Genomic DNA, 916445 nt, shown 5'->3' with positions numbered 1-916445 from the left:
GACGTTCAAGTCCACCAGCGGTACGCCCTCCTCCTGGGCCAGTGCGAGCGTGGCACGGCGGTACCAGCGCCCTGTCGAGCTGTGCACGCCTTCGGGATTGAAGTCCGTGGCGCGGCCCTGGGGGGTCACCAGGACCGGCGTGGCGCCCGTGGCGGCCACCTGGCGCACCATGTCGCGCATGATTTCCTTGAACTGCGCTTCCGTGGTCTCGTTCTTCGGGTTCGTATCGTTGATCCCCATCTCGAGCAGGAAGAGATCGCCCGGCTTGCTGTACTTCAGGATGGTCTCCAGCTGCCCGCCATCGCGGAAACCGCGCGCGATCTGCCCGCCGCTGGCGATGTTGCGGATCTGGTAGGAGCGGGCATCGACATAGTCCGGCAGCAGCTGCCCCCAGCCGCCCTGCACGCTGGTGGCCAGCGGGTAATAGTTGGCGACGGTGGAATCGCCGCCCACCCAGATCGTGGGGCTCGTTTCCGGCTTGGGCGACACGCGCTTGACTTCGAGCGCGCTCAGGGTGAACGGCGTGCCGGCCCGGCCCTCGGTCACCAGCAGGTTCAGTTGCCCGTCCGTGACGGGGATCTCGAACGCATCCGTGGCGTTATTGCCCGTCATGTTGATTACCTGGTAGACGCCCTCGGCGGCCACGCTGGCGCGCGAGGTATTGCCGAGCGTAACGGAAATGCGGTACAGGCCCGGCTTCAGGTCCACGTTGAAGGTGTTGCTGCTCTTGGTGCCGAATTGCAGGAAGCGCACGGCGTCGCTGGCCACGCCGGTGCCGGCCGCCGCCACATTGCTCATCTGCTCCGGCGTGTTGAAGCCATAGCCCTTCTCCGGCGCATAGGCATCCTCGGCGCGCACCCCGATCCAGCCCGGCTCGACGGGTCCATTGCCGAAGTCGAAACGGTACGGGCGCTGCCCGTAGGACTCGTCGCCGGCCAGGCTCGCGCCCATGGCGCCTGCCAGCAGCGTGCCAAGCAATACACGGGCGAACGTATCCGGGCGGGGGCGGCGGAAAACACCGGGCGAAGCATTCAGCATTGCGGTCTCCTTTTATGACAGCCAATCGATGGGGTGCGCAGCGCACGGCCTGCAAAGGACCTGCACTCCCGCCGTGGATCGGCAGGAACCGTTGTCACGCGCGCAATGATTTAACTCCGCCCGGTCTGGCGGGTCAACGCGGCGGCGGCGAAACGCAAAGGAAAATCGCGCAGTTGAGCAAACGGCCCGGCGCTGATGTATCAGCCGGGCCGTCAGGGCCGGGCGGCGCCGGCCGGCGAGCGCAGGGGAAGGATGCCTGCGCCAAAGCGGGGTCGCCGTTCAGGCGCGCCGGCGGCGCGCGGCGAAGGCCAGCAGTCCCATACCGCCCAACATCATGCCGTAGGTGGCGGGTTCGGGCACCGGCGACACCTCGATCGTCATCACCAGGTCGCCCATGCCGCTGTATGCCCTGGAGCCGAGCCAGTACGTTTCATTGTACAGCTCGTCGTAGTACATCACGCTCTCCGCCCCCACGCTGTTGAAGCCGGCGAACGAGACGGAGAACTCGCCCTGCAGCGCGGTGCCGCCGGTAACGAGGGAGAAAGCCTGCTGGGTATTCAGGTTCTGCGCGTGGGCGCCGTTCGATTCGATCGGCGGGTTGCCCAGCTGGTGCACGTCGAAACTGAAGCTCATTTCATTGGTGGCCACGCCCGGCATCGTCCACTGTGCCGGCGACAGCTCGCCCCAGAAATGGCCGGACACGGTGATGCCCGTCACCTTGTAGCCATCCTTGACGGCGATGTCGTAGAAGTTGTTCCACGCCAGGTAGTCGCCCGAGAACGGTTGGTAGCTGGAGTCCGTGCCCAGGGAGTAGCCGCCCGCGATGCCGTGTAGCGAAAAGCTCACCGAAGTGTTCGTCTCGCCGATCAGCGAGATGTCGACTACGGGGTCGTAGCCGTTGCCGCCGATGGACAGGGCGGTGGTTTCGATGACGGGTTCGAACGCTTGCGCCGCCCCTGCGTTGAGCAGGAAAGCGGCGCACAGTGCGCGGGACAGTAGCTGCATGACTTCTCCGATAGGTTGTGAAGGCACGCAGTCTAATTGCTGAGCTGACGACGAAATACGGGGAATTATGATGAAAAGTGCATGGATTTGTAACGTCGCGCGGCCAGCAGGCCCAGGCCGGTGATCAGCATCGCCCAGGTACCCGGTTCGGGAATCGCGGCCACCTCGACGTGCAGGACCGCGTCGCGGATCGACGCCGAGGCCAGCGATGGCGCGAACTCGCCGCCGCCATCGACACCCACGGCCTGCGCCCGCAGCCAGGTATTGAAGGCCAGGTCGGTCACCTCGGGCAGCGTGAGGTCCGAAGCGCCGAACTCCCAGGTTTCCTGGGCCGTCAAGGGACCGTACTGGCTGCCGAGCGGCTGGTAGCTGGTCGGTGTCCAGATGCCCATGAACACCCCCGCCTCGTTCGACACGAAGCCCGGCGGGAAGCCCGGCAACTGCCCGGGCGACAGTTCGCCGAATGTCGTGAAGGTCAGCGAGAACCCCGTGACGCGGTAGCCGGCATTGGCGTCGATCCGCAGGATGCTCGCGTGGGCGGCGCTGGCGAGCTCGCCCAGGCCCGACACATCCTGGGCAGTCACCCCGGCCATGTCCTCGTTCAGCGTATCGAGGGCGAAGCTGTACGCTCCCGGCGACTCGTCCAGCAGCGTGATGCTGCCGATCGTCGAGAAAATGCCTTCCTGGTAGGTGATCGTGAATGCCGCCGTGTCGATGCTCTGGGCGGCGAAGGCCGTGGGCGCGGCCGGTAATGACAGTACGGCGCCGAGCGCGAGCCCGGCCATACTTTTATGCATGGAAACCTCCGTCAAGAGAGTGCGCAACGGGGCAGGAGCCGCCGTGCGCCGGCGCCCCGGCGGGAGCGCCCTCAGAAGGTTAGCACCACGCTACCGGTAATGTTGATCTTTTGCTTACCAACTTGCACGGTGGTCGCTGCCGAGTTGCTATTCCAGCACACCGGCAGCGGGACCGATCAGCCCAGCGCGGCGATGCCGGCCTTGGCGATCTGCGCATCCTGGTCGGACTTCACGCCCGACACGCCCACCGCGCCGATCGTGTGCCCGTCGACGACGATGTTCACGCCGCCTTCCAGCAGGCCTTCCACTTCCGGCGCCGTCAGGAATGCGTAGCGGCCGTTGTTGATGATGTCTTCATAGACCTTCGTTTCCCGGCGGCCCAGGGCGGCCGTCTTCGCCTTGGCGGGTGCGATGTGGGCGCTCAGCGGCGCGGCGCCGTCCAGGCGCTGCTGCCAGAGCAGGTGACCGCCATCGTCGACGATCGCGAACGACACCGCCCAGTTGTTGGCCAGCGCTTCGGCTTCGGCGGCGGCGGCGATTTTCTTCACATCGGCGAGGGTCAGGTAAGGCTTGCTTTGCATGATTCTTCCTTCAATTGATGAATGTACTGCTTCGATATCACTGCTTGCTGCGTGCTGCTCATTGCGCTCTGCTGGCGGCTCAGTGCGCCGCCACGGCGGGCGCTTCGCGCCGCGCCTTCAGTTTTTGCTTGATCTGGGCCATCACCGCCTGCGTGGCCTTTTCGCCGGCCTGCATGGCCCGCGCCCGGCTGGCGAAATCGTTGCCCGCCATATTGCCCAGCGGCGGCTGGATCACCACGTCGGCATCGCGCAATTCGTACTGGTTGATGCGCTGGCCCATGATGGCGAAGGTCTGCATGATCACTTCCATGGACGAGACGGCGGCCTGCGCCTCGGTCTGCGTGCTGATGTTGACGGCGATGATGAAGTCGGCGCCCATTTCCTTGGCGAAGCGCACCGGCACCGGCGCGACCAGGCCGCCGTCGACATAGGTGCGGTTGCCGATCGTGACGGGCTGGAACACGCCGGGCACGGCCGAGCTGGCGCGCACCGCCTGCCCCGTATTACCGCGTGTAAACAGGATGGGCTGGCCCGTCTTCAGGTCGGATGCGACCGCCCCGAACGGCACTTTCAATTTTTCGATCGGACGGTTCTTCACCGCCTTGTTCACATAGCTTTGCAGCGCCACGCCCTTGAGCACGCCGGACTTGGTCCCGAACAGCGGCAGGGCCCAGTCGGAGATTGCCGCCTCGTCCATCGCATAGGCCATCTTCTGCAAGGCACCGGCATTGTTGCCGGCCGCGTACAGCGCCCCGACCACGCTGCCGGCACTGGTGCCGACCACGATATCGGGCACGATGCCGTTCGCTTCCAGCGCCTTGATCACGCCGATATGCGCGAAGCCGCGGGCGGCGCCGCCGCCCAGCGCCAGGCCGACCTTCACCTTGCGCAGCGGCGGCGCGGCGGGCGTGTTCAGCGTGGGCGTGGGGTCGCCGAGGGCGGGTGGAATCACGGGCGGCAGCGTGCCCGCCGTGCCCGGGACCGCGCCGGCCGCGGGAGGCGGCACGGGCATTCCGGCGGGCGAAGTGGTGGGATTCGTGATGGGAGCGCTGCCACAGCCGGCCAGCAAGGCCGCGGCCAGCGCATACGCGCTCAAACGTTTCAGGAACATCGCTGTCTATCTGCTGGGTAGTATGCGTCGCGAGGAACGCACGGACCGCGCACCGGCGCGGCCAAACGGCAGATTGTATCAGTTCGCCAGCGCGGCCGCCGGGTGCGTGACCGCGGCGAGCGACTTCGGCAGGTTCACGGTGAAGGTACTGCCCTTCCCCGGCTCCGACGTGATCGAGAGCGTGGCGTTATGGCGCAGCAGCACGTGCTTGACGATCGCCAGGCCAAGGCCGGTGCCCTGGGTTTCGCGCGAGCGGCTCTTGTCCACCCGGTAGAAGCGCTCCGTCAGCCGCGAGATGTGCTCGGGGTTGATGCCGATACCCGTGTCGCGCACCGTGAAGCGCACGCCGGCTTGCGTGTCTTCCCACTTCATCGACACGCTGCCGCCCGCCGGCGTATAGCGCACCGCGTTGGCGGCCAGGTTGCCGAAGGCGCTGTACAGCTCGTCCATGCTGCCCATCACGTCGCTGCCCTGCACTTCGAGCGAGATCGTGTGCTTGCCGGCCGACAGCGCTTCGGCGTCGCGCCGCACCTTGTCCAGCAGCTTGTGCATGTCCACCTGTTCCGGCCGGATCGGGTGGTCGATCGACTCCAGGCGCGACAGCGTGAGCATGTCCTCGATCAGGTGCTGCATGCGGTAGGCCTGGTCCATCATCAGCTTCAGGTGGGCCTTGCGGGTTTCCCTGTCCAGGTCCTCGGAAGCGGCGATCTCCAGGAAGCCCACGATGACCGTCAGCGGCGTGCGCAGCTCGTGCGAGGCGTTGGCCACGAAGTCGCGGCGCATCATGTCGGTGCGCTCGGTTTCCGTGATGTCGTGCGTGACGAGGATCTGGCGCCGGTTCTCGAACGGGATGATGTGCACGATCAGCTTGCGGCCGCGGAACGACAGCGTGAGCGGCTGGTCGTAGCGGCCCAGGATCAGGTAATCCATGAAATCGGGGCTGCGCACCAGGTTCGTCACGCGCATGCCCTTGTCGCGGTCGTGGCGCAGGCCCAGGTGTTCCTCGGCGGCCGGGTTGCACCATTCGAGGAACAGCACGTCGTCCATGATCACCACGCCGTCCGGCAACAGGTGCATGGCCTGGCGGAAGCGGGCCAGCCATTCGGTCAGCTCGGCCTGGTTTTTCTCGTCGTCGCGGCGCAGCCGGTACAGGCGGGAGAACACGGGGGTCCATTCGCCCCAGCCGTCGGGCAGCTTGCCGCTGCGCGGGTCGTCCAGCCAGCCGGAGAGCTGGTACAGGTAGTGCAGCTGGGCCAGCACCATCGCGCCCAGGCCCAGCAGCGCCGTCCACAGCGCCGTCAGCACGCCGAACCACCACCACAGGAGGGCGATGCCGGCCGCGCCGGCGGCCATCTGGATGGCCACCGGCACCCAGAACACGAATTTGGGGTTCATGTCTTTTCGGACAGCATGTAGCCGACGCTGCGCACCGTCTTGATCAGGTGCTCCGCCTCCTTCAGTGCCTTGCGCAGGCGCAGCACGTGCACGTCGACCGTGCGCTCCTCGATCACCACGTGGTCGCCCCACACCTTGTCGAGCAGCTGGCTGCGCGAGAACACGCGTTCCGGATGCGCCAGGAAGAATTTCAGCAGCTTGTATTCGGCATGGCCGATGTCGATCTTCGCGTCGCCCAGCGACACGGTGCAGCTGATCGGATCGAGCGTGATCGGGCCGGCACGCATCGCGGCGTCGGCATGCTCGGGGCTCTTGCGGCGCAGCAGCGCGCGGGCGCGGGCCAGCAGTTCGCGCGGCGAAAACGGCTTTGTGATGTAGTCGTCGGCCCCGTTGTTCAGGCCAGCGAGCTTGTCCTCTTCCATGCTCTTCGCCGTGAGCATGATGATGGGAATGTCGGCAAAGTGCCGGTCGCCGCGGATGCGGGCCAGCAGGCGCAGGCCCGTCTGGTCCGGCAGCATCCAGTCCAGCAGGATCAGTTGCGGCTTGCGCTCGTGGATGAAATCCCAGGCTTCCTGCGTGCTTTGCACCGAACTCACGTTCCAGCCCGTCTCGCGCAGCGAGAACGTGACCAGTTCCACGATCGCCGGTTCGTCTTCTACAATCAGTACTGTCGTTTTATCCGCTGCCATCGTTGTATCAGTCTTCCTTGGTTCCCTCGCCCGGCAGGCCGGTGCGGCTGTGGCGGATGTCGACGCCTTCCACCACGTAAATCACGTATTCGGCGATGTTCTTGGCATGGTCGCCGATGCGCTCGATCGCCTTGGCGACCCACATCGTATCCAGCGCAGCCGAAATTGTACGCGGATCTTCCATCATGAACGTGATCAGGTTTCGCATGATCGTGCGGAACTCGTGGTCGATCACGGCGTCCTGGGCGATCAGCGCCATGGCCTGGGTGTGATCGTTGCGCGCGAACGCGTCCAGCGCGTCGTGCAGCATGTCGCTGGTGGCCGTGGCGATATTGCGCACCATCTCGTAATGGTTCACGGTCACGGCGCCGCGGCTGTGCAGACTTTTCGCCGTGCGGGCAATCTTGGTGGCTTCATCGCCGATGCGCTCGAGGTCCGTGATCACCTTGATCGTGGCCATGATCGTGCGCAGGTCGTTGGCGGCGGGCTGACGGCGCACGATCAGGTGGCTGCACTGGTCGTCCAGCTGCACTTCGAGCTGGTTCACGGCATCGTCCTCGCGCACCACGCGCTCGGCCCGTTCCACGTTGCCGATGCGGAAGCAGGTCATCGCATCGAGGAATTGCGTCTCGACCATGCCGCCCATCAGCAGCACCTTGGAGCGGATCGCTTCCAGGTCGTGATCGTAGGCCTTGGAGGAATGTTCACCCATCATGATGGTGTTCCCTTTCTATAATGAGTAACAGTGCGTCAGCCGAAGCGGCCGGTGATGTAGTCCTGGGTTTCCTTGCGGGCCGGGTTCATGAAGATCTGGTCCGTTTCGCCGAACTCGACCAGCTCGCCCAGGTACATGTAGGCGGTGTAGTCCGAGCAGCGGGCAGCCTGCTGCATGTTGTGCGTGACGATGGCGATCGTGTAGTCCTGTTTCAGTTCGCTGATCAGTTCTTCCACCTTCGACGTGGAGATCGGGTCCAGCGCGGACGTCGGCTCGTCGAGCAGCAGCACGTCGGGCTTGACGGCCACGCCGCGGGCGATGCACAGGCGCTGCTGCTGGCCGCCGGAGAGCGACAGACCGCTCTTGCCCAGCTTGTCCTTCACCTCGGTCCACAGCGCGGCCTTCTTCAACGCCCATTCCACGCGCTCGTCCATTTCACCCTTCGAGAGGTTTTCGTACAGGCGCACGCCGAAGGCGATGTTGTCGTAGATCGACATGGGGAACGGCGTGGGCTTCTGGAACACCATGCCGACCTTGGCGCGCAGCATGTTCACGTCCTGCCCGGCTTCCAGGATATTGGTGCCGCGGTAGGCGATCGTGCCTTCGGCGCGCTGACCCGGGTACAGGTCATACATGCGGTTCAGCGTGCGCAGCAGCGTGGACTTGCCGCAGCCGGACGGGCCGATGAAGGCCGTCACCTGGCGCTCGTGGATATCCAGGTTCACGTTATGCAGGCTGCGGGTCTTGCCGTAGTAGAAATTGAGGTTCTTGATCTCGATGATCTTCGAAACCTGCTTTGCCGGTGCGGTCATTGGTGCGTTCACTTGCGCGCTCATGGGCTGTTCTCTTGGATGTGTATTCGTTGTTCAATTCGGGATCTTCTGCGTGAAGACGGTGCGCGACAGGATATTCAGCGCCAGCACGCTGAACGTGACGAGCAGCGCGCCGCCCCAGGCCAGCTCGCGCCAGTTGTCGTAGGGGCTCATCGCGAACTGGTAGATCACGTATGGCAGGTTGGCCATCGGCTTGTTCATGTCGGCGTTGAAGAACTGGTTGTTCAGCGCGGTGAACAGCAGCGGCGCGGTCTCGCCGGAGACGCGGGCCACGGCCAGCAGCACGCCCGTCACCACGCCGGCCTTCACGGCGCGCAGGCGCACCAGCATCGCCACCTTCCAGCGCGGCGCGCCCAGCGCGAACGCGGCTTCCAGCAGGCTGTTGGGCACGAGGCGCAGCATATTGTCGGTGGTGCGCACGACCACGGGAATGGCGATCAGCGACAGCGCCAGCGAACCTGCATAACCGGAGAAGTGGTTGACGTTGGCCACGTACAGCGCGTAGACGAACAGGCCGATGACGATCGACGGGGCCGAGAGCATGATGTCCGTGACGAAGCGGGTCAGCTGCGCCAGCTTGTTCTCTTCACCGTATTCGGCCAGGTAGATGCCGGCCAGGATGCCGATCGGCGTGGACACGAGCGTGGACAGGCCGACCATCAGCAGGCTGCCGACGATGGCGTTCATCAGGCCACCGCCGTCGCTGCCCGGCGCCGGGGTGGTTTCGGTGAACAGCGCCGGCGTGAGCGCGGCGAAGCCGTTGATCAGCAGCGTGGCGAGGATCCACAGCAGCACGATGACGCCGACCGACATGGCGGCCACGGACAGGGCGATGCCGAAGCGGTGCGTCCACAGTCGCTTACGGTAGACGGGATTCATGGCAGCGGTTTGCATTATTTGACACCTTCTTTGCGGGACATACCGGCCAGCATCAGCTTCGCGGCGGACAGGACGATGAACGTGATCACGAACAGGATCAGCGCCAGCGAGAACAGCGAGGACACGTGCAGGGGCGTGGCCGCTTCGCCGAATTCGTTGGCCAGGGTGGACGCGATCGAGTTACCCGGCGCGAACAGCGAGGCGGACAGCTTGTTGGCGTTGCCGATCACGAAGGTGACGGCCATCGTTTCGCCCAGCGCGCGGCCCAGGCCCAGCATCACGCCGCCGACCACGCCGGTCTTGGTATATGGCAGCACGATCTTGCTGACCACTTCCCAGCGCGTGCAGCCCAGGCCATACGCGGATTCCTTCAGCACGGCCGGCACGATCTCGAACACGTCGCGCATCACGGAAGAGATGAACGGGATGATCATGATGGCCAGGATCAGGGCGGCGGTCAGGATGCCGATGCCCATCGTCGGGCCGGAAAACAGCGCGCCGATGACCGGCAGCTTGCCGAGCGTGGCCTTGAGCAGCGGCTGCACGTGGTCGCCGAACAGCGGCACGAACACGAACAGGCCCCACATGCCGTAGATGATCGAGGGCACGCCGGCCAGCAGCTCGATGGCGGTACCCAGCGGGCGCTTCAGCCACACGGGGCAGATCTCGGTCAGGAACAGGGCGATGCCGAAGCTCACGGGGAAGGCGATCAGCAGCGCGATGCCGGCCGTGGCCAGCGTGCCCACGATGGCGATCAGCGCGCCGTACTGGTCGTTGATCGGATCCCATTCCACGCGCGTGATGAAGCCGGGGCCGAATTCCTTCAGTGCCGGCCACGCGCCCATGGCGAGCGAGATGATGATGCCGACCAGCACGAACAGCACGGACAGGGCGAACACCATCGTCAGCTTGTGGAAGACCCAGTCCTGGATCCGTTGCCGACGCATCACCGATTGCATCGCCGCCGGCGACACGGTGGATGCCGCTTGCGACTCTGCTCCGGGAACGGAAGAAATTTCTGCACTCATGGACATAGTTTTTGGACGTTTTTAGAATAGGGTTATCCGGGAGATCCCTGCACCTTGCTGACGCTCGGCTGGGCTCCCCCGGATAACCCCCTCGGGGGACCGAGGGAGCAGGATCAATGGATCAGTACAGTGCTTTGCCGGAAGCGTCTTTCAGGTTCTGCTTCCACGCGGCTTGCACTTGCTTGACCACCGATTCCGGCAGCGGCACGTAGTCCAGTTCGGTGGCGGCCTTGTCGCCGTTGGCGAAGGCCCAGTCGAAGAACTTGACCACTTCCTTGCCCTTCGCCGCGTCGGCCTGCTGCTTGTACATCAGGATGAACGACACGCCGGTGATCGGCCAGGATTGCTTGCCCGGCTGGTCGGTCAGCACCACGCCGAAGCCCGGGGTGGTGGTCCAGGCGGCGTTGGCGGCGGCGGCCTTGAAGTTCTCGTCGTCCGGCTGCAGGAACACGCCATCCTTGTTGCGCAGCTGGGTGTGCTGCATCTTGCTCTTCTTGGCGTATGCCCATTCCACGTAGCCGATGGCGCCCTTGATGCGCTGCACGTTGGCGGCCACGCCTTCGTTGCCCTTGCCGCCCACGCCGGTCGGCCATTTCACGGCGCTGTTGGCGCCGACCTTCGTCTTGAACTCTTCGTTGGTCTTCGACAGGAAGTCCGTGAACAGGAACGAGGTGCCCGAGCTGTCGGCACGGTGCACGACGGTGATGTCTTCATCCGGCAGCTTCACGCCGGCGTTCAGCGTGGCGATGGCCGGATCGTTCCACTTGGTGATCTTGCCCAGGTAGATATCGCCGACGACCTGGCCGGTCAGCTTCAGCTGGCCCGGCTGGAGACCCGGCAGGTTGACCACGGTGACAACGCCACCCATGATGGCCGGGAACTGCATCAGACCGGATTCGTTCAGGTCTTCGACCTTCAGAGGCATGTCGGAAGCGCCGAAATCGACGGTCTTCGCCTTGATTTGCTTGATACCTGCGCCCGAGCCCACGGAAGCATAATTCAGACCGTTGCCGGTGGAAGCCTTGTACATCTCGGCCCATTTGGCATAGATCGGGTACGGGAAGGTAGCACCGGCGCCGGTCATGTCCGCTGCGGCGGCGGTAGTGAAGGCCACTGCTGCGGAAGCGCCTACGATGAGGGAGGCCATCAACTGTTTCATACGCATATCAAAGTTCCTCTTTCGGGGGTTGGGGTTTTGAATGCTGCGCAGTGTAGTCAGGGATTGTGACGGCTTTATGACATGTTTGACCGAAGTTGAAATATTCGCCCGCAGAACTTGTCATAACTCGCGCCATCGCTTGTCACAATAGATCCAAGTCTTTGAAATTGCTAGCAAAAACCTCTGTCATAAACTCTTGATAGGCTTTCGGCAATGTCATGTTGTTGTCATATTTCTTATCTACACTGTCATGAGCGCCAGCGTCACCATGGGAGGCGCTAAAATCTTGTAATAATGAATAGAAAAACAGCAAAGACGATGAAGCCAGAAACCCGAGCGGAAGTCTCGCGACATACCCAGTTCCTCGACCGCGAACTTTCTCAACTTGCCTTCAACCGCCGCGTCATGGCGCAAGCCGAAGATCCCTCGATTCCCGTGCTCGAGCGGCTGCGATACCTGTGCATCACCTCCAGCAACCTCGACGAATTCTTCGAGGTGCGCGTAGCGAGCCTGCTGGCGGCGGCGACCGTCGATGGCAAGCTGTCGGAACACCCTGCCCTCACCGCCAACCTGAATCGCGTATCGGCCGAGTGCCATGCGCTGGTGGCGCGGCAATACGACATATTGAATACGCAGATCCTGCCGCTGCTGAAAGAGCATGGGGTGCACCTGCTCCGGAACACCGAACGCACCGAAGCGCAGCGCGTCTGGATCAAGGATTATTTCGAACGCGAAGTCCGCCCCCTCCTCACCCCCATCGGCCTCGACCCGGCCCACCCCTTCCCCCAAGTCGTCAATAAAAGCCTGAACTTCATCGTTGCCCTGTCCGGCAAGGATGCGTTCGGCCGCGGCACGGCCATCGCCATCGTGAAGGCACCGCGCGTGCTGCCTCGCGTGATCAAGCTGCCGGATGAACTGTCGGACAAGCCGGGCACCTGCTTCTGCCTGCTGTCGTCGATCATCCATGCCCATATTTCCGACCTGTTCGCCGGCCGCGAAGTGATGGCCTATTCGCAGTTCCGCGTGACGCGCGACTCCGACCTGTGGGTGGACGAGGATGAAGTGAAGAACCTGCGCCAGGCGCTGAAGGGCGAATTGCAGGGCCGCCAGTTCGGCCGCTCGGTGCGCCTGGAAGTGGCAAAGAACTGCCCGCCGGAACTCTCGCAATTCCTGCTCGACCAGTTCGACCTGGACCGCAGCCGCCTGTACCAGGTGGACGGCCCTGTGAACATGGTGCGGCTCAACGAGATCATCGAGCACACGAAGATGCCGGAACTGCGCTTCCCGCCGTTCATGCCGGGCGTGCAGCCGACAGGCGGCGACATCTTCGCCACGCTGCGCAAGCAGGATATCCTGCTGCACCACCCGTTCCAGTCGTTCCAGACGGTGATCGACTTCATCCGGCAGGCGGCCACCGACCCGGCCGTGGTGGCGATCAAGCAGACCGTCTACCGCACCGGCATGAACTCGGACCTGATGGAAGCGCTGATCCTGGCCGCGCGGCTGGGCAAGGAAGTGACGGTGGTGGTGGAACTGATGGCGCGCTTCGACGAGGAAGCGAACATCAACTGGGCCGACAAGCTCGAACAGGTCGGTGCTCAAGTCGTCTACGGCGTGGTGGGCCTGAAGACCCACGCGAAGATCGCGCTGGTGATCCGCCGCGAAGGCACGGCGGACCATTCCGAGCTGCGCTATTACGCCCACCTGGGCACGGGCAACTACCACCCGACCACGACGAAGTTCTACACGGACTTCGGCGTGCTCACGTGCGAGCCGAGCCTGGCCCGCGACGTGAACGAGGTGTTCATGCACCTGACGAGCCTGGCCAAGCCGCAAAAGCTGCACCATGTGTGGCTGGCGCCGTTCGCCCTGCAAAGCGAGATCATCAAGGCGATCCGCAACGAGGCGAAGATCGCCAAGTCCGGCAAGCCCGGCCGCATCATCGTGAAGGTGAACGCGATGGTCGACGAATCGGTGATCCGCGCGCTGTACGCGGCGTCGCAGGATGGCGTGAAGATCGACCTGATCGTGCGCGGCGCCTGCACGCTGCGGCCGGGCGTGCCCGGCCTGTCGGAAAACATCAAGGTGCGCTCCATCATCGGCCGCTTCCTCGAGCACAGCCGCATCTATTACTTCCGCAACGACCTGGCGCACGACGTCTACCTGGCCAGCGCGGACTGGATGAGCCGCAACCTGTTCCGCCGCATCGAGGTAGCGTTCCCAGTGCTGGACCGCGCGCTGAAGCGCCGCGTGATGGCCGAGGGCCTGAACCCCTACCTGAAGGACAACACCAATGCCTGGGAGCTGGAACCGGACGGCCACTACCAGCGCCGCAAGCCGCGCGGCAAGCAGCAGCCCTTCGGCGCCCAGCAATACCTGATGCAGACGCTCGGCACCATGGCCGGCTAAGTGAGATTTGATAGGAAAGGAATTCGATGGACTTGATCCTGTGGCGCCATGCCGAAGCCGAAGACGGCCATGAAGGCTTGCCGGACCTGGAACGCGCGTTGACCCCGAAAGGCGTGAAGCAGGCCCGGCGCATGGGCAAATGGCTCGACTCGCAACTGCCGGAAAGCTGCCGCATCCTCGTGAGCCCGGCCGTGCGCACCGTGCAGACGGCCGAAGGGCTCGGCCGCAAATACAAGACGAACGCGGAACTGGTGCCCGGCGCGTCACCCGAGGCGATCCTGCAAGCGGCCAATTGGCCGGCTGGCAAGGAAACCGTGGTGATCGTGGGCCACCAGCCCACGCTGGGCCAGGTGGCGGCCCTGCTGCTGACGGGCGAGGCGCTGGACTTCGAGATGAAGAAAGCCGCCGCGTGGTGGTTCGTGCAGAAGGACCCGGAAGACCCGTCCAGCCTGCACCTGAAGGCCGTGATGGCGGCCGATCTCGTCAACAAATAGGGCCTTCCCCCCTCCCTTGAAAAGGCCGAATCGTCTGCTACAGTTTAAATGTAGTACGGGTGTAGTTTCTCGATGTGGTAGTTCAACAAGGGAGCAGCCTTCCGAAAGGATGGCTGATTTATCATGCCTACTCTGCTGACGATCGGCATCTTCGTAGCCACCGTGGCGCTGATCGCCTTTGAAATCATTTCGGAAAGCCGGGGTGGCCACGGCAAACTGACCGACCGCTATCACGAAGAATAGCGAACGCTGCGCTTAGCAAGCACAGGCTCCGCAGCAGCCCGTAGCGATACGGTCTGCGGGCGGGGCCTTCGGTTTTTTTGGGGAGAGAAACAGGGTTTGGGTACTTGTACGCCTTACTCTATTCGTTGAGATCGGCATTCGCGCGCACAATGAGCCTTCCACGCTAGAAGAGCAGGAAAACAACACAAGCTAGCCGATTTAATCGCAGAAGATTATAGTAAGAAAAATTGTACCTGGAGTCATCATGAGTCCGCCGGACAGTATCGACATGGTAATGGCTATGACCCGTTCAGTGCTGCTCATCATATGCGCCCTAGCAGGAGTTCTATGTATTTATTTAGGATGGCGCCTATATATGAACTTCATAACGGTGGCTACGAAGGGCGAATTTGCAGGTTTAGGCTTGAAGTTAAAGCTTGCATCCGGGGGACCGGGTGCAGTGATCTCCGCGTTAGGTATTTGGTTGTTGCTGTCCGTAGTGAACCGGCCGATTGAAATTTCAGAAGGCATATCCACAGAGACAACCAAGCTCCCCATTCAACTCGCCTCCCAAAATAACAACGTAGGTAGTTCGCCTTGCTTTCTCTACATTAAGAAGCGTAGATTTGATTCCGGGTTAAGTGATATCACACCCAATGACGTTGAGCAGGCTACTGCAAAGGCTAATGCCGCGTTACGCAGAGCCGGGAGTAACGGTATTAATGATGCCGAAGAGCGTAGCGAAACAATAAGAATTCTCAGTCGCCTCGGCAGTATTGTGCGAGAACAGAACAATGATTAAGTTCCTCACTATTTCGGCGCTCACCGCTGTAGCATTGTTGACTCATCGGGACGCGGCAAGCCAAACCAGTAATGCATCGGAACAGTACTACGTTAATTTTCAGGACGCGGCCATTGCAACATTTAAAGATGTGCTAGGAAGTCTTAACCATGATCAGGCGTCAAAAATAAAGAAACTTGGTGTTGTGCTCACAGCCGCACCACCCGGCGATAGCGAGAGCTATTGCATCAGTCCATGGAGTATGGGATTGCGTGCGGAATACAAGGGCAAACCGCTGATCGTTACATGCCCTCATACAATGTCGGCGTTCGCGGACTATATTGTTGCCGGAAGCATTGTCACTACAAGCCGCATAGGTTCTAAAAATCCCACTTTAATTATGAAGTTCTTGGATGGAAATGCGGATTTCATAGCCGCGACAACCGAAAAACTCAGCCGCACGTATGTTGCTCATCTAGTAGCGCAACATACAAATGCGACCAATGGCGAGGCCACCTACAGGTGCCACCCTGGCTACGCAGCCTATACCGTGATACATCTTCAAAGTGAGCGTTATTGTGAACATGCCACAGGAGAAATCCATAGACAATGGCTTGAAGCCGTTGGGATGACTGATGACGAGATCTTGTCTTTATGGCGTACAGTTATTAAGCAGCTTACTATTGCACTTATAGCCCACGAGATCGGCCACATCCTTAGAGACAACGATACCAGTCAAACACAGGGCAACTTGCTTGAGGAGGAGATTTATGCCGACGCATTTGCGGCCAACTATTTCCGCACATCACCCGAACTTATCGGTGCAGAGATGGTTTGGATGAATGCGCAAATTCTATGGGCGCATCTGAAGCAGGTCTCAGCTTCGACAAAATATCCGCTTCCAGTACACGAATCGATGCGCCTAGATGCTGTGATGAGGATGATGGTCTGCAAGAGGGATCAAATGCGTTACCGATACAGCACTGGTTATGAACTGTTGGCATCAAATTTTCGTCATTCACTTCGCAAGCATACCCCAGTGAAATGCTCCAACTAGCGCGGCCGCGTCGTCGGACCAATTTTGGCTTCAGAAACGCCGCATGACTGCTTTCGATACGGGTCGACTATCACTAGCTCTGATCCCGGCAGTGGCCGTGATCATTTTTGGCTGTCGCGCTTGCGCGAGAGTGAAGCGTTAGCACAATTATATAGTTGTCGAGTCCCGTCTGATCGTAGACGTGTTTGACGAATAGATCGGATTTGCGTTTCTGCAATTATTGAGATCGAGAATCGGCGTCGTTGAGTCGATAACTCGCTGCGGGAAATGGTGGTCGTATAGCTTAAGGTAATTGAGCAAGGCGGCCTTCAGATCGGCCCTGCTATCGAAGCGGGTCTGCGACAATCTCACATTGGGCCATTTACGCGTTCGGCCATACCCTTGGTTTAAGGGTGCCGTGGAGGCGCTAGGCGATGCTCGACTTTCATGCTGGCACAGGTCTTGTCGAAGGCGTGATTGCCGTTGCGCTTCTTGTCTTTGGTGGCGCTTCATCGGTCGGTAAATTGCGAGCCGTTATCGGTCAATATCTTGGTGATCTTGATCATTGACGCGAGCTTCAAACGGCGCAGGAAATCCACGCTGCTACGCTCGGGCGTGTCGCTGTAGATATGCAGGAAGACTCAGCGCGTAGCGGGGCGATGGCGACAAACAGGTAGCGGCGTGAAGTTCCGCGAGGCATCTCTGGCAGGTACTTGATGTCGACGCGCTTGAGCCATCTGGCAGCGGTAGCGCGAGTGATATTGAACACCTTGGCAGCCTGTCGATCGGACAAACGGGAATCCTTAGAGCGCCTAACAAAACCTGTCGCTTGTCCTGGAGGCAACAACCACGTACACTTTGGCAATGCGACCGGCCGCTTTCGGCGAGAAGCGGACCTTGCTCTATGGTCCGCTACGCTCAAGGTCAGAAGCGTCAACTGAACAACTAAGCGAAACCATTGTCTATGCTGAGTAAAGCCAATACCGAGATCTCGACCTATGCCGTTCTCTTCGGCATTTGTCTGTCAATCGGTGGAGCGAGTACGCTGGCCCCTGCGGCCGACCTTCTAAAAATCGTCGGGCAGCAAGAGATATGGTCAGGGGTTTATGAAGGCGAACTCGATTGGTTCCACGTTCCACGACTATTGAAACAAACCGATCACGTTCCAGGGCGCTTAGGCATCAGCTTCGGCACGTATTTCACCCTCCAGACAGAGCCCGCAAACGCAGGAGGTATCGTACGCCTAAGCTACAAAACGATCTTTCCTGCTCCAGGCATGCGCGATCCCCGAACCGGGGAGACGACGCGCGAGATTGAAGGCGTCACTGAATGCATTCTTGGCAAAGCGTGTTTGGCCGGTTACACCTTCGATACGCCAAACGAGATTCTTCCTGGAGAATGGCGTTTAGTGGTCTCGTTCAGGAACGAAGAGTTGCTCAGCAAGTCGTTCACGGTGGAATCGGTCCCTTAAGAGATCGAATCGAGCTCGCAGGCTCTCTTTGCCAAACTAGGTCTGCTTCGGGTCGGGACTTGCCGGTCATAACAGTCTGCGATTTTCTGGTTCATGAAGATTTCTTTGTCGGAACAGTGAGCTTTGTATGGATGTCTTGTTAGCGACAGTATTTGTTGTGTTACCAATTCTAATTCTAGGACTGGACCACTGGATAGGGCGGCGTTCTCTTCAACGAAACAAGTGCAATCTATGTGCGAAGTGCGCCAAGCCGTTAGCGGCGTTCAAGTCTGAACTTGTACCTGTAGCGGGCGGGGAATTTCACACTCAAGCACTTGCTTGCATGTCGTGTGCAAGACGTGACATTCGCATTCGTCGTGCTACATGGATCGTGCTCGGCCTCTGCTTTCTTGGGGCTGTTAGCTCCCTATGGTTATAGAACAGCACAGAACGGACCTGTAGGGTGTTTAGAAGCAGCTCTACAATAGCCCTAGAAGATCGGCTTCAAGCGAATAGCGAACACTACTTTATGATTGTTGCCTATGGACATTTCTGTCGTACACTCGACGACAGCAACGGGCTAGAAGCAGCCCTTTAATGCTCCTATATGACCCAGTGGGGAACTGATGAGTTACAACATTGATTTATACGACCGGGATTTTCTGAGAGGGTCTATTGCTGAAAAATCCGGAGATTTGACCAATGCAGATCCGATTCCTATGCCAATCGTGGAAGCGATTGCCGATGCCTGCATCGCCGCAGGATTTAGGGCCGAGCTTCACCCGCCTGAATTCATTAAATTCTTGCGCCACCAAGGCGTCTTGCCAAGTCGAGATTTTGCGTTGCTTACCTCAACATTCTCTGGCCCAGTTCCTCAACTATTACGGCTCTGGGAAGCTGGACCAGTATCGAGCCGCAATCGCTTCCAAGGATTAGTATCGGTGGAGGCCTACGTGCTCGGCCCAATCGGAACGTCTGCAAAGGGGCGGGAGCGGCCTGTTGTGACAGTCTGCGACTTTTCCGCCTCGGCAACATGCTATGCTGGCTCGACCGGCCGAGATCGGCCAGAAGCAGACGTTAAAATCCATTGATACCATTGAGATACTGTGAAGAATTTTGGTACAGAACAAAGCGAACCGATAGGACGAATGATCAATGTAGTCCGCGCGGCTATCAAAAGCATCCCATTAGGTGCCACGACCGATGCCGTACTAAATCTCCTTGGGCCACCAGACGACAGGACTCTGGGTCTATCAGGCAACTTGACGCCCACAACTGTTGTGAGCGTTAACGAACTTCAATCGCTAGCAACTTTTGAAACGCTGAGAGCAGATGAGACGTGGAAGTACTTGAATCCGTACAGAACAACGGTTGAGCATTACCTTGCATTCTCAGATGGCAAACTTCAAAAAATCTGGGAGTTTCGAGGGCCTGCAGAACGCAATACATAAATAATTTGGGTTCTGCAAACGTCTGCAATGGGGCGGAAGCGGACGCACGTGGCTGCAGTCCGGGGCATAAGATGACGGCCGTTTTCACCGTTGGACTGATGCCATGGCCCAAGCACTCCTTCCCGACGACCTTTGGTCGCTTATCGAAGCTCATCTTCCTGCTTTCAGTCTCGCCGAGAGGTGGGCGATCGCGGATCAACGATCGTGCAGCCCTGACGGGCATTCTGTTTGTTCTCAAAACTGGAATACCTTGGGAATACCTGCCGCGTGAGCTTGGGTGCGGCAGCGGCATGACGTGCTGGCGTCGACTTCACCAATGGATGCAAGCTGGTGTATGGCAAAGCGTCCACGAGGCAGTCCTGCGGCGCCTTCGAGAATATGACCAGATCATGTGGGATCGAGCTTGCGTTGATGCAGCGAGCATACCGGCACCGGCTGGTGGTGAGCATACTGGTCGGAACCCGACCGATCGCGGCAAGCTCGGCTGCAAACACCATTTGCTTGTCGATCAGCGTGGCCTGCCCCTGGTAGCTCAAATCACAGGCGCTCAGGTCCATGACTCACGCATGCTCATCCCTCTCGTAGAATCGATCCCAGCTGTTAAAGGGCTGTCCGGTAGGGCGAGGAAACGGCCAGGTAAGCTACATGCTGATCGAGCGTACGCTTCGAGGGCGCATCGGGCCTGGCTGCGCCGGCGAGGAATCTCTGCTCGGATTGCACGTTACGGCATCGAGTCACGCGAAAGGTTAGGCCGATGGCGTTGGGTCGTTGAACGCACCCTTGGATGGCTGCACCGTTTTCGCAGACTGCGCATCCGTTATGAACGGCGAGCCGACATTCACCAGGCCTTTCTTTCGCTTGCGTGTTCACTCATCTGTTGGAGATACGTTGAAAGGTTTTGTTAGGCGCTCTTAATCTCCTGGCGGACTGTGGAGGTGGTACACGCTTGCGGATGAATGCATGAACTCATGCTCGATATGGTGGCGTACTGCGAGGGGCTGTCGAGCGCTGCGGGAAGCCAGCAATTATCTCATTAAGCACGGCCTTTGCACGGGACAAGGTCGCTGCAACGGCGAACATAGTCACACGAAACTAAACAATTACGGATAGCATCTTTCCGATCACCCTCACCCCAACAAATCGAGCAACGTCCCCGTCCCCCCCATCTGCTCCTGCATGGTGTACATGGTCGCCAACGCCTGAGCCTGCGCCGTCAGCGATGCCGCCATCCGCTCGCGCCGGTCGGTGATCACCTCGAGATCGCGCGTCGTACGCTCCTGCGCCCGGCTGATCAACCCATTTTCCGACGTCATCGTTTCCAGCCGCGCGTCGATGCGGTCGGCCAGGCCCCTGCCTTCGTTGGTGAACAACTGGGTAACGGCTTCGGGATCGTCGGCGATGGCGGCTTTCAGCTTGACCTCGTTGAGTACCAGCTTGCCACTGGCATCGCGCGACAGGCCCACGTCGGCCAGGCTGGGCGTGCCGGTGCCAGCGCCGCCGATGCGCATCAGCGACGACAGTTGCGTCGTCACGCGCGACAGCGCGTTATCGCCGCGCAGCGCGCCGTTTTCCAGTGCCGCGAGCTTGTCGGCCATGTCGTTCCAGCCTTGCACGAAGGCGGCTACGTTCTTGGCGATCTGGCTGCTGTCCTGGCTCACCGTGACCTTCGTGGTGCCCTTCCCCGTCAGGGTGAGCGTCATGCCGCCGATCGTCTCCGTGAGCTTGTTGGTGCTGCTCGTCGTGGACTTGCCGCCCATCGAGATGATCGCGTCCTGCGCGGCCTGCGCCTGGGTCATGCCCGCGGCCGTGGGTCTTTCCGGATCGAAGCCGATCGCGGCCTTGAGCGCGGCGTCGCCACTCACGCTGATCGACAGCGTTTGCGAGGCGCCCTGTTCGCCGTTGATCTGCAAGGCATAGCCGCCGTTGGAGCGCACCACGGTAGCGTTGACGCCCGCCTCTTCCAGCGCGCCGGCGATGCCCTCCAGCGTGTTGTTGCTGCTGTCTATCGTGATGGTGCGCGAGGTGCCGGACGTGGCCTTGAAGCCGTCCGCGCCCAGCGTGCCCCATTCGAGCTTGACGGTCGCCGTCAGGCCGGCGCCGATCGCCGAAGTGGCGGTCGGTTGTACGCCGCTGTTGAGTACCTGCCCTTGCGCCAGTTGTTTCACGTCGATGGTGTAAGTACCGGGCTTGGCAGTGGGGGTCGTGGCCGCCGTCAGGACAGCGGTATTCGACGAGGTAGCGGAGGTGGAGAGGCCGGCGCCCGACAGGCTCTCGGCCATGGCTTCGAAGGCGTCGAGCGCGCTTTGCAGCTGGCCCAGGCCGGACAGGCGCGTCTGCGTGCTCGACAGGCTTGCGTTCAGTGCGTCGATATTGCCCTGCTGGCCGGCCAGCGCCGCCTGCACGCGGGCCGCGACCGTGGGCGACAGCGTCGACGTCCCCGTGATGGAGTTACCCGTCAACATCGTGCTGGTCGCGTTGCTGCCGTACAGCGTGTTGAACGCGTTGGTGCCGTACAGCGTGGCGAGAGCGTTGGTGTTCATGACCATGGTCGTTCCTCCGATGACGGACTATTATGATCCCATCGCGACCAGGAATCAAAGAAACGAACAGAACCGTGCACTGCCCGCTATCTTTCCTTTTCGACTACGGTATCGCTATCAACGCATGAATTTGGTGATGGCCGCCGTGGCATCGGCATTCAGGGTCTGGAACATGAAGCCCACCTTGAATTCATCGCCGGAGAAAATGCAGTGCGCGACTTTCACACGGGTCGTGATGATCTGCGGCTTGCCGTCGACGAGCATTTCGAACACCACCTGGCCCGTCTGGCCGGGATTGACCCTGGTCCCCGTCGTGACGGACATGCCGCCCATGCTGAGGTCGAAGGTGCGGGCAGCCACCGGCGCGGCGCCATCCAGGACCATCATCGCCCTCACGCGCATGATCTTGCGCGCGCTCTGCCTTTGATCGACTAACACTTACTAACCCTCGTTGAAAAAGAAAACGGCCGGCAAAGCCGGCCGCATATTCTACTGCGCAAAGGACAATCTTGCATCGGTGCTATGAGAGCGTCACTGCAGCTCGCGCAGGCGGTTGAACGCATCGTCGATGCGGTCGACGGCGATGATCGTCATGCCTTCGATCGGCTGCTTCGGCGCGTTCGCCTTCGGGATCATGGCAATCGAGAAGCCCAGCTTGGCCGCCTCGCGCAGGCGCTCCTGGCCGCGCGGCGCGGGCCGGATCTCGCCGGCCAGGCCCACCTCGCCGAACACCACGAAGCCGCGCGGCAGCGCCTTGTTGCGCATGGACGAGTTGATCGCCAGCAGCACGGCAAGGTCGGCCGCCGGTTCCGTGATCTTCACGCCGCCCACCGCATTGATGAACACGTCCTGGTCGAAGGCGGCGATGCCGGCATGGCGGTGCAGCACCGCCAGCAGCATGGCCAGCCGGTTCTGTTCGAGGCCCACGGAGAGCCGGCGCGCATTCGGCAGGTGGCTTGCATCGACCAGCGCCTGGATCTCCACCAGCAGCGGGCGCGTGCCTTCCTGCGTCACCATCACGCAGGAGCCGGGCACCTGGTTGTCGTGCTGCGACAGGAACAGCGCGGAAGGATTCGAGACGCCCTTCAAGCCCTTGTCCGTCATGGCGAACACGCCCAGCTCGTTGACGGCACCGAAGCGGTTCTTGATCGCGCGCACGAGGCGGAAACTGGAATGGCTGTCGCCCTCGAAGTACAGCACCGCGTCCACGATGTGTTCGAGCACGCGCGGGCCCGCCAGCGCGCCCTCCTTCGTCACGTGGCCCACCAGGATGATGGTCACGCCGGTGGTCTTGGCCACGCGCGTGAGCTGCGCCGCGCACTCGCGCACCTGCGCCACCGAACCGGGGGCGGACGTGAGGGCGTCCGAATACAGCGTCTGGATCGAGTCGATCACGGCGACCTGCGGCTTCACGTCGGCCAGCGTATTGAGGATTTTTTCGAGCTGGATCTCGGCCTGCAGCTTGAATTCCCTGGCATCGATGGCCAGGCGCCGCGCGCGCAGCGCGATCTGCGCGCCGGACTCTTCGCCCGACACGTACAGCACGCTTTTTACACGCGACATGTTCGCCAACGCCTGCAACAGCAAGGTGGACTTGCCGATGCCCGGATCGCCGCCGATCAGCACCACGCCGCCCGGCACCAGGCCGCCGCCCAGCACGCGGTCGAATTCGTCGATGCCGGTGCCGAAACGCGGCACGTCGATCGCCTCGATCTCGTGCAGCGACAGCACGGGTGCCGTCTGCGCCAGCGCCTGCGGTGCCTGCGACATGCGGTTCACGCCGCCCGTCTCGATGACGGTTTCCACCATCGTGTTCCACTGGCGGCATGCCGGGCATTGTCCGGTCCACTTGCTGCTCGTGCCGCCGCATTCGGAGCACACGTATTGGGTCTTCGCCTTGGCCATCAGTCTTCTCTCATCTGTACGCGGGGAGCGACCGCGCACATCAGTTCATAGCCGATCGTGCCCGCGGCCGTGGCCACATCGTCGATCGGCAAGCCGTCGCCCCACAGCACCACGCGGCTGCCAACGCGCGCCGTGTCGATGCCGGTCAGGTCCACGGCCATCATGTCCATCGACACGCGGCCCACGGTGCGCGTGCGCACGCCGTCGACCAGCACCGGCGTGCCGGTCGGCGCGTGGCGCGGGTAGCCGTCAGCGTAACCGCAGGCCACGGTGCCGATGCGCATGGCGCGGTCGGCCTGGAAGCGGCTGCCATAGCCCACGAAGTCGCCCGCTCCGATCTGCTGGACGCCGATCAGTTCACTGGCCAGCGTCATGGCCGGCCGCAGGCCGTAATCCGCCGCGCTGCCGCCGCCCGGCGTGCCGCCATACAGCATGATGCCGGGGCGGATCCAGTCGCTCACGAGTTCTCCCTGCAATTCCGGCATGCGCAGCACGCCGGCGGAGTTGGACAGGCTGCACGGCGCATCGATGCCCGCCGCGCCCGCGTTGAAACGGCGGATCTGCTCATGGATCGGCAGGCATTCGTGTGCTGCTTCGTCCGCATTGGCGAAGTGCGTCATCAGCGTGATGCGGCCCACGTGCGGGATCGCGCGCAGCCGCGCATGCGCGGCGCCGAATTCCTCGGGCTTGAAACCCAGCCGGTTCATGCCCGTATTCATCTTGAGATGCACGTCGATGGGGTGCGGCAAGGGCGTCGCTTCCAGCAGCGCGATCTGCTCCATGCAATGCGCCGCGCCGTTCAAGCCATGCGCGGCCATCGTGTGCAGGTCGGCCGCGTCGAACCAGCCTTCCAGCAGCAGGATCGGCTTGCTCCAGCCCATTTCGCGCAACCGCACTGCGTTGTCGAATTCGATCAGCGCCAGGCCGTCGGCATCGGCGAAGCCGCGCAGCGCGCGCTGCAAGCCATGCCCATAGGCATTGGCCTTGACGACCGCCCAGGCTTTCGAGCCGGGCGCGCAGGCGCGTGCGCGGGCCAGGTTATGCTGCATCGCAGCGACGTGGATGGTGGCGACGATCGGCCTCGGCATGGTAGCGCTTTAGCAAAATGAGAAGCCGGCATTTTACCGCACGTGCACCCTTAGGCGGGCCTTAAGGCCGGCCTCCCGGGCCGCTGCGCCGGAACCGAACGACCATTCGAAATGGCGGGACGTTTGCTTTGGAAAGCATATCTTTCATGGTATAAAGCAAGCCGATATCGGTTTTAAGGCCCTTCCACAATGAATCGTGGTTTTTATACCATCATGGCGGCGCAGTTCTTTTCGTCGCTGGCGGACAATGCGTTGCTGTTCGTCGCGATCGACCTGCTGATCTCGATGAAGTCGCCGGCATGGATCACGCCGCTGTTGAAATTCCTCTTCGTGCTGTTCTATGTGCTGCTGGCCGCGTTCGTGGGCGCCTTCGCCGATGCGCTGCCGAAGGGCCGCGTCATGTTCATCGCGAACCTCGTCAAGATTTTCGGCTGCGCGCTGCTGTTCTATGAAGTGCACCCGCTGGCTGCCTACGCGATCGTCGGCATCGGCGCGGCGATCTATTCGCCCGCCAAGTACGGCATCCTCACCGAACTGCTGCCGCCGGAAAAACTGGTGGCCGCCAATGGCTGGATCGAAGGCTTGACGATTTCCTCGATCATCCTCGGCACCGTGATGGGCGGCGCCCTCGTGAGCGACCGCGCCGAGGCGATCATGCTGGGCTGGAATATCGGCATCGGCAACGCGGCCTATGGTGCGCTGATGATCGTCGGCGTGCTGTATGTCGCGGCGGCGCTGTTCAACCTGCGCATTCCGCTCACGGGCAGCGTGTACCCGCACCAGGAACGCAACCCGATCCGCCTGATCGAGGATTTCGCGAACTGCTGCATGATCCTGTGGCGCGACAAGCTGGGCCAGATCTCGCTGGCCGTCACCACGCTGTTCTGGGGCACCGGCGCCACGCTGCAATTCATCGTGCTCGAATGGGCCAAGCAGGCCATGGGCATGAGCTATGAAAAGGCCACCACGATGGTGGGCCTGGTGGGCCTGGGCGTCACGGTCGGCGCCATCATGTCCGCCAAGATGGTCACGCTGCGCAAATCGCTCAGCGTGATCCCGCTCGGCATCGCGATGGGCTTCATGGTGATGACGATGGCCTTCATTAACACGGCGGCGATCGCCTACCCGATGCTGATCCTGATCGGCGCGCTAGCCGGCTACTTCGTGGTGCCGATGAACGCGCTGCTGCAGCACCGCGGCCACGTGCTCATGAGCGCCGGCCACTCGATCGCCGTGCAAAACTTCAACGAGAACCTGTCGATCCTGACGATGCTGGCGATGTATTCGCTGATGCTGCGCATGGACCTGGAACTGAACACGATCATCATCCTGTTCGGGCTGTTCCTGTCGGGGACCATGATTGCCATCAAGCGGCTGCATGTGGCCAATCAGCGCGAGCAAGATTCGCTGGCGTTGATTGGGGAGCACAAGCACTAGGAGCGCGTCCGATGCCAGCGCGTCTGGTGTCGGACATTTTTTCTCGGGGCCTCATCGAGAAAAAGTGTACGACACCGGTTTTCCCTGGAGGCAGCAATGCTTCATGAGAAAACCGGTGTCGCACACTTTTTTCTGGATGAAGCCCCAGAAAAAAATGTTCGACACCAGTGCATTCAAGCCGCGGGCTTTTCGCCCGTCACCCGCCTGATCGCCGCGCGCGCCGGCCAATCGTCCCGCACGACGAACGCGCGCGCTTCCTCCAGCAGCCAGCCATCCTCTTCCCGCACCGCCGCCACCATCACCGGTGACGCATCGCCCTCGAATTTGGCCGCGAGCACGCTGGCCAGTCCGGCTCGGCATAGCGGTGCAGGAACCGCGGGCAACGACTCGTCCGCGCGCACCTTCAAGGGCGCCAGCCATTGCAGGCGCGGCATGACAATGAAGCGCTCGCCCGGATGCTCGCCCGCGTGGGCAAAGCCGGTCAGCGTATGCCATCGCCCGCGGCAATGCCCCGGAGTGATGCCGGGGATGACGGGATCGCTGTCCGGCGGGTAGAACAGCCAGCCTTTCACGAGGGCCTGGGCGGACGTCACGGGGCGCGGCAGGACGTCGCGCGCGGCGGGGTGCGCGGCCAGTTCCAGTTGCTGCTCGAAGATCTTGCGCATCTTGCGGCCCAGCGTGTCGCCCAGGTTCGGGCCCACCAGCAGGTCGAAGTCGCCCGTGGCCATCGCACCGTCGAGCAGGTAGAACTTGGTGGCGAATTCGATGTGGCGCAGGCCGCCGCCCGGCTCGTCGAGCAGGAAATCGAATTCGCCCACCGTTTCCTTGCCGCCCTTGTTGCCCTTGGGTGCGGCACGCACCTGCAAGCCATGTGCCGCAAGCTGCCCGCGCTGGGCGAAATAGAAGGCCATCAGCTTTTCGGCATACAGGCCAAGCCGGGAATAAAAGCGGCCACCCAGCGCGGCATCGAGCGGCGCGGGGTCGTCCTCCAGCGCCGCGAGCCAGTCCGCCACGTCCGGCGCGACCGGGCCCAGCGAGGCAATGCGGCCGTGCCAGTAAGGCGCGTTGACGTCGAGGAGGTCCGGCGCATCGAGCAGCCAGGCCAGCGCCCGCACGTGCGGGCGTGTCAGGTGATGCCAGCGGCGCTCGAAGCGCGCATGGCTGAAGGAGTTGCTCTCTTCCTCAGGGGCGGCGCGCATGGGCGGAGCGCGCCAGGCACAGGTCGGCCCACGCCTTCACCTTGTCTTCCGGCTTCTTCAGCAGGTCGGCTGGGTGGAAGGTGGCCACGACGGGCAAGGCGCCATGCGCATGGTCGAAATTGAGCACCTTGCCGCGCGCGGCCATGCCGAGCAGGCCCTTGGCCGTCACGCCGCCCAGCGTGAGCGCCATGCCGGCGCCCGTCAGCGCCAGCTCGCGTTCCAGGTAAGGGCGGCACGCCGACAGTTCATCGGCGGCCGGCAGGCGCTCGCCGCCATCGTCGGCTACCGGGCGGCATTTCACCAGCGTGGTCACGTAGGCGCCGCGCTCCGATGACAGGTCGACGGCACGCAGCATGTTCTGCAGCAGCTGGCCTGGCGGGCCGCTGAACGGCTGTTCCGCCTTCTCGTCGGCGCGCGTGGGCGCAAGGCCCAGCACGAGCCAGCGGGCATTCTCGTCGCCCTGGCCCGGCACCGCGGCGCGGCGCGTTTCGCACAGGCGGCAGCGCGTGCAGCCGCGCACGGCCGCCTGCAGCTCCGGCCAGTCCATGGCCGCGATCTCTTCGTCGGTAGCCGCGGCGCGGGCGGGCGCGCGTTGCACGGGCGCGGCCGGCACGGCGTCGAACCACGACGTGTCCTCGGCGCCTTCCGGCGCGGCCGGCCTCTGGGCCGGGGCTTTCGGCGGCGCGGCCTGCTTCAGGGTGGGGGCTTTCGGCGGCGGCGCGGGTGCATCGTCGAACCAGGACATATCCTCGTCCGAGGCTGCCGGTGCGGCCACGGGCACGGCTGGAGGCGCGGCCGGCACCGGTGCCGGTGCCGGAGTGGATGCGGGTGCGGGCGCGGCGCGTTGCGGCACGGCGACCTCCGCCTCCGCTTCCACGGCGACCGCTTCGAGCACCACCTGTTCATCGTCGGCGGCAGGTGCTGCCTCCACTTCCGGTTCGCCGTGCACGCGATCGCGCAACAGCCATCGCGGGCCGATCCCCATCTCGCGCAGGAAGGCGCCGGTACGGTGCGAAAGGCTCATAGCAGGATCCGCATCACGATGGCGTCCTCGCGCTTGCCGTCCGCGGCCGGGTAATAACCCTTGCGGCGGCCGATCTCCGCGAATCCGTAGCGGCGATAGATATCGAGCGCGCGCTGGTTCGACGGGCGCACCTCGAGCAGCATCGATTCCATGCCGAGGCCGCGCGCGCACGCGACGGACTGGTTCAGCAGGAAGCGTCCCAGGCCCTTGCCCTGCCACGGCGCGGCCACCGCCACGTTCAGCAGGTGCGCCTCGTCGAGCACGGCCATCACGAGGAAGTAGCCGAGCAGCTCGCGGGACGGACTGCGCAATACCCACGCGTGGTAACCATGCTTGAGCGAATCGGAGAAATTGGTACGCGTCCACGGATGCGGGTAGACGCTGTGTTCGAGCTTCACCACTTCATCCAGGTCGGCCTGGTGCATCGGTTCGTAGACGAACCGGGCCAGGTCCCATTGCTGGCGCTGCGTCATGCCCGGGCTCCGTTCATGACGGCCCGCTCGGCCTTCGTGTACGCGACCTTGTTGCGCAGGTAGAGCGGCTGCGCGTCGGCGGCCGGCATGCCCTGCCCCGCCGCGAAGGCGGCCGCGCCAAGCCGGGCGACCTGTTCCGCGTGCGGCAGCACGGCCGTATCGGCGCCGGCGGCGAAGGGCTTGCCCGCGAACGCTTCCGGATACGCCGTGAAGCCGTTGCCGCAGGCGAGCGGCGCGCCTTGCGGCGCCACGTCCGCCGGGGCCGACAGCGCCGCCGGCAGCACGGCTACCGGAAGCTCGCCCTCGAAACGGTACTGCGCCCAGTACACCTCGTTCATCCGGGCATCGAGCACGGCGAGCACGTCGGCGGCGCCGTGCCGTTCGCGGCAGGCCAGCGACATCGCGTCCAGCGTCACGACCGGCACCAGCGGCAGGTTCGCGCCGAACCCCAGCCCCTGGGCGATGCCGCAGGCGGTGCGCACGCCCGTGAACGAGCCGGGCCCGGCACCATAGGCGATCGCGTCGCAATCGGCCAGCACGATGCCAGCCTCGGCCAGCAATTCCTGCACCATCGGCAGCAGCGAGGCCGAGTGCGTGCGCACGCCGTCGGAGCTGCGCGAGCTCAGGCGGCCGCCGTGCAGCAGCGCGCAGGAGGCCAGTTCGGAGGATGTTTCGAGGGCAAGAATGGTGGGCTGGGACTTGGACATAAGGCGTATTTTACCTCGCGCGGCGGCGCTGGCCCAGCCGTCGGGCGCGGCGCGGCGGCCCTGCATGACAGTTTGACACGCTGTACAATGCGGCCATGCACAGCACAACCCTACAAGCCGACAACCGCGCCGAAGTAGCCGCCGCGCTGGCGCAGGACCGCCTGGTGGTGGCCTGCCTGTGCGCCGCCTGGTGCGGCACCTGCTCCAGCTACCGCGCCGCGTTCGAGGAACTGGCCGCGCGCCACCCGGAAAAATACTTCCTGTGGGTCGATATCGAAGACCACGCCGACCTGGTAGGCGACCTGGACGTGGAAAACTTCCCCACCCTGCTCATCCAGCGCCATGAAACGGTTGCCTTTTTCGGCACCATGCTGCCCGACCCGAACGTGGCCAGCCGGCTGATCGACACCATCGCCGCCACCAGCAGCGAGGAGCTGGACCGCCAGGCCGGCAGCACCGCCGAGCGCCGGCAGTGGCAGCAGGAGTGCAACCTGCGGCAACTGATGGGTACGGGCTAAGCTACAGGCCCTCCACCTTCTTCACGGCCGTATCGGCGGCCGACAATTCCTCGCCGTCAGCCGTGCGCAGCGCCAGGTCGGCCACCGCTCTCCCGGTGTCGCGCCGCACCAGCACGGAATGCGCCTCGCCGGGCGCGAAGAGGTGCCGCTCGCCCCACCGGCGCAGCGCCACGATCACCTGGAACAGGTCTTCCCCTTTCGCCGTCAGCACGTATTCCTGGTAGGCCGACCCGTCGGAGGCCGGCTGGCTGGCGAGGATGCCGGCTTCGACGAGCATGCGCAGCCGGTCGGCCAGGATATTGCGCGCCATCCCGAGACTGCGCTGGAAATCGCCGAAGCGCCGCACGCCGTCGAAGGCATCGCGCACGATCAGCAGCGCCCAGCGCTCGCCCACGACATCCACGCCCCGCGCCACGGGACACGGCTCCGCCCGGTTGTTCTTCCTGCCCGCCATCCGCTCCTCCATACAAGTAGTTGCATTTTAAAACTAGGAGCCTTACGCTTCAACTAGTTTCAATTCAAAACCAGTTTGGAGGAAGCATGTATTTCACCACGCCCCGCCTTGCCCTGCTCGCTGCCTGCGCCGCCCTGTGCGTTGCCAACGTCTACTACGCGCAGCCGCTGCTCGACCTGATCGCCGCCGACCTGGCGCTGGACCGCGCGGCGGCCGGCGGCATCGTCACCGCCACGCAACTGGGCAGCGTGCTCGCGCTGCTGTTCGTGGTGCCGCTGGGCGACCGCCTCGACCGGCGCCGCCTGCTGCTGGCCCAGCTCGGATTGCTGGCGGTGGCGCTGGCCGGCGTATGGCTGGCGCAAGCGGTCGTGCCGCTGCTGGGGGCGATGCTGCTGGCCGGCCTGCTGGGCACGGCGATGACGCAGGGCCTGATCGCCTGCGTGGCGGCGGCCGCGGCCGACGGCGAGCGTGGCCGCGTCGTCGGTGCGGTCCAGGGCGGCGTGGTGCTCGGGTTGCTGGCGGCGCGCGCGGTCGCCGGCGGCGTCGCCGACCTGGCCGGCTGGCGCGCGGTGTATGCCGCATCGGCCGTATCGACGGGGCTCATTGCCGCGCTGCTGTGGCGCGCGCTTCCCGCCGTGCCGCCGCCCGCGGCTCCCCTGCCGTACCGGGACCTGGTCGGCTCGATGGCCGCGCTGCTGCGCACGGACCGGGTACTGCGCACGCGCGGCACCATCGCGCTGCTGATGTTCGCGGTATTCAACATCTTCTGGAGCGCGCTGGCGCTCGAGCTGGCGGGGCCGCCGCACGCCTTGCCGCACACGGCGATCGGTGCGTTCGGCCTGGTGGGATTGATCGGGGCCCTGGGCGCGCTGGGCGCCGGCCGCCGCGCCGACCGGGGCCGCAGCGAGCGGACGACCGGCATGGCGCTCGTGCTGCTGTGCGCGGCATGGCTGCCCCTGGCCTTCACGCCCGCCTCGCTGCTGGCGCTGGGCATCGGCGTCGTGGCGCTCGACCTGGCGGTGCAGGCGCTGCACGTGACGAACCAGAGCCTGATCCTGCGCAGCAATGCCGCGCCGAGCCGCCTGGTCGCCTGCTACATGCTGTTCTATGCCGCCGGCAGCGGCATCGGCGCACTCGTGGCCAGCGCGGCGCATGCGGCCGGCGGCTGGCCGTTCGTGTGCGTCGCGGGGGCTGGCACCAGCGTGGCGGCGCTGGGATTCTGGCTGGCGACGCTGCGGGTACCTGCCGCCTGTCCGTCCCAGGGCTGACCGTCAGCCCAGCCGCAGCGGCAGGCTGCGCAGCCGCTGCCCTGTCAACTTGAACACCGCGTTGGCCACGGCCGGCGCCACCGGCGGCACGCCCGGCTCGCCCACGCCTTCGGGCGGCTCGGTGGACAGCACGATCACCGTTTCAACCTGAGGCACCTCGTGCATGCGCGGCACCGGATAGTCGCCGAAGTTCCCCTCCCGCACCTCGCCGCCGGCGATCGTGATGGCGGCACCGAGGGTGGCGGACAGGCCGAAGGCGACGCTCGACTCCATCTGTTGCGCCACGTGCCCGGGGTTGACGGCGATGCCGCAATCGATCGCGCAGACCACCCGGTGCACGCGGATCTCCTTGCCCTGCACGGACACCTCGGCCACCTGCGCCACGACCGTGCCGAAGCTCTGGTGCAGCGCCACCCCATGCGCACGGCCGGCCGGCGGCGTGCCCGCGCGGCGCACCGCCGCCTCGAGCACGGCGGCATGGCGCGGGTGCTCGAGCAGCATGGCGGCGCGGAACGCCACCGGGTCCTTGCCGGCCGCGTGCGCCATCTCGTCGACGAAGCTCTCCTTGAAGAAGGCATTGTACGAGTGCCCGACGGAGCGCCAGTTCCCCAGCGGCACGGCGCTGTCCACCGCCACGTGGGCGATGCGCTGGTGAGGGATCTCGTACTGCATGTCGTAGGCGCCTTCGACGGTGGTCTTGTCCGGCCCCGCCGGCGGCAGCCCGAGGTTGCGCAGCGTGTATTGGCCCGTCAGCGCGCCGCCCGCGCCGACGAAATCCCAGCTCTTGACCGTACCCGCCGCGTCGAGCGTGGCGGCCAGCCGCGCCACCGCCGCGGGGCGGTAGACGTCGTGGCGGATATCCTGCTCGCGCGTCCAGATCACCTGCACCGGCAGGCCGCGGCATTGACGCGCGATGGCGACGGCCTGCGCCACCATGTCGCCCTCGAGCCGGCGGCCGAAGCCGCCGCCCAGCAGGTATTCGTGCAGCTCGACCTGCTCCGGTGCCACGCCGCCGATGGTGGCCGCGATCTCGATCGCGATCGACGGCACCTGCGTGGACAACCACAGCCGCACCTTGCCGTCGGCCACCTGCGCGGAGCAGTTCACCGGCTCCATCGCCACGTGGGCCTGGTACGGCACGCTGTACTCGGCGCGGACCACATGGCCCTGCGCCTGCGCCTCCTCCACCTCGCCCTGCTCGAAGTACACGTGGCGCTCGCCGTCTCCCAGTGCGCTGCGCAGTCCGGCAACGATGCCTTCGCTCGACAGCTCCGCATGGGGCCCCGCATCCCAGCGGATGGCCAGCGCCTCGGCGGCCGTCCTCGCCTGCCAGAACGTCTTCGCCACCACGGCCACGCCGGCGCGGGCCCCGGTCTGGCCGGCGAGCGCATTCGTGTAGTCGATCACGGCGAGCACGCCCGGCATGCCCGTCACGTCGCCGGGGTTGATGCCGGCGATACTGCCGCCCAGTGCCGGCGCCATGCGCACGGCCGCGTACACCATGCCCTCGGGGCGGGCGTCGATACCGAAGCGCGCGCTGCCGTCGACCTTGTTGCGCGCTTCGCGGCGCGGCGCTGCGCGCCCGATCAGCCGGAAGGCATGGGGGTCCTTCAGCACCGCGTCGCCCGGGCTTTCCGCGGCGGCGGGCCAGGCGAAGCTGCCGTACGTGGCACGGCGGCCGCTCGCGTCGTGGAACAGTTCCCCGTCGGCAGTGCGGATGGCGGCCGGCGCCACCTCCCAGGCGCGCGCCGCGGCCGCCACCAGCATGGCACGGGCGGCGGCGCCGGCCTCGCGCATCGGCAGCCATGCATCCTTCACCGACGACGAGCCGCCCGTCAGGCTGATGCCCAGTTCGCGCGCGACCTTGGCAAGGGTCCAGCGCGCGAAGGCTTGCGCGGCGCCCTGGTCGTCGGGGTGGAAGGGCAGCGCATCGCGGATGGCGGCCAGGTTGGCGTAGATCTTGTCCGGCCGCGCGGCGGCGATGCGCACGCGCTCCAGCGGCATGTCCAGCTCCTCGGCCACCAGCATCGGCAAGGCGGTGTGCACGCCCTGCCCCATCTCGGCGCGCGGCACGATCACGGTCACCGTATTGTCCGGTGCCACGGCCACCCAGCCGTTCAGCGTCACCGCGTCGCCATCGAGCGCCAGCGGCTCGGCCGCGTGCAGGCGCTGCCGCGGCGGCAATGCGCCCCAGCCGACGACCAGCGCGCCGGCCGCGGCCGTCCCGGCGAGCAGGAAGCGGCGGCGTGTCAACCTGGTCATGGGTTCAAGGGAGCCAGCGGCGCAGCAGGTCGTCCGGCATCACCGGGCGGCTGTAGTAATAGCCCTGCGCCTGGTTGCAGCCGTGGCGCAGCAGGAAGGCGGCCTGCTCGTCGGTCTCCACGCCTTCGGCGATGACGGACAGGTTCATGCTCTTGCCGAGCTGGATGATGGCGACGGCGATCGCCTCGTCGTTGGCATCCTCGTGGATATCCTTGATGAACGAGCGGTCGATCTTCAGGGTCTGCACCGGCATCTGCTTCAGGTAGGCCAGCGACGAGTACCCGGTGCCGAAGTCGTCGATCGCCAGGCTGACGCCGAGGGCGTGCAGGCCATTGATGTATTGCAGCGCGTCGCCGGTGTTCATGATCAGCGATTCGGTCACCTCGAGCTGCAGGCGGGACGGCTCCAGCCCCGTCTCGCGCAGGATGTTCTCCACCGTCGGCACGATCGTGCCCCGCTCGAACTGCCGCACCGACAGGTTGACGGCGATCTTCGGCACCGCCAGGCCGGCCTGCTGCCAGCGCACCATCTGCCGGCATGCCTCGGCCAGCACCCATTCGCCCAACTGGCTGATGAAGCCCGTGTCCTCGGCCAGCGGAACGAAGCGGCCCGGCGGCACCAGGCCCAGTTCCGGGTGGTTCCAGCGCACCAGCGCTTCCACGCCGATCAGCCGGCCCGTATCGATTTCCACCTGCGGCTGGTAATTCAGGAACATCTCTTCCTTCTCCAGCGAGCGGCGCAGCCATGCCTCCAGGCGCAGGCGCTCCACGCCGTCGCCCGTCATCGACGGCGCATAGAAGCGGTAGCCGTTGCGCCCGCGCGCCTTGGCCTGGTACATCGCCACGTCGGCATTGCGGATCAGCACATTCAGGTCGGCGCCGTCGTGCGGATACATGCTGATGCCGATGCTGCAGGTGACGAACAGCTCGTGGCCGGCCACCAGGAACGGTTGCTCGAAGATGGCCACCAGTTTCTCGGCCACCAGCGTGGCCGCGTACTCGCCGCTGGTATCTTCGAGCAGCACCACGAATTCGTCGCCGCCCAGCCGCGCGAGCGTGTCGCCGTCGCGCAGGCGCTCCGACAGCACGACGGCGACCTGCTTGAGCAGCTCGTCGCCGATGTGGTGGCCGAGCGTGTCGTTGACGTTCTTGAAGCGGTCCAGGTCGATGAACAGCAGCGCCAGCTGCTCCTGGGAGCGCTGCGCACGGTCCAGCGCATGCTGCAGCCGGTCGTTGAACAGCAGCCGGTTCGGCAAACCGGTGAGCGAATCGTGGTGCGCCAGGTGGTCGAGCTTCTTCTCGTTTTCCTTCACCAGCGTGATGTCGCTGAACACGCCGGCGTAGTGCGTGGTGGCGCCCTCCGAGTCGCGCACCGCGGTGAGCGTGAGCGATTGCAGGAATTGTTCGCCGCCCTTGCGCAGCGCCCACATCTCGCCTTGCCAGTAGCCGTTTTCGACCAGCTCGCGCCACAGCTGCTGGTGGAAAGCTTCGTCCTGGCGGCCGGAGCGCGTGAGGCCGATGTCGCGGCCGAGCGCCTCGGCCTCTTCGTAGCCGGTGATCTGCGTGAATGCGGGGTTGACCGCGACGATCCTGCCGGCCTTGTCCACCACCACCACGCCGTCGGCAATGTGCTCCAGCACCGTGGCGGAGAGGCGCAGCTTTTCTTCCGCCTCCTTGCGCGCCGTGATGTCGGCATACACCCAGATACTGCCTTCGTTGGGCCGGTTCTGGTCGATCGCGCAGCCGCTGACCATGCACCAGAACAGCGTGCCGTCGCGGCGGCGGTAGTGGCGCTCCTCGCTGAAGTACTCGCCCTGCCCGAGCGACGGATACTGGCGCACGCCCGCCGCCTCGAAATCGAACGAGGTGGGGAACACGATGGCGGTTGACTTGCCCACCATTTCGCCGGGTTCGTAGCCGAACAGTTCCTCGCAGCGGCGGTTCACCGACATGATCGTGCGATGGCGGACGAACATCACGCCGAACATCACGTTGTCCAGGATCGCGCCCTGCTCGGCCAGCAGCGCCTCGATGCGCATTTCATTGTCCTTGCGCTCGCTGATATCGGAGAGGATGCCGTCCACCCAGGGGGCGCCGCCATCGGCCGGCGCCTGGGGCTTGCCGACCTCGAGGACCCAGCGCTCGGTGCCGGAAGCATCGACGATGCGGTACTCCGCCTCGTAGGGGCGGCCCTCCTCGATCGCGCTCTTGACGGCGCGGCGCTGCGTGCGCCGGTCTTCCGGCGTGATCAGGTTGACCCAGGAATGCGTTGTGCCGCGCATCAGCTGGGCGGCCGTGTAGCCGGAGATGCCCTCGATCGCATCGCTCACGAATTCGATCGGGCCGTCGGGCTGGTAGCGGAACACGGCGCCGGGTACCTGCGTGACGATGGTGCGGAAGCGTTCCTCGCGCTGGCGCACGTCCTCGAACAGCCGGCGCAGCGCTTCGCGGGTATCTTCCAGCCGATCGGCCAGGCGGCCCAGTTCATCGTTGCCGCGCACCTCGATGGGCGTATCGAAATCCCCCCGCGCGAGGCGGTCGGAAACGCGCATCAGGCGGCGCAGCGGGTGCATCACGCGCTTGTTGAGGAAGAGGATGATGAGCAGCAGCGACACGGTCAGCTGCGCGGCCAGCACGAAGATATAGGAGCGGCGCTTGTCGCGCAGTTCCTGGCGGCTGCGGGCATCGTCCATCTCGACGGTCACGTGGCCGATACGCTCGCCGCGCACGATCACGTCGCGATCAGCGCGAACCACAGTGCCCAACGGCCGGGCCTTCGATTTCTCGTGGATGAACTGGGTCTCGGCCTGGCCGGTGACCTGGACCTGCACCACCGAGGGGTCGCGCATCACCGAGTGCACGAGCGATCGCGCCGATTCGGCATCCATGTTCCACAGTGATTCCTGCACGCCGAGCGCGAGGATGTCGGCATTGCGCTGCAGTGCCTCGTTCAATGCGGTGCGCGTGGATTGCTGCTCGCGCACGCCAACCAGCAGGTAGCTGCCGACGATCGCGGGCACGATCAGCCCGCCCAGAACGACAAGCAGCAGCGACCCGTAGATCGATTGGCCATACAGCGCGCCCAGCCGGGCACGCAGGCCGCGAGTTGGCGGCCTCATGCAGAAACAGCAGGCTGGAAATTCAAGAGCATCTTGAGCAGCGCATAATTATCGTGGTGCAATTATGCTGCAAAGCGATACGCAAGTCACGAATGCCGTTCTGTAACGAAGCGTGCAGGCAACGCAAATGTCGCACCCGCGCCCAACTTGCTATGATGCTCACTCTTTCACAGGAGATCCCATGAGTTTTTCGATGTATTCCGCCTCGCTGCCCGTGTTCCGGCAAATCCTGAACAGCCTGCTCGACATTCTCGAGAAGGCCGAACGGCACGTCGAGACCACGCGGATCGACCCGAACGCCTTGCTGCAATACCGGCTGTTCCCGGACATGCTGCCGTTCACGCGCCAGATCCAGATCGCCGCCGACTTCGCCAAGGGCGCCGGCGCGCGGCTGGCCGGGCAGGACGTGCCTTCGTGGGAAGACACGGAAAAGAGCTTTGCCGAGCTGAAGCTGCGCATCAAGAAAACGCTGACCTTCCTGGACAGCCTGCCCGCGCACGAGATCGAACAGAGCGCCGAGCGCCCGATCACCGTCGGCAGCGGCGAAAAGACCCGCCATTTCAGCGGCCAGACCTACCTGCTGCACTACGCACTGCCACATTTCTTCTTCCACGCCACCACGGCCTACGACATCCTGCGGCATAACGGGCTGGATATCGGGAAGAAGGATTTCATCGGGACGATTCCGCAGTAACGGCCAGCCAGCTACGGGCCCCAGCCCGGTGACAGGCACCGGGCTTTTTGCAATGTTTCCTCAGCCCCGGTGACAGGCACCCCATTTTTTGAAATATTTCTTTAACCCCGGTGCCTGTCAGCGGGGTTGGCGCAGCTGGCGTTGCGCGAGCTCGCCGCTATCCGTTACGCCGTGGGTAGCCCTGCGCCAGGATACGCTGCCACACCTTTTCCTTTTCCTCGGCCGACATCGACACCCAGTGCGCCACTTCTATATAGGTGCGCCCGCAGCCGCGGCAGATGTCGTCGAACGTGGTCGAGCAGACGGCCACGCAGGGCGTGTCCGGTCGCTCCGGCAGCTTCTCGTCCGCCATTACTTCACCTGGGGGAAGAGCTTGTCCCAGCCTTCGTGGCCCAGCTTTTCCATCGTCTCGATGTTTTTCTCGAAGATGGCCTCGGCCTCCGGGAAGGCCTCGACGGCGCGTTCCACGCTTTCCTCGCGCAGCAGGTGCAGCGTGGGATAGGGCGAGCGGTTGGTGTAGTTGCCAATGTCGTTCTTGTCCGTATCGGCGAACTGGTAGTCGGGGTGGAAGCTGGCGACCTGCAGTTCGCCCATCAGCCCCATGTCCTCGAGGGCCGCATCGGCGACGTCGAGGAACTCATTGTAGTCTTCGAAGTCAATCAATACGTGGGGATGGATGATCAGCGTGGTGTCCACCTCCTCGGCCGGGGTATCGGAGAGCAATTGCAGCTCGTCCATCAGCATTTCGAGCAACGCTTCGGGCGTGGTGGCGTCGGAGACCACGTAGCGGATCTGTTTCTTGACATGCACGGCCTTGGCGAACGGGCACAGGTTCAGGCCGATCACGGCCTTCTCCAGCCATCGTTCGGTCGCCGCGATCGCGCTGGCATGGTCGACGGGGCCGCTGCCGATAATATTACTCATGATTAACTTTCTAGGTCGAAAATACTGGTCCACCATTGTACGCATCCGATGGTGTTTTCGCCATTTGCATTGAATTTGCCGCCATCCGGCGTGAAGTTGCATTTATTTTTCTCGATGCCGTAGCTCAAGTTTTTTGTAACGAGGCCGACATATTGCTTGACGGCGACCGAGAACCCTCCTTAAACTCGGCCTTTAAATTGGTAGTCCGTCCGCTCCCGGTCGCTTTGCAGCGTGTCCGGGTTAATTTGACGACAACACAATGGAATGCTATGCGAATTAAGTACACTTCCCTGCTGGCGGCACTGATCGCCGCGGCACCGGCAGTCAGCCAGGCGGTCGAAACCGCCGCGGACAACCTCCCGCTGATGCCGCTGACCGCCGCCGCCAAGGCACCTGCACCTACCCTCGCCGTCACTTCCCCCACCGTCAATAAAGCACCGTCCGAAGACCCGTTCCGGGAAACGGATGTGTGGAACCGCATCCGCACCGGCTTCTCGATTCCCGACCTGAACAATGGCCTGGTGACGAAGCATGCCAACTGGTATGCCGAGCGTCCCGACCACATGGCGCGGACGACGGCGCGCGCGTCGCTGTACCTGTACCACGTGGTCTCGGAATTGGAAAAGCGCAATATGCCGACCGAACTGGCACTGCTGCCGTTCATCGAATCGGCGTTCAATCCGGTGGCCGTGTCGAGCGCGAACGCGGGCGGCATGTGGCAGTTCATGCCCGGCACCGGCCGCGACTTCAACCTGAAGCAGAACGCGTTCAAGGACGATCGCCGCTCCGTGCTGGCCTCGACCGACGCCGCCCTCACCTACCTGCAGAAGCTGTACGACATGTTCGGCGACTGGCAGCTGGCGCTGGCCGCCTACAACTGGGGCGAGGGTTCGGTGCAGAAGGCGATCGCGAAGAACCGCGCCGCCGGCAAGCCGACCGATTTCGAAAGCCTCGCCGACCTGATGCCGGCCGAAACGCGCAACTACGTGCCGAAGCTGCAGGCCGTGAAGAACATCGTGGCGAACCCGGGCCGCTACGGCCTGTCGCTGCCGCTGATCCGCAACGAGCCCTACTTCACCGCCGTCGACAAGGCGAGCGACATCGACCTGACCGTGGCCGCCCAGCTGGCCGAACTGTCGGTGGACGAATTCAAGGCCCTGAACCCGCAATTCAAGCGCCCCGTGATCACGGGCGGCGAGCAGACCCAGATCCTGCTGCCGAAGGCCAATGCGGAAAAATTCCACCTGAACCTGGCGCAGTGGGGCCAGGCGCTGTCCACCTGGACCACGCACAAGGTGACGAGCGCGCGTGAAAGCATCGCTTCGCTGGCCTCGAAGTTCCGCACCACGCCGGAAGTCATCCGCCAGGCCAACAACCTGCCTTCGCGCGGCGTGCTGGCTGCCGGCTCCACGATCCTGGTGCCGAAGATCTCGGCCACCGCCCACCGCGACATTCCCATGGACATCGCCGATAACGCCGCCGTGAACGTGGTCGACGAGCCGGTCGCCACGCGCAACAACTACCGCAAGGCCAAGGCATCGAGCGGCAATACCAAGTCGCGCATCAAGCTGGTCAAGGCGCGCGTGTCGCGCGACCAGGCCGGCAAGAAGCGCCGCAACTGATTGTTCGGTCCGGCTCGGCAAGGCTGCGCAGCCCATGGCTCCGCAGCCTTTTGTTTTATGGGCAGGGTCGGTTCAAGCCCACTTTCGTGTCCATCCCCAGCCGGCCGGACCCGGCTTTGCCGGCCTTGGTAGCATTCCGCCAAGCTTGCAGCCGCCGCCCCCAAGCCATACAATCTCGATCTTGCGGTAACACGGACCACCAGCGGCCGGTCACCAACTAGAACAACAACCCATGCTTGCGCGGGAAGCGCAACAGGCAATTGGAGTAATCATGGCTTTCTTGCAAGGCAAAAAAATCCTCATCACCGGCGTGCTGTCCAACCGTTCGATCGCCTACGGCATCGCGCAGGCCTGCCACCGCGAAGGCGCCGAGCTGGCCTTCACCTATGTTGGCGAACGCTTCAAGGACCGCATCACCGATTTCGCCGCCGAGTTCGGCAGCAAGCTGGTGTTCGATTGCGATGTGGCCAGCGATGAGCAGATCGAGGCGCTGTTCCGCGACCTGGGCCAGAGCTGGGACAGCCTGGACGGTTTCGTGCACGCCATCGGCTTCGCGCCGCGCGAGGCGATCGCCGGCGAATTCCTGGACGGCTTCTCGCGCGAGAACTTCCGTGTCGCCCACGACATTTCCGCCTACAGCTTCCCGGCCATGGTGAAGGCCGCGCTGCCGCTGCTCAAGCCTGGCTCGTCGGTATTGACGCTGTCCTACCTGGGTGCCGTACGCGCGATCCCCTACTACAACACGATGGGCCTGGCAAAGGCATCGCTGGAAGCATCGGTGCGCTACCTGGCCGAGAACCTGGGCCAGCAAGGCATCCGCTCGAACGGCATCTCGGCCGGCCCGATCAAGACCCTGGCCGCTTCCGGCATCAAGGATTTTTCGAAGCTGCTGGGCTTTGCCGCCAGCCACGCGCCGCTGCGCCGCAATGTAACGATCGAGGAAGTGGGCAATACGGCGGCCTTCCTGCTGTCCGACCTGTCTTCGGGCATCACAGGCGACATCATCTACGTGGACGGCGGTTTCTCCCACGTGATGGGCTTGAACGCCAGCGATTACCAGTAAGCCGCATCGCGCTGTACACGGCACCCCCGCGACGCGGGCGCCGGCATCTCCCTCCGGTTGGCTTGCACGGTTCAGAAAGCCGTGCAGGCACCGGCAAAATCGGGTATGATGTTCTTTGTGCGTCGCAACATGTACGCACCGAGAACAAAAACATCCAGTTTCACTAATCAGCTTCGCAAGCCTTCGCGCATCCCGGTTTCTTCCGCCTGAATTCGAGGCATATGTCCGGATGGCGCTTATAAAAAGCCCCCCGCCCCAGCGTGTCGCATCCTGACACCGTCCCGGCGCAAAGCTTTTGTGCCGAAATTTCTATTCTTGCTGTCTAGAGTCATTTCGTTTGGTTGGCGTTGCTATGTTGCGTTCTGCCGTTGTGCAGAAACGCGCAATTTTACGAAAGATATACATGAGTTTTGAAGCACTAGGTCTCCACGCATCCATCCTGAAAGCCCTGACCGATTCCGGCTACACGACGCCGACGCCCGTCCAGGAACAAGCTTTGCCTGCCGCAATGGCCGGGAAGGACCTGCTGGTCTCCTCGCAAACGGGCTCCGGCAAGACCGCGGCCTTCATGCTGCCGTCCCTGCACCGCCTGGCCGAATCGATGCCCGCCGAAGCAGCTGGCCGCACCCCGAACCAGGAAAAGCAAGCCGCCCAGGCGCGCGGCGAGCGCCCCCGTTTCAAGCCAGCCCAGCCGAAGATGCTGGTGCTGACGCCGACCCGCGAACTGGCTTTGCAGGTCACCACCAATACCGATAAATACGCGATCAACCTGCGCCGCCTGAAGGCCGTGGCGATCCTGGGCGGCATGCCGTACCCGAAGCAAATGCAGCTGCTGTCGCGCAACCCGGAAATCCTGGTGGCGACGCCGGGCCGCCTGATCGACCACATGGAGTCGGGCAAGATCGACTTCTCGCAGCTGCAGATCCTGGTGCTGGACGAAGCCGACCGCATGCTGGACATGGGCTTCATCGACGACATCGAAAAGATCGTCGCCGCCACGCCGGCCTCGCGCCAGACCATGCTGTTCTCGGCCACGCTGGACGGCGTGGTGGGCAACATGGCCCGCCGCATCACGAAGGATCCGATGGTCATCGAGATCAAGCAGGCCGCCAACAAGCACGAAAACATCACGCAGCGCGTGCACTTCGTGGACGACCTGTCGCACAAGAACCGCCTGCTGGATCACCTGCTGCGCGACGAGACGCTGGACCAGGCCGTCGTGTTCACCGCCACCAAGCGCGATGCCGACACGATCGCCGACCGCCTGAACATCGCCGGTTTCTCGGCCGCCGCACTGCATGGCGACATGCACCAGGGCGCCCGTAACCGCACGCTGGACGGCATGCGCCGCGGTAACGTGAAAGTGCTGGTCGCCACCGACGTGGCGGCGCGCGGCATCGACGTGCCGACGATTACGCACGTGTTCAACTACGACCTGCCGAAGTTCGCCGAAGACTACGTACACCGCATCGGCCGCACGGGCCGTGCCGGCCGAAACGGCGTGGCGATCTCGCTGGTGAACCACTCGGAAAACATGCAGGTGCGCCGTATCGAGCGTTTTACCAAGCAGTCGATCCCGGTCGATGTGGTGGAAGGCTTCGAGCCGAAGAAGTCGGCGCCGCCGCGCTCGGCCGCCCGTCCGGGCTGGAAGCCGGGCGAAGGCCGCAAGCCGGGCCAGCGCAGCTTCTCCAAGCCGGCGTACCCGCGCGATGGCGCACCGCGTGAAGGCGGCTTCGCCCGCGACAGCGGTCACTATCGCAGCGAAGGCGCGCCGTTCCGCGGCGAAGGCCGTCCGGAAGGCGCGCATCGCAGCGAAGGCTATCGCAAGGAAGGCGCACCGCGTCCGGAAGGCAGCTTCCGCCGCGACGCCGCCCCGGCCCGCAAGGAAGGCGGCGGTTTCCGCCGCGACAGCGCACCGCGCTCCGACGCACCGCGCCGCCCGTGGGGCGAGCGCTGATCGCCAGCGTTTCCTGAAGTAGGCTGAAAACCGCCGGGTCCGCCCGGCGGTTTTTTTTCGTTCGTTTCTAACGGCTGAGTTCGTGTCCCTTGGTGCCAGGCACCGAGAGACACGAGCTCAGCTGTAAGCGCGGCTTCCTGTCGAGCGCACGTGTTCGCTGCCGTACAGAGCGCGGCACGGCTGGGCGGCACACTGGGGCCATGAAAAAACTGATGCTTACCCTGCTCCTCGCCGCGCCGCTGGCGCACGCCCAGAACTCGACGGCGGTCCCGCAACCGGCACGGCCCGCGCCACCGGCGCCGCCGTCCCAGCCTGCGGCGCCCGCGCAGGCGGGACAAGCCACTCAACCCGGCACACCCCAAGCGGGGCAACCGGCCCAAGCTGGCCAGCCAGCGCAACCCGGCCAGAGTGCGGCTCCGCCGCAAGCCCTGATCACGCCGGACCAGGTCCCGCCGGACCTGCGCGCCCAGATCCTGCTCGACCGCGCCCATTTCTCGCCGGGCGAGATCGACGGCAAGGTGGGCAGCAATATGAAGCAGGCCATCACCGGCTTCCAGAAGGCGCGCGGCCTGCAGGTGACCGGAACGATGGACGAGGCAACCTGGGCCGCGCTGGAAGACCGCCAGCCCGTGCTCGGCACCTACACGATCACCGAGGTCGACGTGCAAGGCCCGTACGGCCCCGTGCCGGAATCGATGGCGGAAAAGGCCAAGCTGGCATCGCTGCACTATCAAAACATTGAGGAGGCGCTGGGCGAGCGTTTCCATGCCAGCCCCGAACTGTTGCGGCAGATGAACCCCGGCAAGAACTTCATGCGGGTCGGCGAAAAAATCCTCGTGCCAAACACGGGCGCGGCCGGCGCGCTGCCCCCCGCCGCCAGGCTCGTCGTCGACGAATCGGACCGCACCCTTTCGCTGCTCGACGACAATGGCAAGGTCATTGCCCAGTTCCCGGCCAGTACGGGCAGCGAGCACGACCCGCTCCCGGTCGGCAAATGGAAGATCAATGGCGTAGGCCGCAACCCCGACTACCGCTACAACCCGAAGCTGTTCTGGGATGCCAAGCCCGGCGAAGGCAAGGCGATGATCAAGCCGGGCCCCAACAACCCGGTCGGCGTGGTGTGGATCGACCTGTCGAAGGAGCATTACGGCATCCATGGCACGCCCGAACCCAGCAAGATCGGCAAGACCGAATCGCATGGCTGCATCCGCCTGACGAACTGGGATGCGGCGAAGGTGGCGAATGTGGTATCGCCGGGCTTCGAGGTGATCCTGCAGGACTAAGATAATCGGAGGCGCATCGTGAAATGGCTGCTGACCTTGCTGCTGGGCGCCGTGCTCGGCGTGGTGGGAACGGTGTTGTGGCTGGGGCGCGATGTGCCGCCGAAGACCGCCGGGCCGGCGATAACGCCCGCACCCGCAACACAGCCAGCCGCGCCGCCTGCCGCCGCGCCCGCGCCACAGCAGGCGGCCGGCGTCCCCCTGCCGGCGAAGGACTTGCCGGAAGTGCAGGCCCCTGCCCCCGTCAATCCCGCCGCCACCAGTTTCGACATCGACGTGAAGCCGGCGATCGGCCCCCTGCTGGTGCCGGTGGCCGGCGTGAGCGCGCGCGAGCTCACGGACACCTTCAGCCAGCCCCGCGGCACCGAGCGCCAGCACCAGGCCCTGGACATCCCCGCGCCCAAGGGCACGCCGGTGCTGGCGGCGGCCGACGGCAAGATCGTCAAGATGTTCACCAGCAAGCCGGGCGGACTCACGGTCTACCAGTTCGATCCATCGGAAAAATACGCGTACTACTACGCTCACCTGGACAGCTACGCGCCCGAGCTGAAGGAAGGCACCTCTTACCGGCGCGGCCAGATGATCGGCTACGTGGGCGTGACAGGCAATTCCGACCCGAACGCGCCGCACCTGCACTTCGCGATCTTCGAGCTGGGCGCGGAGAAGAAGTGGTGGGAAGGCACGCCGGTCAATCCGTATCCGTACCTGGCCGGCGGCGCGAAGTGACGCGGCACCATGCCAGTCTCCCGGAAGGGATGACAGGCATGGTGCCGGTTGTTGTTCCCTACCCGCGGCACACTACCAGTGCCGCACCCGCCCCGTGTCCATGTGCACGAACTGCGACTTGTCGTAATACCCGACACCGCCAGCCTTGAGCGCCAGCGCCGCCTTGTGCACATGCTTCAGGTCGTACCCGGGAATGCGCAGGTCGATCGCCTTGCCTTCCAGGTGCATGCTGTGCTTGGCCACGCCGCCGCTGGCCGCGGCCAGCTTGGCGTTCGTTTCCGGCGAGCGATAGCCGGAAATGATGTGCACCACATTGTTGCTGCCGAACTGCGCGGCTACTTTCTCGACCAGCAACAGCAACGCCGGATCGATCGCGGCGATCGTATTGCTGCGGTGGTCGCGCAACAGCTTGTTGATGTCCTGCAGCGCGTCGGGAATGAACTGTCCTTCGGCCCAGAACACGCTTTTCAGGGATTCCCCGGTATGCGTATTATGGAAGCGCAAGATGCGTTCATGAGGCGCGGCAACGGCGGCACGGGCCAGCGCGGGCATGCTCAATGCGGACGCGACGGCAACCGACTTCTTGAAAAATGATCTGCGTTGGTTCATGGGTGAATGATACTCCCGTTCGCTGAACGATGCTTTTTATGGCGCGTTGCAATTTTTTGCCATATACTTGCTCTCTCAAGTATATTTCAAGGACAACTCATGGATAACTCATCAAACGACGAGCGCGCCGATGCCGCCCTCGATTTCTGCCTGCGCCTGGCACGTGTCCAGGCCACCGTGGTGCGCCGCCTCGACGCGGTGCTGGGCGGACACCACGGCCTGTCATTCGGCGACTTCATGCTGCTGCATCACCTGTCGAGGGCGCCCGGCGGACGGTTGCGGCGCGTGGATCTGGCGGATCGGCAGGGCTTGACGGCGTCCGGCGTGACCCGCACGCTGCTGCCGCTGGAAAAGACGGGCCTGGTGGCGCGCATGGCGGACGAGCGCGATGCCCGGGTCGGCTTTGCCGCCATCACCCCGGCCGGCCACAACCTGCTCGACAATGCACTGTTGACGGCCCGCGAAACCTGCGCCGAACTGCTCAAGCACGCGCCGCGGGACCAGCTCGATACACTGACCGCCGTGCTCGGCACCGTCCTCGGGCCGGGCGCATGAGTGGGCCGCCCCGCGCAAGCCTTGCGCCGACCGCAACTTCCGCTGGCTGATGGCGGGCGGCCTGCTGTCGATGGTGGGCGACCAGTTCACGCTGCTCGCCCTGCCCTGGCTGGTGCTGGAACTCACCGGCGATGCGCTTGCTGGCCTGCTGCTCGCACCGCTGGGCGGCGTGGACGCGATGTGGCAGGCAATCACGGCTGCTGCTGCCCTCGGCGTGCAGGCCGGCTTCCTGCAAGTGGCGATCTTTACGTGGATACAGCGCCGCGTGCCGCCACGGATGCCGGGCCGGGCGATGAGCATCGTCCTGTTCATCTTCATGGGCCTGGCACCGCTGTCCGCGGCCGCCACCGGCGCCATGCTGCGGCACGTGTCGCTCGCCACGCTGTTTGCCGCCAGCGGCGCTGGTGTGCTGCGCCGTCAACGCCTGGCTGTTTACGCCGCTGCGGTCGAACACCGGCACGCCGGCCCGTTAGAATGCGGGCTGATTCGCAACCGACGGAAACACGATGGAAACGAAATGGCTCGAAGACTTCATCTCCCTGGTCGAAACCAATAACTTCAGCCGCTCGGCGCAGCTGCGGCACGTGACGCAGCCGGCGTTCTCGCGCCGCATCCAGTCGCTGGAAAACTGGCTCGGCACGGACCTGATCGATCGCACCACCTTCCCCACCCGGCTTACCCCCGCCGGCCACGTGTTCTACGAGCAGGCGCTGGAGATGCTGGGCCAGATCAACGGCGTGCGCGAACTGCTGCGGCACAAGCGCGCCACCGCGCAGACGACGATCGACCTCGCGGTGCCACACACCCTGTCGCTGACGTTCGTGCCGAAGTGGATCACGAAACTGGAAGCGGATTTCGGCCCGATCCACAGCCGGCTGATGGCCCTGAACGTGCACGACGCCGTGCTGCAACTGGTGGAAGGCGGCTGCGACCTGCTGCTGTGCTATCACCATCCGCGGCAGCCGGTGCAGCTCGATCCGGGCCGCTACGACATGCTCGTGATGGGCCGCGAAGCGCTGCGCGCCTATGCCCGCTCCGACAAGGCCAGGCAACCGCTGTTCACCCTGCCCGGCCGCAAGAACGCACCGCTGCCCTTCCTGTCGTACACCACCAACGCCTACCTGGGGCGCATGGTCGACCTGATCCTGGCCGATGCGAAGCCCGCGCTGCACCTGGACAAGCGCTACGAAACCGACATGGCCGAAGGCCTCAAGATGATGGCGCTGGAGGGGCGCGGCATCGCCTTCCTGCCAGAATCGGCCGTCACGCGCGAGGTGAAGCAGAAGCTGCTGGCGCCCGCCGGCGAACGGGGCAGCTGGGAGATCGAGATGGAGATCCGGCTGTATCGCGAACGCCCGTCGCCCGCGCGCCCCGGCAAGCCGCTGGTGACCGAACTGTGGCACTTCCTCGAGGAGCAGCTGCGCCCGGCGCAGGCGAGGCGCCGCGTGCAGGCGTCGGAGCGCTAGCGACGCAAATCCACGTTATGCATTTTTTGCATAGCCGGATGCGCAAGCGGCATTGGCCGAGAAATGGTGGTCACTTCTATGATTCGCTCGCTGGCGGTAGTTCACCGCTCAACCGAATTCAAGCGAAACGGGAGTTATCACAATGACGAACCACGCACTGCCTTCCTACCTCAATGCCGACGATCTCGGCCCATGGGGCCAGTACCTGCAACAGATCGACCGCGTCACGCCCCATCTGGGCGCGCTGTCCCGCTGGGTCGAAACGCTGAAGCGCCCCAAGCGCATCCTCACCGTCGACGTGCCGATCGAGCGCGATGACGGCTCGATCGCCCACTTCGAAGGCTACCGCGTGCAGCACAATATGTCGCGCGGTCCGGGCAAGGGCGGCGTGCGCTTCCACCAGGACGTGACGCTGTCCGAAGTGATGGCCCTGTCCGCATGGATGACGGTGAAGAACGCCGCCGTGAACGTGCCTTACGGCGGCGCCAAGGGCGGCATCCGTGTCGACCCGAAGACGCTCTCGCGCGGCGAGCTGCAGCGCCTGACGCGCCGCTACACGAGCGAGATCAGCCTGATCATCGGCCCGACCAAGGATATCCCCGCGCCGGACGTGAACACCAACGAACAGGTGATGGCGTGGATGATGGACTCCTACGCCATGATCGAAGGTAACCTGTCGACCGGCGTCGTGACGGGCAAGCCGATCTCGCTGGGCGGCTCGCTGGGCCGGCGCGAAGCCACCGGCCGCGGCGTGTTCGTGGTGGGCCGCGAAGCGGCACGGCAGCGTGGCGTGGCCATCGCCGGGGCACGTGTGGCCGTGCAGGGCTTCGGCAACGTGGGCGGCGTGGCCGCCACGATGTTCGCCGAAGCGGGCGCGAAGATCGTCGCCGTGCAGGACCATACCGGCACCATCGTCAACGAAGGCGGCCTGGATGTCGCTCAACTGCACAAGCACGTGGCCGAAGCCGGCGGTGTGAACGGTTTCCCCGGGGCGGAAGCTTTCCTGGACCGCGACGCGTTCTGGGACGTGGCGTCCGACATCCTGATCCCGGCCGCGCTGGAACAGCAGATCACGGCGGAGAACGCGCCGCGCATCCGCACCAAGATCATCCTGGAAGGCGCCAACGGCCCGACCACGCCGCAGGCGGACGATATCCTGAACGAGCGCGACATCCTGATCGTGCCGGACGTGCTGGCCAATGCCGGCGGCGTGACGGTTTCCTATTTCGAGTGGGTGCAGGACTTCTCCAGCTTCTTCTGGAGCGAGGACGAGATCAATGCCCGCCTCACCCGCATCATGCAGGATGCGTTCGGCGCGGTGTGGGAAGTGTCGCAGGAAAAGAAGGTGTCGCTGCGCACCGCCACCTTCATCCTGGCATGCACCCGCGTGCTGCAGGCGCGCGAAGTGCGCGGCCTGTACCCTTAACAGTTTGTATTAGCAAAGAGTCCCGACCATTCCGACAGAGATGCGGGGGAGACATAGGGGAAACCCGAGGGGCGCGACGGCAACGTCGCGCTTTTTTTTTGCATTGGCAAGACGGCACCCGAAGTTCACCGCCGGTAGCGGCCGCCGGGGAACCGCGGGTTAGTGTTTGCTGGTTCACAGACAGCCCGGAAGCGGCGCGCCAGAATGGCATGGTCTTTCAATTCCATCAACAAGGAACAGCCATGCGTCCTCCGATCGAATACGACCCGCGTTACGAAATCCTCGAGGAAGGCGAAGGCGATACGCAAGCCGACCTGCTGGACGTGCTGCACGGGATCGCGGACACGACCTTTCGCGACACGGGCCAGCCGCTGCGCAGCGTGCATGCCAAGAGCCACGGCCTGCTGCACGCCGAATTGCGCGTACTGCCGGACCTGCCTTCCGTGCTGGCCCAGGGCCTGTTCGCCTCGCCAGCCAGTTACCCGGTAGTCATGCGGCTGTCGACGACGCCGGGCGATGTACTGCCCGACGCCGTTTCCACGCCGCGCGGCATGGCGCTGAAAGTGATCGGCGCCCAGGGGCCGCACCTGCTCGGCAGCGAAAACGATGTCACGCAGGATTTCGTGCTCGTCAACGCCACGACCTTCCTGAATGCCGGGCCGAAAGCCTTCCTGGGCGGCCTGACGATGCTGGCGGCCACCACCGACAAGGCGCCCGCCCTGAAGCGGGTGCTGTCGGCCGCGCTGCGCAAGGTCGAAGGCGCCCTCGAAAAGACGGGTACCGACAGCGCCGCCCTGAAGGGCATGGGCGGCCACCCGGCCACGCACCCGCTCGGCGACACGTACTACAGCCAGGTGCCGATCCTGTACGGCCCCTACATGGCCAAGGTCGCGTTGGTGCCGACGGCGGTCGGCCTGAAAACGCTGCACGGCCAGCCGGTGGACGTGGCTTCCGACCCCGACGTGTTGCGCAAGGCCGTGGCGGAGCACTTCGCCCAGCAAGGCGGCGAATGGGACTTGCGCGTGCAACTGTGCACGAATATCGAGGAAATGCCGATCGAGAACGCTGCGTCCGAATGGTCCGAGGAACTCAGCCCCTACGTCACCGTGGCACGGCTCGTCGCCCCGCCGCAGATCGGCTGGAGCGAGGCGCTGTCGCAGGCGATCGACGAAGGCATGAGCTTCTCCCCGTGGCACGGCCTGGCCGCGCACCGGCCGCTGGGCTCCGTCAACCGGGTGCGCAAGGCGGCCTACGAAATGTCCGCCAAGCTGCGCGCCCAGCGGCGCGGCGCCCCGATCGTGGAACCGACGTCGCTGGACGGCCTGCCGTTCGATTTCACGGAACATTGACGCCGCCGCCGGCGCCAATGCACTGGTGTCGGACACCTTTTCCGGCCGGGTCTGCCGGAAAAGGTGTCCGACATCGGTCTTCGCCCGATGCATCGTCAGCTGTACATCCCGCGAAAACCGGTGTCGCACACTTTTTCCGGATAAACACCCGGAAAAAATGCCCGACACGAGCGCCTCTCCCGCCTGGGAATTTCCATTTGCTATCATGCGCGCCTTGGCCGGCGCGCGCCGGCCTCCCTTTTTGAAGATCGGAGAAACCGGATGACCCTACGCCTGCTGGTAATCGGCGCTGCGCTTGCAGCCGCCACCAGTGCGGTGGCGGCCCCACGAGGGCTGACCATCGAAGACCTCGCGAGCATGGACCGCGTCGGCAGCCCCGTGCTGTCGCCCGACGCCTCGCGCGTCGTCTACACCGTGCGCGGCACCAACCTGGAAAAGAACCGCGGCATCACCCAGCTGTGGATGATTGACCTGCGCGCGGCCAAGCCCGTGCCGCAGCAGCTCACTTCGCACGAAGCAAGCAGCCTGGACCCCGAGTGGTCGGCCAGCGGCGACGCCATTTACTTCCTGTCCAGCCGCTCCGGCACGTCGCAGGTGTGGCGCCTGCCCGCCGGTGGCGGCGAGGCGGTCAAGGTGACCGACCTGCCGCTCGATGTCGACAGCTTCCACGTCTCGCCCAAGGGCGACCGCCTGGCGGTGACGATGGCCGTATTCCGCGATTGCGCCGACCTGGCCTGCACGAAGAAGCGCAACGACGAGAAGGCCGCCGGCAAGGCCACGGGCAAGCTGTACGACCAGATGTTCGTGCGCCACTGGGATACGTGGGCGGACGGCAAGCGCAACGTGCTGTACTCGGTGCCCCTGGGCGCCGGCACGGCCGCCAGCGCGGTCAGTCTGTCCGGCACCCTCGATGGCGACATCACCAGCAAGCCGTTCGGCGACCGCACCGAATACACGTTCAGCCCGGACGGCCAGCGCATCGTGTTCGCGGTGCGCGTGGCGGGCAAGAGCGAATCGTGGTCGACCAACTTCGACCTGTATGAAGTGCCCGCCGCCGGCGGCGCCGCGCCGCGCAACCTGACGGCCGACAATCCAGCCTGGGACACCAAGCCGCAATTCTCCCCGGACGGCAAGACCCTCGCCTACCTGGCGATGAAGCGCCCCGGCTTCGAGGCCGACCGCTTCCACATGATCCTGCAGGATGTGGCGACCGGCAAGAAGCGCGTACTGGCCGAGGACTGGGACCGTTCGATCGCCGACTACCGATGGCGCCCGGACGGCAAGGCCCTGCTGGCCAATGCCGACGATACCGGCAACCACCGCCTGTTCTCGCTCGATGCCGCCAGCGGCAAGGTCACGGCGCTGACCGACAAGGGCTACGTCGCAGAGTTCGACGCCAAGCGCGACACGGTCGTGATGGCGCAGAACAGCCTGCACGATGGCGCCCAGCTCTATAAACTGGCCGGCACCAAGGCGACGCAGCTGACGCACGCGAACCGCGAACGCCTGGCCGGCGTGAAGATGGGCGAGTATGAACAGTTCTCCTTCGCCGGCGCAAATGGCGACACGGTCTACGGCTACGTGATGAAGCCGTGGAATGCGGAACCGGGCAAGAAATACCCGGTGGCCTTCCTGGTGCACGGCGGCCCGCAGGGCAGCTTCGGCAACTCGTGGAGCTACCGCTGGAATCCGCAGGTGTACGCCGGCGCCGGCTACGCCACCGTCTTCATCGACTTCCACGGTTCCACCGGCTACGGCCAGGCGTTCACCGACTCGATCAGCGGCGACTGGGGCGGCAAGCCGCTCGAAGACCTCAAGAAGGGCCTGGCCGCCGCTGGCCAGAAGTACCCATGGCTGGACACGTCGAACGCCTGCGCGCTGGGCGCTTCCTACGGCGGCTACATGATGAACTGGATCGAGGGTAACTGGAGCGACGGCTTCAAGTGCATCGTGAACCACGACGGCGTGTTCGACCAGCGCGGCATGGCTTACTCGACCGAGGAACTGTGGTTCACCGAATGGGAAAACGGCGGCACGTACTACGCCAACCCGGAAGGCTATGAGAAGTTCAACCCGGTGCACCACGTGACGAAGTGGAAGACGCCGATGCTGGTGATCCAGGGCGACCTGGACTTCCGCATTCCCACCGCGCAGGCGCTGGGCACGTTCACCGCGCTGCAGCGCCAGGGCATCAAGTCCAAGCTGCTGGTGTTCCCGGACGAGAATCACTGGGTGCTCAAGCCCGCCAACTCGATCCAATGGCATCACACCGTGATCGGCTGGCTCGATGAACACCTGAAGAAGTAAGATCGATGATCGACGGGATGGCGTTCGCCATCCCGTCGCCCCTTTTGAAAGCAAGGACTCCGATGCTCAAGAGAATCCACCACGCCGCCATCATCTGCTCCGATTACGAACGCTCGAAGCGCTTCTACACCGAGGTGCTGGGCCTGGCCGTCATCGCGGAAAACTACCGCGCTGCGCGACAGTCGTACAAGCTGGACCTGCAACTCCCGGACGGCTCGCAGATCGAGCTGTTCTCCTTCCCCAATGCGCCGGAGCGGCCCTCCTACCCGGAGGCGCGCGGCCTGCGCCACCTGGCGTTCGCCGTGGACGATGTCGAAACGTGCAAGGCGCACCTGGAAGGACATGGGCTTGCCGTCGAGCCGGTGCGGGTCGACGAACACACGGGGCGGCGGTTCACCTTCTTTGCCGATCCGGATGGCTTGCCGCTGGAGTTGTACGAGGGCTGAAACGCCTTATTCAGCAGCCATGAGGCGCCTGGACAATGCCGCGTGGGTCCAGTCGAGACCCACCAGCGCAGTCCCTGCCTCGTCAGCCATCACCAGTCCCAGCCTGCCCGAATTCGCATCGGGCGCCGGGAAGTAGGTCACGCTCCTGATCGGGCGCGTCGAACGGAGCAGTTCGACCGGAGCGCCGAAGCGGCCGCCGCGCCGCGTGAACGCCGCCACGACATAGCCGTCGGCGGCCTGCCACAAGCCCACATCGAGCGAGCGCTTTTCATTGGCGATCGTGGTAGTCATCACGTTCGACGCCATGATGAATCTGGCCTGCTCCATCGGCGGGTGCTCGCCCGAGAGCGGTCCGCCACCGAAATTCGTCAGGCCCGCCAGCCTGGGCATGTGCGTGAACCGGCCGTCCTGCCCGGCGGCGAAAGCCGCGCCGTCATCGAAGAAGATCACGCCCATCCGCGATGCATGGACGCCGTCCGCGCAAGGGCCCTGCAGCCATGCCATATCGGAAAGCAAGATGCCATCCCCATCCGGCGCGGCTGGCGGAACCGCAAGCTCCGGCAGCGAGCGTTCACCCGGCACCATGACCAATCCGGCCGCGCGCGCCGACGGGTCGGCGCAGGCGGGAGGTACCGGGGTCGCCATGGCGGCGCAGGAAGCGGCCAGCAGCATGGCGCCCGCCATGCGTCGAGCCCGCGAAGAATGCGGCGAACGCTTGCTCATCGGTCCCACCCACAGGTACGGAAGCCGCAGAAAATGTCATCCCGCTCGGGCATATAGAAATTGCGGAACCTGGCCGAGCCGAACCGCGACGGCGTGGCGAACGACGCCCCGCGCAGCACCTGGTGCGTGGCGAACCACGGCTCGGAATACTCGCGATAACGGTCCGGCGTGAAGCCGGGATACGGCTCGAACGGCGATGCCGTCCATTCCCACAACTGGCCCCAGCGGAAAGCCGGGTGGCCGTACAGCGCCGCGTACTCCCACTCCGCTTCGGTCGGCAGCCGCCGCGCGGCCCAGGCGCAGTAGGCCTGGGCCTCGTACAGGCTCACGTGGCGCACCGGTTCGTCCGGGTTCAGCGTGGCGGGGTCGCCAAAGCGCACGGTGCGCCAGTCGCCGCCCTCGCGCTGCCAGTAGCGCGGCGCCGAGCGTTCCTGCTGCATCAGCCAATCCGCGCCACCGGTGCTCCAGAACTGGCGGTTGTCGTAGCCGCCGTCGGCGATGAAGTCCATGTACTGGCCATTCGTCACCAGCCCCGCATCCATGCGGAACGGCGCCACGTAGATCGGATGGGCGAACTTCTCGTTGTCGAACACGAAGCCGGCGCCGTCCGCCGGGCAGCCCAGTTGCAGCGTGCCGCCGGGGAAACGGATGTCGCCGGGACTGGCCGGTGCCGATTCGTCGTGCGTGAGATGCGCGGGGGCCTGCAAGCCCAGGGTCTGCAAGGTGTACAGGAAGGCTTCGCCGTGCATGTCCTCGTGGGCCAGGGCCAGGCGATAGGGGTACAGCGCCTCGTCCACGTTCGCTTCGCGCGACAGCTTGTCGAGCACGCGGTCGAGCACTTCGTGGCAGTAGGTCTTCACGCCGCCCGTAGTCGGCAGGTCGAGCGTCCAGCGGCTGCGGTGCGGCACGTTGGCCGAATCGAACCAGTCGTCGCCTTTGGTCAGCAGCGACGCGAACTGGGCGTCCGCGGGATGGCTCGACAGCGCCTCGCGCAGGATGAACCACTCGGCGAACCAGGCCGTGTGGCCCAGTTCCCACAGCGGCGGATTGACGATGCGCAGGCGCGGCACGTTGGCCGGCACATCCATGCCCGCGGCGGCGAAGCAGTCGAACAGGGCGAGCGTATAATGCCGCGCATCTTGCAAGGCCTCGGCCAGTTGCTGCGTGCGCGCGGTGCGGAAGGAGGCGGTAATGGAATTCATACAACGATTGTAACCAATGGCAGCCTCCCGCAAACCATCGATCTGCATCGTCAGCCCGGGCACGGCGCGGGACAATAACGGCAACTGGCACACGGCCGACCGCTGGGCGCAGTTCCTGCGCGACGGCTTCGACGTGGCGGTGCGGGATGGCTGGACTGGCGACGATCCCCTCCCCGACCTGCTGATCCTGTTGCACGCACGGCGCTCGGCGCCGTCGCTGAAGGCGTTCCTTGAACACCGCGACAAGCAACCTGTCCTGCTGGTCCTGACCGGAACGGACGTTTACCACGACATCCACCACGACGCCGACGCCGGCCGCGCGGTGACGCTGGCCGACGCCCTCGTGGTGCTGCAACCCGCAGCGCTGGACGAGTTGCCGGATGCCGTGCGGCACATTGCCCACGTCATCTACCAATCGGCGCCGCCGCTGGCGCCCGAGCCGGCGGCGCGAAAGGCCATCACAATGGTCGGCCACCTGCGCGAGGTGAAGGACCCGGGCACGTTCATGCGGGCCGCCGCGCTGGTGACGGGACCGGATGTGCTGCTGCAGCAGATCGGCGGCGTGCTCGATTCCGAGCTGGGGCGCCTTGCCGAACGTACTCAGGAACAGGTTTCGCACTATGCCTGGCTGCGGGCGCAACCGCGCGAGGTGGTGCGGGAAGCGATCCGCCGCAGCCACGCGCTGGCAATCTGCTCGACCATGGAGGGCGGCGCCAACGTGATCGTGGAAGCCGTCACGAGCGGCGTGCCGGTGCTGGCCAGCGACATCAGCGGTAACCGCGGCATGCTGGGCGAGGGTTACGCCGGCTACTACCCGGTCGGCGACGCGGCCGCCCTCGCCCGCCTGATCGACCGCAGCGTCACCGACGAAGCCTTCATCGCCACCCTGCGCGCCCAGTGCGCCGCCCGCGCCCCGCTGTTCGCGCCGGAGGCGGAGCGGGCAGCTTTGCGGCGGCTGGTGGATAATCTGCTCCCATCGAATCCTTGAAGCCCAATTGGCAAAACCACATGACTACTGAACCGATCAAACTCACCTCGTTTTCCCACGGCGGCGGCTGCGGCTGCAAGATCGCGCCGGGCGTGCTTTCCGAGATCCTGAAAAACTCGAGCGGCTTGCCCGTGCCGAAGGAACTGCTGGTCGGCATCGAGACGGCCGACGACGCGGCCGTCTATAAGCTCAATGACGAGCAGGCACTGATCGCCACCACCGATTTCTTCATGCCGATCGTGGACGATCCGTTCGACTTCGGCCGCATCGCCGCCACCAATGCGATCTCCGACGTGTACGCGATGGGCGGCACGCCGATCATGGCGCTGGCCCTCGTCGGCATGCCCATCAACAAGCTGCCGATCGAGACGATCGGGCAGATCATCAAGGGCGGCGAGTCGATTTGCGCCGAGGCAGGCATTCCGATCGCCGGCGGCCACACGATCGATTCCGTGGAACCGATCTACGGCCTGGTGGTGATGGGCCTGGTGCACCCGTCGAAGATCAAGCGCAATGCCGATGCCAAGGTTGGCGACGTCCTCGTGCTGGGCAAGCCGCTGGGCGTGGGCGTGCTGTCGGCGGCGCTGAAGAAGAATGTGCTGGGCGAGGAAGGCTACGCGGCGATGATCGCCAATACCACCAAGCTGAACAAGCCGGGCAAGGCGCTGTCCGAACTGCCGGGCGTGCACGCGCTGACGGACATCACCGGCTTCGGCCTGCTGGGCCACACGCTGGAACTGGCGCGCGGGGCGAAGCTGACGGCCAAGCTGACGATGTCGCAGATTCCACTGCTGCCCGGCGTGGAGCAACTGGCCCACGACGGCTACTTCACGGGTGCTTCAGGCCGCAACTGGGATGCCTACGGCAAGGACGTGACGCTGTCGCCGAACATCACGCCGGCCCAGCACACGCTGCTGACCGACCCGCAGACGTCGGGCGGGCTGCTGGTGTCGTGCGATCCGTCGGCCGTGGAGCAGGTGCTGGCAATCTTCCGCGAAGGGGGATTCGAGGCGGCTGCAGTGGTTGGGGAAATGGCGGCCGGGGAGGCGCGGGTGCAGGTGGCAGGTTAAGTTCGCGGCACCCTGCGCCGGCGGTCCACCGGAGCGGTGACGAGTCCGCCGAATCGCGCGGGCTCGTTCTCCGAGTGGCTGTGCGCCGGTCGGTCCCGTCATCACCGCGGCGCAACGATGCCGGGATTACTTCTGGCCGGACAGCATCTCGAGGAACTTGCTGTCGAACGTGGTGTACTCCTGGGTCCAGGTCTGTGCACCGTCCTTCGACGAATGGATCGAGAAGACGCCGGTGTACCCCCGGTCGTAAGCCAGCAGGCCGCCGGAGTTGAGCGGCAACATCTGACCGCCCTGCCCGTTCTCAGGACGGGCCTTCCACGTCTTGCCGCCATCGCCGCTGGCCTGCAGCTGGACCTTGCCGAACACCTCGCCCGCATACAGCAGCAGCGTGCCGTCCGCCAGTTCCACGGCTGGCGAGCGCATCACCTTGAACGGGCCCTCGACGGCCGTCCATGTGCGGCCGTCGTCGCGCGACACATGGACCGCGCCGAACGCCTTGGCCATGCCCCCCTTGATCGTCTCCACACTGAGCACATTGTTCGGGCTCACGAAGAGGTCCACGATCCGGCGGCTCTCGGGCAACGGGCGCTTGGTCCACGCGCCGGTGGCGTATTCGTAGAAGTGCATCGGCCCCTTGTACAGGCTATAGGCAAAGCCCGTCGGCGTCGGCCACATGAAGAACTGTTTCTCGCCGCCCCAGAAGGCCGCCTTCACGCTCTCGCTTCCCACGCTCTGCCAATCGCCGCCCTCCAGGCGCCTGGAGTGGAAGAAGGTGAGCCGGTCGCCATCCTGGTGCGCCACGTACCAGCCGACGTTTGGATTGCCGTAGATGCGCATCAGGTTACCCAACGGCAGGTTCCCCCTGTCGACGGGCGTCAGCGTCGTGGCGCCTGGCACATGCTTGAGCAGCGCGCCGAATTCCCCGACGGCGAGCAGGTCGGCATCCGGCAGCGTTACCGGCAGCACGCACAGCAGCGATTCGATGCCCGGACCGCGCACGATGTTCCAGCGCCCGCCACGGTCCCGCAGCAGCACGCTGCCGAGGCGGCTGGCGGCCGCCACGCGCCCATCGTCCAGCTCCGACATGCAGTCGGCCCCCACCGGCCGCGTCAGCGCATATTCCTCGACGCGGTCGGTTTCGAGGGGCGGCTTGGTCCAGCCGCCTTGCACCGGTACCGTGAACAGCCGCGCGTATTCGGGCGAGTAGCGCTTCAGCAGCTCGGCATTGGACTGAACCAGCCTGCTGCGCCCATGCAGCACCTTCGTGTTTAACGGCGTGACGATCAGCCGGCCCAGATCGACCGGCGCGCCGGCCGTGACCGCGAAGACGCCCAGCGTGTCGTGACGCGCGCGGGACACGTTCAGCTTCAGGTTGCTGCGGGCATCGACCAGGTCGGTGATGTAGTACTTACCAGCAGGCAGGTTGCCGACGAACAGCGCCGTGTCGCGCGCCATGCCCGGCGCCACCCGGCGCAGTTCGTATGTATCGATCGTCACGACGGCCAACGGGTTCTCGCCGGGCTCGGAGAACCGAACCAGCCGTATCGTGTCGAACCCACGCACTTCCGCCGTGTTGCTGGTGGTGCTCAACACCACGGGGCTCTGCCCCTGCGTGGCCGGTGCCTTGGTCGGATCGGTGGCGATCGTTTTGGTAACACAGCCGGAAACCGCGACTGCCAATGCGAGAGTCGCGATCAAGCGGACGGCCCGCGCGAAGGTATTTTGTTTCATGAAGATGGTCGTTACAAAAAAGAAAAAACTATAGCAGTGATGTTGCAACACGGAAAGAAATACTTCACAAATGAAGCGCAATTGTTGTGAACTCGACAGAAAAGCCGCTGAAAAGACGCGGTCGGCGGGAAGGTTGCGTCAATGCATTGTCGGCCGGCAGGCGCGCGTCGCTCGAAGGTTTCCCTGCAACGCTGCTTGGGGGCCCGTACGTGACAGCCTGCTGTTATTGCTGCTGACGGGTCGCGGTATCGGCTGACAATGCGATATCGCCACCGGCCGTGATGTCGCTGCCGAACGACGTGACTTTGCTGTTGACGCAACCACTGCCCGCCTGATCGACACGTGCCGCCGGTGCTGAGCATCGACGCGACCGCGTGGTGATGGAGGTCCACCACCTTGTTTTCGCTCTTCGAGCTGCAAAGGTTGATGTTGACCTGCAGCCCTGTCTTGTGGACCTCCGCTAGCGATTTGGGCCGATCGAGTGGGAGAAAACATTGCGTGCACGAACCACGCGGGCCATGCGAAAGCCCGCTACATCGTTCCACCGTGCGTGCCTCCGACGGTTGTGCCGGGCTTTTTCTCTTGACAAGCGCAAACAGCTTCTCTTACATTGATGCCATGTTCACGCATCCGCAACCATCCGCTTTCCTGCTATCGCTTGCCGGCCTACCGCTGGCAACGCGCCTACTAGCACGCGCCTGATTCGTTTCACCCCTGTGCGCGCTGCACACACTGTTGTACCTCCGCCGGCCACAAGCCGCACCGTCTCACAAGTCAGGAAAGATGCACCGATGCCCGCCATCCATTCACACGTCGCACGCGCGCAGCCGCAGTCGCTGATCTGGCTACTGCCTCTGCCGCTATCGCTACCGACCGGTTGCCTGGTCCAGCGCCCCGTGGCCCATCAGGCAGCCTTTCGCCACATGCAGCGACCGCCATCGGTCCCCGACAGAATCCGAGAACCCAGGAGTACACCATGATGTTGCAGAACCCGTCCGTGAAATACATCGCCTTCCCGCCCGTGCAGTTGAGCGACCGCACCTGGCCGAACCAGACCATCTCGAAGCCGCCGATCTGGATGAGCACCGACCTGCGCGACGGCAACCAGGCGCTGATCGAACCGATGAGCGTGGAGAAGAAGCTGAAGTTCTTCGACCTGCTGATCAAGACGGGCCTGAAGGAAATCGAAGTGGGCTTCCCCTCGGCGTCGCAGACGGACTTCGACTTCGTGCGCAAGCTGATCGACGAAAAGCGCATCCCGGACGACGTGACCATCATCGTGCTGACCCAGTCGCGCGAAGAACTGATCCGCCGCACCGTGGACGCCGCGGCGGGTGCCAAGAAGGCAATCATCCACCTGTATAACTCGGTGGCCCCGGTGTTCCGCAAGGTGGTGTTCAATATGTCGCGCGAGCAGATCGTCAATATCGCCACCACTGGCACCACGCTGGTCAAGGAACTGCTGGCGCAGCATCCGGAAACCGACTGGACGTTCGAATACACGCCGGAATCGTTCTCCACCACCGAGCTGGATTTCTCCAAGCAGATCGTGGACGCCGTGACGGCCATCTGGCAGCCCACGCCGGAGAAGAAGATGATCGTCAACCTGCCGACGACCGTCGAATGCAGCACGCCGAACGTGTACGCCGACCAGATCGAATGGATGTGCCGGAACATCGAGCGCCGCGAGTCGATCATCATCAGCGTGCACCCGCACAATGACCGCGGCACCGCCGTCGCTTCCGCCGAACTGGCCGTCATGGCCGGCGCCGAGCGCGTCGAGGGCTGCCTGTTCGGCAACGGCGAACGCACCGGCAACGTCGACCTGGTCACGCTGGCCCTGAACCTGTACACGCAAGGCGTGCATCCGGGCCTGGACTTCTCGGACATCGACTCGGTGCGCAAGATCGTCGAGGAATGCAACCAGCTGCCGGTGCACCCGCGCCACCCGTACGTGGGCGACCTGGTGTTCACCGCGTTCTCCGGCTCGCACCAGGACGCGATCAAGAAAGGTTTTGCGCAGCAGCAGCCGGACGCGCCGTGGGAAATCCCCTACCTGCCGATCGACCCGCAGGACCTGGGCCGCAGCTACGACGCGGTGATCCGCGTGAACAGCCAGTCCGGCAAGGGCGGCATGAGCTACCTGCTGGAACAGGATTACGGCCTGGTGCTGCCGCGCCGCCTGCAGATCGAGTTCTCGCGCGCCGTGCAGGCCGTGGCCGACGAGACGGGCCTCGAAATCACCTCCGAAGGCATTCACGAGATCTTCGAGCGCGAGTACTTCGCGCAGACGTCGCCGTATGCCTACGTGTCGCACAAGATGACGGAAGACAGCAGCGCCGACGAGACTGTGCAGATCGACATCGGCCTGCTGCATCGCGGCGCCCCGCTCGCGCTGCAAGGTGGCGGCAACGGCCCGATCGATGCGTTCGTGGACGCGCTGGGCCTGGACGTGAAGCTGATGGACTACCACGAGCACGCGATCGGCCACGGCGCCAATGCCAAGGCGGCCTGCTACGTGGAACTGCGCCTGGATAACGGCCCGACGCTGTTCGGCGCGGGCATCGACAGCAATATCGTCACCGCGTCGTTCAAGGCCGTGCTGTCGGCGGTGAACCGGCAGTTGAAGCAGAAGGAAGCGGTGGCAGCGGCGGCGAACGCGGCGGCTTGATCCGACCGGGGCGCTTGGTGTCGTACATCATTTTCTCCAGAAAATGGTGTACGACACCGGTGTTCCTGTGAGCTCGCCAATGCTTCCGAAGAAAACCGGTGTCGTACACCTTTACGAGCTTTGCTCGTAAAGGTGTACGACACCAGGTGCTATAACTACCGCGCCAATCTGATTCCCGTAAATTGCCAGCGCGCCCCCGCCGGGAAGAAGTTCCGGTAACTGGCCCGTCCATGCCCCGCGGGCGTGGCGCACGACGATCCCCGCAGCACGTACTGGTTCACCATGAACTTGCCGTTGTATTCGCCGATGGCGCCGGCGGCCGGCTTGAAGCCGGGGTAAGGCGCGTAGCTGCTGCTGGTCCATTGCCAGCAGTGGCCGAACATGTCATGCAGCGAACCGGAAGCATCCGCGCCGCCCGGATGCGGCAACGCCGATGGCGAGCCGGGCACCACGCCGGCCTGGCGCGCGGCGTGTTCCCACTCCGCTTCCGTCGGCAGCCGGGCACCGGCCCAGTGCGCATACGCATCCGCCTCGAACAGCGAGATATGCGTGAGCGGCCGCTCCAGGTCCAGGGGCTGCAAGCCCATCAGCGTGAACTCGCACCATGTGCCGTCCTCGCCGCGGCGCCAGTACAGCGGCTTGTCGATGCCCTGGGCGCCGATCCAGTCCCACCCTTCGGCCAGCCACAGCGCGGGATCGCGGTAGCCGCCGGCCTCGATGAAGGCCAGGTATTCGCCGTTCGTCACGAGCCGCGAGGCCAGCGCGAACGGTTCCACGAACTGGCGGTGGCGCGGCAGTTCGTTGTCGAAGCAAAAGCCATCGCCTTCGTAGCCGATTTCCGTCACACCACCCTCGAACGGCAGCCAGGCCAGCGCCAAGGCGGGCTCCACGCGCGGCAGGGGTTCGGCCAGGTATTCCGGATTCAGGCCGTTCTGCGCCAGCAGGTGCTTCACATCCGTCAGCATCAGTTCCTGGTGCTGCTGCTCGTGCTGCAGGCCCAGCGTGAGCAAGGCGGCGAGCCGGGCGCGCGCATCGGCATCGAGCGAGCCGCCGATCAGCGCGGCGATGCGCTCGTCCACATCGGCGCGGTACGCGCGCACCTGCGCCATCGAGGGGCGCGTCAGCAAGCCGCGCTGCGGGCGCGGGTGCTTCTGGCCCACGCCGTTGTAATAGGAATTGAACAGCACGCGGAACGCCGGGTGGAAGGGCGCGAAATCCCGCTCCATCGCTTCGAGGATGAAGGTCTCGAAGAACCACGTGGTGTGCGCCAGGTGCCATTTGATCGGACTGGCGTCCGGCATCGACTGGGCGCCGCAGTCCTCGTCGGACAGCGGCGCTGCCAGCGCCAGCGAATGCTCGCGCACGGCGCGGTAGCGGGCCGTCCACACGGCCGGGTCGATCAGCTGCATGCGAATCCTCCCCTAAGCCGCCGATGCGCTAGCGTGCATGACGGCGAACCAGCCGGCATCGTCGGTCCATGTGGCATCGGCCCTGAAGCCGGCCTGCGCCAGCACGTCGGCAAAGCTCTCCGGCGTGTACTTGTAGCTGTCCTCGGTATGAATGCGCTCGCCGCGGGCGAAGCGCCGTTCGCCGCCCGGCCAGTGCACGGTCAGTGCCATGCGCGCTTCCAGGTGCATTTCGATGCGGCTTTCCTCGGTGTTGAAGAAGGCCACGTGGCGCCACTGGCGCACGTCGAAATCGGAACCCGTCAGGTGGTTCAGGTGGCGCAGCATGTTCAGGTTGAACGCCGCCGTCACGCCGATCGCATCGTCGTAGGCGGCGTCCAGCACGGCCGCATCCTTCACCAGGTCCACGCCGATCAGCAGGCCGCCGTCGACGGGTGCGTTCTCGCGCACGCGGCGCAGGAAGGCGATCGCCTCGTGCGGCGCGAAGTTGCCGATCGAGGAACCGGGATAGAAGAACGTGCGGCGCGCCAGGTTCACGCTCGACGGCAGGGTGAACGGGCCCGACAGGTCGAGCGCCAGCGCCGACATGGCGATCTTCGGAAAGCGCTGCTGGAGCCGGCCGACGGCTTCGTTCAGGAAGTCGCGCGAAATATCGATCGGCACGTATTGTTGCGGCTGAAGCAAGGGAAACAGGCTGGCCGCCTTCGCGCAATTGCCCGCGCCCAGGTCGATGAGCGTGCCCCCCGTGCCCACGCGGCGGGCGATATCCTCGCCGTGGGCGGCAAAGATCGCCGCTTCCGTTCGTGTGGGATAATACTCGGGCAGCTCGCAGATCGCCTCGAACAGGCGCGAGCCCAGGCTGTCGTACAGGTATTTCGGTGAGGTCCGCGCCTGCGGGGCCAGCAGGCCGGCCTGGATCTCGGCAATCGCGGCGCGGTCGCCGTGCGCTACCGCGCCGTCGGCGTCGGCCGCATTGTCAACCCCTACCGCATCGTCGGCAAGGGTGTGCAGCGCGGCGCTGCGGCGCATCGTTCGGGTCATGGGCATGATGTCTCTTTCTTGATTGTTACTGACTGTCAGGACCGCGAAGGCAGTTTTGCTATGATACTCAATTACAAAAATCTGGGCGCCCCGCTTTGGTAGCGTTGACAGCCGAGTGACGGTGCCCCGCAAGCAGCAACATCTATAACAACTTTATTACTCCATGATGAAACGTACCTTCCTGCGCGCCGCCGGCGCCCTCGCCCTCGGCACCCTGTTTTCCCTGCCTGCCCTCGCCCAGGGCGTGCTGCGCGTCTCGGCCATTCCCGACGAAGCGCCGACCGAACTGCAGCGCAAGTTCAAGCCGCTGGGCGAATACCTGGAGAAGAAGACCGGCATGAAGGTCGAATTCACCCCGGTGACCGACTACGCCGCCTCCGTCGAAGGGCTGGTGAACAAGAAGCTGGACATGGTGTGGTTCGGCGGCTTCACCTTCGTGCAGGCGAAGGAACGCAGCAAGGGCCAGGTGGTGCCACTCGTGCAGCGCCTGGAAGACGAAAAATTCCGCTCCGTGTTCATCACCACGTCGCCGTCGATCACGAAGCTGGACGACCTGAAGGGCAAGACGCTGTCGTTCGGCTCGGAATCGTCCACGTCCGGCCACCTGATGCCGCGCTCGTTCCTGCTGGGCGCGAAGATCGATCCTGACAGCGACCTGAAGCGCGTGGCCTATTCGGGCGCGCACGACGCCACCGTGGCCGCGGTCGCCGGCGGCAAGGTCGATGCGGGCGCCCTGAACATCTCCGTGTGGGAAAAGCTGGTGGGCGAGAAGAAGGTCGACACGTCGAAAGTGCGCGTGTTCTACACGACTCCGGCCTACTACGATTACAACTGGACGGTGCGCGCCGACATGCCGGCCGAGCTGAAGAAGAAGATCACCGACGCCTTCCTGGCCCTGGATGCCAGCACGCCGGAAGGCAAGGAAATCCTGGCACTGCAGCGCGCCACGAAATTCGTTCCGACCAAGGCGGAAAACTACGCGGCCATCGAAGCGGCGGCGAAAAGCGCCGGTCTCCTGAAGAAGTAATAGTGGCAATCGACAGTCATCCCGTGCAGGCCGGCAGCCCCGTCTACCGGCTGGACAACCTGTCCGCCCGCCATGCCGGCGGTACCCGTGCCTGGGCGCTGCAGGAGATCTCTCTCACCGTGCAGCCCGGCGAGCAGCTGGCCCTGATCGGCCCCTCGGGCGCTGGCAAGACCACGCTGCTGGCCACGCTATCGGTGGGCCATGTGCCCGATGGCGGCACGTTCGAGGCGTTCGGCAGCGATCCCTGGCGACTCTCCGAGCGCGAGCGGCACAAGCTGCGCGCACGGCTGTTCCTCGCGCCGCAAACGCCGCCGCTGCCGCCGCGCCAGCGCGTGGTCACGGCGGTGCTGGCGGCGCGGCTGCCGCAGTGGAGCCTGTGGCAGGCGCTGGTGTCGCTGGTCAAACCCGTCGACCCGGAAGCGGCGTGGCGCGCGCTGTCGCGCTTCAACCTGGGCGACAAGCTGTATGCGCGCGTGGACCGCCTCTCCGGCGGCGAGCGCCAGCGCTGCGGCCTGGCGCGCCTGCTGCTCTCGTCCGCGCAGGCCCTCCTGGTCGACGAGCCGCTGTCCGCCCTCGACCCGGCCCTGTCCCAGCTGACCCTGACGACGCTGCAGCAGGAGGCGGCCGCCCGCAACGCGGCCCTCGTGTGCAGCCTGCACCAGGTGGACCTGGCGCTGGCGCACTTCCCCCGCATCGTGGCGCTCAAGGAAGGCCGCATCGTCTTCGACCTGCCGCGCGAACAGGTCACGCAGGCGATGATCGACGAGCTGTATTTGAACGAACAACCGCCCGCCAATACGCCGCACCCGGAGACGCTGCCCGAGAAGCTCGCCGTGGGCGCCTGCCTCTAGCCTGCAAGACCCGATGCAGAACATTCCCGCCGCATCCTATGCCGAACGGCATCCCGACCCGGCCTGGCGCGGCCGCGTCACGGCCACGATCGTCGCACTGCTGATCCTGTGGCCGATGCTGGTCGCCAGCGAGTTCGAGCCCGCGCTGCTGTTCGATGGCGACAGCGTGAACGCCACGCTGCGCTTTCTCGCCGATTTCCTGCCTCCCGCGCATTCGCCGGAATTCCTGCAATTGCTGGTGCGCGAAACGTGGCAGACGGTTGCCATCGCCACGGCCGGCCTCACGCTGGCCCTCGTGGGCGCCATTCCCGCCACGCTGATCGTCACCGAGCGGCTGTCTATCTCGCACCTGGGCACGGGCCGCATGGCCCTCGTGCCGCGGGCGGTGCGGCAGGCCGTGCGCTGGCTGCTGGTGCTGCTGCGCAGCGTGCCAGAGCTGGTGTGGGCGCTGCTGTTCGTGCGCATCATCGGCCTGGGTCCCACCGCCGGCGTGCTGGCGATCGCGCTCACCTACTGCGGCATGCTGGGCAAGGTGTACGCCGAAATCCTCGAATCCTCGGAGCGGCATGCCAGCGATACGCTGCTGGCCAACGGCAGCTCGCGCCTCGGCGCGCTGCTGTATGGCGCGCTGCCGGAATCGGCGTCGGAACTCGTGTCGTACACCGTGTACCGGTGGGAATGCGCGATCCGCGGTTCCGTGGTGATGGGCTTCGTGGGTGCCGGCGGCCTGGGGCAGCGCATGGATGAATCGATGAAGATGCTGGCCGGCGCCGAGGTGTCGACGATGCTGCTCGTATTCGTGCTGCTGGTGGCTTGCGCCGACCTCGTGTCGAAACAGTTGAGGAAGCGGCTCGGATGACCATGCAGGATAAAGTCCCCTCGCCCCCGCCGCGCCGCTGGTCCGGGCCGCTCCTGGCACTGGCGCTGCTCGCCCTCGTCGGCGCCAGCTTCGCCAGCCTGCCGCTACACTTCTCGGCCTTTTTCACGGCCGACGCGGTGGCCAGCGTGGCCGAATTCATCGCCGGCTTCGCCCCGCCCGAGATGGGCGCCGGCTTCCTGCGCAAGACGGCCATCGCCACGGCCGAAACGCTGGCCATGTCGGCGGTGGGCACGCTGCTGGCCGTCGCGGCCGGCCTGCTGCTGGCGATCCCGGCCGCTGGCCGGTTCGGCCGCCCGCTGCGCGGGGCCGTGCGGGCCGTGCTGAACGTGCTGCGTTCGATCCCGGAGCTGGTCTGGGCCTCCGTGCTGCTGATCGCCGCCGGCCTGGGCCCCTTCCCCGGCACGCTGGCGCTGGGCGCGCACACGGCCGGAGTGCTCGGCCGGCTGTTCGCCGACGCGCTGGAAAACGCCACCCCGCTGCCCGAGCAAAGCCTGCGCACCAACGGCGCCACGCCGATGGCCGCGTTCTTCTACGCCACCCTGCCGCAGACGCTGCCACAGATGTTGTCCTATACACTGTACCGCTGGGAGAACAATATCCGGGCCGCGGCGATCCTCGGCGTGGTCGGTGCCGGCGGGCTGGGGCAGATGCTGAAGTACCACCTGTCGCTGTTCCAGATGCAAAAGGCCGCCACCGTCATCCTGGCCATGCTGCTGCTGGTGGCGCTCGTCGATGGCGCCAGCTTCTGGCTGCGCCGCAAGCTGACCCGATAATCCACGACAATCCATCAAGGAAGCCGATGCTGGAACTGCGCAAGCTGAGCAAGACATACGCGGGCGGCCGCCCGGTGCTGTCCAACCTGTCGTACCGCTTCGCGGCCGGCGAATTCGTCGCCATCATGGGCGATTCCGGCGTCGGCAAGTCCACGCTGCTGAACCTGATTGCCGGGCTCGACCACCCCGACCCCGGCCCCGAGGCAGCCATCCTCGTCGACGGCATCGCCATGGCCGCGCTGGACGACAATGCCGCCACCCGCCTGCGCCGCCAGCGCATGGGCTTCATCTTCCAGGCCTTCCACGTGCTGCCCCACCTGACGCTGTTGCAGAACGTGGCGCTGCCCCTGTTACTCAACGGCATGCCGCAAGGCCGCGCCGCCGAGATGCTTGCCGCCGTCGGCTTGAAGGGCCGCGAGCAAAGTTACCCTCACGAACTGTCCGGTGGCGAAATGCAGCGGGTGGCGATTGCCCGCGCGCTCGTGCACCGCCCCGCGCTGGTGCTCGCCGACGAGCCCACCGGCAACCTCGACCCCGACACGGCGCATGCCGTGCTCGAGGTGTTGCGTACCGAGATACGGGCCAGCGGCGCCTGCACGATCATGGTCACCCACTCCCAGGCAGCCGCGGCCATGGCCGATCGTACGCTCATCCTTACGCGCGCTGGATTGCAAGACGCAACGCCTGTCAAGTCGATTGGTCATTAACACGTCATATTTTTTGTATAAGACGCGCGCTTTTTTTTTCAGCCGTAGTATGATTTCCTTAACTTGCTTGGTTATCAATATTTTTTCCATCAAGCGACGCCTTTTTACGCATGTCTTTTTCAGGGAGGAGCAAATGAGCGTGAGGCAAAAGAAAATGGAACTCATCGAGGCAATGAACCGGGCGCGGGCATTGGAGCCTTCCAGCTTCGTGCCGAACAAGCTCCTGGACACCTTGATCGAGCGGATGAACCTGAAGAACGACGCGGAACTATGCCGCGTGCTCGAGGTGCAGCCGCCGATCATCAGCAAGATTCGCCACCGCAAGCTGGCTGTGGGCGCAACCATCCTGTTGCGCATGCACGAGAAATCGGAATTGAGCATTCGGGAACTCAAAGAATTGTCCAATGCGTCCGTGCACTGAGCGTGCAATGCCCGGCGCCGGCATCGCATCCCGGCGCCCTTTTCCTTCCCCCTCAGTAACTCCTCTCGGTAACTCCCCCATTAACTCTCCGCAGTAACTCTCCGCAGTCCCGCTGCAAGTCTTTCCTGACACAGATCGCCGTGTCGCGCTTCCCGCTTCAGGGAGATGTTGACCTCCCCTGCCCGCACTAGACTGGTGCATGGCAACCATGCCGCTTCCGGAGGGTACCGCGATGTCCGAGCCATTCCGCCCGTCTTTTCGACTTCCCCTGCGCCTTGCCGCGCTCCTGATCCCAATCTTCCTTGCCGGCTGCAAGCAGGCCGAAAGCCAGACTCCCGCCGGGGGCGCCCCGCCGCCGGCCCCCGTCTCCGCCGCCACGGTCGTCGAAAAGGACATCGTGGAGACGCAGGAATTCTCCGGCCGCCTGGAAGCCGTGGAACGCGTGGAGATCCGCCCGCGCGTGCCCGGCTATATCACGGCGGTGGAATTTTCGGCCGGCGCCCTGGTGAAGAAAGGCCAGCCCCTGTTCACGATCGACGCGCGCCCCTACCAGGCCGAACTCGCGCGGGCCGAGGCCAACGCCAATTCGGCGCGCGCCCGCGCCGGCCTGGCCAAGGTGGAACTGGAACGCGCCGAACGCCTGCTGGGCGACCGGGCCATCGCGCGCCGGGAATTCGACGAACGGGTGGCCGCCCAGAAGGACCTGGAAGCGGCGGCCCGCTCGGCCCAGGCCGAGGTCGAGACAGCCCGCCTGAACCTGGGCTACACGCGCGTGACGTCGCCGATCGACGGCCGCGCAAGCAAGGCCGAAATCACGGTGGGCAACTTGGTGGACCAGACCGCGGTGCTGACCTCCGTCGTGTCCACGGACCGCATCTACGCCAGCTTCGACGGCGACGAGGACACGTACCTGCGCGTGCGCGCCCGCGCCCGGCAGGACGAGCCGGTGCCGGTGAAGGTCGGCCTGGCCAACGAAACGGGCTTCCCGCACGAGGGCAAGCTGGAATTCGTGGACAACCGGCTCGACCCGGCCACCGGCAGCGTGCGCATGCGCGCCACGTTCGCCAACAAGGACGGCACCCTGGTGCCGGGACTGTTCGCCCGCGTGCAGATCGCGGCCGGCAGCGCCGGCAAGGATGGCGGCAAGAACGGCGGCAAGAACGGGGGCACCTCGCGCGCGCTGCTGATCCACGACCGCGCAGTGAACACGGACCAGGACCGCAAGTTCGTCTACGTGGTCGGCAAGAGCGGCAAGGCCGAATACCGGCCAGTGGTGCTCGGCCCCGCGGCGGACGGCTTGCGCGTGGTGCGCCAGGGCCTGGCGCCGGGCGAGCGCATCGTGGTCGGCGGCTTGCAGCGCGTGCGGCCCGGCGCGCCGGTGCAGCCCAAGCTGGTGCCGATGGATGCCGATCCCGACGCGCCGGCACGGGCGGGCAGCACGCCCAAGGCGGGGTGACCATGAACTTCCCCCGCTTCTTCGTCGACAAGCCGATCTTCGCGGCCGTGCTGTCGATCCTGATCTTCGTGGCCGGCCTGATTTCGATCGTCGAACTGCCGGTGTCCGAATACCCGGAGGTCGTGCCGCCTTCCGTGGTGGTGCGCGCCCAATATCCCGGCGCGAACCCGAAGGTGATCGCCGAAACGGTGGCCGCGCCGCTGGAAGAGCAGATCAACGGCGTGGAAAGCATGCTGTACATGGATTCGAAGGCCACCTCCGACGGCTCGCTGGCGCTGACCGTCACCTTCCAGGTGGGCACCAACGTCGAACAGGCCGAGACCCAGGTGCAGAACCGCGTGCAGCGCGCCCTGCCCCGGCTGCCGGAGGAAGTACGGCAGATCGGCGTCACCACCGCCAAGTCGTCGCCGAACCTGACGATGGTGGCCCACCTCGTGTCGCCGAAGGGCCGTTACGACGACGTCTACCTGCGCAACTACGCGGTGCTGAACGTGAAGGACCAGCTGTCGCGCATTCCCGGCATGGGCGAGGTGATCCTGTTCGGCGCCGGCGACTACGCCATGCGCGTGTGGATCGACCCGCAAAAGCTGGCCGCGCGCGGCATGACGGCGCCGGACGTGGTGAACGCGATCCGCGAGCAGAACGTGCAGGTGGCCGCCGGCGTGGTGGGCGCATCGCCCACCAAGGATTCGCAATTCCAGCTGACGGTGAACGCGACCGGCCGCCTGAAGACGGTGGACGAATTCGGCGCCGTCATCGTGCGCACCAACGAGGATGGCGCGGTGACCCTGCTGCGCGACGTGGCGCGCGTGGAGCTGGGGTCGAACTCGTATGCGCTGCGTTCGCTGCTGAACAATAAATCGGCCGCGGCGATCGGCATCTTCGAGGCGCCCGGCGCCAATGCCCTGCAATTGTCGGAGGACGTGCGCGCCACGCTGAAACGCCTGCAGGCGGACTTCCCCGAAGACGTGGAGTGGCAGGTCGTCTACGACCCCACGCAATTCGTGCGCGAATCGATCCGCGCCGTCATCCACACGCTGCTCGAGGCGGTGGCCCTGGTGGTGCTGGTGGTGATCGTGTTCCTGCAGACCTGGCGGGCATCCATCATCCCCCTGCTGGCGGTGCCCGTGTCGATCGTGGGCACCTTTGCCGTGATGCTGCTGTTCGGCTTTTCGATCAACACGCTGTCGCTGTTCGGCCTCGTGCTGGCGATCGGCATCGTGGTCGACGATGCCATCGTCGTGGTGGAGAACGTCGAGCGCAATATCGCGTCCGGCCTGTCGCCGCACGATGCCACGATCCAGGCGATGAAGGAAGTGTCCGGCCCCATCATCGCCATCGCGCTGGTGCTGTGCGCGGTGTTCGTGCCGATCGCCTTCGTTTCCGGCCTCACGGGCCAGTTCTACCGCCAGTTCGCGCTGACGATCGCGATCTCCACCGTGATCTCGGCGCTGTGCTCGCTGACGCTGGCGCCGGCCCTGTCGGCCGCCCTGCTGAAGGCGCACGACGCACCGAAGGACCGCCTCACCCGCGCCATGGACAAGGTGCTCGGCCCCTTCTTCGGCTGGTTCAACCGCTTCTTCCATCTCGCGTCCGAATCGTATGGCCGGGGCGTGAAGGGCGTGATGGTGCGCAAGAGCCTCGGCATCGGCGTCTACCTGGCGCTCACGGTGGCCGCCGTGTTCGTGTTTCGCGCGGTGCCGTCCGGCTTCGTGCCGCAGCAGGACAAGCAATACCTGGTCGGCTTCGCGCAACTGCCCGACGCGTCGTCGCTGGAGCGCACCGATGCGGTGATCCGCCGCATGTCGACCATCGCCAAGGATGTTCCGGGCGTGATGGACGCGGTGGCCTTTCCCGGCCTGTCGATCAATGGCTTCATCAATGCGCCGAACACGGGCATCGTGTTCATCGGCCTGAAGCCGTTCCACGAGCGCACGACGCCCGAACTGTCCGGCAACGGCATTGCCGCCGAAGTGAACAAGCGCATGGGCGCCGTCGAGGATGCGTTCATCATGGTGTTCCCGCCGCCGCCCGTGAATGGCCTGGGTTCGATCGGCGGCTTCAAGATGATGGTCGAGGACCGGGGCAGCCTGGGCTACGACGCGCTGTACGGCGCCGTGCAGGCCTTGCAGGCGAAGGCGTGGCAGACACCGCAACTGGCCGGCGTGTTCTCCAGCTACCAGATCAATGTGCCGCAATTGTTCGCCGACGTCGACCGAACCCGTGCCAAGCAGCTGGGCGTGCCCCTGCAAACGATCTACCAGACCCTGCAGATCAACCTGGGTTCGCTGTACGTAAACGACTTCAACCAGTTCGGCCGCACCTACCAGGTGGTGGTGCAGGCGGACGCGCCGTTCCGTTCGCAGCGCGAGCAGATCGCGCAGTTGAAGGTGCGCAACGACAAGGGAGAGATGATCCCCCTCTCCTCGCTGATGCGCATCAGCGATACCTACGGGCCGGACATGGTGAACCGCTACAACGCCTACCTCGCGGCGGACATCAGCGGCGGCCCGGCGCCGGGCGTGTCGTCCGGCCAGGCCCAGGAAGCGATGACGGCGCTGGCGCGCGAGGTGCTGCCGAAGGGGATCACGTTCGAATGGACGGACCTCACGTACCAGGAAATCCTGGCCGGGAACACGATGGTGTTCGTGTTCCCCTTGTGCGTGCTGCTGGTGTTCCTCGTGCTGGCCGCGCAGTACGAAAGCTGGACGCTGCCGCTGGCCGTGATCCTCATCGTTCCCATGTCGATCCTGTGCGCCCTCGTGGGCGTGAAGCTGACCGGCGGCGACAACAACGTGTTCACGCAGATCGCCCTGTTCGTGCTGGTGGGCCTGGCGTCGAAGAACGCGATCCTGATCGTGGAATTCGCCCGCGAGCTGGAAGACCACGGGCGCAGCGTCGTGCAGGCGGCGCTGGAGGCGTGCCGGCTGCGGCTGCGGCCGATCCTGATGACGTCCATCGCCTTCATCATGGGCGTGCTGCCCCTCGTGTTCTCCAGCGGCGCCGGCGCCGAGATGCGGCATGCGATGGGTGTCGCCGTGTTCGCCGGCATGCTGGGGGTGACGTTCTTCGGGCTGTTCCTCACGCCGCTGTTCTACGTGATCCTGCGCGGGCTGGCGCTGCGGATCTCGGGGGCGCCGCACAAGCGGCATCATGCGGATACGGGGCTGGGTGCGGCTGGCGGGTCCGCGGCGCATGTACCGATGTCGCGGGATATGGGGCGGTGATGGCTGCGCTGGCCTGCGGCCCGAAGGGGTCTGTCCCCGGTAAGTGTTGGCGGTGGCGCTCGCCGCTAGCGTCACAAGGGGACTGACCCCGGTTTCTTGGCGGGCGCCGCCATCGCGCAGGCAAACACCGGGGTCAGTCCCCTCGCCCCGCCGCGTGCAAGCGCGGCTGTCAACGCTTACCGGGGACAGACCCCTGCGGATCCGCCGCCAACGGCTGCGTCAGGAGCAGGGACTGACCCAGGGTTTTGGCGGGCGCCGCCATCCTGCAGGCAAACACCGGGGTCAGTCCCCTCGCCCCGCCGCGTGCAAGTGCGGCTGTCAACGCTTACCGGGGACAGACCCCTGCGGACCTACCGTCAGCGGCTGCCTCAGGAACAGGGGACAGCCCCCTGCGGATCGGCTGCCAGCGGCTGCTTCAGGCCGCGATCGCCATCTCCTCCACCCCGTAATGCCGCGCATACCGCGCATCGAGGTTCGCCAGCGGCATCAGCACGAACAGGTCGGCGCTGTCGAAGTCGGGGTCCCAGGCCGGCTCGCCGCAGATCCAGGCGCCGGAGCGCATATAGCCTTTCAGCAGCGCGGGCACGATGGGCGCGGCGGCGGGCTCGATCTTCGAGTACGGGAACGGCAGGTGCGGCGTGACGCGGTATTCGGGTGGCGACAGCCGCGTTTCGCGCAGTTCGCGGAACACGGCGACGGCGTTGTGACCGCCGTCGGCCAGGCTGATGCTGGCGCAGCCGGCCAGGTAGTCGCAGCCCTGGCGGTGCATGTAGTCCGCCAGCGCGGCCCACAGCAGCATGATCACGCTGCCGCCGCGGTAGTCGGGATGGATGCAGGCGCGGCCCGCTTCCACGATGCGCCCGCGCAGAGGGTTCAGGCGGCCCACATCGAACTCGCCTTCGGAGTAGAAGCGGCCCAGGCGGCGGGCGCCGGCCGGCGGCAGCACGCGGTAGGTGCCCACGACTTGCAGCGTGAGCGCGTCGCGCACCAGCAGGTGGTCGCAGTGTTCGTCGAACTCGTCGCAATCGAGGCCGTCGGGGCGAACCAGCGCGCTCAAGCCCATGCCTTCGATGAAGACGCGGTAGCGCAGGCGCTGCGCCTCGCGCAACTCTTCGGGCGTGCTGGCGATGCTCGTTACAAGGCGGGGGCGCGGGGCGCGGGAGGCGGCCGCGATGGTCGTCTGCTGCATGCTTCGTCCTTCCGTTCAGGTGGAGACGAAGCAAGCGTAGCGGCGGATTACTTCAAGACCATGACAGGTCCATGTCGGTTCCGTGACCGTGGCGCCGGCGCGTCACTTGCAGACCGCTATTGCACGTGGCGCGCCGGCCAGGGAAGCATCAGTCCTTCTTCGGGCGGCCCGTCTTCAGCTGCGGCAGCGAAGCCAGCACGCTCTTCAGCGTGGCCATGTCGATCTGGCTGATCAGCGCGACGCCGATGCGCAGCAGCTCGCTCTTCTTGATCTCGAAGCCGGCCTTCAGGCATGCCTTCTTCACTTCGCCGAGCACCGCGTATTCCGCTTCCGGCATGGTGAAGCTGTCGCGCACCAGGCGTTCCTTGCGCTGGGCGGCCTTCTCGGCGGGCTTCGGCTCGGTCTTCACGACCGGCTTGGCCTTCACCGCCTTGGCGGGCTTGGCCGCTTTCGCCTCTGCCGCTTTCGGCTCTGCCGCTTTCGGCTCGGCCTTGGCCGGTTCGGCTTTCGCCTTCGCCTTGGCGGGCTTGGCCGGCGCCTTCGCTTCCGGCTTGGCTTCGGCCTTCGCCGCCGGCTTCGCTACCGGCTTGGCTTCGACTTTCGCCTCGGCCTTGGCCGGCTTGGCCTTCACCTGCTTCGGGGCCTTCGCGGCGGGTTCCGCGACTGCCTTCGCGCCAGGTTGCGCCGCAGGCTCCTCCGCGCCCTGCGCCTTCGCGGCCTTTGCCTTCACCGGCTTGGCCGGCTGTGCGGCCGGGGCTGTGGGGGCTGTCACCGCCTTTGCCGCCGCCGTCTTGCGGGCAGGCTTGGCTGCCGGCGCGGCTTCCACCTTGCCATCCACTTTCGCGGCGCGCTGTTCGGCACTTTTCTCGGCGACGGGCGCGGTGGTGGACGAGGCGGGTTTGGTGGCGGTGTCGGCGGAAGTCTTGATCACGTCGGTCTTGGCGTTCATGGATGCTCCTGGAAAAGTTGAACTATATAAATAATATATACCATTTCTCGCGAAAGAGCACCAACCCTTACATTTTCTTAAGGTATCTCAAATTTCGTGGCAGCATTGCCGTCACGTTTCGCCAGCAAGGCTTCGAGTTCGGCGTTGCGGCGCGCCAGTTCGCGGCGCGCGGCGCGCAGCGCCAGGTGGGTGGCGATGCGGGCGAACAGGATCGGCGGGCTGACCGGGCGGGTGATGTAGTCGACGGCGCCTGCCTCCAGCCCGCGCGCTTCGTCTTCCGGCTGGTTCTTCGCCGTGGTGAAGATCACCGGCACGTCCGCCGTGCGGGGCTCGCGCACGATGCGGCGACACACTTCCAGGCCATCCATGTCCGGCATCATCACGTCCAGCAGCACCAGGTCCACGTCGCCGCCTGCCAGGATCTGCAAGGCCGTGGCGCCGTTGGTGGCGACCTTCGTCCGGTACTTCTCCTTCAGCAGCGTGGCCAGCAGCATGATGTTGTCGGGCGTGTCGTCCACGATCAGCACGGTGGGGCGGGCGGGATTCATGTTGCCTCCTGGGCGGCGTCGAGCACCTGCCGGGCCGCGTCGAATTCATAACTGGCGATGTGCGCGGCCACGCGCTCCAGCGCCGCCGGCGGCAGCACGGCCGCCAGCGCCGGGCGCGCCCCGGCAAAATAATCGTTGCTGTCGCCGCTGTAGGCAGACAGCAGTTCGCGCAGCCGCGCCAGCGCATCCTCGGGCACCACGGGCGCCGCCTCGCCGGCGGCGTTTGCCGGCATGCCATCCGCGCTGCCGAAGTGGGCATCGAGTCCGGTGACGGCGGTGCGCAGCACGTCCGTCAATTCGTCGACCAGGGTGGCGGCCGGCACTTCGTGCCGGTCCAGTATTTCCTCGATGGCGCGCGCCGTCGCCTCCACCGCGTTGGCGCCGACATTGCCGGCCACGCCCCGCAAGGTGTGGGCACGCTGGCGCGCGCTGTCGCGGTCGCAGTGCAGCAGGTCGGTGGCCAGGTCGGTCGCGGCGTCGCGCTGGGAATTGCGGAAGCGGTCCAGCAATTGCAGGTACAGCGTTTCGTTGCCGGCCACGTGGCGCAGGCCGCGCACCGTGTCGATCCCCGGCAGCAGCGGCAGCTCTTCCTGGCCGGGCGCGCGCGGCGGGCGCGGCGCCACCGGCGGCATGGCGCGGCCCAGCCAGCGCGCCAGCGTGGCATACAGCAGGTCGGGGTCGATCGGCTTGGTCAGGTAATCCTGCATGCCTTCGGCCAGGCAGCGTTCGCGCACGTCGGCCAGTGCGTGGGCCGTCATGGCGATCACCGGCAAGCCGTCGAATCGGCGGTCGCGGCGCAGTTCCAGCGTGGTGGCATGGCCGTCCAGCGTGGGCATTTCCAGGTCCATCAGCACCACGTCGTAGTAGCCCGGCCCTACCTGGGCCAGCCGGTCCAGCGCTTCGCGGCCGTTGCCGGCGAATTCCACGGCGATGCCCTGAATGCCCATCAGTTCGGCGGCGATCTGCTGGTTCACGGGATTGTCCTCGACCAGCAGCACGCGGCCCGTCACGTCGAGCTTGCCGCCGTCGTCGGGCTGGCCGCGGCGGCGCGGCGGCGCAAACAGGGAAACCAGCGTATCGACGAGCATCGATTGACCGATGGGCTTGAACAGGTAGCCCACGAAGCCCGCCTCCTCCGCCTCGCGCTGCACTTCCTCGCGGCCGAAGGCGGTGAGCAACACCATGCCCGGCTGGCGCGCCAGCGGCGCGGCGGCCACGCGGCGGGCCAGTTCGATCCCGTCCATGCCCGGCATCTGCCAGTCCGTCAGCACCAGCGCATACGGGTCGTCGGCCGCGTCGGCCTCCAGCACGTTGGCCAGCGCCTCGGCACCCGACGATGCCGTGTGCACCCGCAGCGGCAGCGCGCGCGCCGCCTCGCCCAGAACCTCCAGCGCCACCGGGCTGTCGTCCACCAGCAGCACGCGCGCATCGTTCAGCGCCGCGGGCACGACCGGCGGGCGTTCCGGCTGGCCGGAGAGGCCGAATTCCAGGTCGAACGAAAACACCGACCCTTTGCCCTGCTCGCTCTTCACCGTGATCGTGCCACCCATCAGCCGCACCAGCTGCTGCGAGATCGACAGGCCCAGGCCGGTGCCCCCGAACTGGCGCGACGTGGAGCCGTCGGCCTGGTTGAAGGCACGGAACAGCTTGCCCATCTGTTCTTCCGGCATGCCGATGCCGGTGTCGCGCACCGAGAAGCGCAGGGCAACGCGGTCCTGTGCCGCGGCCGGCAGCTGCGTACAGGACAGTTCCAGCTCGCCGGCCGGCGTGAACTTGACGGCGTTGTTGACGAGATTGATCAGCACCTGCCCCAGCCGCAGCGGGTCGCCCACCAGATGGCGCGGGATCGCCGGCGGCACGTTGAACAGGTATTCGAGCTGCTTCTCGGCCGCGCGCTGGCTGGTCACGCTGGCCACATGGGCCAGCACCTCGTCCAGGAAGAACGGGACCTGTTCGACTTCGAGCCGGCCCGCCTCGATCTTGGAAAAGTCGAGGATGTCGTTGATGATGCCCAGCAGGGACAGCGCGGCGCGGTGGATCTTGCTCACGTAGTCGTGCTGCTTGGTATTGAGGTCGGTGCGCAGCGCCAGGTAGGCCATGCCGATGATCGCACTCATCGGCGTGCGGATCTCGTGGCTCATGTTGGCGAGGAATTCCGACTTGGCGATATTGGCCGCCTCGGCCCGCACATTGGCCGCCACCAGCTTCTGCTCGCGCTCCCGGCGCTCGCTGATGTCGCGGATGAAGCCGCAGAACTCGAATTCGCCGGCATCCAGGTCGATGCGGGTGATCGACAGTTCGATGGGGAATTCGCTGCCGTCGGCGCGCAGCGCCTCGACCTCGATGCGGCGGTCCAGCACTTCACCCGGGCTGTCGCCGGCCACGTAGCGGGCCATGCCCTTGCGGTGGTCGGCGCGGTAGCGTGGCGGAATGATCAGCGTGTCCAGCTGCTGGCCCAGCGCCTCGTCGCGCGTGTAGCCGAAGATGACCTCGGCCTGCCGGTTCCAGCCCACCACGCGGCCGTTGCGGTCCATGTTGACGACGGCGTCGAGCGCCGTGTCCACGATCGCACGCAGCTTGCGTTCGCTGTCGCGCGCCACCGCGATCGTGCGCTTCAAGTCCTGCGTGCGCGCGTCCACCTTCTGTTCCAGGTCGCCGTTCAGCGTGCGCAGCTCGGTTTCGGCGTAGCGCAGCCGCGTGAGCGTGTCGCGGAAGCTGCGCACGGCGATCGACAGCCGGCCGACCTGGTCGGCCCGGCCGATGCCGGAGAGCTGGATGTCGGTCTTGCCCTGGGCGAGCTTTTCCAGCGCGTTCTGGATGTCGCCGAACGGCCGCACCGTCTTGCGCGCCACGAGGAACACGGAGCCGACGATCGTCAGCGCCAGCAGCAGGTTCACGGTCAGCGCCTGCACCAGTTGCTGGCGCAGGGCCACGTCGGTGGCACGCCGGGAGTACGTGAGGTCGACCGCGCCCACCAGGTAATTGCGCGCGCCGTCCTGGAAGTGGATGTCGCGGTGCACCGTGATCGCGCCACGCGCATCCGGCTTCGAGGCGGCGAAGCTGGCCAGCTCGGTGCCGTTCGGGGCCAGCACGCGCAGCATCAGCACCTCGGGCGTGGCGCGCATGGCGTCGACCACGCTGGTGATCGCGGCGCCATTGATGTCGAACAGCGGCCGCGCCAGCGCCTGCGACAGCACGGTCACCAGCCGCTCGGAACGCTCGCGCAATTGCAGCTCGGCTTCCGCGTGCAGCGTGCGCACGGCGTACGTGGTGTAGGCCGCGGTGGACAGCACGACGGCCAGGAAGATGGACACCGCCAGCCGCAACACGATGTCGCGGCGCCAGGTGTCCCGCAGGTTGCGCAACGCGCTCAATGCCCGTGACATCAAGGTTGCTTGCCCTTGCCGGCGGCGGCCGGTACTTCGGATTTCTCGAGCTTCCTGTATTGCTCGCCGTTGCGCACCGCTTCGACGGCATTCCAGATGCGCCGCGCCAGCTCCGGCTGGCGTTCCACCAGCTGGTGCGACAGCAGCAGGAAGTACGGCTTTTCGATGAGCGGCCGCGGCAGCGCCTCGATCTGCGGCCCGAACGGCCCCGCCAGCAGCGTGCGCGCATCGCTGCCGCCCACGGCCGCCGCGGCGAGGCGCCCGGCCAGCAGCTTGCGCACCAGTTCGTCGGAGCGCTGGCTGCCTTCGTCCACGGTCACGTTCAGGCTGCGCAGCACGTCCGTGACCGAATAGCCCAGCTGCGCGCCCACGGCGCCGTCCACGTTAGACAGCGTCTTGCCATCCCAGTCCACGTTGCTGCCCTTGCGGCGCAGCAGGACGTAGCGGTCAACGTGCATGCGCTTGGAGACGTCGGGCGCGGCCCCGCCCGGGTATTCGCCGATCTCGCGGCGGTCGCTCTTGAAGCTCACGGCGAACGCGCCGTCGACGGCATTGGCCTTCAGTTGTGCCAGGCAGCGCTTCCACGGCATGCTCTGGAAATCGAAGCGGATATTCTCGCGCTGGCCCACCAGCTTGAGCAGCTCGAAGTTCAGCCCGCGGCCGTCCTCGGTGCGCCACGGCAGCACGTCGGCCCGTTCGTAGCACAGCGTGATCTTCGGTGCGGCGGCCGCCTGCATGGCGTGCGCGGACACGGCAGCGAGCCCGGCACATGCCGCCAGCGCCGCCGCCATCCCCTTCACCCGTCCAGCGCTCCCAGCCACCATCCCTGCCTCCGTGCTCACAAGGCTATAGTGTAAGCAAAACCACAAGGCAGGGGTACATTCTCTTTGTCAATATTTTGCAACCAGACCGCGGGGCAGGAAGTCACCCCTCCATCTTGGGCTCGGGCGCCCGCGTGCGGCCCGGCGGCGACAGCTTCACGGCCCTGCCCGTGCGCGCCGATTCGTAGATCGCTTCCATGATGCGCTGGTCCGGCGCGGCGGCTGGTCTTGGTTCGTGCGATGGCTTCCTTGATGGATGAGGACGCCAATCCTCGCTTGCCGTCCAGCAAAGCCGATATCAACCGGCCACTTCCACCACGCGGCCATTGAGCGGCTGCACCGGCCGCGCATTCATGTGATACAGCTTGCGGAAGGCGGCCAGCTGGGCTTTCGAGATATCGACCGGTTCCTTCATCACCTGCCAGTGCACGCCCTCGCTGCACGGCGGCGTCGTCAACGAACCCATGTAGGCGTAATAGCTGTGTTCGGCCGGGATCAGGGCTTGCAGGTCGAGCTCGCCCGTCACGGGGTGGTGGTCACCCGCGTGCGCCGGCAGGTCGGCGAACACGGATTTCAGCGCGGTGTTTTCCTTGCCCTGCTTGAACAGCACGGCCACGACCGCCAGTTCGCCGTCGGCGTTCTTGTGCACCAGGTGCGCCACCAGCGGGTAGCGCTTGCCGTTGATCTTTTCCTCGCTCGGCGTGTGGAAGTGCATCTGCACGAGCTTGTAGTCGCCGCTGGCCAGGTGCACCAGGCCACCCTCGGGCAGGTTCACCTGCACGGTGTGGCCGTTGTTGACGATGTCGGCATGGGTGGCCGTGTACTCGAAACCGATCGGCGCCGGCGCGCCCGTTTTCGCGCCGCGGATATCGATCGGCGACTGCGCCTTGCCCTGCTTGCAGGCGGCGAAGTCCGGCTCCAGGTCGCCCCAGTGCGACGTGCCCGCCTTGCCCTTGTATTCCCAGTGCGCCGGTGCCTTGTCGGCGGCGTGCACGCTTGCCATGCCGGCGGCCAGGGCGGCTGCCAGCAGAACGATTTTTGCTTTCATGATTGACCCGATACGTTGAAGTTGACCAGCGAAGGCACGCGCCATGCGTGCGTTTCGACAGCTCCAACGTTAACAGGATCGCCAGAAATATTTTGTTAAGGCAAAATGAGGAGAGACTTAAGGAAGCGCTGATTTATTGCTGGTGGATGAGATTGGTCCTGAAAAACGTATCCAGCAAGACGCAAATGGTCCGTCATACCGAGGTATGGCGGGCCATTTGTGCCGCAGCTGGGCGCGTTTTCTCAGGGCCAAGATCGCCGCCATGAATAAATCAGCGCTTCCTTAAGGGATGCAATCCGGTAGCGTGGAGCTGTCGAACGCAGTATGGGGCGGCACGCGACGGCGAGACACTCCCGCCGGCATGGGCCGGAGCCGATGCCTGGGGATGGTCACGACCCCGTCCGCAAGCCCAGGTCCACGCCCACCTCGTCCCAGTGCTCCTGTTCCTTCTCGATCCAGTACGACAGCGTGGGATGCCCGCTGACGAGGGCGCGCGGCAGCTCCAGCTCGATGCGGTTCTTCATGCGCAGCTTCGGCTGCGCCTCGGCGACGGTGATGCGCGCGTGCATGAACACGATGGCCAACCGCAGCGCCACGACGGCGCGGGCGAAGTCGGGGTCGGCCAGGAATTCCTCGACCTTGCGCAGGTTGCCCTTCTGCGCCATCAGCAGGCGGCTCATGGTGCGCTGCTCGCGCGTGGTGAAGCCCGGCAGGTCGGCATTCTCGATCATGTAGGCGGCGTGCTTGTGGTGGCCCGTCTGCGAGATCGCCTGCCCCACTTCGTGCAGCAGCGCGCTCCAGTACAGCAGCCGGGGCGTGGCGTCGCTGGCCGTCTTCAGCTGGTCGAGCAGCGCCAGCGCGTCGTCCGCCACGCGGGTGGCGCGCGTTTCCTCGACGTGGAACTTGCGCGCGAAATCGCGCACCGACTGCTCGCGCCGGTCGCGCCGCATCTCGCGCTGGTACAGGTCCCACATCACGCCCATGCGCAGGCCGGCCTCGATCGGCGTCAGCTCGTCGATATCGAGCTCGTGCAGCACGCCGATCAGGATCGCCAGGCCGCCGACCACCGTCGAGGCGCGGTCCGGGCGCAGGCCCGGCAGGTCGATGCGGTTCACATGGCCGAGGGCGATGAAGCGTTTCTTCAGCGCATCCAGGCTGTCCGGCGTGATGCCCTTGCCCAGGCCGTTCTTCTCGATCACCTCGGCAATCGCGCGAATCGTGCCGGAAGAGCCGTAGGCCCGCTTCCAGTACTGCGGCATGTAGGGCGGCGCGCCATCCTCGAAATGGCTGCGCGCCGACAGGATGGCCGCCTCGTACGAGGGGCCGTCGACATAGCCGTTGATGAAGAACGACAGGCTCTGCTTCACGCTGCCCACGCTGAACGATTCCACGCGCTCGATGTCGAGCCCGCGACCCAGGATGAGCTCGGTGGAGCCGCCGCCGATGTCGACCACCAGGCGCCGCTCGTTCGGCTGGGCCAGCGCGCTGGCCACGCCCATGTAGATCAGCCGCCCCTCTTCCTCGCCCGAAATGATCTCGATGGGGCAGCCGATGGCGGCCTCGCACTGTGGCAGGAAGGTGGCGATGTTCTGTGCCTGGCGCATCGTCGAGGTGGCGACCACGCGCACCGCGTCGAGCTGGTAGGTCGACAGCGTGATCGCGAAGTTCTGCAGGCAGGCGATGGCGCGCTGCTGGGCCGCTTCGGTGAGGTTGCCGGCGGCATCGAGCCCGGCGGCGAGCCGGATCGGTTCCCGCATGCTCTTGAGCACGCGGATCGTGTCGCCATCATGTTTGCCTATGGACAGGCGGAAACTGTTCGAGCCGAGATCGACCGCTGCATACATCGGGAATTCCATTTATATCGTTTATATTGAAAATCCTATCATATTGGACCGCCCAAGTGACGGCTTGATGACAGGACCCCGTACATAATGGGAACAACGCGAGGAACACACGGGAAGAGCGCGCTGTTCAGGCGGCGGTGCCGGCGCCCTCTTCCTCCACCGGCGGCGGCGCGGCCACCACGAGGTTGCGGCCGCGCAGCTTGGCGGCCTGCAACGCTTCGTCGGCCCGCTTGAACAGGCTCACGCTGGTATCGTCGGCGCGGATGGTCGTCACGCCCAGGCTGGCCGTCAGCGAGATCACGGCGCGCTCGACTTTCACGGGATGGGCCTCGATCGACTCGCGGATGCGCTCGGCCACCCGCACGGCGTCGGCCAGCGCCGTGCGCGGCAGCTGGATCGCGAACTCGGTGCCGCCCAGGCGGCCCATCAGGTCGCTGTCGCGCAGCTGGCGGCGGCAGGCGTCCACCAGCGCCTTCAGTACCTTGTCGCCCACGCCGTGGCCGTAGTGATCGTTCACGCGCCTGAAACCGTCCAGGTCCAGGATCAGCAGCGCGGTCGGCAGGCCGGGGCGGCGCGCCAGCGCCAGCCACGGCGCCAGTGCCGCCTGGAAGCCGCGGCGGTTCGGCACCTCCGTCAGCGCATCGACCAGTTCCAGGCGCGCCAGTTCGCCCTGCAACGTTTCGCGCGCCAGCAGCAGGTAGCCGGCGGCGCCGACCAGCATGGCGAGGTAGAAGGCCACGTAACCCACGCCCTGCAGCTGGGCCGGCCCCACGCCGTACCAGCCCTGCGGCCACGCCAGCGCCAGCAGGCCGCGCCCGCCGATCGCCAGGCCCAGCACCGCCAGCGCCACGGCCAGGAAGCGCTGCAACATCGTGGCCCTGCGCCAGCCGACCGCCAGCGCGGCCGCGCCGGCGATGTAGAACGCGCCGACGATGCCGGAGCCGGCCGCCACGCGCACACCCGCGTCGATCTCCAGCACGTAGCAGGCCAGCCAGGCGGCAACCGCCAGGCCGAGGATGGGCAGCACGACTCGCCGCCAGCCGGTACGGCCGGCCCGCTCCCATAGCGCGCCGGCTTCGATGGCCACGCCGGCGAACAGCGCCACGTTGGCGATCGGGCCGGTCACCAGGTCGGGAATCGCGCCGCGGAAATACAGCAGCAGCCAGGCGACCGCCTGGAACTGGCTGGCCAGCGCGAACGTGGCCAGGCCACCGCGCTGGCGGTTGTCGGTTTCATGGAAGAACAGCGCCGCGCAGAGCGCCAGGTTGCCGAGCGCCAGGGTGAGAACCAGCGTCCGGACGTCCACGTCAGATCTCGTGCTCGACGTTCGTGGTGCCGTCGCCCACCTTGGATGCCCACGCCCTGGCGAAGATTTCCTTTTCCTCCTCGGTGGGCGCTTCGTGCCAGAAGACGATCAGCGTGCCCTTGTGGTCGTGCAGCTGGCTGAACTTCTCGATGAAATGCTGCTTGCCCGCCGCATCGGCCAACGCGGCCGCATAGCCATAGACCCGGTTCAGCCGCTCGATGCGGTCCGGCTCCGTGAAGCTGTTGGTCGCGGTAATGGTCGGGTGGTCAAGGAACATCAATTTTCTCCGTGGCGGGCCGGCTGGCCCTGCCTGTGACGGCAATGTACCCATAAAACGTTTTCGTGTAAACGCGCCGCCGGGGTACACTTTCGGCGAGCCCGAGAGCTTAGCAGAAAGCGCCAATCACACCAAACTGCCCCTACTTATGCCCGCGCCGCTCGACCCACCGCCGCTCCAGCTGCCGGCCCCCGTGCCCGGGGCCGCACCGCCGGTTGCCGAGCCGCCCTTCGTCAGCCGCCGCAAGGGCCGACTGACGCTGGAATTCGTGCCCGGCGAGGTGCAGAGCCAGATGGATCTCGCCGACCCGTACCGGCTGGTACTGGCCTATGCGCGGGCCATGATGTGCTTCGTGCTGTTCAAGCCGGCCCCGGCGCACATCGTGATGGTTGGCCTGGGCGGCGGCTCGCTGGCCAAGTTCTGCCACCGCTACCTGCCCGAGGCGCGCATCACGGTGCTGGAACTTTCCGCCGACGTGATCGCCCTGCGCGAGCGCTTCGCCGTGCCGCCGGACAGCGAACGCTTCCGCGTCATCCATGCGGACGCGGCCAGCCACATGCGGCGGCTGGCGGGCAGCGCCGACGTGTTGCTGGTCGACGGCTTCGACGCCTCCGGCCTGCCGCCCACGCTGGGCACCGCGAGTTTCTACGCCGATTGCCGGCGCGCATTGAGACCGGACGGCCTGCTGGTAGCGAACATTTTCAGCTACGACCCGAACTACGGTGCAATGGATCGGCGGCTGCACCACGCGTTCGACGGCAATGTCTGCCAGTTCCGCGGCATTGCCGGCAATAACCGCATCCTGTTCGCCCTGCGGCCGGCACGCACCGGCGGCGGCGGCCCCACCCGCGCGCAAAGGCTGGTCCAGCGCGTGGGCCTGTGCGGCGCCCTGTGGCCGGGCCTGGCGCCGTTCAACTGGCTGCTGGCGCACTGGGTGGTGGGCCGGCTGCGGCAGCGTGGTGTCACCTGATCGCGATAGCGCTGCAATAAGGCAACAAATAATTCCCAAAATATAAATTCCGGTCGGCAACTCCGCGCTTTTGTGACACACTAGCGGCCGGGCCCGTTCGCCCGCTATTTTGTTGACAGACAGGAGACCCATGGCACGCAGGTTCACCCCGGTATCGTTCGCGGCGGTCGTCACGCTGGCGGCCGGCCTGAGCGTGACGGGCGCCCTGTTCCTCGCCGTGGGCGCGCTCGAATACGCGAAACTGGCGGAAGGCTTCCAGCAGCGCGCCAACCTGCGCGTGGCCGCCATCCGCCGCGGGCTCGACGATGCCGTCGAGGTGCTCACCGTCACCAACCAGCTGTTCCGCACCGTTCCGGACGTGACGCAGGCACAGTTCAGCGATTTCACCCGGCCGCTGCTGCACCGCTATCCTTTCATGGTGTCGTTCGCGCACCAGCACCTGATGAACCACGCCGAGCGCCTGGCCTTCGAGCGCCGCATGGGCCCAGGCTTCTCCGTCACCGAGCTGCGCCGCGGCGGCAGCGTGCCCGCGGCGCCGCGCGAGCGCTACCTGGTCACGGAGTTCTATGCGCCGCTGCATGCCCACCACGGCACCCTCGGCCTCGACGTGGCGCCGCTGGAAGCCACCGCGCCGACGGTGGAGCGCATGCTCCGCACCGGCAAGCCCGCGGCCACGCCGCTCGTTGCCGTCATCCAGCCCGACCGGCGCGACAGCTTCGTGCTGCTGATGCCGCTGTACCGGGCCGGCATGCCGGTCGACACGCCGCAGGAGCGCCGCGCCGCCTGGATCGGCCAGACGGCGGCATTGATCCGCGCGCCGAACCTGGTGCACACGATCCTGCAATACGGCGGCCTGCTGGACGACCCGCAGTTGCTGCTGCGCGTGTATGCCGGCGAAGGGAACGACCTAGTCTACACGGCCGGCACGGAGGCGCCGGCGCAGGCCGCGCTGCCGGCGTGGGTGCCGCGCCGGCTGGCCGAGTGGCTCGATCCGCGCCATCCGCACGCCATGACCCGGCGCTTCGACCTGCTGGGGCAGACCTGGCAGGTGCGCGTGGAGGCGGCGCCGCGCCCGTTCCTGGACAATCACGCCGGCTCGCTGATCGCCCTGGTGGGCGGGCTGCTGTTCTCCGTGCTGGCCGCCACGTTCGTGCACGTGCTGGAACAGCGCTCGCGCCGGGTGCAGTGGCTGGTGGACGAACGCACCGCCGACCTGCAACGCAGCAATGCGCGGCTGAACGAGGACGTGGCCGCGCGCAAGCGCACCGAGCGCGCGCTGCAGGAAAGCGAGCACCGCTTCCGGCGGCTGCTGGCCCTGTCTTCCGACTGGTACTGGGAGCAGGATGCGAACTTCAGCTTCACGCATATCACCGACGCGTTCTTCGACAAGGCGCAGGTGCAGCGCAAGGCCTATATCGGCCGCACGCGCTGGCAGATCAATCCCGCATTCCTCGAAACGAAGACGGGCCGCGAGCACCACGAACGCCTGTTGGCCCGCCTGCCCTTCACCAACCTGGAACACGAGATCACGGGCGACGACGGCGTGACACGCTGGTTCCAGTCCAATGGCGAACCCGTGTACGACGACCAGGGCGAATTCCGCGGCTACCGCGGCACCGGCAGCGAGATCACCGAGCGCAAGCTGACGGAACGGCATATCAGCCATATCGCCCACCACGACGCGCTGACGGGCCTGCCGAACCGCATCCTGCTGCAGGACCGGCTGGCGCAGGCGATCGCATACGCCAATCGCGGCGGCCGGACGATGTGGGTACTGCTGATCGACCTGGACCGCTTCAAGTTCGTCAACGACACGCTGGGCCACAAGGCCGGCGACCAGCTGCTGGTGACGATCGCCGCCCGCCTGCGCGCCTCCGTGCGCGAGACCGATACGGTGGCGCGCCTGTCCGGCGACGAATTCGTCGCGATCCTGGCCGAGCATGCCGACGAGAACCTCAAGGCCGACGTGGTCGACCGCATCATGGCCGCGCTGGCGCAGCCGATCACGCTGGTGGGCAAGGAATTCGGTGTCACCTGCAGCATCGGCGTGGCCGTGTACGCGGGCGACGGCACCCCGGCCGAGCACCTGATCGAGCATGCCGATATCGCGATGTACGCGGCCAAGAAGCTGGGCCGCAACCGCTGGCAGTTCTACCACGACGCCATGAACAACGAGGCCGAGGAAAGGCTGCGCATCGAAGGCGCGCTGCGCAACGCGCTGGAGCGGGGCGAATTCGTGCTGCACTACCAGCCCCAGGTCGACCTGGCGGGCGGGCACATCGTGGGCATGGAGGCGCTGCTGCGCTGGCAGCACCCGGAACTGGGCATGGTGCCGCCGCAGCGCTTCATCGGCCTGGCCGAGGAAACGGGCCTCATCGTGCCGATCGGCGCCTGGGTGCTGCGCACGGCCTGCGCCCAGGCCCGTGCGTGGAACGGGGCGCTGGCGCTGCGCGGCGAGGCGCCGCTGCGCGTGGCCGTCAACCTGTCGGCGCGCCAGTTCGGCCAGCCCGACCTGGTGGACTCGATCGCGCAAGTGCTGGCCGACACGGGCCTGCCGCCGGCCTGCCTGGACCTGGAACTGACCGAAAGCCTGTTCGTGGACGACGTGACGCAGGCCGTGGACCTGCTGCACCAGCTGAAGGCGCTGGGCGTGGCGCTGTCGATCGACGATTTCGGCACCGGCTACTCGAGTTTCTCCTACCTGCGCCGCTTCCCCATCGACGTGCTGAAGATCGACCGCTCGTTCGTGGCCGACATCGCCAGCGATGCCGACGAGGCGGCCATCGTCGTCTCCATCATCGCGCTGGCGCGCAACCTGAAGCTGCGGGTGATCGCGGAAGGCGTTGAATCGCCCGCCCAGCTGGACTTCCTGCGCGCGCAGGGCTGCCACGAGATGCAGGGCTATCTGTTCAGCCGGCCGTTGCCGGCCGAGGACTTCGAAAGGATGATCGACCGTGGTCACCGGCTGACACCGGTAGCAAACCTGGCACTGTTGCAGGCATAATAATAAAAAATGCTAACCAGAACGGGGGTCACCACCATGAACGCAAGAGTCAAGAAGCAGCACATGCTGAAACCGGCCCATGCGCGCACCAACCGCAGGATGCGCGAGATCGTCGACCAGGCCGTTACCGCCCTGCCCGAGGTGGGCATCCGCAAGTCCGCCGAATTCCTCGCCTCGCTGCAGGTGCCCTTCGAGGTCGCCGTGCGCGCCCTCGTGTACCCGCAGCGGCGGCGCGCCGTCACGCCGCCGTCGTATGCGCGGCGGGGCGCGCCGTACAAGTAACCTGCAACACCGGTGACCGGCACCGCCCTTTTTGGAACATTTCCCGAGAACCGGTGACAGGCACCGCCTTTTTTGAAACACTTCCCGGAGGCGGTGCCTGTCACCGGTGTTGCGCTACTGCCCCTTCGCCTTGTTCTTGGCCCCGTGCAGCGCCAGCCGCGCGGCCTTGCGCGCCTTAGCCTGCTCGAAGCGGGCGATCTGCTCCGGCGTTTCCGGCACCAGCGGCGGCACGGCAACGGGTTTGCGGTCCTTGTCCACCGCCACCATCGTGAAGTAGCAGCTGTTGGCGTGCCGCACCAGCCGCTGCTGGATGTTTTCCGTCACCACGCGAATGCCCACTTCCATCGACGTGTTGCCCGTGTAGTTCACCGACGCCAGGAAGGTGACCAGCTCGCCCACGTGGATCGGCTGCAGGAACATCACCTGGTCCACCGACAGCGTAACGACATAGCTGCCCGAATAGCGGCTGGCGCAGGCATAGGCCACGCTGTCGAGGAATTTCAGGATCGTGCCGCCGTGGACGTTGCCGGAGAAATTGGCCATGTCCGGCGTCATCAGGACGGTCATCGTCAGCTCGTGGGCCGACCAGTGCATTGCGGTTTCCATCTTGCCTTCCAGGTTAGTAGCATTCTGGTCATTCTAACGGCAATGGCTTATGCTTGCGCATCGTCAATGTTTATCAAGAGGCCACCATGAAGTGGAAGTTCGCCGCCGCCATCGCCGGCTATGTCCTCGCAAGTTCCGCCCACGCCGCATTCACGGCCGACCAGGTCAAGACCTTCACGCTGGCCAACGGCATGAAGTTCATCGTCCTGGAAAGCAGCACGATCCCGAACGCGAACATGTACACGTTCTGGAAGGTGGGATCGCGCAACGAGGCGCCCGGCACCACGGGCCTGTCGCACTTCTTCGAGCACATGATGTTCAACGGCTCGAAGCACTACGGGCCGAAGATGTTCGACCGCACGATGGAAGCGGCCGGGGGCAGCAACAACGCCTACACGAGCAGCGACGTGACGGTGTACCAGGACTGGTTCCCGGCCACCTCGCTGGAAACCATCTTCAAGCTTGAAAGCGACCGCATCGCGCACCTGACGATCGATCCGAAAATGGTCGAGAGCGAGCGCGGCGTGGTGCTCTCCGAGCGCAGCACGGGCCTGGAAAACTCGAACGTGCGCATGCTGATGGAAGACCTGAACAGCGTGGCGTTTTCCGCCCATCCCTACTCCTGGCCCGTGATCGGCTTCGAATCCGACATCAAGGCGTGGACCCAGCAGGACCTGGTGAACTACTTCCGCACCTACTATGCGCCGAACAACGCCGTCTCCGTGATCGTCGGCGACGTGAAGGCCGACCAGGTGAAGACGCTGGCCACGAAGTACTTCGGCGCGATCCCGAAACGCGCCGTGCCGCCGGCGGTGAAGACGGTGGAACCGGAACAGAAAGGCGAGCGGCGGCTGTTCGTGGCCAAGCCGTCCGCCACCTCCGCCAACCTGATGGTCGCCTACAAGGTGCCGCGCGCGGACAGCCCCGATTACTACGCGTTGAACGTGCTGCAAAGCGTGCTCACCGAGGGCAAGACCTCGCGCCTGTACAAGGCCCTGGTGGAAAAGCAGCTGGCCACGTCGGTCGGCGCCGATGCCACCGACGGCTTCGATCCCGGCCTGCTCTATGTGTTCGCGGTGGCGGCCAGCGGCGTCGACGGCGCGAAGGTGGAAAAGGCGCTGCTCGACGAGATCGACAACGTGGTGAAGAACGGTATCAGCGAGCAGGAACTGCAGGCGGTGAAGAACAAGAAGCTCGTCAACCTGTACCGCGCGCAGGAAACCATCAACGGCAAGGCCCAGCAATTGGGCAACTACGAAACGTTCTTCGGCGACTGGCGCAAGCTGTTCGCCGCGCCGGCCGAGTATGAAAAGCTCACCGCGGCCGACATCCAGGCCGTGGCCGCCCGCTACCTGAAGAAATCGCAGCGCACCGTCGGCATGCTGGCCGCCAAGGAGGAATGATGAAGAAACTGGTGTTCACCACGGCGCTGCTCGGCGCAACCGGCGTTGCCTGCGCCGCCGAATTCAAGGTGCCGCAGTTCGAAACGACCAGGCTTCCCAACGGCCTGACAGTGATGCTGATGGAGCGCCACGAAGTGCCGCTGATCGCCGTGCGCGCCGTCGTCAAGGCCGGCGCCGTCAACGACGGGCCCCAGGCCGGCCTGGCGAACCTGACGGGCGACGCAATCCTGCTGGGCAGCGAAAAGCACAGCAAGAGCGCCATCGACGAGGCGTTCGACTTCCGTGGTGCGCAGCTTGCAGGCGGCAGCGCGACCGAGCAGACGACCGTGCAGGCGAACTTCGCGAAAAACGACGCGGCCGCCCTGCTGCCGCTGTTCGCCGAGATCGTGCAGCAACCGAGCTTCGAAGCAACGGAGCTGGACAAGCTGAAGACCCGCAAGGTCAGCGGCCTGAAACAGGCCAAGGAAAGCCCGCGCCAGGTTGCCGGCACCTACTACCGCAGCATGCTGTATGGCGACGCGCCATATGCCAGCCCGCCCGGCGGCACGGTGAACAGCCTGTCCGCGCTGAAGCGCGGCGACGTGCAGGGCTTCCACCAGCGTTACTTCCGGCCCGATAACGCGGCCGTGATCGTGGTCGGCGACTTCGACCCCGCGGCCATGCGCAAGCAGATCGAGACGCTGTTCGGCCAGTGGAAGGCCGATGGCCCTCCGCCGCAGCGCGCCGACTACGGCAAGCCGCTGGCCGACAAGCCGCGCGTGTGGCTCGTCAACAAGCCCGACGCGATCGAGACCACCTTCGTCATCGGCGGCCCCGGCATCGCCCGCAACGATGCCGACTACGTGCCCCTGCAGGTGCTGAACACGGTGCTGGGCGGGCGCTTCACGTCGTGGCTGAACGACGAGCTGCGCGTGAACTCCGGCCTCACCTACGGCGCCAACAGCGCGTTCGCGCCGCTGGCGCAATCGGGCCTGTTCAGCATGTCGAGCTTCACGGCGTCGGCCAAGACCGAAGCCGCCCTGGACCTGGCGCTGAAGACCTACAACCGCCTGTGGGGAACGGGTAACGGCGGAGGCATCGACAAGGCCACCCTCGATTCGGCCAAGGCCTATGTGAAGGGCCAGTTCCCGCCGCGCTTCGAGACGAGCGAACAGCTGGCAAGCCTCTTGGGCGACATGTACGCGCTGGGCGTGGACCGCGCGCAGATCGACAACTTCATGCGCGACGTCGATGGCCTCACGCCCGTGAAGGCCAAGCAGCTGGTGGACAAGCATTTCCCGCGCAATAACCTGCAGATGGTGCTGGTCGGGAAGGCGGACGATATCCGCAAGGTGGCGGCCAAGTATGGCGAGGTGACCGAGCTCGATATCAGTGCGGACGGGTTCAAGCCGGCCGGCAAATGATGGCTGACCTGCGTATCGCCCTCCGCATGCCGGAGGGCCGGCTGAAGAAGGCCACCTTATTGGCCGTCCTGGTGCTCACCGGCTACTGGCTCCTGTTTGGCTGGATGGTATATCGATCTCCCCTCGCGTACGCCGCGATGGATCTCAACCGTGACGGCGAGGTGAGCTTCGGCGAGGCGGACTACATCTCCTCATTCGGAGTCAACACCTTCACTGACCGGGGTCGACAATGCACCGAGTACTTCGCCCTCAAGGATGGCTTGCGGCTGAAGACTGCCTGTCGCCAGCGGTGAGCACCGGGTAATCCGTCAACCCGCGCGCCCCGCCCCCGAACAGCGTATCGCGATCATGCTCGGCCAGCGGTGCACCGGCGCGCAGCCGCTCCGGCAAATCCGGATTGGCGACGAATGGCCGGCCGAAGGCGATCATGTCGGCCCATCCTTCGCGCAGCGCTTCACGGGCGCGTTCGGCCGTGTATTTGCCGGCATAGATCAGCAAGCCCGGGAACGCTGCCCGCAAGCGGCACTTGAAGTCGGCCGGCATCACGGGCGCGTCGTCCCAGTCCGCCTCCGCGATGTGGATGTAGCCCACGCCGATCTCCCCAAGGAGCCGTGCGGCGGCGACGTACGTCGTCTCCGGGTCGGCGTCCACGCAGCCGTTCAGCGTGGTCAGCGGCGCCAGGCGGATGCCGACGCGGGCCTTGTCGCCCGTCCCCTCGACCAGCGCGCGGGCGACCTCGCCGAGGAAACGCAGGCGGTTCTCCAGGGAGCCGCCATATTCGTCCGTGCGGGTGTTGGCATTCGAATCGATGAACTGGTTGACGAGGTAGCCGTTGGCGGCATGCAGTTCCACGCCGTCGAAGCCCGCCTCCATCGCATTGCGGGCGGCCTGCCGGTAATCGTCCACGATCGCGTGGATCTCGTCGATCGACAGCGCGCGAGGCATCGACGCCTGCACGAAGCCGGGCTTGCCGTCCGTATCGACGAAGACATTGACACCCTCGGCTTGCAGCGCCGACGACGACACGGGCGCCTGCCCGTTCAGCAGGCTCGTGTGACTCAGCCGGCCGACGTGCCACAGCTGCGCGAACATCGTGCCGCCGGCCGCGTGCACGGCGTTCGTCACGGTGCGCCAGCCTTCGACCTGCGCCGGCGTATGGATGCCGGGCGTCCACGCATAGCCCTTGCCGAGCGGGGAAATCCACGTGCCTTCACTGACGATCAGGCCGGCGCTGGCGCGCTGTGCGTAATACTCGGCCATCAGCGCGTTTGGCACGTCGCCCGGCTGGCTGGCGCGCGAGCGGGTCATCGGCGGCATGACGATGCGATTGGGAAGTTCGATGCTGCCGAGGCGGCAGGGTTGGAACAGCGGGTCGCCGCTGGCGGGAATGCCGATCGGAGTCGTGGACGTGGTATCGATGAATTGGCGCATGACTGATCTCCATGGATGTGCTCGATGGAGAGAAGTATGCCGCGCGTATTGTTGCGGATTAAGCCCTATCCTTGCGAATTACTTTTGATTCAAGATCAAATATGAGGATGATGACCGAGCCGGACAGGCTCAGCCATAGAGTCCTACAATCCCTGCGCCTCGATATCGGCCAGCGTTTCGCGCCCCTTGTCGGTGACGGCAAAGCCGCCGTCGGCCGCGACGATATGGGATTTCTTGCCCAGGAAGGCAATCACGTCGTCGTCCACCTTGGCGGCCGGGTCGCCTGCCAGGGCACGCAGGCCGAGGATGCAGCGGCGCAGGAACAGTTTTTCCTTGCCCTTGTCCGTCAGCGACAGGTGGCCGTTGCGCGCAAACGACAGCAGCTTCAGGCCGGACAAGCGCTTCGTGTTGCGGGCCACGCAGGCGCTCGGCCTGCCCTGGATGCCACGGCGCACTTCGTCCAGCGCATTGTATTCGTCGGTGGTGAGTTTTTCGTCTTTCATTAACCTGTTCCATGAGGGCGATTGCGGCCGTCATGGTACGCGGGGCGGGCGGCCCCGGCAAGCAAGGCTTAGCGGAAAGCCTTGAAAGCCAGCAGGAACACGCCCAATCCGGCGACGACGCCGGCCACGAGCACGCGCAACGGGCTGTTGCGGCGGCCGAGATAGATTTTGTTGTGCAAAGAGTTACCCATGACAGTCTCCAGATGAATCGTGAACTTACCGCTCAATTATAGAAACACTTCAGTGACGCGCTCGTGACAGCCAGTATAAATAGTCCCAACTTGTATCCGACAAGCAACAGCTGTGACATCCGCGTCAATACTGCGCCGCAACATTGCCAGTCTTGCTAGCATTGGTCATCTTCCACTCGCAGGAGAAGGCAATGACCGCAATGCAAACCGGCTTCCAATCCACGACGCAATCGTCGCAACACTACCGGGCCCACTCGACGGACGACTCCGAAAAAGGCCGCCACATGATCAACGAGCCAGACATCGGCAGCGGCGAAAAATCGCCGGGCGAACAGGAAACGGAAGAACAAATCCGCCAGATCCCGCAACGTACGCCCGAACCGCCAAAGGAAAATCCGTAACGCCCGCAACACTCCCCACCGCGCTCCACGCCGCCCGGCCGCGCCATCAATCCATGCGGATGGGTGGTGGCGGTGCCGTCGGCTCTTCCACTGGCGGCACCTCGGTCGGCGGCTTTTCGGAAGGCGGCGGCAGCGTCGGCGGGTCCTGCTCCGGCTGCGGCACGTCGGGGTCGGGCGTGATGTGTGCCCGGATCGGCGCCGAGACCGGCGGCGGCACCGCGTCCCGTGCCGCGTCCTCGGTTGCCTCCGGCGATGCCTCCCGCAGGGCATCCCGCACCGTATCCTGCGCCGATTGCTGAACCGCTTCCGTCGGCACCGCCGACAGGCGCTCGATGTCTCCACTCATGGCAATACTCCTCAATAATATTGCACAGTTAATATTATTGCAAGCTTATCACTATTGGTAATCTCGTGTCGCGCGGCATGTTGTTGCGGGAATGTCGCTATCCTGCACGCATGGGTATCTTCCAAATGGCAGGGCCCGGCAAAGCCCAGCCGGCGCGCGGATTGGATAAACTCTCCGCTTCACACAGGAGCACGACGATGAGCACACGAGGATTTACGGGCCGCCGCCCCGGCGCCGACGCGGCGCGGCGCCTGCCGCCCGGCCAGCACGAGACCGATGACTTTCCGGTGCTGTCGCTCGGCCCCGCCCCGGTGGTCAACCTGGCGGCGTGGCGCTTCACGCTGCGCCACGGCGCGCGCCCGCTTGCCAGCTGGACGTGGGAAGAGTTCCTGGCCCTGCCCCGCACCACCTGGCGCGGCGACATCCATTGCGTCACCACCTGGAGCAAGTTCGACACCGTGTGGGAAGGCGTCACCTTCGACGACCTGCTGGCCGCGGCGGGCATCGCCGCGCCCACGGGCTTCGTGCTGGCGCAGTCCTACGACGATTACGACACCAACGTGCCGGTCGCCGACCTCGTGAACGGCCAGGCCATGGTGGCCACGCACTTCGCCGGCGCGCCGCTGGCGGCCGAACACGGCGGCCCGGCGCGGCTGCTGGTGCCGCATCTGTACTTCTGGAAGAGCGCCAAGTGGGTGAAGGGCCTGAAATTCACCGAGCGCGACGAGGCGGGCTTCTGGGAATTGCGCGGCTACCACATGCGCGGCGACCCGTGGCGCGAACAACGCTATCTCGATGACGAGTGAGCCCGGACGAATGAACGACAGCGCCCAGGCCTGGCGACAGGCCGTCATTACCCGCATCGAGCAACGTACCGCGCGCATGCGCAGCTATTACCTGCGCTCGCCGCTGGCGCCCCACGCGGCCGGCCAGCACGTGGACGTGCGGCTGACCGCGCCCGACGGCTACCAGGCCCGCCGCAGCTATTCGATCGCCTCCGCGCCGGGCGCCACCGAGCTGGAACTGGCGATCGAGCTGCTGGACGACGGCGAAGTCTCCGGCTACTTCCACGACGTCGCGCGGCCGGGCGACACGATCGAGGTGCGCGGGCCGCTCGGCGGCCATTTCGTGTGGCACGCCGCCCAGCCGGGACCGGTGCTGCTCGTGGGCGGCGGCTCCGGCGTGGTGCCCCTCGTTTCGATCGCGCGCGCCTGGCGCGAGTGCGGCGGGCCGGCGCCGATGCTGCTGCTGCACTCGGCGCGCAGCTGGGACGGCCTGGCGTATCGCGACGAGTTGCGCGCCATCGCCGATGCGCACGCGGGCTTCGGGTATGTCACCACCGTCACGCGCGAGAGTGCCGCGCGGGCCGACCATGCGCGCCGGGTCGACCGGGCGATGGTGGACGCGGTGCTGGGCCGGCTGGGGCGGGTGCCGGCCGTGTGCTATGTATGCGGGGCGAACGGGTTCGTGGAGGCGGCGGCGCAGTTGCTGGTGGCTGCCGGAGTTGCGCCTAGGGCGGTGAGGACCGAGAGGTATGGTGGCTGAGCCGCCGGAAGTCCCGGCGCTTCGATGGCCGGCCGCTGGCAGCCGAAAACCTGTGTCACACACCTTTTCCCGCAGGCGGGAAAAGGTGTGTGACACAGGTTCTCTCCTGCCGCCGACACCAATGTTCCAGCGCCGCGGGCCGTTACCCTCGGTCCGCCACTGCCACGCCCTCGCGGTGCCCGGCCAGGATCGCCAGGATCTGCTCCACGCTGACCGGCTTCACCAGGTGCGCCTCGAACCCCGCCTCGAAAGCGAGATCGCGGTCCTTCTGCTGGCCCCAGCCCGTGACCGCCACGAGCACGGTGCGCGCCAGAGACGGGATGGCGCGCAGGGCCCGGGCCAGGTCGTAGCCGTTCAGGCCCGGCAAGCCGATGTCGAGGAAGGCGAAATCGGGCGCGAAGCCTTCCGCGTCGGCCAGGCCCTGCGGCCCGTCGTGGCACACATGCACCGTGTGCCCCATGGTGCGCAGCAGGCCGCCGATGGCGTTGACGAAATCCTCGTTGTCGTCCACCAGCAGGATGCGGTACACGCGGTCGCCGCCGTGGCCCAGCGAAGCGCGCGGCGCGGCGTTCGGCACCTGGGACAGCACCGGCAGCGTGACGGTGAACGTGCTGCCCTTGCCCGGCCCGTCGCTGGCCGCCTCCAGCGTGCCCTCGTGCAGCTCGACCAGCCGGCGCGCCAGCGACAGCCCCACGCCGAGGCCCTGGGTGGTGCGCTCCAGCGAGGCGTCCGCCTGCACGAACATCTCGAAGATCTCGCCCAGCATCGCGGGCGAGATGCCGATGCCGTCGTCCGTCACGCGGATGCGCAGGCGGCCGTCGTCCCCCACGCCCGCCCATAGCCCGATATGCCCGCCGTGCGGCGTATAGCGCGCCGCATTGTTCAGCAGGTTCGACAGCACCTGCGCCAGCCGCGTCGCGTCGCCCAGCACGTGCACGGGCGGGGCCGGCAGCTCCACCGTCAGCTCATGGCCTTGCGCGTCGATGTACGGGCGGGCGATCTCCAGCGCGTTGGCGACCACCGCCTGCAGTTCCAGGCTTTCGCGCCGGATCGTGAGCTTGCCCGTGTTGATGCGCGAAACGTCCAGCAGGTCGTCGACCAGGCGCACCATCTGCTTGAGCTGGCGCTCCATCACGCCGCGGGCGCGCAGGCTGGCACCGGGGTCGCCGCCGTTCAGGCGCATGATGTCGAGCCCCGTGCGGATCGGCGCGAGCGGATTGCGCAGCTCGTGCGCCAGCGTGGCCAGGAATTCGTCCTTGCGGCGGTCGGCCAGCAGCAGCGCCCTTTCGGCTCCCTGGCGCACGGCCATCTCGCGCTCCAGCGTCAGGTTCGCCTCCTGCAGCGCGCTGGCGCGCCGGCCGATCTCGGCCAGCATGTCGTTGAACGCGTCGACCAGCGTGCCGATCTCGCCGCCGTGCGCGCGCTGCCCTGGACCGCCGTTGCCGCCGCTCCTGGCATCGTCTTCGTATTTCACCCGCAGCGAAAAGTCGCGGCGCTGCACGACGGCGCGCGCCACGTCCGTGATCGCCCGCAGCGGGCGCGTGATCGCCTGCTGCAGCCGGTTGGCCACCAGCGCGGCCAGCAGCAGGCTGGCCAGCGTCACCACGCCCAGGATGGTCGCGTAGCTGGCCAGGCGATCCAGCAGGCGGTAGCGCGCGCTCAGGTAGACGGTGCCGACCCGCTCGCCGTTCTCCACGATGGGGTGGTAGACCACCATGCGGCCGCCTTCGATCGCATGGCCGGGCCTGCCCGGCCGCGCCGGCAGCGGCGGCACATCGGCGCCGGCCTGCGCGTAGTTGGCGAAGACGGCGCCGCCGGCGTCGTAGATCGCGCCCTGCTGGATCTGCGGCCGCACGCGCAGCAGCGCGAGGTTCTGGCGCGCCGCTGCGTGATCGTTGAAGCCCACGGCCGGAGCGGACACGGTGGCCACGATCTCCGCCTGGGTGGTCAGGTCGTCCACCCAGTTCTGCTGGAAGGTGGTCAGGTCGTACACCAGCATGCTGACAGAGGTGGTGACGAGCGCGGCGAAGGTGGTCGCGAGGGCCATCGCCACCAGCTTGGCGCGCACGCTGTCGGAACGGAGGCGGGACAGCACTAGTTCCCCTTCTGCACGTGCCAGGCCACCGACAGCAGGCGCGAACTCAGTTTCAGGTTGCTGCGTTCGGCGGCAGGCAGCGATACCTCGAAGCGCACGCGGTCTTCCACGATGCGGAAATTGATGACGGCACCCTGCTGCAGCCCGTTCTCGTCGTCGGCCACGCCGAGCGCGCCGTTCTGCGCGGCGCTGCGCAATACCTTCGGCAAGTCGTTGGCCGTGCCGGCATACAGCATCTGCACCCCGGCCATCGGCTCGCCCTCGCGCAGGCTGCGCACGGCCACCGGCCGGCCGTTGACCGTGCGCCCGGCCGTGATGCGCGCCAGTTCGGCGGCCACGTCGTCGGCGCCCAGCACGCCCACGACCAGCGGGCTGCCCGCTTCCGTGCTCTCCTTTGCCAGGAATTCCACGTAGCCGAGGAACTTGAACAGATAGGCCGCCTTCACGCTGCGCTCCAGGTTCGGCGCCAGCGGCGCCGCCGGCTGGCCCACGGCCGCGCAGCTGAGCGCCACGCACAGCAGGGCCAGCGCCAGCAAGGCCGCCAGCCAGCCCGGCCAGGCGGGCCGGCAGGTGCGCGCCGCCGGGCGGCAAGGGTCGATCGCGAAAGGCGTCATGTCAGAAACGGTAAGTGAGCCTGAGCACGGCGGTACGTTCGAACACGCTCCGGTTCGGCGCCGCTCCGAACTCGGGGTGGGACTTGTGAAGCAGGTTCTGGCCCACCAGCGCCACGTCCAGGTTGCGCGTGGCCTTCCACAGCCATTGCACGTCGAGCTCGTGGTAGGACGGCACGGCCGGGCGCTCCAGCGCGCCCACCTTGCGCAGCGTCCAGTCCAGCTGCATATTGCCGGGCAGGTCGTGCGAGGAGCGCAGCTGCCAGTAATGCCGCGGGTCCGCCGTCGCCAGGCCGGCCGCGCCGCTCGGGTCGCGGCTGCCGGGCCGCAACGCCGTCTCCACGTCCTGCACCACCAGTCCGCCACTCAGGCGCCAGGTGTCCGTCGGTTGCCAGCGTGCCCACATCTCCAGGCCGCGCGTGTTGCCGTAGCCCATATTGCGAAATTCGGTCAGCCCGCTGTACGCCGGCCCGTTGGGATTCGGTTCCTGCGTGCGCAAGCGGTCGTAGCGGGCGAAGAACGCCGTCACGGAATACGACCAGCTCGGCGACGGCGTGAAGCGGTATCCCAGCTCCGCCACCTTCGCCACTTCCGATTCGAACTGCGGCCCGCCGCCGAAGCGGTAACGCGGCACGCCGCCCACCGTCACGATGCGCAGCGGCGTGTAGTAATCGCGGTCCACGCGCGACGGTGCGCGCACCGTGCGCGCCAGGCTGCCCCACAGCAGGTGGCTGCCCGGCGTCCACGCGAGGCGCAGGCTGGGCAGGAATTCCGTGCCAGTGTAATGGTTGTGCTCGACCCTCGCGCCGGCGATCAGCCGCACGTCGTCGGCCAGCGTCACCTCGTCCTGCGCGAACAGGCTGCCCCAGCGCATGGTCAGGTCGTTCGGCAGGTAAGCCTGGTTGCGGCCATTGGCGATACGGTCGCGCGACTGGCGGTACGTGGCGCCCCAGGTCACGCCGTGAAAGCCGAAGCGCACGCTGTGCTGCGCTTCCAGGTCCACCGTGTCGAGCCGCTCGTACATCACGTTCGGCTGGTTGCGCTCCGTGTGATCGAGCACCAGTTGAAGGCGCAGCTGGGAATCGTCCGGCAGCAGGCGCGTGAAGCGCGCCACCAGGTTGGCGCCCGAGATCTGCGTGGAACCGGCGCTGCGCTGCGCCAGGTCGCCGTCGTACACGTCGCCGGTCAGCATGAAGCCGCCGCGCGGGCGGTCCCAGTCGGCGCGAAATCCCGCCTGGCGGCGCGTATAGCCGGTGGCGACCTGGCTCGATCCGCCGGCCGCGTCGTCCGCCTCCATCACGCGCGCATAGGCGCGGTAATGGCCGCCGTTCGGCAGCGCGCCGCCGTAGCGCGCACTGGCGTCGCGGTCGTCCTTGCCGGCCGACCCCGCCAGCAGGCCACCCTGGGTATCCTTGGCCGAACGGGTGATCACGTTGATCACGCCGTTGACGGCGTTGGTGCCCCAGATGGTGGCGCCCGGTCCGCTGATCACCTCGATGCGCTCCACGTCTTCGAGCAGCACGTCCAGCGCATCCCACGCCACACCCGAATACAGGGGCGTGTAGACATTGCGGCCGTCGACCAGCACCAGCAGCTTGTTCGACTGCACGCCGTTGAAGCCGCGCGCCGTGATCGCGTAGTTGCGCGCGTCCACCCGTGCCACCTGCAGGTTCGGCGCCAGCCGCAGCGCCTCGGGCAGGGTGCGCGCGCCGCTGCGGCGGATGTCGATACCGGTGATGATGTAGATCGAGGCGGCGGCGTTGCCGAGGCGCTCTTCCTGCCTGGAGACGGACGTGATGACGATGTCGCTCAACTGCTCGAGCGACAGTTCGGCGATGTCGTCCTGTTGCGGCGCGGCCCTTGCACTCCCCGAAGCCAGGACCAGGCATGCTGCCGCGATTGACGCACCCTTGATGATCGGACCGTATTTGTTTGGTCTCATATACCGCGCCAGGCAAGTTAGCTTTATCTCAAGAATTATAAGCATGCCCACGCATCCCCTCGCGCACATTAGCACACCGGGCTTGCAAAATGTGCAATGGGCCGCATTTGCACCACAAAATTCTCGCCCGGACAACGATGCTTCCGAAACCACCCCGCCCCGAGCCGCCGCGCCGGGCCATGGCCACTCAGGCCTTGCAACAGCAGGAGCGCCGGCGCGTGCCGGACGTGCTGGTCATCGACATTCCGGCGTCCTCCCCCGTGCCCGCGCCCCGCCCGGCGACACCACCGTCCCGGTGACGAAACGATAGGCATTTCGGTATACTGCATGGCCATGAACACGTACACGCGCATGACGCAGGAATGGGAGCGCTGGCTGGACGCCAGCCTGGACAAGGGTTGCCGCACGCAGGACATCGTGGCCGCCATGGTCGCCGCGCGCTACGACGCGGCGTATGCGGAACGGGCCGTGCGCGAGCGCCAGCTGCAGCGGGCGCAACCGGCAGCCGGCCCGGCGGTCGCGGGGCCATACCGCTACGGCACGCCCACGATACGGCACCGTGCCAATGCGATCGTCACCAGCGACCGCACTGTGCGCGTCGTGATGCGCGTCGAGCAGCCCGTGATCGCCGTGCTGGACGACGTGTTCTCGGCGGAAGAATGCGACGGCGTGGTGGCGCTGGCCCGCGCGCGGCTCGAGCCGTCGGCCACGCTGAGCCCGATGACCGGCGAAAACCAGGTGAAGGACCATCGCACCAGCCAGGGCGCCTTCCTGGACGCGCCGGAAGACCCGCTGCTCAAGCGCCTGAACCGGCGTATCGGCGAGATCATGAACCAGCCGGTGGCGCATGGCGAGGCGCTGCACGTGCTGCACTACGGCGTGGGCGCGGAGTACAAGCCCCACCATGATTATTTCGATCCCGCCAACCCGGGTTTTGCGGCCACGCTCAAGCGCGGCGGGCAGCGCGTGGCCACGCTGATCGTCTACCTGAACGACGTGGAGGAAGCGGGCGACACGATCTTCCCGAAGCTGGGGCTCTCCATCGTGCCTCGCAAGGGCTCGGCCGTGTATTTCGAATACGCGAACGACGACGGCCAGCTCGACGAGGCGAGCCTGCATGGCGGCGCACCGGTATTGCGCGGCGAGAAGTGGGTCGCCACCAAGTGGGTGCGCCAGGGCGTGTTCAGGTAGGCGCAAAAAAGCCGGCGGCCCTTGCGGGTGCGCCGGCAGGATCGCCTTGCCTATTGCGGTAATGTTCGCGGTAATGATAGCGGTAACGATTGCAGTAGAAAGCGCGGCACGAATGCCGGGGCAGGAAGCGCTTATTCGCCTTCCTCGCCGATCTGGTCGATGATGCGCTTGCCCTGCTCCACTCCGCCGTCGCCATTCCCCAGCGGCACGTAGTAATGGAACAGCGGCTCGCCGTTCTTGTACACCGATCCCATGCAGATTTCGTAGCCCTTGTACTGCACGGTTTTAGCCTGCGTCAGTTCTGCGCCTCTCACGATTGCCTCCCCATTATTGATGATTCCAGGTCGTCTCCGCTCCTTGGCGGGCCTGTCGTCCATGTGTCCCGACGGTTCCGAGTATGCCGTGCACGGAACGTGCGAACTGTGCGCGGCTTCACCAAAGGAAGTGCCTTGGCGGCGGCTGCGTAGCGTTTTCATCACGCCTGCCGGTAGCAGGATGCACGTGACTGGAACTCGTGTTGTTACTGGAATTTCAACGGCGCGCCTGCTACGCTGTGCGGCAAAACCACAGGAGACCGTCCAATGAAGATCCTCGCCGCCATCCTCGCAATTGCTCTTGCCGCCTGGCAGCCGCCAGCCTTGGCCGGCGCTTCCGGCCGGGTCACGCAGGGCCAGCTGAGCTATACGCTCGTGGACCTTGCCCCGGAAGACGGCATCGCCCCCTCGCTCGTGTTCGAACCGTTGCCCAACCCCGGCCCGGTCGACCCGGTGAACATGGCACACGGCAGCGTTCGCTACGCGGTGGGCGACGATTCCCGCTTCGTCGAGCAGGCCGCGACGGGCACCGACCCGCTCGTGCTGGGCTACGACCTGGGAAGCGCCGGTGCGATCACGGCCCGGCTCGACGGCCGCGGCCAGCCGGCGACGCAACGGCTGACCATCGAGGCCAGCGCGAACCCCGGCGAGCACGGCGACGTGCAGGTCGGCTCGTGGATGTATGTCGGCGACATGGGCTTTACCTTGTCGGCGAACACGCGCGTGGAATTTTCCACGACCCTGCACGTGCAGGCCGGCGTGACGGGCGCGGCGGGGACGAACGAATGGTTCCAGAGCGCGAGCTGGATGTACCTCATGATGGGGCATTTCCCGGACACGACCGGCTTCGACTGGGACCATGAGCTGGTGACCGTGCACGCGGACCCGGCCTGGGGCGCGCCGCGCGACGTGGACACGACGCTGACAATGACCGTGGCCTACGACAATACGGCGCTGGAAGGCCAGTACGGCACCGTGAGCTTCAACACCTGGGTCAATGCCATGGCGGCCCAGCCGGTGCCGGAACCGGCCGCGCTGTCGATGATGTTCGCGGGCTTGCTGGTCCTCGGCGGCACAAGGCTGCGCGCGCGGTCACGGCTTCGCTCCTGACGGCGCAGCCGGCTCGACGAGCACCAGCTTGCCGGTCTTCGGATCGCGGTAGACCTCGCCCACCCGGTCGTAGCCGCTGCCCGCCTGCGTGATGCCGGTGGCGGGCCGCTCGATCTGCCGGCCCTTTTCGACCGGCCGGGGCGCTTTCAACGCGCCCTGGCTGCCGGCGATCGCGGCGATCAGCCCGCAGGCGAAGACCAGCATCACGTCGACCAGGTTCACCAGGCTGGCGCGCGGGTCTTCGTCGTCGCCGTCGAAGCGCGCATCGAGGTGGGAATACAGGCGCAGCCGCCGGCGGCCGGGGCGCGCGCTCATGCCGCCGCCTCCTGCACGTTCTCCATCGCTTCCAGCGTTTCCTCGTACCAGCGGCGGCGCAGCTTGCCGATCACGAGGCCGCCGATGCCGGCCACGAGTCCCAGCACCGTCGCATCGAATGCGACCGTGACGGCGCTCGCCAGCTGTGCCGGATCGCCCGCGCCCAGCGCCGCAAGGCCCGGCCCGAGCGGAATGATGGTGGCCATCAGTCCCAGCATCGGCGGAATGCGCGCCAGCAGGTCGGCCCGCTCCAGCCGGCGGCGGGCAATGGCCTGCACTTGCGCGACGTCGCCGCCTTCGCGCAGGCGCCGCAAGCCGTGGAAGCGCTCCCCCGCCGCGATGCCCGCCTCGACCACGGCCACGGCACAGGCCAGCAACAGCGCCGCCAGCGCGGGCGTCAACAGCCAGCTGACCGCGTCGTGCAGCCAGGCGAAGGAATGGGGTTCGATCATGGAATACTCCTCGATAAGGGGGATGTGGTGCGGCCGCGCCACAGGCCGAGCGCGAACAGGGCGATGGCGGTGGCGAGGATGGCCAGCAGTTTGATGATGGCGATGCCGGGTGCCTCGGGCGCCGGCTCCTGGGCATGGAGTTCATACGCGCGCGGCGGTTCGGCCCGTGCGGATTCTTCTTGCCGAGTCCGTGTCACTGGGGGCGAGGCGGGGTTTCGAGGAGCACTGCTCCTCGCCGCTGCAGCGGTGATGCCGTGCACGGCATCACTCCTTCCTGACCCCATGACACGAGCTCGGCTGTTGGTGGCGTCCGGCTGCAATTCGCCGCGCGCCTTCGCGAGTGTCACGGCCAGTGCCGCGGCATCGGCGCCGTCCAGTCGCGGCGCGAGCCACTGCCACATCGGGTGGTCCGGCGCGGCGTGCCCGCTGCCGGGCAGGCCGTTGGCGGTTACCAGCCGCGCCAGCTCGCCGCCCATCTGGCCGATGGTGGCGTCGTCGGTGTTCCAGTAGCCCTTCTCTGCGGCGACCATGAAGATGGCCAGCATGTGCGCCTTCACGTGCGCGTTGTGGCGTTCGCCGAGGAAGCGCGGCAGGCCGAGGCCGTGGCGGTCGTCGAAGTAGACCGCTTTCACTTCATCCCACGCCCAGTTCTTCACCAGGTCGGGGCGCGTGACCTGCCAGCCCCACAGGTTTTCCAGGAATTCCTGGCCCATGGTGCGCGCGCCGGCATAGCCGTGCTCCATCAGCGGTTTCAGCCAGGCCGGGTTCAGGAAGCGGCCGCGCAGCTCGCCCAGCAATGCGCCGGCCAGCGGTTCCACGTCCGCGCGACCGGGCTGCGCATGCTGCAGGATCAGCGCGTCGGGCACGCGGCCGGTGCGCCCTTCCACGGCCAGCGACAGGCCGCCCAGGTAGTCGAAGGCATCGTTGTTGTCCAACAGGCCGTACAGGTTGCTGGCGCGGCCGTGGTAGGTGCGGGCGATGCCGTCCAGCGCGGCGTCGAACGCCGCATGCTGTGCCTCGCCGCTGCCGTCGAGGCCATAGGCGTGGCCCATGCGGTTGCGGTAGGCGGCACCGATCTCGTCCCGCTCGCGCCAGGCGCCGGAACGCTCGGTGAGCCGGTTCACGCCCGTGCCGTAGGCGCCGGGTGCGTCGCCGAACACGCGCTGCGCCGCGCCCCGGCCGGCATCGGCAAGCGGTTGGCCGGAACGCGCCAGCGCACGGAAACGCACGAGCCATTCGCCGGCCACGCGATTGCCCGCCACCGGCTCGTCGCCCCAGGCGGCATCGTTCAACGGCGCCAGCGCCGCTTCCAGCGCCGTGCGCAGCGACGGGTCCTGCGCCACCAGGCTGTTGGCCGATGCTGCCAGCGCCAGCCGCCCGGCGCGATCGATCAGCCGGATCAGGTTCGGGTACAGGTCGCGGAACAGGCCCGACGTGGTCACCACCGCGTCGCGCCGCGGCGCGCCCGGCTTGACGCGCACGTCGGTGACGATGCCGCGCGCATTCCACACGGGTTCGGCGCCCATCATGGCCAGCGCGAATGCCACCATCACCCCCTCGTCGCGCACCGCGTCGGAAGCCCACAGGATGATGCCTTCGCTGCCCGCGGCATCGGGCGCGCGGGCGATGGCCTTGCCCGCCAGGTTCGCACCCAGCTGGTAACCCAGTTTCGTCGGCAGGATGTCGCCGTCGACGGCGTGGAAATTGCGCCCGGTCGGCAGCGCCTCGGGCGAGCGCAGTGGATCGTTGCCCTTGCCGGGCGCGATGTAGCGGCCGTCCAGGCCGGCCAGCAGCGCGCGCATCTCCAGGCGCGGCGAATCGGCCAGGCGGCCCGCCACGTCCGGGCTGTCGATGCCGCCCTTCCTCATCGAGGCGAGCATCAGGTCGATCGATTCCTGCCGCCACGGCCGGCCGAACACGTGCAAGCCGTGCGGCATGAATTTTTCCTGCAGCTTGGTGAGATAGTGGCCGATCTCGTGCGCCAGCAGGTCGTCGTCCGCCGCGTCGTATCCGATGCCGCGCACGGCCAGCACGTCCGCCATCGACGCTTCCAGCTCCGCCTTCAGGTTCAGCGCCGCCACGCGCTCCCGCATCACGCCGGCGGCCTGCGCCTTCAGCGATTCCGAGCTGGCCGCCTCGTAGCTTTCCACGACCTGGCGCAGCGCCAGCAGCTCGTCGTACAGCGGCGTGCTGGCCAGCGGCGGCGTCAGGTGGTCGACGATCACGGCCAAACCGCGCCGTCGCCCACGCCATCGACGATGTACGGGTAGATGCCCGGAAGGTCGCCGGCAATCAGGCTCGGATAGTCGTCGCTTGCCAGCCCCACCGCTTTCCCGGGCAGGAATTCATAGGTGGAGTGGCGGCCCACGTGCACCAGCGCGTCGGCCCCGAAGCGGTCGCGCACCCAGTGGTAGAAGCCCAGGTACTGGTGCGGCGGCGTGATGCTGGTGTTCGCGTGCAGCAGTTCCTCGTCCACTTCCCAGCCGCGCGGCGGTTGCGGGCCGATGAACACATTGCCGAACACGATCCCTGGCACCAGCATGCGGCCGCTGTCCACCATGATGTGGCCGGGCGCGGCGCCCCATCCTTTCAAGCCTTCGATGCCGTAGCCGGCCAACTTGCGGCTCAAGCCATCCAGCGAGGCACAGCGCTGCGCGGCCTTCGCGGCCAGGCACGCGCGATAGCCGTCGCCCAGCGCCGCCAGGTCGCGCATGGCAGCCTCGCGGCGCGGGTGATCGGCGCCTTCCACGAGGTGCTGCAATTCCTTTACGATCACGTCCACCTGCTTGCGGCCCAGCTGCCATTCGCCGGCGCGTTCCGCTTCCAGCACGTCCACATGCAGCCGCCCCAGCAAGCCGCCGGTCATCTCGCGCCGTACGCGCGGCGGCAGGGTGGCGAACCATTTCGCATAGTCGGCCGCGCCGACCGTGTGCACGGTGCCTGCCATGTCGCGCAGCGCGGCGCGGTCTTCCGGGAGGTTCACGCCCTGGGCCATGATCCTGTCCAGCAGCGCTTCCGGCGAGGCCGGCAGGTCGCCCACGGTGTAGCCGGCATCCTTCAAGGCGTGGAGCATGTCGAACAGCGAGGCCGGCACGTCGAGGTTGTCGGCGCCGATGTTCTGCCGCCCCGGCGGGTGGTTGTAGTAGATCAGGGCGACGCGCTTGTCGCGATTGGGCTTGTCGCGCAGTGCCAGCCAGCGCGCGACGCGCCCCGCCAGCCGCGCCGTTTCCGCCTCCAGCACCACCGGCGGCCGGTTCTCGATGCCGGTCGCCCTGTCGCGCTGCGCCTGGCCAAGCGCGGCCACCACGATCGGCTGGCCGATGCCCTGCAGTTCCGGCAGCGCCACGCGGTATTGCACCGAGTCCGGCGGCAGGCCATCCGGCGACAGGCGCCACTGCAGCGCGGTACGGTCCGACAGGCGAATCCCCTTGAACACCGGCACGTCGAGGCGTGCCAACGCTTCGGTCACCGCTTCACGCCCTTCCGCCGCGCCCACCACGAAATCCTGCAGCACCACGAGGGCGGCCGGCCGGGCCGGCGCGACCAGCTCGGGCAACCGTTCCAGCGCCTCGCGCGATGCGCCGCCCCAGCGCGCGAGCACCTGCACGCAGGGCCGGCCCGCGGCTTCGATGCGCGCGCACACGGCGGCAGGCACCGCCGCATCCATGTTCGACAGGTCCAGCACCACGACGGCCGGCCGTGCCGCCAGGCCCAGTTGCGCGCCGTTGCCCCAGGCGGCGGCGTCGACGAGTTCGCGCCCGCCCGCCTTCACGCGCAGCGTCGGTTCCGGCAGCGGAGCGGCCAGCGGCGTTGCGGGGTGCAGCCGGTGCGCGATCAGTGCCGCGGTGTTGTCGGCACCGCCGGCCTGCCATACGCGGCGCGCGGCGAGCCAGTGCACTGCGGCAGCATGCGCCTCGGCGGCTCGCAAGGCGGCGGCCGGCGGCGCTTCGGTGGACAGGTCGCGCAGTGTCTCGGCCGGAAAATCGCGCATGGCGCCGCGCGCATCGCGGCTCATCAGGCTCAGGGCCGCATCGCCATTGAAGGCCAGCACGGTGGTGCGCGCCCTGGCGTGGCGTGCCAGCGCGGCCTTCAGCTTGTGCGCCGGATCGCCGAACAGTGAAACGGCCAGGATCGTGTCGGCTCCGGCGACGAGCCGTGCCACCTCCCGCTCGTCCAGCGCCATCCATTGCGCCGGCGTGCGCAGTTCGATGCGGTCTTTTGGATGGGCGGCCAGGTGCCGGTGCGCGGCTTCGATCGCCACCGGCGCGGCGCGCTCGGTCACGAGCGCGAACATGGTCGCGGCCCCGGCGTGCACGCAGGCCAGGATGCACAGCAGCGCGGCCAGCGCGCGCACGAAGGGAGCTATGGTCAAGGTCGTCCGGCCGAATTGCCGCGATAAACATGGGGCAGGACCACACCCCGGGCCCGGCACTTCGGGGCAAACGGCCGGTCTTCTGGCTCGCCGTCATCCTTCCCGGTCCTTGCCTTCCCGTGCGCGGCACAGTGGCGGTGGAACCGGGTCGTCGGGCATACAGCAGCGGGGGCTGCGCCGGCCTGGCGCGGGAGGCAATCCCGCGCGGCACCGGCTTCCCGTTTCATCCTCCGGCCGGCAGGCGGGAGGACACCGTTTGCGTCAAACGGAGGATTCTACCCGCGCCGATGCGGGTTTGTCACTGCCGCAGGCGCCCGAGCCGCGCCAGCCCGGCCGCCAGCACGCCGCCTGCCAGCAGCATCAACACCGCGGCGTCAAGCCATGGCGGTGCCCCGCCGGGCACGCGTGGCACGAACGCCGGCCGCCGGTCGAAATCGGCGGTGCCGAAGGGCCTGTCATTGAACAGGTAGGGGTAGTAGAACTTGCGGATGCGCTCGTGGAAGGCCGCAATCGCGTCCTGGTAGGCCAGCTGCGCCGGCAGGTCGGTGTCCGCCAGCCGGTGCAGCACGGCCTGCGCGCCCACGCCGGGCAACAGCCAGCCGAGCCGCTCCGTCCAGCCCTGGCGCGCCTGCAATCCATCGCGGTAGGCGCGCACCGCGCCGGCCACGCTCTCGTCGCCCACCTGGTGGAAGGCGAAATACCACTTCCAGTGGAAGCGGCCCGCCACCTCGGCACGATCCTTCCATTCCGGGTGGGTGGCCACGAACTTGCGCATCGTTTCCGCGCGCGGCACTTCCCAGGCCCCATGCACCGTCTGCCGCTGCGCCAGCATCAGGTCCACGCCCTGGTGCACGGGGATCGCGCGGCCCAGCGCCACGTTGGCCAGGGTGGGCAGCACGAGCGTGAGCAGCGCCCAGGCGCCCATCAACGCGGTGGCATTGGTGACGGAGCGCCAACGGCGCGTGGCGACCAGCAGCGACACGCCGGTCCAGAATGCCAGGTAGGCCGCCGCCACCGCCAGCACGACCAGCGTGGCGGCAAGGCCCATGCCCGACAGCGCCGCGCCGGCGCATACCGGCAATGCCAGGCCGGCGAACAGCAAGGCATAGCGCAGCCCCACGCGCCGCCGCCACAGCCGGCCTGCACCCGGCATCGCCTGCAGCAGCCGCAGGCGGCCCGACTGGCGCTCGCCCGACACCAGGTCGTGCAGCAGCGCGATTGCGAACAGGGGCGCCAGGTAGATCAGCACGAAGGCGAAGTCGAAGCGGCCAGGCAGTGCCACTTCCGGATTGAAGGTTTCCCCTTCGTAGAGCTGGGCCTGCAGGCCCAGCGCGCGGATACGCAGCACATATGGCGCCACGTCGCGCAGGCCGAGGGCGAGAAAGGCGGCGTCCGACGGCGCATCCCACGTGTTGTAGAACGTGTAGTAGGCGGCGTTGCCGGCATCCTTGCCGTTCGGGTAGCGGGCCGCCAGGGCGGCCACGTCCTGCTCGTGCAGCGGCGCCAGGCGCGCGATCGTCTGCCGCTGCCGCTCCACTTCGTGCATGCCGGACCATACCGCCAGGCTCGCGAGCAGCAACAGCAGTGCCAGCGCGGCGGTGGACAGGCGCGAGCGCAGGATCAGGCGCAGTTCGAAGGCCAGCCAGCTCATCGCGCCACCCTCCCCAGCCGGCCGGCCAGCGTCCACACGAGCGCGCCCAGCGCAACGATCCACAGCGCCAGGGCGGCTCCCGCGGGCACCACGCGGCCCAGCGTATCGGCCAGCGGCGGCGCTTCATAGCGGAACTCGGGGAAATGGCCCCAGTGCTCGCGCGACACCCGATTGTCCTTGCGGGCGTCGATATCGTCGGCATAGGCCAACCGATCCACCTGGATGCGGTTCAGCCCCTGGATCAGCGCGTAGCGATAGCGCTCCCCCTGCTCCAGGAAGCCGCGGTAGCTCGCCAGGTCGGTGCCCGCCGCCGCCATCGACAGGCGGCGCAGCGCCAGCGCCGGGCTGGCCCAGCCGAAAGCATCGATCATGGCGCCCTGCCGTTCCTGCCGTTCGAACGCAGCGGCCGCGTAGCGATTGAACAGCTCGCTGGACTTGCGTTCGCCCTCCATGCCCACCAGGCCCTTGAAGTTGACCGGCAATTCTTCCACGCGCGATACGCCATACTGCTTGAGCAAGCCGTCGCGGAAGGCGGCGAACTTCGGGTCGTCCGGATTGTGCGAGTCGCCCAGCGCGAGGTAATCGCGCTGCACATGGATGGCATCCTCGAAGCGCGTGGGCAGCGCCACGGCGGTGTTGGCCAGGTCGGGCACCCAGCGCGGCAGCAGGATCACGCTCACCGCCCACGCGGTCAGCAGCACCAGCAAGGCATCGCGCCCGCGCGCGACACACATCGACGCCAGCACCACCGTCAGCACCCACAGCAGCAGCCAGGCGGTGTAGCCGGCGGCCAGCACCAGGGCCAGCGGCCACGGTGCATGGCCGGCTGCCGCGAACCACGCCAGGGCGGCCAGCGCCGGCAGCAGCGCCAACCCGGCAAAGCCGGCCAGCGCCAGCAGCTTGCCCAGCACGAGCTGGCGGCTGCCCACGCCCTGGGCGAGCAGCACGCGCAGCGTGCCCGTCTCGCGTTCGCGCGCCACGGCGGCGTGGCCGAAGAACACCAGCAGCAGCGGTGCCAGCACCTGCAGCACGAACGCCGGCGTCAGCTGGCCGAAGCGCAGCAGCAGCGACGTTTGCCGCACGTCGCCGAAGTTGGCGCTGTTTTGCCGGTGCCCTTCGAGGAACAGCGTGTTGCCCGTGAAGCCGTCGATGCCCGGGTCGAACGCGGCCAGTGCATTCAGGGGGCGGAACAGGAAGTGCCCGTAGTGCACCATGCGGTGCGGGTGCCGGTCCGGCTGGGCCGCGAACTCGTGGTTGGCCTGGGCCTGGTAGCGGGCCCGCTCGGCATCGGCATTGCGCTGGTGTTCGTAAGCGGTGAGCGCCGCCACCAGCGTCAGCACCGTCAGCAGCACGACGCCGGCGACTGCGGCGCGGTCGCGGAACAGCGCGCGCCACTCCTCGCCGGCGATGCGCGCGACACGGGCGATGGGCCCGATGGGCACGGCGGCGCTCATGCCGCCTGGCCGCCGTAGCGGCGGTGCAGCGTGCGCACGTCGAACCGGTCGTCGCCCGCGGCGGCCACTTCCTCGATCAGGCGGCCGGCATCGAGGAAACCGATGCGGTCGGCCACGTCGGCCGCGCTCAGCAGGTCGTGCGTCACCATCAGGATCGCCACGCCCTGCCCGCGCAGCACGCCGAGCAGGCGGTTGAATTCCGCCGTGGCCTGCGGGTCGAGGCCCGAGGTGGGCTCGTCCAGCAGCAGCGCGGGCACCCGGCGCGCCAGCGCCAGCGCGATCGCCACCTTCTGCCGCATGCCCTTCGAGAAGCCGGCCACGCGGCGGTCGAACGCCGCCGCGGCGAGGCCGGCCGCGCCCAGCGCGGCGTCGATGGCGGCGGCGTCATGCGCCTGCCCGGCCAGGTCGAGCAGATAGGCCACGTTCTCGCGCGCCGTGAGGTGCTCGTACAGCGCCACGTTCTCGGGAATGTAGGCGAGGTGGCGCCGCGCCTCGTCCGGCTGCGCCACGGGATCGGTGCCGTGCACGCGCACCTGACCCGCGCCCGGGGTGACGAAGCCCAGGAACAGGCTCAGCGTGGTGGTCTTGCCGGCGCCGTTGGCACCGAGCAGCGCATAGATCTCGCCGGCGCGCACGTGCAGGTCGAGCTTTTGCAGGATGGTCTTGCCGCCGTAGCCGGCAACGACGCCGTCGGCTTCGAGGACGGTGCCGGCATGCCGCGCGCCGGGGATACTTGCGATGTTCAAACGGTCCTCCGCATGGTCGATGTGAACTCTAATGATAATGCATTATCATTCACATTGACAATCCCGCCTCGCACCTCGATTGCACACTGCGCACCGTGCCGGTGCGCAGTGTGCTCAGTATGTTTTATAAGGCAGGAACTTGCCGGACATCGTGATGCTCACCCGGTCGCCGGCTGGATCCGGCTCGCGCTGCAGGTCCATGCGGAAGTCGATCGCCGACATGATGCCGTCGCCGAATTCCTCGTGGATCAGCGCCTTGAACGTGGTGCCATACATGTTCACCAGTTCATAGAAGCGGTAGATCAGCGGATCGGTGGGCACGGCGGTCGGCAGCGAGCCGCGGTACGGCGTTTGCTGCAGCACCAGCACCGCTTCCTCGGGCAAGCCGAACACCTCGCCCACGATGGCGGCCTGGCGTGCGTCAAAGGTCATCTGGCCAAGGCAGCCGGCCGTCACCCACTCCTTCGACAGGCCGACCCGTTCCGCCACGTCGCACCATCTGATGCCCTTGCGGATCTTGGCGGTCATGATCATTTCGGTGACGTCGGTGCGTTGCATGGCGGTCCTTTCAGTGTCGGGTAATCGAACGCCGATGGCACGGCCATCGGTCATTGCATTACCCAGCACGAAGCGTGCCACTTCCAGCGCGGCGGAATCAGCCGCGCACGTCGATCACGATCTTGCCCAGGGCCGTGTGCTGCTCCAGCGCGTCGTGCGCGGCGCGGGCCTCGGCCAGCGTGAAGCGGCGCTCGTCGACGAGCGGCTTGAGCTTGCCTTCCTCGACCAGGCGCGTGGCTGCGTGCAGCGCGTCGCCGTGGTGCGCACGGCCCTCGCCCGTCAGCATCGGCAGCAGCACGAAGATGCCGGTCAGCGTCATCGAGCGCAAGGAGCCCGGCGCGATATTGTACGTGCCGAATGCGGCGCAGCTGACCACGTGGCCGTAGCGCTTCACGGCGGCGAAGGAATCGTCGAGCGAGGTGCCGCCCACGGTGTCGTACACGATGTCGAAGCCCGCGCCGCCCGTGTGCTGGGCCACGTACTCAGACACCGAGGTCGATGCATAGTCGATCGCCACGGCGCCATAACCTTCCACGACGGCGCGCTTGGTGGCCGACGCGGTGGCATACACTTCGGCGCCGAAGGCACGGGCGATCTGCACGGCGACGTGGCCCACGCCGCCGGCGCCGCCCTGCACCAGCACGCGCTGGCCGGCCTGCACGCGGGCGCGGTCCACCATGCCTTCCCAGGCAGTGAGGAAGACCAGCGGCAGGGCCGCCGCCTCGCGCATCGTCAGGTTGCGCGGCTTCGGTGCCAGCAGGCGCGCATCGACGGCCGTGAATTCGGCCAGCGATCCCGGCAGGCCGCGCACGCCGCCCGTCAGGCCATACACTTCATCGCCGATGGCGAAGTCGGTCACGCCCGGCCCCACCTCGACCACCACGCCCGCCAGGTCGGTGCCCAGCACGGCCGGCAGTTCCGGCATTGCATAGGGCGCCACGCCTTTCCTGATCTTGTAGTCAATGGGGTTCACGCCGCTGGCGTGCACCTCCACCAGCACCTGGCCTTCGCCCGGCACCGGGCGCGGCAGCCGCGTGTCGGTGAAGATGCCGGTGGCGTAGTCGTTCAGCACGAGGGCGCGCATGGTCGTATTGCTCATCGATCGTATCCTTTTCGGTATGGATGGCATGGAATGCCGATGCCAGCCAGTGTGAAGCAAGCCGGGCCCCCGAAAAATGGGTAGGATGGCGATTCATTCCCAACTTTTTGTTTGCAATGGATGTGATCTCCCCCATGCGCACCTTCGTGCGCGTTGTCGAGGAAGGGTCTTTCGCCGCCGCCGCCAACACGCTCGGCATTTCCGCCCAGCTGGTCGGCAAGCAGGTGCAGGGCCTGGAACGGCACCTCGACGTGCGGCTCCTGAACCGCACCACGCGGCGCCAGAGCCTGACCGATTTCGGCAAGGCGTTCTACGAGCGCGCCCGCATCATCCTTTCCGAGCTGGAGGAAACGGAGCGCATGGCCGCCGAGGCGCACGGCAAGCCGAGCGGCCGCCTGCGCGTGAACGCGCCGGTCACGTTCGGCGCGCGCCTGCTGGCGCCCGCGTTGCCCGACTACCTGCGCGCCCACCCGCAGGTGAGCGTGGAACTGACGCTCACGAACCAGCTCGTCGACATCGTCGACGAAGGCCACGACGTGGTGTTCCGCGTGGGCCGGCTGGCCGACAGCTCCCTGGTATCGCGCACGCTGGGCCCTTATCCGCTGGTGCTGTGCGCGGCGCCGGCTTACCTGGCCGCCCACCCGCCGATACGGCACCCGCGCGACCTGCAGGCGCACGAGTGCCTCGGCTTCCTGCACGCCCAGCTGCGCACGCACTGGACCTTCAACGGGCCCGAAGGCGAGGAAACCGTGCCGGTTTCGGGGCGGCTGATGACGAACCAGAGCGAACCGCTGCTCTGTGCCGCGCTGGCCGGCCTGGGCATCATGCTGCAATCGCTGGAGCTGGTGCGCGACGCGCTGCGCGACGGCCGCCTGGTCGAGGTATTGCCCGACTACGTGCCCGCCGCCTCGCCGCTGAACCTGATGTTCCAGCGCGACCGCAAGCTGACGCCGAAGGTGCGCAGCTTCGTCGACTTCTGCGTGGCGCGCTTCACGCCGGACGTGCTGGCACGACGCTGAAGAGCCCCGCCCCCGCTCACTCCAGCACCCGGTGGCGCGACTCCAGGTCCACGCACAGGATGGCCACCGCGCCGGCCACGAGGAAGGCGGCCAGCATGGCCAGTGCGCCGGTGAAGTGCGTGGCCATCACGGGCGCCACGATGCTGGGGGCGAACAGGCCGCCGAAGCGGGCGACTGCGCCTGCCGTGCCCATGCCGCTGGCGCGCAGGTCGGTCGGGTAGACCTCGGGCGTGAACGCGTACAGCGCGCCCCAGGTGCCCAGCAGCGCAAAACTCATCAGGAGGGTCGAGGCCACCACCACAGCCGCCGCGCTGCCCAGGCTGTAGGCCATGCAGCCTGCGGCGGAGAGCAGCAGGAAGCCCACCAGGGTGGGTTTCCTGCCCCAGCGCTCCACGCCATAGGCGGACAGCGCGAAGCCGGGCAGCTGCACCAGCGCCAGCAGGATCAGGAATTCCTGGCCGCGCATGAAGGCAAACCCTTCGGCGGCCAGCTTCACGGGCAGGTAGACGAACACGCCATAGTAGGCGATCGAGACCAGGCCCCAGGCGATGAACAGGGCGATGCTGCGGCGGCGCAACTGCGCGGAAAACAGCGCGAAGATCGAATGGCGCGCGGAGCTGTCCGGCAGTAGCGGCGGGATCGGGCCCTTGCTGCCGTTGGCCGCGGCCACGCGCTCGAGCACCCTGCGCGCCCCTTCCGGGTTGCCGCTGCGATTGAGGTACATGGGCGATTCGGGGATCGACATGCGCAACACCACGCCCACCAGCGCGGGAATGCCCGTCACGAGGAAGATCACCCGCCAGGCGTCGTCGCCCCAGTTCGCGGCTACGAGCGCCAGGATCGCCAGCAGGATCGTGCCCACCGCCCAGAACGATTCGAGCCACACGAGCCAGCGCCCGCGCCGGTCGCTGGGCAGGAATTCCGCCATCATCGTGTAGTCGACCGGCAGCGTGCCGCCCACGCCGATACCCGTGAGGAAGCGCAGCGCCAGCAGCCAGGTGAAGTCCGGGGCGAAGGCCGAGGCCACGCCGCAGCAGGCATCGACGAGCACGGCGGCCATCAGCACGGGGCGCCGGCCGATGCGGTCCGCCAGGCGGCCGAACGCGAAGGCGCCCACCAGCATGCCCACGAAGAAGTAGGTACCGCTCTGCAGCGCCTGCGGCAGAGCGATGCCGAAGGTCTTCGCGATCGACGGCGCGGAAAAGCCGATCGACAGCACCTGCATCGCATCGGCCATCCATACCAGTCCGAAGATCACGAACAGGCGGTACTGGAAGCGGCCGACGCCGGCGGCGACGATGCCCTGCTCCACGGTGCTTGACGCTGCGGTCATGGATCTCCCCAATGGTCAAAACCCGATTGTAGGCCAGCGCTACCGTGGCTGGCGCGCACGGCAGGCCGCCACTTGTGGCATGCTATGACCTCGCTGGCATAAAATGTTGACGATCAGTACGATCGTCCTTTTTACCTTCCGTAAAGAACTTTATGCGCCCTTCGCCAGCTCCCACCACTTCCGCCGCGCACGACCTCAGCTGGCTTGCCGGCGGCGGCGAGATGGGGGCCCTCATCCGATCCATGGATTGGTCGAAGACCCCGCTCGGTCCGCTCGACACCTGGCCGCAGAGCCTGCGCACGTCGGTCAGCCTGTGCCTGTCGTCGACGTTCCCGATCCTCGTCGCGTGGGGACCGGACGATATCCAGATCTACAACGACGCGTATCGTCCCATCTGCGGCGACCTGCATCCGCGCGCGATGGGCGGCGCGTTCAAGGAAGTGTGGGCCAGCGCCCTCCCCGTGGTGGGCGACGCGTTCGACCGTGCCCATCGGGGCGAAGGCGTGTACATTCGCGACCAGCGCATGTTCCTCGACCGCGTCGGCTACCTGGAAGAGGCGTTCATGACGTTCTCGTTCTCGCCGATCCGCGACGAAACGGGCGAAGTGGGCGGCATCTTCCACCCGATCACGGAAACCACGTCGGCGGTGCTGAACGCGCGCCGCACCCAGGCGCTGCGCGACCTGAACGCGGCGATCACGGATGCGCGCACGATCGCCGACATCGCCCACGACATCGCGGCGCAACACCCCGGCATCGCCCTCGACCTGCCGTTCGCTCTGCTGTATCAGATCGACGCGGGCAGCGGCAAGCTGCTGTTGCGCGGCGGCGCGGGGCTGGACGCCCATCCCCGCCTGGCGCCCGCGGTGACGGACATGGCCGATGCCCCGTGGCCGTTCGCGCGCGCCTCCGATACCCGCGCGCCGCAGCGGATCGACGGCTTGCGCGCGCGGTTCGGCACCGTGCCCTGCGGGCCGTACGAGGCCGCGCCGGATACGGCCATGGTGCTGCCGATCACGGTGCCCGGCCAGGCCGGCCTGTACGGCTTCCTGGTGGCCGGCGTGAGCGCGGCGCGGGCGCTCGATGCCGATTACCTGCATTTCTACGAGCTGCTGGGTGCCACCGTGAACACGGCCGTCGGCAACGTGCTCGCCTATGAGAAGGAACAGCGCCGCGCCGAGGAACTGGCGCAGATCGACCGCGCCAAGACGGCATTCTTCTCCAATGTGTCGCACGAATTCCGCACGCCGCTCACCTTGATCCTGGGCCCGCTCGCCGACGCGCTGCGCGATGAAAACGATCCCCTCTCGCCCGGCCAGCGCCGGCGCATCGACGTCACGCACCGCAACTCGCTGCGCCTGCTCAAGCTCGTGAACTCGCTGCTCGACTTCTCGCGCATCGAAGCGGGCCGCGTGGTGGCCACCTACGTACCCGTCGACCTGGCGGCACTGACCACCGACCTGGCCGGCGTGTTCGAATCGGCCATGGAAAAAGGCGGCCTGTCATACCGCCTGGAGCTGGAAGCGCTGGGCGCCCCCGTCTACGTGGACCGCGACATGTGGGAAAAGATCGTCTTCAACCTGCTGTCGAACGCGTTCAAGTTCACGCTGCAAGGCGGCGTAACCGTCACGCTGCGCCGCCACGCGGGCATGGCGCGGCTGTCGGTGGTGGACACCGGCAGCGGCATTCCGGAAAGCGAGCTGCCGCGCGTGTTCGAGCGCTTCCACCGCATCGAGGGCACGCCGGGCCGCACCTACGAAGGCACCGGCATCGGCCTGGCGCTGATCCAGGAGCTGGTGCGCCTGCACGGCGGCACGATCTCGGTGCAGAGCAAGCTGGGTGCAGGCACGCGCTTCGACGTGGACATTCCGTTCGGCCATGCGCACCTGCCGGAGGAACACGTGGAAGCCGAGAGCGCCGGGGATGCGAGCGGCGGCATGGGCGCAGCCTCGTTCGTCGAGGAAGCGTTGCGCTGGTTGCCCGACGAACCGGAGAAGCCAACCTACGCGGCCGGCGCGCCCGTGCCGGCGGGCGGGCCGCTGCCACGCATCCTGATCGCCGACGACAACAACGACATGCGCGCCTACCTGAAGTCGCTGCTAGCCCCGCACGCCGAGGTGAGCGTGTGCGCCGACGGCGAAACGGCGCTGACGCTCCTCGCGCGCGATCCACCCGACCTGCTGCTGAGCGACGTGATGATGCCGCGGCTCGACGGCTTCGGCCTGCTCGCGCGCATTCGCGCCGACGAAGGGCTGCGCCGCCTGCCGGTGATCCTGCTGTCGGCCCGGGCCGGCGAGGAAGCGAAGGTCGAAGGCCTGCAGGCCGGCGCCGACGATTACCTGGTCAAGCCGTTCGCCGCCGCCGAGCTGCTGGTCCGCGTGCGGCGCCAGCTCGACCAGGCGCGCGAGCGCAGGCAGCGCCACGAGGCGCTGGCGCAGCGCGAAACCTATTTCCGTTCGCTGGTCGACATGGCGCCCGTAATGCTGTGGACGACCGATCCGGATGGCCAGTGCACCTACCTGAGCCGCCGCTGGTACGAATACACGGGCCGTGCGCCGGAGCAGGACCTGGGCATGGGGTGGCTGGAGAACGTGCACCCGGAAGACCTCGGCCGTGCGCGCGATACCTTCCTCGAGGCCAACGTGAACCAAGTGCCGTTTTCCTTCGACTACCGGCTGCGCCGCCACGACGGCGCCTGGCGCTGGTTCACCGATGCGGCCCTGCCCCGCTATGACGAGGCGGGCGAGCCGGCCGGCTTCGTGGGCACGGTGGTGGACGTGCACGACCGCGCACGCGCCGAGCAGGAATTGCAGCGGCTGGCCGACGAGCTGGCGAACAAGAACCGCATGCAGAGCGAATTCCTGGTCACGCTGGCGCATGAGTTGCGCAATCCGCTGGCCCCCATCCGCACCGGCCTGGAACTGATGCGCGCCCGCCCCGCCGGCTTCGATGCGGCCCGCGTCGAGGGCATGATGCTCCGGCAGGTCACGCACATGGTGCGCCTCGTCGACGATCTGCTGGACATGGCGCGCCTGTCGGAGGGCAAGGTGGAGCTGCGCCGCGAAGCCGTGCCGCTGGCCGACGTGCTGGAGGAAGCGCTCGAGATCAGCGCCCCGCAGGTGCAAGCGGGCCGGCACCGCCTCGCCGTGCACCTGCCCCGGAAAGAGGTGACGCTGCACGTGGACCGCCACCGCATCGCCCAGGTGCTCAGCAACCTGATCAATAACGCCGCCAAGTACACGCCGCCGAACGGGCGCATCGACGTGGCCGCCGCGGTGCAGCCCGGCGCGATCGCGCTCTCGGTGACCGACACCGGCGTGGGCATCGACCCCGGCATGCTGGCCGTCATCTTCGACATGTACGCCCAGGTCCGGCAGCACAGCGGCCTGGCGCAGGGTGGCCTGGGCGTGGGACTGAACCTCGTGAAACGGCTGGTGGAGCTGCACGGCGGCACGGTGGCCGTGGTCAGCGCCGGCGCCGGGCACGGCAGCCGCTTCACCGTGACGCTGCCGCTGGACGCGCCCGAGGCCAGGACGGCGCCCGCGCCCTCGGCCGCCTTCGTCGCCGGCATGGATGGGGAAGCGCTGCGCGTGCTGGTCGTGGACGACAACGTCGATGCGGCGCAAATGCTTGCCGCGCTGCTCGAGATGCGCGGCCACGCCGTGCACGTGGCGCACGACGGCGCCTCGGCCCTGGCGCTCGCGGGACGCGTGAGCCCGCAGGTCGTGTTCCTCGATATCGGCCTTCCCGACCAGAGCGGCCATGACGTGGCCATGGCGCTGCGCCGCCTCGACGGCATGGCCGACGCGATGCTGGTCGCCGTCACCGGCTGGGGCACGGAATGGGACCGGCAGCGTTCGCGCGCGGCGGGGCTGGACGCCCATCTGACCAAGCCGGTGGACCTGGCCAGCATCGATGCGCTCGTGCGCGAGGCGGCGAAGCGCATCAGCCAGCCCTGATCGCCAGCGGGCCATCGAACGCCCGCATGATCAACGCGGCCGGCTGGCCGTTGGCGACCAGCTTCGCCATTGGCCGTGGCGCTGTTCGTGGCCACGCACTTCCCGGGCACCCCGGCGTAAGCGCGGTTCGCTGCCCCGGACCTTTACAGCTCGAAGCCGCCGATCGTCATGCCGCCGTCGATGACGAGCAGTTGCCCGTGCACATAGCTGGACGCCGGTGACGAAAGCCACAGGGCCGCGTCGGCGATCTCGCCGGGATGCGCGCCCCGTTTGGCCGGGATGGCGCGCGCGGCCAGGGCCGCGAAGGCGGGATTCTGCGCGCTGTTCGCCACCACCATCGGCGTTTCGGTCCAGCCGGGCGCGATCGCGTTCACGCGCACGCCGCGCGCCGCGTTCTCCATCGCCGCCACGCGCGTCAGCCCCTGCACGCCATGCTTCGAGGCGGCGTAGGCGCTCATGCCGGCCGGGCCCGTAATCGCGGCGACGGACGCCGTGTTCACGATGGTGCCGCCCTGGCGCAGCAGCAGCGGGATTTCATACTTCATGCCGAGGAAGACGCTGCGCAGGTTGACGCCCACCACGCGGTCGAAATCCTCCGCCGGGTAGTCCTCGATGCGGTGCGTGCCGCCCGTGATGCCGGCATTGTTGAAGGCCGCGTCGAGGCGGCCCTGCTCGCGCTCGATGCGCGCCAGCAGCGCCGCCACGTCGGGCTCCTGCGCCACGTTGGCCAGCGCGGTGCGCACTTCGGTGCGGGCCTCGCGGGCCAGCTCGCCCGTGGCGGCCAGGCCCGCCGCGTTCAGGTCCGCCGCGTAGACCAGCGCGCCGGCCTGCGCGAAGCGCAGCGCCGCTTCCCTGCCGATGCCGGATCCCGCGCCCGTCACCAGTACCACCTTGCCGTGAAAATCGTGTTCCATGATGTGCTCCTTGGGTTTCGATGCATCCATCATAGGCAGGCGCCACGCGTGGATAAATGCACCGCCGCGGGCATCACTGTTCCCGCGGCAGGGACAATCGCGTCAGCGCGGGAACAGCTTCGCCGCCGTCTGCGCCACGAGGCCGCCCTGGTGGCGCGCGCCCGCCAGGTCGATCTCGCTCGGTTGCCGCTGGCCCTGGCCGCCGGCGATCGTGGAGGCGCCGTACGGGCTGCCGCCCACCACCTCGTCCAGCGCCATCTGGCCCTGGTGGCTGTATGGCAGGCCCACGATGGTCATGCCGAAGTGCAGCAGGTTGGTGATGATCGAGAACAGCGTCTGTTCCTGGCCGCCGTGCTGCGTGGCGGTCGAGGTGAACGCAGCACCGACCTTGCCGTTCAGTGCGCCACGCGCCCACAGGCCGCCGGTCTGGTCGAGGAACGCGGCCATCTGCGACGGCATGCGGCCATAGCGCGTGGGCGCGCCCACGATGATCGCGTCGTAGTGTTCCAGTTCGGCCACCGTGGCCAGGGGCGCATCCTGGTCCAGCTTGAAGTGCGCCGAGGCGGCCACTTCCTGGGGCACCGTTTCCGGCACGCGCCGGATATCGACCTGTGCCCCTTCCGCGCGGGCGCCTTCCGCGACGGCTTGCGCCATCCGTTCGATGTGACCATACGACGAGTAGTACAGGACGAGGACTTTGGGCATTGCGATTCTCCGGGTGGTGAGTGATGAAAACGACCGGCACGCCATGGGCGCCGCCGCGTCACCCGCAGTATCGGCGCGCCACCGGCTGCTGGGAATGCCCGATTGCGCCGGCGGCTTGCCCGATCCTGCAATTCGGCGCAGCGTCCCCCACGCGATCCATGCAACGCGGCAGCAAGGAGCCGATACCGGGAGCAATACCCCGACGGCTCGATTCGTCGTTCGCGGCGACACTGGCGGCGTACCCATGGAGGAATCATCATGCATGCCGATCTCGCGCGGCGGGCCGCCGAACTGCTCGACGCCAGCGCCCCCGCCGCCGGCGCCGTCCGCGGCGCGCTCGACGGCATCCGCTTCCTGCGCGGCGTCGAACTGGCGGCCCTGCCCGGCCGCGAGCCGGCCATCGTCATCGGCCGGCTGCACGGCGCCGGCGCGCAAGCGGCCGGGCCGCCGTTGCAATGCCTCGTGCTGCCATCGGCGCTCACCGTGGTGCCGCCCGGCTGCGCCATGGCGGCGCTGGCCGTGCAGGTCGACATCGACCTGAAGGTGGCGGCCGAACTGGCATTGATGCTGCCCGCCGGCCGGCCGGGCGCCGGGCCGGGCGAAGGCGGGGCCGGGCCGACCGCCCTCGACGACGAGACGGGCGATGCGCTGCTGCGCCTGCTCAAGGCGCTGCGCTCGCCCACTGACACGCGCGTGCTGGGTCCGGGCATCGTGCGCGAGCTGCTGTACCGCGTGCTGGCCGGTCCGCAGGGCTGGGCGGTGCATGCCGCGCTGGGCCAGCACCGCCACGTGGGCCGCATCGGCAAGGCGCTGCGCCGCATCCATGCCGACTACCACCGTCCCGTCGACGTGCCCACGCTGGCCAGCGAGGCCGGCATGAGCGTCACGGCCTTCCATGCCCATTTCAAGGCGCTCACGCTGACCACGCCCATGCAATACCTGAAGTCCACGCGCCTTGCCCACGCGCGGCTGCTGATGGCGCGCGACGGGGTCAGCGCCGCCTGCGCCTCGCGCCTGGTCGGCTACGAAAGCTGCTCGCAGTTCAGCCGCGAGTTCAAGCGCTTCTTCGGCCGCAGCCCCGCGCGCGAAGCGGCGGCACTGCGCACCACATTGGCGCGCGCCGCCCCGCCGGACCGGCCGATTGTCATCGAACCGGGAACAGTGGAGCAGTGTTAACGGCGTTTATCACGGCAGCGCGGTTCTCTACACTGATCCCATCAGCGCAGGAAACGCGCTCCAACCAGTCCAAGGAGAACACCATGAACAGTTCCACCATCCAGTCCGTCGGCATCATCGGCGCCGGCGCCATCGGCCAGGCCATCGCGAAACAGCTCGTGCGTGCCGGGATCGACGTCATCCTCAGCAACAGCCGCGGTCCGGCATCGCTGGCCGGCGTCGTCGACGCCCTCGGGCCCCGGGCCAGCGCCGGCACGCCGCAACAGGCCGCGCGGGCCGACATCGTGTTCGTCAGCGTGAACTGGGGGCGCCTGCCGGAGGCGCTGGCCGGCATCGACTGGACCGGCCGCATCGTCATCGACGCCAACAACCCCGTGCTGCTGCCGGGCTACCGCCTGGCCGAACTGGGCGGGCGCAATTCCAGCCAGGTGTTCGCCGACTTCGTGCCGGGCGCCCGCGTGGTGAAGGCCTTCAACACGCTGCTGGCCGCCGTGCTGGCCAGCGACCCGCGCGAAGGCGGCGGGCGCCGCGTGGTATTCCAGTCCGGCGACGACCGCGAAGCCAAGGCCGTGGTGGCCGGCCTGATCGAACGCCTGGGCTTCGCCGGCATCGACCTGGGCAGCCTCGAAGTGGGCGGCGCCCTGCAGCAATTCCCCGGCGGCGTGCTGCCGGCCGTCAATCTCGTCAAACTGGGCTGAGCCCATCCACCGCAAGGAGCATCCACATGAATACCCAGACCGATATCGGCGCCATCGCCAAGGCCGTCGTGCGCCGCAATACCGAGGAAGTGCAAGGCGGCGGCAATTTCGCCCTGTTCGACGAGCTGTTCGCCGACGACTTCGTCGACCACACGCCGCAGCCCGGCGGCACGCCCGACAAGGCGGGCGCCCGCACGCTGTACGCGGCGCTGCGCCAGGCCTTCCCGGATTTCCACGCCGTGATCCACTGGCAATCCGTCGAGGGCGACCGCGTGACCACCTACAAGACTTACCACGGCACCCACGAGGGCGTCCTGTTCGGCCTGGCGCCCACGGGCCGCAAGGTGCAATTCGACACGGTCGACGTGATGCGCGTGCAGGACGGCCGCATCACCGAGCACTGGGGCGTGGCCCACCTGTATTCGCTGCTGCAGCAACTGAACGCCCTGCCGGCCATGTTCCCGGCCGCCTGAACTCACACGAGGAGAATGTCATGAGCAATCTGTTGAAGGACAAGGTCGTCATCGTCACCGGCGCCGCCAGCGGCATCGGCCGCGCCATCGCCATCTCGGCCGCCCGCCACGGCGCGAAGGCCGTGCTGGTATCCGATATCGCCGAACTGCCCCGCGAAGGGGGCACGCCCACCACCCATGAGATCGAGGCGCTGGGCGTGGCCACCCGCTTCGTGCAGGCCGACGTGAGCCGCAAGGCCGACGTCGAGGCGCTCGTCGCGGCGGCCGCGCCGTTCGGCGGCGTGGACGTAATGGTCGCCAACGCCGGCATCACGGCGCGCGACGACGGCGCCGACGTGAGCGAGGAAAGCTATCGCCGCCTGATGGCCGTGAACCTGGACGGCACGCTGTTCTCGGCCCAGGCTGCCGCGCGCCAGATGAAGGCGAACGGCAAGGCCGGCAGCATCGTGCTGATGGCCAGCATGGGCGGCATCGTGGGTGCCGGCATGACGGTGGCCTACTCCACCAGCAAGGGCGGCGTGGTGCTGATGGCCAAGTCGCTGGCCGACGCGCTGGGGCCGGACGGCATCCGCGTCAACGCGGTGGCGCCGGGCACGATCGACACGCACCTGCTGCGCACGGCGGCCGGCATCGCCGACGCGGCCGAAGGCTTCCGCCAGCGCACGCCGCTGCGCCGCCTCGGCAAGCCCGAGGAGATCGGCGATGCAGTGGTGTGGCTGGGTTCGGACATGTCCAGCTACGTGACGGGCATCGCGCTGCAGGTCGACGGCGGCCTGCTCGCGGTGATCTGAGGTGCGCGCCGGCTCCCGGGAGCAAGATCCCGACAGCCGGCGCAACGCGGCGGCGGACGCCATCGCTTCCTTGCCCGATGATATTCCCATCGACATCAAGGAGGACACCATGAAAACCATCCGATCCGCCATGGCGCTTGCCGCCGCCTGCCTGCTTGCCCCCGCCTTCGCCGCCGAAGTGCGCACCGATTGCCCGGCGACGGGCAACGATGCTCCCGCCGCCCTGCACCGCGACTGGATCATGACGGGCTGGGAGCGCGCCGCGGGCGACCCCGAATTCGACTTCCGCAAGGACCTGGGCCGCTGGTACGACTTCACCAGCACGGACCTGAGCCTGTTCGACGACTTCGATCCCGAGCTGCGGGTGCGCACCACGGCCGACGACTACGGCAAGGTGTGGTACGGCCTTGTGCCCAAGTTCAGGAGCGTGCATCACAAGATCACCGAGGAACCCCATGTGGTGGCAGTCGGCCCCGGCTACAGCCACTCCGTGCTGGAATTCGTGTTCGAGGTCACGCCGAAGCAGGGAGAGCCGATGCACCTGGTCTCGCGTACCTCGATCCTGTGGCGCTGCACCCCGGCCGGCTGGAAGATCTACAAGGAACACAACTCGGCCCGGCCCACCACGGCGGCGGCCTGGCGCAAGGCCAAATGAGGCACCCGACAGCAAAACCCCGACAGTCCCCGCAAAAGCCTTGCGGACGCCGGCTTCCTGCAGGCCCATCATCTCTCCATCCACACCAACGGAGGACCCTATGAAATACCGCACGATCGCAGACATGCAGGTATCCGCCCTCGGCCTGGGCTGCATGGGCATGTCGGAGTTCTACGGCGCCACGGACGAGGCGCAGTCGCTGCGCACGCTGGAGGCAGCCTTCGAAGCCGGCGTCACGCTGTTCGACACGGCCGAATCGTACGGCAACGGCGACAACGAACGCCTGCTGGGCCGCTTCCTGGCGGGCAAGCGCGACCGCCTGCGCATCGCCACCAAGTTCGGCATCGTGCGCGAACCGGGCAAGTACGAGCGGCGCATCGACAATTCGCCCGCCTACATCCGCAGCGCCGTGGAGGGCTCGCTGGTGCGCCTGGGCACCGACACGATCGACCTGTACTACGTGCACCGCCTCGACCCGAACGCCGCGCTGGAGGACACCATCGGCACGCTGGCCGACCTGGTCCGCGAAGGCAAGGTGCGGGCCATCGGCCTGTGCGAGGTGACGCCGGCCACGCTGCGCCGCGCCGCCGCCGTGCACCCGATCGCCGCCGTGCAGAGCGAGTATTCGCTGTGGACGCGCGACCCCGAAGAGGGCTTGCTGGACGCCTGCGCGGAACTTGGCACGGCGTTCTGCGCCTACAGCCCGCTGGGCCGCGGCTTCCTGACCGGGAAGTTCGATGCGGCCACGCCGCTGGCGCCGAACGACTTCCGCAGCTTCAATCCCCGTTTCACCGGGGACAATCTGCAGGCGAACATGAAGATCGCCGACACGGTGCGGACGCTGGCGGCGGAAAAAGGATGCACGCCGGCCCAGCTGGCGCTTGCGTGGCTGCTGGCCCAGGGCGAGCACGTGATTCCGATCCCCGGCACGAAGCGCGAAACGTACCTGCGCGAGAACCTGGGCGCCGTGGACGTGACGCTGACGCCGGTGGAAGTGGCCGCGATCGGCGCCGCTCTGCCGCCGGGGATCGCCGCGGGCCAGCGCTACAGCGCCGAAGGAATGAAAGGCTTGAACGCGTGACCTCCCGATGAAACCGGCGCGGCCCGGGGCGCGCCAGGCGGGATGACGGCTCGACCTGCATCCCGCCATGCAGCGCCGGCGGCGCTGCTTCCGATACTTACCTTTCCTCCCTGTAAAGCACCATCCCCGCGTGATACAGCACGCCGTCGCGAAAATCGCCGTCGGCCGTGAACCCCGTATCGTCGACGTACCCGATGTGATCCCCCACGATCCAGTAGCGGCCCTGGTAGGCGCTGCGCCTGCGGCCGCGCGCCTCGTCGTAGCGGCCGTCGGGCCGCAATTCGTGGCGGATGTAGTTGTCCGCCGTGACCCACATGCCGACGTACGGGTGGTCAGCAGCCTGCTGCTTTCCAGATGTCGAGCCGGGTGCGGCAGACAACGTGGCTTCTTTCATGGTGATTCTCCTGGTGGCTGTGAATGGAGAAATGGTAGGGCCGCCGCTGCCACCCGGCCATGCCCGATTCTCGCCGCCGCTTGCCGGATTCTCCGCCCCTATCCGTCCACCCTACTTCCGCACCGAATACCTTACCGAGGGGTCCGTAACGTTCGCGCGGCGGCAAATCGACGACTACGATCCCACGGCTGGGGTGGCTCGCCGCGGCGCGCGCGAAATGGATGGCCGCCAGGGCGGCGAGCCCGCCAGGCTGGCGCAGGCGCTGCTGACGCTCGCCGACAGCGCCCAGCCACCCTTGCGCTTCTCTGCCGGCGAGGATCCGGTCGCGCTGCTGGAGCTCACCCTGGCGGCGAAGGCCAGGGAACTGGCCGAATGGCGCACGCTGTCCGTCGCACTCGCCCACGAGCAGCAAAACACCGCCCGCGCACGGGACCGAAGCTCGCCCATCGGCCCGTGCGAACGAGCGGCCGGTCAACAGCAAAACCGCGACAGCGAGCGCAAGCCCTGGACGGACGCCACCCACCCGCCGACGAGAGAATGACCTCACTCGCCACACGGCGTTCCGGCGAATCCCCGCCGGAGCGGCCGATGGCAGCCACTCTTTATCGAAAGGACATCCCATGCGTACCATTAACGAAGTCGAAGGAAAATCCGTCATCGTCACCGGCGCCGCCAGCGGTATCGGGCGCGCGATCGCCGAGCTGCTGCATGCGCGCGGCGCGCTCGTGATCGCCGAGGACATCGACCCGGCGGTGAACGAGCTGGCGCGGGAAGGCCTGGTTCCGTTCGTTGCCGACGTCACGAAGGACGGCACGGCCGAGCAGGCGGTCGCCCTGGCGATCGAGCATTTCGGCAAGCTCGACGTGCTGGTCAACAATGCCGGCCGCATCGTCTACAAGAACATCGTCGACATGAGCCGCGAAGACTGGAACTGGCAGATGGAGACGAACGTTACCGGTGCCTTCCTGCACTCGCGTGAAGCGATGAAGGCGATGATGAAGCAGAAGTCCGGGGCCATCGTCAACATCGCTTCCTATGCTTCGTATTTCGCGTTCGAAGGCATTTCGGCCTACACGGCGTCCAAGGGGGCGCTGGCGCAACTGACGCGCACGCAGGCGCTGGAAGCGATCAGGCACGGTATCCGCGTCAATGCGATCGGCGTCGGCGACGTCGTGACCAACCTGCTGAACCATTTCCGCGCCGATGGCCGCGAGTTCCTTGCCGAGCACGGCAAGAACGCGCCGATCGGCCGTGCGGCGGCACCCGAAGAAATCGCCGAGATCGTCGCCTTCCTGGCCTCGGACCGCGCCAGCTTCATCGTCGGCTCGGTCGTCATGGCCGACGGTGGCATGAGCGTGCAGATCGGCTAAGCCTCGTCGCTCGCGCGTCTGCCGGGGGAAAAGCCCCGGCAGCGTAAATACGTCGATTGCCTGCCTTACCACACGGGCACGGATTTTGTATGATGAACACTTGTGCGTTTCAAGAAGGTACCAAGTGTCGCTACATCCCGCGTGCCGGGCGCTCGTCGTCGGCGTTGCCATCATGATTGCCGGGCCGGCCGATGCCGCCCCTTCGGCTGCGCCGGCCGCGGCGCCGGCCATCGAGTCGCGCCCCATCATCCCGTGGGTGCATACGCGCTGGCTGTCCAAGGACGGCGTGCCACCGAACATCTACACGATTGCGCAAACGCCCGATGGCTGGCTGTGGCTCGCCAGCTCGATCGGGCTGTTCCGGTTCGACGGCGTCACGTTTTCTCCCTACCAGCCGCCTGCCGGCGTGGAGCTGCCCGGCGCGATCGAGCGCATCGGCGTGCTGGACGACGGCACGCTGTGGATCGCTCCCCGCTTCGGCAAACTCTATTTCCTGCGCGGAGACAAGCTCCAGGCGTTTACGGAAGGCGACGGCCTGCCGGGCGGCAGGATCTTCGACGTCGCCCGCGACAAGGCGGGACAGGTGTGGATCGCCTCGGGGAAAGGGCTGCATCGGCTGGGCGGCGACAGCCGCACCTGGACCGAGGCAGGCCGGCAGCTCGGCCTGCCGCCCGGTGGAATCGTCAGCCTGCTGGCCGGCCGCGACGACGCCCTGTGGACGCTGGCGCCAGGCGGCATCTTCGCGATCGGGCCCGGTGCGCGGCAGGCGCGGCGCGTGACGGACCAGCAGGGCTGGGGCTCGCTGCAACAGGCGCCCGACGGCACGATCTGGGCCTCCGACATGACGACACGTCGCATCCGCCGGGTCACGGCGCAGCCCGGCGATACGCCCGCGGAGCGCCTGCTGACGGGGATCGAGCTGATGCGGTTCACCGTCGACCGGCGCGGCAACCTGTGGCTGCCGGAATACGGCGGGATCGGCCGTCTGCAGGCCGATGGCGAGGCGCCGGCCCTGCAGTCGCTCACCCGCCAGCAGGGCTTGAGCGGGCAGCACGGCAACATCGCCTTCGAGGACCGCGAAGGCAATGTGTGGACCGCGACGACAGGCGGCCTTGACCAGTTCCGACCGCCCCGCGTCAACGAGATGACGCTGCCGCCTTATTACTCGGAAGCGCGGCCCGTCGCGGCGGGAGACCATGGCGACGCCTGGATCGATTACCTGTACTTCGCCGATATACGCGCCGTGCCGCGGAAATTCGCGCCGGTCACGACCGAGCGGGATGCGGTCGCCACGCTCTATCGCGATCCGCGCGGCGTGCTCTGGGCGGGTGCGCGCGATGGCTTATGGCGCGTGGAAGGATCGCACCGCACGCGCATCGTGCTGCCGCCGGCGGTGCGGGACATCCCGTTCCTCGCCATCTACAGCCTGGCGATGGACCGGGAAGGCGGATTGTGGATGGCGCTCGGCCGCCGCGGCCTGTGGCGCTGGCACGCGGGCGCCTGGACGGAGCGCGGCGGCGTCGCCGCACTCTCGGATCTCGCCGTCAACACCATCGCCGCCGGAACGGATGGCCAGGTATGGTTCGGCGCCGTCGGCGATGCCTTCGCGATCCTGCGCGACGGCAGGCTGACCCGGTTTGGCCGCGGCGACGGCGTGGATATCGGCAGCGTGCTGCAGATCGTGCCCCACGGCCGCGGGGCTTACCTGGGTGGCGAGAAGGGGCTCGCCTATTTCGACGGCGTGCGGGCCCACCGCGTGCAGGGCGACGATGGCCAGCGGTTCCCCGGAACGACCGGGATCGTGCTCACTCCCGCGGGCGACCTGTGGGCCCATACGGCACAGGGACTGTTCGGCATCGGCGCCAGCGAGTTGGCGCGCCTGCGGGCCGACCCGAAGTACCGGCCCCGCTATCGCCACTTCGACGAAAACGATGGCCTGAAAGGCTCCGCGCCGCCGCTGTTACCGCTACCTTCGCTGGTGCGGACCTCGACGGGCGAATTGATCGCTTCCACCGGCAGCGGCGTGTTCCACTTCGACCCTGCCAGGCTGGCGACAAACGCGGTGCCGCCACCCGTGCAAGTGACGGGCATCGGTGCCGACGGCAAGCGTTACCCTCTCGAGCCCGGCGTGCGGCTGGCGGCGGCGCCGGACAGCGTGCGGATCGACTACACCGCCCTCAGCCTGGCATTGCCGCAGCGGGTCCGTTTCCGCTACCTGCTCGAAGGCGTGGACCATGCGTGGCAGGACGCGGGCACGCGCCGCTCGGCGTTCTACACGCAGTTGCCGCCCGGCCGGTACACCTTCCGCGTCGCCGCCGCCAACGAGGATGGGGTGTGGAACGAGGCCGGCGCGAAAATCGATTTCGAAGTGCTGCCGACGGTATTCCAGACGATCTGGTTCAAGCTGTCGTGCGGCCTGCTGCTGGTACTGGCTGCCTGGGCATTGCACCGCCTGCGGCTGCGTGCCGCGCTGCGGCGGCACACACTGGCGATGGAAACGCGGGTGGCTGAACGCGAGCGCATCGCCCGGGACTTGCACGATACCTTGCTGCAATCGGTCCAGGCGATGATCCTCGCATTCAAACGGGTGGCGAACCGCACACCCGAAGACGCACCCACCCGGCCGATGATGGACAAGGCGCTGGCCATGGCCACCGGCGCCCTGGTCGAGGGGCGCGACAAGGTCAGGGGGTTGCGGGGCGAAGACAGCGCGGGCGATCTTGCCAGGGCCCTGCGCGAGCACGGCGAACAGCTGGCGGAACAGCATCGGCCCCGTTTCGAGCTGGCCAGCACCGGCCGGCAGCGCAGGCTCAGGCCACAGCCTTACTACGAACTCCTGGCCATCGGCCAGGAGGCGGTACGGAACGCATTCGTGCATGCCGGCGCCAACCGCGTCGAGGTCGAACTCGATTATGGCGAGCGGCAGTTCACGCTGCGCGTGCGCGACGATGGCCGCGGCATCGAACCGGCCCACCGCCAGGGCCGCGCCGGTCACTGGGGCATTCCAGGCATGGCCGAACGGGCGTCCCAGGCCGGCGCCACGCTCGAACTGCACAGTGAACCCGGCAAGGGATGCACATGGCAGGTCCGGCTGCCGGCGCAGCTGGCCTATGCCGCCGATAGCGGCAACGCCCCGCGCCCGGTGCCGACCGGCCCTGCCGATGCGCGAGCGGCGCTGTCGGTGGACCGGGCCGTCTGATGCGGGGCTGGCCCGCCGGCCCCGCCAACCTGTCGATGTGAAAGTGGAAGCAATGAAACCGATAGCGGTATTGATCGTCGATGACCATCCCTTGTTCCGGCAGGGCGTGGCGGGCCTCGTCGACGACGAAGCGGATATGTACGTGGCGGGCGAGGCCGCCAACGGGCAGGAGGCCATCGCGGCCTGCCGCGCCCTGCAGCCCGACATCGTGGTGATGGACCTGCAGATGCCGGCGATGGGCGGCATCGAAGCGACCGCCCTTCTCGGCAGCGAGGCACCGCAGGCCCGCGTGATCATGCTGACGACGTTCGACGGCGACGTGCATGCCAGCCGGGCGCTGAAGGCGGGTGCGGCGGCATATCTGCTGAAAAGCGTGGTGGGCGACGAACTGGTCGACGCGATCCGTGCCGTGCACGCCGGCAGGCGGCGCATCACGCCGTCGGTGGCCATGGCGGTCGCCAGCAACGTGCCGCTGAACGCCTTGTCCGACCGCGAGGTGCAGGTACTGGAACTGGCCTCGGCGGGCAAGAGCAACCGCCTGATCGGCGCCCAGTTGGCGATCACGGAAGAAACCGTGAAGGCGCACATGAAGAGCATCTTCGCGAAGCTGCAGGCGAACGATCGCACGCATGCCGTCATGCTGGCGCTCGAACGCGGCATCATAGAAATGCGCCGTCGTATCGACTGAGGTCACGCGCACCGTGCCCGGTCGGCCAGCGGTGGTGCCCCATGGCGCCGGCGCGATACGCGGTCGGCGACACGCCCGTCAGTTCCTTGAACACCTGGGCGAAATGGCTGGGGCTGCGGTAACCCAGCAGCAGCGCCACGTCGATCACCGGATCGGCGGTCTCGCACAAGAGGCGCTTCGCCTCCTCGATGCGCAGCTGCACGAAATACCGGGATGGCGAGAGCCCGGTCGCCGCCTTGAACGAACGGCTGAAGTGAAACACGCTCAGTTCCGCCTGCCGCGCCAGCTGTTCCAGATTGAAGGGTTCCTCCAGCGTACCGCGCATCGTGCGCAGCGCACGCTGCAGCTTGTGAGGCGGCAGGCCCTGCACCATCGCCGGGTCCCGCCCGGTACCCGGATAACGGCGCACCAGGTGAGCGACGACGGCCTGCGCAATGCCTTCGACGAAATGCGCGCAGGGCCGCACCGGCCGCTTCAGCGCCGTGTACAACACTTCGAGCAAGCTGCTCAGCGTGTCGTCAGGCCGGCCCGCGGCATCGCGCAGAGCAAAGCCGGCGAGCGGCTTGCGGTGGATTTCCCGTGCCGCGCCGGCAAGCATGGGCAGGCCGACGTGGATGCACATCGTCTTGAGCGGCGGTGCGTCGCATGAGGACAGGCTCAGCCTGATCGCCCGTGGCGTGCCGGCAAGCCAGATATCGCCCTGCTGCAGGTCGAGTCGGCGCGACGGGTCCTCCACGAGCCCCAGGCTGGCGGTCGCGCCGCCCGATGCGATCCAGAGCAACACAGGCTCCTGCCGCGCTGCCAGCGCCACGTCTTCCTCCACGCCCGAATAGGTCGCCAGCACCACGTGCAGGTGCGGACCGAAACGGAAGGCGCGGTCCGCGGGCCGTGCCACGGTACCGGGCGGGCGCAACAAGTCGCTGGCGGCGAAATCGTTCATGGGCTGGGACGCGAGATCGGACAGGGATGTTTCATTGTCCCCAGTGTGGCGACCGCCGGCGATCCCGTGCGGGGAACGGAGCGATCACCCTTTCGTGGTAGTTCGCACTACCGGAAACGAAGGCGCCGGCCTCGAGAGCCATCGCTTCGCGATCGGGTCTGCCGGCCGCACGGCGCGGAGGAATGAGCAAATGTTCCGAGGCGGCGGCCGCGCCTGACCTCGTGCCGGCGTCACTTCGCCGCCGGCAGCCCGGCCAGGTAGCCATGGATCTGCGACACCACCTGGGCGCCCTCGCCCACGCCGGCCGCCACCCGCTTGGTGGAGCCGGCGCGCACGTCGCCGATCGCGAACACGCCGGGAACGCTCGTTTCCAGCGCGGCCCGCGGCCGGTCGGCGGGCGCCGTGACGTCGGTGCCGGTGCGGATGAAGCCTTGCGCATCGACTTCGACGCCGCAGTCGCCCAGCCAGTCCGTATTCGGATCGGCGCCGATGAACAGGAACACGCGGCACACCTCGCACTCCTTTTCGCCCAAGGAGCGATTGTTGCGCCAGCGGACCCGCTGCAGGCCTTCGTCGTCGCCCTCCAGCGCCACGATCTCCGTGTGCGGATGCAGCTCGATGTTGGCGGTGGCGCGGATGCGTTCGATCAGATAGGTGGACATCGTGGACTTCAGCCCATCGCCGCGGATCAGCATGTGCACCTTCGCCGCATGGGCGGACAGGAACACGGCGGCCTGCCCAGCCGAATTGCCGCCGCCCACGAGGATCACCTCGGCGCCCGCGCACAGGTTCGCTTCGATGCGCGAGGCCCAGTAATAGATGCCGCGCCCCTCGAACTGCTTCAGGTTCGCGAGCGACGGGCGCCGGTAGCGCGCGCCGCAGGAGAGCACCACGGTGCGGCCATGCACGCGCGTGCCGTCGTCCAGTTCGATGGCGAGCGGCGCGGCGTCGCAGTGCAGGCGCGCGGCCGCCAGCGGGATCGCCACCTCCACGCCGAACTTCATCGCCTGCACGTAGGCGCGGCCGGCCAGCGCGCCGCCGGAGATCCCGGTGGGGAAACCCAGGTAATTCTCGATGCGGGCGCTGGCCGCGGCCTGCCCGCCGAACGCGCGCTGTTCCAGCGCCAGCACGGAAAGGCCCTCGGAACCCGCGTACACGGCCGTGGCCAGCCCGGCCGGGCCAGCGCCCACCACGATCACATCCCACACCTTGTCGGCGGGGAGCTCGGGCAGCATGCCCAGGCAGCGCCCCATGTCGGCATTGGCGGGGTTCATCTTCACGCTGCCGTCCGGGCAGACGACGAGCGGCCAGTCGTCGGCGGTGGGCTGGTAGTGCTCGCACAGCGCCTTGGCATTCTCGTCCTCGCGCGGATCGAGCACCGTGTGCGGGTGGCCGTTCGCCGTGAGGAAGCTTTGCAGGTGGAAGACGTTCGGGTGGCCGGGCGGGCCCACCAGCACGGGCCCGCCGGACCCCGATTCGATCAGGTTTACGCGGCGCAGGATGAGCGCGCGCACGATGCGCTCGCCCAGCTCGGCTTCGGCGATCACGAGCGCGCGCAGTTGCCCGGCCGGGATGACAAGCGCTTTGACGGTGCCAACCGCCGTCACGTTCACCAGCGAGGGCCGGCCGGCCAGCTGCGACACCTCGGCCGTGAACTCGCCCGGCCCGTGCTCCTTGACCAGGGCCGAGTTGCCCAGCCCGTCGTAGCGGTGCGCCGCCAGGCGGCCCGACAGCACCAGCACCATGCCGAACGGGGTGAATCCGGCTTCGAGGACCCGTACGCCGTTCTCGAACGTGCGCACGGTGCCGAAGCGCATCAGGCGCTTGACCTCGGACTCGCTCAGCACGGGAAAGATCTGGTGCAGGCGCTGCTCGATCGACGGGGCGACGGACGGCACCTGCTCGTCGCGGCTGGTTTCGGGGGCAAATTGCGGAGAATCGGACTGCTCGTTGGCCATGGCGCTTCCACGAATGATTCGGATACTGCCAGTGTAGCGGAAGGCCATCGATTTTGGGCGTTGCCGGCGCGGCCGATCCCAACCATAATCGCCCTCTCGATACGATGGAACAGGCACCGATGGACAACCTCACCGCCGTGCGCACCTTCTTGCGCGTGGTCGAAACGGGCAGCTTCGCCCGCGCCGCGGACACGCTGCAACTGCCGCGCAATACCGTCACCAAGCTGGTGCAGCAGCTCGAGGCGCACCTGCGCATCAAGCTGCTGAACCGCACCACGCGCCGCGTGTCGCCCACCAGCGACGGCACCGCTTACTACGAACGCATGGCGCGGCTGCTGGAAGAATGGGACGAGGTGGAAGACGAGCTGGCGCGGGCCCGCAGCCACCCGCGGGGCCGGCTGCGCGTGGACATGGGTACGACGATCGCCTCGCTGCTGCTGATCCCGTCGCTGGCCGAATTCCACGCCCGCTACCCCGACGTGCAGATCGACATCGGCGCCAGCGACCGGCCCGTCGACCTCGTGGGCGAGCGCGTCGACTGCGTGATCCGCGCCGGCGCCGTCACCGATCCCTCGCTGATCGCCCGCCAGCTGGGCAGCCTGCCGCAGGCCGCCTGCGCGAGCCCGGCCTACCTGGCGGCGCACGGCGCCCCCGCCCATCCGACGGACCTGGAAGACGGCCACACGCTGATCCGCTACGTGTTCGCCGGCTCGAACCGGCCGCAGCCATTGGTGCTGGCGCGCGACGGCGAGACGGTGGAGGTGAAGGGCCGCCACTTCGTTTCCGTGAACGAGAGCGGCGCGCTGCTGTCGGCCGCGCTGGCCGGGCTCGGGATCATGCACGCGCCCGCGTTCATTTCCGGCCGCCACGTCGACAGCGGCGCCCTCGTGCCCGTGCTGGACGGCTGGCGCGGGCCGGATGTGCCGATCTACATCGTGTATCCCGCCAACCGGCACCTGAGCGCGCGGGTGCGCGTGTTCGTCGAGTGGATGATCGAGCTGTTCCGCGCCAGCCCCTACACGCTGCCGCCCGGCCCGCCGCGCGCCTGATCGCCCTGCAGCCGAGCCACGAACCAGCGGCCTGCCGGCCCCGGCGGCTGATCCTTGCGGTGAATGGCATGCATCGAAAAGCCCGGCCCGCGGGTGGGACTCGTCTCCAGCTCGATGCGCACCAGGGTTCCGTCCTTCAGGTCCCCTTCCACCATGTGCAGCGGCATGTGGCCCCAGCCCAGCCCCGCGCGCAGGAACGCGTGCTTGGCGCCCAGGTCGGCCAGCCGCCACGTCTTGTCCGACACCACGCCGAAGTTGCGGCCCTGCGTCAGCGACGAGCGGTCCGTCAGCACCAGCTGCACGTGTTCCTCGGCGGTCTTGCGCAGCACCACGCCCTTGACCTGCGCGAGCGGGTGGCCCGGCGCGACCACGGTAACGGCGGCCACGTCGAGCAGGTATTGCGACACGCAGTCGGCTGGTACGTCCGGCAGCGAGCCGATGATCGCGATGCGGCACTGGCCCGCCAGCAGCGGCTGCACCACGGCGCCCAGCGCCTCCACGTATAGCCGCAGCGGCGTGGACGGGAACTGCCGCTGGAACGCCTGCACGGCCGCCGTGAGCGTGGCGATCGGGAACATCACGTCCACCGCAACGGCCAGCTCCGGCTCCAGTCCCTCGGCGAGCGTGCGGGCGCGCGCCTTGAACGCATCCATGCTGCCCACCGCGGCGCGCGCCTCTTCCAGCAGCGCGCGGCCCTGCTCCGTCAGCACGGGGTAGCGGCCGGTGCGCTCGAACAGCGCAAAGCCTACCTGCAGCTCCAGGTTGGCCAGCGTGTGGCTGACCACCGATTGCGCGCGGCGCAGGCGCCGTCCGGCCGCCGAAAAACTGCCCTCCTCCGCCGCGGCGATGAAGGTGCGTAACTGGTCCAGCGACAATGCATCCAGCATCCATCTACTCCTTGGATTGATCGTATCGAATTATATCGGCTATTCAGATTGGTTGGTGGGGCCTACGATCGTTGCATACCAACTCACCAAGGAACCATCATGAATGCACGCCTCGACCTTTCCTCTCGAACCGTCACCGAACGCCGCATCACGCACCGCACGCGCGGGCGCGGGCGCGGCGGCGTGACCCGCTTCGTCAGCCCCGGCGACCTGGGAGAACTGATCAAGCCTTTCGTGTTCGTCGACCTGTTCGAACTGGAATCGACGCGACACAAGATGGGCATGCACCCGCACTCGGGCATCGCCACCGTGACCGTGATCCTCGACGGCGCGCTGGAATACCGCGAGACGACCGGCAGCCGCGGCATCCTGCCCGTGGGCGGCATCGAATGGATGCGCGCCGGCGGCGGCGTGTGGCACGAGGGCGGCCCGGCCGACGGCGGCAGCGTGAAGGGCTTCCAGCTGTGGCTCGCGCTGCCGCCGGAAGACGAGAACGGCCCCACGCAAAGCATCTACCTGGCCCCGGAGCACGTGCAGGCGGACGGCCCGGCGCGCGTGGTGATCGGCCAGTACGGCAGCGCCACCAGCGCCATCCGGCCACGCGCGCCGATCAACTACCTGCACGTGGCGCTGCGCGACGGCGAAACGTGGCGCTACCAGCCGCCGGTGGGCCATGACGTGGCGTGGCTGGCGGTCGGGCGCGGTGCCGTCGACACCGCGGGCACCACCCTGGAACGCGAAGTGGCCGTGTTCGAGGAAGGCAACGGCGAACTGGTGTTCACCGCGCGCGGCGACACCGACTTCGTGCTGGGCTCCGCGCCGAAGCACCCGCACGACCTGATAACGGGGTACTACTCCGTGCACACGAGCCAGGCGGCACTGGAGCGCGGCGAGGCGGAAATCGCCCGCATTGGCGCACGGCTGCGCGCGGAGGGCGTGCTGTAACACGAACACGCCGCGCGGCCCGGCGGCGGCGCGGCGTGCGGTTTGACGATGTTGCACCCAGCCGGCAGGCTATGGGCCACCGCGCCGCGCGGCGCGCCAGGCGCTCGGCGACGTTCCGGTCGATTCGCGGAACACCTGCGCGAAGTGGCTCGGGCTCCCGTACCCCACCGCCAGGCCGATGTCGAGCACCGACTGGTCCGTGTCGCTGAGCAGCCGCCGCGCCTCGTCCATGCGCAGCCGCACGAAATAGCGCGACGGCGACATCCCCGTGGCCTGCTTGAACACGCGGGAAAAGTGGAACACACTCAGCTCGGCCAGCGCCGCCAGCTCGCCCAACTCGAACGGTTCGGCCAGGCCGGCATGCATCGCGTCGAGCACGCGGCGCAGCTTGTGCGCCGGCAGGCCGCCGCGCACCACCGCGCGGCCATCCGTGGCGCACTCATAGCGCGCCACCACGTGCGCCGTGATCGCTTGCGCCACGCCCTGCACGAAGCACGGGGTGGCCGGCGCGGTGCCGGAGAGCGCACCGTGCAGGGCCTGGAACAGTCCGCCCAGCACCTCGTCGCGCTCGCCGGACACTTCGCGCAGCGCGAAGCGCCCCAATTCCTTGCCGGTAAGTTCCTTCACGACGCGCGCCAGCAGGGGCAAGCCCAGGTACACATGCATCACGCGGAACGGTTCCACGCTCGTGTTTCGCCAGCGCATCTCCACCGGTGCCGGGGACGTGGTCAGGTAAAAATCGCCGCGCCGCACCGGCACGGCCAGCCACTCGCCGCCCAGCGGCCGCTCCTCGACCACCGGCTCGCCGGACACGATCCATACCAGCATCGGCTCCGGCACCGCGGGTACCACGACGGGTTCCTGCACCGCGGCGTGCGCGTGGATCTCCACATGGATATCGTCCGGCGCGCGCGCCTTGCGCTCGCGCAGCAGCTCGCCGGGGATATGGTCCTTCATCGACTCGACCGATGCCGTACGGGGCATGGCATTCTCCTCATAGCAAAGATCCGACACCGCGCGCAAGGCCCCGGCGGACCGATCGCGCACCACGCGGCACCATGGCGGCATGATCAACCAGGGAGGAAGACCATGTACCAGGAACTCGACCCAGCGAAAGCCTACCGCCTGCTCGAATCCGGCCCCGTGCTGCTGGTAACGACCAGCGATGGCGAACGGCACAACGTGATGACGATGGGCTTTCACATGATGCTGCAGCACGAGCCGCCGCTCGTGGCCTGCGTGATCGGGCCGTGGGACCACAGCTTCGACACCTTGCAGGCCACCGGCGAATGCGTGCTCGCCGTGCCCACCGTGGACCTGGCCGAACAGGTGACGAAGATCGGCAACTGCTCCGGCGTGGACGTGGACAAGTTCGCCGTGCACGGCCTCACGGCGCAGCGCGCGAAGACGGTGGCGGCACCGCTGATCCGCGAGTGTATCGCGAACCTCGAGTGCCGCGTCGCCGACGAGGCCATGGTGGAGCGGTACAACATGTTCATCCTCGAGGTCACGCGTATCCGTATCGACGGCGCCCGGGCCGAGCGCCGCCTGATCCACCACGCGGGCGACGGCGTCTTCATCGCCGATGGCGAAGCCGTCGACATGGGCCGGCACATGAAGCGCTGGCGCTACCTGATGGACGATTGATCCATTCCGTATCAGTACGGGCTGGCCGTGGGCCGCACGATGATCTCGCTCACGTCCACGTCGGCCGGCTGCTCGATGGCGAAGTGGATCGTGCGGGCGATCGCCTCGGGTTTGATGGCGATCGCGCGGAAGCTCTTCATCTCCTCGCGGCCGCCCGGGTCGGAAATCGAATCGGCCAGCTCCGATTCCACCACGCCCGGCGAGACGACGGTGACGCGGATGTCGCCACCCACCTCCTGGCGCAAGCCTTCCGAAATCGCCGCCACGGCGAACTTGGTGGCGCAGTACACGGCCGCCGTCGGGCTCACGGTGTAGGCGCCGATCGAGGCCAGGTTGATGATCTGGCCGCTCTTCTGCCGCTGCATGACGGGCAGCGTGGCGGCGATGCCATGCAGTACGCCGCGCACGTTCACGTCGATCATGCGGTTCCACTCGTCGACCTTCAGGGCCTCCAGTTTCGACAGCGGCATCACGCCCGCGTTATTGATGATGACGTCCACGCGGCCATGTTTGTCCAGCGCGAAGTCCACGAAGTTCTGCATGCTTTCCAGGCTCGTCACGTCGAGCTTGCACACGGACGCCGAGCCGCCTTCGGCGACGATGCGGGCGGCCAGTTCCTCGAGCCGGTCGGTGCGGCGCGCGCCGAGCACGACATGCATGCCGCGGGCGCCCAGGTAGCTGGCGGTGGCCTCGCCGATGCCGCTGCTGGCGCCGGTGATCAGGACGACTTTCTGTGCTGCTGCGTTCATGGTGGTCTCCATTGTGGGTTGCGATGGAGGCAGTATGCGAGCGCCGCCCCGGCATGGAAATGTCCAGCATTCCGCGTCGATTGCCAGATTATCCGAACCTTCCCAACCTATCCATTTACTGGATCGATCTCATCGATTTATATAGGCTACCCAGATGGATCGCGGAAGCCTAAGATGACTTCAACGCTGCAGACAACAGCATGGATGCAGAAACCCAACCACCATTGAAAGGAACCATCATGAACAACTTCAACGCCAACTCCTTCGTTCCCGCCCTCGGCCGCGTGCTGCTGGCCACCATCTTCATCTTCAGCGCGATCGGCAAGATCGCCGCACCGGAGGCGACAATCGGCTACATCCAGTCGGTGGGCCTGCCGTTCGCCACGCTTGGCCTGGTGATCGCCATTGCCGTCGAACTGGGCGGCGGCCTGCTGCTTGCCCTTGGGGTCAAGGCCCGCGTCGTGGCCGCCGCACTGGCCGCGTTCTCGATCGTCACGGGCCTGGCCTTCCACGGCGCGATCGGCGACCAGAACCAGCTGATCCACCTGCTGAAGAACTTCGCGATGGCCGGCGGCCTGCTGCAGGTGGTGGCGTTCGGCGCCGGCGCCTATAGCGTGGACCAGCGCCTGGCACGCCCGGCGGCCCGCCAGTTCGCCTGATGCCGGCTGCTTCGGCAACACCCCGCGCGGTTCCGCCGCGCGGGGTTTTTTTGCGTTAACGGTGCCCTATTCCCGCACCACCTCGATGACCACGCCCAGCAGCCACTCCAGCGCCGGATCGCGCTCGCGCCGCGCATGCCGGATCGCGCTGACGTCGAACGGCGCCAGGTCGACCGGCACGGCGCAGGAGACCAGGTCGGGCCACAGCGGCGCCAGCACTTCCGGCGCCGTGCCGATAGCCGGGCTGTGGCGGAGCAGTTCCGGTACCAGCGCGAAACGCGGCGTCACGTAGCGCACATCGCGCCGCAGGCCCTGCGCGGCCAGCTGCTCGTCCGCCGCGCTTTCGAACGCAGCCCGATAGCTGACCAGCACGTGCGGATGGGCCGTGTACTCCGCCAGCGACAGCCTGCCGCGCCGGCGCGTCTTCACCAGCGCGGGATTGAACAGGCAGCAAAAGCCCAGGGTGCGCAGCGGCGTCTGCCGCTGCCAGCGTGGCCCCTCGCGGAAAGCGCCGATGCCCATATCGATCTCGCCCGCCTCCAGCATTGCCGTGGCGGTGTACGGATCGCACACCTTCGCCGCGATGCGCACGCCGGGCGCCGCCACGCGCACGCGCTCGAACAGCCGCGGCATCAGCCACAGCTCCACCCAGTCCGGCATGCCGAGCGTGAACGTGTGCGCCGCCGAGGCGGGCGCGAAGGCAGCGGGTTCGAACAGCGCCGCCTGCACCTGGCCCAGCGCAGGGCCCAGCGCCGCCTCGAGCGCCAGCGCGCGCGCCGTCGGTTCCATGCCGTTGGGGCCGCGCACCAGCAACTCGTCGCCGAACAGTTCGCGCAGCCGGGCCAGCGCGCTGCTGGCGGCCGGCTGGCCGATGAACAGCTTGCGCGCCGCGCCGGACACGCTGCGCTCGCGCACCAGCACGAGGAACGTGACGAGCAAGTTCAGGTCGACGCCACGAAAATTGCGTTCATTGATATTGACCATCAAGATAATCGATTTGATTGATACCTGGAGAGATTACATCATTGCTTCAGCGTTGCGCAGCCGCGCACCACCGATGATGGAGAACACGATGAGAAAGATCACGCTGAAGACCGGGAAACCGATGATGGCCCTGTTGGCCGGTGTCGCCCTGGCGGGGGCGATCGGGCTGCCCGCGGCCCAGGCCGCCGCGCCGATGGTGCTGACGCAGGCGCCGGGCTACTACCGCATGATGGTGGGCAGCGCCGAGGTGACGGCCATCTCCGATGGCACGGTGACGATCCCGCTCGACCAGCTGCTGACCAATACCACGCCGGCGCAACTGGACAAGCTGCTGGCGCGCAGCCACCTGGCGCCGCAGGTGGAGACGTCGATCAACGCCTACCTCGTCAACACGGGCACGCACCTGGTGCTGGTGGACACGGGTGCCGGCAAGCTGTTCGGGCCCGGTGCCGGTGGGCGCCTGCAGGAAAGCATTCGCGCGGCCGGTTATGCGCCGGAGCAGGTGGACGCGGTGCTGATCACGCACGTGCACGGCGACCATTCGGGCGGGCTTACCGCCGACGGCCGTGCGCTGTTCCCGAACGCCACGGTGTATGTGAACCGGCACGATGCCGAGTTCTGGTTCGATCCCGCCAACAAGCCGCGCGCCGCCGAGAACCAGCGGGCGGGCTTCGACCAGGCGGCGGAACAGTTCGGCCCTTACCGGGCCGCGGGGAAAGTGAAGACGTTCGACGGCGCGCAGGAATTGCTGCCGGGCCTGTTCACGCAACCGGCCGTGGGCCACACGCCCGGCCATACCGTGTATGTGCTGAAAAGCGGCGCCAGGGAACTGCACTTCTGGGGCGACCTGCTGCACGCCAAGGATGTACAGTTCGCCGCGCCGGACATCACCATCCGCTACGACGTGGATTCGCCGGCGGCCGCGCGCCAGCGCAAGGCAATCTTCGCGGACGCGGCGCGGCGCGGCTACCTCGTGGCGCCCGCGCACACGCCTTTCCCTGGCATCGGCTACGTGCGCGCCACTGCTACCGCATACGACTGGCTGCCGGTGCCGTACACCGCGCTGCAGGCCCGCTGACCTCCAGTTACGGCAGCAGGATCGCAGGGCCGGCGAGGCGGCGCGCGGCGATGTCCTCGTGGGCCCGCACCGCGTCGGCCAACGGATAGCGCGCCGGCTCGACGTCGCCGAACACGCCGTCGCGCATGGCGGCGAACAGCGTGGCGCTCGCCCGTTCCAGGCTGGCGCGCTCGCCCACGTATTGCCCCGTGCTGGGCTGGAGGTAGCGGATGCCGCGCGCGGCCAGCGCGGCCTTGTCGACGGCCGGGCTGCCCGACGCATTGCCCACGTGGACGAGGTGGCCGCCCTCGCGCAGCGCCGCGACTGATTGCGCGAAGGTGTCCTTGCCTACCAGTTCGTAGACGACGTCGGCGCCCCGGCCGCCGGTCAGTGCGCGCACCTTCGCCGCCAGCTCCGGATCATGCGACAGCAGCACGTGGTCGACGCCGTGGGCCCGCACGATGGCCGCCTTGGCGTTCGAACCCGCCGTGGCGATCACGGTAGCGCCCAGGGCCTTTGCCCAACGCGCCACCATCGAGCCGACACCGCCGGCCGCGCCGTGCACCAGCACCGTTTCGCCGGCTTGCAGTCGATGGGCGCCGAACAGCATCATCCACGCCGTCAAGCCCTTGGTGAACGTGGCCGCCGCCGTGTCGGCGGCCACCTCGTTCGGCAGGCGCACCAGCAGTTGCGCGTCGATCAGCCGTTCCGTCGCATAGGCGCCGAACGCGAAGAAATAGGCGACCCGGTCGCCCGGCTGCACGTTGGCGACGCCCTCGCCCACCTGGATCACGACACCGGCGCCTTCGACTCCCATGGCCAGCGGCAGCGGCACCTTGTAGACGCCGGAGCGGAACAGCGTGTCGACGAAGTTGACGCCGATGGCCTCGTGGCGCAGGCGGACCTGGCCGGGACCGGGGTGGCCGATGTCGGCGGCGGTTTCGTAATGCATCACTGAAGGGTTGCCGGTTTCGCGGGCGATGACTTGATGGATCATGATGTGCTCCTGGTGGGTTGTCGATGAAGGCATGGTACGGCTGGGAGCGGCCGGGATAAACGGCCATTTCCGGTACCGGTTATTCCCATTCCGGTGACAATCACTCCAGTCGCCGGCCCCGCCTGCCGCACTGCTCAGCGGTCCGGGCGCGGCGTTTTTCCATTCGGTGCGATACTCGCTGCTGAAAATCGGCAGAATACGGCCGGGAGGCGCCATGATAGGAACCGATCAACAACCTGATACCGCCGGGCTCTCGCCCACTTCCCGCCGCATGCTCGCGCTGCGCGAAGCCGTGCTGGCCGAATGGGAGGCGCGCGTGCGCGCCTCGCTGGACCGGGCCAAGGAGCTGTCGCACCCGATCCTGATCGATACCTTGCCGGCGTTCTACGACAATATTGCCCAGGCGCTCAGCGCGGATTACCCGCGCGCGGATGGGCGCGACGGTACCACGGTGGCGATCGAGCACGGCGGCGAGCGCGCGCGCATCACGGCCTACGACCACGAGTCATTGATCCGCGAATACCAGCTGTTTCGCTGGGCCATCTACGACGTGCTGCACCGCGAAGGCGTGCAGCTTTCGCGCGACGAGCTGCTGACGCTCGAGACCTCGATCGACAACGGCATCCAGGAAGCGGTGTCTGGCTTCGTGATGGTGCACACGGCGCTGCGCGAGCGCTTCGCGGCGGCGCTCACGCACGACCTGCGCGGGCCGCTGTCCACCATCGCCTCGGCGCTGGAACTGATCGGGGTTCTCGACGATCCCGTGCGCATGAAGACGCTGGCCGCGAGGGCACTGGAGAACGTGCACCGCATGGATGGCATGATCCGCGACCTGCTCGACACCATGGCCTTTCACAGCGGCGAACGGATGGCGCTCACGCTGGGCGAATTCGACATCGTGGAAGCGATCAGGGAGATCCAGGGCAACGTGACCGCCTGCGGCGGCGTGCCGATCGACGTCATCGCGCCGGCTCCGGTCAGGGGCTGGTGGGATCGCTCGGCCATGGGACGTGCCATCGAGAACCTCGTCAGCAACGCCGTGAAATACGGCCGCGCGGGGGGACCGGTCACCATCAGCGCAGCGCAGCTCCATGACCGCTTGCAACTGACCGTGCACAACGAGGGCAATCCCATTCCGCTGGAAGAGCAGGAATCGATCTTCCAGATGTACCGCCGTTCGGCGCGGGCCAGGCACGACCGCGCGCACGGCTGGGGCATCGGGTTGCCCTATGTGCGCGCCGTGGCGGAAAGCCATGCCGGCAGTATCGCAGTGGACAGCCATCCGCACCGCGGCACCACCTTCACGATCGATACGCCCCTCGATTGCCGCCCTTACGACGCCCGCACGGTCGACGCGCCGCCGGGCGCCTAGCCGGGCCGGATCAGAGCTTGCTCCAGCCGATGCACCCGGCCGGCAAGCCGGTTCCGCTGACGAGCATGGCACCGTGCCGGTAGAAGTTCCAGCGCTTTTCCTTCGGCACCGATACCAGTACGACGCCCATTGGCCGGTCCGTCCAGACGAGACGCGCATCGCTGGCGTCGAGCGCGTGGAACACCTGGGCCGGCGTCGTGCCCGGCGCGAAGACGACGGCCGTGAACTGCTGGCCGGGCGGCTCGCGCAATGCCCAGGCGCCGCAGACCGTGACGGCGATGGCCAGCGTGGTGATGGTCACGGTCGGGTTGCCGGGACCGGAAGGCCGCTTGCGCAGCCAGGCCGCGAGCAGCAGCGGCAAGACCCCGAACACGACGAGCCACAGCACGTCCCAGAACAGCGGATCGGGGCTGTCCACGCGGATGCGGTGGATGCGCAATATCCAGTGCGCCAGGCCCACGTCGATCCAGTTCCAGATGCCGAAGCCCAGCAGCATCGCCACCAGCAGCGGCGTGGCTCCCGGCGCGGCGATGCCGCGGCGGCGCGCCCGCCACAGGCCCCACAGGCCCGCCACCGCCACCGCGTACATGGCGACGTGGAAATAGCCATCCCACATCACCTGCAGGCGCAGGTCGTCCATGCCGGGGACCAGGCTCAGGAAATGGTGCCATTGCAGCACCTGGTGCAGCAGGATGCCGTCGAAGAAACCGCCCAGGGCGACCCCGAGCACCACGGTCCATAACATCCAGGGCGATTTCAGCATGTCCGGCTCCGCTATTGTCCATGAGGACTGGGAGTATAGGACGGGCCGGCGAAGCCGCGGCGCACGTCCGCGCGCCCCGGTCTCGTCTTCAGTTGCCGCGGTAGGTCGAATAGCCGAAAGGGCTGAGCAGCAGCGGAATATGATAATGCTGGGCCGGCGCGTTCACGCGGAACTCGACGGGGATGCGGGGAAAGAACGTGTCCTGCTTCTGCCGCGCGTAATGCTCACCCGTCTCGAACACGATACGGTAGTCGCCGGCCGCCATCGGCTGGCCTTCCGGGTACAGCGCGGCGATGCGGCCCTGGGCATTGGTGACGCCGGCGGCCACTTTGCGCCACCCTTCCCCGGCGCGCTGTTCAAGCTTGACCTGAATGCCGGCGGTGGGCTGGCCACTCTGCAAGTCGAGGACGTGGACGCTGATCGGGTTGGGGGCTGCCGCGGCCGCGGCGGTGGCCACGGCGAGGGCAAGGGCGAGGGAAAGACGGCGGATGGCTTGCATGGTGTTCTCCTTTGATAGTGGGAAGGTTCAGGGGGCCGCGCTCTGGTCGAGCCCCGGGACGGCGCGGATGGCGGCGAGCGCGCAGCCATGGTCATTGACCGCGCCGCCGCCGCCGGCGACGCCGATGGCGCCGACCACCTGGCCGGCCGCGAAGACGGGCACTCCACCGCCGAGCAGCAGCAGTTCGGGCAGCGTGGCGAGGTTGCGGGCATCGGCATTGGCGGCAGCCTGGCGGGCCAGGTCCAGCGTGGCGGTGCGGGTCGACAGCGCCGTGTACGCCTTCCGGCGGCTCGCCTCGGTGTTGTGCGGCCCCACCGTCTCGGCGCGCTGCAGCGCGAGCAGGTTGCCGCCGCGATCGAGCACGGAGACGACGATGGCCCGGCCCTGGCGGCGGCAGGCATCGATGGCGGCGCCGGCAAGGCCATTGGCCGTCTCCAGCACGAGATCCGGCTGGGGGCGCACCTGGGCCCCGGCCGGGAGCGCTGCCAGCGCCGCTAGCAGCAGGACGGTCGGTTTCAACATGGGTTTCTCCTGTGATGCGAAGCAGCCATTCTGGCGGGCCATCCCCCGCCGCTACCTGACCGCCAGATGACAATTTCGTCATGCAAGGCTGGCCAGCGCGGGCATACAATGGTTGTTTTTGGACCGCGTGCCATGACCATCCTGGTGATCGAAGACGAGCCGAAGACCGGCGACTACCTGCAACGCGGGCTGGCTGAATCCGGCTTTGGCGTGCAGCTGGCGCGCAACGGGCGCGACGGCCTGGCCATCGCGCGCGAAGGCGGCGTGGAACTGGTGGTGCTCGACGTGATGTTGCCCGGCATGGATGGCTGGCAGGTGCTCGAAGCGCTGCGCGCCAGCCCGGCGACCGAGCAGATTCCCGTGCTGTTCCTGACGGCGCGCGACGAGGTGCACGACCGCGTGCGCGGCCTGGAACTGGGGGCCGACGATTACCTGGTCAAGCCGTTCGCCTTCGTGGAACTGGTGGCGCGCATCCGCACGCTGCTGCGGCGCGGCCCCGTGCGCGAGGAAGAATTGATACACATCGGCGACCTGGAAATCGACGTGATCCGGCGCCGCGTGCGCCGCGCCGGCACCGCCATCGTGCTGACGGCGCAGGAATTCGCCCTGCTCCACCTGCTCGCGCGCCGCCAGGGCCAGGTGCTGTCGCGCGCCCTCATCGCCTCCCAGGTATGGGACATGAACTTCGACAGCGACACCAATGTGATCGACGCGGCCGTGCGCCGGCTGCGCCGCAAGATCGACGACCCGTTCCCGCAAAAGCTGATCCACACGCGGCGCGGCATGGGCTATGTGTGCGAGGTGCAGGCGGCGGGCGGCGCATGATCCGGTTGCGCCGCTCCCTCGCCGCCCGTGTGACGGCGATGTTCGTGCTGATCGTGGCGCTGGCCGCGTCCGGCCTGGGCACCTACCTGTATGCCCACTTCGTGAGCGAGATCGAGCGGCGCGACGACACCGCGCTGCTCGGCAAGCTGCGGCAGATCCAGCTGCTGCTGGGCCGCCCCGGCGCCGCCGAGCTGCTGCGCTCGCAGCCCGACCTGTTTCGCGACACGATGAGCGGCCAGGAAAATTCGCTGGTGCGCTTCCTGGCGCCGGACGGCACGGTACTCGCCGACATCAATGCCAGCGGGGAGCGGTATCCGGTTCCCCCTTCGGCCGGCCCGTCGCCAGGCCGTGCCGCCATCGCCGGCTGGACCGGCAGCCGCGGTGATCGGGGCCGCGTCGTGGCCGGTTCCGCCCGGCTCGATGGCAGCCCGGTCACGGTCGTCGTCGCCCGCCTGTACGCCGAGCGCGCCGCCATGTTCGCGGCCTACCGCCGGCACATCGCCTGGGCGGTCGCCCTGAGCGCGCTGGCGGCAGCCGTGTGCAGCGCCTTGATGCTGCACCGGGGCCTGCGGTCGCTGCGCACGGTGGCCAGCCACGCGGCGCTGGTGCGCCCCGGCACGCTGGCGCAGCGGCTCGACGCCGGCGACGCGCCTTCGGAATTGCTGCCGCTGATCGACGCGCTGAATGCCATGCTGGAGCGCCTTCAGGCGGGCTACGAGCGCCTGTCCGGCTTTTCGGCCGACCTCGCGCATGAATTCCGCACGCCCGTCGCCAACCTGCTGGGGCAAAGCCAGGTGATGCTGGCGCAGCCGCGCGGCGCCGACGAGTACGAGGCGCTGCTTGCCTCCAACATCGAGGAACTGGAACGGCTGGCGCGCATGATCGAGAGCATGCTGTTCCTCGCGCGCGCGGAGCAGGATGAGGTGCTGCCGGCCCGGCAGGAACTCGACGCGCCGGCCGAACTGGCCAAGATCGCCGACTTCTACGAGGGCATGGCGGAGGAACGCAGCTTGCGGCTGGCCTGCACGGGTGGCGGCACGGTGCTGGCCGACCCGCTGCTGCTGCGGCGCGCGCTCGCCAACCTGGTGTCGAACGCCATGCGGCATGCCGACGAAGGCAGTATCGTCACGCTGCATGCGCAAGCCAGCGCCGGCGCAACGGTACTGAGCGTCGAGAACACCGGCGCGCCGATCGCGCCGGAACACCTGCCCCATCTGTTCGAGCGCTTCTACCGGGCCGACACCGCGCGCGGCAATGCCGACGGGTCGACGGGGCTGGGCCTTGCCATCGTACGGGCCATCATGGACGTGCACGGCGGCTCGGCCGGTGTCGAGGTGGCGGGCGCCTGCATCCGCTTCACGCTGGCCTTTCCCACCGCCGGTACCGTCCGCGGGCCGGACCATTGAACCGGCAGGTCACGCGGCGGCCGGGTACCTGACGGCTCCCACGTCGGCAAAGAAGCGCAGCATCTCCGCGCTGGCCGACGGTCCCTTCTCATCGGTATAACTGCCCAGGCGATCGCCGCCGGACCAGGCATGTCCGGCACCGTGGATGATCCATTCCTCGGCAAGCACGGCGCCATCGGTGCCGCGATGGACCACGCGCGTGAAATCGCGCCCGCCGCTGCTGCCCGTTTCGCGCGCGATCGCCGCGTGGCGCGCGCCTTGCGGCCGCTGCGCGGCGGGACACAGTGCCCCGAGCGCATGCTCGACGACGGTGTGCCCGTTGGCGACGTGCACGGTCTGGTCCTCGTCGCCATGGAACACGATCACCGGCACGGCGCTTGGCGCCGGCGCGCAGGTGGCGGCGAATACGCCGCTGCGCATGGCCTCGAGCGCCGTGGCGGTATCGTCGGCACAGCCGTGCGGCAGTCCGGAGTGGCAGCCCACGGCGGCAAAGACATCGGGATAGGCGCAGCCCAGCGCCACGGCCATCGCGCCGCCGGCCGACATGCCGGCCACGTACACGCGGTCGGCCGGGACACCGTATTCGGCGGCGACCTGGCGCGCCGCTGCCGCGATCAGCGCCGCTTCACCATGGCCGCGCTGCCGGTGCGCGGCATCGAACCAGTTCCAGCAGCCGCCGCACATGCCGAAGCGCGTCTGTTCCGGATACATCACCAGGCAGCCCGCCCGCTCGGCATGCTCGTTCATCCGCGTGCCGCTGGCGAAATCGTCGGCATTCTGGCCGCAGCCATGCAGCATCACGACCAGGAAAGGCGCAGGCGCCGGGTGCGCGGCGGGAATGAAGAGTTTGTAGCCGAGGGAGCCCGCCGGCGCCTCGAAGGCCCGGGCGATGAAGCGCGACAGGCGGGATGGGCTATCACCCGGTCGCACGCCGCTCGGGGTGCCGGATATGCCGGGGGTGGTCAGTGAAGGAAAGAACGCGGGGGGAAACGCGAGGCGCGTCCATTGTTCGCAGAGTGTCTGAATCATTGAAGACTCCGTTAGTTGGGTTGGGTCTCCTGCTCTTTTTTTGATCACTCTACTGACTTGCCCGTGTTCACGACAGGGGCGAATGCCTGCGTGCATGTAGGACGATGACTAAAGAGCGGATGACCCCGCCCGGCCATGCCCACGTCACTCCCCGATTTGGTGCAATATTTCCAAACACCAGGGGCAGACCCCGGTTCTGGGAAATATTTCTGGAATATGGGGTCCGATCCCGGGTTTGGGCCCGCTCCCGGGAGACTGTCCTCAGGACTTCGGCGGCTCGCCCGCCTCGTCTTCGGACAGGCTGTAGACGCCGCCCTCGGTCGCTCCCACGTCGCCGCGCCGGGCGCGCAGGTCGCGGTATACGGCGGCGCGCATCAGCGTCATCGCCACCACGGGGGCGGTGAGCAGGATGAAGACGGCGATGATGATCTCGTGGATCACCAGCCGCGATTGCGCCACGGTGAAGTACACCATCGACGCCAGCAGCAGGCAGCCGGCGCCCAGCGTGACGGCGATGGCGGGGCCGTGGATGCGCTGGTAGAAGGTACGCAGCCGCAGCAGGCCGAGGGCGCCAACCAGGATGATCGTGGCGCCCAGCACCAGCAGCAGCGCCACCGGCAGTGCGGCCCAGCCGGGCAGCTGTTCGATGCCGCTCATTCGATGACTTCTCCGCGCATCAGGAACTTGGCCAGCGCCAGCGTCGACACGAAGCCGACCAGGGCGACGAGGATCGCTACCTCGAAATACACCTGCGTGCCGAAGCGCACGCCCAGCACGATCGCCAGCAGCATGCCGCACATCCACAGCGTGTCCAGCGCCAGCACGCGGTCGTGCGCCGAGGGGCCGATCAGCAGGCGCAGCGCGCACAGCACCATCGCCGCCAGCACGCACACGAGCGCGTAGCCGATCGCCAGTTCAAGCAGGGTTTCCATCGTGGTCCTCCGTTTCAAAGATCTGCATCAGCGGCCGTTCGTAGCGCGCCTGGATCGTCTCGATCCACCAGCCGGCGTCGTGCAGGTCGAATACGTGCAGCGACAGTTCGTGGCGCTCGGGCAGGATCTCCACCCACACCGTGCCGGGCGTCATGTTGATCAGGCAGGACAGCACGGCCAGCCCGTATTCGTCGCGCATCGTCAGCGGCACGCGAATGAATTGCGAGTTCACGGTGCCGTGATCCTTGAACAGGATGATGCGGCACACGCCGAAGCAGGAGCGGACGATCTCCACGGCCGCCATGCCGAGCAGGCGCACGAATACCACCGGCTTGCGCAGCCGCGGATAACCCAGCGGCTGCAGGCGCCGCGCGAGCAGCGGGATCGCGATGCCGAGCGCGGCGCCGAACAGCACATTGGCCGGGTCGATCGCCTGGTTCAGCAGCAGCCACAGCGCGCACAAGGCCAGCGAGGCGATGGGGAACGGCAGCCAGCGGGTCATGGCGCCTCCGCGGCCGGCGCGGGATTCGGGACCGCCGGCGTGCGCAGCACACGGTCGACGTAGAGGCCGGGCCGGTGGATGTCGGCGCTGGCGCGGGCCAGGTAATCGGACACTGGCTGCGCCCCCACCGTGAGCAGCACGGAAACCAGCAGCAGCGCGCCCACCGGCAGCACTTCGGCGCCGTGCAGGCTGGGCGGCGCGACGATGCCCGCGGTCCAGAACGTGCGCACACCGAAGCGCATCAGCGACACGATGGCCGCCAGGCCAGAGACGATGACGAGCGCGATCAGCGTCCAGCCGGCCGGCCCGATCGGCGCCGCATGCGGGCCGGGATTGACGAGCGCATGGAACAGGCCGAACTTGGCGACGAAGCCGGACAGCGGCGGCAGCCCGGCGATCGTGAGCGCGCAGGCGGCGAACGCCAGCGCCAGGATCGCCATCGCCGCCGGCACGCCCCTTCCCTTCGGCTCGGCCGGCGTATCCTCCACCGCGTAGACCTCGGCCGTGAGCGCCAGCATCGCGGCGCCGGGCGTGCGGATGCGGTCCACCAGCTCGATCAGCAGCATGAACGCGGCGATCGCCACCGTGGAGGCGACGAAGTAATACAGCCCCGCGGCCACCACGGCCGGCTCGCCATAGCCGATCACCGCCAGCAACGTGCCGGAGGACACGATGGCGGCGTAGCCGGCCAGCCGGCCGGCCGTGTCCGTGGCCAGCATGCCGGCCGCGCCGAACACGATGGTGGCCATGCCGCCCCACAGCAGCGCGTCGTAGCCGTAGTGCGCCAGCGGGCCGGCGCCATCGGCGAACGCGAGGAGCCAGACGCGCAGGATCGCATAGGCGCCCACCTTGGTCATCAATACCAGCATGGCAGCCACCGGCGGGCAGGCCGCGGCATACGTGGTGGGCAGCCAGAAGCCCAGCGGCCACATTGCCGCCTTGACGAGGAAAGCCAGCGACAGGATGGCCACGCCGGCTTTCAGCAAGGCGATATCGTCGCCCGACAGGGTGCCGACGCGCCCGGCCATGTCGGCCATGTTCAGCGTGCCGGTGGTGGCGTAGATCAGCGCCACGCCGATCAGGAAGAACAGCGAGGCGACCAGGTTCACGGCGATGTAGTGCAGGCTGGCGCGCAGGCGCTCCACGTTATACCCGTGCAGCAGCAGGCCGTAGGACGCCGCCAGCATCACTTCGAAAAACACGAAAAGGTTGAACAGGTCGTGCGTGAGGAAGGCCCCGTTGATGCCCATCAGCAGGAACTGGAACAGCGGATGGAAATGCACGCCGATGCGGCCCCAGCGCGGCTGCGCGTAATGCAGCGCGGCGAGCGCCAGCAGCGCCGTCAGCACGAGCATGCCGGCGGCCAGCCGGTCCGCCACCAGCGCGATGCCGAATGGCGCGGCCCAGTTGGCGGCCAGGTACACACCCATCCCGTGCGGCCAGCCGATGTCGGCCAGCCACGCGAGCGCCACCGCATTGGCAAGCAATCCCAGTGCCGAGGCATACGCCACGGCGAACTTGAGGCGGTGCCAGCCCTGCGTGAGCGGCGCCAGCGCCGCGCCGCACAGCAGCGGCAGCAGCACGGGAACGATCACGAGATGCTCGGTCCACGTCATTCCTCGGGCTCCTCGCCATCCACGTGGTCGGTGCCGGCCATGCCGCGCGCGCCGATCATCACCACCAGGTATAGCGCGGTGGTGGCGAAGCCGATCACGATCGCGGTCAGCACCAGCGCTTGCGGCACCGGGTCGGCCAACGCGGTGGGGTCGGCTGCCGTGCCCGCCGGCGTGAGCGGCGGGCGGTCGACAGCCAGCCGGCCCATGGCGAAGATGAACAGGTTGACGGCATACGACATCAGCATCAGCCCGATCAGCACCTGGAAGGTGCGCGGACGCAGCACCAGCCAGATGCCGGCGCCGAACACGATGCCGATGCCGAGGGCGAGCACGATTTCCATTATTGGATCTCCTTGGCGGGCGGAATGTCGACGGGACCGGCGGCGCGGCTGGCCTCCGGCGGCGCGCGCCGGCTGCGCAGCGATTGGTGGGCCAGCGCCACCAGCACCAGCATCGTGGTGCCGACCACCACGAGGAACACGCCCAGGTCGAACACGAAGGCCGACGGAATGTGCAGTTCACCCAGCACCGGCAGCGCCACGTGCGCCGTGTGGCTGGTGAGGAAGGGATAACCGGCCAGCCATGCCCCCACCCCGGTGCCGCAACTGCAGGCAAGGCCCCAGGCGATCCACCGGTGCGGCCGCAGGCGGATGCGCGCCTCGACCCATTCGGTGCCCGCCACCATGTACTGCACGATCAGCGTGGTGGCGAAGATCAGGCCCGCCACGAAGCCGCCGCCGGGCAGGTTGTGGCCGCGCATGAAGAAATACACGGCCACCACGCCCATCACCGGCAGCAGGAAGCGCAGGTACACGCCCTGCACCATCAGGTAGCCGTCGCGCGCCTGCCGTCCCGGCCTTTGCGCGATGGCCGGGTCGACGTCACTGGCCTGCTGCATGGGAATGGCGATGCTTTCCGGCGCCGGCCGGAAGCGGCGCAGCAGCGCGTACACGGTGAGCGCCACGGCCGACAGCACGGTGATCTCGCCCAGCGTATCGAAGCCGCGGAAGTCGACCAGCAGCACGTTCACCACGTTGGCGCCCCCGCCTTCCGGCAGCGCGCGCAGCACGAAGAAGTCGCGCATGGTGGCCAGGCCGGGCCGCGCCAGCACCGCATAGCTCAATGCCGCCAGCACCAGGCCACCCGCCACCGCGATCGCCGCGTCGCGGGCCCGCCGCCATTGCGTGCTGACGGGCAGCGCGCCGGTGAGATGGGCCGGCTGGCGGCGCGCCGGCAACCAGCGCAAGCCGAGCAGGATCAGCACCGTGGTCACCGTTTCCACCATCAGCTGCGTCAGCGCCAGGTCCGGCGCCGACAGCCACAGGAACGTGACGCAGGTGACCAGCCCGGTGCCGCCCACCAGCGCCAGCGCCGCCAGCCGGTGGTACTTCGCCTGCCACGCGGCGGCCACCGCGCAGCCGGCGCCGATCAGCCAGAGCAGCGACAGCAACGGATCGACGCCGTGCGGGACGGGCAGCGGCCAGCCTCCCGGCGGCCAGGCCAGCAGCAAGGGCACCGCCACGAAGGCGGCCAGCATCACCAGCAGGTGCGGTTGCAGGCGGCGCGTGCCGGCCAGGCGCACGAGCCAGTTCGCGCCCTCGAACAGGCGGGTCATGACGTTCTCGTACATCTGCGCGCCCTTCACCCGGTGCAGCACCGGCACGCGGTCCCGTTCGGCCAGGCCGAAGCGCTTGCGCATCAGCAGGTAGACACCGGTGCCGCCGATGAGCGCCACGATACTCATCATCACCGGCAGGTTGAAGCCATGCCAGACGGCCAGGTCGTAGTCCGGCACGGTGGGGCCCAGCACGGAGCGCGCTGCCAGTGCCAGCACGTGGCCCACGATCCGTTCGGGCATCACGCCGATGGCGATGCACAGCAGCACGAGCAATTCGATCGGCGCCCGCATCCAGCGCGCCGGTTCGTGCGGGTCTTCGGGCAGGTCGCGCGCGAGAGGACCGAAGAACACGCTGATGAAGCGCAGCGAATACACCACGCTGAACAGCCCCGTCGCGACGGCGGCGTAGGACATCCACCAGTTGTCGCTGCCGCCCACGATCATCGTGGCGGAGAAGAACATCTCCTTCGACAGGAAGCCGTTCATCAGCGGCACGCCGGCCATGGCGGCGCTGGCCACCACGGCCAGTGCCGCCGTATGGGGCATGGCGCGGCGCAGGCCGCGCAGGCGCCGCATGTCGCGCGTGCCCGTCTCGTGGTCGACGATGCCCACGGCCATGAACAGCGAGGCCTTGAACACGGCGTGGTTCATCACGTGGAAGATGGCGGCCACCACCGAGAGCTGGGTACCGATGCTGACCAGCACCGTGATCAATCCGAGGTGGCTGATCGTGGAATAGGCCAGCAAGCCTTTCATGTCCCACTGGAAGATGGCAAACCAGGCGCCCAGCAGCATCGTGCACACGCCCGCGGTGCCGACGATCCAGCTCCACTCCGGGGTGCCGGCCAGCGCGGGCCACAGGCGGATCAGCAGGAACACGCCGGCCTTCACCATGGTGGCCGAGTGCAGGTAACTCGACACGGGCGTAGGCGCGGCCATCGCGTGCGGCAGCCAGAAGTGGAAAGGGAATTGCGCGCTTTTCGTGAGCGCGCCGAGCACCACCAGCACGAGGGCCGGCAGGTACCACGCGTGCGCGCGGATGATGTTCCCGGCCGCCAGCACCTTCTCCAGCTCGTAGCTGCCCGCGATGTGCCCGAGCAGCAGCACGCCGGCCAGCAGGCACAGGCCGCCGATGGTCGTGACCGTGAACGCCATGCGGGCGCCACGCCGCGCATCGTTGCGCTCCTGCCAGAAGCCGATCAGCAGGAACGAGGTGGCGCTCGTCAGCTCCCAGAACACCACCAGCTGGATCAGGTTGCCCGACAGGACCACGCCGAGCATGGCGCCCATGAACGCCATCACGTAGGCATAGAAGCGGTGCACGGGATCGCGCCACGACATGTAGTAGCGCGCATACAGCAGCACCAGCATGCCGATGCCGAACACCAGCATGGTGAACACCCACGCCAGGCCATCCATGCGCAGGATGATCTCGAGACCCAGGGCGGGCATCCAGGCAAGGCGCAGCGTGGGCACGGTACCGCCGGCAATGGCGCCGAACTGGCTGGCTGCCAGCACCAGGCCGACCAGGCTGGCGATGCCGGCCACCGCGGCGGGCCGGTCTCGCGAGCCGCCGGGCATGCAGGCCGTGACGAGGGCCGCCGCGAACGGCAGCAGCAGGAGCAGCAGGAGCACCGCCGTCACCTCCGCACCGGGGCGGCGTCAGCCATCGTCACCGCCTTCCGCAGCCCGCACGAGAAGCGCGTCGCACGGCAATTGCTGCAACAGGTCTTCGCTCGTGCTGCCCTTGAACACGCGCGCAACAGTCCATTGCGGGTGCACGCCGATGACCACCAGGCCGATCGCGTCTTCCACGACGCGACGCCCGATCGCTTCCGACACCAGGCCATGGCCGACGGCGACGCCGATGCGGCCCCGCTGGCCCGCATCGGGGACGCTGGCGTCGAGGAACTGGCGGCTCCGGGCGGTTGCCTCCGCCGCATCCGCCTCGGCGTCGATCGCGTGGAACAGCGTGATGGGCCGGTCGGGGAACAGGCGCACGGCGGTGCCGAGCGCCTGGCGCGACGCGTCGGAAAAATCGTTGGCCACGAGGATGCGGGCATAGGGGCCGCGCGTGCGCCGCCGCACCACCAGCAGCGGCTGCGCGAGATCCTGCACCAGGCGCGTGGCCGTGGAGCCGAGGATGACTTCATGCACGGCCACGTCCGACGACGCGCCGATGACCACCAGGCCATTGCCGAGGGTGGCCGCGGCGGCGAGGATGCCGTCCGTGACGTCGCCTTCGAGCACCTGCAAAACGGGCTCGACGCCCGTGCCGGCGAATTCCTCGGCCAGCTCGGCGCGCGCGGCCGGCGCGAATGCATGGCTGGTGTCGCCGCCATCGAGCCAGGCCGAGACTTCCTCGGGGGTGCTGGGCCCCTGCTGCACGACGAGGGCGGTCAGCCCGGCGCGCCATTCCAGCGCCAGCTGCTTCGCCCGGTCCAGCGGGCGGTCGCAGCGGGCGGTCAGGTCGGTGGCCAGCAGCAGGTGTTGCGGCCGGGCACTGTCGATCAAGTCGTTCACGCGGACTCCGTTGGCTCAACCCGGTTAAGTTGCAATACTGTAGCGGTTATCGGCGAAGGATGACCACACGTCAGGACCACACATCACGATCGGCCCGATCCCGGCACCGCCAGGATCTCCGCCAGCTTGGCCGGGGTGCACGGCTTCGTGACATACATGTCGAAGCCGGCATCAAGCGCCGCCGCGCGCACCACCTGGGTGTTGTAGCCCGTCAGGGCGACGAGCCTGGTGGCCCGGCCGAGTGCCTTCCGCGCCTGGCGCGCTAGTTCGAAGCCGTCCACTTCCGGCAGGCCGATATCGATGATGGCGACGTCGGGCCGGGTGGCGATCAGCCGTTCCAGCCCTTCGCCGCCCGTCGCGGCGGTGGAAACCGAGTAGCCGAACGCCGTCAGCAAAGCGAGCAGGGTTTCGCGGGCGTCGGCATTGTCTTCCACGATGAGGACGCGGCCCGGCGCGGCGCCCGGCGCCGCCGCCGGCGCCGCGGCGGCCGGGACGTCGGCCTGCTCATGCCGCTCCAGTTCGGCCAGGGTCGCAAGCGGCAATTCGATGACGAAACGGCTCCCCTTCCCGATGCCCTCGCTGTGCGCCCGGACGCTGCCTCCATGCAGGCCCACGATCGAACGCACCAGCGCCAGGCCGATACCCAGGCCGCCGCGCGACCGGTCGATGCCGGGATCGACCTGCACGAAGATGTCGAAGATTGCATCGAGCTTCTCCGGCGGAATGCCGCGTCCCTCGTCGCGCACTTCGAGCCGCGCCCAGCGCTCCTGCCCGGCGGCCGGTTCGAGCCGCAACTCGACATTGCCGCCCGGTTCACTGTACTTGGCGGCATTCGTGAGCAGGTTCGTCAGCGCCTGTTCCAGGCGTGTCGCGTCGCCGAAGGCGGCGAAGTTGGCAGGCGCGATGCGCGTCGAGATCGTCAGCCGGCGGCGTTCGAACAGCTCGCGCGCTGCGTGCATCGCGTTCTCGATCAGGTCCCGCAGGTCGAGCGGCCCACGGTGCAGCTCGACGGCGCCGCGGTCGATGCGCGACATTTCCAGCAAGTCGTCGACCAGCCGCGTGAGGTTCTTCACCTGGCGCCGGCATACTTCGAGCAAGCCCGGATAGCGCGGCTCGTCCGGCCGGGTGATGGCCGCCAGTTGCAGCGCGGACGACATGGCGCCCAGCGGGTTGCGCAACTCGTGGGCAAGCATCGCCAGAAACTCATCCTTGTTCCGGGCCGCGTCCGCCGCGCGCGCCGCGTACTCGGACAATTCCCGGTTTGCTCCGCGCAAGTCGCCATTCAAACGGTCGAGTTCGAGGCTGCGCTCGACGATCTCCGCTTCCATCCTGATCTTGTCGGCGCTGAGCCGTTCCGTCACGCTGCGCTGCCGCGCGTTTTCCTCGGCGAGCCGCACATACTCGGTCACGTTGTCGACGCGGTGGACGATGCACAGGATCGTGCCATCATCGGCGAACACGGGCGCGTTCACGGGGCTCCAGTAGCGCAGCTCGAAGCCGGCTCCGGAAGCGGCCGGTACGTCGTAGCGCTGGACGGCCATCACGTCGGGCTGGCGCGAGGCGACGACCCTTTCGAGGGAACGGGACAGGTTGAGGGTCGCGTTGGCTTCCGGCGTATCCGGGTTGTCCGGAAACACCTCGAAGACCGGACGGCCCATCACCTCGGCCCGCTGGCGCAGCGTGGCCTGCAGGTAGGCGTCGCTGGCGCCGACGATGGTAAAGCCGGGGTCGGGGCGCAGCAACAGGAATGCACCGGGCACTGCCTCGAAAATGCGCTGATATTGCTCTGGAAAGATGAATTGCGCCATCCGCGCATGGTAGCGCGGCGCACGCCGGCGTTGTATGGGCCGTTTAACACTTGCGGCCAATCGGCGCGATGTTCATGGACCCGTCGCAGCGCGTGGTCTAAGCTGGCAGTCCACCCACTCGACGGAGGAACATCATGGTCGCCAAGAACACGATTTGTCTCTGGTATGAAAGCGAGGCCCTGCAAGCGGCGCAGTTCTACGCCGAAACATTTCCCGACAGTTCGGTGGGCGCGATCCACCGCGCACCCGCCGACTACCCGTCCGGCAAGGCAGGCGACGTGCTGGTTGTCGAGTTCACGGTCGCCGGCATTCCCTGCATCGGCCTGAACGGCGGCCCGGGCATACAGCACAGCATTGCGTTCTCCTTCCAAATCGCCACGGACGACCAGGAAGAAACGGACCGCCTGTGGAACGCGATCGTGGGCAACGGCGGCAAGGAAAGCGAATGCGGCTGGTGCCAGGACAAGTGGGGCCTGTCGTGGCAGATCACGCCGCGTGCACTGACGGCTGCCTACACGGACCCCGACCGGGCAGCCGCCAAGCGGGCGTTCGAAGCGATGATGGGCATGAAGAAGATCGATATCGCCACGATCGAGGCGGCGCGTCGCGGCTGAGGACGGCCGCGGATCACGCCGCCCATCGGTGCCATCGGTGCCATCGGTGCCGTCGGTGGCATCGGCTCAGCGTCACGGGCCGATGCCGACCGTCTGAGCCGGCTTGCGCCGGATCGGCGCACTGCCGTCGCGCGGCCAGCTCCTGGCGGTCGCCCTGGCTTGCCTCAGCCATGCGAACGCCTCGTCGATGGAAGCAAGCTGCCCCTCTGCGGCGCGGATCGCCGCCGCGTCGCCCCGCGCGCGAACGTAGTCGGCCAGGCTCTGCGCCACCGCATCGGCCTGCAGTTTGAGCACATCGACGTCGACGACGGTTTTCACGAAACCGAAGCAGCACGGCCCGTCCATGAACTCCGCATCGTTGAAATTGCACTGGTACGCGGCTTCGATCAACAGCTCATCCATGTCCTCGGGCCCTCGGCCCAGGCTCACATCCACGCCGGCAAGCCGGCCCAGCGCGGCGATCCCTGCACACATCTGCTGTTCGGCGTCACCCCAGCCACGCAGCTTGGCCGCAAAGCGCGATCCATTGGTATTGCCCACGGTTCGTTCCTCCTCATCGGGTTGATCCATCGGTGAGGATGAGACAGCATTTCGCCCGGCTGGTTCCCAGGGGGCCATTGACGCCGCTCGGGTCACTCGACCGCCACATCCCGCAGCTTGGCCGTCCTGACGTTCCGAGCGCCAAGCGTCTGCATGACGAGGTACTCACCAGCAGCCCCACGACAACGGCCAATCCACGTCGCGGGAGTGAAGATGGGAGCTACGGGCATCGATTCCGTGGAATGCGAAGCAGCGCAACAATGAGTGGAGCGAAAGAAGGACCTGGGACTGGCCGGATACGAGCGGGCGGCAAACGCTGGCAGAAAATCCGGGCCGCGGGCTTCCCGATGGAACCGGAGTCGTGAGTATGATAGCTCGCCTGTCGGCATGCGTGACAATGAAGTACCACCACACGAGGCGGCGGCGCAACGCTACAATCGTAGTCCTCTGACCGGCCCGCACCCCGATGATCTCCTCCCTGAACCACGTCACCCTGTCGGTCTCCGACCTGCAACGCTCCTTTGCCTTCTACGCCGATACGCTCGGCTTCCGCCCGCGCGCACGATGGGCGCGCGGCGCCTATCTCTCAGTCGAGGGCCTGTGGCTATGCCTGACGCTTGATGCGCAGTGCCGTCAAGGCCCGCTACCCGAGTACACCCATCTCGCGTTCACCGTCGACGCCATGCATTTCAGGGACCGTGCCGACGCTCTGCTGGCGCGAGGTGTGGTGCGGTGGCAGCAGAACAGCAGCGAAGGAGAGTCACTGTATTTCCTCGATCCAGACGGGCATAAACTGGAGCTTCATGTCGGCAGCCTGGAGACGCGGCTGGCATCGCTGCGCTCGGCGCCCTATGAAGGGCTCGAACTGTTCGACTGAGAGCGTTTCGACACGGCTGCGCCGCGCCGGTCGCGTACCTCAAGGAGAGATCATGTTTTTTCGCCCCCCACTGATCTGCTTGGACCGGAGTTCGGGGAACGTGACGCGGTGCGCATCCATGCCGGCGGATTCTTCTTTAAGAACATGCACATCCGGCGCCGCCTTGAGGACGGCCAGGACTACCGCCATTATGAAGTCATGGGAAACGAGATCCACGTTTGCGGCTTGGGCATATGAGCGCATGGGATTCCCCCGCGAGCAGCGAAACGCGCTTGAAGAAGACGACAGGCGCTCCGATGTAACCACAAACAACTGCACCGACCGAACCATGCAATCAGACCTGTTTGGCCACGAAGACGACGACGCGATTCCCGGCCTGGTCTACCAGCCGGACTTCCTGAGTGTGGAGGAAGAGCGCGAACTGCTGGCCATCATCCGCACCCTGCCCCTCCAGCCGGCGCAGTACAAGGAGTACGAATCCCGCTGCCGGATCTTCAGCTATGGCGCCGGCTATGACTTCGGCACCAACAAGGTGACGCCCGCTCCCGAGCTGGACCCGCGCTTCCACCCGCTGCGTCGACGCGTCGCCGACTGGCTCGGCATGGCAGCGGCAGAGCTGGATCACCTGCTGGTCACGGAGTACGCACCTGGCACGCAGCTGGGTTGGCACCGGGACGTACCGCAATACGAGACCGTGGCCGGTATTTCCCTGGGCAGTGCTGCCGTGATGGGCTTCCGGCGCTACCCGCCGGACAAGCTGACCAACCGGCAATGGGTGAAACTCGACCTTGCGCCCAGGTCGATCTACAAGCTGGACGGTGTCGCCAGGTGGGAGTGGCAGCATTCGATTCCGCCGGTCCGGGACCTCCGCTGGTCGATCACGCTGCGAACCAGGCGACTTGCCGTGCCGGCACACTAGCTGCAAGGCCCCGAAACAACCCCGTGCCCCGCGAGGGACCTCGATTGCAGCGCCCGAAGAATTGCGCGCCGCGCCGACAGTTGCGTACAAAACGACGACAACCGGTGACACAGCGGACGGCGCAATGCGCGCACCATGGCCGTTCACGTCAACACAGGAGGCTGCATGAGCGCCATCCATTCAACGTCGAGCCGGCGGACAGCCGCCCTGTCCCTGCTCTGCCTTTGCACGGCCGTCGGCACCACCTCGGTCTGCAGTGGCGCCGAGCCAGCCCAGGGCCGGCGCGTGATCCTCGTGGCCGACAAGACCAACGCCATCGTCTACTGGCACGATATCGGGGCAGCCACCGTCACTGCGAAGGCCCAGGCCACGGCAACCGAGGCGGAAAAATATGCCGCATTCCCGGCCGACATGGCGACGCTGCACCTGGCCATGTACGACGCAGCCATGGCGATCGACCGGCGCTATCGCCCGTTCCTGTTCGCCCCGGAACGGTCCGATGCCGGTGCCTCGCTCGACGCCGCCACGGGCAGCGCCGCGTACGAGGTGCTCAGCGCACTCTTCCCCAGCCGCTCCGAACAATACCGGCAAGCCCATGAACGCTTCATGGCGGCGATTCCCGACAACCCGGGCAAGGCACGCGGCATCGCCGTTGGCAAGGCCGCGGCCGCGGCGCACCTGGAGCGCCGCGCCGCCGACGGCCGGGCGAACGTACTGCCCGGCTACGAGGCGCAGGAAGCGCCGGGCCGGTTCCGGGGCAAGGACCCGATCAACCGCTACTGGCCGCTGATGCGTCCCTTCACGGTCAATGCCATCGCCCAGTTTCGCCCACCGCCCCCGCCGGCACTCGAGAGCGCCGAATACGCGGCGGACTTCAACGAGGTGAAAATGCTGGGCGGCATGAACAGTACACGCCGCACGGCGGAGCAACTGGAGCTGGCGCGCTTCCACTCCGAGCCGCCAGCCACCTATTTCACCCGCAACTTCGGCCGCTTCGCCCGAACGACCGCCGATACCGCCGATGCCGCCCGCCTGATGGGGGCGATCTACGCCAACTATGCCGATGCTATCGGCGCGTGTCTCGAAGCGAAGTATCACTACGACACCTGGCGCCCGCAAAGCGCCATCCCATTGGCCGAGACGGACGGCAACCCGGCTACGCAGGCCGATCCGGCATGGAAACCCGTGCTGGCCACGCCGAATCATCCCGAGTATCCGGCGGCGCATTCCTGTTCGGCCGCCACGCTCGGCGAGCTGCTGCGCCAGTACTACGGCACCGACCAGGTCACCTTCACCTGGGACAGCAAGGTCACCAACACGACGCGCACCTACACCGACACCGACGCGCTGGCCGATGAAAGCAGGATGGCGCGCATCTATGGCGGCATGCACTTCCGTTATTCGACGGCTGCGGGGGCCGAGCTCGGCAGGAGGGTCGCCGGCTGGACGATGGGGCACGCCTTCATGCCACTACCGAAATAACGTGAGCGCGCATGGCGCCGCCGATCGGCCCCTTGCCGAAGCGCTGCTCCAGGCGCGAAGCCACAAAGGCGGCAGCGGTCGCCGGATCACCGCCGCGCGCGCCGATTTCCAGGCGCAGTGGCGTGCCGAGGCAAAATCCCGCAGCCACGTCGAGCGCGTTCGCGGCCTGGCTGCGCAGGGCTACACTCTCGATGTGCGGCGGCGACGCAAACCCTGCCGCCGCGAGGTCCCGCGCAATCGCATCGAGGTCGTGGTAGCCGTGCGGCGTGCGGCCAAAGAAACCTGGCGGGTCGGCCGGGTGCAGCTCCGCCACGGCGGCCTGCACCTCGGCGGCGAATTCGTTGGCCTCGAGCGTATCCCACACGTTGAAGAGGAACCGGCCGCCCGGCATAAGCACCCGCCGCGCCTCGGCGAACGCTTGTCGCTTGTCGGGAAAGAACATCACGCCGAACTGGCACACGACGAGGTCGAAGCCGGCGTCGCCGAAGGGCAGCTGCATCGCATCGGCGACTTGCCATGAAACCTGTGGCGTGTGAACCGCGCGCAGGCCGACGGCGAGCATGTCCCGATTCAAGTCCGTCGCAACGATGCGCGCAGAAGGCAGCCCGGCGGCGAGCTGCCGGGTCACGACACCGGTACCCGCCGCGATTTCCAGCAACTGCCGCGGCGAGAGGCCCGCGCAACGCGCGGCGAGGTCTTGCGCATAGGGCCCGAACAGCAGCGGCACGAGGTAACGCTCGTAGCAGTGCGGGAGCTGGCCCGCGAATTGGGAGTCGACGGACATGGCCGGCCTTTCTCCTTCCCGGTGCCGGCGAATCGGCACTTTTCTTGCGAGGATTGTACCGCCACCCTGCGCAAAACGGCTATCCGCCCGCCGCCTCCGGCACGAACGCCGCCTGGAAGTCCCCGCCAGCACGACCTGCACGCCATGGCCCATCCAGCAGGCGCCGCTGGCTTGCCGCGGCGTGCGCGGCGCGGCCGTGCCGGCGGTGGCGCGCAGCGCATAGGTGCGCTTCGGATCGAGCCCGCGCAGCTGGATGCGCGGCAGCGGGCCGGCCCCGGATCACGCGGCCCATCGGTGCCACCGGCTCGTTGTCACGGGTCGATGTCGACGGCCCGGGCCGGTGCGCGGCGGATCGGCGCGCTCCGATCCGGGGGGCAGCTCCTGGCCGCCGCCCTGGCTTGCCTCAGCCATGCGGGCGCCGCATCGACCGAGCCAGGCTGCGCCTCCGGCGCGCCATCGCCAATCGAAGTCCGCGCATTCGGCAAAGGGCGTAGACTTCAACATATTGGCGGCACCTCGCGCCAGGATGACGCGGACCGGCCCCGGCCGCCAGCGCCTCCCACAACATCACGCCGCCCGCGGCAATGGAAACATCATGACCGACCCGTCCACTTCCGCCGAAGCCGGCCTTGCGCTCGAGGTCACGTTCGACGGCCATCACTACCACTTCCGCCAGTACCGCTACGAGCACCTGGACGACGCGCTGCGTTACGCGCGCTCGCAGCACGCAAAGCCAGGGTACGAGCGCGACGCTTCGTTCGTCCCGCAGTGGCTGCCCGAGTGGACTCCGGATGCCGCGCAGAGAGCGGCGATGCGCGAGCTGTCGATCGGGTTCGACCACGGGCGCTTCAGCGTCGGCCCCTATCGCTACGACAGGCTTGAAGATGCCTTGGCGTACGCGCGCCACGGGAGATCGGCATGAACGGTGACCGCAGGGCGGACGGGCAGCAGGCAAGGGTAGTGGACGCAGCCATCCGCATCGATGCGCAGTGGGGTTGCGTCAGCGCCTGGCAATACCTGCGCGCGCGCGGCATCGCCCACGCGACAGCCGCGCGCGTGCTGGGAAAACACGGCGCGCGGCGCGCGGGGGACGCCGTGCATCCCGCCGTCCGGGATGCGCTCGAGCGCCAGCCCGAGACGGGCATCGCGCAACGCTCGGCAATGCCGCAGGGTGCGCCGGCCAGGGCGGAGGTGCCGCGCACGAACGTGGCGGCCGCACTTGCCGTCGAGCGTGCCATCGGGCGCACGGCCACGCATGGGAGGCATTACGCGGAAAGCCTGCTGCGCATGTACAGCCTGAATACCGCGACGGTCATGCGCGTGCTGTTCGAGCCTCACCGCAGGCGGCGGCGGCCCCAGGCGGCTCCGTAGAGAGCACGTCCAGTCGCCTCGGCCCCTCATTGGCCGGCGCGCCCTCTCATGCCTGCGCGCCCAGGTAGGCCTGGGCGAACCGAACGGGCTCGAGCGCATGACTGTAATAGAAGCCCTGCCCGTGCGAACAGCCGGCCCGCGACAGGAAGGCGGCTTCCATCCCGGTTTCGATACCCTCCGCCACGGTCGGCAAGGCAAGCCTCTGCGCCAGCACGATCACTGCCTGGAGCAATGCCTGCCGGCGCGGTGCCGCGCTGTCGATGCCGCTGACGAAGCTGCGATCCAGCTTGAGCACATCGACCGGCAACTCGGCGAGATACCCGAGGCTGGAGTAGCCCGTGCCGAAATCGTCTATCGCCAGCGACAGGCCGAGGCCCTTCAACCGCAGGAGGACGCCGATCGAGTGGTCGAGGTCGCGCATCAAGGTCGATTCCGTCAGCTCCAGCTGCAGGCTGCCTGGCGCCAGCGGCGAAGCGCCGAGCATTTCCTCGACATGTTCCACGAAGCCCCCATGCCGCAGCTCCAGCGCCGACACGTTGACGGCGATCGGGCCGAAGCCATAGCCCGCCGCGTGCCAGGACCGCGCCTGCCTGAGCGCTTCCCCGAGCACCCACCGGCCGAGCGGAACGATCATGCCTGATTCCTCGGCGGAGCGGATGAACTCCACCGGGCCGACCCACCCCCATTCCGGGTGATGCCAGCGCAACAACGCCTCGCAGCCGCACAGCCCCCCATCGCTGAGACGGACCTTGGGCTGGTAATGCAGTTCGAATCCGCCTTCCGCGAGGGCCCGGCGCATGCCGTCTTCGAGCTGGCGGCGCTGTACGGCCGTGCTCAGCATGGCAGCCTCGAAGAACCGGTAATGGTTGCGGCCCGCCGCCTTGGTGCCGTGCAGGGCGGTGTCGGCATGCCGCAGCAGCGTTTCGCCACTGGTGCCGTGCTCCGGGAACATGGCGATGCCGATGCTGCAGCCGACATGCGCCGCTCCCTCTTCCAGTTCGTGCGGCAGCGCGACCGAGGCAAGGATGCGATCCGCCGCCCGGGCGGCCTCGGCAGTGCTTGCGCCGGGCGCCATCAGCACGATGAACTCATCTCCGCCCTGCCGGCTGACGAAATCGATCATGCGGAAGCAGCTGCGCAGGCGCGCCGCCACGGATACCAGCAGCGCGTCGCCGGCACCATGGCCGAGCGTGTCGTTGACGGACTTGAACCTGTCGAGATCGAGATACATGACCGCCAGCGGCAGGCCGCGCGTGGCAGCCTCGCGCAGGATGCGGTTCAGGTGCCGCTGGGCGGCGAAGCGATTGGGCAGGCCCGTCAGGTAATCATGCCAGGCCAGGTAATCGACCTTTGCCTGCAGTTCGCGGGCTTCCGTGATGTCATGGAAAACCATCACCGCCCCGCCGATGGCCCCGTCGGCATCCACGATAAGGCCGGTCGAATCCTCGATAACGATCTCGGACCCATCCTTACGCACCAGGACCGATCCCGCCAAGACCCGCTTCGCCCGGCCCGTGCGCAAGGTTTCCAGCAGCGGGTGCGGGATCGGGGTAAGCGTAACGGCATCCTGGAGCACCATCAGCTGCGCGATCGGCTGGCCGACTGCCTCTTCCGGGCTCACCTGGGCAAGTGACATGGCGGCTGAATTCAGGTAGCGCACATTGCCCCCGATGTCGGTGCTGATGACCGCGTCGGCTATCGCCTCGAGCAGCGCGGCGCGCTGCACGCTTTCCACGGTGCTGGCGTGCAGCTTGCGGGCACCCGCCACCACGGAGCGGAACATCTCGGCCAGCAGCGGCAGCGGCGCCTTGTCCAGCACGACATGCCCGGCGGCCAGGGTACTGCCGGCCGGCGTCCCCCCCTCGCCGCACAGCACGATCACCGGTACACTGCCAAAGAAGACTGCCAGCTGGTCGAGGGGATGCAGTGCGCTGGCGTGGAGCTGCCGGTCGAGATTGACCAGCACCAGGTCGGGGGCGGCCTTGGCCGAGGTGCGCATCGCCTGGGCGATACTGTCCACGACCTTGAAGGAGAACACATGCCTGGGAGCTTCCCCCCCGGCAGACTGCCGCGCGAGGGGCCCAAGCAATTCCATGTCGCGCGAATCGGAAGTGACGACGAGTATCTGCATGTTCATCATTCTTCCTTTTAGTGGTGCGGAGCACCTTCACAAACGATACCACGTATCGTCGGCCGACGCCCGCCGGCATGGCCGCGTCGCACGAGGAGCGCTGCGCGGCGATTGCCAATGTTCCTTTCCTATCGTGCCCGGCACGCCCGATTGCCGGCGCTATCGACGCAATCGGCCTACAGTCGGATCGTTGATGGAGAACATGATGACTACGATGCATCCCGACGCGGCGCCCTCTCGACCGCACGCAGCAGCGCCGGCACCGCCGGCGCCCGGCGATCCCGACGACGGGGAAGACGTAACCCCCGCCGAGGAGACGGAAGACCTGGACTGCATCCGGGGGCTGGTCGCCACGGCCGAACGCTCGGCCGGGCTCGTCGACGACGGCATGAACGCCACCGAAGCGAGCGAGGAGCGGCACGCCGTGGCGGAAGCCCAGGCAATGCGATGACCGGCAACGCCAGCGCCAGTGCCAGTGCCATGGAAGCTGACGGGGCAAGGGACAGGCGGCTCGACCAGGCCCGGGCGCGCGTATTCGAAGCGGCATTGCGCGTCAACGTCGTCCTGGGCCCCATGAACGCGTGGTACCACTTACGCCTGCGCGACATCGCGCCAGCCACCGCGCTCAGGGCCATCTCCTGCAACGGGACGCGGCGGCAGAGTGACGAAGAAGCCATGAGGGAAGCGCTGCAGCAAAAGCATACCCACTGGCAGTCGGAATGCGAAACGATGCTGGACGTGCGGCACGGCGAAAACCGCCGCCGCCGCGATACGATCACGGCCCAGGTAGTCGATCGCGCCGTGGAGCTGTCGAAGCAGGATGCCAGGCCGGAAGCGGAAGAGCTGCTCGAACTGTATGGCGTTGCCGCGTCGGCGATCCAGCGCGTGATGCTGGAACCCGACCGCCGCCGGGCCATCCGCTGGTACTGACCGGGTATCGTCCGATCCCGCCGCACGCGCTTCCCGGCCCCGCTAACGAGGTGACGTCGATGCGACGAAGAAATTTTGCGCTCGCCGGAATCGTCGACGCGGCGGTGATATTGAAGTGCATCATCGCCAGCGGCCATGCCGAGCGACTGTTGACCCAGGAGGGCTTGTCCCGCGCCGTGATCGACAGGGTCCTCGGAGACGATGCGTTCGCCCGCAGGGCACAATTCCGCGCGCCAACGAGCGTGCAATGACTCTCTGCGGGGACCGCTGCGCCAGCGCGTGGCAGACCGGCTCGGCATGGATGCGCAAGAGCGCGAGCAAGGCGGCGACGTCAGCCCGGTATCGCCAGCGCTGGCCCAGCCGCCGCGTCGAGCACGAACGCCGCCGCCTGGAAGTCCCCCGCCAGCACGACCTGCACGCCATGGCCCATCCAGTAGGCGCCGCTGGCTTGCCGCGGCGTGCGCGGCGCGGCCGTGCCGGCGATGGCGCGCAGCGCATACGTGCGCTTCGGATCGAGCCCGCGCAGCTGGATGCGCGGCAACGGGTCGCGCATGCCGCTGGCATGCAGGAAGGCGAAGAGCACCGCCTGGCTGCCGTCCTGCGCCACCGACAGCGTGGCCGAGCGGCCCGAGCGGTGCTGTGGCGACACGAGCCGGTACAGGTTCCCCTGCAATACGGTCTTGCGGGTCGCCTTGTATTCCGCCACGAGCCGTTTCGCCGTCGCGAAGTCGGCTTCCTTCCAATGGTTCAGGTTCGCGCCGATCCCGAGCCCGCCCTGCATCGCCGACAGGAAGCGGTATTCAAGCGACGTGACGCGCTTGTTCACGAAGTTCGGCGCCTCGGTCACCCACGCCATCATGATTTGCGGCGTATAGGCGCGCGTGAAGCCGTCCTGGATCAGCAGGCGGTCCAGCGGGTCGGTGTTATCGGACGTCCACACCTGGTCGGTCAGCGCCATGATGCCCAGGTCCACGCGCCCGCCGCCGCTGGCGCAGGATTCGATCTCCACGTTCGGGTGGCGCCGGCGCAGCTCGGCCAGCAGCTTGTACAGGTTCTGCACGTACGCCACGTACAGCCGCTGCTGCTCGGCCGGCGCCACTTGCGGCCAGCCCGGCTCGGACCAGGCGCGGTTGTGGTCCCATTTCAGGAAGGCGATGTCGTGGTCCTTGAGCAGGCGGTCGAGCATGGCCAGGAGGTGCTCGTACACGTCCTTGCGCGCTAGGTTCAGCACGAGCTGGTTGCGTGCCTCGCTGCGGGGGCGGCCCTGGAAGTGGATCACCCAGTCCGGGTGGGCGCGATACAGGTCGCTGTCGGGATTGACCATCTCCGGTTCCACCCACAGCCCGAACTCCATGCCCAGCTCGCGCACGCGCCTGATCAGCGGCGCCAGCCCGTTCGGGAATTTCTTGCGGTTGACGACCCAGTCGCCCAGGCCGGCCTTGTCGTCGTTGCGGGCACCGAACCAGCCGTCGTCCATCACGAAGCGCTCCACGCCGATGCTGGCCGCCTTTTCGGCCAGCGCCGTCTGCCCCGCTTCGTCCACGGAGAACAGCGTGGCTTCCCACGAGTTGTACAGCACCGGCCGCACCTTCGGCGCCGGCGCGCCGGGCAGGATCTTCTCGCGCTGGTAGCGGTGGAAGAGGCGCGAGGCGCCGCCGAAGCCCTCCTCCGAATAGCCGGCATGGAAGACGGGTGAAGCCAGGCTTTCGCCGGGTTTCAGGCGATACGCGAAGTCGAACGGGTTGTAGCCGGCGGTGGCGCGGATGTTGCCGAGCGATTCCATGTCCACGTGGATGCGCCACGAGCCGCTCCAGCCCAGCGCGCCGAACCACACTGGCCCGGATTCCTCCTCGGTGTTGCCGCGGCTGATCGCGATCCATGGATTGGCCTGGTGCGATGTAACGCCCTTGCGGCTTTCAATCACGATCGAGCCCGGCACGATGTCGTGGGTTTGCAGGGCGAACTCGCCAGCCCAGCGCCCGGTGAGGTAGGAAAGCCGGTAATCGTCGCCGTACGGCAGGTTCAGGCTCGCCGCCGCCAGCTGGTCCACCTGTATCCAGTTGCCGGTGCGGTTCTCCACCACCGCGGAGCGCGCGAGGATACCCGTCGCGGCATCCATCGCATACGTGAGCGTGACGTGCACGGCGCGGCTCACGTCCTTCAGGCGGATTACGATACGATCGCCCTCCACGCGGTGGTCGACGTGCTTGAGCACGAGATCCCGCACGCCGTCGGGGAAAGTAACCTTCAGCGACGGCTCCATCGTCACCCCGCCGCCGAAGCCCGGGAATTCGTGCGGCGTGACCACGGTGGATGTTTCGTTCGACGAGTTTTCCCATACCGGCACCGGGGTCGGGAAGCGGTCTTCCGGCGCCAGCGCGCTGCCCCAGTACAGCGACTGCAACTGGCCATCCTTGTTGACGCCGAACGCGTACGTGACGCCGGCGCCATCGAGCCGGAAGACTTTCGCCGCTTCGTCCACCGAGGGCCTGGCGCGGGCGCTGCCGCCGAGGGCGATGCCGGCGAGACCGCCGAGGAGTTGCATGCACACGGCGCGCCGCCGCCGGTCGATGTCGCGGTCGATGTTGCTCATTGCGGGTTCGTCTCCTTGTCGTTGCTGTCGTTATCGTTGGTGTTTGGCCTGCGCCTTTTCTTCCCGGGCGCGGATCCCTTGCAGCAGCGTGCTGCGCGATGAATTCAGGTGGATGCGCATCGCCTCGCGCGCGCCGGCGAAATCGCGCCGCGCCAGCGCCCGCAGGATATCCAGGTGTTCGTGCACCGCGTACTGGTTGCGGGCCTGCTCTTCGTCCTTGTCCCACTGGTAGTGGTAGTGGAACACCAGCGACACCACGTCGTAGAGGCTCTTGGCGAAGCGGTTGTGCAGCAGGCCGATGAGGAAGGTGTGGAAGTCGCGGTCCAGCGCGGGGAAATCCTTGTGCCGCGCCGGCATCACGGAGCCGAGCTGCTCGTGCCGCGCGATCAGTTCATCGAGCTTCTCGAACGCCGGATCGTCGGCCGGCAGTTGCGCGAACTGGTCGACGGCGGCGAACTCGAACATCTGCCGCACGTCCGCCAGCTCCATCGCGAACGAGCGGTCGAAGGCGCACAGGCGCCAGCCGCCGCGCGGTTTCTTTTCGATGAGGCCCGAGCGCGAGAACTCGATCAGGAATTCGCGCACGCTGATCGTGCCGGTGCCCGAGGCGCGCGCCAGCTCCGTCTCCGAGAACTCGGCGCCGGGCGGCATGTCGCGCTGGTAGATGCGCTCCATCAGCACTTCGCGGATGCGGTCCGAGCCCGGCTGCAATTCGGCGATATCGAAATAATCCTTGCGGCGCGGCTTGCGCAGCAGCCGGCGCTCCTTCAGGTCGCCGATCAGGCCCTGCTCGTGCAGGTGCGCCAGCACGCTGCGCACGGCCGTGCGGCTGCCCTCGACAAGGGCGGCCATCTGCTGCTCGGTCGGCAGCGGGTCACCGATCGCCACGTGGGCGGCGAGGTGGTCGAGCAGCATGTTCGTGCTGCGCTTGAAGACGAGAGGTGGTCGGGCCATGGGTCTCGGGGGTTGTATTGAATAAATTATATCCGCGAATCCGGATGAGCCGGCGGCGGGCGCTACGCTGGTGTCGGACATATTTTCCGGACGCTTCTTCCGGAAAATGTGTGCGACACCGGTTGTCGCCGGCGTACACCCGTGACTTGGGTCCAAGAAGACCGGTGTCGAACATCCGCCGATGCCTCACAGGAAAACCGGTGTCCGACACCTGAAGGTGTCCGACACCAGCGTATCCGCCGCACGGGATTGGTCACATTCTTGAGCAGATCGCCCTCCGGCACGCGCAGTGCTGAATCCGCCGCTACACTAGCCCAGCCATCAGGTGCGCAATTTATAAAGTACACACGGGACAACCATGCGACTCCTCCTCCTCGCCGCCTCCCTGCTCCTCGCGGCCCAAGGCTCGGCCGCCGACTTCAACGTCCGCGACTACGGCGCCAGGCCCGACGCCGTCACGATGAACACGGCGGCGATCCAGAAGGCGATCGACGCCGCCGCCAGGGAAGCAGGCACCGTGGTCTTCCCCACCGGCACTTACCTGACCGGTTCGATTTTCGTGAAGTCCGGCGTCACGCTGAAGCTGGACAAGGGCGTCACCCTGCTCGGCTCGCGCAATATCGAGGACTACCCACTGATGCCCACGCGGATCGCCGGCATCGAGATGACCTGGCCGGCGGCCCTGGTCAACGTGTACCGCCAAAAGAACGCGGCGATCGTCGGGGAAGGCACGATCGATGGCGACGGCAAGGTGTTCTGGGATCACTACTGGGCGCTGCGCAAGGACTACGAGCCGCGCGGACTGCGCTGGGCATCGGACTACGACGCGCAGCGGCCGCGCCTCGTGCAGGTGTTCGATTCGTTGGACGTGAAAGTGGGTGGCGGCCTGCTGATGCGACGCGCCGGCTTCTGGACCGTGCACGTGTGCTACTCCTACGACGTGACCGTCGACGGCCTCACGATCCGCAACAACGACGATGGCAAGGGCCCGTCCACGGACGGCATCGACATCGATTCCTCGCGCAGGGTGCTGGTGGCCAACGCCGACATTTCCGTCAACGACGACGCGGTGGTGCTGAAGGCAGGGCGCGATGCCGACGGCCTGCGCGTGAACCGCCCGACCGAGGACGTGGTGATCCGCGACATCGTGGTGCGCGCCTCCAAAGGCGGCATCACGTTCGGCAGCGAGACCTCCGGCGGCTTTCGCAACATCGAAGCCTACAACATGACGTTCGACGAGAACACGCCCGTCGGCATCCTGTTCAAGTCCGCCCACACGCGCGGCGGCTGGGGCGAGAACCTGCGCCTGCACGACATCACGATGAAGGGCACGCCCATCGTCATGCGCGTCAACATGAACTGGAACCCGAACTACAGCTACGCCACCATCCCGGAAAACGTGAAGGAAGTGCCGCCGCACTGGAAGGTCATGGCCACGCCCGTGCCGAAGGAAAAGGGCCTGGCCCGCTTCCGCGACATAAAAATCTGGAACATCAAGGCCACCGGCGCACGCTCGGCCTTCGAGGTGGCCGGTGTTCCCGACGCGCCGCTGCAACGCTTCACGTTCGACGGCATCGACATCGAGGCGAAGAGCGGCGGCTACCTGCGCCAGGCGCGGGACTGGCGTTTCACGAACACGAAGCTGGACATACCTGCCCAGGCGCCCGTCGAAGTAGGCGGGGACAGCCACGTGACGGGGCTGCCGGCCGGCTCGTTCGTCGTCCGCAATCCCGGCGCCCAGCGTCCCTGACATGAACAACACACCTATGACCGATTTGCATAGCCGTCCGCGCCGCCGCTTCCTGCGCGGCACCTCCGCCGCCGGCATGCTGCTTGCCAGCGGCACCGTGCCGCCCGCCACCGCCCAGGCCCTCGCCGATCCATGGCAGCGCGCGCAAGGCATCGTCGAGCGCTGCTCACGCCCTCTCAAGTTCCGCAGCGAGGATTTCGTCATCACTGCATTCGGCGCGAAGAGCTGCGCGCTGGTACCGGCGAAACTGGTGTGGCGCACTGAGATCACGGACGTGAAGACGCCCGCCCCCGGCTCTCCCGACAGCCATGCCGCGATCGCCGCCGCCATCGAGGCGGCCAGCCGCGCGGGCGGTGGCCGGGTGCTGATCCCGGCCGGGAACTGGTACTGCAAGGGGCCGATCGTGCTGCGTTCGAACGTGCACGTGCACCTGGCGGCCAATGCCCATGTGTACTTCAGCGCCGACCCGGCGGACTATGCGAAGCACGGCGACGTGGATTGCGGCAAGCACGGCAAGCTGGTGCTGTCGCGCTGGCAGGGCAATGACCTGTTGAACTACTCTCCCCTCGTGTATGCCCGCAACCAGAAGAACATCGCCCTCACCGGCGAGGACTGGACGAGCATCCTGGACGGCCAGGCCGGCGTGCACGTGGATGCCGGCGACGGCCCGTGGTGGGACTGGATCGACCGCAAGGAGGGCAAGATCAACGCGGGCAGCGTCAATCCGCTCAACGCGCCTCTGGCGGCGGTGGCACCGTGGCTCACGCCGGAACAGCGTGCGCTGATCCAGGGTGAGCACCCGCGCTGGAACGGCGATCCGCGCTATCTGCCCGCGCTGTCGGAAGCGGGCGTACCGGTCGAGAAGCGCGTGTTCGGCATCGGCCATTACCTGCGACCCTGCATGATCGAACTGATCGGCTGCGAGGACGTGCTGCTGGAGGGCTACCGCGTGGTGGCGTCGCCCTTCTGGCTGCACCATCCGGTGGACTGCCGCAATGTGAGGTTCTCGACAGTGAACATGGAAAGCACGGGGCCGAACAACGACGGCTTCGACCCCGAATCCTGCGACACGGTGCTGGTGGAAGGCTGCACGTTCAACACGGGCGACGACTGCATCGCCATCAAGTCCGGCAAGAACCGCGACACGCAGCTGGGCGCTACCCGCAATGTGGTGATCCAGGATTGCGTGATGAACAGCGGCCACGGCGGCGTGACGCTCGGCAGCGAGATGGCGGCCGGCATCGAGCACGTGTACGCGCAGCGCATCGAGTTCCGCAACGCGCACTGGGCCACGGACCCGCTGCGCAGCGCCATCCGGCTGAAGACCAACATGAACCGCGGCGGCTTCCTGCGCCACCTGTACGTGCGCGACGTGACCGTGCCCAACGGCGTGGACGCGCGCGACCGCAAGGGGGCGCCGCCGGATGCCGCCAACCCGTTCAAGGGCCTGGCCACCGGCAGCGGCGCGATCGTCACGATCGACTGCAATTACGCGCCCACCGACGATGCCGTGCGCACCCGGCCGCCGGCGGTGTCCGACATCCATATCTCGAACCTGCGCGCGTCGAACGTGACGATGGCCGACGGGTCGTTCTCCGGCTGGCAGGCGATCCTGATCCTCGGCCCAGTAGCGGGCAGTTTCAACGGCCCGGCCGGCACGCCCATCGTGCCGGTGACGAACGTGACGATCCGGGACTGCGACTTCGGCACGCCGCGCAACGGCAAGGAGCCCGTCTACCTGCACAATGCCTTGAACGTGGTGCTCGCGAACGTGCGGATCGGCGGCAAGGTGCTCAACCAGACCCTGTCGGGGTGACGCTGCGGGAACGGCGATTGACCGCGATAGCGAACGCAATTGCGGGCGAATTCATCAGGAATTCCGGGATCAAGATGGTCCCTGCCACATTTTCGCCGTAGTTTGGTCCGGTTGACTGGCCGATGGATGCGAAATCCGCCCGCCCCGAACCCCCTCGGTCCTCCCGTCGTGATTATATTTGTATCGATCTACACGGTATAACACACGATTTTCTTGACACGCCGCCGCAAGCGCTACAGTCCAGGGCTCCTGTTGAACCCTGAACGGAACCGGCATCATGTCCATGCGTACCCATTATTGCGGTCATGCCAGCGAAGCGCTCGCAGGCCAGACGATCAGCCTGTGCGGTTGGGTACAGCGTCGCCTGGATGACGACGCGGCCATCCGTATCGAACTGCGGGATCGCGAGGGGCTCGTGGAAGTGGTGTGCGGTAGCGAGCACCCCGAAGCGTTCAACGCCGCCATGGAAGTGCGCGAGGACTTCTGCATCCGTGTCGAGGGCGTCGTCACCGTGCGACCTTCCGAAACGGCAGGCGGCGAAGCGCTGCCGGGCTGCATGGAAGTCGTGTGCTCGCGATTGGAAGTGCTCAATCCCTCCGCGGCGGTGCCGATCCGGCTCGACGCCGATCATCTTCCCGAGACGGCGCGGCTGACGCATCGGGTACTGGACTTGCGCCGCCCGCCAATGCAGGAAAACCTGCGCTTGCGCCACAAGGTGACGATGGAGGTGCGCAGGTATCTGGACGAACGGGAATTCATCGACATCGAAACACCCATCCTGGCGAACTGCACGCATGAAGGCGCGCGCGAATACCTCGTGCCTTCCCGGGTCAACGACGGACAGTTCTTCGCACTGCCGCAGTCGCCGCAACTGTTCAAGCAGCTGCTAATGGTGGCGAACTTCGACCGCTACTACCAGATTGCCCGGTGCTTCCGGGATGAGAACCTGCACGCCGACTGCCAGCCGGAATTCACGCAGATCGACTGCGAAACCTCGTTCCTGAGCGAGCAGGAAATCCGCGACCTGTGCGAGGACATGATCCGCAGGGTGTTCAGGAACACCCTGTCGATCGACCTGCCGGACCCATTCCCGGTGATGGACTTCGCCAGCGCGATGGCCAGATACGGGTCGGACAAGCCGGACTTGCGCGTGAAGCTGGAATTCACGGAACTGACCGACGTGATGAAGAACGTGGCGTGCAAGGTGCTCTCGGGCGCCGCGAACATGGCCGATGGCCGCGTGGTCGGTCTGCGAGTGCCGAAGGGCGCCGGCATGCCGCGCCGGGAAATCGATGCGTACACCGGGTTCGTGGCCACGCACGGTGCAATAGCGCTGCACTGCATCCAGATGGACGAAAAAGCCAATGGATGCGACCGACTGCTACCGCCGCTCCTGACCGACATCAGCGACGACGTGCTGGCCACTATCCTCGAGCGCACCGGCGCCCTGGACGGCGACCTGGTTTTCTTCGGCGCCGGCAAGGCCAAGGTGGTCAACGAAACCATGGGCATGCTGCGCGTAAAGATCGGTCACAGCGATTTCGGCAGGAAGAACGGCCTGTTCGACGACGTGTGGGCACCGCTGTGGGTCATCGACTTTCCGATGTTCGAGTACGACGAGGAAGACCATCGCTGGACCGCCACGCACCACCCGTTTACGGCACCGAAGGATGGCCACGAAGACCTGCTGGAAACCAACCCGGGTGCCTGCCTGGCGAAGGCCTACGACATGGTGCTGAACGGCTGGGAACTGGGTGGTGGCTCGATCCGCATTCATCGACCGGAACTACAGTCGCGCGTGTTTCGTGCCTTGGGCATCGAGGCGGAAGAGGCGCAACGGCGATTCGGGTTCCTGCTCGATGCATTGCAGTACGGTGCGCCACCCCACGGCGGCCTGGCCTTCGGCCTGGACCGCATGGTGAGCCTGATGACGAAGTCGGACTCGATCCGCGACGTGATCGCCTTCCCGAAGACGCAGCAGGCGCAAGACCTCCTTACGCATGCTCCGGCCAGCGTGGATGAGAAACAGCTGCGGGAGCTGCATGTGCGGCTTGCGGCGCCCGCTGATCGAGCAAGCTAGCGCACCGCCGGCGCATGCGCGACGGCCTGCCGCTCCTCGCTCGCTTCCGTGCTGTTCATGCCATCGTCGGCAAATTGCGGCGAGCGCTCGGCATTGGCAACGAGCCCGTACCTGTACAATTTCCACCATCTACCGATACCCCTCTTCCGCGACAAGGAACGCCCATGACTGGACCAATCGCACTGATCGTCATCGACATGCAAAAGGGCATGCAGAGCCCCACGCTCCCGCCCCGCAACAACCCGGCGGCCGAGGACAACATGGCCCGCCTCGTGGCGGCCTGGCGCGAAGCGCACCAGCCGCTCGTGTGCGTTCGTCATATCAGCCGCTCCCCCACCTCCGTGTTCGCGCCCGGCCAGGAGGGCGTGCAATTCCAGGAGCGCTTCGCGCCGATGGCGCGTGACCATGTGGTGGAAAAGAACGTGCCGGATGCGTTCATCAATACGGGGCTGGAACGCTGGCTGCACGTGCGCGGCATCCGCCAGGTCGTCATCGTCGGCGTCAGCACCAACAATTCGGTCGAGTCGACCGCCCGCACGGCCGGCAATCTGGGGTTCGCAGCGACCGTGGTCGCGGATGCGACCTTCGCATTCGAGAAGGAGGATTTCGCAGGGCACCTGCGCAGCGCCGAGGACGTGCACCTGATGGCCCTGGCGAACCTGCATGGCGAGTATGCGGAGGTACGCACGACCGGGCAGGTGCTGGAATCGCTGGTCGGCTAGCGCCGATGCGGCGGTGGCGCGCGCCCGGCCTGCCGCGTCATGCAGTTTTCATCTGCGCGCGCACCACCTTGTCCACGAACGCCAGCTTGTCCAGCACCGGGGTGCTGAGCTTGAACGGGTAGGAATCCGGCATGCCCATGCTGCGATTGAGGCTGTTGAGCACATAGGTGAGCGCGAACCACTCGTTCAGGGTTTCCTCGAACGTGTCCGCCTTGACGGGTGGGACAGGGATTTCCAGCGATGGTTCGTCCGGGCGGGTGGGATTGAGCGACATGCCGCATGCGTGGGCCGTTTCCAGCGCATCCATCATGTGCAGGTAGTGCGCCCACGTCTCGGCCCAGTCTTCCCACGAATGCATGCTGGCGTAGCTGCTCACGAAGCGCGACTCCCAGTCCGCCGGGGGGCCATCGTTGTAGTGGCGCTGCAGCGCGGCGCCGTAGTCCTCGCGCTCGTCGCCGAAGAGTTCCCGGTACTCCCCGATCCATTCGCTATCGGCGACCAGCCGGTCAAAGTAGTAATGGCCGCTCTCGTGGCGGAAGTGGCCCAGCAAGGTGCGATAGCGCTCGTGCATCTGCTCGCGCGTGCGCTCGCGCTCGGCGGGATCGGCCTCGGCGATGTTCAGCGTGATCACACCATTGGCGTGGCCCGTCATCACGCGCTCGTTCGGTGCCATATCTTCCAGGAATTGGAACGCCAGGCCCGTTGCGGGCTCCTCCGATTTCGGCGCGGGCGTCAGGCGCAGCGTTGCCAGTGAAAACAGCAGGCGGCGCTTGGCCGCTTCGAGGCGCGACCACAGGATATGGTTCTTCTCCGACGACAGTGCCGGGATCACCTCCGTCAGCTGGCACGATTCGCACAGCTCGTGCGGGTCGTCCGCCGGCAGCATCCAGTTGCAGACATCGTGCTGCACGTAGTTCGCGCACTGCTTGTACAGCTTCCCCGCGTCCCTGCGGTTCAGGCTGCGCCACTGGCCGGCCTCCCCCTGTTCGAAGCTGTTGACGGTGCGGTGCGCGGGCTGGTAGCCCAGCCTGCTGCCGCAGTTGAGGCAGACGGTGTTCTCGAAGAAGACTTGCTGGGAGCATTTATCGCAGTGGAAGGTTTTCATGGGCAGGAACGATGAGGATGCGGTTGGCAAAAATATAACCGCGAATCCGCTCGCCATGTGCCCGTGTCGGACTACGCCTCGTAATCGTGCGCGCGCCGTGCGCATTCACGCGCTTTCGACGCGGCCCAGGCTCAGGTCCATCGTTGCGACCAGGGCGTGCCGCTCGGCGGCCAGGCGGTCGTCGTCCAGGAAAGCGGTCGCCTGCAGCGGAAAGAACTGCAGCGATCGCAGGCCCACGCAGCCGAAGGCGGCTGTCAGGTAGGGCATGAGGAAGTCCGGCTGCCTCGCGCGCTCGCCCGTGAACACGCCACCGGATGCGATACCGATGTAGACCGGCCTGTCGCGCAGGAGACCGACCTTTTCGCCGGTGGGCGTCTTGATGATCGTCCGCCCCATCCGCAGCACCTGGTCGATCCAGGCCTTGAGCACGGAAGGCACCGTGAAATTGTTCAGCGGGGTGCCGATCACCAGGGCGTCCGCCGATTCGATCTCGGCGATCAATTCCTCGGAAAGGCCGGTCGCCGTGCCGTGCCGGCCATCCGCCTGCTCGACGGGCGACGCCAACGCGGCCGCGTATTCCCCGTCCGCATGGGGTATCGGGTGGCGCCCCAGGTCGCGGCGAATGACGATCGATGCGGCATCGAGCGCGAGAAGCCGCGCCACGAGGGCGGCCGACAGCTGACGGCTATGCGAGACTTTCCGTGGCGAGCAGTCGATATGCAGGATGTGCATGATTTCCTTTCCCTTTACTGGCGCATGCCGATGGCCAGCCGGTTGAATGCGCTCATCAGGGCGATGGCGAAGCACAGGTCGGAAATTTCGACATCGCTGAAATACTGCTTGAGCGGCTCGTAATCCTCATCAGGTGCATGGGTGCGGTCCACGTGCGTCAGCGATTCGGTCCAGGCCAGCGCGGCGCGCTCGCGCCCGGTGAAATGCTCGGCCACGCGCCATCCGGCAAGGCTGTCCAGCTTGGCCTCCGGCACGCCGCCGGCACGCAACGCCTTGGCATGCATTTCGAGGCAGAAGGCGCAGCCGTTGATCTGCGACATGCGCAGCCATATGAGGTCGATCAGTTCCTTGCCGAGAGGGCTCTTTTCCAGCGCCGCCTTCGTGGCCCCAAAGCCCCGGTAGGCTTCGGGAGACAGGCTGTAGTACGGCAAGCGTTTCGGTGTGCTCATGAATATCCTTATTAGAGAGTTGATGTGATTCGCGCCGCGTCGGGCGCTCAAAGTGGTTGGCGGAAATGCATGCCTGCGCCCAGCAGTCCCTGCCGGTAATAGAAGCGCTGCGCCAGCGCGTTCGCCAAGCCGGTGTCGAGCACGAGGTGGGAACACGCCTGCTCGCGCGCTTCCTCCCGTAGGGCGCCGATGAGGCGCGCCCCAAGGCCCTGTCCGCGTGCGCGGGCGGAGGTAACGAGATCGTCGACGTACAGGAAGCGGCCATATATCAGGTTTTCCTGCACGCGATAGCCCGCCAGTGCCCTGATTTGCCCGTCCTGCCAGGCCGCCAGCAGGCGATAGCCCTGCCCCGCCTGACGGCGCGCCTGCTCGGCGAACGCGGCGGCGTCCCCCAGATGCGGGCGCAGCTCCTGCATGACGGCGAAGCTCGCGAGGTAATCCTCCTCGGATTCGATGGCACTCAGTCGGAAATCGGTCATTGCGGTTCCTTGTCTCGAAGCCGTCAAGATAAGACAATCATGGCTCACCCGACAGGTGCAAGAAATGCGCAAAAGACCAGGACAAGATGAGGGCATGGATCTTCAACTACTGAAGCCCGACGCCGGGCATGACGGCCCCATGTATCTGCAACTGTACCGGCGTTACCGGAACGCGATCGCCCAGGGGCAACTGGCACCGGGTGACCGGGTGCCCTCCGTGCGCAGTCTTGCCAGCGCACTGAACCTGGCGCGCGGCACGGTCGAACTGGCGTACCAGATGCTCACGAGCGAGGGATACTTCGTGGCACGAGGCGCCGCAGGGACCATCGTTTCGCCGCGCATTACCGGCCTGCCCGGCGCGGGCGAGCCCAAGGCGGCGCGGGAAGCTCCTCCCGCGATGCCGTCCAGGGACACGGCACCGGGCGACATCCTGCCATTTCAACTCGGCTTGCCCGCCCTCGATGCGTTCCCGCGCAAGACGTGGGCACGCCTCACGGGCCGCTGCCTGCGCACGCTGGACACTGCCGCCATGCTCTATCCGCACCCGGCCGGCTACGAGCCGCTGCGGCGGGCCATCGCGACTTACCTGGGTGTCTCGCGCGGCATCTCGTGCTCGCATGAACAGGTGTTCGTGACAGGCGGGTATCGCGGCGCGCTGGACCTCGTCTGCCGCACCCTGTTGCAGCCGGGCGACCTGGGGTGGTACGAGGACCCGGGCTATGTGCACGCGCGCCATCACCTCCTGAACGCCGGCATGCGCCTCGCGCCGATCCCTGTCGACGATGAGGGAATGAACGTTGCCGTCGGGCTGCGTGTGGCCGCCGATGCGCGCTTTGCCGTCGTCACGCCCACGCACCAGAGCCCGACCGGCGTGGCACTTTCGCTACCGCGGCGGCTGGAGTTGCTGGAGTGGGCCAAAGCTCGTGGCGCCTGGATCATCGAAGATGACTACGACAGCGAATTCCGCTACCACGGGCGGCCGTTGCCGGCGCTGAAGAGCCTCGATGCAGGCGGGCGGGTGCTGTACACCGGGACGTTCAGCAAAGTGCTGTTCCCTGGGCTGCGGCTGGCGTATCTGGTTGCGCCCTCAGCCTTGGTCGAACGACTCAACCTCGCGTTGAACCATGTGCCCGGACCGGGTTCCATCCTGCCCCAGGCGATGGTGGCGGAGTTCATGGAACAGGGGCATTTTGCGAGGCATTTGCGGAAGATGCGGACGTTGTATGCGACGCGGCGGGGGTATCTGGTCGATGCGCTGGAGCGGGTGATGGGGGATCGGCTGTATGTGCAGCCGCAGGCTGGGGGAATTCATGTGCTGGCGTATTTGCCTCAGGAGCATGGCGACAGGGCACTTGCGGCTGCGGCTGCGGCGGCAGGACTTGCTGTAGGTGCGCTGAGCGACTGGTATATGCACAATGCGGAACGCGGCGGGCTGTTGATGGGCTTTGCCAATTTTGTCAGCGCAGGCTGGACTGACGACGCCACTATGCGTTTGCAGGTCGTACTAGAGCGATCGAGGAGCAGCACGCGAGCAACGTCATAGTGCCGAGATGGCGCGCGGGACAATATTTCAGCAACAGCGCTGCCACCGCCAGAACAAAAAAGGCCCACAACTCGCGTTGCAGGCCCTTCCTGATGAATCCTGGTGGGAAGTGCAAGTTTCGAACTTGCGACCCCTGCAGTGTGAATGCAGTGCTCTACCCCTGAGCTAACCTCCCGAAAGAGGCATGATTATAGGGACAAGCTTGCGCTGGGTCAAGCCCTCTTTTCTCCAGGCTGCGCACCGGCCCCTGCGCCATCGCCCGAACGCGCCCGCGCCAGTGCAGCGCAAGCGGCATTGACCACCATCTCGGTCGTGTAGGGCTTGCGCACGAACTCCACGACCAATCCCTTCAACCGGTCAGGCTCGCCGATGAACCCGCTGGCCAGCACGACAGGCAGGCGTGGATGCGTGCGCGCCAGGCGCCTGGCCATTTCCACGCCATCGAGCTTGCCGGGCATGCGCACGTCGGAGAACACGAGGTCGATCCTGTCCAGGTCACTCGACAGCGCCTGCTCGGCATTCTCGGCGCAGCACACCATGCACCCCAGCGCGGCGAACAGGGCGACGGCCACTTCGGCCACCAGCGCATCGTCCTCCACGCACAACACGCGCAAGCCGGCAAAGATTTCGGCGGGGTCGGCGGGCGGCGCGACGGAAGGTTGGGCGGGCTGTTCCTCGTCCCCGCGCGGCAGCACGATGCCGACGAGGGTGCCGGCCGGCGACGAGCGCAGGTAGGCCATGCCGCCGCTCTGCTGCGCGTAGCCGTACACTTGCGAGAGACCGAGCCCCGTGCCCTTGCCCAGCGGCTTGGTCGTGAAGAACGGTTCGAAAGCCTGCCGCGCCACCGCTTCCGTCATGCCCTCGCCTTCGTCGCGCAAGGCCACTTCCACGTAGTGGCCGCGCAAACCGGCCAGCTCGGGCAGATCGAACGCGGGCAGGTCCAGGTTGCGCGCCAGGAGGGTCACGGTGCCGCCGCGCGGCATCGCGTCGCGGGCGTTGATCGCCAGGTTCAGCAACGCGATTTCCAGTTGCGCCAGGTCCGTCTTCACCGGCCATGGCGCCGGCTCGATGTCGAGTTCCAGCTTGATCTGCTTGCCCAGCGAATGGCGCAGCAGCTGCCCCGTGGCGGGCAGTTGTTCGTCCAGGCGCACCATGGCGTTCTGCATCGGCTGGCGGCGCGCGAAGGCGAGCAGTTGCTGCGTCAGGCGGGCGGCCTGCTCCGTGGCGCGCATGATGCTGTCCAGCGGTTTCTGCAACAGGTTCAGGTCGCGCCCCATCAGGCGGATCACCTGCGTGGCGCCGGAAATCACTTGCAGCAGGTTGTTGAAGTCGTGGGCCACGCCGCCGGTGAGGCGGCCCAGCGATTCGAGTCGGCGCGATTCGGCCAGCGAGGCTTCGACCTGGCGGCGCTCGCGCACCTCGTGGGCCAGGGCGGCGGTGCGCTCGTCCACCCGGCGCTCCAGTTCGGCCGCGTGCTCGCTCAGTTGCTGCAACTGGTCGCGCACCTGGAATTGCAGCAGCCGGGTACGGTGGGCGGAGAGGATGGCCAGCAGCAGCTCTTCGCGGCGCAGCGGGCGTGTGATCAGGGTGACGTTGCCGAGCTTTTCCAGTACGCCGGTGGCCCCGCCCGGCAGCAGCGAGTTGGCGTCGGCCAGCACGATGATCGGGATATTGGACCACAACGGCTGGCTGCGCAGCTGCGCGGCCAGCTTGTCGGCCGGGCAGCGCATCAGGCCCTCCTCCGTCACGATGGCCAGCAGCGCATCCCCGTCTAGCGCGGCGATGAATGGCGCGGCGGCGGTGAACACCAGCGAGTCCAGCTGCACGGCGGCCAGCACCGTGGAGAGGACGCTGGCATCCCTGCCGACCGGGGCATACAGGGCCGCATGCATGTCAGGGCACGAGCGGGGTCATGTCTTCCTTGCCGGTGGCGGCCGCGCGGCCATCGACCGAGAAGCCCTCCTCGGTCAGGCGGAAGCGGCGGATGTCGCGGCTGTGGCGGCCGTGTCGTTTCTTCAGCACGGCGATGGCCGCCTCGATGCGGCCATCCGCTTCCTGGAAGCGCAGCGAGATCACGTTGTCGGTGATGATCGACAGCGCGTCCGGCTCGCGCGAGGTGTCCAGCGCCGCCGAGTGGGCGCCCACGATCACGGCGATCACCCCCATGTTCGACAGGTAGGAAAACAGCTCGTTCATCTGCACCAGCAGCGTGCGTTCCTCGCGCACCAGGTCCAGGTAGGAATTGATGCTGTCGATGATCACGATGCGCGCTCCGTCGGCCTCCACGGCGCGGCGCACCCGCCAGATGAAGGCGCCGGGCGAGATGCGCGAGGGATTGATGCGGTGGATGTCCAGGCCGCCCGGCTTGTCCGTGGCGTCGTGGATGCCGAAGCGCTCGATCATGCGCGAGCGCAGCGTCATCTCCGCTTCGTCGAGCACGAAGTAGGCGGCCTTCCCGCCCTGGCGCACGGCCGCCAGCGCGTATTGCAGCGCCAGCGTCGTCTTGCCCGCGCCGGCCGGGCCGATGATCATCGTCGACGTGCCGTCGAGGATGCCGCCGCCCATCATCTCGTCCAGCCCCGGCACACCGCTTTCGAGCGGCACGGCTTCGTAGTCGCGGCGGTGCTCCTCCGCGATCAGGCTGGGGAACACCAGCACCTCGTCGCGCTCGATGGCGAAATCGTGCCAACCGCTCTGGTACTCGCCGCCGCGCAGCTTGACCACCTTCAGCACCCTGCGCACCGAACCATACGAACGGTCGCGCTGCTCCAGCGTGATGGCGGCGTGCACCGCGCTTTGCAGCTCGTATTCGTGGTCGATGGCCGTCAGGTCGTCCAGCAGCAGCACGGTGGCGCCGGCGCGGCTCAAACGGTCGCGCAGCGTGATGATCTGGCGGCGGTAGTGGGAACTGTCGTGCGCCATCAGACGGATCTCGGCCATCGAATCGATCACCACGCGGTTCGCGCCGCTGCGCTCCACCTGCCCGGCGATCCCGTCGATCAGGCGCGAGAGCTCGGCGTCGCTGGGCAGCATGATGGTCTGCTCGCCGTATTCGTGCGCATCGAGCAGGTCCGGCGCGAACAGGCGGATGCCTTCCAGCGACCAGCCGTGGCTATGGGCAGTCGCCTGCATCTCGGGCAGGGTCTCGGAGAGGGTCACGTACAGGCAGTTCTGCCCCTGCTGCACGCCGGCGATCAGGAAGCGCATGCCGATCGTGGTCTTGCCGGTGCCCGGCCGGCCCTCGATCAGGTGGATGCGCCCCTCGAGCAGGCCGCCGCGCAGCACTGCGTCGAGTTCAGGAATACCAGTAGGAATGCGGTTCGTCGTCATGGCCGAAAGCCTGGATGGTTGGTGCGCCGGGCCTGCAATCTTGCTGTACCGCCCGGCGAATAGTCAAATGATTCTAACCTGAAGTATTAATTTCCAAACGCACAGTTGAAAGATGGTCAAGGCGCCTCCTCGGGGCAACCGGCGACGGGATCGAAGAGCGGCAGCGCCAGCACGAACGTACTGCCCTTGCCCGGTCCGGGGCTGGCAGCCGTCAGCACACCGCCGTGCAGGTCGGCGAGCCGCCGCGCCAGCCACAGGCCAAGGCCGAGGCCCCCTTCGCCCCGTTCCGGAGTGATGCCGGCCTGCGTGTAGGGCGCAGGTGCCGGCGCCCGGACGTGAGCACCAATGCAGCGGCGAGCCCGCAGAACATGCCGGCCGTGACTGGCGCGGAAAGACTGGTCGCCCGTTCGTGCCCACTCATCGCCAGCACGAATGGCGCTGGCGCCGCGCCGGCCGCGTAGCATGCCTCGATGGCCAGCGCGAGCACGGCCAGGGCCCCGGAAAGGCCAGGCGCCAGGGCATGCCCCCGGGCCAGCGCCATTGCGCCCACAGCGCGGCCGCGGCCAGCAGCGACAGCACCGCCGTCGCGGGCACCATGGCCGGCAGGCCCGGCGCGACCGAAATGAGCAGGCGTGCAACCGTCAGCCAGCCGCCCAGGTTGGCCACTGCCAGCCCGATGCACAGCGCGGCGGCGATCGCCGCGACCGGGTGCCCGGTTCGTTGTTCCCGCCCATCCATCATGCAATCCCGACGCGTATGTTCTCGAATCGCGGTGGCTGCCGCGCAATTGCCGTGTTGCATGTATTTTCCGTCTCCAGGCCAAAGATTACGGCGCAATCGGAGGCGGCACTGTTCGTCCAGCCACACATGCCGCTGATCCACTACCGTGCGCCCGCGCGGCTGCCGGCGAGCGGGAAAAGCCGCGGCGCCTGTCATCGGCAGGTCAAGATTCCCCGTTACCGTTGACGTTTGGCTGACAAAACGAGGATCTGAATGGAAGAGAAGGTTTATAACGTGCTGTTTCTCTGCACGGGCAATTGCGCGCGCAGCATCATGGCCGAGGCGCTGGTGACGACGATGGGCAACGGCCGCTTCCGCGGCTATTCCGCCGGCAGCCGTCCGGGCGGAACGGTGCACCCGCTGGCGCTGGAACAGGTCGCGCACACGGGTTATCCGGTCGCCCGGCTGCGCAGCAAGAGCTGGGACGAATTCGCCGCGCCGGGTGCTCCGGCGATGGATTTCATCATCACCGTGTGCGACGACGCGGCCGGCGAGTCCTGCCCCATCTGGCCGGGACACCCGATCACGGCGCACTGGGGCGTGCCCGATCCGGCGGCCGTCGAAGGCGGCGAGGAACAGCGCCGCGCCGCGTTCCACCAGGCGTTCTACCGATTGCGCGAGCACCTGAACATCTTCGTCAGCCTGCCCCTGCACATGCTGGAAAAGCACGCGATCCACCAGCAATTGCAGGCGATCCCGCGCGCCGCCGCATAACGGTCACTGCAGGGCGCGGAGGAACGCCCCGATCTCGGCCAGCGCGAACGTGCACACGCAATCGCTGCGCCCTTCCGGCTGTTCGAGCGGCGGCGGCGGCAGGCGTTTCACGGCCGTGGGAATGCCGGCGCCGATCAGCTTGGCGCCGTATTGCTCGGCTTCGTCCCGCAGCGGGTCGTCGTCGGCCGAGAGGATCAGCGCCGGCGGCAGGTTCTTCAGGCGCGACGATTGCAGCGGCGAAGCATACGGGTGCGTGCGGTCGGCCGCGTTGGGCAGGTAGGCGCGGTAGCCGCTCGCGCAGCTGCGCGCTACCTGGTCCACCACCGTCGCCTTTTCCGTACATGACGGCATGGTGCGCATCGAGCACGTGGTGAGCCCCGGATCGAGCATGGGCATGATCAGCACCTGCCCGGCCAGCGCCGGCCCGCCCCGGTCGCGCGCCACCAGCGACGCGACGGCGGCCAGGTTGGCGCCCGCTTCGATGCCGGCCACGATCAGCCGCTTGCCGTTCCACGACAGGGCCGCCTTATGCTTCTTCGCCCACAGCAGTACCGCGTGGGCGTCTTCCACCGCCGCCGGGAACGGCTTTTCGCAGGCCAGCGTATAGCCGGCCGACAGCGCCACCTGGCCCGGATCGGCTGCCACCAGGTGGCGCAGGAAGTCGTCCGCCTCGTCGATCGAGCCGCCGGTAAAACCGCCGCCGTGGAAGAATACCAGCAGGGTGTCGCGCTTGCCCGCCGCGGCGCCGGCCGTGGTGCCTGCAAAATACAGCCGGGCCGGCAGCGGCCCCGCGGCACCCGCCACTTCCACGTCGCGGGAGTCGACTTCCGCGATATCGAGCGATCGATCGTTCATTGCGTTTCCTTCATCTGGTGATGCATTGCCATCCGGACCTGTCCGGCCGCGGTTCGCTCGTTCGTCGGAAATTCCACCGGAGGGGGCAGGAAGATGCGCGCGTAGGCCTTGAATCCGCTGAGCTTGTACTCTTCGGCGCGCAACGGCTCGCGCGCGGCGAATTCCAGCGTCGCATCGGCGATCGCCATGAACATGGCATCGCCGTAGGCGGGATTCAAGTGCCCGAACAACTCGCCCTGCATGCCCGCTTCCACCAGCGCCACGTCGGGGAACATGGCCAGTTTCGCGTCGAGCGTCGCTTCCGTCAGCGCGTCGGTGGCGGCCAGGCACGTCAGGGCCCGCATCCACGCCGGGTGGGCAAGGCCCCAGTCGATGTAGCTGTTCCACTGGCGCTGGGCGCGCCGGTGCAACGGTTGCATGGGATCCAGCGCGGGATCGAACACATCGTGCAGCGCATCGCACAGGTGCCGGAAGATGTACAGGTACAGCTCGTTGAACAGCGCTTCCTTCGTCGGGAAATAGCGGAACAGGGTGCCCTCGGCCACGCCGGCCAGGGCCGAGATCGCGGCGGTGGGCGCGCCCGCGCCCCGCTGGGCCACCACTTCGGCGGCGGCATGCAGGAGCTGCAGGCGCTTTTCTTCGCGTTTTTCTTCGCTTTTAGGACGTGCCATGGGGCGAACGGGAAGCCAGGTTTAATGAGTAAGCACTCATTATAGCGGGATCCGCGTTCCACCCCGGCACGGGAGGATGTTGCCGCGGCCGGGCGGCCGCGGCGGCAGGTATTGCCTTGCTGTTTACACCATGATATCGACGATGGAGAGCGTCGACACGCCGGTCAGCTGGATGGCGAACTCCGCCGCGGCGTCCGCGTCGATATTGCCGTACAGGACACCGCTGTCGAAGCGCAGCTGCCCGGCGGCGGTGAACGCCGTGCCCGTGGCGATGAAGCCGCTGAACGCATCGTTCGTCGACGTCGCCGTGTTGGCATCGAGCGTGGACAGGTCGATCTTGTCGGCGCCCCGCGCGAAGTCGGCAATGACGTCGCATGCGCCGGCGGCCAGGCCCATGTCGGCCACGGCGTCGAAGTCGAAGATGTCATTGCCGCCACCGCCGGTCAGCGCGTCCGCCCCACCCGCGCCGGCGATGATGTTGCCGGCGCCATTGCCGACGATCGTGTTCGCTTGCGCGTTGCCGGTGCCGTTGATGGCGGCGGTGCCGGTCAGCGTGAGCGTTTCCACGTTGGAGCCCAGCACGAAGCTGGCACTGCTCTGGACGATGTCGATGCCGCCGTCGCCATACTCGTAGACACGGTCGCCGCTGTTGTCGACCAGGTAGAGGTCGTTGCCGCTGCCGCCGTTCATGTCGTCGTTGTGCAGGCCGCCGTCGAGGGTGTCGTTGCCATCGTCGCCGTACAGCAGGTCGTTGCCGCTGCCGCCATTGAGCCGGTCGTCGCCGGCTGCGCCGGTCAGCGTGTCGTCGCCGAACAGGCCCGACAGCACGTCGGCCGTCGCGTAGCCGTAGAGCGAATCGCTTTCACCCGTCGCGGCCTGCACCTTCGTCTTCACGGTGGCCACGTCCCAGGCGGTGCCGTCGGCGAACTTGATCTGCTCGACCTGGTAGCCGCCGGTGCCGTCGGTCGTGAAGTAATAATTCACGCGCAGTTCGTCGGCGGTGCCGTTGATCTTCAGTACCAGGGCCGAGCCGCCGCGGGTCGCCGTCACGTTCGCGGCGACGATGCTGGCGCCCAGCTGGATGACGTCCAGCTTGCCCGCCGTGGCCTCGTAGGCCGTGATCGTGTCCTTGCCCGAACCCCGGCCGAACAGGTAGATGTCGTTGCCCGTGCCGCCGTCCAGGTTATCGTTGCCCGTACCGCCGTCGAGCACGTCGTTGCCCGCGCCGCCGGTCAGGGTATCCTGGTCGGCCTGCCCTTGCAGGGTGTCGTGGCCGTTGCCGCCGTCCAGCCGGTCATCGTGCGCGCCGCCCGCCAGGGTGTCGTCGCCTTCATCGCCGTACAGGTAATCCACGCCGGTGGAGCCATCGAGCTGGTCGTTGCCGGCCGCGCCATACACCGTGTCGTCGCCGGCCTGGCCCGTCAACACGTCGGCCGTGGCATAGCCGTACAGCACGTCGTTCCCTCCCGTGCCCGCCTGTACCTTCGCCTTCACCGCCGCCACGTCCCAGATGGTGCCGTCGGCGAACTTGATCTGCTCGACCTGGTAACCGCCCGTCCCATCGGCGTGGAAGTAGCTGCTCACGCGCAGCTCGTCGCCGGTGCCCTTGATCGCGAGCACCAGGGCCGAGCCGTCGCGCGTCACCGTCACGCTGGCGGGCAGCAGGCCCGAGACGAGCTCGATCGTGTCGACCTTGCCGGCCGTACCGTCGTAGGCGCTGATCGTATCCTTGCCCGAGCCGATGCCGAACAGATACGTGTCGTTGCCCGTGCCGCCGTCGAGCTGGTCGTTGCCGGTCCCGCCGCTGAGCACGTCGTTGCCGGCGCCGCCATACAGCGTGTCCCGGTCGCCCTGCCCTTGCAGCGTGTCGTTGCCGTCGCCGCCGTCGAGCCGGTCGTCGTGCGCGCCGCCGGACAGGATATCCGCGCCATCCTCGCCATACAGGTGGTCTCCCCCGGTGCCGCCGTCGAGCGTGTCGTTGCCGGCCGCGCCATATACGGTGTCATCGCCGCCCGAGCCATTGATCGCGTCCGCGACCGCGTAGCCGTACAAGTAGTCGTTCTCGACGGTCGCTGCCTGCACCTTTGCCTTCACCGCCGCCACGTTCCACGTGGTGCCGTCGGCAAAACGGATCTGCTCGACCTGGTAGCCGGCGGCGCCGTCGCCGATGAAGTAGTTGTTGACGCGCAGCTCGTTGGCGGTGCCATTGATCGTCAGCACCAGCGCGGAGCCATCGCGGGTGGCCGTCACGTTCGCGGCCAGCACGCCGGCGCCGAACTGGATCGTATCGACCTTGCCGGCCGTGGTGTCGTAGGCACTGATCCTGTCCTTGCCCGAGCCCAGGCCGAACACGTAGGTGTCGCTGCCGGTACCGCCGTCCAGGTAATCGTCGCCGGCGCCGCCGTCGAGCCGGTCGTTGCCGGCGTTGCCGTACAGGTTATCGTTGCCGGTACCGCCCGCCAGCGTATCGGCCACGCCCGTCCCGTTCACGGTGACCGGCGGCGGCGTGACCGGAACGGTCGCTTTCGCCTTCACCGCGGCCACGTCCCACACCGTGCCGTCGGCGAACTGGATGGTTTCCACCACCGAGCTGCTCGTCGCATCCGTCGTGAAGTAGCCTTGGATCGTCAGCTGGTCAGCGGTGCCGTTGATCTTCAGGATCAGGTCGTTGTACGAGCGCACCAGCGTGACGTTGGCCGTCGTGATGCCGCTGCCCAGCAGCACCTTGTCGGCATTCCAGCCCACCGCATCGTTGTCCGCGTTGTAGATGCTGTCCTGGCCGCTGCCCCGGCCAAAGACGTACACGTCCGCGCCCGCGCCCCCGACCAGGTAATCCTTGCCGGCGCCGCCATCGAGCCGGTCGGCGCCCTCTTCGCCGTACAGGCTGTCGTCGCCGGTGCCGCCGGCCACCGTATCGTCGCCCGCGCCGCCATACACCCGGTCCGTGCCGCCGTCGCCGCTCACGCTGTCGTTGCCGTCTTCGCCGTACAGCAGGTCGGCTCCCGTGCCGCCCAGCACCGTGTCGTTGCCGGCCTGCCCCTGGATCGTGTCGTTGCCGTCCAGGCCTGCCAAGCTGTCGGCGCCGGCGTAGCCGGTGATCGCGTCGCTGGCCGCCGTGCCCGGCAGCACCTTGCCCTTCACGGTCGCCACGTTCCATACCGTGCCATCGGCGAACTCGATCGTTTCCACGGCGGCACTGGTGGTGGCGTCGGTGCCGAAATAGCCCTGGATCGTCAGCTGGTCGCCGGTGCCCTTGATCGTCAGCACCAGGTCGCCGTTGGAACGTTGCAGCGTCACGTCGGCCGTGGTGATGCCGGCACCGAGCAGCACCTTGTCCGCGTTCGTGCCTTGCGCATCGCTGTCGTAGTTGTAGACGGTATCCTGGCCGCTGCCCCGGCCGAACAGATACACGTCGGCGCCCGCTCCGCCCGCCAGGTAATCCTTGCCGGCGCCGCCGTCGAGGCGGTCCGCGCCGGCTTCGCCGTACAGGCTGTCGTCGCCGGTACCGCCGGCCAGCGCGTCGTCGCCCGCGTTGCCATACAGCCGGTCGGCGCCGGCGTCGCCGTTCACGGTATCGTTGCCGTCCTCGCCGTACAGCGCATCGGCACCGCTGCCGCCCCCGATGGTGTCGTCACCGCCCTGGCCCTGGATCGTGTCGTTGCCGTCCCCGCCGGACAGGCTGTCGGCGATGGCGTAGCCGGTGATGGTATCGTTGCTGGCCGTGCCGGCCAGCACCTTCGTCTTCACGGCCGCCACGTCCCACACCGTGCCGTCGGCGAACTGGATCGTTTCCACCGCCGAGGCGGTGGTAGCGTCGCTGTTGAAATAGCCCTGGATCGTCAGCTGGTCATCGGTGCCGATGATCTTCAGAATCAGGTCGCCGTATGAGCGCAGCAGGATCACGCCGGCCGGCACGATGCCGGCGCCGAGCAGCACCTTGTCGCCGTGCACGCCCGGCGCGTCGCTGTCGTAGTTGTAGACCGTATCCTGGCCGCTGCCCTTGCCGAACACATACACGTCGGCCCCCGCGCCGCCGGTGAGGTAATCCTTGCCGGCGCCGCCGTCGAGGCGGTCCGCGCCCGCATCGCCCGACAGGTAGTCATCCCCCGTTCCGCCGAGCAGCGTGTCGTCGTTGTTGCCGCCATACAGCCGGTCGGCACCCGCTTCGCCACTGATGCTGTCGTTGCCATCGTCGCCGTACAGCGTGTCGGCTCCCGTGCCGCCCAGCACCGTGTCGTTACCCGCGTAACCGTGGATCGTGTCGTGGCCATCCGCGCCGGACAGGCTGTCGGCATACCCCGAACCGGCCAGCGAGTCGCTCTCCTGGGTGCCGGTCAGCGCCGCGCCGACCGTCGGCGGGTTCATGCCCGGATAATACGGAACGTAGATGATATTGGTGGACATTGCGTGCATCTCCCTGATGATGTGTTGTCGGATTCGGCGGCCGATCAGCGCGATTGATCGGCTGACAGGGCAACCGTGTTATCAATGCATTAATACAACCTGGAATCGCCGATTAAATCCGACGCAAAGCGGGCTCGTCAATCAGGGAGACGTTGTTAATATTATTTCAATACACATAAAAACAATCGATGACAATCCGTGACAATTCGGGGGGATTGCCCGACAAATGACACGGGCAAGGAAGGGAAAAATTCAGGGAAAGGCGCCAGAGGGGCGCCAAGGCAGCGCCGGGAGAAGCGGCGCGATCAGCGCGCCGCCAATTCGGCGATCGGCGATTCCAGCGTGTGCGGCAATTCTTCCGCCGGTACCGGGCGGAACAGATAAAACCCCTGCAATTCGTCGCATTGCAGGGCTTCGAGGATGCGCGCCTGCTCCTCCGTTTCCACGCCTTCGGCGACCACGCGCATGCCCAGCGAATGGGCCATCGTGATAATGGCACGGAAGAATACTTCGCCATTCTCGTCCACGCCCAGCCGGCTCGTGAACGATTTATCGACCTTCAATAAATCGAACGCCATATTGTGCAGCATGGACAGCGAGGAATAGCCGGTGCCGAAATCGTCGACCAGCAGTTTGACGCCGAGGGCGTGGATGGCCTGCAGGTTATCCGCGGTACGGCGCGGGTCGACCACCATCGACGATTCGGTCAGCTCGATTTCCACGCACCCGGCATCGATGCCGTGGCGCGCGAGCGCGCCGGCGATGCTCTCGCGGATATCGCGCTCGTTGAACTGCCGGCTCGAGACATTGATGGACACGGGCACGCAGCCGTACACGCTGTCGCTCCAGCGCGCGATCTGCCCGCATACGGTATCGATCACCAGCTCGCCCAGGTTCAGGATCAGGCCGGTTTCCTCCGCCAGGCCGATGAACTCGTCCGGCCCCAGCAGGCCTTCGGTGGGGTGGTTCCAGCGCACCAGCGCCTCCAGGCTCGACACCTTGCTGCTCTTGCAGTTCACGCGCGCCTGGTAGTGCATCACGAACTGGTTTTCGGCGATGGCCGCACGCAGCTCCTTCTCGCGGCGGGTGCGCTGGCGCATCGCGTCGTAGAACGCCGAGTTGAACAGGTGGTAGCGGTTCTTGCCGGACGTTTTCGCCTCGTACATGGCGATGTCGGCATGCTGGTACAGCGTTTCCACGTCCTTCGCGTCGACCGGGTACAGGCTGATGCCGATGGACGTGCCGACCGAGGCGGTGCCCTTGGACGTGGAAAACGGCGCATGGAAGGCGTGCAGGATGCGGTCGGCCACGTGCTCGGCCTCCGCCGAGCCCTTGATCAGCTCCAGCACCACCACGAATTCGTCGCCGCCGAGCCGCACCACATGGTCGTGCGGCCGCACCGCCACCTTCAGCCGCTTGCCCACGTGCTGCAACACTTCGTCGCCGGCCCCGTGACCGAAGGTATCGTTGACGAGCTTGAAGCCGTCCAGGTCCACGAACAGCACGGCCACCCTGGCATGGGCCTTGTCGGCCCGTTCCAGCATGGCCGGCAGGTGCGCGCGGATCCAGGCGCGGTTCGGCAAGCCCGTCAGCGTGTCTTCATTGCCCCGGCGTTCCAGGTCCGCCATGTGCGATTTTTCCAGCGTCACGTCGCGAACCGTCACCGCCAGCACGCCGTTGGAATGCACCACGCCCACGCGCAGGTGCCATGGCTCCTGGCGGTCGCCCCGCTCGAGCTGGAAGTCGTCCTCGACGGCGCCCTGGCGGAATGCCTTGTCCAGCAGTTCCTTGATCGCGGTGGCGCCAAGTCCGCCGGCCAGGGCAGACAGGTGGGCGCCCGTGATGGCCTGGCGGGAGGAATCGAAGAATGCCGCGCCGCGCTCGTTGCAGTCCACCAGGCAGTAATCCTTGACGGCGGCGCCCGCGCCGTACACGGGCTCGCAGATGAAGAAGCCTTCGGTACCGCCTTCCGTGGCCTTGCGGTAGGCGGCCTGCGACAGCGCGAGCTGGCGACGCTCGCGGTGGAAGCGGATCGACATCATGGTGGCGATGATCACGAACACCACGAGTACCAGGTTCGCGCCGGCCGCCACGCGGATCGAGGCATTGCGCCGTTCCTCCAGCGCGGCCAGCGCTTCGGTCTGGTCGGCGGCCGCCATGACGACCATCGGATAGCCGTCCACCCGCCGCCAGGAGATGAAGCGGTTGACCGCATCGCCGAAGTCGCTGCCGGAGACATAGATATTGCCCGCCGAGGAATCGAGCGCGAAGCGCAGCGAGGATGGCACGGCGCGCGGCGGCCGGGAGCCCTCGTCCGCCCGCACCGCGCGCGTCTCGCCGTCGAGCCCCACCGCGGCGACGAATCCGTGCCTGCCGAGCACGGCCCGGTCATATCCGGCGATCAACGCTTCGCTGTCGAGCGCGACGACGACGATGCCGGCAAGGTTACCCGACACGTCGAGGATCTTGCGGGAGAATCGGATGAAGCGCTGGTCGCGGCCCGGCCGCGAGCGCGGCTTGCCGATGAACAGGACATCGGCCCGGTTGCGCTTCTGTTCCGCGTAGAACGGGAACGTGGAAATGGTGGCCAGGTCCTGTGGCGTCCAGGCTGGCGGATTGTTTGTGAACAGCATCTGCCCCTGCGCACTGAACACGGAAATGTCGAGGATGGCCTTGTCCGGCCCCACCACTTCGTCCAGCGTCTTTTGTTCCGGCTTGCCGCCGACCGCTTGCCAGTGCGAACCGACGAGCACGAGGATCTGGTCGATCATCGTGAGGTCGCGCGACAGTTGCCCGGCCTGGTTCTCGGCCACGCGCGTTGCCGTTTCATAGGCACGCTGTTCGAATTGCACGCGCTCCGAGTCGAGCACCTGGATCAAGTAGACCCAACAGGTGCAGGCCACGATCAGGCCGAAGAACGGCCATGCGAAGATCGGCAACGCCGCGGCGCGCGTCGTGCGCAGCGCGCGCGAGGCCAGCGCCATGCCCTTCGCACCGTCCATGGGTTCCCCTTGCTTCGCCTGCCGTTGTCTCGCTGCCGGCCGCCGCTGCCCGTTGCTCGTTGCTCGTTGCGTGTTGCTCGTTGCTCGCTGCTCGCTGCGTGTTGCGTGATGTGTGTTGCGTGTTGCGCGTTGCTTGTTGCGCCGGGCCGGCCGCCGATAGTTCTTCTCTTGCGCCGTATTCCTGCCGAGCTCGCTATCGCGGTGCGCTCAACCGTGGCTGTCCTGGAAGCATACGCGACGGACTAGCACCCTGCAAGCGATCGCGACTGCAGGAACGCCGGGGCGGCAGGGAAGAAGAGTCTGCTCACTGCAAGGCGGCCACGGGTGCCGGCACCGGCGCATGCCCGGCGGCCACGCGGAACTGTTGCATCAGCGTGCTCAGCACCTGCGCCTGTTGCCGCAGCGCCGTCGAGGCGGCGGCCACCTGCTCGACAAGGGCGGCGTTGTTCTGCGTCTCCGCTTCCAGGTCGCCGACCGCGTCGTTCATCCGGGCAATGCCATCGGTCTGCGCATGGGCAGCGTCGCCGATCCGCGCCATCAGCGTGCTCACGCCGCCAACGCGCTCGAGCATGCCGGCCATGGTGGCCTGCGCGCCCGCGGCCAGGTCGGCCCCCTGCCCGATCGCGGCCACGGATTCCGTGATCAGCGCCTTGATTTCACGCGCCGCCGTCGCGGAGCGCTGTGCGAGGGCCCGTACCTCCCCCGCCACCACGGCAAAGCCGCGCCCCTGCTCGCCCGCGCGTGCCGCTTCGACCGCGGCGTTCAGCGCCAGGATATTGGTCTGGAACGCGATACCGTCGATGACGGCGATGATGTCGACGATCTTCGCGGCGGAGCGGCTGATGCCTTCCATCGTGGTCGACACGGCCACGATCGCGCTGCCGCCCTCCCCGGCCACCTCGACCGCCCCCTGCGCCAGCCGCGCCGCGCTGACCGCCTGCGTACCGTTGGCCCGCACCGTCGTGGCCAGCTGGTCCAGCGCGGCCGCGGTTTGCTCCAGCGTGGCGGCCTGGCGTTCCGTCCGGCGCGACAGGTCGAGGTTGCCGTGCGCGACTTCCTCGGATGCCGCGTCGATCGCGGCCGCGGCATCGCGCACGCCGCTCACGGTGCGCGCCAGCCGCCGCGCCATCTCGTTCAGCGCGTCGAGCAGCTGGCCCAGTTCGTCCTGGCGGCCGTGGTGCAGCGCAGCCGCCAGGTCGCCGTCCGCCGCGCGTTCGGCGAACGCCACGGCGTCGCGCAATGGCCGCACGATGCTGCGGGTGAGGGCCAGGGCGAGCGCGGTGCCGGCTATCAGCGCGAGCGCGCCGAGGCCGGCCAGCAGCATGCGCATGGCGGCCAGCGTGCCGCGGGAGTCCTCGGACACCTGCCTGGCCGCCTGCGCCTGGTGGTCGAGCAGCGCGTCCATGGCGGCCATGTAGGCGGACAGGCGCGGGGCGAAACCTGCCGTCACGAGCTCGTCCACCTGCTGGGTGCGCCCCATGTCCTTTTGCCGGAAGATCTCGTCGCGCACGGCGTGGAAGCGCTGGCGCTGCTGGCGCACCGCGCCGGCCAGCGCCTGCTCCCGCGCGTCGCCACGCATGCGTTCCAGTTGGCGCGCGAGGCGGGCGGTCGTCCGCTCGCCTTCGCTCAGTTGCGTCTTGAATGCGTCCGCCACTTCCAGGCTGTCACTGCGGGCGATCGACAGCGCGCGCAAGGCGTTCAATTGCTCGCTGGCGCGCAGCTCGATGGTGAGGCGCTGGCGCGCCAGCTTGTCGTCGACCAGCACGTCGGCATTGCCGGCGACCTTTTGCAGCGACCACAGGGAAGCGAGCGTCACCACGGCAAGCATGGCGAGGATGACGGTGATGGCGGCGACAACGCGGGAGCCGGTGCGCCGGCGGAGCATGTTCAGCATGAGGCAATCGGTAGTGGTGAATCGGCATGCGGCTCCGCCCCAGCCGCGCTCACGGGGCGGCTGTCGAACGGCGCAACGCCTGCGCATTGTAGGGATACCACATGACGGCAATGTGACAAATGGAAACTTTTATTTCCAAGACAGAACGCCTGTGCGCTTCCTTGCCCGGCTGGCATGCCGCTGCGCCAACAGTGTGCACCGCAGCCGACAAACCGGTAACGCAAGGGCATGGAATCGCACGGAATGGTGGACACGATTCCTTTTTGGAAGCTAATGTTTATGCACGGCAACCACTTCCGGAGACTGTCATGCGCCATTTATCGATCAAGCAAGCCTTCGTGGCGACCTTCCTGCTTACCCTGTTGCTCGCCTCCCTCACCCTCTGGGCAATGCTGCGCGTCTCCACCAAGGAGGCTGCGGCCACGGCGGCCAGCCAGGCGCGCTATGACTCCTACCTGTTGGCCGACGAGCTGCGGCAGAGTTCCGACGACCTGACGCGCCTGGCGCGTACCTACGTGGTGTCCGGCGACGCGGCTTACGAGAAGCAGTACATGGAGATCCTCGACATCCGCAACGGCAGCAAGCCGCGCCCGGAGCACTACGAGCGCATCTACTGGGACTTCGTGGCCGGCGGCATGCCCGTGCCGCCCTCCTCCGGCCAGTCCGTGCCCTTGCAGCAGCTGATGAAGGAAGCCGGCTTCACGGAACAGGAACTGGCGAAGCTGAAGGAGGCGCAGGCGAACTCCGACGGCCTGGTGAAGACCGAGGTGATCGCGATGAACGCGGTGAAGGGCCTGTTCGACGATGGCAAGGGCGGCTTCACGCGCCAGGGCGAGCCGGACATGGAGATGGCGCGCCGCATCATGCACGACACCACATACCACCAGAACAAGGCGCGCATCATGCAGCCCGTGAACGAATTCCTGGCCATGCTCGACACCCGCACCGCCGCCGCGGTGGCGCAGGCCGGACAGGAAACGCGCACGGCGTTCGCGCTGGCGGTCGTGCTGCTGGCCCTGTCGGTGGGCGGCACGGTGCTGTGCCTGTGGCTGGTGTACCGCTATATCCAGCGCAACCTGGCCAAGGCTGCCGCCGCGGCCAGCCGCGTGGCGCAAGGCGACCTGACCGAAGACATCCAGGTGGCGCACGACGACGAGGTGGGCGTGCTGATGCGCGCGATCGCCACCATCAACGGCAACCTGGCCGGCATGATCGGCCGGATCCGCGACACCACCGAGGAAATGGCGCTGGCCACCGGCGAGATCGCGCGCGGCAATGCCGACCTGTCGGCGCGCACCGAATCGCAGGCCAGCTCGTTGCAGGAAACGGCCAGCTCGATGGAAACGCTGACCCACACGGTGCAGCGCAACGCCACCGATGCCGGCGAGGCGAACCGGCTGGCGGCAAGCGCCTCGTCGATCGCCGCGCAGGGCGGCGACGTGGTGTCGAAGGTGGTCAGCACGATGGGTGCGATCCGCGAAAGCTCGTCCCGCATCGGCAATATCACGAGCGTGATCGACGGCATCGCCTTCCAGACCAATATCCTGGCGCTGAACGCCGCCGTGGAAGCGGCGCGCGCCGGCGAGCAGGGCCGCGGCTTCGCCGTGGTCGCCTCGGAAGTGCGCAACCTGGCCCAGCGCAGCGCCGCGGCGGCCCGGGAAATCAAGGATTTGATCGGCGATTCCTCGGCCCGCGTGGAACAGGGCGCGACGATGGTGGACGAAGCGGGCAAGACGATGAACCAGGTGGTGCAGGCGGTGCGCCAGCTGGAAGGCATCATGGCCGGCATCACCAGCGCCAGCGCCGAGCAAAGTACCGGCATCACCGAGATCAACCGCGCCGTGACGATGATGGACGAGATCACCCAGCAGAACGCGGCGCTGGTCGAGCAGGCCGCGGCGGCGGCGGAAAGCCTCAGCGAGCAGGCTGCCGGCCTGTCGCAGGCGGTGGGCAGTTTCCGGCTGCGCGAGGACGCGGCGGCCGCGCGGCCCGCCCTCGCCCCGCGGCTGGCGCTGGCCCACTGAGCAAGAAGGCGCTGTTCGCCCGCTGGCAGCGCCAGCAAAAAAACCGAAGGCCAACCGCGCCTTCGGCATGAAGCCCGCTTCGGCACCGGGTGGAGGGCGAAGCAAGCTACTCGAACTTGAAGTTCACGCCGGCCATGTAGGTGGCGCCGGCGAAGGTGTCGGTGTACACATTCGGCGTGCCGTCGGCGAAGCGGGCGAACGAGCCGGTGGTGGTGCCCGTGTGGATGCGGCCCAGGTTGCGTCCTTCCACGAACAGTTCCACGTTGTCGTTCAGGCGGTAGCCGATCTTGGCGTCGATGTAGCGGGTGCCGAGCCGGAAGTTCGGCGCGCCCGGCGCATACACCGGCGCGCGTACCGTCGTCAGGCCCTCGGCCGGGTAGTTGTTCACGGCGGTGGAATTGCAGCCCGAGATGCAGCTGAATTTCTCGGACACGAACTGCACGGCCACCCGCGCCGTCAGCCGGCCGTCGTCGTACCACAGTGACGCGTTCCAGGAATGGTGCGGTTCGCCCGAGACGGGCATGATGGTGCCGGTCAGCAGGTCGCGCACGGCCGTGCCGGTCAGCTCGGACTTGTTGCGCGTGTAGTTCGCGTCCACGCCCAGGTAGCGCAGGTACCAGGGCAGGAACGTGAAGGCCGTCTTGGCCGAGATCTCGTAGCCCTTGCGCGTGTTGGGCAGCTGGTTGGTCCAGCGGCGGTAGTCGAACTGCTGGCCCGCCAGCGGCTTGCCGGTCTGGGAATCGACCGCGTTCGACCCGGCGAACAGGTTGGCCGCCGTGACGGTCTCGATCAGCGTGGCCGCGCCGATGATGCCATCCTGCTTGTAGGCAGCCACGGACAGCATGTTGTCCCGGTTCGGGTACCACTCCAGCGACAGGTTCTGGTTGTGGTTCGTCATCGGCTCCAGCGCCGGATTGCCCATCGTGCCGCTGCAGTACTGCGCGCGCGGCTCGCCGTCGGCGCCCAGCTGGTCCATGAAGCGCTCGTCGTAATAGCAGGTGCCGCTCGGGATCAGGCGGCCGCCCGGCGGGCGGGCGATGGTCTTGCCCCAGTTGTAGCGCAGCACCACCTCGTTCGGGATCAGCCACGCATTCAGGTTCACCGAAGGCAGGTAATCGGTGGTTTCCTCGGTGATCGCCGTATCGCGCCGGAATATCTGCGTGTTGACGCCGTTGGCGTTTTCGGGATCGAGCGGGTTGAAGTTCTGGTTCTTGACGGTGGACTGGAACGTGAGCTGGCCGGTACCCGTCACCTTGGTCTTCACGATGCGCACGCCCACGTTGCCGTCGAACTCGATGCCGAACGGCAGGGCGCGCTCCGTGAACGGAATGCGGTCCAGGGCGAAGTCGGTCATCAGGTAACCGGCATCGACCGTTTCCACCAGCCGGTTCATCGGCTGCGCATACATCTTGCCGTCGCTGCCCTGGCACTCCTTCAGGCAGTCCAGGTTGTAGTTCGGCACACCCAGCAGCTCGTACAGCTTGTTGATGTCGATCTCGGTCCAGCCGTCGATCAGGCCGGCCGGGCGGTCCCGGTCGCCACTGTAGAACTGCGCTGTCGGCTGCTTCGTGTAGGCCTTGGCGAAGATGTCGCGGAACTGGTCGGCCGTGATCTGGATCGTGCCCGCCAGGTTCGAGCGGGGGTCGGTGTTCGGCGTGTAGCCATATGCGCAGGGCTTGCCGCCCGCGCCCAGCGAACCCGGCGTGTTTTCGCAGATCTGGTACGTGGTGCGCAGGTTCTTGTTCGGCACATAGATGCCCGGCACATAGCCCGGCTTGCCCCATTCGCCGGTGGGCTCCTGCACCGTGAGGCCGCCCGTGCCCCAGGCCGTGTAGTCGCTCTTGCGCCGGTTGTAGCCGAACTTCATGCGCGGCAGCCAGCCGTTCGTGAAGTCGCCCGTGTTCAGGGTGAGATCGAACTTGGCCGTGCGCTCGGTCTGCTCGTTGATACGGGCATTTTGCAGCGACAGCGTGCGCGCCGGGTCCACCAGCGGCAGCTGGGCCGATGTGTAGGCCGGCGTCGGCGGGCCGAAGGCATTGCCCGCAAAGGCCGCCGCCGCCGGCTGCGGACGCAGGTTGAAGTAATTGTTCGGATCGTTGGGGTTGAAGGAAGCGGTGGGCACGTAGTTCCAGATGCCGTTCGGCAGCAGGGTAGCCTGCACCGGCCCGGTGTAGCCGCTCCAGCCGGCGCGCTTTTCATAGCGGGAGAAATCCGAGCGCGAGTCGCCCAGCAGGAGCTCGGCCAGCACGTAGCGGTTGCGCCAGGTGCCGCCGGCCTGGCTGTAGCGGGCCCGCTCCTGGATATCGAGCAGCGTGTTCTCGACGCCGAAGCCGCCGTCGGCGATCGTGTAGCCGGTGAGATGGTGGTTCGCGTCCACGCGCACCGAAGCGGGATCGATGTTCGAGACGGTACCGTTGGCCGCGCCGCCGGTGCGCCACGCCAGGTCCGGGTACCGGAAGTAGCCCGAGCCCGGCGCCACGTTGCGCGTGGCCCAGGCCCCGTTGGGCAGCTGGGTGCTCAACGCGCTGTCGATGAACGCCGGGCCGACATAGCCGTTCGGCCCCGTCACCGAAGCGGGGTTGAAGGCCGGCCCGCCATAGCCGGTGCTGGCCGATTCCGACACGATGTCGCGCACCGAGCGGCTGTGCTTGAAGTATACGGTGAGGTTGTCGTTCACCTTGAAGTCGAAGCGGATATCGCCCGAATCGCGATCCTCGTTCTGCCGGTTGACGACATAGCGCGTGCTGCTCGGCACCCAGTCGTTCCACTGCCCCAGGCACGACAGCAGTTCCAGCTGCCGCTGGTTGATCGCGTTGGTGCGGTTGTTGCCCGGCGCGAGCGCATTCTGCTGGGCCGTGGTCAAGAGGGGGAAGGCGGTATGGCAATCGGCCTTGCTGTTCGCGGCGGCCGACTTGCTGACGATCTCGTACGGCGTGGCGGCGTTGAACTTGCCGCCGCCGATCAGGTCCGACGCCATCAGCGTGGTAGTGGAGCGCTCGTCGTCCATCTTCACCGTACCGGGCTGGAACGAGAACGTCTTTTCCGGAGAATTATCGAAGTCGATCGGCCGGTAGGCACCGACCAGGTTGCTGCTGCCGCCCTGGTTGATCGAGTGCGATTCCTGGTTCAACCTGCTCTTGCCGAGGTTGACGAGCACGCCCAGGCGGCCATCCATCAGCTTCTTCACGCCCACCAGGTTCAGGTTCGGATTGAGCTTGTCGTTCAGCGTGTTCTGCTGGCCGGCCACGCGGATCGACAGGTAATCCTTCTTGAAATCGAGGCCGTTACGGGTGGTGATGCGCACGCCGCCGCCCAGCGAACCCTCGGTAAGGTCGGCGGTGGAACCCTTGATGATTTCCACGCTCTTGATCAGGTCCGACGACAGTTGGCGCATCTCGGCGGCCCGGCCGCCGGACTGGTCGGACCCGGCGTTCATTCCGCCCAGCAGGTCGGCCCCGCCGGCCGACTGCACGCCCTGCCCGTCCAGCTCCACGCGCGTGAGTTCCGGGCCGTTGCCGCGGATCGATACGGAAATGCCCTCGCCGAAATCGCCGCGGTCCACGGCCACGCCGGCGATACGCGAGATCGCGTCGGCCACGTTCCGGTCGGGGAAGGCGCCCACGTCTTCCGCCACGATCGAATCGAGCGCCGTGTCGGCGCGCTTCTTCTTCGCGATCGCGCTTTCCTGCGACTGGCGCGTGCCGACCACGGTCACGGTGGTGACCACCTCGGCCTGCTGACCCTGGCCTGCCTGTTGTGCCGCTTGTTGTGCCGCTTGTTGTGCCTGCGCGGGGGCGCCGGCGGCCAGCGAGGCGAGCGCCATCGCCACGGCGCCGGACATGCGCCGGCTGCGCAGTGCTGCTGCATGCTGCTTCATCTTGTCTCCCGTTCGTGATGGTGTTGTGACTTCATGACGAACGGCACGGAGTGATCATGGATGGATCGGGGCGGTTGGCGTGAATGGTCAAGAAGTTGATTGGAAATCGCATCGGCCGGCGGCACAGATTCGGGAAAACCGGTGTCCGACACCTGCGGTGTCCGACACCAGGCTGATCGCGCGCATCGAACGCATCCCGCGCAGCATGAGCGCTGGTGATTGATTATTGCGGGCCGTCCTGCTAGCGTTGCGGGCGGCCGCCAACGGCTGCCAAGTCAATACCTGAACGTCAACCCCGCCGCCACCCTCACCCCGCCATACCCGATCCCCAGCACATTCGAGCCACCATCCTCGTGCACGGCATAGTTGCCCGTATCCGTGCGCAGCCACGTCTTGCCCAGGTTCCGCACATCGGCGAACAGCTCGACGCCGTTGCCGAAGCGGTAAGCCACCCGAGCGTCGAGGTAGCGCGTCTCGCGCCCGAACACGGGCAGGCCGGGCACGTAGGGCAGCATCACGCGCGTGGCGCCATCGGCAGGATAGTTCTGGGCGGGGCCGTTGCCGCCGCAGGGTGCGATGCAGAGCAGGCGCTCGCCGACGGCCTGGGCGGCGATGCGGGCGCTGAAGGCGCCGTCGTCGTACCACAGCGAGAGGTTCACGGTACGCCGGGGCTCGAAGACCGGCGGCAGCACCGCGCCCGAGTTCAGGTCGCGGTACTGGGCACCATCGTTGCGCGGGCGGCTCCTGCTCACGTTCAGGTCGATGCCCGTATGCCGCAGGAAGGCGAGAAGATGCGCGGGCAGGAATGCCGGCAGCTTCGGCATGGCGGACTTGACGGCCACCTCCCAGCCGCTGCGCGATACGCCCTCGCCGTTCACCAGCGTGGGCACGGAAAAGCGGTAGCCGTCCAGCGCCTGCCCGGTGGCGGGATCGGTCACGCCGCTGCCCTGGAACAGTTGCTGGTCCGTGAGCGTGGCCTGCCGGGGCGCGCCCCGCGCGCCGTGGTGGCGGAAGTGCGCCAGCGTGAGCATCGTGTCGTCGTCCGGGTAATACTCCAGGCCCAGGTGGTGGTTCTTGCTGGACCACGGTTTCAGGGCGGGATTGCCCACGGTGGTCGTGCATTGCATGGCCTCGCCCAGGTCGGCCTGCCGCTCGTCGTAGGTGCAGGTACCGTTCGGCACCATCTGGCTCACTTTCGGGCGGCCGATCATCTTGGCCCAGCCGTAGCGCAGCGCGAGGCGGTCGGGCACCAGCCAGGCGGCGGCGTTGAACGACGGCAGGTAGTCCATGTAGCGCCGGTCCAGCGATGCGAGGCTGGTGACGGACGTGCTGGCCACGCCTTGCGCGAGCGCGGGATTGGCGGGGTTGAAGGCCGGCGTCTTCGTGATCGCCGTGATCGTCAGCAGGCCGGTGCCGCGCACGCGCGTGCGCACGGCGCGCACGCCGGCATTGCCCTCGACCCGCACGCCGTACGGCAGCGATTCGCCGGTACTGAACTCGGCCATCAGGTAGGCGGCATCGACTTTCTCGGACAGGGCGTTGACCGGCTGCGCGTACACCTTGCCGTCGTTTGCCGTGCAGCGCTTCAGGCAGCCGGGATCGTCGTTGCGGATGCCGGCCAGCGCGAACGCCTGCAACACGTCGATATCGTTCCAGCCGTCCACCTGCCCCGCCAACCGGTCGCGCGCGCCGGAAAATAGCGGTGCCGTGCGCGCCGCCATGACCTGCCCCACGATCGCCGCGAACTGCTGCGGCGTGACGGCCGTGCGGCCATCGCGCGGCGAAGCCAGCGCCGTCGACGGCGTGTAGCCGTAGGCGCATGGCAGGCCGCCGGCGCCCAGGGAGCCCGCGGTATCCTGGCAGGGATACAGGCCGCTTTCGCGCAGGCGCGGCGACGGCACCACCACCGGCGCCACGTAGCCCGGCTGGCCGTACGTGCCGGTGGCCCCCGACACCTGGTAGCCGACATGGTTCCAGAATCGGTTGTCGTAATCGCGCCGCTGCGCGCCGAACCGCAGCTTGCCGGCGAAGGGCACCAGGCCGGCCAGTGCATACGCCGCATCGAACCTGGCCGTAAGCTCGCGCGTTTCGGCGGCCGTCGGCGTGTACGCCGTGGAGAAGCCCGCGCCGGCCAGCGGCAGCTGGGCGGCCGTGTAGGCCGGCGCCGCCGGCGAGTTCACCGTTGCCGCGACCGCCGCGCGGGCCGGCTGGGCCGCCACCGGAGAATATGCCGTGTAATCCGACAGGTCATACGTCCTGCCTGACGGCAGCTCGTAGGCCCACAAGCCGCCGGGCAGGCGCCGCATCGTCACGGGGCCGTAGCCGAATCCCAGGGCGAGTCTGCGAGCCTCGCGCTGGAAATCCGACGCCACGTGCCCGACGAAGAACTCGCTCCTGAACCGGCCGGCGCGCCACGAACCGCCCAGTTGCAGGTAGGTGTTCTTCGTCTCGATGCGGTCGAGCTGCTTGTCCGTGTAGACCGCGCCGTCGGCAATGGTGGCTTGCACCACGTGATGGGTGCCGTCCACCACCACGGTGGCGGGATCGACGTTGTTCGCGCCGATATTGCCCAGCGAGTGCGTCATCCATGTTTCCCACACCAGGCGGTCCTGGCGCGTGCCCTTGGCGAACAGCGCCAGGTTGTCGTTCACCTTGTAGTCGAAGCGGATATCGCTCGAACGCCGCTTGTCGTCCTGCCGCCTGATGGCCGAGCGCACCAGCGTGGGCGTGTAGTCGTTCCACTGGTTCAGGCACGTGGCCAGTTCGTTGTTGCGCTGGGTGACGGCCGCCTGGCGGCGGCTCTGCGGCAGCGCGTTGAGTTGTGCCGCGGTCAGTGCCGGCAGGGCTGCCCGGCATGCGGCTTTCGACGGCGCGCCGGCGGCCACCGTGACCAGCTCGCGCGGCGTCAGCGCATAGGGCGAAGTGGCTGGCCTGGCGTCGGCCGCCGGGTCGCTGCGGGATACCGTGGCCGGGTTGAACGAGAACGTCTTCCGCGGCGAGCCGTCGAAGTCCCACTGCAGCGTGGGGCCGGAGCCGCCGTTCACGGACAGCTCCTGGCGGTGGTGCTCGTTGTAGGAGCGGCTCCTGTTGACGGTGGCGAGAACGCCCAGCCGGCCGCCGAGGAAGCGGTCGGCATAGACCAGGTTCCGGTCCGGCCCCCAGCGCTTGTCGATGGAATTGCGGTTGCCGGACAGGCGGCCGGATACGTAGCGTTCCTTGAAATCGAAGCCCGTGCGCGTGTGGATCAGGATGCTGCCGGCCAGGCCCCCTTCGGTGTCCGCGGCCGTGGCGCCCTTCACGATCTCGACGGACTTGATCATGTCCGACGGCAGTTCGCGGAATTCCACGCTGCGGTCGTCCGGCCCGGTCAGCGCGGCGCCGCCCGCCCCCGCCACGCCCAGGCCGTCGATCTCGACACGGGTCATGTCGGCACCGATGCCGCGCAGGCCGACCGTGATGCCTTCGCCATAGTCGCCGCGGTCCAGCGCCACGCCGGCCACGCGGGAGATCGCCTCGGCCACGTTCCGGTCCGGGAAGGAGCCCACGTCCTGGGCCACCACGACGTCGATCGCGGTGGGTGCGAAGCGCTTTTCGATGATGGAGGATTGCTGCGCGGCGCGGGTGCCGAGCACGATCACGTCCGGTACCACGGTGAGCGGTTCGGGGTCGGAGCGCGCCTCCGGCGAGCGCTCGATGAAGACCGAGCCGCCCGGGCTCACGGTGGCCGAGAGGCCGGTGCCGGCCAGCAGCCGGGCGAGCGCCTCGGCCAGGCCGTAGCTGCCGCGCAGGCCGCCGGTGCGCTGCCCCGCCAGCAGTTCCCCCGCGGCCAGCACGTTCACGTCCGCCTGCCGGGCGAATTCGTCGATGGCGGCGCTGGCCGGGCCGGCGGGAATGTCGAACGGCCTGGCGCCCGCCTGCGCGCCCGCGGGCGGCGCCAGGCCCAGCGCGCCGAGGAATATCATCGCGGCGGCGCCGCGAAGATACCGCCATGCCATCCTTCTCCCTCCCGCCCCTCCCGCCGGGGCGAGGGGGCTGTCTAGTTCTTCTGTTTGCCAGCTTCCTTATTGTTACCCGGTTCGGCCGCGCCGTCGAGCAGGCGCACATCGCCAAGGATAATTTTCTCGTGCGTGATCGATACCGGCACGCGCAGGTAGGCGGCCACGTCGCGGGCAAACAGTTCCGGATCGTCGACCTTGTAGCGGCCGACCAGGGTGCGGCCCGCCAGGGCACTGTCGGCGACGACGATCGGCTTGCGGCTGTAGCGGTTGAATTCGGCCACGGCCGTCGTCAGCGTCTGGTTGCGAAAGACCATCTTGCCGTCGCGCCAGGCCAGCTTGCGCGCGACCTCCTCCGGCTCGCGCGCCACGGTCATCTGGCCGGCGCGTGCCGGTACCCGCGCGCTGTCGCCGGCCGCCAGCACGACCTTGGCCGCGCCTTCGCCGTCCTGCCGCCAGGCTTCGACCACGCCTTCGGTGACGAGGATGTCCGCGCCGTCCGGCCGCCGGGCCACGCTGAACGATGTGCCCACGGCGCGCGCCCGCGCATTCCCCGCCGCGACGACGAAGGGGCGCGACTTGTCCTTGGCCACGTCGAACCATGCCTCGCCGCGCACCAGCTCCACGTGCCGCTCCCCTTCCGTGAGCGTGACGATGATCTGGCTGCCGCTGTTGATGTGGGCCACCGAGTGATCGCCCAGCGGCACCCTGCGGAATTCCCCGGTGACCGTGGCATAGGTCACGGGGCGCGGCTGCGCCATGAACATGCCGGCCCCCACCGCCACGGCCAGGCTGGCCGCCATGGCGCCATACCACAGCGCGGCGCGCCGGCCGGGCCGCCGCGGCGCCGCGGCATGGTCGTTCGCGGCCGGCGCGGCCTCGCCGGCGACAGCATCCTCAAGCGCGGCGTGGATCGCCAGCGCGCGCAGGTAGGCGCCCTGGTGCCGCACGTCCGAGCCGCGCCAGGCGTCCAGCGCCGCGCGCTCGCCCTCGTCCAATGGGCCATTCTTCTCGCGCACGACCCAGCGGTTGGCTTGCTGTTCAATTGTCGACATGTCTGTTCATTGGGCGTCTTGTGGGTTTCGTTTCCTGGGCGGGCGGCTGTGCCTTGTCCGGCGTGGCGCCCGCGATCATGCCCGACATCAGGTCCATTGCCCGGATCGTTTCGTACTCGACGATGCTCACCGTGATGCCCAGCGATTCCGACGTTTCCTTCTGCGACAGGCCGTGCAGCCGGCGCGCGCGGAACACCTTGCGGCAGCGCTCGGGCAGGCGGGCCGCCAGCCGCAGCACCCAATCGAGCTCCGCCCGCGCCGCCACCACCCGCTCGGGCGTGGGCCCGCCATCCTCCACGCCCAGCTCCTCCAGGCTCGCCATCGCCTGGATGCTGACGATCGCTTCGCGACGCAGCTTGTCCATGACGATGTTCTTCGCCGTCTGCACGAGGAAGGCGCGCGGCTCGCGGATGTGCTCCAGGCTCCCGGCCTGCAGCACCCGGCAATACGTTTCCTGGATCACGTCATCGACTTCCGCCGGGCTCTGGCAGATGCGCGCGAGCTGGTTGCGCAACTTCGCCTCGAACGGCAGGAAATGCAGTTTCAGCCAGGTGACAGCATCGTTGTCCATGGTTTTGTCTTTTTGGGTCTCCCGCCACTATGACGAACGGGAGCGGGAAATCCTCGGCAGGATCGCGATTATTTTTGCGCTCAGCGCACGTCCAGCAATTCCACCTCGAAGATCAGGTTGGCGTTCGGCGGGATCGGGCCGGCGCCGCCTTCGCCATAGCCCATGTCGGGCGGCAGGATCAGCGTGCGCTTGCCGCCCACCTTCATGCCCTGCACGCCTTCGTCCCAACCCTTGATGACCTGGCCGGCGCCGATTTGGAAGCTGAACGGGTCGCGCCCGCGCGAGGAATCGAATTGGGAGCCGTGCTGGTCCGCTGCCTTCGGCTCGTACAGCCAGCCCGTGTAGTGGACGACGGCGGTGGCGCCCGCCGTGGCTTCCTTGCCGGTGCCGGCGACGGTATCGATCTTCTGGAACGGCGCGGGCGCGGCGGCGACGGCCGGAGGCGCCTTGGCGCGGTCGCAGGCGGACAGGGCCAGGGTGAGGGACAGGCCGAGGATGCAGGAGGAAATCAACTGTTTCATATTGTTCTTTCGAATAGGTTGCGGATGCCGCCGCAGCATACAGCGCAATGCGCCCGCCGCCAACCGCTGCCAACCGCTGCCAGCCGCTGCCATTTGCCGCTCGCGCCCAATGAGGGCGCACGGTTGCGTGGCTAACAAACGCCCGGCCCGAATGGGGGTAACGTTATGTTTCCTGGCGCACGAAGCGTTTGCCGGCAGCATATTCGCGGCAAACGGCCGCGTCATCCATCCGTGGGGCAATGCCATGACGAAAATAAAATCCAGGGCCCTCAGGATTGGCGCCGTGATCCTCGCGGCGATCCTGGGTCTGATGATCCTGTTCGCGCTGTTCGACTGGAACATGCTGCGACCGTATATCAACCGCAAGGTGTCGGAAACGACGGGCCGCGAATTCGCCATCCAGGGCGACCTGGACGTGAAGTTCCACCGTGGCCTCGATACCGAGAAAGGCTGGCGCCGCTATGTGCCGCGGCCGTACGTCAGCGCCGAGAACATCCGCATGGGCAATCCGGCCTGGAGTACCGTGGGCAAGGACATGGCCACGGCGCGGCGGGTCGACATGGGCTTCCGCATTCTGCCGCTGCTGTCCAAGGACTTCATCATCACCGACCTGCGCCTGGACGCGCCCAGCGCGGCACTGCAGCGCCGCAAGGATGGCAGCAATTCCTGGACGCTCAAGGATAACGGCCCTTCCGAATGGAACGTGGACATCCAGCGCCTGGCGTTCTCGAGCGCCTCGCTGCGCTACCTGGATGAAGCGATCAACATGGACCTGCGGGCGGACGCGAAATCGCTGGCCAACGCCCAGCCCTACGGCTTGGCATTCACGCTGGGCGGCAGGTACCGGCAGGCGCCCATCACGGGCGGCGGCAAGGCGGGCGCCGTGCTGACGCTCACCGATCCCGACACGACGTTCCCGGTCGAGGCCAATGCCGACCTGGGCGGCAACAAGGTCAGCGTGAAGGGCACGCTGAGCGATCCGAAGTCGCTGTCCGGCCTGGACCTGCGGCTGAAGCTGGGCGGCCCCAGCATGGCCGAGCTGTATCCGCTTACCGGTGTGCTGCTGCCGGAGACGCCGCCCTACGAAACGCATGGCCGGCTGATCGGCAAGAAGAACGACGCCGACGCCTGGACCTTCACCTACGAGAAATTCAGCGGCAAGGTGGGCGCCAGCGATATCGCCGGCACGCTCGCCTATTCGCAGCGCAAGCCGCGCCCGCTGCTGCGCGGCGAGCTCACGTCGCAACAGCTGCGCCTGGCGGACCTGGGCCCGTCGGTCGGCGCCGACACGGGCGCAGGCACGAAACAGGCCGGCACCGTGAAGTCGCCACCGGCCGGCAAGGCCCTCCCCGTCAACGAATTCAAGACGGAAAAATGGGACGCGCTGGACGCCGACGTGAAGTTCACCGGCAAGCGTATCGTGCGAACCAACGACATTCCGCTGCAAGACCTGGTGGCCAACATCCACATGAAGGACAAGGTGCTCAAGCTGACGCCGCTGAACTTCGGCATGGCCGGCGGGCGGATCACGTCCAATATCTCGCTCGACGGCCGCGACAAGACGATCGACGCGCAAGCCCGCCTGGCGGCGCGGCACCTGAAGATCAACCGCCTGTTCCCGAAACTGGAATCGATGCGCGGCAGCTTCGGCGAGATCAATGGCGATGCGGCGCTGGCCGGCAAGGGCAACACGGTCGCTTCCATGCTGGCCACGTCCAATGGCGAACTCAATGCCGTGGTCACGGAAGGCTCGGTCAGCCAGTTCATGCTGGAACTGGCGGGCCTGAACGTGGCCAATGCCATCTTCGTGAAGGTCTTCGGCGACAAGCAGATCCAGATGAATTGCCTGGCCGCCGAGGCGGCGGTGCACAATGGCCGCGCCAACGTGCAGCGCTTCGTGCTCGACACGGACGAAGCGGTGGTCGACGTGACCGGCTACGTGGACCTGGCCCAGGAACAGCTCAACCTCGACGTGCGGCCCAAGACCAAGGGCACGCGCATCTTCTCGCTGCGCACGCCGCTGTACGCCAAGGGCACGTTCGCCAATCCCGACGTGGGGCCGTACAAGGGCCCGCTGGCCATGAAGGCCGGCGCCGCCGTGGCCCTCGCGACAGTGTCGCCGCTGGCCGCCGTGCTGCCGCTGGTGAACGTGACGAAGGTGCCTGATACGGATTGCGCCGCCGCCATCAGGGAAGCGGAGAAGAAGCCGCAGATGCGCGAGGCCCCGAAGGCCGACGCAAGGAAATAGGCGACCGCCGCGGGCAGCCGTCGGTGGCCTGGACGGCCGGCGGGGTGGCGTCGCCGGTCCGTCCGCACGCAGTGCCGCGCCCGCATGTCCGGCATTCCCCCCCCTCCGCCGTCGCCGGTCTCTCCCTCGAACTGTCGCCTTTTGCGCGACCGTGCAACGTAAGTTGCATTTTCATAATTTACAAATTGCAATTTGTGTTCTCTTATGTAACCATGTCGAGGTAGTACGCGGGCCCGAACCGTCGCGTGTTCGAAGCCGGGAAATCATTATTTACCTTCTTCAGGGTTCAACCATGCACAAGTTCCTGCGCGCCGCGCTCGGCACCTGCCTGCTGGGCGGCGCCCAAGCGGCCCTCGCCGATGTCACCGTCGCCGGTTCCTACGTCAAGTTCGGCGTCAACGACAGCGGTTCGCTGATCGACTTCGGCACGCGCACGGGCATCCAGTTCGACCCGACCGGTTCGGGCAACTTCAGCGCCAGCTTCGACATGCTCATGCCGGGCAACCCGTTTGCTTTCAATACGATCGGCGTGAACGGCAACTACGATACCGCTGGCGCCGGATCGCGTTACAACGCTTTCGGCAGCACGACCGGCATCCTCGCCGCGGGAACGGGCACGGTCGAGATCGCCTCCAGCGGCTCTTACCAGGGCCTGGCGATCCGCCAGCTCATCAGCTTTGACCTGTCGTCGAGCGTGATCCACACGAGCGTGCTGCTCACCAATATCAGTGGCCAGGTACTGGATGATGTCAGCTACGCCGTGGGCCTCGACGCCGATCCGGACTACCGCTACGGCTACAGCCATGACAGCGTGAACACGATCCTCGGCCAGGGCAAGGGCGCGTCCGTGCGTTCCTCGGGCACCGACCTTGCCGTTACGCTACGCAATACGGGCAACCGGGATGCGACCGCCAGCGTGAGCAATTTCGAAACGAATCCCTACGTGCTGTCGGGCGATACCGAGGCCCGGGGCAATGGCGATTTCACGATCGCGCTCGGCTACGCCTTCGGCACGCTGGCCCCCTGGGAACAACGTGCGATCGGCTTCGATTACGTGCTGACCCCGACCGCACCCGTACCGGAACCGACCAACTGGGCAATGCTGCTGGCAGGCCTGGGCCTGCTGGGCGCTGCCGCGCGCCGCCGCGGCTGACCGGTGGGCACCGAGGCCTGCAACGACTGGCTTCCCGCGCGCGATGCCTCTTACCTTTGCCGCCAGCGGCACGGCCGCCATCGCCGGAAAACCCGTTGTTGCAGCAATGCATCACATCCACTGCTTTGACGCGGAAGCGATTGTTGGTTGCAGGCAAATTCACTACAGTGACAGACTCGGCCTTCCTGTCTCGTTCACCTGCCATTCATGATCATCTCGACCACCTGCACAGGCAGGCATCCGCTTCCGGCTTCCGGCCCCGCTCGCGCGGGCAAGCAGGAGGGTTTCACGCTGATCGAGCTTATCGCGGTCATCGTCGTCCTGGGCCTCCTTGCGGCCGTCGCGCTGCCGCGCTTTGCCGGCTTCCAGAAGGACGCGCGCATCGCGGCGTTGAATGGTGCCCGCGGCGCGCTCGAAGCCACTGCGACGATGGTCCACGGCCAGGCGCTTATCGACCCGTCGGCCGTCAACATCACCAATGAGGAGATAGTGGTGACGCTCGTGTCAGGCTACCCGTCCGCCGCCGGCAACGGCAACATGGCCGCTGCCGCCGGCCTTGTCGCCGACTACGTCATCCGCTACGGCTCCGCCACGGCGACGGCCACCCAGCCCGCACTGCCCGTCAACTCCTTCGCGGCAATTCCGCGCGGCGTCGCCAACACCCCGGCGGCGCTGGCTTGCTACACGCTGTACGTCGGCGCCAGCGGCTCCGGCAACGCCATCACGCCTCCTTCGGTCACGGTGGTTTCGGATAGCTGCTGACCGCGCCTTCCTGTAGAGATCATCACGCCGCAAAGGTTGCCAATTACGCATGTAATTGATAAACTGACAATTCTGCGCGACTCTTCCCTGATCGGCCGTCGCCATTGCAGGCGGCGGAGTCGCGTGCTTCGAACAGATTGATCACTTCAGGAGCTACCCCTTGTTTTCTCGCCTATTTCCCCTGATCGCGGCGCTTGCGCTGGCAGGGTGCGGTTCCGGCCCGGCCAGGCTGCCCATCGATGACCTTGCCGCGTCCGACAAAGCGCGGGTCGAGGACGTTCGCCCCGGCACCGAGGCCACGGGAGAGACGTTCAGCCGCATTACCACGAGCGAGCGCTTCGGCTATGCGCGCATCGCCGAAGACGTTACCGTTCCCAGCGGAGCCAGGCTGTTCGCACACCGCTGGCAGGAGAAGCATGGCGCCGACGGGGCATCCGTCCGGCTGCATCATTTCGTGGTCTATACGAACCGGCGCCACGAGTTCAAGCGCCATGCGGCCGCCGGAGGCTTCGGGGGTGCGGTAGGTTCCATCATTGCGAACGCCACCTTCAAGCGCGAAGGCGACGCGATCCACACCTTGGCCGACCCTGCCCGCTTCGCCGCCGAATCCGGCGACAACGAATACAGGCGCGCCATCTACACCGATCCGGAGATCCCGGCGGGCACGTCGGTGTGGGTCATCTACATCGACAGCGAATCGCAGCAGAAACGCCGCTTCACGCGAACCGTCTGGCCGATCAAGGATCACAAACCCGGCGAGAAGATTCCCCTGCACCAGGCGATGGAAGCGGCCATCCGCTTCAACCTGGAGCAATAGTGGGGTTTCAGGGCTAGATCACCGGCACCCCGCCCGTCACCGCGATGCGCGCGCCGGAAATATAGCTGCCGTCATTTGACGCCAGCAGCACATAGGTCGGTGCCAGCTCGGCCGGTTGGCCGGGCCGCTTCATCGGCACCTGCTGGCCAAAGCTTTCCACCTGCTCGGGCGGCATCGTGGCGGGGATCAGCGGGGTCCAGATCGGCCCAGGCGCCACCGAGTTCACGCGAATGCCCTTCTCCGCCAGCAGTTGCGCCAGGCCGCCGCTGAAGTTGACGATGGCCCCTTTCGTTGCCGAGTAGGCGAGCAGCTTCGGCTTGGGCGTATCCGAATTGACCGATGCCGTGTTGATGATGGAGGAGCCGGGCCGCATGTGCGGCACGGCCGCTTTGCACAGGTGGAACATGGCCGTGATATTGGTCTGGAAGGTGTAGTCCCACTCCTCGTCCGGAATCTCGTCCAGCGAATCGCGCGTCATCTGGAAAGCGGCATTGTTGACCAGCACGTCGACGCGGCCGAATTCTTCCACGGCCCTGGCGATGATGGCGCGGCAGTGCGCCGGATCGCTGATGTCGCCGCGCACCAGCACGGCCTTGCGGCCCGCTTCCTCGACCCATTTCGCCGTCTCGCGGGCGTCATCGTCTTCGTTCAGGTAGGAGATCAGCACGTCCGCTCCTTCGCGGGCGAAGGCGATCGCCACCGCGCGGCCGATGCCGCTGTCGGCGCCCGTGATCACGGTGGCCTTGTCCTGCAACTTGCCGTTGCCTCGGTAGCTCGTTTCGCCGTGGTCGGCGGCGGGCCGCATTGCGGCCTCGGAGCCGGGTGGGGTTTGCTGTTGGGGTGGCTGTGACATGGTTTGCTCCTTGTGTTGGTTGCACACGAAGGGCCTTACTATAGGGACCTGCCAGAGATGCGGAGCACGCTTGAGGAGAGGAAACGCCCGCGCTAGCCGTGCCGTTGCCTTGCACCCTTGAAGTGGTCGGCAAGGAAGTCGATGAATGCCCTGGCCCGAACAGGCTGGTTGCGCCGGCTGGGGTAATACACGAACAGGTCGGCCGCGGGCAGCCTGAACTCGGGCAGCACGACACGCAGCCGCCCGCTGTCGAGGTACTTGGCCAGATCCCATTCCGACCGGATCAGGATGCCGTGCCCGTCCAGCGCCCAGCCCAGCACGATGTCGCCATCGTTGCTCGACAGCGCTCCGTGCACCTTCACCGCTTCGCTGTGGTCGCGGTGCATGAAGCGCCAGATCCCGTACGCATCGTCGTTCTGCCGGTGGATGATGCAACGGTGGCTGGCCAGGTCGGCCAGCGTGGCCGGCGTGCCGTGCCGCTCTAGGTAGCCCGGTGAGGCGCACAGGAAGCGCCGGTTCGACAGGATGCGCCGCGCATTGAGCCGTTTGTCCGGCAGCTCGCCGAAGCGGATCGCCAGGTCGAAGCCGCTTTCCACGAGGTCGACGGGGCGGTCCGTGACCTCGACCTGCACTTCCACGTCCGGATAGCGCTGGGCGAATTGCGAAACCAGCGGCGCGATCACGGTGCGGCCGAATCCCAGCGTGGCATTCACGCGCAGCAGCCCGCGCGGCGTGGCCCTTCCCTGCGATACCACGTCTTCCATCTCGCGCACGTCGGCCAGGATGCGCGTGGCATGGCGCAGGTACGTCTCTCCCTCGCTGGTGAGACTGAGGCTGCGCGTAGTACGGTTCACCAGCCGCACGCCCAGCCGGGCTTCCAGCGCTGCCAGGCGCTTGGTGGCCGCGGGCGGCGTCAAGTCGATGGCGCGCGCCGCGGCCGCCAGGCTGCCCAGCCGCGCGACCAGCACGAAGAACTGCATATCGGAAGTGCCATCGTTCTTCACCGCGATTATTCACCTGCATTCATTAATCAATTGACTTCCGGAGAATTATAGGCCCGCTGGCTGCGCTTAACCTACGGCTTTCGATACCGCCGCGAACACACGCGCCATACAGGAGACCCCATGAGAATCGTAGAAATCCGCGAACAGACCCTCCCGATCAGCTCGCCGATCCGCAATGCCTACATCGACTTCAGCAAGATGACGCTGAGCCTCGTGGCGGTGATCACGGACGTGATCCGCGACGGCAAACCGGTCGTGGGCTACGGCTTCAACTCCAACGGCCGCTATGGCCAGGGCACGCTGATGCGCGAGCGCTTCATCCCGCGCATCCTCGAAGCCGATCCAGCCTCGCTAGTCGACGATGCCGGCACCAACCTCGATCCGCACAAGATCTGGAACTGCATGTTCACCAACGAGAAGCCGGGCGGCCACGGCGAGCGCTCGGTGGCGATCGGCACGATCGACATGGCCGTGTGGGACGCGGTGGCCAAGATCGAAGGCAAGCCGCTGTTCCAGCTGCTGGCCGACCGCTACGGCAACGGCATGGCCGATCGCAAGATATTCGTCTACGCCGCAGGCGGCTACTACTACCCCGGCCAGGACCATGAAAAGCTGAAGGACGAGATGCGCAGCTACATCGACCGCGGCTACACGGTGGTGAAGAAGAAGATCGGCGGCGCGTCGCTGGACGAAGACCTGCGCCGCATCGATTCGATCCTTTCCGTGCTGGGCGACGGCCAGAAGCTGGCGGTGGACGCCAACGGCCGCTTCGACCTCGACACCGCGGTGAGCTATGCGAAAGCCCTGTCGCAGTACGACCTGTTCTGGTACGAGGAAGCCGGCGATCCGCTGGACTTCGAACTGCAGGCCACGCTGCGCAATTACTACAGGAACCCGATGGCCACCGGCGAAAACCTGTTCTCGATGCAGGATGCGCGCAACCTGATCCGCTACGGCGGCATGCGCGCCGACCGCGACTGGCTGCAGTTCGACTGCGCCCTGTCCTATGGCCTGGTGGAATACCTGCGCACGCTGGACATGCTGCGCGAGCACGGCTGGTCGCCCAAGCGCTGCATTCCGCATGGCGGGCACCAGATGTCGCTGAACATCGCCGCCGGCCTGGGCCTAGGCGGCAACGAATCCTACCCGGACTTGTTCCAGCCGTTCGGTGGGTTCCCCGACGGGGTGATTGTCGAGAATGGGTACATCACCATGCCGGACTTGCCGGGCATCGGTTTCGAAGGCAAGAGCGACCTGTATAGCGTGATGCGGGAGCTGGCCGGCTGAAGCATTCCACATGGACGCCCGACTGGCTGAGAAGCGAGCGTAGAAGCGAGCGCGTCAGGGAGCGGCATGCATGCTCAACCACGCCAGCGCGGCAGCTTCAGCCTCCTGGTAAGCCTGCTTGCGCGTGAAGGCGAGATGCGCGTCCGCCGGTGTCGTTCCGCCGCTGAGGTCGAGCCATGCAACCCGCTGTTCGTCGTCCAGGCTGGCCCACCATGCCGCGACAACGGCTGCGCTGGCGGCCGGCGCCGGGAAGACACCGCCCCCTACTTCCTGGCCGTCCTCCTGCAAGCGCAAGCGCCACCCTCCACCGAAGCTTGCCGGACGTTCCGTGATTTCATAGGTATATCGCATCGATGTCAGTGGATTCTGGCGCGGCGCATTGGCATTTGCAGGAACCGGGCGTAACCGAGCGGGCGGAAAAGCCCTGCCACGAGCGCACCCAAGGGACTCGTCGACGCGAACAAATTGTGTTCAATGGGCCAATGCATTGGAATGACTGTTGGTTAAAACCGCATCTCAGCAATTCGTATGCCAGCGCATTCCTGCGAGTGTTTTCACTGCGGACGTTCGAGCGAAGGCACAGGATGGTGTAAAGACTTTCGACACGGATTCCGGGGCACAGGCGGCTCGTCCGGAAAGCTGCCCTTGCTGATTGCAGCAACGGGGCCGTCGGCCTTTCATGCCTTGACACAGCATTGCATGTAGACTGTCTCTTCCACTGCTCGGAGGCCACTACATGAACAAGATCGTTCCGGTGCTGATCCTGGTTATCGTCGTCACCATGTGGTTCCTGTGGCCCATCAACGCTCCAACCAGTCACTCGGCAGAAAGAGGCCCCGTACCGGCCATCGCTGCCAGCGGCGCGACCGCCGTTATGTCATCGAGTAGTCCCATCATTCAAAGGCACGAGCATGGCCAGCCTGCCGGCAATGGGCCGCGTACGTCTGAATGACGCACCGTGGCGATTCGGAGAGCCCCGCGCTGGCAAGCGCGGGTCTTCGAATCCCACCCTCTTCCGTCCTCGTGGCCAGCTCGCCGAAAGATGACGCACACGCCGCGCGCCCTCGGCGCGCGAGGCTGGCGCAAGGCGCCAGCAAAGTGGCGATTCGGAGAGCCCAGGCCAAAGGCCTGGGCGCCCGACAGGGCCAGATCTTCGAATCCCGCCCTCTTCCGTCCTCGTGGCCAGCTCGCCGAAAGATGACGCATACGTCGCGCGCCCTCGGCGCGCGAGGCTGGCGCAAGGCGCCAGCAAAATGGCGATTCGGAGAGCCCAGGCCAAAGGCCTGGGCGCCCGACAGGGCCAGATCTTCGAATCCCACCCTCTTCCGTCCTCGTGGCCAGCTCGTCGAAAGATGACGCATACGTCGCGCGCCCTCGGCGCGCGAGGCTGGCGTGGAGCGCCAGCAAAGTGGCGATTCGGAGAGCCCAGGCCAAAGGCCTGGGCGCCCGACAGGGCCAGATCTTCGAATCCCACCCTCTTCCGTCCTCGTGGCCAGCTCGTCGAAAGATGACGCACACGTCGCGCGCCCTCGGCGCGCGAGGCTGGCGCGGAGCGCCAGCAAAGTGGCGATTCGGAGAGCCCAGGCCAAAGGCCTGGGCGCCCGACAGGGCCAGATCTTCGAATCCCGCCCTCTTCCGTCCTCGTGGCCAGCTCGTCGAACGATGACGCACACGTCGCGCGCCCTCGGCGCGCGAGGCTGGCGCGGAGCGCCAGCAAAGTGGCGATTCGGAGAGCCCAGGCCCGGTAGGGCCTGGTCTTCGAATCCCACCCTCTTCCGTCCGAACAAATAAAAACGGGCTCCCGCAGGGGAGCCCGTTTTTATTTGTTCTGGCGGAGAGGGTGGGATTCGAACCCACGGATGGGTTGCCCCATCGCTTGATTTCGAGTCAAGTACATTCGACCACTCTGCCACCTCTCCTTCTCGCGTTGCGCTGAACTGCTTGCAACTCAAGAGGCACGGATTCTATAGCAATGGGTGTTGCTCGTCAATTCTTTGAGGTGAATCGGGGGGCGGATGGCGGCGGGAGGACCGGATGCGTATGCGTGTGGGAGCGATGGGAGCGGAGCGGGGGGAGCGCGGGAGCGCGGGAGCGCGGGAGCGCGGGAGCGCGGGAGCGCGGGAGCGCGGGAGCGCGGGAGCGCGGGAGCGCGGGAGCGCGGGAGCGCGGGAGCGCGGGAGCGCGGGAGCGCGGGAGCGCGGGAGCGCGGGAGCGCGGGAGCGCGGGAGCGCGGGAGCGCGGGAGCGCGGGAGCGCGGGAGCGCGGGAGCGCGGGAGCGCGGGAGCGCGGGAGCGCGGGAGCGCGGGAGCGCGGGAGCGCGGGAGCGCGGGAGCGCGGGAGCGCGGGAGCGCGGGAGCGCGGGAGCGCGGGAGCGCAAGAGCGTTGGAAGCGCCGGGAGCGGAGCGGAGGCGTAGAGCCTAGTCAGGGGGAGGACGCCAGCGCGAAGCGCTGGCGGCGCCGCGCGGGCGCGGCAAAGTGCCGTCCTCGTGGCGAGCTCGCCGAAAGATGACGCAGGCGCCGCGCGCCCTCGGCGCGCGAAGCCGCAGCGAAGCTGCGGCAAAGTGGCGATTCGGAGAGCCCCGCGCTGGTAAGCGCGAGTCTTCGAATCCCACCCTCTGCCGTCCGAACAAATAAAAACGGGCTCCCGCAGGGGAGCCCGTTTTTATTTGTTCTGGCGGAGAGGGTGGGATTCGAACCCACGGATGGGTTGCCCCATCGCTTGATTTCGAGTCAAGTACATTCGACCACTCTGCCACCTCTCCTTTCTCACATCGCTGCGAGAAGGCAAGATTATAGCAGCCCGCAAGCAAAATGGAAGGGCTATCTGCAAAAGCCCTTCACAGGAAGCATGATCAAGCCTTCAGGTGCGTCTGGCCGCCCATGTACGGGCGCAGCACTTCGGGGATTTCCACGCTGCCGTCGGCCTGCTGGTAGTTTTCCAGCACGGCCACCAAGGTGCGGCCCACGGCCAGGCCGGAGCCGTTCAGCGTGTGCAGCAGCTCGGGCTTGCCCTGCGCGTTGCGGAAGCGGGCCTGCATGCGGCGGGCCTGGAAGGCTTCGCAGTTCGACAGCGACGAGATTTCGCGATAGGTGTTCTGCGCCGGCAGCCACACTTCGAGGTCGAAGGTCTTGGCGGCAGCGAAGCCCATGTCGCCGGTGCACAGCGACAGCACGCGGTACGGCAGGCCCAGCGCCTGCAGTATCGTTTCGGCGTGGCCCACCATCTCGTCCAGCACTTCGTACGATTTTTCCGGGTGGACGATCTGCACCATCTCGACCTTGTCGAACTGGTGCTGGCGGATCATGCCGCGCGTGTCGCGGCCGTAGCTGCCCGCTTCGGAGCGGAAGCATGGCGTGTGCGCCGTGAGCTTGATCGGCAGCGCGTCCGCGGGAACGATCTCGTCGCGCACGGTGTTCGTCAGCGTCACTTCGGAAGTCGGGATCAGGTAGAAGGTCTCGCCCTCACCTTCGATACCGCCCTTCTTCACCGAGAACAGGTCGGCTTCGAACTTCGGCAGCTGGCCGGTGCCATACAGCGAATCCGGGTTGACCATGTACGGCGTGTAGCACTCGGTGTAGCCGTGCTTGTCCACGTGCGTATCGAGCATGAACTGGGCGAGCGCGCGGTGCAGGCGCGCGATGCCGCCCTTCATCAGCGAGAAGCGCGAGCCGGTCAGCTTGGTGGCGGTGTCGAAGTCCAGGCCGAGCCCGGCGCCGACATCCACGTGGTCCTTCACTTCGAAGTCGAAGGTGCGCGGCGTGCCGACCTTGCGCACTTCCACGTTGGCCGATTCGTCGGTGCCCACGGGGACGGATTCATGCGGCAGGTTCGGAACCGCTTGCAAGAAGGCCTGGAGCTTTTGCTGCAAGGCTGCCAGTGCGACTTCGTTGTTCTTCAGCTCGTCGCCGATGCCGGCCACTTCCGCCATCACGGCGGACGTGTCTTCTCCCTTGCCTTTCAACATGCCGATCTGCTTGGACAGCGAATTGCGCTTGCCCTGCAATTCCTCGGTACGCGTCTGGATCGCCTTGCGCTCGGATTCGAGGGCGGTGAATCCGGCAACGTCCAGCTGGAACTTGCGGGTCGCCAGGCGGGCGGCCACGGTGTCGATGTCTTTACGGAGAAGTTGGATGTCAATCATGGAAGAATTGCCGCGAATGTCGAAACCGCAATTGTACCAAGTCGATGCCACTTCCCTGGAGTTTTGCGCCCTCCCCGGCGTGCGGCCCTGCCGGGCCGGCCGGGTTACATCAGCTCGGCCTTTTCGGCAGGGCTCAGGCGCTTGGCGCTGACGGTGACGACGGGCATCTTCACGTCCGGATGAATGAACAGCGGACGGTCGGCGGCAACGAGCAGCGGTTGCGGTTCGCTCGTGGCGACGGCGGCGGTCACGCCGATCGCGGCGGCGGCAAAGAAGATGGCTTCCATGTGTTTCAGTACGTTCATGATGGGCTCCGATGGGTGTCGTGGTTACAGGTCGTCCCGGGATGTTTGCACTGTACCTAAAGGCGTTCCGCGTCTCCACGGGCGTGCGACGAAGCGCGCAAAACGCGCAATGAGCTGCGTGAAAACAGCGCCGGATATCGCTTGACCAGGATCACAGCTTAGGCTGCTTGGAGCCCCGATGATTGCGCGCGCGCAAAGGCGCGACTGAGAAAAATCAGATGGGGATTACTGCTGGGGAACTAACCGGACGGCAAACGTTTTCACCGTCCGAACGAAGTATCAGCGCACTGGCGAGCTGGCCAACTCGCCGACAACGGTGTGCCATTTGCGCACGGTCCACCGCTTGACGAGGCCGTGCTTCACATACGGGTCGGCGGCCGCGAAACTTTCCGCGATGGCCGGGCTGTCGATAGTGAAGACGAGCTGGGCGACATCGGGCGGATCGCCGGCCGCGCCGGCCAGCAGCAGCTCACCGCGCTCGACGGCATTCCATGCCAGCTTCAGGTGCTCGTCGCGAAATTCGGCACGGCGTTCCAGATAGCCGTCGGCCAGTTCATAAGTCAGCAGGTAGTGCATCGATGCTTTCCATTGAGGTGGATGGCCCGAGCCATTCGAGCACGAGCCGGTTGAAGGATTCCGGTTGGCGCAGCATGGGCCAATGGTCGGTGTCCATGGCCACGACCTTGCTGCCGGGTTTCGCCTGGAGCTCGGCCAGCCACGCGGACGAGTGGAACATGACCGGCTTGCGCGTACCATAGATGAACAGCATGGGACACGTGGGGCGGAACGGCTTCACGCCCTTGTACTTGCCTGTCCAGGTCGAATAGTACGGGTAATTCTTCTCGACGGTGAGCGCATCGGGCCGCACCGGCACCTTTGCCATTTTCGCGAACGAACGCGTCATCGATTCGCCGATGCCGCCGCCGATCTTCCATGCCGCCGCCAGCCAGAGCTGGTAGCTCACGATGGCGAGCTTGCCCTTCAGTCCGATCTCGTCCAGGTGCGCCTTCGAGCCGCCGTCGCCAATGTCGACGCCGATGATGCGCGCCACGCGCTCGGGATGCCGGATGGCGAACTGGTAGCCGAACAGGCAGCCCCAGTCGTGCACGAGCAAGGTTACGGGCTTGTCGGGGCTGACTTCGCGGACGACCTGTTCGCACAGGCCGATGAGGTCATCGAGCGGATATTCCTTGCGGGATGCGCCGGTTTCGAAGCCGGGCCAGGTGAAGCGTACGCATCGGAAATATGGGGAAAAGGCGGCGACCTGGGGTTCCCACATGGCCGCGGTGTCGGGCCAGCCGTGGAGCATGAGGATGGTGGCGGGGCCAGTGCCGTCGATGCGGACTTCCACCCCGGCGATATGCTGCACGCTCATGTAACTCCTTGTTGGTATGCGATCGCCAGCAATATAGCATGCGCCCACCACCGCCCGGCCACGGCGGCGGAAGTGGCTGGCGGTTCGATAGTTAATGTCAAAATTGCATCAATTTCAAAGTGTCTATACGATAGCGCATCGCCGAATGGTCGGCTTTCCTGGAGAAGAATGCTATGCGCGCTTTGTCTGCCACCTTCCTGAGCGTCCCCTTGCTGGCGGCGCTGTACGGTTCGACCGCAATGGCCGCCGAGGCCCCGCGTTATACGGTCGTCGTGCTTCCTGGTGAGGATGGAACGGCCACTGCCATCAACAATAGTGGCGTCGCGACACAAGTCATCGGATACGTTCTCGGGCAACGCCGGGCGGCCTACACGGATGGCTCGTCGCAGAGCTTCATCCCCACGCTCGGCGGGACCGAGAACGTGGCGAGCGACATCAATTCGGCTAACCAGATCGTGGGGGCTTCGCGGCTTGCCGACAACACCACGACGCACGCGTATGTCTACCGCAATGGCACCGTGAAAGACCTGGGCACGCTCGGCGGCGACTACAGCTCGGCGCAGTACATCAACGACGCGGGCACCATCGTCGGCACGTCCAGGCTCGCGAATGGCGACGCGCACGCGTTCATCTATACGGAGAACAGTGGCATGGTCGATATCGGCACGTTCGGCGGCGCGGGCAGCTATGTGTCGGATATCGACGCGTCGGGAAGGGTGCTGGGCGCGGCCCAGACGGCCAGCGGAGAGTGGCGCAACTTCCTTTACGAAAATGGCACGATGACCGCGCTGGACTTGCCGCTCGGCCTGTCCGTGAGCGGGTTCATGCCTGGCGGCGGCTATTACGGCAGCAAGGCCACCAGTGATTTCGGTGGCGGCTACTCCTATGTGATCAAGGATGGCGTGATTTCCTATCCCTTCGGCCTGGGCTCGGTGCAGGCCGTGAATGCCGGCGGCTACGCCGTGGGCATGGATGCCGAGCTGACCCTCTTCGGTCGGCTGACGACGCCGGAGGGCGGTCCGTACTCCCTGGACGACCTGGTCGACGAACCGGGCTGGAGCGATTTCTTCACGATCGATGGCATCAACGATGCGGGCCAGATCATCGGCACCGGGTGCCGTGTCGATATTGGGTGCACGTCGATCCGGCTCGACCCGCTCAGCCCGGTGCCCGAACCAGCCGCGTACGCGATGCTCGGTGCCGGCCTCGCGATGCTCGCCTGGACGCGCCGCCGCAAGCAGCGCGCCTGACGAGGTCCATTCTTTCCCGGCCTGCCGGTCGAGCTCCCTCAACCACGCTGCCTTCCCGGCCGGCTTGAACCCCGCGCGGTACCCGGCGGTACCTGCGCGGCGCTTTTCCTCATGGCTTCGCAGCAACGAAGCGCGCAACCTGGCCGCGGCCGGCTTGACGGTGCGCCGCGACCGGCACGATCGCGCAGGGCCATTGTGTCCTCGACGACTGGCAAACCGCAAGTTAATATCAAAATTGCATCTTTTTTCCGGCCGACATATGATCCAGACCATGCCGGGTTGGCCGGCTCATACTCATGGGGAAGATATGCGTTTTGTGACCGTGTTCTGTTCCGCGATGCTGCTGGCCGGCTCGGCGGTGGCTGCGACGCCGCCAAAATTCAATGTCGTCATCCTGCCGGTCCAGGAGGGAACGGGCGGGATCAACGACCGTGGCCAGATCCTCCAGTGGCACTACGTCGGTCTGGGGCGGCAGGCCGCGATCCTGACCGGTAACCAGCAGACCGTGCTCGGCACGCTTGGCGGCCGGGACAGCAGTGGCTTCGACATCAACAACCTGGGACAAGTCGTCGGCACTTCCACGAACGCGAGCGAAGAGACGCGCGCGTTCTTGTACAGCAACGGCACGATGCGGGACTTGGGCTCATTCGGCGGCAACTACACGTCTGCCCACAGGATCACCGACAACGGTACCGTGCTCGGCTACTCGAGGACGGCAAGCGGCGCATCGCATGGCTTCATCTGGACAGAAAGCGGCGGCCTGGTCGATGTCGGCACGCTTGGCGGCCGGGACAGTTCCGTTTCAGACATCGATGCGAACGGCCGCGTGCTCGGCCGCTCTCAGGATGCGACTGGCACCTGGTACAACTTCATCTACGAGAACGGGGTGATGACGAAGCTGGAAACGCCGTCCAACCGGCCGGTCTACAGTTTCGAGCCGGACGGCGGATATTCCGGCGGCTACTCGACCAACGATTTCGGCGGCGCCGTCAGCTATCACATCAAGGATGGTGTCGTCAGCTACCCTTACGATCTCGGCTACATCGCCGGCATCGACTATGCGCGCGGCTACGCCATGGGCGGCGACACCTGGAGCAGCAACACGGGGCGCCTGGCCTTGCTCAACGGCGAAACCTACGGCCTGGACGAAATCGCGTCCGAGGATGGCTGGCAAGTCCTGTATTCGGTCGACGGCATGAATTCGCTCGGCCAGTTCGTTGGCATGGGCTGCCGCGCAGACAGCGACGAGTGCTTCGACGTGCGCCTCGATCCGCTCAGCCCGGTGCCCGAGCCCGCCACATATGCGATGCTGGGCGCCGGCCTCGCGATGGTCGGCTGGGCCCGCCGCCGCAAGGGGCGCGCCCAGGACTGACGGGCGGTTACTCCTCCCCCGCCTGCCGATCCAGCTCCCTCAACCACGCCAGCTTCTCGGCAATCTTGCTCTCCACCCCGCGCGGTACCGGCTGGTACCAGCGCGGCTCTGGCATGCCGTCCGGCAGGTAGGTTTCGCCGGCGGCATAGGCATTCGGCTCGTCATGCGCATAGCGATACTCGTGCCCGTACCCCAGCTCCTTCATCAGCTTCGTCGGCGCATTGCGCAGGTGGACAGGCACTTCGCGCGACTTGTCCTTCTTCACGAACGCCATCGCCGCATTGAAGGCGTTGTAGCCGGCGTTCGACTTGGCCGCGATGGCGAGATAGACGACGGCCTGCCCCAGCGCCAGCTCGCCCTCGGGTGAGCCCAGCCGCTCGTAGGTCTCGGCGGCGTCGTTCACGATCGTCAGCGCGCGCGGATCGGCCAGGCCGATGTCTTCCCACGCCATGCGGATGATGCGGCGCGCCAGGTAGCGCGGATCGGCGCCGCCGTCGATCATGCGGCAGAACCAGTACAGCGCCGCGTCCGGATGCGAACCGCGCACGGACTTGTGCAGCGCCGAGATCTGGTCGTAGAAGTTGTCGCCGCCCTTGTCGAAGCGGCGGGCATTCAACGTCATCGCGTTCTCGACGAACTTCGCGTCGATGTGCGTGATGCGCGCCGAACGGGCCGCCGTGTCGGCCTGTTCGAGCAGGTTCAGGAAGCGGCGCGCATCGCCATCGGCGAAGCCGACCAGCGTGTCGATCGCCACGTCGTCGAACGTGAGGCCGGACAGCGCCGATGCGCGTGCCTTTTCCAGCAGCTGGCGCATCTCCGCGTCGGTCAACGACTTGAGCACGTAGACCTGGGCGCGCGACAGCAGTGCCGAGTTGACTTCGAAGCTGGGATTTTCCGTCGTGGCGCCGATGAACGTGACCAGGCCCGATTCCACGAACGGCAGCAACGCATCCTGCTGCGCCTTGTTGAAGCGGTGGATCTCGTCCACGAACAGGATCGTGTGGCGGCCGAACTGGTCCAGGTTCTGCTGCGCCTGTTCCATCGCGGCGCGGATATCCTTCACGCCCGCGAACACGGCGGAGAGCGCGATGAACGCCGAGTCGAAGGCATTGGCCGTGAGTCGTGCCAGCGTGGTCTTGCCGACGCCGGGCGGGCCCCACAGGATCATCGAGTGCGGCTTGCCGGCCTGGAAGGCCAGGCGCAGCGGCTTGCCTTCGCCGAGCAGGTGCTGCTGGCCGATCACTTCGTCCAGCGTCTTGGGGCGCAGCGCCTCGGCCAGCGGTTGGCGCGGCTCGGCGGAAAAGAGATCGGCCATGAGTGCCTTACTGTTTGACGACGTCCGCGCCCTTCGGCACGTCGAACTTGAACGCGGTCGCGCCCAGCGCCGGGTTCTTCTCGAACTTCTTGAATGCCAGCGTGGACACCTGGCCGAAGTTATCCTTCAGCTCCATTGCTTCGGGCTGGCCGTTCTTCAAGCCGATCGAGATCAGTTCGAAGCTCGTGTCCTTTGCCTTCGGCACGGCCTTCAGCCATTCCATGCCGTCGCGCGCACCCGCTTCGGACAGGGTGAAATTCTTTTCCAGGTCATTGGAACCGAACAGGATCGCGGCCGGCGAGGAGCCCAGCGCATCGCCCAGCTTCTTCACCGTCACCTGGTTCAGGTCCTTGTCGTAGATGTACAGCTGCTCGCCGTCGGCTTGCAGCACCTGTTCATACGGCTTCTGGTAAGTCCAGATGAACTTGCCCGGGCGGGCGAACACGAAGGTGCCCGTGGAGGGCGCGGACGTCTTCTTCGCGCCGTCGACGTTCTTCGTCATCGTCTGCGTGAATTCGCCGCGCGCGGACTTGGTGGAGGCCACGAAGGACTTGAACTGGTCCAGGGCTGCCGCGTGGGCGGCGCCCGCAAAGGAGGCCGCGAAGGTCAACGAAACCGATGCGGCCAGCATGAAACGCTTCATATTATTTATCCTATTTATTCCGCGGAGGCGGCGGGCACCAGGATGTCCCGGTTGCCGTTCGATTGCATGGCCGAGACCACGCCACTCTGTTCCATCTGTTCCAGCAGGCGCGCCGCGCGGTTGTAGCCGATGCGCAGGTGGCGCTGCACCAGCGAGATCGAGGCGCGGCGGTGCTTGAGCACCACCTGCACGGCCTGGTCGTACATCGGGTCGGCTTCGCCACCGCCCTCGCCCGCCATGGCCCCGTCGCCGCCGCCACCGCCCTCGCCTTCCAGCGTGCCGCCTTCGAGTATGCCATCCACGTAGTTCGGCTCGCCCTGTTCCTTCAGGTGCGCCACCACGCGGTGCACCTCGTCGTCGGACACGAAGGCGCCGTGCACGCGGATCGGCAGGCCCGTACCCGGCGGCATGTACAGCATGTCGCCCATGCCCAGCAGCGTCTCGGCGCCCATCTGGTCGAGAATCGTGCGGGAGTCGATCTTCGACGACACCTGGAACGCGATACGCGTGGGGATGTTCGCCTTGATCAGGCCCGTGATCACGTCGACGGATGGGCGCTGCGTGGCGAGAATCAAGTGCAGGCCGGCCGCGCGCGCCTTTTGCGCGATACGGGCGATCAGCTCTTCCACCTTCTTGCCGACCACCATCATCAGGTCGGCCAGTTCGTCGATGATGATGACGATCGTCGGCAGCTTTTCCAGCGGCTCCGGCGCATCCGGCGTGAGCGAGAACGGGTTCGGGATATGCTGTTCCTTCTTGGCCGCCTCCGCGATCTTCGCGTTGTAGCCAGCCAGGTTACGCACGCCAAGCTTCGACATCAGCTTGTAGCGCCGTTCCATCTCGTTCACCGCCCAGTTCAGCGCATGGCCGGCCTGGCGCATGTCCGTCACCACGGGCGCCAGCAGGTGCGGGATGCCTTCGTAGACCGACATTTCCAGCATCTTCGGGTCGATCAGGATCATGCGTACGTCGTGCGGGTCGGCCTTGTACAGCAGCGACAGGATCGTGGCGTTGATACCCACCGATTTACCGGAACCCGTGGTACCGGCGACCAGCAGGTGCGGCATCTTCGCCAGGTCGGCCACCACCGGCTTGCCGGCGATATCCTTGCCCAGCGCCACGGTCAGCGCCGATGCGCTGTCGTTGTACACCTTCGAGCCGAGGATCTCGGTCAGGCGCACGATCTGGCGCTTCGAGTTCGGCAGCTCCAGCGCCATGTAGTTCTTGCCGGGGATCGTTTCGACCACGCGGATGGAGGTGAGCGACAGCGAACGCGCCAGGTCGCGCGCCAGGTTGACGATCTGGCTGCCCTTCACGCCGGTGGCCGGCTCGATCTCGTAGCGCGTGACGACGGGGCCCGGATAGGCCGCGACGACCTTGGCTTCCACGCCGAAGTCCGACAACTTTTTCTCGATCAGGCGGCTGGTGAATTCGAGCGTTTCGATGGAGATCGTTTCCTGCGCCGGCGGCGGCTCGTCGAGCAGCGCCAGCGGCGGCAGGTCGGTATTGTCGATGTTCTGGAACAGCGTCGGCTTTTCGCGCGGCGGCAGGTCGGCCTCGGTGAACAGCGGCTGCTGCTTCTCCTTCGCGATCGGATCAACGCGCGGTTCGGCGCGCGGCTCGGCCTTCGGCACCACCACCATCTGCGGCTCCACCTTCAGCACCGGCTCCGCCACGGGGTGCTTCTCCACGTACTTCTCGCGCTCCTTCACCACCACTTCCTCGCGCTTCACGGTGGCGGCCTGGCCCTGGCGGCGGTCCTGGCGGTCCTCGTAGCGCAGGACCACCCACTCGATCGCCGTCTCGATGCCCGCGCCGATGCGCTCGGCCACCGTCATCCACGACACGTGGAAGAACAGCGAAAAGCCCATGCCGAACAGGAGCAGCAGCACCAGCGTGGCGCCCGTGAAGCCCAGGCCCACGTGCGCCGCATGGCCGATCAGCTGGCCCAGCACGCCGCCCGGCGCGCGCGGCAGGTCGACCGGCAGCGAGTACATGCGCAGGTATTCCAGGCCCATGCTGCCGGTCAGCAGCAACACGAAGCCGATCAGGCGGATCACGGGCTCGTGGCTGTGCTCTTCATCCTCTTCCTGCTCCAGCACGAACTTGTTGGTGAGCCGCCGGTAGCCGCGCCAGACGAAGCGCACGATGTACACGCAGAACCACCAGGCCGAGAAGCCGAAGATGTACAGCATCAGGTCGGACAGCCAGGCACCGCCGCGGCCGCCCAGGTTCTTCACGTCCGGCACCAGGCTGGCGTGCGACCAGCCGGGGTCGCCCTTGTGGTAGCTGGCCAGGATGATAAAGAAATACAGCGAGGCGACGACGAGCGCGAACCAGCGCGCCTCGGACAGCAGGCGTACGAGCCGGTTCGGCAACGGTTGTCGCTCGGTTGTCTTGCGCCGATAGGAATTGCTCGTCTGTTGCGTGGATTTGCTCATTGCTACAACTATGGTGAAGGGCGCGGGGTGTGTTGCGCCAAGGTAAGTATTTCTATTGCGCTTATTTTAAGCCATCCCGGCCTCTTCAGGCCTTCCAATTCAGAAAACCGGGGGTTCGCTTATAATCGCGGTTTGCTTGCCTGAACCACTTGTGCGCTTCGGCAACGCCTCCATATTCGGTTCATACCCCAATTTAGCAGGAAAGCTTCCATGACCACTACCAAACACGCCCGCGTCCTGATCCTTGGCTCCGGTCCGGCCGGCTACAGTGCCGCGGTGTATGCCGCGCGCGCCAACCTGAAGCCGATGCTGATCACCGGCGTCGAACAGGGTGGCCAGTTGATGACGACGACCGACGTGGAAAACTGGCCCGGCGATCCGCTGGGCGTGCAGGGTCCGGAACTGATGCAACGCCTGCTGCAGCACGCGGAACGCTTCAGCACGGAAATCGTGTTCGACCACATCCATACTGCCAAGCTGAGCGAGAAGCCGATCCGCCTGGTGGGCGACGCCGGAGAATACACGTGCGACGCGCTGATCATCGCCACCGGCGCCTCGGCCCAGTACCTGGGCCTGCCGTCGGAAGAAGCGTTCATGGGCCGCGGCGTTTCCGCCTGCGCCACGTGCGACGGCTTCTTCTACCGCGGCCAGGAAGTGGCCGTGATCGGCGGCGGCAACACGGCCGTCGAGGAAGCGCTGTACCTGGCCAATATCGCCAGCAAGGTCACGCTGATCCACCGCCGCGACAAGTTCCGCGCCGAGCCGATCCTGGTCGACCGCCTGATGGCCAAGGTTGCCGAGGGCAAGATCGAGCTGAAGCTGAACAACAACCTGCACGAAGTGACGGGCGACGACAGCGGCGTGACTGGCCTGACCCTGAAATCGAACGACGGCGAGATGTCGAAGATCACCGTGCACGGCCTGTTCGTGGCGATCGGCCACAAGCCGAACACCGGCATCTTCGAAGGCCAGCTGGAAATGCACAACGGCTACCTGAAGACGCGCTCCGGCACCGAAGGCATGGCCACGGCCACGTCGATCCCGGGCGTATTCGCCGCCGGCGACGTGCAGGACCACGTGTACCGCCAGGCGATCACCAGCGCCGGCACCGGCTGCATGGCCGCGCTGGATGCGCAGCGCTACCTGGAAGCGCAGGAGTAAAGGCAACATGGCAGGTGGCAGCCTGAAGGATTTCGCGGCACTGAAGGCCCTGGGGCAGCAGCTCAAGGGCAAGCACGAGGAGCGCGAGCGCGAGGAAGCGGCGCGCGCCAAGGCGGAGGCAGAGCGCATCGAGCGCGAAAAGCAGGCAGCGGCCGAGGCCACCATCTTCCGCTCGACGATGAAGGGCGTGCAAAAGATGCCGGAGTCGAACCGCTACGTACCGCAGGCGCCCAAGCCCGTCATCGCCCCGCCCCCTGCACCGAAGCGCAAGCTGACCGCCGCCGAACAGAAGGACGACGACGCGGCCGTGCTGCGCGAGTCGCTGTCCGACCTGTTCGGGGTCGAGCACTACATGGAAGAGGAGCCGACGCTGAACTACCTCGCCCCCGGCGTGGGCGGCGACGTGATGAAGCGCCTGCGCAAGGGTTACTGGCCCGTGCAGGACGAGCTGGACCTGCACGGCCTGCGCCGCGACGATGCACGCGAGGCCCTCGCCGGCTTCCTTCTTCGCGCCAACCAGCGCAACCAGCGCTGCGTGTGCGTGATCCACGGCCGCGGCTTCAGCTCGCGCGGCGGCGAGCCGGTGCTGAAATCGATGGTGCACAGCTGGCTGGTGCAGACCGAGGGCGTGATCGCCTTCTGCCAGGCGCATGCCGCCGAGGGTGGCGAGGGTGCGCTGATCGTGCTGCTGCGGGCGGCACTCCGACCCGAGCGCTGACTTTGCTCTAAAAATGGGGACGTACCCCATTTTCTGGGAAACATTTCCCGGAAAATGGGGTACGTCCCCATTTTTTTTCTGTTAACCTGTGGACACCATTACTTAACCCGCCCGCATGAAAATCGTCCCCCACGTTTCCCTCGTCACCATCATCGAAGTGATCGCCATCCTGGTCGGGGCGTTCTCGGGATTCGTGGAAGCGCGCCGCAAGCGCATGGACATCGTGGGGGTCATCATCGTGGCCTTCATCGCCGCGTTCGGCGGCGGCACCTTGCGCGACATCCTGCTGGATAAACGCCCGCTGTTCTGGGTGCAGCACCAGGAATACACGATCCTGCTGTTCGTGCTCGCGCTGGCCGTGGCGCCCTTCATGAAGCACCTGCGCCATATCGTTTCCGAGCGCCTGATCGTGGTGGCCGATGCGATGGGCCTGGGCCTGTTCGCGGTGGCCGGCGTGTCGCAGGCACTCGCGGCGCAGATGCCGGTCTTCATCGCGGCGATGATGGGCGTGATCACGGGAATCTTCGGCGGCGTGCTGCGCGATATCGTCTGCAACGAAGTACCGATGGTGTTCAGGGATGGCAAGCCCTACGCGATCTGCGCGTTCTTCGGGTGCTGGCTGTATATCCTGCTGCGGCAGGTGCAGGTGGGCGAGGATATTGCGCTGTGGTCGTCGGCGGCGACCATTACCGTGATGCGGCTGGTGACGTGGAAGTTCGATTTGCGGGTGGGGAGGCCGTAGCGTATGCCTCAGGGGAAAACCGGTGGCGTAGCAGGGGTTTCGCGGAGCATGCTCCGCGCCTGCGCAGCGGTGATGGCTTGCAAGCCATCACTCCTTACACCACCTAATTAAACCGCATCCGGCCCCGTCTCGCCCGTGCGAATCCGCACCACCTGCTCCACGTTCTGCACGAAGATCTTGCCATCGCCGATCTTGCCGGTGCGGGCGGCCTTGATGATGGCATCCACCACCTGCTCGGCCACGCCGTCGTCCACCACCACTTCCACCTTCACCTTCGGCAGGAAGTCCACCACGTATTCGGCGCCCCGATACAGCTCGGTGTGGCCCTTCTGGCGACCGAAGCCCTTCACTTCCGTGACGGTCAGGCCGGTGACGTTCACTTCGGCCAGCGCTTCGCGCACCTCGTCCAGCTTGAAGGGCTTGATAACGGCGGTAATCTGTTTCATGGCATTCTCCTTATAAAATTTGTAGGCCGGGGTTCGGCACGGTCTTCAGGCGTCCGGCACGGACTTCAAGTTTTCCAGCCACACCACCGATTCCGCATCGCTGGGGGCGCGCCAGTCGCCGCGCGGCGACAGCGAGCCGCCGGAGCCCACCTTCGGCGCGTTCGGCACGCAGGTGCGCTTGAACTGGCTCTGGAAGAAGCGGCGCAGGAAGATGGCCAGGTTCTGCTTGATGTCCTTGAGCGTGTACTGGTTGCGCACCACGTGCGCATCGTCCGGCCAGGCGCCGGCCGAGCGGTCCTTCCACGCGTGCAGCGCGAGGAAGGCCACCTTGGCCGGCGTGAAGCCGAAGCGCAGCGTGTAGTACAGGTTGAAGTCCTGCAGTTCATACGGCCCAATCACGCTCTGCGTGCTCTGCGCCGGCGCAGTGTCGTTTGCCTTGCCCGGCACGAGCTCGGGGCTGATCTCGGTGTTCACCACGTCGAGCAGCACCTGGGAATCGGCCTCGCCGAACTGGCGGCTCTCGGCCACCCAGCGCACCAAGTGCGAGATCAGCGTCTTGGGCACGCTGGCGTTCACGTTGTAGTGCGACATATGGTCGCCCACGCCGTACGTGCACCAGCCCAGCGCCAGCTCGGACAGGTCGCCCGTGCCGATCACGATGCCGTTGTGGTGGTTCGCCAGCCGGAACAGCTTGCTCGTGCGTTCGCCCGCCTGCACGTTCTCGAACGTGACGTCGTATTCTTCCTTGCCCTCCGAGTACGGATGGCCGATATCCTGGAGCATCTGGATGCAGCTGGGGCGGATGTCGATCTCGTGGGCGGTGCAGCCCACGAAGTCCATCAGCCTGCGCGCCTGCTCCAGCGTGCGCGTGCTGGTGGCGAAGCCGGGCATCGTGTAGGCGAGGATGTTCGTGCGGGGCAGTTCCAGCCGGTCCATCGCCTTCGCGCAGACGAGCAGCGCGTGCGTGGAATCCAGGCCGCCCGAGATCCCGATCACCACCTTCTTCATGCCGCTGGCGGAGAGCCGCTGCACCAGCGCCATCACCTGGATGTTGTAGACCTCCATGCAGCGCTTGTCGCGCACGGCCGGGTTGGCGGGTACGTACGGGTAGCGGGCCACGGTGCGCTGCAGCGGCAGCACGTCCTGCACCGGCAGTTCGACGGCGAATTTGACCACGCGGAAGGCTTCCACCTGCTGCGCATGGCGCCGCACGGAATCGCCCCACGTATTGGTGCGCATGCGGTCGCGCGACAGGCGCTCCAGGTCCACGTCGGCGAAGATCACGTGCGAATCGTCCTGGAAGCGCTCGGCCTCGGCCAGCATCTCGCCGTTTTCATAGATCAGCGCCTGGCCGTCCCACGACAGGTCGGTGGTCGACTCGCCCCGCCCCGCCGACGAATACAGGTAGGCGGCCATGCAGCGCCCGGACTGCTGGCCCACGAGCTGGTGGCGGTAATCGGACTTGCCCACCACGATGTTCGAGGCCGACAGGTTCACCAGCACCGTGGCGCCGGCCAGCGCCGCGTAGGAAGACGGCGGGATCGGCACCCACACGTCCTCGCAGATCTCGGCATGGAAGCGCAGCAGCGGCAGGTTGGCGGCCTGGAACAGCAGGTCGGCCCCGAACGGCACGCGCTGGCCCAGCAGTTCGATCTCGGTCGACACCGCGTCGTCCGCGGAGCTGAACTGCCGCACCTCGTAGAACTCGTTATAGTTGGGCAGGTAGATCTTCGGCACCACGCCGAGGATGCGGCCGCCGTACACCACCACCGCGCAATTGAACAGCCGGTGGTCGACGCGCAGCGGCATGCCGACGATCATCGCCACCGGAATGCGGATCGATGCCTCGACGATCTTGCCCAGCGCGACCTGCACCGAGTCGAGCAGCGCGCGCTGGTGAAACAGGTCGTCGCAGGTATAGGCCGACAGGCCCAGTTCCGGGAAGGCCGCCAGGACTGCGCCCTTGGCGGCCACCTGTTCGGCCAGCGCGACGGTCTGCTGGGCATTGTAGAGCGGGTCCGCCACGCGGCAGCGCGGCACGCCGACCGCGACCCGGACGAAATCATGGGTGTACAGATTGTGGAAGGATTGCGGCATGGGCTCGTTCTTCGCTTCGAATGCCGAAGATTTTAACATTGAGCCCCCGGCAATGCCGCAGCAGTGGCAAAACCTCTGTCGGCAGTTCAATACCGGGTCAGCTTCGGCGCAGCGCGCCCTCCGGTTCACGTGTGCGCGCCGCGCCGGCGCGGACCCCGGAAGTCCCGTACAATGGTCCGATGAGCTTTCGATCCGCCGTCCTCACCTCCCTGTCGCAGGCAGGGGATGCCGCCTGGACCGCGCTGCTGGCGAGCCAGGAGCCGGGCCGCGCCCCGAACCCTTTCCTGTCCTACGCCTTCCTGCACGCCTTGCACGAGTCGGGCAGCGCCAGCGCGAAAACCGGCTGGCAGCCGCAATTCCTCGCGCTGTGGGATGGCGACGAGCTCGCGGCCGCGATGCCGCTGTACGTCAAGTCGCATTCCTACGGCGAGTACGTGTTCGACTGGGCCTGGGCCGATGCCTACCACCGCAACGGCGTGGAGTACTACCCCAAGCTGCTGTCCGCCATCCCGTTCACGCCCGTGACCGGCGGCCGGCTGCTGGCGCGCGACGACGCGGCGCGCGCGGCCCTGGTGGCGCTGCTGTGCGAGCAGCAGGAAGCGTCGGGCGTATCGTCCACTCACGTGCTGTACCCGCCGCAGGCGCAGGCCGACACGCTGAAGGATGCCGGCTTCATGCTGCGCACCGGCGTGCAATTCCATTGGCTCAACGACGGCTATGAAGACTTCGAAGCCTTCCTCGCCTCGCTGGAGCACAAGAAGCGCAAGAACATTCGCGCCGAGCGGCGCAAGGTGCGCGAGGCCGGCGTGACGATGCGCCGCGTGCGCGGCGTGGACGCGCTCGAGGCCGACTGGCGCTTCTTCCACCGCTGCTACCGCAACACGTATTCCGAGCACTATTCGAAGCCGTACCTGAACCTGGACTTCTTCCAGCGCATCGGGGCAACCATGCCGGAGAACATCCTGCTGGTGATCGCCGAGCGCGGCGGCGAGCCGATCGCCTCCTCGCTGCTGATCCACACCGAAGACACGCTGTACGGCCGCTACTGGGGCGCGCTCGAACACGTGCCCTGCCTGCATTTCGAGACGGCGTACTACCAGCCGCTGGAATTTTGCATCGAGCAGCGCATCGGCACCTTCGAAGGCGGCGCCCAGGGCGAGCACAAGATGGCGCGCGGCTTCCTGCCCACCCGCACCTGGTCGGCCCACTGGCTCGCGCATCCGGCTTTTGCCGATGCCGTGGAGCGCTTCCTGGAACGGGAAAGCGGCGGCATCGATGCGTATATGGATGAGCTGAACGAACGCAACCCGTTCAAGGGGTGATGCCCAGGAATAGCGCCCGCTTGTGGTGAGAGGCGCACCGGGGCGGTGCCCGGGCAGCTTCTCAGCGCAAGGTAAGCCTGGGGTTCTCGGCGGGCGTGCCGTCGGCCTCGCGTTGTCGCGGCGGCGCTTCAGCCTCGGCCTGCCGGGTGCTCTCGCGAGCCGCGCCGGACGCTTCCACACGCCGTTCGCGCTCCTTCGGTTCCGCCTTCGCCTCCTTGTTGTCGCCTCTCGATTCCGCTACCGCAAGCACGAACATGGAGGGAGCGCCAGCGACGGCGAGACCGAGGGGATTGGCGGCTCCGGCAGTCGCGCACAAGCAGAGCAATGCCAACCCAAGCATCTTGCGTGACGTGGTGTGGAAAGCCATCGGTACCTCCTTGCACTTTGGATGCCGTTTGCGCTGCAAGAAGGGTGCCAGCACTTGGGGTGCTCGGGGCATTCCGCGGCGATGGCGCATCGGTGTCGGACATATTTTCCGGACGCTTCTTCCGGAAAATGTGTGCGACACCGGTTCTCGCGGAACCTGCCGTTACGGCTGCCTCATAGGAAAACCGGTGCCGGACACCCGAAGGGTGTCCGACACCAGCGCTTCGAAGCCGCGGCCTGGGTCAGAACTTGTACGTCGCCCCCACGAAATACCTGCGCCCCGACCACGCCAGCTCGTTGCGCCGCGACGTCGACCCCGAGTTCAGGTACTGCCCCTCGTCCGTCAGGTTCTTGCCCTCCGCCGAGATGGTGAGGTTGTCGGTCACGCGGTACTGGATCTTCGCATCCAGGTAACCCACCTTCTCGCCGTACACGGGCAGCTGGGCGTTCGCATCCACCGTGCCGGTGTAGTAGCCGTCCCGATAGTTGTAGGCCAGGCGCGCGTTCCACTTGCCCAGGTCGTACCACACGCCCACGTTGTAGCTGTTGCGGGACATGCCCGGGTACGGCAGCACCGTATTGTCCAGCGGGTTGAGGAGCTCGTTCCCGGCCGCGTACTCGTAGCTCATGCGCGTGTAGTTCGCGTCCAGGCCGAAACCGCTCAGCAAGCCGGGCAGCATGGTGAGCGCCGTGCGGCCGGCCAGTTCCCAGCCCTTCGTCGTCGCGCCGCGGCCGTTGATCGACGTCTTCACGTCCCAGCGCGTGCCGTCGCCGAACAGGTCCACGTTGGGCAGCACCACGTCGTTCTGGATGTACGTGCGGATATCCTTGCGGAAGAAGGCCAGCGACAGCTGGCTGTCGCGCGACGGATACCACTCCACGCTGACATCCTTGTTGGTGGCGCGGAACGGTTCCAGGTCCGGATTACCGACCGTGCAGTCGTCGGTACCGCCGTCGCCGCCATACAAGGCCTGGCCGCTGCCGGCGATGCAGCTGATGTTCGGCGTGAGCTTGTCGATGAACGGACGCGCCATCACCTTGCCCCAGCCGATGCGGGCCACCAGCTTGTCCGGCACCAGCCAGCCAGACAGGTTCACGCTTGGCAGCACATCGCTGTACTTGTTCTCGCGCGTGACGATCTGGTTGGCAAGGACCGCCTCCTCGCGGGTGCCGCTTCCGTTCAACGAATAGCTGCGATAAGACTGCAAGCCCGTGGCGCGCGTGCGCGTGCCGGCATAGCGCACGCCCACATTGCCGTCCCATTCGATGCCGAACAGTTCGTGCGAGAAGTCCGCTCGCACATAGAAGGCACGGATGCTTTCCTTGACCGCGAACTGCGGCGGCATCGGATAGCGCTGGCCGTCGCTGCCGAGCGATTCGCGCAGCAGGTCATGGTTGTAGCGCGACAGGTCGAAGTACTGGGCCGATTGCTGGAAGCTTGGCGCCATCCAGCCGGCCGGATAGCCGGACAGGCCGCCGTAGCCGTTCAGGAAGCTGCCTGGCGTGTTGGTGCGGATAGCATCGACCAGCGACGCCATCTGCCCCGCCGTCACGTAGCGCGTGGTGTTGTTGGCGGTAAGGTTATTGCCGGACACCGTTGCACCATTGTTGCGCAGCGTGCCGCTGGTATTGCGCGGATCGTGGATGATCTCGTGCAGCACTTCGGGATTGCGCACGTACACGTCGTCCGCCGTGCTGCCGGGATTGTTCGGCACGATGTACCCGGTCCAGCGGTACTGCTCCGAGGTCGCCCGGCGCCCCTGGCCGCCGAACTGGATCGACTTCAGGAACGGCAGGTCGGGCCGGTACTTGAAATCGAGCTTGACCTGGTCTTCCGTGTTGTCCGTGAACGAAGGCTGGTACTGCGAGCGGATGCGCGTGTAGATGCTGCTGTCGTTCGGATCGTAGCCGGCCGGGAAGGTGAATTTCGGCAGGCCCTGGTCGTCCAGCGTCACCTTCAGGCCGGGGATGTTGGCGCCCATCGAGATCAGGTTCGTGTGCAGCTCGTAGAACGAATCGGTCTTGGCCACCAGGCCCTCGGCCGACCAGCGGCTGTTCTTCCAGTTGAAGCCGGCGGAACGGTAGTTCGAATCGATCTTCAGCGCGAAGTCGCGCGCCGCCGTATCGAAGTTGTACGAAGCCCCCTGCCCCGGCACGTTGGTGCAGGTGCCGGCACTGAACTCCGTCATCACGTGGTTGACGAACCTCATGCCGGCCGGGGTGCTGCTGGCATCCGGATTGGCGCACGTCGCCGCTGGCGCAATCGGGGCGCCGTTCGCGCCATAGGTCGGCGCCACGCCACTGGTGGAGAACCGGTGCAGCGAGCCGAAGTCCGTCGTGTAGTTACGGTCGTTCAGCATCTGGTCCTGGTTGTTCTTGTTGTAGCGCGCCCAGACGTCCAGCCCGTTGTTGATCTTGTACTGCGCGGTCAGCTCGGCGCTCGAGCGCTTGTGGTCGCGCGTCCAGATGCCGTAGCGCGGCACGCCCGGCGAGTAGTCGAACCACTGGCTTTCGCACGCCGTCTTGTTCGCGCCGGTCAGCGCCGCGCAGCCAGCCTTGTCGTTCACCGCGGCGGCGGCGGGATTCAGGCTCGTATTGGTCTTCTCGGGCGAGAAATCCCAGTCGCGCAGGTAGCGCCAGTTGCTGTTGCGGACGTAATCGTTCTGCGTGTGGACCTTGTCGTACACCAGGTTCGCCATCACGCCCAGGCGGCCATCGAGGAACTTGTCGGCGAACAGCAGGCTGCCGCGCGGCTGCACGCCGCCGCGGTTGGTGCTGTGCTCCGCCTCGAGCTTGGTGACGATCGTGCGCGTCTTGAAGTCCAGCGGCAGGTTCGTCCTGATGCTCACGGTGCCGCCGATGCCGCCCTCGGTCTGGTCGGCGGTCACGCCCTTGAACACGTCGATCGACTTGATCAATTCGGCAGGCAGCTCGCGCAGTTCGGCGCCGCGGCCGGCCGTGCCGTTGGTGGACAGCACGGACAGGCCGTTGATCTCCACGCGGTTCAGGTTTGCTTCCACGCCGCGGATATTGACTTGCGAGCCCTCGCCGAAATCGCGCGACAGCTGCACGCCGGTGACGCGCGACAGCGCCTCGCCCACGTTCTTGTCGGGGAATTCGCCGATGTCCTCGGCGACGATGGAATCGACGACGGTGGAAGCGTTCTTCTTCCGGTCGATCGCCGAGGCCACCGAAGCCCGGGTTCCGGAAACGACAACGACATTCGACTGTGCGGCGGCTGCGGCTTCCTGCTGCGCGCTCGCTGTTTCGATGGCGAGAAGGGATATCGCGGTGGTGACGGCGGCAGCGCAAACCGTGGGACGGATGCGGTAACGCGTGGTGCGGTTCGATGGCATCTTTCTGGTCTCCGGATCTTATTATCAACTTGAAAGGTAGTGTCCTCTCGATCCGATTCTAGAAGATGCGTACCGCGATTTGAGCGGCCCGCCGGCAAACGGTCAGCGGGTTGAGTGATACCGGGCGAACAGTCGGAAGGGTGCAACAAGCTGAAATATCAGCTTGCGCGTGGCGGTGACTTGCAGTATATGGTCACGTTACCAGAGCAGCCGGCGCATCTGCTGCCGCCGGGCCGGAACCCGGCACGGCGGCTGCTGGTTACGGCTTGGGCGGTTGCGGCGCGGCCGCCGCGATCTCGGCGCACTTGCCCGAGATGAGCGCAATGTACTCCGCGATCGGCGGCAGCCCCACTTCGGCGCGCCGCTTGTCGACTTTGCCCTCGTCCTCGATCGCGCGCGGCGCCCAGCGGGTCGGTTCCACGCACATGCCCTGCGTGCCGTAGCGCTGCGGCTCGTTGATTCGGTCGTACAGGTAGGCGTAGTTCTTGCGCGAGACTTCGCCGGAGTCGAGCAGCTTCTCGATTCGCGCCAGCACGTCGGCCTGGAAGGCACGATCGCGATCGGCATGCTGGGCCAGCAGCCAGGCGGCCAGGGCACCATCCTCGCCCACCATCGATTTCGTGGGCCACCCTTCCTTCGCCACGATCTCCTTCAGCCGCGCGGTGTGCTCGGCATCCACCTTCACCATCGCCTGCGGGTCCGGCGCGCCGCCGCTGCCCCCGCGCGCGCGCTGGTCCACATCGCGCATCCGCAGCAGTTCTTCGCGCAAGTCGGGCCGGGTTGGCGCATCGGCGGCAATGGCGGAAGCAGCGGCAGACAGGATCAACATCGACAGTGCGGCTTTCATCATACGATCGTCTCCATGGCAAAGTGATCAAGAAGTCTGCCATGAAGCGCGCCGCGCGGCCAGAGGCGGGCCTTGGCTGGCGCGCCTCGCCTGCATCAATCGGTGCCTTCCGGCGCGTACTTGTCGGCCTGCACCTTGCCGTTCACGCCGTGCGTGCGCACCTCCGGCGTGATCGGCAGCATCTCGCTGTTCCACTGCTCCCATTGCAGCTTCAGGTCGGCCAGCTTGTCCGGGAACCTCCGCGCCAGGTTGGCGCGTTCGCGCTGGTCTTTCGACAAGTCGAACAGGAATTCGTTGCCGTTCAATTTCAGGTATTTCCAGTCGCCGGCGCGCACCGCGCGCTGCGCATTGGCCTTGTAGCGCCAGAACAGCGTGCGCTCCACGGGTTTGTCGTCGCCCAGCAGCACCGGCAGCAGGTTCTTGCCATCGGGCGGGTGCGAGGTGGCCGGCTCCGTGCCGGCGGCGGCCAGCAGGGTGGGCAGCCAGTCCATGCTGATCGCCACCTGGTCGCTCACCTGTCCCGCCTTGATCTTCGCGGGCCAGCGCACGATGCCGGGCACGCGGATGCCGCCTTCCAGCAATTCCGTTTTCTGGCCGGAGAACGGCCACGTCTTCGAGAAACGCTCGCCGCCGTTATCGCTGGTGAAGATCACGATCGTGTTCTCCGCCAGGCCCTTCTGTTCCAGCGTCTTGAGCACGCGGCCGATCGACGCGTCCAGCGCCACCACCATCTTCGCGTAGGTTTCCAGGTCGCCGCCGTCGTAGTGGAAGATGTTCGAGATCTGCTTCGACACTTCTTCATCCTTCGGGCCTTCCCACGGCCAGTGCGGCGCCGTGTAGTGCAGCGACAGGAAGAACGGTTTATCGGACGAGTGCTTCTTGATGTAGCCCGATGCGCGGTCGCCCAGCAGGTCCGTGTAGTAGCCCACTTCGGAGACCGGCGTTTCGCCCTCGTACAGGTCTTCCTTCACGTTCGGGCCCACTCCCGGCTTGTGCGTGAAGTAGTCGATCGCGCCGCCGTAGTTGCCGTAGAAGGTTTCGTAGCCGCTCTTCAACGGGCCGAAATTCGGCAGCGAACCAAGGTGCCATTTTCCGAACAGCGCGGTGCGGTAGCCGGCTGCCTTCAGCAGCGACGGCAGCGTGGGGTGGTCCGGCGGCAGGCCGATCGTATCGGATGCGCCGGCGATCGGCTCTTCCAGGCCGCCGCGCAGCCGGTACTGGTAGCGGCCCGTGATCAGGCCGAAGCGGGTGGCCGAGCACACGGCGGAATTCGAGTAATGCTGCGTCAGGCGCAGGCCCTGCGCCGCCAGCCTGTCGAGATTGGGCGTCTTGAACTCGGTGTTGCCGTAGACGGACAGGTCGGCCCAGCCCAGGTCGTCGGCCAGGATGAAGATGATGTTCGGCTTGCCCGCCGAGCCGCCTCGCCCAGGCTTGCCGAAGGCCGCCGAAGGCAATACCGCCAGCGTACCAAGGCCGCCCAGGCCTCCGATAACGGCGCGTCGTTTCTTGTCGATGCTCATGTGATCTCCTGTTTAAAATTCATGGCGCCCGGTGATGCCGGCCGTGCGCGGGGTGCCGATGACGGCGTTGTAGGAACCGAAACCGCTGTTCCACATGCTGGTGTAGTGATGCTTGTCGAAGGCGTTCTTGACCCACAGCGAAATATCCCAGGCGGCGCCGCGCGTGCTGCGCAGGCCCAGCGACAGGTTGCTCACGCTGTACGACGGGATCTTCGCGTACTCGGATGCGTCCAGCGTGCCGTAGGTGTCGCTGCGGTAGGCATAGTTCGCGTTCACATAGCCTTGCAGCCCTTCGGCCACGGCGCGCGAGTACTGCGCGCCGAGGTTGCCGATCCAGCGCGGCGCATTGACCAGCGCATTGCGGCCGGACAGGTCGCAGAACGTGCCGGCGCGTTCCGGCGCGCACGGAGCGTTCGTGTAGCGCAGGTAGCTCGCGTCGTTGAACGAGCCGTTGGCACGCAGCGTGAGGCCGCGCAGCGGCGTGACGATGGCTTCGATCTCGATGCCGCGCGTGCGCACGTCGCCCGCGTTGGTGAGATACGACGTGCGGCTGACCGGGTCGTAGGCATTGCTCTGGTAGCCGTGCACGATGGTGGCGAACAGATTGCCGTTCAGCTGCAGGCGGTTCTCCAGCAGGGTGCTCTTCACGCCCAGTTCCAGCGCATTCGCGCGCTCGGCGCCCACCAGCATCGAGGCGACGCCGCCGGCACCCGGCACGGCCAGGTTGATGCCGCCGGATTTCTCGCCGTGCGACAGGCTGCCGTACAGCAGTACTTCCGGCTGGAGCTTGTAGCCGGCCGAGAACAGCGCCGTCGGGCTCGATTGCGTGAGCGACAAATCGCCCGAATCGAATACGCCATAGCGGCCGTTGCGCGCGGCCAGCGCGGCGCCCGTTACCGTCGCGCCGCCGGTCGGCGCATTGCGGATCACGCGCGCCCACTTGTCCTCATAGCTGGCGCGCACGCCGGCCGTGAGGTCGAGCCGGTCGGTGGCGTGCCAGGTCGACTGGCCGAACAGCGCATAGCTGTTCACGCGCAGCTCGCCGGGCGCCGTGCTGCTCACGTTGGACCAGGCGCCGGCCGGGTTGCCGTTGTAGCGGTCGGCCAGCGGGCCGTTCTCGGTGAACGAATTGTTCGACAGTTCCTGGTAGTAGTAATAGGCGCCAAACACGGATTCGACAGCGCGGCCGGACGGCGTGGCCCAGCGCAGCTCCTGCGTGAACTGCTTGTGGTTGGCGGAGGCGCCCACGTTCAGCGTGACCGGCACCGGCAGCCCGTCGTCGTTGCGCGGCACGAAGTTCCAGCGGCGCCATGCCGTGATGGACGTGAGCCTTGCATCGTCGGCGAAAGTCCAGTTGGCCTCCGCCGACACGCCGCCCTGGTGCACCGTCACGCTCGAACCGGAATCGAGGTTGACGGCGCGCCGCGCAGGATCGAGCACCGGGGTGGCGCCCACCAGCGCGGCCTGCGTGATGGCGCGGCCCGAGGGGCCGGCGCTGTAGAACACCAGCGTGCCGTTGTTCGAGTTTTCCTCGTGGTAGTCGGCGATCACGCGCAGGCTGAAGGCGCGACCCGGTTCATACAGCAGTTGCCCGCGCACCCCCTGGCGGTCGCCGCCCTGCACCTTGTCGCCGTTGTACAGGTTCGTGATGTAGCCGTCGTCGTGCGTCTTGTAGGCGGAGAGCCGGTAGGCCGTCGTGTCGTTGACGGGGCCGGACAAGGCGAGCTTGCCCTGCACGTAGCCGAACTGGCCGCCGGACAGTTCCACGCTGCGCTCGGGCGTGGAGGTCGGCTTCTTCGTCGAGATGTTCAATACCCCGGCGGTGGTGTTCTTGCCGAACAGCGTGCCCTGCGGGCCGCGCAGCAGTTCCAGCTGCTGCACGTCCAGCGCGTCGAACGCGGCCATGCCGGGGCGCGCCAGGTACACATTGTCCAGGTAGATGCCGACGCTGCCTTCCAGGCCGTCGCTGGCGGGGTTGTTGCCCAGGCCGCGCACCGCGAAGCTCAGCTGGCGCGCATGCACGTAGTTGATCGTGGTGCTGGGCAGCAGTTGCTGCAGGTCCTGCACGCGGTAGATGCGGCTGCCTTCCAGTGCGTCCTCGCCCAGCACCGTCATCGGCGTGGGCACGCTTTGCGAGCTTTCCACGCGGCGGCGCGTCGTCACGAGCACGGTTTGCAGGGCGCCGACGAAGGTTTCGGCGGCGGCGCCCGCCTCTGCTTGCGCGCCGGCGGCAGCCTCGCTTGCCGCCTCGTTTGCGGCCACGTTTGCGACCCCGGTTGCCTCTCCGGTCGCCGCTGCGCCGGTTGCGGCGGCAAGCGCGGCGCCGGATGGCGCGGCAGCCACGGCGGCCACCAGCGGCGTGGCTTGCGCGGTGCCCGCATAGGCGGCCAGCAGGGCCAGTGCGATGGCGGTATGTTGGAATGACTTGTTCAAGATGCTCCCCTCGTTATTGTTGTGTGGGCGTGGCGCGCCCTGCCCCCTCGGCGGGCGCGCCGGTGTTTTCGGTAAAGCTGGATTTATTGCCTGGCGATGGCGGGCATGGGCACCGGCTGCTCGGAACGCGGCGTGCCCTCGGGCACCCAGTCGTACGGCACCGGCTGCGCGCGATAGACCCAGTTCGTGTCGATCTGCTTGCCGCTGCCGCCCACTGCGGACACGCCGTAGTACGGGCTCACGTACTCCCACACGATGTCGCCGCGCGGTGTGACTTGGAAGAAGCGGCCGGTCATGCCTTCGTCGATCAGCGTGTTCCCGTTCGGCAGGCGGCGCGCGCTCGAGATGAAGGCACTGTAGAAGCTCCATTGCGGCTGGCGCGAATCGGTGGCCGTGTACTGCCACACGATCCGCTTGCTGACCGGGTCGATCTCCAGCACGCGCGAGTGCGGGAAGATGCCGGGGCTGACCTTCGGATAGCCGGCCTCGCCCTGGTTGTCGAACACCAGCAGGTTGCCGGCGCCGGGCAGGCCTTCGGGAATGATGTGGGCGTCGTGCGGGCCGATGATCTGGTCCACGGCGCGCGGCACCGCCGTGCCGGCGATGGCCGGATAGTCGGGGCCCAGCGACCAGACGATCTTGCCGGTCTTCTTGTCGATGATGACGATGAAATTGGCTTCGCGCGAATCGACCAGGATATTGTCCGGCGCGAAGCGGCTGTCGCCGGCCTTGTGCCATTTGTTCGGTCCGACCACCGACATATTGTTGATGTGCAGCCAGTCGACCGCCTGCGCCCCGTGCTTAGGCTGCGCGGCTTTCACAAGCTTTAGTGCCTCGGGCGAGAAGCCGAATTCGTCGAGGTGCTCGGATGCGGTCCATTGCCAGGCGAGCTTGCCGTCCGGCGTGACCTCGTAGATCACGTCGTCGAGCAGGGCCTTCGCGGCGAAGCCGGGCACGGCATGCACCTTGTTCGCGAGTACCAGCGTGTTGCCGTTGGCGAGGCGCCGCCAGTCATGGTGCTGCTTGGCGGTGCCGCCCGGCGCGCCGGCGCTGTCGACCGAGGCGGAAGCGTACGCATCCTGCGCGCCCTCGCCCCACTGCCACAGCACCTTGCCGTTCCAGTCCACTTCGCCGATCGATTTGTTGCCGAGGCCATTGCCGGCCTGCTGCACGCCGGGCAGCTGCGCCAGCTGCACCAGCACATTGCCCTTTTTGCCCTTGGTCAGCGCGGGGTCGAGCAGCACCGGCGGGAAGCCTTCGTACGGCCACTGCCTCACCTCGTTGCCGTTCATGTCGATGAGGTGTGTCTTCTTGTCCTGCCCCGAGAACAGCACATAGCCATTCCAGGCGCGCTCCGGATCATAGCGCGTGACGCCGGTAGGATGCACGCTGGGCGCCGCGACCGCCGGCATCGCCACCATCATCGCCGCCGCCAGCGCACCAAGGGTTGGCAGGGTCGTGAAGCGGCGTCGTGCAACGGTCATGGAAACCTCCTTTAGATGAGATGACTACAGATGAGTGCGGTCATCATAAGGAGGGGTTATGAAAGGGGCCACGAATGAATTTGCATAATGTTATGCGGTGCGATCGCATACCCTTATGCGACAAGGCACCTCATGCAACGATGCTTGTTCAGATTGGCACGACCCGGGATCGGGTCGCGCGAGGGGAGACGCCGGGCGCACGGCGATGGCGCGCCCGGCAGGGAAAGCAGGCCGGCCGTGGCCCGTCATGCGGCCCGGCCGGATGACGCGACAAATCCGATCAGAACTCTTCCCACTCGTCCGCCATCGCGGCCGCCGGTGCCGCCGGCTTGGCGGTCTTGGCGGGCTTGACCACTGGCACCGCCACGGCGCGTGTCACCGCGGCCGGGCGAACCGGTGCCGGGGCCGCGAAGCTCGCCAGCGCCGTATCGAGCTTGAACAGGCCGACCGCCTGCGCCAGCCTGGCCGCCTGGTCCTGCATCGCCCCCGCCGCCGCGGCCGATTGCTCGACCAGGGCCGCGTTCTGCTGGGTCGCCTCGTCCATCAGGCCGATGGACTGGTTCACCTGCTCGATGCCGACCGCCTGCTCCCTGGTCGCGGCGGTGATCTCGGCCATGATGCCGGTGACACGGCGGATCGATTCGACCACCTGCTCCATCGTCGCGCCGGCCTGGTCGACCAGCTTGGCGCCGGCATCCACCTTCTGGACCGAATCGCCGATCAAGCCCTTGATCTCCTTCGCGGCGGCGGCCGAACGCTGCGCCAGCGTGCGCACTTCCGAGGCCACGACGGCAAAGCCGCGCCCCTGTTCGCCGGCGCGCGCCGCTTCCACCGCGGCGTTGAGCGCCAGGATGTTCGTCTGGAACGCGATGCCGTCGATGACGCCGATGATGTCGACGATCTTGCGCGACGATTCGTTGATCGAGCCCATCGTGGTGATGACCTTGCCGACCACCGCGCCCCCTTCGACGGCGACGTTCGACGCCGTGATCGCCAGTTCGTTCGCCTCGCTGGCATTGTCGGCGTTGCGGCGCACAGTGCCGGTGATCTGCTCCATCGAGGCGGCCGTTTCCTGCAGGGACGCGGCCTGCTGTTCGGTGCGGCTCGACAGATCGAGGTTACCGGAGGCGATCTCGCCCGACGCGCCGGCGATCGTATCGGTGCCGCCGCGCACGTCGGTGACGATCTTCACGAGGCTGTCGTTCATGTTACGCAGCGCGCGCAGCAATGCGCCCGTTTCGTCGTTCGTGGTGGCGTCGATCTTGCGCGTCAGGTCGCCGCTGGCCACCGTCTCGGCCAGCTCGACCGCTTCGCGGATCGGGCGCACGATGCCGCGCGTAAGGACCCAGGAGCACAGCGCACCCAGCGTCACCGCCGCCGCGGCCAGGATGCCGATCATGCGCGCGCTGGCCCCGTTATCGGCCGTGATGCCTGCGGCGATGGTGTCGATGCGGCGCTGCTGCATGTGGACCAGTTGCGCCAGGGTGCTCTCGTAGATGTCGGCCGCCGGGATATATTCCTCGTTCAGGATGCGCGCCGAGCCGGCCGGGTCGCCGTCGGTACGTGCCTTGATCGCCTTGTCCTTGGCCTGGGTGTAGGCCTTGCGCAGTTCGCCGATGCGCTTGAACAGGGCACGTTCTTCCTCGCCCTCGAGCAGCGGTTCGATCTGCTTGATCAGTTCCGTGGAACGGCCGGACGTCTTGATGCCGTCGGCCTTGAAGAACTCCGCCAGGCTCGTGTCGTTGCTCTTGACGATCGCTGCGGTGCGGCGCACCGCGGCGAAGGTCTGCGTGTGCCATTCGCTCATCAGGCGCTCTTTCGCCAGGGGCACAGCCATCATCGCGCTGGTCTCGTCGGCGATCTTGTTCAGGCGCCAGATGGCAGCCACCGCGATCACGATGGTCAGGCCGAGCACGAGCGTAAAGACCACGCCGAGACGCCTGCCGATATTCATGTTGGCGAATGCTTTCATCGTCACTTCTTCCCGTTTTGATTGAAAGCGCCGCATTGTACCGCCTCGGCCTGGCATTTTATGCATCCCTGCGGTAACTACTTATTCCAATTTGCAACACGCAAAGGAGGTAGCGTCATACCCTTTGCACAACCCACGCGACGGCCGCCGCACCGGCGGCCAGTATGGCGACGCGCCTGCCCCGCGTGCCGAAACGCGAGCGCGCCAGCAGCACCAGCAGCGGCGCGGCCAGCGCCACGATCACGGCCTGCATGGTTTCGATGCCCAGGTTGAAGGCGAGGATGCCGCAAGCCAGCCGCAGGCCCGACAGATCCAGTTCCCGCAGCGTGGCGCCGAATGCGAGGCCGTGCACGAGGCCGAAGCCGGCGGCGATCCACGCTTCGCGGCGCGGGAAGAGCGGCCGCCAGGCATGGGCAGCGGAGACGAGGATCGACGCCGCGATCGCCACTTCCACGGGTTGTTCGGGTACCCGCACGGCACCCGTGGCACCCAGCAACAGCGTGAGCGAATGTCCCACGGTGAAGGCGGTCACCACCTTCAGCAGGTTGGCGGCCAGGTGGCGCGTGCCGCCGTAGCCTTGCCACCGCCCACCGTTGGCGACCAGCGCCGCGGGCAGCAGCAAAGTGAGGAGGAAAAGCAGGTGGTCGGCGCCTTCGGCGATATGGGCCATGCCCAGCCTGAACAGGTCGGCGCTGCCGATCCACCAGCGCGGATCGGCGCCGCGCACGGCCACGCTGCGCTGGCCGAAGCGCAGCGTGCCGACGACGCGCGGCCTGGCCTCCCCCCTGCCGCGCATCGCCACGATCGTGACATGGCTCGGCACCTGGTGCGCGATCGCATCGACGTTCAGGGTAAAGCGGTCGAGCGGCGCGCCCGCGGGCGGGCGCAAGGTCAGCGAAGCCACCACGTCGGCCGGGCGCTGGCGCAGCATCCACCGCACGTCTCCCGTCTTCACCGTCCATGCCCGGCCGTCCGGCGCCACCGGGCGGATGTGCGCGGCCAGGTAGGCGCCGAGTTGCACATCGGTGACGAGGGCGCTGTCCGGCCCCGGCTCGGCCGGCCGCCGGTCCAATGCCAGCGCCAGCTCGTCCAGCGGCAGCGTGACCTGGGCATGCACGCTGTCGGCGCGGCCTTCGAGCAGCACCTCGGATTGCGGCGACGGGTGGGCCGATGCCGCCGCCACCGCGAAGGCGAGGCACGGCACGGCCACGCATTGCAGGAACCTCGTCAGCACGTCAGAAGCTGCCGCCGTAATCGGCCGTCTTGTCGCGCCATATCGTGTGGTAGTGGACATTGGTGCCGTACACCACGCCCTGCTGCACGACGAATTCGATCCACACGCGCGGCCCGTCGATGCGCATGTACGAGTGCTGCGCGTCGAGCGGCACCGCCTTCGCGTTCGGGTAGGCGGAGAAATCGGCCTTGGTGCCGTTCTGGCCGACGCCATAGGCCACATAGGTGTCGGCCAGTGCCTCGTCGGACAGGTATTCGCCCAGCAGCGCGGCCGCCACGTCCGCCGCCTGCGTGTTCACCCAGGCTTCGATCGCTGCGCGCACATAGGCCTTCTGCGTGTCGTTCATGGCCGGGTATTGCAGGCCGCGGCCGCTGGTCGGGTACACCAGCGACTTGTAGTTGCCGTCGCTGTTGCCCGAAGCGCCCATCAGCACGTCGGTGAAGGTGCCGGCCAGTTTCGCGGCGGCGCTCGCCGTGCTGTCCGCATGGATGGCTTCGGCCAGGTTGTACATGGCGGCGCGCTGCCTTTCCATCGGCGCGTGCGCGTACCCCGCGGTGGAAGCATTGTTCGTGACGGTCACCGTGCCGTCCGCGGCCACGCTCCAGTCGGGCGGTTCGACGCCGATGAATGCCGGCGTGGCGCTTACCTTGCTGGCGTTGTAGGTGATGTTATAGGCCAGGTGGTGGCCGATCACCTGCAGGATCCAGGGCGACGTCTTCGAGGGCGTGCCCACGAAGGCGATCGAATACAGGTCGCTGCCGTAGCCCATCGCTGCCATGCCGCCGCCGGTGCCCGTTGGCGGGGTGCCGGCACCGTCCGGAGGGAAGGTCCCGGCCATCGGCGTTCCGGTACCGTCCGTCGGGAAGGTGCCGGTGGGTGGCATGCCCGTACCGCCCGGCATGCCGGTGCCGGTGCCGTTCGCCTGCGCCGTGGCCAGCACCTGATCGGCCGCGCGCAGCTCGCCCAGCAGCGCGATGCCGGTGGCGCTCAGCGCCTTCGCGATCACGGCATTGGCCGCCGCCAGCTGCTCGCTGTTCAGCGCGCTGCCGTTCAGGCGCAGGCCGTGGCGGTTGCCCGGCAGGTTCGTCCACTGGTTCGCATTGGCCAGCGAGTAGTCGAACAGCACCGTGGTGGACGACGTGGCATCGGTGGCGACAGTCTTCTGCTGCGCCGTCAGCGTGGCCAGGAAGGCATTTGCGGCGTTGACGACGGCCGCCGTGTTGGCGCCATCGCCCAGGACGTTCACCTTCAGCTCCGCCGTGGTGCTGGTGGCGGTACCCGCCGTGTTCGTGGCCACGACCTGGTAGATGCCGGCGCTGTTGGCGTTTGCCGCCGTGATCGTGTAGGTGGGGCCGTTGGCACCGGCGAGGGGCACGTCGTTGCGGTACCACTGGTAAGCGACGCTGGTGCCGCTGACGGCGACCGAGAACGTGACGCCCGTGCCGGCGTTCACCGTTTGCGAGCGCGGCTCCGTGATGATCACGGGCGCGGTCACGTTCGGCGACACGGCGATCACGGCCGCGGTGCTCTGCGCCGAACCGGCCGCGTTCAAGACCTGCACCATGTAGCTGCCGGCACTGGACGCCGAATACGTGGCCGCCGTCGCGCCGCCGATCGCCACGCCGTCCTTGTACCACTGGTACGTGAGATCGGCCCCTTCCGCGCCCACCTTCAGCACCTGGCTGGTACCCGTCAGGATCGTGGCGGACGCCGGCTGCGCGGTGATGACCGGGGCGGTCGTGACCGACACCACGGCGTTGCCGCTCGTGATCGAACCTTCGGCATGAGTCACCACCACGTAGTAGCTGCCGGCCGCCGTGGCCGTGTAGATGGCGGCCGTGGCGCCATCGATCGGAGCACCGTCCTTGTACCACTGGTAAGCGAGGCCGCTACCCTTGACGACGACCGACAGCACGCCGTTCGAACCGTCGATGATCGTGACCGACGCGGGTTGCGTCACGATCGCGGGACCTGTTTCCGTGTCGGATGAACTGCCGCAGCCGGACAGGAACAGCGTGAGCGAAGTGGCGATGACCGCTGCCCGTGTTGAAAAGTGCATGCGCGTACTCCGTGGTTGGTTTGGATACGCGGCACTGTAGCGAAGCGGGTCGCCGGCGGGATGGGTCTTGCGGGAGTTTTGCGGGGTTTTACGCGGCTTTACAGGTGTTGCACAGGCAGCGAAAGCCGAGGCCGCTACCGGCCTTTGCGTGCTGGTGTTGCGTGCTGGTGTTGCGTGCTGGTGTCGGACACCTTCAGGTGTTCGACACCGGTTTTCCTTTGAGGCACCCGCAATGGCAGGCTCCGCGAGAACCGGTGTCGCACACATTTTCCGGAGAAAGCGCCCGGAAAATATGACCGACACCAGGCCTCAATGAGGTACTGGTTCCGGACATCGGCGGTCGTCAATTGGAAAAGGCAGCCGAAGCTGCCTTTTTCGAGGGTCCTGGTGCCTGCGTGATTACGCCTGCGCGCCCTTCTTGTACGCTTCCACGCCGGACAGGATTTCTTCCTTGGCCGCTTCCGGGCCTTCCCAGCCGTCGACCTTCACCCACTTGCCCGGCTCGAGGTCCTTGTAGTGTTCGAAGAAGTGCTGGATCTGCTGCAGGCGCAGGTCTTGCAGGTCTTCCGGCTTTTGCCAGTGCTTGTAGATCGGCAGCACCTTGTCGACCGGCACCGCCAGCACTTTCGCATCCTGGCCCGCTTCGTCCGTCATCTTCAGCACGCCGATCGCGCGGCAGCGCACGACCACGCCCGGGATCAGCGGGAACGGGGTGATGACCAGCACGTCGACCGGGTCGCCGTCGGCGGACAGCGTGTTCGGCACATAGCCGTAGTTGCACGGGTAGTGCATCGCGGTGCCCATGAAGCGGTCGACGAAGATCGCGCCGGATTCCTTGTCCACTTCGTACTTGATCGGATCGGCATTCATCGGGATCTCGATGATGACGTTGAAGTCATTCGGCACGTCGCGGCCGGCGGATACTTTATTCAGACTCATGTTTTTCCTCGGTAATACAGCTTTGTCAATTGGCTAAACCGCGCAATTATAGCCAAATGCAAGCTGGTGCGGCGCAGCAAATATTGCAACAAAAATGGGGACAGACCCCATTTTCGGAGCAACTTTAGAGGATCGTCGCCAGCGCGCACTGCCGGTAATGGCTGGCAGCTTCTTCCGGCTGCTGCAGCGCCTCGTGCAGCTGGGCGAGTTTCAGGTGGGCTTCTCGCACCATCGCCGGTTCGGTGGCGTCGGACAGCGCCCCCTCCAGGTAGCGCTGGGCCTTGCCCCACAGCTTCTGCTTCAGGCAAAGCGAGCCCAGCGCGAGAGCAAGTTCGGCGTCGTTCGGGCGCTCGGCCAGCCAGGCTTCGCAATGCTCGATCTGGGCCAGCAGCGCGGCCGAGCCGGCCGGGGCGGCGGCGTCGCGGTACGCGCGCACGATGCGTTCGTCCCAGTTCGCCTTGAGCGCTTCTTCCGCCACATGGCGCGCCTCGTCATGCAGCCCGCGCGAATTGAGCGCGGTGGCGGCACGGCAGGCCACATAGGGCTTGACGCGGTCGGTCGTCGGGATCGTGGCCCACACGCGCATGAGCGATTCCGCGTCGTGGGTCTTGTCGGACAAGAGGTGTTCGTAGGACAGTTCTCGCAGCCGGGCCGACAACGCCGGGTGCAGCGCGCGGTGCTTGTCCAGCGAGCGCACGAGGCGCAGCACTTCCGGCCAGTTCTTCGCCTGCTGCTCGGCCTTCAGCGACCATTGCAGCGCATGGATGTGCCGCGTGCCGCTGGCGTTCAGCTCGCGCACGGCCGCCAGCGCCGCTTCCGGCTGGTGGTCGTCCACGAGCAGTTCGGTCATCGTCATCAGGCGCGCCGTCTTCATGGCCGGGTCGTCGGCAACGCGCGCCAGCCACTGGTCGCGGCGGGCCGCCTGGCGCATGCGGTGGGCGGCGCGGGCGCCGATCAGCGCGGCCACGCCGGCGTTTTCCGGCAGCTCAGCGGCGCGCAGCGCGGCCTTCTCGGCATGGCCGAAGCGGCCCTCGAACAGCGCCTTCAACGCGTCGCGCAAGCCCTTGTTGCCGTCGCGTTCGCGCTTGCGCTGGCGGTACTCGGCCACGCGCTCGGGCATCTTGACGGTCGCGCGCACGGCACGCACCACCGCATACAGCAGCACGAACAGCAGGACCTGCAGCACCACGAAGATATTGAGCGACAGGTCCATCCGGTACGGCGGATAGAACAGCACCACGTTGCCCGGGTTGTAGCGGGCCGTCACGGCGATGCCGATGGCGGCCGCCATCAGCGCAAGTAACCAGAGGAATACACGCATGTCAGGGCTTCGCCTTGTAGTTGCGCACGGCGTTCAGGCTGTCCGAGAGGGTGGGCATCTCGATCGACAGGTTGCTGCCCTGTACCTGGCGCAGCAAGGTCTGCACCGTCTGCGTCTGGCGCGCCCGCGTGTCGAAGTGGCGCGCCAGCGTTTCCTGGGCCGCCAGCAGGTCGGCGCGGAAGGCGCCTTCGTTGCGCGACAACAGCGCCATGCGCGCGTTCAGCAAGCGCAGCTTGAGGTTCTCGCGCAGGAAGTAGGCGTGTTCCGGGGCGAGCATCAGCGAGTCGGGGTTCTCCACGGTGCGCACGCGCACCAGCTCGCGCACGTCCGTCCACATCTCGCTGCTCCAGCCATTCCAGGCCGCCTGCAGGCGCGTGACCCACGTATCCTGCGGCACCACGGGCTCCATCTGCGGGGCGCGGCTCTTCACGCGCGCTTCATGCCTGCCCGCCGCCCGGTCGGCCATGCCGTGCGTGGACAGCGTGGCGTCCGACAGCATCGGCAGCGTGTCGACCTGGGCGATCACATTGTCCAGCCGCACGGCCAGGCCCACGGAATCGACGCTCGGCAGCGCCTTCAGCTTCTCGGTATCGCGCGCGATCGCGCGGCGGATGGTGATGAATTGCGGCTTGTCGGAGCGCGACAGGCTGCGGTCGGCGTTCTGCAGCGCGATCAGCGCGCCGGACACGTTGCCGGCCAGTTGCAGCTGCTGGCTCGCCGTCGACAGCACCTGCTCGATCTCGGCCAGCGCCCACTCGTCGCGGTTGCGCGACATGTCGTTGTACAGCTGTTCCAGCGCCAGTTGCTGCGCCTGCGCTTCCTGCTGCCGGTTTTCCAGCACGCCCACCTTCACCTGCAGGTCGCGCGTGGTTTCCTGCACCGACTTCACCAGCTGGTTCGACTCGGCATTGACGGCATCGGCCTTCTGCAGGCGCATCGCCGTCTCCGTGCGCACCTTGCGCATCTGCGTGTGCGTATTGATCGCGTGCGCGGCCAGCAGCAAGGCCAGCACGGCGACGCCGATGGTCAGGTGGCGGTTGGACAGGCCGGAGGGAGCGGAAGGCGGCGTGCCGGCGGGAGCGGGTGGAACGGCCGCGCCGGCCTGGGCGCCGGATGGAGCAGCCGGGTCTGGTAAGGTAGGCAATTCGTTCATGGCCGTGATTGTAACGCGGCGAGCAGGCGCTCGTCGCCGGAACCTGTGAGCGTCAACCGGGTAAGGCCGAGCAGGCGCGCCGTTTCGGCAATCCGGGCATGCGGGACAATAAGATGCTGTTGTTGCATCTTTGCCACAACATCCTCGCAGGCCGCCGAGCAGGCCAGCTCTTCCAGCAGCATGAACAGGCCGCGCAGCGCTTCGGAGCTGGTGACGATCCAGTCGTTCGGCTCGGCCAGCAGCGCCTGCAGGCGTGCCGCGAAGCCGGGCGTCAGCTGGGGAACGCTGCGGCGGTAGGCCGGCAGCACGGTGACATTGGCGCCGGCGGCACGAAAGCCGTCGGCCATCAGTTCGCGGCCCGACTCACCGCGCACGATCAGCACTTCCTTGCCGTTCAGCGCAGGCAGGTCGAGCGCCTGCATCAGGTGCTCGGAGTCGCTGTGCACGGGGTCGAGCGGGCTGACGATGTGCGCGGTCTCCGGCGTGATGCCGTGCGCAGCGAGTGCGGCCCGGCTCCCCTCCCCCACCACGGCCAGCGTGACGCCGGCTGGCCACGCACCGTGTAACTGAGCAATGTGCGCGAAGGCGGCATCGATGGCATTCGGGGACACGAAGGCCACCAGCGCGAATTGCGGCAGCCGCGCCAGCACGGCGCGCAGCTGCGCGGTATCGGGCAGCGGAGAAATGTCGAGCAGCGGCAGCATCTCGGCGCGCCGGCCCAGCGCCGTCACGCGCTCGGCCAGCGGCAAGGCTTGCGCGCGCGGACGGGTGATGACGACGGCGCCCGGCATCCCGTCAGGCGCCGGCGCCGTCCGCCTCGGCGAGGCAGGAGGCGAGGATCGCCACGGCATCCTGTTCGCGCAGCTTCCCGGCGACCTGGTCGCCCAGCTGCGTGGCATCGGTGGCCGGACCGTGCACCGAGGCGCTGGCCACGCGCTTGCCGTCCGGCGTGGCGACCATGGCGCGCAGGTGCATCTGCCCGCCCTCGATGGTGGCGTGCGCGGCGAGCGGCACCTGGCAGCTGCCGCCGAACACCTTCGACACGCGGCGCTCCGCCGTCACGGCCTGGGAAGTCGCGACGTGGTTCAGCGGTGCCAGCAGGGCGACAAGGTCGACACCGTCGGTGCGCTGGGCGATCTCGATAGCCATCGCGCCCTGGCCGGCCGCCGGCAGGCTGTCTTCCGGCTCCAGCAGCGCGCGGATGCGCTGCGGCAGGCCCAGGCGCTTCAGGCCCGCGGCGGCCAGGATGATGGCCGCGTAATCACCGCGGTCCAGTTTGCCGAGGCGGGTATCGAGGTTGCCGCGCAGCGGCTTGATCACGAGGTGCGGATAGCGCGCCGCGATCAGCGCCTGGCGGCGCAGGCTGCTGGTGCCGACGACGGCGCCGGCCGGCAGCTCGGCCAACGAGGCGTAATCGTTGGAGACGAAGGCGTCGCGCGGGTCTTCGCGCTCGAGCACGGCGGCCAGCGCGAAGCCTTCCGGCAGTTCCATCGGCACGTCCTTCAGCGAGTGCACGGCCAGGTCGGCACGGCCCTCGGCCATCGCGACTTCCAGTTCCTTCACGAACAGGCCCTTGCCGCCCACCTTGGACAGGGTGCGATCAAGGATCTGATCGCCGCGGGTCGTCATACCGAGGATTTCGACGCAGCACTGCGGATATAATGATGCCAATTGATCACGCACGTGATTGGCTTGCCACATGGCGAGCCGGCTTTCACGCGAGGCGATCACCAGCCTGGACGGGACGACGGTTGCGCCCCTCATTTCATCCCTTGCTTCCGACTGGACTGATTCAGATGTATTCAAAACCTTGTCTTTCCTGTACTTTATGCTGTTGCCCACGCCGACAAGCGTGCACCAGCGACCTGCGCGTAGTCTTGGACCACAAAATGGACCAGAGATTCTAGCACGCGTATTCCCTGCAGCCGTGGTCACGAGCCCCATGCACCGAACCTCAACTTTGCCACTTCGTAGCGATCATTCCATGGTTAATCAAGTAAGTGCGACAGATAATAATGAACAAAGCGCCGCCGACAAGGACGCGCCGCTGAAAGAAGATATCCGCCTGCTCGGCCGCCTGCTGGGCGACGTGCTGCGCGAACAGGAAGGCGAGGAAGTCTTCGCCGTGGTGGAAACGATCCGCCAGACCGCCGTGCGTTTCCGCCGGGAGGCGGACGCCGGTGCCGCCAAGGAACTGGACGGCATGCTGAAGATCCTGACGAAGGAACAGACCATCTCGGTGGTGCGCGCCTTCTCGTACTTCTCGCACCTGGCCAATATCGCGGAAGACCAGCACCACATCCGCCGCCGCCGCGCCCACCTGCTGGCGGGCTCGCAGCCGCGGCGCGGCAGTACCCGCTACGCCCTTGCCAAGCTGAAGGAAGCCGGCGTCGGCCAGGACACCGTACAGAACTTCTTCAAGGAAGCGCTGATCGCCCCGGTACTGACCGCCCACCCGACCGAGGTGCAGCGCAAGTCGATCCTGGATGCCGAGCACGACATCGCCCGCCTGCTGGCCGAACGCGACCTGCCGCTGACGCCGCGCGAACGCGCCGCCAACCTGCACATGCTGCGCGTGCGCATCGCCACCCTGTGGCAGACGCGCATGCTGCGCTACACGAAACTGACGGTGGCCGACGAGATCGAGAACGCGCTGTCGTACTACCGCATTACCTTCCTCACCGAGGTGCCGGGCCTGTACGACGATATCGAGGCCGATATCGCCGAGCAGTACGGAAGCAGCGACGTTCCCACCATCGAAGCGCCCTATCTGCAGATGGGCAGCTGGATCGGCGGCGACCGCGACGGCAACCCGAACGTGAACGCGGACACGATGCAGCACGCGCTGGCCCGCCAGGCCACGACGATCCTCGACTTCTACCTGGACGAAGCGCACGCGCTGGGCGCCGACCTGTCGATCTCCACGCTGATGGTGCCGTGCAGCCCGCAATTGCAGGCGCTGGCCGATGCATCGCCGGACCAGTCGGACCACCGCGCGGACGAGCCTTACCGCCGCGCGCTGATCGGCATCTACGCCCGCCTGGCCAGCACCGCACGGTCGCTGGGCGCGACCAATATCCTGCGCAAGGAAGTGGGCCATGCCGAGCCGTACCCGGACGCCGCCGCCTTCTCGGCCGACCTGCAGGTGCTGATCGATTCGCTGGAAGCGAACCACGCCGCGCTGCTGGCGCGCCCGCGCCTGACGACCTTGAAGCGCGCCGCCGACATCTTCGGCTTCCACCTGGCTTCGCTGGACATGCGCCAGAGCTCGGACGTGCACGAGCGCGTGCTGACCGAACTGTTTGCCCGCGCCGGCGCCCTGCCGAACTACGCGGAACTCGATGAGGATGCGAAGGTGAAACTGCTGCTGGCCGAGCTGGCCCAGCCGCGCCTGCTGTACTCGCCGTACATCGACTACACGGACGAGACGCAGTCCGAACTGTCGATCTTCCGCGCCGCGCGCGAGATCCGCCGCCGCTACGGCGAGCGGGCCATCAGCAACTACATCATCTCGCACACGGAAACCGTGTCCGACCTGCTGGAAGTGCTGGTACTGCAACAGGAAACGGGGCTGCTGCGCACGAACGCCGCAGGCGAAACGACGGCCGACCTGATGGTGATCCCGCTGTTCGAGACGATCCCCGACCTGCAGCGCGCCGCCGGCATCATGGAAGCGGTGATGTCGCTGCCGCTGGTAAAGGGCCTGATCGAGAAGCGCGGGCAAATCCAGGAAGTGATGCTGGGTTACTCCGACTCGAACAAGGATGGCGGCTTCCTCACGTCGAACTGGGAACTGTACAAGGCCGAGATCGCGCTGATCGAGGTGTTCGGCAAGGCCGGCGTGAAGCTGCGCCTGTTCCACGGCCGCGGCGGCACCGTCGGCCGCGGCGGCGGCCCGAGCTACGAGGCGATCCTGGCGCAACCGAAGGGCACCGTGAACGGCCAGATCCGCCTGACGGAACAGGGCGAGATCATCGCCTCGAAATTCTCGAATGCCGAGATCGGCCGCCGCAACCTGGAGCGCCTGGTCGCGGCCACGCTGGAAGCGAGCCTGATGCCGGTGGCCCACCCGGAGCACACCGAACAGGTAGCGGGCTTCGAAGCCGTGATGGCGGAACTGTCCGACCGCGCGTACAAGGCCTACCGCAACCTCGTGTACGAAACGCCGGGCTTCACCGACTACTTCTTTGCGGCCACGCCGATCGCCGAGATCGCGGAGCTGAACATCGGTTCGCGCCCCGCCTCGCGCAAGTCGACCAAGCGCATCGAAGACCTGCGCGCGATTCCGTGGGGCTTCTCGTGGGGCCAGTGCCGCCTGCTGCTGCCGGGCTGGTACGGCGTGGGCAGCGCCGTGGCGGGCTGGATCGCCGACGGCGACCGCGAGGAACGCCTCGGCAAGCTGCGCGAGATGGCCGAGCACTGGCCGTTCTTCGCCACGCTGCTGTCCAATATGGACATGGTGTTCGCCAAGACCGACCTGGCGATCGCCTCGCGCTATGCCGAACTGGTGGCGGACAAGGAACTGCGCGAGCGGATCTTCAAGCGCATCAGCGACGAGTACCGCCGCACGCTGGAGGTGCTCGATACCGTGACCGGCGCGACCGAACGCCTGGCAGGCAACCCGCTGCTGGCGCGCTCGATCCAGAACCGCTTCCCGTATCTCGATCCGCTGAACCACCTGCAGGTGGAGCTGATCAAGCGGCGCCGGGCGCTGGCCGCCGAGGCGGACAAGGCCGACCCGCGCGTGCACCGCGGCATCCACCTGTCGATCAACGGCGTGGCGGCGGGCTTGCGCAATACGGGCTGATTTTCACGAGCCGACGAAAGCGGACCTGCGGGTCCGCTTTTTTTTTGCTCTGAACTGCCAACGGTGTTCCATGCCTACAACAGGGACAGTCCCCGAATTTTTACAACAGGGACAGTCCCGATTTTTTACAACAGGGACTGTCCCCGATGGCGCCGCAGGCGGCGGCGCACCGATCCCTTGCAGCGTTTCGCGCACTTCGGCGCCGAAAATCGGCATTTCGTCGCAATCTCCGCCGAGCCGGCGGCGGACGATCTAGAATCGCTTCACCATACAACACTACAAAAGGTTCCCGCCATGCTGGTCTTGTCCCGTTCCCTGCTGCTCTCCCTGCTCTGCTGCGCCCTCGCCGTCACCTCGGCCCATGGTGCCGAGGATGCGCGCCAGCTCGCCGCCTTCCGCGCCATCAACATCCACGGCCCGATCAATATCGAAGTCCACGCCGGCAAGGCACAATCGGTGAAGGTGATGGGCCGGCCGGAATTCATCGGCAAGGTGCTCACCAGCGTGAAGTCCGATGAGCTGCGGATCGACTATGCGGAAAAGAACAACGTCAACCTGAAGGACGGCGACAAGATCGTCATCACCGTGCCGTCGCTGGTGAAGTGCATCGTCGAGGGCGCGGGCCAGGTGGTGATCGACAACGTGAAGGAAGAGCGGATCGACCTGCAGTTCGAGGGCGCCGGCCGGCTGGAGGCGAAAGGCAGCACTAAATGGCTGCGGCTGAAGGCGCGCGGCGTGGGCGAGGTCATCACGCGGGACTTGAAGACCGACCGCGCCGACGTGAACTTCGAAGGCATCGGCGACGTGAAGGTGCACGCCAGCCAGACGCTGAACGCCGTGGTGCGCGGCATGGGCAGCCTCACGTACTACGGCAAGCCGAAGGCGCTGAACAAGTCCGTGTCGGGGATCGGCAACGTAACCGCCGGCGACTGAAGTCAGCGCACGCGCAGCGCCCTCGGATCGCTCGTGCACACATCCTTGACCGCTTCGCGCTGGCCGATCCACAGGTCCGTGAGGCACGCAAGCTTCGGAGTAATCTTGCCCAGCTGGCGGTCGGCACCGACCGTGCTTGCCACGTCGACCTCGGCATAGAACGTGTCGCCGCTGCCCGGCACGACGCTCACCGTGTACCGGTGCGGCAATGCATACTGATGGTTCGCGCGGCTGGCGATGGCGACCTTGCCGATGGCACCGCCGGCGCGCCGGAGCACCAGCGGATGCGCCGTCACGAGGCCCCTTACTTCTTCGTCGATGCGTGCGATCGCCGCCGGCGCGGCCGTCGCGTCGACGGTGCCCGGAGCGCAGCGGCGGGCATGGCTGGCCAGCGCCATCTTTTCCATATGCTCGTCGGTCTTGCGCGCCTGGCTGCCATCGCCCACTCCCCTTGCAACGGCCTCGGCCAGTTGGGCGAAGCCGGCCTCGAACTCGGCGAGATCGTTCCTGACCGTCCCGGCAGCCTGCGGCACCTTGTCGCGGAAGGGGTCGGGCGTCGCGCTATCCCATTCGAGCACCTGGCGCATCACCTTACGGCCCAGTTCCGGGTCCCTGCCCATGATGGGCATCATGAACGGTGCCACGGACGCGTTCAACGCCTCCACGACTTGCCGGGCCTCGCCACCCTCGACCAGCGCCTGCCGCGTGCCGCGCAGGCGGGCCGCCAGGTGGAAGAACAACGCGCGCTCGCGCCGGCCCGCCGTGCGCTCGGCCATCGCCGCGTGGAACAGCAGCGCCGGCTGCCGCACGGTGGCCGGGTCGGCCAGCAGCTCGTCCGCGGCAACCCGCGCCGCTTCCTGGTCGCAGGAATAAAGGCTGGCCACGCGATCGGACGGGGCGGCGGCGGTGCTGCCCGCCCACAGCGACGCGGCGAGCAGGAGGATCGAAATCTTGGGAGACATGCTGGAAAGCGATGAGGTAAAGCTGCCCAGCATATCATTTGCCTGCGATGCCTCCTATCCGCGCGTTGCCATTAGGCAACAAGGAGCTTCGCGTGCCGCAGCACGCCGTTGCGCTCGAAGCCCAGTGCCTCGTACAGGCCGATGGCGCGGACGTTCTGCGCGCCCACGTGCAGCATCGGCGTCACGCCCTGCCGCTGCATGCCGTGCATGATGTGCCGCACCAGCAGGCGGGCATGGCCGCGGCCCGTGTGCCCGGGGTGCGTGCAGACGGCGCTTACCTCGCGCAGCGCGCCGAAGTCCATGCGCTCGCCGGAGAGCGCGATCAGTTGCCCGCCCTCCCGGATGCCCACATAGCGGCCCATCGTTCCAGTGCGGGCGCGGAAATAGCCGGGAAATGCGACCGCGGTCAATGCCTGCATGGCCGGGTCGAGCGCGTCGAGTTCGACGACGCCGTCGGCCGGCGAGGCTTCCACGGGCCCGCCGCGGTACACCATCTGCAGCACACCGCCCAACTCCTTCAACTGCCAGCCATCGGGCACGGTGGGAATGGCTCCCACGAAATACACGTCTTCCCTGAAGCGTTCCAGGTCGGCGGCGGGCACGAACATTCCCTGCTCCGGCACCGCGCAGAACGGTGCCACGTCCGGCTCATAACGCAGCATATCGCCCAGCTCGCGCGCCAGGTGGCGGTGCCCGCTCGTCAGCGCGGCCCATACGGGGTTGGCCAATCCATCGATCATCGTTCCTCCTCCTCCACAGGGTATACTGCCCGGTTTTTCGCGAAAGTGTCCATGAGCGCCCTGCCACCTTGCCCGCAATGCGGTTCCGAGTTCGCCTACCAGGATGGCGCCAGCCTTGTCTGCCCCGAGTGCGCACATGAATGGTCGCCCGCCGCTGCCGCGGTCGAGACCGTGCGGGTGTACCGCGACGCCTCCGGCAACGTGCTGCAGGACGGCGATACCGTCACGGTCATCAAGGACCTGAAGCCGAAGGGGTCGGGCGGCGTCATCAAGCAGGGCACGAAGGTGAAGAATATCCGCCTCGTCGACAGCGACCACGATATCGATTGCAAGATAGAAGGCTTCGGGGCGATGAGCCTGAAATCGGAGTTCGTGCGCAAGGCGTGACCGCCAACTTGCGCGGCAAACGATTTCAATTGCTTTAATAGCAATCCAAACCTACAATCGCGCTGGTTCAGTTCAAGAAAAAAACCATGCGCAAACGACTTCCCGCGCTGGCGCTCTGCGCCAGCCTCGCCCCGCTCGCCTACGGCCAGATGCCGCCGCAGGACACTGTCAAGAACGCCCAGGATCACCCGCTGCTGTCCCGTTTCGAAGGGGCGAAGATGGTGGGCTTCGAGACCAGGAACTTCGATGAAATCGTGCTGCCGGCAGGCCGGCTCGGCAACGTGAATGCCCGCTCGGATTTCGTGAAGAAGGTTCCGCTGGAAGGCAAGATCACCCGGATCGCCTATAACTTTCCCAAGGAGCGTACTTCACTCGAGGTGATGCGCAATTACGAGCAGGCGCTCGCCAAGGCTGGGCTCAAGACGGTGTTCGCCTGCGCGAACGAAGCGTGTGGCGAAGGCTTCGGCAGGTCGTGGCTCGGGGACCGTGTCAGCAGCAAGTTCACGAGCGGCAACATCGAATACTGGCAGCCGTTCAACTATGGCGCCGTCGCATCGCGCTACCTGCTCGCGCAAGGAACCCGGCCGGACGGCACGGTGGTACATGCTGCAATCATCGTCGCGTCGCCCAACGGTGGCAAGAATGGCGGCGTGTACACCGAGATCGTGGAATCCGCAACGATGGAAACCGGCAAGGTGGCAGCGAACCTGGACGCGGCGGGCATGGCCAAGGGCATCGCGGCCGAGGGCAAGGTGGCTGTCTATGGCGTGTACTTCGACACCGGCAAGGCCGATGTCAAACCCGACTCGAAGGCTGCGCTGGGCGAGATGGCCAAGCTGCTGCAACAAGACCAGAAACTGAAGGTGTATATCGTGGGCCATACCGACAACCAGGGCGTTGCCGCGCAAAACCTGGACCTGTCGCAGAAACGCGCCGCCGCCGTCGCCAAGGTCCTTGCGACCGATTATCGAATCGACGCCAAGCGGCTGGAGGCGCGCGGCGTGGCGTCGCTGGCGCCGGTTGCGTCGAACGACACCGATGCCGGCCGCGAGAAGAACCGCCGCGTCGAACTGGTGAAGCAATGAGCACCGCGCGCGTTGCGGCCGTTGCCGCCCTGCTCATCGCCATCCAGGGCACTGCGCTTGCCGCAAGCTGCGGCAAGGCTCCCTCCGGCGAACTGACCGCCCAGCGCGTCGCGGCGGCAGCGCCGACCCGCACCGGGCCGCAGCTCTACGAAGGCCCCGTGTGGATCAAGGATGCGCTGTACTTTTCCGACTTCGGCCATGAAGGCGGCTTCCCTTCCCGCATCCGCAAGCTGGCTGCCGACGGCACCGTGACGACCTTCCTCGAGGACAGCGGCAGCAATGGCCTGGCCGTCGATGCGCAGGGCAACCTGGTCGCGGCCACGCACAAGTACAAGGCGCTGTCGCGCTATGCCATGGCGGGCAAGGCGCGCAGCGCGATCGCCGAGCGCTACCAGGGCAATGTCTTCAATTCGCCGAACGATATCGCCATCGCGGCCGACGGCACGATCTACTTCACCGATCCGGATTACCAGAAGGCCGCCGCGCCCGGCGGCCAGCCCGTGACGGGCATCTACCGCGTGGGCACGGACGGCAAGGTGACGCTGGTGGATGGCACCCGGCGCAACCCGAACGGCATCGCCCTGTCGCTGTCCGGCGACCTGCTGTACGTGAATGCCGGCGATGGCGAGGTGCGCGCCTACCCGATCACGGATGGCGTGCCCGGCACGGGCCGCGCATTCATCAAGGGCATCGACGGCGGCGACGGCATGGCGCTCGATTGCCACGGCAACCTGTACGTGACCGAGCACGGCGCGAAGCGCGTGCGCGTGTTCTCGCCGCAGGGCAAGGAGCTGGCCACGATCCGCGTCGACGCCAATGTCACCAATGCCGCTTTCGGCGGCGCGGACGGCAAGACACTGTTCATTACCGGGGACCGCGCACTGTGGCGCATCGCCCTTGATGTGAGCGGCAAGCCTTACTGACGCCCTGCCGGGCCGCGGCAGCTTTTTGCCAGCCGGGCAGGCCGTCGATACATGGAGGAACACCGTGGCATATCCCTACCTGGGCGACATCGTCAGGGCGCTGACGGGCGCCGACCTTCCCCTGCCGATCCCGGTCTTCGGTCTTTCTGTCGTGGCGGCCATGTTCGTGGCGGGTGCCTTCCTGCGGCGCGAACTGGCCAGGCTGCACGCGGCCGGCGCGCTGGGCCATGCGCTGGTGCGCGGCAGGAACCGGCGCAGCGAAGCGGTCGACCCGGCGCACGTCGTGCCCGACCTCACGCTGGTCACGCTGCTGGCCGGCATCGTCGGCGCCCGGGTCTTCCACATCCTCGAGCACACCGACCAGTTTCTCGCCGATCCGGCAGCCATGATCTTCACGCGCTCGGGACTGAGCATCTTCGGTGGCCTGATCTTCGGCACCATCGCCGGCCTGGTGTGCGTGAAGCGGTGGAAGCTGCCCGCAATGACGGTACTGGACGCCGCCGCCCCGGCCCTGATGCTCGGCTACGCGCTGGGCCGCATCGGCTGCCAGTTGTCCGGCGATGGCGACTGGGGCATTGCCGCCGACATGGCGCTCAAGCCTGACTGGCTGCCCACGTGGCTCTGGGCCCAGACGTACGAGAACAATATCGTCGGCGAGGTAATCCCCCTGCCCGGCGTGTACCCGACGCCGCTGTACGAAGCCGCCATGTGCTTCGCCGGCTTCGGCGTGCTGTGGGCATTGCGGCGGCACAGCTTCCAGAAGGGCTGGCTGTTCGGCGTATACCTGGTGCTGGCCGGGATCGAGCGCCTGCTGATCGAGCAGATCCGCCATAACCCGGTGCTGGATTTCGGCGTGTTCCGCTGCACGCAGGCGGAAGTCATTGCCGTGCTGCTGATCGTTGGCGGTGTGGCCGGCACGGCGCTGCTGGCGCGGCGGTTGCCCGCCGCCGGAAGAACCGGGCAGGCAGCGTAAGCGGGGGGACGGCATGTCGCGGCGCACGCAGCGCCCCGGCTACCGCGACATGTCGACGACGCGCCCCGCGAGCATGGTTCGGACGTCGATCAGCGCAACCCCAGCTGATTCAAGCCTCGGCGCTGGCGCGCAGCGCCGGCACCACTTCATGCAGAGCCGCCACCTCGAAGGTCGGCACGGCCTGCGAGTCGTTCGCCAGCTTGCCCGGATTGAACCAGCAGCTTTCGATGCCGTAGCGGTTGGCGCCGAGGATGTCGGCGTCGAGCCGGTCGCCGACGATGATCGCCTCGTGCCGCGCGAATGCGCGGGCCAGCTTGCCCGCATGTTCGAAGAAGCGCACGTCGGGCTTGGCGAAACCGCACGCTTCGGACGTGCAGACGAACGAGATGTGCTTGCCCAGGCCCGAGCTGGCGATACGCAGTTGCTGGATCTGCTCGGCGCCATTGGTGACGATACCCAACTCGCCGGTTGCCGCCAGCTCTTCGCACAAGGCCGCCGCGCCGTCGATCAGCACCACGGTATCGGACAGCGACTCCACGAACAGGCGGCTGGCCGCCTCGGGATCGAGGTCGAGCCCACTGGCCTGGAAGCTCTGGCGGAAGCGCTCCACCTTCAGGAATTCCTTCGACACGGTGCCCGCTTCGAACTGGCGCCACAGGGCCGTGTTGAACACCTGGTAGTGCGCGAACAGGCCGTCGAGCTTGTCGGTGAAGCCGAGCGCGCCCAGCGCGCGTTGGAATGAAAGGTGCTCGGACGCCTTGAAGTCGAGCAGAGTGTCGTCGAGGTCGAACAGGAAGAGACGGTGTTTCATGATGAGCCGGATGCACGAGAACCTTGCATCCTAGCACGCATCATGTCATGCCGCTTGCGCCGCTCTTCCTGGCGATGAGTTGTCAATGGATGGGAGAACCCAGCGCGCCGGGCAATGGCATCGTTACGGGCGTGGCATCCTCTTCCGCATCCCGTTCCATGATCCAGTCGATCCAGCCGCACACTTCGCGGATGCTTGCCAGGCCGCTGTGCAGAGCCGTTCTCGCCGCCAGCAGCTCGCTTAGCGTACTGTCGCCCGATTCGGGAGCGTTACCCTCCGCCTCCGCGACTACACGGATCTCGTTTTGCAGCTCGTCGAGATCGGCAGCCATCTCCGCCTGCAGCGCCGCCAGGACCGCCATCACGCTGTCGGTATCATGCTTTTCCAGCTCGTTCATGCGGATTCTCCAGTTCATTGATTGAAGCGAGCGTCCGCCAGCAGGCATGCGGCACAAGGTCCGCATGCGCAGGCGCGACGAGTCAGACAGCGACTTCACGCCATGTCGTGCCTAGCATACCCCGCATCGGCGGTTTCACCTAGTGATTGCTGCCAATCGTGCTCAGCAGCGTGCCGGCCAATTTTCGCCGGATGCTGGCGACGTCGGGCGAGAAAAGCGGTATCCGACACCCGGCCGCAAGCCGGATGTTTTTTTCGAGCCCGGCAGCGGAACGGACCGGCGAAAAAAAAGGAAGCCTTGCGGCTTCCTTTTCCGGCGATCCGGAAGGATCAGTTCTGCGTCAGGAACGTCTTGAGCTTGTCCGAGCGCGACGGCTGGCGCAGCTTGCTCATCGCCTTCGCTTCGATCTGGCGGATACGTTCGCGCGTCACGTCGAACTGCTTGCCCACCTCTTCCAGCGTGTGGTCGTTCGACATTTCCACGCCATAGCGCATGCGCAGCACCTTCGCTTCGCGCGGGGTCAGCGAGTCCAGCACTTCCTTGATCACGTTGCGCATCGATGCGTGCAGCGCGGCGTCCAGCGGGGCCAGCGTGGTGTTGTCCTCGATGAAGTCGCCCAGCTGGGAATCGCCATCCTCGCCCATCGGCGTTTCCATCGAAATCGGCTCCTTGGCGATCTTCATGATCTCGCGCACCTTCGATTCCGGCATTTCCATCTTCGCCGCCAGGGTCGCCATGTCCGGCTCGTTGCCGGTTTCCTGCATGATCTGGCGGCTGATGCGGTTCATCTTGTTGATCGTTTCGATCATGTGCACCGGCACGCGGATCGTGCGGGCCATGTCGGCGATGGAACGCGTGATCGCCTGGCGGATCCACCACGTGGCGTACGTGGAGAATTTATAGCCGCGGCGGTATTCGAACTTGTCCACCGCCTTCAGCAGGCCGATATTGCCTTCCTGGATCAGGTCCAGGAATTGCAGGCCGCGGTTGATGTACTTCTTGGCGATCGAGATCACGAGACGCAGGTTGGCGACCGTCATTTCGCGCTTGGCGTGGCGGGCGCGCTTCTCGCCGGCGGCCATCTGCTTGTTGATCTTGCGCAGGTCGGCCAGCGGCAGCTGCACGCGTTCCTGCAGGTCGATCATCTTGTTCTGCAGTTCCTTGATGGCCGGCACGTTACGGCCCAGCACGGCGCTGTACGGATGGCGCGCGTCGACTTCGCCGTCCACCCAGTCCAGGTTCGTCTCGTTGCCCGGGAAGACCTTGATGAAGTGGGCGCGCGGCATGCCGCAGCGGTTCACGCACAGTTCCAGCACGGCGCGCTCGATGCTGCGCACCTGTTCCATCTGGCCGCGCAGCGTGTCGCACAGCTTTTCCACGACCTTCGCGGTGAAGCGGATGCCCAGCAGCTCGGCGGAGATCGCCGTCTGCGCCTTCTGGTAAGCGGCCGAACCGTAGGCCGACTTGCGCATGCGGTCGAACTGCGCACCGATCACGGCGAAGCGCTCCAGCGCATCGACCTTCAGCTGGGCCAGCTGTTCGGTGGAGAAGCCGGCCGCGCCGCCGTTGGCGTCGCCGTCGGTGTCCTCTTCCACTTCCAGCTCTTCTTCGTCTTCCTCGTCATCGGAGGAAGCCGCGGCGGCCGGCGCCGGCGCGGCCGGTGCGGACGATTCTTCCGGATCCACGAAGCCGTCGACCACGTCGTCGACTTTCAGCTCGTCGCTTTCGATCTTCGCGGCCAGGTCGACGATTTCATTGATCGTCGTCGGGCACTGCGAGATCGCCTGGATCATGTCGCGCAGGCCTTCCTCGATACGCTTGGCGATCTCGATCTCGCCCTCGCGCGTCAGCAGCGCCACGGCGCCCATTTCGCGCATGTACATGCGCACCGGGTCGGTCGTGCGGCCGAAGTCGGAGTCCACGGTGGAGAGGGCCGTCGCGGCGGCCGCTTCCACTTCGTCGTCGGAGGCGGCGGTCGGCACGTTATCGGACAGCAGCAGGGCTTCTGCATCCGGGGCACGCTCGTAGACGGCGATGCCCATGTCGTTGAACGTGGCGATGATGCCTTCGATCGCTTCCGGATCGACGATGTTCTCGGGCAGCTGGTCGTTGATCTCGGCATAGGTGAGGAAGCCGCGGTCCTTGCCCATGTTGATCAGGTTCTTGAACTGCTGGCGGCGCTTTTCCAGGTCTTCCTGCGACATGCCGGCTTCACCGCCGAACGGGTCCAGGCCCTTGGCCTTGCGCTCGCGCGCCTTCGACGCGGCCTTCAGTTCGGCGCGTTCCACGGCGTTCAGTGCCGCCACTTCATCGTTCTCGGGCGTGAATTCGCTCGGCTTGCGGCCACGGCGGCCCGGCACCTTCACGGAAGGCAGCAGGTAGCCGGAGGTATCGATCGAGGCCAGCGTGGCTGCATCGGTCACCTGGCTTACCGCGGCCGGGGCCGTGGGCGAGGCGGCCGGCTGCCCGGCGGCATCGAGCTTGGCCTTGCGCACGCGTACCACCGGCGCCTTCGGCGCGGCGTCGTCGGCGCTCGCGGCCGCCTTACGGACGGCCTTCTTCGGTTCTTCCACTGCCGTCACCTCCGGTGCGGCGGACTCGGCCACGAATTCCTCGGCGCCGCCCGGCTCGCCGGGCTGCAGCGCCGCCAGGCGCGACGTCTTCTTCTTCACGACGGTCACTTTGCCGGCGGCCTCTTGCGCGTTGTCGATCACATAGGATAAGGTGGTCTTCGGCACCGTCAGCGGCGCGGCTTCGGCGCGCGGCTTCTTGGTGGACAGCGTTAGGGTCTTCGGCGTTTTCGTCGTCATCAAATATCTCTTCAGTGCCTGGCCGGGCACGACGCAAGTGAATAAATTGAACAATCCAGCCCGGCCTTCGCAAAGACCGTGCCGGTACGTATGTGGGGATCATCCAGAATGAAAAAAGCCCGCGCATCCGGAACCTTTCGGGTTCCATTCGCGGACTCGTCTCAAGACAGTTCCGTGGATATTCAGTAAAAGCTTCAGTACGAACAGAAGAGAGGGCTCGGCCCTGTCGCGCTCGCCGAAGCATGGAGCTTTTCCACTCGCTTCAGGGCGCCGGCATGCGGAAAACCCTTGTGCAGGGGACCGCGGACAACTCCTTACCAGACTGAATCTGCACCGCGCTGCATTTGGTGCGTCGGCCATTATACACGGTTTGACATCATCTGGCACGCCGCCGGCCATGCAATCTTCGTGGCGGCGCGTGGTCGACTCGTCATGATGAAGAAAAATGCAACGCGCGCGCGGATCGCGCGTGGTATGCTGGCGCCTCCTGATCAATCACTGAAGTCGATGAATACCAGCCTTACCCCCGAGACGTCCGCTGCCGACGAATCTGCTACGGAATCTGCTGCCGGATCTGCTGCTGCCAGCACTGTCGCGAACGAAGCCGCGCGCACCGCGGCACCCGCCGCCGCGCCGGCGCCGAGCGCACGTTCGCTGTTGAAGCAGCTCCAGCAGCAATTCCCGCCTTTCCGCGATTTCCTGCCGCTGGCGATCGGGATCGACAAGCAGATCCTCGCCCAGGTGCCGGGTATCGACCGCAAGCTGATGCGTGCCGCGCTGGGCATCCACACCGGTTCGCAGCGCTACCTGCGCGCGATGGAAAAAGCGAGCGTGCGCTACAACCTCGACGGTTCGACCGGCGCGGAAGTGACGGACGTGCACCGCAAGCACGCCAAGGATACGCTGGCCGAACGGTTCCGCAAGGAAGCGGAGCGCAAGAAGGCCGAGCGCGAGGCGCAGGCGGCCGAGGAAGCGGCGCGCCGCCGCCAGGAAAAGCTGGAACAGCTGACCGCAAAGTTCTCCCGCAAGGGCTGATGGCGTTCCATACCGAAGCACACCAGGGCGAGCCCGACCTGCCGCCCTACCAGGGCATTGCCCTGGCCGATATCCGCCTCGTGCGCACGGCCGAAGAAGCGCAGGCCGCCCAGGCCGCGCTGCTGGCGCACGATGCCATCGGTTTCGACACCGAATCCAAACCCACCTTCGTCAAGGGCCAGAGCTCGGACGGACCGCACCTCGTGCAGTTCGCCGACGAGCTCACCGCATGGCTGTTCCCGGTCGGCCCGGACGTGGCGGCGCTGCTGCCGGCGCTGAAGGCGATCCTCGAATCGGCCGACACGCTGAAGGTCGGCTTCGGCCTCGCCGACGACGTGAAGCGGCTGCGTGCCAAGCTGGGCATCGAACCGGCCCGCGTGGCCGACCTGTCGAAAGCGCTGCGCGTGCCTGGCCAGAAGCACGACCTCGGTGCGAAGAGCGCCGTGGCGCAGTACTTCGGCCGGAAGCTGCAGAAATCAAAGAAGATTTCCACCACCAACTGGGCCACGCCGCGCCTGACGGACAAGCAATTGCAATACGCGGCCGACGATGCCCAGGTGGCGCTGCGCGTCTACCGCCACTGGCTCGCGCTCGGCAACAAGCTGCCGCCGCAGCGGCCGCCGAAAGTGCCGCGGCCGGCGCCGACACCGGCCGGCGGCTGAACCGCGCGCCACTGTTCTTCCGCCGCGGGCGGGGGTATGCTTGCCTGGTCGACAACCGCACCGGAACGGCATGCCCAAACCGAGACTCCCGCTGCATGCGGCGCTTGCCGCCGCATTTGCCCTGCCCTCGTTCGCCCTGCCCTCGTTCGCGCTGGCCGTACCCCCCGTTGCCACGGCCGCCCCGCCCGATACGCTGGCGCAGCGCGTCGCGCCGTGCCTGGCGTGCCACCAACCGCAGGGCCGTAACGATGCATTCTTTCCCCGTATCGCCGGCAAGCCGGAGGGCTACCTGTACAACCAGCTGCTGAACTTCCGCGACGGGCGGCGGCAATTCCCCATGATGACGTACATGGTCGAGCACTTGCCCGAACCGTACCTGCGCGAGATCGCGCAATTCTTCGCAAGCCAGCACCCGCCCTACCCGCCGCCGGCCCCGGTGGCCGCCACCGCCCAGGCGCTGGAACGGGGCCGGGTGCTCGTGCAGCAGGGCGACGCGGCGCGCAAGGTTCCCGCCTGCGTGGCCTGCCACGGCCAGCGGCTGGCCGGCGTGGCGCCGGCGATTCCCGGCCTGGTCGGGCTGCCGCGCGACTACATCAACGCGCAGTTCGGCGCGTGGAAGAACAAGGCGCGGCGCGCGCAGGCGCCAGACTGCATGGCCGATATCGCGGCGCGCCTGTCGGAGGCGGACGTGGCGGCCGTCTCGACCTGGCTGGCGAGCCAGCCCGTGGACGCGGCGGCGCGCCCGGCCGAGGCCCCCGCCGCGCCCTTGCCGCTGCGCTGCGGCGGCGTGCCGGACCATGGAGGCGCGCGATGAGCCGCCGGACGCGCTGGATCATCGCCGCGGCGGCACTGGCGCTGGCAGTCGCGCTGGGGTTCCTGTGGCCGCGCCATGACGCCGGGCCGCCAGCCAGCGCCGCCTTCGCCGCCCTGCCCGCCGCCGAGAAAATCGCGCGCGGCGCCTACCTGGCCCGCGCGGCCGACTGCATGGCCTGCCACACCGCACGGGGCGGCGCGCAATATGCCGGCGGCCGCGTGCTGCAGACGCCGTTCGGCGCGATCGTTGCGCCGAACATTACGCAGGACGCCGAGACGGGCATCGGCCGCTGGAGCGCGGACGACTTCTGGAACGCGCTGCACAATGGCCGCTCGCGCGATGGCCGCCTGCTCTATCCGGCCTTCCCGTACACGAACTACACGGCGATCACGCGCGACGACGCCGATGCACTGTACGCCTATTTCCGCACCATCCCGCCGGTGCGGCATGCGAACGCGCCGCACCGGCTGCGCTTCCCCTACGACACCCAGGCCGCGCTGGCGTTCTGGCGCGCGCTGTACTTCCGGCCCGGCGTTTACCAGGAACGCCGGGACCGGCCGGCCGAATGGAACCGCGGCGCCTACCTTGTCGAGGGCCCTGGCCATTGTAGCGCCTGCCACAGCGCGCGCAATGTGCTGGGCGGCAGCGGCGGCGACCTGTCCGGGGGGCTGGTGCCGGTACTGGGCTGGTACGCGCCGTCGCTCACTTCCGACTCGGAAGCGGGCCTGGGTCGCTGGCCCGTCGAGGACATCGCGCAGCTGCTGCATACCGGCGTGTCGCCGCGCGCCACCGTGTTCGGGCCGATGGCGGAGGTGGTGCGCGAAAGCCTGCAACACCTGTCGGAGGCCGACGTGCGGGCGATGGCGGTCTACCTGAAATCGCTGCCGGCATCGGCCAACGGCGGGGCGCCCCACGAGCGTTCGAAGGCCCCCGAAGCGGTGGCCTTCCTGCAGGCCGGCGCGAAGTTGTACGACAAGCACTGCGCCGAGTGCCATGGCGCCAACGGCGCCGGCTACGCGCCCCACTATCCGCCGCTGGCCGGCAACCGCGCCCTGACCATGCAGGATTCCACGAACGCGATCCGCATCGTGCTCAATGGCGGCTTCCCGCCCGGCACGCGCGGCAACCCGCGGCCGTACGGCATGCCGCCATTCAGCCATGCACTCGATGACGCGGAGGTGGCGCAGGTGGTGTCGTACCTGCGCAGCGCGTGGGGGAACAACGCGCCGCCGGTGTCGAGCCTGGATGTGAACCGGTATCGCGCCGTTCCGCTGGATTGAGCTGGGGCGCACGAGAAAACCCGTGTCAGCCCCGGTGACAGGCACCGGCAATCCGGAAATGTTGCAAAAAACCCGGTGCCTGTCACCGGGTTTCAGGAAATGTTTCAAAAATGCCGGTGCCTGTCACCGGCTTTTGCCGGTTTTCGCATCCTGTTCCGCTCCCCATGCATTCCATCGCACAGCCCGCGACCACTGGGCACGCTTTGCGTACGATCCCATCATCGACAAAGCATCCTCGGAGTCCATCATGAAAACCAAGTCCATCGCCCTCATCGCCACCGCCTTCGCCGCAGCCGTCGGGCTGGCCACGACCATTCCCGCGGCGGCCGATTCGCCCACGCTGGCGTGGCTGGGCGGGGAGCGGGTGCAGGGCAGCGGCAAGATCGTGTCGCAGGCGCGCCAGCCGGGGCCCTTCAAGGGGGTGGAGCTGACGACGGGCGCGCACGTGGAAGTCGTGATCGGCGGCGACGATACGCTCACGATCGAAGGCGACGACAATATCCTGCCGCTGGTGGAAACGGTGGTGGAGAACGGGGTGCTGAACATCCGGCCGGTGCGCAAGAACATGCAGATCGACGGGCGCCGCCTGAAGATCGTGGTGCGGGCCCGCGCGGTGGACAATCTCGGCGTGGCCGGCTCGGGCATGCTGGAAGCCAGGCGCATCCGCGCCGACAAGCTCACGCTCGAAGTGGCCGGTTCCGGCGCGCTCGATATCGACGGGATCGAGGCGAAGACCGTGGAAGTGGGCGTGGCCGGCAGCGGCAAGGTCGACGCGGCCGGCCAGGCGGCCCGCGCGCAGATTTCGATCGCCGGTTCCGGCAAGGCCGATACGAGCCGGCTGGACGTGCAGCATGCCACCGTGACCGTGGCCGGCTCGGGCCAGTCGGTGCTCACGGCGCGCGGTTCGATCACCGCCAACGTCACCGGTTCGGGCAACGTCGGCTACTACGGCAATGCGCAGGTCACGAAGGCGGTGGCCGGTTCCGGCACCGTGCAACGCCTGGGCGCTTCCGCCCGCTGAAAACCGCCCTCCCCTTTGCCAGGCCCGGCAGGCGCTGCCCGCCGGGCCTGTCGTTTCAAGGCCTTACAGGTCGAACTTCAACTCCGCCACCAGCGTGCGCTGCGTGTACGGGTGGAAGGCCCAGTACTTCTCGTTGCCCAGGTTATCGATCCCGAGCGCGCCGGACCAGTGTTCGTCGAAGCGGTACCGCAGCCGCACGTCCGCCACGAGGTAGCGCGAGACGCCCATGTACGTGAAACCGTTTGGGTCGCTGTTGTCCAGCGTGCCGTACTGCGTGCCGCTGTAGCGCACGCCGGCGCTGGCGGAGAGGCGGTCGCCGGCGCGCCACGTGGCCAGCGCCGTCGCGCGCCAGCGCGGCACGCGCGGCTGCCGCTTGCCGACCGAGGCGGGCAACGCGGCGTTCTCGCGAATGCGCGAATCGGCATACGTGAGGCTGGACTGCAAGGACAAACCTTCGACCAGCACATCGTCGGCCTGCTGCGCCAGTTCCAGCCCGACCGTGCGGATGCGGCCCACGTTCTGCACGGTGGACACGGTGGGCGTCAGCGGTTGCGCATACAGCGCGTCGCGCGTGCGTTCGTGGAACAGCGTGGCGCGCAGGCTGCCTTTTGCAACCAGGCGTTCGGCCGTCAGCTCCTCCGTCCAGGAACGCTCGGCGCGCAGGTACGGGTCGGTGTTGACGATACGGCCATCCACGATCGAGCCCTGGAACAGTTCCGCCGCCGTCGGATTGCGCATCGCCCGGCCGGCGGAGGCCTTCAACGTCCATTCGTCGGTGAAGCGCCAGGCCAGCGCCGCCTTCGGCGACCAGCCGCTTTCGCTGCGTTCGCCGAAATGCAGCAGGCCGCTCGTGGCGTTCGACACTTCTCCCCCATATGCCTGCCAGCGTTCCCAGCGCGCGCCCAGCGTGGCTTTCCAGCGCTCGCCGATGCGCCACGTGTCCTGCGCGTAGATGCTGGTCAGCCGCGTGTCGCCGTTGAACGTCGAGACGTGCCGGCCGTCGCTGCCCGCCAGCCAGTCCGGCGTGGCGAACACGCGCGTGCGCAGTCGCGCGCCGTCGCGCTGCACGCCCAGGTCCACCGTGTGCGCGGCGTCCGGCCGCCACGTGCCCTTCAGCGCCAGCGTGTGCCAGCCGCTGCCCGCCATGTCGGTCACATTGCCCTGCCCCGTCGCATCCTGGCCGGCCAGCACCACGGTCGGCACACGCACGAGGTCCTTCCGGTAGTCGACCTTGCTGGCGGCGAATTCCCAGTCGAAGGTGCCCTTTGCATGCCGTTTGACGGACAAGCCGTGCATCAGGTGTTCCAGGTCGCCCCGCTGCGGCGCGAAGTCGGAGGCCAGCAGCGTGTAACGCCGGCCGTCCACATTGATGTCGCCGCCCGTCACGGTCTTGCCGGCCGCGTCGCGCAGGTAGGACTCGCTGCGCCGGTCCGCGTCGTTCTTCCACCAGCCGAGCGTGTAGCTGGCGCGCAGGACGGGCGAGAAGTCATAGGCCAGCTTCACCTTGGCGTGGTCCTGCACCGTGTGCACCTGGTTGTTCGCGCCCAGGATCAGCCAGTCGCGGTTCGACGGGTTGCGGCCGGCGACCGCGCCGGAAACGGGCACGCCGCCGCTGCCGGCCACGCCGTTGGCGACCAGCTTGTTGGCAAAGCCGATCGGTTGCCCGTCGCTGTCCTGGCGCGACAGGTGCAGCCACCACGACAGCGCGCCCTGCCGGTCGCCCAGCGCCGCGCTGCCCTGCTTGCCATGGAAGGTGTCGCGGGTGCCATATTGCGCGAAGCGCTGCGCGAAGCCGGCCAGCCGCACATGGCCTTCCAGCTTCGTGGGCATGCGGGTCTGGAAATCGACCACGGCGCCGACGGAGTTGCCGGGATAGGCGGCCGAGAACGGACCATACAGCACATCGACGCGCTCGATTTCCTCGGGCGTGACGAGGCCCCAGCGCGGCGTGTACGTGGCGCCGTTGCCCAGCAGGTTCGACAGCAGGATGGCATCCGCGTACACCAGCGAGCGGGCGCTGTTGCCGGTGCCGGAGGCACGGCTGGCCAGCACCGCGTGGTCATAGTCGCCGATGTAGCGCTTGCGCACGTTCAGGCTGGGGAAGTATTTCAGCGCGTCCTCGGCGTCGAACGCATTGATGCGCTCTTCGATCTGCGCCGCGGTGATGCCCTCGATCGTGGTCGGAATCTGCGTGGGCAGCGAGGTAGGCCGGCCGCCGTGAATCGTGACGACATCGAGCTCTTGCGCCTGCGCATGGGCGCACAGGCCCAGCGCCGCCAGCATGGCTGCCAGCGGTCGTTTCAAAGGTGGGAACACGGCGCCTCCTAGTGGCGCGGCGGCGCGTAGGTCAGCGGCCGCACGGCCAGCTGCACTTCCACATTGTCACGCTTGCCGCCCTTTTGTTCGACGACCAGCGTGACAGGCACCGTCTCGCCTTCCTTCAGCTGGCGCTTCAGTCCCATCAGCATCACGTGGTAGCCGCCCGGAGCCAGTTGCACGGCCTTGCCGGCCGGCAGGTCGATCGCTTCGACATGGGCCATGGACATGCGGTTGTCCTGCATCGACATCTGGTGCAGCTCGGCCGTGGCGACCGGGCTGCTGACGCCGACCAGGCGGGCATCGGTCTTCGATACGATTTGCATGAAGGCGCCGGACGCCCTGGCGGCGGGCACGGTGGCGCGGGCCCAGGCATCGGTGACGATCACCTGTGCGTGGGCGGCGATGGAGGAAGCGGCCAGTGCGGCGGCAGTGAAGAGGTGTTTCATGGTGTGGCTCCTGAATGGTTGAAAGACTGCGCAACGAAATCAGGAGATGGCGGGCGGACCTCGCGGCTGCGCGCCGGCCCAGGCTTGCAAGGGCCGCGGGGCGTGGTAATACAGGTAGGGACGTTCCGCCGCGGCAGTAGCGGCAGGCACGATGAAGCCCGCCGGCGGCGGCAGGCCCACCGAACCGGCATGCGGCAGGCAGTAGCCGCAATCGGCCATGGCCGCGGCATCGCTCATGTCATGGGAGGCGAAACCGGGAGGCATGGGATTGGCCCGGTCGGTCAGCGCGCGGAACGTGGCTTCGTCCAGTTCACCGTAGCCCGCCAGCCGCGTACCGTCGTTCAGGCAGATTTCCCAGGCGTGGCCCCGCACCGGCGAAGCGGCCAGTGCGTGCGACACCGCCGGCGCGAGCGCGTTCAGCAGGATCGCGCAGCACGCGACCCATGCGAAGCGGAGCCGCAGCAGCCGTTGGAACGATGTCGTCATGCCGGCAATTATAGCCCGCGCTGCACGCGCGCACGATCGCCGCTAAGATGGCGGCCTGTACGGAGGAACCCATATGAATCTCGACAAGGTCATCGACAGCGCCATCGCACGGCAACGCATCGTCGGCACCGTGGTGCTCGCGGCGCGCGACGGCGAGATCGTCTACCGCCGCGCGGCCGGCCACGCGGACCGCGAGCACGGCGTACCGATGCGCGAGGACGCCGTGTTCCGCCTCGCCTCGATCACCAAGCCGCTCGTCGCCACCGCCGCCCTGAAGCTGGCCGACGAGGAAACCATCGACCTTTCCGCCGCCGTCACCGAGTGGCTGCCCGATTTCCACCCGCGCCTGCCGGACGGTTCCACGCCGTCGATCACGCTGCAACACCTGCTCACGCACACGGCCGGGCTATCGTACGGCTTCCTGGAGCCGCCGGATGGGCCGTACCGGCGGGCGCGCGTCTCCGACGGCCTGGACCAGGCCGGCCTGTCGCTGGAGGAAAACCTGGCGCGCATCGCGTCATGCCCGCTGGCCTATGCGCCGGGCACGAGCTGGCGCTATTCGGTCGCGACGGATGTGCTGGGCGCCGTGCTCGAGCGGGCCACGAGCATGCCGCTGCCGACGATCGTGCAGCGCGAGGTGACGGGACCCTTGCGCATGCGCGACACGGCCTTCCACGTCGTCGACGAAGGCCGGCTGGTCACGCCCTACCGCGATGCGAAACCGGCGCCGCCGGCGCGCATGGGCGAGGAAGAGGAAGTGCCGTTCATGGATGGATTCGCGCACTTCACGCCGGGGCGCATCTTCGACCCGGCATCGTACCCTTCCGGCGGGGCCGGCATGGCCGGCACGGCGGACGATTTTCTGCGCTTCCTGCTGAGTCTGAGGACATCGAACCGCGCCATCCTGCGCGCGGCCGAAGTGGACCGCACGGGCCCAACCGCGATGACGCAGGGCCCCGGCTGGGGATTCGGCTACCTGGGCGCGGTGCTCTCCCACCCAAAGGAAGCGCATTCGCCGCAATCGTGCGGCACGCTGCAATGGGGCGGCGCCTATGGCCACTACTGGTTCCACGACCCGATCGCGGACCTGATCGTGGTGCAGCTCACGAACACGGCGTTCGAAGGGATGGCGGGCGCCTTCCCGCGCGACGTGCGCAACGCCGCCTACAGGGACTTCGGTGGAGCCTAGCGCTCCGCCTTCCAGACCTCGCGCTCGACCTGCACGGTCTCGACGCCGTCGGTCAGCCAGATCTGGCCATCCTGGATCGTGCATTGCAGCTGCATCGTACGCTGCGCCATCTTTTCCAGCGCGGCGGTGGCTTCCGACGGCAGGTTGACGACCGAAACGTTCTTCGCCCGCTCGATCTTGTTGGCGATGTTCTTCCACCAGATCGGGCTGGCGCTGCTGTAGCTGTACACGATCACGTGTTCGGCGCGGCCGGCGCCCTTCAGGATGCGCCGCTCTTCCGGCTGGCCCACCTCGATCCACAGCTCGATCGCATCGGTCAGGTCCTTCTGCCACAGGTCCGGTTCCTCGACGTCGAACATGCCCTTGGTGAACGCCAGCGCCTCGTTCGCATGGATCGCGAACGCCAGCAGGCGCACCATCATGCGCTCGTCCGTCTCGGAAGGATGGCGCGCCAACGTGAGCGCGTGGGTGCCGTAGTAATTGCGGTCCATGTCGGCGATCGACAGTTCCGCCTTGTAGATTGTTGCCTTGAGTGCCATTGAAGATGCTTACTTGAAGATGACGGTGCGGTCGCCGTTCTGCAGCACGCGGTGCTCGACGAACCATTTCACGGCGCGTGCCAGCACCACGCATTCCACGTCGCGGCCAATCGCGGACAGCGTTTCCGCATCCATCGCATGGTCCACGCGTTCCACGTCCTGCTCGATGATCGGGCCTTCGTCCAGGTCGCCCGTCACGAAGTGTGCCGTGGCGCCGATCAGTTTCACGCCGCGCTTGTGCGCCTGCGCGTACGGCCGCGCGCCCTTGAAGCTGGGCAGGAAGGAGTGGTGGATATTGATCGCCTTGCCCTTGAGCCGCGCGCACAGCGACGGCGACAGGATCTGCATGTAGCGCGCCAGTACCACCAGGTCGATGTCGTGCGACTCGATCAGCTCGACGATGCGCGCTTCCTGCGCCAGCTTGGCCGATTCCGGTGCGCCGGTGGCCAGCGGCAGGTGGTGGAACGGGATGTTGTAGCTGGCGGCCAGCTGGTAGAAGTCCATGTGGTTGGACACGATGGCCGGAATCTCGACCGGCAGCAGTCCGCTCTTGTAGCGGAACAGCAGGTCGTTCAGGCAATGGCCGATCTTCGACACCATCAGGAGCACGCGCGGCTTCTTGTGTGCGTCGTGCAGGTTCCATTCGAGGCGCAGATCGTCCGCCAGCGCGGCGAACTGCTCGCGCAGCGCGGTGTCGCCCACGGTCGCGTCCTCGGCGGCGAAGTGCACGCGCATGAAGAAACGGCACGTTTCCTGGTCGCCGAATTGGGCGGAATCGATGATGTTACAGCCGTGTTCGGCAAGAAAACCGGACACGCGGTGCACGATGCCGCGCTGGTCCGGGCAGGACAGCGTGAGGATGTATTCGGGATGCATGATGAGCAGACTCGGCTGAAATTGTGCGCAAAAAACGTGGGCGCAAGTGCGCTATTGTCGCACGAACGGCAGAGCATACCAATATGGCAAGGGCGCGCCCGCCTTCGCGCGAGCGTCCTATACTGAAAGCCAGGTAGCAGGCAGCCGCCGCGCGGCATAGCGCGGCATCTTCCCAACACATCAGGAGAGCCACCCATGACCAACGACACCAATGACAAGGTACCGATGCCCAGCAGCGGCGACCACCCTCCCGTCAACATGCCGCGCACCCAGAGCTCGCAAATGAAGGATGCCGTGGCGCTGCTCACTGCCGACCACGACAAGGTGAAGCAGCTGTTCCGCGAATACGAACGCCTGCAGAACATCGGCGACGTGAGCCTGAAGGCCGACCTCGCCATGCAGATCTGCATGGAACTGGAAATCCACACGATGATCGAGGAAGAGATCTTCTACCCCGCAGTGCGCGCCGAAACGGGCGACGTGAAGATGGTGCAGGAAGCGATCCAGGAACACGCCGAAGCCAAGGAATTGATCGCGCATATCCAGGGCATGTCGGGTGACGATCCGGATCTGGACAGCACCATCGCGATGCTGCGCAAGGCGATCGAGCATCACGTGACCGAAGAGGAGCAGGAGATGTTCCCGCAGGCACGAAAGAGCGACGCCGACCTGACGGCGTTGTGCGAGCAGCTGACCGACCGCAAGGAGCAGCTGGAACACGATATGGGTGCCCGGCCGTTGCGCAGCGGCACCCGCGAGGCCGTTGGCGAACGCTCGGCCATCGGCAAGGCCGATTCCTGATCGATCGCCGGAACTTACGCACGACCTCCTCCTCTAATCACACGGAGCGGCAGACCTTGCCGCTCCTGGGTGGGCCAGGGCAAGGCGTTGGCCCAATTCGATCGATTCGTACCAACGAGCGAACGCGAGAGCGAACCAGAGAGCGAGGTGAAACATGGCTACAAATCACGATTCACGTGGCGAAGTTGCATCAAACATGAGGTCCGATGTCAGAACCGAACAGCGATCCGACCCGGCAAAGGGAAGCAGCCAGCGGGCCGAATCATCGGGGGGTGGAAAGAGCACCAGCAAGCGGGGATTCGCGGCGATGGACGCCGCAACCCAACGCATGATCGCCAGCAAGGGCGGGCAGGCAGCCCACCAGAAAGGCACCGCCCATGAATTCGATTCCGAGGAAGCGCGCCGCGCCGGCCAGAAAGGTGGCGAGGCGGTGAGCCGGGATCGGGAGCACATGGCGGAAATCGGCCGCAAGGGCGGCGAAAGCCGGCAGTCGGCAAGCCGGCTGGCACGGCAGGGGGCCAAGGAAGAAAAACGCTGACGGACGTCGCCGCGTACCTGCGCATGCCAGCCGGCATCGCGCCTGCGCATCCCATCACGGCGGGCCGGGGCTACCCTTCCCGGCCCTGCCGGTCCGATGGCGTTTCTCCAGCGCTCCTTCGGTGCCCCTGCTGTGCTCCTTCGGTGCCCCTTCCGCGCTCCTCCAACGCTTCTTCAACGCTTCTTCAACGCTTCTTCAACGCTTCTTCAACGCTTCTTCAACGCTTCTTCAACGCGCCTTCAACGCACCTTCGCTCGCCTGCCTTCGCCCCGCATTTGTCCCGCTGATTTCGCACATGAGGGACAGCGCATGCCTCATCCGCAAACGCGCGCATCGTGCACGCATTTCCCCCCATTACGCGCCAAACCTCTCCCTTTTGGTGGTGACGTGCCACGCCCGCACGGTTCACCACACGGTTTCATTGTCTGCGATACAATCAATTTCCACATTCAGAAGAGGCAGACATGAACGACCAAGCACAACCGGAAGCACTGAAGACGCCGACCGACCTCGGCAACAAAGCCCGCGTGGACGTGGCCGAGGGGCTGAATGCGCTGCTGGCCGACACCTTCGCGCTGTACATCAAATGCAAGAATTTCCACTGGCATGTGAGCGGCCCGCACTTCCGTTCCTACCACCTGCTGCTCGACGAGCAGGCCACCGCCATCTACGCGATGCTGGACCCGATCGCGGAACGCGTGCGCAAGCTGGGCGGCTCCACCATCCGCTCCATCAAGCACATCTCGCAACTGCAACGGATCAAGGATAACGACGAGCCGTTCGTCGAAGCCATCGCCATGCTGGACGAGCTGCGCGCCGACAACCAGGCGCTGGTCAAGGCCATGCGCGAAGTGCACGACGTGTGCGACGAAGACAACGACATCGCCACCGCCAGCCTGCTGGAAAACTGGATCGACGAAGCCGAAGAGCGCATCTGGTTCCTGTTCGAATCCACGCGTACGGCCTGATTACTCACCTCAGCCCGGCACGCCGACGATCACGCTGGACGCCTTGAACAGCGCGGTCGCCGGCATGCCGGCAACCAATTCCATCCCTTCCGCACTGCCGGTCGTCACGGTCGCCGCGATCGTGCCACCGCCCGGCAGCGCGATCGTCACCTCCGCATTCACCGCTCCCGGCACCACCCGCGCGATCGTTCCCGCCAGCTGGTTACGGGCCGACAGGCGTGCCCCTTCCGCCTCGACGGCGATGATGATCGACGACGCCTTCACGAGCGCGAACGCCGGTACGCCTGGCGCCAGGCCGAGGCTCCCGGCGCTTTCGTGCGTCACCACGGCCACGATGCGCTGGTCGCCGACGATGCGCAGCACGACTTCGTCGTTCACGGCGCCGCGCGTCACGGTTTCCACGGTGCCGAGGAACTGGTTGCGTGCACTGGTCTTCATGTTCAATACCTGCAGCAGGTTGATGTCGAGGTCTTTTTGCCGGTCCAGCTGGGCGACGAAGCGGCGGTGCGCCTCTTCCAGCCGCCGGAACTGTTCCACGAGCTGGGCGCCCCGCTCCGTCAGCCGCGTGCCGCCGCCGCCCTTGCCGCCGGCCAGCCGTTCCACCAGCGGCGTGCCGGCCAGGTTGTTCATGGCGTCCACCGCATCCCACGCGCCCTTGTAGCTCATGCCCACCGCCCTGGCGGCCCGGGTGATCGAGCCGCACTGTGCGATCGCGGCCAGCAAGGCGATGCGATTGGCGCCGCCCAGATGCCGGCCGCCGGCGGCCAGCCACAGCTTGCCGTGCAGTTCGAGGGGTTCACTCATGGTCGTTCCTCCACGATGGCGCCATCGGCCATCGTCAGTACGTGGCCGCCGAAGGCCAACGCATCGTCCGGGTCGTGGGTGATCATCAGCATCGGAATATCGAGGCGGCGCTGCAACGCGTCGAGTTCGGCACGCATGCGCACGCGCAGCGCCGGATCGAGGGCCGCGAAGGGCTCGTCCAGCAGCAGTGCGGCCGGTTCCGCCACCAGCGCGCGCGCCAGGGCCACGCGCTGCCGCTGGCCGCCCGAAAGCTCGTCCGGCAGCTGGTGCGCCACCGCCTCGAGGCCGAATGCGTCCAGCCAGTAGGCGAGCGCCTGGCCATCGACCTTGCGCGGCGGATTGAAGAGCCCCCGGCGCAGGCCGAAAGCGATATTTTGCCGCACGTTCAGGTGCGGGAACAGCGCGTAGTCCTGGAACAGGTAGCCCACGTCGCGCCGCTGGGGCGGCACGTCGATGCCATTGGCGCTGTCGAACAGCACCCTGCCCGCCAGCTCGATATAGCCGGCATCGGGGCGCGCCAGCCCGGCCACGGCTTTGAGCATCTGGCTCTTGCCCGCACCCGAGGCGCCATAGATAACGATGCGCTGGCTCTGCGATGCGAAGCGGGCGTTCAGGCGGAACTCGCGGGCGCCGGCGCGCAGCGTGGTGTCGATGTGAAGGCGGATCATGGCAGGGCCTTTCGCGTGGGCGCCAGCCGCGTGGCCGCCAGCAGCACCAGGATGCAGGATACCGAAGTCACCAGCACCAGCAGGTTCGCCGTATCGTCCTGCCCCGCCTGCACGGCTTCGTAGACGGCGATGGACAGCGTCTGCGTCTTGCCAGGAATGCTGCCCGCCACCATCAGGGTAGCGCCGAACTCGCCCATCGAGCGGGCAAAGGCCAGCAGCGTGCCCGCCAGCACGCCGCGCCAGGCCAGCGGCAGCGTCACGCGCAGGAACACGCCCATGCCGGAGACTCCCAGCACGCGCGCGGCCTGTTCCAGCTGCGGGTCGACCGTTTCGAAGGCCGAGCGCGCCGCCTTCGCCACCAGCGGGAATGCCACCACGGCGGCGGCGATCACGGCGGCCTGCCAGGTGAAGATCAGGTTGATGCCGAAGCTGTCATGCAGCCAGCCCCCGATGGGCCCGTTGCGGCCGATGACGACCAGCAGGTAATAGCCCAGCACCGTGGGCGGCATCACCATCGGCAGGGTCAGGAGCGCGTCGAGCAATTCGCGGCCGGGAAAGCGCTTGCGCGCCAGCACCCAGCCGACGGCCACGCCCAGCACCAGGTCGAGCACCGTGGCCCACAGCGCCACCTTCAGCGACAGGGCGAGGGCGATCCAGGCGTCGCCCATCAGCGGCTGCCCATGGATGGAGAACGGGGCACGGCTGGCACGGCTGGATGGGACATATCGTTCAACTGGGGCAAAATGCGCAATATACACGAGTATACAGCGACTGATATACCGCGACGATACACAGCGACGGTAGACAGCGAAGAAACACGGCGACGAAATACAGCGACGAAAATACGGCGAAGAAAAAACCGCGCCCGTTATCGCTGGGCAGTCATAACAGTTCGATCGTCAATCCACCACCCAGCAACGGCCGCTGGAGGATGTGATACACGGCCGGATCGAAGCGCGCTGCCGGCCGCTTCTTCTTCAGCTTGCCGGTGCCGAGGTAGCACCAGTTGTCGACCAGCTGCTTTTGCCGCAGGCCATCGGACTCTTCGACGATCGCGATCGGCCCCGCGTAGGGCCACCGCCGCACGCGCATGGGGTCGAGCGCCGCGTGCAGCCGGGCACCGTGGTCGGCGGCGCTTTCCTCGCCAGTGCAGGCGCCGCGGCAGCGGGCGATCTGCCGGGCGAAACAGGGCCGGCCCGGACTGCCCTTCTCCAGGCCTGCCGCAACCGAACAGAGGCTGGCCGCCTGCACGAGGTTCTTCAGCGTTTCCTGGGCCGCCTTGCGCGTGCCGAACAGGCCGAACAGGCCGTCGGTGCCGCCGAAGTCCACCTCTTTCGCAAACACGATCTCGGGGCGGTGCTCGCGCAGCGCGATCGAGCACATCTCGCGCTGCTTGCGCAGCTTCACGTTGAACACGGGCTGGTGCTCGCGGATCAGCATGGCTTCGAGCAGCAGCGCGCCCAGCTCGCCGCCGGTGCGCTCGAAGTCGATGTGGCGCGTGCGCGCCAGCATCTGTGCTTCTTCCGGCGTGCGCAGGTGCGACAGCACGCGGTGGCGGATGTTGACGCTCTTGCCGATATAGATCGGCGTCGCGGCTTCGTCGCGGAAGATGTAGATGCCCGGCTGCTGCGGCAACACGTCGATGCAACTGCGCGGAATATGGTCGGGGTACGTGAACAGGAATGCGGGATCGGCGCGGACCAGCAGTCCCACGGAATTGACATGGGTGCGCATTCCGCCATCATACTGGCCTGCAATACAGGCTTGCAATACGGGCTTGCAGTACGGGCTTGCAAGGCTGTGATACAGTCTCGGCGCCATGACAGCCCCACTGAAATACCTCGGCGCCTACTCCGACGATACGCGCCACCAGGTGCAAGCCCTGCTGAACCAGAACCGCCTCGGCGAAGTGCTGAAGAAACGTTATCCGAAAGCCCACGAAGTGCGCAACGACCGGGCCCTGTACGACTACGTGCAGGATCTGAAAGATGAGTTCTTGCGCAACGCCGCGCCGATCGACAAGGTGCTGTTCGATCCGAAGATCCACGTGATCAATAACGCGCTCGGCTTGCACACCTCGATCTCGCGCATCCAGGGCGGCAAGCTGAAGGCCAAGCACGAGATCCGCGTGGCGACCATGTTCCGCGAATGCCCGATCGAATTCCTGCGCATGATCGCCGTGCACGAGCTGGCGCACGTGAAGGAAAAGCAGCACGACAAGGCGTTCTACAAGCTCTGCACATACATGGAGCCGCATTACCACCAGTACGAGTTCGATGTGCGGCTGTACCTGACGGAGCTCGAACACAGCGGGCAGAGGCTGTGGTAGCAGCCGCTGGTGTCTGGCACCGATCCCTTTGCGCCGCCTGCCGTCATCAAGCCGTCACGAACGCCCCCTATCATCCCTTCGTTTTTTTGCCTTAGAGCGCCTAACAAAACCCGCAGGGCAAGGCGCGGCGTCGAAGACAGTACACCTGTACGGCGAGACGTTGCAACGCAGCCATGGGGGTTTTGTTAGGCGCTCTTAACCACAACGAAGGGTCCACAATGCAATACGCCGGTCAGCGCCGACTTCCTCTCGCCATCGCCATCAGTGCCGTCCTGGCACTGGCCGCCTGTGGCGGTTCCGATCACGACAACCGCGCCGAAACCGCGCTCGTCATTCCGGCCGCGCCGGCCGACCAGGGTGCGGCCGATACCGCGCCGGTGCCGTCGGCCGTGGCCTTCGTCGACACCGCCGCCACCAACCAGCGCGGCGATGCCCGCTATGCCACGCTGGCCACCAATGCCGGCGTGCGGGTGCTGGGCGGCATGCTCGAGATCTGGAAGCCGCTGACCGAACTCGTCGACGCGGGCCAGAGCGCGCCGGCAGTCGACGGCTTCCCTGCCGTGCTTCCCTCCACCTGGACCGGCGTACCCAACGACGGCACGAACGGCGGCACGATCGTCAACGCAACCGTCCACAATGCCAATATCGACTACGTGGTGAAGGCCACCGCCAGCCGCACGCCCGAGCAGGCGCTGCTCGCTTACCTGGACGATCGCCGCAGCAAGGGCTACAGCGTGACCGAAGGCATGGGCCCGTTGACGAACGCCTGGCGCACCGCCGCGCGCCAGACCACCAGCATCACGAACATGCCGGCCGACGCCACGACCGTGAAGTATGAAGATAGCGGTAACAACAACGGCGTGGGCGGCGATGCGAATCCCGAATTCGGCAAGGTGATCGACCTGGTGAATTCGATGGGCGCCAACGGCTCCACCGAACCGGCCAAGCGCTTCTACAAGTACGCCCGCCCCTGGCGCTGGAGCAGCGCGGTGAAGGTGTTGCCGCAGCTGGAACCCGCGAAGAGCACGACGCCGACGACAGACGGCGGTTTCACCAGCGGCCACTCGGCCGAAGCGGTGCGCAACGCGGCCGCCATGGCCTACGTGCTGCCGGAACGCTACCAGGAGCTGGTGGGGCGCGGCCTGGAACTGGGCGAAAGCCGCATCTTCGCAGGCATGCATTCGCCGCTGGACGTGATCAGCGGCCGGGTGCAGGCGCAGGCGGTCGCCACCGCCAACCTTCTGGCCGCGAGCGCCGCCACGCGCGCCGCTGCGGTCACGCAGGCGCACGCCACGCTGATGAAGCTGACCAATACGACGCCGGACACGTTCGCGGCCTACGCAACCTCGGGCACGCCCGCCACCGACCGCTTCGCCGACTACGCGACGAGCCGTGACAACTACCTGCGCCGCATGACGTTCGGCCTGCCGCGGATCGGCCCTGCCAACGCACCGGCCGTGGTGCCGAAAGGGGCCGAAGTGCTGCTGGAAACGCGCCTGCCCTACCTTTCGGACGCGCAGCGCCGCGTGGTGCTGAAGACCACGGCAATCGCGTCGGGCTACCCGGTGCTGGACGATCCTGAAGGCTGGGGGCGCCTGAATCTGTTCGCCGCCGCGGATGGCTATGGCACTTTCACGGGCAATGTGGTGATCCTCATGGATGCGGCGAAGGGCGGCTTCCACGCCGCCGACCGCTGGCGCAACGACATCTCTGGCAGCGGCAAGCTGGTCAAGCAAGGCAGCGGCACCCTGAAGCTCGGCGGCAAGAATACCTGGACGGGTGGCGCCCAGGTCGAGGGCGGCGCGCTGGAAGCGCTGTCCACCACGGCCTTCGGCACCGGCGCGGTCCATATGACCAGCGGCGCCACGGTCGCGAGCAATGCCCCGGCGGCGCTGGAACTGAGCCAGTACACGCAACTGGCCGGCGGCACGCTGGAACTGCGCCTGGGCGCGGCCCAGCAAGGCCGCATCAACGTGGGCGGCACCGCCACGATCGGCGGCGGCACGCTGCGCATCAAGTTCCAGGACGGCTACAAGCCGGCCGCGGGCAGCACGCTGACCGTGCTCGGCGCGAAGAGCCTGAAAGGCAAGTTCGACAGCATCACCGTCGAGGGCTTCTCCACCGTCACGCCGGTCTACAGCGATACAGGCCTGCAACTGCGCCTCGGCGCATAAGGTTCACGGCACGAGGTTCGGCAGGCCCTTCGGCCGGACCTCAGCGCTTCCAGCCCCGGTCGCGCGCGGCGCGCTCGCCCGGTGCGTCGAGCGCCGCGCCGGCGATGCGCTCGTCGATCGCCTCCAGTACCGCCGGCGGCAATTGCGCCGCCGCCTGGCGGTACTGCGTGCCCACTTGCTGCCCTTCGGCGAGCACGGGAATGCGCCACTCGCCGCCGCTGCGGCATGCCAGGCCGGCCGTGCCGCCCAAGGTGAAACTGCGGCAGTATTCGCCGCCCTTCGACACGAAGCTCACGCCGATCCGTACATCGCCCTTCGGTGCCGCGGCCAGCTCGCTGGACAGCGCGTTCGCCAGCTCGCCACTGGCAGCCACGCCGCCTGCCTGCGCGACCATCACGGGGCCGGCATCGTCGCTCAGCACATGCCAGCCGGCGCCGCCCGCCAGTACGCCGATGGCCAGCGTGGCCGCCAGCGCGCCCCACTCCGGCCAGGAAAACCGGCGGCGCTGCGCCCGTTCCCGCACGGCGGCCAGCGGCACCACGTTGTCCGCCTGCTTCGGCACCTGCACCCGCAGGCGTTCGGGCACCGGCTCGTCCAGGATGCCGGCGAAGGCGTCGAACACGTCGCGGCGCAAGGCCTGGTGGCGCGCCACCGCGTCCGCGACCGTCGGGTCGCCCAGCATCTCCCGTTCGATGGCGGCGCGCTGGCGCGCATCGAGTTCGCCATCCGCGTAGGCCATCAGCATTTCATCCGTGAATTTCATTTCCCCGTCCCTGCCAGCAAGCCCTGCAAAGCCTCGCGCGCCCGCGCAAGGCGGCTCGTCAACGTTCCCATCGGTATTTCCAGCACCTCGGCCGCTTCCTTATAAGGCAAGCCGTCCACCAGCACCAGCGCGATCACCGTGCGATGATCTTCCGACAACATGCTCATCGCCTTTTCGATCGCCAGCCGCCGCTGGTGCGCCTCGGCCGACTCGTCGCCCACGTGCTCGCCCTCTTCCTGCGGCGCGAACAGGTCGTCGCGCCGGATGCGGCTGCGCACCTCGTCCACCCAGGCATTCTTCATGATGCGGAAGATCCAGCTGTCGAGCCGCGTGCCGGCAGTGAACTGATCCTGCCGCTGCAAGGCGCGTTCGGCGGCCACCTGCACCAGGTCGTCCGCATCCTCGCGGTTGAATGTGAGTACCCGTGCGAAGCGGCGCATGCGGGGCAGCAGGTCGGCAATGTCGGCGTCGAGTTTCATCCTTCGTCGGTGCTATCAATGACTATAACGATGGCGGCGGGGATTTTATTCCATCGGCCGTGCGTTTTACATTCATCACCAGCCGATACTATCATCATGCAATGACCACACCCCGTTACCTCTGCGCGGCGCTCCTCTGCCTGTGCTCCGCCGCCCAGGCCCAATTGCGCCTGCCCTCGCTGCCGCTGCCGCAAGGCCTGGGCACCGACCTGCTGCGCCGTCCCGCCGAGCGCCTGCTCGACTCACGGGTGGTGAACGACGTGCGCGAACTGCGCCGCGAACTCGTCGACGAACTGCTGCGCCGGCACCCGGACGTGGTGGAACCCGACCCGCGCGGCGAACCGGCCGTGCGCGGCGAAATCCTCGCCTGGTCGCCGACGCCCGCCGGACTGGCCGCCGCGCGCGAACTGGGCCTGGTGGCGGTCAGCGAAGAGCGCCTCGATGAACTGGACCAGGTGATGGTGGTGCTGCGGGTCCCCGCCGGCGCCGCGACCGCCACCCTGCTGGCCGCACTGCGCGCGGCCGACCCGGCGGGAACCTACGACTTCAATCACCTGTACACCGGCTCGGGCGATGCGGCGGGCGTTCCCGCCAACGGCCAGCGCGCCGGCAGCGTGGGCCTCGTGGACAGCGGTGTCGATGCGGACCACCCGGTGTTTGCCGATGCCCGGGTGCGCCGCGAGGGCTGCGGTGCCAAAGCACATCCCCATGCGCACGGCACCGCCGTCGCTGCGCTGATGGTAGGCCGCGCCGACCGGTTCGAAGGCGCCACCCCGGATGCCACGCTGTACGCCTACGACGTGTACTGCGACAGCCCCACGGGGGGCTCCGCCTTGCGGATCGGCGCCGCGCTGGCCTGGATGGCGCAGCGGAAGGTGGGCGTGGTCAACGTAAGCCTCGTCGGCCCGCCGAACGAGCCGTTGCGGCGCACCGTGGCCGCAATGGTCGCGCGCGGGCACCTGCTGGTGGCGGCGGTCGGCAACGATGGCCCGGCCGCGCCGCCCCTTTATCCGGCCAGCTATCCCGGCGTGGTGGGCGTGACAGGCGTGGACCGGCGCGGGCGCCCTCTTCCCGAAGCGGCGCGCGGCCCGCAGGTGATGTTCGCCGCGCCGGGTAGCCAGATGGTGAGCGCGGCCCCCGGAGCGCCGCCATTCCGGCAGGTGCGCGGCACGTCGTTCGCCGCGCCGATCGTGGCGGCCCTGCTGGCGCCGCGCCTGCCGCAGCCCGATCCGGCCGGCGCCCAGGCTGCCATCGCCGCGCTGGCGAAGGAAGCGGTGCCGGGCACCGACCGGGCGGCGACCGGCTACGGCACGGTGGGTACGGGAGTGCGGATCGACCCGTCGGCAATGCGCTGAAAAAAAATTTTGATGACGATGGAATAAACCGGTTGGCAGCACCGTTTTCACAGTGAAGGGCGCGGAAAGGCCGCGCCGCACAACAGGAGAACCACCATGCAAGCCAAACAAATCGTCTTCATCGCCACCCTCGCCATCGCCGCTTCGGCCAACGCCCAACTGCTCGGAGGCGGCGGCGCCCTCGGCGGGTCGCTCGGCGGCGCCCTCGGCGGCGGCGGCTCGTTCAGCCAGATGGGAGGCATCGAACGGGTCGCGCGCGCACCGATCGCACCGACGCGTGCCGCGCCCGAAGCCGCACCGGCCCGCACCGCCGCACCCGCACGTGCCGCGGCGCCCGTTGCGGCAGCACCGGCGCCCGCCCCTGCCCCTGCTTCCGTGGCAACCTCCGGCAGCGGCCAGGCATCCGGCAGCGGCAGCGGCACCCTCGCACTCGGGACGGGCGGGATGATCGGAGCGGCATCGGGTGCGGCGGATGCCGCACAACCCGCCCGTTCCGCGGCCATCGCGCAGGCCGAAGCCACCCGCGGCTATGCGGCGGCAACGGCTGCCAACGGCGCTGCGGCCGCACGCGGAACCGCCGGCGCCGCCCGCAATGCCGCGAATGCCGCCGCCGAGAGCGCATCGGCCATCCAGGTGAATGCCGGCGCGGACGCCAGCGTATCCGGCAGCGGCAGCGGCTCCGCCAGCGGCTCGGCCTCGCGCTGATCCGCCGGCATTCCCGGCCGCGTGCCGCTGGCTGCATAATGGCGGCCGGCGAACCCGCCGGGAAAGAGTCAACAGATGTCAGAAAAGAAGATAGCGTTCGGCAGCGAGGAAGTGACAGCGGCAGCGGCAGCGGCACGGCGCGCACCGCGCTTGCCGCCCACCAGGCAGGAATCCGAATCGGCAGCGGCTGACCGTGCCGCCCACGCGGCGGCGCGCGAGCGCCGCGATGCGCAGGTGCGTGGCGTGCCTTCCATCGCCGCCATGCGCGAGGCGATCAAGGCTACCGCCAGAACGCTGCCGACCATCACGGAAGTGCCGCGCCTGCGGGCGCTCGACAGGAATGCGTTCCGCGCCCGCGCTGCCCAGGGCTTGCCCTTCCTGATGACGGGCATCGTCGACCGCTGGCCGCTCGCCGCCATGACGGTGCACACGCTGCGCGAACGCTACAGCCACCTGCCGGTGCGCGCCCGCGTGGGCGACTATGTCAACACGGCCTTCGCCCCCGACCGCGCGATGCGCGACATGGGCATGCTCGACTACCTCGACCTCGTTGCCGCCGGCACCGAGGGCTTGCCGCCCTATCTCGGCAACCTGGAATTGCGCGAGCTGAACCGCTTCTGCCACTGGCCCGCGTACTTCGACAAGATGGGCCCGCCCCGCTTCTGGCTCGGCCCGGCCGGCACCGTCACGCCGCTGCACTGCGACTACGACGACAATGTGTTCGCGCAGGTGTGGGGCAGCAAGCGCATCATGCTGGCGCCGCCGCATCACGACGAATTCCTCTATCCGTGCGAGGCGAACGCCATCCTGTTCGGCTCCCCGTTCGATCCCGAGGCGCCGGACTACGACCGGTTCCCGCTGGCGCGGCAGGCGGCGGTCGTCGAATGCATCGTGAACCCGGGCGACATGCTGTACGTGCCGGCCGGCTGGTTCCACCAGGTGCGCGCGCTGACGTTTTCGCTGTCCTCGAATCGCTGGGCGCGAGGGGTGCCGCTGGCGCTGGGTGAAGGGACCGGCCGCCTGGACACGGGCGCCTCACGATAAGACTTCCCGTGACGGCACCCGGATGGGAAAGCCAGGTCAAGTTGCTCCCTCGGGCCTCTATCCCACGCAAAAGCCGGCGCTCAGTGCCTATCAGGCGCCTTTCCCGTTTCCCGCCGGTTGTGCAGCGACTCCAGCATGGTGCGCCGCGACGATTGCAGGTGCGTGCGCATCGCGGCCAGCGCGGCCGGTACGTCGCGCGCCACCAGCGCGCGCAGGATCGCCACGTGTTCCTGCACGGCGTACTGGTTGCGCGGCAGTTCGTCGCGCTTGTCCCACTGGTAGTGGTAGTGGAAGACCAGGGAGACCGCGTCGTTCAGGCTGTCGGCAAAGCGGTTGTGCAACAGGCCGATCAGGAAGGTGTGGAATTCCCGGTCGAGCGGGGGAAAGTCCACGTGGCTGGCCGCCGGCGCGGCGCCCAGCGCCTCGTGCCGTGCCAGCAAGCCGGCGAAGCGGTCGAAGGCCGGATCGCCTGGTGGCAGGCTGGCGACCCTTTCGATGGCCTTCAGCTCGAACATCTCGCGCACCTCGCCCAGTTCCTCGGCGAACGCAGGATCGAAGGCGCACAGGCGCCAGCCGCCGCGCGGCTTCTTTTCGATCAGGCCGTGGCGCGAAAAACCGATCAGGAACTCGCGCACGGCGATGGTGCTCACGCCCGAGGCGCGCGCCAGTTCCGCTTCCGAGAATTCCGCGCCCGGCGGCAGGTCGCGCTGGTAGATGCGCTCCATCAGCACCTGCTGCAGGCGCTCGGTGCCGCTGTGCAGTGCCGAGACGTCGAACCAGTCGCCTTCCTCCGGCTTGCGCAGCAGGCGGCGCTCCTTCATGCCGGCGATCAGTCCCCGTTCGATGAAGTAGGCCAGCGCACTGCGGATCGCGGTGCGGCTGCCCTGCCCCACTTCCGTCATCTTCACCTCGGTCGGCAAGGGCTCGCCGACCGCCACGTGCTGCGCGATGTACTCCAGCAGCAGGTTGGTGCAGCGTCGCGTGGTGGTGGGCAGCTTGGACATGGCGCTTGCGGCAGGATGAACGGATGGTCATTCTACCCGCGGCCTGCAGGCCCGCACCCGGCCGATGCCCGTCACCGCACGTTCCGGCCGGGGCGCACGTCAGGCGCCGGTGCCCATCAGCGGGATCACGCCGAACAGGATGCCCGCCGCCAGCATGACCAGCGAGGCGCTGATCGACCAGATCAGCGTGTAGCGCTGGTGGTCGCCGAATTCGACCTTGGCCATGCCGACCAGCAGGTACGTCGATGCCACCAGCGGGCTCAGCAGGTGCACCGGCTGGCCGGTGATCGAGGCCCGGCCGATTTCCGCCGCGCTGATACCGTAGACTTCGGCCGCCTTGGCCAGCACCGGCACGATGCCGAAGTAGAAGGCGTCGTTCGAGATGAAGAACGTGAACGGGATGCTGAGAATGCCCGTGACGACGGCCAGGTATGGCCCCATCCATTCGGGCACGCCGGCGATCACGCTGTTGGCGATGGCGTCGACCATCTTCGTTCCCTGCAGGATGCCCACGAAAATGCCGGCCGCGAAGATCAGCGAGACGACCGGCAGCGCATTGGCGGCATGCGAGGCGATGCGCTCCTTCTGCTCTTCCAGGCCCGGATAGTTGATCATGATGGCGATGGCGAAGAAGATCATGAACAGCGCCGGCAGCGGCAAGGCGCCCATGATCAGCAGGACCATCAGGGCTGCCGTCAGCAGGAAGTTCACCCAGATCAGCTTCGGCCGCGCGGTGGCGGACGAGGATACGGTGATCGGCGCGTCGGCACTCCCGGCGCCAGGCGCGGGGCCGCTGCCTGGCACGTGCTGGCCGGCCTGCGCGCCGGCCCCCCCATGAGCGAACACCGGTGCGTCAGTGCCCGCCACGTCGGCGCCGGCTGGCATGCCGGCGAAGGCAGGCTGCAGGAAGCCGCCTTGCGGCACTTTCTGCTCCGCGTCGTCCGCCGGCAGCACGACCACGCCGAGGCGCTTGCGCTCCTTCATGCCCAGCACGTAGGCCACGAACAGCACCCACACTGCCGTTACCGCCATCGCGGGGATCATCGGCACGAAGATTTCGCTCACGTCCACGCCCAGCGCGCTGGCGGCGCGGGCGGTCGGGCCGCCCCATGGCAGGATGTTGAAGACGCCGCCCGCCAGCATGATCACGCACACCAGCACCAGCCGGCTCATGCCCAGGCGCTTGTACAGCGGCAGCATGGCCGACACGGTGATCATGTAGGTGGTGGCGCCGTCGCCGTCGAGCGAGATGAACATGGCCAGCGCGGCCGTGCCGACCACGATCTTCATCGGGTCGCCCTGCACGATCTTCAGGATGCGGCGCACCACCGGGTCGAACAGGCCGGCATCGATCATGATGCCGAAGTACAGGATGGCGAACATCAGCATGACGCCGGTAGGCGCCAGCTGCTTGATCCCGGCAAGCATCATCGGCCCGAGTTCGGGGCCGAAGCCGCCGATCAGGGCAAAGACGATCGGCACAATGATCAGCGCGACCAGCGCCGGCAGGCGCTTGGTCATGATCAGGAACATGAACACGACGACCATCGAATAGGCCAGGGTGGTCAACATATGAGAGTCTCCTTGCAGGCGACGGGCCTGCGGTTATCTTCGGGCGGGCTCGGGGTCCCGTCTTGGCGTTGTTGGGGAAATCGGTTGCGAACCGTTCGCGCGTGGCGAGGTCAGTGGAATCGGGCGGACGGCGGGCGGGTGGGCTTGCTCATCGGTGTCTCCAGTCGTTGTCGGCGTTATGGTGGCTTGCTGGCGCCGACTATAAGCCCGCCTGGCTTTCAGCTGGCTTTCAATGGAGCGGCTTTTGATGTGGGAAACAGCACGGTCACTTTCAGCCCCCCGGCGGCGCTCCGGTCGAGTGCCGGCGCGGCGCCGTGCAGCTCGGCGATGTCGCGCACGATGGCCAGGCCCAGGCCGGTGCCGCCGGGATTGGCTTCCAGCGTGGCCTGCGCGCGGTAGAACGGCATCAGCACCTTGCCGTGCTCCTCGGGCGGGATGCCGGGGCCGCTGTCGGCCACCTCGAGCAGCACGCCGGCCTCCTGCCGGGCCACCCGCACCACCACGCTGCCGCCCGCCGGCGTGTAGCGGATGGCATTGTCGACCAGGTTCGACACCAGTTCGTGCAGCAGCAATTCCTGCCCGGCTACGGTGGTGTCGCTGCCCTCCTCCGCCTCCAGCGCCAGGTCGATCCCTTTCTGCACGGCCGGCACGGCCAGTTCCAGCCCGACCTGGGCCGCCACGGCGGCGAGCGAAACGGGACCGCCCTGCGCGCTGCCGCCGCCATGCTCGATGCGCGCCAGCGTGAGCAGCCGGTTGGCGAGGTGGATGGTGGAGTCGGTGGTACCGGCGATCGAGCGCACGATCGCGCGCATCGCCTCCTGGTTGTCTTCGCGCAGGGCCAGCTCGGCCTGCGTCTTGAGTACCGCCAGCGGCGTGCGCAACTGGTGCGACGCGTCGGCGATGAAGCGGCGCTGGCTGGCGATCAGGTCCTGCATGCGCGCCATGGTGCCGTTCATGGCCGCCACCAGGGGCCGCACCTCCCTGTGCACGAGCGCCTGGTCGATGTTGGACAGGTCGGACAGGGGCCGCGTCTCGACCTCGTTCTTCAGCCGCATCAGCGGGCGCAGCACGAGGCGCACGGCGAACCACACCAGCGTGGCGACCGCCAGCACCATCAGCGCCTGGCGCAGCAGCGTATTGAAGAGGATGCGGCGCGACAGGGCGCGGCGCGCGTCGAGGGTTTCGCCCACCTGGATCAGGGCGATACCGCGCATCGTGTCGTCGAACACCGGTTGCAGCAGGGCCGCGATGCGCACCGGCTCGCCGTTGTAATCGGCATGGTAGAAGCGCACCAGCGCCGGGTACAGGTCCGAGCGCGGCACCTCGGGAGGCACCGCCGGCAGGTCGTCGTAGCCGGACACGGTTTCGCCCCGCAGCCCGGTGACCTTGTAATAGATGCGGCCCAGGGTGTCGGTCTCGAAGCTGTCCAGCGCCACGTACGGCACGTTGGCCACCACCTTGCCGCCGCGCACCGTGACCCGCTCGGCCAGCGCACGCGTGGACGACAGCAGCGAGCGGTCGTAGGCGATGTCCGCCGTTTCCAGCGCATCGCGGTACACGGACACGGCGTTCAGCGCCACGAGCGCCACGAGCGGGAGGATCAGCCAGCGCAGCAGCTGGTTGCGCAGGCTGCCCAGCGGGGCGGTGGCGGGATGGAGCAAGGCGGCAAGCCAGCGCATGGCGGCGCCGGCGTCAGGCCGGTTTTTCCTGCATCAGGTAGCCGATGCCGCGCAGCGTGACGATGGCGGCGCCGCCGTCCGGCCGGCGTTCCAGCTTCTTGCGAATGCGGTGGACGTACAGCTCGATGGCGTCGATGTTGACGTCGTCCTCCAGCGCGAACACTTCCTGGAACAGCTTTTCCTTCGACAGTGCGCGGCCCGGCCGGGATATCAGCGCCTCGAGTACCGCGTGCTCGCGCGGCGTGAGCGCCAGCGGTTCGCCGCAATAGGAAAACATGCGCGAAATGGTGTCGAAGCTCAGCTGCCCGCAGCGGTGCACCAGCGCCTCGTTGCCGCTGCGCCGGCGCAGCAGCGCCTTCACGCGCGCCTCCAGCTCGGCCAGCTCGAACGGCTTGGCCAGGTAGTCGTCGGCGCCCTCGTTCAAGCCCTGCACCCGGTCTTCGAGATTGCCGCGCGCGGTGAGGATCAGCACCGGCGTGCCGCCGCGGCTGCCGCCGCGGGCGCGCAGGCGGCGCAGCACGTCCAGCCCATCCATGCGCGGCAGGGTCAGGTCCAGGATCACCAGCGCGTAGTCCTGGGTGTGCAGCAGCGTGTCGGCATCGGCGCCGTTGGCGGCGCATTCGACGGTGAGGTTGGCGTCGCGCAGCGCCTTGGACACCCAGTGCGACAGCTCGACATGGTCTTCGACTAACAGGATTCTCATCGCGCCAGTGTAAGCGCAAACGCGGCGCGGCGGAAAGGCCGGCCCCGGCCCGCGTGACGGCTGCCGGGCTCTGAAAGCGAATTGAAAGCTGGGCGCGCATATAGTCCGGCAAAAGCCGCCCGAGGCGGCACATAACGATGACAATCCCGGAGACAATATGAAGCAGTCGATCCTCGCGCTCGCCGTCCTGGCCGCGCTTTCCCTGAATCATGCCGCCCAGGCGCAAAGCAGTGTGCAGCTCTACGGCCTGCTCGACGCCGGCGTGGAATACGTCAACCATGCCACGGAAGACGGCGGCAACCTGGCCCGCGTGATCTCGGGCGGCAAGAACACCTCGCGCTGGGGCATCCGCGGCAGCGAAGACCTGGGCGGCGGCCTGAAGGCCGTGTACAACCTGGAAGGCGGCATCCTGATGGATACGGGCGGCGCCGACGGCGCGCTATTCAAGCGCCAGGCCTACGTGGGCCTGGACGGCAAATATGGCCGCCTGGTGGCGGGCCGCTCGTTTTCGACCACGTATGACCTGGTGATCAAGTTCGACCCGCTGGGCTTCGCGCCGAACTATTCGTGGGCGACGACGGGCGGCGCCACGGGCCCGTCGAAGTACGGCATGACGACCGCGTTCGACAACATGATCAAGTACACCGGCAAGACGGGCGGGTTCACCTATGGCGCCTCGATCGGGCTGGGCGAACGCTCCGGGAACTCGGACGACGGCCGCAAGATCGCCGTCGGCGGCATGTGGTTCGGCGGCGACCTGGGCCTGATGGCCGCCTGCGAACGGATCAACGGCAACACGGCCGCTCCCGCCATCCGGCGCGACAGGACCACGGCCTGCCACCTGGGCGCCGACTACAAGACCGGCGACTGGCGCTATGTCGCGGGCATGCGCGGCTACAAGCTGCAGCCGGGCGACCCGGCCGGCGCCGAGCTGCGCGGCAATACGTACTGGGGCGGCATCACGCGCGTGATCGGCGACGTGACCCTGACCGGCGCGGTGTACCACATCGACACGCGCAAGCTGCCGGCCGGCCAGGATGCCGACCCGACCATGTTCGTGGCGCGCGCGATGCTGGCCCTGTCCAAGCGCACGGACCTGTACCTGTCCGCAGCCCACGCCAAGGCCGACAATGGCCAGCTGGTCGGCCTGTCGCGGGATGACCCGGGCGCCGGCACCACGCAGACGGGCATCACGGCCGGCATCCAGCACCGCTTCTAAGGCCGCTGTTAGCCCATTCTTGACTAGGGTTATCATGGGCATATGAAGCACCTGCCCCTCCTGTTTTCCGCCCTGCTGCTGGCCACGCCCGGCCTGCCGGCTGCCCAGCCGCGCGAAGCCGAGTGCATGATCCCGTCGAAACCCGGCGGCGCGATGGACCTGACCTGCAAGCTGGCGCAAAAGGCCCTGCAGGACAATCCGGGCGCACCGCGCCTGAAGCTCAGCTACCTGCCGGGCGGCGTGGGCGCGGTGGCATGGCACACCCTCGTCTCGCAACGCCGCGGCGAGCCGGACACGCTCGTCACGTTTTCCAGCGGGTCCGTGCTGAACCTGGCGCTGGGCAAGTTCGGCAAGGCCCATGTGGACGACGTGCGCTGGGTGGCCGCCTTTGGCGCCGACTACGGCATGGTGGCCGTGCCGTCGGACTCGCCGTACCGCACGCTGGGCGACCTGATCGCGGCGCTGCGGCGCGATCCGCGCAAGGTGCTGATCGGCATGTCCGGCACCGTGGGCAGCCAGGACTGGATCAAGATGGCGCTGCTGGCGCGACTGGCCGGCATCGACCCGCGCAAGCTGCGCTTCGTGGCACTGGAAGGCGGCGGCGAACAATTCGTGGCGATGCAGGCGAATCACGTGCAGGCCGTGTCGGGCGACACGTCCGAGGCTCTGCTGTACGCGGGCCCGGGCAAGGTGCGCGTGCTGGCCGTGCTGGCGGAGAAACGCCTGCCCGGCAAGCTGGCGAACGTGCCCACCGCGCGCGAACAGGGCTACGACGTGGTATGGCCCGTGATCCGCGGCGTGTGGATGGGGCCGGACGTGCCCGAGGCGGATTACCGGCGCTGGGTGGCCGCCTTCGACGGCATGGAGACGACGCCCGGCTTCGCGCAGATGCGCACCCAGGCCGGGCTCTATCCGCTGTCGCTGACCGGCGATGCGCTGACCGCGTATATCCGCCGTACCGTCGATACCTACAGCCGGCAGGCCAGGCAGTTCGAGCTGTTGCGGGAGCGCTGACGCGGGTCACGCGGGTTACGTAATTTACGCGGTCAGCTGCAACAACACCGAAGCATGCGGCGCCAGCGCCTGCCGCACGCTGCCCGTCACCGGTGCCAGGTCGCGCCGCGCCCACAGGTCGCGGCACTTCACCTGCCGCCCGCCCAGGTTCAGGCGCGACAGGTCGAACACCAGTTCCGTCGCGCTGTCGCCCGTGTTGAACAGCGCGAGGAAATGCACATTGTCCTTGCCGGCCGGGCGCGCGCTCCAGATGCGCGTACCGGCGTCGGCCCGGTGCGGCCGGTTCGCGGTGCTGCGCTGGTTCACGGCCAGCACCTCCGGATTGGTCAGCAGCGCCAGCGTGCGCGCGTCCAGGTGGCGCAGGTCGCCGCCCATGATCAGGGGCGAACGGGCGATCGACCACAGCGTCATCAGGGTCTGCTGCTCGTCGGGCGTGAATTTGGTGTCGCGCTCGCCGAGCGCCAGGCGGCCCAGCGGCAGCATGTCGGCATCCGGCCAGCTATTCGCGCCCATGTGCGGATTCCAGTTTTCCAGCCGCTGGAACTGCTCGTGCAGCAGCTTCCATTCGTCCCAGAAATCGTCGGAGATGCGCCACATCTGCGCGTAGTGCGGCACGTGCAGCGCCCACTTCAGGTCCGTCTCGCCAGGCGACAGGCTGAGCGTGATCGCGCGCCCGGTCTTCGCGATCGCCTTGTGCGCCGCCTCGATCTCCGGCCAGTTGGCCTCGTAGGGGCGCGACATATCGTCCATCTTCACGAAATCCACGCCCCACGAGGCGTACATGGCGAAGATCGAATCGTAGTAGGCCTGCGCGCCCGGCTTCTTCATGTCCACGCCGTACATGTCGGGATTCCACGCGCAGACGGAAGCGGTGTTGGCGATGTCCTGCGCGCGGTATCGCGTGCCCAGCACCGGGGTGTTCGCCCGCACCGCCTGTCGCGGAATGCCGCGCATGACGTGGATGCCGAACTTCATGCCCAGCCTGTGCACCTCGTCGGCCAGCGCCTTGAAGCCGCCACCGTTCGCCGCGGTGGGAAAGCGGTTGGGTGCCGGCAGCAGGCGGCCGTATTCGTCCATCGTCAGCTCCGCGCCCTTGCGGTATTCATAGCTGTTGGCGTTCGGCTCGTACCACTGGATATCGACGGTGAACACGTCGTAGCCCGACGGCAGCAGCTTGTCGGCCATGATGCGGGCGTTTTCCAGCGCCTGCGCCTCGGTGATCGTGGTGGCGAAGGAGTTCCAGCTGTTCCAGCCCATCGGCGGCCTGGGCGCCAATTCCTTGCGCTGCGGTGCCGTGACGGCTGCGCCGGCGATCGAAGGTGCCACGCCGGCCAGGCCGGCGAGGACGGATGCGGTAAGCAGGTTTCTGCGGTGTGGGTTCATGCTGTGCCTGGAATTGGATAGACTGCCGCATCGACGGCGGGGCGGGTCCGTGTTGTCATCGTGCCGAGCGGTTGTCTCCTCCTGCATCGGGCGATATCGATGATAACTCGACAATCCGCGCTCCTTGGCTGCTTCTGCGATCAAGATATTCGCGAGACCGATACCGAAAACGGCATCCGCTCGGCGCGGCACAGCGATCGGGTAACAGGGCGGGATCGACGATACGCAAGCCGGACAGGTCCATTTTCCAGACCGGACATTCGTCGTGAAAATTGTTTGCTTCCTGAGAAAGCGATAGCGCGCTACCATGCGTCATCTTTCGCTCACTCCCAAGCACCATGTATCTCATCAATGGCTACCGGATGGGCCGGCACGATCACCGCTGGCAAGTAGCGCTGTTCCGACTGATCGCCGCCTGCCTGGGCATGCTCCTGCTGTCGATGTCGCCCTGGTCCCGTGCCGCGGACGACAGCTTCGGCGTGCATGGAATGGTGCTGTTCGGCGGGAAGGACGGTCTTTACGCATCACACCTGCCGATGTTCCACATCCCGCATGACGCACAGGTGGTGCTGCGCGTGCGCATCGTCGACCCCGATCTGGACCGCCAGGTGCGATCACGCCTGGATGGCGGCACCGCGCTGTGGACGCTCGATCCGGAACGCTTCGCCCTGCGGCGCCTGGCTCCCGGCGCATCGCAGCCGCTCGAAGGATTCTCCGCCGATATCGTGGAAGGCCATTTCGAACAGGGTGGCACGGTGCGGCACCGGAGCGCGCGGCTGGCGGTCGAAGGGGTCGTGCTTTTCCGCCCGCTCGATCCCTCGCTGTCGGTGGCCAGCGCTTCGCACTACCTGCCGGTCGGACCGTTCATGGTGAAGCTGATCGACAGCAGGCCGGACTTCGACCACATCGTGCTGCTGAAGGAACCGGCCCGGGGGGCTGTCAGCGTCGCCAAGACCGGCATGGAGGCGAACCTGCGGGCGCTGGAAGCAAGCGTGCCGGTGGCGGGAACCATCTACTATTGCGCTGACGACTTGCGCTGATGCGTTCGCGCCTGCGGGCTCTATCGGCTCCGCATTGCCTTGCTGTCAGGGCCCCGCCGGATCTTCGTGAAAGACGTAAGTCTTGCCGTTCCAGTAAAGGATCGCCGATACCGCTTCCGTTCCCAGCAACACGGCCTCCCCGCGCATCTGGCGGCGCGGCACCTGCAACTCGGCCACCTCGCTCGAGCGCTGGGAGACGCGCTCCATGTCCGACGCCATCTCCGGATGACGCAGCACCAGGATCGGCGAAGCACCGTCGAGCAGCAGCCTGTCGTAGCGCAGCCAGTCGGCCGGTTTGCTGGCCGCCGTGGAATGCAGGGCGAGGAACTGCAAGCGCCCCTTGCCACCCTCCTTGTCGTGGAACGGGTAAATGGCCTTGATGTTGGCCCCCGCCGGCGCGCCTGCGGTCAACACCTTCACGACCATCAGCACATCGGGCCTGCCGTCGCCGTTGAAGTCGCCGGACATGCAGTGCCCGTGGCGCCGCACCGGCTCGAGCACGCCGGCGAGCGCCTTCGCCACCTGCGGCACGGCTTCCTTGCACACTTCGCGGCTCAACAGATCAGGGCCTGCTGCTTGTGCACTCGAGGCAACGATCAAGCCGGCGACGGCGGTCAAATGGCGACGAAAGCGGTTTCGGAACATACGCATTGGTTTTCGCATCGGGTGCCGTGCCGGCCGGCGGCTCACACCCATTGTCAACAGTAAAGAGGACGCCATGGTATGCGAAGCGTGTGCGGATACCAAGCAGCGCTTCCTCTACCGCCGCACCGGTATGACGATGCCGAATCTCATGCCCCATGCGCCACCGTCGGATTTTTTTACAACTTTCAGATCGCTATTTATCAGACCCTAATGAAAACAGGTATTTAAAAAGCTGGCACGAACTCTGCTATACGGCGTTTCCCAACTATTCAAAGGAAAACCGCATGTCAGTGTTACGCAAGTTCGTCATCACCGCCCTGGCCATGGCCTCGGCAGCATTCAGCCTGCAAGCCCACGCCGAAGTCGGCTACGCCGACGTCGTCCTCGATTACCACGATAGCGGCGCGGGCCCTATCGCTGGCCCGTACGGTGGCATCGGGGCCTTCACGGGATACAGCCCGGTGACCACCGACGTGGTATTGGGCAGCGAACCAGGCTCGATCGGCTATGGCGATTTCCTGTCGCTTCCAACCGGTTCGTACGTCACCGTGGGGTTCACGGACGAAACCGCGATCGACGGCGTTGGAGACGATATCTTCATCCAGGAGACCGGCGCCAGCGGCGAGCGCGCGAACGTCTACGTCAGTTCGGATACGATCAATTTCGTCCTGCTCGGCGTTGCGGCGGATGATGAAACGACGGCGTTCGATCTCGCTTCGATCGGCTTCACCGATCCGGTCCGTGCCATCAAGATCGTGGGCCTGGACAGTCTCGGCGCCTCCCCAGGCTTCGATGTCGTGAACGTGCAGGTCCTTCCCGGCAGTGTCGCTCCACCGGTGCCGGAACCGGAAACGATCGGCATGCTGCTCGCTGGTCTGGGCGTGATCTCGGTAGTGGCACGCCGCCGCAAACAAGCAAACAAGTAAGCAGGTCGAGCACGCACGCCGCGAGTACTTGCGGCGTGCGCCGGCTGGCGGTTTCCGGACCGCCAGCCCACCGTTGAATCGTCAGGCTGACCGCACTCCATCGAGCCAGCGTTCCAGCAGCGCCATGCCCGCCCGTTCCAATCCAACCGCGTATCGTGCGGTGTCGGCCCGCAGCCGATGCAGGTCCACGCCCGCATGCGCCAGTTCGACAGCATGCCCGCTCAGCCAGGCTTCCAGTTGCCCGCCGGCGAACTCCGTGTGGAACTGCAAGCCAAGCGTGTGGCTGCCGACACCGAATGCCTGGCACGGCGTGCCTGGCGTGGATGCCAGCGAGTCGATGTGCGACGGCAGCACGATGTTATCGCCGTGCCAGTGCAGCACGGGCACGCCGCGCAGTGCTTCAAGCGCGCCCGGCGTCGCGTGCAACGCGAGCTCGCCCCAGCCGATTTCCTTGTTGCCCGCCCGGCGCTCGACGCTGCCACCAAGCGCCGTGGCGATCAACTGCGCGCCGAGGCAGATGCCGAGCGTGGGCAGCTTGCGTTCCAGCCGGGCGCGCAGGCCGGCAAGCTCCTCGCGCAGCCAGGGATAGGCATCCACATCGCCGGCGCCGATCGGCCCGCCCAGCACTACCAGCAGGTCGGCACGCAGCCATTCTTCCAGCGCCAGCGGCGCGATGCCTGCATGCCGATACTCGACCTGGTAGCCGCGTGCCCGCAGCGGCGCGGCGAAGCTGCCCAGGTCTTCGAAAGCGATGTGATGAACGGCGATGCATTGCATGTCAACTCCTTCCAGGGATGGCGCAGCCCGCGATGTCGCAGGCCGGTTGCAAGGATTCGGCGGATTCGGCCAGCAGGCCGCCGATCAGTGCGCCCACCTGCAGGTCGGGCAAGTGACCGAACAGGCTGTGACGCAGTACACCGGCACGGTCGAACAGCAGCAAGGTCGGCGTGCCGCGCATGGCATAGCGTTCCATCGTGGCAGGCACCGGTCCCCCGCGGCCGGGCCGATCGATACCGACCGGGAAATCGATGCGGTACTCGTGGATGAACGCCGCCAGCGCCACGTCGTTCATGGCCTCGTGGTGCTCGAACACCGTGTGCAGGCCAAGCACGGCCAATTCACCGGTGCCGAAATGCCGGCCCAATTCCTTCGCCTGGGGGATGGCATGCGCCACGCAGCCGGGACACAGCATCTGGAAGGCATACACGGCCGTCACCTTGCCTCGCAGCGATGCAAGGGTCACCGGGCCTGGCGCGTTAAGCCAGGCCGTGACCTCGAATTCCGGAGCGGGATGCGAGGTCGGGCCCATCACTTCGCCCGCAGTTTCACGCCGGGAAAATCGACCGGCACATCGAACGCCACGTTCACGTAATTGGTGAACAGGTTCAGCGCCACATGCGCCATGATCTCGACGATCTCGCCGTCATCGAAGCCCGCGGCGCGCAGGTTCGCCACCGCCGCATCGTCCACGTGCGCACGGTTCTCCACCACGGCCAGCGCGAACTGCAGGGCCGCCGCGGTTTTCGGATCATCCGACTCGCCCGCCTGGGCGGCCGCCATTTCCTGCGCGGTGGCGCCGGCCTTGCGGCCAAGCGCCGTGTGGGCCGCCAGGCAGTACGAGCAATCGTTGCGGTCCGCGATGGCCACGGCGATCTGCTCTCCCAGCTTGGCACCGAGGGTGCCGGCGCCCAGCGCGCCGAACGAGCCCCACATGCTGCGCAGGGCGGCCGGCGAATTGGCCACCGCGCGGAACATATTGGGCACCACGCCGAAGGCGCCATGGATCTGTTGCAGCAGCGGGCCTGCTTCACCGGTAGCCTGGCAGACATTCACGAGTTCGATACGGGACATGATGTTCTCCTTTGCTTGCGGGCCGGTGAAGGGTGCGGCCACGTCACCCGTTTAAAGTAGGACTCCTAAATATTTCAGGCAAAAAAATGTCAGCCGAAGATCTCCCAATTGCGCCGCTGCGTCGCCAGATCGGTCGGCTCATGCTCGGCGCAGTCGATGCGCAGGAACGAGATCGGCAGCGGCGCATTGACCAGCGCGCAGTGGTGCGGCGTCGGCTGGCCCGGATACTTGTTGACTTCGAAGTGCCGGCACGACAGGCAGGCACGCAACTCGGGAAACCGGTCGGTCTTCTGCAGCTCGGCGATCAGCTTGAACAACCCGGTCAGCAACTGCACCTGCTGGGCCGAAGGCAGCCGCGCCGCCGCCGTGTCGGCGAACGACAGGGCGTGCCCGAGCCGGGCCGCAACCTGCTGCCCTTGCGGCGTCAGGTGCAGCGCCGTGGCGCGGCCGTCATCCTCCGCCTTCGCCTTGCGCACGAGCCCTTTCGCAACGAGCGCGGCGACCGAATCGCTGGCGCTGGCGGCCGAAATCGACAGCTGCTTCGCCAGCCACCCGAGCCGCACGCCACGGGTACGGTCCTGCAGCAGTTGCAGGATCTCGGCCTGCGCGGGATTCAAGCCCTCCTCCGTGGACACCTCCCACATCCCCGACCGCAACACGCTCGCGATGCGGCCGATGGCGGTGACGATGCGCGCCGAGATGTCCGGCGTGCTGTCCCACGGGGTTTCAGGTTTGATGTCCATGGTCGGCAGATTACCATGCAGCCCGGATTTGTCAAGGACTCCTAAGCATTTATGTTTTGGCTAGCCTGTCGATTTCCTTCATCACCGTTCGTCGTAGATATGTCGGACCCGTTATCCACCCTTTCACGATCTGAGGATGCCATGAACAAGCAAATATTCGTCAACCTGCCCGTCAACGACCTCGACAAGTCCAAGCGCTTCTTCGAAGCGCTTGGCTATACGTTCAATGCTCAGTTCACCAACGACGATGCCGCCTGCCTGGTCATCGCCGAGGGCAGCATCCACGCGATGCTGCTCACCCGTGCCTACTTCAAGACGTTCATCGACCGGCCCGTCGCCCAGGCGAAGGAGGCTACCGGAGTACTCATCTGCCTCAGTTGCGAGACCCGCGAGGAAGTCGACGGCATCGTGGCAAAGGCGATCGCGGCAGGCGGCCGCACGCCGCGCCCGCCGCAGGACCACGGCTTCATGTACGCTCATGCCTTCGAGGACCTGGACGGCCATATCTGGGAATTCGTGTGGATGGCGCCTCAGGAATGACGCTCCCGGCCGTAGCGGGCTCGGGCACCCGCCAGGGGCGCGACCGTCATGCGCCCCGCCGCCCCTTCAGCAGCGCCACCAGCGCCGCCGGCGATTCCTCGACCAGCATGCGCTCGGCATTGCGTGGATGGATGAAGCCCTCCTCGCGCGCATGGCCGATGAAATCGACCAGCCGGTCGTAGAAGCCATCCACGTTGTACAGCGCGACGGGCTTGTCGTGGATGCCCAGTTGGGCCCACGTCAGCATCTCGAACAGCTCTTCCAGCGTGCCGAGGCCGCCGGGCATGGCGATGAAGCCGTCGGACAGCTGCGCCATCATGGCCTTGCGCTCATGCATGTCCTTGACGATGAATTGCCGCGTCAGGCCCGTGTGGCCCACTTCGCGCTCGACCAGGGCGGTGGGGATCACGCCCGTGACCTCGCCACCCAGGCGCAGCACTTCGTCGGCGATCACGCCCATCAGCCCCACGTTGCCGCCGCCGTAGACGAGCGACAGGTTCGCATCGACCAGCGCGGCCGCCAAGGCACGCGCGCGCTCCGCATACAGCGGCCTGGCGCCCGCATTGGCGCCACAGTACACACAGATGGATTTCACTTGTTCAGTTTCTTGAGATAGTCGTCGGACAGTTTCTGGAAGCGCGCCAGCGTTTCGCCGCGCAGGTAGGGTTCCACCTGGATGAGCACCTGGTAACAGCCGCGTGCCAGCGCGTCGGCCATCGACTGCTGCTCGGTGTACTTGCGGGGATTGCGCACGTATTCGTACGACAGCCAGTACGTGGCCACCACCACCATATTGGTGGCCATGGCATCGATCTTCAGGTCGTTCGCTTCCAGCGCGCCTTCGCTGCGCAAGTCCTCGCACAGCTGCTTGGCCACCTTGATCTTGTGCGCCAGGATCTGCTTGAAGTGCAGTTCCAGCTTGCGGTTGCGCGACAGCAGGTCGTTCAGGTCGCGATAGAAGAAGCGGTAGCGCCAGATCAGCTCGAACATCAGGTGCAGGTACTGCCACACGTCCTCGATGTTCGAGCGCCGGCCGGCCGGCACGTGCAGGATGCGCTCGATCTCCTGCTCGAACTCGACGAAGATCGAGTTCACGATGTCATCCTTGTTGCGGAAGTGGTAGTACAGGTTCCCCGGCGAGATGTTCAGCTCTTCGGCGATCACCGTGGTGGTGATGTTCGGTTCACCGAATTCATTGAACAGGCGCAGCGACAATTCCTGGATGCGTTCGCGTGTTCTTCTGGGAGCTTTCTGTAACATGGCCGAAGGTACTGTTGTTCTGGACGGAAGCATAACACCGATGGAACGACCGTGCGAAATGCCGCGAACGCCCGAGGTTCTGGTGTCGTACACCTTTTCGCCCAGCGAAAAGGTGTACGACACCGGTTTTCCCATGCACTCGCCTACTTGCCTTTCTTGAGCTTCCCCACCTGCGCCCGCAGCCCATCCACTTCCTGCTTCAGCGACTCCACCTCCTGCCGCAGCGGCGCGGTGGCCGCGACGACGGCGCGCCGCACCTGCTCTTCCATGGTGCGGTCGGGCACGTGCCGCTTCGGCGAGGCCGCCGATTCGTGGGCGACGGCGGCCCGCAACGCCTGCGCCCGCTCGCGGCGCGCCGCGAAGTCGTCGATGCCTGCCTGCCAGATCGCCTGGATGCGTTTCTTCACCATGATGTGTTCTCCCTATGCCGCCTGGGCCCTCCTGCCTTGCGAATACAGGCGAAAGCCCTCGCGGATGTTCTCGCGCAGCACCGCCCCCTTCCACGGCTTCGTGTAGAAGCGGTCGATCGCGCCCTGGTTGATCGCGGCCATGATCGGCGTCAGGTCCGCATAGGCCGACAGCATGATGCGGAACGTGTCCGGAGCCAGGTTCTTCACCCGTTCCATGAACTCCGTTCCGCTCATCGACGGCATGCACTGGTCGCACAGGATCACCTGCACGTTGTGGCGCGCGAGGATGTCGAAGCCTTCGGCCGCCGTCTGCGCCGTGAGGATGCGGTAGCCGTCCTGCGCCAGGAAGTCGGACAGCACGTCGAGCATGAACGCGTCGTCGTCGACGATGAGCAAGGTCGGCTTGCCGTCGTCGCGCGTTTCGTCGGCCGGTGCCGGCAGGTAGCGCTTCTCGCGCAGCATGGCCTCGAAGTCGGCCGCCGGCACCGGCCGCGAAAAATAGTAGCCCTGCATCTCGTCGCAGTCGTGGCGGCGCAGGTAGGCCAGCTGCGCATCCTTTTCCACGCCTTCCGCGATCACCTTCAGCTTCATGCTGTGCGCCATGTTGATGATGGCCAGCACGATCGCGGCATCGTCCGGATTCGATGTCACCTCGCGCACGAAGGCGATGTCGATCTTCAGCTTGTCGATCGGGAAGCGCTTCAGGTAAGCCAGCGACGAGTAACCGGTGCCGAAGTCGTCGATCGAGATCTTGATGCCCAGTTCCTTCAGGTCCTGCAGCATCGTGATGGTTTCCTCGGCATTGCTCATCAGCGAGCTTTCCGTGAGCTCCAGTTCCAGGAGCTCGGGCGGAATATCGTGTTCGCGCAGCGCGCGCAGCACCTCGTCCTGCAAGCCGCCCACGAAGAACTGGATGCCCGACACGTTGACCGAAATCTGGACCGCGCCCGCGCCGGAAGCCTGCCAGTGCGCGATGTGCCGGCACGCCTCGTGGATCACCCACGTGCCCACCCGCACGATCAGCCCGGTTTCCTCCAGCAAGGGCACGAACAGGCCGGGCGAGACCATGCCATGGCCGGGGCGATTCCAGCGGATCAGTGCCTCGGCGCCGCTGATGCGGCCCGTGCCGATATCGATCTTGGGCTGGAAGTGCAGCACGAACTCGCCCTTGTCGATGGCGCGCCGCAGCGCGTTTTCCAGGTCCAGCCGCGCCAGCGACTGGGCGTTCATCTCGGCCGTGAAGAAGCGGAACGCGTCGCGCCCCGCTTCCTTGGCGCGGTACATCGCCGTGTCGGCATACTTGATCAGGGTGTCGGCGTCGTGCCCGTCGTCCGGATAGACGGCGATACCGATCGAAGCGGTCACCGTCACCTCGTGGCCCTTCAGGTCGAACGGCTTACGCATCGCCTCGCGGATCTTTTCCACCACGGGAAGCGCCTGCTGCATGCCTTCGGGCAGCATCAGGATCGCGCAGAACTCGTCGCCCCCGAAGCGGCCGATCGTGTCGCGCACGCGCAGGCAATCGACCAGGCGGCTGGAGAACTGCTTGAGCAGTTCGTCGCCGATCGTGTGGCCCAGCGTGTCGTTGATGTTCTTGAAGCGGTCCATGTCGAGGAACAGCACGGCCAGCGCCCAGCGGTGCTCGGCGGCCTGCTTCAGCGAGTGGGTCAGCGATTCATACAGCTGGCTGCGGTTCGGCAGGTTCGTCAGCGTGTCGAAGTGCGCCAGCTTCAGCAGCCGGCGCTCCGCTTCCTTGCGTTCGGTGATGTCGCGCGCCACCGCCACCAGGATCCAGTTCTGTTCCGAGCGCAGCGTGCGGCGCTGCACCTCGACGGAGAGCAAGGAGCCGTCGCGCCGGTGCAGCATCAGCTCGGCCATGGCGCCGCCCTGGTCGCCCGCCAGCAGCTTGTCGTACAGGTCGACCAGCTGCATCGGCGCGCTGCCGGTCTCGCCCTGGCCCACCTGCAGGAAATCCTCGCGCGCGAAGCCGAGCATGCGGCAGGCCGTCACGTTGACGTCGATGAAGCACATATTGGCGCGGTCCACGAGGAAGATCGCGTCCGCCGTCGCATCCATGGCCAGGCGGAAGCGGCGCAGGTCCTCGGTCAGGCGGTTGCGCGCATCCATGTCCTGCTGCAGTTGCGCGTGGCTGCGGCGCACTTCCTCGTACAGCCGCAGGTTCTCGTAGGAAACGGCGATCTGCGCGGCGACCGTGACGGCGATGCGCTCGTCGACTTCGTTGAAGCCTTCGTCGCCCAGCTTGTCCGCCAGGTAGAGCCAGCCGTACACGCCGGTGCTCGAGGCAATCGGCACGCCCAGGAAGGAATGCACGGGCGGGTGTTCTTCCGGCAGGCCAAGGTGGCTCGGATGGCCGGGCAAGTGTCGTTCGCGCATCGGCTTGCGCTCTTCCATGATGCGCTTGAGCACCCCGGGACCAGGATCGCCGCTCAGCACGCGCGCCGGTTCGGCATTGCCGCAATGGCTGAACCAGGCGAGCCGGTCGCCCTCGCTGCTCAACACGCCGATGCACGCGTATTTCGCCACGCAGATGTTCTGCGCGACGCGGCAGCCGATGTCGACCAGCGCCTGCGGCTCGCGCTCGGCGGACAGGTCGATGCCCAATTCGATCAGCGCGGTCAGCCGCAGGCTCACGGCCTGCAGGCTGGACAGGCTGTTGGACAGCCGCTGCGTCATCGAACGCAGCCGCTCGGCCTCGCCGTCCGGCGTCTCGTGCCGGGCCAGCTCGGAAATGACCTGGCTGGACGATTCCACCTCGTCCAGGTATTCGGCCATCTTGTGGCCGATGCCGCCCAGCTTCGTGTCCTCCAGCGCTGGATCGGGAAGCCCGGCGGGAAGCTCCGCGGCGAATTCCGTCACGGCGGCCGTGCCGACCGGCACGCCCAGCGCTTCCTGCACGGTGGCCAGGATCACATCGGGGTCGGAAGGCTTGGGGAGCACCCAGCGCACGCCCACGGACTGGGCCACGGCGACCGCCTCGCGCTCGCGGTAGGTGGCGGTGTAAAAGATGATCGGCACATTGGCCGATTCCGGATTCTCGCGCACGCGGGCCACGAATTCGTAGCCATCCATGTTGGGCATGAGAATGTCGGAGATGATCAGGTCCGGCCGCTCGCGCTCCATCAGCTTCAAAGCCTCGATGCCGCTGGCCGCTTCCATCAGGCGATGGCCGGAAAAGCCCAGCAGCGTCATCAGGAACTGCCGGTTCAACACGTGATCGTCGACGATCAGTATCGTGGCGATGTCGTTATTCTTCTGGGGCGACATCTCCCCTGGTAAAAAAGACTCGATTTGCGTGACGAAGCTGTCCGGCTCGATCGGCTTGCCGATATAGCCGTCGAAGCCCGCGGCCAGGAGGCGCTCGCGGTCGCCCACCATGGCCAGCGCCGTCACGGCCAGCGCCGGGATGCGCTGCGTACTGGGCTCGGCCTTCAGCGCGGTGACGACGCCGTAGCCGTCCAGCTTCGGCAGGTGTACATCGCAGATGATCAGGTCCGGCTGCTCGCGACGGGCCGCGGCCACGCCTTCTTCGCCATCGCTCGCCGTCAGCGGGGTGTAGCCGAAGGCGCGCAGCAGATACACCATCAGCTCCATGTTGGTGGGATTGTCTTCGATGATGAGGATGCGTGCAGACACGTTTCCCTCCCCCTTATTATGAATTGTCGTTGCCGGGCGTCAGCCCTCCCCGTCCCTTCAGTATCCCTTATTCCGTACGGACGCGATGCACGCCAGATGGCGCGTCGCCCTGCCGGTTATGTTTCCGGCATGCCGGCTGATCTTCTGAAAAGAAGTTGCCGTACGTCAATGCATTGTAGCGGCGGTTTCCGGGCACGTCAAAGTGCCGGCGGCGAGTATTTCGTCGAGGATGCGGCACAGCACGCGGGGATCGCTGCCCAGCGCCACGTGGCCGATGCCGGAGAAGGCGATGTTCTTCGCGCCGGGCAACCGGCACGACGTCTGCGGGGCCACGATATTGTCATGCCATGACCAGATGGAAGTGATCAGTTCACGATGCGGCGCATCGTCCGCGGCCAGTTGCGCCAGCCACTCCCCATCCTGCCGCATCTGCCGCGCATTCTCGCCGATGCCGAGCGAGGCCAGGCCGGTACCGTGATGCGGGGTGCCGATAGTGACGATGCGCGCCACGTGCATGGGGCCATGGCGGCGCAGCCAGGCGCGCGCGACCAGGCCGCCCATGCTGTGGCAGACGATCACCACGCGCGGCGCGCCCGTGGCGGCGAGCAGCCGCTGCACGGCGCACTCGACCTGCGCCACGTAATCGTCCAGCGGCGCCGTCATCGGCTCCAGGTCGACGGTATCGTGGCTGATGCGCTCGCGCCGCAGCAGCTTGCGCAGCGGCGCCCAGAAGCCGCCGTTGCACCCATAGCCATGCACCAGCAGCACCGGCAGTGCGCGCGCCTCGGGGGCGAAGTACGGCGCGGGCCGGTGGCGCAGCATGAACCAGGATGAGGTGAGCATGGAAGCGCGGAATTCGCCACAGAACAGGCACAGGCGCGCCGCCAGGTCGAGCCGGTGCTCGGCCGGAACCTCGCAGCTGAACTTGCGGGCCATCCTGAAGTTGTTGGCATTGATGGCGCCGCGCACCAGCACCACGGCCAGCACGGCCAGCAACAGGGCCAGGTCGAGCGGCACGTAGCGGGCGGCCGCGTACCAGATCGCCAGCGCGGCCGCGACCTGGATTGCCATGATTGCCAGCAGGATGCGCACTACCATTGTTACTCTCCTATGCTTTGCTTCGGGGGAGAACCGGTGTCGGACACCATTTTCGGAGAAAATGATGTCCGACACCAGCGCGCTGCCGCCGCCGGCGGGATTATTCCCCCGGCTTGCGCGCCTCTTCCATCATCTGCCGCGCGCTGCCGCCGCCGGCGGGATCATTCCCCTGGCTTGCGCGCCTTTTCCATCATCTGCCGCGCGATGCCGCGCAGGATGTTCACCTCTTCCGTCTCCAGCCCGGCGCGGGCGAACAGCCGTTTCAGGCGCGGCATCAGCTTGCGGGGATTGTCGGCGTCGAGGAAGCCGATCGCGACGAGCGCCTGTTCCAGGTGCGCATACATGCCCTCGATCTGCGCCTGGCTGGCTGCGTCGCCATGAAAGCCCACGGACCCGGCGGCGATGCCCGTGCCGCCCAGCGCCGCCATGCGGCATTCATACAGCAGCACCTGGGCCGCCTGGGCCAGGTTCAGCGACGAGTAGTCCGGGTTGGCGGGAATGTTGATCAGCACATTGCAGCGCTCCACGATCTCGTTCGGGAGGCCGAAGCGCTCGTTACCGAAAAGCAGGGCAGGATAGAAATCCTGCCCCGTGGCGGCGCTTGCCGCAAGCGCGACGTGCTGGGCCACTTCGCGCGGCGTCTGCACCGGCGGCGAGAATTCGCGCAGGCGCGCCGACACGGCGGCGGCGTGGTTGATGCCGTCCAGCGCCTCGGCCATCGTGGTCACGATGCGCGCACTGGCGAGGATGTCCTGCGCGCCGCTGGCGAACGCCACCGCTTCCTCGTGCTGCAGGGCGCCCTCGACGCGCGGATTGACGAGCACGAGCTCCGAGAAACCCATCGTTTTCATCGCACGGGCGACGGAACCGATGTTCCCGGGCCGGCTCGTCTCGACAAGGATGACGCGCAGACGGTTGAAAAGAGGCGGTGTGATTTCCTTCGGCATCATTTAGAATAGCGGTTTTCGCGAAACGGCAGATTTTACAACGCCCTGCGTTGGCGCCGTTCAGCCCCGCTCTTTTAATTCGCTCCTGTTCACACAGCCACCGCCCCGCGCGCCGCTCCGAGCCGCGCTGGCGGCCTGTCCATTATTACGGAATTGCCATGCATCCAATGCTCAACACGGCCGTGAAGGCCGCGCGCCGCGCCGCCGCCGTCATCAACCGCGCTTCGTTCGACCTCGACCGCGTCAGCTTCGCCGAGAAGAACCCGAACGATTTCGTCACCGACGTGGACCGCGCCGCCGAGGAAGCCGTCATCGAGGTGCTGCAGAAGGCCTACCCCACCCACGCCTTCCTGGGCGAGGAATCCGGCACCACCGGCAATGTGAACGACGAGAGCGAATTCGTGTGGATCATCGATCCGCTGGACGGCACCACCAACTTCATCCACGGTTTTCCGCAATACGCGGTCTCGATCGCGCTGCAGCAGCGCGGCGTGATCACGCTGGGCGTCGTCTACGACCCCGTGCGCAACGAGCTGTTCACGGCCGAGAAAGGCGCCGGCGCCTTCCTGAACGAGAAGCGCATCCGCGTGCGCAAGCTGGACCGCATCTCCGGCGCACTGCTGGGCACCGGCTACAAGAACGGCAGCCCGAAGGCACTCGATGAATACCTGAAGATGTACGGCATCATGGCCGAGCGTTGTCATGGCGTGCGCCGCGCCGGTTCGGCCGCGCTGGACCTGGCCTACGTGGCATGCGGTCGCCTGGACGGCTATTATGAGAAGAGCCTGCAACCTTGGGATATCGCGGCCGGCACGCTCCTGGTGACCGAGGCGGGCGGCATCGCCGGCGAATTCGATGGCGAATCGAACTACATGCAGACCGGCCACGTGATCGCCGGCAGCCCGCGTGTGTTCGGCCAAATGGTTGGTTTGCTGGCAGAGTTTGCCTAGAAGCAACCCTTGGTGTAGCTTTGATACAAAAAAAGGCCCGTTTCGGGCCTTTTTTACGCCTATTTATTTCTAGTGCGAAATTTCGTTGCACTGAATACTGATATACTTCCTGGAAGAAATGCCGACCAGTCCGGCGACCGAACATTTACCCTGCCTCCGACTGGCATGGGGCTATTTTCTTCCAGAGCAACTATGTCATTCACTCAACTCGGTCTGTCCGATGCGATCGTCCGTGCCGTGACCGAAGCCGGCTACACGGCGCCGACGCCCATCCAGACCCAAGCCATCCCCGCCGTGCTGAACGGCGGCGACCTGCTGGCCGGCGCACAGACTGGCACCGGTAAAACGGCCGGCTTCACGCTGCCCCTGCTGCATCGCCTGTCCACCAACGACTTCGGTGCGAAACTCGTCAACAACACCTCGCCGCGCCCGATCCGCGCTCTGATCCTGACGCCCACGCGCGAGCTGGCGGCCCAGGTCGAGGAAAGCGTGCGCTGCTACGGCAAATATACGAAGCTCAACTCGGCCGTGATCTTCGGCGGCGTGTCGATCAACCCGCAGATCAAGCAATTGAAGCATGGCGTGGACATCCTCGTGGCCACGCCGGGCCGCCTGCTCGACCACATGTCGCAAGGTACCGTGAACCTGGACAGGATCGAGATCCTGGTCCTGGACGAAGCGGACCGCATGCTGGACATGGGCTTCATCCGCGATATCCGCAAGGTGCTGGCGGCGCTGCCGGCAAAGCGGCAGAACCTGCTGTTCTCGGCCACGTTCTCGGACGAGATCAAGGCGCTGGCCGACGGCCTGCTGGACAAGCCTGCCACGATCGAGGTGGCGCGCCGCAATTCGACCGTGGAGATCATCGCCCAGAAGATCCACCCGGTGGACCGCGACAAGAAGCACCCGATGCTGTCGCACCTGATCCGCACGCACAAGTGGACGCAGGTGCTGGTCTTCACGCGCACCAAGCACGGCGCCAACAAGCTGGTGGAACAGCTGTCCGCCGATGGCATCAAGGCGATGGCGATCCACGGCAACAAGAGCCAGTCGGCCCGCACCCGCGCGCTGGCCGAGTTCAAGGACAACACGCTGCAGGTGCTGGTGGCAACCGATATCGCCGCGCGCGGCATCGACATCGACCAGTTGCCGCACGTGGTCAACTACGATTTGCCAAACGTGCCGGAAGACTATGTGCACCGGATCGGCCGCACCGGCCGCGCCGGCGCCAAGGGCGAGGCCGTCTCGCTGGTGTGCGTGGACGAGCACGATATGCTGAAGGATATCGAAAAGCTCATCAAGCAGACGCTGCCGCGCGAAGTCATTCCCGGCTTCGAGCCGGACCCGACCGCGAAGCCGCAGCCGATCCAGCTGCGCAGCGGGACGGGCCATCATCGCAACCCGCGCTCCGGTGGCGGCAATGGTGGCGGCAATGGTGGCGGCCGCGGCAAGCCGAATATGTCGCGCCCCGGCAACAGCGCGGGGGCCGCCAGCGGCAACCGCCCGGCCCAGGGCAGCGCCCGCGGCGACGCCTCCCGCGGCGGCCAGCGACCTTCCGGCAACGCCTCGGGCCGTTCCGGCGGCGGCCGGGGTCGCTGATCCGGCGACACGATTCGATTGCCAGCCACCGCCCTGGCGATCGAATCGGAAATCGTGCATAATTGCTAACCCTGCCCGCAGTTGTTACCATAGTGGCTTCCAAACCAATAGCCGCATATGCCCAAGTTCGCCGCCAACCTGACCCTGCTGTTTACGGAACTGCCGTTCCTGGACCGGTTCGCCGCCGCGCGTGCGGCGGGCTTCGACGCCGTCGAATGCCAGTTCCCCTATGACCACGATGCCACCGAGATCCGCCGCCGGCTGGACGACAACGGCCTGCGCATGGTGTTGCATAATCTTCCAGCAGGTAACTGGGCGGCGGGCGACCGCGGCCTGGCCTGCGACCCGCGCCGCCACCGCGAGTTTCGCGACAGCGTGAGCCGCGCGCTGGAATACGCCACGCTGCTGGGAGTGCAACAGCTGCATTGCCTGGCCGGCGCCGTGCCGGCGGGCATGGACCTGCGCCGCGCCCGTGAAATCTACATTTTCAATATCGACTACGCGGCCCGCCTGTGCGGCCCGCGCGGCATCCGGCTGCTCATCGAACCGCTCAACACGATCGATACGCCCGGCTATTTCCTGTCCCGCACCGAACAGGCGCTGGACGTGATCGCCGCCTGCGACAGCAGCCATGTCGCGCTGCAGGCCGATATCTATCACATGCACATGATGGGCGAGGATGTGCCAGCCATGCTCAGGCGGGCCATGCCGCATATCGCGCACATGCAGCTGGCGGATGCGCCCGGCCGCCACGAGCCCGGCACCGGCACGATCGACTACCCCGGCCTGTTCGCGTTGCTGGACGAGCTGGGTTACGAAGGCTGGGTCGGCTGCGAGTACCGGCCGCGCAACGGCACGGTCGAAGGCCTGCAGTGGCTCAGTGGCCGACGCCACACCCCTTCCGCAGTGCTGAATCCGGCCGCCTGATCGATTCCCGTTTCAGCGCTTCCTCAAGTTCCGCGAGCCGGCTACAGCTGTTTGCGTTGGCGCAAACAGCCGTGTTTTATTCGTCGCAAGATGTGCGTTCCGCTTACCTCACGGGACCATCATGCGCTGCGCCTTTCTTCCCACAACGGCTTTCCTCCTCCCTCGCCTTTTTGCCCTCCAGATACACCTGCGCCAACTGCCGCGGCTTGCTGCGCTGCTCATGCTGGCGGCGACGCTGGGCGGTTGTGCCGGCAGTGCCCGCCTGAAGGAGGCGCGCGCCTTTGCCGCCGAGGCGCCGAAGCTGAACGGCTACGTCGAGCTGAGCCAGCGCTTTCGCGATACGTACGAGCGCGAACAACCCTACCTCGGTGCGGCGGCTGATCGGCGCGAACAGGCCCTCGACGACGCGCGCCGGGCCGCTTTTTCCGACCTGGTCGCGATCCATGAAGCGGTCGCTGCCTACCTGCGCACGCTGGGCAAGCTGGCCAGCGGCGACCACTTCGATGCCGGGGACCAGATCAAGGAGGCTGCGAAAGGCATCAAGACGTGGCCCGATACGGGTTTGACCGATCGCCACGTCAACGCCGTGTCGGGCCTGGCGCGGGCTACGTCGCGCGCGCTGACGAGGCCCGCCCAGGAACGCGCCGTGCAGGACATGCTGCGTGAAGGCTACCAGCCGCTGCGCGATACGCTCGATGCGATGAGCACGGTGCTGCGCTACTACGACAAGCATCACGACAACGAACAGGCGATCGTGATGGGCATGCTCGACATTGAAATCCCGTTCGTGGACACGCCGCGCGACCGCCTGCTGGCGGCCCTGGCGAAGGCGCACCGGCAGGAAAAACTCGCCGAATACCGCCTGTTCGGGCGGCGCCACACGCTGGCCCGGCAACACGTGCAGGCGCTGCGGGAGCGCCATGAGGCGCTGTACCGGGAGTTCGCGCCCGACCAGACGGAGCCGGCACATTTGCAACCCGCACGCATCGCCGCTCTGGGAGAAGCGAAGCCATGAACCAGCCCACCACCATTGCCGCCGCTGCAACGGCCGCCGACATCGAAGCGCTGGCCGACAGCCTTTCCGGCAATGCGGCCGCGCTGCACAAGCGCATCATGGCCGCGATCCGCAAGAACGCCACCACGCCCGGCGGCGCCATCTCGCTGGACGAGGCGCAGGAACTGTTCGAGCGGGAAACGGCCTTGCGCCAGCAGGCCAATGCCCTGTACGCGAACGCCGCGGGCACGGCCGCAGGCGCGCTCGCGGTACCGGTCCATGAACTTCTCGACCTGGCGGCGCGTGCCCGCGAGCGCATCGGGCGTATCGAGCGCGCCAAGGAACTGGCGGGCATCGCCGCGGCCCTGCTGAACGCTGCCGCCGCCATCGCCGCCGCCAGGCCCGAGGCGCTGGTACCCGCGCTGGAGGACTTGAAGGAGCATGTCGGCGCGTTGCCGACGACCGAAAAGACGACCTCGCTCTCCCACGGCGGCGGGCATACAATGGGATCATGAACATCCTGACACCGGACCAGCTCGCGGCGCTGCAGGCGTCCCTCGAGCAGCGCAAGCTTGCGCTGCTGCGGCAGTTCGCGGGCCGCACGAACAGCGAGTTCAACCGCACGCCGGCCGTCGACGAAGTCGAAACCTCACCGGCCGACAGTGCCAGTAACCGCACGCTGAACCAGCTCGAAGCGGGGGCCGACGAACACCGGCTGGCGCAGCTGTCGTCGATCCGCCACGCATTGGCGAAATTCGACAGCGGCGACTACGGCGACTGCGAAAACTGCGGCGAGCCGATCGGCTATTCGCGCCTCGAAGCCCGCCCGGAAGCCCGCCTTTGCATCGCCTGCCAGACCCGGCTCGAACAGCAGCGGCGCTGACACCCGGCCCCGATTTGTGCGCGGCGGCCCCGCCGCACCGGCCTATAATTCCCGCATGGGCTACAAGACGATACTGGTGCACGTGGACGAGGCACCGCACTCGGCGGCGCGGGTGCTGATGGCGGCCGAGCTGGCGCTGCAGCATGGCGCGCACGTGATCGGCGTGGCGCTGACGGGTGTGTCGCGCTACCTGTACCAGAACGAGATGGTCGACGACGACGATCCGAACCTCGCCTTGCACCTCGAAGTGCTGCGCGAACGGGCGCGGCGCGCCCTGGCCGATTTTGCGCCGCAGTTGCGCGCGCTCGGCGTGCACAGCTTCGAGGAACGGGTGCTCGACGATGAAGCGGGTGCCGGCCTGGCGCTCGTGGCCCGGCATGCCGACCTGGCGATCGTCGGGCAGGCGCTGCCGGAGGGCCGCGGCACCGGGCCCGGCACCTTCCCGGCCGAGGTGCTCACCGAATCGGGCTGCCCGGTGCTGGTGGTGCCGCACACCGCGCGCCCGCGCGGCTCGATTTCCGTCACCACTTCCGGCATTGCAAGCCCGGGCGCTCCCGCCCCCGGCCGCCACGTGCTGATCGCCTGGAATGCCAGCAAGGAGTCCGCGCGGGCCACGCGCGAGGCGCTGCCGCTGCTGGCGCGCGCCGAAAAGATCACGCTCGCCATCGTGGATGCCGACCTGCGACCGGCCGCGTTCGGCGACACGCCGGGTGCCGACGTGCTCGCCTGGCTGGGGCGCCATGGCATCACGGCCGAGGTGGCCATGCGGCAGACCGCCCGCCAGGGCTTGCTCAAGCGCCCCGGCGACGTCGGCGAAACGCTGCTGATGCTGGCCGGCGAAGTGGGCTGCGACCTGGTCGTGCTTGGCGCTTACGGGCACTCGCGGTTCAGGGAGACGCTGCTGGGTGGGGTGACGCGCACGGTGCTGGAGGCGATGAATGTGCCGGTGTTGATGGCGCATTGACGCGGTTCTTGGCTGGCCCGCTTTGCCGGCGGAGAGCATGCTCTTCCCCAGGGTTCGGCCTGCAGGCCGAACCCGCTTTGCCGGCGGAGAGCATGCTCTCCGAAACCCCGGCAAAGCCCCCCGGTTCGCAGGGCTGGGAGCCTGCAGGCTCACAGCCGTTCGGCAGGCGCGGAGCTTGCTCCGCGAAACCCCTGCCTCACTCCTGCCAATCCTGGTCGCGGATCTTGGCCACCTGCCGCTGCGTCATCCACTTCCACAACTGCAACGCATCTTCCTTGCCCGCCGACATCTGCCGCGGGCTGGCCAGGGCGATCTCGCAATCGCGGTCCGACCATTCCTCGAAGCGGATCGCGCCGCCGCGTGCCACTTCCATCTGGTACATGAGGCCGTCGTCGTAGCCGAAGCGCAGTACCGCCGACGGCGCCACGCCATCGCTGGCCGCAGTGGCGCCCTCGTAGATTTCCGACAGCGCCGCCGCCAGTTGCGCCTCGGTCGGCGCCTGCACGTTGAGGCCGTCCGGCCCCGTGAGCTCTACCCATGCGTGTGTCATGCACGCCCTCCAGATTGAACGTGGCCCGGCGCTCCCGTCAGGCGATGCGTCGCGGCAGCGACAGCGGATCGAAGTCTTTCCAGTCGCCGCCGGCAATGGTGCCTTCGGCGCGCTCGATATCGTTGGCGCCCAGCCGGCGCAGCACCTGCACGGCCTGGTCCTCGTCGCCGTCGGGCAGCGCGACAGCGATCATCATGCCGGACTTGCGCGGCGCCACGGCGTTCTGGCCGCCCTGCTCCGGCTCGCCCTTGTCCTTCATGTGCGAGAAGCTGTACAGCGATCCCACGTGCGCACCCACGAGGCCGCCCACGATGGGGCCGGCCGGCCCGGTCAGCGGGACAGTGGCCGCGCCGACAGCCGCGCCGATCGCGCCGCCGGTCGCCGCGCCCTTCGCCAGGCCTTCGGGCGAATCCTTGGCGCCTGGCGACAAGGTGCGGTCGCCACCCAGCACATGCATGTCATGCTGGCCGGGCTGGTTCACGTAGAACGAGCTGATGCGATCATCGGGATACCCCGCGTCCAGCAGTGCCTGGCGGGCGGCATCGACCTGGTCCTGCAATTGGAAATGGCCGGCGATGATGGTTGTCATGATTGTTATCTCCTGCATGAATTGGACGCACTCAGCTTGCCGCGCACCCCCTGGTGTTTCCGTGCGTTGACGCACATAGCTTGGCGCAATTGTTACTGATAGCGAAATCACCGCCGGTCACAACGGCGGGCTCAAGCCGGGTCGTGCCGCGGTGGATGCTGCGGCAGCCACACGGTAAACGTGGTGCCCTCGCCCGGCTGCGAGCGGACGTCGATGCGACCGCCGTGGCGGCTGACGATGCCGTACGAGAGCGACAAGCCAAGCCCGGTACCGCTGCCGACCGGCTTGGTCGTGAAGAACGGCTCGAAAATGCGGGTCAGGTGTTCCGGCGCGATGCCGGCACCCGTGTCGGAAATCTCGATCCATACCCAGCCTTCCTGGGCGCCCGTGCGGATGCGGATCACGCCCTGCCCGGCGATCGCCTGGCCGGCATTGACAAGCAGGTTCATGAACACCTGGTTCAGTTGCGAGGCACGGCATTCGACGGGCGGCAGGTTGCCGTATTCCTTGACGATCCTGACCTTGTACTTCAACTCGTTGGCCACGATGTTCAGCGTGCTGTCCAGCCCACGGTGCAGGTCGGCCATCTGCCATTCCGTCTCGCCGACATGGGAAAACTCGCGCAGCGCTTGCACGATTTCCTTCACGCGGCGCAAGCCTTCGATCGATTCCTGCACGAGGTCGGGCACGTCGCCGCGCAGGAAATCCAGCTCGGCCGCCTCGCGCACGGGCGCCAGCCGCGCCACGAGCTCCGGATGGCCGGCGATCGCCTCGTCGTAGGCGTCGATCAATCCCAGCAGCGTGGCCACATAGCCCTGCAGCGCCCCCATGTTCGAATTCACGAACGCAATCGGGTTGTTGATCTCGTGCGCGATGCCGGCGGCCAGTTGCCCGATCGATGCCATCTTTTCCGATTGCAGCAACTGTTCGTGCGCCTCGCGCAGCTTGCCGATCAGTTGCTGCTGTTCGACGCCCTTCGCCGTCAGCGCCTCTTCCATCGCCTTGCGGTCGGTGATGTCGGTCAGCGCGCCGATCACCTCCAGCGGGCGGCCGGCTTCGTCGCGGATCAGGCGCAGTGTGTCGTGCATCCACAGGTAGCGGCCGTTCGCGCAGCGGAAGCGGTATTCATAGACGCGCTGGCCCTCCGTGAACACCTGTGCCAGGCTGGCGACGATGCGTGGCTTGTCGTCGGGATGGATGTGGTCGAACCAGAAATTCGGATCGGCCAGCATTTCCTCGGGCCGGTAGCCCAGCATGTTGAAGGCGTTATTGCTGACGAACGTCATCTTGAAGTCGCCGCTGGGCACCGTGCTGTAGATCAGGGCCGGCGTATTGTCGATCAGGTATTGCAGCCGCGTGGGCAGTGCGGACTCGGGCTGTGCCGCGGCCGGTGGCGTGGCGGCGGGCGAGGCGTCGAAGTCCTCGAAGTGCATCACCAGCTGGCCCAGGCAAAGGAACGGGTCGATGGCACTGCCGGCATCGCCACGACGGGCTCCGGCCCGGACTCGGCCGGCGGCTCGTCGAGCCACTGGCGCGGGTCGACCCGGTAATACTTCGACAGCTCGTCGTACAGGGCCGGATGGCGGCTGGCGAGCTGCCACGGCTTGCCGAAGAACGCTTCGGTGGCGACGGCGAAGAATTCCGCCGGGCTCGTGGCGCCATAGTGGTCGAGCACCGTGTCGCCATTGCCCAGCCAGGCGGCGCGCTGCAGGTGCGCGTAGTCGCGAGACAGCACTTCGGACCAGTTGCGGTAGTTTTCCCGGCTGCCCAGGTAAGGCGCGCCATTCGTCTGGCCCGATTCACTGTCGAGCTGGTGGGCGAATTCATGCAGCACCACGTTGTGACCATCCCAGGCCAGCGCGCCGCGCTCGGTATCGTCCCACGACAGCACCACGCGGCCATCCTCCCAGGACTCGCCGAGCATTGTCTGGCGGAAGTGGGTGATCACGCCACCCGGGCCCACGTCCTGGCGCGCCGCGGCGAAGGCGCCGGGGTAGAGCAGGATCGTGCGCAGCGTCGGATAGACCCCCATGGGGCGGTTCAGCAGCAGCAGGCAAGCCTGGCCGGCGATCGCCACGCGCATCGCGTCCGTCACCTCGAGCCCGGCGCAGCCGACGAACTTTTTCTCGTGGAGGAATCGCTTGACGAGCCGGTGCAACTGCTGCTGCAGCTCGGGGCCGAGGCGGTCATGGATGGGAACATAATGCCGGAGCGCGTCGAGCGCTGCCGGAGGAAGCGGCCGGGACAAGGCCCGGCGCAGGGAAAAGCGCGGATACAGGAATGGCGCGGCTACCGCCAGCGCCAGGAATGCCAAACCGAGCAATGCGTCCATTCGAGCCGTCCATAACGAAACATGTCCGCCACAGATGGGGAGCGTTGCCGGCAATTCAATGTGAACAGAATGAATGATCTGTCCGCCGCGCCGGCGGCGGCACTGCCCGTGGTCGACAGGGTGCTTACTGCTGGGCCTTCTGCAGCGATTGCGGGGCGCCGAACAGGGCAGCCACCAGCGGGTCGCGGGTTACCGGGCCGCGGTTCACGCGAATTGCATAGTGCGTGTCATCGGCCAGGATATGGAAGTGGCGGCCGCTGCCCGCCATGCTCTGCTCGCGCAGGCTCGGGCGCTCCTTGCGCGGCGGCGTGCCTTCGCGCTTCGGCTGCGCAATGGCGGCCAGGAAGGCTTGCACGCGTTCGGTATCGGGGGTGAGGCGGTACACGGCCTTGCCCAGGTAGGTGGCGGTACCTTCGATATAGCGCGCCAGCTCGATCACGCCGGCTTCGCGCAGGTCGCGAATGTATTTGCGGGCGCCGGACGGCGAGAATTTCAGGAACCAGGCGATTTCATCGGCCAGCATTTCATGCTGTTGCAGTTCGCCGATCAGCTTTTGCATGTTTTCGATCCGTCGCAGGGTAGCCGAGGTCGACCGTACGCGCTCGATCGGCGCCAGCGACAATGCCTTGCGCTCGGTCCCCGGACCCGGGCGCTCCACCAGCGCCAGGCGCGGCTTCGCGGCGGCGGGCTGGGAGGCCATCACATCGCTGTTCGACAGGTCGTGAGAATCTCTGATTGCGTGCATTTCAACACTCCTTATAACGGGTAGCCGGTTTGCGCGGTGCGGGGTCACTGCGCATTCATTCATTCATTGGGCTCCAGATTGCCGTTATGCGTTGTACAAGTCTGTGCGGCAACGAACACAAAATGGTTCAAAAGTTAAAGCCTCGTTTCGGCCTCCAATGTGTATCCCGGCCGCCACGTGGGCCGCGAATGTGCGCTCGCGAACAGATCGGCTTTCGCATGTTGCTTAAAGTGCACGCTGGATCAACCTTAAAGAGAGGACAGACCATGAAATACTCCATCCTGCTGGCAGCCATCACCGCCCTGAGCCTGACGGCTTGCAAGAAGAACGAGGACGTGGCTCCTGCCACCGACACCACGACGGCGCCGGCGACGGCACCGGCAACGACCGAACCGGCAGCTCCGGCAGCCGCTCCGGCCACCCCTGCCGATACCACCACCACGCCGCCAGCGGACGCCACCACCACCCCGCCGGCCGACACTACGGCTCCGGCCGGTTCCACCACGACGACCCCGTCCGGAACCACCGGCGGCACCGGCGGCACGACGACCCAGTAACAGGGACGTCGACGCTTGCAATCGTCCGGGCCGGGTCACCTGGCCCGGCGATGACCGGCAACGCGCCGCCAGCCGGCGCGTTTTTTATTCCAGCGCCCATTCCGGTATGGTCGTTTCCCGCTCGGTCGTTTCCCGCTCGGTCGTTTCCCGATCGGTCGTTTCCCACAGATGCAACATCGGCAACCTTGCAGCGCGCGGTGGCAACGCCCTCCCCCCCATTGGACGGAAGATGGATCGAGGGGTTCCTGTGGTAGGATCACAACACATTTGATGTACCGCAAGGTTATTGTGCGCTAGCGCACCGAATATATCGTTGCTAGCACCATAAACTTGACGTATCAGCAATGCGTACGCTGCAATTGAAAGAAGAGCCATCAGGCGGCACCGCCCAGGCGACTTCTTTCAATAGTGCTGTGGATACAAAAAATTTCTTCCAACGCATCAGGAGTAATCTGTGAATAAATCCAACAAGATCGCCATTGCGGCAGCCCTGTTGTGCGCTTCCTTCGCCGCCTCGGCGCAGGATGCCGTCATCAATCCGAACTGGTACATCCAGCCGAGCGTGAATGCCATGAAGCCCGACTCCGACTGGGCAACCGACAAGACCGGCTACGGTGGCGGCCTGAAGTTCGGTAAGCCGATCGCCGAAAACTGGGATATTCAGCTTGGTTACACGTACGCACGCTCCCGTGAAAACGGCGCGCGTTATCAGCAAGAAACGCTGGGCGTCGACTTCCTGTACCTGTTCTCGCGTAAAACCTTCCGTCCGTTCGTACTCGTCGGCCTGGGGGCGCAACGCGACAAGGAAAACCCGTTCCGCAGCCTGGCGGAACCGCACCGCACCTCGCCGTACATCTCGGCCGGCCTGGGTTTCCAGTCCGTCATCAACGACCGCTGGTCCTTCCAGGCCGACGTGCGTGATGTCTATGGCTTCATCGGCAGCGACGATTTCCGTCACGACCGCTCCAACAACGTCTACGTGACCGTGGGCTTCAACTACGCGCTGGGCCCGGCACCGCAACCGCCGGCACCGCCTGCTCCGCCGCCGGCGGTGGAACCGCCGGCACCGGTGGCTCCGCCGCCGCCGCCGCCTCCGCCGGCACGCTTCGAGAAGGTGACTATGTCGGCCACCGAGCTGTTCGAGTTCGACAGCGCCAAGCTGCGTGGCGACCAGCCGAAGCTGGATGAAGTGGCACGCGCGCTGAACGAAAACCCGAGCGTGACCGGCATCACGATCACCGGCCACACCGACCGCCTGGGTTCCGAGAAGTACAACCAGACGCTGTCGGAGAAGCGTGCCGCCGCCGCCAAGGAATACCTGGTGAGCAAGGGTATCGCCGCCGATCGCCTGACGACCGAAGGCAAGGGCGAATCGCAGCCTCTCGTTCAGTGCAACAACAAGAAGCGCGCTGACCTGATCAAGTGCCTGGAGCCGAACCGCCGCGTCGAGGTCGAGCAGATCACGATCGAGCGCAAGGTGAACTGAAGCAGCATCGGAAAGTAGCAAGCTGCTTTCTGGTGGATCCGGGCAAGAATGACTGGCGCAGCCAGATCTTCTTGCTGGATGAAATCCACGACGATCGTCGTACACGAAAGGGGCCTCGGCCCCTTTTTGTTTATACGGAGCTGAAAATGAATTGGAGAAAAATTCCCCACCTCGCCAAGAAGGTCCCCAACCTGTTGTACTGCTCCGTGATGGAATGGTTCGACCACCGCGGCAGCAGCAAGGGTGCGGCGCTGGCGTTCTACACGCTGTTCTCGCTCGCTCCGATCCTGGTGCTCGTCATCGCCATTGCCGGCTTCTTCTACGGCAAGGACGCGGCGCAGGGCGAGCTGTTCACCCAGCTGCGCGGCATGGTCGGGCCGCAGGGCGCGGAAGCGATCCAGCTGATCCTGGCCGGCGCGCGCAACGAGGAACAAGGCCGTATCGCCACCATCATCGCCGGCGCGCTGCTGCTGTTCGGCGCCACCAGCGTATTCGCGGAGCTGAAGACGAGCCTGGATGAAATCTGGCAGCTGCCGCCGGTGACCGACAACACCGTGTGGGACACCATCCGCACCCGCCTCCTGTCGTTCGGCCTCGTGCTGGCACTGGGCTTCTTGCTGCTGACCTCGTTAGTGATCAGCGCCGCCCTGGAAATCTTCCAGCGCTTCTGGAACCGCTACTGGCCCGACGCAACCGTGCTGATCACGCTGCTGAACCACCTCATCAGCTTCCTCGTGATCGCCGCGATGTTCGGCGTGATCTACAAGCTGCTGCCACGCATCCAGCTGGCGTGGCGCGACGTCATCATCGGCGCCATCGGCACGGCCGTCCTGTTCATGATCGGCAAGTTCGGCATCGGCGCCTATATCGGCAACAGCGGCGTGACCAGCAGCTTCGGCGCCGCCGGCTCCACCATCGCCCTGCTGCTGTGGGTGTACTACTCGGCGCAGATCTTCTTCCTGGGCGCCGAGTTCGCCCGGCAGTACGCGCTGCAGATCGGCAGCCTGAAGCATCATCCGCGCGATGAGAACGGGAAGTTGAAGGTGAAGTAGCCGGCGCCCATGGTGTCATGGTGTCGGACATCATTTCCGGACGCCTTCCCGGAAATGGTGTGCGACACCGGTTGTCCCAAACAGTACCAATGCCTCGACGGAAAACCGGTGTCGTACACCAGGAACTCGATTATCCGGAGCCAGCCACCGGCTTTCGATTCACTCGCCCAGCAGCTCGGCGACGATCTCCATCCCCTCCACCCGCTCGGCCACGACCTTGATGATCACGATCACCGGCACGCCGAGCAGCAGGCCCCATACGCCCCATAGCCAACCCCAGAACAGCAGGCTGACGAACACGGCGGCGGCGTTCATGCGGGCGATGCGGCCCGTCATCCAGGTGGTGACGAAGGTGCCAACGAGGGTAGCGATGCCCAGCGAGGCGCCGGTGACGAGCAGCACCATCTGCAGCGACTCGAACTGCAGGAAGGCGACGAGGCCCGTGGCGCTGGTAATCAGGAGCGGACCGAAGTAAGGCATGATGTGCAGCAGGCCGGCCACGATGGCCCAGGCGCCCGCGTTCTCCAGGCCGATGGCGCGCAGCGCGATCCACATCAGGAGCGCCAGCAGCACATTGGTCACCAGCAGCATGAACATGTATGCCTGGATCGACGTGTTGATGTCTTCCAGGATGTGCACGGTGATCTTCTTTTTCGTGAGCGATGGGCCGGTGAGCTTGACGAGCTTGCGCTTGAAGATGTCGCCCGACAGCAGCAGGAAGAACACGAGGAAGATCACCATCGTTGCCTGCGACAGGAAGCCGACCAGGCCGCGGGCGCTGACCCATACCCAGTCCATCACGCGGATGCCGCCGGTGCCGGCGTTGGCTGCGGCGGGTGAGGTCGCTTCCTGCTGCCGCTTGGCGGCGCGGCGCGCGCTGCTGCCCGCGGTGGCTTGCTCGATCTCGTTGGCCACGGCTTGGATGCGCGAAATGGCGCTGGTGCTCGACCCCGTCGTCGATGCCAGCAGGCGGGAGAGCTTGTGCGTGATCGTCGGCAGTTCCTCGACGATGTTCTGGAATTCGCCATGCACCTTGTCGAGCACTACGACGGAACCGCCGAAGATCGCGCCCGTGACGAGCGTGGCGCCGATGATGCGCTTGACATGAATGCGCTCGAGCCAGTTGACGAGGGGATTGAGGGTGTAGGCGATGAAGATCCCCAACAACAGGGGAACGAGGAAGTTCTTGCCCCACTGCAGCGCATACAGGAAGGCGACGGTGGCGATGACACCCAGCGCCAGCCCCTTGGCATGCACATGCAGCGGGAATTGCAGCTTGGACGCGTGCTCGCCGCCTTCCGACAGGTGTTCGGCCGGTGCGGCCGGGTCGCGAGGGACGATGTGAGGACGGTCCATCCATGCTTCGCGGCCGGTGCCGCCCCGCTGGACGGACCGGCTGCGCCCCGATTACTTGACGCGGATATCGTTCTTCACCGACTTCACGCCCTTCACGCCACGGGCGATCTCGCCGGCCTTGGTGATGTCGCCCGGCTGTGCCACGAAGCCGGACAGCTGCACGGTGCCCTTGAACGTTTCCACGTTGATTTCGGTGGTCTTCAGGGTCGGCTCGTTGAAGATCGAGGACTTCACCTTGGTGGTGATCACCGCGTCGTCGATGTACTCGCCGGTACCTTCCTTGGTGGCCGAGCCGGCGCAGCCGACGACGGAGAAGACGGTGGCGGCGGTGAACACGGCGGTAGCGATTTTCTGAGCGATTTTCATGGTATTACTCCTTCTTCGTGTTGTAAAAATGCCCGGGAACGAGCTTGTGGCCAGCCGGCTGCGATCATGCACGATCAATAGCCGAACTGGGATTTCGTAGCCGCGACACACTGGTCTTTGGCCGTGCCGGCCAGGGCGTCGCATTTTTCCGCGGCGACCTTGTACTCGGCGATTCGCTTATCCTCGCGCGCATCGCTGCGCGCCTCGATGACCTTCTTGTCCGCTTTCGCATCGGCCAGCGCGGCGGTACGGCTGGCCTTGGCCCGCTCGACGCACACATCGCGCTCGTTGCCCGCCAGCGCGCCGCAACGCGTGCGGTCCAGCGCGAAGTCGGCATTGGCGATATCGATCCGCGCCTTCGTATAGGCGCGCAGGGTATTGCGGTACTGCGCGGTGGCATCGGCCTCGGCGCGCACGCGCGTGGCCTTCGCTTCGGCAATACATACATCCTTTGGATTGCCCGCAAGGCTGTTGCAGCGTTCGCGCGCAGCCCTGTAGTCGGCCGCTGCCGCGGCCCTGGCGTTCTCGAACAGCGCTTTCGCTTCCGGCGTGGCGGCCGCAGCTGCCGTGACACACAGCAGCAGCACGGCGCCCAACGCCACCCGCAGCGTTCTCCCGAACGGTCCAGCCGCCTCGGCCGCTTTCCTTACCGGCCTCATGCTCTTTACTCCCTGTTCGTTTCCATAACGACAGTGTCCGCCACCTGCCGCGTCCATTCTGTTCGCTGGCGTACATTCGGTGCAACTTATACAACAAACGCCACGCCGTTCCCGCACCTTGGTCTGCCTGGCGAGCCCGACAGATCAAGGTGCGTAATCGCACAGACCCGCGCGGGCTGCCGGCCCTAATCTGGCGCCACATCCAATCAGGAGGACTGAAACATGAAAACAACTCAAGCCCTTGGCGCAGCAATGGTCGCGGTTGCTCTCTTGACCACCGGCTGCGCAAGCAACTACCCGACCGCCACCAATTACTCGACCGCCGCCGATGCATCCACGTACGGCACGATCGAGAATATCCAGGTCGTGCGCGTGGATCCCGCCACCAGTGGTGCGGGCGCCGTCGCCGGCGGCCTGGTCGGCGCCCTGGTGGGCAACCAGATCGGTTCCGGCAGCGGCCGCACGGCCGCCACGGCCGCGGGCGCGATCGGCGGTGCGGTGGTGGGCAACCAGATCGAGTCGAACCGCAATGCCCCGCATGACATGTACCAGATCAGCGTGCGCCTCGATAACGGCGATTACCGGACGGTGAACCAGGACAGCGCCTACGACCTGCGCGTGGGCAGCCGCGTGCGCATGGTCGACGGCCGCGTCTATCGCTACTGACGGTCGGCACCGCGCGGTACGGCCGCGCCCCGGACGGCACCGGAGCGCCGCGCTTCACGGCGCGGTCCGGAGCTGCATACACCAACACTACAAGGAGCAACCATGGGCACTATTCTTCTCATTATTCTGGTACTGGTTCTGATCGGCGCGCTGCCGACCTGGCCGCACAGCCGCAACTGGGGCTATGCGCCGAGCGGCATCGCCGGCCTGATCGTCGTCATCCTTCTGATCATGCTGTTGACAGGCAGGCTGTAAGGTCGCGGGGCGCCATGCCGCCCCCGCATTGATTGAGGAGGCATCATGAAACGCATCATTGCAGTAGCCTTGCTCGCCACCGGCCTGTGCGGCGCCGCGTGGGCGCAAAGCACACCGTCGGCCGTCGCGCAGCAGCAGCAGAAGGAAATCGCGCGCGGCGAACCGGCGCGCTGGATGAAGGGCGACAACTCGATGCAGGCGCAGCTTGCCACCAAGCGCAAGGAAATCGGCGCCGCACTGAACGAAGCGCTCAACGAATGCAGGAAAGTCCCCACGAGCGAACGCTACTCCTGCGTGCGGCAGGCGCGCAAGACCTACAAGGAAGACATGGCGAACGTGAAGGAACTTGTCGCCCAGTCGAATCGGATGGGCGGCGTGTACGACACCGCCGGGCCTTCCGAATAGCCGCCTGCAAGACGTCAGCGCCCCCCGGCCTTGCCACCGAGGGGCAACTGCGGCGTGCCCGTAGCGGGCGAATCCGGCAGCGGTGGCAGCTCGTGCACCACCAGCGGCGTATCCTCGGAAACGAAGGCGAGCCAGCCGGCCGCGCCGATTGCGCGCTGCGCGTCGGCGTAGCCCTGCCTCCAGCGCCATTGCACGGAGCCGCGCGAGAAATTGATGTCTTTCAGCGGCATGTGCCAGTCGTGGCCCGCATAGGGAATGCGCACCACGTGCAACGTCGTATCGCAACCGAGTTCGGCCAATTCCCGCGCGTGGCGCTCGCTCCTCTGCTCCGGCGGCATCCCCGCGTACAGTTCGCGGAGCTTCTGCTGCAGGCGACGCACCTTCACGTAGTCTTCCAGGTGGCGCTGGGACCGTGAGGCGAACGTCACGTCCTTCTGCCGCGTCTGCACTTCCTCCAGCGTATCGGGCTCGGGCCCCTGGGCGCTCCACAGGTCGACCATGAAGCATAGCGTGTCCATGTGACGGTGGGTGTCGTCGAGCACGGTCTGCAGCGGCGTGTTCGAATACAGGCCGCCATCCCAATACAGCTCGCCGTCGATGCGCACGGCGGGAAACCCTGGCGGCAATGCGCCGCTGGCGCGGATATGGTCGGCCGTGATGTGTCCTTCGTCCAGGCTGTCGAAGCTGACCAGGCCGCCGGTCGACACGCGCAGGGCATTCACGGTGAGCCGCATGCCTTCGGGACTGTTCAGCACATCGAAATCGACCAGCTCCTCGAGCGTTGCCGCCAGCTCGCTCGTGTCGTAGAACCCGGCCTGTTCGGCCGGCACGGCCTGCCCGAACGCGAACGGACTGAACGGCCGCGGCCGGAAGAAGCCACGGATGCCGGACATCATTGCCTGAAATGTCGACAGGCGGATGTTCTGGCGCCGCTGCGCCTCCGTCATCCATGCCGGGTCATAGGGATCGCGTTGCGAGACACGGTCCCAGAACTCCCTGATCCGCTGCAGCCGGTGCTCATGGCGGTTGCCCGCCAGCAGCGCGGCATTGATGGCACCGATCGAAGTGCCGACCACCCAGTCCGGCGTCAGCCCGTGTTCATGCAGCGCCTGGTACACGCCCGCCTGGTAGGCCCCCAGCGCCCCGCCGCCCTGCAGCACGAGCACGACGCGCATGCCGTTCGGGTTCAATGGATGGGAATCCGCATCGCTCAAGCCGCACCTCCGGGTTGAAGTATCGACGGGCATTGTAGCGCGCCAACGTAAAGTGCACTGGCCCCGGGCGACGCAGCTGAGCCCGTGTCCCTCGGTGCCAGACACCGAGGGACACCGGCTCATCATTGCCGACGGTGCCGCTGCGGTGCCTGCAAGAGGCGGGGGATGACAACTCAGATGCAAAAAAAACGCCGCGGGGACCGCGGCGTTTCCGGCGATACGTGTACGCGTTACAGCGAACCGCTCTGCTTGCGCTTGTAGATGTACGCACCGATCGCGGCCAGCACGGCGCCGACGCCGATGGCCGGCTTCACGAGCTTCTTGCGCGAGATGAAGGAGCCAATCGACATGGCGATCGGCATGATCGTCTTGTAGTTGGCCAGCAGGCCGCCGGCACCTGCGGCGGCCGCGGTACCACCGATCAAGCCGGCAAGGCGCGTTTGCGCCGTGCCGACCGCCAGGTCGACCGCCCCATGCAACAGCACATCGGGATGCAGCGCGTTTGCCACGTTATGCTTGCTGGCAAGCACGCCGACGCGGTACAGCTCGCCTTCCTTGATCAGCCGGGCCTTCGTCGCGTCGAGCGCGGCCTTGCGTTGGTCATTGTCGCTCATCGCTTTCCTTTCACAACAGCATGTCGCGGTCGGCCTTCAATTCCGCCATGGTGGCCGGCAGGCCCAGCGATCCATTGCGCACCGCCTTCTTGATCGACCCGATGATGAGCCAGGCGATCACGGCGAAGGCGGCGGCCAGGATCAGCAAGATCCACGGGCCCAGCGCTTCCCACAGCAGGACAACGATGGTGGCGGTGCCGAAGCCGATCGCGAACAAGGCCGCCAGGACCGCCAGTGCGAACAGCACCGCCAATTTGACGAGATGGTCGCGGACTTCCGACAGTTCCGCCACGGCCAGTTCGACGCGCGACAGGACGAGGCGCAACGAGGTCTTGACGAGCCCGGATACCGAGCCGATCAGCCCAGGCGCACGCGGCTCTATGTGCTCAGTTTGCTCCATATCGTCTCCCAGTGTGAAGGGCGTTTATTTGCGGCCCAGGATCACGCCGACCAGCAGGCCGACACCGGCTGCCACGGCGATCGAGCGCCACGGGTTTTCCTTCACGTACACGTCGGTGGTCGCGGCAACCTGCTTGCCCGTTTCCACGGCCTTGACCTGTGCGTCCTGGGCACGTGCCAGCGCCGAGTCCAATGCGCGCATGCCGCGGCCGCGCAGCTCTTCCGCCTTCTCGCCAGTCAGGGCGGTGGCGGCCGTGAACAGGGCTTGCGCGTCTTTGACCAGGGTTTTCACGTCGTTGTTGACGGTACTGATGTTATTTTCCAGCATGATATAAGCTCCTTTTCACAGTGTTGAGTATCAACTTTACAACGGCATGCTCATTCGAGCAAATCGCGCATATCGTCCGCGTGCTCCTCTTCCTCGGCCATGATCCTGACGAGCAGCTGCGTGGTTACCGGGTCGGTATCCCCGATCTTTTCGATCATCTGCCGGTAGGCTTCGATCGCGACGCGCTCGGCGATAAGGTCGGCGCGCACCATCGATTGCACCTCCAGCGAGTCGTCGTATTCCGCATGGCTGCGTTCGTGCAGCGTGGCCGGGTTGTAGTCGGGCGTGCCGTTCAGCTGCACGATGCGCTCGGCCAGCCAGTCGGCATGCTTTTCTTCTTCCTGGGCGTGTTCCAGGAATTCGGCCTTGACCGCCGAATTGTTCTTGCCGCTGACGGTGTAGTAATGCCGCTTGTAGCGGTTGATGCAGACGAGCTCGGTAGCGAGCGCGTCGTTCAGCATCTTCAGCACGGCTTCGCGGTCGCCCTTGTAGCCTGCCGTGACCGGACCGTCGGACAGGTTCTGTGCCGCGGCGCGGATGGCCGCGGTATCGATACCGCTGGCCTGGGTGGGTGTCGTATCTGACATGGTCTTCCTTCCTTGGATGATCAGCGGCGCGCCTGGACCGGCTTGCCCGGCTCGGACAGCACGATCTCGACACGCCGGTTCAGCTGGCGATCGCCCGCGGTGGCGTTGCCGGCCACCGGATAGGCTTCGCCGTAGCCGCGCACGTCGACGCGCGAACGTTCGATACCGGCCTGCGCCAGCGCCGCGCGCACCGCTTCGGCGCGGCGCTGCGACAGTTCGAGGTTGTGGGCCGTGGAGCCGGTGCTGTCGGTGAAGCCTTCCACCAGCACGGTGCGGTCCGGGTTCTCACGCAGGATCGTGGCCAGCTTCTGCACGGTGGCCTGCCCTTGCGAGGTCAGCACCGCCTGGTCCACGTTGAACAGCACGTCGCCCAGCGTGATGATGGTGCCGCGCTCGGTTTGCTTGGCCTGCAGTTCGGCCAGCTGCGCGGCCAGCGCCTGCGCCTGCTGCTGCGCGTTCTGCGTGGCGGCGGTGGCGGCCTCGGCACGGGCCTTCGCCGCTTCCGCTTCGGTTTGCGCCTGTTCGGCGGCGCGCTTGGCCGCTTCGGCTTCGGCGGTGCGCGCCTGCAGGCGCACCTGGTCGCGCTCCTGGGCTGCCTGCTTCAGGTCCACTTCGGCCTTGCGGGCACGCGCCACCTCCTGTGCGGTGGCGATCTTCTGCTTGGCCACATAGGCCAGCTGGTCGACCTTCTCCACCTTCTCGCGCTCGGCGGCGGCATTGTTGGCGGCGTTCAGGGCCGCGGTCGCTTCATTGAATTCGCGCACGGCGTATTGCGAAACGGCGCTGTTCTTCTGCGCCGCCTCGTAGTCGTTGCGGGCCTGGTCCAGCGTGGTGGTGGTCAGCGGTGCCGAACCGCAGGCGGAAAGGGCGATGGCGATCGACAGGACCACGGGGCTAAGCTTCAGTTTCATCTCGCTTCTCCTTACTGGTTGGCGCTGTTGGCGCGATCGAGTTCTTCACGCAGGACACGGATATTGTCCTGCACCGCATTGGCGGCGCTGGTGGCCTTGGCGGACGTGGCCTTGCTCTGGGCCAGCTTGGCATCGGCCTCGGCCTGCTGGGCCAGCTCGCGTGCCAGCTTGTAATCCTTGTCGGCCAGCGCACGGTTTGCCTGCTGCATCTTTTCGCGGGCGGCCAGCAATTCGGCCGGAGCGAGTTCGGCGGCGCCAGCCTGCGCGGCATTTTCCACGGCGGCGCGCGACACGGCGACATCGGCCGTGGCCGGAGCTTTCTGGCTGGCGCAGGCCGACAGCAAGGCGGCAGCAGCGCACAGCAACGACACGGTATAACGAGGGCTCATTCTTTTTCTCCTCTGGTTGATGGGTCCGGTTGGTGTTCGGAACGTAGTGAAGTTATAGCCGAACGGACAACATCCTCTCGGTACGGTGCCGCACATAAGCGGTATCGTCGCGGCAACGTCGCCTCTGCGCCGCAGCGCGCCGGTCACGATAACGTAACAAAGCGTTACTGCGTGCGTTCGCGAACAGTTCGGTATATACCGTTTTCCTAAGCTTGCTCCATCGGTGCGGGGACAGTGCCGCACCCTTCCAATGAGGAGCGAGCGATGAACAACCTGACTTCACCTACGACCGTCCTGTCCGGCATGGTGCTGGCGATGCTGGTGGCCTGCGCATCCGTCGATGTGTCGGCCCCGACCGGCGTCGAGACGAGCGACACGACACTGACCACCAATGTGCGGACCAGCCTGGCGAACCAGCCGGGCCTCAACCCGGCCGACATCATGGTGGAAGCCTACGACGGCGAAGTGCGCCTGTCGGGCTTTGCCGGCAACCGCGAGGAAGCGGAGAAGGCGGTGGCGGCGGCGCGCAGCATCACCGGCGTGAAGGTCGTCAGGAACGACCTGAAGGTCAGGGAAGGCCAGTAAGGGCCCTCGCCCTCCCCCGTCCCCCGCTGGGCACATTCAACAATGAGGAGAGCATCATGAACATCAAGCAGATCGCAATGCGCGCCACCATCGTCGCGTCGGTAATGGGCCTGACGGCTTGCGCGAACATGTCGGCGCAAGACCGTAACACCGCCATCGGCGCGGGTGTGGGCGCCGTGGCCGGTTCCGCCCTGTCCGGCGGGTCCGCGCTGGGCACCGTGGGCGGCGCCGCCGTCGGCGGCGTGATCGGCAACCAGGTCAGCAAGCCCACTCGCTGAGCGCATCGGGCGCGACGAAAAAATCGGAGCCAGCGGCTCCGATTTTTTTGTCCTGCCGCCGGCGCCATCAGATGAATACGGTACCCATGCCGATGGTCCCGTTCTCCTTCACCAGTTCATAGCAACCGCACGACACCGCTTCCAGCCCGGACGAATCGAGGATCTCGATGTTGCCGCGGCTGTAGGTGATGAGCTTCTGGTTCTGCAACGCGCTGGCGGCCTTCGTGACGCCGACGCGGCGCACGCCGAGCGCATGCGCGAGGAACTCGTGGGTGAGGTGGAATTTCTCGGATTGCAGGCGGTCGCGCGTGATCAGCAGCGAGCGTGCGAGGCGGGCCTCCAGCACGTGGAAGCGGCTGCACACGGCGATCTGGATCGCCTGCGCCAGCAGCGTGTCGGTATAGCGGTGCAGCAGGTGCTGTAGCGATTCGATGCGGGCGAATTCCCTGCGAAAGTCCTCGGCCGCCATGCGCAGCACGGTGCCGGCACGCTGTACCACGGCGCGCACCTGCGCCTGCCGGTGCCCCAGCGCGACGGAGGCGCCGATCATGCCTTCGCGGCCAACCGATCCGACTTCGAGCGTCATGCGGCCTTCCGCCACTGCGAGCAGCGACACCAGCGCATCGATGGGGAAGTAGATCCATGCGATCGCCTGCCCCGGTTCGTACAGCACCTCGCCGACTTCCGCTTCGACCGTTTCACACAGGGCCTCGATCTGCGCGAGGTCCTCTTCCGGCAGGCTGGCCAGCAGGCGGTTCGGTACCACTGGCTGCGGTGCGGGATCGCTGTGCGCGGTGTCAAAGTTCAGGTTCATGTCGGTCTGGGTTGGCAAGGTGCACATCTGGTAACGAGGTTAACGATTCGTTACGGGGGTGTATGTACGGTGACGCACGGAACCCCCGCCGGTGCGGCAGGACAATCGTTTCATCGTGCCAGCAGGCCCACACAGAACAAAGGAGTCACCATGAATCACCCGAGCACCCCTCCCACCAAGCACAATGTGCCTGCCCTCTTCATCGTCGCCGCCGTGATGCTGATCCTGTTTTCCGGCGTCGGCATTGCCGCCCTGATGGGCTGGCTGCCGTCGTCCGAACAGGCCGGCCGGCCGGGCAAGCTGATGACGCCGCCCGCAGAGCAACTGGCGACGGCGCCCGTCGCCCCGCCGACCAATGCGACCCAGTCGAGCCAGTACGCGGCAGGCGCCGGTACCATCAACGGCGTGCCAACGGGCGCGGTCACCACGTCCGGCGCCTCCGTGGGCGGCAGCGCGGGCGGCTCCGGCACGGTCGCGGCACCAGTGGTGCCGGAAAAGGAAGAGCGCGTCGCCACGCCCGTGCGCGACAAGGCGCTGCAGCGCGAGCGCGAACGCGAGCAGGCGCACAGCAAGGCGACTGAACCCAAGCGGGCCGCGACCAATTGCGCCGAATGCGGCATCGTTGAATCGGTCAAGGAAGGGAAGACACGTGCCGAAGGCAGCGGCGTTGGCGCGGCCGGCGGCGCCGTGGTGGGCGGTCTGCTGGGCCGCCAGATCGGCGACGGCCGCGGCCGCGACCTCGCCACCGTGGCAGGCGCCGTGGGCGGTGCCGTGCTCGGCAACCAGGTCGAAGGCAACCTGAAGGGCCAGCGCAAGTACGAAGTCCTCGTGCGCATGCACGACGGTGAAATGCGCACCTTCTATACCGATTCGCCGGTATGGCGCGGTGGCGACCAGGTCAAGGTCGTCGAAGGGCGGCTGCAATCGCGCTGAACCGTATTTTTATCGTCATCCGCCCCGCCCTCCCGCGGGGCGTTTTTTTTGGCGCTGTCCGCGCACGCGAACAGCGCCGGTTTCTGGCACTGTCTTCTTGCTCTGTCTGCCAACGCACAGTGCCACCGCTGAGCCAGCCCGACAATGACACCGGCGCCACCGTGGCGCGAAGGAGAACAATATGAGCAGGCTGCTGTGGGGCTGGTTGATCGCCGCCGGATTGCTGCTGGCGCGAATGGGGTACATGGAACTGGAAGCGGCCGAAGGCACTTCGCCCGAGGTGACACTGCTGCTGTTGACAGGCGGCCTGCTGGCGGGCCTGTTCGGCATCACGGGGCTGCTGGGGATGCTGGGCTGGATGGCACTGCCCGGCCGGAAATGAAGATTTGCTAACTTCGTACGTCACCGTACAGAAGCGCGCGCCGGTCGGTCGCATACTGGAATCCATGACGGCGCGAGCCGGACATACATAAACTCGAGACGAGAGGACACGATCATGCTCTATACCATTGCCGTAGTACTTATCATCCTTTGGCTGCTTGGCCTGGTGACCTCCTACACCATCGGCGGCTTCATTCATATCCTGCTGGTCGTTGCCGTCATCATGATCCTGCTGCGCCTGATCAGCGGACGAGGCCTGTAGCGTTGACGGGCACCGGGGCGGCGCTGCACTACAATGCAGCGCCGCTTGTTTTTTGTCGGCACACTACAATGCAAGAATAAGGAGGACAACAACCATGAACGTTTCCCTGAACACGAACTTCTCCCAACTGATGCGCAAGGGCGTGGCGGTGACCGTCGCCGCGGCCATGGCACTTGGCGCCACCGGCTGCGCCAATATGGATGCCACGCAGCGCGGCACCGCGACCGGCGCCGGCGTGGGTGCCGGCCTTGGCGCGATCATCGGCGCAGCGACCGGTGGGGGCGGCAGCGGCCGCACGGCCGGTGGCGCCGTGCTGGGCGCGGCGGCCGGCGCCGTAGTCGGCAACATCTGGTCCAAGCGCATGGAAAGCCAGAAGCAGGCCATGGAACAGGCCACGCGCGGCACCGGCGTCCAGGTGACGCAGACGGCGGACAACCGGCTGCGCATGGAAATCCCGAGCGATATCTCGTTCGACACCAACCGCGCCGACATCAAGGACAATTTCCGCCCGATTCTGGACCGCTTCGCCACCACGCTGAACGAGAACCCGGCCACGACGGTGACGATCATCGGCCACACGGACAGCACCGGTTCCGACACGATCAACCAGCCGCTGTCGGTGGACCGCGCCTCGCACACCCGCGACTACCTGGCTTCGAAGGGCGTGTCGCCCACGCGCATCGTGGTGGAAGGCCGCGGCGCACGTGAACCGATCGCGTCGAACGACGACAATGCCGGTCGCGCCCGCAACCGCCGCGTGGAAATCTACGTGGCCGAGCCGGCACCGCGTTCCTGACCTGCGGAGGCCGCGATGAACATGTCACGCCTTCCGGCCGCGCTGTTCATGGCGGCTTGCGCACATGCGGCCCACGGGGCCGCGCTGAAACCGGGGCTGTGGGAAATGACCAGCAAGATCGCCGCCGCCAATCCCGAAACGATGCAGGCGCTGGCCATGGCCCAGCAGGAGATGGCGGCGATGCCGCCGGAGCAGCGCCAGGCCATCGACCAGATGCTGGCCCGGCATGGGGTGACGATGCAACTGGCCGAGGGCGGCGGCGTGAAGGTGAACTTCTGCCTCACGAAAGAACAGGCGGCGAACCCGCGCCTGCCGTCGGGCCAGCCAGGGCAGTGCACCACCACGCAGACACCGGTACCGGCCGGCCTGAACGTCGCGTTCAAATGCAGCCGGCCGCAATCGTCCGGCTCCGGCCAGGTGATCTTCGAAGGCGACAGCGGTTACTCGATGCGCATGAACGTGGACAGCACCGTGCAGGGGCAGACGCAGAACATGACCGTCGAGAGCACGGGGCGGTGGCTTTCATCCGACTGCGGCAGCGTGCCGCCGGTGCGCTGACTCCACCAGCAGCGTGACTGGTGTCGGACATTTTTTCCGGGCGCCTCATACGGAAAAAGTGTACGGAGGAAGTGTACGGAGGGAGTGATGCCATGCATGGCATCACCGCTTGCCAGGCGTGGAGCATGCTCCACGAAACCCTTGTCAAGCCTCCGGTTTTCCCATGAAGCGTCCGATCCCTCAAAGGAAAACCGGTGTCCGACACTATTTTTCCTGCGGAAAAATAGTGTCGGACACCGGTGCATCTGCCGCCGCTCCCTACCCTAGAACGCGTGTCGCAACCCCAGGTTGAACGCGCTGCGCCCCTTCCCCTGCTCGCTGAAGTTGCCCACCCGGTAAGCCGCGTTGTTCTCGTCCTTGATCTTGGCGTAGGCAGCGTAAAACGCGGTGCGTTTCGACATCGCATACGTCACGCCGACGGCGACCTGGTTGGCGTCCTGGTCGGCGAACGTGCGGTCGTCCTTGCGGATGTACGACACCATGAAGGTGGCGGGGCCGGACGAGTACGACACGCCGGCCAGCGCATCGTTGCTGCGCGTGGAGGGCGAGGCAAGCACCAGCGCTCCGTAGGGATTGTCCTGGTCCCAGGGCGAGCTGCCCACGCCCTTGTTCACGGCATAGGCCGCGTACACGGTGGCCGCTTTCGTGACGTGCATGTTCGCCGCGACGATCGAGTTGCGCGCCGAGAGGTCGACTGGCGCGGTCGCACCGGCCGCCTGCAGGAAGTTGTTCTTGCGCTGGTGGGCCGCGCGCAGCGTGAACAGGCCGCCCTGGTAGCCGATCATGGCGCCGTAGGCGCGGTTGCGCGACGTGGAGAATGCCGATTCGCCGAAGCTGTAGATCGCGCTGGCGGAAAAGCCGCGGAACACGTTGGAACGGTATTTGATGGAGTTGTCCGAGCGCTTCGTGCCGTTGCCGATCAGGTTCGTCGCCGTGCCGGCCGTGCCGCCGTGGAATGGGTCGGCCACTTCGGCCAGCGCTTCATAGCCGACGTCGTATTGCCGCCCCACCGTCAACGCGCCCCAGCGGTTCGCCAGGCCCACATAGGCCTGGCTGCCGAACAGGCGGCCACCCTGGTCGCTCTGGCCCGTGTCGTTGCGCACGCCCGCCTCCAGTGTGAAGATGGCGCGGGTGTCGCCGCCGAGGTTCTCCTGGCCAGCGAAGCCGAGCACGGAGCCGGTGGATACGCCGGGCGAGATCTTCGTGCTGGGGCAATCGCCGTTCGGGCAATCGTGCTCGGATACGGCGCCGGCGTCGAGCACACCATAGACGCGTATCGAGGAAGGTTCCTGTGCCAGTGCCGCGACGGGCAACAGGCAAGCAAGTGCCATCAACTTGGTATTCATGATCCGTCTCTAGGTCAAGTCCTACAACCGATCGGCTCGGCCCTGCCACCTTTCGTGCTTTTCCCTAAAGCTTGACGCAAGCATAACGCCCGCTCGCGCCGCCTCTCTGTGCGGAGGCTCACAAATTGGGACTTGTGGTTAAACCATATACCTGATCGGCGCCGTTGCAAATGAAAATTGCAGAGCTCCTGACGTTTATATAAGGAAATGACTCGTGCACGCCACGAACGTGGGCACCGGGGGGGGAAACGGCATAGTTCGCTGGCGAACAGACGCTTTGCAGCTGAGCGGTATACTGCGCACTTTCCTTACGAAGTGCCCCATGCTTGCCATCCTCGACAGCATCGATGAACACACGACGGGGGTGGCCGCGCTGGTCGCGCTCGTCGACCAGTTGCGCCCGCGCCGCCGCGGCAACACGATCCGCGCCGCCGCCAATGTGCGCACCCTGACCCAACTGCTGCGCGGCAATCCCGACCACGCACGCCAATTGCGCGCCTATGTGCTGCGCCTGTTGAAGGCGCGCCGGCACGCCAGCCTGTACACCGAGGTGGGCGTGCTATCGAACGACGGCTTCTTCACCGAGCTCAAGCGGCGTATCGCCTACCGCATCCTGCCGCCGGCGCTGGGCGACGAGTACCTGGCCGATCTGCTCGACCAGGTGTTCTACAAGCAAAGCGACTGGCAATGGATCAGCGGCGTGCCCGCCATGGACTGGATGGACCTGTTCGATACGCTGTTCGAACGCCGCGACCGCACCCTGATGCTGCCGGGCATGCTCGAAGCGATTCGCACCCTGTCCTACCGCGTGGCGGCCATCGGCCTGGAACCGAAGCTGACCAACTTCCACACCGAGATGGAGGAATTCGAATCGCCGTTCCTCGTGCAGAACCGCGAAGTGCTGCATTACCTGGACGGCTACGCGCGCATGATGGCCGGCGAGGAGGTGCCGCTGGACGATCCAAGGCACCTGATGGTCATGCTCGACCAGTGCGATACCGTGGTGGCGCGCATCCGGCGCAAGGCCCTCGTGCAGGGCACGACGATCGCGCTGACCTACCTGCTGGTGACGCTGACGCAAAGCATCGACCGCATGCGCAAGCTGCTGTTCCTGGTGGACGTCTCCGGCGAGCTACGCGCCGAGCCCTCGGTCAATCTCGTCAACGGCACTGTCGGCACGCAGCCGCAGCGCGCCCCGGCCACCCGGCAGGCGCAGCGCCGCGCGGCCACGCTGTCGCTGGCGCTGGAACTGATCGAGGCGCACAACAACAAGTACACGGTGCGCGACCTGTTCCGCGACAATATCCACCTGCTGGCCCGCAATGTGACGGAGAACGCCAGCCGCACGGGCGAGCACTATATCGCCGAGAACCGGCGCGAACTGGTCGGCATGTTCCTGTCCGCGGCCGGCGCCGGCCTGATCGTGGGCTTCATGGCCCTGTTCAAGATTTTGCTGGGCACGCTGCGCGCGGCGCCGCTGGTGGAAGCCTTCCTGTTCTCGATGAATTACTCGCTGGGCTTCGTGCTGATCCACCTGCTGCACTTCACGGTGGCGACGAAGCAGCCGGCCATGACGGCGTCGCACATCGCCGCCAGCCTGCAAAGCCGCGACGGCCGGCACATCGACATCGACAGTCTTGCCGGACTCATCAACAAAGTCTTCCGCACCCAGGTCACTGCAGTGTTGGGCAATATCGCCACGGCCCTGCCGACGGCCTGGCTGATCGCCTGGGGCTGGCAGCAGGTGACCGGGGAGCACCTCGTGAGCCAGGGCAAGGCGATGCACTTGCTGCACGACATCGACCCGATCCATACGCCGGCGCTGTTCTATGCCGCGATCGCCGGCGTGTGCCTGTTCCTGGCCGGCCTGGTCTCGGGCTACTACGACAACCAGGCGCTGTACACGCGCTGGGGGCGCCGCATCGCCCAGTTGCGCGGCCTGAACACCCTCCTCGGCACCGAACGCACGGAGCGCCTGGGCCGCTACCTGGAGCACAACCTGGGCAGCATCATGGGCAACTTCTTCTTCGGCATCATGCTGGGCATGGCCAGCGCCCTTGGCCTGCTGTTGGGTTTGCCGATCGATATCCGCCACGTAACTTTCTCGTCGGCCAACTTTGCGACAGCCGTGGTCGCTTTGGACCACAATGTAAGCTGGCAACTGGTCGTGACATCCGTAACGGGATTCCTGGCGATCGGAGCCGTCAACCTGCTGGTCAGTTTCGGCCTTGCTCTGTGGGTGGCGCTACGCGCGCGCCGTATCCCATTCGAGCACGGCTTCCTGTTGCTGCGCGCGCTGGGCAAGCGGCTGCGCAAGTCGCCGGCGGACTTTTTCCTGGGGTCCAAGGAGGTGAAATGAAACGCTGGAATCCGCGCCGTATCCTGGCGGTGATCCTTGCCGGATGGTGCCTGGCCGCGTGCGCGTCGCTGCCGGCCGTCGACCCGGACAAGACGAAAGAGGCGGCCGCGGCGGTACCGGTCGTCAAGTCGGTCAACGGCACGCTGCCGGAGAGCCGCGCCAAGGCGCTGCTTTCCAAGCGCTGGGCGAAGAACACGCTGGACCTGAAGGCGCAGGCGGCACTGGAGGAAGCCGCCACGGGCGTGCCGCTCATCGCCGGCAACCAGGCCAGGTTGCTGTTCGACGGCCCGCAAACGATGGCCGAGATGATGAAGGCGATCGAGGGCGCGAAGAACCATATCAACTTCGAGACCTATATCTTCGACCAGGACGAGATGGGCGACAGGTTCGCCGACCTGCTGATCGCCAAGCAGAAGGCCGGCGTGACCGTCAACGTGATCTACGACAGCGTGGGCACCCTGCTGACGCCGCAGTCATTCTTCGACCGCATGCGCGCGGCCGGCATCCACATGATCGCCTACAACCCGGTGAACCCGGCCAAGGTGCGCGGCAACGGCTGGAAGGTGAATAACCGCGACCACCGCAAGATGCTGATCGTGGACGGCCGCATCGGTTTCACGGGCGGCATCAACATCAGCGATACCTACTCGAAGAGCTCGCCGTTCCGTTCGAAGAGCCGGCCGCGCAGCGAGAAGGACGTGGGCTGGCGCGACACCCACGTGCGCATCGAGGGCCCCGCCGTGCAGGCGATGCAGTGGCTGTTCATCCAGCACTGGACCGGCCAGGATGCGGACGACCTGCGCGACGCGGATTACTTCCCCACCCCGGTCATTGCCGGCGACAAGCTGATGCGCGTGCTGGGCAGCGAACCGGGCGGCCGCTACGAGATCTACAAGGCGATGCTGCTGGCGATCCAGGAAGCGAAGAAGTCCATCCACATCACCTGCGCCTATTTCGTGCCGGACGAGCAGACGCTGCAGGCGTTGATCGGCGCCGCGAAGCGGGGCGTGGACGTGCGCATCGTGCTGCCCAGCGTGTCCGACAGCGGCATGGTGTTCCATGCCGGCCGCGCCTTCTACGACCGGCTGCTGGAAGCGGGCGTGCAGATCTACGAGCTGAAACTGGCGGTGCTGCACGCCAAGACGATGGTGATCGACGGCGTGTGGTCCACTGTCGGCTCCGCCAATATCGACCGCCGCAGCTTCCAGCACAACGCCGAGGTCAACGTGATCATCCTCGGCGGCGCGTTCGGCAAGGAGATGGAGATCGCCTTCCGCGAAGACGTGAAGAACTCGAACCAGGTCACGCTTACGCGCTGGCGCGACCGGCCGCTGCTGGACCGGATGAAGGAGTTTGCTTCGAAGGTGTGGGATTATTGGCTGTAGCGCGTGCCTTGGTGTCGGACATCATTTCCCCGCACGGGAAATGGTGTCCGACACCGGTTTTCTCTTGAGGCATACCGAACACCGGTTTTCGCTGGAAGCTTCGCGTGACTCGGTGTACGACACCATTTCACCGCCTGGGAAATGGTGTCGTACACCACTAGTGTCCCAACGTTTTTCATAGGAGAGTGAGCTGGGTTTGCTCACCTTCCGCATCCCCTGGTGGGCTAAGTAGTTGATTTATCGGGATTGTCTCGAACATTGTCAGACTCAGAATCTGTAGAATTTCGTACAGAGTATGGGGTAGCTGGAGACGCTTTTTTGCTATGGCGATGAGCACGTAGGTCGAGACGGCGATCCATATCTGGGTCTTCACAGCGTTCTCGCTGGTACCGAAGAAGGCCTTGATGCGCAGATGCTGCTTGATCCATTTGAAGAAGAGCTCGACCTGCCAGCGTTGTTTGTAAAGCGCTGCAATCATCTCCGGTTTCAGTGCGAAATTGTTCGTCAAGAAGGTAACGCGCTTGCCTGTTTCGTCCTTCACGACTACACGCCGCAATGGCGCGGGGTAGCGCAATCTGGTGACGGGAATCGCCAGCACAACCGTCTGATCGCACTGAACATTCGTGCCCGAACGATCCACAGGATTTGAGTACCGACGTCTGAGCTGGGTGTTGCTCCTTGTTCGCGAAATGAAGAACGCGTTCATCAAATGGAGCTTGTAGAGGCGTCCGAAGTCGAGGTATCCGCGATCGAGCAAGTAGTAGGCACCGGGCTCGATTGCGAGGTTGTCGAAGCCTCGCACATCGCTCATTTTGCCGTCCGAGATATGAACGAAGCTTGGAATAGAGCCCCGTAGATCAAGCAGTGTATGAAGTTTGACGCCGCCTTGGTCGATTTGAACGGCGCCCAAGGGTAGACCGACAGGCATAGATCGATCGTGGTGGAATCGAAGGCGTACACGGTTGCGTCGAGGTCTACTCCGAACGGATCGCTCGCATACAGAGGCCTGGCAATTCCAATGAGATGCTGCGCGAGATCGGCGTAGATCTGCCAAGGGCGCGTGGCATTTGCGTTCGCCAAGGTATTGCGGGAAATCGTCGAACAGCGAAAGCCCATGTGGTAAAGCCGCGAGGCCTGTGCTCTCAGATTGAGCTCGATGTCGCGAAGCGACTCACGATAGGTGAGCTGCGCGAAAGCCATCGCGAAGAACTGATCCAAGCATGTGAAATCTTTGACCTTATGGTCGCCGCTATAAGCGGCGACACACCGCCTGAACGTAGTTAGCGGCAGGTGCATCATGACCTGCGCGAACACGAGTTTGCCCTGGTTCATGGGAGCCTTTCGCGGTCGTCCGCAAAAGGCTCCAGTGTGCGCCAAAGAATTGAAATCGAGACCAGATGAAAACGCCGAAATCTCGTCTCGAATCAACCAGTTACAACGTCCATCCGAAGCAACGTTGGGACACTAGTGGTCGTACACCGGTTTTCAGTTGATGCATCCCACAAAAAACCGGTGTCGCACACTTCTCCCGGATGAAGCGCCCGGAAAAAATGTCCGGCACCGTGGCAACATCAACCGCTCACGGTCGGCAACGCCACCGTCTCGTCGCTGGTAATTGCCTCCGGCATGTCCGGCGTGGTCCCCAGCGGCTGCCACGTGTTGCCATCGCGCCGGAACACCTCGATTGTCGCCACCTCGAACGCGCCTTTCTCGTCCTGCCAGCTGTAACGCTCCACCTGGATTTCTTCGCGGTCGATGCGCAGCACATTGAAGGAATTGGTTTCGCCGCGTCCCCGCGTGGACGTGGCCGTGCCCGCCTGCACCACGAGCGCCGCGTAGCCGGCGATCTTGTAGCGCCGCGCGCTGTTGCCGGAATGGCTGGCATGCAGGTGGCCGGCCAGCAGCAGGTCGACGCCGCATTTCGAGAACGCTTCCATGGCCATCGGCGCGCGATCGACCAGGTCGTCTTCGTTGAAGGCTTCCGGCAGGTCGAAGGGATGGTGCGTGACGACGATGCGCGTGAGGGTCGCGTCCACCTTCGCCATGCGATCCTGCAGCCGCTGCACCTGTTCGCGGTTGACACGGCCATCCTTGATCGTCAGCGAGCGGGCGGTGTTCAAGCCCATGACGGCGATCTCGTCGTCCACGTATTCGGGCGCCAGGTTTTCCGTGATGTATTTGCGGTACTTCGTCAGCGGCGAGAGGAAGCGGGCCGCCACGTTGTAGAGCGGGATGTCATGGTTGCCGGGCACCACGATCTGCGGCCCCGGCAAGGTATCGAGCCAGGCCCGCGCCGCCTTGAACTGCTCGCTGCGGGCGCGCTGCGTGAGGTCGCCCGAGACGACCACGACGTGCGGCTGCACCGCTTCGATCGTGCTGCGCAGCGGCGCAAGCAGCTGTTCGTCGACGCGGCCGAAATGGATGTCCGACAGGTGCACGAGGGTTCGCATGCCTTCTCCTATCCTAAGGTACGATGACCGTCAGCGCGCCGGGGCGCGAACGGTAGTTGAGCGGCGGCGCCATCAGCGACACTTCGCCATCGGTGGCGACGCGCACCAGCTTGCGCCGGGTATGTATCGTCAAGTCCTCGGCCATCACCGCGTCGAAATCGCGCGCCTCGTGCAGCCGGCCCAGCAACGCGTGCCCCGCCAGCCGCACGAGGCCGAATCGCGTGGGGCGCTGCGCCACGTACAGGCTCAGCTGCCCACAGTCGAGACGCGTGCGCTCACCGATGTTCAGTCCCTTCATCGTGTACGCATTATTGCCGATGAAGACGAAAGGGGTGCGCCGCGCATGCTCGCTGCCGTGCACGTTCAGCCGCAGGCTGAGGAATGGGTAACGCCGCAGCGCCGACAGGCTGGCCCAGCAGAACGCCAGCCACTTGCCGCGCCCGAGCCGGCGCTGCTGATTGATGCGGTCGCGCACGATGTCCGGATACAGTCCCAGGCTCGAGTTGTTCAGGAAGATGCGCCCATTGACCTCGCCGACGTCGACGGCCTTGTCGCGGCCATGCGCGATCGTGGTGATGGCATCGTCCAGCGCCAGCGGAATGTTCAAGTCCTTGGCGAAATGATTCAGCGTGCCCAGCGGCAGGACACCCATCCTGGCCCGCGTGCCAACCAGCGCCGACGCCACGGCATTCATCGTGCCGTCGCCACCGCCGGCCACCACGGTCTCGATGCCATCCTCGATGGCTTCGCGCGCCACGCCGGTCAGTTCGGCACCGCTGCCGGCCAGCGTCACGTCCGCATCAAGGTCGACCGACGCGAACTTCTCGCGCAGCGCCCGCGCCCAGTCGCCGCGGTATCCCTGCCCCGCCGTCGCGTTGACGATCACCGCGACCTGCGCCATCACTGGTCGCGGCGGGCGGCGCGCCGGCGCCTCAGCGTGGACACGGCGGCAATGCAAATGGCCAGCCAGCCGGCGCTGTAAGTCATGGCCCCCAGCACATCGGATACATAGTGCGCGCCCAGGTAGACGCGGCTGAACGCCACCAGCAGCACCATCGCGATGGCGAAGGCCGCCACGCTCAGGCGGCGCTTCCAGTACGGGGAGGTGGTGAACACATAGCTTGCGATGAGGCCATAGAACAGCGTGGAGGCGGCCGTGTGGCCGCTGGGGAAGCTGTAGGTGGCAAGCGTGAGCAGTGGTTCCTCGAACATCGGCCTGGGCCGCGCATACACATTCTTCAGCAGCACATTGATCAGCATGCCGCCGGGCGCCACGATCAGCACTGACAGCAGCCAATAGGGTGCTTTCTTGTGCCAGAACCACAGGGCCAGCAGTGTGGAAGCAATCGACATGCCGACGATGCCATGAGTATGCGTGATGGCCAGCATGATCGTCGTGAGGGGTTCGAACGCATGGGTGTTGAACCATTGCGCGATGTGGACGTCGAAGCGGGCGATATCGTCCTGCTCCCCTACCGCGTCCGCGATCTCACGGAACATCGACACGCCGGCCACCATGAGCGCCAGCCCTGCCGTCAGGTGCAGGCCGAACTCGCTGCCCGGGGTAAGACGCGCCTCGATGAAGCGCAGTAATCTCGATTGCGCCAGCCTGTTCATGGGTTTCGCACTTTTGCAACGGTTAACGAAAAAACCTGTTTTTTCATACAGCCCTGTGTTTTTGTACAGTAGTTATGGTAAGCTTCTATCCAGTAGGCAGTACTTAGTCAACGCCTGGTTGGATACCGCGAACACTCATTGATTATCCAATCCTTTTTTTATAAGGAATTGTCATGGCAACCGTCAACAGCGACTACGACCCTCGCCGCCTCCCTTCGCGCTTCGACTCGCGCTTCGGTCTCGAGTACGCACCATCGTCTTTCCTGGTGCGGTTCGGCAGACGTGAAATGCTGGTTTGCCGCGACTTCCGCAAGCGCTTTTACCCGGTCAACCCGATCATCGAATGCGATACGGGCGTGCAGCCCGGCCATATCGAGATCCTGCTGTTCGGCCGCTGGCTGTTGATCTTGTCCAAAGCACAGTAATCCATCTGTGCAGTGTCGCACAGTGGTCACGACTGTGTGGCAACAACCGGTCACGGCGGACGTGACCTGCGCAGCTGCGGTGCATTGCGACGGCACCCTCTTCACCCGTTGCGATGCAGCGCCGCGAGCGCAACTGGCAGGCGTGCCGGTGGTCACGTCCGAACGTGAACCCGTGCTGTAAGGTTAGGAAGGCTGATGCACTTGCCAGCTTGCGGGTGCTCCGGGGGACACCGGGGCCAAAGCGATGCTGGTCTCAAGCTTGAGGTCAACGCTTGAGGTGTCAGGGCGTCAGGTCAGGGCCCAGATAACAAGGCCCGTGGCGTGGAAGCATCGGTGCCTACGCGTCGCAATCAAGCCGCCATCAGGCCTTGACCGCCGCGACACCGGCACCCGCTACCTTTTCAAGCTTGCGAAAGCCAGCCGCTTCCGGGAACGCATCGGCCTCCCCAGCCACGGCAATGCCGCGCCCCGCCTCGTCGCTCACGATCACGGCATCGTCCGTTCGACTTGCCCGCTCGGCTTCGTGCAATTCGCGCAGCAGCGCCAGCGCCCGTGTGTCGTGCATTTCCAGCGCGCGCTGCAACGTGGTGGCGGTGACACACGCATCGTCCACGACGACCAGAAACGTTTCCTGCGTGTTATCCAGGAACGTGGAACTGAAACCGATGCTGCTGAACATGCCGCCCACATCCGTGCACAGTTCGCGCAACTGAAGCAGTGTGCGCTTGGTCGATTCGATGTCGTTGCGCATGCCGCTGTCCATGTCGAGCAGCTCCAGCCGCGCCTTCTCATGCTGGGAGAGTTCCGTGATGGTGTCGAGCCAGTGCGCAATACGTTCGGCGATGCGCGTGATGCGCGCGGTTTTCCCGCGCATCATCATGCAGTATTGGAGGCACAGCAGCCACAGCGGCACACGGGCCAGGAACGTGGGCAAGCCCGCCTTGCGGAGCCATGCCTCGGCACGCTTGAAGCGGCGCAGCATGCCACCGATGCTGGCTAGAAGCGGATCCTGGCGCATGAAGTTCTCCCTGCAAACGGCAACGCGGTGTGCGTTGCGCAATACTCCGCAGTATAGGCAGAGCAGGCAGGAGAATGCTCAGCAGGAGATTTGACGCATCTTAAAAGTGACCCAGAAAACTGTGCGCGTTTGTTCTTGCACGAAGCAAGCGTCATGAAACTGTCGGCGCCTTGCGCAGTCGATGTACGAGGCGCACCTGGCCGGCGTGCGCCGGCCAGTACCGCCGTCACGACGGTTTATTGCCATCCTTGCCCAGGCTGCGCGCCACTGCGTCCGCCAGCTGATCGCCGTGCGGGCCCTTGGCTGCTTCCTCCATGCTGCCCACGCGCCGGGCCTGGTCGGACTGCTGGTCGAGGCTGACTTCCTCCGCGACCTCGTAGCGCCCGTCGGCGCCGCCATCCGCGGGCAGCAGGCCCTCGGAACGCGAACCGCTGTCGCGCTGCATGTTGCCCTGCCCGCCGGACTCGCTGCCGCCTGGCTGCGCCTGCCCGCCCGACTGGCTGGCAGACTGGGCATTGCCGCCCTCACCCTGCTGCAAGTTGCCCCGCTGGCCCATGTGCTGGTCCACGGCGCGGCTGTCCTGGTCGCGCGACGTGGCGGCGGCACCTCGCGGCGCCGGGTCGGACCCCATCGTGGGACCGCCCACCGAATCGTCGAGCCCGCTGCCCATCGATTTGCCGGCCCCTTCCGGCGGCGGCGAGTTGTAGTCCGCCCCATGCGGCACCGGCTCGCCCACGATTTTCTTCACATCCTCGGGCGGCACGGTATCGGGCAGGTGCGTGTGGATCGGCGGCTGGCCGAGTCGTTGCTTGTCGTCGTTCTGCATGATGCCTCCTTGTTATCTGAATATCCATCTTAGCCCAACGAATTTTTTCGCCGCACAGCGTTGCCGCGGCTCAAAACGTGTGGGCAGTGCGGACTGATCGGCGCTACAGTCGGGCTCATGAGCTTGATACCCGCGCTGTCGGCCGCGCCAGCGGTGATGTCCCCCGTGACGGACTGGCCCTATCTCGAGATGCTGACCCGCTTCGCGCTGGCGCTGGCGCTCGGCCTGCTGATCGGCCTGGAGCGTGAACGGCGCAAGAAGGAGGCGGGCCTGCGCACCTTCGGTTTCATCGCCATGCTGGGGGCGGTCGGCGCTTCGCTCGGCGACATGTATGCCTATCTCGCGCTATGCCTCACAGGGCTGCTGACGATTTTCCTGAACCTGCAGGACATGCGCACGCACGAAGGCACCGAGCTCACGACCTCCGCGGCCATGCTCGTCACCTGCATCGCGGGCGTCATGTGCGGCAAGGGCCATACGCTGACGCCGGCCGCGATCATCGTTTCCTCCACCGCGCTGCTGGCATGGAAGGATATCCTGCAAGGCTTTTCGATCGGCCTGACCGAGCGCGAACTGCGCTCGGCGCTGCTGCTCGCGATCCTGGCCATCGTGATCTACCCCGCCCTGCCCACCGGGAGTATCGGACCGATGGGGCTGATCCAGCCGCGCGCCGCCTGGGCGACAGTGATCCTGATCGCCGGCATCGGCTTCGTCAACTATGTATTGTGGAAAGCGTTCGGCGCGCGCGGGGTCACGATCGCCGGCTTCCTGGGCGGCCTCGTGAACAGCAGCGTGACGGTCAACGAGCTGGCTTCGCGCGTCAGCGTCAGTGCGGTGGGCGCCGTGGCGGCCGCGGCGTATCGGGGCATCCTGCTCGCCACCGTGGCGATGGTGCTGCGCAATGCCGTGATCCTCGCGCTGCTGGCGCCGGCCGTGGCAGTGGCCGGCATCGGCGCATTCGGCGGCATGCTGGCGGCCACCGCCTTTTTCGTGTTCGTGCGGCGCCACCCCGCCGAGCCGCCCCCGCAGGCCATGCCGGATGCCGAGGACAACCAGATCGTGCTGCCGTTCTCGCTGTGGAGCGCACTGAAGTACGGCCTGATCTTCCTGCTGCTGCACATCGTGGGCGTGCTGACGCAACAGTACTTCGGCAACGTGGGTTTCTATGTCATAAGTGTCATTGGCGGTGCCGTATCGAGCGCGAGCGCCGTCGCCGCAGCCGCCAGCCTCGCCGCCGAGGGCAAGCTGGCGCTGGATGCCGCCGCCACCGGCGCGATCCTGGCTTCGCTGGCCAGCGTGGCTATCAACCTGCCATTCGTGCTGCGAGTGCCGAACCGGCGCTTCGTGCTGTCGATCGCCGTGGCCATGGGCGTGATCGCGGCGGTTGGTCTGGCAGGCCTGCTGCTGGGCGAACCGCTGGCCCGTTTCGTGACCGACCACATGCCGGCACTGGCCGCGTTGCACCCCGCGCCGTCGTCACCAGACGACATTTCAGGCAAGCTCGTGCACCGATAACCCGCGATGTAACAATTGTTTAAACATTTCGCCTTTCTTGCGCCGCTGCCGTGTGGCAAAGTAAATCTTCCAACGCAAGTAGCAGCAACCAGATCCCGGAGAGCACATGCTGAGACCGCTTCTTTTCGCCGCCGTTGCGGCGTCCGCCATCCCCGCCCATGCCGAGACGTGGCACTTTCAGTACCGGGGATTCTACGACTCGGTAAACGAGACTTTCCTGCCCGACCGCGAATTGACCGGCAGCTTCGTGGGACACGACAGCAATGGCGACGGCACCCTCGTCCTCGACGAGATCAGCTCGTTCATGCTGAACAATTTCGACTTCGTCGACTGCCGGAACCTGGGCAATCCCTATTACAAATGCGGGATGGATGGATTCACCTACAGCGACGGCGCGCTTTACTTCACGGCCGGCATCAGCAGCACCGACCCCGAGGGCCTGGTCGGCGGCGGCCATTACTTCACTACCGGCGATCGCGAATACCGCTATGAGTACACTCCCAATCACATCAGGGAATGGGAATACCGCTGGACCGATCAAACCAGACTGACCATTTCCCCGGCACCCGAACCTTCGACATGGGCACTACTGCTGGCCGGTGTTCCACTGACGGTGCTGGCCGTGCGGTCCAGGAGAAAGCGGGATTGAACATGCGAGGCCACCGGTTCCGGGCGAGCCGGTGGCCGGAGATCATTCATGCAGACCGAACGTCGAACCGAACCGAACGCTCCCGTGGCCGAGGCCGTGGACGCCACCGTTGAACTGATGCCGAACATCAGCCGCTACCAGGCCGCGCTGGTGATGGCGCGCGATGGCGTGCCGAAAAAGGTGATCCGCCGCGTGCTCGATGAGCCGGGGCAGCGGCGGGCGGCGGACAAGCCTGGGAAATAGCTCGTCCGATGCGACAACTATTGTGCACTCACATCCATCACGGATTTCGCTGGAATTCGATGCGGTTGTTCTGGTACGCGCGCTTGCTGTAATGACCGAAGACGCGCGTGCTTTCCTTGTGCTCCGCGCTGCCCTGCTCGCGCTTCATGCGGCGCACCAGGGCACGATCTTCGAGCGGCGCCTCGGTGGGAGCGAAGACATCGCGGCGCACGCTTTCCCTTGCATCCGCGCCCCGTGAAATGATCGTCAGACTGCGCCCGGCTGGATCGAAATAGATGCGCATGAAGTCGGTATTCATGTCTTGCAGGTACACGCCATCCTCACGCTGCTGCGCGAAGAAATGGTTGCCACATACTGCCTTGGGTTCGCGCTTCCACTCGCAGGCCAGCAGGATGAGGATGTGCCGGTCATCGAGTTGGCGGACCGAGACGCGCCCTTTCGTGTAGCCCCAATTGCCGGCCGGGACGGTGGTGGAAGTGGTCAGGTTGTATTCGCCGACCAGTTCCTGGGTGGATAGTCCGGCAGCGGTTGCTGTGCCGCACAGCAGGATGGCGGCGGCGATCGCGGTAAGGGGACGCAAGAAGCAGAGCATGAGCAGTCAAATCGGTATTGTATTGTCGTTATTATAACGCTGCCCAAGTCGCGCAGCCTGGGCGGGCGCGCGCTCACGTCGCGCATGAATGTGCAACAAAAGCACGACAATCCGATACAGTTCTCCGTCCCGACGGTCCGCATAATCTCGCCTTCCCAACCTACAAGGAAGAGATATGCGAACGTTCATCCTGTTGGCCGTCTGTGCCACCCTCTCCGCGTGCGCGGCGCGCTCGACCGTCAAGCTCGCCGATCCACAAGCCGTGAAACTCTCCGCGCATACCGGCCAGGTGTGCATGCTGCGCTCGTCCCTGCCGGCCGGTGTGAAGCACAAGGTCGTCGGCAATATCGACAGCGCGAAGCAGACTTACGGCAGCGTCAACGAACTGCTGCCGCTGATGGCCGCGGACGCCCGGGCCATCGGCGCGGATGCCATCGTCAACCTGAACACGGGGCAGAAGATCGGTGCGTGGGCGTGGGCCCGGCCGGTCGGGACCGGCACTGCCGTCAAACTGGACGACAGCAAGGCGTTCAACTGCGCGGGGGCCGGCGGCGAATTGCGCTGACGCATGACGCACCGGGGCGATGAATACAAGACCTGCCCTGTTTTTTCTCGAAGGACGGTCCGGTTTGGAAGCGCGGGCGCTGCGGGGCTTTACCGCGCTTGCAAAAATGCTAATATTTGCATGGCTGGCGATTCCGCCGGCGCGCTGCTTCGCCATTCCTGCAGCGCCTGACGACCCCACCCCTGGAGAAAAAAAGAACATGCGACTCCCTTTACCTCGCGCAGTTGCCGCCGCCCTCATTTTGTCGGCGTCGTCACTCGCCTCGGCCGCACCCGATGTCGTGGTACCGACCTTTACCCTTGATTTCGCCCACGATGCGATCGAGCCGCCGAGTGTCATCTCGACCGACGCAAGCAAGACTGTGCTGTCATTGCATCCGCCTGGCGAAAGGACGCACGTGGTGGCAGGAGGCAGCTCGGGGCAAACTGTAAGTTTCGGAGGCGATTTCAATATCACGGCAGCGGATGGCTACCGGATCACCGGCCTGGGCTTTTCCGCATCGGTCACCGGATCGTTTCAGGCGGGACAGCCCCCTGCGGGCGCCACCAACGTGCGGTACGGCGATGCTGGGAATCGGGTGTGGGTCTGGTTCACGGTCGACTCGGCGCAACCCCAGCTGCTCTATCGGCAGGACTACCTCACCGCGGAAGCGATCGACGTTGCGCTGGCGGTGCCTGGCGCCGGCACCGACGTGGCGGTGAGCATGACGGTGGACCTCACCGCGTGGGGCTTCGGGACGTACTTCACGCCCATCGACCCGGAAGGCGCGGACAAGGTCTACGGCCGCGGCCAGATCGACTTGTGGAACCCGCAGCTGACGGTTTATACCGAAGCGCTCCCGGTACCGGAGCCAAGCAACTACCTCATGCTCGGAGTTGGCCTGGCACTCGTGGGCGCGCGCAGGCAGCTCATGCGCCGCGGTGGGCAAGCATGAACGCCACTTCTTGAGTCAATCGCCGGGGAATGCCGCATGGCGCCGATGACCGGCTCCTGGCGCGCCCCGAGAGCAGTGCTGACCGATTGACGGCGGATGCGACCGGCTCTTGCAAATGTGCGAATGCCACCGGTGGCATCAGTCAGGCATAAGCATATGTGCAATTGGTTGTTTGTTTGGCAACCTCGCACCGGTAAGATCGCCTTCCACTCTCACGAAGCGAGGAATGCGATGCGACGTTCTGCCTTACCGAAACTGCGACCAGGCGCCCTTGCCTGCGCCATGCTCCTTGCGGCCCTGCCGGCCGCAAGGGCGCAGGATGGTGGCGCGGCAGCGGGACCGCCCGAAGCCGGAACCGTCGCGGCGGCCCTCGACCAGGTCACCATCGTCGGCTCGCGGGCGCGCAACCGCACCGTGTTCGACAGCGCGGTGCCGATCGACCGCTTCGGCGCGCGCGAGGTCGAGAACGCCCTGTCCAGCGGCGACTTGGGTGCCGCCCTGCAGGACCTGGCTCCATCCATCAACTTTCCCCGCATCGAATCGAGCGGCGCCGCCGATTCCGTGCGCGGCATCCAGCTGCGCGGCCTGGCGCCCGACCAGGTGCTGGTGCTCATCAACGGCAAGCGCCGCCACGCCAGCGCCGTGCTCGATACCGAGAGCAGCTTTGCCGGCATCGTGCCGGTGGACGTGAACGCCATCCCGCCCGGCGCCATCGACCACATCGAGATTCTTCGCGACGGCGCCGGTGCGCAGTACGGCAGCGATGCGGTGGCGGGCGTGATCAATATCGTGCTGAAGCGGGCGCGCAGCGGCGGTTCGGCAAGCATCAGCTACGGCGCGCATCACACCGACTTCGAACCCACCGACACCACCAAGACCGACGGGCACACCACGACCATCAGCGCCGACTACGGCTTCCCGGTCGGCGATGCCGGCTACTTCCGATTCGGTGCCGAACACCGCGACCGCAACCCCACCAACCGGGCCGGCCGCAGCGACGCGGGCTGGACGTCGTGGAACGCCACGCCAGCCGACCTGGCGCTCGACGGCCAGGTGGTCTTCAAGTCCGGCGACTCGGAACAGCGCAACAACTACGCGTTCTACAACACCCTGCTGCCGGTCGCGCCTGGCATCGACGCGTACTCCTTCGCTACGATCAATCGTCGCAAGTCCGATGGCAGCGCCTACTTCCGTTATCCGGGTGATCCCGCGAACGTGCCGGAGATCTACCCGAACGGCTACCGGCCCACGACGAAAGGCGACATGACGGATGTGAGCGTGGTGGCCGGCCTGCGCCTGGCCGCCGCCGGCTGGAACTGGGATGTGAGCGCGCGCCATGGCGGCAACAAGTTCCGCTATGGGCTGGAGCGCTCCGTCAACGCCTCGCTGGGCACGGCCAGCCCGACCAGCTTCCACCTGGCCACGTTCGACTTCGACCAGGACGCCCTCAACGCCGACCTCACGCGCGAGCTGGACCTGGGCATGCCGGTCAACCTGGCGCTGGGCGCCGAGTACATGCACGAGAAGTACCGGAGCTCGCCGGGCGACCCCGCCTCGTACGCGGCCGGCCCCTTCTCGGCCGCGCCGCCGGGCGCCCAGGCCGGCCCCGGCCTGCGCCCGCAGGACGCGTTCGACGGCAGCCGCTCCGTGCGCTCCGTGTATGCGGACATCGAGAGCGACATCACGCCGCGCCTGCTGCTGGGCGCTGCAGCGCGCTATGCCGACTACAGCGATTTCGGCGGCGCACGCACGGGCAAACTGTCCGCGCGCTACAAGTTCACCGACACGTTCCTGCTGCGGGGTTCGCTGTCGAACAGCTTCCGCGCGCCGGCACTGGTGCAGACGGGCTTTCGCTTCGCCACGCTGAACTTCAACAGCGACGGCACCGCGCTACAGACGGCCGCCCTGCTGCCGGCCAGCGACACCCTGGCGCGCGCGTTTGGCGCGCAGGAACTGCAACCTGAAAAATCGACCAACCTGTCCCTCGGTGCCGCGTGGCGCCCGCAGCGCAATACCAGCGTGACAGTGGACGCCTACCGTATCCGGCTGCGCGACCGCATCACGCGCAGCAGCGACCTGCAAAGCGATGCCGCCACCGCTTACCTGGCAGGCATCGGCCGCGGCGACATCCAGTCCGTTGCCTACCTGGCCAACCTGCTCGACACCACGACGAAGGGCCTCGACGTGGTGTTCAACCACGACCTGCCCTTCGCCGGCGGCAAGCTGGATTTGAACGCCGCGCTGAACCTGAACAAGACACGCATCGACGAGGTGCGGCAAGGCTCCGCCGCACTGGCGCGGATCGATCCGTCGCTCACGCTGCTCACTGACAACAACCTGTTCCGGATTCGCAATGCATCGCCCCGCTCCAAGCTGGTGCTGGGCGCCGACTGGCAAGGCGAGCGCTGGAGCGCCCAGGCGCGCGCCACGCGTTTCGGCCCGTTGAAGGATTTCTCGTACGACGAGGAAGCGGAGATGATCGATGGCGTGCATGCGCAGCGCTTCGGCGCGGTGTGGACCGTCGACGTGGAAGCCCAGTACCGCTTCACGCCGCGCCTGACGCTCGCCGTGGGTGCGGACAACCTGTTCGACCGCTACCCGGATCGCGTACGCGAAACCAACAACGCGACTTATGGCGGCGCGCTACCCTATAACTTCATCAATCCGGTCGGGCTGAACGGGGCTTACTACTATGCCCGCCTGCGCCATACCTTCTGAGCGAGCCTTGCATGAAATTAACCAAACTGTTTTCTGTGTTTTGCGCCGGCGTGCTGCTGGCCTCTTCCGCCTGCGCGTTCGACAGGAACGCGCTGGTGCTGATGACCGACTTCGGCACCTCCGACGGTGCCGTCTCCGCCATGCGCGGCGTGGCTTACGGCGTCGACCGCGGCCTGTACGTATCGGACCTCACGCACGATATCCCCGACTACGACATCTGGCTGGGCGCTTACCGGCTGTACCAGACGGCCAACTACTGGCCCGTGGGAACCGTGTTCGTGAACGTGGTCGATCCGGGAGTTGGTACCTCACGCAAGTCAGTAGTCTTGAAAACTGCCGCCGGCCGATATTTCGTCGGGCCGGATAACGGGCTGTTCACGCTGATCGCGGAGCGCGACGGCGTGGCGGAACTGCGCGAGATCGACGAGAAGGTGAACCGGCTTGCGGGCTCCGCGGAGTCCTATACCTTCCACGGGCGCGACGTGTATGCCTACGTGGGCGCGCGGCTCGCTTCCGGCGCCATCACGTTCGAACAGGTCGGGCCCGTGCTGCCGAGTGCTTCCGTGGTCAGGATCCCCTACCAGAAGGCGGTTCGGGAAGGTGGCGTCATCAAGGGCATCGTCCCCGTGCTGGACGTTAAATACGGGAACGTGTGGACCAATATCCCGAAGGCGCTGTTCGAGGAACTGCAGATTGGCGTGCACGACAAGGTGCGCGTGCGCTTCCTGCACAAGGGCCGTAAGGTGGCCGAAGTGGTCGCGCCGTTCGAGCATACGTTTGGCGGCGTGGCGAAGGGCAAGCCGCTGGTTTATCTGAACAGCCTGCTGGAGGTGGCCGTGGCGATCAGCCAGGGGAACTTCGCGGGCCAGTACAAGATCGGGTCGGGGGTGGATTGGGAAGTGGAGGTGACTAAAGCCGCGGGCAAGTGACGGCGCCATGAACCGGCGCCCGAGGGATGTGTTACCCTCGCCCGCTTCGGCGGCAACGACTCGACCGACATGAATTTGCTGACTTCACTGCGAGCAGGATTGGTCGCTGCGGCATTGGTTGCTGCGGCATCGGGCACTGCCCCGGCACATGGCGCTGAACTGGTCGTCGGCGCTCCGTCCGAGCTCGTGGAATGCACCGGCGCGCTGTCGTCCGCATTCCTCGCCCGCGAAAAAGGCAGCCGCCTGCGCTTCGTGACCGCACCGAGCGACGACCTGTACGCGAAGATCGAGTCGGGCGAGCCGATCGACGTCTACATGTCGTCCCAGATGGCCCTTCAGGGCCAGATGCTGGCAGACGGGAAGATGGTGTACGACAGCTGGACGATGTATGCCACCGGCCGGCTCGTGTTGTGGGCGGCCGACCCGCGTTTCGACGTGACGAAAGGCCTGCGCCTGCTGGCCGATCCTGCCGTGAAGAGGGTGGCCACGGTCGACGCGGGCAGCGCTTACCTGCTGCCGACGCTGACAGTCCTGCACAGCGCCGGCGTGCTGGAAAAATTCGATTCGGCGCGCACCGACAGCCCAAGCATGCAGGCTGCGGTCAAGGCGGTCCAGGCGGGCAAGGCGCAGGTGGCGATCCTGTCGTACGAGACCGTGCTCGCCGCGCCCATGAAGGGCGTCGGCAAGTATGCCCTCATTCCGGAAAGCGCATACAAGGACGAGTTTCCCGGTCACGCGGCAGTCGTGACGATGCATGGAGCGAAGAACGCCTTGGCCTATCGGTTCATACAATTCCTCAAGTCCGCCGAGGCGCAGGCGATCCTGGTACCGAAGGGTTTCATGAAGCCTCCGCTAGGCAGCGTGGATGTGCGGTGACACGGCGCTTGGTCGGCCGGCGCGCCTTGCCTTGATCGCGGCGCTTGACGGCCAGCCAGCGAAGTTCACCGGCAATATGGGCTTGGGTCGGGCGTGGATTGGAAGTGGAGATCCACAAGGCAGCGGGCGCTCGATGCTGGCGGTCACGCCCCCTATTTCTTGAGCCAGTAGCCAACGATCGTCCCGATGGCGCCGAACGCCCACTTCTGGTGGGCATCCGGGAATTGCTGGTTCGAGAGAATCACGTAAAGGGCCGAGGCGAGGATGGCGATCGTCACGAGCACGGACATCAAGGGCTGCCAGTCGAACTTCGCGGCGGCCTTGCCGCGCCCCACTGGTGGTTCCAGTGGCGGCTGGCGTGCCGCAGGCGCCGGAACGGCTCCTGCCGGCGCGCTGGAATATCCGCCTCGGGCGAACGGATCGTCTCTATCTGCTTGCGGCTCGCGGTCGACCGGGCTAGCGGTAGCGGAAGAACGCGATGCCGCGCGGTGCTGCAGCCCGAAGTACGCGAGCAGCAGGAGTCCTGCCCCCTGCACGACCCATGGCCACCATGTACCCAGCCATTCGCCCATTAGACCCTCCCAGGAATTACTTCCAGAAAAGCGGTGCCTGTCACCGGTGTTGAAAACCGGAGCCTGTCACCGGTCCTCCCTATCGGCCAAGCATACGCATCTTGCCAGCATTGCGGAAGCTTTCGCAGCTTGCCGCGTCGCTGACGGGCACCATGCGTGCAATCCGGTATCCGGCGTGATGCGCGCCCGCTACATGCGGGTCGATGGGAAACTTGCTGTATCATCCCGTCCCCCATCTGAAAGGCGCTCATGCTCATCATCACCATCAAACAGGGTAAGGAAAAAGGCTTGCTGGCCGGCGACCCGCTGATCTATGCCTCCGCCGTCGAAAAGGTCGACGGAAAGCCTCAGGAACGCAACAAGCTCGGCACCACGGCGATCGTGCAATCCTCGTCACGCCGCTTCCTCGCCCGCGCCGCGTACAACGCCAAATCGCAGATCGTTGCCCGCGTGTGGACCCTGCGCGAGGATGAGCCGGTGGACCACGCCATGATGAAGCGGCGGGTGCAGGCGGCCGTCGCTGCGCGGGGCGACGCGTGGCGGGCTGCCGACCCGCAGGCGCTGTTCCTGCTGGTCGATGGTGACCGCGATGGCTTGCCGGGGCTGCTGGTGCACAGCTATGGCGGTGCTGCCGGGTATCTGGTTTGCCAGTTCAATGCGGCTGGCGTCGAGCTGTGGAAGGTGACGATCGTGCAGGCGCTGATTGCAGCGACCGGGTGCGCGAATGTGTTCGAGCGGTCTGACGAGCTGGTGCGCAAGGGGGAAGGCTTGCCGGTTTTCTGGCGGGCGCTGGCGGGGGAAGAGCCGCCGCAGCGGTTGATGGTGAAAGATGGTGGGCGGGTGGTGCCGATGGATATACGGACGGGGTTCGTTTATCCGAAGTGAGTGCGGCGGGAGCGCTATTGCTGCCATGGCAAGGCGCCGCAGCCTGGCAAAGGATCGACAATTCATCGGCCTCCAATACATCGGTGTGATAGGGACATGGCAAGTGGGCGCCGACAGCTTGGTCATGACAGCAATAAGACATTCATCGATCTGCTTTTGCAAAATGTCGATAACGCCGGGCGAATTCGCACCCCGCAGGTTCGTGTGATCGAGTCCGCGCACCCTGGTGTCGGCACACCGAAGCGATGAGGTGCGCAAAACAGTTTTTCGCATACGCGTCAGCACATAGCACTGCCGAGCTCTAAGCCCGATAACGTTCAGCCTGGCTGTTCCGGGCGCGCCGTGTACGCCGGCAGCGCGTTCACGACACCTTGCCCCCAACGATAAGAAAAGTACGCCAGTCCAGCGCACCTCTGTGCACGCCGTCTCCATGGCCACATCCGTGTGCACATGTTGCTTATTGGTTACATAGAAAGAAAAAGATTGTTCAAAAATTATTTCTTCGAATAAAATCTCCTAACTAATTTACATCACGATCTTGCAAACTCATGCCGGGGGCATGAGGGCTGCCTGAGCCTTCCTTCCATTAGCCCTTGCCAAAGTGCAGTATTTTTTGAAAGAATATCTTGCACCAACGATGGGAAAAAGAGAAATTCGTTAAGAGCCTCTGGGCTCCAACTTTTGACGAGCCGTTGTCTAAAAAAGCTGTTAAAGGCCGATTTATCGGTCGTTGGGTGCTATATATAGGCTTGGGCTTGCTTTGCGCTGATGCTTATTAATATGCAAGATGCATCAAGGAGTGTATCGAGAATGACGCGTGTCCGGCAAAGTAATCCTGAGCTCGAACAGCTCATGATACGTTTCGTAGCAGATGAATTACGCTGCCCGCTCAAGTGCGTCAACTTATCAACGAGCCTTTTTCATGACATAGGCGTCAATGGAGACGACGCGGCGGATTTTGTAGACTGTTTTTCCGACCGCTTTAACGTTAGCTTGGACGGTTTTGAGTTTGATAGATATTTTGGTCCCGAAAGACCTGGAACGCTTGTTGAAATTTTCCAGGTGATGTTCGCAAAAATTTTTACCTCGCGTCGGCGATCAAAGTTTCAAAGATTGGAAGTGATTGATCTAATCAGGGCTGCAGAAGATGGAAGGTTTATGATTTCCGCCAATTAGCTGTTGATTTAAGAGAGGGCGCACGGGCCTTACACCCCTCTTTTTCAGCCTACGCAGATACTGACACCCCGGACAATCCTCGCTCTACTATTGAAGCCACGATTCTTGGCTGCGGCATTCCCGTTATTTTCAATAAGCGGTGGTCCGGGTGCAGCGTACAAGACTTCGCCAGAGTTGCCGCACCTGAACCCTGCTTGGGGGTGGCCATTGTGATTTTAAGGTATTGATGGGTTTGCGAAGACATTAACGCAACCATATCGATTAACAATGGCCGATACCACTATTTGCATATTCGAGCTCGCCAAACGTGGGATGAAGATGCAATCGAGGGGGCCCTAAGGAGTAGTGCACGATGATGTGATCCTCAGGGGACTGGGTCCCCGATCAGTTAATCATTGCAGAGAGCCGTGCATGCTGTTTGTCGCTAAAAGGACAATAGTCCTTCAAGCTGCATATCGCAGCGGTACAAGGACCACTCGTCGATCTGTTCAAGCATCATAGCGCCGACCAGTTGGACGATGGCGGCCTCGTTAGGGAAAATGCCGATGACGTCGGTTCTGCGTTTTGACCTCAGCGTTCAGTTGTTCAAGCGGATTGGTGCTGTGGATCTGGGTCAATGTCTTTTGGGAAAGTCATGACGGTTAGCACCTCGTGTTCGGCGTCGTCTATCCTGGCAGCGAGCTCATACACCACTCCTGGGGACACTATCGGAGCCTGCGCTGCTGACCTGACAAAAAGCCCGCTGCCTTTCGGAGCGGGCCTAGGCGGGCGCGAGTGCGTTCGGCTACGTCAACGGAAACGAATCCTCCACCAAACGCAAAACGCCCGCGTTGTAAAGCGCGGGCTTTTACGAAAAGCTACTGCAAGGTCAGGCCTGCGACAACCGGGCTTTCCTGCGCACGGTACCAGCAAGCGCGATTGCACCAATCGACATCATCAGCCAAGTGCTCGGCTCCGGGACGGCGCCCACTTTTTCGACTGCGTAGTAGCGCGACCCAGCCGACAGTTGCAGAGTCAGCTCCATATCTTGATTACTGCTGTTCACAGCAACAGCGAAAACTCATTGTTGAAAGCCTCGTGAGTCTCGAACTCGCCAAGCGCCAAGGATTGGTAAAAAGATTGCCCTGGGCCGCTGCCTGATCCGTACGTCAAGTTCACGCTCACGGTTGAATGTAGCATCTCATTTTCGGTGTACCTATCAGCTGTGGTCGAAGGTACAAATCGGCTGACTGAGCCACTAGCCAAGCCTGATACGGTTAGAACACTTTGCGCTTTCAGAACAATTTTTTGAGAGTCCCAGCCGCCGGAGGATAAATTGTAGAACGTGTCCCATCGGCCGTTTCCGGTGTTGGCGGTAACTGACGACGTATAGCTACCAAGTTTCCCATCGCTTTGCAGCGCCGAGGCCCCGGGAGCATAATCCAGCAAAAAATTAACCGGTGTTGGCGATGTCGGCTCCAGCACTATGTCGTTATGCTCATTCGCGTCGTTGAAAACGGAGTAAAGCGTCAGCCTTTCGCCAAACACGAAACCTGGGACGCGGCCATCTGACGGCGTCAGATCTTGGACACTGAACTTGATATCAGAAAGGCTGGCGAATGCTGAAGTTCTGACTTCTGCCATTGCAGAGGTCGACAGTGAAAGGGCCACCGCGGCGCCCAGCGCTGACTTGACAAAATAATGCATGACTTCTCCCCGTTTAGCGCAGAACGGCTGCGACCGGGTAGCCCAATTGCTTCGATGACAGATTGGCCACCTTTGTCACTGTAGGGCAGTTTTGCATTTTTCGCAATTATTGTTAAAAAACAAAAACCGGAACCTTTCGGTGGGAGCCTCTTTGTGCTACAGGACTGGCTGGACTTCCACCAGCGGCTGTCGAGTGTCTGTGAAATTCGTGGCGATTCCACGGAAGCGCCACTAAGAACTGAGCTGTTGCCGATAGTGAAACCGATATTCGCTCACGATATGTGGCTGGACCCACCGTGGCGAGTATCTGGCGTTGGCAATCGACACTATTTATTGTCAGCGCCCCGCTGCTTGGAAACAGCTCATTGTGATGAGCGCTTAGCAGGCTCCGCCGCATCGCTTGAAGCGGCGGAGCTGCTGCCGGCAAGCCGGCGGCAGCCTGCGCATTGAACGGGGAAACGAGCGCGCCCTCGGCGCGCAAGGCCGTTGGTACAGATTTCCGCTGCGCGGAAATCCGCTCCAACGACAAATGGGCGATTCGGATAGGGCTGCGTCTGCAGGCGTGCGCCCTTCGAATCTCACACGGAGAGCGCGCAGGCGCTCTCCCCGCTCCGCCCCACCGAAAACGAAAAAACCGCCTTGCGGCGGTTCTTCATTTTCTTGGCGGAAGCGGTGAGATTCGAACTCACGAACGGTTTCACCCGTCGGCAGTTTTCAAGACTGCTGCCTTCAACCACTCGGCCACGCTTCCTTTGTCGTTCAAGCTCGCCACAAGCCGGCGCGCCCGAAGAGTGCCCCGCATTATACAGAAATCATTCCCCACCGCCAGAGCGCGCTGCCGAAACGCCCCAGCGCTTCTCGACCAGGCGGTGCAGGAACTCGGCGGGCGGCAGTGGCCGGGAGTACAGGTAGCCCTGCACCTCGTTGCAGCCCGAGCGCCGCAGGAAGGCCAGTTGCTCGAAGGTTTCCACGCCTTCGGCGATCACGCCCAGCTCCAGCTGCTTGGCGATGCTGATGATCGAGCTGGCGATCGCGCAATCGTTGTCGTCCGCCGGGATGCCGGTAGTGAACGAGCGGTCGATCTTCAGGGTGTCGATCGGGAAGCGCTTCAGGTACGAGAGGCTCGAGTAGCCCGTGCCGAAGTCGTCCAGCGAGAGCGTTACGCCCAGGGCCGAGATGCGGTCCATGATGGCGATCACGCGGTCGATGTTGTGCATCAGCGTGCTCTCGGTGATTTCCAGCTCCAGCCATTCGGGTTCCAGCTCGTAGCGCCGCAGCGTGTCCTGCACGCGCAGCGGCAGCGCGGAGGTGAATTCGCGGGCGGAGACGTTCACCGCGAGCCGGATCGGCGCCATGCCGGCGCGCTTCCAGGCCTGCGCTTGCGCGCACACCGCTTCGAGCACCCATTCGCCCACCTGCACCACGAGGCCCGTGGCTTCGGCCAGCGGGATGAAGTCGCCCGGCGGCACCATGCCGCGCTCGGGGTGTTGCCAGCGCACCAGCGCTTCGGCGCCGACGATGCTGCCGTCGTGGATCGAGAACTTGGGCTGATAGTGCAGCAGGAGCTGGCCGGTGCCGAGCGCCTCGCGCAGGCCGGATTCGATGCGCATGCGCTCGTGCATGCCCTGGTTCATGTCCTTGCTGTAGAAGGCCACGCCATCGACCTCGGCGCCCTGCTTGGCGCGGTACATGGCGATATCGGCCTGGCGCAGCAGCGTTTCGGCGTCCAGCCCGTCCTGCGGGTAGACGCTGATGCCGATCGCCGCGCCCACGCGCAGGTCATGCCCGTCGATGGAGAACGGTTGCGACAGCGCGGCCATCAGCTTCTGGGCCACCATGCCTGCTTCGTAATGCTGCGAGATGTCGAACAGGCCCACCGCGAATTCGTCGCCGTTCAGCCGCGCCACCACGTCCTGTTCGCGCAGCGCCATGCGGAAGCGTTGCGCCACCTCGCGCAACAGCTGGTCGCCGGCGTGCCGGCCCAGCGTGTCGTTGATCAGCTTGAAGCGGTTCAGGTCGATGAACAGCACGCACCCGTGCGACTTGTTGCGCTGGGCCGCGCACAGCGCCTGGTCCACCAGCTTGGTCAGCAGCGTGCGATTCGGCAGGCCGGTCAGCGCGTCGTAGTAGGCCAGGTGGTGGATGCGTTCCTCGGCCTGCTTGCGCTCCGTGATGTCGGTGAGGTAGGCGATCAGGCCGGCCGATTTTTCATTGGCATCGAACAGCGGCGAGAGCGACAGGCTGGCCCAGAACACTTCGCCGGACTTCTTCTTGCGCCGCACCTCCATCAGGCGGCCGCCCTGCTCCAGGAACGGGTCGTGGAACGAGGGATCTTCGTCGTCGTACAGGAACAGGATGTTGCGGCCGATCGCTTCCACCGGCGTGTAGCCGAACAGGCGCTCGGCGCCCTTGTTCCAGCTCGTGATGAAGCCGTGCTGGTCCATCGTGACGACCGATTCATGCACCTGGTCGAGGATCTGGGTCTGGTGCTGCAGCATCGCTTCCACCTGCGCATAGGCATGGGTGGAACGCTGCGCCAGCGTATGCACGTGCAGCACGCCGGCCGCGAGGCGGGCCAGGCTTTCCAGGTTGCGGCGGTCGGCCGGACCAGGGATGCCGCCGGCCACTTCGAAGCGGCCGAAGGAAGTGCCTTCATACGCCACTTCCTGCACCAGCGCTTCGGGTGGCGCGGCGCTCGCGGGGCTGGCGTCGGCCGGCACGTAGCGGCCCCACGGACTGCCCGTCACCTCGGCGGCGATGCGGCCGAGTTCGGCGGCCAGCGCCGGGCCGCGCAGGCGCAGCACGGCTTCGCACAGCGCCGCGCCGCTGCCCAGGATATCCGTGACCGCAGGTGCCGGGGGTGAACTTAACGGCATCAAATAGTCCTGCTCACCTGGATCGCCCAGTGCCAGCCCTGCAATTGGCTGTCCCAGAACTGTTCGCGCGTCAGCCCGAGCGCGGCGATGGCGGCCGGGTCGGGCACTGGTTGCTCCACCAGCGCTAGCAAGGCACCGAACGGGCCCGTGCGGTCCAGCAGTGCACTCACCACGTCGGGGTCCAGCGTCAGGGCCGCCACGATCTCCGCCATCGGCATCGCCAGCAGCTCGTCGAGCAGCGCGAACACGCCGGCCACGAATGCCAGGTCCTGCCGGTCGCGATCGCCGCCCTGCAGCTTGCACAGCGCTTCCATCTGAGCGGCGCGGCGCGCCGCTTCCGGCAGCAGTGGGTTCGGCAAGCCATCCTGCTGCGGGCGGGCGTACAGAAGCAACTGCAGCCAGCGCTGCAACTGGCGCCGGCCCAGCAGATTGATCGCCTGGCCGAAGTTGTGGATCGGGTTGCTGAAGCCGAAGGCGGCCGAGTTGACGAGCTTGAGCAAGTGGTACGACAGCGCCGGGTCCTGTTTGAGCACCGTTTCGAGTTCGCGCGAATCGGCGTCCTGTGCGAGCAGGCCCAGGAGCGACAGCAGGCGCTTGCGCGAGGTGCCGTTGTCCGCCTCGGCCGTGCGGCGGCGTGCGTAGGGGCCGCTGAACCAGTGCATGCCGGCATCGCGGCAGGCGGTGAAGCGCGCCATGTCTTCCACGTCGTGCGCCCAGTGCGGACCTGGCAGGCTCAACAGCGACAGCATGGATGGCATGCCCTTCGCGCCATGCGCAATGCCGCGCGCGCCCGATTGTGACGCATGCAGCCCCGCTTCTCCTTCGACCAGCAGCCGGAAACCCTGGTCCGCCAACGCGTAGCAGCGCTTGCGCACTTCGGCGTCCTGCAGCGTGGCGGCCGCCACCTGCAGCACGAAGCGGGCGGCAGGCAGCAGCGCGGTTTGTTCGGGGTCGAGCGCGAGCGGATCGGCGACCGGCACGATGCACTCGAGCGGCGCCAGCGCGGCTTGCGGCGCCGGCTGGGCGAGGAGCGCCAGGACGGCGTCGGCCGCTACCGTGGGATGCGGACGAACGGCGAGCGCGGCCCACTGATGGCGGTAATCGGCTACGGCTTCCAGTCCCAGCACGGGGAACAGGTCGGGTTCGGACATCGTATTCTCGGTGCGGTTTGCGCAAATGGTATTGCAGGATAACGGAATTCACCCTGTTGACTAGGGCATCACACCGATCATTGCTAACCGAATATTTCAAAAAAGCAAAAGATGCACGTGGGAATATATCAGAAAACGCCTGTGAGACGGGCTTGCACAACGGAGAGTGCCCGGATGCATCGTCAGTTGTTCTTCCTGAACAACAGAAAAGCGTTTACTTTGTTTACCAAAAAACATGGATCATTGCCGAGCATTCCCGATCCGGCCGGGCTCCACTCGACGAGCCGGCGCGTCGTCAGAGCTCGCGCGCGTGCTGCACCGCGAACTTGATCAGCTCCGCCTGCCCTTCGATACCCAGCTTGCGCTTGATGTTCAGGCGGTGCGTTTCCACGGTGCGCACCGACAGGTCGAGTTCCCGGGCGATCTGCTTGTTCGACTCGCCGTTGGCGATGTGCCGCAGCACCTCCTGCTCGCGGGCGGTCAGCTCGTCCTGGGAAGAAGGCTGCACCAGTTGCCGGGCCAGCGCCGCGCTGTAGTAGATCCCGCCGGACATCACGGTTTCGATCGCCACCACGATATCCTTGCCCGGCGCATCCTTCAGCACATAGCCGCGCGCGCCGGCGCCCATCGCCTGCGCCACGTATTCCTGCTTGTCATGCATCGAGAGGATCAGCACCGCGATGTCCGGGAATTGCACGCGGAACGCGGCCGTGGCTTCTATCCCGTTCGTGCCGCGCATATTGATGTCCATGAGCACCAGGCCGGGCGCGTGCGCGCGAGCCGCCTCCAGCGCCTCGGCGGCGCTGCCCGCCTCCGCCACCACGTCGAAACCCGGCACGGCCTCGAGCCGTGCGCGCAAGCCATCGCGCACGAGCGGGTGGTCGTCCACCAGCAGAATCCTGATCGTCATGTCACATCCTTGTTCACGTGCGCCCGTACCGTGGTGCCGCCCGGCGAGGAATCCAGTTCCAGGCGGCCGCCGATTGCCTCCATCCGTTCCATCATATTGCGCAGGCCGATGCCGCGCTTGGGGTGCTGGGCGATGCCGGCAGCATCGAAACCCACGCCGTCGTCGGCGATGGCGAGCGTGACGCCGTCGGCGCCGCCCGCGAGCGTGATCGCGATGCGCCCGGCGTGCGCATGGCGCTCGATATTCGTCAGCGCCTCCTGGGCAATGCGGAACAGCACCGTGTTCGCCACCTCGGGCAGGCGCTCCGTGCTGCCTTCGGCCGCGAACTGCACCGGCATGCCGCTGTTGTGCTGGAATTCCTCGGCCAGGTGGGCCAGTGCCGGGGCCAGGCCGATATCGTCCAGCACCGCCGGGCGCAGATTGTGCGAGATGCGGCGCACCTCGCCCAGTACCTTGTTCAGCTGACCGGCCGTGTGTTCGAACACGGCCAGCGCCCGCATTTTCTGTTCCTCCTGTTGCGAAGGCTGGCCGGACAGCCGCTCGATGCCGGCTTCGATCTGCAGCTTGATCGACACGAGCCACTGGCTGATGCCGTCGTGCAGGTCGCGCGACAGGCGCGCCCGCTCCTCTTCCTGCGACTCCACCACGCGCTGGGCCAGCGCCTTCAGCTTGGCGTCGGCCACGCGCGACTCGCTGATATTGAGCGCCAGGCCGGAGAAGCCCACGGCCAGGGCGGACAGGATCGCGATCGCCGCGATCCACAGCATCGTCTTCTGTATATTGCCGCGCTGCTGCGCGTCGATCTTCGCCAGCGCGCGTTCCACGTCGTCCAGGTAGATACCGGTGCCCATCATCCAGCCCCACCGCTCCATCGGCACCACGTAGCCCAGCTTCGCCACTTCCTGCCGGGTGGAGGGCTTGACCCACTGGTAGCGTTCCAGCCCGCCGCCCGCACGGGCCCGTGCCAGAAGGCGCTGCAGCGTGGGGTTGCCGGCGCTGTCGCGCATCTCGTAGAGATTGCGGCCCACGAGTTCCGGCTGGCGCGGGTGCATCAGGCTGTTGCCGCGCATGTCGTAGACGAAGAAGTAGCCATCGTCGCCGAACGAGAGCGAGGCGAGGATGCGCTTGGCCTCCGCCAGCGTGGCGACATCGCGGCGGCCGGAGTCGTACAGGTGCGCGATCGAATGCGAGGCCAGCGTCACGTAGTGCTTCAACTCCGCCTCCTTGCTGGCCAGGTAGGCTTCTTCGATCGCCGCCTTCTGCTGCGTGGCCAGCAGCGCGGACTGGTGCCATACCGCCAGCGCGATCGCGCACAGGGCGAGGATCAGCGGCGTGATCGCGAGGAAGATGACTTTCAGCCGGAGTTTCATCCCGCGATTGTACGTTGCGCACCTGTGCGCCTTTCTACGTAATACTACGCAGCGCATCTGCGTAGAAGTGCGCTTGTGGGAGATATACAGCTCGTGAATACTTAATATATAAGCTGCAATGGGCTGCCCGTGGGGCATCCACGGCAATGCGGCAAACCAATTGGAGGATACATGAACCCCGTAATGAAAAAACTCGGCTGGGCAGCGCTATCGCTGGCCGGCGCGAGCGCATTGGGCGTGGTCGCGCTGAAGCGCGGCGAGCCGATCAGCGCGATCTGGATCGTCATCGCCGCCGTCTGCGTCTACCTGATCGCCTACCGCTTCTACAGCCTGTACATCGCCCGCGACGTGATGCAGCTCGACGCGCGCCGCATGACGCCGGCCTACAAGCACAACGACGGCCTCGATTACGTGCCCACCAACAAGAACGTGTTGTTCGGGCACCACTTCGCCGCCATCGCCGGCGCCGGCCCGCTGGTCGGCCCCGTGCTGGCCGCGCAAATGGGCTACCTGCCGGGCATGCTGTGGATCCTGGCCGGCGTAGTGTTCGCCGGCGCGGTGCAGGACTTCATGGTGCTGTTCCTGTCCATGCGCCGCGACGGCCGTTCGCTGGGTGACCTGATCAAGTCCGAGCTGGGCCCGATCCCCGGCAATATCGCCCTCCTGGGCACCTTCATGATCATGGTGATCATCCTGGCCGTGCTGGCGCTGATCGTCGTGAAGGCGCTCACCGGCTCGCCGTGGGGCACGTTCACCGTGATGGCCACGATCCCGATCGCCATCTTCATGGGCCTGTACTCGCGCTTCATCCGCGTCGGCCGCGTGGGCGAGGTGTCGATCATCGGCTTCGTGCTGCTGATGCTGGCCATCATCGGCGGCCAGTACGTGCAGGAGCACGAGTCGCTGGGCGCGATGTTCATGTTCACCGGCACCGAGCTGACCTGGATGCTGATCGGCTATGGCTTCGTCGCTTCCGTGCTGCCGGTGTGGCTGCTGCTGGCACCGCGCGACTACCTGTCCACCTTCCTGAAGATCGGCACCATCGTGGCGCTGGCGCTGGGCATCATCATCGTGGCGCCCACGCTGCAGATGCCGGCGCTGACGAAGTTCATCGACGGCACCGGCCCGGTCTGGTCCGGCAACCTGTTCCCGTTCCTGTTCATCACCATCGCGTGCGGCGCGGTCTCCGGCTTCCACGCGCTGATCTCTTCCGGCACCACGCCGAAGATGATCGAAAATGAAACGCATGCCCGCTTCATCGGCTACGGCGCCATGCTGATGGAATCGTTCGTCGCCATCATGGCGCTGATCGCCGCCTCCACCATCGAGCCGGGCATCTACTTCGCCATGAACAGCCCGGCCGCGCTGATCGGCACCACGCCCGAATCGGCCGCCGCCGCGATCTCGCAATGGGGCTTCTACGTGACGCCGGACATGCTCACGCAGATGGCCAAGGACGTGGGCGAGCACACCATCATCTCGCGCGCCGGCGGCGCGCCGACGCTGGCGGTGGGCATGGCCCACATCCTGTCCAACGTGATCGGCGGCCAGGCCATGATGGCGTTCTGGTACCACTTCGCGATCCTGTTCGAGGCCCTGTTCATCCTGACCGCGGTGGACGCAGGCACGCGCGCCGGCCGCTTCATGCTGCAGGACCTGCTGGGCGCCTTCGCCCCGGCCATGAAGCAGACCGACAACCTGTTCGCCAGCCTGCTGGCCACCGGCCTGTGCGTGGCCGCCTGGGGCTACTTCCTGTACCAGGGCGTGGTCGACCCGCTGGGCGGCATCAACACGCTGTGGCCACTGTTCGGCATCGCCAACCAGATGCTGGCCGGTATCGCGCTGATCCTCGCCACCGTGGTGCTGTTCAAGATGAAGCGCGCCCGCTATGCGTGGGTGACGATCGTGCCGACCATCTGGCTGCTGATCTGCACGCTGTACGCGGGCTGGCAGAAAGTGTTCGATCCGAATCCGAAGATCGGCTTCCTGGCGCACGCCGACAAGTATTCCGACGCGCTGGCGCGCGGCGAGGTGCTGGCCCCGGCCAAGTCGATCGAGCAGATGCGCCAGGTGATCTTCAACGATTACCTGGATGCGGGCCTGGCTGCCTTCTTCATGGTGGTGGTACTGTCGGTGCTGGTGTTCGGCGTGCGCATGGCGCTGCGCGCCAACGCTGCCGCACACCCGAGCCACCGCGAAACGCCGGCGCAGATGATGCCGGCCCAGTAATCGTCAATCGAATCAGGGGACGCCATGTTCGACGAAATCGTCAAGGCTGGTCGCTACCTCGGCCAGAGCATGCGGCTGATGGTGGGCCTGCCGGAGTACGACACCTATGTGGCGCACTGCGAGGCCAACCACCCGGACCAGCCGATCATGAGCTACGAGGAGTTCTTCAAGGAGCGCCAGGAGGCCCGCTACGGCGGCGCCGGCAAGCGGGGCGGCTGCTGCTGACGCGGCACCCCTTCCCGTGACGATGTAACGGCCCGGCCGCGCAAGCGCCGGGCCGTTTGCCTTGTTGACACCCAGCACGTGGCTCCGTGGGTATTGCAACCCCGGTGACAGGCACCGGCGTTCCTGCACCCCCGGTGACAGGCACCGGTGTGCTTGAAACATTTCCCAAATTCCGGTGCCTGTCACCGGGTTTCCAGCAACATTTCCTGAATACCGGTACCTGTCACCGTTTTCGATCTCGCGCTGCGTTCATCGTATTCCGGCCGTGGATGAGCATGATTCGTTGGCAAAATTAACAGGAGGAAATTTAGATAAAGATCAAGGTGTCGCCTTTTTGAACAGATAAAGTTTTCCGGATGGAATCCTTGATCGGCGGCCGATATGTTTAACTTTGAACGTTCGGGCCTGAGCAGGAAACTGACCCTCATCTCCGTGCTGTCCACCGGCAGCGCGCTGTTGCTGGTCTTTGCCGCTTTCGCCCTGACCTGTGTGTTCAGCCACACGGAAAACCAGGCACGGCAGTTAACGACGCTGGCGGACGTCATGGGCGTCAACAGCGTGGCCCCCCTGTTGTTCGTGGACCGCGCGACGGCCGAGCAGGCGCTTGCGGCGCTCGTGGTGCAGGACGAGATCACCCAGGCGGTCCTGTACGACCGGAACGGCAAGCCGTTCGCCACCTTCCCGGCGGGCGGCGCCGTGCCGGAGCTGGCGCCGGACGTCCTGGCGCAAATGCGGGCGGTATCGTCGCAGGCGGCATCGCCGCCGTTCGGGGCGGGACTTGCCGCGCCGTTGACCCGCCCGTTGCGGGTGGTGCGCCCGGTGCACACGGCCGGGCACCTGATCGGCGTCGTGATGATCGAGGCCGGTGCCGCGCGCATGTGGCTTGGCATCCTGAAGAGCCTGGCCATCACGGCGCTGGCCACCGGTATCTCCTTCGTCGTCGCGCTGCTGCTGGCCGGACGCTTCAGGGGAGCGATCGCGCAGCCGAGCGCGGAACTGATCGCCGCGGCACAGCGCGTGATATCGAGCCAGACGTACGCGCAGGTACCGCACCAGCGCAGCGACGAGCTGGGCACGCTGATCGACAGCTTCAACGACATGCTCGCCCAGATCGAACACCGCGACACCAAGCTGGCCCAATACCGCGACCAATTGGAGCGCCAGGTCGGCGTGCGCACCGAGCAGCTGGAAAAGGCGAAGAATGCCGCCGAAGCGGCCAGCCAGGCGAAGAGCGCCTTCCTGGCCACGATGAGCCACGAGATCCGCACGCCGATGAACGGCGTGCTGGGCATGACGGAGCTGCTGATGGCCACCGATCTGACCGAGCAGCAGCGCCATTACACGAATATGGTCAAGCGCTCCGGCGAACACCTGCTGGTGATCATCAACGACATCCTCGACTTCTCGAAAGTCGAGGCGGGCAAGCTGACGGTCGAATACATCCACTTCAACTTCCGCGAACTGCTCGACGATATCGACTACGTATTCTCGCCACAGGCAAACGCCAAGGGTCTGGAGCTTGAATTCGCCATCGCGCACGATATTCCGGTGGCCGTGATCGGCGATCCGAACCGCCTGCGCCAGGTGATCGTGAACCTGCTGGGCAATGCCATCAAGTTTACCGACTCGGGCCGCATCATGGTGCGCATCGCCGTCACCAGCGAGGATACCCAGTCGGTGGGCTTGCGCGTGGAGGTGCACGATACCGGCGTGGGCGTCTCGCGCGAAGCGCGCACGCGCATCTTCGATTCGTTCTCGCAGGCGGACGGCTCGACCACCCGCAAGCACGGCGGCACGGGCCTGGGCCTTGCCATCTCCAAACAGCTGGTGGAATTGATGGGTGGCACGATCGGCGTCGAGAATGCCCTCATCCGCGGTTCGATTTTCTGGTTCACGGTGCGCTTCGACAAGCGCCGCGTGGACGTGGACGATGCTTCCTTCAACCAGAAGACCACGAGAGGCTTGCGCGCCCTCGTGGTGGACGCCAACCCCGATTCGCGCGGCGCGCTGGAAGGCTTGCTGGCGCGCTGGCACATGAAATGCGACACCGCGGGCAGCGCGGAAGAAGGCATCCGCGTGCTGCGCGCCGCCGTCGCCTGCGGCCAGCCATACGACGTGGCGCTGCTGGACATGGACCTGCCGCAGATCGGCGGCCTCATGCTGGCCGCCGAAATCAAGGCCGACCCGGAGCTTGCCGATGTGCGCCTGCTGTTGCTGTCGACCGAGCGTAACGCGGCCGACACCGTGCAGCGGCGCGAGGCCGGCGTGGCCTTCCAGCTGATCAAGCCGGCGCGGGAGAGCGACCTGTATGACTGCATCGTGACGCCGCTGCGCGCCAGCGAAGGCGTGCGCGCGGCATCGGCACCCCCGCGCGACCTGCTGGCCGAGCTGGTGCCGGCCACGCGCCCTCCGCGCTATGCGGAACCCGCGCAGGCGGCGCAAGCGGTGCTGTCGATGCAGTCGGCTCTCGGGGCGTTGGTGGCATCGCCGCCGCCGCGCCCTGCCGCGCGGCGTCGCCACAAGATACTGCTGGCCGAGGACAATCCCGTCAACGTGGAGGTGGCCAGCGCGATGCTCGAAGGCATGGGGCTCGACGTTCACCGCGCCTGCAACGGCGAGGAGGCGCTGGTGGCCGTGAAGGCGATCGACTTCGACCTGGTGCTGATGGATTGCCAGATGCCGGTGATGGACGGCATGGCGGCCACCGCCGAGATCCGCCGCCACGAGCAGCAGCAGGGCCGCACGCGCCAGCTGCCGGTCGTGGCGATCACGGCCAATGCCCTGCAGGGGGACCGCGAGCGCTGCCTGGCGGCCGGCATGGACGACTACCTGTCGAAACCATTCACGCAGTCGATGCTGGCCGAAACGCTGGCGCGCTGGATATCGCTGCCGCGCGCGGCCCTGGTGCATCATGGGGACGCCAAGCGGGTGCAACCCGTGGCAGCATCGCCCGCCCCCACCTCCCCCGCCGCGCCGCCGGCGGCCAGGGACTTCGACGGCTCGATCAACCGCCACGCGCTCGACGCGATCCGCGCGCTCAATGCCGACAAGGGCGAGCTGCTGCTGCAGCGCGTGCTGCATGCGTTCATCGACGACACGCCCCGGCACCTCGCCTCGCTGCGTGAGGCGATCGCGGCCAGCAACGCCGGCTCGCTGCGCAAGCTGGCCCACAGTCTCAAATCCTCGAGCGCCAATGTGGGCGCCGACACGCTGGCCCAGCTGAGCAAGGACATGGAACAGCTGGGCCGCAACGATACCACCAGCGGCGCCGCCGACCTGCTTGCCACGATGGAGCGGGAATTCTCGGCCGTGCGCGATACGCTCTCTTCCATGTTCGCCAAGGAGACCTGAAATGGCAGCGCCCCTCACTCCTCAACGCGGTACCGTGCTGGTGGCGGACGACGATCGCGTCATGCGCCTCCTGATGCTGGAAATGCTGGCCCAGGTCGGCCTCGATGCGATCGAGGCCGAGGATGGCGAACAGGCCGTGGCCTGCTACGACCGGCTGGCCCCGGACCTCGTGCTGCTCGACGTGGATATGCCGCGCATGGACGGCTTCGCGGTCTGCCAGGCGATCCGCGCGCGCGAGCAGCAGCGCGGCCATGCGTCCACGGTGCCGATCGTGATGGTGACCGGTGGCGACGACCTGGAAGCGGTCACGCGGGCTTACGAGGCCGGCGCCACCGACTTCGTGTCGAAGCCGATCAACTGGCCGATCCTCGGCCACAGGGTCCTGTACGTGCTGCGCGCCAGCAACGCGATCGCCCGCCTGCGCATCGCCGACGCGCACAACCGCGCCGTGCTGGCGGCGATCCCGGATACGTTCTTCCGCATGAGCCCCGAGGGCTTCTATCTCGATTACGAGCAGGGCCACGACCCGGGCGCGGCGTTCACCGCGCAGCAGTGCGTGGGCCGCCACGTGCGCGACGTGCTGCCGCGGGCGATCGCCGACCGGCTCATGGACCAGTTGAAAGTGGTGCTCGATACCCACGCGGTGCGCTCGGTCGACTACGCGCTGGAACGGGACGACACGGTTCATCACTTCGAGGCCCGCCTCGTCAGCACCGGCGCCGGTGAAGTGCTAGGCCTGGTGCGCGACATCAGCGAACGCAAGCGCACCGAGGAACAGATCCGCCGCCTGGCCTACTGCGACAGCCTGACCGGCATTCCGAACCGGCAGGCGTTCCTGGAAATGCTGGAACGGGAGCTGGTGCGCTCGCGCCAGCACGGCCGCAAGTTCGCGATCCTGTTCATGGACCTCGATTCGTTCAAGCGCATCAACGACACGCTGGGCCACGACGTGGGCGACCTGCTGCTGAAGGTGGTATCGGAACGGCTGCACGAAACGATACGGCCCGGCGACATGGTGGCGCACCAGGGCACGGCCGACCAGCCGCCGCAGGGCACGCCTGAACGGCGCGGCAATCTTGCCCGGCTGGGGGGCGACGAATTCACGATCCTGATCCCGGACCTGGAACGCGTGGACGACGCGCTGAACGTCGCCCACCGCGTGAAGGAAGCGATGCGCCGCCCGTTCCACCTGGACGGCCACGAGATCTTCGTCACCGCCAGCATCGGCATTTCGCTGTACCCGGAGGATGGCGACGACTCCACCTCGCTGCTCAAGTATGCCGACACGGCCATGTACCACGCGAAGAACTGCGGCAAGAACAACGCCAAGCTGTACTGCTCGGCGCTGACGACGAAGATCATGAGCCACGTGAAGCTGGAGGTCGGCCTGCGCCGCGCCCTGCAGAACAACGAGCTGTACCTGCAGTACCAGCCACAGATCGACGTGCGCAGCGCGCGCCTGGTCGGCGTGGAAGCGCTGGTCCGCTGGCGCCACCCGGAACACGGCATCATTGCGCCGAACGAATTCATACCGCTGGCCGAGGAGACCGGCCTGATCGTGCCCATCGGCGCCTGGGTACTGCGCACCGCGTGCAACCAGGGGCGCGTGTGGCACCAGCAGGCCGGGCGCGCGGTGCGCGTGGCCGTGAATCTCTCGGCCCGGCAATTCAAGGACGAGAGCCTGGCGCAGACGGTGCTGTCGGTATTGAACGATACGGGCCTGGACCCGCGCATGCTCGAACTGGAGTTGACGGAAGGGACGCTGATGGATGACGCGATGGCCACGCTGGCCACGCTGGAGCAGTTGCGTGCCATCGGCGTCTACCTGTCGATCGACGATTTCGGCACCGGCTATTCGTCGATGAATTACCTCAAGCGCTTCGACGTGCGTGCGCTGAAGATCGACAAGAGCTTCATCAGCGGCCTGCCGCAGGATTCCGAGAACGCCGCGATCACGCGCGCGATCATCGCGATGGCGCATGGGCTGAAGCTGTCGGTGGTGGCCGAGGGCGTGGAAACCGACGAGCAACTGATCCTGCTGGAGCAGTATGGCTGCGACATGGCGCAGGGTTATCTGCTGGGACGGCCGTCGACACAGGAGGCCATCACGGAGATGTTGCTGGGGGGCGTAGTGCCCGCCGTGCGCTGAGCTCCGCCGCGCCGCCTGGGAACTACTTGGTGTCGGACACTATTTCCGCACAGCGGAAATAGTGTCCGACACCGGTTTTCCCCACCGAAGCCCCAACCCGGTGCCTGTCACCGGTCTTCCCCACCCAAGTCAGGTACTCCGCCGATCCAGCATCGCCCGCGCGATGGTCCCCGCATCCACGTATTCGAGTTCCCCGCCGACCGGCACGCCGCGCGCGAGCCGGCTCACCTGCAGCCCCCTCGCCTTCAGCATCTCGCTGATGTAGTGCGCGGTGGCCTCGCCCTCGTTCGTGAAGTTCGTGGCCAGCACCACTTCGGTGACGACACCGTCGGCGGCGCGGGCCAGCAGCTTTTCGAGATGGATGTCCTTCGGGCCGATGCCGTCCAGCGGCGACAGGCGGCCCATCAGCACGAAATACAGCCCCTTGTAGGTCAGGGTCTGTTCGATCATCACCTGGTCGGCCGGCGTTTCGACGACGCACAGCAGGCGGCGGTCGCGCGCCTCGTCGGCGCACATATCGCACACATCCGCCTCGGTGAAGGTATTGCACAGCGCGCAGTGGTGTACCGATTCCACGGCCTGGTACAGCGCGCGCGACAGCATCGCCGCGCCTTCGCGGTCGTGCTGCAGCAGGTGGAATGCCATCCGCTGCGCCGATTTCGGCCCGACTCCGGGCAGGCGGCGCAGTGCCTCGGTCAGGAATTCCAGCGACTTGGCCATGTACCGGTGCGCCTCCTCAGGCCTGGTGGTCGGGCAGGTAGGTTTCCAGGCCGTCGGCAGCCATCGTGGGCACGAATTCGACGATCGTATAACTGGGCGGCACCCGCCTGCTTGAACGGATCGAGCTCGATCACCGCTTCCACGTCGGCGCGGCTGTCGGCGTTGGCGATGATGATGCCGCCGGTGCGCGGCACCATGCGGCCCGACAGCACGAACATGCCGTTCGCATACTGCTCGCGCAGGAATGCGCGATGCGCCGCGAGAAGCTGGTCGATCTCCTCGTTCGGCTTTTCGTACTTCAGCGTGACGATGAACATGGCGCGCCCCGTGCGGTGATCAGAACGGCATCTTGAAGCCGGCCGGCAGGTTCATGCCGGCGGTCAGGCCGCTCATCTTTTCGGCGGCGGTGGCTTCGGCCTTGCGCACGGCGTCGTTGAAGGCGGCGGCGACCAGGTCTTCCAGCATGTCCTTGTCGTCGGCCAGCAGCGACGGGTCGATCGACACGCGCTTGACGTCGTTCTTGCAGGTCATCACGACCTTGACGAGGCCGGCGCCGGACTGGCCTTCCACCTCGATGGAAGCCAGCGATTCCTGCGCTTTCTTCATATTGTCCTGCATTGCTTGTGCCTGCTTCATCAGGCCGGCGAGCTGGTTCTTCATCATGATGTGTTTCTCCGTATGGGTTGTCAGTGTTGATTGGACTGTCAGTGCGCGGGCGTGACCGGCGCCACGATGGAGCCTGGCACGACGAAGGCGCCGAATTCGCGCACCATGGCCTGCACGAACGGGTCGTTGTGCACCGTGTCTTCCGCCTGGCGCTGGCACGCTTCGCGGTGCGCCTGCTGTTCGGCGGCCGTGGTGTACCACACCGGGCCGAGTTCCGTTTCCACCCGCGCGGCGCGGTTGAAACGCTCGGCCAGCGCGGCCGTCAGCTTTTCCACGTTCGGCGGGGTGCGCCAGGTGTCGATCGGGCAGCGCAGGCGGAACACGGCCGCGTTGCCGTCGATCTTGCATTCGATGAGTTCGGCCTGGGTGGCCAGTTGCTGCGCCACGCCGCGCAGCGGCAGGTGCGCGGCCAGCAGCGGCCAGTTGCCATCCCATTCCAGTTCCGGAACCGGCGTGACCACGTAGGCATACGGCGCCTCGCTCGGCGCGCTCGGGCGTGCCGGCACGGCGGCCGGCGCGACGGCGGCCTGCGGTGCCGCGGGCGCCTCGGGCCGCGTCTGAGCCTGCGGCGCCCGCTGGGCCGGCGCGGCAACGGCGCTGTCATCGGAGAACTCGGTGACCCACGGCGGCAGGTCGTCATCCTCCGGCGGGGCCGGGCGCGCCTGCGGTTGCACGACGGGCGGCGCTTCGAGCACGGCCGCTTCACCCTGCGGCCGCGCATCTTCCCATGGCAAGGGCTTGGCCGGCGCGGCAGCCACTTCCGGCGCCGGCGGCTGTGCCGGCTCTTCGGGCGCGGACGTTCGCATCGGCGGACGCGCCCCGGTGCGTGCCAGCGTGGCCGCGCGGGCCGCTTCCAGCGCGGCGTTGATGGCGGCGCGGGCGGGGCTCACGGGGCCGGACGGGCGTGCCGGGGCCTGTGCCGCGGCTTGGGCAGGAGCGGCAGGCGCCGGCTGCACCGGTGCCGGTGCCGCTGCGCGGGGCGCCGCGGCGGCCACGGGCTGCGGCGCGGCGGCAGCGCTCGCGGCGCGCGGCGCGGCGGGTGCCGCCGCAGCCGCCGCTGCGCGGGCTGGCGAAGCGGCCGGCAACGGGCGGCCCAGTTGCGGATTGGCCGGTGCGCTGGCCGGACCGCCGGCGGGCGCCGCATCGGCACCGCCCACGCCGGGGCGGAAGGCCAGCATGCGCAGCAAGGTCATCGAGAAGCCCGCGTATTCGTCCGGCGCCAGACCGAGTTCATTGCGGCCGTGGACGGCGATCTGGTAATACAGCTGCACCTCTTCGGCGTCGAACACGGCGGCGAGGCGGATGATGTCGGCGTATTCCGGCAAGTCCTCCGGCACGGCTGCCGGCACCGTCTGTGCCAGTGCGATCCGGTGCAGCAGGGTGCCCAGGTCCTGCAGTGCACCGTTGTACGACAGGCTGCGGCTGGCCATTTCATCGGCCACCGCCATCAGGTCGGCGCCATCGCGGTTAGCCAGCGCATCGAGCAGGCGAACCAGGTAAGACTGATCCAGCGCGCCCAGCATGCCCTGCACCGCTTCCAGCGTGACGGCGCCGGCCGCGTAGGCGATCGCCTGGTCGGTCAGCGACAGCGCGTCGCGCATCGAGCCATGGGCGCCTTGCGCCAGCAGGCGCAGTGCCGGCTGCTCGAACGTCACGCCTTCCTGGCCCAGGATGTTTTCCAGGTGGCCCACGATGTGCCCCGGCGGCATCTGCTTCAGGTTGAACTGCAGGCAACGGGACAGCACGGTGACGGGGATCTTTTGCGGATCGGTCGTCGCCAGGATGAATTTCACGTGCTCGGGTGGCTCTTCCAGCGTCTTCAGCATGGCATTGAAGGCGTGGTTGGTGAGCATGTGCACCTCGTCGATCATATAGACCTTGAAGCGCGCATTGGTCGGCGCGTACACGGCCTGCTCGAGCAGCTGCGCCATCTCGTCCACGCCGCGGTTCGAGGCAGCGTCCATCTCTATATAGTCGACGAAGCGGCCGCCATCGATCGCCCGGCATGCCTCGCACGCGCCGCAGGGCGTGGCGGTGATGCCCCCGGTGCCGTCCGGCCCGGTGCAATTGAGCGACTTTGCCAGGATGCGCGACAGCGTAGTCTTGCCGACACCGCGCGTGCCGGTGAACAGGTAGGCGTGGTGCAGGCGGCCGGTGCCCAGCGCATGCGTCAGCGCACGCACGACGTGCTCCTGGCCGACGAGCGTTTCAAAGTTGCGGGGACGGTACTTGCGAGCGAGGACTTGATAGGACATGCCGGGATTTTACCGCAGTCGGTGACGTGTGAGGCCAACAATAGCCCGGCAGGCTGATGCTTAGGGGCAAGGCGGCCGAGGCCGAGCCCGCGTCACCTGACGGGACAGGTACCGGAGCCGGCACGGATGGGCGTACGGTCGTAAAGATAAGGGGACGTAAAAAAAGCTGCCTCGGCAGCTTTGGGCTTCGATATGAAAAAAGCTGCCGAGGCAGCTTTTTTCGAGATTAGGGAGGCGAGCCTGATCTGCGGCACTTGCGGTGAACAGCTTTGGCTGCTTCGTTCCCGACCTGACCAGGTTAGCCATGCCGCAATGCGCAGGGGCCCGCCAGACGTCATTATAACCGGTCCGGCGGACGATGTGTACTCACAAGCCCAGCTGTTGCCAGATATCGTCGACCTTGCGCTTCACTTCAGGCGTCATCTGGATCGTCGTGCCCCATTCGCGCGTCGTTTCGCCCGGCCACTTGTTCGTGGCATCGATGCCCATCTTGCTGCCCAGGCCACTGATCGGCGAGGCGAAATCGAGGTAGTCGATCGGCGTGTGGTCGACCAGCGTCGTGTCGCGGGTGGGGTCGACGCGGGTCGTGATGGCCCAGATCACCTCTTTCCAGTCGCGGATGTCGACGTCTTCGTCGACGACGACGATGAACTTCGTATACATGAACTGCCGCAGGAAGCTCCATACGCCGAACATCACGCGCTTGGCATGCCCCGCGTACTGCTTGCGGATCTGCACCACGGCCATGCGGTAGCTGCAGCCTTCCGGCGGCAGGTAGAAATCGGTGATCTCGGTGAACTGCTTTTGCAGCAGCGGCACGAAGACCTCGTTCAAAGCCAGGCCCAGCACGGCGGGTTCGTCCGGCGGCTTGCCCGTGTACGTGGAGTGGTAGATCGGATCGCGCCGCATCGTGATGCGGTCGATCGTGAACACCGGGAACCAGTCCTGCTCATTGTAATAACCGGTATGGTCGCCGTACGGGCCTTCCAGCGCATGCTCGTAGCCGGACGGGTGGTTTTCGTCCGGGTAGATATGCCCTTCCAGCACGATCTCGGCCGATGCGGGCACGCGCAATTCGCTGCCGATCGCCTTCACCAGTTCCGTGCGGCTGCCACGCAGCAGGCCGGCGAACTGGTATTCGGACAGCGTGTCGGGAACCGGCGTCACCGCCCCCAGGATCGTGGCCGGATCGGCGCCCAGCGCCACCGCCACCGGGTAGGGCTGGCCGGGATGGCGGATGCAATGTTCGCGGAAGTCCAGCGCGCCGCCCCGGTGCGCCAGCCAGCGCATGATGACCTTGTTACGGCCGAGCACCTGCTGGCGGTAGATGCCCAGGTTCTGGCGCTTCTTGTTCGGCCCCTTCGTGATGACGAGCCCCCAGGTAATAAGAGGGGCCACATCGCCTGGCCAGCAGTGCTGGATGGGCAACCTTCCCAGGTCGACGTCGTTGCCTTCCCAGACGATCTCCTGGCAGGGAGCGCTGCGCTGCTCCTTTGGCGCCATGTCCCATACTGCCTTCACCAGGGAGCCCATGTCCATGATGTCCTTGAAGCCTTTCGGCGGCTCCGGCTCCTTCAGGCGCGCCAGCACGTGGCCGATGCGGCGCAACTCGCCCAGGCTTTCCGCACCCATGCCCAGCGCCACGCGGCGCGGCGTGCCGAACAGGTTACCAAGAACGGGGATGTCGAAATTCGTAGGATTTTCAAACAGCAGAGCTGGCCCGCCGGCCCGCAAGGTGCGATCGCATACCTCCGTCATCTCCAAATGTGGCGAAACTGGCAAGGAAACGGGCTTAAGTTCGCCAATTTTTTGCAGCTGGGCAATAAAATCCCGCAGATCTGAATATTTCATACAATTTTTACGTTTTTTTCTCGTTCGACGGCCGGCGTCAAGTCATCCGGACAAGTGTTTGATTCTATTGGTTTTAACTCAACCCTGCAGTAGAAAACCATATCCAAAAGTTATAAAGAACGATTTCGTTAGTATTGACTTGATATAAAACGGCTTCTACAATTCGACCTACTTGAAGAGGACATGGCAAAAATGCCAACTACGTGTCGCTCATTCATTCACGGAGAGTCGGGGCTCCACAAAACATTTTAAGGAGTGTTGTTCCCGAGGCGTCTGCCTCAAGGTTGTGAGCCTTCCAGGCCAGCCAGCCTTCACCCCGAACAAAGTTGTATTGCGGACTGATCACCGAATGAATCAGCTCCGGCAAGCAATAAGGCGTTCCGGCTCGCGCGCTTCCCGGCGGCGACGGACGATAACACATCTGATGCACGGCAATTGCACAGCAACGGTGTCGCGCGCCCATGCGCGGCGAGGGGCATGCTTTTACGGACATTGCAGGGAGTTCTATGATCAATCGTTTCAATGGCCTGGCTGATGCCGGCCGCTCGCTGGTCTGCGGACCGGCCGCGCGCTTCGGCGCGCAGCGCATCACCTTGCGCAGCGTCTTCACGACCGCGCAACACGCGTTCACGATCTTCGGCGTGACCGCCCTCGTCATCCTCGGCGTGCTGTGGGCCCGTCCGGACCTGGCCCACGCGCTGACGAAATCGCTGGCTCCACAAGAGCCGGCCATGCCCGCCCCGGTGGCCACCGTGACCGCGCCGCCGCTGCATGAGCTGATGGAGGCTCCGGCCGTCACCGCCGCGGCCGACACGGCCAAGCTCACGCCGGCCGAGGAAAAGGCGCTGCTCGGCACCCGCAAGCAGCAGCAATGGGTGACGGACTGGCTGTCCAAGCGCTACCGCGTGGCGAACGACGCGGCCAATATGCTGGTATCGACCGCCTATGTCACGGCGCGCGAGATCAAGATCGACCCGCTGCTGATCCTCGCGGTGATGGCGATCGAATCCGGCCTGAACCCGTTCGCGGAAAGCCCGATGGGCGCCCAGGGCCTGATGCAGGTCATGTCCAAGGTCCACCACGACAAGTTCGAGGACATGGGCGGCGTGCAGGCGGCCCTGAACCCTGTCGCCAACATCCGTGTCGGCTCGCTGATCCTGAAGGATTACGTGCAGCGCGGCGGTTCCGTGGAAGCCGGCCTGAAATACTACGTGGGCGCCGCCGCCTTCGAGACGGACGACGGCTATGGCTCCCGCGTGCTCGCCGAATACAAGCGCCTGAAGCAGGTATCGGTCGGCAAGAAAGTGCCGACGTTCACCCGCCCTCCGGCCCCCGCCCCTGCTCCGGCCACCGTGACCGCCAGCACGGACGCGAAGCCGGCGGCCGAAGCCGAGACGGCCAAGCCGGAACCTGAGCAGATCGCCGGCCTGTAATCGTCCAGCGCGCAACGCAAAGCCACCCTCGGGTGGCTTTTTTATTGCTCAAAACCGGTGACGAAAACCGGGTGACAGGCACCCGGGTTCGAGAAATGTTTCAAGAACCGTGGTGCCTGTCACCGGGGTTGAGGAAATATTTCCAAGGATCGGGGTCTGACCCCGGTTTTGGGCAACAAAAAAGCCACCCGGAGGTGGCTTGAGCTGTGCGAGGGGGCGGGTCAGCGTTTCTTGTCCGCCGTCACTTCGTCGGCGCGCAATTTCGGGGCCAGCTTGTCCAGCACGCCGTTGACGTACTTGTGGCCGTCGATGCCGCCGAAGGACTTGGTCAGCTCGACCGCTTCGTTGATGACGACGCGGTACGGGATTTCCGGGTGGTTCTTCAGCTCGAAGGCGCCCAGCAGCAGCACGGCGTGCTCGATCGGCGACAGTTCGCCGATGCCGCGGTCGACCAGCGGGGCAAACGCTTCGCGCAGCTCGACCGATTGCTCGATCGTGCCGTACAGCAGCGCCGCGAAGAAGTCGCCGTCGGCCTTGTCGAAGCCGTGGGCGCCGCGGATATTGTTGACCACCGTCTTCGCCGGTTCATTGTTCAGCAGCCATTGATACAGGCCCTGCAGCGCGAACTCGCGTGCGCGGTGGCGCGGGGTGCGATTCTTGCTGGGGTTGGCGTGCACGGGTTTGTCGTTCATGTCGATTCCTTTGTATTACTGCGGCGCTTATTCTTCGTCGCCGGCGTCCTGTTGCAGCTCTTCGAGCGCGATTGCCAGGTTGGCCATCTCGACGGCCACGCGGGCCGCATCGGCGCCCTTGGCGGCCATGCGCACTTCGGCCTGTTCGTCGTTCTCGGTCGTCAGCACGGCGTTAGCGATGGGAATGCTGTAGTCCAGGCCGATGCGGGTGATGCCGGCGCCCGATTCGTTCGACACCAGCTCGAAGTGGTACGTCTCGCCGCGGATTACGGCACCGAGCGCCACCAGCGCGTCGAACTGGCCGGATTCGGCCATCTTCTGCAGCACCAGCGGAATTTCCAGCGCGCCCGGCACGGTCACGTGCAGCACATCCTCGTCCGCCACGCCCAGGTGCTTCAGCTCCGCCAGGCAAGCCGACAGCAGGCCGTGGCACACATCTTCATTGAAACGTGCCTGGACGATGCCGATGCGCAGGCCTTCGCCGTTCAGATTGGTTTCGTAGGTTCCTACGGTCATGATGGGCCTCTTCTATATAGTAGGTGGATTACGCTTCGGGTTTGGCCAGGTAGCCGGTCACTTCGAGGTCGAAGCCCGTCATCGACGGCATCTTGCGCGGGCTGGCGAGCAGTTTCATGCGGCGCACGCCGATGGCGCGCAGGATCTGCGCGCCGATGCCATAGGTGCGCAGGTCCATGCTGGCGGCGCGGCCCACTGGCTTGGAATCCTTGTCCAGCGCGGCCAGCTGGCCGAACAGCTGCTCGGCCGTCTCGCCGCAGTTGAGCAGCACCATCACGCCCTGCTTCGCCGCCTTGATCGCCTTCAGCGAGGCCGACACGTTCCAGGAGTGCGTGGTGGCTTCCGTTTCCAGCAGGTCCAGGATGGATACCGGCTGGTGCACGCGCACCAGCGATTCCTCCTCGGGCGTCACGTCGCCGTGCACCAGCGCCAGGTGGGCCGAGCCGCTCGGCGTGTCGCGGAAGGCGATCATGCGGAAGTCGCCGTGGGCCGTGCGCAATTCCCGCTCGGCCACCCGTTCGACCATGCATTCCTTGGCGCTGCGGTAATGGATCAGGTCGGCGATCGTGCCGATCTTCAGGCCATGTTCCTTGCCGAATTCCAGCAGGTCCGGCAGGCGCGCCATCGTGCCGTCGTCCTTGACGATCTCGCAGATCACCGAGGCCGGGGTCAGGCCGGCCATGGCGGTCAGGTCGCAGCCCGCTTCGGTGTGGCCGGCGCGCATCAGGACACCGCCCTTCACGGCGCGCAGCGGGAAGATGTGGCCCGGTTGCACCAGGTCGTCCGGTTTCGCGTCCTTGGCGACGGCCACCTGGATCGTGCGGGCGCGGTCGGCCGCGGAAATGCCGGTCGTGACGCCTTCGGCGGCTTCGATCGACACGGTGAAATTGGTCCCGAAGGACGTGCCGTTGCGGGTCGCCATCAGCGGCAGTTCCAGCCGGTCGACGATTTCCTCGGAGAGCGTCAGGCACACGAGCCCGCGCGCGTATCGGATCATGAAGTTGATGGCTTCCGGCGTGACGAAATCGGCGGCCAGCACCAGGTCGCCCTCGTTCTCGCGGTCCTCTTCGTCGACCAGGATCACCATGCGCCCGGCGCGCAGTTCGGCGACGATTTCTTCGGTGCTGGAGATAGTCATGTAATAAATCCTTGGCGTGTTTCGCAACCCGCTATTTTAAAGGATTTGGCGCGCTTTCACCCGACAATCCGCCGCCGGCCGCATTCCCGCACATTTCCTGCGGTACAAGCTGCCATGCTTGCCTGAAAACCAACAAGCCCGTAGGCAACCTCAACCGGACTGGGTATGATCGGCTATCAGAACAACAGGCGTGCGCCCGCGGCAAGGTCGGCGGAGTAGCATGAATTCCCAGGACCATCGAAAGGTACCATGGCCACCATTCTGATTGTCGATGACCGCCCCACAAACCGGGATTACCTGCTGACACTGCTCGGTTTCACGTCGCACAGCGTGCTCGAAGCCGCCGACGGCGCGCAGGCCCTCGACCTGTGCCATCGCCATCGGCCGGACCTGGTGATCACCGACATCCTGATGCCGACGATGGACGGCTACGAGTTCGTGCAGCACTTGCGCGCCATTCCCGAGCTGGCACACACGCCGGTGATCTTCTTCTCCGCCACCTACTCCATGCCGGAGCTGCGTGCCATGGCCGCGGCTTGCGACGTGCGCAGCGTATTGCCCAAGCCCGCCGAACCGCAGGCGATCCTGGACGCCGTCAACCTGGAACTGGGCCTCGACGTACCAAGCGCCGAATTGCCCGGCGACGCCACCGCGCCACCCGGCATCGCCGTGTTCGCGCCGGAGGCCTTCTTCGGCACGCCGGCGCTGGCCCAGGACACGCCCGGCAGCGCCATCGAACGCATGGCGGCCCTGCACGAGCTGTCGTTGCGCCTGAACGGCGAGCGCGACGCGGGTGCGATGGCGCGCCGCTTCTGCCTTGCCGCCAGCGCGATCCTGCGGGCCGATATCGTCGTGCTCTGCCTGCTCGACGCGCACGAAAGCGCCGTGCAGCATGTGGAAGCGGTAGGCATCGACCCGGCCCTGGTGCAACCGGCTCTGGTGGAAAGGAAAACCTTCCCGGCCGCGATGATGGACCGCCACCACGTGCTGCGGCACTGCCGCACGGACGGTGACCTTCCCGTGCTGCCCGGCGGCCACCCGGAAGTGGAAAGCCTCCTCGGTCTGGCCGTGCGCGACCAGTTCCACCTGTATGGCTGGCTGTACGCCGCCAGGCGCCGCGGCGCGTCCTGCTTCGACGATACGGACGAACAGTTCATCCGCATGCTGGCGGCGCAGCTGGCCGTCGCCTACGAAAACATGAACCTGTATGAAGTGGTGCAGCGCCACGCGGCGCAGCTGCAGATGGAAGCCTCGGCACGCCGCAGCGCGGACGCGGCGCTGCGCGCCAGCGAGGCGCGCTACCGGGCGATGACGCAATCGGCGCCGGACGCGATCATCGGTTCCGACCAGGATGGCAGCATCCTGCATTTCAACCGCGCCGCCGAGACCATGTTCGGCTACAAGGAACAGGACATGCTGGGCCAGCCGATCACGCAGCTGATCGCCGACCGTTCGCTGCCGGAGCACCGCGAGCGAGTGCAGCGCTATCGCAGGAGCGGCGAACGCTCGTACAGCGCGCGCATCGTCGAACTCACGTTGAAGCGCAAGAGCGGCGAGGAGTTCACCGGCGAGCTGGCGCTGTCGGTGGTGCACGTGAACGGCGAGGCAATCTTCACGAGCATCCTGCGCGACATCACGGCGCGCCGCGCGCTCGAGGAACGCCTGCGCCTGTCGGCCCAGGTGTTCGACAGCACGCAGGACAGCATCACGATGACCGATGCCGGCGCCAACATCATCGCGGTCAACCCGGCATTCGAACAGACCACCGGCTATGCCGAGCGCGAGGTGATGGGCCAGAATCCCCGTCTGCTGCGCTCGGGCCGGCACGACAGCGCGTTCTACCGGGCCATGTGGCACAGCCTGGAAACCCAGGGCCAGTGGTCGGGCGAGATCTGGAACCGCCGCAAGAACGGCCAGGTGTACCCGGAGCGCCTGCGCATCAATGCGGTGCGCGACCAGCGCGAACAGGTGGTCGCCTATGTTTCCGTGTCGAGCGACATCAGTGCCCTGAAGGAGGCGCACACGCAGCTCGACTTCGTCACCAATCACGATCCGCTGACGCTGCTGCCCAACCGGAACCTGCTGAACGACCGCCTGGAACTGGCCTTGACGGCGGCCGGGCCCAATGGCGGCGGCGTAGCGCTGCTGCTGTTCGACATCGACCGCCTGCAACGCATCAACGACGCACTCGGCCACGCCACGGGCGATGCGCTGCTGCAGGAAATCGCCCGCCGCGTCGCGCCCATCGTGCCGCCGGGCGACACGCTGGCGCACCTGGGCGCCGACGAATTCGCGCTGGTGCTGACGCGCTTCCAGAACGTGGACGACATCATCGTCATCGTCCGCAACCTGATGGATCAGGTGGCGCAACCCGTGCGCCTGGCGGGCCAGGACGTGTATGTGACCGCCTCGGTCGGCATCAGCATGTATCCGCGCGACGGGGCCACGCCGGGCGCCCTGCTGACCGGCGCGGACGTGGCGCTGTCGCATGTGAAGGACAACGGCCGCAACAACTTCCACTTCTACACCGGCGAAATGAATGCGCACGCGCTGCGCTGGATGTCGCTGGAAGTGCACCTGCGCCACGCCATCGAACGCAACGAGCTGCGCCTGCACTACCAGCCGCAGGTTTCGCTGCCGGACGGCCGCGTGTCGGGCGTGGAGGCGCTGCTGCGCTGGCAGAGCGGTGAACTGGGCAACGTGCCGCCGGGCGACTTTATTCCGCTGGCCGAGGACAGTGGCCTGATCCTGGAGATCGGCAACTGGGTCATCGAGGAAGCATGCCGGCAGAACCGGGCCTGGCAGCTGGCCGGGCTGCCGCCGCTGACGGTGGCCGTCAACGTCTCGGCGCGCCAGTTCGCGGCCGGCACCGTGCCCGCCGTGGTGCGCAGGGCGCTGCAGGCTTCCGGCCTCGCGCCGCGCTGGCTCGAGGTGGAACTGACCGAGACGGTGATGATGAACGACAGCGAGCACACGCAGATGCAATTGAACGAACTGGCGTCCCTCGGCGTTTCCGTGTCGCTGGACGACTTCGGCACCGGCTACTCCTCGCTCGGCTACCTGTCGCGCTTCCGGCTCGACAAGCTGAAGATCGACCAGACCTTCGTGAAGAACATCACCAGCGAGCCGCGCAGCGCCGCCATCGCGCGGGCGACGACGGCGCTGGCCCACGGCCTGAACCTGGTGGTGGTGGCCGAGGGGGTCGAGACCGAGGGCCAGCTCGCCTTCCTGCGCGACATGGGGTGCGACAAGATCCAGGGCTACCTGTTCAGCCGCCCGCTGCCGGCCGAGGGCCTGGAGGCGCTGCTGCGCGAACGGCGCAGCCTGGCGCCGCTGGCCCCCGTGCCGCCGGCGCGCCGCACGCTGCTGCTGGTGGACGACGAGCCGGGCGTGCTGGGCGCGCTGGCGCGCGTCTTCCGGCGCGAGGGCTGGCAGGTTCTGCTGGCCGGCAGCGGCGCGCAAGCGCTGGAAATGCTGGCCGTGAACGACGTGCAGGTCATCATCTCCGACCAGCGCATGCCGCACATGAGCGGCAGCGAACTGCTGGCGCGCACCCGCGAACTGTACCCGCGCACGGTGCGCATGATCATGTCCGGCTATGCCGACCATGCCTCGATCATGGATGCCGTCAACCGCGGCGCCATCTATAAATTCCTCAGCAAGCCGTGGGACGACGACGAGCTGCGCGAAGCGGTGCGCGAAGCATTCGACCTGGTACAGCCGCGGCGCCAGCCGCAGCCGCCCGGCGCCGACCGTGCGCTCTACCGATAACCCGCCCGCACGCTGCGATCACAATTTCGCCGATCCGCGCCCGGCATGCCCACAGGCGCGGTGCTTTCAGGTACATTCCGAGTCATCCCAGGTGCAAGACCTGGGGTGAATGCATGCGCTTCGGCTCGCGTGGAGCCTGCGTACTGTGAACTCATGCAATAAGCGCCGGATTTTCAACCTATCAAATCGACATGACCCCGCAAAACCTGTGGCCGCTGGGAGCCGAACTGGGCGAAGGCCCGGTCTGGATTCCCGAACAGAACCGCCTGTATTTCGTCAACCTCGTCGGCAACACGCTGCACGCGCTCGATGCGAACGCCAATGCCGACGGCACGCGCCATGCCTGGCCGCTGCCCGACTATGTGTGCTGGCTGATCCCCCGCAAGGACGGCGACGGCTACATGGCGGGCCTGCGCGACGGCATCGTGCGCCTCTGGCTCGATCCACAGCCACGGTTCGAATACCTGCACAAGCTCCCCGGGGCGGACACGGGCATACGCCTGAACGATGCCAAGGCCGACACGGCCGGCCGTATCTGGGCTGGCTCCATGAATGCGCGCGACGTGAGCCGGGCGGACGGCAAGCTGTTCCGGCTCGACCCCGACGGCAGCCTGCACGTGGCGCTGCCCGAATACCACATCTGCAACGGCCCGACATTCAGCCTGGACGGGCGCACGATGTACCACAACGACAGCTTCCTCAACCGCACCTACGCATATGAGGTAAGGGCCGACGGCAGCCTGGGCGCGCCGCGGCTGTGGCGCCAGTTCGGCGAAGGCGAAGGCTCGCCGGACGGCATGACCGTCGACAGCGAGGATTGCGTGTGGATCGCCCAATGGGGCGGTGCCCGCGTGTGCCGCTACAGCCCGGCGGGCGACCTGCTGGCCACCATCCCGATGCCCGTCACGCAACCTTCGTCGGTGGCGTTCGGCGGGCCGGACCTGAAGACGCTCTACATCACGAGCGCCTGGCAGGGCTTCGGCGCCGCCCAGCGCGCAGCCGATCCGCAAGCGGGAGCCTTGTTCTCGGTGCAGACCGACGTCGCCGGCGTGCCGGTGGCGCGTTTCGGCTAACCGAAGGGATTCAGTTTGCGCAAGCCGGGGATGCGTGCGAACGCATCCCCCTTGTCGCGCGTGACGACCGTCAGGTCGTTCACCAGCGCCATCGCGGCGATCTGCTTGTCGATCGTGTGCGGGTCCTTCTTTTCATGGGAAAGCATCGTGCCCCACACGCGCGCCGCTTCCACGTCGAATTCCAGCACGTGGTCCTTGAACTCGGCCACCAGGCCGTCGAGCCAGAGCTGGTAGGTATCCGCCCGCTGGCCCGCCGCCCCGTCGTCGAGCCGGCGCAACCTGAAGATGCCTGCCTGGATCTCCCCGATCACCTGTGCCGGCAGGAACAGCACGCCGTTCCTGGTGCTCTCGAAGAACCGGCACACGCCGCGATCGGCTCGATTGCCCTTGCGGTATTCGGAGATGACGTTCGTGTCGAGTAGATACATGCTCAGCGCACGTCGAACAGGTCGTCGTCACCGAAGTACGGCATTTCCGCCAGCACTTCCTTGAATGAGCGCCGGTTGGGCCGTACCACCAGATGGGCACGCAGGATTTCGCGGTGTTCCGCCTCGGTACTGCGACCATTGGCCGCGGCGGATCGTTTCAGGGCATCGACGACTTCTTCTTCCAGGTCGCGAACCAGCAATTGACGCATGGCAGCCTCCGCGGTTGATATCAGTGATATCAGCGTATACGACTCCAGGAAAATTGCAACCCTCTCCCGCAAGCCAGACGCCGTTGCCAGGGCAGTTGCCATAAGATACACGGGTTTCACCGACCAAACCTGTTGAGGAGATCAAGATGAAGACTTACGGTTCGGCTGTCTGGTCCGGCGGCATCAAGGATGGCAAGGGCGCCATCAGCAGCCACAGCGGCGCCCTGAAAGAATACCCCTATGGCTTCGCCAGCCGCTTCGAAGGCAAGCCCGGCACCAATCCGGAGGAGCTGATCGGCGCCGCCCATGCAGGCTGCTTCACGATGGCACTGTCGCTGATCCTGGGCGAAGCGGGCCTGACGGCCGAGCGCATGGAAACGAAGGCCGACGTCACGCTGGAGAAACAGGATGATGGCTTCGCGATCACCGCCGTGCACCTGACCTTGCAGGCGAAAATCCCCGGTGCCGACGACGCGAAATTCCAGGAACTGGCCGCCAAGGCGAAGGCCGGCTGCCCCGTGTCGAAACTGCTGAAGGCCGACATCACGCTGGACGCCACGCTGCTGTAAGGCTCAATGTGGCGCGGGCGGAACCGGGTCCCCCGTGGTCCGCTCGACCCGCTCGGCCCGCTCGACGCCGATGTGGAAGCCGGCCGCCGTTTCCGGCATGCCGGCGGCGCCCAGCGCGAAGTGGGCCAGTTGCAGGCCCGATTCCACCGTCTCGGAAATCACCCCGCTCGCGCCGGCGTCCTTCAGCAGGCGGGCGTGCTTCTCGTCGCGCGCCCGCGCGAAGATCGGAATCGACGGATACTGCCGCCGCAGCGCGTGGGTGGCCTGCAGGGCCGCCTTGGGATCGTCCATCGTCAGCACCACGCCGGCGGAACGGCCCACGCCGAGGCGTTCCATCATGTCCGGCATCGATGCGTCGCCGGAATACACGTTGCACCTGCCATCCCTGCCGGCCGCGGCCAGTTGGTGATCGCGGTCCACGGCCACGTAGGCGATGCCCTGCAGCGCCAGCACGTCCGCCACCAGCCGCCCCACCCTGCCGTAGCCGCCGATGATGATATGGCCGGCACGGTACGCATGTTCCGACGGTTGCGCCTCCGGTGTGCTGGCGCCGCCGCGCGCGGCGATGCGCCCGCCCAGCGCGGCGGCGGCCGGCGTGGCCAGCATGCTGGCCGTGACCAGCACCAGCATGAACTGGCCCGTCGATCCCTCGACCAGCCCGGAGCCGACCCCGTAGCCCAGGATGATGAAAGCGAACTCGCCGCCCTGCCCCATCAGCAGGCCCGCGTGCACGGCCCGCCGCCATCCCAGCCGGTGGAGCACGGCGGCGACCACCCCGCCCTTCACGACTAACAGGCCCAGCACGGACAAGGGCAGCAGCACCGGATACTGCGCCACGATGCGCAGGTCGAGCTCCATGCCGACGGCCATGAAGAACATGCCCATCAACAGGCCCCGGAATGGCTCGACGATGATTTCGACTTCATACTGAAATTCGGTGTCCGCCAGCAGCAGCCCCGCCAGCAGGGCCCCCAGCGCCATCGAAAGACCCGCCGCGGCGGTGGCGGCCGCCACGCCCAGCGTGAGCAGCAGGATCAGCGCCACGAACACCTCGGGCTGGCGCTGCACGGCGAAGGCCGCGAACAGCGGGCGCGCCAGGCGCCGGCCCGCCACATAGACCAGGGCGATGGTGGCCGCGGCCTTCGCCACCGCGAGCAGCAGGGTCCACCACAGCGCGCCGCCGCTGCCGGCCAGGCTTTCGACGAGGATCAGCACCGGCACCACGGCCAGGTCCTGCAGCATCAGGATGCCGAAGCAGGCCTGGCCCAGCGGCGAAGCCAGCGCGCCCGCGCGACTAAGCAGTTGCATGACGACGGCGGTGGACGACATTGCCAGCGTCAGGCCGAGCGTCAGCGCGGCCGATGGCGTGTTGCCGAACCACATGGCGATCGCGCCGATCACGGCCGCCGAGAGCGCCACCTGCGCCGTGCCGCTGCCGAACACGTCGCGCCGCAGCGCCCAGATCTTGGCGGGCGACAGTTCCAGGCCGATCATGAACATCAGGAACAGGATGCCCAGTTCGCCGAACATCTTGACGCCTTCCACGTCGTGGAACGTGATGTCGGCCAGCCACGCGGCATCGCCCGCCCACGTGCCCAGGCCATGGGGGCCGAAGCACAGGCCGACCAGCAGGAAGCCCGGCATCTGGTTGATGCGCAGCCGCTGCAGCAAGGGTACGGCCAGCCCGGCGAGCAGCAGGAACAGGAGGGTTTCGCGAAGGTCGGAGACGGTCATGGGCCAAAGTGTATGCCAACGCGGCCTCACGGCGGCATACAATCGGGCCTTTGCCCCGACGGGCCATCATCAGAAAGGGAGCTCCATGTCTCGCACCGGCCGTCTCGCCGCCCTCACCGCCCTGCTTCTCGCCGCGAATCTTTTCACGAATATCGCCACGGGTGCCGCCAACCCGGCACCCGCATGGGTCGCCACCAGCGACGCCTACACCCGACCCGTGCTCCAGGACACCGGCCGCTATCTGCCCGAAGAAGCCTCGTCGGTCGGCAGCGAGGAATTCGATACCGCGGTCGCCGACTTCAAGCCGCGCGACTACGAGCGCGAGCTGGCCGACACGGAGAAGCGCCTCGCTTCGCTGCGCCAGCAGCGCGCCGCCGAGCGCGATCCGAAGGTGCGCCAGGACCTCGATATCCTGATCGACTCGCGCGAAAAGAAGATCGCCACCATGAAGCTGCAACGACAGTACCTGCTCAACTACGTGAACGTGGCGGAGCTGGTGTACGGTGGGCTGCAGGTCCTGCTCGACCCGCGCAACAAGCCCGAGCGCCAGAAGGCCGCGCTGGTGCGCCTGAAGCGCTATGTCGGCGCCGAGGGAGGCTACACGCCGCTGGCCACCCTGGCGCGCCAGCGCGGCGAGGAAAGGCTGGCGCAAAAGGGCTTGATCGGCCCCTATGTGGGCGAGGTCCAGGATGGCTTGAACAACAACCCCACTTACCTCGACGGCATCGCCGAGCTGTTCACGAAGGCCGGGCTGACCGGCTGGGAAGCCGATTTCGCGACCTTGAAGAACCAGGTGAAGGCCTACGACGACTGGACCCGCGCCAGCATCCTGCCGCGCGCCCGCAAGGAGGTGCGACTGCCGCCCGCGCTGTACGTGAACCGCCTGGTGAACGTGGGCGTGGACATCACGCCGGAACAGATGATCGAGCGCGCCAGCTTCGACTTCCAGGAAGTGCGCGACCAGATGCAGGTGGTCGCCAACACGATCGCGGCCCGGCGCAAGCTGCCGTCGAGCGATTACCGCGACGTGATCCGCGAGCTGAAGAAGACTTCGATTCCCGCCGACCAGCTGCTGCCGTACTACCGCGACCGGGTGAAGGAGATCGAGGACGTGATCCGGCGCCATGACATCGTCACGCTGCCCACGCGCGCGCCCAACATCCGCACGGCTACCAATGCCGAGGCGGCCGCCACGCCGGCGCCCTTCATGAGCCCGCCCCGCCTGATCGGCAATACCGGCGAGTACGGCGAGTTCGTGATCCCGCTGTCGAACCCGAAATCGAAGGGCAAGATGGACGATTTCGACTACGAGGCCATGGCGTGGACCCTGGCCGCGCACGAAGCCCGCCCCGGCCACGAACTGCAGTTCGCCTCGATGGTGGAACAGGGCATGTCGATCGCGCGCGCCAACTTCGCCTTCAACAGCACCAATGTGGAAGGCTGGGGCCTGTACTCGGAAGCGCTGATCCTGCCCCATATGCCGCCGGAGGCCCAGCTGGTGTCGCTGCAGATGCGCCAGCTGCGCATGGCGCGCGCGATGCTCGACCCGTCGATCAACCTGGGCCGCATGACGCCGGAACAGGCCAAGGCATTCCTGATGAAGGAGGTGGGCCTGTCGGAGCCGTTCGCCCAATCGGAAGTGGACCGCTATTCCTACCGCTCGCCGGGCCAGGCCACCTCGTATTACTACGGCTACGTGAAGCTGCGCGCGCTGCGCACGCTGGCCGAGATCGAGCTGGGCGACAAGTTCCGGCAGAAGGAATTCAACGACTTCATCATCGCCCAGGGCATCTTGCCGCCCGACCTGCTGAAGGCGGCCGTGGAGCAGGATTTCATTGCGCCGCGGAAGGCGCGCTGACCGGCGAAGCGATCGGCTTGGGTGCCGGAGCGCGGCCGCCGTGGCGGATGCCCGCGGCATCGAGTTCGGCCAGCATGGCCGGCGCATAGGCGGCGACGAGGGCGGCGGTCGGGTACTGGTACAGGCCGCCGTGCTCCGGCGCCAGCGGCGCAGCCTTGGCCAGTACGGCCTCGGCGGCCGTCCACAGCCGCTGCACGTGCGCCATCATCTTCTTGCGTGCCACCAGCCGCGTCCACGCCGGCGGATCGCTGGCACGCAGCGCCTTCAGGTAGGCGACAGTGTAGAGCATGAAGTCGGCCATGCCGCCGATATTGCCGTTGATCGAGTTGGCCCGCTTCGCCATCTCCCGGTACACCGGCGTATCGGCCAGCGCCACTTCGAATTCGGCGCCGGCCACATGGGCATTCAATTCGTCGATCAGCGGGAAGAAGTCGCCGCGGTTGACGTTGCGGTTGCCGAAGTAGACGCCATAGCGGCCGTTCGCCTGGGCCTTGATGTTCTCGGGGATTTCGCGCGCCGCCAGCACGAAGCCGGGCGCCTGGCCCCACTCGTAGTCGGTCACGTGGATCTCGCCGCGGAAGTGGAACACCGCGCGGTTGCCGTGGCATGCCGACAGCGCGAAGTCGAGCATGTGGTTCGCTTCGTGGAAGGCCGTGAGCAGCGCCTGCAAATCCATCGACGCGGCCTTGCGGATCCACCACATCACCTGCGGCTGCGCGGCATTGAACAGCGGCCGCACCGAGGCGTATTCGGGGGCGGACAGCAGGGCCGTCATCGCCGCCGTGTCATTGCCCGAAGCGGAAGCCGGGTCATTCTTGCAGATTTCCTTGCCCGGCATCCGCTGAGGGCCGGCCGGCTCGAAGACGACCGGCATATTGCCGGTCGCACCGGCGCTGGCGCAGCATGCAGCGAGCAACAGCCCGGCCAGCGCCTTCATGGCGGTCAGCCTTGCACGTCCTTGCCGACCGACAGCATGCGCTCGACGTAGCGCGCGATCAGGTCGATTTCCAGGTTCACCTTCGTTCCCGCCTTCAGGTGCTTCAATGTGGTGACCTGGATCGTGTGCGGAATCAGGTTGATCGAGAACTGGCAGCCACCGGGCACGTCTTCCACCCGGTTGACGGTCAGCGACACGCCGTTGACGACGATCGAACCCTTGAACGCGAGGTACTTGCCCAGCTCGGCCGGCGCCTCGACGACGAGTTCATACGATTCGCCGACCGGTTCGAACTTGCGCACCACGCCCAGGCCGTCCACGTGACCGGAAACCAGGTGGCCGCCGAGGCGCTCGTTCAGCGTCAGCGCCTTTTCCAGGTTCACTTCGCCCACGGCATCGAGGCCCGCGGTGCAGTTCAGGCTCTCGCGCGACACGTCGACGGCGAAGCTGTCGGCGGTCTTTTCCACCACGGTCATGCAGGCGCCGTTGATGGCGATCGAATCACCCAGGGCCACGTCGGCCATCGGCAAGCCGCCCGCGTCGATCACGAGGCGCACGCCGGCATCGATGCCGCCGGGCAGCGGGGTGACATTCTGGATTTTGCCGACAGCGGCGACGATTCCGGTAAACATGTTCTTCTCTTTCAGTGATGGGTCGGTGAGCAGGTCAGTGAGCAGGTCAATAACTAAAGCGGGCCAGGATGCGCAGGTCGTCCCCCACCATCCGGGTCTCGTGGAATTTCAACGGGTACTTGCCGGCCAGGTCGGTCAACGCCGGCAGCGCGAACATGCCTTGCGCATCGCCCAGCAGCGTGGGCGCGAGGTACAGCAGCAGCTCGTCCACGCACCGCTCGCGCACCAGCGAGCCATTGAGCTTCGTGCCCGCCTCCACGTGCAGTTCGTTGATTTGCCGCCGCCCCAGCTCGCGCATCAGTTCGGCCAGGTCGACCTTGCCGTGCGCATTTGGCAGCGTGATGATCTCCGCGCCCGTATCGCGCAGGCGCGCCTCGCGCTCGTGATCGGTCACGGCGGCCACGATCCACGTGCCGCCGCCCTGCAGCACGCGGGCGGCCGGATCGATGTCGAGCCGGCTGTCGACGACGATGCGGCGTGGCTGGCGCGGCGTGGCCACGGCGCGCACGTTCAGTTGCGGATCGTCCGCCTTCACGGTGCCGATGCCGGTGAGGATCGCACAGGCGCGGGCGCGCCATGCATGGCCGTCGCTGCGCGCCGCCTCACCGGTGATCCATTGGCTGGTGCCGTTGTGCAGTGCCGTCATGCCATCCAGGCTCGCGGCCGCCTTCATGCGCACCCAGGGCAATTGCCGCGTCATGCGCGAGAAGAAGCCGATGTTCAATTCGTAGGCCTCGTCGGCCAGCAGGCCCGAGGAGACTTCGATGCCCGCCTGCGCAAGGCGCGCCAGGCCCTGGCCCGCCACCAGCGGGTTCGGGTCTTCCATCGCCGCCACCACCCGCTTCAGGCCGGCGCGCACCAGCGCGTCGCAGCAGGGCGGCGTGCGGCCGTAATGGCTGCACGGTTCCAGCGTCACATAGGCGGTCGCGCCGCGCACGTCGAAGCCGCGGCGCTCGGCGTCCTTCAACGCCTGGATCTCGGCATGGTCCTGGCCGGCGGGCTGCGTGACCCCGGCGCCGATGACGACGCCCTCCTTCACGATGACGCAACCGATGTGCGGGTTCGGCGAGGTGGTGTACAGCCCCTTCTCCGCCCATTGCAGCGCGAGGCGCATGGCCGCCAGGTCGTTCCCCGGCCGGTCACTGCCCGCGTGGTCGTTGCCGATATTCAGATCATTGCTTTGCATGGTCCCTATTCGCCGGCGGAGCTTGCCATGTCGCAGCCGGATTCCACGGCCGGGTCGCACAGCCGCGCGCGGCCCAGCATATTGATTTTGATGTTGCGCCGCGTACTGCCGAGCTGCAGCGACAGCGTGCCCCAGTTGGGCGCCCGGCTGTTACCGGCACGGCAACTACGGCCTGCACTATTATAGGCGACATGGAAAGGCGGCGCAGCGTGGGTCAGCCGCGACCAGATGCGCAGGCCGTCGCGTGCCGGGCCATGCCGGAACAGGACCGTTTCCCCCGGCCCGGGCCGGGCGTCCCCGTCGGGATCGGCAAACACGGCCCAGCCGCCACGCCAGGCCGCCCCGGCCGCGTCGGCCGGCGCGACGACGACGGTTTCGCCGCGCCCGATCGCCTGCGAACGGGCCAGGTGCAGCGCCCCCAGCAGATCGGCGGCCGCGGCGCGCACCGCATGGCGCTCGAGCATGGCCTGGAAACCCGGCGCCGCCGCGCCCAGCAGGATGGCGGCGATGGCCAGCGTGACCATCATCTCCACCAGCGTGAACGCGCGCGCCGCCGGCGTCAGTGCCAGCAGCGGGTGGCCGGGCCGCTGGCCAGGTGCAGGCCGGTGCTGGTGAGGATCAGGCGGTCGCATGACGGGTCCTGGAAGCGGCGGCCCACCCGGGTGGTGCCGGGGGTGGCGATCAGTTGCACGCAATCGGCGATGTCTTCGCCGTCGCAAGCCTTGCCTTCGATTTCATAGGCGCTCGTGGCGGCACTGGTGCCGGACCACCAGCGGAACAGCCGCGCGTCGGCCGTATCAGCCCCGGCACCGAAGGCGATGTAGCGATTGTGCTGCGTGAAGTAGCGTTCCTGCTGCTGCATCAGCGCCTGCAAGGCCACCTGCGCCTCGGTACGCCTGGCGTGTACCACGTGCTGGCGATAGCCGGGATAGGCCAGCGCGGCCAGCACGCCGACGAGCGCCACCACGACCATGAGTTCGATGAGGGTGAAACCCCGGCTGCCGTGCCGCATGCGTTTCATGGCCGTCCTCCCGGCACCGCCGCGCGATGCAATTGCCGCCAGTTCGCCACCTCGCGCCACGACAGGCGGCCGGCAGGCCAGCTAGCCCCGCTGACGCCGCCGTCGACTTCGGCCGCCGTGCCGGCATGCAGGATCGCCGTCTCGCGCGTCACGCGTACCCGGCCGGTCGGCTCGCGCGCCATGGGCCTGCGTGGGCCGGGCAGCAGCAACGGAGCGCCGTGGACGACGTCTGGCACGAGTACGCCCGTCAGGCCGCGCGCCAGCACGCTGCCGCCGGCATTGACCGGCAAGCCGGTCAATGCATCCAGCACATAGCGGCGGCTGGCGCTGGGCGCGCAGCGGTCCCTGCCGGGTACGACCGTGGTGAAGACGAGCTTGCCGTCCGCCAGCGCGCCGGGCGCAACGCTGCGCTCGCCGGTCGTGCCGCCCGCCGGGAAATCCAGGTACCAGCCCTTGTACCGCCGACCGGAACCGGCCGTGGCTTGCCGGCCGAGGACCGTGAACCGCGCATCCGCTGCCTCGCCTTCGACGTATCGTTCGGCCAGGTCGCTCCGCTCCAGCGGCGCAGGGCGTGCCGGTGCCGCCGGATCGTCGTGCACCGCGTAATACGATTGCGGCGCGAAGCCCGCCGGGTCGCGCTCGGCCCGGCCATACAGGCTGCCGGTCCCGAACAGCAGCAGGTACCCGCCGCCTTGCGCGTGCACGATCCGCGGCGGCTGCGTGATCGGCTGCGGCCGGCCCGCCCCGTCACGCGCCATGAATACGGGTTGCAGGCGGGGATTGCCGCGCCATGGCGCGTGGCGGGTAAAGTCGAAACGCCACAACCTTCCCTGGAGGTCGCCGGCATACGCATGGCGCAGCACGCCTTCCTCGTTCGTCACCAGCGCGGGCGCTGCCAGTCCGCCGGGGCGCGCCGGGTCGCCCGGCGGCGTGTCGAGGCGGTAGTAATTGGTGTCGATCCGCCAGCGCTCGGCGGGCGGCTTGTCCAGCGCGAGCAGGAACAGGGCGCCGTTCGCCTCGCCCTGCGCGGCATCGGCAGCATGGCTGTTCAAGCCATTGCCCGTCACGGCGAAATCGCGGTACACGGGCGTGTCGCCGCGCATGCGCAGCTTCAGCCGCGCCACCTGTGCCGGCTGCATCACATTTCCCATGGCAACATCGTCGCGGTCGGTGAATTCCCAGAGTACGCCCAGGCCGCCATCGAACGCGGCGGGATCGGTGACATCGAGCGCGAACAAGCCCTGGGCGCCGGCGCCGGGAGAACCCACCAGCACGCTGCGCCAGGCGCCGCCGATGAAGGCTTCGCCGGCAGCCAGCGGCCCGTCGACATATGCGCGGTGCGTGTAGTCTGGAGCAGGCAAGGCGCTCAGTGCCGGCACCAGCATCGCCGGCGCATAGGCGAACAACTCGCTGCCCGTGGCGGCGTCGAACGCATGCAGCATGCCGTCGTTCGCCCCCAGGTACACGGCCGGGGTGCGGCGCTCGGTGCCCCGGTAAAAGGCCGAATACGCGATGTCGGCATGCCGGTTGGCGCCCGCCCCGATGTAGAGAGGCGCGCCGTGCACCGAGTCGCCCAGCAGGCCGGCGCGGCGGCGGAACGTCGTACCCTCGAGCGCGCGTTCGCCACGCAGCCACGCCAGGCGGGCCGGCCCGAGGCCGTCGGCGGCGCCCCCGCCGGGCGGCAGGTCCAGGACAGCCTGCTGCGATGGCGCCAGGCTGTCCCACTCGAACGGCGCCGTGCTGCCGTCGGCCTGCATGGTGTAGATGCGGCGCCGCGCGGGCGGCGTGCCGGCAAGGACGGCCGCTGCATCCCACACGGGCGTGGCACCGCCCGCCTCGCCCCGGCTCAGCGGGGTACGGGTCAGCGTGCCGCTGCCGCTTGCGAAGTCGTACGAGACGCGGAACAGGCTCCCCGCTGCCGGCGGCGATCCCGTTCCGGCAACGGCCAGCGCGGCCCCGTGCACAGGGCGGTCGGTGGCGCAGGCCAGCGCCGCGGCCTGGCCGTCGATGACGATGGCCGGCGGACCGGAAGCGGCCGGCGCCAGGGCCGTGGCGCAGCAAAGGCCCAGCGCCAGGCCGGGTGCGAAGAATGGCATGGCGCGGCCGTTCGTGCGGCGGCAGCGCGACGATGCATGGCTGGACCTTTCCATCGTCCCTCCATCAATCGCCGGGCCGGCGCCAGGCCGATTGCAGCACGACCTGCGTGCCTTCGCGGTTGCCGAAGCCGATCGCGGTCACGCGATAGTAATAGCGCGGCATGCCGCCGGCCTCCTCGCCCGCGCGACGGTAGGGCTGCCGTTCGATGATGTAGCGCGGGCGCCGCATGGGCAGCGCGCCCTCCCCCGTCTGCATCGCCGCGCCCGTGAAATGGCCGAGCGGCACGCTGGCGCCTTCCGCCGCCAGGTCGACCGCTTGCCACGCCGGCGGCGCCCCATCGCCGGCCGGGCCGCACAGGCCAAGGGCCGCGCCGGTGCCGCAGCCGGGGCCGAACGCCGCCGGCCCGGCCAGCAAGGCGGCCCGGTCGGCCCCCGCTTCCTCGATATCGCGTTCCGCATCCATCAGCGCATCCTCCGCAGCTTGCAGCGCCACCTGCCGGTCCCGCCCGGCGCGTGCCGCCTTCTCTCCCATCAGGGCCAATCCCGCCGCGCTGGCGGCCAGCATCAGCACGGCCACCAGCATCACGAGCGTCACGACCAGCGCGATGCCGTCCTGCCGCCGGCACATCGTCAACCGTCCCGGTTCCGCAGCAGCACCACCGTGTCGAACAGGCGTCGCGCGCGCAGCCGCAGGGGCTCGGGCATCGCGGCTTCGTCGACCAGCGTGCCGGGATCGTCCGGGTCCACGCGGCCGCCGAACAGTTGCCAGCGCACCGGCAGCGAACCGGCGCGCGAGCGCGCCTCGCCGTGCAGCAACAAGGCGGCCCGCACGGCGACGATCCTTTTCCAGTGCGTCTTGCGGCGCAGGTCCAGTGCCCGCTCCTGGTGCGTCGCACCGGACAGCGGCAGCGCCGCATCGAGCGCGTGCACGGCAGTGGCGTTCAGGTAGCGGTTCGGAATGCCATCGGCATCGGTATCCAGGCCGTACAGCACCTGGAAGGAATCGACGCCGCGCACGATGGCATCGGCATTCCAGGCGCCCGAGTTTCCTCGGTACTTGCAGCGCAATTCCGTCTCGCCGTCGCCGGCGGTGCCGACGTAGAAGATGCTCCAGCCGGCTTCTCCAGCGCCGACCGTGAAGCCGGCACAGTCGACGATCGAGCCATCGCCGCCGTCGGTGCCCGACCCGGCGAAGCGAATGGCAAGCACGTCGCTGCCATGCAGGGTACGGGCCGGCGACGCCTCCTCCATGCCGGCCGCCATGCGCGGCAATGTGCGGTTGTCGAGCCCGGCGATGGCGGCATCGCCGTCGGGCGGCGGTGTGCCCGCATCGAGGTCAGTCCAGGCGGCCTGGCGCAGCGCCTGCCCGACCAGCTCCAGCGCATAGCGCCCGCCATCGTCGATCCGGGCGCTGGCCGCATGCTGCGCGAAGTCGCCGTTGGCGACCAGCAGCATCGCCGCCGCCGCCAGCGCGACGACGAGCCCAAGCCCCAATGCGACCAGCATCTCGGCAAGGCCGATGCCGCCCTGGCGGCCTGGCGCCCTCATTGCCCCACCCCGGCCACCGTGACAGCCACGCCCGGTGTTTCGCGGCGCTCCGGCGTGCCGTCCGCCCGCTTGCCGCGCCAACCGATCTTGACGACGACGGGGTCGCCCGGCGCGCCGCTGCATTCCCAGCGCATGCGGCCTGCTTCGTATAGCTGCGCATCGCGGCATACCCGTGCCCGCCCGGCAGGCAACTGCGTGCGGACCTGCCTTTGCAGTTCGTGGATATCGGCTTGCGCCACTTGGGCCGGGTTGCAGGAATCGGCCGTACAGGGGTTGTCCAGCGCGGCCGGACCTGTTGCAGCCTGCGCGTCGTAGTCGACGTCGAGGTAAAAGACCGGCACCTGCCCGGCATTGGCGCGCATGCGGTCGGCCATTGCCACGGCGATCTGCAATGCCGCGGAAAGCAGCGCCGATTCGTGCCGCGCGCGCATCGCATGCAATTGCATCGCCATGCCGCCCACCAGGCCCAAGGCCAGCACGAAGACGGCGACCAGCACTTCCATCAAGGCGAACCCGGCAACATGGCGCATCGGCAACCTCCCCCCATCGACATTGCCGTACAAGTTAGCCGGCAGCGGCGCGGGGCGGTTGTGGCTGCTCAAGCTCGAGCGGCTTAGCTCAACAATTTCCGTGGAGACTTGCGCCAGCGCAGGAAACGCAGTCAAAAGCGACCACGTCCGAGGTGAAAGATGATAGTGACGGGCTGCGACGCCCCCGGCGGCGTTGCCGCGCCGGCTGTGCGGCACTACTCCTGCCGCGCCGGCTGTGCGGCGTTACTTCTAGTCCTGCCGCTTACGCTCCTGGCCGGCTTCCTCGATCGCATCCTGGAATTCGGCCAGGTCCTCGAAATTCTTGTAGACGGAGGCGAAGCGGATATACGCAACCTTGTCGAGCCGCTTCAGCTCGGCCATCACCAGCTCGCCGATGTAATTCGAATCGACTTCGCGCTTGCCGCTGGTGAGCAGTTTTTCCTCGATCGCCTTTACCGCGTCGTCGACCGCGGCGGCGGCCACCGGCCGCTTGCGCAGCGCGAGCATCAGGCTGCCGCGCAATTTTGCTTCGGAGTACTCCATCCGGCTGCCGTTCTTTTTGACCACGAACGGCATCGAAAGTTCAATCCGCTCGTACGTGGTGAAACGCTTGTCGCACCTGCCGCAGCGCCGCCGGCGCTTGATCGCATCCCCCTCCTCCGATACGCGCGTATCGAGGACGTGGATTTCATCATGCTGGCAGAACGGACATTTCATGTGGTGATGGAATGAGGATGAAAAAAGCGCCGGGCTTTGCAGCCCGGCGCCCCGATAGTAGCAATGTGCCGATTACGCGTAAACCGGGAACTTGTCGGCCAGGACCTTCACGGCGGCCTTCACGCGTTCGATCGTGGCGGCGTCATGCGGGTTGTCCAGCACGTCGGCGATCAGGTTGCCGACCTCTTCGGCCTCGGCTTCCTTGAAGCCGCGGGTGGTCATCGCCGGGCTGCCCAGGCGGATGCCGGAGGTGACGAACGGCTTTTGCGGGTCGTTCGGAATGCCGTTCTTGTTGCAGGTGATGTGGGCCGAACCCAGGATCGCCTCGGCTTCCTTGCCGGTCAGGTTCTTGGCGCGCAGGTCCACCAGGAACACGTGCGACTCGGTGCCGCCGGAGACGATGCGCAGGCCGCGCTTGATCAGCGTCTTGGCCAGCACGTCGGCGTTCTTGACCACCTGCTGCTGGTAGGCCTTGAACTCATCGGACAGCGCTTCCTTGAACGCCACCGCCTTGCCTGCGATTACGTGCATCAGCGGGCCGCCCTGGATGCCGGGGAAGATCGCCGAGTTGATGATCTTCTCGTGCTCGGCCTTCATCAGGATGATGCCGCCGCGCGGGCCGCGCAGCGACTTGTGCGTGGTGGACGTGACGAAGTCGGCGTGCGGCACCGGGTTCGGGTACAGGCCGGCGGCGATCAGGCCGGCGTAGTGGGCCATGTCGACCATGAAGTAGGCGCCGACGGCCTTGGCCACGGCGGCGAAGCGTTCGAAGTCGATCTTCTTCGAGAAGGCCGAGGCGCCGGCGATGATCAGCTTCGGCTTGTGCTCGTTGGCCAGCTTTTCCATGGCGGCGTAGTCGATGTCTTCCTCGGCGGTCAGGCCGTAGGACACCACGTTGAACCACTTGCCGGACATGTTCAGGCCCATGCCGTGCGTCAGGTGGCCGCCTTCGGCCAGCGACATGCCCATGATCGTGTCGCCCGGCTTGAGCACGGCGAAGAACACGCCCTGGTTCGCCTGCGAACCGGAGTTCGGCTGCACGTTGGCGGCTTCCGCGCCGAACAGCTGCTTGACGCGGTCGATCGCCAGCTGTTCCACCACGTCCACGTATTCGCAACCGCCGTAGTAGCGCTTGCCCGGATAGCCTTCCGCGTATTTATTCGTCAGTTGCGAGCCCTGCGCTTCCATCACGGCCGGCGAGGTGTAGTTCTCCGACGCGATCAGCTCGATGTGGTCGTGCTGGCGCTTGTTCTCGCTCTGGATGGCGCCGAACAGTTCCGGGTCGATGGAGGCGAGGGTGTGATCTTTTGCGAACATGAAATAACTCCGATTAGGACTGGCAGATAGGATCGAATGACGCGGGCCGGGTGGCCAAAGGCAGCCCGGTCGCGCGTGCATCCGCGCGATTCCATCGAGGCTGCCCAGGCGAACGGCGTTGAGACATCCCACGTTCCCCGGTGGATACCCACCTTTCGCGTATTTGCCGACGATCATGCCGACGGCATTGCCGCTTTTCGCCAGTTACGTGAGACATAAATGGAGCCGAGATTGTATGTGATGTGCAGAGTCTGGGCAAGGAAACAGCTTGCCGTTCTCAAGACGACGGCGTTGGTAGCGCGACCACAACACTGTCGTTTCGGCTACAATCTTTGGGTTTGCCGGCTTCGATGCCTCTACCTTGTTTAACCCCAACGGCAGAAGCCGGGATCAGACCCAAAAGGGTCTGGCCCCAGAATTTGCTTCTGGGTTAAATTTCCGCGCAACCGCACTTTGGGAAAAACGTCCATGATCGTCTTCATCACCGGCGCAACCGCCGGCTTCGGCGCCGCGATGGCGCGCATCTTCGCCACGAATGGCCACCGCGTGCTGATCGCCGGCCGCCGCGCCGACCGGCTGGAAGCGCTGGCCGGCGAACTCGGCCCCAACGTGCGCACCGTGCCGCTGGATGTGACCGACAAGGCCGGCATCCACGCCGCGCTCCAGGCGCTGCCCGCGGGCTGGCGCGAGATCGACGTGCTGGTCAACAACGCCGGCCTCGCCCTCGGCATCAAGCCGGCGCACGAGGCGCAGCTGGAAGACTGGGAAACGATGATCGCGACCAATTGCACGGGCCTGGTGACGATGACCCGCGCCGTGCTGCCGGGCATGGTGGAACGCAATAGCGGCCTGATCATCAACATCGGCTCCGTGGCCGGCCGCTTCCCCTACCCGGGCGGGAATGTGTATGGCGCCACCAAGGCCTTCGTCGACCAGTTCACGCTGAACCTGCGCGCGGACCTCGTCGGCACGGGCGTGCGCGCGACCAATATCGCGCCGGGCCTGTGCGGCGGCACGGAGTTCTCGAACGTGCGCCTGAAGGGCGACGATGCGGCGGCCGCCAAGGTTTATGAAGGCACCACGCCGCTGACGGCGGACGATATCGCTGCCACCGCGTACTGGATCGCCACCCTGCCGCCGCATGTGAACATCAACATGATCGAGATGATGCCGACCTGCCAGGCCGCCGGGCCGCTGGCGATCAAGCGTGCGTCGTAAGAAATTACCGACGCGAAAGATTCGTAAGCGAATGTTACAAGTATTGGTCGGGCGCGGCGAATTTGTTTAACTGATCAGCTTGACATACCGTCAGCAAACTTTTAGCAACGTTTCATGCCAAATGGCGTAGAATGTTGCCCAATAACACTTGTAGCAATCTCACCATGTCTTCAGAGTTCACCTGGGAAGTCCGTGTCTATTACGAGGACACGGACGCGGGCGGCATCGTCTATTACGCCAATTACCTGAAGTTCTTTGAACGCGCCCGTACCGAATGGCTGCGCGCGATCGGTATCGGCCAGCAGGTGCTGCTGGAAGAGCACGATGCCATGTTCGTGGTGAAGAATGTCAGCGCGGACTATCATGCGCCGGCCAAACTGGACGATGCTCTATCATTAACACTAGTTATCGAGAAGCTTGGCCGCGCCTCCGTCGTGTTCCGGCAGCAGGCGTGGCGCGGCACGACCCTGCTCAACACGGCCCACGTGAAGGTGGGCTGCGTCGACTCGGCGTTGAGGCCGCGCGCGGTGCCCGATGCCGCGGCCGAACGCATGCGCGCCTATGTGGCGTGAACGGCGCCCGGGCAGGAGTCCGTTACAGTGCGCATTACCGTGCAAATTACCGTGCAATTGCACATCGCCTCACAGCGCCGAGAAGCAGCTTGAGCCTTTGCTAGTCGTTACCATTCTAACTAATTTATAAATGAACGGTTCCCAAGATCTTTCCTTCATCGCCCTCATCTCCAATGCGCACCTGATCGTGCAGCTGATCATGGCGCTGCTGCTCGGCCTGTCCATCGTCAGCTGGACCTACATCTTCAAGAAATGGTTCGACGTGCGCGCCGCGCGCCGCCTGACGATCGACTTCGAAAAAACGTTCTGGGCCGGCGGCAACCTGCACCAGCTGTACCAGGCCGCCGGCAGCAACCGCGCCAACAACGGCGCGCTGTCGCGCATCTTCGAGGCGGGCATGGGTGAGTTCATCAAGGGCAAGCAGGCCGCCACCGCGGCCCGCGAGGCGCTGGACGTGGGTGCGATCCTGGATGGTGCCCGCCGCGCGATGCGGGCGGCGTTCCAGCGCGAGATGGACGTGCTCGAGTCGCACCTGGCCTTCCTGGCTTCGGTCGGTTCCGTGTCGCCGTACATCGGCCTGCTGGGCACCGTGTGGGGCATCATGAATGCGTTCCGCGGCCTGGCCAATGTGCAGCAGGCCACCCTGTCGGCCGTGGCGCCCGGCATCGCCGAGGCACTGATCGCCACCGCGATCGGCCTGTTCGCGGCGATCCCGGCCGTGGTTGCCTACAACCGCTTCTCGCATGACATCGACCGCCTGGCGATCCGCTTCGAAAGCTTCGTCGAGGAGTTCTCCAACATCCTGCAGCGCCAGTCGCGTTAACCGGGAAAGGAGCCAACATGGCATCGTCCTTCAACAGCAGCATGCGCGGCGGCCGCGGCCGCAAGCTGAAATCCGAGATCAACGTCGTGCCCTACATCGACGTGATGCTCTGCCTGCTGATCATCTTCATGGTGATGCCGAGCTCGAACAACCCGAGCTCGATCGACCTGCCGCACGCGGAAAAGGCGGTGCGCCCGCCGGACGCCTATATCCAGGTCACCATCAAGCCCAACGGTGCGCTGTCGATCGGCATCGCGGGCAAGAATGCCGATGCGCCCGAAACGGCGCCGAACCGCGATGCCCTGGTGCGCAAGCTGGAAGCGCTGCACGAGGACAACCCCGACTATCCGGTGCTGATCGCGGGCGACAAGGAAAGCAAGTACGACGATGTGATCCAGCTGATTTCCGAAGCGAAGAAGATGGGCATCACCCGCGTTGGTCTGGCAACGAAGTAAGGCATGGCGACAATTGAAGCGAACACGGGCGGCCCGTATCGGGTACCCCGGCATGACAGTGGCTGGCGTGCCTTCGGGCTCGCCCTGGCCACGCACGCGCTGCTGTTCCTGTTCCTGTGGGGCGGCATCAATTGGCAAAGCTCCGAACCCGTGGCCGTGGAAGCGGAGGTATGGGACCTGACGACGCAGCAGGCCGCCCCGCCGCCGCCGCCCACGCCGGAACCCGAGCCGCAGCCCGAACCCGAACCGGCGCCGCCCCCGCCTGCCCCGGCGCCGGCCCCGCCGCCGCCGCGGGAGGTGACGCCGCCCAAGCCCGATCCGGAGATCGCGCTGCGCAAGGAACGCGAGAAGAAGCGCGAAGAGGAAAAGCGCATCGCGGCCGAGAAGGAAGAAAAACGCAAGCAGAAGCTCGAGGATGAGCGCAAGCTCGCCGACCAGAAGAAGAAGGAAGACGAGAAGAAAAAGCGCGAGGAAGAGCAGCGCCTGGCCGAACAGAAGGAAAAAGCCGACAAGAAGGCCGAAGAGGACAAGAAGAAGAAAGAGCTGGCGGCCAAGAAAGCTGCGGAAAAGAGGGATGCCGAACGCATCGCCAAGATCCGCGAAGAGGAAATTCGCCGGCTCACAGGCGCGGCGGGCGGCACCAGCAGCGGCACGGCCGAGAAATCGACCGCGCCACGGATGGACAGCGGCTACAAGGCCGCGATCGCGGCCAGGATCAAGAGCAATATCAGCTACGCGGGCAGCCAGGACGTTCCCGGCAACCCGAGTGCCGAGTTCAGGATTACGCAATTGCCGACTGGGGAAATCGTTTCGGTCCGAAAGATCAAGAGCAGCGGAATTCCCGCCTACGATGCCGCCGTGGAGAACGCGATTAGTAAATCGTCGCCTCTGCCCAAAAAGAAAGACGGCACGGTGGAACGGGAAATCACCGCGGCATTCAATTTGAAAGACTTGCCTTGACGCGAACTATGAAAAAACTTACTTCCGTGTTCCTTACCGCTGGCATGCTGGCCAGCCTGACCGCCCAGGCGCAATTGCGCGTGGAAATCTCGGGTGTCGGCAGCAACCAGATCCCCGTGGCGGTCGCCGCCTTCGTGGACGAAGGCCAATCGCCGACGCAGATCTCGAAGGTCATCAAGACCGACCTGGAGCGCAGTGGCGCCTTCAAGGTGATCGACGCCGGCACGATCAGCGACGTGAACAATGTCGACGCGGCATCCTACAAGGCACGCGGCGCGGATGCCCTGGTCGTTGGCACCGTGCAGAAGCAGCCGAACGGCACGTACGACGTGCGCTACAAGCTGATGTCCACGATCCAGAACACGAAGATCTCGCAGCTGGACCAGCAGGCGCCGGCGCAATTCACGCGCCTGTCGGCGCACAAGATCGCCGACGACGTGTACGAAAAACTGACCGGCGTGCGCGGCATCTTCGCCACCCGCATCGCCTACGTGACGCAGCAGGGCCGCTCCTACCGCCTTGAGGTGGCCGACGCCGACGGCGAGAACGTGCAGCTGGCGCTGTCGTCGAACGAGCCGATCATTTCACCGTCGTGGTCGCCGGACGGCACCAAGGTGGCCTACGTGTCGTTCGAGCAGAAGAAGCCGGTGATCTACGTGCAGAACCTGATCACGCGCCAGCGCACCGTGATCGCCAATGAACGCGGCAGCAACTCGGCGCCATCCTGGTCGCCGGACGGCAGCCGCATCGCGCTGGCGCTGTCGAAGACGGGCAACACGCAGGTCTACCTCGCCAACAGTACCGGCGGCGGCCTGCGCCGGCTGACCAACAGCAGCGGCATCGATACCGAGCCGCAGTTCTCGGCGGACGGCCAGTCGATCTACTTCACCAGCGACCGCAGCGGCGGCCCGCAGATCTACCGCATGAGCGTGAACGGCGGCGATGCCCAGCGCGTGACGTTCAACGGCAGCTACAACATCAGCCCGCGTATTTCCTCCGATGGAAAATCGCTGGCCTATATTTCCCGGCGCAACGGCAACTTCCAGCTCTATGTATTGGATCTGGCAAGCGGCCAGGAGCAACGTTTGTCGGACAACACCAACGACCAGGCCCCCAGCTTCGCTCCGAACGGCAAGTACATCCTGTACTCGACCGAATCGGGCGGGCGCAAGGCCCTGGCGGTGGTGTCGGTGGACGGCCGGGTCAAGCAACGCCTGACCATTCAGGCCGGAGCAATCAAGGAGCCCACCTGGGGTCCTTTCATGAAGTAAAAACAGGCAGTAAAGACCTTTCACAACGACCAGGAGAATCAACATGCGTAACGTAAAAAGCATCGCCTTCATCATCAGCAGCGCCGCCCTGCTGGCAGCTTGCTCGAGCCCCGTCAAGGTTTCCGAGCCGGCACCCGTAGTGGAAAGCAAGCCGGCCGAAGCGCCTGCGCAAGCTGACACCACCCGTTCCGTGGCCCCGGTGGAAACCAAGTCGATCGACCCGCTGGACGATCCGCAAGGCGTGCTGGCACAGCGCAGCGTGTACTTCGACTTCGACAGCTATGTCGTGCGCGAAGACGGCAAGCCGGTCGTGACCAACCACTCCGACTACCTGACCAAGAACACCAGCCGCAACATCCTGATCCAGGGTAACACCGACGAACGCGGCGGCGCGGAATACAACCTCGCCCTGGGCCAGAAGCGCGCCGAAGCCGTGAAGCGCGCGATGGTGGCACTGGGCGTGAACGAAGGCCAGATCGAAGCCGTTTCGCTGGGCAAGGAAAAGCCGAAGGCACAGGGCAGCAACGAAGAGGCATGGGCACAGAACCGTCGTGCCGACATCGTCTACAAGTAATCGACGGCCTCCGGCCTGACATTCGTACTGACGGGGCAGCGCGCAGCGTTATACTGCGCGCTGCCCCGTTTTTTCATTGAGAGCGTTTACAACATGATCAAATTCACCAAGACGGCTGTTGCGCTGGCCATTGCCACGCTGTCCCTGCATGCCAGCGCCGGCGTATTCGACGACGACGAGGCACGCCGCGCGATCCTCGACCTGCGCGCCAAGGTGGAAGCGCTGACGAAGGAGCTCAACTCCCGTCTCGACACGAAGGCCGAGAAGACCTCCACGCTGGACCTGATCGCCCAGCACGACCAGACGATGCAGGAAATCGCGCGCCTGCGCGGCCAGGTCGAAGTACTGCAGAACGAGATTGAAGTGACAGGTAAGCGCCAGAAGGACCTGTACGCCGACCTCGACAAGCGCCTGCGCGCCCTCGAGCCGCGCCAGGTGGAAATCGACGGCCAGACGGCTTCGGTGGAGCAGTCCGAGCAGAACGCCTACGACGCCGCCATGCAGCTGTTCAAGGAGCAGAACTACGAAGGTGCAGCCACGGCGCTTCAGAACTTCGTGCGCCGCTATCCAGGCTCGCCCTATGCGGCCAATGCGCAGTACATGCTCGGCAACGCCCACTACCTGCAACGCGACTGCAAGGCCGCCATCGTGGCGCAGCAGGCCGTGGTGAAGAACTACCCGGACAGCCCGAAGGCCGCCGATGCCATGCTGAACATCGCCAGCTGCCAGGCCGAGCTGAAAGCCGTCAACAACGCAAAGAAGACGTTGAACGACCTGATCAAGAACTACCCGAACACGGCCGCCGCACGCACCGCCAAGGAGCGCCTGGGGGGCAAGTAACGCGGGTGGCGGATGGCCCGGTCGAAGTTTGCACAATTCGATGCTCCCAAGCATTTGACAGGCACGGTTGGGCTGTCCTATAATCCCGCTTCTTTCGCAGCGGGTCGTTAGCTCAGTTGGTAGAGCAGCGGACTTTTAATCCGTTGGTCGCAGGTTCGAGCCCCGCACGGCCTACCACTCGAAAGAAGCAGTTGGTATACTAGTAGTTGTAGCAACGCAGTAACAGTTTTGCAGAGGGTCGTTAGCTCAGTTGGTAGAGCAGCGGACTTTTAATCCGTTGGTCGCAGGTTCGAGCCCCGCACGGCCTACCACTCGCAAAATTGAGATTGCTGGTTTTACCTTGGGTCGTTAGCTCAGCTGGTAGAGCAGCGGACTTTTAATCCGTTGGTCGCAGGTTCGAATCCCGCACGGCCTACCAAGATTCATCAAGAAAGCCCACGAACTTAGATTCGTGGGCTTTTTTGTTTCCACCTCGCTTGCAGACTGCCAGAGATCAACAACTGCGGCATACGTAAGTTTTTCGCGTCTCTCGGCAGGACAGCAAAACACCGTATTCGCGGCCATCGTTAGCGCCGCCGGCAAGTCTAACCCTTCAGTGACTCGGGCCATCGCACGGCTTTCATATGCAGGACGGGGTCTTGTTGTTCTCTCTCTCGCTCTGTCGGTTTATAACGTCGCGAACTCTACGGACAGAGTGCTGGCCTTGAGGAAGGAAGCCACGGTCACTGGTGCGAGCGTAGCGGGCGGAATTACCGGTGGCGTCTTAGCAGGGTTGGCCTGCGGCCCCGGCGCACCGGTCTGCGTGACCGTAGGGGCCTTTGTTGGCGGCGCGCTGGCAGCATTCGGCGCAGGCTTCATGTGGTAGAAGACATGACCATGAGGGGCACATCGGAAATTTCCACACACCCGCTGCCAGAGGCATCGGATGACACCACCCCATTCAGCGAGATATGTCTGAACGGGGCAAGAACCGGAAAATTGGTCGAAGGCGCTTTTCTGGAAGCGGCATTCACCTGCAATGATGTGTTCCTCATTTTCCTTACCGATGGCATTCCGCACGAAGAGACTCTGCGGATATATCTGCTCGATCGTGCTGCGAACATCCTCGACTGGGCCAGGCTGGGTGCCATGTACTCAACCGGTCATCTTTCGGGCCTCCAACCCATCCAGCCCGACACAGTGCGCTTTCGTTTTTTTGGTGATACGGACTGGGTGCTGACGGTCCTCCCTGCGCAAGTTTTTGCATGGCCGGTACTGTTCGACCCGCCTGGCGTGAAAAGACCCTTCGGTTTTACCCGACGGTTCCACCTGACCGGCAAGCCACGACCGGAAGCGCGCGAGTAGGAGCCATATCGATTCGGCATGGCGTCAACAGGATATTCCACACCCTTCACGTGCAGCCGGTACCACCGGCGGCCGCTTGATAACCAGCCCCGCTCCACTCCAGCCACCCGCCGTCATACACGGCAATCTCCTCCCACCCCATCAGCCAGGCATAGAAGAACGCCATCGACGCCCGCCATCCCGTGCCGCAGTAGAAAGCGATGCGCCGGCCGGGCGTGATGCCTTCCTCCGCCCACATGGCCGCGATCTCGGCGGATGGCCGCATGCGGCCATCAGTGAGCTGGTAAGCGCTCATGCTGTTCACGTCGCCATCTTCGCCCGCCCTGCCCCACAGCGCGCCAGGAATGTCGCCGCGCGCGGCGATATAGCTGTAGCCCGAGACCTTGCCGAGGAATTCCGCCTCGCTGCGAATGCTGACCAGCGCGCCGTCGGGCCGGGCCAGCAAGGCGCGCGCCTCTCCCATGTCGACGAGGTAATCGGGACGCGCGGGGAATGGCGCACCGAAGCCGGTTGCGGCGACACATGGCCGCGCCGGCCCCGCTTCGCAGGGATGGCCGCCGGCCTGCCAGGCCGCGAAGCCGCCGTCGAGCAGCCGCACGTCGGTCACGCCGGCATACAGCAGCAAATGAGCCACGCGCGCGGCGGCGGGGTTGTTGCGGCCATACAGGATGACGGTGGTGTCGTGGCGGATGCCCTGTGCCAGCAACACGCTCAGCAGCACATCATCCGGCACCTTGTTCCATAGCGGCCCGCCCTCGATCGCGCATGTGTCCAGGTAGCCGGCCCCGGGAATGTGGGCCTGGTCGAACAGGTGCAGCGCGCCGCAGCCGGCTTCGAGCAGCCGGCAGTGCGCGGGCATGGCCGTGCCAGGCAGCAAGCAGGCGAGCGAAGCCGCGCTGACGAGCTGCCGGGGGCGGGCCAGGCCGGCACGTGCATCCGGCCTGGAAAGATGAGGAACGATATTCAAGGAACGTGGTCGGACAGTCATCCGGCGGCACCGGATCGAAGGCGGCGATTGTATCCGACGCGGTCGAACAAAGAGGTTACGAGCCCGTTACGCACAGCTCGCTTGCTGCTTTTTCATCGTCTTTACAACGCCTCGCGAAATAGAGCTTGAGCCGGATGATAAAGCGGCAATAGTATTGTTGAGTTTATTGCCTTCGTTGCATCAATGGATGAGGGCCACCGCCACCCCGAGATGGCAGACCACACCGGATGACTCCAGGAAGACGCACCACAACACACGAACACTGAGCAGAGCAACCACGCCGAAAGGACATTGCATGAGAATCAAGCCGTCGACCCCGCCGCACCACGGCGGGAACCAGCAACAGCGCATCGTACCGGGTGCGCGATCGTCCCTGTTCCTCAGTATCGCCCTCGCCTTCACCGCCGCCGCGCCGATCGCGCTTGCGGCGCAGGCCGCCAACCCGGCAGTGTCCATTCAGCGCGCCGCGCCGCACTGGCAAAGCGCGGCGACCCCGGCCGACTCGCTGGCCGTCGGCCGCAGCGACAGGAAGGTTGCACTCAAGCTCAAGCGCTTCCACGCCGCCACCCTGGACAAGCCCGGCATGCAGGCACTGACGGCCGGCGCGCCGCAGGAGCGCGGCATCGACGACATTCCCGACACGCTGACGATTTCCCTGCCCCACCCGGATGGCGGCTACCAGCGTTTCGCGCTGGTCGAGGCGCCCATCATGGAGCCGGGCCTGGCGGCCAGGCACCCCGACATCAAGACTTACCGCGGCAAGGGCATCGACGATCCGACGGCCACGCTGCGCATGGACATCACGAAGCTGGGCCTGCACGCCTCCGTGCGTTCGCCGAACGGCGGCTGGTACGTCGATCCTTACTACCACCTCGATGACAGCCTGTACGCCAGCTATCACAGCCGGGATCTCGTCAACCAGCACGGCCCGCTCGTCGAGGCGGCGCTGGGCGGCGCCCAGCTGACGCTGTCGCGCGGTTTCTACAAGGAAGGCGAGAACGTCGAAGTGCGCGGCCTGAACTTCACGCCGGGCGCCACCGTCAACGTCACGGTGCGCGCCGAGGGCGAGGATGGCGGCGTGCAAACGGTGGCCGCCACGGCGGACAGCAACGGCGTGCTGGCGCTCACGCTGCCGGCCGGCGGCAAGGGGGCCTTCGAAGTGACGGCAAGCGACGGCCGCGCCACCACCACGGCCGCCTACCACGTGGTGGACGCCAGCGCGGCCGCCGGCGCCGTGACGGGCAACCAGTTGCGCACCTACCGGCTGGCGCTGGTCACCGACCCGTCCTATGCCAGCTACTTCGGCGGCTCGGCCAACGTAACGGCCGCCAAGGTCACGCTGGTCAACCGCGTCACGCAGATCTACGAGGATGAAACGTCGATCCGCCTCGTGCTGGTCGACGGCAACGACGCGCTGAACCTCGACACCGACGCGCAGATGACCGGCGCCAACGGCCCCTGCGGCGCCACGGCCTGCTACACCGTGGAGCAGGCCTCCGGCTGCGACTCGCCGACCCTGTCGCGCAACCGCGTGGTCACCGGCCTGCTGGTCGGCGCCAGCAACTTCGACATCGGCCACATTGCCTTCGGCCTGAACGGCGGCGGCATCGCCAGCCTGGGGGTCGTGGGCAGCAGCGGCAAGGCGCAAGGCTGCACGGGCGTACCGACCCCGATCGGCGACTACTTCGCCGTCGACTACGTAGCGCACGAGATCGGCCACCAGTTCGCGGGCAACCACACGTTCAATGGCGTGAACTGGAACTGCTCGGGCGGCAACCGCAACCCGGAAACCTCCGTCGAGCCGGGCTCGGGAACGTCGATCATGGCCTATGCCGGCATCTGCCGGGAAGACAATGTGCAGCCGCACAGCGACCCGTACTGGTCGCAGCGCAGCTTCGACGAGATCACCTCCTACGTCACCAGCGGCGAATCCGAGCTCAATGAATTGCAGGCGGCGGTGCTGCGCAACTTCACCAGCAACGGCCGGCAATTCCGGATCAGCTGGAACGGCAACCTGTCCGCGCCGATCGTACGGGGCACCAACTACACGGCGGCGGCCATCAAGCAGGCGATCCAGAACATCGCCGGCTGGCCGAGGGGCGGCACCGTGAACATCAGCGCGCTGTCGGACGCCGGCTTCAACATCACTTTCGGCGGCACGCTCGCCCGCACCAATGTCGGCCAGCTGCAGCTGGTGAACTTCTCGTCCGGCGTGACCGGTTATGTCGGCGAAATCGTCGCCGGCGGCCTCACCACACGCGGTGGCAACATCTCGGGCACCGGCAACAGCGCGCCCCTGGTAACCGCCCCGGCCGGCTACACGATCCCGGTACGCACCCCGTTCGCTCTGACTGGCAGCGCCACCGACGGCGAAGGCGACACGGTGACTTACCTGTGGGAGCAGAACGACCGCGGCGGCGCCGACGGCACGGCGCTGTTCGACAACGTGAAGAAGAACGGCCCGCTGTTCAGCCAGTTCGGCAAGCGCGCCGTGGTCACGAGCGAAGACACGATCAAGTACAACTCGCCCGGCGAGAACCACGTGACGACCAATCCGACGCGCGTGTTCCCGGACCTGGACCAGATCCTGGCCAACAACACGAATGCCGAGACCGGCGCCTGCCCGACGCCGGCCGCCACGCCGACGGCCGCCAACATCGAGTGCTACGCCGAGTTCCTGCCGACGGCCGCCTACGTGGGCCTGCCCGGCACGAACGCCAACCCGGCGTCGCTGAACTTCCGGCTCACCGCGCGCGACGGCCGCGGCGGCGTCAGCAGTGCCGACACGCGGCTCGTGCTGGCACGGGATGCCGGGCCGTTCCTGGTAACGTCGCCCAACGCGGCAGTCACGCTGGAAGCAGGTTCCCTGCAAACGGTGACCTGGAGCGTCGCCAACACGAACGCCGCCCCGGTCGGCGTGGAGAACGTGAAAATCTCCCTCTCCACGGATGGCGGCAAGACCTGGCCGCACGTGCTCGCGGCCAGCACGGCGAACGACGGCAGCGCCCCGGTAACGCTGCCGTCGCTGGCGACGACGAAGGGCCGCGTCAAGGTGGAAGCGCTTGGCAACGTGTTCTTCGACGTGTCGAACGCGAACTTCACTATCAATCTGACGGGCGACATCAACGCAGACGGCAGCGTAGACTGTGCGGACATGGGGATCATTACTGCGGCATTCGGCAAGCGTAGCAGCCAGAACGGCTTCGACGCGCGGGCCGACACGGTTCGGGACGGCATCATCAACGTGCGCGACCTGAACTACGTGGCCGTCCGTGTGCCGCAGGGAACGTCGTGCAATTGATGTCCGGCCGTTCTTGTTGAGCACCGCCCGGCCGCCCTGCGGCCGGGATCACCGTTCACCGCCACCAGGCAAAGGAGAAAAAGATGAGTGTATGGAAGAAATACCTGGGCGCTGCGCTGCTGAGTGTGGCAGGCATCCAGGCACATGCCGCATCCGTCAATGCGGTCGTCACGCCGGGTTCCGCGACCGTCGGCCAGGCCGTCCAGCTGGACGTGCGGATCGCCGACGTGACCGACCTGTACTCGTACGAGTTCGCACTGTCGTTCGACCCGACCGTATTGCAGGCCACCGAGAGCACGATAGGCGATATTTTCCTCGGCTACGATACGCGCAGTTATTCCGGCCTGATCGACAACACGGCCGGCACGGTCACGCTCATCTTCAACTCGATCTACGGCGCCAGCCTGCCTGGCGTTTCGGGCAGCGGTCTGCTGGGCTCGATTTCGTTCCAGACCATCGGCGCCGGGTACTCGGCGTTGACGATCAGGGACACGATCCTGCTCGACAGTGGCAGCGGTGACATCGCCGCCAGCATCAACAGCGGCAGCGTGCAGGTCACGGCCGTGCCGGAACCGTCCACCTACCTGATGCTGGGCGTCGGCCTGATCGGCGTGGCGGCGCTGCGCAGGCGTCAGCTGGCCGCGCGCGGCTGATCGAGCGCCCGAGGGCGGCACGCGCCGCCCTGCCGGGCCGCCTTGCGCAGCCCGGCGCATCCTCGCCGGAGCCGGGTTGGTGTGTGCACATCGACTCGCCCGCCGAAACCGGCTATGCTGGTCCCCTGCCGATCCGGAAAGGGACAGCATGGATGCCTTCCTCGCCTTCTTGTCTCACGGCCTGCTCGACTGGGGTGCCTGGGCCATCGTCGCCTGGACCCTGGTGCTGACGCACATCACCATCGCCGCCGTCACCATCTACCTGCACCGCTGCCAGGCGCACCGGGCGCTGACATTGCATCCGTTGGCCAGTCACTTCTTCCGCTGCTGGCTGTGGCTCACCACCGGCATGGGCACGCGCGAATGGGTGGCCGTGCACCGCAAGCACCATGCCCGCTGCGAAGCCGATGGCGACCCGCACAGCCCGGCCGTATTCGGCATTCGCCGCGTGCTGACGCAGGGCACTGAGCTGTACAAGGCCGAGGCCGCGAAGTCCGACACCCTGGCGCAATACGGCGCGGGGACGCCGGACGACTGGGTGGAGCGGCACGTCTATTCGCGCTGGACCTGGCAGGGCGTGGGACTGATGCTCGTGATCGACGTGGCACTGTTCGGCGTGATTGGCCTGACCGTCTGGGCCGTGCAAATGCTGTGGATTCCGGTGACGGCGGCCGGCGTCATCAATGGCCTCGGCCACTGGTGGGGCTACCGCAACTACGACGGGCCGCACGCGGCCACGAACATCGCCCCGCTGGGCTTCCTGATCGGCGGCGAGGAATTGCACAACAACCATCACACCTTCCCCACCTCGGCCCGCCTGTCGTCGCGCTGGTTCGAGATCGATGTGGGCTGGCTCTACATCCGGCTGCTGCAGGCCTGCCGCCTGGCGCGGGTCACCCGCGTGGCGCCACGCCCCGGGCGCGCTCCGGCCAAGCCGGTGGCCGACCTGCACACGCTGCACGCGATCATCGCCAACCGGCACGAGGTGATGGCCCGTTATGCGCGCATGCTGCGGCGGGCCTTCCGGCAAGATGCGAAACAGGCGCACGACGTGGTGTTCGACAAGCGTTTCCTGGCGCAAGTCTACCGGCTGCTGCGCCGCGATCCCGGCCTCGTGACCGGCGAGCAGGCCGCTTCGCTGGCCCTGTTCCTGCACCATCGCAGCGCCCTGTGGAAGATGCAGCAGCTGCGCGCCGAGCTGGCCGAATTGTGGCAGCGCCAGCACGCGGCACCGGAAGAATTGCTGGCCCACCTGCGGGACTGGTGCGAGCAGGCCGAACGCTCCGGCATCGCGGTGCTGCGCGATTTCGCCGCCCGGCTGCGCTGCTACGCCTGACGTCGCCCGGCATCGATGGCGCCGCCGCCGGTTACAATCGGCGGTTCCGCCCTATTTGCCGCCTTGCCCATCGATGCCGCACACCCTTGCCGCCCCCTGCTCCGCCGAACTCCTGATCAAGAAAAGCCGCTTCATCGCCTGCGTGCAGCCGATGACGGACCGCGCCGCCGCCCAGGCCGTCGTGGCCCGACTGAAAGCCGAGCATCCCGGCGCCGCCCACGTGTGCTGGGCGCTGCTGGCCGGCGGCCAGTCGGCGGCGGTCGATGACGGCGAGCCCAGCGGAACCGCGGGCCGCCCCATGCTCGACGTGCTGCGCCACCAGGACCTGGAAGGCGTGCTGGCTACCGTGGTGCGCTACTTCGGCGGCGTGAAGCTGGGCGCCGGCGGCCTGGTACGGGCCTATACCGATGGCGTGGCGCAGGCGCTGCTGAAGGCCGAGCGCGTGGCCATCGTCAAGTCGCGCGAGCTGCACTGCGCGGTACCCTATGCGCTGGAGGGCTTGCTGCGGCGCGAGCTCGATGCCGCCGGCGCGGCCTTGCTGGCGGCAGCGCATGGCGACGAAGTCACGTTCCACTTCAGCCTGCCGGAGAATGCCGCGCAAGCGCTGGTGACGCGCTTGAACGAGGCGGGCGCAGGCAAGGTCAGCTGGCTGGACGACCCAGTGGGGCACTAGCCGCGCCAAGCCACGTAGCGCGGTGCCACAACGCTTCCAGCGGCCCCTGCTTGTGGTGGCGCAGCCACCACGCCGAAAACCAGCCCTGCAACAGGGCCAGTACCGCGCCAATCAGCAGGCAAGCAGTGGCCCCCGTGTACTGGTAGAGCCCGAGCCCGAAGCCGTAATAGATGGCGGTGCCGACGACCGACTGCGCCACATAGCTGGTCAGGCTCATCCGGCCCAGCGGGGCGAAAGCCTTCCAGCCCTGCACAAACGTGCCGCGCTGGTACAGCAGCGCGAATGCGGCCACGATCACGCCCATCAGCGCAAAGTTCGACCATGACTTCACGATCGTCATCAGTGGCCGCCGCAGGGCCTCCCCTGGCGCGGTCACGTCGATGCCCTTCGTTGCCGCGTACAGCACGGCGAAGCAAGGCAGCGCGAGCAGCAACGTCCTGCGCCAGAAGGTTCGGTTCGCATCCGACAGGGCGAACACGCCGGCGCGGCCGGCCAGCATGCCCAGCATGAACAAGGCCGGAATCTGGAAGAAGCGGCCGTTTTCCCAGCTCCACAGCACCGCGGCAGCCTTGCCGGTCGTGATATTGCCCGCCCACGTTTGCCACAGCGTGCCGCTGCCGAGGTAGCTGGTGGTCTGGCCGAAATAAGCCCAGGAGGCCGGGTCGGCCGGCTTCACGTCCGGCTGGGGCAGCGCCTGCAGCACATGAGTCCAGAGATACGGTTGCAGCAGCAGGATCGCCGCGATGGCCAGCACGGTCCGGCTGCCGAGCTTGGCCACCGGCAGCAGCGTGAACGACATCACTGCGTAGAACGACAGGATGTCGCCCTGGTAGAACAGCGAGTTGACGAGCCCGAATCCCAGCAACAACACCATGCGCCAGGCGAAGCGGGCCCGGAAATCCTCGCCCGCCGCGGCACGCCGGGCGAACTGCAGGTGGAACGTCAACCCGAACAGCAGCGCGAACACCAGGTAAGACTTGCCGGCGAAGAGGAAGAACATCGTGTCCCACACCGTCTGGTCCAGCGCCGCCAGCCAGGCCGGCTGCCCGCCCGGCTTGTGGTACAGGTCGAAATGCTCGAGGTTATGCAGCAGCATGATCGACACGACGGCGAAGCCGCGCAGCGCGTCGACGAGGTCCAGGCGGGTGGATGGGTTCATCCGGCCATTATAGGTGTGTACGTTCGCAGGAAATATCACGAAACCGGCAACTCACCAAGTTGAGCGATGTGATGATTCGCGCATTTTCCAGCAATAAATTTCTATACACTGCCCCTTTTCAACTCTACCGCTCGACACCTTGAAAGCCCTGCTCCTCGCCGCCACCATCACTGCCGCTTCCGCCACCGCGGCCGCTCCTTCCCCCGCCAGGCCGGAGGCCACCGCCCAGGCACGCGCCGCCGCGCAGAAACCGAAGCCGACCGTGGCGCAACTGGCCATGCAGGGCCTGGAGCGCTTGCTGCGCGACAGCCTGCAGCCCGGCCCCAAGCCCGCGCCGGCGCCCACTGCGCAACAACGCGCAGCGATGAAGACGGTCTTCGGCAGCGAAAAACCGGTGCGCGTGCAAAACCTGCCGAAGTCGGGTACGAGCACGGTGCAACGGCTGACCTTGCCCGCTCACCAGTACAGCGCGAACGGCACCACGGTGCGCTGGGGCACCGCGTCGGTCCTGGCGACGCGCAGCGCGGACGGCCGCCAGCTCGATAGCGAAGGCCGGGTACCCCTCGTGACGATGCGGGGCGCTGGCGGCAGCATGGAGCTGAAGGAAGGGATTACGAAGAGCGCGCAGCGGCGTGCGGGCGACGGCTTGTGGATCGGCACCATGGTCGGGAATGCGGAATCGCTCGTGTTCAACGGACCGAAGGGCCCGGCGGCGCACCTGGCACGGCCGCGCTTCGTTGCCACCACCACCGAGCGCGGCGACCGGATCGACCAGCGCATCGAGATGGATGCCGACCGGCTGACGGTGGCGGGCGAGGACATCGACGCGCTGCACCTGGCTTACCAGTTGAACGGCCTTGACCGCGCCATGCTGCGGCGCATGGCCGAGCAGGGAGCGGGCGACCCGGAACAGGTCATCAAGCAGTTGAAGGAATTGGCGCTGTCCGGCGCGGAACTGAAGATCGACGATCTCAGCGGGCGCTACAAGGGCCATACCGCCAGCATCCAGGGCAGCATCGCGCTGCCGGGCGTGACGGCCGAGGATCTCGAAACGCCGCAACGCGCGCTGGCCAGGCTGGCCATGCACTTCGAGGTGACCGTGCCGCTGGGCCTGCTGCGCGAGGTCGCTGCCGTGATCGCTGCACGCAATCAGGGCAATAAGGACGGACAGGCCCCGACGGCGGAGCAGGTGTACGAAGGCATGGTCGGCAAGGCAGTCAGCAACGGCTACGCCCGCGTCGAGGGCGAAGCGATGCGTTCCACCATCGAGTGGCGCGACGGCGGCCTGGTCGTCAATGGCAAGCCGGTCGCCTTGCCGGGGCCGCGCAAGGGCGCTGCGCCGGCAGCGGCCGGCGCGCAGTAAGCGAGCACAGCTTAGCGGCGCCGGTGCTGCCGGCGCCGCGACGACGCATTCTGGTCCTGCAGCATCGTGTCGACCCGCGCGGAAGCCTCGCGCGACAGTTCCAGCGCCAGTTCGATATCGGGGAAGTATTCGGGCAGCCGGTAGCCCAGCCATGCATAGGCGGAATACAGCCGGCACGTGTCTTCCACTTCCTGCAGGGTCATGTGGTACAGCTGGTGGTCTTCTGGTTTCAGGCGCGTGATGCGTTTCTTCGACAGCGCCATGCTCCAGTGCTCCCACGCGGTCTGCAGCGCCAGCACCTTGGTGGACACGGGCACCAGCGACAGCGTGAACTTGTCGGCCACCGCCAGCGGCAGCGTGTCGAGCCACACGGCACGGTCCATCTGGTCCTCGGTGATGCGCGGATAGAAGAAGCCGTCCGGCACGTCGATATTGTGGATGAAGCGCTTCAGGAGCTTGGCCAGCGACGTTTCGTGCGTGACGGCGGCGATGCGGTGCAGGTGTTCCAGCGTGGGCGCCACGGCGAAGCCGCTGGCGTTCATCGGCACCGGCTTTTCCTTCAGCAGCGAACGCATCACTTCGTGGCTTTCCGGGTCGTAGCCTGCCACCAGGCCTTCCTCGTGGATGCCGTAGCGCCCTGCCCGCCCGGCGATCTGCCGGGCCAGCGGGGCGGGAATTTCCTCTTCCTCGTAGCCGTTGAACTTCACGGTGCTCGTCATCACGATGCGCTGGATCGGCATGTTCAGGCCCATCGCGATCGCATCGGTGCCCACCACGATATCGGCTTCGCCATCGCGGAAGCGCTGCGCCTGCGCGCGCCGGACCTCGGGCGACAGGTTGCCGTACACGGTCGCCACCGAGTGGCCCATCTCGGCCACCATGTCGCGCCACATCAGCACGTCGCGGCGCGAGAAGGCGATCAGCGCATCGCCGGGGCGCAGGTTCTTCACCTTGCGCACCGGGCCGGGCTCCATCGCCAGCGGGCCCTTGCGTTTCATCACGTGAACTTCGATCGGGCATTCCAGGCGTTCGGCCAGCGCTTCCACCGCGCGGCGCGCTTCCGGCGCGCCCACCAGGTACACGGTGCGGGCCGGCGCGCCGCACACGGCGGCCGTCCAGGCGGCGCCGCGGTCGCGGTCGGCCAGCATCTGGATCTCGTCGATCACGGCCACGTCGACCGGGGTGCGGGTATCGAGCATCTCGACCGTGCTGGCCACGTGCGTGGCGCCTTCGGCAAGCCTGCGCTCCTCGCCGGTAACGAGGCTCACGGCCAGGGGCTTGCCATGCCGCGTCACCTCCAGCAGGCGCTCGTAGTTCTCCAGCGCCAGCAGGCGCAGCGGCGCGAGGTACACGCCGCTGGCCGCCTTGGCCAGCGCTTCCATCGCCTTGTGCGTCTTGCCGGAATTGGTGGGGCCGAGCAGCGCGATGAACTTGCGCGGCAGGCGCCGCGCGACCTCGAACGAGGCGGGGTATTCGGCCAGGTTGATGCTCTGGCGGGTGCGCTCGGCATGCTGTTCCTCGCGCTGCCGCTCCACCGCGTGGCCCAGGCGCTGGCGGATGCGGTCGAACACCACGGTCGCGGGTTCGGAAGTCTGCACGTCCGCCAGCGTGTGCAGGAAGTCCATCGGTGCCAGGCCGAACTCGTCGCATTCCGCGGCCAGTTCCTCGACGAAAGCCGTCACGCTGTCATGCAGCTCGCGCATGGCACGTTCGGTCGAGCGTTCGCGGATCAGGGCGGCGCGCGCATCGGCATCGAGCTTGCGCCATTTCGACGGCTTGGCCAGCACGCCGTGCGCCGGCACCAGCGCGTAGGGCACGGCGAGGTCCGCCGTGCGCGCCGTGCCATCGAAGCGCAGGAACACCCTGCCCTCCATCTTCATCAGCGCGATGCCGCGCTCCGCCAGGCCGAGCTCAAGGCTCAGCCGCTCGTCATCATGTTCTTCCGTCATTGCCGCAGTGGTGGTCGATCGGGCCACGAGTATAGCTCGCGGCCCGCCCGGCCGATGCACCGCTGCTGGTGCCCCGCCTGGTCCCTGTGTCGGGTCAGGCGGCCGGCACCGCCGCCCGGGCGGCGTCTTTGCGCTCCACGGCCAGCGACACGGCCAGCACGGCAATGCCGCCCAGCGGCAGGATCGCGCCGACCAGCGCCGTCGATTGCAGGCCGTAGCCGGCCGCGATCGTGACGCCGCCAGCCCAGGCGCCCAGCGCGTTGGCGATATTGAAGGCCGAATGGTTCAGCGCCGCGGCCACCGTCTGTGCGTCGCCGGCCACGTCCATCAGCCGCGTCTGTACGGCCGGTACCACGGCAATGCCGGTACCGATCAGGAACAGGTTCAGGCCGGCCAGCCACAGGTTCGAGCTCGTATAGGCGAACGCGGCCAGCACGAGCGCCTCCCAGATCAGCACGCCGAAGATCGTGGCCGTCTGGTTGCGGTCGGCGAACCATCCGCCCACCAGGCTGCCCACCGTCATGCCCACGCCGATCATGCCCAGCAGCACGGAAATCTCCAGCGGCGAGGCATGCGTGAGCTGCTGCAGCGTCGGCGTCACATAGGTATACATCGCGAACATGCCGCCGAAGCCGATCGCCACCATCAGCAGCGTGAGCCAGACCTGCAAGCGGCGAAACACGCCCAGTTCGCCGCGGATGCTGGCGTTGCCGGCCGCGATATATGGCAGGAACACGTAGACCATCGCCACCGTCAGCATGGCGATGCCGCCGACGATCGTGAACGCGGAGCGCCAGCCCATCACCTGCCCCAGCCAGGTGGCCAGCGGCACGCCGAAGATGTTGGCGACGGTCAGGCCCAGCATCACGCGGCCCACCGCCTGCGCGCGCTTGTCGGGCGTCACGAGCGCGGCCGCGACCAGGGCCGCCACGCCGAAATAGGCGCCGTGCGGAATGCCGGCCACGAAACGGGCCAGAATCAGGAGGCCCGGCGTGGGCGCCAGCGCGCCCAGGATATTGCCGACGGCATACATCAGCATCAGGCACATCAGCATCATGCGGCGCGGCATGCGCGCCATGAAGATCGTGATCAGGGGCGCGCCGACCACCACACCCAGCGCGTAGGCGCTGATCATGTGGCCCATGTCGGGCAGGGTGGTGCCGAGGTCTTGCGCGACCAGCGGCAGGATGCTCATGGAGGCGAATTCGCCGGTGCCGATGGCCAGGCCGCCCAGGGCCAGCGCCAGTTCGGCCCAGCCGGCGCCGCGCGGCGCGACGATGGTGGGACTGGTATCGGAAAGTGCTGCTTGTTGCATGAATTTGTTCGACCAAAAAACTAAGCCGGGCAGGATAGCACGGCCGCGATTTTCCTGCTTGGGGCCGCTGAATTCGTTTGCCTTATCGAAGCGGCAATGCCACCATGGTCCGGACGTGCCCGCACGCTCGCACCGCTTAGCCGAACGATCATCTTTACCCGGCTATAATGGCGGCGACCAGGCGGGGGCGTTCGACCCGGCCGCCAAGCACCTTCACACTGATCAGCATGCATGGATAACAAAGACGACAAGCGCCGGCAAGTGATTCGCGCGATGCTGGCCCAGGCCGGCGGCGCGGATGCCGACGAGCGGCATCTGCTGCCCTGGCGCTCGCTGGCGGTGCACCTGAGTCCCCTGATCGGCGAGATCGGATTCAGTGCCCTCTACGTGCGCACCGGCCGAGTGCTGGCGCCGCAGCATGGCTGGCTCACCGTCAGCGCGTCGTCGCAGACACTGGACGCATTGTTCCGGACACTGAAAGAAGACCTTGCCCGGGCGGAACCGGCGCAGGCGGCGCTGGCGAACGAAGCCCTGTTGACTACCTTCACGCGGCTGCTTTCCGAGCTGATCGGCGAGGCACTGACGACGCAATTGATCGACAACGCCTGGAACGGCGCGCTGGCACCAAACAATGCAGGGGAGCAGAAGTAAATGAGCGACAAAGTGAGTCTGGGATTGCTGGAGACCGGTGTGCCGGGGTTGGACACCCTGCTGGGCGGCGGACTCGGCGAGTATTCCTTCAACCTGATCGCCGGAGCTCCCGGCAGCGGCAAGACAACGCTGGCGCACCAGATGATGTTCGCCCTGGCCACGGCCGAGCGGCGCGCGCTGTTTTTCACCGTGCTGGGCGAGCCGCCGCTGAAGATGCTGCGCTACCAGCAGCAATACAGTTTCTTCGAGCTCGGCAAGGTAGGCAGCGCGATCCGCTACGTCAACCTGGCCGACGACTTGAAGAACGGTGATTTCTCCGGCGTGCTCGAACGCATCATGCGCGAGGTGGAGGCATTCTCGCCGAGCCTCGTGTTCGTCGACTCGTTCCGCTCCGTGGCGCAGACGGCACGCAGCGGCGCCGAGGGCCTCGCCGATCTGCAGCACTTCATCCAGGAACTGGGCACGCGCATGACCAGCTGGCAGGCCACCACCTTCCTGATCGGCGAATACGCCCACGTCGATGCGGAAGCGAACCCGATCATGACGGTGGCGGACGGCGTGCTGTCGCTGTCCCAGTCGCAGCAGGACAACTCGATCGTACGCAAGATCCGCATCGTCAAGATGCGCGGCCAGGCGCACATGGCCGGCATGCACACGTTCCGCATCGGCGACGACGGCGTGCGCATCTTCCCCCGCATGCTGCCGCCGCTCGCCACGGACCGGCTGCACGGCGTGGAAGTGGACCGCGACCCGCGGCGCATCCCCAGCGGCGTGCCCTCGCTGGACGTGCTGCTGCACGGCGGCATCCCGCAGGGCCACTCGATCCTTGTCACCGGTCCCTCGGGCTCCGGCAAGACGATCCTCGGCACGCAGTTCCTGGCCGAGGGCGTGCGCCAGGGCGAGAAAGGCGTCGCCTGCTATTTCGAGAAAGGCACGTCGCGGCTGCGCAATGCGTCGCTAGCCGAAATGGTCCAGGCGGGCCACGTGCGCATCGTCGAGAGCCGCGCGCTCGACCTGACCGCCGACGAGCTGCTGCAAGACTTGCTGGCCGCGATCGACGAGACCGGCGCCAGGCGCGTGGTGATCGACTCCCTGTCGGAATTCCTGCTGTACCTGGCCCCCGAGTTCCGGCGCGAGTTCCGGCTGACCGTGTTCCGCATCCTGTCCAGCCTTGCCAAGATGGGCGTGACGGTGATCGTCACCATGGGCATGGAGGACCGCTTCACGGAACTGCGCTTCTCCGATGCCGAGATCTCGTTCCTGACCGACGGCATCATCGCCACCCGCTATGTCGAAGTCGAGGGCGAACTGGCCAGGGTGATCTCGGTCGTCAAGCTGCGCGGCTGCTCGCACAGCAGCGCGCTGCGGATGTTCCGCATCACCGACGCCGGCATCGAAATCGACGCCGCCAGGGTAGGTTTCGACGGCATGCTGTCCGGCCACCCGTCAATCCAGAGCGACGGCGGCTGACGGATGACCGACCTGGCGCAGCCGCACGACGACGAACCGCTGGACGCCGCGGCGCTGCGGCTTGCGCTGCGCCAGGCCCGCTTCGAGAACAAGCTGCTGCGCGAGGCCAACAGCCACTTGGTGCAAGCCACCGTCAATGCGCAGACCTTGCAGGACGAGGCGCAGGCGGCCAACCGGCGCCAGAACGAATTTCTCGCCATGCTGGCCCACGAGCTGCGCAATCCCCTCGCTCCCATCAGCATGGCCGCCGCCATGCTCGAACGCATGCCCGCGCTGACGCCGGAGCTGACCGCGCTGCGCAACGTGATCAGCCGCCAGACCGAGCACATGGCCCGGCTGCTGGACGACCTGCTCGACGCCGCCCGCATCAGCAGCGGGCGCATCACGCTGGACATGACGCCGGTCACGCTGGCGGACGTGATCGAGCGCGCCGTCGAAACCGTCCAGCCGCGCATCGCCGACCGGGGGCAGCGGCTGGAGGTGCGCGTCACCGGACCGGAACTGACCTTGCAGGGCGACCGCGTGCGGCTTACGCAGGTGTTCTCGAACCTGCTCGCCAACGCGTCGAAATACACGCAGGACGGCGGCGCCATCACGCTCGAAGGCGGTGCCGGACCGGCGGGCGTGCGGGTAACGGTGGCCGACAACGGCACGGGGATCGGCGCCGACGTGCTGCCCCATATCTTCGACCTGTTCACCCAGGGGCCCCGCTCGCTGGCCCGTTCCGAGGGGGGACTCGGCGTGGGCCTGAACGTGGTGCGCAACCTGGTGCACATGCACGGCGGTACCGTGCAGGGCGACAGCGCCGGTCCCGGCCTGGGCAGCATCTTCACCGTGGAATTGCCGGCCGGCGGGCCGATGCCCGAGGCGCCGGACCAGGCCGCCGCGCCGCAGGCGCACGAAGCCTGCCGCGTGCTGCTGATCGAGGACAACGTGGACGTGTGCGATACGCTGAAGGGCTTCCTGATGCTCGATGCGCACGACGTCACCGCGGCCTACGACGGCATCGCCGGCCTGGCGCTGGCGCAAGAAGGCGGCTTCGACGTGCTGATTTGCGATATCGGGCTGCCCGGCCTGGACGGGCTGCAAGTCATCCGCCGCCTGCGGGACGCCGATGTGCGCACTTTCGCCATCGCGCTCTCCGGCTATGGGCAGGCGCAGGACCGTACAAACGCGCTCGAGGCCGGCTTCGACGAATACCTCGTCAAGCCGGTAAAGCCGGACAGCCTGCTGCGGCTGATCGACTCGGAACCTTGTCGCAGCCGGCGCCGCGTCCGCGGCTGAAATCCTCGGCTGTAACCAAAAAGACACGAAAACCGCTGCCGGGAACAGCCATTGTTTGATAACGCTATCATCGGCTTACCTCAGCGTTGACGATCAGTTAGCATGGTCTCACGCGCCGCGCAGCAGGATCCACGTCGCGGAGCGTGTTCCGTTAAAAGACAGGCGCAGGCACGACCGCGTCAGGTCGAAGGGTGCGGCCGGCCCCTGCCCGATCGCTAACGGAACGATTTTCGAGCATTATTGGTAGCGCTATCACTCACGAATGACCATGCCCGGCACAGCGCCTGTCGGCGGAGCGGCCACAAGCCACGTCCGGCCCGCGGAGCGCTGTCGACCGGATCAACCGTTACGATAGGAGCAATTCTTGATGCAGACAACCATCCTGCGCCGCATGCTGATCGGCGCCGCGCTGCTGGCGGGCTTCGCCCAACACGCCGGCGCCACCATTACGACTTTCAACGGCGACACGACCGGGGGGCCGACCTGGGACCGGATCGACGAGAGCCCAGATAACTGGCCTTTCTACCCGACCGTTCCGGACGTGGCTTACCGCGCATACAACGTCGAGGCCCTCGAATATCTGGAGGACATCAACTTCGCCACGTCGTGCGCTTTCGATTGCTCGATGTATATCTACACCGGCGCATTCGACGCGGCGAATCCCACTGACAATTTCCTTTTCGCCGTCCCGTATGGGGCGACCAATAACACGACCTACTTCCATGGCCCGCTGGAAGTCGGGAACTACACGATCCTCATCACGGGCGAGGATGCCGCGTCCTATGGCTACTTCAGCACCACTGTCTCCTCCCTCGGCGCGTACGAAATCACGCCGCTCAATCCCGTGCCGGAACCTTCCGCCTGGCTGATGCTCGGCGCCGGCCTGGCCAGCCTCGGCGTTGCCGCGCGCCGTCGTCCGGCCGCTTCCACCCACATCGCAGCCTGACCAGGAGAACCGATGAAAAACCTGCTCCGCAATACGATCGCCGCCACGCTGCTGCTGGCCGGCTTCATCCAGCATGCTTGCGCCGACATCGTGACAGTGACCGGCGACACGACCAATGGCCCCGTCTTCATTCCTCCCGCCTACTGGGGCGGCCTTCCCGACCCAGAAAACACGGGCGTGGCGTACCAGGCTTTCGACGTCGTCACCGAAGAAGGCCCGAATCCGTTCAACTGGGAAAACTCGTTCCTGACGAGCTGCGAGTTCGCCTGCGTCACCTTCCTCTACAGTGAGCAAGGTTTCGATCCGAATGACGGCATGAAGAACCTGATGACGGTCGCGGACAATATCTACCACTTCTCCGCGATGCAGACTTTCCTGGAGCCAGGCAAGCACTACACCTTCGTGGTGACCGGCTACGCCGACATGGATGCCGGGGCGTTCAGCATCACGGGCGCCAGCACGGCCGGCATCAGCATCAGCCCCGTGCCCGAACCCTCGGCCGGGCTGATGCTGCTGGGTGGCCTGGCGGGCATCGGTGCGCTGGCGCGGCGCCGCGCGCGGCGGGCCGCGCAGCTTTCGTAACTCAGGCCTTTTTCAGCGAAGCCGACACGGGCAGCTTGCGGATCCGCTGGCCCGTGGCGGCGAAAATGGCATTGCACAGCGCGGGCGCAATCCCGGACGTGCCGGGCTCGCCGATACCACCCGGCTCGTCCTTGCTGGCCACGATGTGCACCTCGACCTTGGGCGCCTCGTTCATGCGCATCATCCGGTAATCGCTGAAGTTCGACTGCACCACGCGCCCGCCCTCGAGCGTGATCTCGCCCCATAATGCCGCCGTCAGGCCGAACACGATGCCGCCTTCCATCTGCGCCACGATGCCGTCCGGGTTGACCGGCTGGCCGCAGTCGAGCGCACATACGACACGGTGCACGGTCACGTCGCCTTCCGGCCCCACCGACACTTCGGCGATCTGCACCATGTAGCTGCCGAAGGCGAACTGCGCCGAAACGCCGCGGCCCACCTTGCGCCCGGCCACGGCCTTCAGGGGCTTGCCCCACCCCGCCTTTTCAGCGGCCAGGTTCAGCACGCCCAGGAGGCGCGGCGACTTGTCGAGCAGCGCGCGGCGGTAGGCCACCGGGTCCTGCTTCGCGGCGTGCGCCAGTTCGTCGATGAAGCTCTCCACCACGAACACATTGTGGGTCGGCCCCACGCCGCGCCAGAAGGCAGTGGGGATCGGCGGCTCGTGACGCAGGTACTCCACGTGCAGGCCGGGAATCGTGTACTGCAGGTCGGCCGCGCCCTCGACGGCATCCGGGTCGATGCCGTCCTTCACCGCTGGCGGCGCGAAGCGCGCCATGACCGAGGAACCCGTCACGCGGTGGAACCATGCCTGCGGCCTGCCCTTGTCGTCCAGCCGCGCCGCGATGCGGTCCACGTAATACGGGCGGTACATATCGTGCTGGATGTCTTCCTCGCGGGTCCACACGAATTTCACGGGGCCGGGCTTGGCCTGCGCCTTCGCGAACGCCACGGCCTGCGTCACGTAGTCGACTTCCAGGCGGCGCCCGAAGCCGCCGCCCAGGTAGAAGTTATGCACCTTTACCTTCTCGATCGGCAGGCCGGTGATCTTGGCCGCCGCGCCCTGCGCCAGGCTGGGCACCTGGGTGCCGCAATACAGGTCGCAGCCGTCGGCGCGCAGGTCGACGGCGCAGTTCATCGGCTCCATCGTCGCGTGCGCCAGGAACGGCGCCTCGTACACCGCCTCGATCTTGCGGCCATCCTTGGCATCGCCATCGAGGTCCTTCAGCGCGTTGCCCTTGTCGGTGGCCACCGCGCCCTTGCCCTTCGATTTTTCCACCATGTCGGCCACGATGGAGGCCGTGGTCACGTTGGCGTTCGCACCGGCTTCCCATTGCGGGGCCAGCGCGGCCAGGCCCTGCTTGGCGGCCCACATATTGCTGGCCACCACGGCCACCGCATTGCCGATCTTGAGCACTTCGCGCACGCCCGGCACGGCCAGCGCCTTCGGATCGTTCGAGGCGATCAGCTTGCCGCCGATGACCGGGCAGGCCGACACGGCGGCGATGCCCATGTTCGGCAGCTTCACGTCGATGCCGAACTGCGCGGTGCCGTCGACCTTCGGCGGCGAGTCGAGCCGCGCGTGCTTCTTGCCGATCAGGGTGAACGAACCGGGGTCTTTCAAGGCCACCGTCTTCGGCGCCTCCAGCTTCGCGGCGGCCTCCACCAGCTCGCCATAATGCAGCGTCTTGCCGGCGCCGTCCGTGACGGTGCCGTTGGCCACGCGCAGCGTTTCCGCTTTCGCGTTCCACCGCTGCGCGGCGGCCTCCACCAGCACGGCGCGGGCGGTGGCGCCGGCCTCGCGCAGCGGCTTCCAGGCGCCGCGGATCGAGGTCGAGCCACCCGTCACCTGGCCGCCCAGCAGCGGGTCGCTGTACAGGTTGTTGTCGGCCGGCGCATGCTCCAGCTTCACCTTCGCCAGGTCCACGCCCAGTTCCTCGGCGATCAGCATGGGAATCGACGTGTAGGTGCCCTGCCCCATCTCGACCTTGTGCATGATCAGCGTAACGATGCCTTCGCGGTCGATGCGGATGAAGGCGTTCGGCGCCAGCCCCGGCGGCACGTCGGAGACGGCGGTGGCGGCATGGCCGACGGCCTTTTCAGGCGGCGCCTCCTGCCGGTCGTTTTCCTTGCGGTTGCAGCCCGGCAGCAGGAAGCTGACCAGCAGGCCGCCGCCGGCAGCGGCGCCCACGCGCAGGAAGCGGCGGCGGCCACCGGAGACCTCGCCGGCAGCCACATTCATTTTCTCGTGCATGTTGCCCATCGCGCCCCTCCTCATTTCGCCACGGCGGTGCCCGCCGCGATCTTGATGGCGGCACGAATGCGGCCATAGGTGCCACAGCGGCAGATATTGCCGGACATGGCGTTGTCGATATCGGCATCGCTTGGCTTCGGCGTCGCCGTCAGCAGCGCCGTGGCGGCCATCACCTGGCCGGACTGGCAGTAGCCGCATTGCACCACGTCGATCTTGCGCCACGCGTCCTGCACCTTCGCCCCGACCGGATCGTTGCCGATCGCCTCGATGGTGACGATCTTCTTGCCGGCCGCGGCCGACACGGGCGTGACGCACGAGCGGATCGGCTGGCCGTCCAGGTGCACGGTGCAGGCGCCGCACAGGGCGACCCCGCAGCCGAACTTGGTGCCGGTCAGGCCCGCGACATCGCGCAGCGCCCACAGGATGGGCATATCGTCCGGTACGTCGAGCGCGGTATCGGTGCCATTGATGTTCAGGGTGGGCATGCGGACTCCTTCATTCAGTGGATAGTCGTGAAACAAGGGTGGAACTATAGGGCAACAGTCGCAACCATGTCGCCCCGATGATAGACTCGCACGGCAATTGCGCCTATCACACTTCCGTATAAGATGACCGACCGCCGCCGCTTCCTGATCAACGCCCCGCTCGGCCTGCTGGCCGCCAATATCACCGCGACCGCCCATGCCGCCGCCGAGCCGCCGTCCCCCGCCGGCGCTCCGCCCACGTTCGGGACGGCGCCCGCCGCCGGGCCGAAGGTGTCGCCCGCCACGTTCGCGGAAGCGGAAAAGCTGATGCAGGTGACGCTGACGCCGGCGCAGCGCGAGATGGCCGCGCAAGCCTGGCCCACCGGCCTGGCCGGGCTGGCGGAGCGCCGCACCGGCCCGAACAAGGTGCGCATCGAGGATGACGTGGCACCGATGTCGCACTTCGACCCGGTGCTGCCGGGAACGCAGGCCGGCCCGGCACGGGCCCGCTTCGTGCGCGGGTTTGCCGATGCCGGCCCGCTGCCCGCCAATGACGCCGATATCGCCTACGCCAGCGTGGCCCGGCTGTCGCGCTGGATCGAGGCTCGCCAGCTCACTTCGGAGCGCCTCACGCAGATCTATATCGCGCGCTGCCGGCAGTTCGATCCGCGCCTGCGCGCCGTCATCACGCTGCTGCCGGAGCAGGCGCTGGAACAGGCGCGCGCGGCCGACCGCGAGATCGCGGCCGGCCGGTACCGCGGGCCGCTGCACGGCATCCCCTATGGCGTGAAGGACTTGCTGGACACGGCCGGCGTGGCCACAACCTGGGGCGCCGAGCCGTTGAAGGACCGCATCCCCGTCACCGATGCCACGGTGATCTCGCGCCTGCGCGAAGCGGGCGCCGTGCTGCTGGTCAAGCTGTCGCTGGGCGCGCTGGCCATGAACGACATCTGGTTCGGCGGGCAAACGATGAACCCCTGGCTGCCCGAGGAAGGCGCGTCGGGATCGAGCGCCGGCCCCGGCGCGGCGATGGCCGCCGCGCTGGTGGCCTTCACGATCGGCAGCGAGACGGGCGGTTCGATCGTCAGCCCCGCCACGCGCTGCGGCGTGACCGGCCTGCGCCCAACCTTCGGGCGCGTACCGCGCACGGGCGCGATGACGCTGTGCTGGTCGCTCGACAAGCTCGGCCCCATGACGCGCTCGGTGGAGGACTCGATGCTGGTGCTCCACGCGATCGCCGGGCCGGATGCCGGCGACGTGGCAAGCGTCTCCGCCAAGCTCGATTTCGATCCGGCCCAGCCCGTGCGCGGCCTGCGCATCGGCTACCTGCCGGAGTGGCTGAAGGAAGCGACCGACGTCGACCGCGCCGCGCTGGAGCTGGCGAAGAAGGCAGGCATGAAGCCGGTGCCGGTGGCGCTGCCGGCCTGGCCGTACATGTCGCTGAACACGATCCTGTTCGCCGAGGCGGCCGCCGCCTTCGAGGAATGGACGTTCTCGGGCAAGATGGAGCTGCTGTCGGAACAGACGCCGGATGCGTGGCCGAATTTCCTGCGCCAGGCGCGCTTCCTGTCGGCCGTCGACTTCGTGCAGGCCGACCGGCTGCGCCGTATGGTGGCACAGCGCATGGCCGACATCTTCCGGTCGGTGGACGTGCTGCTGGTGCCGTCGCTGCGCGACGAGATGATCGTCATCTCCAACCATACCGGGCACCCTTCGCTGACCTTGCGCACCGGCTTCGTGCAGGTGGCCCAGGCCCGCAGCGACTGGGCGCCCCACCCTTCGCGCCCCTTGCCCAAGTTCGCGCCACCGCGCCGCGTGCCGCATGGCGTGACGCTGATCGGCCGCCTGTTCGACGAGGGCACGCTGGCGCGTGCCGGCATGGCCCTGGAGCGGCTGGCCGGCGTGGCGGGCGAGCGGCCGCCGGGTTTTTGAAGCACGCGGGGTAGTCCGGCGCCTCAGGTATCGATTTTCCGGTCCTCCGCCTGCGCTTCCTGCATGGCTTGCGGCTCCAGGTGTTCGGCGGGAATGTTGAGGCGGATGAAGGCTCCCCACGCGAGCAGCAGGAGCGCCGCGCATACCCCGATCACGGCGGCATGCGGCAGCAGTTCCGGGTGGCCATGCAGCGACTGGAATGCGGACACCAGGCATTCGATCGACAGCGACACGACAACCACGACCAGGAAGCGCGACAGGAAACGCCGTACCCGGGTCGGCGTGCTGATGCTCGCTTCGCGCTGCACTTCTTCCTCCAGCACCGTCTGCCCCAGCTCGAAGGCCGCCACGGCGATCGTGAGCAAGCCGATGCATTCCAGGATCTGCACGAAGCGGGGCGGCGTTTCCGAATCGACCGCGGCGGTCAATGCTTCCCAGATTTCCCAGGCGGCCATGCCCACCAGGGCGACACCGCTGACCAGGAAGAACACCGCGACGGCAATATAGCCGGCGCCGAACAGTTTTTGCAGGGCTTTCATCGTGCTCCATTGCATAAGGATATGCAGCAATATTCTCACGCCGGTCGCGCGGCAGTCGCACGCGAGCGTCGTGACGGCGGTAAAATTCGTCGAAGAAATGGCGAAGCAATGATTTCGCCGGCAAGCAACCCTGCAATACCAAACTTTATTACACCGCCAGGATTCCGATGACGTTCTCCGTTCTGCTCAATCTCGCCGCCGCCCTCCTGCTGCTGGGCTTCCTGTACAGCCAGCAACGCCGGCACGCCAGCTTCACGGTCAGGGTGTTCACCGCGCTCGGCCTGGGCGTGGTCTTCGGCGCGGCGCTCCAGGCGCTGTACGGTGCCGACGGCGCGGTGATCAAGACCACGGGCGAATACCTTGACATCGTGGGCAGCGGCTATGTGAAGCTGCTGCAGATGATCGTGATGCCGCTGATCATGGTGTCGATCGTGGCGGCGATTTTGAAGCTGCGCGACGCGAAATCGCTCGGCAAGATCAGCGCGCTGACGATCGGCACGCTGATGGCGACGACGGCGGTCGCCGCGGCGATCGGCATCCTGATGGCCAAGCTGTTCGGCCTGTCCGCCGCGGGCCTGACCGCCAGCGCCGCCGAAGTGGCGCGCGGTGCCTACCTGGAAGGCCGGCTGGCCGACGCGCAGGCGATCTCGCTGCCGAACATGATCCTGTCGTTCATTCCCGCCAATCCCTTCCTCGACATGACGGGTGGGCGCAAGACGTCGACGATTGCCGTCGTGATCTTTTCCGTGTTCGTCGGCATCGCCGCGATCGGCATCGCCGACAAGAAGCCGGACCTGTTCGTGTCGTTCGACCATGCCGTGAAGGTGGCGCACGCGATCGTGATGCGCATCGTGACGCTGGTGCTGCGGCTCACGCCCTACGGCATCTTCGCGCTGATGGCCCAGGTGGTCGCCACGTCGAGCTATGCCGATATCCTGAACCTGATCGGCTTCGTGGCCGCCTCCTATTGCGCGCTGCTGCTGATGTTCGGCGTGCACCTGGCGATCGTGGCGGGCACCGGCCTGAATCCGTTGCGCTTCGCCAAAAAGATCCTGCCCGTGCTGACGTTCGCGTTCACCTCGCGCAGCAGTGCCGGGGCGATCCCGATGAATGTGCAGACGCAGGTGCAACGCCTGGGCACGCCCGAAGGCATCGCCAATTTCTCGGCCTCGTTCGGCGCCACGATCGGCCAGAACGGCTGCGCCGGCATCTATCCGGCGATGCTGGCCGTGATGATCGCCCCCACCGTGGGGATCGATCCATTCACCGTGTCGTTCCTGCTGCCGCTGCTGGCCGTCATCACGATCGGGTCGGTAGGCGTGGCGGGCGTGGGCGGCGGCGCCACGTTCGCGGCGCTGATCGTGCTTTCCTCGATGAACCTGCCGGTGGCGCTCGCCGGCCTCCTGATCTCGATCGAACCGCTGATCGACATGGGCCGCACGGCACTGAATGTTTCCGGTGCAATCACGGCCGGCACGCTCACGTCGCGCGTGATGGGCGAGACCGATCTTGCCGTGTTCGACCGCGACGACGCGGGCGAGGATATCGAATCGGACCCTACCCCCGCCTGACCTTGCCGGACGCGCCGGCCGACCCGGCTCAGCGGTCGCGTCCGGTTGCGCCACCATCTCGCGCCATCGTTTTGTGGTTTCGTCTAGTATTCGCAAACCGAATGACAACGACGGACGGCGATGGAACAGAAATGGCCTCAACAGATCTGGGTGGTGCGGCACGGACAAAGTGCCGGCAATGTCGCGCGCGAAGCGGCGGAAGCGGCTTCGCAGTTCCTGATCGACATCGCCGAGCGGGACATGGACGTGCCGCTGTCCGAGCTCGGTGAGCGCCAGGCCGCCGCGCTGGGGCAATGGTTTTGCTCGCTGCCGCCGGAACACCGGCCGAACGTAGTGCTGTTCTCGCCCTATGTGCGCGCCCGTGAAACGGCGATGGCCGTGGTGAACGGCCTCGATCGCGACGAGCTGCTCACGGTGGTGGCGGACGAACGGCTGCGCGAGAAGGAGTTCGGCATCGTCGACCGGCTCACGCCGCTGGGCATCGCCGACAAGTATCCCGAGTTGCACGAACAGCGCCGCCACGTGGGCAAATTCTACTTCCGGCCGCCCGGCGGCGAAAGCTGGTGCGACGTGATCCTGCGTCTGCGCAGCGTGCTCGACACCATCACCCGTGAATACCGCTGCGAGCGCGTGCTGATCGTGGGACACCAGGTGATCGTCAACTGCCTGCGCTACCTGCTGGAACGGATGGACGAGCAGACGATCCTGGCGATCGACCGCGCCGGCGATGTGCCGAACTGCAGCGTTACGTCCTACCGCTTCGACCCCACCGCCGGCAAGCGTGGCAAGCTCGTGCTCGACCTGGAGAACTTCGTTGCGCCGCTGACCTCGACCGGCACGCCCGTCACGAAAGGCAAGGACCAGCCGGCCGCGCCCAAGGCATGACGACAGGAGCGATGATGACAACCGAGATCACCGCGCGAACGTTACGGGAATGGGCGCTGCCCGAACCGTCGTTCGACGACGACAAAGAAGGCCGCGGCCATGTGCTGATCATCGGCGGCTCGCGCGAAATGCCGGGCGCCGTGATGCTCGCCGCCACGGCCGCGCTGCGGGCCGGAGCGGGCAAGCTGACGATGGCCACGGCCGCCACGGTGGCGCCGCTGGTCGCGATGGCGATTCCCGAGGCGCGCGTGATCGGCCTGCTGGAAACGGCCGGGGGCGGTTTCACGATGGATGCGGCACGCAAGCTCGGCGACCAGGCCGGCAAGGCGAGTGCGGTACTCGTGGGCCCCGGCATGCAGGACGATGCGGCGACAGCGGAACTGGTGCATGCGCTGCTGCCCCGCTTCGCCGGCACCCCGCTGATTCTCGACGCTGCCGCCATGGGGGCCGTGCGGGCGCAGGGTGAACCGCACCTGCTCGAGGAACCGAAGGACATGGAACACTTTCGCTTCGCCGAGCCAGTGCTGATGACGCCGCACGCCGGCGAGCTGTCGCACCTCACCCGGCGCGACAAGGAACAGATCTGCGCCGCCCCTCTCGAGGCGGCGCAGGAGGCCGCGCGGCGCTGGAACGCAATCGTGGCGCTGAAAGGCGCGACCACGGTAATCGCGGCGCCGGACGGCCGGCAGTGGCAACACCAGGGCGGCAATGTCGGCCTGGCGATTTCCGGCTCGGGCGATACGCTGGCAGGCATCATTGCCGGCCTGGCGGCACGTGGCGCTACGCTCGAGCAGGCTGCCGCCTGGGGGATCGCGCTGCATGCGTCCGCCGGCGAGCAGCTGTCGATCCGATATGGCGTGCTGGGTTACCTGGCACGGGAGATTTCGGCCGAAGTACCGGCCCTGTTGCGTACGCTTGCCCCAGCCTGAGGGGACAGCGGATATTACTATCAGGCACATCATGAACCGGCAACCATCCTGGCGGTCTAACGATACCTAATGGTTTCGCCAATCTACCCACTTTGAAAGGAGTCGAAATGATTAAGCTGAGTAAACCGTCCGCCCTGGTCCTGGCCGCAGTGCTGGGTACTGCCGTGCTGACCGGCTGCAAGAACCGCGATGCGGACCAGCCCGCGACCGACACGACGGCACCGGCCGTAACGCCGGACACGAGCACCACCCCGGCCGCTCCGGCCACCCCGCCGGCCAGCGGTACCAGCGGTGACGCCGGCGCCACCGGCGGTGCGACGGGCGCCACCGGCACGACCGGCACGGATGCCGGCGCCGCCGGCACGACCGGTACGGGCACCGGCGCAACGGGCACCGATGCCGGCGCTGCCGGCACCACGGGCACCGGCACGGGTACCGGCGGCACCTCGGGCACGTCGGGCACCACCGGCGGCACGGGCACGTCCGGCACGGGCACCACGCCGAACCAGTAAGCCGTGCCATGAAAAAAGCCGGCACCTCTTGCGAGGTGCCGGCTTTTTTTTTATACCGGTTCGCGTCAGAACTGGTAGTTGTAGGCCACGCCCAGCAGGTTCATGTGCGTCTGCCAGGTGCCGCGGGTGGTTTCGCCGTTACCAGTGCACTCCAGCACGCCAGGGCGGCAGTCGTTCTTGTACGCGCCGTTGGCTTTCTTGAAGTCCAGGTAGGAGTAAGCCACGTCGAGCGAGGACTTCGGCGTGAGCTTCCAGTTGAAGCCGAACGACAGCTGATTGCGGTCCGAATCGGGCAGCGCGGCATGGCGCAGCGCGTCGCTGCGCACCGGCGCCTCGTCGTGGGCGATACCGGCGCGCAGCATCACTTTGTCGTTCAGCTTGTAGTTCGCGCCGAGCGCCACGCGCACGGTGTTCTTCCACTGCTGGCGGATCACCAGGTCGCCGTTGTCGGTGCCCAGGAATTCGATGTTGATGTTCTGCATGCGCGAATTGCGCGTCCAGGTCACGTCGAACATGCCGGCCAGGCGGGCGTCGAATTCATGATAGCCGTTCACGGACACGGTTTCCGGCGTGCGCAGCTTGACGCGCGCGGCCGAGTCCTCGTGGTGCGAGCGATTCTCGATGATGGCGTTGATCACGCGGTCCGTCGTCACGCTGGAAAAGTCCCAGTCCGCGCCGCCGCCCAGCTTGTGGTCGATATGCGAGCGGTAGGCGATGCCGAAGCGGGTGCCCGGCGCCGGCTGGTACAGGTAGCCCACGTTGAAGCCGTAGCCCCAGTCCTTGCCCTCGACCTCGGCGCGTGCATCGCGAATCGCGGCCAGGGCGGCAGGATTGCCGCCGGCGGCGACGATCGCACCGAGCAGCTGGGCGGCCGTGGCGGGGTTGCCCCGCGCGGCAGCCACCGAGCCCGGCACGTCCACCATCTGGCCCAGGGTGGCCTTCATGAATTCGGCCGTGAGACCGAAGCCGATGGAATGACGCTCGTTGATCTTCCAGGCCACCGACGGGTTCAGCGAGATGGCGGTCAGCTTCATGTCGGTCAGCGCATAGCGGCCGGCCCAATCCCAGTCGTACGACAGGTTGGCGCCGTACGGCACGAACATGCCGAAGCCGGCGGTCAACTGGTCGTTGATCTTGTGGCTGTAGTACAGCGAAGGGGCCGCCACGGCTTTCGGCGCGTATTCGTCCTGCAGCTTCTGGCCACCCGTGCTCGTGCCGGTGAAGCGGGTCGAGCCGCTGTCCGCATAGGTCGAATGCGGCACCAGACCGGTCACGCCGCCCATGATCTGCCGGCCTTCCAGGCGCGACAGGCCCGCCGGGTTGGCGAAGATGGTGGAAGCGTCGGCCGCCTCGGCACCGTTGGCCTCGGCCGTGCCTTGCGACGATACGCTCTGCGAGCCGAAGCGGTAGCCGGATGCGCCGGCCGTCGCGGAAACGGCCGCCAGCGCGGCCGTAATGATCAGGGTCAGATATTTTTTGTCCAAGGTAGTCTCGCTATCTATTCTTACCATTTAGATAATTGCTCCCCTATAACAGCTGGGGCTGCGGGGGCGAGGATACTACACCATCGGAAATTTTGATACGAACGTTCGTTTTCCGCAGTGCAACATGTATCAAAACACCGAATGTCACAATTTGCTTGATGAATCCGCTAGACAGCGTGGTCATTTTGGTCTCAATTTTTTTCGCCCAACGGCAATCCAACTGCCGCTGAACTGGTCTCAAAACAACGAAAACAACCCAACAACCGCACGGGGACTGTCCCCGAATTTTTACAACCGCACGGGGACTGTCCCCGAATTTTTACAACACTTTCGCCTCGCACGGTACGGCGCGGCGACTATCCCGATTTTTTACAACACTTCCAACTTGCAACATATTTCCTGAAACCGGGGTCAGACCCCGGTTTCGGCAAACAATTTTTCGGCGACACAAAAAAGGGGCCGCACACGGCGGCCCCAACGGAGAAAGACAGCGACGATCAGGCGGCTTCGGCCATCGGGGGCGGGGTCTTCGTGCCCCGCCCGGTGATTTTGTGCACGCCCTTCATGACGAGGCGGTAGACGAGGCGAACGAAGGTCAGCGTGAAGATCGCTTCGATGAAGGTCAGCACGCCGGCCACGCCCACGTTCCAGCGCTGCGCGCGGCGGTCGAACTTGGCGAACATGCGGTCGCGGGCGATCTCGATGCTGTCGTAGAACGTGGGCACCATCAGCAGCGTCAGCACGGTCGAGGTGATCGTGCCGCCGATGATCGCCACCGCGAGCGGGCGGTAGAACTCGCCGCCTTCGCCGTGGCCGATGGCAACCGGCAGCATGCCGGCGATCAGTGCGAACGTCGTCATCAGGATCGGTCGCAGGCGCATGCGGCCGGCATACATCAGCGCGTCCTCGCGGCCATAGCCCTCCTCTTCGCGCTTGCGCGCCGCGTCCAGCAGCAGGATTGCATTCTTCGCCACCAGGCCCATCAGCATGATCACGCCGATCAGGCTCATCAGGTTGATCGTGCCGTTCGTGAGCAGCAGCGCCACCACCACGCCGATCAGCGACAGCGGCAGCGACAGCATCACCGCCACCGGCGCCGTGAACGAGCCGAACTGCATTACCAGGATCAGGTACATGAGGCCGATACCGGCAACCAGGGCGATGCCCATCTCGGTGAACACCTCCTGCATGTCCTTGCCTGAGCCGGCCACGGCCAGGCCATAGCCCGGCGGGAAGTCCATCGACTTGGCCAGGTTCATTGCATCGGCCGTTACCTCGCCCGGCGAGCGCCCCTGCACGTTGGCCGACACGGAAATCACCCGCTTGCCATCCTTGTGCTGGATTTTGGCCGGGCCCTTGCCCATCGTGACCGTGGCGATCTGGTCCAGCGGCACCATCTGGTTCGTGCCCGATACGGCGATCGGCAGGCGTTCGATGTTTTCGGAATTGGTACGGTCTTCCGGCGCCAGGCGCACGGCCACGTCACGCGTCTCGCCCGTCGGGTCGACCCAGTCGCCCACCTCGATGCCGGCGAAGGCCACGCGCAGCGACATGGCGGCGTCGCCAGCCCCGATACCCATCGAGTTGGCCAGGCCACGGTTCAGTTCGATCTGCAACTCATCCTTGGGATCCTGCTCGGACAGGCTGACGTCGACCGCGCCAGGCACCTTGCGCAGCTCGTCCATGAACCGGCTGGTGATTTCCATCAACTTGCGCGAGTCCTCGCCCATGAACTCGATTTGCACGGGCTTGCGGCCGCCGTTGTTCAGGTCGTCCATTACCGTGTATTCGGCGCCCACCAGCTGGCCAAGCTTGGTGCGCAGCTCTTCGGCCACCTCGGTTGCCGAACGCGTGCGGTCCTTTTTCTTGCCGATATCCACGTACACGCGGCCGCCCGTCAGGTTCACGTAGCTGCTCGTGTTTTCCGTTTCCTTGATGGAGTGGGCCAGCTCGGCCGCCTTCATGACCTTCATCTTGGAGTACTCCAGGCTGCTCGACGATGGCGTGCGGATGTCGATCGCGATGGTGCCGAAGTCGGAGGTCGGCACGAACGACGCACCACCGAACTTGGCCTGCAACGCGATCGCGCCCACGAAGCTGGCGATGGCGATCACGGCCATCGAGCGGCGGTGGTGCAGCGCCCATGCGATAACGTTGCCGTAGCGGTCGGCCTGGTGGTCGAACCAGTGGTTGAAGCGCTGCAGCACTTTCTCAAAGCCCTTGCGCGGCGCGTCGTGGTGGCCCGGCGGGTCGCCCCAGTAAGCCGACAGCATCGGGTCCAGCGTGAACGAGATCAGCAGCGACACGGCCACCGATGCCGTCACCGTCAGCGCGAATGGCCGGAACCATTCGCCCGTGATGCCGGGCATGAACGCGACAGGGATGAACACGGCCATGATCGAGAAGGTGGTCGCGGCCACCGCCATGCCGATCTCGTTGGTGCCGTTGATCGCGGCGGTGCGGCGGTCGGCGCCCATCTGCATGTGGCGCACGATGTTTTCCCGCACCACGATCGCATCGTCGATCAGCACGCCGATCGCCAGCGACAGGCCGAGCAGCGTCATGAAATTCAGCGTGAACCCGCACAGCCATACGCCGATAAAGGCGGCGATCACGGAAGTGGGCAGCGACAGCGCCGTGATCAACGTCGAGCGCCACGAATTCAGGAACGCATACACCACGAAGATCGTCAGGCCCGCGCCCAGCACCAGCGCCTCGATCACGTTGTTCAGGCTGCTCTGCGCATCTTCGCCGCCATCGTTCGTGATTTCCAGCGTCGTGCCCTTCGGCAGCGTCGGCTCGATTTCCTTGACGAGCGCATGGATCAGTTTCGATACCGCTACCGTCGAGGCGTCGCGCGAACGGATGATGGAGATACCGACGTTCGGCTGGTTCGAGCGCATCGACAGGTTGTTCACTTCGGAGAAGGCATCCTGGATCGTGGCGACCTGGCCCAGGCGGACCAGCTCGTCGCCATTGCGCTTGACGACGACCTGCTGGAAGTCTTCCGGCCGTTCGATGCGGCCGACCAGGCGGATGCTCTTCTCGTCGAGCGCGCCGCGCAGCTTGCCGACGGGAGCATTCATGTTCTGCTTGCTCAGCGCGGCGGTGACGTCGCTGACCGAGACATTGTATTCACGCAGTTTCTCGGCTTTCAGCAGCACCGACAGCTCGCGGCGCAGTGCGCCGTCCACATTGACCGTGGCCACTCCGTCGAGGCCGCGGAATTTTTCCGCCAGCACGTCCTCGGCCAGCCGCGAGATCTCGGCATGGCTCTGCGTTTTCGAGCTGAGCGAAAGCTGCATGATCGGCTGCGCGGAGGGATCGATGCGCTGCAGCACGGGATCGCGCATTTCCTGCGGCAGCTTGTATTTGACCGATGCGATCGCGTTGCGGATGTCGTCGGAAGCTTCGATGAGGTTGCGTTCGAACGTGAACTTCATGAAGATCGTCGCCGACCCTTCGCTGGCCGTGCCGTTGATCTCCGTGACGCCGGTAATGCTCTGCAAGGATTTCTCGATGCGGTTGAGCACTTCACGCTCGACCGTTTCCGGCGAGGCGCCCGGATAAGGGATCGACACCACGATGAAGGGAACCTCGACGTCCGGGTTCTGGTTCACCCGCAGCTTGGACAGGGCCATCAGGCCCAGGCACATCAGCGCGAGTATCAGCACGATCGTGGCGACCGGCCGCTTGATACTGAAATTGGAAAGGAACATGGCTCAGCCCTTGGTTGCCTGCTTGATTTCGCTTACTTGCACTTACTGGCGCTTAATTGCCTTTGTTGGCGGCCTCATTGGCCGACGCGACGTTCTTCGGCGTAACGAGCTGGACCGGCTGGCCGTCCTGCACGGTCGAGCCGGGGGCGCGCAGCACGCGGTCGCCGGCCGAGAGGCCGCGCGTGACCTGCCACATGCCCGTACGTTCGTCGCGCGTGCCGACCGCCAAGTCCACCTTGGCCAGCTTGTTGTCCTTCACGCGCCAGGCATAGCGGCTGTCGCCGGCCTGCACCATGGCCGATTCCGGCAGCATGAGCGCATCGCTGCTTTCCGATTCCACGCGGCCTTCCGCATACAGGCCCGCCACGCGGGGCTGGTGCGCGTCGGCGAAGTCGACAAGCACCTCGACCTGCCGCGTGACCGGGTTGGCGGCGGGGTCCACGCGCCTGACCTTGCCCTGGAAGTTCTGGCCGGGGTAGCCGTTCACGCGGAACAGCACCGGCTGGCCCACCTTGACGACGCCGATCTTGTCCGCCGACACGAGCCCCTCGAAGCGCATGCTGTTCGGATCGATCACCTTGATCAATTCCTTGCCAATCTGGGCCGTATCGCCGTTCGACACCTTGCGGTCGCTGACGATGCCGTCGAAGGGTGCCCGCACCTGGGTACGGTCGAGCTGCTGCCGCGCGCTCACGGCGCGCGCCTTGGCGGCCGCCAGCTCGCTTTGCGCCGTATTCAGCCGCACCTCGGCATCTTCCAGCGCCTGCATCGACGTCATGCCGGAGGCGCGAAGCGTCTTGTTGCGCTCGAACATGCGCTGGGCCTGGTCGACGACCTGCTTCGCGTTGCGCACCGACTCTTCGCTCGAGGACAGGCTGTCGCGGATCGACGTGTCGTCCAGGCGCACCAGCAGGTCGCCCTTCTTCACCGCGTCGCCGTTTTCCTTCAGCACCTGCAGCACGATGGCGGAAACCTCGGCGCGCAGGTCGGCGCGGCGTTCCGGCTGGATCGAACCGGTGATCACGGGGCCGGAAGCAAGCGCATTGCTGTGTACCGTCAGGAGATCTTCCGGTGCGATTAGCAACCGGGTTGTTTTCTTGTCCCCGCCTTTGGCGGCCTCTTCGGCCGCGCCGGGTGGTTTTCCGCAGGCGACGAGGCTCGTGGCGACGGCGAGAGCGATCAAGGTATTTCGCAACATGGAGATCTCCGAGAGTTTTGGACTGCTGAGCTGGTGAAGTACTGCGTTTTCTAATTATTCAGTTCGTTATTTTTTTTGTACGACCGAGAGCGCCGAGTATGTCCAGTGCGTCGGACAGTGTCAATTCGGGCGGTGCCAGACTGCGGGAAAATGTGGCTGGACTGCTGAAAAGCGTGGACAGGCTGCAAACGATGCCAAGGACCCTGTCTCGATGTGAAAGCTTGGCATGTATCGGGCGGACGTCCGGCGCCGTCCGCCGCCGGGCATCAGCCCTGTCCGAAGATGGCGTACACGAGGTGTCCGATACCGATGCCGGTGGCCAGGCCGCCGCAGATTTCCACGACGGTGTGGCCCATCCGTTCGCGCAGCCATTTGTGTTCCGGCCGCCCCTCGGCCAGGCGGTTGATCGCGGCGGCCTGGCGCCCCACGTGCTGGCGCAGGCTGTTGGCGTCGATCACGACGATGAAGCACAGCGCCACCGCCACCCCGAAGGCCGGGTGGCCGATGCCCTCGCGCAGTGCGATCAGCGTGGCCATGCTGGATACGACCGCGCTGTGGTTGCTGGGGAAGCCGCCGTTGCCCACCAGGTTGAATGCCCATTTGCGGGCACGAATACTATTGATCAGGAATTTGATCGGGCCGACGGTGATCCAGGTGAGCAATGGCGTAACGAGATAGGCAATATCCATGAGTAACTTTCGAATTCCTTTTTGGCAATTCTTCATTATCGCAGAAGCCGGCTCCGCGAAAAAGGCAGCTCAAGTAAAATCGCCCGACCGCATGTTTTTGTACCAATAACAATATTTGATGAAGGATGGGGCATGAAGCATTTCAGGATTTCAATTATTGTCACCGTGGTCTTGATGGTATTGGCGGGCTGGTGGGGCTACAGCCAGCGCGGCATTGCCGGACTGTTCACCGCGCTCTGGATTACCGGGGTGCTGGGCATCATGGAAGTATCGCTGTCCTTCGATAACGCGGTGGTCAACGCTTCCGTGCTGAAGGACTGGAATCCGTTCTGGCAGAAGCTGTTCCTTACCGTCGGCATCCTGATTGCCGTGTTCGGCATGCGGCTCGTGTTTCCGCTGGCGATCGTGGCCGTTGCGACGGGGCTCGACCTGCTCCAGGTATGGACAATGGCCACCACGAACCCGAATGAATACTCGCGGCACCTGATGAGCGTGCATGCCGAGGTGGCGGCGTTCGGCGGCGCGTTCTTGCTGTTGGTGTTTCTCAACTTCATCTTCGACGAGGAAAAGGAGGTGCACTGGCTGCACTGGTTCGAGCGGAAGGCCAGCGCCATCGGCACCACCAGCCTGTCGGCATTGATCGCGTTGCTGGCGGTGCTGGTGTGCGTGGAACTGGTCGAGGAAACGCACCGCTTCGCCGTGCTGTACGCCGGCATCGTGGGGATTGCGATCTACCTGGGCGTGAAGTGGCTGTCGGGGCTGCTGGAAGAAGGCGAGCACGACCACTCGGGCACTGGCGAACTGGGCAAGGCAGTCGCGGGTGGCAGCATCGGCGGCTTCCTGTACCTCGAAGTGCTGGACGCGTCGTTCAGCTTCGACGGCGTGATCGGCGCGTTCGCCATCACCAGCGACGTCGTCATCATCATGCTCGGGCTCGCCATCGGCGCCATGTACGTGCGGTCGCTGACGGTGTACCTCGTGCACAAGGGCACGCTGGACGAATTCATCTACCTGGAACACGGCGCCCACTATGCGATCGGCATCCTGGCCGTGATCATGCTTGCCAGTGTGAAATACCATGTGCCGGAGTGGTTCACGGGGCTGTCCGGGGTGGCGTTCATCGTCGTGTCGCTGTACTCCTCGGTGAAGTACCGCAAACGGATGGCCATGCAGTAAGATCGCAGCATTTCAACTTCGACAAGCCGCCATGATCCAACGCACCCGACGCTCGCCCATCCTGATCCTCATCGGCATCCTCGCTCTCGCCGCCCTGCTGTTCTGGGTATGGGCGATGGCGACGCTCAACTTCTCGTACTCCGAGGGCGAGCGCAATGGCTTCCTCCAGAAGTTCTCGAAGGTGGGCTGGTTCTGCAAGACGTGGGAGGGCGAAATGCTGCTGACCTCTATGCCGGGCGCGATTCCCGAGAAATTCCACTTCAGCGTGCGCGACGAGGAAGTGGCGAAGCAGCTGTCGGCCGCCATGGGCAAGCGCGTGACACTGACCTACGCCCAGCACAAGGGCGTGCCCACCAGCTGCTTCGGCGAGACCGAGTACTACATCGAGAAGGTGCTCGTGCAGAATTGACCGTGCTCACGGGGCCGTGCGTCCCACCGCCCTCGCGAAAGCGTTGCAAAAAACCCGGTGCCTGTCACCGGGTTTCTTTTTGAACACAACAGCGCGCAGAAGACCGGTGACAGGCTCCATGTTCCTGGCAACATTTCCTGGAAACCGGTGACAGGCTCCGATCTTCTGGAAACATTTCCTCAGGACCGGAGCCTGTCACCGGTGTTGAACATTTCTTCAGGATCGGAGCCTGTCACCGGTGTTGAGGAAACATTCTTCCGGGAAGGTCGCGCTTACGCTTGCAGCTTGCGCTGCACGGCGTTCAGGGCGCGCTGGGCGGCTTCGTAGCGAGCCGTTTCCTGCTCCAGCAGGGCTTGCTTTGCGGCGGCCAACGCGGCGGTCGTGTCGGCGGCCTTGCGCTGCATTTCCGCGTGGGCACGGGCCGCTTCCAGCAGCGACTGTTGATGGGCCGCCTTGTCGCGCGCCGTGGCGGCTGCTGCCGCTTCCAGCATTTCCCGCTCGCGCAGCATGGCCGCCGCGGCCAGTTCGGCGTCGGCCCGTTCGCGGGCGGTCGTGGCGATGGCGAACTCGGAAGCCATGCGGCTTTCGATCGCGCGCGCCGTTTCCTCCTCGGCCGCGGCGGCGGCGCGCTGCTGCGCCGTATGCTGCTCGAGCAACGCTTGCGCGGCTTGTTCGCGGGCGATGAATTCGCGCTCGGCATCCAGCTGGGCCTGGACGGCCGCGGCCTTGGCCTGCTCGGCGCGGGTACGCTCGCGGTGCACTTCGGACAGTTCGGCGCCGAGGCGGGCTTGCGCCGCGGCGGCCTGGGCCTCCTCCTCCTTCTGCTGGGCTTCCAGTTCACACTGCTCGGCCATGGCCGCCAGCGCAGCCGCCTCGGCGCGCGCCGCTTCGGCACGGCGCTCTTCGGCGGCCGCGTTGCGCGCATGGGCTTGCGCCTGGTCACGTTCGGCAGCGGCGCGTGCCTCGGCCGCCGCGGCGGCGCGCTCCTCTTCCAGCAGGCGGGCCTTGAGGGCGGCAATGGCGTCCTGCTCGGCGGCCGCGCGGGCGCGCTCGGCTGCCAGCACACGCTCGGCTTGTTCCGCTTTCTGCCGTGCCAGTTCGTTGGCGGCTTCCAGCGCCGCCGCGTGCTCGGCCAGCGTGGCCACCTCGGCGGCTTCGGCATCGTTCTTCGCGCGCGCCGCTTCCGCGGCAGCCAGCGTCAGCCGGCTGCGTTCCTCGGCCAGGCGGGCGGCGCGGGCCTGTTCCTCGGCCTCGACGCGGGCCGCGTCGGCAGCGGCCTCTTCGGCCTGCTGGCGCAGCCTGGCCTGCTCGGTGGCGTGGCGCTCGGCTTCAAGCTTGCCGCGGGCCTCGAATTCGGCCTGCTGTTCCGCTTCCACACGGCCCATCGCCACGGCATGCAGCTCGCGGTCGGCGTTGATGCGCGCCTCGGTGGCGGCGAGGATGCGGGCATCGGCATCCCGGCGCGCCTGGGCAGCCGTGGCGGCCATCGCTTCCAGGCGTTCGCGGTGCTGGGCGGCGTCGCGGATTTCCTTTTCCGTCTGCAGGCGCAGGTGCAGCGACATGGCGGCGCTGCGGTCCGACTCCGCCTTGGCCAGCGCAATCGCCTCGCGTTCCTGTTCCAGGTGGGCCAGCGCGCGGGCTTCCTCGGCCGCATGCACCTCGGCGGCGGCACGGGCAAAGGCCGACTCCAGCGCCACCTGGTCGGCACGTTCGCGCTGGCGGGTCGCTTCCAGCGCCTCGGCCTCGGCCTGCGCCAGCTGCTGCGCCGTCTGGCGCGCGCCGAACGCCTGGCGCTCGCGTTCGCGGGCCAGCGTGGCCATGCGCGCATCGGCACTGGCAATGCCGATCACTTCTTCCTTGGCGGCTTGCACGGCGGCGACGCGCTCGGCGGCCTGCAGGCGTGCCTCCTCGGTCTGCTTCTTCAATTCCTCGGCGGCGCGGGCAGCCTGTTCGGCCAGGTGCGCCTCCGCCTCCATCTGCTCGGCGGCGCGGCGGCGATTTTCCTCTTCGGCCCGGGCGCGCTGTTCGGCGGCCTGGCGGATCCGGTTATCGGCTTCCACGCGGGCGCGCAGCTCGGCCGTTTCCTGCTTGACCGCTTCCAGCTTGGCGACGCTGGCCTGGGCGGCGGCGCGCAGGCTTTCGAGCCGTTCGCGGTTCGCGGCGATGACATCTTCGGCGGCCTGGGCGTTCTGCAGCGCGACGGCCGCCGCCGCCGCATCCATCGCGGCGCGGTCTTCGGCCAGCGCGCGGGCGCGTGCCTCGGCGTGGGCGCGGCTCTCGGCAGCGCAGGCCGCCTTCGCTTCCGCTTCCACCCGCGCGATGGCTTGCTGGATGGCCCGCATTTCCGCCTCGGCGCGGTCCGGCTTCGCCTCCTCGGCAACCGGCTCGGCCCGCAATTCGGACAGATCGTGGTCTTCCTCGTCGGCCGAGTAGGCGATGTGCAGGGATTGGGCCAGTTGTGCTTGCATGACAGTCTCGCTCGAGGGTTTGCGGGATTTCCGAGCTGTCATTATCCCGGCCGCGTGCGCGCGGCCAGCCCCCGATCAGAGGCGGTTTTTACGGCCAATTCAGGGTTTGGTCACACCGGCCACAGCGGCGGCTCGTCCATCAGCGCCACCTGCTCGCGCAATTCCAGGATGCGATCCTGCCAGTAGCGCTGCGTGTTGAACCAGGGGAAGGCCGCGGGGAATGCCGGGTCGTCCCAGCGGCGCGCAAGCCAGGCGGCGTAATGCATCAGCCGCAGGGTGCGCAACGCTTCCACCAGATGGAGCTGGCGGGGGTCGAATTCCACGAAATCCTCGTACCCGGCCAGGATGTCGGACAACTGCCGCACCATCTCCTGCCGCTCGCCGGACAGCATCATCCACAAGTCCTGCACGGCCGGGCCCATGCGGGCATCGTCGAAGTCGACGAAGTGCGGCCCCGCATCGGTCCACAGCACATTGCCGCCATGACAATCGCCATGCAGGCGCAGCAGCAGCACATCGCCGGCCCGCTCGTAGCAGCGGTGGATACCGTCCAGCGCCTGGGCGGCCACGCTGCGGTAGGGGTCGACCAGCTCGGGCGGCAGGAAGCCGTTGGCCAGCAGATAGTCGCGCGACTCGATGCCGAACGTTTCGATGTCGAGCGCCGGCCGTTCCGTGAACGGCCGTGCCGCGCCCACGGCATGGATGCGGCCGATGAAGCGCCCCGTCCATTCCAGTACATTCGGGTCGGACAACTCGGGCGCCCTCCCTCCGTGCCGTTCGAACACGGCGAAGCGGAACGCGCCGAACGCATGCAGCGTGCGCCCATCGATCGCCACCGGCGGCACGACCGGGATTTCCCGTTCATGCAGTTCCGCCAGGAACGCGTGCTCCTCGAGGATCGCCGCATCGCTCCAGCGCTGCGGCCGGTAGAACTTCACGACCACGGGCTTGCCGTCCTCGATGCCCGCCTGGTACACGCGGTTTTCATAGCTGTTCAACGCCAGCAGGCGCCCGTCGCCGAACAGGCCGACGGCTGCCAGCGCGTCGAGCACGGTCTCCGGGCCCAGCGCGGAGAATGGGTGGGTGGTTGGATGGTCCATCTCGCCATTGTAAGACGACGCGCGTATACTGTCGGATTCCTTTTGAAGAAAGCACATCCCATGCAACTCGATCAGCCCCTCACCGAAAAAGAACTCGACGACCTGGACCAGTTCCTGCTGGGCGAGCGCACGCCCGAGGATGCGATGACGCTCGATCACTTGCATGGCTACATGACGGCCATCGCCATCGGCCCCGAGACCATCATGCCGGCCGAATGGATCCCGCGCATCTGGGGCGACGACGGCAAGCAGGTGCCGAAATACAGGAACGAGAAGGAAGCGGACCGCATCTTCAACCTGATCATGCGCTTCTATAACGAAGTGGTCATCACCTTCGAGGTGGCACCGAAGGAATTCGAGCCGCTGTTCGTTGAATACGAGCACGAGGGCAAGTCGCTGATGAATGCCGAAGCCTGGTGCTGGGGTTTCTGGGAAGGCATGGAATTGCGCCCGGGTTCGTGGGACGAGATCTGGGATTCCGAGATCGGCGAGCTGATGCGTCCGATCTACCTGCTGGGCGCCGACGAGATCGAGGAAGAGGAACTGCCGGAAGTGGAAGACCCCGTCAAGGCGCACAAGCTGGCGCTGGACATCGAGGCGAACCTGCCGGCCATCCACAAGTTCTGGATTCCGCGCCGCAAGGCGCCGGTGGGCACCCTGAAGCGCGAAGAGCCCAAGGTCGGCCGCAACGACGATTGCCCTTGTGGCAGCGGCAAGAAGTACAAGAAGTGCTGCGGAGCCGAGCAACAGTAACTTTCCCGCAAGGCCGGGGGGCCGTTGCCGCCCCGGCCTCGCATATCACGGCTGACGCATCACGGCTGGCGCATCACGGCTGGCGCATCACAGCTGTGCATCACAGCTTGCGCATCACAGCTTGATGAAATGCTCGCGGTAGTACTTCAATTCCTCGATCGACTCGAGAATGTCGGCCAGCGCCGTATGCTTCTGCGCCTTCTTGAAGCCCGATACCACTTCCGGCTTCCAGCGGCGGCACAGTTCCTTCAGCGTCGACACGTCCACATTGCGGTAGTGGAAGAACGCCTCCAGCTTCGGCATGTAGCGCACCATGAAGCGGCGGTCCTGGCCGATCGTGTTGCCGCACATCGGCGATTTGCCGGCCGGCACCCACTGCTTCATGAACGCGATCAGTTCCGCCTCGGCCTGCTCTTCCGAGATCGTCGATGCCTTCACGCGGTCGATCAAGCCCGAGCGGCCATGCGTACCCTTGTTCCAGGAATCCATCGCGTCCAGCGTCGCGTCGGACTGATGGATCGCGAGCACCGGGCCTTCGGCCAGCACATTCAGGTGCATGTCGGTAACAACGATCGCCACTTCGATGATGCGGTCGGTATCGGGTTCCAGGCCCGTCATTTCCATGTCGACCCAGACCAGGTTCATTTCATTGGGGCGCTGCTGCTGGGGGGCGACCGGCGTGGTGACGGAAGTATCGTTCGCTTGTGACATAATTCTCTCTTGGCCAAACTAAACCGCCATTTTCTCACAGGCACCGAATGTATTCACACGCGTTTTCATTATTGTTTGTCGCATTTTTGACGCTCACGCTGGCCGTCCGCTTCTGGCTTGCCTCGCGCCAGTTGCGCCACGTGCTGGCCAACCGCGGCGCCGTGCCCGCCGAATTTGCCGCCACCATTCCGCTGGCCGCGCACCAGAAGGCGGCCGACTACACGATCGCGCGCACCAAGTTCGGCATCGTCACCATGTTCATCAACGCCGCGGTGCTCGTGGGCTTCACCTTGCTGGGCGGCCTGCAATGGCTGTCGACGCAGGTGTTCACGCTGACGGGCGGGGGCATGGCATACCAGATCGGCCTGCTGGCGGCGTTCGCGGCGATTTCCGGCCTGATCGACGTGCCGATCGACTGGTACCGCCAGTTCCGCCTGGAAGAGCGCTTCGGCTTCAACAAGATGACGCCCGGCCTGTTCTTCACCGACATGGCGAAGGGTGTGCTGCTGGCCGTGGTGCTCGGCCTGCCGCTGGCGTGGATCGTGCTCACGCTGATGGCCGGGGCCGGGGAACTGTGGTGGTTCTACACCTGGCTGGTGTGGAGCGGCTTCCAGCTGCTGATGATGGTGCTGTTCCCGACCGTGATCGCGCCGCTGTTCAACAAGTTCACGCCGCTGGCCGATGAAACGCTCAAGGCGCGCATCGAAGGCTTGATGCAGCGCGTGGGCTTCGCCTCCAAGGGCCTGTTCGTGATGGATGGTTCCAAGCGCAGCGCGCACGGCAATGCGTATTTTTCCGGCTTCGGCGCCGCCAAGCGCATCGTGTTCTTCGATACGCTGCTTGCCCGCCTGGCCCCGCAGGAAATCGAAGCCGTGCTGGCACACGAGCTGGGGCACTTCAAGCTCAAGCACATCGTCAAGCGCATCGGGCTCATGTTCGCGCTGTCGCTGGCCTTCCTTGCCCTGCTGGGCTGGCTGAAGAACCAGGTGTGGTTCTACACGGGCCTGGGCGTGTCGCCGCTGATCGCCCCCGGCCAGGGCAACGACGCGCTGGCGCTGATCCTCTTCATGCTGGCGCTGCCCGTGTTCACCTTCCTGTTCGGGCCGCTGGCTTCGCTCAGTTCGCGCAAGCACGAGTTCGAAGCCGACGCATTCGCCGCGCAGCACACCGATGCGCGCGACCTCGTCACGGCGCTGGTCAAGATGTACGAGGATAATGCCTCGACCCTGACGCCCGATCCGCTGCACTCGGCCTTCTACGACTCGCACCCGCCGGCATCGATTCGCATCCGCCACCTGGGCCGGCATTTGAACCAGCAAGCTGGCACGGCACACGCATGATCACGAGCGCACACGAATTGCGCACGCTGCAATGCGCGCACGCCAACGAGCAGCTGGCCGCAACCGAAGCCGCGCGCCTGCTCGCGCTGCTGGACGGCTGGGCGATCGACGCCGGCCGCCTGACCCGGGCCTTCGGCTTCAAGGACTACTATCAGACGATGGCGTTCGTCAACGCCATTGCCTACATCGCGCACTGCGAAGACCACCACCCCGAGCTGGTGGTGGGCTACAGGAATTGCGTGGTGCGCTTCGAGACCCATTCCGTGAAAGGATTATCGCTGAACGATTTCATCTGCGCCGCCAAGGCGGATGCGCTGGTACGGGTGGCGGGCCGCCCATGAAGAAGGAACAGCGCACCGGCATCATCATCGCGGCCCACGGCCGCCACTACCTGGCCGAAGCGGAAGGCACCCGCCTCCAATGCGTCACGCGCGGCAAGAAGACCAATGTGGCCGTCGGCGACTTCGTCGACCTCACGCTCACGTCGCCCGACCAGGCGGTGATCGACAAGATACAGGAGCGCAAGACGCTGCTGTACCGCTCCGACCAGTACAAGTCGAAGCTGCTGGCGGCCAACGTGACGCAGCTGTTCATCGTGGTCGCCACCGAGCCCAGTTTCACGGACGACCTGGTGTCGCGCGCCCTGGTCGCCTCCGAGGCGGCGGGCATCGCCGCGCGGCTGATCCTCAACAAGGTGGACGTGACCGAGGGCCTGGACAAGGCACGCGAGCGCCTGAAGGTGTACACGGCGATGGGCTATCCCGTGCACGAGGTGTCCGCCAAGGGCCGGCCGCAGGAAACCGTCGACGAACTGGCGCCGCTGCTGGCCAACCAGTCCACGATCCTGATCGGGCAGTCCGGCATGGGCAAGTCCTCGCTGATCAACCTGCTGGTGCCGGATGCCGACATCGCCACGCGCGAAATCTCGGCGGCGCTCGATACCGGCAAGCACACCACCACGTTTACACGCCTGTACCACCTGGACGGTCACGCGACGGTGATCGACTCACCCGGCTTCCAGGAATTCGGCCTGTACCACCTGAGCGAAGGCATGCTGGAACGCGCGTTCCGCGACTTCCAGCCCTACCTGGGCGGCTGCAAGTTCTACAACTGCCGGCACCTGTCGGAGCCGCAATGCGCCGTGCTGGATGCCGTGCGCTCAGGCCGGATCGCGAAGATGCGGCACGAGCTGTACGGGCAATTGCTGCACGAGTCGTCGCAAACGCTGTACTGACCGGCATCGATGACCATGGACCTGTTCACCGGCGACGACGCGATTGCGCAATGGGAGCAGGCCCTGCCCGGGCTGGCCGGCGCGGCGCGCGTGCCGGTGCTGGCGGAACTGGCCTGGCACCTGCGCCAGCGCGATACCGGCCGCGCCATGGCGCTGGCCGACGAAGCCGAATCCCTGCTGCCCGACCTCGACGCCGCCACGCGGCCCGCCATCGCCGCCCGCTTGCTGCTGCTGCGCGCGGAAGTGCGCTGGCTGATGGGCGAACTCGATCGGGCGCAGGCGATGGCCGAAAGCGCCCGCGATGCGTTTCGCGCCGCCGGCGACAATGCCGGTTGCGCCGACGCCCACTGGCTGTGCGCATGGATCGCCGTCGATCGCGGCGCGCACGTGTGCCGCGATCTCGAGCTGGAACGCTGCGCCGCCGCAGCGCAAGCGGCGGCACATGTTCCCGGCAATGCCGACCGGGTCGCGATCGCCGAGGCGGCCAGCGCCCGCTGGGCCGTGCTGCGCGACCTCGAGATGGCGCGCGAGCGCTGGGGCGAGCACTTCGACGGTGACCGCGAGCGCACGCCGGCGCTGGATTGCTGGGTCAACGACTTTCTCGGCATGGCTGCCAGCCAGTCCAGCGATTTCGGCGGCGCCGCGCGCCACTACCTGCGCACCTATGAAGCGGCGCTGGCCACGGGCCAGGTGCGCACGGCCATCATCGCCGCCACCAATATCGGCGAGAAATTCTCGAACCTGAACGACCATCACGCGGCCCTGGAGTGGATGCAGCGCGCCCTCGACATGGCGCGGTCCAGGCAGTGGCCGCGCAGCACGGCGGCCGCGCTGATGCATACCGGCGACACGTTGCGCCGCCTGGGCCGGCTGGACGCGGCGGGCGAACTGCTGCGCGAGGCACTGGACCTGCTGCAACCGTATGCGAACAGCCGGCTGTATGCGATCGCGCTGCAATACACGGGCGACCTGTGCCTGGCACAGCGCGACCATGCCGGCGCCCTGGCCGCCTTCGAGCAATTGTCGGCGCGGGCCGATGCGCTGGACCAGGCCGATTTCCGCATGGTGGCGCGGCGCGGCGGCGCCCATGCGCTGTGCTTCCTCGGCCGCCCCGCCGAGGCGCTCGTCCTCGCCCAGCAGGCCGTCGAGCTGGCCGCCGGCCATCACAATGTGTACAACCACGTAGCCGGGCTTCGCGTGCTGGCGCTGATCCACCATCACCACGCCCTGCCCGGCCCCGCCGACATGGCCGAGAAAAGTCCCGCGTTGCACTACCTGCGGCGCGCACTGCAGGTGGCCGCCACGATCGAGGGCTATATCGTGCCCGGCGACTTGTACGACGCCCTGGCGGAGGAATATGCGCGCGTGGGCGACTACTGCGAGGCTTACGCCACGTCGCGCGCGGCCAGCGCGGCGCGGGTGAAGACGCACAGCCAGGAGGTGACGCGCCGAGCGATCGCCATGCAGCTGCACCGCCAGACCGAGAAGGCGCGCGCCGAGGAGCGGCACCACCGCGCCCTGGCGATGTCCGAGGCGGGCCGCGCCGAACTGCAGCAGCAGACCAGCGCCATCCTGCAGCGACTATCCGCCATCGGGCAGGAAATCACGATGCACCTGGACGCCACGAGCATCCACGACGTACTGAATCGCTACGTGCACACGCTGCTGCCGGCCTATGCGTTCACCATCGTGCTGCCGGCCGATGGCGCCGCGCTGGCGTTGGCGTTCGGCATTGAGGCGGGGGCGCCGCTGGCACCGTTCACGATCGCACGGGACGACGCCACGTCGTGGAACCTGCGCTGCGTGCGCGAACGGCGCGAGATCGCGGTGGACGACCTGGCGCGGCACCCTCGTGCCATCGACGGCTGCGAGCACTGCGCAAGCGCCCTCTTCGTGCCGCTGCTGCTGGGCGAGCGCGTGCTTGGCGCGATGAGCGTGCAGGCGCGCCAGCATGCCGCCTACGGCGAACGCGAACGGCTGATCTTCCGCACGCTGTGCGCCTATGGCGCCATCGCCCTCGACAATGCGCAAGCCTATGCCCAGTTGAAGGAAGCGCAGTCGCAACTGGCGGCGCAGGAAAAGCTGGCGGCCCTGGGCGCCCTGATGGCGGGCGTGGCGCACGAGCTGAACACGCCGATCGGCAACAGCCTCCTGATCGCCAGCACGCTGGAACAGAAGACGGTGGAACTGGAAAGCGCGTTAAACGGGCCGGGCCTGCGCCGCTCCGAGCTGGCCGCCTACATCGCCGACGCGCGCAAGGCTTCCGAGCTGGTGATGCGCGGCCTGCGCAGCGCGGCCGACCTGGTGGCCAGCTTCAAGCAGGTGGCGGTGGACCGCACCACCGAGCAGCGCCGCCGCTTCCAGCTGCACCAGGTCACGCACGAGATCGTGGCCACGATGATGAACCGCATTCGCGCATCGAATCATGGCATCGGGTTCGACGTGCCCGAGGGGATCGAGCTGGACAGCTATCCCGGCCCGTTCGGGCAGGTAATCACGAACTTCATCAACAACGCCTTGCTGCACGCCTTCGAAGGCCGCAGCGGCGGGCGCATGCTGCTGACGGCAAGCGCGGGGCCGGAGGGCAAGGTCACCGTTGTGTTCGCCGACGACGGTGCCGGCATCGCACCCGAGCACCTGTCGCGCATCTTCGACCCCTTCTTCACCACCAAGCTGGGCCGCGGCGGCAGCGGCCTGGGACTGTCGATCAGCTACAACATCGTCACCAGCCTGCTGGGCGGCCAGATCAGCGTGGCCAGCAGCGGCGCCGGCACCACGTTCACGCTGGAGCTGCCGCTGGTAGCGCCGCGGCACGACCCGGACGAGGGGGCGCCGATGTACTAGCCCCCTGAAAAACCCCTTATAATGAATTTGTTAAGCTGTCCACGCCGATGCGCAGGATACCGGCAATCGAGTCGAATAACAGTGTGCAGCAGCATCGCGCCGCCCAATCCGTTGTGAATATGTCTACGCAAAAACCGATCAAGCATTATCTCCAGTTTTCCGATTTCACCCTCGAAGAATACGAATACGTGATCGAACGCGCGCACATCATCAAGCGCAAGTTCAAGAACTACGAGATCTACCACCCGCTGATCGACCGCACGCTGGTCATGGTGTTCGAAAAGAATTCCACCCGCACCCGCCTGTCGTTCGAGGCCGGCATGCATCAACTGGGCGGCGCCGCGATCTACCTGAACACCCGCGACTCGCAGCTGGGCCGCGGCGAACCGGTCGAGGATGCCGGCCAGGTGATGTCCCGCATGTGCGACATCATCATGGTGCGCACGTTCGGGCAGGACATCATCGAGCGCTTCGCCGCCAATTCGCGGGTGCCGGTCATCAACGGCCTCACGAACGAGCACCATCCCTGCCAGGTCTTCGCCGACATCTTCACGTACTACGAGCACCGCGGCCCCATTACGGGCAAGACGGTGGCGTGGATCGGCGATGCCAACAACATGCTGTATTCCTGGCTGCAGGCGGCCGAGGTGTTCGGCTTCCACATGAACGTGTCCACGCCGAAGGGCTACGACATGGACATGTCGCTGGTCTCCACCAACCGCTTCACGCTGTTCGACAACCCGTCGGATGCCTGCGAGGGCGCGCACCTGGTGAACACCGACGTGTGGACCAGCATGGGCTACGAGGAGGAAAACGCGGCCCGTCTGAAAGCCTTCGACGGCTGGATCGTCGACAGCGCGAAGATGGCGCGTGCCGCGCCCGATGCGCTGTTCATGCACTGCCTGCCCGCCCACCGCGGCGAGGAAGTCTCGGCCGAAGTCATCGATGGCCCGCAATCGGTGGTGTGGGACGAGGCGGAAAACCGCCTGCACATCCAGAAGGCGCTGATCGAATACCTGCTGCTGGGCCGCCTCGACGGCAAATGAACTGCGAAAGCCTGCCATGATCGACCATGTTGGAATCATCGTCACCGATTTTTCGAACAGCCGCGCGTTCTACGAGAAGGCGCTGGCACCGATCGGCCATGCCATGCTGATGGAGCTGGGCCCGGAGATCACGGGCACGGTTCGCGTGGCGGGCTTCGGCATCGCGCCGAAGCCGGACTTCTGGATCTCGGAAGCGAAATCGGATGACAAGGCAATCAGCCCCGTCCACGTGGCCCTGCGCGTGGACAGCCGCGCGCTGGTCGACGCGTTTCACGCGGCGGCGCTGGCGGCGGGCGGGCGCGACAACGGAGCCCCCGGCATCCGTGCCCACTATCACCCCAACTACTATGGCGCCTTCGTGCTGGACCCGGACGGGCACAACATCGAAACGGTATGCCACGACCCTGTTTGAAGCGACTGGAAATTTGAAATGAGCGACATTAAAAAAGTAGTCCTCGCCTACTCCGGCGGCCTGGACACCTCCGTGATCCTGAAGTGGCTGCAGGATAACTACAAGTGCGAGATCGTCACCTTCACGGCCGACCTGGGCCAGGGCGAGGAACTCGAGCCGGCGCGCGCCAAGGCGCTGAAGTTCGGCATCAAGCCGGAAAACATCTACATCGACGACGTGCGCGAGGAATTCGTGCGCGACTTCGTGTTCCCGATGTTCCGCGCCAACACCGTGTACGAAGGCGAATACCTGCTGGGCACCTCCATCGCCCGCCCGCTGATCGCCAAGCGCCTGATCGAGATCGCCAACGAAACCGGTGCCGACGCCATCTCGCACGGCGCCACCGGCAAGGGCAACGACCAGGTGCGCTTCGAGCTGGGCGCCTATGCGCTCAAGCCCGGCGTGAAGGTGATCGCACCGTGGCGCGAGTGGGACCTGCTGTCGCGCGAGAAGCTGCTGAAGTACGCGGAAGACGCCGGCATCGCCATCGACATGAAGCACAAGAACGGCGGCGCGCCGTACTCGATGGATGCCAACCTGCTGCACATCTCGTTCGAAGGCCGCCACCTGGAAAACCCGAGCGCCGAAGCCGAGGAATCGATGTGGCGCTGGACCGTGTCGCCGGAGCAGGCGCCCGACCAGCCCGAGTACCTGGACATCGAATACGAAAAGGGCGACATCGTGGCCCTGAACGGCAAGCGCATGAGCGCCGCCGAGGTGCTGACGGAACTGAACCGCCTGGGCGGCAAGCACGGCATCGGCCGCCTCGACCTGGTCGAGAACCGCTACGTGGGCATGAAGTCGCGCGGCTGCTATGAAACGCCGGGTGGCACGATCATGCTGAAGGCGCACCGCGCCATCGAATCGATCACGCTGGACCGCGAAGTGGCGCACCTGAAGGACGACCTGATGCCGCGCTACGCCTCGCTGATCTACAACGGCTACTGGTGGGCACCGGAGCGCGTGGCGCTGCAGACGCTGATCGACCACACGCAGCAGACCGTGAACGGCTGGGTGCGCGTCAAGCTGTACAAGGGCAACGTGATCGTCGTGTCGCGCGATTCGAAGACCGATTCGCTGTTCGACCAGACCATCGCCACCTTCGACGAGGACGGCGGCGCCTACAACCAGGCCGACGCCGGCGGCTTCATCAAGCTGAACGCGCTGCGCATGCGCATTGCCGCGAATGCACGGCTGAAACGCGGCCAGTAAGTATCACCTACGGGAAACAAGGGCTGCCGCACGGCAGCCCTTTTTACTTCCGCCCAGCGCGGAAAGTGATACATTGCCCACGACACGAACTCTTCGGATGCGACCGAGATGATCCAGAACATGAGCATCAAGAACAAGCTGTACGCCGGCTTCGGCACTATCCTCGCCATCATCCTGGTGTTGCTGGTGATTGCCTATAACAATTTCGCGAAACTGCGCGCAGCCAACGAGTGGGACCGGCATACCATGCAAGTGGTGAACGCGATCGACCGGGTCAGCCTTGCCGTCGTCGAAGTACAGGTCGAAGCGCGCGGCTACTACCTGACCGGCACGCCGGCGCGCCTCGCGAAGACCCGCGAAGCGGTTGCACAATTGCCCGCAACCATCACCACGCTGCAGAAACTCGTCGTGGACAATCCGGCCCAGGCAGCACGCGCGGCCAGGCTGGAAAACATGACGCTCAGCTGGGTACGCGACGTGCTCGAGCCGCAAACGGCACTGCGCGAGCAGCTGGGCAATACGCCGGGCGCCGCCGATACGATCGGCAAGATGCCCCAGTTCCAGGAAGCCAGCCCCGTCATTTCCGGAGTACACGCCCTGCTGGCGGAAGCACGCAAGGAAGAGAACGCGCTGCTGGCCGAACGGTCGGATGCCGCCACGGAGTTACGCCGCGATATGAATCTGGTGCTCCTGGGCGGGGGCGCGGTGTCGGTCCTGCTGGGCATGCTGGTTGTGTGGGCCCTGACGCGCGCCATCATGGGACCGCTGACCAGCCTGACCAGCGTGGTCAGCCGCGTGGCCTCCGGCGACCAGGGCGCGCGGGTGCAGCTCATCACGCGCGACGAACTGGGCCAGGTGGGCCAGGAATTCAACCGCATGGCGCAATCGATCCAGGACAGCCGCGAACGCGAGCGGGCCGCCACCGACGAGTTGCGCGCCAAGGTCGATTCGTTGCTGGTTGTCGTGTCGCGCGCCGCGTCGGGCGATTTGACCGGCAAGGTCGAGGTCACCGGCAATGACGCGATCGGCCAGCTGGGCCACGGCCTGGCGCGCATGTTCGACAATCTGCGCCTGTTGCTCAACAATGTGCAGAAGGCGGGCATCCAGGTGACCACGTCGGCCACGGAGATCGCCGCATCGGCCAAGCAGCAGGAAGCCACGGGCGTCGAGCAGGCGCAGACCAGCGTCGAGGTGCTGTCGACCACGAAGGAAATCTCGTCGAACACGTCGCAACTGTTGAAGACGATGGAAGACGCCACGGCGGTGGCGGACTACACCACCTCGGCCACCGCCGAGGCGCAGGAAAACCTGCGCCGCATGGATGCGACGATGCAGAACATGGTCTCGGCCACCGATTCGATCAATGCCAAGCTGGCCGCGTTGTCCGAGAAGGCGTCGAACATCAACAGCGTGCTGACCACGATCACCAAGGTGGCGGACCAGACCAATATCCTGTCGCTCAATGCCGCGATCGAGGCCGAGAAGGCCGGCGAGGCGGGCCGCGGCTTTGCCGTCGTCGCCACCGAGATCCGCCGCCTGGCGGACCAGACCTCGGTGTCGACCTGGGATATCGAACAGATGCTCAAGGAAATGCAGTCCGCCGTGTCGGCCAGCGTGATGGGCATGGACAAGTTCTCCGAGGAGATACGCCGCAACGTGGGCGAGGTGCGTGCCGTGACCGAACACCTCTCCAGCATGATGGACCAGGTGCGCAAGCTCGCGCCTCAGTTCGACGCGGTCCTGCAGGGCATGCAAGCGCAAGCCGTGGGCGCGCAGCAGATCTCGGAAACGATGATGCAGCTGAACGACGCGACCCAGCAGACGGTGGAATCGCTGAAGGCCACCAGCGAGGCCGTGCACCAGCTGCAATACGCAGCCAGCGACCTGCAGACCTCCGTGGCCACGTTCGCGGTCAACGTCTGAACTGCCGGCCATGAAGGTCCTGGTCTTTCACATCGGCGCTGACCGCTACGGCCTTCCGCTCGCATGCATCCGGCGCGTGCTGCCGCTAATGACGCTGAAGGCCGTGCCAGGCGCGCCGGACCAGGTGGCCGGGCTGATGAACCTGCACGGCAGCAGCATTCCGGTGATCGATGTCAGCCGCCTCGCCGGCCGGGATGGCGCCGCGCGGCGGGCCGACACGCGCATCGTGCTGGTCGATTACACCGCGTCAGCCGGCGTCGTGCATCCGCTTGGCCTGGTGATGGAGCGCGTACAGGGCGTTCAGGACGTGGCCGATGCCGCGCTGGCACCGGCCGGAGTGCTGGCCGCCCCCTTCCTCGGCCGGGTGGCCAGCGACATGCACGGCATCGTGCAACTGGTCGAGCCGGACCGCATGCTGCCGGACACGCTGCGCGCCCTGCTGTTCCAGGACCCGCCGCCATGAACACGCTGCAGCGGCTGCGCGCGGCCACGGGGCTGAATCTCGGCCCTGAAACCGTCGAGCGGGCGGTGCGCAGCCGGATGGGCGCCAACGGCATCGCCGACCGCGCGGAGTACGAGAAAACCGTCGACGACACGGAGCTTGCCGCGCTGGTCGAGCTGGTGGTGGTGCCGGAATCGTGGCTGTTCCGCGACCCGCAGGCGTTCGCCGTGGCCGCGGCGTACACGCAGCGGCGGCTGGCGGCCGGTGAGCGGCAGCTGCTGCGCATGCTGTCGATCCCCTGTGCCGGCGGCGAAGAGCCGTACACGCTGGCGATGGCGCTGGTCGATGCCGGCGTGTCGCCGGCGGCATTCGCGATCGATGCCGTCGACCTGTCCACTGCCTGCATTGCGCGTGCCCAGGAGGGGCTGTACGGCCGCAACGCGTTTCGCGGCAAGGATCTCGGCTTTCGCGACCGCCACTTCACGCATGAAGGGGATAACCTGTACCGTATCGATCCCGCCTTGCGCCGCCGCGTGCGCTTCCGCCAGGGCAACCTGCTGACGAGCGACCTGGCGCCGCCGCGCAGCTACGACGTGATCTTTTGCCGCAACCTGCTGATTTATTTCGATGCGCCCACCACGGCCGCCGCGATCGCGCGGCTTGCCGCCCTGCTGGCCGACGACGGCGTGCTGCTGGCGGGCTACGCCGAAGTACCGTCCTTCGTGCAGAACGGCTTCACGACGCTGCCCTACCGCCAGGCCTTCGCGCTGCGCAAGGATGGAGCACCGCCCGACGGCCCATACGCGCGCCTGCCGCTGCCGATGAACGAGTCGGTCGCCGAACGCCGCCGCGTTCCACCGCAGGAAGGCGCGCTGCGCGAGCGCCGCGCCGTGCCGCGCACGGTCGCGCAGGCGTCCGCGCCCGCGCCTGCCCCCTCGGTAGCGCCTGCGCCACGCCCTGCGCGCACGGCGCCACCGCCGCCGGCAACCGCCGGCGCTGTCCGGGCGGCGCCGCTCGAGGAAGCGGCCCGCCTGGCCGACCTTGGCCAGCGGCCGGAGGCCGAGGCGATCTGCCGCGCCCTGGTGGCGCGGGAGCCGGACAATGCCGGCGCCTGGTTCCTGCTGGGACTGCTCACCGAGGACGCGGCACCCCAGGAAGCGCAGGCGCACCTGCGGCGCTGCATCTACCTGGAACCCGACCATTACGAGGCGCTCTGCCACCTGGCATTGCTGGCCGGCCGGCAGGGCGACACGGCGGTACAGGACAATCTGCGCGAGCGCGCCGCCCGCGTATGGCGCCGGCGCCAGGCCAACGTGGGCGGCGATAGAGCGAGGGCCCAATCATGAGTAAGGAAAGATGAGCAAAGTCACATTACCGGAAGATCGCGCGCATCGTGCCAGCAGGGCGGGCCGTGCGGTCGACGACGCCTATTTGCACGAGTGGGCCGAGCATTTCCGCGCCCCCCTTGCCACGGCGGAGCTGGCCGACGCGTCGGCGGTGGCATTCCGTGTCGGCGCCGAGTGGCTGGCGCTGCCCACGGCGATGTTGCTGCGCGTCGCTCCCCATGCAACGCCGCACAGGGTGCCGCACCGGACCGCGCGCGGCATGCGCGGCGTCGTCAACGTGGGCGGGCAACTGTATCCATGCGTCGCGCTGGCCGACCTGCTGGACATCGACGCCGGCGGCGGCAGCGCGCGCGCCAGCCGCCACACCTTCGCGCGGCTCCTGCTGGTGCAGTGGGAAAGCCGCGCGTATGCGCTGCCGGTGGCCGACCTGCACGGCATCGTGCGCTATGCCGGCACGCGTGTACAGGCCCCCGCCGCGACGATCAACAAGGGTGTGCAGCGCTACCTGTCGGGCGTGCTGGCGGAAGGCGACCTGCGCATCGGCTTGCTGGACGCCGCGATGCTGGGCCCGCAACTGGCGAGGGCATTGCGATGAGCGACGACCTGTCCCAGTTCTCGATGCTGGAGCTGTTCCGCATGGAGGCGGAGAGCCAGACGCAGATGCTGACGGATGGCTTGCTGGCGCTGGAGCGCGATGCCGACCCGGCCGCGCTCGAAGCGATGATGCGCGCGGCCCACTCCATCAAGGGCGCCGCGGCAATCGTGGGCCTGGACGTGATCGTGCAACTGGCGCACGGCATGGAAGACGCGTTCATCGCCGCCCAGCACGGCCTGTTGAAGTTGACTCCGAACCGCGTGGACGTGCTGCTGGCCGGTGTCGACCTGATCGTGCAGTGCGCCAACCTGCAGGAAAGCGGCTTGCAGGACTGGCTGGCGACGCGCGGCGACACGATCCGTGGCACGATGGACGCGATCCGTGGCATCGCCTTCCTGCCGGAGCCGGTGGCCCAGGCGCCCGCGACGGCACCCGCGCCCATGCCGACGCCTATGCCAGCCCCCGGGCCCGAGGTCGCCGCCCCGGTCATGCCTGAGCCGTCCCAGCTGGCGGCGCCGGAGCCGGCGCCCTCCCAGGACACGACGGTGCCCCGCGGCGGCAGGCCCGGCGTGCAGTCGGACCGGCTGCTGTCGCTGGCCGGCGAAACCCGCATCGCCGCGCACCAGATGCAGCCGCTGATCCAGGCCATGCAGCGCTACAAGCGCCAGCAAGCGGCGCTGTTCGCCGCGCTCGACGACCTTCAGGAGGCGATCGGCCGCAACGGCGACCCGGTGCTGCGCGAAAAGGCCGCCCAGGTGCTGCACCGCGGGCAGCCGCTGAAGCAGTTCATCCTGGGCCACGTGGCCGACATGGAGCAGTACGAACGCCGGTTGCTGAACGTGGCCCAGGGCTTGGTCGATGAAGTGCTGGCACTGCGCATGCGCCCGTTCCGCGACGGCGTGCACCACTTCCCGCGCATGGTGCGCGACCTGGCGCGCAGCCTGGGCAAGGACGTGCGGCTGGATATCCGCGGCGAGGAGACGCTGGTGGACCGCGATATCCTGGCCCGCATCGAAAGCCCCCTGAACCACATGCTGCGCAATGCCGTCGATCACGGCATCGAGGCCCCGGACGCGCGCGCAAGGGCCGGCAAGGCGCCGCACGGCACCATCGTGCTCGAGGCGCGGCACCGGGCCGGCATGCTCAATATCGAGATCCATGACGATGGCGCAGGCGTGGACCCGGAGCGCATCCGCGCCGCCGTGGTGGCGCGCCGCATGGCCACGCAGGCGATGGCCGACACGATGTCGCATGCGGAGCTGATGCAGTTCCTGTTCCTGCCGGCGTTCAGCCTGAAGGCGGAGGTGACGGAAATCTCCGGCCGCGGCGTGGGCCTGGACATCGTGCACGACAGCATCCGACAACAGAACGGCACCGTGCGGCTGGAATCGCAGCCGGGCCGCGGCTTCCATACCCACATCACCCTGCCCCTGACGCAATCGATCGTGCGCTCGCTGGTGGTGGATGTCGGCGGCGAGGCCTACGCGTTGCCGATCGTGAAGGTGGAGCGCGTGCTGCAGGTGCCGCGCGAGGCCGTCCACACGCTGGAAAGCAAGCAGTTCTTCGAATACGAGGGCGACAACGTCGGACTGGTCTCGGCCGCGCAGGTGCTGCAACTGGGCGAGACGACGCACCAGGAACTGCTGCCGGTAATCATGGTCGGTACGGGCACGCACCGCTATGGTCTCGTGGTCGACGCGATACGGGGGGAGCACAGCCTGGCCGTGCACAGCCTCGATCCCGTTTTCGGCAAGCTGCGCGACGTGGCCGCCGCCGCCCTGTTGAACGATGGCGAGCCGGTGCTGATCCTCGACGTGTCCGACCTGCTCATGTCGATCGATAAATTGCTGGCCGAAGGAGGATTGCAGCAATTGGCGCGCGCCGATGGCGCGGCACGGCGTAGAATGAAGCGTATCCTCGTCGTCGACGATTCGCTGACGGTGCGCGAGATGGAGCGCAAGCTGTTGACGGGACGCGGCTTCGAGGTCGACATCGCCGTCGACGGCATGGATGGCTGGAACGCCGCCCGTTCCGGTGATTACGACCTGGTCATCACCGACGTCGACATGCCCCGCATGGACGGCATCGAACTCGTCAACCTGATCAAGAGGGATCCGCACTTGCATACTTTGCCCGTGATGATCGTGTCCTACAAGGACCGGCCGGAAGACCGTGCGCGCGGCCTGGCCGCCGGTGCCGACTACTACCTGACCAAGGGCAGTTTCCATGACGAGACACTGCTGGACGCGGTCGCGGACCTGGTCGGGGACGCATATCGATGAAGATCGGGATTGCCAACGATGTCGCGATGGCGGCCGAGGCCTTGCGCCGCGTGATCGCCGGTACCAAGCTGCACCAGGTGCTGTGGATCGCCCGCACCGGCCTGGAGGCCGTGCGCATGTGCGCCGACAACCGCCCCGACCTGGTGCTGATGGACTTGAACATGCCGGAACTCGATGGCGTGGAAGCGACCCGGCGCATCATGGCCGAATCGCCATGCGCGATCCTGGTGGTGACGGGCCGCCCGCAGGACAGCGTGAACCAGGTGTTCCGCGCGCTGGGCGCCGGCGCGCTGGACGTGACGGCCACGCCGATCCTCATCCCGGGCCACGACGAGGGCGCCGCCCAGTTGCTGGCCAAGCTGCGCACGATGGAAAAGCTGATCCGGCACAGCGGTGGCATCCAGGGCCTGCAGCCACGCACCGCCGCCACGGCGGTCGAGCGCGTTGTACCGGGGGTGCGTACATTGGTGGCAATTGGCGCCTCGACCGGCGGCCCGGTCGCGGTAGCCCGCATCCTGGCCGGCTGGCAGGCGCCGCCCGACTGTACGATCGTGGTGGTGCAGCATATCGACGAGAACTTTGCCGACCACTTCGCGAAATGGCTGGGCGACCAGTTGACCATGCCCGTGCGGCCGATCGAACATGGTGATGCGCTGATGGGCGGTACCGTCATGATAGCGAAGAGCAATGACCATCTGGTACTGGATGAAAATCACCAACTGGGTTACGATGCGGTGCCGAAGGATTATGCCTACCGCCCGTCGGTCGACGTATTCTTCCGTTGCGTGGCACGGCACTGGCGTGACGACGCGGTCGGCATCCTGCTGACCGGCATGGGCCGCGACGGCGGCGAAGGCTTGCTGGCCATGCGGCGTGCCGGCAAGACCACGGTGGCGCAAGACCAGGCAACCAGCGCCGTGTACGGCATGCCGCGCGCGGCTGCCGAACTCGACGCGGCGCAGATGATCCTGCCACTTGAGAAGATCGGCCCGTTTTTACGCAGTACAACTGGAGGCAAACCCTGAGGGACGCAACCCTTTCGCCGCCAGCGTTCAACTTACTTAGGAAAGCCCGATGTCCCAGGCCTCCTCCGCTGGCGCGGAACCGGAATTTGCCCTCACGAACTTCAAGGTGCGCGTGCTGCTGGTCGACGACCAGTTGCTCGTCGTGGAAGCGGTGCGCCGCATGCTGGCCGACCAGCCCGATATCGAGTTCCATTTCGTGACCGACGCGGCGACCGCGGTCGCCTGCGCGCAGCGCCTGCAACCCACCGTGATCCTGCAAGACCTCGTGATGCCGGGCTGGGATGGCTTCGACCTGATCCGCCGCTACCGCACCGAGCCGCAATTGGAACACGTGCCGGTGATCGTGCTGTCCGCGCGCGAAGAGGCAGCGTCGAAGGCCCATGGCTTCGCGGTGGGCGCCAACGACTACCTGGTGAAGCTGCCCGACCGGCTGGAACTGCTGGCTCGCGTGCGCTATCACTCGGGGGCCTACATCAGCCGGCTGCAGCGCGACGAAGCCTTCCGCTTCCTGCGTGAAAGCCAGAAACACCTGGCCGAGGCGAATATCGAACTGCAGAAGCTGGCGGCACTGGACAGCCTGACCGGCATCGCCAACCGCCGCCGCTTCGACGAACTGCTGCAGCACGAATGGCAGCGCAGCCAGCGCGAGCGCCGGCCGCTGTCGCTGCTGCTGTGCGATATCGATTGCTTCAAGGGGTACAACGATACGTTCGGCCATCTGGCGGGCGACCTGTGCCTGAAGAAGGCGGCCGCGGTGATGACGGCTTGCCTGAAGCGCCCCGCCGACCTGGCGGCGCGCTACGGCGGCGAGGAATTCGCGCTCGTGCTGCCCGATACCGATGAAGCCGGCGCGCGCAGCGTGGCCGAGGATTGCCTGCGCGCGCTTGCCGAACTGAACATCGAGAACCCGCAATCGCCGCACCGCGTGGTGACGATGTCCATCGGGGTCGCCACGCTGGTGCCGGTTGCCGCGAAATCGCCGTCCGATCTGCTGGAAAGTGCCGACCGGGCCCTGTACGCGGCCAAGGGCGGCGGCCGCCACCGGGCCGCCAGCGCCGGACCGCTCTGAGCTACACGAAGACGGGCTCGGGCTCGAGCAGCACGCCATAGCGCGCCTGGACGTCGGCCTGGATGGCCCGGGCCAGCCGCTGCACGTCGGCGCCAGTGGCCCCGCCATGATTCACCAGCACCAGCGCCTGCTTCGGGTAGACGCCGGCGGCGCCCAGGCGTTTTCCCTTCCAGCCGCACTGGTCGATCAACCAGCCGGCCGCCAGCTTTTCCGTGCCGTCGTCCTGCCGGTGGTGCACCAGCGCCGGGAAGCGCTCCAGCAACGCGGCACACTGCGCGGCACCGACGACCGGGTTCTTGAAGAAGCTGCCCGCGTTGCCGATCTCGGCCGGGTCCGGCAGCTTCCGGCGCCGGATGGCAATGACCGCATCGGCCACTTGGCGGGCGGAAGGCGCTGCAATGCCCCCTTCCGCCAGCGCATTGGCCAGCTCCGCGTAGCGCAGGCTTGGCCGCCATGCGCGCGGCAGCGCGAAGGTGACGTCATTGATGACCAGGTGCCGCCCTTCCGGATGCTTGAAGATGCTGTCGCGGTAGGCGAAGCGGCAGGCGGCGCCATCCAGGACGATGGTGGCACCGGTGGCCGGATCGAAGGCGGTCAGGCTGTGGAACACGTCCTTCGTTTCCAGGCCGTAGGCACCGATGTTCTGGATCGGCGCCGCGCCCACGGTGCCCGGAATCAGTGCCAGGTTTTCCAGCCCGCCCAGGCCTTGCGCCAGCGTCCACTCCACGAAGCCATGCCAGTTTTCCCCGGCCGCGGCGCGTACCAGCACGTGTTCAGCCGTTTCGCCCAGGATCTCTCGGCCCGTGTTCGCCATGTGGAGCACGAGGCCGTCGAAGTCCCCCGTGAGCAGCAGGTTGCTGCCGCCGCCCAGCACCAGCCGCGGCAGCGCGGCCAGGGCCGGATCGCCCAGGATGGTCGCCAGCTGGCCGGCGGACGTGATGCGAACGTAATGACGGGCGCGCGCATCGATGCCGAAGGTGTTCAGGTCGCGCAGGGAAAAATCGTGCTGGAGGGTCGGTTCGGAATACATGGCAGGCTGACGCATTTTCTCGATATTTAGTCGATTATAGAGTGGCACGATAAAAACGATCGAGCGTTCGCAGCGCGCGTCCGTTAAAATGTCGCATCATTTGCGCGGCATTACCGCGGGCAACAAGAAATTCGAAAGGAAACATCATGCCATCGTTTGACGTCGTATCCGAAGCGGACATGATCGAGGTGCGTAACGCCGTCGACCAGTCCAACAAGGAGATCACTACCCGTTTCGACTTCAAGGGCAGCGATGCGCGCGTGGAACAGAAGGAAAACGACCTGACCGCCTTCGCCGATTCGGAGTTCCAGCTGAACCAGGTGAAGGATGTGCTGACCAACAAGCTGGCCAAGCGCAAGGTCGACGTGCGCTTCCTCGATGAAGGCAAGGTCGAGAAGATCGGCGGCGACAAGGTCAAGCAGGTGATCAAGGTGAAGAACGGCCTGGACACCGAAACGGCGAAGAAGATCACGAAGATCATCAAGGAAAGCAAGATGAAGGTGCAGGCCAGCATCCAGGGCGAATCGGTGCGCGTCTCGGGCGCCAAGCGCGACGACCTGCAGGCCGCGATGGCGCTGCTGCGCAAGGAAGTGGCCGATACGCCGCTCGAATTCAACAACTTCCGCGATTGACCGGCGCGCCGGCCATTCCTGAGGATAGCAATGAAACGTGTTGATGATTTCCGCCTGCGGTTCGGCGACAAAGAATATGTGCCCATCATGATCGGCGGCATGGGCGTGGACATCTCCACGGCCGGGCTCGCGCTGGAAGCGGCACGCCTGGGGGGTATCGGCCATATCTCGGACGCGATGGTGGAAGACGTTTCCGACCGCCGCTTCGATACCACCTTCGTCAAGGAAAAGACCAAGCTCTACAAGTTCAACATCAACAACATGGACAAGGCGGTAGTGCAGTTCGACCTGAACCGCCTGGCCGAGGCGCAGCGCCTGCACATCGGCCGGACCATGGAAGCGAAGAAGGGGCCCGGCCTCATCTTCGTGAACTGCATGGAAAAGCTGACGATGAACGGCCCGCGCGAAACGCTGCGCGTGCGCCTGAACGCGGCGCTGGATGCGGGCATCGACGGCATCACGCTGTCCGCCGGCCTGCACTTCAACTCGTTCGGCCTGATGGCCGACCACCCGCGCTTCCGCGACGCCAAGCTGGGCATCATCGTGTCGTCCGTGCGCGCCCTGCAGATCTTCCTGCGCAAGAACGCCAAGCTCGATCGCCTGCCCGACTACGTGATCGTCGAAGGCCCGCTGGCCGGCGGCCACCTGGGCTTCGGCCTGGAAGACTGGCAGGACTACGACCTGCACACGATCGTGGCCGAGATCCTCGCCTACCTGAAGGGGGAACAGCTCGACATTCCGGTGATCGCCGCCGGCGGCATCTTCACGGGCAGCGACGCCGTATCCTTCCTGGAAATGGGCGCGGCCGGCGTGCAGGTGGCTACCCGCTTCACGATCACCAAGGAATGCGGCCTGCCGGACAAGGTAAAGCAGGAATACGCGAAAGCTTCCGAGGAAGACGTGATCGTCAACGGCATCTCGCCCACCGGCTACCCGATGCGCATGCTGCGCAATACGCCGGCGATCGGCACCAACACCCGCCCCGGTTGCGAATCGTACGGCTATCTGCTGGACGCGAACGGCAACTGCGCCTACATCAATTCGTACAACCGCGAAGTGATGGCGAACGGCGGCAGCGACAAGGGCGTGAAGGTGATGGACAAGACCTGCCTGTGCACGCACATGCGCAACTTCAACTGCTGGACCTGCGGCCACTACACGTACCGCCTGAAGGACACCACGCACAAGCTGGCCAACGGCGATTATCAACTGCTCACCGCGGAACACGTGTTCCGCGACTACCAGTTCAGCACCGACAATCGCATTGCCCTCCCGCCGCGCGAGGAGGCGGAAGCGGCGTGAGGCCTTACGCCACGAGGAAAACGGCGCGCTCCGCGAGGACCGCGCCGTTTTGATTTTTACGTTCAGTAACAAGGCGGCGGACAAATCGCGACACTCGGCGAAACTTTAACGACATCCGATCCCTAGAATGGGCCGTTCCATCATTTCAGGAACGACCATGCCCCTTTCCCTGCCGCGCCGCCGCGCCCTGCTCTCCACCCTTTCCCTGGCCGTGCTGGCCGCCTGCGGCGGCGGAGGCTCGTCCGAACCCGGACCGCGCGAGGGCGGGGAGCCGCCGCCCCCACCCCCGCCACCGGTGCAGTACGCATTGTCCGGCGCGGCGATCACCAAGGTGCGCGCGCACGACGGCGCATGGGCGGCGCTGGCGGAAACCCAGAAAGTGGCCGCGCTGACGCGGCCGGAGCGCCGCCTGCTGTTCGCCCGGAGCGCCGGCGTGCCCGTCACATACACGCCGCCGGAAGGCTGGTCGCTGCTCGATTTCACGCAGCATCCCTCGCTCGAGGTGTCGGCGGTCATCGGTACCGACCATGCGGTGCGCCTGCTGCGCTTCGACGCGCGGGGCACCCTGCTGCGCGAGCAGGGGTTCACCGATCCGGTTGCGCCGCACGATCCCTACATGGACGATCCGATCCACGTGCGTGACCCGAACTCCATGCTGCCGTACGTGACGCGCGACGCGGCGCGCCTGGCCGCGTTCGGCGAGGATGCGGTGCTGGCCCTGCGTACCGGCAAGGATGCGGTGGTCGCCTATCGATTCGCCCATGGGCCCGCCGGATTCACCCAACGCTGGCGCACGCTCGTCGAGCCAGGCGTTCAGCTGGGCATCGCCGCCATCGTCGGTGGCGGCTTCGATCCTTTCCAGTCGCTGTCCAATCCCGCCCACGTGCGCCTGGACGTAAGCGACACCGGCCGCATCGCCATCGCCGTGCAGAGCGACCGGACGAACCTGATCGAAGGCCATGCGCGCCATTTCAACGAAACGCTGCCCGCGAACCTCGCTTATGGCCTGTTCGTGACGGAGCTGGATGCCGCCGGCACGCGCATCGGCACGCGGGTGGTCCCGATGGCGGTGCGGCCCGAGGTGCACGCCGTGCGCTGGGTCGGCGGCACGATCGCGGTGGCGGGACGGCAGCGCACCGCCGCGGCGGCGGACGGCAGCGGCTGGGATGCCTACGTGGCGCTGCTCAAGCCCGGCCAGTCGCCGGCAGTGCAGGTGATCGATGTCGACCGCTGCGACATCGTGTTCGACCTGCTGCCGCTCGGCCAGGGCCGCATGCTCGCGGCGGGCGCCACCGGCTACACGCAAAACCCGGCCGGCGCCAGCATCTCGGAAACGGCGCAGCCGCTGCTGGCCGTGCTCGACGCGAATGGCGGCGTGCAGCAACGCCTGCCCTTCACGGCAGGGGCGCGCCAGAACCAGGTGCGCTCGCTGGCCGCTTGGAACGGCGGCTGGCTGGCCGGCGGCCTGGTCAACGGCCCCGGCACGCATTCAGGCGATGCCGACCCGTCGCTGATCTTTGCCGACGGCTACGTGCGCGAAGGGAGGATGTAGCCGCCGACCTTGCCGCGTATCGCCCGGCAGGTCGTCTGGCTACCACTTGACGGGCGCGCCCGGATACAGCCGTTCGAGGACCTGCCGCGTGATCCCGGCCAGGAGCTCGGTGGCGGGGCCGATGTCCCGCTCGTCCTGCTCGCGCAGCGTGCGCCACAGCGTCGCGACATCCGGCTCGCGCACGGCCACGGCCTGCTCCACTTCGTCCTGCCAGAATGCCGGCGCCTCGCTTTCCACGAAGTTGCCACGCCCGCGGCCGAAGTGCGCGACGGCGAGATAGCGCAGCACGTTCGTGACCAGCAGCGTGCGCAGGAATTCATCCGACAGCGTGATCGACGGGGTGTTGCGGTCGGTGCCGGCATTGAAGCCCCAGGCCGCGCCGGCGAAGGTGAGCGCGCCGATCACGCCGCCCAGCAGCGCACCGGTGCCGAGCGTGAGCCCCCCGGCGGCCAGGTCGGCCGACAGCCCGGTGGCGGCGCCGGAGACGATCGCGCCCAGCAGCGCCGCCTGCCCCTTCTCGACCGGCGCCTTCACGACGAAGTTGTTGCTGACGCGGGCATTGATCGTGGTGGCCGCACTGGCGTCGAGGCGATGCAGCGACAGCAGGTTGACGGTGGCTTGGCCGATGCCGAGATTCAGGCGCGCGACCAGGGTGTTCATGGCGCGCTCCTGGCGCCTGCGATCGTCGCCCTTGCCGATGCCGACCAGCTTCAGCGCCGAACCCAGCATGCCCTTGTCGGCGGTTTCCACCAGTTGGCGGTCGCGCGACGCATCGTGCAACTGCTGCGCGAGCACGGCCATCGACTGGTGGAAGCGCTGCGCGTTCTGCGCATCCCACGTGGCCAGCAGCCGCCCGTGCGCCGGCCGTTTTTCCTCCGGCACGAGGCGGCCGAGCGCTTCGTAGAACACGCGTTCGTGCACCCAGCAGCGGGCGAACGCGTCAAGCGGCAGCACGTCGCGCACCGCCGCGTACTGGCGCATGTGCTCGCGCCAGCGCAGTTGCTCGGCCTGTTCGTCCGGCGCCGGGCGTGGCGGGCCCATCTGGTTCAGCAGCACGAGCACGGGCTTGCCGAGCCATTCCAGGATGCGCATCTCGGAAGGCAGGTAGCCCGCATCCTCGGGACGCTCGGCGGAGTTGACGAGGTAGAGCACGATGTCGGCATCGTCGCGCGCGGCGCGCAAGGCTTGCTGGCTGAGCCAGAACGGCCGGTCGCGGTAACGGTCGATCACCTCTCGCAGGAACCAGCCGATCGGATTGCCCGACATGGCCAGGCGCTTCATCAGCCGCACCGAGTCGCCAAATCCGGGGGTATCCCACAACACCAGCCGGTCGCCTTGTTCGGTGGCTTGCAGGGTGTGGGCTTCGGAAAGGGCCGTCACGTGCGCCGCGTCGCGCACCTCGCCCACGTCCATGCCCAGCAGCGTGCGCGCCAGCGTGGTCTTGCCGTTATTGGTATGGGAAATCAGCGCCAGCTGGATCGTTTCGCTCATGCGCCCTCCCCTTTCACCGCGACCAGCGGCGCGAGCAGGTTGACGACGGTGGGTTCGGCGCCGTGGAAGACACAGAATTCTCGCCACAGTTCGGTGCGCTCGCGTACGCGCTGCGGGTCCGGCGTGCGCGTGCTGAATGCCGATTCGTCGAGCAGCACGACGGCGCGCCCGCCCAGCGCTTCGACGGCGCGCGCGATGAAGGCGCCGTGGTTTTCCTTTTCCGGCGTGGCGGCAAGACTGAACAGCAGCGCCGTCGACGTGACGCCCGGGGCGCGCGGATCGATCTCGCGCAGCGTGGCGGCCGGCTCGGCGTCATACGCCACCGCGGCCAGCAAGCGCACGCGGGCACGCTCGCCCAGCAATTGCGCAGCCACGGCCTCGAGGCCGCGGCTGCGCGCCTCGTCCACCGAATAACTGTACGGCAGCACGCGCAGCGTGCCCGGCTCGCCGCCGGCCGCGTCGTCAAGCTGGCGGAAGTACGGCTGCTCCAGGTCGAGCGGGAAGCGGCGCTTGTGGAACGAGGCCTGCGCCGCCGCGAAGGCAGTGAAGACGAGCCGCGGCAGCACGACCAGCAGCAGGATGGTCCCCGCGTACAGGTGCACCCAGCGGGCGCCGTCCGCCGCCGTGGCCGGTGCACCGGCGGCAAAATGCAGCGCCTGCACGTCGGCCATCGAGAAACCCTGCAGCCCGAACACGGTGATCGCGGGCCAGAACAGGACGGACAGGAGCTGGTGCACCTGGGCCGCATCCAGGAACGTGCTTTCCCAGCCGGCGCCGTATTGGGCCAGCATGCCGCGGGCATACAGCGACGCCATTGCGCCGACGGCGAACAGGGCGGCCGACAGGTGGATCGTGCGGGACAGCCGCGCGCCGTTCAGCCGGCTGCTCAGCTGGGCCCATTCGGCCATGAACGCATACAGTCCCGACGACAGCGCGTGCGGCATCTTGCGCGGCATGGCGCCCTTGCCTACCGAGAGGTGGCGGATCCAGGCGGCGCGCACACGCGTGGTGCCGGCCTTCGGGATGCACAGCCAGACGAGCATCACGACATAGACGAGCAGGTTCCAGGCAATGATCGCCAGCAGCGGTGCCGACAGCAGGTCGACGCGGTGTGGGTCGGTGATGCGATCCAGTCCGGCGCCCAGCACCAGCGCCAGCAGCGGCAGCAGCCACGCGGTGGCGTGCAGGCCGGGCGTGCGCTTGGCGAACGCGGCAAAGGCCGGGTGTCGCTGCGACAGCTTCTTGATGATCTGCTCGGAACGCTGCTGCAGGAAATGCTCGGAGGTGGCGGGGGCCTTCGTTTCCGAAGCCTGCCATTGCGCCAGCTCGCGGGCGGTGCGGTTGGCATAGCGGCGGTCGTCGTCGCTGAGGATTTCGCGCTTCTGGTCGGTCGTTTCGATCGCTCGCACCAGGACCACGCTGCGGGCCAGCTCTTCGTTCATGGGCGTCCTTTATTGTTGAAATCGGATTGTAACGCCCCAGGCGCGCGGCAGCCGTCCGCACACCGGTGTACGCTTGCAGCGTGTCGTGCACACCGACGGAGGCGCCATGGCCATGACCCTGTCATCGATTTTCGTGGACGGCGGCGACATCCCGCCCATCCATACCTGCGACGGGGCCGACTCGCCGCCGCCGCTGGCCTGGTCCGAGCTGCCGGCCGGCACGAAGAGCCTGGCGCTGGTCGTCGACGATCCCGACGCGCCCGACCCGGCCGCTCCGCAGCGTACCTGGGTGCACTGGGTGCTGTACAACCTGCCGCCGGATGCGGGGCGGCTGGCGGGAGGCTCCAGCCGGCAACTTCCCGCCGGCACCGTGTCCGGCAAGAACGACTGGGGCAATGCCGCATATGGCGGGCCCTGCCCGCCCATCGGCCGCCACCGCTACTTCTTCAAGCTGTATGCGCTGGACGCGACGCTGCCCGGCCTTGGCACTCCGACCAAGGCCGAGCTGGAACGGGCCATGCAGGGCCACGTGCTGGCACAAGCCCAGCTGATGGGCATGTACCAGCGCAACCCTCGCGCCTGATCAGCGCTGCTGGATCTTGTCCGTGCGCTGGCTGCCGGCGTCGGACGGCGCCTCGCCGGGGTTGCCCTGGCGCTGCTGGTTGTTCGCCGCGCCGGACTGCCGGTTGCCCGACGGCCCGGTCGGCGACTCCTGCGAACCGGCATGCTGCTTCTGTTCCAGGCCGCCATAGCCGGACTGGCGGGGGGCCGCGTCGCGGTCCTCGTCGGCGCGGGCCTCTTCGCGTATTGCCTTCTGGCGTGCGCTCCACCCTGCCTGCTGGGCGCCTTCGCCGCCCCGGCTGCTGCCGACGTTCTCATCCACTGAGCCCTGCAGCGAGCTGCGGTCGCGCAGGGAGCCGCCCTGCTGCTCTTCCGATGCGGACTGCACGTTCGCACCGCCCTTCTGCACCGCGCCGGGGGCCACGCCCTGCAGGCTGCCCTCGGCCACCGTGTTCTGGTCCTTCGTGGTTTGTGAACGGACGCGCTTGTCGTCCGAGCTGCCTTTCTTCGACATGATGAGCTCCTCCTGTGACGACGCCGCCGGGCGTCAACAGGGCGATCATGCGCTTGCGCCTCCCATGGCTGTATCGGCGCAGCCTGTGCAGGCATGTAGGACATGCCTTACCTCGTTGCCGGCTCCCGCTCAGGCGTGAACCACCTGCACGCGCCAGCACGCCGCATGCTCCCGTTCGATGTGGAAGCGTACCGGCAGGAAGCGCGCGATCACGTCCGCGTGCGTGACGACGTGATCGGAAACAGTCGGGCAGGTGAAGCTGCCGCCGCCCGCCAGCGCCAGCGGCAGCATCAGCTGGTCCGCGAGGTGTTCGCCGACCGCGGCGCCGCTGTCCAGGTAGCGGCGCGCACCGGCGATCGCCAGTCCGGCCACGTCTTCCGCCGTCACAAAGCGTTCACCGAAGCCGGCGACCACCTCGGTCACGTTGGCATGCTCGAAGGTCAGCAACAGCACATTGCCGGGGCCCTGCTCCGCCGGCAGGCCGCGGTTGCGCAGCTGGGTACCGGGCCAGCCGAACGCCGCGCCGACCGCCGCGAGCTCGCGTTGCGCGATACTGCCGCGCACGCCGGCCACGAACGCTTCCGCCCACGCCTCGCGGAGCTCGCCGCGCTCGACCAGATCGAGCGGTTGCAGCGCCCGCGCCGGCGAGATGGAGGCGGTGAGCGCACCGCCGCCCGCTGGACAGAAGCCGAAGCGCTCGAGCTCCACGCTTACCTCGGCCCCCATCCGCCTGAGCAGGGGTACATAGGATCGCTGGATGAAGTGCGCGGGCGGCGCCAGCGGGTTGTGCGTGCCGCCGCTGACGCGCACGACCGAAGGCGCATCCGCATGCAGCAAGGCGGGCAGCACCGTTTGCAGCAGCAGCGTGCAACTGCCGGCCGACCCGATCGCAAAGCTGTAGTCGCCGCCACGGATCGTGCCAGGCACGAAGCGCAGCGCCGTGGAGCCGGGTTCCGCGCCTTCGACATGGGCACCGCAGACCGCGCGGCGGCACGCACGGCGGCAAGATGCTGCCGCATCAGGCCGGGGCGCGGCCGTTTACCGCGCACGTTCACGATCTTGAACGGCGTGCCCGTGATCATGGCCAGCGCGAGCGCGCTGCGCAATATCTGGCCGCCACCCGCCGCGCCATCCAGTTCGATCATGCTGCCTTGCATTCCTTCTCCTGCCTTCATCCTTTCACGCACACGATCTGCTTGAGCGTGTGCACCACTTCCACCAGGTCGCGTTGCGCATGCATGACCGCGTCGATGTCCTTGTAGGCCATCGGAATCTCATCGACCACGTCCGCATCCTTGCGGCACTCCACCCCTTCGGTAGCCAGTACGTGGTCCGCCACCGTGAAACGCCGCTTCGCCTCGGCCCGGCTCATCGTGCGGCCGGCGCCATGGCTGCAGCTGTCGAAGCTGTCCGGGTTGCCCTTGCCGCGCACGATGAAGCTCTTCGCGCCCATCGAACCCGGGATGATACCGAGCTCGCCCGACTTTGCCGACACCGCGCCCTTGCGGGTGACCATCACGTCCTGCCCGAAGTGCCGCTCCTTCTGCACGTAGTTGTGGTGGCAGTTGACCGCCTCCACGTGGGTCTCGAACGGCTTGGCGATCACCGTGCGCACGGCGGCGATCAGGTTCACCATCATCACCTCGCGGTTCTTGCGGGCGAATTCCTGCGCCCAGCCCACCGCCTCCACATAGTCCGCATAGTGCTCGGTGCCTTCGGCCAGGTAGGCCAGGTCCTGGTCCGGCGGGTTGATGAAGTGGCGCCGCATGTCTTCCTTCGCCAGCTCGATGAAGAAGGTGCCGATCGTGTTGCCCACGCCGCGCGAGCCGGAATGCAGCATGAACCAGACGAAGCCCGCCTCGTCGAGATATACCTCGACGAAGTGGTTCCCGCTGCCCAGCGTACCCAGGTGGCGGTGGTTATTCGATTGCCGCAGCCGCGGATTCTTTTCGCACAGTGCGTCGAAGCCATCCTTCAGCGTGGCCCAGGCCGCGTCGACGGCCGACGGCGGAGTATGCCAGGAACCCTGGTCGCGGCCCCGGAAACCGCGCGTCTTCGGCGACATGCCGTGCGGGATCGCCCGCTCGATCGCGCTGCGCAGGGCGGACAGGCTGTCCGGCAGGTCGTTCGCGATCAGGGTGGTTTTCGCGGCCATCATGCCGCAGCCGATGTCCACGCCCACGGCCGCCGGGATGATCGCCCCCAGCGTGGGCACCACCGAACCGATCGTCGAGCCCTTGCCGAGATGGACGTCGGGCATCACGGCGATGTGCTTGTAGATGAACGGCATGCGTGCCGTGTTGGCGAGCTGTGCCCGCGCTGATTCTTCGACCGGCACGCCCTTCGTCCACATCTTCACGTGGCTGCCCCCTTCGACCTGCATGACTTCATAGTTTTGCTTGTTCATATTGTTCTCTCTTGTAAAAAAAACGATGACGAGAGGGGCGAAACACTGTTTCGAGCCGACGGCCGCGGACAGCAGCGCCGCATCCGATGCGCCGTTCAACTATGCCTGCACCAGCTTCTTCGGGCGCGTGCCGAGGGACTTGCGGCCCACGACACCGGAGCGCACGACCTGCACGAAGTTGCGCAGCATCTTGCCGTTGCCGATCACGCGCTGGAATACCGCTTCCAGTTGCGGCGCGCGCCGCGCCGCCAGCACGGCGACCAGCAGGGCCGGCATATCCTTCATGAATCCCGCTTCGCGGGCATACAGCGCCACCTTGGCGATGTAGTCGTCGTCGATATCCGCACACAGCGCCAGCACGGCCGCCAGCTGGTCTTCGGCGTTCGCGTAGAACGTCGTGTTCAGGCAGCCGGTCGCCGCGTACTGGGCCAGCTGGTGGCGGGGCGACAGCACGTAGGCGGGCGCATTCTCGGCATTGGCCGCATTCGCCGGAGGCAGGAAGATGCCCTTGATGGTTTCGAACAGTTGCGGGTTCATGGTGCGTTCCATTTTTTTTGTTTGACATCCCATGTATTGCAACAGCCGTGCCAGGGCATGGCCTTTTTCTCAACCATTTGATTTCATTGACATTTAACTTTTTGCGTACAGAATACCCCTGCGCGACTGTCGTGTAGAATTATCTTTTTGGATAAGCCTTTATACGCATGAAAAAGACGGTCATCATCGGTTTCGTCGGCACGCAGCTCGACAATGCACGCGGTGCCACGCGCTGGGAGCGCTGGCGGCCAACGGTGGCGCTGACGCAGCACGAGGATTTCATCGTCGACCGGCTCGATCTTCTTCACACGGACAATGCGGGTCGCCTGGTCAAGGAGGTCGCGGCGGACATCGCCGCAGTGTCGCCGGAGACGGCCGTGGTGCCGCACCTGTTGCCGATCGACGATATATGGGACTTCGAGCGGGTGTATGCGGCGTTGTTCGACTTCGCCAAGCGCTACCCCTTCGATCCGGACCGGGAGGATTACTGGATCCATATCACCACCGGCAGCCACGTGGCGCAGATCTGCCTGTTCCTGATGACGGAGGCGCGCTTCTTCCCCGGCCGGCTCGTGCAGACTTCCCCGCCCCGGCCGCAGGGCAACGGGCCCGGCCAGTACACGCTGATCGACCTGGACCTGTCGCGCTATGACCAGATCGCCCAGCGCTTTTCGCGCGAGCAGGAAGAAGGCGTGGCGTTCCTGAAGTCCGGCATCGCTACCCGCAACGCCCGTTTCAATGCGCTGATCGAGGAAGTGGAACGGGTCGCCGTCCGCTCGCGCGCGCCGATGTTGCTGATGGGGCCCACCGGCGGCGGCAAGTCCTTCCTGGCCCGGCGCATCTACGAATTGAAGAAGACGCGCCACCAGCTGGACGGCAAGTTCGTCGACATCAACTGTGCCACGCTGCGCGGCGATGGCGCCTCGTCCACGCTGTTCGGCCATGTGCGCGGCTCGTTCACCGGCGCGACGTCCGACCGGCCCGGCTTGCTGCGCGCGGCGCACAAGGGCCTGCTGTTCCTGGATGAAATCGGCGAGCTGGGGTTGGACGAACAGGCGATGCTGCTGAAGGCGATCGAGGAAAAGCGCTTCCTGCCGGTGGGCAGCGATACCGAGGTGCGCAGCGAGTTCCAGCTGATCGCCGGCACAAACCGCGACCTGGGGCTGGAAGTGCGGGCAGGCCGGTTCCGCGAAGACCTGTATGCGCGCATCAACCTGTGGACCTACGAACTGCCCGGCCTGGCCGAACGCATCGAGGATATCGAACCCAACCTTGCCTACCTGCTGGCCGAGCACGGGCGCGAGAACGGCCAGCAGGTGCGCTTCAACAAGGAAGCCAGGGAGCACTACCTGCGCTTCGCCACGTCGGCCGCCGCGCCATGGACGGGCAACTTCCGCGACCTCGTGGCTTCCGTCACGCGCATGGCCACCCTGGCCGAGTCGGGCGTGATCACCATCGCCACTGTGACGAACGAGATCGTGCGGCTGAAGGCGCTGTGGCGCCACGCCGGCCTAGCGCCGGCCGGCGATGTCGACCTGGGGATGGTGCTGGGCGAGGACGCGGCGGCGCAGCTCGACCTGTTCGATGCGCTGCAGCTGCGTGCGGTGATCGGCGTCTGCCGGCAGTCACGCACCCTGTCCGACGCGGGCCGCAAGCTGTATGGCGTATCGCGCGAGGCGAAGGCCAAGCCGAACGACGCCGACCGGCTGAAAAAATACCTGGCGCGCTTCGCGCTCGATTGGGAAGCCGTGCAGGTGTAGGCGCGCCGTCAGGGAAACACGAACGACTTCACCAGCGTCAGCTCGCCCGGCGCGCGCAGCGGCACGCGGAACACCTGCTGCTTCTCGCGCGGCGTGTTCTCGTTCGTGATGATGGCCACCTGCGCCACCGTCAGCGCCTGGCGCTCCTCGCCGCTGCCGTAGTAATTGACGTAGACGTGGTAGTTGCCTTTCGGCGGTGTCGCGCTGGAAAAGATTTCCGGGCCGTAGCCGGTCGTCACGTCCACGTCCAGCGCCCCACCATCCCTGAGCACGCGGCTGCCGTACCAGGCGTGGCCGCCATCCGGCGTCACCACGTGCAGGTCGATGTCGGTGCCCGGGCTGTCCCACGACAGCACCACGCGCAGGCGCGCCTGCGTCTTGCCCGCGTAGGCGTCGACGAACTGGCTGCGCGCCCGCGCGGTGCCGTCGGGGGCACGCACTTCCACGCTGTTGGCGCCGCTACCGAAGCCGTACGGGCGGCCGAACGTACCATCCTCCTGCACTTCCAGCGGCATCGCCACGCCGTTGACGACGAGCGTGGCGGGCTTGCCCTTGTGCGCGCCGGCGATGCGGCCGCGAATCTGCGCCGTCTCGCTCTGGCCCGGCTGCAGGTTCACCCGGTTGGCGGGATAGTTGACGCCCTGCGTGTATTGTTCGCGGGCGCCGGCGGAGTTGCGCCAGCCGCCTTTCGGCGATTCGATGGTGACCTGGGCCGTGGCGGCCAGCGGCAGAAGAAGCAGCAGGTGCGGCAACAGCGGCGGCAATCGGTACGAAGGCATGGTCATGGCTTAGAACTTGAAGGATTTCACCAGCGTCAGCTCGCCGATGCTGCGCAGGGGGACGACGAATTCCTCGCGCCGCTCCCGCGCCGTGTTTTCGTGGAAGACCAGCGTGATGCGCGTGGTGATGATGGGTTGCTGCCGTGTCGATTCGTCGAAATGGTAGCCGGATCCGCCGAAGTTCCCCCAGTAGTTGATCCATACCTGGTAGGCACCGCGTTGCGGCGCCGTCATCACGAAATTCTCGGGTCCCGGCCCATCGACCGTGTCGGCATCGAGCCCACCGCCATTGCTCAGCGCGGGATGGGCCCAGAAGGCATGCTGGCCGTCCGGCGTGACCACGTGCAGGTCGACTTCTGCCTGGTTGTCGTCCCAGGCCGCGATCACGCGCAAGACGGGCTGCGGGCGGCTGCGGTCGGCCTCGTAGAACTGTACGCGCTTGATCCCGCGGCCATCCTGGCCGCGGATTTCCACGCTGTTGGAGCCGGAGCCGAACGAGTAGGCGCGCGCATAGCGACCGTCGCTGTCGGTATACAGCGGGGTGGGGTTGCCGTTCACGACCAGCTTGGGGAACGGCCGCTTCTCGCCCGCCTGGGTCAGGCGGCCGGCGATCATGCGCCGGTTCTTCTGGCTGCCGCGGTCGATCAGCGAATAGGGATAGTTCCTGGTTAACTCCTGCGACTTGTCCGTCAGGCCGGCGCGATTCCAGCCGCCGGCGGGCGTGGCCAGCGCGTGCTCCTGCGCGATCGCGGCCGCCGGCAGTGCCAGCAACGCCAGCAATGCCAGTAACGTGGTCGAAGCGCATGCGGTGCGCGGTATCATGGTGCCTCCGGATTCAGGTCGGCCAGCCGCCGTGCGAGCTGCTCGACATAGGTTTCGTCCTGGCCGCGCGGATGACGGCGCAACCCGATGTGCAGGTACTCGTGGGCCAGCGTGATGCGATCCTCGCGCGTGGCCAGCGGCCGCATGAAGATGCGGTTGCGCGATTGTTCCGAGTACGGCGCGCCGAAGGCCAGCGCGCATACGCCCGGCAGCTCGGCCGGCCGCTCGTAGCCGGCCTCGGCGCGCAGCATGCGCTCCCAGCGCGGCAGCGCATGCGCCAGCCACTGTTCGTTCTTTTGCAGGCGCGTGCAGGTGGTGCCGCTGTTGCCGGCGATCGTGAGCGCGGCACGCGGCCATGCGGTGGCAAGCAACTCATCGAAACGGCGCCCTTCGCGCGCGTGCCGCTCCGCCTGCGTCCAGGCGAGCGTATCCGGCGCCGCCGCGTCCCGGTGGTATCGCACGGTGGCGCCGTCGATCACCAGCTGGTCCGTCCAGCGTGCCGCTTCGAGCGCGGCCGCCGTGGCGGGATTCGCGCTCACGCGCTGCGTGGCGCTGCTGTCGGCGATGCGCTGGCAGCCGGCACCTTGCCGGGCATTCTGCTGCAGGTAGGTACGCGCGGCAACCGCCAGCGCCCGGGCGGCCTCCGGCTGCGCGGTGCTGCCCTCGCGGTCCACCACGCGCGCCACGTATTCGTTGACGGCAAAGCGGCCGCGCACGCGTGGCCTGCCGGCGTCATCGCGGTGCAACAGCATCTCGCCGTTGCCCTGCACGGCCAGCGTGCTGCCGTTCTCGAAGCGCACCACGTGGCGGCCCTGCAGCGGGCCCTCCGCCGCCGACCCGGCGAGCCCGCGCACGCTGCGGATCGGATAGCGCGCGAAGAAATCGACTTCGACGCAGCCGCTGTCCCCCGGCCTGGCCGGCGGCAGCGCGGCCGCCAGGCGCGGCACCCACTGGCGAATCACGCCTGCACTCGCGCCAGGGCCCCCGAACCACACGGGCGTGCCATCGGCCAGCCAACCGGCGGCGCCGCCCAGGCGCTGCCCGGCGCCGCCACGTTCGGCGGTTTCATGCCACGAGAATGTCTTGACGCGCAATTGGCTGCCGAACCAGCGCACCGTATCGGTACCGCGCCCGTCGAGCACCACGCGCAGCAGCGCACTTTCCGCCACCGCCCGCGGCTCGGCCGGCACGCTGTCCAGTGCGCGCAACAGGCTGTCCAGCCGGACGGTGCGCTGCGGTACCAGTGCATCGGGCGTGGCGAGCCACGCCAGTTCGCCGGCCGGGGCGCCGCCCAGCCGTTTGCTCCACCAGGCTCGCCACGGTGCGGCGCCGATCATCAGGCGGCGTGGCGCGAAGAAAGGGCCGCACGATTGCGCCAGCGCCGCGTCACGCTCGACGGACTTGCCGGCGTCGCAGCAGTACACCTCTTCGGCATCGCGGCCGGTGCAGCGGTAGGCCGGCAGCGGCGTGCCCGTATCGACCGCGTACACATAGACGAACAGCTTCCACACGCTGCCCAGCGGAACCTGCCGGCTGCCGTCGAACGGCCGCGGCGGCACGCCGCCGTCGCGCAATTGCCTGACCTGCACGCGCCCTTCCTTCCACCAAGCCACGTCGAGCGTGGCCGCCGCCGACAGCAGCGGGACCGACAGCAGGGGGACCGGCAGCAGCGCGGCGGCCAGCGTGCGCCGCATCATTCGACCTTCAGCGTGCGCCGGGCGGCGCCGTTGCCTTCGATCGCCTTCTGCTCCGGCTGGTACACGCGGTAGTAGCGCGCCGGCGGCAACACGTAGCTGCCCTTCTGCGCAAAGCGCAGCAGGTGGCGCACCACGGTTTCGCCGGCGACCGGATCGACCGGCACGGCATAACCGTCCGGCCGGTCGGCATGACGGGCACGTTCCAGCGGGGTGGGCGGCTTGCCTTCGAGCGCGATGCCCCAGGTGGTGGGTTCCACGCCGGCGCCCGGCGGCAGCGGCACTTCCAGCACGCCGAAGCGGTGCTGCGCGCCGGCGGCGGGCTTCAGGCGGATTTCGTCCAGGTACAGTTCATCCGTGCGCAGCGCTTCGCCGGGCTTGACGAGTTCCATCGCGTAGCCGTCATTGCCACGCTTCATGCGCAGGATACGGCGCTCCACGGCTAGGGGCAGCGTGGCCGTTTCCGCCGCGCGGCTTTCATACTGCACCACCGCGACCGTTCCGGCCGGTGCGGCAGCTGCCAGCGCCAGAGCGTCCGGCAGCGCCTTCGCATCCACCCAGCGCCACTGCGCCTGGCCTGCGGCGGTCTCGATCTTGCGCCATGCCCCTTGCGGCACCATTTCGGCACCTTTGCCGAAGCTTGCGCCTCCCAGCTTCTTCTGAACCCACAGCAGCGTGAGCGCCCGGTCCATGGTCGGCATGTCGCCGCGCACCGCGGCAAGGACGGCTTCGGCCTGGCTGGCGGGGGCCTGGCCGGCCAGCATCAGCAGGGCCTGGGCGAGCGGCGCCGGCGTCTCGCGCAGCACCTGCCAGGCGGCACCGATCCGTTCCTGCAGCGCCGGCGCGGCCACGATACCGTTTTCCGCCGCCACCACCGACACCAGGCCCAGAGCGAGTGCCTGCGCGGCGGCGTCGTCGCCGCCCAGCACCATGCTCGCCGTGAGCGCACGCGCCTGGGGCTTTGCCGGCGCCGGCATCGCGGCCGTCACCTCGTCGACCAGGCCGGAAGCCAGCGTCTTCGTCGGCAGGCCCATGTCATGTGCCATCCACAGCGCGAGCGCACGCTGGCCCATGCCCTCGTTCGGCCCCTTGTCGCCATACACCTTCAGCAGGTTTTCCCAGTGCTCGGCGGGCAGGTCGATCTTCAGCGCGCGCGCCGCGTACCAGTCGGCGTAGTAGGCATAGGCCGTCATCAGGGCACTGTCCTGCGTGCCGTCGCCCCACCAGCCGAACACGGCGTCCGGCCCGGCCATCGAAACGAGGCGCAGCCGCTGGTTCTGCAGGCTGGCCAGCAGACGGTCGCGCAGGCCGGGGGTATCGGGCGGCAGGCTGTTCGCCGCCATCGTCAGCGGGATGATGCGGCTGGCGGTCTGCTCGACGCCGCCATAGGGATAGTCGATCAGGTCGTCCGCGATGCGCGCGAAGTGCCCGGCGGCGCCCTGCGCGAACGAGACGCGCACGTTACGCGCGTCGGCCGGCAGCTTCAGCGGCGTCACGGCGCCCGCCAGCGGCACCGACAGCGCGCGCGGGCTGCTCCAGCCTGCCGGCTGCACCTGCAAGGCGCTGTCGAGCGCATCGACGACACGGCCACCCTGCCGCACTTCCAGGCGCAACTGGCCGCCAGCGCCGTTCAGCGGGAATGCCACGTAGTTCACTCCAGGCGCGGCATCGATCTTCTGCGTCCTGGCGGCGCCGCCGGCAGTCAGCATGACGTCGAGCGACGCCTTGGCGCCGCTCTGGTTGAACACGGCGACCGTGGCCAGCGGCGCGTCGCCGGCACGCATCCAGCCCGGCGCGGTCCACTTCGCATAGAACGACTTGTCCGAGCGCAGGTAGCCGGTGCGCTGGCCGACACGGCCCTGCGCATCCATCGCGCGGCCCGTGATGCGCCAGCGCGTCAGCGCATCGGGCATCGTGAACGTCACGCGCGCGCGGCCGTCGGCATCCGTCTTCAGCGATGGCGCCCACAACGCGGTATCGACATTGTCGCGGCGCGGCCGTTCCAGCACCTTCACCCCGCGCTCGTTGTAGTTGTGGCGCGCGGGCACTCCGCTCAGCCGGCCCTGCGCCATGTCGTAGCTGATGAACGACAGGCTGGCCGTGGTGCGCACATTGTTGCGGCGCGGGTGGTAGAAGAAGTCCGCGATGTCCGGCGCGATCTCCGGCTGCAGTACATAGATCATCTCGTCCACGACACCGAGCGCCACCAGCGTCGACACGGGTTTGCCGTCGAGCGTGGCGGTGATGTCCAGGGTGACCTTCTCGCCGGGCTGGTACACCTCCTTGTCGGTGGCGAACTGCAGGGCGATGCGCGGCTCGACCACTTGCAGGCCGGCGTTCTCGAACACGAACTCGCCGTTGCGCACGGTGGCGACGGAGAACGTGACGTTCGGTCCATGCTCCTCGCGTACGGGAATGCGCACGCGCCACTGGTTCGGTGCCACGCGCCGTGCCTGGAACCACGCGCCGCCGCCGTTCAGCAGGCCATGGTTTTCCACCTTGTCGCGCTCCAGCGTCAAGAGCGCCTGGTCGGCCGGGGCGGAGAAGGTGATCAGTGCCTCGGCCGTCTCGCCGGCGCGATAGCGCGCGCGGTCCAGCACGATCTCGATGCTGCCCGGCGTTGCCTTGACGCCGGCACCGCTGACCCAATGGCTCGTGGCCGCCACGAGGTTGCCCCGCTCGTCGCGCAGGCTCAGTTGGTAGGAGCCGGAGGCGGGGAACTTCACGTCCCACGTCTTCGCCGCGCTGTTGAACGCTCCCTCCGTCTTCGTCTGCGTTTCGAGCTGCACCATCTCCCATCGCGTCGGCTTCGCCCCGCCCTGCCCCTGGGCAGCGATATCGAAGCGCACCACCTGGCCCGAATCGGAGAATTGCCGCGCCGCCTTCAGCTGGTAGGTGGTGGCGGAGCGGGCGATGAGCAGTTCGCGCGTGGTCTTCACGCGGTAGGCGGCGCCATCGGTCGCCAGCACGGTGAGGATGTAGCGCGACGGGTCGGCGGCAGGCGGCAGCGCGAAGTCGGCGTTGCCGCTGCTGTCGGTCTTCAGTTCCTGGGTTGCCAGGTCGACCGGGAACAGGCCGCCGTAGCGCAGCTCTCCCTCGACGAGCGTATTCTGCTGACCGCGCAGCGACAGTGTGAGCGTGGCATTGCGCACCGGCTTGCCGTCGGCATAGCGCAGCGCAATCGTGCCATCCACCTTCTCTCCCGTCTTGAACTCGGGCCTGGATGGCTGCACGCTGATCTCGAAATGCGGCTTGATGTATTCGGCCACGCGGAACGCGGCGCCGTACAGGCCGCCCTGGTAGCTGAAGCGCAGCTCGTAACCGCCCGCGCCCGCCTGTTCGGGCAGGCGGAAGCGCGTTTCGCTGCCCGTTTCCGGCGACAGCTGCAGCGTTTGCGTGAGCAGCGGCGTACCGTTCGGGTCATATACGGTCAGGCCGATCGGCGCGGCTGCCGCAGCTTGCGAAGCGCGCGCGGACGTGAACTCGCGGCCGAGGAACTTGACGTTGACTTCGTCGCCGGGCCGGTACAGCGGGCGGTCGGTGACGGCGTACAGCTTGGTGTTGTAGATCTCGCTGTCATAGTAGAAATTCTCGGATACGAACACGCCGCCGTTGCGGTCTTCGCCCAGCACGTACGTATGTTCCGGGCTGCCCCGCTCGAGCGACGCGACGCCGTCCGCGCCAGTGGCCCCCGACTGCAGCACGCCGGTGCCGTCCGTCCACACCACATTCGTGCCCGGCACGGCGGCGCCATTGTCGCGCCGCGCGCTCCACACCAGCATCTGGCCGGACGAGACCTTGGTCACGGCCACGGTATCCGACACGAACACCAGCGTCGTGGCGCGGTGCTCGCCGATGATCGCCTCGACCAGGTACAGGCCGGGCTTGCGCTTGCCGATCGGGATCATCAGGTTGCCCGGCCCGGTGGCAATGAACTCGCTGCTGGAGCCGTCCAGCTTCACACCCTTGGGCGGCTCGATCGGCTTCGCTTGCCAGATCGGATAGCGGAAGCGGTCCACCATCTCGAAGCCCTTCAGCGGCTTGTACTGCGGGTTGTTCTCGAAGGTGGCCGGCCGGCGGATGGCTTCGCTGGTGGCGAGTTTCGGCTGCGTGTCGGTGACGGCCTTGCGGGCATCGGCCGAGAACAGCTGGCGCCAGATCAGGCGCGACTGTTTCCACCAGCTGTCCCACAGGTAGCGCAGCGTATTGGCCAGCCCTTCGCCCTGGTAGTTGCCTTCGACCTGCACGCGGTGCAGGTTGCGCTGCTTCTTCAGGAACTCCAGCGGCGCGGGCACCCGGTACACGACAATGTCGGCGCCCGAGTAGGCTTGCAGGTTCATGCGCGCCATGTCGCGGCCCGGCACTTCGAGCCGCACGCGCGCCTCTTCCGCCGAGCCGAAGCCCGTGTCGGCCAGCAGGAAGAACGGCTCGCCCTTGAGCGGCACGTAGTTACTGGGCTCATTGCGCGGCTCATTGCCCGACTCCTGCGCGGCAACGGTGCCCGGTCCCGCCATCAAGGCAGCCCAGGCGACCAGCACACAAAGCTTCAGGACAAGAAGGAAAGCCGGAACACGCCGGCAAAGTTGGGATTGTCGACCGTCGGTTGCCACCGCGTGTCCTTCCACATCGTTAGTTGTTGAACATCGACGGTCCGCAGACCGTTATCCTTGGGCGTGACCGTGCCCGTGTGGTATGCGATGCGCGCCCCCATCCACACCATCAGGTGCTGCTCGTCACCCTGGTCAAAGAACAGCAGGTCGCCGGGCAGTGCCATGCCGAGTTCGCGGGAAACGAACCTGCTGTTGTTCTGTACCAGCGCGAGGGCCGTCACGAAGTGCCCCACCTTGCCGTCCGATTGCACCCAGCGATTGCGCAGCGCTGCCTGCTCCGGCGTGAGGCCGAGCTCCGGCGGCAGGCGCCGGTCCGTACCGATGCCGTTCGCGCGCAGCCACTTCGCGTCGTGCACGGCAAGGGCCTCGTTGACGGCAAAGCGCACGAGGCCTGCGCAATCGCGGTGCTGCCAGCGGGGCGAAGGCCCGCGTTCGAGTTGGGCGGTGATGATGCGCAGCATCCATGCCTGGAACGCCCGGGATTGCGCCTGCGTGAGCCGCACTTGCGCGTCCCGCGGGCCTTTCAAGGCGAACGCGGGCGCCGCCGCGGTGGCGAGGACTGGCGCAGCCAGCATGCGCAGGCAGCGGCGGCGGGCACCTACCGTTTGACTTCCTGCCATTCCAGCGGCTCCCAGGCGATACCGGAGGATGGCAACTGCTTGAGCACCATCCGGTAAGGCGGATATTTCTTGAGGGCTTCCAGGCGCGGCACCAGGTGCTCGTCCGCCGCCGCGCGCAGGATCGGTTCCTGGCTTTGCGGCAGGCTGCCGAATGCCTCGGTCTCGATCAGTTGCGCCAGCGATGCCGGCGCGATGACACCGATGGTGCGCGTCGCATCGGCCAGCTTGTCGGCCACGGCGGGTGCCTGCTTGCTCCGCACCGCCAGCACGCGGTCGACGAGCCGCCCGTCCGCGGAGAACACGACGAGGTTGCCGGCCATGGCCAGGGTCGGCTGTGCTTTGCCCTGGCGTGTCGCCACGGTCCGTTGCCAGCGCATGACACCGCCGTCGGCCTTGCCCGCGGCAGCGTCGCCCTTGCCGCCGACAGTCGCCTTGAACAGGTCCGCCAGCAGGGCCTCCGCATTCGCGGCCGCCGGCGCGCGCGTGGCGACGAAGACCGGCGTGTGCAGGCGCGAACCGCCATACCAGCATGCCGCGGCTGGGCCACTCATCTGTTCAGCCAGCGGCAGCAGCGGCGCCTCGCTGTCGATCTTCTTGAGCACCGGCTGCATTGCCGCCCAGTCGGCGGGCACGATGAAGCAGGCGCTGGGATTGTGCGGCAGCACTGGCCACAGCGCGGCGGCGTCGTAGCCGCCCTTATTCAGCTTGCCCGCGTCCAGCAGCGCATGCGAGGCCCATTTGCCCTTGCTGAAGTCGAAGCGCAATGCGTCGATGGCACCGAAGAATGGCTGGTAACCGAACGACAGGTAATCGGCCTTCACGGCGATGCTGTGGCCATCGACAACGCCGCGCCCGAGGCGGAACTGGTCGTGGAAGACGCGCTGTCGCGCCCCATCCTTCGATAGCAGATCGACCACGGCCTTTTCGGCCGTGTCATCGGCTTTCGCGCCATCCTCGCCGCCGTAGAGCATCCCTGGATGGGACAGGATCACGAGGCGGTCGCGGTGTGCAGCCAGCAGCAGCGTGCGGTCGTATGCATAGTCCAGCGCGAACACCTTGACCTCGTCGCCATCGACCGACAGTTCGCCAGCGATGCGCATCTGGCTGTCCTTCAACGCGACCTTGCCGGCTTCCTCGACCAGGCGGGTGAGCTGGTTGCGCGAGACAGCAATGGCGAAGTGTTTGAGGGAACCATCCGCGTCTCGCCACAGGGCCACGTCCGCCGGCTGGTCGAGCACCACGCGCAGCAATTGATCCCCCCAGCCCAGCTCGTGCTCGTAAGCGATGCGGCGCAAGCTGCCCTTCAGGCCAAGCCGGTCTTCGTTCTGCTCGTAATAAAATACGAAGTCCTCGCGCAGCACATCGCGGGCCAGCGGAATCTTCAACATGTCCCGCGGCAGCGCGGAAAGGCTTTTCGTGACGATCAACGCGTCGGGCTTCGACAGGTCGAGCCCCAGGCTATTGGCCGGCCCCGACCAGTGCGCCCAGCCGAACGAGCGGTAGGCCACCAGCGCAGCAGCCACGACCGCCACGCCAGCGGCAGCTTTGATCAGCGTTTTCTTTTGCATGACACGCCCGTGGATTGAAACTTGAAATAATTAATTTCTAATTTTACCACACTTTAATTGCACCCAGGTAACTATTGATATGCAAGCCGTGGAACCTCTCAAGGGTCCGGGCGTTTATTCGAGTTCAGCGAGCATATCGCTGGGCGGCATGGGGCATGCCGTGCATTGCTCAATGTGCGGATGATTGACTTAGAGCGCCTAACAAAACCCCCATGGCTGCGTTGCAGCGTCTCGCCGTACAGGTGTACTGCCTTCGACGCCGCGCCTTGCCCTGCGGGTTTTGTTAGGCGCTCTTAGGCGGCTTTTTACAATGGCGCGCGTCGGGACGGGTGTTTCAAGGAGCACCGCTCCCTGCCGGCGTAGCGGATTGGGCTCGCAAACCCATGCTCCTCCCTGACCGCGGGGTTTGCACTTGGGGTGAAGTTCCCTTTTGTGACCCGCAAATGAAAAAAGCCCGCAGCGATCACGCTACGGGCTTTTCTCGGAATAACAGCCTGACGATAACCTACTTTCACACTGGTTGCAGCAGTGAGGTCGGGCAGTGCCCGGCCGAACGATCGGCGCATTCGACAGCTCGAAGCGGAGGGTGGGCACGGATGAGACGGAAGCAGAAAATGGAAAAAGCCCGCAGCGATCACGCTACGGGCTTTCTCGGTATAACAGCCTGACGATAACCTACTTTCACACTGGTTGCAGCACTATCATCGGCGCAAAGTCGTTTCACGGTCCTGTTCGGGATGGGAAGGGGTGGGACCGACTTGCTATGGTCATCAGGCATGACTTGTACGGCGCGTTGCTCTCAGTGGAGCAGCAACGAACCTCAATCTGGATTCAGTAAAGTTAGGGTACTCATCAAGAGTAAATGCAGATATAACCGTCAAGGTTATAGGGACAAGCCGTACGGGCAATTAGTATCAGTTAGCTTAATGCATTACTGCACTTCCACACCTGACCTATCAACGTCCTGGTCTCGAACGACCCTTCAAGGAGCTCAAGGCTCCGGGAAATCTCATCTTAAGGCAAGTTTCCCGCTTAGATGCTTTCAGCGGTTATCTCTTCCGAACTTAGCTACCCGGCAATGCCACTGGCGTGACAACCGGTACACCAGAGGTTCGTCCACTCCGGTCCTCTCGTACTAGGAGCAGCCCCCTTCAAATTTCCAACGCCCACGGCAGATAGGGACCAAACTGTCTCACGACGTTTTAAACCCAGCTCACGTACCACTTTAAATGGCGAACAGCCATACCCTTGGGACCGGCTACAGCCCCAGGATGTGATGAGCCGACATCGAGGTGCCAAACTCCCCCGTCGATATGAACTCTTGGGAGGAATCAGCCTGTTATCCCCAGAGTACCTTTTATCCGTTGAGCGATGGCCCTTCCATACAGAACCACCGGATCACTATGTCCTACTTTCGTACCTGCTCGACTTGTCGGTCTCGCAGTTAAGCACGCTTATGCCATTGCACTATTAGCACGATGTCCGACCGTACCTAGCGTACCTTCGAACTCCTCCGTTACACTTTAGGAGGAGACCGCCCCAGTCAAACTGCCTACCATGCACTGTCCCCGATCCGGATAACGGACCAAGGTTAGAACCTCAAACAAACCAGGGTGGTATTTCAAGGTTGGCTCCACGAGAACTGGCGTCCCCGCTTCAAAGCCTCCCACCTATCCTACACAGATTGGTTCAAAGTCCAATGCAAAGCTACAGTAAAGGTTCATGGGGTCTTTCCGTCTAGCCGCGGGTAGATTGCATCATCACAAACACTTCAACTTCGCTGAGTCTCGGGAGGAGACAGTGTGGCCATCGTTACGCCATTCGTGCAGGTCGGAACTTACCCGACAAGGAATTTCGCTACCTTAGGACCGTTATAGTTACGGCCGCCGTTTACTGGGACTTCAATCAAGAGCTTGCACCCCATCATTTAATCTTCCAGCACCGGGCAGGCGTCACACCCTATACGTCCACTTTCGTGTTTGCAGAGTGCTGTGTTTTTATTAAACAGTCGCAGCCACCATTTTATTGCAACCCTTTCACCCTTCTGCAGTAAAGCAGTCAAGCTACCGGGGCGTACCTTTTCCCGAAGTTACGGTACCAATTTGCCGAGTTCCTTCTCCCGAGTTCTCTCAAGCGCCTTAGAATACTCATCTCGCCCACCTGTGTCGGTTTGCGGTACGGTCTCGTATGACTGAAGCTTAGAGGCTTTTCTTGGAACCACTTCCGATTGCTTCAGGGTCAATGACCCTTCGTCCCAGTCCCTTGAATTACGTGCCCGGATTTGCCTAAGCACCTTCTATGAACCAGAAACTGACTATTCCAACAGTCAGACAACCTTCCGCGATCCGTCCCCCCATCGCATCATACGACGGTGCAGGAATATTAACCTGCTTCCCATCAGCTACGCATCTCTGCCTCGCCTTAGGGGCCGACTCACCCTGCTCCGATGAACGTTGAACAGGAAACCTTGGGCTTACGGCGTGCGGGCTTTTCACCCGCATTATCGCTACTCATGTCAGCATTCGCACTTCTGATACCTCCAGCAGCCTTTACAAGCCACCTTCGCAGGCTTACAGAACGCTCTCCTACCATATGTACAAAGTACATATCCGCAGCTTCGGTGACTGGCTTAGCCCCGTTACATCTTCCGCGCAGGACGACTCGATCAGTGAGCTATTACGCTTTCTTTAAATGATGGCTGCTTCTAAGCCAACATCCTGACTGTTTTAGCCTTCCCACTTCGTTTTCCACTTAGCCAATCTTTGGGACCTTAGCTGGCGGTCTGGGTTGTTTCCCTCTTGACGCCGGACGTTAGCACCCGACGTCTGTCTCCCAAGCTCGCACTCATCGGTATTCGGAGTTTGCAATGGTTTGGTAAGTCGCGATGACCCCCTAGCCATAACAGTGCTCTACCCCCGATGGTGATACTTGAGGCACTACCTAAATAGTTTTCGGAGAGAACCAGCTATTTCCAAGTTTGTTTAGCCTTTCACCCCTATCCACAGCTCATCCCCTAATTTTTCAACATTAGTGGGTTCGGTCCTCCAGTGCGTGTTACCGCACCTTCAACCTGGCCATGGATAGATCACTTGGTTTCGGGTCTACACCCAGCAACTGACGCCCTGTTCGGACTCGATTTCTCTACGGCTCCCCTATATGGTTAACCTCGCTACTGAATGTAAGTCGCTGACCCATTATACAAAAGGTACGCCGTCACGGAACAAGTCCGCTCCGACTGTTTGTATGCACACGGTTTCAGGATCTATTTCACTCCCCTCCCGGGGTTCTTTTCGCCTTTCCCTCACGGTACTGGTTCACTATCGGTCGATTACGAGTATTTAGCCTTGGAGGATGGTCCCCCCATATTCAGACAGGATTTCTCGTGTCCCGCCCTACTTGTCGTACGCTTAGTACCACCGGTCTGATTTCGTGTACGGGGCTATCACCCGCTATGGCGCCTATTTCCAGAGGCTTCCACTATCAGTCCGACTATCACGTACAGGCTCTTCCCATTTCGCTCGCCACTACTTTGGGAATCTCGGTTGATTTCTTTTCCTGCAGCTACTTAGATGTTTCAGTTCGCCGCGTTCGCCTCACACACCTATGTATTCAGTGAGTGATACCCTGAAAGGGTGGGTTTCCCCATTCGGAAATCTTCGGATCAAAGCTCGTTTGTCAGCTCCCCGAAGCTTATCGCAGACTACTACGTCCTTCATCGCCTGTAATCGCCAAGGCATCCGCCATGTGCACTTAGTCACTTGTCCCTATAACCTTGACGGCTATAGCTTCAAATGCATTTACTACTGTGTTTGATGAGTTTTGTATGCGTTCTTTCGAACACTACCCTAAGTGTGAATCTTTCGATCCACGCTTAATAAAACTTTACTTCATCCAGATTGTTAAAGAACGAAACAGCTTAAGTCTCTAAAAGACTAAACATAAATGTGAACTCGTCACGCTTACGTTTAAGCTTTTGGTGGAGGATGACGGGATCGAACCGACGACCCCCTGCTTGCAAAGCAGGTGCTCTCCCAGCTGAGCTAATCCCCCAGAGGATTTCTGTGCAATACGTGGTGGGTCTGGTTGGGCTCGAACCAACGACCCCCGCGTTATCAACACGGTGCTCTAACCAGCTGAGCTACAGACCCGCATGATCTTGCGGTGCTACTGTTTCTTCTTCATTCGACAGTCGATAAGTGTGAGCGTTTGATGCACGACCTTGCGGTCAGTGCCACTCTAGAAAGGAGGTGATCCAGCCGCACCTTCCGATACGGCTACCTTGTTACGACTTCACCCCAGTCACGAATCCTACCGTGGTAAGCGCCCTCCTTGCGGTTAAGCTACCTACTTCTGGTAAAACCCGCTCCCATGGTGTGACGGGCGGTGTGTACAAGACCCGGGAACGTATTCACCGCGACATGCTGATCCGCGATTACTAGCGATTCCAACTTCATGTAGTCGAGTTGCAGACTACAATCCGGACTACGATACACTTTCTGGGATTAGCTCCCCCTCGCGGGTTGGCGGCCCTCTGTATGTACCATTGTATGACGTGTGAAGCCCTACCCATAAGGGCCATGAGGACTTGACGTCATCCCCACCTTCCTCCGGTTTGTCACCGGCAGTCTCATTAGAGTGCCCTTTCGTAGCAACTAATGACAAGGGTTGCGCTCGTTGCGGGACTTAACCCAACATCTCACGACACGAGCTGACGACAGCCATGCAGCACCTGTGTTCAGGTTCCCTTTCGGGCACCCTCCAATCTCTCGGAGGTTCCTGACATGTCAAGGGTAGGTAAGGTTTTTCGCGTTGCATCGAATTAATCCACATCATCCACCGCTTGTGCGGGTCCCCGTCAATTCCTTTGAGTTTTAATCTTGCGACCGTACTCCCCAGGCGGTCTACTTCACGCGTTAGCTGCGTTACTAAGTCAATTAAGACCCAACAACTAGTAGACATCGTTTAGGGCGTGGACTACCAGGGTATCTAATCCTGTTTGCTCCCCACGCTTTCGTGCATGAGCGTCAATCTTAGCCCAGGGGGCTGCCTTCGCCATCGGTGTTCCTCCACATCTCTACGCATTTCACTGCTACACGTGGAATTCTACCCCCCTCTGCCAGATTCCAGCCTTGCAGTCTCCAACGCCATTCCCAGGTTAAGCCCGGGGATTTCACGTCAGACTTACAAAACCGCCTGCGCACGCTTTACGCCCAGTAATTCCGATTAACGCTTGCACCCTACGTATTACCGCGGCTGCTGGCACGTAGTTAGCCGGTGCTTATTCTTCAGGTACCGTCATGAGGTACGGATATTAGCCGCACCCTTTTCTTCCCTGACAAAAGAGCTTTACAACCCGAAGGCCTTCTTCACTCACGCGGCATTGCTGGATCAGGGTTGCCCCCATTGTCCAAAATTCCCCACTGCTGCCTCCCGTAGGAGTCTGGACCGTGTCTCAGTTCCAGTGTGGCTGGTCGTCCTCTCAGACCAGCTACTGATCGTCGCCTTGGTGAGCCTTTACCTCACCAACTAGCTAATCAGATATCGGCCGCTCCAGGAGCACAAGGCCTTGCGGTCCCCTGCTTTCATCCATAGATCGTATGCGGTATTAGCGTAACTTTCGCTACGTTATCCCCCACTCTTGGGCACGTTCCGATATATTACTCACCCGTTCGCCACTCGCCGCCAGGCCGAAGCCCGCGCTGCCGTTCGACTTGCATGTGTAAAGCATGCCGCCAGCGTTCAATCTGAGCCAGGATCAAACTCTTCAGTTTAATCTCTGTTGTCTCGGCATTGCTGCCGAGGGTCATTCACTCAAAATACTGACGAATCATCCGAAGATGATTACGTTTATTTTGCGTGAACGTTTGATGCTATATATTTTGAGCTTCGGGACCGAAGTCCCGGGCACATCATCAAACGCCCACACTTATCGACTGTTGATTGTTAAAGAATTCTGCCCTTGAAGGCTTGCTGTCGAACCCCTTGGGTTCGTCGACAAATCGTTGTGTTTGTCAGCAGCAGAGAAGCGAGATTATGCAGTGTTTCGTTTGCATCGTCAACTTCTTTTTCACCACACCGCGTTTTCAGCGGCTCCTCGTTGCATCTTCAACTACTTGATTTCGTTGTTGTTTTCGCGAGGGACCGAACTATAGCAAAGCGGCACCGGTTCCGCAAGTCTTTCGGCGCTTGCCTGACGCGGTACCCGCTTGAACTTTTGCCAGTAGTTTTCCAGCAATGAAAATACGGGTATTCTCTCAGCAAGATTCTCTAGCACAACTTACTCATCCGGCCCTTCATGCTCACTGCCGAACAGATCCTTGCGCTTGCTCCCGACGCCGCTTCCGCAAAAGCAGGGTCGCAATTGGCTTTGCCCGCCAAATGGGGCGGGCTTGGCCTGAACGGTAGTGCCTTGTGGGGCGAGTGCCAGGGCAGCGGCAAGCTTCCCTACCGTACCCAGATCGATCTGGGCGAACCCGCCTTCAAATGCTCCTGCCCCAGCCGCAAATTCCCATGCAAGCACGGGTTGGGGCTGTACCTGCTGCGCGCGGCGCAACCATCGCTGTTCAGGGAAAGCGAGGCGCCCCAATGGGTGGCGGACTGGCTCGATGGCCGCAAGGCACGCCGCGAGAAGAAAGAAGAGCCGGCTGGCGAACGCTCGCCCGAAGCGGCCGCCGCGGCCGCGGCCCAGGCCCGCAAGCGCGAGGACAAACGCGAGCAGAATATCGCCAGGGGCCTGGCCGACCTGCGGACCTGGCTCGAGGACCTGGCCCGCGACGGCATTGTCACTGTGCGTGAGCGCGGCCCCGCCTTCTGGGAAGGCATGGCCGCGCGCATGGTCGATGTACAGGCAGGCGCCATCGGCAGCCAGCTGCGCCGCCTGTCGGGCTTGTGCTTCCAGGCGGGCAATCCCGACTGGGAGCGCCAGCTGGGCGCCGAGCTCACTTCCCTGTATATGCTGTGCGAGGCGCATGATCGCCTGGACACGCTGCCCGTCCCGCTGCAAGCGGACGTGCGCACCCTGGTCGGTTGGTCTGTCCCTCGCGAAAGCGTGCTCGCCGCGCCCCCGGTCGCGGATCGCTGGCAGGTAATTGCGCAATATACGGCGGACGAAGGGCGCATGCGCTCCCGCACCACCTGGCTGCGCGGCGCCAACAGTGGACGCTGGGCGATGCTGCTGCACTATTCGGTCGGCGGCCAAGGCTTCGATGTCGCGCTCCCGGCCGGAACCGAATTCGATGGCGCACTGTGTTTCTACCCTGGTGCCTGGCCGTTGCGTGCGCTGATCAAGGAACAGTCGGCAGCGCGGCCGATCGGCTCCATCGCCGCATGCACCGACCTTGGCGCGGCGCTCGACGATTATGCGAATGCGCTGGCTGTCCAGCCCTTCATCGACCGTTACCCCATGATGCTCGGCGGCTTGGTGCCCGACAGCGCAAGCCGAACCGCATTGGTCAGCGCAGACGGACGGCAACTCGCGCTGCACTCCTCGTTCAAGCATGCCTTGCACTTGCTTGCCCTCAGCGGGGGCCATCCCCTGACCGTCTTCGGCGTGTGGGATGGCACCGCTCTCCTGCCCCTGAGTGTCTGGCAAGGCGGACGGCTGTTCAATATCGAAACGGATTTCCTGGCATGACGGCCCCCGTATCGCTACACAAGCTGCTGCTGGTCGGTACCGGCCGCGCCCCGCTGCCCGCCGACCTGCTGGAAGCGGAACTGGCCGCCATTGCCAGCCCCGCCATCGATCTGCCCGGCATTGCGCCGGAGCGCCGCCTCTGGCTGGCGGCCGGGGCGACCGACCTGTGGTCGCGCGCCGGTCACGTGCCGCCGCCGCCACCCGGCACCGCGCAAGCGCCCAGCGCACCGGAACAATTGGCAGCCTGCCCCGTGCCTGCGGAATCGTTCCTGAAACGCTTGCTCGAAGGCGGCCAACCGCCATCCGTGCAAGCCGAGTGGCTCCATCTGCTGGCGCGCAAGCCGGCGCGGCTGCCCGAACGCTTCCTGCCCAATGTTTTGGAGCTGGCGACACGTGCGCCCCCGCTCAGGGCAAGCGTGCAATCCGTGCTGGGCAAGCGCGGCGCATGGCTGGCGGCGCTCGAACCCGCATGGGCATGGACAACGGGACCGCGGGAAACGGACCAGTTGCAGCAGGCATGGCACGAAGGCACGCTCGAACAACGTGTCGCGGCATTCGAAGCCTGGCGGCGCGTGGACCCGGCCGCCGCCCGCGCAGCCCTGCAATCTTCCTGGTCCGCCGAGCCGCCGGAGAACCGCGCCGCCCTGCTGCTTTGCCTACGCATCGGCCTCCAGGGGGCAGACGAAGCCTTTTTGGAAGCTGCGCTGGACGACCGCAGGAAAGCCGTGCGCCAGGCTGCGCAGCGCTTGCTGGCGAGCCTGCCCGGATCGCAGCTGGGGCAACGGATGATCGCACGCGCGGCGCCCCTGCTGCAGCTCGAAAAGCGCTTCTTGCGAGGTACCCGCCTGGCCGTCACGCCGCCGGCGGAGCGCGATGCGGCGATGATACGCGACGGTATCGGAGAGGTGAAACATCCGGGCCTGGGCGAGAAGGCGGGCTGGCTGGTCGACGTGCTGTCGGCGATCGATCCCTCGCACTGGTCGGCGTCGCTGAACCTTGCGCCGGACGAGTGCATTGCCCGGAGTGCCGACACGGACTACCAGGAAGCGCTGCTGCTCGGCTGGACGAACGCCCTGCAGCTGCACCTGGCGCACGCCCCCACCCCAGGCCTCCTCGCCTGGCTCGACGCATGGGCGCGCACCTGGCTCAAGACGGGCGGCGCGGTGCGCTACCAGAATGCCTCTGCCTTTGTGGGGGCGTACACCGCCTTGCCGCCACCCGCCATGCACGCCATGCTGCTCAACCTCGTGGAAGCCAGCCACACGCCCTGGCAAGCCGCCGATGCTCCGCTGGTCGAGTTGCTCCATCAGCTGGCGGCAACCACGCCGGCACCATGGCCCACGGAGCTGTCGCACGCGATCACGCGGCGCCTGCTCGCCGGCCTGCCTGCGCTGGCAACCCAGCAATGGACCTTCCGTTCGGCCCTGCTCTCGCTGGCTGCGATTCTCGACCCGTTCGCGGTCCTCGATGCCGCGCGCCCGTGGCCGGGCCTGGCGGACGATCCCCACGGCTGGCAAGGCCCGGTCGATCAATTTTTCCACCTCGTGCGTTTCCGCCACGAGATGATCCTTTCATTCCAGGAGCCCGCATGACCGCAAGCAGCACCGTTCTTCGCCAGCACGCCGAAACCCAGTACGCGACCGAGCTGGAAGCCTTGATCGCCTGCGACAAGCGCCAGCGCCCGCCGCGCTGGAAGATGTCGCCCTGGGCGGTTTCGACCTACCTGCTGGGCGGAAAACTGGACAACGGCTTCGAGATCAGCCCCAAGTACATCGGCAATCCCCGCGTCATCGAGATCGCCGTCGCGACCCTGGCGACCGACCGGGCCCTGCTCCTGCTGGGTGTGCCGGGCACCGCCAAGTCCTGGGTGTCCGAGCACTTGGCGGCAGCCATCAGCGGCGACTCGACCCTCGTGGTGCAAGGTACCGCCGGCACCGGCGAAGAGGCGGTGCGCTACGGCTGGAACTACGCGCAACTGCTCTCGAAAGGCCCCTCGCTCGACGCGGTCGTGGCCAGCCCGGTGATGCGCGCCATGCGCGAAGGGAAGATCGCACGCGTCGAAGAGCTCACGCGCATCGCCGGCGAAGTGCAGGACAGCCTGATCACGATCCTCTCCGAGAAAGTGCTGCCGATCGCAGAACTCGACGACGAAGTACAGGCCCAGAAAGGCTTCAACATCATCGCCACGGCGAATGACCGCGACCGCGGCGTCAACGAGCTGTCGAGCGCGCTGAAGCGCCGCTTCAACACCGTCGTGCTGCCACCGCCGCGCACCGCGGACGAGGAAGTGCGCATCGTGCAGACGCGCGTGGCCAGCATGGGCCGCGCGCTCGAACTGCCGGGCGAGCTGCCGGCACTCGAGGAAATCCGCCGCATCGTCACCGTGTTCCGCGAGCTGCGCGAAGGCGTCACGGCCGACGGCAAGGTGAAGATCAAGGCGCCCAGTGCCAGCATGAGCACGGCCGAAGCAATTTCCGTCATCACCCACGGAATGTCGCTGGCCGCCCATTTCGGCGATGGGGTGCTGCGCGGCGCGGACCTCGCGGCCGGCATGGTCGGCGCGATCGTCAAGGACCCGATCCAGGACCGCGTGGTCATGCTCGAATACCTTGAAACGGTGGTCAAGGAGCGCGACGGCTGGAAGGACCTGTACCGCGCTTGCCGTGAAGTGATGGCTTGATTCCCGCCGACGATGAGCGTACACCTGTTCGGCATCCGCCACCATGGGCCCGGCTGCGCGCGCAGCCTGCTCGATGCGCTGCATGCGCTGCGGCCCGATTGCATCCTTGTCGAAGGCCCGCCCGAAGCGGACGCTCTGCTGGCCCACGTCGGCGAACCGGGGCTGGAGCCGCCCTGCGCCCTGCTGGTCTATGCGCCGGCTGCGCCGCAGCGCGCCGTATTCTATCCATTCGCCGAATACTCGCCGGAGTGGCAGGCCATCCGCTACGCCAACGCGCATGCCGTGCCGGTGCGATGGTGCGATCTGCCGCAAGGCCATCGGCTCGCTGAAACGCCCGCGCCAGGCGAAGGCGAAAGCGCTGACGTCGGCACCGGCGGAGAGCCGGGCGACGAAGGGGACGCGCCGCGCCTGCGCGCCGACCCGCTGGCATGGATCGCCGAAGCAGCGGGCTTCAGCGACACCGAGACCTGGTGGGACCACCTGGTGGAGCAGCGCAGCGACAGCCTCGACCTGTTTGCCGCGATCGCGGAAATGATGACGGCCGTGCGCGAGCAAACCGCCGCTCAGGAAGATATCCAGGAGCTGCGCCGCGAAGCATACATGCGCAACATGATCCGGGCCGCGGAAAAACAGGGCTGCCAGCGCATCGCGGTGGTATGCGGCGCCTGGCACGTGCCCGCGCTGGCGCGCATGCCGACGGCGAAAAGCGACAACGATCTGCTCAAGGGGCTGCCGAAGGAAAAGCTGGCCGCCACCTGGACGCCATGGAGCTATGGCCGGCTTACCTTTGCCAGCGGCTATGGCGCCGGGGTGGCCGCGCCAGGCTGGTACCAGCACGTGTGGAACCATCGCGAGCAAGCCAGCCTGCATTGGCTGACCAGCGTGGCGACGCTGCTGCGCCGGCACGACCTGGACGCCTCTTCGGCGCACATCATCGAGGCCGCGCGCCTTGCGGACACACTGGCGGCACTGCGCGACCGCCCGCGCGCCGGGCTCGATGAACTGATGGAGGCTGTACGCGCGGTATTCTGCTACGACTGCGAGCTGCCGCTGCAGCTGATCCGGCGCGAACTGCTGATCGACGACCGCTTGGGCGAAGTGCCGGCCTCGGTGCCGACCCTGCCGCTGGTCCAGGACGTGCAAGCCCAGCAAAAGCGGCTGCGCATGGCGGTGCGTGCCGACAGCCTCGATCTCGACCTGGACCTGCGTCAGCCGGCGCACCTCGAGAAAAGCGTGGTGCTCCACCGGCTGGGCATGCTCGGTATCGCCTGGGGCAGCCGGCAGGTCGTGCGCGGCAAGAGCGGCACCTTTCATGAACTGTGGCGCCTGGCGTGGGAGCCCGAGTTCGCGATCCGCCTGATCGAAGCGAGCGTGTGGGGTTCCACGGTGGAAGAGGCCGCCACTGCGTGCGCGGTGAGCCGTGGCGCGGCGATTGCCGACCTTCCCGCGCTGACTGGCCTGATGGAACAGGTACTGCTCGCCGACTTGCGCGCCGCCGTGGCGCCATTGATGACGCGCATCCAGGAAGCGAGCGCGCATACCGCCGATCCTGGCTTTTTGCTGGGTGCCCTGCCACCGCTGGTCAACGTGCTGCGTTACGGCAGCGCGCGCGGCACCGACACGGCGGCGCTGGCGAGCGTGGTCGACGGCCTGGTCGCGCGTGCCTGCGTCGCCCTCCCCTTCGGCGTGCGGGGCATAGCCGACGAGGCTGCCGCCCAACTGCTCGTACAGCTCATCGCCGGCGACACCGCGATCCGGTTGCTGCAGCATGATGAGCACGGCGCTGCCTGGTTTGCGGCGCTGGAGGCTGGCGCACGCAGCGAAGCGACACATCCGCTGCTGGCCGGGCGGGCGGTGCGCATCCTCGCGGAACAGCGCCACTGGCCCATGGACGAGGCCTCGCGCCACCTGCTCCTGCTGTGCTCGCGCGCGGTGGCACCGGTGGCGGCCGCGCAGTGGCTGGAAGGCTTCCTGCAGGGCAGCGGCACGCTGCTGGTTCATAACGACGAGCTGTGGCATGCGATCAATGGCTGGGTGCTGTCGCTGCCTCCGGAGACCTTTGTCGAACTGCTGCCGCTGCTGCGCCGCACGTTCGGCAGCTTCGCGGCGCCGGAACGGCGCCAGCTGGCCGAACGCGCCAGTGCCGGCGCGGCCGGGACGAAGGTGTCGTCCGTTGACAGCACGCAGGCAATCGACCGGGATCGCGCACGCCGCGTCTTGCCGGTATTGGCAACCCTATTCGGCAGCGCCACGGCGCGGGAGGTAATCCATGGCGAATGATCTCGACCCGGCGGAAGCCGTGCGCCGCTGGCGCCTCGTGCTCGGCGGCGCCGTCGACACGCCCCTGTCGGCCAGCGACCTGGCGATGGACCGGGCGCTCGACGCACTGTATGGCGGCGAGCCGGGCTCGCCGCGTGGAGGATTGGGCGCCTCGGCGCCGAACGTGGCGCGCTGGCTGGGCGACATCCGCCAGTATTTTCCTTCCACGGTCGTGCAAGTCATGCAGAAGGATGCGCTCGATCGGCTCGGCCTGCAGCGGATGCTGTGCGAACCCGAAATGCTGGAGGCGGTCGAGGCGGACGTGCACCTGGTCGCTACCCTGCTGAGCCTGAATCGCATCATGCCGAACAAGACGCGCAGCACCGCACGGGCGGTCGTCAGCAAGGTGGTGCGCGAGCTCGAGAGCAAGCTGGCCAGTCCCTTGCGCCAGGCCGTCACGGGCAGTCTCAACCGGGCAACGCGCAACCGCCGGCCGCGCCATAACGAGATCGACTGGATGCGCACGATCCGCGCCAACCTGAAGCACTACCAGCCGGACTACCAGACCATCATTCCGGAGACGCGGATCGGCTTTGGCCGCAAGGGCCGGTCCCTGCGCGACATCGTGCTGTGCATCGACCAGAGCGGTTCGATGGCGCCCTCGGTGGTCTATGCCAGCGTGTTTGCGGCCGTGCTCGCCAGCATCAAGGCCGTCAGCACCTCGGTCGTCGTGTTCGATACCGCCGTGGTCGACCTGACGCCATTGCTGTCGGACCCGGTCGAGGTGTTGTTCGGCACCCAGCTGGGCGGGGGTACCGACATCCATCGCGCGCTGGCCTACAGCCAGGGCCTGGTCAGGCGGCCGAAGGATACGATTTTCGTGTTGATCAGCGACTTGTACGAAGGCGGGCGTAACGAAGAAATGCTCAAGCGCGCCGCGGCCATGATCGCCAGCGGCGTGCAATTCATCGTGCTGCTGGCCTTGGACGACAAGGGGGCACCCTCGTACGACAAGCACAATGCGGCGCAACTGGTGGCGATGGGAGCACCGTGCTTTGCCTGCACTCCCGACCTGTTCCCCGAGCTGATGGCGGCGGCGATCAAGCGCGAGGACCTGGAACAGTGGGCAGCCGGGGCGGGCATCGTCCACGTCTGACCGCCGGCGTATCCCGCCGCGGCCGATGGGTCAATGCACCAGTTCTTTAGTCGCCGGGGCGGCCGGCTTGCCGGCGTGCTTCTTCCTGGCCTTGCGCCGCCAAAGCAGGAGCGCCCCCAGCACGCCGCACAGGCCGATGCCGGCGATCGGCAACGGGACCGGCGACGGTTCGGCCTCCACCGCGCTCGCGGGGTCGCGCAGTGCCGCCGGAAATGGGCGGGCGGCGACCGGCACGACCTTCCAGTCTGCCTGGTTCTCGGGAACCCGCGCGCGGAATTCGTCGAACGAGAATACCGGAGCCGAGCCCATTACGCGGCTGGACGGCACTTGCGGAATGCGCACCAGGATGATGGCTTCGATATCGCTCTTGAGCTGCTGCTCGTAGGCGCTCAAGCGGCGTTGCTTGTCGTCGCCGCCGATAATTTCCAGCAGGTCCAGCCCGGCGGCCTCGAACGCCACCGCAGGCAACAGGCGGGTTTGCTCTTCGTTCAGGTAATCATAGATCTTGCGGCCGGCCTGCAAGCTGCCATCCTTGGCCGCGATATAGGTATAGGCCGCCAGGGACTTCAACGGGGCGGTCGGGCCGCGCTTGGGAAGCTGCCAGCCGAGCGAGTCGAACACGTCCACGCTGATGCCGGCACAGTTGGCGCTGGCGTGGCGGTATTGGAAATCATGGCGGTACAGCTGGTTGAAGACGCGCTGCACGCCGCCCTGGAATGCGACCGCCGCACGTTCGTTGTTCAGGACTGCGACCAGCATATAGGACGGGCGGTAGTACTGCTGGCCGCTGTTCAAGTCCATCAGGTAGCTGTCCATGGGAAGCGTCGCGGCGACGATGCCCTTTTCGCTGAACGAATCCAGGTTGTAGAAATTATTGACGGCCCAGTCGTGCCATTCGGCCCGCGCGCCGATATGGCCGGTGGCAACGGCGAAATGTCCGCCCAGCGATTCGTCGTCGTCGCCTTGCGCCCCGTTCAGCACGAATGCCAGCACGGGCTTTTGCTTCCAGTCGCGCGTCTTGCCGGGATGCCGTTCCCACAGCAAGCGTGTTTCGATCCCGCGGCCTTCCTTGACCGGCTCGCGCACGAAGGCGGCCAGGTCGGCGGGCTGGCGCAGGGGTGCACTTTGCAGCTGCGCCGGGTCCAGAGCAAAATCGCTGGGCCAGATCGTACGGGCCACGAAGACATCCTTCCCAGCCGCACTGTTCAAGGTCCCCCGCATGCGGACTTCGCGCCCAGAAAAGTAGGCGGCAGTGGCCTCGTTCGCATATGACAGGTTGGTGGAAATCTTGGGAACGAGCTTCATGTCGAGTTCGCTGCCGTCCGCAGTGCGCACCCGCTGGCCGCCCGGCAGCATGACCGCGCCTTCGAGGATGCTCGGGGCGCCGATCCACACCAGGGACGGATAAGCCAGCTTTCCCGCATGCTGCGTTGCCGCCCAGTTTCGCACATCGGCTTTCCTGTCGACACCGGCGGTGAAACCCGATACCGCCGCACCCGCACCTGGTATGCCGATCAATTCGTTCTCGAAGTACCAGAGGCCCTGTTTCGGCGCCGTGCAATCGCCGCATTTACCGGTATTGAGCCGCATGCTCCCGGCGGGCAGCAGGCCGATCGATTCCGACTCCAGTGCACCTTTCAACCCGGCCGGTGATGGGCTCCTCGTCGACTCCGCAGCGCTGGCGAACGTCGTAAACGCGGCAGCGGCCGCGGCGAGGAAGTTGCGAATCATGTCGATGCCCTGCAGTTGCAAAAATGCAGAGCTTACCGTGAAACCGGGCTCGAGAATTGATTTTGGGCAGTCATCAGAATATCGAGAGCGATATTAACAACATTTAAGCAACAGGTATTCGCAGGGATGTGAGCAGCGCGTGACGGGTATTTTCGAGCTACCGGTACCAAAACGACAATAGCCCTGCCGTGTTTCTAGGATTCGCTGGCAGGCCGCAAGCTTTGAATCCAACCCCAACGGCAAGAGCCGGGGTCAGGAGAGAGTACGGGCATGCATGCCCGCACCGCTACGCCCCGCCGGGTCGGACCCCGGGGATTGCTTGTGGGCTGGGTTTTGTCTTACGACGCGCAAATGAAAAAAGCCCACCAGATCACTGGTGGGCTTTTCTCGGAATAACAGCCTGACGATAACCTACTTTCACACTGGTTGCAGCAGTGAGGTCGGGCAGTGCCCGGCCGAACGATCGGCGCATTCGACAGCTCGAAGCGGAGGGTATGCACGGATGAGACGGAAGCAGAAAATGGAAAAAGCCCGCAGCGATCACGCTACGGGCTTTCTCGGTATAACAGCCTGACGATAACCTACTTTCACACTGGTTGCAGCACTATCATCGGCGCAAAGTCGTTTCACGGTCCTGTTCGGGATGGGAAGGGGTGGGACCGACTTGCTATGGTCATCAGGCATGACTTGTACGCAGTATCGTCCCGCTACAGGGCGACGCTACTGCTCAATCTGGATTCAGTAAAGTTTTGGGTCACTCATCAAGAGTAAATGCACTGAAAAATTAAATACAACCGTCAAGGTTATAGGGACAAGCCGTACGGGCAATTAGTATCAGTTAGCTTAATGCATTACTGCACTTCCACACCTGACCTATCAACGTCCTGGTCTCGAACGACCCTTCAAGGAGCTCAAGGCTCCGGGAAATCTCATCTTAAGGCAAGTTTCCCGCTTAGATGCTTTCAGCGGTTATCTCTTCCGAACTTAGCTACCCGGCAATGCCACTGGCGTGACAACCGGTACACCAGAGGTTCGTCCACTCCGGTCCTCTCGTACTAGGAGCAGCCCCCTTCAAATTTCCAACGCCCACGGCAGATAGGGACCAAACTGTCTCACGACGTTTTAAACCCAGCTCACGTACCACTTTAAATGGCGAACAGCCATACCCTTGGGACCGGCTACAGCCCCAGGATGTGATGAGCCGACATCGAGGTGCCAAACTCCCCCGTCGATATGAACTCTTGGGAGGAATCAGCCTGTTATCCCCAGAGTACCTTTTATCCGTTGAGCGATGGCCCTTCCATACAGAACCACCGGATCACTATGTCCTACTTTCGTACCTGCTCGACTTGTCGGTCTCGCAGTTAAGCACGCTTATGCCATTGCACTATTAGCACGATGTCCGACCGTACCTAGCGTACCTTCGAACTCCTCCGTTACACTTTAGGAGGAGACCGCCCCAGTCAAACTGCCTACCATGCACTGTCCCCGATCCGGATAACGGACCAAGGTTAGAACCTCAAACAAACCAGGGTGGTATTTCAAGGTTGGCTCCACGAGAACTGGCGTCCCCGCTTCAAAGCCTCCCACCTATCCTACACAGATTGGTTCAAAGTCCAATGCAAAGCTACAGTAAAGGTTCATGGGGTCTTTCCGTCTAGCCGCGGGTAGATTGCATCATCACAAACACTTCAACTTCGCTGAGTCTCGGGAGGAGACAGTGTGGCCATCGTTACGCCATTCGTGCAGGTCGGAACTTACCCGACAAGGAATTTCGCTACCTTAGGACCGTTATAGTTACGGCCGCCGTTTACTGGGACTTCAATCAAGAGCTTGCACCCCATCATTTAATCTTCCAGCACCGGGCAGGCGTCACACCCTATACGTCCACTTTCGTGTTTGCAGAGTGCTGTGTTTTTATTAAACAGTCGCAGCCACCATTTTATTGCAACCCTTTCACCCTTCTGCAGTAAAGCAGTCAAGCTACCGGGGCGTACCTTTTCCCGAAGTTACGGTACCAATTTGCCGAGTTCCTTCTCCCGAGTTCTCTCAAGCGCCTTAGAATACTCATCTCGCCCACCTGTGTCGGTTTGCGGTACGGTCTCGTATGACTGAAGCTTAGAGGCTTTTCTTGGAACCACTTCCGATTGCTTCAGGGTCAATGACCCCTCGTCCCAGTCCCTTGAATTATGTGCCCGGATTTGCCTAAGCACCTTCTATGAACCAGAAACTGACTATTCCAACAGTCAGACAACCTTCCGCGATCCGTCCCCCCATCGCATCATACGACGGTGCAGGAATATTAACCTGCTTCCCATCAGCTACGCATCTCTGCCTCGCCTTAGGGGCCGACTCACCCTGCTCCGATGAACGTTGAACAGGAAACCTTGGGCTTACGGCGTGCGGGCTTTTCACCCGCATTATCGCTACTCATGTCAGCATTCGCACTTCTGATACCTCCAGCAGCCTTTACAAGCCACCTTCGCAGGCTTACAGAACGCTCTCCTACCATATGTACAAAGTACATATCCGCAGCTTCGGTGACTGGCTTAGCCCCGTTACATCTTCCGCGCAGGACGACTCGATCAGTGAGCTATTACGCTTTCTTTAAATGATGGCTGCTTCTAAGCCAACATCCTGACTGTTTTAGCCTTCCCACTTCGTTTTCCACTTAGCCAATCTTTGGGACCTTAGCTGGCGGTCTGGGTTGTTTCCCTCTTGACGCCGGACGTTAGCACCCGACGTCTGTCTCCCAAGCTCGCACTCATCGGTATTCGGAGTTTGCAATGGTTTGGTAAGTCGCGATGACCCCCTAGCCATAACAGTGCTCTACCCCCGATGGTGATACTTGAGGCACTACCTAAATAGTTTTCGGAGAGAACCAGCTATTTCCAAGTTTGTTTAGCCTTTCACCCCTATCCACAGCTCATCCCCTAATTTTTCAACATTAGTGGGTTCGGTCCTCCAGTGCGTGTTACCGCACCTTCAACCTGGCCATGGATAGATCACTTGGTTTCGGGTCTACACCCAGCAACTGACGCCCTGTTCGGACTCGATTTCTCTACGGCTCCCCTATATGGTTAACCTCGCTACTGAATGTAAGTCGCTGACCCATTATACAAAAGGTACGCCGTCACGGAACAAGTCCGCTCCGACTGTTTGTATGCACACGGTTTCAGGATCTATTTCACTCCCCTCCCGGGGTTCTTTTCGCCTTTCCCTCACGGTACTGGTTCACTATCGGTCGATTACGAGTATTTAGCCTTGGAGGATGGTCCCCCCATATTCAGACAGGATTTCTCGTGTCCCGCCCTACTTGTCGTACGCTTAGTACCACCGGTCTGATTTCGTGTACGGGGCTATCACCCGCTATGGCGCCTATTTCCAGAGGCTTCCACTATCAGTCCGACTATCACGTACAGGCTCTTCCCATTTCGCTCGCCACTACTTTGGGAATCTCGGTTGATTTCTTTTCCTGCAGCTACTTAGATGTTTCAGTTCGCCGCGTTCGCCTCACACACCTATGTATTCAGTGAGTGATACCCTGAAAGGGTGGGTTTCCCCATTCGGAAATCTTCGGATCAAAGCTCGTTTGTCAGCTCCCCGAAGCTTATCGCAGACTACTACGTCCTTCATCGCCTGTAATCGCCAAGGCATCCGCCATGTGCACTTAGTCACTTGTCCCTATAACCTTGACGGCTATAGCTTCAAATGCATTTACTACTGTGCTTGATGAGTTTTTGTATGCGTTCTTTCGAACACTACCCTAAGTGTGAATCTTTCGATCCACGCTTAATAAAACTTTACTTCATCCAGATTGTTAAAGAACGAAACAGCTTAAGTCTCTAAAAGACTAAACATAAATGTGAACTCGTCACGCTTACGTTTAAGCTTTTTGGTGGAGGATGACGGGATCGAACCGACGACCCCCTGCTTGCAAAGCAGGTGCTCTCCCAGCTGAGCTAATCCCCCAGGGATTTCTGTGCAATACGTGGTGGGTCTGGTTGGGCTCGAACCAACGACCCCCGCGTTATCAACACGGTGCTCTAACCAGCTGAGCTACAGACCCGCATGATCTTGCGGTGCTACTGTTTCTTCTTCATTCGACAGTCGATAAGTGTGAGCGTTTGATGCACGACCTTGCGGTCAGTGCCTACTCTAGAAAGGAGGTGATCCAGCCGCACCTTCCGATACGGCTACCTTGTTACGACTTCACCCCAGTCACGAATCCTACCGTGGTAAGCGCCCTCCTTGCGGTTAAGCTACCTACTTCTGGTAAAACCCGCTCCCATGGTGTGACGGGCGGTGTGTACAAGACCCGGGAACGTATTCACCGCGACATGCTGATCCGCGATTACTAGCGATTCCAACTTCATGTAGTCGAGTTGCAGACTACAATCCGGACTACGATACACTTTCTGGGATTAGCTCCCCCTCGCGGGTTGGCGGCCCTCTGTATGTACCATTGTATGACGTGTGAAGCCCTACCCATAAGGGCCATGAGGACTTGACGTCATCCCCACCTTCCTCCGGTTTGTCACCGGCAGTCTCATTAGAGTGCCCTTTCGTAGCAACTAATGACAAGGGTTGCGCTCGTTGCGGGACTTAACCCAACATCTCACGACACGAGCTGACGACAGCCATGCAGCACCTGTGTTCAGGTTCCCTTTCGGGCACCCTCCAATCTCTCGGAGGTTCCTGACATGTCAAGGGTAGGTAAGGTTTTTCGCGTTGCATCGAATTAATCCACATCATCCACCGCTTGTGCGGGTCCCCGTCAATTCCTTTGAGTTTTAATCTTGCGACCGTACTCCCCAGGCGGTCTACTTCACGCGTTAGCTGCGTTACTAAGTCAATTAAGACCCAACAACTAGTAGACATCGTTTAGGGCGTGGACTACCAGGGTATCTAATCCTGTTTGCTCCCCACGCTTTCGTGCATGAGCGTCAATCTTAGCCCAGGGGGCTGCCTTCGCCATCGGTGTTCCTCCACATCTCTACGCATTTCACTGCTACACGTGGAATTCTACCCCCCTCTGCCAGATTCCAGCCTTGCAGTCTCCAACGCCATTCCCAGGTTAAGCCCGGGGATTTCACGTCAGACTTACAAAACCGCCTGCGCACGCTTTACGCCCAGTAATTCCGATTAACGCTTGCACCCTACGTATTACCGCGGCTGCTGGCACGTAGTTAGCCGGTGCTTATTCTTCAGGTACCGTCATGAGGTACGGATATTAGCCGCACCCTTTTCTTCCCTGACAAAAGAGCTTTACAACCCGAAGGCCTTCTTCACTCACGCGGCATTGCTGGATCAGGGTTGCCCCCATTGTCCAAAATTCCCCACTGCTGCCTCCCGTAGGAGTCTGGACCGTGTCTCAGTTCCAGTGTGGCTGGTCGTCCTCTCAGACCAGCTACTGATCGTCGCCTTGGTGAGCCTTTACCTCACCAACTAGCTAATCAGATATCGGCCGCTCCAGGAGCACAAGGCCTTGCGGTCCCCTGCTTTCATCCATAGATCGTATGCGGTATTAGCGTAACTTTCGCTACGTTATCCCCCACTCTTGGGCACGTTCCGATATATTACTCACCCGTTCGCCACTCGCCGCCAGGCCGAAGCCCGCGCTGCCGTTCGACTTGCATGTGTAAAGCATGCCGCCAGCGTTCAATCTGAGCCAGGATCAAACTCTTCAGTTTAATCTCTGTTGTCTCGGCATTGCTGCCGAGGGTCATTCACTCAAAATACTGACGAATCATCCGAAGATGATTACGTTTATTTTGCGTGAACGTTTGATGCTATATATTTTGAGCTTCGGGACCGAAGTCCCGGGCACATCATCAAACGCCCACACTTATCGACTGTTGATTGTTAAAGAATTCTTGCCATTCGGCGCTTGCTGCATTCAGCGACAAATCGTTGTGTTTGTCAGCAGCAGAGAAGCGAGATTATCGAGTGTTTCGTGCGATTCGTCAAGCTTCTCATCTACTCACATCAAGCTGCTTGTTTCACTTTCGTGACAGCTGCGTTGCTGCGAGGGACAGAACTATAGCAACTGGCCCAACGGCACGCAAGCACTTTTTTGCTCCTCGGGCCATCCTCCGCTTTTCCGTTCCAGCACCGCGATTGCGCAGACTGTCGCACCGCCCTCGCCCCGGTGGACAGTTTTGCGTAACGTTATCTACACTTGCTCGCCTAGATAGAGAACGGACGCCTCGATGTTCCCCACCCCAAAATTGCAAGAAACCCTGAAGGCCATCCTGGCCTCGCTGCACAAGGGTTTCGACCGTACCGCCACCTGGGTTACCCAACTGTCTTGGTGGAAGTTCTTCCTGTTCGCCGCGCTCGCCCTGATCGCGGCCTCGATCCTGCAGGACGAATTGTTCTCGCCGACGATGGATGATGACGTGGTCATCCGATCCCACAAACGGCCGAGTTCGGGGGACACCAGCATCGTCATCGATGACAGCGGCATCCACTTCAACCCGCGCGGCGGCAAGCTGCGCAATCCGACTCCCCCCGAGTCGCCGGAAGCTCCTGAAGCTCCTGAAGCTCCCGACGCGCCTGATGCTCCCGAAGCGGCCGGTGCGCCTGACGCCCCAGGGGCAGCCCCGGCGGCACCTGCCGCGCCGATGGCGAAAGCGCCTGTCGTCACCACCCTGCCTGGCGAAGAAGTGCACATCGAGCTGCCGCCCCAGATCGGCGAAGAACTGTCCAACGCACTCGAAGAAGCTGTCGACAATGCGGCCGAGGAAAAGGTGTCGCGCTACCACGAACAGGCGTCGACCTGGTTCCAGAGCTTTGTCTTCCTGCTCGTGCTCACGCTGTTCGGCATGAAAGCGCTCATGGGCGGGAAGAAGAAGGCGGAGGCGGAAACGCAGACAGCCAACGCCGCCGCCGAGCGCGCCGCCATGCAGCGCCAGCTCTCGGAAGCGAAGATGCAGATGATGCAGGCGCAGGTCGAACCGCACTTCCTGTTCAATACGCTCGCTTCCGTCGAACACCTGATCGAAACGGACCCGCCGCGCGCCTCGGCCATGCAGCGCAGCCTGATCAAGTACCTGCGCGCCGTCCTGCCGCAAATGCGCGACAACACGCTGATCACCAACCTGGGCCGCGAAGCCGACATGGTGCTGGCCTACCTGGCCCTGCTGAAAATGAGGATGGAAGAACGGCTGACGATCGACTTCGACATTCCCGACGGCCTGCGCAGCGCGGCCTTCCCGCCCATGATGCTGCAATCGATGGTGGAGAACGCCATCAAGCACGGGCTCGAAGGCAAACCTGAAGGCGGCACGCTCAAGGTGCGCGCCGACGTGGCACACAGCAAGCTGCGCGTGATCGTGACGGACGACGGACTGGGTTTCGGCGCCAAGCCCAGCGACGGCACGGGCCTGGGCCTGGTAACGATACGGGAGCGCCTGAAACTCCTGCACGGGGACGCCGGCCATTTGCGCATCGAGCCCAACAAGCCGAGCGGCGTGATCGCCACCATCGAAGTGCCTTACCAACTCGCCGAAGGCGCCCACAAGTGACGGCTGCCACGAAGGCAGGTAATGCGGCAGATGAGGCGGCAGATAAGGCGGCAGATAAGGCGGCAGATAACGCTACAGGCAACCCGGCGAGCAATGGGGCAACAGGGGCATTGCACAGTGCACCGATTCATTGAATAATTGGCACCCATTGCCCTCACGAGTGCGCCCCATGCCTACCGCGATTTTAGCCGACGATGAACGATTGATGCGCGACCAGCTGCGCATGCGCCTGGGCCAGGTCTGGCCGGATCTGGAGATCGTGGGCGAAGCCAAGAATGGCGACGAGGCGATCGCGCTCGTCGACGAGCTCAGTCCCGACTTCACTTTCCTGGACATCCGCATGCCCGGCAAGACCGGCATGGAAGCGGCGGCCGCCATCGGCGGCAAGAGCCATGTCGTGTTCGTCACCGCCTACGATGCCTATGCGGTGGAAGCTTTCGAGCGCGGCGCGGTCGATTACGTGCTCAAGCCGCCCGAGCAGGAACGGCTGAAAATCACCGCCGACCGCCTGAAGGACCGGTTGCACAAGCCGGCCGGCGACGTGAACGCCAGCGTGACCGCAATGCTGTCGCAGCTCGCCGAGAAGATCGCGGCGCCCAAGCCCAAGTTCCTGCAATGGATCCAGGCCAGCATCGGCCAGGACCTGCGCATGATCCCGGTGGAGGAAATCCTGTTCTTCCGGTCGGATGAAAAATATACCTGCGTACAGACGGACAAGTTCGAGGCCCTGATCCGCAAGCCGGTGCGCGACCTGGCCGAGGAATTGGACCCATCGCTGTTCTGGCAGATTCATCGCGCCACGCTGGTCAATGTGAACGCGATCGAAGGCGTGACCCGCGACATCCGCGGCCGTCACCTGGTAATGATCAAGGGACGGCCGGAAAAGCTGGAAGTAAGCCGGAGCTTCCTGCACCTGTTCAAGCAGATGTGAATCCGGCGCTGCCGCTGCGTCACATCAAGTCTTCCCGAACTCGGCTGTATTAGCGTTTTCGAACGGCTGCTCTCGATCAGCCGAAGGGAGATCGCATGTCCATGTCACGACCGTTACTGGTGGCCGCCCTGCTCGTCGCCGCACGCCTGGTCTGGCGGCTCCATGCCCTGCCCGGCACATGTGCCGGGCAGCGCGAAGCCAATGCACGCGCACGCATGGCCGGGCGCCGCGCCACCGACTATGCGCTGGAAAACATCCGCGAGGAAGAACGCACCCACATCGCGCGCGAATTGCATGACGACCTGGGCCAGCTCCTGGCGACCCTGCGCGTGGACATGAGCCTGCTGATGCAGCAGCCGATCGCCGACGAAGCCACGCGTGAACTCCTGGCCGGCATGGATCAGCGGCTTCTTTCGGCGATCACGTCGCTCCGCCGTATTGCGAGCAACCTGCGCCCGCATGCACTCGATGAAGGCGGCCTGTACTTTGCGCTGCAATCGCTGCGCCATGAATTCGAGTCCCGCAACGCCGCCAGGTGCGAGCTGGTTGCCCGGGAAGACGAACTCGTGTTGAACGACCGCTACAGTACCGCGCTCTTCCGTATCGTGCAGGAATCGCTGACGAATATCTCCCGCCACGCCAACGCCCGGCGGGTCCGGGTCGCGCTGCGCCGGCACCGCGCGACTCTTTACTTGACGATCGAAGACGATGGCCGCGGCATTGCCCAGGCCGACATGGAAAAACCATCGTCGTTCGGGCTGCTCGGCATGCGCGAACGGGTCTGGGCAATCCATGGAGATATCTCAATCACGGGAAGCCACCGCGGGACGAGAATCGAGATCCGCCTTCCTCTGCCGGAGTAATCCCATGACCATCGACAAGTTGCCGGATTTGAGCGAGCGCAAGTCACGCAAACTTGCTAATGATGGAGGGCCGCCCTATGATGAAGTCATGTTAAAGCGCGTAGAAAAACTCGAGGCGGATCTCACCACGATCAAGGCCGACGTCGCTTTGATCAAGGCAACCTACGCCACCAAGACCGACATCGCTGAAGCGAAGAGCGCAATCATCATGTGGGTCGTCACGGCGATATTCCTGGCTCAGTTGTTGCCAGGCCTTGTCAAGCATTACTTCCCCGGCTGAACCGTTACCTTCAACTAAAAACGCCCGGCTCATGCCGGGCGTTTTTCCTTGCGGTGTGTAGCTAACGTTCAGAACGTGTGGCGGATGCCCAGGTTGAAGCCGGTGTCGCCGCTGCCAGCCTCGTTGTTGTTACCCACGGTGTAGCCGGCGCCGTTCTTGTTGTCGATCTTCGCGTAGGCGATGTAGGCGCTGGTGCGCTTCGACAGGTCGTGCGAGTAGCCGACGGCCCACTGGCGCGCATCCTGGTTGTTGGCGGTCTTGTCGTTCTTGTTCATCCACGAGGCGATGATCTTGCCCGAACCGACCGGTACCTGCACGCCGAGCAGCGCGTCATCCGCTTCCAGCGAAGCGCGCGGCGCGACGGCATAGCCGAATGCGTTCGCGACCGGGATCGGCGAGCTGTTCAGGCCCTTGTCGCGCTCGAAGGCGGCGAAGACCTTCACGACCTTGAAGTCATAGTTCACGGCCAGCAGCGTGTTCTTGCCGTCTTCGCGCTCGGCGGCCGGCGTGGTGCCGGTGGCGGCCACGTCGTTGTTACGGTTGTTGTACACCAGGGCGGCGTTCAGCGGGCCGTTGCTGTAGTTGAAGCCGATCGAGAAGATGCGGCCAGCCGTGTTGTCGCCCGGCTGTTCGCCCAGCGCGTACAGGCCTTCCACATAGAAGCCGGACCATTTCGGGGTCGTGTAGACGATCGAGTTCGACACGCGGGTGTTCACGCCGCCGGTCGGGAACAGGTTCTTGGCGCTGCCCGCGTAGCCGGCGCCGAACGGGTCGGCGATCTTCGACAGGGCGTTGTACAGCGGGTTGTACTGGCGGCCCAGCGTCAGGGTGCCCAGGTCCTTGCTGGACAGGCCCACGAAAGCCTGGCGGTTGAACAGCGCGCTGGTGGTGTTGTCCAGCGTGCCGTCGTCGACCTTGTAGCCGGATTCCAGCGTGAAGATCGCGGACAGGCCATTGCCCAGGTCTTCGGTGCCGCGGAAGCCGATGCGGGACTGGCTGCCGACGCCGCTCGTCACCTTGGTGACATCGCCGGCCGCGCCGCCGGTCTCGCGGACGATACCGGCATCGACGATACCGTAGATGGTCACGTTCGACTGGGCGGAAGCGGTGGCTGCGAAGCTGCCGGCGATGAGTGCGGCCAGGGTAAGTTTTTTCACTTTGATGTTCTCTTGTTGAGTTGGTCGGACTGTGAGACCGCTGCGGATCTGACGCGGCGTATCATGCCTTCCAAATACTTCAACAATATGACATCGACAAGTTGTTGCTAAAGCACAACAAGCATTGCGTTTATTTCAGGCGTGCCGTCAGCAGCCAGTAATACGGCAGACGCTCGATGCGGATTTCCTTCACCGCCGCGGCCAGTTTCTTACGCAGGTAGCTGTCAGTCGGGAAATTCTTGACGATTTCCATGCGCTCGCCCGACCCCAGCGTACGAATCTGGTAAGTATTGCCCTCCTGGTCAGTGCGGGCGATGACCGTGCTGCTGCCGTCGACGTAGGTATTGTCCAGCAGCACCAGCAGCACATCCTTGCCCAGTTTCGCCCGCAACTGCGCCAGGAACCGGTCCTGCTCCTCGCGCTTCACGTGCGACCACCAGAAGCCGGCGAAGACCGCCGTGTATTGGCCCGGAGCGGCCGGCAGGTCGAAAGCATCGGCCTGCGCGAAGGTCACGTTCCCGCCGGATTGCCGGTCGCGGGCCAGCGCCAGCGTTGCTTCGTTGATATCGGTCGCGTGGACCGAAGCGGCGGTGGCACCGATCAGGCGCGTCCAGTAGCCCGTGCCGCAGGCGATTTCCAGCACCTTGTGGCCGCGCAGCAGCTCCGGCAGCTTTCCGCGCAAGGCGGCCAGGTCGGCCTGGCGCTCGGGCTTGTCATAGACCTTCTCGTAGTCGGCCGCGTGCCGGGCGTAGTATTCAATCAGTGATTCGTGCTTCATAACTCGTAGTTTTCCTGCTCGCCGCGCATTGCCTGCTCGACGAGCTTGCGGTTCAGCGTCGGCGCCAGCAGCTCGATGAACGTATAAATATAGGAGCGCAGGTAGGCCCCCTGCTTCACGGCCACGCGCGAGACGTTCATGCCGAACAGGTGGCCCACCGAGATGGCGCGCAGATTGCGGTCGCGCTCGGGATCGAACGCCATGCCCGCGATGATGCCGATGCCCATGCCCAGCTCCACATAGGTCTTGATCACGTCGGCGTCGATCGCTTCGAGCAGCACGTCCGGCTTCAGGCCGCGCAGCGAGAATGCATGGTCGATCTTGCTGCGGCCGGCAAACGCCCCGTCGTAGGTGATGACCGGGTAGGACGCGATATCTTCCAGCGTGACGGCCTTCGCCTTGAGCAGCGCATGCTCCGGCGGCACCACCACCACGTGCTCCCACTGGTAGCAGGGCAAGGTGATCAAGCCTTCCACGCCCGCAATCGACTCGGTGGCGATCGCCAGGTCGGCCTGGTCCCGCTGCACCATCTCGGCAATCTGCCGAGGGTTGCCTTGCAAAAGAGATAATCTTACCTTGGGGAACTTCTGCATGAAGGCCTGCACCACCTTCGGCAGCGTGTAGCGCGCCTGGGTGTGCGTCGTGGCGATGGTGAAACTGCCGCTGTCCTGCGCCGCGTATTCCTTGCCGATCCGTTTGAGGCTGTCGATCTCCTGCATGATCAGCTCGACCGACTGCAAGACCAGCCGGCCTGGCTCGGTCAGGCCGCGGATACGCTTGCCATGGCGGGTGAAGATATCGACGCCCAGCTCTTCCTCGAGCTCGATGATGGCTTTCGACACCCCCGGCTGCGACGTGAACAGCGCCTTGGCGGCATCGGTCAGGTTGTAATTCTGGCGGACGGCTTCCCGTACGAAACGAAGTTGATGAAGATTCATGTAGTTCCCGGCGGTAAGTCCGTTATTTTACGCTGAAGCTTATACCGCCCACGCATATAAGCAAATAAAGACTAAGTCGTTTGGAATAAAGCGTGAGTTTATTACGATAACGCCTACCTTGGGGACGACCTGCCGGCAAGTCCCCGGCTTGCGACTATAGGAACGCTATGTACCAATACGATCAATACGACCATCTCATCGTGCGGGAACGCATCGCGCAGTACCGCGACCAGGTGCAGCGCCGCCTGTCCGGTGAGTTGACCGAAGAAGAATTCCTGCCGCTGCGCTTGCAGAACGGCCTGTACATGCAGCGCCATGCCTACATGCTGCGGATCGCCGTGCCCTACGGCCTGCTGTCCTCGAAGCAGATGCGCATGTTCGCCCATATCGCCCGCAAGTACGACCGCGGCTATGGCCACTTCACCACGCGCCAGAACATCCAGTTCAACTGGATCGAGCTGGAACAGACGCCGGACATCCTGGCCGACCTGGCTTCGGTCGAGATGCACGCCATCCAGACCTCGGGCAACTGCATCCGCAACGTGACTTCGGACGAATTCGCCGGCGTGGCCGCCGACGAGATCATCGATCCGCGCCCGTATGCCGAAGTGCTGCGCCAGTGGTCCACGTTCCACCCCGAGTTCATCGCCCTGCCCCGCAAGTTCAAGGTGGCGATCAACGGCGCCGTGGAAGACCGCGCCGCGATCGCGATCCACGACATCGGCCTGACGGTGGTGAAGAACGATGCCGGCGAGATCGGCTTCAAGGTGATGGTCGGCGGCGGCATGGGCCGTACCCCGATCATCGGCACGACGATCCGCGAATTCCTGCCGCGCGAACACCTGCTGACGTACGTGGAAGCGATCATGCGCGTCTACAACCAGTACGGCCGCCGCGACAACAAGTACAAGGCCCGCATCAAGATCCTGCTGAAGGCCATCGGCGCCGAGGAATTCACGCGCCAGGTCGAAGAGGAATGGGCGGACCTGAAGGGCAATGCCGAGACGCTGACGCTGGAAGAGATGGAACGCGTCATCGCCTACTTCCAGCCGCATCCGTACGAGCAGCTCGAAGCGATCGACCCGCGCGCCGGCCATGAGGACAACAAGGCGTTCGCCAACTGGCTGAACCGCAACGTCAAGCCGCACAAGCAGCCCGGCTACGCGGCCGTGCTGCTGTCGCTGAAGAAGACCGGCGTGCCGCCGGGCGACGCCACGGCCGAACAGATGGACTTCATGGCCGACCTGGCCGACCGCTACAGCTTCGGCGAACTGCGCGTGACGCACGAGCAGAACATCGTGCTGGCGGACGTGAAGCAGTCGCAGCTCTTCGCCCTGTGGCAGGAAGTGAAGGCCCATGGCCTGGCCACGCCGAACATTGGCCTCTTGACGGACATCATCTGCTGCCCGGGGGGCGACTTCTGCTCGCTGGCGAACGCGAAATCGATCCCGATCTCGGCCGCCATCGCGGAACGCTTCGACCACCTGGACTTCCTGCACGATATCGGCGACATCGAACTGAATATCTCGGGCTGCATCAACGCCTGCGGCCACCACCACGTGGGCAATATCGGCGTGCTGGGCGTCGACAAGGATGGCAGCGAATGGTATCAGGTGTCGATCGGCGGCGCGCAGGGCAATAACGCCGCCATCGGCAAGATCATCGGCCCGTCGTTCTCCGCGCACCAGATGCCGGAAGTGATCGACCGCCTGCTGCAGGTGTACCTGCGCGAACGCACGCCGGACGAGAAATTCGTCGACACCGTGCAGCGCATCGGGATCGCCCCGTTCAAGGAACATGTGTATGCAACACCCATCAATGAACCGGGCCGCCTGGTAGGAGAAGACGAATATGCCTAACGAATTTGCCAACCGCGTTATTAAAGGTAACCAGATCGTTGCCGACGACTGGACCGTCCTGCGCCTCGAGGAAGGCCAGGAACCCGCATCGGTGGAAGTGGCGACCGGCAAAGTCATCGTGCCGCTGAAGGTATGGCAGGCGCAGAAGGAAACGCTGGCAGCGCGTCCGGAAATCGGCGTGTGGCTGCAATCGGACGAGCGCCCCGAGGAACTGAAGGGCGAGCTGGACAAATTCTCCGTGGTGGCCGTGAATTTCCCAAAGTTCACCGACGGCCGCGGCTACTCGATCGCCTACAACCTGCGCATGCGCCTTGGCTATACGGGCGAGCTGCGCGCCATCGGCGACGTGCTGCGCGACCAGTTGTTCCAGATGAAGCGCACGGGCTTCGACGCCTATGCGCCGCGCCCTGACCGCAGCATCGAGGATGCGCTGAAAGGCTTGACCGTGTTCTCCGAAACCTACCAGGCATCGGTGGACGACAAGCGCCCGCTGTTCCGCCGCCATGCCCGCGCCGTCGAAGTGCGCGAGCACAACGACGTCGGCGCCGGCATCTGAGGAAACCATACATGAGCAAGCTCGATTCTCTCGTTGCGTCCACCAGGCAGACTCTGGAGCTGATCGCACGCGAGTACACGCCAGCCGTGTTCGCCTCCAGCCTCGCCGCCGAGGACATGGTGCTGACGGACCTGATCCTGAAGGACAAGCTGCCGATCGGCATCTTCTCTCTGGAGACGGGCCGCCTGCACAAGGAAACGCTGGCAATGGTGGAGCGCGTCAAGGAGCACTACGGTTATGACATCGCGCTGTTCCGCCCGGAGCAGGATGCGGTGGACCAGTACGTGGCGCAGAACGGCCTGAACGCCTTCTACGACAGCGTGGAGATGCGCAAGGAATGCTGCCGCATCCGCAAGGTCGAACCGCTGGGCCGCGCCCTCGCGGGCAACAAGGCCTGGATCACCGGCCAGCGCCGCGCGCAATCGAACACCCGCTCCTCGTTGCAGGTGCACGAGGACGATCCCGCGCACCTGATGGACAAGTTCAACCCGCTGGCCGACTGGTCCGAGGAAGACGTGTGGGAATACCTGCGCGCCAACGGCGTGCCGACCAATGCGCTGCACGACCAGGGCTTCCCGTCGATCGGCTGCGAGCCGTGCACCCGCGCGATCCAGCCCGGCGAGGACGTCCGCGCCGGCCGGTGGTGGTGGGAGAACCCCGAATCGAAGGAATGCGGGCTGCACGTCGTGGACGGCAAGCTCATTCGAATCAAATCCGTGGCGGCGTAACATCACCGAGCGCCGCCACCATACGAGAACAAACATGAACGCACTGGCAGACAATCAGATCACCGGGCTGGGGGACGTGAATTCCCGCCACCTCGATGCCCTCGAATCCGAAGCGATCCACATCCTGCGCGAAGTGGCCGCGGAATGCTCCAATCCCGCCCTGCTCTTCTCCGGCGGCAAGGATTCGGTGGTGCTGCTGCGCCTGGCCGAAAAGGCCTTCCGTCCCGGCAAATTCCCGTTCCCGCTGGTGCACGTGGATACCGGCCACAACTTCCCGGAAGTGATCGAATTCCGCGACCGCCGCGTTGCCGAACTGGGCGAGCGCCTGATCGTCGGCTCCGTGGAGGAATCGATTCGCAAGGGCACCGTGCGCCTGCGTAACCCGCAAACGGATTCGCGCAATGCCGCGCAAGCCGTCACGCTGCTGGAAACGATCGCCGAACACGGCTTCGACGCCTGCATCGGCGGCGCCCGCCGCGACGAGGAAAAAGCCCGTGCCAAGGAACGCATCTTTTCGTTCCGCGACGAATTCGGCCAGTGGGACCCGAAGGCCCAGCGCCCGGAACTGTGGGACCTGTATAACACCCGCGTGCACCCGGGCGAGAACATGCGCGTGTTCCCGATCTCGAACTGGACGGAACTGGACGTGTGGCAGTACATCGCCCGCGAAAAACTGGCGCTGCCGTCGATCTACTTCGCGCACGAGCGCCAGGTGATCCCGCGCAACGGCCTGCTGGTGCCGCTGACCGACCTGACCCCGGCCCGCGACGGCGAAACCGTGGAAACGCAGGTGGTGCGTTTCCGCACCGTGGGCGACATCTCGTGCACCTGCCCGGTTTCTTCCGACGCTGCCGACGTGGAAGCGATCATCGCCGAGACGGCCGTCACCCAGGTCACCGAACGGGGCGCGACGCGGATGGATGACCAGACCTCCGAAGCCTCGATGGAAAAACGCAAGAAAGCCGGATACTTCTGATGAACGCCATGAACGAAAACCTGTCCCAACATAGCCTGCTCCGCTTCATCACGGCCGGTTCCGTCGACGACGGCAAATCCACGCTGATCGGCCGCCTGCTGTTCGACAGCAAGGGCATCTTCGCCGACCAGCTGGCCGCCGTGTCGCGCGCCAAGCACAAGCGCACCGTGGGCGACACCATCGACCTGTCGCTGCTGACGGACGGCCTGGAAGCGGAACGCGAACAGGGCATCACGATCGACGTGGCCTACCGTTATTTCGCCACGCCGAAGCGCAAGTTCATCATCGCCGACACGCCGGGCCACGAGCAGTACACCCGCAACATGGTGACGGGCGCTTCGACCGCCGACGCGGTGATCATCCTCGTCGACGTGTCGAAGGTAAAGCTGCGCGAGGATGGCGGCGTCGACTTGCTGATCCAGACCAAGCGCCATTCGACCATCGCCCACCTGCTGCAGATCGAGCACGTGGTGGTGGCCGTCAACAAGATGGACCTGGTGAACTACGACCAGGACGTGTACGAGCGCATCGTCAAGGCTTACCAGGAATTCGCGCAGACGCTGGGCCTGAAGGACATCACGGCCATTCCGCTGTCGGCGCTGACCGGCGACAACGTCGTCGAGAAGAGCGCCAACATGGCGTGGTACCAGGGCCCGACCTTGATCGAGCTGCTCGAATCGCTGTCCGTGTACGACGAATCGCACGACGCGCCGTTCCGCTTCCCCGTGCAGCTGGTGGCTCGCCACAACGGCCACGAGGCGAACGACTTCCGCGGCTACATGGGCCGTATCGAAGCCGGCAAGGTGTCGGTGGGCGACCAGCTGGTGGTGCAGCCCTCGGGCCAGGCCGCCACGGTGAAGGAAATCGTCACCTTCGACGGTTCGCTGCAGACCGCGACGGCGGGCCAGTCGGTGACCATCGTGCTGAACGAATACGTGGACGTGTCGCGCGGCGACGTGCTGGCCTCTTCCGAAAAGCCGGCAACGCTGCTGAAGCAGGTCAATGCCGACGTGTGCTGGCTGTCCGAGGAACCGCTGGACCTGCGCCGCAAGTACTGGCTCAAGCACGGCACCAAGCAGACCGCCGCCAAGGTCACGAAGATCGACTCGATCCTTGACATCAACACGCAGCAGCGTCACGATGCCGATGCGCTGAAGCTGAACGACGTGGCACGCATTGCGTTGACCGTGCAGCAGCCGCTGGCCGCCGATGCCTATGCCGACATCCGCGCGACCGGCGCCTTCATCCTGATCGATGAAGTCACGCACCAGACCGTCGCGGCCGGAATGATCCGGCTTCAGGATCAGCCTTAATTCGCGCGCCTCGACGGGTAACCTTCAAATAGCAAGAGCCAGCGCGGGAGCACGATTTGCCAGCAGTCGGAAAAGTCTTTTTGGTGGGCGCCGGTCCCGGCGCCGCGGACCTGATCACCGTGCGCGGCGCCCGCCTGCTGGGCGAGGCCGACGTGGTGCTCTACGACGCGCTGGTGACGCCGGAAATGCTGGCCCTGTGCCCGCAGGCCGACCTGGTTTCCGTGGGCAAGCGCGCCGGCCAGCGCTCGGCGGCACAAGACTTCATCAACCAGCAGCTGATCGAATGCGCGCAGAAATATGCGCGCGTGGTGCGCCTGAAGGGCGGCGATCCGATGCTGTTCGGCCGCGCCGACGAGGAATTGACGGCGCTGGAAGCAGCGGGCATCGAAGTCGAGGTGGTACCCGGCATTACCACGGCCGTCGCGGCCGCGGCGGCCGCCAAGCAGCCGCTCACCAAGCGGGGCGTGGCGCGCAGCGTCGCCTTCTTTACATCGAGCACCGCGCCCGACGAGGACGACCTGTCCGGCATTCCGTCGACGGACACGCTGGTGCAGTACATGGGCGGGCGCGAAGCGATCGCCACCGCACAGCGGCTGCTGCTGCAGGGCCGGCGTCCGGATACGCCGGTGCTGGTGCTGGAAAATGTCAGCCGCCCCGACCAGCGCATCGAACGCATCACCCTGGACAAGCTCGCGCACGGCCTTGGTTCGCCGCACGGCCCCGTGCTGGTGATGGTGGGCGAGGCCATGGAAGCGCGGCCCCTGCAGCAGAGCTGATACTGATACCGCTACCGCTTTCGCTTTCGCGCTTCCCTTGTCGGCGCAGTGCAATGGCTGGGTAACGGGCGCCATGCCCGTGGTGTTCTTCCTATAATGTGCGAGAAGAGCCCCCGATATGAAAGTCGATCCCAGACAACCGAATAAAGGCGACGTCCCCGACGAAGCCGACCTGCCCGAAGACGGTGACTTCTCCGACATGCTGAGCGAGATGCGCATCGTGCTGCCCGGTGCGCAAACGCTGGCCGCATTCCTGATCATCCTGCCCTTCAACGGCGGTTTCCGGAACATCGTGCAATCGGAAAAGTACGTGTTCCTGGCCACCCTGTTCTTCGCGCTCAGCAGCCTGATCCTGCTGTCGGGTCCCGCCGTGCAGCATCGCGTGATGCGCCCCTTGATGGACCGCGAGCGTTTCAAGCGCTATGCCACGCGGCAGATCGTCGCCGGCTCGATCGCCCTCGGCATCGCCCTGGTGCTGGGCACGAACCTCGTCGTTTCCGAAGTGTTCGGCCACAAGATCGGGCTGCTCGTGGCCACGGTGATCGGGACGATCGTCGCTGGCGTCTGGTGGATGGTGCCGCTCTGGCTCAAGCGCAACAAGCGCGTCTAGCAGATCGAGCACATCCAGCACATCCTGCACATCCAGTGTATTCTGCACTGATAAAATATCTCCTTTTGCAAGAATGGGAGAGGCAGCATGGGACAAGCACACGACGTTCTGGAACGGGCGCGCACCGCGCGGCTGGAGGGCCGGTACGAGGACGCGCTGCGCGACCATCTGTGGTTTCATGAAAACGCGCTCGCCGTCGAGCCCAGCCTCGCCGGCGTGCGCCTGTCGTTCGCGCTGCGCGACTGGATTTACCTCGCCGAGCAATTCCCGCTCGCTCGCCGTGCGCTGCAAGGCTTGCGCGACCGCGACACGGCGCGCATGCTGAACGGCGGCGAATCGCGCGACCTGTTTCGCGACATCGTGGCCATCAACAGCGCCCTGGGCGAGGAAAAGGCCACGCACGACCTGTTCGTGCGCATGGATATCCAGATGCCGGCGCTGGCGGCGCAATGCGCCGATTTCGCTTTGCCTGCCCTGGTGGCCGCCGAAGACTTCACGCTGGCACGGCGCCACCTGGGCGACCCGGCGGCGCGCGTGGCCGCGCTGGCCGCCAGCCTGAACGCCTACACGGAAGAGCTGGTGAAGACCGGCGGCACGTCGTCCGCCCCTGCCCTGTTGTCGTTCGTGCTGAACTACACGAAGGAAGTGCGGCTCGTGGTCGAAGTGCTGCACCGCCAGGATGAAGAGGAGCTGGCCGAGCAGGTGTCGCGCGCCGCGCTCGACGACCTGAAGTCCGACGCGTTGCGCGACGCGGTCGAGCGCGAGTTCGAAACGCCGGGAGCGACCATCAAGGCGATGGTGGCGCATGCCCGGGCCAACGTGACCGAACATTGACGAGAACTGTCCCCCTGGCACATTGGCCCAGTCGATGGGCGAGCACGAGGCAAGCAAACCGCCGCCGTTCGATTGATGCTCAGGAGTGCTCGCCGATAGTGCGCGCCCGCCAGCCATGGCGATCGCGCCAGGCGAGCAACAAGCATTCACCCGCACCCTCGGCGGCAATCACCACATTGCCATCTTCATCCCACAATGCGCTGCGTCCCGCGCTGGCCCAGCCGCCCGTCGGGCCGCCGTGATTGGCCATCGCCACAGGCATGCGCAGCTCGCGCGCATAGCCGGCCAGCATGGCCGCATCCTGTGCATAGCCGTTCTCCGATATCAGCATGCTGGCCGCGTACAGCCCCGCGCCACCGCGCGCGGCGGCCGCCACGTGCTCGCGGCGCGTGGTATCGGCACACACCGCCAGTGCGATATGCACATCGTCCAGCGACAGGGCCACACCGCCGTCGCCGGGCGCAAACGCGCTCTCCTCGCCCGCGTGCAGGCACTGCTTCGTATAAACCTGCGTCGCGCCGTCCGGCAGGAACGACAGCGCGGCAATCAGCGGCAAGCCGGCGGTTTTCAGCGGCGCGCCCGTGACGATCACGATACCGTTCCCGACGGCGGCCTCCCTCAAGGGCGCCAGCCGCGCATCGCCGGCCTCGAGCGCCAGCCCGGCGGCCAGCCCGGGTTCATAGCCGGTCAACGCGAGCTCGGGAAACAGCACCAGCCGGGCGCCTTCGCCAGCCGCGATCTGCGCCAGCGCCCCATGGCGGGCCAAGTTGGCGGCGATATCGCCCTTGACGGCGACAGTCTGGGCAATCGCGATCGGCCCGACGTCACGCATCGGCCAGCGATCCCACGCAGTAATCGGCAATGGCTTGCAGCACGGCGGCGTTCTCGCCGGCCGCCTCGGCGACGCGCACGGCCAGCTGTGGATGATCCACGCGCAGCTGGTCGATCATGAGCGGCAGGTCGCGCAGCACATGGCCGCCCTGCCCCAGGAATACCGGCACCACGGTCAGGTCGGTGATTCCCTGCGCCACCAGCGCGGCGGCGCGCTCCGGCAAGCGGGGCGACATCAGTTCCAGGAAGGCCAGCGACACGTCGACTTCCGGCTCGCGCGCGGCCACGATGTCGCGCAGGCGTTCGAACGGCGCGGCCCAGCTGGCGGCACGGGCGCCATGGGCAAACAGGATCAAGGCGCGTTTCATCTAGTGTCGCTCCACCCAGTAAAGTGCCCCGATCGCCAGGGCGAGGAAAATAAGGCTCGGCATCACCGCGATCAGGACGGCCGGCAGGTCGGACAGCACGCCCAGGTGCGAGAACAGCGTATTCACGAGCAGGAAGCTCACACCGATCATGATGCCGATGAAGATCTTCAGGCTCACGCCGCCGCTGCGGGTGTGCAGGTAGCCGAATGGCAGCGCCAGCGCCATCAGCACGAAGATCGCCAGCGGATCGAACAGCTTCTTCCAGAACGCGATTTTGAAGCGCTCGGTACCCTGGCGGTTTTCCTGCAGGTGGCGGGTGTACACGGCCAGCTCGTTGGCCGACATGCGCTCCGGGTCGGAGGCCGCCACCGAAAGGATCTTCGGCGTGATCTCCGATACCAGGTCCTTGGTCGCATGCCGCTGCGTTTCGATCGCGCTGGTCTCCTGCCCGAAATTGTTCTGGGCGTTGGCATCGCCCTTCAGCAGCGCCGGGTTGATGAAACGGTTTTCCGTGACATCCCGCAGGCGCCACACATTGTTGCCCTGGTAGGTGCCGCTTTTCGCCGCCGTGAGCGTGCGCAGGCGGTAGCTGTTGTCGAATTCATAGAGCTTCACGTCCACCAGGCTGCTGTCCGGCAGCACCGCGCGCACATTGAAGAAGCGCGAGCCCTGCACGGTGCCGGTCAAGCCTTCGCTCTTCACGATATCCTTGGTCCACAGGCCGGAACGGAACTCCGACGAAACCGTGGTGCCGCGCCCCGTCAGGTGCAGGCGCTCGGCCATCAGCGCCGTGCGTGGGGCGATCAGTTCGCCGAAGATGAACGTGACGATGACGAAAATCACGCCGATCTTGAACAGCATCCAGCCTGCCATCCGCGTCGACATGCCGGCCGCGCGCATGATCGTGAATTCCGACGACGACGCGAACTGCGCCATCGTATAGATGGTACCGATCAGGGCGGCAACCGGCATCACCTCGTACACGTGCTGCGGGACCATCACGAGCACGTACAGCAGCGCATCCTGGAACGCGTAGCCGTTGCGGCCGACGGACGACAGTTCGTTGGTCAGGTCCATGAAGGCCGTCAGGCCCAGGAACGCCGCCAGCACCAGACCCACGGCCTTGGTGACGGAGGAAGTGAAATAGCGTTGCAGGACGCTCATGCCGCCCCCTTGCCGCGCTTTTTCGCCGACAGCAGCGCGCCGGGGTGCCAGCGGCTGTTCACGTTCAAGCGCCACAGGAACAGCACCACAACGGTTGCCAGCGCGGCCACGTGCAGCGGCCACCAGCCCATCGCGAAGCTCAGCCGCCCCTGTTCCACGGCCTTCTTGAACAACTCGGTCAGGTTGTAGTACGTGAAGAAGATCAGGATCGCGATGATCAGGTTGGTCGAGCTGCCGGCGCGGGGGTTGACGAAGCCCAGCGGGATCGCGAGGAGCATGAGCACCAGGCAGGTGATCGGGGCCGAGATACGCCACAGCATCTCGGCGCGGGCCTGGTTGGTGGGGATCGTGAGCAGCATCCCGGTCGGGATCGCGTTGACCTTCTGGATCGTCTCGAGCTTGGCGGCCTGCTGCGCCACCCGCATCTTGTAGCTTTCGAACTCCATCGTCTGGAAGTCGGCCTGCCCCGGCTCGCCCTGGTAGCGGCGCCCGTTCTTCAGCACGAGATAGCGCTGGCCGTTGTCGCCCGTCTCGATCACGCCTTCCTTGGCGACGATGACGGACGTGCCGCGCGCGTCGACCTGGTTGACGAATACGTTCTGAACCGAGGCCGTCTGGCCCGACGTGCCTTCCACGAAGAAGATGCGGTTGGACGAACCCGATTCCTTGAACTGGCCCGGCGACACCTTCTGCAGGTCCTCGCGCTTGGCGAAGCGCTCCACGTACTCGGCATACTGCTGCTTGGCCCACGGCCCGGCATAGAACGCCAGCACCGCGGTGACGAGGATGATGGGGAAGCCGAACGTCAGCACCGGGCGGATCCAGGCCGTGAGGCTCTGGCCGGAAGCGAACCACACGACCATTTCGGAATCGCGATAGGTGCGGGTGACCACCAGCAGCACGGCGATGAAACTGGTCAATGCCAGGATCAGCGGCAGGTAGTTCAGGGACGTGAAGGTGATCAGCGCAATGACATCGGACGAGGCGACCTTGCCGCCGGCGGCCTGGCCAAGGATCCTGATCAGGGTCCACGTAAGGATGATGGTGAACAGCACCGTGAAGGTTGCCCCGGCGGAGCTGAGCAGCTCACGCCGCAGGGCGCGTTGAAAAATCATTCGAAGCTTATAATTCGGCTAGTGAGTCATGTCACCGGTTGATGCAACCGGATCACGCAATTGGGTTAAGCTACCGCGCTTTGGTGTTCGTCCACGAGACGGACATTCAGACGAACATCTGCGCACCTACGGAGAACAAAAATGGACTTTAGCATAAAAGCATTCGACACCAAGAACAGCATCGCGTCGGCAAAGACCGGCTGTGTCGCAGTGGCTGTATTCGAAAACAAGAAGCTTTCGCAGGCGGCCCAGGCCCTCGACGGCGCCGGGGATATCACGCATGCGCTGAAGTCCGGCGACATCACGGGCAAGCCCGGCTCCACCCTGCTGCTGCGCGGCCTGAACGGCGTGGCGGCCGAGCGCGTGCTGCTGGTCGGCCTGGGCAATGCCGATGCCGTGACCGAAAAGGCGTTCACGGGCGGCCTGCAGGCCGCACTGAAAGTGTTCTCCACGCTGGGCGCGGCGGACGCCATTATGGCACTGCCGCTGGCCGAAGTGAAAGACCGCGACGTCAACTGGGCGATCCGCGCCGTGGTGACCGCCGCGCGAGACAGCGTGTATCGCAGCGATGCGCAAAAATCGAAGAAGGACCCGGCGCCAAGCGGCGTGAAGAAAATCGCCCTGGCGGTGCCGAACAATGCCGCCACCAAACTGGCGCTGGCGCAGGCGATCGCCGTGGCCAATGGCATGCAGCTGACGAAAGACCTGGCCAACCTGTCAGCCAACGTCTGCACGCCGACCTACCTGGCCGAGACGGCCAAGGGCCTGGGCAAGGAGTTCAAGTTCAACGTGGAAGTCCTGGAGCGCAAGCAGCTCGAGGCATTGAAGATGGGCAGCTTCCTGTCGGTGACGAACGGCAGCGAGCAGCCGCCGAAGTTCATCGTCCTCAAGCACATGGGCGGCAAGCCGAAGGATGCGCCGATCGTCCTGGTCGGCAAGGGCATCACGTTCGACACGGGCGGCATCTCGATCAAGCCGGGCCCGGGCATGGACGAAATGAAGTACGACATGGGCGGCGCCGCGTCGGTGCTGGGCACGTTCCGCGCGATCGGCGAGATGGGCCTGAAGCTGAACGTGATCGGCATCGTGCCGGCCTGCGAGAACATGCCTTCCGGCCGCGCCACCAAGCCGGGCGACATCGTGACCTCGATGAACGGCCTGACCATCGAAGTGCTGAACACCGACGCCGAGGGGCGCCTGATCCTGTGCGACGCGCTGACGTATGCCGAGCGCTTCAACCCGGCGGCCGTGATCGACGTGGCCACGCTGACCGGCGCCTGCATCGTGGCGCTGGGCCACCACCACAGCGGCCTGTTCACGCGCGACGACGACGTGCACAACGCCCTGGCCGAGGAAATCGCCGCGGCCGGCCGCGCCACCGGCGACACCGTGTGGCGCCTGCCGATCGGCGAGCAGTACAACGAACAGCTGAAGTCGAACTTCGCCGACCTGGCCAATATCGGCACGCCGGGCGGTGCCTCGTGCACGGCCGCCGCGTTCCTGGAGAACTTCACCCGCAAGTATCCTTGGGCGCACGTGGACATCGCCGGCACGGCCTGGAAATCGGGCGCCGCCAAGGGCGCTACCGGCCGCCCCGTGCCGCTGCTGACGAACTTCCTGATCAATAGGGTATAAACGAGGGCATAAGCGCGAGCATCATCGCATCGGCCCCGTCCGCATGAACGCCGCCCCGGTTTGCGCCGGGCGGCGTTTTTCATTGGCGCCATGCGCTCCCGGCGACACCTATTTCATCTGCCGGCAGAGCTGCCACGCCATGGCCGCCAACACGCACAGACCCAGTGCCAGGGTGGCCCACAGGATGCCCTTGCGGGTGTTCGCCGCGCCTGCCGCCTGTACGGAGGCGGTCGGCGCGGGCGCCGAAGGGGCCGGCCGGGCCGCGGCCTGCTCGGCCGAGCCCACGGCACGCTCCACGCCGGCCAATTCCGCTTCGGTAAGCCCTGGCGCGACCTGCTCGACGGGTGTGGAAGGAATACTCAATAAATGGCCGACCCGCCCGGTGGCTGTGGCGGTTCCGCCGGCTTGGGCGGTGGTGGAGGCGGTGGCGGAGGTGGCGCGGGTGCGGCAGCCGCTTTCGGCGGTGGCGCTGGAGGGACGCGCTGCAACAGCACGGTCAGCGTGCTTGGGTAATCGAATCCGGCACCCGTAGAGCGGTCGATGAATTGGCCGGTGCCCGCCGTAAGCAGGATATTGCCCCAGCGCGAGGTATTCTGCTTCGGGCTGATCTGGTCGACGACATGAACGTCGTTCGACCGGCAGTCCACGGTCAGCGGCTTTGTGCTTTTCCGGATGCGCACGCGGCCGGGGGACGTGACGAACCAGCGCCCGGCATCATTGGTCAGGACGCAGCCGACCCCGGCTACCGGTTGGTAGTCGAGCACGGTTTGTACCATCACATACTGTTCGGTCGATTCGGTCAGCGTTGCACAGCCGGCCAGCAACGCGACCAGCATTGCGATGGGCAAGGTGGCTGGCAAGGTGGCAGGCAATTTGCTTGCCCAAGCAGTGGCTGGCAATTCAGCTGGCTGTGCCTGATAGGCGAATCGATAGCACAAGAACAGACGCACAAGCAGACGCAAAAGCGCCCGCCGTGAAAGCGGGCCGTGCAGCCCGGCCGTCATCGTACCGCTACCAGACCGGCATCGCGCAAGCGCGCCATGCCGGTCCGGTTCTTCTGCCGGGCTGGCATCGAGCCGTCAGTCGCCGTTCTTGGCGGCCTGCTGCTTCTGCTTCAAGCCCTGGATCACATGCATGATGTCATCCATCGCGGTGTCGTCCTTGCTCTTCAGTGCCGAGAATGCATCCAGCACTTCGTTCAGCACCTGGTTGCGCACGGCGGCTTCGTCCGAGGCAATTACCTGCGGACGTGTCGCGGTGCGGGTGCCGCCCTTTTCACCGGCATCCTTCACCGACTTGCGGCCGGCGGGGGTCTTGCCGTGTTCCAGCGCAGCCTGCCAGATCAGCCAGCGGCGCTGCGTTTCATACACCAGGTATTCTTCTGGCTTGTCTTCGCGGCGACGGACGATGTGCCCGTCCTTCTGAGCCCATGCTTCGAATGCAGATCGCATTTTCTTCCTTTACAAATGCTTTGCACGTTTAAACCAACATTTCCCAATAGTACCACTTATTGTCGAACGACAACATCACCGATGGAGCTTTTTTGTGCTGTCGAACGCAAGGCTGCCTGGTCGCACCAAGCGGGGCTATGAGCCGTTCGCGAACGAACATGCTAAGTATATGGCCCTTTCGCGGCTTCGCGAACCGAATTTTAGTACTATTTAGATAACTGTGTGGCAAAAACTGCAATAAATTTTCAAAGTGGTCGCATTTTGCAACGAAGTTGCGTCTGAGAGTAGTCTTATTGTTTCCAATTGCTGACGCAGCGCAATTGAACTTCCGTACATTGTATTAGGTTTTTGCAACTTGTGGAGTACTCATTGCGGTAATATGCCGCCCAAAATGAAACACCCACAAGGAATACTATGCAACTCGCCACCTGGAACGTCAATTCCCTGAATGTCCGCTTGCCGCACCTGTTGCAGTGGCTCGAAGATAATCCCGTCGACATCATCTGCATCCAAGAAACAAAACTTACTGATGATAAATTCCCCGTCGCCGCCATCGAGGAAGCGGGTTATCAGGTGCAATTCTCCGGGCAGAAGACTTATAACGGGGTGGCCATCCTGTCGCGCCTGCCGATGACCGACATCGTCCGCAACAACCCCTTGTATCCCGACGAGCAGCAACGCATTCTCGCCGCCACGATTGGCGGCATGCGCGTGGTTTGTGCCTATGTGCCGAACGGCCAGGCCGTCGATTCCGATAAATACACCTACAAGCTGGCGTGGATGGCGGCGCTACGCGACTGGCTGGCTGCGGAATTGGCGAGCCACCCGAACCTGGCGGTGCTGGGCGACTACAACGTGGCGCCGGAAGACCGCGACGTGCACGATCCGACTGTGTGGGAAGGTGAAGTGCACGTGTCGCCGCGCGAGCGGGACGCTTTCCGCGCCCTGCTCGATGTGGGCCTGACCGATGCCTACCGCCTGTTCGAGCAGCCCGAGAAGGCCTATAGCTGGTGGGATTACCGGATGCTGCGCTTCCAGAAGAACCAGGGTCTGCGCATCGATCACATCCTGCTGTCGGCCCCGCTGGCCGCGCGCTGCACCGCGTGCACGATCGACCGCACGCCGCGCAAGTGGAAGCAACCCTCCGACCACACCCCGGTCATCGCCACGCTAGTGTCCTGAGTCAGAAATTCGTTGCTTATAAATTTGACGAAATCGTCCCGAGGCAAGGCGTAAATGTCCGGTAAGGCCGGGGCCTTTCCGGGCATTTGCAACGCAGTATCGGGGCGATTCTCGTCGAATTTATGAAACGAATTTCCGACTCGGGACACTAGGCTAATCAGCTCACGCGCTCGAGCATGTTGGCCGCGTTCGCCCGCGGCACCGGCTGCGAGAACAGGTAGCCCTGCGCGAACTGGCAGCCCTGCCGCCGCAGCAGGGCATAATGCCCTTCCGTCTCGACGCCTTCGGCCACCACCGACAGCTGCAGGCTGTCCGACAGCGCGATGATCGCCGCCACGATCGCCCGGTCCTCGGCGCTGTTCTCGAGGTCCTTGATGAAGGCGCGGTCGATCTTTATCTTCTTGACGGGGAAGCGCTTCAGGTATGCCAGGCTCGAGTAACCGGTGCCGAAGTCGTCGATCGACAACCGGATGCCCATCGCGTTGATCTGGCCGAGGATATCGAGCGTCTGCTCGCCGTGCTGCATCAGCGCCGTTTCGGTGATCTCGAATTCCAGCAGCGCCGGGTCGATCGCCGTCTCGTCGAGGATACGGCGAATTGCCGGAACCAGCCCCTTGTGCATGAACTGGCGCGGCGACAGGTTGACGGCCAGCGGCACCGGCCGCAAACCCTGCCGTTTCCACTCCATGATCTGCTCGCAGGCACGGCGGATCACCCACTCCCCCACGGGCACGATCAGGCCATTCTCTTCGAGGATGGGAATGAACTTGTCCGGCCCTACCAGGCCGAGGCCCGGCCGGCGCCAGCGCAGCAGCACTTCGAGCGAATGCAGGCGGCGCGTGCCGGTATCGATGATGGGCTGGAAGTGCAGTTCGAACTGGCTCTGCGCCAGTGCGCTGCGCAGGCAGCTCTCCAGCTCGAAGTACGTGGCCGCCTGGTTCATCTTCTGCGTGAAGAACTGGTAGTTGTTGCGGCCCGCGGCCTTGGCGTGGTACATCGCGGTGTCGGCACGGCGCATCAGCGTTTCCACGTCGTCGCCATCGCCCGGGCAGACGCAGATGCCGATCGACGGCGTGATGTGCAGCGTGTGGCCGTCGAGCGGGAACGGCAGCGCCAGGGCGTCGATGATCTTCTGTGCCACCCGCGCCGCTTCCTCGGTGTCGCGGATGTGCGGGGCGAGCACCACGAACTCGTCGCCGCCAAGGCGGGCCACCGTGTCGCTGGCGCGCACCGCGCGGCACAGGCGGCCCGCCACTTCCTTGAGCAAGGCGTCGCCGGTCAGGTGGCCCAGCGAATCGTTGATCGTCTTGAACCGGTCCAGGTCCAGGAACATCACGGCCAGCCGGCGGTCGGTGCGCCGCGCCGCCAGCACGGCTCGCTCGAGCCGGTCGGCCAGCAGCGCACGGTTCGGCAAGCCCGTCAGGCTGTCGTGGTAAGCCATGTGATGCACGCGCGCCTCGGCTTGCCGGCGTTCGACGATTTCCGCCTGCAGCATCGCATTGGCACCGGCCAGCTCGGCGGTGCGCTCCAGCACGCGCACTTCGAGCTCGTCGCGGGCCCGACGCACGGCATCGGCCGCATTGCGCAGCGATTGCTCGGCCGCCTTGTGCTCGGTGCGGTCCTCGACGATCCAGATGGTGCCCTGGTCCGGTGCCGCCGGGTTGACCACGTAGGCAATCAGCTGGGCCCAGAAAGTGGAACCGTCCTTGCGGCGCAGTTCCACCTCGGTCTGGAATGGCCTGGCGAGCGCCAGCACCGGCGTGGCTGCCACGGCAAGCGCCTCGAACGAATCGGGCGACGGATACAGCGCGCTCCCGTGCAGGCCCAGCGCCTCGTCGCCTTCGTAGCGAAACATTTCCAGGAAACCGCGATTGTGGCGCGTGATCCGGCAATCGCGCGTGAACAGGATGCCGATCGAGGCGTTGTTCATCAACGCTTCGGTCTCCATGTCGTTCTGGCGCGAGGCCGTTACGTCTTCCAGGATCCAGATGGTGCCGCCGTCGTTGTGTTCATGGTCCACGGCCCTCGCCCGCACCCGGCACCAGAACAGGGAGCCATCCTTGCGCTGGAAGCGGAATTCCTTCTTTTCGAACGGCCGACCGCTGGCCAGCACCGGCCCGGCCTCGGCGCCGAACTGCTGGTAGACCTCGGCCGATGGGAACACGGTGCCGGCCCGCATGCCGATCATTTCCTGTGTCGCATAGCCGAACATCTCGGCAATGCGCGGGTTACAGCTCAACATTCTCTGATTCTTGGTGAACAGGATACCGACCGACGCGTTGTCCAGGATCGCCTGCTGTTCCAACAAGACCTTGCGGTTGGCTTCCGCGGCGGCGTGCTGCGCGATTTCCCGGAATACGACGGTCGCTCCGCGCCCCGCCAGCGTGGCGGGGAACGGCTTGACCGTGACCTCGACGGCGAGATGGCTGCCGGCAGCGGCGATCACCCAGCTGTCCCACGCAGCCGTCTCGGAGCCGGCCAGTGCCGCTGCCAGGGCAGCCGCACCGGCGCCGCGCACGTGCGGCGCGAACAGCTCCGCCATCGCGGACCCGCGCGGATCGACGGCCAGCAATGCCAAGAACTCGGCATTGACCGCGAACACCGCTCCGGCCGCATCGCATGCGCACGCGGGCAAGCCGACCAGCTGCAACGCTGCGGCAATGGGGTTGGCGATCGTGGCTTGGGTGTCGTTCATTATCACGGGAAATTATTGCTTCCTCAAGGAAACTCAACGAGCGATCATAAACCAGCGGCCCAGCAACCGCCATGCAGAAAGCAAGAAGCCCGGCAGTACCGGGCTTCAATACAACAGTCGTTTAAAGGAATTGCCGGGATATCAAGAACCGAAACCCCACATTCACTCGTGAGCAATACTTCCCGAAAAATGCGCCCGAAAAATGGGGACGTACCCCATTTTTCGGGAAACTGTTCGCCTTAGGCAATGGCCGGGATGCGCACGAAGCCTTCCATCAGCACGCGGGCGCTGCGGCTCATGACGGCTTTGGACACGCGCCACTGCCCGTCCGCCTCCAGCGCCTCCGCCCCCACGCGCAATGTGCCGGACGGGTGGCCGAAGCGCACCGCGGTGCGCACGCCGCCGCCGGCGGCCAGGTTGACCAGCGTGCCGGGGATCGCGGCGGCGGTGCCGATGGCTACCGCGGCCGTGCCCATCATCGCATGGTGCAGCTTGCCCATCGACAGCGCCCGCACCAGCAGGTCGATCTCTTCCGCCCGGACTGTCTTGCCGGACGAGGCCGTGTACGTGGCCGGCGGCGCGACGAACGCCACCTTCGGCGTGTGCTGGCGCTTCGCCGCCTCGTCCACGTGGCCGATCAGGCCCATGCGCACGGCGCCGTGCGCACGGATGGCCTCGAACATCGCCAGGGCCTTCGGGTCGCCGTTGACGGCATCCTGCAACTCGGTACCCGCATAGCCGATGCTGGCGGCATCGATGAAGATCGTGGGAATGCCGGCATTGATCATCGTTGCACGCAACGTGCCCACGCCAGGCACCTCGAGCTCGTCGACCACGCGGCCGGTGGGGAACATGGCGCCGCCCGCCCCTTCCTCGTCGGCCGCCGGGTCCATGAATTCCAGCTGCACCTCGGCCGCCGGGAAGGTCACGCCGTCGAGCTCGAAGTCGCCCGTTTCCTGCACCTGGCCATTCGTGACAGGCACGTGGGCGATGATCGTCTTGCCGATATTGGCTTGCCAGATGCGCACGACCGCCAGGCCGTCATGCGGCACCCGCGCTGGATCGACCATGCCGTTCGCGACCGCATACGGGCCGACGGCCGCCGACAGGTTGCCGCAATTGCCGCTCCAGTCCACGAACGGTTTGTCGATGGAGACCTGGCCGAACAGGTAGTCGACATCGTGGTCCGGCCGCGTGCTCCTGGCCAGGATGACGGTCTTGCTGGTGCTGGACGTGGCGCCGCCCATGCCGTCGATCTGCTTGCCGTACGGGTCGGGGCTGCCGATCACGCGCAGCAGCAGCGCGTCGCGCGCCGGGCCCGGCACGCGGGCCGCTTCGGGCAAGTCTTCCAGTCGGAAGAACACGCCCTTGCTGGTGCCGCCGCGCATATAGGTCGCGGGGATCTTCGCTTGCGGTGGATGCGCCATCATGCCGCCCTCGCCTGCGTGGAAGCCAGGAAGTCTTGCGCAAAGCGCTGCAGCACGCCGCCCGCTTCGTAGATCGCCACTTCCTCGGCCGTGTCGAGCCTGCACAGCACCGGCACCGTCACGCTTTCGCCGTTCTTCCGGTGGATCACGAGGGTGAGCGTGGCACGCGGCTGGCGCTCGCCCACCACGTCGAACGTCTCGGTACCGTCGATGCCCAGCGTGAGCCGGTTGATGCCGCCCGTGAATTCCAGCGGCAGCACGCCCATGCCGACCAGGTTGGTGCGGTGGATGCGCTCGAAGCCCTCTGCGACGATCGCTTCCGCGCCGGCCAGCCGCACGCCCTTCGCGGCCCAGTCGCGCGAGGAGCCCTGGCCGTAGTCGGCTCCGGCAATCACGATCAGCGGCTGCCGGCGCTCCATATAGGTCTCGATCGCTTCCCACATGCGCGAGATCGTGCCTTCCGGTTCGATCCGCGCGAGCGAGCCGGCCTTCACGCTGCCGTCCACCACCACCATTTCGTTCTTCAGCGTGGGGTTGGCGAAGGTCGCGCGTTGCGCCGTCAGGTGGTCGCCGCGGTGCGTCGCGTACGAGTTGAAGTCTTCTTCCGGCAAGCCCATCTTCGCGAGGTATTCGCCGGCCGCGCTGTCGGCCAGGATGGCGTTCGACGGCGACAGGTGGTCGGTCGTGATGTTGTCCCCGAGGACCGCCAGCGGCCGCATGCCGGTGAGCGTGCGCTCGCCGGCCAGCGCGCCTTCCCAGTAGGGAGGCCGGCGGATATACGTGCTTTGTGGCCGCCAGTCGTACAGCGGGCTGACGCTGCCGCCCGCCTCTTCCTGCCGCGCGAACATGGGAATGTACACGTTGCGGAAGTGCTGGGGTTTCACGCTGGCCGCCACGAGCGCATCGATTTCCTCGTCGCTCGGCCACAGGTCCTGCAGGGTGACCGGCCGGCCGTTCGCGTCATGCCCCAGCACGTCCTTCTCGATATCGAAGCGTATCGTGCCGGCGATCGCATAGGCCACCACGAGCGGTGGCGATGCCAGGAATGCCTGCTTGGCATATGGGTGGATGCGGCCGTCGAAATTGCGGTTGCCCGACAGGACCGCCGTCGCATACAGGTCGCGCTCCACGATCTCCCGCTGGATGGCCGGGTCGAGCGCGCCCGACATGCCATTGCACGAGGTGCACGCATAGGCCACGACGCCGAAGCCGAGCTTTTCCAGTTCCGGCAGCAGGCCCGCTTCTTCCAGGTACAGCGTGACGGCCTTCGAACCGGGGGCCAGCGAACTCTTGACCCAGGGCTTGCGCAGCAAGCCGAAGCTGTTGGCCTTTTTCGCCAGCAGGCCCGCCGCGATCATGTTGCGCGGGTTGTTCGTGTTGGTGCAGCTGGTAATGGCGGCGATGATCACCGCGCCGTCCGGCATGCGGCCCGGCTCGTTCTCGACCACGCCGGCGATGCCGCGCGCGGCCAGCTCGGAGGTGGGAACGCGCTTGTGCGGATTGGACGGGCCGGCGATATTGCGCACCACCGTCGACAGGTCGAAGCGCAGCACGCGCTCGTACTGCGCGTTCGCCAGGCTGTCGGCCCACAGGCCGGCCTGTTTCGCATACAGTTCCACCAGGGCCACCTGGTCGTCGTCGCGCCCCGTCAGGCGCAGGTACCTGATCGTCTGCTCATCGATGTGGAACATCGCGGCGGTGGCGCCGAATTCGGGCGCCATGTTCGAGATCGTGGCGCGGTCGCCCAGCGTCAGCGCCGCGGCCCCCTCGCCGTAAAACTCCAGCCAGGCCGACACCACTTTTTCCTTGCGCAGGAATTCGGTCAGCGCCAGCACGGTGTCGGTGGCCGTGATGCCCGCCTGCGGGCGACCGGTCAGTTCGACGCCGACGATATCCGGCAGGCGCATCCACGAGGCGCGGCCCAGCATGACCGTTTCCGCTTCCAGGCCACCCACGCCGATCGCGATGACGCCCAGCGCATCGACCATCGGCGTGTGCGAATCGGTGCCGACCAGCGTGTCGGGATAGGCCACGCCGTCGCTTACCTGCACGACGGGCGACATGCGTTCCAGATTGATCTGGTGCAGGATGCCGTTGCCCGGCGGGATCACGTCCACGTTGCGGAAGGCCCGCTTCGTCCATTCGATGAAGTGGAAGCGGTCCTCGTTGCGGCGGTCCTCGATCGCGCGGTTCTTCGCGAACGCGTCGGGGTCGTAGCCGCCGCATTCCACGGCGAGCGAATGGTCGACCACCAGCTGGGTGGGAACCACGGGGTTGACGAGGGCCGGGTCGCCGCCCTGCTCCGCGATCGCGTCGCGCAGGCCGGCCAGGTCGACCAGCGCGGTCTGGCCCAGGATGTCATGGCAGACCACGCGCGCCGGGAACCAGGGAAAATCGAGGTCGCGCCTGCGGTGGACCAGCTGCTCCAGCGAGCTGGTGAGCTGCGTGGCGTCGCAGCGGCGGCACAGGTTCTCGGCCAGCACGCGGGACGTGTACGGCAGTCTGTCGTAGGCGCCCGCTTCGATCGACTCGACGGCGGCGCGTGCGTCGAAGTAATCGAGCGTGGTACCGGGCAGGTTCTTCCGGTACGCGGAATTCATGGGAATGTTCACTTGCTGTCCTTACTTGCGGTCCGAGATGGGAACGAATTGCAGGTCTTCCGGCCCCACGTAGTTGGCGCTCGGGCGGATGATCTTGTTGTCGATGCGCTGCTCGATGATGTGGGCGGCCCAGCCCGACGTGCGGGAAATCACGAACAGCGGCGTGAACATGGCGGTCGGCACGCCCATCATGTGATACGACACGGCGGAGAACCAGTCCAGGTTCGGGAACATCTTCTTCACTTCCCACATGACCGATTCGAGGCGCTCGGCGATGTCGAACATCTTCATCGAGCCCGCCTCCTGCGACAGCTTGCGCGCCACTTCCTTGATCACCTTGTTGCGCGGGTCGGATACCGTGTACACGGGGTGGCCGAAGCCGATCACCACTTCCTTGTTGGCCACCCGGGCGCGGATATCGCTTTCGGCTTCATCGGCATTTTCGTAGCGCTTCTGGATGTCGAGCGCCACTTCGTTGGCGCCGCCATGCTTGGGGCCGCGCAGCGCGCCGATCGCGCCGGTGACGGCCGAGTAGATGTCCGACCCGGTGCCGGCGATCACGCGCGACGTGAACGTGGAGGCGTTGAACTCGTGCTCCGCATACAGGATCAGCGACGTGTGCATCGCCTTCACCCAAGACTCCGGCGGCGGGGCGCCGTGCAGCAGGTGCAGGAAGTGGCCGCCGATCGAATCGTCGTCCGTTTCCACGTCGATGCGGCGGCCCGCGTGGCTGTAGTGGTACCAGTACAGCAGCATGGAGCCGAACGAGGCCATCAGCCGGTCGGCAATGTCGCGCGCGCCGGCCAGGTTGTGGTCTTCCTTCTCCGGCAGCACGCAGCCGAGCACCGAAGCGCCGGTGCGCATCACGTCCATCGGATGGGCGCCGGCCGGCAGCGCCTCCAGCGCCAGCTTCACGGCCTGCGGCAAGCCGCGCAGCGATTTCAGCTTGGCCTTGTAGCCTTTCAGTTCGCCGGTGGTCGGCAGCTTGCCGTGCACCAGCAGGTAGGCGATTTCCTCGAACTCGCAGGCATCGGCCACGTCGAGGATGTCATAGCCGCGGTAATGCAGGTCATTGCCCGTCTTGCCGACGGAGCACAGCGCCGTATTGCCCGCGGCGACGCCGGACAGCGCGACGGATTTCTTGGGCTTGAAAGTGGTTTCGGTCATGGTGGTCTCCGTTTATTTTTTCTGTGCGGCGAACAAGGCGTCGAGCTTTTGTTCGAAGTCATGATAGTTGATGCGCTCGTACAGTTCGGCGCGGGTCTGCATCGTATCGAGCACGTTCTTCTGCGTGCCGTCGCGGCGGATGGCGCCGTACACGTTCTCGGCCGCCTTGTTCATGGCGCGGAAGGCGGACAGCGGATACAGCACCAGGCCCACATCGGCCTCGCGCAGCTCGTCCACGGTGAACAGCGGCGTGGAGCCGAACTCGGTGATATTGGCCAGCACCGGCACCTTCACGGCATTGGCGAACTGCCTGTACATCGACAGTTCCGTCATCGCTTCCGGGAAGATCATGTCGGCGCCCGCTTCCACGCAGGCGATCGCGCGGTCGATGGCGGCGTCGAGGCCTTCCACCGCCAGTGCGTCGGTACGCGCCATGATGACGAAGTTCCCGTCGGTGCGGGCGTCCACGGCCGCCTTGATGCGGTCCACCATCTCGCCCTTGCCGACGATTTCCTTGCCGGGCCGGTGACCGCAGCGCTTGGCGCCCACCTGGTCTTCGATGTGCATGGCCGCCGCGCCGAACTTGATCATGGACTTCACGGTGCGGGCCACGTTGAAGGCGGAAGCGCCGAAGCCCGTGTCGACGTCGACCAGCAGCGGAAGGTCGCACACGTCGGTGATGCGGCGCACGTCGGTCAGCACATCGTCAAGGTTCGAAATGCCGAGGTCGGGCAAGCCCAGCGACCCGGCCGCGACACCGCCGCCGGACAGGTAGATGGCACGAAAACCGGCGCGTTTGGCCAGCAGCGCATGGTTGGCGTTGATGGCGCCGACGACCTGCAACGGCGACTCTTCGCGGACAGCCTGGCGGAATGCCGCGCCGGCGGATTGAACACTCATGGTGACCTTTCAGTGACGGGTTGATGCGATGTCTCTTCGCAAGGGCCATGCCAACCAGCCGCCGGACTGGGAAATGATGCGAAATCAACGGCTTGCAACATCGCCCACCCTCTCTCTGACGTTTCATTTGCAACGCCTGCAACACATTTGAACTACAATTGAAACATGACCTATCTCACGAGTGGCGATACCGACAAGCCCGTCATCTGGACGGTATCCATGTCGCGCCTGTCCGACCTGTTCCGCGACATCACGCCGGAATACGATGCGCTGGCAACGATCGAACCGATCCATCTCGGCTTCGACGAGGCGGTGCGGCAAATTCGCGACCGGCTGGCCACGGAACGCTGCGACGCCGTCATCTCGGCGGGATCAAACGCGGCGTACCTGAAGGGACGGCTGTCGGTTCCCGTGGTGGTGGCCAAGGCCAGCGGGACGGACATGATGCGTGCCCTGGCGCGCGCGCGCCGCGTGTCCGAGCGCATTGCCGTCGTCACCTACCAGCAGCCGATGCCGGAATTGGCGGATTTCGCCGCCACGTTCGGCTTCGATGTCGTGCAGCGCACGTATGTGACGAAGGAAGACGCGCTGGCCCAGGTGCAGGAGCTGAAAGCCGGCGGCATCCGCGCCATCGTCGGGGCCGGCCTGATCACCGACCTGGCCGAGGATGCGGGCCTGGCGGGCGTATTCGTTTACTCGGCGGCGTCCATCCGCCAGGCATTCGACGATGCGCTGGAAATCGCCCGCCTCGCGCAACTGGAGTCGGGTGGCGGCCGACGGCGCACGCGCGCCGGCGCCGTGCAGGACACGCTGCGGGCCCGTCATGGCCTGGCCGATTTGCGCGGCGAATCGCCGGCGATGGAAAAGGTGCGGCAGGCGGTGGTGCTGTACGCCCGCTCGAACGCCACGGTGCTGATCCAGGGCGAGACCGGCAGCGGCAAGGAACTGGCGGCGCAGGCAATCCACCGCGCCGCCGCGCATGGCGGCAGTCGCCCGTTCCTGGCCGTGAATTGCGGCGCCATCGCCGAATCGCTGCTGGAATCGGAATTGTTCGGCCACGAGGAAGGCGCGTTCACGGGTGCCCGGCGCGGCGGGCGGCCCGGCCTGTTCGAAGCCGCCAATGGGGGAACGCTGCTCCTTGACGAGATCGGCGAAATGCCGCTGGCCCTGCAGACGCGCCTGCTGCGCGTGCTGGAAGAGCGCGAGGTGGTGCGCGTGGGCGGCACGCGACCGGTGCCGGTCGATGTGCGCATCGTCAGCGCCACCCATTGCGACCTCGCGCAGCGCGTGCGCGACGGGCGCTTCCGCGCCGACCTGTTTTATCGCCTGGCCGTGCTGCGGCTGCAATTGCCGTCGCTGCGCGAACGCACTGCCGACATCGTGCCGCTGGCCGAGTGGCTGCTGCGCAATGCGCTGGCGGCGCTGGGCGCGCGCGCGCACCCGAACCTGCAAGCCGAATTGCAGGCTTGCGCGCCGCTGCTGACGCGCCACGCCTGGCCCGGCAATGTGCGCGAGCTGCGCAACCTGTGCGAGCGCCTGGCCCTCTTCCTGGCCGCCGAGCCGCTGCAGGCGCTCACACCGGCTTTCGTGCTCGCGGCGGGACCCGAGCTGGCGCCATCGGCCGGCGACATCGCACCGGCGGCAGCGGAACGCGCCACCGACGTGCTGCGCCGGTTCAACGGCCGGCGCGACGCCGCCGCGGCCTACCTCGGCATCAGCCGCACCACGCTGTGGCGGCGCCTGCGCGAGGAAGCGGGAGGCTGAGCTGCGCAGCACTTTCGCTGCAAAGGATGCCGTTCATCCTCGTTTTCCGCCACTCATCATGGTGTGGTGCCACCGGCGCGCCGCCGGTGCGACCATTCGTTGCAAGGAGGAACACCATGAAACGTCAACTGATCGTGGCGGCACTTGCCGCATCCCTGTCCATCGCAGTGCCCGCGCTTGCCGCCAGCGCCTTCAAGGTGGAAGTGACCGGAACCGGCCCCGCCGTGATCCTGATCCCCGGCCTTGCCTCATCCGGCGAGGTGTGGCAAGGCACGGTCCAGCACCTGTGCGGGCCGCGCCAATGCCACGTGCTCACGCTTGCCGGCTTTGCCGGCCAGCCGGCCATCGACGGGGACTTGCTGCCGCAGGTGGAAAGCCAGCTGGCCGGCTATATTGCCGCCAACAAGCTCGGCCAGCCGGTCGTCATCGGCCACAGCCTGGGCGGCTACCTCGCGCTGCGATTCGCGGCCGCGCACCCGGAGATGGTCGGCAAGCTCGTCATCGTCGATGCGCTGCCCGCGCTCGGCGCGACGCAGGTGCCCAATATCACGGCGGAGCAATTGCGGCAGATGGCCGCCGGCACGCGCGACCAGATACTGGCGAGCGACGATGCCACCCATGCCGCCAACCAGCGCCGCGCCGTGGCGACGATGGCCAGCAAGACGGAGGACGTGGAACGGATCGCCGGCTGGGGCCAGCGCTCGGATCGCAAGGCGGTGGCGGGTGCGATGTACGAGCTGATGGCGAACGACCTGCGCGAAGACATCGCGAAGATCAAGGCCCCCACGCTGGTGCTCGGTACCTGGGTGGCCTACAAGGACTTCGCGCCGCGCGCCGCGATCGAACAGGTGTACCGGATGCAATACGCAAAGCTGCCCGGCGCGCAAGTGGAGATGGCGGAGAAGGCCCGCCATTTCATCATGTACGACGATCCGGCCTGGATGTATGATCGCATCGACCGATTCCTGAAGTGAGCCGCCCGCCTTGTCGACCATGCCATCGCTTCCCATCATCGCGCGCCTGAACTGGTACTGGATCTGCCAGGGCTGCGGCTGGGGGCTCGTCGCGCTGTTCCAGGCCGTCATGTATGCCGGCAATCGGGGCGTCGGCGCGGTGGTGCTGTGGACCTTCGTTTCCGCGCTGTTCGTGTCGGACCGGTGGCACCGCTTCGTCAAGCGGCGCGGCTGGGCGCAGCGCGGCGTCGACTGGCGGCTGGCCGCCGCTTCCGCGCTCGTCCTGGGGCCCGCGATGGTCGTCAGTGTCGCCATGGCGATCCATGTCTTCATGCGGCCGATCGACAACTTCGGCTGGCTGCCCATCGCCCTGCTGTCGTGGACCGGCAACTTCGTTGTGTGGAACGTCGCCTATGTGATGGCACTTTCGCTGCGGCGGGCCAGTCGGCTCGAAGCGGAAACGCTGCGTTTGGAATTGCATGCCAAGGATGTCGAATTGCGCGCCTTGCAGGCGCAGGTCAATCCGCACTTCTTCTTTAACAGCCTGAACAGCGTACGGGCGCTGATCTATGAAGACCCCGATTGCGCGGCCCGCATGATCGACCAACTGGCTGGCCTGATGCGCTATGCGCTGCAATCCGGGCATGTGGAAACCGTGCCGTTGGCGGCGGAGCTGGACGCCGTGCGCTCCTACCTGGCGATCGAGAAAATCCGCTTCGAGGAAAGGCTGCGCGTGCGCTTCGATATCGAAGCCGGGCTGGAGCAAGTGATGGTGCCGCCGATGTCGCTGCAAACGCTCGTCGAGAACGCCGTAAAGTATGGCGTGGAACTGAGCATGACCGGCAGCGAAATCCATATCCGCGCCTGGCGCGGCGAAGGGAACACGCTGGTGGAGATCGCCAACGCGGGCGCCATCCGTCGCCAGGATGGCTCGACGCGCGTGGGCCTGGCCAATGCGCGCAAGCGGATCGAGCTGGCCGTCGGCCGCGGCGCCAGCCTGGAACTGGCCGAACGCGATGGCTGGGTGCGCGCCACGCTGCAATTGCCGGCGGCCGCATGATGAGGATACTGATCGTCGACGACGAACGCCTGGCGCGCGCCGAACTGCGGCGCCTGCTCGCCGCGCACCCGGATATCGAAATCGTCGGCGAGGCGGCCAACGCCGAGCAGGCGATCGCCCAGGTGGCGGCACTGCGCCCGGACCTGATGCTGCTCGACGTGCAGATGCCCGGCGCCAGCGGCTTCGACCTGCTGCAGGCCCTGGACAGCACGCCGGAGGTGATCTTCACCACGGCCTTCGACCGGTATGCCCTGCAGGCTTTCGAAGTGAACGCGCTGGACTACCTGCAAAAGCCGATCCGGGCGGATCGGCTCGCGCACGCATTGCAACGCGCCGCGGCGCGGCTTGGGCTGCCGCAACCGGGCATGCCAGCCGCGCCGCGCAAGCTGTTCATCCGCGACGGCGACCGTTGCTGGTTCCCGGCACTGGACAATATCCGGTTGTTCGAATCGGAAGGCAATTACACGCGCGTCTATTTCGACGACGTGCGGCCGCTCGTGCTGCGTTCCCTCACCCACCTCGAAGAACGGCTCGATCCCGCGAGCTTCCTGCGCGCCAGCCGGCGGCATATCGTCAACCTCGCCTTCGTGGAGCGGATGCAGGCCAACGATGCCGGCGGGCTCTGCCTGCTGCTGCCCGGCGGCATGACGGTGGAGGTGTCGCGGCGGCGGGCGGCGCAGGTGCGCGGCCTGGCCCCGTAGGTCATTGGTTCAGGGCTGGAATCGCCTGCGGGCTGTACGGCTTCACCGGCGCTTCCTGCACCTTCTTCCTCAGCATCTCGATCGCCACTTCCAGCTGGCGGTCGCGGCCCGTGAACGTGGCGCGCGGCAGGTTGTCCACCTCCACGTCGGGGATGACACCCACGCCCTCGATCAGCCACTGACCCTTGTCGCTGTCGAACTGCCCCAACTCGGCCACGCGCACCATGCCATTGTCGGCCAGCCGGTTGCGGTCGCTGAGCCACACGCCGGCACCGGCGGTGCGCTTGCCGACCAGCGGCCCCAGGCCGAGCGCCTTGACGCCGGCGGCGAAGGTTTCGCCATCCGAATAGGTGAGTTCGTCGACCAGCACCACGAGATGGCCCCGGAAGGTGTTCTGCATGTTTGGCGATGCCTGCCCGCCCGGATTGGTCCAGAACGCCCACGCCTTGCGCAGCAGCTTCTCGATGATCCAGCTGTCGATATTGCCGCCGCGATTGCGCCGCACGTCGATGATCAGGCCATCGCGGTCGACGTTGGCGTAGAAGTCGCGCGCGAACGCGGCGATATCGTCCGCGCCCATCGCGCGCAGGTGCAGGTAGCCGATGCGGCCATCCGACGCCTCGGCCACCTGGCGTGCCCTGCCCTGCTCCCAGTCGCTGTACTGCAATGCGGATTCCCGCGTCGTCGACACGGGCACGACGATGACGGCACGTGGTTTTCCAGACGCTGGTTGCACGTTCAACAGCACCTGCCGGCCGGCCTGGTTCAGCAGCAGGTCGGCGATGTGCCGCGCTTCCAGCACGCTCTTGCCGTTGACGGCAGTGATCACGTCGCCCTCCTTCACGTCCACGTCGGGCTGCGCCAGCGGGGCGCGTTCGGCCGGCAGCTCCTGCTCGGTGCGGTACACGCGATCGACCCGGTAGCCGTTCTTCACGCGGGTGAGCACGGCGCCCAGGCCCGATGGCGTGCCCTCCGGCGCCGCCTTGCGGATGTCTCCGGGCTGTACCTGCGAGTGCAGCGCGCCCACCTCGGCCACCATCATGCCGAGGATGTCGTTCAATTCGGCGCGATCGGTCACGCGCTCGACGAGCGGCGCATACTTGTCGCGCACCGCCACCCAGTTCACGCCGCGCATCTTTACGTCGTACAGGAAGTCGCGGTGCATGCGCCACGCATCGTTGAACATCTGCTTCCATTCCTGCACGGGATTGGACACGATGCTCCAGTCTTCCACGCGCACGCGCGCCTTGGAGATATCGGCGGGCTGCCTAGCGCCGGCGTCGACGATGTACATCTCTCCCGCGCCCGCCGAGATCGTGCGGTAATACACATGCTTGCGGTCCGGTGCCAGGTCGAAGTCGCGCACGTTTGCCGCGAAAGTCTCGGGCTTCGGTTCGGTGCGGGCGATCGCCAGCGTCTTCAATGCCGGCTTGCCGTCCGCGCCATCGGCGTCGATGAAATACAGGCGCTTGTCGTCCACGGCGAGGCGGCGGTAATTGCCGGCGGTCAGCGGCACTTCGAACAGCCGCTGCGCCAGGCCCCGGAAAACGATCGCCGGCAGCGCGGGCCTGGCCGGCTTCACAGGTTCCTTGGCCTCCTTGCCATCCTTGGCCTGCGCCAGCTTGTCCACCGCCTTTTCGACGGCCTTCTCGGCGGCCTTGTCTTCGGCCGTTTCCGGCGGCGGCGGCGCGGTCCTGGACAGCTCGTCGTCCGGCTTGAACGGGAATCGGTTACCCTGTTGCAGTGCCAAAGCGTACACGCCCACGCGCTTGTCGAACACGGGTCCCATATTACGGTCGCCCCATGGCGAACCGTTCGACAGCTTGAAGTTACGGGCCGACAGGAAGTACAGCCAGCGGCCATCCGGCGAGAACGCCGGGTCGGCCGACGTGTAGCGGTCGCTTGTGACGAAGGCCAGTTCCTTCGACTCCAGGTTGTACAGGCCGATCTGGTCGCGCAGCTGCGTGCTGGCGCTGCGCACGAACGCGATGTTCCGGCTGTCCGCCGACCACACCAGGTCGTCGTGCTGGTCGATGCCGGACTTGCCGGCGTCGTCCACCAGCGTCTGCTTGCGGCTGGCCAGTTCCAGCAGCCAGCAGCGGCCCTTCTTGTCCGTGTGGGCGATCCATTTCCCGTCCGGCGACGGGTAGAGCGCCCAGCGGTGATTGTTGCCGTCGCGGGTCAGTTGTTCGCCGTGGCCCGAGCCGTCCGCCGCGAAGCGCCAGATTTCGTTCTCGCCGGTCGTATCGACGATGGCGTACACCCACTTCTCGTCGGCCGAGAACACGGCGTCGCGCGCCCGCGAGCCTTGTGGAATGGCGATCTCCACGCGGCGCTGGCTGCCGGTACCGGCAATGGTCACGCGGCCGCGCGCGGTCAGCACAACCCGTTCCTCCTTTGCGGCAAGCTGCACGTTCGTCAGCGCCTCGAGCGGTGAGCGGATCAGGCGGGAACGCTGCTGGTCGAAGTCGGACACGAGACTGATCGGCAACTGGCGGGTCGCGTTGCCCGCCAGGTCGAGCAGGTGCAGGTCGGCGCCCAGCTGGTAGACGATGCGGCCGTCGCCCAGCGCGGCATTGCGCACGTCCCAATCCTTGTGCGCGGTCAGTTGCCGCGCATTGCTGCCGTCCGGATTGGCCGACCACAGGTTGTCGGTACCGCCGCGGTCGCTGACGAAATACAGCCTTCCCTGCCACCACATGGGCCGGCGGTCGTTGCCGCCGCTGTCGGGGAACACGCGCTGCGCTTCCCTGCCGCCCTCGAGGTCGAAGCGCCACAATTGGGCATGCGCGCCGCCCCGGTAATGGCGCACGTTATCGCCGGTCATGACCAGGCCGTGGCGGGTGAAATACAGCGTCTTCCCCGCATCGTCGAGTACCGCATCGTTGGCATCGGCCACGGCGAACACGCGCCGCTCCAGCGTGGCCGGTTGCACGGCCGCCACGACGCGGTGGGCACCCGGCCCGATCGAGCGGAAGGTGCTGACCAGGACTTCGCCCTGGGCTGTCCAGCCCAGCACGATGACACCGCCATTTTCAAAAGTCAGCCGTTTCGGCAAGCCGCCGGCGAGCGGCATCACGTACGCGTCCTGCGCACCCTCGTAGCTGCCGGCGAAGGCCACCCACTTGCCGTCCGGCGAAAGGGCCGCGTGGGTTTCGGCTGCCGCGTGCGTAGTCAGGCGCTGCGCCGCGCCGCCCTGCGCGGTGGCGCGCCACAAATCGCCCTCGGCGGTGAAGACGACCGCGTCGCCACGCACCGCCGGATAGCGCAGGTAGGGGGCGGCGGCTAGTGCCGCGGTCGCCGTGGCCAGCAGGCTGGCGGCAATGGGAACGGAGCGAAGCAGGCGGCGCAAGGTCATCGGTACTGCGGCGAGGTGGGAGAACGGGGATTCTGGCATAGATTTCGAGCTGGAAATAGTGCGGTCGACCAGGAACAACGGCCGATGTCGGATTTCCGATGTCGGATTTCTTTACATCGCCGTGGAATCATGCCCCACGAAGCGTGTAGGCATGAGAAATGCAGCCGCTTTGTGCCTACTCAACCCGATGGAGGATGACATGGCTATTCCAACACGTTCGCTCGCCGCGACCGCCGCGGCAGTATTCATTTGCGCGGCAGGCCCAGGCCACGCACAGGTATTCGACGCCGGCATGCCGCCCGGCTGGCAATGCACGGGCAACTGTGGCACCGCGCCGGAAGACGGGGACATCACCCTGGCACCGGGCGGAGGCGCCCAATACGGCTGGGTATCGACGAACGGCGGCGCGGCCGGGGTGCGGCTGCCAGGCATCGGCGTCCCGGGGGATTCGCACTCGGGCAGCACCTTGCGTTCCCATCTGTTCACCGCGCAGGCCAGCGACGTATTGCAGTTCCAGTTCAATTACGTGACGACGGACGGCGGCGATTTCAGCGATTACGCATGGGTGCGCCTGCTGCATGCGGACGGCACCCAGGCCGCGCTCCTCGCTACCGCCCGCACTGCGCCGGGGGGCGGCGCCGTCCCGGGCTTTGGCATGCCGGCCGGCGCCGCCACGCTCGATCCCCCTTACTCGAACGTCGAGGGCATCACTCCAACGTGGAGCCCGCTGGGGGGCGATTCGGGCGAGTGCTATGTCGAGCCGTGCGGGCAAACGGGCTGGATCACGGCCGATTACGCGATCGCGGCAACGGGACAATACATGCTGGAATTCGGCGTGGTGAACTGGGTCGACCCATCCGCCGACACAGGCCTGGCATTCGATGCGATCAGCCTCGACGGCGTGCCGCTGGCACCGATCCCCGAGCCGGGCCGGCTCGGCATGCTGGCTGCCGGCGTGCTGGTGCTCGAGCTGATGCGGCGCTGGCGCCGGCGGGGCGCATGAATGGCAGGGACGTAAAAAAACCCGCTCTCGCGAGCGGGTTTTTGTTGGCCTTGGAGGCTTACTCCACTTCGACCGTTTCCGGCGGGGGCAGCGGCGCCGCGTCCGGTTCCGGGAAGTCCAGCTTGATCTGGTCCTTCTCGTCCAGGTCCACCGTCACCTTGCCGCCGGCTACCAGACGGCCGAACAGCAGCTCGTCGGCCAGCGCCTTGCGGATCATGTCCTGGATGAGGCGGGACATCGGCCGCGCACCCATCAGCGGATCGAAGCCCTTCTTGGCGAGGAACTTGCGCAGTTTCTCGCTGAAGATCGCTTCCACCTTCTTCTCGTGCAGCTGCTCTTCCAACTGCATCAGGAACTTGTCCACGACGCGCAGGATGATTTCCTCGTCCAGCGCGCGGAAGCTGATGATCGCATCGATCCGGTTGCGGAATTCCGGCGTGAACATCCGCTTCAGATCGGCCATCTCGTCGCCGGTTTCCTTGGTGTTCGTGAAACCGATCGGCGCCTTCTGCAACGCTTCCGCACCCGCGTTCGTGGTCATGATGATGATCACGTTGCGGAAGTCGGCCTTGCGACCGTTGTTGTCCGTCAGCGTGCCATGGTCCATCACCTGCAGCAGGATGTTGAAGATGTCCGGATGCGCCTTCTCGATCTCGTCCAGCAGCAGCACGGCGTGCGGCTTCTTCGTGATCGCCTCGGTCAGCAAACCGCCCTGGTCGAAGCCCACGTAGCCCGGTGGCGCGCCGATCAGGCGCGACACCGCATGGCGCTCCATGTACTCGGACATGTCGAAGCGGATCAGCTCGATGCCGAGGATGAAGGCCAGCTGCTTGGCCACCTCCGTCTTGCCGACGCCCGTGGGGCCGGAGAACAGGAAGGAACCGATCGGCTTGTCCTGCTTGCCCAGGCCGGCACGCGACATCTTGATCGCCGAAGCCAGCGCCTCGATCGCCGGATCCTGGCCGAACACGACGTTGCGCAGGTCGCGGTCGATCGTCTGCAGCTTGCTGCGGTCGTCCTGGTTGACCGTTTGCGGTGGGATGCGCGCGATCTTCGAGATGATTTCCTCGATCTCCGTCTTGCCGATGGTCTTCTTCTGCTTCGACTTCGGCAGGATACGCTGCGCGGCACCGGCTTCGTCGATCACGTCGATGGCCTTGTCCGGCAGGTGGCGGTCGTTGATGAAGCGGGCCGCCAGCTCGGCCGCCGTCGACAGCGCCGACGACGAATACTTCACGCCATGGTGTTCCTCGAAGCGGGACTTCAGGCCGCGCAGGATCTGCACCGTCTGCTCGACGGTCGGCTCGTTCACGTCCACCTTCTGGAACCGGCGGGACAGCGCATGGTCCTTCTCGAACACGCCGCGGAATTCCGTGAACGTGGTCGCGCCGATGCACTTGAGCTGGCCGTTCGCCAGGGCCGGCTTCAACAGGTTCGAGGCATCCAGCGTGCCGCCCGACGCGGAACCGGCACCGATGATCGTATGGATCTCGTCGATGAACAGGATGCCGTTCGGGTTGTCCTTCAGCTGCTTCAAGACCGCCTTCAGGCGCTGCTCGAAGTCGCCGCGGTATTTCGTGCCGGCCAGCAGCGCGCCCATGTCCAGCGAATACACCACGGCATTCGACAGGATTTCCGGCACGTCGCCCTGCGTGATGCGGTAGGCCAGGCCTTCCGCGATCGCGGTCTTGCCCACGCCGGCTTCGCCCACCAGCAGCGGGTTGTTCTTGCGGCGGCGGCACAATACCTGGATCACGCGGTCCACTTCCTCTTCGCGGCCGATCAGTGGGTCGATCTTGCCTTCGGCGGCGGACTTGTTCAGGTTCTGCGTGAACTGGTCCAGCGGGCTTTCCTTCGCCTGGCCTTCGGCCTGCGTGCCCTCCTCGACCCCTTCCGATGCCTTGGCCGCTTCACCCGACTGGTCCTTGCGAACGCCGTGCGAGATGAAGTTGACGACGTCCAGGCGCGTCACGCCCTGCTGGTGCAGGTAGTAGACCGCGTGCGAATCCTTTTCGCCGAAGATGGCCACCAGCACGTTCGCGCCCGTGACTTCCTTCTTGCCATTCGATGCCGACTGCACGTGCATGATGGCGCGCTGGATCACGCGCTGGAAGCCCAGGGTGGGCTGCGTGTCCACCTCGCCGGTTCCGGGCACGGTAGGAGTGTTGTCGCCGATGAAGTTGGTGAGTGTCTTGCGCAGGTCCTCGATATTGACCGCGCAGGCACGCAACACTTCGGCTGCCGAAGGGTTGTCCAGCAGCGCCAGCAACAGATGCTCAACCGTGATGAATTCATGCCGTGCCTGCCGAGCCTCGACAAACGCCATGTGCAAACTTACTTCCAATTCCTGCGCAATCATACTTCCTCCATCACGCACTGCAGGGGGTGCCCCGCCTTGCGCGCATGCGTTAAAACGAACTCCACCTTGGTTGATGCAATATCTTTTGAGAACACACCGCACACGCCTTTGCCGTAGCGGTGCACACTCAGCATAATTTGCGTAGCCGTTTCGCGATCCTTGTTGAAATATTCCTGAATGATCGCGACCACGAATTCCATCGGGGTGTAGTCGTCGTTCAACAACGCCACCTGGTACATGGGGGGCGGCTTCAGCGTCTGCCGCTCCAGGACGGTCTCGGTGTCATGCTTGGTTGCCATACGCTTATATTCTAATGCTTTCGTGGTCGATGCAACGCCCGTTTAGCTGGGCGTTTCCATTTGTCCTCAATCTTACGCGCTTTCCCAACTGTGCGCAGATGGCGGCCCCCAGCGCAAAATCAAGTCCTTTCCTGATTTCTCATGTTGCAAAAATCTTACTATTGCCGCGACAAAGCGCTTGACATAGAAAATTGTTCCGCCAACAATGCCATATCGACTGGTGCAGAAATGTACATGTTGGTAAGAAGTGAGTTGTCGAGGAGGGGGCAGGAAGCTTCTTGCTTTTATGGCTCGTGTGATTCGTTATTATTTGAAAGTTCTTTTTATTATGGCAACTGGTACCGTTAAGTGGTTCAATGACTCCAAAGGTTTCGGCTTCATCACCCCTGATGATGGTGGCGAGGATCTGTTCGCACACTTCTCCGCAATCAACATGAACGGCTTCAAGACCCTGAAAGAAGGTCAAAAGGTGCAGTTCGAAGTCACGCAGGGCCCGAAAGGCAAGCAAGCTTCCAACATCCAGGCTAGCTGATCCAGCTTCCTCGACTGTAAAAAAACCCCGCACCTGCGGGGTTTTTTTTCGTCCGTCAGTTTCCAGCATCCATTGTTGCAAATAAAAAACCCGCGGCTGGCGCGGGTTTGCAGGCGGTCGCGACAGGCGGCTTACATGTTTTCGATCATCACTTCGCCAAAGCCCGAGCAAGACACCTGGGTGGCGCCTTCCATCAGGCGGGCGAAGTCGTAGGTCACGCGCTTGGACATGATGGCCTTTTCCATCGATGAAATGATGAGGTCGGCCGCCTCGGTCCACCCCATATGGCGCAGCATCATCTCTGCCGAAAGGATGAGCGAACCCGGGTTGACATAGTCCTTGCCGGCGTATTTCGGCGCGGTGCCGTGCGTGGCTTCGAACATCGCCACCGAGTCGGACATATTGGCGCCCGGCGCGATGCCGATGCCGCCCACCTGGGCTGCCAGCGCGTCCGAGATATAGTCGCCATTCAGGTTCAGCGTGGCGATCACGCTGTACTCCGCCGGGCGCAGCAGGATCTGCTGCAGGAACGCGTCGGCGATCGAATCCTTGACGACGATGTCCTTGCCCGTCTTCGGATTCTTCACCTTGCACCACGGCCCGCCATCGATCAGCTCACCGCCGAATTCCTTCTGCGCCAGCGCGTACGCCCAGTCGCGGAAACCGCCCTCGGTGTACTTCATGATATTGCCCTTGTGGACGATCGTGACGGACGGCTTGTCGTTGTCGATCGCGTACTGGATGGCCTTGCGCATCAGGCGCTCGGTGCCTTCGCGCGACACGGGCTTGATGCCGAGGCCGGAAGTTTCCGGGAAGCGGATCTTGCGCACGCCCAGCTCCTCCTGCAGGAACTTGATCAGCTTCTTCGCGCCTTCGGACCCTTCCGGGTACTCGATGCCGGCATAGATGTCTTCGGAGTTCTCGCGGAAGATCACCATGTCGGTCTTGTGCGGCTCCTTGACGGGCGACGGCACGCCGTTGAACCAGCGCACCGGGCGCAGGCAAACATACAGGTCCAGCTCCTGGCGCAAGGCCACGTTCAGCGAACGGATGCCGCCGCCCACCGGCGTCGTCAGCGGGCCCTTGATCGACACCACGTATTCCTTCACGGCCTGCAGCGTTTCCTCGGGCAGCCATACGTCCGGGCCGTAGACCTTGGTGGACTTTTCACCGGCGTAGATTTCCATCCAGCTGATGCGGCGCTCGCCGCCATAGGCCTTGGCCACGGCGGCATCGACCACCTTCAGCATCACCGGCGTGATGTCGACGCCGGTGCCGTCACCCTCGATGAACGGGATGATCGGCTGGCTCGGCACGCTCAACGAGTAATCCGCGTTGACGGTGATCTTCTGGCCGTCGGCCGGCACTTTGATATGTTGGTACATCGAGTTCTCCGAAGTGAAGCGACGCTGGCGGCGCCATGACCTTGCATGCCTTGGAGCACCTGACAAAACCCGCATGGCTGCGTTGCAGCGTCTCGCCGTACAGGCGTACTGTCTTCGACGCCGCGCCTTGCCTGCAGGTTTTGTCAGGCGCTCTTATTGTCTTCTATAAGACAGAAGACGACTGACGATTATGCATCAGTATTTTACTGCCCGCCATGCTTTAGTCGGTACAATCCGTGCAATGCTGATCTTACTTAACAAGCCATTCGGGGTATTGTGCCAGTTTTCCCCGCAGCCGGAGCGCCTCACGCTGGCCGATTGCGTGCCCGTGCCGAACGTGTATCCGGCCGGACGTCTCGATGCCGACAGCGAAGGATTATTGCTGCTGACCGATGACGGCAAGCTGCAGCATGCCATCGCCCACCCCGACCGCAAGGAAGCGAAAACCTACCTCGTGCAAGTCGACGGCATTCCCGACGCCGCCGCGCTGGAGCGCCTGCAGGCACCCCTCGACATGGGGGACTTCGTGACCAAACCGTGCAAGGCCGTGCGCATCGCCGAGCCGGAGTGGCTGTGGCCGCGCAACCCGCCGATCCGCGCGCGGGCGGACAAGCCGACTTCCTGGCTGGCCATCACGCTCCAGGAAGGCAAGAACAGGCAGGTGCGCCGCATGACGGCCGCCGTCGGGCTGCCCACGCTGCGCCTGGTACGCAGCGCGATCGGCGCGGTGTCGCTCGCCACGCACCCGCTGATGCCCGGCGAATGGATGGAAATCGCGCCCGCGGAACTGAAGACTTAATAGAGACTTAGGGGAGCCATGGCGGCCGCTATCATGGCGGCACCGTTTCACTCGAATCGACCCGACACCATGAAAAACGCCCTTGCCCTCGTTGCCCTGCTCGCCGCCGCCGGCGCCTCCGCCCAGGACCAACGCTTCGGTACCACCACGCTCACGGCCGGAATGCACCTGATCAAGGCCGAGATCGCCGCGACGGAAGCGCAGCGCGCGCAGGGACTGATGTTCCGGGACGCGATGCCGGCCAATGCCGGCATGGTGTTCGTGTTCGATGCGCCGGCCACGCAGTGCATGTGGATGAAGAATACGCCACTGCCGCTGTCGGTTGCCTTCATCGACGCCGATGGGAAGATCGTCAACATCCGCGACATGCATCCGCACACGCTGGACAGCCACTGCTCGACGAAGGGCGTGCCGGTCAAGTATGCGCTCGAGATGAACCAGGGCTGGTTCCGGCAAAAGCACATCAAGCCGGGCATGAAGATCGGCAACCTGCCGGTCCGGCGTTGAACGGCGCGCGGTGGAAAAGCGAAAAACCCGCCATGGCCGGGCCATGCGGGTTTTTCAGGTGCACCTGTCTGGCGGCTGTCGCCGCCGCACGCGAACTTAGGCGGACAGTGCCTTCAGGGCAGCTGCCAGGCGGCTCTTGTGGCGAGCGGCCTTGTTCTTGTGGATGATTTTCTTGTCGGCGATCGAGTCGATGGTCGACACGGAGGACTGGAAGATCTGCGTTGCAGCAGCCTTGTCGCCAGCCTGGATTGCCTTGCGAACGGCCTTGATCGCGGTGCGCAGGGTCGAACGCTGTGCCGAGTTGTGTGCGTTTTGCTTGACTGCTTGACGAGCGCGTTTGCGCGCTTGTGCGGTATTTGCCATGGAATTTCCTAAATCGTTGTCAAAGTTCGTTTGCAAACAACAGCGTTTGCCAAACCGGTGCGTTCAGTCTGACCAAAGCAGGCCAACGCAGAGCTGGTCAACCTCGATGTCTGCGTCACTGAATTCTGTACAGCCTTAAATTATAACGAGCTTTTGGTGCCGGGGCAATCTATTAACTCCTGATCCGACCGCGATGTTGCCAAAATCATCCCGGAATCCCGTCCCCTCGCCCCCGCGCCGCCTTTCAGAAAATTGTAAGTCTTGCATTGTGGCCACACCGCTATAATCTCGGCCCATGAACCTGCTCAGAACCCTCGCCGCCGTCTCCAGCATGACCATGCTGTCGCGCGTCACGGGGCTGCTGCGCGAAAGCCTGTTCGCCCGGGCTTTCGGCGCTGGCGCCTATACCGACGCCTTCAACGTAGCCTTCCGCATCCCCAACCTGCTGCGCCGCCTGTTCGCCGAAGGCGCGTTTTCCCAGGCCTTCGTGCCCATCCTCGCCGAGTACAAGAATCGCGAAGGTTTCGAGGCCAGCAAGACACTGTCCGATCACGTGGCCAATTGCCTCGTCTGGGCCACGCTGCTCGTCAGCGCCGCCGGCATCCTCGGCACGCCGCTGCTGCTGGCCGTGATTGCCGGCGGCCTGAAGCAGGACCCGGAAGCGTTCGACGCGGCCGTCTGGATGACCCGCCTCATGTTCCCCTATATCGCGTGCATGTCGTTCGTGGCCATGGCCGGCGGCATCCTGAACACCTGGCGCCAGTTCAAGATCCCCGCGTTCACGCCGGTGCTGTTGAACCTGTCGATGATTTCCGGCTCGCTGTTCTTGGCGCCCTACCTGGAACAGCCCGTCTATGCGCAAGCGATCGCCGTGTTCGTCGGCGGCCTGCTGCAGGTGGCGATCCAGGTGCCGGCACTGGTGAAGATCGGCATGCTGCCGCGGCTGTCGATCAATCCGGCTGCCGGGCTGCGCGATGCGGGTGTACGACGCGTGCTCAAGAAAATGGGGCCGGCCGTGTTTGCCGTTGCGGCCGCCCAGATCAGCCTGATGATCAATACGGCCATCGCCTCGCACCTGCGCGAGGGCAGCATCTCCTGGCTCACCTATGCCGACCGCCTGATGGAATTCCCCACTGCCCTGCTGGGCGTCGCGCTGGGCACGATCCTGCTGCCCAGCCTGTCGAAAGCCAGCGTGGATGGCGACCCCCAGGAGTATTCGGCGCTGCTGGACTGGGGCTTGCGCCTGACCTTCCTGCTGGCGATTCCCGCCGCCGTCGGCCTGGCCGTGCTGGCGCTGCCGCTGATCGCCACGCTGTTCCACTATGGCCACTTCAGCGACGAGGCCGCGCGAATGTCCGCTCGTCCCCTGATTGCCTATGCCGCCGGGCTGACCGGCATCATCCTCGTCAAGACGCTGGCGCCGGCGTTCTACGCGAAACAGGATATCCGCACGCCCGTCAGGATCGCGATCGGCGTGCTGGTCGCCACGCAGCTGATGAACCTCGTCTTCGTGCCTGCCCTCGAAGTGGCCGGCCTGGCGCTGTCGATCGGCCTGGCTGCCTGCATCAATGCCACGCTGCTGTTCTACGGTTTGCGCAAGCGCGACATCTATCGCCCGGTGCCCGGCTGGGGGAAGTTCTTCGCCAAGCTCATCGTCGCCGTCGCCATCATGGCGGGCGTGGCGTGGTTCGGCAGCCAGCAGTTCGATTGGCTGGCCATGCGCGCCACGCCGTTCCTGCGGGCCGGCGCCCTCTTCCTCGTGATCGCCGCGTGCGGTGCCGTGTATTTCGGTGCCCTGCTCGCGCTGGGCTTCCGCGTGCGCGATTTCCGCCGCACCGGCAAGTGATCCGGACCGCTCACAGCAAAAAAAAAACCGCTGCCGAGGCAGCGGTTTTTTTGCATGAACCTGAAATCAGGCTTGCTTCGACTTGCGACGGGCCAGGAAGCCCATGATGCCCAGGCCGCCCAGCAGCATGCCGTAGGTGCTTGGTTCCGGAACAGCCGACACGGTCAGTTCGCCCGAGTACACGGCCTTGGCGCCGGTCGTCCAGCCTGCCAGGTTCAGCACGAACGGCGACGAGGCGGTGGCTTCGAAGCCCAGGAACTTGAACTTGCCCACGGAGGCGTCGTATGCGCCGGTCACGCCGTTCAGCGTGGTCGCGGCGGCGTTGAAGTTCAGTTGCTGGCCGCTGACGGTGATGACGATGTCGTACAGGCCAGGAGCCAGGCCGCCGAAGGTCAGCACGTCTGCGCCGTTGTCGGCGAACAGGGTACCAACGCTGTCGAACTCGGTCGCAGCGTCCAGGCTGGCGGTCAGGTTCTGGTTGTCAGCGAAGGCGCTCATCGAGGCGGCGGCCAGTACGGAAGCTACGGCAAATTTCAGTTTCATGAAGTTATCCTTGTGAGAGTAGTAGTAGTGTTACGTCGCTGGTCAGTACGTTGCTGAACTGCTGAGATAGATCATAACATAATTACATCTGAAAATTACAAGAGGTAATTGCAAAATTCTCATCGCAACTGTTATTGAGACAACAACCGTTCCAATAGGCGTACTCTACAGTAGTTTTTGGCAAGACTGTGCTTCGATTGCAACACTTGTTCTCGCAAATACAACAAGGATGGCGGTCCACCCAGGCGCGGCATCATTCAGCCGGCTCGGGAGACGCCGGCTCGGCCGGCGGGGGCGATTCGGCAGGCTCGGCCGGTTCTGCGGGCTCGGCCTGTTCCGCCGGTGCTTCGGGCGCCGGCTCGGCGGGAGGCTGATCCACAGGATCCGGCACAGGTTCCGGCGCCGGGGGCGCGCTGGGCGGCGTCCCCGGCGCGGGCACGGGCCCCGCGGGGCCGGCTGCGCCCGGCATGCCCGGCGTCACGCTGCCTGCGCCTGTCATAGGCTGGGCCGGCTTGCCAGGCTGATTGGCCTGGCCGGGCTGATTGGCCTGGCCGGGTTGGCCCGGCTTGACCTGGCCCGGCGGCAACGGTTCCTGGCCATCGAACGTGAACACCCATTCCGACACCTTTTGCTTGCCGCTGAACGACTGGAAGCGCGCCGGGAAATTGCTGATCTTGATCGGCATGGCCTTCGACAGGCTGTGGATGCCCAGGATGCCCTTGTTGTCGGCCATGTAGAGAATGCCCCACTCCGCCTTGCCCGTCATTGGATCGATGAATATCTTGCGCAGGTGGCGGCGCGTGCCCGGAAAGCGCGGGTCCTTCAGCAACTCCTTCAAGGTCGGCGGCTGCTGCGGTTGGCCGGCCGGCGTGGCGGCGGCGTAGCTTTTCAGCGCGTTGCTGAACTGTTCGCCGATGTGCAGCAGGTCGCGTTCGGCCTGCGCCCGCTGCAACGTGACACCGACCCGCACCGTCGTGGCGGCGACGAGCCCGATGATGGCGACCAGGATGACCAGGCCCACATAGGTGAAGCCGCCGGCCGCGGGCACTTGCTTACCGGCGTTACCATTCTGCATACGGCTTGCCGCTGCGGTCGTTGCCGGGGGCGCCGCTCTTGATGTCGGCGATGCCGCCCTGGGCCGGGTCTTCCGGCGGCAGCAACTGCCAGCTCGAGCTGGTTTCCGTGATCGGGTCGACTGGCACCGCGCGCAGGTATTTTTTCTCGACGAGCTGTTCCAGCGATTCCGGGTAGCGGCCCGTATCGCCATAGAACTGGTCGATGATCATGCGCGTATTGCGCAGGTTGTCGGCCAGGATCGTTTCCTTCGTCTTGTCGACGCTGGGAAAATAGCGGGGCACCGCCAGCGTGAGCAGCAGCGCCACGATGCCCAGCACCACCAGCAGTTCGATCAGCGTGAAACCCTTGCCGGGCTTGTCAGACTTGTTCACGATTGCCTACCATTTTCGATAGGGGATGCCGTTCAGCCCCACCCTGTCGGAATTCGAATACACGTCATAGACGTCCTCGCCTTCGCGCGGCTCTTCCGGCTCGCTGGCGTAACTGCGCTTGCCCCACGTTTGCGCGTTGGAGAGCTCGCTGTCCGGCGCGAAGGGATCGCGCGGCACGCGGCGCAGGAAGAAGATCTTGCCACGTTTCGGATCGCGCAGGTCGACCACGCCCTCGGCCAGCGTTTCCAGGTTCTTCGGATAACCGGTGCCGCCGATCGTCTTGGCGATGCGGCCGTCGTCATAGGCCTGCTTGTAGTCGTCGATGGCCTTGCGGATCTGGTATAGCGCGGTGCGCAATTCCTGCTCGTTGCGCCGCTGGACCGTCACTTGCGCCGTCGGAATCACGAGCGCCGCCAGCAGGCCGAGGATGGCCACGGTGACCAGCAGCTCGATCAGCGTGAAGCCGCGGCGGCGGCTGAGCGATCCGTCCATTACTGGTTCTGCGTGGGCGGCGTCGTGGTCGGCGCCGGCGGCACGGTTGGCGCCGGCGGCGTGACCGGGAGCACCTGCAACGGGTCCTGCGTGACGCTCGACGCCGGGCCCGGCTGCGATGTCGACAGCGGCACGCCGACCGGGGTGCCGGACTCCTGCGGGGTCGGCTGCAGGCCCGGCTGTGAAGCCGGTTGCGCCGGTGTGCCGGTCGCCGGCGCTCCCGGCACGGGCGTCCCACGCTGCGGCAGCGCGACGGGCGCGCGCACGCCCAGCTCCGGTTTGCGGCGGAAGTTCGCCTCGGTCCCGGCCGAGAACTCGGTGGCGCTGGCCTCGGGCCGCTGCAGGTTGCGCACGAGGCGCGGCGTGATCGACAGCACGATCTCCGTCTTCTGCGAGTCGTCCGATTGCGTGCCGAACAGGCGACCGACGATGGGCAGGTCGCCAAGGCCCGGCACCCGGTTGCCGCCGCTGCGTTCCTCGTTGTTGATCAGGCCGGCCAGCACCTGGTTTTCGCCATCCTTCAGTTGCAGCATCGTGGCGGCCTGCCGGGTACCGATCTGGTAGGCCGTGGTGCCCGAATTCGTCTTGATCGTGCTGACCAGGTTGGACACCTCGAGCGAAATGCGGATCGCCACTTCATTGTTCAGGTAGATCGTCGGCTCGGCGTTCAGGGTCAGGCCCACGTCAACATAGCTGACGCTCTCCTGCGCGAAACCGGCAGTGCCTGGCGAAACGGTCGTGGTGATGACGGGTACCTTGTCGCCGATCAGGATCTTGGCCTTTTCCTTGTTGCGCACGCGGATGCGCGGATTGGCCAGCAGGTTCGAATCGGAAGCGTTCCGGTTGGCCGTCGCCGTGGCGCTGATGCCGGTGATGCTCAGCGTGCGCCGGTTCAGGTTGTCCAGGTCGTTCAGCGTCACTTTCGCGCCTTCGCCGGTGACGAGCGGCGCCAGCGTCACGCTGGTGGGCCAGGCCACACCCAGCTGCATCAAGCTGCTGCGCTTGACCTCGAGGATCTCCACTTCCAGCATCACTTCCGGCTCGGCCATGTCCTGCACCGCCACGATCTTTTCGGCCAGGCGGATCGCGTCGGCATTGTCGCGCATGATCACGAGGTTCAGCTTTTCATCGGCCACCACGTCGCGCGACTTGAGGATCGTCTTCAAGGTGTTCGCCACCAGCTTCGCTTCCGCGTTCGCCAGGAAGAATGTCTTGACGACGGTTTCCTGGTACTCCTTCAGCTTGGCGGCGATGTTCGGGTAGATCAGGATCGTGTTCGCATCCATGACCTGCTGTTCCATCTGGTTGGTCATCAACAGGTAGTACACCGCCGATTCCACTGTGCTGTTCCTCAGCATGATGGTGGTGCGCGTGTCGGTCTTGACGTCCTTGTCGAACACGAAATTCAAGCCCGAGCGACGCGAGATCACGTCGAACACCTGCTTGAGCGGCGCGTCGCGGAACTCGATCGTGATCGGCTGCTTGTACGCCTTCGCCAGCGCGGTCTCGCCGCCGTTCGGCGGGTTCTTGTCGGCGATCTCGCGCTGCAGCTGCAACGCGCGCGGCTGGTCGGGTTTTTCGGTCAGCACGAGGGCGAGCTTCGCCCTGGCCTGCTCGAACTCCTTTTTCTCCACCAGCGCGGCAGCGTCGGCCAGCAGCCTGTCGTGGCGTTCGGCCATGTCGAGCGAGCGCAGCGCCATGCGGGCACGCTCGTTCTGCGGATTGAGGGCAAGCACGCGCTGGATGTTCTGCAGCGCCAGTTCGCGCTGCCCTTCGACCATTTGCCGTTCGGCCTGGTCCATGTAGCGCATGATTGCGCGGTCGCGCGCCTGCAGGTACGTGGCGCGGTATTGCGCATTGGCCGGGTCCTTGGCGATCGCTTCCTGCAGCTTCAGCAAGCCCGCTTCGACCTGGTCCTTCTCGATCAGGTTGGTGCCGTCGCGATACGCCATCTGCCCGGCGCAACCCGCCAATGCCAGCGCCAGCGCCGACAACGCCAGCACGCGGCTCACCCGGCCGCCACGTATCGAGCCTACATTACCGTGCGTGTTCAATCCATGACTCCAATATTTAGCTGTTGCACCTGATTGAGGGGCAGATACGTCACCGTCAGCGTCGGCGGCGCGATATTGTCGACGCGGTACATGCCGTCGATGACGGTGCCCACGCGCGCCACATAGGTACGGTCCGGGCGGGCCAGGTAGACTTCCCAGGCACCGTCGGCCACGCCCTTACCCAGCACGGTGAACGGAACCGGCGGCGCGGTCGGCGCCGGCGGTGCCGGCGGCGGGCCGCTCGGCGCCTGCGGAGGCGGTGGCGCCGGATTCAGGTTCTGGCCGGCGAACACGCCATCGCTGCCCTGGAATGCGCCCTCGCCCGTGGCGCCGATCAGTTCCGCGCGCGGGATCAGCCGCAGGATCGTGGGGTCGGCCAACGGCGCGGCCGGCTGCGCGGCGGCGCCGCGGCCGGCGGGACGCGGCGCGGCCACGGGTGCCTGCGCGCGCTCGACCGGCTCGGCCACCTCGACTTCCGGCGCATTGTCGCCGAACAGCACCAGGCCGGCGGCGAGCACCAGCGCGCCGCCCATGAGCAGGTGCCGCGGCTTCATGGGGCCTCCTTCAGGAACAGCGTGATGCGCAAGCGCGCCTCCACGACCGGGTCGGCGATCGTGTCGCGGCGGAAGCTCACCTCGTCCAGCGCGGCGAACGGCAGCGCGGCCAGGGCCTCCAGTGCGAATTGCCAGATGTTGCGGTAAGCGCCCTTGACGGGCAGCGTGATCTGGTACGTGGTCACGCCGCTGGCCTTGTCATGGGCGAACTTGTACTCGCCGTGATTGAGCGTCAGGCCGGCCTTGCCCGCCAGGTCGAACAGCGTCTTGACCTGCTGCTCGGCGTGGTGCTTCTCGCCCAGCGTCGCATAGAACAGCGACAGGTTTTCATTGGCCGAGGGCGGCGGCGGCGCTTCCGCCAGCGACGCCGCGGTCGGGAGCGGGCGCGCCAGTTCCTCCTGCAGCGCGGCGCGTTGCGGCAGCAGCCACGCCCATGTGCCGAGGCCCGCGGCGAGCAGTGCCACGGCCAGGCAAGCTCCGCCGCCGGCACGCATCGCGTACAGGCGCAGCGCCAGCATCAGCGGAGCCAATTGAATGTCCTTCATGGCGCCCTCCATTGCGCTTCGACCTGGAAGCGGATCGGCCGGCCCGGATCCTGCTCGCCGATCTCATGGCGCACCAGCGCCGCCGACACGAACAGTTCCTGCTGCTTCAGCACCTGCACATAGCCGACCATGTCGTCGCTGTTGCGCGCCTCGGCCGTGATCTTGAGCAGTTGCTTCTTCGGATCGGGATCGAGCGCCAGCAGCGCGATATTGGCCGGCGTGGCGCTGCCGATCGCATCCTCGAGCGAGCGCCAGGGCACGTTCAAACGCAGGATCGCGGCATTCACGGCACTGGCCTGCGCTTCCGGGATCGCCACCTCGGCCACGCGCGCCGGCCGCTTCGACAGCGCCGCCTGGCTGGCGCGCAATTGCTCGATCTGCCGTTCACGGTCGGCACGCTGCTCGGCCATCTGCATGGCGAACCACAGGCTGGCGGCGCACAGCACGATGCCGGCAACGCCGGCCGCCAGCAAGGCCGGATGCAGCCGGTACAGCGCGCGGCGCCAGGTGGCTTGCGCGAAATCTATCTGCATGGGTTTCATCCCGCGCTCCCCGCGAAGGCCAGGCGCCCGATGGCGGAGAGTTCGTCACCCTGCCCCGCATCCAGGCGAAGCACAGGTACCTGCCCTTCGGCGGCCGGCCTGGCCAGCGGACCGGGAAGCGCGCCGCACAGCTGCAGCGACGCCGGCATGCCGAGCCCCAGCAACAGCGCCTCGCGCTGCATCATCTGCGTCAACCAATAATGGTCGGCGCCGGGCGGCACCTGCAGCGCGCGCACCGCACGCAGCTGCCGTTCCTCGATCGCGGCCACTGTCAGCAGGCCATCGTGCACCTGGCCGAACCAGGCACCCGGACGGATCGCCCTGCACCACCGGTTCCAGGCGGTGACGAAATGCGGTACCACCTGCACCACGTGCAGCCGGTTTTCCAGCGCCACCGCTTCCACCAGCGCGAGCAGCGCGCGCGGCACGGCGGCAGCGAAGAACGGTTCGGTCGAATGCCAGTCGGCCGTGACTTGCCAGGCGGCCGGGCCCTCGCCGTACAACGCGTGGAAGCGCAGCGCGGCCGCCGCCTCGATATCGGGCAGCCGCGCGGCCCCCGGCGGCGGCGCGACCTGCCACAGGCGGCACAGTTCGTCGGCCAGTACCACCGTCACGGGCCAGCCCGCCACGTCCTGTTCCGCCAGCAGCGCGCGCAGCGCCTGGCCCAGCGCCTCGCCGCCGGGGCCGGCCACCGGCCGCTCGGCCAGCACCTCGAACTTGTCGCGGCGCCAGCGCGAGGCCGCGAGGAGACTGACGGCACCGGTGGCGACGCCAAGGCGCAATACCTGTCCGATCGCTCTACGCATGCAGGGTCACCCGTTTGATCTCGGCAAGCGTGGTGCCACCGCGCTTGACCACCTCCAGCGCCGCGTGGCGCAGGCTGCGCGTGCCGTTCGCGTACGCGGCCTGCTTGACCTGGCGGATCGGCCGCTTCTCCACGATCAGCTCGCGGATCTCGTCGTTCAGCGTAAGGATCTCGGCGATCGAACGGCGCCCCTTGTAGCCGGTGCCCCGGCAGTCGCCGCACCCCTTGCCGGCCTTGAACTGGTAGTCGTAGACGTCGGCGCGGGTCAGGCCCACGCTGGCCAGTTCGCCGTCGTCGGGCGTGTAGTCGGCCGCGCAATGCGGGCAGTTGATGCGCACCAGGCGCTGGGCCCAGATGCCGTTCAGCGCCGACACGAACGCATACGGGTCGATGCCCATGTGCGTGAAGCGGCCGAAGACGTCGAACACGTTATTGGCGTGCACGGTGGTCAGCACCAGGTGGCCGGTCAGCGCGGACTGCACGGCGATTTCCGCCGTCTCGCGGTCGCGGATCTCGCCGACCATGATCTTGTCGGGATCGTGGCGCAGGATCGAGCGCAAGCCCTTGGCGAACGTCAGCCCCTTCTTCTCGTTGACGGGAATCTGCAGGATGCCCGGCAGCTGGTATTCGACCGGGTCCTCGATCGTGATGATCTTCTCGCGGCCATTGTGGATCTCCGTCAGCGCCGCGTACAGCGTGGTGGTCTTGCCGGAACCGGTCGGCCCCGTCACCAGCAGCATGCCGTAGGCTTCCTGCGCCAGCGTGCGCAGCGTGGCCAGCGACGGCGCATCGAAGCCCAGCGATTCCAGCGACAGCGAACCGTAGGATTCGATCATGGCGCGCTTGTCGAGCACGCGGATGACGGCATCCTCGCCGTGAATGCTGGGCATGATCGAGACCCGCAGGTCGATCTCGCGGCCGTTCGATTCGACGCGGAAGCTGCCGTCCTGCGGCACGCGGCGCTCGGCGATGTCCAGCTCGGCGAGCACCTTCAGGCGCGAGATGATCTGTTCGGCGATCTCGACGCCGCCGACGGCGGTGGCATGATCGAGCACGCCGTCGACGCGGTACTTGACCGCCAGGCCGCCGGCCGTGCTTTCCAGGTGGATGTCGGAAGCGCCGGCCTTCAAGGCATCGTACAGCGTGGAATTGACCAGGCGCACCGCCGGGCTGGCGGCCTCCGACACCGAGGCGAACGACAGCACCGCAGCCGTCCTGCCATCCCGCCGGCCATTGTCGGCGCCCGGCAATAACGAGTCGGTGGCCCGTGCGGACTCTTCCTGCTTCGACAGGTAGGCGGCGATGTCGGCCTGCAGCGCGAGGCGCATCTGCAGCGGCGCATGGGGCGTGGCGCGCGCCTGGGCCGACAGCCATGTCTGCAGGTCGAGGTCGAACGGGTCGGCGATCACCCCGAGCACGAGGCCTTCCTGCGTGCGCAGCAGCACGCACTTGCGCGCCATGGCCTGCGAGAGCGGCAGCAGGTCGAACGCGGGCGTGAACGCCAGCATCTCGACGGTTTCCAGCACGGCCAGGCCGAACGGCAGCGCCAGCGCGCGCACCACGAGGCGCGGCTCCATGCCGGTCAGCGTTTCGAGTTCTTCCACGAGGGTGCGCTTCGAGGCGGCCTGGGCGGCACGTGCCCGCCCAAGCAGCGCGGCGTCGATGGCAGGGTAGATGGCCGGATCGTTCACGACATTTCTCCGGCAAGGTCAAAGATGGGCATGTAGAGCAGTACCACGATGGCGCCCACGATCAAGCCGATGCCTGCCATCAGCAACGGCTCGAAAGTGCGCGTGAAACGGTCGATCCAGCGGGTGATCTCGCCGTCATAGAACGCGGCCGACTGCGTGAGCATCGGCCCCAGGTCCCCGGTGCGCTCGCCCACCCGCAGCATGCGCAGCGAAATCGGGGTGGTAAGGCCGTGGGCTTCAAAGGCGGTGGACAGCGGCAGGCCCGATTCCACCGCGCCCTTGGCCAGCTGCAGGCCGCTCTTCACATTGGCCGACACCATGCCCTGCACGGTGTCGATCGCCTGCACGATCGTGATGCCGCCCTCGTTCAGCATGCCCAGCGTGAGGTACAGCCGCGACAGTTCATAGATCTTCACCCGTTCGCCGATGCCGGGCAGTTTCGCGAACAGGCGCACCAGTCCGCCATTGGCCATCAAGCGGCGCACGCCGGCGATGGCCGCGGCCACGGCAAGCACGAAGCCGGCAAACAGGGCAGTGGCATGTTCGCCGGCGAACTGCCCCCACGACAGCATCACCTGCGACAGCCATGGCAGGTTGCGGCCAGCCCCCTGGTAGACCTCCGCGAAACGGGGCACCACGTAGCCGATCAGGAACATCGACACGCCGCCCCCGACCAGCAGCAGGATGCATGGGTAGATGGCCGCGGATACGATCTTGGCGCGCACCGTGTCGATGCGCTGCTGATAATCGATATAGCGCTCGAGCGAACGCGGCAGGTCACTGGTGCCCTCCGCCGCGCGCACGATGCCCACGTACAGCGGCGGGAACAATTGCGGCTGCTCCGCCAGGACAGTGGAGAAGCGTTGCCCTTCGCGCAGGCCGGCCAGCAGGCGCTCCAGCACGCTGCGCGTGGCCGGGTTCGCTTCCTTTTCCAGCAGGGCTTCGAGCGCCTCGACGATGCCCAGGCCGGCCCTGAGCAGCGCCAGCAGTTCCTGGCTGAAGAGCACCAGCGACAGTGCTTTTCCCTTGCCCCGCCGCAGCGCGCCCCGCACCGGATGGATTGCGCTGACAAACAATCCGCGCGCCTCGACCTGGCGCCGCGCGTCGGCCTCGTCGCGGCCGTCGACCACGAGGTGGCCGATCACCATTTCCGGCGACAAGGTGCGGACGTCGAACTGCATGGATCGCGGCCTGGGACGGGTTATTGCGAAGAGATATCGGCGTTGTCGGCAGTGCCGCCGGGTTGGCCATCCTTGCCCAGCGAGGTGATTTCGTATTCACCATTCGTGCCGGGTGCCTTGTACTGGTAGGGGCGGCCCCACGGATCGGGCGGCACGCCTTTCTTCAGGTATGGGCCGTTCCACTTGGCGCCCGCGGTGGGCGGTGCCGCCAGCAGAGCGCTCAGGCCCTCTTCGGTGGTGGGATAGCGCCCCACATCGAGGCGATACGTGTCGAGCGACTTTTCAAACGCTTCGATCTGCGCCTTGGCGACCGTGACTTCCGACTTGCCCAGTTGCGAGAAATACTTGGGGCCGACATAGGCTGCCAACAGGCCGATGATGACGATCACGACCAGCAGCTCGAGCAGCGTGAAGCCGCGCCCGCGCCGATGACTGGCAGCGCAGCCCTGTGCGTGCTTTTTACCCGACCGCTTAATACACTTTGCTGCGAACATCCGTAACGACCTCCGATTGCCGAGTTGACGGTGAAGGCTACCACGCCGCTTATGGTTTGGACAATTTTTTATTTATACCCCGGCGGGTGCCCGGCACGCCATCGGCCGAGCCGGTTTTTTCCTCATTTTTAGCGCCACATTATTGACACTGTGCGACGGATGCAACCTGAATGCAACGGTCGGCATCGTCCTTGCCGCGGCTTCGCACGCCAGACGGAAAGGCCGCGTTCAATGCCGGGAACCGATGCGCTGCTGCGAATGCCGATGCGTATCACTTGCCAGCCTTCAACACTCGCGCGTCCCGCGACAGGAAATCGAAGGCTCAACGGCTTGCCGATGGCTCCCCTCCCCACTCTTTGCTATACATATCACGACAACAGGGTTAAAATATGAACAACTTGTGGTACTGGCGCGGCGCAATTGAACACGCGGTCTCCTGCGCCCCTGCATTACAGGCGTTGCATACAGCTCAGTGCAAACAGCTCAGTGCAAACAGCTCAGTGCAAACAGCTCAGTGCAAACAGTGCAGTTCAGACAGCGAGTCATCCCCAAGCATCAGTGTTACAGGAATCCTGAGCGACCTTCTGCACGCATGGGCGCTCGCCAGCCAGGCAGGCACCTCGACGTGACCCACGATGTGTGACCTCCTGCAGCCAACGTTTCTGGATGCGCGCAGCTCAACAGCCTCGATCCCGGCCGGCGCGGTACCTGTTCAAGTTCTTCGCAACCGCACTCCAGCTTGCGGAGCTCCTATCACTTACCAGGCAAAAATTTAAGAACGCACGCGCGAAATGGAAATGAAGAATCTGCGGCCCGGACCCGCCGGAGTCGAACCAACGCCCTCGACCGCCAAGGAAAAAGGATTTTGGGCGCTGAACTGGCTCCGCTTTGCCCTCGCGCTCTATCTCGTGCTCTTCCATACGCTGCGCGTTACGTACACGCCGATCAAGGACAGCTGGCTCGATTCTGTCTTAAGTCTGGGGAATATGGCAACCAGCATATTCTTCGTGCTATCGGGCTTCCTGCTCACGCACGCCTACGTGGTCATGAAGAAGGGCCGCGAGATCAACCGGCGAAATTTCTGGATCGCCCGTTTTTCCACGCTATATCCGCTCCATGTCGTTGCCCTGTTTCTCACGATCGGCCCCGCTGCCGCGACGATCTTTGCCAAGGGCGGCATCACGGTTGCCGTCGACGCGCTTGGATTCGAAACGAGGATCCTCGAGCAGTGGGAGGTGGCGCTTTCGCTGTTCATGACGGTCACGCTGACAAACGCGTGGAATCCGTTCTATCTGGTGTTCAACGGCCCGTCCTGGTCGCTGTCGGCGCTCGGGTTTTATTACCTGATATTCCCGATGATCGCATTGAAGATCTACCGGATGAAGTCGCTGAAGGCGGCGCTGCTGTTTCTCGGGATCGCATTTTTCTTGCCAGGCGTGATCGCTGACCTGCCTTATCGTACCGATGCGTTCACGACCGGTCTCCTGCACAGGAATCCCATCGTGCGGCTGCCCTTGTTCGTGGCAGGCATGGTCTTGTGCGTGCTTTTCGCCCGCAATCCGACCATTGCCAGCCGCCGGCAACAGATGCTGTACGGACTGCTGATTGTCGCCACGGCGGCCCTTGCCATCGTCCTGGATTACCGGAAAGTGCACCTGCATATCATACAAAACGGCCTGTATTTCCCGGCGAGCCTTGCCATCATCTGGCTCTGCGCCGCGGCCAGGCCGAGCTTGCATCCCAAGCTTCGGTACTGGGGAGACCGGCTTGGCGCTGCGTCGCTGCCGATGTTCCTGCTGCACGTTCCGCTGTTCACGCTGTTCCGCAAGACCGAGCAGGTCGTGGCTGTCTGGCCGTCGGCGTCCGGCGGCCTGTCCTCGGTGCTTGCCTCGGCCCGTCATGTGGAACAATCGATGGCGCTCTACCCCCTGTACCTCGTGCTGCTCGTGATCACTTGCGTCGTCGTCCAGGAACGGTTCGTGACACGCCTGCAAGCTGCGATACGCAACCGTTTCTCCGCGCGCGACATGGCGAAAAAGCCTGCCGTGGCGCCTCAAGCCGAAACCGGCTCCTGATGATCGTGTGGGCGCCGCGCGTCCACACGAACGCCGCATGCGATGTCGAACCGGCGCAGGAAACGCGCCGGCGAGCATGTCGCCTCTCCCGCCAGCGGCGCGGCAGTCATGCGCACCGCGGTGCGTTCCTCCCAATATTCATGCGATATCCCGCTGGCAAGCTGGGCCGTGGTCGCTGCTTGTGAAGTGCGCTGATTTCGGCGCCCGGCGCAGGTTGATGGCCTGGCCCAAGGGCGGGCGCAGTACGGGTGGGGTCGGCTTGGGAAGAATGGCAGCGAAGCACAGCCGCGATTGGCTGTGAAATCGCCTTGCGCAGTCGCGCGATGGATTCCGCCAGCCGATGCTCTGCGCAGTCGGCTGGCGGCATTCCAATACCGGTCAGGCGCGGCGCCGGGCAGCACCGGCGAGCAGCATCGCACCGACACCCAGCATCAACCAGGACGATGGTTCCGGCACGGCGGAAATCGTTGCGACATCCGAATAACTGATCGGTGTAGGCGGGACTACTTCGCCAATCGCGGTGGCCGGCGCCAGGTCGATGCCGATCAGGCGGCCGTCATCGGCCGTCGAGTTGCCCAGCAACGCGGTACCGGCCGCGTCATACGCGAACACGGCGAAGCGGGAGCCATAGGCACCACCGGACAGGTCGACATTGTCGCCACTGAACGTGACGGTGAACCGCAAGATGCCGCCATAGTCGACAGCATGGAACAGGCTGTTCCAGCTGTTGCCATTGCCGATCACGTAACCTGCCGCGAGCGAGCCGGACACCTGGCCGGCCGTTTCCACCGGCGCAGCCGCCGAGAACCCTTCGAAGCCGCTCAGCGTCACCGTAGTGGCTGGAGAAACGCCCGGGTTCGCCGGGTTGTACTGGAAGTCGAGCCAGCCCGCATCGCCGAACGAGCTGGTATCGATGCTGACGGCCAGCGTGCTGTCGGCCAGCGCCGCGCTGCTGCCGAAGACGAGCGCCAGGGCGGCAACGCCGGTGCGCAGTTTCAAGATAGTTACAAGCATGTTCGTCCCTTAGAAAGTACCGCTGTAGATGGTTGCCGTATAGGTTGCGTTGACCTTGGCAGGGTTGCGCAGCGTGAGCGGCACGGTGACCGAGGCGCCCGGCGCCAGGCCGCTGGCGACGCGGATGTATGGCGAGCCCATGTGCGTACCAGTCGCGTTGACCACGGTAACGCCGGCCGGCAGGCCATTCAGTTGCAGTGCCAGCGGCCCCGCCAGCGCGGTTGCCGAGCGGTTCACCAGCGTGACCGAACCGGAAAACAGCTGCGTGACGCGGTTATAGCTCAGGCCCGTGGCATTGACTTGCACACTGGCCGTCACGTCGACGAGCGACGGCTGCAGCGCCAGGCTGACAACGAGCGGATCGTGGTCCGATGCCCGGTACGGCTGCGCATCGTACAGATCCTGCGGCTTGCCGTCGGTGTTGTAGTCGATGACTTCCGGCTCGTCCGCATTGGCGTGCCACTCGGCAGCGTCCACGATCTGCGCGCTCAGCGACGCGCTCGCCAGCGCATGGTCGAGGTAGCCGGCTTCATGGCCGAATACGTAGGAATACGGCAGGCCGGCCGGCCGCACGAAGCGCTCGAGCTGGTTGACGAAGCCCTTGGCCGTGATGGCGGCAATCGGATCTTCCATGCCGTAGGAGTTGAAGTCGCCGATCAGCAGCACATCCTGGTCGCCCGCGGCAGCCTGCACCTGCGGCACGAAGACGTCGACCAGGCGCTGCGCCTGGGCGACCCGCGTGGCGTTCCAGCAGCTCTGGCCGTCGCCATTGTCCGCATCCGTGCCGGTGCCGGACGGGCAGCTCCCCTTCGACTTCAGGTGGTTCACGACGACGGAGAACTTCTCGCCGTTGTTGGCGCGGAACGTCTGTGCCATCGGCGGGCGGTTGTTGACACTGTCCGCGTCGGCCAGGGCGCCACCCACCAGCGTGACATTGGCGGGTTTGTAGATCATGGCCACGCGGATGGCATCCGTGCCGGTGGCGGCCGGCTTCGGCACCACGGCATACACTGGTGCTCCGTACGCGGCGTTGAGGCTGTCCACCAGCAGGCCCACGGCCGTGTCGCCGTTATTCTGGATCTCCATCAGGCCCACGACGTCCGCGTCGAGGCCTTTCAGCTGGTTGACGATCTTGTCGCGCTGGCGCACATACTCGGCCAGGTTGTCGGCGCCGCGGCAATTGCCCTGGCTGGTCGTGGAACCGATGGTGCACCCCTGCCCGCTCTGCCCCGTCGCGGTGGCGCCGTTGGTAAAGGTCGTGAAGAAGTTCAGCACATTGGCACTGGCCACCTTCACGTTCCCTGCCGCCAGGCGCGGTGCGTCGGAACGCGCGTTGTCGCGCGTGATGGTCGGCGCAACGGTCGGCTGCAGCTTGAAGCCCGCCCCGCCGCCGCCCAGTGCGCCGAAATCGATCACGCCGGTCAGGTCACGTACCGTGTCCCCGGCGCGCACCGTGCGGTTTTCGCCGACGTAGGGAATGGTGGCCGGCGTGGTGAAGATCCCGTCGTCCAGCACGATGCGATTGGCCGCGTTGGCGGCAGCCAGCGCCACCGCTTCCGGAGAACGTGGCGAGTAGCGGTTGGTCGGGATTTCCAGGCGACCGGAAGACAGCGACAATTCGCCGCGCGCACCCAGGTACGTGGTTTGCGAGATCGTCAGCGGGTTGGCGAAGCGCACCAGCATGCCCTCGACCTGGTCCAGGCGCGCGTTCGGCAGCACGATATTGGTGGGGGCCACCCCTTGTCCGGCTGCCAGTACCGACGTGGCGGACACCTCCGTCATCTCGGTGAACGAACGGCCCGCGCCGCTCGGCGTGTATTCGATGATCTTGCCGGTGACGCGCACGCGCTGGCCAACGGCCACGCTGTTCGCCGCGGCCGCGCTGTAGATATACAGGCCATCGGAGGTGGTCGGATCGCCGTCGCCATTCGCGTCCTGCAGGTAGAAGCCGCCGGCCACCTTGGCGGTGACGATGCCCTCCGTGGTCTGCACCGTATTCGCATACGGGCTGGCAGCACCGCTTCCCTGGATCTGCGGAATCGTATGGGTGACGGCGGGGAGCGGGCGTACCGATACATTCACGGTGCAGCTGGCTTCCTGCGCGTCGTTGTTGCTGAAGCGGATGACGACCGGGTAGTCGCCCACCGGAACGTTGCCGCCTACCGTCAGGCTGCCGGAGGCGCTGCCGCCCGCTTCGCTGGCGGCGGTGAACGCCAGGCTGATTCCCGGTACCGGACTCGAGGCGATCGCGGCGGCGTTGACGATGCTGTCGGCGTCGCTTGCGGCAAGCAGCGCGGTTCCCGGATAGCCGAACGCCACACCGAGGCTGGCCGGGCATTGCAGCACGATCGGCTTGACGACCGGCGCGCCGCACACGTGCGCCGGCGCGGCCTGGTTGCGTGGCGTGGGCTCGGCCACGGTGAAGTCGGCCCCATTGTCGTCGGTATCGGTGCAGCCGGCGTCATTGCGCAGCACGGCCGTCGTATTGGACGTGCCGCCAGCGGGCGCGCTGCCTTCGAAATGGCCGGCGCTGCCCCAGCCCACCAGGTCGACCAGTGCGCTACCGCTCGGGGTCGCTCCAGACAGGGCGACCGTCGAACTGACCAGCGCCACCTTGGCGCCGCTGCCGCTCATCGGAATCGTGCCCGTCGCGTCCGGCTCGAGCGCGACCGAGCCGCCGCTGCCGGTCGCCTGCTGGACAAGGAAATACTTGCCGGGCTCCAGCGTGACCGCCGGCAGGCGCGTCACCTGCCAGCTGCTGCCGCCGGCGCTCGCGTATTGCACGCTCCAGTCGGTCATCGTGACTGTCGCGCCGCTGCGGTTGAACAGTTCGATGAAGTCGGCCTTCAGCGTCGCGCCGCTGTTCCCGCCGCCACCATAGACCTGGCTGATGACGATATCGGACGCGGCGAAGGCCGGCGCGGCTGACAATGAGGCCAATACGGCGGCAAGAGCCGTTGCCAATACGGTCCTCTGTCCCCGAAGCGGAGCGTGTCGTGTCATTGTTATCCCTGTTGTATTGAAGAAGCGAATCGAAAATTGCCGTCTACATATTAACCAATTGATATGACCCCTTGGTGACACTTTTATCCGGCAGGACCGGAAAACGCAGCGAGGATCAGCGCTGGTACGGCGCGGCGAGCGGCTCGCCGATAAAAACGCCCTGCGTCGGCCAGGCGACGCTGCGCCAATAGGCTTCGATCGCCGTGGCGCCGCCCAGATAGTGACGCAGCAATACGGCCGGTTGCGGGAACTTCTGCCAGTAATTGCAGGGCTCGCTGACGGTGCCATAGCTGGCGGTCGCGCCCGCTTCCAGCCAGCGCAGGCTGCTCATCTGCCCGTCGCCGAGGAGATCGCCGCCGAGCGACGTCAGGTGGTCGGCCAGCGCGCCGGGCAGGAATTGCAAGGTATCGAGCTTGTCGACCCGCGCCTTGCCCGTCTGGTAGACCATGACGTCGCGCTTGTCCTCGATCGCCTCCTGGCGCAGGTTATGGATGGTCAGCTTGCGTTGCGGGATCGCCCCTGCCCTGGGGAAGAATGGTGCGCGGCTGTTTCGCGCCTTCTCGCTCGTCACGAGGTAGTAGGCGCCGGCGGCGGGTGTACGGAAGCCGCTTGCCTTGCCGCGGTCGATCAGCGCCTTGCCCTCGGCAATGGAGTCGGTCGGCAACAGCATGGCCAGGCGCAATCCCTGCTGCACCTGCCCGGGCATGGCGGTTGCGTTGAAATATGGACTCGGCTTTCCAGGAGCGCAGGAATTCGAGCACTGGTCGCCATCGAACCCCAGCGCCAAGGCGGCGGTAATGCCATTGCACCCGACAGCGTAAGGTGCCGTCCACACCATCAGCACGGCCTGCACCTCGGATTTCAGCCTGGCGTCGATTTCGGCCTTCAGCTTCGCGAACTGCTCGCCGGTGAGCTTGCGCGGCTTGCCAGGAATCCGCACATGCACGACGTTTTCTTTCGGGATGCCCCGTGCCGCGACATAGTACTCGCCCAGCTCGACACTGTTGGGCTCGTCATCATTGATCACCACCCCCAGTTGGGCAGGCTGAAGGGCCGTGGCGGCGCTTGCGGTGGCGGTGGCAAACAGGATTGGCAGCAATAGTACGGATCGCAAAAGGACAGGCTCCGGAAGGCGACGCATTCGGTCGGGATGGTCGGGATAAGCGGTCAGTGTAACCGATCGTCTCTTGTGCGCAGCCTGCAACTCCTGCGCGGCCCGCCCGGCCGAGGCCGTATCCGCGCCATCGATGTCGGCTGCGGCCGGTATGGCGACCGCGCAAAAAAAAAAACGGAAGCCGCAGCTTCCGTTTTCTTTACAGCCAGTACGATCAGGCGCGGCGGCGCAGCGCCACGCCCAGGACGGTCAGGCCGCCGAACATCAGCGCCAGCGAACCCGGCTCCGGCACCGCCGACACGGCCAGGTTGCCGCTGTAGCTGCCGCTGGCTGCCGTTGCGTAGCCGTTCACTTGCAGGAAGTACGATCCATTGCTCAGGGTCGCGTCGTCCAGGAACGCCCACGCCTGACGGCGCGCGTCGACGAGGGACGCGGAATACAGCAGGTCGCCATCGGCCTCATGCAAGGTGAAGCTGGTGATGACGAGACCGGTCCCGTTGGGGTACAGGACGGAGGACAGATCGCCACCGAAATACGATGCGGCATCCAGCGAGAACGCATAACGATCGGCGAAACCGTTGCTGGAGGCGCCCAGCGAACCGGCATCGGTCACGATGGTACGGTCGAAGGCGAAAGCACCCTCGCTGCCGTCCTGCACCACGGTCTGGTTGAAGGTCTGGCTGTTGTCGATGTAGCTGGCGTGCGCCTGGGCACCAATTGCCAGGGCTGCGACGAGGCAGAATTGAAGCAGTTTTTTCATGGTCGGACCTGATTCGGGTTATTGGGTTTTACGGCGAGCGCCGATTGCCAGCACGGCCAGGCCGCCCAGCAGCAGGAACGGCGTGGCCGGCTCGGGTACGGGCGATACCGTGATCACGCCATTGCCGGCGAACGAGCCCGAACCCGACAGCATCTTGCCCGACACGTGCAAGAAGTACTCTCCGGCGGCCAGGTCGGAATAAGCCAGCGAGTACTGGTCGTACTTGCCGCCCAGGTTCACATAATCCTTCGTGCCGCCGAGCACCAGTGCGCCCGTTACAGCGTTGTAGAGCCCGAAGCCCGTCAGATCCAGTCCGGAGTTGACCCGTGCTGCGCTCGACGTGGCGGTAAAGTCCAGCGTTGCAACGCCATTCAGGACAAACGCGAAACGGTCGGCGAACGTGTCTCCGCGGGTAACGGCGGCGAATGCATTGTTGAAGCCGACGGAGTTTGCGCCGGTTGCCAGCGTCAGGGTTTCCACCGGCGAGCTGATGTCGCGCGCATGGACGGCCGGCGCGGCGAGCAACAGCGCAGCGGCAGCAAGGGAGATATATTTCATATAATGGTCACAGGAAAAGAAAGTGGTAGTTGGCCAAATTTTAATACCTATGAGCAGTATATCAGAAGAGCAACTCACATTTCGAATTTACAACAAAAAAGGCCACGCAACACCGAAGTGTTGCGTGGCCTCCTCAAACTTGTCTTGCAGTAATCAGGTGCGCTGATACACGTCTTCGAAGCGAACGATATCATCTTCGCCCAGATAACTGCCCGACTGTACTTCGATGAGGTGCAGCGGCAGCTTGCCCGGATTCTCGAGACGGTGGTTCATGCCGATCGGAATATAGGTCGATTCGTTTTCCGTCAACAGTTCAACCTTGTCACCGCAAGTGACCTTGGCCGTGCCGGACACGACGATCCAGTGCTCGGCGCGGTGATGGTGCATCTGCAGCGAGAGCTTGCCGCCCGGGTTGACCGTGATGCGCTTCACCTGGAAACGATCGCCGATGTCGATGCCCTCGTAGCAACCCCACGGACGGTAGACCTTGGTGTGGTGCAAGTGCTCCGTGCGATCCTGGCACTTCAGGTGATCGACCACCTGCTTGACACGCTGGACCTGGTCCTTGTGTGCCACCAGCACCGCGTCGTTCGTTTCGACGACGACCACGTCCTCGACGCCGATCACGGCCACGCAGCGGCTCTCGGCGCGCACGAGCGAGTTCTTCACGCCATCCAGGTAAACGTCGCCACGGGCGACGTTGCCGTTCTCGTCACGCTGCTGCACTTCCCACAGGGCCGACCAGGAACCAACGTCGTTCCAGCCGATCGAAGCCGGCACCACGACGGCGTGGCGCGTGTGTTCCATGACGGCGTAGTCGATCGAGTCCGATGGGCTGGCCGCGAAGGCCTGCTCGTCCAGACGGCAGAAATCGAGGTCGCGGTAGCCCTTCGATACGGCTTCGGCCGTGGCGCTGGCGATCGTGGGCTGGAATTGTTCCAGTTCCTTCAGGTAGCCATCGGCACGGAACAGGAACATGCCGCTGTTCCAGAAGTAATTACCGGCCTTGACGAACTCCTCGGCCGTGGCCCGGTCGGGCTTCTCGACGAAACGGTCGACCTTGAAGCACTTATCCCCCACCGGCAGCGGTTCGCCGCTGCGGATGTAGCCATAACCCGTCTCGGGCGCGGTCGGCACGATGCCGAACGTGGCCAGCGCGCCGTGCTCGACCAGCTGGGTGGCGCGCACGATGGCGCCATAGAACGCTTCCGTATCGCTGATGACGTGGTCGGCCGGTAGTACCAGCATTACTGCCTCGGCGTCGATCGCCTTCAGGAAATGGGCAGCCGCGGCCACGGCCGGCGCCGTATTGCGGCCTTCCGGCTCAAGCAGGATCCCCAGCGGTTTGATATTGATTTCGCGAAGCTGCTCGGCAACCAGGAAACGGTGCTCGTTGCCGCACACGATCAGCGGCTGCATCAGCTCCGGCCGGCCGCTCAGGCGCAGCGCCGTGTCCTGCAACATCGTCTTGTCGGCCACCACTGGAAGCAATTGCTTTGGCAGTGCCGCGCGCGACAACGGCCACAACCGGGTGCCGGCACCGCCGGACAGGATGACGGGATAAATTTTCATGCTTTTTTCTGTTCTGGAGGGGTTAATTCTTGTTCAGTCTCACGGCGGCGGGCCGCGCGGCGGTCGCGTGCGTTGGCCCACTCGTCGGATTCGTACTGCGAAACATGCTTCATTTCGCCCGCGCGGTCAACACTATAGTCCTTAAAGACGATCAATTCGTCGAGAGTAACATCTGGCAACACACGAGTATATTCGAAAAGAACGCTGCGGCGTACCGTCGCGCCTGCACAGATGTGGCTGCCGTGACCGATCCAGGTCGGGCCGACGATGTGCGCGCCCGCATCGACCTTCACGCCGGAACCGATGTAGACCGGCCCTTCGATCTTGGTGCCGCCGCTCCAGTCGATGCTGGTGTTCAGGCCGAGCCAGAGTCCTTCATCGACCTGGATGCCCGGCACGGCCATATTGGCGACCTCGCCCAGCAACACGCCCTGCAATACTTCCCAGTAGTCCTTGACGCTGCCGATGTCGATCCAGTTGAACTTGCGCGTCTGGCTGTAGAACGGCATGCCCTTTTCAGCCAGCAGCGGGAACAGTTCGGAACCGATGTCGAAGGGGCGGTCGGCCGGAATCAGGTCGATGACTTCGGGCTCGAAGATATAGATGCCGGTGCTGACGCAATTGGACTTGGCCACCGAAGGATCCGGCTTTTCCTGGAATTCGCGGATGCGGCCATCGTTGTCGCTGACCACGACGCCATAGCTGGCGACCTTGTCCCAAGGGACTTCGCGGGTGATGACGGTGGCCAGCGCGCCCTTGCGCCGGTGCTCGAACAGCGCCGACTTCAGATCGAGGTCGATCAGGGCATCGCCGCACAGCACGATCGTGGTCTCATCGAAGAAACCGCCGAATTCCTGGATTTTCTTGATGCCGCCCGCCGAACCGAGCGGCTCGGGTACCACTTCGCCCTGATCGTTCGTGTAACCCTCGAACGAATAGCCGATCTGCACGCCGAACTGGTGGCCTTCGCCGAAATATTCCTCGATCTTTTCGTGCAGGTAACTGACGTTGACCATGATTTCGGTCACGCCATACCGGGCCAGATGCTCGACCAGGTAGGCCATCACGGGCTTGCCGAGGATAGGAATCATCGGCTTCGGTAATTCGTACGTCAATGGCCGTACGCGCGTGCCTTTGCCGGCCGCGAGTATCATTGCTTTCATGTGCAGACCCCCTGGATAGTTATTTCGATGAAGATTGCCAACGCCATGTGTCGGTGCACATGCGGGCAATGTCGAACTGTGCTTTCCAGCCGAGCTCGCGCTCGGCCCTCGCCGTATCCGCATAGCAGGCGGCGACATCTCCGGGTCGTCGGTCGACGATCTTGTAAGGAACTTTCCGGCCACTCGCGGCTTCGAACGCGCGCACCATCTCGAGCACGCTGTTGCCTCGGCCGGTCCCCAGATTGTAGGTATAAACACCAGGACCTGTCGCCAGCTTGTCCAGGGTCTTGACGTGGCCGATCGAGAGGTCGACCACGTGGATGTAATCGCGCACCCCCGTGCCGTCGGGCGTCGAGTAATCCCCGCCGAAGACGGACAGGAATTCGCGCTTGCCTTCGGCCACCTGCGCCACGTAAGGCATCAGGTTGTTCGGGATGCCGCTCGGCTCTTCGCCGATCAAGCCGCTTTCGTGCGCACCGACCGGATTGAAATAGCGCAGCAATGCGATGCGCCAGGCGTTGTCCGACTTGTACAGGTCGCGCAGGATTTCTTCGATCATCAGCTTGCTGCGGCCGTAAGGATTGGTGGCCGACAGCGGGAAGTCCTCGGTGATCGGCACCGAGGCCGGATCGCCATACACGGTTGCCGAGGAACTGAAGACGATCGACTTGCAGTTGAACTTGGCCATCGTCTCGCACAGCGCGACGCTGCCCGAGATGTTGTTGTCGTAGTAGCGCAGCGGCTGCGCCACGGACTCGCCGACCGCCTTCAGGCCGGCGAAATGGATGACGGCATCGAACTGGCGCGTCGAGAACGCGCGTTCCAGCGCGGCGCGGTCGCGGATGTCGCCCTCGACGAAGTCGAAGGTCTTGCCGGTGATGCGCTGCACACGCTCCTGCACGGAGCGGTCCGAATTGGACAGGTTGTCGAATACCAGGACATCATGGCCGGCATTGAGCAATTCCACGACAGTGTGAGAACCGATGTAACCCATACCGCCGGTAACAAGGATGTTCATTCAGCTTCCTTTATAAGATGGGGGTACCGCGCCGGGCAGCGGAGCATTGGCCGAATACAGCCGCTCGTACGCCGCCAGCAACTTCGGCGCCTCGTATTGCCATTCCAGCTCGTTCACCACGCGGTGGCGCCCGTACTCGCCCATGCGTGCGCGGCGCGCAGGATCGTCCAGCAGTTCGGCGATTTTCTTCGCCATGTCCACCGGGTCGTTCTTGTTCGCGTACAGCGATGCCTCCTGCGCCGACACCTTGCCTTCGGCCAGGTCGAACTGCACGATCGGCTTGCCCAGCGCCATGTACTCCATGATCTTGTTCATGGTGGACTTGTCGTTCATGTCGTTCGCCACGTCCGGGTTCACGCACACGTCGGACGTGTTCAGCATTTCCAGCAAGTCCTGGTCCGGCACCCGGCCGGTGAACGTCACATGGTCGGCGATGCCCATCTTCACGGCCAGCGCGCGCATCTGGTCGAGCGACGTGCCGCCGCCGACGAGACCGAAGTGCACGTCCTTGCGGCCCATGTCCACGATCAGGTATTTCGCCGCTTCCAGCAGCAGGTCGATGCCTTCCTGCGCGCCCATCACGCCGACGTAGCCGACCAGGTAGCGCTTGCCCTTCTTGAGCGCTTCCACGGGCGGCAGCACGCGCAGGCGGTCAAGCTTCGGACCGCTGCGCACGACATAGACCTTGTTCGGGTCCATGCCGCCGCGTTCGATCGCGATGCGCTTGTACGACTCGTTGGTGGCGATCGACACGTCGGAGGTCTTGAACGACCAGCGCTCGAACAGCACCATCAGCTTGTAGAAGAAGTCGCGGCGGCCGAACTTTGCCTCATACAGCTCCGGGTTGATGTCGTGATGGTCGAACAGGAACTTCTTGCCCATGGTGAGCTTGAAGAACCCGCCGATCAGGAACAGCAGGTCGGGCGGATTGCATGCGTGGATCACGTCGAAGCCGCGCTGGAACAACACCTTCCACGCCAGGCGGAAGGTGTGGAACAGCGCCGCCGAATACTCGATCGCGTAGCCCTTGGCGCCCTCCGCCTCCAGCGGCAGCTTGTAGCGGTAGATATGAATGCCGTCGATTTCTTCGTAACGGCTCTCGTACCCCTTGCCGGTCGGGCAGATGATCGAGACTTCGTAGCCGTTCGCATGCAGCGTGGTCGCTTCCTGCCATACGCGCCGGTCGAACGGCGATGGCAGGTTTTCGACCAGGATCAGGACACGCCGGCTCTTGCCTTTACCAGCAGATGCCATCGTACTGGCCTCCGCTCTGCTCCTTGCTGATGCGCACGAGATCGACGATGGTCTGGCCATCCTTCAGCATGCCCGGCACCTGCTTGAACTCGGCCGCGCCGTTGCCGATCACGACGGTGTCGGCGAATGCCAGCACTTCTTCCATCGAATCGACCATCAGCTTGGAGATGTGCGGAATGTGGTTCAGGATGTAGTCCTGGTTGGCGCCGGTCAGGGCCGCCAGGTTCACGTTCTTGTCGTACAGCTTCAGTTCGTAGCCCTTGCCCAGCAGGTGCTCGATCACGTCGACCAGCGGCGATTCGCGCAGGTCGTCGGTGCCGGCCTTGAACGAGAAGCCCAGGATGCCGATCTTGCGGGTGCCCTTGTCGACGATCATCTTGACGCCCTTCTCCACCTGCTTGCGGTTCGATGGCAGGATCGAGTCCAGCAGTGGCAGTTCCAGGTCCAGCGAGCGGGCCTTGTAGGTCAGCGCGCGCACGTCCTTCGGCAGGCACGAACCGCCGAAGGCGAAGCCCGGCTTCATGTAGTACGGCGACAGGTTCAGCTTGGTGTCCTGGCAGAAGATTTCCATGACCTTGTGGCCATCGATGCCGACCGCCTTGCAGATATTGCCGATCTCGTTGGCGAATGCCACCTTCACGGCGTGCCACGTATTGTCCGTGTACTTGACCATCTCGGCCGTCGCCACGTCGGTGCGCACCAGCGGCGCGTCCATTTTTTCGTACAGCTTCACCAGCATCTCGCCGGCGCGTTCGTCGGTTTCACCGATGACCGTCTTCGGCGGGTGGTAGTAATCGTAGACCGCGGTGCCTTCGCGCAGGAATTCGGGGTTGTTGCAGACGCCGAAGTCGACGCCGGCTTTCTTGCCCGACGCCTGTTCCAGCGACGGGATCACGACCGAGGTCATGGAGCCCGGCAGCATCGTGCTGCGGGCCACCACGACATGGAAGCCATCCTTTTCCTTGATGGCCGCACCGATCTGTTCGCAGACCTTGCGCACGTGCGACAGGTCCAGGTTACCGTTGAGCTGGGACGGCGTGCCCACGCAGATCAGCGACATGTCGCTGTTCAGCACCGCATCGCGCACGTCGGTGGTGGCCCGCAGCTGGCCTTCCTTGACGGTCTTCGCGATCATCTCGCCGATGTCCTTCTCGATGATCGGCGTGGTGCCTTTGTTGATCAGGTCGACTTTCGTCTGGTTCGGGTCGACGCCGATCACTTCATGTCCGTCGGTTGCCAGGCAGCCGGCAGACACCGCCCCCACGTAGCCCAGGCCAAAGATGCTGATTTTCAAGATACTGCTCCTTAAATGATTGGTTTCCGCGTGCGATATCGTCACGCCAGCGTGATCCGGGTTTCGATTTCGGTCTTGCCGTGAATCTTGCCGCGCCAGACGGCCGTCGTAATGGCCGCCTTTTCGTCAAACGTGCGCGAGATCCACCCACCGATCGGTGCCTCGCTGCAGCGCAGCAATTCGGCGGCGCCAGGCAAGGTGCACTGCATGCGCAGCGCCTTGCTCCGGGCGTTCACGACAAGTTCCGTTCCAGTTGTCTCCACCCGGCAGCCTTCGGCAAAGTGCCAGTGCAAGGCGATATCATGATCGCCCCGACATTCTAGTATATCTTTTACAACAATAGCATTACAAGTTGCATCAAAATGTATTTTGCGGCGGTGCAATACGGGGTCCTGTAACCGGCGGTAACCATCGTGCTCCCCTTCGAACTGCTGCACGGCCCCGGAAGCCACGTGCGCCAGCGCCTTGGCGTTGGCTTTTTTCAACCACATGAAATTGCCGCCGATTTCCGACTGGTCCTGCCCGTCGACCTGGACCGTATTGTGGGCGGCCGTGCTGCGGAAATAGTCACGCCAGGCCTTCTGCGTGTGATACGCATAGGTGCCGGGATCGATCAGCAGTTCTTCACCGCCGGCTGACAGGGTAAAGGCCAGCGCATCGGCATGGCCGTGCGCCGCGATGGACAGGTAACCGAGCGGTGCACAGTCGACGACGATCCGGACCTCGTCGGGGGTGCCGAAATCCTTGCCCAACAAGTAGTACCCGCCCTCGGGAAACGCCAGCACCGGCTGCTCGGGAGCCTCGGCCAGCGCCGCCCATGCGGCCATGCCGTTCGCACCGAACAGCCAGCGGTTCTTGTCGTCGAGCCGGCCGGCCTTGCGCTTGAAGTCGCCCCGCTGGAACAGCAGGGCGCAACTGGCCAGCAGCGAACGATAAGGGCTCCAGCCCGCCTCGTGGGACAACCTGACCATTTGCGCATCGTCGGCATCGCCCGTCATCGGCACGTTGCCGCCGACATCCATCATCGCTGCGACGAATTCGGCGAGCCGCTCCAGGCGCCCCAGGAAGGCACTGGAGAACCCCGCGCCGTTGGCCGCGCCGATATGATGGCACAGCAGCATCATGTCCATCACTTCGTGCTGGTAATAGATGGCCTGCTCCTTGTTGACGCCATCGGCAGTGTTCTGCTTGAGCGCCTCGACCTCCAGTCCGCGGCGCGCGAAGGCTTCCCAACGAGCGCTTTCAGTCCAGCACGGCCATTGCACGCTGGCTACGAACAGGCCCATGTACTCGCCGAACAGGTGATTGTTGGCCGAGGAATGATGCGACAGGTAACCGCGGATGAAGTGGCAATGCTGGTAGATATTGTCCAGCCAGCGCCGCTGGAACCGCATGCCATCCTCGCCGCGGAACATGGCGCTGCCGGCACCACCCAGCAATTGCCAGGCAAACGCCCAGTTCAAGAGCCGCACCGCGAGTTCCAGGGAGCTGGTCCAATGCACGCCGCGCGGATAAGGACACTGGTCGAACCACGATTCGAGCAGCAGGCGGGCGCCGGCGGCGTAACGCTGCTCGTTCGTGGCGCGCCAGGCGAGCGCCAGCGTCACAAGCTCGAGGTGCCGGCTGGGTTCCCACAAGTACTTGATGTCGCCGACGACCGATTCGCGGCGATAGTCGATGGCCTTGCCCAGCTTCATCGGCGCCACGGTGCCCGTCTTCGGGTCGCGATTCCATTGCGGCGGGAAACCAAGTTGCAGCCCATGCATGGCGAAGACGTTCCACCGTCCGGCCAGGATTGCGTCCGCCGCGGCGCGCAGCGACGGCAGATCCACGCCTTCCGCCGCCTCGCCGATGAAGACCGCGCCGGTCTTGTCCAGCCGCGGCGCGGGCGGCGCCATCGCCAGGCCGAGCCCGATCTTGCTCGCCTTCTTCTGGGCGATTTGCTGCACGCGCCACACGATTTCTGCCGGGCTCATCAGACTGAGCCGGCGCATTTTCCAAGTCAGGGAACTCATTGCTTCTCCGTCAACGGCCGCGTCGCGAGTACCGGCGCGGCGCGCGTGATACCCAGTTCGGCATAAATGGCTTCGATGCGCGGCAAGATCGCTTCGACGGAGAAAGTGGTCTGGATCTTGCGCCGTGCCGCCTGGCCCATCCGCTCGGCAAGTTCATCGTCCCGCAGCAGTGCTTCGACGCGCGCGCGCAGGGCCTCCTGGTCGCCTGGCTGAATCAGGTAGCCTTCCACGCCGTCGGTCACCGCTTCCGGAATCCCGCCGACCGGAGTGGTGACCACAGGCAAGCCCGCGGCCATCGCTTCGAGCACGCTCATCGGCAAGCCTTCGTTATAGGAAGGCAGCACATACACCCGGGCCGTTGCAAGCTCGCGGTGCTTGGCATCGCCGACCACCCAGCCCAGCAGATTCACGTTCCGGGCAATGCCCAGCTCGGCCGCCCGGGCGGAAGCCCGCTCCAGGTCGCCGTCGCCACCGAGGCGCAGTTGCAGCGCCGGAACGGCCGCCGCCAGCGGCACCGTCGCTTCGAGCAGATCGTAACTGCCTTTTGGCTGGCCGATGCGGCCCAGCATCAGCACCACCGGCGCAGCATTGCGCAGCGAGCGCGTCTCCGGCGGGACCTGCACCGGATTGTAGATGGCGACAATTGCGCGGTTCGTGCTGATCGTCTGTGCCCAGGTCTTCCACGTGTCGGACAAGACGATGACGCGGGAAGCATTGTCGAACATGTAGCGGATCGCCGCCTTCCCGCGTGACGAGCATTTGTCATAGAAATGGTGGAACGCACCGCTGTGCAGGTGCACGATCGTCGCCCTCCCCGCCAGATGGGCGAGCGTGAAGAATGGCAGCTTGCGCCAGAAGCTCGCACGCGACGACACGTGGATATGCGCAAGGTCGACCTGGCCGCTGATCAGCAGCCACAGGAAAGTCAGCAAGGCCCCGACCGAGATGCGGAGCTTGGCGAACTTGCCGCCGTCGCAATGGGTGGCGATGTAGCGAATATTGTATCGGTCGAACAGCCCGGCAGCCCGGTACACGTTGACCACCGACGAGATACCGCCCATCGTGTCGAAGCGAGTACCGATCATGACGATTTTTTTCATACCTGTCCTTTCTTGACAATCGAAGGGGCAACGGGCGCGACGCCTCCGTGCAAGCGCTTCCTCATGCGGGCAAGTGGCTGCTCGACCGTGCGATACACCAGATAGGAAAAGGCGATGGTCAGGATCAGGGCTATCGTTCCCCTCAGCAGTTCAGGCTGGCCCGGCAACGTCCGGCGCGAGACGGATATCCACAGCAGGTGGCTGAGATAGAAAGTGTAGGAAATCGCACCCAGGAAACGCGCCGTACGGGTGTTCAGGGGGCGGAAGATCGGCCACTCCGGATGGCGTACCGCCAGCCAGAACAGCGGGAACAGGCCAAGACCCTGCATCGAATACCGCCACGTATCGCGGAAATCCTCGTCACGCACCATGAAGCTGGCGGCCAGCAGCGCCACACCGACTGCGAGAGCCAAGAGCTTGGCAGCTTTCGAGGGGAACGGATCGCGGTCCAGCGCCGGGTTCATCCACACGCCCATGATGCAACCGAACAGGATGCTGTCGAAACGCGTGTCGGTGGCCAGGTACGTGCGATCGCTCGGTGCGTTCAGGAAATAGATCAGTACGCACCGCCAGAGCAGGACGGCAAGGCAGATGAAGAAGAACACGGCAGCAGTGCGCGCGCCGGACCCGCGCCGGGCAATCCATACGAAGAGCAGGGGGAAGACCAGGTAAAAATGCTCTTCGACGGCGAGGGACCAGTAAGTTCCCGTTGTCGGCAGCAGTTCCGAACCATGGTGATCCAGCAGGTAATAATTACTATATTGCAGCAAGAGCGAGAGCACACCACCGGTCGTCGTATAGTCCGAGAAGTGCATGATCTCGGTAACCACGAAAATGACCGCCAGAACGAGGTAGAGCGGCGGCAGGATCCGATAGGCCCGGCGCTGGTAGAACGCGCGGAAATCGAGCCGGCCGCTCTCCTCGATCTCACGGCGCATCAGCGTGGTGATCAGGTAGCCGCTCAGGAAGAAGAACACCGTCACGCCGAATGCGCCGGGGATAAAGCGGCCGGCGCCGGCATGGCTGAGGAAGACCGTCAGCGCCGCGAAGGCGCGGACGCCATCGAGCGACGGCAAGTGAAAGGACTGCATACCTGCGCGACCGGTCATGGCTTCTCCTTCAACGTCGCAGGCACGCCGACGGCGATTGCTCCCGGAGGCACATCATGGAGCACGACGGCATTGGCGCCGATGCGGGCGGCGCGCCCGATGACCACCGGCCCGAGGACGCAGGCCCCGACGCCGATCTCGACATCATCTTCGATCACGGGAACCTCGTAGCGGCCGGCCCGGCCGCCGATCGTGACATTTTGGGCAATCTTGACGTCGTTGCCGATCTTTGCCCGGGCGTGAACGACGACACCAAGCCCGCTATATGCGAAACGCACGCGGGCACCAACCGTCGCACCCGGAGGCAGCACCACTGCGAAGAGAATTCGGTTCAATCCGTACAGCAAGCGAGGCACTACCGGAATGCCGCAACGATGCAACCAGGCGGCAAGCCGAAAAATTTTAATCATCTACTTTCCAAAAGCATGTCTCGGCCGGATGGCCGGGGTCAACCGCAAGGGTAACTGGAATCATAACAAAACGTCAACTGCGATTTCAAACGTGCCACACCCTGCCGCACGGGAACTTTTATCATATAATCAATACTTTAGTGTTTCCCAGGGCGGTGCAGCCGCCGATCAGACTCCGATGAGTATAGACTTTGAATCAACGCGCGTTTTGCAATTCGTACCAGAACCCCTGCCCTCTTATCGTGCCGACGTCTCCACCCTGTTCGGCAAGTACCTGCCCCGCTTCGGCGTTCGATGCGACCTCGTCGGCAAAGCCGGGCAGACCAGCGAGCCGCCCCCCCATGACTTCGCATCGGTAACGAAGCCCGAGCGGCGGGGCGGACGCCTGCGCCAGGAATTCGATTTCCTGGCGCTATGCCTGCGCCGCGCGTGGCAAGTGCCGCGGCAGCAAGTCGACGTGATCCAGGTGCGGGACATGGTCACCATCGGCTTGGCCGTCATGCTGATTGCGAAGCTGCGGGGCATCCCCTTCGCCTATTGGGCCTCGTTCCTGATGTGTGATGGCCGGATCGAGCGCAGCAGGGCCGAACTGGCGAAGAAGTTCCGGATTCACTACTTCCTTACATTATGCAAGGGACTCGTGGAGAAGTTTGTTTTTTATAAAATTGTGTTGCGTAATGCCAACCACGTGTTTGTCCAGAGCGAGGCAATGAAGCGCCATATGGTCAACCACGGGATTCGCGCCGAGCGCCTGACAGCGGTACCGATGGGAATCGACACGGAACTCCTGCGCGCGGACGCGCTGGCGCCACGACGGCTTCCAGGCTGGGAGAATATTCCGGTGGTCGCCTACCTGGGCACGCTGGATCGCTCGCGCGAGATCAACATCCTGATCGACGCCCTTGCCGCCTTGCGCCGCAAGTTACCCGCGGCGCGCCTGTTACTGATCGGCAGCTCACCGACGCCGTCCGACCACGACGACTGGCTCGCCCACGCACGGCGGCTCGGCCTCGAGGAAGCCGTCGCCATCACCGGCTGGCTGCCGGGGGCGGAAGCGCAGTCCCTGCTGCTGGGTGCGGATGCTGCGATCTCATATATCCCGCGGAACAAGCTGTTCGACGTCAGTTCACCCACCAAGCTGCTTGAGTACCTTGCGCTGGGTCTGCCGGCCATCGGCAACGACAGCCCCGACCAGCACTTCGTGCTGACGGCCAGCGCGGCTGGATGGCTCACCGCCAGTACTGCCGAAGACTTTGCCCAGGCGATGCACGAAATCCTTGCCGACGTGGAAACGGCACGCGCCCGCGCCAGGCAGGGCCGCGCCTTCATTGAACAGCATCGCAGCTACCGGGTGCTGGCCGAATCACTGGCGCAGCGCTACCGCGTGCTGGCCACCGCCTGACCTGCGGTACCCGGCACAACGATCGCATCGCGGGGCCAGCTCCCGCGATGCCCGGACCGTGGGCACCCCCGGCCTCCGCCGCGCTTACCTCGCTTGCAGATCGGCTGAACGCTGCCGTGGCAGAAGCAAGGCTCAGGTCGCTACTGACATCGACCAATTCAACAAGTTCCCCGTTCAAGGGAAAGCTTGGCGTCAGCGAACAGCGCCCAAAAAAAAAGGCCGCTGTCTCGGACAGCGGCCTTTTTGCCTTGCGGACGATTACCGCCCCGGCAGGACCAGGGACTGCGCGCCGACTTTCAGCACGCGTCCACTGGACGTGGTGGTCAGCGAAATGGCCGGATTCTTGCAACCGACATCGAGCACGACCAGGAACTCGCCGGTCATCGCCTTGCCCGTCTTGGTCAGGACGACATGGTACTCGGTACGGCCGCTCAACTGTGGCGTATTGGTCGGCCGGACAACGTGGTATCCGGAAGTCACCGGCCGGATGCAGACAGTCTGACCCTGGCTGGTTACCTGGAGCGCCCCCGACGACAGGTCGGTAATCGGGGCAAACGCGTGGACATTCCACTCATAAGTCCGCGAAGTCGCCGACGCCAGCGTGTCGTGAACCACAACCGCATCCTCGGCCCGGAGATACCACAGCTTGCGCTGTGCGTTCGTCAACGCGCCGCCGTACGCCTTGGTGGCGATACCTTCCACGTAGTCCATGTCCGGCGTATGGGAGTAGGCCGTGATCTTGCCGTCGTTCTCGAGCTGGGCGGAATTGTCCACGTCCGTCGCCTGGCCGATGCCGCCGTCGAACGTAATGCCGTTATGCGACCTGGTGCTGCGATAGTAACCTTTCCACAGCGGCGAGCCATAATAGTCGTAATAGCCACCCTCGCCCAGCAGTGGAATGCCGCCCTTGAACAGCACGAAGGTATTCTGGTCACCGTGGCTGTGGTTGTACGAGCCATACGGGCTGGACTTGAAATAGACCGACGTACGGTTCATGTCACGCAGGTTGCTGTGCATTGCCGCCCAGCCGATGCTCGGGAAGACGGCGGAAGGCGTACCAGGTCCAGCGGCCGCCACGGTCGCGGAAGGCAACGGATAGCTCGACTTCAGCAGCGTGAGCGCGTCATGCTGGCCTTGCAGCGCGTTCGAGTACCACGCGGCGGCCGGATCGGCGAAATTGGTCGCATAGCCTTTCATCGTCGACTGCATGGGCGTAACCTCGTGGCCGTCGCCGAACACATGGCTCTTCTGACCCGGCGGAACGAAGTACATGAAGAATCGCAGGAACCCGTAGGACCACGGCTTGTCGTAAAGATTCAATCCCATGGCATGCAGCACCGGCTGCCACACGGTCGAGTACAGACCCAGCGCGTATTCGGCGTAGGCGGTACCGTTCGCGAAACCGCCCTCCGGGCCGCTCCACGGGCTCAGCGAGCTGATATACGAGCGCAGCGAGAAGTCGAACCACGTTTGCGCTTCGTCGACATCGCCAAGCGCCAGCACGGCGATTTCGGCGAGACCGGCGGTATTGCTGATGCCGTGCGAATCGAACGGGAACTCATCGGTCCGTACGTTGTCCTTGGCAAGATCGGCGTAGATCTGGCTACCGTAGGCGCGGATCGACGCGACCCATTTGGCCCGGCGCGTGGAGTCGAGGCCGGAGCCCAGGATATCGATCCCACGGCTCAGGGCCGACGCAATCCCGAACGGCGCCTGGTCCTGTTGCGCATAGCTGGTCGGGCCGAGGGGGTTCATGGCCGCCAGCTCATCGCCGCGGCGCAGGGCCTCGGTCAGGTATTTCTGGGTGCCGAGCAGGTGGTACAGCAGCGCGGCGGATTCGAGCTGGCGCTTGCGCGTATTCAACTGCTTGCGGACATCGGTTTGCTGCGCGGCCTGGGCCGCGGTAGTCACGGACGCCGTGTTGAGCGTCCACTTCGAATCCGAGATCACAGGCAGGTTCGTGATGTACCAGTCGACTTCCTTCTGCAAGGTGGTCAGCGCGGCGCCGCGCTCCGCCTTCATCTCGGCGGACCAGGATGCGTACTTCACGAAGTTGGTCGGCAGGCCACGGGGGCGGGCCTTGGCCAGAACCCTGCCGCGCAGCGTGGAATTCTCGGGAACGACGAAGGTCGACGATTTTTCCGCGATGGTGAAGAACCGGTCCGTGGACCATTCGATCCGGTCGGCCGGACGAACACGCCACGAATACTGGCCCACCGCCAGCGGTGCCGAGGGCAACAGCCAGTTGCGGGTGGAGGTGTAGGTGTACACCACGTTGGTACCCTGGCGAACCTCCACGACGTAAGACGACGGATTACTGGAATGACGCGCCCACGAGAAAGTGGGTGGGTTCTGAACCTGGGTTTGGTAATCGTTCGGCAAGGGCCGGATAACCAGCGGCGATGCGGATTGTGCCCAATCAGCGTGGGCATGGCCTACCAATCCAGGAATCGCGATAAGGAGCGTAGCGCGAATAAATTGACTTAATTTCATGAATGCCTCGGAACACGAATTTTAGACTGGCCCGTACCGCATCTTAGCACCGCGATCTGGCCGAACGCGCCCATTATACGATATTGCCGTAGAAAAACACCCGGGTCCCGAGAAAAAAGCCGAGAATACCACAGGCAAACTTTGGCAATAAGAATCCATGCCAAACTTGCATCTAATTACTCTGCACGCATTTTTGTTGTCGTGCCTATCACATGTGTATCTTAATTTGAATCAACAATTATCAAGACCTCCGCCCTCGCTTATTATGCAGGAGCGCAAGTCTGGACCGGGTAATCACCATATAATCTTAACCGTCAGTATGCTCGGGCTCGTTATTTCTCTGCCGAACTGAATCCAGCGTGTCCAGCACCTTTGCCGACCGCACGGCGTCGAACTTGCGGGCGAAATACTTCCCTGAAGCCTGCATTGCGGCAAGGTCGCGCTCATCGAGAATGGCGGGGTCCTCGCGGCGAGGATCCCAGTCGATATAATGAAGCGACGCTTTATTCTCGTTTTTCATTTCACCTGGCCGCTTGATACCGTCGATATCGAACCTGTTCAAGGTGGAGGCATACGGGGAATTGAGAACAATAGTCTGGAAGAATATCTCATCGCAACAGCTGACCGATCGGAAGAATCGGAGATAATCCGAATTGGCCGGGCTCTCGACAAAGCCGACGATATATTCCGCGATATCGCCGGTTATGCACCAGGAAGTGGAGCCGCGATATGGCTGCATATCCGCGACGAATTTACGATCGGGTAGTCTTGCGCTGATTTCCTTTACGAGACGATTCGCCACCCGCTTCAGGAACCGGGTCGGCACTTTTGCATAAAGATCGTAGTAGCAATAATTCCTGACTTTCGCGACAAAGTCCGTCCCGTCGGCCAGCGCGTAGAAATTCATATAGCTGCGCGTCGGCGCACCAGAAAGCAGCGACACCAGTTCCCGGTGCGGCCGCAATGGATAATCCCTGCCGCTCAGGAAGATCAAATAATCATGCCGTGCGCTTCGCGAGGCAAGCGTCAGCAGCTTGAGCATGGATTCGACCTGGGAATAGCCTCCCCAGTTCACCTTGATCCGGTCGGTAACGAACTCGACCGGCACGCCGTTCACGGCCGCGCGAAATGGCGCCTCGTCGAACTTCGCATCGATGTGCGCGTAGATCGACACATTGTCCGCGTGAACAGCGCGAACCAGCCGTCCGAACAGTTCAGGCTGGTCGTGCGCCAGTATCATGTATGCGATACGCATTTCTTTATTCCCGTGTTTATTATTACTTGCCTGCGCTAATCAGCTTCAACAGCCGCGCGAGTTTGGGTGAAGTCGCATTGACCTCGGCGGCCTCGTTCCTGGTGATCAGGTTGCGCGTGCGGAGGATGGCGATAAAGCAGATTGCCACCGCGGCCGTGGCAACGAGCGCGCCAATCGAATTGGCACCGATCAGCCACACCAGCGCACGGCCGACGCCCGCGCTGATAAGGACAGGCAGCAACAGATGTACCAGCCAGCCAAATCCCATTCCTTCCTGTAGCACCGTTTCACGCGTCAACCATCGTAACCATGCATAAACAGCGAAATATGGCAGGGCACTCGCAATAATCAGCACCTCCGGATTGCGCAAGGCCGCGCCCACTGCCAGCAGGCCATAGCCGAGGATCGAAATCCACACCCATACCTTGTTATGGTGAACAATGCGGCCGACCGGATTGAGAACGATCCACAGGGCCTCGCCGATGGTCAACGCCGCCATTTGGACGAGCAGCAAGGCGGCAATACCGACTTCCGTACCGTAGCGGTCGCGCGTGGCGAAATCGATCAGGGGGCCGCCGCACCCGATCAGCACAGCCAACCCAAGCGCCAGGATGACGACATTCAACCTGATGAGCAGCGACGCCGTGAGGCGCACCCTCGACAGATCCTGGTTGCGTGCATATCCATTTGCAAGCGCAGGCTCGACGATACCTTTCATCATGAACGCTGGCATGAACTGGTAGGCACGGTCAGCGATGGTCTGGAAAAAGCCGAAGGAGGCGGTGACGACCGGGGTCGCCACGGCGCCGACGATGAGCTTCATGACACCGCCGCGGAACGGCAGCGTGAGCATGTAAGTCATCTGGGTGCTCAGGCTTTCCCAGATCATGCGGCGCCAGTCGAAGCCAAAATGGAGGGGACCGCCACTCGCCTTCGGCGCCAGCGCCCTGATTTCGGCCAGCAGCGTGACCAGCAGCGCGGCAACGAGCAAGAACTCCGTGCCAACGAGAATATCGCCGATCATCACTGCGTCCAGGTTGCCATAATGCCAGATGGCAAGTGCACTGAGCGCAAAACGCAATGTCGTCATCACCAACAGGTACATGGCCTGGCGCCCCTGGCGGCCAAGGCTGTTGCAGAACGTGGAGAGCGAATCGCTGAAACCCACCGCGACGGCATACCAGACGTAGTGCCAGGGCAGGCGCGTCACTTCACTGGCGATCTGCTTCGGCAGCAGTTCGAGGGTGAGAAAACCAAGGACGAAGAGCAGCGCAGCGATCGCCAGCTGCCTCAGCAGGAGCAGCGAACCGAACAGCAGAAACATCTCGCGCCACCGTCCCGATTCGCGCAGCGGCGGGACATAGCGGTAGACCAGCCTGTCCATGCCGAACATCGTCGCGAACACCAGGATCCCGTTTGCCGCGGTGAGAACGGTGAACGACACGTAGTCGTTCACGCTCAGGTGCCGCACCAGCAAAAATTGATACGCGAGCGCAACGATAGCCCCCAGGGATTTTGCCGCGGTGAAGAGCTTCGCCTGAAGGACCAGGCGGGAAGCGTGATAAGGACTCACCGTCATGCTGCGCCTGCGATCTGTGCTCGCGCGACCGCAGGATGGACTTTCGGCTTACTGCTCGTGCTTGAGAAGCGGGCGGCCTGCAGTACCGTACCCGCAGCGAATACAAACAATAACTGGGTCGCAGGGTCATCCATGAGCGTACGGTTATAGATAATCAGGGACGTAATCAGGATGAGGATGGCCTGCGCCGCCTCCACCATCGCCGCCGCTTCCGGCGAACCATCCCGTTGTCGCAGCCTGCGCGAGCCCGCCATCAGCACGAAGACGAACAGGCCGATGTAGGTGATGGTGCCGAGGACGCCAACGTCCCACAGCAGCGTTGCCAACGTGGTCGGATCGACGTGCAAGGGCGCGAAGCGCGCGGCGAGCTTGCCGGATCCGAGTCCCGGCCCGCCCTTGACCGCGCCGGGTCCGTACCCGATCAGCCGGCTTCCGACCGTCGCGGCCTTGTCATCGACCCAGAGGGCGACCGCCGCCGCGCGGCCCACCTCGCCAGTCTTGTGATTGATCTCGTTGGGATCGAAGAAGTAGCCGCCGCTGGCCTCGAGCGCACCGGTCACCGTGCTCTGGTTCGTGATGTCCTTGCTCCAGTACAGGGCGCTGTAGGTGCTCCAGATGGCGCCGGCCACCACCACGATCAGCGTCGAATAACCGATGAACGCGAACAGGTTGCGCATCATGCGCCGGCGCAGGACGAAACAGAACGCGATGGGCATCCACACGAACGCCGCCTTGACTTCGCCGAGGAGGATGACAACGATACTGACGATGCTGAACAGGATAACGCGCTTGCCCGACATCAGCCCGCGGTCCCAGCGGGCCAGGACGTAGCACATGAGGCCGATCATGAACAGCACGAGCAGCGCGCTGTTCCCCCCGCCGCCCATGCTGCCGCCGAACGTGCCGACCACGGCGTCGTGCGAGGTCGCCAGGCGGCTTTTCGCGACAACGAAGTGCTGGTACGCAACAACAGGCAACTGCAGCATGGCAACCCCGAGCAGGATTTGCCACAAGGTCTTCTGGCGCTCGATCGACCATCTGAACCATACAAGTGCCAGCAGCACGCCGATCATCGGCCACGCGCTCTTGACCGCAACGACCAATTGCGCGACACCGGGACGATTGTAGATGGTGCTCGCGGCGAAGATCATCGCGTATCCGGTCAGCGCCACCAGCGCGGCCGTATCGGCGAACGTTTTTACGCCAGGCTCTTCGCGACGCTTGGCGAACTGCCGGTCCAGAACGGCCCGGAGAATGAATAGAACAGCAAGACCGATAACTACCCAGGCAGCCTGGCGGTTACCAAAGAAAGACGCAACGCTTCCCTGGACGATGAATGTCAAGACAAACACAATGACAAGCATGCGATAGGAATCGAGCAGCAGGAAACCCATGATGCCGAAGACGGCGCCGGCCAGGATAATGACCAGCACGGGAGAGCCGAGGCCGATGACCGCGCCGAGCAGCAGCGCGATGGCCGCAATGCCCAGGAATAGCAGGATCAGCGCGGCCAGGGAACCCTGGCGGGTACCCGCCGCGCGCGCGCCCGGCATGGCCCCGCGCCCAAATGCAAGGGAAAGCTTCATTACCGAACCGCCCTTCAGAACACACCGATGAGACGGTTCCTTGCCTCGGGACTCACCGCAGTCAGCATGTCCTGCACGAATCTATCCTGGACTCGATAGGAATGCTCGGCATCGCGATCGATTGCCGACACCCTGACCAGCATGCCGTCCGGAATAACACCGCCGAGCCCGTAACGCAGCATCGTCAGGCGCGAGTCCAGCCCGGAAAGGGCAATCTTGTTGCCGATCGTGAGCCAGTAGGTGATCGGCTCGTGGCGCTCGCCCGCCACCGCCATCAGGCGGCGCACGGGCAGGTTGCCGTATTGCGTGTTCAACTGGCCAGGCTTGTTGGTGCGCATGTCGAACCCTTGCGCGACATAGCAGACCTCGGGCTTGTGCACGCCCAGTCCCTCGCTCTGGTCACCGCCATAAGCGATCGACAGCATGACGCGGTCGCCGTTCTGGTTGACATAGGTGCGGGTAACGGTCTGGTTGTACAGCTTGTTGAGCTTCGCCTCGGTTTCCGGATCGAGCTTCAGCGGCACGATCGTCGTATCGACCTGCCACTGCCCGAACTGGGACGGGATCATCTGCTCGAGATTGAATTTCACCGTATTGTCGGCCATTTTCGCCGTCGGCGTCACGACGCGCGTGGTCGCGGCAGCGGAAAGCATCAGGGCGCCGAGTACAAGACTGGTCATTAAAGTGCGAGTCATGCGATTTTCCTTACTTCGGCAGCAGGCGTTTGCCGTTCTTTCCTGCGCACATACCATTGCAGCGCCGAGTCGGCGGCGATGGTCAGCACGAGAGCCGTGATGAACAGAACCATGCCGGCAAAGCCGTGCAGGAAACCCTGCCCCGCCGCGTCGCCCATGAAATACGTGATCAGGCACAGCACGGTTACGCGGATCACATTCGCCGTGAACGAGATCGGGATGATAAGAATTGCTAGCGCGAGGTTACGGAAAGCGGAAGGATGGCGCACCAGGTTCAGGTAGAACAATCCAAGCGATTCCAGGGTCAGCAGCGTCTGCAGGCCCGCGCAGGCATCGGCCACCAGCAACTGATACTGGCCCACCTGCAGGATCACGCCACTACGGGCGATCGGCAGGCCCGCCGCATACAGGATATGTTCGGTGACATGGGACACCGCCATCTTCATCGGCATGGTCAGCATGCTGACCACCGGTCCCGGTAGCGGGATCATGAACATCATGAAGAAGAACGGGAACCACAGCGTGCGCAGCGCGGCCGGGCCACGCTTGATCAGCAGCACTCCCATCAGGAGCATGATGCATCCCAGGATCTCGAATGCCGTGATCGCCTGCGAGCGGCCCAGGATGTACAGCAGCAGCGCCGCCACGGTCAGCACCCAGCCCAGGACCGACTTGCCGGTGTAAGCCGGCAAGGCTTGCACGGACGGCCAGAGGCGGAAGCTCAACCAGATCGACAGCACGAGGATGATCGGGCCGTGCGCCTGTTCCTCCGTCGACCAGATACCCGTGAGCAGGGTATACAGGGTCGGCACGAAAAGAAGCGCCATGCCGAGCAGGATCGGCCACCACGAAGGCAACGCCGCGCGGAACGTCTGCGCGGGCGAAACCGTCCAGGGCACCAGCGGGGCAGCCATTAGTTGTCCACCATCACAGTGCCGACCAGCGCCGCGCCCATCTGTCCAATGCGGTCGGCGACAAGGGCCACGTCTTCATAGCGCGTGGTATTCCTGCGCAGGACAAGCAACACGCCGCCGGTGCGGGCGGCCAGCGTCAGGCCGTCCGTGCTCTCGGCCAGCGGCGGCGCGTCGTACAGCACGACATCGAACATCCGCTCGAGCGCCTCGCGATTGCGATGGAAGGCATCGCGCCCCAGCAGCTCCTGCGGGTTCGGCGGCACCGTGCCGGCGGGCAGCAGCGACAGCGACACGAAGGCGTCGACCGGCACGATCACGTCCAGTTCCGCACGCCCGGCCAGCACATCCGACAGGCCGTTGCGCTGGGCGAGGCTGAGGATATTCTGCTGGCGCGGATTGCGCATGTTCGCGTCCACCAGCAGCGTACGCTCGCCCAGCTGGGAGAACACGACTGCCAGGTTCGAGGCCAGGTTGGCGCCATCGTCGCCCGGCTCGAGCGACAGGACGGTGAGCGACTTCCGGGCCTGGGCAAACCAGCGCAGCATCAGCTGGCTGCGCACGGAGCGCAGCGCTTCGACTTGCGGCGAGAACGGCTCATAGGCGGCCACGAGCTTGGACGAAAAGCGCTTGTCCGCCGAATGGAGGTACGGGTAGTCGAATTGGCGCGCGAGTACCTTCTGGATGTCTTCTTCCGTGATGAAGCCAAGCTGCACGGCGGCTTCACCGAACCGGACGCCTTTCTCCTTTTGCAGACGCAGCACGGCTTCGGCATTCTCGGGGGTGATCTTCCCCATGTCCAACAAGACATGGCCGATGCTGGAGGCCGCCGTTACTTTCGCCGCCGGCGGGATAGAGTGGATAGGCAAAGTCATGATAGTCATCTCTTAATTCAGGCTGAGGCGGCGCGGCGCCAGTTTGGCCAGCACGCCCATGCGGCTGCGCTTGACGGGGCGCCAGTCGACGGTGCCCAGCAGCGGAATGCCAAGGCTTTCCATGTCGCTGTTCATGCGCACGCGGCGATCGAGCAACTCCAGCAGGATGGCGAAGCCGATACCCAGCATGGTGCCCAGCAGCACAGCCAGCAGCGTATTGAGCAGGATGCGCGGGCTCGACGGCTCGGTCGGTGCCGTCGCCGGGTTCAGCACCATCACATCCGATTGTTCGGCGTGCGATTCGATGCGCGTCTGCGAGAAGCGCTGGGCTGCCGTATCGAAGGCACGCTGGGCCGTCTCGACATCCTTGGCGAGAACGTTCAGTTCATCGCGCGTGCGGTTCATTTCCAGCACCTTGGCGCGCTGTTCGGCCAGTGCTTCGCGCAGCGAGGCTTCACGCTGCTGCAGCACGCTGGCGTTGTTGCCGACGCTTTGCGACGTCAGCGCCGTCTGGCGGTTCAGTTCACGCTGCAGCTTGTCCACCTCGGCACGCAGGCTCTGGAACTGCGGGTGGTTGCGGCCCAGGCGCTGCTCCGCTTCGGCCAGCCTGCCTTCGGCTGCGTTCAAGTTCAGCTTGAGGTTCTGGATCAGCGGATTGGAAGCGACGTCCGGAGCGGCTGCGCCACCCGAGCTCGCCATGCGCTGACGGGACTGCGCTTCCATCAACTGGGCCTGCGCGGCCACCAGCTGTGCGGACAGGTCGTTCAGGCGGTTCGTTTCGACATCCAGACGGTTGTCGACGCTGACGATATTGTGCTCCTGCTGGTATTTCGACAGGCGGCTCTGCGCGGCCTCGACATTGTCACGCAGCGTCTTCATTTGCGAATCGAAGAAACTGCTGGCGCGTTTCATCGGGTCGACCTTCAACTGGATCGTGACGTTCTGGTATTCCTCAGCATAGGCATTCGCCACCGCTGCCGCGAATTGCGGGTCGGAACCGTTGAAGCTGATGTTCACGACGCTGCTCTCGCGCGACGGCTTCACTTCCAGCTTCTTCATCAGCAAGCCGGCCAGCCAGTCGCGCACATTGCCGCGCCCTTCGGTCGCGGCCATGAACTGCGCATTGACGGCGGGGCTTTCGGCGAGGCGCAGGCGATCCACCACGCGCAGGGCGACATTCTTGCTGCTGATGATGTCGAGTTGCGTGGCCATATAGCCCGGCATCAACTGCCCTGGCAGGGCCAGGCCCGTCAGCGGATCGACGCCCTTGTAATTCATGACCACCGAACTGGTCGCGGTGTAGGTCTTGGGCAGAAGAGAGCTGACGATCAGCGTCGAGACGACCGTCAGCAGGAAGGTGCCGATCAGGACGCGCCGGCGCGCCTTCAGTATCTGCAATAAAAGATGGAGATTCATGTTTCAGGCTTTCATTTCGATATTGAAGACAGCGGTCAGAACCAGCTCTCCTTGATGTACAGGATGTCGTCGTTCTGCAGCAGCTCATCCTTCTTGGCTTCGATCATCTGCAGATTGCCGTTTGCGTCACGACGCTTGATGATCATACCCCGTTCGGTGCCGCGCGGCGTGAGCCCGCCACCCACGGCGAGGGCTTGGAGCACGGTCATCGAGCGTTCAAGGCGGAAGCTGCCGGGACGCTGCACTTCACCGTAGACGTAGAAGCGCGGCGAACGTTCGACATAGATGACGTCGTTGGCGGCCAGCTCGACATCCTTGTTCAGGTCGCCCTTGCGGACCATTTCCACGACATCGATGACCTGCTTGCTGACCTGGCCGTCGCGGTTACGGATGAGGTTCAGCGTATCGCCGGCTTCCGGACCGAAGCCGCCGGCCAGGGCCAGGACGTCGAGCAGGCTGCGGCGCGCATCCAGCGGATAGCGGCCGGGACGGTTGACCTGGCCCAGGACGGATACCTGCTGGCTGAGGATGGACGTGACGATGATGTTGACCTGGGCACGCTTGATGAAGCCGCCCTTGTCCAGCGCCTCGGAGATCTTGCGCTCCGCCGAGGGAACGGTGAGACCGCCGACCTGTACCTGCCCGATCAGCGGGAAGGTGATGTTGCCCGAATCGCCGATGCGGGTTTCCAGGCCAAGATCCGGATTGTTGTAGACGGAGATCTTGACGATGTCGCCCGGGCCGAGCGTCAGCTCGGCAGCCGATGCGAATGGCAGTACGAACAGCGACAGGCAGGCGAGATAGATCGATAGGAGTAAGCGTTTCATAGATTTTCTCGTCAGTTAACGTTGGTTATTTCAATCCGGCGACGCCACGGTCGTGCGCGCCCTCGCCACCCTCGCCTGCCGGCTTGCCCGTTGCCGGGGTTTCACCGTTCAGGTACTCGATCTTTGCCGACGAGCGCAGGCGCTTGATTTCGGCATCGGCCGCTTCCTTGCTCTTCTTGTTGGCCAGGAACTGTTCGATCTGGGGCGCCGCGACTTCGAGCGTCAGCGGTGCATCCTTGACTTCGGCGATCGTCATCAAGAGGCTGCGGTCACCCTCGCGGATGATGAACATCTGGCCTGGCGTCATGGTCAGCAGCTTCGAGGAAAGCTGCGGCGGAAGATCGGTGGTGCTGCGCACGAGTTGGGCCCGAGCAAACTTCACCTGCTTGGAAGCGAGCCAGGCGGCCACTTCTTCCAGCGATTTCGAGCTGTCGATGACCTTCTTCACCTCGTCGGTGACCGCCGACGTCGGCACGACCAACTGGCGCAGGTCGAACTGCTTGCGCTGCGCAAAGAACTGCGGGTTCTGGTTGTAGTACGCTTCGACTTCGGTACGTTCGGGCTTGGCCGGCTGGCCGATACGGCGTTGCAGGTAAGCCTGGGCGAGCAGCGTCGCCTTGGCGCGCTCGATCGACTGCACGACCTTCGGATCGCGGTCCAGCTTTTCCTTGGTTGCCTCGGTCACCAGCAGCTGGCGGTCGATCAGCGCTTCGAGCAGGCGTTTCCGGCTTGCTTCCTGCTGGGCGACCTGCGGATTCACACGGCTGAGCTCATCGTTCAGTTGCAGCACGGTGATCTCTTCACCATTCACGCTGGCCAGGGCCTGGCCCGGCTTCTTTTCGGCAGTCTTGTCGCCGCAGGCGCTCAACGAAACGGCAGCGATCACGATGCCAGCGACGGGCAGCAGCCGGAACGAGCGAGACCGCAGAGTGGCCCACGGGCGATCAAAGTCGAAAGGTTTCAATTTTACTCCTGAGTACGTGTTAGAAGTGTCGCGGGCAGGCTTGTCCACGCTACAGATATTTGCAAAAGTTATCACATTAGAACCTCTATGGCAACAAACTTCCATCCCGCGTGCGGCCGCCGAGGCAAACGTTCTTAATAGTAATTTTACAATGTTTGCATGCGCAACTCTTAGACCTGGCTTAGCAACAAGGACTTTAATAGGCGTTCTGTCGCGCAAACACTACCTTGACCGTCTTGACAATGATCCAGAGGTCCAGCCAGAACGACCAGTTGCGCAGGTAGTCCAGGTCATAGCGGATGCGCGCTTCCATCTTGTCCAGGGTTTCGGTTTCGCCACGGAAGCCATTGACCTGCGCCCATCCGGTAATGCCCGGCTTTGCCTTGTGGCGCAGCATGTACCCCTTGATCAGCTTGCGGTATTGCTCGTTGTGGGCAACCGCGTGCGGCCGCGGACCGACGATGCTCATCCTGCCCTGGATGACATTGAAGAACTGCGGCAATTCGTCGAGCGAAGTCTTGCGCAGGAACGCTCCGACCTTGGTCAGGCGCTGGTCGTTCTTGCGTGCCTGGACCACCGCGGCACCATCCTCCACCACGGTCATCGAGCGGAACTTGTACACGATGATTTCTTCGCCATAGAGGCCGTAGCGGCGCTGCCGGAAGATGACCGGTCCCGGCGAGGTAAGCTTCACGGCCAGGGCGATGACGAGCATCACCGGCAACAGCATGATCTGGATGATGGTCGCAATCACGATATCGCTGATCCGCTTGATCAAGCTGTTGAAGCCCGTGAACGGCGACTCGCAAACGGCGATGACGGGCATGCCGCCGACATTGTCGAAGCGGGCCTGCATCAGGTCGAATACGTAGATGTCCGGCAGGAAGTAGACCGATGCGGTCGTGTCCTGCAATTCGTCGAGCAGGCGGCGGATGCGCGGCTGGGCTGAAATCGGCTGGCTGACGAAGATCATCTTGATGTTGTTCTCCCGCACGAATGCGGCAACGTCGCACATCTTGCCGAGGATCGGATGCTGCAGCTCCTCCGGGCGCCGCTCCGCTGCCCGGTCGTCGAAGAAGCCGCGCACCTGCATGAACAGGTTCGGGTAGCGTTCGATGGTGCGGGCGAACTTGATGCCCACGTCGTTGGCGCCGACGATCAGCACCGAGCGAATGTCGTTCGGGCGGCCCGGATCGAGGCCGAACTTGCGCGCGGCGAGGTGGCTGATCAGGATGAGGACAGGCGTGGCGATGAACCAGGTCAGCACCACTTTCTCGTCGTAGTGATACGACAGGCCGCTGACCGAGCCCAGCGCGAGCAGGATCAGCGCCGTCGCGACCCAGCCAACCACCGTATCGCGCACGAAGGCAAGCATCCTGCCGCTGCGCCAGGTGCGGTACGGATCGACATATTGGTATACCGCCGAGGAGATGAAGAAGGCCAGTATCATCAGTACCAGCGAATACCCGGTGAAAGGCTCGCCGAACAGCATGGACGCACCGTACAGGGTGCCCATGATAATCAGGGGATCCAGTACGCGCTGGAAGAAGGCAATCAGAGGAATGTCATTGATGGTCATTGCTGCTACCGGTATGTCAGAACTGCAGGGTCACGTTGGCCGCGACCCCCTTGGCTTTGTAATCGGAAGTGCCGATGATCGGATTCCCTGAGCGGCGATCGGCAAAGCCCGACAAGCTCAACTGGACAGAACGGATCGGGGCATACGTCAGGCCGACCGTGGCACCACGGATCCGGTCGCTCAAATCATCGCTGGCCAGCGTCGAGCCCGCGAGACGCTCGAATTCGCGCGTCTCGCGCCGCACCGATGCGTTCGCCTGCACCTTGGCCGAGATACTCCATGTCGCCGCCAGGCTGCCCCCGCTGTTGAGGCTGTTATTCACCACCGAGCTCTCCACCGCGGCAAACTCGCGCCACGCGGCACCGGTGAACTTGAGCTTGCCGGTCGGCGCCCAGGCGACCGTGATCCGGCCATTCGCCCCGCTGCTGTCGCGCGCGGTGAATGCATCGTGGCGGCGGCGTGCGTAGCCGGCCAGCACCTGCACTTGCGTGACCCCGGTAGGCGTCCACAAGATATTTGCCTTCAGTTCGTCTTGCTTGTAGTCGTCCTGCAACAGAACGCCGTTGACGTTGCGGGCATTGCGGTAGCTCCCCTCGAACTGGCGGGCCACGAGGCCGATCCGGTCCCCGCTGGGCGCCAGGTAATCGACCCCGAGCTCGGCAAGCGTGGTCTCGCGGTTGTTGCCGCGCTGGACGGACAGCTCATAGGTGTAGCGGGAACGCTCGGCCCCGGTGCGCACGCGCCAGCGCGGATGGAACCGCCACCCGCCCGACACGTATTCGCGCCGCTGCGTGCGCAGGTTCCGCTCGTCGGAGTGGTAATCGGTGAAGGGCGTCAGCGTCTGCTCATAGGTCGCCCCCAGTGTCCCATCGAAATAGTTACCGACTCGCCAGGCCCACTCGGCCTTGAAGTCCTTGCCGTTGTAGTCGAGCTGGTCGTAATGGTCGAACGTCACGCGGGTGACCTTGGCGGTGGCGGTGAAGTTCTGCCGCCCGACAGGGCGGTCGATCTGCACCCCCGCCAGCGCCTGCGTCATGCGGTCGGAACGCTGCTCGACGCCGACGGCCTGATCCGGCAGACGCAGGAGGTTATCGTCGTACGTATAGCCGACGGAGACGAACGGATGAATGGTCTGGCTGATCTGAGCAACGGCGCCATTGCTGTACATCAGCGCGGCACATGCCAATGGCAGCAAGCGAAATTTTGTATGCATCGGTGCAGTGACTATCTAATTTATTACTCAAATTACAATATTACCAGTACGCCCAGTTTTCCGTGAGCACAATCCAGCCTCCCAGCAAACCGTTGGTGACAGCGTGCGCCAGGATCGGTGACCAGAGGTTGCCGCTACGGATGTAGAGCGCGCCATAAGCGATGCCTGCAACAATGCCAGCCAGCCAGAGGGTGTGCTCGATACCGAACAGCACCGCGGTGACGCAAAAAGCAAACAGCCGCACACTGCCGGGCGAAACCGTCAGGAAAGTGCTGCGCTCCAGCCAGCGCATGAGGAAGGAGCGCCAGAACAGCTCCTCCATGACCGGCACGACTAGCGCGGCACCGGCGATCCGGCAGGCTACCAGCAGCCAGTCGATCCGGCCGTCCGCGCCGAATGGCGCGTAACCCGCCGCACTGCCGACCTGCATCCATGGCGCGTCGAGGTTGACCCACAGGACCAGTACGACGATGCCCGTGACGATCGCCTCGATCCAATGGCGTGCCGCCATGCCCTGCCAGGCCAGTTCGCGGTAGCTCGAACGATAGACCCACAGCGCCGCGCAAACTGCCAGAATCTTGACCGGATAGAGCCACAGCTGGTCCGCCGCTTCCCAACCGGCCCGTGCCAGCAGGTCCGCCACGACGATGAACGCCATGTAGATACCGAATGGGACGATACGCGGCAGGGAATCGGGATTGAAGAAGCCGTGGCCGCGTACTGGCCCTGCCGATGTGGCCGGTTGGTTGCTGTTCTTGGGAGTGTCCGGTTGCATCGCAATCCCCGTCTCGTGGTCGTAAGTGGCCGCTCCCAACGGGCCATATTTGTAGATTTTACAATAAATCAGCTCAGGCGTTGCAGATTTCGTGCACTGTAGTAACGATTAGAGGAGCGCTGATGCCTGCACGGAGGCGATCCTGACCGCGCAATCGCGCGCTCCCGGTGCTCAGTTCGCCGAGCGCTCCTCCAGTTCCTGCCAGCGTTCCAATGCAGCCATCAGCTCGCTTTCGATCGTCCCGATACGCTCGTGCACGCGGCGCGACTCGGCCGGCGTCTTGCGGTAGAACTCCGGATCGGCCAGCGTGGCATTCAGGTCCGCCTGCTCCGCCTCCAGGGCAGCGATCACGTCCGGCAAGCCGTCCAGTTCGCGCTGCTCCTTGAAGCTCAGCTTCTTCGGCCTGGCGGCCGCCGGCGCCGCAACCGACGGCGCCTGGTCCTGTTTCGGCTGGCGCGCCTCGGCCTTCGCGGGGCGCGGCGCCGCGACCGTGGCGCGCACGCGCTCCCAGTCGGTGTACCCACCCACGTACTCGCGCCATTGCCCCTCGCCTTCGGCCACGATCACCTGCGTCACGACATTGTCGAGGAACATGCGGTCATGGCTGACGAGAAAGACCGTACCGGTGTAATCCTCGAGCAATTCCTCCAGCAGTTCGAGGGTATCGATATCGAGGTCGTTGGTCGGCTCGTCCAGCACCAGCACATTGGCCGGTTTGGCAAACAGCCGGGCAAGCAGCAGGCGGTTCCGCTCGCCGCCCGACAGCGTCCGCACCGGCGAGCGCGCACGCTCGGGAGCAAACAGGAAATCGGACAGGTAGCTCATCACATGCTTCTTCTGCCCGTTGATTTCCACCCACTCGCTGCCTGGCGAAATGGTGTCGGCAAGGCTGGCTTCCTCGTTCAGCTGCGAGCGCATCTGGTCGAAGTACGCCACCTGCAGGCGGGTGCCCTGCTTTACGGTGCCGGCATCGGGCGCTTCCTCGCCGAGGATCAGTTTCAGCAGCGTCGACTTGCCGGCGCCGTTCGGGCCGATCAGGCCGATCTTGTCACCGCGCATGATCGTCGCGGAAAAGTCCCGCACGATCACCTTGTCGCCATACTGCTTGGTGATGCCGTCCAGTTCCGCGACGATCTTGCCCGAGCGCTCGCCGGATGCCACTTCCAGCCGCACCTGCCCCTGCTGGTCGCGCCGGGCGGCGCGCTCGACGCGCAAACGCTCCAGGCGGCGCACGCGCCCCTCGTTGCGGGTACGCCGCGCTTCGACGCCCTTGCGGATCCACACCTCTTCCTGGGCGAGCACCTTGTCGAACTTCGCGTTCTCCACCGCCTCGACTGCCAGTTGCTCGGCCTTGCGCACCTGGTAGGTGCTGAAGTTGCCGGGGTAGGACATCAGCACCCCGCGGTCGAGCTCGACGATCCGCGTGGCGACGTTATCGAGGAAGGAACGGTCGTGCGTGATGAACAGCACGCTGCCGCGGAAATCGCGCAGCAGGCCCTCGAGCCATTGGATCGAGGTGAAGTCCAGATGGTTGGTGGGCTCGTCGAGCAGCAGCACGTCAGGCCCCGCCACCAGCGCACGCGCCAGCGCGACACGCTTCTGCATGCCGCCCGACAGCGTCTTCATCTGCGCATCCGGTCCCAGGCTCAGGCGGTCGAGCGTCTGCTCGACCTTGTTGGCGACGCCCCAGCCGTCGCCGGCATCCAGGCGCACCTGCACCTCGTGCATGCGGGCCATCAGCGCATCGTCGTCGCCCGAACCCAGCCGGCCGGCCAGCGCGTTGTATTCCTTCAGCAACGCGGGCATGTCGCCCAGCCCTTCGGCCACGGCATCGAACACCGACATGTCAGGTTCGAATTGCGGCTCCTGTTCCACATAGGTGATGCGCAGGCCCTGCTGCATGACGAGCAGGCCATCGTCGAGCTTTTGCCGGCCGGCGATGATCTTCAGAAGCGAAGACTTGCCGGTGCCGTTGCGGCCGATCAGGCCGACCCGTTCGCCGGCTTCGAGGGAAAATTCTGCGTGGTCGAGAAGCGCGTGGTGGCCGAATGCCAGTTGCGCGGAAGAGAGGGAGATGACTGCCATGGCTGATATCGAAGCGTGAATTGGGCATTGTACCGACTGGCAGCAGGGAATACTAACTTTTGCACCACAGTCGGCTATAATTGCGCTCGCCTTGCGTCCTCCCCGTAGCACAATGGATAGTGCACATGCCTCCTAAGCGTGGGATACTGGTTCGATTCCAGTCGGGGGGACCATCCCCTTCGTCGCACGCCGCGTTCCGCGCCCAGCCCATGCGGGCCACTTCCCTTCAGATCGATTCGTCATTGGCAGGTTAACCCCAGGCACGGCTCCGCCCATACCGGTTGCACGGCGCGGCGGCGAAGACGATACGACAGCAATCGGCACGCACCCCGCCTCCCGCCCTATTCGATGAAGCCAAGGTAATTGGGCGACAAGCGAGGGGCGCCGCTATCGAGCGGCCACCCTCGCTTGCGCACCGCGCCTGCGCGGCGTTAGTGCAGCGGCCCTGCCCGCGAAGCCTTCGGCGCCTCCACGGGCGCCGCGCTGGAGGCGAACATCCGGTTCCTGATCTTCCCCTGGATGGGGACGACGAAGCGCTCCTGCACGAGCACGCAGATCACCGTCAGCACGACCAGGTACACCCAGTAGCATTCCAGCCCCTGGTCGATCTGCTTGCCGGTCGCGATGATGGCGGACATGCTCCAGTCCGGGCTGTGGATCAGCGCCTTGACGAATTTCTCGGCGGCGCGAAACACTGGGAACAGGGGTACGTGGAGCAGGAACATCGGCAACGAGGCGGAGCCCAGGCGGGCGCCCCAGTACTGGACGCCCTTGCCCGGGTTCGTCTTCAGGCAGACGCACAGCCACAGGATTGCCAGGCTGGCGGGGTAATACAGCCCATTCTTGATGAGGTGCGCCTCGCTTTCCAGGTACTGGAGTTCCGTCGCCAGGATCAGCGTCGCGACCGTCGTTGCCGCCGCAATGAAGAACTGGAACGGCGAACCTGCATTCCGGGCGCGCGCGAAGGCGACACACAGCACCATCCCCGCGATGAACAGGGGCAGCCGCATGACCGGATTGCGGTGCAATATCCCGGCCGTGACGACATCGTCCAGGTGGAGCAGGTCCGCGATCGCCCCCGGCAACGCGAATGCAATGCCCAGGAAAACGAGCGCCGCGACCGGCCGTTTCATTTCGTAGATGCGGAGCGCGATGAAGGGAAAGATCAGGTAGTAACACGCCAGGGCCGACAGCGACCAGGCGGGACCATTGAAAAGCAGGTAGAAGGGATTCCAGGCGCTCAGCAACGCGGCGTTCAGGAAGAAGCCGCCGACCAGCTCGCCGGACCCGAGCGCCCGCACCGCGGCTCCCTGCACTTCGGTCGGCACCTTGATTTCGCCACGCACGAGGATCGCATGCGCCACCGGAATGATGCCCAGCAGGAGGGTCGCGATGTGCAACGGATACAGGGTGGAAAACCGGGCCACCCAGAACTTGCGCTTGTCGACCGCCCGCCCACCCTTGACGACCACATACGCATGCATCAGCAAGAAGCCCGACAGCACGAAGAACACGCTCGTCGCCAGATTGCCCAGGCCCAGCGAAGCCTGGATCCATGTATCCCTGATTGCATCGTAGTTATCTTTCAGCGTGTGGAAAAGAACCAGGTAGATGGCAAGAACGAAGCGAAGCCAGTTCAGGGCCCAAAAACCCTTTTCCTTGTCCTGGGTTCTTTCACCTGCCGTACGATCAGGAGCGCGAGTTACGGTTGTCATATATGGATAATGATCGAAGACTGAGCAAGGGAGTATCCGCGGGATACTGGAAGAAGGAATTCGCAACAAACCACGTGCCAGAGGCCGACCGGCCTCGAAACGCAACATCCCAGGCAATGGGAGTCAGACTGAATCAAACGGCCCGCGAACGGATCGAAGAATGCACTGGATTACATGACCTTGTTGAACCGAACGGATCGGACAATTTCACCGACTGCCTTGCCAACTTTGGATTACAGGCGCCAGCTACAGCTCCGTCGAAGCGACGACCAGAGCGAGTCTGCATGAAGACGAATGTCGAGTTACGCGAATAGTGATTTTATTATAAGTTGTCTGCAAACCACAAGCGCGAGCTGCTTGCGTCTTCGGCGGCGCGATGCCGTGCTCTGCCGCTCCCTATGGAGATGGCACGTGGGCAACTACCAGCAAGCACCTGTCACGGAGCCGCGCCGCTGATGAATGCGGCGCCCGCGCCTTCCTGGGCCTGCATCCCTGGTGGACGCCAGTCCTGAATCCGCGGCCCCCTCTGCCGCCCGGAACGGCTGCGTGCCGAGGTGCGGGAGCCCGCGCCGAGGGGCCCGCTGGCACGAGCGGCCAGTCGTGCTGGCTGGTTGCCGCACTTTAATTAGTCTTATCAAGTCAACAGCGTTCAACCGCGCACGCACCGCGCGGAAACTTGCAATTTTGGAAAACCATGGTAAAGTTGCGATTGCAAAGATTACTGCGCGCCAATCGCCATCTACGAGGTACATCGAACACTCAAAGTCCTTGCAGTCGAGAGTGGTGCTATCCAACACGGGTCCGTTCGGAAGCCCGCCGAAGCCAGAGTGACCATTGTAACCCGGAGTTACGAAATCACCGTTATTCTCTGACAATGCTGAACCTGGGTTAGTTCTCACCTTGCGCACGTCGATAGCTGTTCGCAACACATCATTTCCGCGATATCAAACATTCGACCGAGGCCGGATCGTTTGACTCGCTCAAAAAACTAGTTGAAGGTAAATAAATGCAAGATCTGGATCTTAGCGAAAAATCTCCTCTCCGACGGGACTTGCCGAATACGCTGCAGATCGTTGTGCCTTGTTATAACGAAGAGGCGGTATTGGCAGAGTCTTCCCGCCAGTTCGAGAACTTGCTGCTGCGACTGATTCAACTAGGGAAAATAGCGCCGGCCAGCCAGGTCGTGTTCGTCGACGATGGCAGCCGGGACAAGACGTGGGCACTGATCGAGGAAGAGTCCGAAAAACGAGCCCACGTGGCCGGCATCAAGCTCTCGCGCAACCGCGGGCACCAGAACGCGGTGCTGGCCGGGCTGCTGTGGAGCAGCGCCGACATCGTCATCACGATCGACGCGGATTTACAGGACGATATCAACGTTATCGAGACGATGGTCGACAAGTACCTGCAAGGCAATGAAATCGTGTATGGCGTGCGCAACGACCGTTCCAGCGACTCCATGTTCAAGCGGAACAGTGCCGTGTTCTTCTACAAGCTGCTGGCGTGGTTCGGTGTCGACCTCATCCATAACCATGCCGATTTCAGGCTGATGAGCCGCCGGATCATCGATGCCCTGCGCGAATACAAGGAAGTCAATCTTTATCTGCGTGGCATCGTGCCGCTGATCGGTTTCAAGGCCACCACGGTCGAGTACGTGCGCAAGGAGCGCTTCGCCGGCGAGACGAAATATCCGCTGAAAAAGATGCTCAAGCTGGCTGGCGAGGCAATCACGTCGTTCTCCACGGTACCCCTGCAGATGATCACGATGCTGGGCTTCATTGTGTTCGCGCTATCGCTGCTGGTCGGCGCATGGGTAATCTGGACAGCACTCTTCACGGACCGCGCAGTCCCGGGCTGGGCGTCGACCGTATTCCCGTTGACGCTGCTTGGCGGCATTCAGCTGCTGTGCCTCGGCGTCATCGGCGCCTACATGGGTAAAATCTATGGCGAGACGAAATCGCGGCCGCGCTACTTCATCGAGCGCACCGTCACGTCGTCGCCCGGGCAGGACGTCGGCAGGACCACGCGGGCGTCCAGGGTACCCGACGGCGAATGCTCCAGCCTGTAGAAAAACAATGCTTCCAGCAGGCCGGTCCGGCCTGCCAGTCTCACCGCAGCAATCGGCCCTGGTCATGACGGCCTTGGTAATGACGGCCCAGTAACGACGGCCGCAGCAATTACGAACGCAGCAATTACGAACGCAGCAAATACGAATTAATTACACCGTCACGGCATGGAAGGGGGTGGCAAGCTCTTGCCCCGAACACGCCGCCGTGGTTTCTCTAGTCAAACGATCAGTTCGAACACCGATGAATATCGCCGCCGCTTCACTCAACAGGCTTTTCACGCTCACGCTCGGCAAATTCCTGACCGTCGGGGTCTTGAACACCGCCCTCACAATGGTGGTCATCTTTGTGTCGAAGGCCTGGTTCGGTCTTGCAGACGTGCCGGCAAATGCCCTCGGCTATGTCATCGGCATGGTTTGCAGTTTCGTGCTGAACAAGACCTGGACATTCTCCCACCGCGGCGACACTGTGCAGGCGGCGATCCGGTTCGTGCTGGTGGCGGGGGTGGCATATCTCGTCAACCTGCTCGTGTTGCAGCTGCTCCTGGGCCTGGGCTTGAATCCCTATGCTTGCCATATCGTGGCGATGCCGTTCTACACCCTGGTGTTCTACCTGGGCTCGAAGGCGATCGTGTTCGCACAGTTCAACAGGGACAAGGCTGGCGAGGTCTCCTCGCCGATTCTCCCCCAGGAGGCTGGCCAGGGCCGCGGCCTGGAAGGGGTCAGCGGTGCCGCCCAGCGGATGAGCCCGCGCGATCTCTTCCTGTTCGCCATGGCGATCGGCGTGTCGGCCCTCGTCTTTTTCTATCGCATCACCGATGCCACGCTCGAGGTGTGGGATGAAGCGCGGCTGGCGAACAACGCGCTTGAAATGTCGAGAACCGGCCTGTCGCTCATCACGACCTACGACTGGGTCCCCGATCATTGGAACACCAAGCCGCCATTGCTGATCTGGCTGATGGCCCTGTCGATGAAGCTGTTTGGCCTGAACGAGTTCAGCGTGCGCCTGCCGTCCGTGCTGGCCTCCATTGCAACCGTCGCGCTCGTCTACTGGTTCGTGAACTCGCAACTCCGGCGCCCGGTACACGCATTCTTCGCGGTCATCATCCTCCTTGCTTCCCCCGGCTATGTACTGGTGCACGGCGCGCGCAGCGGCAACTACGATGCACTGCTGACCCTGCTGACCACCGCGTATGTCCTCGCCGCCTTCGTGTTCCTCGAAGGCGATGCCCGCTCCAGGAAATCCTGGTTCGCGGTGACGATGATCGCCATCGTGCTGGCGTTCTATACGAAGACGATCCAGGGGTTCATCTTCATGCCGGCGATATTCCTCTATGCGCTGTTTGCGCGCAGGCTCGTTCCGGTATTGCGCGCCCCTTATTTCTACGTGGGTTGCATCCTGGCCGCCGGCGCATGCATCGCCTATTACTGGTTCAGGAACGAGATCGATCCCGGCTATTTTGCCGCGGTGCAGGCAAACGACCTCGGCGGGCGTTATGCGAATGCGCTGGAGGGCCATCACGGCGGACCGCTGTGGTATGTCATGCGTATCAAGTATTTCCCCTGGCTGATCCCAAGCTTCTGCATGGCAGCGTACCTGCTGTTCCGGCGCTCCACGGAGCTGAAGCGCCTGATCGCCTTCCTCACCACCTGCTCGCTCTTCTACCTCTTCGTCATTTCGTCGGCGAGCACGAAGCTGGCATGGTACGCGATGCCGCTGGTGCCGCTTTACGCGATCATCTGCGCACTCGGCATCGGTGAACTCGTCGGCAAGTTCAACGTCCGTGCCCTGGCCACGAGAAATGCGCCGCTCCTGCTGCTGTGCGTTGCCGTCTCGGCAGCCGTGTTCACGGCCAATGCGGCCCTGATCCACCGCTCGATCGCGAAGAAGGAGAGAAACCCTTACGACCAGCACAGCTTCGCCTTGCGCTCGCTGGTCAATACCGACCGCGAAATCGGCTCGCTGGTCGTGGTGCATCCCGGCTACCCGGTAGCTCCAGGCTTCCCTTACTATGTCGCGCCAACCTTGTTCTACGCGCATGCCCTGACGGTGAGCGGCATCCCGACCACGATCACCCAGCATGCTCCCGCGCCCGCCAAGGATGTGACATTGCTGACCTGCGAAAAGCAGGCTGCCGCCGAGGCAGGTATGGTCCGGATTCCCCTGGCGAGCGGCAAGAACTGCGCCCTGCTGGTTCCTGGCCCGCAAGCGGCAGTCGCGGCAGGCAATTAAGTCCAGGGTCGGCCCGCCGGCCGCGCGGCCCCGTCAGCCGCGGCCGGCGGGTTCCTCCGGCAGCACCGCGGTGATCTCGATCTCGACCCGGGCGCGCGCCTCGATCAGCGCCGTCACCGCCACCGCCGTCATGGCCGGATAGTGTTCACCGATCACCTCGCGATACGCCTGCCCGAGCCGCTTGCCCGCGGCCAGGTATTCCTCCCGGTCGACGACGTACCATGTCATCCGCACGATATGCCCAGGTCGCGCTCCCGCCTCGGCCAACACCTGCACGGCGTTGAGCAAGGCCTGGCGCGCCTGGCTCACGAAGTCGTCGCTTTCGAACACCCCATCGGCATTCCACCCCACCATGCCGCTGACGAACACCATGCGTCCACTCGCGGCAATACCGTTCGCGTATCCCTTGGGCCGGGGCCAGCCGGGCGGCTGCAAGATTTCCATCGTTACTCCTTTGCCGCGCGCAACAGCTCGCGCGCGATGATCAGCTGCTGCACTTCGGTGGCCCCCTCGTAGATGCGCAACGCGCGGATTTCCCGGTACAGCCGCTCCACCATCGCGCCGCTGGCCACGCCCTGTCCGCCGAACATCTGCACGGCCGCGTCGATGACCTGTTGCGCCGTTTCGGTCGCCGTCATCTTCGCCATCGCCGCCTCCTTCGTCACCTTCGATCCCGCGTCGCGCAGCCAGGCCGCGCGGTAAGTGAGCAGCGCGGCGGCGTCGATGCCGGTCGCCATTTGCGCCAGCTTCGCCTGCGTCAGCTGGAAGTCCGCCAGCACGCCGCCGAACATGCCGCGCGAGGTGGCACGCTCCAGCGCCTCGTCAAGTGCGCGTCGCGCGAAGCCGAGCGCCGCCGCGGCCACCGAGGTGCGAAACACGTCCAGCGTGGCCATCGCCACCTTGAAGCCCTGCCCCGCCTCGCCGATCAGGGCCGCGGCCGGAATGCGGCAAGCGTCGAAGCGCAGGCGGGCCAGCGGGTGCGGCGCGATCACGTGCAGCCGCTCGGCGATCGACAGTCCTGGCGCATCGGCATCGACGACGAAGGCGCTGATGCCGCGCGCGCCGGGCGCCTCGCCGGTACGGGCGAACACCACGTAGAAATCCGCGATGCCGCCGTTGGAAATCCAGGTCTTTTCGCCGTCGAGCACGTAGTGATCGCCATCACGCACCGCCGCGCAGGCCATCGCCGCCACGTCCGACCCCGCCTGCGGCTCGGAGAGCGCAAAGGCCGCGATGGCCGCGCCGCGCGCCACGCGCGGCAGGTAAGCCTCTTTTTGCGCCGCGCTGCCGAACAGGCTGATGGCGCCGGCGCCGAGCCCCTGCATGGCGAACGCGAAATCGGCCAGGCCTTCGTGCCGCGCCAGCGTCTCGCGGATCAGGCAGAGCGCGCGGGTATCGAGCGCGTCGCCGGCACCGCCGTATTGCGTGCCGCCCACGGCGTGCCGCAGCCAGCCGGCATCGCCCAGCAGCATCACCAGCGCGCGGCAGGCGTTGTCGACATCGTGGTCGTGCGCATCGGCGAGGTACTGCGCCGCCCAGGCATCGAGCTCGTGCTCGAGGTCGCGATGGCGCTGCTCGAGGAAGGGCCAGTCCAGGTATGCCTTGTCCGCCACGTCAGTCTCCTTCGAATTGCGGCTTTTGCTTCGCCACGAAGGCGTGATACGCGCGATGGAAATCGTTGGTCGCCATGCAGATCGCCTGCGCCTGCGCCTCCGCCTCGATCGCCTCGTCCACGCCCATGTTCCATTCCTGCTGCAGCATCTTCTTTGTCATGGCGTGGGCGAACGTGGGGCCGTCCGCCAGGCCGCGAGCCAACCCGAGCGCGGCCCCTGCCAGCGCCTCGGGTTCGTGCAGGGCATTGAAGAATCCCCAGCGCTCGCCTTCCGCGCCCGACATGGAGCGGCCCGTGTACAGCAGCTCGGCGGCCCGGCCCTGGCCGATCACGCGCGGCAGCAGCGCGCAGGCGCCCATGTCGCAGCCGGCCAGGCCGACGCGCGTGAACAGGAAGGCGGTCTTGCTGCGCGCGGTCCCGTAGCGGATATCCGACGCCAGCGCCAGCATCGCGCCCGCGCCGGCGCACACGCCGTCCACCGCCGCGATCACCGGCTGCGGGCAGGCGCGCATCGCCTTCACCACGTCACCCGTCATGCGCGTAAACGCCAGCAGTCCCGGCATGTCCAGCTGCGTCAGCGGCCCGATGATGTCGTGCACGTCGCCACCCGAACAGAAATTCCCGCCGGCCCCGGCGATCACGATGGCCTTCACGTCGTCGGCATGCGCCAGCGCGCGAAACAGGTCGCGCAATTCGGCGTACGAGTCGAACGTGAGCGGGTTCTTGCGCTCGGGCCGGTCCAGCGTGACGGTGGCCACACCCGCTTCGACGGCGAACAGGAAGTGCCGCGCCGCGTGACCGGCCAGCGGCGTGCGGTGGCCGGGCAGCGCGTGCGGCCGCCCTTGCAGGTATTTCATGGTTTCTCCTTGCGGGCTTCGAGATGCCCTTTCATGCGCGACAGCAGTTCCAGCAGCCGCGCCTTGTCTTCCGTGGGCATGTCGCCCAGCAGTTCGATCACCCATTGTTCGTGCTCACGCGCCATCGCCGCGAACGCGCGCCGGCCGGCCGCCGTGAGCTTCACGCTGAAGGCGCGGCCGTCGCGCGGGTCGGGCACGCGCACCACGAGCCTCTCGCGCTCGAGCTGGTTGGCGATGCCGGTGACGTTGCCGCCGGTGACCATCATGCGCTTGCCCAGCTCGCCCATGCGCATGCCTTCCGGACAGCGTTCCAGCTGGGCCATCAGGTCGAAGCGCGGCAGCGTGACATCGAAACGCTCGCGCAGCCGGGCGCGGATCTCGTCCTCGATGCGCACCGTGCACGAGAGCATGCGCAGCCACAGCTTCAGCGACTGGTGATCATCCTCGGTCAGGCGGCTGGCCAGGTCCAGCACCTGTGGGCGGGCGCCGTCGTTCAAGCCCGCTCCCGCGCCAGGTTGCGTGCCAGCTCGCGTTCCAGCTGGCTCTTCCCGGCCAGGTACTGTACCGGCCACGGCATCGCACGGTAACCGATGCGTGCCGCCTCCGCCAGCGTCCAGGCCGGATTGGCCAGGTGCGGCCGCCCCACCGCGCACAGGTCGGCGCGGCCGGCGGCAATGATGCCGTTGGCATGATCGGCTTCGTAGATCGAACCGACGGCGATGGCCGCGATGCCGGCCTCGTTGCGCACGCGGTCGGCGAACGGCGCCTGGTACATGCGGCCGTACACGGGCTGCTCGTGCTTGCTGACCTGGCCGGACGAACAGTCGATCATGTCGGCGCCCTCCGCCTTGAACAGGCGCGCGATGCGCACCGCGTCGTCCGGCGTGATGCCGCCCTCCACCCAGTCGTGCGCGGAAATGCGCACGCTCATCGGCTTGTGCGCCGGCCAGGCGGCGCGCATTGCCGCAAACACGCGCAACGGGAAACGGCAGCGGTTCTCCAGGCTGCCGCCATACTCGTCGGTACGCCGGTTCGTCAGCGGCGAGATGAACGACGACAGCAGGTAGCCGTGCGCGCAGTGCAGCTCGAGCCAGTCGAAGCCCGCCGCGTCGGCCGCCAGCGTGGCGCGCACGAAGTCAGCCGCGATGCGCAGCAGGTCTTCCGGCGTGGCCTCGCGCGCCACCTGCGACACGCCTTCCAGGTATTGCTGCGGCGAGGCCGACAGCAGCGGCCAGTTACCCTCTTCCAGCGGCTGGTCGATGCCCTCCCACATCGCGCGCGTCGAGCCCTTGGCGCCGGCATGGCCCAGCTGGATGCCGATCTTCGCATCGCTGGTCGCATGCACCGTGGCGACGATGCGTTGCCATGCCTGCGTGTGTTCCGGCGCATACAGGCCGGGACAGTGAGGCGTGATCCGCGCATCGGCGGAAACGCATGTCATCTCCGCCATCACCAGCGCCGCGCCGCCAACTGCCCGCGCCCCGAGGTGCAGCAGGTGCCAGTCCCCCACGGTGCCGTCCACGGCACTGTACTGTGCCATCGGCGACACGACGATGCGGTTCTTCAGCACGAGATCGCGCACCTTCAGGGGCGTGAACATCGGCGGAATGGCGCAGTCGGCGGGCGCCGGCAGGCCGGCCTCGGCGAAGGCCCGCCGCGCGAACCAGCGCTCGTAGTCGGCGACGTAATCGCGGTCGCGCAGGCGCAGGTTTTCATGGGAAAGCCGCTGGCTGCGCGCCAGCATCGCATAGGCGAACTGCGGCGCGTCCAGCGCGGCGTAGCGCGCCACGTTCTCGAACCACTCCATCGAATTGCGCGCCGCGCTTTGCAGCTTGAGCACCTCGATGGAACGCTCCGCCTCATAGGCGGCCAGCGCCCCATTCAAGCCGCCGGAGGCACCGAGGCAGCGGACCAGCGCGATGGCATCCTCCAGCGCCAGCTTAGTACCGGAACCGATGGAGAAGTGCGCCGAGTGCGCGGCGTCGCCCATCAGCACGACCGGTACCGCGCCGTTCCCGTGCACCCACCGTTCGCACACGATGCGCGGAAAGCGGATCCACATGCTTGATCCGCGCAGGTGGGCCGCGTTCGACATCAGCGGGTGCCCTTCGAGCCGGTCGGCGAACAGCCGCTCGCAGAACGCGATCGATTCCTGCTGCGTCATGTCTTCCAGGCCGGCGGCGCGCCACACGGTCTCCGGTGTCTCCACGATGAACGTTGAGGTCCCTTCCTCGAACTGGTAGATATGGGCCTGGAACCAGCCGTGTTCCGTTTCGCGGAAATTGAAGGTGAACGCGTCGAATTGTTTTGTCGTGCCCAGCCACACGAAGCGGCACTGGCGCGCCTCCACCTGTGGCAGGAACGTCTCCGCGTAGCGGCTGCGCACGCGGCTGTTCAAGCCGTCGGCCGCGATCACCAGGTCGGCCCCGTAGCGCGCGGCCAGCTCGCGGTCGTCGGTCACCTCGGTGTCGAACACGAGTTCCACGCCCAGTTCCTCGCAGCGCCGCTGCAGGATGTTCAACAGCCGCTTGCGGCCGATCCCGGCGAAACCGTGGCCGCCGGAGCGCACCCGCTGGCCCCGGTAAAACACCTCGATATCGTCCCAGTGGTTGAACGCGGCGAGGATCTCGCGCGCTGTCGGCTCGTCCGCCGCGCGCAGGTTGTCCAGCGTCTGGTCGGAGAACACGACGCCCCAGCCGAACGTGTCATAGGGCCGGTTGCGCTCGACGACCACGATGCGGTGGGCCGGCGAAGCCTTCTTCAGCAGCAGCGCGCTGTACAGGCCGGCCGGGCCGCCGCCGATGCACAGCACGTTCATGGCTGGCGCAGCCGGAAGCGCTGCAGCTTGCCGGTTTCCGTGCGCGGCAGCGACGTGGCGAACACCACGCGGCGCGGATACTTGTACGGCGCGATCTCGCCCTTGACGAATTCCTGCAGCTCGGCCGCCAGTCCCTGTCCCGCCTCGTAACCCGGCCGCAGCACCACGTGCGCTTCCACGAGCTGCCCACGTTCGGCGTCTTCGCGGCCGACGACGCCGCACTCGGCCACGGCCGGGTGGCGCAGCAGCGCGTCTTCCACTTCCGGGCCGGCGATGTTGTAGCCGGCGGATACGATCATGTCGTCGGTGCGCGAGCGGTAGTAAAAATAGCCGTCGGCATCCGTTTCATAGGCGTCGCCGGTGAGGTTCCAGCCGTTGCACACATAATCCTTCTGCCGCGGATCGGCCAGGTAGCGGCACCCGGTCGGTCCCTTGACGGCCAGCCGGCCCACCACGCCCGGCCCGACCGGCTGGCCTTGCGCGTCGAGCACGCAGGCCCGGTAGCCCGGCACCGGCTTGCCGGTGGCGCCCGGCCGCACCTCGGCGCCAGCCGCCGAGATGAAGATGTGCAGCATCTCGGTCGAGCCGATGCCGTCGATCATGGCCAGGCCCGTGGCGCGCTGCCACGCTTCGCGCGTGGCGACCGGCAGCGCTTCCCCCGCCGACACGGTTTCGCGCAAACTCGACAGGTCGTACCGGTCGGCCAGCGCCGCCATCTGCCGGTACGAGGTGGGCGCGGTGAAGCACACGGTCGCCCGGTAACGCGCGATCGCCGCCAGCAGCGTTTCCGGCGTGAGCCTTTCCAGCAGTACGGAAGAGGCGCCTACGCGCAGCGGGAACAGCAACAGGCCGCCGAGCCCGAATGTGAAGGCCAGCGGCGGCGTGCCGATGAACACGTCCGATGGACGGGTGTGCAGCGTGTGCCGCGGGAAGCAGTCGCAGATGGCAAGCACGTCGCGGTGGAAGTGCATCGTCCCCTTCGGTACGCCAGTGGTGCCGGAGGTGAAGCTGATCAGGCACACGTCGTCCGCCGCCGTGTCGCAGGCCGTGAAGGCGCCCGGCGCCTGCGCCATCAACGCTTCGAGTCCGTCTGGCGCATCGGTGCCGAAATAGCGCACCTGAGGCAAGTCCGGCACGGCGTCGAGGTCGGCGCGCAGCGAGGCGGCGCACAGCACGGCATCCACCTTCGCCTTGGCGGCGATCGTCGCCAGTTCGCGCGTGCGCAGCAGCGGCATGGTGGGCACGGCGACCAGTCCAGCCTTCAGCACGGCCAGGATGGCGGCGGCCATCAGCGGCGTATTGGTGCCGCGCAGCAGCACGCGGTTGCCCGGCACGAGGCCCATCGGCCCGCGCAACACGTGGGCGATGCGGTCGACGCGCTCCTGCAATTGCACGTAGCTCCAGCGCTCGTGCTCGTCATACAGCGCCGTGCGCCCGCCCTGCCCGGCCGCCACATGGCGGTCCAGCAGCTCGGCAACGCAGTTGATCCTGGGCGGGTAGTGCAACTCGGGCAATTCGAACAGGAGTTCGGGCCAGAGTTCCGGGGGCGGCAGGTGGGCCCGCGCGAACGGATCGACGTGCGCGCTGCCGCTGCCTTGCGTGGAGTGGTCCATGATCGCCTTGTGGTTGATGGTTGGACTGGCCACTTACTTTAAGCTTAAACGATCTGGCGCACAAGCCGCCGCGCAGGCGCGGCCGGGATCGACGTGCGCGCGCGACAAAACGGCCGGCGCCACCGTCACGCCTGCAACCGCCGGGCCTGGCGGCGCACGGCGTCGCGCACCGCGCCCAGCATCGGCGCCAGCGCGGCCGCGTCGGACGGCGGTACGGCCAGCGTGCCGGCGGCCCCGGTCAGGCCAAGCGTGGCGCAGCCGTCGCGCAGCCGTTCCAGCCGCGCCGTGGCTTCGTCGCGTGCGCCGCGCAGGAGCAGCGCTTCCAGCTCAGGCCCGGCGGCCAGCACTTGCGTCTCGAACCCGGCGAGGTAGGCGCCCAGGCGCCGGGCATCGATGCCGAGGCGGGCCAGCGTGACCGACGGCTCCTCGGCTTGCAGCGGCGCCGCCAGCGCATCGAGTTGCGCGCGCACCTGTGCCGGCTCGAATGGCTTGACGATGTAGCCGGTGGCACCGGCAAGGGTCGCGCGCTCCACCGTCTCGCGGTCGTTGGCGGAGGACACCAGCACGAACGGCAACGTAGCCAGGGCGGCATCGTTGCGCACTTTTTGCAGCAGTTCCAGGCCGGATACGCGCGGCATGCGCAGGTCGCAGAAACAGGCGGCCGGCCGCAGCCCGCCGGCGAGCTGCTGCCACGCGTCGGCGCCGTCTTCCGCTTCCACGATGTCGTAGGTGCCGCAGCTGTCGATCAGGTGCATCAGCATCATGCGCGACACCACGTCGTCGTCGATTACCAAGACTTTCATCACTCTCCCAATCTGGCCCCGTGCCAGCGCTGGGATTATAACCACTCAGGCGCTGCGCTTTCCCGCATGCCGGCGCCATGCCGCCAGGCCGGCTGCGCCGGCCAGCAGCAGGTACGCGGATGCCGGCTCGGGGACCGCGCCGACGGGGCTGATGGTGAGCGTGGCATCGAAGGAGTCGAGACTGCGATAGGTGCCGAACTGGCCCAGCGCGCCTTCATCGAAGTAATAGAAGCGCCGCCTTACCCATTCGCCCTCCCCTTCCGCTATGGCAACGGCGATCAATGCCTCCCGTCCATCGGACCACCACGGCGTCTGCCTGACGTCCGGAACGATGGTGGCCTCGAAACAGATGGTGCATCCTGGGGAACTGACCGGCATATCGTAGATGGGGGCGGTCGGGAAGTCGGGAAGGAGAATCGTGAAACTGAACATGCCGGAAGGATTCAACTCGTGCTCGAATTCGCCCCACATCGAAATCTCGATATCGGCCGATGCGATGCTGGAGACGGACAGGCAAATCGCGCCGACCAGCTTGTGCAGGAACGCTTTCATCATGCATCTCTCCTTGGACACGGTTGTTGTCGAAAAAGCATAACACCCGTGCAAGCGGAGTCAACTGCCACGACCGGCAAATATCCAACTGTGGCGAAAACCCAATAGGGACAAAGCGCGCTCCGCGCGCCTCAACGGCCGTCGCCGTTTTCCACCGGTGCGAGCAGGCGTCCCAGTTGCGCATGGAGCCGCGGCAGCTTGTGGCGGATCGCCGGCCACAGCGCGCGGTCGGCGGCGCGTTCGAGTTCGGCGCACAGCGCGTGCAGCTCCATCTCCTGCAAGTAGGCGGCGCTGCCCTTGAGGCCGTGGAACAGCCGTCCCGCCCCATCCGCGTCGGCGGCGGCCAGGGCGGCATCGAGTTCATTGAGCTTGCCGGGCAGGTCGGCCACGAAGGCGTCGCGCAGCCGCAGGCGCAGCGCGACTGCCGCGTCGACGGGCGCGCCCGGCAGCGGCTGCGCCGGGGGCAATGGTGGCAAGCCAGTGTCGATGCCGAACATGGCATCGAGCTCCGCCACGCTGGGCCGCGCCCCGGCGCCGTGCGGCGGCACCACCGACGGCATCGGGTCGAGCACCACGCCGCGCGCCAGCTGGCGCTCGATGGCACGCGCCAGCTGGCGGTGCAGCGCGCCCTCGTCGATCGGCTTGGTCAGGAAATCGTCCATGCCGGCGGCGAGGTAGCGGCTGCGGTCTTCCTCGCTGACATTGGCCGTCAACGCCACGATCATCAGGTCGCGGTCGCACACCGGTGCACCGGGCGGGCCACCGGCACGGATGGCACGGGTGGCGGTAGCGCCATCCAGCTCCGGCATGCGGCCATCCATCAGGATCAGGTCGTAGCGGGTCTGCGCGCAGGCCGCCACCGCCAGTGCGCCGTTGCCCACGATGTCCACGCCGTGCCCCAGGTCTTCCAGCATCATGCGGATGATGATCTGGTTGGTCGGGAAGTCTTCCGCGCACAGCACCTTCAGCCTGTGCGTATGCGGCGTTCGCGCCACCTGCGGCGCAAGCGGCGGCGGCACCCCGTCGCACAGCGGCAGCGTGAACGAAAACACGCTGCCCTCGCCCGGCGTGCTGTGGGCACTGATGTCGCCGCCCATCAGGTCCACCAGCTGGTGGCAGATCGCCAATCCCAGGCCGGTGCCGCCGTAGCGCCGCGTGGTGGTCGCGTCGGCCTGCTCGAATTTCTCGAACAGCCGCGGCAGCTCGGCGGGCGGAATGCCGATGCCCGTATCCTCGACCGTGAAGCGGATCACCGCGCAGCCTCGTTCGCTGCTGCCGGCGCGCTCCACGCGCAGCGTGACATGGCCGCGCTGCGTGAACTTGAATGCGTTGCCCACCAGGTTTACGAGTACCTGCCGCAGCCGCGTGGGATCGCCGACCACGAAGTGCGGGAGGTCGCGCCCGTATTCGATACGGAACTCCACGCCCTGGGCGGCCGACTGCTCCTCGAACAGGCTGGCCACGTTTTCCACGGCGGCCGCCAGCGCGAAGTCGATCTTCTCGACGGTGAGCTTGCCCGCTTCGATCTTGGAAAAATCGAGCAGGTCGTTGATGATCGACAGCAGCGACTGCGCGTTGGCCTGCCCGCGCTCGATCTGCTCGCGGGTGACGGGTTGCAACGAGCGGTCGCGCAGCGCGAAGCCCAGCATGCCGATCACGCCGGCCAGCGGCGTACGCATCTCGTGGCTCATATTGGCCAGGAATTCGGATTTCTGCCGCGTCGCGTCCTCGGCCCGCTGGGCGGCGTGGCGCAGCCGCTCGTCGCGCTGTTCCAGCTCGCGCGTCTGCTCCATCAGCTGGCGGTTCTTCATCTCCACCTCGGCCGTGCGCAGGCTCACCTGCTGCTCCAGCCGCAGCCGCTGGCCGCGCAGCACGCGCATGCGCGTGTGGTACATGCCGAACGCGCCGCCCAGCACCAGCACGATCGCCAGCGTGCGGAACCACCAGGTCTTCCAGACCGGGGGCAGGATCGTGATCACCAGCTCGGTCGGCTCGCCCCACGCGCCATCCTTGTTGGCGGCCTTCACGCGGAACACGTAGCGGCCGGCGTCGAGATTCGTGTACGTGGCGAAGCGCTTGCCGGCACCCGTGCCGACCCAGTCGCGGTCGAAGCCCTCGAGCTGGTAGGCGAAGCGGTTGTTCTGCGGCCACGCGAAGTGGAGCGCGGCGAATTCCAGCGAGAAAACGGAATCCTCGCTGTCGAGGGTGATCGCGTTCGTTCCCTCGATGGCGCGCTGCAGGATCACGTGGCCGTCCGGCCGCTTCTCGCCCGGCCGCACCGACCGGTTGAAGATCTGGAAGTCGGTGATCGCCACCACCGGCGCGATGGTGTTGGGCCGCACCGCGCCCGGATCGAACGCGGTGACGCCATTGAAGCCGCCGAAGTACAGCGTGCCATCCGGCGCGGCGAAGGCCGATCCGTCGAAGTACGCGCCTTCGATCGTGCCGTCCGCGCCCGAGTAATTGCGCACGCGCCCCGTCGCGGGCTCGAGGCTGGCCAGGCCGCTGTTCGTCGACAGCCACAGCTTGCCCTCGCGGTCGGGCAGGATCGCCGCAATCGCGTCGTCGGCCAGGCCGTCCTGCCGGGTATAGCGGCGGAACGAGATGCCGTCGGCGCCGCGGCGCATGCGGTTCAGGCCCGAGGCCGTGCCGACCCACAGCGTGCCCTGTGCATCTTCGTGCAGGTAGTGCACCTCGTTGTGCGACAGGCTACCGGGATCGCGCGGGTCATGCCGGAAATGCCGGAAGCGGCCGGTGCGCCGGTCCAGCAGCCCCAGGCCGTTGAAGGTGCCGACCCACAGGTTGCCGCGGCTGTCTTCCAGCACGGGGCGGACGATGTCGTCGGCCAGGCTGGCCGGATTGCCGGGATCGTGGCGGAAGGCGCGGATCGAACCGTCCGCCGGGTCGATCCGGTACAGGCCCGCCTTGCTGGAGACCCAGATCATGCCGCCGCGGTCGCCGTACAGGTAGCGCACCATGTCCAGCTCGGGGTTGCCGCGCGAGAGCAGCAGAGGGCCGAACTGGCCGGTGCCCGGATCGAAGGTGCGCACGCCGGCGCGGCTGCCGACCCAGAGCTGGCTGCCGTTCGTGCGCCACAGCGACGTCACGTTGGCAAGGCCGGTGTCGTTGCCGTCCTGCGGCAGGGGGTACAGCCGCGCCGCGCCGCTGACCGGGTCGTACAGGGACAGGCCATGGTCGTTGCCGACCCACAGCTTGCCGTGGCCGGCATCGGCGATCGCGCGCACGCGGTTGTCGCTGAGCGATCCCGGCTGGTCGGGGTTCTTCACGAGCCGGGCGAAGCCACCGCTCGACAGGTCGACCCGGCTGACGCCGTTGAACCACGTGCCCACCCAGAACGTGCCGGTGCGGTCGCGGAACAGCGCCGAGACATAGTCGTCGGCCAGGCTGTGCGGGTCGCCCAGTTCATGCCGGTAGCCGGTGAAGCGGCCAGCCTCCGGCCGCCAGCGGTACAGGCCATCGTTGCGCATGCCGACCCACACGGTCCCGTCGGGGTCCTGGTAGATGTTCATCACGGTGCCCGGGGGCAGGCCCGCGCTGTCGGGCAGGCGCTCGCGGCGCAACGCACTGCCGCCGGGGGCCGGCCGCCAGCGTTCCATGCCGGCATGCGTGCCGACCCACAGCGTGCCGTCGCGGTCGGCCAGCAGCGATTGCACGGCCACCGGCGCGGTACCGGCGGCCCCCCGGATGGTGAAGTGCACCATGCGCGCGGCGCCCGGCGCCAGCATGCTCACGCCCGCCGGGGTACCGATCCACAGGCGGCCGGCCGCGTCGCGCGCCAGCGCATTGACCTGGTCGTGCGCCAGGCTGCCAGGATCGCCAACCGCGCGGTGGTAAATAGTGAAGCCGCCGGTGGCAGGGTCGAAGCGCTGCAGGCCGTCGGCCGTGCCGATCCACAGACCGCCGGCGCCATCGTCGACGATGGCGCGCACGTGGCGGTTGCCGTTGCCCCGCTCTTCCGGTTCCAGGGGCAGATAGTGCGCGAAGCGCTGCGCCAGCGGGTCGAACAGGTCCAGGCCATTGTCGGTGCCGACCCACAGCCGGCCAGACGGGTCGACATGCAGCACGCGCACCCAGTTCTGCGACAGGCTGTGCGGGTCGGACAGCGCATGCTGGTAAATGACCGTGCGGTAGCCGTCGTAGCGGGCCAGGCCGCCCTGGGTGCCGAACCAGATGAAGCCCTGGCGGTCCTGGGCAATCGCCAGCACCGATTCCTGCGGCAGGCCGTCCTGCACGCTCAGCTGCTCGAAACGCAGCGTGCGCGACGGCGCCGCGGCGGCGAGCCCGCACAGCAACAGGAGGCACAGCAGGAGATGGCGCACCCAGACCCCCTAATTGCCGAAGAAGGCCAGCACGTCGGCACGGCGGGCGTGGGTGTCGCGCTGGCCCAGGCGGATCAGCTCATTCGTGTAGCTGGACTCGAACAGCAGGTAGGACGCCAGCGCGGCGCCGCGCGCCTCGGTCGCGCCGATCCCCGACAGCATCGCGCGGATCGGCGCCGGCAGGCTGCCCACGTGGCGCGCGGCGATGTCGTCGAGCCGTTCGGAAGGCGCGATCACGAGCAGCTCGACGGGGCGCAGCGGCGTCTTCTCGAGCAGGTCGGCGGGCAGCATCGACAGCGTGTTGTTGATGCGGTTCAGGCGCTCGATGTCCATCGCCAGGCCGTCCAGGAAGATCGAGGACATCGCATGGCCGGCGATCTGCGCCAGGCTGGGGTAGCTCGCCATGTCGACGCCGTTGCGCGCCTGTTCGGTCAGGCGGCCGGCGCCCACCACGAGCACCTTCGCGGCGCCCAGGTGGATCGCCGGCGAGATCGGCGCCAGCTGGCGCATCGAGCCGTCGCCGCAATATTCCCGCCGGCCGCTCACGTACAGCGGCGTGGCCGGGAAGATGAACGGAATCGCGGACGAGGCCAGCAGGTGCTCGACGCCGATCTGGTCCTGCAGCGCCACGCGCTGCATGCGCACCCACGGCGCGATCTCGGCGGCGGTCTGGTAGAAGGTGATGTGCTGGCCACCCGTGTACGACGACGCGGTCACGGCCAGCGCATGCAGCAGCCCTTCCTGCAGCACGCCATCGAGGCGCGGCAGGTCCAGCATGCGGTGCAGCAGGTTGACGAGGGGCGTGTTGTTGAGCAGCGAGGTGGGCGGCGCCGCGCGCCACTTGCGCAGCAGCCAGCCGAACGACAGCAGGGACAGCCAGCGCGCGCCAGAGCGCAGCACGCCCAGCGAATCGGCGCGGTACACCTGCTCGACGGTGATGTGCGACCACACATCCATCAGCTTGGCGACGCTCTCGCCGAAATTGTCGGCCCGGCAGGCCAGCGCGGTGGCATTGATGGCGCCGGCCGAGGTGCCGCAGATGATCTGGAACGGACTGCGCGCCGGCGCCCAGCCCTCATCCCACAATATCTCCGCGATCGCCTGCAGTACCCCGACCTGGTAAGCGCCCCGCGCGCCTCCTCCGGTCAGGATCAGGCCAGTCTTTTTTTTCATGCCCATTTACTAAGGGTAACACGGCAGCCCAGGGGAAGGACATGCCAGCGACACCACCAGCATGGCCCCCCTGCAACATTTCCTAAAACCGGGGTCAAAAATTGGGGACTGTCCCCGGTGTTGCAAAACAACCGAAAAGCGCCGGGATTTGGTTGCTTTACTGCAGGGGACTGTCCCCGGCGTCAGTCGCCGCGCACGATGCCTTCGCGGCGCGGGTCGGCGCCGCCGAACCACATGTCCTTGCCGCCCTGCCGGATGCGCTGGATGCCCTGCAGGCCGGAGTTCTGCTCGAACTCGCGCACTTCGTGGCCCTTGGCCTTGAGCCGGGCGATCACGTCGGCGTCCAGGCGGCCCGCTTCCAGTTCGGTCGGGCCGTTGCGGCTGCCGAAGTTGGGCAGGCTGATCGCCTGCTGCACGTCGAGGTTCCAGTCCAGCGTGCCCACCAGCACCTTCATCACATAGTTGATGATCGACGAGCCGCCCGGCGAACCGGTGGCGAGCACCAGCTTGCCCGAAGCGCGCTCGAAGACCAGCGTGGGCGACATGGCGCTGCGCGGGCGCTTGCCCGGCTGCACGCGGTTGGCGATCGGGCCGTTCTCGTCGGCGGCGTCGAACGAGAAGTCGGTCAGCTGGTTATTCAGCATGAAGCCGTCGACCATCTGCCGCGAGCCGAACGCGTCTTCCACCGACGTCGTCATCGACAGGCCGTTGCCGTACTGGTCCACGGCCACGAGGTGCGAGGTCGACGGGCGGTCGAGCGCCGTGTCGGTGCCCCACGCTACCTGCATGCCTTGCGGCGTGCCCGCCTGGGCGCTGCCCATCGACTTCTCGCCGATCAGCGAAGCGCGCTGCGCGAGATACCCCTTGTCCAGCATCGAGGCAATGCCCTTGCCCGGCAGCGGGATGAAGTCGGTATCGGCCACGTAGCGGTTGCGGTCCGCGTAGGCCAGCCGGCCCGCTTCGGAGAACAGGTGGATCGCCTCGGCGTCGAGCTTGCCCGCCACCGGTTTGTACGAGGCGATCGGCGTGCGCTCGAGGATGCCGAGCATCTGCGCGATCGCGATGCCGCCGGAAGATGGCGGCGGGGCGCCGCACACCTTCCACTGGCGATAGTCCGCACACACCGGGTCGCGCTCCTTCGGCCGGTAGTCGGCGATGTCGCGCGCCGTCAGCAGGCCGGGATTGGTGGGGTGGTTCGCCACCTTGGCCGCGATGTCGCGGGCGATCCGGCCGGTGTAGAAGGCATCCGCGCCGCCGCGCGCGATCTCGCGCAGCGTCCGCGCCAGGTCCGGATTCTTCAGGACGTAGCCGACCGGGCGCGGCTCGCCATCCTTGTCGTAGAAATAGGCCGCCGCGACGGGATCGCGCGGCAGCCGCTTGCGGTCGTATTGCAGCAACGCGTGCAGGCGCGGACTGACGGCGAAGCCCCGGTCGGCCAGCTCGATCGCCGGCTCGAACAGCTTTGCCCAAGGCAGCTTGCCATGCTTTTCATGAGCCAGCGCCAGCATGCGCACCACGCCCGGCGCGCCGGTCGAGCGGCCGCCCACGATGCCCTGCTCGCGCGACACCGGCTTGCCATCCTTGTCCAGGAACAGCCGCTCCGTGGCCGCCATCGGCGCCGTCTCGCGGCCGTCGTAGGAGTGCACCTTACTGCCGTCGTACAGCATCAGGAAGGCGCCGCCGCCGATGCCGGACGATTGCGGTTCCACCAGGGTCAGCACCATCTGCGTGGCGATCGCGGCATCGACCGCGCTGCCGCCCGCCTTGAGCATGCGGTAGCCCGCCTCGGTGGCCAGCGGATTGGCCGCGGCCACCATGTAGTGCTGCGCATGGGCGCCCTGCTTCTCGGCATAGCCGGTGGCGATCTCGGGCGCGCGCTGCAGCGTGGCCGCTTCCTGGGCCGGGGCAGGCAGCGCCGCGCACAGCAGCGCGGCCAGCGGAATGGAATAAAGTCGTGTCATCGGTTCCCCCTGAAAAGCAAAACGCGCGACCGGGTCGCGCGTTCGTTCAATGATGCACGAATGCTACTCTATTTCGGCTGCATCCGTATCGCACCGTCCAGGCGGATCGTCTCGCCGTTCAGCATCACGTTCTCGATGATCGCCTTGGCCAGGTGCGCGTATTCGTCCGGCTTGCCCAGCCGCGGCGGGAACGGCACCATCTTGCCGAGCGCTTCCTGCACCTCGGCCGGCATGCCCAGCAACATCGGCGTCTCGAAGATGCCGGGGGCGATCGTCATCACGCGGATGCCGCTCCTGGACAGGTCGCGCGCCATCGGCAACGTCATGCCGGCCACGCCGGCTTTCGACGCCGCGTAGGCCGCCTGCCCCATCTGGCCGTCGAATGCCGCCACGGAGGCCGTGTTGACGATCACGCCCCGTTCGCCATGCTCCAGCGGCTCCAGCCGGCTCATCGCATCGGCGGCCAGGCGGCACATATTGAAGGTGCCGACCAGGTTGATGGTGATCGTGCGCGCGAACGCATCGAGCGGGTGCGGGCCTTCCTTGCCGACCGTCTTCGCGGCCGGGGCAATGCCGGCGCAGTTGACGATGCCGCGCAAGGCCCCCAGCTCCTGCGCTGCCGCCACCACCGCCAGGCCATCGGCTTCCTGCGTGACGTCGCAGCGCACGAACCGGCCACCCAATTCTTCGGCCAGCGCCTGCCCGGCGTCCACCTGCACGTCCGCCAGCACGACCTTGCCGCCGCTGGCCGCCAGCGTGCGCGCCGTCGCCGCCCCGAGGCCCGAAGCGCCGCCCGTGACGATAAATACGTTATCCCTGATCTGCATGCCGTCTCCTCTACTTTACGTTTACGTAAGCGTCAACCAACGGCATTGTAGCGGAATCACATGCAGCGGACAAAGCCCCCGACGGTGGTGCAGTGGCGCCCCGCCGGGGTGCGCGTCACGCCGGTGCCGCCTTGCTGGAACGTGTTGCCGTTGGTATCGCGGCACACGCCGCCCACGCAGGTGGTGGGTGACGGCCGGGTAATGGCCCTGTCCGGTGGCGACGCGGACGGGTTGGCCGACGGATTCACCAAGGGCGGTACCGGGGCCACCGGTGCCGCCGGATAGGGAGAACGTTGGCCGAGCGTGGCCGAAGGCAGCACGGGCCGTCCGGCAGCCGAAGGCGGCATCGTATCGGGAGGGCCGATGCGGTCAGCGTCATCCTGCCGCGGCACGGGCCGCCGCGGCATCGGCCGCTGCGCCGGCGCGGTGCGGCAGGGTTCGATCTCGAGACTGCGCCGGTCCGGGCCGAGCCGGCACACGGGCAGATTGGCGTACGCTTCGCGCTCGGCGACGGCGTCCTGCCGCGCGCTCGCAAGCGCGGGGATCAGCGCGGCGGCAAGCATCAGCGAACTGATCAACGAATGAATCGGGGAACAAGCCGGGGAACAAGCGGGGGAACGAATCAAGGAACAAATCCGCGAACGAATTGCCCAACGGATTGGCCAAGGAATCGGCGAACAAATCGGCGAACGAGCTGGCGAACGAACTGGCGAACGATTCGGCAAACGGAATGGCGGCATGGCAGGCCCCGGACGGCATCGGCGCATCCATGATACGCCGGGCCGCCCGTGCCATGCCGCACCGCTGCGCCGCCTCAGCGCTGCCACACGCCTGCACCGCTGCGCCGCCTTGGCGCTGCCGCCCCCTGCACCGCTGCACCGCCTTGGCGCTGCCGCCCCCTGCACCGCTGTGCCGCCTTAGCGCTGCCGCCCCCTGCACCGCTGTGCCGCCCCCTGCACCGCTGTGCCGTCTCAGCGCGGCGCGGCCGGCACCGACGGCGCCGCCTGCGGCGTGCCGTTGGCCACCTGGTGCGACACCTTCGCCCGCGCCTGCACCGGGTCGGGCGTGACCGCCAGCCAGCCGGTTGCCGGCAGCAGCGGCACCAGCAGCAGCGCGACGATGTTGATGATCTTGATGAGCGGGTTGACGGCGGGGCCGGCCGTGTCCTTGTACGGGTCGCCCACCGTGTCGCCGGTTACCGCCGCCTTGTGCGCATCCGAGCCCTTGCCGCCGTGGTTGCCGTCCTCGATGTATTTCTTGGCATTGTCCCAGGCGCCGCCGCCGGTCGTCATCGAGATCGCCACGAACAGGCCGGTGATGATGGTGCCCATCAGCATGCCGCCCAGCGCGGCCGGCCCGAGCAGCATGCCGACGAGAATGGGCACGATCACGGGGAGCAGCGAGGGCAGGATCATTTCGCGGATCGCCGATGCCGTCAGCATGTCCACCGCCTTGTCGTACTGCGGCTTGCCGGTACCATCCATGATGCCGCGGATCTCGCGGAACTGCCGGCGCACCTCGACCACCACCGCGCCAGCCGCCCGCCCCACCGCTTCCATCGCCATCGCGCCGAACAGGTAGGGGATCAGCCCGCCGATGAACAGGCCCACGATCACCATCGGATTGGACAGGTCGAATGCGATACTGATGTTGCGCGCGTCCAGCGCATGGGTGTAATCGGCGAACAGCACCAACGCCGCCAGGCCGGCCGAACCGATCGCATAACCCTTCGTGACGGCCTTTGTGGTGTTGCCGACGGCGTCGAGCGGGTCGGTGATGGCGCGCACGGAATCGGGCATGCCGGACATCTCGGCAATGCCGCCGGCGTTGTCGGTCACCGGCCCATAGGCGTCGAGCGCGACGATGATGCCGGCCATCGACAGCATCGAGGTGGCGGCGATCGCGATGCCGTACAGGCCGGCCAGCTCATAGGACACCAGGATGGCGATGCACACGGCCAGCACGGGGTATGCGGTCGATTTCATCGACACGCCCAGCCCGGCGATGATGTTGGTGCCATGCCCGGTCGTCGACGCTTCGGCGATGTGACGCACCGGCTTGAAATCGGTGCCCGTGTAGAACTCGGTGATGTACACCATCAGGCCCGTGAGCACGATGCCCACCAGCGTGGCGCCAATCATCTGCCAGCGCATCGTGTAGTCGGTCCACACCAGCCACGTGACGATGGCGAAGCCGATCAGCGACAGGATCGCCGCCCACCACAGCCCCGTGTACAGCGCAGACATGATCTTCTTGCCCGGCTTGGCCTTGACGAACAGGCAGCCGACGATCGACGCCAGGATCGACACGCCGCCCAGCAGCAGCGGGTACAGGATCGCCTCGGCCGTGGCGTCGGTAACCATCAGCGCACCGAGCAGCATGGTGGCGATCAGGGTCACCACATAGGTTTCGAACAGGTCGGCCGCCATGCCGGCGCAGTCGCCCACGTTGTCGCCCACGTTGTCGGCGATCACGGCCGGGTTGCGCGGGTCATCCTCCGGGATGCCCGCCTCCACCTTGCCCACCAGGTCGGCGCCCACGTCGGCGCCCTTGGTGAAGATGCCGCCGCCCAGCCGGGCGAAGATCGAGATCAGCGACGCGCCGAAAGCCAGGCCGATCAGCGGCTTGATCACGTCGTGCGGCGACAGCCCTGGCGAAGGATACGCACTGCCGGCAAAGGCCGTCAGCATCCAGTAGAACAGGGCCACGCCCAGCAGGCCCAGGCCCACCACGAGCAGGCCGGTGATCGCGCCGCTCTTGAAGGCCACGTCGAGCGCGTCGTTCAAGCTTCTTGAGGCGGCCTGCGCCGTGCGCACATTGGCCCGCACCGACACGTTCATGCCGATGAAGCCGCAGGCGCCGGACAGCACCGCGCCGATCAGGAAGCCCAGCGCGGTCTGCACGCCGAGCAGGAGGAAGATGGCAACGAGGAGGATGACGCCAACGATGGCGATGGTGCGGTACTGCCGCGTCAGGTAGGCGCTGGCGCCCTGCTGGATCGCCAGGGCGATCTCCTGCATGCGGGCATTGCCCGCGTCCTGCCCCAGGATCCAGTTGCGCGAGTACAGCCCGTATATCACCGCGATGACGCCACACGCCACCGCAAACCACAGACCTGCTGCCATATCTCCCCCCTTTATGAACCAACGTTGTCGAATGGTGCCAATCGGACTTCATCACGCCGCGCTAGCGGCAAACGAAACGATGCAGACGAAACGATGCTTGCGAATACCTGCGTACGGCAAGGCGTACGGCTGTGCGGCCAAAAGGGGGCCGGCAAAAAAAAACGGACCGCGCGGGCCCGTCTCGTGTTTCTTATTCCGCCAGTGCGGCGAATGCGCGATCGCGGATTTCCTCCACCGCGCCAACGCCTTCGATCTTGCGGTATTTGGGAGCGACCGGGTCGCCCGACTTGGCCCACTCGTTGTAATAGCCGAGCAGCACTTCAGTCTGGTTGTGGTACACGTCCAGGCGCTTCTTCACGGTCTCGGCGCGGTCGTCGTCGCGCTGCACCAGCGGTTCGCCCGTCACGTCGTCCACGCCATCCACCTTGGGCGGGTTGAACTTCACGTGGTACACGCGGCCGGAACCCTGGTGGCAGCGGCGGCCGCTCATGCGCTCGATGATCTGTTCGTCCGGCACGTCGATTTCCAGCACGTAGTCGATCTTCACGCCGGCATCCTTCATCGCGTCGGCCTGGGCGATCGTGCGCGGGAAGCCGTCGAACAGGTAGCCGTTCGCGCAGTCCGCTTCCTTCAGGCGGTTCTTGACGAGGCCGATGATGATGTCGTCGGAAACCAGCTGCCCAGCGTCCATGACCGCCTTGGCGGCGATCCCCAGCTCCGTGCCGGCCTTGATGGCGGCCCGCAGCATGTCACCGGTCGAAATCTGAGGAATGTTGTACTTTTCCTTGATGAAGTTGGCCTGGGTGCCCTTGCCGGCGCCGGGTGGTCCTAACAGAATGAGACGCATGAAGATTCCTAAAACAATTTTAATAGTTTGATGGTAGATGTATCAGTTGTGACGAAACTTACCACAAAAGGCTGGCCCAACGCCACTTCGGGAATGGCGCCGACGTGCAAAAACGCCAAACGCTCAGCCGAAGTGAGCGCGAACGCGTTCCAGGTCTTCGGGAGTATCGACGCCGGGTGCCGGCGCGGCGCCGGTGACGTGCACGGCGATAGGATGGCCATGCCACAGCACGCGCAGCTGCTCGAGGGCCTCAATGGTCTCGAGCGGCGACACGTCGAGCCGCGGATAGGCTTGCAGGAAATCGTTGCGGTAGGCGTACAGGCCGATGTGGCGCAACGGCACATAGCCGGAAGGCAGCGCATCCTTGGACTGCGCGAAGGCATCGCGCGCCCAGGGAATCGTGGCGCGGCTGAAGTACAGCGCGCGGCCCGCCTTGTCCAGGACTACCTTGACCACGTTCGGATTGAAGGCATCGGCAGCGTCGTCGATCGGATGGGCGCAGGTGGCCATTGGCACGCCCGCATCGATGCGCGCGGCGCAGTCGGCCAGCAGCGCCGGGTCGATCAGCGGCTCGTCGCCCTGCAGGTTGACGACCACGGCCGAGGGCGGCAGGCCGAGCGCCTGCGCCACCTCGGCGATGCGGTCGGTGCCGGACGGATGGTCGGCGCGCGTCAGCCGCGCTTCGACGCCGTGCGCGGCACAGGCTTCCATGATCGATGGGTGGTCGGTGGCCACGACGATGCGGGCCGCGCCGGACAGCGCGGCCCGCTCGGCCACGCGCACGACCATCGGCTTGCCGCCAAGGTCGGCCAGCGGTTTGTTCGGCAGGCGGGTCGACGCCAGCCGCGCGGGAATGATGACGGTGAAGCTCACGATCGGCTCATTCCACCCGCTTATTCCACGGTATCCTGCAGCGTGCGGGCTTCGTCTGCCCACATGATCGGGATGCCGTCGCGGATCGGATAGGCCAGGCGGTCGCCGCGGCAGATCATTTCCTGGGCTTTCTTATCGTATTCCAGCGGGCCCTTGCAAACAGGGCAGACCAGGATGTCAAGCAAACGTGCGTCCACGGCATTTCTCCACAATGTGCGAGGCCAGCGCCGCATCGAGCTGCGCGCCGACCGGAACGACCCACAGCCGCGGATCGTTTCTGAGTTCTTCGATTTGTGCGCATTTTACTGCATCCTTCTCGGTCATCAAGATCACCTCCGCGTCCACCCGCGCGAACGGCCGGTCGAGGAAATCGTGATGATCGGGCAGCGGCAGTTCCTGGAACTGCAGGCCGGCGTCGGCCAGCATGCGGAAAAAGCGCTTCGGGTTGCCGATGCCGGCGGCGGCGGCCACCCTGCCCCGGCCGCCGATATAGCGCAGCGGCACGCGCTCGCGCCGGTCGGCGAGGCGTTCGGCGAACTCGCCCTCCAGGGTCATCAGGTGCGGCTGGCCGCCGACCTTGGCGGCCAGCCGCGGCGTCAGCGCCGGCGCGTTGACCACCGTGACATCGCGACGGCGCGAAGGCGGCTCGCGCAGCGGGCCGGCGGGCAAGGTCCAGCCGTTGCCCACGCCGCGGCCATCGAACAGCACCACTTCCACGTCGCGTTGCAGCGCGTAGTGCTGCAAGCCGTCGTCGGTGACGATCACGTTCACTTCGGGGTGCGCGGCCAGCAGCGCCAGCCCCGCCGCGGCGCGGTTGCGGCCCACGAAGACGGGGCACGCGGCGCGCGTGGCGATCAGCACGGGCTCGTCGCCCACCTCGGCCGGAGTGGACAGCGCGGTCACGGGCCGCGGCGCGTCGCCCTGGCTGCCGAAGCCACGCGAGATCACGCCGGGCTGGAAGCCGGCGGCGCGCAGGCGCTCGACCAGCCAGATCGTCAACGGCGTCTTGCCGGTGCCGCCGATATAGATATTGCCGACCACCACCACGGGCACCGGCAGGCGCGTCGATTTCAGGATGCCGCCGCGGTACAGGCGGCGGCGCAGCGCGGCCAGCGCGCGGAACAGCAGCGACACGGGGTACAGCGCACAGGCGAGCGGACCGCGCTTCTGCCAGGCGCGGGTGAGGGTGGATTCGAGGGTCATTGGGTAAGGAATAGCCGGAACAGCCGGCAACACATCCTTGCCCCGGAGGCAGGTGCTGGGGACGGACCCGTCGCGTCCGTCCCCAGGTCTTGCTCCGGGGTCTGAGAGGAAAATATCACGCCTACTTCCCGCTCCCCGTCTGCGCCGCGAACGTCAACTTGCCGAAGCCGGCGATGCGCGCCGCTTCCATCACGTTGACCACCATCTGGTGCATGGCGAACTGGTCGGCATTGACGACCACCACCGGGTCGCTGCCCGGCTGCGCGGCCGCCTTCAGCACCGAGGCCAGGCCGGCCACGTCGCGGAACGATACCGGCTCGCCGTTGATCGTGTAGTTGCCTTTCGCATCCACGGTCACGTCGATCTGGTCCGGCTGCTGGGTCGCCTTCTGCGCATCGGCGGTGGGCAGCGTGATCTGCAGTTCCGTGAACTTGCTGTAGGTGGTCGACACCATCAGGAAGATCAGGATCACCAGCAGCACGTCGATGAACGGGATCAGGTTGATCTCCGGGTCTTCCCGGCGCTGGCCCTTGCGGAAATTCATCGCCCTGCCCTTACTGACGGGAGTTGTGCACGACGTCGACGAAGCGCACGGCCTGCTGCTCCATCTGGATCACGAAGCTGTCGACCAGCGCGCGGAAGTGGCGGTAGAACACCAGCGTGGGCATGGCGATGGCCAGGCCGAAGCCGGTGTTGTACAGCGCCACGGAAATGCCGTGCGCCAGCTGCGCCGGATTGGCACCGGTGGGATTTTGGGCGCCGAAGATCTCGATCATGCCGACCACGGTGCCGAACAGCCCCATCAGCGGCGCCAGCGTGGCGATCGTGCCCAGCGTCGTCAGGAAACGCTCCAGCGTGTGCGCGACACCGCTGCCCGCTTCCTCGATCGATTCCTTCATCACCTCGCGCGGCGCGTTCACATTGCGCAGCGCGGCCGACAGCACCACGCCCAGCGGCGAACTCGTTTCCAGCTTGCCCAGGATATCCGGCGTGATGTTGCCGCTGCGGTAGACGCCCACCACTTCGTCGAGCAGGTTAGGCGGCAGGATCCGGGCGCGGCGCAAGGTCATCAGGCGTTCGATGATCAAGGCGGTGGCGACGATGGAAGCGATCAGCAGCAACCAGATCGGCCAGCCGGCAGCTTGGAAGATGGCGAGCAAAACTTACTCCTTTATGAAAGCCCGACACAGGCGCAGACGCGCAATGTAGCGTGTTGCCGGCATCGCGGCAAGTGTGGACCGGTGCAAGCGCGCGGCCCAGGCGCGCCGACGCGTGTTCTTCACAAATTCTGTGGAAAAGAATGTGCGCAAGGCGCGAAGTCTCGCACAAGTCATTGATTTCAATAGAATTTATGGCGAAGCCCATTTTTTGTGCAACCACCTCGGCATCCGCTGCGGCGGCATTCTCAACAATTTCTGTGGACAAAATTGTTGGCAAGGGGCCCATGACCTCGTCAAGTCCTTGATCCGAAAGGAAATTATTTCAATGCGCAAAAAACTTGCAGTACAGCCAAATATGCGGTTCTACCCAGCAGTGCTTCTGCACAGTAATTGTTGATAAGACTGTTGGCAAGGCGCCGGAGACGGTGGAAGAGCGTTGATTTCACAGGAAAAATCAGCCGAGCTCAAAAAACGGGCAGCGACGCGAGACTGCCCGTTTTCCTCATCCGTCTTGCCATCGGTCGTCCTTCTGCACAAAAACTGTGGACAATATTGTGCGCAAGGGTGACACGACCTTCCAAGCACGTTGATTTAAAAGGAAAAAATGCCCACGCACAAAAAACAGGCAGCCCGATCCCTTCTCGTTGCCTGCTGGAGGGGCGCCGGATGGCCGTGCGGTTCTGCACAACTTCTGTGGATAAAATTGTGGGGAAGCGCGAGTCAGGCATGCCAAGTACCTGATTTACAAAGAGAAACTTTTCCTGCGGAAATTTTCGGCACTGCTTCCGCCACTTGTTCACGTTCCCCACAAATTCTGTGGATATCTTTGTGCGTAAGAATGACCGGCCTCAGCGAAGTCCTTGATTTGTAAGAATATTCTTACGATGCACACGAATGAAGCAGCCGGTTTTATCTTTATAAATCAGTATCTTGGAAAAACACCTTGCTGTTTTGGGCGAGATATGACATAAGCATGACCGCTTGATGACTCTGTGGACAGTTCCCTGATGCCGACCTTCGACCGCCCCGATTCCGCCCCCGGCCAGAACGCCGTGATCACCGTCAGCGCGCTGAACCAGGCCGTATCGCGGCTGCTCGAGCGTAGTTTTCCACTGACCTGGATCGCTGGGGAAATCTCCAATTTCACGCGTGCCGCGTCGGGCCACTGGTACTTCACGCTGAAGGACGATGCGGCCCAGGTGCGCGCCGTGATGTTCCGCGGCCGCGCGCAATACGCCGGCTTCGTGCCGCGCGAAGGCGACAAGGTCGAAGTCCGCGCGCTCGTCACGCTGTATGGTCCGCGCGGCGACTATCAGATCAATGTCGAAGCGATCCGCCGCGCCGGCGTGGGGGCGCTGTTCGAGGCGTTCATGCGGCTGAAGGAGAAGCTGTCCGCGGCCGGCCTGTTCGACGAGGACAGGAAGCGCGCCCTGCCCCTGTTCGCGCGCACCATCGGCATCGTCACGAGCCCTCAGGCGGCGGCGCTGCGCGACGTGCTGATCGCCTTGCGTCGCCGCGCGCCGCACGTGAACGTGGTGCTCTACCCGACCCTCGTCCAGGGGCAGTTCGCCGGCGAGCAGATCGCCCGGGCGATCCGCACGGCATCGAAGCGGGCCGAGTGCGACGTGCTGATCGTCTGCCGCGGCGGCGGCAGCATGGAAGACCTGTGGTGCTTCAATGACGAGATGGTGGCCTGGGCGATCGCGGAATGCAGCATGCCGGTGATTTCCGGCGTGGGCCACGAGACCGATTTCACCATTGCCGATTTCGCCGCCGACCTGCGCGCCGCCACGCCCACGGCGGCCGCCGAGCTGGCCGCCACGCCGCGCGGCGACTGGCTCGCTTCGCTGCGCGCCGACGCCACCGACCTGCGCCGCGCAATGCGACGCACGCTGAACGACGCCGCGCAGACGCTGGACCACCACAGCCGCCGCCTGCTAAGCCCCACGGCGCGCATCCGCCAGCAGCGCCTGGCCCTGCTGGCGCTGTCGACGGCGCTGATGCACGCCAACCGCGCGCCCTTGAACCAGTCGCGCCACACGCTGGACAAGCTGGCTGGCCGGCTGGCCGCGCAGCGCCCCGACACGCGCGCCGTGCGTGCCCACCTGGCTGCGTTGCAGCATCGCTGCGCCGTCAACATCGCCGCGTGCGTGCGGCGCGAGCGCGAGGCGCTGGGCGCGCTGGCCGCGCAGCTCGAACTGCTCAATCCGCAGCGCACGCTGGAGCGTGGCTACGCGATCGTCACCGACAGCCGTGGCGCGATCCTGCGCTCGCCGGACCAGCTGCAACCGCGCCGGAAATACAATGTGCGCCTGGCCGAAGGCAGCGCCGACCTGACGGTGTCGAACGTCCAGCCGCAGTTGGACCGGTAACGCTTGCATTGCAATAGTGTCGCGCTTATAACGCATTGCGGCCCGGCGCCCTTCGCCGCACACCTTTCCAGTGATAGGCTCATCAATGGCCGCGACCGCGGCCGTCCAACATCACCAGGAGATTGTCATGCACATCCGCGTCATTGCAGCGGCGCTGCTCGCCACTGCCGCGTCATCCGCGCAGGCCTACGAAAAGAAATACGTGTTCGAATACGAGGGGGCCTGGTACAACCATACCTTGATGGGGGACGAGTGGGTGTGGGACGCCTCGCGCGCGTGGAGGGGCTACTTCATCGGCGATGATGTCGACGGCGACGGCACGATCGTCGCAAGCGAGGTCAGCAAGTTCGTCGCCAACGGTTTTCAGGCGGACAGGTGCGCAGTCCAGGAATACACCAGTTGCGGCGCGACCTTCGAGAAATACACAATTGCGGGCGTCTTCTATTCGGCCTGGCATGTCTACAACGTACCAGGGCAATACACCCGCAGCCAGTACTGGAACCTGCCCGACGGCGGCATCATCTACAACGATTATCCGATCGATGAGCACTATGCCCTCGGCGCCGATACCCAGTTCACGGTCAGCGTCGTTCCCGAACCGGCCACGTGGCTGATGCTGGGCACTGGCCTTCTCGCCGCTGGCGCCGCGGCGCGCCGCGCGCGCCGCGGCTGACCCGCAAGCACCGGCGGCTGCCTTCGACCGGGGCGGTATGGTACTCTTGCCCCGGTCCGACAACGTGGAAAAACAACAATTGACAAATCCATCTACGCCCGCGGGGCCCTCGACCCTGCTCGACGTCGCCCGGGAAGCGGGCGTCTCACCCTCGACCGTGTCGCGCATCCTGAACGGCACCGCCCGCGTCTCCGACGACAAGCGGCAAGCCGTGATGAAGGCGATCGAGCGCACCAATTTCGCGCCGAACCTGATGGCGCAAGGCCTCAAGAAAGGCCGCACGCACACGATCGGCATCATCGTGCAGGACATTTCCTCGCCGTTCTTCGACGAGATCCTGCACGGCGTCGATGACGGCCTGAAAGGCACCGGCTACGCCTCGGTCATCGTCACCGGGCACTGGAGCGCGCTGGAAGAGGCGGACCGCATCCGCCTGCTGCTGGCGCGCAAGGTCGACGGCATCGTGCTCCTGTCCGGCAACCTGCCGGACGACCAGCTGCTGCACTTCGCCACCCAGCGCCCCATCGTCGTCACCGGCCGCGCCCTCGATGCGCAGAACGCGCTGGGCTTCACGATGGACAACGAGCACGGCGCCTTCCTGGCCGTGCAACACCTGATCGAACTGGGGCACCGGCGCATCGCCTTCGTGTCCGGCCCGCCCAGCCATGCCGATGCCTCGAGCCGCCTGCGCGGCTACCGCAAGGCGCTGGAAGCGGCCGGCATCCCGGTCGACCCGGCCCTCGTGGTGGAAGGCAACTTTCACGAGAACAGCGGCCTGCTGGCGGTGAACCACCTGTTCGAGACCGGCCAGGATTTCACCGCCGTCTTCGCGGCCAACGACCAGAGCGCCTACGGCGTGCGCCTGGCCCTGTACCGCAAGGGCGTGCAGGTGCCGGAAGACGTGTCGCTGGTGGGCTTCGACGACCTGCCCGGCTCCGCCTTCACGACGCCGCCGCTGACGACGGTGCGCCAGCCGCTGTACGACATCGGGCTGACGGCGATCACCGCCCTGTTGCGCCTGATCAGCGGCGACCGCGTACCCACGCGCGTGCCGCCGGTGGAACTGGTGGTGCGGGAAACGACGCGGCCGCGTGACGCAGGCCCCTTATAGCCGTTCGGGTAGCCTCACTATTTACGGGGGATTTCGGCAGGCCGGCGGGCAACGCATTACAATGATGGGCGTTTTGAAAACGTTGATTCTTTTGTCCCCTCATAAGGAAATGCACATGGAACATACCCTGCCGCCGCTGCCGTACGCGAAAGACGCACTGCAACCGCACATCTCGGCTGAAACGCTGGAATTCCACTACGGTAAGCACCACCAGGCTTACGTCACGAACCTGAACAACCTGATCAAGGGCACCGAGTTCGAGAACCTGTCCCTGGAAGAAATCATCAAGAAGTCCTCCGGCGGCGTCTTCAACAACTCCGCGCAGGTGTGGAACCACACGTTCTTCTGGCACTGCATGGCACCGAACGCCGGCGGCGCGCCGACCGGTCCGGTGGCGGACGCGATCAACGCCAAGTGGGGCTCCTTCGACAAGTTCAAGGAAGAGTTCAGCAAGTCGGCCGTGGGCAATTTCGGTTCCGGCTGGACCTGGCTGGTGAAGAAGCCGGACGGCTCCGTGGACATCGTCAACACGTCCAACGCCGCCACCCCGCTGACCACGGAAAACAAGCCGCTGCTGACCGTGGACGTTTGGGAACACGCCTACTACATCGACTATCGCAACGCCCGTCCGAAATTCGTGGAATCGTGGTGGAACCTGGTCAACTGGGAATTCGTGAACCAGAACTTCGCCTGAGTTCCGCCATTCCCGCGACATGCGCCTGAACTGACCGGCGCATGATCGACAACACGGCCCGCCTCGCGCGGGCCGTGTGCATTTTTGGATCGCTGGCATGACGCACTTTTGATTTAAATCAAAACGTCATCGCCACTTCCGCTCGCTTTTCCGCAGTCTGCATCGATTACATTGGCTCGCAACCTGCAAGCCTTCCACCCATTTCGAGCAGGAGTTTCCATGAACCAGTTCCCGCAGGACTTTCCCCATACCCTCACCGGCTTCGGCGGCGACCCGAACCTGGACCAGCCCGGCCACCGCGCGCAGTTGCGCAAATGCCCGGTGATCCTCATGCACGGCAACGCCAGCCATTCGGCCGACCCCAGGTACGGCATGCTGGCGATGAAGGCTTTCCTCAAGGAGGCCGGCTGGCAGGATTGCGAGATCTGGTCGTGCGACTACCTGGGCGAGAACAACGGCACCCCCGTGCTGCCCGACGTACATCGCGATCACATCGATGTCGTACGCGATTTCATCGACGACGTGCGCGCCTACCTGGGCGTGCAGCGGGTCGACTTCATCGCGCACTCGCTGGGCTGCGGCATGGTCAACGGTTACCTGCGCGGCCTGCAGGGCACGGGGGAATGGAACAACGCCGACCACCGCCTCGATGCGACGGGTACGTTCGTTTGCATCGCGGGCGCCAATTACGGCCTGGGTCCGAACAGCATCTACGAATTCAAGACGGGCAGCGAATTCGAGGTGCAGTCGCACCGCTTCGGCGCCGTCGCCAGCGAGGACACGCCGGCCGGCGCGGCCGACCGGGCCCGGCAGGAAGCCCCCAACGAGGCGTGGACCGGCACCACCGCGCTGGACGACGACCAGTTGTCGTATGTCGCCGTCATCGCGCGCGGCGACTTCGTCGACCAGCAGTACCCGGACACGAGCCGGCGCAACGGCGCCGACCTGAACAAGGTGGTCAACGTGGGCGCCGGCACGGACGGCCACGAGAAGGTCATCAAGAACCAGGCGGTGTTCGACGCTTTTCGGGGCTACCTGAACCGCTATCCGCCGGCTCCCCCCATCATCTTCTCGGTCGACAAGGCAAGCGGCAACTACGGCGCGGACCTGCAAGTGACCGTTACCGCGACGCCGGCCGATGCCGCGGTCACCTTCGTGGCCAGGCGCGTGACGAAGGCCGTGGAAGCGGGCTTCCTCGTCGAGAGCGTGGCAGAGACGCTGGAGGGCGCGCTGACGAACGGCCAATCGCTCACGCTGGCGACCGATGGCGCATGGGACGTGCGCTTCAGCGCGAGCAGCGGCGCGGCGACCGAGCGAACCTATGGCGTCAACGTCCTGCTTCCCGAGCTGATCGTCCTGCCGCCGGAAGGCGGCCCGCCGTTCGAAGGCAGCCTCGAAGTGAAGGCGTCGAGCAACAAGGGAACGGTCTTCCACAGCACCGACAGGACGCGCTGGCTCGCCGAGTCCAATCCCGTGATCCATGAAACGAGCACGCTGTACTTCATTGCCATCGATGGCGACGGGCTGCCCTCGCCGATCGTGCAGCGGTCCTACGAGAAGAAGGCCGTGCCCTTCGTGAAGGCCACGCTGACGGAACACTTCATCGCCCAACGGCTGGACGTGGACGAATACGTGTCGCTCACGCTCGAACTGGGTGCCAACGCCGTCATCATCCTGTATTTCATCGACGGCGAATGGGTGCGCGATCCGGCCGCGCCGCGGGTGGAACCCGTGCTGCCGGCCGGCGCGGCCGCGCGGCACGCACTGGTAGCGTGCGACAAGCCGGGCGGCGTGTATGCGCAGGGCTTCGATGCCGTGCTGTCCGCGCCCGACGGCATGGTCGTGCATTACACCGAAGACGGCTCCGATCCCTCGAGCGCGCGCAATCCGGCGCGCCGCTCGTTCGCCGGCAGGAAGGTGTTCACCCTGCGCGGCAACGGCCCGCACGCCCTCCTCTGCCATGCGAAGGACGATGCCGGCAATGAAGCCGTGCAGGCCTTCGGCTGGCGGATCGACGACCGCGACTACCCGGAGACGCGCATCGCGCCGTCGGCGGGAGGCAGCTTCATCCACAAGGTGCGCATCGAGCTGGACGTGCTGGAACCGATCGCGTGGACCCGCTATACGCTCGACGGCAGCGAGCCGACGGAGACGAACGGCGAAACCTACGCGGCGCCCATCGTGCTGGAACGCTCCGCCCGCCTGCGTTTCCGTTCGATGGGGCACGGCGGCAAGCTCGAACCGGTACGCAGCGCCCTGTTCGTGGTGCACCTGGCGCCCGACCAGCTCGTGTTCGACAGCGACCCGCGCCGGACCGGCAACCTGGTCGCCCGCCGCCCTGGCGAAGCCGGGCGCGCCCGGGTAGTGGTCGGCACGGGCAGCCTGCTGCGGATCGGCGCCGGCCAGGGCGGCGAGGCGCGCGCCATCCTGCACTTCGACACATCGTCGCTGCCCGATAACGCGGCGATCAACCATGCCTGCCTGGAAGTGAGCTCGCCAGGCGCATCGGGCGATCCCTGGGCCGGCGGCGGCACCGTCGCGATCGACGTGCAGCGTGGGCACTTCAGTTCATCCCTCGCGCTTCATGCCGACGACTGGGACGCCGCTGCCACGGCGCAGGGCGCGGCGCACATCGTCAGCTTCGGTGCGGGCACCACGCGCTCCACCGATTTCTCGGCGGCCGGGCTGGCCGCGATCAACAAGGCCGGAGTCACGCAACTGCGGCTGCGCCTCGTGCCACCCAACGGGGCGAGCTCCGACGCCTGCCTGCTGCTCGAGGGCGGGCGGAAAGTGAAGCTCTGCATCACGCTGGGCGGTCCTGGCTGACCGCGATGCAGGCCGGCGGAGGGGCCATGCCTCCGGTCAGACGATGCCGCCGTTGGCGCGCAGCGTCTGGCCGTTGACCCAGCCGCCGGGCCGCGCCAGGAACGCCACGCCTTCGGCGATATCCTCGGGGCGGCCCAGGCGTTCCAGCGGCGCCATGTTCGCCAGCCGCGCGACCTGTTCGTCGCTCTTCCCGTTCAGGAACAGGTCCGTGGCCGTGGGACCCGGCGCGATCGCGTTCACGGTGATCTCCTTGCCCCGCAATTCCTTCGCCAGGATGTTCGTCATCGTTTCCACGGCGGCCTTGGTGGCCGCGTAGATCGCATAGCCGGGCAGCGCCAGCTTGACCACGCTGGTCGAGAAATTGACGATGCGCCCGCCGCGCTGCAGGCGGGTGGCCGCTTCGCGCAGCGCGTTGAACGTGCCCTTCACATTCACGGCCAGCAGCCGGTCGAAGGTGGCGTCGTCCGTGTCGGCAAGGTGCGGCAGCCGAGACGGCAGGATGCCGGCATTATTGATCAGCACATCCACGCGGTCGAAGCGTTCGATCGCCGCGTCGAACAGCGCGCGCACGGCCACGGGGTCGGCCACGTCGGCCTGCACGGCGGCCGCGCGGCCGCCCTTCCCTTCGATGTCCGCGACCACCTGGGCCGCCTCGGTCGCGCTGCCCGCATAGTTGACGATCACCGCGTAGCCGTCCTCGGCGAGGCGGCGCGCGATGGCGGCGCCGATGCCGCGCGATGCCCCGGTGACGATGGCGACCTGTTCGTTCGTGTTCATGTCCTGCACTCCTGGCTGGTTTCGATGCGGCCAGTATGGATCATGCAGCGCAGACGATAAATACGATACTCTTGCATGCATCATTCAATTTTTAACAATAATCATGGACCGCGATAATCTTGGACCGATTTGATGCCATGAAACTCTTCGTCCGCATCGTCGAGCTGGGCAATTTCAGCAAGGCGGCGGACGACCTGAAGCTGCCGGCCGCCACGGCCACGCATGCGATCCGCCAGCTCGAAGCGCGGCTTGGCGTGCAACTGCTGCACCGGACCACGCGCAAGGTGTCGCCCACCACCGATGGCCAGGCCTATTACCAGCGCTGCCTGCGCATCCTGGCCGACGTGGAGGAAACCGAGGCGGGCTTCGGCCACCGCGGCGTGCTGCCGAAGGGCAGGCTGCGGGTCGACCTGCCCACGCTGGGCCGTTTCTACGTGCTGCCGCGGCTGCACGAATTCATGGACCGCTACCCGGGCATCGACGTGGAGGTAGGCATGGGCGACCGCCACGTGGACCTGGTGGGCGAAGGCGTCGATTGCGTGCTGCGCGTGGGCGAACTGGCCGATTCCTCGATGGTGGGCCGCCGCGTGGCCACGCTGGCGCAAGCCACCTGCGCCAGCGCGGCCTACCTGGAGCGGCACGGCACCCCGGCCACGCTGGAGGCACTGCGGCACCACCAGGCCGTCAACTGGTATTCGGCCGCCAGCGGCCGCAACCTGCCATTCGAATTCATCGTCGATGGGGTACTGCGCACGCTGCAGTTGCCCGGGCGGGTCAGCGTGAACGGCGGCGAAGCCTATGTCGCCTGCTGCGCCGGCGGCCTGGGCCTGGCTCAGCTGCCGCGCTACCACGTGCGCGATCTGCTGGCGTCGGGCGCGCTGCGCGAAGTACTGCCGGCGTGGCCGCCGCCCGCCCTGCCGGTCAGTGTGCTGTATCCACGCCAGCGGCAACTATCGCCGCGGGTGCGCGTGTTCGCCGACTGGCTGGCCGAAGTGATGGCACCCGCTTCCTGACGAGTGCGGAAGTATCGGCCCGGCTCGGTATTGACTGGTGGAATGGTGTGACGCCGGAATGGCAGTGCCGGTACGATAACCCGACCAACCATTCCAATATTCGACAGATCAAGGAGCATAGCATGCGCTTGAAAACCCTTTCGCAACAGGTGATCGTGATCACGGGCGCCACCAGCGGCATCGGCCTGACGACGGCGCGCATGGCCGCCTCGCGCGGCGCCAGACTGGTGCTGGCGGCCCGCGCCGAACAGGCACTGCAAGACCTGGAAGACCAGATGCGCCAGCGCGGCGCCGAGGTACTCGTGGTGCCCACCGATGTCGGCAGCAAGGATGAAGTCAAGGCACTCGCCCAGGCGGCGATCAAGCGCTTCGGCCGCATCGATACCTGGGTCAACAATGCCGGCGTGTCGATCTTCGGCCGCATCGAGGACGTCTCCGAGGATGATGCCCACCGCCTGTTCCAGACCAATTTCTGGGGCGTGGTGAACGGCTCCACGGAAGCCGTGAAACACCTGCGCAAGGAAGGCGGCGCGCTGATCAACCTGGGCAGCGAAGTGTCGGAGGCGGCCGTGCCGCTGCAGGGCATGTACGTGGCCTCCAAGCACGCCGTGAAGGGCTTCACGGATGCGCTGCGCATGGAACTGGAAAAGGAAGGCGCGCCGATCTCGGTCACGCTCGTCAAGCCGGCGGCGATCGACACCATGTTCACGGTGCACGCGAAGAACTACATGGACGTGGAACCGAAGCTGCCGCCGCCGATCTACGCCCCTGAGCTGGTGGCCGAGGCGATCCTGGACGCCGCGCAAAACCCGAAACGCGACGTCTACGTGGGCGGTGCCGCGAAGGCCAATGCGGTGGGCGCGTTCCACCTGCCGCGCCTGTTCGACAAGATGGGCGAAACACAGATGTGGGAACAGCAGCGCAGCAAGAAACCGTCGCGCTGGCTGCGCCGCGATGCGCTCCATTCGCCGGACGAGAAAGCCGAGCTGCAACAACGCCTCGGCATGGGCGACGTCGCGGAAACCTCGCCCTATACGCGCGTGACGCGCTCGAAGCCGCTGCGCTATGCGCTGCTGGGCGGCGGCGTGCTGGCGGCCGCTGCGTGGATGCTGTCCAGGCAGAACGGCACCGGGGAACAGAAGAACAGCTGAGCGCTACCGCCGCGTGCTTGTGAAGGGCTGCCTCGGCAGCCCTTTTTGCTGGCCCCGTTTCGCCGGCACCGATGGCCCATCCCACATAATTCATCAGTCAAATATTTATCGTTAAAACACTTGCACTGCTCGGATTTCGATCGCTATACTGCTCGTAGTTGTACGACGACTGACAACATTTCCCTCCAAAAACCGTCAAGGGGGCTTTGGGAGACTCCATGGGCAAGCACATCCCGGCCATCAAGGCCACCAACGTACGCTGGACGATTCTCGCGATCCTGTTCATCGTCACCACGATCAACTACGCCGACCGCGCCACGATTTCGATCGCTGGCCCCGAGCTGAGCAAGCAGTTGGGGTTGACGCCCGTCCAGATGGGCCTGATTTTCTCGGCCTTTTCCTGGTCCTACGTGCTGTGCCAGCTGCCCGGCGGCTGGTTGCTGGACCGCTTCGGCACCAAGATCGTGTATTTCTTTTCGATTTTTTTCTGGTCGCTGTTCACGCTGGCACAGGGCTGGGTCGGCTTCTTCAGCGGCGGCGCGGCCGTGATGATGTTGTTCACGCTGCGGCTGATCGTCGGCGCGGCCGAGGCGCCGTCGTTCCCGGGCAATAGTCGTCTGACGACTTCGTGGTTCCCGACGGCCGAGCGGGGCACGGCGGCCGCGATCTTCAACTCGGCGCAGTACTTCGCCACGGTGCTGTTCGCGCCGATCATGGGTTGGCTCGTCCACTCGTTCGGCTGGGAAAGCGTGTTCTTCGTGATGGGTTCGCTCGGCATCGTGATGGCGCTGGCATGGCTGAAGTTCGTCCACGGCCCGCGCCAGCACCCGCGCGCCAACGCCGCCGAGCTGCAGCACATCGAAAAGGGCGGCGCGCTGGTCGACCTGGAAACGACGGGCCTGCTGCCGGCCGACCGGCCGCGGATCGACACGTGGTCTTGCCTGAAGCAGCTGCTGTCGTCGCGCATGCTGCTGGGTATCTACATCGGCCAGTACAGCATCAACACGCTGACTTACTTCTTCCTCACGTGGTTCCCGGTCTACCTGGTGAAGGAACGGCACATGACGATCCTGAAGGCCGGCTTCGTGGCCGCGCTGCCGGCCGTGGCGGGCTTCCTCGGCGGTGTACTGGGCGGCATCATCTCGGACCGCATGATCAAGCGCGGCTACAGCACCTCGGTGGCGCGCAAGACGCCGATCATTGGCGGCATGCTGCTGGCCACCACGATGGTGCTGTGCAATTACGTGGAGCAGGACTGGGTGGTGGTGGCCGTGATGGCGCTGGCCTTCTTCGGCAAGGGCATCGGCGCGCTGGGCTGGGCCGTCGTCGGCGACACGTCGCCCAGCCAGGCCGGCGGCATGAGTGGTTCGCTGTTCAATATGTTCGGCAACGTGGCCGGCATCACCACGCCCATCGTGATCGGCTTCATCCTCCAGGCCACGGGCTCGTTCTACGGCGCGCTCGTGTTCGTGGGCGGCAATGCCCTGGTGACGGTGCTGTGCTATCTGTTCCTGGTGGGTGAAATCAAGCGTTTCGAGTTCTCGAAACCGGTGGTGAAGACGGCAGTCGCGGCCTGACGCGGCCTGACGCGGCTTGCCGCAGGAATGACAACGGGGCCTTCACGGCCCCGTTTCCTTGCTTCGCCCTGCTTACGCGCCGCGTTCTATGTCATCGGCATCGCGGCCCGAGAGCGGCACCGTTTCGATATGGTCGACGTTGATGTCGGCCCCATCCGGCGCCGTCGTATCGCGGCCGACCGTGGCGCGCTCGCCCGTGCCGCCCGCGTCCGTATCACTGTCGAGGTCGGCATCACCAACGTCCGGGCCGGCTGTGCCGCCCGCCGTGTTTTCATCCAGATCCTCGTTCGTGCCGCCATCGAGGTAGTTTTCCTCGATCTGCTGCGCCAGGCCCGAGCCGCCCTGGATATCGCTGCCCGAATCGGACGTGTCGCTGGGGCCGAGGGCGCCCGTGCCGTGGCCCCGCCCCACCACGCGGTCTGGCGCCGTGGGGAAGTTATCGGGGTCGAGTGTGCTGCTTCCTGACATGACTGCCTCCTGTGATTGCATCGCCGCCTGCGCGGCCTTGCAAAGACTTTAACAGCCCGTCCCGAACGGCGTCGCACCCAAGGAAGCTGCGCCGAAGGCACCCTCCTCCCGAGCTGCAATCCACAATATTTCCTGAAACCGGGGTCCGACCCCGATGTTGAGAAACATTTCCAAAAATCGCGGTCAGACCCCGATTTTTGGCAACACGGTTTGTCGAAATATTTCGTCGCTGAATTCCACTTATCAGAACATCTTATTTCACTAATGAATATTTCAGGCATATACTTAGTCCATCGAACAGGAGGACTCATCATGAAAACCGCTTACACCCTTATCGCCGCCGTCACCCTTGCCGCCGCCGGCACCGCTTTCGCTGCCGAAGACAACGCCACGGCGACCGCCGCGGCCAGCACGGCCACCGCGGTCGCCGCCGTGACCACCCAACAGGCGCCGAAGCAGCGCGGATTGACCCGCGCCGAAGTGCAGGCCCAGGTCATCGAAGCGCGCAAGAATGGCACGCTGATCGAAACCGAAGCCGACATGGACGTGGCGCAGACCCGCAAGCACTACGCGAACTGAACGGGACGTGCCTGAGCTGATGACGCGTACGCGCCGCGCTGCCGCCATCGCCCTGGCCGCCGCCTTCGCCGCCGCCTTGGCCGGCTGTGCCGACATGGGCAGTGTGCAGCCGCAAGCGCGCCGCCTGCCGGCCGGCGACCTGGCGGCAGGCAGCGCGATCGATTCCGCCGTGGCGCCCGATGCGCAATGGCCGAACGAACAGTGGTGGCATGCCTTCGGGGACCCGCAGCTCGACCGCCTGATGGAGGCCGCCCTGGCCCGCAATCCCGGCCTGAAGGCGGCACGCTCGCGCGTGCGCCAGGCCGAAGCGCTGGCCGGCGTGGTCGAGGCGGCGCACCAGCCGCAGGCAAGCGTCAGTGCGAGCACGAGCCGCGACCGCTTCCCGGCGCACGGCAGCGTTCCCGCGCCACTTGCCGGCAACTGGGCCTGGTACAACTCGGCAACGTTGAACGGCTCGTACGATCTCGACCTGTGGGGTCGCCATCACGACATGCTGGCGGCGGCCCTCGGCGACGCCCGTGCCGCCGCGGCCGAAGCGCAGATGGCGCGCCTGTCGCTGCAGTCGGCCGTGGTACGCACCTATGTCCAGCTGTGGTACCGCCACGCGCAGCAGGACAGCATCGCCGAGAGCCTGGCGCAGCGGCAGAAGATGCTCGACATCGTGCGCCGCCGCCAGGCCGCCGGCCTGGCCAGCATGATCGACGTGGCCACGGTGGAAAACACGCTGCCGGCTGGCCGGCGCGAGCACGAGCGGATCGGTGAATCGATCGCCGTGCTACGCAACCAGCTGGCGGCACTGGTCGGCAAGGGACCGGGCGACGCCGAGAGGATCGCCCGGCCGGTGCCGGCCCTGCGGCAAGCCGCCGCCCTGCCGAGCGCGCTGCCGGCGGAATTGCTGGGCCGCCGGCCGGACGTGGCCGCCATGCGCTGGCGCGTGGAAGCGGCCGGCAAGCGCGTCGACGGCGCCCGCGCGGCGTTCTATCCGAACCTGGATCTGGTGGCCTTCGCAGGCCTGCAATCGTTCGGCTTTACGCGCTTCTTCGACGCTTCGGCGCGCACGCTCGGCGTCACGCCCGCGTTCAGCCTGCCACTGTTCGAGGGCCGCCGCCTGCGCAGCCAGCTGACTGCCGACACGGCGGCCTATGACGCGGCGGTCGAGCAGTACAACGGTATCCTGGTCGGCGCGCTGGCCGAAGTGGCCGATGTTGTAGCAAAGATACAGTCCTCGGATGAGCAGCAAAGCCTGGCGGAACGGGCTTTGGCGACCGCCAGACGGGCTCATGAACTCGCCGCGAAGGCATACCAGGCCGGCATCACGGATGCCACGGACGCCCTGCAAAAGCAGCTGATACTGCTGGGTGAAGAAGAGCAATTGCTGCGCGTGGAAAGCGAGCGGCTGGACAATTTCGCGAGCCTGATGACAGCGTTGGGAGGGGGTGTCAAGCAGGGCGATGACATCTAAAAACAATTTACCATTGTGCAACCACTAGTACAATCCATGTATTGACAGATTTATTGCACAGGAGTGCGCCAATGAGCAGTTTCGACGCGACGAACAAGCGCCTGAAGACGATCCACGAACGGATTCCGGCTTTCCCGGAAGACTTGATGCGCTTGCTCCGCATGACGTACCACGTGCAGAAACGGATGAAGGACCTGTCGAACGCGGTCCTGCGCAAGTACGACCTGGTCGATGCCAGCTACATGGTGCTGGCGGTGCTGTACGGTTCGGACGGCGAGACGTCGACGGCGTCCAACCTGGGCGAGGCCTGCATGGAAAAGCCGGCCAACCTCACGCGGGTGTGCAACGACCTCGAAGCGCAGGGCTTGATCACGCGGGGCAATCGCCCGGGCGACCGCCGCTGCGTGATGATCTCGCTGACCGATAACGGCCGTACCCTGATCGAGCAGGTGATGCCGGAAGTGTGGGGCCGCACCACCCGCGCCTATGACGGGTTCGCGCCGGAAGACTTGAAATTGCAGGAGCAGCTGTTCACCCGGCAGCTGGAAAACTTGGACAATATATAACGCTCCCTTGCTGCGGCGGGGTCGTTGAATAAAAGATGACCCCCGAACCCGCAGCTGCCCCGCTCCCCCTCCACCTCTGGCTCGCGCGCGAACTGCGCGGCTGGGCCGCTTCCGACGGCGAACGCGTATTGTTCGTGGAGCGCACGCTGGCCGCTGCCTTCGGCGCCCTGTGGCTGGCCTTCCGTCTGGGCCTCGATTCGCCGATGACGGCGATGACGACCACCTTCGTGCTGGCCCTCCCCTCGTCCGGCATGGTGCTGGAAAAGGCGCTGTATCGCCTGCTCGGCACCATCGTCGGCTGCACCGCTGCGCTGGCGCTGGTCGCCCTGTTTCCGCAGCAGGCGCCGCCGCTGTTCGCCGGCCTGGCGCTGTGGATCGCGCTGTGCACCGCGGGCGCCGCCATGCACCGCAACCAGCAATCCTACAGCTTCGTGCTGGCCGGCTACACGGCCGCCATGATCATCGTGCCGGCCCTCGACGCGCCGGCCAGCGTGTTCGCGCTGGCCATCACGCGCACCACCGAGGTGGGCATCGGCGTCCTGGCGGCGGCGACCGTGCACGACGTGCTGCTGCCCCGCTCCCACGGCCACCAGGTGATGCGCACCGTGCAGGCGCGCTATGAGCGATTCCTGGGCTTTTGCCGGCAGGTGCTCGAACACCGCCTGCCGCCGGCCGACGCGGAACTCAATCACCTGCGCTTCGCCGCCGATATCGCCGCCCTCGAATCGGGCCGCGCCGCCGCGTTCTTCGAAGCGGGGCCGGCGCGCACGCGCCAGCTGCACGCCTTCAACGCCGCATTCATGGCGGCGCTGACCACGTTCTACACGCTGCACCGCCTGCTGCACCGCCAGCGCCACGAAGCCGCCTCGCCCGTGCCGGCGCTGGTCGAGCCGATCGAGGCGCTGCTGGCCGGCGCGCTGGGCGACCCGGCCGCGCTCCCCGCGCTGCCCCAGGCCATCGCGGCCGCGGCCGCCGCGGGCCGGGCCAGGCTGCCCGCGGACCCCGCGCACCGCTGGCGTATCGACTTCGACACCGCGGTGGAACTGGCCGCGCGCTTTGCCGGCGACCTGGCCGCGTTCGTGGCCATCCACGACGAGCTGGCGCAGCGGCGGCGCATGCAGGTCACCGAACCGCGTGCCTACGCGCCGAAAACGCCGCCCGCCATCGTGCTGGCCAGCGGCGCGCGCGCGGCCTGTGCCATGGTGGCCGCTTGCGCCCTGTGGTACTGGCTGGCGTGGGCGCCGCTGGCCAACGCGCTGGTCATGACGACGATCTTCTGCGGCCTGGCTTCCAGCTCGCCGCGCCCGACGGCCATGGTGAAGCAGGTGCTTGCCGGCTTCATGCTTGGTGCGCCGCTCACCTGTGCCACCGAATTCCTGCTGGTCGCCCGCGCCGATGGCTATCCGATGCTGATGCTGGCCGCGGCGCCGCTGCTGGCCTTCGCCGCCTGGCTGATGACGAATCCGAAACGCACCGGCATGGGCGTAGGCATGGCCATGTTCAGCAGCCAGTTCCTGGCGCCCATGAACGTGATGCACCACGACGCCGGCGCCGTCATCAACAATATGCTGGGCCAGGTGGGCGGCGTGCTGCTGGCCTTCGTGATCTTCCAGGTGGTGCTGCCCGGGCACACGATGGGCAGCCGCGCGTACGTCGCGGCCGCGCTGTGGCGCGAAGCGGAAGGCACCTGCACGGCGCGGCTGCGCAAGGACGGCGGACGGCTGCGGCACCGCTTCGATAACCGGGTGCGCGACCTGCTGGCACAGCTGAACGCGGCCGCCGGACCGGCCCCCTCGCCCGAGACACGCGCCGTGGTGCGACAGGGCCTGACCTTGCTTGAAATGGGTCATTCCGTGATCGAGCTGCGCGGCCTCGCGCGCGACATCGGCGATGGCGCCAGCGGCCGCGTGCTGGCGGCCACGCTGCAGGCGATCGCCGCCTACCTCGCGGCGCCGCGCGAGGATACCCGTACCGCCGCGATCCATGTGCTGAAGGACGCCGGCCCGGCAGTGCGCAGCGCACTGGAGCACGCCGCCGGCGACGAAGCGCAGCGCCTGCGGCTGGCGCTGACCGCCCTGCATTCCATCCACACCTCGCTGCTGGACCAGGTGCCACAGCATCACTTCGACGGAACTCCCGATGCCACGTGAACTTTCGATTTTCGGCCTGCTGATCCCGACGCTGCTGCCCCTGTTCCTGGCCAGCGTGCTGCTCCAGGGCGCGCTGGACCGGCTGCTCGGCGCCGCCGGCATCTATCGCCGCCTGTGGCACCCCGCGCTGGCGCGGCTTGCGCTGTTCGTTTGCATTTTCGGCGGCCTCACCGCCACCCTTTACCCGTAACTCTCAACCCTTGACCATCGTCCTCCACCCAACCGGAAAACCCACCGTGCCTCTCGTCGCCAAGCTCTTTCGCATCTCCGTCACCCTGCTGCTCGCCATCGCCGCGCTGTATGCCGGCAAGGCGGGATGGGACCATTACATGGAGTCGCCGTGGACGCGCGACGGCCGCGTGCGCGCCGACGTGGTGACGATCGGCGCCGACGTGGCCGGCATCGTGACCGAGGTGCGCGTGCGTGACAACCAGTTCGTGCAAAAGGGCGAGGTGCTGTTCGTGGTCGACGACGAACGCTATGCCAACGCGCTGGCCGCCGCCGACGCCGCGCTGGCCGCCCAGCAGGTGGAACGCACGCGCCGCGGCAGCGAGGCGCAGCGGCGCGCGGCCCTCGAGGACGACGTGATCCCCGCCGAAAGCCGCGAATCGGCCACCTACGCGGTGGGCACCGCCGTCGCCCAGTACCGCGGCGCCCAGGCCGCGCGCCGCCTGGCGAAGCTGAACCTGGAGCGCACGGTGGTGCGCGCGCCCGTCTCCGGCTACGTGACGAACCTGCTCGTGCACCCGGGCGACTTCGCCGCCGTGGGTGCACCGAAGCTGGCGCTGATCGACAGCGCCTCGTACTACGTGATGGGGTATTTCGAGGAAACCCGCCTGCCCATGCTGAAAGCGGGCGCTGCGGTCGACGTGCAGCTGATGGATGGCGTGGCGCTGCGCGGCCATATCGAAAGCATCGCCCGCGGCATTACCGACCGCGACGCCGCCACCGGCCGCGAACTGCTGGCCGACGTAAACCCGACCTTCAACTGGGTGCGGCTGGCGCAGCGCATTCCCGTGCGGATCGCCCTCGATGCGGTGCCGAAGGATGTGCCGCTGGTGGCGGGGACGACGTGTACGGTGACGATCGTGCCGGCGCCGGCGCGGAAAAAAGTTGCCTGAAAAATGGGGTCTGTCCCCATTTTCCCGGCAATGTTTTCGGGAGGATGGGGTTTGCCCCGTTATGCCTCGACGGTCTTGCCGGCCAGCTTGGGCCGCCGCCGCGGCGCGGCATCGGACTGCCGCCGGATCAGCGAGAAGTCCATCACGATATGTTCCGGCTGCTCGGCCGCGCCGTCGCGCTGGGCGCGGATCTGGCGCACCAGGAATTGCACGGCCGTCTCCGCCATCTGGGCGATCGGCTGGCGCACGGTCGTCAGCTCGGGCCAGATCGTGGTGGCCAGCGCGGTATCGTCGAAGCCGGCCACGGTAAGGTCGCCCGGCACATCCAGGCCCAGGCGGTGGGCGATGGCCACGCTCGCGGCCGCCATGTCGTCGTTGCTGGCGAAGATGGCCGTCGGGCGTTGTTCCAGCCCCAGCAGGATCTCGGCCGCATCGAGGCCGGAGCGGTACGTGAACATGCCCTGCACCACCAGTTCGGGCGAAGCGTCGGCGCCCCTGTCGGCGATCGCGGCTTTGTAACCTTCGAGGCGACGGGCCGAAGCCGTCTGGTTCGGATGGCCGATGACGAAGCCGATGCGGTGGTGGCCCAGCGAGATCAGGTGGCTCGTCATGTCGTAGGCGGCCTGGTAGTCGTCGATCGACACGGCCCCCACGCGCAGGTCCGGCTGGCCGCAGGCGACCACGGCCGCCGGCATGTCGGCCTGCGCGATCAGCTCGATCAATTCCGGCGTATCGCACAGCGGCGGCGGCAGGATGATGCCGTCGACTCCGTTATCGATCAGCCGGCGCGAATGCGCTTCCCACGTGTGGCCATCCTCGCAGTTCTCGACCACGAGCTGCACGTTGTGGATGCTGGCCTGGTTCAACAGGCCCACGAGGAATTCGCTCAGGTAGCCTGCCGACGGGTTCGAGTACAGGAAACCGATGCGTATCGCCCGCGCGCCGGCGAGACGGCGCGCGGCCTGGTTCGGCACATAGTTCAGCGCGGCCACGGCCTCGTCTACCTTGCGGCGCGTGGCCGGGCGCACGTTCGGGTCGCCGTTCATCACACGCGACACCGTCATCGGCGACACGCCGGCGAGCTTGGCCACGTCGGACATCGTGGGCACCCCGGGCTTCTCGCCCTTGCGCGCCGTCGGCGCATCCGCCGGCGCGCCGTGCGCTTTCGCCTGTAATTTCGTCATCGGACTTTGCTTATGGAATAGTTATCGGCGGACTCTAGCATAGCGCGTCCGCCCAGGACACGTATCTGTCACGCATCTGTCATTCTAACATCGCCGCAACGGCGTTGTTAGCGCACACATGGGTCAATCGCCGCCCCGGCTAATGTTGCCCAGGAAATGTTTTTTTGCAGTGCAGGTCAGTGGTGCCCGGCGGCGTAGGGGAACTTGATGGCCTTGTACTGTTCCAGCGTGCGCGCGGGCGCGCGGGTGCCCGGCGGCAGCGGCAGGCCGGACACGGACTGGAAATACGCCACCGATGCGTCGCGCCACCATTGCGCTTCGCTCACCTGCTGGTCGAGACGTTGCGCCACCTCGTCGAAGCGCCGCTCGTCGATGGCCGGCTTCAGTTGCTGCCATCGCATGCGCAAGCCTTCGGCCTCGGCCACGCCGCGGTCGTAGCGTGCCACGAGCTCGGCCCACAGCGTGCGGCCGGACGGCATCGCGTAATCCCATGGCAGGTGGTGGAACCACAGCAGCAGCTCTTCCGGCGTGGTGCGCGGATCGGCCCAGCGCCGCGCAACGTCCGGCGCGTACTGCGCGAGCGCATTGGAACCGGTGGCGGTGCGGTCGAAGCCGATGCCCCCCTTGTCCGCCTTGTGGTAATAGGTAGGGTTCCAGTCGGGCCGGCCCAGGTTGTCCACCCAGGGGCCGGGGCCGTGGTGGTGGCCGGTATCCATCAGGTGGTGCAGGCCGAGCGGCGTCATGTAGTCGACCACCGCCTCGCGCGAGCGCATCATCATGTCGACGATGCGCGTGACGGCCTGCCGGTCGCGCGAGAACGTCTGCATCGCCCACTCGTCGGCGAAAGCACGCGCGCTGCCCCGCGGGTCCCAGGCGAAGCGGCCATACGCATACCAGTTGGCCTGGTCGAAGTGCGAGCCGCTCCACGTGCGCGAGCTGCCGATATTGGCCACGCCGGCCATGCCGGTCGGGCGCTGGCCGTGTTCGCCCGGACCATGGTCCTCGCCTTCCAGTACCTGCGCCACGGTGAGGCCGCCGGGGCGCTGCATCGTGTCGGCCTTCAGCACTTCCTCGAACAGGGGGCCCAGATAGGCCATGTGCATGGCGAAGCCCAGGTATTCCTTGGTGATCTGGAATTCCATCATCAGGGGTGTCCCCGGCATGGCGCCGAACAGCGGGTGGAACGGCTCGCGCGGCTGGAAGTCGATGGCGCCGTTCTTCACCTGCACCAGCACGTTCGGGGCGAACTTGCCGTCCAGCGGCTTGAATTCGTCGTAGGCCTGCTTGGCGCGATCGTCCGGCTTCTCGGCCGCGTAGACGAAGGCGCGCCACATCACGATGCCCTTGTGCGGCGCCAGCGCGGCGGCCAGCATGTTCGCGCCGTCGGCATGCGTGCGGTGATAGTCCTGCGGGCCCGGCTGCCCTTCCGAATTGGCCTTGACGAGGAAGCCGCCGAAGTCGGGGATGGCGCGGTAGATCTCGTCCGCCTTGGCACGCCACCACGCCGCCACCTCGGGCGCGAGCGGGTCGGCCGTCTTCGTTTCGTTCAGCTCCAGCGGCGTGGACCAGCGTGCCGACAGGTAGACCCTGATGCCGTACGGGCGCAGCACGTCCGCCAGCGCGGCCACCTTGGCGATCCACGGCGCGGTCAGGATCTCGGCCTTCGAGTTCACGTTGTTCAGCACCGTGCCGTTGATGCCCAGCGAGGCATTGGCGCGCGCATAGTCGACATACTGTCGCTCGCGGATGGCCGGCAATTCCCACCAGTTCCAGATCGACTGCCCGGAATAGCCGCGCTCCACCGTGCGGTCGAGGTTGTCCCAGTGGTTCAGTACCCGGAGTTGCAGTTTCGGCGTCGACCGTTCGTCCAGCGCGGCCAGCTGCTTGCCGGTGCCCAGTGCGCGCAGCAGGCCGAAAGCGCCGTACAGCAGGCCGATGTCTTCGTTGGCGGCGATGACCGTCACGCGCTTGCCTTGCACGGTGGCGCTTTTCAGCAGGTAGCCTTCGCGGCCAAGGTCGGCCAGGGCGTCGGCGGCGAAGCCCTGCGGCAGCTGCCCCGCCTTTGCCAGCACGATGGCGCCGGCGCTCACCTGCGTACCGGTGGCGGGCGCCTTGCCGGTGTAGCCTTGCAGCCCGCGGCGCAGTTCATCGATGGCCGCCTGGATCGTCGGCGTTGCCTTGTCCGGATAGACGATCGCCTTGGCCGCCTGCTGCGCCTGGCCAGCGTTCGCAAGGGGGCGGTATCGCAACCAGAGCTGATAGCCATCCTCTTCCACCGCATGCGCGGGCGCCAGCACGACGACCAGCGACACCACTGCCGCCAGCGCACCTTTCAGAACTCGCAAATTAGTCTCCGTTGTTTTTTGGTAGCGCAACCGTTTGCACCTTCTGCGATGTTAGCGTAACCTTCGCGGGCACGCTACAACTAAAAACGGCCATCGAGCCCCACTGGAGACGATATGACCACGACCCGCCGCGACATGCTGCGCCTTCTGGCCGGCACCACCTGCGCCGCCGCCCTTCCCCCGCTGTTTGCCGCCGATTCCGAACCGCTGAAAGCCATCGCCGCCGCCAAGGGCATGCGCTTCGGTAACGCACTCGGCTACCGCTATTTCAAGGACCCCGCGCAGCGCGCGCTCATGGCCCGCGAATGCAATGTCATCGTGGCCGAGAACGAAACGAAGTGGCCGGCGCTGGAGCCGAAACGGGGGCAGTTCAACTTCGGCCCGGCCGACGAGATGTATGCGTGGGCGCGCAAGCAAGGCATGCAGGTGCGCGGCCACAACCTCGTGTGGCAACCGGCGAAATGGCTGCCCGGCTGGGTCACGGCGCACGACTTCGGGCAGGGCTCGAAGGAAGCGGAGCGGCTGCTGCGCGAGCACATCACCACCGTCTGCAAGCACTACGGCACCGGCATCTACAGCTGGGACGTCGTCAACGAGGCGGTCGAACCGGAGACCGGCGAGATGCGCAAGAACGTGTTCACGGAGCGCATGGGCGCGATCGAGCAGATCGACTTCGCCTTCCGCGTGGCGCGCGAGCAGGCGCCGCATGCGCAGCTGGTCTACAACGACTACATGCGCGAGGATGCCGGCAGCGCGAAGCACCGCGCCGGCGTGCTGAAGATGCTGGCCGAAATGAAGAAGCGCGGCACGCCCGTGCACGCGCTGGGCATCCAGAGCCACATCGGTTCGTGGGACGACGTGCGCCAGCAGACCGACCCGATCCGCGACTGGCGCGCCTTCCTCGACGAAGTCACCGGCATGGGCTACGACCTCCTCATCACGGAATTCGACGTGAACGACCGCATGCTGCCGGCCGACATCACGATGCGCGACGCCGGCGTGGCCGCGCTGGCCAGGGATTTCCTCGACGTGACGCTCTCCTACCGCCAGGTGAAGGATTTCCTGCTGTGGGGCCTGTCCGACAATGTGAGCTGGCTGCAGACCTGGGACGAAGCGCCGCGCAAGGACAAGCTGCCGCAGCGCCCCTGCCCCTATGACGCGCAGTTGCGCGCCAAGCCGCTGCGCGACGCCATCGCCGCCTCGCTGCGTGCGATGCCGGCACGCAGCGCCTAGCGTCTATGGTTGAGCCCGTGTCCCCGTGGTGCCAGGCACCGAGGGACACGAGCTCGTCAATCAATACCCGGTAACGACGCGGTAACAATGGTCGAGTCCGTGTCTCGTGGTGCCTGGCACTACGAGACAAGGGGACACGGGGTCAGCCGTAGCATGCTTCGGAAATGCCATCGCGCCGGGTATAGTGGCGGTTTTCCACCACAGTACCGCGCCATGTCCCGCCCCCGCCTCATCGCCCTCTTCATCGCCCTGCTGCTCGCGCTCGGCGTCTACTGGTATTTCTCCCCCTATCTGACCTTGCATGCGATGCGCAGCGCGGCGCAGGCGCGCGATACGCAGGCGCTGGCGCGGCACGTCGACTTCCCGAAGGTGCGTGACAGCCTGAAGCGGCAGTTGCATGCGAAGACCAAGGACACGCTGGCGCGCGCGGCCGGCGGCGGCGAACTGGCGCGGGCCGGCGCGGAGCTCGGCGCCAGACTGGCTAACGTCTTCACCGACGCGGCCGTCAACGTGCTGATCTCGCCGGAGCGCCTCGCCGATGCGATGGACGAGGGAAAAATGCGCGACATCGCTCCCGACGACTCGCCGGTGGAGACGGCCGCGGGCGGCAAGCAAAAGCAGTGGGCCTTCGAGCGCCGCAGCCTGGACGTGGTCGTTGCCAAGGCGCTCGACGGCAAGGGCGAGCCCGATATCGGCTTCGTGCTCGCCCACGAAGGCTTCGCGACCTGGCGCCTGGTCGGCATCGAGCTGCCGCGCTCGTGGCCGCGGCCTGCGGACGCCGAATGACGCCCGCCGCTTCCGGTTATCTGATCCGCGGGCTTTCCGGCGGCCCCAGGTAGCTGGCCTTCATGCCGCCCGCATCCACGACCACCTTCTGCAGCACCACGGCCGGGTCGAGCGCCCAGATCTTCAGCACGTGCGCGCCCGGCTTGCCGACCGCGTGCCGCGTGGTGAACACGGCGGCGCCATCGCCCACGATCTTTTCCCAGAATTTTTCCGACGCATCGGCATGCAGGTTGACGACCTGCGGCGCCTCGTCGTCGAACGCCACGGCGTAGCGCAAGCCCTGCCCCGGCTGGAACTTCAGCGTGGGCGCGACGGTGACCTGCACCTTCACCTTGCCGCTGCTGAACAGGTGCATGTCGTATTCGAGCCGCATGCCATCGGCCGGCGACAGCGTCGGCGCATCGACGGGCAACGTCGTCATGCCCGACAGCGTGCGCCCGTGATCGGGCACGTTCAGCCACTCGCGGCCCGGCGCCGCGACGGCGCGTGCATAGTGCTCGGCCTCGATCGCCACGACGCCATGCGTCTCGACGAAGCCGCGCACCGGCGACGCGTCGGCTGGCTTGTGCACGGGCACCTCGATCCTCGCCTCGCCCGCCGGGCCGGTGACGACAAGCGTGGCGCTCCTCGCGCCCGGCGGCACCTGGTCCCACCGGGCATCGATGGCGATGCGCTCCACCTTGTCGACCGTGCCGGCCGGCTTGTCGATCACGATCCACGGTTCGCTCGCGCGCACGGAATACTTGAATGGCGTGCCGCCGCGGTTGAACAGCTCGACGATGCGCGGCTGGCGCTCGAAGGCATCGAGCGCCGGCGTCCTGAGGCCCTGTGCCTCCGGCCACACCTGTTCATTGCCTTCCACGCCGATGCCCAGCTCGCCGGCCTTGGGGACCTGCACCTCGCTCACGGCCGGCATCACATTGCGCGGCGGCTGCTGCCAGTACGTATAGCCCAGGTGCGTCTGCGCCATCATGTGGTTCCACTTGCCGCCATTGATGGCGTGGTACCGGCGGGTCAGCGCGGCATCGTCGGCGAACAGCCTGCGCACCCGTTCGGCCATGTCGTTCGTGGCCGAACGGCCCTGCTTCGCATACAGCCGGTTCAGGCCCGCCGTCGCATACAGCTCATTGACGGTGGCGCCCGCCTTCACGGGGTGCAGCACCAGCTGGTAGAACGCGTCGCGGCGTTCCTTCGGCAGGGCGGCAAAGATGCGTTCGGCCCGCTCCTCCAGCGCACGGTACTCGGCCACGATGCGCGCCGATTCGCCATAGTTCACGAGGCTGTACGTGTCCGGTTCCAGCATCTCGGGGCGGCGGCGGCCGTTGTATCTGGCGTACTTCGAAACGATGTCGGCGACGTCCACCGCGTGCCGCGCGCCGAACTCGCGCGTCGCCCACAGGCGCAGGTACTCCTGCAGGCGGTCGGCCGGCCATGCGGCCGGGTTCCAGGCGTAGGCAAGGAAGAACTCCATCGGCACTTCCATCGGCTTCAGGTCGCCCACGTTGACGATCCACATGCGCGTCGCCTCGTACTTCCACGCCAGGTGCATCTGTTCCCACACCTTCGGCAGCGGCGTCACGTTCAGCCACTTGTAGTTGCGCGGGCCGCCCACGTAGTCGAAGTGGTAGTACACGCCGGCGCCGCCGGCGCGCCTGCGTTCTTCGCGCGTGGGCAGGCGGCGGATATTGCCCCAGTTGTCGTCGCACCACAGCAGCAGCACGTCGTCCGGCACGCGCATGCCCTGCTCGTAGTAGTCCTGTACTTCCTTGTAGAGCGCCCAGGCCTGCGGCACTTTCGTCACGTCCGGGTTCAGCTCCTCGGCGATCATCTTCCTCTGGTCGGCAACGATCTTTTCCAGCAGCGCGACGTTGGCATCCCGCGACATCGGCTCGTCGCCATCGCCGCGCATGCCCAGCGTGACGAACTTCTCGTACTCGCGCGTCTTCTTCAGGCCGTCGCGCCAGAAGTCCTTCAGCACCGCCTCGTTGCGGCTGTAGTCCCACGGCCCCTTGCCGTAGCGCGACCATTCCTTGTGGGCGCGCATCATCGGCTCGTGGTGCGAGGTGCCCATCACGATGCCGTATTCGTCGGCCAGGCGGCCGTTTTCCGGATCGTCGTCGAAAAAGGCCGCGTCCCACATCGCCGGCCACAGGTAGTTGCCGCGCAGGCGCAGGATCAGCTCGAACACGCCCTTGTAGAACTTGCTGTTGTAGCCACCGTAGCGTTCCTTCGCCCAGCCGGTCAGCGCCGGCGCCTCGTCGTTCAGGAAGATGCCGCGGTATTGCACCACCGGCGCATCCTGCACCTGCGTGCCGGCCTGCGCGTACAGGGCCTTGCGCTTCACCGGCGGCACGTCGGCCCACCAGTACCATGGCGACACGCCGATCTGCTCCGAGACTTCGTAAATGCCGTAGATGGTGCCGCGCTTGTCGCTGCCGGCGATCACGAGTGCGCGCTGCACGCCTGGCATCGGGTTGCGCAAGGTACGAACGATATAACCCTCCCACTTGCCGCGGATGGGCGCCACGTCGAGCATGCCGGACTTCGCCAGCCCGTCGATCAGCGCGCTCTTGCCGACCGTGCCGGCGATGATTACATCGACGCCGGTCGGCGCGTCCATGCGCAATGCCGGCTTCGCGCCACCCACCCGGCCGATATCGGCCTGCAGGTCGCCTGCGGCGCGCCGCACGCCGGCGTGATCGTTCGCATCGATGAAGATCGGTGCCGCGCGGCCCCTGGCCAGCAGTTCCACGGCATCCGCGTTCTCCCGTTCGAAGGCGATGAACGGCTTGTTGCCCAGGGCATGGGCAGCCGTCGACAGCTGGAGCAGCAGCGCCAGCACGATGATTGCGTGTTTCATCACTCTCCCAGCGGTTGGTAGTCGAACCAGTCGAAATCGGCCGGCGCGCCGGTGGCCGCCATGCCGGCGAACACGCCAGTGAAGCCGCCCGCATCCTCGGAGGACAGCGCCGCCGTCGGCGCGGAACCCAGCACCACGGCGGGTCTGCCTTCCTGCGCGTAGCTGAACTGGTAGCGGTCCGGCCAGGCACGGATTTCCAGGTCCACGGGCCCGGGCTTGAGCGCCGCCGATGCCACCACCTTCGTCTCGCCTTTCACGCGCGTGACGAGCTCGATCCTGCGCGCCACCTTGTTGCCGCCGATGCGCAGTTGGTAGTGATTGGCCTCGTTCTGCCGCAGCGCCAGGCCAGCGAACTGGTCCGGGCCGTTCGGCGCGAAATCGGTCCGCGTGGCGATGCGCGCGTTCAGGTGCTGCTGGCGCCGCGCCACGAAGGCAGGCGTGGCGATGTCCTCGAGCGTGGCGGCGTTCCCTTTCACACGCAGGAAGCCGGGCCGCTCCGCCAGCGAATACAGGCCGGTCGACGGTCCACGCACGAAGGTCCAGTACTGGTCGAGCTTCGATCCGTCGAATTCCGTACGCACGGGTGCCTTCGGCAGCGGCACGCGCGGCGGCAGTCCGGCCGCGCTCATTTCCAGCGCCAGCGGCTTGCCGTCATTGACGACGGGCCAGCCATCCTTCCACGTCACCGGCGCCAGGAACGTCTCGCGGCCGAGATGGTGCTTGCGTTGATGGGGCCTGATCCCCAGCAGCACCATCCACCACTTGCCATCCTCGGTCTGCACCAGGTCGCCGTGGCCGGTGGCCTGGATCGGCAAATCGGGGGCATTGCGATGCGACAGGATCGGGTTGCCCTTGTGCGCCTCGAAAGGCCCGAACGGCGACTTCGCGCGCGCCACCGTGATGCCGTGGTCATACGACGTGCCGCCTTCGGCGATCATCAGGTAGTACCAGCCATCCACCTTGTACAGGTGGGGCCCTTCGGGCCACACGCCGCCCGTGCCGTTCCAGATGCGCTTCGGCTCGTCCAGCAGCTTGCCGGTCTTCACATCGATACGGGCCTGCACGACACCGCCCTTCTCGCCGCCGTCGTGCCGCGTGTAGTACACGGTGCCATCGTCGTCGAAGAACAGCGAAGGGTCGATCCACGGCGTTTTTTCCTTCAGCCAGATCGGCTCCGACCATTCGCCGGCCGGGTCCTTCGTATGGACGATGAAGTTGCCGCCCGTCTCGACATTCGTGGTGATCATGTAGAAGGTACCGCCCTCGCAGCGCAGCGTGGGCGCGTAGATGCCGCGCGAGGCGCGCTGGCCCTTCAGCGGCAACTGCGATTCGCGCGTGAGCGCGTGGCCGATCAGCTTCCAGTTCACCAGGTCGCGGCTGTGGAAGATGGGCACGCCGGGGAAGTACTCGAACGTGCTGTTGGCCAGGTAGTAATCCTTGCCCACGCGGCAGATGCTGGGGTCTGGGTGAAAGCCGGGGATGACGGGATTGCGGTAGGTATCCGCGGCCTGCGCTGCGCCGGCCAGCAGCAGCGCGCCGACAAACAGGGCGGCCCTCATTTGGCCGCTCCACAGCGCGCTTGCAGCGCCTTCAGCGGGATCGCTTCCGCCATCGCGCGCAGGCCGGCGATCGATGGATGCAGCCCGTCGTTGTCGTATTCCTTCTTCAGCCGATCCGGCTGCTGCGGGTCGCGCAGCGCGGCGTCGAAGTCGGCCACCGCGTCGAACACCCCGGACTTGCGGATCCACGCGTTCAGTTGCTGGCGGTCCGCCTCGTTCGCGGCGGACGGGCGGTAGTAATCGCTGCCGGCATACGGCGTGACGGTGCCGCCGATCACGCAGATGCCATGCGCATGGGCGCGCTCCACGAGCTGTCGGTGCGCCAGCTGCAAGTCCTCGACCAGCTTGGCGCGCGCGGCCGGAATATCCTCGCCGCTGCGGCGCTGGCTGCCGAAGTCGTTCACGCCGATCATCACCACCGCATGCGTGGCACCCGCGCGGCCGATCACGTCGCGGTCGAAGCGCGAGGCCAGGTTAGGGCCCAGGCCATCGCGCAGCATGCGGCCGCCGCCGATGCCCACGTTGACCACGCCCATCGCCTTGCCGGATCTCTGGATGCGGCCGGCCAGCACGTCCGGCCAGCGGTCGTTGCCATCGGTCGTGGTGCCGTAACCATCGGTGATCGAATCGCCCACGGCCACCACGGCGCCCACGTCCCGCGGCGCCTGCACTTCGACGTCCGACAGCATGTACCAGCGGGTGATCTTCTCGGCATTGCTCCAGGCGGCATCGAGCGTGCGCTGGCCCTTGGCCACGAAGCTGGTCGTGCGCGAACCAGGGTGGCCGGTCTGCTTCGATGGCGCGCCATTGAAGTACAGGGAGATGGCCAGGTCGGCGCCGGCCTTGTGCGGCAGCGCGACCACGTCGCTGTAGTATTCCGCGCCGGCCGGGATCATGACCGAGGGACGACCGCCGAAGGTCAGCGCCTTCGCCGACTGCGGATCGATATCGGGGCTGCCGGGGGCTTTCGCCAGGCCGATGCCGGCCGCCTCCACGACCATCGGCGTGGTGCCGAACGTATTGCTGATGCGTACCCGCAGCTTTTCGCCGCCCAGCGCCACGCGCACGACCTGGCGCAGTGTGCTGTCGCGCCAGTGCTCCTGCGGCAGTTCGTTCTGGCCTTCGGGGATCATTTGGGCCGAGCCCCATGAAGCCACCCAGTGCCAGTTCCCGTTGGCGTTGGCATTGGCGTCCGCGGCGCCAGCGGTGGCGGCCAGCAGCAAGCCCGCCGCGAACGCGGCGAGGCGCTGATGCATTGTCTGCATATTGTCTCCGTTCTTATCGCGCCTGGAGTTACCCCTGGGCACTTTGTTCGCATTTTTCGGTTGCAGCGGGCAGCGCTTGCTGTAGCGCTATCTTCACCATCCCGCCCTGCCGATCGTTTTGCCGATTTTTACACGGGGGATATGTTGACTTGCTCCGTTAATTCGCGCACACTGCAAAATGTTAGCGCTATTCATTTTAGGTTAAGCCGATGGTACAGGCAACATATAATAACGAGACGAATGTGGAGACAAAAACACCCGTGATCACCTCGATGCAGGTGATTCCCGTTGCCGGCCACGACAGCATGTTGTTCAACCTGTGCGGCGCCCACGCGCCCTACTTCATCCGCACGCTGGTGCTGCTGAAGGATAGTGCGGGCAATACGGGCATCGGCGAAGTGCCTGGCGGCGCCGGCATCAACCGCGCGCTGGAAAATTCGATTCCGCGCGTGGTCGGCACGCAGATCGGCCGCTTCAACCGCACGCTCAATTCGGTGCGGGAAGGCATCGCCGGCAAAACATCGGGCGACATGCGCGCCCCGCAGACCCTGCAGCACCAGGTCACCTCGGCCGCCGAGGAAGCGGTGCTGAAGCAACCGCATGAAATCAACCTGCGCCTCGAGAACGTCGTGACGGCGATCGAAGCGGCGCTGCTCGACCTGCTGGGCCAGCACCTTGGCGTGCCCGTGTGCGAACTGCTCGGCAGCGGCCAGCAGCGCGACAAGGTGCCGATGCTGGCCTACCTGTTCTACATCGGCGACCGCAGCCGCACCGATCTTCCCTACCTCGCCCGCTCCGGCAAGCAGGACGACTGGTACCACATCCGTCACCAGGAGGCTGTCACCGCCGAGGCGATCGCCGACCAGGCCGCGGCCACGGTGGCCCGCTACGGCTTCCGCGACTTCAAGCTGAAGGGCGGCGTGATGCGCGGCGAGGACGAGATCGCCGCCGTCACCGCCATCAAGCAGCGCTTCCCCGATGCGCGCGTGACGCTGGACCCGAACGGCGCCTGGTCGCTGGAAGAAGCGATCCGCCTGTGCCGCAACCAGGGCCACGTGCTGGCCTATGCGGAAGACCCGTGCGGCCCCGAGAACGGTTACTCCGGCCGCGAGATCATGGCCGAATTCAAGCGTGCCACGGGCCTGCCCACCGCAACGAACATGATCGCCACCGACTGGCGGCAGATGGCGCATTCGCACCTGCTGAACGCGGTGGACATCCCGCTGGCCGATCCGCACTTCTGGACCATGCAGGGCTCGGTGCGCCTTGCCCAGCTGTGCCAGGAATGGGGCATGACATGGGGCTCCCATTCCAACAACCACTTCGACGTATCGCTGGCGATGTTCACCCACGCGGCGGCCGCCGCGCCGGGCCGCATCACGGCCATCGACACGCACTGGATCTGGCAGGAAGGCCAGGAGCGGCTGACCCGCGATCCCCTGCAGATCGTGGGCGGCGAAGTGGCGGTACCCGATCGCCCCGGCCTGGGCATCGAGCCGGACCTGGACCGCATCGCGGCCGCGCACGAGCTGTACAAGAGAGTCGGCACCGGCGCGCGCGACGATGCGATGGCCATGCAGTACTTAATTCCCGGATGGACGTATTCACCGAAGCTTCCCAGCCTCGGCCGCTGAACAAGCAGCTCATCCCCAACCAGAACAAGAGGAGACTCATATGAAGGAAGCGCCAGCTGTGTCGCTGTTGCCTGCCGATTTGCCGCAGGCACTGCTCGTGGGCCGCGTGTGGCGGACCGGTGATATCGATGGACCGGCCGTGGTGGCCGTGCGCAACGGCGAAGTGTTCGACATCACGCGCCATGCCGCGACCGTGTCCGACCTGTTCGAGCGCGACGACCTGGTCGCCATCGTGCGTTCCGCGCCGGGCGAATCGCTGGGCCGTGTCGAGACGCTGCTCGAGAATGCGCTGTCGCCGAATCCGGCGGCCGACGTGCCGCGCCTGCTGGCACCGAACGACCTGCAGGCCATCAAGGCTTGCGGCGTCACGTTCGCCGTCAGCCTGCTGGAGCGCGTGATCGAAGAACAGGCCGGCGGCGATCCCGCGCGCGCCGAGCAATTGCGCGGCGAACTGCTGGCATCGATCGGTGCCGACCTCTCCAGCATCAAGCCCGGCTCGGCGCAGGCCGAACAGCTCAAGAAGGAGTTCATCAGCCGCGGCGCCTGGTCGCAGTACATGGAAGTGGGCATCGGTCCCTATGCCGAGGTGTTCTCGAAGTCGCAGCCGATGTCGGCGGTGGGCTTCGGCGCCGACGTGGGCCTGCACCCGGAATCGAAGTGGAACAACCCGGAACCGGAAATCGTGCTGGCGGTGACGAGCCAGGGCAAGCCGGTCGGCGCCACGCTGGGCAACGACGTGAACCTGCGCGACATCGAAGGCCGCAGTGCCCTGCTGCTCGGTAAAGCCAAGGACAACAACGGTTCCACGGCGATCGGCCCGTTCATCCGCCTGTTCGACGACAAGTTCTCGCTCGACACCGTGCGCAACGCGGAGGTACGCCTGACGATCGAAGGCGTGGACGACGACTTCGTGCTGGACGGCGTAAGCCTGATGAAGCAGATCAGCCGCGATCCGCTGGACCTGATTGGCCAGACCTGCGGCGCCCACCACCAGTACCCGGACGGCTTCATGCTGTTCCTCGGTACCATGTTCTCCCCAATCAAGGACCGCGACGCCAAGGGCGGCGGGTTCACGCACCACAAGGGCGACCGCGTCACCATCGCGAGCCCGGCACTGGGGGCCCTGATCAACCACGTCCACCGCAGCGACGAGATCGCGCCGTGGACTTTCGGCGTTCGCGCCCTGTACGGCAATCTCGCGCGCCGCGGCTTGCTGGGTAATGGAGGTAAATGATGGCTGGCGAAGTGGAAATTGCGTTTGAATACGCCACCTATCCGGATTTGAAGAACAAGCGTGTCGTCGTCACGGGCGGCGGCACGGGCATCGGCGCCGGCATCGTCGATGCCTACGTCAGGCAAGGCTCGCAGGTGGTGTTCCTGGACATCGCCGACGAACCGTCGCAGCAGCTGGCAGCCAGCTACCCGGACGCGGCGCACCAGCCGCGCTTCGTGCACTGCGACATGACGAATGTCGAAGAACTCAAGAAAACGTTTGCAGACATCGAGCGCGATATCGGCGGTGTCGACATCCTGATCAACAATGCGGCCAACGACCACCGCCACGCGGTGGCCGACGTGACGCCCCAGTACTGGGACGACAGCCTGGCCGTGAACCTGCGCCACCAGTTCTTCTGCGCCCAGGCCGTGGCCCCCGGCATGAAGAAGAATGGTGGCGGCGTGATCCTGAACTTCGGTTCGATCTCCTGGTACCTGGCGCTGCCGAACCTCACGCTGTACATGACCGCCAAGGCGGCCATCGAAGGCTTGACGCGCGGCCTGGCCCGCGACCTGGGCAACGACGGTATCCGCGTCAACACGGTGATCCCCGGCTCGGTGAAGACGCCGAAGCAGATGGCCCTGTGGTACACGCCGGAAGGCGAGGCGCAGATCATGGCTTCGCAGCTGCTCAAGGAACGCATCGAGCCGCACGACGTGGCGGCGCTGACGCTGTTCCTGTCGTCGAATCAGGCTTCGCGCTGCACGGGCCGCGACTACTTCGTTGACGCCGGCTGGTACGGAGACGGTAAATGACTTCCGCGGCCAATGCAGCGCCAGCGTGCATCTGGCCGCTGGAGGCCACGCTGGGCGAAGGCCCGGTGTGGCATCCGGCCGAGCAGATGCTGTACTTCGTGGACATCAAGCAGCACAAGCTGCACCGCTGCGATGCGCAAGGCGAAAACCGCCGTACGTGGGACATGCCTGGTGAAACGGGCTTCGCGCTGCCGGCCGCGTCCGGCGGCTTCGTTTGCGGCCTGGCCGGCAGGCTGGTGCACTTCGACCCCGCCAGCGGCGCGTTCACGCCGGTGACGGCGTTCGAGCAGGACCGCCCCGGCAACCGCCTGAACGACGGCCACGTGGCGCACGACGGCGCCCTGTGGTTCGGTTCCATGGACAATGCCGAAGAGTCGGCCAGCGGCGCCCTCTATCGCTACGACGGCACATTGTCGAAACATGACGACGGCATCATCATCACCAACGGCCCGGCGTTCAGCCCGGACCGCAAGACCTTCTACCATACCGACACGTTCGGCAAGACCGTCTACGCATTCGACGTTCAGGACGACGGCACGCTCGCCAACAAGCGCGTGTTCGTCACGATCGGCGAACCGGGCTGGCCCGACGGCACGGCCGTCGATTCGGCCGGCCATGTCTGGGTAGCCGTGTTCCGCGGCGCCCGCGTCCTGCGTTATTCTCCGGCAGGCGACCTGGTCGACACCATCGCCTTCCCGGTCCCGAACGTGACCAAGATCGCCTTCGGCGGCCCGGACCTGAAGACCGCCTTTGCCACGACCGCCACGAAAGGCCTCACGCCCGAGGAACGCGCCGCTGCCCCGCTCGCGGGCGGCGTGTTCGCCTTCCCCGTCGACGTGCCGGGCCTGCCGCAGCATATGATTGGATTTATCAAATGACCCGCCGTTACCGTTCCCAGGACTGGTTCGACAATCCGGACCACATCGACATGACCGCGCTGTACCTGGAGCGCTTCATGAATTACGGGATCACTCCCGACGAGCTGCGCAGTGGCAAGCCGATCATCGGCATCGCCCAGTCGGGCAGCGACATCAGCCCCTGCAACCGCATCCACCTGGAGCTGGCCAAGCGCGTGCGCGACGGCATCCGCGATGCGGGCGGCATTCCGATGGAATTCCCGCTGCACCCGATCTTCGAGAACTGCCGCCGCCCCACCGCCGCGATCGACCGCAACCTGGCCTATATGGGCCTCATCGAGATCCTGCACGGCTATCCGATCGACGCCGTGGTGCTGACCACCGGCTGCGACAAGACCACGCCGTCGCAGCTGATGGCCGCCGCCCAGATGGACCTGCCGGCCATCGTGCTGTCCGGCGGCCCGATGCTGGATGGCTGGCTCGATGGTGAGCTGGTCGGCTCCGGCGCGGCGATCTGGAAGGGCCGCCGCCGCCTGGCCGCCGGCGAGATCGACAACGAGAAATTCCTCGAGATCGCCGCCGCGTCGGCGCCATCGGCCGGCCACTGCAACACGATGGGCACCGCCTCGACGATGAACGCCATCGCCGAAGCGCTCGGCATGTCGCTCACCGGTTGCTCGGCCATTCCCGCGCCGTACCGCGAGCGCGGCCAGATGGCCTACGACACGGGCCGCCGCATCGTCGAGCTGGCGAAGCAGGACATCCGCCCGTCTTCCATCCTCACGCGCGGCGCGTTCCTCGATGCGATCGTCACGAACGCGGCGATCGGCGGCTCCACCAACGCCCAGCAGCACATCATGGCGATGGCGCGCCACGCCGGCGTCGAGATCAGGACCGAGGACTGGATGAAGTACGGCCACGACGTGCCGCTGCTTCTGAACATGCAGCCTTCCGGCAAATACCTGGGCGAGCGTTTCCACCGCGCCGGCGGCGTGCCGGCCGTGATGTGGGAACTGGAACAGAACGGCCTGCTGCGCTCCGATCGCCCGACCGTCACGGGCAAGACGATGAAGGAAAACCTGGTCGGCAAGGAAACCAACGACCGCGAGATGATCTGGCCGTTCGCGGCGCCGCTGAAGGAAAAGGCGGGCTTCTTCGTCCTGTCGGGCAACCTGTTCGACTTCGCGATCATGAAGACGTCGGTGATCTCGGAAGAATTCCGCGCCCGCTACCTGAGCCAGCCGGGCAACGAAGGCGTGTTCGAATGCCGCGCCATCGTGTTCGACGGATCGGACGATTACCACAAGCGCATCAACGATCCGTCGCTCGATATCGACGAGGACTGCATCCTCGTGATCCGCGGCGCCGGCCCGATCGGCTGGCCCGGCTCGGCCGAAGTCGTGAACATGCAACCGCCCGATGCGCTGATCAAGCGCGGCGTGAAGAACCTGCCGACCTTGGGCGACGGCCGCCAGTCCGGCACGTCGGACAGCCCGTCGATCCTGAACGCCTCGCCGGAATCGGCTGTTGGTGGCGGGCTGGCATGGATCCGCACCGGCGACATCGTGCGCATCGACCTGAACAACGGCAGCGCCAACATGCTGGTCGACGATGCCGAGATCGAGCGGCGCAAGGCCGATGGCATTCCCGCCTTCCCGGCGAGCCAGACGCCGTGGCAGCAGATCTACCGTTCGACCGTGGGGCAGATGCAGAGCGGCGCCTGCATGGAGCTGGCGCTGGAGTACCGCAATTTGCGGGATGTGGTGCCGAGGCATAACCACTGATGTTCGGTGTCAGACACCTTTTTCCCTGCGGGGAAAAAGGTGTCTGACCGCTGCGGCGGACCGACCGGTTTTCTTGTGCAGCACCGACTCCGGTCGGGAAAACCGGTGTCGCACACATTTTCCGCAGGCGAAAAATGTGTGCGACACCATTGAGGCGGCGCGCAAGTGGCCGTGCCAATTGCAAGCGACACTATGAATTAACCAGATTCCCAACGTTCCAAGATAACTACAACAGGCCACAGGCCACCCATCTTAGGAGACAACCATGCAATTCAAAGCAGCACTGAAGCTCACCGCGGCAGCGGCCCTGCTCGCCCTCACTTCCACCGCCGCCCTGGCCGATGCCAAGAACCCCAAGATCGGTTTCTGCATCGACGACCTGCGCCTGGAGCGCTGGACGCGCGACCGCGATTACTTCGTCAAGGAAGCCGAGAAACTCGGCGCCAAGGTCTACGTGCAATCGGCCGACGCCAGCGAACAGCGCCAGATCTCGCAGATCGAGAACCTGATCTCGCGCGGCGTCGACGTGCTGGTGATCGTGCCCTACAACGCCACGGTGCTGAACAACGCGATCCGGGAGGCGAAGAAGGCCAAGATCAAGGTCGTGTCGTACGACCGCCTGATCCTGAACTCCGACGTGGATGCCTACATCTCGTTCGACAACCAGAAGGTGGGCGAACTGCAGGCCGAGGCGATCAAGGCCATCAAGCCGAAGGGCAATTACTACCTGCTGGGCGGCGCGCCCACCGACAACAACGCCAAGATGCTGCGCGAAGGCCAGCTGAAGGTGCTGCAGCCGCTGATCGACAAGGGCGACATCAAGGTCGTCGGCAAGCAGTGGGTGAAGGACTGGAGCGCTTCGGAAGCGATGGCCATCGTCGAGAACGCGCTGACCGCCAACAACAACAAGATCGACGCCATCGTGGCGTCGAACGATGCCACGGCCGGCGGCGCGATCCAGGCGCTGACGTCGCAGAAGCTGCAGGGCAAGGTACCGGTGTCCGGCCAGGATGCCGATCTCGCCGCCGTGAAGCGGGTGATCGCCGGCACCCAGGCGATGACCGTGTACAAGCCGCTGAAGCTGATCGCCACCGAGGCGGCGAAACTGTCCGTGCAGCTGGTGCGCAACGAGAAGCCCGCCTTCAACTCCCAGTACAACAACGGCGCCAAGCAGGTACCCACGCTGCTGCTCAAACCCATCCCGCTCACGAAGGCCAATGTGCAGGTGCTGGCGGAGGACGGTTTTTACTCGAAGGCCCAGCTGAGCGCCAACTGATGATTGCACGCAATTAAGCGCATGAGCGATTATCTTCTCGAGATGCGCGGCATCGTCAAGCAGTTCGACGGTGTGCGCGCACTGAACGGCATCGACATCAAGGTGAAGGCCGGCGAATGCGTCGGCCTGTGCGGCGAGAACGGCGCGGGAAAATCGACGTTGATGAAGGTACTGTCCGGGGTCTACCCGCACGGCACCTACGACGGCGAGATCTACTGGGACGGCGCGCCGCTGAAAGCCACCTCGATCCGTGAAACGGAAGCCGCCGGCATCGTCATCATCCACCAGGAACTGATGCTCGTGCCGGAACTGTCGGTGACGGAAAACATATTCCTTGGCAACGAGATCACCCTGCCCGGCGGGCGCCTCGACTACGACACGATGAATCGGCGCGCCAGCGAACTGCTGGCCGGCCTGAACATCCGCGACGTGAACGTGGTGCTGCCGGTGAAGCAGTACGGCGGCGGGCACCAGCAGCTGATCGAAATCGCCAAGGCCCTGAACAAGAATGCCCGGCTCCTGATCCTGGACGAGCCCTCGTCGTCGCTCACCACGTCCGAGATCCGCATCCTGCTGGACATCATCCACCAGCTGAAGGCGAAGGGCGTCACGTGCATCTACATCTCGCACAAGCTCGACGAGATCGAGGCGATCTGCGACACGATCGTGACGATCCGCGACGGCCAGCACATCGCCACCACCCCGATGCGCGACATGAGCGTCGACAAGATCATCGCGCAGATGGTGGGGCGCGAGATGAACCAGCTGTATCCGCAAAAGCGGCACACGCCGGGTGAAGTCATCTTCGAGGCCAGGCATGTGACGTGCTGGGACCCGGACAGCCCGCAAAGAAAGCGCGTGGACGACGTGTCGTTCAGTTTGCGCCGCGGCGAGATACTCGGCATCGCCGGCCTGGTGGGCGCGGGGCGCACGGAGCTGGTGTCGGCCATCTTCGGCTCGTACGAGGGACAGTACGAGGCCGAGGTGTGGTACCACGGGCAGCGCTGGGATACCGGCAACCCGTTGAAATCGATCCGCGCCGGGCTGGCGATGGTGCCGGAAGACCGCAAGCACCATGGCATCGTGCCGGACCTGTCGGTGGGCCAGAACATGACGATGGCCATCCTCCAGCAGTTTTCGCACGGCAGCCGCATCGACCAGGACGAGGAGCTGAAGGTGATCCGCGGCGAGATCGGGCGCCTGAAACTGAAGACGGCCAGCCCCTTCCTGCCGATCACCGGCCTCTCCGGCGGCAACCAGCAGAAGGCCGTGCTGTCGAAGATGCTGCTGACGAAACCGAAGATCCTGATCCTGGACGAACCCACGCGCGGCGTGGACGTGGGCGCCAAGTTCGAGATCTACCAGCTGATGCTGAACCTGGCTGCCGAGGGGATCTCGATCGTCATGGTGTCGTCCGAATTGCAGGAAGTGCTGGGCGTGTCCGACCGCGTGCTCGTGATCGGCGAAGGCCAGCTGCGCGGCGACTTCGTCAACGACAACCTCACGCAGGAAACCCTGCTGGCCGCCGCCCTGGCGCAACCGCTTCACTAGACCGAGACTCATGAAAAGCAATCAATTCAAGAAGCTGTTCACGCAGTACAAGATGCTCGCCCTGCTCGTCGCGATCGTGCTGATCTGGGGCTTCTTCACATGGATGACGGAAGGCGGCTTCCTCACGCCGCGCAATATGTCGAACCTGATGCGGCAGATGGCGGTGACGGGCATTCTCGCCTGCGGTATGTCGCTGGTGATCATCGCCGGCGAGATCGACCTGTCCGTCGGCTCGCTGCTGGGCCTGTTGGGCGGCATCGCGGCCGTGCTGGACGTCACGCACGGCATGAGCCTGCCCGTCAACATGGTCGCCGTGCTGGCCGTGGGCCTGTTCATCGGCCTGTTCAACGGTTACCTGACGGCTTACCTGCACATTCCCTCGTTCATCGTGGGCCTGGGTGGCATGCTGGCCTACCGCGGCATCCTGCTCGGCGTGACCGATGGCGTGACGATCGCCCCGGTGTCGGACAATTTCGTCTACATCGGCCAGGGCTACCTGCCGCCGCAATGGGGGATCGTGCTGGGCATCACGCTGTTCGTGATCGCCATCTCGCTCACCTGGCGCCAGCGCAAGAGCCGTGCGCACCACGGCCTGGAACAGGCACCGGTGTGGCGCGACGGGCTGCGCCTGGCCATCATCGGCGCCGTGCTGGCCGGCTTCGTCACCACGCTGAACAGCTACGAAGGCATTCCGCTGCCCGTGCTGCTGCTGCTCGCCCTGCTGGGCATCTTCACCTACATGACGACGCAGACCGTGTTCGGCCGCCGCATCTACGCGGTGGGCTCGAACATGGAAGCGACGCGCCTTTCCGGCATCAACGTCAAGGCCGTGAAGCTGTGGATCTTCGGCATCATGGGCCTGATGTGCGCGCTGGCCGGCCTGATCAACACTGCCCGCCTGGCCGCCGGCGCCCCGTCGGCCGGCACTTCCGGCGAACTCGATGCGATCGCCGCCTGCTTCATCGGCGGCACCTCGATGCGCGGCGGTTCCGGTACCGTGTACGGCGCCCTGATCGGCGCCCTGGTCATGGCGAGCCTGGATAACGGCATGTCGATGCTGGACGTGGATACGTACTGGCAGATGATCGTCAAGGGCGCGATCCTGACGCTGGCCGTGTGGGTGGACGTGGCGACGCGGACCGGCAAGCGCTGACCGCGGCACGGCTGGGTTCGTGTCATGGGGTCAGGCACCATGACACGGGCTCGGCAGCAAGTGAAGCTAAAGAAAATCAAGGAGACCCATGCAACACGATTCGAACAACGGCCGCCGGCGCTTCCTGGCCACGATGGCCGCGGCAGGCGCCGCCCCTTCCCTGTCCATGGCCGCGACGGCCGCCCGCCCGGTCTACAAGGACCCGGCGGCACCGGTACCGAAGCGCGTCGAGGACCTGATCAAGCGCATGACGCTCGAGGAAAAGATCGCGCAGATGGATTGCGTGTGGAACGAAAAGGGCAAGATCGAGGACAACGGCGCCTTCTCGGCCGCCAAGGCCTCGAAGGCATACCCGCACGGCATCGGCATGCTGGCGCGCCCGTCGGACCGTCAGGGCAAGTCCGAGGCGGGCAGCGCGGCGGCGGCCGGCGACGATGGCGCGCGCCCGAACCGCGGCGCGCTGGAGACGGCGAACTACGTGAACGCGGCGCAGAAATGGGCGCTGGAGCAGACGCGCCTGGGCATTCCGCTGTTCATGCACGAGGAAGCCCTGCACGGCTATGCGGCGCTCGACGCCACGTCCTTCCCGCAGGCGATCGGGCTGGCTTCTTCGTTCGATCCGGACCTCGTGACGCGCGTGTTCTCGGTCGCGGCGCGCGAGATGCGCGCGCGCGGCGCGAACTTCGCGCTGGCGCCCGTCATCGACGTGGCGCGCGAGCCGCGCTGGGGCCGGATCGAGGAAACCTATGGCGAGGACCCGCACCTGACCGCGGAAATCGGCAAGGCGGCCGTGATCGGCTTTTCCGGCACCACGCGCCAGCTCGCCAAGGACAAGGTCCTCGCGACGCTGAAACACATGACGGGTCATGGCCAGCCGGAATCGGGCACGAACATCGGCCCGGCGGAAGTATCCGAGCGGACCTTGCGCGAGGAATTCTTCCCGCCGTTCGAGCGCATCGTGAAGGAGACGACGGTAGCCGCCATCATGCCCTCGTATAACGAGATCGGCGGCGTTCCATCGCACGCGAACCGGTGGATGCTCAACGACGTGGCCCGCAAGGAATGGGGCTTCAAGGGCGTGATGGTGTCCGACTACATGGGCATCCGCGAGCTGGTCACGCGCCACAAGCTGGCCGCCACGCCGAAGGAAGCGGGCTACTACGCGGTAAAGGCGGGCGTGGACATCGAAACGCCCGATGGCCACGGTTACCGCCACCTGGCCGAGCTGGTCAAGGAGGGCAAGGTCGCGGTCAGCGAGATCGACGCGATGGTGCGCCGCATCCTGGAGCTGAAATTCCTGGCCGGCCTGTTCGAGAACCCGTATGCCGACGCGGCGCGGGCCGACGCGCAAACCGCCACGGCAAGCGACGTGGCGCTCGCGCGCGAAGCGGCCGGCCGCTCCGTGGTGCTGCTGAAGAACGACAAGGGCGTGCTGCCGCTGCGCCCCGCGAAGACGGGCAAGCTGCTGCTGCTCGGCACCCACGCGAAGGACACGCCGATCGGCGGCTATTCGGACATTCCCCGCAAGGTCGTCTCGATCCACGACGCGCTGCAGGCCGAGGCGAAGGCGCAGGGCTTCGGCTTCGACTACCGCGAGGGCGTGCGCATCACCGAGGAGCGCATCTGGGGCAAGGACGAGATTCGCTGGACCGCGCCGGACGTGAACGCGCGGCTGATCGCCGAGGCGGTGGCCGCGGCGAAATCGGCCGACACCATCGTGATGGTCCTGGGCGACAACGAACAGACCAGCCGCGAGGCCTGGGCCGACCAGCACCTGGGCGACCGCGCCACGCTGGACCTGCTGGGCCAGCAGAACGACCTGGCGAAAGCCATCTTCGACCTGGGCAAGCCCACCGTCGTGTTCCTGCTGAACGGCCGGCCGATGGCGATCAACTTCATCGCCGAGCGGGCCGACGCCATCATCGAGGGCTGGTACCTGGGCCAGGAAACGGGCAACGCGGCTGCCGACGTGCTGTTCGGCCGCGTCAACCCGGGCGGCAAGCTGCCCGTGTCGTTCGCGCGCAGCGTGGGCCAGCTGCCCATCTTCTACAACCACAAGCCTTCGGCGCGGCGCGGCTACATCGACGGCAGTACCAAGCCGCTGTTCCCGTTCGGCTTCGGGCTGTCGTACACCACGTTCGACATCTCGGCGCCGCGCCTGGCGAAGGCCACGATCCGGCCAAGCGAATCGACGCGGGTCGAGGTGGACGTGACCAACACGGGTTCCGTGCCTGGCGACGAGGTCGTGCAGATCTATATCCGCGACGACATCTCGTCCGTCACGCGGCCCGTGCTGGAACTGAAGGCGTTCCGGCGCGTGACCCTGCAGCCGGGCGAGAAGAAGACGCTGGTGTTCGACATCAAGCCTTCGGACCTGTGGTTCTACAACGTGGACATGAAGCGCGTGGTGGAGCCGGGCAGCTTCACGATCCACGCGGGACCGGACAGCGTGCGGCTGAAGTCGGCGAAATTGACGGTAACTTCTTGAAATATTGCTCTGAAAATGGGGTACGTCCCTATTTTCAAGGCAACAAAAAAGCCCGCATCCGCGGGCTTTTTCTACTCAAGCAACGCCATCACTTCTCCGGCGACAGGTGCCCCATGCCGTAGGTGAGGTGCTGCCACCAGTGCTCGCGGGAACGCACGGTCAGCAGGCACATCTTGTCGACCTCTTCCTTGAACACGCGGTCCTGGCACTGCTTCGTCATCAGCGCATGGCGCTGGTTCTCGGCATTGACGAGCGCCGCGGCCAGCCAGCCGGCCAGGACCAGCAGCACGACCACGAGGCTCCATGCCAGATGGTTGACGTTGCTGACGGAAAAGAGCCGCTTTTCATCCGGCTCCAGCGCGTTGAACGCTTCCATGATGCCTTTTTCGCGATCGCTCATGACAACCTCTCTACAGCTCGATGATTATTTCTTTTCCGCCGCGGCCTTGGCCACCAGCTGGTCCAGCACGGCGATCGTCTGGCGGCCGGCCTGCACTTCCGAGGCCCCCGGCCCGCCGGCAATCGTCGGCGACGTCATGTAGCGGCCGTCCACGACCAGCGTGGGTGCCGACGTGACCTGGTACTTGCCGATGGTGTTGGCCAGTGACTTCATCTTAGTCTGTACGCTGAACGAATTAAAGAGCTGTTCGTAGCGGGCCTTGTCGACGCCGTTCTTGACCAGGAATTCCTTCATCTGCTCGTCGCTGCGATAGATGCGCTGGCGCTCGCCATGGATGGCGCGCAGGATCTTGCTGTGCACGAGCTCGGTCTGGCCCATCGCCTCCAGCGTCACATACGCATGCGCCAGCGGGTCGGTCGGGCCCTGGGCGAAGTGCAGGCGCTTGAACACGATGCGGTCGCCCTGCTTCTTGACCCACTCTTCCAGCAGCGGATCGAGCGCGTAGCAGTGCGGGCACGTGTACATGAAGAATTCGATGACCTCGACCTTCTTGCCAGGCGCGGTCGCGGGTACCGGCGTGGAGAGGGTCGTGTAGCCCGGCCCGGCCGCCTGGGACGCGGTGGCGGTCAAGGCCAGCATGGCGGTGGCGGCAAGCATGAGGCGGCGCAGTGGACGCATGATCTTCCTTCTCGTTGGGTCGGTGGTAAATGCAAACGCCGGGAGATTACCATTTTTTGCGTCAGCGTAAGTAACGGTGTGTAAGCCCAAGTCCTCCTTATGTCCTTGTTAAGCCGGATTTAAGATGCCGCGGGCATTGCCATCCATGCATGAGCCTCGCTATAGTGGCCCCATCGTCCCTGCACAAGGAGCAGCATGCACGTCCTGCAATCGATCGTGGTGGTGGCCGCGGCGGCGGCCGCGCTGCTGGTTCAGCCGGCGCCGCTGGCGCAGGTCGCCCGTTCCGGCCCGGCACAGGAAATCCCGTTCGCATCGGCGCACGCAGCGGCCGTGCAAACGCCCAGCAGCCCCGGTGCCTGGGGCGGTATCCGTACCGGCGCGGAAGCCACGCTGTCCGAACGGGTGGCCGACTACCGCATCGAAGCCGCGCTCGACCCGGTGCGGCACACGGTCGAGGGCCGGCAGCAGCTCATCTGGCGCAATCGCAGCGACCGCACGGTGAACAGTGTCTACCTGCACCTGTACCTGAACGCCTTTCGCAATGGCGACAGTACCTTCATGACGGAGCTGCGCGCGCAAGGCCTGGCCGACGGCACGGGCGAAGGCGAATGGGGCTACACCGACCTGCGCCACGTGCGCCAGGGCGGGACCGATGTGCCGTGGACGTTCGTGCAACCGGATGGCGGCCCGAAGACCGACCGCACCGTGGTGCGCCTGGACTTGCCGCGCGGTGTGCCGCCGGGTGCCAGCACCACGCTCGACATCGCCTTCTTTGACCAGTTGCCGCGCGTGACGGCACGCACCGGCCACTACGGCACCTTCCACCTGGTGGCGCAGTGGTTCCCGAAGATCGGCGTGCTGGAACTGCCGGGCGAACGCGGCGCCACCGAAGTGCGCTGGAACGTCCACGAGTACCATACCGATTCCGAGTACTACGCCGACTTCGGCCACTACGACGTGAAGCTGACGGTGCCGAAGGGCTATACCGTGGGCGCCACGGGCGCCCTGCAAGGCAAGCCGGTGGAGCGCGACGGCCTCGTCACCCATCATTACGCGCAGGGCGACGTGCACGATTTCGCGTGGACGGCGGACAATCGCACGGCGCCGCCGCTGCGGAGCACCTGGTCGTCACCCGGCGGCAGGCCGGTGGCGATCACGGTGCTGTACCCGCCGGACTATGCGTCGAACGCCGCCCCCGTGCTGGACATGACGAAACGCTCGCTGGCCTATTTCGCCGACAAGTTCGCCCCCTATCCCTACGATACCCTGACGGTGGTGATCGCGCCGTACAATGCCGCCCACGCGGGCAGCATGGAATACCCGACCTTCTTCACCACCGACAGCGTGCTCGATCCCGCGCCCGGCACGCGCGACCGCTACGACCTCGATTTCGTCACCGTGCACGAATTCGCGCACATGTACCTGCACGGCATCGTGGCCAGCAACGAGTTCGAGGAACCGATGCTGGACGAAGGCTTGAACGAATACTGGAATGTGCGCATGCTGGGCCAGCGGCCCGCTTCGCTGCCCGTGCTGGCAACCCTGCTCGAGGGTGCGGGAGCCTTCGCGTTCGGCGGCTTCCCGGGCGAGCGGCTCGACGCGCCGCGCGAGGAACCGGCCGACCCGATCGGCGCGAACACCTGGGAACGGCTCGACGGCGTCGGCCCCGCCTATTCGCGCACGGCCGTGATGCTGCACGACCTGCAGGCGCAACTGGGGACCGAGGTCATGGACCGGGCCTTTCGCGAGTACTACCGGCGCTGGCGCTTCCGGCACCCCAGCGTGGCCGACCTGCGGGAGACGCTTGCCGAGGTCAGCGGCAAGCGGGCGCTGGTGGAAACCGTCTTCGCCCAGCAGGTGTACGCGGTGCAAAAAGTGGACGACCGCATCGCCTCGCTCACCAGCGAAGCCTTGTCACCACAGCCGGGTTACGCGACGCGGCAGGGCAAGCTGGTGGAACTGACGCCGGCCATGCTGGAGCCGGGTGGAGCTCGGCCGTTCAAGACCAAGGTCGTGGTGCGCCGCCGCGGCGCGGCCGTTCCCCAGACCCTCGTGGTGACATTCGCGGACGGCAGCCGCGAGACCGTGCAATGGAACGGCGACGAACCATGGAAGCGCTTCGAATGGGTCAAGCGCGCCAAAGCCGTGTCGGCGGAGCTGGACCCGCAACGCCGCCACCTGCTCGACACGAACAAGCTCGACGACACGCGCACGGTCGAAGCCGACGATGCGGCCACGCGCCGCTGGACGTTCGACTTCGCCGCCGTGACCCAGGCTTTGCTCGCGCTGGTGGCGGCGCTATGAAGCGCCTGTTGAACGCGGCCGGCGTGGCGCTGCAATGGCGCCTGCTGCTTCTGTGGCTGGTCTGCCTGTTGCTGCCGGCCGTGCTGGCATCGCTGCCTGTGTGGTTCCTGCTGGCGCGGGAACTCGACCACTCCGTGCATGTGCCGGCGCTGGCGCGTGCGCTCGACATGATCGCCCTCACCGACCTGGGCACGGCCGTACTGCGCGAGCGCGATGCGCTGACGGCTGCGGGGGTCGGGGCGCTCATCCTCACGCTGCTACTGTCGCCGCTGCTGACCGGGGCGGCGGTGACGGCCGTGCGCGCGGCGCAACCGCCGCGGCTGCGCGAGCTGCTGTCGGGCGCCGGCGAACAATACCCGCGCATGTTCCGCATGCTGGCGTGGGCCGTGGTGCCGCTGGGCGCCGCCGCCCTGCTCGGCGGCGAGTTGGCCGACATGGCGCGGCAGCATGCGGCCCGGGCCATCACCTATGCCGACACGCAGCCCTGGCAAATTGCCGCCGCCACGGCCGCCGTGCTCCTGGTGCTGCTGGCGAACCTCACCGTCGATGCCGGCCGCGCCATGCTGGCCATCGACCGGCGCCGAACCGGCGCAGTGCGCGCCTGGGCTTCCGGCCTGGCCCTGCTGTGGCGCCGGCCCGGCGGTGCACTGCTGGCATGGACCGTGCCGTCCGTTGCGGGCCTGGCGCTGGCCGCCCTGCTGGGATGGGCCAGGATGCATGTGCCGGCCATCGGCCTGCCCGGCACGCTGGGTGCGCTGCTGCTGGCGCAGGCGATCGTGCTGGCCGTGGCCTGGATGCGCATGGCGCGGCTGTTCGCGCTGGCGGCGCTGGCGCGGGACGACGCCGGGCCGCATCACTTGCACTGATTCGAACATCAGTATCGAGATTTTGCTGGTTGTGGCGGCGCGGCGCGGGCCGTATATTCTTCATACCTGAAACGATGGAGTCCGGTATGCCCACTCGCTTGCCCACCTATTTCCTGTCGCACGGCGGCGGCCCCTGGCCATGGATGAAAGCCGAGTTCGGCGGCGCCTACGATGTGCTGGACGCCGCGCTGCGCGACATTCCGCGGCAGGTCAACGGCAAGCCCAGGGCCGTGCTGGCCGTGACGGCGCACTGGGAAGGCGGGGAATTCGCCCTGTCGTCCGGCGCGCAGCCCGGCATGATCTACGACTACGGCGGCTTCCCGCCGCACACTTACCAGATCCGCTATCCGGCGCCCGGCTCGCCGGAACTGGCGGCCCGCGCCCAGGCGCTGCTGCACGATGCCGGCATCCGTGCCGGACTGGATGCCGGGCGGGGCTTCGACCATGGCACGTTCTCGGCGCTGTACCCGGTGTTCCCGGAAGCGGACGTGCCGATCGTGCAACTATCGCTGAAGCGCGGGCTCGATCCGCTCGAGCACCTGGAGGCGGGCCGCGCGCTGCGGCCCCTGCGCGACGAGGGCGTGCTGATCGTGGGCAGCGGGCTCAGTTACCACAACCTGCGCGCTTTCAACGGCGCCGGCGCGGCCGCCTCGCACCAGTTCGACGGCTGGCTGCGGCAGGCCATGGCGCTGCCGCCGGCCGAGCGCAGCATCGCGCTGATGAACTGGGAACGCGCCCCGGCCGCCCGCGCCGCGCATCCGCGCGAGGAGCACCTGCTGCCGCTGATGGTGGCGCTCGGCGCGGCCGAGGAGGAGGATGCCGCTGTCGTATATCACGAGGAGGCGTTCATGGGGGCGCTGGCGGTGAGCAGTTTCAGGTTCGGGTAAGCGACGGAAAACCGGTGGCTTCTTGAGAAAACCGGTGTCGTACACCATTTCGGATGAGACACCCGAAATGGTGTACGACACCAGCGGATCCGCCCAGTGCCAGACACCTTTATTTACACCAGCGGATCCGCCCAGTGCCGGGCACCTTTATTTACACCAGCGGATCCGCCTGGTGTCAGACACCGTTATTTCCAGTCTTTTCGGAAATAAAGGTGTCTGACACCGGTTTTCTCCTGCTACGTCCCCCGCTTGCCCCGCATCCGCTCCGCTTCCTTCTCGGCCGCCTTCGCCGCGGCCGCCTCGGCCTTCACCCGCTCCTCCTCGGCAAACACGGCCAGCGCGGCGGCGCGCGTTTCGGGGGTTTCCAGCGAAATGCGCCCCAGCGCGCCGCTGCGGTAATCCTGCAACAGCATGTGCGACGCCTTTTCGAAATCCAGGTCGCCGCCGCGGACGCGGAAGCCCCGCTTTTGCGCCACGCCTTCGATCACGGCGATGCCATCCATGCCCTCCGTCTTGAAACCGTAGCGGGCCGTCAGCAGCTGGGGATAGCGCTTCAGCAGCTCGGTGGCCAGCCATTCGGCCACTTCTTCCTCGATCAGCGCATTGGCGCCGATCGCGTGGCTGGCGGCCAGCGCCAGGCCGTCGCTGGGCATCTCGATCTTCGGCCACAACAGCCCCGGCGTGTCGATGATGGCCGTGTTCATGTCGAGGTAGATCTTTTGCTGCGTCTTCGTCACGGCCGGCTCGTCGCCCACCTTGGCCACACGGCGCTTGAGCAGCGCGTTCATCAGGGTCGACTTGCCGACGTTCGGGATCCCCATGATCATCATGCGCAGCGGTTTGGTCGGCACGCCGCGGTGCGGCGCCAGCGCGCGCGCCTTGTCGATCACCTTCGCCACGTCGGAAGGCTTCTTGGTCGTCATCGCATACGCGGTCACCGTCTTGTCCTGCTCGAAGTGGCGGATCCAGGCGTTGGTGGCCTCCGGGTCGGCCAGGTCGATCTTGTTCAGCACCTTCAGGCAAGGCTTCGAACGGAACTTGCGCAGCTCGCCGACGAGCGGATTGGTACTGGCCGCCGGCAGGCGGGCGTCGACGACCTCGATGACGACGTCGACATCCGCCATCTGTTCGGCCGCCTTCTTCTTGGCGGCGTTCATGTGCCCGGGGAACCATTGAATGGACATGCTGTTGCCTTGTAAATGTCTGGAACAATCCGCTATTTTACCGGCACCGGCCGCGCTGTTACCATCTCCGTTTTGCCCGACCGTTGTACGTTCCCATGAAACCCGCCCTTGCTTCCCTGCTCTTCCTTGCCATTTCGGCATCCGCCCAACCCGTCGTCGAAGTGAGCACCGTGCGCGACCCGGAGCTGAAAGCCTATGCCACGATGGCCAAGGGCCTCGATGCATTCGACGCGGCACGCGCCCGGGCGCCGAAGGCCGCGCTGCGCTTCGTGCTGCGCCCGGCCACCCGCGAGGACAAGCTGGACGGACTGGAACTTAAAATCGTCGGCAACACGGTCACCGTGCCGGTGCGCCTCGATGCCGACGGCGGCTTCACGCTGCCGCGCAACACGGCGGCCTTGCAGGACAATGCGAACCTGGTGCTGAACAAGAAGAAGCATTCGTTCCGCTGGCGGGCGGACGTGCGCAGCCCCGGCGTGCCGGCCAACGCGCGGCGCCTGGGCGACCTGCGCGCGCAGTGCGCCGTGCAGTGGGCGATCGAGCAGCAGGACCTGGCGCCGGCGGCACGCGCCGCGCTGGGCGCCACCGGTGGACCATGCCTCTCCATGACGATGCACATGGGCTTCGACGCCCCCGCGCCCCTGAAGGCGGCCTGGTTGCGCGACGGCGAGCGCCAGGAGCAGATCCCCGTCAACCGCCACCACCGCCGCGTGTTCAATCCGCCACTGGCGGACCGCTCGTGGAGCGACGACACGCTCGTCGAGTTCAGCTATGCAAATTAACCGTCAGATTGACCGTCAGAGTTCCGCCAGCGCCTTGACGTGGGCGACCACGCTGCGCCCCAGCGCCGACAGGTTGTAGCCCCCTTCCAGGCAGCTGACGATGCGGCCCTTGGCGTACAGCCTGGCGATTTCCATCACCTGCTGCGTCATCCACGCGTAATCCGCTTCCACCAGGCCCATGCTGGCCAGGTCGTCCTCGCGGTGGGCGTCGAAGCCGGCCGAGATGAACAGCATCTGCGGCTTGAACGCATGCAGGGCCGGCAGCCACTTGTCCTGCACCAGCTGGCGCACCGCGTCGCCCTTCGTGAAGGCGGGTACCGGCACGTTGATGCGGTTCGGCGTGATCGGCAACGGGTCGGAATACGGATACAGCGGGTGCTGGAAGAAGCTGGCCATCAGCACGCGTGGCTCGTCCAGGAATGCTTCCTCGGTGCCGTTGCCATGGTGGACGTCGAAATCGATGATGGCCACCCGCTCCAGGCCGCGCCCGTCCAGCGCGTGGCGTGCCGCGATGGCCACGTTGTTGAACAGGCAAAAACCCATCGGCACCGACGGCCGCGCATGGTGGCCGGGCGGGCGGATCGCGCAGAACGCATTGTCGATCTCGCCATCGATGACGGCATCGGTGGCGGCGACGGCCGCGCCCGCGGCGCGCAGCGCGGCCGTATAACTGTACCGGTTCATCGACGTGTCGCCGTCGATCGGGTAGTAATCGTCGCCCTCGTGCGGCTGGCTCTGCACGATGGCGATCGCGTTCGGCGTGTGGTTGCGGGCGATCGCGGCGAGGTCGGCCAGCGGCGCCTCGCGATGGTCGAGCAAACCGTCGATGTGGGAATTGATCAGCTGGTCCGCGATGGCCTGCAGCCGGGCCGGGCACTCGGGGTGCCACTCGCCCATCTCATGGCGCTGGCAATCGGGGTGGCTGTAGATGGCTGTGCTCATGTCTCAACGTTTGTCTCGAATTCTGTGCGCAAGTTTCTTTACCGCATCATTATTTTGGCAGGGTAGAATGGCCCGCATCAGGGCCAACTATAACAGAGACCATGTATTCAAAATTGCACGCGGTTGCGCGCCAGGTGGGCAGCCTCATCGTCGGCAAGGATGTGCAGATCCGGCAATCGCTGGCCTGCCTGCTGGCCGGCGGCCACCTGCTGCTCGAAGACGTGCCGGGCGTGGGCAAGACGACCCTTTCGCATGCGCTCGCCCTGTCGCTCGGCCTGCAGTTCAACCGCGTGCAATTCACCAGCGACCTGCTGCCCGCCGACGTGGCCGGCATCTCGATCTACGAACGCGAAAAGAACGGCTTCGTGTTCCACCCAGGGCCGATCTTCACCCAGGTGCTGCTGGCGGACGAGATCAACCGCGCCACGCCGAAGACCCAGTCCGGCCTGCTCGAAGCGATGGAAGAGCGGCAGGTGACGGCCGATGGCGTGACGCGCGCGCTGCCCGAACCCTTCTTCGTCATCGCCACGCAGAATCCCACCCACCAGATCGGCACGTTCCCGCTGCCGGAATCGCAGCTGGACCGCTTCCTGATGTGCCTCTCGCTGGGCTATCCAGACCCGGCCGCCGAACGCGCGCTGCTGATGGGAGAGGACCGCCGCAGCATGCTCAAGTCCCTCACCCCGGCGATGACGCCGGCCGAACTGGCCGCGGCGCAGCGCAGCCTGCGCGGCATCCATACTTCCGCGGCGTTGATCGACTACGTGCATGCGCTGGTGCTGGCTTCGCGCGGCAACGGCGCGTTCGCCGAGGGCCTGTCGCCGCGCGCCGCGCTGGCGCTGGTGCAGGCGGCACGTGCCTGGGCCGCGCTGGAAGGGCGCGATCACGTGATCCCCGAGGACGTGCAGGCGGTGCTGGTGCCCGTGTGCGCGCACCGGCTGCGGCCCGTGAAATCGAACCAGGGCGTGGCGCTGGCCAGCCGCGAGCTGGTGCTGCAATTGCAGAAATCGGTGCCGGTCTAGCGATGCTCGAAGCGTTCTGGCGCCGTCTGTTCCGCTTCGAGCGCCGCAAGGCGCGCGACGGCGAGGTGGTGCTGACGCTGCGCCGCGTGTACATCCTGCCCGCCAGGGCCGGCCTCGCCTTCACCCTCCTTCTCGTGCTGATGCTGATCGGCGCCACGAACTACTCCCTGGGCCTGGGCTTCGCGCTGACCTTCCTGGCCGCCGCGTGCGCGCTGGCCGACATGGTGCTGACCGTGCAGAACCTGGCCGGGCTTCGCCTCGCGGCCGGTCGCGCCGCGCCCGTGTTCGCCGGCGACGCGGCGCAGTTCGAAGTGCACCTGCACGATCGCCGCGATGCGGAGCGCTATGCGATCCGCGTGCGCTTCGAGGACAAGGGGGCCGCGGAACACCCGGCCGACGTGCCGGCGCGGGGCAGCGCCGCGGTGGCGCTGGCCATTCCCACGCGCGAACGGGGCTGGCTGCGCACGCCGCGCATCCACCTGGAAACGCGCTTTCCGCTCGGCCTGTTCCGGGCCTGGAGCTGGTGGCAGCCGGATGGCCGCGTGCTGGTCTACCCGCAGCCGGAAACGCCGGCGCCGCCCTTGCCCGTGCGCGGCGCCGCGAGCGAGGAAGGCCATGGGGAAGTCGGCCTGGATAATTTCGCCGGCATCCGCAGCTACCAGCCGGGCGACCCGATGCGCCACCTCGCCTGGCGCCAGATCGCACGGCTGTCGCCCGAGGATGGCGGCCAGCTGGTGACCAAGCACTTCGAGGGCGGTGCCGTGGCGGAGCTGGCGCTCGATTTCGGTCAATTGCCGGCGCACCTGGACGTGGAGCTGCGCCTGGCGCGCATGACGCGCTGGGTGCTGGAAGCGGAGCAGCGCGCGCTGCCCTACTCGTTCCACCTTGGCCCGCTCCGCTACGGGGCCGGGCTGGGCGATGCCCACCGGGCCGCCTGCCTGCAGGCGCTGGCGCTGTATGGACGGGAGACCGCGCCATGAAGGCGCTGCGCACCCTCGCGCGCGACAAGCAGGACACGCTGCTGCTCGTGGCCGCCGCCTTGCTGGTGATCGCGCCGCACTTCGCCCACCTGCCGTGGTGGATCGCCGGCACCGTCTGCGTCACGCTGCTGTGGCGCACGCTGCTCACGTTGCGCGGCCGCCGCCTGCCGCCGATCTGGCTGCTGCTGCCGATCGCGCTGATCGCCATGGGCGGCGTGTTCCAGTCCTACGGCACACTGCTGGGCAAGGACCCCGGCGTGGCGATGCTGGCGCTGCTGCTGGCGTTCAAGCTGCTGGAAATGCATGCCAAGCGCGACTTGTACGTGGTGCTGTTCCTCAGCTTCTTCCTGATGCTGACGAATTTCTTCTATTCGCAGAGCATCCTCACCGGCGTCGCCATGGCCGCCACGCTGGTCGCCCTGCTGACCGTGCAGGTCACCTACCAGTACACGGGCAGCGTGCCGCCGCTGGGCCGGCGCGTGCGCCTGGCCGGCAAGATGTTCCTGATGGCGGCGCCGCTGGCGGCCCTGCTGTTCGTGCTGTTCCCCCGCTTCGAGGGCCCACTGTGGGGCATGCCGGGCGATGGGCGCGGCCCGAAGAGCGGCATCTCCGACTCGATGGCCCCGGGCACGATGACGAATCTGGCCCTGTCCGAAGAGGTGGCGTTCCGCGTGCGCTTCGATGGCGCGCCGCCGGACCAGCAGCGCCTGTACTGGCGCGGCGTGGTGCTCAGCCACTACGATGGCCGAACCTGGACCCGCATCGGCGGCCGCCTGTACCGCCGCGACGGCGACGCGATGACCCTGACGGTCGGCGGTGCCACCCTGCCCTACGAGGTGACGCTGGAACCGAGCGAACGCCGCTGGCTGTTCACGCTGGAGCTGACGCCGCCGGCGCTGGAGGTGCCTGGCGAAAGAGTCGGCGTCTCGGATGAACTGGAAAGCTTCACGGTCCGCCCGCTGCACCGGCGCGTGCGCTATCGGGCCGCGGCCTATGCCGACTACGCGGTACAACCGGCCCTCGACCCGGCGTTGACGGGCAAGTGGCTGCAGTTGCCGGCCGGGTCGAACCCGAAGGCGCGCGAGCTGGGCCGGCAGATCCGCGCGGCCCGCGACGACGACGCGCGCATCGTGGCCCATACCCTGCTGCTGCTGCGTGAAAAACGCTTCGTCTATACGCTGCAACCGCCGCTGCTGGGCCGCGAGTCGATCGATGAATTCCTGTTCGTCACCCGCCAGGGGTTTTGCGAGCACTTCGCCGGCGCCTTCGTGTTCCTGATGCGCGCCGCCGGCGTGCCGGCGCGGGTGGTGACGGGCTACCAGGGCGGCGAATTGAATCCGGTCGACGGCTACATGACGGTGCGACAATCCGACGCCCACGCCTGGGCCGAGGTCTGGCTGAAGGGCCGCGGCTGGACTCGGGTCGATCCGACCGCCGCCGTGGCCCCGGACCGGGTGCGCCTGGGAATGGGCGCCGCCCTGCCGCAACGGGCCCCGTTTGGACTGGAAGCTTTCCGAACCGACAAGGATTCGTGGCTTGCACGCCTCCGTTTCCACGTGAACGCGGCAAATAATGCTTGGAATCAATGGGTGCTGGATTACAATCCCGAACGGCAGCGAAATTTCCTTGCGGAACTATCCGAGCAGGCCGGCAGTTGGCGCACCCTCGTTGCCCTGCCGGCTTTGCTGGCACTCGGCTGGCTGTGGCGCACCGTGCGTGCGCGGCGGCGGAGTGATCCCGTGCAAGCTGCATGGGAACGGTTTTGCGCGCTGCTGGCGCGCCATGGCATCCGCCGGGCGCCCGACGAGGGGCCGCACAGCCTGGCCCGCCGCGTGGCGGCGCTGGCGCTGCCGTTGGAAAAGAAGGCCGCGATGGCCGAATTCCTGGAACTGTATGCCGCGCTGCGCTACCGCGCGCTGGCTGACGATGAACGAGCCCGGTCGGCACGCCGGCTGGCTAAACTGCTGAGCCTGTCACGATGAAATTCAAGACCCTCGTTACCCTGCTGCTGGCGGCAACCGTTGCCGCCACGAGCCTCCTCCCCGCCGAACTGCTGGCCGCGCCGAACGAATCGGCCAAGACCGCGAAGGCGAAGAAAGCGAAAAAATCCACGAAGAAAGCAGTGAAGAAAGCCGCGCCGGCCCCGGCCAGCGATTACTACACGGGCGAGTTCGTGAACTTCGGCCAGTGGAAGGAAGTGCAAGCGTTCATGGACGAGATGGTGGCCAAGCACGGCTTTACCCGCGCCGAACTCGATGCCCTGATGGGCAAGGTGAATTACCTCGATTCGGTCGTCCAGCTCGTCAAGCCGGCGCCGCCGGGCAAGCCGAAGAACTGGACCGTCTACAGCAGCCGCTTCATCGAACCGATCCGCATCGCCGCGGGCGTGCGCTTCTGGAACGAGAACGCGGAAACGCTGGCGCGCGCCGAGTCGCTGTACGGCGTGCCTGCCGAGATCCTGGCCGGCGTCATCGGCGTGGAAACGATCTACGGCCGCGACACGGGGCGTTTCCGCGTGGTCGACACGCTCACCACGCTCGCCTTCGCCTACCCCGTCGCGCCGAACCGCGATGCCCGCATGACCTTCTTCCGGGGCGAGCTGGAAGCCACGCTGCTCTATGCGCGCCAGACCGGCATCGACCCGCTGTCCCTGCGGGGTTCGTTCGCCGGCGCCGTCGGCATGCCGCAATTCATGCCCAGCAATATCCTGAAATATGCCGTGGACTTCGATGGCGATGGCCATATCGACTTGCGCAACTCGCCGGCCGACGCGATCGGCAGCGTCGCCTCCTTCCTCGTCGGCCATGGCTGGCAGCGCGACCAGCCGGGCCCGATCGTGTTCCCGGCCACCGTGTCGCCGGCCCGCGAGTGGGAAAGCTTCGCCGATGGCAGCCTGGAGGCGAAATTCCAGCCCGAGGCCTTGATGGCGGCCGGTGTCGTCCCTACATCCACGTTACCGCCAGGCATGCTCTATGGCTTGGTGGATTTGCAGAACGGCTCGGAGCCGACGGAGTACTGGGTAGCCTCCGGCAACTTTTACACGATCACGCAATACAACCGCAGCTATTTCTACGCGATGTCGGTGGTGGAACTGGGGCGCGCCGTCCGGCTGGCCCGTCAATGAGCAGTCCCGGCGCGGCGTGTAGCCGGGTAGATTGAAGAGTGTAAAGATGGGTAATGCCACTTGAGGCATTCGTTGCCGATATGTAACATATACCGCTGTTCGCCGCGGATACAGTTGCTTTATTGGCAGCATTGATGATAAGTTTTATATTACACTTAAAATTGTTCGATTGACAAAGCCGCGCTTGTTTATCTAGCACACAAACTGCGGTAGAATTCTCACCAATTGTTGCAATGCGACAACGGCGTCATCAAAGGGTAATATTTTTTTATTGCTTCTAGGTACGACATTGCCTGTTGTTGTACAATTGTGTATATATTATGAAACTTGTTATCCCGGATTCGTGTGTCGATTGTTCCTCGGTGAAGAAGAACTTTCACGCGCAGCATGAGCTCCGAGTGATTCACTTTGCAGGACAAACTTTACAGAAGGAACAGACGCATCATGACAAACCAAGTCGGCATTGATATGAACAACGATTCGGAAGGCGATGATCTGCTGCAGTACAATCCGAACCGCCTGTTGGACACGCTGATCGAGAACCTGCGCCTGAAAAACGACGCCGCCCTGTCGCGCGCGCTCGAAGTGGCACCGCCGGTGATCAGCAAGATCCGCCACCACCGCCTGCCGGTCGGCGCGTCGCTGCTGATCCGTATGCACGAAGTGAGCGACCTGTCGATCCGCGACCTGCGCTACCTGATGGGCGACCGCCGCAACAAGTTCCGCATCAGCGACAAGCAGTTCAAGCCAAAGGAAGGCGAAACGCCGTCGGCAAGCAACTCGAACAACAACAGCAACAGCTGATTGTAAAAAAAAGCCGGGTCACCCCGGCTTTTTTGCGGCTCGCGATTCCATCATGCGGGGAACACCCCGGTGGACAGGTAGCGGTCGCCGCGGTCGCAGACGATGAACACGATCGTCGCGTTTTCCACGGTCTGCGAAATACGCAGCGCGATCTCGCACGCGCCGGCCGCCGAAATGCCGCAGAAGATGCCCTCTTCCGCCGCCAGCCGGCGTGCCATGCGCTCGGCCGCCGCCTGCGACACCGATTCGATCTGGTCCACGCGCGCCTTGTCGAAGATCTTCGGCAGGTAGGCTTCCGGCCATTTGCGGATGCCCGGGATCGAGGAGCCCTCTTCCGGCTGGGCGCCGATGATGCGCACCTCCGGGTTCTGCTCCTTCAGGTATTGCGACACGCCCATGATGGTGCCCGTGGTGCCCATGGCCGACACGAAGTGCGTGATGCGGCCTTCGGTATCGCGCCAGATCTCCGGGCCGGTCGTCTCGTAGTGGGCGCGCGGATTGTCGCCGTTGGCGAACTGGTCGAGGATGATGCCCTTGCCGTCGCGCTGCATCTGCTCGGCCAGGTCGCGCGCGTATTCCATGCCGCCCGTCTTTGGCGTGAGCACGATCTGCGCGCCATAGGCCGCCATGCTCTGGCGGCGCTCCTCGGACAGGTTTTCCGGCATCAAGAGCACCATCTTGTAGCCGCGGATTGCCGCCGCCATCGCCAGCGCGATGCCGGTATTGCCGCTGGTGGCTTCGATCAGCGTGTCGCCCGGCTTGATGTCGCCGCGCTCCTCTGCCCGGCGCAGCATCGACATGGCCGCGCGGTCCTTCACGGAACCGGCCGGGTTGTCGCCCTCCAGCTTGCCCAGGATGATATTGTTGCGCGCCGCCGCCTCCGCGCCCGGCAGGCGCACCAGCTGGACCAGCGGCGTGTTGCCGATCGTATCGGCAATAGTTTTGTATGCCATGCGTTTCGCTTCTTCTTTCGCCAAAACGGCCATTTTAGCCCGGTTGCCGCTCCGCCGCTCGACGAAGCTCTAGCGCCGATCAGCGCCGCGCCAAGCCGTCGCTGTCGAACAGGTGCCAGCACTGCGGCGTGGCGGCGGTGACGATGGTGCGCTGGCCGGGGTGCCAGCTGCTGTTGCTGTCGGCGCGGGCGACGAGCGCTTCGCCGGTGCTTTCCGTTTGCAGGTAGACGAAGCTGAAGTCGCCCAGCAGTTCCACGTTCTGCACGATGGCGCGAATGCCGTCGCCGTCTTCGCCCAGCGCGACGTGTTCCGAACGCAGCCCCAGCGTGACGGGGGCGCCGGAAGCCAGGCCGGCGGCGGTCGGCAAGGCGACCGAGCCGCCGGCGGCGAGCACGATGGCGCCGCTGCCGTCGGCCGCGCCGCGCAGGAAGTTCATCGCCGGGGACCCCATGAAGCCGGCCACGAACACATTGTCGGGCCGGTTGTACAGGTCGAGCGGCGCGCCCACCTGCTCGACCTTCCCGCCGCGCAGCACCACGATGCGGTCGGCCAGGGTCATCGCCTCCACCTGGTCGTGCGTCACGTAGATCATCGTGCTTTTCAGGGTGCGGTGCAGGTTCTTCAACTCGATGCGCATCTGCACGCGCAGCGCCGCGTCCAGGTTCGACAGCGGTTCGTCGAACAGGAACACTTCGGGATGGCGCACGATGGCGCGGCCGATCGCCACGCGCTGGCGCTGCCCGCCGGACAATTCCTTCGGTTTTCTCTCCAGCAGTGCCTCGATGCGCAGGCTGGCCGCCGCGGCCAGCACCTTCTCGCGGATGGTGGCCGGCGGCGTGCCGGCCAGCTTCAGCGCGAACGCCATGTTCTCGTACACCGTCATGTGCGGGTACAGCGCATAGCTCTGGAAGACCATGGCGATGCCGCGCTGCGCGGGCGGCACGTTTGTCATGTCGCGGCCGCCGATCGCGATCGTGCCCTCGTCCGGCTCCTCCAGCCCGCAGATCGTGCGCAGCAACGTCGACTTGCCGCAGCCGGACGGCCCCACGAAGACGACGAATTCGCCGTCGCCGATATCGAGGTCGATCCCGTGCAGGATGGTGGTGTCCGCAAACCGCTTGCGCACGCCGCGAATCTTCAGGTCCGCCATGTTCTACGCTCCTCCCAGCAGGATGTCGACGCCATGCGGCCCGCCATCCTGCAAGAGGGGGATGCGCGCGACGCCGTCGACGATGTTCAACGGTAGTCCATCCAGCGTAACACCGATTACCTTTGCGGCGGCGCCGTGTGGGTTGCGCACGGCGAGGTGGTACGAGCCGCCGCCTGGCAGCGTGTAGTGCACGTGGAATTCCGGCCAGTCGTCGGGAATGCGCGGCGCCACCACCAGCGTGTCGCCGCCTTCCAGCGTGATGCCCAGCACCGACTCCAGCCCCACGCGGAACAGCCAGCCGGCCGATCCCGTGTACCACGTCCAGCCGCCGCGGCCCACGTGCGGGGCGGCGCCGTACACATCGGCCGCCACCACATACGGTTCCACCTTGTAGACGTCCGCCGCCGCCGTGTCGAGCGCGTGGCTGACGGGCGACAGCATGCGCAAGAGCCGCGCCGCGCGGTCGCGCCGCCCCGCCTCGGCCAGCGCGCGCACCGCCCAGCAGGCCGCATGCGTGTACTGGCCGCCGTTCTCGCGCACGCCCGCCACGTAGCCCTTGATGTAGCCGGGATCGTGCGGCGTATCGACGAACGGCGGGGTGAGAAGGCGGATCAGGCGATCGTCTTCGGAAACCAGTTGCGCCTCCATCGCGTCCAGCGCCTGCCGGGCGCGCTCCGGCGGCGCCGCCGCCGAGATCACGGCCCAGGCCTGCGCCAGTGCATCGATGCGGCACTCGTCGCTGTCCTTCGAGCCCAGCACGGCACCGTCGTCGTAATACGCGCGGCGGTACCATTCGCCATCCCAGCCGGCGTCGTTCACGGCCCGCAGCAGGTGCTCCAGGTAATCCGCATAGGCCTTGGCCCGCGTGGTGTCGCGCCGCTGCTCGCAGAACGGGATGAAGTCGCGCAGGATACGGATCAGGAAAAAGCCCATCCATACGCTCTCGCCCCTGCCCTCGCGGCCGACGCGGTTCATGCCGTCGTTCCAGTCGCCGGTGCCCATCAGCGGCAGGCCATGCCCCCCTTTCGTCAGCGAACGGTCCAGCGCGCGGCAGCAATGCTCGTAGACGCTGGCACTGGTGCCCGCCGGCGCGGGCTGCAGATACTCCTCGTCTTCCCCCTCCTCCAGCTGGCGTGCGGTGAGGAACGGCTGCACCTCGTCCAGCACCCCCAGGTCGCCGGTGGTGTTCACATAGAAGGCGGTCAGGTAGGGCAGCCAGCACAGATCGTCCGAGAAGCGCGTGCGCAGGCCCTGCTCCATCGGCGCCGGATGCCACCAGTGCAGCACGTCGCCCTCCTCGAACTGGTGGGCCGCGTGCAGCAGGATCTGCCGGCGGGCCAGGTCGGGCCGGGCATACACGAGCGCCGAGGAATCCTGCAACTGGTCGCGGAAGCCGAATGCACCGCCGGACTGGTAGAACGCCGAGCGCCCCCAGATGCGGCACGACAGGTTCTGGTACATGAGCCAGCCGTTCATCACCAGGTCCAGTTCCTTCACCGGCGTATCCACGCGCACCGCGCCCAGCGTCGCGCGCCAGAAGTCCACCACCTGCTCCAGGGCGGCCTGCACGGCGCCCTCGGCCCGGTAGCGCCGCACCAGCTCCAGCGCGCTGTCGCGCGCCTGCGTTTCGCCCAGCAGGAACACGCAGCTGACGGCCTGGCCCGGCGCCAGGTCGTACACGGCCTGGAAGGCGGCACAGGGATCGAGCCCGGCACCGGTGGCATGGTCGAGCGCCGGCACGGCCAGCCCGGCGGCCCGGTTGGTGGCCCCGTGGCGGCCGATGAAGGCGGCGCGGTCGGCCGTGAAATGCGTCACCTGGGCGAGCGGCGCGTGCAGCGCGGCGAAGGTGACGCCATCGGCGAACACGCCGGCCTGCGGGTTCGTGGCCAGGATCGTGTGACCTGCCGCATCCGCCTGCGCAGCGTACTCGGTGACGACGTGCCGGCCGCTGTCGGCCGGCGTGCCGCCCAGCACCAGCTGCTGGTAGGAGTACAGCGCCACGCGGCGCGGCCGGCCGCTGGTATTGGTGACCGTCAGCCGCACGATCTTCACGGGGTCGTGCCGCGGCACGAAGACCAGCGTTTCCTGCCGCAGGCCGTGGCTGGCATGGTCGAAGCGGCTGTAGCCGAAGCCGTGCGCCGCCTCGTACGGCGCGGCGGCCGGCACGGGGCCCGGCTGCGGCGACCAGAACTCGCCTGTGTCCTCGTCGCGCAGGTACAGTGCCTCGCCGTGCGGATCGCCCACCGGGTCGTTGAACCACGGCGTCAACCGGTGCACGCGGCTGTTGCGGCTCCACGTGCAGCCGGCGCCGCCATCGCTCACCAGGCAGCCGAAGTTCTCGTTCGAGATCGCGTTGGTCCAGGCCAGCGGCGGCCGCCGGGGGCGGTGCGCGTGGCGGTCCCAATCCATGCGGATCACGTATTCGTCGCCCGCGGCATTGAAGCCGCCATAGCCGTTGAAGAACTGCAGGTCCGCGCGCGGCGGCGCCGGCGTGTTGTCGGGCACCGGGATGCGGCGCAGCGGCGGCACCGACGCGTGCCCGTCGGGCCGCGACAGTGCCGGCAGCTTGCCGCGCACCACGAGTTGCGCCGTGCGTTCGAACTGCGCCAGGTGCTCCGGCGCGAAGTCGGCCGTGCGGCGCACCAGCAAGCCCTGCTCGACGGCAGTGCCGTTGCCGTGCTCGTCCAGCACCAGCATGTTCAGGTTCAGGCCCTTGGCCTGCCAGTAGCGGCGCGCCGACAGCAGCGCCTGCAGCATCAGGTCGTCCGGCCCCGCGGTGTGCACGATCGCCAGCTTTCCCGCCGGGACGCCGTACTGCGCCGCGTTCGCAGAGGGGCTCGCCACGGCGGACGCGCCACCGCGCACGGCCGCTTGACCATACAGGACGGCGGCGGCCAGCTGGTGGTAGTACTCGGCCTGCGCAGCGGGCAGGCCGACCGTGTCGAGCAGCACCGTTTCGCGCAATTGCGCATCGCCCAGGATGGCCGGCACGTTCATGTGGGGCAGCTCCGCTGCCAGGGCGAGCGCATCCTCCCGCGTCGCTGCCGTGCCGAGCATGAACACGAGCCGCGCCTGCTCGCCGATGCCCAGCGCCAGTGTGCGCCGCAGCGCCATTGCCGGGTCGAGCACGTTGCCGGCGGTACCGGCGAGGTTCTCGCTGTCCAGGCCGTGCGGATGGCAGGTGCCGCGGCCGCGGCCCAGGAAGCTGGCCCGGTCGGTGTCGAATTGCGGATCGGTGCCGCCGATGGCGGCGTTGACCATCCACAGGCCCGGCTCGTTGGCGCCGCGCGGGCGGCGGTGCGCCAGCAGCGCGCCGGTGGCCCGGTCGTGCTCGGTCTGCACGAACAGTTTGGAGAAGGCCGGATGCGCGGCCTCGTCGGCCTGCCGGTTCAGCACCACTTCCAGGTAGCCCGTCAATTCGATCAGCCGCGAGCGGCCGGACAGGTTCGTGACGACGATGCTGCGCAATTCCACGTCGCGGTCCGGGTGCACCACCACTTCCATATGGGCCAGGATGCCGTAGGCCGACACTTCGAGCCACATGCTGACGGCGCCGGCGCCGGCGGCGCGCTGCAGGTCGGGGTCCTGCGCCACGGCGCAGGGCTGGGCGCCGATGGACCAGAGGTCGTGCGTTTCGGCATCGCGCAGGTAGAAGAACCAGCCTTCGGCGTCCGCCACGCGGTCGCCGTTCCAGCGCGTCAGGGCGATGTCGCCGGCGCGCGTGAAGCCGCTGCCGGACTCGTTGATCAGCGTGGTCAGCCTGCCGTTCGACAGCAACCTCGAATTGGGTGGCAGATGCGTCGGCGACAGGTGCGCCGCATTCAAGGGTTTTCCGGAAAGGGTGGCGTTGGCCATGGCGTTCTTACTCCTCGTCGTTCAGGCAGGCACCGTTGGTGAGGGCGATGTTCGCATACAGCAGCGCGCTATCCTTCGGGGTGCGTTCCCCGGTCTCGAAATTCACGTGCACGATGCCGAAGCGCTTGGCAAAGCCCAGCGACCATTCCAGGTTGTCCAGCAGCGACCATACCGTGTAGCCGCGCACGTCGACGCCCTGCTCGACAGCGGCCGCCAGCGCCGCCACGTGCTTCTTCAGGCAGTCGGCGCGCAGCGGATCGCGTACCCGGCCGCCCTCGGCGCGGGGTGGGTCGTAGAACGCGGAACCGTTCTCCATCACGTACACGGGAATGTCGCCATAGCGTTCCTTGAAGGCCACCAGCGTGTCCGTGAGCCCCGGGGGGAACACTTCCCAGCCCGTCTCCGTGTGCGTGGCCTGGGCCTGCCGCACGGCAGCGACCTTCAGGGGCCAGTTCGCCTCGTCGTGGTGGCACACGCTGCGCGTATAGTAGTTGATGCCGATGTAGTCGAGCTCCTGGCCGATCAGGTCAAAATCCTCGCGGGGCCAGTCGGGCCAGGCTTCGCCGAAGATGTCCTTCAGCTCGGGCGGATAGCTGCCGTGGAAGACCGGGTCCAGGTATTGCCGGTTCATGTACGCGTCGGCCCGGCGGGTGGCGGCCAGGTCCGCCGGATCGCCCGATGCCGGATATTTCGGCTCGATGTTCACGACGAGGCCGATGCGGTGCCGGCCGACCTCGCGGTACGCCTTCACGGCCGCGCCGTGCGCGCGCAGCAGGTTATGGCTGGCGATCGGCGCCTCGAACAGGTTGCGGTGGCCCGGCGCCAGCACGCCGTGCAGGTAGCCGCCGTCGGTCACCACCCACGGCTCGTTGAGCGTGGTCCAGAAGCGCACCCGCCCGTCCAGGCGCTCGAACAGCACGCGCGCATAGTCGGCGAACCAGGTGGCGATGTCGGGATTGAGCCAGCCGCCGCGGTCGTCCAGCGCGGCCGGCAGGTCCCAGTGGTACAGCGTGACGAGCGGTTCGATGCCGTTGGCCAGCAGTTCGTCGACGAGGCGCTCGTAGAAGACGATGCCGGCCTCGTTCACCGCTCCGGTGCCCCGCGGCAGGATGCGGCTCCACGAGATCGAAAAGCGATAGGCCTTCATGCCCAGGCGGCGCATCAGCGCCACGTCGTCCTTCCACCGGTGGTAATGGTCGCAGGCCACGTCGCCGGTATCGCCGGTGGCGATGCGGCCGGGCGTGGCGGCGAAGCGGGTCCAGATGCTGTGGCCGGCGCCATCGGCCAGCGGCGCGCCTTCGACCTGGTAGGCGGAGGTGGCGGTACCCCACAGGAAGTTCGCGGGAAAGCGGATCGGTTTGTTCATGGCGGTTCGTTCGATGATGGGATGGTGAGCGTGGCGGGCAGCGCGCGGATCGTCACGGCACCGTCCTGCACCTGCACGGCGCGGCCGTTCAGCCGCGCCGTGCCCGGCTTGCCCGCATACGGCCAGCGCAATACGATGCCGCCCGGCGGGATGGCCAGGCCGGCGTCGACACGCAGCGTCAGTTGCCTGTTGTTCCGCTGCAAGCTGTAGCTGAGCGGTCCATACGGCGTGCGCAGGCCGCGGATCGCGACGCCTTCGCCGTCGAGCCAGCGCAGCGGGATGCCCTCGGCCAGCAGCAGCGCATGCTCCGGCTCGCGCTCATAGGCGAACGAGTCGAGCGCGGCGCGCATGTAGTCCGACGAGATCCAGCCATGCGGCATGTCGCCCAGGAAGCGCGGCGTGCGCGGGTCGCGGCCGACCACTTCGGCCCACCCGTTCCATGCGCGGGGGCGCTGGTCGGCGTAGAAGTACGCCAGCAGTTCCTCGGCCTTGTCGCGCCAGCCGAGGCGCACGAAGGCACTGACGTTGCGCAGCTCGTAGGGCGTGTAGTCCTCCCACGGCTTCGTGCCGTCGCGCCGGGCCGCGAAGAAGTCCCAGTACTTGCGGTAGGTGCTTTCGAGCAGCCGGCGCGGCAGGCGCTGTTGCTCGCCGCCGGGCGTCAGCGCGATCGTCGTCGAGGTCGGGTCGAAGTCGCCCAGCTCGGCCGCGCCCGGGATGTAGTCGATGCCGTGCTGCCGCGTGGCGGCATCGATCGACGCGTACAGGTCGTGGCGGAACGCATCGCGCTGCCGGGCCAGCCGGCGCGCATCCTGGCGGCGGCCCAGCGCCGCGGCGATCGTCACCGCATCCTTGTAGCCGCGCAGCGCCCAGAAGTCGTCCCAGTAGGAATGCATGGGCTTTTCGGAATAGCCCTCGTGGCTGATCGAGGCGGGCATCAGGCCGTACAGCGGCGTGCCGCGCTGCGCCGCCGTGCGTTCGGACTGGCGCAGCGTTTCCATGTAGCGCGCCGCCGCGTCGATCCGCGGCCAGACGGCCTGCAACGCCGCCTTGTCGCCCGTGTAGCGGTACAGCTCGGACGCCAGGAAAATCAGTTCGCCATGGCTGTCGTTCTCCGGCACCGGATCGGCGCCTCGATGGTCGACGCAGCACGGCACCTTGCCATTGTCGAACTGGTAGGGTGCGTACCAGCGCAGGTAATCGGCCGCGATCTCGGGCAAGCCCATGCGCAGCAGCGCCTCGGACATCATCGCCCCGTCGCGTATCCACGAGCGCAGGTAGGAGCGCGTGCCGGGCTGGATCGCCGCGCCGTCGCGGTTCATGAGGATATGGGCGAGCGAGGAGCGCAGCGTATTGGCCATGTGCTGGCCGGCGGCGGGAACCTGCAGCTCGACGCGGTTGAGGCGCTTGCGCCACGCATCGGCGACCGTGGCAAGCGTCCGATCGAACCCGGCGGCACAGTTTGCACTGCCCTCTATGGCTGAGTTCGTGTCATGGTGCCTGAACCCATGACACGAACTCAGCCATGACGGTTCCTGGCCCGCCAGCGGCGCGACGACGCCAACGACCGCGCTGCCCCGCGCCGGCAACTGCACCTGCCACCGCATGGCGCCGGAAGCCATGCCCGTCTCGTCGCGCACTGCGCGCACCGTGCCTCCCCCTTCGAACGGCAGCAGCCCCGCGTCGAACGACGACAGCTGCACTGCATCCGGCGCCCGCAGCGGAATGAAACGGGTGCCGCCGACCGCCAACGCGCCGCCATGCCAAGCGATGTCGCGGATCGGCGCGAAGCCGCCGGGTGTGTTCAGGAACTGGCGCGGCGCATTGACCTGGAATGGCCGCGCGGCCAGCACGAGTTCCAGCGTCTGCGGCACGTCCTTCAGGTTGCGCAGCTCGTAGCGGGCCAGCAGTTGCGACGATTCGGGCGTGCCCTCGGCCGCCGCGGTCGTCGTCAGCGTCCATTCGGCTGTGCGCCAGTGCACCGATGGAATCGGCAGGTAGCCATCCCGCAGCGACTGCGTGACCTCGACATCGGCCCAGCCGTGCAGCTTGCCGCCGGCCTGTACGAACGGTTCCAGCGCCGCGCCGCCACGCGCGGGCTCGATGGCGCCATCCTCGGACAGCAGCGCGCTATGGCGCGCGCCGCCATCGACACCGACCAGGGTCCAGTAGGGCTGCTGCCCGGAGAAGCCGCGCGGATAGTGGCCCTTCGGGGCATTGGCGGCAAGCGCCTGGATGAAATCGTTGGGCGTCGCACCGAAGGCGAGATCCTTCAGTTCCACCTCGGCCAGCGCATAGCTTTCCGCTGGCCCTTCTCGCAGCAGCAGGCGGATGTAGCGCGCCTCCGATTCCGTCAGCAGCAGCGCATCGCTGCCGCCGTTCCCGTCGCGCACGCCGCGCACCGCCTGCCACGTCTGCCCATCCGTCGACAGCGCCACGTCATAACGGCTGGCGTGCCGGCCCGGCAGCCAGTGCAGCACCAAGCCGCCGAATTCGCGCACCGCGCCCAGGTCCACCGTCACCTGCTGCCGCCCTGCTTCGGCAATCCACGCCGTCTCTGGCTGGCCGTCGACTACCTGCGCGGCCTGTGCCGGGGAGGAACTCGCGTCGGCGCGCGGTGCCGGCCACGCGGCGGGTGGCGGCGGCAAGGCTCGCAGTGCCAGCTCGTCGATGTACACCGATCCCTTGCCGCCGCCGCCGGCGCTGACGACGAACTCGATCTTCTCGGCTCGCCGCAGCGTGCGGTCCTTCGCCGGTCCCCAGGCGAAGGCCACCTGCCGCTTCTTGAAGCGCACCAGTTTCCAGTCGCCCGGGAACGCGTAGTCGGGCAGCCGGTACCACCACACGTTGTCACCCGCAGCATCGGTGAGCTTGAATTCGAAATGGTTCGATGGCGCCTCGGCTTTCACCATGAACGAAATCTCGTAGTTGTCGGGCAGCTCCAGCGGCAGCGCCCGGCGTGCGAACGCATACCCGCCCTTGCCGCCGAAATCGAAGTCCAGCCGCAACGCCTGCCCCTTGAAGCCGGGCACCGGGCTCGCGCTGGCCGCCACGCCATCGGACCCCTGCGCCTGCCATGGCGCCAGCGTCTCGAAACCGTCAATAACCTGTGCCCCCGCCAGCGCCGGTGCGAGCAGCGCGGCCGCGATCAAGCTCTTCATCCCTTCACGCTCCCCACCAGCATGCCCTGGATGTAGTAGCGCTGCAGCCCCAGGAACAGCAGCAGCGCCGGCACGATGGTCAGCACGGAACCGGCCATCATCAATTCATTGTCCTGCACGTGCTCGCGCGACAGCGAGGCCAGCGCCACGGGCAGCGTGTACAGGTCCTTGTCCGTCAACACGATCAGCGGCCACATGAAGTCGTTCCACGTGCCGAGAAAGGTAAAGATCGCCAGCGTGACGAGGATGGGGGTCAGGAGCGGCAGCACGATGGAATGGAAGATGCGCCACTCCCCCGCCCCATCCATGCGCGCCGCTTCCAGCAGCGCATCGGGAATCGTCAGTGCGTACTGCCGCACAAGGAAGATCCCGAACACGGAAGCGAGCGCCGGCACCAGCACGGCGCCATACGTGTTCACGAGCCCCAACTGCTTCAGGAGGAGGAACAGCGGCAGCATGGCAACCTGCGCGGGGATGACCAGTGCGCCCAGCAGCGTGCGGAAGATGCGCTCCCTTCCCCTGAACCGCAGCTTGGCGAAGGCATAGCCTGCGGTGACGTTGAACACCAGCGACAGCAGCGTGGCGCCGGTGGAGAGCAGCAGGCTGTTAAACAGGTAGCGGCCGATGCCGGCATGGGCGAACAGTTCGCGGTAGTTGTCCAGCGTGGCACTGGCCGGCACCAGCGGCGGCGGGAAGGCGCTCGCTTCGCCGGGGCGCATCAGCGACACGGACACCATCCATACCAGCGGGAACACGGCCAGCACGCCGGCCAGCACCATCACGGCGTTGAGCAGGATCTTCTTCATGCGCCGAGCCCCTTCGCCACCCGCAATTGCAGCAGCGTGATCGTGAACATGATGGCAAACAGCACGAAGGCCACGGCCGAAGCCACGCCCAGGTTCCACCACTTGAAGCCTTGCTCGTACATGAAGTACAGCACGCTGACGGTGCTTTGCACCGGGCCGCCCTGCGTCATCACGTACGGTTCGGCGAACAGCTGGAAATAGCCGGACATGGAAAGGATACTGACCATCAGCAGCGTCGGCCCCAGCATCGGCCACGTCACCCAACGGAATTTGGCCCAGGTGCCCGCGCCATCGAGGTCCGCGGCTTCGTACAGTTCGTTCGGAATGCTTTGCAGCCCGGCCAGCAGGATGATCATGTTGTAGCCGAAATTCTTCCACACGGCGAAGAGGATAATCGCCGGCATCGACCAGTGCGGGTCGCCCAGCCAGTCGATGGGCGCGATGCCCAGCCACGACAGCGCGTAGTTCAGCATGCCGTAGCGCGTATGCAGCACGTAGCGCCAGATGACGGCGACGGCGACGAGCGAGGTGACCACCGGCACGAAGAACGCCGTGCGGAACAGGCCTTTCAGCAAGGTGACGCGGGAATGCAGCAGCAGCGCGGCGCCCAGCGAAGCGGCGATCGACAGCGGCACGCCCACGATCACGAAATAAAAGGTGTTGCCCAGCGCCCGCCAGAACAGCGGCGTTTGCAGCAGCTCGATATAGTTGCGCAGCCCGACGAAGCGCAGGTTGCCGATGTCGGCCAGCGCGTAGATATCGAAGTCGGTGAGGCTCATGGCCAGCGCGGCGGCCACCGGCAGGAAGAAGAACACGAGGATCGCCAGCAATGCCGGCGCCACGAAGCACCATGCCGCCCGTTCCAGGTTCATGCGCGCCGCTCCCGGTCCAGCATCCAGCGCCGCTTTTCCAGGATGCGGTCGGCCTTCGCGTCCAGCTCGGCGGCGGCGGCATCGACGCCGATATCGCCGTGCGCCACGCGCTCGCCCATGATGCGCAACTCGGCCAGGATGCTTTCCCACTCCGGCACGCGCGGCTCGGGGCGCACGTTCTCGAGCTGTACACGAAACGCCTTCGCGTGCGGATCGTCGGCCAGCCGCCGGTCGTTCCAGTTGGCGCGGCGCGGCGGCAGGTTGCCCGTCAACCGGTTGAACTGCGTCGCCGTGTCCACCTGCGACAGGTATTCGACCAGCTGCCACGCCGCCTCCTTGTGCGGCGAACTGCTGGCAACGGCCAGGCTGGAACCGCCTGCGAGCGACGCGGCCGGGCCTTGCGGTCCCGGCATCAGGGCCGTGGCCCAGGCATGCTGCTTCGCGGGCGCCACGCGCCGCCGGAACTCGCCGATATTCCACGGCCCCGAAATGTAGAACGACACATATTCGGTGCTGAACTCGTGGTAGACGTTCGATACCCGCTCGATCGGCGCGAGCCCTTCGCGGTACATGTCGGCATACAGTTGCAGCGCGCGGCGGAACGAGGCGCTGCGGAAGTTGCCGTAGCGGCCGCCGTCGCGCAGCAACTCTTCCGGCTGCTGCAGCGCCAGCACCAGCAGCGGCGCGAATTCCTCGTGCGGCAGCAGGATCACGTACTTGTCCGGCCCCACGAGCCGCTTCACGGCGCGCATCGCCTTCATCCAGCCGTCCCACGTGGCGGGCATCGCTGCGTAGCCGGCACGCTTCAACAGCTCGCGGTTGTAGAACATGACCCGCGTATCGACATACCACGGCACGCCATACAGCCGGCCGTCGACCACGTTGGTGCTCCAGACGCCTTCGAAATAATCCTTCGGATCGACCGAGTCGGAGGCGGCTACCCGCGCATCGAGCGGCTCGATCGCCTTCAACGTGGCCAGCTCCGCCACCCAGGTATTACCAAGCTGGAACAGGTCCGGCATCGCATCGCCGGCGAACGCCGTGAGCAGCTTTTCGTGCGCGGCCGTCCATGGCAATTGCTGCACCTCCACGCGCACGCCGGGGTGGCGCCGCTCGAACTCGGGGAGCAAGGCGGCAACGACCTCGCCCTCCCGCCCCATCGCCCAGAATTTCAGGACAGTGCCGCCATCGCCGGCCTGGCGCGCGCACGCCGGCAGGCCGGCGGCAATGCCCGCGGCCAGCGCGGTACGCAGGACGGTGCGGCGGCCGGGCATCACTTGGCGAGCCACCCGCCAGTGAAGCCGGCCCGGATGAGGCCCGTGCGGATGGCCGGATTGGAGCGCATCACGCGCCAGACGAAATCGTTGCGGTAATTCTCCGTCATGGCCAGGATCGGGCCCTGGTCGATGCCCAGGTAGTCACCCGCCACCCAGCCCCTGCCCGGCACCACCTTGCCATGCTGGAGCTTGCCCTTGAACTCGAAGCTGGGATTGAACGCGTCCAGGAAGCCGTAGCGGCCGTAGATGAAGTCGCCGTAGCGCTCCTTCATGGCGACTACCGCGGGGATCGTGATCTCCGGCGCGAAGGGCAGCGCGCCCGCCACCGCCGTCGGCGCCAGCGTGCAATCGTCGTAGTGCTGCAAGCCGCCCATGCCGCGCGCGGCATAGCTGCGGAACGGGATCTTCTGCCCCTGCCACTCGAACGTGGCGTCGACCGGGCCGTCGCTGGCCGTCAGGCCCCACACGTCGGCGCCATAGCCATTGCACTTGAGCGGATTGGCGATCGCGTAGTCGCGCTGCGCGTAGGTCGCGCGGCGGCTGTTCTCGAAGTAGTCGAAACCCTTGTATTTTTCGTTCACCTTGCGGATGTACTCGTCGCGGATGCCGCGAAAGTCGATCCACACGTGGCTGTACTGGTGCACGAACAGCGAAGGGAAAGTGAGATGGGGACGACGCTGTTCGCCATACCCCGGTGCGCCCCAGCTGCGCTCGTACGTGCTGGTCCAGGCCTTCCATGCTTCCGGGCCCAGCGCATGCTCGGGCTTCGGCGAACCCAGCGCCAGTACGTAGAGCAGCATTGCCTCGTTGTAGCCCTTCCAGTCGTACCCGATGAAGCCCTCCTCCGGCTTCCAGCCCAGCGAGACGGCGGGCGCCGCAGTGGATGAATTCGCCGCGGCCCATTTCCAGTCCACGCGCGCATAGATCTCGGCGGCCAGCCGGCGGATTTCCACTTCGCGCGGTTCTTCACGGTCGAAGTACGATTGCGCGAACAGCGCGCCGGCGAGGAACAGCGCGGTGTCGATCGTGGACAGCTCCACGTCGCCGTGGCGCTGCCCGGTCTTCATGTCGAGGAAGTGGTAGAAAAAGCCCTTGTGGCCCGTCATGCCCGTCTTCGCCTCGCCCTGCGGGGCGTTGCGGAAGAAACGCAGCGTGGCCAGTGTGCGCTCGATGGCCTGGGCGCGCGTGATGTAGCCGCGCTCCACGCCGATCGGGTAGGCCGTCAGCCCGAAGCCGACGGCGGCCACGCTGGAAAACGATGGCGTGGGATGGCGGTCCGGCACCAGGCCGTTCTCGGGGTTGGCCGTCTCCCAGAAGAAGCGGAAGGTGCGCTCCTGCAGGTCGTCGAACAGCGGCGGCAGCGGGTTGGCCGCCAGCGCGGGCGTGGACAGCGCGCCCGCCAGCAGAAGCACTGAAAGTGCGCGGCGCATGGCGGCTCCTCAGAACGCGTAGCGGGCCGACAGCTTCAGCGTGCGCATCGGACCGCCCATCGCGTTGGCCAGGCCCACGTTCGGGTTGTCGCCGCCATAGCGGTTGGCCGATCCCGGCTGGCCCACCCAGCCGTCGTAGCCACCGTAATTGATGCTGTTGAAGAGGTTCAGCACGTCGGCGCGCAGGGTCAGCGCGCCGAAGCGGAACTGGACATCCTTGGCGAGGCCGATGTCGACCTGCTTGAAGTTGTCGCTTTCGCCCTTGATCGACACGCATTGGTTGGCACCGAGGTGGCAGTCGGTCATGCGGAACGGCAGGCCCGAGCCGAACGTGGCCTTGCCCGACAGCAGCAGGCCCCACGGCAGCAGGTCGCCCGACGTTGCCGCGACCACGAGGCGGTGCTTTTCCACCTCGGCCGATGGATTCCACTGGCCGGGATAGCGGCCGTACGTCCAGTTGAAGATGTCGTTCTTCCACTCCTTGTTGGTGGTCTGCGCATCGCTGTACGTATAGGTGGCCGACACGCTCCAGCGCGAGCTGCGCGAATACGGCTTGTCGACCTTGAAGTACACGGTTTCCGTCTTCGCCTGGCTGATGAAGTCGCCGAGGATCAGCGTGCCGTAGCCCGGCACCGAACCCCACAGCGGGTCGATCGGGCTCTGCTTGCCCCAGCCGCCCTGCGGGTCGCGATTGCCGCCGAACCAGTTGAACTGGTTGCGGCTGCGCGAGTTCGTGTAGCCCACTTCGCCGTTCCAGATGCCGAGCGCCTGGCGCAGGCCCAGGCTGAACTGGTCCGTGTACGGCGCCTTGTGGTCGTTGCGGATCATCCAGACCTCGCCGCCCGGCTGCGCATTCTTCTGAAGCTCGTCCAGCGCATAGTTCGCCACCGCGCGGTCATAGGCGCGGCCCCAGCCGCCGAAGATCACGGAACTGCGGTCGCCTTTCAGGTCGTAGGAAAAGCCCAGGCGCGGCTGCCACGCATCCTTGAACGCCTTGCGGCTGCTGCCCGTGCTGATGTAATCGGCGATATTGATGCCGCCCTTGGCGAGCGACTGCCCATACGTCTGGCCGGCCGGCGCACCTTCGCGCGTATCGGGCTGGCTGAAGATCGCCACCCGGTCCGCCGGCGTGGCATAGCCGTCGTTGAGCATATTGTTTTCATAGTCGTAGCGCAGGCCCAGGTTCAGTTCCAGCCGGGGCGTGACTTGCCAGTCGTCCTGCAGGTAGATGCCGTATTGCGTGTTCTTGAAGTTCACGCCGACCGCCGCGAGGGCCGGATCGCTTTTCGTCGTCTCGGGAATGCCGGTCACGTTGTTGATCAGCTGCTCGAACATGTCCACCGAACGCGCCGTGCCGGACAGGTCGTATTCCATCCACTTGATCTTGATGCCGCCCTTGAGCGTGTGGCGGTCCAGTCCCGTGAAAGTGAAGTCGTCCTGCAGCAGCTTGCCTTTCTGCTGGCGAAACTGGGCATTCGGGGAGCCGCCGGCGATCGCCACGCTGACCACGTTATCCTTCGTATTGGTGGGCGACACCAGGTACTTGATGTACGGTTCGGTGGCGGACGAGTGCGGGTTCCACGTGTACTTCTCGTAGCCGATGCGCGCCTCGTTGACGAACCTGTCGGTGGTCCAGGTGTGCTTGACGTCGAAGCGGTCTTCGTCGTTGTCGCGCGCCACTTCGTTGCCTGGAAGGCTGAGCAGCTTGTCTTCCGGTACCAGGTCCGTTTCGCGGCGCACGCGCACGGTGGCTTCCAGGTCGTGCTCATCCGAGATGCGGGCATTGAGCTTCGCCAGGAAGAGGTCTTCGTCGAATTTCGAGGTCGTGGCGCCCTGCTGCGCCAGCAGCGACGGCACGATGCCCGCGTTGGGCAGCTGGTTCTGGTTTTGCAGCAGCACCTGGCGCGGATCGTCGATCTTCTTGCCCTCGTAGGCCAGGAAGAAGTGCGCCACATCCTTCCTGATCGGGCCGCCGAGCGTCATGCCGAACTGGTCCTGCTTGGAATCCGGCCGGGCGATGCCCTGCGCCTCGGCCTTCTTCTGGAACGGGTCCATCGCCGTCACGTTGGTGCCCGTGTGGTCCCAGAACACGTCGCCATGCAGTTCATTGGTGCCGGACTTGGTGACGGCCGTGATGGCCGCGCTGGATACCTGGTCGAACTCGGCCTTGTAGTTCTGCGAGATGACCTTGTATTCGGCGATCGCCGATTGCGGGAAAGGGTTGCCGCGGCTGGAGTCCAGTCCCGAGATGCCGCCGCGCAGGATATTGTTCTTCTGGCTTACGCCATCGATGAACACGTTCACGTTGTCCTGGTTCTGGGCACCGCTGCGCAGCGTGACGTTGCCGGACTGGTCGACGTCGAAGCGCACGCCGGGCGCCAGGTCGGCGAAGGAGAGAAAATTGCGGGTCACCTGCGGCAGCCGCTCGATCTGCTCGCGCGATACCGAGGTGCCCACTTCCGACGTGGTCACGTCGCGCCGCTGTGCCGAACCGGTGATGACCACCCGCTGCGGCTGGCCACCGGTCGCGGCTGCCGTGTTCAGGTCCAGCGTGCTGGTCTGGCCGACGGCCAGCGTCACCGTTTCCGTGGCTTGTCCCCCCACCTGGATCTGGTAGGAGCCGGGCGGCAGGCCGGTCAGCACATAGCTGCCGTCCCCCCGCGTGGTGGTGCGGTAGGTGTAGCCGTTGCCCTGGTTGGTCGCGGTGACGGGCGTGCCCGCGGGGCTGGCCGCGCCGGCGGCGGTGACCTGCCCGCGCAGGGTGGCCGTGGACAATTGGGCCGACGCGGGCGCGGCCGCCAGCAGGGCCGAGGCCAGGGCCCCGGCCATCATGGAAAGGCGCAGCGGATGGAAGGAAGTGCTCTTCATGGTCAGTCTCCTTTTCTTGGAATCCTGTTCGATGCATTCAAATCGGGACAGCCGCTCGAGGCACGCACGACGAGCTGCGCCTCCAGGGTCTCGGCGGCCGCGCCGGCCCCGATCCGGCCGCCGATGCGCGCGACGAGCCGGTGCAGCGCCTGCGCGCCGAGGCCGGCGATCGGCACGCGCACGGTGGTGAGCGCGGGGGTGACGTAGCGGGCCACGGGGATATCGTCGAAGCCGGCAAGCGCGATGTCGCGGGGCACCTGCACGCCGGCCGCCTGCAGGGCGAGCTGGGCGCCGATCGCCATCATGTCGTTGGCCGCGAACACGGCACGCGGCCGGTGCGCGCTGCCGGCCAGCGCCGTGCCTACGCGGGTGCCAGCCTCCTCGGTGAAGTCGCCCTCGAAGACGTGCTCGCGCACGCCGGGCAGCAATGCGGCCAGCGCGGCCCGGTAACCGCGCAGCCGTTCCTGCGCTTCGAAATTGCCGGCCGGGCCGGTGATGAAACCGATGCTGCGGTGGCCGCACGCCGCCAGGTGTTCGACCATGGCATGGGCGGCGCTGTAGTTGTCGATCGAGACCGACGGATAGGCGCCGCCGCCGGCGCCGCTGTTCAGCAACACGATCGGCAGGTGCTCCGGCAGGTTCTGCGCCAGGAACGCGGCATCGACATGCGGCGACATCACCAGCAGCCCGTCGACCCGCCCGCGCATGGTGCGGATCGCGGCCGCCGCCTCGTCCGCACCGCCATGCAGGCTGGCCACCAGCAGGTGCAGGCCGCGGCTGCGCGCGGCGCCATCGATGCCGCGGATCATCTCGGAAAAATATTCGCCGTACAGGTCCGGCAGCAGCAGGCCGACGGTATTCGTGAGACTGGTGGACAAGCTGCGCGCGCCCACGTGGGGCACATAGCGCAGCTCCTTCATCACGGCAAGGATGTGGGTGCGCGTCTCCTCGGTCACGGAGGCATGGCCATTGAGCACGCGCGACACGGAAGCCACCGACACGTTTGCCGCCTGCGCCACATCCTTGATCGTCACGCCCATTGCCGCGCCGTCCCCTTCTTTCCTGATGTAACCGGTTACATTGCCATGCCAGAAAAACGGCCGGTAGAGACATCCATGGCCGTGGTCGCTTGCAAAAATGTAACCGTTTACATCAGCGCGCGCAAACACTTTATTTGCAACGTAGACAAGATGCGACAAGCCCGCCCTCCCCCAACACCGGTGACAGGCTCCGATGTTCAGGAAACATTGCAAAGGAGCCGGTGCCTGTCACCGGGTTTAGGGAAACATTTCAGGAAGGCCGGTGCCTGTAAGGCCGGTGCCTGTCACCTGGATTGCGGGGGCGTTCATGCGCCTCTGCCGAACGGGATAACTGCCTTCCGGATAGCGTTGGCGCGACGATCCATCGGTTACACTGCCGCGAACATCTACCTACCGCGCAGGAATCCGCCATGGCGAACATGCAGCTGACCCCGAATCAATTCGTACCCGAGGCCAACCGGGAAGAGGCGGTGCCGCAAATGCCGCAGAACCTGGAATCGCGGCGCTACCAGATGTTCCCCGTGCTTTCCGAGCAGGAGATCAGGAAGCTGCTCCGCTTCGGTGCCGTGCGCACCTGGCATAACGGGGTGCGCATCCTGGAAGCGGGCCACACGACGTTCGGCCTGATCGTCACGCTGGCCGGCCGCATCGCGATCAGCCGCTACGATGGCCTCGGCAATTCCTGGCCGATCACGGAACACGGCCGGGGCGAATTCACCGGCGAGGTGTCGCAGCTGGCCGGCCGCCCTACCCTCGTCAATGCGTTCGCCGTGGGCGAGGTGGAAGCGCTCGTGATCACGCCCGAGAACCTGCGCGCGCTGGTGATCGCCGAGGCGGAGCTGGGCGAGCGCATCGTGCGCGCCCTGATCCTGCGCCGCGTGGGCCTGCTGGAAGCGAATTCGGGCGGCCCCGTGCTGGTGGCCCCGGCGGGCCACCAGCGCCTGCACCAGCTGCGCAGCTTCCTGTCGAGTAACGCCTATCCATACACGGTGCTCGACCCGAAGGAGGACGAACAGGCGAAGAGCCTGTGCGAGTACTACCAGCCGGGCGCGGACGACTGGCCGCTGGTGGTATGCCCGGACGGCAGCGTGAAGAAGAACCCGAGCAATACCGACATGGGCTTCTGCCTCGGCCTGCTGCCCGAGCTGGACGAGGAAAAGGTGTGGGATGTCATCGTGGTCGGTGCCGGCCCGGCGGGCCTGGCGACGGCGGTGTATGCCGGCTCGGAAGGCTTGTCGGTGCTGGCACTCGAACAGCGTGCCTACGGCGGCCAGGCCGCGGCCAGCGCGCGCATCGAGAACTACCTGGGCTTCCCCACCGGGATCTCGGGCGGCGCGCTGGCCGGCCGCGCCTATGTGCAGGCGCAGAAGTTCGGCGTGGAGGTGGCGATTCCCGCCGCCGCGAAGCGGCTGGTCTGCGATACCTATCCGCTCGAGGTGCAGCTGGCGGACGGCAAGCGCATGAAGGCGCGCACCGTGGTGCTGTCGTGCGGCGCCCGCTACCGCCGACCGGCGCTGGACAATATCGCGCAATTCGAAGGCCGCGGCATCTATTACTGGGCCTCGCGCATCGAGGCCAACCTGTGCCAGAGCGAGGAAGTGATCCTCGTCGGCGGCGGCAATTCCGCCGGCCAGGCGGCCGTGTTCCTGTCCGGCCATGCGAAGCGCGTGCACATGGTGATCCGCGGCGAAGGCTTGAAGGCGACCATGTCCACCTACCTGATCGAGCGCATCCACGCCACGCCGAACATCGAGCTGCACACGCACACGGAAATCGTTAAGCTGGACGGCGACGACGACGGCTTGAAGGGCGTCCGCCTGCGCAATAACCGCACGGGCGAGGAAAAGGATTCGAACATCTGCCGCGTGTTCCTGTTCATCGGCGCCGATCCGAACACCGACTGGCTGGGCGACTGCGGCGTGGACGTGGACCCGCAAGGCTTCATCCGCACTGGCCACGACGTGACGAAGGCGCAGTGCCGCGCCAACTTCGACCAGGGTATCTACCCGAAGGACCAGCCGCAGCGCGCACCGCTGGAAACGAGCGTGCCGGGCGTGTTCGCCATCGGCGACGTGCGCGCCGGCTCCACCAAGCGGGTGGCGGCCGGTGTGGGCGAAGGGGCGCAGGTGGTGTCGCAGATTCACGCCTTCCTGGCCAACCTGCCGCTGGCGGTGTGAAGACCGGGCGGCCAGACGGCCGCACGAACATCTACATGCCCACGGCGCGCGCGGCGATCTCGAGGCAGCGAACATCGCCATACTCGGCGTGCTCGGTGCGCGCCGTGTAGCACAGCTTGATCACGTGGTCGTCCGGAGAGCGGATGGCGCGTGCCTCGATGTCGTCCCACCCTGCCTTCGTCGGCGCGGCATGCCGCCCTTCCCGCTCGGCGGCCAGCCAGGCGGCCAGCACTGCCTGCCACAGCTGGCGCAACGCGGCGTCCCCGTCCTCGGCATACGCCCCCACGCGGCGAAACGCATGGCAAGCGGTGACCGTGTGCAGCAGCATGAAATCCTCGCTGGCGTGAAACGCCGACAGCGCGAATGCGGCCACGTCGCGCAGCGCGATCGCCTCCGGCTGCGCGCCGGCCAGTGCCGGATCGCGTTCGACGGTGGACATGCGCGCGGCGATCGTCTGCCCTGCCCCGGCCGTGTCCCCCACGGCCGCCGCGATCCGTGCGGCGATCGTCCCCGCGTCCGCCGCCGTGCGGCCGGGCGGTACCGGCAACGGCTTGTAGGCCAGCACCCAGAACGCCAGCGCGGCGCACAGTTCGCCGCGGTCCCCTGCATCGAGCGCGTAGGCCAGCCGGATCATCGCATGAAAACCGGCCGCGGCAAGGCCCGGCATGAGGATGGGGAGCCATTGGCTCAGCACCGCTTCTTCACCTTCGATGGCGACGGCATCCTGGAAATACCGTTCCAGGCCAGCGTAGTTCGCGTGGCGTCCCAGCAAGGCGAACGGGTCGGCCACCGGCTCGGCGCCGCCGGCCGGCACCAGGCGCCTGCGATGTTCATGGGTGAAGTGCTCCAGCACCGAGGGCGGCGCGTGCATGCGGTCCAGCGCGATCAGCGCCATCGGCAGGTGGTTTGAAAAGCCGGGCCCGTACAGCGGTCCGTGGCGGCGCGCGTCGGCCAGCAGGGCCGAGCAGGTGGGAGAGATGGGAATGACGGCGGCGGCGGGCATCGTGGTCTCCTCGATATGGGATGACTCACTATACGCCGGCCGTCAAAATAAATAAACTCTTTTATTTACTTATTGTCGCGTTCTTGCTGCCGCGCCATGATTCCCGCGATGCGGGGCCGCCGCCATACGGTTCACTTCCTGGCCGTTTTCGCGTCCGCCACCTTCACCGGCGCGCCGTCGCGCGACTTGCCGTTCACCTGCAGGCCCGCCTCGGACAAGCGGGCAGCGCTCTTGTCGCCGATGCCCTTGATCCGTTTCTCGAAATCGGCCCAGTCCTTGAATTCGCCCTTGGCCCGCTCTTCCAGGATCATCTTCGACTTGGCCGGGCCGATGCCCTTGATCGTGTCGAGGGCGGCCTGGTCGGCCTTGTTGACGTCGACCTGGGCAAAGGCGATGCCCATCGCGGCAACGGTGGCGGCGATGGCAAACAGCAGTTTCTTCAGCATGGTGTCCTCCGTGGGTTGGCATGACGCGGCTGCGTCCGGACATAGCTTAGTGGACGGCCGCGCGGAGCAAAGGCCGATAGCGCGACCGGTTGCGGCCTGTCAGGCGGCGCGGCGATGGGTGGAACTCGTGTCACATGCCCTTGAAGCGGGACTGGAAGCGCTGGCTGACGGGCAGCCGCGTGGGGTGAGCGTGCAATGCCAGCCACATGGCGCCATCGGCGTCGCGCGTCGCCGCGGCGATGCGGCGCACGGCTACCACGTAGCCGCGGTGCACCTGCCAGAAACCCGCATCGGCCAGCATGTCCGCCAGTTCCTTCAGGGGCGTGCGGATATGGGCTTCGAGCCGGTCGGTGACCACGCGCGTGTACTTCGCTTCGGCCGCGAAGTAAACAATGTCGTGCAAGTCGATGAAGTGGATGGTCTGCCCCACCGATGCCTGGATCCAGGAGGGCGCTGCTGCCGGCCGCAACTGCCGTGCGAGCTGTGACAGGTCCGGCGGCGCCAGCGCGACGCGTTCGCGCACCCGCGCCACCGTGCGGGCCAGGCGCACCGGCTCCACCGGTTTCAGCACGTAGTCCAGCGCACCCTGGTCGAACGCTTCGACGGCATGATCGTCATAGGCGGTCACGAACACCACGTGCGTGCGTCCGCCAAAGGTGCGTGCCACTTCGAGGCCCGACAGGCCGGGCATGCGGATGTCGAGGAAGGCCAGATCGGGCGCGAGCAGCTGCGCCAGGCGCAACGCTTCGTAACCGTCCGCCGCTTCGCCAACCAGCTCCGCTTCGGGCCACAACTGCTGCAACTGTTCGCGCAGCGCGCTGCGCAGCAGCGGCTCGTCGTCCGCGATCAGGATTCGGGGCCGTATCGTCATGGCTTCGTTCCAGTTTCCAGTGGCAGGGCGAGTTCCGCTTCGGTCCAGCCGCCGGCGCCACTACGCAGCTCGAACCGGGCCCGCTGGCCGTACAGGGCAGCGAGGCGCTCGCGCAGGTTGCGCAGCCCTACGCCGCTGCCCAGCACGGTGCCATCCAGGCCCGCGCCATCGTCGGCGACGAGAAGGCGCAGCATGCCATCCGCCGCGGCGACGTCAACCCGTACCTTCACCTTGCCCGGCTTGGGTTCCACGCCGTGACGTATCGCGTTTTCCACGAGCGTCATCAGCATCAGGGGCGGCATCGGCGCGAGACGCAGCGCCGCCGGGCACTCGACCTGCGCTTCGAGGCGCTCGCCGAAACGGATCGCCATCAGCGCCAGGTAGTGCTCCGCCAGTTCGCATTCGCGGCCCACGGCCGACGCTTCGCTGCGCAGGTCCGGCAGCGCCGCGCGCAGGTAGGCGATCAGGTGATCGAGCATGCGCACGGCCTGCTCGGGGGAATGTCGCGCGAGGTAGCGCGTGTTGGCAAGGGTATTGAACAGGAAGTGCGGCTCGACCTGGGCTTGCAGCGACTTCAGCTCGGCCTGCAGGGCTGCCTGCTTCAGGGTGGCCAGCTGCAGGGCCTGGGCCTGGCGCTGGGCCTGGAACAGCGGCACGCAGAACACAGCCAGGCCAAACGCCAGGGCGCTGCCGAACATCTGCGTGCCGTCCAGGATGGCCGGGACCGAGGTGGCGCAGGCGCGGTACGTGAAGACGGCAAGCTGCGCCCCTGCCGCCACCGCGATCAACAGCGGCAGCCATGCCCACACCCAGCCCGCGCCGCCCGGCACCAGGCGTTGCAGCAGCCCCATGCCGGCAGTGACGGCCGCCGCAGCCGCGAGCAAGGCGAGGAACAGCGCGGTCCAGGGCTGGCTCCACATCCACCCGGCTGCCGCCAGGACTACGGCAAGCGCGACGCCGACGAGCGCCTGGCGCGCCGTGCCAGCCAGATGGCGCAGCGCACCTTGTGCATCCGCCGGGGCGCTGCCGGCTGTCGGCGCGCGCATTTACAGCGATGGCTTGGTGGCCAGTTTCGGGCCGGCGTGCATGCTGTCCACCGGCACGTCGTTGCCCACCACCTCGAGCTTCAGCTCATCGATCCACACGGTGCCCTTGCCGGCACCGACCACGCCAAAGGCCAGCACGTTCGCATCTACCGGCACATCGAGCGTGACACTGCGCTGCTGCCACCCCGTGGTGCCGCGGATCGGCTTGTCGGCGCTGTTGTAGAAGCTGGCCGCGTGCTGCCCCGGCCGGTCGGCCCGCATCCACAGGCCGCTCCACTGGGATATGTCGCGGGTGCGCACCTGCGCGGTGAAGCGCACCCGTTTGCCACGGTAATCGATAGGGGAGATCTGCTGCATCAGCGTGCTCCACCCTTTGCCGTCGCCGTCCACCTGGCGCAGGTACTTGGCGTTGCCGCCGCGGGCGTAACCGTCGGCGTCGATGCCGATCTCGTACTGCTCGGGGTTCTGGCCAGCCTTGATCCAGGGTTCGCCCAGGCTTTTCGCCGGCTGGGCGATGGCGACGACCGAAGCGGCGGCGATGGCCGCCATGACGACGAGATGCGGTTTCATGTGATGGTCTCCGAATGGCATGACGGGTTTGTCATGCCGCTACTGTGCCGCCTTTCCCGCCGCCTGCGAGGGCCATGCGACAGGCGCTGCCCCGGCCCGACGAGCGGGCGCTGCGCGCGATAATTGAGCAATCATACGCGCGCCGGCCCGTCAGATTACGAACAGCTCTTCGCGCGTGACCGTGGCGGTGCCCAGCTTGCCCACGACGATGCCGCCGGCCCGGTTGGCCGTCTGCACCGCTTCCTGCCAGCCGGCGCCCGCACCCAGCATCGCGGCCATGGTGGCGATCACGGTGTCGCCGGCGCCGGACACGTCGAACACCTCGCGCGCATCGGCCGGTATGTGGAAGCGGTCGTTCTTCGTGTACAGCGTCATGCCTTCCTCGGAGCGGGTCAGCAGCAGCGCTTCGAGCAGCAGCGATTCGCGCAGGTTCTGCGCCTTTTCCGTCAGCTGCTCCTCGCTGCTCCAGCTGCCCACGATGCGTTTCAGCTCGCCCTTGTTCGGCGTGAGCACCGTGGCGCTCGTGTAGCGGGTGAAATCGTCGCCCTTCGGGTCGACCATCACGATCTTGTTGGCGGCGCGGGCGGCCATGATCATGTCCGACACGTTCACCAGGCTGCCCTTGGCGTAGTCGGACAGCACGATCACGTCGTGCTCCGGCAGCAGCGCGCGGTATTGCAGCAGCTTGTCGCGCAGGACCACGTCGCTGGGAGGCTCCTCGAAATCGATGCGCAGCATCTGCTGCTGGCGGCCGATCACGCGCAGCTTGATGATCGTGGAGATCGCCTCGTCGCGCTTCAGGTAGCTGTGGATGCCGCCGCCGGCGAGCAGCTGTTCGACCTCGGTGCCCGCCTCGTCGTTGCCGACGACGCCCAGCAATCCGGCATGCGCGCCCAGCGCGGCCGCGTTGCGCGCCACGTTGGCGGCGCCGCCCAGGCGGGCTTCGCGCTTTTCCACGCGCACGATGGGGACCGGGGCTTCCGGCGAGATGCGGCCGACTTCGCCGAACCAGTAGCGGTCGAGCATGACGTCGCCGACGACGAGGATGCGGACTTTGTCGAGGGCGGGAGGGGTGTATTGGGTGAGGGTCAAAATGGCGTCCTTCTACATCGGTGTGCAGCAGCCGCGTGACACCGGGGACAGACCCCATGCGGGGTCTGTCCCCATCGGTCACTGCCGGCGGCTCGCTTAGTTCATCACATTCAATTCTTCGGTGCGGCGCGGCGGATAGGTTTGCCAGCGGCTGCAGCCAGGGCAATGCCAGTAGAACTGGCGTGCCTTGAAACCGCAATGGCTGCACTGGTAGCGCGCCAGCTTTTGCGTGTAGCCGTGCACCAGGTTCTGCACCAGCGAGAGTTCGGCCAGCACGGTCGGCGAGGCGTCCAGCATCCGCGCTTCCAGGAATTTGTCGAGGCCCAGCAGCGTGGGCGTGCGGCGCAGTTCCTCGGCCACGAGGTTGCGCGCCGCTTCGACGCCCTCCAGTTCCAGCACGGCCTTGAACGCCACTTCCAGCAGGTCAATGGACGACGCTTGCTGCAGGTAGGAGCGCAGCAGCGACAAGCCCTCCTCCGGCCGGCCGGCCTTGCGGTAGCCGTCCATGATGCGCTGGGCCACGAGGGCCACGTGCGGCACGCTCTGCTGCTCCACGCGGCGCCACACCGCCAGCGCGGCTTCCACGTCGCCCTTGGCCAGGTGCACGTCGCCGCACAGGATGGTGGCGCGCACGCTGGTGCGGTCGGCATGCAGGGCCTTGTCCAGCAGCGGCATCGCATCGTCGGGGTGCATGTGCACCAGCGCGTCCTGCGCCAGTTCGCAGTAGAACTGCGCGATCTCCTTCTGGCGCGAGCCGGCGCCCGCTTCCTGCAAGGCGATCGCCGCCTCGATGGCGCGCTGCCACTCCTTTTCGCGCTGGTAGATTTCCAGCAGGGCGCGGCGGCCCTGCACGGCATATGACGTGTCCAGGAGGCGCGTATAGGTTTCCTCGGCGCGGTCCAGCAGGCCCGCCTTCAGGTAATCCTGGCCCAGCTCATATTCGGCGTGGGCCCTTTCGTCGGCAGGCAGGTCGGGCCGCGACAGCAGGTTCTGGTGCACGCGGATCGCGCGTTCCGTCTCGCCGCGACGGCGGAACAGGTTGCCGAGCGCGAAGTGCAGCTCGGTCGATTCGGGGTCCTGCTTGACGATCTCGATGAAGGAGTCGACCGCCTTGTCCGGCTGGTCGTTCAACAGGTGGTTCAAGCCCTTGAAATAGCCGCGCGGCAGCGTGCGCGATTCCGACACGAGCTGCCGGATATCGACGCGCGCGGCAATCCATCCCAGGCCGAAGAATGCCGGGATACCCAGTAACCACCAGAGTTCGAATTCCATTGTTTATTCTTGTTTGAAAAGTTTACTGCTGCGCGTTGACGCTGTCCGGTGCGCGGTTCACTTGCAGCGCAGCGGCTTGCAGGGTCGCGATCATCGTCTTCTGGCGCATCGCTTCGCGGCGCTGGCGCACGATGGAGGGAGTCAGGGCCAGCACGCCGAGGGCGGCGCCGGCCACGAAGAAGGCCAGCAGCAACAGCACCAGGGGACCGCGCAATTCATAGTTCAGGAACAGGTGCAGGTCGACTTCCTGCGTGTTTTTCAGGGCGAAGCCAAAGAAGAGGATAAACAGCACTATGCCAACAACCGTGGAAATGATTTTCATCGTATAGCTTCCTGTTTCCTTCCTTTATCCGGGAACCCGGATATTACCGCTTTTGCGGCGACTTCCGAAATCTTAAGCGTCGCTCCAAGGAGCCCGTGGCCAGGCGCAGCGTCGCAGACAGCGCTCTAGCACGGCAAGACGCTGCAACAACGCCACTCAAATAAAAAGGGGCGGGCTTGCGCCCACCCCTTTTCCGACACTACTGATGCACAGGGACTTCAATCCTCGATGATCGGTTGCCCGACCATCGCGTCCACGCGCTCGCGCAACTGCTTGCCCGGCTTGAAGTGGGGCACCCGCTTTTCGGGCACCATCACCTTGTCGCCGGACTTTGGATTGCGGCCGATGCGCGGTGGCCGGCTGTTCAGGGCGAAGCTGCCGAAGCCCCGGATCTCGATGCGCTGGCCGGCCGCCAGGGCGCCCGTCATCGCGTCGAGAATGGTCTTCACGGCATATTCCGCATCCTTTGCCACCAGCTGAGAATAACGCTCGGCCAGGCGGTTGATCAGTTCGGACTTGGTCATCTGCGTTCCAGAAAAAGTCTGTCGGTTATCGAACTAGTGTTGAATTAGTTCTTATTGTCGAACTTGGCTTTCAGCAGTGCGCCCAGGCTGGTGGTGCCCGATGCGGCGTTGCTGTCGGCGGCGATCTTCTGCATCGCTTCGGCGGTTTCAGCATTGTCCTTGGCCTTGATGGACAGCTGGATGCTGCGTGCCTTGCGATCGATATTGATCACCAGCGCTTCGACCTTGTCGCCCACCTTCAGGTGCGTGCCGGCATCTTCCACGCGATCGCGGGAGATTTCGGAAGCGCGCAGGTAGCCTTCGACTTCGTCGGTCAGCTGGATCACGGCGCCTTTCGGCTCAACCGATTTCACCGTGCCGGTGACCAGGGAACCCTTGTCGTTCAGCGCTGCGAAGTTGTTGAACGGGTCGCCTTCCAGCTGCTTCACGCCCAGGGAGACGCGCTCGCGCTCGACGTCGATGGCCAGAACCACGGCTTCCAGCTCGTCGCCCTTCTTGAACTTGCGCACGGCTTCTTCGCCAGGCTCGGTCCAGGACAGGTCGGACAGGTGCACCAGGCCGTCGATGTTGCCAGCCAGGCCGATGAACACGCCGAAGTCGGTGATCGACTTGATCGCGCCCTTGACCTTGTCGCCCTTCTTGTGGGTCACGCCGAAGTCGTCCCAAGGATTGGCCTTGCACTGCTTCATGCCCAGCGAGATACGGCGACGCTCTTCGTCGATCTCCAGGACCATGACTTCGACTTCGTCGCCCAGCTGCACGACCTTGTTCGGAGCCACGTTCTTGTTGGTCCAGTCCATCTCGGACACGTGCACCAGGCCTTCGATGCCCTGTTCCACTTCCACGAACGCGCCGTAGTCGGTCAGGTTCGTCACTTTACCGAACAGGCGGGTGCCTTGCGGGTAACGACGCGACAGGCCGGTCCACGGATCGTCGCCCAGCTGCTTCACGCCCAGGGACACGCGGTTCTTTTCCTGATCGTACTTCAGGACCTTGGCGGTGATTTCCTGGCCAACCGTCAGCACTTCGGACGGGTGACGCACGCGGCGCCATGCCAGGTCGGTGATGTGCAGCAGGCCGTCGATGCCGCCCAGGTCCACGAACGCGCCGTAGTCGGTGATGTTCTTCACGACGCCGGTCACCACGGTGCCTTCCTTCAGCGTTTCCATCAGCTTCTGGCGCTCTTCGCCCATCGATGCTTCGATGACGGCGCGGCGGGACAGAACGACGTTGTTACGCTTGCGGTCCAGCTTGATGACCTTGAATTCCAGGGTCTTGCCTTCGAACGGCGTGGTGTCCTTGACCGGACGGGTGTCGACCAGCGAACCCGGCAGGAAGGCGCGGATGCCGTTGGTCAGCACGGTCAGGCCGCCCTTGACCTTGCCATTGACGGTACCGGTGACGATCTCGCCGGATTCCATTGCTTTTTCCAGTGCCAGCCACGATGCCAGGCGCTTGGCCTTGTCACGGGACAGGATGGTATCGCCGAAACCATTTTCCAGCGATTCGATGGCCACGGAAACGAAGTCGCCTACTTTGACTTCCAGTTCGCCCTGGTCATTCTTGAATTCTTCAACGGGGATGAAAGCTTCCGATTTCAGGCCGGCGTTGACGATCACGAAGTTGTGATCCAGACGCACGACTTCAGCGGAGATCACTTCGCCAGAGCGCATGTCTTGACGCGACAGGGACTCTTCGAAGAGGGCTGCGAAACTTTCCATTTAAAATATTCCAGGTTATCCAGCAAGGCTCGCAACATGCGACTTCAACTGGGTTAGTGGGTGATGACTTTCGTCACTCCCGGGTTAAACACACGCGCCAGGCAGCAGAGCACTCCTGGCACACCAACTATTTCCCGACGGCCGCATACCATCCCAGCACCTGTTCTACGGCGGTTTCCACCGTCATGTTCGAGGTATCGAGTACATGCGCCCCCTCTGCAGGGACGAGTGGTGCGATGGCCCGGTGCGTATCCCGGTCGTCGCGCGCTCGCAAATCCATCAGGAGGTCGTCCATATTAGCAGAAATTCCCTTGCCGATCAATTGCTTATGGCGCCGTTCCGCGCGCGCTTCCACACTTGCGGTGAGGAACACTTTTAATTGTGCATTCGGAAAGATCACCGTACCCATGTCGCGGCCGTCTGCCACCAGGCCGGGCGCCTTGCGAAAGCCCAGCTGCAGGCCGTACAGCGCGTGGCGCACCGTCGGGTACACGGCGATCTTCGACGCCGTATTGCCGACTTCCTCCGCGCGGATGGCGTCCGTCACGTTCTCGTTGGACAAGAAAATGGCATCGCCGGAAAAGTGGATATGGAGATGCTCGGCAAGTTTTGCAATGGCGTGCTCGTCGTTCAGCGGCGTCTGGCGGCGCAGCGCCTGCAGCGCCGTCAGGCGGTACAGCGCACCGGAATCGAGGAGGTGGAAGCCGAGCCGTTCGGCGACTTTATGGGCGACGGTTCCCTTGCCGGAGGCAGTGGGGCCGTCGATCGTGATGACGGGGATGTTCGAGGTAGGCATCCGGGGATTTTAACCCGGCAGCCAGTGCGTGGAGTCGCGTTGGCACTTGAGGCATTGGTGTCGCACACCATTTTCCTTTGGAAAATGGTGTGCGACACCGGTTCTCCGGGCCGGAGTTGCGAGCGCGTGAGAAAACCGGTGTCGCAGGCGAGCTCGAATGTCAGTACTTCGCTTCGTGCGCAATGCCGGCAAACGCCGTGAAGTAATCCGGGAACGTCTTGGCCACGCACTTCGGATCGTTGATCCGCACCTCGGCGCCACGCCGGGCGGCACCGTCGAGCGATGCCAGCGAGAAGCACATCGCCATCCGGTGGTCGTCGTAGGTGTCGATGGCGGCGGGCGACAGCACCTTGGGCGGCGTCACCTTCAGGTAGTCGGCGCCCTCCTCCACCTCGGCGCCCAGCTTGCGCAGCTCGGTGGCCATGGCGGCGATGCGGTCGGTTTCCTTCACGCGCCAGCTGGCGATGTTGCGCAGCGTGCTCGTGCCCTCGGCGTACAGCGCGGCGATGGCGATCGTCATCGCCGCGTCCGGGATGTGGTTGAAGTCGGCGTCGATCGCCTTCAGGGGGCCGCTGGACTTCGATTCGATCCAGTTGTCGCCCATCGTGATGTGCGCGCCCATCTGCTCGAGGGCATGCACGAAGCGCACGTCGCCCTGGATCGAGTCGCGCCCCACGCCTTCCACGCGCACCGGGCCGCCGGCGATCGCGCCGGCCGCCATGAAGTACGAGGCCGACGAGGCATCGCCTTCCACGTGGATATTGCCCGGGCTCTGGTAGCGCTGGCCGGACGGGATCGTGAACGACTGCCACTCTTCCTGCTCGACCGTGACGCCGAAGCGGCGCATCAGGTTCAGCGTGATCTCGATGTACGGCTTGGAGATCAGCTCACCTTCCACGTCGATGGTCACCGCGTGCGAATGCGCCATCAGCGGCGCGACCATCAGGAGCGCGGTGAGGAACTGGCTCGACACGTTGCCGCGCACGGATAGTTTATTGGTCGTGAACTTCCCGTCGCGGATATGCAGCGGCGGGTAGCCCGGATTGCCCGTGTACTCGATGTTGGCGCCGACGGCGTTCAGCGCGTCCACCAGGTCGCCGATGGGGCGCTCGTGCATGCGCGGCACGCCGCTCACCTTGTAGTCGCCGCCGATCACGGCCAGCGCCGCGGTCAGGGGGCGGATCGCCGTGCCGGCATTGCCCATGAAGAGGTCGGCCTGGCGGTTCGGGAAGCTGCCGTTGGCGCCGTGCACGCGGTGGATCGTGCGCGCATTGCCGTTGACGGCGGACGAAGGCTCCTCGTTCCACTCCACGCCCAGCGCGCGCAGCGCGGCCAGCATCACTTGCGTGTCGTCGGAGTCGAGCAGGTCGACGATTTTGGTTTCGCCTTCGGCCAGCGCGGCCAGCAGCAGGATCCGATTCGAGATGCTCTTCGAGCCGGGCAGCCGGACGACGCCTTCCACGTGCATCACCGGCTTCAGGTCGATGAACGGCGGGTGATTCAATTCTGCCATGATGGGGTTTCCTTATTCTGCAATATCTTGTGGAGGCGGCGCCTCGGCCGCCTCGATGGCCTCGATCCAGCGCCGGCGCGCGCGCTGCGCGTTGCCGTACACGGCTTCGAGGGTGGCGCCGTCGCCCGCCGCCAGGCGTTCGCGCAGGTGCGCCAGTTGCGCCATGTAGGCATCCAGCTCGGCCAGCAGCGCAACCTGGTTGGCCAGGCTGATGTCGCGCCACATTTCGGGCGACGAGCCGGCGATGCGCGTGAAGTCGCGAAAGCCGCTGGCGGCGTACTGGAACAGCAGGTCGGCGTGCGGCTTTGCCGCGATATCGTCCACCAGCGCATAGGCCAGCAGGTGCGGCAGGTGGCTGACGGAGGCGAACACCTTGTCGTGCTCCTCGGGCGTCAGGCGATGGATGATCGCCCCGCATGCCCGCCACGCGTCCGTCACGCGCGCGACGGCATCGGGCGCATTCTCGGCCAGTGCCGTGACGACGAATTTCTTGCCGATGTAGAGATCGGGGATCGCCGCATCGGGCCCGTTCGTCTCGCGCCCGGCGATCGGGTGGCCCGGCACGAACTGGCCGATGCGCTCGCCCAGCGCCGTGCGCGCCGCCGCGACCACGTCCGACTTCGTGCTGCCGCAATCGGTGACGATCGTGTGCGCGTCGAGGTGCGGCAGCAGCGCTTGCAGGATGCGGCCCGTCTGCGCTACCGGCGTGGCCAGCACGACGAGATCCGCACCGGCGACCGTTTCGGGTCCGGTACCGATTTCATCGATGATGCCCAGCTCCAGTGCGCGCCGGGCCGACGCTTCCGACCGGTCGATGCCGACCACGTGCCGCACGCCGCCGGCGCGTTTCAGGGCGCGCGCGAACGAGCCGCCGATCAGGCCGACGCCGTAGACGACGATCTTATTCAGTGCGGTCATCGGCCAGTGCCTTTTGCAAGGCCGCGATCAAGACCGCGTTTTCCTGCGGCAGGCCGATGGAGATGCGCAGCCACTCGGGCAAGCCGTAGTTGCCGACCGGGCGCACGATCACGCCCTGCTTGAGCAGCGCCAGGTTGACGCGGGCACCCGCGGCCAGGTCCTTGCCCACCTTGACGAGCACGAAGTTGCCGTATGACGGCACGTACTCCAGCCCCATCTGCTCGAACGCTTCCACGAACTGGCGGTAGCCAGCCGCATTGTTGCGCGCACTCTTTTCCAGGAACTCGCTGTCGTTCAGCGCGGCGATGGCGGCGGCCTGCGCCAGCGAATTCACGTTGAACGGCTGGCGGATGCGGTTCATCAGGTCCGTCAGTTGCGGCTGGGCCAGCGCGAAGCCCACGCGCAGGCCGGCCAGGCCATACGCTTTCGAGAACGTGCGCGACACGAGCAGGTTCGGGTACTGGCGCACCCAGGCGGCCGACTCGTACTGGTCTTCCTTGTCCAGGAATTCGTTATAGGCTTCGTCCAGCACCACCACCACGTTCGACGGCACCTTCTGCAGGAAGGCCTCGATCTCGGCGCCCGGCACGAAGGTGCCGGTCGGGTTGTTCGGGTTGGCGATGAACACCAGGCGGGTGTCTTCCTCGATCGCGTCCAGCATGGCATCGAGGTCATGGCCGTGGTTCCTGGCGGGCACCACGATGTGGCGCGCGCCGATGCCCTGCGTGGCCAGCGCGTACACGGCGAACGAGTACTGCGCGTAGACGATCGACTGGCCCTTCTCGACAAAGGCGTGGGCGGCGATTTCCAGGATGTCGTTGGAGCCGTTGCCGAGCGTGATCCACTCCATCGGCACGTCGTAGCGTCGCGACAGCGCCTGCTTCAGCTCGAAGCCGTTCGCGTCGGGATAGCGGCCCAGGTCGGCAGCGGCCTTGGCCATCGCCTGCCTGGCCGACTCGGGCACGCCGAACGGGTTTTCATTCGATGCCAGCTTGACGATATTGGCCTCATCGAGGCCGAACTCGCGCGCCACCTCGGAGATGGGCTTGCCTGCCTGGTAAGGAGCGATGGCGCGGACGTATTCAGGACCGAACTGCTTGGACATAGATTCTCTCTCTCAGGTTTCAGTTCAGGCTGGTCGGGTAAGAGCCCAGCACTTTGAAGAAGGCGGCGTTGCCCTTCAGTTCGGCGAGCGCCTGCGTCACGGCCGGGTTCTGGACGTGGCCTTCGATGTCGACATAGAAATAGTACTCCCACGTGCCGACGCGCGCGGGACGGGATTCGAAGCGCGTCATCGACACGCCATGCTTGGCCAGCGGCGCCAGCAGCTGGTACACGGCACCGGCCTTGTTCGGCACGGCCAGCACGAGCGAGGTGCGGTCGCTGCCGGACGGGCCTGGCTGCAGGTGGCCAATGACGGCGAAGCGGGTGCGGTTGTGCGGGTCGTCCTGGATATGGCTGTTGACGATGCCCAGGTTGTATTGCGTGCCGGCGATTTCGCTGGCGATCGCGGCGATCGTGGGATCGAGGCTGGCCAGGCGGGCTGCTTCGGCATTCGAGGCGACGGCGCGGCGCTCCACGTGCGGATAATGCTCGTTGAGCCACACCTGGCACTGGGCCAGCGCCTGCGAATGGGCGCAGATCGCCGTCACGCCGCCCATCGTGCCCGTCTTGCTCATCAGGCTGTGATGCACGGCGATCGCCACCTCGCCGCTGATGATCAGCGGCGTTTGCAGCAGCAGGTCGAGCGTGCGGTTGATGGCGCCCTCGGACGAGTTCTCCACCGGCACCACGCCGAATTCGGCGGTGCCCGCCTCGGTGGCGCGGAACACTTCATCGATGGAAGCGCACGGCAAGCCTTCGACGGCATGGCCGAACTGCTGGTACACGGCCTGCTCGCTGAACGTGCCGGCCGGGCCCAGGTAGGCGACGGTCACGCGCTTTTCAAGCGCGCGGCAGGCCGACATGATCTCGCGGAAAATCGTTTGCACTTCCGTGTTGCCCATCGGGCCGGGATTGCGGTCGGCCACGCCGCGCAGCACCTGGGCTTCGCGCTCGGGGCGGAATACCGGGGCATTGGTTTCGGCTTTCACGTGCCCCACTTCCTGCGCCACTTTCGCGCGCTGGTTCAGGAGGGACAGGATCTGCGCGTCGATCGCATCGATCTGGTCGCGCAGGGGTTTCAGTTTGTCTGTCATGGTTTGCTTTGATCTGTGCTGGGCGGGCTTGAGCACTTGGTGTCAGACACCTTTTCCCGCTTGCGGGAAAAGGTGTCTGACACCGGTTTTCTTCGAGCTCAGTCGACTCCGGTTGAGAAAACCGGTGTCGCACACCATTTTCCGAAAATACCCGGAAAATGATGTCCGACACCTAGTGCTTGCTCCGGATGAGAAAACCGGTGTCAGACACTATTTCGGGCCATGGCCCGAAATAGTGTCTGACACCAAGCCAGCGGCTAACGCCCGGCGAACTCGTTCAAGTAATCAACCAGCGCCTGTACGCCTTCGATCGGCATCGCATTGTAGATCGATGCGCGCAATCCACCGACGGACTTGTGGCCCTTCAGCTGGAGCAGCCCGCGCTCTTTCGCGCCGGCCAGGAATGCTTCGTACTTCGATTCGTCGCGCAGGTAGAACGGTACGTTCATCCGCGAACGGTAGGGGGATGCGACACGGTTCTGGTAGAAGTCGTCCGCATCCAGTGCCGCGTACAGCAGCCTGGCTTTCTCGATATTCTTTTGTTCCATCGCCGCCACGCCGCCGTTCTTCTTCAGCCACTGGAAGACCAGGCCGGCGATGTAGATGCCGTACGTGGGCGGCGTGTTGTACATGGATTCGTTGGCGGCCACGTTCTTGAAATCGAACGCGGACGGGCAGAACGGCAACGCATGGCCGATCAGGTCGTCGCGCACGATCACGACGGTCACGCCGGCCGGGCCGATGTTCTTTTGCGCGCCGCCGAAGATCAGGCCGTATTTCGCCACGTCGACGGGGCGCGACAGGATGTGCGACGACATGTCGGCCACGATCGGCACGCCGGCCGGCACATCGGGAGCGAAGTCGATCTCCACGCCGTCGATCGTCTCGTTGGTGCACAGGTGCAGGTAGGCCGCGTCCGGCGTCAGCTTCCACTCGGCCTGCGGCGGCACGGCCGTGTAGCCGTTCGCCTCCGCCGACGCGGCCACATTCACCTTCGCATAGCGCGCCGCTTCCTTGATCGACTTGCCGGACCACGAACCGGTGTGAACGAAGTCGACGACGGGGTCGCTCTTGCGCCCGACGAGGTTCATCGGGATCACGGCATTCTGCGACAGCCCGCCGCCCTGCATGAACAGGATGCGGTAATTGTCCGGCACGGCCAGCAGTTCGCGCAGGTCCGCTTCGGCCTGGCGGTAGATCGAGATGAACTCGGGGCCGCGATGGCTCATTTCCATCACGGACATGCCGCTGCCATGCCAGTCCAGCATTTCGGCGGCGGCCTGCTGCAGCACCTCTTTCGGCAGCACGGCCGGGCCGGCGGAGAAGTTGTAGATGGTCGTCACGCGCGCTTCCTTATTTCTTTGCCTGCTGCTGGGCATTCAACTCCTGCATCACCTTGTTGATGCGCGGCGCGATCACGCGCTGGCCCACCTGCATGGCTTCGCCCATCAGCTTGGGCATCGCCTGCAGCGATTTCCTGCCGACCGGCGTGCGGTAGAACGCGGCCAGCTGCTTCATCTCGTCGGCCGTGAAATGGCGCGCATACAGCGGCACCACCTCGGCCATCATCTCGTCGGTCAGCTTCGGGTCTTCCAGCACCTTGGTGATGGCGGCCACGGCCTGCGGCACCATCTTGTCGACCTGGGCCAGCTTCTCGGCCTTTTCCTTGTCCGACAGCTGGGCATTGTTGCGGATCGATTGCTCGGCGCCGCCGCGCATCATGGCCGGCATATTGGCCGTCATCTGCTTCATCGCGGCCGTGGTGGTGGCGCGGTAGTTCATCGCATCGAGCAGCTCGCGGGCGGCGGCGGTGGCTTTCGCATCGGGCGGCTGGGTCGACAGCTGCGCAGGTGCCGCCTGGCCGAAGGCGCTGGCGCAGGCCAGCGACACGAGCAGGGTTGCAGCGATTTTCTTCATGGTCGGGCATCCGTTTCGGTGGGATGAAAAAACCGCGGGCCCGGTCCAGCTATCCGGACGGGCCCGCGGGGCTGTGTTACTCGGCCAGGGGATCGCCCTCGGCCGGATCGGCCGCGGGCGCCTCCGCCACGGCCTGGGCGTCGGCCTGGGATTCGGCATCCACCTCGTCCGCGTCCGCCTCGACGATGCGCTGCAGGCCGGACAGGTGCGTGCCATCCTCCACGGCGATCAGTGTGACACCCTGGGTGGCACGGCCCATCTCGCGGATTTCGGAAACGCGCGTGCGGATCAGCACACCGCCCGTCGTGATCAGCATGATCTCGTCGCTCGGATCGACCAGGGTGGCGGCAACGACCTTGCCGTTACGCTCGCTCGTCTGGATCGCGATCATGCCCTTCGTGCCGCGGCCGTGGCGGGTGTACTCGGTGATCGGGGTACGCTTGCCGTAGCCGTTCTCGGTGGCCGTCAGGACGGACTGCGTTTCCGTCTCGGCCACCAGCAGCGCGATCACGTTCTGGCCTTCGTCCAGGTTCATGCCGCGCACGCCGCGCGCCGTGCGGCCCATCGGGCGCACGTCGTTCTCGTCGAAGCGCACGGCCTTGCCGGCGTCGGAGAACAGCATCACGTCGTGCTTGCCGTCGGTGAGCGCGGCGCCGATCAGGAAGTCGCCCTCGTCCAGGTCCACGGCGATGATGCCGGCCTTGCGCGGATTGCTGAAGTCCTTCAGCGGCGTCTTCTTCACGGTACCGAGGCTGGTGGCCATGAACACATAGTGATCTTCCGGGAACGTGCGGTTCTCGCCGGAGAGCGGCAGCACCACGGTGATCTTTTCATTGTCCTGCAGCGGGAACATGTTCACGATCGGCTTGCCGCGCGAGTTGCGCGAGCCTTGCGGCACTTCCCACACCTTCAGCCAGTACATGCGGCCGCGGTTGGAGAAGCACAGGATGTAGTCGTGCGTGTTGCCGATGAAGAGCTGGTCGATCCAGTCCTCGTCCTTCGTCGCCATGGCCTGCTTGCCGCGGCCGCCGCGCTTCTGCGCGCGGTATTCGGAAATCGGCTGGGCCTTCATGTAGCCCATGTGCGACAGGGTCACCACCATGTCCTGCGGCGTGATCAGGTCTTCCGTTTCCAGGTCGGTGGCGTTGTGCTCGATCGTCGAGCGGCGTTCGTCCTTGACGCTGTATTCGTTCACGGCCGCGTTCAGCTCGTCGCCGATGATCGCCGTCACGCGGGCCGGCTTGGCCAGGATGTCGAGCAGGTCGGCGATCTGCGCCATCACGTCCTTGTACTCGTTGACGATCTTGTCCTGTTCCAGGCCGGTCAGGCGTTGCAGGCGCATCTGCAGGATTTCCTGCGCCTGGTCGTCGGAGAGCTTGTACAGGCCGCCCGGCTGCATGCCGTAGTGCTTCGGCAGGTGCTCGGGGCGGAACGCGTTGATGTCCACCTCGCCGCCCTCGCCGGTACGGGCCAGCATTTCACGCACCAGGGAAGAATCCCAGGCGCGCGCCATCAGCTCCGTCTTCGCCAGCGGCGGCGTCGGTGCGGCCTTGATGATGGCGATGAAGTCGTCGATGTTGGCCAGCGCCACGGCCAGGCCTTCCAGCACGTGGCCGCGCTCGCGCGCCTTGCGCAGCTCGAACACGGTGCGGCGCGTGACCACTTCACGGCGGTGCGACAGGAAGACCGACAACAGGTCCTTCAGGTTCATCAGCTTGGGCTGGTTGTCCACCAGCGCCACCATGTTCATGCCGAAGGTGTCCTGCAACTGTGTCTGCTTGTACAGGTTGTTCAGCACTACTTCCGGCACTTCACCGCGTTTCAGCTCGATCACCACGCGCATGCCCGACTTGTCGGATTCGTCGCGGATGTCGGAAATGCCTTCGAGCTTCTTGTCGCGCACGTTCTCGGCGATGCGCTCGAGCAGCGACTTCTTGTTGACCTGGTAGGGCAGCTCGTCGACGATGATGGCCATGCGGCCGCCATCCTTGCCGTATTCCTCGAAGTGCGTCTTGGCACGCATGACCACGCGGCCGCGGCCCGTGCGGTAGCCATCGCGCACGCCGGACACGCCATAGATCGTGCCGCCGGTCGGGAAGTCGGGCGCGGGGATCAGTTCGATCAGTTCGTCGACCGAGCAATCCGGGTTAGCCAGCACGTGCAGCGCGCCGTTGATGACTTCGCGCAGATTGTGCGGCGGGATGTTGGTGGCCATGCCGACCGCGATGCCCGAGGAACCGTTGATGAGCAGGTTCGGCACGCGGGTCGGCAGCACCGTCGGCTCTTTTTCCTTGCCGTCGTAGTTCGGCTGGAAGTCGACGGTTTCCTTGTCGATGTCGGCCAGCAGTTCGCCGGCGATCTTGTCCAGGCGGCACTCGGTGTAACGCATGGCCGCGGCGGCGTCGCCGTCGATCGAGCCGAAGTTGCCCTGGCCGTCGACCAGCGTGTAGCGCAGCGAGAAGTCCTGTGCCATGCGCACCAGCGTGTCGTAGATCGACGCGTCGCCGTGCGGGTGGTACTTACCCATCGTGTCGCCCACCACGCGGGCGCACTTCACGTATGGCCGGTTGTAGTGGTAGTTACTCTCGTGCATGGAGTACAGCACGCGGCGGTGTACCGGCTTCAGGCCATCGCGCGCATCCGGCAAGGCACGGCCCACGATCACGCTCATGGCGTAATCGAGGTAGCTCTTGCGCATCTCTTCTTCGAGTGAAATGGGGATTGTTTCTTTTGCGAATTGATCCATTGGCGGGTCGATCTTCTCTGACGTTGGCGCCGGCCCCTTTGGCGGGCAGGCAATCGCACGATTTTACCATGTGGGCATCACCCCCGGCCGATCGGGCTCTTTCCCCTGGGCCACAGGGCGCCACGCTTGCCCGGCTTTGTGCAGAATCCGCATGTAATCGTACGGACACATTCATGCCATATCATCGCCGCTCGCCGTGATGACGTTGCAACAACACAACATTTTGGTCGAATGCGGCAGCCGTCCACAGCCGACTCGATAAGGGCGGGATTCGTGCGATACGGGCGGGTATGGCAAAATGACGGAAATACAAACTTGGCTGAATCGCAAATCGGCAGTCAGCGTTGTTCGTTGGCCTCCCCTCTTGCTTCTTCATGAAGCTATTTCGTAGAGCTGGAGGGTGCATGTTAGTATTCGCGCCGCTCGCATTTTGGCAACATCGTCGCGCGGCGCAGGCTGCCGATACCAACCGAAAGGAAACAAAAACATGAAAAAACTGATCTCCAGCATCTTCGCCGTGTCGGCCGTTCTCGCAGGCTCCGTGGCCGCGCAGGACAAGCCGACCGCGCCGCCGTTCGCGCCCGTGACCCAGGACGTCAAGGCCGCAACGCCGAAGAGCGCCTACGTGCAGGACGCCCGCGGCGTGATCGCCCGTAACCCGTTCGGCCTGTGCTGGCGCACCGGCTACTGGACCCCGGCCGACGCCGTGCCGGGCTGCGACCTGCCGATCTGCGTGGAACCCGAGCGCCTGGAAAACGGCAAGTGCGTGGCACCGCCGCCGCCGGCCGCTCCGGCACCGGCACCCGCCCCGGCACCTGCTCCGGCACCGGCACCGGTACCAACGTCCGAGAAAGTCAGCTACAACGCCGACGCCTTCTTCGACTTCGACAAGGCCGTGCTGAAGCCGGAAGGCAAGCAGGCGCTGGATGAACTGTCCGACAAGCTGGGCACCATCAACACCGAAGTCGTGATTGCCGTTGGCCACACCGACTCCGTCGGCACCGACGCCTACAACGAGAAGCTGGCCGTGCGCCGCGCCGAATCCGTGAAGGCCTACCTGCTGTCGAAGGGCATCGAAGGCAACCGCGTGTACACCGAAGGCAAGGGCGAGAAGCAGCCGGTCGCCGACAACAAGACCGCCGAAGGCCGCGCGAAGAACCGCCGCGTGGAAATCGAAGTCGTGGGCACCCGCAAGTAATTCCGGTCCCCGGTCAAAAAAATCCCGCTTCGGCGGGATTTTTTTTGGTCGCTTTACAACGTCGGGGACAGTCCCCGATTTTTTGCAACACTCTTGGGTCCCGGCGTTTTCACTCTACGCGGTACGTTTCCGCGGCTTCACGGCCGCCGAGCTCGCTGGTTGCAAAACAACGACGGGGACTGTCCCCGAGTTTTGGCAACATTTCCGCAGGCACATTTTTCACCTGTGCTTTGGCGCTGGGCGAATACCCGTTATGATGCCGGTCATGAACGCAAACGCCGACCCTCTTGAAATACAAAAGTTCAGCGAACTGGCCCACCGCTGGTGGGATCCGACGTCTGAATTCCGTCCCCTGCACGATATCAATCCGCTGCGCCTGGAATGGATCAACGCGCGCGCCCCGCTGGCGGGCAAGAACGTGATCGACATCGGCTGCGGCGGCGGCATCCTGTCCGAATCGATGGCGAAGAAGGGTGCCACGGTGACCGGCATCGACCTGTCTAAGCGGGCCCTGAAGGTGGCGGACCTGCACAGCCTGGAATCGGGCGTGCCGGTGCGCTACAAGCTGATCGCCGCCGAGGAAATGGCGGCAGCCGAGCCCGGCCAGTACGATGTGGTGACCTGCATGGAAATGCTCGAGCACGTGCCGGACCCGGCCGCGATCGTGCGCGCCGCGGCCACGCTGGTCAAGCCCGGCGGCCATGTGTTCTTTTCCACGCTGAACCGCAATCCGAAGTCCTACCTGTTCGCGGTGATCGGCGCGGAGTACGTGTTGCGCATGCTGCCGCGCGGCACGCACGACTACGAGAAATTCATCACGCCGGCCGAGCTGTCGCAATACGTGCGCAGCGCCGGGCTGCAGGTGGATGGCCTGAAGGGCCTGGGCTACAACCCGCTGACCCGCCTTTACTCCCTGAACAACGACACCAGTGTGAACTACATGATGTCGTGCACCCGCCCGGAATGATGCATGGGCGGCCCCGGCCGCCCTCGGCCTCCCTTTTCCTACAGCACCCGACCATGACCTTCCCGACCGCGCCGCGCGCCATTCTTTTCGACCTCGACGGCACGCTTGCCGACACCGCGCCCGACCTGGCCGCCGCGGTCAACCGGCTGCGCGCCGACCGCGGCCTGGCGCCGACGCCGTACGAGATCCTGCGTCCGACGGCCTCCGCCGGGGCGCGCGGCATGATCGGCGCCGCGTTCGGCCTGAAGCCGGAAGACGAAGGGTTCGTGGAATTGCGCGACGGCTTCTTCAGCTATTACGAGAATGCGATGGATGTGCACAGCTCGCTGTTTGCGGGCATCGACGCATTGCTGGAGGGCCTGGAAGACGCCGGCCTGGCATGGGGGATCGTCACCAATAAATCGGCCCGCTTCACCGATCCGCTGATGCCGCTGATCGGACTCGACCATGCGGGATGCGTGATCTCCGGCGACACGACGCCGCACCCGAAACCACACCCTGCCCCGCTGCTCGAAGCGGCGCGCCGCCTCGGCGTGCCTCCCGAGCAGTGCTGGTACGTGGGCGACGACCTGCGCGACATCCAGGGCGGCCGCGCCGCCGGCATGACCACCGTCGCCTGCCAGTGGGGATATTGCGGCGAGTCCGAACCAACGACCTGGGGTGCCGACCATCTGGTGGACACGCCGGAAGCGCTGCTAGCGCTGGTGCTGGCGTCGACGCGCGGCGTCACATTGGCTGCCTGAACCACACTGCGCCCATTATCGCATTGCCGCATCTCAACAACTCAGCGTATGATAAGCGGCAATACACGATAAAACCCAAGCAACTTTCCCCGGGGAGGCAGCAATGCCTGGCGAAGACGCAACCGAGCAGCCCCTGATCCCGCGCAGCAGCGCGCCTCAGGTGTGGACGGCATCGGTAGCAGAAACAAAATTCTATTGGTACGACCTGCTCGTCGACGGCGGCCAGCTCCCGGACTTTCGCGACCCGGTCGGCCGCTACCTGCGCCGCATGCAGTTCGCCATCGATGCCACGATGGAAAAGCGCCTGCTGTACTTCCTGGTGGCGCGCCCGCGCGTGCGCTTCGACCTGCAACGCAGCGTCAGCTGGGGCTTTTTCTCGCTGAAGCTGACCATTCCCGTGCTGATCGGCGAGGAAGAGCGCAAGAGCACGATCACGATCGACCTCGTGACGCCGTTCGAAGCCACCTACAAGAAGCCGCTCGTGCAGGTGCAGGACAAGTTCCTGCTGCTTAATTGGGGCGCGCTCGTCGAGACGTACACCATCCACGACCTGATCGAGCGCTTCAATACCGGCCTTGCCTTCCCCAGCACCGTGCTGTACGTGGGCCAGACGTTCGATCCGGCCGGCAAGCTCGCCAAGGGCCAGCATGGCCCCGTCAACCGGGCGCGCAACGCGAAGATGCTGGACAGCGACATGTTCCTGCTGGTCCAGCGCTTCGATGTCAAGGTGGATACGGCCGCCACCGACCTTTCCGAGGAAGCATCGCACCGCACGCACGTGGACATGCTCGAAGGCGCGCTGATCGGCTATTTCGAGGATGACACTTCGAAGCTGCGCACGGAGATCGAGCGCGGCAACCGCCGCGATCACCTGGCAGGATTGCAATACACATACTTCCTGGAAAAACTAACGGTCGACCTGGGCTTCGAGGGCGCCGACGCCTTCTACGACCTCGAAACCGACCGCGCCGGCCGCTCGCGCCGCCACCTGTTCGACTGCGTGTTCGAAGCCGGCCGCCCAGTCATCGCACGCCTGGCCGAGAACGCCCGCCCGCTGCCCAAGCTGAAGGGCTGAGTGTTGCTTACACCGCCCTTAAATCCGCGCATTTGCGCCGCATGCATATGCACACCGGCCCGGTTTGGAGTACAATCCTCTTTCCTTCTGTGGGGACGACCTGGTTTCGACGTGGGTTGCAAAGCAGAACAGGGCATACCGAGGGCTGGTCACCTCGTAAATACATCCAGAAACAAACTAACTGCAAACGATAACTCGTACGCACTGGCAGCCTAAGGGCTGTTAGCTCCACAACACCTCGCCTCTGGGGTGGGCCGTTAAAAGCTGTGGAGTCATTTACAGAGGCTAGGATTCAACCGGGTTACTTGGTTGCTTCCGAAATTTAAGGTAACTCGCCTGTACACAGCCTGCACGTCGGCGTTGTACAGGTTAAATTAAATGGCAGTGCTAAGTATGTAGAACTGTCTGTGGAGTGCTTGCGGACGCGGGTTCGATTCCCGCCGTCTCCACCACCGAACAAAAAAATAGGGGGCTAAGCTTTGCTTGGCCCCCTATTTTTTTGTTCTTCGTGGTTCGGACCGCGGGAATCCAAACCGCGTCCGTTCACGGACGCGGGGCTTTGCCGGGGTTTCGCCGAGCATGCTCGGCGCCGGCAAAGCGACCCGCGCCTGCCAGCGCGGGGCTCTCCGATTCGCCCATTCTCGACATCGCTCCGCGATGTCGCTACCGCCCGGAGGGCTTGCTTGCGCACCTCGATTCCCAACGCCAGGAATCCATCCGCTCTCGCACCGACGCGGCGCGGGGCTCTCCGATTCGCCCGTCTACGACATCGCTCCGCGATGTCGCCACCGCCGGAGGGCTTGCTTGCGTACCCTCGGCCCCGCTCCTCATTCGCGCCTGCTATCGCTGGGCTTCCTGATTCGCGTCCGCGATGCGTGCGGAAAGATCCGCCATCGGCGGGCTGGACCGATATTGGCCAGCACTGCGTCAGCTGACGCTTGAGCCGACCTCGATGCGCTCAGGCGGAAAACGCTGGCCGTGTGACAGCCCAAGTTGCTGCTTGATGATCGACTGGTACTCTCGCCACATCCTGTCAAACTCTTCTGCCGTCTCAGCGGCAAGGCTGTACCGTATCTCCATCGCATCGCGACCGTTCTCACGCGCGAACTTCTCGATCTCGTCCATCGCCGTAGCTAGACGAAGCTCATCGAGGGACGTTTCCATAACGTCCGCATCGGCTTGGGTGAGAGACATTACCCGCGCCCTGGAAGCGGGCTTGCTTCCCAGGAACAGCCGGGCGGCTTTGGTGAGTTGAGCAGGGGTCAGTTTGGGCATGGTATTCGTTCTCGGTTAGCCCGCTCAGTATAGCCCGCAGGTCCGTTCATCAGTTATTAACCTGCATGGGAGAGAAGGCCGGCACTTGCACGCAGACGATGTCGGCGCAATGATCTAAGAACACTGCGAGCTTCGACGTGCCGGTAACGCTCGTGTCGCTCCTATTACGCTACCAACTGCATGTGGCGCTTAGCGTGGTGTGGGGGGCGAGCCGGCTAGGGGTGCACGGTGACAAGTTGTAGCGGTACCTCACTCCACGCCTCAGCCTCCGACCGCAGGAATCCGCACCGCATTCGTTTACGGCTGCGGGGCTCCGATTCGCCCATCCACAACATTGCTCCACAACCCCCGTGCACGTGTCGAGAAACTTTACATATCAAAGTCCCGCAAACCAACCAAAAGACCAACCCCATGATTCATAAGCGCGGCATGGAAAATGCATCTGCAACGATCCCATTTCGAGGAGAACTCCAATGACTTCAAAACGGACGATTGCCGCCACCACATTTGCCATGCTCAGCACCACGGCCCTTGCGGACATAACGATCGACCCGCAAGTCGGCGCCGCCAATGTCTACCTGAAATGGGACGCCCGCGAAGGCACAGGCTTCATGCTCGCGGTAACCGCCCTCGGCGGCCAGGATGCACTCGGCAATAGGGCCTACATCAGCGTCGATGCGGATTCAACGATCGACTTCTCGATTTCCGATGGCGCAGTGCCCGGAGACGCATTTGCCATCACGCTCGACGGCGTGCTGCTGACACCGACCTCGGGCAACACGGGCCCCGAGACGCGCGGCCCTTTCGCCACCTCGTTCTACTCCGCGTTCTATGACGATATCGCCCTATCCGCGGGCAACCACACGTTCGAACTCTTCCTGACCGATTCCTGCTGCGAGATCGGTGGCACATGGGCAACCTGGTCTCCAGCTGCCGCCATTCCGGAACCGTCCATCGGTGTCATGCTGGCTGCTGGATTGGGCTTCACCGCGTTCGCTGCCCTGAGGAATGGCAGAGGCAGGAAGCACCCCGGCTGAACAAACCTCCGCTGCGTCTCGTCCTACATCGCTCCCTCCCGTGCGCCTATTTCACACCGCGCAACGGCAACCTACGATGATGGACACTCAACGACGAAGGAGACCATCATGCAAAACCAAGGCAAAGGCGACCAGGGCAACCAGGGCCGTACCTACGACCAGAAAACCCATGACGGTACCAGCAGCGCAGCCACGATGGGCACCGGCGGCACGGGCCGCACGGGCACGGACGAAGGCTACGACGAGGCCGCGCACCGCCCATGGGAAGGCACCCAGCAGTCGGGACGCACGGATGACCTGCTGTCCGACGGCTCCGACGCGGACCAGGACGGCCAGGGTTTCGCGCGCGATCCGGGCAACCGCCAGCAGGACCGCAACGAAGACCGCGAGCAGAGCCTGTCCGGCGGCGGCCGCCCCAGCGACCCCACCGGCCTGCAAAACTCGGCCGGCAATGAACAGTCGGGCGGCGACGCCCCCCAGCGCTGACGCTACAACACTGCCTCGCCGTCAGGCCGCCCCAAAAGCGGCCTTCGGCAGGCGGTACAGCACATGCCGGGACAGCCGGTGGTCCGCCGGCAGTGCCGGGTGCGCGAAGTCCAGCCCAGGGTCGCGCACCATCCCCAACCGTTCCATCACACGGCGCGAGCGCAGGTTATCGGCAACCGTGAACGACACGATCTCGCTTAAACGCAGCTCTCCAAATCCGAAGCGCAGCACGGCGCGCGCTCCTTCGGTGGCCAACCCCTTTCCCCAATGACGCGAAGCCAGCCGCCAGCCCACCTCGTGGCATGGCGCGAACGGCAGCGAGACATCCTGGTACTTCAAGCCCACGAACCCGGCCAGCTCGCCCGTCGACGTCAGCTCGGCGGCGAAATAGCAGCAGCCGTGCTGCACGTACATCGCGTTTTGGGCGGCAAAGAATGACAATGCCTGCTCAGGTGTCAACGGCCCGGGCAGGAACTCCGTCACCGCCGGGTCGGCATTGAGTGCCACGAAAGGCGCCACATCCTCCATGCACCACAGGCGCAACGTCAGCCTATCGGTAGCCAATACCGCCCTGCTTTCAAGCCGATGTTGAGGCACAATGCCTGGATTACTCATCAGGAGACCTTTCATGATCCACGAAATCGCCGAAATCACCATCAAGCCCGGCAGCAATGAAGCGTTCGAAGCCGCCGTGCGCGAAGCCGTGCCGCTGTTTCGCCGCGCCAAGGGTTGCGTCTCGATGCGCATCGACCGCACGATCGAGCGGCCGGACTTCTACCGCCTGGTGATCGGCTGGGAAACGCTGGAGCACCACACGGTGGACTTCCGCGGCAGCGACGACTTCCAGGCCTGGCGGGGCCTGGTGGGCGGCTTCTTCGCCGAGCCGCCGAAGGTGGAGCACACCGAGACCGTCGTCAGCGGCTTCTGATGCCGCGGCGGCGCCCTTTTGCGCGCCGCCCTTGTTGTTTTTGCAGCACAATCGCGGCAGGTCAACCCTCACAGGAACTGCCATGCCAGACACCATTCACCGCAATTTCAAGACGGTCGAGGATGCCGAGGCCGCACGCGCCGCGCTGCTGGACGCCGGCTTCAGCGGCTCGGCCGTGCAGCTGAACCTGCACAGCGCACGCGCCAGCGACACGGCCACGCAAGCCGTCGAAAACATCATGGAATCGATGACGCCGGACGACGCCGACGATACCGACCGTCCCTCCACGCATCCGGCCGCGCTGCTAACGGTCGATGTGGACGACAGCCAGCAGCGTGAGCAGGCGACGGCGCTGATGCTGCGCTACGGCGGCACGGAAGCCTGAGCGCCGCCGGGCGCGCACTTGACGCACCTTAAGCGGCGGGGTGCTGGAACACCTGCCGCAGATAAGCGAGGAACGTCTCGTCCTTGCTCATCGTCTTGCCCGGCGAGTCCGACAGCTTGGCCACCGACTGGCCATTGCAGCGCACCAGCTTCATCACGATGTTCAAGGGCTTCAGGCCCAGGTCGTTCGTGAGCCAGGTGCCGATGCCGAAGCCCGTCATGATGCGGTCGGCGAAATGGCGGTAGAGGAAGATCGCCTTGTCCAGGTCCAGGCCGTCGGAAAACACCAGCCGCTTCGTGTTCGCGTCGATGCGCAACCGCGCATAGTGTGCGATCGCCTTCTCGCCCCATTCGACCGGGTCGCCCGAATCGTGGCGCAGGCCGTCGAACAGCTTGGCGAAGTACAGGTCGAAGTCGCGCAGGAACGCATCCATGCCCACCACGTCCGTGAGCGCCGTGCCCAGGTCGCCGCGGAATTCCTGCACCCAGTCTTCCAGCGCCGCTTTCTGGAAATCGCGCAGCCGCACGCCGAATGCCTGGAACGATTGCATGTACTCGTGCGCCATCGTGCCGATCGGATGGATCTTGTAGCGCATCGCCAGGTAGACGTTCGACGTGCCCTTGAAGAATTCCGGCACCTCGGCCGCCAGGCGGCCCACCACCTCGTCGTGCCATGCCCCGGAAAAGCGGCGGCGCACGCCGAAGTCGGAAAACTCGAAGGGGTTGCGCTTCATCGGCTCGTTGCCGAAGGCCTTCAGGGCGGCGATCTTCGCATCCAGGCGACGGCGCCCTTCCGCCAGGGCCACTTCCTGGTCGAAGCGGCGGAAGTACAGCTCGTTGACGATGTACAGCACGAAGATCTCGAAGCCCATCACGTGCACTTGCGGGCCGCGTGCATGGATCAGCAGTTCGTCGCCATTGGTCTCCACCGTGATGAACTTGCGCTGGAAGCGGAACACCGTGAGGAAGTCGACGAAATCGCCCTTGATGTAGCGCAGCGAGCGCAGGTACTCGAGTTCTTCCTCGCGGAAGGTCATCGTGCACAGGTGGTCGAGCTGGCGTTCGATCTCTTCCTTCAGCTCCGTCAGCGGATAGGCGGGCTTGTTGCGGCACTTGAACTCGTACTCGGCCAGCGCGCCGGGGTGCCAGTGCAGCAGCGCCTGCCACATCGAGAACTTGTACAAGTCCGTTTCGAGCAGGCTGCGGACGACCGGTTTGAAGTTTTCCATCATCTCAGCGCCCCGCATTCACGAGCAGTTCCTGGGTCACGTCGGACGACTGGGCAAAGCCCACGCCGAGCGCGCGCATGCTGTCGAAGAACGCGGCTTGCTGCGCCTCGAAACCCTGCACGGGGCTCATGCAATCGGTGACCAGCACCAGCTTGCCCGCGTCGGCGCCGAAGCGCTCGGCGATGTGCTCCACCGTCGCCTTCACGCAGTGGCTGCCGGCCTCGCCGGCGATGTAGACGCGGTCGGAAGCCTTCAGGCTCGCGATCAGCTTGTGGTTTTCCAGCGTGTCGGGCTCGCCCGCATCGGGCACCTCGGCCATCACGGCCGAGTAGTGCTCGGTCCACGGATTGGAACCCTTGGCGATCTTCGCCACCACGCCCAGCGAAGCGTCTTCCCAGCGGTTATAGGCCGTGCGCACGGCATCGTGCACATTGTGGCCCCAGGTGCCGATCTCGCAATGCACCGGCCACACCATCAGCTTGTAGCGGCCGGCCGCCTCGAGCGCGTCGAGGTAGGCCAGCGCGCGCTCCTTCGCGCGCGGGTCGCGGGGCAGGAAGCGGGCGGCGCGCACGTCGGCCGCGGTGATCTCGGTGAACGGTGCCACGGGGCCGCCATCACCGGCCACCCAGAACGTGGGATGGGCCACGTGGTAGCGATGGTGCGAATCGAGCGTGATGGTGATCGCCGTGAGACCGGCGCGGCCCCGCTCGATCAGCTGCGCCAGGCGCAGCATGTCGGCATGGGCTCCCGGTACCGGCAGCGTGGGCATGCACGCCCGGCCGGTGGCCGCGTCGACGGGCAGGTATTCGGGGGGAAGGTCGCAGAAATCGTTCTGGGGGTCGATGACGAGCAGGTGCAGTCGATCTTTCATTGATAGGCTCCGTGGACGGCAAACCCCATCATACCGGCTGGCACGAAAAGCTACCAAACACCTGCGCAAAACGCGGCCGAGCTCGTGTCTCTGGGGTCTGACCCCACGAGACACGAGCTCGGCAGTTTGGCGCTTAGTTCGGCGCTCAAGCGCCGGCCAGTTCGTCGATGGCTTGCCGGCTCTTCGCCAGCGTTGCCGCGACGGCCTGCTCGCCCAGGGCGACGCCTTCGGCCTGGATGAAGCTGATGTCGGTGATGCCGAGGAAGCCCAGCACGGCGCGCAGGTAGGTGGCCAGGAAGTCGCAGCCGGCGGCCGGGCCTTCGCTGTAGACGCCGCCGCTGGCCGTGAACACGTACACCTTCTTGCCGCCGGCCAGGCCGACCGGGCCGGTTTCCGTGTACTTGAACGTGCGGCCGGCGCGGGCGATGTGGTCGATGTAGGCTTTCAGGCCGGATGGCACGGAAAAGTTGTACATCGGCGCACCGATCACGATCACGTCCGCCGCCAGCACTTCGTCGACCAGCTGGTCGGACAGCTTCACGGTCTGCGCCTGCACGGCATTGCGCTGTTCCGGCGCGGTGAAGAAGGCGCCCAGCATTTCTTCGGTCAGGTGCGGCACGGGGTTGGCGGCCAGGTCGCGCTCGACGACGGTGTCGGCCGGGTGGTTCGCCTTCCACTTGGCGATGAATTCGGCGGACAGCTGGCGCGACAGCGAACCGGAAGAACGCACGCTGCTATTGATGTAGAGGACGTTTGCCATGATGGACTCCTTGGTAAGTGTTTAGTTGCAGCCATCTTACGCCGGAGCTACTATCGACGAAATCCACATTATTTCAATCGATATAATCGATTTTTGCGATACATGAGAGACCCCGGCCTGCCCTCCCTCGACCAGTTGCGTGTCTTCATCGCCGTCATCGACCACGGCGGCTTCGCGCACGCGGCGCGCGCGCTGCATCGCACGCAATCCGTCATCAGCTACACGATCGCCAACCTGGAAGAACAGTTGAACATCGCCCTGCTCGACCGCGGCAAGCGCAAGGTCACGCTCACCGAGGCCGGCAAGGCGCTGCTGGCCGACGCGCGCGCCGTGTCGGCCAAGGTGGACGGCATGCGTGCCCGCGCCAAGGCGCTCGGCGCCGGGCTGGAAGCGGAAGTCTGCCTCGTGGTGGACGTGATGTTCCCGATGTGCCGCCTCGTGACGCTGCTTGAATCGTTCCAGCGCGAGTACCCGACCGTCGCGTTGCGGCTGCATACGGAAGCGCTGGGCGGCGTGGCGCAAATGGTGCTGGACGGGCGCTGCCAACTGGGCATCAGCGGCATGCCGGTCCACCTGCCCGACAACGTCGAGCGCCAGCTGGCCGGCCATGTGACGATGATGCCGGTGTGCGCGCCAGGGCATCCGCTGGCAGCGATCGAGGGCGTGGTGCCGACGGCCGCGCTGCGCGAGCATTTGCAGCTGGTAGTGACGGACCGCAGCCCGCTGACGTCGGGCCAGGACTTCGGCGTGCTGGGCCTGCGCGACTGGCGCCTGGCCGACCTGCACTCCAAGCATGCGCTGCTGCGTGGAGGACTCGGCTGGGGCAGCATGCCCGAGGCGATGATCGCCGAGGACCTGGCCAACGGCCGGCTGGTCCGCCTGCGCCTGCAGGACGGCGATGCGCTGCAATATCCGCTGTTCGCCATCCACCGTTCGGATGACCAGCTCGGCCCCGCCGGGCGCTGGCTGAAGGAACAGATCCTCGCGCTCGACTACACGCTGCCACATGGCGCGTATTGACTGGCCGGCCATGGCAAGCATGCCTACACCGGTTCGGCGTGTGCGCTGACACACTGCCCTCGCCCACCGTCCTACGATGAGCCTCTGCCGGGGCCGCGCCAGCGGCCGGCCCCGCTCACGACTTCATGAGGAGATCGACATGACAAGAGAGAAGGATCAGCTCACCAATACGGAAGACGCGGGCTACTTCACGCAGAGCGGCAACCACGCCGCCGGCGGACCCGCCAACGACACCACGCAAGTCAACAGGGCACCCAACATCAACGAGGCGGCCAGCAAGCAAAGCAGCGCCGCCGGCAGCTCGGGAGGAATGGACATGACGCAACAATCGATCGGCGGCCAGGGCGCGCAGGACGGCATCAGCGGCACCCCTTCGGGCACGCAGGGCGGCCAGAGCGGCCAGGGCATCAACCAGGGCGGCCAGAACCAGCAGAGTTCGCAGGGCCAGTCCGACTACATGGGCGGTTCGCCCGGCAACCAGGGCGGCATCCGCAACGATCCGCGCACGCAGGCGGACCCGCTGGCGCCCAACCATGACCGCTACGGCAGCCAGCAGACCGGTGCCACGTCGGGCGAAGTCGGCGACGGCCGTAGCCCGCACCAGGTAGCCCACGGCGGCAGCCAGGCTTCGCAGCACAGCGCGGGCGGCAGCCTGCAGCAGGATGGCGAGCGCGCAGCGCGGCAGGACTATGGCAGCTCGCAGGAAACCACGGCCCCCGGCGGCACCGGTACCCTCGCGGACCATCTGCAGAGCGGTCCCGGCAACAAGTACGGCGACGCGAGCCGGCAAGGCGGCCCCGGCAATTCGGGCCTCTCGCAGATGAACCAGCAGCAGGGCGGCGAGTCCATGGGTGAAGCGGGCCAGAGCGGTCTGCAAGGCAACCAGCAGTCCGACAAGCACGGCGCCGGCAGCGACCGCACCACGGGCGCGGGCGCGCGGCAGGACCGTGGCGACGACGGCTCGGCACCGGGCGCCGGCACGGCGCAGCGCGGCGCGGGCGGCAGCCAGAACGTGGGCAATCAGCAGTCGAGCAGCCCGGGCGGCTCGGGCGGCATGGCAGACAAACTCCAGGGTGGCCCCGGCAACGAGCAATCGTCGAACAACAAGGGCGGCCCCGGCCAGACCGGCCTGGCGCGGATGAAGGAACAGCAGCAGCAAGGCGGCCCCGGCGGGCAGTCGCAGCAGATGGAACAGTCCACCGAGAAACCGCGCGCCGGCACGGGCCATGGCCACGGCGGCCAGCACTCCGGCGGCATGGGCGGCGAACGGGGCGGCTCGCTGCATGACGTGGGCGCGCAAAGCGGCCAGACGGGCCGTGGCGGCCTGGGCGGCAACAATGCGAACATGCAGGAGTCCAGCCAGGGCAACCAGCAATCCGGCGACAACCTGATCGGCCAGACCACGCTGGGCAGCGGCGGCAGCCAGTCGGCCGACCGCGACAGCCTCGACACGCTGCCGGCCGATGCGATGGGCGGCGAACGCGTGGGCATGGGCAGCCGCGGCAACAGCCAGCAATCGGACAAGGCCGGCAACGCCCAGGCCGATACGTGGAAGAACCAGGCGCGCCCGAACAACCGCAGCGACAACGAGCAGGCCGACCGCCAACTCGGCATGCAGGGCTCGCCGGGCGAGCCGGGTCACGATATCGACGACATCGGCAGCAAGCAGTCCGGCGGCAGCGGCGGCAAGCAGGGTGGGTCGGAAGACCAGCGCTGATCTGTCAGCCGACAGCCCGCGAGGCTATGGTGTCGGACACCCGCAGGGTGTCCGACACCGGTTTTTTTGTGAGCTCGCCAGTACGGCCGGCATCAAGACAGCCGGTGACAGGCACCGGGTTTCTTGAAACATTTCTTGAACCCCGGTGCCTGTCACCGGGATTTCTGAAACATTTCTTCAGGGCCGGTGTCTGTCACCGGCGTTGGCATTGCATGGGAAAACCGGTGTCTGACATTCATCCCTGCGGGATGAATGTCAGACACCAGGCATCAGCCGCGGGCTGCTACAACCCGGCGGCGCGCAAGCGCCGCCGCAAGCGCCTCACCTCCTCCGTCAAATCCACCACCAGCGCCGCCACCTCCTCGTTCGCGTCGAAATCGCGTTCGATGCGCAGCAGGCTGCGCGCGCGCACCAGGTCCACGCTGGTGAAGCGCCAGGCTTCCGGCGCCGCTTCGGTACCGCCCAGCAGGATGCCGGTGCGCACGCGGTGCACCACCCAGCCGGGGTCCACGGCGCAGGCACGCGCCAGTTCGTCCAGGGTCAGTGCCGTTTCGTCGAGCGACACGGCGCGGATCGGTTGTTTGCCATTCATCGATCGTCTCCTTACAGCCCCTGGCGCGGGTTGAACCGAAGTTCGCGCGCCATCTGTTCATACAATGCCCTTGCCTGCGGCGTGCTGGCCGGCGGCAGTGCGATGTCCAGGAGCAGGTACAGGTCGCCCGCCGGCGCGGCGGCCGTGCCGGGAATGCCCCTGCCCTTCAGGCGCAGCTTGCGCCCGCCCTGGGAGTCAGGCGGAATCGTGACCGACACGCGGCCGGAAGGCGTGCCGACCTCGATGCCCGCGCCAAGCGCCGCTTCCCACGGGGCGACGGGCACTGTCTGGTACACGTCGCGCCCTTCCACGCGAAAGCGCCGGTCCTCGGCAAAACGGATTTCCAGGTAAAGGTCGCCCGCCGGGGCCCCGCCGCTGCCGGGCTGGCCCTGGCCGGCCAGGCGCAATTGCTGGCCTTCGGTGACGCCTTTCGGAATCGTCACGTTGAGGGTGCGCTGGCGGGTGATCACGCGGCCGTGTTCGTCCGCCTCCGGCACGCGCAGGCTGATGGTGCGGCTTGCACCCTGGTAGGCGTCCTGCAGCGCGATCTCGATGACGGCGTGGCTGTCGTCGCCGCGCATCTGGAAGCCGCGCCGGCGAGCGCCGCCCACGTGGGCGAACAGGTCCTGGAAGAAATCGCTGTCCGCGCCGCCGAAGGATTCGAAGCCGGCGCCCCAGTCCGGCGGAGGCCTGAAGCCGCCGCCTTCCGCCTGGCGGTATTGCGCGCTGCCCAGTTCATCGTAGGCCGCGCGCTTTTCGGGGTCGCCGAGCACCCCGTAGGCTTCGTTCAATTCCTTGGTCTTCGCGTCGGCGTCGGCTTCCTTGCTGACGTCGGGATGGTACTTGCGCACAAGCTTGCGGTAAGCCGCCTTGATCTCGTCGGCGCTGGCCGTCTTCGGCACGCCCAGCACCGCGTAGTAATCCTTGTAGTCCACGTTATGCTCTCCAGGTCGTAGTCCTATCGAGCTTAGGTTACAACAACAATCCGATTTTTTCAGCGCAGGCGGCGGACCGACGACGCCTCGTTGTTCAAGCCGCCGAGACCGGGGTAGCGGCCCGGCCCATAGACCTCGCAACGGCCCCGGTAATCGTCATGCTCGCAGACTTCCCACTCGCCTTCGCGCACCACCAGCGACCCGGCGCGATCGTTGAATTCGCGCGAGCGCAGGCTGTGCACATCCCCCACCAGCACCACCCGGTCGCCGCCGAAATTGCGGCCCGAGTACAGCTCCACCGGGGGACCGCGGCGATCGTCGTCGCGCCGCCAGCCGCGCCGCCGATCGTTGTCATCGCGGTCGTCGCGGTCGCGCCAGGCGCCGCGGTCGCGCCCGCCGTCACGCCAATCATCGCGATCGCGCGGGCGCCCCACTTCGCGCACCGACGAGATCTGGTTGTCGAAGCGGGACAGGTCTCTGTACTCGCCGCGCTCGAGCACCATGCAATGGCCGCCGAAGTCCTTGTGCTCGCACACTTCCCAGCTTCCCGAGTGGACGACGATCGACGAGGCGCGGTCGTTGAAGCCGATGTCCTGGAAGTTGCGCACCGGGTCGCGCACCGTCATCCGGGCGCCCCGGAAGTCCGGCTGCGAAAATACCGACAACTCGCCGGCGGAAGCGTATTGGAAGGATGCCAGCAGGGCTGCGGCGGCGAACAGGCGTTTCATGGTTTCTCCATCTCGTGCGTGTAGTGCGCCGCGCGCGACGCGCGCGCGGCATATGTTCCATAACGCAACGGCGACGCATTCGGTGCACGGGCCGGCTGTAACAAATTCCTACTGCGGCGAATGCACCATCATGGGTAGAATCACAAGTTCCCCATTCTCGAAGTGCACCGATGCCCTATACGTTCACCCTGTCCAATATCCGCAGAGAAGCCGCAGCGTTGTGGCAACTGGCCTGGCCCGTCCTCATCGGGCAGCTGGCCACCGTGGGCATGGGCGTGGCGGACGTGGCCATGACGGGCCACACCAGCGCCGCCGAGCTGGCCGCCGTATCGCTCGGCGCCTCGGTCTGGTCGATCATCCTCGTCACCGTCAACGGCACCATGATGGCCGTGAACACGGTGGTGGCCCACCAGGTGGGCGCCGGCGCGTTCGACAAGATTCCGCACTCGGTGCGGCAGGCGTTGTGGAAAGCCGTAGGCGTGGGCGTCGTAGCGGCGCTGGCCGCCAACCTCGCCACGCTGCTGTTCGACCACCTGCAGCTGGAACCCGAAGTCAACCACCGCGCCTCGATGTTCGTGCATATCGTGAGCATCGGCCTGCTGCCCTTCGCGGCCTATCGCGCACTGTACGGCTACAGCGCCAGCATCAACCAGACCAAGCCCGTGATGGTCATCGCCATCATCGGCCTGGTGGTCAACGTGATCGTCAACTGGCTGCTCGTGTTCGGCAACCTGGGCTTCCCGAAGATGGGCGCGCTGGGCTGCGCGGTGGCCACCGGCACCGTGGTCTGGCTGGACCTGCTGGCCATCGTGCTGTGGATCCGCATCGCGCCCGCCTACCAGGCCTCGTACCCGTTCGACAAATGGGAGTGGCCACACTGGCCCGAAGTGTGGAACATGCTCAGGCTGGGCGTACCGATCGGCGTCACCTACTTCGCCGAGGTCAGCGTGTTCGGCGCCGTCAGCCTGCTGGTGGCGCGCTTCGGCGTGGTCACGGTGTCGGCCCACCAGATCGCGCTGAACTTCGCCTCGCTCACGTTCATGGTGCCGCTGTCGTTCGGCATCGGCATGATCGCCCGCGTCGGCCAGGCGCTGGGCGAAGGCAACCCGCAGCGTGCCCGCTTCGCCTCGTTCGTCGGGCTGTGGATGTCGACCGGCTTCGCCGTGCTGTCGGCGCTGTTCATCGCCATCTTCCGCCACCAGATCGCGGCGGCCTACACGTCGGATGCGGCGGTGCAGGAGATGTGCGCGCACCTGCTGCTGTTCGCGGCGCTGTTCCAGCTGTCGGACGCCGCGCAGGTGGCGGCATCGTGCGCGATCCGCGGGTACAAGGTCACGCGCGGGCCGATGGTCATCCAGCTGATCGCGTTCTGGGGCCTGGCGCTTCCGGTCGGCTGCCTGCTCGGCCTGGCGCCGCGGTGGCTGCCGTTCGCGCCGGCCGAACCGATGTCGGCCACCGGCTTCTGGATCGGCCTCGTGCTGGGCCTGACGGTGGCGGCCGTGCTGCTGACGGCCTACCTGCAACGGCTGTCGCGCCAGCGCGCGCTTGCCCCGGCGTCAGTGCATGCCTGAACGGTCGGACGGCCGAACGAAAGTCGGCCGTCGCACTCGCATTCCAAACTTTTGCGCCTCGCCATGGGCTGTCCAGTCTGGTATCGTTTTGCGATTTATTTCCAACAACAAATCGTTCATTTCGGGACCCCAATGCGCACCGCTCTCAGTATCCTGGCCCTGCTGGCCGCCGGCACGGCATCCGCCGACCGCCTGACCCTCGACCGCATCTACAGCGATCCGGCCCTTGCCGGCAATGGCGTGCGTGCGCTGAAGGTGTCGCCCGACGGTGCGCGCGTGACCTTCCTGCGCGGCCGGCCGGACAACCAGTTCCAGATGGACCTGTGGGAATTCAACCTGAAGGACAAGTCGACGCGCCGCCTGGTCGATTCGAAAGTGCTGGTGGCCGAGGAAAACCTGTCGGACGCCGAAAAGGCCCGCCGCGAGCGCGAGCGCACCGCCGCCCTCAAGGGCATCATCAACTACAGCTGGTCGCCTGACGGCAAGCGCCTGCTGGTGCCGATTGCCGGCAACCTGTACCTGATCGAGGTGGCGAAACCCGATGCGGCGCGCCTGGTCGCCTCCGGCAATGTGACCGATCCGAAGATCTCGCCGAAGGGTAAATATGTGTCCTTCGTGCGCGACCAGAACCTGTACGTGATCGACCTGGCGACGGGCCAGGAAAAGGCGCTCACCACCGACGGCAAGGGCACGCTGCACAACGGCGAAGCGGAATTCGTGGCGCAGGAAGAAATGCACCAGTTCACCGGCTACTACTGGGCGCCGGACGATTCGGCGATCGCCTACCGCCGCTACGACGAGGCGCAGGTGCCCATCGCGCGCCGCTTCGAGATCTACCCGGACCGCACCGAGGTGATCGAGCAGCGCTACCCCGCGGCCGGCGACAAGAACGTGATCGTGGAACTGCGCATCGTGAACCCGGTCACCGGTGAAACGAAGAACGTGGACCTTGGGCCGGAAAAGGATATCTATCTGGTGCGCGCCGATTTCTCGGCCGACAGCAGGAAGCTGCTGTTCCAGCGCCAGGCGCGCGACCAGAAGAAGCTGGAGCTGATCGCCGTCGACACGGCCACGCTCGCGCAGAAGGTGCTCGTGACGGAAACGTCGAAGACGTGGACCGACATCAACGACGACCTGCGCTTCCTCTCTGGCGGAAAGGGCTTCATCTGGTCGTCGGACCGCACCGGCCGCAATCACCTGTACCTGTTCGACATGGACGGCAACGTCAAGCACGCGCTCACGAAAGGCGAATGGGGCATCGACAACTTGCTGGCCGTGGACGAAGCCGGCGGAAAGGTGTACTTTTCGTCGAACAAGGACGCGGTGATCGACAAGCAGACCTATGTCGTCTCGCTGGACGGCCGCGATGCCGACAAGCCGAAACGCGTGACGCAGGCCGACGGCTGGCACGACACCACCTTCGCCCGCAACGGCCAGCTGTTCGTGGACACGTGGTCCGATCCCGCCAATCCGCCGCAGGTCTCCATCCGCAAACCGGATGGCGCGATCCTCACGTGGCTGGAAAAGAACGAGGTCAACGCGGCGCACCCGTACTATAAGTACAAGTCAGACCACCTGCCGGTCGAATACGGCACGCTGCCGGCGAAGGATGGCCAGACGCTGTACTGGTCGATGATCAAGCCCTACCGCTTCGACCCGGCGAAGAAATACCCGGTGTACCTGTCCACCTATGGCGGCCCGACCGCGCAGCACGTGACGCGCAAGTGGGGCGACTCGTTCGACCAGTACATGGCGCAGCAGGGCTACGTGGTGTTCCGCCTCGATAACCGTGGCTCGGGCCGCCGCGAGCGCGTGTTCGCGGACGCGATCTACCGCAATCTGGGCAAGGTGGAAGTGGAAGACCAGCTGGCCGGCATCGACTTCCTCGGCAAGCAAGGCTTCGTCGACCCGAAGCGCATCGGCGTGTATGGCTGGAGCTACGGCGGCTTCATGACGCTGCGCCTGCTGTCGCAGGGGTCGGACAGGATCGCCGCCGGCGTGTCCGGCGCGCCCGTCACCGACTGGGCGCTGTACGACACGCACTATACGGAACGCTACATGGACAAGCCTGCCGAGAACAAGGAAGGCTACGCGGACAGCACCGTGTTCAAGCATGTGGACGGCCTGAAGTCGAACCTGCTGCTGATCCACGGCATGGCCGACGACAACGTGCTGTTCACGAACACCACGAAGATGATCGACGCGCTGGTGAGCCGCGGCGTGCAGTTCGAGCTGATGACCTACCCGGGCGCCAAGCATGGCGTGTCGGACCGCAAGCAGCGCAAGCACGTGCAGGTGAAGATCGATGAGTTCTTCCGCAAGCACCTGAAGCCGGAGACCGTGCAGTAACACGCGGCGTTTGTGCATTGGTGTCCGACACCGGGCTTTTCCGGTGTCGGACACCGGTTTTCGCGTGAGGTCGGCGTCCCTGTGGATGCTTCAGGGCAAAACCGGTGTCCGACACCATTCGCGAGCGAATGATGTCCGACACCAGAAACACCAGAAACACCAGAAACATGCGGCACCTCGGCCGCTCAAAGCAAAACAGCCGCCCTCGGGCGGCTGTTTCGTTATCGGCACTGGGCCGTATTACAGCCCGCCCTGGCGGTTGCCGCGGTTGACGGTGACATCGTCGTCCAGTGCGTCATCGACGGCTTCGCGGGCGTCGCCCACTTTCTTCTGGACCTTGCCTTCGGCCTGGTTCTTCAGGCCCTTGACCTGCTGCTTCGAGCTGCCCACCAGTTCGCCGGCCTCTTCCTGGATCTTGCCGCCGATTTCCTTGGCCTTGCCTTTGATTTGATCGCTGTTCATGATCGAGCTCCTCTATGCGTTGCGGCTTGGGGGCCACGATGGCCCGTTGCCTTGAACACCCGCGGTATCGCGTGTGGATGGGGAAATCATACGTTTCGTAATCATTTCCCTCCGTTCGCTCCCTAACATTGCAAAAGAGTTCAGCTACCAACGGTCGGGTTTAAGGACTGCTTAAGCGTCACTGGACGGCGTGTTACCAGACGCGCACCCGCTGCTCCGGCGGCAGGTAGAGCTTCTGGCCGGGCTTCACGTCGAAGGCATCGTACCAGTCGTCCAGATTGCGCACGGTGTAGGTGCGCCACTGCGAAGGCGCGTGCTCGTCGGTGGTGACCTGGTTGCGCAGCGAGGCTTCGCGCGCCTTGGTGCGCCAGGCATGCGCGTAGCCCATGAAGAACTGGCGGTCCGTCTCGGCGTTCGCCTTGCCGCCGAGCGAGGCGTGATAGGCATCCAGCGCGGCGGCCAGGCCGGCCAGGTCGGCCAGGTTCTCCGCCAGGGTCAGCTGGCCGTTGAGCTTCAGGTCCGGGAAGGCTTCATAGGCCGAGTACTGCGCCACCAGCGCCTGGGCCGCCTTGGCGAAGTGCTCGCGGTCTTCCTTCGTCCACCAGTCGCGCAGGCGGCCCTTCGAATCGAATTCGGCACCGATATTGTCGAAGCTGTGGCTGATCTCGTGGCCGATCACGGAACCGATGGCGCCGTAGTTCACGGCATCGCTCGCCTTCTGGTCGAAGAACGGCGGCTGCAGGATCGCCGCCGGGAAGTTCAGCGCATTCTGCATCGGCATGTTGACGGCGTTGACGAGTTGCGGCGGCATCGACCATTCCTTGCGGTCGACCTTCCTGCCCAGCTTGGCCAGCTCGAGCTTGTAGTTGAACTGGCTGGCGCGCCAGGCGTTGCCGAAGGCGTCGTCCGGCTTGATGTCCAGGCCGTCATACGACGTCCATTTCTCCGGGTAGCCCACGCCCACGTACAGCACGTCGAGCTTGGCGTGCGCCTCGCGCTTGGTGCTCGCGTCCATCCAGTCCAGCCGGTCGATGCGCTGGTGGAAGGCGTTGACGATATTGCTCACCATTTGCTGCACCTTCGCCTTGGCGGCGGGCGGGAAATGCTTTTCAACGTACATCTTGCCGACCGCTTCCGGCATCGCCTCGTTCACGGCCGCCAGGCCGCGCTTCCAGCGCACCGACAATTGCGGCGTGCCGCTCAGCGTGCGGCCGTAGAAATCGAAACGCTGGTCGACGAACGCCTTCGGCAGCGCGCCGCCGTACTGGTTGACCGTGTGGAAGGCCAGCCAGTCCTTCCACGTCTGCACGGGCATCTCGGCCACGAGCGCGGCGGCGCCCGTGACGGCTTGCGGGTGGTAGACGATAAAGCGCTTCTGCTTGCCGAGGCCGGCGCTGTGGAAGAAGGCCTTCCAGTCCAGGCCGGGCGCCTTCGCGGCGAAATCCCGGTCGGTCCAGGTATTGTTCGCCTTCTGCATGTTCGACGACTCTTCGCGCGAGGCGTGCGACTGTGCCAGCTTGCGCTCCAGTTCGAACACGCGGGCCGCGCGCGCTTCCGGCTCGGAGAAACCGGCCAGCTTCAACATGGCGGCGATGTGCGCCTGGTAAGCCGTGCGCAGGCGCCCCATCCGCTCGTTCTCCTCCAGGTAGAACGCGCGGTCGGGCATGCCGAGGCCGCCCTGCAACAGGTAGGGCATGTACTTGTCGGGCGCCGTGAAGCCCTGGGCGACCCACACGCCGAACAGGTTCTCGGTGCTGAAGTCGGTGGCGTTCAGCGGGTCGACGTCGGCGCGCAGACTGGCGCCCAGCGCTTGCGTGAGGCCGGCCTTGTCGCGAATGGCCGCGATCTTGTCCAGCGCGGGTTTCAGCGGCGCTGCGCCGCGCGCCTCGATGCCTGCCTCATCCATGATCGCCCGGTAGAAGGCGGCCACGCGGCGCGCATCGGCCGGCGCGCCCTCCCGGTCCGCCGCCTCGATCAGGCGCACGATGTTCTGGTTCGTATCCTCCACGATCGTGTGGAAGGCGCTCCAGCTGCTGCGGTCGGCCGGGATCTCGGTGGCTGCGAGCCACTGGCCGTTCGCATAGGCATAGAAATCGTCGCCGGGCAGCACGGCTGCGGATGCGTGCGTGGTTGCCTGGGCGGGGGCAGCCTGGTGCGCCTGGGCTCCGGTAAAAGCCAGCGCGGCGCACAGCGCCATGGCGAGGGTGCTCGTCCGCGGCGGACGGCGCAGTACTTGGAAGGCTTGCATATAGTCCCTTGTATCGTTGGTTATAGTGTGGCGCGCAGTGAGCGACATTCGCCAGCCTGCACTGTAGTCCCTGCGGCCTGCCGTGACGAGGCCCGTGCGACAGGCTGCTAAATTGCGGGATAGCCTGCAAAACGCGGGCGAATCCCGCTATAGTTCACCTACGGCAACAAGTAACAAGGAGAGCATGATGACGCTGGAGGAATTGTTCGAGCAACCCACCGCGCTGCCGACGGCGCCGAAGATCGTCCAGGAGCTGGTGGCGAGTTTCGACAAGGCGTCCGTCTCCACGGAGGAGATCGCACGCAAGATCTCGCTCGATCCCGTGCTCAGCGCCAAGCTGCTGCGGCTTGCGAACTCGGCTTACTACAATCTGTCGCGCAGCATCGGCACGGTGGAGGATGCGGTACTGATGCTGGGCTTCGTGGCGGTGCGCACGCTCGTCATCAGCTCCGGGCTCGTCAACGGCTTCAAGTCGGTGACAGGGCTCGAGCTCAAGGATTTCTGGCGCTACAGCATGCGCACGGCCGTGGCGGCCAAGTGGATCGCCAGGAAAACCCGCGACAATGCCGAGCTGGCGTTCACGATCGGCATGATGCACGCGATCGGCCAGCTCGTGATCCACGCCGCGATGCCGGACGAGGCGGCGGCGCTGGACGCCGTGGCTGCCCCGCTGGGCGAGCAGCGGCTGGCCGGGGAACGCAAGACGCTGGGCTTCACGTACGCGGACGTGGGCGCCGAGCTGGCTCGCCGCTGGCAATTCCCCGCCGTGTTTTCCGACGCGATCGCGGCCTTCCCTGCCCCGCTCGAGCGCGGCGCCGTGGACCGGCTGGCGGCGATCGTCCACCTGGCGGCCTGGCGCGCCCGCGCGCTGGAGGAAAGCCACCTGGCCGAGCAATTTCCGGCGGAGGTCGGCAAAGTGCTGGGATTGGACGCCGAGGCCATCGAAGAAATGCCGCCGCTGGACGAACTGGCTGCCGGGCTGGACGAGATGTTGAAATAGAACATATTGTCTGGCTGGCCATGCCGGAAACTATTTTCAATTTTTTTTCAAAAAGGCCTAAAGTTCCCGTCACCCCTGACGTAAATCATGACAAGCAGTAATCCGATCATGATTTATCCACGGTGGCGCCATGACCTCGACCGACGTTCTCTCGATGTACGAAAACATTGCCGGCTTGACCAGCAAGATGGTGGTGGCCGCCCAGGTCAGCGATTGGAACACGCTCGACCGCCTGGAAAATCAGTGCGCCGCGCAATCGGTTGCCGCGCTCGGCGGCGTGCCGGCACTGGACGGCAGCGCCCGCCAGCGCAAGATCGACTTGCTCAAGCAGATCATGGCCAACGACCGCGCGATCCGCGACGTGACCGAACCTTGGATGGGCCGGCTGAACGGCTGAGCCTTCCCGCTCCAATGCAAAAGCGCCCCGCGGGGCGCTTTTTTGTTGGCGCTTGCCCGGTGTCGTACACCATTTGCTTGCAAATGGTGTACGACACCGGTGTTTGGCAACGTCAAGCCGCCTTGCTCTCCGGTGCCGGCGCCGCGGCGGGCTCGATCCGCGCCAAAACGTCATCCTCGTCCCGGCTCCAGCTCTGCCTCACGATCGGACTGCGCTTCATCTTGGCCTTCCGGATGAAGTGCACGATCACGCCGAAGATCAGCAGCAGGACCAGGCTGCCGGCGAACAGGAAAGTGAGCAGCTTGGGCCGGGAGATCTTGATTTCCTTCTTTGGTTCGGGTGGCGGCGGTGCCGCTTCCTTCTTTTCCTCGGGCCTGGCCTTTGGCGCCTCGGCGGGCGCCTCCGGCGGCGCGGCTGCTTCCGGTTGTGGCACCAGCTCCGGCACGGCGGAAGCAGGTTTCGCGGCCGGCGCCGGCTGCGCTGCGGCCGCGGCAGCGGCAGCGGCCGGGACGATCGTGTCGCCATGCGCCGGTGGGATCGTTTTCGACGCCCGTGCTGCCGGTGCTGCTGCCGGTGCTGCTGCCGGTGCGGGTCGCGGCGCAGGTACCGGTGCTAATGCTGGTGCTGGTGTCGATGCAGGTGCCGATGCAGGCGCCAACGCTGCCGCAGGCTTCACAGGCTCAGGAAGCGCCACGCGGGCCGCGCCGGCCGAGTTCGTCATCGCCAGCTGCGTCTGCAAGGTCTTCAGCTTGCCTTCCAGTTCGGCCAGTTTGGTCAACATCGCGGCATCGGGTTGGGCGGCGGCGGACGCGGCTTGCGCAGCCGCGGGGGCTACCTTCGCCGGTCCAGCCGGCTGGATTGCCCCTTCCACGCTTGCCCGCGTGGCCCGCGCGGCCTCGGCCAGTGCCGTCTTCGAGGGCAAGAACGAGCGCTGCGGCGCCTTCTGCTCCTGCTCCGGCTCCGGTTCCGCGACAGCCGGCTTCGCGCTCGTGGCGACCCGCTTGAAATCGCCGGCGGTCGATGCGTACTTCAGCGCCTCCTTGCGAACGTCCTGCTGGCTGATCGCCGGCTTGGCCTGCTTTTCCTCCGGCGCCTCGACCTTGCCGCCGCGCGTCGCGATCGCCTGCTCGACGGCGCCCATCAGCGCGCGCTCGGCGGACGTCGCTTCCTTGCCAGGGGACACTCTGGCCATCAGGACGCGCGGCCGCTCCACGGCATGTGCACGGGTCGACGGCCTGTCGGCGCGCTCGGCGGCGTGGAGACGGGCGGACGACTTTTCGGGATGCCCGGCAGCGGCCGCGGCAGAAGGAGCCGCGGCAGGAGCGGCGGCAGGGGCGGCGGCGATAACGGCGGGCGCCGGGGCCGGGGTCGGGTCCGGCGACAGCCACAGCGTGACGCCCCGCACGCGCTCCCTGCCGCCCGAGGCCAGCTGGAAGTACAGGTGCAGCACTTCCGCCTGCACCGGGGCGCTGGTGGTAATGCGCAGGACGCGGCGGCTGTCGCGCTTCTGGATCGACACCGTAGCGCCCGCCAGCGCCGGGTTCATCTTCACGTTCGCGCCCTGGAACACGTCCGGCCGGGCCAGTCGCGCCTGCAGGTCCGCCATCTCCTGGGCAGTCAGTTCGGTCAGTTCGATGTCGGCCGACAGCGGCTGGCCGCTGTACGAGCGCACCGAGGCGTCACCGAGTTCGGCGGCATGGGCGCCGGTGGCGGTGGCCAGCGCCAGCACGGCCAGGCGGGAAGAACGTAGCAGGAGCGACATGATGGACTCGAATAAGGAAATTTCCGTAACGTAAGTGTTTAACGGCGGAAATTCCTAAACTTTGAGTGGATTAACCGGATTTCATCCTTGGGTTACACTCTTTGCATCATTTACGACAGAGGACGCCATGGACAGCAGAACCGAACGCGACAGTTTTGGGCCGATCGACGTGCCTGCCCACCAGCTGTGGGGAGCGCAGACGCAGCGCTCGCTGCACCACTTCCATATCTCCACCGAAAAGATGGCGCCGGAGCTGATCGCCGCGCTGGCCAATGTGAAGCGGGCCGCGGCGCGCGTGAACGTCGACCTCGGCGTGCTCGATGCCACCAAGGCCGATGCGATCGTGCGCGCGGCCGACGAGGTATTGGAAGGCAGGCATGCCGGCGAATTCCCGCTGTCCGTCTGGCAGACCGGCTCGGGCACGCAGTCGAACATGAACATGAACGAGGTGCTGGCCAACCGCGCCTCCGAGCTGCTGGGCGGCGTGCGTGGCGAGGAGCGCAAGCTGCACCCGAACGACGACGTGAACAAGGGCCAGTCGTCGAACGACATCTTCCCGACCGCCATGCACGTGGCCGCCGCGGTGGCGCTGGCCCGCGACGTGATCCCAGCCCTGCACCAGCTGCGCGCCACGCTGGCCGCCAAGGCGGAAACGTTTGCCGACATCGTCAAGATCGGCCGCACGCACCTGCAGGATGCCACGCCGCTGACGCTCGGCCAGGAATTCTCCGGCTACGTGGCCCAGCTGGACCACGCGGAGCGGGCGATCGAACACGCGCTGCCGGCCGTGCTGGAGCTGGCGGCGGGCGGCACGGCCGTCGGCACCGGCCTCAACTCCCACCCCGAGTACGCAACGCGCATCGCCGCCGAGCTGGCCAGCCGCCTGCAACTGCCGTTCAAGAGCGCCGACAACAAGTTCGCCGCCCTCGCCGGCCACGAGGCGCTGGTGGCGGCGCACGGCGCGCTGAAGACGCTGGCGGCCGCCCTGTTCAAGATCGCCAACGATGTGCGCTGGATGGCTTCCGGCCCCCGCTCCGGCCTGGGCGAGATCACGATCCCCGAAAACGAGCCGGGCAGCTCGATCATGCCGGGCAAGGTCAATCCCACGCAATGCGAAGCCGTGACGATGCTGTGCGCCCAGGTGTTCGGCAACGATGTGGCGATCTCGTTCGGCGGGGCTTCCGGCAACTTCGAGCTGAACGTCTACAAGCCGCTGATCGCGCACAACTTCCTGCAAAGCGCCCGGCTGCTGGCCGACGGCATGCGCAGCTTCGACGAGCATTGCGCGCGCGGCATCGAGCCGAACCGCGAGCGGATCGGCGAGCTCATGGAGCGGTCGCTGATGCTGGTGACCGCGCTGGCACCGCACATCGGGTATGATCGCGCCGCCCAGATCGCCAAGAAGGCGCAGCACGAAGGCACCACGCTGAAGGAAGCCGCGCTGGCCCTCGGGTTCGTGACCGCGGAACAGTTCGAGCAGTGGATCGTGCCGCTGGCGATGACACGGCCGGGCGCCAAGGGCTGACCCGGCCAATGAAGCAAACCGGACTTTATTTGGCGCAGGCTTAACATCTGCACAATTAATTTCCGGTTTGATAAGAATGAGGATAAAATGCAAAAAGTAGACTTTGAATTAACGTCGGATTTCATCGAACTGAACCAGCTGCTCAAGCTCGTCGGCCTGTGTGACAGTGGCGGCGCCGGCAAGCAGATCGTGGCCAGCGGCGACGTGCGGGTGGATGGCAAGCAGGAACTACGCAAGACCGCCAAGATCCGCGCCGGCCAGCACGTCACCGTCGGCGACGTGCGAATCACGGTTTTGGGTCAGCAAGGTGCCGACGGGCCTTAATCTGCCGCAAATGCAGCACCACTGCGGCGACTATAGTGGACAGGCTTTACTATCCGGAGCGCGCGCATGGACCATCTCGACCCCACCCGATACCCCGAACCGCCTCAACCGAAACCGCAGCAGGCCCAGCAAGCTTCCCTGCAAGCCGATGCATTGCCGGCCGCCGCATTACCGGCCGCCGCATTACCGGCCGATACGTTGCCCACGCAGCAGCAGCTGATCGGCGACCTGCGGCAAGTGATCGACAATGCCGAAGACTTGCTGACCTGCACCGACAGCGCCCGCAACGGTGCCTACCGCGCGGCCCGCGAAAAGCTGGCCCAGGCGCTGGCCATCGCCAACGAGGAGTTGACACGCTTCGAGGATGCGCAGATCGATCGCATGATCGCCGCCACCCACGAAGCCAGCGTGCGCCATAACGACACGACCGGCGAAGCCCGGCTGTTACGTGCCTTTCACTGACCGGTAGCGTCTTCCGTGCGCAGCGCCGCGAACGCGGCATGCGCCATCCACCGCCCCAGCCGGGGTGCCAGGTCGAATCCCCGATCTTCCGCCAGCGCGGCGTCGATCGCCGCGCCCATCTTCGCCCCCTCCTGCAAGGCAGCCAATGCCCGGTATTGCGCGGCATCGAGCGCCAGCACGCCCGGCTGCCAGCCGCGCCGGTGCACCAGGCACCACGAGGGTGATGCGATATCGGACGGGAATGGCACGGCGCTGCCGGATTGGTGGGCTTGCCACAGCGGCACCACGGCCCAGTCCGAGGCAAACGTGGCGGCTGCCGGATGCGGCGCCAGGCGGCAAGCCTCGAACGCTTCGGCCGAGATGCCGGCCAGCGCCGCGGGCGCCAGCGGCTCGGCATCCGCCGCGTAATAGGCCCGGTGTAGCAGCCATTCCAGCCGGGCCATGTCCGGCAGGTAGGGCAGCCCGGCCACGTGGGGAAAATCGTCGAGGAAGGCGGCGAAGCCGGCACCGAACTCGTTGAGGTCGGCATGCGCGGCCGGGTGGCGCGTGCCGTACTCGCGCGCCAGCGCGGCCAGGAAATCGTCGCCGACGAGCTGGGTGACGACGGGAAAAGCGGCTTTCAACGCACGCTCCCAGCTGCCCGCGAGGTTGCCGCGGTAGACGGCCAATCGGGCGGCGTGCGGCGCGGGGCGCAATGCCGCCGCCAGTGCGCCCTGCCCTTCGGCCGCCAACAGCGCGCCGGCGAAGCGTTCCTGCAAGCCGGCGAGTGCCTCCCTGGCTGGTGCGCATCCCGGCACCCCGGCCGGCGCGCGCGGCGGTTCGCTTTCCGGAACCTCGGCCGGTGCGCGCGGCGGTTCGCTTTCCGCAACCTCGGCTGCGGCGCCGGCCGGTTCGGGCGCAGGCGCGGCGCGCGCCAGCAAGGCCGACGCCTTGTCCGCCTCGGCCAGCAGCACGTCCAGCGGCGGCACGCGGGCATCCCATTCGATCAACGTCGGCACGGCACCGAAGCGCGCCAGTGCCGCTTCGTACAGGCGCCATACCGGCTCGGCGACCGCCGCGCCATGGTGGTCGATCACCACGTCGGGCGTGACCAGGTGTCCGCCGAGGTGGATTTCACCGACCAGTCCCGGCGGGATCGCCGCCAGCGCGGCAAGCGCATCCTCGCCGTGGTTGCATTGGTTGACGTACAGGTTATTGATGTCGAGCAGCAGGCCGCAGCCCGTGCGCCGCGCCAGCTCGGCCAGGAATTGCGCTTCGCTCATCGTATCGGCCGAAAAGCGCACGTAGGCGGACACGTTCTCGACGAGGATGCGCCGCTTGAGCACCTCCTGCACCTGTGTCACGCGGGCGGCCAGCAGGCCGAGCGTGGCTTCGTCCAGCGGCAGGGGCAGCAGGTCGTGCAGGTGCCGGCCGGGCACGGCGCCCCAGCTCAGGTGTTCGGAAACGAGGAAAGGTTCGATGCGCGCGGCCAGCGCGCGGATGCGTTCCAGGTGTTCCGGCACGATGCCGTGAGCGGAACCCAGGCCGAGACCCACGCCATGCAAGCTGACCGGATAGTCGCGGCGCACGCGCTGCAGCACGTGCACGTCGCGACCGCCCTCGGCCAGGTAATTCTCCGTGTGCACCTCGACCCAGCCGGCGCGTGGCCGGCCAGCCAGGAAATCGGCGTAATGCGCCGCGCGCAGGCCGATACCAGCTGTCGCGGCCATGGCGGTCTTACTTCTCCTTCGGCGGCGGCGTGGTCTTGCCGCCCAGCTTTTCGCAGGTGCCCTTGGCGACCCACTTCCACTCGGTGGGCGCATTGTCGGTTTGCGCCATCGACGCGCAACCGTGGGCGCCATCGGACGAGCCGCAATCGTTCTGGCCGGCCTTCGCCACGCCGTAGCATTTTTCCTTGTCCGCCCCGCCGCCCATCTGTGCGTGCGCAGCGCCCGCCGCGCATGCCGCGGCCAGCGCCGCGGCGATCATCGTCCGCTTGTCCATCGTTTCTCCAATCCAGTCAACAACCTGCCGATTCTAGCGAAAGTTGCTTCAAAAATGGGGACTGTCCCCATTTTTGAAGCAACTATTTTCCGGAAATAAAAAAACCCGCTGTCCACGGGGAACAGCGGGTCAGCGCGTTCGGGGACGCGCTCAAGCAGTGGTGTTGATCCGGTTGCCCAGGTGCGGCGGCAGGTTCGGGGCGCTCGGCGTGGCCGGCAGCGCTGCGATCAGGGCTTCGGCGGAAGCGGCTTGCACGTCCATCGCCTTCTTCAGCACGGCCATGCTGACTTCCTGTTTCGTACCAGTCTCGGCGATCGTCGTCGACAGGCGTGCGATGCTCATTGCATCCATGTTAGCTCCTTTGTGCCGCCCCGTGACGAGGCATTTCCTCGTTTACGGAAGAGTCACAGCGAACTTGAGGCAGGCGGCGCCATTTTTTTCAGCAGCCAGGCCAGCACGGCCTCGCGGTCTCCGAGATCCAGCCATTCGACGTGCGGCGCCGCGTCGGCCGGGCGCGGCAAGGTCGAGGCAACGGCGACGATGTGCGGATCGTCCGGATACAGCGGGCCCTTGTCGCCCACGGCCCGGTGGATTTCCAGTTTATCGATGGGAAAGGCCTTGAAGCCTTCCACCAGGGTCAGGTCGGCCGGCGCCAGCCGCGCCAGTTGCTCGTCCAGCCCCGGTTCCGGCGCGCCGCGCAGTTCGCGGACGATGGCGAAACGGTAAGGCGACGCCACCATCACTTCGGCCGCACCGGCGCGCCGCAGTCGGGCGCTGTCCTTGCCCGGTGGCTCCAGTTCCAGGTCATGGTGGCTGTGCTTGATGACGTTGACCTTGCGGCCCAGTTCGGACAAGCGGCCGACGAGGTATTCCAGCAAGGTCGTCTTGCCGCTGCCGGACCGGCCGACGATGCCGATCACCGGCCCCGCATTCGTGATAGGTGCTGTCTGCATCGCGGCATTATACGCCTGCCGGCCGGTCACGGCACCGCTAGCCGACTGGTCTAATCGGTGCTATATTGCCTTCATGACCACCGCTCACCTCCCCGACGTACGCCGCCACATCCTCGACGTGGCCCACCCGCTGCTGCTCGCCAAGGGCTTCACGGCGGTCGGACTGGCCGAACTGCTGGCGGCGGCAAGGGTGCCGAAGGGTTCGTTCTACCATTACTTCGCCTCGAAAGAGGCATTCGGCGAGGCGATGCTGGAAACGTATTTCGACGAATGCCATGCCAAGATCGATGGCTTGCTGGGCGGTTCCGGCACGGCGGCCGAGCGGTTGATGGCTTATTTCGACGACTGGCTGACATCGCAGACGGACGAGCATGCGCAGAGCCGCTGCCTCGTCGTCAAGCTGGGCGCGGAGGTCAGCGACCTGTCCGAACCGATGCGCGCGGCGCTGGACCGCGGGACGCGCGCGGTAACGGCAAGGCTGGCGGCGACTCTCGCGGCCGGCGCGCAGGACGGCTCGCTGCCCACCCTGCCGGACCCGGCCGGCACGGCGACGGCGCTGTACCAGAACTGGCTCGGCGCCAGCCTGCTGGCGAAGATCCTGCGTGACCGGGCCCCGCTCGATACGGCGATGGCGCAGACACGCACACTGCTGGGACTCGGCTGAGTCCTTTTTTTGATGTTTGCTAGACGACCGGTCTAATTCAAAGGAGCCAACCATGCCGCAAAATAACAACGTGAACCGCCGCATTCTCCTCGCCGCCCGCCCAAAAGGCTTGCCCTCACCTGCCGACCTGCGCATCGAAGAGACCGACGTGCCCGTGCCGGGCGAAGGACAAGTGCTGCTGCGTACCCTGTACCTGTCGCTCGATCCCTATATGCGCAACCTGATGGACGAAGTCGGCCCAGGCTACGCACCGCGCGTGGAGATCGGCGGCACGATGGTAGGCGGCACAGTCAGCCGCGTGGTCCGCTCGCGGCACCCAGGCTTCCAGGAAGGTGAGCTGGTACTCGCCAACGCTGGCTGGCAGGACTACGCGCTCTCCGACAGCAGCGACCTGATGCGGCTAGGCGACATGCCGCATCCGTCGCGCGCGCTGGGCGGGCTGGGCATGCCGGCATTTACCGCCTATGTCGGCCTGCTCGACATCGGCGCGCCGCGGGCCGGCGAGACTGTCGTCGTCGCCGCCGCGACGGGTGCCGTCGGTTCCGTCGTCGGCCAGATCGCCCGGCTCAACGGTGCGCGCGTGGTCGGCATTGCCGGCGGTGCCGACAAGTGCCGCCACGCCATCGAAGAGCTGGGCTTTCACGCCTGCATCGACCGCAACGATCCCGGCTTCGCCCAGCGCCTCGCCGCGGCTTGCCCCGACGGCATCGACGTCTACTTCGAGAATGTCGGCGGCGCCGTGTTCGATGCCGTGGTCCCGCTGCTGAACGTGGGCGCGCGCATTCCCGTATGCGGATTCATCGCCCACTATAACGATGCCGACGGCGCGGCCGGCCCGGACCGGCTGCCGCGCGTGACAGCCGCGATCCTGCAGAAGCGCATCCGCATGCAGGGTTTCATCATCCTGGATCATTACGCCACCCGTTATGAAGCGTTCCGCCGCGACATGGAGGGCTGGCTGGCGGACGGTAGCATCCGCTTGCGGGAAGACGTGGTCGAAGGGCTCGAGAACGCCCCCGCCGCATTCGTCGGCCTGCTGCAGGGGCGCAATTTCGGCAAGCTGGTCGTCCGCGTGGCCGACCAATGATGCTTAGGGCTCCGGCCGGAACGGGCCGTCGTCGCCACCGCCGGCCATCAGGCATAACAGGCCGACACAGGCCAGCACGATGACGAGCGCGCCCGGCTCCGCCGCGGCGGCGTCGGGAGTGTAAGCCGCGCGCACGGGCGCGGCAGCGGCTAGCAGGGGCAACGCTTGCAGAATGTTGAGCTTCATGTGGTCATCCCGGGTGGTTGTCGATATGCCAAGCATGACGAACTTGTATGACCGGGAGATGACTGCCCAATCGTGCGCGACGTTCCGCACCGAAGTTCAGTAAGGCATCCGGTAACGGTAGCCGCGGAATGTAAAGACCGCCCCTTTCGGCTCGAGGCGCACCAGCACCAGGCCGGGCGCGACTTCGTCTCCCTCGCGGCGCAGCACCTTGTCGATCAGGACCAGGCGGTCCGCCGGATTCGGCGAATACATGTAGCCGCTCATCGAGATCGGCGGGATCGCCCGCTGGATCGGTTCGGGCAGGTCGCGAAGCGCCTGCACGTGCTCCTCACCGGCCGGCTCTTCCTTCTTTGCGGCGCGCGCGCCTTCCCCGCGCAGGGGTGGCGGATTCACGCCCGCGACGGGCGACCCGGCATGGACCGGCTGGACGGCGGGCGGTGGCGTGCTGGCGGCCGCCAGCGCCGTTGCTGAAGCAGCTGCGGCAGCAGCCGGCTGCGATACCGGTGGCGCGCGCCTGGCCGGCGTCACGGCCACCTGCGCGGATTGCGCCGGCACCGCCTGCGCAACGGGCAGCTGTGCGGATTGCATCGGCACCGCGTGCGCAACGGGAGCCTGCGCGGATTGCATCGGCACCGCCTGCGCAACGGGCACCTGCGCGGATTGCACCGGCACCGCCTGCACAACGGGAGCCTGCCCGGAGTGCCCAGGCGCAGTCTGCGTCAAGGGCACCTGCGCGGCTGGCACGGCCGCCACCGGCACCACTGGCGGTTGGGCGGGGGCGGTCGCCTGCCGCCATATTACGGCGGCAAGCCCGACGATCGCCAGCGCCATCACGGCAAAGGCGGCCGCCAGCGGCTTGCGCAGCGGTGCGGCGCCACCGGCGGGAGCTTGGGGCACGGGCGTGTGGATGCCCGGCGTTTCACCCAGTTGCCGCTCGGCCTGCGCCTTCTTCAGGGCTTCGAGAATATAGGACATGTCACTTCCCTCCGGCCGGCGCCAGCCGGGGTTCCGGTACGTCGCCGAGTAAACTCAGGCGTATGAATGTTTTCGGACCAGCCACGCCGTCCGCCTTCAGTTGCTGGGCCGCCTGGAAGTCGCGCAGGCGCCGCAGCGTCTCGCCCTCGAGGGCCGCGCCGTCCTGCGGCCTGGCGGTGCCGGCCCACTGCGCGAGCCGCCGGGCCAGCCAGTCGACTTCTGGGCCGCGATCGCCGGCGGCCACCTGTTCCCGCCAGCCCGGCGGCGCGCGCCAGAACGTAGTGAAGGTGCCGTCGTAGCGGTTTTCCAGCGCCGTGCGCGCCACCGCCTGGCGGCGGCCGCCGATGTCGAGCGTGCCCTGGCGCTCGCCCAGCGCCACCAGCAGGGCATACGTCGGCGCGGCCGGATCGTCGTTCAGGGTGAGCATCGCCGGCCGGTCCAGCAGCCGCAGTTCTTCCAGCGCGCCGCGGCTGGACAGGCAGCGCAGGTTGCGGGACCGCAGCGCTTCGCAAACGTCGCCCGCGCCCGCATCCGGGTTCACGCCCCACAGCGCGGCCAGGCGGCGCAGCGTCGCGTCGCTGCCCGCGCCCCCGGCCAAGGACGGCGCGGCCGGCAATGCGGCAGCCGTCGCCCGCGGTGCCGGTGCCGCTGCGGGTTCCGCTGCGGGTGTCGCTGCCGGCTTGGGCGCCTGGCCCGGCACCAGTTGCCACGCGGCGGCCGCCGTCAGCACGGCCCCGGCCAGAACGCCGCCCGCCACCAATGGCCAGCGCGGCCGCGCACGGGGGACAACGTCGGTACCGAAGACTTCCCCGGCGGCGCGTCGCACGATCTTGCGCGTGACCTGCGGCCGGTTTTCCACGTAGGCGCCCAGCAGCGCCCGGTCGCACAGCAGGTTGATCCGACGCGGCACCCCATGCGCGAGGGCGTGGACCAGTCGCGTCACGTCGGCCGGGAACGGCGACGGCCCGGCCAGCCCGGCCACCGCCAGGCGGTGCGTGATGTACTGCCCCGTCTCCGCGGCGGACAGGGGCCCGAGGTGATAACGGGCGATCACCCGCTGCGCCAGCTGTTCCAGTTCCGGCCGCGCCAGCATCGCGCGCAGCTCGGGCTGGCCGATCAGGATGATCTGCAGCAGCTTGCGCTCGCTGGTCTCCAGGTTCGTCAGCAGCCGCAGTTGCTCCAGCACGGCGGGGGAAAGGTTTTGCGCCTCGTCGATGACGAGCACATTGTTTTCCCCGCGCGCATGGCTTTCCAGCAGGTGCGCGTTGATCGCGTCGACATGGTGCTTGACGGTGGCCGCGCCCGGCGGCAGGGCGATGCGGAACTCGTCGCAGACCGTTTGCAGCAACTCTTCCACCGAAAGCTTGGGGTTGAAGATATAGGCCAGCCGGCAATCGGCCGGCACCTGCTCGATGAACGAGCGGCACACGGTGGTCTTGCCGGCGCCGATCTCGCCCGTCAGCAGCACGAAGCCGCCGCCACTGCCCACGCCGTACAGCAGGTGGGCCAGCGCCTCGCGGTGGCGTTCGCTCATGAACAGGTAGCGCGGATCGGGCGCGATGGAAAACGGGCTCTGGGTCAGGTTGAAGAATCGGTTGTACATGGGTTCGGTCAGCGCAGTGCCGGCGGCAGCGGCTTGAACTTGGCGCAGTAGATCTTGGAACGGCGGTCGGCATAAGCGATGCGCCCGCCGGTGGAGGTTTCGCGCACGGGCGTGGCGCTGCCGGCGATGGGCACATAGCGCAAGCCGTCGCGCTTCGTGATCGCCGCGGCCAGCTTTTCCGGCGTGGTATCGGCCACCGCCCCGACGAAGCGGTAGGGGAAGGTCTCGTCGCTGACGATCACCTCGCTCACGGGAAAGCCCCACAGCCGCGCCTGGGGCGTGCGGAACCACCAGGCGCCGCCTTCGCGCTTGTAGGGCTGGCCGAACCAGCGCACCATGTAGTCGAAATAATAACGGTTCGATGTCTGGTCGCGGCACAGCAGCCCATTGCCGAGCACCACGCCGAAGTGAGTGGGCACTTTGGCCGGCAACGGCGGGGCGACCGCAAGGCCCAGTGCCAGCGCCAGCATGGCCGGCGCGCGGGGTCCTACAGGTTTTGCAGCCATTTGCGGTTGGCGGCGATCCTGGCCTTGACCGATTCTGGCAGCGCTTCGTAGCAGCCGGGGTACTGCTTCAGGGCACTTTCGCGCACCTGCTTTTCCTGCCCGTTGATGAGGAAAACATAGAGCGTTCCGCCTTGATCGGTTTTCCTGGTTCCTATGTACTTGATCATCTTGCGAAATTCCTCCGGCAGGCATTATGACACCTCCTCGCGGTGCCCGGCATGTGGACCGTCTGTTTTCTGCGAATCGTTATCATTTCACTACGGACTGTGCTTTAATAGCGATGCTCAAGCCGGGACGGACCATGATGAAAATCCATTGCGCAGTCGCCTTCGCAGTCTCAGTCTCGCTCGCCGCCACGGTACACGCGGCCCCCTCTTCCGCCGCCATGGCCGGCGCCGACAGCTGGCGCACGGCGCATTTCCAGGTTGACTTTTACGATATCACGCAGGCCTGGTACTTCACCGGTGAAGCGCTGGCCGGGCCGCCGCGCGACGGTGCCCCCTTGGCCGTCGACCGCCCGCTGTTCAAGCCGGCCGATGCCGGACTGGTACCGCTGCCGGCCGCCGTGCCGGCCACGCCGGCCATACCGGCCAGGGTCGACGTGCCGCCCACGATCCCCGAACCGCGCATGGCATCGATGCTGCTGGTCGGCCTGCTGCTGATCCTGCTGCGCACGGGGCGCAAGGAAGAACTGTTCGGCTGACCGGGCGCTCCCGCTCATCGGCCGATTCTGCGGCCGGCACCGCGATTTCTCCACTCCATCCCGCCGGCCTCGCGCCGTGCCCGCCGTTGGCCTACGCTGGCGATGTTTCGTGATGCTTCTTACAACAAGGCCAATATATGAACCGACTCCTTCCTCCGCTCGCCCTGTTCGCGCTGGCCGGCGCCCTGCAACCGGCCCTGGCCGCGGACAACGCCACCGAAACCCGCTCCATCGGCGCGTTCACCGCCATCGATGTCTCCGGCCCGTTCGACGTGCACGTGGATGCCGAAGCGCCCCGCGCCGTGCGGCTGGACGGGCCGGCCAAGGAGCTGTCCGGGATCGAGACCTTCGTCGACCGCGATACGCTCGTGGTGCGCCGCAAGGGCCAGGGCGGCTGGCAATTCAGCTTTGGCAAGCGCAGCGAGCCCGTGGTCGTGACGATCGGCGCCCCGCTCCTGAAGAGCCTGAAAAGCAGCGGCAGCGGCGACGTGCGGCTGGACCGCGCGCGCGGCGAGTCGCTGCAACTGGCCGTGACGGGCCCCGGCGACCTGACGGCGAACGGCACCGTGCGCGAGCTGACCGTGCGCGGCAGCGGCAGCGGCGACATCGACCTGCGCGGCCTGCGGGCCGCCACGCTGCGGGTAAAGCTGAACGGCCCCGGCGACCTGGAAGCGTCGGGCATCACGCAGGAGCTCGCGGCCGACGTGACGGGTTCCGGCGACCTGGACGTGAAGGACCTGCATGCCGACAAGGTCAGCACGACGCTGACGGGACCCGGCTCCGTGACCCTGCAGGGCCGCAGCCGGGAAATCCATGCCACGCTGGCCGGCTCGGGCGACCTGGACGCCTGCGCGCTGGCGGTGGAAAGCGCCAACACGAACCTCTCCGGCCCCGGCAACGCCTGCGTGGCCGGCACCATCCGCAAGATGGAGGCCCGGGTGCGCGGCTCGGGCGACCTGGAGGCGCGCGGCTTGCAGACCGCGAAACTGCGCGTGGAACTCGATGGCCCCGGCAGCATGAAGCTGAGCGGCTCGACGGGCGTGCTGGAAGCTTCCATCGGCGGTTCCGGCAACCTCGAAGGCGAGGCATTGAGCGCCGGCCGTGCCGTGCTGCGCGGCCATGGTCCCGGCAATATCCAATTGCAGCGCGTCGGCGAAGCGCTGGACGCGGAGCTGTCCGGCTCGGGCGACCTGACGGCGGAAACGGACGCGAAAAGCGTGCGCCTGACGCTGTCCGGCCCCGGCGGCGCCCACCTGCGCGGCCGCACCGCGCGGCTGTCGGCCCAGCTTTCCGGCTCGGGCGGCATCGAGGGCCGCGCCCTGCATGCGGACGTGGCCCAGGTGTCCGTGCGCGGCCCCGGCAGTGCCGTCGTCAACGTGCGCGGCAAGGTCGAAACACATGGGCGCAACGGCGTGGATCGCCTGGTGACGATCGACCGCGACGGCACGCGCGACGCGCACTGATCCCGCAACCGTTCCCCTCCTCCTCCCGCCCGGCCGCGCGCCGGGCTTTTTTTCGCCGCTGGTATTAACCGGACCGGTAGGTTCGATACCAAAGAGCATACCATTCAAAGTTCCGAATTTCCTTATATCGATCAGTAACTTAGCTCATCAATCGCCAGATGTCGCGCTTGCGGGATACCCCTTTCGATAATACCAGTTAAATACCTGTTGACAAGCTGGTTTGCCGACCCTATAGTCAGCACGACTCTTCCACCACGACCTCCCCATGATCGACTATCTGATCGGCGTCGACGGCGGCGGCACCGGCACCCGCGTGCGCCTCGCTCTTCCAGACGGCACCCTGCTGGCCGAAGGCAGCAGCGGCCCTTCCGCCCTGCTGCACGGCATCCCGAATGCGTGGCAATCCATCGAACAGGCCGCGGCGGCGGCGTTCCAGGCGGCAGCCATTCCGCTGCCACCGCGCGAGCGCATCGGCATCGGCCTGGGCCTGGCGGGCGTCCACAACAAGCAGTGGGCGGCCGACTTCATCGGTGCCAATCCCGGCTATGCGGCGGTGGCGCTGGAAACGGATGCCTACACCACGGTACTGGGCGCGCACGAAGGCCGCCCCGGCGCGATCATCGCGCTGGGCACCGGCAGCGTGGGCGAGGCCCTGTGCGAGGACGGGTCGCGGCGCGAGGTGGGCGGCTGGGGCTTCCCCACCGGCGACGAAGCGGGCGGCGCCTGGATCGGCATGCGCGCCGTGAACCACGTGCAGCACGTGATCGACGGCCGCGCGGCCGGCAGCGCGTTTGCCGACGCCGTCATCGCCGCCTGCGGTGGCGATGGCAACGCCAGCCGGAACGCGGTCCAGCTGTGGCTCGCCAGCGCCACGCAGACGCGCTATGCGCAGCTTGCCCGCATCGTGCTCGAACACGCCGGCAGCGACGACACGGCGCGCGAGATCATGCTCGAGGCAGGCCGCCAGGCAGGGTTGATCGCGGCCGCCCTGGACACGGCCGGCAAGCTCCCGATCGCGCTGTGCGGCGGGCTGGCCGAACCGATGCGCGCCTTCCTGCCCGGCGAGCTGCTGGCGCGCATCGTGCCGGCGAACGGCGATTCCGCCGCCGGCGCGCTGCGGCTCATCCGCCACAACCTCGGAAAGGAATAGACATGCCCGGCCGCCTGCGCGATTTCCACCCCGACGCTTCGAGCGATACGCCCCTGTACATGCAGCTGGCGAACAAGCTCTCCGACGGCATCGCCGGCGGCGACTGGCGCGCCAACGAGGCGCTGCCTTCCGAGCGCGTGCTGTCGGATGCGCTGAAGATCTCGCGCGTGACGGCGCGCAAGGCGATCGACCTGCTGTGCGACCGCGGCATGCTCACGCGGCGGCGCGGGTCGGGCACCTACATCACGCCCAAGCTGGAACAGCCGCTGTCGCGCCTGACGAGCTTCTCGGAAGAGCTGCGCCAGCGCGGTTTCACCGCGGGCTCGCGCTGGCTGCAGCGCGAGATCGGCATCGCCGCGCCGCTCGAACTGCTGTCGCTGGGCCTGTCGCCGAACGTGCCGGTTGCGCGCCTGAAACGCCTGCGCACGGCGGACGACGTCGTGATGGCGATCGAGACCTCGACCATTCCCGCCGCCTACATTCCCGATCCGCAGCGCGTCACCGACTCGCTGTACGGTTATCTCGAAGCGCATGGCACGGTGCCGATGCGGGCACTGCAGCATATCCGCGCGATCAATGCCGATGCCGAACAGGCGCGGCTGGCCAATATCGCGCCCGGCACGGCCATGCTGCACATCACGCGCGTGAGCTACCTGGAAAGCGGCGCCGCGGTGGAACTGACCCACTCGTGGTGCCGCAGTGACTATTACGAATTCGTGGCGGAGTCGCGTCGATGAACGATGCAAACAAATTGAATACCCTGCAAGGCAATATCCTCACACCCGGCGGCTGGCTCGCCGGCACCCTCACCTTCGATGAACGCGTGACGGGCATCAGCGGCGATGCCGCCGACCCGCAAGCCAACGGCGACGACTACATCCTGCCCGGCTTCGTCGACCTGCACGTACACGGCGGCGCGGGGCGCGACGTGATGGAAGGCGGCGACGCCGTCCATGCGATCGCCGCGATCCACGCGCGCCATGGCACCACCAGCATCCTGGCGACCACGATGACGGCGCCGCCGGAAGACATCGACCTGGCCCTGGCGGCGATCGGCAAGGCGGTGAAGCAGCGCGGCAAGGGTGAGGCGCGCGTGCTTGGCGCCCACCTGGAAGGCCCGTACATCAATTCCGGCAAGCTGGGTGCGCAACCGAATTTCGCGCGCGCCGCCACGCTGGCCGAAGTGCAGCGCCTGGAAACCATGGCACCGCTGCGCGTGATCACGGTGGCACCGGAAATCGCCGGCCACCTGGAACTGGTGCGCGAGCTGGCCGACGAAGGCATGCGCGTGCAGATCGGTCACACGCTGGGTTCCTACGAGGATGGCGTGGCCGCGCTGGAACACGGCGCGGCCGGCTTCACGCACCTCTTCAACGCGATGAGCCCCCTGCACCACCGGGAGCCGGGCATGGTCGGCGCGGCGCTGGCGCATGCGCAGTTCGCCGAGCTGATTCCCGACCTGCTGCACGTGCATCCGGGCGCCATCAAGACGGCGTTGCGCGCGATCCCGCGGCTGTACTGCGTGACCGATTCCACCTCGGCCACCGGCATGCCCGATGGCGAGTACATGCTGGGACGGCACACCGTGCACAAGTGCATGGGCGGCGTGCGGCTGCCGGACGGCACGCTGGCCGGCAGCACGCTGACGCTGGACCAGGCGCTGCGCAACCTGGTGGGCCTGGGCCTCGACCTGGCCGACGCCTCCGCCCGCGTATCGACCCACGCGGCCGACTACCTGGGGCTGGAAGAGCGCGGCCGCCTGCGCACCGGGGCCTGGGCGGACATCGTGGTACTCGACCGCGACCTGAAACTGAAAGCCGTCTACATCGAAGGAGAACGCGTTGACCTCAATGATGCTTAAGGAAGCGCTGTCGGCCGCGGAATGCGTGGCCGGGCAACTGGCGCACGATGCCGACCGCTACGCGGACCTGGGCCGCAAGCTGGCCGGCACGCCGTTCGCCACGGCGCTCACCGTGGCGCGCGGCAGCTCGGACCATGCATCGAACTACATCGCCTACCTGATCATGGCGCGGCTGGGGCGCGTGGTGGCGTCGCTGCCGATGTCCCTCGTCACGCTGCACAAGTCACCGTTGCGCACGGAAGGCACGCTGACGATCGCCGTCTCGCAATCGGGCCAGAGCCCGGACGTGGTCGAGCCGATCCGCTACTTCCGCGCCGGCGGCGCCACGACGGTGGCGCTGGTCAACGACATCGATTCGCCGCTGGCGCAGGCCGCCGAATGGGCCATGCCTCTGCGCGCCGGCAAGGAGCAGAGCGTGGCCGCGACCAAGAGCTTCATCACCTCGCTCGTGGCGGGCGCGCGCCTGGTCGCCAGCTGGCAGGACGACGGAGAACTGAAGGATGGCCTGGCCGCCCTGCCCGAGGCACTCGCGGCGGCCACGCAGGCAAACTGGCAGCAGGCGGTGGACGTGCTGGCGCCGGCCCGCAACATCATGGTGGTGGGGCGCGGCATCGGCTTCCCCGTGGCGCTGGAAGCTTCGCTGAAGTTCAAGGAAACGTCGGCCTTGCAGGCCGAGGCGTTTTCCGGCGCCGAGATCAAGCACGGCCCGATGGCGCTGATCGACGAGGGTTATCCGCTGCTGATCTTCGCCACGCGCGGCCCCACGCAGGCCGGCCTGCTGGCGCTGGCCGACGAGATGCGCGGCCGCGGCGCCCGCGTGCTGCTGGCCGCGCCCGGGGACGTGGCGCAGCGCGATCTCACGCTGCCGGTGGCCGCCACGCCGGACCTCGACCCGATCGTGGCGATCCAGGCGTTCTACGTGATGGCCGCGAAACTGTCGGCCGCGCGCGGCCTCGATCCCGACAGGCCGCGGCACCTCTCCAAGGTCACCAGGACCAATTGAAAGAACTGCCGCGCCGGCGCGCGGCGCCCAACCCTCGCCTGTCCGGCGCCGGGCATGCCATCACATGGAGCTGTGAATGAACGAACGACATCAGGAGCTGCGCAAGCTCGCCGGCCAACTCATCATGATCCGCTTTCCCGGCACCGAGCTCGATGCCGCCACGGCCCACTTTCTGCGCACGAACGGCATTCGCGCCGTGTGCCTGTTCCGCGGGAACATGAGCGACCAGGCGCAGCTGTCGAAGCTGACGGCCGACCTGCGCGCCGTGCTGGGCCCCGAGGCGCTGATCGCCATCGACCAGGAAGGCGGCGCCGTGGTGCGCTCGACCTGGGTGCCGGCACCGCCGGCCGCGATGGGCCTGGGCGCCGCCGACGATACCGAGCTCGCGCGCCGCACCGGCGCCGCCGTGGCCCGCGCCGTGAAGGCGCTGGGCTTCAACTGGAATTTCGCGCCCGTGCTGGACTTGAACAACAACCCGCACAACCCGGTGATCGCCGAGCGCTCGTTCGGCGCCGAACCGCGCCGGGCGGCCGAGCTGGCGATGGCGTGGATGGCCGGCAGCGAGGCGGAAGGCATTGCCTGCTGCGTGAAGCACTTCCCCGGCCATGGCGACACCAGCGTGGATTCGCACCGCGACCTGCCCACCGTCGACAAGCCGCGCAGCGAGCTGGAAGCATTCGAGCTGGCCCCGTTCCGCATCGCCGCGCCGGCGGCGCCGGCCGTGATGACGGCGCACATCGTCTACCCCGCCATCGACGCCGACAACCCGGCCACCATGTCGCCGGCGATCCTGGACGGCATCCTGCGGCGCGAATGGCGCTACGACGGCGTGATCATCACCGATGGCATGGACATGCACGCGATCGCCGGCCGCTACGGCGCGGGCAACGCGGCCGTGCGCGCGCTGGCCGCCGGCGCCGACATGGTGATGGCGCTGGGGACGCCGCAAACGCAGGACGAGACGCTGGACGCCATCGCACATGCCATCGCCGACGGCACCATCGCCCGGCAGCAGGTCGACGCGCGGCTCGCGCGCCTGTCGGCACTGGCGAACAAGTACCCGGTCGCGCCACGCGGCTACGCGGAGGAGGAGGCCGACCGGGCGGTGATGGCCGAAGGCTGGCGCCGCGCGCTGACGAGCCGCGGCAATCCGCAACGGCCGGCCCCGGGCAGCAAGGTGCGCCTCGTGGCGCGTGCCGATGTCGTCAGCGATGGCGTGTCGGAAGCGGGCGTACCGGCGGCCAGGGTGGCCGAGTCGCTGCGCCGCCTGTTCGATGTGGAGCTCGTCACGTTCGCCGATGCCGAGCGCTTCGACTGGTCGGCGCTGCCTGCCGATGGCCGCTACACGATCCTGGCATCGACCTCGCGGTTGCGCTACGGGCCGCATGCGCGCGCCACCTGGCGGCCGGACTTGCACGTGGCGCTATGGAACCCCTACCAGGCGCTCGACATCGCCGCGCCGGCACTGATGACCTACGGCTTCGCCGCGCCGGCCCTCGATGCCGTCAACGCGTGGCTGGCAGGCGAACTGGAAGCGCAAGGTACCTGCCCGGTGCCTGGTTTTGCATAACCGCCAACCGGGAGAGACGATGGAGACCAGCGCACGCCGGCCGCAGTTCTGGGTGCCCACGCTGTATTTCGCCCAGGGCCTGCCCTACTTCGCGGTCGCGCTGATCGCCGGCCTGATGTTCAAGAGCCTGGGCGTGGCCAACGAGGATATCGCGCACTGGACGGCCTATATCGGCACGGCGTGGATCTTCAAGCCGCTGTGGAGCCCCTTCCTGGAACTGGCGCCCAGCAAGAAGGCGGTGGTCGTCACCTTCCAGCTGCTGGGTGGGGCCTGCCTGGGCCTGGTGGCGCTGGCCCTGCACCTGCCGATGTGGCTGGCCGCCAGCGTGGCGATGCTGGGCCTGGTGGCAATCAGCTCGGCCACGCACGATATCGCCTGCGACGGCCTGTACATTGCCAGCCTCACGAAGAAGCAGCAGGCGCAGTATGCCGGCTGGACCGGCACCTTCTTCAATGCCGGCCGTTTCATCTCGCTGGGCGGCCTCGTGATCCTGGCCGGCCAGCTGGAGAAGACGCAGGGCGTGACGAATGCCTGGACGATCATCTTCCTCATCCTGGCCGGCACGATGATCGGGCTGGGCCTCTACCACGCGGCGGCACTGCCCGCCGCGCCCAATCCGCGGGGCAGCGACCACACGGCGGCCGGCGTCGCCCGCACGCTGCGCGAGGTGATCGTCGACTACCTGAACAAGCCGGGCATCTGGGTATCGATCCTGTTCATCATCCTGTTCCGCGCCGGCGAAGCGCAGGTGCAGACGATCGGCCCGCTGTTCCTGCGCGATGCCGTCGAGAAGGGCGGCCTGGGCCTGTCCACCGCCGAGGTGGGGATCGTGTATGGCACCTCGGGCACGGTGGCCTTCATCGTCGGCTCGATCGCCGGCGGCTATTTCACATCGTGGCTGGGGCTGCGCCGCGCGATCCTGCCGCTGATCCTGGCCGTGAACCTGCCCAATCTCGTGTTCTGGTACCTGTCCACCTGGCATCCGCACGACCTGGTGATCGTCGGCGCCGCGCTGTCCGCCGAAATGTTCGGCTACGGCTTCGGCTTCGTGGGGATCATCCTCTACATGATGCAGGTGGTCGCCCCCGGCAAGTACACGACGGCCCACTACGCCTTCTCGACCGGCATCATGCAGTTGGGCTTCGTGCTGTTCAAATGGATCAGCGGCGATATCCAGGCGGCGCTGGGCTACCAGCGCTTCTTCGTGTGGGTACTGGTGGCGGCGATCCCCGTGGCCGTGCTGTCGCAGTTCATTCCAATGGAATCCCGGGTGGCGGAGGACGCCGAACCGGCGGCTGGCGAGCAACCGGAGCTGGCTGCCCGATGAGGATTTGATTGCGGTACCAATGGCGCGCCATGCCCTTCCGTAGTATCTTTACGCGACGTCACCATTGCGTAAATTGAAACCCTAACCTTATTGAAATTTATGGGACAATAAGTGTTTGTCCCTTGATTGAAGGATTTTTTCATCATGCCCCAGTTCCGTCTCGCCCGCATCAGCCTCCTGCTGGCTGCCATCGGCCTGAACGCCGCTTTCGCCCTGCCCGCCGCGGCTTTCGCCCAAGACAAGCCCGCAGCCCAGGCCGAAGCACCGAAGGACACCGTGCGTCCCGAGCTGTTCAAGCTGGTCGATCCGGCGCAGATCAAGCCGCTGATGGATGCCAAGAATTACGACGAAGTGAAAAACCGCCTGGCCCAGGCCGACGCGCTGCCGAACAAGACCGTGTACGAAGATTTCGTGCTGAACCGCATGCGCATCTCGCTGGCCTCGGCCACGAATGACAGCGCCACGCTGACGACGGCACTGGAAGCCGTGATCAATTCCGGCAAGCTCCAGCCGACCGAGCAGCGCGACTTCGTGCAGGCGCTGGCCACCCAGTACTACAACAACAAGGATTACCCGAAGGCCATCACCTGGTTCAACCGCTACCAGACCGAAACCGGCGATACCAAGGTCCGTCCGTACATCATCAAGGCCCACTACTTCAACAACGACTTCGCCACCGCGAAGACCGAGCTACTGAAGGACCTGGACGCGCACCAGAAGGCCGGCACCACCCCGAAGCTGGAAGAGCTGCAACTGCTGGCCAACTCCGGCGCCAAGACGAAGGACCAGGCGACCTACCTGGTAGCCCTGGAAAACCTGGTGCGCTACTACCCGAACGACGACTACTGGCTCGACCTGCTGAGCCGCACCCAGGGCAAGGCAAGCTACTCGAACCGCTTCGCGCTGGACGTGCTGCGCCTGGAAAAGGTGGCCGTGTCGAAGATGTCGGCGGAAGAGTACACGGCACTGGCCGAACTGGCCCTGCTGGCCGGCCAGCCGATCGAAGCGAAACAGGCGCTGGACGCCGGCTTCGCCAACGGCGTGCTGGGCACCGGCAACAAGGCCGGCGAACACAAGAAGCTGCGCGCGCAGGCCGACAAGCAGGCCGCCGACGACACGAAGAACATCGGCACCGGCGAAGCCTCGGCCCGCAAGTCGAAGAACGGCACCGGCCTCGTCAACCTGGGCTATGCGTACGTCACGCTGGGCCAGTACGACAAGGGCATCGCCCTGATCCAGGAAGGCATCGCCAAGGGCGGCCTGCAGAACGCGGAAGACGCCAAGCTGCGCCTGGGCTACTCGTATGCGCTGGCCGGCCGCAAGGACGACGCCATCAAGACGCTGCAGTCCGTCACCGGCGCCGACGGCCGTGCCGACCTGGCGCGCTACTGGATCATGTGGGTAAACCGCCCGGCCGGCGGCACCGCACAGGCACAGGCTGCCCAGTAATCCACGCTGCACCAGCGACAAAGCGGGAACGGCCGACGGCCCTTCCCGCTTTTTTCATGCCTGCGTCCGCCGAGGTGTCGTACATGGACGCCCCCGGTATGCCAAGCTTTCTTTTCGTGATGGTTTGTAGGTAAAGATTGCACCCGTACATTCGGACTTTGATGTGGCTGATGCCACTGTCCCTGATGGGATTTGCTGGTCGACGCCCCCTCGGTTTAACGCACTCAAGGTGCTTGGTGTCGCGCGGGCTAAGCCGACCACGGTCTTACCTGGTTTGCCATCACTTCTTGATCGCTTGTGCAATCGGTGGAATGTACTGCTCCGCTTCCAAAAAACTGTCCGCTACCCTCCGCGAAGGCCCTCAGCCGAGCCGATTACGCGGCAGCGTAATCGGCTCGGAACTCTCTGTCATGAGCCAATAGGGCCCAGACAGTCCTTGCATTCTTGTTGGCCAATGCTACTGCCGCAACGTTCTTGTGCCGTCGCCCAAGCAGTGAGTGAAGCCAGCCGCTCTTGCTTGGATCCTTTTTGACTGCATGCTGGATCACCGCTCGGGCTCCATGAATGAGCAAAGTACGCAGGTACGTATCGCCCCTTTTGCTGATGCCCAGAAGATTTGTGCGACCGCCTGTCGAATGCTGCTTGGGTACTAGGCCGATCCACGCTGCGAGTTGCCTGCCATTGGCGAAGTTCCTCGCGTTACCGATCGCCGCGACCAAAGCGCTGGCTGTGATCGGTCCTATGCCGGGTATCTTCTCCAACCGTTTGGACATCGGGTTCGAGCGGTGCCATTTCAGAATTTCCAGCTCGAATTCGTTGACTCTTCTATCCAGCACCTTCAAGTGATCGAGAAGTTCCAGAATGGTCTGGCGAAAAATGCCGGGCAACTCATCCTTCGCTTCGTCGAGCAGTGCCGGTACTCGCTCCCTGAGCACGGCCAAACCCTTCGGGACAACGAGGCCAAACTCCGCCAGCAGGCCGCGAATCTGGTTGGCCTGAGCAGTACGCTGCTTGACGAACCCACTACGCGCCGTGTGAACAGCGATAATCGCCTGCTGCTCAATAGTCTTGATCGGCACAAAGCGCATGTTTGGCCTTTGCACTGCCTCGCAGATTGCCTCGGCATCGGCTGCATCGTGCTTGTTGGTCTTCACGTATGGCTTGACGAACTGCGGAGCTATCAGCTTGACCGTGTGGCCCAGGCTCTGCAACTGCCGTGCCCAGTAATGCGCGCTGCCACACGCCTCCATCCCAATTAGACACGGCGGCATGTTAGAGAAAAACCTCATCACCTTGCCACGCCGGAGCTGGCATCGCATCTCGACCTTGCCGCTCGCATTAACGCCATGGAATTGGAAAACTTCCTTTGCCAGATCCATACTGCATGTCGTAATCTTCATGGTGACGCCCCTCTCTGGTTAAGTGAAACTTCGACAGCTCCACTTTGGCACATCGATGCCGTCTCAGGGTGGGGGCGTCCATCCCATTGGTTTTCCCCAGCGCTCGCCACAAACCTGTCGTGCCGGCGCAGGCCCCTCAGCGCTCGCCACGAAGGCCAGCCCTGAACGCCCGCTCGAACGCCCCCTCCTCCCCCGCCATCCCGCTGCACCGGTCACTCGCTCCCTTCACGGCCACCTTGCACGGCCGGTCCCGATCCAGCGACCACCAATGCAGCCCGGCCAGTCCCATCTCCCTCACCGCCGCGCCCACCATGCGCGCATCGTCCAGCGTGAAGTCGTTCAAGGGCATGTCGTTCACGCCGATCATCGGCGTCACCTCGATCTGTGCCAGGGCAATGCCGTATTTCTCGTGCACGTTGCGCACCGCCTGCACGGCCGACTTGCCCATGTCGCACGCGGCGCCGCGCAGCACGCAGGCATCGGCGGCGGGTGGGCCGTAGTCCATCACCATCAGGTTGAACGTCCAGTCGCGCAAGGTGCTGGCGCGCACCGCCGCGAGGATCGTCTCGCCCAGCGCGTTCAAGCTGCGCCGGCTACCGTCCGACGCGGCATGGGTGGCGACGGTGAACGAGAAGCGCAATTGCGGGCGCCGCTTCTGCGCGTTGGCGGCGCGCCGCACCAGCGAGGCGATCTGCTCCTTCGTCTGGCCGGCCTCGATATCGAAATCGATGCCGGCCAGGTGCGGCGAATCGTAGCGGGCGATGAAGCGTTCCATGCCTTCGTCCGTGGCGCAGGTGAACATGCCACCCTGCCCGCCCGTGGAGATCACGTAGTCGACGCCCGCTTGCGCGAACGCCGCCACATTGGCTTGCGCCACCTGGGTGCCCGTCTGTTCGCGCCAGGCCTCGCTGCCGCATTCGCCTGTGGCGAACGCCCACGTCAGGGCGGCCGGCTTGCCGGCAACGTAGGGCCTGGCGTCGCGCGCGCCGATCGCATGGTCAGGCGCGCGGTTCAGCGGCAGGAATTTGTAGGGGCTGACGACGACGCGCGGCGCGGCCAGCACGGCCGGTCCGCACAGCGCCAGCAAGGCTGTCGCCGCGATCATCGTGGCGGTCTTCTTCATCTTGCCTCCAGGGCTTGAGCCAGCACCTGGGCCTTTGTCAGGCCGCCGGCCGCCGGCGCGCTCCACCAGTAGTTGACCATGGTGTTCAGCACGCCGATCGATTCGACGTGATGCCACCACAGCGAGGGAATGTACAGCGCGTCGCCGGGTTCGAGCTCGGCGACGATGGCGTGCTTCAGCGCTTCCCTGAACCGCGGGAAGCGGGCGAAATCAGGCGTGCGGAACGACACGAGGCTGATCGGCGTGGGCGTGGGCGCGAAGTCCAGCGGGCCGAGACACAGGTTCGCCACCTGCTCGGGCGGAAACAGCGTGAAGCGCCGCCGCCCGCTGACGACGCAGGCGAGGTTGTGCGATTCGTCGAAATGCGCCGGCGTGATGACCTCGTTGCCGAGCCACAGGCGCGGCGCCACCGACGGCTCCAGGACCGGCGCGCGGTTTTCGTCCGCAAACCCTGGCAGCACGTCCGCCAGCAATGCACTCTGCATGGCCACCGCCGGCGCCACCGGAAACTGCGAATAGCGCGCCACCTGCTCGATCACCGCCGCCACCGTGCGTTTGCTGCGCACGAAGTTGAAGCCCTTCATGTCCGGCGAGTAGAACAGCCGGCCTTGCGCTTGCGGCGGCATCAGCACCGTGTCCGCCACCCCGCCGCGCTCGAACCCCAGCAGGTAGCGGCACAGCGCCTCCGGCGACTGTCGCGCGTGCGCCACGGCCGGCCAGTGACCGACGTGTCCGCGCAACACCACTGGCCGCTGCTCAGCTCGTACAGCAAGCCAGTGATCGGCAGACAAGTCTTTGATTTCTCTGCAAAAAACCATATCGCGGTGTTGCACCAAAACAGTGTTGTAAAAAATCGGGGACTGTCCCCGATCTTTTACAACGGTCGGTCAGTACTTGAAGCGCAGGCCGGCGTAGTACTGGGCGCCGTTGGCATAGAAGCGGGCGGGCTGGTCCTTGTTGTACACGTAGTTCTTCAGGATCGGCTCGTTCAGGTTCTGGCCGCTCATCGTCAGCGTGATGTTCTTCGTGATGTTCCAGTTCAGCGAGGCCGACAGCTGACCGGTGTCGTCCTGGTACAGGGGCGTGCCGCGGTCCTGCGCGGCCAGGTAGGCCGAGCGCCAGGCGTAGCCGATGCGGAAGTTGAACCGCTCGTTCTCGAAGTAGGCGCCGATGTTGGCCGTCGTCTTCGAGGCGCCCAGCATGTCGCAGGGGTCGGACGAGGTCACGGTCTGCGTCGCCGGGCAGCTGCCGAACTCCTGCTTCGAGTCCGACAGCGTGACGTTGCCATCCACGCCGAAGCCGGCACCCAGCGGCATCTGCAGCGCCAGCTCGATGCCCTTCACGCTCGCGTCCACATTGACCGGGGACGTGATCGTGTAGGTCGCGAACACGGGCTGGCCGGACTGTTGCGAGGCGCGGCTGTCGATGAACGTGCCGGTGCTGGTGCCGTAGCCCACGTAGTTGTGCAGGTCCATGTAGAACACGCCCACCGACGCCAACGCGCGCGGTGCGAAGTACCACTGCAAGGTGGCATCGAGGTTGTTCGACAGCGTGGGTTTCAGGGCCGCGTTGCCGCCGTTGCCGGTATGGGTTTCATCCGTCAGCGACACGGTGCCGCCCAGTGCGCCGAAGTCCGGCCGCGTCATCGTGCGCGAGGCGCCGAAACGCGCCACCAGGTCGCTGCGCAGGTCGAAGCGCAGGTTCAGGCTGGGCAGGATCTCGGTATGGTTGTTCTCGATGCGCGTCTGCTGCACGAAGCCGCCCCACGGGAAAGCCGGCAGGTTTCCGCCCGGCAGCTGGTTGGGCAGGATCTGGTAGCCGTTCGATTCGCCCTCGGTGCGCACCACGCGCACGCCCACGTTGCCGCTCCAGCCCTCGCCTTCCATTTCGGTGGCGACGTAGGCGGCCTTGGTTTTCTCCGTCAGGTTGAACATGTCGGGATAGTAGATGCGCTCGGGGCTGCGGTTCGAGTGCTCGTTGCCCCAGGCCTGCAGAATGGCCGGATCGAGTTCCCACACGTTTTTCGGGAAGTCGCCGCCGAGGTCCTTGCCGAAGTCGCCAGGATACGTGTTGCCGTTCCAGGCCGGGTTCGTGTTGGCGGTGCCCGGTTCGGTATTGGCCCAGTTCGGGCCCTGCGAGATCGCGAAGTTGCTGCGCTTGTGATCCGTGCCGCGCAGGCCGAACTTGATTTCCCTGAAGGTGTCGTTGTCGAGGCGGAAGGCGGCGTCGATCTGGCCGTAGGTCTCCTCGTCGGACGTGGTGGCGGGGCTGTAGCCGAACACCCAATCCAGCACCGTGCCCGTGAAGACGGACGTGTCGATGCTGGGGAACTTGACGGTGGCCGGCGAGCCCAGCCCGTTCAGCTGGTAGCTCACGCCCGAGTTGTTCACGTCGCCCTCGTACACGCCCTGCGACGGCGTGGCGCCCGTGCCCTTCGTCTTGCCGATCAGGCCCGACAGCGTGAGCTTCTCGTTGACGCGCCATTTGCCGTTCAGGTCGAGGAACTCCGATTTCGCATACGCGCCCTCGCGCACGATATCGTCGACGATGCCGTAGCGCAGCGGCGCCGCGGCGGTGCCCTTGTTGCTGTAGCTGACCGAGGTCAGCGTGCCGTTCCTCACCGTGTACGCATCCGGGATCACGTTGCCGCCGATGGTGCCGTTGGCGTTCATGTCCGTCATGTAGTTACGGTTGTAGTTCGACGCTTCCAGCTTCGAATTGAAGTAGGTGGCTTCCAGCGACAGGTCGCGCGACGGCTTCAGCTGCGCGGCGACCAGGCCACCCTTGCGGTGGCGCTCCTGCGTGAACAGCGAAGAGCCGATCAGCCGCGGGTACCACACATTGGCGAGGTCGGGCCGCGCCTGCGCCAGCGCGCTATTCGCGCCGATCTGCGTGTATTGCAGCAGCTCCTGGCCGTCGCGGCGCAGGCTGCGTTTTTCCGAGAAGCCCTGGATCATCACGCCGAAGGTGTTGGTGGCGTTCTTCCAGTTCACAAGGCCCGAGAACTGCGGATCGGTCTTCTCGGCCAGCGTGGAGTACACGGCCTGCACGGAGCCTTCCAGCGTGAGCGGCTCCTTGAAGTCGAGCGGGCGGCGCGTGATCACGTCGATCGAGCCGGCCGCGCCGCCTTCGATCATGTCGGCCGTCGGCGCCTTGCGCACGATGACCTGGCCGACGATTTCCGACGGCAGCAGCGAGTACGACGTGGTGCGGCCCACGGCACCGCCCACCTGGTCGAGGATGAACCAGTCGCCCGACGACACGGCATGGCCGTTGATCGTGGTCTGCGTCAGGCTGGGCGCCGTGCCGCGCAGGCTGACGCGGTCGTTCTCGTCGAAGCCCCCGGAACCGGCGGCCGAGGAGCTGATGTTCACGCCGGGCAGGCGCTGCAGCGAGTCGGCCACGTTCTTGTCCGGCATCTTGCCCACGTCTTCGGCGGTGATCACCTCGACGTTGGCAGCGGCGTTGCGCTTGACCGCCAGCGACTGCTGCAGCGCGGCGCGGATGCCGGTGACGATCACCCGCTCCGGTTCGGCCTGCGGGTTGTCCACCTGGCCCGCCTGGCCGGCGGCCTGCTGCGCCATGGCCGGCGCGGCCATGCCGAGCACGAGGATTGCCGCGGCGGCGGCCGCCGGCGTCAGGCGGTTAGCCGGGCGGTGCTTGTCTTGTTGTGCTGCGTGGATGCGCTTCATTTACTCCCCCTTGATGTTCGCCCGCCTGTGCCGGGCCGGTCCGTTTACTGATCCCTGGTGCCGCCGGGCTGCCGGTACGCCGCCGGCCGCGCGACTGCTTCTCCTACCATTACAAAACCAATTGAGCGCCAATATACCGCCAACCAATACCACAACACTACCAATTTCCTTCTTTTTTTCTAATGTTGTATTCGGAATACATACCACTTTGGCGAGAAAAGCGGGGAGATAGCGCTAGCTCCCCTAGCGCTTGAGGTAGAACAATGCGGACCGCTTTATGTATGGTCTTTTTTTGGTATTATCGACGCCGCCGTTGGCGCACCGCGCCCGGGCCGGGTCCACAGCCCGGTGATAGCGGTACATCGAGGGAGAGAATGACGTGAGCTCGCTGGCGGAAATCATGCGTGACATGGGGCAGACCAGTTTGCCCCTGTACCAGCAATTGCAGAGGGCACTGCGCGAAGCGATCGACCGGCGCATCTTCGGCCCCGAGGAGGCGTTGCCCGCGGAACGTCAGCTGGCGGCCGACCTGGCGATCTCGCGCATCACGGTGCGCAAGGCCATCGATGGCCTGGTGGACGAAGGCTTGCTGGTGCGCCGCCCCGGTTCCGGCAACTTCATCAACACCCGCATCGAAAAGAACTTCGCCAAGCTCACGTCGTTTTCGGAAGACATCCGCGCGCGCGGCCGCACGCCGCGCAGCGTGTGGCTGAAGCGTTCGGAAGGCACGGTGACGCCCGAGGAAGCGCTGCGCCTGCGGCTCTCGCCCGGCGCGCCAGTCTATCGCTTCAACCGCATCCGCTTCGCCGACGACGTGCCGATGTGCCTCGAATACGCAACCATCGTGGCCGGCGCCCTGCCCTCGCTGGACGCGGTCGGTGTCTCGATGTACGAGGCACTGGAGAGGACCGGCCACCGGCCGGTACGCGCGCTGCAGCGCCTGTCCGCGCTGCTGCTCAATGCCGAACAGGCGCAACTGCTGCAAACGCGCGAGGGCGACGCGGGCCTGGCCGTCGAACGCCTGGGCTTCCTGCGCGACGGCCGCGCAGTGGAATTCTGCCGCTCGATCTTCCGCGGCGATATGTACGACTTCGTGGCGGAACTGAGCACTCCCTAGTGTCCTGAGGCGAAAATTCTTTGACAAATAGCTTTGACGAGATCGGCCCGAGGCAAGGCGGAAAAGTCCGGCAAGGCGGGGGCCTTTCCGGGCATTTTCAACGCAGCATCGAGGCGATTCTCGTCGGATTTATTCAACGATTTTTTGGCTCAGGACACTAGGGCAGCGCGGCCTCCGGCGAGCGCTCGTGCACCCGCGTCTCCCGCTCGCCGCTGACGGTGAGCGACGTCACCTTGCCGCCCGCGTCCCGCTGGAACCGGACGGTCGCCAGCGTATCCCCCAACAGGAAGCCGTCGGTCCCGTAGTGCAGCAGCGGCCAGGGCGGCCTGCCGGTGCGTGCCATCGTCAGGCCGCCCCCTTCCCGGCGCACCGTGAGGCTGGTTTTCGCGTCGATCGGATAGGTACCCGCATACCCGTCCAGCGTGGCCGGATCGAGCTTCGCATTCGATGCGACGGGCAGCGGCTTGCCCGCGATGCTCATCGCCACGCGGCGCGTCAGGTTCTCGACGCGCACGCCGGAACCTCCGGCTTCGGCATTGCCGAGGATTGCCACGTACACGCGCTCCTCGGGGAGCCAAACGCCATCGGTGGCGAAACCGTTGATATTCCCGCCGTGGTACACCAGCAGCGTGCCATGCAGCTTGCCCACGAACCAGCCGTAACCATAAGGAGCGGCCTTGCCATCGGCCAGCGTATAGGCGGTGAAGGCGCGCCGCAGCGTCTCCGGCCGTACCAGCCTGCCTTCGAGGAGCGCTGACTGCCAGCGCGCCAGGTCGTCCACGTTCGAGACGAGCGCACCGGCCGCGTACGGCCAGGCCATGCTGAGCGGCTCGCTCGGCCGGACCTGTCCGTCGCGCACGCTGTAGCCTGTCACCGGCCGCAACGCGCTCGCCGTCCCTTCGTAGCCCGTGTGCGCCATGCCCAGCGGCCGGAAGATGCGCTCGTCGAGGAAGCGCGCGTAGGGTTGGCCGGACACTTTCTCGATGATCGCACCCAGCAGGAAGTAGCCGGAGTTGTTGTAGTCGAAGCGCGTCCCCGGCGCGAACTCGGGCGCGTCATCCTTGAAATAGGCGATGCCCTCGGCGACGCTGACATCCTTGCCCATCACGGTGCGGAAACCCGGCTTGCCCGTATAGCTGACGATGCCCGACGTGTGCGTGAGCAGGTGTTCGACCGTGACCCTGCGGCCATGCGTTGGATAGTCGGGCAGGAAGCGGGTGATGTCGTCGGTGAGCGCCAGCCTGCCCTCGTCGGCCAGCATCAGGATCCCGATGGCGGTGAACTGCTTGGTGATGGAGCCGAGGCGCAGTACCGCATCGGCGGCCAGCGGCTGCTTCTTTTCCACGTCGGCGGCGCCGTAGGCTTTACGGAACACCGTCTTGCCATCCTTCATGGCGATGACGGCGATGCCCGGGCCGTCGGGCTTGAAATGCGGCGCCAGCAGGGCGTCGACGGCGGCGGCGATGCCGGCTGGCGACCGCTGACTGGTCTCGACCGGCTCGGCCTGGGTGGCGGTGAAAGGCGCGTGCAGGAACAGCAGTGCTGAAGCGATAGCAACGGCGATGGGGACGGCGATGGCGGAATGTTGCGGCATGGCGGAATCCTGGTTATCGGGATGCCGCCATGGTACCGGCACCGTTCATCGCATGGGCATGCCATGCGACGAACTGCGCCATCGCGCGACGAAGCGCAAATCCGCCGGGCGGCTTACTTCGCCTTGGACTGGTCGCCCGCCATGACGACGACCAGCTTGGCCGGATCGACATGCTTGCGGAAGGTGGCGTTGACCTGCTCCACCGTGAGCGCCTGCAGCTTCGCCTCATGCTGCTTGCTCCACTCGAAGGTACGGTCGAGGTACAGGAACTTGGTCCACGAGGCAGCCACCACGCCATCCTTGGTGCGGTTCTGCACGCGCTGCTGCAGCAGGCCCGACTTGGCGCCCGCCACCTCGGCGGCCGTGAACCCTTCCTTCAGCGCGCGCTCCAGTTCCTCGCGCACGGCCGCTTCCAGCTTCTTCAGGTTCTGCGGCGCCGCGATCGCACTGATCGTGAAGCGCGAGGCACGGTCGATGTCGCCCACGAACAGGCCGGAACCGCCGCCATACGACAGGCCATCCTTCTGGCGGATGCGGTCCATCAGCCGCGACTTCAGGCCGCCGTCGCCGAAGATGAAGTTGGCCAGTTCCAGCGCCGGGTAGTCGGGATCGTCGCTCTTCAGGTCGAGGTTCACGCGCGCCGTGTAGAAGCCGTTTTCCTTGTCCGGCGTGTCGATCGCCTTGCGCGTGGCGGGGCGGTCCGCATTCGCGTCCAGGATGCGCGCATAGGCCGCCTTGCTGTCCCAGCCGGCCAGCGTCTCGGCCACGGTCTTGCTGGCCGATTCCTTGTCGAAGTCGCCCACGATCGCCAGCTCGCCGTGCGAGGCGCCGTAGAACTCGCGGTGGTAGGCCTTCACGTCGTCCAGCTTCATCGCCTTCAGCTCGGCGAGCTGTTCGTCGACCGTCATCACGTCGCGCGGGTCGCCCTTCGGCCAGTGGTCGAAATACTCGTCCATCGCCTGGCTCGCCAGCGACGGCGGCTCGTTGCGGTTCGCCTCGATGCCCACGATCCATTGCTGGCGCAGCTGCTCGAACTCGGCTTCCGAAAAAGCCGGTTCCTTGAGCACGTGCGCCATCAGGCGCAGCGCTTCATCGAGGTACTCGCGGGTGGTGTCGAACTGGTAGACGCTGCCGCCGCTCATCTTGAGCTTCGACATCGCGTCGGCCAGCTGGGCACGCGTGTACTTTGTGGTGCCCCGCGTGAGCATCTCGCCCGTCACGGCCGCCACCATCGACTTGCCGAACTGGTTCTTCTCGTCGCCCCAGTGCAGGCGCAGGTTCACCGAGACGGTCTCGCCGCGGTTCTTCTTCGGCAGCAGCGCCACCTCCAGGCCGCCCATCTTGCGGATCTCGGTGCGCGCCATGATGTTGTCCTGGCTCGGATCGAAGTTCTCGGAGGTGAGCACGATGTCGCGCGGCTGGTAGCCCTTCATTACTTCCGCCGCTGTCGGCGCCGCAGGCACGATGGCGCGCTGCGGGGCATCCTCGGGCAGGAACAGGCCCACGGTGCGGTTGTCGCGCTTGAAGTAGCGCCCGGCCGCCTCCGCTACCTGCCGTGCCGTGATCTTCGGCAGGTTGTCGCGGCCCTGGAACAGCAATCGCCAGTCGCCCAGCGCGATCTGCTCGGAGAGCGTCACGCCCACCTGCTGCGGATCGTTGAGCGCCTTCTCGATGCCATTGGCGAAGTTGCGGCGCGTGCGCTCCATCTCTTCCTCGCTGGGCGGGGTCTTGGCGAAGCCTTCGATCGCATCGACCAGCGCATCGCGCACCGGTTCGACCGGCTGACCCGCCTTCACGACGGCGCCGAACAATTGCAGGCCGGGCGCATAGCCGGTCTGGCCGAAGCTGAACACCTGTGCCGCCTTGCCCGTCTCCACCAGCAGCTTGTGCAGGCGGCCGTTCGGGGTGTCGCCCTGGATCTGGCTCATGAACTGCAGCGGGTCCGCATCCTCGTGCAGGCCTGCCGGCACCTTGTAGCCGACCAGCACCAGCTGCACATCGCCCTTGCGCCGCACGGCGAACTGGCGCTCGCCGTCCTGGGTTGGTTCGACCGTCCAGAACGGCGGCAACTTGCGCTTCGGCTTCGGGATGGCACCGAACGACTTGCTGATCCAGGACAGCGTCTGCGACGGCTCGAACTTGCCGGCCACCAGCAGCACGGCATTGTCCGGCTGGTACCAGGTGCGGTAGAACGCCTGCAGGTTCTCGATCTTCACGTTCTCGATATCGCTGCGGTTGCCGATCGTGGAGCGGCCGTAGCTGTGCCAGTCGTAGGCCACGCTTTCCATGCGCTTCATCAGCACGCCGAACGGGCTGTTCTCGCCCGCCTCGTACTCGTTGCGCACCACGGTCATTTCCGAATCGAGGTCCTTCCGCGCGATGAACGACCTGGTCATGCGCTCCGCTTCCATCTCCAGCGCCCACTTCAGGTTGCCGGTGCTGGCGGGGAAGACCTCGTAGTAATTGGTGCGGTCCTGCGAGGTGGTGCCGTTGAAGTCCATGCCCCGCTCGGCGAACTGCTGCGGGATATTGCGGTTCTTCGGCGCGCCCTTGAACATCAGGTGCTCGAGCAGGTGGGCCATGCCCGTCTCGCCATAGTTCTCATGGCGCGAGCCGACCAGGTAGGTCACGTTGACGGTGACGGTGGGCTTCGATGCATCGGGAAACAGCAGGACCTTCAGGCCGTTCGGCAACCGGTATTCGGTAATGCCTTCGACGGAAGGGCCCTTCACCACGCCGGGCGGCAGGGTCTGGCCATGGACTGCGGGAGGAACGAACGTCAGGATAAAGCAGGACAGCAGCGCTGCCGGAATCAGGGCACGGCGTAAGGTCATGTGGTCTCGCTACTCGCGTTGGCAAAACCATATCCTACGCCGCCGATGGCCGGCGTGGGAAGAGACTAGCGCTTTTCAGCGGCCGGTGGGGGATTGGTGGCGTCCACCACCTGCAGCTTGTTATCCGTGGCGAACTGCTTGACGAAGTGATAGGCCATGGGCTCGATCTCCTTCAAGCCCTCGTCCACCAGCACGGCCTTCACGCCGTTGAGCATGGTCGGCCGCACCAGCGGCGAGTACTGCAGGTGGGCATTGCGGCCGCCGGTGCCCGCAGGCCGGAAGCATGACATTACACCGCACAGGCGATCGGCCCAGTCGCTGGGACGAAATTGCTTGCCGTCGGTGGTAAGCCCAAGAATGAAGAACTCGCTGGCCATAGGCTGGGACAAAGGATACGTAGGATACGTGGCAGGGATTCTAGCGCGTCATCCAGGATAACGCGCTGAGTATTATATCTTATAGAAGACCTGGACACTGAGTACCCGACTGCGGCGGGGTGGAATAACGAATAAAGATCGTTCGCCCAACCGCCTTGCCGGGCGTGCCGGGTGTGGCCGGCGCATGGCAGCGGCTTGGAGACCGCCAGCGCGCGCCAGCCCGCGCCAGCATTGTATGCCCGTTCGCGCGAACGCGGTTTCCGGTTCGGGAGCGGTCAGCCCAGCGCCATCGCGCCGGACATCAACAGCAGCAGCAGCATCCACAGCAGCAGCGCGCGCCACACGAGGCCCACGGTGCTCTGCAGTGCGCGCACGGTCGGTTCGTCGCCGGGCAGCGTTTCCACTTCCACGTCGCTGATATCGACGGTGGCCGCGTCGGCCGGCACCATCTTCGCGGCGTTTTCCTGCGGCGTGCCGAGGCGCACGCCCATCGCGCCGCCGCCGGCGGCCAGGATGATGCCGATCGCCTCGTCGCGCCAGCGGTGGGCGAAATTGCGCCAGGCATAGATAGCGTCCTCGAAATTGCCGACCACGGCGAAGGCGACGGCGGTCAGGCGCGCGGGAATCCAGTCGATCCAGTAGAAGGCCCGGGCGGCGAACTGGCCGAACGCCTCGTTCTTCATGTGGTCCGGTTCGTTCCATGCGCGGGCCAGGTATTCGGACACCCGGTACATCACGGCGGCGGCGGGCCCCAGCGGCAGCAGGAACCAGAAGAACACGCCGAACACATTGCGGTGCGTGGTGATCAGCGCCTTCTCGACGGCGATGCGGGCGATCTCGTTCGCTTCCAGGCCCACGGTATCGGTCCTGGTCCATTCGGCCAGCAGGGCGCGCGCGGCGGGTTCGTCGCCGGCGTTCAGCGCCAGCTGGATCGAGGTGAAGTAATGGCTGTAATGGCGAAAGCCCAGGGTAAGATAGACGATCAGCACGTTCCACACGAAGGCGGCGATGATCAGGTTATAGCGCAGCAGTACCCAGTAGATCAGCGCGGTGGGCACCATCAGCGCCGCCATCATCAGGAACCAGCCCATGCGGCCATGGCTGGCCTGGCCGGCGTTGAACCAGTTTTCCATGCGCACCGCGAACAACTTGATGTTGGCGTAGATCGGATTATCCGCGCGCAGCGGCTTCATCTGCTCGAGCAGCAGCGCGCAGAGAATGGAAAGAAAAGTCATCTAAATCCCTTGGGGTGCAATGTGCGCTACGATAGCTTAAGCGCGCAAGAAATGAAACAGATTGCGCAGCATGCCGGCCGTGGCGCCCCAGGTGAAATAGCCCTCGTAAGGCATCGTGTAAAACGCCCGCCTGCCGGTCGGCAGCACCGCGGAACGCACCTCGTGGTGGGCTCCATCCATCAGGAATTGCAGCGGCACTTCGAAGATTTCCGCCACTTCGAACGGGTCTGCCTTCAGTTCGAACGGCGGCGCCACCAGGCCCACCACCGGCGTTACCGCATACCCCGTTCCCGTGTAGTACAGCGGCAGCGTGCCCAGGATCTCGATATGACGGCGGTGCAGGCCGATCTCCTCTTCCGTTTCGCGCAGCGCGGTATCGACCGCATCGGCGTCATCGTGTTCCGCGCGCCCGCCTGGAAAGGCCACCTGGCCCGCATGATCGTTCAGGTGCGCGGTGCGCTGCGTGAGCAGCACGGTGAGGCCGCGCTCGCGCTGCACGAGCGGCACGAGCACCGATGCGGGCGTGGGGTTCGGCCTGGGCGAGCGCGATTCGTCCGAGGTCTCGGGCAACCAGTCCGGCGGGTTGGCGAAGCGCTCGCGCAGCCAGCCGGCCTGCAGGCGCTCGCGCGGGACCGGCGGCTCGCCGGCAATGGCATCGATGGGCAGCTGGGCAGGATCGAAGAGCGGCTTGGCCAAGGTGGTCTCCCGGAGTGAATGCTTACAGGTATGGGCAGGTTGCAAATAAAAAAAGGGTGCCGAAACGGCACCCTTTTTCAATAACCGACGAAACCTGTCGATTACTCGCCTTGCGTCGCAGCAGCGGCGCGACGGTTCGGCAGCTTTTCCTTGATACGTGCGGATTTGCCCGAACGCTCGCGCAGGTAGTACAGCTTGGCGCGACGGACGTCACCACGACGCTTCACTTCGATCGAAGCGATCAGCGGGGAGTACAGCTGGAAGGTACGCTCGACGCCTTCGCCGGACGAGATTTTACGAACGATGAAGTTCGAGTTCAGGCCACGGTTGCGGCGGGCGATCACGACGCCTTCGTAAGCCTGGGCGCGCTTGCGCGTGCCTTCGACCACGTTCACGTTCACCACCACGGTGTCGCCAGGGGCGAACTCGGGGATGTTCTTGCCCAGGCGAGCGATTTCTTCCTGCTCGAGTTGCTGAATCAGATCCATTTTATGACTCCTATTGCCATCGTGCCGGCGCAGTTTTTTCGATTGCCCGGTAGAGGATGGGGTTAAACAAGCGGACCGGTATCGGCCCGCGCGGTTACTGCCTTCACTACACAGGTTTTGCTAAACCTGCCAAAAACTTTTCATCCTGCTTGCTCAAGAGGCCGGCGGCGCGGGCCTTTTCCAGCAAATCGGGACGCTTGTTCAGGGTCGCCTCGAGCATGCGCTCGCGGCGCCACTTGTTGATCTCGGCGTGATTCCCGCCCAGCAGCACCGGCGGTACGCTCTCGCCTTCGTAGACCTCGGGCCGCGTATAGTGCGGCGAATCCAGCAGGCCATTGACGAAACTGTCCTCGACGGCCGACGCATCGGTGTTCAGCACACCGGGCAACTGCCGCACCACGGCATCCATCAGCGCCATCGCCGGCAATTCGCCGCCGGACAGCACGAAGTCGCCGAGGCTGATTTCCTCGTCGACGCAGCGGTCCAGCAGGCGCTGGTCCACCGCCTCGTAGCGGCCGCAGAGGATCACGAGCCCGGGCTCGTTCTTCAACTCCATGACCTTCGCGTGCGTCAGTTGCCGGCCCTGCGGCGACATGAACACCACGCGCGGCGCCGGCAATCCGGCCACGACCTGGCGCCGTTTCGCGGCGGCGACCGTCGCTTCGAGCGGCTTGGCCAGCATCACCATGCCGGGCCCGCCGCCGTAAGGCCGGTCGTCCACGGTGCGGTGGTTGTCGGTCGTGAAATCACGCGGATTCCACAGGTTCAAGCCCCACCTGCCCTGCTCGTGCGCACGGCGCGTGACGCCGGACTGCGTGAGCGCGGCGAACATCTCGGGGAACAGCGTAACGACGTCGAACTGCATGATCGGTGAACGCGGGAGGCTCAGTAGTCGAGGCCCCAGTCCACGACGATCTTCTTCGCTTCCTGGTCCACCTTCTTCACGAACTGGTCCACGAATGGGATCAGCCGCTCTTCGGCCTGGCCGGGTTCCTGGATACGCAGGATCGATTGCGGCCCGTTGCTCATCATGTCGTGCACCACGCCCAGGCGTTCGCCCTGCAGGTTCTCGACTTCCAGGCCGATCAGGTCGGCCCAGTAGAATTCATCTTCATCTTCCAGCTGCGGAAACTGGCTGCGCGGGATGAAGACCGCGGCACCCTTCAGCGCTTCCGCCATGTCCCGGTCGGTGACATCGACGAGCGTCGCCACCACATCGCCGGAATGCATCCTGGCCCGCTTGACGGCGACGTCGTGCAGGCCCGGCTTGTCCAGCCACCAGGTTGTCGCGTGCAGCAAGGCATCGGCATCCGTGGAGAACGGACGGATCCGCACGCCACCGGCCACGCCATAGGCACCGGCGATGAAGCCTACCTGTACCAGATCGCCGGGGACAGCCCCGGCCTCACTCTTGCCGCTCAAGACGAAAACTTAGGCAGCTGCTTTTTGCGAGTTGACCAGACGCTCGACAGCCGGGGACAGCTGGGCGCCCACGCCTTGCCAGTACGACAGGCGGTCAGCGGCGATGCGCAGGCCAACTTCCTGGCCCGAAGCCATCGGGTTGTAGAAACCGATGCGCTCGACGAAGCGACCGTCACGACGATTGCGGGAATCGGTTGCAACGATGTTGTAGAAAGGGCGCTTCTTGGCACCACCGCGAGCTAAACGAATAACGACCATAATATTTCCAAAAAGTGTGCTGAGTCGGAAAAAGCCGCCGATTATAGCGTGCTTCCTCTTTGGCCAGCAAGAATTAATGACAATAGTGAGAGTTGGGGCAATCCATGATTATCGCCTACTTGGGCGTGATGGGCAATCGCAAATTGCGCTCGCCCCGGTATCGGCAGTGCAGCATGCGCCGACGACACGGGACGCCAATTTTGCCCGATACTGCACGGCTCCTGGCAACCTTGTCCATTTACTGATCGATCGGCATGTCGCATAAAAACAAAACGCTGGCCACGCTGCTCGCCTTCGTCCTCGGCGGCGTCGGCGCCCACCGCTTCTACCTGAAGGGTTTCAATGACCGCTGGGGCTGGCTGCACGCCGCGTCCCTGCCCGCCTGCGGCATCGTCATGAGCGCCGCGCCTGCCGCGGACTGGTATTTCTGGTACCTGCCGTTCACCCTGTCGATGCTGGCCGGCTTCCTCGAGGCACTTGTGCTGGGCCTGATGCCGGACGAGAAATGGGACACCGCCTACAACCCCTCCTCCGGCCGCCGCAGCGAATCGCGCTGGCCGCTGGCCGTGATCATCGTCGCAACCCTGATGGTCGGCGCCGGCACCCTGATCGCCACCCTCGCCCGCCTGTTCGACCTGCTGTATACGGGCGGTGCCTACGGCTGACGAAGCTGCACGGGGGCGCCGGCCTGGTGTCGTACACCGGCTCGCCGGTGTACGACACCGGTTTTCTCTTCCGCAGTCCGGGGCGCCAGGGGTGCCTCGTGGGAAAACCGGTGTCGTACACCTTTTCCGGAGAAACACCGGAAAAGGTGTGCGACACCGATCCGGTGGCCGGCGACGGGATTTACAAGCGATTACAATTTGCTCATCCATAAGGATAGTCGGCGCGCCTATACTGCGCCCATCAGTCATTACCCGGAGCAAACATGAAAGCCTTCCTGCGCAGCACCCTCGCCACCCTCGCCCTGTCCACGCTGATGGCGGGTGCCCATGCCGACCCGCACCACAAGCACAGGGTCTGCAATGACTGCGGCAAGGTGACCGGCGTGCGCGTCGTCGAGAAGGATGGCAAGGGTGGCGCAACCGGCGTGATCGTCGGCGGCGTGGCGGGCGGCCTGCTGGGCAACCAGATCGGCAGCGGCACCGGCCGCGACCTGGCCACCGTGGCCGGCGCCGTCGGCGGCGCGTATGCGGGCAAGCACATCGAAGGCAAGATGAAGAAGGTGAAGACGTGGATCGTCAACGTGCGCTTCGAGAATGGCCGCACGCGCTCCTACGACTTCGCCAACGACCCGCACATGCACAAGGGCGACCGCGTGCGCAGGAATGGCGACCGGATCGTGCGCGGCTGATCACGCGCGCCGCGCGAGCAGCAGGCCAAGGCCCGCGCCGGACAGCAGCCCGGCGCAGGCGCGGTTGAAGATGCGCTTGCCGCGCGGCTGGGCAAACCAGCGCCGCAGCCGGCTGCCGATGGCCGCGTAGATGGCGATCGCCACCATCTCGAATGCCAGGAACAGAGCGCCCAGCAGCGCGAACTGGGCCGCCACCGGCCGCGCCGGGTCGACGAATTGCGGCAGGAATGCCGTGAAGATCAGGATCGCTTTCGGATTGCCGACGGCCACCAGGAATTCCTGGCGTGCCAATCGCAGCACGCCCGCCTCGCCCGTATCACCCTTCTCCTCCCCCACCGCCGGCTCGGCCCGCCACAGCTGCCACGCCAGCCAGAACAGGTACAAGGCCCCCGTGATCTTGATCGCATGGAACAGCAGCTCGGACGCATGCAGCACGACGGCCAGCCCGCTCGCCGCCAGCGCGATCATGCCGACGAAGGCGAGCAGCCGGCCCAGCCCGGCGGCACAGGACGCCCTAAACCCGTAGCGCGTCGCATTGCTGACCGATAGCAGGTTGTTGGGCCCCGGCGCCAGGTTGAGGGCAAAGCAGGCGGGGATGAACAGCAGCAGTGTCGACAGTTCCATGGTTCTTCTCCTTCGCCCGGGCCGCCAGGGTCAGCGCTGCTTGGCCGGCCACCGCCCGGGCAGCCGCGACCGGATCTTGTCGGCCGTGTCGGCCAGATGGGCATAGCCGCTGTAGTTGTCGGTCCAGCTCGTGTACATGATGCCATCCAGGCCGCGCGGCGGCTGCTTGCCGAGCACCCCCAGCCAGTTGTCCACGCTGCTCAGGCTGTCATAGTACAGGGCGACTACCTGCCGATGACCGGGCTCGGCGAATCGCTTCAGCGAAACGCGGCGATTGGCGTCGTCGGCGCCCCCCGTCCGCCCTTCGCCAGCCCAATTGACGATGACGAAGCTCGAATCGAGCGGGACCGACGATTTGCTCAAGTCGCCGTTCACCTGCCAGTAGCGGGGTACCGCGTTCATCGTGGGATCGAACATATCGTTCCACACCAGCTTTTCGACGGGCCGGCGATAGCCCGTCAGCCGCGCGCCCACGCCATTGACCGTGCGCGCCAGGTATTCGCCGGCCGTTTTCGGCTTCGGCTTGCAGCTCGGGTCCCAGTTCATGACCCGGATCTCGTCATAGTACATGAAGTAGCGGTCGGTCTTCGCGCCGGAGAACTTGCCGCCGAAAATCTTGTTGAGCTCGTCGTAGTACGCCTTCTGGATGTCGAAATAGTCGTCGACACAGGAGGTGGCCGGGGTCCCGAAGCGCACCGTCATGTTCACGGCCGACTGGTACCAGGCCACGTCGAGCACCTGGCCATCGCGGATGCGGCTGCCGCCGGGAATCTTCAGCTGTTCCACGCCGACCGTGTAATCGGCGCCCTCGCGGTACACGGTACCGTCCCGCCCTTTCACCACGAGCGGCAGCGACGCGCGCCGCACCGGATGGGCCAGGCCGATCTCGCGCAGCGCGATGTCGTCTACCCACACCGCCGTCGAGGGATCGCCGCCCGACTGGTTGGCCAGGTAGAACATCACCCACGAATAATTGCCGGTATTGAAGTCGAGCTCGTATTTTTTCCAGCCCTGGCCGGGAGCGAACATCGACCGGTCGGAATTGCCCGCCTCGTTCCAGCTGCCGTCCGGCCTGGTTCCCCAGCCCAGGCGGGATGTCATGTTGCGATAGACGGGCTGGCCGCTGTCCTCGCCCAGGATCTGGGCAGTCAGCTTCGACGTGGGATAGCCGGCGCTGGCCTTGAGCCAGAACGTTACCCGGTAAGCCTTGTGCGGAGCAAGGTCGAACCTGCGGTACAGGCGTGCATTGCGATGTGGGCCACTGGCGGCCGGCGACATTTTCATCGATCCGGAGCCGCCGCCATGGTCGTTGTTGGGGTCGAATTTCACCCAGGCGTTATCGCGGTGCCAGCCGGCATCGCTGGCGAAATCGCCGTTCTCGACCAGGTTCGCATCGCTGGCGGTGGCCACCTTGTTCCGCACCGTGAATGGCGTGGTCGCCGGCAAGGCCTCGACGAGGTTCGGATCGACGGTGACGGGCACGGCCGGACTCCCGCCCACCGGGATCAGTTCCACACCGTGCTCGACGCCCAGCGCGATCAGCTCGGCCAGGTTCCTGCGCAGTGCCGCCGCCTTGCCCGAGTCGCCTTTCAGCAGCACGTGATAGCCGGCGTCGCCGCCGGCATTGAGCGCGATGCCGTTGTAGCCATTGGCCGCCGCGTCGGCGATCAGTTTCTTCAGGGTGGAAAAATTGCCGGGCGTGGTGACATTGCCGCCGTAATAGATCCAGCGCTTTGGAAAGCAGTCCGGGCAGTCATTGTCGGCCGCTGCAGCGTTGCATGCCAGCACGGCCAGCACGGCCGAGACCATGGTCCTCCTCAAGTTCATACGGGATATCCTTTTGCCAATTTCCCGTAAGAATATCAGGAAGTGAACCGCCGGGCGCGTCTCCTACGGGCCCGGCAGCGCTCCCTTCCCGGCGATCTGGCTGAGGCAGCTCAGAACAGCTCTTCCGGCAGCGCCAGCACGCCGGCGTGGCCTTCCACGATGGCGGAGCGCATCGCCGCCGATTGCGCGAGGAAGTGGTCGGCAAAGAAGCGCGCGGTGACGATCTTTGCCTTATAGAAGGCGGCATCGCCTTCACCGGCCGCCAGCTTCTGCTGCGCGACCAGCGCGGCGCGCGCCATCTGCCAGCCGCCCAGCACGATGCCGGCCAGCTTCAGGTACGGCACGCTGCCGGCAAAGACGGCTTTCACGTCGCTCTTCGCATTGGCCAGCACGAAGTCGACCACCGCTTCCAGGTCGGCGGCGCCCTGCTCCAGGCGCGCACGCATCGACGCAAAATCGGCGGCGAAGTCCGATCCTTCCAGTTCGCCCAGCTGCGTGCCCGTCGCGCGCACCTGCGCGACGAGGTGCTTGGCCACTTTACCGCCGTCGCGCAGCGTCTTGCGGCCCACCAGGTCGTTGGCCTGGATCGCCGTGGTGCCTTCGTAGATCGTGAGGATCTTCGCGTCGCGGTAGTGCTGCGCGGCGCCCGTCTCCTCGATGAAGCCCATGCCGCCGTGTACCTGCACGCCGTCGCGCGCCACGTTCTCGCTCATCTCCGTCGACCAGCCCTTGATCACGGGGACCAGGTACTCGTACACGGCCTGGTGGGCGGCGCGCGTTTCCTCGTCCTCGTGGTGGTGGGCGATATCATGGAAGCCCGCGCCCACGTAGGCCAGCGCGCGCGCCGCCTCGGTCTGGGCGCGCATCGACATCAGCATGCGCCGCACGTCCGGATGGTGAATGATCGCCACCGGGCCGGAGGAGCCGGCCAGGTCGCGCGACTGCACGCGCTCGCGGGCAAAAGCAACGGCCTTCTGGTACGCGTTCTCGGCCAGGCCGATGCCCTGCATGCCCACGCCGAAACGCGCCGCGTTCATCATGATGAACATGTACTCCAGGCCGCGGTTTTCCTCGCCCACCAGCGTGCCGATCGCCCCGCCATGGTCGCCGAATTGCAGCACCGCGGTCGGGCTGGCCTTGATGCCCAGCTTGTGCTCGATGGAGACGCAATGCACGTCGTTGCGCGCGCCCAGCGATCCGTCGGCATTGACCATGAACTTCGGCACGATGAACAGCGAGATGCCCTTCACGCCCGGCGGCGCGTCCGGCGTGCGCGCCAGCACGAGGTGCACGATGTTTTCCGTCATATCGTGCTCGCCGTACGTGATGAAGATCTTGGTACCGAAGATTTTATAGGTGCCATCGCCCTGCGGCTCGGCGCGCGTGCGCACGGCGGCAAGGTCGGAGCCGGCCTGCGGCTCGGTGAGATTCATCGTGCCGGTCCACTTGCCGGTGACGAGCGGCTCCAGGTACGTGGCCTTCTGCTCATCGCTGCCGGCCGTCATCAGCGCCTCGATCGCCCCGTCGGACAGCAGCGCCACCAGCGCGAACGACAGGTTCGCCCCGTGCAGCATTTCCACGCACGGCGTGCCCACCAGCTTGGGCAAGCCCTGGCCGCCGAAGTCCTGCGGATGCTGCAGGCCCTGCCAGCCGGCGTCGGCGAACTGGCGGAAGGCTTCCTTGAAGCCCTTCGTCGTCGTCACTTCACCGTCGTGCCAGAAGCTCGGCTCCTTGTCGCCGGCGTGGTTCAGCGGGTCGATCACGCCGCTGACGAACTTTGCGTTCTCCTCCAGCACGGCTTCGGCCGTTTCGCGCGTGGCATCCTCGCAGCCGGGCAGCGCGCTCACGGCGTCGAGGTTGGCCAGCTCGTTCATCACGAACAGCATGTCTTTGATCGGGGCGGTATAGCTCATTGTCGTCTCCAAAAAAAATGGGCACCTCGAAAAACCTGCTGCGCGTTGCATTTCCGGCCTGCGATGCTCGCCGTACGGCTGTACGGCTGCGCTTCTCGGCCGGAACTGCCGCCGCTCGCGACGGTTTTCAAGGTGCCCAGGCCACGGTGGCCGGGCTGTGGTGCCTGGCCAGCGTGGCTCGTTGTGAGTCAGGTCCCTGGTGAGGATCAGCCCAGTTCTTTGACCAGTGCCGGAACGATCTCGAACAGATCGCCCACGATGCCGTAGTCGGCCACCGAGAAGATCGGCGCTTCCGGATCCTTGTTGATGGCCACGATGGTCTTCGAATCCTTCATGCCGGCCAGGTGCTGGATCGCGCCGGAGATGCCGACGGCGATGTACAGCGAAGGCGCGACGATCTTGCCGGTCTGGCCCACCTGCCAGTCGTTCGGAACGTAGCCCGCGTCGACGGCGGCGCGCGAGGCACCCATGGCGGCGTTCAGCTTGTCCGCCAGCGGTTCGAGGATCTTGAAGTTGTCGGCCGAGCCGATGCCGCGGCCGCCGGACACGATGATCTTGGCAGCGGTCAGTTCCGGACGGTCCGACTTCGCGACTTCACGGCCCACGAAGCTCGACTTGCCGGAATCGGCCACGGCCGTCACGTTTTCCACGGCGGCCGAACCGCCGGTCGATGCGGCGGAGTCGAAGCCGGTGGTGCGGACGGTGATCACTTTCACCTTGTCCGACGATTGCACGGTGGCGATCGCGTTGCCGGCGTAGATCGGGCGTTCGAACGTGTCCGGCGAATCGACCTTGGTGATCTCGGAGATCTGCGCCACGTCCAGCTTGGCGGCCACGCGCGGCAGGATGTTCTTGCCATAGGCGGTAGCCGGGGCCAGGATGTGCGAATAGCTGCCTGCGACAGCCAGGATCTGCTCGGCCACGTTTTCGGCCAGGCCTTCGGCGAAGTGCGGCGCGTCGGCCAGCAGCACTTTCGTGACGCCGGCAATCTGCGCGGCCTGCTGGGCGGCAGCCGAGGCATTCGCGCCGGCGACCAGGACGTGGACTTCACCGCCGGCTTGCGCCGCGGCGGTAACGGTATGGTGGGTGCTGCCTTTCAGGCTGGCGTTGTCGTGTTCTGCGATGACGAGTGCGACCATGATTTTTCCCTTGCTGTGGCGGCGCTGCGAAAAGGCTGGGGTCAGTCCCCGTGCGGGGCGGTCCGCCGATACGGCAGGCCCCGGTGCCTCACGCGCCGCGAGTTATTCAGATGACTTTGGCTTCGGTGCGCAGCTTCGACACCAGCGTGGCAACGTCCGGCACTTTCACGCCGGCGGAGCGCTTGGCCGGCTCGGCCACTTTCAGCGTCTTCAGGCGCGGCGTCACGTCCACGCCCAGGTCCTCCGGCTTGATCGTTTCCAGCGGCTTCTTCTTCGCCTTCATGATGTTCGGCAGCGTCACGTAGCGCGGCTCGTTCAGGCGCAGGTCGGTGGTGACGATCGCCGGCAGCGTGAGCGACAGGGTTTCCAGGCCGCCGTCCACTTCACGGGTCACGGTGACCTTGCCGTCTTCCAGCACGACCTTCGAAGCGAAGGTGGCTTGCGGCCAGCCCAGCAGCGCGGCCAGCATCTGGCCCGTCTGGTTCGAATCGTCGTCGATCGCCTGCTTGCCCAGGATGATCAGCTGCGGCTGCTCCTTGTCGGCCAGCGCCTTGAGCAGCTTGGCCACGGCCAGCGGCTCCAGTTCGGCACCGGTCTCGATCAGCACGCCGCGGTCGGCGCCGATCGCCATGCCCGTGCGCAGCGTTTCCTGGCACTGCGCCACACCGGCCGACACCGCCACGATCTCGGTCACCTTGCCCGCTTCCTTCAGGCGCGTGGCTTCTTCCAGGGCGATCTCGTCGAACGGGTTCATCGACATTTTGACGTTGGCGATATCGACGCCAGTGCCGTCGGACTTCACGCGCACCTTGACGTTGTAGTCGACCACGCGCTTGACAGGTACCAGGACTTTCATGGGATGCCTTTGGGAAAAAATGAGAGTGAAATGGGCTAGATTATAAAAGTTTTTCTAGGCCGGCACGGAATTAAAGCACGACCGTACGATTTCAGGTTAGAAGGCCGCCTCTAAAAAGAAGATTGTTCGCGGAATCGGCTGGACGGGTGCGGAAAATACGGTGGGTGGGAAAAAACAAGGGGACAGTCCTGCTGCCAGGAAACTGTCCCCTTGTTCGCCGATGAAGGCGCCTGTGGTGCGATGGGATGTTTTGAGTGGTTGGCTGACTTATTTACGCTGCATCAGGAACGTAAACTCGGCGCCCTGCTGGACGTGCGACAACAGCGGGTTGCCGGTCTGCTTGGCGAATGCCTGGAAGTCGCGCACGGAACCGGGATCGGTCGCCACGATGCGCAACACCTGGCCGCTCTCCAGTTCGGCCAGTGCCTTCTTCGCCTTCAGGATCGGCAGCGGGCAGTTCAGGCCGCGCGCATCGATTTCCTTATGAAATTCCATGATTTCGGTATCGAGTAAAGTATCGCTCATCAAGATTCTCACCAAATATTGTGCTGAGTCATGACAGTCTACTCCAAAAAGTGCGCCTTGACGCGGTGCACCAAAAGAGTTCGCGAGTCGTTGCAGTTTTGCAACGAGAGATTCAAAAAAGTAAATGGCCGCTGGAGACAACGGCCAGAAACCGCAGTATAGACCCAAAACCGATTCTTCCGCACTGCGTCATCGACGTCCGCGAACTTGCGCCAGGTTGAGCATTGCAAGCCCGGCAGGACCAACCTTGCCGTCGACTTCCAGTCACCGGGCAATCCAACCGATAACGGCAGCGCATTGCGTCCAGTTGACGCGGCGCGGGCTCTTTATGCGAACGTGGCAGAAAAAAAGGGCGGCTCGCGCCGCCCTGTCCGGCAAGCAAAAGCGCTTACACGCGTTGCTCGACCCAGCCCTGCACGCCTGCCAGGGCATCCGGCAGTGCCGCCGGGTTCGTGCCGCCGGCCTGCGCCATGTCCGGCCGGCCGCCGCCCTTGCCGCCCACCTGCTGGGCAACGAAGTTCACCAGCTCGCCGGCTTTCACCTTGCCGATCGAATCGGCCGTGACGCCGGCGATCAGGCTGACCTTGTCGCCGTTCACCGATGCCAGCACGATTGCCGCCGTCTTCAGCTTGTCCTTCAGCTTGTCCATCGTTTCACGCAGCGCGGTCACGTCGGCGCCTTCCAGCGTGGCGGCCAGCACCTTGATGCCCTTGATGTCGATCGCCTTCGTGGCCAGTTCGTCGCCCTGGCCGGAAGCCAGCTTCGACTTCAGCGCGTTCAATTCCTTCTCCAGCGCTTTCACCTGGTCCTGCACCTGGCCGATGCGGCTGGTCAGTTCTTCCGGCGTGGCCTTCAGCGCGGCGGCTGCCTCGTTCAGGCGGCGGTTCATCGCCTGCACCAGCGCCAGCGCGCCCTCGCCCGTCACGGCTTCCACGCGGCGAATACCGGCCGCCACGCCGCCTTCGGAAACGATCTTGAACAGGCCGATGTCGCCGGTGCGCTGCACGTGCACGCCGCCGCACAGTTCCTTCGACGAGCCGATGTCCAGCACGCGCACTTCGTCGCCGTACTTCTCGCCGAACAGCGCCATCGCGCCATGCTTGACGGCGTCATCGAACGACATGTGCTGCGCCTTGGTCGGATGGTTTTCCAGGATCTCGGCATTGACGAGCGCTTCGACCCTGGCGATCTGCTCGGCGGTCAACGGCGCATTGTGGCTGAAGTCGAAGCGGGTCTTGTCCGCATCGACCAGCGAGCCTTTCTGCTGCACGTGCGAACCCAGCACTTCACGCAGCGCCTTGTGCATCAGGTGCGTGGCCGAGTGGTTGCGGATCGTGCGTGCGCGCTTCACCGTATCGACCTGGGCGGACACTTTGTCGCCCACTTTCAGCGAGCCGTTTTCCAGCACGCCGTGCTGGCCGAACACGTCGGCCTGGATCTTCAGCGTGTCGTCGACCGTGAATTTCGCGCTGGTGCTCTGGATGATGCCCTGGTCGCCCACCTGGCCGCCGGATTCGGCGTAGAACGGCGTGGTGTCCAGCACCACGATGCCGGCCTCGCCGGCCTTCAGTTCCTGCACCGGCGCGCCGTTCGAATACAGGGCGATCACGGTCGAATCGAAGACCAGTTGCTCGTAGCCCACGAAGCTCGTCTTCGCGCCCGTGTATTCCACGTTGGCGGCCATCTTGAACTTGCCGGCCGCGCGCGCGGTGCGCTTCTGGTTTTCCATCGCCGCGGCGAAGCCTTCCTCGTCCAGCGTCACGCCGCGCTCGCGGCAGATGTCGGCCGTCAGGTCCAGCGGGAAGCCGTAGGTGTCGTACAGCGTGAACGCGGTGGCGCCATCGAGCTTGTGCGGGTCCTTGACCAGCTGCGCTTCCAGGATCTTCATGCCGTTTTCCAGCGTTTCGCCGAAGCGCTCTTCTTCCGTCTTCAGCACCTGCTGCACATAGGCCAGCTTCTCGGTCAGTTCCGGATAGGCGGCGCCCATTTCCTTGTCCAGGTCGGCGGCCAGCTTGTAGAAGAACGGTTTCGTCTGCCCCAGCTTGTGGCCGTGGCGCAGCGCGCGGCGGATGATGCGGCGCAGGACGTAGCCGTGGCCTTCCGAGCTCGGGATGATGCCGTCGACGATCAGGAAGGAGGCGGCGCGGATATGGTCGGCGATCACGCGCAGCGACTTGCTTTCCAGGTCTTCCGTGTGCGTTTCGCGGGCGGCGGCCTTGATCAGGTTCTGGAACAGGTCGATCTCGTAATTGCTGTGCACGTGCTGCAGCACGGCGGCCAGGCGTTCCATGCCCATGCCGGTATCGACGCAGGGCTTGGGCAGCTTCGTCATGTTGCCGGCTTCATCGCGGTTGAACTGCATGAACACCAGGTTCCAGATCTCGATGAAGCGGTCGCCGTCTTCCTCGGCCGAACCCGGGGGGCCGCCCCAGATTTCCGGGCCGTGGTCGTAGAAGATCTCCGTGCACGGGCCGCACGGGCCGGTGTCGGCCATCTGCCAGAAGTTGTCCGACGCGTAGCGGGCACCCTTGTTGTCGCCGATGCGGATGATGCGCTCCTTCGGCACGCCGATCTCGTTCGCCCAGATGTCGTAGGCTTCGTCGTCTTCCTGGTAGACGGTGACGGTCAGCTTCTCGGCCGGCAGCATGTACACGCGGGTCAGCAGTTCCCACGCATAGGCGATCGCGTCGCGCTTGAAGTAATCGCCGAAGCTGAAGTTACCCAGCATCTCGAAGAACGTGTGGTGGCGCGCCGTGTAGCCCACGTTTTCCAGGTCGTTGTGCTTGCCGCCGGCGCGCACGCAGCGCTGCACGGTGGTGGCGCGCGAGTAGGGGCGCGTATCCAGGCCCAGGAACACGTCCTTGAACTGCACCATGCCCGAGTTCGTCAGCAGCATGGTCGGATCGTTGCCCGGTACTAGCGGGCTGGAACGGACGATCGTGTGACCCTTGGACTCGAAGAATTTGAGGAACTTCTCGCGGATTTCGGTTGATTTCATGTCGATAGGCTAAATGCAGGCTGAAGGCGGGCGCGCGCGCCCTGGCTGTATGCGAAACGCTGATTATACGTGAATGTATTTCCGGCAGGATGGCCGCCGGATTCGGCAGTTTCAGCGGAAATCGGCCGAAATCAGGTCGATCCGGTCGGTGCAGATCGCGTCGACGCCCCACCCCAGCAGGGTGCGCGCGCGTTCCGGGTCGTTGACGGTGTAGCAGAACAGGCCGAAGCCGGCCGATTTCACGGCCCGCGCCTGCCCGGGCGCCAGTTGCCTGTGGTCGACGTGCACCGACAGCACGCCCAGCTCGCGCGCCTGCCCTTCCCAGTCGGCCGGCAAGCCTTCGAAGGCGATCGCGCGCGGCAGTTCCGGCGCGGCCGCGCGGGCGGCACGCAGCGCGGTGGCGCTGAACGACGACAGCAGCGGCAGCCGCGCCGCGTCGCTCTCCTGCGGGAACAGCTGGCGCACGGTGTCGGCCACGTGGCGGCCGGTGGCTTCGTCGTGGCCGGGCGCCGGCTTGATTTCCACGTTCATCCAGATACCGTGGGCCTTGCAGTACTCGGCGAACGGCACGAACAGCGGCACGGGCTCGCCCGCGTACTCCGGGCCGAACCAGCTGCCGGCGTCGAGCCTGGCAATATCGGCGGCGTCCAGGCCGGCCACGGTGCCGGGGCCCGGTACCGTGCGGCCGAAGTCGGGGTCGTGCATGACGACGCCGATGCCGTCGCGCGACAGCATCACGTCGAACTCGACGGCGCGGTAGCCGTGACGCAGGCCGGCGTCCAGCGCGGCGATGGTGTTTTCCGGGGCGGTCGTGCCGCCGCCGCGGTGCGCGATCATGGTTGGATAGGGCCACATGGGTGCACACTACCATGCGGCAGCCCCTGGCACCGAAAAACGGGCAAAAAAAGGCCGCTTCACGTTCGAAGCGGCCCTGTAAGGCGCCGGTTGCGGTCGCGGCTCGGGGTTGGCCGCGGCGCTGGCCCGTGGAAGACACACAGCGGGCCCCGGCGCCGTCGCCCCAACTCAGTGCAGGTGTTGCTTGAACTCGACCAATTCGCTGTGCATATTGTTGACCGCCGATTTCATCTGGCCCGACAGTGGCAGGCCGCTGCTGCATACGCGCAGCGCGCGCGCGCCCAGGAGTTCCATGTCGTCGATCAGCCGGGCGATACGCGCGGGATCGCGCAGCGCCAGGATTTCCGTGATGCGGTCCGATTGCCGGTCCAGCTTCTGGATGTAATCGCGCAGTTCGCCCGGCAGCACGCGCTCTGCGGACAGCGCCTGGGCGGCCTGGGCAACGGCGAGCCTAATGCTGTTGAGGCGGCTTCTGATTTCCTGTTCTCCCATATTCCCCTCCATGATTCCCCTCCGTGGTTGGTCGCATTGGATGCGGCAGTGCTTGCCCCGCTGATGCTTGGAGGGGGATGCGGGCGGAAGGTTGCCTGAGCCTGCCTTATCCTTGAGGAGGCTCAACGTTCGGCGTCATGCCGGCTGCGCCTCCAGGGGCGAGGCCAGCGGGGCCAGACGGCGCAGGCGCAAGGCGATCAGCAGTCCCGCCGCCAGCAGCGTCGCCAGCAGGGCCACGACGCCCGGCCAGCCGCCGTGCGCCCACAGCAGGCCGCACAGCCAGCCCGCCACGCTCGATCCCAGGTAATAGAAGAACAGGTACAGCGCCGAGGCCAGTGCCTGCGGCGTCCGCGCTCGCCGGCCCACCCAGCTGCTCGCCATCGAATGCGAGGCGAAGAACGCGAACGTGAACAGTGCCATGCCAGCCACGATCGCCACCAGGTTGTTCGCCAGCGTGAGCAGCAGGCCGGCCAGCATCGCCGACATGGTGGCCCACAGCACCTTGCGGCGCCCCAGCCGGTCGGCCAACCGCCCGGCCCACACGGAACTGTAGATGCCCAGCAGGTACAGGAAGGAAATGCCGCCCACGATGCCCTGGCGCAGCGAGAACGGCTCGTCCAGCAGCCGGAAGCCGATGAAGTTATAGGCGCTGACGAAGCAGCCCATCAGCAGGAAGGCCAGCACGAACAGCCATGGCAGCCCGTCGTCGGCGAAGTGGCGGCGCAAGCCGGCCGCCATGCCGGCCAGGCCGCCCTGCGCCGGCCGGAAATTGCGCGATGCCGGCAGGCTGCGCCAGAATTCCCATGCCGCGTACAGCCCGGCAACGCCCATCGCCGCCATCGCGATCCGCCAGCTGAACATGTCGGAGAGCGTGGACGTGACGACGCGCCCCAGCATGCCGCCGAACGCGCTGCCGCTGATGTACAGGCCCATCGACAGGCCCAGCGATTCCGGCTCGATTTCCTCGCTCAGGTAAGCCATGGCGATGGCCGGCATGCCGCCCAGGCCGAAACCCAGCAGCGCCCGCGCCGCCAGCAGCTGCGGGTAATTGTGCGCCAGCGCGCAGACGAGCGTCATCACGGCGGCCAGGAACAGCGCCGCGACCATCAGGCCCTTGCGGCCCATGCGGTCGGAGACGATCGACGACAGCAGCAGCGACACCGCCAGCGCCCCTGTCGAGACCGACAGCGACAGGCTGCTCTGCGCCGGTGTCAATGCGAACTGGTGCGCCAGCAGGGGCATCAGCGGCTGCACGCAGTACAGCAGGGCGAAACAGGAAAAGCCCCCGAAGAACAGCGCGCGGTTGGTGCGCTTGAAGGCGGGGCTGGCGGGGGAAATGCGCTCCATGGCGGCTCACTTTCAACGACGATGGGCCGATGGTAGGATTGCCCGGTATTACTGTCCAATATATATTTGAGTCGTCATTAATATTTTTAAGCGATAACATGGAACTGCGTCACCTGCGTTATTTCGTCGCCGTGGCCGAGGAGTTGAGCTTCACGCGCGCGGCCGAGCGGCTGCACATCGGCCAGCCGCCGCTCTCGCAGCAGATCCAGGCTCTGGAGCACGAGGTGGGCGCGCGGCTGTTCGAGCGCAGCAAGCGCTGGGTGCGGCTCACGGAGGCGGGCAAGCTGTTCCTGGCCGATGCGCGGCGCGTGCTGGCGCTGTCCGAACAGGCCAAGGAAACCGCGCGGCGCGCCCAGCGGGGCGAGGCCGGCGAATTGCGCGTCGGGTTCACGTTCTCCACGCCCTTCACGTCGCTGTTCGCCACCGTGGTGCGGCGCTACCGCCAGCAGTACCCGGGTGTATTGCTGACGTTCCATGAAATGGCGACCCTGCACCAGCTGGAGAAACTGGAAGCGCGCGAGCTGGACCTGGGTTTCGTGCGCACCGTCAGCGTGGCGATCCCGGAAACCATCACCCTCACGACCTTGCGCCACGACCCGCTGCGCCTCGTGCTGCCGGCGGACTGGCCGATCGCGGCGATGGAGACCATCACGGTGAAAGACCTGGAAGGCTTGCCGTTCGTGATCTTCCCGAAGGACGCCGGCACGGGCATCCACCCGCAACTGTTCCGCATGTGCCGCGCCGCCGGTTTCACCCCGCAGATCGCCATGGAAGCGGGCGAAGCCTCCACCATCATCGGCCTGGTCGCGGCCGGCTGCGGCATCTCGGTGCTGCCGAGCTCATTCGAGGGCATCCACATGGAAGGCGTCGTGTACCGCCCGCTGGCCGACCCGCAGGCAACCACCGCGCTGATGCTCGCCCGGCGCAGCGAAGGCAGCAGCCCGCTGGCCGAAGCGTTCATCGCCCTCGCAAGAACCGCCGCCGAGGAATAATTGCCGAAAATTCGGTGACAGGCACCGGCCCCTGAGAAATGTTTCCAAAAACCGGGTGCCTGTCACCGGTTCTCGAGAAATGTTTCCAAGAACCGGGTGCCTGTCACCGGGTTTCGATGGCGTGTTCCAGGTTGTGCAGCCGGGTGCGGCGGGCTTGCCAGTCGGCGGCTTGCGTGGGGTCGAGGGTGATGTAAAAGCCGGTCCAGGAGCCGCCGAAGTTGCAGACGTGATCCCACACGCGTTGCACGTGCAGTGTCGAGCCGGCGAGCGACGAGTCGAGCAGGCTGATTTCCAGCGTGCCGCCGTCCCGGAACGCATACTTCGCCAGCGGATCGCGCGCCACGGACAGGTCCCAGTCGCGCCGCTGCCGGGCCGATGCGGGAACCAGCGTCATCCGAAAGATGTCATCGATGTGGCGCACCTGCCGCAGGATGTCCTCGCACAGCTGGTGCACCCGGTCATCCCCGGTATCCCTGAGCTCCCTGGAATTGGCGGCGTAGCGCAGGGCCAGCACGGCGTCGTACCACTCGGCCGGCGTGCCGGCCTTGCGCACCATGGCCAGGAAGCGGTTGGGTTCCAGCCGATGCAGCGCTTCGAGCGACTGCATCAGTTGCGCGGGGATTGCGGCAAGCCCGGCTGGCGCAATCACGGCGTGTCAGTCGTAATCCGCATCCAGCTCCGAGCCGGCGTAATTCTCCAGCTCGGCAAAGAGCGTCTTCATCGCCGTGCGGCCGGGGATGTGTTGCAGCACCGTGCAGCCCTTGCGGTAGCTGTCGATGCGGTTCAGCAGCACCGGGTGGTGCTGCGCCGGCACGGCGGCGACCAGCTGCGCCCAGCCCGCCTCGAAGTCGGGCTTGTTGGCGCGCACGGCCTTCACGAAGCGCTCGAACTCCTTCTGGCCCGTGCGGGCGACGATGCGCCCCGTCCCTTCGGCGGCGAAGATGATCGCCAGCGCGATCACGCCCTCCGCGTTCAGGTCCACGTCCTTGACCTGCCCTTCGCTGTTGTGCCGCCGCAGCCACTGCGCGAAGCGCACCACGGCCTGCGCCTCCTGCCGCTGCTTGAACTGTTCCTGGTAGCGCGCCGGGCCATCCCAGTTCGCGTTCGGGTCGGTCAGGCAGATGTCGAAGAAGACGTCGCGCAGGCGCCGCTGCGCGTACACCGGGTCCTGGTCGTATTCGCCCACCAGCGTGTCTTCCGGCATCGCGACGAGGTCCTTCAGCTGGCGAAAGCCCGCCTGGAACGCCGCCTCGGCACCGTTATCGATCAGGAAGTCCAGCGCGGCCGCGTCGCTGTCCACCGTCAGCAGCTGTTCCAGGCCCAGCGACACGCCGCCCACCGTGAGGTTGACGGCCTTCTGGATGCCTTCGGAAGTGCGGTTGTTGGTGAACTTCTCGGCAACCATCGCCGTGATGCCGGCCAGTTCGTCGGCCAGGATCACGGCCGCGTCCGGGCGGGTATCGCCCGGCAGCAGCTTGATCGCGCGCGTCAGTCTCGGCAGGTTTTCGCGTACGAGTGCCGGCAGCATCAGCTGAAGATCCCCGTGCCCATGGTACGGCGGCCGCCGCGCGGCGACGTGGTACGGGTGCTCGGCACCTGCTTGCGCAGCCGGTACAGCAACTCCTTCGTGGAACGCTGCAGCACGGCCGGTTCTTCCTCGTCGGGATCGTCCGAATACTCGGCATCGGCCAGGTCGGCGCTGTGGCGGAACTCGGGGAACAGCTCGAACAGCGCGCGGTCCCAGCCATCCTCGCTGGCCTGCGCCAGCGCCACGGCCAGCGGCACGATATCGCTGTCGGACGACGATTGCGCCGTGATGTAGGAACCCTTCGAGATCACTTCGCCAGCCACTTCCAGCATTTCCTTTGGCGCCAGCGAGAACACGATGGCGAATGCGGTGGCGCCATGGTCACTGGCGGAAGCCTCGATCAGCAGTTCGCGGCGACGGTCTTCATCCTCGGTACCGAACACCACGCCGTGGATATGCGAGAACAGCGACTCGGCGATGCGCTCGGGGTCGTCCTCGATCATGTCCTCGTTCCAGGTGGCGGCGATATAGGCCAGGCTGTCGGCCCAGGCCTTCGGCGGCACCAGCAGGGTCGCCAGCGACATCTTGCCGCCGTCGAAGCCGGCCATGTGCAGTGCCGTCACGTGCGGCGGAATGTTCTGCAGCACCTCGGCCACGGCATAGTCGCCATGCTCTTCGGCCGCCTCGGCGAACGCCTGCTCGGCGTGCGAGAGCGAACCGGCCAGCACCAGTTCCGTCACCTGCTTGCTGATCGCGGGCAGATTCGACTTCTTGTCAGCCATTTCATCAGCCATTAGCGCTCTCCTTCCTGGTCAAAGATCTGGGTGAATTCCTCGCTGGCGCCGTCGCCGCGGCCGTACTCGTCGTCATCGTCGTCGCCTTCGTCGCCTTCGGCCAGCTGGTCGAGCGAGGTGTCGTCGTCGTCCCACATGCGCGGGTGCTTGTGCAGGAAGGCCGTGACGATGGCCTGGCGGCCCAGGTCGGGATGGTTTTCCTCGATCGCCTCGAGCATCTTCGCCGCTTCGCCGGCCGGGCACGACACGGCGCCGAACACGCGCGCCGGATCGCCGAACTCGAAGTCCTCGGCATCGGCCAGCAGGGCCTTGGGGTCGGCGATGTCGATCACGTCCACCAGGGCGAACGCCATCATGTTCAGGTCCTCGATGCCGCCGCCCTTGGCGTACTCGGACACCAGGGCCTTCGTCATCGCCTGGTAATTCTTGCGGTCCGGCGGGTCGCCGAGGATGCCCTCGATCTGCTCGGCCAGCTCGCGCGCCTGGAAGGCGAACTCGGGATGTACTCTTCTCATTGCAAACTCTTTACTGTAAATACGGTTACGCGGCCGGAATGGTGACGCCATGCAGGCTGAAAACGGAACGCCACAATTGATAGGCTTCCGCTTCCGGATCGATGATGATCCGGTGGTTCAGGCTCTGGTTGTATTCCTCCCGCTTGACGGGGTCGGACAACACCTCGTAAGCCTTGACGATGGCCTTGAAGCGCGCGTCGGCGCCCGGCTCGGGATTGCGGTCCGGGTGGAAGCGCATCGCCAGCGAACGGTAGACCTTCTTGATCTCGTCCTCGGTCGCGTTGGGGGCCACGCCGAGCACATTGTATAAATTATCCATGTGGTAACTCTTGTCCGAAAAACGTGGGCGTAAGGGGGAATTATCCTATAGAAAACGGCAGGCCGTCCCGCGACACAAGGCGGCGTACGGTAAAATGGCCGTCAATCGACCCTAATCCTTGCCTGCGTACATGAGCAACGACAAAAAGACGGCCACTGCGGCCCCAGCACCGAATTTCCTTCGTAACATCGTCGAACACGACCTGGCCACCGGCGCGCACCAGCGCGACGGGCTGCCCTCCGTCATCACCCGCTTCCCGCCGGAGCCGAACGGCTACCTGCACATCGGCCACGCCAAGTCCATCTGCCTGAATTTCGGCCTGGCGCGCGACTACAACGGCCGCTGCCACCTGCGCTTCGACGACACCAACCCTGCCAAGGAAGAGCAGGAATACGTGGATTCGATCATGGACAGCGTGAAGTGGCTGGGCTTTTCCTGGGAAAACCAGGATCCGGCCGGCGGCGAAGCCTACCTGCACTATGCCAGCGACTACTTCGACAAGCTGTACGAGATGGCCGAGTACCTCATCAAGGCCGGCTACGCCTATGTCGATAGCCAGAGCGCGGAGGACATGGCGGCCAACCGGGGTAATTTCAATACGCCGGGCGTGAATTCGCCGTTCCGCAACCGCCCCGCGGAGGAATCGCTGCAACTGTTCCGCGACATGAAGGCCGGCAAGTACGCCGATGGCGAGCACATCCTGCGTGCCAAGATCAGCGAAGACGCCATGGCGTCGCCGAACATGAACCTGCGCGACCCGGCGATCTACCGCATCCGCCACGCGCATCACCACCGCACCGGAGACAAGTGGTGCATCTACCCGATGTACGACTACACGCACCCGATCTCGGACGCGCTGGAGAACATCACGCACTCCGTGTGCACGCTGGAATTCCAGGACCACCGCCCGTTCTACGACTGGCTGCTGGAAACGCTGGCCGAAGGCGGCTTCTTCAAGAAGCCCCTGCCGAAGCAGTATGAATTCTCGCGCCTGAACCTCACCTACATCGTCACGTCCAAGCGCAAGCTGCGCCAGCTGGTCGAGGAAGGCATCGTCGACGGCTGGGACGACCCGCGCCTGTCCACCCTGGTGGGCATGCGCCGCCGCGGCTTTACGCCGGAGGGCATCCAGCTGATGGCCGAGCGTACCGGCGTGACGAAGTCGGACGGCTGGATCGACTTCGGCGTGCTGGAAGGCGCGGTGCGCGAAGACCTGGACCCGAAGGCGCCGCGCGCCATCGCCGTGCTGAAGCCGTTGAAACTGATCGTCGACAATTTCGACGCCAACGACAGCGTGGAATGCAGCTCGCCGGTCCACCCGCACCACCCGGAATGGGGCAACCGCACGTTCCCGTTCACGCGCGAACTGTGGATCGAGGAAGAAGATTTCATGGAAGAACCCACGAAGGGCTACTTCCGCTTCTACCCGCCGATCGGCGACCAGCCGGGCGCGCGCGTGCGCCTGAAGTATGGCTTCGTGGCCGAGTGCACCGGCTACGACAAGGACGAGAACGGCAAGGTCACCGCCGTGCACGTCAACTACTTCCCGGACAGCAAATCGGGCACGGACGGCGCCAATAACTACAAGGTGAAAGGCAATATCCACTGGGTCAGCGCCAGCGCCGCGCTGGAAGCGGAAGTGCGCCTGTACGACCGCCTGTTCACCGACCCGCAACCGGATGCCGGCGGAAAGGACTTCAAGGAATTCCTGAATCCGAAGTCAAAGGAAGTGGTGACGGCTTACCTGGAACCGGGCCTGAAGAATGCCGAGCCGGAGCAGCGTTTCCAGTTCGAGCGCCACGGCTATTTCGTGGCCGACCGGGTCGATTCGACACCGGGCAAGCCCGTGTTCAACCGCATCGTGACGCTGAAAGACAGCTGGGGCAGCGCGAAGTAATTCCCCGCTCGGAAAGCCGCCCGCGAGGCGGCTTTTCTTCACTGTGACACGGGGCGCTCCCGGTGCGCAGCAATGATTCATGGTCAGACCGGGTACGCCCCGATGCTGACGGATGTCCACGACAGCGGGGCCAGGGCTGCGCCTACCGCAACGGTTAACGTCCGGTAGTCGCTTTGTTCTTGACGCAGCTCACACCGACTGCCTATATTTTGACCACGAACCAAGCTCTCCCAGCGTGCCGTCCATGAATCCACCTCTGTCAGGAAAAATGCACGAAGCTAAACCTTCCTGGTGGAGCGGCGTCCTGCTGTCGATGCTGGTGGGTGCCGGCTTCTATGCGTGGATGTCCAATTCGCTGGAAAGCGAGGCGCTGGAGCGGTTCCGCAACCAGGCCCGCAGCATCCAGTACAACATCGCCGGCGGCATCAAGGCTTGTACCGACGTGCTGCGCGGCACGGCGAGCCACTTCCAGGCCAGCGAAGAGATGTCGCCACAGGGTTTCCATCGCTATGTGCGGGGCCTGGACATTCCGCACAACTTCCCTTCGATCGCCACGATCAACTTCGCCCAGTATGTGCCCGATGAGCGCCGCGCCGCGTTCGAGACACAGATGCGCAGCGCGGCGCTGCGCGAGCTCGGCTATCCGGAATTCGCCATTTCACCACCCGGCAGGCGGCCCTACTACACGGTGATCACGCTGCTCGAACCCATGTACGGCGGCAAAATGAAATTCGGCTATGACCTGTCGGCCCGGCCGGCCGGGGCACTGGCACTCGAACATGCGCGCGACACGGGCGCACTGTCGAGTTCCGGCGTGCCGGTACAGTTGCCCGAGGCCCCCACGCAATTCGGCATGCCGCTGCGGCTGCCGGTCTACCGTGCCGACATGCCGCTCGACACGGTGGCGGACCGCCGTGCCGCCTACGTGGGCTCGGTCGGCATCGGCTTTTCCGTGCCGCGCCTGGTGGAAGCGGCCATGGTCGACACGCCAGTGCGCGAAATTCGCGTGCGGCTGTACAGCACGGTTGCCGGCACGCCGCCGAACAGCAGGCAGCCGAATGGTCACCTGCTGTTCGACAGCATCGAATCAGCCGCCGGGCAGGCCCCGCCGGACGACCATGTGCAACTGAGCCTGCCCCTGAACTTCAATGGCCGGCTATGGCAAGCCTACTTCGATGCACCGCGCGCTGCCCTGTTCTCCACGTTCGATGTCTACCTGCCGTGGCTGGCCGCGCTGGTCGGTTTCGTCAGCACGCTGCTGATGTATGCCCTGTTCCATGCGCAGGTCTCGTCGCGCCGCCGCGCACTGCAGATGGCCCGCGACATGACGCGGGAATTGCGCGACAGCCAGGCCAAGCTGCAACTGTCGCACCAGCGGCTGCGCCGGCTGGCCGCGCACGCCGAGCAGATCAAGGAAGAGGAACGCAAGCGCATCGCCCGCGAAATCCACGACGACCTCGGGCAGAACCTGCTGGCCCTGCGCATCGAGGCCGATATCCTCGCCAGCCGCACCGCGCAACGCCACCCGCGCCTGCACGCGCGCGCCACGGCAACCTTGAAGCAGATCGACGAAACGATCCGCAGCGTGCGCAACATCATCAACGACCTGCGGCCGAACGTGCTCGACCTGGGGCTGTCGGCGGCGGTGGAATGGCAGATCACGCAGTTCCGCAAGCGCTCGGGCATCGAGTGCGACGTTCTCGACCCGGACGGCACGCCGGACGTGGACGACCGCTGCGCGGTGGCGCTGTTCCGCGTGCTGCAGGAATCGCTCAGCAATATCCAGCAGCACGCCCGCGCCACCCATGTGCGGGTCGAACTGCGCCAGCTCGGCGGCACGCTGCGGATGATCATCGCCGACAATGGCATCGGCTTGCACGACGGCAGCCGCAACAAGAACGGCTCCTTTGGCCTGGTCGGCATCGAGGAGCGCATGAGCCTGCTTGGCGGCGATTGCTCGATCGTCAGCCGCCCCCACGGCGGAACCACGGTCACCGTGACCGTGCCGGTAGCCTGGCGCGCCACCCAACCGACGGTGGGTGAATTCGCCAATTAAAGTCTTCTGTCGGTACAGCAACTAGCGTAATAGAAGCTCCCTATAGTTTGATGAAGATCAATAGTGGATTTTAAGCAAGGACAACAATAGGGCCTTGCATTGGAATTCTATTGATCCACCTCAACTGAAGGGAGACGAACATGACGCAGAGCGATTACGCAGCCATCGAAGCACTGGACCTCGAGCCAATCAAGGTCAAGCTGATGCACGAGGAATCGGGCGAGGGGTGGAGCCTGGAGCGTGCCAACGCGGTGGAAAAGGAATATCGCCGCTTCCTGTACCTGATGAAGAAATATCCCGAAGAGCAAGCCGCGCCGCTGATGGATGTGGACACGTTCTGGCATTACCACATCCTGGACACGATGAAGTACGCGGCCGACTGCGATGAGGTGTTCGGCTACTTCCTGCACCATTTCCCGTACGTGGGCCTGCGTGGCGAGGCGGACGAGGCAGCGCACCACCTGATGGGCGAGCGCATGAAGGAACTGTACGAGGAAACGTTCGGCGAGGATTACATCCGCGCCGGCGCCACCGCGTGGTCCGCCCGCGCCACCGAAAGCCCGGCGGCCACCGCATGGTCGGCCCGCGCCCCGGCACAGGCTGCCTGGTCTGCGCGCGCCCCGGAATCCGTCGCCGTCAACACCGCCTGGTCGGGCCGCGCGCCGCAATCGCTGGCAGGCAAGACGGCATGGTCCGCACGCGCGACCACGGCATGGTCCGCCTCGCCGGCGCGCCAGGCATCGGACAGCCAGCAAGCGCCAGCCACCGCGTGGTCCGCCTCGCCAACGCGCCACGCATCGGACAGTCAGCAAGCGCCAGCCACCGCATGGTCCGCCTCGCCAACGCGCCAGGCATTGACCAACCAGCAAGCGCCAGCCACCGCATGGTCCGCCTCGCCGGCACGGCAGGCGGCGGACGGCGCGATCGCGACAACGGTGGCCTGGTCCGCATCGCCGGCCCGCAACGCCGCCCCGGCGGCTTCAGCGGCGCCAAAGGCGGCCTGGTCCGCACGCTCGACGGTTGACCAGTTCTACACGCAACGCCCCCGGTTGACCCAGGCGGCGAACTGACGTTCCTGTCGCGGAACCGCAACAGCGGTTCCGCGCCTCCCCTCTGACATCCGCGCACGATTGAAAGCAGTCCCTTGCAGTTGACCAGCAACAATCTATACTGGATCGGTTGATGTTGAGTTGCATCAACAATAATTCAGTTATGGCATTCCTACGGATCCCGGATGGCGCCAGCAACCACAGAGAGGATTTATATGTTTTCTTCCGAACACTTCCAACCGATTGCAGAACTCGACCTGGAACCCATCAAGGTCAAACTGATGCACGCGGAATCCGGCGAAGGCTGGTCGCTGGAGAAGGTCAACGCCGTCGAGTTCGAGTACCGCCGTTTCCTGTACCTGATGAAGATGTTCCCGAAGGAGCAGACCGCGCCGCTGATGGATGTGGACACGTTCTGGCACTACCACATCCTGGACACGATGAAATACGCGGTCGATTGCGAAAAGGTGTTCGGCTACTTCCTGCACCACTTCCCGTACATCGGCCTGCGTGGCGAGGATGACGAGGAAGCGCACCGCCGCGTGGGCGACCGCATGAAGGAACTGTACGAGGAAACCTTCGGCGAGCCCTACCTGCGCAACGCCGAGCCGGCCTATTCCGGCCGGATCAGCGCCGATGCCGCCTACTCGGGCCGCGTGAGCAACCAGACGGCCTATTCGGGCCGAATCAATACCGAAATCGCATATTCCGGCCGCATCAGCGCCGATACCGCGTACTCCGGCCGCGTCAGCGCCGAAACCGCATATTCCGGCCGGATCAGCGCCGATACTGCTTACTCGGGGCGCGTTGCCTATTCCGGCCGGGTCAGCGAGCCGACGATCGCGGCGAAAACCGCATACTCGGGCCGTATCAGCGATGCGAACGTGAACGCCAGCACGGCATACTCGGGCCGCGCCGGCAGCGACACTGCCTATTCCGGCCGGATCGCGTACTCCGGCCGCGCGGGCACCGAAACCGCCTACTCCGGCCGCGTCAGTGCCGGCAGGGCCGCGGCGCCTGCCGTCCAGGAAGGCTTCTACACGGATCGGCCGCGCCTGGCCTGAGCGTGCCCCAAGTAAAAACGGCCGGTGCCCTCGCGGGACCGGCCGTTTTTTTACGCTTGCCGCGTCAGTGCGACATCAGCTCGCGCAGCTCGCGGATCGAGTAATCGCTGATCTCATGCATGCGGATCAGGATCGTGGCGCCGATCGGCAGCGTGTTGTGGCGGATCTTGCTGATGACGGGCGGCGCCACTTCGAGGGCGCGGGACAAGGCAGCGTCGTTCTTCAAATCCAGCTTGCTGATGATGGCGTCGAGAACGCGGTTGGGATTGTAGGATGGCGAGGCGGTGACTTCTTTCAGGAACGACATTTCAGACTCTCTCGGGCAATGCTCTTTTGTAAAGCAGCAGCAGGTTTACCAATATGTTGCCGGCTTGTTGCCGGTCTATTCTGCAAACCATCGCGCACGGCGAATTAGTTTGTATGCGGACAATATGGTACACCGATTTGCTTTATTTTTGGCAACCTTGTGAGAATGTGAGAGATTTCCGTGCGATTTATGTGCTAGGAAATCGGTTGCGACCGTTCGCGCGGCAGCTGCAACAGCAGCCAATAGCACATCACCGCCGCCGTGAGCGCCGCAAATTCGGCCAGCACGTGGGGCAGCGCCGGCGCGGCAGCTGCCGGCTGCAGCGCCGGCAACTGGTTCCAGCCCAGTTCGCGCCGGATCTCCTCCGGCGTCGGCAATGGCAGGCCGGCACGGGAACAAGCCCGGCGGCGGGCCATCCATGCCCGAACTTCTTCCTTGCTGGGGTGCCGGCGGTTCGCGTCCATACGACCTCCTGGTGATGTCTGCCTACGGTAGTCGCAAGCGCCATCCGCACGTTTGCGCCAGGTCAATCCTGCCGGACCGCTGTCATTTTTTGTAGCCCATGGGCAACGGTCGGGTAGCGCAGGATCATGCCGAGCTCACGCTTGCTCCGGCCATTGGCAAGGCGCCGCGATTCCGACATGAACGACAGGAGCGTGGGCGACACCACCCGCGCCAGCTGCGCACGCGGCAGCCGTGGCGGGCGCTGCAGGCCGAACGCGTCGGCCACGGCGTCGAAGTACTCGGCCATCCGCATTTCGCTGTCGTCGACGGCGTGATAGACGCGCAGCGGCTTGCCGCGCCGGAGTGCCGCCAGCAGCAACGCGGCCAGGTCGTCCGCATGGATATGGTTCGTGTAGACGTCGTCGGCCGCCTCCAGCGCCGGCGTGCCCTGGCGCAGGCGCTCGAGCGGCAGCCGGTCGGCGGCATAGATGCCGGGCACGCGCAGGATCGAGAGCCGGCCTTGCGCGCGGCGGGCCCAGGCGCGCAGCACGCCTTCCGCATCGACCCGGCGGCGCGCGCGGATATTGCGGGGCGCGACAGGCTGCGACTCGTCCACCAGCCTGCCCTGCAGGTCGCCATAGACTCCGGTGGTGCTGACATAAACGACCTTGGCCGCCTCGGGTAGAATGGCGGTCACATTGCGGGTGCGGGTATCGAGTTCGCCTTCGCCTGGCGGTGGCGCCAGGTGGATCACGCGCTGTGCCAGGCCGGCGAGGCGGCGCAGCGACGCTGGCCGGTCCAGATCCGCCAGCACGGGCACGGCGCCGGCCGCGCGCAGCGCCGCGAAGTTGGCGATATCACGGGTCACGGCGAAAACACGGTAGCGCGCGCGCAGGAGCGGCAACAGGCGCATGCCCACGTCGCCGCACCCCAGGATCAACAAGCGAGGCTTGCCGAGGTGCGGCTGCCCGAGGTGCGGCTGCCCGAGGTGCGGCTGCCCGAGGTGCGGCTGCCCGAGGTGCGGCTGCCCGCGGTCCCGCCCGGAATTTTGTTTGCGAAAGCTATTCATTCAAGGATTGTATGACGTTTCAGATTACTGTTCAGCCAAGCGGTCACCAGTTCGCATGCGACGAAGACGAAACCGTGCTGGCGGCCGCGATGCGGGCCGGCGTCGGGCTGCCCTATGGCTGCAAGAACGGCGCCTGCAGTTCCTGCAAGGGCAAGGTAGTTTCCGGTTCGATCACCCATAAGCCGCACCAGCGCCGCGCGCTGACCGAGGAAGAGGAAGCGCAGGGCATGTCGCTGTTCTGCTGCGCGATCCCCCACTCCGACCTGGTGATCTCGGCCCGTGAAGTGGCCGGCAGCGGCGACTTCCCCGTCAAGAAGATGCCGTCGCGCGTGACGACGCTGGAACGGGTCGCGCCGGACGTGATCGTGATGACGCTGCAACTGCCGGCCAACGAGGTGCTCGACTACCGTGCCGGCCAATACATCGAATTCCTGCTGCGCGACGGCAAGCGCCGCAGCTACAGCATGGCCACCGCGCCGGGCGCGGGCCCGCTCACGCTGCACATCCGCCACATGCCGGGCGGCCTGTTCACCGACCAGGTATTCGGCACCATGAAGGAGCGCGACATCCTGCGCTTCGAAGGCCCGCTGGGCACGTTCTTCGTGCGCGAGGATTCCGACAAGCCGATGGTGCTGCTGGCCTCCGGCACGGGCTTCGCGCCGATCAAGGCGATCGTCGAGCACATGAAGGCCGTGGGCTCGCAGCGCCAGATGGTGCTGTACTGGGGCGGCCGCCGGCCGCGCGACCTGTACATGCACGAGCTGTGCGAGCAGTGGGCGCGCGAGCTGCCGAACTTCCGCTACGTGCCGGTCGTCTCCGACGCGCTCGAGGAAGACGGCTGGACCGGCCGCACCGGCTATGTGCACCAGGCCGTGGTGGCCGACCTGCCCGATCTCTCCGGCTGGCAGGTGTACGCGTGCGGCGCGCCGATCGTGGTCGACTCCGCGAAGCGCGACTTCGTTGCCCAGTGCAAGCTGCCGGAAGACGAGTTCTACGCCGACTCCTTCACCACCGAAGCCGACCTGGCCCAACCTTAACCCGGCGCGATCCGCGGTCCCGCCGGCCCGCCCGGCGGGCGGCGATCGCGACCCTTCCATATCGCCCGCATGTCCACATCCAACGGCTTCGCCGTCCTGCGCCACCGCAATTTCTCGTTCTACCTTGCCGCCCGCATCCTCGGCACGCTTGCCGTGCAGATGCAGAATGTCGCCGTGGGCTGGCAGGTGTATTCGATGACCCACAACCTGTTCTACCTGGGCATGATCGGGCTCGCGCAATTCGCGCCCTTCCTGCTGCTGATCCTGCCGGCTGGGCACGTGGCGGACCGCTACAACCGCCGCAATATCGTCACCGCCTGCCTCGCCACGCAATTGCTGGTCGGCGCGCTGCTGCTCGCCTTCGCTTCCAGCGGCATGACGGCGGTCTGGCCCATCTTCGCCGTGCTCACGCTGTTCGGCAGCGCGCGTGCCTTCATGGGACCTGCCACGCAGGCGATGCTCGTCAACCTGGTGCCCCAGCAGGATTTCAGCAAGGCGGTAGCGCTCTCTTCCTCCAGTTTCCACGTGGCCGTGATCCTCGGCCCCACGCTGGGCGGCCTGCTGTACCTCTACGGCCCGATCGCCGTCTACGCGATCGCGGCCGGGTTGCTGCTCGTGGCCGTGGTGCTGATGGCGTCGGTCAAGGCGCCGCCGCAGGCGACCAATCGCGAACCGGCCACCTGGCACAGCGTGCTGGAAGGCTTGCGCTTCGTGATGTCGCGCCCCATCGTGCTGGGTGCCATCTCGCTGGACCTGTTCGCCGTGCTGTTCGGCGGCGCCACCGCCCTGCTGCCGGCGCTGGCCCACGACGTGCTGCACGTGGGCCCGACCGGCCTGGGCCTGCTGCGCACGGCCCCGGGCGCCGGCGCCGCCCTGTGCTCGATCGCCCTGGCCTTCTTTCCGATCACGCGCCGGGTGGGCGCCTGGATGTTCGGCGGCGTGGCCGTGTTCGGCGTGGGCACCGTCATACTGGGCGCCACGACGAGCTTCGCCATCGCCCTCGCCTGCCTGCTGCTGATGGGCGCCGGCGACATGATCAGCGTCTACGTGCGCCACCTGCTCGTGCAATACGAGACGCCGGACGCGATCCGCGGCCGCGTCAGCGCCGTCAACTCCGTCTTCATCGGCGCCTCCAACGAGCTGGGCGAATTCGAATCGGGCGTGACGGCCGGGTGGATGGGCCTGTCGCGCGCCGTCGTCTTCGGCGGCGCCGCCACCCTCGCCGTCACCGCCGCCTGGATCAAGCTGTTCCCCGTGCTCGCCAGGATGGACCGCTTCCCGCACCACGAGAAGGAATTGGCCGAACAGGCGAAGTAACCCCACGGCTGAGCCCGTGTCCCATTGGTGCCTGGCACCAAGGGGACACGGGCTCAGCCATAGTTCCTCCTGCCTAGTTCGTCGGAAAGCTGGAAAACGGGCTTGAAAACCCGGCAATGTGCTGCACTTAACAACCGAAGCGCACAGTACCGCGTAACATCGGCCCACACACAAAGGAGGAGTAGCGATGCAAGTTCAAGTCAATACCGACAAGGCCATCACCCACGACGCCAGCCTGGACGACCACGTGGAAGGCGTGGTGCGCTCGGCACTCGAACGCTTCGGCGAGCAGGTCACCCGCGTGGAGGTCCACCTGGGCGACAACAACAGCAGCCACAAATCCGGCCCCAACGACAAGCGCTGCATGATGGAAGCGCGCGTGGCCGGCATTCCGCCGATCGCCGTCACGGACCAGGCGTCCGACCTGCGCCAGGCGATTTCCGGCGCGTCCAGCAAGCTCGTGCGCGCACTCGACACCGCTATCGGCAAGCGCAGCGACGTCAAGCACAACACGCCTGTCGCCGACCTGGTGCAGCCGGACGAGTAAGGACAAATAAGCGCCGCCGTCAGCCGGCCGCGGCGAGTGTCCGCAGGTACGACAGCCCGGCCAGCGCCCGGCTGCCGTACCACGACATCATTTCCCCATCCACCAGTTGCACCGGCTTGCCGAGCTGCTTTTCCAGTGCATCGGCATGCGCTTCCGTGAACCGGTAGGGTTCGGTGGACAGCAGCACCTGGTCGATGTCCGCCACCAGCGCGGCGTTCCAGTCGAAGCGGGGATAGCGCGCCGGCCCCAGGGCCGGCACGCTCCAGCCGATCTCGGCCAGCATCGCCGCGATATACGTCTCGCGCGACACGGTCATCCACGGGTCTTGCCAGATGCAGTAGAGCACGCGCTGCGGCGGGCCCTTCGGCATTGCGCGCAGCGCCGCCAGTTCGGCGGCGAACGCGTCGCACCAGCGGCGCGCCGGCTCGTCCGCGCAGAACACGCCGCCCAGCAAGCGCGCCAGGTCCAGGTTGTCCTCGGGGCGCAGCGGGTGCGTGACGATCACGTGCGGCACGAATCCGGCCAGACTATCGACGGTCGGCTTCTCGTTCTCGTCGATGTTGACGACCACGTGCGTGGGGGCCAGCGCCCGGATCTTGTCCAGATTGACATCCTTCGTGCCGCCGACCTTCGCCATCTCGCGCAGCACTTCCTTGGGATGGATGCAGAAGCCGGTGCGCCCGACGAGCTGCGGCGCCAATCCAAGCGTGCACAGCAGCTCGGTGATCGACGGCACGAGCGAAACGATGCGGGCATGCGGGAAAGGCCGGTGTTCCCGGCCGAGGGCGTCGATCAGGGGCATGAGCTGTTGCAAAAGAAAGTAAAAGTAACGTATCGAAATAATTCCGCCGTTGGGCGCCGCCGTTCATGCGCTATCATGGCATGACTTCTGGAAAACCCCGCCGTGAAACTACTGAGCACCTTTGCCGCCTCCGCCCACGACATCGCCAGCCTGCAACTGTTCCGCGATGCCGATACCGCCAGCGCCGCCGCCCTGCTGGCCGGCTGCCCGGTGATGCTCGCGGCGGCCGGCGAGGTGGTATCCGATCCGGCCTGCCCGCGACTCGTGATCGTGCTGCGCGGCGCGCTGGCCGATGCCACCGGCGAAGGGGCCACCACGAAGATCCTGCCCGGCGAAAGCGCCGGCGAACAATCCGTGCTCGACGGTGAAGCGGACCTTTCCGGCCTTACCGCGCTGGAGGAAAGCGAGCTGCTGCTGGTCGATGCCGACCTGGCGTGGCGCCTGATCGAGGAATCCAATGGCGTGGCGCGCAACCTGCTGCGCCTGCTGTCCTTCCGTATCCGCGCCGCCAACATGCAACTGCGCCGGCGGCAGAAGCTGGGCGAATTCTACCGCCAGCTATCCCTGAACGATGGCTTGACGGGCTTGTACAACCGCGCCTGGCTGAACGACGTGCTGCCGCGCCTGGTCTCGACCGCGCAGGTGACGCGGGCCCCGTTGTCGCTGATCATGCTGGACATCGACCACTTCAAGCAGTTCAACGACAGCCACGGCCACCTGCAAGGCGACGGAGCGCTGCGCGTGGCGGCGGGGATACTGGCCGGGGCCCTGCGGCCCACCGATTTCGCCGTGCGCTACGGGGGCGAGGAATTGATGGTGATCCTGCCCGATACGACCGGTGCCGTGGCGGCCGGCGTGGCCGAACGGCTGTGCGAGCGGATGCGCGAAGCGGTCGTGTTCGAGGACATGCGCTTGCCGCTGCCGCACATCACTGCATCGTTCGGGGTGGCGAGCCTGGCCGGCGGGCAGGACGATCACGCACTGATCGCCAATGCCGACGCGGCGCTGTACGAAGCGAAAGCGGCCGGGCGCGACCGCGTGGCCGTCGCGGTGCCGCTGCTGACGGATTGACGGCCCCAGGGCCCTAGCGTGGTGAGTCAAAAATTCGTTGAATAAATCCGACGAGAATCGCCCCAATACTGCGTTGAAAATGCATGGTAAGGCCCCGGCCTTACCATGCATTTCCAGCGCCGACGCAGTGCCTCGGCTCTTGAGACGATTTCGTCAAACTTATAATCAACGAATTTCTGGCTCACCACACTAGGGAAGCACTGATTTATTCATGGCGGCGATCTTGGCCCCGAAAAACGTGCCCAGCTGCGGCACAAAAGGCCCGCCATACCCCGGTATGACGAGTCTTTTGCGTCTTGCTGGACTCATTTTTCAGGACCAATCTCATCCACCAGCAATAAATCAGTGCTTCCCTAGGCCGCCTCGGGCTCTTCTTTCAGCTCTTCCTTCGGCTGCGCTGCGCGGCTGGCGAAATCGTCGAAGCCTTTCATCACCAGTGCGTATGTCTTGTCGACATTGGCCGCCACATCCCCGCCCAGCACGTTCAAGCCCTTCAGGATATCGCGGGCTTCCTTGAAGCCCTGTTCCACGCCGCCCTTCACGGCATCGATGAACTTTTGCAAGGCCGAATTGTCTTCCATCTGAGGATTCTGGCGCTTGAACGCGTCATAAAAGCCGGTGGCGAGCGACACGATGCGGTCGGCCGTCGCCTGCGGCGAGTTATCCATCCGCGCCGCGTTCTGCACGGCGTTCTCGCCCAGTTCCGCCCGCAATGCCTCATTGATGCTGGTGATCGCCGACTTGTACAGCAGCGCCTGTGGATTGCTGCCGACACCGATCGAAATCGAGGCCGATGCCTCCATGATCGACACGTTCAGCTGCATCTTCGCGCGGGCGGCGGTGACCTCGCCCTGGTTGGCCACCTTCGAATCGGTGGAGATGGCCTTTGAATTGAGGGAAACGCTATTTGCCACGATAATCTCCGGTTATGACACGACTGAACACCCCATGAGCAACCATACTTTTCTCTGGCACGACTACGAAACGTTCGGCGCCGTGCCACGCCGCGATCGCCCTGCGCAATTTGCCGCCATTCGCACCGATGCCGACCTGAACGAGATCGGCGAACCGGTCATGCTGTTCTGCAAGCCGGCGGACGATTACCTGCCCGACCCGCAGGCCTGCCTGATCACCGGCATCACGCCGCAGCAAGCCTTGCGCGAAGGCGTGCCCGAGCACCAGTTCGCCGCCACGATCCTCGAACTCTTCGCCGAGCCCGGCACGATCGGCGTGGGCTACAACACGATCCGCTTCGACGACGAAGTCACGCGCTTCCTGTTCTGGCGCAACCTGATCGACCCGTATGCGCGCGAATGGCAAAACGGCTGCGGCCGCTGGGACTTGCTGGACGTGGTGCGCATGTGCCACGCCCTGCGGCCCGACGGCATCGAATGGCCTACAGGCGATAACGGCAAGACCAGCTTCAAACTTGAATTATTGACATCAGTCAACAATTTGAGCCACGATGCGGCCCACGACGCGCTGTCCGACGTGCGCGCCACGATCGCGCTGGCGCGGCTGATTCGCCAGAAGCAACCGCGGCTGTGGGACTTTTGCCTGGCCTTGCGCGACAAGGGCCGCGTGGCGGACGAGATGGGCCTGCACCTGGCGCGCGAGCTGCGCAAGCCGTTCCTGCACGTCTCCGGAATGTTTCCCGCGGAACGCGGCTGCCTGGCCGTGGTCTGGCCGCTCGGCGCGCACCCGACGAACAAGAACGAGGTGCTGGTCTGGGATTGCACCCACGACCCGCGCGAACTGTTCACGCTCGACGCGGAAACGATCCGCACCCGCCTGTTCAGCCGCGCGGAAGACTTGCCCGAGGGCGTGAGCCGCCTGCCGATCAAGAGCGTGCACCTGAACAAGTCGCCCATGCTGGTGGGCAACCTCAAGACGCTGAGCACGGAGATGGCGCAGCGCTGGGGCATGGACCTGGAACTGGCCCTCATGCACGCGCAATACGCGGCCGACGGCCCAGACCTGTCGGCGATCTGGGAACAGGTGTTCCACCGTCCCCCGGCCGAGCCGGCCGATGTGGACGAGGACCTGTACGGCGGCTTCATCGGCAAGGAAGACCGGCGCACGCTGGACGCGCTGCGGCGCGAACCGCCGCGCAAGCTGGCGGCGATGTCGCCGCATTTCCAGGACGACCGGCTGGCAGAACTGCTGTTCCGCTACCGCGCCCGCAACTTCCCGGACACGCTGTCGGAACAGGAACACGAGCACTGGGAACAGCACCGCGCCGCGCGGCTGCTGGAAGGCGCCGGCGGCGCCCGCAGCGTCGACCAGCTGTTCGGCGAAATCGACCACCTGGCCCAATCGGCCGACGAGCGCGCCGAACGGATCCTGGGCGAGCTGTACGAGTATGCCGAGATGATCGTGCCGCAGGCATACTAGAGTAGTCAGCGTCGTCTGCTTGATGTCCCCTGCCGAAGTCGGCACGACTCGTGCCCCGAAAATGGGGACAGACCCCATTTTCCAGGCAATGTTGCTCGAAAAATGGGGTCTGTCCCCATTTTTTCGGATGTTGGCTCAACGATACGCGTTGATCGCGTGACGCGTCTCCTCCGCCACCCGCCGTGCCGCCTGCGCGAAATCCTCGCCAGCCTGAGGCGCGGCGTACAGGATCGCGCGCGAGGAATTGATCATCATCCCCGTGCCTGCGTCAGTCCGGCCCGCCCGCACCGTCGCTTCGACGTCGCCGCCCTGGGCACCGATGCCGGGAATCAGCAGCGGCATCTCGCCCACGATCGCGCGCACGGCACGAATCTCTTCCGGGAACGTGGCGCCGACCACCAGCGCGCACTGGCCGTTGTCGTTCCACTTGTCGGCCACCAACTGCGCCACGTGCTGGTACAGCGGCTTGCCGTTCACTTCCAGGAATTGCAGGTCGGAACCGCCAGGGTTCGATGTGCGGCACAGCACGATCACGCCGCGGTCGCGCCATTCCATGTATGGCTCGACGGAATCGGCCCCCATGTACGGGCTGACGGTGACCGCGTCCGCGCCATAGCGGTCGTAGGCTTCGCGGGCATACTGCTTCGCGGTGGCGCCGATATCGCCCCGCTTCGAATCGAGGATCAGCGGGATGTGCGGGTATTTGTCGCGCAGGTAGGCGCCGATGCGCTCGAGCTGGCCTTCCGCGCCCAGCGCGGCGAAGTAGGCGATCTGCGGCTTGAATGCGCACGCCAGGTCGGCCGTCGCGTCGATGATTTCCGTGCAAAAGCGGTAGATGCCGTCCGGGCTGCCGCGGAATTGCGCCGGCAGGCGCTCCATGTCCGGGTCCAGGCCCACGCACAGCAGCGAGTCGTTGGCGGCCCAGGCGGCGTTCAGTTTGTTGATGAAATTCACGGCGGCCCCTTTATTGAAATTTGCTAACCCGTCATTATAAAGGGGACCGAACGGGCGGCCACTTCCGATCGGCTATGTGCTGTACCGTACGAAAGCGGCTGGCCCCAGGGGTTATAGTGCCATCAACATCGGGACATGTCATTACAAGGAGAAAGCATGCGCAACAACTTGGTACGCTGGATTGCCATGGGCCTGCTGGCCGTCACGCTGTCCGGCTGCGGCTACAACGAATTCCAGAGCAAGGACGAGGCAACCAAGGCGGCCTGGGGCGAAGTAGTGAACCAGTACCAGCGCCGCGCCGACCTCATTCCAAACCTCGTCAACACGGTGAAGGGCTATGCATCGCATGAACGCGAGACGCTGGAAGCAGTCACGGCGGCCCGTGCCCGCGCCACCAGCATCCAGGTCACCCCCGAAGTGTTGAACAATCCCGCCGCGTTCCAGAAGTTCCAGCAGGCGCAGGGCGAGCTGTCCTCCGCGCTGTCGCGGCTGATGGCCGTGTCCGAGCGCTACCCGGACCTGAAGGCCGATACCAGCTTCCGCGACCTGCAATCACAGCTGGAGGGCACGGAAAACCGCATCACGGTGGCAAGGCAGCGCTACATCGCCTCCGTGCAGGACTACAATGTGCTCGCGCGGCGCTTCCCCACCAACCTGACGGCGATGATGTTCGGCTATGAAGTCAAGCCGAGCTTCACGGTGGAAAACGAGAAAGCGATCTCGACCGCGCCGACCGTCGATTTCGGCGGCAAGAAATAACACCGGGAGATGAGAACCGCCATGCCGCTGGGTCCGCAGGACGATGCCGCACCGCCCGCCGCACCCCGGCGGCGCACGCGCGAGCATCCTTCCGAAGGCAAATGGCTGGGCACGGCCGAAGTGACGAACGAGCGCGACGTGCGCGACGTGCGCGGTCACCGGCGCGGCCTGGGCCGCCTCGTACCGCGCCCCTCGAAGAAGTGGCTCGAACACTGGCTGGTGCGCTACGCCCTGCTGGTGCTGCTCCTCTTCGTCTCGTTGCTCTTCGTCGAGGCAGCCCGTGCCCAGGAAGCACAGCCATCCCCGTTCGTTCCGGTGCCCGAGCTGAAGGCGCGCGTGACCGACCAGGCCAATCTGCTCACGCCCCAGCAGCGCGCCGCGCTGGAATCGGTGCTGGCCGATCATGAAACCCGCACGGGCAGCCAGATCGCCATCCTCACCGTCAACAGCACGGCGCCGGAACCGATCGAGCAATACAGCATCCGCGTCACCGACGCATGGAAGCTGGGCCGCAAGGGCGTGGACGACGGCGTGCTCGTACTGGTGGCGAAGGACAATCCCTCTTCGCTGCGCCGGCTGCGCATCGAGGCGGGTCGCGGGGTGCAGGGTGTGCTGACCGATGCGCAATCGAAGCGCGTGCTGCAGGATGTGATCGCGCCCCACTTCCGCAACAACGATTACTACGGCGGCCTGAGCGCGGGCGTGTCCGCCATCGCCACCTTGCTGGACAAGGAACACTTCCCCGCCCCCGAAGCCCAGCCGGCACCGCGCCAGGCGCAGGCCGACAGCGGCGGCGGCTGGTTCTGGCCGGCGATCCTGTTCGGCCTGTTCGTGCTGCTGCCAATGTTCCGCGGCCGCGGCCGGCGCCGGTCCCTGCACCGCTCGGGCTGGGGCTCGGATGCGGCGGGCGTGCTGATCGGCAGCGCGCTCGGCAGCGCGCTGGGCAATGCCCACCGCCACGGCGGCGGGTTCGGTGGCGGCGGCTTCGGTGGCGGCGGCTTCGGCGGCTTCGGCGGCGGGGGCGGCGGCACGTTCGATGGCGGCGGCGCCTCGGGAGACTGGTGATGACTGCGATTGCACGCTGGCGCCGCGCCTGGCGCCACCTGATGACGGGTTCCGGCACGGGCCGGCGCTGTTTCCCGCAACCGACGCTGGAAGCCATCGCCGCGGCGATCGCCGACGGTGAACGCCGCCACAGGGCGGAAGTGCGGCTGGTCGTCGAACCATCGCTGCCGTTCGGCGCGGCACTCGATGGCATCACGAACCGGGAACGCGCGCGCGCCCTGTTCGTCGACTACGGTGTGTGGGACACGGAAGAAAATTGCGGCGTACTGATTTATGTGAATTTGGCGGACCACGCCGTGGACATCGTGGCCGACCGCAATGTGGGCCGCCGTATCGGCGAAGCGGAATGGCAAGCCGTCTGCCGGACGATGACGGACGCCTACAAGCGGGGCGACTTCCACGAGGGCACGATCGCGGCGCTGAACCAGCTTGCCGACCTGCTGCAGAAACACTTCCCTTCCGACGGTTCGCGCCCGAACCAGCTGCCGAACGAGGCTGTGATTCTCTGATGTGCCGCGCTTACGCGGATGTCAAACAGACGAGATATCAGAAAGACGCATATCTATTATCGGAATTCAAAATTGGACTTATATGTGGCGATGCAGCATCATTACACCTGTCTCCACTATTCTCCTCCAAGATAATAGTTTAAAGCCCGCCAAACAGCGGGCTTTTTTTTATCTCCATGGCGGCCACATGAATGCGCAAGATTTGCGCGCTGTCATGGCGGCGTCACATTGATTCCTTATACTCGAACCCATCTGACACACATGCAACCGATATGCGTGGTGGCAGGTCTGGTGTGCTCCGGCACACCGCTTCGAATTCTTTTCCGGGGTCGCCTGCGGTTTGTGTTTCCCGGCTTTTCCGGCCGGTTCCGTTCATTGCCCGATCATTGCCCGATCATTGCCCGATCGGTGACAGCCGGGCGGCGATCCCGGTTCCAACGCTTGCATTTCATCGTTGATTCATCGTCTCTTGGCCCGGACAGGGTTTGAGCCCGCCGCGACGGCGGGCTCTTTTTTTCCGTGCTATCGTTACGGTTTTGCCAACTGCGCTGTGCTTCTGTGCTGAAACTCCTCCACCTCCTGCTGCTCACTCCGACCTGGCCGCGCCTGCGCTACTGGGGCGCCATGACCCTGTTTGCCCTGATCGTCATCATCGGCTCGATCCCTGGCGCACGCGCCGACGCCGCCGAAGTCGCTTCTGGCATCGTGCTGCATTCCTGTGCCTACGCGGTACTGGCCTTCCTGGTCTTCACGGGCAGCACCGGCACGCCGGCCCAGCGCGCGCCCAAGGCCGTGCTGACGATCGCCGCGATGGGCGCGATCGATGAGCTCGTGCAGAGTTTCCTGCCCTATCGGCATGGCGCGGTGGGCGACTGGCTGGTCGACTGCAGCGCCGCCATCGTCACTTCCACCATGCTGTGGGCACTGTGGACGAACCGCAGGGTGTCGACGTAACGTCGAGCGCCCCATCCGGCCCATCAATTCTTGCCGCAATCGTTTTCCATATCGGGGCAAGGCAAATCTTCGCCCTCGGCCCTGGCGGCTACCCAATCGCGTTCGAGCCGGTGGCCTTCGGCCTGCACGTCCATGGTGATCTTGCGTAACAGCGCCTTCGTGTGCCGCCGCTGTCCCGCGCCCACCAGGCCGCCCGTGGCCCGCTCGGCGTCGAGCCGCATGTCCAGCAACTGCTCCACCTTCGCCAGCCTTACCAGCGCATACAGCGCCTGCCGCATCACGTAACGCTTGCGCCGCCCGCCGGGGCCGCGCTGCCCGCCATAGGCGGCGTCGACCATGTTTGCGATGACCGCTTCCGTTCGATGCCTGCGCATATCGCCCCTTATAGTTGTCTAATACCTAATTATCAAGCTGCATCCGACCGGGCGATTTGATTTGCATCAAGGCCGGTCTTGCCAGTGTCAACGCACCGCGCGCAGAGGCGTTGCAGCGGCACGGGCATGGAGCCCGGGGAGAAGATCATGAGACACATCAGCATCGGCTGCGGCAGGATGGTAGGGACAGTGCCCCTGGCGCTGGCCACCTGTGCGGTACTCGCCGGCTGCGCCGGCACCGGTAACCAGGACACGCTTGCCGGTGCGGACAGCTCGGGCCTGTCCGGCAGCGCCGGCACGACCGCCAGCGGCTATAACGACTACGTGCAGGAACGCAGAGAGAGCGCCGGCATGGCGAACAGCGGCGCCGTCGGGCCGGGCACGGCGGGCAGCAGCGCGATGGGGAGCACTCCCGGCAGGGCGGAGAGCATGGCGATGGAACGCAGCCTGGCGGGCGCCGCCATGCCGAGCTGGCAGGGCGTCGTGCAGGCGATCGAACCGGTTGCCCGGCGCGATACGGAGATCGGCGTCAGTGGCGCGCCGGGCGCGGCAGCCGCCGGCGGCAGCGTGCCCGGTGTCGGCACGGACCGCGCCTACCGCGTGACGCTGCGCACCGACGACGGTGCCATGCAAAGCGTGGTGGTGCAGGCGACACCGGACTACAAGGTGGGAGACCGCGTCAGCTACCGCATCGAGAACGGCATGGGCAGCATTTCACGGCAGTAAGCGCTGGCGCGCCCGGCCTGTCAGTACATCTGCTGGACGTCGTAGCCGCGGCGGCGCAGCAGTTCGGGAATGCTGTCCTCGCCCACCAGGTGCAGCAGGCCGATGCCGACGAAGGCTACCTCGTCGCTGCGCATGATCGCTTCGATATGGGCGGTCATCTGCGGGTTACGCTGGCGCAGCAGCGTGCGGTCCATGAACGTGGCCGATACCGTGTCGCCCGTGGTCAGCTCGCGGGCCAGCGCGGCGATGCGCGCCGCGTCCGCCGTGCTCCACGCGTCGATCAGGCCGGCCGATTTCTGCAATGCCTTGCCGTTTTCCAGGTCGTCGAGGTTTTCGAGCAGGTATTGCTCCTGCTGTACATCGTCCAGCGAGGCGAACAGGCTGAGCTGGTAATCGGCCGTTTCCAGTTCGCGCACGCGCTTCTTCTGCTGCACGGCGGCCGAAAGCAGGAAGCCTTCCACCCCGTTGCTGCGGTGGTAGCCATGCCTTTCGATCTCGCTGCCGACCAGGATGTTCGCCACTAGCCACGGCCGGTAACCCTCGACATTGCGCAGCGGAATGCCCGCCCTGGCGAGCGCCACCTCGAGCCTGGCGAGGGCGTGCGGCGACAGGTGGCGCGTGATCGATTCGCCCTGCGGGTAGGTGCCGTACTTCGCCAGCGCACGCTGGAACGGCTCATACGCACGGGTATCGAGTTCCAGCACGAGCGAGCTGGCATGCGACAGCGCCTGCGTCACCTCCGGCTCGAGCGGGAAGAAGCCCTGCTTGCCGACGTGGATCGTGCCGAACAGATAGCTCGTCTTGCCATCGTGGCTCACGCGGTACAGCGCGCCGCGGCGGGGGGCCGGTTTCAGCTCGATCGGCTCCGCGGCGGCCACCGCGTTGGGTACGCTCATTTCCATACTATTGACGGACCAGGAGATGAATAAGGAAACAATGAAAGTCAGTCGACGCAGCATGCAAATCCCCGACCCGCCTTTTGAATAAAGGCCGGCATGATCCGATAACAAATGAACGGTAATGCCCTGGAGTCAGCCGGGCACTGGCTGGCGGCCGCGTGACAGCGGCTCTATTGCTTATGGTAAATGAATTTGCGCCGGGAGGAAATTTATTTGTAGCGCGCGAAGAAAAAAGCCGGATCGAAACAACAATGTGTTTCCAATCCGGCCACTGATGAAACATTCAATAACTTTATTCAAATGCCAGCCCGGCCGGCATTGTGCTCCTGGTTATATCGCCAATTATTTTGCCAATTCGACCAGCACCGCGGTATACATCTGCAGGTTCAATGACAGCTGTTTTTCGCTGATGAATTCGTGCTCCGAATGGCCGGTGTACACCGTACCCGGCATGCCTGGGCCGAAACTGACGGCGTTGGGGAACAGGCGCGAATTCGTGCCGCCGCCGATCGATACGGGCTTCGGGTCGCGGGCTCCCGTGTAGTGCGCGAACACGTCGAGCAGTACCGGCACCTGCGGGGCATCTTCGCGCAGCCACGGCTCGCCGATCTGCGCCTTCAACGTGGCGGCGGGTACGCGCGTGGCTTTCCATGCATCGAAGGCGGTGCGGAACTGGCGCTCCAGCTCGGTGCCCGTCTTGCCGCGCGGGCGGCGCAGATTGAGGTTCAGCTGCAGGCCGCCGGCATCGGCCTTCAGCACCACGGGCGCCACCGTCATCGGCCCCATGAAGGGGTCGCGGTAGGCCACGTCGCCGAATTTTTCGCCGTACAGGCTTGTTCCCACGAGATCGTTCAGGAACGACACCATCGCGCCCGCCGTCGTGCCCTGCCACGGCTGCACGGCCAGCGCATCGGCCAGCATGGCGATGGCGTTGACGCCGTCTTCCGGCTTCGAGGAATGGGCCGACACGCCCTTTGCCGTGATCTTCCATTGCGCACCGTTGCGCGTGAATTCGTAGCGCATGCCCTTCTGCGCCGCCGCACGGGCGCGGATGCGCCGCTCCAGCTCCGGCGTTGCGCCATCGATGACGGCCACGGCATCTTCGGGAATCTGGCTGTTGAAGAAGCCGCCCGTGAACGATGCCAGCACAGGATCGGCAGGAGGCGCGGAAGGAGGCGCGGCCGGCAGATCCGGGATCGTCACGGCGACCAGTCCCCAGCCCTTCTCCGCCGTCACCACCGGGTACTCGGCGTCCAGCGTGATGTTCACCTGGGGCGGCGTGTGGGTCTTCAGGTAAGTCTCCAGCGGCCCCCAGTCCGACTCCTCGGCCATGTACACATACAGCTCGATGGGCTTGCCCAGCGGCAGCTTGCGGTCGCTGATCGCCTTCATCGCATACAGCGCGGTGGCGATCGGGCCCTTGTCGTCCTCGGTGCCGCGGCCCAGCAACAGGCCAGGTTCGCTGGTGCGGTCCAGCGTGAACGGCGACTGCTTCCACTTCGATGGATCGACGGGCTGCACGTCGCCATGCGTGACGATGCCCACCCTCTCCTTCCCGGCGCCGAGGCCGATGACGACCACGCAGCCGGCATCGTCGAAGTCGAAGCCCAGGCGGTCCGCCTCCTCGCGCAGGAAGGCCTTGAAGGCGATGTGCTGCGCATTGCGTTCGCACGGCACGCCCTCCTGCGCCACCGTGTTGAAGCGGACCATCTTCGCCAGGCTGTCGATGACCCTGTCGTGATAGGCGGTGCGGGCATGGTCCGCGGCCGCGATGGCGGCCTGGCTCGGCGCGGCTTGCACCGCATGGGTGAACATCAGGGGCAGCAGGGAGATGAGCGCTTTCTTCAGCATGGGCGGGATAGGTGTGTGGTTGTTGGGCGCAACAGGCAGCCGTGCACGGCGAATTGCCTGCTGTCATCAGGCTCAAGCTATGGTACCTTTGTACAACTATTAACCCAGTGTACACGCCGCCGTTTCGTGCAGACAAGCCCGTTGCCTCCCCACGTCCACCCGCGCCTGCCCACGATACGGTTCCGGTTGGCGCTGCTGGTCCTCAGTTGCGTGCTGCCCGCCGCGATCGTTTCGGCGTTCCTGATCTATGACCATTACCGCGTGGAGCGCGCCAGCCTGCTGGGCGAAGCGATGGCGACGGCGCGCTCGATGGTCTCGGTCGTCGACCGCGATTTCGATACCGTCATCACCGCGCTGTCGGCGCTGTCCGTGACCGACGATATCGACGATGCCGAACTGGCCGAATTCCACCGCCAGGCCACCAATGTGCACGCGATCCTGCCGATCACGGAAATCGTGCTGTACGACGCAGCGACGCGCCGCCAGTTGATGAACACCGCTCCCTTGCCGGGGCCGGCCGGCGCCGGCAATGCAACCCTGCTGCGCGACGTGATGCGCACCGGGCAACCCGTCGTGAGCGGCCTGACCCGCGACGGGGCGCGCGGGCAGACGATCACGGTGGGCGTGCCCGTCAAGCGCGACGGCGCGGTGCGCTACGTGCTGGCCGCCCAGGTGCTGCCGGCTGCACTGGGCGCCATCCTGCGCGACCAGCAGGTTCCCTCGTCATGGCGCGCCTCGATCCTCGACGGCGACCTGCGCATCGTCGCCCGCAATGTCGATATCGAGCGCTACCGCGGCACCCTGCCCGCGCCCGATCTGGTCGAGCGCATGCGTCGCCAGCTCGAGGATACCTTCGACGGCAGTACTGTCGATGGCAAGAGCGTCGTGATGCTGTATAGCCGTTCCGCCAAGTCCGGCTGGAGCGTCACCCTCGGCATCCCCCATGCGAACCTCGCGGCGGGACTGATGCGCACGCTCGAATCGCTGATCATCGCCACCGTGGTGATCCTGGCCCTGGGCCTGGGCATGGCATGGCTGGTGGGCGGCCGCATCGCGCACTCGGTGCAGGCGCTGATCGAACCGGCGACGGCGCTCGGCACCGGCCAGGCCGTGAAGCCGGCGATCGTGGACTTTTCCGAAGCACAGCAGGTGGCCGATTCGCTGGTGCGCGCCGCCGCCGCGCTGGACGAGGCGCGCGGCCGCGCCGACAGCGAATTGCGCGAACGCCGCGCGGCCCAGGAAGCGCTGCAGGCGGCCGACCTGCGCAAGGATGAATTCCTGGCCACCCTGGCGCACGAGCTGCGCAATCCGATGGCGCCGCTCGTCAACGCGCTGGAGATCATGCGGCTGGGCGGGCCCGGCAAGCCACCGCCGCCGAACGTGCTGGACATCATCGAGCGCCAGCTGAAGCAGATGGTGCGCCTGGTCGACGACCTGCTCGATGTCTCGCGCATCACCACCGGCAAGCTGGGCATCCGCGACGACGCGATCGTGCTGCAGGATGTGGTCACCCATTCGCTGGAAACGGCCGGCCCGCTGATCGCGCAGCGCCGCCACGCCCTGTCGGTGAACGTGCCCGAGGAGCCGGTGCACCTGCGCGGTGATGCCACGCGGCTGGCGCAGGTGCTGTCGAACCTGCTGAACAATGCCGCCAAGTACACGCCGAACGGCGGGCGCATCGCGCTGCACGCGGTGCGCCTGCACGCGCCGGAGCGGGTGCGCATCGAGATCAGCGACAACGGCATCGGCATTCCCGCCGACGTGCTGCCCCATGTGTTCGACATCTTCTTCCAGGCCGACCGCTCGCTGGGCCGCGCGCAGGCGGGCCTGGGTATCGGTTTGTCGCTGGCGCGCCGGCTCGTCGAGCTGCATGGCGGCACCCTGGCGGCCACCAGCCCGGGCAAGGACCTGGGCAGCACTTTCGCCCTGGAGCTGCCCGTCAGCGTTGCGGGTGCGGTGCCGACGCCGGACGCCGATGCCGGCGCGGAGCCGCTGCCGCCGCTGCGCGTGCTCGTGGCGGACGACAACATCGACCACGCCAACACGCTGCGCACCCTCCTGATCGCCGCCGGGCAGACGGTGAACGTGTGCTATGACGGCCTGTCGGCGCTGCGCAGCGCCGACACCTTCGCGCCGCAGATTGCCTTCCTCGACATCGGCATGCCGCGCATGGATGGCTACGAGCTGGCGCGGCGCCTGCGCGCCGATCCGCGCCACCGCGGCTGCATGCTGGTGGCCGTGACCGGCTGGGGACAGGAAAAGGACCAGCAAAGCTCCCAGGCGGCGGGCTTCCACCGGCATATCGTCAAACCCCTGCAGCCCACCCAGCTGCGCGCCCTCCTGCAGGAACGCGCCAGCCGTGCCACAATGCACGACACCGTTTGAGCCGCGCCCTCCGGCCCTGCCCGAAACGGGAACTTTGCATGAAAGGCAGGGCCGCGCCGTCCCGGCGGTCGGTACCCTGGTAAAACTTCAATGATTCCACCGAATTTTCCATTTTCGATTCTCGATCTATCTCCCATCGCCGAAGGCAGCCACGCCGGCGAATCGCTGCGCAACACGCTGGAGCTGGCGCAGCACGGCGAACGCTGGGGCTTCCAGCGCTACTGGCTGGCCGAGCACCACGGCATGCCCGGCATCGCCAGCGCCGCCACGGCCGTCGTGATCGCCCACGTGGCCGGCGGCACCAGCACCATCCGTGTCGGTGCCGGCGGCATCATGCTGCCGAACCACTCGCCGCTGGTGATCGCCGAGCAGTTCGGCACCCTCGAAGCGCTGTTCCCCGGCCGCATCGACCTGGGCCTGGGCCGCGCTCCCGGCTCGGACCAGACCACCGCGCGCGCACTGCGCCGCAACCTGGGCTCCGACGCCGACGAATTCCCCCAGGACGTGCTGGAACTGCAGGACTACATGAGCGACTCGCCGCGCCAGCGCGTGCTGGCCGTGCCGGGCCAGGGCGCCAAAGTGCCGCTGTGGATCCTCGGTTCGAGCCTGTTCGGCGCCCAGCTGGCCGCCCACCTCGGGCTGCCGTATGCGTTCGCCTCGCACTTCGCGCCGCAGATGATGATGCAGGCGATCCACTTCTACCGCACGAACTTCAAGCCGTCGGCGCAGCTGGACAAGCCCTACGTGATGCTGGGCTATAACGTGTTCGCCGCGGACACGGACGAAGAGGCGCAATTGCTGGCAACGTCCATGCAGCAAGCCTTCGTCAACCTGCGCACCGGCCGCCCCTCCAGACTGCCGCCACCGGTGGCGAACTACCGCGACACGCTCGGCCCTTCCGAAAACGCGATGCTGGACTCGGTACTTTCCTGCACCGCCACCGGCTCCCGCGCCACCGTCGCCGCCCAGCTGGACGCCTTCATCGCCAGCACCCGGCCCGACGAGCTGATGGTCACCTCGCAAATCCACGACCACCGCGCCCGGCTGCGCTCTTACGAAATCCTCGGTGACATCCTGCGCGGCTAACCATAAGCAATAGTTGCCCAAAACCGGGGTCAGACCCCGGTTTTTGGAAACATTTCTTGAAATCGGGGACTGTCCCTCTCCTTTGGTCCCGTCACGCCCCTTGTCACATCAATTTAGTACCGCCTGAATATATTTCCCAAAACCGGGGCCCGACCCCGGTGTTGGGAAATGTTTCCTAGAATTGGGGCGGTACGGCGGGCCGGCGGGCCCGTGGATTTATTCTCAGCATCACAAAGGAATCGCAGTGCACGTAGAACAACAAGAACAGCAGGATATTTCGGCCGCCATGGTGTGGCTGATGGCCACGGCGACGGGCCTCATCGTCGCCAACCTGTATTACGCCCAGCCGCTGGTGGGGCCGATCAGCCAGGCGACGGGGCTCGCGCCCGGCGTGGCGGGCTTCGTCGTCACGCTGACGCAGCTGGGGTATTGCCTCGGCATGATCTTCATCGTGCCGCTGGGCGACCTGCTGGAGAACCGCAGGCTGATCGTCACGGCCCTGATCGGCGTGGCGTGCGCGCTGGCCGTGGCGGCGTTCAGCACCAGCGCCGCGCTGTTCCTGGCGGCGGCGTTCTGCATCGGCGTTGGCTCCGTGGTCGCGCAAATCATCGTGCCGTTCGCATCGCACCTGTCGAAGCCGGAAACGCGCGGGCAGACGGTGGGCAAGGTCGTCAGCGGCCTGCTGCTGGGGATCATGCTGGCGCGGCCCGTGTCGAGCCTTCTTACCGACGCCTTCGGCTGGCATGCGGTGTTCATGCTTTCCGCGCTGGTGATGGCCGGCCTGGCATTCGTGCTGAAGCGCCGCCTGCCGCTGCGCGAGCCCGCGCACACCAGCACCCATACAGGCAACTACGCGGCATTGCTGGCATCGCTGTGGTTCCTGCTGAAGACCACGCCGATCCTGCGCCGCCGCTCCGCCTACCAGTTCTGCATGTTCGGCGCCTTCAGCCTGTTCTGGACCACCGTACCGCTGATCCTCGCCAGCCCCGCGTTCGGCATGTCGCAGACCGGCATCGCCATCTTCGCGCTGGTGGGCGTGGCCGGCGCCCTCGCCTCGCCGATCGCGGGCCGCCGCGCCGACCAGGGCAAGTCGCGCTCCACCACGGCCATCGCGCTCGTCGCCGGCGTGCTGTCGTTCGCCGCCCCGCTGCTGCTGCAAGGCGGCCGCATGGTCGACCTGGCCGTGCTGGTGCTGGCTTCCATCGTGCTGGACGCCGCCGTTTCCGCCAGCCTCGTCACTGGCCAGCGGGCACTGTATGCGCTCAGCGCGGACGTGCGCTCGCGCCTGAACGGGCTGTACATGGCCATCTTCTTCATGGGCGGCGCGCTGGGTTCCTCGCTGGGCGGCTGGATGTATGCGCACCACGGCTGGCAGGGCGTGCTGATGACGGGCCTGATGTTCCCCGCCGCCGGCCTGCTGGTCTTCTCCACCGAGCGCCGCTGATCACACCTTGATGAAGATCCGCCGCCGCCACAGGCACCAGGCGACGGCGAACATGGCCAGCACGAAGGCCACCGCGTAGGCCAGCGACGCGGCCTTCGGCGACAGCGGCAGCGCGGCGACCGGCGCATACAGCGCCGCGTGCCAGCCGAAGTACCCGATCGCCTCCACCACGAGGCCGGACAGCGCGTAAAGGAACAGCGCATTCATGCCGAAGATGACGAACGGCCGCGCCAGCGTTGCCGCGCGGGCGCGCAGCGCGTCCGCGGGCGCAGCATCGAGCAGCCAGTAAAACACGCCGAACACGAGCAGTGCCCAGCCAGTGGTCATCACGCAGAACGACGTCGTCCACAGGCTTTTGTTCACCGGCATGAGCGCCACGCCCAGCATCGTGCCGGCCAGTACGAACCCCAGGCCCGCCAGCAGCATCCACACGGTGCGCTCGGCCGCATCGATGTGCGCGGCCAGCCACCGCCCGGCCAGCACGCCGAAGAGCTGGCTGCACAGGGCAGGGATCGTCGTGAACAACCCTTCCGGGTCCCAGGTCTTCGACTGTGCCCACAGATGCCCGGCCAGCAGCATGCGGTCGATCCACGAAGCCGCATCGCGCCCCTTCTCCAGCACGCCCGCCGCGACCACGCCATCGACACCCGGCACCGGCAACCACAGCATCACGGCGCTATAGAACACCAGCAGCGCCGCGATCCACGCGAGCTGGCCGCGCCAGCCGAACCAGATCACGATCGGCGCAGCCAGCGCGGTGCATAGCGCAATCCGCTGCAGCACGCCGGGTATCCGCACGGTGGCGAAATCGAAGGTGGGAAACAGGTTCAGGAACAGGCCGATGGCGAAGATCAGCGCGGCGCGCCGCCATAGCCTGGCCAGCAGCGCGGGCTTGTTCGCGCCCCCGGCCGCCTGCCGCCCCAGCGACAAGGTCATCGACACGCCGCCGATGAACAGGAAGAACGGAAAGATCCAGTCGGTGAAGGTCCAGCCATGCCAGTCGGCGTGCGCCAGCTGCGAGTACAGGTTGCCCCAGTCGCCGGGGTTGTTCACCAACAGCATCGCGGCGATCGTGAAGCCGCGGAAGGCGTCGAGGGACAGCAGGCGTCGTGAAGTCATCCGGCACTCGCGGGTATGGACGAGCACCGACTATAGGGCACCGCCGCAGGGCTGTCCATAAGCGTGGGTTCTGCTGGCGCCCGACGCCATACATGACCCTACTAGAGATCTTCGCCTATTAGAACGCGAACGATACACCAGCGGCCATCGCTAGTGGCCTTGATTCGCGACTGTTCACGCTACGGAACCTGCAAAGGCAGAGCCATCCTGCGCCAGTGATTTAACGTAGGTTACGGCTGTGTGTCAGCATCATTCGACGAAGGTGACGACACGGGTAGCGAAGCCACCTTTTCGATTCTTGCTTCACCTATCGGCAAGCGATCCACAGCGCCTGTCTCGTAGTTATAAAGAATGATGGCGTTCGAGGTCGCCATCGCAACCCGACCGCTCATCTTCTTATTGTCGCCGAAATGCACGGTGACACACTCGGCGTACTTTTCCCCCGTACGCTGCTTACTTCGCGTTCTCTCCCCACTCCTCGCCTCCAGCCACGTGCTCTGGGGTTGAAGAGGACTACAGTGCTTCGGGCCTATCACGTATTGCTTGATATGGTCCTGGCCTGCCACGATGCCAAACCCTACGATTATGCTCAACCCCAGCACAACGTATAGCGAAATTACTGGTGCTGCGAGAAGCGCAAAGACGGGCCACACAGTTAGTTTCCCGATGCTTACGATCGTCGCCCACGAAGGGTGACGTACCACTCTGTCAGCAAGGGTCCTGATCTCCCTATACCGAACCTGGACCCTATTGTGCGCGGCGATGGTGGATATCACTCGTCGAAGTAAGGCAAAGCTTAGCGAACCAATCGAGAACGCCACCCATACAATTAGAACGCTAGCCCCAACGATAAGTATGTATATCCAAACTCCTGGGGCCAGAATTCCGTCAGGCAGTAGCGTTCTCATCGCGTACAAAATCACGTACGCCGACAGATCCAAGAGTTCGAAAGCGGAAGACGAAAGTATCTGGTGCGATAGTCCAAACGCTACATCAAGCGAAATGGACACACCGTAGCCAAGCAGAAGTCCGAGTCCGGCCAACCCTGACCATGCCGTTGCTCCCAAGGCTAACCATTGAACCGCCTTGAATTTTCTACTAGGCAGCGGCTGTCTTCTGAAATTCCTAAAGCTATTTCTCGGTCTCGCACGCCTTGACATTAGTGGCCCCAGATAAAATTGTGTGCTAAGTAGACTAAAGGCAATCGATGTCCATGAAAACGAAAATGGTATCCTTCGCACCTTCCTTTGAGCACCATCAATAGAATGTTGTCCTCCTACATCGGCCGCTTCGCCCCTTCCCCCACCGGTCCCCTGCACCTCGGTTCGCTCGTTGCGGCGATGGCGAGTTACCTGGACGCGAAGGTGCACGGCGGCCAGTGGCTGGTGCGCATCGAGGACCTCGACCGCGACCGCAACGTGCCGGGCGCCGACGAGCACATCCTCGCCTCGCTGCGCCGCTGCGGCATGGCGTGGGATGGCGAGGTGACGTGGCAGACGCGCCGCGAGCCCCTGTACGAGGCGGCGCTGGCGCAGCTGGGCCAGCACGTGTACCCGTGCGGCTGCTCGCGCAAGGAGATCGCCGATTCGCAGACGCGCCTCGGCCTGTCGAACAATGCGGCGCTCGTGTATCCGGGCACCTGCCGCGCCGGCCTCGCGCCGGGCAAGGCGCCGCGCGCGCTGCGCCTGCGCACGCCGCAGCAACCGGGCCGCGTGATCGGCTTCGAAGACCGCTGGCACGGCCCCGTCGAACAGGACATCACGGCCGAGGTGGGCGACTTCGTGATCCGCCGCGCGGATGGTTTCTGGGCCTACCAGCTGGCCGTGGTGGTCGACGATGCGGCGCAGGGCGTCACCGACATCGTGCGCGGCGCCGACCTGCTCGATTCCACGCCGCGCCAGCTCTACCTTCAGGAACTCCTCGGCGTGCCGCACCCGCGCTACCTGCACGTGCCGGTGGTGGTCAATGCCGACGGCGAGAAACTGTCGAAGCAGACCGGGGCCGCCGCGTTCGACAACGGGGCCTCGCCGGAACGGCTGCTGGCCGACAGCCTGCAACCGGCCGCCCGCTTCCTCGGCCTGCACGTGGAAGCCGCCACCATTCCCGCGTTCTGGGACGCGGCCGTGCCGGCCTGGGAACGGCTGCTGCGCGACAGGCGGGCCTGGTAGGCCGCGCATCCTTCAGGTGCGCCGCCGCGCGGCACGCCGTTGTAGCATGGCCGCCCGAAAGGAGGCCCCATGAGAGCCCTGTTGACGATCCTGTGCGCGCTGGCCGCCCCCGCCCTTGCCCAGCAGGCTGTCCCGCCCTCCGTCGGGCCGGCCGGCGCACCGAAAAGCGCCAGGACCCAGGCGCTGGAAGCGGGCGCGAAGATGCTGCAGAGCGCCGCGCCCATGCGCGGCTTCGACATCTATCTCGTCGGTTTCCATCCCATGAAGGACGCCCCCGAGCTGCAGATGGAAGCGCACCACTGGTGCCACCAGCGCAACGAGGATTTCGCCCAGTGCATCCTGTTCGACGGCAATACGGCCGAGGCCAATATGAACGGCCTCGAATACATCATCTCGGAGAAGGCTTACCAGCTGCTGCCCGAGGCCGAACGCAGGTTCTGGCACCCGCACAACGGCGAGATCCTCAGCGGCCAGCTGGTCGCGCCGGGCCTCCCCGACGCGGCCGAGAAGGCGCTGATGAAGAGCAAGATGAACAGCTACGGCAAGACCTGGCATACCTGGAATACCGGCCACGAGGGCCATACGGGCGAGGCGCTGCCGCTCGGCGAAGCGAAGCTGGCCTGGTCGTTCAGCCGCGACGGCGAAGCGGTTCCCGCGATCGTGCAGAAGCGCGACCGCAAGCTCGGCATCGACACGGCGGCCAAGCGCCGCGAGCGTGCCGACCTGCGCGAGCTGGCCCGCCCGCAGTCCGGCGTGGATGCGCTGAAGGGTCGCTTCGCCCGCCCCACCGCGGCGATCCCGGGCGTGGTTGACACGCACCCTGCTCAGTAAATGCCGAAGTCGCTGTAGGACTGGTCCTCCGGCCGATCGTGGGTTGGCGAACAGACCCGCGCCCGCGCAGCGCGCACACTGCCTCCATCGCTCGAACAGGAGGTGAACCATGCGAAGCTCCATGCTTTGCGCCGCTCTCGGGCTGGCCGTGCTGGCCGGCTCGGGTGCGGTCGCCAACGACCAGATCCACAAGTGCATCGACCCGAACGGCGCCACGATATTGTCAGACAAGCCTTGCGCGATCGTCGAATCCGTGCCGGCCGACACGGCACCCGTGGCCGAACCGGCGATGGCCGGCACGACGGCCGAGCTGCCTGCCGTCGAAGCAGCGCGGCCGGCCGTGGTGAAGGAATATTTCAAGCTGCCGGCGGCCGAGATCGACCCGGGCCAGCGGGCGAAGCCGCTGCTGGTCAGCGCCCCGCCGAAAGTCGATGTCGCGACACTGAAAGCGGCCAAACTGCGGCTCGAACTCGAAGACAAGACGGCCGGCGTGCGGCACGCCAGCCTCGACTGACCGTGGCGCCGGAACCACTCCGGCTTGCACGAATAAAGTCACTGCGCCGCCCGCCATGGCGCGCGCGATTTCGATGGGGCGTCGAGCGAGCGTCCCGTCCCGCGCGCTAGCGCTACCAAACATTAATCCCCCCACCGTCTTCCCTGCCGGCCACGTCCGTATTGGTACGGCACTTTGTTACAACTGTTTCAACTTCTTCTTGGACTGGCGGTTAGCTACTGCCGAGAATGTTTTGGCCGCGTTGACCAAAAATCAACCGTGCCGGAGACCCCGGACGCGGCACGACAGTGTGCTCAGCCACACGAGTGCTCAACCATCACAACAAAGGAATGCACATGAAGATGAAGCAGGCTTACATGGTGTTGGCAATGGCTTTCGCCGCGGGCAGTGCCGCCGCGGCCACGACGGACTTTTCTTCCGGCGCACAAGGCTGGGAAGGAACGCAGCCCGCGAACGGGGTGGGCGGTTCCGGCATCGACACGTCGCTGGGCAATGACGCGCCGGCCTATCGCACGATCATCAACAACTTCGGTATCAGCTTCACCAACAGCACGAATACCGATTTCGTGCGCGACTACACGGCCTCCTCCTCCGTCACCTTCGGCATCGACGTGCTGACGCAGCAGGTGCGCTTCTTCAACTCGGATGTGACGCGCGACCTGGTGCTGGAATTGCGCGACTACGACAACGCGAGCAACGGCCTGCCGTACACCAGCGTGTGGACCCGGATCGGCACGCTCGACGCCTCCGTCGGCGGCTGGCAGCACTTCTCCGTCACGATCGACGACACCTCCGCCATCGGCCTGCCGTCGGGCTGGGGCGGCTATGGGGCGGAAACGTCCGATGGCACACCTTACCTGCCCGAGGACCGCACCTTTGCCAGCGTGCTGGCCGGTGTCGACGAGATCGCCTTCACCACGTACACGCCGGGCTTCGCTTACGGCTTCACGGACTTCGACGTGGCCGTGGACAACATCACCGTCAGCGCCGTGCCGGAACCGGGCACCTATGCGATGATGCTGGCCGGCCTCGGCCTGCTGGGGGCCGCCGCCCGTCGCCGCAAAGCCGCCTGATGACCGGCTGAACGCCAGCCGGCGTGGCGTCCGCACCTGCCGGCAAGCGCACGCTTCGGGACGACGATCGCCACCGGCATCGTCGTCTCTTCCATGGCCGATCGCCGTTCCGATGCCCCTATAATGCGCGGTCCGCCGAATCCAAGAGAAAGCCATGACCACCCTTGATCCCCGCCCTGCCGTCGTCCTGCTGCACAGCTCCATGAGTTCGCGCAGCCAGTGGGCCGCGCTGACCGCCGCCCACGAAGCGGCCTACCGCTTCATCGCACTGGACCTGCTGGGCTACGGCAAGGCACCCTTCCCCAATGCCGCGATGCAGGCGGCCTTCTCGCTCGCCCACGAAGTGGACGCGGTGCAGGCAGCGCTTGCGGCGCAACTGGAGCCGGACGAGCCCTACCACCTGGTGGGCCACTCCTATGGTGGCGCCACCGCGCTGCGGCTGGCGCGCACGCAGCCGGGCCGGGTGCGCTCGCTGGCCGTGTTCGAACCCGTGGCCTTCCACCTGCTCGATGCCGGCCACCCCGGCCGCGCCGAAGTGGGTACAGTCATTGCCGCGATCGAGGCGGCGGCCACCGCGGAGGACGCCACGCGCAGCTTCATCGACTACTGGAACGGCCCGGGCGCCTTCGACGCCATGCCCGCGCCGCTGCGTGAGCGCTTCACCACCCAGGTCGCCAAGGTGAAGCTCGACTTCGTCGCCCTGCTGGCCGAACCCGCCACGCTCGCCGACATGGCCGCGATCGACGTACCCGCCCTCGTGCTCTCCGGCCGCGACGGCCCCGCCTCTACCCGCGCCGTCGCCACCGCCCTCGCGGCCACCCTGCCCCGCGCCACCGCCGCGCAGACACCCGGCGGCCACATGGCCCCGATCACGCACGCCGCGGACGTCAACCAGGAAATCGCCGCGTTCCTGTCAACTGTTGCCTGAACCCCGGCGATCGCGACCGCACCACGTTTTTACCGAGCATTTTTCTTGTCGGGCTGACAGAAGAGAAGTAGTGGACGAAGGCCCAAAAGCACTGCTGGGCTGGTTGCTTCACAACAGACAGGCCGGAGCAACTGGTGGTTTAACAACAGGGGACTGTCCCCAAATTTTTACAGGGACTGTCCCCGAATTTTTACAACAGGGACTGTCCCCGATTTTTTACAACAGGGACTGTCCCCGAATTTTTACGACACTCGCTACGCCGACCATGCACCGCTCCCGCCCGTTGACCGAAGGCGAAATCGCCTGCTGCCGCAAGCTGTTCGGCGCCGCGATCCATTATGCGCGGGTACGCATCCACGCCCGCGGCTGGTTCTTCGGTGTGCAGTGGCCGCACACGGCCATGGCGCCGGATGGCGCCATCTGGTTCCGGCCCGAGGATTTTCGCGAGGATTTTTCGCGCGAGCCGGCATGGCGGCTGCTGTGGTTCATGCACGAGATGGTGCACGTGTGGCAGTGGCAGCTGGGCTACCCGGTGATGTGCCGCGGCGCGCTGCGCGCCGGGCTCTCCTACCGCTACCAGCTCGCGCCGGGCCGGCGCCTGGGGGACTACAACATGGAGGCCCAGGGCGACCTGCTGGCGGACTGGTTTGCGCTGCGCTGGCTCGGCGAGCCGGGGGCAATGCGCCAGAAGCAGTACGCGGGCGAGGCCTGGCTGTTCGACGAGGTGCTGCGGGACTTCCTGGCCGATCCCGCAAACCCGACCTGCCTGCCGCGCCTGAAGCTGCCCTTTGCGGCGCGGGCGATGGCATTCCTCAGGCGCAGGCGCTCTGCCTGAGCCAGGCCACCAGCTCGTCGCTCGGCAGCGGGCGGCTGTACAGGTAGCCCTGCCCCTTGTCGCAGCGTAGCGTGCGCACCACCATGGCCTGTTCGGCCGTCTCGATGCCCTCGGCCACGGTGCTCATGCCCAGGCTCTGCGCCACCTTCACGGTGGCCTCGATCAGCACGCGATGGTGGTGGCTCGTCTCGCTCTGGCTCACGAACGAGCGGTCGATCTTCACCGTGTCCACCGGCAGCAGGTGCAGGCTGGCCAGCGAGGAATAACCGGTGCCGAAATCGTCCAGCGCCAGCGTAATGCCGAGCGCCTTCAGTTCGTGCAGGCGTTGCTGCACAGCGGTATCCTGCGCTGCCAGGCTCTCCGTCACCTCCAGTTGCAGGCGCTGCGGGTCCATGCCGGTTTCGGCCAGAATGCGCGCCACGGTGTCGGCCCATTCGCGCTGGCCCAGCTGGGCGCGCGACAGGTTTACTGCCAGGAGGCGTGGCGCCAGCTCGCCCAGCGCGCCCTGCCAGTGCACGAAGTCGCGGCTGGCGCGTTCCAGCACGAAGTCGCCCAGTGGTCCGATCAGGCCGCACTCCTCGGCCACGCCGATGAATTCGAACGGCGGCACGATGCCGCGCACCGGGTGACGCCAGCGCACCAACGCTTCCACGCCGGCCGAACAATCCGTGCGGCCGTCGGGGCGCAGCGCCACCACGGGCTGGTACACCACGAACAGCTGGTCGGACTGCAGGGCCAGCCGCAGGTCCGTCTCGATATCGCTGCGGCGCGCGGAGCGCTCGCGCATTTCGGCCTCGAAGCGCACGAACCGGGCACCGCCCGCCCGCTTGGCTTCCACCATGGCGATGCCGGCGTCGCGCAGCAGCGCATCGGGATCGTGGCCGTCGCCCCAGGCGATGCCCACGCTCACATTGCACACCACGTCATGCCCCTGCAGGTGATAGCTGCGCCCGATCGCGCCGATCAGCCGCGTGGCCACGCTCTCGGCATCCTCCACGCGGCGCAAGCCGTCGAGCACCACCACGAATTCGTCGCCGCCCACGCGCGCGGCCAGCTGGCCGCCGCGCTGCCCCAGCGTGATGCGGTCGCTGGGCGGGCGCAGCACGTTGCGAATGCGTTCGGCCACGAGCACCAGCAGCTGGTCGCCCATCGCTTGGCCCAGCGCGTCGTTCACCTGGCGGAAGCGGTCGCAGTTCATGAACAGCACCGCAAAACCGGTATCGGCCTTCGGCTCGGCATGGTCGCGCTCCAGGATGCGGCGCAATTCCTCGTGCACGGCGCCGCGGTTCGGCATGCGCGTGAGCGCATCGGTGCGTGCCGCCGAAGAGAGGCGGGTGGCCAGCCGCTCCTGCTCCCGCCGCGACTCCAGCGTGATGTCGTTCACCGCCGCCATCAGCCGGTGCGGATCGAGCTTCATCACCGACAGCGACAGCACCTGCGGGCCGTCGCGCCCGTCCGGCGCTTCGATGCGCAGCCCCTCCACCACCACGCCGCTCGGCGTATCGCAGCGCGCCACCGCCTCGCGCAAATCCGGCGCGGCGCCCGCGAAGATGGCGTACAGGTTGTCGAGCGAGCCATTCGGCGCCAGCGGCATCAGCAGCTGCGAGGCCATCGGGTTGAGCATGTCGATGGCACCGTCGATGTCGGCCTGCAGCAGGCCGATCGGCGTGCGGTACAGGAACTGGATCAGCGCCTCGTAGGCGAGTTTGTCGTCGTGCTCCATCATGCGGCGGTATCCTGCAGGTCGAGCCGCCAGCACACGACGCGGTTGCGGCCGTCGGCCTTGGCGGCGTACAGCGCGCGGTCGGCGCGCTTGAGCAGGTCGTCGATGCCACCCAGCCGCGGCTTCCAGCCGGCCACGCCGGCGCTGACCGTGAAGGCCACGGCCACGCCATCGACCCGCACGGTAAGGCCTTCCACGGTTGCGAGCAGCCGCTTAGCCACGGCGCAGGCCTGCTCCGTTTCCGTGGAAGGCAGCAGCACGGCGAACTCCTCGCCGCCCAGCCGGGCCACCACGTCCACGGCGCGGAAGGCGTTGCGCAGCGCCTGCGCGAACTCGCGCAGCACCGCGTCTCCCACCGGATGGCCATGCGCGTCGTTGACGCGCTTGAAATGATCGAGGTCGAACAGCGCCAGCGATACCGGCCGCGGGAAGCGGCGCGCGCGGCCCAGTTCCAGCTCCGCCGCATGGAAGAAGCCGCGCCGGTTCGCCACGCCCGTCAGGTGATCCGAGAACACGGCCTGGCGCCAGCTCTCGCTGGCGTCGCGCCGATCGGTGATGTCGCGCAGCACCAGGCAATAGGCGGCTTCGGTATCGGGCGCCAGCGGATCGCGCTCGGGCAGCGGCGTGATCATCGCGCTGCCCCAGAAGGGCGTGCCGTCGGCGCGCATGCGCAAGCCTTCATCGAGGCTCCAGCCGCTGTCGTCGGCCTCGCGCAACAGGTCTCTCGCCCGTTCCGGCGTGGTGGTGTCCTCCGGTTCGAACACGGCATAGGGCTGGCCCACGACCGATTCCGAGAAACCCGTCACGCGGCCGATGCTATCGTTCCATTGCTCGATGCGTCCCTCGCGGTCCAGGCTCACCAGCGCATAGTCGGCCACGCTGGCCAGCAGCGCGTTCAGCCAGGCGTCGCTCTGGCGCAGCTGGCGGTCGCGCTGCACCTGCAGCGTCACGTCCTGCAGGACGGCCATCAGGCGGGATGGATCGAGCTTGACGATCGACAGCGACAGGATGCCCGGCGTGCGCCGGCCGCCGCCGTGCAGATGGATGTGCAGGCCGTCGCAGATGCGGCCGCGCGGCGCGGTGAACTGCTCGCACAGGTTGCGCACCTCAGGCGCCACGTCCTGCAGCGCGGTAAACAGGTTGTCCAGGCAGCCGTCGCGCGACAGCGGCATCAACAGCTGCGCCGAGATCGGGTTGCTCAGCGTGATCTCGCCATCCCCCCTGGCCTGCACCAGCCCCACCGGCGCCAGGTACAGGAACTGCATCAGCGCTTCGTGTTCGGCAGCGAGGTCGATGCCGTCATCCGCCGGCGCGCCGGCCGAAGCTTCGGTATTCACGGCTGCCGTTGCACGAGCACGTAGCGGGTGGCCGCGCCGGGCAGCGCCAGCAGGCGCAGCCGCACCTTCGTTGGCCGCATGCGCAAGGTCAGCACATAGGGCATCGTCTCGTCGAGCGGCACGCCGTCGTCCTGCGCATCCTCGAAGCGCTGCGCCACCATGAAGTTGTTCATGCATGGCGCCACGCTGGTGAAGAAGGGCTGCCCCACCACGCTGTGCGGCGACAGGCCGGCAGCCTGCGATTCGAAGCGGTTGTAGCGCCGCACCACGGTCGCGTCATCGAAACCGATGACGCCGAACGATGCCTCGTCGAGCTGTTCGTCGGTGAGCGCCGCGAGGCGTTGGCCCAGGTCGGGCTGGTCGAAAGCAAGAACGTCCATCGGTAACTCCAGGCAACAAAACAGGGTGAAGGATCGCCCATCACCGGGGTTGATGTGCGGAAATAGATGCTGCCATGGTCATAATGCCCTGTCAATGCACGCACGATTGAAACCAGCTTTTCTCCCTATGGAAACATGTTTTTAAGAAGGGCAATCGAACGCGGTCCAGTTGCATACTTTGCTACGATCACGGCTCGAGTCACCGATTAACTCACTGAAAAAGGAACTCATCATGACCATGACCAAAGCTATCTTCGCGGCAGCCCTGTGCTTCGGCCTGGCCGCTTGCAGCACCACCGGCACCGACTCGTCCAGCGGCGCGAGCGACAGCTCGGCAACCGGCTCGAGCACCACGTCGGGCAGCAGCTCGATGGATTCGGGCACCTCGGGTTCCGCCACTTCGGGCTCCGGCACCTCCGGCTCCACCACGTCGGGCTCCAGCACCTCCGGTTCGACGAACTCCAGCCAGTGGAACCAGAGCGGCAACACGGCGCCAACGGCAACGCCGGGCACCTCGCCCAGCAACCCGAGCAACGCGGACGACAATTCGGTCAAGCGTTAATCTGGCATGCACGAAAAATGGCCCGCTTCGGCGGGCCATTTTTTTTTCGGGACTGTGGTGTTTATGCCAGCGCGGCTCCGCGGTGCACGGCGGGTGCCGACCGCGCCAGTCCGCGATACTGCAAGGCGGCGAAAGCCAGCACGCCCAGCGCCTGCACGATCACGTAGGCCGTCCCCAGGGCGTTCGGTGCAATGATGCCGGTTACCGGCAGGGCCAGGCTGGCGGCCGCCCAGCCCACGTTCCCGGCGATCACGAACAGCACCAGCGGGCGCCACACCGTGCGGCTGCGCGCCAGCACGACCAGCAGCGCGACGTAGGCAACCAGGAACGCCCCGGTGCCGGCTAACAGCGCCCCCGGCAAGGCCAGCGTGGCTTGCAGCATGCCCGGGAACAGCAGATGGGCGGCGGCCATCGCGCCGCTGGCGGCGGCATCGATCAACAGGATGGTTTTCAGCAGGAACGAAGGCTGGACGGTTTGCATGGCGTTCTCCTTGGGAGTGGTTGGCGATGGGTCCAGTGTCGCGCCGCCGCCACGCCGCGCCAATTACGTGCCAGGTAATCGCGCCGGTTACGGCGGCACCGGCAGCCGGAAGCGCAACTTGGTGCGCTCCCCTTTCGGCCACGTGGCATACCAGGGCGGAATCGGCACCGCTTCCACGAACGTGCAGCCGATCCGCTCCAGCGTACGCAGGCAGGCGGCGTTGTCGGGCGTGGTGGTGATCCAGGCGGCGTCCACGCCCAGGCTGGCCGCTTCCGGCAGCAGCGCGCGCACCGCCAGGCCGGCATACCCCCGGCCGCGATGCGCCGCATCGACGGCAAAGCCGATATGGCCCAGCAGGTGCGTGATCACGTGCGTATCGCCTTCGCGCAGGCTGATCGTGCCGACGCGGACCTGTCCGGCCATGATGTGCCAGCGCCACGCGCGCACGCCCCAGGGCGACGTGGCGGGGCTGTAGGTGGCGTACAGCACGAGCGAAACGGGGCTCGGGCGCGTATCGGTGAGTGGTTCGTGGGACGGGACTGGCAACATCGGCAGGCGAACAAGTTTCAAGCCGCAAGCTTACCATCCACAACCGCCGTTGAACGCTTGCCGGCCGCCCCCACTTGCGGCAAGATCGTTCTTTCACGCCGCAATTATCACGATGTTCGCTTCATCTTTACACAAGATTGCCGTGCTGGCCGCGCTCGCGCCGGCCGCCGCCCTCGCCTTGCCCGCCCACGCCCCGCGCGTGACCGACGGAGGGCCAGGCCTCGCCGCCCTGGTCAATGCATATCGCGCTGCCCCGGGTACCTGCGGCGGCATGGCCGCCGCGGCAATGCCGCCGCTGTCCGTGGAACCGGCCCTGTCGCAGATCCACATCGCGACCGGCACGTTTCTCGAACCGTCCCTGGAAAGGGCCGGCTACCCCGTCGAGCATGCCGAGGCGCTGTTCGTCTCCGGCGCGGCGGAACCGGCCGAGGCCATGCAGGCACTGCGCGAAAAATACTGCGCCCGCCTGCTCTCCCCGGATGTTGCAGCCATCGGCACGGTGCGCGTGGCCGACGGCTGGCACGTGGTGCTGGCCCGCCCCGAGCGGCGCGAACTGCCGGCGCCGGAAGGCGTGGGCGAGGAAACGCTGGCGGCCGTGAACGCCGCCCGCGCCGCGCCGCGCATGTGCGGCGACCGCCAGTTCGCGGCCGCGCCGCCGCTGCGCCTGAACCGCGCCCTGGACGCGGCCGCCCTGGCGCACAGCCAGTACATGGCCCGGCTGCGCTGGTTCAGCCACCAGCAGAAAAACGGCAGCGTGGTCGGCGACCGCGCCATTCGCGCCGGCTACAAGTGGCGCACGATCGGCGAGAACATCGCCTCCGGCCAGCGCACCGCGCAAGAGGCGGTGCAGGGCTGGCTGGACAGCCCGGGCCACTGCGCCAACATCATGAATGCGGCGTTCGTGGAGATGGGCGTGGGCTATGCGGTCAATCCGGCGCGCGGAACCCTTTACTGGACCCAGGTGCTGGCGCGGTGATCAGAACGAGCTCCTGATGTCCTTCACCGCCTGGGCCGCCGAGCGGGCGATTTCGGCGATGTCCTGGTCGCGCCTGCGGTCGAGCCAGCGCACGATGCCGCCGAGGAGCCACCAGGCGGGCAGCGCCGCCACGACCAGCATCGGCACACCCACGATGGCAACGCCGAGCGCAGGGTCGATGCCGCACAAGGCCATCACCGAACCGGCCGACACGAACAAGGTCGGCCACCAGGAGTGCAACGCGGCCAGCAGGAAGGGCCCCGCGATGCCCGCCATCGCGATCGCGCAGATGAAGCGCACCCACCCCTCGCGGCGGTTGCGGGGCCACATGAACAGGAACGTCAAGGCACAAGCCACGGCACCCGCCAGCAAGGGCGCCGCAAAAATGGTGAGAAGCGCGCTGCCGGCCGCGCCGAGTACGATGGTCATGATGCCTGTCTCCTGGTGAGATCACGGTCCAAAAAGTTCCGCTTTTTTGCTTGAGCGAACGCAAAAAAACATCAGACCGCTTGCAACCGACTTTATCAATTGCTATAGTCGGAGTCAAGCATTTGCTAATCAATCGAACAAACCCATCGACAGGCATGTCCTGAATCGTTCTTTATGAATCGTTCTTTATGAATATCTACCAGCACCGACGAGAGCGGCTCACCTCCCTGATCCGCGACCAATTCGGCGGCACGCGCAAGGCCCTGGCGGAAGCCAGCGGCTGGAGCGAGGCCCGCATCTCCCAGATCCTTTCCTCCACCTACCGCGAAGGCCGCGCATTCAGCGAAAAGATCGCCCGCAAGCTCGAAGGCGACCTGTCGCTGCCTCCCATGTTCTTCGACCAGGGCGCGATCGCCCCCGGTGAGGAACCTTCGGTGAATCCCAGCTTCCTGCGCGTGCGCCCGATCGATGCCGACAGCCATGGCGTGGTGCAGATCCGCCGCGTGCGCCTGCGCCTGTCGGCCGGCATCGTGGGCTTCGCCGTCGAGGCGGACGAGGAAGCGGGCGGCTCGTTCGGCGTGGAAAGCGACTGGCTGGCCCGCCACCGCTTCGCTCCGGACGACCTGATCGCCCTCGAGGTGACCGGCGAAAGCATGGAACCTCGCCTGTATCGCGGCGACGTGGTGGTGGTGAACACGGCGGACAAGACGCCGGCCGACGGCCAGGTCTTCGCCGTCAACTTCGAAGGCGAAGCGGTGGTGAAGCGCCTCACGCGCGATGCAGGCCACTGGTGGCTCACGTCCGACAACCCCGACCAGCGCCGCTTCCCCCGCAAGCTGTGCGACGGTATCACGTGCATCCTCATCGGGCGCGTGGTGCTGAAGAAGAGCGAGAACATCTGATGGCCGGGCGCCGCCTCGCGTGCAGCTTCGTGGACGGCGTGGACAACGCCGGCACCCAGTCGCTGCGCTTCGTCGGCGGCGCGCACGACCGGATCGTGCTCGACGGGCCGGGCGCCGTGTCCGAGCTGTGCATCTGGGTGAGCGTGGAAATCAGCGCGGAAGCGGACACGGCGCCGCCGCTGCGCAAGCTGGCCCTGTCGCTGCGGGCCCACGGCCGCGAAATCGACTGGATCACCTACGAGGACGCGGCCGTGGCCCCGCCCGAGGGCCACCCCGGCGCGACCTACACCATCGACCACATCTTCAGCATCCCCGCCTGGCTCACCTTCCGCGACTGCGTGTTCGAAGTACGGGCCGCGTGCGACGACACCCCCATCGGCACCGCGCTCCTCACGCTCGAACTGCCACTGCCGTTCTGACAGCCTCCACCGGCCGCCGGCCAAAAGTTTCCGAAAACCGGGGTCAGCCCCCGGTTTCAGGAAACTTTTCCGATCAAGCAACTGACTATTCGGGCCACGCCAGCCACGCGCGGGGCGTTTTCCGCTACCTTTCCCCGATGAGCATCCGAACCGCTGTCGCCTTTGCCTGCCTGCTCGCCGGTGCGCTGCCGGCCCAGGGGGCGGAGCCTTACAAGCCCGAGGCGCCCTCCCTTGCTCCGAACCTGCAAGGCGGGCTGGAACGCCCGCTGCGCTACCGGCCGGAGGGCGCCGACTTCGTGATCGACGACGGCCGCGAATTCTTCAACCGCCCGCTCTACGGCGGCAATACGGCCTTCCGCGTGGACGGCGGCGACCGCCCGGAATTCTCGCTGTACCTGCCCGGCCGCGGCGGCAACCTGCGGCTCGGGCTGCGCACGCCGGCGGGCACGCTGTGGCTGCACGAGGCGCGCCACGTGCAGGCACGCTACCGCCCCGGCGAGCTGCACTACGAGATCGCCGACGACCTGCTCGGCGCGAATGGACGCATCCAGGTCGCGGCCGTGGCGTATGCCGCCACCGAGGGCCTGGCCATGCGGGTGAGCGGCAACGCGCTGCCGCCGGGCACGGAACTGATTTTCGCCTTTGGCCCCGGCAACGGCCAGCGGGGACGCCGCGACGGCGACATCGGCACCGAGCGCGTGCCGATCGGCGAATTTTTCCAGTTCTCCCCGGCCTTTGCGCGCGGCGCGAAGTTCGACACAAACGGGGGTGGCTTCACGGTCGCCACCCCCAAGGCAACGATCAGTGCCACGGTCGACGCGCCGACCCGGGTGCGCATCAGCCCCGCCAGCGAGTGGAACGCCCTGCCCGCCCTGCTGGAAGCGCGCGAAGCCGGCGAGGAAAACGTGGCCGTAGCCCGCGTTCCACTCGGCGCGCAGCCCGTGCACCTGGCCTTGCAGGTGGTGGCGCGCGAGCAGCCCGCGGAGCAGAAGGTGTACAGCGAAGCCGGCGCCGGCGGGCAGACGCGCAAGCCTGAGCCGCTGCTGCCCCGCTTCGCGCCGGCCGACCTGCCGCGGCGCTTCGCCGAGGCGACCGGCCACTTCGCGCAGTTGCGCAACCGCGTGCGCATCGAAACGCCGGACCCTTACCTGGACGCGGCGATGGGCGCGCTGAACGTGGCGGCCGACGCCGTGTGGGACGACACCCAGCAAGCGATCATGCATGGCGCCGTGGCGTGGCGCACCAAGCTGCTGGGCTGGCGCGGCCCGTACGCACTCGATGCGCTGGGCTGGCACGAGCGCTTCCGCCGCAATGCCGATGCGTGGACCGTGCGCCAGAACACCGCGCCGATCCCCGCCACGCTGCCGCCACCGGAGCGGGCCACGAACCTGGCCCGCAACCGGGCGGCCATGCACACGAACGGCAACCTCACCGAGTCGCATTACGACATGAATATCGGCTTCGTCGATGCGCTGATGCGGCACCTGCTGTGGACCGGCGACCTGGAATACGCCCGCGCCGTGTGGCCCGTGCTGGAGCGCCACTTCGCCTGGGAACGCCGGCTGTTCCGCCGCGAGTTCGGCCCCGCGAAGCTCCCCCTGTACGATGCTTACGCCGCCATCTGGGCCAGCGACGACCTGTACTACAACGGCGGCGGCGCCACCCACACCACGGCCTACAACGCCTGGCACAACGCGATGGCCGCACGCATCGCCCGGCTGATCGGCAAGGACCCGGCGCCCTACGAGGCCGAGGCGCAAGCCATCCACCGCGCCATGCGCGAACAGCTGTGGATGCCCGGGCGCGGCGCCTTCGCCGAATACCGAGACCACCTGGGCCGCCGCCAGCTGCACCCCGGCTACGCGCTCTGGACCTTCTACCACACGCTCGATTCGCAGGTGCCCACGCCGTTCGAGGCCGCGCGCATGGCGGCCGACCTGGACCGCCACCTGCGCCCGATTCCCGTGCACGGCCCCGGCGTGCCGGCGGACCGCCCGTACTCGGTGCTGCCCACCACCGACTGGATGCCCTACACCTGGTCGATCAACAACGTGGTGATGTCCGAGAACCTGCACACGGCCCTCGCCTACTGGCAGGCCGGCCGCGCCGAGACGGCGTTCGCGCTGGCGAAAGGCGCATTGCTGGCCAGCCTGTACATGGGCATCAGCCCCGGCAACATCGGCAGCATGAATTACCTGGACGTGTACCGCCGCGAGTCGCAGCGCGACTTCGCCGACGGCTCGGGCGTGATGTCCCGCGCGCTCGTCGAAGGCCTGTTCGGCGTGCGGCCCGACGCGCTGGCCGGCGTGCTCACGATCCGCCCCGGCCTGCCGCGCGACTGGGCCCATGCGCGCCTGGCCCACCCGAACTTGGCCGTGGCCTACCGCCGCGACGGCAACCGTGACACGTGGGAGGTCAGCCAGCAGGGTACCCGCTTCGGCAAGCTCGCCTTGCAGGTGCCGGCCCGCGCCGGCAATGCGGACGTGACGGTGGACGGCAGGCCGGCAAGCTGGCAGGCCGAGGCCGACGCCGTGGGCGAACCACGCCTGCTGGTCGCGGTGCCGTTCGGCGCCAGCGCACGGCTCGAGATCGCGTGGCGCGGCGACACTATCGACGCGGCCCAGGTGGGCGGCGCGCGGCGCGACGGCTTCGCGCAGGTGCGCCAGGGCGGCTTCACGTGGTGGCGTCCCGCCGCGCCGCCGGCCCCGGCCCCCGCCTGCGCGCTCGAGAATCCTTCGTGGACGGCCGGCCCGCCCGTGCAGCCGCGCCACGTGGACCTGTCGGCGGTATTCAACGACAGCGTGACGGAGCTCTTCAAGCCCTTCAAGTACCTGTCGCCCCGCTCGCCGCACGTGACGCTGGCGCTGCCCGCGCAAGGCATCGGCGCCTGGGCGGGCCACGTGAACGACTTGCCGAAGATCGACGACGCGGGTCTGCGCGCGCGCGGCGGCACATTGGCGCTGCCGAACGGCCTGACTTTCGCGACCCCGCCCGCGGGCGCCAACGTGGCCTTCGCCTCGCAGTGGGACAACTACCCGCGCGAGATCGCGGTGCCGCTCACTGGCCGGGCGAGCCGCGCCTTCCTGCTGATGGCCGGCTCCACGAACCACATGCAAAGCCGCGTCGACAACGGCGAGATCGTCGTCTCCTACACGGACGGCAGCACGGCCCGCACGCCGCTGCGCAATCCGGATAACTGGTGGCCCATCGAGCGCGACTACTTCGTGGACGATTACCAGTTCCGCCTGTGCGGCACCCTGCCGGTGCGCGTGGACCTGAAGACGGCGCTGGTGCGCGTGCCCGATGCCGCCACGTTCAAGGGGGCGGCACGCGAAAGCATCGACGGCGGCGCCGCCACCGTGCTGCCGCTGCCGCTGGACAGTTCGAAGACGCTGCGGAGCGTGACCGTGCGCGCGCTCGCCAACGATGTCGTCATCGGCCTGATGGGAGTGACGCTGGACCGGTGACGGCCCATGCCATGGTGCCGGACACCTTTTCCAGACGCTGAGCCGCCTGGTGCCGGACACCTTTTCCGGACGCTGAGCCGCCTGGTGCCGGCCACCTTTTCCGGACGCTGAGCCGCCCGGTGTCGGACACCTTTTCCGGACGCTGAGCCGCCTGGTGTCGGACATCTTTTCCGGACGCTGAGCCGCCTGGTGTCGGACACCTTTTCCGGACGTTTCACCCGGAAAAGGTGTCCGACACCGGTGTTCTCCACCCCCAGTCACGGCCCCCCGACCGCCCCCACCACTACCTCCATCACCTCGACATCCCGCTCTGTGGCCGCCAACTCCACCGCCGAATGCTTCCCCGTGCGCGGATTGAACAACCCCACCACAAGCCGCGCCGGACCATCCGCCCCCGGCACGGTACCAAAGCTCCACAGCTTGCGCCCCCGCCGCACGGTGAGCTGCCACGCCCCTTCCCGCCCCGACACGGCCAGCAGATTGCGCGGCAGCGCGCGGCCGGCGTTCTCCGCCGCCAGGTGCATCAGGATGAACTGCAGCACGTCCGCCAGCGCATACATGCGCAGCACCGGCTCGACGCGCTCCACGGTGCTGGCCGACGTGATGAACCAGTGCGGACATGGGCAATCGTTCAGGAGGTTCTGCAGGGGCGCATGGCACTGGTGGCAGCAGCCCTCCTCGCGGGCCGCCAGGAACCGCTCGCGGCGGCGCGCATCGTGGCCGAACGGCGCCAGCGCGGCCAGGGCGCGCGCCAGCGGTGGCGGGCCGAGGAGCAGCGGAGCGAAGGCCAGCGGCGGCCTCGGCTCCGCCGCCGGGTGCCGGCGCGGCTGCGCGGGTGGCAGGGACCGGCCCGCCAGGGTTTCGATGATGGGGTTTGCTCTTTCGACAATTCCGGTATCCATGTGCGTGCTCGCGTTGTCGTCTCCACTTCCTTAGACGAACGGCGCGGCGATTTCCTCCATGGAGCGCGAAAAAAAAATCCGGGGTCACCCATTCCTGATCTTCGCCAGCTGCCGCTCGAACTCGGCCGGGTCGAAATAATCGCGCCACACCGTGATCACGCCATGCTCGACGGTGAGTGTGCCCATCACCGGCAGGACGATTTCGCCGCCATTCCTGTGACGGAATATGTCGATGCGCTCGTTCAGCACCACGTTCCCGGCGGCGGCGATGTGCGTGACCTGCCAGTCCAGCAGGAAATCGGTGCCGATACCGAAGCCACGGTGGAATCTCTCCACTTCCGCACGGCCGACAATGTCGGGGAACGGCACGTTGTCGTACAGGACATCGTCGGCGAGCATTGCCAGCGCGGCGTCGATGCGGTTGTGGTTCCAATGGCCAAAGAAGGTTTCGGCGATCTCGATCGGGGTGTTCATGGCGGGCTCCGCTGGTTGAATGGGATCAGGCCGACTGGCCGCCATCGACGTTCAGCGTGGCGCCGGTGATATAGCGTGCGTCCGGGCCGGCCAGGAACGCCACTGCAGCCGCGATCTCGTCCGGCTGGCCGTAGCGTCCCAGCGCGGTCATGTTCCTCAGCGTTTCCGCGAACGGGCCTTCGTCCGGATTCATTTCCGTGTTGATCGCGCCGGGCTGGACGACATTGACCGTGATGTTGCGCGGCCCGAGGTCGCGCGCCCAGCCGCGCGTATAGGCCGCCACCGCAGCCTTCGATGCCACGTAGTCGGCGGCGCCGGCAAAGGCAATGCGGTCCGCCCCCGTGGTGCCGATCGAGATGATGCGGCCGCCATCGGCCAGCAGCGGTGCCGCGGCGCGCACGGCGGCGGCCACCCCGCCCGTATTGATGGCGAACTGGCGCTCGATGGCGGCCAGGTCCACGGCATCGTCGCCCACCGCGCCGGTGACGAACACGCCCGCCGAATTGACGAGGATATCGAGGCGGCCGAAGTGCGCATGCACCGATTTCACGAGTTGCGCGACGGCGCCGGGATCGGCCTGGTCGGCCCGCACGGCCAGGGCACGGCGGCCGAGGGCCTCGACTTCCGACACGATGGCGGCGGCGCGCTGCTCCGAGCTGGCATAGCTGAGGGCGACGTCCGCGCCGTCGCGGGCCAGGCGGCGCACGACGGCGGCGCCGATGCCGCGCGAACCGCCGGTCACGAGGGCGACGCGGCCTTGCAGGGGGAGATGGTTGTTCATGGCGTTTCCTTTTGATGAGTGTGTTGGAGTGACGCCACTATCGCCGTTTTATTGCCGCGTGATTAGCCGCGAATCGCTTCATTCATTTTCAATCATCGCTTTAAAATGAAACAATGGAAACCTTGAGCAACCTGGAATGCTTCGTCCGCACGGCCGACGCGGGCAGCTTTTCCGATGCGGCTCGCCGCATCGGCCTCACACCTGCCGCGGTCAGCCGCAACGTGGCCATGCTGGAAAAGAACCTCGGCGTTCGTCTGTTTCACCGCTCCACCCGCCGCCTGACGCTGACCGAAGCAGGCGAGCGTCTGCGCGAAGGGGTGGCGGGCAGTCTGGAAGAGCTGCAAACGGCTCTCGCCGCCGTATCCACCGAGCGGGCGGAACCATCCGGCAACCTGAAAGTGAGCATGCCACCCACGCTCGGCATGGGCTGGCTGATGCCGCTGCTGCCCGCGTTCCGGGCTCGCTATACGCACATCCGGCCCGAGTGGCATTTCGAGAACCGGCAGGTGGACCTGGTGGGTGAAGGCTATGACGCGGCGATCGGCGGCGGATTCGCGCTGCGCCCTGGCGTAGTGGCCCGCCGGCTTGCACCTGCGCATGTGATCGCGGTGGCGGCGCCGGACTACCTGCGGGGGCGGGAACTGCCCGACCACCCGTCGCGGGCCGCTCCGCTCGACTGGATCGGCTTGCGCTCGCTGCAGAGCAACCGGCTGCGCGGTTGGACATTGCGCAACGACGCGGGCGAGGAAGCGATACTGGAGGCGGTGCCGGCACTGGTGCTGAGCGATCCGATGGCACAGCGCGACGCCGCGCTGCTGGGGCTCGGCGTGGCGATGCTGGCCGTGCCCGACGTGCTACCGCAGCTCACCCAAGGCACATTGGTGCGCGTGCTGCCCGGCTGGCATGCGGACGTGGGCGACATCTCGCTGTATTACGCCAGCCGCGCCTTGCTGCCGACGAAGACGCGCGCCTTCGTGGACTTCGTCACCGAAGCCTTCGAACGCGAGCGCCTGGCGGAACGCTTCTCCGCCCTGCCCTCAACCGGCTGAAGGCTGCGGGACTTCCGGTGCGCCGAACGCGAACACCCGCTTTGACGACACGGCGATGGCGACCACGCCCAGCAGGCTGAAAGCGAGCGCGATGCGCAGGTCGGACCGGTGCGCGATGAAGCCCACGATCACCGGCCCCACCAGCAGCCCCACATAGGCCAGCCGCGTGGTGACGGCCAGCCCGGTCGACGGCGAAATGCCGTTGGCCAGCGCAATGCGCCCGGCCGAGGAAAACATGACCGGGATGATGTTGGCCACGCCGAGCCCGCAGACGAGGAAGCCGGCCAATGCCGTGCCGACGGTGGGCACGAGCAGCGCGACGCCCAGGCCCGCGATGCACAGCGCGCAGCTGCCGAGTACCAGCGCGCCTTCGGAAAACCGCGCCCGCACCGGGTCGCCCGTGAAGCGCCCGGCCGCCATGCCCACCGAGAAGGCCGCATAACCGGCGCTGACGAACCCGCCGGTGGCCTGCGCCACATCGCGCATGTAGACGGCCGTCCAGTCGTACATCGCGCCTTCCACAATCAGGGCCAGGAATGCCAGGCAACCCAGCACCACGAGCTTGCGCTTCACGCCGGGCGGCAGCGCATGCGCATCGTGCGGCTCGCCGTTCTCGTTCTTGCGCGCCGGCGGCTCCGGCAAGAGCCAGCGCGCCGTCGACAGGGTAAGCACCGCGCACAGCGTGCAGACAGCGGCGAGGTGCCACTGGTTCGGCCATTGCATCGCCTGCCAGCCGCTCGCGACAAGCGCGCCAAACATGCCGCCCAGGCTGAATGCGCCATGCAGCGAACCGATCACCGGTCGGTTGAACGTGGCTTCCACGACGGCGGCCTGCGAATTCGCGGCCACGTCGTTCACCGCCGACATGGCGCCATACAGCGCCAGCCAGAACAGCAGCAGCGCGTATTGGGGCATCAGCAGGATGCCGAAGGCGGCAGCGGCCATCAGCACGCCGCTCTTCACGGACGCACCGGCGCTGCCGACCTTCGCGATCCACCGCCCCGCCCGCGCCATGATCAGGATGCCGCCCAATGCCACCGCCAGCATCGACAGCGACAGGTTCGCCTCCGACAGGTCGAACTTGTCCTTGATGGTCGGCACGTGGGTACCCCAGGAGGCATAAATCACGCCATTGCAGAACAGCACGGACATGGCGGCCAGGCGAGCCTTGGGGAGCTCAGACATGGCGGCCTCCGCCATGCGGGTTCGGGGGGATTGGCCGGTTTGCAGGATAGGAATGGATCGGGCAATGCACGGGCAGGCATACGGGTGTTCAGACGAGCTGCGCAGTGTACCCGATCCACGGTGAAGGGCGCGCCCGTGGCGCCAGTCGTTCCGGCGCTAAGCGAACGCGCCGAACAGGTCGGCGACATCGACTTCGTCGCCGGTCAGCAGATCGCGCCAATGCTCGTGCCCGGTGACGGCCGGTACCGCGGGGAGCAGCGCCGGGCGGAGAGCGAAAACGGCCGCGCTGAGCCGATAAGCCCTGAAGGCTGAGGTCGCTTCGCCGGCCGTCACGGTCAACGTATCGGTTGCCACGCCGCGATCGGCGAACGAAATCGGACGGCGGCGGTTCACAAGGATATCCGGCATGCTGCAACTCCTTATCGAGAGCTTCCATACTAGGGAAAACCGCGCTCGTTAATGTCTTCGTTTTGTCATTCCTTTTTCTGAAAATTGTGCTGCGTTGCAATATGCAAACCACCGCGCATCTCCCCTACGGCGGATTTTTATTGTTGAATGCACAATTTCGGTGCAACGTGGTGTAAGCTGACCAGGCACTTGAGCAAGAACTGAGCGGTAACTGAGAGCGCCACGCGCGAAAGGTCGGCACCAATGAAGATCGTTCCCTGTACCTCGACGAACCAGGATGGTTGGCTGGACCTTCGGCGGGCGCTCTGGTCCGACGGGTCGGCGACCGAGCATCTGGCCGAGATGCAGGCGTTTATCGATGAACCGGGCAAGTTCGCCCAGCTCGTCGCCTACTCATCGGATGGCGAACCGGCCGGCTTCGTCGAAGCGGCAGTGCGCCACGATTACGTGAACGGTACGGAGAGCACGCCGGTGGCGTTCCTTGAAGGACTGTATGTCGCGCCGCCATATCGGCGCCAGGGTCTCGGCACCCTTCTCGTCGCCGCCATCGTGGCGTGGGGCCAGGCGAGGGGTTGCACGGAACTGGCTTCCGATGCGTTACTGGACAATACAGCCAGCCATGCCATGCACCGGGCGCTGGGGTTCGAGGAGACCGAGCGGGTGGTGTTTTTCAGGAAGCTGATCTAGTCCGCCGTCGCGCCGCTCAAGCTCGGGTAACACTGCATTATTTGCCCAGGGGTTCTTCCCCGTATCCGGCCGTGTTGCGGCCATTCCGGCACCTCGAGACAACCAAATGCGCGGCAAACTGTCGCGCCGATCAGACAATGTTTCAATGGATGCATGTGCGCAAAAGCCGGGCGCTACAATGGGCCGGCATCCGCCGTTCCACTGCCCCAGGACCCCGATAAGAAAAACGCCCATGAAAATCCGCCCGCCCGTCGTATTGCGCCGTTCCCTCATTGCCATCTGCATCCAAACGGCGCTTTATCCGCAGATGGTGCGGGCGCAGGAAGCCCCTCAGGACAGCCAGATCGAAGTCGTCACCGTCACCGCCCAGAAGCGCAAGGAAGACCCGGCCAAGGTCGCCATGAGCATCTCCGCCGTCAGCGGCACACAGCTGCAATCGCAGCACGTGAACGACATCACGGACCTGACGCGCATCGTGCCCAATATCTCGTTCACGGCGGCCACCGGCAACGGCGGCGCCGGTCCCGGCACGTCGAATATCGAGGTGCGCGGCATCAGCTCGGGCGCGGGTGCGGCCACGGTGGGCATCTACCTGGGGGATGTGTCGCTCACGGTCGGCAATGTGTACACGATGGGCGCGGTGGAGCCGAAGTTCTTCGACATCGACCGGGTGGAAGTGCTGCGCGGGCCGCAGGCCACGCTGTACGGCGCCAGCTCGATGGGCGGCACCATCAAGTTCGTGCCGAACGAGCCGGATTTGAAGGAGCGCGCGTTCGACATCTACCTCGAATCCTCCTCGCTGCGCGGCGGCAGCGCCGGCTACTCGGCATCGGCCGTGGCCAACCTGCCGCTGATCGACAACGAGCTGGCGCTGCGGTTCGGCGTGCAGGCGCAGCGCGCCGGCGGGTTCGTCGACCAGGTCGACGGCGATGGCGCCGTGCTGGCGAAGGATATCAACGAGGTAGACGACCAGGAAGTGCGCCTGGCTCTCAAGTGGAAGCCCACCGCCGCGCTGACGGTCACGCCGTCGGTGTACTACCAGAAGGTGGATGCCAAGGACATCTCCGCCTTCAACCTCGAGCTGCCCCGCTACCAGGCGCAGAAGCAGGTGCGCGAGCCTTCGAAGGACATCCTGCAGACGACCAACGTGCTGGTGAACTGGGACCTGGGCTGGGCCGACCTCACGTCGAGCACCAGCCATTTCAAGCGCAAATTCGACCGCACCCAGAACGGCTCGGCTTACAACAGCTATTCGCTGTCGACCTTCCTCACGTCGACGGAAGACGGCGGCACGGCGCCACCCGAACTGATCGAGGCCGTTGCTGCCCTGCCCTCGGCCGTTTACCTGAACAACCGGGTGCGGCAGGTGTCGCAGGAGCTGCGGCTCGCCTCGCGACCGTATATCGCCGACAAGTACGGCCAGGCGCTGTCGCCGTGGACCTGGCTGGCCGGCCTGTACTTCTCCAACCAGCACACGAACATCAACGAGAACGACCCGATCTTCGGCGTGAACGCCACCTTCGAACGGTTCGGCTTCAGCACCGCCGATCCCGACCTGCTGCCGGACGCCCGGCCGAACGCCTTCCCGAACGACAATGCCTTCATGGGCATCTTCCACTATCACGAACGGCAAAGCTCGGTGTTCGGCGAGGTGAATTACTACTTCACCCCGGCCCTGCACCTCACCGTGGGTGCGCGCTACCTGAAGGGCACGTCCACGCTCGACCAGCAGAACGGCCTGTACCTGGCCGGCGCGGGCAACACGAGCAACGCCCGCCTGTCGTCCACGTCGTTCATGCCGAAATACGCGCTGACCTGGGAAGTCGATCCCGCCCACACCGTCTACGGCACGGCCGCGAAGGGCTTCCGGCTGGGCGGCTCCAACGTGTTCGTGCCGCCCACCACCTGCGCGCCCGACCTGGAAGCGAATGGCCTGGCCGAAGGCCCCGCCACCTACGAGCCGGACAGCCTGTGGAACTACGAGGTGGGCAGCAAATCGCGCTTCCTGAACAACCGGCTGGCGGTGAATGCCGCGCTGTTCTACGCGAAGTGGAAGAACATCCAGCAAGGCGTGTACCTGCCGACCTGCACGTACACGTACAACGCCAACGCCGGCAATGCGGTCAGCAAGGGCGTCGAGATCGACATCAAGGCGCGGCCCCTGCCCGGCCTGACGCTGAGCGCGGCCGGCGGCTACACGGATGCCGAGCTGTCGAACGACGAGGGCATCCGCAATGGCGTGATCGGCGCGGTGCGCGGCGCGAAGGTGCAAGGGGTACCGAAATACAATGCGGCGGTGAGCGCCCAGTATAACTTCGCGGTGGGGGCGAACATGAGCGGCTTCGTGGCCGGTGGCGTGCAATGGGTGGGGTCGAGCAAGGGCTCGCTCAATCCGGAATCGATCGATTACGACCGGCCTGCCTATCACACCGCCGACTTCAGCGGCGGGCTGTCCTTCTCGCGCTACAAGCTGAGCGTGTTCGTGAAGAATGCGTTCGATGACGATACGGTGATCCAGCATCCTCAGGTGGCGTCGATCGTGCAGGGGTATCGGGTGGCGCCGCGCAGCGTTGGGGTGAGCCTGGCAGCCAAGTTCTGATGGCGACCCAGCCGCGCCAGCCGGCGCGGCAAAAAAAAACCGGCTCAGCGGCCGGTTGAATTCCAATTCCTGTGGGGAGTTGGAGGAGACAGGAGCATCTTCCCACTTCCACCGATAACACGCCAATTGATTGTTAGGATACCGATCATCACTGCGGCGAATAATGCCCTGCCGGTACTGCGGTCCACGCGAATTCCGGATATCACGTACCATGTCCACCTGCCAACTTCGTCCTGGACATGCCGCTTCCCGCCCCCACGCACGCGCAGGAAGCATCCGCCGCCTCGATCTTCATCGGCGAGGCGACCCTGCTTACCAATGGACGGCTCGAGGCGAGCATGGCGGTGCTGGCAAAACCGTTCCCGCTGGAGGCGCTGGCCGACAGGGTCAGGAAGATGGCGGAGTAGCGGCGGGGGCTTCCTTGCGTGCGGTGATGTCGCGCACGGTGCCGGTCATGGAGATGGCACGCGGCGGCGTGCCCGCGAAGAACGTCTGCCCGGTGACGGCCAGCCAGCGCACCGTACCATCCGGCAGCAGCAGCCGCACTTCCTCGCGCAGCCGGCCCGTGCCGCCCGGCTTGAGGGCGCGCTTGACGGCGCTGGCGTAGGCGGCGCCGTCTTCGGGATGGATGCGCTCGGTGATGACGCGGACCCAGACCACGTCCGCGCCCGACTTGAAGCCGAAGAGCGCGGCGGTGCGCGCATCGGCCTCGGTGGTGTCGTCCTCGATATTCCACTCGTAGACGCCCATGTCGGTGGCATCCACGGCCACGCGCATGCGCCGCTCGCTGTCGGCCAGCGCCTGCTGCGCCTGCATGAGGTCCGTGATGTCCAGCGACACGCCCACATGGCCCAGGTAAGCGCCATCCGCCCCTAACAGCGGTTGGGCGTGATTGTCGATCCAGCGCCACTGGCCGTCGTGCCGGCGCAGGCGGACGCGGTTGCGGAAGACGCTGCGCTCGCGCACGGCGTCCAGGTAGCTGCCGATGTATTCGTCGGCATCGTCCGGATGCACGATCGCATGCCAGCCGCCGCCGTGCATCTCGCCGCCGGCGAAGTCGGCAAAGTAGCGGTTGATGAATACGTTGTCGCCTCGTTCGTCGTTCTGCCAGATCAGCGCCGGGGCGGTGCCGGCGAGGGTGCGGAAGCGTTCTTCGGAGCGGCGCAGCGCCTCGTCGGCCACGCGGCGGCCGGTGATGTCGAAGAACGTCATCACGGCACCTTCGATGCGGTCCTGCGACGTGCGGTAGGGATGCACGCGCACGATGTAGTCGCGCCCGTCCGTGCTGCGCGCTTCGCGTTCCAGCGGCTGCAGCGTCTTGAATACCATGGCCGCTTCATCCGCCAGCTGAGGGCGGTCGAGGTGGTTCGTGATGTGCTGAAGCGGCCGGCCCACGTCCGCCGGGATCACGTTGAACAGGTCCGCCACGCGCGGCGTGTAGCGCAGGATGCGCATGTCGCGGTCGAGGAACAGCGTGGCCACGTTCGACGACGTGATCAGGTTGTCCAGGTCGTCGTTGGTGCGCGCGGCGTCGGCCAGGTCGAGCTGCAACCGGTGGACCACCGTCTTCAGTTCCTCGTTGGCGGACAGCTGCTCGGCCTGGGCCGCCTCGCGGTCTTCCGTTGCCGCGCGCAGTTCCTCCACGGCGGTCTGCCATTCCTCGTTGGCGGTGCGCAGTTCGGCCATCGAGGCCTCGGCCTGCTCGATCGTCTCGCGCAGCCGCGCGCGCGTCTGGTGCAGGTCTTCCGACAGCTGTTCCAGAAGCGACTGATCCTGTGGCCGGCCGGCGGGCACCTGCTGGGTCGCCGCGACGACGTCGCGGAACACCACCAGCATCAGGGCTTCCCCGGCGCCCTCGTCGCGGAACGGGTGCACGGCGACGTCCACGCAGCGGCTGCCCTCCTCGCTCGCGTAGTGCACCGGGCCCGTGGCAGCCGGCTTGCCGCTCTTCTCCGCCTGGAACAACGTTACCCGCAGCGCCATGCGCAGCCCGGGCGGCGCCAGCGCCAGCAATTCGCGGGTCGGTTCGCCGCCGGCGTGCCGCAGGTAGGCACCCGCCCCTTCGGCGATGTGCAGGATCTCGCTGTGCGCGTTCACCAGGATGCTGGGCGGGGCCAGCGCCGCCGCCTGCCGCAGGTGGATCTCGGCGACCGAGAACATGTGGCTCGGGCGCGGCGCGGCCGGAGCGTGCTCGCACACCGCCGCCGGTACCGGCCCCGGCGCCTGGCGCGGCGCCGGGACCGGCACCCGCGGTCGGCCGTGCGCGAGCGGCCTGGCCTGGTAGATGCGATGCGTGGCATCGATGGGCTCGAACAGGTGCAGCACTTCCTCCGCGCTTTCGGCGCTGCCCAGCATCAGGTAGCCGCCCGGACTCAGCGCGAAGTGGAACACCTGCAGCACGTAGCGGTAGGTTTCCCGGTTCAGGTAGATGAGGAAGTTGCGGCAGGTGATCAGGTCCAGCCGCGAGAACGCCGGGTCGCGCAGCACATTATGCTCGGCAAAGAGGATCTGGTCGCGCAGCGAGGAGCGCACGCGGTAGCCGTCGTCCTCGCGCGTGAAATAGCGCTCCAGCCGGCCCGGCGCCACGTCCGCCGCGATCGCCGCGGGATACTTCCCGCTGCGCGCAGCGCGCAGCGCATGCGCATCGATATCCGAGGCGAATACCTGGATCGACGGGCGATGCGTGGTGCCGGCCACCTGCCCGTCCAGCAGCATGGCCAGCGAATACGCCTCCTCGCCGGTGGAGCAGGCGGCCACCCAGGCGCGCACCTCGTCCCCCGGCTGGCGATCGCGGAACAGCCGCGGCAGCACGACGCGCTCGAGGGCATCGAACGCGTGGGGATCGCGGAAGAAGCGGGTGACGCCGATCAGCAGGTCCTTCAGCAGCGCCGCCGGTTCGCTCGCATCGCGCCGCAGCAGCTGCAGGTAGGCCGGCAGGTCGGGCAGGCCGCGTACCTGCAGGCGCCGCTCCAGCCGGCGCAGCAGCGTGGGCTCCTTGTGGTCGCGAAAGTCGTGGCCGGTGCACGCATGCAGCAATGCGAGGATGTCGCGCACCGTGCGCTGCGGGTCGGGCCCTGCATCGACCGGCACGCCGTCCGCCGCGTTGCCCGCCTCCGCGTGCCGGCGGATGACCTGGTTGACGTCGCGCAGTTCCAGCAGCTGATGCGGAATCTGCGCCGCGGTGAGCACGAAGTCCGCCATGCCCGACTCGATCGCCGAGCGGGGCATGCTGCGCTCTTCGGCATCCTCCGGCAGCTGGACGATGGACACGCCGCCCAGCTCCTTGATGCACGCGAGGCCGGCGGTGCCGTCCGCCCCCATGCCCGACAACACAACCCCCACGGCCTTTTCCCGGTGCGCCATGGCCAGCGTGCGGAAGAACTGGTCGATCGTGGTGGGGTCGCCCAGCTTGCGATCGAGCTCGCCGGGCACGAGGCGGCCATCCTCCATGCGCAGCGAGCGGTCGGGCGGGATCACGTAGACCCGGTTGGGCAGGATCGGCATCGTGTGCGTGACCTGCACCACGGGTAGCGGCGTGCAACCCTGCAGCACGCGGTCGGCGTTGCTGCGCAGGTGGGGCGGCAGGTGCAGGATGATCACCAGTGCCATGCCGGGGTCCGGCGGCAGGTTCTGCAGCAGCGTGGACAGGGCCGCGTAGCCGCCAGCGGAGGCGCCGATGCCGACGACGGGGAACAGGATCTCGTTCTGGCTCGGCTGGGTGGCTGGGGGCGGGCTGGGTGCTGTCGGGTGTGCGGGGTGCTCCATGGTCGGGGGCGTGCTGGCTGGCGATGGGGGTAGTTTAGTGCGCGGCAGGGGTGGGGGTCGCGCGGGTGGGGGCTACTATTTCCTGTAGGCTCGCCTTCATTCCTTGACGGGCGGGGCTCGTCCCCAGGAGCCGTGGCGTGGCTGGTTCGTCGTCAGTTGCATTTCATTTCGATCTTGCGAGGCTCGCCGGGGACGGGCTTGAACATGGTGATCGTGCACTCCCTCGTGCGCTCGTCCAGGCGGCGGGAGATCGAGAGTTCGCCGCCCTGGCCGTATGTGCAGTTGAGCCAGACGTGGTTCGGACGCGTGTCGGGGTCGAAGGTGTACTTCGTGGTGACCGAGTCCTTGTCGCGGCGTATTTCGGTGCCTGGGCGGACTTGCTGGAAGCCTGGCGGGCCGGCGGACATGCCGGCTGCGTAAAGATTGAGTGGGGAGTCGATGCGGGGGACCCAGCCGGCGGCGGCGGTGATCTTGATGGATTGGGATGGTAATTCTGTTGGGCAGGCGATCAGGCGGTCCAGGGCTGCTGCCGTTGGTGCGGCGCTGAACATGACGATCGCGGCTAGCGATGTGGGGATGTGGGTCGTGCTTGACATTAGCTCTTCAGGAGGCCGAACGCTATGTTAATGGACAGTAGTAGGTGGCACTACTGTACACCGCCCTTGGTACTCGATGGCTTACTTAGTTTGCTGAGGTCAACCGCAAATGTCGACATGGCATGCGCTGGAGGCGCACGAGGCAGGAGAACGGAGTGACGAGCGCGCGCCCTCGGCGCGCGGCGCCGTTGAAGCGTGGTCGCCCGCTTGCGGACGACCACGCTTCAACGGCAAAGTGGCGATTCGGGTCGGGCTGCGCGTGCACGCTCCGCCCTTCGAATCCCCACGCAAGGCGCGCAGGCGCCTTGCTTCTCTCCGCCATGAAACAATAAAAAAAGGCAACCCGCGGGTTGCCTTTTTCCATTGTATTCCTGGCGGAGAGAGGGGGATTCGAACCCCCGATAGGCTATGAACCTATACACGCTTTCCAGGCGTGCGACTTAAACCACTCATCCATCTCTCCTGCTTCTCCCGCAACGCGAGAGGCGCAGATTATAGCAGGTGGCCTGCAGAGTGCAAAGTTTTTTATCTGCAAGCTGCGAGCGTGGTCAATAGCCTGGCTTGGAGGTAGCAAGAGAGGTGCGCATCAGCCAGCGACTACGACCCGGGGACAGACCCCAACCGCGAGAACCGGGGTCAGTCCCCTAGTGCCGCTGGCTCCTCTCGCAAACCTCGAAGCCACGGGCTCAGGCCGTTTCCTTGAGCTGCTCCAGAATCGCCGGATTCTCCAGCGTCGAAACATCCTGCGTGATCGACTCCCCCTTGGCCAGCACGCGCAGCAGGCGCCGCATGATCTTGCCCGAGCGGGTCTTCGGCAGGTTGTCCCCGAAGCGGATCTCCTTCGGCTTGGCGATCGGCCCGATCTCCTTGCCGACCCACGTGCGCAGCTCGGCGGCGATGCGCTTGGCTTCCTCGCCTGTCGGCCGCGGCTGCTTCAGCACCACGAACGCGCAGATGGATTCACCCGTGGTGTCATCCGGCTTGCCCACCACGGCCGCCTCAGCCACCAGCGAATTGGCCACCAGCGCCGACTCGATCTCCATCGTGCCCATGCGGTGGCCCGAAACGTTCAGCACGTCGTCGATGCGGCCGGTGATCGTGAAGTACCCGGTGTCCTTGTTGCGGATCGCGCCGTCGCCGGCCAGGTAGTACTTGCCGCCCAGCTCCTCGGGGAAGTAGCCGGCCTTGAAGCGCTCCGGGTTGTTCCAGATGGTGCGGATCATCGAAGGCCATGGGCGCTTGACGACCAGGATGCCGCCCTGCCCGTTCGGCACGTCGGCGCCGGACTCGTCGACGATCGCGGCCATGATGCCCGGCAGCGACAGCGTGCAGGAGCCCGGCACCATCGGCGTGGCGCCCGGCAGCGGCGTGATCATGTGGCCGCCCGTTTCGGTCTGCCAGAACGTGTCCACGATCGGGCACTGTTCGCGGCCCACGTTACGGTAGTACCACATCCATGCTTCCGGGTTGATCGGCTCGCCCACGGTGCCCAGCAGGCGCAGGGACGACAGGTCGTAGCTCTTCGGGTGCACTTTCTCGTCCGCGTCCGATGCCTTGATCAGCGAGCGGATCGCGGTCGGGGCCGTGTAGAAGATCGTTACCTTGTGCTTCTGCACGTTTTCCCAGAAGCGGCCCGCGTGCGGGAAAGTCGGCACGCCTTCGAAGATCAGCTGGGTGGCGCCGACGGCCGTGGGGCCGTAGGCGATGTAGGTGTGGCCCGTCACCCAGCCGATGTCGGCGGTGCACCAGTACACGTCGTCCGGCTTGAGGTCGAAGGTCCACTTCATCGTCAGCGCGGCCCACAGCAGGTAGCCGCCGGTCGAGTGCTGCACGCCTTTCGGGGTGCCCGTGGAACCGCTCGTGTACAGGATGAACAGCGGGTGCTCAGCGTCCACCCATTCCGGTTCGCATTCGGCCGATTGCTGGTCTACCAGGTCGGACAGCCAGATGTCGCGGCCTTCCTGGAAGTTTACGTTGCCGCCGGTGCGCTTGTATACGACCACGTTCCTGATCGTGTCGCAGCCGCCCATGGCGAGCGCTTCGTCCACGATCGCTTTCAGCGGCAGCTGCTTGCCGCCGCGCAGTTGCTCGTCGCCCGTGATCACGGCCACGGCGCCGGCGTCGATGATGCGCTCCTGCAGGCTCTTGGCCGAGAAGCCGCCGAACACCACGGAGTGCGTGGCGCCGATGCGCGCGCAGGCCTGCATGGCGGCCACGCCTTCGACCGACATGGACATATAAATCACCACGCGGTCGCCCTTCTTGATCCCGAGGGACTTCAGGCCGTTGGCGAACTTGCACACCTTCTCGTGCAGCTCCTTGTAGGTGACGTTGGTGACGGCGCCGTCGTCCGCCTCGAAGATGATCGCGGTCTTGTCGGCGTTGCCGTTCGCGAGGTTGCGGTCGAGGCAGTTGTACGAGGCGTTCAGCTTGCCGTCCTCGAACCACCGGTAGAACGGGGCGTTGTCCTCGTTGAGTGTGCGCGTGAATGGCGTTTGCCATTCCACGTGTTCGCGCGCCAGGCGGGCCCAGAAGCCTTCGTAGTCGCGCTCGGCCTCGGCGCACAGCGCGTTGTAGGCGTCCATGCCGGCAACGGCGGCCTTGGCGGTGAAGTCCGCCGGCGGCGCGAAGATACGCGTTTCGACGAGGCCCTGCTGTTCGGTAGCTGCGTTCATGCTTGTCTCCATCGTGGTAGTTGTTTGCCAAGACAGTAAGGCGGGGCGCTTACAGAGCCCTTACACGCTTTCCCTCAGCGTAAGGTAGCAAATAGGCTGGCAAAGCCAATGCTTTCATTCTAGCCATAATTCTTAAAGGTCAATGAAAGCGGCGCAACACCTTGCCCGGCGGGCGGCGGAAATCCAGTCCTTGAGCTGCGGCAAGCAACGCTCAGGTGTAGAATGTCGGGTGTTTTTTATTCGCATTACCACCGGAGCCCCGAATCAATGACCGATCCGAAGCAGTCGAACGGCCGCGCCCTGAGACCCATTCCCGCCTTCATCTTCATGTCCCGCTGGCTGCAGCTGCCGCTGTATCTTGGGCTGATCCTGGCCCAGTGCGTCTATGTGTTCCACTTCTGGGTGGAACTGAAGGACCTGATCGGTGCCGCGATGGGTAACGAAGCCTCGCTGCAGCACATCATCGCCGCCGTGACCGTGCCGGGCGCGCCGCCGCCGACCAAGCTGAACGAAACGACCATCATGCTGGTGGTGCTGGGTCTGATCGACGTGGTCATGATTTCGAACCTCCTGATCATGGTGATCGTGGGCGGCTACGAGACCTTCGTCTCGCGCATGCACCTCGAAGGCCATCCGGACCAGCCGGAATGGCTGTCGCACGTGAACGCCTCGGTGCTGAAGACAAAGCTGGCAACGGCGATCATCGGCATCTCGTCGATCCACCTGCTGAAGACCTTCATCAACGCTCAGGTCTACACCGAAAAGACGTTGATCGCGCAAACCTGCATCCACCTCGCATTCCTGCTGTCCGCCATGGCGATCGCATATACCGACCGCTTGATGTCGCACGGCCAAAACGGTTCCAAGAACCACTAATCCAGCCAATCGCAAGAGAACAGTCATGACCATCATCAAGCAAGACGACCTGATCGAATCCGTGGCGGCAGCGCTGCAATACATCAGCTATTACCACCCGGCCGATTACATCCAGCACCTGGCCCGCGCCTATGACGCGGAACAGAGCCCGGCCGCCAAGGACGCGATCGCGCAGATCCTGACCAACTCGCGCATGTGCGCGGAAGGCAAGCGCCCGATCTGCCAGGATACCGGCATGGTCAACGTGTTCCTGAAGATCGGCATGGGCGTTCGCTTCGAGGGCTTTACTGGTACCGTTACCGATGCGGTGAACGAAGGCGTGCGCCGCGCGTACAACTTCGCGGACAACAAGCTGCGCGCCTCGATCGTGGCCGATCCGCACTTCGAGCGCAAGAACACCAAGGACAACACGCCGGCCGTCGTGCACATGGAACTGGTGGAAGGCAATACCGTCGACGTGGCCGTCGCGGCCAAGGGCGGCGGTTCCGAGAACAAGACGAAGTTCGTGATGCTCAATCCGTCCGACTCGCTGGTGGACTGGGTGCTCAAGACCGTGCCGCTGATGGGCGCCGGCTGGTGCCCGCCGGGCATGCTGGGCATCGGCATCGGCGGCTCCGCCGAGAAGGCCATGCTGCTGGCCAAGGAGTCGCTGATGGAAGACATCGACATGTATGAGCTCAAGAAGCGCGGCCCCCAAAACAAGCTCGAAGAGCTGCGCATCGAGCTGTGCGACAAGATCAACGCGCTGGGCATCGGCGCGCAGGGCCTGGGCGGCCTGACGACCGTGCTGGACGTGAAGATCAATATGTACCCGACCCACGCGGCTTCGAAGCCGGTGGCGATGATCCCGAACTGCGCCGCCACGCGTCACGCGCATTTCGTGCTGGATGGTTCCGGCCCGGCATACATCGAGCCGCCGAAGCTGTCCGACTGGCCGAGCGTGTCGTGGGCGGCCGATACGGAGAAATCCAAGCGGGTCGACCTGAACACGCTGACCAAGGAAGAAGTGGCATCGTGGAAGCCGGGCCAGACCCTGCTCCTGAACGGCAAGATGCTGACGGGCCGCGACGCCGCGCACAAGCGCATCCAGGACATGCTGGCCAAGGGCGAGTCCCTGCCGGTGGACTTCACCAACCGCGTGATCTACTACGTGGGCCCGGTGGACCCGGTGGGCGACGAGGTAGTGGGCCCGGCCGGCCCGACCACGGCAACGCGCATGGACAAGTTCACCGACATGATGCTGGAGAAGACGGGCCTGATCTCGATGGTGGGCAAGGCCGAGCGCGGCCCGACGGCGATCGAATCGATCCAGAAGCACAAGTCCGCGTACCTGATGGCCGTGGGCGGCGCCGCCTACCTGGTGTCGAAGGCGATCAAGAACGCCAGGGTGGTGGGCTTCGAAGACCTGGGCATGGAAGCGATTTACGAGTTCGACGTGGTCGACATGCCGGTCACCGTGGCCGTCGATTCCACCGGCACCTCGGTGCACCAGACCGGGCCGAAGGAATGGTCCGTGAAGATCGAGAAACTGAAGGCCGAAGGCGCCCTCGCCTGATCTGACTGGAACTCCCTCATGACCCAGTCCGTCCACTCCGTGAATGCCGAATCTCCGATCGGCGTGTTCGATTCCGGCGTGGGCGGGCTCTCGGTGCTGCGCCACATCCACGCGCAGTTGCCGCACGAGCACCTGATCTATTTCGCCGATTCCGGTCACGCGCCTTATGGTGACCGCGAAGAGGAATGGGTGGTCCAGCGTTCGCTGGCGGTCGCCGCATTCCTGTTCGGGCAAGGCGTCAAGGCGCTGGTCGTGGCCTGCAATACCGCCACCGTGGCCGCCATCAAGGCAATCCGCGCGCAGTGGCCCGGCATGCCCATCGTGGGCGTGGAACCGGGCCTGAAGCCGGGCGCCGCGGTGACGAAGTCCGGCAAGGTCGGCGTGCTCGCCACCGACCGCACGCTGCACAGCGCCAAGTTCCTCGCCCTGCGCGACCAGATCGCCGGCGCCACCGGCGCCGAATTCCTGCTGCAACCGTGCATCGGCCTGGTCGACCAGATCGAGCTGGGGCAGCTGGGGTGCGAAGGCACGATGGCGCTGCTGGAACAATACGTGGTGCCGCTGCTCGATGGCGGCGCGGACACGCTGGTGCTGGGCTGCACGCACTACCCGTTCGTCGAGCAGTCGATCCGCCAGGTGGTCGCGCGCCACGCGAGCCATGATCCGGATGCGCCCGTCACACTGATCGACACGGGCGACGCCGTCGCTCGCCAGCTCGCCCGCCTGCTCGAAGGCGCGGGCATGCTGCGTCCCGCCGGCGTCGCGCACCTGCGCGGCTACACCACCGCCAGCGCCGCCGTGCTCGCCGAAGCCTTCCGCGCACTCCTGGCGCTCACGCCGCAGGTCGAAGCCGTCGACGTCTGATCCCGCCCAAGGAGGGCGTAGCTCGCTCGGTGTCGGACACCATTTTCCGGACGCCTCATTCGGGAAATGGTGTCCGACACCGGTGTTCCCTCGCCCCAGCCGCTCCCTCTGCTCCCCCGCCGGCCCATCATCCAGCAAATATTTCCAAAAACCGGGGTCTGACCCCGGTTTCAGGAAACTTTTTCGAAAAATGGGGTTTGCCAGATGCCAATCGGCCTTGTATAATGCGGCCTCTGTTGCGCTACTGGCGAAACAGAAAACGTAGTTCAGTGGTGGCTGTAGCTCAGTTGGTAGAGTCCAGGATTGTGATTCCTGTTGTCGTGGGTTCGAGCCCCATCAGCCACCCCACCGGATTCGATGAAAAGGTCACATGCTTCGGCATGTGGCCTTTTTTGTTTTGCGGTGCGTTACTTCAGCGGCCAGAACCAGATTTCCATCGCGCCGAAGAAGCACGTCCGGGCGCATTCTTCCGAGTACAAGACCTCACGCTTCTCGCTCTTCGGGAAATCCTGCTCCACCCGGTCAAACAGCGGCTTCATGGCCTGCCTCCTTTGGCTGGACACGGAAACCAGCGATGCAATAACTCGATCAATAGAATCGATGCGTTCTTCTTCCGCTCGGGAGCTGGGAGCTTGGCGATGTCAGCGGCGAGTTCGTAGGCGAGATCAGGCGTCTTCAATTGGTGTACGTCGCACCAGTCTCGTCCCTCCGTGCTATCCCGGACCGCATCGAGATAGCTGTAGGCCTGCAATCGCCGTTTTGCGCTGCCTCATGTCATTTCCTCTGATGGGTACCGGCGGTTACGCGACTGCCGGATTCACCCAAGCAATTCCACCGCCACCCCCGCCCGCACGGTGTTATGCACCTCCGCCACCGCATCCGTGCGATGCAGCAGTTCCGCGATCCGTTCCGGCGCGGCGGATGACGACACCTTGGCCCGGTAGCAGATGCCGGTCGCCGCCAGCCCCGGCCCGGGAAACTCGGCTACCGCTTCCACCTCCACCCCATCGATCCCGATGCCCATCCGTGCCGCTTCGCGGTAGAGGTCGTTGCAGAAGCACGTGGCCACTGCCAGCATCAGGAATTCGCCGCCATTGACGCTCGAACCGCGGCCGCCCTTCCCCGCCGGAATTCCCAGCGTCTTCGAGACCGTGTCGGTATGCACCCGCACCTCATGCCCGCCTGGACCATTGTTGACGACTGCCGAAATCTTCATGGAATCCTCCTGCCATAAGTCCGTGATAGCAAATCGCCGACCCGGCGTTGCGCGGCGCCCAAACGCTTGGAAAAATCCTCACATTGTTGCGCTACGGAATTTATTTCCAGCTACAATATGTCATTCCCCTCACCAATATGCGACATCATGTCCACCGCCAGCCCGACCCTGAAAGAAATCTCCACCTACAGCAAGGATACCCCGACCGAACGCCCGGGCCCCGACGGCCGCGCCGGTGTCTTCGTGCCGACGGAAGCCATGGACCTTGGCAATGGCCCGATCCGCAAGGGCGCCGGCATCGTCGGCTACGGCAATCCGGACGGTTCCCTGACCGTGTACTTCGAAGCCAATCGCTTCGATGACACCAGCCTGCACAAATGGGAAAACAAGGTGCGCAAGGCCTACGACCGGCTGGTAATCGTGGCGCCGACCGTGTCGAAGGCAAAGATGGATGCGAAGACGCTGGAGTTGATCGGCTACATCGACGGCGCCGGCATCAGCATCAAGCACCCGGAAAGCCTGACGGCCTGGCTGGCGATTTCGGACGCCCTCGATACCGCGCCGGATGGCACCGCGATCAAGTTCAACCGCCGCTGATGGATGAGCTCGTGTCACACGGGGTCTGACCCCGAGAGACATGAACTCACCGTTAGTAAAAAAAACGCAGGCCGGACAGCCTGCGCATTTTCACGAGCATTACTCCTACAACTCGCCCAACCTTTTGCCGATGACTCCCGACAGCCGCTCTCTTAAGATGAACTTAAGTCAAAAGGAGCCCACCATGTTACGGCACATCCCCCTCACCTTCGGTACCATCCTGCTCGGCCTGGTCGGTACGTCCACCTACCTGCTGTGCTCCACCGACCTGCTGCATAACGCAACGTTCTTCCTGCTCCACTGAGCTGGCGGCGCCCCATGCACAAACGCCGGCGCTATGCACGCCGGCGTTGCGAATCAGCACGGATCAGCACAGATCACCACAACGGCAATCAGCGCCGGCCGCGCCAGCCGCGGCCATGGTAGCCGTGGCCCCAGCCACGGCCAGAATGCCTGCTCCACACGAAGTCCAGCCCGATCGAGATCGGCGGGAACCAGTAAGACGGTCCGTAGACGGGCGCCGGTGAGTACACGGGTGGCGCAACGTAGACCGGCTGCGGCACATACGTCACGGTCGGTGCCGCCGGCAGCGGCTCGGTCGTGTAGGTGACGGTCGACCCGCTGCGGGCGGCGGTGCCGACTGGTACCGGCGTCACCGACACGGTGCGCCACTGGTACGGATCGACAGGTTGCGCGGCGTAATAGGGGCCGGGAACGGCGCAGCCGGTCAGCACGGCCGCAGTGACGACAGCAGCGGCAGGTATCAATAAGCGTTTCATGGTAAATCTCCTTCCCAATAGAGAACTATAGGGAATTTCCAGCGCCTCCGCCGCGGATTTACACACCGTTACAGCGGCAAACAACAGTGAAACAGGGCCGCCATGCGAATGCGTCAATGGCGGCGTCGATAACCGCACGGCCACCGGCCGCGCGGCCGGGATCAGTGCTTGCGGGCGCGCTTCTTGCCGCCGCCGGCACCTTCATTGCTGCCCGCCTTGGTATGGCTCGCCGCCTCCTTGCCGCTCTTCTTTTTTGCGTTCGAAGCAGTCGATTCCATTTCCGCCTGCGTGGCGGACTGCTTGTTCTGGTTTCCCGAAGATTTCGATTGCGCCATCAGTTCCTCCGTCGGTTGAATGGTGAAATCAAATATACGGTATGTCGCAATCATCGAGCGCACGCCCGTTCTTGTCGAGGCGGCGGGCGCAGATCTCGAAGCGCAGGCCGTAATCGAAATCGATGCGATACACCTTTCCGTAAGGCAGCGCCACGCCCTGTTGCAGGGCCTTGCGGTATTGCAGTGCCGGCACGTCCGTCGGGATCGCCATCGATGTGGAGAAGTTGCGGCGGCGATCCTGCTGGCGGCGGTGCACGTCCACCGCCATGCCAAGGTCGAGCACAACGCCGCCGGCGATATAGTCGTAGCGCGTGATGTTGCGCGAGGCACTCAGCACGCCCCACTTGCACGGCACGGCCTGCGTCCCTTCCTTCGCCGGGCAATCCTTGATCTGCGCAAGCGGAAAGATCTCTTCATGGCCGGCCAGCTGCGCCAGCGGCCAGCTGGTGCGCACCCCGTCGCGCTTGCCGGAGAGCGGATTCGTCCACGTCATCGCATTGACCACCGAAACGGTCTGGCCGGCCCGCGCCGGGTCGTTCTGGTTGCGCAACATGCCGCAACCGGCGAGCAGCGTCAGGGACATCAGGGACAGGCAGAGCGGCGTTTTCATGGAATCGGTCGGACTGGTGGTACCGGCAGATTAACAGATGTGCGCTCACGCCAACAATATGGCGCACGTGACCGTGAAGACGGGGCGAAAAAAAGCCGGCATGCGCCGGCTCAAGAGGTAAAGCAGGAATAGTGGAGAAATCAGTCCAGCTTCCAGGCGTAATCGACCTTGGTCCAGGTTTCGGCCGGCGAGCCGTCCTTCGAGCCGGGCTTGAACTTGCAGGCGGACAGCGACTTGATCGCGGCCTTGTCCAGGTTCTTGAAGCCGCTCGACTTGTCGATCTTCGAATCCTTCACGTCGCCGCCGGCCGACACCAGGAACGACATCGACACGGTGCCCTGCTCTTCGTTCATCAGCGAGGCTTTCGGATACTCGGCCCGGCAATTCTTGGCATCGAAGGCCGCCGGCACTTCGGCGGCGCCAGCAGCACCCGCGAACAGCATCGCGGCAATCACACCCATGAAACGCTTGTTCATCTGATTCCCCTTTTGTCCAGTCAACGTGCGATTACAGCGCCCAAACGTAGTCGACCTTGGTCCAGGTCTGCGCCACGGTGCCGTCCTTCTTGCCCGGCGTGAACTTGCATGCGGTCAGCGCCTTCAGCGCGGCCTTGTCCAGGTTCTTGAAGCCGCTCGATTTCTCCACCTTTGACTCGACCACGTCGCCGCTCGGCGAAACCAGGAAGGCCATCGTCACGGAACCCTGCTCTTCGTTCAGCAGCGAGGCTTTCGGGTATTCGGCCTTGCATTTGCGGGCGTCGACGGTGGCCGCCACTTCGGAGGCGAAAGCCGCGCCGGAGACGAGGGTGGCGGCGATGAAGGTGATCAGGTGCTTGTTCATATTGTTGTTCCGTTCAAATTTGAGAAATAGAGGTCGTTGTCTCGGTTTGTTTAGAATTCTTCCCACTCGTCCGCGCCGGCCGTGGCCGCCGCGACGGCTTTCTTCGGTTTTTCCGCCACGGGCCTGGCGGCGATCGCCGGCACCGGCTTGCGCGGCGCGGCGGCCGGCTTCACGCTGGCGGTGGTCGGCACGGCCTTGGCGGCGGTGGCCACGGCTGCGACCACGGCACGCTCCTCGCCGGCTTCCAGCTTGAAGATGGACACCACACGGGCCAGCTCGGCGGCCTGGTCCTGCAGGCTTTGCGCGGCGGCGGCGGCTTCTTCCACCAGCGCGGCGTTCTGCTGGGTCATGCTGTCCATCTCGATGATCGACTGGTTCACCTGCTCGATGCCGTTGCTCTGCTCCTGGCTGGCGCTGGCGATCTCGCCCATGATGTCGGTCACGCGGCGCACCGAGGCCACCACTTCGTCCATCGTCACGCCGGCCTGGCCCACCAGCTTCGAGCCGCGCTCCACCTTCTCCACCGAGTCGCCGATCAGGGACTTGATTTCCTTGGCCGCGCCGGCCGAGCGCTGCGCCAGGTTGCGCACCTCGGAAGCGACCACGGCGAAGCCGCGGCCCTGTTCGCCGGCACGGGCCGCCTCGACGGCGGCGTTCAGCGCCAGGATATTGGTCTGGAAGGCGATGCCATCGATCACGCCGATGATGTCGACGATCTTGTTGGCCGATTCGTTGATCGAGCTCATCGTGTCCACCACCTGCGACACCACGGCGCCACCCTTGCGGGCCACTTCCGAAGCGCTGGCGGCCAGCTGGTTCGCCTGGCGGGCGTTGTCGGCGTTCTGCTTCACGGTCGAGGTCAGTTCTTCCATCGTCGACGCGGTCTTTTCCAGCGATGCTGCCTGCATCTCGGTGCGGGACGACAGGTCGATATTGCCGGCCGCGATTTCACGCGAGGCGGTGCCGATCGTCTCGGTGCCCACGCGCACCTGGCTGACGATGCCCACCAGGCTGTCGCGCATGCCCTTCATCTCGGACAGCAGGCTATCGTTGGCGGCGGCCGAGGTGTCGATGGCCACGGACAGGTCGCCGTTGGCGATGCTGCCGGCGATCGAAGCGGTGTAATCCGGTTCGCCGCCCAGCTGCTTAAGCAGGCCGCGGGTGATGGCGTATGCGGCGGCCACCGACAGCAGCACGGCCAGCACGCCCATGCCGATCATGAAGTTGCGGGCGCTTTCGAAGCCTTCCTTGGCGCCGATCGCCGATTCCTTGTTCACCTTGTCTTCCAGGGCGCCCAGCTGGTCCAGCGCTTCCATCCACTTCTTTTGCGCGGGGCGGATTTCCTTGATCAGCACGCGGGTGGCGCTCATCGCGTCGTTGGCCAGCCAGAATTGCGAAGCGCGCTCGATGGCCGGCATGGCCACGGCTTCATGCTCCTTGATCTGCGCCAGCAGCTTCTTTTCTTCCGCCGATGCCTCGAGGGCGAACTTGGCTTCCAGCTTTTTCAGGTCGGCATCGTACTTCGCCGTCTGTTCCTTCAGGCGGGCGAATTCCGGCTCCATGTCGGCCGGGTCGGACATCAGCGTCAGCACGCGCAGCGAGCCGATACGGTCGGCCACGTTGTTGCGCATGTCGACGACCAGGCGGGTGACGACGTTGTTAACGCTAACTACATGGTCGAGACGATCCTGGATCTGGGCGAGGCGGAAAATACCGACCACGGTCACGGCCACCAGGAATACCAGTACCAGTGCGAAACCGAGCGCCAGACGGGTGCCCACCTTCATTTTGCTTAAGTTCATTTCGGCTCTTTGTTTTTGACAGTTTGTTGGGTCAGCCTTGGCGAACTATTGTATTAGCTCACCAATAATTGCCGTTGTGCAAGTATCCACAGTAGCAAACATTGACTGCGAATGCAAAACAAGAGGAAGAAAACGCGGAACAGCTGTAGTTTTCTTTCCTATTCCACACATCGAAGAACGACGAAACGTGTGTCCATGAGGAAAGTATAATTCTGTGACTTGCTGTCAAGCAAGCGAAATCATACGCGATAACACGTATCGGGGATTTCTATGGGGAAATTACGACAGTTCGGCGACGATGCGCGAGAAACTGATCGTTTCTTGCGCATACATGAGCGAAATCAGTGCGTTAGCGCACTGGAATGGAACCCGAAAATACACTGACTGGTGTCGTACACCATTTTCGCAGCGTTTGGTGTCGGACATCATTTCCACTGGAAATGGTGTCCGACACCGGTTTTCTTATGAGGCAGCCAGCCCCTCAGCGCCGCAACGCTTCCAGCAGCAACTCAGGATTCCCGGCTGCCAGCCGCTTCGAATCCGACAGCGTCTGCCGGAACTGCCTGGCCCCCGGTAGCCCCTGCATCAGCCCCAGCATGTGGCGCGTGATCGTATTGAGCTTCAGCCCCCGCCCGCCCTCCTTCGCCAGTTGGGCGGCGATGTAAGGCATCATCGCGCGCAGCACTTCCTCGCGCGTCTTCACGGGCGCCGGGTCGCCGTAGTACTTGCTGTCGAACGTGGCCATCAGGTAGGGGTTGTGATAGGCCTCGCGGCCCAGCATCACGCCATCCACATGGCGCAGGTGTTCGTCGATCTCGGCCTCGGTCTTGATGCCGCCATTGATCAGGATCTCGAACTGGGGGAAGTCGCGCTTCAGGCGGTAGGCATATTCGTACTTCAGCGGCGGAATCTCGCGGTTTTCCTTCGGCGACAGGCCCTTCAGGATTGCATTGCGGGCATGGACGATGAACGTGGTGCAGCCGGCGTCCGCCACCGTGCCGACGAAATCGCGCACGAAGTCATAGCTCTGCGCATCATCGATGCCGATGCGGTGCTTCACGGTCACGTCGATCGACACGGCGTCGCGCATCGCCTTCACGCAATCGCGCACCAGTTCCGGCTCGGCCATCAGGCAGGCGCCGAACGCGCCTTTCTGCACGCGCTCGGACGGACAGCCGCAATTGAGGTTGATCTCGTCGTAGCCCCACTTTTCGCCGAGTTTCGCCGACGTGGCGAGGTCTTTCGGGTCGCTGCCGCCCAGTTGCAGGGCCACGGGGTGCTCTTCCTCGTTGAAACGCAGGTGGCGCTCCACGTCGCCATAGACCAGCGCGCCCGTCGTCACCATCTCCGTGTAGAGCCATGTGTGCTTCGTGATCTCGCGGTGGAACACGCGGCAGTGGCGGTCGGTCCAGTCCATCATGGGCGCCACGGACAGGCGGCGGCCGCGGTAGGAAGCGGTGGAGGCGGTCGAGACGGGGGCGGGGGTGGTAACGGTGTTCATCGCGGCGGGCATGCGGTGGGCAATCTAGCGGGGCCGCACATTATACAGGCAGGCCGCCGGCGAACGCTGTTGCCATCGCAATGAAAAGGCCGGCAGGCCGGCCTTTGCATACGGCTTACGACTGCTTGCGGCGCTTGGCAACTGCGCCCATCAGCAGCAGGCCGGCACCCAGCATCGCGTAGGTCGTCGGCTCCGGCACGGAGCTGATCAGCGTAACCGTTTCCACCGTCTGCGGCGTGAAGTCGCGCGTATACCACTCGTTAACGCTGCCTTGCCCCGAGTGATTCCAGGTAAAGGATTCGCGGGCATCGTAGGTGTAGGCGTCCGTATCGATCGAATGCGACCATTCGTCCTCATAGCTGTAATAATAGTAAGCCGAGAATTGCAGGCCACTGGCCGCGTTGTATGAAAACGCCGAGACGCCGCAGCTTTCGCCTTCCCATGGGCAGACGAGAAGGTCCTGTCCCCAGATTTTCAGGGAAGTCAGTTCTTCGAGCGTGATCGCATTGTCGTGGTTGGCATCGGTGGCGGTGAAGGTGCCCTTATAGTCGAAGTTCGCGTCAAAATAAGACCCGTCGGGATTGTTTATCTGGAACCCGCGCCATTCGAACGCCCACTCGTCCGCCATGGCCGACTGTGCCAGTGCACAGCAGGCAGCCAGAACAGCGCCTTTCAATACGTGCTTGATCTTCATGTTTTCCCCAGATGAGTTAGTGCCAAATTGTCATGAAAATATTGGCAGCCATCATTCTAATGTAAATAATGCATTATAAAAATAATAATGTTAATCACGCGCAACACTAGCAGGTTGATAGTGGTCTGCCCGCCCCGTTGCCGTCATCAATCGGCCCAACGACCGGCGCACGCTTGACCATAAGGCACTCTCCTCCTGCGATTCATGGTAGCTTCTCGCTCACTATCAACGTGGAGCCCTACAGCATGCCCTCGACAGCCCGCGAACAGGTCAGCCGCGAAATGCGCCGGCTTCGCGACCGCGTGCTGTTCCGCTGGCGCCAGCGCGTGGCGGACGAGATCCCGTGCAGCGCGGTGCTGCCGGAAGCGCAGCTGTTCAATGCGCTGCCCGAGCTCTACGATTACTTGACCGTATCGATGGCGACTCCGGACGAGCTCGATCGTACGAGCCTTGCCCGCGCCCACGGCGCCGAGCGGGCACGCCAGGACGGCTTCGGCCCTGCCGATGTGTTGCGCGAGTTCCAGGTGCTGCGCAGCTGCATGGCCGAGATCGCGCGGGAGGAAGGGCTCGTGCTCGGCCATGGGCACCTGGCAGCGCTGACGCAGAGCTTCGACACGGTGGAACGCGAGGCGCTGGACGAATATTTCCTCGTCCAGCGGCGCGAACTCGAGGCGATGTTCAAGACCACGATCACCGTGTTCCGCGAACACCTCAACGTGATCGGTATTTCGAGCCAGCGCATCATGGCAAGCGGCAGCCTGGAACGCGCTGCCGAGCTGGCAACCCGCATCCGCCTGCGGGTGGAAAAGCTGGAAACGGCGCTGGACGACCTTGACCGGCACGACGTGGCGCAGCCGGAGAAGCTGCCGCTGCTGCTATCCACTTTCGACTTGCATGCACTGGCGCTTGAAGTGTGCCGCGAAGCGAACCGCGCGGACACCTCCGTTACCGGCGATGCCGTCACCGGCACCTGGTGCCGCATGTCGCTCCGGCAGGCGCTGCGCATCCTGCTCGCGGAGGGCAAGGACGCTGCCGCTCCCGTCTCGATCACCGTCCGGCAAGCCAATGGCCGTGCCATCATCGCGGTCCTGCATGCGCACGTGCTGCCGCAGGACGTGGTGCGCACGCTGTTTTCGGCGCGCCACCGCGAAACCCATCCCACGCTGCGCGAATGGGGCGTTGGCCTCGGCTTTGTGCGCGAAGTGGCCGAAACGCACGGCGGCAGCGCGGTCGTGCACAGCTCGGAGGCGGTGGGGACGGAATTCCGGATGGTCATGCCCATCGACGCGAGCCCCTTCCTGGGGATGGCGGGCTGATCCCCGCCACGCGAACCGCTCAGCTTCTTGATCGAATCGCCCGATCCGTTGACACCTGCTGAGCGAGTCCCGATACTCGGTTGCCATTCCTGGCACCATGGCGACACCTCGCCCAACTCTCCAGTTCCACCAACCACTTTGAGAGCACCATGAACAACCGATTCCAGCTTGCCGCCGCCTTTGCCGTATCGACCGCCTTCGCCCTGCCCGCCGCCCACGCCGAAAAGCTGACGATCACCGTCACCCACGAGCTGGACGCGGCGCGGCCGTCCGAAACGATCACGGTTCCCTGGTCGGAAGTGAACCGCGCCCTGCCCGGCGCGCTGCTGCAGAAGATCGCCGTGCGCGACGCGGCCGGCAAGCTGCTGCCCTACCAGGTGACGAACGTGGCGCCGCAGGCCAAGGACCCGGAAAACCGCGGTATCGCCTACGGCGACCTGATCTTCCAGCACGACTTCAAGGCCGGCGAGAAGAGCGCAACGTTCATCGTGGAGAAGACGGAAACCGTGTCGCCGCCCTTCCCCACCAAGGTGTTCGCCCGCTACGTGCAGGAGCGCCTGGACGACTTCGCGTGGGAGAACGACAAGGTGGCGCACCGCACCTACGGCCCGGCCCTGGGCGCGCCGGCGCCGGCCGGCAGCGGCAAGGAGGTTCTGGTCACCAGCGGCAACGACATCTGGTTCAAGCGCGTGCCCTACCCGATCGTGGACCGCTGGTACAACAAGGGCCACGACCACTACCACGTGGACCAGGGCGAAGGCATGGACATGTACAACGTGGGCCGCACGCTGGGCGCCGGCGGCACCGGTATCTGGGATGGTTCGAAGATCGCCAAGGCCAATAACTACGCGAAGTGGAAGGTGCTGGCGAACGGCCCGGTGCGCGCCATCTTCGAGCTGTCGTACGACGCGTTCGACGCGGCCGGCACCCAGGTCTCGGAGGTGCGCCGCTTCACCGTCGATGCCGGCCACTGGTTCGACCGTGTCGAATCCACGTTCACGTTCACGGGTCCCCAGCAACTGAACGCGGTGGTGGGCCTGAACAAGACCCCGAGCGACAAGGGGCAGGACCCGCGGATCGCCACCGACCGCGTGGCGGCTGAAGGCTCGCTGCGCCAGTGGGTCACGCAAAAGAGCAACGACGCTTTCGGCGTCGCCGTCGTCGTGCCGACCGCCCAGGGCGCCGGTTCCGACCAGGCCAACGACTTCGTGATCGCCCCCGTCACCTCCGGCAAGCCGCTCACCTACTACGTGGGCGCCGCGTGGAGCCGCGCCGGCGAGATCACTTCGAAGGAAGCGTGGCAGCAGCAGGTGGCGCTGACCGCCGCGCGGGCAAAGGCGCCCGTGAAGGTGGCCCTGGCGGTGACGAAGTAATACCGGCTTCGCGTTGGCGGTCTGCTCGCGCATCGGTTCCTGCAACCGGAAACCGCCGACCGCCGAGCACCGGTGTCGGACACTATTTCCGCGAGCGGAAATAGTGTCCGACACCGGTTTTCCTCCGAGGTCGCACGATTCGGAAGCCCACCGCTCACGCCATTGATTCTTTCCGCACCCACGGCAGCCGCGCCGGTCCCCCGCCCTAGAATACAGCGCAGGCAACCCAATCCCCACCACTCATGAAGACACGCACGCTCGGCCTGCTCCTCGCCCTGGCCGCCCAGACCTCCCTCGCCGCCATGCCCGCCGCCGGCTGGCGCTTCGACTTCACCCGAAAGCCAGCCTCCGGCCACACTGCCGTGCAACCGGGCGTGCAATACGACACCACGCGCGGCTTCGGCTACGAACCCGGCGACACGAGCTCCGCAACGTTCTTTTCCGCCGACGTCTCCGAAGGCAATGTGGCCGTCACCGTGACGCTGGGCCCCGGCACGCACACCGTGAAGGCCGAGTTGCGCCGCCTGATGCTGGAGAACGTGGTGGTCCCGGCAGGCCAGACCGTCACGCGCACCTTCGTCGTCAACACGCGCACGCCCGTCATCGCGGCGGCGAATGGCGTAAAGCCCGGCACCGTGAACCTGAAGGCCCCGCGCGAAACGGTGCAGGAGGCCTGGGCGTGGGACAAGCGCCTCACGCTGGAAATCCACGGCGGCGCCGACCGGGTGGAGATCAAGCCGCTCACCGGCCAGGACGCGGTGCCGACGATCTTCCTGCTCGGCGACTCGACCGTGAGCGACCAGCCCAGCGAGCCCTACGCCAGCTGGGGCCAGATGCTGACGCGCTTCTTCAAGCCCGGCGTGGCCATCGCCAACCACGCCCAGTCCGGCGAGACGTTCCGTGATTCGCTGGCGCGCCGCCGCATCGACAAGATCGTTTCGCAGCTGCGCCCCGGCGACGTGGTGATCCTCCAGTTCGGCCACAACGACCAGAAGCAGATCAAGGCCGGCACCGGTGGGCCGTTTACCACCTACAGGGCCGAGCTGCGACAGCATGTGGAGATGGTGCGCGCCGCCGGCGGCCTGCCGGTCGTGGTGTCGTCGATGGAGCGCCGCCGCTTCGATGCGCAGGGCAGGCCCGAATCCACCCTGGCCGATTACGCCGTGGCCGCGCGCCAGTCCGCCGGGGAGCTGGGTGTACCGTTCATCGACCTGAACGCCACCAGCAAGGTGCTGTACGGCGCGCTGGGCGTCGAAGGTTCGAAGAACGCGTTCGCGCTGCCCGAGCCGGACAAGCTCGATAACACGCACCACAGCAATTACGGCGCCTACCTGCTGGCCCAAGCGATCGTGGCGGGCCTGCGCGACGCCAAGCTGCCGGTCGCCTCGCACATCGTGGACGGCTTCGCGTTCGACCCCGCCCACCCCGACCCGTTCGACAGGTTCGCCGTGCCGGCAAGCCCGCGCCATACCAACGAGCGCCCGCTGGGCGACGAGGCCAACCGATGATCCGCAAAGTACTTGCTGCCGCACTGCTTTCCATCAGCCTGCCCTGCCTGGCCGCCGATGGCTACCTGTTCGCCTACTTCACGAAGAACGGCGAGGATGGCCTGCATCTCGCCGCCAGCACCGATGCCTACCGGTGGGAAAAGCTCGGCGGCGGCAGGAGCTACCTGACCCCGAAAGCAGGCAAGTCGAAGCTGATGCGCGACCCGTGCATCGTGCGCGGGCCGGACGGCACGTACCACATGGTGTGGACCTCCGGCTGGAACGAGAACAATATCGGCTATGCATCCTCGAAGGACCTGTTGAACTGGTCCGAACAGAAGGAACTGCCCGTGATGGCGCACGAGCCGGGCGTGCTGAACGCGTGGGCGCCCGAAATCGTCTACGACGACAAGCGCGCCGAGTTCCTGATCTTCTGGGCGTCCACGGTGCCGGGCAAGTTCAACGAGACGGCCGGGTCCTCGGAACAGAAGTACAACCACCGCATGTACTACACCACCACGAAGGACTTCAAGAGCTTCGCTCCCACCCGGCTGTTCTACGACCCGGGTTTCTCCGTGATCGATGCCACCTTCGTGCGCGCCAACGGCAAGCACTACCTGATCGTGAAGGATGAAACCGTGAAGCCGCCGCGCAAGTACCTGCAGGTCGCCGAGGCACCGGATCTGCGCGGGCCGTTCAAGCCGCTGTCGGAACCGATCACGCCGAAGGGACTGTGGGTCGAAGGCCCGACCGCGATCCAGGCCGGGCAGGACGTGATCATGTACTTCGACGCCTACACGACGAAGCACTACGGCGCGCTGCGCTCGCGCGACATGAAGACCTGGGAGAACGTGACGGACAGGATGCGCTTCCCGGACGAAGGCACGCCGGTGCGCATGCGCCACGGTACCGTGATCGCGGTGCCGGAAGACGTTCTCGCCGCGCTGCGCGCCGCGAACTGAACGCAATATGCACATTATGTTACTTAACGTATCGCGGTGGAAATAATGGCAAGAGATGCGGCGGTTACAATCGCGGCCATATCCCATCATCGCGCTGTCAAGTAATGAATAAAAGCAAACGTCCCCGTCCCCTGCCCGCCCTGCTGCTCGGCGCCCTCGTCGGGCAGCTGGGCCTCGCGCAGGCGCAGACCCCAACCGCGCCGAAGCTCGGTGCCACACCGGCCGTGACCGGTAAACCGGCCGAGGAAACGAAGAAGCCGGAGCAGGCGACCGGCCAGATGCAGACCGTGACCGTGGTGGCCGAACGGCCGGCCGAGCAGATCGACCGCTCCACCTACGACGTGAAATCGGAAGTGGTCACGCCGAACGCCTCGGCGGCCGACGTGATCGCCAACGTGCCGAACGTAACCGTCGACCAGGATGGCAAGGTCGCCATTCGCGGCAACCAGAATGCGCAGGTCTTCGTGAACGGCAAGCGCTCGGCCATGTTCTCCGGCCAGAACGCCGGCGATGCGCTGAACAGCTACCCGGCCGAGGCGCTCGAAAGCGTGGAAGTGATCACCACGCCGGGCGCCGAATTCGGTTCCGAGGGCGGCAATGGGCCGATCCTCAACCTCGTCACGCGGCGCGTGCGCCCGCCCGGCGCGCAGGGCGTCGCCTCCGTCAACGTGGGCTCGCAAGGCCGCTACGGCACGTCGCTCTCGGGCAGCTATGTCACCGGGCGCCTCCAGGTGGAAGGCCAGGTCGGCGTGATGCGCAATGTCTTCGAGCGCACCGGCTATTCCGATACCGAGACGGACGTGGGCAGCACCGTGTGGACGACGCACCGCGAGAACAGCAGCCGCACGCCGTCGAAGACGCTGTCGCTGAACCCCACGATCAGCTACAACATCGGCGACACGGACCGCGTGAGCGCGGCCATGAACTTCAACCGCTCGCTGCGCGAGACCGGCTCGAACGAGTACTACCAGACGTATCACGGCGGCACCTCGCCCTACGAGGAGTACTACCGGAGCATCGAGCGCGACAACCAGGCCTCCGTCTACCAGCTGGCACTGGGCTGGGAGCGCAAGTACAGCGCCACCGAGAAGCTGAACGTGGACCTGCGCACTTCCGGCAACGATTCGAAGATGGACAGCCGGAACCGCAACGCCTACGTGGTGGCGCCGCCGTCCGGCGCGCGGCCGGAAAGCACGAACGGCAACGACGTGTCGAACCGGCTGACGGAACTCTCGCTGGACTACAACAAGCGCATCAACCCCAGCTTCAACTTCAAGGCGGGCGCCAAGGTGGGCCGCAGCACCGGCGAATCCGATGCCGACTACTTCAACATCGACCCGCTGACGGGCGAGGAAGTGATCGATGCCGCGCGCGCCAGCGCGTTCAGGAACACCGAGAAATCCTATGCCGTGTACTTCTCGCCGAACATTCGAGTCTCCGAGCACTGGACCGTGCTGCCGGGCCTGCGCTACGAGCGCGTGAGCCGGCACATCGACTACATCAACCAGGGCAACTCGGCCAGCGACGCCACGAAGAAGTTGCTGCCCAGCCTGCACCTGCAATACGGCTGGGGCGAGCGCGGCGCCACGGTGACGGGCGCCTACTCGCGCCGCATCAGCCGCCCTACGCTGAACGACATCAACCCGAACGTGCAATATGTGGACGACCAGAACTACACGCAGGGGGACCCGCGCCTGGCGCCCACGCACGGCGACAAGTACGAGCTGAAATACACGGACACCTGGGGCTTCGTGAACAGCAACCTCTCGCTGTTCCGCGAGAAGGACAGCCCCTTGCTGGGCCGCTTCCTGACGCCGGTGCCGGGCAGCACGGCGGTGGTGAGCGAGGCCGTGAACTTTGGCGCAAAGACCAATGACGGCATCAGCTGGAACCTGCAGGCACGGCCCTCGCGCGAACTGCGGCTGGACGCCACGCTGGGCTTCCGGCGCGTGGTGCAGTCGTACCTTGCCACGCAGACGAACGAGAATGGCGCCAACTATTCGGTGGAATCGGAAAAGCGCCAGAACACGCCCACGCTGCAGCTGCGCTTCCAGTACTCCGGCTTCGAAGGCCACACGATCCAGCTGAACGGCAACTACACGGGCCGGCAGCTCGTCGGACTGTACGAATCCGAACCGAACTGGCAGGCGCACCTGTCGTGGATGTACCGGCTGTCGCCGCAATGGTCGCTGCGCACCAGCATTCGCGACCTGTTCGACAGCAACGTCAACGAGAACCGGCAGATCACGAATACGGTACGGCAGTACAACTACACCGAGCAGCAGGGCCGCACCTTCATGGTCGCCCTGAGCTACAGCTTCGGCGGCGTGACGGGCGACCCGGGCCTGCGCAACAACCCCGGCATGTTCCGCGGCCCGATGCCGCCGGGCGGGCCAGGCGGGCCGGGCGGCCCCGGCGGCTTCGGCCCAAGCGGTGGCGGCTTCGGCCCGGGCATGTAAGCGCCGCCGCGATGCCCTTGGTGTCAGGCACCATTTTTCTCCGAAAAATGGTGCCTGACACCGGTTTTCGTTTGCGCTCGCCACCTCGGCCAGCACGCCAAACGCCCGCCTCTTCCCCTCTCCAATCAACAATGCGAGCAAAAGCCCCCTTGCGCGCTCACCGCATTGCACCTGAACAGCTAATCCGCTACTGTGCCTGAGAATCAAAGCGCGACACACAAGCGCGGCCCTTTTCAACCTCGGAGACGATTGTTCAAGTGAAGAAGACCCAGTTCAAAATGAAGGCTGGCCGGCTGTTGATCGGCACGCTGCTCGCCTGTACTTCCCTGCACCTCGCCGCGCAGGAAGCCCCGCCCCCGCAGGAAAAGGGCCCCGCCGCAGCCGATGCGATGCTGCACGCGCTCGAAGTCAAATACCCGAATCCCTACCGCGCCATGGAGGCGGCCGAAGTGAAGGCCGTGATGGACCGCGTGTTCAACTACCTCGACGCCACCACGCCGGCGGAGTTGATCAACAAGACCACCCACGCGCCGATCGCGAAGCTGGACAAGGCCGATCCCGACGCGGTGCTGAAACCCGGCGACTTCCGCCTCACGAGCTATGAATGGGGCGTGACATACGCCGGCATGCTGGCCGCCGGCGCCGCCACGGGCGACAAGCGCTACACGGATTACACGATCAAGCGCCACCAGCTGCTGGCCGACCTCACGCGCCTGTACCTGCCGGCAGTGAAGGCCGATCCGGCGAACGCGCAGGCGCCGATCAAGAGCTTCCTGAACCCGCACGCGCTGGACGATGCCGGCGCGCTGTGCATGAGCTTCCTGAAGGCCAAGCAGATGGGCTCGAAGGTGAACTATGGCCAGCTGGTCGACGTCTGCGGCAAGTTCGTCACCGAGAAGGAGTACCGCCTGCCGGACGGCACGCTGGCGCGCGGCGGCCCCGATGGCAAGGGCGGCAACAAGCAGCGCCCGCTGACCAACACGCTGTGGCTGGACGACATGTTCATGGGCGTGCCCACCATCGCCCTGCTGGGCAAGGACACGGGCAACGCGAAGTACTACGACGACGCGGTGAGGCAGGTGGTGCAGTTCTCGAAGCGGATGTTCAACCCGCAGCTGGGCATCTACATGCACGGCTACGTGGAAGGCCTGCGCGACCACCCGGAACTGCACTGGGCGCGCGCCAACGGCTGGGCCATCATGGCCATGGTCGAGGTGCTGGAAGTGCTGCCGAAGAACCACAGGGGCTACAAGCAGGTGGAAGACCAGCTGCGCGCCCACGCCAGGGGCCTGGCGAAGTACCAGCACAAGGACGGCCTGTGGCACCAGCTGATCGACCGTAACGATTCCTACCTGGAGACGTCGGCCACGGCGATCTACACGTATGCGATCGCGCGCGCCGTCAACCGCGGGTACCTGGACAAGGAAATGTACGGCCCGATGGCCAACCTGGCCTGGAATGCGGTGGCGTCGAAGGTGAACGCGAAGGGCGAGATCGAAGGCATCTGCGTGGGCACCGGCATGGCGTTCGACCCGGCGTTCTACTACTACCGCCCCACCAGTACCCGCGCCGCGCACGGCTATGGCCCGCTGCTGCTGGCCGGCGCCGAGATCATCGAGATGAACAGGAAATACAAGTTCGGCCTGAACGACAGCGGCTTCATGTACCAGGGCCAGCGTTAAACGCTTCGTCGCAAGGCGATACGGCGGCTGCGCTCCCACTTCCGGGGCCGCGGCCGTTTTCATTTCCACAGCAGGAGAGAACGAGAGTGAAGACAACGATGACGCTGTGCGCGGCCGCCGTCGCGGCGGCGGTGCTGGCCGCTTGCGGCACGGCGGCCACGGCGAACATGGCACCGCCTGGCGGGACGGCCACGATCGCCAGCGCGATGGTACCGGCGAAGACCGCGATGGCGCTGGAAAAACTGGACCGCGGCGCCATCGCCGTGCGCGGCAAGGCAGGCACGCTGGTGAGCTGGCGCGCCCTGGCCACCGACGCACCCGGCCTGGCGTTCAACGTCTACCGCGACGGCAGGAAACTGAACGGCGAGCCGATCGCCACGTCGACCAATTTCAACGACACCACGGGCGGCGGCAGCTACGAGGTGCGCGAGGTGGTCAATGGCGTGGAAGGCGCGGCCAGCAAGGCGCTCGCCATCGACGGCTTCCTCACCGTGCCGCTGCAACGGCCGGCGGGCGGCAGGACGGCCGATGGCAAGGAGTACACGTACAGCGCCAACGACGCGTCGGTAGCGGACCTCGATGGCGATGGCCAGTACGAGATCGTGCTGAAATGGGACCCCAGCGAGTCGAAGGACAACTGCTGCGCGGGCTTCACCGGCAACGTGCTGCTCGACGCCTACCGCCTCGACGGCAGGCTGCTGTGGCGCGTGAACCTGGGCCCGAACATCCGCGCCGGCGCGCACTACACGCAATTCCAGGTGGCCGACTACGATGGCGATGGCAAGGCCGAGATGATCGTCAAGACGGCCGACGGCACGCGCGATGGGACGGGCAAGGTCATCGGCGACGCGGGCGCGAACTGGGTCAGCGGCAGCGGCGAGATCGAGCAGACGGACCGCACCGGCTCGCGCCAGACGGCGGACGGCAAGCTGATGGCCGGCCTGGCGGGGCGCATCCTGAAGGGGCCGGAATACCTTTCCGTGTTCGAGGGCGCCACCGGCCGCGTGCTGGACACGATTCCCTACCCGTCGAAACGCGGCGAGACCGGCGACAACCCGGGCGGCGACGAACTGAAGGCGCGCTGGGGCGACGCGTACGCCAACCGGTCCGACCGCTACCTGGCCGGCACCGCCTGGCTCGGCGGCCGGCATCCGAGCGCCATCTTCGCGCGCGGCTACTATGCGCGCACCACCATCGCCGCCGTCGATTTCGCCGGCGGCAAGCTCAAGCAGCGCTGGTACTTCGATTCGGAAAGCGCGGGCGTGCCGAGGGGGTACTCGGGCCAAGGCAATCACCAGCTCGGCGTGGCCGACCTGGATGGCGACGGCCGGCACGAAATCCTGTACGGCGCGATGGCGCTGGACGACGACGGCAAGCCCTTGTGGACCACCGGCATGGGCCATGGCGATGCGATGCACGTCGCGGACCTCGACCCCACCCGCCCCGGCCTGGAGAAATGGGGCGTGCACGAGAACATGGCGATGGCAGGCAACCGTGGCGCCGCGATGATCGACGCGCACACCGGCGAGGTACTGTGGTCCACACCCGCGACCAAGGACACAGGCCGCGGCGCGGCCGGCGACATCGATCCGCGCCATCCGGGTGCCGAGACCTGGTCATCCGCATCGCCGAACCTGTTCGATGCGCGCGGCAATGTGATCGCCCCCGTGCACCCGCGGCAGGTGAATTTCATGATGTGGTGGGACGGCGACCTGCAGCGCGAGCTGCTGGACGGCACGAGCATCTACAAGTGGAACTGGCAGACGAACAAGTCGGACGTGCTGCTCGATGCCGAAGGCACCGCATCGAACAACGGCACCAAGTCCAACCCCGCCCTGTCGGCGGACGTGTTCGGCGACTGGCGCGAGGAAGTCATCTGGCGCGCGGCGGACAACAACAGCCTGCGCATCTACTCGACGGCCATCCCGACCGCGCACAAGCTGACCACGCTGATGCACGACCCGCAGTACCGCGCCGCCATCGCGTGGCAGAACACGGCGTATAACCAGCCGCCGTGGCCTTCGTACTACATCGGCGAAGGCATGCCGAAATAGTCCGTCACCCGCGGCCATCGAGCCGCTGGTGTCGTACACCTTTGCGGGCCCTGCCCGGAAAGGTGTACGACACCGGTTTTCCCATGCGCTCGCAACCAGGCTCCAGGAAAACCGGTGTCAGACACCTTTTCCCGTCGGGAAAAGGTGTCTGACACCGAACCGCGTACGCTACTGATTTGCGGCCGCAACCTGCCGGCCCCGCGCCGACAACCACTTCTCCACCACCTCACCCGGCAAGTCCCGCAATGCCGCCACCACCCGCTGCGCATTGAATGCGGCGCCCGCCTCGTTCGTATGCGTGCGCGCATCGCTGAAGAAGGTATCAACGACGCCCGCGCCGACCCGGCGATATCCCTCGGTGACCACCATCGTCAGGTCGGCAAACAGCGCGCCGTGCTGCTGCGCCACTTCGCGGTCCCACTGTGCGAAGTTCTCGAAGTCGCGCCGGCCTTCCCACGCGTCGCGGTGCGGCACAGGCGACAGCACCACCACCGTGGCGCCCTTCCCCTTCGCATCCTGCACGTAGCGGGCCATGTACCAGCCGAAGGTGTGCACCTGCTCCACCGTGCCGTCCGCCTTCCTGTCCTCCACCGTTTCCGGCCCGGTGCCGGGGCCGGAGGCGCGGCCCTTCATGGCAGGGTCGCCGATCTTGCCGCCGTCGTTGTGGCCGAACTGGATCAGCACCACGTCGCCCGCCTTCAATTGGTCGAGCACGCGTTGCCAGCGACCCTCGGTGTAGAACGTGCGGCTGCTGCGGCCGCCGACGGCGTGGTTGACGACGTTGACCCTGGCGGTGTCGAAGTACGGCGCAATGCGCTCGCCCCAGCCGATATGGCCGCTCGCGCCGCCGCTCTTCACGGTGGAGTCGCCGACCAGGTGCAGCGTGGGCAGCGCAGGATTCGCGGCGTGCTCGGCCTTCACCGTGCGCGCATCGACGACGGGGCGTTCATCTTCGTTCGCGGCAATTGCCTTGCCGCGTTCGTTCAAGGCGCCTACCAGCGGCTGGAGGCCCAGCGCCTTGATGCCACCGACGACGATCCGCGCATTCAGGTCGGCACCGGCCCAGTTGGTGTGCACGGTCTCGTCGGGCGTCACCAGCGGGAACAGCTTCGTTACCTCGTCGCGCCCCATCTGGTCGTATCGGCGCGCGGCCAGTTCATTGAGGTTGATGAAGGCGACGCCGTCCCGGCGCGCCACTTCCTTCGCCCAGCCGGCATAGTCGTCCGCGTTGCGGCGGATCTTGCCAGCGTCGTCCCAGCGCTTGCGAGGGATGAGCGACACGATCACCGGAGTGGCGCCTTTCGCGCGGATCTGCTTCACGTAATCGGCCAGATACCAGCCGTAGCTGTGCACTGTTTCGCGCTTGCCGGTCAACAGGTTGTCGATTTCCTCGGTCTCGTTGCCGGTGCCGCGGATCGTGCCGCGCGCGCGGCTGGTGTCGTTGATGGCGCTGGCATCGTTGTGCCCGAACTGCATCATCACGACATCGCCCTTCCTGACCAGCGCCAGCGTGCGTTCCCAGTGGCCGCTGGTGACGTAAGTCCGGCTCGACAGACCGCCGACGGCGCGGTTGACGACATTGATCCTGGCCGCATCGAAGTAGCCGGCGATCGGATTGCCCCAGCCCCACTGGCCGGCCGGGCCCTTGCCCTGGCCGTCGTCGTGGCCGTTGCGCACCGTGGAGTCGCCGATCAGGATCAGCGAGGGCAGCGCCGGGTTGGCCGGCTCCGGCAGCGCGACCTTGGCCCTGGCCGGGTCGGTGTTCACGGCCGCCGGCAGGGGTGCCTGGGCGTGGGCGGCGGCGTGCAAGAGAAGGAAAAGGAAGAGGGATTGCAGGTATCGTTTCATGGGTTCATTCTAGTTCAGCGCTTTTCACGAAGCCGGCGGCGGCTTGCAAATGCTCAGCAAGATGAGTGAAGCATCGTGGGAAACGATGCGGGATCGGGCGCACAATCGGCCCTTTCCACCCGGGGCACATACAATGACATCCTCCACCCTGCTGCGCGCCGCCGTGTGCGCGGCGCTGCTCTTCACCACCGCCGCCCACGCGGGCATCGGCCAGCGCTTTCCATCCGAACGCAAGCTCGTCAAGGACCCGGTCACGGGCACGATGCTGACCTTCCTCACCAGCACGCCGGCGGGCGATTCGAAGATCTACCCGACGCACCCGCAGTGGACGGCCGACGGCAAGTGGCTCGTGTTCCGCTCCAACCGTGTGAAGGGCGAGGCGATGGCCGTCAACGAGGCCACGGGCGACCTGGTGCAGGTGACGGAAGGTGGCTACACAGGCATGCTGAACCTGGCGCAAAAGTCGATGAAACTGTTCTTCATGCGCCCCGCCGCCGAGAAGGGCGTCCTGCAGATCGTGGAAGTGGACCTGGACGCCGTGTTCCGCGACAGCGCGGCCGGCAAGATGAAGCCCGCGGCATCCTATCAACGCATCGCCGGCGTCACGCCGGCCGAGCTGGAAGCCGGCGGCGACATGGCCCTCGACGCGGACGAGGAATGGGTGTACTTCCGCGTCGGGCGCGACGCGGCTTCCAGGCACCTGGCGCCGGGCACGAAGATCGAGGAGAACTTCGGCCCGCGCAAGATGGGCGCCGGGCCGAACGGCATTGCGCGCATGAACGTGAAGACGGGTGAAATCCGCCACGTGGTGTCGGTCGGTTTCCAGATCGGCCACATCCAGGCCAACCTGTGGAACCCGGGCGAGATCGTGTTCTGCTGGGAGACGGGTGGCAAGTCGCCGCAGCGCACGTGGACCGTGCGCGCGGACGGCTCGGGGCTGCGCCCGCTGTACCCGGAAGCGCCGTACGAATGGGTGACGCACGAGGCGGTGATCACGAAGGATGAAGTGGCGATGGCGCTGATGGGCCACCGGCAGATCAGGGATGGCGGCGGCGGTGTCGCCGCGCCCGCCACGGGCGTGTATGGCGCCAACCCCGGCCAGGACGCCGCCTGGGGCGACGCCGGCACGCGCGAAAAGCCGACCGGGCTGGCCATCGTCAACCTGCGCACCCGCGAGATGACGATCGCGGGCCAGACGCCCTCGGGCAGCGGCCTGTGGCACGTGCACGGCTCGCCGGACGGCCGTTTCGCCGTCGGCGACGATTTTTCGCGCTCGCTATGGCTGATCGACCGCAAGACGCGCGAAATGAAGCTGCTCACCACCGGCCACAAGGACACCGCCGCCGACCACCCTCACCCCACCTTCAACGCCGACGGCACGAAGATCCACATCCAGTCGGCCATGCTGTCGGCCGATGGCAAGGCGATGAACATCGTCGTCGTGCCCGTGCCGGAAGACTGGCTGCAACGGAAATAAGCTGTCGAGCTCGTGTCACTGGGGTCTGACCCCACGAGACACGAGCTCGACGGTATTACAGGTTTTCCAGGAAGCCGGACGGCTTGCCGGTCGATGCGATCGCGCCGCTGGGCAGCAGCGTGAATACATCGCCTGTGGCGGCGGCGGGGTCGGTGCGCAATTCCCAGCCCGCGAAGTCCCGCGCGGCAAACAGGTTTTCGCCAGAGGCCGATGCACACAAAGCCAGCAGTCCCGTGCACAATATCTTTTTGACCATTACACTTCCACACTCATGAAGAAATTCGTTCTTCCCATCCTGCTCGCCATGACCTTCTCCGCTGTTTCCTGTGTCTCCGCCGCTGCCCCCACCGTCCTCCCCCTGTGGCCCGAAGGGGTGCCAGGCAAGAAGGATATCGGGCCGGAGCAGCACGGCAAGGGCTCTATCCAGAACACGTCGAATCCCACGCTCACGCTGGTTGGCCCCGCCGTCGACCGCGCGAACGGCACCGCGATCATCGTGGCGCCGGGCGGCGGCTACGTGCGCCAGTCCGTCGACCGCGAGGGCACCCAGTATGCGAACTGGCTGAGCACCCTGGGCGTGACGACCTTCGTACTGAACTACCGCATGCAGGAATTCGGCCACCCCGCCCCGCTGCAGGACGTGCTGCGCGCCGTGCGCCTGCTCCGTTCCCGCGCGGCCGAATTCGGCATCGACCCGAACCGCATCGGCGTGATGGGCAGCTCGGCCGGCGGCCACCTGGCAGCGAGCGCCGGCACGCTGTTCGACCACCCGGCCGGCCGCACCGGCGCGGACCTGGACAAGGTCAGCGCCCGCCCCGATTTCCTGGTGTTGATGTACCCGGTGATCGCCATGGACAGCGCGGCGGCCCACTCAGGTTCGCGCAAGGCGCTGCTGGGCGAAAATCCCTCCCCGGAACTGGTGCAGCTGATGTCCGTCAATCACCAGGTCACGCCAAAGACGCCGCCCACGCTGCTGATCCACACCCAGGCCGACGCCACCGTGCCGGTCGAGAACAGCATCCTGTTCTACCAGGCGCTCACGAAGAACAAGGTGCTGGCCGAAATGTACCTGTTCGAGCAGGGTTCGCACGGCATGGGCATGCGCGACGGGCTGGCGAACGCCTCCTACTGGCCGCGCCGCGCCGAGGAATGGCTGCGGGCCCGCGGCCTGCTGACGCTGGCCAAGCCGGCGCAATGAATCGGCAAGAAACCGGCAAGCGCCGCGGCCCTCAATCGGGCCGCGGGTCGCGGCGCGATACCTCTTCCCTAGCCTCTTGCCTTGCCTCTTGCCTTGCCTCGGCCCTTGCTTCCGCCTTGACTTCCTCCTTGACTTCCTCCTCCGCCTCCTCGACGACCTTTTCCTCGATACGCCGGTCCGGAATCAGCCACATCACGGCCACCGCCGCGTAGGCGACAAAGCCAAGCCATGCCGAGAACCACGACAGGGCAATG

At 65.9% G+C, this 916445-nt stretch carries 797 protein-coding genes, 14 tRNA genes, 6 rRNA genes, 2 other RNA genes, 5 pseudogenes and 2 riboswitches (2 of these 826 cut by a window edge); of the genes and pseudogenes, 357 read left to right on the top strand and 467 right to left on the bottom strand.

All coding sequences use genetic code 11. From position 1 onward, the window contains the following. The 12 genes from V6Z91_RS18100 to pstS form a co-directional block, all read right to left on the bottom strand. Window positions 1–1038, bottom strand: the 5' portion of a protein-coding gene (locus tag V6Z91_RS18100; RefSeq protein ID WP_338759207.1) for a GDSL-type esterase/lipase family protein. Its footprint begins 162 nt before the window's first position; only the first 1038 of its 1200 coding nucleotides appear in the window; it begins with the start codon at window positions 1036–1038; its stop codon lies off the left edge, out of view. Between the two features lie 279 nt (window positions 1039–1317). Next, on the bottom strand, window positions 1318–2043 hold the full coding sequence (locus V6Z91_RS18095) for a PEP-CTERM sorting domain-containing protein (RefSeq protein WP_338759206.1): 726 nt from the start codon (window positions 2041–2043) through the stop codon (window positions 1318–1320). A gap of 65 nt (window positions 2044–2108) precedes the next feature. Then, complete coding sequence (locus V6Z91_RS18090; RefSeq protein WP_338759205.1) at window positions 2109–2840, bottom strand: PEP-CTERM sorting domain-containing protein; 732 nt, start codon at window positions 2838–2840, stop codon at window positions 2109–2111. Between the two features lie 176 nt (window positions 2841–3016). Beyond that, window positions 3017–3421: a heme-binding protein gene (locus V6Z91_RS18085; RefSeq protein WP_338759204.1), complete on the bottom strand. Its 405-nt coding sequence runs from the start codon at window positions 3419–3421 to the stop codon at window positions 3017–3019. A 79-nt stretch (window positions 3422–3500) separates the two neighbouring features. Beyond that, entirely contained in the window at window positions 3501–4532 is a 1032-nt protein-coding gene (locus tag V6Z91_RS18080) for a patatin-like phospholipase family protein (protein ID WP_338759203.1), read from the bottom strand. 78 nt (window positions 4533–4610) lie between these two features. Next, a complete protein-coding gene (gene phoR, locus V6Z91_RS18075) occupies window positions 4611–5927 on the bottom strand; it encodes a phosphate regulon sensor histidine kinase PhoR (RefSeq protein WP_338759201.1) in 1317 nt (438 codons plus the stop codon). Continuing rightward, window positions 5924–6616: a response regulator gene (locus V6Z91_RS18070; protein WP_338759199.1), complete on the bottom strand. Its 693-nt coding sequence runs from the start codon at window positions 6614–6616 to the stop codon at window positions 5924–5926. The genes phoR and V6Z91_RS18070 overlap by 4 nt, the downstream gene beginning before the upstream one ends. A gap of 7 nt (window positions 6617–6623) precedes the next feature. Continuing rightward, window positions 6624–7331 (bottom strand): phosphate signaling complex protein PhoU, encoded by a 708-nt coding sequence (gene phoU / locus V6Z91_RS18065; RefSeq protein ID WP_338759198.1) that lies wholly within the window; start codon window positions 7329–7331, stop codon window positions 6624–6626. Window positions 7332–7366: 35 nt separating this feature from the next. Then, window positions 7367–8143 (bottom strand): phosphate ABC transporter ATP-binding protein PstB, encoded by a 777-nt coding sequence (gene pstB, locus V6Z91_RS18060; protein ID WP_338759197.1) that lies wholly within the window; start codon window positions 8141–8143, stop codon window positions 7367–7369. Window positions 8144–8197: 54 nt separating this feature from the next. Beyond that, window positions 8198–9058: a phosphate ABC transporter permease PstA gene (pstA, locus tag V6Z91_RS18055; RefSeq protein WP_338759194.1), complete on the bottom strand. Its 861-nt coding sequence runs from the start codon at window positions 9056–9058 to the stop codon at window positions 8198–8200. Beyond that, on the bottom strand, window positions 9058–10071 hold the full coding sequence (pstC, locus tag V6Z91_RS18050; RefSeq protein ID WP_338759192.1) for a phosphate ABC transporter permease subunit PstC: 1014 nt from the start codon (window positions 10069–10071) through the stop codon (window positions 9058–9060). The genes pstA and pstC overlap by 1 nt, the downstream gene beginning before the upstream one ends. A 121-nt stretch (window positions 10072–10192) precedes the next feature. Next, complete coding sequence (gene pstS, locus V6Z91_RS18045) at window positions 10193–11236, bottom strand: phosphate ABC transporter substrate-binding protein PstS (RefSeq protein ID WP_338759190.1); 1044 nt, start codon at window positions 11234–11236, stop codon at window positions 10193–10195. Window positions 11237–11548: 312 nt separating this feature from the next. On the opposite strand from pstS, the gene ppk1 reads away from it, so the two are divergent. The 8 genes from ppk1 (at window position 11549) to V6Z91_RS18005 (ending at window position 19978) form a co-directional block, all read left to right on the top strand. Beyond that, the gene (gene ppk1, locus V6Z91_RS18040) at window positions 11549–13639 is read left to right on the top strand and encodes a polyphosphate kinase 1 (RefSeq protein ID WP_338759188.1); all 2091 of its coding nucleotides are present in this window, start codon (window positions 11549–11551) and stop codon (window positions 13637–13639) included. A gap of 26 nt (window positions 13640–13665) precedes the next feature. Continuing rightward, on the top strand, window positions 13666–14133 hold the full coding sequence (gene sixA / locus V6Z91_RS18035; protein ID WP_338759186.1) for a phosphohistidine phosphatase SixA: 468 nt from the start codon (window positions 13666–13668) through the stop codon (window positions 14131–14133). Between the two features lie 487 nt (window positions 14134–14620). Beyond that, a complete protein-coding gene (locus tag V6Z91_RS18030) occupies window positions 14621–15157 on the top strand; it encodes a hypothetical protein (RefSeq protein ID WP_338759184.1) in 537 nt (178 codons plus the stop codon). Further along, complete coding sequence (locus tag V6Z91_RS18025; protein WP_338759182.1) at window positions 15150–16193, top strand: hypothetical protein; 1044 nt, start codon at window positions 15150–15152, stop codon at window positions 16191–16193. The genes V6Z91_RS18030 and V6Z91_RS18025 overlap by 8 nt, the downstream gene beginning before the upstream one ends. Window positions 16194–16606: 413 nt before the next feature. Beyond that, entirely contained in the window at window positions 16607–16741 is a 135-nt protein-coding gene (locus V6Z91_RS18020; RefSeq protein ID WP_338759180.1) for a hypothetical protein, read from the top strand. 395 nt (window positions 16742–17136) lie between these two features. Next, window positions 17137–17643 (top strand): DUF3859 domain-containing protein, encoded by a 507-nt coding sequence (locus V6Z91_RS18015; RefSeq protein WP_338759178.1) that lies wholly within the window; start codon window positions 17137–17139, stop codon window positions 17641–17643. Window positions 17644–18248: 605 nt separating this feature from the next. Beyond that, window positions 18249–18713: a hypothetical protein gene (locus V6Z91_RS18010; protein ID WP_338759176.1), complete on the top strand. Its 465-nt coding sequence runs from the start codon at window positions 18249–18251 to the stop codon at window positions 18711–18713. A gap of 463 nt (window positions 18714–19176) precedes the next feature. Continuing rightward, window positions 19177–19978 (top strand): IS5 family transposase gene (locus tag V6Z91_RS18005; protein WP_338759175.1). Its coding sequence is split into 2 segments (ribosomal slippage): window positions 19177–19238 and window positions 19237–19978, totalling 804 coding nucleotides; the frame shifts between segments, so codons are not numbered across the junction. A gap of 222 nt (window positions 19979–20200) precedes the next feature. Here the strand turns inward: V6Z91_RS18005 and fliD are convergent. The 4 genes from fliD to alr all read right to left on the bottom strand — a co-directional run bounded on the left by fliD (window position 20201) and on the right by alr (window position 24606). After that, window positions 20201–21613 carry a flagellar filament capping protein FliD gene (gene fliD, locus V6Z91_RS18000; RefSeq protein ID WP_338759174.1) on the bottom strand — a complete coding sequence of 471 codons (1413 nt, stop codon included), beginning with the start codon at window positions 21611–21613 and terminating at the stop codon, window positions 20201–20203. Window positions 21614–21730: 117 nt separating this feature from the next. Then, window positions 21731–22051, bottom strand: a complete 321-nt coding sequence (locus V6Z91_RS17995) for a PilZ domain-containing protein (RefSeq protein ID WP_338759173.1) — start codon at window positions 22049–22051, stop codon at window positions 21731–21733. A gap of 93 nt (window positions 22052–22144) precedes the next feature. Then, window positions 22145–23518, bottom strand: a complete 1374-nt coding sequence (gene radA / locus V6Z91_RS17990) for a DNA repair protein RadA (RefSeq protein ID WP_338759172.1) — start codon at window positions 23516–23518, stop codon at window positions 22145–22147. Then, entirely contained in the window at window positions 23518–24606 is a 1089-nt protein-coding gene (alr, locus tag V6Z91_RS17985) for an alanine racemase (protein WP_338759170.1), read from the bottom strand. Before alr ends, radA begins: the two co-directional genes overlap by 1 nt. A gap of 189 nt (window positions 24607–24795) precedes the next feature. Between alr and lplT the strand changes: the two genes are divergently transcribed. Next, a complete protein-coding gene (gene lplT, locus V6Z91_RS17980) occupies window positions 24796–26043 on the top strand; it encodes a lysophospholipid transporter LplT (protein WP_338759169.1) in 1248 nt (415 codons plus the stop codon). Between the two features lie 173 nt (window positions 26044–26216). Here lplT and V6Z91_RS17975 read toward each other — a convergent pair whose 3' ends face one another. The 4 genes from V6Z91_RS17975 to tsaB are packed head-to-tail and all read right to left on the bottom strand — an operon-like array spanning window position 26217 to window position 29446. Further along, window positions 26217–27242, bottom strand: coding sequence for a DUF1853 family protein (locus V6Z91_RS17975; protein WP_338759167.1), 1026 nt, complete (start codon window positions 27240–27242; stop codon window positions 26217–26219). After that, complete coding sequence (locus tag V6Z91_RS17970) at window positions 27226–28266, bottom strand: uracil-DNA glycosylase (protein ID WP_338759165.1); 1041 nt, start codon at window positions 28264–28266, stop codon at window positions 27226–27228. The genes V6Z91_RS17975 and V6Z91_RS17970 overlap by 17 nt, the downstream gene beginning before the upstream one ends. Next, window positions 28263–28739 carry a ribosomal protein S18-alanine N-acetyltransferase gene (gene rimI / locus V6Z91_RS17965; RefSeq protein ID WP_338759163.1) on the bottom strand — a complete coding sequence of 159 codons (477 nt, stop codon included), beginning with the start codon at window positions 28737–28739 and terminating at the stop codon, window positions 28263–28265. Before rimI ends, V6Z91_RS17970 begins: the two co-directional genes overlap by 4 nt. Continuing rightward, window positions 28736–29446, bottom strand: coding sequence for a tRNA (adenosine(37)-N6)-threonylcarbamoyltransferase complex dimerization subunit type 1 TsaB (gene tsaB, locus V6Z91_RS17960; protein WP_338759161.1), 711 nt, complete (start codon window positions 29444–29446; stop codon window positions 28736–28738). The genes rimI and tsaB overlap by 4 nt, the downstream gene beginning before the upstream one ends. Window positions 29447–29541: 95 nt before the next feature. On the opposite strand from tsaB, the gene V6Z91_RS17955 reads away from it, so the two are divergent. Next, a complete protein-coding gene (locus V6Z91_RS17955; protein WP_338759159.1) occupies window positions 29542–29964 on the top strand; it encodes a thioredoxin family protein in 423 nt (140 codons plus the stop codon). Between the two features lies 1 nt (window position 29965). On the opposite strand, the gene V6Z91_RS17950 is transcribed toward V6Z91_RS17955, so the two are convergent. Next, complete coding sequence (locus tag V6Z91_RS17950) at window positions 29966–30418, bottom strand: helix-turn-helix domain-containing protein (protein WP_338759157.1); 453 nt, start codon at window positions 30416–30418, stop codon at window positions 29966–29968. An 86-nt stretch (window positions 30419–30504) separates the two neighbouring features. On the opposite strand from V6Z91_RS17950, the gene V6Z91_RS17945 reads away from it, so the two are divergent. Beyond that, window positions 30505–31686 carry an MFS transporter gene (locus V6Z91_RS17945; RefSeq protein WP_338759155.1) on the top strand — a complete coding sequence of 394 codons (1182 nt, stop codon included), beginning with the start codon at window positions 30505–30507 and terminating at the stop codon, window positions 31684–31686. A gap of 3 nt (window positions 31687–31689) precedes the next feature. On the opposite strand, the gene V6Z91_RS17940 is transcribed toward V6Z91_RS17945, so the two are convergent. Both V6Z91_RS17940 and V6Z91_RS17935 read right to left on the bottom strand, forming a co-directional pair. Continuing rightward, window positions 31690–33948 carry a molybdopterin cofactor-binding domain-containing protein gene (locus V6Z91_RS17940; protein ID WP_338759154.1) on the bottom strand — a complete coding sequence of 753 codons (2259 nt, stop codon included), beginning with the start codon at window positions 33946–33948 and terminating at the stop codon, window positions 31690–31692. 4 nt (window positions 33949–33952) lie between these two features. Beyond that, window positions 33953–37066 carry an EAL domain-containing protein gene (locus tag V6Z91_RS17935; protein ID WP_338759152.1) on the bottom strand — a complete coding sequence of 1038 codons (3114 nt, stop codon included), beginning with the start codon at window positions 37064–37066 and terminating at the stop codon, window positions 33953–33955. A 181-nt stretch (window positions 37067–37247) separates the two neighbouring features. Between V6Z91_RS17935 and V6Z91_RS17930 the strand changes: the two genes are divergently transcribed. Then, the gene (locus tag V6Z91_RS17930; RefSeq protein WP_338759151.1) at window positions 37248–37760 is read left to right on the top strand and encodes a DUF1993 domain-containing protein; all 513 of its coding nucleotides are present in this window, start codon (window positions 37248–37250) and stop codon (window positions 37758–37760) included. A 157-nt stretch (window positions 37761–37917) separates the two neighbouring features. On the opposite strand, the gene V6Z91_RS17925 is transcribed toward V6Z91_RS17930, so the two are convergent. Both V6Z91_RS17925 and V6Z91_RS17920 read right to left on the bottom strand, forming a co-directional pair. Beyond that, the gene (locus V6Z91_RS17925; RefSeq protein ID WP_338759149.1) at window positions 37918–38112 is read right to left on the bottom strand and encodes a DUF1289 domain-containing protein; all 195 of its coding nucleotides are present in this window, start codon (window positions 38110–38112) and stop codon (window positions 37918–37920) included. After that, window positions 38112–38684, bottom strand: coding sequence for a DUF1415 domain-containing protein (locus tag V6Z91_RS17920; protein WP_338759147.1), 573 nt, complete (start codon window positions 38682–38684; stop codon window positions 38112–38114). The genes V6Z91_RS17925 and V6Z91_RS17920 overlap by 1 nt, the downstream gene beginning before the upstream one ends. Window positions 38685–38953: 269 nt before the next feature. Between V6Z91_RS17920 and V6Z91_RS17915 the strand changes: the two genes are divergently transcribed. The 5 genes from V6Z91_RS17915 (at window position 38954) to V6Z91_RS17895 (ending at window position 45332) form a co-directional block, all read left to right on the top strand. Further along, complete coding sequence (locus V6Z91_RS17915) at window positions 38954–40306, top strand: transglycosylase SLT domain-containing protein (protein WP_338759145.1); 1353 nt, start codon at window positions 38954–38956, stop codon at window positions 40304–40306. A gap of 271 nt (window positions 40307–40577) precedes the next feature. Beyond that, a complete protein-coding gene (fabI, locus tag V6Z91_RS17910) occupies window positions 40578–41369 on the top strand; it encodes an enoyl-ACP reductase FabI (protein WP_338759143.1) in 792 nt (263 codons plus the stop codon). 403 nt (window positions 41370–41772) lie between these two features. Further along, window positions 41773–43326, top strand: a complete 1554-nt coding sequence (locus V6Z91_RS17905) for a DEAD/DEAH box helicase (protein WP_338759142.1) — start codon at window positions 41773–41775, stop codon at window positions 43324–43326. A 212-nt stretch (window positions 43327–43538) separates the two neighbouring features. Beyond that, complete coding sequence (locus V6Z91_RS17900) at window positions 43539–44609, top strand: L,D-transpeptidase family protein (protein WP_338759140.1); 1071 nt, start codon at window positions 43539–43541, stop codon at window positions 44607–44609. 18 nt (window positions 44610–44627) lie between these two features. Beyond that, window positions 44628–45332 (top strand): M23 family metallopeptidase, encoded by a 705-nt coding sequence (locus V6Z91_RS17895; protein WP_338759138.1) that lies wholly within the window; start codon window positions 44628–44630, stop codon window positions 45330–45332. A gap of 72 nt (window positions 45333–45404) precedes the next feature. On the opposite strand, the gene V6Z91_RS17890 is transcribed toward V6Z91_RS17895, so the two are convergent. Then, entirely contained in the window at window positions 45405–45941 is a 537-nt protein-coding gene (locus V6Z91_RS17890) for a DUF882 domain-containing protein (protein WP_338759136.1), read from the bottom strand. A gap of 99 nt (window positions 45942–46040) precedes the next feature. Between V6Z91_RS17890 and V6Z91_RS17885 the strand changes: the two genes are divergently transcribed. The 7 genes from V6Z91_RS17885 to V6Z91_RS17855 all read left to right on the top strand — a co-directional run bounded on the left by V6Z91_RS17885 (window position 46041) and on the right by V6Z91_RS17855 (window position 53490). Further along, a complete protein-coding gene (locus V6Z91_RS17885; protein WP_338759134.1) occupies window positions 46041–46496 on the top strand; it encodes a MarR family transcriptional regulator in 456 nt (151 codons plus the stop codon). A 49-nt stretch (window positions 46497–46545) separates the two neighbouring features. Next, window positions 46546–47052 carry a hypothetical protein gene (locus V6Z91_RS17880; RefSeq protein ID WP_338759132.1) on the top strand — a complete coding sequence of 169 codons (507 nt, stop codon included), beginning with the start codon at window positions 46546–46548 and terminating at the stop codon, window positions 47050–47052. Then, complete coding sequence (locus V6Z91_RS17875; protein WP_338759130.1) at window positions 47003–47962, top strand: LysR family transcriptional regulator; 960 nt, start codon at window positions 47003–47005, stop codon at window positions 47960–47962. The genes V6Z91_RS17880 and V6Z91_RS17875 overlap by 50 nt, the downstream gene beginning before the upstream one ends. 142 nt (window positions 47963–48104) lie before the next feature. Next, entirely contained in the window at window positions 48105–49388 is a 1284-nt protein-coding gene (locus tag V6Z91_RS17870; RefSeq protein WP_338759129.1) for a Glu/Leu/Phe/Val dehydrogenase, read from the top strand. 242 nt (window positions 49389–49630) lie between these two features. Then, window positions 49631–50737, top strand: a complete 1107-nt coding sequence (locus V6Z91_RS17865) for a catalase family protein (RefSeq protein WP_338759128.1) — start codon at window positions 49631–49633, stop codon at window positions 50735–50737. Window positions 50738–50998: 261 nt separating this feature from the next. Beyond that, entirely contained in the window at window positions 50999–53044 is a 2046-nt protein-coding gene (locus tag V6Z91_RS17860; protein WP_338759127.1) for a S9 family peptidase, read from the top strand. Window positions 53045–53106: 62 nt separating this feature from the next. Continuing rightward, entirely contained in the window at window positions 53107–53490 is a 384-nt protein-coding gene (locus tag V6Z91_RS17855; RefSeq protein ID WP_338759125.1) for a VOC family protein, read from the top strand. 6 nt (window positions 53491–53496) lie between these two features. On the opposite strand, the gene V6Z91_RS17850 is transcribed toward V6Z91_RS17855, so the two are convergent. Together V6Z91_RS17850 and senA are read right to left on the bottom strand one after the other, a co-directional pair. Continuing rightward, a complete protein-coding gene (locus V6Z91_RS17850; protein WP_338759124.1) occupies window positions 53497–54174 on the bottom strand; it encodes a hypothetical protein in 678 nt (225 codons plus the stop codon). Between the two features lie 35 nt (window positions 54175–54209). Beyond that, entirely contained in the window at window positions 54210–55415 is a 1206-nt protein-coding gene (gene senA / locus V6Z91_RS17845) for a selenoneine synthase SenA (RefSeq protein ID WP_338759122.1), read from the bottom strand. Window positions 55416–55431: 16 nt separating this feature from the next. Between senA and senB the strand changes: the two genes are divergently transcribed. Together senB and selD are read left to right on the top strand one after the other, a co-directional pair. Continuing rightward, window positions 55432–56403, top strand: a complete 972-nt coding sequence (senB, locus tag V6Z91_RS17840) for a selenoneine biosynthesis selenosugar synthase SenB (RefSeq protein WP_338759119.1) — start codon at window positions 55432–55434, stop codon at window positions 56401–56403. Window positions 56404–56423: 20 nt separating this feature from the next. Then, window positions 56424–57473, top strand: coding sequence for a selenide, water dikinase SelD (gene selD / locus V6Z91_RS17835; protein ID WP_338759117.1), 1050 nt, complete (start codon window positions 56424–56426; stop codon window positions 57471–57473). A gap of 126 nt (window positions 57474–57599) precedes the next feature. On the opposite strand, the gene V6Z91_RS17830 is transcribed toward selD, so the two are convergent. Beyond that, window positions 57600–59204: a sialidase family protein gene (locus tag V6Z91_RS17830; protein ID WP_338759115.1), complete on the bottom strand. Its 1605-nt coding sequence runs from the start codon at window positions 59202–59204 to the stop codon at window positions 57600–57602. A 976-nt stretch (window positions 59205–60180) separates the two neighbouring features. Between V6Z91_RS17830 and leuA the strand changes: the two genes are divergently transcribed. After that, the gene (gene leuA / locus V6Z91_RS17825) at window positions 60181–61875 is read left to right on the top strand and encodes a 2-isopropylmalate synthase (protein WP_338759113.1); all 1695 of its coding nucleotides are present in this window, start codon (window positions 60181–60183) and stop codon (window positions 61873–61875) included. Window positions 61876–62030: 155 nt separating this feature from the next. Here leuA and egtB read toward each other — a convergent pair whose 3' ends face one another. Together egtB and egtD are read right to left on the bottom strand one after the other, a co-directional pair. Then, the gene (egtB, locus tag V6Z91_RS17820; RefSeq protein WP_338759111.1) at window positions 62031–63284 is read right to left on the bottom strand and encodes an ergothioneine biosynthesis protein EgtB; all 1254 of its coding nucleotides are present in this window, start codon (window positions 63282–63284) and stop codon (window positions 62031–62033) included. A 12-nt stretch (window positions 63285–63296) separates the two neighbouring features. Then, window positions 63297–64328, bottom strand: coding sequence for an L-histidine N(alpha)-methyltransferase (gene egtD, locus V6Z91_RS17815; RefSeq protein ID WP_338759109.1), 1032 nt, complete (start codon window positions 64326–64328; stop codon window positions 63297–63299). A gap of 160 nt (window positions 64329–64488) precedes the next feature. Between egtD and V6Z91_RS17810 the strand changes: the two genes are divergently transcribed. The 8 genes from V6Z91_RS17810 (at window position 64489) to V6Z91_RS17775 (ending at window position 73664) form a co-directional block, all read left to right on the top strand. Beyond that, window positions 64489–65349, top strand: coding sequence for a putative selenate ABC transporter substrate-binding protein (locus tag V6Z91_RS17810; protein WP_338771917.1), 861 nt, complete (start codon window positions 64489–64491; stop codon window positions 65347–65349). A 2-nt stretch (window positions 65350–65351) separates the two neighbouring features. Then, window positions 65352–66200 (top strand): ATP-binding cassette domain-containing protein, encoded by an 849-nt coding sequence (locus V6Z91_RS17805; RefSeq protein ID WP_338759108.1) that lies wholly within the window; start codon window positions 65352–65354, stop codon window positions 66198–66200. A gap of 13 nt (window positions 66201–66213) precedes the next feature. Further along, window positions 66214–67059 (top strand): ABC transporter permease, encoded by an 846-nt coding sequence (locus V6Z91_RS17800; protein ID WP_338759107.1) that lies wholly within the window; start codon window positions 66214–66216, stop codon window positions 67057–67059. Window positions 67060–67061: 2 nt separating this feature from the next. Then, window positions 67062–67853: a phosphonate ABC transporter, permease protein PhnE gene (gene phnE, locus V6Z91_RS17795; RefSeq protein ID WP_338759106.1), complete on the top strand. Its 792-nt coding sequence runs from the start codon at window positions 67062–67064 to the stop codon at window positions 67851–67853. A gap of 26 nt (window positions 67854–67879) precedes the next feature. After that, a complete protein-coding gene (locus V6Z91_RS17790) occupies window positions 67880–68560 on the top strand; it encodes an ABC transporter ATP-binding protein (protein ID WP_338759105.1) in 681 nt (226 codons plus the stop codon). A gap of 133 nt (window positions 68561–68693) precedes the next feature. Further along, window positions 68694–68981: a hypothetical protein gene (locus V6Z91_RS17785; RefSeq protein WP_338759103.1), complete on the top strand. Its 288-nt coding sequence runs from the start codon at window positions 68694–68696 to the stop codon at window positions 68979–68981. A 232-nt stretch (window positions 68982–69213) separates the two neighbouring features. Beyond that, entirely contained in the window at window positions 69214–70437 is a 1224-nt protein-coding gene (locus V6Z91_RS17780; protein WP_338759101.1) for an efflux RND transporter periplasmic adaptor subunit, read from the top strand. A 2-nt stretch (window positions 70438–70439) separates the two neighbouring features. Beyond that, window positions 70440–73664, top strand: coding sequence for a multidrug efflux RND transporter permease subunit (locus V6Z91_RS17775; protein WP_338759100.1), 3225 nt, complete (start codon window positions 70440–70442; stop codon window positions 73662–73664). 415 nt (window positions 73665–74079) lie between these two features. Here the strand turns inward: V6Z91_RS17775 and V6Z91_RS17770 are convergent, their stop codons facing one another. From V6Z91_RS17770 to V6Z91_RS17730, 9 genes are all read right to left on the bottom strand, one after another. Beyond that, a complete protein-coding gene (locus V6Z91_RS17770) occupies window positions 74080–74853 on the bottom strand; it encodes a GNAT family N-acyltransferase (protein ID WP_338759099.1) in 774 nt (257 codons plus the stop codon). Between the two features lie 148 nt (window positions 74854–75001). Then, on the bottom strand, window positions 75002–75802 hold the full coding sequence (locus tag V6Z91_RS17765; RefSeq protein WP_338759098.1) for a hypothetical protein: 801 nt from the start codon (window positions 75800–75802) through the stop codon (window positions 75002–75004). 77 nt (window positions 75803–75879) lie between these two features. Beyond that, on the bottom strand, window positions 75880–76350 hold the full coding sequence (locus V6Z91_RS17760) for a response regulator (RefSeq protein ID WP_338759096.1): 471 nt from the start codon (window positions 76348–76350) through the stop codon (window positions 75880–75882). Continuing rightward, the gene (locus V6Z91_RS17755) at window positions 76347–79736 is read right to left on the bottom strand and encodes a response regulator (protein WP_338759094.1); all 3390 of its coding nucleotides are present in this window, start codon (window positions 79734–79736) and stop codon (window positions 76347–76349) included. Before V6Z91_RS17755 ends, V6Z91_RS17760 begins: the two co-directional genes overlap by 4 nt. Beyond that, on the bottom strand, window positions 79736–80560 hold the full coding sequence (locus V6Z91_RS17750) for a transporter substrate-binding domain-containing protein (protein ID WP_338759092.1): 825 nt from the start codon (window positions 80558–80560) through the stop codon (window positions 79736–79738). Before V6Z91_RS17750 ends, V6Z91_RS17755 begins: the two co-directional genes overlap by 1 nt. 295 nt (window positions 80561–80855) lie before the next feature. Continuing rightward, window positions 80856–81605: a carbonic anhydrase family protein gene (locus V6Z91_RS17745; RefSeq protein WP_338759090.1), complete on the bottom strand. Its 750-nt coding sequence runs from the start codon at window positions 81603–81605 to the stop codon at window positions 80856–80858. A gap of 389 nt (window positions 81606–81994) precedes the next feature. Next, window positions 81995–83449 carry a Ppx/GppA phosphatase family protein gene (locus tag V6Z91_RS17740; protein WP_338771915.1) on the bottom strand — a complete coding sequence of 485 codons (1455 nt, stop codon included), beginning with the start codon at window positions 83447–83449 and terminating at the stop codon, window positions 81995–81997. Window positions 83450–83576: 127 nt separating this feature from the next. Further along, on the bottom strand, window positions 83577–84755 hold the full coding sequence (locus V6Z91_RS17735) for a GGDEF domain-containing protein (RefSeq protein ID WP_338759088.1): 1179 nt from the start codon (window positions 84753–84755) through the stop codon (window positions 83577–83579). 1 nt (window position 84756) lies between these two features. After that, a complete protein-coding gene (locus V6Z91_RS17730; RefSeq protein WP_338759086.1) occupies window positions 84757–85032 on the bottom strand; it encodes a hypothetical protein in 276 nt (91 codons plus the stop codon). Window positions 85033–85324: 292 nt separating this feature from the next. Here V6Z91_RS17730 and V6Z91_RS17725 point away from each other — a divergent pair, with 292 nt between their 5' ends. The 3 genes from V6Z91_RS17725 to V6Z91_RS17715 all read left to right on the top strand — a co-directional run bounded on the left by V6Z91_RS17725 (window position 85325) and on the right by V6Z91_RS17715 (window position 89288). Next, complete coding sequence (locus V6Z91_RS17725) at window positions 85325–86002, top strand: transferase spermidine synthase (protein ID WP_338771913.1); 678 nt, start codon at window positions 85325–85327, stop codon at window positions 86000–86002. A 130-nt stretch (window positions 86003–86132) separates the two neighbouring features. After that, window positions 86133–89006, top strand: coding sequence for an EAL domain-containing protein (locus V6Z91_RS17720; protein ID WP_338759084.1), 2874 nt, complete (start codon window positions 86133–86135; stop codon window positions 89004–89006). A 36-nt stretch (window positions 89007–89042) separates the two neighbouring features. After that, complete coding sequence (locus tag V6Z91_RS17715; RefSeq protein WP_338759082.1) at window positions 89043–89288, top strand: hypothetical protein; 246 nt, start codon at window positions 89043–89045, stop codon at window positions 89286–89288. 114 nt (window positions 89289–89402) lie between these two features. Here the strand turns inward: V6Z91_RS17715 and V6Z91_RS17710 are convergent, their stop codons facing one another. After that, window positions 89403–89882 (bottom strand): acyl-CoA thioesterase, encoded by a 480-nt coding sequence (locus V6Z91_RS17710; RefSeq protein WP_338771912.1) that lies wholly within the window; start codon window positions 89880–89882, stop codon window positions 89403–89405. Between the two features lie 98 nt (window positions 89883–89980). On the opposite strand from V6Z91_RS17710, the gene V6Z91_RS17705 reads away from it, so the two are divergent. The 3 genes from V6Z91_RS17705 to V6Z91_RS17695 are packed head-to-tail and all read left to right on the top strand — an operon-like array spanning window position 89981 to window position 92993. Continuing rightward, window positions 89981–91297 (top strand): pitrilysin family protein, encoded by a 1317-nt coding sequence (locus V6Z91_RS17705; RefSeq protein WP_338759080.1) that lies wholly within the window; start codon window positions 89981–89983, stop codon window positions 91295–91297. Then, window positions 91294–92700 (top strand): pitrilysin family protein, encoded by a 1407-nt coding sequence (locus tag V6Z91_RS17700; protein WP_338759079.1) that lies wholly within the window; start codon window positions 91294–91296, stop codon window positions 92698–92700. The genes V6Z91_RS17705 and V6Z91_RS17700 overlap by 4 nt, the downstream gene beginning before the upstream one ends. After that, window positions 92697–92993: a hypothetical protein gene (locus V6Z91_RS17695; RefSeq protein ID WP_338759078.1), complete on the top strand. Its 297-nt coding sequence runs from the start codon at window positions 92697–92699 to the stop codon at window positions 92991–92993. Before V6Z91_RS17700 ends, V6Z91_RS17695 begins: the two co-directional genes overlap by 4 nt. Here the strand turns inward: V6Z91_RS17695 and V6Z91_RS17690 are convergent. From V6Z91_RS17690 to V6Z91_RS17680, 3 genes are all read right to left on the bottom strand, one after another. Beyond that, window positions 92950–94131, bottom strand: coding sequence for an alkene reductase (locus tag V6Z91_RS17690; protein WP_338759076.1), 1182 nt, complete (start codon window positions 94129–94131; stop codon window positions 92950–92952). The genes V6Z91_RS17695 and V6Z91_RS17690 overlap by 44 nt on opposite strands. Before the next feature lie 143 nt (window positions 94132–94274). Continuing rightward, window positions 94275–94634 carry a hypothetical protein gene (locus V6Z91_RS17685; protein WP_338759074.1) on the bottom strand — a complete coding sequence of 120 codons (360 nt, stop codon included), beginning with the start codon at window positions 94632–94634 and terminating at the stop codon, window positions 94275–94277. A gap of 68 nt (window positions 94635–94702) precedes the next feature. Beyond that, window positions 94703–94825: a hypothetical protein gene (locus V6Z91_RS17680; RefSeq protein WP_338759072.1), complete on the bottom strand. Its 123-nt coding sequence runs from the start codon at window positions 94823–94825 to the stop codon at window positions 94703–94705. A gap of 191 nt (window positions 94826–95016) precedes the next feature. On the opposite strand from V6Z91_RS17680, the gene V6Z91_RS17675 reads away from it, so the two are divergent. Further along, window positions 95017–95226: a hypothetical protein gene (locus V6Z91_RS17675; protein WP_338759070.1), complete on the top strand. Its 210-nt coding sequence runs from the start codon at window positions 95017–95019 to the stop codon at window positions 95224–95226. Window positions 95227–95272: 46 nt separating this feature from the next. Here the strand turns inward: V6Z91_RS17675 and V6Z91_RS17670 are convergent, their stop codons facing one another. Continuing rightward, window positions 95273–95572 carry a hypothetical protein gene (locus V6Z91_RS17670; RefSeq protein ID WP_338759068.1) on the bottom strand — a complete coding sequence of 100 codons (300 nt, stop codon included), beginning with the start codon at window positions 95570–95572 and terminating at the stop codon, window positions 95273–95275. Window positions 95573–95769: 197 nt separating this feature from the next. On the opposite strand from V6Z91_RS17670, the gene V6Z91_RS17665 reads away from it, so the two are divergent. Both V6Z91_RS17665 and V6Z91_RS17660 read left to right on the top strand, forming a co-directional pair. Next, complete coding sequence (locus tag V6Z91_RS17665; RefSeq protein WP_338759067.1) at window positions 95770–96378, top strand: sulfite oxidase-like oxidoreductase; 609 nt, start codon at window positions 95770–95772, stop codon at window positions 96376–96378. 10 nt (window positions 96379–96388) lie between these two features. Then, complete coding sequence (locus V6Z91_RS17660) at window positions 96389–97117, top strand: FAD-binding oxidoreductase (protein ID WP_338759065.1); 729 nt, start codon at window positions 96389–96391, stop codon at window positions 97115–97117. Between the two features lie 142 nt (window positions 97118–97259). Here V6Z91_RS17660 and V6Z91_RS17655 read toward each other — a convergent pair whose 3' ends face one another. The 3 genes from V6Z91_RS17655 to V6Z91_RS17645 are packed head-to-tail and all read right to left on the bottom strand — an operon-like array spanning window position 97260 to window position 101765. Then, a complete protein-coding gene (locus tag V6Z91_RS17655; RefSeq protein WP_338759063.1) occupies window positions 97260–99212 on the bottom strand; it encodes an ATP-binding protein in 1953 nt (650 codons plus the stop codon). Continuing rightward, entirely contained in the window at window positions 99212–99826 is a 615-nt protein-coding gene (locus tag V6Z91_RS17650; RefSeq protein ID WP_338759061.1) for a YfiR family protein, read from the bottom strand. The genes V6Z91_RS17655 and V6Z91_RS17650 overlap by 1 nt, the downstream gene beginning before the upstream one ends. A 1-nt stretch (window position 99827) precedes the next feature. Then, entirely contained in the window at window positions 99828–101765 is a 1938-nt protein-coding gene (locus V6Z91_RS17645; protein ID WP_338759059.1) for a TonB-dependent receptor, read from the bottom strand. Between the two features lie 327 nt (window positions 101766–102092). On the opposite strand from V6Z91_RS17645, the gene V6Z91_RS17640 reads away from it, so the two are divergent. Beyond that, complete coding sequence (locus V6Z91_RS17640) at window positions 102093–102956, top strand: 2OG-Fe(II) oxygenase (RefSeq protein ID WP_338759057.1); 864 nt, start codon at window positions 102093–102095, stop codon at window positions 102954–102956. 131 nt (window positions 102957–103087) lie between these two features. On the opposite strand, the gene V6Z91_RS17635 is transcribed toward V6Z91_RS17640, so the two are convergent. Beyond that, window positions 103088–103270, bottom strand: coding sequence for a hypothetical protein (locus V6Z91_RS17635; protein ID WP_338759055.1), 183 nt, complete (start codon window positions 103268–103270; stop codon window positions 103088–103090). Window positions 103271–103537: 267 nt separating this feature from the next. Between V6Z91_RS17635 and V6Z91_RS17630 the strand changes: the two genes are divergently transcribed. Next, the gene (locus V6Z91_RS17630; protein ID WP_338759053.1) at window positions 103538–104380 is read left to right on the top strand and encodes a hypothetical protein; all 843 of its coding nucleotides are present in this window, start codon (window positions 103538–103540) and stop codon (window positions 104378–104380) included. Here V6Z91_RS17630 and V6Z91_RS17625 read toward each other — a convergent pair. The 8 genes and pseudogenes from V6Z91_RS17625 to V6Z91_RS17590 form a co-directional block, all read right to left on the bottom strand. Next, window positions 104363–104695: a DUF2149 domain-containing protein gene (locus tag V6Z91_RS17625; RefSeq protein WP_338771911.1), complete on the bottom strand. Its 333-nt coding sequence runs from the start codon at window positions 104693–104695 to the stop codon at window positions 104363–104365. The two genes, V6Z91_RS17630 and V6Z91_RS17625, sit on opposite strands and share 18 nt — an antisense overlap. After that, the gene (locus V6Z91_RS17620; RefSeq protein ID WP_338759051.1) at window positions 104692–105147 is read right to left on the bottom strand and encodes a MotA/TolQ/ExbB proton channel family protein; all 456 of its coding nucleotides are present in this window, start codon (window positions 105145–105147) and stop codon (window positions 104692–104694) included. Before V6Z91_RS17620 ends, V6Z91_RS17625 begins: the two co-directional genes overlap by 4 nt. Further along, window positions 105147–109019: pseudogene (locus V6Z91_RS17615) on the bottom strand (cobaltochelatase subunit CobN); the annotation flags it as partial. The gene V6Z91_RS17620 and the pseudogene V6Z91_RS17615, both read right to left, overlap by 1 nt. A 554-nt stretch (window positions 109020–109573) precedes the next feature. Then, window positions 109574–109791, bottom strand: a riboswitch (cobalamin riboswitch). A 26-nt stretch (window positions 109792–109817) separates the two neighbouring features. Next, entirely contained in the window at window positions 109818–111170 is a 1353-nt protein-coding gene (locus tag V6Z91_RS17610) for a DUF3526 domain-containing protein (protein WP_338759049.1), read from the bottom strand. Next, window positions 111167–112624, bottom strand: a complete 1458-nt coding sequence (locus V6Z91_RS17605) for a DUF3526 domain-containing protein (protein WP_338759047.1) — start codon at window positions 112622–112624, stop codon at window positions 111167–111169. Before V6Z91_RS17605 ends, V6Z91_RS17610 begins: the two co-directional genes overlap by 4 nt. Continuing rightward, complete coding sequence (locus V6Z91_RS17600) at window positions 112621–113370, bottom strand: ATP-binding cassette domain-containing protein (protein WP_338759045.1); 750 nt, start codon at window positions 113368–113370, stop codon at window positions 112621–112623. The genes V6Z91_RS17605 and V6Z91_RS17600 overlap by 4 nt, the downstream gene beginning before the upstream one ends. Window positions 113371–113484: 114 nt before the next feature. Continuing rightward, a complete protein-coding gene (cynS, locus tag V6Z91_RS17595; RefSeq protein WP_338759044.1) occupies window positions 113485–113928 on the bottom strand; it encodes a cyanase in 444 nt (147 codons plus the stop codon). Window positions 113929–114025: 97 nt separating this feature from the next. Beyond that, window positions 114026–115027 (bottom strand): zinc-dependent alcohol dehydrogenase family protein, encoded by a 1002-nt coding sequence (locus V6Z91_RS17590; protein ID WP_338759042.1) that lies wholly within the window; start codon window positions 115025–115027, stop codon window positions 114026–114028. 116 nt (window positions 115028–115143) lie between these two features. On the opposite strand from V6Z91_RS17590, the gene V6Z91_RS17585 reads away from it, so the two are divergent. Continuing rightward, window positions 115144–116046, top strand: a complete 903-nt coding sequence (locus tag V6Z91_RS17585; RefSeq protein ID WP_338759041.1) for a LysR family transcriptional regulator — start codon at window positions 115144–115146, stop codon at window positions 116044–116046. Window positions 116047–116062: 16 nt separating this feature from the next. Here the strand turns inward: V6Z91_RS17585 and V6Z91_RS17580 are convergent, their stop codons facing one another. Then, entirely contained in the window at window positions 116063–117379 is a 1317-nt protein-coding gene (locus tag V6Z91_RS17580) for an MFS transporter (RefSeq protein WP_338759040.1), read from the bottom strand. 152 nt (window positions 117380–117531) lie between these two features. On the opposite strand from V6Z91_RS17580, the gene V6Z91_RS17575 reads away from it, so the two are divergent. After that, window positions 117532–121338: an ATP-binding protein gene (locus V6Z91_RS17575; RefSeq protein WP_338759039.1), complete on the top strand. Its 3807-nt coding sequence runs from the start codon at window positions 117532–117534 to the stop codon at window positions 121336–121338. Between the two features lie 143 nt (window positions 121339–121481). Here V6Z91_RS17575 and V6Z91_RS17570 read toward each other — a convergent pair whose 3' ends face one another. After that, entirely contained in the window at window positions 121482–122252 is a 771-nt protein-coding gene (locus V6Z91_RS17570; protein WP_338759038.1) for an SDR family NAD(P)-dependent oxidoreductase, read from the bottom strand. Between the two features lie 102 nt (window positions 122253–122354). Next, window positions 122355–122957 (bottom strand): NAD(P)H:quinone oxidoreductase, encoded by a 603-nt coding sequence (wrbA, locus tag V6Z91_RS17565; protein WP_338759037.1) that lies wholly within the window; start codon window positions 122955–122957, stop codon window positions 122355–122357. 258 nt (window positions 122958–123215) lie between these two features. Here wrbA and V6Z91_RS17560 point away from each other — a divergent pair, with 258 nt between their 5' ends. From V6Z91_RS17560 to V6Z91_RS17535, 6 genes are all read left to right on the top strand, one after another. Continuing rightward, on the top strand, window positions 123216–124133 hold the full coding sequence (locus tag V6Z91_RS17560) for a helix-turn-helix domain-containing protein (RefSeq protein ID WP_338759035.1): 918 nt from the start codon (window positions 123216–123218) through the stop codon (window positions 124131–124133). Between the two features lie 83 nt (window positions 124134–124216). After that, complete coding sequence (locus tag V6Z91_RS17555; RefSeq protein WP_338759033.1) at window positions 124217–124831, top strand: NADPH-dependent F420 reductase; 615 nt, start codon at window positions 124217–124219, stop codon at window positions 124829–124831. A gap of 26 nt (window positions 124832–124857) precedes the next feature. Then, window positions 124858–125304 (top strand): ester cyclase, encoded by a 447-nt coding sequence (locus V6Z91_RS17550; RefSeq protein WP_338759032.1) that lies wholly within the window; start codon window positions 124858–124860, stop codon window positions 125302–125304. A 20-nt stretch (window positions 125305–125324) separates the two neighbouring features. After that, window positions 125325–126095, top strand: a complete 771-nt coding sequence (locus V6Z91_RS17545) for an SDR family oxidoreductase (RefSeq protein WP_338759031.1) — start codon at window positions 125325–125327, stop codon at window positions 126093–126095. 109 nt (window positions 126096–126204) lie between these two features. Then, complete coding sequence (locus V6Z91_RS17540; protein WP_338759030.1) at window positions 126205–126750, top strand: hypothetical protein; 546 nt, start codon at window positions 126205–126207, stop codon at window positions 126748–126750. Between the two features lie 100 nt (window positions 126751–126850). Then, the gene (locus tag V6Z91_RS17535) at window positions 126851–127831 is read left to right on the top strand and encodes an aldo/keto reductase (protein ID WP_338759029.1); all 981 of its coding nucleotides are present in this window, start codon (window positions 126851–126853) and stop codon (window positions 127829–127831) included. A gap of 97 nt (window positions 127832–127928) precedes the next feature. On the opposite strand, the gene V6Z91_RS17530 is transcribed toward V6Z91_RS17535, so the two are convergent. After that, complete coding sequence (locus tag V6Z91_RS17530) at window positions 127929–128225, bottom strand: Atu4866 domain-containing protein (RefSeq protein ID WP_338759028.1); 297 nt, start codon at window positions 128223–128225, stop codon at window positions 127929–127931. Here V6Z91_RS17530 and V6Z91_RS17525 point away from each other — a divergent pair. From V6Z91_RS17525 to V6Z91_RS17510, 4 genes are all read left to right on the top strand, one after another. Next, window positions 128224–128766 carry a hypothetical protein gene (locus V6Z91_RS17525; RefSeq protein ID WP_338759027.1) on the top strand — a complete coding sequence of 181 codons (543 nt, stop codon included), beginning with the start codon at window positions 128224–128226 and terminating at the stop codon, window positions 128764–128766. The genes V6Z91_RS17530 and V6Z91_RS17525 overlap by 2 nt on opposite strands. A 79-nt stretch (window positions 128767–128845) precedes the next feature. After that, window positions 128846–129595 carry an SDR family oxidoreductase gene (locus tag V6Z91_RS17520; RefSeq protein WP_338759026.1) on the top strand — a complete coding sequence of 250 codons (750 nt, stop codon included), beginning with the start codon at window positions 128846–128848 and terminating at the stop codon, window positions 129593–129595. Between the two features lie 124 nt (window positions 129596–129719). Next, window positions 129720–132794, top strand: coding sequence for a triple tyrosine motif-containing protein (locus tag V6Z91_RS17515; RefSeq protein ID WP_338759025.1), 3075 nt, complete (start codon window positions 129720–129722; stop codon window positions 132792–132794). A 52-nt stretch (window positions 132795–132846) separates the two neighbouring features. Continuing rightward, the gene (locus V6Z91_RS17510; RefSeq protein ID WP_338759024.1) at window positions 132847–133482 is read left to right on the top strand and encodes a response regulator transcription factor; all 636 of its coding nucleotides are present in this window, start codon (window positions 132847–132849) and stop codon (window positions 133480–133482) included. Here V6Z91_RS17510 and V6Z91_RS17505 read toward each other — a convergent pair. Both V6Z91_RS17505 and V6Z91_RS17500 read right to left on the bottom strand, forming a co-directional pair. After that, complete coding sequence (locus tag V6Z91_RS17505) at window positions 133454–134422, bottom strand: helix-turn-helix transcriptional regulator (RefSeq protein ID WP_338759022.1); 969 nt, start codon at window positions 134420–134422, stop codon at window positions 133454–133456. The two genes, V6Z91_RS17510 and V6Z91_RS17505, sit on opposite strands and share 29 nt — an antisense overlap. Window positions 134423–134652: 230 nt before the next feature. Then, the gene (locus tag V6Z91_RS17500) at window positions 134653–136380 is read right to left on the bottom strand and encodes an FAD-dependent oxidoreductase (RefSeq protein ID WP_338759020.1); all 1728 of its coding nucleotides are present in this window, start codon (window positions 136378–136380) and stop codon (window positions 134653–134655) included. Between the two features lie 119 nt (window positions 136381–136499). Here V6Z91_RS17500 and V6Z91_RS17495 point away from each other — a divergent pair, with 119 nt between their 5' ends. After that, entirely contained in the window at window positions 136500–137429 is a 930-nt protein-coding gene (locus V6Z91_RS17495; RefSeq protein WP_338759018.1) for a LysR substrate-binding domain-containing protein, read from the top strand. Here V6Z91_RS17495 and V6Z91_RS17490 read toward each other — a convergent pair. Then, complete coding sequence (locus V6Z91_RS17490; protein WP_338759016.1) at window positions 137396–138316, bottom strand: LysR family transcriptional regulator; 921 nt, start codon at window positions 138314–138316, stop codon at window positions 137396–137398. The two genes, V6Z91_RS17495 and V6Z91_RS17490, sit on opposite strands and share 34 nt — an antisense overlap. Window positions 138317–138415: 99 nt before the next feature. On the opposite strand from V6Z91_RS17490, the gene V6Z91_RS17485 reads away from it, so the two are divergent. After that, window positions 138416–139261 carry a pirin family protein gene (locus V6Z91_RS17485; RefSeq protein WP_338759014.1) on the top strand — a complete coding sequence of 282 codons (846 nt, stop codon included), beginning with the start codon at window positions 138416–138418 and terminating at the stop codon, window positions 139259–139261. Window positions 139262–139330: 69 nt separating this feature from the next. Here the strand turns inward: V6Z91_RS17485 and V6Z91_RS17480 are convergent, their stop codons facing one another. Beyond that, complete coding sequence (locus V6Z91_RS17480; RefSeq protein ID WP_338759012.1) at window positions 139331–140245, bottom strand: AraC family transcriptional regulator; 915 nt, start codon at window positions 140243–140245, stop codon at window positions 139331–139333. A gap of 105 nt (window positions 140246–140350) precedes the next feature. On the opposite strand from V6Z91_RS17480, the gene V6Z91_RS17475 reads away from it, so the two are divergent. Then, entirely contained in the window at window positions 140351–140908 is a 558-nt protein-coding gene (locus tag V6Z91_RS17475; RefSeq protein ID WP_338759011.1) for a flavin reductase family protein, read from the top strand. A gap of 11 nt (window positions 140909–140919) precedes the next feature. Here the strand turns inward: V6Z91_RS17475 and V6Z91_RS17470 are convergent, their stop codons facing one another. Continuing rightward, window positions 140920–141657 (bottom strand): SDR family oxidoreductase, encoded by a 738-nt coding sequence (locus V6Z91_RS17470; protein ID WP_338759009.1) that lies wholly within the window; start codon window positions 141655–141657, stop codon window positions 140920–140922. Window positions 141658–141896: 239 nt separating this feature from the next. Here V6Z91_RS17470 and V6Z91_RS17465 point away from each other — a divergent pair, with 239 nt between their 5' ends. After that, entirely contained in the window at window positions 141897–142316 is a 420-nt protein-coding gene (locus V6Z91_RS17465; RefSeq protein ID WP_338759007.1) for a DoxX family protein, read from the top strand. Window positions 142317–142382: 66 nt separating this feature from the next. Here V6Z91_RS17465 and V6Z91_RS17460 read toward each other — a convergent pair whose 3' ends face one another. Beyond that, window positions 142383–143300: a LysR family transcriptional regulator gene (locus V6Z91_RS17460; protein ID WP_338759005.1), complete on the bottom strand. Its 918-nt coding sequence runs from the start codon at window positions 143298–143300 to the stop codon at window positions 142383–142385. Between the two features lie 88 nt (window positions 143301–143388). Here V6Z91_RS17460 and V6Z91_RS17455 point away from each other — a divergent pair, with 88 nt between their 5' ends. Next, a complete protein-coding gene (locus V6Z91_RS17455) occupies window positions 143389–144378 on the top strand; it encodes an MBL fold metallo-hydrolase (RefSeq protein WP_338759003.1) in 990 nt (329 codons plus the stop codon). Between the two features lie 7 nt (window positions 144379–144385). Here the strand turns inward: V6Z91_RS17455 and V6Z91_RS17450 are convergent, their stop codons facing one another. Next, window positions 144386–145354, bottom strand: coding sequence for a quinone oxidoreductase (locus tag V6Z91_RS17450; protein WP_338759001.1), 969 nt, complete (start codon window positions 145352–145354; stop codon window positions 144386–144388). Between the two features lie 214 nt (window positions 145355–145568). Here V6Z91_RS17450 and V6Z91_RS17445 point away from each other — a divergent pair, with 214 nt between their 5' ends. After that, the gene (locus tag V6Z91_RS17445; RefSeq protein WP_338759000.1) at window positions 145569–146726 is read left to right on the top strand and encodes a HAMP domain-containing sensor histidine kinase; all 1158 of its coding nucleotides are present in this window, start codon (window positions 145569–145571) and stop codon (window positions 146724–146726) included. 10 nt (window positions 146727–146736) lie between these two features. On the opposite strand, the gene V6Z91_RS17440 is transcribed toward V6Z91_RS17445, so the two are convergent. From V6Z91_RS17440 to V6Z91_RS17430, 3 genes are all read right to left on the bottom strand, one after another. Then, on the bottom strand, window positions 146737–147489 hold the full coding sequence (locus tag V6Z91_RS17440; RefSeq protein WP_338758998.1) for a DUF2243 domain-containing protein: 753 nt from the start codon (window positions 147487–147489) through the stop codon (window positions 146737–146739). Between the two features lie 88 nt (window positions 147490–147577). Continuing rightward, window positions 147578–147988, bottom strand: coding sequence for a hydroxyisourate hydrolase (gene uraH / locus V6Z91_RS17435; RefSeq protein WP_338758996.1), 411 nt, complete (start codon window positions 147986–147988; stop codon window positions 147578–147580). Window positions 147989–148015: 27 nt separating this feature from the next. Further along, the gene (locus tag V6Z91_RS17430; RefSeq protein ID WP_338758994.1) at window positions 148016–148510 is read right to left on the bottom strand and encodes a heme-binding protein; all 495 of its coding nucleotides are present in this window, start codon (window positions 148508–148510) and stop codon (window positions 148016–148018) included. Between the two features lie 132 nt (window positions 148511–148642). Between V6Z91_RS17430 and V6Z91_RS17425 the strand changes: the two genes are divergently transcribed. Beyond that, window positions 148643–149335, top strand: coding sequence for a heavy metal response regulator transcription factor (locus V6Z91_RS17425; protein WP_338758992.1), 693 nt, complete (start codon window positions 148643–148645; stop codon window positions 149333–149335). Beyond that, the gene (locus V6Z91_RS17420; RefSeq protein ID WP_338758991.1) at window positions 149332–150741 is read left to right on the top strand and encodes a heavy metal sensor histidine kinase; all 1410 of its coding nucleotides are present in this window, start codon (window positions 149332–149334) and stop codon (window positions 150739–150741) included. The genes V6Z91_RS17425 and V6Z91_RS17420 overlap by 4 nt, the downstream gene beginning before the upstream one ends. Before the next feature lie 9 nt (window positions 150742–150750). Here V6Z91_RS17420 and V6Z91_RS17415 read toward each other — a convergent pair whose 3' ends face one another. The 9 genes from V6Z91_RS17415 to V6Z91_RS17375 form a co-directional block, all read right to left on the bottom strand. After that, window positions 150751–151770, bottom strand: a complete 1020-nt coding sequence (locus V6Z91_RS17415; protein ID WP_338758989.1) for a PHB depolymerase family esterase — start codon at window positions 151768–151770, stop codon at window positions 150751–150753. A 261-nt stretch (window positions 151771–152031) separates the two neighbouring features. Next, a complete protein-coding gene (mnhG, locus tag V6Z91_RS17410) occupies window positions 152032–152427 on the bottom strand; it encodes a monovalent cation/H(+) antiporter subunit G (RefSeq protein ID WP_338758988.1) in 396 nt (131 codons plus the stop codon). Further along, window positions 152424–152702, bottom strand: coding sequence for a K+/H+ antiporter subunit F (locus tag V6Z91_RS17405; protein ID WP_338758987.1), 279 nt, complete (start codon window positions 152700–152702; stop codon window positions 152424–152426). The genes mnhG and V6Z91_RS17405 overlap by 4 nt, the downstream gene beginning before the upstream one ends. Continuing rightward, window positions 152686–153204, bottom strand: coding sequence for a Na+/H+ antiporter subunit E (locus tag V6Z91_RS17400; protein WP_338758986.1), 519 nt, complete (start codon window positions 153202–153204; stop codon window positions 152686–152688). The genes V6Z91_RS17405 and V6Z91_RS17400 overlap by 17 nt, the downstream gene beginning before the upstream one ends. After that, window positions 153201–154820: a monovalent cation/H+ antiporter subunit D gene (locus V6Z91_RS17395; RefSeq protein ID WP_338758985.1), complete on the bottom strand. Its 1620-nt coding sequence runs from the start codon at window positions 154818–154820 to the stop codon at window positions 153201–153203. The genes V6Z91_RS17400 and V6Z91_RS17395 overlap by 4 nt, the downstream gene beginning before the upstream one ends. Continuing rightward, a complete protein-coding gene (locus V6Z91_RS17390) occupies window positions 154817–155161 on the bottom strand; it encodes a Na+/H+ antiporter subunit C (RefSeq protein ID WP_338758984.1) in 345 nt (114 codons plus the stop codon). The genes V6Z91_RS17395 and V6Z91_RS17390 overlap by 4 nt, the downstream gene beginning before the upstream one ends. After that, complete coding sequence (locus V6Z91_RS17385) at window positions 155161–158073, bottom strand: monovalent cation/H+ antiporter subunit A (RefSeq protein WP_338758982.1); 2913 nt, start codon at window positions 158071–158073, stop codon at window positions 155161–155163. Before V6Z91_RS17385 ends, V6Z91_RS17390 begins: the two co-directional genes overlap by 1 nt. Before the next feature lie 27 nt (window positions 158074–158100). Further along, window positions 158101–158961: a universal stress protein gene (locus tag V6Z91_RS17380; RefSeq protein ID WP_338758980.1), complete on the bottom strand. Its 861-nt coding sequence runs from the start codon at window positions 158959–158961 to the stop codon at window positions 158101–158103. A gap of 83 nt (window positions 158962–159044) precedes the next feature. Then, on the bottom strand, window positions 159045–160721 hold the full coding sequence (locus V6Z91_RS17375) for a hybrid sensor histidine kinase/response regulator (protein WP_338758978.1): 1677 nt from the start codon (window positions 160719–160721) through the stop codon (window positions 159045–159047). A gap of 182 nt (window positions 160722–160903) precedes the next feature. On the opposite strand from V6Z91_RS17375, the gene V6Z91_RS17370 reads away from it, so the two are divergent. Beyond that, a complete protein-coding gene (locus V6Z91_RS17370; RefSeq protein WP_338758976.1) occupies window positions 160904–161383 on the top strand; it encodes a VOC family protein in 480 nt (159 codons plus the stop codon). Window positions 161384–161455: 72 nt separating this feature from the next. On the opposite strand, the gene V6Z91_RS17365 is transcribed toward V6Z91_RS17370, so the two are convergent. Continuing rightward, window positions 161456–161923, bottom strand: coding sequence for a hypothetical protein (locus V6Z91_RS17365; protein ID WP_338758974.1), 468 nt, complete (start codon window positions 161921–161923; stop codon window positions 161456–161458). 466 nt (window positions 161924–162389) lie between these two features. On the opposite strand from V6Z91_RS17365, the gene V6Z91_RS17360 reads away from it, so the two are divergent. Continuing rightward, complete coding sequence (locus V6Z91_RS17360; RefSeq protein ID WP_338758972.1) at window positions 162390–162800, top strand: VOC family protein; 411 nt, start codon at window positions 162390–162392, stop codon at window positions 162798–162800. A 39-nt stretch (window positions 162801–162839) separates the two neighbouring features. Here the strand turns inward: V6Z91_RS17360 and V6Z91_RS17355 are convergent, their stop codons facing one another. Beyond that, on the bottom strand, window positions 162840–163016 hold the full coding sequence (locus tag V6Z91_RS17355; RefSeq protein WP_338758970.1) for a hypothetical protein: 177 nt from the start codon (window positions 163014–163016) through the stop codon (window positions 162840–162842). A gap of 112 nt (window positions 163017–163128) precedes the next feature. Here V6Z91_RS17355 and V6Z91_RS17350 point away from each other — a divergent pair, with 112 nt between their 5' ends. Beyond that, a complete protein-coding gene (locus V6Z91_RS17350; protein WP_338758968.1) occupies window positions 163129–163719 on the top strand; it encodes an alpha-ketoglutarate-dependent dioxygenase AlkB in 591 nt (196 codons plus the stop codon). Window positions 163720–163884: 165 nt separating this feature from the next. After that, complete coding sequence (locus V6Z91_RS17345; protein ID WP_338758966.1) at window positions 163885–165201, top strand: vanadium-dependent haloperoxidase; 1317 nt, start codon at window positions 163885–163887, stop codon at window positions 165199–165201. On the opposite strand, the gene V6Z91_RS17340 is transcribed toward V6Z91_RS17345, so the two are convergent. After that, window positions 165182–165985, bottom strand: a complete 804-nt coding sequence (locus V6Z91_RS17340) for a methyltransferase domain-containing protein (RefSeq protein ID WP_338758964.1) — start codon at window positions 165983–165985, stop codon at window positions 165182–165184. The genes V6Z91_RS17345 and V6Z91_RS17340 overlap by 20 nt on opposite strands. A 595-nt stretch (window positions 165986–166580) precedes the next feature. Here V6Z91_RS17340 and V6Z91_RS17335 point away from each other — a divergent pair. Next, on the top strand, window positions 166581–166907 hold the full coding sequence (locus V6Z91_RS17335; RefSeq protein WP_338758962.1) for a hypothetical protein: 327 nt from the start codon (window positions 166581–166583) through the stop codon (window positions 166905–166907). Beyond that, a complete protein-coding gene (locus V6Z91_RS17330) occupies window positions 166904–167356 on the top strand; it encodes a hypothetical protein (RefSeq protein ID WP_338758961.1) in 453 nt (150 codons plus the stop codon). The genes V6Z91_RS17335 and V6Z91_RS17330 overlap by 4 nt, the downstream gene beginning before the upstream one ends. Window positions 167357–167402: 46 nt before the next feature. Here V6Z91_RS17330 and V6Z91_RS17325 read toward each other — a convergent pair whose 3' ends face one another. Continuing rightward, window positions 167403–169496 (bottom strand): EAL domain-containing protein, encoded by a 2094-nt coding sequence (locus V6Z91_RS17325; RefSeq protein WP_338758959.1) that lies wholly within the window; start codon window positions 169494–169496, stop codon window positions 167403–167405. A 193-nt stretch (window positions 169497–169689) separates the two neighbouring features. Between V6Z91_RS17325 and V6Z91_RS17320 the strand changes: the two genes are divergently transcribed. The 3 genes from V6Z91_RS17320 to V6Z91_RS17310 are packed head-to-tail and all read left to right on the top strand — an operon-like array spanning window position 169690 to window position 170668. Further along, on the top strand, window positions 169690–169938 hold the full coding sequence (locus V6Z91_RS17320) for a hypothetical protein (RefSeq protein WP_338758957.1): 249 nt from the start codon (window positions 169690–169692) through the stop codon (window positions 169936–169938). Then, on the top strand, window positions 169935–170417 hold the full coding sequence (locus tag V6Z91_RS17315) for a hypothetical protein (RefSeq protein WP_338758955.1): 483 nt from the start codon (window positions 169935–169937) through the stop codon (window positions 170415–170417). Before V6Z91_RS17320 ends, V6Z91_RS17315 begins: the two co-directional genes overlap by 4 nt. Window positions 170418–170476: 59 nt before the next feature. Beyond that, a complete protein-coding gene (locus V6Z91_RS17310; protein ID WP_338758953.1) occupies window positions 170477–170668 on the top strand; it encodes a hypothetical protein in 192 nt (63 codons plus the stop codon). Between the two features lie 80 nt (window positions 170669–170748). On the opposite strand, the gene V6Z91_RS17305 is transcribed toward V6Z91_RS17310, so the two are convergent. Both V6Z91_RS17305 and V6Z91_RS17300 read right to left on the bottom strand, forming a co-directional pair. After that, window positions 170749–173010, bottom strand: a complete 2262-nt coding sequence (locus V6Z91_RS17305) for an alpha-galactosidase (RefSeq protein WP_338758951.1) — start codon at window positions 173008–173010, stop codon at window positions 170749–170751. A 30-nt stretch (window positions 173011–173040) separates the two neighbouring features. Further along, window positions 173041–173964 carry a GntR family transcriptional regulator gene (locus V6Z91_RS17300; RefSeq protein WP_338758949.1) on the bottom strand — a complete coding sequence of 308 codons (924 nt, stop codon included), beginning with the start codon at window positions 173962–173964 and terminating at the stop codon, window positions 173041–173043. A 358-nt stretch (window positions 173965–174322) separates the two neighbouring features. On the opposite strand from V6Z91_RS17300, the gene V6Z91_RS17295 reads away from it, so the two are divergent. From V6Z91_RS17295 to aspS, 3 genes are all read left to right on the top strand, one after another. After that, window positions 174323–175714, top strand: coding sequence for a glycosyl hydrolase family 28-related protein (locus V6Z91_RS17295; protein ID WP_338758947.1), 1392 nt, complete (start codon window positions 174323–174325; stop codon window positions 175712–175714). Window positions 175715–175730: 16 nt separating this feature from the next. Then, complete coding sequence (locus V6Z91_RS17290) at window positions 175731–177530, top strand: glycoside hydrolase family 28 protein (protein WP_338758945.1); 1800 nt, start codon at window positions 175731–175733, stop codon at window positions 177528–177530. A 283-nt stretch (window positions 177531–177813) separates the two neighbouring features. Further along, a complete protein-coding gene (aspS, locus tag V6Z91_RS17285) occupies window positions 177814–179610 on the top strand; it encodes an aspartate--tRNA ligase (protein WP_338771910.1) in 1797 nt (598 codons plus the stop codon). Here the strand turns inward: aspS and V6Z91_RS17280 are convergent. Continuing rightward, a complete protein-coding gene (locus V6Z91_RS17280) occupies window positions 179607–179729 on the bottom strand; it encodes a hypothetical protein (protein ID WP_338758944.1) in 123 nt (40 codons plus the stop codon). The two genes, aspS and V6Z91_RS17280, sit on opposite strands and share 4 nt — an antisense overlap. Window positions 179730–179774: 45 nt before the next feature. Between V6Z91_RS17280 and V6Z91_RS17275 the strand changes: the two genes are divergently transcribed. Then, window positions 179775–180332 (top strand): cysteine hydrolase family protein, encoded by a 558-nt coding sequence (locus V6Z91_RS17275; protein WP_338758942.1) that lies wholly within the window; start codon window positions 179775–179777, stop codon window positions 180330–180332. Window positions 180333–180369: 37 nt separating this feature from the next. On the opposite strand, the gene V6Z91_RS17270 is transcribed toward V6Z91_RS17275, so the two are convergent. From V6Z91_RS17270 to V6Z91_RS17255, 4 genes are all read right to left on the bottom strand, one after another. Next, window positions 180370–181437 (bottom strand): putative zinc-binding peptidase, encoded by a 1068-nt coding sequence (locus V6Z91_RS17270; protein ID WP_338758940.1) that lies wholly within the window; start codon window positions 181435–181437, stop codon window positions 180370–180372. Window positions 181438–181542: 105 nt separating this feature from the next. Next, a complete protein-coding gene (locus V6Z91_RS17265; RefSeq protein WP_338758938.1) occupies window positions 181543–182169 on the bottom strand; it encodes an NAD(P)H-dependent oxidoreductase in 627 nt (208 codons plus the stop codon). 14 nt (window positions 182170–182183) lie between these two features. Then, complete coding sequence (locus V6Z91_RS17260) at window positions 182184–182618, bottom strand: carboxymuconolactone decarboxylase family protein (RefSeq protein ID WP_338758936.1); 435 nt, start codon at window positions 182616–182618, stop codon at window positions 182184–182186. A gap of 47 nt (window positions 182619–182665) precedes the next feature. Further along, window positions 182666–183097, bottom strand: coding sequence for a GNAT family N-acetyltransferase (locus V6Z91_RS17255; RefSeq protein ID WP_338758935.1), 432 nt, complete (start codon window positions 183095–183097; stop codon window positions 182666–182668). Between the two features lie 94 nt (window positions 183098–183191). On the opposite strand from V6Z91_RS17255, the gene V6Z91_RS17250 reads away from it, so the two are divergent. Next, a complete protein-coding gene (locus V6Z91_RS17250; RefSeq protein WP_338758933.1) occupies window positions 183192–184640 on the top strand; it encodes a PLP-dependent aminotransferase family protein in 1449 nt (482 codons plus the stop codon). A 100-nt stretch (window positions 184641–184740) separates the two neighbouring features. Here V6Z91_RS17250 and V6Z91_RS17245 read toward each other — a convergent pair. The 5 genes from V6Z91_RS17245 to V6Z91_RS17225 form a co-directional block, all read right to left on the bottom strand. Continuing rightward, window positions 184741–184815, bottom strand: a tRNA-Val gene (locus tag V6Z91_RS17245). 37 nt (window positions 184816–184852) lie between these two features. After that, a complete protein-coding gene (locus tag V6Z91_RS17240; RefSeq protein ID WP_338758932.1) occupies window positions 184853–186532 on the bottom strand; it encodes a response regulator in 1680 nt (559 codons plus the stop codon). A gap of 1 nt (window position 186533) precedes the next feature. Then, window positions 186534–187970 (bottom strand): ATPase domain-containing protein, encoded by a 1437-nt coding sequence (locus V6Z91_RS17235; RefSeq protein WP_338758931.1) that lies wholly within the window; start codon window positions 187968–187970, stop codon window positions 186534–186536. A gap of 116 nt (window positions 187971–188086) precedes the next feature. Further along, window positions 188087–188434, bottom strand: a complete 348-nt coding sequence (locus tag V6Z91_RS17230) for an ATP-binding protein (RefSeq protein ID WP_338758930.1) — start codon at window positions 188432–188434, stop codon at window positions 188087–188089. Further along, on the bottom strand, window positions 188388–188711 hold the full coding sequence (locus V6Z91_RS17225) for a hypothetical protein (RefSeq protein WP_338758929.1): 324 nt from the start codon (window positions 188709–188711) through the stop codon (window positions 188388–188390). The genes V6Z91_RS17230 and V6Z91_RS17225 overlap by 47 nt, the downstream gene beginning before the upstream one ends. A 252-nt stretch (window positions 188712–188963) precedes the next feature. Here V6Z91_RS17225 and V6Z91_RS17220 point away from each other — a divergent pair, with 252 nt between their 5' ends. Further along, window positions 188964–189464, top strand: a complete 501-nt coding sequence (locus V6Z91_RS17220; RefSeq protein WP_338758927.1) for an arsenate reductase ArsC — start codon at window positions 188964–188966, stop codon at window positions 189462–189464. A 3-nt stretch (window positions 189465–189467) separates the two neighbouring features. Here the strand turns inward: V6Z91_RS17220 and V6Z91_RS17215 are convergent, their stop codons facing one another. The 5 genes from V6Z91_RS17215 to V6Z91_RS17195 form a co-directional block, all read right to left on the bottom strand. Next, window positions 189468–190319, bottom strand: coding sequence for an alpha/beta hydrolase (locus tag V6Z91_RS17215; protein ID WP_338758926.1), 852 nt, complete (start codon window positions 190317–190319; stop codon window positions 189468–189470). Then, window positions 190316–190990: a TetR/AcrR family transcriptional regulator gene (locus V6Z91_RS17210; protein WP_338758925.1), complete on the bottom strand. Its 675-nt coding sequence runs from the start codon at window positions 190988–190990 to the stop codon at window positions 190316–190318. Before V6Z91_RS17210 ends, V6Z91_RS17215 begins: the two co-directional genes overlap by 4 nt. A gap of 123 nt (window positions 190991–191113) precedes the next feature. Beyond that, window positions 191114–195394: a calcium-binding protein gene (locus V6Z91_RS17205; RefSeq protein WP_338758924.1), complete on the bottom strand. Its 4281-nt coding sequence runs from the start codon at window positions 195392–195394 to the stop codon at window positions 191114–191116. Between the two features lie 305 nt (window positions 195395–195699). Continuing rightward, a complete protein-coding gene (locus tag V6Z91_RS17200; protein ID WP_338758923.1) occupies window positions 195700–198396 on the bottom strand; it encodes an EAL domain-containing protein in 2697 nt (898 codons plus the stop codon). Window positions 198397–198700: 304 nt separating this feature from the next. Then, a complete protein-coding gene (locus V6Z91_RS17195; RefSeq protein WP_338758921.1) occupies window positions 198701–200290 on the bottom strand; it encodes a methyl-accepting chemotaxis protein in 1590 nt (529 codons plus the stop codon). Window positions 200291–200598: 308 nt separating this feature from the next. Between V6Z91_RS17195 and V6Z91_RS17190 the strand changes: the two genes are divergently transcribed. Continuing rightward, a complete protein-coding gene (locus V6Z91_RS17190; RefSeq protein ID WP_338758920.1) occupies window positions 200599–202314 on the top strand; it encodes a methyl-accepting chemotaxis protein in 1716 nt (571 codons plus the stop codon). A gap of 106 nt (window positions 202315–202420) precedes the next feature. Here V6Z91_RS17190 and V6Z91_RS17185 read toward each other — a convergent pair whose 3' ends face one another. From V6Z91_RS17185 to V6Z91_RS17165, 5 genes are all read right to left on the bottom strand, one after another. After that, on the bottom strand, window positions 202421–206191 hold the full coding sequence (locus tag V6Z91_RS17185) for a TonB-dependent receptor (RefSeq protein WP_338758918.1): 3771 nt from the start codon (window positions 206189–206191) through the stop codon (window positions 202421–202423). Between the two features lie 275 nt (window positions 206192–206466). Then, the gene (locus V6Z91_RS17180) at window positions 206467–210186 is read right to left on the bottom strand and encodes a TonB-dependent receptor (RefSeq protein ID WP_338758916.1); all 3720 of its coding nucleotides are present in this window, start codon (window positions 210184–210186) and stop codon (window positions 206467–206469) included. A 41-nt stretch (window positions 210187–210227) separates the two neighbouring features. Beyond that, window positions 210228–211241: a FecR domain-containing protein gene (locus V6Z91_RS17175; RefSeq protein WP_338758914.1), complete on the bottom strand. Its 1014-nt coding sequence runs from the start codon at window positions 211239–211241 to the stop codon at window positions 210228–210230. Beyond that, window positions 211228–211812, bottom strand: a complete 585-nt coding sequence (locus V6Z91_RS17170) for an RNA polymerase sigma factor (RefSeq protein ID WP_338758912.1) — start codon at window positions 211810–211812, stop codon at window positions 211228–211230. Before V6Z91_RS17170 ends, V6Z91_RS17175 begins: the two co-directional genes overlap by 14 nt. Before the next feature lie 80 nt (window positions 211813–211892). Beyond that, window positions 211893–212333, bottom strand: a complete 441-nt coding sequence (locus V6Z91_RS17165; protein WP_338758910.1) for an FKBP-type peptidyl-prolyl cis-trans isomerase — start codon at window positions 212331–212333, stop codon at window positions 211893–211895. Window positions 212334–212577: 244 nt separating this feature from the next. On the opposite strand from V6Z91_RS17165, the gene V6Z91_RS17160 reads away from it, so the two are divergent. From V6Z91_RS17160 to V6Z91_RS17145, 4 genes are all read left to right on the top strand, one after another. Further along, entirely contained in the window at window positions 212578–214581 is a 2004-nt protein-coding gene (locus V6Z91_RS17160; RefSeq protein ID WP_338758908.1) for an AsmA family protein, read from the top strand. Between the two features lie 292 nt (window positions 214582–214873). Beyond that, window positions 214874–215734, top strand: a complete 861-nt coding sequence (locus tag V6Z91_RS17155) for a PEPxxWA-CTERM sorting domain-containing protein (RefSeq protein WP_338758906.1) — start codon at window positions 214874–214876, stop codon at window positions 215732–215734. 207 nt (window positions 215735–215941) lie between these two features. Next, the gene (locus V6Z91_RS17150) at window positions 215942–216496 is read left to right on the top strand and encodes a type II secretion system protein (protein WP_338758905.1); all 555 of its coding nucleotides are present in this window, start codon (window positions 215942–215944) and stop codon (window positions 216494–216496) included. A 160-nt stretch (window positions 216497–216656) separates the two neighbouring features. Continuing rightward, the gene (locus V6Z91_RS17145; RefSeq protein ID WP_338758904.1) at window positions 216657–217313 is read left to right on the top strand and encodes a hypothetical protein; all 657 of its coding nucleotides are present in this window, start codon (window positions 216657–216659) and stop codon (window positions 217311–217313) included. A gap of 13 nt (window positions 217314–217326) precedes the next feature. On the opposite strand, the gene V6Z91_RS17140 is transcribed toward V6Z91_RS17145, so the two are convergent. Together V6Z91_RS17140 and V6Z91_RS17135 are read right to left on the bottom strand one after the other, a co-directional pair. Then, complete coding sequence (locus tag V6Z91_RS17140; RefSeq protein ID WP_338771909.1) at window positions 217327–218118, bottom strand: glucose 1-dehydrogenase; 792 nt, start codon at window positions 218116–218118, stop codon at window positions 217327–217329. A 140-nt stretch (window positions 218119–218258) separates the two neighbouring features. Continuing rightward, window positions 218259–219170: a LysR family transcriptional regulator gene (locus V6Z91_RS17135; RefSeq protein ID WP_338758903.1), complete on the bottom strand. Its 912-nt coding sequence runs from the start codon at window positions 219168–219170 to the stop codon at window positions 218259–218261. Between the two features lie 120 nt (window positions 219171–219290). Between V6Z91_RS17135 and V6Z91_RS17130 the strand changes: the two genes are divergently transcribed. Then, complete coding sequence (locus V6Z91_RS17130) at window positions 219291–220457, top strand: mandelate racemase/muconate lactonizing enzyme family protein (protein ID WP_338758902.1); 1167 nt, start codon at window positions 219291–219293, stop codon at window positions 220455–220457. A gap of 54 nt (window positions 220458–220511) precedes the next feature. On the opposite strand, the gene V6Z91_RS17125 is transcribed toward V6Z91_RS17130, so the two are convergent. Next, window positions 220512–220751 (bottom strand): hypothetical protein, encoded by a 240-nt coding sequence (locus tag V6Z91_RS17125; RefSeq protein WP_338758901.1) that lies wholly within the window; start codon window positions 220749–220751, stop codon window positions 220512–220514. A gap of 442 nt (window positions 220752–221193) precedes the next feature. Between V6Z91_RS17125 and V6Z91_RS17120 the strand changes: the two genes are divergently transcribed. Then, a complete protein-coding gene (locus tag V6Z91_RS17120) occupies window positions 221194–221409 on the top strand; it encodes a hypothetical protein (RefSeq protein WP_338758900.1) in 216 nt (71 codons plus the stop codon). A gap of 877 nt (window positions 221410–222286) precedes the next feature. Here V6Z91_RS17120 and V6Z91_RS17115 read toward each other — a convergent pair. The 6 genes from V6Z91_RS17115 to V6Z91_RS17090 all read right to left on the bottom strand — a co-directional run bounded on the left by V6Z91_RS17115 (window position 222287) and on the right by V6Z91_RS17090 (window position 226279). Then, window positions 222287–222376 (bottom strand) — tRNA-Ser (locus tag V6Z91_RS17115). A gap of 753 nt (window positions 222377–223129) precedes the next feature. Further along, window positions 223130–223219, bottom strand: a tRNA-Ser gene (locus V6Z91_RS17110). Window positions 223220–223309: 90 nt separating this feature from the next. Next, a complete protein-coding gene (serS, locus tag V6Z91_RS17105; RefSeq protein WP_338758899.1) occupies window positions 223310–224599 on the bottom strand; it encodes a serine--tRNA ligase in 1290 nt (429 codons plus the stop codon). Between the two features lie 104 nt (window positions 224600–224703). Then, window positions 224704–224904, bottom strand: a complete 201-nt coding sequence (locus V6Z91_RS17100; RefSeq protein WP_338758898.1) for a hypothetical protein — start codon at window positions 224902–224904, stop codon at window positions 224704–224706. Between the two features lie 279 nt (window positions 224905–225183). Then, entirely contained in the window at window positions 225184–225480 is a 297-nt protein-coding gene (locus tag V6Z91_RS17095; RefSeq protein ID WP_338758896.1) for a YciI-like protein, read from the bottom strand. After that, window positions 225458–226279, bottom strand: a complete 822-nt coding sequence (locus tag V6Z91_RS17090; protein ID WP_338758894.1) for an alpha/beta hydrolase — start codon at window positions 226277–226279, stop codon at window positions 225458–225460. The genes V6Z91_RS17095 and V6Z91_RS17090 overlap by 23 nt, the downstream gene beginning before the upstream one ends. 173 nt (window positions 226280–226452) lie before the next feature. Here V6Z91_RS17090 and V6Z91_RS17085 point away from each other — a divergent pair, with 173 nt between their 5' ends. Together V6Z91_RS17085 and V6Z91_RS17080 are read left to right on the top strand one after the other, a co-directional pair. Next, a complete protein-coding gene (locus V6Z91_RS17085; RefSeq protein WP_338758892.1) occupies window positions 226453–227529 on the top strand; it encodes a PEP-CTERM sorting domain-containing protein in 1077 nt (358 codons plus the stop codon). A 259-nt stretch (window positions 227530–227788) separates the two neighbouring features. Then, window positions 227789–228901, top strand: coding sequence for a PEP-CTERM sorting domain-containing protein (locus V6Z91_RS17080; RefSeq protein ID WP_338758890.1), 1113 nt, complete (start codon window positions 227789–227791; stop codon window positions 228899–228901). Between the two features lie 7 nt (window positions 228902–228908). Here V6Z91_RS17080 and V6Z91_RS17075 read toward each other — a convergent pair whose 3' ends face one another. From V6Z91_RS17075 to V6Z91_RS17065, 3 genes are read right to left on the bottom strand one after another with little or no spacing between them, the layout of a single operon-like run. Beyond that, window positions 228909–230216: a replication-associated recombination protein A gene (locus V6Z91_RS17075; protein WP_338758889.1), complete on the bottom strand. Its 1308-nt coding sequence runs from the start codon at window positions 230214–230216 to the stop codon at window positions 228909–228911. A 7-nt stretch (window positions 230217–230223) separates the two neighbouring features. After that, window positions 230224–230859, bottom strand: a complete 636-nt coding sequence (lolA, locus tag V6Z91_RS17070; RefSeq protein WP_338758888.1) for an outer membrane lipoprotein chaperone LolA — start codon at window positions 230857–230859, stop codon at window positions 230224–230226. 14 nt (window positions 230860–230873) lie between these two features. After that, window positions 230874–233300 (bottom strand): DNA translocase FtsK 4TM domain-containing protein, encoded by a 2427-nt coding sequence (locus tag V6Z91_RS17065; protein WP_338758887.1) that lies wholly within the window; start codon window positions 233298–233300, stop codon window positions 230874–230876. A 210-nt stretch (window positions 233301–233510) separates the two neighbouring features. Here V6Z91_RS17065 and trxB point away from each other — a divergent pair, with 210 nt between their 5' ends. The 3 genes from trxB to V6Z91_RS17050 all read left to right on the top strand — a co-directional run bounded on the left by trxB (window position 233511) and on the right by V6Z91_RS17050 (window position 235921). Then, the gene (gene trxB, locus V6Z91_RS17060) at window positions 233511–234461 is read left to right on the top strand and encodes a thioredoxin-disulfide reductase (RefSeq protein ID WP_338758886.1); all 951 of its coding nucleotides are present in this window, start codon (window positions 233511–233513) and stop codon (window positions 234459–234461) included. A 7-nt stretch (window positions 234462–234468) separates the two neighbouring features. After that, window positions 234469–235179 (top strand): Smr/MutS family protein, encoded by a 711-nt coding sequence (locus V6Z91_RS17055; protein WP_338758885.1) that lies wholly within the window; start codon window positions 234469–234471, stop codon window positions 235177–235179. A 115-nt stretch (window positions 235180–235294) separates the two neighbouring features. Then, window positions 235295–235921 carry a trimeric intracellular cation channel family protein gene (locus V6Z91_RS17050; protein ID WP_338758883.1) on the top strand — a complete coding sequence of 209 codons (627 nt, stop codon included), beginning with the start codon at window positions 235295–235297 and terminating at the stop codon, window positions 235919–235921. A 107-nt stretch (window positions 235922–236028) separates the two neighbouring features. Here V6Z91_RS17050 and V6Z91_RS17045 read toward each other — a convergent pair whose 3' ends face one another. Next, the gene (locus V6Z91_RS17045; protein WP_107141586.1) at window positions 236029–236367 is read right to left on the bottom strand and encodes a P-II family nitrogen regulator; all 339 of its coding nucleotides are present in this window, start codon (window positions 236365–236367) and stop codon (window positions 236029–236031) included. A gap of 45 nt (window positions 236368–236412) precedes the next feature. After that, complete coding sequence (locus tag V6Z91_RS17040; protein WP_338771907.1) at window positions 236413–238464, bottom strand: NAD(+) synthase; 2052 nt, start codon at window positions 238462–238464, stop codon at window positions 236413–236415. Window positions 238465–238643: 179 nt separating this feature from the next. Between V6Z91_RS17040 and V6Z91_RS17035 the strand changes: the two genes are divergently transcribed. Continuing rightward, window positions 238644–239786 (top strand): GNAT family N-acetyltransferase, encoded by a 1143-nt coding sequence (locus tag V6Z91_RS17035; protein ID WP_338758878.1) that lies wholly within the window; start codon window positions 238644–238646, stop codon window positions 239784–239786. Between the two features lie 61 nt (window positions 239787–239847). Here V6Z91_RS17035 and V6Z91_RS17030 read toward each other — a convergent pair whose 3' ends face one another. From V6Z91_RS17030 to hemC, 14 genes are all read right to left on the bottom strand, one after another. After that, window positions 239848–240153, bottom strand: a complete 306-nt coding sequence (locus tag V6Z91_RS17030) for a hypothetical protein (RefSeq protein WP_338758876.1) — start codon at window positions 240151–240153, stop codon at window positions 239848–239850. 241 nt (window positions 240154–240394) lie between these two features. Next, complete coding sequence (locus V6Z91_RS17025; RefSeq protein WP_338758875.1) at window positions 240395–243508, bottom strand: TonB-dependent receptor; 3114 nt, start codon at window positions 243506–243508, stop codon at window positions 240395–240397. 259 nt (window positions 243509–243767) lie between these two features. Further along, entirely contained in the window at window positions 243768–244358 is a 591-nt protein-coding gene (locus tag V6Z91_RS17020; protein ID WP_338758873.1) for a DUF6624 domain-containing protein, read from the bottom strand. Between the two features lie 92 nt (window positions 244359–244450). Beyond that, window positions 244451–245875, bottom strand: a complete 1425-nt coding sequence (locus V6Z91_RS17015) for a sulfatase-like hydrolase/transferase (protein WP_338758872.1) — start codon at window positions 245873–245875, stop codon at window positions 244451–244453. 12 nt (window positions 245876–245887) lie between these two features. Continuing rightward, window positions 245888–248308, bottom strand: a complete 2421-nt coding sequence (locus V6Z91_RS17010) for a TonB-dependent receptor (RefSeq protein ID WP_338758871.1) — start codon at window positions 248306–248308, stop codon at window positions 245888–245890. Window positions 248309–248391: 83 nt separating this feature from the next. Beyond that, window positions 248392–249792, bottom strand: coding sequence for an aryl-sulfate sulfotransferase (locus V6Z91_RS17005; RefSeq protein ID WP_338758870.1), 1401 nt, complete (start codon window positions 249790–249792; stop codon window positions 248392–248394). 280 nt (window positions 249793–250072) lie between these two features. Continuing rightward, on the bottom strand, window positions 250073–251764 hold the full coding sequence (locus V6Z91_RS17000) for a methyl-accepting chemotaxis protein (protein WP_338758869.1): 1692 nt from the start codon (window positions 251762–251764) through the stop codon (window positions 250073–250075). 115 nt (window positions 251765–251879) lie between these two features. Next, on the bottom strand, window positions 251880–252998 hold the full coding sequence (locus V6Z91_RS16995; protein WP_338758867.1) for a HupE/UreJ family protein: 1119 nt from the start codon (window positions 252996–252998) through the stop codon (window positions 251880–251882). A gap of 1 nt (window position 252999) precedes the next feature. Continuing rightward, a complete protein-coding gene (locus V6Z91_RS16990; RefSeq protein WP_338758865.1) occupies window positions 253000–255057 on the bottom strand; it encodes a DUF3500 domain-containing protein in 2058 nt (685 codons plus the stop codon). Between the two features lie 399 nt (window positions 255058–255456). Continuing rightward, the gene (gene ppa, locus V6Z91_RS16985; protein WP_338758863.1) at window positions 255457–255996 is read right to left on the bottom strand and encodes an inorganic diphosphatase; all 540 of its coding nucleotides are present in this window, start codon (window positions 255994–255996) and stop codon (window positions 255457–255459) included. Window positions 255997–256120: 124 nt separating this feature from the next. Next, entirely contained in the window at window positions 256121–257287 is a 1167-nt protein-coding gene (locus V6Z91_RS16980) for a heme biosynthesis protein HemY (RefSeq protein WP_338771905.1), read from the bottom strand. 31 nt (window positions 257288–257318) lie between these two features. After that, a complete protein-coding gene (locus V6Z91_RS16975) occupies window positions 257319–258470 on the bottom strand; it encodes a uroporphyrinogen-III C-methyltransferase (protein ID WP_338758861.1) in 1152 nt (383 codons plus the stop codon). Then, complete coding sequence (locus V6Z91_RS16970) at window positions 258467–259261, bottom strand: uroporphyrinogen-III synthase (protein WP_338758859.1); 795 nt, start codon at window positions 259259–259261, stop codon at window positions 258467–258469. Before V6Z91_RS16970 ends, V6Z91_RS16975 begins: the two co-directional genes overlap by 4 nt. 4 nt (window positions 259262–259265) lie before the next feature. Next, the gene (gene hemC / locus V6Z91_RS16965; protein ID WP_338758857.1) at window positions 259266–260234 is read right to left on the bottom strand and encodes a hydroxymethylbilane synthase; all 969 of its coding nucleotides are present in this window, start codon (window positions 260232–260234) and stop codon (window positions 259266–259268) included. 220 nt (window positions 260235–260454) lie between these two features. Between hemC and ppc the strand changes: the two genes are divergently transcribed. Together ppc and V6Z91_RS16955 are read left to right on the top strand one after the other, a co-directional pair. After that, the gene (ppc, locus tag V6Z91_RS16960) at window positions 260455–263277 is read left to right on the top strand and encodes a phosphoenolpyruvate carboxylase (RefSeq protein ID WP_338758855.1); all 2823 of its coding nucleotides are present in this window, start codon (window positions 260455–260457) and stop codon (window positions 263275–263277) included. Window positions 263278–263571: 294 nt separating this feature from the next. After that, on the top strand, window positions 263572–264210 hold the full coding sequence (locus V6Z91_RS16955) for a DUF2807 domain-containing protein (protein WP_338758853.1): 639 nt from the start codon (window positions 263572–263574) through the stop codon (window positions 264208–264210). A 2-nt stretch (window positions 264211–264212) separates the two neighbouring features. On the opposite strand, the gene V6Z91_RS16950 is transcribed toward V6Z91_RS16955, so the two are convergent. Together V6Z91_RS16950 and V6Z91_RS16945 are read right to left on the bottom strand one after the other, a co-directional pair. Next, complete coding sequence (locus tag V6Z91_RS16950) at window positions 264213–265172, bottom strand: hypothetical protein (RefSeq protein ID WP_338758851.1); 960 nt, start codon at window positions 265170–265172, stop codon at window positions 264213–264215. 71 nt (window positions 265173–265243) lie between these two features. Next, a complete protein-coding gene (locus tag V6Z91_RS16945; protein WP_338758849.1) occupies window positions 265244–265912 on the bottom strand; it encodes a GNAT family N-acetyltransferase in 669 nt (222 codons plus the stop codon). A 51-nt stretch (window positions 265913–265963) separates the two neighbouring features. Between V6Z91_RS16945 and V6Z91_RS16940 the strand changes: the two genes are divergently transcribed. The 4 genes from V6Z91_RS16940 (at window position 265964) to V6Z91_RS16925 (ending at window position 269280) form a co-directional block, all read left to right on the top strand. Beyond that, entirely contained in the window at window positions 265964–266299 is a 336-nt protein-coding gene (locus V6Z91_RS16940; protein ID WP_338758848.1) for a zinc ribbon domain-containing protein YjdM, read from the top strand. Window positions 266300–266385: 86 nt separating this feature from the next. Beyond that, window positions 266386–267384, top strand: a complete 999-nt coding sequence (locus V6Z91_RS16935; protein WP_338758847.1) for a DUF4892 domain-containing protein — start codon at window positions 266386–266388, stop codon at window positions 267382–267384. Beyond that, window positions 267381–268307 (top strand): SMP-30/gluconolactonase/LRE family protein, encoded by a 927-nt coding sequence (locus V6Z91_RS16930; RefSeq protein ID WP_338758845.1) that lies wholly within the window; start codon window positions 267381–267383, stop codon window positions 268305–268307. The genes V6Z91_RS16935 and V6Z91_RS16930 overlap by 4 nt, the downstream gene beginning before the upstream one ends. 64 nt (window positions 268308–268371) lie before the next feature. Then, the gene (locus tag V6Z91_RS16925; protein WP_338758843.1) at window positions 268372–269280 is read left to right on the top strand and encodes a prolipoprotein diacylglyceryl transferase; all 909 of its coding nucleotides are present in this window, start codon (window positions 268372–268374) and stop codon (window positions 269278–269280) included. Between the two features lie 109 nt (window positions 269281–269389). Here V6Z91_RS16925 and V6Z91_RS16920 read toward each other — a convergent pair whose 3' ends face one another. The 3 genes from V6Z91_RS16920 to rpoD form a co-directional block, all read right to left on the bottom strand. Then, window positions 269390–270091 carry a YjjG family noncanonical pyrimidine nucleotidase gene (locus V6Z91_RS16920; protein WP_338758841.1) on the bottom strand — a complete coding sequence of 234 codons (702 nt, stop codon included), beginning with the start codon at window positions 270089–270091 and terminating at the stop codon, window positions 269390–269392. 82 nt (window positions 270092–270173) lie between these two features. Beyond that, complete coding sequence (locus V6Z91_RS16915; RefSeq protein ID WP_338758839.1) at window positions 270174–270488, bottom strand: hypothetical protein; 315 nt, start codon at window positions 270486–270488, stop codon at window positions 270174–270176. 329 nt (window positions 270489–270817) lie between these two features. Continuing rightward, on the bottom strand, window positions 270818–273298 hold the full coding sequence (gene rpoD, locus V6Z91_RS16910; protein WP_338758836.1) for an RNA polymerase sigma factor RpoD: 2481 nt from the start codon (window positions 273296–273298) through the stop codon (window positions 270818–270820). Window positions 273299–273805: 507 nt separating this feature from the next. Between rpoD and V6Z91_RS16905 the strand changes: the two genes are divergently transcribed. The 5 genes from V6Z91_RS16905 (at window position 273806) to V6Z91_RS16885 (ending at window position 278110) form a co-directional block, all read left to right on the top strand. Further along, window positions 273806–274333, top strand: coding sequence for a ProQ/FinO family protein (locus V6Z91_RS16905; protein ID WP_338758834.1), 528 nt, complete (start codon window positions 273806–273808; stop codon window positions 274331–274333). Further along, window positions 274333–274995, top strand: coding sequence for a 3'-5' exonuclease (locus V6Z91_RS16900; RefSeq protein ID WP_338758832.1), 663 nt, complete (start codon window positions 274333–274335; stop codon window positions 274993–274995). Before V6Z91_RS16905 ends, V6Z91_RS16900 begins: the two co-directional genes overlap by 1 nt. Window positions 274996–275065: 70 nt before the next feature. Then, window positions 275066–275809 carry a cytochrome c4 gene (locus V6Z91_RS16895; protein WP_338758830.1) on the top strand — a complete coding sequence of 248 codons (744 nt, stop codon included), beginning with the start codon at window positions 275066–275068 and terminating at the stop codon, window positions 275807–275809. Beyond that, the gene (locus V6Z91_RS16890) at window positions 275806–277089 is read left to right on the top strand and encodes a cytochrome c (RefSeq protein WP_338758828.1); all 1284 of its coding nucleotides are present in this window, start codon (window positions 275806–275808) and stop codon (window positions 277087–277089) included. Before V6Z91_RS16895 ends, V6Z91_RS16890 begins: the two co-directional genes overlap by 4 nt. A gap of 247 nt (window positions 277090–277336) precedes the next feature. After that, on the top strand, window positions 277337–278110 hold the full coding sequence (locus V6Z91_RS16885; protein ID WP_338758827.1) for a head GIN domain-containing protein: 774 nt from the start codon (window positions 277337–277339) through the stop codon (window positions 278108–278110). Window positions 278111–278173: 63 nt separating this feature from the next. On the opposite strand, the gene V6Z91_RS16880 is transcribed toward V6Z91_RS16885, so the two are convergent. Genes V6Z91_RS16880 through V6Z91_RS16870 form a run of 3 tightly spaced genes read right to left on the bottom strand, consistent with a single transcriptional unit; the run spans window position 278174 to window position 281361 of the window. Then, entirely contained in the window at window positions 278174–280426 is a 2253-nt protein-coding gene (locus V6Z91_RS16880) for a TonB-dependent receptor (protein WP_338758825.1), read from the bottom strand. A gap of 8 nt (window positions 280427–280434) precedes the next feature. After that, a complete protein-coding gene (locus V6Z91_RS16875; RefSeq protein ID WP_338758823.1) occupies window positions 280435–280875 on the bottom strand; it encodes a copper chaperone PCu(A)C in 441 nt (146 codons plus the stop codon). Window positions 280876–280914: 39 nt separating this feature from the next. Next, window positions 280915–281361, bottom strand: a complete 447-nt coding sequence (locus V6Z91_RS16870; RefSeq protein ID WP_338758821.1) for a DUF2946 domain-containing protein — start codon at window positions 281359–281361, stop codon at window positions 280915–280917. Between the two features lie 73 nt (window positions 281362–281434). On the opposite strand from V6Z91_RS16870, the gene V6Z91_RS16865 reads away from it, so the two are divergent. Continuing rightward, window positions 281435–282550 (top strand): serine hydrolase domain-containing protein, encoded by a 1116-nt coding sequence (locus V6Z91_RS16865; RefSeq protein WP_338758819.1) that lies wholly within the window; start codon window positions 281435–281437, stop codon window positions 282548–282550. Here the strand turns inward: V6Z91_RS16865 and V6Z91_RS16860 are convergent. Together V6Z91_RS16860 and purU are read right to left on the bottom strand one after the other, a co-directional pair. Next, window positions 282547–283089, bottom strand: a complete 543-nt coding sequence (locus V6Z91_RS16860; RefSeq protein WP_338758818.1) for a YaeQ family protein — start codon at window positions 283087–283089, stop codon at window positions 282547–282549. The genes V6Z91_RS16865 and V6Z91_RS16860 overlap by 4 nt on opposite strands. Before the next feature lie 9 nt (window positions 283090–283098). After that, window positions 283099–283968, bottom strand: a complete 870-nt coding sequence (gene purU / locus V6Z91_RS16855; protein ID WP_338771903.1) for a formyltetrahydrofolate deformylase — start codon at window positions 283966–283968, stop codon at window positions 283099–283101. A 192-nt stretch (window positions 283969–284160) separates the two neighbouring features. On the opposite strand from purU, the gene V6Z91_RS16850 reads away from it, so the two are divergent. The 3 genes from V6Z91_RS16850 to V6Z91_RS16840 all read left to right on the top strand — a co-directional run bounded on the left by V6Z91_RS16850 (window position 284161) and on the right by V6Z91_RS16840 (window position 286272). Further along, a complete protein-coding gene (locus tag V6Z91_RS16850) occupies window positions 284161–284766 on the top strand; it encodes a hemerythrin domain-containing protein (RefSeq protein ID WP_338758816.1) in 606 nt (201 codons plus the stop codon). Window positions 284767–284962: 196 nt separating this feature from the next. Beyond that, window positions 284963–285304 (top strand): KGG domain-containing protein, encoded by a 342-nt coding sequence (locus V6Z91_RS16845; protein WP_338771901.1) that lies wholly within the window; start codon window positions 284963–284965, stop codon window positions 285302–285304. Window positions 285305–285768: 464 nt separating this feature from the next. Then, the gene (locus tag V6Z91_RS16840; protein WP_338758814.1) at window positions 285769–286272 is read left to right on the top strand and encodes a DNA starvation/stationary phase protection protein; all 504 of its coding nucleotides are present in this window, start codon (window positions 285769–285771) and stop codon (window positions 286270–286272) included. 9 nt (window positions 286273–286281) lie between these two features. Here V6Z91_RS16840 and V6Z91_RS16835 read toward each other — a convergent pair whose 3' ends face one another. The 4 genes from V6Z91_RS16835 to V6Z91_RS16820 all read right to left on the bottom strand — a co-directional run bounded on the left by V6Z91_RS16835 (window position 286282) and on the right by V6Z91_RS16820 (window position 289478). Further along, window positions 286282–287076: a TOBE domain-containing protein gene (locus V6Z91_RS16835; RefSeq protein ID WP_338758812.1), complete on the bottom strand. Its 795-nt coding sequence runs from the start codon at window positions 287074–287076 to the stop codon at window positions 286282–286284. After that, window positions 287073–287744 (bottom strand): ATP-binding cassette domain-containing protein, encoded by a 672-nt coding sequence (locus tag V6Z91_RS16830; RefSeq protein WP_338758810.1) that lies wholly within the window; start codon window positions 287742–287744, stop codon window positions 287073–287075. The genes V6Z91_RS16835 and V6Z91_RS16830 overlap by 4 nt, the downstream gene beginning before the upstream one ends. Beyond that, complete coding sequence (gene modB / locus V6Z91_RS16825; RefSeq protein WP_338758809.1) at window positions 287741–288412, bottom strand: molybdate ABC transporter permease subunit; 672 nt, start codon at window positions 288410–288412, stop codon at window positions 287741–287743. The genes V6Z91_RS16830 and modB overlap by 4 nt, the downstream gene beginning before the upstream one ends. Before the next feature lie 214 nt (window positions 288413–288626). Beyond that, a complete protein-coding gene (locus V6Z91_RS16820) occupies window positions 288627–289478 on the bottom strand; it encodes an endonuclease (protein WP_338758808.1) in 852 nt (283 codons plus the stop codon). Window positions 289479–289563: 85 nt separating this feature from the next. On the opposite strand from V6Z91_RS16820, the gene V6Z91_RS16815 reads away from it, so the two are divergent. Together V6Z91_RS16815 and V6Z91_RS16810 are read left to right on the top strand one after the other, a co-directional pair. Then, window positions 289564–290073, top strand: a complete 510-nt coding sequence (locus tag V6Z91_RS16815) for a YgjP-like metallopeptidase domain-containing protein (RefSeq protein ID WP_338758806.1) — start codon at window positions 289564–289566, stop codon at window positions 290071–290073. Between the two features lie 218 nt (window positions 290074–290291). Beyond that, window positions 290292–292247, top strand: coding sequence for a phosphatase PAP2 family protein (locus V6Z91_RS16810; RefSeq protein ID WP_338758804.1), 1956 nt, complete (start codon window positions 290292–290294; stop codon window positions 292245–292247). 40 nt (window positions 292248–292287) lie between these two features. On the opposite strand, the gene V6Z91_RS16805 is transcribed toward V6Z91_RS16810, so the two are convergent. Both V6Z91_RS16805 and V6Z91_RS16800 read right to left on the bottom strand, forming a co-directional pair. Beyond that, window positions 292288–293010, bottom strand: coding sequence for a hypothetical protein (locus V6Z91_RS16805; RefSeq protein ID WP_338758803.1), 723 nt, complete (start codon window positions 293008–293010; stop codon window positions 292288–292290). Further along, window positions 293007–293489: an RNA polymerase sigma factor gene (locus V6Z91_RS16800; RefSeq protein WP_338758802.1), complete on the bottom strand. Its 483-nt coding sequence runs from the start codon at window positions 293487–293489 to the stop codon at window positions 293007–293009. The genes V6Z91_RS16805 and V6Z91_RS16800 overlap by 4 nt, the downstream gene beginning before the upstream one ends. 101 nt (window positions 293490–293590) lie before the next feature. On the opposite strand from V6Z91_RS16800, the gene V6Z91_RS16795 reads away from it, so the two are divergent. The 3 genes from V6Z91_RS16795 to V6Z91_RS16785 all read left to right on the top strand — a co-directional run bounded on the left by V6Z91_RS16795 (window position 293591) and on the right by V6Z91_RS16785 (window position 296593). After that, a complete protein-coding gene (locus V6Z91_RS16795; protein ID WP_338758801.1) occupies window positions 293591–294844 on the top strand; it encodes a S8 family serine peptidase in 1254 nt (417 codons plus the stop codon). A gap of 96 nt (window positions 294845–294940) precedes the next feature. After that, entirely contained in the window at window positions 294941–295549 is a 609-nt protein-coding gene (locus V6Z91_RS16790) for a hypothetical protein (protein WP_338758800.1), read from the top strand. Between the two features lie 75 nt (window positions 295550–295624). Then, window positions 295625–296593, top strand: coding sequence for a cupin-like domain-containing protein (locus V6Z91_RS16785; RefSeq protein WP_338758798.1), 969 nt, complete (start codon window positions 295625–295627; stop codon window positions 296591–296593). Between the two features lie 80 nt (window positions 296594–296673). Here the strand turns inward: V6Z91_RS16785 and V6Z91_RS16780 are convergent, their stop codons facing one another. The 4 genes from V6Z91_RS16780 to V6Z91_RS16765 form a co-directional block, all read right to left on the bottom strand. Continuing rightward, complete coding sequence (locus tag V6Z91_RS16780) at window positions 296674–297597, bottom strand: GntR family transcriptional regulator (RefSeq protein WP_338758796.1); 924 nt, start codon at window positions 297595–297597, stop codon at window positions 296674–296676. A gap of 99 nt (window positions 297598–297696) precedes the next feature. Further along, complete coding sequence (locus tag V6Z91_RS16775; RefSeq protein ID WP_338758794.1) at window positions 297697–299169, bottom strand: CitMHS family transporter; 1473 nt, start codon at window positions 299167–299169, stop codon at window positions 297697–297699. A gap of 218 nt (window positions 299170–299387) precedes the next feature. After that, on the bottom strand, window positions 299388–300848 hold the full coding sequence (locus V6Z91_RS16770) for a sensor histidine kinase N-terminal domain-containing protein (protein WP_338758792.1): 1461 nt from the start codon (window positions 300846–300848) through the stop codon (window positions 299388–299390). A 13-nt stretch (window positions 300849–300861) separates the two neighbouring features. Then, window positions 300862–301551 carry a response regulator gene (locus V6Z91_RS16765; RefSeq protein ID WP_338758791.1) on the bottom strand — a complete coding sequence of 230 codons (690 nt, stop codon included), beginning with the start codon at window positions 301549–301551 and terminating at the stop codon, window positions 300862–300864. A 157-nt stretch (window positions 301552–301708) separates the two neighbouring features. Here V6Z91_RS16765 and V6Z91_RS16760 point away from each other — a divergent pair, with 157 nt between their 5' ends. Together V6Z91_RS16760 and V6Z91_RS16755 are read left to right on the top strand one after the other, a co-directional pair. Next, window positions 301709–302770, top strand: a complete 1062-nt coding sequence (locus V6Z91_RS16760) for a porin (RefSeq protein ID WP_338758788.1) — start codon at window positions 301709–301711, stop codon at window positions 302768–302770. 126 nt (window positions 302771–302896) lie between these two features. Then, the gene (locus V6Z91_RS16755) at window positions 302897–303784 is read left to right on the top strand and encodes a tripartite tricarboxylate transporter substrate-binding protein (protein WP_338771900.1); all 888 of its coding nucleotides are present in this window, start codon (window positions 302897–302899) and stop codon (window positions 303782–303784) included. 24 nt (window positions 303785–303808) lie between these two features. On the opposite strand, the gene V6Z91_RS16750 is transcribed toward V6Z91_RS16755, so the two are convergent. Next, window positions 303809–305167: a glycoside hydrolase family 27 protein gene (locus V6Z91_RS16750; protein ID WP_338758787.1), complete on the bottom strand. Its 1359-nt coding sequence runs from the start codon at window positions 305165–305167 to the stop codon at window positions 303809–303811. Window positions 305168–305505: 338 nt separating this feature from the next. Here V6Z91_RS16750 and V6Z91_RS16745 point away from each other — a divergent pair, with 338 nt between their 5' ends. Next, the gene (locus V6Z91_RS16745) at window positions 305506–306207 is read left to right on the top strand and encodes a hypothetical protein (protein ID WP_338758786.1); all 702 of its coding nucleotides are present in this window, start codon (window positions 305506–305508) and stop codon (window positions 306205–306207) included. Between the two features lie 45 nt (window positions 306208–306252). Here V6Z91_RS16745 and V6Z91_RS16740 read toward each other — a convergent pair whose 3' ends face one another. Then, complete coding sequence (locus V6Z91_RS16740; protein ID WP_338758785.1) at window positions 306253–306765, bottom strand: hypothetical protein; 513 nt, start codon at window positions 306763–306765, stop codon at window positions 306253–306255. A 371-nt stretch (window positions 306766–307136) separates the two neighbouring features. Here V6Z91_RS16740 and V6Z91_RS16735 point away from each other — a divergent pair, with 371 nt between their 5' ends. After that, complete coding sequence (locus V6Z91_RS16735) at window positions 307137–307778, top strand: PEP-CTERM sorting domain-containing protein (RefSeq protein WP_338758784.1); 642 nt, start codon at window positions 307137–307139, stop codon at window positions 307776–307778. An 81-nt stretch (window positions 307779–307859) separates the two neighbouring features. On the opposite strand, the gene V6Z91_RS16730 is transcribed toward V6Z91_RS16735, so the two are convergent. The 4 genes from V6Z91_RS16730 to V6Z91_RS16715 form a co-directional block, all read right to left on the bottom strand. After that, window positions 307860–308555 carry a glutamine amidotransferase gene (locus V6Z91_RS16730; RefSeq protein ID WP_338758783.1) on the bottom strand — a complete coding sequence of 232 codons (696 nt, stop codon included), beginning with the start codon at window positions 308553–308555 and terminating at the stop codon, window positions 307860–307862. 1 nt (window position 308556) lies between these two features. Then, window positions 308557–309087 (bottom strand): redoxin domain-containing protein, encoded by a 531-nt coding sequence (locus V6Z91_RS16725; protein WP_338758782.1) that lies wholly within the window; start codon window positions 309085–309087, stop codon window positions 308557–308559. Continuing rightward, window positions 309087–309629, bottom strand: a complete 543-nt coding sequence (locus tag V6Z91_RS16720) for a peroxidase-related enzyme (protein WP_338758781.1) — start codon at window positions 309627–309629, stop codon at window positions 309087–309089. The genes V6Z91_RS16725 and V6Z91_RS16720 overlap by 1 nt, the downstream gene beginning before the upstream one ends. A gap of 89 nt (window positions 309630–309718) precedes the next feature. After that, window positions 309719–310372 carry a MarR family winged helix-turn-helix transcriptional regulator gene (locus tag V6Z91_RS16715; RefSeq protein ID WP_338758780.1) on the bottom strand — a complete coding sequence of 218 codons (654 nt, stop codon included), beginning with the start codon at window positions 310370–310372 and terminating at the stop codon, window positions 309719–309721. 141 nt (window positions 310373–310513) lie between these two features. Between V6Z91_RS16715 and V6Z91_RS16710 the strand changes: the two genes are divergently transcribed. Then, complete coding sequence (locus V6Z91_RS16710) at window positions 310514–310912, top strand: VOC family protein (RefSeq protein ID WP_338758778.1); 399 nt, start codon at window positions 310514–310516, stop codon at window positions 310910–310912. A 46-nt stretch (window positions 310913–310958) separates the two neighbouring features. Here V6Z91_RS16710 and V6Z91_RS16705 read toward each other — a convergent pair whose 3' ends face one another. The 6 genes from V6Z91_RS16705 to V6Z91_RS16680 form a co-directional block, all read right to left on the bottom strand. Then, window positions 310959–311507 carry a TIGR00730 family Rossman fold protein gene (locus V6Z91_RS16705; RefSeq protein ID WP_338758776.1) on the bottom strand — a complete coding sequence of 183 codons (549 nt, stop codon included), beginning with the start codon at window positions 311505–311507 and terminating at the stop codon, window positions 310959–310961. Next, the gene (locus V6Z91_RS16700) at window positions 311504–312172 is read right to left on the bottom strand and encodes a TetR/AcrR family transcriptional regulator (protein ID WP_338758774.1); all 669 of its coding nucleotides are present in this window, start codon (window positions 312170–312172) and stop codon (window positions 311504–311506) included. Before V6Z91_RS16700 ends, V6Z91_RS16705 begins: the two co-directional genes overlap by 4 nt. Window positions 312173–312315: 143 nt before the next feature. Then, complete coding sequence (locus tag V6Z91_RS16695; RefSeq protein WP_338758773.1) at window positions 312316–312582, bottom strand: hypothetical protein; 267 nt, start codon at window positions 312580–312582, stop codon at window positions 312316–312318. Between the two features lie 12 nt (window positions 312583–312594). Beyond that, window positions 312595–316236: an EAL domain-containing protein gene (locus V6Z91_RS16690; protein ID WP_338758771.1), complete on the bottom strand. Its 3642-nt coding sequence runs from the start codon at window positions 316234–316236 to the stop codon at window positions 312595–312597. A gap of 165 nt (window positions 316237–316401) precedes the next feature. Then, window positions 316402–317334: an alpha/beta fold hydrolase gene (locus tag V6Z91_RS16685; protein ID WP_338758769.1), complete on the bottom strand. Its 933-nt coding sequence runs from the start codon at window positions 317332–317334 to the stop codon at window positions 316402–316404. Between the two features lie 161 nt (window positions 317335–317495). Beyond that, on the bottom strand, window positions 317496–318284 hold the full coding sequence (locus V6Z91_RS16680; RefSeq protein ID WP_338758768.1) for an RNA methyltransferase: 789 nt from the start codon (window positions 318282–318284) through the stop codon (window positions 317496–317498). Window positions 318285–318448: 164 nt separating this feature from the next. Between V6Z91_RS16680 and V6Z91_RS16675 the strand changes: the two genes are divergently transcribed. The 7 genes from V6Z91_RS16675 to V6Z91_RS16645 all read left to right on the top strand — a co-directional run bounded on the left by V6Z91_RS16675 (window position 318449) and on the right by V6Z91_RS16645 (window position 324598). Continuing rightward, complete coding sequence (locus V6Z91_RS16675; RefSeq protein ID WP_338771898.1) at window positions 318449–319231, top strand: inositol monophosphatase family protein; 783 nt, start codon at window positions 318449–318451, stop codon at window positions 319229–319231. A 192-nt stretch (window positions 319232–319423) separates the two neighbouring features. Continuing rightward, window positions 319424–320830, top strand: coding sequence for a DEAD/DEAH box helicase (locus tag V6Z91_RS16670; protein WP_338758767.1), 1407 nt, complete (start codon window positions 319424–319426; stop codon window positions 320828–320830). Between the two features lie 117 nt (window positions 320831–320947). Then, window positions 320948–321757, top strand: coding sequence for a hydroxypyruvate isomerase (gene hyi / locus V6Z91_RS16665; RefSeq protein ID WP_338758766.1), 810 nt, complete (start codon window positions 320948–320950; stop codon window positions 321755–321757). Window positions 321758–321977: 220 nt separating this feature from the next. Next, window positions 321978–322772: a hypothetical protein gene (locus tag V6Z91_RS16660; RefSeq protein WP_338758765.1), complete on the top strand. Its 795-nt coding sequence runs from the start codon at window positions 321978–321980 to the stop codon at window positions 322770–322772. Beyond that, the gene (locus tag V6Z91_RS16655; protein ID WP_338758764.1) at window positions 322769–323266 is read left to right on the top strand and encodes a hypothetical protein; all 498 of its coding nucleotides are present in this window, start codon (window positions 322769–322771) and stop codon (window positions 323264–323266) included. The genes V6Z91_RS16660 and V6Z91_RS16655 overlap by 4 nt, the downstream gene beginning before the upstream one ends. Beyond that, window positions 323263–323634 carry a TraR/DksA C4-type zinc finger protein gene (locus tag V6Z91_RS16650; protein WP_338758763.1) on the top strand — a complete coding sequence of 124 codons (372 nt, stop codon included), beginning with the start codon at window positions 323263–323265 and terminating at the stop codon, window positions 323632–323634. Before V6Z91_RS16655 ends, V6Z91_RS16650 begins: the two co-directional genes overlap by 4 nt. 55 nt (window positions 323635–323689) lie before the next feature. Next, the gene (locus tag V6Z91_RS16645; RefSeq protein ID WP_338758762.1) at window positions 323690–324598 is read left to right on the top strand and encodes a universal stress protein; all 909 of its coding nucleotides are present in this window, start codon (window positions 323690–323692) and stop codon (window positions 324596–324598) included. 196 nt (window positions 324599–324794) lie between these two features. On the opposite strand, the gene V6Z91_RS16640 is transcribed toward V6Z91_RS16645, so the two are convergent. From V6Z91_RS16640 to V6Z91_RS16620, 5 genes are all read right to left on the bottom strand, one after another. Next, the gene (locus tag V6Z91_RS16640) at window positions 324795–325148 is read right to left on the bottom strand and encodes a hypothetical protein (RefSeq protein WP_338758761.1); all 354 of its coding nucleotides are present in this window, start codon (window positions 325146–325148) and stop codon (window positions 324795–324797) included. A 37-nt stretch (window positions 325149–325185) separates the two neighbouring features. Next, the gene (locus V6Z91_RS16635; protein WP_338758760.1) at window positions 325186–325737 is read right to left on the bottom strand and encodes a hypothetical protein; all 552 of its coding nucleotides are present in this window, start codon (window positions 325735–325737) and stop codon (window positions 325186–325188) included. Window positions 325738–325868: 131 nt separating this feature from the next. Beyond that, complete coding sequence (locus V6Z91_RS16630; protein WP_338758759.1) at window positions 325869–327170, bottom strand: ATP-binding protein; 1302 nt, start codon at window positions 327168–327170, stop codon at window positions 325869–325871. Beyond that, window positions 327170–328069, bottom strand: a complete 900-nt coding sequence (locus V6Z91_RS16625; protein ID WP_338758758.1) for a M90 family metallopeptidase — start codon at window positions 328067–328069, stop codon at window positions 327170–327172. The genes V6Z91_RS16630 and V6Z91_RS16625 overlap by 1 nt, the downstream gene beginning before the upstream one ends. A 124-nt stretch (window positions 328070–328193) precedes the next feature. Beyond that, window positions 328194–328769: a winged helix-turn-helix domain-containing protein gene (locus V6Z91_RS16620; RefSeq protein ID WP_338771896.1), complete on the bottom strand. Its 576-nt coding sequence runs from the start codon at window positions 328767–328769 to the stop codon at window positions 328194–328196. 311 nt (window positions 328770–329080) lie between these two features. On the opposite strand from V6Z91_RS16620, the gene V6Z91_RS16615 reads away from it, so the two are divergent. The 3 genes from V6Z91_RS16615 to V6Z91_RS16605 all read left to right on the top strand — a co-directional run bounded on the left by V6Z91_RS16615 (window position 329081) and on the right by V6Z91_RS16605 (window position 331909). After that, window positions 329081–329371 carry a hypothetical protein gene (locus V6Z91_RS16615; protein ID WP_338758756.1) on the top strand — a complete coding sequence of 97 codons (291 nt, stop codon included), beginning with the start codon at window positions 329081–329083 and terminating at the stop codon, window positions 329369–329371. Window positions 329372–329825: 454 nt separating this feature from the next. Further along, window positions 329826–330857, top strand: a complete 1032-nt coding sequence (locus V6Z91_RS16610; protein ID WP_338758755.1) for an OmpA family protein — start codon at window positions 329826–329828, stop codon at window positions 330855–330857. 146 nt (window positions 330858–331003) lie between these two features. Beyond that, entirely contained in the window at window positions 331004–331909 is a 906-nt protein-coding gene (locus tag V6Z91_RS16605; protein ID WP_338758754.1) for a YihY/virulence factor BrkB family protein, read from the top strand. 159 nt (window positions 331910–332068) lie between these two features. Here V6Z91_RS16605 and V6Z91_RS16600 read toward each other — a convergent pair whose 3' ends face one another. The 3 genes from V6Z91_RS16600 to V6Z91_RS16590 all read right to left on the bottom strand — a co-directional run bounded on the left by V6Z91_RS16600 (window position 332069) and on the right by V6Z91_RS16590 (window position 334290). Beyond that, complete coding sequence (locus tag V6Z91_RS16600) at window positions 332069–333184, bottom strand: AI-2E family transporter (protein WP_338771894.1); 1116 nt, start codon at window positions 333182–333184, stop codon at window positions 332069–332071. A gap of 132 nt (window positions 333185–333316) precedes the next feature. After that, a complete protein-coding gene (locus V6Z91_RS16595) occupies window positions 333317–333631 on the bottom strand; it encodes a BON domain-containing protein (protein ID WP_338758753.1) in 315 nt (104 codons plus the stop codon). A 74-nt stretch (window positions 333632–333705) separates the two neighbouring features. Continuing rightward, entirely contained in the window at window positions 333706–334290 is a 585-nt protein-coding gene (locus V6Z91_RS16590; RefSeq protein WP_338758752.1) for a hypothetical protein, read from the bottom strand. 222 nt (window positions 334291–334512) lie between these two features. Between V6Z91_RS16590 and V6Z91_RS16585 the strand changes: the two genes are divergently transcribed. The 3 genes from V6Z91_RS16585 to V6Z91_RS16575 all read left to right on the top strand — a co-directional run bounded on the left by V6Z91_RS16585 (window position 334513) and on the right by V6Z91_RS16575 (window position 335616). Then, entirely contained in the window at window positions 334513–334956 is a 444-nt protein-coding gene (locus V6Z91_RS16585; RefSeq protein ID WP_338758751.1) for a glycine zipper 2TM domain-containing protein, read from the top strand. 102 nt (window positions 334957–335058) lie between these two features. After that, complete coding sequence (locus V6Z91_RS16580; protein ID WP_107141531.1) at window positions 335059–335211, top strand: DUF3309 domain-containing protein; 153 nt, start codon at window positions 335059–335061, stop codon at window positions 335209–335211. Window positions 335212–335256: 45 nt separating this feature from the next. Continuing rightward, entirely contained in the window at window positions 335257–335616 is a 360-nt protein-coding gene (locus tag V6Z91_RS16575) for a hypothetical protein (protein ID WP_338758744.1), read from the top strand. Between the two features lie 14 nt (window positions 335617–335630). On the opposite strand, the gene V6Z91_RS16570 is transcribed toward V6Z91_RS16575, so the two are convergent. The 7 genes from V6Z91_RS16570 to V6Z91_RS16540 all read right to left on the bottom strand — a co-directional run bounded on the left by V6Z91_RS16570 (window position 335631) and on the right by V6Z91_RS16540 (window position 340058). Next, a complete protein-coding gene (locus V6Z91_RS16570) occupies window positions 335631–336791 on the bottom strand; it encodes a patatin-like phospholipase family protein (RefSeq protein WP_338771891.1) in 1161 nt (386 codons plus the stop codon). Between the two features lie 269 nt (window positions 336792–337060). Further along, window positions 337061–337444 (bottom strand): hypothetical protein, encoded by a 384-nt coding sequence (locus V6Z91_RS16565; RefSeq protein ID WP_338758743.1) that lies wholly within the window; start codon window positions 337442–337444, stop codon window positions 337061–337063. 10 nt (window positions 337445–337454) lie between these two features. Then, complete coding sequence (locus V6Z91_RS16560) at window positions 337455–337844, bottom strand: phage holin family protein (protein WP_338758741.1); 390 nt, start codon at window positions 337842–337844, stop codon at window positions 337455–337457. A gap of 24 nt (window positions 337845–337868) precedes the next feature. Beyond that, window positions 337869–338171, bottom strand: coding sequence for a DUF883 family protein (locus V6Z91_RS16555; protein WP_338758739.1), 303 nt, complete (start codon window positions 338169–338171; stop codon window positions 337869–337871). 50 nt (window positions 338172–338221) lie between these two features. Beyond that, window positions 338222–338758: a ferritin-like domain-containing protein gene (locus V6Z91_RS16550; RefSeq protein WP_338758738.1), complete on the bottom strand. Its 537-nt coding sequence runs from the start codon at window positions 338756–338758 to the stop codon at window positions 338222–338224. A gap of 20 nt (window positions 338759–338778) precedes the next feature. Then, window positions 338779–339669 (bottom strand): OmpA family protein, encoded by an 891-nt coding sequence (locus V6Z91_RS16545; RefSeq protein ID WP_338758737.1) that lies wholly within the window; start codon window positions 339667–339669, stop codon window positions 338779–338781. 11 nt (window positions 339670–339680) lie between these two features. Beyond that, window positions 339681–340058 carry a DUF4398 domain-containing protein gene (locus tag V6Z91_RS16540; RefSeq protein WP_338758735.1) on the bottom strand — a complete coding sequence of 126 codons (378 nt, stop codon included), beginning with the start codon at window positions 340056–340058 and terminating at the stop codon, window positions 339681–339683. Window positions 340059–340322: 264 nt separating this feature from the next. Between V6Z91_RS16540 and V6Z91_RS16535 the strand changes: the two genes are divergently transcribed. Both V6Z91_RS16535 and V6Z91_RS16530 read left to right on the top strand, forming a co-directional pair. Further along, entirely contained in the window at window positions 340323–340643 is a 321-nt protein-coding gene (locus tag V6Z91_RS16535) for a BON domain-containing protein (protein WP_338758733.1), read from the top strand. A gap of 53 nt (window positions 340644–340696) precedes the next feature. Further along, the gene (locus V6Z91_RS16530; RefSeq protein ID WP_338771889.1) at window positions 340697–340921 is read left to right on the top strand and encodes a glycine zipper 2TM domain-containing protein; all 225 of its coding nucleotides are present in this window, start codon (window positions 340697–340699) and stop codon (window positions 340919–340921) included. Window positions 340922–340988: 67 nt separating this feature from the next. Here the strand turns inward: V6Z91_RS16530 and V6Z91_RS16525 are convergent, their stop codons facing one another. Continuing rightward, complete coding sequence (locus V6Z91_RS16525) at window positions 340989–341735, bottom strand: Crp/Fnr family transcriptional regulator (protein WP_338758731.1); 747 nt, start codon at window positions 341733–341735, stop codon at window positions 340989–340991. Window positions 341736–341885: 150 nt separating this feature from the next. Between V6Z91_RS16525 and V6Z91_RS16520 the strand changes: the two genes are divergently transcribed. From V6Z91_RS16520 to V6Z91_RS16500, 5 genes are all read left to right on the top strand, one after another. Then, the gene (locus V6Z91_RS16520) at window positions 341886–342668 is read left to right on the top strand and encodes a glycine zipper 2TM domain-containing protein (RefSeq protein WP_338758729.1); all 783 of its coding nucleotides are present in this window, start codon (window positions 341886–341888) and stop codon (window positions 342666–342668) included. A 181-nt stretch (window positions 342669–342849) separates the two neighbouring features. Further along, window positions 342850–343050: a hypothetical protein gene (locus V6Z91_RS16515; protein WP_338758727.1), complete on the top strand. Its 201-nt coding sequence runs from the start codon at window positions 342850–342852 to the stop codon at window positions 343048–343050. Window positions 343051–343164: 114 nt separating this feature from the next. Then, window positions 343165–343311 (top strand): lmo0937 family membrane protein, encoded by a 147-nt coding sequence (locus V6Z91_RS16510; protein ID WP_121670992.1) that lies wholly within the window; start codon window positions 343165–343167, stop codon window positions 343309–343311. Between the two features lie 130 nt (window positions 343312–343441). Then, window positions 343442–344107 carry an OmpA family protein gene (locus tag V6Z91_RS16505; RefSeq protein ID WP_338771887.1) on the top strand — a complete coding sequence of 222 codons (666 nt, stop codon included), beginning with the start codon at window positions 343442–343444 and terminating at the stop codon, window positions 344105–344107. Window positions 344108–344122: 15 nt separating this feature from the next. Further along, on the top strand, window positions 344123–344665 hold the full coding sequence (locus tag V6Z91_RS16500; protein ID WP_338758721.1) for a DUF3617 domain-containing protein: 543 nt from the start codon (window positions 344123–344125) through the stop codon (window positions 344663–344665). 263 nt (window positions 344666–344928) lie between these two features. Here the strand turns inward: V6Z91_RS16500 and V6Z91_RS16495 are convergent, their stop codons facing one another. After that, window positions 344929–346011, bottom strand: a complete 1083-nt coding sequence (locus tag V6Z91_RS16495) for a porin (protein WP_338758720.1) — start codon at window positions 346009–346011, stop codon at window positions 344929–344931. Window positions 346012–346333: 322 nt separating this feature from the next. Between V6Z91_RS16495 and V6Z91_RS16490 the strand changes: the two genes are divergently transcribed. Beyond that, on the top strand, window positions 346334–348370 hold the full coding sequence (locus V6Z91_RS16490) for a site-specific recombinase (RefSeq protein WP_338758718.1): 2037 nt from the start codon (window positions 346334–346336) through the stop codon (window positions 348368–348370). Then, entirely contained in the window at window positions 348367–349755 is a 1389-nt protein-coding gene (gene cls / locus V6Z91_RS16485) for a cardiolipin synthase (protein WP_338758716.1), read from the top strand. Before V6Z91_RS16490 ends, cls begins: the two co-directional genes overlap by 4 nt. A gap of 175 nt (window positions 349756–349930) precedes the next feature. On the opposite strand, the pseudogene V6Z91_RS16480 reads toward cls, so the two are convergent. From V6Z91_RS16480 to V6Z91_RS16465, 4 genes and pseudogenes are all read right to left on the bottom strand, one after another. Continuing rightward, window positions 349931–351087: pseudogene (locus V6Z91_RS16480) on the bottom strand (IS4 family transposase). Between the two features lie 239 nt (window positions 351088–351326). Further along, window positions 351327–352205 carry a metallophosphoesterase gene (locus V6Z91_RS16475; RefSeq protein WP_338758714.1) on the bottom strand — a complete coding sequence of 293 codons (879 nt, stop codon included), beginning with the start codon at window positions 352203–352205 and terminating at the stop codon, window positions 351327–351329. 13 nt (window positions 352206–352218) lie between these two features. Beyond that, a complete protein-coding gene (locus V6Z91_RS16470; protein WP_338758713.1) occupies window positions 352219–353106 on the bottom strand; it encodes a diacylglycerol kinase family protein in 888 nt (295 codons plus the stop codon). Further along, window positions 353106–353822 (bottom strand): phosphatase PAP2 family protein, encoded by a 717-nt coding sequence (locus V6Z91_RS16465; protein ID WP_338758711.1) that lies wholly within the window; start codon window positions 353820–353822, stop codon window positions 353106–353108. Before V6Z91_RS16465 ends, V6Z91_RS16470 begins: the two co-directional genes overlap by 1 nt. A gap of 173 nt (window positions 353823–353995) precedes the next feature. Between V6Z91_RS16465 and V6Z91_RS16460 the strand changes: the two genes are divergently transcribed. Continuing rightward, window positions 353996–354247 (top strand): hypothetical protein, encoded by a 252-nt coding sequence (locus V6Z91_RS16460; protein WP_338758709.1) that lies wholly within the window; start codon window positions 353996–353998, stop codon window positions 354245–354247. 361 nt (window positions 354248–354608) lie between these two features. On the opposite strand, the gene V6Z91_RS16455 is transcribed toward V6Z91_RS16460, so the two are convergent. Both V6Z91_RS16455 and V6Z91_RS16450 read right to left on the bottom strand, forming a co-directional pair. Then, the gene (locus tag V6Z91_RS16455) at window positions 354609–355265 is read right to left on the bottom strand and encodes a hypothetical protein (protein WP_338758707.1); all 657 of its coding nucleotides are present in this window, start codon (window positions 355263–355265) and stop codon (window positions 354609–354611) included. A gap of 226 nt (window positions 355266–355491) precedes the next feature. Further along, window positions 355492–356091 (bottom strand): hypothetical protein, encoded by a 600-nt coding sequence (locus V6Z91_RS16450; protein WP_338758705.1) that lies wholly within the window; start codon window positions 356089–356091, stop codon window positions 355492–355494. Between the two features lie 117 nt (window positions 356092–356208). On the opposite strand from V6Z91_RS16450, the gene V6Z91_RS16445 reads away from it, so the two are divergent. From V6Z91_RS16445 to V6Z91_RS16435, 3 genes are all read left to right on the top strand, one after another. Continuing rightward, window positions 356209–357606, top strand: coding sequence for a DUF4010 domain-containing protein (locus V6Z91_RS16445; RefSeq protein WP_338758703.1), 1398 nt, complete (start codon window positions 356209–356211; stop codon window positions 357604–357606). Window positions 357607–357712: 106 nt separating this feature from the next. Beyond that, a complete protein-coding gene (locus V6Z91_RS16440) occupies window positions 357713–358255 on the top strand; it encodes a PEP-CTERM sorting domain-containing protein (protein ID WP_338758702.1) in 543 nt (180 codons plus the stop codon). 48 nt (window positions 358256–358303) lie between these two features. Then, complete coding sequence (locus V6Z91_RS16435) at window positions 358304–358498, top strand: hypothetical protein (RefSeq protein WP_338758700.1); 195 nt, start codon at window positions 358304–358306, stop codon at window positions 358496–358498. Window positions 358499–358535: 37 nt separating this feature from the next. Here the strand turns inward: V6Z91_RS16435 and V6Z91_RS16430 are convergent, their stop codons facing one another. Beyond that, a complete protein-coding gene (locus tag V6Z91_RS16430; protein WP_338758698.1) occupies window positions 358536–359090 on the bottom strand; it encodes a hypothetical protein in 555 nt (184 codons plus the stop codon). A gap of 175 nt (window positions 359091–359265) precedes the next feature. Here V6Z91_RS16430 and V6Z91_RS16425 point away from each other — a divergent pair, with 175 nt between their 5' ends. The 5 genes from V6Z91_RS16425 to modA all read left to right on the top strand — a co-directional run bounded on the left by V6Z91_RS16425 (window position 359266) and on the right by modA (window position 365112). Continuing rightward, a complete protein-coding gene (locus V6Z91_RS16425) occupies window positions 359266–359655 on the top strand; it encodes a hypothetical protein (protein WP_338758696.1) in 390 nt (129 codons plus the stop codon). A 19-nt stretch (window positions 359656–359674) separates the two neighbouring features. Continuing rightward, entirely contained in the window at window positions 359675–360589 is a 915-nt protein-coding gene (locus tag V6Z91_RS16420) for a PEP-CTERM sorting domain-containing protein (RefSeq protein WP_338758694.1), read from the top strand. Between the two features lie 282 nt (window positions 360590–360871). Continuing rightward, window positions 360872–363307, top strand: a complete 2436-nt coding sequence (locus tag V6Z91_RS16415) for a TonB-dependent receptor (protein WP_338758692.1) — start codon at window positions 360872–360874, stop codon at window positions 363305–363307. Between the two features lie 11 nt (window positions 363308–363318). Further along, window positions 363319–364236, top strand: a complete 918-nt coding sequence (locus V6Z91_RS16410) for an S-adenosyl-l-methionine hydroxide adenosyltransferase family protein (protein ID WP_338758690.1) — start codon at window positions 363319–363321, stop codon at window positions 364234–364236. 69 nt (window positions 364237–364305) lie between these two features. Continuing rightward, window positions 364306–365112, top strand: a complete 807-nt coding sequence (modA, locus tag V6Z91_RS16405) for a molybdate ABC transporter substrate-binding protein (protein WP_338758688.1) — start codon at window positions 364306–364308, stop codon at window positions 365110–365112. A gap of 152 nt (window positions 365113–365264) precedes the next feature. Here the strand turns inward: modA and V6Z91_RS16400 are convergent, their stop codons facing one another. Further along, window positions 365265–365684, bottom strand: coding sequence for a hypothetical protein (locus tag V6Z91_RS16400; RefSeq protein WP_338758686.1), 420 nt, complete (start codon window positions 365682–365684; stop codon window positions 365265–365267). A gap of 249 nt (window positions 365685–365933) precedes the next feature. Here V6Z91_RS16400 and V6Z91_RS16395 point away from each other — a divergent pair, with 249 nt between their 5' ends. Together V6Z91_RS16395 and V6Z91_RS16390 are read left to right on the top strand one after the other, a co-directional pair. Beyond that, window positions 365934–366569, top strand: a complete 636-nt coding sequence (locus tag V6Z91_RS16395) for an SAM-dependent methyltransferase (RefSeq protein WP_338758684.1) — start codon at window positions 365934–365936, stop codon at window positions 366567–366569. A gap of 810 nt (window positions 366570–367379) precedes the next feature. Beyond that, the gene (locus tag V6Z91_RS16390; RefSeq protein WP_338758682.1) at window positions 367380–367745 is read left to right on the top strand and encodes a DUF1493 family protein; all 366 of its coding nucleotides are present in this window, start codon (window positions 367380–367382) and stop codon (window positions 367743–367745) included. A 384-nt stretch (window positions 367746–368129) separates the two neighbouring features. On the opposite strand, the pseudogene V6Z91_RS16385 reads toward V6Z91_RS16390, so the two are convergent. From V6Z91_RS16385 to V6Z91_RS16355, 7 genes and pseudogenes are all read right to left on the bottom strand, one after another. Continuing rightward, window positions 368130–368426 (bottom strand): annotated as a pseudogene (locus tag V6Z91_RS16385) (transposase); the annotation flags it as partial. 360 nt (window positions 368427–368786) lie between these two features. Beyond that, window positions 368787–369431: a hypothetical protein gene (locus V6Z91_RS16380; protein WP_338758680.1), complete on the bottom strand. Its 645-nt coding sequence runs from the start codon at window positions 369429–369431 to the stop codon at window positions 368787–368789. Window positions 369432–370092: 661 nt separating this feature from the next. After that, window positions 370093–370182, bottom strand: a tRNA-Ser gene (locus tag V6Z91_RS16375). 61 nt (window positions 370183–370243) lie between these two features. Continuing rightward, a complete protein-coding gene (locus V6Z91_RS16370) occupies window positions 370244–372307 on the bottom strand; it encodes an EAL domain-containing protein (RefSeq protein ID WP_338758678.1) in 2064 nt (687 codons plus the stop codon). Next, entirely contained in the window at window positions 372307–373458 is a 1152-nt protein-coding gene (locus V6Z91_RS16365; RefSeq protein WP_338758677.1) for an HDOD domain-containing protein, read from the bottom strand. The genes V6Z91_RS16370 and V6Z91_RS16365 overlap by 1 nt, the downstream gene beginning before the upstream one ends. Window positions 373459–373753: 295 nt before the next feature. Continuing rightward, entirely contained in the window at window positions 373754–374368 is a 615-nt protein-coding gene (locus V6Z91_RS16360; RefSeq protein WP_338758675.1) for a response regulator transcription factor, read from the bottom strand. Next, the gene (locus tag V6Z91_RS16355; protein WP_338758673.1) at window positions 374365–375738 is read right to left on the bottom strand and encodes a cache domain-containing protein; all 1374 of its coding nucleotides are present in this window, start codon (window positions 375736–375738) and stop codon (window positions 374365–374367) included. Before V6Z91_RS16355 ends, V6Z91_RS16360 begins: the two co-directional genes overlap by 4 nt. Before the next feature lie 171 nt (window positions 375739–375909). Between V6Z91_RS16355 and V6Z91_RS16350 the strand changes: the two genes are divergently transcribed. The 4 genes from V6Z91_RS16350 to V6Z91_RS16335 all read left to right on the top strand — a co-directional run bounded on the left by V6Z91_RS16350 (window position 375910) and on the right by V6Z91_RS16335 (window position 383692). Beyond that, window positions 375910–377967, top strand: a complete 2058-nt coding sequence (locus V6Z91_RS16350; protein ID WP_338758672.1) for a carbon starvation CstA family protein — start codon at window positions 375910–375912, stop codon at window positions 377965–377967. Between the two features lie 24 nt (window positions 377968–377991). After that, window positions 377992–378192 carry a YbdD/YjiX family protein gene (locus V6Z91_RS16345; protein WP_112937846.1) on the top strand — a complete coding sequence of 67 codons (201 nt, stop codon included), beginning with the start codon at window positions 377992–377994 and terminating at the stop codon, window positions 378190–378192. Window positions 378193–378573: 381 nt separating this feature from the next. Beyond that, a complete protein-coding gene (locus tag V6Z91_RS16340; RefSeq protein WP_338758669.1) occupies window positions 378574–381543 on the top strand; it encodes a response regulator in 2970 nt (989 codons plus the stop codon). A 1-nt stretch (window position 381544) separates the two neighbouring features. Then, window positions 381545–383692, top strand: coding sequence for an EAL domain-containing protein (locus V6Z91_RS16335; RefSeq protein WP_338758667.1), 2148 nt, complete (start codon window positions 381545–381547; stop codon window positions 383690–383692). Window positions 383693–383821: 129 nt separating this feature from the next. Here the strand turns inward: V6Z91_RS16335 and recR are convergent, their stop codons facing one another. From recR to ubiD, 6 genes are all read right to left on the bottom strand, one after another. After that, window positions 383822–384412, bottom strand: coding sequence for a recombination mediator RecR (gene recR / locus V6Z91_RS16330; RefSeq protein ID WP_338758665.1), 591 nt, complete (start codon window positions 384410–384412; stop codon window positions 383822–383824). After that, window positions 384388–384729, bottom strand: coding sequence for a YciI family protein (locus tag V6Z91_RS16325; RefSeq protein WP_338758663.1), 342 nt, complete (start codon window positions 384727–384729; stop codon window positions 384388–384390). Before V6Z91_RS16325 ends, recR begins: the two co-directional genes overlap by 25 nt. 19 nt (window positions 384730–384748) lie before the next feature. Continuing rightward, window positions 384749–385075 carry a YbaB/EbfC family nucleoid-associated protein gene (locus tag V6Z91_RS16320; protein ID WP_338758661.1) on the bottom strand — a complete coding sequence of 109 codons (327 nt, stop codon included), beginning with the start codon at window positions 385073–385075 and terminating at the stop codon, window positions 384749–384751. Between the two features lie 41 nt (window positions 385076–385116). Next, complete coding sequence (locus V6Z91_RS16315) at window positions 385117–387333, bottom strand: DNA polymerase III subunit gamma/tau (protein ID WP_338758659.1); 2217 nt, start codon at window positions 387331–387333, stop codon at window positions 385117–385119. 230 nt (window positions 387334–387563) lie between these two features. Further along, window positions 387564–387662, bottom strand: an RNA gene (gene ffs / locus V6Z91_RS16310) — signal recognition particle sRNA small type. A gap of 37 nt (window positions 387663–387699) precedes the next feature. Further along, on the bottom strand, window positions 387700–389184 hold the full coding sequence (gene ubiD / locus V6Z91_RS16305) for a 4-hydroxy-3-polyprenylbenzoate decarboxylase (protein ID WP_338758657.1): 1485 nt from the start codon (window positions 389182–389184) through the stop codon (window positions 387700–387702). Between the two features lie 506 nt (window positions 389185–389690). On the opposite strand from ubiD, the gene V6Z91_RS16300 reads away from it, so the two are divergent. Further along, window positions 389691–390617, top strand: coding sequence for a lytic transglycosylase domain-containing protein (locus V6Z91_RS16300; protein WP_338758655.1), 927 nt, complete (start codon window positions 389691–389693; stop codon window positions 390615–390617). Between the two features lie 221 nt (window positions 390618–390838). Here V6Z91_RS16300 and nusB read toward each other — a convergent pair whose 3' ends face one another. From nusB to ribBA, 3 genes are read right to left on the bottom strand one after another with little or no spacing between them, the layout of a single operon-like run. Beyond that, window positions 390839–391309, bottom strand: a complete 471-nt coding sequence (gene nusB, locus V6Z91_RS16295) for a transcription antitermination factor NusB (RefSeq protein WP_338758654.1) — start codon at window positions 391307–391309, stop codon at window positions 390839–390841. A 27-nt stretch (window positions 391310–391336) separates the two neighbouring features. Beyond that, window positions 391337–391825, bottom strand: coding sequence for a 6,7-dimethyl-8-ribityllumazine synthase (ribH, locus tag V6Z91_RS16290; RefSeq protein ID WP_338758652.1), 489 nt, complete (start codon window positions 391823–391825; stop codon window positions 391337–391339). Window positions 391826–391853: 28 nt separating this feature from the next. After that, window positions 391854–392963, bottom strand: coding sequence for a bifunctional 3,4-dihydroxy-2-butanone-4-phosphate synthase/GTP cyclohydrolase II (ribBA, locus tag V6Z91_RS16285; RefSeq protein WP_338758651.1), 1110 nt, complete (start codon window positions 392961–392963; stop codon window positions 391854–391856). A 249-nt stretch (window positions 392964–393212) separates the two neighbouring features. Between ribBA and V6Z91_RS16280 the strand changes: the two genes are divergently transcribed. Together V6Z91_RS16280 and V6Z91_RS16275 are read left to right on the top strand one after the other, a co-directional pair. After that, window positions 393213–396734 carry an EAL domain-containing protein gene (locus V6Z91_RS16280; protein WP_338758650.1) on the top strand — a complete coding sequence of 1174 codons (3522 nt, stop codon included), beginning with the start codon at window positions 393213–393215 and terminating at the stop codon, window positions 396732–396734. A 191-nt stretch (window positions 396735–396925) separates the two neighbouring features. Next, window positions 396926–397807, top strand: a complete 882-nt coding sequence (locus tag V6Z91_RS16275; protein WP_338758649.1) for an SMP-30/gluconolactonase/LRE family protein — start codon at window positions 396926–396928, stop codon at window positions 397805–397807. Here the strand turns inward: V6Z91_RS16275 and V6Z91_RS16270 are convergent. Together V6Z91_RS16270 and V6Z91_RS16265 are read right to left on the bottom strand one after the other, a co-directional pair. Continuing rightward, the gene (locus V6Z91_RS16270; protein ID WP_338758648.1) at window positions 397804–398235 is read right to left on the bottom strand and encodes a type II toxin-antitoxin system VapC family toxin; all 432 of its coding nucleotides are present in this window, start codon (window positions 398233–398235) and stop codon (window positions 397804–397806) included. The genes V6Z91_RS16275 and V6Z91_RS16270 overlap by 4 nt on opposite strands. Window positions 398236–398237: 2 nt before the next feature. Then, window positions 398238–398444, bottom strand: a complete 207-nt coding sequence (locus V6Z91_RS16265) for a DNA-binding protein (protein WP_338758647.1) — start codon at window positions 398442–398444, stop codon at window positions 398238–398240. 146 nt (window positions 398445–398590) lie between these two features. On the opposite strand from V6Z91_RS16265, the gene V6Z91_RS16260 reads away from it, so the two are divergent. Beyond that, window positions 398591–399013: an OsmC family protein gene (locus V6Z91_RS16260; protein ID WP_338758646.1), complete on the top strand. Its 423-nt coding sequence runs from the start codon at window positions 398591–398593 to the stop codon at window positions 399011–399013. Window positions 399014–399016: 3 nt separating this feature from the next. Here V6Z91_RS16260 and V6Z91_RS16255 read toward each other — a convergent pair whose 3' ends face one another. After that, window positions 399017–400747: a cation:proton antiporter gene (locus V6Z91_RS16255; RefSeq protein WP_338758645.1), complete on the bottom strand. Its 1731-nt coding sequence runs from the start codon at window positions 400745–400747 to the stop codon at window positions 399017–399019. Window positions 400748–400832: 85 nt separating this feature from the next. On the opposite strand from V6Z91_RS16255, the gene V6Z91_RS16250 reads away from it, so the two are divergent. Then, window positions 400833–402605 carry a DUF885 domain-containing protein gene (locus V6Z91_RS16250; RefSeq protein ID WP_338758644.1) on the top strand — a complete coding sequence of 591 codons (1773 nt, stop codon included), beginning with the start codon at window positions 400833–400835 and terminating at the stop codon, window positions 402603–402605. Here V6Z91_RS16250 and V6Z91_RS16245 read toward each other — a convergent pair. From V6Z91_RS16245 to glyA, 11 genes are all read right to left on the bottom strand, one after another. Beyond that, complete coding sequence (locus V6Z91_RS16245; protein WP_338758642.1) at window positions 402580–403542, bottom strand: hypothetical protein; 963 nt, start codon at window positions 403540–403542, stop codon at window positions 402580–402582. The two genes, V6Z91_RS16250 and V6Z91_RS16245, sit on opposite strands and share 26 nt — an antisense overlap. 5 nt (window positions 403543–403547) lie before the next feature. Continuing rightward, the gene (locus V6Z91_RS16240; RefSeq protein ID WP_338758640.1) at window positions 403548–404174 is read right to left on the bottom strand and encodes a riboflavin synthase; all 627 of its coding nucleotides are present in this window, start codon (window positions 404172–404174) and stop codon (window positions 403548–403550) included. A gap of 46 nt (window positions 404175–404220) precedes the next feature. Next, a complete protein-coding gene (ribD, locus tag V6Z91_RS16235) occupies window positions 404221–405288 on the bottom strand; it encodes a bifunctional diaminohydroxyphosphoribosylaminopyrimidine deaminase/5-amino-6-(5-phosphoribosylamino)uracil reductase RibD (protein ID WP_338771884.1) in 1068 nt (355 codons plus the stop codon). 77 nt (window positions 405289–405365) lie between these two features. Then, a complete protein-coding gene (locus tag V6Z91_RS16230) occupies window positions 405366–405992 on the bottom strand; it encodes a GspH/FimT family pseudopilin (protein WP_338758639.1) in 627 nt (208 codons plus the stop codon). Then, window positions 405920–406381: a type IV pilin protein gene (locus V6Z91_RS16225; RefSeq protein ID WP_338758638.1), complete on the bottom strand. Its 462-nt coding sequence runs from the start codon at window positions 406379–406381 to the stop codon at window positions 405920–405922. Before V6Z91_RS16225 ends, V6Z91_RS16230 begins: the two co-directional genes overlap by 73 nt. After that, window positions 406378–408531, bottom strand: a complete 2154-nt coding sequence (locus tag V6Z91_RS16220; RefSeq protein ID WP_338758636.1) for a PilC/PilY family type IV pilus protein — start codon at window positions 408529–408531, stop codon at window positions 406378–406380. The genes V6Z91_RS16225 and V6Z91_RS16220 overlap by 4 nt, the downstream gene beginning before the upstream one ends. Before the next feature lie 10 nt (window positions 408532–408541). Then, complete coding sequence (locus V6Z91_RS16215) at window positions 408542–409105, bottom strand: PilX N-terminal domain-containing pilus assembly protein (RefSeq protein WP_338771882.1); 564 nt, start codon at window positions 409103–409105, stop codon at window positions 408542–408544. A 2-nt stretch (window positions 409106–409107) separates the two neighbouring features. Continuing rightward, window positions 409108–410025, bottom strand: coding sequence for a PilW family protein (locus tag V6Z91_RS16210; RefSeq protein ID WP_338758634.1), 918 nt, complete (start codon window positions 410023–410025; stop codon window positions 409108–409110). After that, a complete protein-coding gene (pilV, locus tag V6Z91_RS16205) occupies window positions 410022–410555 on the bottom strand; it encodes a type IV pilus modification protein PilV (RefSeq protein WP_338758632.1) in 534 nt (177 codons plus the stop codon). Before pilV ends, V6Z91_RS16210 begins: the two co-directional genes overlap by 4 nt. 249 nt (window positions 410556–410804) lie before the next feature. Then, on the bottom strand, window positions 410805–411272 hold the full coding sequence (gene nrdR / locus V6Z91_RS16200) for a transcriptional regulator NrdR (protein WP_338758630.1): 468 nt from the start codon (window positions 411270–411272) through the stop codon (window positions 410805–410807). A gap of 72 nt (window positions 411273–411344) precedes the next feature. Further along, entirely contained in the window at window positions 411345–412589 is a 1245-nt protein-coding gene (gene glyA / locus V6Z91_RS16195) for a serine hydroxymethyltransferase (protein WP_338758628.1), read from the bottom strand. Between the two features lie 95 nt (window positions 412590–412684). After that, a riboswitch (ZMP/ZTP riboswitch) is annotated at window positions 412685–412807 on the bottom strand. A 250-nt stretch (window positions 412808–413057) separates the two neighbouring features. Here glyA and V6Z91_RS16190 point away from each other — a divergent pair. From V6Z91_RS16190 to V6Z91_RS16135, 12 genes are all read left to right on the top strand, one after another. Next, window positions 413058–413807, top strand: a complete 750-nt coding sequence (locus V6Z91_RS16190) for an SDR family NAD(P)-dependent oxidoreductase (RefSeq protein ID WP_338758626.1) — start codon at window positions 413058–413060, stop codon at window positions 413805–413807. Window positions 413808–413971: 164 nt separating this feature from the next. After that, window positions 413972–414379: a tol-pal system-associated acyl-CoA thioesterase gene (gene ybgC / locus V6Z91_RS16185; protein WP_338758625.1), complete on the top strand. Its 408-nt coding sequence runs from the start codon at window positions 413972–413974 to the stop codon at window positions 414377–414379. A gap of 130 nt (window positions 414380–414509) precedes the next feature. Next, window positions 414510–415202: a protein TolQ gene (gene tolQ / locus V6Z91_RS16180; protein ID WP_338758623.1), complete on the top strand. Its 693-nt coding sequence runs from the start codon at window positions 414510–414512 to the stop codon at window positions 415200–415202. 17 nt (window positions 415203–415219) lie between these two features. After that, window positions 415220–415657: an ExbD/TolR family protein gene (locus V6Z91_RS16175; protein WP_338758622.1), complete on the top strand. Its 438-nt coding sequence runs from the start codon at window positions 415220–415222 to the stop codon at window positions 415655–415657. 3 nt (window positions 415658–415660) lie between these two features. After that, window positions 415661–416617 carry a cell envelope integrity protein TolA gene (gene tolA / locus V6Z91_RS16170; RefSeq protein WP_338758621.1) on the top strand — a complete coding sequence of 319 codons (957 nt, stop codon included), beginning with the start codon at window positions 415661–415663 and terminating at the stop codon, window positions 416615–416617. Between the two features lie 8 nt (window positions 416618–416625). Continuing rightward, a complete protein-coding gene (gene tolB / locus V6Z91_RS16165; protein WP_338758620.1) occupies window positions 416626–417888 on the top strand; it encodes a Tol-Pal system beta propeller repeat protein TolB in 1263 nt (420 codons plus the stop codon). Window positions 417889–417931: 43 nt separating this feature from the next. Further along, window positions 417932–418462: a peptidoglycan-associated lipoprotein Pal gene (pal, locus tag V6Z91_RS16160; protein WP_338758618.1), complete on the top strand. Its 531-nt coding sequence runs from the start codon at window positions 417932–417934 to the stop codon at window positions 418460–418462. A 93-nt stretch (window positions 418463–418555) separates the two neighbouring features. After that, a complete protein-coding gene (gene ybgF, locus V6Z91_RS16155; RefSeq protein ID WP_338758616.1) occupies window positions 418556–419302 on the top strand; it encodes a tol-pal system protein YbgF in 747 nt (248 codons plus the stop codon). Between the two features lie 101 nt (window positions 419303–419403). Then, a tRNA-Lys gene (locus tag V6Z91_RS16150) sits at window positions 419404–419479 on the top strand. Window positions 419480–419537: 58 nt separating this feature from the next. Next, window positions 419538–419613: transfer RNA gene (locus V6Z91_RS16145), tRNA-Lys, on the top strand. 31 nt (window positions 419614–419644) lie between these two features. Beyond that, window positions 419645–419720 (top strand) — tRNA-Lys (locus V6Z91_RS16140). A gap of 452 nt (window positions 419721–420172) precedes the next feature. Beyond that, window positions 420173–420646: a hypothetical protein gene (locus tag V6Z91_RS16135; protein ID WP_338758614.1), complete on the top strand. Its 474-nt coding sequence runs from the start codon at window positions 420173–420175 to the stop codon at window positions 420644–420646. Window positions 420647–420692: 46 nt separating this feature from the next. On the opposite strand, the gene V6Z91_RS16130 is transcribed toward V6Z91_RS16135, so the two are convergent. Next, entirely contained in the window at window positions 420693–421613 is a 921-nt protein-coding gene (locus tag V6Z91_RS16130) for a rhodanese-like domain-containing protein (protein WP_338758613.1), read from the bottom strand. Between the two features lie 316 nt (window positions 421614–421929). Here V6Z91_RS16130 and V6Z91_RS16125 point away from each other — a divergent pair, with 316 nt between their 5' ends. From V6Z91_RS16125 to V6Z91_RS16110, 4 genes are all read left to right on the top strand, one after another. Then, window positions 421930–424935: a M12 family metallo-peptidase gene (locus V6Z91_RS16125; protein WP_338758612.1), complete on the top strand. Its 3006-nt coding sequence runs from the start codon at window positions 421930–421932 to the stop codon at window positions 424933–424935. 83 nt (window positions 424936–425018) lie between these two features. Next, entirely contained in the window at window positions 425019–425588 is a 570-nt protein-coding gene (locus V6Z91_RS16120; RefSeq protein ID WP_338758610.1) for a cohesin domain-containing protein, read from the top strand. A gap of 148 nt (window positions 425589–425736) precedes the next feature. Further along, entirely contained in the window at window positions 425737–426924 is a 1188-nt protein-coding gene (locus tag V6Z91_RS16115) for a fatty acid desaturase (protein ID WP_338758609.1), read from the top strand. Between the two features lie 73 nt (window positions 426925–426997). Next, on the top strand, window positions 426998–427597 hold the full coding sequence (locus V6Z91_RS16110; protein ID WP_338758608.1) for a YigZ family protein: 600 nt from the start codon (window positions 426998–427000) through the stop codon (window positions 427595–427597). On the opposite strand, the gene V6Z91_RS16105 is transcribed toward V6Z91_RS16110, so the two are convergent. Continuing rightward, on the bottom strand, window positions 427566–428756 hold the full coding sequence (locus V6Z91_RS16105; protein WP_338758607.1) for a DUF418 domain-containing protein: 1191 nt from the start codon (window positions 428754–428756) through the stop codon (window positions 427566–427568). The two genes, V6Z91_RS16110 and V6Z91_RS16105, sit on opposite strands and share 32 nt — an antisense overlap. A gap of 139 nt (window positions 428757–428895) precedes the next feature. Here V6Z91_RS16105 and V6Z91_RS16100 point away from each other — a divergent pair, with 139 nt between their 5' ends. After that, a complete protein-coding gene (locus tag V6Z91_RS16100; protein ID WP_338758605.1) occupies window positions 428896–430119 on the top strand; it encodes a DUF945 family protein in 1224 nt (407 codons plus the stop codon). An 11-nt stretch (window positions 430120–430130) separates the two neighbouring features. Here V6Z91_RS16100 and V6Z91_RS16095 read toward each other — a convergent pair whose 3' ends face one another. Both V6Z91_RS16095 and V6Z91_RS16090 read right to left on the bottom strand, forming a co-directional pair. Next, window positions 430131–432068, bottom strand: coding sequence for a helicase-related protein (locus V6Z91_RS16095; RefSeq protein WP_338758603.1), 1938 nt, complete (start codon window positions 432066–432068; stop codon window positions 430131–430133). 94 nt (window positions 432069–432162) lie between these two features. Next, on the bottom strand, window positions 432163–433383 hold the full coding sequence (locus V6Z91_RS16090; protein WP_338758601.1) for an MFS transporter: 1221 nt from the start codon (window positions 433381–433383) through the stop codon (window positions 432163–432165). A gap of 231 nt (window positions 433384–433614) precedes the next feature. Between V6Z91_RS16090 and V6Z91_RS16085 the strand changes: the two genes are divergently transcribed. From V6Z91_RS16085 to V6Z91_RS16065, 5 genes are all read left to right on the top strand, one after another. Beyond that, entirely contained in the window at window positions 433615–434034 is a 420-nt protein-coding gene (locus V6Z91_RS16085) for a hypothetical protein (RefSeq protein ID WP_338758600.1), read from the top strand. Further along, a complete protein-coding gene (locus tag V6Z91_RS16080) occupies window positions 434035–435504 on the top strand; it encodes an ATPase domain-containing protein (protein ID WP_338758599.1) in 1470 nt (489 codons plus the stop codon). Between the two features lie 3 nt (window positions 435505–435507). Beyond that, entirely contained in the window at window positions 435508–436788 is a 1281-nt protein-coding gene (locus tag V6Z91_RS16075; protein WP_338758597.1) for a hybrid sensor histidine kinase/response regulator, read from the top strand. Window positions 436789–437155: 367 nt separating this feature from the next. Next, window positions 437156–437734 carry a PEP-CTERM sorting domain-containing protein gene (locus V6Z91_RS16070; protein WP_338758596.1) on the top strand — a complete coding sequence of 193 codons (579 nt, stop codon included), beginning with the start codon at window positions 437156–437158 and terminating at the stop codon, window positions 437732–437734. Window positions 437735–437746: 12 nt separating this feature from the next. Next, a complete protein-coding gene (locus V6Z91_RS16065; protein WP_338758595.1) occupies window positions 437747–438316 on the top strand; it encodes an FxDxF family PEP-CTERM protein in 570 nt (189 codons plus the stop codon). Between the two features lies 1 nt (window position 438317). On the opposite strand, the gene V6Z91_RS16060 is transcribed toward V6Z91_RS16065, so the two are convergent. After that, on the bottom strand, window positions 438318–440576 hold the full coding sequence (locus V6Z91_RS16060; RefSeq protein ID WP_338758594.1) for a xanthine dehydrogenase family protein molybdopterin-binding subunit: 2259 nt from the start codon (window positions 440574–440576) through the stop codon (window positions 438318–438320). Between the two features lie 11 nt (window positions 440577–440587). Then, window positions 440588–441052 (bottom strand): (2Fe-2S)-binding protein, encoded by a 465-nt coding sequence (locus tag V6Z91_RS16055; protein WP_338758593.1) that lies wholly within the window; start codon window positions 441050–441052, stop codon window positions 440588–440590. Between the two features lie 123 nt (window positions 441053–441175). On the opposite strand from V6Z91_RS16055, the gene V6Z91_RS16050 reads away from it, so the two are divergent. Then, window positions 441176–442963 carry an amidase gene (locus V6Z91_RS16050; protein ID WP_338758592.1) on the top strand — a complete coding sequence of 596 codons (1788 nt, stop codon included), beginning with the start codon at window positions 441176–441178 and terminating at the stop codon, window positions 442961–442963. Window positions 442964–442986: 23 nt separating this feature from the next. Here V6Z91_RS16050 and V6Z91_RS16045 read toward each other — a convergent pair whose 3' ends face one another. Beyond that, entirely contained in the window at window positions 442987–443502 is a 516-nt protein-coding gene (locus V6Z91_RS16045) for a hypothetical protein (protein WP_338758590.1), read from the bottom strand. Window positions 443503–443669: 167 nt separating this feature from the next. Here V6Z91_RS16045 and V6Z91_RS16040 point away from each other — a divergent pair, with 167 nt between their 5' ends. From V6Z91_RS16040 to V6Z91_RS16025, 4 genes are all read left to right on the top strand, one after another. Further along, window positions 443670–445073, top strand: a complete 1404-nt coding sequence (locus tag V6Z91_RS16040; RefSeq protein ID WP_338758588.1) for an L-cystine transporter — start codon at window positions 443670–443672, stop codon at window positions 445071–445073. A gap of 120 nt (window positions 445074–445193) precedes the next feature. Then, window positions 445194–445958 carry a histidine phosphatase family protein gene (locus tag V6Z91_RS16035; RefSeq protein WP_338758587.1) on the top strand — a complete coding sequence of 255 codons (765 nt, stop codon included), beginning with the start codon at window positions 445194–445196 and terminating at the stop codon, window positions 445956–445958. Between the two features lie 11 nt (window positions 445959–445969). Further along, window positions 445970–446887: an NAD(P)H-hydrate dehydratase gene (locus V6Z91_RS16030; RefSeq protein ID WP_338758585.1), complete on the top strand. Its 918-nt coding sequence runs from the start codon at window positions 445970–445972 to the stop codon at window positions 446885–446887. A 107-nt stretch (window positions 446888–446994) separates the two neighbouring features. Then, complete coding sequence (locus V6Z91_RS16025; protein WP_338758583.1) at window positions 446995–447399, top strand: hypothetical protein; 405 nt, start codon at window positions 446995–446997, stop codon at window positions 447397–447399. Window positions 447400–447464: 65 nt separating this feature from the next. Here the strand turns inward: V6Z91_RS16025 and V6Z91_RS16020 are convergent, their stop codons facing one another. Continuing rightward, window positions 447465–448883 (bottom strand): outer membrane protein transport protein, encoded by a 1419-nt coding sequence (locus V6Z91_RS16020; protein WP_338758581.1) that lies wholly within the window; start codon window positions 448881–448883, stop codon window positions 447465–447467. A gap of 124 nt (window positions 448884–449007) precedes the next feature. Between V6Z91_RS16020 and V6Z91_RS16015 the strand changes: the two genes are divergently transcribed. Next, complete coding sequence (locus V6Z91_RS16015; protein WP_338758579.1) at window positions 449008–449286, top strand: hypothetical protein; 279 nt, start codon at window positions 449008–449010, stop codon at window positions 449284–449286. Window positions 449287–449380: 94 nt separating this feature from the next. Here V6Z91_RS16015 and V6Z91_RS16010 read toward each other — a convergent pair whose 3' ends face one another. The 3 genes from V6Z91_RS16010 to V6Z91_RS16000 all read right to left on the bottom strand — a co-directional run bounded on the left by V6Z91_RS16010 (window position 449381) and on the right by V6Z91_RS16000 (window position 454489). Continuing rightward, window positions 449381–452602: an efflux RND transporter permease subunit gene (locus tag V6Z91_RS16010; protein WP_338758577.1), complete on the bottom strand. Its 3222-nt coding sequence runs from the start codon at window positions 452600–452602 to the stop codon at window positions 449381–449383. 52 nt (window positions 452603–452654) lie between these two features. Then, the gene (locus V6Z91_RS16005) at window positions 452655–453800 is read right to left on the bottom strand and encodes an efflux RND transporter periplasmic adaptor subunit (protein WP_338758575.1); all 1146 of its coding nucleotides are present in this window, start codon (window positions 453798–453800) and stop codon (window positions 452655–452657) included. Between the two features lie 266 nt (window positions 453801–454066). Continuing rightward, window positions 454067–454489 carry a divergent PAP2 family protein gene (locus V6Z91_RS16000; RefSeq protein ID WP_338758574.1) on the bottom strand — a complete coding sequence of 141 codons (423 nt, stop codon included), beginning with the start codon at window positions 454487–454489 and terminating at the stop codon, window positions 454067–454069. 132 nt (window positions 454490–454621) lie between these two features. Between V6Z91_RS16000 and V6Z91_RS15995 the strand changes: the two genes are divergently transcribed. Together V6Z91_RS15995 and V6Z91_RS15990 are read left to right on the top strand one after the other, a co-directional pair. Further along, complete coding sequence (locus tag V6Z91_RS15995; RefSeq protein WP_338758572.1) at window positions 454622–455665, top strand: DUF475 domain-containing protein; 1044 nt, start codon at window positions 454622–454624, stop codon at window positions 455663–455665. Between the two features lie 31 nt (window positions 455666–455696). Beyond that, on the top strand, window positions 455697–456074 hold the full coding sequence (locus tag V6Z91_RS15990) for a hypothetical protein (protein ID WP_338758570.1): 378 nt from the start codon (window positions 455697–455699) through the stop codon (window positions 456072–456074). Window positions 456075–456346: 272 nt separating this feature from the next. Here V6Z91_RS15990 and V6Z91_RS15985 read toward each other — a convergent pair whose 3' ends face one another. Continuing rightward, on the bottom strand, window positions 456347–458542 hold the full coding sequence (locus V6Z91_RS15985) for a hypothetical protein (protein WP_338758568.1): 2196 nt from the start codon (window positions 458540–458542) through the stop codon (window positions 456347–456349). Between the two features lie 110 nt (window positions 458543–458652). Further along, complete coding sequence (locus V6Z91_RS15980; protein WP_338758567.1) at window positions 458653–459642, bottom strand: serine/threonine protein kinase; 990 nt, start codon at window positions 459640–459642, stop codon at window positions 458653–458655. Window positions 459643–459702: 60 nt separating this feature from the next. Between V6Z91_RS15980 and V6Z91_RS15975 the strand changes: the two genes are divergently transcribed. Then, window positions 459703–460395 (top strand): UPF0149 family protein, encoded by a 693-nt coding sequence (locus V6Z91_RS15975; protein WP_338758566.1) that lies wholly within the window; start codon window positions 459703–459705, stop codon window positions 460393–460395. A 114-nt stretch (window positions 460396–460509) separates the two neighbouring features. Here V6Z91_RS15975 and orn read toward each other — a convergent pair whose 3' ends face one another. Then, entirely contained in the window at window positions 460510–461106 is a 597-nt protein-coding gene (gene orn, locus V6Z91_RS15970) for an oligoribonuclease (RefSeq protein WP_338758565.1), read from the bottom strand. Between the two features lie 47 nt (window positions 461107–461153). On the opposite strand from orn, the gene V6Z91_RS15965 reads away from it, so the two are divergent. The 14 genes from V6Z91_RS15965 to V6Z91_RS15900 all read left to right on the top strand — a co-directional run bounded on the left by V6Z91_RS15965 (window position 461154) and on the right by V6Z91_RS15900 (window position 477915). Next, window positions 461154–462446, top strand: a complete 1293-nt coding sequence (locus V6Z91_RS15965; protein ID WP_338758564.1) for a M48 family metallopeptidase — start codon at window positions 461154–461156, stop codon at window positions 462444–462446. Then, complete coding sequence (locus tag V6Z91_RS15960; protein ID WP_338758562.1) at window positions 462443–462787, top strand: 4a-hydroxytetrahydrobiopterin dehydratase; 345 nt, start codon at window positions 462443–462445, stop codon at window positions 462785–462787. The genes V6Z91_RS15965 and V6Z91_RS15960 overlap by 4 nt, the downstream gene beginning before the upstream one ends. Next, window positions 462784–463680, top strand: a complete 897-nt coding sequence (gene rsgA, locus V6Z91_RS15955) for a ribosome small subunit-dependent GTPase A (RefSeq protein WP_338758560.1) — start codon at window positions 462784–462786, stop codon at window positions 463678–463680. The genes V6Z91_RS15960 and rsgA overlap by 4 nt, the downstream gene beginning before the upstream one ends. A 15-nt stretch (window positions 463681–463695) precedes the next feature. Continuing rightward, complete coding sequence (locus V6Z91_RS15950) at window positions 463696–466524, top strand: ATP-binding protein (RefSeq protein ID WP_338758558.1); 2829 nt, start codon at window positions 463696–463698, stop codon at window positions 466522–466524. 119 nt (window positions 466525–466643) lie between these two features. Beyond that, on the top strand, window positions 466644–467570 hold the full coding sequence (argF, locus tag V6Z91_RS15945) for an ornithine carbamoyltransferase (protein WP_338758556.1): 927 nt from the start codon (window positions 466644–466646) through the stop codon (window positions 467568–467570). A gap of 16 nt (window positions 467571–467586) precedes the next feature. Then, complete coding sequence (locus tag V6Z91_RS15940; RefSeq protein WP_338758555.1) at window positions 467587–467982, top strand: VOC family protein; 396 nt, start codon at window positions 467587–467589, stop codon at window positions 467980–467982. Window positions 467983–468000: 18 nt separating this feature from the next. Continuing rightward, complete coding sequence (locus V6Z91_RS15935) at window positions 468001–469233, top strand: argininosuccinate synthase (protein ID WP_338758554.1); 1233 nt, start codon at window positions 468001–468003, stop codon at window positions 469231–469233. A 120-nt stretch (window positions 469234–469353) separates the two neighbouring features. Beyond that, complete coding sequence (locus V6Z91_RS15930) at window positions 469354–471156, top strand: methyl-accepting chemotaxis protein (RefSeq protein WP_338758553.1); 1803 nt, start codon at window positions 469354–469356, stop codon at window positions 471154–471156. A 10-nt stretch (window positions 471157–471166) separates the two neighbouring features. Further along, on the top strand, window positions 471167–471619 hold the full coding sequence (locus V6Z91_RS15925) for a chemotaxis protein CheW (RefSeq protein WP_338758552.1): 453 nt from the start codon (window positions 471167–471169) through the stop codon (window positions 471617–471619). Continuing rightward, complete coding sequence (locus V6Z91_RS15920; RefSeq protein WP_338758551.1) at window positions 471616–472944, top strand: protein-glutamate O-methyltransferase CheR; 1329 nt, start codon at window positions 471616–471618, stop codon at window positions 472942–472944. The genes V6Z91_RS15925 and V6Z91_RS15920 overlap by 4 nt, the downstream gene beginning before the upstream one ends. Before the next feature lie 10 nt (window positions 472945–472954). Further along, window positions 472955–473539: a chemotaxis protein CheW gene (locus V6Z91_RS15915; RefSeq protein WP_338758550.1), complete on the top strand. Its 585-nt coding sequence runs from the start codon at window positions 472955–472957 to the stop codon at window positions 473537–473539. Next, on the top strand, window positions 473536–475821 hold the full coding sequence (locus V6Z91_RS15910; RefSeq protein WP_338758548.1) for a hybrid sensor histidine kinase/response regulator: 2286 nt from the start codon (window positions 473536–473538) through the stop codon (window positions 475819–475821). Before V6Z91_RS15915 ends, V6Z91_RS15910 begins: the two co-directional genes overlap by 4 nt. Beyond that, window positions 475818–476846: a chemotaxis-specific protein-glutamate methyltransferase CheB gene (gene cheB / locus V6Z91_RS15905; protein ID WP_338758546.1), complete on the top strand. Its 1029-nt coding sequence runs from the start codon at window positions 475818–475820 to the stop codon at window positions 476844–476846. Before V6Z91_RS15910 ends, cheB begins: the two co-directional genes overlap by 4 nt. A gap of 49 nt (window positions 476847–476895) precedes the next feature. After that, window positions 476896–477915: a diguanylate cyclase gene (locus V6Z91_RS15900; RefSeq protein ID WP_338758544.1), complete on the top strand. Its 1020-nt coding sequence runs from the start codon at window positions 476896–476898 to the stop codon at window positions 477913–477915. Between the two features lies 1 nt (window position 477916). Here V6Z91_RS15900 and murB read toward each other — a convergent pair whose 3' ends face one another. Beyond that, entirely contained in the window at window positions 477917–478945 is a 1029-nt protein-coding gene (murB, locus tag V6Z91_RS15895) for a UDP-N-acetylmuramate dehydrogenase (protein WP_338771879.1), read from the bottom strand. Window positions 478946–479091: 146 nt separating this feature from the next. Here murB and V6Z91_RS15890 point away from each other — a divergent pair, with 146 nt between their 5' ends. From V6Z91_RS15890 to V6Z91_RS15880, 3 genes are all read left to right on the top strand, one after another. Further along, entirely contained in the window at window positions 479092–479577 is a 486-nt protein-coding gene (locus V6Z91_RS15890; RefSeq protein WP_338758543.1) for a YajQ family cyclic di-GMP-binding protein, read from the top strand. A gap of 30 nt (window positions 479578–479607) precedes the next feature. Next, window positions 479608–480879: a nitronate monooxygenase gene (locus tag V6Z91_RS15885; RefSeq protein ID WP_338758542.1), complete on the top strand. Its 1272-nt coding sequence runs from the start codon at window positions 479608–479610 to the stop codon at window positions 480877–480879. Between the two features lie 157 nt (window positions 480880–481036). Then, window positions 481037–482431 carry a hypothetical protein gene (locus V6Z91_RS15880; RefSeq protein WP_338758541.1) on the top strand — a complete coding sequence of 465 codons (1395 nt, stop codon included), beginning with the start codon at window positions 481037–481039 and terminating at the stop codon, window positions 482429–482431. Between the two features lie 39 nt (window positions 482432–482470). Here V6Z91_RS15880 and V6Z91_RS15875 read toward each other — a convergent pair whose 3' ends face one another. Further along, a complete protein-coding gene (locus V6Z91_RS15875; protein ID WP_338758539.1) occupies window positions 482471–483922 on the bottom strand; it encodes a DUF3482 domain-containing protein in 1452 nt (483 codons plus the stop codon). Beyond that, window positions 483919–485364: a DUF2868 domain-containing protein gene (locus tag V6Z91_RS15870; protein WP_338758537.1), complete on the bottom strand. Its 1446-nt coding sequence runs from the start codon at window positions 485362–485364 to the stop codon at window positions 483919–483921. The genes V6Z91_RS15875 and V6Z91_RS15870 overlap by 4 nt, the downstream gene beginning before the upstream one ends. 106 nt (window positions 485365–485470) lie before the next feature. Here V6Z91_RS15870 and V6Z91_RS15865 point away from each other — a divergent pair, with 106 nt between their 5' ends. Then, on the top strand, window positions 485471–485947 hold the full coding sequence (locus V6Z91_RS15865; RefSeq protein WP_338758535.1) for a YbhB/YbcL family Raf kinase inhibitor-like protein: 477 nt from the start codon (window positions 485471–485473) through the stop codon (window positions 485945–485947). On the opposite strand, the gene V6Z91_RS15860 is transcribed toward V6Z91_RS15865, so the two are convergent. The 4 genes and pseudogenes from V6Z91_RS15860 to V6Z91_RS15845 form a co-directional block, all read right to left on the bottom strand. Beyond that, the gene (locus V6Z91_RS15860; protein WP_338758534.1) at window positions 485948–486439 is read right to left on the bottom strand and encodes a hypothetical protein; all 492 of its coding nucleotides are present in this window, start codon (window positions 486437–486439) and stop codon (window positions 485948–485950) included. A 129-nt stretch (window positions 486440–486568) separates the two neighbouring features. Beyond that, a pseudogene (gene rtcA / locus V6Z91_RS15855) lies at window positions 486569–487584 on the bottom strand (RNA 3'-terminal phosphate cyclase). A 26-nt stretch (window positions 487585–487610) separates the two neighbouring features. After that, window positions 487611–488846 (bottom strand): RtcB family protein, encoded by a 1236-nt coding sequence (locus tag V6Z91_RS15850; RefSeq protein WP_338758532.1) that lies wholly within the window; start codon window positions 488844–488846, stop codon window positions 487611–487613. 99 nt (window positions 488847–488945) lie between these two features. Beyond that, a complete protein-coding gene (locus V6Z91_RS15845; RefSeq protein ID WP_338758530.1) occupies window positions 488946–489383 on the bottom strand; it encodes a hypothetical protein in 438 nt (145 codons plus the stop codon). Window positions 489384–489550: 167 nt separating this feature from the next. Between V6Z91_RS15845 and rtcR the strand changes: the two genes are divergently transcribed. After that, window positions 489551–491143, top strand: coding sequence for an RNA repair transcriptional activator RtcR (rtcR, locus tag V6Z91_RS15840; protein WP_338758528.1), 1593 nt, complete (start codon window positions 489551–489553; stop codon window positions 491141–491143). An 8-nt stretch (window positions 491144–491151) separates the two neighbouring features. On the opposite strand, the gene V6Z91_RS15835 is transcribed toward rtcR, so the two are convergent. The 11 genes from V6Z91_RS15835 to V6Z91_RS15785 all read right to left on the bottom strand — a co-directional run bounded on the left by V6Z91_RS15835 (window position 491152) and on the right by V6Z91_RS15785 (window position 507007). Further along, window positions 491152–491928, bottom strand: a complete 777-nt coding sequence (locus tag V6Z91_RS15835; RefSeq protein WP_338758526.1) for a DUF2135 domain-containing protein — start codon at window positions 491926–491928, stop codon at window positions 491152–491154. A gap of 3 nt (window positions 491929–491931) precedes the next feature. After that, on the bottom strand, window positions 491932–492744 hold the full coding sequence (locus tag V6Z91_RS15830) for a DUF2135 domain-containing protein (protein ID WP_338758524.1): 813 nt from the start codon (window positions 492742–492744) through the stop codon (window positions 491932–491934). Beyond that, a complete protein-coding gene (locus tag V6Z91_RS15825; RefSeq protein ID WP_338758523.1) occupies window positions 492741–494441 on the bottom strand; it encodes a DUF2300 domain-containing protein in 1701 nt (566 codons plus the stop codon). Before V6Z91_RS15825 ends, V6Z91_RS15830 begins: the two co-directional genes overlap by 4 nt. After that, complete coding sequence (locus tag V6Z91_RS15820) at window positions 494438–498976, bottom strand: alpha-2-macroglobulin (protein ID WP_338758521.1); 4539 nt, start codon at window positions 498974–498976, stop codon at window positions 494438–494440. The genes V6Z91_RS15825 and V6Z91_RS15820 overlap by 4 nt, the downstream gene beginning before the upstream one ends. Window positions 498977–498984: 8 nt before the next feature. Continuing rightward, on the bottom strand, window positions 498985–499668 hold the full coding sequence (locus V6Z91_RS15815; protein ID WP_338758519.1) for a DUF1175 family protein: 684 nt from the start codon (window positions 499666–499668) through the stop codon (window positions 498985–498987). Beyond that, complete coding sequence (locus V6Z91_RS15810) at window positions 499647–501236, bottom strand: DUF2138 family protein (protein ID WP_338758517.1); 1590 nt, start codon at window positions 501234–501236, stop codon at window positions 499647–499649. The genes V6Z91_RS15815 and V6Z91_RS15810 overlap by 22 nt, the downstream gene beginning before the upstream one ends. Before the next feature lie 662 nt (window positions 501237–501898). Next, window positions 501899–502011 (bottom strand): 5S ribosomal RNA (gene rrf, locus V6Z91_RS15805). Between the two features lie 112 nt (window positions 502012–502123). Continuing rightward, window positions 502124–505000, bottom strand: a 23S ribosomal RNA gene (locus tag V6Z91_RS15800). A 210-nt stretch (window positions 505001–505210) separates the two neighbouring features. Further along, window positions 505211–505286, bottom strand: a tRNA-Ala gene (locus V6Z91_RS15795). A gap of 21 nt (window positions 505287–505307) precedes the next feature. Further along, a tRNA-Ile gene (locus tag V6Z91_RS15790) sits at window positions 505308–505384 on the bottom strand. 92 nt (window positions 505385–505476) lie between these two features. Further along, a 16S ribosomal RNA gene (locus V6Z91_RS15785) occupies window positions 505477–507007 on the bottom strand. Together the 16S, 23S and 5S rRNA genes with 2 tRNA genes alongside form the textbook arrangement of a ribosomal RNA operon. Before the next feature lie 524 nt (window positions 507008–507531). Here V6Z91_RS15785 and V6Z91_RS15780 point away from each other — a divergent pair. The 5 genes from V6Z91_RS15780 to V6Z91_RS15760 are packed head-to-tail and all read left to right on the top strand — an operon-like array spanning window position 507532 to window position 514964. Beyond that, on the top strand, window positions 507532–508869 hold the full coding sequence (locus V6Z91_RS15780) for an SWIM zinc finger family protein (RefSeq protein WP_338758515.1): 1338 nt from the start codon (window positions 507532–507534) through the stop codon (window positions 508867–508869). After that, window positions 508866–510461, top strand: a complete 1596-nt coding sequence (locus V6Z91_RS15775) for a DUF5691 domain-containing protein (RefSeq protein ID WP_338758514.1) — start codon at window positions 508866–508868, stop codon at window positions 510459–510461. Before V6Z91_RS15780 ends, V6Z91_RS15775 begins: the two co-directional genes overlap by 4 nt. Beyond that, the gene (locus V6Z91_RS15770) at window positions 510458–511549 is read left to right on the top strand and encodes an AAA family ATPase (protein ID WP_338758513.1); all 1092 of its coding nucleotides are present in this window, start codon (window positions 510458–510460) and stop codon (window positions 511547–511549) included. Before V6Z91_RS15775 ends, V6Z91_RS15770 begins: the two co-directional genes overlap by 4 nt. Window positions 511550–511561: 12 nt before the next feature. Beyond that, a complete protein-coding gene (locus tag V6Z91_RS15765) occupies window positions 511562–513829 on the top strand; it encodes a DUF5682 family protein (RefSeq protein ID WP_338758511.1) in 2268 nt (755 codons plus the stop codon). Beyond that, on the top strand, window positions 513819–514964 hold the full coding sequence (locus V6Z91_RS15760) for a VWA domain-containing protein (protein ID WP_338758510.1): 1146 nt from the start codon (window positions 513819–513821) through the stop codon (window positions 514962–514964). Before V6Z91_RS15765 ends, V6Z91_RS15760 begins: the two co-directional genes overlap by 11 nt. Before the next feature lie 30 nt (window positions 514965–514994). On the opposite strand, the gene V6Z91_RS15755 is transcribed toward V6Z91_RS15760, so the two are convergent. From V6Z91_RS15755 to V6Z91_RS15730, 6 genes are all read right to left on the bottom strand, one after another. Next, window positions 514995–516695: a hypothetical protein gene (locus V6Z91_RS15755; protein ID WP_338758508.1), complete on the bottom strand. Its 1701-nt coding sequence runs from the start codon at window positions 516693–516695 to the stop codon at window positions 514995–514997. A gap of 568 nt (window positions 516696–517263) precedes the next feature. Beyond that, window positions 517264–517376, bottom strand: a 5S ribosomal RNA gene (rrf, locus tag V6Z91_RS15750). Between the two features lie 126 nt (window positions 517377–517502). After that, window positions 517503–520379 (bottom strand): 23S ribosomal RNA (locus tag V6Z91_RS15745). Between the two features lie 212 nt (window positions 520380–520591). Continuing rightward, window positions 520592–520667, bottom strand: a tRNA-Ala gene (locus tag V6Z91_RS15740). Window positions 520668–520687: 20 nt separating this feature from the next. Continuing rightward, window positions 520688–520764, bottom strand: a tRNA-Ile gene (locus V6Z91_RS15735). A 93-nt stretch (window positions 520765–520857) separates the two neighbouring features. Further along, window positions 520858–522388: ribosomal RNA gene (locus tag V6Z91_RS15730) — 16S ribosomal RNA — on the bottom strand. Window positions 522389–522907: 519 nt separating this feature from the next. On the opposite strand from V6Z91_RS15730, the gene V6Z91_RS15725 reads away from it, so the two are divergent. From V6Z91_RS15725 to V6Z91_RS15710, 4 genes are all read left to right on the top strand, one after another. Then, on the top strand, window positions 522908–524224 hold the full coding sequence (locus V6Z91_RS15725; RefSeq protein ID WP_338758506.1) for a histidine kinase: 1317 nt from the start codon (window positions 522908–522910) through the stop codon (window positions 524222–524224). A gap of 169 nt (window positions 524225–524393) precedes the next feature. Then, on the top strand, window positions 524394–525155 hold the full coding sequence (locus tag V6Z91_RS15720) for a LytTR family DNA-binding domain-containing protein (protein WP_338758505.1): 762 nt from the start codon (window positions 524394–524396) through the stop codon (window positions 525153–525155). A 119-nt stretch (window positions 525156–525274) separates the two neighbouring features. Beyond that, window positions 525275–526018: a sensor histidine kinase gene (locus tag V6Z91_RS15715; RefSeq protein ID WP_338758503.1), complete on the top strand. Its 744-nt coding sequence runs from the start codon at window positions 525275–525277 to the stop codon at window positions 526016–526018. Window positions 526019–526022: 4 nt separating this feature from the next. Further along, a complete protein-coding gene (locus V6Z91_RS15710; RefSeq protein WP_338758502.1) occupies window positions 526023–526298 on the top strand; it encodes a hypothetical protein in 276 nt (91 codons plus the stop codon). Window positions 526299–526366: 68 nt separating this feature from the next. Here the strand turns inward: V6Z91_RS15710 and V6Z91_RS15705 are convergent, their stop codons facing one another. The 3 genes from V6Z91_RS15705 to V6Z91_RS15695 all read right to left on the bottom strand — a co-directional run bounded on the left by V6Z91_RS15705 (window position 526367) and on the right by V6Z91_RS15695 (window position 529171). Beyond that, window positions 526367–527455 carry a porin gene (locus tag V6Z91_RS15705; protein ID WP_338758500.1) on the bottom strand — a complete coding sequence of 363 codons (1089 nt, stop codon included), beginning with the start codon at window positions 527453–527455 and terminating at the stop codon, window positions 526367–526369. A 130-nt stretch (window positions 527456–527585) separates the two neighbouring features. Then, entirely contained in the window at window positions 527586–528233 is a 648-nt protein-coding gene (locus tag V6Z91_RS15700; protein WP_338758499.1) for a class I SAM-dependent methyltransferase, read from the bottom strand. Then, window positions 528230–529171, bottom strand: coding sequence for a CysB family HTH-type transcriptional regulator (locus tag V6Z91_RS15695; protein WP_338758498.1), 942 nt, complete (start codon window positions 529169–529171; stop codon window positions 528230–528232). The genes V6Z91_RS15700 and V6Z91_RS15695 overlap by 4 nt, the downstream gene beginning before the upstream one ends. A gap of 167 nt (window positions 529172–529338) precedes the next feature. Here V6Z91_RS15695 and V6Z91_RS15690 point away from each other — a divergent pair, with 167 nt between their 5' ends. The 8 genes from V6Z91_RS15690 (at window position 529339) to V6Z91_RS15655 (ending at window position 536823) form a co-directional block, all read left to right on the top strand. Next, the gene (locus V6Z91_RS15690; protein WP_338758496.1) at window positions 529339–531030 is read left to right on the top strand and encodes a nitrite/sulfite reductase; all 1692 of its coding nucleotides are present in this window, start codon (window positions 529339–529341) and stop codon (window positions 531028–531030) included. Further along, on the top strand, window positions 531023–531586 hold the full coding sequence (locus V6Z91_RS15685; RefSeq protein ID WP_338758495.1) for a DUF934 domain-containing protein: 564 nt from the start codon (window positions 531023–531025) through the stop codon (window positions 531584–531586). The genes V6Z91_RS15690 and V6Z91_RS15685 overlap by 8 nt, the downstream gene beginning before the upstream one ends. Window positions 531587–531597: 11 nt before the next feature. After that, window positions 531598–532314 carry a phosphoadenylyl-sulfate reductase gene (locus tag V6Z91_RS15680; protein ID WP_338758494.1) on the top strand — a complete coding sequence of 239 codons (717 nt, stop codon included), beginning with the start codon at window positions 531598–531600 and terminating at the stop codon, window positions 532312–532314. Between the two features lie 34 nt (window positions 532315–532348). Further along, window positions 532349–533290, top strand: coding sequence for a sulfate adenylyltransferase subunit CysD (gene cysD / locus V6Z91_RS15675; protein ID WP_338758492.1), 942 nt, complete (start codon window positions 532349–532351; stop codon window positions 533288–533290). Next, a complete protein-coding gene (locus tag V6Z91_RS15670) occupies window positions 533290–534603 on the top strand; it encodes a sulfate adenylyltransferase subunit 1 (protein WP_338758490.1) in 1314 nt (437 codons plus the stop codon). Before cysD ends, V6Z91_RS15670 begins: the two co-directional genes overlap by 1 nt. A 56-nt stretch (window positions 534604–534659) precedes the next feature. Continuing rightward, the gene (cobA, locus tag V6Z91_RS15665; protein ID WP_338758489.1) at window positions 534660–535379 is read left to right on the top strand and encodes a uroporphyrinogen-III C-methyltransferase; all 720 of its coding nucleotides are present in this window, start codon (window positions 534660–534662) and stop codon (window positions 535377–535379) included. 118 nt (window positions 535380–535497) lie between these two features. Continuing rightward, on the top strand, window positions 535498–535989 hold the full coding sequence (locus V6Z91_RS15660; protein ID WP_338758488.1) for a DUF6328 family protein: 492 nt from the start codon (window positions 535498–535500) through the stop codon (window positions 535987–535989). 87 nt (window positions 535990–536076) lie between these two features. Next, window positions 536077–536823, top strand: a complete 747-nt coding sequence (locus V6Z91_RS15655) for a hypothetical protein (protein WP_338758487.1) — start codon at window positions 536077–536079, stop codon at window positions 536821–536823. Between the two features lie 79 nt (window positions 536824–536902). On the opposite strand, the gene V6Z91_RS15650 is transcribed toward V6Z91_RS15655, so the two are convergent. The 4 genes from V6Z91_RS15650 to lptF are packed head-to-tail and all read right to left on the bottom strand — an operon-like array spanning window position 536903 to window position 540301. Continuing rightward, window positions 536903–537655: a carbon-nitrogen hydrolase family protein gene (locus V6Z91_RS15650; protein WP_338758485.1), complete on the bottom strand. Its 753-nt coding sequence runs from the start codon at window positions 537653–537655 to the stop codon at window positions 536903–536905. Further along, window positions 537648–538022: a CbiX/SirB N-terminal domain-containing protein gene (locus tag V6Z91_RS15645; protein ID WP_338758483.1), complete on the bottom strand. Its 375-nt coding sequence runs from the start codon at window positions 538020–538022 to the stop codon at window positions 537648–537650. The genes V6Z91_RS15650 and V6Z91_RS15645 overlap by 8 nt, the downstream gene beginning before the upstream one ends. After that, window positions 538023–539186: an LPS export ABC transporter permease LptG gene (gene lptG, locus V6Z91_RS15640; protein WP_338758482.1), complete on the bottom strand. Its 1164-nt coding sequence runs from the start codon at window positions 539184–539186 to the stop codon at window positions 538023–538025. It lies immediately after the preceding gene. Continuing rightward, a complete protein-coding gene (gene lptF, locus V6Z91_RS15635; RefSeq protein ID WP_338758481.1) occupies window positions 539183–540301 on the bottom strand; it encodes an LPS export ABC transporter permease LptF in 1119 nt (372 codons plus the stop codon). The genes lptG and lptF overlap by 4 nt, the downstream gene beginning before the upstream one ends. A 141-nt stretch (window positions 540302–540442) precedes the next feature. Here lptF and V6Z91_RS15630 point away from each other — a divergent pair, with 141 nt between their 5' ends. Continuing rightward, window positions 540443–541936, top strand: coding sequence for a leucyl aminopeptidase (locus V6Z91_RS15630; protein WP_338758480.1), 1494 nt, complete (start codon window positions 540443–540445; stop codon window positions 541934–541936). 108 nt (window positions 541937–542044) lie between these two features. Here V6Z91_RS15630 and V6Z91_RS15625 read toward each other — a convergent pair whose 3' ends face one another. The 3 genes from V6Z91_RS15625 to V6Z91_RS15615 form a co-directional block, all read right to left on the bottom strand. Next, window positions 542045–542299, bottom strand: a complete 255-nt coding sequence (locus tag V6Z91_RS15625) for a hypothetical protein (RefSeq protein ID WP_338758479.1) — start codon at window positions 542297–542299, stop codon at window positions 542045–542047. Then, window positions 542296–542940, bottom strand: coding sequence for a hypothetical protein (locus tag V6Z91_RS15620; protein ID WP_338758478.1), 645 nt, complete (start codon window positions 542938–542940; stop codon window positions 542296–542298). The genes V6Z91_RS15625 and V6Z91_RS15620 overlap by 4 nt, the downstream gene beginning before the upstream one ends. 75 nt (window positions 542941–543015) lie before the next feature. Further along, on the bottom strand, window positions 543016–543387 hold the full coding sequence (locus tag V6Z91_RS15615) for a hypothetical protein (RefSeq protein WP_338758476.1): 372 nt from the start codon (window positions 543385–543387) through the stop codon (window positions 543016–543018). A 414-nt stretch (window positions 543388–543801) separates the two neighbouring features. On the opposite strand from V6Z91_RS15615, the gene V6Z91_RS15610 reads away from it, so the two are divergent. Continuing rightward, window positions 543802–544569: an exodeoxyribonuclease III gene (locus V6Z91_RS15610; RefSeq protein WP_338758475.1), complete on the top strand. Its 768-nt coding sequence runs from the start codon at window positions 543802–543804 to the stop codon at window positions 544567–544569. A gap of 157 nt (window positions 544570–544726) precedes the next feature. Here the strand turns inward: V6Z91_RS15610 and V6Z91_RS15605 are convergent, their stop codons facing one another. The 5 genes from V6Z91_RS15605 to prpB form a co-directional block, all read right to left on the bottom strand. After that, window positions 544727–547264, bottom strand: coding sequence for an EAL domain-containing protein (locus V6Z91_RS15605; protein ID WP_338758474.1), 2538 nt, complete (start codon window positions 547262–547264; stop codon window positions 544727–544729). Between the two features lie 239 nt (window positions 547265–547503). Continuing rightward, the gene (gene prpF / locus V6Z91_RS15600; RefSeq protein ID WP_338771877.1) at window positions 547504–548691 is read right to left on the bottom strand and encodes a 2-methylaconitate cis-trans isomerase PrpF; all 1188 of its coding nucleotides are present in this window, start codon (window positions 548689–548691) and stop codon (window positions 547504–547506) included. Continuing rightward, the gene (acnD, locus tag V6Z91_RS15595; RefSeq protein WP_338771876.1) at window positions 548691–551291 is read right to left on the bottom strand and encodes a Fe/S-dependent 2-methylisocitrate dehydratase AcnD; all 2601 of its coding nucleotides are present in this window, start codon (window positions 551289–551291) and stop codon (window positions 548691–548693) included. The genes prpF and acnD overlap by 1 nt, the downstream gene beginning before the upstream one ends. Window positions 551292–551312: 21 nt before the next feature. Further along, window positions 551313–552458, bottom strand: coding sequence for a 2-methylcitrate synthase (gene prpC, locus V6Z91_RS15590; RefSeq protein ID WP_338758473.1), 1146 nt, complete (start codon window positions 552456–552458; stop codon window positions 551313–551315). Between the two features lie 12 nt (window positions 552459–552470). Next, window positions 552471–553358, bottom strand: a complete 888-nt coding sequence (gene prpB, locus V6Z91_RS15585) for a methylisocitrate lyase (RefSeq protein ID WP_338758472.1) — start codon at window positions 553356–553358, stop codon at window positions 552471–552473. Window positions 553359–553523: 165 nt separating this feature from the next. Between prpB and prpR the strand changes: the two genes are divergently transcribed. The 4 genes from prpR (at window position 553524) to V6Z91_RS15565 (ending at window position 557836) form a co-directional block, all read left to right on the top strand. Next, the gene (prpR, locus tag V6Z91_RS15580; protein WP_338758471.1) at window positions 553524–555122 is read left to right on the top strand and encodes a propionate catabolism operon regulatory protein PrpR; all 1599 of its coding nucleotides are present in this window, start codon (window positions 553524–553526) and stop codon (window positions 555120–555122) included. 116 nt (window positions 555123–555238) lie between these two features. Next, window positions 555239–556096, top strand: coding sequence for an alpha/beta hydrolase (locus V6Z91_RS15575; RefSeq protein ID WP_338758470.1), 858 nt, complete (start codon window positions 555239–555241; stop codon window positions 556094–556096). A gap of 19 nt (window positions 556097–556115) precedes the next feature. Beyond that, the gene (locus V6Z91_RS15570) at window positions 556116–557135 is read left to right on the top strand and encodes a histidine kinase (protein ID WP_338758469.1); all 1020 of its coding nucleotides are present in this window, start codon (window positions 556116–556118) and stop codon (window positions 557133–557135) included. Further along, on the top strand, window positions 557132–557836 hold the full coding sequence (locus V6Z91_RS15565) for a LytTR family DNA-binding domain-containing protein (protein WP_338758468.1): 705 nt from the start codon (window positions 557132–557134) through the stop codon (window positions 557834–557836). The genes V6Z91_RS15570 and V6Z91_RS15565 overlap by 4 nt, the downstream gene beginning before the upstream one ends. Window position 557837: 1 nt before the next feature. Here the strand turns inward: V6Z91_RS15565 and V6Z91_RS15560 are convergent, their stop codons facing one another. Continuing rightward, on the bottom strand, window positions 557838–561194 hold the full coding sequence (locus V6Z91_RS15560; RefSeq protein WP_338758467.1) for a S41 family peptidase: 3357 nt from the start codon (window positions 561192–561194) through the stop codon (window positions 557838–557840). A gap of 199 nt (window positions 561195–561393) precedes the next feature. On the opposite strand from V6Z91_RS15560, the gene V6Z91_RS15555 reads away from it, so the two are divergent. Further along, complete coding sequence (locus V6Z91_RS15555) at window positions 561394–562197, top strand: NF038132 family protein (RefSeq protein ID WP_338758466.1); 804 nt, start codon at window positions 561394–561396, stop codon at window positions 562195–562197. Window positions 562198–562255: 58 nt separating this feature from the next. Here the strand turns inward: V6Z91_RS15555 and clpA are convergent, their stop codons facing one another. Then, a complete protein-coding gene (clpA, locus tag V6Z91_RS15550; RefSeq protein ID WP_338758465.1) occupies window positions 562256–564556 on the bottom strand; it encodes an ATP-dependent Clp protease ATP-binding subunit ClpA in 2301 nt (766 codons plus the stop codon). Then, window positions 564553–564855 (bottom strand): ATP-dependent Clp protease adapter ClpS, encoded by a 303-nt coding sequence (gene clpS, locus V6Z91_RS15545; protein ID WP_130185626.1) that lies wholly within the window; start codon window positions 564853–564855, stop codon window positions 564553–564555. The genes clpA and clpS overlap by 4 nt, the downstream gene beginning before the upstream one ends. Window positions 564856–565183: 328 nt before the next feature. Between clpS and V6Z91_RS15540 the strand changes: the two genes are divergently transcribed. After that, on the top strand, window positions 565184–565387 hold the full coding sequence (locus V6Z91_RS15540) for a cold-shock protein (RefSeq protein ID WP_107141363.1): 204 nt from the start codon (window positions 565184–565186) through the stop codon (window positions 565385–565387). Window positions 565388–565518: 131 nt separating this feature from the next. Here the strand turns inward: V6Z91_RS15540 and icd are convergent, their stop codons facing one another. Then, complete coding sequence (icd, locus tag V6Z91_RS15535; RefSeq protein ID WP_338758460.1) at window positions 565519–566772, bottom strand: NADP-dependent isocitrate dehydrogenase; 1254 nt, start codon at window positions 566770–566772, stop codon at window positions 565519–565521. A 241-nt stretch (window positions 566773–567013) separates the two neighbouring features. Between icd and V6Z91_RS15530 the strand changes: the two genes are divergently transcribed. Continuing rightward, the gene (locus V6Z91_RS15530) at window positions 567014–567571 is read left to right on the top strand and encodes a pseudouridine synthase (RefSeq protein WP_338758459.1); all 558 of its coding nucleotides are present in this window, start codon (window positions 567014–567016) and stop codon (window positions 567569–567571) included. Between the two features lie 69 nt (window positions 567572–567640). Then, window positions 567641–568078 carry a DUF192 domain-containing protein gene (locus tag V6Z91_RS15525; RefSeq protein WP_338758458.1) on the top strand — a complete coding sequence of 146 codons (438 nt, stop codon included), beginning with the start codon at window positions 567641–567643 and terminating at the stop codon, window positions 568076–568078. Between the two features lie 96 nt (window positions 568079–568174). Here V6Z91_RS15525 and rpsT read toward each other — a convergent pair whose 3' ends face one another. Beyond that, complete coding sequence (gene rpsT, locus V6Z91_RS15520; RefSeq protein ID WP_131147094.1) at window positions 568175–568441, bottom strand: 30S ribosomal protein S20; 267 nt, start codon at window positions 568439–568441, stop codon at window positions 568175–568177. Between the two features lie 295 nt (window positions 568442–568736). Between rpsT and murJ the strand changes: the two genes are divergently transcribed. Further along, window positions 568737–570287, top strand: coding sequence for a murein biosynthesis integral membrane protein MurJ (murJ, locus tag V6Z91_RS15515; protein ID WP_338758453.1), 1551 nt, complete (start codon window positions 568737–568739; stop codon window positions 570285–570287). Window positions 570288–570353: 66 nt separating this feature from the next. Here the strand turns inward: murJ and V6Z91_RS15510 are convergent, their stop codons facing one another. The 12 genes from V6Z91_RS15510 to gspG all read right to left on the bottom strand — a co-directional run bounded on the left by V6Z91_RS15510 (window position 570354) and on the right by gspG (window position 580636). Continuing rightward, entirely contained in the window at window positions 570354–570830 is a 477-nt protein-coding gene (locus tag V6Z91_RS15510; protein WP_338758451.1) for an FxDxF family PEP-CTERM protein, read from the bottom strand. 253 nt (window positions 570831–571083) lie between these two features. After that, entirely contained in the window at window positions 571084–571905 is an 822-nt protein-coding gene (locus tag V6Z91_RS15505) for a type II secretion system protein (RefSeq protein ID WP_338758449.1), read from the bottom strand. Further along, window positions 571892–572278 (bottom strand): prepilin-type N-terminal cleavage/methylation domain-containing protein, encoded by a 387-nt coding sequence (locus V6Z91_RS15500; protein WP_338758447.1) that lies wholly within the window; start codon window positions 572276–572278, stop codon window positions 571892–571894. The genes V6Z91_RS15505 and V6Z91_RS15500 overlap by 14 nt, the downstream gene beginning before the upstream one ends. Window positions 572279–572284: 6 nt before the next feature. After that, on the bottom strand, window positions 572285–572770 hold the full coding sequence (locus tag V6Z91_RS15495; RefSeq protein WP_338758446.1) for a type II secretion system protein: 486 nt from the start codon (window positions 572768–572770) through the stop codon (window positions 572285–572287). Beyond that, on the bottom strand, window positions 572770–574824 hold the full coding sequence (locus V6Z91_RS15490; protein WP_338758445.1) for a secretin N-terminal domain-containing protein: 2055 nt from the start codon (window positions 574822–574824) through the stop codon (window positions 572770–572772). Before V6Z91_RS15490 ends, V6Z91_RS15495 begins: the two co-directional genes overlap by 1 nt. Next, on the bottom strand, window positions 574821–575378 hold the full coding sequence (locus V6Z91_RS15485) for a hypothetical protein (RefSeq protein WP_338758444.1): 558 nt from the start codon (window positions 575376–575378) through the stop codon (window positions 574821–574823). The genes V6Z91_RS15490 and V6Z91_RS15485 overlap by 4 nt, the downstream gene beginning before the upstream one ends. After that, window positions 575375–575923, bottom strand: coding sequence for a hypothetical protein (locus tag V6Z91_RS15480; protein WP_338758443.1), 549 nt, complete (start codon window positions 575921–575923; stop codon window positions 575375–575377). Before V6Z91_RS15480 ends, V6Z91_RS15485 begins: the two co-directional genes overlap by 4 nt. Further along, complete coding sequence (locus V6Z91_RS15475) at window positions 575920–576456, bottom strand: hypothetical protein (protein WP_338758441.1); 537 nt, start codon at window positions 576454–576456, stop codon at window positions 575920–575922. The genes V6Z91_RS15480 and V6Z91_RS15475 overlap by 4 nt, the downstream gene beginning before the upstream one ends. A gap of 5 nt (window positions 576457–576461) precedes the next feature. Next, on the bottom strand, window positions 576462–577271 hold the full coding sequence (locus V6Z91_RS15470) for a hypothetical protein (RefSeq protein ID WP_338758440.1): 810 nt from the start codon (window positions 577269–577271) through the stop codon (window positions 576462–576464). Then, window positions 577264–578961, bottom strand: a complete 1698-nt coding sequence (locus V6Z91_RS15465; protein WP_338758439.1) for a GspE/PulE family protein — start codon at window positions 578959–578961, stop codon at window positions 577264–577266. Before V6Z91_RS15465 ends, V6Z91_RS15470 begins: the two co-directional genes overlap by 8 nt. Further along, entirely contained in the window at window positions 578958–580142 is a 1185-nt protein-coding gene (locus tag V6Z91_RS15460; protein WP_338758438.1) for a type II secretion system F family protein, read from the bottom strand. Before V6Z91_RS15460 ends, V6Z91_RS15465 begins: the two co-directional genes overlap by 4 nt. A 20-nt stretch (window positions 580143–580162) precedes the next feature. Beyond that, window positions 580163–580636: a type II secretion system major pseudopilin GspG gene (gene gspG / locus V6Z91_RS15455; RefSeq protein WP_338758437.1), complete on the bottom strand. Its 474-nt coding sequence runs from the start codon at window positions 580634–580636 to the stop codon at window positions 580163–580165. A 797-nt stretch (window positions 580637–581433) separates the two neighbouring features. Here gspG and V6Z91_RS15450 point away from each other — a divergent pair. After that, window positions 581434–582711, top strand: a complete 1278-nt coding sequence (locus tag V6Z91_RS15450; protein ID WP_338758436.1) for an acyltransferase — start codon at window positions 581434–581436, stop codon at window positions 582709–582711. A 378-nt stretch (window positions 582712–583089) separates the two neighbouring features. Here the strand turns inward: V6Z91_RS15450 and V6Z91_RS15445 are convergent, their stop codons facing one another. The 14 genes from V6Z91_RS15445 to V6Z91_RS15380 form a co-directional block, all read right to left on the bottom strand. Continuing rightward, the gene (locus V6Z91_RS15445) at window positions 583090–583725 is read right to left on the bottom strand and encodes an NF038129 family PEP-CTERM protein (protein ID WP_338758434.1); all 636 of its coding nucleotides are present in this window, start codon (window positions 583723–583725) and stop codon (window positions 583090–583092) included. Between the two features lie 9 nt (window positions 583726–583734). Beyond that, complete coding sequence (locus V6Z91_RS15440; RefSeq protein WP_338758433.1) at window positions 583735–586665, bottom strand: ExeM/NucH family extracellular endonuclease; 2931 nt, start codon at window positions 586663–586665, stop codon at window positions 583735–583737. A 178-nt stretch (window positions 586666–586843) separates the two neighbouring features. After that, complete coding sequence (locus V6Z91_RS15435) at window positions 586844–587842, bottom strand: TIGR03790 family protein (protein WP_338758432.1); 999 nt, start codon at window positions 587840–587842, stop codon at window positions 586844–586846. Window positions 587843–588056: 214 nt separating this feature from the next. Continuing rightward, window positions 588057–588602, bottom strand: a complete 546-nt coding sequence (locus V6Z91_RS15430; RefSeq protein ID WP_338758430.1) for an FxDxF family PEP-CTERM protein — start codon at window positions 588600–588602, stop codon at window positions 588057–588059. Between the two features lie 18 nt (window positions 588603–588620). Beyond that, on the bottom strand, window positions 588621–589160 hold the full coding sequence (locus V6Z91_RS15425; RefSeq protein ID WP_338758428.1) for an FxDxF family PEP-CTERM protein: 540 nt from the start codon (window positions 589158–589160) through the stop codon (window positions 588621–588623). Window positions 589161–589313: 153 nt separating this feature from the next. Beyond that, window positions 589314–590732 carry a mannose-1-phosphate guanylyltransferase/mannose-6-phosphate isomerase gene (locus V6Z91_RS15420; RefSeq protein ID WP_338758426.1) on the bottom strand — a complete coding sequence of 473 codons (1419 nt, stop codon included), beginning with the start codon at window positions 590730–590732 and terminating at the stop codon, window positions 589314–589316. Beyond that, a complete protein-coding gene (locus V6Z91_RS15415; RefSeq protein ID WP_338758424.1) occupies window positions 590729–591895 on the bottom strand; it encodes an NDP-sugar synthase in 1167 nt (388 codons plus the stop codon). The genes V6Z91_RS15420 and V6Z91_RS15415 overlap by 4 nt, the downstream gene beginning before the upstream one ends. A 19-nt stretch (window positions 591896–591914) precedes the next feature. Further along, window positions 591915–592913 carry a UDP-glucose 4-epimerase GalE gene (gene galE, locus V6Z91_RS15410; RefSeq protein WP_338758423.1) on the bottom strand — a complete coding sequence of 333 codons (999 nt, stop codon included), beginning with the start codon at window positions 592911–592913 and terminating at the stop codon, window positions 591915–591917. Next, entirely contained in the window at window positions 592914–594167 is a 1254-nt protein-coding gene (locus V6Z91_RS15405) for a glycosyltransferase family 4 protein (protein ID WP_338758422.1), read from the bottom strand. Then, window positions 594151–595461 (bottom strand): nucleotide sugar dehydrogenase, encoded by a 1311-nt coding sequence (locus tag V6Z91_RS15400; RefSeq protein WP_338758421.1) that lies wholly within the window; start codon window positions 595459–595461, stop codon window positions 594151–594153. Before V6Z91_RS15400 ends, V6Z91_RS15405 begins: the two co-directional genes overlap by 17 nt. Window positions 595462–595502: 41 nt before the next feature. Further along, on the bottom strand, window positions 595503–597419 hold the full coding sequence (locus V6Z91_RS15395) for an alginate lyase family protein (protein WP_338758419.1): 1917 nt from the start codon (window positions 597417–597419) through the stop codon (window positions 595503–595505). A 53-nt stretch (window positions 597420–597472) separates the two neighbouring features. Next, window positions 597473–598576, bottom strand: a complete 1104-nt coding sequence (locus tag V6Z91_RS15390) for a glycosyltransferase family 4 protein (RefSeq protein ID WP_338758417.1) — start codon at window positions 598574–598576, stop codon at window positions 597473–597475. Continuing rightward, window positions 598573–599685, bottom strand: coding sequence for an acyltransferase (locus V6Z91_RS15385; RefSeq protein WP_338758415.1), 1113 nt, complete (start codon window positions 599683–599685; stop codon window positions 598573–598575). The genes V6Z91_RS15390 and V6Z91_RS15385 overlap by 4 nt, the downstream gene beginning before the upstream one ends. Further along, on the bottom strand, window positions 599682–600095 hold the full coding sequence (locus V6Z91_RS15380; protein ID WP_338758413.1) for a serine acetyltransferase: 414 nt from the start codon (window positions 600093–600095) through the stop codon (window positions 599682–599684). The genes V6Z91_RS15385 and V6Z91_RS15380 overlap by 4 nt, the downstream gene beginning before the upstream one ends. A 178-nt stretch (window positions 600096–600273) precedes the next feature. Between V6Z91_RS15380 and V6Z91_RS15375 the strand changes: the two genes are divergently transcribed. Then, window positions 600274–601497: a glycosyltransferase gene (locus V6Z91_RS15375; protein WP_338758411.1), complete on the top strand. Its 1224-nt coding sequence runs from the start codon at window positions 600274–600276 to the stop codon at window positions 601495–601497. Window positions 601498–601755: 258 nt separating this feature from the next. Here the strand turns inward: V6Z91_RS15375 and V6Z91_RS15370 are convergent, their stop codons facing one another. From V6Z91_RS15370 to V6Z91_RS15305, 14 genes are all read right to left on the bottom strand, one after another. Beyond that, complete coding sequence (locus V6Z91_RS15370; protein WP_338758410.1) at window positions 601756–603990, bottom strand: heparinase II/III family protein; 2235 nt, start codon at window positions 603988–603990, stop codon at window positions 601756–601758. 307 nt (window positions 603991–604297) lie between these two features. After that, entirely contained in the window at window positions 604298–605245 is a 948-nt protein-coding gene (locus V6Z91_RS15365) for a beta-1,6-N-acetylglucosaminyltransferase (RefSeq protein WP_338758409.1), read from the bottom strand. Between the two features lie 22 nt (window positions 605246–605267). Next, entirely contained in the window at window positions 605268–606824 is a 1557-nt protein-coding gene (locus V6Z91_RS15360; RefSeq protein WP_338758407.1) for a hypothetical protein, read from the bottom strand. Further along, on the bottom strand, window positions 606821–608410 hold the full coding sequence (locus V6Z91_RS15355) for a hypothetical protein (protein WP_338758405.1): 1590 nt from the start codon (window positions 608408–608410) through the stop codon (window positions 606821–606823). Before V6Z91_RS15355 ends, V6Z91_RS15360 begins: the two co-directional genes overlap by 4 nt. A gap of 14 nt (window positions 608411–608424) precedes the next feature. Beyond that, window positions 608425–609105 carry an exosortase-associated protein EpsI, B-type gene (gene epsI / locus V6Z91_RS15350; protein ID WP_338758403.1) on the bottom strand — a complete coding sequence of 227 codons (681 nt, stop codon included), beginning with the start codon at window positions 609103–609105 and terminating at the stop codon, window positions 608425–608427. Next, complete coding sequence (gene xrtB, locus V6Z91_RS15345) at window positions 609102–610019, bottom strand: exosortase B (protein WP_338758401.1); 918 nt, start codon at window positions 610017–610019, stop codon at window positions 609102–609104. Before xrtB ends, epsI begins: the two co-directional genes overlap by 4 nt. After that, window positions 610019–610891, bottom strand: a complete 873-nt coding sequence (gene epsG, locus V6Z91_RS15340; RefSeq protein WP_338758400.1) for a chain length determinant protein tyrosine kinase EpsG — start codon at window positions 610889–610891, stop codon at window positions 610019–610021. Before epsG ends, xrtB begins: the two co-directional genes overlap by 1 nt. A 12-nt stretch (window positions 610892–610903) precedes the next feature. After that, on the bottom strand, window positions 610904–612307 hold the full coding sequence (gene epsF, locus V6Z91_RS15335; protein ID WP_338758398.1) for a chain length determinant protein EpsF: 1404 nt from the start codon (window positions 612305–612307) through the stop codon (window positions 610904–610906). A gap of 35 nt (window positions 612308–612342) precedes the next feature. After that, window positions 612343–613134 carry a polysaccharide export protein EpsE gene (epsE, locus tag V6Z91_RS15330; protein WP_338758396.1) on the bottom strand — a complete coding sequence of 264 codons (792 nt, stop codon included), beginning with the start codon at window positions 613132–613134 and terminating at the stop codon, window positions 612343–612345. Between the two features lie 25 nt (window positions 613135–613159). Next, the gene (locus V6Z91_RS15325; protein WP_338758394.1) at window positions 613160–614146 is read right to left on the bottom strand and encodes an EpsD family peptidyl-prolyl cis-trans isomerase; all 987 of its coding nucleotides are present in this window, start codon (window positions 614144–614146) and stop codon (window positions 613160–613162) included. Between the two features lie 148 nt (window positions 614147–614294). Further along, window positions 614295–615677, bottom strand: coding sequence for an undecaprenyl-phosphate glucose phosphotransferase (locus V6Z91_RS15320; protein WP_338758393.1), 1383 nt, complete (start codon window positions 615675–615677; stop codon window positions 614295–614297). A 16-nt stretch (window positions 615678–615693) separates the two neighbouring features. Further along, window positions 615694–616872 (bottom strand): XrtB/PEP-CTERM-associated polysaccharide biosynthesis outer membrane protein EpsL, encoded by a 1179-nt coding sequence (gene epsL, locus V6Z91_RS15315; protein ID WP_338758392.1) that lies wholly within the window; start codon window positions 616870–616872, stop codon window positions 615694–615696. 58 nt (window positions 616873–616930) lie between these two features. Next, the gene (locus V6Z91_RS15310) at window positions 616931–617665 is read right to left on the bottom strand and encodes a CAAX prenyl protease-related protein (RefSeq protein WP_338758391.1); all 735 of its coding nucleotides are present in this window, start codon (window positions 617663–617665) and stop codon (window positions 616931–616933) included. A gap of 171 nt (window positions 617666–617836) precedes the next feature. Further along, the gene (locus tag V6Z91_RS15305; protein WP_338758390.1) at window positions 617837–619750 is read right to left on the bottom strand and encodes an ATP-binding cassette domain-containing protein; all 1914 of its coding nucleotides are present in this window, start codon (window positions 619748–619750) and stop codon (window positions 617837–617839) included. A 98-nt stretch (window positions 619751–619848) separates the two neighbouring features. Here V6Z91_RS15305 and V6Z91_RS15300 point away from each other — a divergent pair. Further along, a tRNA-Arg gene (locus V6Z91_RS15300) sits at window positions 619849–619923 on the top strand. A 258-nt stretch (window positions 619924–620181) separates the two neighbouring features. Here V6Z91_RS15300 and V6Z91_RS15295 read toward each other — a convergent pair. Further along, entirely contained in the window at window positions 620182–621465 is a 1284-nt protein-coding gene (locus V6Z91_RS15295; RefSeq protein ID WP_338758389.1) for an acyltransferase, read from the bottom strand. Window positions 621466–622567: 1102 nt separating this feature from the next. On the opposite strand from V6Z91_RS15295, the gene V6Z91_RS15290 reads away from it, so the two are divergent. Together V6Z91_RS15290 and V6Z91_RS15285 are read left to right on the top strand one after the other, a co-directional pair. Continuing rightward, complete coding sequence (locus V6Z91_RS15290) at window positions 622568–623530, top strand: glycosyltransferase family 2 protein (RefSeq protein WP_338758388.1); 963 nt, start codon at window positions 622568–622570, stop codon at window positions 623528–623530. 241 nt (window positions 623531–623771) lie between these two features. Next, window positions 623772–625760, top strand: a complete 1989-nt coding sequence (locus V6Z91_RS15285; RefSeq protein ID WP_338758386.1) for a GtrA family protein — start codon at window positions 623772–623774, stop codon at window positions 625758–625760. Window positions 625761–625793: 33 nt separating this feature from the next. On the opposite strand, the gene V6Z91_RS15280 is transcribed toward V6Z91_RS15285, so the two are convergent. The 20 genes from V6Z91_RS15280 to V6Z91_RS15185 all read right to left on the bottom strand — a co-directional run bounded on the left by V6Z91_RS15280 (window position 625794) and on the right by V6Z91_RS15185 (window position 649524). After that, window positions 625794–626204: a RidA family protein gene (locus tag V6Z91_RS15280; RefSeq protein WP_338758385.1), complete on the bottom strand. Its 411-nt coding sequence runs from the start codon at window positions 626202–626204 to the stop codon at window positions 625794–625796. Window positions 626205–626206: 2 nt separating this feature from the next. Next, a complete protein-coding gene (locus V6Z91_RS15275; RefSeq protein WP_338758384.1) occupies window positions 626207–627373 on the bottom strand; it encodes an acyl-CoA dehydrogenase family protein in 1167 nt (388 codons plus the stop codon). Between the two features lies 1 nt (window position 627374). Then, window positions 627375–628229, bottom strand: coding sequence for an enoyl-CoA hydratase family protein (locus V6Z91_RS15270; RefSeq protein WP_338758383.1), 855 nt, complete (start codon window positions 628227–628229; stop codon window positions 627375–627377). Further along, window positions 628226–628726, bottom strand: a complete 501-nt coding sequence (locus V6Z91_RS15265; protein WP_338758382.1) for a MarR family transcriptional regulator — start codon at window positions 628724–628726, stop codon at window positions 628226–628228. The genes V6Z91_RS15270 and V6Z91_RS15265 overlap by 4 nt, the downstream gene beginning before the upstream one ends. Then, window positions 628723–631047, bottom strand: coding sequence for a bifunctional salicylyl-CoA 5-hydroxylase/oxidoreductase (locus V6Z91_RS15260; RefSeq protein ID WP_338758381.1), 2325 nt, complete (start codon window positions 631045–631047; stop codon window positions 628723–628725). Before V6Z91_RS15260 ends, V6Z91_RS15265 begins: the two co-directional genes overlap by 4 nt. After that, a complete protein-coding gene (locus V6Z91_RS15255) occupies window positions 631044–632660 on the bottom strand; it encodes a benzoate-CoA ligase family protein (protein WP_338758380.1) in 1617 nt (538 codons plus the stop codon). Before V6Z91_RS15255 ends, V6Z91_RS15260 begins: the two co-directional genes overlap by 4 nt. A gap of 125 nt (window positions 632661–632785) precedes the next feature. Continuing rightward, the gene (locus tag V6Z91_RS15250) at window positions 632786–633463 is read right to left on the bottom strand and encodes a response regulator (RefSeq protein ID WP_338758379.1); all 678 of its coding nucleotides are present in this window, start codon (window positions 633461–633463) and stop codon (window positions 632786–632788) included. A 45-nt stretch (window positions 633464–633508) separates the two neighbouring features. After that, on the bottom strand, window positions 633509–634018 hold the full coding sequence (locus V6Z91_RS15245) for a PEP-CTERM sorting domain-containing protein (protein ID WP_338758378.1): 510 nt from the start codon (window positions 634016–634018) through the stop codon (window positions 633509–633511). Window positions 634019–634146: 128 nt separating this feature from the next. Beyond that, a complete protein-coding gene (locus V6Z91_RS15240; RefSeq protein ID WP_338758376.1) occupies window positions 634147–638355 on the bottom strand; it encodes a two-component regulator propeller domain-containing protein in 4209 nt (1402 codons plus the stop codon). Window positions 638356–638364: 9 nt separating this feature from the next. Beyond that, window positions 638365–639534: a patatin-like phospholipase family protein gene (locus tag V6Z91_RS15235; protein ID WP_338758374.1), complete on the bottom strand. Its 1170-nt coding sequence runs from the start codon at window positions 639532–639534 to the stop codon at window positions 638365–638367. A gap of 176 nt (window positions 639535–639710) precedes the next feature. Next, window positions 639711–641489, bottom strand: coding sequence for a gamma-glutamyltransferase (ggt, locus tag V6Z91_RS15230; protein ID WP_338758372.1), 1779 nt, complete (start codon window positions 641487–641489; stop codon window positions 639711–639713). Between the two features lie 68 nt (window positions 641490–641557). Continuing rightward, complete coding sequence (locus tag V6Z91_RS15225) at window positions 641558–642316, bottom strand: 3-hydroxyacyl-CoA dehydrogenase (RefSeq protein WP_338758371.1); 759 nt, start codon at window positions 642314–642316, stop codon at window positions 641558–641560. Window positions 642317–642372: 56 nt separating this feature from the next. After that, entirely contained in the window at window positions 642373–642894 is a 522-nt protein-coding gene (locus tag V6Z91_RS15220; protein ID WP_338758370.1) for a hypothetical protein, read from the bottom strand. A gap of 393 nt (window positions 642895–643287) precedes the next feature. Then, window positions 643288–645441, bottom strand: a complete 2154-nt coding sequence (locus tag V6Z91_RS15215) for a sodium-translocating pyrophosphatase (RefSeq protein WP_338758369.1) — start codon at window positions 645439–645441, stop codon at window positions 643288–643290. 190 nt (window positions 645442–645631) lie between these two features. Then, on the bottom strand, window positions 645632–646288 hold the full coding sequence (adk, locus tag V6Z91_RS15210) for an adenylate kinase (RefSeq protein WP_338758368.1): 657 nt from the start codon (window positions 646286–646288) through the stop codon (window positions 645632–645634). Window positions 646289–646411: 123 nt separating this feature from the next. Continuing rightward, the gene (kdsB, locus tag V6Z91_RS15205) at window positions 646412–647161 is read right to left on the bottom strand and encodes a 3-deoxy-manno-octulosonate cytidylyltransferase (protein ID WP_338758367.1); all 750 of its coding nucleotides are present in this window, start codon (window positions 647159–647161) and stop codon (window positions 646412–646414) included. Window positions 647162–647181: 20 nt separating this feature from the next. Next, window positions 647182–647358, bottom strand: coding sequence for a Trm112 family protein (locus V6Z91_RS15200; protein WP_338758366.1), 177 nt, complete (start codon window positions 647356–647358; stop codon window positions 647182–647184). After that, window positions 647339–648364 (bottom strand): tetraacyldisaccharide 4'-kinase, encoded by a 1026-nt coding sequence (gene lpxK, locus V6Z91_RS15195; protein ID WP_338758364.1) that lies wholly within the window; start codon window positions 648362–648364, stop codon window positions 647339–647341. The genes V6Z91_RS15200 and lpxK overlap by 20 nt, the downstream gene beginning before the upstream one ends. Window positions 648365–648485: 121 nt before the next feature. Beyond that, window positions 648486–648908 carry a biopolymer transporter ExbD gene (locus V6Z91_RS15190; protein WP_338758362.1) on the bottom strand — a complete coding sequence of 141 codons (423 nt, stop codon included), beginning with the start codon at window positions 648906–648908 and terminating at the stop codon, window positions 648486–648488. A 10-nt stretch (window positions 648909–648918) separates the two neighbouring features. After that, window positions 648919–649524 carry a MotA/TolQ/ExbB proton channel family protein gene (locus V6Z91_RS15185; RefSeq protein WP_338758360.1) on the bottom strand — a complete coding sequence of 202 codons (606 nt, stop codon included), beginning with the start codon at window positions 649522–649524 and terminating at the stop codon, window positions 648919–648921. Between the two features lie 1007 nt (window positions 649525–650531). Between V6Z91_RS15185 and xseA the strand changes: the two genes are divergently transcribed. The 5 genes from xseA (at window position 650532) to V6Z91_RS15160 (ending at window position 657200) form a co-directional block, all read left to right on the top strand. Further along, window positions 650532–651896, top strand: a complete 1365-nt coding sequence (gene xseA, locus V6Z91_RS15180) for an exodeoxyribonuclease VII large subunit (RefSeq protein WP_338758359.1) — start codon at window positions 650532–650534, stop codon at window positions 651894–651896. A 127-nt stretch (window positions 651897–652023) separates the two neighbouring features. Beyond that, the gene (locus V6Z91_RS15175) at window positions 652024–652569 is read left to right on the top strand and encodes a PEP-CTERM sorting domain-containing protein (RefSeq protein WP_338758358.1); all 546 of its coding nucleotides are present in this window, start codon (window positions 652024–652026) and stop codon (window positions 652567–652569) included. 79 nt (window positions 652570–652648) lie between these two features. Then, entirely contained in the window at window positions 652649–653680 is a 1032-nt protein-coding gene (locus V6Z91_RS15170) for a substrate-binding domain-containing protein (protein ID WP_338758356.1), read from the top strand. A gap of 115 nt (window positions 653681–653795) precedes the next feature. Then, the gene (gene sodB, locus V6Z91_RS15165; RefSeq protein WP_338758354.1) at window positions 653796–654374 is read left to right on the top strand and encodes a superoxide dismutase [Fe]; all 579 of its coding nucleotides are present in this window, start codon (window positions 653796–653798) and stop codon (window positions 654372–654374) included. 219 nt (window positions 654375–654593) lie between these two features. Then, window positions 654594–657200 carry a chitobiase/beta-hexosaminidase C-terminal domain-containing protein gene (locus tag V6Z91_RS15160; protein ID WP_338758352.1) on the top strand — a complete coding sequence of 869 codons (2607 nt, stop codon included), beginning with the start codon at window positions 654594–654596 and terminating at the stop codon, window positions 657198–657200. A gap of 36 nt (window positions 657201–657236) precedes the next feature. Here V6Z91_RS15160 and V6Z91_RS15155 read toward each other — a convergent pair whose 3' ends face one another. Then, window positions 657237–657977, bottom strand: coding sequence for an SDR family oxidoreductase (locus V6Z91_RS15155; protein WP_338758350.1), 741 nt, complete (start codon window positions 657975–657977; stop codon window positions 657237–657239). A gap of 119 nt (window positions 657978–658096) precedes the next feature. Between V6Z91_RS15155 and V6Z91_RS15150 the strand changes: the two genes are divergently transcribed. The 3 genes from V6Z91_RS15150 (at window position 658097) to V6Z91_RS15140 (ending at window position 661718) form a co-directional block, all read left to right on the top strand. Then, window positions 658097–658990, top strand: a complete 894-nt coding sequence (locus V6Z91_RS15150; protein WP_338758348.1) for a LysR family transcriptional regulator — start codon at window positions 658097–658099, stop codon at window positions 658988–658990. Window positions 658991–659112: 122 nt separating this feature from the next. Beyond that, window positions 659113–660141 carry an SDR family oxidoreductase gene (locus tag V6Z91_RS15145; protein ID WP_338758346.1) on the top strand — a complete coding sequence of 343 codons (1029 nt, stop codon included), beginning with the start codon at window positions 659113–659115 and terminating at the stop codon, window positions 660139–660141. A 218-nt stretch (window positions 660142–660359) separates the two neighbouring features. After that, window positions 660360–661718 (top strand): MFS transporter, encoded by a 1359-nt coding sequence (locus tag V6Z91_RS15140; RefSeq protein ID WP_338758344.1) that lies wholly within the window; start codon window positions 660360–660362, stop codon window positions 661716–661718. A 72-nt stretch (window positions 661719–661790) separates the two neighbouring features. Here the strand turns inward: V6Z91_RS15140 and V6Z91_RS15135 are convergent, their stop codons facing one another. Continuing rightward, window positions 661791–662186 carry a hypothetical protein gene (locus tag V6Z91_RS15135; RefSeq protein ID WP_338758342.1) on the bottom strand — a complete coding sequence of 132 codons (396 nt, stop codon included), beginning with the start codon at window positions 662184–662186 and terminating at the stop codon, window positions 661791–661793. Window positions 662187–662498: 312 nt separating this feature from the next. Between V6Z91_RS15135 and V6Z91_RS15130 the strand changes: the two genes are divergently transcribed. From V6Z91_RS15130 to V6Z91_RS15105, 6 genes are all read left to right on the top strand, one after another. Further along, complete coding sequence (locus V6Z91_RS15130) at window positions 662499–662765, top strand: DUF4148 domain-containing protein (RefSeq protein ID WP_338758340.1); 267 nt, start codon at window positions 662499–662501, stop codon at window positions 662763–662765. A 19-nt stretch (window positions 662766–662784) separates the two neighbouring features. Next, entirely contained in the window at window positions 662785–664227 is a 1443-nt protein-coding gene (locus V6Z91_RS15125) for an efflux transporter outer membrane subunit (protein ID WP_338758338.1), read from the top strand. A gap of 71 nt (window positions 664228–664298) precedes the next feature. Further along, window positions 664299–664793, top strand: coding sequence for a MarR family transcriptional regulator (locus V6Z91_RS15120; RefSeq protein ID WP_338758336.1), 495 nt, complete (start codon window positions 664299–664301; stop codon window positions 664791–664793). Between the two features lie 35 nt (window positions 664794–664828). Beyond that, entirely contained in the window at window positions 664829–666943 is a 2115-nt protein-coding gene (locus V6Z91_RS15115; RefSeq protein WP_338771704.1) for an FUSC family protein, read from the top strand. Then, the gene (locus tag V6Z91_RS15110) at window positions 666933–667133 is read left to right on the top strand and encodes a DUF1656 domain-containing protein (RefSeq protein ID WP_338771703.1); all 201 of its coding nucleotides are present in this window, start codon (window positions 666933–666935) and stop codon (window positions 667131–667133) included. The genes V6Z91_RS15115 and V6Z91_RS15110 overlap by 11 nt, the downstream gene beginning before the upstream one ends. Window positions 667134–667179: 46 nt before the next feature. Next, window positions 667180–668064, top strand: coding sequence for an efflux RND transporter periplasmic adaptor subunit (locus tag V6Z91_RS15105; protein ID WP_338771702.1), 885 nt, complete (start codon window positions 667180–667182; stop codon window positions 668062–668064). Window positions 668065–668123: 59 nt separating this feature from the next. Here the strand turns inward: V6Z91_RS15105 and V6Z91_RS15100 are convergent, their stop codons facing one another. Continuing rightward, window positions 668124–669248 carry a LacI family DNA-binding transcriptional regulator gene (locus V6Z91_RS15100; RefSeq protein ID WP_338771700.1) on the bottom strand — a complete coding sequence of 375 codons (1125 nt, stop codon included), beginning with the start codon at window positions 669246–669248 and terminating at the stop codon, window positions 668124–668126. 176 nt (window positions 669249–669424) lie between these two features. Then, window positions 669425–671593 carry an alpha-glucuronidase family glycosyl hydrolase gene (locus V6Z91_RS15095; RefSeq protein ID WP_338771698.1) on the bottom strand — a complete coding sequence of 723 codons (2169 nt, stop codon included), beginning with the start codon at window positions 671591–671593 and terminating at the stop codon, window positions 669425–669427. A 114-nt stretch (window positions 671594–671707) separates the two neighbouring features. On the opposite strand from V6Z91_RS15095, the gene V6Z91_RS15090 reads away from it, so the two are divergent. Further along, window positions 671708–672826, top strand: coding sequence for an endo-1,4-beta-xylanase (locus V6Z91_RS15090; protein WP_338771696.1), 1119 nt, complete (start codon window positions 671708–671710; stop codon window positions 672824–672826). Window positions 672827–673039: 213 nt separating this feature from the next. Next, window positions 673040–673612: a DUF2939 domain-containing protein gene (locus tag V6Z91_RS15085; RefSeq protein WP_338771694.1), complete on the top strand. Its 573-nt coding sequence runs from the start codon at window positions 673040–673042 to the stop codon at window positions 673610–673612. Window positions 673613–673628: 16 nt separating this feature from the next. On the opposite strand, the gene V6Z91_RS15080 is transcribed toward V6Z91_RS15085, so the two are convergent. Genes V6Z91_RS15080 through V6Z91_RS15070 form a run of 3 tightly spaced genes read right to left on the bottom strand, consistent with a single transcriptional unit; the run spans window position 673629 to window position 679296 of the window. After that, window positions 673629–676472 carry a glycosyl hydrolase 115 family protein gene (locus tag V6Z91_RS15080; protein WP_338771693.1) on the bottom strand — a complete coding sequence of 948 codons (2844 nt, stop codon included), beginning with the start codon at window positions 676470–676472 and terminating at the stop codon, window positions 673629–673631. Then, the gene (locus V6Z91_RS15075) at window positions 676472–678031 is read right to left on the bottom strand and encodes a glycoside hydrolase family 43 protein (protein ID WP_338771690.1); all 1560 of its coding nucleotides are present in this window, start codon (window positions 678029–678031) and stop codon (window positions 676472–676474) included. Before V6Z91_RS15075 ends, V6Z91_RS15080 begins: the two co-directional genes overlap by 1 nt. Beyond that, window positions 678028–679296, bottom strand: a complete 1269-nt coding sequence (locus tag V6Z91_RS15070; protein WP_338771687.1) for an SGNH/GDSL hydrolase family protein — start codon at window positions 679294–679296, stop codon at window positions 678028–678030. Before V6Z91_RS15070 ends, V6Z91_RS15075 begins: the two co-directional genes overlap by 4 nt. Before the next feature lie 209 nt (window positions 679297–679505). Here V6Z91_RS15070 and V6Z91_RS15065 point away from each other — a divergent pair, with 209 nt between their 5' ends. The 9 genes from V6Z91_RS15065 to V6Z91_RS15025 all read left to right on the top strand — a co-directional run bounded on the left by V6Z91_RS15065 (window position 679506) and on the right by V6Z91_RS15025 (window position 692070). After that, complete coding sequence (locus V6Z91_RS15065; RefSeq protein ID WP_338771684.1) at window positions 679506–680930, top strand: enolase C-terminal domain-like protein; 1425 nt, start codon at window positions 679506–679508, stop codon at window positions 680928–680930. A 40-nt stretch (window positions 680931–680970) separates the two neighbouring features. Beyond that, window positions 680971–682164 (top strand): fumarylacetoacetate hydrolase family protein, encoded by a 1194-nt coding sequence (locus V6Z91_RS15060; protein ID WP_338771683.1) that lies wholly within the window; start codon window positions 680971–680973, stop codon window positions 682162–682164. Then, the gene (locus tag V6Z91_RS15055) at window positions 682164–682961 is read left to right on the top strand and encodes an SDR family oxidoreductase (RefSeq protein ID WP_338771871.1); all 798 of its coding nucleotides are present in this window, start codon (window positions 682164–682166) and stop codon (window positions 682959–682961) included. Before V6Z91_RS15060 ends, V6Z91_RS15055 begins: the two co-directional genes overlap by 1 nt. Next, on the top strand, window positions 682958–683839 hold the full coding sequence (locus V6Z91_RS15050; RefSeq protein ID WP_338771682.1) for an SMP-30/gluconolactonase/LRE family protein: 882 nt from the start codon (window positions 682958–682960) through the stop codon (window positions 683837–683839). Before V6Z91_RS15055 ends, V6Z91_RS15050 begins: the two co-directional genes overlap by 4 nt. Further along, window positions 683836–685602, top strand: coding sequence for an IlvD/Edd family dehydratase (locus tag V6Z91_RS15045; protein ID WP_338771680.1), 1767 nt, complete (start codon window positions 683836–683838; stop codon window positions 685600–685602). The genes V6Z91_RS15050 and V6Z91_RS15045 overlap by 4 nt, the downstream gene beginning before the upstream one ends. Window positions 685603–685867: 265 nt before the next feature. Continuing rightward, window positions 685868–686878 (top strand): D-xylose ABC transporter substrate-binding protein, encoded by a 1011-nt coding sequence (xylF, locus tag V6Z91_RS15040; protein WP_338771679.1) that lies wholly within the window; start codon window positions 685868–685870, stop codon window positions 686876–686878. 21 nt (window positions 686879–686899) lie between these two features. Next, the gene (gene xylG, locus V6Z91_RS15035) at window positions 686900–688429 is read left to right on the top strand and encodes a D-xylose ABC transporter ATP-binding protein (protein WP_338771677.1); all 1530 of its coding nucleotides are present in this window, start codon (window positions 686900–686902) and stop codon (window positions 688427–688429) included. A 10-nt stretch (window positions 688430–688439) separates the two neighbouring features. Further along, entirely contained in the window at window positions 688440–689582 is a 1143-nt protein-coding gene (locus tag V6Z91_RS15030; protein ID WP_338771675.1) for a sugar ABC transporter permease, read from the top strand. Between the two features lie 88 nt (window positions 689583–689670). Beyond that, window positions 689671–692070, top strand: coding sequence for a glycoside hydrolase family 3 N-terminal domain-containing protein (locus V6Z91_RS15025; RefSeq protein ID WP_338771673.1), 2400 nt, complete (start codon window positions 689671–689673; stop codon window positions 692068–692070). Window positions 692071–692158: 88 nt separating this feature from the next. On the opposite strand, the gene V6Z91_RS15020 is transcribed toward V6Z91_RS15025, so the two are convergent. Together V6Z91_RS15020 and V6Z91_RS15015 are read right to left on the bottom strand one after the other, a co-directional pair. Next, a complete protein-coding gene (locus tag V6Z91_RS15020; protein ID WP_338771670.1) occupies window positions 692159–692470 on the bottom strand; it encodes a hypothetical protein in 312 nt (103 codons plus the stop codon). Between the two features lie 24 nt (window positions 692471–692494). Next, complete coding sequence (locus tag V6Z91_RS15015; RefSeq protein ID WP_338771668.1) at window positions 692495–693148, bottom strand: thiol:disulfide interchange protein DsbA/DsbL; 654 nt, start codon at window positions 693146–693148, stop codon at window positions 692495–692497. Window positions 693149–693343: 195 nt separating this feature from the next. Here V6Z91_RS15015 and V6Z91_RS15010 point away from each other — a divergent pair, with 195 nt between their 5' ends. The 3 genes from V6Z91_RS15010 to V6Z91_RS15000 all read left to right on the top strand — a co-directional run bounded on the left by V6Z91_RS15010 (window position 693344) and on the right by V6Z91_RS15000 (window position 697205). Next, window positions 693344–695452: a M1 family metallopeptidase gene (locus V6Z91_RS15010; RefSeq protein ID WP_338771665.1), complete on the top strand. Its 2109-nt coding sequence runs from the start codon at window positions 693344–693346 to the stop codon at window positions 695450–695452. After that, window positions 695449–696318 carry a hypothetical protein gene (locus V6Z91_RS15005; RefSeq protein WP_338771662.1) on the top strand — a complete coding sequence of 290 codons (870 nt, stop codon included), beginning with the start codon at window positions 695449–695451 and terminating at the stop codon, window positions 696316–696318. The genes V6Z91_RS15010 and V6Z91_RS15005 overlap by 4 nt, the downstream gene beginning before the upstream one ends. A gap of 86 nt (window positions 696319–696404) precedes the next feature. Continuing rightward, window positions 696405–697205: a class III extradiol ring-cleavage dioxygenase gene (locus V6Z91_RS15000; protein WP_338771660.1), complete on the top strand. Its 801-nt coding sequence runs from the start codon at window positions 696405–696407 to the stop codon at window positions 697203–697205. Between the two features lie 236 nt (window positions 697206–697441). Here the strand turns inward: V6Z91_RS15000 and ylqF are convergent, their stop codons facing one another. Beyond that, window positions 697442–698389, bottom strand: a complete 948-nt coding sequence (ylqF, locus tag V6Z91_RS14995; RefSeq protein ID WP_338771658.1) for a ribosome biogenesis GTPase YlqF — start codon at window positions 698387–698389, stop codon at window positions 697442–697444. 95 nt (window positions 698390–698484) lie between these two features. Here ylqF and V6Z91_RS14990 point away from each other — a divergent pair, with 95 nt between their 5' ends. After that, the gene (locus tag V6Z91_RS14990) at window positions 698485–699171 is read left to right on the top strand and encodes a hypothetical protein (RefSeq protein ID WP_338771656.1); all 687 of its coding nucleotides are present in this window, start codon (window positions 698485–698487) and stop codon (window positions 699169–699171) included. A 15-nt stretch (window positions 699172–699186) separates the two neighbouring features. On the opposite strand, the gene V6Z91_RS14985 is transcribed toward V6Z91_RS14990, so the two are convergent. After that, window positions 699187–700113 carry a histone deacetylase family protein gene (locus V6Z91_RS14985; RefSeq protein ID WP_338771653.1) on the bottom strand — a complete coding sequence of 309 codons (927 nt, stop codon included), beginning with the start codon at window positions 700111–700113 and terminating at the stop codon, window positions 699187–699189. 101 nt (window positions 700114–700214) lie between these two features. Between V6Z91_RS14985 and V6Z91_RS14980 the strand changes: the two genes are divergently transcribed. From V6Z91_RS14980 to V6Z91_RS14960, 5 genes are all read left to right on the top strand, one after another. Then, the gene (locus tag V6Z91_RS14980) at window positions 700215–701135 is read left to right on the top strand and encodes a MoxR family ATPase (protein WP_338771651.1); all 921 of its coding nucleotides are present in this window, start codon (window positions 700215–700217) and stop codon (window positions 701133–701135) included. Between the two features lie 2 nt (window positions 701136–701137). After that, window positions 701138–702115, top strand: coding sequence for a DUF58 domain-containing protein (locus V6Z91_RS14975; protein ID WP_338771649.1), 978 nt, complete (start codon window positions 701138–701140; stop codon window positions 702113–702115). Next, on the top strand, window positions 702112–704097 hold the full coding sequence (locus tag V6Z91_RS14970) for a DUF3488 and transglutaminase-like domain-containing protein (RefSeq protein ID WP_338771647.1): 1986 nt from the start codon (window positions 702112–702114) through the stop codon (window positions 704095–704097). The genes V6Z91_RS14975 and V6Z91_RS14970 overlap by 4 nt, the downstream gene beginning before the upstream one ends. After that, window positions 704094–705239 (top strand): lytic murein transglycosylase B, encoded by a 1146-nt coding sequence (mltB, locus tag V6Z91_RS14965; protein WP_338771645.1) that lies wholly within the window; start codon window positions 704094–704096, stop codon window positions 705237–705239. The genes V6Z91_RS14970 and mltB overlap by 4 nt, the downstream gene beginning before the upstream one ends. Window positions 705240–705683: 444 nt before the next feature. Then, complete coding sequence (locus V6Z91_RS14960; protein WP_338771642.1) at window positions 705684–706043, top strand: hypothetical protein; 360 nt, start codon at window positions 705684–705686, stop codon at window positions 706041–706043. A gap of 50 nt (window positions 706044–706093) precedes the next feature. On the opposite strand, the gene cysM is transcribed toward V6Z91_RS14960, so the two are convergent. The 11 genes from cysM to V6Z91_RS14905 all read right to left on the bottom strand — a co-directional run bounded on the left by cysM (window position 706094) and on the right by V6Z91_RS14905 (window position 724812). Continuing rightward, on the bottom strand, window positions 706094–706996 hold the full coding sequence (gene cysM, locus V6Z91_RS14955) for a cysteine synthase CysM (protein WP_338771639.1): 903 nt from the start codon (window positions 706994–706996) through the stop codon (window positions 706094–706096). A gap of 79 nt (window positions 706997–707075) precedes the next feature. Beyond that, on the bottom strand, window positions 707076–708146 hold the full coding sequence (gene ugpC / locus V6Z91_RS14950; protein WP_338771636.1) for a sn-glycerol-3-phosphate ABC transporter ATP-binding protein UgpC: 1071 nt from the start codon (window positions 708144–708146) through the stop codon (window positions 707076–707078). 3 nt (window positions 708147–708149) lie between these two features. Beyond that, window positions 708150–712001: a hypothetical protein gene (locus V6Z91_RS14945; protein WP_338771634.1), complete on the bottom strand. Its 3852-nt coding sequence runs from the start codon at window positions 711999–712001 to the stop codon at window positions 708150–708152. A 7-nt stretch (window positions 712002–712008) separates the two neighbouring features. Next, window positions 712009–713367: a GH1 family beta-glucosidase gene (locus V6Z91_RS14940; protein WP_338771632.1), complete on the bottom strand. Its 1359-nt coding sequence runs from the start codon at window positions 713365–713367 to the stop codon at window positions 712009–712011. Beyond that, on the bottom strand, window positions 713364–716525 hold the full coding sequence (locus tag V6Z91_RS14935; RefSeq protein WP_338771630.1) for a discoidin domain-containing protein: 3162 nt from the start codon (window positions 716523–716525) through the stop codon (window positions 713364–713366). The genes V6Z91_RS14940 and V6Z91_RS14935 overlap by 4 nt, the downstream gene beginning before the upstream one ends. After that, window positions 716522–717331: a carbohydrate ABC transporter permease gene (locus V6Z91_RS14930; RefSeq protein WP_338771627.1), complete on the bottom strand. Its 810-nt coding sequence runs from the start codon at window positions 717329–717331 to the stop codon at window positions 716522–716524. The genes V6Z91_RS14935 and V6Z91_RS14930 overlap by 4 nt, the downstream gene beginning before the upstream one ends. Then, window positions 717328–718203, bottom strand: coding sequence for a sugar ABC transporter permease (locus V6Z91_RS14925; RefSeq protein ID WP_338771625.1), 876 nt, complete (start codon window positions 718201–718203; stop codon window positions 717328–717330). Before V6Z91_RS14925 ends, V6Z91_RS14930 begins: the two co-directional genes overlap by 4 nt. Then, a complete protein-coding gene (locus tag V6Z91_RS14920) occupies window positions 718200–719477 on the bottom strand; it encodes a sugar ABC transporter substrate-binding protein (RefSeq protein WP_338771623.1) in 1278 nt (425 codons plus the stop codon). The genes V6Z91_RS14925 and V6Z91_RS14920 overlap by 4 nt, the downstream gene beginning before the upstream one ends. Further along, window positions 719477–720910, bottom strand: a complete 1434-nt coding sequence (locus V6Z91_RS14915; RefSeq protein ID WP_338771621.1) for a glucoamylase family protein — start codon at window positions 720908–720910, stop codon at window positions 719477–719479. Before V6Z91_RS14915 ends, V6Z91_RS14920 begins: the two co-directional genes overlap by 1 nt. A gap of 9 nt (window positions 720911–720919) precedes the next feature. Next, a complete protein-coding gene (locus V6Z91_RS14910; protein ID WP_338771619.1) occupies window positions 720920–723778 on the bottom strand; it encodes a TonB-dependent receptor in 2859 nt (952 codons plus the stop codon). A 2-nt stretch (window positions 723779–723780) separates the two neighbouring features. After that, complete coding sequence (locus V6Z91_RS14905; RefSeq protein WP_338771616.1) at window positions 723781–724812, bottom strand: LacI family DNA-binding transcriptional regulator; 1032 nt, start codon at window positions 724810–724812, stop codon at window positions 723781–723783. Window positions 724813–725228: 416 nt separating this feature from the next. Here V6Z91_RS14905 and V6Z91_RS14900 point away from each other — a divergent pair, with 416 nt between their 5' ends. Further along, entirely contained in the window at window positions 725229–726995 is a 1767-nt protein-coding gene (locus V6Z91_RS14900; RefSeq protein ID WP_338771614.1) for an FAD-dependent oxidoreductase, read from the top strand. A 31-nt stretch (window positions 726996–727026) separates the two neighbouring features. On the opposite strand, the gene V6Z91_RS14895 is transcribed toward V6Z91_RS14900, so the two are convergent. The 18 genes from V6Z91_RS14895 to gyrA form a co-directional block, all read right to left on the bottom strand. Next, the gene (locus V6Z91_RS14895; protein ID WP_338771612.1) at window positions 727027–727998 is read right to left on the bottom strand and encodes a questin oxidase family protein; all 972 of its coding nucleotides are present in this window, start codon (window positions 727996–727998) and stop codon (window positions 727027–727029) included. A gap of 131 nt (window positions 727999–728129) precedes the next feature. Beyond that, window positions 728130–728444 (bottom strand): helix-hairpin-helix domain-containing protein, encoded by a 315-nt coding sequence (locus tag V6Z91_RS14890; RefSeq protein WP_338771610.1) that lies wholly within the window; start codon window positions 728442–728444, stop codon window positions 728130–728132. Between the two features lie 130 nt (window positions 728445–728574). Next, the gene (locus V6Z91_RS14885; protein ID WP_338771607.1) at window positions 728575–729315 is read right to left on the bottom strand and encodes a LytTR family DNA-binding domain-containing protein; all 741 of its coding nucleotides are present in this window, start codon (window positions 729313–729315) and stop codon (window positions 728575–728577) included. Then, window positions 729312–730361 carry a histidine kinase gene (locus V6Z91_RS14880; RefSeq protein ID WP_338771605.1) on the bottom strand — a complete coding sequence of 350 codons (1050 nt, stop codon included), beginning with the start codon at window positions 730359–730361 and terminating at the stop codon, window positions 729312–729314. Before V6Z91_RS14880 ends, V6Z91_RS14885 begins: the two co-directional genes overlap by 4 nt. Beyond that, window positions 730362–730931 carry a transcriptional regulator gene (locus V6Z91_RS14875; RefSeq protein WP_338771604.1) on the bottom strand — a complete coding sequence of 190 codons (570 nt, stop codon included), beginning with the start codon at window positions 730929–730931 and terminating at the stop codon, window positions 730362–730364. A gap of 150 nt (window positions 730932–731081) precedes the next feature. Next, window positions 731082–731957, bottom strand: coding sequence for a D-glycero-beta-D-manno-heptose-7-phosphate kinase (gene rfaE1 / locus V6Z91_RS14870; protein ID WP_338771869.1), 876 nt, complete (start codon window positions 731955–731957; stop codon window positions 731082–731084). Window positions 731958–732119: 162 nt separating this feature from the next. Then, entirely contained in the window at window positions 732120–733295 is a 1176-nt protein-coding gene (gene lapB / locus V6Z91_RS14865) for a lipopolysaccharide assembly protein LapB (protein WP_338771602.1), read from the bottom strand. A 22-nt stretch (window positions 733296–733317) separates the two neighbouring features. Then, the gene (locus tag V6Z91_RS14860; RefSeq protein WP_338771600.1) at window positions 733318–733617 is read right to left on the bottom strand and encodes a LapA family protein; all 300 of its coding nucleotides are present in this window, start codon (window positions 733615–733617) and stop codon (window positions 733318–733320) included. A gap of 218 nt (window positions 733618–733835) precedes the next feature. Further along, window positions 733836–734141: an integration host factor subunit beta gene (locus V6Z91_RS14855; protein ID WP_338771597.1), complete on the bottom strand. Its 306-nt coding sequence runs from the start codon at window positions 734139–734141 to the stop codon at window positions 733836–733838. 44 nt (window positions 734142–734185) lie between these two features. Beyond that, on the bottom strand, window positions 734186–735862 hold the full coding sequence (gene rpsA / locus V6Z91_RS14850; RefSeq protein ID WP_338771595.1) for a 30S ribosomal protein S1: 1677 nt from the start codon (window positions 735860–735862) through the stop codon (window positions 734186–734188). Between the two features lie 127 nt (window positions 735863–735989). Continuing rightward, window positions 735990–736658 (bottom strand): (d)CMP kinase, encoded by a 669-nt coding sequence (gene cmk / locus V6Z91_RS14845; RefSeq protein ID WP_338771592.1) that lies wholly within the window; start codon window positions 736656–736658, stop codon window positions 735990–735992. 160 nt (window positions 736659–736818) lie between these two features. After that, entirely contained in the window at window positions 736819–738171 is a 1353-nt protein-coding gene (gene aroA / locus V6Z91_RS14840) for a 3-phosphoshikimate 1-carboxyvinyltransferase (protein ID WP_338771590.1), read from the bottom strand. A 12-nt stretch (window positions 738172–738183) separates the two neighbouring features. Beyond that, a complete protein-coding gene (locus tag V6Z91_RS14835; RefSeq protein WP_338771589.1) occupies window positions 738184–739089 on the bottom strand; it encodes a prephenate dehydrogenase/arogenate dehydrogenase family protein in 906 nt (301 codons plus the stop codon). Beyond that, window positions 739073–740194: a histidinol-phosphate transaminase gene (hisC, locus tag V6Z91_RS14830; protein WP_338771588.1), complete on the bottom strand. Its 1122-nt coding sequence runs from the start codon at window positions 740192–740194 to the stop codon at window positions 739073–739075. Before hisC ends, V6Z91_RS14835 begins: the two co-directional genes overlap by 17 nt. 19 nt (window positions 740195–740213) lie before the next feature. After that, window positions 740214–741287, bottom strand: coding sequence for a prephenate dehydratase (gene pheA, locus V6Z91_RS14825; RefSeq protein ID WP_338771587.1), 1074 nt, complete (start codon window positions 741285–741287; stop codon window positions 740214–740216). A gap of 257 nt (window positions 741288–741544) precedes the next feature. Next, the gene (gene serC / locus V6Z91_RS14820) at window positions 741545–742630 is read right to left on the bottom strand and encodes a 3-phosphoserine/phosphohydroxythreonine transaminase (protein WP_338771585.1); all 1086 of its coding nucleotides are present in this window, start codon (window positions 742628–742630) and stop codon (window positions 741545–741547) included. A 10-nt stretch (window positions 742631–742640) separates the two neighbouring features. Beyond that, the gene (locus tag V6Z91_RS14815) at window positions 742641–743204 is read right to left on the bottom strand and encodes a DUF2059 domain-containing protein (RefSeq protein ID WP_338771582.1); all 564 of its coding nucleotides are present in this window, start codon (window positions 743202–743204) and stop codon (window positions 742641–742643) included. A 76-nt stretch (window positions 743205–743280) separates the two neighbouring features. Continuing rightward, window positions 743281–745950 (bottom strand): DNA gyrase subunit A, encoded by a 2670-nt coding sequence (gene gyrA, locus V6Z91_RS14810; protein ID WP_338771580.1) that lies wholly within the window; start codon window positions 745948–745950, stop codon window positions 743281–743283. A 487-nt stretch (window positions 745951–746437) separates the two neighbouring features. Here gyrA and ompA point away from each other — a divergent pair, with 487 nt between their 5' ends. From ompA to ssrA, 5 genes are all read left to right on the top strand, one after another. Beyond that, window positions 746438–747148: an outer membrane protein OmpA gene (gene ompA, locus V6Z91_RS14805; protein ID WP_338771578.1), complete on the top strand. Its 711-nt coding sequence runs from the start codon at window positions 746438–746440 to the stop codon at window positions 747146–747148. A 265-nt stretch (window positions 747149–747413) separates the two neighbouring features. Further along, a complete protein-coding gene (gene ubiG / locus V6Z91_RS14800) occupies window positions 747414–748115 on the top strand; it encodes a bifunctional 2-polyprenyl-6-hydroxyphenol methylase/3-demethylubiquinol 3-O-methyltransferase UbiG (RefSeq protein ID WP_338771576.1) in 702 nt (233 codons plus the stop codon). A 53-nt stretch (window positions 748116–748168) separates the two neighbouring features. Beyond that, window positions 748169–748858 carry an HAD-IA family hydrolase gene (locus V6Z91_RS14795; RefSeq protein WP_338771574.1) on the top strand — a complete coding sequence of 230 codons (690 nt, stop codon included), beginning with the start codon at window positions 748169–748171 and terminating at the stop codon, window positions 748856–748858. A 103-nt stretch (window positions 748859–748961) separates the two neighbouring features. After that, window positions 748962–749933, top strand: a complete 972-nt coding sequence (locus V6Z91_RS14790; protein ID WP_338771573.1) for a hypothetical protein — start codon at window positions 748962–748964, stop codon at window positions 749931–749933. 91 nt (window positions 749934–750024) lie between these two features. Beyond that, window positions 750025–750385: a transfer-messenger RNA gene (ssrA, locus tag V6Z91_RS14785) on the top strand. A gap of 475 nt (window positions 750386–750860) precedes the next feature. Here the strand turns inward: ssrA and V6Z91_RS14780 are convergent. Beyond that, window positions 750861–751208, bottom strand: a complete 348-nt coding sequence (locus tag V6Z91_RS14780) for a DUF6388 family protein (RefSeq protein WP_338771572.1) — start codon at window positions 751206–751208, stop codon at window positions 750861–750863. Window positions 751209–751681: 473 nt separating this feature from the next. Between V6Z91_RS14780 and V6Z91_RS14775 the strand changes: the two genes are divergently transcribed. Both V6Z91_RS14775 and V6Z91_RS14770 read left to right on the top strand, forming a co-directional pair. Further along, window positions 751682–752245, top strand: coding sequence for a hypothetical protein (locus tag V6Z91_RS14775; protein ID WP_338771571.1), 564 nt, complete (start codon window positions 751682–751684; stop codon window positions 752243–752245). 108 nt (window positions 752246–752353) lie between these two features. After that, the gene (locus V6Z91_RS14770; protein ID WP_338771568.1) at window positions 752354–752731 is read left to right on the top strand and encodes a hypothetical protein; all 378 of its coding nucleotides are present in this window, start codon (window positions 752354–752356) and stop codon (window positions 752729–752731) included. 21 nt (window positions 752732–752752) lie between these two features. Here the strand turns inward: V6Z91_RS14770 and V6Z91_RS14765 are convergent, their stop codons facing one another. Then, complete coding sequence (locus V6Z91_RS14765) at window positions 752753–753295, bottom strand: GNAT family N-acetyltransferase (protein ID WP_338771565.1); 543 nt, start codon at window positions 753293–753295, stop codon at window positions 752753–752755. A gap of 64 nt (window positions 753296–753359) precedes the next feature. Between V6Z91_RS14765 and V6Z91_RS14760 the strand changes: the two genes are divergently transcribed. Both V6Z91_RS14760 and V6Z91_RS14755 read left to right on the top strand, forming a co-directional pair. Continuing rightward, window positions 753360–753659 (top strand): antibiotic biosynthesis monooxygenase family protein, encoded by a 300-nt coding sequence (locus V6Z91_RS14760; protein ID WP_338771563.1) that lies wholly within the window; start codon window positions 753360–753362, stop codon window positions 753657–753659. Between the two features lie 82 nt (window positions 753660–753741). Next, entirely contained in the window at window positions 753742–754044 is a 303-nt protein-coding gene (locus V6Z91_RS14755) for a hypothetical protein (protein ID WP_338771561.1), read from the top strand. Between the two features lie 28 nt (window positions 754045–754072). Here V6Z91_RS14755 and pncB read toward each other — a convergent pair whose 3' ends face one another. From pncB to V6Z91_RS14740, 3 genes are all read right to left on the bottom strand, one after another. After that, the gene (gene pncB / locus V6Z91_RS14750) at window positions 754073–755275 is read right to left on the bottom strand and encodes a nicotinate phosphoribosyltransferase (protein ID WP_338771558.1); all 1203 of its coding nucleotides are present in this window, start codon (window positions 755273–755275) and stop codon (window positions 754073–754075) included. A 1-nt stretch (window position 755276) separates the two neighbouring features. After that, window positions 755277–756143 (bottom strand): cysteine hydrolase, encoded by an 867-nt coding sequence (locus V6Z91_RS14745; RefSeq protein ID WP_338771556.1) that lies wholly within the window; start codon window positions 756141–756143, stop codon window positions 755277–755279. 145 nt (window positions 756144–756288) lie between these two features. Continuing rightward, window positions 756289–756903, bottom strand: a complete 615-nt coding sequence (locus tag V6Z91_RS14740; RefSeq protein WP_338771555.1) for an FMN-dependent NADH-azoreductase — start codon at window positions 756901–756903, stop codon at window positions 756289–756291. A 102-nt stretch (window positions 756904–757005) separates the two neighbouring features. On the opposite strand from V6Z91_RS14740, the gene V6Z91_RS14735 reads away from it, so the two are divergent. Beyond that, entirely contained in the window at window positions 757006–757923 is a 918-nt protein-coding gene (locus tag V6Z91_RS14735; RefSeq protein ID WP_338771552.1) for a LysR family transcriptional regulator, read from the top strand. Window positions 757924–758062: 139 nt separating this feature from the next. After that, window positions 758063–759640, top strand: a complete 1578-nt coding sequence (locus V6Z91_RS14730; RefSeq protein WP_338771550.1) for a hypothetical protein — start codon at window positions 758063–758065, stop codon at window positions 759638–759640. A 283-nt stretch (window positions 759641–759923) separates the two neighbouring features. Here V6Z91_RS14730 and V6Z91_RS14725 read toward each other — a convergent pair whose 3' ends face one another. Genes V6Z91_RS14725 through V6Z91_RS14715 form a run of 3 tightly spaced genes read right to left on the bottom strand, consistent with a single transcriptional unit; the run spans window position 759924 to window position 761895 of the window. Next, entirely contained in the window at window positions 759924–760232 is a 309-nt protein-coding gene (locus tag V6Z91_RS14725; RefSeq protein ID WP_338771548.1) for a chaperone modulator CbpM, read from the bottom strand. 11 nt (window positions 760233–760243) lie between these two features. After that, entirely contained in the window at window positions 760244–761167 is a 924-nt protein-coding gene (locus tag V6Z91_RS14720; RefSeq protein ID WP_338771546.1) for a DnaJ C-terminal domain-containing protein, read from the bottom strand. Window positions 761168–761226: 59 nt separating this feature from the next. Then, the gene (locus tag V6Z91_RS14715) at window positions 761227–761895 is read right to left on the bottom strand and encodes a beta/gamma crystallin-related protein (protein ID WP_338771543.1); all 669 of its coding nucleotides are present in this window, start codon (window positions 761893–761895) and stop codon (window positions 761227–761229) included. Window positions 761896–762065: 170 nt separating this feature from the next. Here V6Z91_RS14715 and V6Z91_RS14710 point away from each other — a divergent pair, with 170 nt between their 5' ends. Both V6Z91_RS14710 and V6Z91_RS14705 read left to right on the top strand, forming a co-directional pair. Continuing rightward, entirely contained in the window at window positions 762066–763466 is a 1401-nt protein-coding gene (locus V6Z91_RS14710) for an MATE family efflux transporter (protein WP_338771540.1), read from the top strand. A gap of 132 nt (window positions 763467–763598) precedes the next feature. After that, complete coding sequence (locus V6Z91_RS14705) at window positions 763599–765815, top strand: S9 family peptidase (protein WP_338771538.1); 2217 nt, start codon at window positions 763599–763601, stop codon at window positions 765813–765815. A 240-nt stretch (window positions 765816–766055) separates the two neighbouring features. Here V6Z91_RS14705 and V6Z91_RS14700 read toward each other — a convergent pair whose 3' ends face one another. Both V6Z91_RS14700 and V6Z91_RS14695 read right to left on the bottom strand, forming a co-directional pair. Further along, window positions 766056–766277, bottom strand: coding sequence for a CsbD family protein (locus tag V6Z91_RS14700; protein ID WP_338771535.1), 222 nt, complete (start codon window positions 766275–766277; stop codon window positions 766056–766058). A gap of 193 nt (window positions 766278–766470) precedes the next feature. Then, window positions 766471–768525 carry a M13 family metallopeptidase gene (locus V6Z91_RS14695; protein WP_338771533.1) on the bottom strand — a complete coding sequence of 685 codons (2055 nt, stop codon included), beginning with the start codon at window positions 768523–768525 and terminating at the stop codon, window positions 766471–766473. Between the two features lie 187 nt (window positions 768526–768712). Here V6Z91_RS14695 and V6Z91_RS14690 point away from each other — a divergent pair, with 187 nt between their 5' ends. Beyond that, entirely contained in the window at window positions 768713–769525 is an 813-nt protein-coding gene (locus tag V6Z91_RS14690; RefSeq protein ID WP_338771866.1) for an HDOD domain-containing protein, read from the top strand. 130 nt (window positions 769526–769655) lie between these two features. Beyond that, complete coding sequence (locus V6Z91_RS14685; RefSeq protein ID WP_338771530.1) at window positions 769656–769922, top strand: flagellar protein FliT; 267 nt, start codon at window positions 769656–769658, stop codon at window positions 769920–769922. A 112-nt stretch (window positions 769923–770034) separates the two neighbouring features. Here the strand turns inward: V6Z91_RS14685 and V6Z91_RS14680 are convergent, their stop codons facing one another. After that, window positions 770035–771684 carry a hypothetical protein gene (locus V6Z91_RS14680; protein ID WP_338771528.1) on the bottom strand — a complete coding sequence of 550 codons (1650 nt, stop codon included), beginning with the start codon at window positions 771682–771684 and terminating at the stop codon, window positions 770035–770037. A gap of 127 nt (window positions 771685–771811) precedes the next feature. On the opposite strand from V6Z91_RS14680, the gene fumC reads away from it, so the two are divergent. The 3 genes from fumC (at window position 771812) to V6Z91_RS14665 (ending at window position 773995) form a co-directional block, all read left to right on the top strand. After that, complete coding sequence (gene fumC, locus V6Z91_RS14675; protein ID WP_338771526.1) at window positions 771812–773209, top strand: class II fumarate hydratase; 1398 nt, start codon at window positions 771812–771814, stop codon at window positions 773207–773209. Between the two features lie 87 nt (window positions 773210–773296). Continuing rightward, window positions 773297–773533, top strand: a complete 237-nt coding sequence (locus tag V6Z91_RS14670; protein WP_338771525.1) for an RNA-binding S4 domain-containing protein — start codon at window positions 773297–773299, stop codon at window positions 773531–773533. 66 nt (window positions 773534–773599) lie between these two features. After that, window positions 773600–773995, top strand: a complete 396-nt coding sequence (locus V6Z91_RS14665) for a DUF883 family protein (protein ID WP_338771524.1) — start codon at window positions 773600–773602, stop codon at window positions 773993–773995. On the opposite strand, the gene V6Z91_RS14660 is transcribed toward V6Z91_RS14665, so the two are convergent. The 4 genes from V6Z91_RS14660 to mobB all read right to left on the bottom strand — a co-directional run bounded on the left by V6Z91_RS14660 (window position 773989) and on the right by mobB (window position 776931). Further along, window positions 773989–775704 (bottom strand): DUF692 family multinuclear iron-containing protein, encoded by a 1716-nt coding sequence (locus V6Z91_RS14660; protein WP_338771523.1) that lies wholly within the window; start codon window positions 775702–775704, stop codon window positions 773989–773991. The two genes, V6Z91_RS14665 and V6Z91_RS14660, sit on opposite strands and share 7 nt — an antisense overlap. A gap of 7 nt (window positions 775705–775711) precedes the next feature. Next, window positions 775712–775978, bottom strand: coding sequence for a DUF2282 domain-containing protein (locus V6Z91_RS14655; protein WP_338771522.1), 267 nt, complete (start codon window positions 775976–775978; stop codon window positions 775712–775714). A 150-nt stretch (window positions 775979–776128) separates the two neighbouring features. Continuing rightward, window positions 776129–776329: a YjfB family protein gene (locus V6Z91_RS14650; protein WP_338771519.1), complete on the bottom strand. Its 201-nt coding sequence runs from the start codon at window positions 776327–776329 to the stop codon at window positions 776129–776131. 53 nt (window positions 776330–776382) lie between these two features. Continuing rightward, complete coding sequence (gene mobB, locus V6Z91_RS14645; RefSeq protein WP_338771517.1) at window positions 776383–776931, bottom strand: molybdopterin-guanine dinucleotide biosynthesis protein B; 549 nt, start codon at window positions 776929–776931, stop codon at window positions 776383–776385. Window positions 776932–777004: 73 nt separating this feature from the next. Here mobB and V6Z91_RS14640 point away from each other — a divergent pair, with 73 nt between their 5' ends. Both V6Z91_RS14640 and V6Z91_RS14635 read left to right on the top strand, forming a co-directional pair. Continuing rightward, complete coding sequence (locus tag V6Z91_RS14640; RefSeq protein WP_338771516.1) at window positions 777005–777595, top strand: TetR/AcrR family transcriptional regulator; 591 nt, start codon at window positions 777005–777007, stop codon at window positions 777593–777595. Window positions 777596–777647: 52 nt separating this feature from the next. Continuing rightward, window positions 777648–778682 carry an NADP-dependent oxidoreductase gene (locus tag V6Z91_RS14635; RefSeq protein WP_338771514.1) on the top strand — a complete coding sequence of 345 codons (1035 nt, stop codon included), beginning with the start codon at window positions 777648–777650 and terminating at the stop codon, window positions 778680–778682. Between the two features lie 3 nt (window positions 778683–778685). On the opposite strand, the gene V6Z91_RS14630 is transcribed toward V6Z91_RS14635, so the two are convergent. The 5 genes from V6Z91_RS14630 to V6Z91_RS14610 form a co-directional block, all read right to left on the bottom strand. Further along, window positions 778686–778868: a hypothetical protein gene (locus V6Z91_RS14630; protein WP_338771511.1), complete on the bottom strand. Its 183-nt coding sequence runs from the start codon at window positions 778866–778868 to the stop codon at window positions 778686–778688. Between the two features lie 96 nt (window positions 778869–778964). Beyond that, complete coding sequence (locus tag V6Z91_RS14625; protein ID WP_338771508.1) at window positions 778965–779843, bottom strand: general secretion pathway protein GspB; 879 nt, start codon at window positions 779841–779843, stop codon at window positions 778965–778967. A gap of 1 nt (window position 779844) precedes the next feature. Next, the gene (locus tag V6Z91_RS14620) at window positions 779845–781446 is read right to left on the bottom strand and encodes an AAA family ATPase (protein WP_338771505.1); all 1602 of its coding nucleotides are present in this window, start codon (window positions 781444–781446) and stop codon (window positions 779845–779847) included. Window positions 781447–781454: 8 nt separating this feature from the next. Beyond that, window positions 781455–781952: a hypothetical protein gene (locus V6Z91_RS14615; protein ID WP_338771504.1), complete on the bottom strand. Its 498-nt coding sequence runs from the start codon at window positions 781950–781952 to the stop codon at window positions 781455–781457. Next, complete coding sequence (locus V6Z91_RS14610) at window positions 781934–782119, bottom strand: hypothetical protein (RefSeq protein ID WP_338771503.1); 186 nt, start codon at window positions 782117–782119, stop codon at window positions 781934–781936. The genes V6Z91_RS14615 and V6Z91_RS14610 overlap by 19 nt, the downstream gene beginning before the upstream one ends. Before the next feature lie 134 nt (window positions 782120–782253). Between V6Z91_RS14610 and V6Z91_RS14605 the strand changes: the two genes are divergently transcribed. From V6Z91_RS14605 to V6Z91_RS14565, 9 genes are all read left to right on the top strand, one after another. Further along, window positions 782254–782655: a hypothetical protein gene (locus tag V6Z91_RS14605; RefSeq protein WP_338771502.1), complete on the top strand. Its 402-nt coding sequence runs from the start codon at window positions 782254–782256 to the stop codon at window positions 782653–782655. Window positions 782656–782792: 137 nt separating this feature from the next. After that, window positions 782793–784118, top strand: a complete 1326-nt coding sequence (locus V6Z91_RS14600) for a DUF2807 domain-containing protein (RefSeq protein WP_338771501.1) — start codon at window positions 782793–782795, stop codon at window positions 784116–784118. A gap of 265 nt (window positions 784119–784383) precedes the next feature. Continuing rightward, window positions 784384–785268 carry a BadF/BadG/BcrA/BcrD ATPase family protein gene (locus V6Z91_RS14595; protein ID WP_338771498.1) on the top strand — a complete coding sequence of 295 codons (885 nt, stop codon included), beginning with the start codon at window positions 784384–784386 and terminating at the stop codon, window positions 785266–785268. A gap of 2 nt (window positions 785269–785270) precedes the next feature. Next, on the top strand, window positions 785271–786005 hold the full coding sequence (locus V6Z91_RS14590; RefSeq protein WP_338771497.1) for a GntR family transcriptional regulator: 735 nt from the start codon (window positions 785271–785273) through the stop codon (window positions 786003–786005). Next, the gene (nagA, locus tag V6Z91_RS14585) at window positions 786002–787129 is read left to right on the top strand and encodes an N-acetylglucosamine-6-phosphate deacetylase (RefSeq protein WP_338771494.1); all 1128 of its coding nucleotides are present in this window, start codon (window positions 786002–786004) and stop codon (window positions 787127–787129) included. The genes V6Z91_RS14590 and nagA overlap by 4 nt, the downstream gene beginning before the upstream one ends. Further along, entirely contained in the window at window positions 787119–788132 is a 1014-nt protein-coding gene (locus tag V6Z91_RS14580) for an SIS domain-containing protein (protein WP_338771491.1), read from the top strand. Before nagA ends, V6Z91_RS14580 begins: the two co-directional genes overlap by 11 nt. A gap of 76 nt (window positions 788133–788208) precedes the next feature. Further along, a complete protein-coding gene (gene nagZ, locus V6Z91_RS14575; RefSeq protein ID WP_338771489.1) occupies window positions 788209–789702 on the top strand; it encodes a beta-N-acetylhexosaminidase in 1494 nt (497 codons plus the stop codon). A gap of 19 nt (window positions 789703–789721) precedes the next feature. After that, the gene (locus tag V6Z91_RS14570) at window positions 789722–791029 is read left to right on the top strand and encodes an MFS transporter (protein WP_338771487.1); all 1308 of its coding nucleotides are present in this window, start codon (window positions 789722–789724) and stop codon (window positions 791027–791029) included. Between the two features lie 144 nt (window positions 791030–791173). Further along, on the top strand, window positions 791174–792478 hold the full coding sequence (locus V6Z91_RS14565; RefSeq protein WP_338771486.1) for a hypothetical protein: 1305 nt from the start codon (window positions 791174–791176) through the stop codon (window positions 792476–792478). 374 nt (window positions 792479–792852) lie between these two features. Here V6Z91_RS14565 and V6Z91_RS14560 read toward each other — a convergent pair whose 3' ends face one another. From V6Z91_RS14560 to V6Z91_RS14545, 4 genes are all read right to left on the bottom strand, one after another. After that, window positions 792853–793878, bottom strand: coding sequence for an IS110 family transposase (locus V6Z91_RS14560; protein ID WP_338760468.1), 1026 nt, complete (start codon window positions 793876–793878; stop codon window positions 792853–792855). Window positions 793879–794014: 136 nt separating this feature from the next. Beyond that, window positions 794015–795001: a glycosyl hydrolase gene (locus V6Z91_RS14555; protein WP_338771484.1), complete on the bottom strand. Its 987-nt coding sequence runs from the start codon at window positions 794999–795001 to the stop codon at window positions 794015–794017. After that, the gene (locus V6Z91_RS14550; RefSeq protein WP_338771482.1) at window positions 794998–795747 is read right to left on the bottom strand and encodes a cupin-like domain-containing protein; all 750 of its coding nucleotides are present in this window, start codon (window positions 795745–795747) and stop codon (window positions 794998–795000) included. The genes V6Z91_RS14555 and V6Z91_RS14550 overlap by 4 nt, the downstream gene beginning before the upstream one ends. A 141-nt stretch (window positions 795748–795888) precedes the next feature. Further along, window positions 795889–798693 carry a TonB-dependent receptor gene (locus V6Z91_RS14545; protein ID WP_338771480.1) on the bottom strand — a complete coding sequence of 935 codons (2805 nt, stop codon included), beginning with the start codon at window positions 798691–798693 and terminating at the stop codon, window positions 795889–795891. A 379-nt stretch (window positions 798694–799072) separates the two neighbouring features. Between V6Z91_RS14545 and V6Z91_RS14540 the strand changes: the two genes are divergently transcribed. After that, on the top strand, window positions 799073–799810 hold the full coding sequence (locus tag V6Z91_RS14540) for a GntR family transcriptional regulator (RefSeq protein ID WP_338771478.1): 738 nt from the start codon (window positions 799073–799075) through the stop codon (window positions 799808–799810). A 157-nt stretch (window positions 799811–799967) separates the two neighbouring features. Here V6Z91_RS14540 and V6Z91_RS14535 read toward each other — a convergent pair whose 3' ends face one another. From V6Z91_RS14535 to rpsP, 9 genes are all read right to left on the bottom strand, one after another. Continuing rightward, window positions 799968–801404, bottom strand: a complete 1437-nt coding sequence (locus tag V6Z91_RS14535; RefSeq protein ID WP_338771475.1) for a serine hydrolase — start codon at window positions 801402–801404, stop codon at window positions 799968–799970. A gap of 113 nt (window positions 801405–801517) precedes the next feature. After that, window positions 801518–804238: a pitrilysin family protein gene (locus tag V6Z91_RS14530; protein WP_338771472.1), complete on the bottom strand. Its 2721-nt coding sequence runs from the start codon at window positions 804236–804238 to the stop codon at window positions 801518–801520. 65 nt (window positions 804239–804303) lie between these two features. Beyond that, window positions 804304–804615 carry a DUF3579 domain-containing protein gene (locus tag V6Z91_RS14525; RefSeq protein ID WP_338771863.1) on the bottom strand — a complete coding sequence of 104 codons (312 nt, stop codon included), beginning with the start codon at window positions 804613–804615 and terminating at the stop codon, window positions 804304–804306. 275 nt (window positions 804616–804890) lie between these two features. Continuing rightward, window positions 804891–805850: a CobD/CbiB family protein gene (locus tag V6Z91_RS14520; RefSeq protein ID WP_338771469.1), complete on the bottom strand. Its 960-nt coding sequence runs from the start codon at window positions 805848–805850 to the stop codon at window positions 804891–804893. Between the two features lie 36 nt (window positions 805851–805886). Further along, a complete protein-coding gene (locus V6Z91_RS14515) occupies window positions 805887–806546 on the bottom strand; it encodes a CoA pyrophosphatase (RefSeq protein ID WP_338771466.1) in 660 nt (219 codons plus the stop codon). 101 nt (window positions 806547–806647) lie between these two features. Next, entirely contained in the window at window positions 806648–807034 is a 387-nt protein-coding gene (rplS, locus tag V6Z91_RS14510) for a 50S ribosomal protein L19 (protein ID WP_338771463.1), read from the bottom strand. A 106-nt stretch (window positions 807035–807140) separates the two neighbouring features. Continuing rightward, window positions 807141–807899 carry a tRNA (guanosine(37)-N1)-methyltransferase TrmD gene (trmD, locus tag V6Z91_RS14505; RefSeq protein WP_338771460.1) on the bottom strand — a complete coding sequence of 253 codons (759 nt, stop codon included), beginning with the start codon at window positions 807897–807899 and terminating at the stop codon, window positions 807141–807143. Between the two features lie 20 nt (window positions 807900–807919). Continuing rightward, window positions 807920–808456 carry a ribosome maturation factor RimM gene (gene rimM, locus V6Z91_RS14500; protein WP_338771457.1) on the bottom strand — a complete coding sequence of 179 codons (537 nt, stop codon included), beginning with the start codon at window positions 808454–808456 and terminating at the stop codon, window positions 807920–807922. A gap of 9 nt (window positions 808457–808465) precedes the next feature. Beyond that, window positions 808466–808714 (bottom strand): 30S ribosomal protein S16, encoded by a 249-nt coding sequence (rpsP, locus tag V6Z91_RS14495; protein WP_338771455.1) that lies wholly within the window; start codon window positions 808712–808714, stop codon window positions 808466–808468. Window positions 808715–808962: 248 nt separating this feature from the next. Here rpsP and V6Z91_RS14490 point away from each other — a divergent pair, with 248 nt between their 5' ends. Next, the gene (locus tag V6Z91_RS14490) at window positions 808963–809379 is read left to right on the top strand and encodes a TM2 domain-containing protein (RefSeq protein ID WP_338771861.1); all 417 of its coding nucleotides are present in this window, start codon (window positions 808963–808965) and stop codon (window positions 809377–809379) included. A gap of 263 nt (window positions 809380–809642) precedes the next feature. Beyond that, window positions 809643–810068: a glycine zipper 2TM domain-containing protein gene (locus V6Z91_RS14485; RefSeq protein ID WP_338771453.1), complete on the top strand. Its 426-nt coding sequence runs from the start codon at window positions 809643–809645 to the stop codon at window positions 810066–810068. Here the strand turns inward: V6Z91_RS14485 and V6Z91_RS14480 are convergent, their stop codons facing one another. From V6Z91_RS14480 to V6Z91_RS14435, 10 genes are all read right to left on the bottom strand, one after another. Further along, window positions 810069–810692: a LysE family translocator gene (locus V6Z91_RS14480; RefSeq protein WP_338771451.1), complete on the bottom strand. Its 624-nt coding sequence runs from the start codon at window positions 810690–810692 to the stop codon at window positions 810069–810071. A 30-nt stretch (window positions 810693–810722) separates the two neighbouring features. Continuing rightward, on the bottom strand, window positions 810723–812519 hold the full coding sequence (locus V6Z91_RS14475; RefSeq protein WP_338771450.1) for a hypothetical protein: 1797 nt from the start codon (window positions 812517–812519) through the stop codon (window positions 810723–810725). Between the two features lie 110 nt (window positions 812520–812629). Beyond that, a complete protein-coding gene (locus tag V6Z91_RS14470) occupies window positions 812630–814432 on the bottom strand; it encodes an acyl-CoA dehydrogenase (RefSeq protein ID WP_338771447.1) in 1803 nt (600 codons plus the stop codon). A gap of 206 nt (window positions 814433–814638) precedes the next feature. Then, window positions 814639–815571 (bottom strand): electron transfer flavoprotein subunit alpha/FixB family protein, encoded by a 933-nt coding sequence (locus tag V6Z91_RS14465; protein WP_338771444.1) that lies wholly within the window; start codon window positions 815569–815571, stop codon window positions 814639–814641. A gap of 106 nt (window positions 815572–815677) precedes the next feature. Continuing rightward, window positions 815678–816427 (bottom strand): electron transfer flavoprotein subunit beta/FixA family protein, encoded by a 750-nt coding sequence (locus V6Z91_RS14460; RefSeq protein ID WP_338771442.1) that lies wholly within the window; start codon window positions 816425–816427, stop codon window positions 815678–815680. Between the two features lie 267 nt (window positions 816428–816694). After that, window positions 816695–816922 (bottom strand): sulfurtransferase TusA family protein, encoded by a 228-nt coding sequence (locus V6Z91_RS14455; RefSeq protein ID WP_130190229.1) that lies wholly within the window; start codon window positions 816920–816922, stop codon window positions 816695–816697. Window positions 816923–817340: 418 nt separating this feature from the next. Then, entirely contained in the window at window positions 817341–819950 is a 2610-nt protein-coding gene (gene alaS, locus V6Z91_RS14450) for an alanine--tRNA ligase (RefSeq protein ID WP_338771439.1), read from the bottom strand. 111 nt (window positions 819951–820061) lie between these two features. After that, a complete protein-coding gene (gene ugpQ / locus V6Z91_RS14445; RefSeq protein WP_338771436.1) occupies window positions 820062–820805 on the bottom strand; it encodes a glycerophosphodiester phosphodiesterase in 744 nt (247 codons plus the stop codon). A 168-nt stretch (window positions 820806–820973) separates the two neighbouring features. Then, window positions 820974–821297: a hypothetical protein gene (locus V6Z91_RS14440; RefSeq protein WP_338771434.1), complete on the bottom strand. Its 324-nt coding sequence runs from the start codon at window positions 821295–821297 to the stop codon at window positions 820974–820976. Between the two features lie 135 nt (window positions 821298–821432). Further along, window positions 821433–822644 (bottom strand): MFS transporter, encoded by a 1212-nt coding sequence (locus tag V6Z91_RS14435; RefSeq protein ID WP_338771431.1) that lies wholly within the window; start codon window positions 822642–822644, stop codon window positions 821433–821435. 98 nt (window positions 822645–822742) lie between these two features. Here V6Z91_RS14435 and V6Z91_RS14430 point away from each other — a divergent pair, with 98 nt between their 5' ends. Further along, the gene (locus V6Z91_RS14430) at window positions 822743–823636 is read left to right on the top strand and encodes a LysR substrate-binding domain-containing protein (protein WP_338771428.1); all 894 of its coding nucleotides are present in this window, start codon (window positions 822743–822745) and stop codon (window positions 823634–823636) included. A gap of 103 nt (window positions 823637–823739) precedes the next feature. Here the strand turns inward: V6Z91_RS14430 and V6Z91_RS14425 are convergent, their stop codons facing one another. From V6Z91_RS14425 to V6Z91_RS14405, 5 genes are read right to left on the bottom strand one after another with little or no spacing between them, the layout of a single operon-like run. Continuing rightward, window positions 823740–824285 carry a hypothetical protein gene (locus V6Z91_RS14425; protein WP_338771425.1) on the bottom strand — a complete coding sequence of 182 codons (546 nt, stop codon included), beginning with the start codon at window positions 824283–824285 and terminating at the stop codon, window positions 823740–823742. 6 nt (window positions 824286–824291) lie between these two features. Next, entirely contained in the window at window positions 824292–825164 is an 873-nt protein-coding gene (locus tag V6Z91_RS14420) for a hypothetical protein (protein ID WP_338771422.1), read from the bottom strand. Further along, entirely contained in the window at window positions 825164–825958 is a 795-nt protein-coding gene (locus V6Z91_RS14415) for a hypothetical protein (protein ID WP_338771420.1), read from the bottom strand. Before V6Z91_RS14415 ends, V6Z91_RS14420 begins: the two co-directional genes overlap by 1 nt. After that, window positions 825958–826473 carry a hypothetical protein gene (locus V6Z91_RS14410; RefSeq protein ID WP_338771418.1) on the bottom strand — a complete coding sequence of 172 codons (516 nt, stop codon included), beginning with the start codon at window positions 826471–826473 and terminating at the stop codon, window positions 825958–825960. The genes V6Z91_RS14415 and V6Z91_RS14410 overlap by 1 nt, the downstream gene beginning before the upstream one ends. A 25-nt stretch (window positions 826474–826498) precedes the next feature. Next, window positions 826499–826792: a DnaJ domain-containing protein gene (locus V6Z91_RS14405; protein WP_338771417.1), complete on the bottom strand. Its 294-nt coding sequence runs from the start codon at window positions 826790–826792 to the stop codon at window positions 826499–826501. Window positions 826793–826922: 130 nt separating this feature from the next. Here V6Z91_RS14405 and V6Z91_RS14400 point away from each other — a divergent pair, with 130 nt between their 5' ends. The 4 genes from V6Z91_RS14400 (at window position 826923) to V6Z91_RS14385 (ending at window position 832858) form a co-directional block, all read left to right on the top strand. After that, entirely contained in the window at window positions 826923–828689 is a 1767-nt protein-coding gene (locus tag V6Z91_RS14400; protein WP_338771415.1) for a glutamine--tRNA ligase/YqeY domain fusion protein, read from the top strand. A gap of 268 nt (window positions 828690–828957) precedes the next feature. Continuing rightward, window positions 828958–830745 (top strand): CHASE domain-containing protein, encoded by a 1788-nt coding sequence (locus V6Z91_RS14395; RefSeq protein WP_338771413.1) that lies wholly within the window; start codon window positions 828958–828960, stop codon window positions 830743–830745. A gap of 140 nt (window positions 830746–830885) precedes the next feature. Continuing rightward, window positions 830886–831815, top strand: a complete 930-nt coding sequence (locus V6Z91_RS14390; RefSeq protein WP_338771411.1) for a glycine-rich domain-containing protein-like — start codon at window positions 830886–830888, stop codon at window positions 831813–831815. Between the two features lie 194 nt (window positions 831816–832009). Further along, on the top strand, window positions 832010–832858 hold the full coding sequence (locus V6Z91_RS14385; protein ID WP_338771409.1) for a hypothetical protein: 849 nt from the start codon (window positions 832010–832012) through the stop codon (window positions 832856–832858). Between the two features lie 64 nt (window positions 832859–832922). Here V6Z91_RS14385 and V6Z91_RS14380 read toward each other — a convergent pair whose 3' ends face one another. From V6Z91_RS14380 to V6Z91_RS14370, 3 genes are all read right to left on the bottom strand, one after another. Continuing rightward, window positions 832923–833165: a hypothetical protein gene (locus tag V6Z91_RS14380; protein ID WP_338771408.1), complete on the bottom strand. Its 243-nt coding sequence runs from the start codon at window positions 833163–833165 to the stop codon at window positions 832923–832925. 194 nt (window positions 833166–833359) lie between these two features. Beyond that, complete coding sequence (locus V6Z91_RS14375; protein ID WP_338771407.1) at window positions 833360–833629, bottom strand: hypothetical protein; 270 nt, start codon at window positions 833627–833629, stop codon at window positions 833360–833362. Between the two features lie 62 nt (window positions 833630–833691). Then, entirely contained in the window at window positions 833692–834522 is an 831-nt protein-coding gene (locus tag V6Z91_RS14370; RefSeq protein WP_338771851.1) for a sugar nucleotide-binding protein, read from the bottom strand. 167 nt (window positions 834523–834689) lie between these two features. Between V6Z91_RS14370 and V6Z91_RS14365 the strand changes: the two genes are divergently transcribed. The 3 genes from V6Z91_RS14365 (at window position 834690) to V6Z91_RS14355 (ending at window position 837579) form a co-directional block, all read left to right on the top strand. Beyond that, window positions 834690–835715, top strand: coding sequence for a CDP-6-deoxy-delta-3,4-glucoseen reductase (locus V6Z91_RS14365; protein WP_338771404.1), 1026 nt, complete (start codon window positions 834690–834692; stop codon window positions 835713–835715). A gap of 69 nt (window positions 835716–835784) precedes the next feature. Further along, entirely contained in the window at window positions 835785–837032 is a 1248-nt protein-coding gene (locus tag V6Z91_RS14360) for an MFS transporter (protein ID WP_338771403.1), read from the top strand. Window positions 837033–837219: 187 nt separating this feature from the next. After that, entirely contained in the window at window positions 837220–837579 is a 360-nt protein-coding gene (locus V6Z91_RS14355; protein ID WP_338771400.1) for an HPF/RaiA family ribosome-associated protein, read from the top strand. A 19-nt stretch (window positions 837580–837598) separates the two neighbouring features. On the opposite strand, the gene V6Z91_RS14350 is transcribed toward V6Z91_RS14355, so the two are convergent. Beyond that, entirely contained in the window at window positions 837599–838381 is a 783-nt protein-coding gene (locus tag V6Z91_RS14350) for a helical backbone metal receptor (RefSeq protein ID WP_338771396.1), read from the bottom strand. Window positions 838382–838483: 102 nt separating this feature from the next. On the opposite strand from V6Z91_RS14350, the gene V6Z91_RS14345 reads away from it, so the two are divergent. Continuing rightward, window positions 838484–839452 (top strand): diguanylate cyclase, encoded by a 969-nt coding sequence (locus tag V6Z91_RS14345; protein ID WP_338771394.1) that lies wholly within the window; start codon window positions 838484–838486, stop codon window positions 839450–839452. A 353-nt stretch (window positions 839453–839805) separates the two neighbouring features. Here V6Z91_RS14345 and V6Z91_RS14340 read toward each other — a convergent pair whose 3' ends face one another. Next, a complete protein-coding gene (locus V6Z91_RS14340) occupies window positions 839806–840366 on the bottom strand; it encodes a DUF5610 domain-containing protein (RefSeq protein WP_338771392.1) in 561 nt (186 codons plus the stop codon). 34 nt (window positions 840367–840400) lie between these two features. Between V6Z91_RS14340 and sbcB the strand changes: the two genes are divergently transcribed. Beyond that, a complete protein-coding gene (gene sbcB / locus V6Z91_RS14335; protein WP_338771390.1) occupies window positions 840401–841846 on the top strand; it encodes an exodeoxyribonuclease I in 1446 nt (481 codons plus the stop codon). A gap of 135 nt (window positions 841847–841981) precedes the next feature. Here the strand turns inward: sbcB and pyrF are convergent, their stop codons facing one another. Continuing rightward, window positions 841982–842800 (bottom strand): orotidine-5'-phosphate decarboxylase, encoded by an 819-nt coding sequence (gene pyrF, locus V6Z91_RS14330; RefSeq protein ID WP_338771389.1) that lies wholly within the window; start codon window positions 842798–842800, stop codon window positions 841982–841984. 156 nt (window positions 842801–842956) lie between these two features. On the opposite strand from pyrF, the gene V6Z91_RS14325 reads away from it, so the two are divergent. The 4 genes from V6Z91_RS14325 (at window position 842957) to V6Z91_RS14310 (ending at window position 846087) form a co-directional block, all read left to right on the top strand. Beyond that, the gene (locus V6Z91_RS14325) at window positions 842957–843559 is read left to right on the top strand and encodes a LemA family protein (RefSeq protein WP_338771387.1); all 603 of its coding nucleotides are present in this window, start codon (window positions 842957–842959) and stop codon (window positions 843557–843559) included. 21 nt (window positions 843560–843580) lie between these two features. Next, the gene (locus tag V6Z91_RS14320) at window positions 843581–844624 is read left to right on the top strand and encodes a YgcG family protein (RefSeq protein WP_338771385.1); all 1044 of its coding nucleotides are present in this window, start codon (window positions 843581–843583) and stop codon (window positions 844622–844624) included. Continuing rightward, window positions 844624–845133 (top strand): TPM domain-containing protein, encoded by a 510-nt coding sequence (locus V6Z91_RS14315; protein ID WP_338771383.1) that lies wholly within the window; start codon window positions 844624–844626, stop codon window positions 845131–845133. The genes V6Z91_RS14320 and V6Z91_RS14315 overlap by 1 nt, the downstream gene beginning before the upstream one ends. A gap of 558 nt (window positions 845134–845691) precedes the next feature. Beyond that, window positions 845692–846087: a VanZ family protein gene (locus V6Z91_RS14310; RefSeq protein ID WP_338771381.1), complete on the top strand. Its 396-nt coding sequence runs from the start codon at window positions 845692–845694 to the stop codon at window positions 846085–846087. Window positions 846088–846110: 23 nt separating this feature from the next. Here the strand turns inward: V6Z91_RS14310 and V6Z91_RS14305 are convergent, their stop codons facing one another. Next, the gene (locus tag V6Z91_RS14305) at window positions 846111–846461 is read right to left on the bottom strand and encodes a hypothetical protein (RefSeq protein WP_338771379.1); all 351 of its coding nucleotides are present in this window, start codon (window positions 846459–846461) and stop codon (window positions 846111–846113) included. 147 nt (window positions 846462–846608) lie between these two features. Between V6Z91_RS14305 and V6Z91_RS14300 the strand changes: the two genes are divergently transcribed. Next, window positions 846609–847187, top strand: coding sequence for a hypothetical protein (locus V6Z91_RS14300; protein ID WP_338771378.1), 579 nt, complete (start codon window positions 846609–846611; stop codon window positions 847185–847187). 20 nt (window positions 847188–847207) lie between these two features. Here V6Z91_RS14300 and V6Z91_RS14295 read toward each other — a convergent pair whose 3' ends face one another. Beyond that, the gene (locus tag V6Z91_RS14295) at window positions 847208–848083 is read right to left on the bottom strand and encodes a TraB/GumN family protein (protein ID WP_338771376.1); all 876 of its coding nucleotides are present in this window, start codon (window positions 848081–848083) and stop codon (window positions 847208–847210) included. 345 nt (window positions 848084–848428) lie between these two features. Further along, window positions 848429–849937, bottom strand: coding sequence for a dipeptidase (locus tag V6Z91_RS14290; protein WP_338771374.1), 1509 nt, complete (start codon window positions 849935–849937; stop codon window positions 848429–848431). A 141-nt stretch (window positions 849938–850078) separates the two neighbouring features. Here V6Z91_RS14290 and V6Z91_RS14285 point away from each other — a divergent pair, with 141 nt between their 5' ends. The 3 genes from V6Z91_RS14285 (at window position 850079) to V6Z91_RS14275 (ending at window position 854852) form a co-directional block, all read left to right on the top strand. Next, complete coding sequence (locus V6Z91_RS14285; protein ID WP_338771371.1) at window positions 850079–852322, top strand: ATP-binding protein; 2244 nt, start codon at window positions 850079–850081, stop codon at window positions 852320–852322. Between the two features lie 90 nt (window positions 852323–852412). Next, complete coding sequence (locus V6Z91_RS14280) at window positions 852413–853408, top strand: LLM class flavin-dependent oxidoreductase (RefSeq protein ID WP_338771370.1); 996 nt, start codon at window positions 852413–852415, stop codon at window positions 853406–853408. Window positions 853409–853694: 286 nt separating this feature from the next. Then, a complete protein-coding gene (locus V6Z91_RS14275; protein ID WP_338771848.1) occupies window positions 853695–854852 on the top strand; it encodes an MFS transporter in 1158 nt (385 codons plus the stop codon). Here V6Z91_RS14275 and V6Z91_RS14270 read toward each other — a convergent pair whose 3' ends face one another. Further along, window positions 854853–855971: a hypothetical protein gene (locus V6Z91_RS14270; protein ID WP_338771369.1), complete on the bottom strand. Its 1119-nt coding sequence runs from the start codon at window positions 855969–855971 to the stop codon at window positions 854853–854855. Window positions 855972–857236: 1265 nt separating this feature from the next. Between V6Z91_RS14270 and gluQRS the strand changes: the two genes are divergently transcribed. The 6 genes from gluQRS to V6Z91_RS14240 all read left to right on the top strand — a co-directional run bounded on the left by gluQRS (window position 857237) and on the right by V6Z91_RS14240 (window position 862320). Then, window positions 857237–858139, top strand: coding sequence for a tRNA glutamyl-Q(34) synthetase GluQRS (gene gluQRS / locus V6Z91_RS14265; RefSeq protein ID WP_338771367.1), 903 nt, complete (start codon window positions 857237–857239; stop codon window positions 858137–858139). A gap of 69 nt (window positions 858140–858208) precedes the next feature. Continuing rightward, window positions 858209–858970, top strand: a complete 762-nt coding sequence (locus tag V6Z91_RS14260; protein WP_338771366.1) for an OBAP family protein — start codon at window positions 858209–858211, stop codon at window positions 858968–858970. 109 nt (window positions 858971–859079) lie between these two features. Next, complete coding sequence (locus V6Z91_RS14255; RefSeq protein WP_338771364.1) at window positions 859080–859484, top strand: hypothetical protein; 405 nt, start codon at window positions 859080–859082, stop codon at window positions 859482–859484. Window positions 859485–859819: 335 nt separating this feature from the next. After that, window positions 859820–860557: a PEP-CTERM sorting domain-containing protein gene (locus V6Z91_RS14250; RefSeq protein WP_338771362.1), complete on the top strand. Its 738-nt coding sequence runs from the start codon at window positions 859820–859822 to the stop codon at window positions 860555–860557. A gap of 154 nt (window positions 860558–860711) precedes the next feature. Further along, the gene (locus V6Z91_RS14245) at window positions 860712–861485 is read left to right on the top strand and encodes an alpha/beta hydrolase (protein WP_338771360.1); all 774 of its coding nucleotides are present in this window, start codon (window positions 860712–860714) and stop codon (window positions 861483–861485) included. Between the two features lie 265 nt (window positions 861486–861750). Next, window positions 861751–862320 (top strand): Rhs element Vgr protein, encoded by a 570-nt coding sequence (locus tag V6Z91_RS14240; protein ID WP_338771358.1) that lies wholly within the window; start codon window positions 861751–861753, stop codon window positions 862318–862320. On the opposite strand, the gene V6Z91_RS14235 is transcribed toward V6Z91_RS14240, so the two are convergent. The 6 genes from V6Z91_RS14235 to V6Z91_RS14210 all read right to left on the bottom strand — a co-directional run bounded on the left by V6Z91_RS14235 (window position 862298) and on the right by V6Z91_RS14210 (window position 867373). Next, window positions 862298–864046: an EAL domain-containing protein gene (locus V6Z91_RS14235; protein ID WP_338771356.1), complete on the bottom strand. Its 1749-nt coding sequence runs from the start codon at window positions 864044–864046 to the stop codon at window positions 862298–862300. The two genes, V6Z91_RS14240 and V6Z91_RS14235, sit on opposite strands and share 23 nt — an antisense overlap. Then, window positions 864043–865380 (bottom strand): diguanylate cyclase, encoded by a 1338-nt coding sequence (locus tag V6Z91_RS14230; RefSeq protein WP_338771355.1) that lies wholly within the window; start codon window positions 865378–865380, stop codon window positions 864043–864045. The genes V6Z91_RS14235 and V6Z91_RS14230 overlap by 4 nt, the downstream gene beginning before the upstream one ends. After that, window positions 865377–865760, bottom strand: a complete 384-nt coding sequence (locus V6Z91_RS14225) for a phosphonate transporter (RefSeq protein WP_338771354.1) — start codon at window positions 865758–865760, stop codon at window positions 865377–865379. Before V6Z91_RS14225 ends, V6Z91_RS14230 begins: the two co-directional genes overlap by 4 nt. 141 nt (window positions 865761–865901) lie before the next feature. Continuing rightward, window positions 865902–866315, bottom strand: a complete 414-nt coding sequence (locus V6Z91_RS14220; protein WP_338771353.1) for a hypothetical protein — start codon at window positions 866313–866315, stop codon at window positions 865902–865904. Between the two features lie 68 nt (window positions 866316–866383). Then, window positions 866384–866803 (bottom strand): hypothetical protein, encoded by a 420-nt coding sequence (locus V6Z91_RS14215; protein ID WP_338771352.1) that lies wholly within the window; start codon window positions 866801–866803, stop codon window positions 866384–866386. An 87-nt stretch (window positions 866804–866890) separates the two neighbouring features. Then, window positions 866891–867373, bottom strand: a complete 483-nt coding sequence (locus tag V6Z91_RS14210; RefSeq protein WP_338771351.1) for a GNAT family N-acetyltransferase — start codon at window positions 867371–867373, stop codon at window positions 866891–866893. A 91-nt stretch (window positions 867374–867464) separates the two neighbouring features. On the opposite strand from V6Z91_RS14210, the gene V6Z91_RS14205 reads away from it, so the two are divergent. Continuing rightward, complete coding sequence (locus tag V6Z91_RS14205) at window positions 867465–868328, top strand: CAP domain-containing protein (RefSeq protein ID WP_338771350.1); 864 nt, start codon at window positions 867465–867467, stop codon at window positions 868326–868328. Here the strand turns inward: V6Z91_RS14205 and V6Z91_RS14200 are convergent, their stop codons facing one another. Beyond that, window positions 868329–868757, bottom strand: a complete 429-nt coding sequence (locus V6Z91_RS14200) for a hypothetical protein (RefSeq protein ID WP_338771348.1) — start codon at window positions 868755–868757, stop codon at window positions 868329–868331. Window positions 868758–868945: 188 nt separating this feature from the next. Between V6Z91_RS14200 and V6Z91_RS14195 the strand changes: the two genes are divergently transcribed. The 3 genes from V6Z91_RS14195 (at window position 868946) to V6Z91_RS14185 (ending at window position 873545) form a co-directional block, all read left to right on the top strand. Continuing rightward, on the top strand, window positions 868946–869659 hold the full coding sequence (locus V6Z91_RS14195) for a LexA family transcriptional regulator (RefSeq protein WP_338771347.1): 714 nt from the start codon (window positions 868946–868948) through the stop codon (window positions 869657–869659). Next, window positions 869659–870078, top strand: coding sequence for a hypothetical protein (locus V6Z91_RS14190; RefSeq protein ID WP_338771345.1), 420 nt, complete (start codon window positions 869659–869661; stop codon window positions 870076–870078). The genes V6Z91_RS14195 and V6Z91_RS14190 overlap by 1 nt, the downstream gene beginning before the upstream one ends. 137 nt (window positions 870079–870215) lie before the next feature. Further along, the gene (locus V6Z91_RS14185) at window positions 870216–873545 is read left to right on the top strand and encodes a DUF4450 domain-containing protein (RefSeq protein WP_338771343.1); all 3330 of its coding nucleotides are present in this window, start codon (window positions 870216–870218) and stop codon (window positions 873543–873545) included. Between the two features lie 257 nt (window positions 873546–873802). On the opposite strand, the gene V6Z91_RS14180 is transcribed toward V6Z91_RS14185, so the two are convergent. The 3 genes from V6Z91_RS14180 to V6Z91_RS14170 form a co-directional block, all read right to left on the bottom strand. After that, complete coding sequence (locus V6Z91_RS14180; RefSeq protein ID WP_338771341.1) at window positions 873803–874447, bottom strand: hypothetical protein; 645 nt, start codon at window positions 874445–874447, stop codon at window positions 873803–873805. Between the two features lie 84 nt (window positions 874448–874531). Next, complete coding sequence (locus V6Z91_RS14175) at window positions 874532–874921, bottom strand: limonene-1,2-epoxide hydrolase family protein (RefSeq protein WP_338771339.1); 390 nt, start codon at window positions 874919–874921, stop codon at window positions 874532–874534. 25 nt (window positions 874922–874946) lie between these two features. Then, complete coding sequence (locus V6Z91_RS14170; protein WP_338771337.1) at window positions 874947–875702, bottom strand: SDR family oxidoreductase; 756 nt, start codon at window positions 875700–875702, stop codon at window positions 874947–874949. Between the two features lie 113 nt (window positions 875703–875815). Here V6Z91_RS14170 and V6Z91_RS14165 point away from each other — a divergent pair, with 113 nt between their 5' ends. After that, window positions 875816–876751: a LysR family transcriptional regulator gene (locus V6Z91_RS14165; RefSeq protein ID WP_338771336.1), complete on the top strand. Its 936-nt coding sequence runs from the start codon at window positions 875816–875818 to the stop codon at window positions 876749–876751. Here the strand turns inward: V6Z91_RS14165 and V6Z91_RS14160 are convergent. After that, on the bottom strand, window positions 876740–877936 hold the full coding sequence (locus tag V6Z91_RS14160; protein ID WP_338771334.1) for an MFS transporter: 1197 nt from the start codon (window positions 877934–877936) through the stop codon (window positions 876740–876742). The genes V6Z91_RS14165 and V6Z91_RS14160 overlap by 12 nt on opposite strands. Before the next feature lie 156 nt (window positions 877937–878092). Next, window positions 878093–878344 (bottom strand): hypothetical protein, encoded by a 252-nt coding sequence (locus V6Z91_RS14155; RefSeq protein WP_338771332.1) that lies wholly within the window; start codon window positions 878342–878344, stop codon window positions 878093–878095. Between the two features lie 243 nt (window positions 878345–878587). Here V6Z91_RS14155 and aac(6') point away from each other — a divergent pair, with 243 nt between their 5' ends. The 3 genes from aac(6') to V6Z91_RS14140 all read left to right on the top strand — a co-directional run bounded on the left by aac(6') (window position 878588) and on the right by V6Z91_RS14140 (window position 882037). Next, complete coding sequence (aac(6'), locus tag V6Z91_RS14150) at window positions 878588–879031, top strand: aminoglycoside 6'-N-acetyltransferase (protein WP_338771330.1); 444 nt, start codon at window positions 878588–878590, stop codon at window positions 879029–879031. A gap of 232 nt (window positions 879032–879263) precedes the next feature. Further along, window positions 879264–881630, top strand: a complete 2367-nt coding sequence (locus V6Z91_RS14145; RefSeq protein ID WP_338771329.1) for a TonB-dependent receptor — start codon at window positions 879264–879266, stop codon at window positions 881628–881630. 239 nt (window positions 881631–881869) lie between these two features. Beyond that, window positions 881870–882037 (top strand): hypothetical protein, encoded by a 168-nt coding sequence (locus tag V6Z91_RS14140; protein ID WP_338771327.1) that lies wholly within the window; start codon window positions 881870–881872, stop codon window positions 882035–882037. On the opposite strand, the gene V6Z91_RS14135 is transcribed toward V6Z91_RS14140, so the two are convergent. The 4 genes from V6Z91_RS14135 to acs form a co-directional block, all read right to left on the bottom strand. Next, the gene (locus V6Z91_RS14135; protein WP_338771326.1) at window positions 882018–885395 is read right to left on the bottom strand and encodes a CheR family methyltransferase; all 3378 of its coding nucleotides are present in this window, start codon (window positions 885393–885395) and stop codon (window positions 882018–882020) included. The genes V6Z91_RS14140 and V6Z91_RS14135 overlap by 20 nt on opposite strands. 152 nt (window positions 885396–885547) lie before the next feature. Further along, on the bottom strand, window positions 885548–885991 hold the full coding sequence (locus V6Z91_RS14130) for an STY0301 family protein (protein WP_338771324.1): 444 nt from the start codon (window positions 885989–885991) through the stop codon (window positions 885548–885550). 372 nt (window positions 885992–886363) lie between these two features. Then, window positions 886364–886454: transfer RNA gene (locus V6Z91_RS14125), tRNA-Ser, on the bottom strand. Window positions 886455–886677: 223 nt separating this feature from the next. Then, window positions 886678–888666, bottom strand: a complete 1989-nt coding sequence (acs, locus tag V6Z91_RS14120) for an acetate--CoA ligase (RefSeq protein ID WP_338771321.1) — start codon at window positions 888664–888666, stop codon at window positions 886678–886680. A gap of 267 nt (window positions 888667–888933) precedes the next feature. Here acs and V6Z91_RS14115 point away from each other — a divergent pair, with 267 nt between their 5' ends. The 4 genes from V6Z91_RS14115 to V6Z91_RS14100 all read left to right on the top strand — a co-directional run bounded on the left by V6Z91_RS14115 (window position 888934) and on the right by V6Z91_RS14100 (window position 892309). Beyond that, entirely contained in the window at window positions 888934–889542 is a 609-nt protein-coding gene (locus tag V6Z91_RS14115) for a TIGR00645 family protein (protein WP_338771319.1), read from the top strand. A gap of 25 nt (window positions 889543–889567) precedes the next feature. Further along, complete coding sequence (locus V6Z91_RS14110; RefSeq protein WP_338771317.1) at window positions 889568–891097, top strand: fumarate hydratase; 1530 nt, start codon at window positions 889568–889570, stop codon at window positions 891095–891097. Window positions 891098–891115: 18 nt separating this feature from the next. Next, entirely contained in the window at window positions 891116–891961 is an 846-nt protein-coding gene (gene murI / locus V6Z91_RS14105; protein WP_338771315.1) for a glutamate racemase, read from the top strand. A 272-nt stretch (window positions 891962–892233) separates the two neighbouring features. Then, a tRNA-His gene (locus tag V6Z91_RS14100) sits at window positions 892234–892309 on the top strand. 59 nt (window positions 892310–892368) lie between these two features. Here the strand turns inward: V6Z91_RS14100 and V6Z91_RS14095 are convergent. Both V6Z91_RS14095 and V6Z91_RS14090 read right to left on the bottom strand, forming a co-directional pair. After that, on the bottom strand, window positions 892369–892500 hold the full coding sequence (locus tag V6Z91_RS14095; protein WP_338771313.1) for a hypothetical protein: 132 nt from the start codon (window positions 892498–892500) through the stop codon (window positions 892369–892371). A gap of 278 nt (window positions 892501–892778) precedes the next feature. After that, a complete protein-coding gene (locus V6Z91_RS14090; RefSeq protein WP_338771312.1) occupies window positions 892779–893177 on the bottom strand; it encodes an OsmC family protein in 399 nt (132 codons plus the stop codon). Between the two features lie 147 nt (window positions 893178–893324). Here V6Z91_RS14090 and V6Z91_RS14085 point away from each other — a divergent pair, with 147 nt between their 5' ends. Then, window positions 893325–893774, top strand: a complete 450-nt coding sequence (locus V6Z91_RS14085; RefSeq protein ID WP_338771311.1) for a hypothetical protein — start codon at window positions 893325–893327, stop codon at window positions 893772–893774. A 392-nt stretch (window positions 893775–894166) separates the two neighbouring features. Here V6Z91_RS14085 and V6Z91_RS14080 read toward each other — a convergent pair whose 3' ends face one another. From V6Z91_RS14080 to V6Z91_RS14045, 8 genes are all read right to left on the bottom strand, one after another. Next, window positions 894167–894553: a hypothetical protein gene (locus V6Z91_RS14080; protein WP_338771310.1), complete on the bottom strand. Its 387-nt coding sequence runs from the start codon at window positions 894551–894553 to the stop codon at window positions 894167–894169. Between the two features lie 161 nt (window positions 894554–894714). Further along, window positions 894715–894951 (bottom strand): hypothetical protein, encoded by a 237-nt coding sequence (locus V6Z91_RS14075; protein WP_338771308.1) that lies wholly within the window; start codon window positions 894949–894951, stop codon window positions 894715–894717. After that, on the bottom strand, window positions 894917–895498 hold the full coding sequence (locus tag V6Z91_RS14070; RefSeq protein ID WP_338771307.1) for a hypothetical protein: 582 nt from the start codon (window positions 895496–895498) through the stop codon (window positions 894917–894919). The genes V6Z91_RS14075 and V6Z91_RS14070 overlap by 35 nt, the downstream gene beginning before the upstream one ends. A gap of 140 nt (window positions 895499–895638) precedes the next feature. Then, window positions 895639–895974, bottom strand: coding sequence for an energy transducer TonB (locus tag V6Z91_RS14065; RefSeq protein ID WP_338771305.1), 336 nt, complete (start codon window positions 895972–895974; stop codon window positions 895639–895641). A gap of 31 nt (window positions 895975–896005) precedes the next feature. Then, a complete protein-coding gene (locus V6Z91_RS14060) occupies window positions 896006–896338 on the bottom strand; it encodes an energy transducer TonB (RefSeq protein WP_338771303.1) in 333 nt (110 codons plus the stop codon). 50 nt (window positions 896339–896388) lie between these two features. Continuing rightward, window positions 896389–898140: a methyl-accepting chemotaxis protein gene (locus V6Z91_RS14055; protein ID WP_338771300.1), complete on the bottom strand. Its 1752-nt coding sequence runs from the start codon at window positions 898138–898140 to the stop codon at window positions 896389–896391. Between the two features lie 481 nt (window positions 898141–898621). After that, a complete protein-coding gene (gene dusA / locus V6Z91_RS14050; RefSeq protein ID WP_338771846.1) occupies window positions 898622–899560 on the bottom strand; it encodes a tRNA dihydrouridine(20/20a) synthase DusA in 939 nt (312 codons plus the stop codon). Between the two features lie 196 nt (window positions 899561–899756). After that, window positions 899757–900335: a PEP-CTERM sorting domain-containing protein gene (locus V6Z91_RS14045; RefSeq protein WP_338771297.1), complete on the bottom strand. Its 579-nt coding sequence runs from the start codon at window positions 900333–900335 to the stop codon at window positions 899757–899759. A 245-nt stretch (window positions 900336–900580) separates the two neighbouring features. On the opposite strand from V6Z91_RS14045, the gene V6Z91_RS14040 reads away from it, so the two are divergent. From V6Z91_RS14040 to V6Z91_RS14010, 7 genes are all read left to right on the top strand, one after another. Further along, window positions 900581–901651: an ATP-binding protein gene (locus V6Z91_RS14040; protein WP_338771294.1), complete on the top strand. Its 1071-nt coding sequence runs from the start codon at window positions 900581–900583 to the stop codon at window positions 901649–901651. A gap of 149 nt (window positions 901652–901800) precedes the next feature. Further along, a complete protein-coding gene (locus tag V6Z91_RS14035; protein WP_338771291.1) occupies window positions 901801–903024 on the top strand; it encodes a DUF4861 family protein in 1224 nt (407 codons plus the stop codon). A 242-nt stretch (window positions 903025–903266) separates the two neighbouring features. Beyond that, window positions 903267–904532 (top strand): rhamnogalacturonan acetylesterase, encoded by a 1266-nt coding sequence (locus V6Z91_RS14030; protein ID WP_338771289.1) that lies wholly within the window; start codon window positions 903267–903269, stop codon window positions 904530–904532. Beyond that, the gene (locus V6Z91_RS14025) at window positions 904529–905473 is read left to right on the top strand and encodes a glycoside hydrolase family 43 protein (protein ID WP_338771287.1); all 945 of its coding nucleotides are present in this window, start codon (window positions 904529–904531) and stop codon (window positions 905471–905473) included. The genes V6Z91_RS14030 and V6Z91_RS14025 overlap by 4 nt, the downstream gene beginning before the upstream one ends. Before the next feature lie 104 nt (window positions 905474–905577). Then, window positions 905578–907932 (top strand): outer membrane beta-barrel family protein, encoded by a 2355-nt coding sequence (locus tag V6Z91_RS14020; protein WP_338771285.1) that lies wholly within the window; start codon window positions 905578–905580, stop codon window positions 907930–907932. Between the two features lie 257 nt (window positions 907933–908189). After that, window positions 908190–909614, top strand: a complete 1425-nt coding sequence (locus V6Z91_RS14015; RefSeq protein ID WP_338771283.1) for a glycoside hydrolase family 88 protein — start codon at window positions 908190–908192, stop codon at window positions 909612–909614. Between the two features lie 86 nt (window positions 909615–909700). Then, window positions 909701–911668: a rhamnogalacturonan lyase gene (locus V6Z91_RS14010; RefSeq protein WP_338771281.1), complete on the top strand. Its 1968-nt coding sequence runs from the start codon at window positions 909701–909703 to the stop codon at window positions 911666–911668. 168 nt (window positions 911669–911836) lie between these two features. Here V6Z91_RS14010 and V6Z91_RS14005 read toward each other — a convergent pair whose 3' ends face one another. Then, window positions 911837–913516, bottom strand: coding sequence for a rhamnogalacturonan acetylesterase (locus tag V6Z91_RS14005; protein WP_338771280.1), 1680 nt, complete (start codon window positions 913514–913516; stop codon window positions 911837–911839). Window positions 913517–913649: 133 nt separating this feature from the next. Here V6Z91_RS14005 and V6Z91_RS14000 point away from each other — a divergent pair, with 133 nt between their 5' ends. Further along, on the top strand, window positions 913650–914993 hold the full coding sequence (locus tag V6Z91_RS14000; protein ID WP_338771279.1) for a hypothetical protein: 1344 nt from the start codon (window positions 913650–913652) through the stop codon (window positions 914991–914993). Window positions 914994–915048: 55 nt separating this feature from the next. Here the strand turns inward: V6Z91_RS14000 and V6Z91_RS13995 are convergent, their stop codons facing one another. Next, window positions 915049–915249, bottom strand: a complete 201-nt coding sequence (locus V6Z91_RS13995; RefSeq protein ID WP_338771277.1) for a hypothetical protein — start codon at window positions 915247–915249, stop codon at window positions 915049–915051. A gap of 15 nt (window positions 915250–915264) precedes the next feature. On the opposite strand from V6Z91_RS13995, the gene V6Z91_RS13990 reads away from it, so the two are divergent. After that, window positions 915265–916191, top strand: a complete 927-nt coding sequence (locus tag V6Z91_RS13990) for an alpha/beta hydrolase (RefSeq protein WP_338771275.1) — start codon at window positions 915265–915267, stop codon at window positions 916189–916191. 163 nt (window positions 916192–916354) lie between these two features. Here the strand turns inward: V6Z91_RS13990 and V6Z91_RS13985 are convergent. After that, window positions 916355–916445, bottom strand: a pseudogene (locus tag V6Z91_RS13985) (TMEM175 family protein) (its annotated part continues 467 nt past the right edge of the window); the annotation flags it as partial.

Origin of the sequence: Massilia sp. METH4, from assembly GCF_037094685.1 — a bacterium.
Taxonomy (GTDB): domain Bacteria; phylum Pseudomonadota; class Gammaproteobacteria; order Burkholderiales; family Burkholderiaceae_D; genus Rugamonas.
The sequence above is the reverse complement of the archived record's forward strand: the minus strand, read 5'-3'. Positions and strand labels throughout refer to the sequence as shown.

Bases quoted from the DNA above. Each gene is read 5' to 3' on its own strand.
- V6Z91_RS14595 (WP_338771498.1), top strand. From the start codon at position 784,384: ATGATCGACTATCTGATCGGCGTCGACGGCGGCGGCACCGGCACCCGC.
- V6Z91_RS17630 (WP_338759053.1), top strand. From the start codon at position 103,538: ATGAAGATCCTCGCCGCCATCCTCGCAATTGCTCTTGCCGCCTGGCAG.
- serS (WP_338758899.1), bottom strand. From the start codon at position 224,599: ATGATTGACATCCAACTTCTCCGTAAAGACATCGACACCGTGGCCGCC.
- V6Z91_RS17650 (WP_338759061.1), bottom strand. From the start codon at position 99,826: ATGACGCCTTTCGCGATCGACCCTTGCCGCCCGGCGGCGCGCACCTGC.
- V6Z91_RS16580 (WP_107141531.1), top strand. From the start codon at position 335,059: ATGGGCACTATTCTTCTCATTATTCTGGTACTGGTTCTGATCGGCGCG.
- V6Z91_RS17535 (WP_338759029.1), top strand. From the start codon at position 126,851: ATGAAATACCGCACGATCGCAGACATGCAGGTATCCGCCCTCGGCCTG.
- V6Z91_RS14030 (WP_338771289.1), top strand. From the start codon at position 903,267: ATGAAGACACGCACGCTCGGCCTGCTCCTCGCCCTGGCCGCCCAGACC.
- V6Z91_RS15445 (WP_338758434.1), bottom strand. From the start codon at position 583,725: ATGCTTGTAACTATCTTGAAACTGCGCACCGGCGTTGCCGCCCTGGCG.
- V6Z91_RS14790 (WP_338771573.1), top strand. From the start codon at position 748,962: ATGCCTGGCGAAGACGCAACCGAGCAGCCCCTGATCCCGCGCAGCAGC.
- V6Z91_RS16605 (WP_338758754.1), top strand. From the start codon at position 331,004: ATGAATTGGAGAAAAATTCCCCACCTCGCCAAGAAGGTCCCCAACCTG.
- V6Z91_RS14280 (WP_338771370.1), top strand. From the start codon at position 852,413: ATGATTCCACCGAATTTTCCATTTTCGATTCTCGATCTATCTCCCATC.
- V6Z91_RS17220 (WP_338758927.1), top strand. From the start codon at position 188,964: ATGGAAGAGAAGGTTTATAACGTGCTGTTTCTCTGCACGGGCAATTGC.
- fabI (WP_338759143.1), top strand. From the start codon at position 40,578: ATGGCTTTCTTGCAAGGCAAAAAAATCCTCATCACCGGCGTGCTGTCC.
- V6Z91_RS17755 (WP_338759094.1), bottom strand. From the start codon at position 79,736: ATGTCACGGGCATTGAGCGCGTTGCGCAACCTGCGGGACACCTGGCGC.
- V6Z91_RS15900 (WP_338758544.1), top strand. From the start codon at position 476,896: ATGTCCCAGGCCTCCTCCGCTGGCGCGGAACCGGAATTTGCCCTCACG.
- fliD (WP_338759174.1), bottom strand. From the start codon at position 21,613: ATGAACACCAACGCTCTCGCCACGCTGTACGGCACCAACGCGTTCAAC.
- V6Z91_RS17495 (WP_338759018.1), top strand. From the start codon at position 136,500: ATGGACAACCTCACCGCCGTGCGCACCTTCTTGCGCGTGGTCGAAACG.
- V6Z91_RS14715 (WP_338771543.1), bottom strand. From the start codon at position 761,895: ATGAAACGCCTGTTCGCCGCCGCAGCCCTGCTGGCATCCTTCCAATAC.
- xylF (WP_338771679.1), top strand. From the start codon at position 685,868: ATGCAATTCAAAGCAGCACTGAAGCTCACCGCGGCAGCGGCCCTGCTC.
- V6Z91_RS15525 (WP_338758458.1), top strand. From the start codon at position 567,641: ATGAAAAACGCCCTTGCCCTCGTTGCCCTGCTCGCCGCCGCCGGCGCC.
- V6Z91_RS17360 (WP_338758972.1), top strand. From the start codon at position 162,390: ATGATCTCCTCCCTGAACCACGTCACCCTGTCGGTCTCCGACCTGCAA.
- V6Z91_RS16175 (WP_338758622.1), top strand. From the start codon at position 415,220: ATGGCATCGTCCTTCAACAGCAGCATGCGCGGCGGCCGCGGCCGCAAG.
- V6Z91_RS17015 (WP_338758872.1), bottom strand. From the start codon at position 245,875: ATGAGCATCGACAAGAAACGACGCGCCGTTATCGGAGGCCTGGGCGGC.
- V6Z91_RS15255 (WP_338758380.1), bottom strand. From the start codon at position 632,660: ATGGACCACTCCACGCAAGGCAGCGGCAGCGCGCACGTCGATCCGTTC.
- V6Z91_RS16905 (WP_338758834.1), top strand. From the start codon at position 273,806: ATGAATACCAGCCTTACCCCCGAGACGTCCGCTGCCGACGAATCTGCT.
- V6Z91_RS17510 (WP_338759024.1), top strand. From the start codon at position 132,847: ATGAAACCGATAGCGGTATTGATCGTCGATGACCATCCCTTGTTCCGG.
- V6Z91_RS17320 (WP_338758957.1), top strand. From the start codon at position 169,690: ATGATGACTACGATGCATCCCGACGCGGCGCCCTCTCGACCGCACGCA.
- V6Z91_RS15295 (WP_338758389.1), bottom strand. From the start codon at position 621,465: ATGACAACCGTAACTCGCGCTCCTGATCGTACGGCAGGTGAAAGAACC.
- rimI (WP_338759163.1), bottom strand. From the start codon at position 28,739: ATGACGCAGCGCCAGCAATGGGACCTGGCCCGGTTCGTCTACGAACCG.
- V6Z91_RS16620 (WP_338771896.1), bottom strand. From the start codon at position 328,769: ATGGCCTCCCAGCCCGCCGCCGCGAAGCCGCGCCTGGCGCTGGTGGAG.
- V6Z91_RS16280 (WP_338758650.1), top strand. From the start codon at position 393,213: ATGGCCACCATTCTGATTGTCGATGACCGCCCCACAAACCGGGATTAC.
- V6Z91_RS14640 (WP_338771516.1), top strand. From the start codon at position 777,005: ATGACCACCGCTCACCTCCCCGACGTACGCCGCCACATCCTCGACGTG.
- icd (WP_338758460.1), bottom strand. From the start codon at position 566,772: ATGTACCAACATATCAAAGTGCCGGCCGACGGCCAGAAGATCACCGTC.
- V6Z91_RS15660 (WP_338758488.1), top strand. From the start codon at position 535,498: ATGAAAGTCGATCCCAGACAACCGAATAAAGGCGACGTCCCCGACGAA.
- prpR (WP_338758471.1), top strand. From the start codon at position 553,524: ATGACCTATCTCACGAGTGGCGATACCGACAAGCCCGTCATCTGGACG.
- V6Z91_RS18095 (WP_338759206.1), bottom strand. From the start codon at position 2,043: ATGCAGCTACTGTCCCGCGCACTGTGCGCCGCTTTCCTGCTCAACGCA.
- V6Z91_RS16345 (WP_112937846.1), top strand. From the start codon at position 377,992: ATGTTCGACGAAATCGTCAAGGCTGGTCGCTACCTCGGCCAGAGCATG.
- V6Z91_RS14005 (WP_338771280.1), bottom strand. From the start codon at position 913,516: ATGAAACGATACCTGCAATCCCTCTTCCTTTTCCTTCTCTTGCACGCC.
- V6Z91_RS17700 (WP_338759079.1), top strand. From the start codon at position 91,294: ATGATGAAGAAACTGGTGTTCACCACGGCGCTGCTCGGCGCAACCGGC.
- V6Z91_RS17370 (WP_338758976.1), top strand. From the start codon at position 160,904: ATGGTCGCCAAGAACACGATTTGTCTCTGGTATGAAAGCGAGGCCCTG.
- V6Z91_RS15320 (WP_338758393.1), bottom strand. From the start codon at position 615,677: ATGACCATCAATGACATTCCTCTGATTGCCTTCTTCCAGCGCGTACTG.
- V6Z91_RS16715 (WP_338758780.1), bottom strand. From the start codon at position 310,372: ATGGACATCAAACCTGAAACCCCGTGGGACAGCACGCCGGACATCTCG.
- V6Z91_RS15995 (WP_338758572.1), top strand. From the start codon at position 454,622: ATGAAGCATTTCAGGATTTCAATTATTGTCACCGTGGTCTTGATGGTA.
- V6Z91_RS15605 (WP_338758474.1), bottom strand. From the start codon at position 547,264: ATGAACGACACCCAAGCCACGATCGCCAACCCCATTGCCGCAGCGTTG.
- V6Z91_RS16350 (WP_338758672.1), top strand. From the start codon at position 375,910: ATGAACCCCGTAATGAAAAAACTCGGCTGGGCAGCGCTATCGCTGGCC.
- V6Z91_RS17140 (WP_338771909.1), bottom strand. From the start codon at position 218,118: ATGCGGCCCGCCGCCGACCACGGCGAAACGAGCTACCGAGGCAACGGC.
- V6Z91_RS16700 (WP_338758774.1), bottom strand. From the start codon at position 312,172: ATGTTACAGAAAGCTCCCAGAAGAACACGCGAACGCATCCAGGAATTG.
- V6Z91_RS14090 (WP_338771312.1), bottom strand. From the start codon at position 893,177: ATGAAGATTTCGGCAGTCGTCAACAATGGTCCAGGCGGGCATGAGGTG.
- V6Z91_RS15990 (WP_338758570.1), top strand. From the start codon at position 455,697: ATGATCCAACGCACCCGACGCTCGCCCATCCTGATCCTCATCGGCATC.
- V6Z91_RS14545 (WP_338771480.1), bottom strand. From the start codon at position 798,693: ATGAAGCGCATCCACGCAGCACAACAAGACAAGCACCGCCCGGCTAAC.
- lptF (WP_338758481.1), bottom strand. From the start codon at position 540,301: ATGATTTTTCAACGCGCCCTGCGGCGTGAGCTGCTCAGCTCCGCCGGG.
- ribD (WP_338771884.1), bottom strand. From the start codon at position 405,288: ATGCGCCTCGCGCTGCAATGGGCGGAGAAGGGGCTGTACACCACCTCG.
- V6Z91_RS17720 (WP_338759084.1), top strand. From the start codon at position 86,133: ATGGCACGCAGGTTCACCCCGGTATCGTTCGCGGCGGTCGTCACGCTG.
- V6Z91_RS17240 (WP_338758932.1), bottom strand. From the start codon at position 186,532: ATGCATGCGGCCCTGTATGCCCCGGTCGGCAGGGATGCCAGCGTCCTC.
- V6Z91_RS15160 (WP_338758352.1), top strand. From the start codon at position 654,594: ATGAACCAGTTCCCGCAGGACTTTCCCCATACCCTCACCGGCTTCGGC.
- ribH (WP_338758652.1), bottom strand. From the start codon at position 391,825: ATGACCGTAGGAACCTACGAAACCAATCTGAACGGCGAAGGCCTGCGC.
- V6Z91_RS14985 (WP_338771653.1), bottom strand. From the start codon at position 700,113: ATGAGCACAGCCATCTACAGCCACCCCGATTGCCAGCGCCATGAGATG.
- V6Z91_RS16540 (WP_338758735.1), bottom strand. From the start codon at position 340,058: ATGAGCCCTCGTTATACCGTGTCGTTGCTGTGCGCTGCTGCCGCCTTG.
- V6Z91_RS15110 (WP_338771703.1), top strand. From the start codon at position 666,933: ATGCCACGTGAACTTTCGATTTTCGGCCTGCTGATCCCGACGCTGCTG.
- V6Z91_RS16630 (WP_338758759.1), bottom strand. From the start codon at position 327,170: ATGCACTTCGAGGACTTCGACGCCTCGCCCGCCGCCACGCCACCGGCC.
- V6Z91_RS15100 (WP_338771700.1), bottom strand. From the start codon at position 669,248: ATGACGAAATTACAGGCGAAAGCGCACGGCGCGCCGGCGGATGCGCCG.
- V6Z91_RS14780 (WP_338771572.1), bottom strand. From the start codon at position 751,208: ATGCCCAAACTGACCCCTGCTCAACTCACCAAAGCCGCCCGGCTGTTC.
- V6Z91_RS14320 (WP_338771385.1), top strand. From the start codon at position 843,581: ATGCCGCTGGGTCCGCAGGACGATGCCGCACCGCCCGCCGCACCCCGG.
- V6Z91_RS16845 (WP_338771901.1), top strand. From the start codon at position 284,963: ATGAGGTCCGATGTCAGAACCGAACAGCGATCCGACCCGGCAAAGGGA.
- V6Z91_RS16515 (WP_338758727.1), top strand. From the start codon at position 342,850: ATGAGCAGGCTGCTGTGGGGCTGGTTGATCGCCGCCGGATTGCTGCTG.
- V6Z91_RS17490 (WP_338759016.1), bottom strand. From the start codon at position 138,316: ATGCTGGATGCATTGTCGCTGGACCAGTTACGCACCTTCATCGCCGCG.
- nagZ (WP_338771489.1), top strand. From the start codon at position 788,209: ATGAACGAACGACATCAGGAGCTGCGCAAGCTCGCCGGCCAACTCATC.
- V6Z91_RS15450 (WP_338758436.1), top strand. From the start codon at position 581,434: ATGAAGAATCTGCGGCCCGGACCCGCCGGAGTCGAACCAACGCCCTCG.
- V6Z91_RS18085 (WP_338759204.1), bottom strand. From the start codon at position 3,421: ATGCAAAGCAAGCCTTACCTGACCCTCGCCGATGTGAAGAAAATCGCC.
- V6Z91_RS16410 (WP_338758690.1), top strand. From the start codon at position 363,319: ATGAAATTAACCAAACTGTTTTCTGTGTTTTGCGCCGGCGTGCTGCTG.
- V6Z91_RS18030 (WP_338759184.1), top strand. From the start codon at position 14,621: ATGAGTCCGCCGGACAGTATCGACATGGTAATGGCTATGACCCGTTCA.
- V6Z91_RS16565 (WP_338758743.1), bottom strand. From the start codon at position 337,444: ATGAGCGACAATGACCAACGCAAGGCCGCGCTCGACGCGACGAAGGCC.
- V6Z91_RS14980 (WP_338771651.1), top strand. From the start codon at position 700,215: ATGTATTCAAAATTGCACGCGGTTGCGCGCCAGGTGGGCAGCCTCATC.
- V6Z91_RS17745 (WP_338759090.1), bottom strand. From the start codon at position 81,605: ATGAAAGCAAAAATCGTTCTGCTGGCAGCCGCCCTGGCCGCCGGCATG.
- V6Z91_RS16755 (WP_338771900.1), top strand. From the start codon at position 302,897: ATGATCCCGTCGAAACCCGGCGGCGCGATGGACCTGACCTGCAAGCTG.
- V6Z91_RS16425 (WP_338758696.1), top strand. From the start codon at position 359,266: ATGCGAACGTTCATCCTGTTGGCCGTCTGTGCCACCCTCTCCGCGTGC.
- V6Z91_RS14895 (WP_338771612.1), bottom strand. From the start codon at position 727,998: ATGCCCGCCGCCGCCGTCATTCCCATCTCTCCCACCTGCTCGGCCCTG.
- V6Z91_RS17040 (WP_338771907.1), bottom strand. From the start codon at position 238,464: ATGCCGCAATCCTTCCACAATCTGTACACCCATGATTTCGTCCGGGTC.
- V6Z91_RS15830 (WP_338758524.1), bottom strand. From the start codon at position 492,744: ATGATACCGCGCACCGCATGCGCTTCGACCACGTTACTGGCATTGCTG.
- nagA (WP_338771494.1), top strand. From the start codon at position 786,002: ATGAACGATGCAAACAAATTGAATACCCTGCAAGGCAATATCCTCACA.
- V6Z91_RS15415 (WP_338758424.1), bottom strand. From the start codon at position 591,895: ATGAAAGCAATGATACTCGCGGCCGGCAAAGGCACGCGCGTACGGCCA.
- V6Z91_RS16495 (WP_338758720.1), bottom strand. From the start codon at position 346,011: ATGAATACCAAGTTGATGGCACTTGCTTGCCTGTTGCCCGTCGCGGCA.
- ugpC (WP_338771636.1), bottom strand. From the start codon at position 708,146: ATGGCGGACCTGAAGATTCGCGGCGTGCGCAAGCGGTTTGCGGACACC.
- senA (WP_338759122.1), bottom strand. From the start codon at position 55,415: ATGAATTCCATTACCGCCTCCTTCCGCACCGCGCGCACGCAGCAACTG.
- V6Z91_RS15815 (WP_338758519.1), bottom strand. From the start codon at position 499,668: ATGGCAGGAAGTCAAACGGTAGGTGCCCGCCGCCGCTGCCTGCGCATG.
- V6Z91_RS16210 (WP_338758634.1), bottom strand. From the start codon at position 410,025: ATGAGGGCGCCAGGCCGCCAGGGCGGCATCGGCCTTGCCGAGATGCTG.
- V6Z91_RS17860 (WP_338759127.1), top strand. From the start codon at position 50,999: ATGACCCTACGCCTGCTGGTAATCGGCGCTGCGCTTGCAGCCGCCACC.
- cmk (WP_338771592.1), bottom strand. From the start codon at position 736,658: ATGCCTACCTCGAACATCCCCGTCATCACGATCGACGGCCCCACTGCC.
- V6Z91_RS17175 (WP_338758914.1), bottom strand. From the start codon at position 211,241: ATGTCGACAATTGAACAGCAAGCCAACCGCTGGGTCGTGCGCGAGAAG.
- hisC (WP_338771588.1), bottom strand. From the start codon at position 740,194: ATGTCCAAGCAGTTCGGTCCTGAATACGTCCGCGCCATCGCTCCTTAC.
- V6Z91_RS14295 (WP_338771376.1), bottom strand. From the start codon at position 848,083: ATGAGCGTACCCAACGCGGTGGCCGCCGCGGAGCCGATCGAGCTGAAA.
- V6Z91_RS17100 (WP_338758898.1), bottom strand. From the start codon at position 224,904: ATGAACGTACTGAAACACATGGAAGCCATCTTCTTTGCCGCCGCCGCG.
- V6Z91_RS15360 (WP_338758407.1), bottom strand. From the start codon at position 606,824: ATGACGGTGAGTCCTTATCACGCTTCCCGCCTGGTCCTTCAGGCGAAG.
- V6Z91_RS14740 (WP_338771555.1), bottom strand. From the start codon at position 756,903: ATGGCAAACGTCCTCTACATCAATAGCAGCGTGCGTTCTTCCGGTTCG.
- phoR (WP_338759201.1), bottom strand. From the start codon at position 5,927: ATGAACCCCAAATTCGTGTTCTGGGTGCCGGTGGCCATCCAGATGGCC.
- V6Z91_RS14145 (WP_338771329.1), top strand. From the start codon at position 879,264: ATGAAAATCCGCCCGCCCGTCGTATTGCGCCGTTCCCTCATTGCCATC.
- V6Z91_RS17395 (WP_338758985.1), bottom strand. From the start codon at position 154,820: ATGACGTGGACCGAGCATCTCGTGATCGTTCCCGTGCTGCTGCCGCTG.
- V6Z91_RS16915 (WP_338758839.1), bottom strand. From the start codon at position 270,488: ATGAACGAGCTGGAAAAGCATGATACCGACAGCGTGATGGCGGTCCTG.
- V6Z91_RS14435 (WP_338771431.1), bottom strand. From the start codon at position 822,644: ATGGAGCGCATTTCCCCCGCCAGCCCCGCCTTCAAGCGCACCAACCGC.
- V6Z91_RS15570 (WP_338758469.1), top strand. From the start codon at position 556,116: ATGCCATCGCTTCCCATCATCGCGCGCCTGAACTGGTACTGGATCTGC.
- V6Z91_RS17020 (WP_338758873.1), bottom strand. From the start codon at position 244,358: ATGATGAAAGCCGCACTGTCGATGTTGATCCTGTCTGCCGCTGCTTCC.
- V6Z91_RS17730 (WP_338759086.1), bottom strand. From the start codon at position 85,032: ATGTTCCTTGACCACCCGACCATTACCGCGACCAACAGCTTCACGGAG.
- V6Z91_RS17850 (WP_338759124.1), bottom strand. From the start codon at position 54,174: ATGGCGGGCGCCATGCTGCTGGCCGCTTCCTGCGCCGCCATGGCGACC.
- V6Z91_RS16650 (WP_338758763.1), top strand. From the start codon at position 323,263: ATGAACATCCTGACACCGGACCAGCTCGCGGCGCTGCAGGCGTCCCTC.
- V6Z91_RS17190 (WP_338758920.1), top strand. From the start codon at position 200,599: ATGCGCCATTTATCGATCAAGCAAGCCTTCGTGGCGACCTTCCTGCTT.
- lpxK (WP_338758364.1), bottom strand. From the start codon at position 648,364: ATGACCCTCGAATCCACCCTCACCCGCGCCTGGCAGAAGCGCGGTCCG.
- V6Z91_RS16465 (WP_338758711.1), bottom strand. From the start codon at position 353,822: ATGAACAGGCTGGCGCAATCGAGATTACTGCGCTTCATCGAGGCGCGT.
- V6Z91_RS16725 (WP_338758782.1), bottom strand. From the start codon at position 309,087: ATGGGCCCGACCTCGCATCCCGCTCCGGAATTCGAGGTCACGGCCTGG.
- V6Z91_RS15030 (WP_338771675.1), top strand. From the start codon at position 688,440: ATGAAAAGCAATCAATTCAAGAAGCTGTTCACGCAGTACAAGATGCTC.
- ubiG (WP_338771576.1), top strand. From the start codon at position 747,414: ATGAACGCAAACGCCGACCCTCTTGAAATACAAAAGTTCAGCGAACTG.
- V6Z91_RS18025 (WP_338759182.1), top strand. From the start codon at position 15,150: ATGATTAAGTTCCTCACTATTTCGGCGCTCACCGCTGTAGCATTGTTG.
- V6Z91_RS16035 (WP_338758587.1), top strand. From the start codon at position 445,194: ATGGAACAGAAATGGCCTCAACAGATCTGGGTGGTGCGGCACGGACAA.
- V6Z91_RS17550 (WP_338759032.1), top strand. From the start codon at position 124,858: ATGAATACCCAGACCGATATCGGCGCCATCGCCAAGGCCGTCGTGCGC.
- V6Z91_RS15690 (WP_338758496.1), top strand. From the start codon at position 529,339: ATGTACCAATACGATCAATACGACCATCTCATCGTGCGGGAACGCATC.
- V6Z91_RS16885 (WP_338758827.1), top strand. From the start codon at position 277,337: ATGAAAACCAAGTCCATCGCCCTCATCGCCACCGCCTTCGCCGCAGCC.
- V6Z91_RS17465 (WP_338759007.1), top strand. From the start codon at position 141,897: ATGAACAACTTCAACGCCAACTCCTTCGTTCCCGCCCTCGGCCGCGTG.
- V6Z91_RS16685 (WP_338758769.1), bottom strand. From the start codon at position 317,334: ATGGTAGTGCGCATCCTGCTGGCAATCATGGCAATCCAGGTCGCGGCC.
- V6Z91_RS17905 (WP_338759142.1), top strand. From the start codon at position 41,773: ATGAGTTTTGAAGCACTAGGTCTCCACGCATCCATCCTGAAAGCCCTG.
- V6Z91_RS15015 (WP_338771668.1), bottom strand. From the start codon at position 693,148: ATGCGTCCACTGCGCCGCCTCATGCTTGCCGCCACCGCCATGCTGGCC.
- V6Z91_RS16040 (WP_338758588.1), top strand. From the start codon at position 443,670: ATGACGTTCTCCGTTCTGCTCAATCTCGCCGCCGCCCTCCTGCTGCTG.
- V6Z91_RS16315 (WP_338758659.1), bottom strand. From the start codon at position 387,333: ATGTCCTATCAAGTCCTCGCTCGCAAGTACCGTCCCCGCAACTTTGAA.
- gluQRS (WP_338771367.1), top strand. From the start codon at position 857,237: ATGTTGTCCTCCTACATCGGCCGCTTCGCCCCTTCCCCCACCGGTCCC.
- V6Z91_RS16420 (WP_338758694.1), top strand. From the start codon at position 359,675: ATGAATACAAGACCTGCCCTGTTTTTTCTCGAAGGACGGTCCGGTTTG.
- V6Z91_RS14695 (WP_338771533.1), bottom strand. From the start codon at position 768,525: ATGCAAGCCTTCCAAGTACTGCGCCGTCCGCCGCGGACGAGCACCCTC.
- V6Z91_RS14710 (WP_338771540.1), top strand. From the start codon at position 762,066: ATGCCCTATACGTTCACCCTGTCCAATATCCGCAGAGAAGCCGCAGCG.
- V6Z91_RS16275 (WP_338758649.1), top strand. From the start codon at position 396,926: ATGACCCCGCAAAACCTGTGGCCGCTGGGAGCCGAACTGGGCGAAGGC.
- V6Z91_RS17690 (WP_338759076.1), bottom strand. From the start codon at position 94,131: ATGCGCCAATTCATCGATACCACGTCCACGACTCCGATCGGCATTCCC.
- uraH (WP_338758996.1), bottom strand. From the start codon at position 147,988: ATGCAAGCCATCCGCCGTCTTTCCCTCGCCCTTGCCCTCGCCGTGGCC.
- V6Z91_RS14190 (WP_338771345.1), top strand. From the start codon at position 869,659: ATGGCCGGGCGCCGCCTCGCGTGCAGCTTCGTGGACGGCGTGGACAAC.
- V6Z91_RS16505 (WP_338771887.1), top strand. From the start codon at position 343,442: ATGCGCAAGGGCGTGGCGGTGACCGTCGCCGCGGCCATGGCACTTGGC.
- phnE (WP_338759106.1), top strand. From the start codon at position 67,062: ATGCAGGATAAAGTCCCCTCGCCCCCGCCGCGCCGCTGGTCCGGGCCG.
- V6Z91_RS14440 (WP_338771434.1), bottom strand. From the start codon at position 821,297: ATGGGAGAACAGGAAATCAGAAGCCGCCTCAACAGCATTAGGCTCGCC.
- V6Z91_RS16005 (WP_338758575.1), bottom strand. From the start codon at position 453,800: ATGTTGCGAAATACCTTGATCGCTCTCGCCGTCGCCACGAGCCTCGTC.
- recR (WP_338758665.1), bottom strand. From the start codon at position 384,412: ATGGCCAAGTCGCTGGAATTCCTGACCGAGGCACTGCGCCGCCTGCCC.
- V6Z91_RS16710 (WP_338758778.1), top strand. From the start codon at position 310,514: ATGAACAAGCAAATATTCGTCAACCTGCCCGTCAACGACCTCGACAAG.
- V6Z91_RS15825 (WP_338758523.1), bottom strand. From the start codon at position 494,441: ATGATGCGGCGCACGCTGGCCGCCGCGCTGCTGCCGGTCCCCCTGCTG.
- V6Z91_RS14815 (WP_338771582.1), bottom strand. From the start codon at position 743,204: ATGAAGAAAATCGCTGCAACCCTGCTCGTGTCGCTGGCCTGCGCCAGC.
- V6Z91_RS17150 (WP_338758905.1), top strand. From the start codon at position 215,942: ATGATCATCTCGACCACCTGCACAGGCAGGCATCCGCTTCCGGCTTCC.
- V6Z91_RS15505 (WP_338758449.1), bottom strand. From the start codon at position 571,905: ATGCAGAATGGTAACGCCGGTAAGCAAGTGCCCGCGGCCGGCGGCTTC.
- V6Z91_RS16815 (WP_338758806.1), top strand. From the start codon at position 289,564: ATGACAGCCCCACTGAAATACCTCGGCGCCTACTCCGACGATACGCGC.
- V6Z91_RS17210 (WP_338758925.1), bottom strand. From the start codon at position 190,990: ATGGCACGTCCTAAAAGCGAAGAAAAACGCGAAGAAAAGCGCCTGCAG.
- V6Z91_RS17000 (WP_338758869.1), bottom strand. From the start codon at position 251,764: ATGAAAGCATTCGCCAACATGAATATCGGCAGGCGTCTCGGCGTGGTC.
- V6Z91_RS15670 (WP_338758490.1), top strand. From the start codon at position 533,290: ATGAACGCCATGAACGAAAACCTGTCCCAACATAGCCTGCTCCGCTTC.
- V6Z91_RS15250 (WP_338758379.1), bottom strand. From the start codon at position 633,463: ATGAAAGTCTTGGTAATCGACGACGACGTGGTGTCGCGCATGATGCTG.
- V6Z91_RS14385 (WP_338771409.1), top strand. From the start codon at position 832,010: ATGTTTTCTTCCGAACACTTCCAACCGATTGCAGAACTCGACCTGGAA.
- V6Z91_RS17660 (WP_338759065.1), top strand. From the start codon at position 96,389: ATGAACGACAGCGCCCAGGCCTGGCGACAGGCCGTCATTACCCGCATC.
- V6Z91_RS14035 (WP_338771291.1), top strand. From the start codon at position 901,801: ATGAACAACCGATTCCAGCTTGCCGCCGCCTTTGCCGTATCGACCGCC.
- V6Z91_RS16450 (WP_338758705.1), bottom strand. From the start codon at position 356,091: ATGCAGAACGACGACAAGCAACGACTCGGCCAGCCGCCGATCCACACG.
- V6Z91_RS17970 (WP_338759165.1), bottom strand. From the start codon at position 28,266: ATGAGCCTTTCGCACCGTACCGGCGCCTTCCTGCGCGAGATGGGGATC.
- V6Z91_RS17765 (WP_338759098.1), bottom strand. From the start codon at position 75,802: ATGAACGCCAAGACCGACGTGATCAAGACTTCCGCCGACACCGCCACC.
- senB (WP_338759119.1), top strand. From the start codon at position 55,432: ATGGCAGCCTCCCGCAAACCATCGATCTGCATCGTCAGCCCGGGCACG.
- V6Z91_RS16240 (WP_338758640.1), bottom strand. From the start codon at position 404,174: ATGTTTACCGGAATCGTCGCCGCTGTCGGCAAAATCCAGAATGTCACC.
- lapB (WP_338771602.1), bottom strand. From the start codon at position 733,295: ATGGAATTCGAACTCTGGTGGTTACTGGGTATCCCGGCATTCTTCGGC.
- V6Z91_RS17255 (WP_338758935.1), bottom strand. From the start codon at position 183,097: ATGACCGATTTCCGACTGAGTGCCATCGAATCCGAGGAGGATTACCTC.
- V6Z91_RS16970 (WP_338758859.1), bottom strand. From the start codon at position 259,261: ATGCCGGGCGCCGTCGTCATCACCCGTCCGCGCGCGCAAGCCTTGCCG.
- V6Z91_RS15370 (WP_338758410.1), bottom strand. From the start codon at position 603,990: ATGAAATTAAGTCAATTTATTCGCGCTACGCTCCTTATCGCGATTCCT.
- V6Z91_RS15950 (WP_338758558.1), top strand. From the start codon at position 463,696: ATGGACCTGTTCACCGGCGACGACGCGATTGCGCAATGGGAGCAGGCC.
- V6Z91_RS14920 (WP_338771623.1), bottom strand. From the start codon at position 719,477: ATGCCCGGCCGCCGCACCGTCCTGCGTACCGCGCTGGCCGCGGGCATT.
- mobB (WP_338771517.1), bottom strand. From the start codon at position 776,931: ATGCAGACAGCACCTATCACGAATGCGGGGCCGGTGATCGGCATCGTC.
- V6Z91_RS17775 (WP_338759100.1), top strand. From the start codon at position 70,440: ATGAACTTCCCCCGCTTCTTCGTCGACAAGCCGATCTTCGCGGCCGTG.
- V6Z91_RS15460 (WP_338758438.1), bottom strand. From the start codon at position 580,142: ATGCAGTTCGACGTCCGCACCTTGTCGCCGGAAATGGTGATCGGCCAC.
- V6Z91_RS17430 (WP_338758994.1), bottom strand. From the start codon at position 148,510: ATGTTGAAACCGACCGTCCTGCTGCTAGCGGCGCTGGCAGCGCTCCCG.
- V6Z91_RS14525 (WP_338771863.1), bottom strand. From the start codon at position 804,615: ATGGCCAGCGAGTTCTTCATTCTTGGGCTTACCACCGACGGCAAGCAA.
- V6Z91_RS15835 (WP_338758526.1), bottom strand. From the start codon at position 491,928: ATGACCATGCCTTCGTACCGATTGCCGCCGCTGTTGCCGCACCTGCTG.
- aroA (WP_338771590.1), bottom strand. From the start codon at position 738,171: ATGGCAGAATTGAATCACCCGCCGTTCATCGACCTGAAGCCGGTGATG.
- V6Z91_RS14455 (WP_130190229.1), bottom strand. From the start codon at position 816,922: ATGGAATTTCATAAGGAAATCGATGCGCGCGGCCTGAACTGCCCGCTG.
- V6Z91_RS14055 (WP_338771300.1), bottom strand. From the start codon at position 898,140: ATGAACTTAAGCAAAATGAAGGTGGGCACCCGTCTGGCGCTCGGTTTC.
- V6Z91_RS15630 (WP_338758480.1), top strand. From the start codon at position 540,443: ATGGACTTTAGCATAAAAGCATTCGACACCAAGAACAGCATCGCGTCG.
- V6Z91_RS14160 (WP_338771334.1), bottom strand. From the start codon at position 877,936: ATGTCTGAGCTCCCCAAGGCTCGCCTGGCCGCCATGTCCGTGCTGTTC.
- V6Z91_RS14485 (WP_338771453.1), top strand. From the start codon at position 809,643: ATGAAAGCCTTCCTGCGCAGCACCCTCGCCACCCTCGCCCTGTCCACG.
- V6Z91_RS15125 (WP_338758338.1), top strand. From the start codon at position 662,785: ATGACGCGTACGCGCCGCGCTGCCGCCATCGCCCTGGCCGCCGCCTTC.
- V6Z91_RS14395 (WP_338771413.1), top strand. From the start codon at position 828,958: ATGCACGAAGCTAAACCTTCCTGGTGGAGCGGCGTCCTGCTGTCGATG.
- V6Z91_RS14760 (WP_338771563.1), top strand. From the start codon at position 753,360: ATGATCCACGAAATCGCCGAAATCACCATCAAGCCCGGCAGCAATGAA.
- V6Z91_RS17250 (WP_338758933.1), top strand. From the start codon at position 183,192: ATGGATCTTCAACTACTGAAGCCCGACGCCGGGCATGACGGCCCCATG.
- V6Z91_RS15975 (WP_338758566.1), top strand. From the start codon at position 459,703: ATGCAACTCGATCAGCCCCTCACCGAAAAAGAACTCGACGACCTGGAC.
- V6Z91_RS17155 (WP_338758906.1), top strand. From the start codon at position 214,874: ATGCACAAGTTCCTGCGCGCCGCGCTCGGCACCTGCCTGCTGGGCGGC.
- V6Z91_RS14200 (WP_338771348.1), bottom strand. From the start codon at position 868,757: ATGACCATCGTACTCGGCGCGGCCGGCAGCGCGCTTCTCACCATTTTT.
- V6Z91_RS16890 (WP_338758828.1), top strand. From the start codon at position 275,806: ATGAGCCGCCGGACGCGCTGGATCATCGCCGCGGCGGCACTGGCGCTG.
- hyi (WP_338758766.1), top strand. From the start codon at position 320,948: ATGCCCAAGTTCGCCGCCAACCTGACCCTGCTGTTTACGGAACTGCCG.
- V6Z91_RS16340 (WP_338758669.1), top strand. From the start codon at position 378,574: ATGTTTAACTTTGAACGTTCGGGCCTGAGCAGGAAACTGACCCTCATC.
- V6Z91_RS16460 (WP_338758709.1), top strand. From the start codon at position 353,996: ATGGCAACCGTCAACAGCGACTACGACCCTCGCCGCCTCCCTTCGCGC.
- V6Z91_RS16760 (WP_338758788.1), top strand. From the start codon at position 301,709: ATGAAGCAGTCGATCCTCGCGCTCGCCGTCCTGGCCGCGCTTTCCCTG.
- V6Z91_RS16750 (WP_338758787.1), bottom strand. From the start codon at position 305,167: ATGAACCCACACCGCAGAAACCTGCTTACCGCATCCGTCCTCGCCGGC.
- V6Z91_RS15225 (WP_338758371.1), bottom strand. From the start codon at position 642,316: ATGCAGATCAGGGATAACGTATTTATCGTCACGGGCGGCGCTTCGGGC.
- V6Z91_RS17405 (WP_338758987.1), bottom strand. From the start codon at position 152,702: ATGGAAACCCTGCTTGAACTGGCGATCGGCTACGCGCTCGTGTGCGTG.
- V6Z91_RS17090 (WP_338758894.1), bottom strand. From the start codon at position 226,279: ATGAGCGTGCAGCATATCGCCGGGGTGGAAGTCCGCATCGACGGCACT.
- V6Z91_RS17695 (WP_338759078.1), top strand. From the start codon at position 92,697: ATGATGGCTGACCTGCGTATCGCCCTCCGCATGCCGGAGGGCCGGCTG.
- V6Z91_RS14040 (WP_338771294.1), top strand. From the start codon at position 900,581: ATGCCCTCGACAGCCCGCGAACAGGTCAGCCGCGAAATGCGCCGGCTT.
- V6Z91_RS16860 (WP_338758818.1), bottom strand. From the start codon at position 283,089: ATGGCACTCAAGGCAACAATCTACAAGGCGGAACTGTCGATCGCCGAC.
- aspS (WP_338771910.1), top strand. From the start codon at position 177,814: ATGCGTACCCATTATTGCGGTCATGCCAGCGAAGCGCTCGCAGGCCAG.
- V6Z91_RS14400 (WP_338771415.1), top strand. From the start codon at position 826,923: ATGAGCAACGACAAAAAGACGGCCACTGCGGCCCCAGCACCGAATTTC.
- pheA (WP_338771587.1), bottom strand. From the start codon at position 741,287: ATGACAGACAAACTGAAACCCCTGCGCGACCAGATCGATGCGATCGAC.
- V6Z91_RS17160 (WP_338758908.1), top strand. From the start codon at position 212,578: ATGACGAAAATAAAATCCAGGGCCCTCAGGATTGGCGCCGTGATCCTC.
- V6Z91_RS17265 (WP_338758938.1), bottom strand. From the start codon at position 182,169: ATGCACATCCTGCATATCGACTGCTCGCCACGGAAAGTCTCGCATAGC.
- ybgF (WP_338758616.1), top strand. From the start codon at position 418,556: ATGATCAAATTCACCAAGACGGCTGTTGCGCTGGCCATTGCCACGCTG.
- V6Z91_RS16355 (WP_338758673.1), bottom strand. From the start codon at position 375,738: ATGAAACTCCGGCTGAAAGTCATCTTCCTCGCGATCACGCCGCTGATC.
- V6Z91_RS17675 (WP_338759070.1), top strand. From the start codon at position 95,017: ATGACCGCAATGCAAACCGGCTTCCAATCCACGACGCAATCGTCGCAA.
- V6Z91_RS17975 (WP_338759167.1), bottom strand. From the start codon at position 27,242: ATGCGCGCCGCCCCTGAGGAAGAGAGCAACTCCTTCAGCCATGCGCGC.
- V6Z91_RS16850 (WP_338758816.1), top strand. From the start codon at position 284,161: ATGACCAACGACACCAATGACAAGGTACCGATGCCCAGCAGCGGCGAC.
- V6Z91_RS14465 (WP_338771444.1), bottom strand. From the start codon at position 815,571: ATGGTCGCACTCGTCATCGCAGAACACGACAACGCCAGCCTGAAAGGC.
- tsaB (WP_338759161.1), bottom strand. From the start codon at position 29,446: ATGTCCAAGTCCCAGCCCACCATTCTTGCCCTCGAAACATCCTCCGAA.
- V6Z91_RS16050 (WP_338758592.1), top strand. From the start codon at position 441,176: ATGACCGACCGCCGCCGCTTCCTGATCAACGCCCCGCTCGGCCTGCTG.
- V6Z91_RS17440 (WP_338758998.1), bottom strand. From the start codon at position 147,489: ATGCTGAAATCGCCCTGGATGTTATGGACCGTGGTGCTCGGGGTCGCC.
- V6Z91_RS17790 (WP_338759105.1), top strand. From the start codon at position 67,880: ATGCTGGAACTGCGCAAGCTGAGCAAGACATACGCGGGCGGCCGCCCG.
- V6Z91_RS16805 (WP_338758803.1), bottom strand. From the start codon at position 293,010: ATGAAATTCACGGATGAAATGCTGATGGCCTACGCGGATGGCGAACTC.
- V6Z91_RS17670 (WP_338759068.1), bottom strand. From the start codon at position 95,572: ATGAGTGGAGACATCGAGCGCCTGTCGGCGGTGCCGACGGAAGCGGTT.
- V6Z91_RS15940 (WP_338758555.1), top strand. From the start codon at position 467,587: ATGATCGACCATGTTGGAATCATCGTCACCGATTTTTCGAACAGCCGC.
- V6Z91_RS17085 (WP_338758892.1), top strand. From the start codon at position 226,453: ATGCGCGCTTTGTCTGCCACCTTCCTGAGCGTCCCCTTGCTGGCGGCG.
- V6Z91_RS16220 (WP_338758636.1), bottom strand. From the start codon at position 408,531: ATGGAAAGGTCCAGCCATGCATCGTCGCGCTGCCGCCGCACGAACGGC.
- hemC (WP_338758857.1), bottom strand. From the start codon at position 260,234: ATGAGGGGCGCAACCGTCGTCCCGTCCAGGCTGGTGATCGCCTCGCGT.
- V6Z91_RS17605 (WP_338759047.1), bottom strand. From the start codon at position 112,624: ATGAGCGCCGCCGTGCCCATCGGGCCCATCGCCCGTGTCGCGCGCATC.
- V6Z91_RS14225 (WP_338771354.1), bottom strand. From the start codon at position 865,760: ATGGACGTTCTTGCTTTCGACCAGCCCGACCTGGGCCAACGCCTCGCG.
- V6Z91_RS17445 (WP_338759000.1), top strand. From the start codon at position 145,569: ATGATAGGAACCGATCAACAACCTGATACCGCCGGGCTCTCGCCCACT.
- V6Z91_RS15245 (WP_338758378.1), bottom strand. From the start codon at position 634,018: ATGATGAAAGCGTTCCTGCACAAGCTGGTCGGCGCGATTTGCCTGTCC.
- V6Z91_RS18070 (WP_338759199.1), bottom strand. From the start codon at position 6,616: ATGGCAGCGGATAAAACGACAGTACTGATTGTAGAAGACGAACCGGCG.
- V6Z91_RS15045 (WP_338771680.1), top strand. From the start codon at position 683,836: ATGACCCGCCGTTACCGTTCCCAGGACTGGTTCGACAATCCGGACCAC.
- V6Z91_RS14885 (WP_338771607.1), bottom strand. From the start codon at position 729,315: ATGACGATACGGCCCCGAATCCTGATCGCGGACGACGAGCCGCTGCTG.
- V6Z91_RS15725 (WP_338758506.1), top strand. From the start codon at position 522,908: ATGTTCCCCACCCCAAAATTGCAAGAAACCCTGAAGGCCATCCTGGCC.
- V6Z91_RS16475 (WP_338758714.1), bottom strand. From the start codon at position 352,205: ATGCGAACCCTCGTGCACCTGTCGGACATCCATTTCGGCCGCGTCGAC.
- V6Z91_RS14560 (WP_338760468.1), bottom strand. From the start codon at position 793,878: ATGAAGATTACGACATGCAGTATGGATCTGGCAAAGGAAGTTTTCCAA.
- V6Z91_RS14045 (WP_338771297.1), bottom strand. From the start codon at position 900,335: ATGAAGATCAAGCACGTATTGAAAGGCGCTGTTCTGGCTGCCTGCTGT.
- V6Z91_RS16810 (WP_338758804.1), top strand. From the start codon at position 290,292: ATGCAATACGCCGGTCAGCGCCGACTTCCTCTCGCCATCGCCATCAGT.
- V6Z91_RS15065 (WP_338771684.1), top strand. From the start codon at position 679,506: ATGGTACAGGCAACATATAATAACGAGACGAATGTGGAGACAAAAACA.
- V6Z91_RS15865 (WP_338758535.1), top strand. From the start codon at position 485,471: ATGGCCATGACCCTGTCATCGATTTTCGTGGACGGCGGCGACATCCCG.
- V6Z91_RS14085 (WP_338771311.1), top strand. From the start codon at position 893,325: ATGTCCACCGCCAGCCCGACCCTGAAAGAAATCTCCACCTACAGCAAG.
- prpC (WP_338758473.1), bottom strand. From the start codon at position 552,458: ATGACCGAAACCACTTTCAAGCCCAAGAAATCCGTCGCGCTGTCCGGC.
- V6Z91_RS15000 (WP_338771660.1), top strand. From the start codon at position 696,405: ATGCCCACTCGCTTGCCCACCTATTTCCTGTCGCACGGCGGCGGCCCC.
- V6Z91_RS16945 (WP_338758849.1), bottom strand. From the start codon at position 265,912: ATGATCGATGGATTGGCCAACCCCGTATGGGCCGCGCTGACGAGCGGG.
- V6Z91_RS17025 (WP_338758875.1), bottom strand. From the start codon at position 243,508: ATGCCATCGAACCGCACCACGCGTTACCGCATCCGTCCCACGGTTTGC.
- V6Z91_RS16735 (WP_338758784.1), top strand. From the start codon at position 307,137: ATGTCAGTGTTACGCAAGTTCGTCATCACCGCCCTGGCCATGGCCTCG.
- V6Z91_RS16770 (WP_338758792.1), bottom strand. From the start codon at position 300,848: ATGCGCTGGCTTGCCGCCTTGCTCCATCCCGCCACCGCCCCGCTGGGC.
- V6Z91_RS15060 (WP_338771683.1), top strand. From the start codon at position 680,971: ATGAAGGAAGCGCCAGCTGTGTCGCTGTTGCCTGCCGATTTGCCGCAG.
- V6Z91_RS15375 (WP_338758411.1), top strand. From the start codon at position 600,274: ATGAGTATAGACTTTGAATCAACGCGCGTTTTGCAATTCGTACCAGAA.
- phoU (WP_338759198.1), bottom strand. From the start codon at position 7,331: ATGATGGGTGAACATTCCTCCAAGGCCTACGATCACGACCTGGAAGCG.
- V6Z91_RS14430 (WP_338771428.1), top strand. From the start codon at position 822,743: ATGGAACTGCGTCACCTGCGTTATTTCGTCGCCGTGGCCGAGGAGTTG.
- sodB (WP_338758354.1), top strand. From the start codon at position 653,796: ATGGAACATACCCTGCCGCCGCTGCCGTACGCGAAAGACGCACTGCAA.
- V6Z91_RS16695 (WP_338758773.1), bottom strand. From the start codon at position 312,582: ATGGTGAAGAAACGCATCCAGGCGATCTGGCAGGCAGGCATCGACGAC.
- V6Z91_RS15845 (WP_338758530.1), bottom strand. From the start codon at position 489,383: ATGAACCCGCAACTGTTCGAAACCATCAAGGGCATCTTCCTGCCTCCG.
- V6Z91_RS14410 (WP_338771418.1), bottom strand. From the start codon at position 826,473: ATGAGAAGAGTACATCCCGAGTTCGCCTTCCAGGCGCGCGAGCTGGCC.
- V6Z91_RS14250 (WP_338771362.1), top strand. From the start codon at position 859,820: ATGAAGATGAAGCAGGCTTACATGGTGTTGGCAATGGCTTTCGCCGCG.
- V6Z91_RS15425 (WP_338758428.1), bottom strand. From the start codon at position 589,160: ATGAAATATATCTCCCTTGCTGCCGCTGCGCTGTTGCTCGCCGCGCCG.
- V6Z91_RS17400 (WP_338758986.1), bottom strand. From the start codon at position 153,204: ATGACCCGCTGGCTGCCGTTCCCCATCGCCTCGCTGGCCTTGTGCGCG.
- V6Z91_RS17545 (WP_338759031.1), top strand. From the start codon at position 125,325: ATGAGCAATCTGTTGAAGGACAAGGTCGTCATCGTCACCGGCGCCGCC.
- V6Z91_RS16585 (WP_338758751.1), top strand. From the start codon at position 334,513: ATGAAAACAACTCAAGCCCTTGGCGCAGCAATGGTCGCGGTTGCTCTC.
- gyrA (WP_338771580.1), bottom strand. From the start codon at position 745,950: ATGGATCAATTCGCAAAAGAAACAATCCCCATTTCACTCGAAGAAGAG.
- V6Z91_RS16655 (WP_338758764.1), top strand. From the start codon at position 322,769: ATGAACCAGCCCACCACCATTGCCGCCGCTGCAACGGCCGCCGACATC.
- selD (WP_338759117.1), top strand. From the start codon at position 56,424: ATGACTACTGAACCGATCAAACTCACCTCGTTTTCCCACGGCGGCGGC.
- ybgC (WP_338758625.1), top strand. From the start codon at position 413,972: ATGTCTTCAGAGTTCACCTGGGAAGTCCGTGTCTATTACGAGGACACG.
- V6Z91_RS17810 (WP_338771917.1), top strand. From the start codon at position 64,489: ATGAAACGTACCTTCCTGCGCGCCGCCGGCGCCCTCGCCCTCGGCACC.
- V6Z91_RS14605 (WP_338771502.1), top strand. From the start codon at position 782,254: ATGATGAAAATCCATTGCGCAGTCGCCTTCGCAGTCTCAGTCTCGCTC.
- V6Z91_RS15020 (WP_338771670.1), bottom strand. From the start codon at position 692,470: ATGAGCGATCGCGAAAAAGGCATCATGGAAGCGTTCAACGCGCTGGAG.
- V6Z91_RS14305 (WP_338771379.1), bottom strand. From the start codon at position 846,461: ATGCGCAGGCATCGAACGGAAGCGGTCATCGCAAACATGGTCGACGCC.
- V6Z91_RS15615 (WP_338758476.1), bottom strand. From the start codon at position 543,387: ATGCGATCTGCATTCGAAGCATGGGCTCAGAAGGACGGGCACATCGTC.
- V6Z91_RS16745 (WP_338758786.1), top strand. From the start codon at position 305,506: ATGTATCTCATCAATGGCTACCGGATGGGCCGGCACGATCACCGCTGG.
- V6Z91_RS16615 (WP_338758756.1), top strand. From the start codon at position 329,081: ATGAAATACTCCATCCTGCTGGCAGCCATCACCGCCCTGAGCCTGACG.
- V6Z91_RS16950 (WP_338758851.1), bottom strand. From the start codon at position 265,172: ATGTCTCCCAAGATTTCGATCCTCCTGCTCGCCGCGTCGCTGTGGGCG.
- V6Z91_RS15305 (WP_338758390.1), bottom strand. From the start codon at position 619,750: ATGGCAGTCATCTCCCTCTCTTCCGCGCAACTGGCATTCGGCCACCAC.
- V6Z91_RS16010 (WP_338758577.1), bottom strand. From the start codon at position 452,602: ATGTTCCTTTCCAATTTCAGTATCAAGCGGCCGGTCGCCACGATCGTG.
- V6Z91_RS17710 (WP_338771912.1), bottom strand. From the start codon at position 89,882: ATGCACTGGTCGGCCCACGAGCTGACGATGACCGTCCTGATGACGCCG.
- V6Z91_RS18080 (WP_338759203.1), bottom strand. From the start codon at position 4,532: ATGTTCCTGAAACGTTTGAGCGCGTATGCGCTGGCCGCGGCCTTGCTG.
- V6Z91_RS18015 (WP_338759178.1), top strand. From the start codon at position 17,137: ATGCTGAGTAAAGCCAATACCGAGATCTCGACCTATGCCGTTCTCTTC.
- V6Z91_RS17305 (WP_338758951.1), bottom strand. From the start codon at position 173,010: ATGAGCAACATCGACCGCGACATCGACCGGCGGCGGCGCGCCGTGTGC.
- V6Z91_RS15610 (WP_338758475.1), top strand. From the start codon at position 543,802: ATGCAACTCGCCACCTGGAACGTCAATTCCCTGAATGTCCGCTTGCCG.
- V6Z91_RS16335 (WP_338758667.1), top strand. From the start codon at position 381,545: ATGGCAGCGCCCCTCACTCCTCAACGCGGTACCGTGCTGGTGGCGGAC.
- epsF (WP_338758398.1), bottom strand. From the start codon at position 612,307: ATGAATCTCCATCTTTTATTGCAGATACTGAAGGCGCGCCGGCGCGTC.
- V6Z91_RS15680 (WP_338758494.1), top strand. From the start codon at position 531,598: ATGAGCAAGCTCGATTCTCTCGTTGCGTCCACCAGGCAGACTCTGGAG.
- V6Z91_RS15710 (WP_338758502.1), top strand. From the start codon at position 526,023: ATGACCATCGACAAGTTGCCGGATTTGAGCGAGCGCAAGTCACGCAAA.
- V6Z91_RS16895 (WP_338758830.1), top strand. From the start codon at position 275,066: ATGCCCAAACCGAGACTCCCGCTGCATGCGGCGCTTGCCGCCGCATTT.
- alaS (WP_338771439.1), bottom strand. From the start codon at position 819,950: ATGAAATCAACCGAAATCCGCGAGAAGTTCCTCAAATTCTTCGAGTCC.
- V6Z91_RS17205 (WP_338758924.1), bottom strand. From the start codon at position 195,394: ATGTCCACCAATATCATCTACGTTCCGTATTATCCGGGCATGAACCCG.
- V6Z91_RS16570 (WP_338771891.1), bottom strand. From the start codon at position 336,791: ATGCGCGTCGTGCTCGTGCTGCAGGGCGGCGGGGCGCTGGGGGCCTAC.
- V6Z91_RS16940 (WP_338758848.1), top strand. From the start codon at position 265,964: ATGAGCGCCCTGCCACCTTGCCCGCAATGCGGTTCCGAGTTCGCCTAC.
- V6Z91_RS16115 (WP_338758609.1), top strand. From the start codon at position 425,737: ATGGATGCCTTCCTCGCCTTCTTGTCTCACGGCCTGCTCGACTGGGGT.
- V6Z91_RS14315 (WP_338771383.1), top strand. From the start codon at position 844,624: ATGACTGCGATTGCACGCTGGCGCCGCGCCTGGCGCCACCTGATGACG.
- argF (WP_338758556.1), top strand. From the start codon at position 466,644: ATGTCTACGCAAAAACCGATCAAGCATTATCTCCAGTTTTCCGATTTC.
- V6Z91_RS15155 (WP_338758350.1), bottom strand. From the start codon at position 657,977: ATGAACACGAACGAACAGGTCGCCATCGTCACCGGGGCATCGCGCGGC.
- V6Z91_RS15090 (WP_338771696.1), top strand. From the start codon at position 671,708: ATGACCACGACCCGCCGCGACATGCTGCGCCTTCTGGCCGGCACCACC.
- V6Z91_RS15480 (WP_338758443.1), bottom strand. From the start codon at position 575,923: ATGAAGGACATTCAATTGGCTCCGCTGATGCTGGCGCTGCGCCTGTAC.
- V6Z91_RS15470 (WP_338758440.1), bottom strand. From the start codon at position 577,271: ATGCGTAGAGCGATCGGACAGGTATTGCGCCTTGGCGTCGCCACCGGT.
- V6Z91_RS17270 (WP_338758940.1), bottom strand. From the start codon at position 181,437: ATGAAAACCTTCCACTGCGATAAATGCTCCCAGCAAGTCTTCTTCGAG.
- V6Z91_RS14095 (WP_338771313.1), bottom strand. From the start codon at position 892,500: ATGAAGCCGCTGTTTGACCGGGTGGAGCAGGATTTCCCGAAGAGCGAG.
- V6Z91_RS14135 (WP_338771326.1), bottom strand. From the start codon at position 885,395: ATGGAGCACCCCGCACACCCGACAGCACCCAGCCCGCCCCCAGCCACC.
- V6Z91_RS14325 (WP_338771387.1), top strand. From the start codon at position 842,957: ATGCGCAACAACTTGGTACGCTGGATTGCCATGGGCCTGCTGGCCGTC.
- clpA (WP_338758465.1), bottom strand. From the start codon at position 564,556: ATGATTGCGCAGGAATTGGAAGTAAGTTTGCACATGGCGTTTGTCGAG.
- V6Z91_RS14140 (WP_338771327.1), top strand. From the start codon at position 881,870: ATGCCGCTTCCCGCCCCCACGCACGCGCAGGAAGCATCCGCCGCCTCG.
- V6Z91_RS14255 (WP_338771364.1), top strand. From the start codon at position 859,080: ATGCGAAGCTCCATGCTTTGCGCCGCTCTCGGGCTGGCCGTGCTGGCC.
- V6Z91_RS17460 (WP_338759005.1), bottom strand. From the start codon at position 143,300: ATGGTCAATATCAATGAACGCAATTTTCGTGGCGTCGACCTGAACTTG.
- V6Z91_RS14930 (WP_338771627.1), bottom strand. From the start codon at position 717,331: ATGAAGAAGATCCTGCTCAACGCCGTGATGGTGCTGGCCGGCGTGCTG.
- V6Z91_RS17350 (WP_338758968.1), top strand. From the start codon at position 163,129: ATGCAATCAGACCTGTTTGGCCACGAAGACGACGACGCGATTCCCGGC.
- V6Z91_RS15565 (WP_338758468.1), top strand. From the start codon at position 557,132: ATGATGAGGATACTGATCGTCGACGACGAACGCCTGGCGCGCGCCGAA.
- V6Z91_RS17830 (WP_338759115.1), bottom strand. From the start codon at position 59,204: ATGAAACAAAATACCTTCGCGCGGGCCGTCCGCTTGATCGCGACTCTC.
- epsI (WP_338758403.1), bottom strand. From the start codon at position 609,105: ATGACTCGCACTTTAATGACCAGTCTTGTACTCGGCGCCCTGATGCTT.
- V6Z91_RS17560 (WP_338759035.1), top strand. From the start codon at position 123,216: ATGCATGCCGATCTCGCGCGGCGGGCCGCCGAACTGCTCGACGCCAGC.
- V6Z91_RS14835 (WP_338771589.1), bottom strand. From the start codon at position 739,089: ATGACCGCACTGAATAAGATCGTCGTCTACGGCGTCGGCCTGATCGGC.
- modA (WP_338758688.1), top strand. From the start codon at position 364,306: ATGAATTTGCTGACTTCACTGCGAGCAGGATTGGTCGCTGCGGCATTG.
- rplS (WP_338771463.1), bottom strand. From the start codon at position 807,034: ATGGATCTGATTCAGCAACTCGAGCAGGAAGAAATCGCTCGCCTGGGC.
- V6Z91_RS17295 (WP_338758947.1), top strand. From the start codon at position 174,323: ATGCGACTCCTCCTCCTCGCCGCCTCCCTGCTCCTCGCGGCCCAAGGC.
- V6Z91_RS17475 (WP_338759011.1), top strand. From the start codon at position 140,351: ATGTACCAGGAACTCGACCCAGCGAAAGCCTACCGCCTGCTCGAATCC.
- rpoD (WP_338758836.1), bottom strand. From the start codon at position 273,298: ATGACGACGAAAACGCCGAAGACCCTAACGCTGTCCACCAAGAAGCCG.
- V6Z91_RS14915 (WP_338771621.1), bottom strand. From the start codon at position 720,910: ATGCGCCGCGCACTTTCAGTGCTTCTGCTGGCGGGCGCGCTGTCCACG.
- V6Z91_RS14070 (WP_338771307.1), bottom strand. From the start codon at position 895,498: ATGAAAACGCCGCTCTGCCTGTCCCTGATGTCCCTGACGCTGCTCGCC.
- tolA (WP_338758621.1), top strand. From the start codon at position 415,661: ATGGCGACAATTGAAGCGAACACGGGCGGCCCGTATCGGGTACCCCGG.
- V6Z91_RS15875 (WP_338758539.1), bottom strand. From the start codon at position 483,922: ATGAGCGAAACGATCCAGCTGGCGCTGATTTCCCATACCAATAACGGC.
- V6Z91_RS15555 (WP_338758466.1), top strand. From the start codon at position 561,394: ATGGCTATTCCAACACGTTCGCTCGCCGCGACCGCCGCGGCAGTATTC.
- V6Z91_RS18090 (WP_338759205.1), bottom strand. From the start codon at position 2,840: ATGCATAAAAGTATGGCCGGGCTCGCGCTCGGCGCCGTACTGTCATTA.
- V6Z91_RS15935 (WP_338758554.1), top strand. From the start codon at position 468,001: ATGAGCGACATTAAAAAAGTAGTCCTCGCCTACTCCGGCGGCCTGGAC.
- V6Z91_RS14795 (WP_338771574.1), top strand. From the start codon at position 748,169: ATGACCTTCCCGACCGCGCCGCGCGCCATTCTTTTCGACCTCGACGGC.
- V6Z91_RS14665 (WP_338771524.1), top strand. From the start codon at position 773,600: ATGGACCATCTCGACCCCACCCGATACCCCGAACCGCCTCAACCGAAA.
- V6Z91_RS17340 (WP_338758964.1), bottom strand. From the start codon at position 165,985: ATGTCCGTCGACTCCCAATTCGCGGGCCAGCTCCCGCACTGCTACGAG.
- V6Z91_RS16800 (WP_338758802.1), bottom strand. From the start codon at position 293,489: ATGAAACTCGACGCCGACATTGCCGACCTGCTGCCCCGCATGCGCCGC.
- V6Z91_RS16820 (WP_338758808.1), bottom strand. From the start codon at position 289,478: ATGCGCACCCATGTCAATTCCGTGGGACTGCTGGTCCGCGCCGATCCC.
- V6Z91_RS17260 (WP_338758936.1), bottom strand. From the start codon at position 182,618: ATGAGCACACCGAAACGCTTGCCGTACTACAGCCTGTCTCCCGAAGCC.
- V6Z91_RS15870 (WP_338758537.1), bottom strand. From the start codon at position 485,364: ATGAACGAAGAGCTGGCCCGCAGCGTGGTCCTGGTGCGAGCGATCGAA.
- mltB (WP_338771645.1), top strand. From the start codon at position 704,094: ATGAAATTCAAGACCCTCGTTACCCTGCTGCTGGCGGCAACCGTTGCC.
- V6Z91_RS14480 (WP_338771451.1), bottom strand. From the start codon at position 810,692: ATGGAACTGTCGACACTGCTGCTGTTCATCCCCGCCTGCTTTGCCCTC.
- V6Z91_RS15260 (WP_338758381.1), bottom strand. From the start codon at position 631,047: ATGAACGTGCTGTGCATCGGCGGCGGCCCGGCCGGCCTGTACAGCGCG.
- V6Z91_RS15005 (WP_338771662.1), top strand. From the start codon at position 695,449: ATGAAGCGCCTGTTGAACGCGGCCGGCGTGGCGCTGCAATGGCGCCTG.
- V6Z91_RS14945 (WP_338771634.1), bottom strand. From the start codon at position 712,001: ATGGCCAACGCCACCCTTTCCGGAAAACCCTTGAATGCGGCGCACCTG.
- V6Z91_RS17645 (WP_338759059.1), bottom strand. From the start codon at position 101,765: ATGAGACCAAACAAATACGGTCCGATCATCAAGGGTGCGTCAATCGCG.
- V6Z91_RS17900 (WP_338759140.1), top strand. From the start codon at position 43,539: ATGCTTACCCTGCTCCTCGCCGCGCCGCTGGCGCACGCCCAGAACTCG.
- tolB (WP_338758620.1), top strand. From the start codon at position 416,626: ATGAAAAAACTTACTTCCGTGTTCCTTACCGCTGGCATGCTGGCCAGC.
- V6Z91_RS16125 (WP_338758612.1), top strand. From the start codon at position 421,930: ATGAGAATCAAGCCGTCGACCCCGCCGCACCACGGCGGGAACCAGCAA.
- V6Z91_RS16435 (WP_338758700.1), top strand. From the start codon at position 358,304: ATGCAGACCGAACGTCGAACCGAACCGAACGCTCCCGTGGCCGAGGCC.
- V6Z91_RS16490 (WP_338758718.1), top strand. From the start codon at position 346,334: ATGCTTGCCATCCTCGACAGCATCGATGAACACACGACGGGGGTGGCC.
- V6Z91_RS14185 (WP_338771343.1), top strand. From the start codon at position 870,216: ATGAGCATCCGAACCGCTGTCGCCTTTGCCTGCCTGCTCGCCGGTGCG.
- V6Z91_RS17290 (WP_338758945.1), top strand. From the start codon at position 175,731: ATGACCGATTTGCATAGCCGTCCGCGCCGCCGCTTCCTGCGCGGCACC.
- V6Z91_RS15050 (WP_338771682.1), top strand. From the start codon at position 682,958: ATGACTTCCGCGGCCAATGCAGCGCCAGCGTGCATCTGGCCGCTGGAG.
- V6Z91_RS16640 (WP_338758761.1), bottom strand. From the start codon at position 325,148: ATGACACACGCATGGGTAGAGCTCACGGGGCCGGACGGCCTCAACGTG.
- fumC (WP_338771526.1), top strand. From the start codon at position 771,812: ATGGACAGCAGAACCGAACGCGACAGTTTTGGGCCGATCGACGTGCCT.
- V6Z91_RS17230 (WP_338758930.1), bottom strand. From the start codon at position 188,434: ATGCTACGCGGCCGGCGCGGCGCCAGCGCCATTCGTGCTGGCGATGAG.
- V6Z91_RS16440 (WP_338758702.1), top strand. From the start codon at position 357,713: ATGCTGAGACCGCTTCTTTTCGCCGCCGTTGCGGCGTCCGCCATCCCC.
- V6Z91_RS16045 (WP_338758590.1), bottom strand. From the start codon at position 443,502: ATGAAAGCCCTGCAAAAACTGTTCGGCGCCGGCTATATTGCCGTCGCG.
- V6Z91_RS16135 (WP_338758614.1), top strand. From the start codon at position 420,173: ATGACCATGAGGGGCACATCGGAAATTTCCACACACCCGCTGCCAGAG.
- V6Z91_RS17005 (WP_338758870.1), bottom strand. From the start codon at position 249,792: ATGACCGTTGCACGACGCCGCTTCACGACCCTGCCAACCCTTGGTGCG.
- V6Z91_RS17705 (WP_338759080.1), top strand. From the start codon at position 89,981: ATGAAGTGGAAGTTCGCCGCCGCCATCGCCGGCTATGTCCTCGCAAGT.
- glyA (WP_338758628.1), bottom strand. From the start codon at position 412,589: ATGTTCGCAAAAGATCACACCCTCGCCTCCATCGACCCGGAACTGTTC.
- V6Z91_RS17485 (WP_338759014.1), top strand. From the start codon at position 138,416: ATGAATGCACGCCTCGACCTTTCCTCTCGAACCGTCACCGAACGCCGC.
- V6Z91_RS15720 (WP_338758505.1), top strand. From the start codon at position 524,394: ATGCCTACCGCGATTTTAGCCGACGATGAACGATTGATGCGCGACCAG.
- V6Z91_RS16030 (WP_338758585.1), top strand. From the start codon at position 445,970: ATGATGACAACCGAGATCACCGCGCGAACGTTACGGGAATGGGCGCTG.
- V6Z91_RS14680 (WP_338771528.1), bottom strand. From the start codon at position 771,684: ATGTCGCTCCTGCTACGTTCTTCCCGCCTGGCCGTGCTGGCGCTGGCC.
- V6Z91_RS17345 (WP_338758966.1), top strand. From the start codon at position 163,885: ATGAGCGCCATCCATTCAACGTCGAGCCGGCGGACAGCCGCCCTGTCC.
- V6Z91_RS15235 (WP_338758374.1), bottom strand. From the start codon at position 639,534: ATGGGCATGAAAAAAAAGACTGGCCTGATCCTGACCGGAGGAGGCGCG.
- V6Z91_RS15135 (WP_338758342.1), bottom strand. From the start codon at position 662,186: ATGTCAGGAAGCAGCACACTCGACCCCGATAACTTCCCCACGGCGCCA.
- V6Z91_RS15120 (WP_338758336.1), top strand. From the start codon at position 664,299: ATGAGCAGTTTCGACGCGACGAACAAGCGCCTGAAGACGATCCACGAA.
- V6Z91_RS14235 (WP_338771356.1), bottom strand. From the start codon at position 864,046: ATGATGGAGCACGACGACAAACTCGCCTACGAGGCGCTGATCCAGTTC.
- V6Z91_RS14530 (WP_338771472.1), bottom strand. From the start codon at position 804,238: ATGACCTTACGCCGTGCCCTGATTCCGGCAGCGCTGCTGTCCTGCTTT.
- V6Z91_RS17785 (WP_338759103.1), top strand. From the start codon at position 68,694: ATGAGCGTGAGGCAAAAGAAAATGGAACTCATCGAGGCAATGAACCGG.
- V6Z91_RS17180 (WP_338758916.1), bottom strand. From the start codon at position 210,186: ATGGCATGGCGGTATCTTCGCGGCGCCGCCGCGATGATATTCCTCGGC.
- V6Z91_RS14725 (WP_338771548.1), bottom strand. From the start codon at position 760,232: ATGAATGGCAAACAACCGATCCGCGCCGTGTCGCTCGACGAAACGGCA.
- ompA (WP_338771578.1), top strand. From the start codon at position 746,438: ATGAAAAAACTGATCTCCAGCATCTTCGCCGTGTCGGCCGTTCTCGCA.
- V6Z91_RS16500 (WP_338758721.1), top strand. From the start codon at position 344,123: ATGAACATGTCACGCCTTCCGGCCGCGCTGTTCATGGCGGCTTGCGCA.
- V6Z91_RS16470 (WP_338758713.1), bottom strand. From the start codon at position 353,106: ATGGCGCAGGTCGCGGTGATCGTCAACGCGACGGCGGGGCAGGGATAC.
- V6Z91_RS17580 (WP_338759040.1), bottom strand. From the start codon at position 117,379: ATGACCGCAGCGTCAAGCACCGTGGAGCAGGGCATCGTCGCCGCCGGC.
- V6Z91_RS14405 (WP_338771417.1), bottom strand. From the start codon at position 826,792: ATGGATAATTTATACAATGTGCTCGGCGTGGCCCCCAACGCGACCGAG.
- V6Z91_RS15850 (WP_338758532.1), bottom strand. From the start codon at position 488,846: ATGAACAAGCAAAACTATGAAGTCATGCAGGTCGAAGGGGGCAGCCAC.
- V6Z91_RS16840 (WP_338758814.1), top strand. From the start codon at position 285,769: ATGAACGACCAAGCACAACCGGAAGCACTGAAGACGCCGACCGACCTC.
- V6Z91_RS17095 (WP_338758896.1), bottom strand. From the start codon at position 225,480: ATGCACTACCTGCTGACTTATGAACTGGCCGACGGCTATCTGGAACGC.
- V6Z91_RS14935 (WP_338771630.1), bottom strand. From the start codon at position 716,525: ATGAAGAGCTTGATCGCGGCCGCGCTGCTCGCACCGGCGCTGGCGGGG.
- V6Z91_RS16835 (WP_338758812.1), bottom strand. From the start codon at position 287,076: ATGAGTGAACCCCTCGAACTGCACGGCAAGCTGTGGCTGGCCGCCGGC.
- V6Z91_RS17555 (WP_338759033.1), top strand. From the start codon at position 124,217: ATGAACAGTTCCACCATCCAGTCCGTCGGCATCATCGGCGCCGGCGCC.
- V6Z91_RS14900 (WP_338771614.1), top strand. From the start codon at position 725,229: ATGGCGAACATGCAGCTGACCCCGAATCAATTCGTACCCGAGGCCAAC.
- V6Z91_RS17570 (WP_338759038.1), bottom strand. From the start codon at position 122,252: ATGGAACACGATTTTCACGGCAAGGTGGTACTGGTGACGGGCGCGGGA.
- lolA (WP_338758888.1), bottom strand. From the start codon at position 230,859: ATGAAGCGTTTCATGCTGGCCGCATCGGTTTCGTTGACCTTCGCGGCC.
- xrtB (WP_338758401.1), bottom strand. From the start codon at position 610,019: ATGGCTGCCCCGCTGGTGCCCTGGACGGTTTCGCCCGCGCAGACGTTC.
- V6Z91_RS14655 (WP_338771522.1), bottom strand. From the start codon at position 775,978: ATGGACAAGCGGACGATGATCGCCGCGGCGCTGGCCGCGGCATGCGCG.
- V6Z91_RS15965 (WP_338758564.1), top strand. From the start codon at position 461,154: ATGTATTCACACGCGTTTTCATTATTGTTTGTCGCATTTTTGACGCTC.
- V6Z91_RS17420 (WP_338758991.1), top strand. From the start codon at position 149,332: ATGATCCGGTTGCGCCGCTCCCTCGCCGCCCGTGTGACGGCGATGTTC.
- V6Z91_RS17165 (WP_338758910.1), bottom strand. From the start codon at position 212,333: ATGAAACAGTTGATTTCCTCCTGCATCCTCGGCCTGTCCCTCACCCTG.
- V6Z91_RS17750 (WP_338759092.1), bottom strand. From the start codon at position 80,560: ATGGTGGCTGGGAGCGCTGGACGGGTGAAGGGGATGGCGGCGGCGCTG.
- V6Z91_RS17335 (WP_338758962.1), top strand. From the start codon at position 166,581: ATGACCGACCCGTCCACTTCCGCCGAAGCCGGCCTTGCGCTCGAGGTC.
- rpsT (WP_131147094.1), bottom strand. From the start codon at position 568,441: ATGGCAAATACCGCACAAGCGCGCAAACGCGCTCGTCAAGCAGTCAAG.
- V6Z91_RS14700 (WP_338771535.1), bottom strand. From the start codon at position 766,277: ATGAACAGCGATCAAATCAAAGGCAAGGCCAAGGAAATCGGCGGCAAG.
- V6Z91_RS13995 (WP_338771277.1), bottom strand. From the start codon at position 915,249: ATGGTCAAAAAGATATTGTGCACGGGACTGCTGGCTTTGTGTGCATCG.
- trmD (WP_338771460.1), bottom strand. From the start codon at position 807,899: ATGCAGTTCGACGTCGTTACGCTGTTCCCCGAGATGTTCGCCGCGCTC.
- mnhG (WP_338758988.1), bottom strand. From the start codon at position 152,427: ATGAGCGGCATCGAACAGCTGCCCGGCTGGGCCGCACTGCCGGTGGCG.
- V6Z91_RS14535 (WP_338771475.1), bottom strand. From the start codon at position 801,404: ATGCCGCAACATTCCGCCATCGCCGTCCCCATCGCCGTTGCTATCGCT.
- V6Z91_RS17330 (WP_338758961.1), top strand. From the start codon at position 166,904: ATGAACGGTGACCGCAGGGCGGACGGGCAGCAGGCAAGGGTAGTGGAC.
- V6Z91_RS15025 (WP_338771673.1), top strand. From the start codon at position 689,671: ATGCAACACGATTCGAACAACGGCCGCCGGCGCTTCCTGGCCACGATG.
- V6Z91_RS17455 (WP_338759003.1), top strand. From the start codon at position 143,389: ATGAGAAAGATCACGCTGAAGACCGGGAAACCGATGATGGCCCTGTTG.
- V6Z91_RS16670 (WP_338758767.1), top strand. From the start codon at position 319,424: ATGTCATTCACTCAACTCGGTCTGTCCGATGCGATCGTCCGTGCCGTG.
- V6Z91_RS16930 (WP_338758845.1), top strand. From the start codon at position 267,381: ATGAGCACCGCGCGCGTTGCGGCCGTTGCCGCCCTGCTCATCGCCATC.
- nusB (WP_338758654.1), bottom strand. From the start codon at position 391,309: ATGAACGACAAACCCGTGCACGCCAACCCCAGCAAGAATCGCACCCCG.
- V6Z91_RS16055 (WP_338758593.1), bottom strand. From the start codon at position 441,052: ATGCCCACCCTGAACATCAATGGCACCGATACCGCGCTCGACGTACCG.
- V6Z91_RS15620 (WP_338758478.1), bottom strand. From the start codon at position 542,940: ATGACGGCCGGGCTGCACGGCCCGCTTTCACGGCGGGCGCTTTTGCGT.
- V6Z91_RS14115 (WP_338771319.1), top strand. From the start codon at position 888,934: ATGACCGATCCGAAGCAGTCGAACGGCCGCGCCCTGAGACCCATTCCC.
- V6Z91_RS16975 (WP_338758861.1), bottom strand. From the start codon at position 258,470: ATGAACGAATTGCCTACCTTACCAGACCCGGCTGCTCCATCCGGCGCC.
- rpsA (WP_338771595.1), bottom strand. From the start codon at position 735,862: ATGGAAAGTTTCGCAGCCCTCTTCGAAGAGTCCCTGTCGCGTCAAGAC.
- radA (WP_338759172.1), bottom strand. From the start codon at position 23,518: ATGGCCAAGGCGAAGACCCAATACGTGTGCTCCGAATGCGGCGGCACG.
- V6Z91_RS16360 (WP_338758675.1), bottom strand. From the start codon at position 374,368: ATGACGATCAGGATTCTGCTGGTGGACGACCACCCGCTCGTGCGCGAT.
- V6Z91_RS15575 (WP_338758470.1), top strand. From the start codon at position 555,239: ATGAAACGTCAACTGATCGTGGCGGCACTTGCCGCATCCCTGTCCATC.
- ylqF (WP_338771658.1), bottom strand. From the start codon at position 698,389: ATGTCCATTCAATGGTTCCCCGGGCACATGAACGCCGCCAAGAAGAAG.
- V6Z91_RS17200 (WP_338758923.1), bottom strand. From the start codon at position 198,396: ATGGACGGTGCGAAGGGCATGGCGCTGGCCTCGCGCGCGCTGCGCACG.
- V6Z91_RS16300 (WP_338758655.1), top strand. From the start codon at position 389,691: ATGATCAATCGTTTCAATGGCCTGGCTGATGCCGGCCGCTCGCTGGTC.
- V6Z91_RS15770 (WP_338758513.1), top strand. From the start codon at position 510,458: ATGACCGCAAGCAGCACCGTTCTTCGCCAGCACGCCGAAACCCAGTAC.
- V6Z91_RS14195 (WP_338771347.1), top strand. From the start codon at position 868,946: ATGAATATCTACCAGCACCGACGAGAGCGGCTCACCTCCCTGATCCGC.
- V6Z91_RS15930 (WP_338758553.1), top strand. From the start codon at position 469,354: ATGAGCATCAAGAACAAGCTGTACGCCGGCTTCGGCACTATCCTCGCC.
- V6Z91_RS17045 (WP_107141586.1), bottom strand. From the start codon at position 236,367: ATGAAACAGATTACCGCCGTTATCAAGCCCTTCAAGCTGGACGAGGTG.
- V6Z91_RS14000 (WP_338771279.1), top strand. From the start codon at position 913,650: ATGACATCCTCCACCCTGCTGCGCGCCGCCGTGTGCGCGGCGCTGCTC.
- V6Z91_RS14460 (WP_338771442.1), bottom strand. From the start codon at position 816,427: ATGAAAGTCCTGGTACCTGTCAAGCGCGTGGTCGACTACAACGTCAAG.
- epsE (WP_338758396.1), bottom strand. From the start codon at position 613,134: ATGAAACGCTTACTCCTATCGATCTATCTCGCCTGCCTGTCGCTGTTC.
- V6Z91_RS15495 (WP_338758446.1), bottom strand. From the start codon at position 572,770: ATGGACGGATCGCTCAGCCGCCGCCGCGGCTTCACGCTGATCGAGCTG.
- V6Z91_RS13990 (WP_338771275.1), top strand. From the start codon at position 915,265: ATGAAGAAATTCGTTCTTCCCATCCTGCTCGCCATGACCTTCTCCGCT.
- V6Z91_RS16730 (WP_338758783.1), bottom strand. From the start codon at position 308,555: ATGCAATGCATCGCCGTTCATCACATCGCTTTCGAAGACCTGGGCAGC.
- V6Z91_RS15405 (WP_338758422.1), bottom strand. From the start codon at position 594,167: ATGGCATCTGCTGGTAAAGGCAAGAGCCGGCGTGTCCTGATCCTGGTC.
- V6Z91_RS15885 (WP_338758542.1), top strand. From the start codon at position 479,608: ATGAAACGTGTTGATGATTTCCGCCTGCGGTTCGGCGACAAAGAATAT.
- V6Z91_RS16110 (WP_338758608.1), top strand. From the start codon at position 426,998: ATGCCGCACACCCTTGCCGCCCCCTGCTCCGCCGAACTCCTGATCAAG.
- V6Z91_RS15475 (WP_338758441.1), bottom strand. From the start codon at position 576,456: ATGCAGATAGATTTCGCGCAAGCCACCTGGCGCCGCGCGCTGTACCGG.
- V6Z91_RS15270 (WP_338758383.1), bottom strand. From the start codon at position 628,229: ATGAAATACCTGCAAGGGCGGCCGCACGCGCTGCCCGGCCACCGCACG.
- sbcB (WP_338771390.1), top strand. From the start codon at position 840,401: ATGAGCAACCATACTTTTCTCTGGCACGACTACGAAACGTTCGGCGCC.
- V6Z91_RS16990 (WP_338758865.1), bottom strand. From the start codon at position 255,057: ATGCACTTTTCAACACGGGCAGCGGTCATCGCCACTTCGCTCACGCTG.
- V6Z91_RS16935 (WP_338758847.1), top strand. From the start codon at position 266,386: ATGCGCAAACGACTTCCCGCGCTGGCGCTCTGCGCCAGCCTCGCCCCG.
- V6Z91_RS14620 (WP_338771505.1), bottom strand. From the start codon at position 781,446: ATGTACAACCGATTCTTCAACCTGACCCAGAGCCCGTTTTCCATCGCG.
- V6Z91_RS16370 (WP_338758678.1), bottom strand. From the start codon at position 372,307: ATGCCGTTAAGTTCACCCCCGGCACCTGCGGTCACGGATATCCTGGGC.
- V6Z91_RS16545 (WP_338758737.1), bottom strand. From the start codon at position 339,669: ATGAAACTGAAGCTTAGCCCCGTGGTCCTGTCGATCGCCATCGCCCTT.
- V6Z91_RS15920 (WP_338758551.1), top strand. From the start codon at position 471,616: ATGAACACGCTGCAGCGGCTGCGCGCGGCCACGGGGCTGAATCTCGGC.
- V6Z91_RS17390 (WP_338758984.1), bottom strand. From the start codon at position 155,161: ATGGAAATCGTGCTCGCCCTCGGCATCGGCATCGTGTTCGGCGCCGGC.
- V6Z91_RS14580 (WP_338771491.1), top strand. From the start codon at position 787,119: ATGATGCTTAAGGAAGCGCTGTCGGCCGCGGAATGCGTGGCCGGGCAA.
- orn (WP_338758565.1), bottom strand. From the start codon at position 461,106: ATGTCACAAGCGAACGATACTTCCGTCACCACGCCGGTCGCCCCCCAG.
- V6Z91_RS15810 (WP_338758517.1), bottom strand. From the start codon at position 501,236: ATGCAAAAGAAAACGCTGATCAAAGCTGCCGCTGGCGTGGCGGTCGTG.
- V6Z91_RS17915 (WP_338759145.1), top strand. From the start codon at position 38,954: ATGCGAATTAAGTACACTTCCCTGCTGGCGGCACTGATCGCCGCGGCA.
- V6Z91_RS17525 (WP_338759027.1), top strand. From the start codon at position 128,224: ATGGTGATTCTCCTGGTGGCTGTGAATGGAGAAATGGTAGGGCCGCCG.
- V6Z91_RS15115 (WP_338771704.1), top strand. From the start codon at position 664,829: ATGACCCCCGAACCCGCAGCTGCCCCGCTCCCCCTCCACCTCTGGCTC.
- ribBA (WP_338758651.1), bottom strand. From the start codon at position 392,963: ATGACTATCTCCAGCACCGAAGAAATCGTCGCCGAACTGCGCGCCGGG.
- V6Z91_RS14770 (WP_338771568.1), top strand. From the start codon at position 752,354: ATGCAAAACCAAGGCAAAGGCGACCAGGGCAACCAGGGCCGTACCTAC.
- V6Z91_RS14110 (WP_338771317.1), top strand. From the start codon at position 889,568: ATGACCATCATCAAGCAAGACGACCTGATCGAATCCGTGGCGGCAGCG.
- V6Z91_RS14880 (WP_338771605.1), bottom strand. From the start codon at position 730,361: ATGCGCGCGCCGACAGCCGGCAGCGCCCCGGCGGATGCACAAGGTGCG.
- V6Z91_RS17890 (WP_338759136.1), bottom strand. From the start codon at position 45,941: ATGAACCAACGCAGATCATTTTTCAAGAAGTCGGTTGCCGTCGCGTCC.
- V6Z91_RS16190 (WP_338758626.1), top strand. From the start codon at position 413,058: ATGATCGTCTTCATCACCGGCGCAACCGCCGGCTTCGGCGCCGCGATG.
- V6Z91_RS16225 (WP_338758638.1), bottom strand. From the start codon at position 406,381: ATGAAACGCATGCGGCACGGCAGCCGGGGTTTCACCCTCATCGAACTC.
- V6Z91_RS14960 (WP_338771642.1), top strand. From the start codon at position 705,684: ATGACAAACCAAGTCGGCATTGATATGAACAACGATTCGGAAGGCGAT.
- V6Z91_RS17725 (WP_338771913.1), top strand. From the start codon at position 85,325: ATGGATCTCGCCGACCCGTACCGGCTGGTACTGGCCTATGCGCGGGCC.
- V6Z91_RS17865 (WP_338759128.1), top strand. From the start codon at position 49,631: ATGCGTCCTCCGATCGAATACGACCCGCGTTACGAAATCCTCGAGGAA.
- V6Z91_RS15280 (WP_338758385.1), bottom strand. From the start codon at position 626,204: ATGGAAATCTTGCAGCCGCCCGGCTGGCCCCGGCCCAAGGGATACGCG.
- V6Z91_RS16400 (WP_338758686.1), bottom strand. From the start codon at position 365,684: ATGGGCGAATGGCTGGGTACATGGTGGCCATGGGTCGTGCAGGGGGCA.
- leuA (WP_338759113.1), top strand. From the start codon at position 60,181: ATGATGTTGCAGAACCCGTCCGTGAAATACATCGCCTTCCCGCCCGTG.
- V6Z91_RS17225 (WP_338758929.1), bottom strand. From the start codon at position 188,711: ATGATGGATGGGCGGGAACAACGAACCGGGCACCCGGTCGCGGCGATC.
- V6Z91_RS14975 (WP_338771649.1), top strand. From the start codon at position 701,138: ATGCTCGAAGCGTTCTGGCGCCGTCTGTTCCGCTTCGAGCGCCGCAAG.
- V6Z91_RS17935 (WP_338759152.1), bottom strand. From the start codon at position 37,066: ATGAGGCCGCCAACTCGCGGCCTGCGTGCCCGGCTGGGCGCGCTGTAT.
- rsgA (WP_338758560.1), top strand. From the start codon at position 462,784: ATGAAGAAGGAACAGCGCACCGGCATCATCATCGCGGCCCACGGCCGC.
- V6Z91_RS17130 (WP_338758902.1), top strand. From the start codon at position 219,291: ATGAGAATCGTAGAAATCCGCGAACAGACCCTCCCGATCAGCTCGCCG.
- V6Z91_RS15540 (WP_107141363.1), top strand. From the start codon at position 565,184: ATGGCAACTGGTACCGTTAAGTGGTTCAATGACTCCAAAGGTTTCGGC.
- V6Z91_RS16555 (WP_338758739.1), bottom strand. From the start codon at position 338,171: ATGCTGGAAAATAACATCAGTACCGTCAACAACGACGTGAAAACCCTG.
- acs (WP_338771321.1), bottom strand. From the start codon at position 888,666: ATGAACGCAGCTACCGAACAGCAGGGCCTCGTCGAAACGCGTATCTTC.
- V6Z91_RS17870 (WP_338759129.1), top strand. From the start codon at position 48,105: ATGACGAACCACGCACTGCCTTCCTACCTCAATGCCGACGATCTCGGC.
- V6Z91_RS14860 (WP_338771600.1), bottom strand. From the start codon at position 733,617: ATGAAAATCATTTCCACGGTTGTTGGCATAGTGCTGTTTATCCTCTTC.
- V6Z91_RS17310 (WP_338758953.1), top strand. From the start codon at position 170,477: ATGCGACGAAGAAATTTTGCGCTCGCCGGAATCGTCGACGCGGCGGTG.
- cysD (WP_338758492.1), top strand. From the start codon at position 532,349: ATGAACGCACTGGCAGACAATCAGATCACCGGGCTGGGGGACGTGAAT.
- V6Z91_RS15915 (WP_338758550.1), top strand. From the start codon at position 472,955: ATGAGCAAAGTCACATTACCGGAAGATCGCGCGCATCGTGCCAGCAGG.
- egtB (WP_338759111.1), bottom strand. From the start codon at position 63,284: ATGCAGCTGATCGACCCGGCCGTGTGGACGGCCCGCTACCGCGCCGTG.
- V6Z91_RS16830 (WP_338758810.1), bottom strand. From the start codon at position 287,744: ATGATCCGCCTTCACATCGACACCACGCTGCGCGCCGGCGCCCGCGAG.
- ubiD (WP_338758657.1), bottom strand. From the start codon at position 389,184: ATGAAATATTCAGATCTGCGGGATTTTATTGCCCAGCTGCAAAAAATT.
- V6Z91_RS16080 (WP_338758599.1), top strand. From the start codon at position 434,035: ATGAGCGACAAAGTGAGTCTGGGATTGCTGGAGACCGGTGTGCCGGGG.
- ppa (WP_338758863.1), bottom strand. From the start codon at position 255,996: ATGAGTCTGAATAAAGTATCCGCCGGCCGCGACGTGCCGAATGACTTC.
- pstC (WP_338759192.1), bottom strand. From the start codon at position 10,071: ATGAGTGCAGAAATTTCTTCCGTTCCCGGAGCAGAGTCGCAAGCGGCA.
- V6Z91_RS16595 (WP_338758753.1), bottom strand. From the start codon at position 333,631: ATGAAAATCGCTCAGAAAATCGCTACCGCCGTGTTCACCGCCGCCACC.
- V6Z91_RS14660 (WP_338771523.1), bottom strand. From the start codon at position 775,704: ATGGCCGCGACAGCTGGTATCGGCCTGCGCGCGGCGCATTACGCCGAT.
- pncB (WP_338771558.1), bottom strand. From the start codon at position 755,275: ATGATGGAAAACTTCAAACCGGTCGTCCGCAGCCTGCTCGAAACGGAC.
- V6Z91_RS17585 (WP_338759041.1), top strand. From the start codon at position 115,144: ATGGATGTGATCTCCCCCATGCGCACCTTCGTGCGCGTTGTCGAGGAA.
- V6Z91_RS17275 (WP_338758942.1), top strand. From the start codon at position 179,775: ATGACTGGACCAATCGCACTGATCGTCATCGACATGCAAAAGGGCATG.
- V6Z91_RS15190 (WP_338758362.1), bottom strand. From the start codon at position 648,908: ATGAATTTCCGCAAGGGCCAGCGCCGGGAAGACCCGGAGATCAACCTG.
- V6Z91_RS17035 (WP_338758878.1), top strand. From the start codon at position 238,644: ATGAGCTTTCGATCCGCCGTCCTCACCTCCCTGTCGCAGGCAGGGGAT.
- V6Z91_RS14755 (WP_338771561.1), top strand. From the start codon at position 753,742: ATGCCAGACACCATTCACCGCAATTTCAAGACGGTCGAGGATGCCGAG.
- V6Z91_RS16095 (WP_338758603.1), bottom strand. From the start codon at position 432,068: ATGACGGAAGAACATGATGACGAGCGGCTGAGCCTTGAGCTCGGCCTG.
- V6Z91_RS17760 (WP_338759096.1), bottom strand. From the start codon at position 76,350: ATGAATCCCGCCCGCCCCACCGTGCTGATCGTGGACGACACGCCCGAC.
- cheB (WP_338758546.1), top strand. From the start codon at position 475,818: ATGAAGATCGGGATTGCCAACGATGTCGCGATGGCGGCCGAGGCCTTG.
- V6Z91_RS15700 (WP_338758499.1), bottom strand. From the start codon at position 528,233: ATGAAGCACGAATCACTGATTGAATACTACGCCCGGCACGCGGCCGAC.
- V6Z91_RS17590 (WP_338759042.1), bottom strand. From the start codon at position 115,027: ATGAGCAATACGACCATGCGCGCCCTCGTGCTGAACGACTACGCCACC.
- V6Z91_RS15560 (WP_338758467.1), bottom strand. From the start codon at position 561,194: ATGACCTTGCGCCGCCTGCTTCGCTCCGTTCCCATTGCCGCCAGCCTG.
- V6Z91_RS16260 (WP_338758646.1), top strand. From the start codon at position 398,591: ATGAAGACTTACGGTTCGGCTGTCTGGTCCGGCGGCATCAAGGATGGC.
- clpS (WP_130185626.1), bottom strand. From the start codon at position 564,855: ATGGCAACCAAGCATGACACCGAGACCGTCCTGGAGCGGCAGACGCTG.
- V6Z91_RS17195 (WP_338758921.1), bottom strand. From the start codon at position 200,290: ATGCTGAACATGCTCCGCCGGCGCACCGGCTCCCGCGTTGTCGCCGCC.
- V6Z91_RS15080 (WP_338771693.1), bottom strand. From the start codon at position 676,472: ATGAAACACGCAATCATCGTGCTGGCGCTGCTGCTCCAGCTGTCGACG.
- V6Z91_RS15765 (WP_338758511.1), top strand. From the start codon at position 511,562: ATGAGCGTACACCTGTTCGGCATCCGCCACCATGGGCCCGGCTGCGCG.
- V6Z91_RS17415 (WP_338758989.1), bottom strand. From the start codon at position 151,770: ATGATTCAGACACTCTGCGAACAATGGACGCGCCTCGCGTTTCCCCCC.
- egtD (WP_338759109.1), bottom strand. From the start codon at position 64,328: ATGCCCATGACCCGAACGATGCGCCGCAGCGCCGCGCTGCACACCCTT.
- V6Z91_RS16780 (WP_338758796.1), bottom strand. From the start codon at position 297,597: ATGTCCAAGCTGCCCACCACCACGCGACGCTGCACCAACCTGCTGCTG.
- V6Z91_RS15860 (WP_338758534.1), bottom strand. From the start codon at position 486,439: ATGTCGAAGAAAGGCAGCTCGGACGACAAGCGCGTCCGTTCACAAACC.
- acnD (WP_338771876.1), bottom strand. From the start codon at position 551,291: ATGAATTCCGCGTACCGGAAGAACCTGCCCGGTACCACGCTCGATTAC.
- V6Z91_RS14350 (WP_338771396.1), bottom strand. From the start codon at position 838,381: ATGCCCCTGATCGACGCCCTCGGCCGGGAACACCGGCCTTTCCCGCAT.
- V6Z91_RS16380 (WP_338758680.1), bottom strand. From the start codon at position 369,431: ATGCATTATTTTGTCAAGTCAGCGCTGGGCGCCGCGGTGGCCCTTTCA.
- V6Z91_RS14650 (WP_338771519.1), bottom strand. From the start codon at position 776,329: ATGGATGCAATGAGCATCGCACGCCTGTCGACGACGATCGCCGAGACT.
- V6Z91_RS14910 (WP_338771619.1), bottom strand. From the start codon at position 723,778: ATGAAGAGCACTTCCTTCCATCCGCTGCGCCTTTCCATGATGGCCGGG.
- V6Z91_RS17030 (WP_338758876.1), bottom strand. From the start codon at position 240,153: ATGGCTTTCCACACCACGTCACGCAAGATGCTTGGGTTGGCATTGCTC.
- V6Z91_RS14690 (WP_338771866.1), top strand. From the start codon at position 768,713: ATGACGCTGGAGGAATTGTTCGAGCAACCCACCGCGCTGCCGACGGCG.
- V6Z91_RS16085 (WP_338758600.1), top strand. From the start codon at position 433,615: ATGGATAACAAAGACGACAAGCGCCGGCAAGTGATTCGCGCGATGCTG.
- V6Z91_RS15985 (WP_338758568.1), bottom strand. From the start codon at position 458,542: ATGCAAGCACAACTGGCCCAATCCCTGCACATCGCCTACTCGGCCGAC.
- V6Z91_RS17680 (WP_338759072.1), bottom strand. From the start codon at position 94,825: ATGGGTAACTCTTTGCACAACAAAATCTATCTCGGCCGCCGCAACAGC.
- V6Z91_RS14940 (WP_338771632.1), bottom strand. From the start codon at position 713,367: ATGAACAAACCGATCCGCTTTCCCGCGAACTTCCTGTGGGGTACCGCC.
- V6Z91_RS16510 (WP_121670992.1), top strand. From the start codon at position 343,165: ATGCTCTATACCATTGCCGTAGTACTTATCATCCTTTGGCTGCTTGGC.
- V6Z91_RS14420 (WP_338771422.1), bottom strand. From the start codon at position 825,164: ATGCTGCCGGCACTCGTACGCGAAAACCTGCCGAGACTGACGCGCGCG.
- V6Z91_RS14390 (WP_338771411.1), top strand. From the start codon at position 830,886: ATGACGCAGAGCGATTACGCAGCCATCGAAGCACTGGACCTCGAGCCA.
- V6Z91_RS15055 (WP_338771871.1), top strand. From the start codon at position 682,164: ATGGCTGGCGAAGTGGAAATTGCGTTTGAATACGCCACCTATCCGGAT.
- V6Z91_RS17055 (WP_338758885.1), top strand. From the start codon at position 234,469: ATGGCAGGTGGCAGCCTGAAGGATTTCGCGGCACTGAAGGCCCTGGGG.
- pilV (WP_338758632.1), bottom strand. From the start codon at position 410,555: ATGCGCCATGTTGCCGGGTTCGCCTTGATGGAAGTGCTGGTCGCCGTC.
- V6Z91_RS14635 (WP_338771514.1), top strand. From the start codon at position 777,648: ATGCCGCAAAATAACAACGTGAACCGCCGCATTCTCCTCGCCGCCCGC.
- V6Z91_RS17480 (WP_338759012.1), bottom strand. From the start codon at position 140,245: ATGCCCCGTACGGCATCGGTCGAGTCGATGAAGGACCATATCCCCGGC.
- V6Z91_RS15010 (WP_338771665.1), top strand. From the start codon at position 693,344: ATGCACGTCCTGCAATCGATCGTGGTGGTGGCCGCGGCGGCGGCCGCG.
- V6Z91_RS14735 (WP_338771552.1), top strand. From the start codon at position 757,006: ATGAGAGACCCCGGCCTGCCCTCCCTCGACCAGTTGCGTGTCTTCATC.
- V6Z91_RS17120 (WP_338758900.1), top strand. From the start codon at position 221,194: ATGAACAAGATCGTTCCGGTGCTGATCCTGGTTATCGTCGTCACCATG.
- V6Z91_RS16245 (WP_338758642.1), bottom strand. From the start codon at position 403,542: ATGAAGGCGCTGGCCGGGCTGTTGCTCGCTGCATGCTGCGCCAGCGCC.
- V6Z91_RS14925 (WP_338771625.1), bottom strand. From the start codon at position 718,203: ATGAACCTGGAACGGGCGGCATGGTGCTTCGTGGCGCCGGCATTGCTG.
- V6Z91_RS17640 (WP_338759057.1), top strand. From the start codon at position 102,093: ATGGCCATGAACACGTACACGCGCATGACGCAGGAATGGGAGCGCTGG.
- V6Z91_RS14270 (WP_338771369.1), bottom strand. From the start codon at position 855,971: ATGACTTCACGACGCCTGCTGTCCCTCGACGCCTTCCGCGGCTTCACG.
- V6Z91_RS16520 (WP_338758729.1), top strand. From the start codon at position 341,886: ATGAATCACCCGAGCACCCCTCCCACCAAGCACAATGTGCCTGCCCTC.
- V6Z91_RS14415 (WP_338771420.1), bottom strand. From the start codon at position 825,958: ATGGCTGATGAAATGGCTGACAAGAAGTCGAATCTGCCCGCGATCAGC.
- V6Z91_RS15175 (WP_338758358.1), top strand. From the start codon at position 652,024: ATGCACATCCGCGTCATTGCAGCGGCGCTGCTCGCCACTGCCGCGTCA.
- V6Z91_RS15925 (WP_338758552.1), top strand. From the start codon at position 471,167: ATGAAGGTCCTGGTCTTTCACATCGGCGCTGACCGCTACGGCCTTCCG.
- V6Z91_RS17920 (WP_338759147.1), bottom strand. From the start codon at position 38,684: ATGAGTAATATTATCGGCAGCGGCCCCGTCGACCATGCCAGCGCGATC.
- V6Z91_RS16265 (WP_338758647.1), bottom strand. From the start codon at position 398,444: ATGCGTCAATTGCTGGTTCGCGACCTGGAAGAAGAAGTCGTCGATGCC.
- V6Z91_RS17575 (WP_338759039.1), top strand. From the start codon at position 117,532: ATGCGCCCTTCGCCAGCTCCCACCACTTCCGCCGCGCACGACCTCAGC.
- V6Z91_RS17470 (WP_338759009.1), bottom strand. From the start codon at position 141,657: ATGAACGCAGCAGCACAGAAAGTCGTCCTGATCACCGGCGCCAGCAGC.
- V6Z91_RS16025 (WP_338758583.1), top strand. From the start codon at position 446,995: ATGATTAAGCTGAGTAAACCGTCCGCCCTGGTCCTGGCCGCAGTGCTG.
- V6Z91_RS16325 (WP_338758663.1), bottom strand. From the start codon at position 384,729: ATGTTCATCGTCACGCTGAAGTACGAAAAGCCGAACGAGGAGATCGAC.
- galE (WP_338758423.1), bottom strand. From the start codon at position 592,913: ATGAACATCCTTGTTACCGGCGGTATGGGTTACATCGGTTCTCACACT.
- V6Z91_RS17930 (WP_338759151.1), top strand. From the start codon at position 37,248: ATGAGTTTTTCGATGTATTCCGCCTCGCTGCCCGTGTTCCGGCAAATC.
- V6Z91_RS14520 (WP_338771469.1), bottom strand. From the start codon at position 805,850: ATGACTTTTCTTTCCATTCTCTGCGCGCTGCTGCTCGAGCAGATGAAG.
- V6Z91_RS14065 (WP_338771305.1), bottom strand. From the start codon at position 895,974: ATGAACAAGCGTTTCATGGGTGTGATTGCCGCGATGCTGTTCGCGGGT.
- V6Z91_RS17185 (WP_338758918.1), bottom strand. From the start codon at position 206,191: ATGAAGCAGCATGCAGCAGCACTGCGCAGCCGGCGCATGTCCGGCGCC.
- epsG (WP_338758400.1), bottom strand. From the start codon at position 610,891: ATGACTTTGCCTATCCACTCTATCCCGCCGGCGGCGAAAGTAACGGCG.
- V6Z91_RS17325 (WP_338758959.1), bottom strand. From the start codon at position 169,496: ATGATGAACATGCAGATACTCGTCGTCACTTCCGATTCGCGCGACATG.
- V6Z91_RS17170 (WP_338758912.1), bottom strand. From the start codon at position 211,812: ATGGACAACGATGCTGTCACCTGGCTGAAACTGCATTTCCTGCCGTTC.
- modB (WP_338758809.1), bottom strand. From the start codon at position 288,412: ATGGGCGACGCCTGGATCGCCCTCGCCCTGTCGCTGAAGGTGGCGCTG.
- V6Z91_RS14080 (WP_338771310.1), bottom strand. From the start codon at position 894,553: ATGAAACGCTTATTGATACCTGCCGCTGCTGTCGTCACTGCGGCCGTG.
- V6Z91_RS16105 (WP_338758607.1), bottom strand. From the start codon at position 428,756: ATGAACCCATCCACCCGCCTGGACCTCGTCGACGCGCTGCGCGGCTTC.
- V6Z91_RS16065 (WP_338758595.1), top strand. From the start codon at position 437,747: ATGAAAAACCTGCTCCGCAATACGATCGCCGCCACGCTGCTGCTGGCC.
- V6Z91_RS14775 (WP_338771571.1), top strand. From the start codon at position 751,682: ATGACTTCAAAACGGACGATTGCCGCCACCACATTTGCCATGCTCAGC.
- V6Z91_RS16660 (WP_338758765.1), top strand. From the start codon at position 321,978: ATGCTGGCGGCGACGCTGGGCGGTTGTGCCGGCAGTGCCCGCCTGAAG.
- V6Z91_RS16430 (WP_338758698.1), bottom strand. From the start codon at position 359,090: ATGCTCTGCTTCTTGCGTCCCCTTACCGCGATCGCCGCCGCCATCCTG.
- V6Z91_RS16535 (WP_338758733.1), top strand. From the start codon at position 340,323: ATGAACAACCTGACTTCACCTACGACCGTCCTGTCCGGCATGGTGCTG.
- V6Z91_RS15980 (WP_338758567.1), bottom strand. From the start codon at position 459,642: ATGGACCATCCAACCACCCACCCATTCTCCGCGCTGGGCCCGGAGACC.
- V6Z91_RS16675 (WP_338771898.1), top strand. From the start codon at position 318,449: ATGCTCAACACGGCCGTGAAGGCCGCGCGCCGCGCCGCCGCCGTCATC.
- V6Z91_RS15755 (WP_338758508.1), bottom strand. From the start codon at position 516,695: ATGATTCGCAACTTCCTCGCCGCGGCCGCTGCCGCGTTTACGACGTTC.
- wrbA (WP_338759037.1), bottom strand. From the start codon at position 122,957: ATGCCCAAAGTCCTCGTCCTGTACTACTCGTCGTATGGTCACATCGAA.
- V6Z91_RS14360 (WP_338771403.1), top strand. From the start codon at position 835,785: ATGTCCACATCCAACGGCTTCGCCGTCCTGCGCCACCGCAATTTCTCG.
- V6Z91_RS17075 (WP_338758889.1), bottom strand. From the start codon at position 230,216: ATGGCCGATCTCTTTTCCGCCGAGCCGCGCCAACCGCTGGCCGAGGCG.
- V6Z91_RS15140 (WP_338758344.1), top strand. From the start codon at position 660,360: ATGGGCAAGCACATCCCGGCCATCAAGGCCACCAACGTACGCTGGACG.
- V6Z91_RS18010 (WP_338759176.1), top strand. From the start codon at position 18,249: ATGAGTTACAACATTGATTTATACGACCGGGATTTTCTGAGAGGGTCT.
- V6Z91_RS14245 (WP_338771360.1), top strand. From the start codon at position 860,712: ATGACCACCCTTGATCCCCGCCCTGCCGTCGTCCTGCTGCACAGCTCC.
- V6Z91_RS15685 (WP_338758495.1), top strand. From the start codon at position 531,023: ATGCCTAACGAATTTGCCAACCGCGTTATTAAAGGTAACCAGATCGTT.
- V6Z91_RS14175 (WP_338771339.1), bottom strand. From the start codon at position 874,921: ATGAACACCCCGATCGAGATCGCCGAAACCTTCTTTGGCCATTGGAAC.
- V6Z91_RS17940 (WP_338759154.1), bottom strand. From the start codon at position 33,948: ATGACCAGGTTGACACGCCGCCGCTTCCTGCTCGCCGGGACGGCCGCG.
- V6Z91_RS16785 (WP_338758798.1), top strand. From the start codon at position 295,625: ATGTCAGAAAAGAAGATAGCGTTCGGCAGCGAGGAAGTGACAGCGGCA.
- V6Z91_RS16790 (WP_338758800.1), top strand. From the start codon at position 294,941: ATGCAAGCCAAACAAATCGTCTTCATCGCCACCCTCGCCATCGCCGCT.
- V6Z91_RS16775 (WP_338758794.1), bottom strand. From the start codon at position 299,169: ATGTTGACCACCCTGGCCTATTCGATGGTCGTCGTGTTCATGTTCCTG.
- V6Z91_RS16455 (WP_338758707.1), bottom strand. From the start codon at position 355,265: ATGCGCCAGGATCCGCTTCTAGCCAGCATCGGTGGCATGCTGCGCCGC.
- V6Z91_RS14590 (WP_338771497.1), top strand. From the start codon at position 785,271: ATGCCCGGCCGCCTGCGCGATTTCCACCCCGACGCTTCGAGCGATACG.
- V6Z91_RS17945 (WP_338759155.1), top strand. From the start codon at position 30,505: ATGTATTTCACCACGCCCCGCCTTGCCCTGCTCGCTGCCTGCGCCGCC.
- lptG (WP_338758482.1), bottom strand. From the start codon at position 539,186: ATGAGCGTCCTGCAACGCTATTTCACTTCCTCCGTCACCAAGGCCGTG.
- V6Z91_RS14705 (WP_338771538.1), top strand. From the start codon at position 763,599: ATGCGCACCGCTCTCAGTATCCTGGCCCTGCTGGCCGCCGGCACGGCA.
- V6Z91_RS17300 (WP_338758949.1), bottom strand. From the start codon at position 173,964: ATGGCCCGACCACCTCTCGTCTTCAAGCGCAGCACGAACATGCTGCTC.
- prpB (WP_338758472.1), bottom strand. From the start codon at position 553,358: ATGAGTGTTCAATCCGCCGGCGCGGCATTCCGCCAGGCTGTCCGCGAA.
- V6Z91_RS16900 (WP_338758832.1), top strand. From the start codon at position 274,333: ATGGCGTTCCATACCGAAGCACACCAGGGCGAGCCCGACCTGCCGCCC.
- V6Z91_RS16390 (WP_338758682.1), top strand. From the start codon at position 367,380: ATGACGCGTGTCCGGCAAAGTAATCCTGAGCTCGAACAGCTCATGATA.
- dusA (WP_338771846.1), bottom strand. From the start codon at position 899,560: ATGATGGACTGGACCGACCGCCACTGCCGCGTGTTCCACCGCGAGATC.
- V6Z91_RS15145 (WP_338758346.1), top strand. From the start codon at position 659,113: ATGCGCTTGAAAACCCTTTCGCAACAGGTGATCGTGATCACGGGCGCC.
- V6Z91_RS17520 (WP_338759026.1), top strand. From the start codon at position 128,846: ATGCGTACCATTAACGAAGTCGAAGGAAAATCCGTCATCGTCACCGGC.
- prpF (WP_338771877.1), bottom strand. From the start codon at position 548,691: ATGGCGCATCCACCGCAAGCGAAGATCCCCGCGACCTATATGCGCGGC.
- V6Z91_RS14610 (WP_338771503.1), bottom strand. From the start codon at position 782,119: ATGATCAAGTACATAGGAACCAGGAAAACCGATCAAGGCGGAACGCTC.
- V6Z91_RS16590 (WP_338758752.1), bottom strand. From the start codon at position 334,290: ATGAGGCCGGTAAGGAAAGCGGCCGAGGCGGCTGGACCGTTCGGGAGA.
- V6Z91_RS14240 (WP_338771358.1), top strand. From the start codon at position 861,751: ATGCACCGCTCCCGCCCGTTGACCGAAGGCGAAATCGCCTGCTGCCGC.
- V6Z91_RS14155 (WP_338771332.1), bottom strand. From the start codon at position 878,344: ATGCCGGATATCCTTGTGAACCGCCGCCGTCCGATTTCGTTCGCCGAT.
- V6Z91_RS16070 (WP_338758596.1), top strand. From the start codon at position 437,156: ATGCAGACAACCATCCTGCGCCGCATGCTGATCGGCGCCGCGCTGCTG.
- V6Z91_RS17800 (WP_338759107.1), top strand. From the start codon at position 66,214: ATGCAGAACATTCCCGCCGCATCCTATGCCGAACGGCATCCCGACCCG.
- V6Z91_RS15390 (WP_338758417.1), bottom strand. From the start codon at position 598,576: ATGAAAAAAATCGTCATGATCGGTACTCGCTTCGACACGATGGGCGGT.
- V6Z91_RS17050 (WP_338758883.1), top strand. From the start codon at position 235,295: ATGAAAATCGTCCCCCACGTTTCCCTCGTCACCATCATCGAAGTGATC.
- V6Z91_RS16000 (WP_338758574.1), bottom strand. From the start codon at position 454,489: ATGGATATTGCCTATCTCGTTACGCCATTGCTCACCTGGATCACCGTC.
- V6Z91_RS15910 (WP_338758548.1), top strand. From the start codon at position 473,536: ATGAGCGACGACCTGTCCCAGTTCTCGATGCTGGAGCTGTTCCGCATG.
- cynS (WP_338759044.1), bottom strand. From the start codon at position 113,928: ATGCAACGCACCGACGTCACCGAAATGATCATGACCGCCAAGATCCGC.
- rtcR (WP_338758528.1), top strand. From the start codon at position 489,551: ATGAAAAAGACGGTCATCATCGGTTTCGTCGGCACGCAGCTCGACAAT.
- ppk1 (WP_338759188.1), top strand. From the start codon at position 11,549: ATGAAGCCAGAAACCCGAGCGGAAGTCTCGCGACATACCCAGTTCCTC.
- V6Z91_RS17855 (WP_338759125.1), top strand. From the start codon at position 53,107: ATGCTCAAGAGAATCCACCACGCCGCCATCATCTGCTCCGATTACGAA.
- V6Z91_RS15070 (WP_338771687.1), bottom strand. From the start codon at position 679,296: ATGCAGACAATGCATCAGCGCCTCGCCGCGTTCGCGGCGGGCTTGCTG.
- V6Z91_RS16365 (WP_338758677.1), bottom strand. From the start codon at position 373,458: ATGTCCGAACCCGACCTGTTCCCCGTGCTGGGACTGGAAGCCGTAGCC.
- V6Z91_RS14300 (WP_338771378.1), top strand. From the start codon at position 846,609: ATGAGACACATCAGCATCGGCTGCGGCAGGATGGTAGGGACAGTGCCC.
- V6Z91_RS15355 (WP_338758405.1), bottom strand. From the start codon at position 608,410: ATGAAGCTTTCCCTTGCATTTGGGCGCGGGGCCATGCCGGGCGCGCGC.
- V6Z91_RS17540 (WP_338759030.1), top strand. From the start codon at position 126,205: ATGAAAACCATCCGATCCGCCATGGCGCTTGCCGCCGCCTGCCTGCTT.
- V6Z91_RS15780 (WP_338758515.1), top strand. From the start codon at position 507,532: ATGCTCACTGCCGAACAGATCCTTGCGCTTGCTCCCGACGCCGCTTCC.
- V6Z91_RS14600 (WP_338771501.1), top strand. From the start codon at position 782,793: ATGAACCGACTCCTTCCTCCGCTCGCCCTGTTCGCGCTGGCCGGCGCC.
- V6Z91_RS16320 (WP_338758661.1), bottom strand. From the start codon at position 385,075: ATGATGAAGAACCAGCTCGCCGGCCTGATGAAGCAGGCACAAGCAATG.
- rfaE1 (WP_338771869.1), bottom strand. From the start codon at position 731,957: ATGCTCGACCGCTACTGGTTCGGCGAAGTCGGCCGCATCTCGCCGGAA.
- V6Z91_RS14565 (WP_338771486.1), top strand. From the start codon at position 791,174: ATGCCCCAGTTCCGTCTCGCCCGCATCAGCCTCCTGCTGGCTGCCATC.
- V6Z91_RS14555 (WP_338771484.1), bottom strand. From the start codon at position 795,001: ATGAAGAAGACCGCCACGATGATCGCGGCGACAGCCTTGCTGGCGCTG.
- V6Z91_RS15075 (WP_338771690.1), bottom strand. From the start codon at position 678,031: ATGAGGGCCGCCCTGTTTGTCGGCGCGCTGCTGCTGGCCGGCGCAGCG.
- V6Z91_RS14615 (WP_338771504.1), bottom strand. From the start codon at position 781,952: ATGGCTGCAAAACCTGTAGGACCCCGCGCGCCGGCCATGCTGGCGCTG.
- V6Z91_RS16875 (WP_338758823.1), bottom strand. From the start codon at position 280,875: ATGAAACACCTCTTCACTGCCGCCGCACTGGCCGCTTCCTCCATCGCC.
- V6Z91_RS15775 (WP_338758514.1), top strand. From the start codon at position 508,866: ATGACGGCCCCCGTATCGCTACACAAGCTGCTGCTGGTCGGTACCGGC.
- V6Z91_RS16550 (WP_338758738.1), bottom strand. From the start codon at position 338,758: ATGTCAGATACGACACCCACCCAGGCCAGCGGTATCGATACCGCGGCC.
- V6Z91_RS17950 (WP_338759157.1), bottom strand. From the start codon at position 30,418: ATGGCGGGCAGGAAGAACAACCGGGCGGAGCCGTGTCCCGTGGCGCGG.
- V6Z91_RS16120 (WP_338758610.1), top strand. From the start codon at position 425,019: ATGAGTGTATGGAAGAAATACCTGGGCGCTGCGCTGCTGAGTGTGGCA.
- V6Z91_RS15130 (WP_338758340.1), top strand. From the start codon at position 662,499: ATGAAAACCGCTTACACCCTTATCGCCGCCGTCACCCTTGCCGCCGCC.
- murB (WP_338771879.1), bottom strand. From the start codon at position 478,945: ATGTATTCCGAACCGACCCTCCAGCACGATTTTTCCCTGCGCGACCTG.
- V6Z91_RS17235 (WP_338758931.1), bottom strand. From the start codon at position 187,970: ATGACGACGAACCGCATTCCTACTGGTATTCCTGAACTCGACGCAGTG.
- V6Z91_RS14875 (WP_338771604.1), bottom strand. From the start codon at position 730,931: ATGAAACCGCATCTCGTCGTCATGGCGGCCATCGCCGCCGCTTCGGTC.
- V6Z91_RS14990 (WP_338771656.1), top strand. From the start codon at position 698,485: ATGAAACCCGCCCTTGCTTCCCTGCTCTTCCTTGCCATTTCGGCATCC.
- xylG (WP_338771677.1), top strand. From the start codon at position 686,900: ATGAGCGATTATCTTCTCGAGATGCGCGGCATCGTCAAGCAGTTCGAC.
- V6Z91_RS14290 (WP_338771374.1), bottom strand. From the start codon at position 849,937: ATGCTGAAGAAAGCGCTCATCTCCCTGCTGCCCCTGATGTTCACCCAT.
- V6Z91_RS14215 (WP_338771352.1), bottom strand. From the start codon at position 866,803: ATGCAAACCGTCCAGCCTTCGTTCCTGCTGAAAACCATCCTGTTGATC.
- V6Z91_RS14625 (WP_338771508.1), bottom strand. From the start codon at position 779,843: ATGTCCTATATTCTCGAAGCCCTGAAGAAGGCGCAGGCCGAGCGGCAA.
- V6Z91_RS15485 (WP_338758444.1), bottom strand. From the start codon at position 575,378: ATGAAGCCGCGGCACCTGCTCATGGGCGGCGCGCTGGTGCTCGCCGCC.
- V6Z91_RS18020 (WP_338759180.1), top strand. From the start codon at position 16,607: ATGCTCGACTTTCATGCTGGCACAGGTCTTGTCGAAGGCGTGATTGCC.
- lplT (WP_338759169.1), top strand. From the start codon at position 24,796: ATGAATCGTGGTTTTTATACCATCATGGCGGCGCAGTTCTTTTCGTCG.
- V6Z91_RS15530 (WP_338758459.1), top strand. From the start codon at position 567,014: ATGCTGATCTTACTTAACAAGCCATTCGGGGTATTGTGCCAGTTTTCC.
- V6Z91_RS15430 (WP_338758430.1), bottom strand. From the start codon at position 588,602: ATGAAAAAACTGCTTCAATTCTGCCTCGTCGCAGCCCTGGCAATTGGT.
- V6Z91_RS16625 (WP_338758758.1), bottom strand. From the start codon at position 328,069: ATGGACGCATTGCTCGGTTTGGCATTCCTGGCGCTGGCGGTAGCCGCG.
- V6Z91_RS14570 (WP_338771487.1), top strand. From the start codon at position 789,722: ATGGAGACCAGCGCACGCCGGCCGCAGTTCTGGGTGCCCACGCTGTAT.
- V6Z91_RS16720 (WP_338758781.1), bottom strand. From the start codon at position 309,629: ATGTCCCGTATCGAACTCGTGAATGTCTGCCAGGCTACCGGTGAAGCA.
- V6Z91_RS16445 (WP_338758703.1), top strand. From the start codon at position 356,209: ATGAGCTTGATACCCGCGCTGTCGGCCGCGCCAGCGGTGATGTCCCCC.
- V6Z91_RS16060 (WP_338758594.1), bottom strand. From the start codon at position 440,576: ATGGGCAACATGCACGAGAAAATGAATGTGGCTGCCGGCGAGGTCTCC.
- V6Z91_RS16270 (WP_338758648.1), bottom strand. From the start codon at position 398,235: ATGTATCTACTCGACACGAACGTCATCTCCGAATACCGCAAGGGCAAT.
- V6Z91_RS17925 (WP_338759149.1), bottom strand. From the start codon at position 38,112: ATGGCGGACGAGAAGCTGCCGGAGCGACCGGACACGCCCTGCGTGGCC.
- V6Z91_RS17215 (WP_338758926.1), bottom strand. From the start codon at position 190,319: ATGAACGATCGATCGCTCGATATCGCGGAAGTCGACTCCCGCGACGTG.
- V6Z91_RS16645 (WP_338758762.1), top strand. From the start codon at position 323,690: ATGGGCTACAAGACGATACTGGTGCACGTGGACGAGGCACCGCACTCG.
- gspG (WP_338758437.1), bottom strand. From the start codon at position 580,636: ATGTTCGCAGCAAAGTGTATTAAGCGGTCGGGTAAAAAGCACGCACAG.
- V6Z91_RS16230 (WP_338758639.1), bottom strand. From the start codon at position 405,992: ATGCGACCGCCTGATCCTCACCAGCACCGGCCTGCACCTGGCCAGCGG.
- V6Z91_RS14165 (WP_338771336.1), top strand. From the start codon at position 875,816: ATGGAAACCTTGAGCAACCTGGAATGCTTCGTCCGCACGGCCGACGCG.
- alr (WP_338759170.1), bottom strand. From the start codon at position 24,606: ATGCCGAGGCCGATCGTCGCCACCATCCACGTCGCTGCGATGCAGCAT.
- V6Z91_RS17080 (WP_338758890.1), top strand. From the start codon at position 227,789: ATGATCCAGACCATGCCGGGTTGGCCGGCTCATACTCATGGGGAAGAT.
- V6Z91_RS15215 (WP_338758369.1), bottom strand. From the start codon at position 645,441: ATGGCAGCAGGTCTGTGGTTTGCGGTGGCGTGTGGCGTCATCGCGGTG.
- V6Z91_RS17500 (WP_338759020.1), bottom strand. From the start codon at position 136,380: ATGGCCAACGAGCAGTCCGATTCTCCGCAATTTGCCCCCGAAACCAGC.
- V6Z91_RS15655 (WP_338758487.1), top strand. From the start codon at position 536,077: ATGGGACAAGCACACGACGTTCTGGAACGGGCGCGCACCGCGCGGCTG.
- ppc (WP_338758855.1), top strand. From the start codon at position 260,455: ATGGTTAATCAAGTAAGTGCGACAGATAATAATGAACAAAGCGCCGCC.
- V6Z91_RS16765 (WP_338758791.1), bottom strand. From the start codon at position 301,551: ATGAGAATCCTGTTAGTCGAAGACCATGTCGAGCTGTCGCACTGGGTG.
- cls (WP_338758716.1), top strand. From the start codon at position 348,367: ATGAAACGCTGGAATCCGCGCCGTATCCTGGCGGTGATCCTTGCCGGA.
- V6Z91_RS17880 (WP_338759132.1), top strand. From the start codon at position 46,546: ATGGCGGGCGGCCTGCTGTCGATGGTGGGCGACCAGTTCACGCTGCTC.
- V6Z91_RS17620 (WP_338759051.1), bottom strand. From the start codon at position 105,147: ATGATCGAACCCCATTCCTTCGCCTGGCTGCACGACGCGGTCAGCTGG.
- V6Z91_RS17625 (WP_338771911.1), bottom strand. From the start codon at position 104,695: ATGAGCGCGCGCCCCGGCCGCCGGCGGCTGCGCCTGTATTCCCACCTC.
- cysM (WP_338771639.1), bottom strand. From the start codon at position 706,996: ATGGCATACAAAACTATTGCCGATACGATCGGCAACACGCCGCTGGTC.
- V6Z91_RS14475 (WP_338771450.1), bottom strand. From the start codon at position 812,519: ATGAACTTGAGGAGGACCATGGTCTCGGCCGTGCTGGCCGTGCTGGCA.
- V6Z91_RS15890 (WP_338758543.1), top strand. From the start codon at position 479,092: ATGCCATCGTTTGACGTCGTATCCGAAGCGGACATGATCGAGGTGCGT.
- V6Z91_RS16560 (WP_338758741.1), bottom strand. From the start codon at position 337,844: ATGGAGCAAACTGAGCACATAGAGCCGCGTGCGCCTGGGCTGATCGGC.
- V6Z91_RS16680 (WP_338758768.1), bottom strand. From the start codon at position 318,284: ATGATGCCGAAGGAAATCACACCGCCTCTTTTCAACCGTCTGCGCGTC.
- pstB (WP_338759197.1), bottom strand. From the start codon at position 8,143: ATGACCGCACCGGCAAAGCAGGTTTCGAAGATCATCGAGATCAAGAAC.
- V6Z91_RS17875 (WP_338759130.1), top strand. From the start codon at position 47,003: ATGGAAACGAAATGGCTCGAAGACTTCATCTCCCTGGTCGAAACCAAT.
- V6Z91_RS15310 (WP_338758391.1), bottom strand. From the start codon at position 617,665: ATGCAACCGGACACTCCCAAGAACAGCAACCAACCGGCCACATCGGCA.
- V6Z91_RS16015 (WP_338758579.1), top strand. From the start codon at position 449,008: ATGTATCAAAACACCGAATGTCACAATTTGCTTGATGAATCCGCTAGA.
- V6Z91_RS15760 (WP_338758510.1), top strand. From the start codon at position 513,819: ATGGCGAATGATCTCGACCCGGCGGAAGCCGTGCGCCGCTGGCGCCTC.
- pstS (WP_338759190.1), bottom strand. From the start codon at position 11,236: ATGCGTATGAAACAGTTGATGGCCTCCCTCATCGTAGGCGCTTCCGCA.
- V6Z91_RS14205 (WP_338771350.1), top strand. From the start codon at position 867,465: ATGTTCGCTTCATCTTTACACAAGATTGCCGTGCTGGCCGCGCTCGCG.
- V6Z91_RS16635 (WP_338758760.1), bottom strand. From the start codon at position 325,737: ATGACAACCATCATCGCCGGCCATTTCCAATTGCAGGACCAGGTCGAT.
- V6Z91_RS16250 (WP_338758644.1), top strand. From the start codon at position 400,833: ATGTCTCGCACCGGCCGTCTCGCCGCCCTCACCGCCCTGCTTCTCGCC.
- pal (WP_338758618.1), top strand. From the start codon at position 417,932: ATGCGTAACGTAAAAAGCATCGCCTTCATCATCAGCAGCGCCGCCCTG.
- V6Z91_RS16575 (WP_338758744.1), top strand. From the start codon at position 335,257: ATGAAACGCATCATTGCAGTAGCCTTGCTCGCCACCGGCCTGTGCGGC.
- V6Z91_RS15420 (WP_338758426.1), bottom strand. From the start codon at position 590,732: ATGAAAATTTATCCCGTCATCCTGTCCGGCGGTGCCGGCACCCGGTTG.
- V6Z91_RS16075 (WP_338758597.1), top strand. From the start codon at position 435,508: ATGACCGACCTGGCGCAGCCGCACGACGACGAACCGCTGGACGCCGCG.
- V6Z91_RS14890 (WP_338771610.1), bottom strand. From the start codon at position 728,444: ATGCTGAAGAAACTGCTGTTTGCCATCGCCGCCACCGTTGCCGCGATG.
- V6Z91_RS14170 (WP_338771337.1), bottom strand. From the start codon at position 875,702: ATGAACAACCATCTCCCCCTGCAAGGCCGCGTCGCCCTCGTGACCGGC.
- V6Z91_RS17610 (WP_338759049.1), bottom strand. From the start codon at position 111,170: ATGAGCTGGCTGGCCTTCGAACTGCGCCTGATCCTGCGCTCGCGCCTG.
- V6Z91_RS16255 (WP_338758645.1), bottom strand. From the start codon at position 400,747: ATGACCGTCTCCGACCTTCGCGAAACCCTCCTGTTCCTGCTGCTCGCC.
- V6Z91_RS14060 (WP_338771303.1), bottom strand. From the start codon at position 896,338: ATGAACAAGCACCTGATCACCTTCATCGCCGCCACCCTCGTCTCCGGC.
- V6Z91_RS14730 (WP_338771550.1), top strand. From the start codon at position 758,063: ATGACAAGAGAGAAGGATCAGCTCACCAATACGGAAGACGCGGGCTAC.
- tolQ (WP_338758623.1), top strand. From the start codon at position 414,510: ATGAACGGTTCCCAAGATCTTTCCTTCATCGCCCTCATCTCCAATGCG.
- V6Z91_RS15380 (WP_338758413.1), bottom strand. From the start codon at position 600,095: ATGATTAAAATTTTTCGGCTTGCCGCCTGGTTGCATCGTTGCGGCATT.
- V6Z91_RS17715 (WP_338759082.1), top strand. From the start codon at position 89,043: ATGAACGCAAGAGTCAAGAAGCAGCACATGCTGAAACCGGCCCATGCG.
- adk (WP_338758368.1), bottom strand. From the start codon at position 646,288: ATGCGTCTCATTCTGTTAGGACCACCCGGCGCCGGCAAGGGCACCCAG.
- V6Z91_RS17425 (WP_338758992.1), top strand. From the start codon at position 148,643: ATGACCATCCTGGTGATCGAAGACGAGCCGAAGACCGGCGACTACCTG.
- V6Z91_RS16980 (WP_338771905.1), bottom strand. From the start codon at position 257,287: ATGGCGGCCGCCATCGGCATCGCCGTGACGGCCCGCTACAACCCGGGC.
- trxB (WP_338758886.1), top strand. From the start codon at position 233,511: ATGACCACTACCAAACACGCCCGCGTCCTGATCCTTGGCTCCGGTCCG.
- V6Z91_RS15285 (WP_338758386.1), top strand. From the start codon at position 623,772: ATGAATATCGCCGCCGCTTCACTCAACAGGCTTTTCACGCTCACGCTC.
- pstA (WP_338759194.1), bottom strand. From the start codon at position 9,058: ATGCAAACCGCTGCCATGAATCCCGTCTACCGTAAGCGACTGTGGACG.
- V6Z91_RS14355 (WP_338771400.1), top strand. From the start codon at position 837,220: ATGCAAGTTCAAGTCAATACCGACAAGGCCATCACCCACGACGCCAGC.
- V6Z91_RS15695 (WP_338758498.1), bottom strand. From the start codon at position 529,171: ATGAATCTTCATCAACTTCGTTTCGTACGGGAAGCCGTCCGCCAGAAT.
- murJ (WP_338758453.1), top strand. From the start codon at position 568,737: ATGAACCTGCTCAGAACCCTCGCCGCCGTCTCCAGCATGACCATGCTG.
- V6Z91_RS15365 (WP_338758409.1), bottom strand. From the start codon at position 605,245: ATGCGTATCGCATACATGATACTGGCGCACGACCAGCCTGAACTGTTC.
- V6Z91_RS15645 (WP_338758483.1), bottom strand. From the start codon at position 538,022: ATGAAACGCGCCTTGATCCTGTTTGCCCATGGCGCCCGTGCCGCCAGC.
- V6Z91_RS14380 (WP_338771408.1), bottom strand. From the start codon at position 833,165: ATGTCGTTCCTGAAAGAAGTCACCGCCTCGCCATCCTACAATCCCAAC.
- V6Z91_RS17955 (WP_338759159.1), top strand. From the start codon at position 29,542: ATGCACAGCACAACCCTACAAGCCGACAACCGCGCCGAAGTAGCCGCC.
- V6Z91_RS16525 (WP_338758731.1), bottom strand. From the start codon at position 341,735: ATGAACCTGAACTTTGACACCGCGCACAGCGATCCCGCACCGCAGCCA.
- V6Z91_RS14685 (WP_338771530.1), top strand. From the start codon at position 769,656: ATGACCTCGACCGACGTTCTCTCGATGTACGAAAACATTGCCGGCTTG.
- V6Z91_RS15960 (WP_338758562.1), top strand. From the start codon at position 462,443: ATGATCACGAGCGCACACGAATTGCGCACGCTGCAATGCGCGCACGCC.
- V6Z91_RS15385 (WP_338758415.1), bottom strand. From the start codon at position 599,685: ATGACCGGTCGCGCAGGTATGCAGTCCTTTCACTTGCCGTCGCTCGAT.
- V6Z91_RS14020 (WP_338771285.1), top strand. From the start codon at position 905,578: ATGAATAAAAGCAAACGTCCCCGTCCCCTGCCCGCCCTGCTGCTCGGC.
- V6Z91_RS16920 (WP_338758841.1), bottom strand. From the start codon at position 270,091: ATGAAACACCGTCTCTTCCTGTTCGACCTCGACGACACTCTGCTCGAC.
- V6Z91_RS17885 (WP_338759134.1), top strand. From the start codon at position 46,041: ATGGATAACTCATCAAACGACGAGCGCGCCGATGCCGCCCTCGATTTC.
- V6Z91_RS17505 (WP_338759022.1), bottom strand. From the start codon at position 134,422: ATGAACGATTTCGCCGCCAGCGACTTGTTGCGCCCGCCCGGTACCGTG.
- murI (WP_338771315.1), top strand. From the start codon at position 891,116: ATGACCCAGTCCGTCCACTCCGTGAATGCCGAATCTCCGATCGGCGTG.
- V6Z91_RS14130 (WP_338771324.1), bottom strand. From the start codon at position 885,991: ATGTCAAGCACGACCCACATCCCCACATCGCTAGCCGCGATCGTCATG.
- V6Z91_RS16090 (WP_338758601.1), bottom strand. From the start codon at position 433,383: ATGCAACAAGCAGCACTTTCCGATACCAGTCCCACCATCGTCGCGCCG.
- V6Z91_RS15510 (WP_338758451.1), bottom strand. From the start codon at position 570,830: ATGAAACTGAAATTTGCCGTAGCTTCCGTACTGGCCGCCGCCTCGATG.
- V6Z91_RS17530 (WP_338759028.1), bottom strand. From the start codon at position 128,225: ATGAAAGAAGCCACGTTGTCTGCCGCACCCGGCTCGACATCTGGAAAG.
- V6Z91_RS16870 (WP_338758821.1), bottom strand. From the start codon at position 281,361: ATGACGACATCGTTCCAACGGCTGCTGCGGCTCCGCTTCGCATGGGTC.
- V6Z91_RS15650 (WP_338758485.1), bottom strand. From the start codon at position 537,655: ATGCGTGACGTCGGGCCGATCGCGATTGCCCAGACTGTCGCCGTCAAG.
- V6Z91_RS14670 (WP_338771525.1), top strand. From the start codon at position 773,297: ATGCAAAAAGTAGACTTTGAATTAACGTCGGATTTCATCGAACTGAAC.
- ggt (WP_338758372.1), bottom strand. From the start codon at position 641,489: ATGACACGACTTTATTCCATTCCGCTGGCCGCGCTGCTGTGCGCGGCG.
- V6Z91_RS14855 (WP_338771597.1), bottom strand. From the start codon at position 734,141: ATGACCAAGTCCGAACTGATCAACCGCCTGGCCGAGCGTTATTCTCAG.
- V6Z91_RS14630 (WP_338771511.1), bottom strand. From the start codon at position 778,868: ATGAAGCTCAACATTCTGCAAGCGTTGCCCCTGCTAGCCGCTGCCGCG.
- V6Z91_RS16215 (WP_338771882.1), bottom strand. From the start codon at position 409,105: ATGTGCCGGCGGCAGGACGGCATCGCGCTGGTCGTGACGCTCGTGATG.
- V6Z91_RS14365 (WP_338771404.1), top strand. From the start codon at position 834,690: ATGACGTTTCAGATTACTGTTCAGCCAAGCGGTCACCAGTTCGCATGC.
- V6Z91_RS16395 (WP_338758684.1), top strand. From the start codon at position 365,934: ATGCTCATCATCACCATCAAACAGGGTAAGGAAAAAGGCTTGCTGGCC.
- V6Z91_RS17450 (WP_338759001.1), bottom strand. From the start codon at position 145,354: ATGATCCATCAAGTCATCGCCCGCGAAACCGGCAACCCTTCAGTGATG.
- V6Z91_RS16865 (WP_338758819.1), top strand. From the start codon at position 281,435: ATGAATCTCGACAAGGTCATCGACAGCGCCATCGCACGGCAACGCATC.
- V6Z91_RS17740 (WP_338771915.1), bottom strand. From the start codon at position 83,449: ATGTATGCAGCGGTCGATCTCGGCTCGAACAGTTTCCGCCTGTCCATA.
- V6Z91_RS14370 (WP_338771851.1), bottom strand. From the start codon at position 834,522: ATGCGCCTGTTGCCGCTCCTGCGCGCGCGCTACCGTGTTTTCGCCGTG.
- rpsP (WP_338771455.1), bottom strand. From the start codon at position 808,714: ATGGTCGTTATTCGTTTAGCTCGCGGTGGTGCCAAGAAGCGCCCTTTC.
- sixA (WP_338759186.1), top strand. From the start codon at position 13,666: ATGGACTTGATCCTGTGGCGCCATGCCGAAGCCGAAGACGGCCATGAA.
- V6Z91_RS17770 (WP_338759099.1), bottom strand. From the start codon at position 74,853: ATGCAGCAGACGACCATCGCGGCCGCCTCCCGCGCCCCGCGCCCCCGC.
- V6Z91_RS14745 (WP_338771556.1), bottom strand. From the start codon at position 756,143: ATGAAAGATCGACTGCACCTGCTCGTCATCGACCCCCAGAACGATTTC.
- V6Z91_RS15085 (WP_338771694.1), top strand. From the start codon at position 673,040: ATGTCCCGCCCCCGCCTCATCGCCCTCTTCATCGCCCTGCTGCTCGCG.
- V6Z91_RS14970 (WP_338771647.1), top strand. From the start codon at position 702,112: ATGAAGGCGCTGCGCACCCTCGCGCGCGACAAGCAGGACACGCTGCTG.
- V6Z91_RS14260 (WP_338771366.1), top strand. From the start codon at position 858,209: ATGAGAGCCCTGTTGACGATCCTGTGCGCGCTGGCCGCCCCCGCCCTT.
- V6Z91_RS14025 (WP_338771287.1), top strand. From the start codon at position 904,529: ATGATCCGCAAAGTACTTGCTGCCGCACTGCTTTCCATCAGCCTGCCC.
- V6Z91_RS14275 (WP_338771848.1), top strand. From the start codon at position 853,695: ATGGTGTGGCTGATGGCCACGGCGACGGGCCTCATCGTCGCCAACCTG.
- V6Z91_RS14375 (WP_338771407.1), bottom strand. From the start codon at position 833,629: ATGGACGCGAACCGCCGGCACCCCAGCAAGGAAGAAGTTCGGGCATGG.
- V6Z91_RS17665 (WP_338759067.1), top strand. From the start codon at position 95,770: ATGAGCACACGAGGATTTACGGGCCGCCGCCCCGGCGCCGACGCGGCG.
- V6Z91_RS16415 (WP_338758692.1), top strand. From the start codon at position 360,872: ATGCTCCTTGCGGCCCTGCCGGCCGCAAGGGCGCAGGATGGTGGCGCG.
- V6Z91_RS17685 (WP_338759074.1), bottom strand. From the start codon at position 94,634: ATGAAAGACGAAAAACTCACCACCGACGAATACAATGCGCTGGACGAA.
- xseA (WP_338758359.1), top strand. From the start codon at position 650,532: ATGCCGACCTTCGACCGCCCCGATTCCGCCCCCGGCCAGAACGCCGTG.
- V6Z91_RS17780 (WP_338759101.1), top strand. From the start codon at position 69,214: ATGTCCGAGCCATTCCGCCCGTCTTTTCGACTTCCCCTGCGCCTTGCC.
- V6Z91_RS16955 (WP_338758853.1), top strand. From the start codon at position 263,572: ATGCTGGTCTTGTCCCGTTCCCTGCTGCTCTCCCTGCTCTGCTGCGCC.
- V6Z91_RS16795 (WP_338758801.1), top strand. From the start codon at position 293,591: ATGACCACACCCCGTTACCTCTGCGCGGCGCTCCTCTGCCTGTGCTCC.
- V6Z91_RS14470 (WP_338771447.1), bottom strand. From the start codon at position 814,432: ATGAGCTATACCGCCCCGATCAAAGACATGCTGTTCGTGATGAACGAG.
- V6Z91_RS15880 (WP_338758541.1), top strand. From the start codon at position 481,037: ATGCCCCTTTCCCTGCCGCGCCGCCGCGCCCTGCTCTCCACCCTTTCC.
- nrdR (WP_338758630.1), bottom strand. From the start codon at position 411,272: ATGAAATGTCCGTTCTGCCAGCATGATGAAATCCACGTCCTCGATACG.
- V6Z91_RS14180 (WP_338771341.1), bottom strand. From the start codon at position 874,447: ATGGATACCGGAATTGTCGAAAGAGCAAACCCCATCATCGAAACCCTG.
- ugpQ (WP_338771436.1), bottom strand. From the start codon at position 820,805: ATGTGGCCCTATCCAACCATGATCGCGCACCGCGGCGGCGGCACGACC.
- V6Z91_RS17065 (WP_338758887.1), bottom strand. From the start codon at position 233,300: ATGAGCAAATCCACGCAACAGACGAGCAATTCCTATCGGCGCAAGACA.
- V6Z91_RS17315 (WP_338758955.1), top strand. From the start codon at position 169,935: ATGACCGGCAACGCCAGCGCCAGTGCCAGTGCCATGGAAGCTGACGGG.